Origin of the sequence: Streptomyces vietnamensis, assembly GCF_000830005.1 — a bacterium.
Classification (GTDB): Bacteria; Actinomycetota; Actinomycetes; order Streptomycetales; family Streptomycetaceae; genus Streptomyces; species Streptomyces vietnamensis.
Genome location: NZ_CP010407.1, coordinates 3,213,927 through 4,119,200, shown reverse-complemented (window position 1 = coordinate 4,119,200; position 905,274 = coordinate 3,213,927). Strand labels below are relative to the sequence as shown.

Here is a 905,274-nt window from a genome sequence, read left to right as displayed (position 1 = left end):
GAGAGGGAGCCCCCGAAGTTGCTGTTGAAGTAGTAGCAGAGCTCTCCGGTGTTGCAGGCGCCGTCGCGGTCGGCGGCGTTGGCCGGAGCAGCCAGGGTGAGGCCGAGGCCCACCGCGGCGACGGTGGAGAGCAGTGCGGCGCTGATGCGCTTGGACATGAGTGTCTCTTCCTGCCGTGTCTCTCGTCGGATGGTGGCCCCTGGGGCGCGCGGCGGTCGTGGATGCCATGGATTCCATGGACGCCGTGACTGCCTCCTGGGGCGGAAGAGAACGTAACAAGCGCTTGAAATAAGGAAGTTGGGGTTCCGTCCGGTTCTGTTCGCGCGTCGGCCTTGCCGTTCCGGACCGGCCGGGAAACGCGTGTGTTTCCGGCCGGGCGGACATGTGGGGGAGCGGAGTCCGATTGGTTCGTCCACTGCCCGGCATCCGGGATTCCGCCGTTTTTGTCGCCCGAGGCATCCAGACAGTCATGTCCGCGTCACCGCCGGGAGCCGACGTTGGCCTGATCGGCGGTCTTGTTCGTGGCGGGATCGACCCACTGCTGCCAGCGCGGGCTGGTCGCCACGGTCGTCAGGGTGTCCGTGGAGAGCTCGGTCCCGGTCGCGGTGACCACCACCCTGGTGCCGTCGGTCCGCAGCAGGTCCACGGTCAGCGCCCCGCGCGCGTTCGTGTCGTCCCGGTGCGTCAACAGGACGGATCCGTCCGGGAGTTTGGAGATCCGGCAGTCGTCGGCCGCCTTGTCGCGGGGGCAGGAGTAGTGGCGTTCGAGGTCGCCCCGCGCGGACTGGTGCGAGGGGTCGGCCGTCGGGGCCCCGTCCTTCTTCCGCGGCCGCCCCTTGGACGCGGGATCAGCGGGGGCGGTGGCCTTCCGCTCGGCGGGCAGGCGGGCGTAGTCCCCCTGGAGCCACACCGCGACCGTGCCCGCCTCCGCCCCGGCGCCCAGGGGCAGCAGGGCGTACGTCTGGACGGAGCCGGACGCGGGGTCGCTGTCCAGCACCTCGGCCCGGTCGGTCGGGGGCCGCCCCGGGAGCAGCTCGGCCAGCAGGACGGCCGTGGCGGCCCCGCTGATCGGCTCCCGGCCGGCCGGCGCGCCGGCGCCCGGCCCGGCGAACTCGGGCACGGCGACGGTCACGGTCCCGGCCGTGCCCCCGGGCAGCCCGGGGGAGCCGGTGGTCAGGACGGCGGTGGTCGTCAGCGCGATCGCCGCCGTGCAGGCCGCGCCCCAGGCGGCGGCCCGGCGCCGGCGGCGGCGCCGGACGCCCCGGGCGGCGCCCTCGGTGACCAGGGCCTCGGTGTTCAGGGGGAGCCGGGCCATCGCCCGGTCCATGGTCCGGGTCAGCTCCCGCCCGTAGGCGGTCTCATCGTCGTACGAGCCCATGGGGCGTACCGTCCTTCCCGGAGTCGTTGCCGTCGTTGCCGTTTCCCGTACCGGGGCCGCCCCCGGAGCCGTCCTCGCCGAGGCGGGTGCGCAGCCGGGTGAGGGCGCGGGCGGCGCGCACCCGGACGCTGCCCTCGCTCATCCGCAGGGCGTCCGCGGTCTCCCGGACGCTGCGGTCCTCCCAGTACCGGAGCACGACCACGGCCCGGTCCTTCGCGGGCAGCTCGGCCAGCGCGGAGAGGAGCGTGAGCCGTAAGGCGCTGTCGTGTTCGGGGGCGATGCCGTCGGGCAGCGCGGCGGTGGGGTGTTCGGCGGTGCGGCGCAGCCGGCGGTGGGAGAAGTAGGTCCGCATGAGGACCGTGCGGGCGTAGGCGTCGGCGTTGTCGGCGCGGCGCACCCGGGACCACGAGGTGAAGAGCTTGCCGAGGGCGGTCTGCGCCAGGTCCTCGGCCAGGTGCCAGTCGCCGCACATGAGCAGCGCCGTACGGAACAGGCGCGGGCCCATGGCGCGGGCGAAGTCGTGGAAGCCCTCGGGCTCCGCGCCGCCGCTCGCTCTCGTCATCGCCTTCACACAGAGGAAGACTCGCGGGCCCACCGCTCGCGTTACACCCGTGCCGGAACTTTTTTCCCGCCCCCGTTTCCCCGCCCCTGTTTCCCCGCCCCTGTTTCCCCGCCCCCGTTTCCCCGCCCCGTTTCCCAGCTCCCCCGGGAACGCAGAACGGCCCGCCCCCCTCCCCGGGGACGGGCCGTGCCCTGCGGAACGAGGTGCGTCTTAGAACGCGGCCTCGTCCAGGTCCATCAGCGAGCCGTCGACGGCCTCGGCCAGCGCGCGCTCGGCGGAGACGCCCGGCAGGACGTTGGCGGCGAAGAACTTCGCGGCCGCGATCTTGCCCTGGTAGAAGGCGACGTCCTTGCCCGTGGCGCCGGCGGCCAGCTTCTCCGCGGCGACGGCCGCACCCTTGAGCAGCAGGTAGCCGACGACGACGTCGCCGGAGGCGAGCAGCAGGCGGGTGGTGTTGAGGCCGACCTTGTAGATGTTCTTGACGTCCTCGCCGGTGACGGTGAGGTCGGTGATCATCTTGCCGACGATGCCCTCCAGGTCGACGGCGGCCTTGGCGAGCGCGTCGCGGGCGCCGGCCAGCTCCTCGCCGCCGGTGCCGACCGCGAGGAACTTCTTGATCTCCTCGGACAGCGCGTTCAGGGAGGCGCCCTGGTCGCGGACGATCTTGCGGAAGAAGAAGTCCTGGCCCTGGATGGCCGTGGTGCCCTCGTAGAGGGTGTCGATCTTGGCGTCCCGGATGTACTGCTCGATCGGGTACTCCTGGAGGAAGCCGGAGCCGCCGAAGGTCTGGAGCGACTGCGCGAGCTGCTCGTAGCCCTTCTCGGAGCCGTAGCCCTTGACGATCGGCAGCAGCAGGTCGTTGAGGCCGTGCAGGGCCTTCGCGTCCTCGCCGGCCGCTTCCTTGATCGCGATCTCGTCCTGCACGGAGGCCGTGTAGAGGACGAGGGAGCGCATGCCCTCGGCGTACGCCTTCTGCGTCATCAGCGAGCGGCGGACGTCGGGGTGGTGCGTGATGGTGACCTTGGGGGCGGCCTTGTCCATGAAGTTCGCCAGGTCGGTGCCCTGGACGCGCTCCTTGGCGTACTCCAGGGCGTTGAGGTAGCCCGTGGAGAGGGTGGAGATCGCCTTCGTGCCGACCATCATGCGGGCGAACTCGATGATGAGGAACATCTGGCGGATGCCGTCGTGCTTGTCGCCGATCAGCCAGCCCTTGGCGGGGTGCTGGTCGCCGAAGGTCATCTCGCAGGTGTTGGAGGCCTTGAGGCCCATCTTGTGCTCGACGTTGGTGGCGTAGACGCCGTTGCGGGCGCCCAGCTCGCCGGTCTCCCAGTCGAACTCGTACTTCGGGACGAGGAAGAGGCTCAGGCCCTTGGTGCCGGGGCCCGCACCCTCGGGGCGGGCGAGGACGTAGTGGAGGATGTTCTCCTCCATGTCGTGCTCACCGGAGGTGATGAAGCGCTTGACGCCCTCGATGTGCCAGGAGCCGTCCTCCTGCTGGATGGCCTTCGTGCGGCCGGCGCCGACGTCCGAGCCCGCGTCGGGCTCGGTGAGGACCATGGTGGAGCCCCAGCGCTTCTCGACGGCGATCTGCGCGACCTTCTTCTGCGCCTCGTTGCCCTCGTTGTAGAGGATGCCGGCGAAGGCCGGGCCGGAGGAGTACATCCAGATGGCCGGGTTCGAGCCGAGGAGCAGCTCCGCGTACGCCCAGATCAGGGAGCGGGGGGAGACGGTGCCGCCGATCTCCTCCGGGATGCCCAGACGCCAGTACTCGGACTCCATGAAGGCGTTGTACGACTTCTTGAAGGTGGCCGGGACCGGGGCGGTGTTGGTCTCCGGGTCGAAGACCGGCGGGTTGCGGTCGGCGTCGGCGAAGGACTCCGCGAGCTCGTTCTCGGCGAGACGGCGGATCTCGTCGAGGATGCTCTTGGCGGTGTCGACGTCCATCTCCTCGAACGGACCGGTGCCGTACACCTTGTCGCGGCCGAGGACCTCGAAGAGGTTGAACTCGATGTCGCGGAGATTCGACTTGTAGTGCCCCATGGCGACGGCTCCGTAAGGCTCGGGGAGGGAGGTTCCTCGTACACGTACCAGCGAGTAGCAACACGCTCTCTCCGATGATGCTACCCACCGGTAATAAGAAGCAACCCCTATCCGGCCATCTGTGACGTCCCCGACGTCAATCCCGGCCGTCAAGGGGGCGGGGGACTCGCCCGCGCAGGGGTGGAATCCTCCGGCGGTACGGCGGCATCCGTGACGAATCCGCTACTTTCGGTCATGGAGCGCCCGGGATCCCGGACGGGCGGCCACCCCCCGACCCATGGGGTCGCGCCCCGGCAGGGGTCCTGCCGGGGCGGCGCGCTCGATAGTCTTGGCCCCATGTACGGCTACGAGCAGAACCCGGGTGCCCAGCAGCAGTACGCGCCGCCCCAGCAGGGGCAGTACGCCCCGCCGCAGGCCGGAATGCCGGGCGGCATGCAGGCCGGGATGCAGGGCGGTGGGTACGCCCAGCAGCCGCCGCTCTACCCGGAGCCCTCGCCGCCCTCCCTCGCCGACGCCGTACGCGCCTTCACGACCGGCACCCTGGCCCCCGAGGACTTCCAGCAGATCTTCGCGACCTCCAAGGTCTACTGCCCGCGCGGCGACAACCCCGGCTTCCTGGCCCTGCACAACACCCAGCAGCCGGTCATCCCGATGTTCACCTCGCTCAAGGAGCTGCGGCGGTACGCGGGCAAGGAGTCGAAGTACTTCGTGATCACCGGCGCCGAGGTGATCGACCTGCTGCCGACCGGCTACGGCTTCGTCCTCGACATGGAGGGCGACCACCGCATGGTCTTCGACGCGAAGGCCGTGGAGCAGATGGTCGACTACGCGATGCGGCGGATGTACGGCTGAGCCGTACGGCTGACGGAAGCGCGGACGCGCGGACGCGCGCACGCGGCCGCACGGACGTGCACGGGCGGGCCCGGCACCCCTTCGGGGGGGCGCCGGGCCCGCCCGTTCCTCGTGCGGCCTACTCCGCCTCCGCCGCGACGAGGTTCCCGTACTGCGCGGCGTCGAGCAGTCCGGCCGGCACGCCGGTGCCGGACGTCTCGATCTCGATGATCCAGCCGTCGCCGTACGGGTCGGAGTTGATCAGGTCGGGGTCACTGTCGAGCTCGGGGTTCTTGGCCGTCACCCGGCCGGAGACGGGCGCGTACAGCTCGCTCACCGACTTGACCGACTCCAGGGTGCCGAACACCTCCCCCGCCGTGACGTCGCGGCCCACCTCCGGGACGTCCACGAAGACGATGTCGCCGAGCTGCCTCTGTGCGAAGTCGGTGATGCCGACGCGCACGCGCCGGTCGCCCGCCACCTCCACCCACTCGTGGTCCTTCGAGTACTTCAGGTGCTCCGGGTAGTGCGACATGCGGGCTCCTTCAGGGGCCGTCGGGGTGCCGGGAGGTCTGCCCGGCGGAGACAGCGTGCCCGAGTGGCCGGGGGTGCGGGGGCGTGGCTCACTCGGACGGGTGGGCGGCTTTCGGCCGTCCGGACGGGACGCCCGGGAATGACGCGGAACGGTTCCGCGTTCCGGGTGGCAGAAAGTTCAGCGTTCAACTAAAGTGGACGTACAAGGTCGCACCCAAGGAGGTCCGGTCATGCCCGCTGTGACTGTCGAGAACCCGCTCACCCTGCCGCGCGTCGCCGCCACCGCCGACGCCGTCTCCCGCCCCGTCCTCGCCGTCACCACGGCCCCCCAGGGCTTCGAGGGCGAGGGCTTCCCGGTGCGCCGCGCGTTCGCCGGGATCAACTACCAGTACCTCGACCCGTTCATCATGATGGACCAGATGGGTGAGGTGGAGTACGCGCCCGGCGAGCCCAAGGGCACGCCCTGGCACCCCCACCGCGGCTTCGAGACCGTCACCTACATCATCGACGGCATCTTCGACCACCAGGACTCCAACGGCGGCGGCGGCACCATCACCAACGGCGACACCCAGTGGATGACCGCCGGCTCCGGCCTCCTCCACATCGAGGCCCCGCCGGAGTCCCTCGTCGTCAGCGGCGGCCTCTTCCACGGCCTCCAGCTGTGGGTGAACCTGCCCGCGAGCGACAAGATGATGGCCCCCCGCTACCAGGACATCCGCGGCGGCCAGGTCCAGCTCCTCACCACCCCCGACGGCGGCGCGCTGCTCCGCGTCATCGCCGGCGAGCTCGACGGCCACGACGGCCCCGGCATCACCCACACCCCGATCACGATGATCCACGCCACCCTGCGCCCCGGCGCCGAGATCAACCTGCCCTGGCGCGAGGACTTCAACGGCCTCGCGTACGTGCTCGCCGGCCGCGGCACCGTCGGCACCGACCGGCGCCCGATCCACATGGGCCAGACCGCCGTCTTCGGCAAGGGCGGCGCGCTCACCGTCCGCGCCGACGAGAAGCAGGACGGGAACACCCCGGACCTGGAGGTCGTCCTCCTCGGCGGGCAGCCGATCCGCGAGCCCATGGCCCACTACGGCCCGTTCGTCATGAACACCCAGGCCGAACTCCGCCAGGCCTTCGAGGACTTCCAGGCGGGCCGCCTCGGCACGATCCCGGCGGTCCACGGGATGGGCGAGTAGGCACGTAACGCCTGATGACGGGCCGTCACCCGTACGGCCCGTCAGCACACGACGACACGCCGACGGGCGTGGTCCGGTGAGGAGGTGCAGACCAGCCGAGCGCCCCTCCTCCCCGAACCCGCCCTCCGGTTCGCCGCCTGGTGCGTCGTCCTGCTGCTCGCCGCCGGGGTCGCCGCCGTCTTCATCTGGCTCTGCGTCCTCTTCAAGCCGGCCGTCACCCCCGTCCTCCTCGCGATCCTCGGCACCGCCCTCCTCGGGCCGCTCCACCGGCGCCTGCTGCGGATGAAGGTGCGCAGAGGCCTCGCCGCGGCGCTCACCGTCGTCGCCGTCCTCGTGGTCGTCGGCGGCGCCACGTACATCGTCGTCGTCGCCCTCGTCGAGACCGGCGACCAGATCATCGCCTCGCTCCGGCAGGCCGCCTCCGACATCGCCGACCACCTCGGCGCCGCCGGCACCTCCCTCGACGACCTCGCCGGGAACGCCGAGAAACTCCTCAGGGAGTTCGGCGGCACCGCCGCCTCCGGAGTCATCAGCGGCCTCAGCGTCGTCGGCCAGATGCTCGCCACCGGCGTCCTCGCCCTGTTCCTCATTTTCTTCTTCCTCAAGGACTCCGACCGGGCCGCCGGCGCCCTGCGCTCCCTCGCCCCCCGCGGCACCGGCGACCTCGTCGAGGCCATGGCGCGCCGCGCCTTCGAGGCCGTCGAGGGCTTCATGCGCGGCACCACCTTCATCGCCCTCGTCGACGCCGTCCTCATCGGCATCGGCCTGGTCGTCCTCGACGTGCCCGGCGCGGTGGGTCTTGCGGCGCTCGTCTTCGTGACGGCCTACATCCCCTACCTCGGGGCCTTCCTCTCCGGCGCGATCGCCGTCCTCGTCGCCCTCGCCGACCGCGGCTTCGCCATCGCGCTGTGGGTGCTCGGCGTCGTCCTGGCCGTCCAGGTCGTCGAGGGCCACGTCCTCCAGCCCCTCGTCCAGAGCAGGACCGTGCAGATGCACCCGGCGGTGGTGATGCTGGCGATCACCGCGGGGGCGTCCGTCGCGGGCGTCCTGGGCATGCTGCTCGCCGTACCGCTGACGGCGGCGGCGACGGGGATCCTGGGGGTGCTGCGCACGAGGTACGGGGCACCACCGGCGCCCGTGGACGAGGCGTAGGACCTGCCCGGCGGATCAGGGGCGGACAGCCTGTCGGACAAGTCTGCCGGACAAGTCTGCCGGACAAGTCTGCCGGGCAAGCCTGTCGGACAGGCTCAGGCCGCCGCCATCCCACCCGCCTCGAACGAGGCCAGGAGCTGTTCGAGCGCCGCCTGGTCGGGGCCGACGAACGGATCGGCGTCCGGGGCGGCCGCGATCGTGTCGAGCATCTGCCGCGTCATCCGTACGGCCGGAGGCAGGTGCGTGCACAGCACGATCTCCGGGTTCATCTCCGCCAGCGGGGCGAGCGACGCCCGGTACTTCTCCGCGTCCACCAGATGCACCCACGGGCTGTCGATCGTCGCCCAGAGCAGCTGCGCCCGCCGCAGCTCCTCCGGCTTCAGGTCGCTCGCGTGCCCGCTCTCGGCGAGCTCGGCGCTCGGCATCGGGCCGCCGAAGCAGTCGGAGCTGAAGCAGATCCGGGTCCGGTCGTCGTAGAAGCCGACGGTGGCGGGGTTGTCGAAGAGCGGCGGCCGGAAGGCGTGCAGGGTGCGGTCGCCGACGTCGAGGGACTGGCCCGGATTGAGGAAGTACACCCGGTCCATGGGCAGCGCCCGCTCGGTCGTCATGATGCCGAAGCCGAGGAACGTCGTGACCACGCGCGCGCGTGGGGCGGCGTCGAGCAGGTCGAAGATGCCGCCGGTGTGGTCCCGGTCGGGGTGGGTGAGCCAGATCCAGCGGACGTCGGCCGGGTCCATGACCCCGCCGAGCGCGGCGACGAAGTCGCGGTCCTCGACCGAGAGCCCGGTGTCGACGACGACGGGCTCGGCGGCGGTGAGGACGTAGGCGTTGGCGGGGACGTGCCCGATGCCCGGGACGTCGAGGCTGTCGGCGATCACCGTGGTGTCACTGCCGACCTTGTGGGTGTCCATGGCGCGCTCCGTGGTCCCCCACGCGCGACCGTACGAAACCAGTCTGCGCCGGGGTAGGGGGACGCGCGCGGGCGCGGGCCCGCAACGGACTAGCTGCAGCAGCCGCCCTCGGACTCCGGTTCGTTCAGTTCGAACCAGATCGCCTTGCCCTCGCCCCGCGGATCGACCCCCCACGCGTCCGCCAGCATCTCCATCAGGACCAGTCCGCGCCCGCTCGACGCCATCTCGCCCGGGTGCCGCTTGTGCGGCAGTTCGTCGCTCCCGTCGGAGACCTCCACGCGCAGCCGCCGCGCCTTCTCGCCGCACGCCACCTCGGCCACCAGGAGCGCGTCGCCGTCCGTGTGGACGAGGACGTTCGTGACCATCTCGGAGACCATCAGGACCGCCGCGTCGAGCTGGTCCTCGTCCGACCAGTCGTGCAGCAGCTGCCGGACCTGCTCGCGCGCCTCGGCGATCCGTTCCGGTTCGGCCTGGGCGATGGACATCAGGGTGCGGCGCGGGGCCTCCACGATCCGCCCGGCGGGCCGGCGGGAGAGCAGCAGCACCGCGATGTCGTCCTCGCGGCGGTCGGCGAGCGGGCCCGTCGTGTGGTGCGAGCCGGGCCCGTGGACGGCCTCCACGAGCGCGTCGGCGAGCCCCTCCAGGTCCTCGCCGTCGTGGGACTCCAGGAGCGTCCGTACCCGCTCCCAGCCGCTGTCCAGGTCGTGCCCGCCGGTCTCCAGGAGCCCGTCGGTGCAGATCATCAGCGTCTCGCCGGGGTCCAGGGTGAGCCGGGTGGTGGGGTAGTCGGTGTCGGGGTCGATGCCGAGCGGAAGGCCACCGGCCGTGGGCCTGAGCAGAACCGTTCCGTCGTTCATCCGTACCGCCGGATCCGGATGCCCCGCCCGCGCGATGTCGACGATCCCCGTCTCCAGGTCGACCTCCAGGTAGAGACAGGTCGCGAAACGCGGACCGCCGCCGTTCCCGTCCCCGTCGTCCCCGTCCGTGATCCCGTACAGGAAGCGGGAGGCGCGCGAGAGCACCGCGTCCGGCCGGTGGCCCTCGGAGGCGTACGCGCGCAGGGCGATCCGCAGCTGCCCCATGAGACCGGCGGCCCGCACGTCGTGCCCCTGCACGTCGCCGATGACGAGGGCGATCCGGCCCGGGCCGCGCCCGCCGGTGCGGGAGGAGCCGCCGGGCAGCCGGATCATGTCGTACCAGTCGCCGCCGACCTGGAGCCCGCCGCCGGTCGGCACGTACCGCGCGGCGACCTGGATGCCGGGGATGCCGGGGCCGAGGACCGGCATCATCGTCCGCTGGAGGCCGAGCGACAGCTCGCGCTCGGACTCGGCCACGCCCGCGCGTGCGAGGGCCTGCGCGAGCATCCGCGCGACCGTCGTGAGCACCGAACGCTCGTCGGGCGTGAACGCCACCGGGTGCTTGAAGGCCGCCATCCAGGCCCCCATCGTCCGCCCGGCGACGACGAGCGGCACGAAGGCCCAGGAGCGGCGCCCGAAGCGCTGCGCGAGCGGCCAGGTCATGGGGAACCGCCGCAGGTACTCCTCCGGCGTCGGCAGATAGATGGCACGCCCGGTCCGTACGACCTCCGCCGCCGGATAGTCCGTGTCGAGGGACATCGACGAGAACGGCCCCTCGTCGCCCTCGCTGTGCCCGTGGTGGCCTATGACCGTCAGCCGGTCGCCCGCCACGCCGAAGACGGCGAGCCCGTCGGGCGAGAAACCGGGCATCGACAGGGACGCGGCCACCCGCAGCACCTCGGCCGTCGACCGCGCCTCGGCGAGCGCCCGCCCCGCGTCGAGCAGGAAGGCCTCCCGGGAGCGGCGCCAGTCGCCGGTGATGGGGGTGCGGGAGGCGGTGCCCGGCGGCTGCTCGGCGACCTCCTGGAGCGTGCCGACCAGCTGGTAGTCGTTCCCCTCGATGAGCGGCTTCGACCTGCTCCGTACGGTACGGAGCACCCGCCCCTGCTCGTCCATGATCCGCAGCCGGGCCTCGGCGAGGGTGCCCTCGGCGACGGCGAGGTTGACCACCCCGTCGATCTCGTTCCAGTCGACCGGATGAAAACGCGACCGTACGGCCGCCTCGGTGAGTCGCACGGGCTCGGCGGGCAGCCCGAGCAGCCGGGCGGCCTCGGCGTCGAGCGAGACGATCCCGGACGCGTTGTCCCAGCGCCACAGGCCCGTCGCGATCGCGGCCAGGACGTCCTCGGTGCGCATTGCCCCACTTTATGAAGATCGGACAGCAGGTCGCCACCGAGAGTATTCGAAATGGGATCCCGGCCCGGCCGGTACTCTGGGTGGGTCTGCCCTCGTGTCCTGTGACATCCGTGACAGCGGTCACGACCGGCCGGCGCCCCACGACCCAAGATCCCGAAGACTGGATGAACGACGATGCATCGGTACAGGTCCCACACCTGCGGCGAGCTCCGCGCCTCTGACGTCGGCACCGACGTCCGGCTGAGCGGCTGGCTGCACAATCGGCGCGACCTGGGCGGCATCCTCTTCATCGATCTGCGCGACCACTACGGCATCACGCAGCTCGTCGCCCGGCCCGGCACCCCCGCCGCCGAGGTCCTCGACAAGCTGACCAAGGAGACCGTCGTCCGCGTCGACGGCAAGGTCGTCTCCCGTGGCGCCGACAACGTCAACCCGGAGCTCGCGACCGGCGAGATCGAGATCGAGGCCGCCGAGGTCGAGGTCCTGGGCGCCGCCAAGCAGATCCCCTTCACCATCAACACCGACGACGGTGTGAACGAGGAGCGGCGCCTGGAGTACCGCTTCCTCGACCTGCGCCGCGAGCGCATGCACCGCAACATCATGCTGCGCTCCGCCGTCATCGCCTCCATCCGCTCCAAGATGGTGGCCCTCGGCTTCAACGAGATGGCGACCCCGATCCTCGCCGCGACCTCCCCCGAGGGCGCCCGCGACTTCGTCGTCCCGTCCCGCCTGAACCCGGGCAAGTTCTACGCGCTGCCGCAGGCGCCGCAGCAGTTCAAGCAGCTGCTGATGATCTCCGGCTTCGACCGGTACTTCCAGATCGCGCCCTGCTTCCGCGACGAGGACGCCCGCGCCGACCGCTCGCCGGGCGAGTTCTACCAGCTCGACGTCGAGATGAGCTTCGTCGAGCAGGAGGACGTCTTCCAGCCGATCGAGAAGCTCATGACGGAGCTCTTCGAGGAGTTCGGCGGCGGCCGCCACGTCACCTCCCCCTTCCCGCGCATCCCGTTCCGCGAGTCGATGCTGAAGTACGGCAACGACAAGCCGGACCTGCGCACCGACCTCGAACTCGTCGACATCTCCGACGTCTTCGAGGCCTCGGAGTTCAAGGCCTTCGCCGGCAAGCACGTCCGCGCGCTCGCCGTCCCGAACACGGGCGACCAGCCGCGCAAGTTCTTCGACTCCCTCGGCGACTTCGCGGTCTCCCTCGGTGCGAAGGGCCTGGCCTGGGTCCGCGTCGGCGAGGACAACGCCCTCACCGGCCCCATCGCCAAGTTCCTCACCGAAGAGAACGTCAAGGTCCTCACCGAGCGCCTCGGCCTGAAGCCCGGCCACGCGATCTTCTTCGGCGCCGGCGAGTTCGACGAGGTCTCCAAGATCATGGGCCCGGTCCGGGTCGAGGCCGCCAAGCGCGCCGGCCAGTTCGAGGAGAACGTCTTCCGCTTCGCGTGGATCGTCGACTTCCCGATGTACGAGCGGGACGAGGAGACCGGCAAGATCGACTTCTCGCACAACCCGTTCTCCATGCCGCAGGGCGGCCTCGAGGCCCTGGAGACCCAGGACCCGCTGGACATCCTCGGCTGGCAGTACGACATCGTCTGCAACGGCATCGAGCTCTCCTCCGGCGCCATCCGGAACCACGAGCCCGAGATCATGTTCAAGGCCTTCGAGATCGCCGGCTACTCCCGCGAGACCGTCGAGCACGAGTTCGCCGGCATGCTCCGCGCCTTCGAGTACGGCGCCCCGCCGCACGGTGGCATCGCCCCGGGCGTCGACCGCATCGTCATGCTCCTCGCCGACGAGCCCAACATCCGCGAGATCATCGCCTTCCCGCTCAACGGCAACGGCCAGGACCTCCTCATGGGCGCCCCGACCGAGCTGGACGAGTCCCGCCTGCGCGAGCTGAACATCCAGCTCCGCAAGCCGGTCGAGAAGAAGACCACGGAGGACCGCCCGATCACGGAGGCGGTCCACCCGGAGGCGGGCCGCTAAGCCCCCTGCTCGCAACGAAAGGCCCGGAACCTCACGAAGGTTCCGGGCCTTTCTCGTGACCCAGGTGGTCGAACAGTCCGTGGCACGGACATCCACCTCCGCCTCGACAGATTGCGGCCACCAACCGCTTCGCCGTTATGAGGCCCCCGGGCCCTCGGCCGGGAAGTGATGCACGACGATCCACTTCTCGTCATCTTCCGTGGATACAGCACACATCACTCGGCCGTTTGTCGAAACGGCCAGGAATGCGGCGTCACCGGTGCCAGACGCGATGCGCGAAGGTAGATTCGATCCGGAGTTGTCCTTCACGCGAACCCATCCGATTTCGTGCCCGCGTGCGCCTGGAGCCAGGATGTAGAACTCCCTGTCGCCTGATACCAGGTGACTGGATTCTGCCTGGATCGCCCATTGGCGGTCCAGCTCTGCTGCGGCGTCAGGCAGCGAATCGCTGATCGACACCTTGGGCTCTACTTCAACTCCGTTCACGGCGTAGATCGCCGACATGACCCCAGGAAATCCGGCTGGTACTGCTTGATCCAGAATAGTGAGACCGCTCTTCTCGAGCTCCTGTTGCCACTCTGGTCTGGCAGATTCTTCATTCCCCGTTGTAGAAGAAATGGTGATCCCCGCCTTCCTTGTTTATCTTGAGGTACCTCTCCATGTTTTCAGGATAGCCGTTTGTGCCGTCGGGGCGTATCACCTTTTGATTGTCCCATCCGAAGTTCACGAAGGATCTATCGCTAGGTTTCTTCGGCTTTCCTGCGTGGAAGTGCGTTCCAGCGGGGTCGTGTGTGTGCTCCACGATTACGCGGGATCCATTTTCGGTCTCGAACTGTCTGAAATGACCCCAGTGAGCTCGGTCGCTTGAATAAATATACCCAGGGACATGCTTGAGGTTCTTGTCGCCGACCACGGTCCATTCGGCCAGTGGGGATTCACCGTATGGAACACCAGCAGCTTCGAAGGCTGCTCGTTCTGCGTCGACTCTCTTCTCGAACGGGTTTGAAAGCTCGCCCTTCGGAGGGCACCCGTCGGGCGCAAGGCCCAGCGGGTCGCTCCACGTGTGCGGATTGTGGACGTAAGTTGCCGGGTTGGGGGCCGGGGCGAGGCCTAGAGGGTCCGGGGAGAGGTAGCGGGCCGATTCCGGGTCGTAGTAGCGGAAGTGGTTGTAGTGGAGGCCCGATTCCGGGTCGAAGTATTGGCCCGGGAAGCGGAGTGGGGTGTAGGCCGTTGCGTCGCGGGTCCATGTGGTCGTGCCCCAGAGCGTTGCGCGGGTGCGCCAGGCCACGTCGCCCGACTCGGAGACCAGTTCCGTCGGGGTGCCGACCAGGTCGGTGACGATGGCGAAGAAGCGCTCGTCGGTGGAGTCCGGGACCGTGCGGCGTTCCGTCTGGGCCAGGGGGCGCAGGCCTGCGTGGTCCCAGGTGAGGGTGATGTCCTCGGTCGTCTGCTCGCAGAGAGTGGCGCCGTCCCAGGTGAAGTGGACTGTCTCGAAAGGGGACTGCTTCGATATTCGGCGGCCCAGGGGGTCGTACCCGTAGCGCCACACCGTGCCGTCCGGTGTCGTCACCGAGGTCAGGCGGTCTTCCGCGTCCCACTCGTAGCGCCAGGTGTCGGGCTTGCGGGAGAGGCGGGTCTTCTGGCGTAGGACGATCCGGCCCTGGGCGTCGTGTTCATAGCGGACGGAGCCCGCGGTCGTGATCCGCGTCCCTGTATACGCACGTGCCCCCGTCGACGAGTGGGACGGGTGCGTCGACGGCCAGGACGCCTCCGTCTGGTTGCCGGCGTCGTCGTAGGCGTACCGCTCCGTCCAGTTGTGGGCGTGGACGGCCAGCACTCGTCCCGCCTGGTCCAGGTCGAAGCGGCGGGCGCCAGAGAGTTCGTCCGTGATGCCGATGAGGCCGCCGTCCGCGCGGTACGTGTACGCGCGGTGCTGAAGACGGCGGCCCGAACCGCCCGTGACCTCCTGCGCGGTGAGGCGGCCCATCGTGTCGAACGAGGACGACAGGTTCGCGAAGTCGCCTATTCGGCGGGATGTTTCGCGGCCCAGGGCGTCGTGAGTGAAGGACAATGTTCGGCCCGACGAGGTCAGTTCGGTACGGCGGCCCGCCGCGTCGTACGACCACGTGCTCTTCGAACCACCCGGTGTCGTCCGCCCTGTACGGCGCCCCACGGCGTCGTACTCGAACGAGAGCGTGCGGCCGTTCACGGTCTCCGAGACGAGGCGGCCGTAGCGGTCCCGGAGGCGCGCCAGCGTCGCGTCCGGGCCGGTCGCGGTCGCCAGCTGGTCGAAGACGTCGTACTCGTACGTGCTGACCGCACCTTCGGCGTCCTTGCGGACTATGCGGCCCAGGCTGTCGCGCTCGAAGCTGATCTCCTGCCCGAGGCCGTTCGTGCGGGAGGTGAGTCGGCCCGACTCGTCGTACGCGTAGCCCAGAGTCCGGTCGTCGAAGTCCGTCTCCTCGACCAGTCGGCCCGCCGCGTCGTACGCGTAGTCCCACGTCAGGCCCTGGGGATTGGTCACCCTCGTCAGGCGCAGGTTCGAGTCGTGGGCGAACTCGTAGCGGACCCCGTCCGGGCCCGTGCGGGAGGTCAGCAGGTCGAAGTCGGTGTACGTGAAGCTCGTCGTGCCGCCCAGCGCGTCCGTGTGGCTGAGGCAGTTGCCCTCGCCGTCGTACGTCCAGGACTCCACCGTCCCGTCTGGGGCAGTGCGTTTCGATGGCTGGCCTTCGACCGTCCACTCCAGGCGTGTGACCGCGCCCAGGGGGTCCGTGACCTGGACCGTGCGGCCGAAGGCGTCGTAGGAGTAGCGGGTGACCGCGCCCAGTGGGTCGGTGACCTCGACAGGGAGGCCGCGGGCGTCCACGACCAGTCGCGTCGTGGCGCCCAGTGGGTCCGTCATCGACGTCAGCCGGCCCGACTCGTCGTACGCGAACTCCGTCCGGGCGCCCGAAGGGGCCGTCACCGACGTGCGGTTGCCGCGTTCGTCGAAGGTCTGGCGGGTGACGTTGCCGTCGGTGCCGGTGAGGCGTATCGGGAAGCCGTGCTCGTCGTACTCCGCCCGTGCCTGTCGTCCGTCCGGGCGTTCCAGTACCGTCGGCCGGCCCTGGTCGTCGTAGGTGGTGCGGGCGGTGTGGCCCAGCGGGTCCGTCCGCGACAGCAGGCGGTTGTGGCGGTCGTACGCGTAGCGGGTGACCCCACCCAGGGCGTCGATCTCGGCGACCACCTGCGCGCGGTCGTTGATCAGGTGGCGTTCGGTGTGACCCAGGCCGTCGGTGAGGGTGGTGATGCGGAGGCCGGTGGCCGGGTCCACGTCGTCCCAGGTGAACGTCGCTTCCAGGTGGCCGTTCGTGCCCGACTGGTACGTGCAGCGGTCCTGGTCGTCGTAGACGTAGTCGAAGCGGCTTCCGTTGGTGTCCGTCCACGAGGTGATGCGGCCGTGCTCGTCGCAGCCGAAGAGGAGGGGTCTGCCCGAGGAGTTGGTGACCTCGGTCAGGTGGCCGTCCGTGTAGCCGTAGCGCAGGATCTCCTGGTCCGCGAGGTGAAGGGCGGTCACATGCCCTTCGCTCGTCGTGAGCTTCAGGTGATACCCGCCGTGGTGGACGATCGCCGTCGGGGCGCCCGACTCGTCGTACTCGAATGCGATCCAGCGGCCGTTGCGGTCGTCCATCTGGGCCAGGAGCGCGAGTTCGTCGCTGTGGTCGGTGAAGTGCCGGACTGTGCCGCTGTCGGGGTCCGTGATCGTGTAGCCGTCCTCCACCCGGTCCAGCGGCCACTGCCGGCCGTGCGTGGGCATGACCGGGACGCCCGGCGCCGGATGCGGATAGGCCAGGAGGCTGCCCTCGTCGCAGCTGAAGACGACGCCTTCCGAATCGATCTCCAGCCTCTGGTCCACCGTGCTCGACCACGTCGGACCGAACCAGCGCCCCGAGCGGCGCGAGGAGTCGAACGTGCGCCGGAACACGAGGGGCAGCGAACCGGGCAGCGCGATGTCGGTCTGCGGCAGCAGCATCCGGCCCGTCGCGATGTCGATCGGGTCCTTCTTGCACTTCGTCTCGCGGCCCGTCTTGCCGGCGGTGTGCGGATCCTTCCCCTGATCCCCGCGGACACCGCCCGGCTTCTTCACCTCCGGCAGGTGCTTCGTGCCGTTCTTCACCGCGGCGCGTACGCCTCCGCGCACCAGGCCGGTGCCCTTCGAGCCGATCAGCTCCGGCAGGAGCCGGCCGAGGAACTCCGACGGGTCGCCCTTCGCCGAGTCCCAGGCGTTCTTCAGCGCCCTGTCCGGGTTCGCGACCGTGGACACCAGGCCGGCGAGCGTCATGTTGACGCCCTTGTAGTACTCCGCCGGGTGGGTCATGTTGTATACGTCGGTCGGGTTGACCGAGCGGACGAAGTCGACCAGGCCGGCCCCGCCCTTGACGACGCCACCGCTGAAGTGGGCCAGCTCGATGCTCGTGCCGACGCCGTAGTCCATCAGCTCGGCCTTGACCCGCTCGCGCCCCGTCGGCTCCTTGGGCGCATGGGCGAGGGCCGCACCGACCGCCGCCTTCGCCGACTCCGCGGCCTCGTCGCGCGCCTTCCGCGCGTCGTTCAGGATCTCCTGGGCGCGCTTCCGCTTGGCCGTGCCGGGGTCGGAGAAATCCCCGGGGTCGGGGAGCGGGCTGTCGGTGCTGCTCGCCGCCTTGTAGGCGGCGACCTTCTTCTCGTACGTCTCGGTGGCCGCCTTGGAGTCCGCATCGCCCTCCTTGTACAGGGCTATCGCCTCGCGCGCCTTGCCCTGCGCGCTCACGATCGCGTGGGAGTACGTCTCCAGCGCCCTGGCCGCGTTCTCCATCGCGTCGGCGGCCTGCAGCCAGTCGGTCGGCAGGGTCTCGAACGCCGACCGGAACGCGTCCGCCGCCGCGCCCTTCCAGTGACCGGCGTCCAGCTTCTTCATCCCGCCGCCGACGAGGTCGAACGCCCTCTGGAAGTCCCGGAGGTTCTTCACCGACTCGGCGATCTTCTCCGGCTTGCCGTGGACGAGCTCGTCCGCCTGCTCCGTCTGCCCGAGCTGCTGCTCCCCGACCTCTGCGCCCAGGGAGGAAGCGGTCTTGTCACCCCAGTCCTCGACCGCGTCCGCCCAGTCGTGCGTACCCGCGGCGTCGAGGATCCGACCGGTCATGTCGGTCGCCTGGTCGACGCCCTCGCCGAGGAACTCCTTGCCCTTGTCGATGCCGGCGCCTATGCCGTCGCCGATCTTGTCGATCCCCTTGTCGACCCAACCGCCCCAGTCCACCATCAGCGGCCGTCCCCCCAACGCGGCTGATCAGCCTGCTCGATGGTCGCCTTGTTCGGGCGGAACTCGGCCTTGAGCTTCTCGCCCACGACGTCGTCGCCGGTGTTCTTCCAGGTCTGCTCGACCTCTTCCTGAGCCTTCCTGAACGACTCCTCGCTCCCGTCCGCGTTGTCCCACGCGTGCTGGTCGCGGATGGTCTCCCAGCTCATCTCCTTGACCTCGTCCTCGGACAGGTGCGGGTTGCCGTTGACGGCGTTCGCGACGATCTTGATCGAGTCCTTGACGTACCGCTCGTGCTCCGCGAACGATCCCGCGGACAGGCCGACCCCGACGGCGAACTGGTTCCCCCGCATGGTCAGCGCGCGGACGCCCCACTCCCAGCGCTCGCAGAACGTCTTGAACCGCGACGTCAGGCCGCCGTGCCCCAGCTCCAGACCGGACAGGGCGAGATCCGAGAACCCCCGGCCCGCCGACGCCTCGCCGATCATCCCGAGATCCTTCAGCTCGGCATGCGCCAGGTCGATGCCCTTCGCTATCGCCGCCAGCGCATCCGCCGGCACCGCGAGATGTGGCTCGTTCCCGCTCATCGTGTCCCCGCCCCCGTCTCCGTACCCCCGAGATCGACCGCCACCGCGTCCGGGACGACCCCCGCCACCGGCGGAAACAGCACCCCGTCCGCGCTGCCCGCGTCCAGCGCGACCCCGCCGGGACCCGGCAGCATCGGCACCATCACGTCGAGAAGCCGCGCGCCGAGGATCGTCCGGTACGTCCACTCCCGCTCGGCGTCCCCGCGCGCCACCGCGAACCGCGCCAGCGCCTCCTCGTCCGAGAACGCGCAGATCCACCGCACCCCGTTGAAGTCCGCGGTCCAGAGACTCTCGTGGTCGTCGAACGGCACGAGCACGGCGGTACGCCGGAATTCGCCGAGCAATCGCGCAAAGTCGCGCCGGGCCGTTGCCGCTGCCTCGTCGGCCGGTTCCGGCTCCGGTGCGGGTTTCGGCTGTACGGTCGCCACCGGCGCGTTTGCCAACTCCGCCAGCCGTGACAGCTGGTGAGTCTCCGGTCTGTCGTCCCCCTGCTCAGTCACTCACGCAGGCTGGCATGCGAACATTCGCGCGAGCAACGAGGAATGACCCACCCTGTCAGGTCGTCGGTGTGCAGGTGGCGCATGTGCCCGGTTCGGGGGCTCGGTAGGCGCGGTCGCAGGTGTCGCAGTTCTGGAGGGGGTGGCGGACGCCCGGGTCCGCCGGCCGGAAGGGTGGCAGGGGCGGGAGATGGGCGTTCAGGCGGTGAGCCAGGAGGGCGGCCGGGCGGCGGAGTTCTTCCTGGGGCAGGGCGAAGGTCAGGATCTGGCGTACGGCCTCTGGGCTGACCTCGCGTTCCAGCCAGGTGGCGACGCCCGGGGCCAGGTGGTCCACGTCGGTGGCGGAGAGGTACAGGCGCGGGTCGTCGCGGCGCAGGTCGCTGAGGATCCCGAGTGCCGTCGCCAGGAGGTCCGGGGCCGGGTAGGCGGGCTGCGGGACGGCGGGGAGTGCCTTGCGCTGGGGTTCCGGGTGGCGGGTGGGCAGCTGGGGCTTCGCCGGTGGCTCTTCGGCGGCCCTCCGGCCCGGGTTGTTGCGCGAGACCGTACGGGTGACCATCCGCCCGTCCGCCAGGCGCTCTCGTGTCCGGCTCAGATAGCCGTGGGCCTCCAGCTCGTTCAGCGCGTCGCTGATCCGCTTCCTCCCCTCTGGGAACTTCCTCTCGAGGGTCTTGATGCTGATGCAAGCCCCGGTGGGCAGCGACTGGATGTGCGCGGCGAGGCCGATGGCGGTCAACGACAGCTCGGGGTGTTGGGCGAGGTGGTTGCCGATCACCGTGAAGCGGCGGATGTGGCGGTCGTTGTCGTGCATGACGCCTCCGGAGCGGGCGCATGTACGCGCCTTGGGGTGGGTTTTCGCGCCGTTACGGGACGGGGCGGAGGTGCGCGCGTTAGTGTTTCGAGTATCCACGGGAAGGTTGCTTCTTCCTTGTGGTCAGGCCCTCGTCTTGGGATTGCCGTCCCAGCGAGGGCCGACGCATGTCTGGTGGCATATGCCGGTCGAGCCGAGCGTAAAGCAGGCAACCCCTCCCGAATCCAGCCCAGTTGGTGACTTTCACTCGCACGAGTGAGCGTCCGGCCCGGGAGGGAAAGGGTGGGGTTTGGTGGGGGTTCTTTCTCCCCGGTGGTCCTTTGGAAGACCGGCCGCCGCACCGAACCCCCCATTCCGGGAGTTCGGTGGGGCGGGTCGTTTCCGCTGGTCAGAGATGCGGCAGGTCGAGTTCAGCCCATACGGTCTTCCGGGGTACGGGTCCCGGCTCGACGCCCCACCGGTCGGCGAGCGCCTCGACGAGGAGGAGGCCGCGACCGAGTCGGCGGGGAAGGTCGGTGCCCCGGGTGTCCGTGACCTCGATCCGGAGGACGTCCACGTGCACCCGAAGCGCGAGCCGGAAGCTCCGCCCCGTGACCCGGCCGTGTGTGGCGGCGTTCGCGGCGAGTTCGGCGACGACGTGTTCGGCGGACTCGACGACGCCGTACGGGAGTTCCCGGGTCCGCAGCCACTCGAGGGCGAGCAGTCGGGCGAGCCTCGCTCCGCGTGGCGTGGGTGACAGCAGCACCCGGAAGTCGTGGGTCGGTACGGGTACTTGGGTGGTGTTCTTCTGATTCACGTCACCGAGCGTGGTCGCTGCTGGCTAGCGTGAACAGTGACGACACCGATGCGTAGGGTCACTGTCCGGGGCTTGTCCACTGCTGTCCGGCCTGTCCGAACCCGTACGCAGGGTAAGGGTGTTGCGGCGATCGGACAGCCGGAGGAAGGGCGCGCATGTCGGTGGACGAAGGAGTACGGAACCTCAAGAGCGAGGCGGACGAGCCGGGGTGGGAGGTCGACCCGGACGACGACTGGGGACTGGCCGTCATCGCTACCGTGGGACGGCAGTTGAGGCTGCGGAGGGAAGCGGTGGGGATGCGGGCCGCCGAGTTCGGGATCGCGGTCGGGTACGGCGAGGACCTCGTCTACAAGATCGAGGGCGGGAAGCGGATCCCCCGGCCCGAGTACCTGGACAAGGCGGACGAGGTCCTGGACGCGGGCGGGCTGATCGCGGCGATGAAGGACGACGTGGCGAAGGTCCGGTACCCGAAGAAGGTCCGGGAGCTGGCCAAGCTTGAGGAACGGTCGGTCGAGATCGGGGTGTACGAGTGCATCAGCATCAACGGCCTGTTGCAGACTCCTGAGCACGCCCGAGCCCTGTTCGAGGCTCGACAGCCGGCGTACTCGGAGAGCGAGGTGGAACGGCTGGTTGCCGCCCGCATGGCGCGACTGTCGGTCCTCGGGCGATCCCCTGCGCCGTCGCTCAGCTTCGTCCAGGAAGAGGCGACGCTGAGGCGCAGGGTTGGCGGCACAATGGTGTGGCGGCAACAGCTCGAACGCCTGCTGGAGGTGGGACGCATGAATCACGTCACGCTCCAGGTGATGCCGACGCAAAGTGAGGCTCACCCCGGCCTCAGCGGGAGGATCGAGCTGCTCAAGTTCGAGGACGGCACAGCGGTGGGAAGGTCTGACGGTGCGTTCAACGGGCGCCCGACCTACGAGCCGAAACAGCTGAGGATCCTTGAGCTGAGGTATGGCACCATCCGGGCTCAGGCACTCCCGCCAGGGGAGTCCCTGGCCCTTATCGAGCGACTGCTGGGAGAAACATGATCCGCAAGGCCTCCGCCGGGGACGTCTCCGAACTGGCGTGGTTCAAGAGCAGCTACAGCAGCGGTCCCGAGGGCGACTCCTGCGTGGAGATCGCCACCACCCCCGCCACCGTCCACGTTCGCGACTCCAAGAACATCGGCGGGCCGCAGCTCGCGCTCACGCCCGGCGCGTGGGCCGGTTTCGTCTCGTACGCCGTCGGCTGCTGACCCACAGCGGTTGGCGGGGGACGGGCCATGGGAATGGTCGAGGGGCTCTGGAAGGCCGGCGAGATGCCGCTCCGTGACGGGCTGTACCGGCCGGACGGCTCCGCCCTGGAGCTGCATGTCGACGGTCCGGGGGCGTACCACCCGGATGCGGGACAGCCGATTCCCTTCCGTATCGGAGAGCCGTTCGATGTGGCCCAGGCCATCGAGGAGTACGGCATCGACGGGGTGGACACCTGGTTCGAGAGCCCGCTGCCGGACGGATCGGGGTGGGTGTCCGGCGGGGGCGGTGGGATGGGCAACATCGGTTACCTCGCCCGTCTCCACGCCGACCGCTCGTTGCGGTGGGTCGCCGTGATGTTCCACTCCAACCCGTTCGTCGGCGTGCGCTACGAGGGCAGGAGCGCCGTCTTCACCAACGACTGGGGAAACCGGCTGGCGCTCGACCTCACGAGCCCTGCTCTCGGCTGACGCCGCCCGGGTCCCGGCCGGAACCGGCGACCCCCGAACCTGAACCTCGCGTCAGGGTGGCCGTCTCACCCGCCTGGGTGAAGGCCGGGGATTCCCGGACCCCGGGTCGCTGGCATATGCCAGCGTGCCTGTCATGGCGACAGCGACGAACCCGGTCACGCGGACTGGGGAACACGTACCGTGGAAGGCACCACCGATCCGGGAGGAGTCTGCCGTGAGCGTCCTGACTCAAGAGGGGTTCGAAGAACTCGCTCGTGCCGGCGAACACGTGGACGAGTCCCTGCGTCTGGAGTTCATCGACGGGAAGATCGGGGAGAAGGCTGTGCCGGGCGGTGACCACGGGCGGATCATCGAGTGGCTGACGCGTCTGTGCATTCAGGCGAACACGGAGTGGTGGCTGTACCCCGATCAGGGGCTGAGGGTCGAGACGTACCGCAAGGGCAATGCCCGTCCCGACGGCTGTCTCGCACCGAGCGGCACGTTCGTCGGCCAGGGGGAGTGGGCGAGTGCCGACGGTGTCCTGATGGTCGTCGAGGTCACCTCCGGCGACTCGGACACCGGCCACCGCGACCGCGTCGAGAAGCCGCGCGCCTACGCCGAGACCGGTATCCCCGTGTACCTGCTGGTCGACAGGACCACCTGTGAGGTCAAGGTCCATTCGCAGCCGGACGGGGAGCGGTACGAGATGGTGGCGACCGTGCCCTTCGGCAAGACGGTCACCCTGCCGGAGCCGGTGGGGATGGAGCTCGACACGGAGCCGCTGAAGAACTGGGTTCGCTGAGGTTTTTCGCGCGGGCTGTCACACATCCCGTCCCGCCTCCGTCAGTGCAGTGTCCGGCTCGGTCGAGGCGGATACGGAAGGCAGCTGAAGGAGCCGTCGAGATGTTCGCCGAGATGTCCACCACCGCCATCGTCGTCACCGCCGTCGCCGCGTTCATGGCCGGGTTCTCCGGAGCCTCGATCTTCTTCAGGGCCAAGTTCGTCGTCGAGCCGCTCGCCCAGTACGGGGTGCCGCGGGCGATGTGGAACTGGCTCGGGGCCGCCAAGGCCGCCGGAGCCGTCGGGCTCATCGTCGGGTTCTACGTCCCCGTCATCGGGACCCTCGCCGCGATCGGGCTCATCCTGTACTTCGCCGGGGCCGTGATCACCGTGATCCGCGCCCGCGCCTACGGCCACGCCCCCTTCCCGCTGATCTACATGGCGCCCGCCGTCGCCGCCCTCGTCCTCACCTGGTGACCTGGGAGCGCAAGAAGGCCGCCGGCCCCTGTCGACCAGGGGCGGCGGCCTTCTTCGTACCTCAGTACGTCAGTCCTTCTTCGGGTCCTCCAGGCGCGGGAACAGCACCGCGCCCTTCGTCACCGTCGCACCCGCCGGGAGCTGGCCCCACGTGCCGGAGGACTGCACCGGCTGCGCGGCCAGGGCGCCCAGGGACGCCTCGGCGCCCAGCGAGTCCCAGAGGGCCTGCGAGGTCTCCGGCATGATCGGGTTGAGCAGGACGGCGACGGCGCGGAGCGACTCCGCGGCCGTGTAGAGGATCGTCGCCAGGCGGGCCCGGCCCTCCTCCGACCCCGCTGCGTCAGCAGAATCATCGAATGCAGTCTTGGCCACCTTCCACGGCTCCTGCTCCGTGATGTAGCCGTTGACCTGCTTCACGAAGTCGAAGATCGCCAGGATGCCGCCCTGGAAGTCCAGCTCCTCGCCGATCTTCGCGTCGGCCGCCGCGACCGCCTTCGCCAGGCCCTCGTGGACCGCCTTCTCCGCGTCGCCGTCGGCCGTCGACGCCGGCAGCTCGCCGCCGAAGTACTTGCCGACCATCGCCGCCACACGGGAGGCGAGGTTGCCGTAGTCGTTCGCCAGCTCGCTCGTGTAGCGGGCGGTGAAGTCCTCCCACGAGAAGGAGCCGTCCTGGCCGAACGCGATCGCCCGCAGGAAGTACCAGCGGTACGCGTCCACGCCGAAGTGCGAGGTCAGGTCCTGCGGCTTGATGCCCGTCAGGTTCGACTTCGACATCTTCTCGCCGCCGACCATCAGCCAGCCGTTGGCCGCGACCCGGCCGGGAACCGGCAGGCCCTGCGCCATCAGCATCGCCGGCCAGATGATCGCGTGGAAGCGGAGGATGTCCTTGCCGATGAGGTGGACGTTCGCCGGGAAGGTCTCGTCGAACTTCTCCGGGTTCTCGTTGTAGCCGACGGCCGTCGCGTAGTTCAGGAGCGCGTCGATCCACACGTAGATCACGTGCTTGTCGTCCCACGGGACCGGCACGCCCCAGTCGAACGTCGAGCGCGAGATCGAGAGGTCCTCAAGGCCCTGCTTGACGAAGTTCAGCACCTCGTTGCGCGCCGACTCCGGCTGGATGAAGCCCGGGTTCGCCTCGTAGAACTCGATGAGCTTCGGGCCGTACTCGCTCAGCTTGAAGAAGTAGTTCTCCTCCTTGAGGATCTCCACCGGCTTCTTGTGGACGGCGCACAGCTTCGTGCCGTCCTCGGCCTCGATGAGATCGCCCGGGAGCTTGTACTCCTCGCAGCCCACGCAGTACGGGCCTTCGTACCCGCCCTTGTAGATCTCGCCCTTGTCGTACAGGTCCTGCACGAACTCCTGCACGCGGTCGGTGTGACGCTTCTGCGTGGTGCGGATGAAGTCGTCGTTCGCGATGTTCAGGTGCTCCCAGAGGGGCTTCCACGCCTCCTCGACGAGCTTGTCGCACCACTCCTGGGGCGTGACCCCGTTCGCCTCGGCAGTGCGCATGATCTTCTGACCGTGCTCGTCCGTGCCGGTGAGGTACCACACCTTCTCGCCGCGCTGACGGTGCCAGCGCGTGAGCACGTCGCCTGCGACGGTCGTGTAGGCGTGGCCCAGGTGAGGAGCGTCGTTGACGTAGTAGATGGGGGTCGTGACGTAGAACGCCTTCGCCCCCTGCTTCTCGGATCCAGTGGCCGCCATGGTCGAAATCCTAACGGTCGGACGAAGATCCACTCACATCGATGGGCCTGGGGGAGGGCCCGGGGAGGGCCGGGGGAGGATGGGCCGCATGCGTGTACTCGTTGCCGAGGACGAGCGGGACCTCGCCGCGCTCCTCGCCACCGGCCTGCGACGGGCCGGGTTCGCCGTCGACATCGTGCACGACGGGGGCGAGGCCCTGGAGCGGCTCGGCCTGTACGCGTACGACGTGCTCGTCCTCGACCGTGATCTGCCCCGCGTCCACGGCGACGACGTGGCCCGGCGGCTCGTCGGGGCCGGTTCCCCCACCCGGATCCTCATGCTCACCGCCTCCGCCGCCGTCGAGGACCGCGTCGAAGGCCTCGACCTCGGCGCCGACGACTACCTCGGCAAGCCCTTCGACTTCCCCGAGCTGGTCTCCCGCGTCCGCGCGCTCCGGCGGCGCTCCGCCCGGCCCGCCCTGCCGCCCCTCCTCGCACGCGACGGGCTCGTCGTGGACACCGTCCGGCGGACCGCCGTCCGCGACGGGCGGGACCTCGACCTCTCCCCCAAGGAGTTCTCCGTCCTCCAGATCCTCCTGGAGGCCGACGGCGCCGTCGTCTCCGCCGAGGAGCTCCTCGAACGCGCCTGGGACGCCCACGCCGACCCCTTCACCGGGGCCGTACGCGTCTGCATGAGCAAGCTGCGCGGGAAGCTCGGGGAACCGGGGCTCGTCCGGACCGTGCAGGGCGTGGGGTACGTCCTGTGAGCCGGCCCGGGCTTCTCGGCGCCGGGTCCACCATCCGTACCCGCATCGCGCTCGTCTACGGCGGTGTCTTCCTCGTCCTCGGCGCCGTCCTGCTGCTCGTGGTGAACCTGCTGGTCAGAGCCGGTACGGACGCCGACGCAGATGCGATTGTGGCCCGCGCGGACGACGTCGCCGTCGTCGAGGCGTACCGGATCGGCGACGACGTCAGCCGGGCCGCCGGCGAGCAGATGCTCATGTGGTCCTGCATGGCCCTGCTCGTCATCGCCTGCGGTGCGGTCGTGGTGGGGTGGTGGACGGCGGGGCGCGTCCTGCGGCCCGTCCACGAGATGACCGCCCGGGCGCGGAGCCTCTCCGGTCTCGACGAACGTCTGGCCGTGCGCGGGCCCGACGACGAGCTCAAGGAGCTCGGCGACACGATCGACGCGCTCCTCGGACGCCTGGAGACCGCCTTCGACAGCCAGCGCCGGTTCATCGCCAACGCCTCCCACGAGCTGCGGACCCCGCTCGCCACCCAGCGCGCCGCGATCCAGATCGGGCTCGACGAGGACTGCGAGGTCCGGCAGGTCCTCCTCGACGCCAACCGGCGCAGCGAGCGCCTCATCGACGGGCTGCTCCTCCTCGCGCGGAGCGAGCGCGGGCTCGCGGAGCGGGAGGACGTGCGGCTCGGGGACGTCGTCGCCGAGGAGTACGTGCACGCGTGCGTGGCGGGCGACGGCGGCGTCGTACGGGGGAGCCGGGTGCTGCTCGCGCACCTCGTACGGAACCTCGTCGCGAACGCGGTCGCGTACAACGTGCCGGGGGGCGACGTGGACGTACGGGTCGAGGACGGGGTCCTGACCGTCGTCAACACGGGACCGGTGGTGGCGGAGGGCGACGTCGACGGGCTCTTCGAACCCTTCCGGCGGGGAGAGGGGCGGGACCGGATGGGGCCCGGCGCGGGGCTCGGGCTCTCCATCGTGCGGTCGATCGCCGTCGCGCACGGCGGTGCGGTGCGGGCCGTGGCGCGGGGCGAGGGGGAGGGCGGCGGGCTGGTGGTGACGGTGACCCTGCCGGTCACCGTCACCCCCGCCGCCGGTTCCTAGAGCTCCAGGCCGGAGAGCAGACCCCGGTAGAAGGCCGCGTGCGCCGTCTCGACGGGGGTCGCGCCCGCGAAGTACGCCGCCGTACGGGGGGTGCCGTCGAGCTTCCGGAGGTAGTCGAAGGCCTTGTTGTCCTCCTCGCCCCAGACCACGAACCGCCAGTGCAGCGGGCGGTCGGCGGCCTCGGCGAGCGCCTGCGTGGCGGCCGTCTTCGACTCCGGCGCGCCGTCCGTCTGGAACACGACGAGCGCCGGGCGGGCCGGGTCGCTCTTCTCGTGGTGGGCGAGGACCTCTTCGACGGCCCGGTGGTAGTTGGTACGGCCCAGGCGGCCGAGCGTGCCGTTGACCTCGTCGATGCGGGTGGGGGTGAGGTCGGCGGGAGTCAGGTCGACCGTGCCGTCGATGTCCGTCGAGAAGAACACCGTCGTGACGGTGGCGTCCTCGTCGAGGTGCGCCGCGAGCGCGGTGACCTGCTCGGCGAGGCGCTGCACGGAACCGTCCTTGAAGTACCCGCGCATCGACCCGGACCGGTCGACGACGAGGTACACGGCGGCCCGCGCCCCGGAGAGCCCCTGCTTCTTGAGCTGCGCCCCGGCGGCCTTGTACGCGTCGACGAGGTGCGGCGCGGCGGCCTTGAGGGCGGGGAGGGGGAGGGCGGGGGCGACCTTCTCGGCCGGGGCCTCGTCGGTCGGGACCTCGGGGGTCTGGGCCTCGTCGGCCGGGGCCGCGGGGGTCTGGGCCTCGTCGGCCGGAGCCGCGGGGGTCTGCGCCTCGTCGGCCGGGGCCTCGGGGGTCTGGTCCTCGTCGGCCTGGTCGGCCGGGACCTCGTCGGCCTGCGCCTCCGGCTCGGGGGCGACGTCGGCCGCCGGCTCCGCCGCCGCGACGGCGACCGGCTCCGCCGGGGCGGTGGCCTCGGCCTGCGGCTCGTCGGCAGCGTCCGCTTCCGGCTCCGCCGGGGTCGTGTCGTCCGCGACGACGGCCGCCTCCGCCTCGGGCGTCTCGTCGGTCGCTTCGGCGGCGGGCGCCTCCGCCTCCTGCTGCCCGGTGGCGACTTCGGACGCGTCCGCGTCCGTGCCGACGGCCGTCTCCGGCTCCGCCGGGACTGCGGCCTCGGCCTGCGGCTCGTCCGCAGCGTCGGTCTCCGGCTCCGCCGGCTCGTCGGTCGCTTCGGCGGCGGGCGCCGCCGCCTCCTCCTGCTCCTCCGGAGCGAGCTCGGACGCGTCCGCGTCCGCGTCCACCGAGACGGCCGCCTCCGGCTCCGCCGGGTCCGTGTCGTCCGCGACGACGGCCGCCTCCGGCTCCGCCGGGTCCGTGTCGTCCGCGACGACGGCCGCCTCCGGCTCCGACGCGTCCTGCTGCTCCGCAGCGGTCTCCGACGCGTCCGCGTCCACCGCCAGGACCGTCTCCGGCTCCGCCGGGGCGGTGGCCGCGTCCTCCGGCTCGGAAGCCGGTGCCGCATCCGTCTCCCCGGCTTCGGCCGTCCTCGCCTTCGGGATCTGCGGGTTGTCGAAGGACGCCGCCACCAGGTCGTCCGCCGCGCGGCGCGCCGCCGCCTCCGGGGTGACCGGGGCCGCCGAGGCCGCCGCCTCCGGGGCCTCCGGGGTCGTCGCCTCCGGGGTGTCCGAGGTCCCCGCCGGGGTCGAGGCCGCCGCCTCCGGGGTCTCACGCGTCTGGGGCGGGACGGAGGTTGCCGGGGATTCCTCGCGGTCCCGGCCGAACACCTTGCGCAGCATGCTCCGAATACCCATGGGCGAACCCTTTCGCATGAGTGGGGGTGCAGTGTGAATGTCCGTACTGGGCGTTTCGGGACGTTCATCCCTGGCCAGGGCGGACACGTAAGGTTAGCGGCCGCCCCCGCCCCCTCCGGTGACCCGGTCGCCCCCGGTCGTCGTGCGTTCATGCGGCATTCACTCCGGTGCCGTCTCCGTGCGGATCCGTACACCTAGCGTTGCCGTCGAAGGGATCCGGGAGGGGGAGTCACTCCACTCCCAGGCCCTCCCTGAATCTGGTGAACTGCTCCTCCGGGTCCCCCGTGTACGCCCACGGCACCCACGCCGCCCGCGTGCCGAGCAGTCCCATCAGCTCCCGCGCGATCTCCACCTGGCCCGCGTAACAGGCCGCGTGCGCGAGGAAGTTGAGGTCCGCGACCTCCTCCGGTGCCACCGGCTGCCCGGGCTCGCGGCCGCCGATCCAGCGCGCGTGGGTGCGGCGCAGTTCCGTCACCGCCAGTTCGTGCTTCCAGTGCTGGTCGAAGCCGCGCACCGGGCCCCGGCCGAGTGCCCCGTCCGCGATGTACCGGTATTCCTCGACCCGGGCCACCTGCACCAGGACCGGCAGCGGGGAGCCGGGCGGTGCCACGCCCGCCGCGTCGCGGGCGAAGTCGTACATGCTGCCGTGCGTGCCGTGCCACCGCGCCGACCAGTAGCGCAGCACCTGGATGTGGCCCTCGGTGTTGTACGGGTCGCGGCGCCGCAATTCGTCGAACCAGTGGCGCAGTTCCCGGCGCGGTACTCCGCCCTCGTAGAGGCGTGCCACCGAGAGCATCGAGATCCACGGCATCGGGTCGGCCGGTGCCGCCTCGGCCGCGCCCCGGCAGGCGTCGACGGCGGCGTCGATCCGGCCCCGGTCGAGGGTGGCGCCCCGACCGGCCGCGATGGCCGCGTCGAAGACCCGTACCACCTCGGTCGCGGCCCGCAGCACGGCCGCGTCGGGGTTGCCGGGCTCGGCGGCCCGCCAGGTCTCGACGGTGGAGCTGCCCGCGGCGGCGTGCGAGAGGAGCCGCAGCCGGTGGGTGCGGCGCGTCCAGTCCGTACCGGTGGCGGCGAGCAGGTCCCGTACGCCCTGCCAGCGGCCGATGACGATGTCGTGGCGCGCCTCGGTCAGCGCCCGGTCCCCGAAGTCCGGGTCGAAGTCGGGCGTGAAGCGCTCCTGACGCGCCGGGCGCGCGGAGCGGCGGCGTACGGCCATCGGGGGCCTCCTTCGGGTTCGGCTGCCGTAGGAAGAAGTCGCTGCGTACGTACAGTCCCTGCGTACGTACGGTCGTGGCGTACGTACGGTCGCGGCGTACGTACAGGTGCGCTCAGAAGTCCGTCGCGTAGTTCTTGTCGCGGGCTCCCGCACGCGGGCTCGTGGCCGGGCCCGAGCCCTCCGCCGCCTCCAGGGCGCGGACGGCGTCCAGGCGGGCGGGGCGGTAGTAGTCGCTGCCCTTGCGCCAGTACACGAGCAGCGGGACGACGCCGAGGAGCAGTCCGCCGAGGCCGATGGTGACGGCGGTCCTGGAGAGTTCGCCGATCGACTCGACGAAGGCCCAGAGCATGAACGCCGAGCCGAGCAGCGGCCACAGACCGCCGAGGACGAAGTTCGGCACGGAGCGGAACAGGACCGCCTTGTAGGCGACGATCGCGGCGATGCCCGCGAGGCCGTAGTAGAACGCGATCTGGAGGCCGATCGCGGCGACGGCGTCGCTGAGGATGCGCTGCACGGAGCCGGCGGCCGCGGCCGCGCCGAACATCAGGAGGGCGGCGCCGCCGACGGCGGCGATCGCGACCCACGGGGTGTTCCAGCGGCGGTGCACGAGGCCGAGCGCGGCCGGCAGGGTCCGGTCGCGGCCCATCGCGAAGAGCGAGCGGGTCACCTGGAGGAGGGTGGTCTCCAGGGTGGCGACGGTGGAGAGGAGGACGGCCACGACGAGCAGCTTGCCGCCGACGCCGGGCCAGATCTCCTGGCCGAGGACGGCGAGGACGTTGGGTCCGGCGTCGCGGATCTCCTCGGCGCTCAGCAGCACGTTGACGGCGACCGTGAAGGCCTCGAAGAGGAGGAAGACGAAGCCGACGCCGACGAGCGCGGCGAGCCCGGCGGTGCGGCGGCTGTTCCGGGTCTCCTCGCTGAGGTTGCTGGTGACGTCCCAGCCCCAGTAGTAGAACGCGGCGATCAGCGCCCCGGCGGCGAAGGTGTCGGGCCCGTGGAAGTGGTCGAGGGCGAACCAGGACCAGTCGAAGGCGGTCGCCCGGCCCCGGTGCACGACGGCGGCCAGGACGAAGGCGAGCAGGATCAGCATCTCCACGCCGGACATCACGAGCTGCGCCCGTACGGTGAGCCGGGCGCCGCCCAGGACGACGAGCAGCATCATCAGGAACCAGCCGGCGCCGACGGCCGCCGCGAGCGGGGTCGAGTCGGCGAGCCCGGGGCTGATCAGGGAGAGCGTGAGGGTGCCGGCGGGCAGCGAACCGGCCACCATGAACACGGTGGCGGCGAAGACGAGCGCCCAGCCGGAGAGGAAGCCGAGGAAGGGGTGGAGGGTGCGGCCCACCCAGGAGTACCCGGCCCCGGCGTTGACGTCGATCCGGCCGAGGCGGGCGTACGCGAGGACGATGCCGAGCATCGGTATCGCGCAGTACAGCAGGGCGGCGGGTCCGGCGAGGCCGACCGCGCCGAAGAGGACGGCGGTCGTCGCGGCCAGCGAATAGGCGGGGGCGCTGCCGGCGACGGCCATCACGATCGTGTCGAAGGTACCGAGGACGTTGGGCTGGAGCCCTCTGTTCGTGGTGGTGCGCATGGCGGGTCCTCGGTGGCGGGAGGTGAGGCAGGGCGTGGGTGGTGCTGCGGCACGGCGAAGCGGACCGCACGCCGGGCCGGTTGCCGACGGCGGCGGACGCGGATCACGGTGAATCGAGCGCATCGTAGTCGCCCGGGTGGTTTCCGGTAACGGCAGTGGGGAGGTTCCGTTTCTGTGACCGCCGGTAAGTCCTCCCGTACGCCCCCGGAAGGGGGTTTACCGCAGGTCGGGACCGGCGATGGCGCGGGCCGCGCCGACCTCCTGGCGGAGCGGCGCCAGGACTCCGTTCTCGTCGCCCGGAAGCTCCGCGCGGACCTCCACGAGGGTGTCCGTGCCGCGCAGTCCGTCCGCGAGCTCCCGCAACTCCCGTTCCACGGCGGCGACCTCCGCCGGATCGGGCGCGGGCGCACCGTGGTCGACCCGGATCCTGGCCGCGGTCGTCGCGTCCACGATCCGCTCCGCGGCGACGACCAGCGGCCACCAGGCGGCGGCGCGGGCGCCGGTGGGCGGCGGTTCGGTCAGGGCGCGCTGGAACTCGGAGCGGACGGTGGACAGATCGCGGTAGAGCTTCCGCCGGGCCCGCAGCCGCCCGCTCTGGTCCTCTTCGCTGCCGAAGGCACGCCCCACGTACGCGGCGGTGTCGGCGACCGCGTCCGCGAGCCGGTCCCCGATCCGGGCGTGCCAGGACTCGGGCCACAGCAGATAGCCGGCGACCAGCGCGATGCCGCAGCCGATGAGCGAGTCGTACAGGCGGGGCAGGACGAGGTCGAAGCCCTGGTGGTTGAGCAGGTCGGAGAGGAGCAGGATGACCGGGGTGATGGCCGCGGTCTGGAAGGCGTACCCCTTCGCGGAGGAGGCGGGGATCAGCGCCGCGAGCACGCACATCACCGGCACGTCCCACCAGCCGCGCGGCACCGCGGACAGCACGAGGGCGGCGAGGAGGAGCCCGGCGGCGGTGCCGGCGGCGCGGAGCACGGCCCGGGAGAAGACCGAGCCGAAGTCGGGCTTCATGACGAAGGTGACGGTGAGCGCGACCCAGTACGAGCGGGGGACGGGGATGAGGGACACCAGGGCCTGGGCGAGGCCGATGCAGAGCGCGAGCCGCAGGCCGTACCGCCAGGACGCCTCCGAGAACAGGACGGCGCGGGTCGCCCGACGGGCCCGGACGCGGAGGGCGGCGGGGCGGCCGAGGCGGTCGTCGACGTTGTACGGGTCGGGGTCGGCCTTGAGGACGACGGCCGCCGCGTGCCGCAGGGCATGGTCCACGGCCCTCTCGGCGGGCCGCTCGGGCGTCGGCAGATCGAGTACGGGTGCCCCGGTGCGGCCCTCCTCGACGGAGTCGGCGAGCTCCCGCACGGCCGCCGGGATCGCGGGGGACAGCGGCCCGAAGAGCTGTGCCCGCAGGTGGGCGGCGGGGGCGGCCTCGACGAGCGGGATGAGGACGTTGAGCTGGGCGAGGATCCGCACGAGGGAGCTCGCCCGGCCGTGCTGGCGGGCCCGGCGGGCGAGCACCAGGTCGTAGGACTGGTTGAGGGAGGCGGTGACGGCCTGCCGCTTCTCGTCGTACGCGTCGGTGCCGGTGGCCTCGTACAGCTCGGCGACGGCGCGGTAGGTGGCGGCCACGGCCTCCCGCTCGGGCGCGGCGCGGCGCATGGGCCAGCCGAGGAGGGTGAGCGCGAGCACGAACAGCCCGCCGAGGGTGAGGAGGAGGGGCGCCTTCCACCACGGGTCGGGCATCGGGAGCCCCGCACCGACGACGGCGTTGAGGAGCAGGAGCAGCCCGGACACGGAGGCGACGGCGCCGATCGAGGAGATCATCCCGGAGACCAGCGCGATGAGGGTGAGGACGATGACCGCGACCCATCCCTCCCCGAAGACGAGGGTCCCGAGGGTCACCCCGAGGGCGCCGAACAGCTGCGGCACCGCGATGTTGAAGACCCGCATCCGGTAGGCGTCGGCGGTGTCCCCGATGACCCCGGACAGCGCCCCCATGGACACGAGCGCGCCGTACGCGGTCTGGTGCGTCGCCATTCCGACGGCGAGTGGCGCGGAGAGGGCGACGGATGCCCGGAGGACGGCCGCCCAGGGGATCGGTGCGGGGGCGGGCCTGAGACCGGCGGTCAGCCAGGCGGGTGGGGTGAGGAGAGGGGGCCGAGCCATGCGACCAACGTACGCCGCGCGCCGCTGCGCCCCGCTGCGGGCTGCACCCCGCCGGGGCGGTGCCCACCCGCCCGGACGGCGCCGCCCCCGTTGTGGGCCTGCGCCCCCGCGCGTTGTGGGCAATCGTTCCGCTGGGGCGGAACGGGTGGGCACAACGGACGGCGCCCTTAGCGGCGCCCGAGCTCCCCGCGCCTGAACCCGCACCCCGTGTGCGCCGCGCGGTCGGTGCGGGTCAGGGCGCGGAACGCCTAGGCCCGGCTGGGGGCACCGTCCCGTGTGCCCACCCGTCCCGCCCTGCGGGACGATTGCCCACACGGCAGCGGGCGCGGGCCCACACGGCGGCGGGGCACCGCCCGCCCGGGCGGGGGCAAGGCCCAGCAGGGTGCGGGCCTGCACGGGCGGTGGGCGCGGGCCCGTGCCCGCCGGGGGTCAGTTGCGGTAGGACTCGACCTCTGCGGCCGGGCGGAGGGTCGCCTCGTCCGGGTCCTCCCCGAACTCGGCCTTCGCGCGCCGCTGCCGCAGCAGGTCCCAGCACTGGTCGAGGCGTACCTCCAGGGCGGCGAGGCGGGCGCGTTCCTCGGGGGCGAGTCCGCCGGTGCCCGCGCGCTCCCGCAGGGCGCGTTCCTCCTCGACGAGGGCGCCGATGTCGTCCAGGATCTCCTCGTTCTCCATGCCTTACAGCGTGGCCGATCAGCGCGCGCCGCGCAGGTCGAGATCGGTGAGGACCGCCCGGTGGTCGGAGCCGGCGAGGGCGGGGAAGCGGATGCCGGCGACGCTGAAGTCGTCGCTGACCAGGACGTGGTCGATCTGGACGTACGGGGGGACGGGGCCCTCCGTGGGCCAGGTGGGGGTGCGGCTCGTGCGCGCCAGCCGGGCGGCGTCCTGGAGGTGGCCGCGGTCCAGGATGGCGCGGAAGGCGGCGTGGTCCTGGGAGGCGTTGAAGTCTCCGGCGAGCAGGAACGGCTCGTCGTACGGGCGGCCGGCGGCCACGTCCTCGATCCGGCCCAGCTCCCGTTTCCACGCGTCCACCTGGCCCGGCAGCGGCGGCAGCGGGTGGGCGAGTTGGAGGCGTACGGGCAGTCCGGCGATCTCGGCGGTGGCGCCCGGCATGCCCATGGCCGCCGGGATCACCCCCTCGTCGCGCACGCGCAGCGGATAGGCGCTGAGCAGGACGGAGCCGGCGGAGCCGTCGGCGTCGACGGAGGCGTGGTGGGGGAGTTCGGTGGCGAAGGTGCTGGTGAGGGCGTGTCCGCAGGCGCGGTCGCATTCGGAGACGAACACCAGCTGGGGACGTTCGCGTCGGATCGTGTCGATCAGCGCCCCGGTCGCCTCGCCGAACTCGATGTTGGCGGCGAGGACGCGGACCCGGGCGAGGGGCAGGCCGTAGGAGGTGACGAGCTGCGGCATGTACGGCAGGGCGCTCCAGGCGGTCGTGGCGAGGACGACGAAGGCCAGGAGGGACAGGGTGCGGCGGTGGGCGATGACGGCGAGCAGCGCTCCGAGGGCGGCGGGGACCGTCAGCCAGGGGAGGAAGGAGAGCAGCTGCGGTACGGGGGTGACCGCGTCCGTGTCCAGGATGCGGCAGCCCGCGATCGTGGCGGGCACGATCAGGAGCAGCCCTCCGGCCCAGGCCGCCGTGCGGCGCCTGGGCCGGAGGGGCAGCGGTTCGTCCACGCGCCTCAGTGTCGCAGGGCCTGCGAGATCTCCGCCTCGGCTTCGCCCGAGAGGGTCCGGTTGCTGCGTGCCGTACCGGTCTTGGACTTGCCGGGTTCGACGTCGTTGATGTTCAGGACGACCGCGTCGAGGAAGTTTCCGTCCGCGTCGCGGAAGTTGACCAGGATCGTGTAGTCGGCCTTCTTGTCCTTGGGGTTGGTCGCGGTGATCTCCGCGACCGTGCGGTCCCCGTCGGTGCTCGTCGGTCCGGCCTTGACGTCGCCTTTGGCGTTCACCCCGCCCTTGATCTCGTTCATCTTGTCCTGGGCGGCCGAGGCGATGGCCGCGGTGGCGGAGGAGACGATCTCGCCCGTCTTCTCCTTGGTGTTGTCGCAGCCGGTGAAGAGGACGAGGAGGGTGGCGGCGGTGAGGGCGATTCCCGTCGTACGTCTCATCTGCCCGCTCCTCAGAACGTCTCGCCCCGGCCGTACGCGTCGTCCGTGGCCAGCGCCCAGATCACGAAGATCGAGATGGCCATGGAGAAGAGCGCCCACCACGGCTGGTAGGGCAGGAAGAGGAACTGGAAGAGGACGTTGAGGGAGGCGAGGGAGATACCGGCGATCCGGCCCCACTCGGCGCCCTTGAGGATGCCGAAGCCGGCGATGGCGACGATGACGCCGAGGATCAGGTGGATCCAGCCCCAGGTGGTGAGGTTGAACTTGAAGACGTAGTCGCCGATGCGGGTGTAGACGTCGTCCTCGGCTATGCCGGCGATGCCCTGGAAGATGTCCATGAAGCCGGTGACCAGCATGAGGACGCCGGCGAAGAGGGTGCCGCCGGCGGCCCAGGCGCCGGAGCTGCTCGACCTGGTGCCCGGCTGGTTGCCCGTCTGGCGGGGTGCGGTGTTCTGGCTCATGGCCCCATCGTCGGAGCGTTCGTACGGTTCCGAACTTTCAACTGGGCCGAACGAGTGAGCGAAGGAAGGCGTCGAGGGCCGCGTCGAACTCCTCGGGGCGTTCCAGGTTGGGCAGGTGGGCGGCCCGTTCGATCACGGTGAGCGTGGAGTCGGGGAGCAGCGCGTGCATCTCCTCCGCGTCCGCCACCGGGGTGTACGTGTCGTCCCGGCCGACGACGACGAGCGCGGGCACCGCGACCTTCGTGAGCGTCTCCCGGTAGTCGGGGCGCTCGGCCCGGCCGCGCAGGGCGGCGGCCGCGGCGACCGGGTCGGTGGCGCACATCATGCGGTGGACGTGGGGCGCGGCGTGCGTGTTGTACGGGGCGACCATCCGGTCGAGGACCTCGTCGGCGTACCCGCGCATGCCCTCCCGCAGGAGCCGGTCGGCCATGGCGTTCCGGGCCTTCCTGCCGTCCTCGGTCTCGGCGGCGGGGAAGGTGTCGGCGAGGACGAGGCCCCGGACCCGTTCGGGGTGGCGGCGGACGAGCTCCATGGCGATCTGACCGCCCATGGAGAGGCCTGTGAGGACGCAGTCCTGGACGTCGAGTGCGTCGAGGAGGGCGACGAGGTCCTCGGCGAAGTCGCCGAGGAGGGTCGCGCCGGTCGTGGCTCCCAGGGGCGTGGCGCCGTATCCCCGCAGGTCGGGGGCGATGACCCGGTATCCGGTGCGGGAGAAGCGGTCGATCTGCGGCTGCCACATGGTGTGGTCGAAGGGATGGCCGTGGACGAGGAGGAGAGCGGGGCCGGTGCCCCGGTCCTCGTAGAAGGTGGGCATGACGGCAGGCTAGGCAACCCCAACTGCTCGGTGCAATAAGATCTTTGCTCTCGGTGCAATGAGGGGGACTGGTGGAGGAGTACCGGAGGATCGCCGACCGGGTCGAGGCGGCCGTACGGGACGGGCGGCTGCGCCCCGGCGACCGGCTGCCGCCCCAGCGCGTCTTCGCCCGCCGCCACGGGATCGCGAACTCCACGTCCATCCGCGTGTACGGAGAACTCGCCCGCCGCGGACTGGTCGTCGGCGAGGTCGGGCGCGGCACCTTCGTCCGGGCCGCGCCCCCACTGCCCGGACCCGCACTCGCCGAGGCGACCGGCGCCGCGCCCGTCGACCTCCAGCTCAACTACCCGGCGGCCGAAGGCCAGTCGGAGCTGATGGCCCGCGCGCTCGCGGCACTCGCCCGGCCCGACGTGCTCGCCGAGGCCGTCTCCCGGCCGGCCGCCGCGACCGGCACGGCCGAGGCCCGGGAGGCCGCGGTGGCCGTCCTCGCCCGGCCCGGCTGGACACCGGACCCCGACGGCGTCCTCTTCGCCGGGAACGGCCGCCAGGCCATCGCCGCCGCGCTCTCCGCCCTCGTCCCGCCCGGCGGCCGGCTCGGCGTCGAAGCGCTCACGTATCCCCTGGTCAAAGCGGTCGCGGAACGGCTCGGCATCCGGCTGGTCCCGCTCGCCCTCGACGCGGAGGGGGTACGGCCGGAGGCCCTGGAAGCCGCGCACCGGGGCGGGCCCCTCTCCGCCGTCTACCTCCAGCCCACCCTCCACAACCCGCTCTCCACGACCGCGGGGGAGGAACGGCGGGCCGAACTCGCCGCACTCCTCCGTCGCCTCGACCTGACGGCCGTCGAGGACACCACCTGGGCCTTCCTCCTCCCCGACGCGCCCGACACGCCCGCGCCGCTCGCCGCGCACGCCCCCGAGCGGGTCCTCCTCGTCGACAGCCTCTCCAAGCGGCTCGCCCCCGGACTGACCGTCGGCTACGTCGTGGTGCCGGCCCGGCTCCGTACCGTTGTCGCCGACGCCCTGCGCTCCGGCGCCTGGACCGCCGGCGGGCTCGCGCTCGCCGCCGCCACCCGCTGGACCGGGGACGGTACGGTCGCGGAGGCGGTCGCGCTCAAGCGGGCGGACACGGAGGCCCGGCACGCCCTGGTCCGGCGCCGACTGGCCGGCCAGACCCTCCGCACCTCCCCGCACGCGTACTACTGCTGGTGGGAGCTGCCCGCGCCCTGGCGCGCGGAGACCTTCACGGCGGCGGCGGCCGCACGCGCGGGCGTGGCGGTCACGCCGGGAAGCGCCTTCGCCGTGGGCCGTGGCGTGGCGTTCGACGCGGTCCGCGTGGGCCTCGCGTCCCCGCCCCGGCCGGTCCTCGACGCGGCCCTGGCCCGCCTGGCGACGGTGGCCGCCGAGGGGCCTTGATCCAGTTGCGGGGCGCCGGGCGCGGGTGTGCCCTGGAGGGTGCGGGACCCGGAACCAGGGGGGCCAGAGACGAGGAGCTCCTGCCATGGCCGCACACGCAGCGGCGCCGACCAGGCGCCGGATCAGCACGCACGGCTGGGGACTCCCGGTCACGATCGGCGTCCTGTACGGCTTCTACGCGGAGGTGAACGCCCGCGACGGCGGCGCGCTCAGCTGGGGACAGTTCTGGCTGGGCCTCATCTCGGCGGTCGTCCTCGCCGTCGCGCTGTACGCCCTCAGGCGCTACGGCCGCGCCCTGCCGCGCGAGGCCAGGGGTGCGGCGTGGGGCGCGCTCGCCGGGATCGCGGTCGGGTTCCTCTACAGCCTGACGGACGCGAGCGTGTACGCGTCGACGCTGCTGGGGCTGATCGTGGGGGTGTGCGTGGGCGGCGCCGCGTACTACCTCTTCTACACGCACGAGGACGCCACGGGCCACCCGGCCCCGTGGTGACCCCACCGCCCCGCCGTTGTGGGCAATCGTTCCGCAGGGCGGAACGGGTGGGCACAACGGACCCGCGCCCTGCCGGCGCCTGAGGCTTCCGCGCCTGGACCCGCACCCCGTGCACGGCGCTCGGTCGGTGCGGGTCCAGGCGCGGGACGCGGAGGCGCCGCTGAAGCGCGCCGTCCCGTGTGCCCACCCGTCCCGCCCTGCGGGACGATTGCCCACACGGCAGCGGGCGCGGGCCCACACGGGGCGCGGGGCGAAGCCCAGCCGGGCGCGGGCCCGCGCGGTGCGGGCCCGCGCCGCGTGGTGGTCAGTCCAGGCGCAGGTCTGCCAGTTGCTTCTCGAAGGGGACGATCTCGTCCTCGTCCGAGCGCCGCGCCGGCCGCCCCGCCACCGTGTCCGCGAACTCGTTGCCCGCCCGGGTGATCCGCGCCGGCAGCCCCTCCGTGTACTCGTCGCCGCCCGAGCCCCAGTCCTCCGAGGCCGCGTAGACGGCGGTGGGGACGACGAGGGCTCGCAGGTAGGCGAAGAGCGGGCGCAGGGCGTGGTCCAGGACCAGGGAGTGGCGGGCCGTGCCGCCGGTCGCGCCGATGAGCACCGGCGTACCGCTCAGCGCGGTCGGGTCGATCAGGTCGAAGAAGGACTTGAACAGGCCGCTGTAGGAGGCGGTGAAGACGGGGGTGACGGCGATGACGCCGTCCGCCGCCGTCACCTTCTCGATCGCCTCCTCCAGCGCCGCCGACGGGAAGCCCGTCACGAAGTTCTTCGCGATGTCGACGGCCAGGTCGCGCAGTTCGACGACCTCGACGTCGACGGCGTACTCCTGCTCGGCCAGCCGGTACCGGGCCGCCTGGAGCAGCCGGTCGGCGAGCAGCCGGGTGGAGGACGGGGCGCTCAGTCCGGCGGACACGGCGACCAGCTTCAGCGTCTGCATGGCGTCAGATCTCCTTGGAAGCGACGACGGCGGGGTGGAGGGGGGCCGTCTCCGGGACTCCGGCCGGCCGCAGGTTCGCGAACTCCTTGCGCAGCACCGGGACGACCTCCTCGCCGAGGATGTCGAGCTGCTCCAGGACCGTCTTGAGGGGCAGTCCGGCGTGGTCGAGGAGGAACAGCTGGCGCTGGTAGTCGCCGACGTACTCGCGGAAGGACAGGGTGCGTTCGATGACCTCCTGCGGGGAGCCGACGGTCAGCGGGGTCTCGCGGCTGAACTCCTCCAGGCTCGGACCGTGGCCGTAGACCGGCGCGTTGTCGAAGTACGGGCGGAACTCCCGTACCGCGTCCTGCGAGTTCTTGCGCATGAACACCTGGCCGCCGAGGCCGACGATGGCCTGCTCCTCGGTGCCGTGGCCGTAGTGCGCGTACCGCTGGCGGTAGAGCCGGACCATCTTCTCGGTGTGCTGCTTGGGCCAGAAGATGTGGTTCGCGAAGAAGCCGTCACCGTAGTAGGCCGCCTGCTCGGCGATCTCCGGGGAGCGGATGGAGCCGTGCCAGACGAACGGCGGGACGCCGTCGAGCGGGCGCGGGGTGGACGTGAAGCCCTGGAGGGCGCTGCGGAACTTGCCCTCCCAGTCGACGACGTCCTCCCTCCACAGCTTGTGGAGGAGCGCGTAGTTCTCGATGGCGAGCGGGATGCCCTGGCGGATGTCCTGGCCGAACCACGGGTAGACCGGGCCGGTGTTGCCGCGGCCCATCATCAGGTCCACGCGGCCGTCGGCGAGGTGCTGGAGGGTCGCGTAGTCCTCGGCGATCTTCACCGGGTCGTTGGTGGTGATCAGCGTCGTGGACGTGGACAGGATCAGGTTCTCCGTGCGGGCGGCTATGTGCCCGAGGAGGGTCGTCGGGGAGGACGGCACGAACGGCGGGTTGTGGTGCTCGCCGGTCGCGAAGACGTCGAGCCCGACCTCCTCGGCCTTGAGCGCGATCGCGACGGTGTTCTTGATGCGCTCGTGCTCGGTGGGGGTGCGGCCGGTGGTGGGGTCGGTCGTCACGTCACCGACGGTGAAGATCCCGAACTGCATCGTGCTCACCTCTCGCGTTCCTGGCTAGTGGTTGAAGCTTAAACTATTTCTTCGAACGGCGCGACCCCCTCCTCTATTCCGGCCCGTACCCTGGAGCGCATGACCGAGAAGACGGCGCACGACAACGAGCGGTGGAAGGAGCGGGGCGTGATGCTCCGCGTCTTCGTGTACGTCTTCGCGACGCACGCCTTCGCGGGCTTCGTCTGGCTGCTCTTCTACGTCGGGCAGAACGCCCAGAAGTGAGGGCCGCCACACACCGCCCACCTGCGGCCCTCACGTAGAGTCGCCCGCGTGAACGCTGCGATATCGGTGGTGTCGGTCGTCGGAATCGGCGCGGACGGCTGGGACGGGCTCCCCGAGAGCTCCCGCCGCGTCCTGCGCACCGCCGAGGTCCTCATCGGCGCCCCCCGCCAGCTGGGCCTCCTCCCCGCCACCGACTGTCCCGGTGAGCGGATCACCTGGCCCTCCCCCCTCCGCCCCGCCGTCCCCGGCCTGCTCGCCGCCCACGAGGGCCGCACGGTCGCCGTCCTCGCCAGCGGAGACCCCAGCTTCCACGGCATCGCCCGCACCCTCGCGGAGGCGGGTGCTGCCCTCGACGTCCACCCGCACCCGTCCTCCGTCTCGTACGCCTGCGCCCGCCTCGGCTGGCCCCTGGAGGCGACCGAGACGGTCTCGCTCGTCGCCCGCCCCCTCGCCGCGCTCTCCGCCGCCCTCCACGACGGCCGCCGCCTCCTCGTCCTCAGCGAAGGCGCCGACACGGCCGCGCGGGTCGCGGACCTGCTCCGTACGACCGGCTGGGGCGGCACCCGGATCCGCGTCCTCGAACAGCTCGGCGGCCCCGCCGAGCGGCTCCTCGACGGGACCGCCGCCGACTGGCCCCACGAGCGCACCGACGCCCTCAACGTCCTCGCCCTCGACTGCGTACGCGACCCGGACGCGCTCCGGCTCGGCGCCGTGCCCGGCCTGCCCGACGAGGTGTACGAGCACGACGGCCAGCTCACCAAGCGGTACGTGCGCGCCGCCACCCTCGCCGCCCTCGCCCCCGCCCCCGGCGAACTCCTCTGGGACGTCGGCGGCGGCTCCGGCTCCATCGGCATCGAATGGATGCGGAGCCACCGCTCCTGCCGGGCGATCGTCGTCGAGAAGTCCCCGGAGCGGGCCGCCCGCATCGCCCGCAACGCCGACGCGCTCGGCACACCGGCCCTGAAGGTCGTCACGGGCCCGGCGCCTGCGGTCCTTGCCGGCCTGGAGACGCCGTCCGCGATCTTCATCGGCGGCGGCCTCACCGCCCCCGGCCTCCTCGACACCTGCTGGGACGCCCTGCCGCCCGGCGGCCGGCTCGTCGCCAACACCGTGACGCTGGAATCCGAGGCGCTCCTCGCCCGGTGGTACGGCCGCCACGGCGGCGAACTGATCCGGCTCGCCGTCGCCACCGCCGTGCCCGTGGGCGGCTTCACCGGCTGGCGCCAGGCCATGCCCGTCACCCAGTGGTCCGTAACGAAGGGTTGTACCGACTCATGACCGTCTACTTCATCGGCGCGGGCCCCGGCGCGGCCGACCTGATCACCGTGCGCGGCGCGCGGACCCTCGCCAAGTGCGGGGTCTGCCTCTACGCCGGTTCGCTCGTCCCCACCGAGCTCCTCGCCGAGTGCCCGCCGGACGCGAAGCTCGTCGACACGGCGAAGATGGACCTCGACCAGATCGTCGCCGAGATCGTCGCCGCCCACGAGGCCGGGCAGGACGTGGCCCGGCTGCACTCCGGCGACCCCTCGGTCTTCAGCGCGGTCGCCGAGCAGATGCGCCGCCTGGACGCGGCCGGCATCCCGTACGAGGTCGTGCCCGGCGTCCCGGCCTTCGCGGCGGCGGCGGCCGCGCTCAAGCGGGAGCTCACCGTCCCCACGGTCGGCCAGACGGTCATCCTCACCCGCATCGCCCAGCAGGCCACCCCGATGCCGGAGGGCGAGGACCTCGCCACCCTCGGCCGCAGCGGCGCCCTGCTCGTCCTCCACCTGGGCGCCCGCTACGTCGACCGGATCGTCTCCGAGCTCGTCCCCCACTACGGCGCCGACTGCCCGGCCGCCGTCGTCGCGATGGCGAGCCGCCCGGACGAGGTGGTCCTGCGCGGCACCCTCGACGACATCGCGGAGCAGGTGAAGACGGCGGGCATCACGAAGACGGCCGTCATCATCGTGGGCCGCACGCTGGCGGCGTCGGAGTTCCGCGACAGCCACCTGTACGACCCGGCGCGGGACCGCCACACCTGCTGACGCGCGGGACCGCCACACCTGCTGACGCACGACACGACGGAAGCCGGACCCTTGCGGGGGTCCGGCCTCCGTGGAGTCGCTGCCTACGGCTCAGGCGTTGGGCCGCTTGCCGTGGTTCGCCTTCTTCTTCTTGCGGGCCCGCTTCTTGTTGCCGCGCTTCGCCATGGGACTCCCTCTCGCTCGGGGACTCTGTCTGGGCAAGAGCCTAGGTTCGGGGCCGCGGGGCCGCATGTCGGTGCCAGGGGCTTGAATGGCCCCGTGACCGTTTACGACGTGGCCCGGGCGCTGCCGGGCATCGAGGAACTGCGCGACCACAGCCGAGGGCTCGCGATGCTGGACGCCGTGCTCTGCCCGGAGTGGGAGAGCCGTTACTACTCCTTCGACGCGCACTGGTCGGAGACCGAGCAGCTGGCGTCCATGAAGGACGGTCAGGGAGACGAGTACACGATCGTCCTCTCGCCGACGGGGGCGTTCGCCCGCGTCTTCGCCCACGAGTCGATGCTGAGCCCGTTCGGGGAGCTCACGGATGGGCAGACCTGGCCGGGGGTGCTCGACGGGGTGCCGGAGGCGTTCGCCGAGTACCTGACGGAGCCCGCGTTCACGGACGAGGACGGGGTGCACGTGACCACGGCCTGCCTGTGGCGCGAGCCGACGGACACGGCCTGGCACACGGGCACGGTCGAGTACCCCGACGCGGGCGACGACCGCGAGGACCCGGACGGCTCCGGCCGCCTCCTCCACCTGCTCGTGGACCGCTCGGCGGAGGCGTACGCCGAATGGGCGTCGGACTACTACGAGACCCCGGTCGACCTGGAAGCCGTACGCCACGTCCTGGCCCTGCGCCCCCTCACGCCCGAGGTCGTCGCGACCCTCAACCCGGAGGTGGAGCTCGCCGACCTGGCCGAGGACATCGCGGAGATCGGCTACCCGACGGCCTGACGGTCCGCGGCCGCCCACTCCGGCGCCAGCACCGACATCACCGTCGCGTCCACCCGCTCCCCCTCCCACAGCAGCGCGCCCCGCAGGACGCCCTCCGCGCGGAAGCCCGCCTTCTCGTAGGCGCGGCGGGCGCGGGGGTTGAAGGCGTAGACCTCCAGCCAGATCCGGTAGAGGCCGAGCGCCTCGAAGGCGTGGCCGACGATCAGCCGGGTCGCCTCCGTGCCGAGGCCCCGGCCGACGGCGTCCGGGACGAAGGCGATCCGGAAGGCGCAGCTCTCGTTGTCGGGGTCCCATTCGTTGAGGACGGCCTCGCCGACGACCCGTCCCGTGGCCCGCTCGACCACGGCGAGGTCGAGCCGGTCGTCCTGCGCGCCCCGCGAGCCGTACCACTTGAGGAGCGCCGCCTCGTCGTGCGCGACGTGGCTGCCGGTCAGCCGGGTGACCTCCGGGTCCTCGAACAGCGGCAGCAGAGCGGGCACGTCCGCCTCGGTGACGGGGCGGAGGACCACCAGGTCGCCGGTGAGGGTGGGCTTGTGCGAGAAGTCGGTCATCCCGGAAGTCTCGGCCCTCGTCACGGCCGCTGTCGCCCGGATTACGACCCCGCCGGGCCCTTGGGCTCCGACCGCCCCACGACCGTCCCCGCCCGGTCGATGCAGATCACGTCCACCGCGACCGGCGCGCCCCGCAGGACGGCCAGGGCCTCGTCGCGGGCGCGGGCGGCGACCAGGTCGCCCAGGGGGACGGCGGCGGCCTCGCAGAGGCGGAGGGCGGCGAGGCCCGTGTTGGCGTCGGCGATCTCCGACGCCAGCGCATCCGACGCGCCGCCCGTGCGGGCCAGGTCGGCGAGGAAGGCCTTGTCGACCTGGGAGCGGGCCGAGTGGAGGTCCAGGTGGCCGGCGGCGAGCTTGGAGAGCTTGGCGAAGCCGCCGCAGATGGTGAGCCGGTCGACGGGATGGCGGCGGATGTACTTCAGCACCGCGCCCGCGAAGTCGCCCATGTCGAGGAGGGCGATCTCCGGAAGGTCGTAGATCCCGGTGACGGTCCGCTCGGATGTGGAGCCCGTACAACCGGCCACGTGGGTCAGACCGCCCGCGCGGGCCACGTCGACGCCCCGGCGGATCGAGTCGATCCACGCCGAGCAGGAGTACGGGACGACGACGCCGGTCGTGCCGAGGATCGACAGGCCGCCGAGGATGCCGATGCGGGGGTTCCAGGTGGAGCGGGCGATCTCGGCGCCGTTGTCGACGGAGACGGTGACCTCGACGTCGCCGGGGGCGTCGTGCGCGGCGGCGACGGCGGCGACGTGCTCGCGCATGAGCTGCCGGGGCACGGGGTTGATGGCGGGTTCGCCGACGTCGAGGGGGAGACCGGGGAGGGTGACGGTGCCGACGCCCTCGCCCGCGCGGAAGACCACGCCCGAACCCGGCGGCAGGAGCCGTACCGTCGAACGGATCACGGCCCCGTGCGTGACGTCCGGGTCGTCGCCCGCGTCCTTGACGACGGCGGCCATGGCGGAGCCGCCCGACAGGGACTCGGCGGTCAGCGCGAAGGACGGCGTCTGGCCCTTCGGCAGGGTGATCGTCACCGGGTCGGGGAAGTCGCCGGTGAGCAGCGCGGTGTACGCGGCGGTCGTGGCCGCCGTCGCGCAGGCACCGGTCGTCCAGCCCGGGCGGAGGCCGGTGTGCTTGAGTTGGGCCTCACGCCCGCCGCCTGTACTCACGAAGAGGCTCCTGTGCACGTACTCATTCTCGGCGGGACCACCGAGGCCCGCGCCCTCGCCGGACTGCTGCACGACCGGGTCCGGGTCACCAGCTCCCTCGCGGGACGGGTGGCGAGCCCGCGGCTGCCGGCGGGCGAGGTCCGGATCGGGGGGTTCGGGGGGCCGGAGGGGCTTGCCGCATGGGTGCGGGAGCAGGCCGTGGACGCGGTCATCGACGCCACCCATCCCTTCGCCGAGCGGATCAGCTTCAACGCGGCCCGGGCGGCCGCCACCGCCCATGTTCCCCTGCTGGCCCTGCGCCGCCCAGGCTGGGTCCCGGTCGACGGCGACGACTGGCACCCGGTCGCGTCCCTGGAGGAGGCGGCCCGGGCCCTGGACGGCCTAGGCGACCGCGTCTTCCTGACGACCGGCCGCATGGGCCTGGCGGCCTTCGCGGCCTGCCCGCAGTGGTTCCTGGTCCGCTCGGTGGACGCCCCGGACGCCCCGATGCCGGCCCGCACCGAGATCCTCCTCGACCGGGGCCCGTTCACCCTGGACGGCGAACGCGAACTCCTGGCCCGGCACCGGATCGACGTGGTGGTGACGAAGGACAGCGGCGGCGCGGCGACCGCCCCGAAACTGACGGCGGCCCGCGAGGCGGGCGTCCCGGTGGTCGTGGTCCGCCGCCCGCCGGTCCCGGAGGGAGTGCAGACGGCGGCCTCCCCGGAGGAGGCCGCCGCCTGGGTGTTCGGTCCGGGAGGGGCTCAGACCCGGTCTTCGTAGACGGTGTACCACGCGTAGGTGCCGGCCACGCTGCCGTCGGCCCGCAGAGCTTCGAGCAGGTAGAAGTACGTGCTGCCGGGGGTCGCGGTGGTGTCGGTCCACCACGTCCCGGACGCGGGCACCTGGATCAGCCCGGCGTGCTGGGGCTCGTACGCCTTCGTGGCCTCGTTCCAGCGGCTCATCCGGTAGCCGGTGACCGTCTCGCACGCGGTGACGGTGGCGGCGCAGCCCCAGTGGATGGACGGCTGGTAGGGGGCAGCGGTCCGCGAGTTGTGACCGATGGAGCCGAGCTCCCACGCGGTGGTGACCTGTACGGACGGCCGGACGTCGAGCTCGGTGGCCGTGACCTTGACGACGGCCGGGTCGGACGGCGGGAGATGGTTGTCCCAGCGGTCGTTGGCGACGACCGCGTACACGTAGGTCTCACCGTCCGGCAGGCCGCCGCAGAGGTCCGCGAGCGGCTCGCGCGTGTTCCGGCTGCTGCATGAGGTCGAGGAGAGCCACTTGACGCTGCCGTCGGCCTGCGGGGCGCCCGTCCAGACGCTGTAGGCGTAGGCGGCGTCGTCCAGGTCGTCCGCGGTCGAGGCGTTCCAGCGCACCAGTACACCGTCGGCGCGCGGGGTGGCCGTCACGCCCGTGACCGGGCCGGGCGCGACCCGGTCGCCGGTGCGGACGGTGAGCGGGGCGGAGAGCGCCGACTCGTTGCCGTACGGGTCCACCGCCATGACGGCATAGGTGTAGTACGCGCCGGCGCTCGTGTCGAGGTCGACGCAGCGGCCGTGGTTGCTGTCGAAGTCGCTGCCCTCCGCGCAGGTCACGCGGGTGAGCGCGGCCTGGTCGAGGGTGCTGCCGGGCGAGCGGTAGACGCGGTAGGTGCCGCCGTTGGCGAAGTCCGTATCGAAGAAGTCGGGGGCGTCCCAGTAGACGTTGGTCGCGCTGACCTCGACGTACGAGTTCAGGCCGGTCGGGGGTGCCGGCGGCGTCCGGTCGACCCGGTCGCCGCTCGCGGTGGCGGAGTACGCCGACGGGTTGCCGGCCGCGTCATAGGCCCGGACGCGGTAGTAGCGCGGTACGCCGATGGCGCTCGTCATGTCCTGGTGGGACGGCTTGATGACCGATGCGAGCAGGGTGTACGGACCCGTCGCCTGGTCGGCCGCCTCCACGTCGTAGCGGACCGCGTCGGGCACCGCCCGCCAGCTGAGGGCGTTGATCAGGGCACCGGTGTCGACGGCGAGGCCGGACGGGGCGGCCGGTCCGGTCCGGTCGACCGTGCCGATGGTCTGATCGTTGCTGCCGGCCGACTCGTTGCCCGCCTTGTCGCGGGCCCGTACCTCGTAGACGTACTCCTGACCCGTGGGCGGCGGGACGTCGGCGTACGTCCTGGAGGTCAGGGGGGTCGTGCCGCTGATCCGGGTCCACGTGGTCGACGTGCTCAGCCGTCGGTACACGCTGTACCCGGCGAGGTCCATCTCCTTGTTCGCGGTCCAGTTCACTCTGGTCTTCAGGTCGCCCGACCAGTCGTACCAGCCGCCGAAACCGGTGGGCGCGAGCGGGCGCACCTTGTCGACGGTCGCCGAAGTGACGGGCGCGTAGGTGACCTTGACGTTCGCCGCGCCCGTCCAGGTCGCGTAGTGCACGACGATGGTGTGGCGGCCGGACGGGATCGTGAGGTTGACCGTCTTCTTCTGGGTGGTGGTGGTGTTCTTCCAGAGGTCGATCTTGCGGACGCCGTCGAGGCTGACGCGGATGCCGTCCTGGGCTTCGGCGGTGAAGGTGAAGGGGCCGCCGGAGCCGAAGTCGCGGGTGAGTGTCCAGCGGACGCCGAAGTTGTCCTTGGGCAGGGTGACGCCGGCGGGGTCGCCGTAGCCGTAGTTCTCGGCGATGGCGGAGTCGCAGGTGGTCAGCTTCGGGGTGCCGGTGAGGGTGGTGTTGGCGTAGTACTCCGCCTTCCACGCGGGGGAGGCGCAGGTGACGGCCGCGGCCGCCGGGGTGGCGGTCAGCAGACCGCCGGTGGCGGTGAGGGCGGCGGTGGTGGCCAGCGCGCTCAGTCGGGTACGAGTCGTCACGGGGGGTGCTCAGCTTCCGCTCGGCGTGCCGAGTTCGGTGACCTCGACCCAGTTCAGGTCCGGGTCGTTCCAGTAGATCTGGTTGTTCGAGGTGTCGATGGCGATCACGCTGTAGAGCACGTGCTCGCCGTCCGCCGCGCTCTGGTGGAGGTAGGAGGAGGCCGCGGACGTCAGGTACTCGACGCGGTGGGCGATCCAGACGAGGTTGCCGTCGCCGTCGTCGACCTGCTCGGCCTTGTAGACCTCGTACAGCTTGACGTCGGGCTCGGGGTTGGGCGCCCACTCCAGGAGCACGCCGTCCTCGCGCGGGGTCGCCCTGAGGCCGGCGACGGGGGCGGGGGCGGTGTAGTCGTCGTGGGTGGCGGTGACGGCGGTGCGGGCCGAGGCGTTGCCGGCGGGGTCGACGGCCGAGACCCAGTACGTGTAGCCGGTCTTCTCGGCGGCGGCGGTGTCCGTCCACGTGGTGGCCGTGACGTCGGTCGCGACCTGGGTGACGGGGTCGGTGCTGCCCGTGCGGTGACGGTGGACGGTGTACTTCGCGGCGCCCGGGACCGGCTGCCAGGCGAGGACGACGCCGGTGGCGTCGTCGGTCGCGGTCACGCCGGTCGGGGCGGCGGTCGGGGTCCTGTCCACGGACACGGCCGTCAGGTCGGCGGAGCCGTAGGACTCGTTGCCGGCCTTGTCGACGGCGCGGAGCTCGTACAGGTACGTCTGGCCGGTGGGCGGCGGGGAGTTGACGTACGAGGTGGTCGTGACGAGGGACGTGGCGCTGCTGACCTTCGTCCAGGTGGTGGAGGTGCTCAGCCGGCGGTAGACGCGGTAGCCGGCGAGGTCCATCTCCTTGTTGGCGGCCCACTTCAGGGTGGCCTTGTTGAGGGTCTTGTCGTACGCGACCGTGGCACCGGTCGGCGCGAGCGGGCGGACCTTGTCGACGGTGGCCGAAGTGACGGGCGCGTACGTGAACTTGACGTTCGCCGTGCCCGTCCACGCCACGTAGTCGACCCGGAGCGTGTGCCGGCCCGCCGGGATCGTGAGGTTGACCGTCTTCTTCTGGGTGGTGGTGACGTTCTTCCAGAGGTCGATCTTCCGGACGCCGTCGAGGTGGACGCGGATGCCGTCCTGCGTCTCGGCGGCGAAGGAGAACGGGCCGCCGGAGCCGAAGTCTCGGGTCACCGACCAGCGGACGGAGAAGTTGTCCTTGGGCAGGGTGACGCCGGCCGGGTCGCCGAGACCGTAGTTCTCGGCGATCGCGCTGTCGCAGGCGGTCAGCTTCGGGGTGCCCGTGAGGGTGGTGTTGGCGTAGTACTGCGCCGTCCACACGGGGGACGCGCAGGTGACGGCCGCTGCGGCCGGGGTGGCGGTGAGCAGTCCGCCGGAGGCGGCGAGGGCGGCGGTGGTGGCCAGGGCGCTCAGCCGGGTACGAGTCATCACAGGGGGAGGGCCCTTTCCGGACCTATGTGAAGCATGTGAAACAGGGGAACGCCTGTGTGACTCGCGAGGTGGGGGGAGGGTTGTGCCCTCGCCCCCACCCCTTCATGTCAGCCGTACCTGCGCGGCGTCCACGTGATCGTGCGGCCGTCACCCCGTTCGACCGCCCGCGTCTGCGAGGAGCCGATCAGGAGGAGGGTGCGCATGTCGACCTCCGTCGGGTCCAGGGTCTTCAAGGACAGGATCCGGACCGACTGCTCCGGGCCGCCGACGTCGCGGGCGACGACCACCGGGGTCTCCGGGGCGCGGAGTTCGAGGAGGAGGTCGCGGGCCGCCGCCACCTGGTGGGTGCGGGACTTGGAGCCCGGGTTGTAGAGGGCGATGACCAGGTCCGCGGAGGCCGCCGCGCGGAGGCGGGCCTCGATGACGTCCCAGGGCTTGAGCCGGTCGGAGAGGGAGATCGTCGCGTAGTCGTGGCCGAGCGGGGCGCCCGCCGCCGCTGCCGCCGCGTTCGCCGCCGTCACCCCCGGGAGGACCCGTACGGGCACGTCCGCGTACTCCGGTTCGCAGGCGACCTCCAGGACCGCCGTCGCCATGGCGAAGACGCCCGGGTCGCCGCCCGAGACGACCGCGACCTTGCGGCCGCGCCGGGCCAGGTCGAGGGCGAACTCGGCGCGCTCGGACTCGACCTTGTTGTCGGAGCCGTGGCGGATCTGACCGGGGCGGAGGACGGGGACCCGGTCCAGGTAGGTGGTGTAGCCGACGAGGACGTCGGCGTTGACGAGCGCGCCGCGCGACTCGGGGGTGAGCCAGGGTGCCCCGGCCGGGCCGGTGCCGACGACGGTGACCTCGCCCGTCTCCCGTACGGGAGGCTCCTGGTCGATACGGGAGGGGAGCACCGCGACGGAGAAGTACGGGACCGACGACGGGTCCACCTCCGTCAGCTTCTCCGTGCGCTCGCCCGTCATGAACGCGCGCTCCACGTAGCGGGCGTCGTCCAGGCGGCCCGCCCGCTCCAGGGCCCGCTTCACCGTCGGGAAGGTGCGGCCCAGCTTCATCACGACCGCCGAGTCCGTGCCCGCCAGGCGGGCCGTCAGCTCGTCCTCCGGCAGGGTGCCGGGGATGATCGTGAGGACCTCCTCCGCCTCGCACAGCGGCTCGCCGAGCCGGGCGGCGGCGGCGCTCACCGAGGTGACGCCGGGGATGACGGTCGTGTCGTAGCGGTCGGCCAGCCGCTTGTGCATGTGCTGGTACGAGCCGTAGAACAGCGGGTCGCCCTCGGCGAGGACGGCGACCGTGCGGCCGGCGTCCAGATGGGCGGCGAGGCGGGCCGAGGCCTCCTCGTAGAAGTCGTTCAGGGCGCCCCGGTAGCCGCCCGGGTGGTCCGTGGTCTCCACCGTGAGCGGGTACATCAGCCGCTCCTCGATGTGGTCCTCGCGGATGTGCTCGGCGGCGATGGAGCGGGCTATCGAACGGCCGTGGCGGGCCGAGTGGTACGCGATCACGTCGGCGGCCGCGATCGCCTTCACGGCGGCGACCGTCATCAGGTTCGGGTCGCCGGGGCCGAGGCCCACCCCGTACAGCTTGCCGGTCACGGTGCTCATGCCTGGATCTCCGCTTCGTGGGCGAGGGCGTTGATCGCGGCGGCCGTCATCGCGCTGCCGCCGCGCCGGCCCCGTACGACCAGGTAGTCGAGGCCGAGGGTGTTCTCGGCCAGCGCGTCCTTCGACTCGGCGGCGCCGATGAAGCCGACCGGGATGCCGAGGACGGCGGCGGGCTTCCCCGCGCCCTTCGCGACCATCTCCAGGAGGTGGAAGAGGGCCGTCGGCGCGTTGCCGATGGCGACGACGGAGCCTTCGAGGCGGTCCCGCCACAGTTCGAGGGCGGCGGCCGAGCGGGTGGTGCCGAGCTCGGCGGCCAGGCCCGGGACGGCCGGGTCGGAGAGGGCGCACAGCACCTCGTTGTCGGCGGGCAGCCGCTTGCGGGTGACCCCGCTGGCGACCATCTGCGCGTCGCAGAGGATGGGCGCGCCGGCCTGGAGGGCGGCGCGGGCGCTCGCGACGACGCCGGGGGAGTACGCGATGTCCTGCACGAGGTCGGTCATGCCGCAGGCGTGGATCATCCGGACCGCCACCTGGGCGACGTCTGCGGGCAGGCCCGCGAGGTCCGCCTCGGCGCGGATCGTGGCAAAGGACCGGCGGTAGATCTCCGTCCCGTCCTTCTCGTAGTCGAACATCCTGGTGCTCTCGCTCATCTCGTGTGGGTCGGCAGGCTGCGGGCCGTGGTCACTGCTTCGGGCAGGGCGGTACGGGGGGTGGGGACGCCGTCCACCAGGTAGGTGTCGTCGCCGGTGGCGAGGACGTCGACCCAGGTGCCGTGCGGATGGCCGCAGCGGCGCTCGCACCCGGAGTAGTGGACGGGCAGGCCCCCTCGGCGGACGAGGCCGGCGTCCGTCCGCACGTCGGCGAGGGACTTGGCGCAGCCGGGCCGCCCGGTGCAGGCGCTGACCCCGACCGAGGGCAGCTCGGGGCGGGTGACCAGGCCGTACGTCTCCAGGGCGGGCAGTCGGTCGGCGCGGGCCCCGACGACGACCGCTCCGCGCCAGGGCGTGAGCCGGAGCTCCTCGACCCCCTCGGCCAGGGCCCGCAGCTGGGCGGCCGTCAGCCGGCCGAGCGGGGCCAGGACGTGCAGGGCCCGGTCGCCGAGCACCCCGGGCGCGGGCGGCGGGCACACGGGAAGCGGCGGTACGGGCAGGGATACGGGCTCCGCCGCGATCCCGGCCCGCGCGAGGGCCCCGGCCCAGTCGGGCACGTGCTCCTCGGGCAGCTCGCGGGGCCGCCAGGCCCCGTTCCCGGCGGCCTCGGCGGCGTCGAGGAACGCGAGGGCGGCGGCGAGGGCGGCGCGGACGGCGTCGGCGGCGGCCACCCAGAACACCCGCGGGCCGAGCCGCAGCAGAGCCGACCCGCCCTCCCCTGCGATCAAGCTCACATCGCCGCCGAGCCCGGCGACGTCCCCGCGCCCGTCGTCCAGGACGAACAGGAACCGTCCCGAAAGGGACGCCGCCCGGGGCTCGGCACAGAGCGCGGTGTCCAGTGCGCGCGCCCACAACTGCACGTCCGCGTACCCGAGTCCGTCGAGTCCCGCGCCGGGCGAGGCCACGATGTTGCGGACGCGCTCGTGGGTGGGGGAGGGCAGCAGGCCGGCGGTGGAGAGGAGCGCGGCGAGCTCGGCCCCGCAGTCGTCGCCGAGGCCGCGCAGCTCGGCGTTGCCGCGCGAGGTGATGCTGATCCGTCCGTCGCCCAGGGTCTCGGCGGCGGCCGCGAGCGTTTCCGCCTGACTGGCCGTCAGGCGCCCTGCGGGCAGGCGCAGTCGGGCCAGGCGTCCGTCGTCGGCGGGGTGCAGGCGCAGCGCCCCGGGGCAGGCGTCGCCACGGTCCCGTACGCGAGCTTCGCCCGGTTCGGGCGTCGGGGGTGGGGTGGGCGGCATGGCGGCGAGCATACCCACGGGGAACCGGCTGACCACCGGGTGTGATCCGGCCGACTCTCCGGCCGGACACCGGGTGTGATCCGGCCGACGTCGGAGCCGGCCACCGGGTGTGATCCGCTCGGCGTCCCCGTCGGTCACGGAGGTGCGATCCGCTCGGCGCCCCCGTCGGCCATGGGGTGCGACCCGTCGGCCACGGGGGGTGTGATCCGGCCGACGCCCCCGCTCCCTGGGGCCCGCCCGCGCCACGATCTAGGATGCAGATCGGCATGGGGTCCCAGGACCCCGGGGAGGAAGCCCGGTGAGAATCCGGCGCGGTCCCGCCACTGTGAGCCCGTACCAGCCATGGCACGGGTGAGTCAGGAACTCCCTTCCCCAAGCTCTCGGCTTCGCTCGAGCGAGGGGAGGCCCCAACCCACACGACCACCCGGGGCGCGGACAACCCCGAGGAAGGCCTGAGCTCGCCATGCTCCTGCTGCTGTCGCACTCCGACACCGACCTGCTCAGCGCCCGTGCGGCCGGAGGGCCGGTGGAGTACCGCTTCGCCAACCCCTCCCGGCTTCCGCTCGCCGACCTCCCGGACCTGCTCGACGGCGTCGACCTGGTCCTCGTCCGGCTCCTCGGCGGCGTCCGCTCCTGGCAGGAGGGCCTCGACGCGGTCCTCGCCGCCGGAAAGCCGGTCGTCGTGCTCAGCGGCGAACAGGCCCCCGACGCCCAGCTCATGGAGGCCTCCACCGTCCCCGTCGGCGTCGCCACCGAGGCGCACGCCTATCTGGCGCACGGCGGCCCGGCCAACCTGGAGCAGCTGGCCCGCTTCCTCTCCGACACCGTCCTGCTCACCGGCCACGGCTTCGAGGCCCCGGCCGCCGCCCCCACCTGGGGCCCCCTCGAGCGGACGCCCAAGGCCGACGTGACCGGCCCGACCGTCGCCGTGCTCTACTACCGCGCCCACCACATGAGCGGGAACACCGCCTTCGTCGACGCCCTGTGCGGCGCGATCGAGGACGCCGGGGCCCGCGCCCTCCCGCTGTACGTGGCGTCCCTGCGCGCCCCCGAGGCCGAGCTCGTCTCCGTACTGCGCGGAGCCGACGCGATCGTCACGACCGTCCTCGCCGCCGGTGGCACCAAGCCCGCCGAGGCGCAGGCCGGAGGCGACGAGGAGGCCTGGGACGCGGGCGCGCTCGCCGCGCTCGACGTGCCGATCCTCCAGGCCCTGTGCCTGACGGGTTCGCGGTCCGCGTGGGAGGAGAACGACGAGGGCCTGTCCCCGCTCGACGCCGCCAGCCAGGTCGCCGTGCCCGAGTTCGACGGCCGGCTCATCACCGTCCCCTTCTCCTTCAAGGAGATCGACGAGGACGGTCTGCCCGCGTACGTCGCCGACGCCGAGCGCGCGGCCCGCGTCGCCGGGATCGCCGTCCGGCACGCCCGGCTCCGTCACATCCCGAACGCCGAGAAGAAGCTGGCGCTCGTCCTCTCCGCGTACCCGACGAAGCACTCCCGCATCGGCAACGCGGTCGGCCTCGACACCCCCGCCTCCGCCGTCGCCCTGCTGCGGCGGCTCATCGCCGAGGGGTACGACTTCGGGCCCGAGGCGGACCTCCCCGGCATCGTCTCCGGCGACGGCGACGAGCTGATCTACGCCCTCATCGAGGCCGGCGGCCACGACCAGGACTGGCTGACCGAGGAGCAGCTCGCGAAGAACCCGGTCCGCATCCCGGCCGCCGACTACAAGCGCTGGTACGCCACCCTGCCCGCCGAGCTCCGCGAGCAGGTGGAGGAGCACTGGGGCCCGGCGCCCGGCGAGATGTTCCTCGACCGCTCCCGCAACCCGGAGGGCGACATCGTCCTCGCCGCCCTGCGGCGCGGGAACCTCCTGGTCCTCATCCAGCCGCCGCGCGGCTTCGGCGAGAACCCGATCGCGATCTACCACGACCCCGATCTCCCGCCGTCCCACCACTACCTGGCCGCCTACCGCTGGATCGCCGCCCGTACCGAGGACGGCGGCTTCGGCGCCGACGCCATGGTCCACCTGGGCAAGCACGGCAACCTGGAGTGGCTGCCCGGCAAGAACGCCGGCCTGTCCGCCGCCTGCGGTCCCGACGCGGCCCTCGGCGACATCCCGCTGATCTACCCGTTCCTCGTCAACGACCCGGGCGAGGGCACCCAGGCCAAGCGGCGCGTCCACGCGACCCTCGTCGACCACCTGGTGCCGCCGATGGCCCGCGCCGACTCGTACGGCGACATCGCGCGCCTGGAGCAGCTGCTCGACGAGTACGCGCAGATCAGCTCGATGGACCCGGCGAAGCTCCCGGCGATCCGCGCCCAGATCTGGACCCTGATCCAGGCCGCCAAGCTCGACCACGACCTCGGTCTGGAGGAGCGCCCGGAGGACGACGGCTTCGACGACTTCCTGCTGCACGTCGACGGCTGGCTGTGCGAGGTCAAGGACGCCCAGATCAGGGACGGTCTGCACGTCCTCGGCGGCGCGCCGGAGGGCGAGGCCCGGGTCAACCTGGTCCTCTCGATCCTCCGCGCCCGCCAGATCTGGGGCGGTACGCAGGCGCTGCCCGGTCTGCGCGAGGCCCTGGGCCTGGACGAGTCGGCCGCGACCCGCACCACCGCCGACGAGGCGGAGGCGAAGGCCCGCGAGCTGGTGGAGGCGATGGAGGCGGCCGGCTGGGACGTGGCGGCCATCCCCACGTCGTACGGCCCCGAGGTCCAGGCGGTCCTCCGCTTCGCCTGCGAGCAGGTCGTGCCGCGTCTCGCCGCCACCACCGACGAGCTCGCGCACGCCGTGCACGCGCTCAACGGCGGCTTCGTCCCGGCCGGCCCGTCCGGCTCCCCGCTCCGTGGCCTGGTCAACGTCCTGCCGACCGGCCGCAACTTCTACTCGGTCGACCCGAAGGCCGTGCCGTCCCGGCTCGCCTGGGAGACGGGCCAGGCGCTCGCGGACTCGCTCCTGGAGCGCTACCGCACCGACAACGGCGATTGGCCGACCTCCGTAGGCCTCTCCCTCTGGGGCACCAGCGCGATGCGCACCGCCGGCGACGACGTCGCCGAGGCGCTCGCCCTGCTCGGCGTCCGCCCCCTGTGGGACGAGGCCTCGCGCCGCGTGAACGGCCTGGAGCCGATCCCGCTCGCCGAGCTCGGCCGCCCGCGCGTCGACGTGACGCTGCGCATCTCGGGCTTCTTCCGGGACGCGTTCCCGCACGTCATCGGCCTCCTCGACGACGCGGTACGGCTGGTCGCCTCCCTGGACGAACCGGCGGAGGACAACTACGTACGGGCGCACGCGCAGGCCGACCTCGCCGAGCACGGCGACGAACGGCGCGCCACCACCCGCATCTTCGGCTCCCGGCCCGGCACGTACGGCGCGGGCATCCTCCAGCTGATCGACTCGCGGGACTGGCGCACGGACGCCGACCTCGCGGAGGTCTACACGGTCTGGGGCGGCTACGCCTACGGCCGTGGTCTCGAAGGCCGCCCGGCGCGGGAGGAGATGGAGACCGCGTACAAGCGGATCGCCGTCGCCGCGAAGAACACGGACACCCGCGAGCACGACATCGCGGACTCCGACGACTACTTCCAGTACCACGGCGGCATGGTCGCGACCGTCCGCGCGCTCACGGGCACGGCACCCGAGGCGTACATCGGCGACTCGACCCGCCCGGAGACCGTCCGCACCCGCACGCTCGTCGAGGAGACCTCGCGGGTCTTCCGGGCGCGGGTGGTCAACCCGCGCTGGATCGAGGCGATGCGCCGCCACGGCTACAAGGGCGCGTTCGAGCTGGCGGCGACCGTCGACTACCTCTTCGGGTACGACGCGACGACCGGTGTCGTGGCCGACTGGATGTACGACAAGCTCACCCAGGAGTACGTCCTCGACGAGACGAACCAGGCCTTCCTGAAGGAGGCCAACCCGTGGGCCCTGCACGGCATCGCGGAGCGGCTCCTGGAGGCGGAGTCGCGCGGGATGTGGGAGAAGCCGGACCCGGAGACGCTGGCGGCCCTCCGCCAGGTGTTCCTGGAGACGGAGGGCGACCTGGAGGACGACGAGTAGCCCCTCGCCCCCGCCCGGGCGCCACCCCGCCCATGGGCCCGCGCCCGTCCGGGCGTCGCCCCCGCCCGTGGGCCCGCGCCCGTGCTAGGCGCGGCCCTTCGCCGCCCGCCGTGTGGCCCCGCGCCCGGGCGGGCGGTGCCCACCCCCGTGTGGGCAATCGTCCCGCAGGGCGGGACGGGTGGGCACACGGGACGGCGCCCCCAGCCGGGCCTAGGCTCCTGCGCCTGGACCCGCACCACCGCCGCGGCGCACTCCCGGTGCGGGTTCGGGCGCGGAAGCCTCTGGCGCCGGCAAGGGCGCGGGTCCGTTGTGCCCACCCGTTCCGCCCCAGCGGAACGATTGCCCACAACGGGGGCGGCACTAGGCGCCCTCCGGGCGGGCGGGTGCCACCCCGGCGGGGCGCAGGTCAGCAATGGGTGGGGGTAGTTCGAGGGTGCGGGCGTGGAAGCCCGCTCGGAGGCGACGGTCGTGGCTGACGATCACCAGCGTCCCCCGATAGGCCGCCAGCGCGGCCTCCAGTTCTTCCACCAGGCCCGGCGCCAGGTGGTTGGTCGGCTCGTCCAGGAGCAGCAGGTCGGCCGGCGCGGTCACGAGCCGCGCCAGCTCCAGCCTGCGGCGCTGGCCGGCCGACAGTCGGGACACCGGGACCGTCAGGTCCCGGGCGGCGAAGAGTCCGAGGGAAAGCAACTCCTCCGCGCGCTCCTCGCCGAAGGCCTCGCTCACCGTACGGGGGTCGGTGGGCGGGGCCATGTCCTGCCGGAGCAGGCCCACCCGGGCGGGTACGGTCACCGTGCCCGCGTCCGGGGCGAGTTCGCCCGCCAGGACCCGGAGGAGGGTGGTCTTGCCGGCGCCGTTGGGGCCGGTCACGAGGAGCCGTTCGCCCGGGTCGAGGTGGAGGGCGTCGAGGTGGAGCCGGCCGTCGACGCGTATCCCGGTCAGGTCGACCGCCGCGCCCTCGCCCACCAGGTCCGCGCGGAAGCGCAGCGGCTCCGGTGGTGGCGGGACGGGCGCGTCGGTGAGCCGGGCGAGTCTCTCGCGGGCGGAGCGGATGCGGCTCATCGCGCCGTGCGCCCGTGACCGGGCCCGGAAGGCGCCCGCCCCGCTGAACGCGGCCGGGGCCTTGCGGGGGATCGCGGAGAACCGGTCGATGTGTGTGTCGGCGAGGGCCCGGTGGCGGGCGAGTTCGGCCTTCCACTCCTCGTACTCCCGCTGTCTGCGGGCCCGTTCGGAGGCGCGTCCGGCGAGGTAGCCGCCGTAGCCGTCGCCGTACCGCCGCACGGTGTGGCGGTCCTCGTCGACCTCCAGGACGGCGGTGGCGACCCGGTCGAGGAAGGTCCGGTCGTGGGAGACGGCCACGACCGTGCCCCGGTGGGCACGCAGCCGCTCCTCCAGCCAGGTCACGGCCTCGTCGTCGAGGTCGTTGGTCGGCTCGTCGAGCAGCAGCAGTTCGGGTTCGGCGGCGAGGACGGCGGCGAGGGCGAGCCGGGAGCGCTGTCCGCCGGAGAGCGTTCCGAGCGGCCGGTCGCGGTCGAGCGGTCCCGGCTCGCCGAGTCGCCGCAGGGTGGTCTCGACGCGCCGGTCGGCCCCGGCGCCGCCCCGGGCCTCGTAGGCGGCGAGCAGTCCGGCGTATCCGGCGAGGTCGCCGGTGGCGGCGAGTTCGGCCTCGGCCGTACGGATCGCCCGCTCCAGCTTCCGTACCTCCGCGAGCGCGTGGTCGACGGCGTCGCCGACGGTCGCGTCCGCGGGGAGGTCGAGGCTCTGGGCGAGGTGGCCGAGGCCGCCGGGGGCGTCGACGGTCACGGTGCCGTTGTCGGGGGTCTCCAGGCCGGCGAGGAGCCGGAGGAGGGTGGACTTCCCGGAGCCGTTGTCGCCGACGACGCCGAGGCGTTCGCCGGGGCGGACGGTGAGGGAGACCCGGTCGAGCACGGTCCGGTGCTGCACGTACCGGTCGTCGTGGCGCTTGGTGACGTCGGCGAATCGGGCACGGAACAAGGGCGACCTCCTGCCGTCGGGGACACGGACGCGAGACGTGGCGTCTCGTTCGGATGACGGTACGGCACGCCGGGAGGTCTGGCAAGACGATACGTCTCGTATCGCTAGCCGAGCAGTCGGCCGGGCGGTCAGGCGGAGGCTATGCGCAGGACCAGCGCCGCCGCCGCGATCAGGGTGAGCACCGCCGCCGGTGCCAGCTCGAAGTCCTTCACGCGCAGGTGGGAGATGACGGCGCCGGCGAAGTAGAGCGCCAGGCCCACCGCCGCGGCCTCGCCGAGGAGCGGGACGAAGAGCCCCGCGAGCAGGCCGAGCGCGCCCGCCGCCTTCGCGGTCGCGAGCCACGGCAGCGCGCCCTCCGTCACGCCCACCTTGGTCATGCTGCCGACGACCTGCGGGTTCTTGGTGAACGTCATGAAGGCGGAGCCGAGGGAGGCGAGGGCGAGTAGGCCCGCGACGACGGCATAGGTGATGAACATGGAGGTGCTCCAACGGTCTGGGGACGACAACCGTTGAAGAGTAACAACGATTTACATGGCTCCACAATTGCGTTGTTGTTACGGTGGACGGCATGGCAGCACTCCCGACCGATCGCCTCGGCTTCCTCCTCTCCTTCCGCGGGGAGCTCACCGGCGCGCGCATCCGCGCCGCCCTGGGCGTCGCCGGACTGCACCCGAGGAACGCGATGACGCTGATGCAGCTCGCGCCCGGGGCGATGAGCCAGCGGGACCTGGCCGCCGCGATGGAGATCGACCCCAGCCAACTCGTCGCGATCCTCAACGAGTTGGAGGCCGACGGGCTCGCCGAGCGGCGGCGCGACCCGGCCGACCGGCGCCGCCACATCGTGGAGATCACCGAGGCCGGCGCGGCGGCCCTGGGGCGGATCGACACGGCCGTGGGCGAGGCCGAGCGCGAGCTCTTCGGCGATCTGACGGAGGCCGAACAGGCCGTGCTGCGCGGACTGTTGGACCGGGTCGTGGTCGACCCGGCCCACCACGAGTGCGGAGAGTAGAAAATTCGCCGATCTTTTTCGGCGAACCCCGATGAGTTCCGGTCGGGCCGGGCGTCTACCTCCATGAACGCCACACCACGGAGGAGATCACCATGGCCGAGACCGACACCCGCACCCTGGAGACCGTCGGCGCGACCCTGCGCTACGACGTGCGCCCCGGCACCGGGCCCGACGAGCGCCCCCTGCTGATGATCGGCTCCCCCATGGACGCGACCGGCTTCACCACGCTCGCCTCCCACTTCGCCGACCGGACCGTCGTCACGTACGACCCGCGCGGGGTGGCCCGCAGCGAGCGCACCGACGGCGCGGCCGAGACGCTCCCCGAGGAGCACGCCGACGACCTGGTCCGGCTGATCGAGGCGCTCGGCGCCGGGCCCGTGGACGTCTTCGCGAGCAGCGGCGGCGCGGTCAACGCCCTCGCCCTGGTGGCCCGGCGCGGCGACCTGGTGCACACCCTCGTCGCCCACGAGCCGCCGACGGCCCAGGTCGTCCCGGACCGGGAGGCGGCGCTCGCGATGTGCGCGGACGTCCACGCGACCTACCTGCGGGACGGCTGGGGCCCGGCGATGGCCAAGTTCCTGGCGCTGACGATGCGGAAGGGCGAGATCCCGGCGGACTGGGACCAGGAGCCCGCCCCCGCCCCGGCGGCGTTCGGCCTGCCCGCCGAGGACGACGGCTCGCGCGCCGACCCGCTGCTCGGGCAGAACATGCGCGGCTGCACGTCCTACCGCCCCGACTTCGAGGCCCTGCGCGCCGCGCCGACCCGGATCGTCGTCGCCGCGGGCAAGGAGTCCGAGGACACGTTCTGCGCGCGGGCGGCGGTCGGCGTCGCCGAGGGCCTCGGCACCCCGGTCGCCGTCTTCCCGAGCCACCACGGCGGCTTCCTGGGCGACGGTTTCGGAATGCCGGGCGCCCCGGCGGAGTTCGCCGAGGCGCTGCGGGCGGTCCTGGAGGGCTGACGCGCTACTTCTTCGCGGCGGCGGCCTTCACGGCCGCCGCCGCGTCGACGTTCCCGAGGCCCAGTTTGAGGAGCTGCCCCGGGTTGGCGGCCGTGTCGCGGATCGTCCGCATGATCGCGGCCGGGTCCAGGCCCTGGTGGTGCAGGAGCGCGGCGACGGCGGAGACGTACGGCGAGGCCATCGAGGTCCCGGACAGCCTCCCGTACCCCGAGGAGTTCTTCGGGGTCTCCTTCGTCGTGTACGTCGGGAGGGTCGAGAGGATGTCGACGCCCGGGGCCGACACGGCGTTCTGCGCGCCGAAGTTGGTGAAGGAGGCGGGCCGCCCGTTCTGGTCGGCCGCGTTGACGACCAGGACCGGGGTGTCGGTCTCGTACGGCTGGAGGGCGGTGGAGTCGTTGCCCGCGGCGGCGACGACGACCGCGCCCTTGCCGTTGGCGTGCGTGATGGCCTGGTTGAGGACGCCGCCCTTGAGGAGACGGGCCATCAGGCCGGACTCGCCGAGGGAGAGGTTGATGACGTCGGCGCCGTGGTCGGCGGCCCAGACGATGCCCTTGCCGATGTTCCCGTCGCTGCCGCTGCCGTCGGCGCCGAGCACCCGGACCGGCATGATCTTGGCGCCGGGCGCGCCGCCCGCGACGTCGATGCCGTTGTCGGTGTGGGCGGCGGCGATGCCGGCGACGTGGGTGCCGTGGCCGTTGAGATCCTTGGGCTCGTCGTCGCCGTCGACGAAGTCGTAGCCGGCGACGAGCCGGCCCTTGAGGTCGGGGTGGTCGAGGTCGACGCCGGTGTCGACGACGGCGATGACGGTGTCCTCGCCCTTGGAGGTGGACCAGGCGTCCGGCAGGTTCAGCGCGTCGATGCCCCATTGCTGGCCGCGCAGCGGGTCCGGCTCGCTGTCGTCGCCGCAGCCGGTGACGAGCCCGGCGGTGAGGGCGGCGAAGGCGGTGAAGGCGGCAAGAGTGGTCGGCCGACGGCGCATGAAGATCTCCCCATTCGTATGCATTCGTCTGCGTTCGACCCAGTGAACAGCCGGTTCGGGTGCCTCGCATCTCGAAGATCGTCCGCCCTCAACTCTCATTGTTCTAGTAGAGTGCGAACAAGGGAGGTTTTCATGAACCGTGCCACACCTCGTCTCCGCGCGCTCGCCGCGCTGCCCTTCGCCCTCGTACTCGCCGCACACCTGCTGCTGCTCGCCCTCTGGTACGACCGGCTCCCCGACCCCCTCGCCACCCACTTCGGCGGCGGGGGCGACGCGGACGGCTTCACCGGCCGGGCCGCTTTCCTCGCGGTGAGCACGGCCCTGATCCTCGGCCTCGGCGCCGGCTGGACGCTCCTCGTCCGCCGCACCGCCCTCTGGGGCGCCTGGGCGACCGCCGGCTTCACCGGTGCGCTCCTCGCCCTCCTCGTACGGGACAACCTGGACGCCGTCGACGCGGCGCGGGTGGAGTCCCCGCTGGTCAACCTCACGGTCGCGGCGGGCGTCGCGGGCGTGTTCGCCGCCGCGGGCCGGGCCCTGACCCGACTGGTCCCGCCGACGGACGCCGAGGCCCCTGCCGTGGACGGCGGGCCACGCCTCCCGCTCGGCGCGAGCGAGGTCGCCGGCTGGACCCGTGCCACCGGCTCCCGGCCGCTCACCGCGCTCGCGGTGCTCGCCCTCGTCGCGGGCCCGGTCGCCCTGCTCCTCGCGCCCTGGCCGGCCGCCCTGCTCGGCCTCCTGGGCCTCGTCATCGGCGTACCCGGACTCGCCCTCGCCCGGGTCAGGGTCACGGTCGACCGCCGCGGCCTCACGGTCCGGCCCTCGTTCGCCGCCCGGCCCCGTCTCCGCGTCCCGCTCGACGAGGTCGCGGGCGCGGACGTCCGGGACGTCGACGCCGTCGCCGACTTCGGAGGCTGGGGCTACCGGGTCCGGGCCCACCGGACGGGCGTCGTGCTGCGGTCCGGCGAGGCCCTCGTCGTACGGCGGACCGGCGGGCGCGAGTTCGCCGTCACCGTGCCCGACGCGCGGACCGCCGCCGCCCTCCTCAACACCCTCGCCGAGCGGCATGGGAAGGTCTGACCGTGCTCTTCCGTGTCGACCCGGCCTCCGCCGTCCCCCTCGGCGACCAGATCGCCGCCTGCGTCCGGGGAGCCCTCGCCGACGGCTCCGCCGCCCCCGGCGAACGCCTCCCGGCCGCGCGGGAACTCGCCGACTCCCTCGGCGTCAACGTCCACACCGTCCTCCGCGGCTACCAGCGGCTCCGCGAGGAGGGCCTCATCGAACTCCGCCGGGGCCGGGGCGCCCTGATCGTCCCGGGCGCCACCGCACCCGACCGCGCCCGCCTGATCGCCCGCCTGCGCGAGGCGGCGAGCGAGGCCCGCGAACTGGGCCTGACGGAAGCGGAGTTCCTGGACCTGGCCCGTACGAGCCTGGGCTGAGCCCCTCGGCGGGGGCTCAGCCCAACTGCCGCACCGGCGCCCCCGCGAGGAACGCCTCGATGTCCTCCACCGCCTCGCCGAAGTACCGCCCGTAGTTCCCCTCCGTCACATAGCCCAGATGGGGGAGCGCCAGGACGTTCGGCAGCGTCCGCAGCGGGTCGTCGGCGGGCAGCGGCTCCGTCTCGTACACGTCGAGGCCCGCCCCCGCGATCCACCCCTCGCGCAGCGCCCGCAGCAGCGCCCCGCCGTCGACGAGACCCGCCCGGGAGGTGTTGACGAGGTACGCGGACGGGCGCATCGCCCGCAGTTCGGGCTCCCCGACCAGGCCCCGGGTGCGGTCGGAGAGCACCAGGTGCAGCGAGACGAAGTCGCTGGTCGCGAACAGGTCCCGCTTGTCCTTCGCGAGCCGTGCGCCGTGCTCGGCGGCCCGCTCCTCCGTCAGGTTCGGGCTCCACGCGGCGACCTCCATGCCGAAGGCGAGCCCGATCCGGGCCACCTTGGCGCCGATCTTCCCGAGGCCGACGAGGCCGAGCGTCCGGCCGGCGAGGTCGGAGCCGACGGTCGACTGCCACGGCCCGCCCTCCCGCAGCGCCCGCGCCTCCGCCGGTACGTGCCGGGCGAGGCCGAGGAGGAGCGCCCAGGTCAGTTCGGTGGGCGGCTCGGAACTGCTGGCGGTGCCGCAGACGGTGACGCCCCGCTCCTCGCAGGCGGCGAGGTCGATCGAGGCGTTGCGCATGCCGGAGGTGATCAGGAGCCGGAGCCGGGGGAGGCGGGCGAGGAGCTCCGCGTCGACCGGGGTCCGCTCCCGCATGACCACGAGGATCTCGCAGTCCTCGACGGCGGCGACGAGCGCGTCCCGGTCCGTCAGGTGCTCGCGCAGCACGCGGACGTCCACGCGGTCGGCGAGCGGGCTCCAGTCGGCGGAGGTGAGGGCGACGCCCTGGTAGTCGTCGAGTACGGCACAGCGCAGCTTCATGACCGCATGATCGCGGATCGGGTCCGCGGACCCGGCACGTATGCCACACCCAGGGCGACAAGGACAGCGGCCGTGCGGAGAATTATCCAGAATTGTCCCTTCGAAAGGGCTGGTGACATGGACGCTGCCGGTGCCAATGGCGACGAACTCTCCGCACTGCGGGCCCGGGTGGCCGCGCTGGAAGCGGAGAAGGCGACCGCCAGACCACCCCACCACCGCGTCCGCTCCTTCTTCTCCGCCCTGCTCATCGTCATCGGCTGCGTCCTCGTCCCGCTCGGCATCGTCTCCACCTGGACCGCGGACCTCATCGGCGACACCGACCGCTACGTGCAGACGGTCAAGCCGCTCGCCTCGGACCCGGACATCCAGGCCGCCGTCGCCAACCGGGTGACGAACGCCGTCATGGAGCACATCGACCTGCAGTCCCTCCTGGAGGGCGTCGCGCCCGACCAGCGGCCCCTGGCGGCCAAGGCCCTCGGCAAGCTGGGCGGCTCCCTGGAGAGCGCGGTCGGCAGCTTCGTCCACGAGCGGGCGCAGGACGTCGTCGCCTCCCCGGCCTTCCAGACGATCTGGACCGACGCCAACCGGGCCATCCACACCTCCCTCGACCGCGCCCTGACCGGCAGCGACGAGGGGGCCGTGAAGATCGAGACGAACACGGTCACCATCGACCTGGCGCCCGTGATCGACCGGGTGAAGCAACGGCTCGTCGACTCCGGCCTGGACGTCGCCGCCAAGATCCCCGAGATCCACACCGACTTCACCGTGGTCAAGTCCGAGGACATCGGCAAGGTGAAGACCGGCTTCGCGCTGCTCCAGACGATGGGCGTGTGGCTGCCGGTCATCGCGATCCTGCTCGTCGCCGGCGGTGTGCTGCTCGCGGGGCGGCGCCGCCGCACCCTGGTCGCCGCGGGACTCGGCGTCGCCTTCGCGGCGATCGTCCTCGGCGTGGCCCTCACCGTCTTCCGTACGGTCTATCTGAACGCCCTGCCCGCCAACGTCTCCCCGGGCGCGGCGAGTTCCATCTACGACACCCTGATCCGCTTCCTCCGCACCTCGGTACGGGTGTACGCGACCCTGGGCATCGTCGTCGCCCTCGCCGCCTGGCTCTCCGGCCCCAGCCGCCCCGCCGTCCTCGTCCGGGGCTTCTGGCACTCCGGGATCGACGCGAGCCGGTCCTTCGCCGACCACGCGGGCATGCGCCTCGGCCCGGTGGGCCCGTTCGTCCAGCGCTACCGCACCTGGATCACCTGGATCCTCGTCGCCGGGGCGGCCGCCGCCGTCGTCTTCTGGCCCCACCCCACCGCCTGGGTCATCGTGGGGGTCGTTCTCGTCCTGCTCCTCGTGCTCGCGGTGGTGGCCTTCCTGGCGGAGGGGCCGGCGGAGTCCGAGGAACCCAAGGCCTCTCAGGCCCGATAGCCCCGCCCCGGTACGAGCGCCGCCCCCGCCAGGAGCCCGACCGCGATCGTCGTGACGATCGTGACGAAGTCCATGAGGTCGTGGAAGCCGTGCAGGACGTGGCCGCCCGCCAGGGAGGTGAGCGCCCGCAGGCCCAGCGAGCCGACGGTGAGGGTGAAGAAGCCGCCCAGGAAGAGGACGAGCCTGGGCGGCCGCCCGACCGGCCGGGACAGCAGGTCCGCCGCGACGGCGAGGGCCGTCGCGGCGACGAAGGTGCCGGCGACCTCGCCGACCAGGGCCGTGCCCGCCGCCTGGACGCCGAGCGACAGGTACACGAGCCCCGTCACCCAGCCCGCGAGCCGCCACGGCACCCCGAAGGCCAGGAACAGGCCCGCAGTGAAGACGGCCCAGCTCCCGACGATCACCCACCGGGACAGGTCCGCGTCCTGCGCCGTGTCGAGGAGCGCGCTCGTCGGCGTGCCGGTGACGGCCACGCCCAGGAGGACGCCCACGTACAGCTGGAGGAGCAGGACGAGGGCGTAGACGAGGCGGACGGCGCCGGTCGACAGGAAGCCGCCGACGAGTTCGGCGGTGGCCGCGCTCAGCAGGTCGCCGGGCACGAAGAAGAACAGCGCCGGAAGCATGATCAGCACCGGTCCGCCGTGGTCCTGGCCCGGCTGGAGCAGCCCCAGGGTCACCAGCGAGACCAGGGAGGCGGCGAGCAGCGGCAGGACGCGGGCGAGGCGCGGCCGCCGGTCCGACAGGACGGTCAGTGTCGCGACCAGGGCGGCGAGGAGGGCGGTGCTGCCGATCTCGTACCAGGTCGGCTGCACGGCGGGCGCGAAGCCGACGGAGAACAGCACGATGCCGACGCCCCGGGCCCAGCGCGGCGCGGTGGCGGGCAGCGTCTCGACCCGCCGCAGGCCGGCCATCGCCTCGGGCAGGGGCGGCCGGGTGTCCCGTACGCGCTCGACGAACTCCTTGAGGGCGACGGCCCGGTCGAGCCGGGCGACGTCGGGGAAGGCGGTGACGGTCGAGGTGAGCGTGCGGCCCCCGGCGGTCACGGAGAGCACGGCGCCGTCCGCGACGAGCACGGTCTCGGCACGGCCGCCGTACGTACGGGCGACGCCCCGGACGACCCGGTCGACGCCCTCGGCGCCCTCCCCGCTGAACGTCAGCATGAACCGCGTGAGTTCACGGAGGAAGTCGTGCAGGGCGCCGGGGCCGTGCCCGGGGTCGGCGTAGGGCCCGTGCCCAGGGGCGGCGTGGGGACCGTGGCCGGGACCGGCGTCGGGACCGCGCCCGGGACCAGGACCGCGCCCAGGACCAGGACCAGGGCCGGGATCGAGGGCGTGCTCGGGCTCGGGCTCGGGGCCGCCCGTCACCGGCGGACGGTGTCGTCGGTCTTGAGGTCCTTCAGGTCTTCGTCGAAGTCGTCGAGCTTGTCCGGGCAGTAGACCTGGAGGACGATCCGCTCGGCCTGGACGGCCCTGGTGTCGGAGATGACGGGCCGCATGCCGGGGCCCGTGGCGCCGTTGGCCTGCTGGATCTTCCACAGCGCCGTGTTGAGGGCGCCGCCCGGGTCCTCGCAGACCGGGCCGCCGTCGGTGCCGAGCAGCTGCTGGACGGTGTCGGTGTCGGGGGAGGGGTATCCGGCCTTCACCAGCTCCTCCTGGAGCTGCTCGGACTTGGCGTGCGTCTCGTTGTTCTTCTTCACGCTCGCGTACCGGATGACTCCGGTGACGGCGAGGCCGACGAGGAGCACGATCGCGCCCCAGTAGATCCACTTGTGCTCGGAGGCGAAACGGGTGGGGCTCATGCCCGGTCTCCCTCGCTCGAAGCGCCGGGGGCGGCGGTGGCGGTGGCGGTGCGCCAGTCCGGCTTGCGGAACCTCAGGAAGAGCCACGGGATCAGGAAGCCGAGGACGAGCAGGCCGCAGGCGATGAAGAGGACGTACGACCAGACGCTGCCGCCGCCGAACTGGGAGGGCGGTACGAATCCGATGGCGAGCGCCGCGAGCGAGGCGAGCAGACCCACGGTGCACACCAGGCCCAGGGCGGGCACCCGGTAGCCGCGGGGGTGGTCGGGCCGGGTCTTCCGCAGCCGCATCGCGGCGGCGAACATCAGCAGGTACACGATGAGGTACACCTGCGTGGTGATCGTGGAGAAGATCCAGTAGACGCTCGACACGTTCGGGATGAGCGCGTACATCAGGGCGATGGCCGAGGTCACGATGCCCTGGGTGACCAGGATGTTCTGCTGGATGCCGAACTTGTTGAGCTTCTGCAGGAACGGCGGCAGGTAGCCCTCCTGGCGGGAGATCTCCAGGAGGCCCTTGGACGGCCCGGCGAGCCAGGTCAGCATGCCGGCCAGGGAGGCGGAGATCAGCATGACGGCGGCGATCGGGGTCATCCAGCCGACGTCGAAGTACGAGAAGAAGGCGTCGAAGGCCTGCATCACGCCGGCGGTGAGGCTGAGCTGATCGGCCGGCACGACCCAGCTGATGGCCAGGGCGGGCAGGATGAAGATCAGCAGGACGAGGCCCATCGCCAGGAACATCGACTTCGGGTACTCCTTCGCCGGGTTCTTCAGCGAGGAGACGTGCACCGCGTTCATCTCCATGCCGGAGTACGACAGGAAGTTGTTGACGATCAGGACCAGGCTGGCGAGTCCGGTCCACTCCGGCAGCAGGTGACCGGCGTCCATCGGCGCGGCGGACGGGTTGCCCTGTCCGAGGAAGACCATGCCGAGGACGACGAGGATCGTGCCGGGCACGAGCGTGCCGATGATGAGACCCCAACTGGACAGTCCCGCCAGGGCCTTGGTGCCGCGCGAGGAGACCCAGACGCCGGTCCAGTACAGGACCATGATGACGATCGCCGTGTAGACGCCGTTGGAGGCGAGGGACGGATCGATGACGTACGCGATGGTCGAGGCCACGAAGGCCAGCAGGCTCGGATAGTAGAAGATCGTCATCGCGAACTGGCACCAGACCGCGAGGAATCCGAGCGGCTTGGAGAGGCCCTCGGCGACCCAGCGGTAGACGCCGCCGCTCCAGCCGGAGGCGAGCTCCGCAGACACCAGGGCGGTCGGCAGCAGGAACACGATCGCCGGGACGAGGTAGAGGAAGACGCAGGCCAGGCCGTAGACGGCCATCGTCGGCGCGGCCCGCAGGCTCGCGACCGACGCGGTCGTCATCAGGGCGAGCGTCACCCAGGTCATGGTGCTGGGCGCGGCGGTCTGCACCGCGGCCCGCGGCCTGGGGACTTCGGCCGGTGTGTCGATGCTGCTCAAGGGGCCCTCCCGCACGTACGTAGGACGTCGGTTCAGCCTTGAACGGCCCTGGGGGCCCGGCAACCGGTATCGGCCGTACGGGGGACGGGCCTTGGCCACCCGTCAGGGCGTACGTGTCCCCCGTGCCCCAGAGGTGCACGGGGCCTCAGGGCGTACGGCTGAAGGAGCGGCGGTACGCGCGCGGGGGCACGCCGCGGCGGCGGACGAACTGGGCGCGGAGCACCGCCGCGCTGCCGAAGCCGACCGCGCGGGCGATCTCCTCCACCGGGAGCTCCGTCGTCTCCAGGAGCTCCTCGGCGCGGCTCAGGCGCAGCCCGAGCAGCCAGGCGTGCGGGGTCGTGCCGGTCGAGGCCGCGAACCGGCGGGCGAAGGAACGGCGGCTCATCAGCGCCCTGCGGGCCAGCTCGGCGACGGGCAGCGGCTCGTGGAGGTTCTCCCGGGCCCAGGCGAGGACCTCGGTGAGCCGCTCGTCCCGGCTGTCCTCGGGCACGGGCGTCGCCAGGTACTGGGCCTGGCCGCCGTCGCGGTGGGACGGCAGCACCAGGTCCCGCGCGATGGCGTTCGCCGTGGTCGCCCCGTACTCCCGCCGCAGCAGGTGCAGGCACAGGTCGAAGCCGGCGGCGGCGCCCGCGCCGGTGACGACCGTGCCCTGGTCGACGTAGAGGGCGTCGGGCTCGACGGTGACCTCCGGATGCCGTTCCGCGAGGAGCCCGGCGAACCGCCAGTGGGTGGTGGCCCGCCGCCCGTCGAGCAGCCCGGCCGCGGCGAGCGCGAACGCCCCGACGCAGTGGGCCGCGACCAGCGCCCCGCGCGCGTGCGCGGCGGCCAGCGCGTCGAGCACGGCGGGGGCCGGGGGCGTACGGAAATCGGCCCACGGCAGGGCGATCACCAGGTCGGCGCCGGCCAGGCGGTCCAGGCCGTGGTCGACCACCAGCGGCAGCCCGACATCGGTGCGGACCCGGCCGGGCCGGTCGGTGCAGAGCGCGAAGTCGAAGGCGGGCAGGCCCTGTCCGCGCGCGTCGAACACCTCGGAGACGATCCCGGCACCGAGCATGCCGACGCCGTGCGGGGCGTAGGCGGCGACGGTGGGAAAGGGCACGAGCGGAGTGTGGCACACGGGGTGGCACGATTCCCGCGATCAGTGGCAGCACGGCCACTCGTGAAGGTCCCCGCCCCGCAGAAGACTTGGGGCATGACGACGACGCAGAACACCCGCACCGACGCCCCCCGCACCCGCACCGCCGCCCACACGATCCTGACCACCGGCTACACCCTCTCCACCGGACCCGGGGTCGCCGCCACCGTCTCGTACGTCCACGACGGCGACCGGCACGTGATCGTCGACCCCGGCATGGTCGCCGGCCGCGACCGGATCCTCGGACCGCTCGCCGCGCTCGGCCTCGGCCCCGACGACATCACCGACGTCGTGCTGAGCCACCACCACCCCGACAACACCATGAACGTCGGCCTCTTCGGCCGGGCCCGCGTCCACGACCACAAGGCGATCTACCAGGACGACCAGTGGACCGACCGCGACGCCGAGGGCCACGAGCTCACCCCGTCGCTGCGCCTGATCCGTACCCCCGGCCACAGCCCCGAGGACATCACCCTCCTCGCCGGCACCGGCGAGGGCGTCGTCGCCTTCGTGGGCGACCTCTGGTGGCGGCCCGACGGCCCCGTCGAGGACCCGGTCGCCCCCGACCGCACGGTCCTGCGGGACTCGCGCCTCCGCGTCCTCGCCGCCGCCGACGTCATCGTCCCCGGCCACGGCCCCGCCTTCCCGGCGGACGACACCGCGCCCCTCTAGAAGCCGCTCCCTGATCCGGCCCGATCGGCGAGACGCCCCTTAGAATCGGCTTCCATGTCGATCCCTGACGAGCTGCTCGTCGACGTCGCCGCCACCGTGGAGTCCGGGCGGAGCAATCAGATGTCCCTCACCGTGGTCGCGGGGGGAGTGGTCATCACCGGGCGCCTCGCACCGGAAGCCCTGTGGAGACAGCGCGTGTCGGAGGTCCTGACGGACTCGGCGCAGCTGGGCGAGTTCTCCGGCGTCTTCTCCCCCGTACGGGAGGAGCTGAAGACCGTGGAGCCCCCCACCCACCTCCACTTCCACCTCGCCCGCATCCTCCAGGGCACGGTGGGCATGCCCGAGACCGGCGGGATGTACCGCGTCGCGATCGCGGACGTCAGCGCCTGGACCGTGGGGGACTTCAGCTACTCCGACAGCTGACGGCCGGCCGGCGGCCGGCCGGGGGCACGCCCGTCACTTGACCCCCGACACCACGAGGAACGGCGGGTGCCCGGCCTCCGCCGGATCGCTCCCCAGCTGCGCCGACCGGTGGGTGAGGACGGGCTCGTGGAGGTCCAGGTCGGTGAACCCGGCCTTGCCGAGGACGTCGAGGTACGTCTGGCACGGCCAGTGGTGGTCGACCAGCTCCAGCGGGGCCTCGCCACCGGGCCGCTCCCGGCGCGACCGCCGCCGCTCGCCCTTCGTGTAGACGCGCCCCGGCTCGCCGCTGCGGAAGGTGGAGAACCGGATGCCCGTGGTGCGGGGGTTGGCGTCCAGCACGGCGAACCGGCCACCGGGGCGCAGCACGCGGTGCGCCTCGGCGGCGATCTCGTGCAGGTCGGCGATGTCTCCGGTGGTGGTGAAGACGAAGCAGGCCATGGCGGCGTCGACGGAACCGTCGGCGAGGAGGCCGAGACCGCCGTCGTCGCTCAGCCGGTAGTCGATCCGCGGGTGCGGGCGCCGCTCACGGGCGATCTCCAGCATGCGGGACGAGCGGTCGACGGCCACCACGCGCGCGTCGGAGGCCTCGACGACACGGGTGGCGACCTTGCCGGGCCCGCAGCCGTAGTCCAGGACCGTACGGACGGCGGAGGAGCCGATGCCGAGGGCGTGGAAGACGGCCGGGTAGCCGATGAGGCGCTCGGGGAGGTCGTCGTAGGACTCGAAGGCGTCGGCGTCGGCGTCGGCAGCGAAGGCATCGGCGGCGGCGTCGGAGGCGGCGGCGTCCTGTCGGTCGGAGCGGCTGATGGTGCGAGGGGTCATGTGGTGAAGGCCTTCCCGTGATGATCCACTTCGTCCGGAACGTACTGGTCGTGGGAGCCGCAGGACAGGGCCTCGGCGGCCCCCTCACCCGGGTGGGTCAACGGTCGCGGCCGCTGCCGGGCGCCCTGCCCGGCCCCGTGGGTTGATGAGAGGACTGTCGACGAGACCGCTGATCGAAGGGGAAACTGTGGCGCTCCATGAGATGAAGGCCCCGAAGAGTGCCGACGCGGCCACCGACGTGTTCGCGTCGGCGCTGAGCGAGCGGGTCCTGCCGAAGCACCGGATGCCGGAAGAGCCGAACATCCCCGCGGTCGTCTACGCGATGCTTCACAACGAGCTGCTGCTCGACGGCAACTCGGCGCAGAACCTCGCGACGTTCTGCACGACGTGGACGGACGACGAGGTCCGCCGGCTGATGGACGAGTGCCTCGACAAGAACATGATCGACAAGGACGAGTACCCGCAGACCGCCGAGATCGAGTCGCGGTGCGTGAACATCCTGGCCGACCTGTGGAACGCCCCCGGGAGCGCGACCGGCGAGGGCACCGCGATCGGCTGCTCCACCACCGGCTCCAGCGAGGCCGCCATGCTGGGCGGCCTGGCCCTGAAGTGGCGGTGGCGGGAGAAGCGCCGCAAGGAGGGCAAGCCGACGGACCGGCCGAACCTCGTCTGCGGGCCCGTGCAGATCTGCTGGGACAAGTTCGCCCGCTACTTCGACGTCGAGCTGCGTCAGATCCCGCTGGAGCCGGGCGCCACCGGCCTGCGGCCGCACCAGCTGAAGGAGTACGTCGACGAGAACACCATCGGCGTCGTCGCGATCCTCGGCGTCACCTACACCTGCGACTACGAGCCGGTCGCCGAGCTGGCCGCGGAACTCGACCGGATCCAGCAGGAGACGGGGCTCGACGTCCCGATCCACGTCGACGCGGCGAGCGGCGGCTTCGTCGCCCCGTTCCTCCACCGGGACCTCGTCTGGGACTTCCGGCTGCCGCGGGTCTCCTCCATCAACGCCTCCGGCCACAAGTTCGGCCTCGCGCCGCTCGGCGTGGGCTGGGCGGTGTGGCGGACCGCCGACCTGCTGCCGGAGGACCTCGTCTTCCGGGTGAGCTACCTGGGCGGCGACATGCCGACGTTCGCCCTGAACTTCTCCCGCCCCGGCGGCGAGATCGTCGCCCAGTACTACAACTTCCTGCGTCTGGGGCGGGTCGGCTACCGGCGCGTCCAGGAGGCGTGCGCGCTGACCGCCCAGTACCTCGCCGAACAGATCGCGGAGATGGGCCCGTTCACGCTGCTCTACGACGGGCAGGGCGGGCTGCCCGCCGTCTCGTACACCCTCACCGACCCGGAGGGCGCGGGCTTCAGCCTGTACGACCTCTCCGACCAGCTCCGGATGCGCGGCTGGCAGGTCCCCTCCTACCCGCTGCCCCCCGACCGGCAGGAGACCGTCATCCAGCGCGTCCTGATCCGGCACGGCATCGGCCGCGACGAGGTCGACCTCCTGGCCCAGGACATCCGCCGCTGCCTGGAACGCCTGGAGAAGGGCGTGCCGTCGGACGCCGACCGCGCGGGATTCCACCACTGAGGGGAGGTCGTCCGACACCGATCAGGATTCGAGAAGCGTGGAACCGGGGCCCGGAACTAGCGTGAGGTCCATGGACATCACCATTCACACCAGCGCCCTTCCGCACGACGACCCGGACGCCTCCCTGGCCTTCTACCGGGACGCCCTCGACTTCGAGGTCCGCAGCGACGTCGGCCAGGGGAAGATGCGGTGGATCACGGTCGGACCGGCGGGACAGCCGGACACCTCGATCCTCCTCGCGCCGCCGGCGGTCGACCCGGGCGTCACCGAGGACGAGCGCCGCACGATCGCCGAGATGATGGCCAAGGGCACGTACGGCTGGATCCTGCTCGCCACCCCGAACCTCGACGCCGTCTTCGAGAAGGTCCGGGCCGCGGACGCCGAGGTCGTGCAGGAGCCGACGGAGCAGCCGTACGGCATCCGCGACTGCGCGTTCCGCGACCCGGCGGGCAATCTGATCCGCATCCAGGAAGTCCGCTAGATGTGCCGCCCGGGCTGGGCGCAGGCGCGCGTCACGGACCGGCGCCTGCGCGACTTCACCCGCATGCGCCGCGTCCGCGACCGCATCGACCGTGAGTACGCGCGCCCGCTGGACGTCCTGGAACTGGCACGGGCCGCGAACCTGCCGCCGGCCCTCCTGAGCCGCCAGTTCCGCCTCGCGTACGGGGCCTCCCCGTACGACTACCTCCTGGCCCGCCGCGCGGAACGCGCGAGGACGCTGCGGCTGCACGGCGCGCGGTCCTGACCACCGAAACGACGACGAGGGGAACCCACCATGACCGCGAACGGCAAGTCCTACGACGGCTTCACGGACGACGAGCGGGACGCGATGAAGGAGCACGCCAAGGAGCTGAAGGCGGCGAAGCGGCGCGGGGCGAAGGCGGACACCGAGCCCGAGGTGCTCGCGAAGATCGCCGAGATGGAGGACGCGGACCGGGTCCTCGCCGAGCGCGTCCACGCCCTCGTCAAGGAGCACGCCCCGGCCCTCACCGCGAAGCTCTGGTACGGCATGCCGGCCTACGCGCGGGACGGCAAGGTCGTCTGCTTCTTCCAGAGCGCCCAGAAGTTCAAGTCCCGTTACGCCACCCTGGGGTTCAGCGACCAGGCCGCCCTCGACGAGGACACCCTGTGGCCCACCTCGTACGCCCTCACGGCCCTGAACCCGGCGACGGAGAAGCGCATCGCGGCCCTCATCGAGCAGGCGGCGGGCTGACCGGTTCCGGAAGCGGGGCCCGGGGCCCGAGCCCGTCATCACCATCGGCGACGGGCTCGAAGGTGGCCCAGCCGGATCGTATGGAATTGGCCTGTGTGAGAGGGCAACTGCGCACTACCGTAGGCGCAATGACAACAAGATCTCCTTCGGCCGACCGGCCCGCGACCGCGCCCGCGACCGTGGCCCTGGCCGAGGCGCCGATGCGTCAGGCCCGTAACTCCGCCGCCCTGTGGACCGCGACCGGCCGAAGCCGGGGGCACGAGGTCGTCCGGCGCCGCGGGTTCGTCGCGGTCGACGGCGGCGAGCGTGCCGGTCTGCGGGTCCTGGTCCAGGAGCCCGACCTCGACCCGGGCGAACTCGCCGAGCTGAGCGAGCTGGTGCGCCGGGCCGCGGGCCCGGTGAACGCCGAGGACCCGTTCAGCTCGACCGACCTGAGCCACCTGGGCATGCGGAACTGGCAGATGCCGGTCATGCTGCGCGCGCCCGGGCCCGTCGGCGAACCGGCGCTGGACGTGATCGAGGTGCGGCGGCCCGAGGACCTCCAGGCGGCCGAGCGGATCGTGATCGAGGGCTTCGAGCTGGACGGATTCGAGCCCTACCGTCCCGGCGAGCTGTTCCCGGCGGCGCTGATCGAGCAGCCGGGCGTGGACGTGTTCCTCGCCCTGGTCGACGGCGTGGCCGCGGGGGCCGCCGTCAGCGTCGTGGACGACGGTGTCGGCAGCCACTACTGGGTCGGTACTTCGCCGGCCTTCCGGTCGCGTGGCGTGGGGCGGGCCGTCATGCTCGGCGCCCTCGCCCACCTGGCGGACCTGCCGGTCACCCTCACCGCCTCGAAGCTGGGCAGGCCGCTGTACGAGTCCCTGGGCTACACCGTCGCGGCGCCCTCGACCTGGTGGGCCTCTCAGTGACACCGCTGCGGTAAAGCCCGCCGGCCGGCCTGTGCTTCCCCCCCCCCGGAGCCGGCCTCGACCGCACCGGCCGTGGGCACCGGCACGTAGGGGCACGCTCCCGGCTCAGGGGGGCGGGTCAGGTCGTGGTCCGCTTCCCGTCCGTGTCGCAGGGCAGGGTGCTCGCGGGGTGGTCCGTGGCGAAGTCCTCGGCGATGTCGTCGGCGGTCTGCTGCATCGCGTCGCCCGTGATCCGGATCCGGCCGGAGAAGGGGCTGTCGATGTCCTCGATCAGCAGCAGGGATCCGGTGAACAGCGCCGCCAGCACGCACAGCAGGACGAGGTGCGCGGGTCTGCGGTTGTGGGGCAGGCCGAAGGCGAACGCTCCGACGGTGGCGGCGAGGGCCACGACCATGAACCAGTAGACGAACGGGGGAATGGCGGGGCTCGCTTCCGAGACCCGGGTCTGCCGGGCCTTGGAGCGTTCGTCGTCGGCTTGGACGAGGAGCGGGAAGGTGGCGTCCTTCTTGTGGGCGAGCTCCTTGAAGTGGGTGCGGAACTCGGTGGACCACGTCGACGCGAGCGGGGACTTCGCGCCGCCCTCGGCCATGAGGGGCCATTCGGCGGCCTCGATGGCCCGCGAGTAGCAGACGGCGGACGCCTGGAGCCGCTCGCGCTGCGGCTCCGGGGCGTAGTCGGCCACCTCGTAGAGCTGGTCGACCCGGCCGGCCTCGGCCTCGACGGCCGCGGAGGCGGAACCGTACGACTCGGCCGCCACGACGATGACGAAGGCGACCAGCAGGACGGCGAGCGTCTCCAGGGGGCTGATCAGGTCGCCGACGGACGCTTCTTCGTCGTCGCCGGTGCGGCGCCGGCGATGGAGGTGGTGGGCGATCAGGCCCACGGCGAGCGCCGCGAGGATCGCCACGACGGTGATGATCATGGACGTGGTCATGGTCATGGCCTAGGGGAGATCGGGTGGGCGGACACCCCGCCGGCACCGGCCCGCCACGGGATGGCGCGCGGCGGGCTTACGAGGGGAGCTCGATGTACTCGAAGACGGAGCCGTCCGGATGCCGGGCGATCATGCGGTGGCCGTTGGGGCCGGGGGCCGGGCCGTCGAGGATCCGGCCGCCCGCCCGGTGCAGGGCGGTCGTCACCGGGTTCAGGCTGCGGACCACGAGGGTGGCGCGACGGTCGGAGAACTCCGCGGCCTTGTCCCCGGAGAGCAGGAGAAAAGGGCTGACGGAGGCGAGGTGGACCCCGGCGTACTGGAAGGTCGAGGCGTCTTCGGCTCCCCCCAGCTCCTGGTAGAAGGGGACGGCGGTGGCGAGTTCCGGCACGGTGACGCGGGCGATCACTTTGACGATGTTGCTCACGTGGGGCTCCGTTGTGGGGGTGACATTGCGTGGGTGACGTCCGGTGCGGTGATCACCAGGTGAGGGGCAGGGCGTGCAGTCCGTAGGTGACGTTCGACCTGCGGAACGGGACTTCGTCGTACGGAACGGCGCAGCGCATGTCGGGGAACCTGCGCAGCAGGGCGGGAAGCGCCACGCGCAGTTCGAGTTGGGCCAGCGGGGTGCCGACGCAGTGATGGACGCCGTGCCCGTAGGCCAGGTGCGTGCGGGGCGGGCGGGTGAGATCGAGGGTGTCGGGGGCCTCGATGCCCTCGGGATCCCAGTTGGCCGACGGCAGGGAGACGAGCACCTGCTCGCCGGCCCGGAGCAGGACGTCGCCGACGCGCACGTCCTCGGTGGCGGTGCGCAGTTCGCCGTGGTGCGGGATGGTGACGTACCGGACCAGCTCGTCGATGGCCGAGTCGCACAGTTCCGGCCGGTCGCGCAGGACGTCCGCCTGGTCGGGGTGGTGGAGCAGCGCGAGCACGCCCAGACCCAGCATGTGCGCGGTCGTCTCGTGGCCGGCGACCAGCAACAGGTTCCCGATGCCGACGAGTTCCTCGTCGGTGACGGAGTCCCCGGACTCGCGGATGACGCGGCCGAGCAGATCGTCCCCGGGGTTCCGCCGTTTGCCGCGGACCACCTCGCGCATGCCCGCCCGGAGCGCGTCGCGTGCCTCGATGAGCTCGGGCAGCGGCGACATGACGTCGGTCATGACCCGGGTGTGTCCGGCGAAGTCGTACGTGCCCTCCGTCGGCAGCCCCAGGATGGCGCAGATGATCCGGGACGGGACGGGCAGGGCGAAGGCCGCCATCAGGTCGACGGGATGGGGAGCGGCGGCCATGACCTCCAGGTGCTCCTCCACCACCGCCTCGACGTACGGCTGGAGCCGGCGCATGCGGCGGGTCGTGAACTCCCGGGTCACCAGGGCCCGCAGCCGTGTGTGCTCGGGCGGGTCCTCCTCGATGAACGTACCCGGCTGGCGGGACTGCAGTGCCTCGCTCAGCCCCTGGTCCTGTGACGGGGGCACCACCACGCCGATGGGCGTGAGCCGGCTGCTGAACCGCGGGTCGGCGAGGACCTGGCGGGCGTCGGCGAACCGGGTGACCAGCCACGCCTCCGACCCGCCGGTGAGCCGGATCCGGGACACGGGTTCCTCACGGCGCAGCCGGGCGAGCTCCGGGTCCGGAGCGAACGGGCACGCCGGGTCCCTGCGGTAGGGCAGGGGCGCCAGGTCGTCCTGGACCTGCGCGCTCACCCGGTCGCTCCTTCGCGGCCGCGGGTCGCCGAGGGCACCGGCACCGTCCACCGGCAGCCGCGTTCCGCCAGTTCGACGTCGGCGCTGATGCCGAGGTGCGCGGCGGTGCGCTGATGGAGGTCGACGCAGAACTCGCACGGCCGGTCCAGGGTCAGGGTGACCCCCCGCTGCGCGGCCTGTTCCCGGTAGTCGAAGATGCCGCAGCGCCGTACGTCGAGTTCGGTCGTCTCCGCCGAGGTGCGGGTCTCGGTGTCGGAGCCGTAGACACCCAGCATCGCGCGCAGCCCGGAGAGCAGGTCCCTGGACTGGTCGTCCGTGTCGGGCAGTCGGTGCCGCATCGCGTCGGAGTTGATCCTGGCCACGTGCTCGGTCCATTCCGGCAGGTTCTCCCGCCCCATGTACCGCTCGATGGCGGCCTGGGTCCGGAAGTACACCCCGAGGACGAACTCGGCCTTCTCCTTGTCGGTCATCGTGCCGCCGGTCATCGTGTTCTCGACCACGACCGTTCCTTTCACGGTGTCAGGGCTCATGGCGTCAGGGCAGGTTGGGCGGTGAGCCGTTCGATCTGGCTCAGGGACTCCTTGACCGCCTCGTGCAGGGGAGGCGGAAGGCAGCCGTGCAGCGCGGGATCGTCCAGGTCGACGAGCCGGGAGAGCTTCCATCCCACGTAGGCGCCCATGGAGGCCAGCGGCGGCAGGGCGGACACCGTCCGCACGGCGACGTGGTGCTCGGCGAAGAGGGGATCGAGCCGCCGGGCGAGGTCCTCTTCCCACGCGAGGGTCGTCTCGCGGTCGGTGATCACCAGGCACACGACCGAATCGCCCTTGATCACGAGCATGTAGTTGAGTGCGACGGGCGCGCCGGCGTCCTGGGACGCCCACAGCACCGCCTCGCACTCCTCCTGCCGCACACCGTCCCGGGCCAGCTTCACCGCGTCCTGCTGTCGGCCCAGCGGACGCAGCACCGGGGTGCGGACGCCGCACGGACAGGGAACGCCCCCGATCTCCACGAGATCACCCGTCCGGTAGCGCACCAGTGGGCGTGACGGCAGGTCCAGCGTGGTCACCACCAACTCACCGGCATCCGCCCGGCCTTCTTCGACCGGCCGTGTGCCCGCCTCGTCGTGCACTTCGAGGAGGTAGCTCTGGGGCTGTGTGTGCAGCTCACCGAATTCGCATGTCACCGCGACGGTCCCGGTCTCCGAGCTGCCGAAGGTGGCGACGCGGGCGGTGGCGCCGGTGAGGCCTTCGAGGTGCCGGAGGAAGCTGGCGCCGGTCTGCTCGGCGATCAGCAGGAGCTTGGCGAAGTCGGGCGCCGTCTCCCCCTTCGACAGGGCGAACTGCAAGAGCTCGGTGAGCCGGGAAGGAGCACCCACATAGGTGTTGATGCCCAACTCCCGCACGATGCGCAGCACCCGTGAGTAGTCGCCGGTGACCTGATCCACCCACAGCCGGACCGACGTCAGACCCAGATATTCGAGAACCTTCTCGAACTGGTACCCGGCCGGCGCGAAGGGCCCGTTGATCAGAATGAGGGCCGAATCCCCCTCCTCCAGTACGCGCCCCCACATCTCACCGATGTTTACGGTGTTGATGATGAGGTCGTCGACGGCCTTGGGGGCGGCGACCGGGTCCCCGGTCGTCCCCGAGGACTCGTAGTAGTGCAGGAAATGCCGCATCGGCCGCGTCAACGCCCCCCGAGGGGATTTGCGCAGAGCCGAACGTGAAAGAAGCGGAATGGTGGGAAAGAATTCACCCAACAGGCGACCCGGAGTCTCCCTGAGCATTCTCCGGACGAATTCCCCGTCGCTCCATTCCCTCAGGTTCTCGCCGTGGATTTCGGAGCGGGCGGCCTCTTGCAGAACCCGCACCAATTTTCTCGCCCGAAGTTCCGGAAGATCGCTCCGACCAGCCAGTGTCGAACGTACGTCGGCCAGGTGGACCTGCATGAGATCCGAGGCCGCGACGGCGGACGTGCCATCACGCATAAGCAGCATGGGCCTTACCTCCTGCCGGGAATCTAGAGCATGGGGGCGGTCGGAATGCAAATCGCTACCGGCGGCCGCGAGATGGGATGCAGGCGTAATGTAAGGACGTCGCACTGTCACCTCTCGTGATCATCCGACGGTGAATGGCGGCCATGAAAACAACTAATAAGGAAAGGGGATGTGGAGTCTGTCTTATCGGTATCGTCGCGTCCTGTTTTGTTTGGCTGAAAAACCGGCGACGGCGTTTCATGGAGTCGATTCCCGGTTAGCTAGCCTCGGGGGCTGAGGGCGGTCAGGTGTTTTCGTATTCACCGAAATCGCCGCTCTCGCTCCGCCCCAAAACCCCGAGCAAAAGGAGAGCCCCATGGCCACTGCCACCGCCGACCCGTTGGCCCGCAAGTACCAGCGCGTCTTCCAGCACCTCGACGCCGACGGCAACGGGTACATCGAGCAGTCCGACTTCGCCTCCTTCGTCGACCGCCTGGCGAAGGAGTACAAGCTGCCGAAGAAGGACCAGAAGGTCCGCGCGATCACGGCGGCGTTCGACATGCTCTGGAACGAGCTGGTACGCCACGCGGACACGAACCACGACAACCGCATCTCGGAGGAGGAGTACATCGCGTCGGTCCGCCTGACCGTCGACGACACCACCCGCTTCAACGCGACCGATGCCCTCGCCAACGCCCTGTTCGACATCATGGACGTCAACGGGGACGGCCAGATCAGCAAGGACGAGTTCATCCGACTGCAGCAGAACGTCTGGGGCATCAGCGCCCCCGACGCGATCGACACCTTCATCGCCCTCGACACGGACGGGGACGGCGGCCTGTCCCGCCAGGAGTGCGTGAAGGGCTGCCGGCAGTACTTCAACTCCAACAGCCTCGACGAGCCGGGCAGCTGGTTCTTCGGCCGATTCTGATCTCGTCCGGGCACTGAGCCCGGCACGGTCCGGACGACGACGAAGGCCCAGGTCGCTGACCTGGGCCTTCGTACGAAGAGCGGATGACGGGAACCGAACCCGCGCCACGAGCTGGGGAATCACCCGGTACTTGGGCGCTCGGACACTTTCTGACCGGCACGTTGTGGCCCGGCCGCCGACGTTCCGTCGCTCACTGCCCGCTGGGCGCGAGGGTGCCGTTCGGGCTGTACTGCGTGAACCGGGGTGTGGCGTCCTCGGGGACGGGGTCACTCCCGGTGATCCAGAGGCGGGACGCGCGTTCGGCGGGGTGCCACAGCGCTGCGTACCCGTCGGGTCCGGTGACGCGTACGTCCGCTTCGACGGCCCAGGCGTCGGTGCCGCCCTTCCACAGCTGGAGGGAGGCCGGGCGGCCGAAGCCCGCGGGCACGCCGATGACGTACGTGTCCCGGATGCCCGCCTCGAAGTCGTTGTGGTCGGGCGTGTCCAGTGCGGTCCATGGGGAAGTGCGGCCGGACTCGTCGGTGAGCCGTGCCTGGACGTCGCTGTCGGTCCCCGCCCCCGCGGTGTTCGCCGTCGCCACGGTCACTTCGTAGGCGGCCGGGCCCGTCCGCGTCGGCCGGGGAACACCCGGGGCGGATGACGTGGGGCCTGGCGGGGGTGCCGCGGCGGTACGTCCGGTCGCGGCGGTCAGCACGGCGCCGATCGCGAGACCGCCCACGGCGCAGGCCGCGAGCGCGGCTCCGACCCACACACCCCGGCGGGGCCTGACGCGCGGTGCCCGGCGTGCGGCGGGGGCGGGCGGCGGCGGGGTGCCCGGGGCGGCGTCGATCGCGGGGAGCGGCCGGGTGTCCGTGACATCCCCACCGCCACGCCACGGCTCCGCACCCGCAGGCCCGGGCACGGTGTGCGGGAGGAGCTCGGTCGCCTCCGGATCCCACAACGCGTCCTGCTCGCCGGACGCACGGCCGTCCCATGCCACCGTTCTGTCCCCCCCGTCCTCCGCCTGTACGGACCGCCGGGCACCCTAGACCAACCCTCTTCGCGACGATCGCGGTGATCAGCAGGCGGACACGCCGCACTGTTCGATACACCACCGGCTGCGCCCCGTCCCCGCCGACGCGCACGACCGCCTGGACCCGGCCGCGCTGCGTGCCGCGGTCACCGCCGACCTGCTGCCCTTCTGCACTGTCACCACGCTGGGCACCACCGCCACCGGCGCCGTCGACCCGCTCGAACCGGTCACGGCCCTGTGCCGGCGCACCGGGATGTGGCACCACGCCGACGGCGCCTGGGGCGGGCTCGGCGCCACCGTCGCCGTACGGGGGCGCACCGTCCTGCGCGCCTGCCTGTGCAACTACCGCACCACCACGGACGACCTCGACCTGCTCATCGGCGAAGTCCTCCATGCCGCCGATGCCGACGAGCCGCCACGCCCTCGGTGACCACCCACGGCACCCCCCTGCGAGCATGCCCGTCGCCGCACGACGTCGCCGCACGACGCCGGCCACTGCGGCGGACCTCGCCCGGCAGGACCTGAAGGCACGGTCGGGGTACGAGGTGCGGACGCCTGTCCTCACACCCTGACTGCCCACCGGGCGGCACAGGCCGCGCCGGACTCATCGGGGAGACGCCGATTCCGATGCCGGGCTCGGACCGCCTTCGGCCGGAGCGCAGCAGGCACCGGCTCCGCAGCAGACGCCGCCTCCGCAGCAGGTGCCGACCTCGCAGCAGGCGTCCGATGAGGGTGTGCAGGCCCCGGCGGCGGGCTTGACGGCCCGGACGACGGCGGAGTGCATGCCGTCGGCGACGGGGTGGGTCGGGGTGATCGCGATGTCCGTGAATCCGGCGGCCTCGAGTCCGTTGCGGTACTCGGTGAAGGAGAGGGCGCCGGCGATGCAGCCGACGTGGTCCCCGCGCTCGGCCCGCTGCTCGGGAGTGAGGGTGTCGTCGGCGACGACGTCGGAGACGCCGATCCGTCCGCCGGGCTTGAGGACCCGGTAGGTCTCGGCGAAGACGGCGGGCTTGTCGGTGGACAGGTTGATCACGCAGTTCGAGATCACCACGTCGATCGTCGAAGCGGGCAGCGGGATGGCCTCGATGGTGCCCTTGAGGAACTCGACGTTCGTCGCGCCGGCCCTGGCGGCGTTGGCGAGGGCGAGGGCGAGCATCTCCTCGGTCATGTCCAGGCCGTATGCCCTGCCGGTGGGGCCGACGCGACGGGCGGAGAGGAGGACGTCGATGCCTCCGCCCGAGCCGAGGTCCAGGACGCGTTCGCCTTCGTTCAGGTCGGCGACGGCGGTGGGGTTGCCGCAGCCCAGGGAGGCGGCGACGGCCTCGGCGGGCAGGGTCTCGCGTTCGTCGGCGGCGTAGAGGACGGAGCCGAAGTTCTCGTCGACCTCGACGGCCTGCGGCCCGCAGCAGGCGGTGCCGCCCTCGGTGACCTGGACGGCTGCCGCGGCGTAGCGGCGGCGGACGGTCTCGCGCAGGTCGGTGGACTGCTCGCTCATGACGACGACTCCCAAAGGGCGGAGGCCGCCCTGTCCGTCGAGGACAGGACCAGCCTGCTTCGAAGTTCTTCTATGCAAGCTTGCGCCGTGAATTGAAAGACGTCAATATAGAGGAATGTCGAAACAAGAGCTCGTGGTGCTCGGCCAGGACGCCGACGGCTGCTGCGGCCGGCTGGCCGCGGCTCCGCTGGACGAGGACCGGGCCGCCGACCTGGCGAAGGTGTTCAAGGCCCTGGGAGACCCGGTCCGGCTGCGGCTGCTGTCGATGATCGCCTCGCGGGACGGGGGCGAGGTCTGCGTGTGCGAGCTGACGCCGGCCTTCGAGCTCTCCCAGCCGACGATCTCCCATCACCTCAAGCTGCTGCGGCAGGCCGGCCTGGTCGACTGCGAACGCCGCGGCACCTGGGTCTACTACTGGGTCCTGCCCGCGGCCCTGGAGCGCCTCGCCGCCGTCCTCAAGTCCCCGCAGGCCGCCGGGGCGACGGCGTGAGCGCGGACCCGGTGCCGCTGAGACGCCGTGCGGCGGCCGAGGCGGTCGGGACCGCGCTGCTGGTGGCGGTCGTGGTCGGCTCCGGCATCCAGGCCACGGAGCTGTCGAAGGACGTCGGCATCCAGCTGCTGGCCAACTGCCTGGCCACCGTGTTCGGACTCGGCGTGCTGATCGCGGTGTTCGGCCCGGTCTCCGGCGCCCACTTCAACCCCGCGGTCACGCTCGCCGCCTGGCTTGCCGGCCGCCGCTCCGGCGACGGACCGTCCCTGCGGGAGGCGGCCGCGTACCTGCCCGCCCAGATCGGCGGCGCGATCACCGGCTCGCTGCTGGCCAACGCGATGTTCGGCCGGACCGTGCTGGCGTTCTCCGCCCACGACCGCTCCGCTCCCCACCTGTGGCTGGGCGAACTCGTCGCCACGGCCGGTCTGCTGCTGGTGGCGTTCGGCCTGAACCGGGCCGGCCGGGCGAACCTGGCCCCGGCGGTGGTGGCCGCGTTCATCGGCGCGGCCTACTGGTTCACCTCCTCCACCTCCTTCGCGAACCCAGCGGTCACCATCGGCCGGGCCTTCACCGACTCCTTCGCCGGAATCGCGCCCGCTTCCGTCCCTGCCTTCATCGCCGCCCAGCTCCTCGGCGCCGGCGCCGGCCTGGGCCTGCTCACCCTCGTCTTCGGCCCGTCCGCCCGCCGGGCAGCCGAGCCGTCCACCCGGCGGGCAGCAGACCCGTCCGCCCGCCGGGCAGCCGACCCGTCCGCGCCGATCGCCGCCGCCCCCGCCGCCCGCTGAATCCGCTGGAGCCCCCTGCCGTGAACCCGTCCCCCGCGCGCCCGTCGGTGCTGTTCGTCTGCGTCCACAACGCCGGCCGCTCGCAGATGGGCGCCGCCTTCCTCGCACACCTCGGCGGGGGCCGCGTCGAGGTCCGCTCCGCCGGCTCCGCCCCGGCCGACACCGTCAACCCCGCCGTGGTCGAGGCCATGAACGAGGTCGGCATCGACATCTCCGCCGAGACCCCCAAGGTGCTCACCGTCGAGGCCGTCCAGGCATCCGACGTCGTGATCACCATGGGCTGCGGCGACGCCTGCCCGTACTTCCCCGGCAAGCGCTACCTCGACTGGACCCTCGACGACCCCGCCGGGCAGGGAGTCGCCGCCGTCCGGCCCATCCGCGACCAGATCGAACAACGCGTCCGCGGCCTCCTCGACGAGCTCGGGATCCCGGCAGCCGGGTGACGAGCAGTCAACTGCCGCCCCTGGGACGGTGATTGGCCGCCGACCTCCGGGCGGCGGACGCGCGAGTCCGTGGCAGCCCGCGACGCGGGTCGCTTCTGCCGCTTCGGCTCCCTTGTCGTCCGTTGTTCACCGCCTCTACCGGCACGTTGTGGCACGCGCTTTCGGACGGCGTGCGCGAGCGGGAGGCCGCCCCGACCGGCATGTGATCCAGTGCACATCGGCGGGAGCGATGAGTCTTCTCCGTGCCGCCGGTCATATGGGCGACCACAACGAAGCGAGGAAGGCCCCGCCATGACCGACATGCTCACCGCACCCCGCCACGTCCTTTCCGTCGCGCCCACCGCGCGACCCGTGGCGCGGTGGGCCCTGGCCGGCGGTGTGGTGGCGGGGCCGCTGTTCCTGGCGGTCGGACTCGCCCAGGGCTTCGCGCGGGACGGCTTCGACTTCACCCGGAACGCGATCAGCCAGCTCGCCCTCGGCGAGGCGGGCTGGATCCAGACGGCGAGCTTCCTGCTCACCGGTGCGCTGCTGCTCGTCGGCGCGACCGGCCTGCGGCGGGCGCTGCGCGGTGGCCCGGGCGGGACGTGGGGTCCGGCCCTCGTCGGCGTCTTCGGGGCCTCCTTCTGGGTCGCGGCGGCCTTCCCGGCCGATGCCGGAGCGGGCTTTCCCGTCGGGGCGCCCGAGGCGACCGTGATGAGCGGGCACGGCGCCGTCCACATGTTCGGCGGGATGATCGGCTACCTCGCCCTGTGCGCCGCGTTCTTCGTCCTGGCTCGCCCGCTCGCCGCCCGGGGGCTCCGCCGCTGGGCCGTCGCGTCCCGCGTCGTGCCCGTGGCCGTCCTCGCCGGTTTCATGACCTCGGCCGCCTCCGTCCTGGCGTTCACCGTCGGCGCCGGCCTCGGCCTGCTGTGGCTGAGCGTGGTGACGGCCCGCCTGGCCGACCGCTAGACGACCGCCGTTCCCGCCGTCATCATCGACACGATCAAGATCATCACGATACGAAACGGGGCATCCATGACCGACGCAGTGAAGGGTCCCGCCAGTTACTTCCCGTCCATCGAGAAGAAGTACGGCCGCCCGATCGCCGAATGGAAGGACCTCATCCGCTCCTCCCCGCTGACCAAGCACATGGAGCTGGTCAACTGGCTCAAGTCCGAGCACGGCCTCGGCCACGGCCACGCCAACGCCCTCGTCGCCCACACCCTCGCCGAGGACAGCGGCAAGTGATCAGGTGGGGTGCCGGGGGTGCGGCGTTCCTCGGCCGGCCCGAGCGGATCAGCAGCTGACCTGACGCCGCATGAGGTCCCGTACGGCACGCGAACGGCACGCCGACCCTGAAAGATCCGGACGACGACGAAGCCCCAGGTCCGGGCCGGGTTCCAGGCTCAGGCCCTGCACGGCCCCGACTGCCTCGCGTGTGCGAAAGGCGGGTCAGGGCTGGAGGGGGACGGCGGAAGGGACTCGGGAACGGACCGCGGCCCGGGCACGCGGGTGGGCGTGTCCGGGCCGAGCGGGTGGGCCGTCGGTGTCAGGCGGCGAGGGTCTCGTGCAGGGCGTCGAGGCCGTCGGCGTAGATGCCGGTGAACAGGTCGACGACTTCCTGCTCGGTGGCGCCCTTGGGGTTGAAGCGTCCGGACCACTGGACCTCGGCGACGTCGTCGCGGCCCGGGACCGTGTGGACCCGGAGGGTGGAGACGTATCCGTCGACGGGGAACGGCGCTTCGAGGATGGCGTAGCTGTAGTGGCGCTCCGCCTCGTCGAAGCCGACCAGGCGCTCGATGATGACGTCGCCGTCGGGGTTGGTCAGGCGGCGGACCCGGCCGCCTTCGAGCGCGGTGCTCTCGGGGATGTACGGGAGCCAGTCCGGGAGGGCGTCGAAGCCGCCGATGAGGTTCCAGACCTGCTGCGGAGTGGCGGGGACGACGCGGGAGACGGACGTGGAAGCCATGGCGGTGCTCCTGTTCCTGTGTGTGGGGGTCAGGCGTTGTTCGGGAGCGGGGCGGCCGGGCTGACGAGTCCGGCGGCGCGCAGGTCGGTCCAGAACGTGGCCGGGACGGTCTCGTTCAGGGCCGCGGTGTCCTCGGCGATGCGGCTGGGCCGGGTGGCGCCGGGGATGACGGCGGCGGACGCCGGGTGGGCGAGGGAGAACTGCAGGGCGGCGGCCTTGATGCTCACGGCGTGCTTCTCGGCCAGCGCCTTCAGCTTCCCGACGCGCTCGACGATCTCGGCCGGGGCCTGCTGGTACTCGAAGTGGGTGCCGCCGGCGAGGATGCCGGAGCTGTACGGGCCGCCGACGACCATGTCGACGCCCTGCTCCTGCGCCATGGGGAGCAGGCGGGTGAGGGCGTGCTCGTGGTCGAGGAGGGTGTAGCGGCCGGCGAGGAGGAAGCCGTCGGGCTGCGGCTCGTCGAGGGCGAGGGTCAGCTCGATGGGCTCGGTCTTGTTGACGCCGAGACCCCAGGCCTTGATGACGCCTTCGTCGCGCAGCCGGGACAGGACGCGGAAGGCGCCGGTGCGGGCCTCCTCGAACTTCTGCAGCCAGGCGTCGCCGTGGAAGTCCTGGGCGATGTCGTGGACCCAGACGATGTCGAGCCGGTCGGTGCCCAGGCGCTTGAGGCTGCCCTCGATGGAGCGCTCGGTGGCGTCGGCGGTCCACTCGTGGAGGATCCTGTTCGGGTTGCCGTGCTCGAACAGGCCGCCCTTCTCGCCGAAGTCGGGGACGTCCGTCTCGTGCTCGTCGAGGACGACCCGGCCGACCTTGGTGGACAGGACGTACTCGTCGCGGGGCTTGCCGGCGAGGACCTCACCGAGCCGCTCCTCGGCGAGGCCGGCGCCGTAGAAGGGGGCGGTGTCGTAGAAGCGGATGCCGTGGTCCCAGGCGGCCTCGACGGTGGCGCGGGCCTCGTCGTCGGGGATGGCGCGGAACATGTTGCCGAGCGGGGCGGTGCCGAAGCCGAGGCGACCGGGAAGGATGTCCTTGAGCGACATGGGGAGTGCCTTTGCGGGATGTGGGGGGAGAGGAGGCCGGAGCGACCTCCTGCGAACGCCGCACCTGGATGCAAGCGCGGCTTACACGTGAAGACGATACTTGCACACGCCGACTAATGCAAAGGCTGCCTTCACGCGTTCGCTTCCTAAGTGGCTCGTCCCCGTCCGCACACGTCCGTCAGGCCGTGCGGCGGAGGGCGGCCGGGGCGTACGCCCAGAGCCGGTCGGCCGTGTCCGGGGCGGCGAAAGCGCTGGCGTGCGGGGCCGACGGAACCGGGTAACGTCTTTGTCTGTTCTTCCGGACGCCGATCTGCGGGTGAGAGCGTGAGGGGCTCCTGCTGACGCCCTTCGACGTCGCCGCCCGTCCCTCATCGATGAATCCGTAGATCACTTCACCTCATCACCTGGAGAACCCGTGACCGATAGCAAGAACATCAACAACCCCGTGGGCCAGGGCGGTGGCCAGCGCAAGAGGCTGTCTCGCGCCGAACGCCAGAACAACGGTCCGCACCGCAACCTCGACCGCCAGGGCGCCGCCGACCGGAAGGCCGAGCTGGTGCGCAAGATGCGCGAGAAGACCGGCGCGGCCGAAGGCACCGGACAGGCGGGCGACGACACCGCACAGAGCTGACCCACCGCCGCCGCAGGGGCCGGCGCCGCACGGGGCCGGCCCGAGCCGCGCAGGATGCCCGAGGCCGGTTCCACCGCGGTGGTGCGCGGGTGGTGCGGGACTCCGGAACAGGCTGACCCAACGACGAAGCCCCAGGTCGCTGACCTGGGGCTTCGTTCAAGAGCGGATGACGGGAATCGAACCCGCTCCATAAGCTTGGGAATCACCCGGTACTTGAGCCCACAGAAGGCCGTGACCTGTGGAGATGCGCCTCTTACAGGGTGCTGGTTGGGTCAGTGGAAGGCCCCAGTTGTCCGCAGGTGACCGCCCTGACCGGCACGTAGTGGCACGCACTGTTCGGGGCTCGTGCCCTACGCCGAAATCCACTGTGCGGATCTTCCTCGGACTGCTGGGATGGGTGCATGAGTCTCACGCATGCCGGGGCGGCCGAGGTCGTCGTACCGGTCCTGGTCCGTGATCTGACGTCCGCTGATCTGCCGGCCTGTGCCTGGTCGGGCTCAACCACCCATCTGGCGCAGGTGGCGCGGGAGCTGGAGCGTGCGGCTGCCGGTGAGGTGGACTACCTGGCCGTCTGCACTCCGGCCGGTCTTCCGGTGGCGATCGGCGGCGTCGACTACCAGGTGGCGGTCGGCGCGGGCACGCTGTGGCAGCTCGGGGTGCTGCCCGCGCTGCAGTCGTGCGGGCTGGGCACCGTCCTGATCCGGGCCGCGGAGGACCGCATCAGATCGCGTGGACTGTTTCGTGCGGAGCTCGGGGTGGAGGAGAGCAATCCACGGGCCCGGGCGCTGTACGAGCGACTGGGGTACGTGGCCTACGGCCGTGAGCCCGACGCCTGGGACGTGGAGGCGCCGGACGGTTCGCTGCGCCGGTACGAGACGATGTGCACGCTGATGCGCAAGGACTTGTCGTAGGGGGAGGGTCATGGCCTTGGAGGTGTGGACTTCGGTCCTCTCGCTCACGGGTGTCGCGCTCGGCGGCGGTCTGACGGCGCTCTCCCAGCGCGCCACCCAGCGGTCCGCAGAACGGTCGGAGGAACGGCGGCGGAGGGCCGCCACCGAGGAGGCGCGCCGCGCCGAACAGCTGCAGGCGATCAAGGACTTCATCGCCTGCGCCCAGGAAGCCGAACGAGCGGCCTACAGCCGTCCCGATCCATGGGGCGGTGACGACGACGGCTGGAGCGGACCTGCCGCCGCCACCATGACCGCACTCTGGGTCGCCGAGCGGCACCTCGTGCTGCTCTGCGATCCGAACCTGCACGCCCCGGTCCACGCGTATGGCCGTGCGCTCAACCAGGCGGTGTGGCGCGAGATCGGCGACATCGAGGTCAACGAGCACCTGGAGGAGCACAAGGCCGCTTTCATGACCGCAGCCCGCGCAAGCCTGTCCTCCCCGTAGGGCTGGGCGACGTCCCCGGGGAGCGAGGGCAGGTACGCGGCTGGGAAGGGTCAGGCCGATCGGGCGTCGACGTAGTCAGTGAGGATGCAGCCGTCGACGAGTGCTTTCTGAGTGGTGGGGTTCGGCGGGGCCATGCGTCTCGCGATGCGAGAAGGCGGCCTGTCCGTGTGGTGCGTGTGGTGCACCAAGGGGCCTCCGGCCAGGGCGTTCGCGCGAGTTGGGACACGTGGAGGGCACGGCGAGCTTGAGAGATCTAGACAACGGCGAAGGCCCAGGTCTCTGACCTGGGCCTTCGTATCTGAGTGGATGACGGGAATCGAACCCGCGCTATGAGCTTGGGAATCACCCGGCACTTGAGCCCTCATCTAGCCGCTGACCTGTGGGAACGTCTGCCGAGAAGAGTCTTGTGCCCTCCCCTGGCGGACTCCTGATGTCCGCTGTTCACCGCCCCTACTGGCACGTTGTGGCACGGTCTTTCGGTTGTCCGGCCGCGGCGGGCCGACTGCTCCGGCCTGTTGCCTCGAGCCGTGTCGGTCAGGCGGATTCGAGGAGGGGGCGGATCTCGACGGTCTCCGGGGTGGGCAGGCTCCTGGCCAGTTCGAGGGCTTCCGCGCGGTCGGCCACGTCGACGACGAACCAGCCGCCGAGGGTCTCCTCACCGGTGTGCGCGGGTCCGTCGGTCACCGTCGTCGTCCCGTCGGCCGCGGTGCGCACGGTCGCGGGGGCGGTGTGCTCGGTCTCCAGGGCGTCACCGCCGACCAGTTTCCCGGCCGCGGCGAGGCCGCCGATCCAGCCTTCGTACTCCTTGCGGTACGCGGCCCGGTCGGCCTGGATCCGGCGGCGGGACTCGTCCGTCTCGAAGATCACGAGTGCGTATTTCATGGATGCTCCTCTCCTGCCGCCGTGTGGCGGCCGCTGTCAACTCGGCGGAGTGGGACGGGGTGGTCAGGTGGTGACGCGGGCGAGCGCGCCGGTCTCGAGCGCGGTCCACAGGGCGCCGTCGGGGCCGATGGCGATGCCGTGGGGTTCGGAGCGGGGGGTGGGGAGGTCGTGGACGGTGAGGGAGCCGTCGGGGGTGAGGGCGCCGACGCGGTTGCCTCCCCATTCGGTGAACCACACGGTGCCGTCGCCGTCGACGGTGACGGCGTGCGGCCGTGCGGTGCGATCGGGCAACGGGAACTCGGTGATCCGCCCGCCGGGGGTGATTCGCCCGATCTGCCCGGCGGCGATCTCGGTGAACCACAGCGCTCCGTCGTGGCCCGCGGCGATTCCCACTGGTGCGGCCTCCTCGGTCGGAAGGGGGTGGAGGACGATCTCACCGTCCATGCCGATCCGGCCGATGGCGTTGGCCTGGTTGAGGGTGAACCACATCCCGCCGTCGTCGCCGGCGGTGATCGCGGACGGGAAGGCGCCGGTCACGGGGAGCGGGAACTCGGTGACGCGGCCGTCGACGGTGATGCGGCCGATGCGGTCGGCGGCGGTCTCGGTGAACCACAGCGCGCCGTCGGGGCCCGCCGCGATGCCGAACGGCCCGCAGCCGGGAGTGGGCAGGGCGAACTCGGTGACGGTGCCGTCGGTGGTGATGCGTCCGATCCGGTCCGCCCGGTACTCGGTGAACCACAGGGCGCCGTCCGGGCCGGGGGTGATGACGGTCGGTCCGCAGTCGGGGTCGAGCCGGTGGCTCGTCGGTTCCCCGCCGGGGACGAGCCGGCCGATCCGGCCGCCGTGGACGAGGGTGAACCACAGGGCGTGGTCCGGGCCTGTGGTGAGGGCGTAGGGTCCGGCCGTGGGGTCGGCCACCGTGCGCTCTTCGATGGACACCTGGGTCACACGGTTCAAAGGGACTTGTCCAATCCGTGTTCGGTGGCGATGCGGGCGATGTCGGCCGGGGTGCCGGCCATGATGGTGCGGGCGTGTTCGGTGACCAGGTCCGCTGGCCACTCCCACCAGGCGGCGCGTTGCAGCCGTTCGACGTCGGCGTCGTCGTAGCGCCGGCGGATCGGCCGGGCCGGGTTGCCGCCGACGATCGTGTACGGCGGGACGTCGGCCGTGACCACCGCGCCGGCCGCGATGATCGCGCCGTCCCCGATGCGTACGCCGGGCATGACCGTCGCCCCGTAGCCGAACCAGACGTCGTTGCCCACGACCGTGTCACCGCGACTGGGCATGGCGGTGACGATGTCCAGGGTCTGCTCGGCCCAGCGGCCGCCGAACATGGTGAACGGGTAGGTGGACACCCCCATGGTGGGATGCTCGGCCCCGGCCATCAGGAAGGTGGTCCCCGTGGCGAGCGCGCAGTACCTGCCGATGACCAGGCGCTCGGGCCCGTAGGCGTAGAGGACGTTGCGGTGCTCGAAGTCCGTGGCGCCGTCGGGATCGTCGTAGTAGGTGTACTCGCCCACGGTGATGTTCGGCGAGGTGACCAGGGGCTTGAGGAACACCACCCGGTCGTGCGCGGGCAGGGGGTGAACGGTGGTCGGGTCAGGCGACAGGATGCTGCTCCTTGAGAGGGGGAGAAACGGAACGCGACGGAAACGGCTCCGCGAACGACTTCGGTCCGGCCGGGACGGGGGGAAACACCACCCGCACGACGCCGACGGCGCCCACGGGGCGCGGGCAGCCGCCGGGGACCGCACCCCACGAGGGGGCGCGGTCCCCGGGGCACGTGGTTACGAGGGCCAGCCGCCGTACGGCACGGTGATGAGTTCCATGGCATGGCCCGCCGGGTCCATGAAGTACACGCCGCGGCCGCCGTCGTTGTGGTTGACAGTGCCGGGCTGCTTCCGGTGGGGGTCGGCGTAGTGCTCGATGCCGCGCTCTCTGATCTGCGCGTACGCCGCTTCGAACTCTTCCTCGGAGACCAGGAAGGCGTAGTGCTGGGGGGTGATGCTGTCCGCGGGGACGGTGGCGAAGTCCAGCGTGACGCCGTTGCCCAGGCCGACCGCGATGAACGGGCCCCACTCGGCGGTGATCTCAAGATTGAGAAGGTCCGCGAAGAACTCAGCGGACTCCCGGTTGTCCCGGGCGTGAACGATCGTGTGATTCAACTCGACTGACAAGGAATGCCTCCGAGGGCATGTCCCGACACCTCCATGTCTCACCCAGCCGGTGACCGACACGCGATGTTGCCGTAGATCATATCTCCATCTACCCGGCGGGTCAAGGGCAGTTGAAGCGGGCTGCGGCCGTGCCGGTGGAGGCGAGGAAGCGCTGGTTCTTGCCTTCGTGGTGGCGGTGCGAGTGACGGCATCCGACTGGTCGGTATGCCGAGCCGTGGACCAGGTCGACCCGAACACGTGACTCCGACGGTCCGGGCGACGTGGGGCAATGCGGTGCGTCCCGCGCCCTCGGAGCGAGAGGCCCAGGCAACGACGAAGCCCCAGGTCGCTGACCTGGGGCTTCGTAGAAGAGCGGATGACGGGAATCGAACCCGCGCTATAAGCTTGGGAATCCCCCGGCACTTAGACCTGAAAAAGGCATCTGACCTGCGGAAACGGGAACTCTTGGTAGGGCTCTCGATTGCCTTCCGGCGTCTGCTGTTGACCGCTGTTCACCGCCCCTACTGGCACGTTGTGGCACGGGCCCCTCTCGTACCGAGAGGAGAGGGAGGCCGGCCACAGGGTTGAATCAGCCGGACAGCGTCGTCGCCACCGACTGGAACCAGGCGCCGTGGGAGAACGGCTCGGGCGGGCCGACCTCCATGCCGAGTTCGGCGGCGGCCAGGGCGTAGTCGCCCTCGTCCAGGGGGAGAGCGAGCAGTTCGTGGAGTTCGCCCACGAGCCGGGCCACCAGTTGGGGGTGGGTGGTGGCGGCGTAGTCGGCGACGGCGGCCTCGTGGTCGGGGAACTCGTCGACGATGTCCTGCGAGAACCAGCCCCCGAGCAGCTGAGCGGTCTCCGGGAAGCGCGCGTGCCACTCCCAGTGCGTCTGCGGGGACGTCGGCTCCGGGACGTCGCCTTCCTCGATGCTCTTCTTCAGGTGGTCGGCCAGCACCGTCAGCCAGCCGCCGATCTCCGACTGGGGCATCCCGGTGTCGGGGATCGCGTAGAACTCGCCCAGCTCCAGCCGAACCCGCCCCGGAGGGTTGCGGCTGTACTCGCGCAGCTGGCGCTCCGCCTCCGCGATGGCCGAGGGGCGGGTGTGCCAGGTGTGACGGAGGTACGCGTCGAGGGCGCGGCTGCGCCGCTCCGGGGTGTCGTCGGCGGGCTGCCCCAGGTACGCGCGCATCACCTGGTCGAGCTCGCCGTACCGGCGGTCGTGTTCGAGGGGCTTCATGGACATGTGCGTGCGGCCCCTACAGGTAGAACGGGACGGTGGTGTGGACGACGAAGCCGTGCGGGCTCGACGGCTCGCGGCGCAGCACCACGCGCGCCGCGCGGACGTCGACGGGCCCGCGGCCCGCCAGCAGCTCGGCTTCCAGCTGGACCCGCCCGACAGGTTCCTCGCGGGACGGCCAGGCGGCCTCGATGGTGAGGCGGGCCCGGGTGTTCTGGGCGAGCCAGCGGTGGATGACCTGCTCGTTGGCGTTCACCACCTGCTGGGTGGCCCAGCGGGCGGTGTCCCGGTCGGGGTAGGTAGCGGAACGGGTCAGCATGGTCACCTTCCTTCAGGACATCGGAGCGGTGGATTTCCGGTTGCTCCGGTGTGCTTCTCAGTTCGCGTTGAACGACCAGAAGACCCCGACCTCGTCCGCGCTCACGGCGATCAGCCCGAGATCCATCATGTGGTCGGTGAAGGCCCGGCCGCCGGCGAGTTCGTCGGCGAGGAAGTCCGGCGAGGTGGAGTTCCGGGCCAGGTCCGAAGAGGTGCGGAAGACGGCGTCGCCACCGAACCTGTCGAGCACGCTCCGGGCGTCGGCCAGTACGTCGTCCCGGTCGGCTCGCGTCCGGATCGGGTGGGCCTCGAAGAACCACTCCTGGGCCAGAGAGGCGAGCAGCTCGGCGGCGGCCTCGGCTGTGATCGGGTACGTCCAGGCGTGCACCTGCTCGGTGGTGAGCGGCAGGAACGGATAGGAAGGACGGATGTTCTCGCGTTCCTCTCCGTCGACATCCCAGTCCAGGGTCTGCCAGCGCCGAGGGTCGGTGACCGACCGGTCCATGACGGCCAGGACGTCCTGTGCCCAGTCGTCGTGCCGCCGGGGTCCCGTCATCGCGAACGTGTACACGTCGTCGAGAAGCCGCTCCAGCGCGGCGCCCCAGGCCGTGCCGTCGGCGTTGTGGATGCTGTCGTCGGGGTGCATTCGGCTTCCGCTCGGTCGATCAGGGGGCGGGCATGGACGTGTAGATGATGTAGGGCGGATCGAGCCTGGAATCGTACTTCAGGACCGTTTTCACGTTCTTGACGTCGACCGCCTTCGCCGCGAGCCCGTTGTCCTTGTAGCCGGTCCCCGGGATGTCGTGGCCCGGGTTGTTCGGATCGGGAGTGCCGATCTTTCCCACATACCTGCCGCTGACCTCGCCGTTGGGGGCCGGACTCGTGAACTCCTGAGTCTTTCCCTCCGGGGGGTTGGTGGCCAACCACGCGTCGATCTCGGACTGCCTGGTCCGCAGATTGTGCTCTGTCAGCCGCTGCGCGCTGGCCATGTCCTTGAAGGACGACGAGCCACCGATCCTGGGCCTCCGCTGTTCCGGCCAGTCGTTGCGGTCCTGGGCCTGATCGCGCAGGCGTTGAGCGAGCTGTTCGTCGGTCTTGCCGACGTGCTTGTCCAGGGTGTGCCCGCCGCCCAGGTACTCGCTGCTCGCCAGGTCGAACGCGTGATTGCCCTGTGGGCCGGCCTCGGTCCACTGCTGCTCGTGCTTGAACTCGTTCAGGGCCCGGGCGCCGAAGCCGTGGGCCCGTGCGACGCCGGCCTCGAACTTGGGGGCGCTCAGGAGCGCCTCGTCCAGAGGCCCCTTCAACGCCTCCATGCGGGTGGTCAGGCCCTCCAGGATGCCGGTGTACGTGTTGACGATCCGGTTCAGTTTGGCCGTGTCGAAGTTCAGCACGGTCTTGACGTCGAACGACAGGATCAGGCCCGCGCCCTTGCCGATCACTGACGTGACCTTGCCGAGGAGATCCTTGGGATTCTTGGGCTTGGCCAGGTCGTCGATGATCTCCTTGGCCGCCTTCCGCATGGCGCGGTGGAGTTCCTCCGCGACATCGCGGTTCAGGTCGACGGCGGCCTCGGCGTACTCGCGCAGGATGGTGGCGATGTTGTCGGCCGTGTCCTTGAGTACAGCCATGACGGGTTCACTGCCGGTCGGAACATAGGGGGTTCCCGGACCGGAATTGGCGGTCTGTGCCCACTGGTAGCCGTGAAGCGACCGTCCCCAGGCCGTCCCGCCCCACAAGGCGCTGCAGAACGTCCGCATGGCGGCTTCCCAGTCGGCCTGCTGGTGGTTGGTGATGGCGCCCACCGTCTGGGTGAGCTGGTCCGCCCCCGTCGTGGCGACGATGGAGACGTTCATCCAGCTGTGGCACAGGGAGTTGAGGTAGTGCTGCTGCGGGAACGGGTGGACGTCCGCCACCCTGCCGACCCGGAACACGTGCTTGCACAGCGGCTGGAGGACGTCCCGGACGATCTCCGGTATGCCCTCCATCAGGCCGCGCAGGAAGTCGTCGACGCCGTCGTCGTCACCCCACTTGATGTCCGGTATCCCACCGAACTTCGGAGCCTGGTCGATGACGGCGGGGCGTGGGCGCTGCTCGGCCGTCGTTCCCGGCTTGGGATGGGCCGCCGCGTCCGCCTGGGTGTAGGCGTTGGCGGTCTCCGTGAACCCGACGGCGACGCCGCCGACGCTGAGCACGGACTTGCCCCAGACCTCCAGCCAGCGGTCGCCGATCTTCTTGTACGCCTGGGCGAACTTCTGGGCCTCACTGCCCGCGCCTCCGGCGTCGGGGTACTCGCGCAGCTCCTCCAGGAGCTTGTGGGCACCGCGCACGAGGAAGTCCTGCTGTGCGGCGACCCGTCCGGAGACCGACCAGAGGTCGCTCGGCTTGACGTCGATGGCGCCGCTGCCGCCCGGGGACTGGGCGGGGGTGGACGGGCCGGCCATCAGGCGCCGCCTCCCCAGCCTTCGAGTACGGACCGGTTGGCCGCGGCGTAGTTGAGGTGCCCCTTGACCACGACCTCGTGCAGCCAGGCCTGGGCGGCCTTGAGGTCGTCGGCGGAGTGGCTCCACTTGTCCAGCTCGTCGATGAAGGCCTCGCGGGCCTCGCCGTCCCAGCTCAGGACGACTTTGGCGGCTCGCCCGTACAGCGTGTCCAGCTTCTCGCTGAGGGCGCGGAGAATCTCCTCCAGGTCCCCCGAAAGGCGTTGCAGAGTGGCGAAGTCGACGGTGATCCGGTCTTCGTCCGACATGGTGCAGATCCCCCGTGGTTCAGACGTCCAGAATGCGGCTCTGCGGATGGCCGGCATCCGACCCGGTGCCTGGCGTGGGTGCCTGGTCGGGCACGGCGAGGGCGCGGGCGGCGGCGGACACGTCCTCGCCCTCCTGCATTCGCCTGATCCGGGCCAGGGTGTCGAGCTCCCGCTCGGTGAAGCCGTCGCGCGAGGCGCGCATGGCCGCTTCGAGGAGGACCATCACCTGGCGGATGCGCACGGCGTCCTCGGCGACACCACGGTGCAGCGAGCGGTACGCGGTGGCAGTGGGCCCCTGCCAGCCCGCGGCGACCCTGTCGACGACCTCGTCCATACGGCGGGTCTGCTGCTCCAGATATCGCTGCATCTCGTCGAGGTCGTCTGCCAGCCTGGTGAGCCCGTCCTCCGAGACGTCCAGATCGGCGTTGCGCATCCTGAGCCCCCGCTCGTCGCGTCGTTCGTACACATGTTCCTGGCGCGACTGCTCACCCTAGCGGCGGGTCCTGGCGATCGGGGGCGGGAGCCGTGAGGAGGCTGAATAACGACGAAGCCCCAGGTCACTGACCTGGGGCTTCGTTCAAGAGCGGATGACGGGAATCGAACCCGCGCTATAAGCTTGGGAATCACCCGGCATTTGGGCACGTCCAGGGCCTCTGGCCTGCGGAAACAGTCTTCGTAGCAGGTGGGTTGGGATGCCCCGTTCGAGCCCCTGTTGACCGCTGCGTACCGCCCCTACTGGCACGTTGTGGCACGGCCTCCCGCAGAGTCTCAGGGGAGGCGGGCCTTCGTTGAAAATGTGTGGCGCGGTTGCAGCGTCGACCAGCCCGTCGCAGTGGCCGCGGGGGCCGGGGGCTGGTCCACCAGCAGCGGGAAGGCGCCATACGGGGTGGCGGCATGGTTCGCGGGTTTGTCGGCAATTGCAACCGCGTGCAGTTCCCGCGGAACCTGGTCCTTCGCGAACGCGGCTACGCACCCGCGCAACACCCGCGTCGCTCATTCCGCTCGGCCGCCGTCGGAGGCTCCTGTCGTCGGATGGCCAATGCCGAGGGGCTCGGCATGGAGGGGGACGGGTCTGTCGCCGTGGTGCATCGACGTACTTCGGCCCAGTGGATGCGGCAGGTACTCCCTACGACGGACGTGGTGGAGCAGACGGCGGAGAGAAGGGGGCCGTCAGCGGTTCCCGGGGCAGTCCTCCCCCGGACGCTGTTTCTCGGAGCCGGAGGCCCTTTCAATGACTCGACGCATCATGGTCGGCATCGTCGCGGTGGCGCTGATCACACTGGGCCCGCAGGCGACGCCGGCCGGCGCCGCCCGAGCCACGTGCTTCGGCGTCCCCGCAACGCTGACAGGAGTAGGCGTGATCACCGGCACGCCCGGCAACGATGTGATCGTCGGCTCGTCCGGTGCCGACACCATCGACGGTCTCGGCGGCAACGACATCATCTGCGGTCTCGGCGGCGACGACCGGCTCATCGGCGGACTCGGCAACGACCGGATCGACGGCGGCAGCGGGAACGACGTCATGCGCGGCGACGTCGCCGCCGAGAGCGGAGACGCCAAGGGGGGCGGTAACGACGTGCTGCTCGGCGGCGCCGGTGACGACGACATGGTCGGCGACTCGCTGACTGCGAGCGGCAACGCCGAGGGCGGCGGTAACGACGTGCTCGACGGCGGGAGCGGCGACGACTTCATGGTCGGCGACTCGGAGAGCGACGGCGACGGTGACGCCAAGGGGGGCGGAAACGACCGTCTTTACGGCCGCGACGGCAACGACAGGCACATGACCGGCGACAGCGTCGCCTTCGGAGGCGACGCCGAGGGCGGCGGCAACGACCTGCTGGACGGCGGCAACGGCAACGACGGTCTCCTCGGGGACTCGGCCTCGCCTTTCGGGGGAGCGGCCACAGGCGCCGGCGATGACATCCTGCGAGGCGGCGCCGGCGCGCGCGACAACCTGGTCGGCGACAGCGAGGGCGTCACCGCGGCCTACGGCAACGGTGGCGACGACCTGCTGGACATGGGTGCCGACGGCGGCTTCTTCGCCCTGGGGGACCACAACATCGGCGACCCGGACGGCGGCGGACAGGCCTTCGGCGCGGGCAACGACACCATCATCGGTGGCAGCTCGGCGGAGATCCTCGTCGGCGATAGCTCGGTCGTGAACGCGTCCACGACCGTGGCCGGCAATGACGTGATCGACGGCCGGGGCGGCGACGACTACGTCTTCGGTGACAACGTCAACTTTGACGGGGATGCGACCGTCGGGACGGCAGGAGGCAGGGACCGGCTCCGCGGCGGCGCTGGTGACGACGCGATCTTCGCAGGTCCCGCCGACGACACCCTCGACGGCGGACCGGACAGCGACACCTGCGACGGAGAAGCCGGGACCGCTGACGTCGCTGCGAACTGTGAGTCCGTCGTCGGCGTTCCGTAGCGGATCCGAGCCGCACGTCCGGCCCGGAGCGAGCGCGAGCACTCGTTCCGGTACCTGACAGCTGCGGCCGCTGGGGCCCTTCGCCGGCCACACGAACCCTGGTCGACTTTCCTGCGTGGGATCCCTCTCCCGCGCCGAGACCGGCACTGCCCCCATGGAGCAGGTACTGACCGCGCTGGTGAACGACTACATCCCGTTCGCCCAGCTGTGGAACCTCGTCTACGTCGAACCGGACGTCCTGGGTGTGCCCGGGGCCGGCGTCCGGGCCGATGTCGTCTTCGACCGGACCGTCTCGCTCGTCGAACGAGGCCAGGCGTCGGGCCTGCTGCGCAAGGACATGCCGACCACCTGGCTCGCCTCGACCTTCTGCGGTCTGTCCGAGACCGCATGGGAACCGACCCTCGAAGGGCATACGGGCCCCGCCGGGCCCCGGACTTCATCACGGCGATCTTGCTGCGTGGCGCCATCGCTTGACCCTCCCCTGAGACCGCCCGTCATGCCTCGTCCGAGGACGGTGCAAGCTCGACCGGCGTCCCGCGCACCACCACATAGCCCCCGAACGCCACGATCGCCTCGGCCTGGAGGAACGCCGTGCCATCGAGCAGGCATCCGATCGGCGGCGACCCCGGAGCCGAGTTGCGAAATCCGGCCAGCGCGAACAAGGTCGCGGCCATCCATCCCATCGCGGGCCACACTGGTCCCTGACACGTCCCCCGACGACCGGAGCTCCGACCGCGACCGTCAGGGTCGGCGCCCACATGACCATGAGAAGGTCTGGTGTCAGGCAGGCGAGGTGATGCGCCGCGTGCCCTCCCGAGCCGGGCATCCCCGCGAGTTGAGGCACGCGGAGGGCACGGCATGGCCTGACGGGTCTGGACAACGACGAAGGCCCAGGTCGCTGACCTGGGCCTTCGTTCAAGAGCGGATGACGGGAATCGAACCCGCGCTATAAGCTTGGGAAGCTCATGTTCTACCATTAAACTACATCCGCACAGCGGCCGGGTGATCCGTTCCGCATCGTTGCACACTGTACCCCATGCGCCACTCGAGGCGAAGCTCATGCCTTCGGGTGTGCGGAGTGCCGCGTGGAGGGCGCCCCCTTCATCCCCTAATGTGGCTGATCGTCCACCACATGTGTAGGGGAAGGGACTTGATGGCTTCGATGGAGCGCACCGTCGTCCGTTGTGCCGAAGGGCATGTGTTCAGTACCGCCTCGTTCCCGCTTCAGCAGCTCGGGGCCGGGCGGATCGGGCCCGGGCGGCTCATCCGGTGTCCGCGGTGTGCGCGGTTGCGGCACGCGGTGCCGGTGGAGGTCGGGCGGCGCTGAGCCGTGAGGTGCCGGGGCGCGGGTGCCTGCCGATTGGGGCAGGTCCGCGCCCTCTGCGTATCGTGGGGGACGTGCTTCTCTCAGACAAGGACATCCGGGCCGAGATCGATGCCGGACGGGTGCGCATCGACCCGTACGACGAATCCATGGTGCAGCCCTCGAGCATCGACGTGAGGCTTGACCGCTTCTTCCGGGTGTTCGAGAACCACCGCTACCCGCACATCGACCCCGCCGTCGAGCAGCTCGACCTGACGCGCGAGGTCGAGCCGGAGGGCGACGAGGCGTTCATCCTGCACCCGGGCGAGTTCGTGCTCGCCTCGACCTACGAGGTCATCACCCTGCCGGACGACATCGCCTCGAGGCTGGAAGGGAAGAGCTCCCTGGGGCGGCTGGGGCTCGTCACGCACTCGACCGCCGGGTTCATCGACCCCGGTTTCTCGGGGCACGTGACCCTGGAGCTGTCGAACCTCGCCACCCTGCCGATCAAGCTCTGGCCGGGGATGAAGATCGGCCAGCTGTGCATGTTCCGGCTGAGCTCGCCCGCCGAGTTCCCGTACGGGAGCGAGCGGTACGGCTCGCGGTACCAGGGCCAGCGGGGGCCGACGGCCTCCCGCTCCTACATGAACTTCCATCGGACCCAGGTGTGAGGCGGTCGCAGGCATGAGTGAAGTACGCGAGAACCTGACGTACGAGGGCTTCGGCACCGCCGTCCGCGAGCTGGCGCAGACCATCGCCGACGACGGCTACGAGCCCGACATCGTGCTCTCCATCGCCCGCGGCGGCGTCTTCGTCGCCGGCGGTCTGGCCTACGCCCTGGACTGCAAGAACATTCACCTGGTGAATGTGGAGTTCTACACGGGCGTCGGGACCACGCTGGAGATGCCGGTCATGCTGGCGCCCGTGCCCGACGCGATCGATTTCAGCGACAAGAAGGTGCTCATCACCGACGACGTCGCCGACACCGGCAAGACGCTCAAGCTCGTCCACGACTTCTGCGTCGACCACGTCGCCGAGGTCCGCTCCGCGGTCATCTACGAGAAGTCCCACTCCCTCGTGAAGTGCGAGTACGTGTGGAAGAAGACCGATGAGTGGATCAACTTCCCCTGGTCGGTCGAGCCGCCTGTTGTGAAGCGCGAGGGTCAGGTTCTCGACGCCTGACGGTCTTTGCGCGAAAGCGTGAAAGCGCGAAAGCGCGAAAGCGTTAAAGGGAGAAGGGGGCGACTCGCCGGCATCGTGCGAGTCGCCCCCTTCATCCGTGGGCCGAAAGGTCAGTCCCAGACTCAGTCCCAGACGTAGAGGCCCCAGCCCGCGGACTCGCGGAGGCAGTAGTAGGACGAGTAGCCGTGGCGGACGTAGTACGCGCCGCCGCCCTTGCACGCCGTCTCGGAGCTGTACCAGTCGATGAAGTGCATCGACGTGGTCGACGTGGGCGACGTGGTCGACGTGGTGGCGGCGGAAGCGGTGCTCGACAGAGCCCCCGGTATTCCGAAAGCGGCGAGCGCGGCCGCGAACACCGCAATGCGAGAGAACTTGCCGGACATGGAACCCCTCGGATGAGTCGAGCTCGAATGCTTTGAGAATCGATCCGTGCGGTGGAGCGGGGTCGATCTTGGTTGCGTGATTGCGACCATGTCAACGCCATGGGTGAGGGCGGTGATCGGAATGGCTTCTTACCGTCATTCATGGCCGGTACCCGATACTTGCGGAGCAAGAGGAGGAGCCCCCGTCGCATGCGACGGGGGCTCCTCCGGGTTCGTACGGGACCGCTACAGCGTGCCCAGCTTGATCAGGCTCAGCAGGGCCACCAGCTGGATCGCCGACGCGCCCAGCGCCTTCGGCCACGGCAGGTCGTGCGAGCGGCTCACCATCACCGTGAACAGGGCGCCCGCCGCCAGCCAGGTCGCCCAGCCGAGGACCTGGACCAGGCCGTTCTCGGCGCCGAGGAAGGCCGCGAAGACCAGGCGGGGCGTGTCCGTGATCGACATGATCAGCATCGACAGGCCGACCGTGGGCTGCCAGGCGCCGTCGCCGCCCAGCTGGCGCGCGAGGGTGTGGGTCACCGCGCCCAGGATCAGGCCGCCGAGCACGAAGGCGAGGGCCGTGATCAGGGCGGCCGAGACCGTCGGGTCGAGCGTCTCCTTGCCGTCCTTCTCGAAGCCGAAGATCGCGAGGACCCCGTAGAGGAACGTGACGATCAGCGCCGGGCCCCAGACGGCGTGGTCCCGCGCCTGCAGGAACGTGTCCGCAGGGCGGAGCACGATGCCGCTGAGCAGCTGCTTCCAGGGGAGGCGGGGGCCCGTCGGTACGGGGGCGGGCGCCGGGCCGCCCTGGGCGTACGGGTCGTCGACGCTGAACATCTGGGTGTGGCCCGGGTTGTTCGCCGCCGCCGCGTGCTGCTGGTGCCCCGGCTGGCCGCCGTAGGGGTCGCCGAAGTACTCCGGCTCCCCGTAGGGCTGCTGCTGGCCCGCCTGCTGACCGTAGGACTGCTGACCCGCCTGCTGGCCGTAGGGCCGACGCCCCTGCTGGCCGTACCCGTGCTGCTGCTGACGCCCCTGCTGCCCGTACTGCTGCCCCTGCGGCTGCTGCTGCTGCCACTGCTGCTGCGGGTACGGCGGCGGGGCCGCGTTGTGCCCGTACGGCGCCTGCTGCGGTTGTTGTTGCGGGTGCTGCGGGGGGCGGTTGTCCCGGCCGCGTCCGTTCCTGAATCCAGCCACGTCGTCGAACGTACCCGCTTTCGACGTGCGGGCGCTCCCCAGGTCCGGCCTTGCCACTGACCTGTGACATCCCCTAGGGGGCCTCCGGAGGAAAAAGGGGCCGCCCCGCGCGCACGGCGCGGGGCGGCCCCTCTCACGTCAGGTCCGGGTTCAGACGGCCGGCTCCGGCTCCTCGGCCGCCGGCTCCTCCTCCGGCTCGACCGGGGTCTTCACCGAGTCCAGGAGCAGCTGGGCCACGTCCACGACCGTGACGGACTCCTTGGCCTTGCCCTCGTTCTTCTTGCCGTTGACCGAGTCGGTCAGCATGACGAGGCAGAACGGGCAGGCGGTGGAGACGATGTCCGGGTTGAGGGACAGGGCCTCGTCGACGCGCTCGTTGTTGATGCGCTTGCCGATCCGCTCCTCCATCCACATCCGGGCACCACCGGCGCCGCAGCAGAAGCCGCGCTCCTTGTGGCGGTGCATCTCCTGCTGGCGCAGGCCGGGGACGGCGGACATGATCTCGCGCGGCGGCGTGTAGACCTTGTTGTGCCGGCCCAGGTAGCAGGGGTCGTGGTAGGTGATGAGGCCCTCGACCGGGGTCACCGGGATCAGCTTGCCCTCGTCGATGAGGTGCTGGAGCAGCTGGGTGTGGTGGATGACCTCGTACTCGCCGCCGAGCTGCGGGTACTCGTTGGCGATGGTGTTGAAGCAGTGCGGGCAGGTCGAGACGATCTTCTTCGCCGACTTCGGCTTCTTCGTCGACTCGTCCTCGTCGTCCTCGCCGAACGCCATGTTCAGCATGGCGACGTTCTCGGCGCCGAGCTGCTGGAACAGCGGCTCGTTGCCCAGGCGGCGCGGGGAGTCACCCGTGCACTTCTCCTCGCCGCCCATGATCGCGAACTTGACGCCCGCGATGTGGAGCAGCTCGGCGAAGGCCTTCGTCGTCTTCTTGGCGCGGTCCTCCAGGGCGCCGGCGCAGCCGACCCAGTAGAGGTAGTCGACCTCGGTGAGGTCCTCGACGTCCTTGCCGACGATCGGGACCTCGAAGTCGACCTCCTTGGTCCACTCGACGCGCTGCTTCTTCGCCAGGCCCCAGGGGTTGCCCTTCTTCTCCAGGTTCTTGAGCATCGTGCCCGCCTCGGACGGGAACGCGGACTCGATCATCACCTGGTAGCGGCGCATGTCGACGATGTGGTCGATGTGCTCGATGTCGACCGGGCACTGCTCGACGCAGGCGCCGCAGGTGGTGCAGGACCACAGGACGTCGGGGTCGATGACGCCGTTCTCCTCGGCGGTGCCGATGAGGGGGCGCTCGGCCTCGGCGAGGGCGGCGGCGGGGACGTCCTTGAGCTGCTCCTCCGTGGCCTTCTCGTTGCCCTCCATGTCCTTGCCGCCGCCCGCGAGCAGGTACGGCGCCTTGGCGTGGGCGTGGTCCCGGAGGGACATGATCAGGAGCTTGGGGGAGAGCGGCTTGCCCGTGTTCCAGGCGGGGCACTGCGACTGGCAGCGGCCGCACTCGGTGCAGGTGGAGAAGTCGAGGATGCCCTTCCAGGAGAACTGCTCGACCTGGGAGACGCCGAAGACGGCGTCCTCGGCCGGGTCCTCCCAGTCGATCTCCTTGCCGGCCGTCGTCATCGGCTGCAGCGGGCCGAGGGCGGTGGAGCCGTCGGCGTTGCGCTTGAACCAGATGTTCGGGAAGCCGAGGAAGCGGTGCCAGGCGACGCCCATGTTGGTGTTGAGGGAGACCGTGATCATCCAGGTGAAGGACGTGACGATCTTCAGCGCCGCGAAGAAGTAGGTGAGGTACTGGATCGTGCTCAGGTCCAGGCCGTCGAGCAGCGCGATCAGCGGGTACGAGGCGAAGAAGCCCGGCTCCCAGCCCGTCACGTGGTGCTGGACGCCCTCGAGGGCGCGGAGCGTCATGATGCAGACGCCGACGATCAGGATGACGGCCTCGACGAAGTACGCCTGGCCGGTCTTGGATCCGGCAAAGCGGGACTTGCGGCCCGCCTTGGTCGGCTTGCTCAGCTGGCGGATGACGATGAGCGTCACGATGCCGAGGACCGTCATGAGGCCGAGGAACTCGGTGAAGATCTCGTACGGCAGCCAGTCGCCGATGATCGGGATCAGCCAGTCGGCCTGGAAGAGCTGGCCGAAGGCGTTCACGATGGTGAGGAGCAGCGAGAAGAAGCCCACCGCGACGAACCAGTGCGCGAAGCCGACGATGCCCCAACGGTTCATGCGCGTGTGGCCGAGGAACTCCTTGACCAGCGTGATGGTGCGGGCCTTGGGGTCTCCGGTGCGCGTGCCGGCGGGTACCGGCTGGCCGAGCCGCACGAAGCGGTAGATCTGCACGATGGCGCGGCCGAACAGCGCGACGGCCACCACCGTGATGGCGATCGACACGATGATCGCGGCGAGTTGCATGACGGGCTCCTCGGGCGGGCCTACTAAGCGGTAACTTATTGAGTTCCTGCTGAGATTACCCGGTCACGGCGCCGCGCTGTAGCGGCGCTCGCGGTGATATGTGTCGCTCAGGCAAACCTTGCCGCGCGACGTCTGCGTACTGCTGGAAGCGTACGCGCCAGGATCAGCAGATCCATCCCCAGCCAGTGGTGGTCCACATAGTGGAGATCGAGCAGTTCGCGCTCCTCCCACGGCAGCTCCGAGCGGCCGCTGATCTGCCACGGTCCGGTCAGTCCCGGACGTACGGAGAGCCGGCGGCGGCCCTCGCCCGCGCACTCGCGGTGGGTCGGGGCCAGCGGGCACGGTCCGACGAGCGACATCCGGCCCACGACCACGTGCAGCAGCAGCGGCAGCGCGGCCAGCGGGCCCTTCGTGCGGAAGGTCAGCATCGTGAAGGGCCGCCCCTCCAGACCGGCCACCGTCCGGCGGCGCAGCACCGCGCCGCTGCCGCCGAGGGTGACGGAGAGGGCGGTCCAGGCGATCAGGGGTGAGAGCGCGAGGAGCAGGACGAGCCCGCCCGCCACGTCGAACGCGCGCTTCGCCGTCATGCGCTCACACCCTTCGGCGGTGATCCTGGGACAGGGATGCGGGATATGTCCTGACTATGTCCGGACCCTTTCATGCGAACCAGGTCAAACGGGGGATCGGCACGCCCTTTGAGTGGACCGGCTGGCGAAGAGTTGAGTCGCCTCCACTCAGGTCTGTTGACGGGATGCGCTTCCTCATGCATCCTTGAGTCAGTTCCACTCAAGTCAGTCAGCTGGAGGAATCGAAATGGCACGTGCGGTCGGCATCGACCTGGGCACGACTAACTCCGTCGTCAGCGTTCTGGAAGGCGGCGAGCCCACCGTCATCACCAACGCCGAGGGCGCCAGGACCACGCCGTCCGTCGTCGCCTTCGCGAAGAACGGCGAGGTGCTCGTCGGCGAGGTGGCCAAGCGTCAGGCCGTCACCAACGTCGACAGGACCATCCGGTCGGTCAAGCGCCACATGGGCACCGACTGGAAGATCGACATCGACGGCAAGAGCTTCAACCCGCAGCAGATGAGCGCCTTCATCCTGCAGAAGCTCAAGCGCGACGCCGAGGCGTACCTGGGCGAGAAGGTCGTCGACGCGGTCATCACCGTTCCGGCGTACTTCAACGACTCCGAGCGTCAGGCCACCAAGGAGGCCGGTGAGATCGCGGGCCTCAACGTCCTGCGCATCGTCAACGAGCCGACCGCGGCCGCCCTGGCCTACGGCCTCGACAAGGACGACCAGACGATCCTCGTCTTCGACCTCGGTGGCGGCACCTTCGACGTGTCCCTCCTGGAGATCGGCGACGGCGTCGTCGAGGTGAAGGCCACCAACGGTGACAACCACCTCGGTGGTGACGACTGGGACCAGCGCGTCGTCGACTACCTGGTGACGCAGTTCCAGAACGGTCACGGCGTGGACCTGGCCAAGGACAAGATGGCTCTCCAGCGTCTCCGCGAGGCCGCGGAGAAGGCGAAGATCGAGCTCTCGTCCTCGACCGAGACCTCCATCAACCTGCCGTACATCACGGCCTCCGCCGAGGGCCCGCTGCACCTGGACGAGAAGCTCACGCGCGCCCAGTTCCAGCAGCTCACCTCGGACCTGCTCGAGCGCTGCAAGGTGCCGTTCCACAACGTCATCAAGGACGCGGGCATCAACCTCTCCGAGATCGACCACGTCGTTCTCGTCGGTGGTTCGACCCGCATGCCGGCCGTCGCCGAGCTCGTCAAGGAGCTGACCGGCGGCCAGGAGGCCAACAAGGGCGTCAACCCGGACGAGGTCGTCGCCATCGGCGCCGCGCTCCAGGCCGGTGTCCTCAAGGGTGAGGTCAAGGACGTCCTGCTCCTCGACGTGACCCCGCTGTCCCTCGGCATCGAGACCAAGGGCGGCATCATGACCAAGCTCATCGAGCGCAACACCACGATCCCGACCAAGCGGTCCGAGATCTTCACGACGGCCGAGGACAACCAGCCGTCCGTGCAGATCCAGGTCTACCAGGGCGAGCGCGAGATCGCGGCGTACAACAAGAAGCTCGGCATGTTCGAGCTGACCGGTCTGCCGCCGGCCCCGCGTGGCGTCCCGCAGATCGAGGTCGCCTTCGACATCGACGCCAACGGCATCATGCACGTGACCGCGAAGGACCTGGGCACGGGCAAGGAGCAGAAGATGACCGTCACCGGCGGCTCCTCGCTGCCGAAGGACGAGGTCGACCGGATGCGCCAGGAGGCCGAGCAGTACGCGGAGGAGGACCACCGCCGCCGCGAGGCCGCCGAGTCCCGCAACCAGGGCGAGCAGCTCGTCTACCAGACGGAGAAGTTCCTCAAGGACAACGAGGACAAGGTCCCCGGTGACGTCAAGGCCGAGGTCGAGGCCGCGCTCGTCGAGCTGAAGGAGAAGCTCAAGGGCGAGGACACCGCCGAGATCCGCACCGCCACCGAGAAGGTCGCGGCCGTCTCGCAGAAGCTCGGCCAGGCGCTGTACGCCGACGCCCAGGCCGCCGGCGGCGACGCCGGTCAGGCCCCGAAGGCCGACGACGACGTCGTCGACGCCGAGATCGTCGACGACGAGAAGCCGAAGGGTGGCCAGGCGTGACCGAGGAGACCCCGGGCTTCGAGGAGGAGCCCGACGTCCCCTCCGGCGCCACCCCTGACGACGCCGCCGAGGCCGTCGAGAACTCCGCCGAGGAGGACGCGACGGCCCCGGCCGGGGACGCTACGGACGTAGCCCTGCTGGCGCAGCTGGACCAGGCCCGTACCGCGCTCACCGAGCGCACGGGCGACCTCCAGCGGCTCCAGGCCGAGTACCAGAACTACCGCCGCCGCGTGGAGCGGGACCGGGTCACGGTCAAGGAGATCGCCGTCGCGAGCCTCCTGTCCGAGCTCCTTCCCGTGCTCGACGACGTCGGCCGGGCCCGGGACCACGGCGAGCTCGTGGGCGGGTTCAAGTCGGTGGCCGAATCGCTGGAGACCGTCGTCGCCAAGATGGGTCTGCAGCAGTTCGGCAAGGAGGGCGAGCCCTTCGACCCGACGATCCACGAGGCCCTGATGCACTCGTACGCGCCGGACGTCACCGAGACGACCTGCGTGGCGATCCTGCAGCCGGGGTACCGGATCGGCGAGCGGACCATCCGGCCCGCCCGCGTGGCCGTCGCCGAGCCCCAGCCCGGGGCGCAGGCGAAGGCCGAGGAGTCGGAAGACCCCGGCAAGTCGGACAAGTCCGAGAAGGACAGCGAGTAACAGCCGTACCCGTGCGCGGGAGGAGGGACGTCGATGAGCACGAAGGACTTCGTCGAGAAGGACTACTACAAGGTTCTCGGCGTCCCCAAGGACGCCACCGAGGCCGAGATCAAGAAGGCGTACCGGAAGCTCGCCCGCGAGAACCATCCGGACGCCAACAAGGGTGACGCGAGCGCCGAGTCGCGCTTCAAGGAGATCTCCGAGGCGAACGACGTCCTCGGCGACCCCAAGAAGCGCAAGGAGTACGACGACGCCCGCGCCCTCTTCGGGAACGGCGGCTTCCGGGCCGGCGGCCCCGGCGGCGGCTCGTTCAACTTCGACCTGGGCGACCTCTTCGGAGGCGCCCAGGGCGGGGCCGGCGGCTTCGGCGGCGGCGGGATCGGGGACGTCTTCGGCGGCCTGTTCAACCGCGGCGGGGGCGCCACCCGCACCCAGCCGCGGCGCGGCCAGGACATCGAGTCCGAGGTGACGCTCAGCTTCACCGAGGCCATCGAGGGCGCGACCGTACCGCTGCGGATGTCCAGCCAGCAGCCGTGCACGGCGTGCTCGGGCACCGGCGACAAGAACGGCACCCCCCGGGTGTGCCCGACCTGCGTCGGCACCGGGCAGGTCTCGCGCGGCAGCGGCGGCGGCTTCTCGCTCACCGACCCCTGCGTGGACTGCAAGGGCCGCGGCCTCATCGCCGAGAACCCCTGCGAGGTCTGCAAGGGCAGCGGGCGGGCCAAGTCCTCCCGCACCATGCAGGTCCGCATCCCGGCGGGCGTCAGCGACAACCAGAAGATCCGTCTCCGCGGCAAGGGGGCGCCGGGCGAGCGCGGCGGGCAGAACGGCGACCTGTACGTCGTCGTGCACGTCGACGAGCACCCGGTCTTCGGCCGCAGGGACGACAACCTCACCGTCACGGTGCCGGTCTCCTTCACGGAGGCGGCGCTCGGCGGCGAGATCAAGGTGCCGACCCTCGGCGGCCCCGCGGTCACCCTCAAGCTGCCCGCGGGCACCCCGAACGGCCGGACCATGCGCGCCCGGGGCAAGGGCGCGGTCCGCAAGGACGGCACGCGCGGCGACCTCCTCGTGACGGTCGAGGTGGCGGTGCCGAAGGAGCTGGACGACAAGGCACGTGAGGCCCTGGAGACCTTCCGCGAGGCGACCGCCTCCGAGGACCCGCGGGCCGAGCTGTTCCAGGCCGCGAAGGGAGCGTGACCCGGTGAGACGCAATCCGTACGAACTGACCGACGAGTCGCCGGTGTACGTCATCTCGGTGGCGGCCCAGCTCTCCGGTCTGCACCCGCAGACCCTGCGTCAGTACGACCGCCTCGGCCTGGTCTCCCCGGACCGCACGGCCGGACGGGGCCGCCGCTACTCGGCCCGTGACATCGAGCTGCTCCGCCAGGTGCAGCAGCTGTCGCAGGACGAGGGCATCAACCTGGCCGGAATCAAGCGGATCATCGAACTGGAGAACCAGGTCGCGGCGCTTCAGGCACGGGTGTCCGAACTGTCGGCGGCGGTCGAGGGCGCGGCGGCGACGATGCGCCAGCGCGAGGCCCAGGTGCACGCCTCGTACCGCCGGGACCTGGTGCCGTACACCGACGTGCAGCAGGCGAGCGCGCTCGTGGTGTGGCGCCCGAAGCGCGGCGAGTAGCTCCTCGTACAGAGGTACAGAGGTACAGAGATACAGAGGCCATGAGGCCCCCTCCACCGTCGGTGGAGGGGGCCTCTGCCGCTTCTTCGCCGTTTCTTCAGCTGTCCCGTTCGAGGATTCCGGACTGGGCGATCAGATAGCCGAGCTGCGCCCGGCTCCCGCTGCCGAGGGCGGCGGCGAGCTTGGCGATGTGCGCCCGGCAGGTCCGCACGTTCATCCCGAGCCGGCGGGCGATGGCCTCGTCGACGTGGCCCTCGACGAGGAGCTTGGCGATGGAGCGCTGGACGCCGCCGATGCCGTCGGTCTTCACGTCGTACGGGATCTCCTCCCGTATCGGCACCGCCAGCTGCCAGAACTGGTCGAAGACGCCGCCGAGGTAGGCGACCAGGCCCGGGTGGCGCAGCTCCAGGGCGACCTGGCGGTCGCTGCGGGCCGGGATGAAGGCGACCTCGCGGTCGACGATGATCAGCCGGTCGATGATCTCTTCGAGGGTGCGGACCTGGACCTCGGGGCCGACGTGCTCCAGATAGGTCAGGGTGAGCTCGGTGTGGCGCGCGGTGTGCTGGTAGAGCGTGCGCATGCTGATGCCGCGGCCGAGGAGCGGGGAGACGCGGTCCAGGGCCTCGCTGAGGGCCTGCGCGGGGCGACCGCCGCCCGGCTGCACGGTGAGGAGTTCGCTGCGGCAGTTGGCCACGACGCGGTCGAGGGTCGAGTTGATGCGGTCGATGCCCTCGAGGACGGTGATGGCGTGTGTGGTGGGGGAGTCGTGGGCGCTGATGGCCATGAACGGCTCGAAAGCGTCCGACAGGGCGACGGTGCGCCGCCGGCGGTCGAGTATCTCCCGTTCGATGGGCTGGAGCAGCTGGGCGAGGGCCGCGGAGGGGGGCACCGGGCGCAGCCACTGCGCGTCGTCCGGGTCGGGGTGGAGCAGGGAGAGGTCGAGGAGGCACGGCGCCTCGACCGCTTCTGACCGGGGTATTCGCCCGGTCCGCAGAGCGGCCGCGTACAGCTCGGAGCCCGCTTCGCACAGTTCGGCATGCGAATGAGGGTGACCTGTTTGGTCCGCTTGTTTCCGCATATGTACACCCCCAGGCTCCTGCATCTCAGGAACATGATGCCTGGGTTTGGTGGTGCGGGCGCAGAGAGTAAGCCATCGTCTTACTCGCGGGGGTTGGAATCCAGACGTTGCCTTCAAGTGAGGTTGCTCGGTGATGATGAAGAAGCTCATACGTGCGGCGGCCGGAGTCGCCTTCATCGCGGCTGCCACGGTGGGTGCGGGAATTGTGCTCGACCCGGGCTGGAGCTCGGAGCCGGCGCAGGTCCAGGCCGCTCCGCTCGACCCGGGCTGGCACCTGACCGCGGCCTCCCTGCTGCCCGGCGACCCGGGCTGGAGCGTGGCTCCGGCGCAGGACCCCGGCTGGAGCTAGTCGGGCGCATGAATGTTCCCGATGACCCCAGGTTCCGTCGGGAGATGGCCTCGGCCTATCGCTCCGGTTGGCACTTCGTCGATCTCGCCACGGCCATCCCCCACCGTGGTGACTCGCTGAAGGTCACGCTCTTCGGAGAGCCGATCGTCGTCGCCCGCGAACAGGACGAAGACGTCCGCGCGTACCGCTGTCTGCGCCGTCCCCGAGGCGCTCCGCAGCCCATCCGCTGTGCCATCCGGTACGGCATGATCTTCGTCAACCTCGACCAGCGCGACCACCAGCTGATCGAGCCAGAGGCCATCACCGCCACCCCCCGCAGTGCCTGAGCGATTCCCCCGTCGTTGTAGATCGCTCCGGCACTTCCCCCACACAGCGGCGCCATCGCGGACCTGAAACGCGATGGCGCCGCTGTGCGTTCCCATGTCCGCGGCCGGCGGGTGTCAGGCGCGGCCCATCGCCCGGGTGAGGGCGATCTCGATGACGACCCGGTCCGGGTTCGGCGACGGCGTGCGGCCGTAGCGCTCGGCGTAGCGGGCGACGGCGTCCGCGACCGTCTCCGCCTCCGTACGGATGCGGGCGACACCCTCCAGGGTGGCCCAGCGCCCCTTGTCGACCTGGCAGACCGCGACCCGCGCGCCGTCCGCGCCCGCCGCCAGGACGTTGGCGACCTTCCGGCTGTTCTTGTTGGTGATCACGCGCGCGTACCCGCCCTCGGGGTCGTACGTGACGCCGACCGCGACGACGTGCGGCGTGCCGTCCGGGCGCGGGGTGGTCAGGGTGCACATGTGGTACTCGCGCCAGAAGCTCAGGTACGAGTCGGAGGGGTTCCTCGGGTCTGTGGCCATGCCCGGAAACTACCCGGGGCGGGACTCCCTCCGATACCTTGAGCGGGATCGACTCAACTTTGTGTACCCTGGAGAAGTCATAGAAGGAGAGGACCCACGAGAATCCAGGAGGAGCACCGCACGTGGACGCCGAACTGACCAACCGGAGCCGGGACGCGATCAACGCGGCGAGCAGCCGCGCCGTGTCCGAGGGGCACGCCGACCTGACCCCCGCCCACCTGCTGCTCGCGCTGCTGACGGGTCAGGACAACGACAACGTCATCGACCTGCTCGCCGCCGTCGACGCCGACCAGGCCGCCGTCCGGGCCGGCGCGGAGCGGCTGCTCGCCTCCCTGCCGAGCATCACGGGGTCCACGGTCGCGCCGCCGCAGCCCAACCGCGAGTTCCTCGCCGTCCTCGCCGACGCCGACCAGCGGGCCAAGGAGCTCGGCGACGACTACCTGTCCACCGAGCACCTCCTCATCGGCATCGCCGCCAAGGGCGGCCGGGCCGGTGAGATCCTCGACGCGCAGGGCGCGAGCGCATCGAAGCTGCTCGACGCGTTCGAGAAGAGCAGGGGAGGACGCCGGGTGACCACACCCGACCCGGAGGGGCAGTACAAGGCGCTGGAGAAGTTCGGCACGGACTTCACCGCCGCCGCGCGCGAGGGCAAGCTGGACCCGGTCATCGGCCGCGACCACGAGATCCGGCGCGTCGTCCAGGTGCTGTCCCGCCGCACCAAGAACAACCCGGTCCTCATCGGCGAGCCCGGCGTCGGCAAGACCGCCGTCGTCGAGGGCCTCGCCCAGCGGATCGTGAAGGGCGACGTCCCCGAGTCCCTGAAGAACAAGCGGCTGGTCTCGCTCGACCTCGGCGCGATGGTCGCCGGCGCGAAGTACCGCGGCGAGTTCGAGGAGCGCCTGAAGACCGTCCTCTCCGAGATCAAGGAGAGCGACGGCCAGATCATCACCTTCATCGACGAGCTGCACACGGTCGTCGGCGCGGGCGCCGGCGGCGACTCCGCCATGGACGCCGGCAACATGCTCAAGCCGATGCTGGCCCGCGGCGAGCTGCGGATGGTCGGCGCGACCACCCTCGACGAGTACCGCGAGCGGATCGAGAAGGACCCCGCCCTGGAGCGCCGCTTCCAGCAGGTCCTGGTCGCCGAGCCGACCGTCGAGGACACCATCGCGATCCTCCGCGGCCTCAAGGGCCGGTACGAGGCCCACCACAAGGTGCAGATCAACGACTCCGCGCTGGTGGCCGCCGCGACCCTCTCCGACCGGTACATCACCTCCCGCTTCCTCCCCGACAAGGCCATCGACCTCGTCGACGAGGCCGCCTCCCGGCTCCGCATGGAGATCGACTCCTCGCCCGTCGAGATCGACGAGCTCCAGCGCTCCGTGGACCGGCTCCGCATGGAGGAGCTGGCCCTGAAGAACGAGACGGACGCGGCGAGCAAGCAGCGCCTGGAGAAGCTGCGGCGCGACCTCGCCGACCGCGAGGAGGAGCTGCGCGGCCTGACCGCCCGCTGGGAGAAGGAGAAGCAGTCCCTCAACCGGGTCGGCGAGCTGAAGGAGCGCCTCGACGAGACCCGCGGCCGCGCCGAGCGCGCGCAGCGCGACGGCGACTTCGACACCGCCTCCAAGCTGCTGTACGGGGAGATCCCCGGCCTGGAGCGGGAGCTGGAGGCCGCCACCGAGGCGGAGGCCCAGCAGGAGGCCTCGAAGGACACGATGGTCAAGGAGGAGGTCGGCCCCGACGACATCGCGGACGTGGTCGGCTCCTGGACCGGCATCCCCGCCGGACGCCTCCTGGAGGGCGAGACGCAGAAGCTCCTCCGCATGGAGGCCGAGCTCGGCAAGCGGCTCATCGGCCAGTCCGAGGCCGTGCAGGCCGTCTCCGACGCGGTGCGCCGCACCCGCGCCGGGATCGCCGACCCCGACCGGCCCACCGGCTCCTTCCTCTTCCTCGGCCCGACCGGCGTCGGCAAGACCGAGCTGGCGAAGGCGCTCGCGGACTTCCTCTTCGACGACGAGCGGGCCATGGTCCGCATCGACATGTCGGAGTACGGCGAGAAGCACTCCGTCGCCCGTCTGGTCGGCGCGCCCCCCGGCTACGTCGGCTACGAGGAGGGCGGCCAGCTCACGGAGGCGGTCCGCCGCCGCCCGTACAGCGTGGTCCTGCTCGACGAGGTGGAGAAGGCGCACCCGGAGGTCTTCGACGTCCTGCTCCAGGTCCTCGACGACGGCCGCCTCACGGACGGCCAGGGCCGCACGGTCGACTTCCGCAACACGATCCTGATCCTCACGTCGAACCTGGGCAGCCAGTTCCTGGTCGAGCCGCTGACCTCGGAGGACGTGAAGAAGCAGCAGGTCCTGGAGGTCGTGCGGGCGAGCTTCAAGCCCGAGTTCCTCAACCGGCTCGACGACCTGGTCGTCTTCTCGGCGCTCGACCGGACCGAGCTGAGCCGGATCGCGCAGCTCCAGATCGACCGGCTCGCGAAGCGCCTCGCCGAGCGGCGCCTCACCCTGGACGTCACCCCGGAGGCCCTGGAGTGGCTCGCCGAGGAGGGCAACGACCCCGCGTACGGCGCCCGGCCGCTGCGCCGCCTGATCCAGACGGCGATCGGCGACCGGCTCGCCAAGGAGATCCTCGCGGGCGAGGTCGTGGACGGCGACACGGTCCGGGTGGACCGCTTCGAGGACGGGCTGATCGTCGGGGCGGCGACACGCTGAAGGACATGAGGGGGACGAGGGCGGTCCCGCCGCCCCCGTCCCCGTCCTCGTACGGCCGGGGCGCGCGGGATCGTGTCCGCCGGCAGCGGATCTCGCCGTTTCCGGTCCGGCGGGGCTTGCCACGTACCGCCCGGCATGGGGGAGGATGGCGAGCATCCGTACGAAGGGAAATAACGGTGAGCATCGACCCGTCCTCGATTCCGAATTTCGGGGGCCAGCCCCAGCCTCAGGCCGCAGGACCGGCGGGCCCCGTCGTCCCCGACCAGGACCTCGTCAAGCAGCTCCTCGAGCAGATGGAACTCAAGTACGTCGTCGACGACGAGGGTGACCTCGCGGCGCCGTGGGAGGAGTTCCGCACGTACTTCATGTTCCGCGGCGAGGGCGAGCAGCAGGTCTTCTCGGTGCGGACGTTCTACGACCGCCCGCACGCCGCCGACGACCGCGCGAGGATCCTCGACGCGATCGACGACTGGAACCGCCGCACCCTGTGGCCCAAGGTGTACACGCACCTGCACGAGGAGGAGGACGGCTCCGCCACCCTCCGCCTCATCGGCGAGGCGCAGATGCTGATCGGCACCGGCGTCGCCCTGGAGCACTTCGTGTCCTCCACGGTCAGCTGGGTCCGCGCCTCCATCGAGTTCGACAAGTGGATCGTCGAGCAGTTCGGCCTTGAGTCCCCCGAGGAGAAGGCCGCGGGCGACGAGGAGGCGTAAGCCCTCCCCGTGCCCCTGGCGGCTCAGATCGCCATGCGCGCGAGCGTCAGGGCGTACGCCCCGTAGCAGCACGACAGCCCGGCCAGGGCCGCGACCACCAGGATCGCGGCCCTCGGCCGGGCTTTCGTCAGTGCCGCCGCGAGCGGCAGCAGCAGCGGGAAGGCCGGCAGCAGGAAGCGCGGTTTCGACTCGAAGAAGCCCGAGCCGCCGACGGCGATGACCACGAGCACCGTCGTGTAGGCGAGGACGGGCAGCGGCAGCCGTTCCCCGCACACGAGGAGCGCGAAGAGCAGGACCGCCGCGCCGGTGATGAGCAGTGCCATCGCGAACCCGAACTGCGTGGGGCCGCCGAGCATGTCCCGTACGAAGACGAGGGACCCCCTGCCGAGGTCGAAGCGGGAGGTCCAGCCGGACTGCACGGCGAAGTAGCCGCCGAGCGGATCGTTTCTCCGGACGCCCACCCAGAGCACGTACGAGAGCCAGCCCGCCGGCGCGAGCAGGCCCGCCGCCCAGACGCGCGGCCCCGACCGGCCGCGGGTCCGCCACAGCTCGCCCACGACGGCGGCCAGGACGGCGGCGGCGACCGCGACCCCGTTCGGCCGGGTGAGCCCGGCGAGGCTCGCGAGGACGGCCGCCGCCGGCCAGCGCCGGGTGAGCAGCGCGTACAGCGCCCAGGCGGCGAACGCGGTCATCACCGGCTCCGTGTACGCCATGGTCAGCACGACCGAGTGCGGCAGCAGGCCCCACAGGAGGACGAGCACGGTGGCGGTCCTGCGCCCGCGCAGCCGCTCCCCGACGAGGTAGACGCCCCAGGCGGCGGCCCCGGCGGCCGTCCAGGAGAGCAGCAGCCCGGCGGTGCCCCCGGTGACGGGGAGGACGGTGGTCACGGCCCGCACGAGCGCCGGGTAGAGCGGGAAGAAGGCCAGGTCGTTCAGGACCATGCCGTGGGCGCCGTGGAGGACGCGCCCGTAGCCGTGCGCGGCGATCCCGGCGTACCACCCGGAGTCCCAGGAGGTCGCGAGGAGCGCCCGGGGCGAGCGGCCGGAGTGCCGGGCCCACAGGGTGAGGACGAGCAGACCGGTGAGCCGGGCGGCGGCGAAGAGCCCGAGCGCGGGCACCGCCCGGCGCAGCGCGCTCCGGGGCGCCGGGCGGTCACGGGGGCCGCTCCGGACCGCGGCCGGGGGCACCGGGCGGTCGAGGGTCTCGGCGGACAGGGTGCACCTCCGGGCGAGGGAAACCGATCATTACCCGGTTAATCGGTCTACCCGACGATCGGCCCGGCACCCGGCGGGCGCGCGCGGACGCACCCCCATCCGGGTGAACGTCCCGTGGGCCTGGCGTCCTGACCCGTGGGGTCAGGACGCCAGGCGAAGCAGCCGGCCGGCCGCCTCCTGGAGGACGTCGTCCTGCTTGCAGAAGGTGAAGCGGACCTGGCTGCGGCCGGCTTCGGGATCGTCGTAGAAGACGGAGTTGGGGATGGCGACGACGCCGCAGCGTTCGGGGAGGGTGCGGCAGAAGGCGTAGGCGTCCTTCTCGCCGAAGGGGGTGATGTCGGTGGTGATGAAGTACGTGCCCTGGGGCTGATGGACGTCGAACCCGGCCGCGCGCAGGCCGTCGCCGAGCAGGTCGCGCTTGCGCCGCAGGTCGGCGCGGAAACCGTCGAAGTACGCGTCCGGCAGGCGGAGCGCCTCGGCGATCGCGTACTGGAAGGGGCCTGCGCTGACGTACGTCAGGTACTGCTTCGCGGTGCGGACGGCGGCGATGAGCGGGGCGGCCGCCATGGCCCAGCCCACCTTCCATCCGGTGAAGGAGAAGGTCTTGCCGGCGGACGAGATGGAGACGGTGCGCTCGCGCATGCCGGGGAACGTGGCGATCGGGACGTGCACGGCGTCGTCGAACGCCAGATGTTCGTACACCTCGTCCGTGACGACGAGCAGGTCGTGCTCGACGGCGAGCGCGGCGATGGCGCTCTGCTCTTCGGCGGTGAGAACCGTCCCCGTCGGGTTGTGCGGGGTGTTGAGGAGGAGGAGACGGGTCCGCGGGGTGATCTTGGACCGCAGCTCGTCCAGGTCCGGGCGGAACGACGGGGCGCGCAGCGTGAGCGGTACGCGCTTCGCTCCGGCCATCGCGATGCAGGCGGCGTAGGAGTCGTAGAAGGGCTCGAAGGCGATGACTTCGTCCCCCGGCTCCAGAAGGGCCAGCAGGGTGGCGGCGATGGCCTCGGTCGCGCCCGCGGTGACCAGGACCTCGGTGTCCGGGTCGAGGCTCAGGTCGTAGAAGCGGCGCTGGTGGTCGGAGATCGCGGCGCGCAGTTCCGGGATGCCGGGGCCGGGCGGGTACTGGTTGCCGCGCCCTTCGCGCAGGGCGCGGACGGCGGCCTCACGGATCTCCTCGGGGCCGTCGGTGTCGGGGAAGCCCTGACCCAGGTTGATCGCGCCCGTCGCGGTCGCCAGCGCCGACATCTCCGCGAAGATCGTCGTCCCGAGTCCGTCCAGCCTTCGGTTCAGCAGCGGCCTGGCGTTCACGTCTCCACCGTCCTCACTCGGATCCCCATGGATGCTCCGGGGACCATCCTGACGCATGGCCGTCCGTCGCCCGGCGCGGTTGTGGGATCGCGGGGGCGCGAGTGGGGCGCAGGTGCATGTCGTCCGGCTCCGGATCCCGTTCCAGGACGGCACCGGCCTTCGCAGAGATGTCGCGCAGGAGCGCGTCCTTCAGGTCGTGCAGGGTCACGACCTCGGAGACCAGCTGTCGCGCGACGGCGTGCAGCGGGTCGGCCACGGCGTGGAAGTCGGCGCGGGTGGCGGAGTCGGGCCAGGTGACGTCCAGACGGGAGAGGGCTCGTGCGGAGATCTCCCGGGCGTTCCGTCCCTGGGCCTCCCGCAGGATGTCGCCGCTCCGGCTCCTCAGCTCGTGGAGCAGCCACCAGCAGTCCGCGTCGTCCACGGGCCGCACCGCCACGACACCTCTGGTGGGTGTCGCCGGGTGCTGCGTCACCGCGATGTGCGCGCCGTCGGGGCGGGTGCTCAGCATGAAGGTGCCGGGCGGCCACGTCCCCGGGGCATCCGCCGGGCCGCGCAGGCGGAACCGCTCCACATGGGGCACCGTGAGGCCGAAGAGGTCGGTCGGGGTGATCGCGTCGACGCCGGGCCCCTCCGCACGAGGGGCGAGCGAACGCGCGGAACCCGTACCCGTCTTCGCCCTGGCGACTTCGCGAAGCGGCCGCGTCCCCCATGCCGCGGTCGTGGAGGACCAGTCGTCGTGGATCGCGTCGGCCAGCTCCACCGCGCTGCGCGCGGCCTCCCCGCGGAGGGCGATCAACTCCTCCAGGAGGCCGAAGGCCCGGTGGTACGTGGCGATCACGTCCGGCGGAGGGAGCGGGAACCGCATGTGGCGGAGCGTGTCCAGGCTCACGGTGGGCTCGACGTGTGCCGTCACGTCCTCGTCGATCCGGGCCTTCGCCGTGGGCGTCTGCAGCCAGATGCGAAGCCATCTCACGAGGTGCGGGGCCGCGCGGATGATGCCGATCGACCTGGTCGCGGTCCATCCCGCGTACTCGGCGGTCACGACCGCCGTGTCGCCCGTCCGCCTCACGAGTACGACGGCCAGATCGCCTTCCTCGAGGGTCGCCCGGGTGGGGGGACCGCCCCCCGGGCCACGCCCGCCGGTTCGAGGTGACTGGATCCTTCCGTCCCGGACGTGCGTCGAGCTCACGATGCCCGCCTGTTCGGGCGCGTCGTCGTCGAGGACGCCGGACGTGGTGAAGACGTCCTTCGGAGGGAATGCGGCGAGGGTGGTCGCCTGCCATGCCTCGGTGCTGATGCGGTCGCTGTGGGGCGCCGAGGCCATGGTGTTGATGCGGTCGCTGTGGGGCTCCGGGGCCATCAGATCTCCTCCAGTACGTCCAGGAGCCGCGACTCGAGTTCGTGCCCGCGGCTGAGCTTCTCGACCAGTTCGTGCTTGAGCCGGTCGATCCGGCTCAGCGTGTCGTGTTCGAGACCGGGGGAAGCCGCGGCGTACGAGGTGGGCATGAGTTCGTGCCGGCGCCGGGCGATCTCCTCCGTCGTGCAGCTGCGGGACCAGCCGGGCTCGTCGAGGTAGGGCACGGTCGCGTCAGCGTCCGCCACGGTGCCACGCCAAGCCGCCAGGGTGTCCAGGATCCGCTCGGAGTGTGTGTCGCCCAGCCGCCGTGCGCTCGACCTGGCGACACGCTCGAAGGCCCGCCGCGCGTTGATGAACAGCACGTGCCCCCGGCGGTCGACAGTGCCCCAGTCGCGTCGTGCGCGCTTGTCCTTGTTCAGCACCCAGAGGCAGGCGGTGGCATCGGTGTGGCCGAACACGCGGGGCGGCAGCGCGATCACACACTCCACGAGGTCGTCTCGCATCAGCCGCTCGCGCAGCCTTCGGGTGGCGGGCTGGGGGCTCTTGGCCACGCTGTCCGCCATCAGAAAGGCCGCCCGGCCCGCCGGAGCGAGCGCGTGCGCGATGTGCTGGATCCATGCGGCGTTGCCGGATCCCCTGGGCGGAGGCTCCTCCGGCCATCGGGGATCGGAGGGGAGGGGGTGACGCTGCCCGCTGCCCCTGCCCCTTTCGCCCTCCGGCGTCCAGTCGTGCTGATTGAAGGGAAGGTTGGCCAGGATGATGTCGTAGGGGTCGCGCTCCGGCTCCGCGAGGCTGTCCCCGGGAGGGAGGATGCGCGCCTCGATGCTCCGCACGGCCAGGTTCATGCGGGCGATCTGTGAGGTGGGGGCGTGCTGCTCCTTGCCCCGCAGGGTCAGGGCGGGGGTCAGCCCGATGCGTTCCTGGACGTAGCGGTGACTCTCGACCAGCAGCCCGCCCGAACCGCATACGGGATCCAGCAGGCGGTGCCCGTCCTGCGGGGCGGCGGCGCCCACCATGAGGCGGGCCACGTCGCCGGGCGTGAAGTAGTGGTTTCCGCGGGCCTGCTCGGCCGAGAGGTCGGCCAGGCACAGGTCGAGCAGCGCTCCGGGCTTCCGGACGGAGCTGATCGCCAGGATGAGACCCCGGAGCGGATCGTCGGCGCCGGGAGGAAGAGCGGGGACCCCGCCTCTTGTGCCCGTGTCGTCGAGACCGGCGCCGGTCTCGGGGAGCCCATGGGCGAGGCACCGGCTCACAGCGGGTCCGAGTCGCGCACCACGGTCCGCCGCCAGGCCCCGCAGCCACGGCCACGCGGGAACGCTCGACCCGGGAGCGGCGTGCGGGGTCCGGCTCAGGTAGAGCAGTCCGATGACGAGACGGGCCGCGTCATGGGCGTTCATCAGACGGGAGAGGCGTGCCCGGTGACCGCGCACCTCCGTGTAGACCTCGCGTGTGGCGGAGTCCTCCGTACGCGCGCTTCCGCGGTGGGTTCCCCTGTCGCTCACGAGCCCACCACACCCAGGCAGATCATGACCCCGAGGACGAGCGTCAGAGCGCTGGCGAAGGTCGTCGCTCCGGTCCTGAACGCCACCGTGGGCTTCCCGCCGTCGACCACAGCCACGAGGCTGCCGGCGAGGGCGGCCACCAGTGCCATGAGGACCGCGATGATCACGTACATCGACTTGTGCTGCATGTGCTTCCTTTCCGAGGCCGAGGGGATCTCGAAGAGCCCGAGCGGGTCACGCGATCCCCGGTGTCGGGTACGACGGTAGAAGACGGGGCGTACGAGGCGCTTGGTGCACGGCGTTTGGGATTTCTCTAGGCGCGCGCCCGGACATGACGGCCCGACAGGGAGTGCACGCTCTTTGGGATACGGATGCTCGACGCGGGTGCCGGTCCGTGCCGGCGGGGCTGTGCGGAGGAGTGAGCGGCATCGGCCGGCTCCGGTCGATGACCGCCGTCCGGGGCCAAGCTCTGGACTTGCTCAAGTGCGCTTTGACGGGTGACCGGAGCGGGGATCGCCCTGGCATGGACATCGCATTCTTCATCCTCGGGATCGCGGCCGTGCTCGCGTTCGGGGTGTGGCTCATCGCGAGCGGGATGAGCGGGATGAGCGGGACGAAGCGCGGGAGCCGCGGGGGTGTCGGCGGTGACAGTTGGTGGGCCGGTTCGTCCTCCTCCTCGTCCTCCTCCTCCTCCTCGTCCTCCTCGTCCTCCTCGTCCTGCTCCTCGTCCTCTTCGTTCTCCTGCTCCAGCTCCTCGTGTTCGAGCTCGTCCTGCTCGTCGTCCAGCTGCTCCAGCTGTTCCAGCTCCTCGTCGTGCAGCTGAAGCTCTGAACTCGCTCAAGTCCGCTTTGGCGGGAGGTCGCAGGGGGCATCCCCCTCGCACAGAAGAACGGGGGTAGTACAGATGGAAATCGTGATCTTCATCGTCTTCGCGCTGGTGGTCATCGGACTGTTCTCCGGCAGCAAGAAGTCGGGGGGCCGCAAGCGGCGCGGCGGGCGCAAGGGCCGGAGCGGCGGCAGCTGGGCCGACGGCGGTGGCGGGGGCGGCTGTGGCAGCAGCTCCTGCGGTTCGGGCGGTTCCTGCGGGTCCGGTTGTGGTGGCGGAGGCTGCGGCGGCGGCAGCTGATTGAACAAGTGAGCTGTTGGGGCCCCGAAGGGGTTGGAAAACACGGCAAGTTGGGTAAAAACGCTGCGAGTCGCCCGGCGCACATGGTTCTCTCGCTCCTGACAGAGACAGCCCTCGGACCGTGTGTGGACCCGAGCCGGCGATCCCCCACTCCCGCAGAACCTTCTCCGGGGCGCCCCCGGCCCACCCGTCAAACCGTGTTTGCGGAGCCGACCCATGCTCACCACCCTGAAAACCTCCTACACCGATACGCGCGCGTCCGATCTGGCCTGGGCCCTCGGGCGCGAGCCGCTGCCCGCGCTCGCCGTCCTCGATCTCGAACTCTCCGGAGCCAAGCTGCAGTTGAGGCTGCTCGGCGCCTCCCACCAGGTCCTCCTGGAGGAGGAGGGGCGCCATTGCTCGGAGACCGTGGCCTGCATGCCCGGCAGCAGCACCCCGCTCCCGCTCGGCGTCTCCAAGCGCGTCGGCGAATGGGAGTACGAATTCGCGGCGTGCGTCGAGACGATGTCGCAGGGCTCCTTCGCGGGCCGTGCGCAGGAGCTGCTCGCGCTCGTCGCCGACCATCCCAACGGGCTCGCGGGGACCTTCCCCGGCTCCCCGTACGCCTTCACGGCGATGCTCGCGCAGCGTCACGAGGGCCAGGTGCGGTGGCGCACCTGGCACGCCTACCCGCAGGAGGGGCAGTTGGTGGTGACCAGGACCCGAATCGGCGCACGTATGCCCGCAACGCTCTGATGCGCCCTCTCGGCGCCCCATGTGCACTCGTGTGGGTGACAAGGGGTGTGACAGTCGTGACGTAGCGTTACGGCATGATCGAGCCGACCGTGACCATGCCACCCAAGAGGGTGCGCCGGCCGCCCGCGCGGCGGCCCGTGCGGCCGCCTCGCGAGGCGGTGCGGTTCCCGGTCCTCGCGGTCGTCTTCGTCTGCGCCGCCTGCGGCCTGGTCTACGAGCTCGAACTGGTCGCCCTCGCCTCCTACTTGATCGGCGACTCGGTCACCCAGGCCTCCGTCGTGCTCTCCGTGATGGTCTTCGCGATGGGGGTGGGCTCGCTCCTCGCCAAGCGGCTGCGCTGCCGTGCCGCCGTCGGCTTCGGCCTGGTCGAGGCCGGGCTCGCGCTGATCGGCGGCTGCTCGGCGATGGTGCTGTACGCGGCCTTCGCCTGGCTCGGCGAATCGCGGTACGTGCTCGTGGCGTTCTCGCTCGCGATCGGCGTGCTCATCGGCGCCGAGATCCCGCTCCTGATGTCGCTCATACAGGGGGCGGGACGGGCCTCCTCCCGTGCCTCTTCCCGGGGCTCCTCCGGGGTTTCCTCCCGTGACTCCTCCCGGGTTTCCTCTCGTGACTCCTCGCGGGTTTCCTCCGCGGCGGAGGCCCCTGCCGGGGACGGCCCCTCCGGGCGGCCCGGGCGGCAGGCCACGCTCGGGGAGCAGGACGACGCCGCCGGGACGGTCGCCGACCTCTTCGCCGCCGACTACGTCGGCGCGCTCGTCGGCGGCCTCGCCTTCCCGTTCCTGCTGCTGCCCTGGCTCGGCCAGCTCACCGGCGCGCTCGTCACCGGCGCGGTCAACGCGGTCGCGGGCGGCGGTCTCGTCCTCTGGGTGTTCCGCCGCGACCTGACGGACCGGTCCCGCGCCCTGCTCGTCGCCGTGAACCTGTGCGTCCTGACCGTCCTCGCCACCGCGACCGTCCTCGTCGACGACTTCGAACAGGCCGCGCGCCGGGCCGTGTACGGGGAGCGGGTGCGGGTCGCCGTCCACACCGACCTCCAGGAGGTCGTGGTGACCGGGGGCCGCGAGGAACCGCCCGACCTGTTCCTCGACGGCCGCCTCCGGGTGTCCGGCCGGGACGAGTACCGCTACCACGAGGCCCTCGTCCACCCCGCGATGAACGGCGCGCACGCGCGCGTGCTGATCGTCGGCGGCGGCGACGGCATGGCCGCCCGCGAGGCCCTGCGCTACGACGGGGTCGGCTCCGTCACCGTCGTCGAGCTCGACCCGGGGGTCGTCCGCCTCGCCCGTACGGACCCGGCGCTCGCCACGCTCAACGCGCAGGCCTTCCGCGACCCGCGCGTCCACGTGGTCTACGCGGACGCGTTCAACTGGCTGAGGGGCGCAGCCGATCGTCTGCAGGAACGGTACGACGTGGTGATCTCCGATCTGCCCGACCCCGGGATCACCCCCAGCACCAAGCTCTACTCGGAGGAGTTCTACGGTCTGGTGGCCCGGGTGCTCACGGAGTCCGGACGGTTCGTCGTGCACGCCGGCTCGGTCACCGGCCGGCCCCGCACCTACTGGACCGTCGACGCCACCCTGCACGCCGCCGGGTTCGCGACCCGCCCCTACAGCGCGTGCGGCCGCACCCCCGGCTTCGCCGCAGGACCCGACCGCACCAGCGGCGCGGAGCGGGGGCCGGAGGACTGGGGCTTCCTCCTGGCCGCACGGGGCGACCGGCCGCCCGCGCTCCGCCTCGCCCCCGACGTGCCCCGGCTGCGCTCGCTCGGCGCCGGGACCCTGGAGAGCGCGGCGCGCCGCGCCGAACGCACCCGAGGCGCCGAACCGCCGCCCTCGACCCTGGTGCACCCCCGGTACGGGGCCTGACCCGCCCGCCGGGCGAGTCAGCTTGCTGTGCGCACCGGTACGGGGCCGACTCGCCCGCCGGGCGCGCCGGTACGGGCCTGACCCGCCCGCCGGGTGCAAACAGGCGACGCCGTGCCCCCGCCTGAGTAGGCTCGGCTTCCATGGAGCATGAGGTGTTCGTCCCCGTCCCGGCCGAAGCCCTGCGCGCGACGCTCACGGACCCGGCCCGCGTGGTGCGCTGCGTGCCCGGTCTCCAGCGGGACGCCGACGCGGAGGCGGGCCCCCTCACGGGCCGGCTGAAGGTGCGGGTCGGCGGCAACACCATCACGTACCGGGGCGCCCTGCGCGTCGTCGAGCGGGACGGTGCCATCACCTACGAGGGCGAGGGCACGGAGGTCCGGGGCAAGGGCTCGGCCGAACTGTCCCTCACCGTCGTCCTCACCCCGCTGGCCGAGGGCACCAGCCTCAGCTTCACCGGCGCCCTCACGGCGGCCGGCCGGCTCGCCGACGCGACGGACGAGGCGCGCTCCACGGCGGGCGCCAAGCTCCTCGACAAGTTCGTGGAGGCCCTGGCCGCGCTGGCGGAGGAGCCCGCGTCGCCCGAAGAGGCCACCGACGACGACGGGGTCGACGACGGGGTGGAGGAGCCCTCCGGCCGGAGCGCCGTCTTCGACGTGCCGTTGCCGCCGGCCTCCCTCGACCCGCTCCTCGACGAGGAGTTCGGCGAGGGCCTGGGCGAGGACTTCGGCGAGACCCCGATCGAGTTCCCCGCCCCGCAGCCCGCCGCCGAGGCCGCCCACGCCCGCCGGACCATGATCGGGCGGAGCGCCGAGGAGGTCGACCACGCCCCGCCGCGCGGCCGGTACGCCCCCGTCCCCGCGCCCGAGACGACGAGCGCGGGCGCCACCCTGCGCTGGATCGCCCCGGCCGCGGCCCTCGCGCTCGCCTCCGCCGTCGTCGTCGGCCGGGCCCTGCGCCGCCGCCGCTGAAACGGTCCGGCCAGGCCCTAGGCTCGGTACGTGAGCATGCAGACGCGACTGACGGCGGGCGACGCCGAGTTGACCATCAACCCCGACCACGGCTGCCGGATCGAGAGCCTGCGCATCGCCGGCACCGAGGTCCTGCGCCAGGGCGAGCGGTACGGAAGCTTCCCGATGGTGCCCTGGTGCGGGCGGACCGAGAACGGCCGCTTCCGCAACGGCGCCACCCTGCACCAGCTGCCGGTCAACGCGCCCCCGCACGCCATCCACGGCACCGTCCGCGACCTCGCCTGGAAGACCGCCCGGACCTCCGCGACCGAGGCCGTGTTCACCTGCGAGCTCGGCGACCCCTGGCCGTACAAGGGCAGGGTCACCCAGGTCTTCGAGCTGTCCGAGGACTCCCTCACCCTCCGCTTCGGCGTCGAGACCTATGACGACTCCTTCCCGGCGCAGGCCGGCTGGCACCCCTGGTTCCTGCGCAACCTCGGGCAGGGCGGTCAGGACGTACGGATCGACTTCACGCCCGCCTGGCAGGAGGAGCGCGGCGACGACCACCTCCCCACCGGCCGCCGCATCGACCCCCTTCCCGGCCCCTGGGACGACTGCTTCGGCATGCCCGACGGCGTCGACGTCACCCTCACCTGGCCGGAGGAGCTGGAGCTGAAGGTCGCCAGCCGCGCCGAGTGGGTCGTGATCTACGACGAGCCGGCGGAGGCGGTCTGCGTCGAGCCGCAGTCCGGCCCGCCGAACGGGCTCAACACCCATCCGCGCCTGGTCACCCCGATCGACCCCCTGGAGGTCGAGAGCGTCTGGACCTGGCGGCGGCTTTAAGCTCAGTGGCATGACTGACGTACGCGCTGAGCTGCTCCAGCAGATCAAGGACAAGGCCGTGGTGCACGGCAAGGTGACCCTCTCCTCGGGTCTGGAAGCCGACTACTACGTGGACCTGCGCCGGATCACGCTGGACGGTGCGGCTTCGCCGCTGGTCGGCCAGGTCATGCTCGAACTGACCAAGGACCTCGACTTCGACGCGGTCGGCGGCCTGACCCTTGGCGCCGACCCGGTCGCGACGTCGATGCTGCACGCCGCCGCGGCGCGGGGCGAGCGGCTCGACGCCTTCGTCGTCCGCAAGGCCGCCAAGGCCCACGGGATGCAGCGTCAGGTCGAGGGCCCGGACATCAAGGGCCGTCGCGTCCTGATCGTCGAGGACACCTCCACCACCGGCGGCTCGCCGCTGACCGCCGTCGAGGCGGCGCGCGCGGCCGGCGCCGAGGTCGTCGCCGTGGCCACGATCGTGGACCGGGCCACCGGAGCCGGCGAGAAGATCAGCGGCACGGCGGGCGTTCCGTACCTCTACGCGTACGCGCTGGACGAGCTCGGCCTGGCGTAACCGCCGCGAAGTCGTGACTTAGGTCCGGGACCCCGCCCGGAAGGGTCCTGACCTGCGTTTTTGTCGAGGGGCGCGGTGTTTCACGTGAAACACCGCGCCCCTCGTCCTGTCACGCCCGTGGGAGCCCGCACAAGAGTCTGGAAAGATGGGCCGCGACGATGACGTCGCCCCTAGGTCAGGGACAGCAACGCACACACCCCGCACATCACAAGGAGCGGACGAATGCCCATCGCAACCCCCGAGGTCTACAACGAGATGCTCGACCGGGCGAAGGCAGGCAAGTTCGCCTACCCGGCCATCAACGTGACCTCGTCCCAGACCCTGCACGCTGCGCTGCGCGGCTTCGCGGAGGCCGAGAGCGACGGCATCATCCAGATCTCGACCGGCGGTGCCGAGTTCCTGGGCGGTCAGTACAACAAGGACATGGTCACGGGCGCCGTCGCCCTGGCCGAGTTCGCGCACATCGTCGCCGCGAAGTACGACATCACGGTCGCCCTCCACACCGACCACTGCCCGAAGGACAAGCTGGACGGCTACGTCCGTCCGCTGCTCGAGGTCTCCGCCGAGCGCGTCGCCAAGGGCCTGAACCCGCTGTTCCAGTCCCACATGTGGGACGGCTCCGCCGAGACCCTCGCCGACAACCTGGCCATCGGCCAGGAGCTGCTCGCGAAGGCCGCCGCCGCCAAGATCATCCTCGAGGTCGAGATCACCCCGACCGGCGGCGAGGAGGACGGCGTCAGCCACGAGATCAACGACGAGCTGTACACCACCGTCGAGGACGCCATCCGCACCGCCGAGGCCCTCGGCCTGGGCGAGAAGGGCCGCTACCTCCTCGCCGCGTCCTTCGGCAACGTCCACGGCGTCTACAAGCCGGGCAACGTCGTGCTCCGCCCCGAGCTCCTCAAGGACCTCCAGGCCGGCGTCGCCGCCAAGTTCGGCAAGGCCGACCCGTTCGACTTCGTCTTCCACGGCGGCTCGGGCTCGACGGCCGAGGAGATCGCCACCGCGCTGGAGAACGGCGTCGTGAAGATGAACCTCGACACCGACACCCAGTACGCCTTCACCCGCCCGGTCGTGGACCACATGTTCCGCAACTACGACGGTGTCCTGAAGGTCGACGGCGAGGTCGGCAAGAAGTCCACCTACGACCCGCGCACCTGGGGCAAGCTGGCCGAGGCCGGCATGGCCGCCCGCGTCGGCGAGGCCTGTGTCGCGCTGCGCTCGGCCGGCACGAAGCTGAAGTAAGCCTGTGAACGACGGGCCCGGTCACCCCTTGGGGTGCCGGGCCCTCGTCATGTCTGGAGGATGACCGCATGGCGTACGACTTCGACCGGGAGATAGACCGGCACGGGACCTGGTCCGTCCAGTGGGACGGCATCGCGGACCGCTTCGGCGTGCCCGACCTGCTGCCCTTCACCATCTCCGACATGGACTTCGCCTCCCCGCCGGAGATCCTCGCCGCCCTGCGCGAGCGCGTCGACCACGGCGTCTTCGGCTACACGGACTGGCGGCTCGGGGAGTTCCGGGAGGCGATCCGCCACTGGTACGCGAGCCGGTACGGCGCCGAGATCGACCCCGGGGCCCTGGTGTACGCGCCCTCCGTGCTCTCCCAGCTCTCGCAGCTCCTCCAGATGTGGACCGACCCCGGCGACGGCGTGGTCGTCCACACCCCCACGTACGACGGCTTCCGCAAGGCCGTCACCGGGCTCGGGCGCGAGCTGCGGGGCGTCCCGGTCGGCGCCCCGGAGGCCCTGGAGCGGGAGCTGGCCCGCCCGGACAGCCGGATGCTGCTGCTCTGCTCCCCGCACAACCCGACCGGCCGGGTGTGGACGGCGGAGGAGCTCACCGCCTTCGCCGAGCTGGCTGAGCGGCACGGCGCGGCCGTCGTCAGCGACGAGATCCACGCCGACCTGACGACCGACGGCCACCGGCACGTCCCCTGGACCCGGATCGCCGAGCCGGGCCGTGGCCGCCGCTGGGCCCTGGTCACCTCCGGCACCAAGGCCTTCAATTTTCCGGCGCTCTCCGGCTCGTACGGCATCGTCGGCGACCCCGACGAGCGCGAGGCCTTCGTGCGGCGCATGGAGACCGGCGAGGGGCTCGCCTCGCCCGCCGTGCTCTCCCTGACCGCCCACATCGCCGCGTACCGGCAGGGCGCCCCCTGGCTGGACGAGCTGCGCGGATACGTGGCGGGGACGATGGACATGCTCCGGAAGCGCCTCGCGGACGGGCTTCCGGAGGTCGACTGGGCGCCCCCGCAGGCCGGCTACCTGGCCTGGATCGACCTGCGGCCGCTCGGCATCGACGAGACCCGGCTCCAGGAGGAGCTCGTGGCGGTGGAGAAGGTCGCGATCATGCCGGGCGGGGTGTACGGCACGCCCGGCTTCGTCCGGCTGAACGTCGGCTGCCCCCGGAGCAAGGCCGAGCGGGGCGTGGACGCGCTGGTCAGGGCGGCGAACCGGTTGCGCACGGCCTGACGGGGCACGGCGAACCGGCTGCGTACGACCTGAGCCGTCGAGCGGGCGGAAGACCGGGCTTCGCGCTGAGCCGTCGGGGGGCGGAAGACCGGGCTTCGCGGGACCATGCAGACATGGGTGCGGGTGCGGATGCGGGTACGGGCGTGCGGGACGTGCGGATGGCCTCGGGGAGCGGCCGGTGGATCGTGTTCACCACCGTCCTCGGGTCCGGGATGGCGCTGCTCGACTCGACCGTCGTCAACGTAGCCCTGCCGCACATCGGCGAGGACCTGGGCGCCGACCTCGCCGTCCTCCAGTGGACGGTCAACGCCTACATGCTGACCCTGGCCGGGCTGATCCTGCTCGGCGGCTCGCTCGGCGACCGGTTCGGGCGGCGGAAGGTCTTCGTCGTCGGCGTGGTGTGGTTCGCCCTGGCCTCCCTGCTGTGCGGGCTCGCCCCGAACGCCGGGGTGCTGATCGCGGCCCGTGCCCTCCAGGGCGTCGGCGGGGCGCTGCTCACGCCCGGCTCGCTCGCGCTGATCCAGGCGAGCTTCCACCCGGACGACCGGGCGCGGGCGGTCGGGCTCTGGTCGGGCTTCGGCGGGGTGGGTGCGGCGATCGGGCCGTTCGTGGGCGGCTGGCTGGTGGACGGGCCCGGCTGGCGGTGGGTGTTCCTGCTGAACGTGCCGCTCGCCGCGCTCTGCGTGCCGGTCGCCCTGCGGCACGTGCCGGAGTCGCGGGACGAGACCGCGCACGGCCGCTTCGACGTGCTCGGCGCGGTCCTGGGCGCGGCGGCGCTCGCGCTCGTCACGTACGCGCTGATCGGCGCGGCCTGGTGGGCCGGGGCGGCCGGGGTGGTGGTCGGTGCCGGGTTCGTGGTGGTGGAGCGGCGGCGCGGGGAGCGGGCGATGGTGCCGCCGTCGATCTTCCGCTCGCGCCTCTTCACCGCGGTCAACCTGGTCACGCTGTGCGTGTACGCGGCGTTCGGCGGCTTCTTCTTCCTGGCCGCCCTCCAGCTCCAGGTGGTCGCCGGCTACTCGGCGCTCGGCGCCGGTGTGGCGCTGCTGCCGACGACCGTGCTGATGCTGCTGCTGTCCGCGAAGTCCGGGGAGCTGGGGGAGAGGATCGGGCCCCGGATCCCGCTCACGGTGGGGCCGCTGCTGTGCGCCGGCGGGATGCTGCTGATGCTGCGGGTCGGGGAGGACGCCTCGTACGTGACGGACGTGCTGCCGGCGATGCTCGTCCTCGGGCTCGGCATGACGACCCTCGTGGCCCCGCTGACCGCGACCGTCCTCGCCTCGGTGGACGTGTCCCGGGCGGGCCTGGCGAGCGGCATCAACAACGCCGCCGCCCGCGCGGCCGGGCTGATCGCGGTGGCCGCGCTGCCGCTGCTCGCCGGGATGGGCCCGGAGGCGTACCGCTCGGCGGAGGAGTTCGGGGCGACGTTCCGGCGGGCGATGCCGATGTGCGCGGGGATCCTGGTGGTGGGCGCGGTCCTCGCCTGGACGACGATGCGGACCCCGGCCGGGGCGGCGGGCTGCCACCCGGAGTGCAAGGTCCACTGCGGGGTGCAGGCCCCGCCGCTCGACCCCGGGCAGCGGGACGCGGCCCCTGGTGCGGGGTCCTGAGGCAGACTGGGCCCATGGCCATCCACGAGAACCTCCTGGGGGGACCGGCCCCCACCCACCTGCCCGACGACCCGGGTCCGCGCGAGCTGCTCGCGAACGGAACGGCGCCGGCGGACGTCGCCGCGAAGTACCCGACCTCCTCGCTCGCCTGGGCCCGGCTCGCCGACGACGCCTACGAGCGCGGCGCGGTCGTCGAGTCGTACGCCTACGCCCGCACCGGCTACCACCGCGGCCTCGACGCGCTGCGCCGCAACGGCTGGAAGGGCCACGGCCCGGTGCCGTGGGAGCACGAGCCGAACCGCGGCTTCCTGCGCGCGCTGCACGCCCTGGCCCGGGCGGCCGGCGACATCGGCGAGAAGGACGAGTACGAGCGCTGCACGACCTTCCTGCGGGACTCCTCGGAGACCGCGGCGGAGACGCTCGGCTGACGCTTCCCGATCATGACGGGGCGCCCTTTCCTCCCGCGCGGGGGGAGAGGGCGTCCCTGTTGATCGAACTCCGATTCGTGTCATGATGCGCTTGGGACGTGCGCGAAGGAGCGCGCCTCCCGAGGGGACCGGAGCTCCCGTGGCGCGCCGCAGAGCGCGCGCGGTGGAGCGGACCGCTACCCGGTAGCACGTATCGAGGAGACAGAAATGTCCACCTTCCCCGATGCCTCCGGAGCCGGATCGGTCGTCGACGCACCGAACCTCGACTTCGCGGGCACGACGCCGTACGAGGACTACGTCCAGGCGGACGTCCTCACCCACCTCCAGCACCTCCGCTCGGACGACCCCGGCGAGATGGTCTTCCTGGTCACCACCCAGGTCATGGAGCTGTGGTTCACGGTGATCGTCCACGAGTGGGAGACCGCGAGCCGCGCCCTGCGCGAGGACCGCGTCCCCGTCGCGATGGACGCGCTCAAGCGCTCCGTGCGCGAGCTGGAGGCGCTCAACCACTCCTGGCGTCCGCTCGCCCAGCTCACCCCGGGCCAGTTCAACGCCTACCGGGCGGCGCTCGGCGAGGGCTCCGGCTTCCAGTCGGCGATGTACCGGCGGATGGAGTTCCTGCTCGGCGAGAAGTCCGCGTCCATGCTGGTCCCGCACCGGGGCGCGCCCCGCGTCCACGCCGAGCTGGAGAAGGCGCTGCACGAGCCGAGCCTGTACGACGAGGTCCTCGGGCTCCTCGCCCGGCGCGGCCTGCCCGTCCCGCAGGAGGTCCTCGGCCGTGACCTGGCGCAGCGGTACGAGCCCTCGCCCGAGGTCGAGGCGGTCTGGGCCGGGATCTACGCGGACGCCGACCAGAACGGCGAGCTCGTCCGGCTCGGCGAGGCCCTGAGCGACGTCGCCGAACTGGTCTGGCGCTGGCGCAACGACCACCTGGTGGCGACCCGGCGCGCGATGGGCGCGAAGACCGGCACCGGCGGCTCCGCCGGCGTGGCCTGGCTGGAGAAGCGGGCCCAGAAGAACGTGTTCCCCGAGCTCTGGACGGCCCGCAGCCATGTCTGACGACCTCCTGAAGCGGGCCGCCGAGCCCGAAGCCGCCGACGGCCTCCGCAAGCGGGCCCTGGAACTCGACGCCGCCGACGGCCTCCGCAGGCGGGCCCTGGAACTCGACGCTGCCGACGCACTGGCCGGGCACCGCGAGAAGTTCGCCCTCGACGAGGGGACCGTCTACCTCGACGGCAACTCGCTGGGCGCGCTGCCCGCACACGTCCCGGCCCGCATGGCCGACGTCATCACCCGCGAGTGGGGCGAGCTGCGCATCCGCTCCTGGGACGAGTCCGGCTGGTGGACCGCGCCCGAGCGGATCGGCGACCGGATCGCCCCGATCGTAGGCGCCGCCCCGGGGCAGATCGTGGTCGGCGACTCGACGAGCGTGAACGTCTTCAAGGCGGTCGTCGCGGCCGCCCGGATCAACGGCGACGACCGGAACGAGATCCTCGTCGACGCGACGACCTTTCCCACGGACGGGTACATCGCGCGGTCCGCGGCGCGGATGACGGGTCACGAGATCGTGGCATGCGACCCGGCCGACATGGCGGCCGCGGTGAGCGACCGCACGGCCCTCGCGCTCGTCAACCACGTCGACTACCGCACGGGCCGGCTCAACGACCTGCCCGGGCTCACCGCCGCGCTCCACGCGGCGGGCGCGCTCGCCGTCTGGGACCTGTGCCACAGCGCGGGCGCCCTGCCCGTCGGCCTGGACGCGCACGGGGTCGACCTGGCCGTCGGCTGCACCTACAAGTACCTGAACGGCGGCCCCGGTTCGCCCGCGTACCTGTACGTCGCCGAGCGCCACCAGGCGGCCTTCGACTCGCCGCTGCCCGGCTGGAACTCGCACACGGACCCGTTCGCGATGACCCCCGGCTACGAGGCGGCGCCGGGCGCGCTCAAGGGCCGGGTCGGCACGCCCGACATCCTCTCCATGCTGGCCCTGGAAGCGGCGCTCGACGTCTGGGACGGGGTCGCGATCGAGGACGTGCGGGCCAAGTCCCTCGCCCTGACGGACTTCTTCCTGGAGTGCGTGCGGGCGTACGTCCCCGAGGGCCGAGTCACCTCCGTGACCCCCGGGGAGCACGGCGAGCGCGGCAGCCAGGTGGCGCTGCGCTGCGCGGACGCGCCCGCCGTCATGACCGAGCTGATCAAGCGCGGGATCGTCGGGGACCTGCGCCGTCCGGACATCCTGCGGTTCGGCTTCACGCCGCTGTACGTGGGCTTCGCGGACGCGGAGCGGGCGGCGAGGGTCCTCGCGGAGGTTCTTCGGTAGCTCGTCGACAGGTCGGATGATCACCTGATCTGCGAGGGGTCCGGTGCTGGTACCGTCCCCGCAGGTCAGGCCAATTCGGCCGCGTACCCGAGAGGTTGGAACAGCATGCCGGACCCCGCCGCGCGCGATGCCGCCGAAGAGGCGTCGGCCTTCTCGCACCCGGCCGTCGCCCCGGACGCCACCGCCGCGTACGGCGACCACCCGGACCAGGTGGTCGACTTCTACGCCCCGCGCGACGGGCGCACCCGGGCGCCGCTCGTCGTCGCCCTGCACGGCGGCGCCTGGCGGGCCCCGTACGACCGGCAGCACCTGACTCCGTTCGTGGACTTCCTGGCCCGCCGGGGCTTCGCCGTGGCGAGCGTCGAGTACCGGCGCGGCCCCGGCCTCCCCCACCAGGGCGGTACGGCTCCGGTGGCCGGGCGCTGGCCGGAGACCTTCGACGACGTGGCGGCCGCCCTGGACGCCGTACCGGACCTGGCCGCCGCGCACCTCCCGCAGGCCGACCCGAGGCGGACCGTCCTCACCGGCCACTCGGCGGGCGGCCACCTCGCGCTGTGGGCCGCCGCCCGGCACGTCCTGCCGGCCGGCTCCCCGTGGCGGCTCCCCGCCCCGCCGGAGCTGCGCGGGGTCGTCGCCCTCGCCCCGATCTCCCACTTCGCGCGGGCGGTGGAGCTCGGGGTGTGCGGCGGCGCGGTCACGGAACTCCTGGGCGGCGAGGCGAAGTACGAGGAACGGGCCGCCTCCACGGACCCGTCCGTCCTCCTCCCGACCGGCATCGCGACCACCGTCGTCCAGGGCCGCGAGGACATCGTCGTCCCGTACGCCGTGGCCGAGGCGTACGCGGAGGCGGCGGCGAAGGCGGGCGAGGAGGTCGGCCTCACGCTCCTGGAGGGGATCGGCCACTTCCCGCTGATCGACCCGGCGGCGGACGCGTGCGCGGTGGTGGCGGAGGAGATCGCCCAGCTGGCCTGGTGAACGGCCGGACCGGAATCCCGAATTCCCCGGGCTTCCCGTACAACCCTTCGAACCGATCGCGAGTCTGATCGGGCGCGCACCGTCGTGTCCGATCTTCCTCGTGGGGGTTTCACCTTGCAGCTCCGCACCACCGGCACCCGTCTCGCCACGGCCGTCACGGTCGCCCTCGCCGCCACCGCCCTCGGCGCCGGCACCCTGGCGACCGCCCCGGCGGCCTTCGCGGCGACGCCGGCCGCCGTCTCGGCCCCGACCGAGACGGCCGACACCGCCCTTCCCGTCTTCCCGAAGGGCAGCGACCTCGGAGGCGCGGCCACCTCCGGCTTCCTCAGCTACTCCTTCCAACAGGACGGGACGAGGGACCTGCTGTGGACGCCGTACGACGGCAGTGCCGCGATCTCGCTCCAGGCCCCCGAGGGCTGGTCCCTGGGGGCCGGTGACGTGGTCGTCCTCGGCGACGCCAACTGGATCGTCCAGATGCGTCAGCTCACCCTGCGGAACATGGCCGACCCGGCCGCGCCGACGGTGTCCATCGACCTCGGCGCGCTGAACGGCAACTACGTGGCCGTGCTGAGCCCGACGAGCGTGCTGGCGCAGATCACCAACGCCGACGGCACGGCGGAACTGCACGTCGTGACCAAGGACGGCGCCACGACAACCACCCGCAAGATCGAGGGTCTGCCCGCGGACGCCACCGACTTCTTCGGCTCGCAGGCCCACGACGGCCAGGTCTTCGTCGGGTACGAGACGGGGCCGGCGGACAAGCGGGTCGGCGGCCGGGCCATGGTCGACCTGACGGCCGGGACGGTCACGGCGACGTACGCCGCTCCCGAGTCCGGGTACGGCTTCGGCGGTCTGGGCTTCTCCGCCTCGCACGTGACCTGGTTCGGCTACAGGTCCGGTACCGGCGACTACATCACGTCCGTCGACCGCAAGACGGGCGAGCAGAAAGAGACCGTCCTGGGCACTCACGAGGGCGAGTGGTACCACCCGCTCGTGGGCGAGTGGCTGGTCTACGGCAACGCCGATCAACTCGCCAAGGCCCGCAACCTGACCACCGACGAGACCGTCGACCTCGGCGTCTCGGCCTCGCGCGCGCAGTCCGCGGCCGACGGCAGCGCGCTGATGCTCGGCACCCGGGCCGCGGACGGCGAGGGACTGTTCCGCGTCGTGGCCGGTGCGGACGGCGCCCCGACCGTCACCAAGGTCGCGGAGCTGGGCGCCCCGGTGGTCGGGCAGCGGCTGGCGATCGAGCAGTCCAGCGTCCCCGACGCGGTGAACCTCGACCAGACCGGCGGCAAGGTGACCCTGGGCTGGACGCTGTCGCGTACCGACGCCGTCGTGGACGTCACCCTCACGCACACGGCCACCGGCAAGGAGTTCAAGAAGCGCCTGACCGCCCCCGCGAGCGGCAACCTGTTCTCCTTCGACTGGGACGGCGTCATCGCAGGGGTGGACGCGCCGAACGGCACCTACGGCGTGGAGGCCGAGGCGACGCTGCTCAGCGGCACCGGCACGCCCGCCTACGAGGGCTGGCTCATGAACGTCTCCCGCACGGCCAACCCACACGACTACACGAACAACGGCTCCACCGACGTCCTCGCCCGGGACGCCTCCGGCGTGCTGTGGCGCGACGACCTGCGCGACCGTCCGGTGGGCGGCCAGATCAAGACCGCCCAGCGCAGCAAGGTGGGCACGGGCTGGGGCACGTACAAGCAGATCGAGGCCGTCGGCAACATCTCGGGCTCGTCCGTCGGAGACCTGATCGCCCTCGACGGCACCGGCGTGCTGTGGCAGTACCAGGGCAAGGGCGACGGCACCTTCAACACCCGCGTCAAGATCGGCTCCGGCTGGGGCGGCTACACCAAGCTCGCCGGCGGCTCGGACCTCAACGGCGACGGGAAGCCCGACCTCCTGGCCACGGACGCCTCCGGCGCACTGTGGTTCTACAAGGGCACGGGCAGCGCCACGGCCCCCTTCGCGGCGCGGGTGAAGGTCGGCGGTGGCTGGGGGATCTACAACCAGCTGACCGCCGTCGGCAACATCGCGGGCTCGTCCGCCGGGGACCTGGTCGCCCGTGACACCTCCGGTGTCCTGTGGCTCTACCAGGGCAACGGCACCGGCGGCTTCTCCACCCGGGTGAAGGTCGGTTCCGGCTGGGGGGCCTTCTCCCAGCTGGTCGGCGCGGGCGACGTGAACGCCGACGGCCGCCCGGACCTGATCGCGTACGGGACGGGCGGCACGTACGTCTACAAGTCCACCGGCTCGGCCACGGCGCCGTTCACGCGCCTGACGACGAACCTGTACGCGGGCGAGGGCACCAAGTTCAACAGCGTCGCCTGAGGCCTGCCCTAGTCCTCAAGGGGGACCCGGAAGGATCCGCATCCAGCGGGACGACCGGGTCCCCCGCCCCCCGTACCGTCTTCGGTGTGACCCAGACACAGTCCTCCGAGACGAGCCGCAGCCCCGAGTTCCGCCTGGTGCAGGTGGCGCTCGGCGGGCTGCGCCAGGAACTCTTCCACGACGCCTTCGCCTACCGGCCGCTGCCGCGCATGGACGTGGAGAGCGGCCCGACGCGCTTCCTTCCGGCGCGGATACGGATCTATGCCGGTCTGCTCCCGCACGCGGTCGTCGCCTTCTGCGCCGTGATCGTCTTCGCCATGGGGTACGACCGCATCTACTACGCCTTCGGGTTGCTCGCGTTCGTGACCTCCGTCGCGCCGGCCGCGATCGTGATGCTCACCCTGGTCAGGCCCGTCCTCGCCTTCTGGGCCTCGCTCGCGTCGATCCCCTTCGTCGGATACATCGCCGGCTACGAGGGCGGCTGGCCCTGGGCGGCGAACTCGCTCGCCGCCCATCTGGTGGTCCTCGCCGTCGTCGCCGCCCGCTCCCGACCCCGCACGGCCGTGTGGATGTGGCTGGTGACGGCGGGCTACTGCCTCTTCGCCGAGATGTTCCTCGGGGTCGGGCGCAGCTCCGACTCGGTACCGCTGCTGTTCATCGCGGCCCTCGTCCTCCTCACCGTCACCGTCTTCCAGGTCCGCCGCCAGGCGACCCGCGAGGTCACCGCCCAGCAGACCGTCACCGCGCAGGAGATCTCCAAGCGGACCGTCCTGGAGGAGCGGACGACCATCGCCCGCGAGCTGCACGACGTCGTCGCCCACCACATGTCGGTGGTCGCCATCCAGGCGGAGGCCGCGCCCTACCGGGTGGAGAACCCGCCGCCGGAGCTGGAGCAGGCGTTCCTCACGATCCGGGAGAACGCCGTCGCCGCGCTGACCGAGCTGCGCCGCATCCTCGGGGTCGTACGGGCCGAGGACTACGAGGCGCCCGACGCCCCGCAGCCGACCCTCGGCGACCTGGACACGCTCGTCGACAACGTCCGCGAGGCCGGGCTCGACGTGGAGAAGACGGTGACCGGCGCGGTGCGCGAGCTGCCGCAGGGCGTGGAGCTCTCCGCGTACCGGATCGTCCAGGAGGCCCTCTCGAACGTCCTGCGGCACGCCCCGGGCGCCGCCGCGAAGGTCGAGGTCAGCTACGTCCTCGGCGGTCTCGGCCTGCGGATCGCCAACGGCCCGGCCCGAGGCCTGGTCAAGCCTTCGCCGGGCGCCGGGCACGGCATCACCGGCATGCGGGAGCGTGTGACGATGCTGGGCGGGGAGATGACGGCCGGGGCGACCGAGGACGGTGGGTACGAGGTGGCGGCCTTCGTCCCCGTGAGCCGTGAGGAGCAGCAGACGTGATCCGGGTACTGATCGTCGACGACCAGATGATGGTCCGTGAGGGTTTCTCCGTTCTGCTCGGCGCGATGCCGGACATCGAGGTCGTCGGCGAGGCGGTCAACGGCCGGGAGGCGATCGAGCAGGTCGCCGCCCTCCACCCCGACGTGGTCCTCATGGACATCCGGATGCCCGAGCTGAACGGCATCGAGGCCACCCGGGAGATCGTCGCCGCCGACGCGGACGCGAAGGTGCTCGTCCTGACGACCTTCGACCTCGACGAGTACGTGTACCAGGCGCTGCGCGCCGGGGCCTCCGGCTTCCTCCTCAAGGACGCCTCGGCCCGGCAGCTCGCCGAGGGCGTGCGGGTCGTCGCGTCCGGCGAGGCGCTGCTCGCGCCGACCGTCACGAAGCGGCTGATCACCGAGTTCGCGAAGGCGCCGGGGACGTCTCCGCGCCCGCCGGCGATGGCGCAGATCGGGGAACTGACCGAGCGGGAGACGGAGGTCCTCGTCCTCATCGCGCAGGGCCTGTCGAACGCCGAGATCGCCGGCCACCTCGTCGTCGCCGAGTCGACGATCAAGACGCACGTCAGCCGCATCCTGGTGAAACTGGGCCTGCGCGACCGCACACAGGCGGCGGTCTTCGCGTACGAGGCGGGCCTTGTACGCGTCGGCGGCTGAGGCGCCGGTCCGGGCGCGGCGCCCGGACTGGACGCGGTGTCGGTAGGGGAGGGGCGCCCGGTACGGGCGCGGTGCCGGTTCGGGAGGGGTGCCAGTTCGGGCGCGGCGCCGGTACGGGAGGGGTGCCCGGTCCGGGGGTAGCGTCCGGGCATGGATGCTGTTGACGCTGTGTACGACCCCTGGTCGGCGGAGTTCGTCGCCGATCCCTACCCCGCCTACGCCCGACTGCGCGCCGCCGGCCGCGCGCACTGGCACGGCCCCACCCGCCAGTGGCTCATCCCGCACTACGAGGACGTGGCCGCGCTCCTTCGGGACCGGCGCCTCGGCCGGACGTACACCCATCGCTTCACGCACGAGGAGTTCGGGCGTCCGGCGCCGGACGCCGCGTACGAGCCCTTCCACACGCTCAACGACCACGGGCTGCTCGATCTGGAGGCGCCCGACCACACCCGGATCCGGCGGCTCGTCTCGAAGGCGTTCACACCGAGGACGGTGGAGAACCTGGCGCCGACGGTACGGAGGCTGGCCGCGGACCTGGTCGGGGGACTGGTCGCCGACGGCGGCGGCGATCTGCTCGCGCGGGTCGCCGAGCCGCTGCCGGTCGCGGTGATCGCCGAGATGCTCGGCGTTCCGGCGGAGGACGAGGAGCGGGGGCGGCTGCGGCCCTGGTCGGCGGCGATCTGCGGGATGTTCGAGCTGAACCCCTCGGAGGAGACGGCCCGGCGGGCGGTCGAGGCCTCGGTCGAGTTCTCGGACTATCTGCGGGAGTTGATCGCGCGGCGGCGGAAGAGCCCGGGGGAGGACCTGATCTCGTCCCTGATCGCGGTGGAGGAGCTGACGGAACAGGAGATGATCTCCACCTGTGTCCTGCTCCTCAACGCGGGCCACGAGGCCACCGTCAACACCACGGTCAACGGCTGGTGGACGCTGCTCAAGCAGGACGTCCGGCCGGATCCCGAAAAGTTGTCCACAGCTGTGGAAGAGCTGCTGCGCTACGACACCCCGCTCCAGATGTTCGAGCGCTGGGTCCTCGACGACATCGAGCTCGGCGGCGTCACCATCCCGCGCGGCTCCGAGGTCGCCCTCCTCTTCGGCTCCGCCAATCGCGACCCCGCCCGCTTCGGCCCCACCGCCGACGTCCTCGACCTCGAACGGGCCGACAACCCGCACATCACCTTCGGCGCCGGCATCCACTACTGCCTCGGCGCCCCGCTCGCCCGCCTCGAACTGACCGCCGTCTTCGGCGAGCTGCTGCGGCAGGCACCGGGTCTGAGGCTCGCCGCCGAACCGGTGTGGAAGCCGGGGTACGTCATCCGGGGCTTCGAGGAGCTGCTCGTGGAGGTCTGAGCGGCGCACCCCGGCCCTTCGGCTCAGCATGTCTCCGCCAGGACCTGGCGGAGGCGCGTCGCATACGCCTCCGGGTGGCTGGTGTTGCCGTTGTGTCCGCCGGGGAACTCCGCCGGCTCCTCGCCGACGAGCTCGGCCAGGGAGGCCGCGCACCGGCGGTCGAAGACGGTGCGCGGGGTGGTGCGGCCGACGGCGGGGACGATGCGGGTGCCGGTGTGCGCCAGGGCGGCGGGGTCCAGCGTGTCGTGGACGATCGCCGTGAAGTCGTGGCGGATGAAGTGGTCGAAGTTGGCCACGCGCAGGGCGTTCATCGGCTGGGGCGTCAGACCGGGCTCGGCGTCGGCGCCGGTGGGGTCTATGCCCAGGGTCCGGGCGATCTCCGGCAGGGCGACGGAGAGGCCTTCCTGGCGGTACAGCTCCTGGAGGGCGGTGAGCTCCTGCTCGTGGCGCGTGCGCTCCTCGTCGGGCAGCAGGCGCGGGGCGACGGGCTCGTGGGCCACGAGCGTGCGGATCAGTCCGGGGTGGCGCACGGCCACGTGCAGTCCGATGACGGCGCCCATGCTGCAGCCGAGCATGAGGGCGGGCGCGTCGGTGAGGGCGGCGAGGAGACGCTGGACGTCGTCGGCGTGCTCGACCAGCGTCGCTCCCCGCTCCGGGGCGTCGAGCCGGCTGCGGGAGAGGCCGCGACGGTCGTAGGTGATCACGCGGTAGGAGTCGGTCAGCCGGGCGACGAGGTCGGTGCTGCGGTCGGCGTCGCCCTCGCCGCTCTGCGAGATCAGCAGCGTCGGACCGGTGCCCCGGACCTGGTAGTGCAGGACCGCCCCCGGAACGTCGAGCGTGCCCTCGGTCGGAGTCGTCGTGGTCATGGGTCTCCCCCTTCGTGTGCGGAGGGCGTCGCGCCCCCCGTCCTCCTCGTCGACGTTATTCCATCCAACTCGATGCATCAATCCCGATGAATCAGATTGGATGAATCGAGTTCGATGTATGTTGACGGGGTGAATGGAGCCGAACTGTTCCTCCTGGGCCGCGTCCTGATGAAGATCGGCGAGGACGCGCTGCCCGAGCCCCCCGGCGGCGAGGGCCGGTACGCCGGCAGCGCCCGGCTGGTGCTGATCGTCGCCGGCGACATCGCCGCCCACCCCGACAGCGCCGTCGGCGAGATCGCCGCGCGGACCGGGCTGCCGCAGAGTCAGGTGTCCACGGCCGTGGCCAGGTTGAAGGAGGCCGGTTCGGTGCTGGCCGTGCCGGACCCCGCCGACCGGCGCCGGGTGCTCGTGCGCCCCGCCGCGGAGGCGTCCGAGCGGGTGGCGGAGGTGCGGGCCACCCGCATCGAAGGCGCGCTCGCCGCCGCGCTGGGGTCCGACGACCCGCAGCGCCTCCGGGAGGTCACGGAGGCGCTGGAGGTGCTGGCGCGCACGCTCATGCCCGCGTCGCGAACCTAGGGTCTGATCCGGCGCGAATGGTCAGACGGGCCCTGAGGCGCACAGGGGCCTCAGGTCAGCAGGTCCCGCCGCCGCAGCCCCGCGAGGCCCGCCGCCGTCAGGGCCGCTGCCAGGGCCGTCAGGGCCAGGAGCGGGGTCCAGGTCATCTCCTGGCCGCCCGGCAGCTTCGGCAGGTGCCCGAAGGGGGAGAGGTTCAGGACGGTCTGCGGCAGGCCGAGCGCCGGGCCGATCCAGCCGAGGGCCAGACAGAGCCCGGCCACGCCCCACGCGGCGGTCGCGGCCTTCGGGGCCGCGCCCCAGAGCAGCACCGCGAGCCCGGCGAGCGTCCACACGGCCGGGAGCTGGGCGAGCACGGCGCCCAGGACGGGGCCGAGGTCGTGCCCGTACGAGAGGGCCAGGCCGAGTCCGGCGAGGGTCAGGATCAGGGCGGAGCCGGCGAAGGCGATCACCAGGTGCCCGGCGGCCCAGCGGAGCCGGCCGAGCGCGCCCGCCAGGAGCGGTTCGGCCCGGCCCGAGGTCTCCTCGGTGCCCGGCCGCAGCACGGAACCGACCGCGTACAGCGCCGCGAGCATCCCGAAGAGGGACACCATCGTGGCGAGGAAGGCGTCGGTCAGGGCGCTCTGGCCGCCCATCCGCTCGAAGATCTCCCGGGCCGGTTCGTTGCCGCCGACGATGTCGGCCGCGCCCTCGACCATCCCGCCGAAGACGAGCCCGCCGAGCAGGAAGCCGAGCGACCAGCCGAGGAGCGTGCCGCGCTGGAGCCGCCACGCGAGTGCCCCGGCCGACGCGAGCCGCCCCTCCGCCGGTCCCGGCCGGGTCGCCAGGAAGCTCGCGCCGACGTCGCGGCGGGCGGTCAGCGCGTACGCCGCCGCCGTCTGCACCAGGACGGCCGCGAGGAGCAGGAGCAGTACCCACCAGCGCTCGCCGGCGAAGGCGCGGACGTGTTCGGCCCAGCCGACCGGCGAGAGCCACGTGAGGACGGACGAACCGTCGGCCGTACCGGCGTCCCCCGCCGCCCGCAGGACGAACGCCAGGCCCAGGACGGCCGCCGTCAGGCCCTTCGCGAGCCGCGCGCTCTCCGTGAACTGGGCGGCGAGCGCGGCCGCCGTCGCGAAGACCATGCCGGTGCCGCCGATCGCCAGACCGAGGGCGAGCGCCCCGGCCGCACCCTGGCCGGCGAGGCCGGCGGTGACGACGAGGGCGACGGCCGTGTTGAGGGTGAGCGCGGCGAGGAGCGCCGCCGTCAGCGGGGCCCTGCGCCCCACCGCCCCTGCGGACAGCATCTCCTGACGGCCCGTCTCCTCCTCCTCGCGGGTGTGCCGTACCACCACGATCAGGCTCGCGACGGCGGCGAGGACCGCGCCGAAGGTGCCGAAGCGCCAGGCGACGAGCCCGCCGAGGGAGTCGCCGAAGACCGGCCCGTACATGGCGCGCATCGAGCTGTTGGCGGTCATGGAGGCGGCGAGCTCGGCCCGCTCGGCGGCCGTGCCGTAAAGACCCTCCAGGGAGCCGGCGCCGCTCGCGACCAGGCCGCCGGTGACGAGCGCCCAGACGGGGAGCACCACCCGGTCGCGGCGCAGCGCGAGCCGCGTGAGGACGCCGGTGGCGGCGAAGCTCCCGGTCCGCGGGAGGGCGCCGGTGCCGGTGAGGGTCATGACGCGACCCCGTCCGTGTAGTGCCGGAGGAAGAGCTCCTCCAGGGTGGGCGGGGTGGAGGTCAGGCTCCGTACGCCCGAGGCGGTCAGGGAGCGGAGGACGGCGTCGAGCTTGTCGGTGTCGACCTGGAACTTCACGCGGCCGCCCTGCGCGTCGAAGCCGTGGACGCCGGGCAGGTGGGCGAGGCCGTTGGGCGGTCCGGCGAGTTCGGCGGTGACGCTGGTACGGGTCAGGTGCCGCAGCTCCGCGAGCGAACCCGACTCGACGGTGCGGCCCTTGCGGACGATGCTGATCCGGTCGCAGAGCGCCTCGACCTCGCTGAGGATGTGCGAGGACAGGAGCACCGTCCGCCCCTGCCGGCTCGCCTCCCGCACGCAGTCCTGGAAGACCTCCTCCATCAGTGGGTCGAGGCCGCTGGTCGGCTCGTCGAGGACGAGCAGGTCGACGTCGGAGGCGAAGGCGGCGACCAGGGCGACCTTCTGCCGGTTGCCCTTGGAGTAGGTGCGGCCCTTCTTGGTGGGGTCGAGCTCGAAGCGCTCGATCAGCTCGGCGCGCCGGGCCTTGTCGAGCCCGGCGCCCCCGCGCAGCCGTCCGTACAGGTCGATGACCTCGCCACCGGACAGGTTGCGCCAGAGGGTCACGTCGCCGGGGACGTACGCGATGCGGCGGTGCAGCTCGACGGCGTCGGCCCAGGGGTCGCGGCCGAGGAGCTGCGCGGCGCCGGAGTCGGCGCGGAGGAGGCCCAGGAGGACCCGGATGGCGGTGGACTTCCCGGCGCCGTTGGGGCCGAGGAAGCCGTGGACCTCGCCGGTCTCGACGGTGAGGTCGAGGCCGTCGAGGGCGTGGGTGCGCCCGAAGGACTTGTGGAGTCCGACGACGCTGATTGCCTTCGTCATGCTTCAGAACGTACGCTCATTTCACAAACTTGTGAAGTTAAGGAAGCGCATGAATCCGCGCTTAGAGTGGGGAACATGACGACGACGCCCAAGGAAACGACCGGGGACGAGGCGGCCTCCCGCTTCGTCGAGCGCTTCGCCGCCGAGATGACCGCCGCCGGCATGCAGCGCATGGCGAGCCGCGTCTTCGCCGCGCTCCTCGCCTCCGAGACGGCCTCCATGACCTCGGCCGAGCTGGCCGACCAGCTGCGGATCAGCCCGGCCGCCGTCTCCGGCGCGATCCGCTACCTCTCCCAGGTCGGCATGGTCAGCCGCGAGCGCGACCCCGGCACCCGCCGCGAGCGGTACGTCCTCCACAACGAGCTCTGGTACGAGACCTTCACCCGCCGCGACCAGACCCTCACCCGCTGGGAGAAGGTCCTCGACGAGGGCGCCGCGACCCTCGGGACGGACAGCGCGGCGGGCCGCCGCATCGCGGAGACGGCCGAGTTCTTCGCCTTCCTGCACGGCGAGATGGCCGGGATCATGGACCGCTGGCGCGCCCACAAGGACGCGGGAGCTCAGGAGGCCTGAGTCTCCAGGGGCGGGGCGAGCCGTTCGAGGAGCGCGGTGAAATCCGGCCGCCCGTCCGCCTCCCGGTAAGGCCCCGCCGGCCACAGCGGGCGCCCGTCGATCCACGGCACCACGAACGGCATGCGGTCGTCCGGCGTGAAGTCCTGCCAGCCGTGCAGGGAGACGGTGCCGACGGGCAGGGCCGGAAGCCCGCGGCGCGGCTCCTTCTGCGAGCCCGGCGGAATCAGCGGGAGCACCCCCTCGGCCTCGGCGCCCCCGCTGCCGTACATCGGGAAGAGCACCAGGACGGGCGCGCCGCCGTGGGGGTCGTACAGCAGGACGTACCGGCGCTGCACGTAGCCGGGGCGGGCCGCGGCCCGGGCCGTCAGGCGTGCCGCGGGTATGCCGGTGGTCAGCAGCTGGTAGCAGGAGTACACGAGAACGCCCAGGGCCAGCGCGCCCGCGACGCCCAGCTTCAGCAGGTCCTCCTTCGGCGGCCCGGTCAGCGCGGCCGCGCCCAGGGCCGCGCAGAACGCGAGCGCGACGAGGACCCGCTGCACCCCGGCGACCCGCCGCAGGCTCCGCACCCGCCACCAGGCCACCTCGCGCACGTCCGCCTCCGGGCGGGGCGCCCGGCCCCGGCCCAGGGGCGTGGCCTGCCGCTGGGCGTGCGCGGCGAGCTCCGCGTAGGTGGGCCCGGACGGCGTGGGCTCCCTGTCGAGCCGCACGGAAGAGCTGGTGCCGGGACCGGCGTCGGGACGGTCGTCGGGGCTGGGGTCGGGACGGTCCTCGGGGCCGGCGTCAGGGTTGTCGTAGAGGCTGTCGTCGGGGCTGTCCTCGTGGTCGGCGTCGGGGTTGTCGTAGAGGTTGTCGTAGGGGGCGGTGTAGATGCGGTCGTAGGGGTCGTCCACCGTGACGGGTACGGGTCCGGGTACGGACTTGGACAGCGGCCCCTGCGGCTGCCGCGGCGCCGCCCGGCGCATCAGCCCCTCCGCCTCCGCGCGCGCGACGCTCCGCCTCCGCACGCGTCCGCCGCGCATCGGCTTCGCCCAGATCAGCGGCCCGCTGCCGGGCGTCGTGACGACCCCGCCCACGCGCGGGTCGCCGCACCACCACAGCACGCCGTCCGGACCGGGCCGCACCAGCTCGTACCGCTGCCGCGTCGTGATCACGGTCAGCGGCCACGCCTCGGCGCCGTCGGGGGAGCGCAGGACGACGCTCGTCGCGTACTGGCTGCTGCCGATCGCCACGGCGGGGTGCGCCGACCAGGTGCCCGCGCCGAGGGTCCGCCGCATCCGCCGCGCGTTGCCCCATGAGCCGATCCCGAAGCACAGCGCCAGGAACCCGGGCGCGAAGAGCCAGTAGGTCGCGTCGGAGGCCCACGTGTCCGCGACCAGCAGCTCGACGGCGACGGCCAGGACGAGGGCCACGACCCCCGCGACGACCAGCAGGGCGGTTCCTCGCCGGTGGCGCTCCAGCCCCGCCGCCGTCTCCTCGACGTCCAGCGCACACGTCATCGCACGTTCCCCCACCTGGCTAGCGGTCCCTGTCTCCCCGCCCGAGACGTTATGCGGCCTCCACCGGCAATGTCAGCCCCCAGGCCCCCGCCCGCACCGTCCACGTCCTCCGCCGCACCGGCCCCGTGAGCCGCCCGTCCGCGCGGTAGCGGAAGTCCGGGCCCGAGACCGTGACCGTACGGGCGGTCGCGTGCCGCGCGGGGGCCGAGGACGGGTGGACGGTCACCTCGGCCGTACCGCCGACCGGGCGGACCGTGAGGCCCTCCACCGGCGCGTCGACGTCGGCGAGCAGCACCCCGTCCGCCTCCACCCGCAGCAGGGCGGCGGGCGCGGCCGCGGGCGCCGGGCGGACCAGCGTGCGGACGAGGGAGCGGCAGGTGCCCCACACGGACGGCGCCGCGGCGACGGGGACGGGCACGCCCGGGACGAGGAGGTCGCCGAGTACGACCCCGTCGCTGTCGTCGACGAGCAGGTCGAGGCGGCGTACGGCCCCGTGCAGGGCGACCCGGGCCGCCGCCGGCGTGGAGCGCGGCACGCCGAGCGCGTGGGCCACCTCCAGGGCGTCCGGGGCGCCGATCGGGACGAGCGAGAGGGCCCCGTCGGCGAGCTCCCGCTCGCGGTGCAGCAGGGCCACCGTGCGCAGCAGCGCGCGGTCGTCGCCGAGCACGACGGGCCGCCGGGAGCCGCGGCGGGCCAGGGCCCGGGAGAATTCCTCGGGGCCGTCCGGCAGGCAGATCTTCGCCTCAGCGCCTGCGGACAGTACATCCTTCGCGATCCGTACGGACTCGCCGTCACTTCGGCGGGCGACCGGGTCGACGATGACCAGCAGCTGGTCGTGATCCGACACCTCGGTCCTTCCTCGGGTAGCATCTTTGTGCAAGAGCCCCTTGCGCTATTGCGCCAGGGGCTTCGTCTATTCCGGGGCACACCGGTGAGGCGGCGTACGCCCCCTGACCTTGGACATGCCCCACCCGGAAGGGGTGTACGCCTGTGCCCGCACTTGTGCTGCTCGGTGCTCAGTGGGGTGACGAGGGCAAGGGAAAGGCCACCGACCTGCTCGGTGGATCCGTGGACTACGTGGTGCGTTACCAGGGCGGCAACAATGCCGGCCACACGGTCGTCGTAGGCGACCAGAAGTACGCGCTCCACCTCCTCCCTTCCGGAATCCTCTCCCCGGGGTGCACCCCGGTGATCGGAAACGGTGTCGTCGTCGACCCGGCGGTCCTGCTCTCCGAGCTGAGCGGACTGAACGAGCGCGGCGTCGACACGTCGAAGCTCCTGATCAGCGGCAACGCCCACCTGATCACCCCGTACAACGTCACCCTCGACAAGGTGACGGAACGGTTCCTCGGCAAGCGCAAGATCGGCACGACGGGCCGCGGCATCGGCCCGACCTACGCCGACAAGATCAACCGCGTCGGCATCCGGGTCCAGGACCTGTACGACGAGTCGATCCTCACCCAGAAGGTCGAGGCGGCGCTCGAGGGCAAGAACCAGCTCCTCGCCAAGCTCTACAACCGCCGCGCGATCGACGCCGCGCAGATCGTCGAGGAGATGCTCCAGTACGCGGAGCAGATCAAGCCGTACGTCGCGGACACCACCCTGATCCTCAACAACGCGCTCGACGAGGACAAGGTCGTGCTGTTCGAGGGCGGCCAGGGCACCCTGCTCGACGTCGACCACGGCACGTACCCCTTCGTCACCTCCTCGAACCCGACCGCGGGCGGCGCCTGCACGGGCGCGGGCGTGGGCCCGACGAAGATCTCCCGCGTCATCGGCATCCTGAAGGCGTACACGACCCGCGTCGGCGCCGGCCCGTTCCCGACGGAGCTCTTCGACGCGGACGGCGAGGCGCTGCGGCGCATCGGCGGCGAGCGCGGTGTCACCACCGGCCGTGACCGCCGCTGCGGCTGGTTCGACGCGGTCATCGCGCGCTACGCGACCCGGGTCAACGGCCTGACGGACTTCTTCCTCACCAAGCTCGACGTGCTGACGGGCTGGGAGCAGATCCCGGTCTGCGTCGCGTACGAGATCGACGGCAAGCGCGTCGAGGAGCTGCCGTACTCGCAGACCGACTTCCACCACGCGAAGCCGATCTACGAGATGCTGCCGGGCTGGTCGGAGGACATCACGAAGGCCAAGACCTTCGCGGACCTCCCGAAGAACGCGCAGGCGTACGTGAAGGCCCTGGAGGAGATGTCGGGCGCCCCGATCTCCGCGATCGGCGTCGGCCCCGGCCGCACCGAGACGATCGAGATCAACTCCTTCCTGTAAGCCTGTAAGCCTGTAAGCCTGTAAGCCTGTAAGCCTGTAAGCCTGTAAGGCTGCGAGCGGTACGCCGAAAGGGCCCGCACCCCCCGGGGTGCGGGCCCTTTCGCGTGTCGTACGGAGGACGGCTACGCGTCGAACCTGGTGTCCCGGCCGACCTTGTCCCACGCGTTCAGGTCCGCCCGGACCTGGTCGAGGTGGGCGTGGATCGCGTCGATCGAGTCGGAGCCGAGGGCGAGTCGCAGCGGGGTCTCGTCGGCGTTCAGGGCGGCGAGGACGGCCGCGGCGGCCTTGGCCGGGTCGCCCTCCTCGGTGCCGCCGCCGGTCTCGACGTACGCGCGGGTGGCGCCGACGGTGGCGGCGTAGTCCTCGATGCCGCCGCCGCTGACGCCGCCCGATCCGAGGAGGCTGGTGCGGAAGGCGCCGGGCTCGACGACGAGGACGTCGATGCCGAGCGGGCGGACCTCGGTGGCGAGCGCCTCGGAGAGGCCCTCCAGGGCGAACTTGGTCGCGCTGTAGGCGCCGAAGCCGGGCAGTGACATCTGCCCGCCCATGCTGCTGACCTGCACGATCGCGCCCGAGCGGCGGGCCCGCATGTGGGGCAGGACGGCGCGGGTGAGGGCGGCGGGGCCGAAGACGTGCACGTCGAAGAGGGAGCGGAGCTCCTCGTCGGTGGTCTCCTCGACCGAACCGACGTGGGTGCGGCCCGCGTTGTTGACCAGGACGTCGATGCGGCCGTGCCGCTCGGCGACCTCGGCCACCACGCGGTCGACGGCGGCCAGGTCGGTGACGTCCAGGGTGACGGCGTGGACCTGGTCGGGGTGGGCGGCGACCAGGTCGTCCAGGGTGCCCGCGCGGCGCGCGGCGGCGACCACGACGTCCCCGGCGGCGACCGCCGCCTCGGTGAAGGCGCGCCCGAAGCCGCTGTTCGCACCCGTGATCAGCCAGACCTTGCTCATGTGCGTGTCCCTCTGCTGTCTCTGTTTCTCTCTGTCCCAACAAGCTTGGGACAGCGGGACGTTGTCCGTCCAAGATCTGTCGTGATAGCCCATGGTCATGACCATCACGGACGTGCACGGGCGGGATCTGCGGTACTTCCTCGCGGTCGCCGAGGAGCTCCACTTCACGCGGGCCGCCGAGCGGCTGTACGTCTCGCAGCCCGCGCTCAGCAAGCAGATCCGGGCCCTGGAGCGGCAGCTCGGCGCCCCCCTCTTCGACCGCGACCGGCACGGCGTCCGCCTCACCGAGGTCGGTACGGCGCTGCTGCCGCACGCCCGCGCGGTGCTCGCCGCGTGGGCGGAGGCCGAGGGCGCGGTGCGCGCCGCCCGGGCCGCGCGGGAGGCCACCCTCGTCATCGGCATGTCGACCAGCCCCGGCCGGGGCGGCCTGCTGCCCGCGATCCGGTCCCGCTTCACCGGGAAGCACCCGGCGGCCCGGCTCCGGCTGCGCCAGATCGGCTGGGACGACCCGACCGCCGGGCTCGCCGACCGCACCAGCGACCTGGCGTTCGTCTGGCTCCCGCTGGTCGACGCCGAGCGCTACCGCTGGGTCGTCGTCGCCACCGAGCCCCGCCTGATCGCCCTGCCCGAGCGACACCCGCTGGCCGGCCGCGACCGGATCGACTTCGCCGACCTCCTCGACGATCCCTTCCTCGCGCTGCCCGGGGACGTCGCCCCCGAACTCCGCGACCACTGGCTGGCCCTGGACGCGCGGGACGGCCGCCCGGCCCGGATCGGCGCCGAGATCGGCTCCACCGACGAGACGTACGAAGCCCTCGTCGACGGCCTCGGCATCTGCCTGGTCGCCGAGGGCAACGCCCCGCTGCTCACCCGCGGCGGCGTCGTCGTCCGCCCCGTCGACGGCGTCTCCCCGACCCGCTTCGCCCTCGCCTGGCGCGCCGACGACACCCGCCTCCTGGTCCACGACTACGCGCGGGCGGCGGCCGAAGTCGTACCCCAGGAGGCCTGAACTCGACTTGTGGGGCGGGTGTTTCGGCTGCGTAATGAGGGGCACGTCGTAGCCGTTCCACCTCGGGGGGATGCATGGGAACGAACGAAACGCCGCCACCGAAGCCGCCCCAGCCACCGACCCAGCCGCCGACTCAGCCATCGACCCAGCCACCGACGCAGCCGCCGACCCAGCCCCCGGCACAGTCATCCGCACCGCCACCGGAAAGGCCGGCCGCCCCGCCGCCGCTGCCCGGCGGTCCCGGACTGGTCATCAGCAAGCGGCTGCTCTGGGTGCACGGAGGCGCGTACCCGCTGGAGAACATCGTCCGCGTCTACACCTTCGTGCTCCGGCCCCGGCGCGGGGAGGCCGTCGCCCGGTTCCTGAAGCGAGGCGGGATCACGATCGCCGTCCTCCTGATCCTCATGTACTTTGCGGACCAGTCCTCGCCGAGTTCGTACGATTCGTACGATTCGAGCAGCAGTGAGCTCGGCGGCTTCTTCGGGTTCGCCATCTTCTTCACCGTGGCCCTGCTGATCTACTTCTTCGGCGACATGGCCTCCGTGGCCTTCGCCGGGTCCCACGACGTCCTCGCCATCGAGACCAACGGCCGGTCCACGGCCCTGGTGACCGGGAAGCGCGAGTACCTCAACCAGCTCGTCCGCTCGATCGCCGAGGCGATCGACAAGCCGGACGCGGAGTTTCGCGCCACCGTGGGGACGCTGGCGATCACCAACTACGGCAACTACTTCTTCGGGGACTCCGTGAACATGTACGGCGGCAGCGGCAATACGGGAGTGGTGAAGTGATGGCCGGGGACAACTTCTACGGCGACGTCGTCAACATGCACGGCGGCACCAACAACCAGGGCATCGTCCACCACCACGCCTCGCCGGACCTGGAGCGCGCCCTGGCGGACGTGCTGGCGCGCATCGAGGAGCTGCGCGGTCAGGTGGAGCCCGAGGTCGCCGAGCGGCTCGACGGGGCTTCGGCCGGCCTCGCGGTGCCGCAGGCGCGGCGCGGCGGGCTCGTGCTGCTGCGGGACCTGGCCGTGACCGTCGGCGCGATCGGCCAGCCTCTCCTGGACTCCGTCCGGGCCGCGCTCGAACTCCTCGCGCGCTAGCGCCCGTCGGTCCCGGACGAACTCAGGTCGCCAGCCCCGGGCGAACTCCGGTCGCTAGTCCCGGACGAACTCCGCCGGCTCCCCGTCCGCGCTCATCCCGTAGGACTGGAGCCGGTCCTTGCCCTGGTACCGGACGATCCGGAGGTTGCTGGAGCCGTTCTCGACGCAGTCCGGGTCCCAGGTGTCCGGGTCGCGGGTCTCCGGGCCGATGACGAGGAGGGAGCCCGCGCCGCCGACGACGGCGGTGGTCGCGCAGCGGACGGTGCCGGAGAGCGGGTTCCCCTCGTCGTCCGTGCGCGGGTACGCCTGCTCGAAGCGGACGAGCGGGGCGCCGACCGGGCCCTGGGTGATGGTGACCTCGTAGGTCCAGCGGTCGGGGTCGGGCTGGGTCACCGTGTCCGGCGCCTGCTTCCACCTGCCGACGTACGCGGCGGGGACGACGTCCGCGCCGGCCTTGACCCGCTGGAAGGTGGCCCTGGCGACGCCGGAGCCCCATTCGACGACGTCGGTCGAGCGCAGCGTGAGGGTCTGGCGGGCGGCCGGGGTGCAGCGCTGGGCGGGCACGCTCTCGGTGATCTCGGCCTCGCCGAGGACGAGTTCGCTGTCGGTGGCGGAGATCAGGGTGGCCCGGCCGATGCAGAGCTGTTCCCCGGTGACGTGGGTGTAGACGGCGGCCTTGGCGCCCGCCGCGCCCTGGGTGATCTCGATCCGGCTGGTCTCGTACGGGGCGTCCGCCTTGCCCTTGAGGACGCCTTCCCAGGCGCCGAGGAAGGCGGCGGGGACGATCCCGGCGGCGGCGCGGGTGGGGCCGGTGGTGCCGTTCTTGCCCCCGCCGCCCGTGGTGCCGCCGCTCTTCGGCCAGTACGTGTACGCGACGCCGGCCGCGGCCACCACGACGAGCGCCGTGACGGCGGCGAGCAGCGCGGTACGGCCCCGGCGCCGGGGCGCGGCGGGTGCGGTGGGGGTGGGGGAGGCCGCCCCCGTGGGCGGCGGGGGAGTCTCGGAGACCGGAGGAGCACTGCTCCCCTCCGCCTCGAGGAGCTGCGCCGCGTGCCGCCCGAGCCGCGCCAGGACGTCCGCCGGGAGCCACGGGTCCGCGACCGGGAGCGTCTCGACGATCTCGGTGGCCGTGGGCCGGGCCGCCGGGTCCTTGGCGAGGCAGGCCCGGATGAGGCCGGAGAGCTCGGGCGGGAGGTCCGTCAGGTCGGGCTCGTCGTGGGCGATGCGGAACATCGTGGCGTGGACGCCGCTGTCCGCCGTGCCGAAGGGGGCGCGGCCGGTCGCCGCGTACGCGAGGACGGAGCCGAGGCAGAAGACGTCCGACGCGGGCGAGACCTGGTCGCCGCGGACCTGCTCGGGCGACATGAAGCCGGGGGAGCCGACGACGGCCCCGGTGGTGGTCAGGTCGCCGCCCTCGGCGACGTGGTCGACGGCGCGGGCGATGCCGAAGTCGATGATCCGCGGCCCGTCGACGGTGAGGAGCACGTTGGACGGCTTGAGGTCGCGGTGGACGAGTCCGGCGGCGTGGATGTGGTCGAGGGCGCGGGCGAGCCCGGAGGCCAGGGCCCGTACGGTGGCGGGCGGCAGCGGCCCGAACTCGTCGCCGACGACGGTCCGCAGCGAGGGGCCGGGTACGTAGCCGATGGCGACCCACGGGGATTCGGCGGTGGTGTCCGAGCCGAGGACGGGCGCGGTGCCGGTGCCGCCGACCCGTTCGAGGGCGGCGACCTCGCGGGCGAACCGGCGCCGGAACTCGTCCTGGGCGGCCAGCTCCGCGTGCACCACCTTGACCGCGACGGTCCGCCCGCCGGCCGAGCGCGCCAGGAACACCCGGCCCATCCCACCGACCCCGAGGCGGCCGATCAGACGGAACGGGCCGACGCTGACCGGATCTTCCGCGTGCAATGACTCCACGCCACAGGAGCATGCCAGACCCGCAATTCCCGCATCACTCCTCCCCGCAGACCTTCAGGCCCTTCGGGGTGGAGCAGGGCAGGTGCCCGTGCGCGCCGATGACGTCCTGGCCGCGCCCCGACCGGAGGTAGGTGAGGAAGCTGGAGGTCAGGGAGTCGGTCCGGGGCAGGCCCCAGGTGTAGGCGTACTCGATCTCCCGGTAGGGGTAGGGGGATGCGCCGATCTCGTCCACGACGGGCCGCCGCCCGTCGACGGCCACCCGGTGCAGGCCCTTGCGTCCGTCGGTGGCGCGGAGTTCGGAGTAGCCGAGGGCGCCGGGGAGCTTGGCGACGGTGGCGAGGACCTGCTCGGTGGAGTCGAGTTCGCAGCGGATGACCTTCGACTCGGGGTCGTCGGAGGTCTGGCAGTCCTGGGAGGAGTTGGCGGGCTCGTTGCGGTGGAGGACCCGGCGCTGGAAGACCTGCCGGGTCCCGGAGTTGGCGTCGCGGCTGATGAGGAGGACCGGCTGGTCGAGGCCGGGGACGAGCTCGCCCCAGTTGCGGATCTCGCCCCGGTAGACGCGGCGGATCTGGTCGAGGGTGAGGTCGTCGAGGGGGATCCCGTCGTTCACGACGACGCTGAAGAGGGAGACGGCGACCCTGTTCTCCCGCAGCTCGGGGAAGCCGCCGGGCTTGCGCCCGTCGGAGAAGGCGATGACGGCGCCCTTCTCCGGTCCGGCCTGGGCCAGCTCCCGTATCCCGGCGGTCGAGCCGTGCACGTCCACGGCCACCGTGGAGCCCTCGCAGTCCTCCTCGTACTGCTTCGCCGCCGCCCGCAGGGCGGGCGCGAAGGCCGTCGAGCCGGTGAGGGTGAGGGTGCCCCGGGCGCAGCCGATGGGCGGCGGGTTCTGCTCGCGGACGATGAGCGCGGCGAGGGCGACGACGCAGGCGGTGAGGACGAGGGTGACGTTCCGGGCGGTGGGGCTGAACCTGGGCGGCTTCTCGTCGGGGGTGGTGCTCCGGTTGCGCCGGATGGAGCCGCCCTGGAGGCTTCCGTCGATCTTGATGTCCCGGTCGGCGACGCCGCCGGAGAGCTGGACGAGCAGCTTGAAGTACTGCCCGCGCTCCAGGGCCACCTTGGGGACGAGGACGGCGTTGCCGTTGCGGCCGAGCTTGGGGGAGCGCTCCAGGTCCTCCCGTACGGAGTCCCAGGCGGAGGGGATGGTGGCGACGACGCCCTGGACGGTCCGCTCGCCGAAGGTGATCTTCAGGCCGTGGGGGTCGGTGGAGGCGCCGTAGTCCTCGGAGCTGATGTCGAGCTCGCGGTCGTTCTCGATGCGGAGGAGGACGAGCGTGGACCCGTCGGTGGGCGTGGCCATGCCCACGACCTGGCCCTCCCGCACGGTCGTGACCTCGCTGTCCTGGTTCTCCTCCCGGTGGAGCGGGGTGTTGAGCTGCACGCGGTAGCCGAGTCGCTTGCGCTGCGGCGAGAACCGGTCGATCCAGACGACGGCGAACGTGACCAGGACACCGACGAGGGCCGTCCCCACGGCGATGAGGTTCTCCGGCGTTATCCACTCCATGGCCGGGACGGTACGGACGCCTGTACGAGGACGGGGGCGGCGTAGCGGCCCGCCACCTGGACTTCGCCGTTCGTTCAGAGACGTCCTCGGGTGACGTCCCCGGGAGGCCTCCCCGGGTGGCCTCCCCGGGTGGGCGGACAGAGGTTGCTGGTGGCTGTGGAGCGTGGGTGTAATGGCGACGAGGGGGCCTTCCGTCTGAGGAGTACCCCATGCGTGACGTCATGCGTGTCGTCGAAGTGACCGCCTACGGCGGACCCGAGGTCCTCCGAATGGCCCGCCGGCCGAAGCCGGAGGCCGGGGCCGTCCCGGGCAAGGTGCGGGTGGGCCTGAAGGCGGCCGGGGTGAACCAGGCCGATCTGCGGATCCGCGCGGGCCGGTACGCCGACGCGGTCGGCGACCTGAGGCCCCCGTTCGTCCTGGGGACGGACTTCGCGGGCAAGCTGCTCGATCCCGTGCCCGGAAAGCCCGAGATGGCGGTCGGCACCCGGGTGGCCGGCTTCGTGCCCTGGTTCGAGATGCTGACGGGCGACGGCACGTACGCCGAGATCATCTGGGCCGACCCGGAGTGGCTGGCCCCGATCCCGGACGACGTGGACTACACCGTGGCCGCGTCCCTGCCGCTGGCCTCGGCCACCGCCCAGCAGGGCCTCGAACGGCTCGGCCTCCCGGCCGGAGCGACGCTGCTCGTGACCGGCGCGAGCGCGGTGGTGGGCCGCCTGGCCGTCCAGTACGCCCATGCCGCCGGACTGCGCGTGGTGGCCGTCGCCCACGAGGGCGACGAGCCCGAACTGCGCGTCCTCGGCGCGGACCACGTCGTCACGCGCGGCCTCCCGGAGGACGTGGTCGCGAAGGTGCGCGCGGGCGACCCGGACGGGGTGGACGGGGTCTTCGACGGCGCGCTCGTCGGCCCCGAGCTGCTCCCGGTGGTCAAGGACGGCGGCGTGTTCGCCGCGCTGGCCCCCGACCGGGTGCCGGTCGCCGAGCGGGACATCCGCGTCGAGACGGTACGGGCCAAGCCGGACGCGGCCCGGCTCGCGGAGAGCCTGCGGAAGGTGGCCGACCGGGAGCTCGTCACCCGGGTGGCCGACGTGATGCCCCTGGAGGAGGTCGCGGAGGCGCACCGCAGGGCGGAGGCGGGACACAGGCCGGGCCGGATGATCCTGATGATCTGAGGGTGACCGGGGTCACAGGGGAAAGGGGCTGGACCTCAACTTTGGTTGAGGAAGAAGGATCTCTCTCACCAGCCCCTGCGACCCAGGAGACGATCCCATGGCCACGCTGCTCCACATCGACACGTCCTTCAGCGGCGACGACTCCCACTCCCGCGCCGTCACCGCCGCCTTCCGCGCGGCGTGGGAGGCGGAGCACCCGGAAGGAACGGTGATCTACCGCGACCTCGCCGCGGAACCGGTTCCGCACCTGGAGGCGGCCGCCTACTACGCCGACGGCGAGGAGCCCGCGTTCGCCCTGCGCAAGCAGCTCATCGAGGAGGCCGAGCAGGCGGACGTGATCCTGCTCGGCGCCCCGATGTACAACTACACGATCCCCTCCACGCTGAAGGCCTGGCTCGACCACGTCTTCCTCGGAGGCCGCACCGCGATGGCAGAGAAGCCCACGCTCGCCGGGAAGCGGGCCGTCGTCGTCGCCAGCCGTGGCGGCTCGTACCGCGAGGGCACGCCGATGCACGGCAACGACTACGTCGAGGACTACCTGCGGCTGGCCCTCGGCACCGGCTTCGGCCTGGACGTCACCTTCATCGTCCCGGAGCTGACCGCCGCCCCGCGCGTCCCGGCGATGGCCGAACTGATCCCGCTGTACGAGGCCTCCCGCGCCGAGTCGTTCGCGACGGCGGAGTCCCTGGCGAAGGAACTGGCGGTTCAGCTCGCCGCGTAGGCGGGGAAGGCGCTCCGTCGCGCTGATCGCCGCGCCCGTGAAGCCCGTCCGGGCGCCCTCGTACTCCGCCGAATTCGCCTGCGTGCGGGGCGTGTTGACGCAGGTCAAGGGGTTGCCGACGCGCCCGCTTCAGTCGTGGAAAACGCCGGCGCCGACGCGGGAACATGGTCTCGTGAATGCAGAGAATCGGGAAGTGAAGGTGGATTGGATTCCTGTCTCCGGATTCCAACTCCGTAAGGCGGGCGTTCAATTCGACGCCGTTCGAATGGACGGCGACGAAGGGCGCCGGTTGGCCGACCGGATGGAGGCGCTCACCGGGGGAGACCCGGGGCCCGTCGTCCTCGAGGCGAACGGCCGACGCGGGGTCTACTTCCTCGTACCGCCGGGCTCGACGGCGAACCGGGCGTGGCCGCGCGGGGTGACCCGCTTCAACGCGGGACCGGCCCATGTGAGTTACGTACCGGTCCCGGCCCTCACCGGTCGGACCTGGCCCCTGGCGTGGCGCTTCCCGCCGACGGCGGCGGACCGCTTCGTGCATCCGCTGCTCCTGCGCAGCGCCGTGTCGGAGCTCCTTGCCGGCCAGGCCTTCGTCCACGTCCGCCAGGTCACCTGCTGGTGAGCCGGGCCCTTCAGCCCCGCTTGGCCAGCCAGGTGAAGGCCAGGGCCGGGGTCGGGACGGCGAGGAGGGCGGGGAGGCGGTCGTAGCCCGCCACCTCGAAGCCCGCGGCCACCGGAAGGAGCAGGACCAGGCCGAGGAGGAGGATGCCGAGGGCGGGCAGATGGAGCCCCGGCTCGAAGCGGCGCAGGCGGTGCACCCCGCTGTCGTCCATGCAGCCCGAGAGGATCCCGCCCGCGATCAGGGTCCACGGTCCGCCCCAGACGGCGAACGGGACGAGGAAGAACCACCGAGTGTCGCGGATGCCGTTCTCGACGACGGGCACCTCCGGGTCGCGGGGCGCGAAGTACGCGCTCACCTTCGTGCGACCGGCCACGGGCGGCTTCACGCGGGTGTACATGCCGCGGACGGTGACCTCGCGAGGGCCGGTCTCGTACGGGATCCGCAGGACGAGGTCGGTGGTGTAGTACGGGTCGGCGTCGTCGTCGCCCTCGTGGAACTCGGGCCTGCTCACGAGGCGGACCACGGGGACCCGGTACTGGTCGTACCCGGCGCGCTCCAGGCGCTCGGTCTCGCGGCCGTACTCGCCGCTGATGGTGAAGACCGTCAGGAGCGCGGCGGCGGTGGAGACGGTGACGCCGAACCCGAGCACGTACCGCAGGGCGCGGTTCGGCCGGCGGGTCTCCCGGTACGGCTTGGACAGCGGGTCCCGGGTGCGGGTGCCCGCCCGATACGAGGCGACGACCCAGGCGGCGGCGAAGAGGACGGAGAGGCCGGCGAGGGCCGGCGCGGGTATGAGCGGCGCGTGCGGGGAGACCCCCGCGAGGGAGACGAGCACGGCCGCCCCGGCGCTGAGGACCATCCCCCAGCCGGTGAACGAGGTGGCGGCACTGCGACCTGGCATGAACATGCGCCGCAGCCTAGAGGGCGCCCGAGGCCCCCCACCCCGCAACGTGTCGGGTCCGTCGCGGTCTCGGTGGACAAGATGGCCATGGCCGGTCCCACCTGCGGTTCCTTACCCTCGGTCCCATGACCCCTCATGTCGAACCCGATCCCCAGGCCGGCGCGGCCGTCAAGGCCGCCGACCGCGCGCACGTCTTCCACTCCTGGTCCGCACAGGGACTGATCGACCCGCTCGCCGTCGCCGGCGCGGAGGGTTCGTACTTCTGGGACTACGACGGCAACCGCTACCTCGACTTCACCAGCGGCCTCGTCTACACCAACATCGGCTACCAGCACCCCAAGGTCGTCGCCGCCATCCAGGAGCAGGCCGGGAAGCTCGCGACCTTCGCGCCCGCCTTCGCCGTGGACGTCCGCTCCGAGGCCGCACGCCTCATCGCCGAGCGCACCCCGGGCGACCTGGACAAGATCTTCTTCACCAACGGCGGCGCCGAGGCCGTCGAGAACGCCGTCCGCATGGCCCGCCTGCACACGGGCCGCCACAAGGTGCTCTCGGCCTTCCGCTCGTACCACGGCGCCACCTCCACCGCGATCAACCTGACCGGCGACCCGCGCCGCTGGGCCTCCGACACCGGCTCCGCGGGCGTCGTGCGCTTCTGGGCGCCGTTCCTCTACCGCTCGCCCTTCTACGCCACCACCGAGGCGGAGGAGAGCGCGCGGGCCCTCCAGCACCTGGAGGACACGATCGCCTTCGAGGGTCCGGCGACGATCGCCGCGATCATCCTGGAGACCGTGCCCGGCACCGCCGGCATCATGACCCCGCCGCCCGGCTACCTGGCCGGCGTCCGCGAGATCTGCGACAAGTACGGCATCGTCTTCGTCCTGGACGAGGTCATGGCCGGCTTCGGCCGCACCGGCAAGTGGTTCGCCGCCGAGCACTTCGACGTCGTGCCCGACCTGATGACCTTCGCCAAGGGCGTCAACTCCGGCTACGTGCCGCTCGGCGGCGTCGCCATCAACGCCGAGATCGCCGCCACCTTCGACAAGCGGCCCTACCCCGGCGGCCTGACCTACTCCGGTCACCCGCTGGCCTGCGCCGCCGCCGTCGCCACCATCAACGTGATGGCCGACGAGAAGGTCGTCGAGCACGCCGCCCACCTCGGCGAGAACGTCCTCGGCCCCGGCCTGCGCGAGCTCGCCGAGCGCCACCCGTCCGTCGGCGAGGTCCGCGGCATGGGCGTGTTCTGGGCGCTCGACCTGGTCAAGAACAAGGAGACGCGCGAGCCGCTCGTCCCGTACAACGCGGCCGGCGAGGCCAACGCGCCGATGGCCGCGTTCGGCGCCGCGGCGAAGAAGAACGGCCTGTGGCCCTTCATCAACATGAACCGCACCCACGCCGTTCCCGCCTGCAACGCCTCGGAGGCGGAGGTCAAGGAGGGTCTCGCAGCCCTCGACGCGGCCCTCTCGGTGGCCGACGAACACACCGCCTGACCGCGAAACGAGGAGGCCCCCTCCGCCTGGACTAGGGTGTCCGAAACCGGACGGAGGGGGCCGACCCATGCCCGCGAGCGGAGCTGTCACGCGCAACACCTTGCGACAGCAGATTGCGGACGCGCTGCGTGACGAAGTGCTCGCAGGCCGTCTCCAGCCGGGCGAGGAGTTCACCGTCAAGCAGATCGCCGAGCAGTACGGCGTCTCCGCGACGCCCGTCCGCGAAGCCCTCGTCGACCTCTGCGCGCAGGGCCTCCTCGACTCCGACCAGCACCGCGGCTTCCGCGTCCACCAGTACTCGATCGCCGACTACCGGGACATGGTCGAGGCCCGGATGCTCGTCGTCGACGGCATCTTCCGCCGCCACGCGCCGAGGACCGTGCCCCCGGAGCCCGACCACGGCATCGGGGTCGCGCTGGTCTCCATACGGCGCCGGGGCGAGGCCGCCGCCCGCGCCGCCCGCGCCGGGGACCTCGACGTCCTCATCGGCTACGACATCCGCTACTGGCGCGAGCTGGGACGGCTCGTCTCCGCCAACGACCACATCGCCGACTTCCTGCACCGGCTCCGCGTCCAGGCCTGGGTCTTCTCCGTGCCCTACCTGCGCTCCGAGCGGGACGTCCTCGGCTGGCTGTGGAGCGGACACGTGGAGCTGGTCGACGCGATCACCCGCGGCGACGGGGAGGCCGCCGTCCAGGTCGTACGGGACTACAACGCGCACTCGCTGGAATGGGCCGACCGGCTGGAGGCGCGGACCGACCGCTGATCCGGGTTGAGGCAGGGTCTCCGGGGGCAGGTGGTCAGCGGGTGGGCGTCGTCGGCCGAGCCGACTACCCTGGCCGTCCCTGCAACTGACGGAGAGCGAGCCTCCCTTGGCCTGTGACCTGTGGCTGGTCCCCCTCGTCGACGTGCTGTGCCACAGCCCCGACAATCCCTTCGCCGAAGAGATAGCCGCCTACGACGCCGTGCTGACCGCCTCCGGGATGCCGACCGTGCCCGTGTACGCGTACATGCCGGGGCTCTCCGGTGACGTCGCCCCGGTCGCAGGATTCGACTACGAGGCCCTGCACTTCCTGCGCCGCGCCTACCTGCTCCAGATGTGCGGACTGCCGGTCGAGCCGGTCGGCGAGCTCGGCGGGGACTACGAGCAGCTCCTGGAGATGTTCGAGGCGACCGCCCAGCAGTCCCACCTGGTCTGGCACTACGACCACGCCGGCGCGTACGTGCCGGTGGACTTCCCGGTGCCGCTCGCCAGCGACGAGCTCCTCGAAGGCGGCGGGCCGCTCGGCTCCTCGTACGGGCTGCTCCGGGAGCTGGAGTTCGTGGCGCCCTCGATCGGCATCGACCCGGCGAACCCGCCGGCGGCCCCGCAGCCGCCGGAGCGGCCCACCACCCTGGAGGAGCCGGCCGCGGCCGTCCCGTACGAGGACCATCCCTTCGCGCGGGAGCGGCACGTGTGGCTGGGGCTGCACGCGGCGGCGACCCGGAGCCTCGCCCAGGGCTCGATGATCATCCTGAGCTGAGCTCCGGGCCTCGGACCGGCCTGCGCCGACGGCCCTTGGACCGGCCTGCGCCGGCGGGCCTTGGACCGGCCTGCGCCGACGGGCCCCGGACAAGCCCGCCCCGGCGGGCCTTCCGGGCCCCGGGGCCCGGAGGCCGGTCCTAGCGGGTCTCCGGGGGCCGCTGGCGCGGCATGTTCGGCCGGGTCCCCGGCGGCAGCGGGAAGCGGCCCGAGGGGTGGGGGATCTCCGCCCTGGCCGGGACCACGCCGACCGACTGGAGCGCCAGCGGCGCCGGGCCCGAGCGGAACTCGACCATCCAGTCCGCGGTCTCCGCCCGTACCAGCTCCGTCACGTCCTCCGAGAAGCGGCGCAGCACGCCCAGACATCGCTCGGCCGCCTCGCTCGCCGTGCCCTCCGTGGGGCCCAGGACCTCCCGGACGCTCTCCGAGGCCCAGTCGAACTGGAGCGCCTGGAGACGGCGCTGCACGGCCTGCGCCGTCGCCACGTCCCTTATCCAGCCGGAGGTCAGCCCGAAGTACCGGTCGCAGGCCATGCAGGCGGCACCGAGCAGCAGCGACAGATAGCCCCAGCTCGCGACGGACTCGGCGACCCCGGTCAGGTCGAGCAGCGGGAGCGCGGCGCCCGCGATCACCCCCACGGCCGTGCCGATCCGCAGGATCCGGGCGGCCCGGCGCTTCCAGACGCGGTCGGAGAGGTACCACTCGGCGGTGCGCAGGGCGTTCGTCTCGACCCAGCGGTACAGCTCGTCGAGCCGTTCGGCCGGCTCGCCCCAGTCGCCCAGGGGGAACGGCGTACCGGTCAGATCGCGGGTGGCGTCTCCCCCGGGGGGCCCCGGCGGCTGCATCTCCGGCTGCTGGCTCACCGGGGGACTCCTCTGTTCAGCTCAGCGCTCATGTCCTTCTGTGACGTGCGGTGCACGTGGTGCCTGCCCTTCCTACCGCCGAATGGTGGGCGATGGGCCCGGAATCCCGGGTTTTCCGCCCGCAAGAGGGTGTTGATCAGGTAGAGGAGCCCGCAGTTTCTCACTCGAAAGAGTTGCGTCGGCGCCCCGGTCGAGGAGCACGTAGGCTCGGCATACCGACGTTCCGTAGACCGGCGGGGCGTCCCGTAGACCAGCAGGAGTGAGTGACCGTGTTTCCCGGTGGTGGCCAGCCCAACATGCAGCAGCTCCTTCAGCAGGCCCAGAAGATGCAGCAGGACCTCGCCCAGGCGCAGGCGGAGCTCGCGGCGACCCAGGTCGAGGGCCAGGCGGGCGGCGGCCTGGTCAAGGCCACCGTCACCGGCTCCGGCGAGCTGCGCGGCCTGGTCATCGACCCCAAGGCCGTCGACCCCGAGGACACCGAGACCCTCGCCGACCTGATCGTCGCCGCCGTGCAGGCCGCCAACGACAACGCGCAGCAGCTCCAGCAGGCCAAGCTCGGCCCGCTGGCGCAGGGCATGGGCGGCATGCCGGGCCTGGGCTTCTGAGCCCCTTCTAAGGCTCGCTTCCAGCCACTACCGTAAGAATCAAGCACTTCCGAGAAGGGCGTTCCGGTGTACGAAGGCGTGGTTCAGGACCTCATCGACGAGCTGGGCAGGCTGCCCGGCGTCGGTCCCAAGAGCGCGCAGCGGATCGCCTTCCACATCCTCCAGGCGGAGCCCACGGACGTCCGCCGCCTCGCGCAGGCGCTGCTCGAGGTCAAGGAGAAGGTCAGGTTCTGCGCGGTCTGCGGGAACGTGGCGCAGCAGGAGCAGTGCAACATCTGCCGCGACCCGCGCCGCGACCTGACCGTCATCTGCGTGGTCGAGGAGCCCAAGGACGTCGTGGCGATCGAGCGGACCCGCGAGTTCCGCGGCCGGTACCACGTCCTCGGCGGCGCGATCAGCCCGATCGAGGGCGTCGGCCCGGACGACCTGCGCATCCGCGAGCTGCTCGCACGGCTCGCGGACGGCACCGTCACCGAGCTGATCCTCGCGACCGACCCGAACCTGGAGGGCGAGGCCACCGCGACGTACCTGGCGCGGATGATCAAGCCCATGGGGCTGAAGGTCACCCGGCTCGCCAGCGGACTCCCGGTCGGCGGCGACCTGGAGTACGCCGACGAGGTGACCCTCGGCCGTGCCTTCGAGGGGCGGAGGCTGCTAGATGTATGACGACAGGGCCGGCGCGCTCGCCCGCGTGCTCTCAGGGAGGCTGCTCGATGTCTGACGCCACACTGCACTCCGTCACGCAGGATCCGGACGACTTCGCGGTCCAGATCGCCGACTCGATCGAGAGCTTCATCGTCGCGACGACCGAGGTCGCCAAGGGCGACGAGCCGGACAGCGCGGTGCCCTTCCTGCTCCTGGAGATCTCCCAGCTGCTCCTGGCGGGCGGCCGGCTCGGCGCGCACGAGGACATCGTCCCGGACGAGCGGTACGAGCCGGACACGGGCCCCGAGCCGGACGTCGACGAGCTCCGCGAGCGGTTCGCCGTCATGCTGGACCCGGTCGACGTCTTCTCCGAGGTCTTCGACCCGTATGAGCCGCGCAAGGCCCCCGTCCCGGCCCGGATCTCCGACAACCTCGCCGACATCGTCACCGACCTGCGCCACGGCCTCGCCCACTACCGCGCGGGCCGCACCAGCGAGGCGCTGTGGTGGTGGCAGTTCTCGTACTTCTCCAACTGGGGCCCCACCGCCTCGGCCACCCTCCGCGCCCTCCAGTCCCTCGTCGCCCACGTCCGCCTCGACCAGCCCCTCGCGGCCCTCGACGGCCTCGACACCGACGAGGACCTCACCGAGGACGACCTCGCGGAGGAGGCGGGCCGCGTGATGCTGGAGGAGATCGCGACGCCGCTGGGCCTGCGGGGCCGTCCGCTCAGGAAGTAGCGACCGGGCTTGAGGGGGAAGGCGGACGCGTCCGGGGAGCGGTCGGTCGCGGCGGGCGGGGACATCGGGAAGGTCGTCACGGGGGACTTCTCGACGCAGATCGAGCACGGCATCGTGCTGCCGGCCGCGCTGCCCGTACCGGAGACGGGCCTCGTCCACCTGCCGGAGCGCACGGCGCTCTTCGTGGGGCGTAAGGGGGAACTGGCCCGACTGGACGCGGGCACGCCCTCGGGCGTCCAGGTCCTGTGCGGGCTCGGCGGCATAGGCAAGTCGACCCTCGCCGCGCACTGGGCGGCGGGCCGGCTCGACAGCCACAACCCGGTCTGGTGGATCACCGCCGAGACGGCGGGGGAACTGGACGCGGGCCTCGCGGCCCTGGCCCGCGCCATGCAGCCCGCGTACGTCGGAACCCTCCCGGACGACGCCCTGCGGGAACGGGCCCTCCAATGGCTGGCCACCCACGACGACTGGCTCCTGATCCTGGACAACGTCTCCGACCCGGCCGACGTGAAGCCGCTGCTCGCGCGGGCGACGGGCGGCCGCGTCGTGATCACCACGCGCCGCGCCACGGGCTGGCAGGACATCGCGGAGACGATCGCGGTGCCGGAGCTGGACCCGGCGGAGGCGGCGGCCCTCTTCACGCGCGTGTGCCCCGGGGACGGCGTGGCGGAGGTGTGCGCGGAACTGGGCCATCTCCCGTTGGCCCTCCGCCAGGCGGCGGCGTACTGCGCCGAGGCGGGTATCGCCCCGCGCGCGTACCTGGACCTCCTGGCCCGCTACCCGGCCGAGACGTACGCCCTCACGGCGGAGGGCGGCGAGGCGGGGCGGACGGTGGCGCGGGTGTGGCAGGTGACGCTGGACCGCCTCCGCGACACCCCGCTGGCGGGCCGCATTCTCTCGATCCTGGCGTGGTGGGCCCCGGAGGGGATCCCGAGGCGGTTGCTGGAACCGTTGGGGAGTCCGCTGGAGGTCACGGAGGCGGTGCGGCGGCTGCGGGCGCACAGCATGATCAGCGTGGAGGGCCCCGAGATCGGGGTGCACCGGCTGGTGCAGGCGGTGGTGCGGGCGGGGGGTGAGGGGAAGGAGCAGGCGGGGGAGTTGCTGGTCCAGGCGGTATCTGGAGTACGAGGGAGCGCCCTCGCGAACCTGGACGTGTGCCGGCCGTACGCGATCCAGGCAGCGTCCTTCGCTCAGTACACGCAAGCGAAGGAGGACATCGAGCAGTGGTGCATGCTCTTCCACTGGGCCGGGTTGCTGTTCGCAATGATCACCGACGGACGTGCGCTCTCGCTCTACTCGCGGGCGCTGATCGGCTACAGGCGCCTGTACGGGGCAGAGGACGAGCGATCCCTGCAAGCCATGGGTAACTTGGTGCTGGAGCAGCAGTTCGATGATGCTCCGGAGATGGTCGAGCTGCCCGAGGAGTACTTCGAGCTCCATGTTCGGCTGTACGGCCCCGACGACGCTCGCACGATCGAGGCCCGGGCGCAGCTGGCGAAGACGCTCCTTCTGTCGGACCCTCGCCGGGCCGAGGAACTGCTCCAGGAGAACGTGGACCGAGCGATCCGCTCCCTGGGTGAGGACGCCCGGGAGACCCTGGGAGCACGGTGCGCGTTGCTCGCCGCCGACTCCGATCATTTGACGGCCTGTTCCGGACTGGAGTCGCTGCTTGCACGGGTCAGGGATGTTCTGCCCGAGGACGCCGTTCTGATCGACCGTATCGAGACCTCGCTCGTCTCCGTACTCCTGGAACTGGGACGGACGGACCGGGCTCTCGTACTCACAGAGGCCGGGGTCGTGGGAGCTCGGAGGCGGTTTGGCCCGACACACCCGAACACCCTCGTGCAACGCGGATTTCACGTCGTTGTACTGATCGAGGCCGGTGAGGTCGACCAGGCCAGGCACCTGGTTCGGGAGCTCCTCGACGACTGCGAATCCACCCTGGGCGGAACGCTGTTGACCACGATGATCCGCCAGCTCGCCCATGAACGGCTGTCGTTGGGCGACTGAGTCCCGCATCATGGGCGCATGGCAGCCACCACCCCCTCAAAACCCCTCCTCTGGAGCGGAATCGGCGTCGCCGCCGTCGGCGTAGCCGCCCTCCTCATCGTCGCCTTCACCGACCTCGGCAAGGCCGACCAGATCGCCAGCGTCGCCGGTGTCGTCCTCGCCGCCGTCGGGCTCGGGCTCTCCCTGTGGGCGCAGTTCGGGCGGTCCGAGGGTGCCGTGGAGGCCTCCGGCAGCCGGGCCGTCGCCGCCGGCGGGAGCATCGGGGCCGTCGTCACCGGTGACGGGACGCAGGCCCCGGCCGCGCCGCCCGCCATGCCCAGCGGCGGCACCCCCGCCACCGGCCCCGTGACCGCCTCCGGCGAGCGTTCCGTCGCCGCCGGCGGGGACATCGGGAGCGTGTCGACGGGCGACGCGTGAGCGGGGACGTATCCGCGTCGGGGGAGCGGTCCGTCGCGGCCGGCGGGAACATCGGGTGGGTCCACACGGGCGACCGGGTGACCGTCCTGCCGGCCGAGGCCACCCGCCCCGTGCGCTGCCCCGACGGGCTCGTCAACGTCCCCCGTAGGTCCGCCCACTTCGTCGGGCGCACGGCCGAGCTCGACCTCCTGGAAGGCGCGGAGGAGCCCGTCGTCGTGTGCGGCCTCGGCGGGGTCGGCAAGTCCTCGCTCGTCGCCCGCTGGGCCCTGCGGCAGACGGCGGCCCGCAATCCCGTCTGGTGGATCACCGCGGAGAGCCGCGCCGACGTCGACGCGGGGCTCGCGGGCCTCGCTGCCGCGATGCAGCCCGAGCTGATCGACGTGCTCCCGCAGGAGGCTCTGAGGGAGCGGGCGTTGCAGTGGCTGTCGACGCACGACGGCTGGCTCCTCGTCCTGGACAACGTCACCGATCCGGCCGACGTGGAGGGCCTGCTGGCCCGCGCCGGCCAGGGGCGGGTCGTGCTCACGAGCCGCACGACGGACGCCTGGTACGGGATCGGGCGCGTCCTCACGCTGCCCGTGCTGGCGCCCGACGAGGCCGTCGAGCTGTTCGGCCGCGTCGCCACGCACGGCGGCCCCCGGGACACCACCGGCGCCGACCGCCTCTGCGAGACCCTCGGGCAGCTGCCGCTGGCCGTCGAGATCGCCGCCGCGTACTGCGGCCGCACGGCCACGCCCCCGCTCGCGTACCTGGCGGAGCTGGGCCGGGGCGGCGGGCGCGGCAACGCGGAGGAGGCCGTCGCCCGGACCCTGCGCGTCACGCTCGACCGGCTCGACGCCGACCTGGCCGCGGGCGGACTCCTGCGCCTGCTCGCCTGGTTCGCCCCGGACCGGATCCCCGCGCTGCTCCTGCCGCCGATGCCGGGTACGCGCGAGGCGCTGGGGGAGCTGGCCGCGCACAGCATGGTCACGCTGCACGAGGACGGGTCGGTGTCGGTGCACCGGCTGGTGCAGGCGGTCGCCCGGCGACCGGACCCGGAGGACCCGCACCGGGAGCCCGGCCTTGTCGCGCAGGCCCGGTTGCTGGCCGAGACGGCCCTGAGCTACGCCGTACCGCAGGAGAGCGAGGAGCCGGCGCACTGGGAGACATGGCGGGGGCTGCTGCCGCACGTCGAGGCGTATCTGCGACACGCCGGCCCGGAGGAGGACGGGGAGGCGCTGCTCGGGACGCTGGTCGCGGCGGGCGCGTATCTGGCGCTCAACGGGCTGCCGGAGCCGGCCCTCGCCGTGTACGAGCGGGCGCTGACCGGCGCCGAGCGGCTCTTCGGCCCGGACCATCCGATGGCCCTCGCCGTACGCGGCGAGATGATCGGGGTCCTCGCCTCGGTGGGACGCGAGGCGGAGGTAGTCGGGATGGCGGCCGAGGTGGTGCGCGGCACGACGAGGGCGTTCGGGGCCGACGCCCTGGCCACGCTCCTGGCGCGCCGGGCCCTCGCGCGGGCGCACCGGCTGGCCGGTCTCTTCGAGGAGGCGGTCACCCTCCATCAGGGCGTGGTCGCGGACCTGATCCGTGTCCGGGGCGAGGTGGACAGGGAGACACTGCTGGCGCTCGGCGAGCTGTCCGGGATGTACGAGGCCGCGGGCTGGACCGCCGAAGCCCTCATGACCTGCGGCTACGCGATGGGCAACCTGTGGGTCCAGCTCGGTGAGGACGCCCTGGACACCCTGATCGCGCGGATCAACCTTGCGAGGATCCGCGCCCGCGCCGGGTTGACCGACCAGGCCCGCGCCGACTACCAGGATCTGCTGCCCGTCTGCGTACGAGCGCTCGGTGAGGACCATCCGTACACCCGCGTCGTGGCGGACGCCCTCGCCGAGCTGGACGTCAAGGAGCAGCCCGCTCCATGAGCCGTACGAGGTGGCTGATGTCCTTCTCGTACGTGAACTCGCGCAGCAGCGTCCCCCAGCCGCCCCGGGGGTCGCGCTGCCAGACGAAGGTGTAGAGGACGGGCAGGCCGTCCTTCACCCGGTGCACGACGATCCAGCCGTACGCGCCGAACGCGCCGGTCGCGAGGAAGGTCGCGTCGTCGACGGACTCCCCGACGTTCCGGCCCTGCGCCTTCAGGGCGCGGAACCGGTTCATGAACATGTCCTTCGTGAGGGTCACGGTCAGGCCCTCCTCGTCGCAGCGGACGTTCTCGAAGGCGGGGTCGTACAGCGCGTCCAGTGCCTCGACGTCCATGGCGAGGCCCGCGTCCAGGTAGGTGCGCATCCGGTCCACCAAGGTCTGGTCCATGATCGGCTCCTCTGCTCTCCGTGATCTGTGGTCCGTGATCTGTGATCTGCGGTCCGTGGTCCGCGGTCTGTGGCCCCACCGTGGCGGAGGCCACCGACAGATCGCCGACCGATCACCGACAGGCATGGAGTGATCATTCTCTGAGCCGTACGTCTCACCATGCGATATCACGGTGGCGTTTCCGGGTCCCTCGATAGACTGAGCCGATCGCAGCGCCGGCTGCGGCACAGACTGAGCGAGGAGCGCACGTGGGCCTTGTCGTGCAGAAGTACGGAGGCTCCTCCGTTGCCGATGCCGAAGGCATCAAGCGCGTCGCCAAGCGGATCGTGGACACCAAGAAGGACGGCCATCAGGTCGTCGTCGTGGTCTCCGCGATGGGCGACACGACGGACGAGCTGATCGATCTCGCCGAGCAGGTATCCCCGATGCCTGCCGGACGTGAGTTCGACATGCTGCTGACCGCCGGAGAGCGGATCTCCATGGCCCTGCTGGCCATGGCGATCAAAAACCTGGGCCACGAGGCCCAGTCGTTCACCGGCAGCCAGGCAGGCGTCATCACCGACTCGGTCCACAACAAAGCGCGCATCATCGATGTCACGCCGGGCCGGATCCGCACCGCCCTCGACGAGGGCAACATCGCCATCGTCGCCGGCTTCCAGGGCGTCAGCCAGGACAAGAAGGACATCACCACCCTCGGGCGCGGCGGTTCCGACACCACCGCCGTGGCGCTCGCCGCGGCCCTGGACGCCGAGGTCTGCGAGATCTACACCGACGTCGACGGTGTGTTCACGGCCGACCCGCGCGTGGTGAAGAAGGCGAAGAAGATCGACTGGATCTCCTTCGAGGACATGCTGGAGCTCGCCGCCTCCGGCTCCAAGGTGCTGCTGCACCGCTGCGTCGAGTACGCACGCCGTTACAACATCCCGATCCACGTCCGCTCGTCCTTCTCGGGGCTGCAGGGCACCTGGGTCAGCAACGAGCCGCAAGGGGACCGCAAGGTGGAGCAGGCCATCATCTCGGGCGTCGCCCACGACACCTCCGAGGCGAAGATCACCGTCGTCGGCGTGCCGGACAAGCCGGGCGAGGCCGCGGCCATCTTCCGTGCCGTCGCGGACGCCGAGATCAACATCGACATGATCGTGCAGAACGTGTCCGCGGCCTCCACCGGCCTGACGGACATCTCCTTCACCCTTCCCAAGGCCGAGGGCCGCAAGGCCATCGACGAGCTGGAGAAGGCGAAGGGCGCGATCGGCTTCGACTCGCTGCGTTACGACGACCAGATCGGCAAGATCTCCCTGGTCGGCGCTGGCATGAAGACGAACCCGGGCGTCACCGCGGACTTCTTCAAGGCGCTGTCGGACGCGGGTGTGAACATCGAGCTGATCTCGACCTCCGAGATCCGCATCTCGGTGGTCACCCGTGCCGACGACGTCAACGAGGCCGTGCGCGCCGTCCACACCGCCTTCGGTCTGGACAGCGACTCGGACGAGGCCGTCGTCTACGGAGGCACCGGCCGATGACCCCGAGGCCGACGCTCGCGGTCGTGGGAGCGACCGGGGCGGTCGGCTCGGTGATGCTCCAGATGCTCACGCACCACGCGGACGTCTGGGGCGAGATCCGCCTCGTCTCCTCCCCGCGCTCGGCCGGCTCCAAGGCGGCCGTGCGCGGGGAGGAGTGCGAGATCCTCGCACTCGGCGAGGACGTGTTCGAGGGCGTCGACCTGGCGCTCTTCCTGGTGCCGGAGGACGTCGCCGCCCGCTGGGCGCCGATCGCCGTCTCCAAGGGCGCCGTCGTCGTGGACACCTCCGCGGCCTTCCGGGCCGACCCCGACGTCCCCCTCGTGGTCCCCGAACTCAACGCGCACGCCGCGCGGGTACGCCCCCGGGGCATCGTCGCCGGACCCGGCTGCACCACCCTCGCGCTGATCGTCGCCGTGGGCGCCCTGCACGCCGAGTTCGGGCTCGCCGAACTCGTCGTCACCGCCCAGCAGGCCGCCAGCGGCGCCGGCGCCGGACAGGCCGGGGTCGACGCGCTCCGCGCCCAGCTCGGCCTGGTGGCCGGCGGCGCCGACCTGGGCACCCACCCCGGAGACGTACGGCGGACCGTCGGCGAGAACACCGGCCCCTTCCCCGGCCCCCTCGCGCTCAACGTCCTGCCCTGGTCGGGCACCCCCGGCGCCGACGGGGCCTCCAGCGAGGAGGAGCGCGTACGGGACGAGACCCGGCGCGTCCTCGGCCTGCCCGGCCTCCGGGTCGCCGCCACCTGCGTGCGCGTCCCCGTCGTGACCGGGCACTCCGTCTCCGTGCACGCCCGCTTCGAACACCCCGTCCCCGTCGCACGCGCCCACGAGGTCCTCGCGACCTCCCCCGGGGTCGTGCTCTACGACGACCCGGCCGCGGGCGACTTCCCCACCCCCGCCGACGTCGTCGGCACCGACCCCGCCTGGGTCGGCCGGGTCCGGCGCTCCCTCGACGACGAGCGCGCGCTCGACTTCTTCGTCTGCGCCGACAACCTCCGCAAGGGCGCCGCCCTGAACGCCCTTCAGATCGCGGAATCGCTTGTCACGGATTTGTGGGATCTGTGAACGACCTGTGAGCAAAAAGGCGTCAGATACCTCTTGAACTGCGGTGATGCGGTGGTTGACGATGCACTTCCCCCGTACTGCAACCAGAGTTGGGCGGGGCGCGTCTCTGCGTGCACCCACGACCGTGTGGCGCGGGACACGCCGGAAGCGGGGCATCGGGGGAGAACGGTTACGCATGAGGACGAACAACTCACCGTCGAAAAGGGTGGCGTACGCGTACAACCCTGTCGGGGGGAAGCGTGTCCAACAGGCGTGGCAGAGGTACTCGACATCGCGACCATCGCCCCGCTGCGCGGCGGCGGCACGGCGGTGCTCCCCGTGCGGAGCAGTGCCGTCGTACCCGTGCGCGGCTCGGCGGTCCGTCCGCTCCGGCGCCCGCGCGCACTCGGCGGCATGCCGGTGATCGCCCCCGTGCCCACCGGATCCCACGCGCGCGGCGTCGACGGCATCCCGTCGCCCCGCAGGAGCGCCGAGGCCGTCCCGGCGGCCGGCACCACCGTCGACCACCTGACCGAGACCTACCGGGCCCACTACCGCTCGCTGCTCGGTCTCGCCGCGCTGCTCCTCGACGACACGGCCTCCTGCGAGGACGTCGTCCAGGAGGCCTTCATCCGCGTCCACTCGGCCCGCAAGCGGGTCCGTGAGCCCGAGAAGACCCTCGCCTACCTGCGCCAGACCGTGGTCAACCTCTCCCGGTCCGCGCTGCGCCGCCGCATCCTCGGCCTGAAGCTGCTGTCCAAGCCGATGCCGGACATGGCCAGTGCGGAGGAGGGGGCGTACGAGCAGCTGGAGCGCGAGGACCTGATCAAGGCGATGCGCGGCCTCCAGCGGCGCCAGCGCGAGGTGCTCGCCCTGCGGTACTTCTCCGACATGACCGAGGTCCAGGTCGCCGAGACGCTCGGGATCTCCCTGGGCTCGGTGAAGGCGTACGGTTCGCGGGGCATCGCGGCGCTGCGCGTCGCGATGGGAGCGACGACATGAGCGAGGCACCCGGCGGGGACGGCGTGGCCCACGAGAACCGTGACGGCGACGACGTCCCCGAGAGGCATGCCGCCGAGACGGCGCGCGAGGACGGCGACGCCGGTGAGAAGCAGCCTGACGCCCTGGATGTACGTGACGAGCTGAGTGGACAGCGCATGGTGAAGATCGAGCCCGGGCCCGGCGAGGGCGACGACGAGCTCGCGCTGCGGCGGCTGTTCCAGGACGCCGTGGCCGGCATGGAGCCCTCTCCCGGCTCGCTCGAGCACCTGCGCCGGGCCGTGCCCGCGCGGCGCGCCCGCAAGCGGCAGGCCGTCGTCGGCGCCGCGGCCGCCGCCGTCCTCATCGGCACCGCAGTCCCCGCCTTCGTGCACGTCGCCGCGTCCGGCGGCGTCTCCGCCGCCCACCCCGTGAACGCCGGCCACGGCGAGCAGGCCCAGGGCGGCACCGGCACCGAGACCGGCATCGAGGGCGGCAAGAGCTCCACGACCCCCGCGAGCACCGTCTCGCCCAGCCCCGGCGCGGCCGACGGCACCTCCGGCAAGCCGCCCCGCCCCGGAGCCGACGCCTCCGGCGGCGACCCGCGGGCGACGCTCGGCGCCGGCCCCGACTCCGCCCCGCGGTGCACCGCCGACCAGCTCGTCGTCACCCGGGAGGGAGCCGAAGGGGCCGACACCGAGGGCAAGGTCCACGGCACCTTCCGCATCGCCAACGCCTCCGGACAGAACTGCGCCGTGGACGACGCGGGCGTCGTCGGCTTCGAGGCCCGCGGGGCGGCCGACCCGGCGCTGATCTCGGTGGTCCGGCACACCGCGGGGGACGGCGGCAGCGGACTGCCCGACCCCTCGCAGGAGGCCTCCGCGCTCGTCCTGAAGCCGAAGGGCAGCTACGAGGTGAAGTTCGTCTGGGTGCCGAGCGAGACCTGCCCGACGACCGGCACCACCCCGACCCCCACGCCGACCACCCCGACCGAGCCCCCGGCCACGCCGACCCCGACGGCCACCCCGACGGGCGACACGGGCAACCCCACCCCGAGCGCGGGCGCCGACTCCGGCGGCACCGGCACCGGACCGGGCGCCGGCACGGGCTCCGAGGAGGGCGCAGGCGCGGCACCCCAGCTGGTCCACGAGGACGGCGCCCCGGCGGACGGCAGCGTCGTCGTCCACCACACCGCGGCGCCGGGCGGCCCCACGGCCTCGGCCGTCATCCCGAACGCCTGCGCCGGCACCATCTACCGCACCGGAGTCCTGTCCGCCTCCTGAGGCACTGCCGGACGGCCTGTGGGACCGGGGAGTCCTACAGGCCCAGTGCCTCGTCGCGGGAGGCCTCCACCTCGCGGCGGACGAGGCGGAACCACATGAAGACGACGAAGCCCGCGAAGACGAACCACTCCGCCGTGTAGCCGAGGTTCTGGAAGGCCTTCGCGTCCAGACCCGTGCCCGCCGCGGCCGCCGCCGGGACCGGCGTGAGCCCGGCGGGGGAGTCCGCGAGGGTGATCCAGGCGTCGTAGACGTCGTCCGTGACCACGTTCACCAGGGACGCCGCACTGATCATCCCGAGCTGCCCCTCCGGCAGCCCGCCCGCCGTGTGGACGCCCTTCGTGCCCGGGTTCTCCGAGGCCTGGAGGGCACCCACCACCGTCACCTCGCCGGACGGCGGGGCGGGGGCCTTCGCGCCCGTGGGGAGCCAGCCCCGGACCACCGGCAGCGACCGGCCGCCGTCGGTCTTCAGGAGCGTCAGCACGTACGAGCCGGTCCGGCCGTCCAGCTCGCGGTCCGGCACGAGGAACTGCTCCTCGAACCGGCCGCGCGCCCGGGCCGAGCGGCCCGAGGTCTCCTTGTCGACCGGCAGCAGCGAGTCCAGCGCCTCGGCCTTCAGCGAGCTCGCGGCGGGCCGCTCCTCGGCCTCCCGGTGGGACTCGACGCGGTCCTCGAACTTGCCGAGCTGCCACGTCCCCATGAACACGCAGAACGGGATCGCGAGGAGGACGAAGACGTTGATCCCCCACCAGCGGGGCGTCATCAGGAACCGGTACACGCCCCCCACGGTACGCAAGCGGACTCAGGCCCCCGCAGCCCGGGTCCCCAGGTGTCTCGCCGCGAAGTCCAGGTCCAGGGCGACCTGCTTGATCCGCTCCTCCACCACGAGCGAGCCGTGGCCCGCGTCGTACCGGTACACCTCGTGGACCGCGCCCCGGGCCGCGAGCCGGTCGACGTAGTTGTCGATCTGGCGGATCGGGCAGCGCGGGTCGTTGACGCCGGCCGTCAGGTGCACCGGGGCCTTCACCGCGTCCACGTACGTCAGCGGCGACGAGGCCGCGTACCGCTCGGGCACCTCCTCCGGGGACCCGCCCAGGAGCGTCCGGTCCATCGCCTTGAGGGCCTCCATCTCGTCCTCGTACGCCGTGACGTAGTCCGCGACGGGCACCGCCGCGAGACCGACCGCCCAGTCGTCCGGCTGGGTGCCCAGACCGAGCAACGTCAGATAGCCGCCCCACGATCCGCCGGAGAGGACCAGGCGCTCCGGGTCGGCGAGGCCGCTCGCCACCGCCCAGGCGCGGACCGCCGCGATGTCCTCCAGCTCGATCAGACCGACCCGGTGCTTCAGCGCGTCCGTCCACTCCCGGCCGTACCCCGTGGAGCCCCGGTAGTTGACCCGCACCACCGCGTACCCGTGGTCCACCCAGGCCGCCGGCCCCGAGGCGAAGGCGTCGCTGTCGTGCCAGGTGGGCCCGCCGTGCACCTCGAAGACCGTCGGGAAGGGCCCCTCGCCCTCCGCCGGGCGCTGCACGAGCGCGTGGACCCTGCCGCCGGGCCCCTCCACCCACACGTCCTCCACCGGCACCGACGGCGGCGCCTTCGGGCCCGGCGGGTCCAGGACGACGCCGCCGGCCGTGGAGCGCACCACCGGCGGCTCGGCGGCCGAGGACCACAGGTACTCCACGGACCCGTCGGGCCGGGCCGTCGCGCTCGACACCGAACCGGCCGGGGTCTCCACCCGTACCAGGGCGCCGGTCGCGATCTCGTACCGCCACAGCTCGCTGCGGGCCTCGAAGCCGTGCACGATCAGCAGCCCCGAGCCGTCCGGGTACCACTCCGCCGACACGTCGCCCGGCAGATCGAGCCGCAGGTCCGTCTCGGCGCCCGTCGCCACGTCCCACAGCATCGGCTCCCAGCGGCCGCGCCGCTGGTGGCCGACGAGCAGCCGGGTGTCCCCGGCCAGCGGCGCGAAGCCGAGGACCGTGAGCCCCAGCTCCTCCGTGCCGCCCTTGGTGTCGTCGAGCTCGGCCACCACGCCCGCGTCCGAGGCGCGCAGCACGCGCAGCGCCGAGTGCATCGCGTCGCCGTGCTCGGTGTGCTCGATCGCGATCAGCGAGCCGTCGTACGACAGGTCGCCGACGCCGGCCGACTCCCGGTGCCGGTAGATCTCGACCGGGGTGTCGGCACCCGGCCGTACGAGATGGACCGTCGAGCCGTCCTCGTCCGTGGAGCGGCCCACCACGAGCGTGCCCTCCCGGCCGATGGCGAGCCCGGCAGGGTAGGACGGGGCCAGGCCGGGCACGGCCGGCTCGTCCTCGCCGCCCGCGAACGGCTGGCGCATCCACACCCCGAACTCGTCCCCGTCGGTGTCCGCGAACCACCAGATCGAGGCGCCGTCCGGCGACAGCGTGCCGTCCGTCGTCCCGTTCGGCCGGTCCGTGACCTGCCGCTGCTCGCCGCTCGCCCGGTCCCAGGCGTACAACTCGTACGTCCCGGTCGCGTTGGACACGAACAGTGAGCGGTCCGGGGCCTCCTCGGCCCATTCGGGCAGGGAGACACGGGGCGCCCGGAAGCGCTGCTCCCAGACGGGGGTGTCGATGTGCTTGCTCTCGGTAGTCATGGCATCCATCATGCTCCGCACCGCCGACAAACGGGTCGCGCCCTCCGCAGCCTGTGGATAACCTCGCCGACATGTACTCTCCGACGCCCGAGGACTGGCGCGAGGCCAACCGCGCGAAGTGGGACGAGCGCGTCCCGATCCACGCCGCCAGCGAGTTCTACGACCTGGACGCCTTCCGCGCGGGCAAGGACGCCCTACGGGACTTCGAGCTCGCGGAGGTCGGCGACGTCACCGGCCGCTCCCTGCTGCACCTCCAGTGCCACATCGGCCTGGACACCCTCTCCTGGGCCCGGCACGGCGCCTCCCACGTCGTCGGCCTGGACTTCTCCGAGCCGGCCGTCGAGACCGCCCGTGCGCTCGCCGTCGACCTGGGCCTCTCGCAGGAGCGGGCCGCGTTCGTCGCCGCCGACGCGTACGACGCGGCCGAGGCCGTCCCGGACAGCTCGTACGACATCGTCTACACCGGCACCGGGGCACTGTGCTGGCTGCCCGACCTCGACCGCTGGGCGGAGACCGCCGCCTCGCTCGTCGCCCCGGGCGGCTTCCTCTACGTGGCCGAGTTCCATCCGCTGACCGACTCGCTCGACGACGAGACCGGCAGCCGGGTCGTGCACGACTACTTCGTCCGCGACCCGTGGGTGGACACCACCCCGGGGACGTACGCCGACCTCGACGCCGTCACCGTCCACAACCGCAGCGTGGAGTGGGTGCACCCGGTCGGCGAGGTCGTCACGGCCCTCGCGAAGGCGGGTCTGCGCATCGAGTTCCTGCACGAGCACGACGCCTCGCTCTTCCCCCGCTACGGGTCCCTCCAGCGGCACGAGGACGGCTACTACCGCTTCCCGGCGGACCGCCCCCGCATCCCGCTGATGTACTCGATCAAGGCGTCCCGCCCGGCCTGATCCCGGTCAGCGCCCGGCCTGATCCCGGTCAGCGCTCGATCCTGATCCCGGTCAGCGCTTGATCCTGATGACGGCCCGTCCGCCGCCGAGGTCCACCGTCGAGTGGCGCGGCGGCGCGCCGTCCTCCTCGTCGTCGCGCAGTACCAGGGCGCTCTGCCGCTCCTTGAGCTCGTTCTGCTTGCCCGGCGAGAAGGTCGCGTGCAGCTGCTCGAAGCCCGTCGAGGAGACCTGCCCGGTGCGCTTGCCGCGTCCGGTCATGCGGAGGAACTGGTCGGCGAAGGCGATCACGGTCAGCAGGATGACCAGGCCGGGCAGCGTCACGAACACGGCGAACTCCATGCCCCTCATCAGAACACGCCCCCGGCGCCCTGTCAGGGGGTGGTCGCGGGCCTTATGTGGTGGGTGCGGCGGCCGTCCGGGCCGAGGACCTGCGCGCCGATCTTGTGGGTGCGCAGGGAGACCGCGGTGCCGGTGATCCGCAGCGCCGGCGCGGCCCGCACGAGCGCCGCCGTCACGTCGTGGAGCTCCTCGACGGTACGGAGCCACATGGCGAGCGCCAGGTTGTGCGGCCCGGTGACCGAGGTGACCACCCGGGTCTGGCGCAGCCGGCCGAGCGAGACCACCGACTCGGTCACGTCCAGGGGCGGTACGTCCGCGGTGACCAGCGCCCACACGGGCCGGCCGGAGAAGCGCGGGGCGGGCAGGCAGTGGTGGTGGAAGCCGCCGGCCGCGCCGAGGGCGTCCAGCCTGCGGCGTACGGTCGACTCGCTCGTGCCGCACTGCCGGGCCAGCTCGGCGGCGCTGCGCCGGGCGTCCCCCGCCAGCTCCGCGACGATCCGCTGGTCGAGCTCCGTGACGGGCGGGTACGCGCGCGCGGGGGACCGGGTCCGCCGGTCGCCGCCGGTGATCTCGGTGAGGTGCTGCACCTGCCCCGGGGTGAGCTGCTCGATCCGCGAACGGTACGGGCGGTTGTGCAGCTGGGTGACGACCTGCGTGCGGGCCCTGAGCACCCCGGGGAGCCGCCGCACCCGCCCGGCGAGGTAGCCGTCGAGGGCGTACAGGTCCGGGCAGTTGACGAGCAGGATCAGATCGGCGTCGCCGGTCACCTGGTGGACGCCGAGGGTGTACGGGTCGCCCGCGACCTCGGTCGCGGTGGTCTCGGCGGCTCCGGCGACGCACTCCAGCTCCACCCACGCGTACAGGGTGGCCTCCGTGCCGCGGCGGGCGGCGAGCATCGAACTCCAGGCGTACCCCCCGGCGGTGAGGGCCTCCCAGCGCCGGGCGAGGGTGTCCGGGCTCACGGCGAGCACGCCGGAGAGCTGGGTCCAGCTGGCGCGCGGCGCTATCTGCAGTGCGTGGATCAGTGCCAGATCCGACTCCCCCAGGACGGATTCCCTGGTATGCATGTGCCTCCTTGGTCGATCCCGGGGAAACCCTGGGTCCGGGCACGGGAAGGCCCCAGGATGTGGACCGGGGCACAGGCATTCAAGCCGCGAAGCCTGCCGATTTCCATTGAATCCGTCCTATGTCACAGGAGAAGGGCGGAGAACCGACACGGGGGCCGGAGCACATGTGGGCAGGAGAACCACCGGAGACCGAACTGCTGTGGGGCGAGACGGTCGGTCTTGACCAGATCGCCGCGGCCGAGCGCGGCTACGAGAGCTGCGGCCCCGCCGAACAGCTCCTGTGGGAGCGCCTCTCCGTCTTCGAGGGCGCCTTCGGCCGGGAGGCCGTCCGCGAGGTCTGCGCCTCCGGCACGCTGCCCGCCGGACGGATCCAGCAGGTCCTCGACCGGCTCGCACCCCTCGCCCTCCTCCCCGTCGACGACCTCTTCGACGGCGAGGACGGCCTGCCCCGCTACTGGATGCCGCACCCGATGCGGGCCGTCGGCGCCCGCCGGCTCACCGCGCGCGGCGACCGCTGGGCCGTCCTCCTGCACCACCGCAGGTGGTGCGTGAAGGTGGCCCGGCGGGCCGCCGACTGGTGGCAGCGGGGCCGGCAGCTCGACGCCCGGGACCTCGCGCTGCGCGAACTGCCCGACCTGGCCGCCGCCATGGACCCGACGACCGCGCCGCTCTCGCCGAGCGCCGAGGCCGAGACGTCCGTCGAGATCGCGGTCTCCCTGTGGTTCCTGTGGGTGGCCTGCGGGCGGATCGCCGAGGGCCGCTCCCGGCTGCGGCACGCCCTCCACCTGCACCCCGGGCCGCCGCCCGCCCGCGCCCTGTGGCTCGCCGCCTTCCTGGAGCTGGAGTCGGGCCGCCCCGAGGACGCCGACCCGCTCCTCGCCCAGGCCTGGGCGGCGGCCGTACGGGACGGCGACGAGCGCTGCCTGGCGCTCCTGGCCCATCTGCGCGGCGCGACCGCCCTCTACCAGGGGCGTACGCGCGCGGCGGCGGCCGAATTCCGGGAGGCCCTCGCCCTGATGGAGGAGCACCCGGAGTTCGGGCCGACCCGGCGGGCGTGCTGGGTCGGGCTCGCGCTCTCCCTGTGCCGCTCCGACCCGGAGGCCGCCCAGGAGGCCCTGGACCAGGGGGACCTGGACCACGAGAGCCGGCGGGCCTGGGTGGGCCGCGACATGTGCGCCGAGGCCTGGGCGTACCACGTGCGGGCCGAACTCGGCGCCTGGGACGGGGAACGGGAGCGGGCCGCGGAGTACGCCAGGAGGGCCCTGCGCGAGCATCTGCGGCTCGGTTCCGCGGTGGGCGCGGCCTGCGCGGCGGAACTCCTGGCCCAGATGCGGGCGCTGGAGGGCCGCCGTGACGCGGCGGCCCATCTCCTGGGCGCGGTGGACCTGTTGCGCAGCTCGGTCTTCGACACCTCGTACCGGCCTGCGGAGTACTGCCTGGTCACGCGCGCGCGTGGCGAGGAGGCCCTGGGGGCGCTGCTCGTCGACCCGGAGCTGCGGAGCGCCTACGAGGAGGGCGCGAGGCGCGGCCTGTTCGCGCTGGCGGGCGAGCTCTGAGGTCCCGCCCCGGTCACGGGCGACCGGCGCAGAAGTCACCGGGGGACGGCGCCGGTCACGGCGTGACGATCGGGAACCGGGCGTCGGGCCTCGTCACGTACGAGAAGAGGCGGGAGAGCAGCGCCGGGTCGCCCTCCGCCTCGATCCCGAGCTCCTGGACGCCCTTCCCGGCGAGGAGGCCGAGGAGCTGGACCTTCCCGAGGGCGAGCGTCAGCCCGGCGGGCGTCCGGGGCTCGGCGACCACCCGGTGGGTGAGGGCGCCGTTGTGCAGGGTGAGCCGGTGCCGCTCGCCCGCGTCCGCGACGCCGTCGAGCATCACCAGGTCGATGGTCAGGTCCTCGTCCCAGGCGCGCGGCCCGTCGATCGCGATGGCGATCGAGTCGATCAGCATGGGGACGGTGAGGGCCATCGCCATCTCGGGGTTGGTCATGTCGACCATCTCGCCCGTGACGCCCTGCCGGAGCTCCTGGGCGCCGCGCAGGTAGAAGTTCCGCCAGGTCGCGTTCTCGGAGCCGTACCCGAGCGTCTCGTACACCCCGGCGAGGGCCTGCTTCGCCTCCTCGTTCCCGGGATCGGCGAAGACGACGTGGTTGAGGAGGGTCGCGGCGAAGCGCGGGTCGCCGCCCTCGGCGTACGCGCGGGCCTTGGCGAGGGCCTCGGCGGGGCCGCCGGCCACGTCCACGTACCGCCGCGCGAGCTCCACGGGCGGGTGCTCCCACAGGTGGGCCGGGTTGCCGTCGTACCAGCCGAGGTACCGCTGGTAGACCGCCTTGCTGTTGTGGTTGAGGGAGCCGTAGTAGCCGCGGGCGTGCCAGGCCTTCTCCAGGGCCGGCGGCAGTTCGATCCGCTCGGCGATCTCCACGCCCGTGAACCCCTCGTTGAGCAGGCGGAGGGTCTGGTCGTGCAGGTACGCGTAGAGGTCGCGCTGCTGGGTCAGGAACCGCACCACGTCGTCGTGGCCCCAGGTGGGCCAGTGGTGGGAGGCGAAGGCGACGTCGTACCGGCCGTTGAAGTACTCGATCGCCTCGTCCAGGTAGTGCGCCCAGATCCGGGAGTCGCGGACGACCGCGCCGCGCAGGGTGAGCACGTTGTGCATGTTGTGCGTGGCGTTCTCCGCCAGGCACAGGGCACGGTGGTCGGGGAAGAGGAAGTTCATCTCGGACGGGGCCTCGGTGCCCGGCGTCAGCTGGAACACGATCCGCACCCCGTCGACCGTCTCCTGCTGCCCGGTCTCCGTGATGTCCACGGTCGGCGGGATCAGGCTGATGGTGCCGGTGGAGGTGCCCTGGCCGAGGCCCACGCCGATCTGGCCGTCGGGGGCCTTCGGGAGGCCGACGCCGTACATGTAGCTCGCCCGGCGGGTCATCGCGGTGCCCGCGTACACGTTCTCGCTGACCGCGTGCTCCAGGAAGCCGGCGGGGGCGAGGATCGGGACGCCCTCCTCGGTGCCGTGCGGGAGGACGCCGCGGACCCCGCCGAAGTGGTCGCCGTGCGAGTGGGTGTAGATCACGCCGGTGACCGGCCGGTCGCCGCGGTGCTCCTTGTAGAGCGCGAGGGCGGCGGCCGCCGTCTCCACGGAGATCAGCGGATCGATGACGATCACCCCGCGCTCGCCCTCGACGAGCGTCATGTTGGAGATGTCGAGGCCGCGGACCTGGTAGATGCCGTCGGTGACCTCGTACAGGCCCTGGCGCGCGGAGAGCTGCCCCTGCCGCCACAGACTGGGGTGCGCGGTGTCCGGGCACTCCGCCTTGAGGAAGTCGTAGGCGTCGTTGTCCCAGACCACGCGGCCGTCGGAGGCCGTCACCACACCGGGGACGAGCGCCCCGAGGAAGCCCCGGTCGGCGTTGTCGAAGTCGGTCGTGTCCTCGAAGGAGGGCAGGGCGTCGCTCATGTGCCAGGTGCTCCGTTCCGCGCGGGCGGTGATCGGCGTACCGGTCCATCTGAACACCGGGGTACTACGACCGCACTTCGGAGCGGCGGGACCGCGGGACCGTGCCTAGTCTTGAGGTACGCGTCCTCCTCCGGCGGTACGCGCCCCACTCCTGCGGTTCGGAGGTGGCCCATGAGGGCACGCCACCACTTCCACATCGACTACCTCGGGCACTCGGTCTCCGCGACGGTCCAGACCGGGCACACCCCGGTCGTCGAGGTCCTCGTCGACGGCAAGGAGACCGGTCACGCCACGACCCGCGACGACCGGCCGGTCGCCCTCGCGATCGAGCTGCCCACCGACCCGCCGACGCCGGTGACGGTACGCGCGACCCCGGGGCCCGGCGTACCGCGCTGCCTGCTGCTCACGGAGGGGGACGAGGAGCCGCACGTGATGGCGCCGAGGCTGTACTGAGCGGGCGCGAGGCCCTTAGGGCCTGTCTGGCCATTCCCGTCGGGTCCGGCCCGCCCGGCACGCACGCTCGCCGCACGGCCGAAACGCCCAAGTAGCTCCGCTACGAGGGCGTCCCGGCCGCACGCCGATCGCACGCACCGGACGCCCCGGCCTGATCCGACGCGAATGGTCAGACAGGCCCTAGGACAGCCAGGCCATCCCGATGATCAGGAAGACCACGAAGGCGATGGCCCCGGCCACCGCGGCCGTCTTGCGCGGACGGCGCCGGGAGAGCTCCGCGAGCGCGGCACCGGTGCTCGGCTGGCTCTGGCGCCGCCGGGCGGCGGGCGCGGGCCGGGTCACCGGCGGCCGGTTCATCGGCGGCGGGGTCGGCGCGGGCGTGTGCACGGGTGCGGGCATCGGCATGGGGGCGTGCCCGGCGGGCTGACGGGGCGCGTGGGCCTGGCCCGGGGCGTGCCCGGCGGGCTGATGGGGAGTATGGGACGTGTGGGCCGTCTGAGGCATCTGGGGGGCCTGGGGGGCCTGGGGACGGACCGGAGCGGCCCCGGGGTATCCGGTCCCACGCCAGGCGCCGGAGGAGAACCAGTCCGCGATCGCCTGCGCGGAGGGCCGCTGCTCCGGCTGCTTGGCGAGCAGACTCAGCAGGTACGTCTCGAAGTCGGGCGGCAGCAGCGCGCCGAGCCGGCTCGGCGGCACCGGCGGGGTGTCGATGTGCTGGTACAGCAGGGCCGTTGCCGTGTCCGCGCGGAACGGCGGTCTCCCGGTGAGGAGTTGGTACAGGACGCAGCCCAACGAGTACACGTCGGAGGCGGGCGACGCGGGCTGCCCGAGGGCCCGCTCGGGCGCGAGGTAGAGCCCCGTGCCCACGATCTGACCCGTCGTCGTGAGCGCGGCCGAGGGGTCGTCGACGAACCGCGCGATGCCGAAGTCGGCCAGCTTCACCGTGCCCTCGGCGTCGACCAGCAGGTTCCCCGGCTTGATGTCCCGGTGCACCACGCCCTGTCGGTGCGCGGCCGCGAGCCCGGCGGCGGCGTGCGCGGCGACCACCGCGACCCGCTCGGCGGGCAGGACCATCGGCTCGGAGGGGCTCCCCTGGAGGCTGTCGCCCTCCACCAACTCCATGACCAGGAACAGCTTCTCGTCCCACGTGCCGAAGTCGAAGACGCCCACCACATGCGGGTGGCTCAGCCGCGCGGCGGTCTGCGCCTCCAGGCGGAAGCGGTCGCCGGCGGACGGGTCGGTCGCCTGGGCCAGCATCAGCTTCACGGCCACGGCCCGGCCCAGGACCTCGTCGGTGGCCTGCCACACCTCGCCCATGCCGCCCCGGCCGATACACACATGAAGCCGATATCGGTCCGCGACCAGCACCTGGAGACCACCCTTTCGACGATCGATCAACATGACGGAAGGGCACCAGCGTAGAGCCGCCCGCCCCCGCCCCTCGCCGCGCGCCCCCCTCCACGCCTCCCACCGGTGCACGACACCCGTGGTCCGGGTGAACGGAAGGTGTCCCCGGCCGGTTAGCATCGCGGCCCGGAGCGAGTTCGGTGGACATGGGCGATGAGACGGAGTGGGTCGTGGCGCGACCGCGTGTAGGTGTGGCGGTACTGACGATGGGCACGCGCCCCGCCGAGCTGCGGGCGCTGCTCGACGCCGTGGCGGGACAGGACGAGCCCGCCGCCCGGATCGTCGTCGTCGGCAACGGCACCGGGTCGCTCCCGGCCCTGCCCGAGGGCGTGACGGGGGTCGAACTCCCCGAGAACAGAGGCGTCTCGGGCGGCCGCAACGTCGCGATCGAGACGCTGCGGGCCTTCGGCGACGTCGACGTCGTGGTCGACCTCGACGACGACGGCCTCCTCGTCGACAAGGACGTCTTCCGCCGCCTGGCGGATCTGTACGACGGGGACCCGACCCTCGGCGTCGTGTCGTTCCGCATCGCCGACGAGACGGGCGAGACGCAGCGCCGGCACGTCCCGCGCCTCGGCGCGAAGGACCCGCTGCGCGGCGGCGAGGTCACCACCTTCCTCGGCGGCGGCCACGGCCTGTCGATGCGCATGCTGGACGAGATCGGCGGCTGGCCGGAGGACTTCTTCTTCACCCACGAGGAGACCGACCTCGCCTGGCGCGCCCTGGACGCCGGCTGGAAGGTCATCTACGAGCCGAAGCTGCTGCTCCAGCACCCGAAGACCAGCCCGGCCCGGCACGCCGTCTACTACCGGATGACCGCCCGCAACCGAGTCTGGCTGGCCAAGCGCAATCTCCCGGCCCTCCTCGTCCCCGTCTACCTGGGCGTCTGGACCCTCCTGACCCTGGCCCGCACCCGCTCCCTGCCGGGCCTCAAGGCCTGGTTCGGCGGCTTCGCGGAGGGCGTCCGCCGCTCCTGCGGCCCCCGCACCCCGATGCGCTGGACCACGGTCCTCCACATGACCCGCCTGGGCCGCCCCCCGGTGATCTAGGCCCACTGCTCGGAAACCCCCGCCGGTCCTGCGCGCCCTGTTCCGGAGACGCGAGACCGGCGATCTCGGTCGCGCACCCGGAACGGACGGTACGCAGCACCGCTCCCGCGTCCCGGGGCCTGACCCAGCCGGCCGCGGTGACGGGAGCGACGGCCAGGGGGCACCCCCGCAAATCTCCCTGGGGCGCCCGCGGACCTCCCGGGGTCGCCCCCGCAGATCTCCCTGGGGCGCCCCGCGGACCTCCCGGAAACGCCTCAGGGGCCCGACCCGCTTTCGCGGATCAGGCCCCTGAGGGTCTTGCGGCTGTCGGGGTGGCGGGATTTGAACCCACGACCTCTTCGTCCCGAACGAAGCGCGCTGCCAAGCTGCGCTACACCCCGATGTCGCTGGTTTGTTCTTCACTTCCCGGCGACATCGATTACTTTAGCCCACGCGCGCGCTCAGACGAAATCCGGTATTCGCGGGGCCTCGGCGCGGGTCGGATGCGGTCCAGGCCGACGATCGCGAGGCCGAGGACGTAGAAGGCCGCGCCGAGCACGACGGCGTTGACCAGGACGCCTCCGTAGCCGTGGACGGTGACGTCGAGGAACGGGTACGTGTAGCGGGTCGGCGCGTCGGGGGAGATCAGCTCGCCGCGGACCAGGGCGAAGGCGAAGTAGAGGCCCGAGGCCGCGAGCCACTGGGCCGCGTGGCGCCACCGGAGGGCGCCGGGCGCCGTGAGGAGCAGGAAGTCCAGGGCCGTGCCGATCGGGGTCACGGTGTGGAGGAGCTGGTTGGCGACGGCCTTCGCGCCGGTCAGGCGGGCGATCTCGGCGGCCTGGTTGAACTCGCTCGCCTCGTTGTCGAGGACCAGGTGGAAGACGAGGCCGACGACGGAGATGCAGAGCAGGACGCCGCCGGTCCACAGCGCGGGCAGCGGCGGGCGGCGGGTCCAGGCGTGGACGGCGCCCCGGCCGAGGACGACGGCGACCAGGATGTTCGACCAGATGGTGAAGAAGCTCAGGACGACGAGCACGTCTCCGTACGCGCACTCGATGACGATGCCCGCCGCCGCGGACAGGGCGATCAGGCCGCGGAAGGCGGCCGCCCAGGGGCGGCGGTGAGTGGGGGGCATGACGGCGGGGGCCGGCACGGCCGCGGAACGAGGCGTGATCATGCCCCCACCGTAAGTGTTCAGGCACGCGCCGTCAGGGTGAGCAGGGTGACCTCGGGCGGGCAGGCGAAGCGGACCGGGGTGTACCGGTTGGTGCCGCAGCCCGCCGAGACGTGGAGGTAGGAGGTCCGGCCGTCGACCGTGTGCGTGGAGAGGCCCTTGACCCGGTCCGTGTCCAGGTCGCAGTTGGTGACGAGCGCCCCGTAGAAGGGGACGCACAGCTGGCCGCCGTGGGTGTGCCCGGCGAGGAGCAGCTCGTACCCGTCGGCCGTGAAGGCGTCGAGCGCGCGCAGGTACGGGGCGTGCACGACGCCCACCGAGAAGTCGGCCGTCCCGTCGGGGCCGCCGGCCACCCGCTCGTACCGGTCGCGCTTGATGTGCGGGTCGTCCAGGCCGGTGAACGCGAGCTCGGCCTGCGGCAGCTTCAGCCGGCCGCGGGTGTTGGTCAGGTTGACCCAGCCGGCCGCGTCGAAGGCGTCCCGGAGGTCCTCCCAGGGGTTGTGCACGGCGCCGACGACCGGCGGGTTGCCGTTGAGGCCGTGCTTGCCCTGCACCTTTTCGAGGAGATAGCGGGCGGGATTGCGCAGCCGCGGCCCGTAGTAGTCGTTGGAGCCGAAGACGTACACGCCGGGGAACTCCATGAGCGGCCCGAGCGCGTCGAGGACCTCGGGCACGGCCTCCGTGTCGGAGAGGTTGTCGCCGGTGTTGACGACGAAGTCCGGGCGGAGCCCCGCGAGGGACTGCAGCCAGGCCCGCTTCTTGCGCTGGCCGCTCACCATGTGGATGTCGGAGACCTGGAGGACCCGCAGGTCGCGCATGCCGCGCGGGAGGACGGGGACCGTCACCCGGCGGAGTCGGAAGGAGCGGGCTTCGAAGCCGGCCGCGTAGACCACTCCCGCCGCTGCCGTCGCCGTGAGGCCTGCCGTGATCTTCAGGGGGATCCCGTACCGTGCGCGCATCTCCCCATCGTCGCAGACCCGCCGAGCCGAAATGCGCGGGCGGTACGGGTGGGGCACCTGCCACACTTGGGCCCATGACCACGCTCAAGGCCAAGCTTCAGGAAGACCTCACCGCCGCGATCAAGGGACGCGACGAACTGCGTTCCTCGACCCTGCGGATGACCATCGCCGCCGTCAACAAGGAGGAGGTCGCGGGCAAGACCAAGCGCGAACTCTCCGACGACGAGGTGCAGAAGGTGATCGCGAAGGAGGCGAAGAAGCGCCGCGAGGCCGCGGACGCCTTCGCCCAGGGTGGCCGCCCCGAGTCCGCCGAGCGCGAGCTGGCCGAGGGCGAGGTCCTCGACGCGTACCTGCCGAAGCAGCTCAGCGACGAGGAGCTCGACGGCATCGTCGCGGCGGCCGTCGAGGAGGCGAAGGCGGCGGGCGCCGAGGGGCCGCGGGCCATGGGCGCCGTCATGAAGATCGTGAACCCGAAGGTGGCCGGCCAGGCCGAGGGCGGCCGTGTCGCCGCCGCGGTGAAGAAGCTGCTCGCGGGCTGACCCGTCGCGGGGGCTGACCCGTCGCGCGGGCTGATCCGTCGCGCGGGCTGATCCGTCGCGCGGGCTGACCCGTCACGCAGGCTGACCCGTCACGCAGGCCGGTCCGCCTCGCGGTCCGATCCGCGCGGTACGTATGCGAGAGGGCGCCCCACCGGTCCGGTGGGGCGCCCTCTCACGTGTGCGTCAGTGGCCGGGCTTGCGGTTGCCGTGCCCGCCCGCGCCGCCGATCAGGTCCGTCGGGAACGTGACCCCGGGGATCGGGTTGGTCGGGGTCGTGCCGCCGGGCTTGGCGTCGCGGGGCTTCCGGGGCTTGTTCGGGCCCTCGTCGCCCTCCTTCTCCTCGTCCTTGGGCTTCTCGGCCCGCGGCACGGAGACGGGGACGAAGCCCGGCGTCTGGCCGGCGTCCAGGGCGCCCGTCATCGCGATCTTCCAGATCGGGCCGGGGAGGCAGCCACCGCAGACCTTGTCGTAGTACTCGCCGCCGATGGTGATGTCGTACATCGACTTCTTCTCGCCGACGTCGTCACCGACCCAGACGGCGGTGGACAGGTTCGGGGTGTAGCCGACGAACCAGGCGTCCTTGCGGTCGTTGGTCGTACCGGTCTTGCCCGCGTTGTCGCGGTCGCTGAGACCGGCCCGCGTACCGGTGCCGTCCTCGACGACGCCCTTCAGCATCTGGTTGATGGTGTCGGCGGTCCGGTCGCTCATGGCGCGCGTGCACTTGGTCTGCGGCACGTTCAGCTTGTCGCCGTTGGCGGCCTTGATCGACTCGATGGCGACCGGGGTGCAGTAGATGCCGCGGTTGGCGAAGGTCGCGTAGACGGACGCCATGTCGAGCGGGGTGCTCTCCGCGCTGCCGAGGGTGGCGGACGGGATCTGCTTGAGGGGCTTGCCCAGCTCGCGCTCGTAGCCGACGTTCTTGGCCATCGTCAGCGTCTCGCAGAGGCCTGCCATCTGCTCCAGCTTGGCGAAGTAGGTGTTGATGGACTTGCCGAGGGCGCTCGTCATGTCGAAGACGCCCTTCTCCGACTTCATCTCATTGTTCACCTCCCAGTTCGCATAACCCGCGGGCTTGCCGTCGCAGCGGGTGTACTGGCTCTCGTTCATGTTGATCTGCGACGGGTCGTTGAAGCTCGTCGCCGGGCTGATGCCCTTCTCCAGCGCCGCGGCGGCCGTGATCGGCTTGAAGGTCGAGCCGACCTGGAAGCCGTACGTCGTGCCGCCCATCTTGCTGCCGACGGCGAGGTTCAGCGTCGTCTGGTGCTGCTTCTGGTCCAGGCCGTACGGGCGGGACTGGCCCATCGACAGGATGCGGCCGGTCTTGGGCTGGACCTGCACCACCGAGGCGGCGACCGGGTCGTCCTTGTTGACCTTCGCGATGGCGGCCTCGTTGGCGGCGGCCTGCGCGCGCGGGTCGAGCGTGGTCTTGATGGTGAGACCACCCAGGTTCCACAGCTTCGTCCGCTCCTCGGCCGTCTTGCCGAAGGTCGGGTCGTTGAGGATCGTCTTGCGGACGTAGTCGCAGAAGAAGCCGGCGCCGTCGACGGCGGTGATGCAGCCGTTCTTCGGCGTCTTGACCTTCAGCTTGATCGGCTTGGCCTTGGCGGCGTCCGCCTCGGCCTGGCTGATGTCCTTCACATCGGCCATCCGCTGGAGGACCATGTTGCGGCGCTTGGTCGCTTCCTGGATGTCGTTGATGGGGTCGTAGCGGCTCGGCGACTGGACGAGACCGGCCATCATCGCCGCCTCGCCCAGGTCCAGGTCGGCGGCGTGCTTGGAGAAGTACCGCTGGGAGGCGGCCTCGATGCCGTAGGCCTGCTGCCCGAAGAACGTGATGTTGAGGTAGTTCTCCAGGATCTTCTTCTTGCCCAGCTCCTCCTCGACCTGGATCGCGAACTTCAGCTCGCGGACCTTGCGGCCGATGGTCTGCTGGGTGGCCTGCGCGACCTTCTCGGGGTCGTCACCGGCCTCCTCGACGAAGACGTTCTTCACGTACTGCTGGGTCAGCGTGGACGCGCCCTCCGAGACCCCGCCCGACTGCGCGTTCTTGTTGATCGCACGCAGCACGCCCTTGAGGTCGATCGCCCCGTGCTCGTAGAAGCGCCCGTCCTCGATCGCGACGATCGCCTTCTGCATGTACGGGGAGATCTTGTCGATCGGCACGACCTTCCGGTCCCGCGAGTACACCGTGGCGATGAGACCGCCCTCGGCGTCCAGGATCGTGGTGCGCTGACTCAGCGGTGGGGTCTTCAGGTTGGAGGGGATCTCGTCGAACCCCTCCACCGTCCCCTTCGCGGCCAGCCCGAGTGCACCGGCCGCGGGCAGGGCGATGCCCGCCAGCACGGCTCCGGCGAGCACACTGACACCGAGGAACTTGGCGGCCTGCTGGGTCCCGGTCAGACCACCGCCCGAGCGCTTCTTTGCCATGGGGGCAGCCTAATCCGTAGTTATGAGCGATCCGCAGGAGCAGGGGCTTCTCGGAGCGTTCGAGTACCAGACCGTGACATCCAGGTGCAGCCGGGCCCACGGAGGCCTCAACGTGGATCGGTGCGCGGTCCGGTGCGAGTGGTGGCGGTCACGTGGACGCCGGGCGAATGCCTTGGAACCCCCGGGCCGGCATGCCTCGGCACAGAGCGGTGGCTGGCGCTCGGCGTCTCCGTGGCCGCCACCACGAAAGGTGTTGGCGCCCGACGGCGCTGGACGCACGCCTATGACTCACCCGGCATCGATGCCTATTAAGAGACGACGCGGCCGGCTGCAAGGCGGGCGTCCGCCTGGGCCAACGCCCACTACCGGCGCCGCCGCGAGCAAGGCAACCGGCACGCGGCTGCCCAGCGCAACCTCTTCAACCGCATGATCGGACAGCTCTACCACTGCCTCCAGCACGGACAGTGCTTCGACGAGTCAGCCGTCTTCCCGGTGGGGATCGAGGACGCAGCGCAGGCTGCGTAGTCCCGGCCCTCGGAAAGGGCAGGGGGATCTACGGGCCGGGTGGCTAGGCTCCCGAGACATGAGCAGCAGCCAGCCCTCCGTCTCGGACCGTTTCGTCGGCAGGTTCCGGGAACTCGGGCACGGCCGGCCTGACGGGCCCTCGCTTCACGCTGCCGCACGTGACGAAGGAGACCAGGACGAGCAGTCCCTCGCGCGCTACCTGCGCGAAGGGGCGGTCCTTGCTGTCACCGGGACCAGGGTTCACGACGTCCTCAGCCCGGAGCACGAGCTGATCGGCGGCCTGTCCTGCCTCACCGACGGCCAGTGGTTCTGGTACTCGGACCTCGCCCACTACGTCGAGCGCTACCACGTCAGCCTGGACGAGCGGTTCGTCCAGCATGCCCGAAGCCGGAACTGGAGCCTGCCGCAGCTGACCGACGATGAACTCGTCGAAATCGGAGAGGCCCTGTTCGACGACGAAGGCGCCTGACCTCACCACTCACGCGGCCTGACCTGACGGCATGGCAACGTGAGGTGCCTACGTTCTCATTCGCCGGACACACGTATATGCCTTGGCCTAAGCTGCTCCCAACTGTCACAGCAGTGTGGTCTCGCATCAAGACCCGTGCGTGACATCGGTATGAATTCCCGTGACCCCGAAACACGGGAAGCTCGTGTCCGATTCCGGCTCATGCGTCACACGGTGCCCGAAGTGGCATCACCGAAGAAGGGCATGTCTGCGCGATATGTCCGCTATCACACGCATGTCCTTCGATCACTCCCCTGGGTGATCTGACGCGCACGCATAGTCCGTTCGGACCATTCAAGATTGGGCCCGAAGGGGGTGTTGCGCTGTGCCCACCTTCCGTAACGTCCCAACTGGCAGCGGTGAATATGCCGCTGCCGCCGTGGGGGAGCCTCGATTCGGGAGAGGACGGCGCCGGTATGGGCTGGGTAGCTGACTGGAGTGCGCAGGCGGCCTGCCGCACTACCGATCCGGATGAACTTTTCGTGCAGGGAGCGGCACAGAACAGGGCAAAGGCGGTGTGCACCGGATGCCCGGTGCGGACCGAGTGCCTCGCCGACGCCCTCGACAACCGCGTGGAGTTCGGCGTGTGGGGCGGCATGACGGAGCGCGAGCGCCGTGCCCTGCTGCGCCGCAGGCCGACCGTCACCTCGTGGCGCCGGCTCCTGGAGACCGCGCGCACGGAGTACGAGCGGGGAGCGGGCCTGCTGCCCGTGGCGATCGAGGACGACGCGACGTACGAGGCGTACGCCGCGGTCGGCTAGCCCCGACGCGTACGCGACACGGGTACGAGACGCGCGTACGCGACACAGGTACGAGCACGGGTACGAGTACGGATACGGGTACTCGTACGCGAGACGGCTCAGGCCGAGGGCGTCCGCCCCGCCGTGAGCCGGTCACCGATGGCCCGCAGCCCGGCGAGGTCGTGCACATCGCCGGGCAGGGCGGCCACTTCGGCCACCGCCACTTCAGGGTGGAGCGCGGTGAAGCGGTCACGCGTGTGCTGCTCACGCGCGAGCACCCGCATGCGCTCGGCATGCAGGCGCAGAAGTCCCGCGGTGAGGTGACGTACGTCTGTTTCCTGTGCCGGTCCGGCTGTGGGGGCAGCCTCGGGTACGGGGTGTGCGGCGGCGGTGGCGAGATCGTTCGACTCGGGCTCGGGATCGGGCTCGGGCGCTGCTTCGGTGGCCGGGGAGCCACGCAGTCCAGCCTTCCCGCCCCCCTGATCCACAATGCGCCCCTCGTCAAGATTTTCCGCGGCGGCCCGCGCCCGCTCGGCCGACAGCCGTGCGGCGCCGCTGCCGTGGACGCGGTTGAGGACGAGACCGGCCAGCGGCATCTCCTCGGCGGCCAGCCGCTCCACGAAGTACGCGGCCTCGCGCAGCGCGTCCCGCTCCGGCGTGGCCACCACGAGGAAGGCCGTGCCCGGCGCCTGGAGCAGCTTGTACGTGGCGTCCGCGCGGGTCCGGAAACCTCCGAACATCGTGTCCATCGCCGCCACGAACGTCTGCACGTCCTTGAGGAACTGACCCCCGAGCAGCTTCCCCAGGGTCCCCGTCATCATCGACATGCCGACGTTGAGGAACTTCATCCCGGCCCGGCCGCCCACCTTCGCCGGGGCCATGAGCAGCTTGATGAACTTCCCGTCGAGGAAGGACCCGAGCCGCTTCGGCGCGTCCAGGAAGTCGAGCGCGGACCGGGACGGTGGGGTGTCGACGACGATCAGGTCCCACTCGTCACGGGCCCGGAGCTGGCCCAGCTTCTCCATCGCCATGTACTCCTGCGTACCGGCGAATCCGGCCGACAGGGACTGGTAGAAGGGATTCTCCAGGATCGCCCGCGCCCGCTCGGGATCCGCGTGAGCCTCGACGATCTCGTCGAAGGTCCGCTTCATGTCCAGCATCATGGCGTGCAGTTCGCCGCCGTCGGAGCCCTTGATTCCGTCGACCTTGCGGGGCGTGTTGTCGAGGGAGTCGATGCCCATGGACTGGGCGAGCCGGCGCGCCGGGTCGATGGTGAGGACGACGACCCGCCGGCCCCGCTCCGCCGCCCGCACGCCGAGGGCCGCCGCCGTGGTCGTCTTGCCGACCCCGCCCGCGCCGCAGCAGACGATGATCCGGGTGCCGCGATCGTCGAGCAGCGGGTCGAGTTCGAGCCCGGGCACGCGATCGAGCCCGGGGTCGGCCTCGGTCCCGTGGTCTTCGGTGTCGGGCCGGTGGTCTTCGGCGTCGGCGTCGGTGTCGGGGCCGTGGTCGGAGCCGGGCCCGGACACGTCCGCGACGGAGACCGCCTCCGCACCGGCCGCGTCGGCACCGGGCTCGGCGGTGTCCGCCCCGGCGCCTGCTTTCTCCGTCATGCGCCCACCCCTTGCTTTCGCAGTTCCTTCGCCAGCCGGTAGAGCCCGGCGATGTCCGCCCCGTCCCCGAGGAAGGGGAGTTCGTACGAGGGGACGCCGACGCCGTCCAGGACCGCGCGCTGCGTCCGCTCCAGCTCCACCCGCCGCGCGTGCTCGGCCGCCTGGTCGAGGAGCGGCTCGACGAGACCCGCGCCGCCCGTGACGCCGACGGAGGCCAGGGTCCGCGCGATCGCGTCCCTGTGGTCGCCGGAGGCGGCCCGTACCGCCGCCTCGTCCAGGACGTGCGGGCGGACCATGTTCACCACGACCCTGCCCACCGGCAGTTCGGCGGCCCTCAGCTCCGCGATGCCGTCCGCGGTCTCCTGGACCGGCATCTCCTCCAGGAGGGTCACCAAGTGCACCGCCGTCTCGGGGGACTTGAGGACCCGCATGACGGCCTGCGCCTGGTTGTGTATCGGGCCGATCCTGGCCAGGCCCGCGACCTCGTCGTTCACGTTGAGGAAGCGGGTGATGCGGCCGGTGGGCGGCGCGTCCATGACCACGTGGTCGTAGGCGGGGCGGCCGTCCTTCTCCCGCCGCCGGACCGCCTCGCAGGCCTTGCCGGTCAGCAGCACGTCCCGGACGCCTGGCGCTATCGTCGTCGCGAAGTCGATCGCGCCGAGCTTCTTCAGGGCCCGCCCCGCACCGCCCAGTTTGTAGAACATCTGGAGGTAGTCGAGGAGCGCGCGCTCGGCGTCGATCGCCAGCGCGTACACCTCGCCGCCGCCCGGCGCGACGGCGATCTTGCGCTCCTCGTACGGAAGGGCTTCCGTCTCGAAGACCTGTGCGATGCCCTGCCTGCCTTCGACCTCGACGAGGAGGGTCCGCTTCCCCTCCGTCGCGAGGGCGAGGGCGAGGGCGGCGGCGACCGTCGTCTTACCGGTACCGCCCTTGCCGCTGACGACCTGGAGCCTGCTCACGCTGTCGAGCCTAACCACTGGCGGCCGCGCGCAATCAGGAGGCCGCCCCGGAGAAGCCCCCTAGGGGGCCCGTGGGGGCCGCCTCGGAGAGGAGCCCCGCGACAGCGGATACAGTCGGGCCCATGACCAAGTGGGAGTACGTCACGGTGCCGCTTCTGGTGCACGCGACCAAGCAGATTCTGGACACCTGGGGCGAGGACGGCTGGGAGCTCGTCCAGGTCGTGCCCGGGCCGAACAACCCCGAGCAGCTCGTGGCCTACCTGAAGCGGGCCAAGTCGTGAGCGGGGCCGTCGAGGCGCGGATCGCCGAGCTCGGCCTGACCCTGCCCGAGGTCGTGCCGCCGCTCGCGTCCTACCAGCCGGCCGTGCAGTCCGGCGTGTACGTGTACACCTCGGGCCAGCTCCCGATGGTGGCGGGCAAGCTCCCGGTGACCGGCAAGGTCGGCGCCGAGGTCACGCCGGAGGAGGCCAAGCAGCTCGCCGCCACCTGCGCGCTCAACGCCCTCGCGGCCGTGAAGTCGGTCGCCGGTGACCTCGACCGCATCAAGCGCGTCGTGAAGGTCGTCGGCTTCGTCGCCTCCGCCGCCGACTTCACCGGCCAGCCCGCCGTCATCAACGGCGCCAGCGAGCTGCTCGGCGAGATCCTCGGCGAGAAGGGCGTGCACGCCCGCAGCGCCGTCGGCGTGGCCGTGCTGCCGCTCGACGCGCCGGTCGAGGTCGAGGTCCAGGTCGAGCTCGTCGAGGCCTGACATCCCGAGGACGCGCAGAGCCGGTTTTCCACAGGCGTGGGAAACCGGCTCTCGTGCATTCCGATGCTTGCGCATAGCATCCGGCCATGTCGAATGGTCAGCCGAAGCAGACGAAGCAGTCGAACGGCCAGTGGTACCCGGCGGAGTGGCCCGACCGCATCCGCGCCCTCGCCGCCGGTGAGCTCACCCCGGTGGCGCCCCGGCGCGCCGCCACCGTCCTGCTCCTGCGGGACGGGGCCGCGGGGCCCGACGTCCACATGCTGCGCCGCCGCACCTCGATGGCCTTCGCGGGTGGTGCGTACGCCTATCCCGGCGGCGGCGTCGACCCGCGCGACGAGCAGCCGGTGCGCTGGGCGGGCCCGTCCCTGGAGACGTGGGCGGCCCGGCTCGGCCTCGACGACCCCGCGCAGGCCCAGGCCGTGGTCTGCGCCGCCGTGCGCGAGACGTTCGAGGAAGCGGGCGTGCTGCTCGCCGGGGAGACCGAGGACGGCGTCGTCGGCGACACGACCGGCGAGGACTGGGAGCGGGACCGGGCGGCGCTCGTCGCCCGCGAGCTGTCCTTCGCCGACTTCCTCGACCGGCGCGGGCTCGTCCTGCGCTCCGACCTGCTCGGCGCGTGGGCCCGCTGGATCACCCCGGAGTTCGAGCAGCGCCGGTACGACACCTGGTTCTTCGTGGCGGCGCTCCCGGCCGGCCAGCGCACCCGGGACGTCTCCGGGGAGGCGGACCGCACGGTCTGGATCCGTCCGGCGGAGGCCGCGGCGGGCTACGACCGGGGCGAGCTGACGATGATGCCGCCGACGATCTCGACCCTGCGCACCCTGGAGCCGTACGGGACGGCCACCGAAGCCCTTGCGGCGGCCGGGGAGCAGGACATGGCCCCCGTGCTCGCACAGGCGCGCCTGGAGGGCGACGAGCTGGTGCTGAGCTGGCCGGGGCACGAGGAGTTCACCAAGGTCATCCCCGCCGGGGACGCCGTGAACACCGGCAACGCCGGGAACGCCGGGGGTGAGCGATGAGCGACGCCGCCGCCCTGCCGGGCCAGCCGCGCGGATTCGTGGTCTCCGGGCCCGCGACCGAGCGCGCCGTGAACGTCCTGGCGCCGAACCCGTCCGCGATGACCCTCGACGGCACCAACACCTGGCTGCTCTCCGAGCCCGGCTCCGGCCTCGCCGTCGTCGTCGACCCGGGCCCGCTCGACGAGGGCCATCTGCGTCATGTGGTCGACACGGCCGAGAAGCTCGGCAAGCGGATCGCGCTGACCCTGCTGACCCACGGCCACCCGGACCACGCGGAGGGCGCGGGCCGCTTCGCGGAGCTGACCGGGACGGCGGTGCGGGCCCTCGATCCGGCGCTGCGGCTCGGCGACGAGGGCCTCGGCGCGGGGGACGTGGTGACGGTCGGCGGTCTTGAGCTGCGGGTCGTCCCGACGCCGGGCCACACTTCGGACTCGCTCTCCTTCCACCTGCCGGCCGACCGGGCGGTGCTGACGGGCGACACGGTCCTGGGGCGCGGGACGACGATGGTCGCGCACCCGGACGGGCGGCTCGGGGACTACCTGGACTCGCTGCGGCGGCTCCGTTCGCTGACCGTCGACGACGGGGTGCACACGGTCCTGCCGGGGCACGGGCCGGTCCTGGAGGACGCGCAGGGGGCCGTGGAGTTCTACCTGGCGCACCGGGCCAGCCGGCTCGCGCAGGTCGAGACGGCGGTCGGGGCCGGACACCGGACGGCGGCCGAGGTCGTCGCCCATGTGTACGCGGACGTGGACCGCTCGCTGTGGCCGGCGGCCGAGCTGTCCGTACGGGCGCAGCTGGAGTACCTGAGGGAGCGGGGCCTGATCTAGGGCCTGTCTTCCGGGGCGTGCCGGGCGGTCGTCTTTCGGGGGTGCGCCGGGCAGTCGTCTTTGGGGTGTGCCGGGCGGTCGTTTTTCGGGGTGCGCCGGGCTGTCGTCACGATCCTGTCCCGAGCGTGCCCCCGGCCTTCTGGCGTTCCTGACCCGTGCTTTACGCTCCGCTTACTTCTGGTCGTAGCTTTCGGGGGGAACGCCCGTGTTCGTCATAGCCATCCTGCTGGTCATCACCGCAGTGGTGCTCTTTTTCGTCGGCCGCGCCAATGACTCCACGGGGCTGAAGTGGGGCGCCGCCGGTGCGCTCCTGGCCGGCCTCTTCTCGCTGGTCGCGAGCATGACGTACGTGATCAGCGCGTACGAGGTCGGCGTGCCGGTCGCCTTCGGCAAGGTGGGGGAGCCGATGACCTCGGGCATGCACGTGAAGTCGCCGTTCACCGACGTCACGACCTTCTCCACCCGCCCGGTCGACCTCAACCTCTCCGACAAGGACGTGGTCGAGGTCCGCTCCTCGCAGGGCGGTGTCATGTACGCCGAGCTGACGGTGAAGTGGTCCGTCGACCAGGCCAAGGCCGTCGAGCTCTACAAGCTGGCGGGCAGCGAGGACGCCATCCAGCAGCGGCTGGTCTACCCGGACAGTCGTGAGATCGTCCGGAACGTCTTCGCCCGCCACACCAGCGTGGAGGGCTACGCCTCCGACCGTGAGGGGATCAACGCCGAGATCGGGGCCCTGATCAAGGAGCGCCTGGCGCCGCGCGGCATCGACGTGACCACGGTCAACCTGCGGAACGTGAAGCCCTCGGACGCCCTCCAGGGCCAGATCGACCGCAAGATCCAGCAGGAGCAGGCCACCGAGCGGGCCATCGAGGCCTCCCGTACCGCCAAGGCCGAGGCCGACCGGCGCCGCATCGAGGCGGAGGGCATCGCCCGCGCGAACAAGATCCTCAACGACTCGCTGACGGACAAGGTCCTGATGAACCAGTGCATCGACGCGTACAAGGAGGCCGCGGCGAAGAACCCGGTCTACGCGGTGCCCTGCGGGAGCGGCGGTTCCGCCCCGGTGATCGTGGACGGCTCGAAGCGCTGACCGTCCCGTCGTACGCGGAAGGCCGCCCCGGTCGTCGGACCGGGGCGGCCTTCCGCGTATGCCTTGGTACTAGCGCGAGCGCTTCGCGAGGCGCTCCACGTCGAGCAGGATCACGGCGCGGGCCTCCAGGCGCAGCCAGCCGCGCTGGGCGAAGTCGGCGAGCGCCTTGTTGACCGTCTCGCGGGAGGCGCCGACCAGCTGGGCCAGCTCCTCCTGGGTGAGGTCGTGGACGACGTGGATGCCCTCCTCCGACTGCACGCCGAAGCGGCGCGACAGGTCGAGGAGCGCGCGGGCGACACGGCCCGGGACGTCGGAGAAGACCAGGTCGGACATCTGGTCGTTGGTCTTGCGCAGCCGGCGGGCGACGGCGCGCAGCAGCGCGGTGGCCACCTCGGGGCGGGCGTTCAGCCAGGGCTGGAGGTCGCCGTGGCCGAGACCGAGCAGCTTGACCTCGGTCAGCGCGGTCGCCGTGGCGGTGCGCGGACCCGGGTCGAAGAGGGACAGCTCACCGATGAGCTCGCCCGGGCCGAGGACGGCCAGCATGTTCTCGCGGCCGTCGGGGGAGGTGCGGTGCAGCTTCACCTTGCCCTCGGTCACCACGTACAGGCGGTCACCGGGGTCGCCCTCGTGGAAGAGCGCGTCGCCACGGGCGAGCGTCGCCTCACTCATCGAGGCGCGCAGCTCGGCGGCCTGCTCGTCATCGAGCGCCGCGAAGAGCGGGGCGCGCCGCAGAACGTCGTCCACGAGTTCTCTCCTACTGTCGACCTGCTCAAAGGACCTGGGTCCCATGATGCCGGACGCACAAAACAGTGCGATCAATCACAACAAGTTTGACGTACCGAACCGCCCGGTCGTACGTCAGGGGCCCGAACGGGCTCCGATCGGCCACGCCCGGGGCGGATGTCGGCAGCGGCGCCTAGGCTGGCCGGGTGTCCAACTCGCCGGTGAGAGCGCAGGCCAAGGGGGCTGAAAGAGTGTCGGCCGAAGGTAATTCCGCTGTGGGCGAACACGGCGTGTCGAAACAGGCAAAGGGTGCAAAACGGAATGTCGTGAAGCCCGCCGGGTCCGTCAGGTCCGCCAAGCCCGAGTCGCGGCTAGCGATGGTCCGCCGGGCGCGCCGGATCAACCGCGAACTGGCCGAGGTCTACCCGTACGCCCACCCGGAGCTCGACTTCCGCAACTCCTTCGAGCTGCTCGTCGCCACGGTCCTCTCCGCGCAGACCACCGACCTGCGGGTCAACCAGACCACCCCCGCCCTCTTCGCGAAGTACCCCACGCCCGAGGACCTCGCCGCCGCCGTGCCCGAGGAGGTCGAGGAGCTGATCCGGCCGACCGGCTTCTTCCGCGCCAAGACCAAGTCGATCATGGGCCTGGCCGCCGCCCTCAGGGACGACTTCGACGGTGAGGTCCCCGGCCGCCTGGAGGACCTCGTCAAGCTCCCCGGCGTCGGCCGCAAGACCGCCTTCGTCGTCCTCGGCAACGCCTTCGGGGTCCCCGGCATCACCGTCGACACCCACTTCATGCGCCTCGCCCGGCGCTGGCGGTGGACCGAGTCCGACGACCCGGTGAAGATCGAGGCCGAGGTCGCCACGATCTTCCCGAAGAGCGAGTGGACGATGCTCTCGCACCGGGTGATCTTCCACGGCCGCCGGATCTGCCACGCCCGCAAGCCCGCCTGTGGCGCCTGCCCGATCGCTCCCCTCTGCCCCTCGTACGGAGAGGGCGAGACCGACCCCGAGAAGGCGAAGAAGCTGCTCAAGTACGAGAAGGGCGGCTTCCCCGGCCAGCGGCTCAACCCGCCGGCCGACTACCCGGGCCGCCCGGCGCCCCCGCTCGGCGGCGGCGCCTCGTCGGACGGCGACGTCTGAGCCCGCCGCCGGGAGCGAACCCGCCGGGAGTGAACCCGCCGGGACCGAACCCATCGGGAGTGAACCCGCCGGGACCGAACCCATCGGGAGTGAACCCGCCGGGAGTGAACCCGCCGGGAGCGAACCTGCCGGGAACGAACCCGTCCATCGATCGCGTTGAGAACCACGGGGGTGCCCATGACGCGCACTGACGAAGAGATCCACGGGCCCGGCACGGCCGGGCTGCTCAGCAGGGACGGGCTGCCCGAGTGGCTCGGGCCCGTCGACCGGGTGGCCCGCACGGTCCGGCCCGAGCAGCTGAGCCGCTTCCTGCCGCCCGAGAGCGGCGACGGCCGCCAGTCCGCCGTCCTCGTCCTCTTCGGCGAGGGCGAGCGCGGACCGGAGCTGCTGCTCATGGAGCGGGCCGGCAGCCTCCGCTCGCACGCCGGACAGCCCTCCTTCCCCGGCGGCGCCCTCGACCCCGAGGACGGCGACCCGGCGGACGGCGGGCTGCTGCGCGCCGCCCTGCGCGAGGCCCAGGAGGAGACCGGCCTCGACCCGCGGGGCGTCCAGCTCTTCGGGGTGCTGCCCCAGCTCTACATCCCGGTCAGCGGCTTCGTCGTCACCCCCGTCCTCGGCTGGTGGCGCGACCCCAGCCCGGTCGGCGTCGTCGACCCCGGCGAGACCGCCCGCGTCTTCACCGTCCCCGTGGCGGATCTCACGGACCCCGCGAACCGCGCGACCGCCGTGCACCCGCTCGGCCACGAAGGCCCCGCGTTCCTCGTCGCATCCGCTCTGGTCTGGGGTTTCACGGCCGGCGTCATCGACAAGCTGCTCCACTTCGCGGGCTGGGAGCGCCCCTGGGACCGGTCCAAGAAGGTCCCGCTCGACTGGCGCTCATGACAGGCTGATCCCCGGGCCGGCCCTCGGGCGGACCGACCGACCCCGGGCGACCGGAAACGAATCTGCGAGGCTACTGACGGTGAACGTGCTGGACATCCTGTTGCTGCTCGGCGCCGTGTGGTTCGCGATCATCGGTTACCGCCAGGGGTTCGTGGTCGGCATCCTGTCGGTGATCGGCTTCCTCGGCGGCGGCCTCGTCGCCGTTCTGCTGCTCCCGGTCCTCTGGGACCAGCTGACCGACAACAGCGAGGTCTCGAGCGCGGCCACCGTCGTCTTCGTGATGGTGGTCATCGTCTGCGCCTCCGTCGGCCAGGCCTTCACCACCCACCTCGGCAACAAGCTGCGCCGCCACATCACCTGGTCCCCGGCCCGCGCCCTGGACGCCACCGGCGGCGCCCTCGTCAACGTCGTCGCGATGCTCCTCGTGGCCTGGCTGATCGGCTCCGCCCTCGCCCGCACCTCGCTGCCCACCCTGGGCAAGGAGGTGCGGAACTCCAAGGTGCTGCTCGGCGTGGAGCAGGTGATGCCGGATCAGGCCTCCGGCTGGTTCGACGACTTCAGCTCCACCCTGGCCCGCAGCGGCTTCCCCCAGGTCTTCAGCCCCTTCGCGAACGAGCCGATCACCCCGGTCACCCCGCCCGACCCGGCGCTCGCCGACAGCCCGGTCGCCGCCCGCGCGCAGCACTCCATCGTGAAGGTCGTCGGCACCGCGCAGAGCTGCGGCAAGGTCCTCGAAGGCACCGGCTTCGTCTTCGCCGACCGCCGCATCATGACCAACGCCCACGTCGTCGGCGGCGTCGACGAACCGACCGTCCAGATAGGCGGCGAGGGCAAGCTCTACGACGCCAAGGTCGTCCTCTACGACTGGCAGCGCGACATCGCCGTCCTGGACGTGCCGGGCCTCAAGGCCACGCCGCTGCCCTTCACCGAAGAGGACGCCCGCAGCGGCGACGACGCGATCGTCGCCGGATTCCCGGAGAACGGCTCGTACGACGTGCGCTCCGCCCGCGTGCGGGGCCGCATCAGCGCCAAGGGCCCCGACATCTACCACCGCGGCGAGGTGCGCAGGGACGTGTACTCGCTGTACGCGACGGTCCGCCAGGGCAACTCCGGCGGCCCGCTCCTCACCGAGGACGGCAAGGTGTACGGCGTGATCTTCGCCCGCTCCCTCGACGACGCGAACACCGGATACGCCCTGACGGTCGACGAGATCCGCGAGGACATCGAGCAGGGCCGGACCGCCGACCAGCAGGTCGACACCCAGTCCTGCGCCCTCTGAGCCCTCGCTCTACGAAGCGTTACGCGGTGTCTCTGGGGTGCCGCAGCCGGGCCGAGACCCAGCGGGCCCGGCGTCGCAGGATGCGCGAGATCCCCACCCCCGGCACCGCGGGGCCCTGCTCCGGCGAGCCGCCCCTCTCGCGGGAGCCCGGCCCCGTGGCCGAGCGGCGGTCGCGTGCTGTCGTGTCACCGTAGTCGTGCGTCCAGCCCATACCTCGACCTCTGCCCGGGGGCCAAGGTCGGTAACCGCCCCGGGGCCCGCCAATTGGAGTATGCGCGGGGCACATGGCCGTTCGAAGGACGCCTGTACGGCGACGCCGTCCGTGACGGGGGCTCAGCGGTCGGGCTCGGGGTCCTTCAGCCAGTTGACGAGCTCCGTGGTGAAGGCCACCGGGTCCTCCTCGTGCGGGAAGTGCCCGAGGCCGTCGAAGAGCCGCCAGCGGTACGGCGCCTCCACGTACTCGCCGGACCCCGCCGCGCTGCGGGTCCGCATCACCGGGTCGAGGGACCCGTGCAGATGGAGCGTCGGCACCCGCACCGGCCGCTTCATGCGCCGGTTGAACTGGATGCCGTCCGGACGGGCGAGGGACCGCACCATCCACCGGTACGGCTCGATCGAGCAGTGCGCCGTCGACGGGACGCACATCGCCCGCCGGTACACCTCGACGGCCTTCTCGTCGACCGGCTTCGGCCCCGACCAGTCCCGGATCAGCTCGCCCACGAGCGCCCCCTCGTCCGCGACGAGCTGACGCTCCGGCAGCCACGGCCGCTGGAAGCCCCACACGTGCGAGCCGGCCCGCGACTGGGCGAAGTCGGAGAGCATCGCCGAGCGCCAGCGGCGCGGGTGCGGCATCGAGGAGACCACGAGCCGGCGCACCAGCTTCGGCCGCATGACGGCCGCCGTCCAGGCGAGGTAGCCGCCCAGGTCGTGCCCGACGAGCGCCGCGTCCGGCTCGCCCAGGGAGCGGACGACGCCGGTGATGTCGAGCGCCAGGTTGGCGGGGTCGTAACCCCGCGGCGTGCGGTCGCTGCCGCCGACCCCGCGCAGGTCCATCGCGACCGCCCGGAACCCCGCCTCGGCGAGGGCCGGCAGCTGGTGGCGCCAGGTCCACCAGAACTGCGGGAAGCCGTGCAGGAGCAGCACCAGCGGGCCGTCGCCCATCTCGGCGATGTGGAAGCGGGCGCCGTTGGCGGCCACGTCACGGTGCGTCCACGGCCCGTCGAGCCGTACGGGCCCGCCGTTGCCGTTGCTGCTCTCGGGGAGGGTCATACGGACGAGCGTCCCACAACGGAGGCCTTCTCCAGGGCCGGACGCTGCTCCGGACGGGGGTGCGGCTTCGCGTTCTGCATGATGGCGGCCGTCTGCTTGGCGGAGGCGATGGACCTCTCCGGCGGCTTGACCTTCTTGAACTTGGCGTACGCGATCAGCCCGAGGAGGCCCGCGAGCAGCACGTTGAAGGCGAAGGACAGCAGGAAGCACCAGACGAGGTTCCAGCCCCCGTTGCCGTTGTGCCCGCCGGTCCAGGTGTTGATGGCGTACGCGAGCGCGAAGCTCAGCATCGGCAGCGAGAACAGCAACACCACGAGGGCGCCGATGCCCATGATGCTGCCGAGCGCACCGCGCTTGACGTCCTGCCGCAGTTCGGCCTTGGCCAGGGCGATCTCGTCGTGCACCAGCGCGGACATCTCGGCGGTCGCCGAGGCGACCAGCTGGCCGAGGCTGCGCTCGGTTCCGTCGAACGGGTCGCTCATCGCTGCTCCCTCTTCTCTTCTGCGGTCCGAGGTCCTCTTCTACGGTGCGAGTCCTCTTCCACGGTCCGAATCAGATCATGCCGGACGGTCGGCCCCGTCGCGCGATGCCCCCGCCAGTTGGGCGCGCTCCCGGTGCTCCGCGGCCTTCCGTTCGTAGATCTCGGCCATCCGCAGGTGGTACTCCGGGTTGTCCTCCTCGTAGATGTCGGGGATGCCGTCCTCGTCCTCGTCGCGCTCCTCGGCGGAGACGAGGGCCTGGTACTTCCGGACCCGCAGCTTCAGCAGGACGGAGGCGAGGACGGCCGCGATGAGCGAGCCGATCAGGACGGCGGCCTTCACCTCGTCGGTGAGGACGGCGTCCCCGGCGAAGGCGAGTTCGCCGATGAGGAGCGAGACGGTGAAGCCGATCCCGGCGAGGGTGGCGACGGCGAACACGTCCGGCCAGGCCAGGTCCGGGTTGAGCTCCGCCCGGGTGAAGCGGGCGGCGAGCCAGGTGCCGCCGAAGATGCCGATCGCCTTGCCGACGACGAGACCGAGGACCACGCCGAGGGTGACCGGCTGGGTGAAGACGTCGTGGATCGCGCCGCCGGAGACGCTCACACCGGCGGAGAAGAGCGCGAAGAGGGGCACGGCGAGCCCGGCGGAGAGCGGCCGGACCAGGTGCTCGATGTGCTCGCCGGGGGAGTGCTCCTCGCCCTCGTGGGTGGTGCAGCGGAGCATCAGGCCCATGGCGACGCCGGCGATGGTGGCGTGGACGCCGCTGTTGTACATCAGGCCCCAGATGACCAGGGCCAGCGGCACGTACACGTACCAGCCGCGGACGCCCTTGCGGAGCAGCAGCCAGAAGACGGCGAGCCCGGCGACGGCGCCGCCCAGCGCGGCGAAGTTCAGGTCGCTGGTGAAGAAGATCGCGATGATCAGGATCGCGAACAGGTCGTCGACGACGGCGAGGGTGAGCAGGAAGGCGCGCAGCGCGGACGGCAGCGAGGTTCCGATGACGGCGAGGACGGCGAGCGCGAAGGCGATGTCGGTGGCGGTGGGCACGGCCCAGCCGGCCGTGGAGCCGTCGCCGACGGCGTTGACCAGGGTGTAGACGAGGGCGGGGGCCGCCATGCCGCAGAGCGCGGCGACGACGGGGAGCGCGGCGGCCTTCGGGTCGCGCAGCTCGCCCGCGACGAGCTCGCGCTTGAGCTCGATGCCGGCGACGAAGAAGAAGATCGCGAGGAGGCCGTCGGCGGCCCAGTGCTGGATCGACAGGTCGAGGCCGAGGGCGGCGGGGCCTATGTGGAAGTTCCGTACCGACTCGTAGCTGTCGCCGAGGGTGTTCGCCCAGATGAGGGCGGCGACGGCGGCGAGGAGCAGCAGGACGCCGCCGACGGTCTCGGTGCGCAGCGCGTTGGCGAGGTACCGCCGCTCGGGCAGCGAGAGTCGACCGAGGAACTTGCGGTCGGTGGGCACGGACACGGGCGAGACCTCCGTCGGGCAGGCAGGGCGAAGCACATGCCGACCAGACTTCCCGGCGCACCTAGGTCTTTCTGTCGCGTTCCTGACGCGATCTTTACCTTACCTAACGAGCCCGAGTTGTGTCCGGCGGGATTCACTTTAGGAAGATTTGCGCCTTTCGTCCCCTTGAGGTTCGACTTGGGGTCCGGCTTGAGGTCCGGCTTGGGGTCCGGCATGGGAAACGCCCGCCCCGAGGTCTCCGGGGCGGGCGTTCGGGCCGTGCGGGTCGGTCAGTCCTCGCTGGACGTGGCCGGCAGCTGGTTCTGGATGAGCGACATGACCGAGGAGTCGGTCAGGGTGGTGACGTCACCCAGCTCACGGTTCTCCGCGACGTCGCGCAGCAGACGGCGCATGATCTTGCCCGAGCGGGTCTTCGGCAGCTCCGCCACCGGCAGGATCCGCTTCGGCTTGGCGATCGGGCCGAGCGTCGCGCCGACGTGGTTGCGCAGGTCGGCGACCAGGTTGTCGTCCTGGCTGGCCGTGCCGCGCAGGATGACGAAGGCGACGATCGCCTGACCGGTCGTCTCGTCGGCGGCGCCGACGACGGCCGCCTCGGCGACGGACGGGTGCGAGACGAGGGCCGACTCGACCTCGGTCGTCGAGATGTTGTGACCCGAGACGAGCATGACGTCGTCGACCCGGCCGAGCAGCCAGATGTCGCCGTCCTCGTCCTTCTTGGCGCCGTCGCCGGCGAAGTACTTGCCCTCGAAACGGGACCAGTACGTGTCGATGTAGCGCTGGTCGTCGCCCCAGATGGTGCGGAGCATCGACGGCCACGGCTCGGTGAGGACCAGGTAACCGCCGCCGCCGTTCGGGACCTCGTTCGCCTCGTCGTCCACGACGGTGGCGGAGATGCCCGGCAGCGGGCGCTGGGCGGAGCCCGGCTTGGTCTCGGTGACGCCCGGCAGCGGCGAGATCATCATGGCGCCGGTCTCGGTCTGCCACCAGGTGTCCACGATCGGGGTCTTGTTCGCGCCGATGTGCTCGCGGTACCAGACCCAGGCCTCGGGGTTGATCGGCTCGCCGACCGAGCCCAGCACACGGAGGCTGGACAGGTCGAACTTCGCGGGGATGTCGTCTCCCCACTTCATGAACGTGCGGATCGCGGTGGGCGCCGTGTAGAGGATCGTGACGCCGTACTTCTGCACGATCTCCCAGAACCGGCCCTGGTGCGGGGTGTCCGGGGTGCCCTCGTACATGACCTGCGTCGCGCCGTTGGCCAGCGGGCCGTAGACGATGTACGAGTGCCCGGTGACCCAGCCGATGTCGGCGGTGCACCAGTAGACGTCGCTCTCCGGCTTGAGGTCGAAGACGGCGTGGTGGGTGTACGCGGCCTGGGTGAGGTAGCCGCCGGAGGTGTGCAGGATGCCCTTCGGCTTCCCGGTGGTGCCGGAGGTGTAGAGGATGAAGAGCGGGTGCTCCGCCGGGAACGCCTCCGGGGTGTGCTCGGCGGACTGGCGGGCGACGATGTCGTCCCACCAGACGTCCCGGCCCTCGGTGAAGGCGGTGTCCTGGCCCGTACGGCGGACCACGAGGACGTGCTCGACCTGCGGGCACTTGGCGACGGCCTCGTCGATCGCCGGCTTGAGGGCGCTCGGCTTGCCGCGGCGGTAGCCGCCGTCGGCGGTGACGATCACCTTGGCGTCGGCGTCCTGGATTCGGGAGGCGACGGCATCGGCCGAGAAGCCGCCGAAGACCACCGAGTGGGCGGCGCCGACACGGGCGCAGGCCAGCATCGTGATGGCCGCCTCGGGGATCATCGGCAGGTAGACGGCGACCCGGTCGCCCTTGCGGACGCCCAGCTCGGTCAGGGCGTTGGCGGCCCGGGAGACCTCGTCCTTGAGCTCGGCGTAGGTGATCGCGCGGCTGTCGCCGGGCTCGCCCTCGAAGTGGATGGCGACCCGGTCGCCGTGGCCGGCCTCGACGTGCCGGTCGACGCAGTTGTACGCCACGTTCAGCTCGCCGTCGGCGAACCACTTGGCGAACGGCGGGTTCGACCAGTCCAGGGTCTCGGTCGGCTCGGTGGCCCAGCTGAGGCGCCTGGCCTGCTCGGCCCAGAAGCCCAGCCTGTCCGCCTTGGCCTGCTCGTACGCCTCCGCCGTCACATTGGCGTCCGCGGCCAGCTCGGTGGGCGGCGCGAACCGCCGCTCTTCCTTGAGCAGGTTGGCCAAGGATTCGTTGCTCACGACATCTCCCTTTCCCAGGGCGTCCTCTGTGCGTATGTGTCCCGCGTCATAGCTCATCAGTCGGAGGCCCGGGTGACAAGAGCCTCCAGGAAATTGGTTTAGACCTGTGAGTGATCGACGCGCGGTGGCCCCTCCTCCCGAGCGGTGGGAGAAGGGGCCACACAGTCTCACGGCCCGGGGGACCGGAAGGTTCAGGACGCGCGAGCGGCTGCGAGGCGACCGGGCGCTTCGAGGTGGGCGGGAGCTTCGAGATGGTCGGGCGCTTCGAGGTGGGCGGGCGCTTCGAGGTGGTCCGTCGGCAGCACCCGGGTGAAGACGTCGTCGTAGCCGTGCACCTCGTCCGTCCCGGAGAGGAGGTACGCCTGCGCCTCGCCCACGTGGAAGTACACGCCGTGCAGCGTGAGCGTGCCCTCGGCCAGCCGGCGCGCCACCGACTCGTACGCCCGCAGGTGCTCCAGCTGCTGGACCACGTTGGTCAGGCAGAGCTGCTCGACGGCGTCGGCCGGAAGGCGCCCGGAGATCCGGGCCCAGGCGTGGCGTCGGCTCGCCATCCGCTCCAGGCTGGGTCTGCCGTGGCGCAGCCAGCGGCGGAGCGGGGTCGGCGGGTCGTCCGGGCTGCCGGCAAGGAGGGCCTGCATCGCGCCGCAGCCGGAGTGGCCGCAGACGGTGATCGACGTGACCCGCAGCACCTCCACCGCGTACTCGATCGCCGCCGCCACCGAGTCGTCCCCGCTCTCCTCGCCGGGGAGCGGGACGAGATTGCCGACGTTGCGCACGGTGAAGAGGTCACCGGGGCCGCTGGAGGTGATCATGCTGGTGACGAGACGGGAGTCGGCGCAGGTCAGGAAGAGCTGCGAGGGACGCTGCCCCTCCCGGGCGAGCCGCGCGAGCTCGTCCCGTACGAGCGGGGCGGTGTTCCGCTGGAACTTGCCGATGCCGCTCGCCAGGTGCAGCCCCGTCGTCCGTCCGGGTTCGGAGGTTCCGGCGGACCCGGCGGTCTCGGTGGCCTCGGTGGTCTCGGTGGGCTTCTCCCCGCACTGGTGGTTGTGCCAGGGCGTCCAGGGACGGCAGCAGGGGTGCGCGGCGGAGGCGGTGGCGGGGGCGGGCTCGGCGATCCGGACGCCGGAGGGGCCGGTCGTCTCGACCGTCCCGCCGTGGGCGAGGTGCCCGGCGGTCCAGTCGCTCAGCGTCTCGTACGCGGCGTGGTCCATGAAGGACCCGTCCAGCTCGACCACCACGTCGGAGCCCTGCGGCAGTTGGTGCAGGGCGCGGCTGAGCCGGGGCACGGCGAGGAAGGTCAGCTGGCCCCGTACGCGCAGGAGTTGACGTCCCTCCCGCTCCTCCCGGGTGATCCGGGTGCGGGCCAGCCGGTTCAGGGCGACCGCGATGGCCACGGCGATGCCGAGGGCGACGCCCTCCAGGATGCCGACGAGGGCGACACCGGCCAGCGTCACCGCGTACACGACGACCTCGCGGTGTCGTGTGACCGTACGGATGTGGGTGATGCTCACCATCTGGATGCCGACCACCATGACGAGCGCGGCGAGCGCGGGCAGTGGGATCAGGTCGAGCACCGGCACGAGCAGCAGGGCCGCGAGCACGATCCACAGGCCGTGCAGCATGGTCGAGGCGCGACTCGTCGCGCCCGCCGCGACGTTGGCGACGCTGCGGACCGCGACCCCGGCGACCGGGAGGCCGCCGAGCGCCCCGGAGACCACGTTGGCCGCGCCCTGTCCGGCGAGCTCGCGGTCGAGTCCGGAGCGGGGGACGCTCCGGCCGTGGCCCGCGCCTGCGGCGGCGCGGGCGGCGACCAGCTTGTCGACCGCGACGGCCGAGAGCAGTGACTGCACGCTGGTGACGAGGGTGATCGTGAGCACGCCCGCCGCGATGCCGAGGACCGGGCCCTCGGGCAGGCCGGGCAGCGCGTGACTGCTCCAGGACGGCAGGTCCACACGGGGCACGGCGAGTCCGGCGAAGGCGGCCACGGCCGTCGCGCCGGCCACCGCGACGAGCGCGGCCGGGACCTTCCGCACGAGCCGTCCCGCCCGGCCGGGCAGCCGGGGCCAGACGAGCAGCACGGCCACGGTGAGGGCGCTGATGGCGAGCGCGGCCGGCTGGGCGTGCGCCAACTGGGCGGGCAGGCCGAGGGCGTTGTCGACGGCGGAGCTCTGCGGAGTGCCGCCGAGGACGATGTGGAGCTGGGCGAGCGCGATGGTGACGCCGATGCCGGCCAGCATGCCGTGCACGATCGCGGGCGAGACGGCGAGCGCCGATCTGGCCACGCGCAGGGCGGACAGGGCGAGTTGGGTGAGGCCGGCGAGGACGGTGATGGCGCAGGTGGTGCGCCAGCCGTACCGCTGGATGAGCTCGGCGGTCACGACGGTGAGTCCGGCGGCGGGGCCGCTCACCTGGAGCGGGGAGCCGCCGAACCGGCCGGCGACGAGGCCGCCGACGGCGGCGGCCACCAGGCCGGACTGGAGCGGGGCTCCGGTGGCGAGTGCGATGCCGAGCGAGAGCGGCAGCGCGATCAGGAAGACGGCGACGGACGCGGAGAGGTCGGCGCCGGCGATGTGGAAGCGACGCGGTCCCTTCGGCGGGCTGTGGGGCCGCTGGCTTCGGGGCCGGTTGGTCGTGCGGGCAGGGGTGCAGAGGGTCATGTTCCCGTCTCCTCCGGGGCAGCGCGGTCGGCGGCTCGTGCGGGGTGCAGCGGCGGGATTCCGGCGAGAGCCTCCGGAAGGGAGGGATCAACGCTCGGTAAATGGATCGTAATGGAGAGTAAAGACTGCGGCATTATTTTCGGGGCAAACAGGGCAATGTTTCACCGGATCCGGTGACAGAACGTGCACGTGCCGCTTGTCGTTGACGCTCCCCGGTCCTTGTGGTGCGACGTTGACGCCGCTTGTACGGAAATCCGAGGATCTGAGGAAAGGTGCGCGGATGTCAGTCGCCCGCAGAACGACCACGGCCCGGAGGAAGGCGCTCACCGTCGGCGCCCTGACCCTCGCCCTCACCACCGGCCTCGCCGGCTGCTCGGGCTCCGACGGCACCGTCACCAAGGGCGCACCGGGCGGCGCGGGCGTCGGCGCGGGCGCTGGCACTGGCGCGGGTGCTGGCGCTGGCGCTGGTGCCAAGAAGGGTCCGGCCGCGGCCCCGCCGAGCGCGCCCCGGCTGATCGGCGACGGTTCGACCGCCTTCACCGGCGCCCAGCCCCACCAGCCGGTCTGGCAGCGCCTCAAGCCGGGCGAGACACCGCCGCAGTTCGTGGTCTTCTCGTGGGACGGCGCGGGCGAGGACAGCCAGAAGCTGTTCTCCCACTTCCGCGCGGTGGGCAAGAAGTACGACGCCAAGATGACGTACTTCCTCAGCGGCGTGTACCTGCTGCCGGAGGAGAAGAAGGAGCTCTACGACCCGCCGCAGCACAGCGCCGGCCGCTCCGACATCGGCTTCAACGACGTCGACGGCATCCGCGCCACCGTCCGCGAACTGCGCGGTGCGTGGCAGGAGGGCAACGAGATCGGCACCCACTTCAACGGCCACTTCTGCGGTGCCGACGGCGGCGTCGGGAACTGGTCCGTCGAGGAGTGGAAGAGCGAGATCAACCAGGCCAAGTCCTTCGTCAAGCACTGGAAGACGAACGCCGGCCTGCGCACCGAGCAGCCGCTGCCCTTCGACTACGACAAGGAGCTCGTCGGCGCCCGCACCCCCTGTCTCGAAGGCCGGAAGAACTTCGTCAAGGCGGCGGCGCAGATGGGCTTCCGCTACGACACCAGCGGCGTCAACGACCAGATCTGGCCCAAGAAGGACCTGGGCCTGTGGGACCTGTCGATGCAGCTCGTGCCCGTCCCGGGCCGCGCCTTCCAGACGCTCTCCATGGACTACAACTTCCTGGTGAACCAGTCCCCCGGCACGACCCAGGGCGACCCCTCACGGCGGCAGTACTGGGGCGACCAGATGCGCGACGGCCTGGTGCAGGCCTTCGAGCGCTCCTACCGGGGCAACCGCGCGCCGCTGATCATCGGCAACCACTTCGAGTCCTGGAACGGCGGCACCTACATGCGCGCCGTCGAGGAGACCATCGCCACCGTCTGCGTGCAGAAGGACGTCAAGTGCGTCTCCTTCCGCCAGCTCGCCGACTGGCTCGACGCCCAGGACCCCGACGTCATCGCCAAGATGCGCACCCTGAAGGTCGGCGAGGCCCCGGCGGCCGGCTGGCAGGCCTTCCTCGCCCCGCAGCCGGCGGCCCCGGCGGGCGCCCCGGCCACTAAGCCGGCTGCACGGCACTGAGCCCTTCGGACAACACGAACCCGGGGTCGACCTGCGCCGCCAGGTCGGCCCCGGTTTTGGCGTTGCCCCAGCTCTCCGCGTTGCGCAGGTGGAAGTGGACCATCTGGCGCGTGTAGCGCTCCCAGTCGCGGTGGGCGTACGAGTCGTCCGCCGCGTCCTGGAGGGCCTGGAGCGCCATGCGGTTCTCCGCCTCCAGGAGTTCGAAGCGGGGCGGGCGGCCCTTCTCCATCGCGCGGACCCAGTCCGAGTGGCCCACCGTCACCAGCAGGTCCTCGCCCACCTCCTCGCGCAGGAAGTCGAGGTCGTCCCGGCCCTGCACCTTGTTGCCGACGACCTTCAGCGCCACGCCGAAGTCCCGCGCGTACTCCTTGTACTGGCGGTAGACCGAGACGCCCTTGCGGGTCGGCTCGGCGACCAGGAACGTCATGTCGAAGCGGGTGAAGAGGCCGGAGGCGAAGGAGTCCGAACCCGCCGTCATGTCGACGACCACGTACTCGTCGGCCCCGTCGACCAGGTGGTTGAGGCACAGCTCCACCGCGCCGACCTTCGAGTGGTAGCAGGAGACCCCGAGATCCGACTCCGTGAAGGGGCCGGTCGCCATCAGCCGGACCGCGCCGTCGTCGAGCGGCACCGCCCGCGCGCACGCCTCGTACACCGGGTTGTCCTCGCGGACCCGCAGCAGCCGCGAACCCTCCCCGGGCGGCGTCGTCTTGATCATCGTGTCGGCGGAGGCGATCCGCGGGTTGCTGCCCCGCAGGTACTCCTTGATGAGCGGCAGGTGCGCGCCCATCGCGGGCAGCGCGGCGGCCTCCGCCTCGGGCAGACCGAGCGCGGCGCCCAGGTGCTGGTTGATGTCGGCGTCGACGGCGACGACCGGTGCTTCGTTGGCGGCGAGGTGACGGATGAAGAGCGAGGACAGCGTGGTCTTGCCGCTGCCGCCCTTCCCCACGAAAGCGATCTTCATGTTCACCTAGGGTAGCGGCACGACAGCGGCCCGTGGTCAAGCTGCGTGAAGAAGACCACTCCAACGTGGGGCGGGCCCCCGGGGCGCGTAGCCTCCCTACTTATGAGTACGCACGCCTCTGACCCCTTGGCCGCCCTCGGCTCCCTGCCGGGCGTCGCCGAAGCGGTGGACTCCGTACGCAAGGCCGTCGACCGGGTCTACGGCCACCGCGTGATGCGCCGCCGCAGCAACGAGATCTCCTCCGAGGCGGCCCTGCGCGGCGCGCGCGGCTCGGCCGCCCTGTCCGGGGCCGACTGGGCCCTGGAAGAGGTCCGCCGCCGCACCGACTTCAGCGCCGACGCCGAGGCCCGCACGGTCGGTGCCGCCCTGCGCCTCGGCGCCGAGGCCGGGCAGCTGCTCTCCATCTGGCGCCAGTCCCCGCTGCGCGTGCTCGCCCGGCTCCACCTGGTCGCGGCCGGGGACGCGGGTGTCCCGGGCGGCACCGGCGTCGGCGACTCCGTGGGCCGGCCCCGGCTGGACGGCGAGACGGTCGACGAACCGCTGATCGACGCCCCGCTGCCGACGCCCGCCGAGGTCGCGGGGCGGCTCGACGGCCTCGCCGAGCTGATCGTCGCGGGCAGCGAGGCCCCGGCGCTCGTGACGGCCGCCGTGGTGCACGGCGAGCTGCTCGCACTGCGCCCGTTCACCTCGTACAACGGTCTGGTCGCGCGGGCGGCGGAGCGGATCGCGCTGGTCGGCAGCGGCCTCGACCCCAAGGCGATCTGCCCGGCCGAGGTCGGCCACGCGGAGCAGGGGCGGGCCGCGTACCTGGCCGCCTTCGAGGGGTACCTGTCGGGCACCCCGGAGGGCATGGGCGCCTGGATCGCACACTGCGGGCGCTCGGTCGAACTGGGGGTCCGGGAGTCGACGGCCGTCTGCGAGGCCCTCCAGCGCGGCGCCGCCTGAGAGACCTCCGGGGAGGGCCGTCACTGGGTGCCGGCTGAGATGGCCGCCGCCGGGTCCGACTGGGGAGGGTCGTCACCGGGGGTCGGCTGGGATGGCCGTCACCGGGCCCGACTAGGGAGAGTCGTCACCGGAGGTCGGCTGGGATGGCGGTCACCGGGCGCTGGCTGGGATGGCCGCCGCCGGGTCCGGCTGGGGAGGGTCGTCACCGGAGGTCGGCTTTCGTGAGGGCCTGGGCGGCTCTCGTGTCGCCCTGGTCATGTCCCGTGTCGGCCCGGTCGGGTCCGGCCGGGTCCGGAAATGGGTTGCGGCGGCACCAATCCTGGTACCGCCGCTGGCACGTCCACCCAGTTACCAAGCGTCCTCGATATGTGCCCATCAGGCCGGGATCTTTGCCCGTGGCCTGGTGCGGCTGGCCCGTAATCGACGGGTCGACGTCGCGTGGGTGCCCGGTTTCAGTGCTAGGTCCGTGGGGCCTTCATGCTCAACAGGTGATCCTCTCGGATGTCCTCGGTCTCGCGGGCCTGATTCCTTTCTACTCCTGTCCGGGTGGAAGCGAAAGTGCTGGATCCGCTTCTCGGACGATTGCTCAAATTCGGGCAAAGTCCCCGGCGAGACGCTCGGTGAGGGCGGCTTGCCGGCGCCGGGCCGCGTACCAGACGAGCCCGGCCCCGACGGCTGCCGCTCCCACCGCCGCCGCGGCGACGAGCGTGGGGCGGGGCGGCATCCGGAATTCGGGCAGCCGCTGCTTGAGCCGCACCGGCTTCTCGAAGGCGAGAACGGGCCACTCCCGGGCCACGGCCTCACGGCGCAGCGTCCGGTCGGGGTTGACCGCGTACGGGTGGCCGACGGCCTCCAGCATGGGGATGTCGGTCGCCGAATCGCTGTACGCGTAGCAGCGCGAGAGGTCGTAGCCCTCCGACTCCGCGAGCTCCCGGACCGCCTCCGCCTTCGTCGGCCCGTAGGCGTAGTACTCCACCTCCCCGGTGAAGCATCCGTCCTCGCCGACCACCATCCGGGTGGCGACGACCCGGTCGGCACCGAGCATCTCGCCGATCGGCTCGACCACCTCGGCACCGGAGGTCGAGACGATCACGACGTCGCGGCCGGCGGCGTGGTGTTCCTCGATGAGGGAGGCCGCTTCGTCGTAGATGATCGGGTCGATCAGATCGTGAAGGGTCTCGGCGACGAGCTCCTTCACCTGGGCGACGTTCCAGCCTTTGCAGAGCGCGGAAAGATATTCACGCATCCGCTCCATCTGGTCGTGATCGGCTCCACCCGCCAGGAAGACGAACTGGATGTAGGCCGTCCGCAGGGCGGCGCGGCGGCTGATCAGTCCGCCCCGGTAGAAGGACTTGCTGAAGGTCAGCGTCGATGACTTCGCAATGACCGTCTTGTCCAGGTCAAAGAAGGCGGCTGTGCGCGGCAAGGAGTGGTTTTCCACGAGCCCGAGCATAGGTGCCACCATTCGGCGTACGCTCGGGCGCGTGGGTTTGCCTGAGAAGGCTCTCGGGTACACCATGGAAGTCACGGATCGTTCGCGACCGTGCTAACCCGGTCCGGCTCCTCCCCCCCCGAGTCGGCCGGAGAGACGACCCCCGCTCTCCCCCCCGGCGGGGGTCGTCGCATGTCCGGAGCCGTTTTGGCCCTGCGTGCCATCGCTCGCTCCCTTCCTTCCGTTCATCGGTCACGGGCTGATCGAGGCCCCGCCCGGCACTCGATTCATCACTCACAGTAATCGGCGGGCTGCGTTCCGGACAGTCCCCGGAGGAGTGGCGAAGTTATTCACAGCTCCTCGCTTATCCACAGTTTTTCGGCAAGATCGGCACGATTTCCGAGATGCCTCCACGGTGATTCCTGTCGCGAAGTTCGCGGACGGCAGGAATCACGAGAGGGGCGTGCACCGTGGAGACATCCAGGACTTCCGGGGCCAGGGGGACGACATGCGGTTCGGCGGCGGAAGGGCCGCGCCGGGGCGGGCCGCTGATCGTCACCGAGGACCTCGGGCTGCTCGACGACCTCCTGCGGCTCTGCGCCGCGGCCGGGGTCGAGCCCGAGGTGCACCACCGGGTGCCGGAGCGGCGGGCGAGCTGGACCGACCCGCCGCTCGTCCTGGTCGGCGACGACGCCGCCGCCCGCTGCCGGGGGGCGGCGCGCCGGCCGGGGACCCTCCTCGTCGGCCGTGACCGGGACGATCCGGAGCTGTGGCGGCTTGCGGTGGAGATCGGCGCGGAGAGCGTACTGAGCCTCCCGGCCGCCGAGAGCCTTCTCGTCGACCGCCTCGCCGACGCGGCCGAGGGCGCGGACAGGCCGGCGCTGACCGTCGGCGTCGTCGGCGGCCGGGGCGGCGCGGGGGCCTCCACCCTGGCCTGCGGTCTCGCGCTGGCCGCCGCGAGGGCCGGGCACCGCACGCTGCTCGTCGACGGCGACCCGCTGGGCGGAGGGCTCGACGTGTTGCTCGGCGGCGAGCGCGAGGAGGGCAGGCGATGGCCCGACTTCGCCACCTCGAAGGGCCGCCTGGCCGGCGGCGCCCTGGAGGAGTCCCTGCCGTCGGTGCGCGGGGTCCGGGTGCTCAGCTGGGGCCGGGACCCGGCGGCGCCGATGCCGCCCGAGGCCGTGCGGTCCGTGCTCGCCGCCGCGCGGCGCCGGGGCGGGGTCGTCGTGGTGGACCTGCCGCGCGGCGCCGACCCGTCGGCCGTCGAGGCCCTGGCGCAGCTCGACCTCGGACTGCTCGTCGTTCCCGGGGAGTTGAGGGCCGTTGCGGCCGCGCACCGGATGGTCTCGACGATCGGACCGGCCGTGCGCGACCTGCGCGCCGTGGTCCGCGGGCCGTACGCGGCGGGGCTCGACGAGCGGTGGGTAGCCGACGCGCTGCGGCTGCCGCTCGCCGGTGAACTCCCTTACGACCCGGGGATCGTGGCCGACCAGGACGCGGGAATGCCGCCGGGCGCCGAGCCCCGGGGCCCCCTCGGCCGGTTCTGCACCGCCTTCTGGGAGCGCGCTCTCGTGCCCGGTGGTCCGGCATGACCGGGACAGGGGGCGCGGCTTGGAGCGAGGGTGGCGGAGCGGGGCTCCTCGACGCCGTGCGGCAGCGGCTCGCGGCGAGCGGGGCCGAGCCCACCCCGGCGCGCGTGGCGGCGGCGCTGCGCGCCCAGGGAAGACTCCTGGGCGATGCGGAAGTCCTCGGGGCGGCCGAGGAGTTGAGGTGTGAGCTGATCGGCACCGGTCCGCTGGAGCCGCTGCTCGCCGACCCGGCGGTCACCGACGTCCTGGTCTCCGCACCCGACCGGGTGTGGGTGGACCGGGGAACCGGTCTCGAACGGGCCCCGGTGGCCTTCCCCGACGCCACCGCCGTCCGCCGCCTCGCGCAACGGCTCGCGGCGGTGGCCGGACGCAGGCTCGACGACGCCCGGCCCTGGGTCGACGCCCGGCTCCCCGACGGCACCCGGATGCACGCGGTGCTGCCGCCGGTCGCGGTCGGCTCGACCTGCCTGTCGCTTCGGGTGGTCCGCCCCCGCGCCTTCTCCCTGGAGGAGCTGGTCGCGGCGGGCACCGTGCCGCCGGACGGCGCCCCGATCCTGCGGGCCCTGATCGACGCCCGCGTGTCGTACCTCGTCAGTGGCGGCACCGGGACGGGCAAGACCACGCTCCTCGCCTCGCTCCTGGGGCTGGTGGGGGAGCGGGAGCGGATCGTGCTCGCCGAGGACTCGGCGGAGCTGCGGCCGGACCACCCGCACGTGGTGCGCCTGGAAGCGCGGCCCGCGAACCAGGAGGGCGCCGGGCTCGTCACCCTGCGGGACCTGGTCCGGCAGGCGCTGCGGATGCGCCCCGACCGGCTGGTCGTCGGCGAGGTCAGGGGCGGGGAGGCGGTGGATCTGCTTGCCGCTCTCAACACGGGCCATGAAGGCGGCTGCGGAACGGTCCACGCCAATACGGCGGCGGACGTGCCGGCGCGGCTCGAAGCCCTGGGGACGGCGGCCGGGCTCGACCGGGCCGCCCTGCACAGCCAGCTGGGCGCGGGCCTGTCGGTGGTGCTGCACGTCGTACGGGACCGGGACGGACGGCGGCGGATCGCCGAGGTCCACGTCCTGGAGCGGGACCGGGACGGTCTGGTCCGGACGGTGCCGGCGCTGCGGTGGGGCGCGGCCGGGTTCGAGCGGGAGCGGGGCTGGGAGCGGCTGAGGTCGCTGATCGGAGGGGGATCGCGGTGAGAGAGATCGCGGTGACGGCGGAACTGGTGCAGATGCGGGGCGCGGCACACGGGGCGGCGGCGCTCTGCGCGGTGCTCGCCCTGTGGTGGACAGCCGAGCGGCGGCGCGGTGCGGGCCGGGCAAGAGCGGTGCTTGCGGGCGGAGTTCCCGACGACCGCGGCAGCTGGGAGTGGCCCGCGGTGGCCGCGCGCTGGTGGGCCCTGCTGCGGGAGCGGCGCGCCTGGCTGTGCCTGCCGGTGGCGGGAGTCCTCGCGCTCCTCGGCGAGTCACCGCTGCCGCTGGTGGCGGGGGCGCTCGCGGTGCCCCTGGTGGGACGGCGGTTGCGGGCCGCCGGGCGCCGGAAGGAGCGGGAGGCGCGGGCCGAGCGCGTGGTGGCCCTGTGCGGGGCGGTCGTCGGGGAGCTGAGGGCCGGCTGGCAGCCCGCGCAGGCACTGTCCTTCGCGGCCAGGGAGACGGGCGCGCTCGGCGCCGCGGAGGCGCCGGTCCTCGCGGCGGCCCGGTTCGGCGGGGACGTGCCGGAGGCGCTGCGGCGGGCGGCCCGGCAGGACGGCGCCGACGGGCTCGCGGGCATGGCGGCCTGCTGGCAGGTGGCCGTCGACGGAGGCGCGGGCCTGGCCGACGGGCTCGACCGCCTGGAGGCCGCCCTGCGGGAGCACCACGAGCAGCGCGACCGCCTGCGGGCCGAACTGGCCGGCGCCTGGGCCACGGTGACGGTCCTCGCGCTGCTCCCGGCGGCCGGGCTCGCCCTCGGCGCCGCCCTGGGCGCCGACCCGCTGCGGGTGCTGCTGCACACACCGGCCGGCCTGGGCTGCCTGGCCGTGGGCGGGGCGCTGGAGGCGGCCGGACTGTGGTGGGCCGCGCGGATCGTACGGGGAGGGGAGCGGGCATGAGGCCGGACGTCGTTCGGGCGGCGGGCCTCCTGGCCCTGGCGGCCGCCCTGTGCGTGCAGGGCGTCCTGGAGGTGCTGCGCGGACTGCGGGCGCGCCGGACGCGGCGGCGGGCCGGAGGCCTTCTCCCGAGGCCGGAACCGCGCCCCCGGAAGGTCCGGGGCGGGCTGCCGCCCTGGGTGGGGCCCTGGCTGCTGCCCTTGGTGGGGGTCGGCTTCGGCTGGGTGCTGTCCGGCGGGGTCGGCGGCCTGTGCGCCGGGGCCCTGACGGCCGCGGGAGTGAGGTGGCGGGCCATGAGGCAGGCCGCGCCACCGGCCAGCGACGAGGAGGCGGCGCGCCATCTGCCGCTCGCCGCCGATCTGTTGGCGGCCTGTGCCGCCTCCGGAGCTGGGCCCGGTGCGGCGGCGGAGGCGGTGGGCCGGTCGCTGGGCGGGCCCCTCGGCGAGCGCCTGACCCGCACGGCCGCCGAACTGCGGCTCGGCGGCGAACCGGCCGAGGTGTGGGGGAGATTCGGCGCGATACCGGGCGCCGAAGGACTGGCCCGCTGCATGGAGCGGGCGGGTTCCTCGGGAGCGCCGGCGGCGGAGGCCGTCGCCCGGCACGCGACCGCCCTGCGCGCCGGCCGCGCCCGCGCGGCGGCGGCCCGGGCACGCCGGGCACAGGTGCTGATCAGCGCGCCCGTGGGGCTCTGCTTCCTGCCCGCCTTCCTGGCGGTGGGAGTGGCTCCGGTGGTGATCGGCCTCGCGGCGGGACTGCTGGACGGATGAACACGACGACGAGACACGACGGCACGACATGACGACGAGACACGACACGACGTGATGACACGTCGAAGCGATGACGGCATGACGGAACACGGAACGAGGAGGTCGGTATGGCGGTCAAGGTGTGGCTGGGCGATTGGTGGCGGGCGCGGCGGGCGGCCGCGCGCCGCGACGCGGGGATGACCACGTCCGAGTACGCGGTGGGGACGATCGCCGCGGCGGCGTTCGCCGCCGTGCTCTACAAGATCGTGACCAGCGGGGCGGTCTCGGGGGCGCTGGAGTCGGTGATCGGGAAGGCCCTCGATGCGCCGTTCTGACCGGGGGTTCGTGACCGTGGAGGCGGCGATGGTCCTGCCCGTCCTCGCACTGTTCACGGTGACCCTGCTCTGGGCGCTGGCCGCGGCCGCCGCGCAGATCCGGTGCGTGGACGCGGCACGGGCGGGGGCGAGGGCGGCGGCCCGTTCGGAGCCGGCGGCCTCCGCCGAGGCGGCTGCCCGGGCCGCCGCGCCCGAGGGGGCCCGGGTGTCGGTGGCGAGGGAGGGCGAGCTGTGGCGGGTGACGGTGGAGGCGGCGGCCCCGGGCCCCCGGGGCATGGGCGTCACCCTGCGGGCCGGCGCGGCGGCCCTCGCGGAGGACGCGGTGGGCGGGGGAGTGCCGTGACGGGCCGGAAGGCCGGACGCGGTGGGCGGGGGAGTGCCGTGACGGGCCGGAAGGCCGGACGCGATGGGTGGGGCAGTGCCGTGACGGGCCGGAAGGCCGGACGCGGTGGGCGGGGGAGTGCCGTGACGGGGCGGAAGGCCGGCCGTGGTGGTGACCGTGGGGCGGCGACCGTGTGGGCCGCGTTCGCGGCGTGCGCGTTGTGCGTGGTGTTCGGGGTGGTGCTCGCGCTCGGGCAGGCGGTGGGCGCCAGGCACCGGGCCGGCGGGGCCGCCGACCTGGCCGCCCTCGCCGCCGCCGACCGGGCCCTGTGGGGCGAGGCCGAGGCGTGCGCCGCCGCCTCGCGGGTGGCCGCCGCGCAGGGCGCCGAGCTGGCGCGGTGCGCGGTGCGGGACGGGATCGCGGAGGTGACCGCCAGGGTCGTGCGCGGCCCGTACCGGCCGGAGGTCAGGTCGCGGGCGGGTCCTCCGGGGCGGGCTCCGCTGCTGGAGAGGGCCCCTGGGACGGCTCCGGGGCCTCCCTCAGGAGTTCCGTGAGGAGGCGGACGGCGCCGCGCTTGTGGAGCGGATCGTTGCCGTTGCCGCACTTCGGGGACTGGATGCAGGAGGGGCAGCCCGCCTCGCACTCGCAGGAGGCGATGGCCTCCCGGGTGGCCGTCAGCCAGGCGCGGGCGGTGTGGAAGGCGCGCTCGGCGAAGCCTGCGCCGCCCGGGTGCCCGTCGTACACGAAGACGGTCGGCAGCAGGGTGTCGGGATGGAGCGGTACGGAGACGCCGCCGATGTCCCAGCGGTCGCAGGTGGCGAAGAGAGGCAGCATGCCGATGGAGGCGTGCTCGGCGGCGTGCAGGGCGCCGCCGAGGATCTCCGGGGTGATCCGGGCGGCGTCGAGCTGGTCCTCGGTGACCGTCCACCACACGGCCCGGGTGCGCAGGGTGCGGGGCGGCAGGTCGAGCTTGGTCTCGCCGAGCACCTCGCCGGTGATCAGACGGCGGCGGAGGAAGGAGACGACCTGGTTGGTGACCTCGACGGAGCCGTAGCAGAGGCGGCCGGCTCCCCAGGGGATCTCGGTGTCGGTTTCGAGGACGGTGATGGAGGTGGTGTCGCGGGCGGTGGTGGAGTACGGGGGGACGGCCTCCTCGACGAGGGCCACGGAGTCCTTGAGGTCGAGCTCCCGCACCAGGTAGGTGCGGCCCTGGTGGAGGTGGACGGCGCCCTCGTGGACGGCGGTGTGGGAGGCGGCCTCGTCGACCGTGCCGAGGAGGCGGCCGGTGCCGGCCTCCACGATCCGGACGGGGCTGCCGCCGCCGCCCCGGATGTCGGTCAGGTCGGCGGCCCGTTCGCGGCGGGTCCAGTACCAGCCGGTGGAGCGGCGGCGCAGCAGGCCGGCGCCTTCCAGCTGGGGCAGCAGGCCGGGCACGGCCGGGCCGAAGAGGGCCAGGTCCGGTTCGGTCAGCGGGAGCTCCGCGGCGGCGGCGCACAGATGGGGGGCGAGGACGTAGGGGTTGTCGGGGTCCAGGACGGTCGTCTCGACCGGCTGTTCGAAGATCGCTTCCGGGTGGTGGACGAGGAAGGTGTCCAGCGGGTCGTCCCGGGCGACCAGGATCGCGAGGGCGCCCTCGCCCGAGCGGCCGGCGCGGCCCGCCTGCTGCCACAGGGAGGCCCGGGTGCCCGGGTAGCCGGCGATCAGGACGGCGTCCAGGCCTGAGACGTCCACGCCCAGTTCCAGGGCGGTCGTGGCGGCCAGGCCGAGGAGCTCGCCGGAGTGCAGGGCCCGCTCCAGGGCGCGGCGCTCCTCGGGCAGGTAGCCGCCCCGGTAGGCGGCGACGCGGCGGGCGAGCGCGCGGTCGGTCTCGGCCAGCCGTTCCTGGGCGATCACCGAGATCAGCTCGGCGCCGCGCCGGGAGCGGACGAAGGCGACCGAGCGGACGCCCTGCCGGGTCAGGCCGGTCAGCAGGTCCGCGGTCTCGGCGGTGGCGGTGCGGCGCACGGGCGCGCCGCGCTCGCCCTGCAGCTCGGTCAGCGGCGGCTCCCACAGGGCGAAGACCAGCTCGCCGCGCGGGGAGGCGTCGTCGGAGACCTCGGTGACGGGCAGGCCGGTGAGGCGGCCGGCGGCCAGGGCGGGTTCGGCGGAGGTGGCCGAGGCGAGGAGGAAGACCGGTTCGGAGCCGTACCGGGCGCAGATCCGGCGCAGGCGGCGCAGCACCTGGGCGACGTGGGAGCCGAAGACGCCCCGGTAGGTGTGGCACTCGTCGATCACGACGTAGCGCAGGGAGCGCAGGAAGGAGGACCACCTGGGGTGGGAGGGGAGTATGCCCCGGTGCAGCATGTCGGGGTTGGTCAGCACGTAGTTCGCGTACTGGCGGACCCACTCGCGCTCCTCGACCGGCGTGTCGCCGTCGTAGACGGCGGGGCGGATCCGGTTGCCGAGCGGGGCGGCCAGTTCCCGCACGGCGCGCCGCTGGTCGGCGGCGAGGGCCTTGGTGGGCGCCAGGTAGAGGGCGGTGGTGCCGCGGCCGTTCGGGGCCTCCGAGCCGTCCAGGAGGGTGCTGAGGACCGGGGCGAGGTAGGCGAGCGACTTGCCCGAGGCGGTGCCCGTGGCGATCACCACGGACTCGCCGTCCAGGGCGTGCTCGGCGGCCTCCGCCTGGTGGGCCCAGGGGTGCTCGATGCCGGCCGCCCGGATCGCCGCGATCACTTCCGGACGGATGCGGTGCGGCCAGACGGCATGGCGGCCCTCCCGGGCGGGCATGTGCTCCGTATGAGTGATGCGCGCGGCCCGGCTCTCGCCCGAGGAGAGCCGGTCCAGGATCATGCCGGGAGAGGGGCGGTCGCCCGTTTCCCCGGCCGGACGACGGGGGCGGTGATTCTTGGCCATCGGCACCGAGTGTGTCACTGCCATGACGGACAATGCTTCCAAGGCGTCGTGCATGGCTGCTGGTAAGTGATTGAATGCCATCGCGGCTGGCGTTCCGTTCCTCGGCTCCGCCCCGGAGACCCGAGGGGACGATCGCCCGATAGCAAGGTGCTGGAGGATCCGTGGACCTGTCCCTGTCGACTCGCAATGTGTCCGGCGCTGGTGGTGACCGTACGGTCGTCGAGGTCGGTGGCGAGATTGATGTGTATACCGCGCCCAAGCTGCGCGAGCAGTTGGTCGAGTTGGTGAACGACGGCAGCTACCACCTGGTCGTCGACATGGAGGGCGTGGACTTCCTCGACTCCACCGGCCTCGGTGTGCTCGTCGGCGGCCTGAAGCGCGTTCGCGCGCACGAGGGCTCGCTGCGTCTGGTCTGCAACCAGGAGCGCATTCTCAAGATTTTCCGGATCACGGGTCTCACCAAGGTGTTCCCGATCCACACCTCGGTCGACGAGGCCGTCAACGCCGTCGACTGAGCCCAGGGGGTTCGCATGGCCACCGTTGAACTCCGCTTCAGTGCTCAGCCCGAGCACGTCCGCACGGCCCGTCTGGTGGCGGCCGCGGTCGCGCGCCGGGCGGGTGTGGACGAGGCGGTCCTCGACGAGGTGCGTCTCGCTGTGGGTGAGGCCTGTTCCCGTGCGGTCGGACTGCACCGGAGCAACGACGTCACGACCCCCATCCGGGTCGTCCTGACCGAGGAGGAGAAGACGTTCTCCATCGAGGTCGGCGACGAGGTGCCGGGTGCGGGGGTGGCGGCGGCCGATGCCGTCGGTGTCCCCGGTGCGCGGGCCGCGGCCCCGGCCGAGGACTTCGACGACGCCGGCGGTGAGGACGAGATGGGGCTCGCGGTGATCCGCGGGCTCGTCGACGACGTCGAGGTGAGCGCCGGCGAGGACGGCGGCACCATCCGGATGACGTGGCCGGTGACCTCGGCGGACGTCCTGTCCTGACCCGTACACGTACAAACGGAAGAGGCTCCGCATCGCGGGGCCTCTTCCGTTTTGCCCGTGGGTGTCCTCGCCCAGCCTGCGGGTGTCCTCGCCCACGAATTGGCGCATCCCGGTCTGTGCCGGTTTGTCTCCCTATGATCCGTCCATGTACCCCACAACCCTCGCCGCGGCGGTGCTCACGAGCGGGAACCGGACGATCGTGGTCGTCGTCGCGGCCGTCGCCCTCGCCGCGCTGGTCGTCGCGCGGCTCTTCGTCCGCCAGGTGCTCGCGGCCGGTGAGGGCACCGAGAGGATGAAGGAGATCGCCGCAGCCGTGCAGGAGGGGGCCAACGCCTACCTCGCGCGGCAGCTGCGGACCCTCGCCGTCTTCGCGGCCGCCGTGTTCTTCCTGCTGATGCTGCTGCCCGCCGACAACTGGTCGCAGCGCGCCGGACGTTCCCTGTTCTTCCTGGTCGGGGCGCTCTTCTCGGCGGTCACCGGCTACCTCGGCATGCGGCTCGCCGTACGGGCCAACGTGCGGGTCGCCGCCGCGGCCAGGGAGGCCACCCCGGCGCCGGGCGAACCCGAGAAGGACCGGAGCGAGGTCGCGCACCGGGCGATGCGGATCGCGTTCCGTACGGGCGGGGTCGTCGGCATGTGCACGGTCGGCCTCGGACTGCTCGGGGCCTCCTGCGTCGTCCTCGTCTACGCCGCCGACGCGCCCAAGGTCCTGGAGGGGTTCGGACTCGGCGCCGCGCTCATCGCCATGTTCATGCGGGTGGGCGGCGGCATCTTCACCAAGGCCGCCGACGTCGGCGCCGACCTCGTCGGCAAGGTCGAGCAGGGCATCCCCGAGGACGACCCGCGCAACGCCGCCACCATCGCCGACAACGTGGGCGACAACGTCGGAGACTGCGCCGGCATGGCCGCCGACCTCTTCGAGTCGTACGCCGTGACCCTGGTCGCCGCCCTCATCCTCGGCAAGGCGGCCTTCGGCGACCACGGTCTCGCGTTCCCCCTGATGGTGCCGGCGATCGGCGTGGTCACCGCCGTGATCGGCATCCTCACGGTCGCCCCGCGGCGCGCCGACCGCGGAGGGATGAGCGCGATCAACCGCGGATTCCTGGTCTCGGCGGTGATCTCGCTGGCGCTCGTCGCCGTCGCCGCGTTCACGTACCTGCCGTCCTCGTACGCCGAGCTCGCAGGCGTCACCGAGCCGGGCATCCACACCCACGGCGGCGATCCGCGGGTCCTCGCCCTGGTCGCGGTCGCCCTCGGCATCGTCCTCGCCGCGCTCATCCAGCAGCTCACCGGCTACTTCACCGAGACGAACCGGCGGCCGGTCAGGGACATCGGCAAGTCCTCGCTCACCGGCCCCGCCACGGTCGTCCTCGCGGGCGTGGCGCTCGGCATGGAGTCCGCCGTCTACACCGCCCTGCTGATCGGCCTCACCGTCTACGGGGCGTTCCTGCTCGGCGGCACCTCGATCACGCTGGCGCTGTTCGCGGTGGCCCTCGCCGGGACGGGGCTGCTCACCACCGTCGGCGTGATCGTCGCCATGGACACCTTCGGCCCGGTCGCCGACAACGCCCAGGGCATCGCGGAGATGTCCGGGGACGTCACGGGGGCGGGCGCGCAGGTCCTCACCGACCTCGACGCCGTCGGCAACACCACGAAGGCCATCACCAAGGGCATCGCCATCGCCACCGCCGTCCTGGCGGCGTCGGCGCTCTTCGGCTCGTACCGGGACGCCATCGCGACCGCGATCGCCGACGTCGGGGAAGCCGGGAGGGCCGGGAGGTTCAGCGATGCGACGCTCTCCTTGGACATCTCGCAGCCCAACAACCTCTTCGGGCTGATCCTCGGCGCGGCGGTCGTCTTCCTCTTCTCGGGGCTCGCCATCAACGCGGTGTCCCGCTCGGCCGGATCGGTCGTCTACGAAGTCCGGCGGCAGTTCCTCGAACACCCCGGGATCATGAACTTCACCGAGAAGCCGGAGTACGGGCGGGTCGTCGACATCTGCACCAAGGACGCGCTGCGCGAACTCGCCACGCCCGGACTGCTCGCCGTGATGGCCCCGATCGCGGTCGGCTTCGCGCTCGGGGTCGGCCCGCTCGGCGCGTACCTCGCCGGGGCGATCGGGGCGGGCGCGCTGATGGCGGTCTTCCTCGCCAACTCCGGTGGCGCCTGGGACAACGCGAAGAAGCTGGTCGAGGACGGCAACCACGGCGGCAAGGGCAGCGAGGCGCACGAGGCGACCGTCATCGGGGACACGGTCGGCGACCCGTTCAAGGACACGGCGGGCCCGGCGATCAACCCCCTCCTGAAGGTGATGAACCTGGTCGCCCTGCTGATCGCCCCGGCGGTCGTGCGGTTCAGCTACGGCAGCGACGCGAGCGCCGGCCTGCGGGCCGCGGTCGCGGTGATCGCGCTCCTCGTCGTGATCGGCGCGGTCCGCGCCTCCAAGAGGCGCTCGGTGGCCGTCTCCTGACGTGGCGTCCGTCTCATTCCCTGATGTTTACGGGGTGGTCGTGAGGTTCATCCCTTGGTTCAAAAGGCTGCAAAGTGGGAGTAATCCGTCGCACGAAAGGTGGAAGTAGCCCGTTCGGCGTGTATGTTCCGGGGCCGAGAGCCTTGGAAGGGACCGATCCGTTGAACAAGAAGCTTGCGGCCGCACTGTCCGGCGGCGCGGTACTGGTGCTCGCGCTGTCCGGTTGCAGCAGTGACGAGGGCGACAAGGTGGGTGACTGGGCGAAGACCTTCTGCGACCAGGCGAAGCCGCAGATCCAGAAGCGGGCCGACGCCCACCAGATCATCATCTCGACCGCTGCCGACAGCAAGCCGGCCGAGATCCAGGCCGCCGACTCGAAGGCGTTCCAGGACATCGCGAACGCCGACCGCGCCCTCGCCAAGGCCGTCGAGGCCGCCGGGGCCCCGCCCGTCGACAACGGCCAGAAGGTCCAGCAGGACGCGATCAAGGAGCTCAACGCCACCGCGCTGGCCTACGAGGGGCTCAAGAAGCAGGTCGACGCGCTGGACCCGACGAACCAGCAGAAGTTCGCGGACGGCCTCCAGGGCGTCGCCGACGGCCTGACCAAGATCGAGAAGATGGACCAGAACGCCCTGTCCAAGCTGGAGGAGGGCCAGCTGGGCCAGGCGATGGCCAAGCAGCCCGGCTGCCAGAAGCCCACGGCCTCGGTCCCGCCGAAGACCTCCGCCTCCCCGAACGCCGGCTCCACCCCCACCTCCGGAGCCACCTCCGACTCCGACTCGGACTCCGGTTCCTCGGACCCGACGAAGAAGGCGTCCGCCAAGCCGACCAAGAAGTCCTAGCCCGGCAGCGGCGAAGGGCAGGCGCCAGGGCCGGTCGACCCGGCCGAGGAGCAGGCACCGGGGCCGATCGGCCCGGCACCTGCGGCGACCGGACCCGGTGGCCGGCGGCGATCGGCCGCCCGCCGCCGGGTCGGCCGCCCGGATGTCGGTGGCGGCCGTCACAATGGAGCGGTGAGTACGACCCTGCCTTCCCGCCTCCCGGTGCCCGCGCACGCCACCCGTCTGCGCGAGGCACTGCTCGCCGCCGACTTCACCGCCGACGGCCTGCTCGACCTGCTCGGCGCCCCGGCCTACGCGGCACTCGCCCGCAGCGAGACCGTGCCCGCCCTGCGCGCCACCCGCGGCGACTCCCCGCTGGAGATCCTCGTCCGGCTCTTCCTGCTCCAGGAGCCCGTCGCCGCCGACCGGGCCGCCGCCGCGCTCCCGCTCGACGAGGCCCTCGCCGACGGCTGGCTGGTCCCCGAGGACGACACCGTGCTCGCCACGGTCGACGTCCGGCCGTACGGCGGACCCGACGGCGAGGACTGGTTCATCGTCTCCGACCTGGGCTGCGCCGTCGGCGGCGCCGGCGGCATCGGGAAGAAGGACGAAGGAGTCGTCCTCGGCGTCGGCGGCGCCTCCACCACCCTCGCCGGCATCACGGTCCGCACGCCGGTCTCCTCCGCGCTCGACCTCGGCACCGGCTCCGGCATCCAGGCGCTGCACGCCGCCCAGCACGCCACCCTGGTCACCGCCACCGACCTCAACCCGCGCGCCCTGGACTTCACCCGGCTCACCCTCGCCCTCTCCGGGGCCCGCGAGGCCGAGCTGCTGACCGGCTCCCTTTTTGAGCCCGTCGACGGCGACACGTACGACCTGATCGTCTCCAACCCGCCGTTCGTGATCTCCCCCGGCGCCGGCCTCACCTACCGGGACGGCGGGATGAGCGGCGACGACCTGTGCCGCACCCTCGTCCAGCAGGCCGGGGAGCGGCTCAACGACGGCGGATACGCCCAGTTCCTCGCCAACTGGCAGCACGTCGAGGGCGAGGAGTGGCAGGAGCGGCTGCGGTCCTGGGTGCCGCGCGGCTGCGACGCCTGGATCGTGCAGCGCGAGGTCCAGGACATCACCCAGTACACCGAACTGTGGCTGCGGGACAGCGGTGACCACCGCGGCGACCCGGACGCCTACCGGGCGGCGTACGACCGCTGGCTCGACGAGTTCGAGGCGAGCAAGACCCGCGCGGTCGGCTTCGGCTGGATCACCATCCGGCGCAGTGAGGCCGTGGCCTCCGGCGCCGTCGAACCCTCGATCGTCGTCGAGGAGTGGCCGCACCCCGTCGAGCAGCCCCTCGGCCCCACCGTCCGCGCCCACTTCGAGCGCCAGGACTACCTGCGCGGCCACGACGACGCCGCGCTCCTCGCCGACAGCTTCACCCTCGCGCCCGAGGTCGTGCAGGAGCAGGTCGGACTGCCGGGCGCCGAGGACCCCGAGCACGTGGTGCTCCGGCAGAACCGGGGCATGCGCCGCGCCACCAAGGTCGACCACGTCGGCGCCGGGTTCGCCGGCGTCTGCGACGGCACCCTCAGCGCGGGCCGCATCCTCGACGCGATCGGACAGCTGATGGGCGAGGACCCGGTCCTGCTGCGGGACCGCACCCCGCAGGCGATCCGGCTGCTCGTCGAGGAGGGCTTCCTGATCCCCGCCTCCCTGCTGCCCGTGACCGAAGGGAGCGGCGCTTGATACGGATCGAGCTGGACGAGGCCTCGCTCGGGGCGACCCGGATCGCGATCAGCCCGCTGCGTGACACGTTCTGCGCGATGCACCTCGCGCTGCCGCACCGACACCCCTCCTGGCCCTACCAGGAGTGGGTCGGGCAGGCGCGCGAGGTGTGGCGCGAGGACGACCGGCTCCGCCCCCTGTGGGACCTGGTCGAGAAGGGGCCGGGCGAGGTCTCCGACTTCCTGCTGCCCCGGCCCTTCGGCACCGTCCACATCCACGAGGAGCTCGCCGCGCTGCGGGGCACCGACCCGGAGTTCGTCCGCGCCCAGGCGGCCGTCTGCTACCCGGACCTGCTCGACGCGCCCTTCCTGCAGCCCTACCTGAAGGACCCGGAGGCCGCCTGCGCGGCGCTCGCCGACGCGTACGCCGCCTACTGGGAGGGCGCGATCGAGCCGTACTGGCCGACGATGCGCCGGCTCGTCGAGGACGAGGTCCTCGTCCGGGCCAGGACGTTCGCGACCGAAGGCGTCGACGCGCTGTTCGCCGGCCTGGAGGCACGGGGGCGGTGGCAGCCGCCCGTACTCGAACTGACCAAGTACATCGACGCGGAGTACACCCCCGGCGAGCGGCGCCTCGTCCTCGTGCCGCTGGTCTTCGCGGAGGGCTGCCGGCTCTACTCGACCGACGACCCCGAGGTCTTCGCGCTCAGCTTCCAGGCCCGGGGCGCCGCAGCCCTGCGCGAACCGGCCGAGCCCGTCGCCGAGGACCGGCTCGGGCTCATGCTCGGCCGGGGCCGGGCGGCCGTCCTGCGCGAACTGGGCGGGCCCCTGACCACGGCCGGACTCGCCGACCGGCTCGGCCTCGCCGCCAGCACGGTCTCCGAACACCTGTCGGTCCTCGCGGAAGCAGGTGTGGTGACCCGCCACCGCGTCGGGCGCTCGGTGTACTACCAGCTGACGGACACGGGCCGTTCGCTGCTCGCACTGCTCGCCGGGGAGGACGTCCTGCGCGCGGTGGCATGAGCCCGGAGGGGCCGCGGCCGAGGCTCCGGGGCGGCGGCCTGAGGATCCGGGGCCGTGGTCCGACGATTCGGGGCCTCCCGAATCGATGGCCCGGCCCTCCCACCTGCTCCTACCGTCCGGCGCATGCTCGCAATCGAGGCGGACGCACTGCGCCGCACCTACACCAGCAGGACCGGGTGGCCGAGGTCCCGGCGGACCGAGACCGAGGCCGTGCGCGGCGTCACCTTCGAGGTGGCGCCGGGAGAGCTGTTCGGCCTGCTCGGCCCCAACGGCGCCGGGAAGACCACCACCATCAAGATGCTCAACACCCTGCTCCTGCCGACCTCCGGCACGGCCCGGGTGTTCGGCCACGACGTGGCCCGCGACCCCGTCGCCGTACGCCGCAGGATCGGGTACGTCTTCGGCGGCGACCGGGGCCTGTACGACCGGCTCTCCGCACTCGACAACCTCCGCTACTTCGCCGAGCTGTACGGCGTCCCCGCCCGCGACCAGAAGCGGCGCATCGCCGAACTCCTCGACCTCGTCGGCCTGACGGGCCGGGAGAGGGAACGCGTCGAGGGGTACTCGCGGGGCATGCGGCAGCGCCTCCACATCGCCCGCGGCCTGCTCCACCGCCCCGACGTCCTCTTCCTCGACGAACCGTCCATCGGCGTCGACCCCGTCGCCGCCCGCGACCTGCGCCGCACCGTCGCCGACCTGGCCGCCGCCGGCACCACCGTCCTCCTCACCACCCACTACATGGCCGAGGCCGACGAACTCTGCGACCGCATCGCCGTCATCGCCGGCGGCCGGATCCGGGCCCTCGGCACCCCCGAGAGCCTCAAGTCCCGCGTCGGGGACCGGGACGTCCTCGACATCGAGGCGTACGGAGCGGGCGAAGAGGCCCTCGACCGGGTACGGCGGGTGCCCGGCGTCCGGGGCGTGTCCACCGAGGACCGGGGCGCGGTCCAGACCGTGAGCGTGCAGACGGACCGCGGCGCCGAGCTCCACGCACCCGTCCTGGCCGCCCTCGACGGCGTCCGCATCGGACGGGTCGTCAGCCGCGAACCCTCCCTGGAGGACGCCTACATCGCGATCGTGGAGGAGGCGACGGCCTCCACCGAGGCCCCGGCCCCCACCGAACCGCCGTCCTCCACCGAACCGCCGTCCTCCACCGAACCGTCGTCCTCCACCGAGCCGGACGGGGTGCCCGCGTGACCCGTCCGACCCGCGTCCTGCGCCTGATCGGCGTCGGGGTGCGCACCCACGTCTCGTACATGTCCCGCTCCCCGATCGAGATCACCTTCGCCGTCCTCGTCCCGCTCGTCTACGCGACCCTCGCCGTCTACCTGTTCCGCGCCGCCGGCGACCCCGACCGGCTGCTCACCGCCTCCGTCGGCGCCGGACTCATGGGCATCTGGGGCTCCGTCCTCTTCGGCTCGGGCGGCGCCGTGCAGAACCAGCGCTGGCTCGGCACCCTGGAGACCCTCGTCGTCGCGCCCACCCCGCTCGCGCTCGTACTCCTGCCGATCACCCTCGCGACCGCCGTCATCGGCACGTACGCGATGGGGGCCACCGTCCTGTGGGGTGTGCTGCTCTTCGACGTGCCGCTCGACTTCGCGCACCCGCTGCTCTTCCTCGTCGCCGTCCCGGTGTGCGTCCTCGCGCTCGGCATGATGGGGCTCCTCCTCGCCGCGACCTTCGTCCTGCTGCGCAACGCCAACGCCCTCGCCAACCCGCTCGACACGCCCGTCTGGCTGCTGTCCGGGCTGCTCGTCCCCGTCACCGTGCTGCCCGCCTGGACCCACCCGATCTCCTGGGCGCTGCCGACCACCTGGGGCGCGCGGGCCGTCCACGCGGCGGCCTCCGGCGGGGACGTGGTCCCGCCGCTGCTCACCGCCCTCGCCCTCGGCGCCGGCTACGCCCTCGCCGCCGTCCTCGTCCTCGGCCGGGTCGAGCGCCGGGCCCGCGCCGCCGCCACCCTCGCCCTCGCCTGAAAGGCCACCGTCGGATGTTCCGCTTCCGGTGCCGATTCCTCGGCTTCCGCTTCCACGCCTCCTCCCGGCTGCTCGTGGTCGGCGGGGCGATCTCGTACCGCGCCCTGTTCAACTGGACGACCCCGCCCATGTTCATCGGAACACTGCTGGTCGGACCCCTGCTCCAGGTTTTCTTCTTCGTCTTCCTGGGCAGGGAACTCGGTGTCGCCGACGATCGTTTCCACCTCGTGGGCAACGCCGTCCTCGCAGCTTCCGCCTCCTGCGTGTACGGCGGCACGATGGCCGTCGCCAACGAGCGCCGGTACGGCACCCTCGGGGCCGTCCTGCTCTCGCCCCGCCACCGGTTGCCCCTGTGGGCCGGACGAGCCCTCCCGTACGTCCTCAACGGGCTGTTCGTCAGTGCCTTCGTGCTCACCACCGCCGCGCTCGTCCTCGGGCTGCCCGTGCCCGCCGGGGCGCTCCCCGGGCTCGGTCTGGTGCTGCTCGCCGCGGCGGGCGCCTGCTCGGCCTTCGGGCTCGCGCTCGGAGCGCTCGGGCTGCGCTTCCGCGACGTGTTCCTGGTGTCGAACGTGGCCAGTTCGGTGCTGCTGCTCCTGACCGGCGCCGCCGTGCCCCGGGAGACGCTGCCGGAGTGGATGCGGGTCGCCGGTGGGCTGCTGCCGCTCACGCACGCGGCGGACGCGGCGCGCGGGCTGACCGCCGGCGCCGGCCTGGACGGACACCTGCTCGGAGCCGAGCTCGCGGTCGGCGCCGGATGGGGGCTGCTCGCCGTCGTCCTCCTCGCCGTCTTCGAGCGGGGGAGCCGACGCCGGGCCACGCTCGACGTGATGTGACGTGTGACGTGTGACGTGTGACGCAAGACGCGTGGCGCGGGGCGCATGGGGTGGGGCGGGGGGAGGGGGAGGGACCTCCCGGAAGCGGATGACTACCGGCCATCTTCGTGAACCCGCACGAGACGGCCCACGCCGTTCACCCGGAGTTCGCGCTCCCGATGCCCGGGGGTGTCAGCCTCGGCCGCGAGGGGCGAACGCCGCACGGGGACGGAACGGGGTACGGGCATGGAGAGCGGGCCGGCGATCTTCGCGGGGGCGGCGTTCACGCTGTTCGGAGGCGCGCTGCTGCTGTGGACCACCGTGCGGACGCTGCACCGCGAGCCCGTGGCGCACGGGGTCGCCCCGCGTACCGCGGTCGCGCTGACGAGCCTCTCCGGCGCCGCCTTCCTGGCCCTCGGCCTCTGGTGCTTCGGCCGGCTCTGAATCCGGTTCCGGTTCGGCGCCCGGTCTCTTTCCGATCTCTCCGCCGCGCAACCCCCGCCCCGCCCGACCGGGAGTCCGGGCGGCAGGAATGCCAGGACTCGGGTTACCGTTCGAGTGGCCGTTGCGGGCTTTTGCCGTTTGACACGGGGGCGGGTTGTACCGTCACACTCCGCAGCGACGGGAGCGTCACCGTCCGTGCCGCTGCCGTGCGTGCCAGTGCCGTACGTGCCAGAGAGTGTCGATCCGGAGAGAAGAGCGAAGTTGTCCCCGACCAGCGAGACCGCACACGGCGGCCGCCGACTCGTCATCGTCGAGTCGCCTGCCAAGGCGAAGACGATCAAGGGCTACCTCGGCCCCGGCTACGTCGTCGAGGCGAGCGTCGGGCACATCCGCGACCTCCCCTCCGGCGCCGCGGAGGTGCCGGAGAAGTACACCGGCGAGGTGCGCCGCCTCGGGGTCGACGTCGAGCACGACTTCCAGCCGATCTACGTCGTCAACGCGGACAAGAAGGCGCAGGTCAGGAAGCTCAAGGAGCTGCTCGCCGAGTCCGACGAGCTCTTCCTCGCCACCGATGAGGACCGCGAGGGCGAGGCCATCGCGTGGCACCTCCAGGAAGTCCTGAAGCCCAAGGTCCCGGTCCACCGGATGGTCTTCCACGAGATCACCAAGGACGCGATCCGGGAGGCCGTCGCCAACCCGCGCGAACTGAACCAGCGCATGGTCGACGCGCAGGAGACCCGCCGCATCCTGGACCGGCTGTACGGCTACGAGGTCTCGCCGGTCCTGTGGAAGAAGGTCATGCCGCGGCTGTCCGCCGGCCGTGTGCAGTCCGTCGCCACCCGTCTCGTCGTCGAGCGGGAGCGCGAGCGCATCGCGTTCCGTTCCGCCGAGTACTGGGACCTCACCGGCACCTTCGGCACCGGCCGCTCCGGTGACGCCTCCGACCCGTCCTCGCTGGTCGCCCGGCTGAACACGGTCGACGGCAGGCGCGTCGCGCAGGGCCGTGACTTCGGCGCCGACGGGCAGCTGAAGACCGCGAACGTGCTCCACCTGGACGAGGCGAACGCGCGGGCGCTGGCCGCCGCGCTCGCCGACACGGCGTTCTCCGTCCGCTCGGTCGAGTCGAAGCCGTACCGCCGCTCCCCGTACGCCCCCTTCCGGACCACCACCCTCCAGCAGGAGGCGAGCCGCAAGCTGGGCTTCGGTGCGAAGGCGACCATGCAGGTGGCGCAGAAGCTGTACGAGAACGGCTTCATCACCTACATGCGTACGGACTCCACGATCCTCTCCGACACCGCCGTCGCGGCGGCCCGGGCGCAGGTCACGCAGCTGTACGGCGCCGACTACCTGCCGGAGAAGCCGCGCGTCTACGCGGGCAAGGTCAAGAACGCGCAGGAGGCGCACGAGGCGATCCGGCCTTCGGGTGATCGTTTCCGCACCCCGGCGGAGACCGGCCTGACCGGCGACCAGTTCAAGCTGTACGAGCTGATCTGGAAGCGGACCGTCGCCTCCCAGATGAAGGACGCGACCGGCAACTCGGTCACCGTGAAGATCGGCGGCCGGGCGGCCGACGGCCGTGACGCCGAGTTCAGCGCGTCCGGCAAGACGATCACCTTCCACGGCTTCATGAAGGCGTACGTGGAGGGGGCCGACGACCCGAACGCGGAGCTCGACGACCGCGAGCGGCGCCTGCCGCAGGTCGCCGAGGGCGACGCGCTGACCGCCGAGGAGATCACGGCGGACGGCCACGCGACCAAGCCGCCGGCCCGCTACACCGAGGCCTCGCTGGTCAAGGAGCTGGAAGAGCGCGAGATCGGCCGCCCGTCGACGTACGCCTCGATCATCGGCACCATCCTCGACCGCGGCTACGTCTTCAAGAAGGGCACGGCGCTCGTCCCGTCCTTCCTGAGCTTCGCCGTCGTCAACCTCCTGGAGAAGCACTTCGGGCGGCTCGTCGACTACGACTTCACCGCCAAGATGGAGGACGACCTCGACCGCATCGCGCGCGGTGAGGCCCAGGCGGTGCCGTGGCTGAAGCGTTTCTACTTCGGTGAGGGCGAGTCCGGCGGTACGGGCGGCGCGGCGGACGCCGGGAACGGCGACGGCGACCACCTCGGCGGCCTCAAGGAGCTCGTCACCGACCTCGGCGCGATCGACGCGCGCGAGATCTCCTCCTTCCCCGTCGGCAACGGCATCGTGCTCCGCGTCGGCCGCTACGGCGCGTACGTGGAGCGCGGCGAGAAGGGGCAGGAGGGGTACCAGAAGGCCGACGTGCCCGACGACCTCGCGCCCGACGAGCTGACCGTCGAGCACGCCGAGGAGCTGCTCGCCAAGCCGAGCGGCGACTTCGAGCTGGGTACGGACCCGGCCACCGGCCACCAGATCGTCGCCAAGGACGGCCGCTACGGCCCGTACGTGACGGAGATCCTGCCCGAGGGCACCCCGAAGACCGGCAAGAACGCGGTGAAGCCGCGCACGGCCTCCCTCTTCAAGTCGATGTCCCTCGACACGGTCACCCTGGAGGACGCGCTCCGGCTGATGTCCCTGCCGCGGGTCGTCGGCACCGACGCCGAGGGCGTCGAGATCACCGCGCAGAACGGCCGCTACGGCCCGTACCTGAAGAAGGGCACGGACTCGCGGTCGCTGACGGACGAGGAGCAGCTCTTCACGATCACGCTGGAAGAGGCGCTCGCGATCTACGCGCAGCCGAAGCAGCGGGGCCGGGCCGCGGCCAAGCCGCCGCTGAAGGAGCTGGGCACCGACCCGGTCAGCGAGAAGCCCGTGGTCGTCAAGGACGGGCGGTTCGGCCCGTACGTGACGGACGGCGAGACCAACGCCACCCTGCGCACCGGCGACAGCGTGGAGACGATCACGCCCGAGCGCGGCTACGAGCTGCTCGCCGAGAAGCGGGCCAAGGGGCCGGCGAAGAAGGCCGCCAAGAAGGCCCCGGCGAAGAAGGCCGCGGCGAAGAAGACGGCCACGAAGACGGCGGCGAAGAAGACCACGACCGCCAAGAAGACCGCGGCGAAGAAGACGACGACGGCGAAGACGGCCACGGCGAAGAAGACCGCCGCCAAGAAGACGGCGGCGGCCAAGCCGGAGTAGTCCCTGACGGGGCTCGCGGGAGGGCGGGAGCGGTGCTCCCGCCCTCCGTCGTTTTCGGGGCGGGAGCGGGTTTCCGTCCTCCTCCGTCTATCGGGCGGGAGCGTGCTTCCGCCCCCTACGTTTGTTCGGGCGCGGGCCGCGGGGAGCAAGGCCGTCCGGATAGGGTGGACGGATGACGCGAGCAGAGCAGCCAGACCGCCTGGGCGATTCCGACGCCGCACTCGTCGCGGATTCCCGGGAGCGCGCCGTACGCGCCCTCTTGCGCCATCAGCCGCTGCGCCGGCTGTGGAGCGCCCACCTGGTCGGCAGCACCGGTGACGCCCTCGCCCTCCTCGTCCTCGTCCTCCTGGGCCTCCAGGCCGCGGTCGCCGAGGGCGCGCTCGGGGGCGGCTACCGGGGGGCCGCGTTCGCCGTGGCGACCGTCGTCGGCGTCCGGCTGCTCGCCTCGGTTCTCTTCGGGGCCGTGCTCCTCGGGCCGCTGACCGCGCTCACCGGGCCGTCAGGACCGCTCGACCGGCGCTGGACCATGATCGGTGCCGACGGGCTGCGGATCGCGTTGCTCGTCATCGCCCCGCTGTGGATCGACTGGATCCCCGGCAGCGCCCTCTGGTACCTGCTCGGCACCGTCTTCGTCACCGGCGCGGCCGAGCGGCTGTGGACCGTCGGCCGTGAGGGCGCCGCGCCCGCGCTGCTGCCCGCGCCGCCCCTGGAGGGCGCCGCCGTACGGCCGCTGCCCGACCACCTCGGCGCGCTGCGCCGGCTGTCCCTGCGGACCGGCTTCCTCGCCGTCCCCGCCGCGGCCGCCGTGCTGCTCGTCGCCACCCTCGTCGGGAACCTGCTGGGCGCCGGGATCGACTGGTTCTCGCAGCACCAGGCGGCCCTCGGCTCGTACGTCGCCGCCGGCCTGTTCGCCGCCTCCGTCACCGTCCTGTACGCGATGGCGCTGCCCGGCGGGGAGACGCCGCGGCCCCGCTCGCCCCTGGAGGGCCTGCGCCGGCCGAGGACCGGTTCCGGCGAGGGCGAGGGCCGCACGGCCGAGAAGGGCCGCACCGGTGCCCTGCCGCTGCTCGTCCTCGCCTCCGCCACCGTCGCCGGGGCGATCGCCGCGGCCGCGTCCCTCGCCGTGCTCCACGCGTACGACCTGGGCGGCGGGCCCGTCACGTACGCCCTCCTGATCCTGGCGCTCAGCGGCGCCACCGCCGTCGGCATCCGCACCGCGGGCTCCGTCCTGCCGGTGCTGTCCCGGCGCCGGCTGCTCGCCCTCGCGACCACCGTCACCGGCGTCGCCCTGATCGCGATGGGCCTGGTCCCGGACACGGCGACCGTGCTGTTCCTCGCCGCCCTCGCCGGATACGCCGCCGGGGTCGCCGCGAACACCGGCCACCACCTGATCGACCAGGAGACCGAGGAGCCCCGCCGGGCCCGGACCACCGAGCACCTCCAGGCCACCGCCCGCGTCGCCATGGGCCTGGGCGCGCTCGCCGCGCCGCTGCTCGCCGCCGCGATCGGCCCGCACCGGCTCGCCTCCGAGGACTTCGTCTTCGCGCACGGCGGCGCCGCCTTCACGCTCGTCCTCGTCGGCGCCCTGCTGCTCCCGGTCGCCGCGCTGCTCCTCGCGAAGACCGACGACCGGGCGGGCGTCCCGCTCCGCCGCGACCTGCGCGACGCGCTGCGCGGCTCCGACCCGGTGCAGGCGCCGTCCCCGACCGGTTTCTTCATCGCCCTGGAGGGCGGCGACGGCGCCGGGAAGTCCACGCAGGTCCAGGCGCTCGCCGAGTGGATCCGCGCCAAGGGCCACGAGGTCGTCGTCACCCGCGAGCCGGGCGCCACGCCGATCGGCAAGCGGCTCCGCTCGATCCTCCTCGACGTGTCGTCGGCGGGGCTCTCGAACCGCGCCGAGGCCCTGCTGTACGCGGCCGACCGCGCCGAGCACGTCGACTCCCTGGTCCGGCCGGCCCTGGAGCGGGGCGCGATCGTCCTCTCCGACCGGTACATCGACTCGTCCGTGGCCTACCAGGGCGCGGGCCGCGACCTGTCACCGACGGAGATCGCCCGCATCTCGCGCTGGGCGACCGACGGTCTCGTGCCGAACCTGACCGTGGTCCTGGACGTCTCCCCGGAGACCGCGAGGGAACGGTTCACCGAGGCGCCCGACCGCCTTGAGTCCGAGCCGCCGGAGTTCCACGCGCGCGTACGGGCCGGTTTCCTCGCCCTCGCGGCCGCCGACCCCAGCCGCTACCTCGTCGTCGACGCCGGCCAGGAGCCGGAGGCCGTCACCACCGTCGTGCGCCACCGGCTCGACCGGATGCTGCCGCTCTCCGAGGCCGAGGTGAAGGCCGTGGAGGAGGCCCGCCGGAAGGCCGAGGAGGAGGCCCGGCGCCTGGCGGAGGAAGAGGCCGCCCGCAAGGCCGAGGAGGAGCGCCTGGAGCGCGAGCGGCAGGAGCAGCTCGCCAAGCTCCGCGCCGAGGAGGAGGAGCGCAAGCGGCGCGAGGAGGAAGAGGCGCGCCGCCTGGAGGCCGAGCGGAAGGCCGAGGAGGAGCGTCGCAGGGCCGAGGAGGCCCGGATCGCCGCCGAGGAGGAGCGCAAGCGGCTCGCGGCCGAGGAGAAGGCCCGCCAGGAGGAGCAGGAGCGGCTCCGCAGGGAGGCCGAGGAGGAGGCCCGGCTGCGGGCCGAGGCCGAGGAGCGCCGCCTGGAGAAGCAGCGCAAGGCCGAGGAGGCCCTGCTGCGCGCCGAGGAGGCGCGCCGGATGGCCGAGGCCGCCGCGGCCGCGAAGGCCGCGGAGGAGGCAGCGGCGAAGGCCGCCGCCGAGAAGCTCGCCGCCGAGGCCGCCGCGAAGGCCGCGGCGGAGCGGGCGGCCGCCGAGCGTGCCGCGGCGGAGCTCGCCGCCGCGCGGCGGGCCGAGGCGGCGAAGGCGGCCCGGGAGAAGGCCGCGCGGGAGCGGGAGGCCGCGGAGGCGGCCGCCGCCGAGCGGACGGCCGCGGCGGAGCGTGCGGCCCGTTCCGCCCGTTCCGCTCGTTCCGCCGAGGTGTCGGCGAACGAGGTCACCGTGCCGACGCCGGTCGTGAAGCCGGACGCGCCGACCGTCTCGCCGGACGAGGTCACCGTCGAGACGCCGATCGTGCGGCCCGGGGCCGAGAGGCCGGAGGCGGAGACCGCCGTCCTGCCGCAGATCCGGGACCCGCGGGACGCCGACGAGACCGCCGTGCTGCCTCCCGTACGGGACCCCAGGGCCGCCGACGAGACGGCCGTGCTGCCTCCGGTGCGGGGTGCCGGGGCGTCCGACCCCGCCGACCGGGTGCCGCCGGGCATCTTCCGTGACGAGCGGACCGGGCGCGACGAGCCGCACGGTGCGAACGACCGGACCCGGGAGCTGCCCCAGCTCGACGAGAACGGCCGGCCGCGCCGCCGCTCCGACTGGGCGGAGGAGACCCCGCTCGACGATCTGCCGACCCTCGCGGACGAGCTGTTCGGCCCGCACGAGGACGAGGACGAGGGCCCGCGCCGCCGTCGCTGAGACCGGTGGGGGTGTAGCTGGCTGCACCCCCACTCCGGCAGCCTGCCCCATACTGCTGTGACCTGCGCTTTTCTAGCGTGGCCGTATGACGACGACAGCAGTGACGGAGAACGGCGCCGCCCTCGCCCTGGACAGGGTGAGCCGTGCGTACGGAGGCGGGGCGCCCGCGCTCGACGGGGTCGACCTGGTCGTGCCGCGCGGGCGTTTCCTGGCCGTGATGGGCCGGTCGGGCTCCGGCAAGTCCACCCTGCTGCGCTGCGCGGCCGGGCTCGAACGGCCGACGGCCGGGCGGGTACGGATCGGGGGCACCGACCTCGCCACCCTGAGGACGACCGGCCTGACCCGGCTCCGGCGGGACCGGATCGGCTTCGTTTTCCAGTCGCTCAACCTCGTCTCCGCGCTGAACGTGCGCGAGAACGTCACCCTGCCGCTGCTCCTCGCCGGGGCCCGCGAGAGCCGGGCGCTCGACGCCCGCGCCCTGGCAGGACTCGACGCCGTGGGGCTCGCCGACCGGGCCGAGGACCGGCCCGAGAGCCTCTCCGGCGGCCAGCGGCAGCGGGTGGCGATCGCCCGCGCCCTCGTCAACGAGCCCGAGGTCGTCTTCGCCGACGAGCCGACCGCCGCCCTCGACCCGGTCACGGCGGCCGGAGTCCTCGCCCTGCTGCGGCGCGCGGTCGACGAGCGGGGGCGCACGGTCGTCCTCGTCACCCACGACCCGACCGCCGCGACCTGGGCGGACGAGGCCGTGTTCCTGGACCGGGGCCGCATCGCCGGCCGCCTCGACCGCCCGGACGAGGCGCGCGTACGGGCGGTGCTCGGCGGTCTCGGCACGGCGGGCGTACGAGCGGCGCTCGGCGGTCTCGGCGAGGCGGGGCGGCAGCCGGCGGTGGCGCGGTGAGCGGGGAACTGCCCGGACGCCGTTCCGGCCACCCTGCCGTGCGGCTGCTCGCCGCCCGGTCGCTGCGGGTCCACCGCAAGGCGTGGGCCGCCGTGTTCGCGGCCGTCGCCGTCACCTCCGCGCTGCTCGGCGCGCTCGCCCTCGCGCTCGGTTCCGTCGGGCTCGGCCACGCGCGCGTGGAGCGGTACGCCGCCGCGCCCGTCGTCGTCGCGGGCGACCAGGAGGTCCGCTGGACGGTCGAGCCGTGGGGCAGCGAGCCGAGGACCGAGACGGCGGGGCTGACCGAGCGCGTACGGGTCCCCGACGAGGCCGTCGACGTCCTGCGGGCCGTGCCCGGGGTACGGGAGGCGGTCCCGGACGACACGTTCGTCGTACGGGAGGCGGCGGCCCCCGGAGCGGACGGTACGCGCGCGTACCCCGGGCGTTCCTGGGACGCGGCCCGGCTCGCCCCGTACCGGCTGACCGAGGGGCGGGAGCCCCGGCAGGCCGGGGAGGCCGTCGTGGGCGCCGGCCTCGGCGCCGTCGGGGACACCGTCGCCGGCCGCGAGGTCGTCGGCGTGGCCGACGGTCCGGCCGTGCTGTACGTCACGGCGGGGGAGGCACGGCGGCTCGCCGGGCACCCCGGTGCCGTCGACGCCGTCGGAGTCCTCGCCGAGCCCGGCGTACCCGTGGACACCCTCCACGCGCGCGTACGGGCCGCCCTGGACGAGGCCGGGCTGAAGGACACCGCCGCGGGGCAGCCGCTGCGGGCCCTCACCGGGGACGGCCGGGGCGCCGCCGAGCACCTCGGCGCGCCGCCCGCCCGCGCGGAGCTCCTCCAGCTCCTCGCCGCCGTCGCCGCGAACGTCCTCCTGGCCGCCGTCCTCGTCCTCGCCTCGCTCGTCGCGCAGGCCCTCCAGCAGCGCGCCGCCGAGCGGGAACTGCTCCTCTCGGTCGGCGCGACACCCCGTCAGGTGCGGGGCGCGGCGGGCCGGGAGGTGACCCGGGTGGCGGGTGCGGCGGCGCTGCTCGGCGTCCTCGCGTCCGGACCGGTGTTCCTGACGCTGTGGTCGGCGCTGCGGGCCCGTACCGGAGTGGTACCGGAGGGCCTCGAACTCCCCACCCCGCCGTGGCTGTTCGCCGCCCTGCCCGTCGTCGCCGCCCTCGTGGTGGGCATCACCCGGTTCGTGGTCCTCTTCGCGGCCCGCCGGCCCGGACGCCCGGGGAAGGGCGGTGCCCGCCGCGTCGCCGGGATCGTGCTGCTCGTGCTCGGCGCGGGCTCGGCCGGTACGGCCACGCTCCAGGGCGGCGACGCGGCCGCCGCCGCTGCCGGGGCGGCCACGGTGACGCTGGTCGCCGGGTGCGCGCTGCTCGGGCCGTGGATCGCGGGGGCCGCGATGGCGGTCCTGGACCGGCCGTTCCGGCGGTTCGGCGGGGCGCCCGGGCGGCTCACGGCCGCAGGTGCCGCCGCGCACTCGCGCCGACTGGGGGCCGCACTCGTCCCCGTCGTCCTCGTCACCGCGTTCGCACTCGTACAGCTCTCGGCGGGCGCCACGATGGAGCGGGCCGCGGCCGCGCAGGCGCGGGCCGCGACCACCGCCGACCTCGCGTTCTCCGGCACGACGGCGGAGCGGGTGCGGAAGCTGCCGGGGGTGGTCGCGGCCACGGACGTGCTGCGTTCCTCGGTGGTCCTGGCCCGCACGGAGGCCGGTTCGCCGCGCCTCGACCGGCTCCCGGTCCTCGGCGTGGACGCCGACGGGCTCGCGGGCACGCTGGACCCGGGCGTCGTCGCGGGCGACCTGTCCGGACTCGGCCGGGCCGGCACGGTCGCGGTGGGCGCGGACATGGCAGAGTCCCTTGAGGCGAAGCCCGGTTCGACGGTGGAGCTGCGGCTCGGCGACGGAACGAAGAAGCGGCTGCGCGTGGTCGCGGTGTACGAACGGTCCCTTGCCCTCGGCGAGTTCCTGCTGCCGAAGGCCGAACTGGCCCCGCACATGAGCGATCCGTACCCCGCGCGCGTACTGGCGGCCGACGGCCACGGAGGCGGCCCCATCGTCCCCGAGGCGGTGACCCCTCCCGGGGCGGAGCTGAACTCGCTCGTCTCCGGCGGGATCGTCGCCGCGATCGGCGGACTCACCCTCCTGTCCGTCCTGAGCACGCTCGCCCTGATCGGCGCCGGTCGGCGCGGCGAGCTGGAACTCCTGCGCCAGGTCGGGGCGTCGGTGGGCCAGCTGCGCCGGATGCTCGGCCTGGAGGCCGGGTTCCTGACGGCGACGGGTCTCCTCGTCGGGCTCGTGGTGGGCGCGCTGCCGCTGACCGCGTTCGCCTGGGCGCTCACCGGCGGCCTGCCGTACCTGCCGCCCGCGCAGGCCGTCACGATCGTGGGCGTCGTGCTCGTCACGGTGGTGGCGGGGGTGTTCCTGCCGGTCGCCCGGAAGGGTTTCAGGCGTTGAGGTAGGCGAGGACCGCGAGGACCCGGCGGTGGCCGCCGCTGTCGGTCGGCGGCAGGCCGAGCTTCAGGAAGACGTTCCCGATGTGCTTGTGCACGGCCCGCTCGGTGATCACCATCGAGCGGGCGATCGTGCCGTTGTCGTGGCCCTGGGCCATCAGCGCGAGGGCCTCGCGCTCGCGGGGCGTGAGGGAGTCCAGCGGGTCGTCGCGGCGGCGGGCCATCAGTTCGGTGACGACCTCCGGGTCCAGGGCCGTACCGCCGGAGGCGACCCGTTCCAGGGCGTCGAGGAACTCGTCCACCCGGCCCACCCGGTCCTTCAGGAGGTAGCCGACGCCCCGCGCGCCGCCGCCCAGGAGCTCGGCCGCGTACGTCTCCTCCACGTACTGCGAGAGCACGAGCACCGGAAGGTCCGGCAGCTGCTCGCGGGCCGCGAGCGCCGCCCGCAGCCCCTCGTCGCGGAAGCCGGGCGGCAGCCGCACGTCGAGGACGGCCACGTCCGGCCGGTGCTCGAGGAGCAGCGGCAGGATCTCGGGGCCGGTGGCCGCGACCCCGGCGACCTCGTGCCCCGACGAGGTCAGCAGCAGCACCAGGCCCTCCCTGAGGAGGGCGTTGTCCTCGGCGATCACCACACGCACGGAAGCTCCACTTCGATCACGGTCGGGCCCCCCTCGGGGCTGGTCAGTCGTACGGTGCCGTCGAGCGCGGCGACCCGGCGCCGCATGCCCGTCAGGCCGGAGCCGCCGCTCTCGCCGGCCTCGGCGCCGCCGCGGCCCTCGTCCCGCACGCGCACGCGTAGGGCGGCCGGTTCACGGGTCAGGGAGACGGAGGCGCGGTCGGCGCCGCTGTGCTTGGCGGCGTTGGTGAGGGCCTCGGCGACCACGAAGTACGCGGCGGCCTCGACGGCGGCCGGGGCACGGGGCCCGTCCTGCGCGTGGTCGCCGAGGCCGGCCACGGAGACCGCCGTCTCCAGGCCGCTGCTCGCGGCGAGGGCCCGTACGGCTCCGGTCAGGCCGCGGTCGGTGAGGATCGGCGGGTGGATGCCGCGGACCACGTGCCGCAGCTCGGCCAGCGCCTCCTCGGCCTGCGTCTGGGCGTCGTCGAGGAGTTTCCGCGCGGTCACGGGATCGGAGTCGTACGCACGCCTCGCGAGCCCGATCCGCATGGACAGCGCCACCAGACGGGCCTGCGCGCCGTCGTGGAGGTCGCGCTCGATCCGGCGCAGCTCGGCGCCGTGCGCGGCGATCGCGCCCGCCCGGGTGGCCGTGAGCTGCTCGATGCGGGCGGCGAGGGCGGCGTCCCGGGCCGCCGAGGGGGCCGGCGTGAGCAGCGCGCGCGACCAGTCGGCGGCCAGTCCGGCGAGCCGGCCGATCAGCGGCAGCAGCACCGGGCGCCGCCCCGCGAGCCCGGTCCAGACGCCGTCGACCAGGAGCGCGGGCCCCGCGAGGACCAGCGAGAGGTACCAGAGGACCAGGCCGTACAGCAGCTGCGCGGCGGCCCAGAGCAGGTCGTGCCGGGTGCCCGGGTCGGTGACCGCGGTCCGTACGCGCGCGGGAAGGGGGCCTTCGAGCGGCAGGTACGCCTCGGGGACGGGCGTCCCGGTCCACGCGGCCGTACGGCGCCGCTCCCAGCAGGCGAGGCGGCGCAGCAGCAGCACGCTCTCGGGGAGCACGCCGGCGCCGATCACCGTGAGGGTGAGGAGGGCGGTGAAGAGGGCGACGCCCACCATCAGGTAGCAGAGGAGGGAGATCGCGGCCCCGATCGTGAGGTGGAGCCACACCCGGGTCGCTTCCTTGATCGCCTCGCGCATGGAGCAAGCGTAGGCGGCGGTCGCGGGGGAGTCGGTGGAGCGGGCTACACCTTCGCTCCGGGGGCGGGCTCCGCTGTGCGCGGGCCCGGCGGGAACGAGGATCGAAGGGTGCTCGGGAGCGACCCGAGAACGACCCGGGAGCGACTCGGGAACGACCCGGGGCGACCGGGAACGACCTGGGGCGACCCGGGAACGACCGGGAACGCACCCCATCGCCCCACTCCACCCCACTCCACCCCACTCCACCCCACTCCACGGAGGCATCCCATGCGCGCCCTTCTCTGGCTCCTGCTCGCCGCGAGCGTCCTGGCCAACGTCTTCATCAGCACCTTCGCCGGCTGGTCCGGCGGGCTCCAGATCGCCGGGAGCGTCTGCACCGGGACGGTGCTGCTCGGCTCGGCGGTCGGGCTGTGGCTGACCCGGCCCCGCAGCGAGGGCTGAGGGCCGGGTTCTCCACAGCCCGGCGGGGGGTGTCAGAGCGCTGCCCCACAATGGAGGGCGTACCTGAGGAGGGGCAGACATGGCCGTATGGGACGACCTGGTCGGACAGACCCGGGTCGAGGAGCAGCTCGCCGCCGCCGCGCGGGACGCCGACGCGCTCGTGACCGCCCACGCCTCCGGCGAGCCGGGCCCCGAGGCCTCCAAGATGACCCACGCCTGGCTGTTCACCGGCCCTCCCGGGTCCGGCCGGGCGACCGCGGCGCGCGCCTTCGCCGCCGCGCTGCAGTGCGTCAGCCCCGACCGGGCGCTCGGCGGGGCCCCCGGCTGCGGTTTCTGCGACGGCTGCCACACGACCCTCGTCGGCACGCACGCGGACGTCGAGATCGTCCGTACGGACCTGCTGTCCATCGGCGTGAAGGAGACCCGTGACCTCGTCCGGCGCGCCCAGCTGTCCCCGGCGGGCGGCCGCTGGCAGGTCATCGTCCTGGAGGACGCCGACCGGCTCACCGAGGGCGCGGGGAACGTGCTCCTGAAGGCCGTCGAGGAGCCCGCGCCGCGCACGGTCTGGCTGCTCTGCGCGCCCTCCCTGGAGGACGTGCTGCCCACGATCCGCTCCCGCTGTCGGCACCTGACGCTGCGGACCCCGCCGGTGGAGGCCGTCGCCGACGTGCTCGTGCGGCGCGACGGCATCGAGCCCGAGGTGGCGCAGGCCGCAGCCCGTGCCACCCAGGGGCACATCGACCGGGCCCGGCGGCTCGCCACCGACGAGCGGGCCCGCGCGCGCCGGTCCGTCGTCCTGAAGCTGCCGCTGCGGGTCGAGGACATCGGCGGCTGCCTCAAGGCGGCCCAGGAGCTGGTCGACGCGGCCGCGGAGGACGCGAAGCAGGTCGCGGAGGAGATCGACGTCAAGGAGACCGAGGAGCTGAAGGCGGCCCTCGGCGCGGCGCAGGGCGGGCGGATGCCGCGCGGCACGGCCGGGGCGATGAAGGAGCTGGAGGAGCGGCAGAAGCGGCGCAGGACGCGGACGCAGCGCGACAGCCTGGACCTCGCGCTCACCGACCTGACCGGCTTCTACCGCGACGTCCTGGCCCTCCAGCTCCGCTCCCGGTCGGCCCTGGCTAACACGGACGTACGGGACGCCCTCGAGCGGATCGCCCGCGACACCACCCCGGAGCGGACCCTGCGCCGCATCGAGGCGGTTCTCGCCTGCCGCAAGGCCCTCGACCGGAACGTGGCGCCGCTGCTCGCGGTGGAGGCGATGACGATGGCGCTGAGGGGCTAGGAGCGTCGTGGCCCGGTCCCGATGGGCGATTGGACACGATCCGTACCGGTCCGGATACGCTCCGGGGATGGATTCCAGGCGCTTGCTCCGTACCTCCGCCACGGCCCTCGCGGCCGCCGGGCTGATCCTCTCCGGCTGCTCGGGCGGAAGCGGTGCCGCCGCGCCCCGGACGACCGCGTCGGCGCCCGGCGCCTCGTCCGAGGCGCCGAAGCTGAAGAAGTTCTACGCGCAGAAGCTGAAGTGGCGCGACTGCGGCGTCGAGGGTTTCCAGTGCGCGACCCTGCGCGCCCCGCTCGACTACGCGAAGCCGGACGGCGAGGAGGTCGAGCTCGCGGTCTCCCGGGCCCGGGCCACCGGCCCCGGCAAGCGGCTCGGCTCGCTCCTGGTCAACCCGGGCGGCCCCGGCGGCTCCGCCGTCGGCTACCTCCAGGGGTACGCGGGCATCGGCTACCCGGCGCCCGTCCGCGCCCGCTACGACATGGTGGCCGTCGACCCGCGCGGCGTGGCCCGCAGCGAGCCCGTCGAGTGCCTGACGGGCCCGCAGATGGACACGTACACGCAGGTCGACCAGACCCCCGACGACACGGCGGAGGTCAACGCGCTCAGCGCCGCCTTCAAGGGCTTCGCGGCCGGCTGCGAGAAGAAGTCGCAGCAGGTCCTGCCCCATGTCTCCACCGTCGAGACGGCCCGCGACATGGACATCCTGCGGGCGGTGCTCGGCGACGAGAAGCTCACCTACGTGGGCGCGTCGTACGGCACCTTCCTCGGCGCCACCTACGCCGAGCTGTTCCCCGACCGGACCGGCCGGCTCGTCCTCGACGGGGCGATGGACCCCTCGCTCTCCGCGCTCGACCTCAACCGGGACCAGACCGCAGGCTTCGAGACGGCCTTCAAGGCCTTCGCCGCCGACTGCGTCGGCAAGCCGGACTGCCCCCTGGGCACCGGGACGGTCGCCGCGGCCGGGGAGGCGATGAAGAAGTTCTTCCGCGACCTGGACGCCAAGCCCGTGCCCACGGGGGAGAGCCGCGAGCTGGGGGAGTCCCTCGCGACCACCGGGGTGATCGCCGCCATGTACGACGAGGGCGCCTGGCCCCAGCTGCGCGAGGCCCTCGCCCAGGCGATGAGCGGCGAGGGCTCCGGGCTCCTCGCCCTGGCCGACAGCTACTACGAGCGCGAGACGGACGGCACGTACGCCAACCTGATGTCCGCCAACGCCGCCGTGAACTGCCTGGACCTGCCACCCGCCTACACCGACCCCGCCGGCGTCGAGAAGGCCGTCCCGTCCTTCGAGAAGGCCTCCCCGGTCTTCGGCGCGGGCCTCGCCTGGGCCGCCCTCAACTGCACCTACTGGCCCACCCCGCCCACCGGCCGCCCGCACCGCATCACCGCCGAGGGCGCCGCCCCGATCCTCGTCGTCGGCACCACCCGCGACCCGGCCACCCCGTACCACTGGGCCCAGTCCCTCGCCGAGCAGCTCTCCTCCGGCACCCTGCTGACCTACGAGGGCGACGGCCACACCGCGTACGGCCGGGGCAGCGACTGCATCGACACCGCGATCAACACCTACCTCCTGGAGGGCACTCCTCCGGCGGACGGAAAGCGCTGCTCATAGGCCTGATCCGGGGGTGGTCGGAGCACCTCCGGAAACTGTGTAGACTTGGCGACGCTGCTGCACCCACCATGGGAACGCACAGCGGTGCCGCCTTAGCTCAGTTGGCCAGAGCAACGCACTCGTAATGCGTAGGTCTCGGGTTCGAATCCCGAAGGCGGCTCAGAAGAAGGCCAGGTCGGATGTTGTCCGACCTGGCCTTTTCTGTTGCCCGTGGGAGGGGCCGGTGCCCGCGGCAGGATGCCGCGGGCGGGTGCGTGTCATCGCTCGTCGGTGAGGCCCGGCTGGTCGAAGGTGTCCGGGACCGGCAGGGTCGACCAGTGGGTGAGCGGCCAGGCGACGACGACGGCGCGGCCCACCACGTCCGTCACGGGGACCATGCCGCCGCGGGGGTCGTCCTGGTGGTAGCGGGAGTCCTGCGAGGCCTGGCGGTGGTCGCCCATCACCCAGAGGCTGCCGGCGGGGACCGTGACCTTGAACTGGCCTTCCGGGACCGTGCTGCAGGCCGTGTTCCCCTGGAAGACGTAAGGCTCCGTCAGGGGCTTGCCGTTCACCTTCAGGGGGCCCGTGCCCTTGCACTCGACCGTGTCGCCCGCCACGCCGATCACGCGCTTGATCAGGTGCTGCTCCCCGGCCGCGGGCATCAGGCCGACGAAGCCCAGGGCCTTCTGCGCGGTCGTGGGCTGCTTCGCCGGCCGTCCCGCCAGCCAGTCGCCCGGGTCGCGGAAGACCACGACCTCGCCCCTGTCGGGTTCCGAGCCGAACCACGGGGTGAGCTTGTCGACCAGGACCCGGTCGTCCACCTGGAGGGTGTTCTGCATCGAGCCCGACGGGATCAGGAACGCCTGCAGCAGGAACGTCTTGATCAGGAAGGCCAGTGCGAGGGCGATCCCGGCGAGGAATGGCAGCTCGACCCAGAGGGGGCGGCGTCGTTTCCGGGTACGGCCCGATGCCGGGGCGGCCTCGTCCGGAGGGTTCCCCTCCGCGTCGGATCGCTCCTCGGTCGCCAAGTCGCTCATGTCCACCCTGACTTCGTCGTGTCTCCGTTGACCTGTGTCGTCTGCACGGACCCTATGCCCCGGGGGTGTACGGGAGGTGGCCGTCGACCGCTCTTCACTCCGTACGGGTGACCCGGCGGCCCGCCGTCAGGGGGCCGGCTGGTCGCGGTCCTGCTGAGCCAGGAGGTAGCCGGCCTGGAAACGGCTCTCCGCGCCGAGAGCGGCCATCACATCGGCGACGTGGCGGCGGCAGCTGCGGACCGACAGGCCGAGGCGGCGGGCGATCGCCGCGTCCGTCAGGCCCTCCGTGAGCAGGCGGACGATGGTCTGCTTCAGCTCGTCGGAGATGTCCATGATGGTCTGCCGGTCCCACTCCGTCTCGAACGGCAGGGCCTCCAGCCACAGCCGTTCGTACGCCCCCACCATGAACGCGACCACGTGCGGCTCACGGATCAGGACCGCCGCGTGCGGGTCGTCCGGCACCGGGATGACCGCCGTCGCCCGGTCGAAGACGAGCATGCGCATGAACTCGTCGTCCAGGGTGCGGACCTGGGCGCCCAGTCGGCCGACCCGCTCCACGTAGGCGCAGGTGCCCGAGGAGAAACGGGCCGTGTGCTGGTACAGGACGCGCATCCGGACGCCGCGGCGCAGGAGTTCCTCGTCCCGGGCCACCGCCTCCTCCAGGACCTCGGCGCGTCGGCCGCCGCCCGGCTGCGCCGTCATGACCTCGCGCTCGCAGGTCCGGCCCAGCTCCGTGATGGCCTCCCGCACCGCGCGCAGGTCGGTGAGCAGCTCCACGTACTCCGCCTGCCGCAGGTGCGTGAGCCGGAGCAGGTGGGACTCGTACAGCGGCATGAAGGCCATCAGCTGTTCGCGGGTGCGCTCCATGTGCTGGCGACGGGCCCGCATCTCGCGTTCCAGCGGTCCCAGGGTGCGCTGGACGGCCTCGTCCGGTGCCACCGGGAGCACGGCCCGCTCCGGGGTCCGGCGCAGCAGGCCCATGTCGAGGAGGGCCGAGACGGCCGACTCCACCCGGGCGAGCGGCAGGTCCAGTTCCGCCGCGAGGTCGGCGGGGTGCGCCGGCGGGTGGGCCGGGTCCCGGGCCAGGAGGCAGGTGTAGACGCGGGTCAGGGGGTCGTCGGGGGAGTCGGTGTTGTTCTCGGTGCTCCCGGTGGTCTCCGAGAGGGCCGCCGGAAGGGGTGCGGGGGACGGTGGGGCCGCAGCGGCGATCGCGGCCAAGGCCGTGGTTTCCGGCGTCTCGGCGTCGCCGTGGGCCCGCTCGATGTCTGGTATCGCCACCTTTACCCCCGTTTATGACAGCGTCCTCTTGCTGCCATGCAGCCTAATGAGCCATGCACTCCGCCCCATAGTCATGCCGTCGTCGATACGTTCGTACCACCGCCCACAAGGTCAAAGCGCACCAAGCTCGCACAGCCCGCGAAGCTCGTAAGTCACTGCAGAAACCCACGAATCACTCACTCCTTGCGGAAGCGGAAAGAGAGCACACGACATGAAGCGGCGGATCCGTACCACCCTCCTCACCACCCTGGTCGTCGGTCTCGCCGGCCTCGGCACCGTCACCGCCGAGCGGATCACCGCCGGCACCGACGACACCGGCTGGGGCGCGGCCGTCCTCACCGGCACCTACGACACCGGCTGGGGCGCCCCGGCCGCCGGCGCGGGCACCAACGACACCGGCTGGGGGTGACCCGATGACCCTGCTCGACTGCACCCTGCGCACCGGCGGACGGCTCACCGGCGGATCCGTACCCCTCGCGCTGGCCGCCGACTACCTCGCGGTCTGCGCGCGGCTCGGCATCGACGTCATCGAGCTGGGCAGCGTCCACGACCCCGCCGACCGCTCCGCCCCGCGCGGCGCGCTGCTGCCGGTCCCGCTCCCCGAGCGCTACGGCCCCCGCTTCTCCGTCCTCCTCGACACCGCCCGCCTGCCCGTCACGGACGCCGCCGCCACGGCCTCCGCCGGGCGGATCGCCGACACCCTCGCCACCGGGCCCGTCTCCGTCGGCCTGGTCCGCCTCGCCGTCCGGTACGACCGGGTCGCCCGCGCCGCCGCCCCGCTGCACCTCCTGCGGGAAGCCGGCTTCGGCGTCTGCCTCTTCCTCACCGACATCGACCTCGCCTCCTACCCCGAACTCGACCGCTGCCTCGGCGAGAGCGCGGCGCTCGGCCCGCTCGACGCCGTCTTCCTCGTCGACTCGCTCGGCTCGCTCCGTCCCGAGCGCGTCATCGAACTCGTCCAGTCCACCCGCGCCGCCGTGTCCGCGCCCGTCGGCATCCACGCCCGCGACAACCAGGGCTTCGCCCTGCACAACACCGTCGTCGCCCGGAGTTCCGGCGCCACCTGGCAGGACGCCGCCGTGTACGGCATCGGCCCGGGTGCCGGCCTGACCCGTACCGAGCAACTGCTCGCCCTCCTCGGCGCCACGCCCACCGACCTCGCGCCCCTCCTCGCGCTCATCGCCACCCACGTCGCGCCGCTCAAGCAGCGGTACGGGTGGGGGGCCGGCCCCCGCCAGGTCATGGCCGGCCTCGCCCGCATCCCGGTCGCTTCGGTGACGGGGCTCTAGCCGGACATCGCGTTCTGAGGCCCACGGTCCGTCGCACCGGACCGGCTGCCCTCCGCACCCCGCCCTTCCCAGGAGACCCGCATGCCCTTCACCTCGCCCATCCTGCCGCCCGGAGAACCGGCCCTCGCCCCCACTCCGTACCGCGGCCTCCCCGAGAACTCGAACCCGAGCCCGAGCCCGAGCCCGAGCCCGAGCACGAACCTGACCTCGAGCCCGAACCCGACCCCCGGAGCCGCCCCCATGGCCGACCGTCGCCTCCGCATCGACCGCAGCGCCGCCACCGAGGAGTTCGGGCTCGCCTGCCAGCGGCTCATCCCGTGGCCGGGCGGGGACGCCGAGCCGCCCGTCGGCGCGATGGCCTGCTTCCTGCGGCCCGGCGGGGACTCCGACCCCGACTGCCACAACCAGGACGAGGTCATGATCATCCTGTCCGGCACCGGCAGCGTGACCCTCGACGGCACGCCGGAGCCGCCGTTCCGCGCCGGCGACATCGTCGTGCTGCCCAAGAACCAGGAGCACGTCGTCCACAACACCGGCGACGCCGAGCTGAGTTGGGTCTCCCTCTACTGGCCGCTGCGCGAGCCCGCCATCCGTACCGAGAACGAGACCGAGAACGAGGAGGTCGCCGCATGAGCGCCGACGTGTCCGCCCACTGGATCACCGCCACCCCGCCCACCCCCAACGGCGACCTCCACATCGGTCACCTCGCCGGGCCCTACCTCGCCGGTGACGTCCTGCGCCGCTTCCTCGCCGCCGAGGGCACCGGAACCGTCCGCTACACCACCGGCCTCGACGACCATCAGAGCTACGTCCCGGTGCGCGGTCTCAATGACGGCGGACGCAAGGGCGACGAGGTCGCCGACGGCTACGGCGCCTCCATCGAGTCCGTGTGGCAGCAGGCCGGCGCCGACTTCGACGCGATCGTCCGTCCGCGCCGCGACGCCGGCTACCAGGCGGCCGTCCAGGACTTCTTCGCCCGCCTGTACGACGCCGGGCACATCGTCGCCCGTACGCGACCGCTGCCGTACTGCACCGGCTGCGAGCGCTGGCTGTACGAGGCGTACCTCAAGGGCGACTGCCCGCACTGCGGCTCCGGCTCCAACGGCAACGCCTGCGAGCCCTGCGGCCGCCCCAACGACTGCGCCGACCTGACCGACCCCGTCTGCACCGGCTGCGGCGCCACCCCCGAACTCCGCGACTGCGAGCGGCTCTACTTCCCCCTCGCCCCCTGGGAGCAGGAACTCACCGCCTTCTGGGAGCAGGTCGACATGCCGCCGCACCTGCGCTCCCTCTGCGAGCGGATGCGCGCCGAGGGGCTCCCCGAGATCGCCGTCAGCCACCCCTCCGAGTGGGGCGTGCCGGTGCCCGTCACGGGCTTCACCGACCAGCGGATCTACGTCTGGTTCGAGATGGCCCCCGGCTACCTCCTGGAGTGGACCGGTGCCGGCGAGACCGGACCGGCCCCCGCGCCCGTCCAGTTCTTCGGTTTCGACAACGGCTACTTCCACGCCCTGCTGTTCCCCGCCGCCTTCCGGGCGTACGACCCCGAGATCGCGCTGCCCCGGGCCTTCGTCGTCAACGAGTTCTACCGGCTCGAAGGGCTCAAGTTCTCCACCAGCCGGCGCCACGCCATCTGGGCGCACGAGGAACTCGCCCGGACCGGCGCGGACGTCCTGCGCTACCACGTCCTCTCCGACCGCCCCAACGGCCGCCAGACCAGCTTCAGTTCCGCTGCTCTCGCCGCCAGCAAGGAGCGGCTCGCCGAGCGCTGGGACGGCTGGCTCGGCCGGCTCCTCACCGCCGTCGCCGAGTCCGGTGGCGTCGCCTTCGACGAGGCGCCCCAGGGCCCCGCGTGGGAGCGGCTGCGCGGGCGGCTCGCCGAGACCGTCGGGCAGCTGCGGGAGGCGTACGGCGTCGAGGGGTACGACGCGCGGCGCGCGATCGCGCTGCTCGACGAAGTGGTGTGCCTCGCCGAGGACTTCGGATACGTGAACGGCTTCGAGGGCGAGCGTCCCGACGGCGCCTCCGCGTACCGCTCCGCCCTCTCCGCGCAGCTCGCCGTCGCCGCCGCCCTGTCCGCCTGGGCCGCGCCCGCCCTCCCGTACGGCTCCGCCCGCCTCGCCGCGCTCCTCGGCCTCGCGCCGGAACCGCGCCGGGTCGACGCGGAGGCCCTCGCGCCGCTCGCCCCGGGGACGCCGGTGGCGGCCTGGCCCGGGGCGGTCTTCAGTGCCTGAGCCCTCGGTGGACCTCCTTCCGCGCGGTGCCGTCGTCGGGCCCTTCTCCGGGCCCCGGGCCGCCTGGGGCGAACACCTGGAGCGGGCCGCCGAGCGGTACGGCACGGCCGTGAACTGGGAGCTGTACGACGACCGGGGCGAGGCCGAGACGGCCCGGCAGATCGCCGAGGCGGTCGTCGCCGAGGGCCGGCACGCGCTCGTCGTCGGGCACTTCAACAGCGCCGGCGCGGCGGCCGCCCTCCCCGTCTACCGGGCGGCCGGACTCCCCGTCCTCCTCCCGCTCGCCACCACCCCCGACCTCCTCGCCGACGGCGCCGGCACGCTCCTGCGCTGGTGCCCGGACGACCGGGCCCAGGCGGCCGACCTGCTCGCCGCCGTACGGGACGCGGGCCACGCCCGGGTCGCGGTCACGCACGACGGCAGCGCGTACGGGGAGCGGCTGGCGCTGCTCGTACGGGACGCGTCGGCGGCCGCGCCCGGGGGGTCCGTCGCCGTGCCGTCGGGGGCCGTGGTCTCCGACGGGAGCGGGCCCGCGACGGGCGCCGTGCCCGTGCCGGCCGTCCTGGCCGAGCCTTCCCTCGGCGTCCTCGACGCCCCCTCGGGGCGGGACGCCGCCGCGCTCACCGCGCTCGTCGTCTGCGGCACCCACGTCGGGGCCGCGCGGGTGGGACGGGAGTGGCGGGCGGCCGGGTTCGAGGGCGCGTTCTGGTTCACCGACGACTGCGCGGTGGACGAGTTCGCGGACCTGCTCGGCCCGCCTGCCGGTCCCGCCTCCGTGGCCCGGATGCGCGGCGGGCCCGAAGCCCACGTGGACGCGGCCTTCGCGGCCGCCACCGCCGCGCTCTCCGAGGACCCCGGGCGCACCGGACGCACCCTCCTCGCCGCCGTACGGGCCCATGCCGACCGGGGGTTCACCGCGCTCGGCGAGCCCGAGGCCGGGAGCGTGGGCTGGGACTTCGTGCCGGTGCCCGCCGCGAGCGGCGCGCGGACTCCTCGTACCGCCGGCCGGCACGGGCGCGCCTACGACGTCATCGTCGTCGGCGCCGGGGTCGTCGGCTCCGCCACCGCCTCCGTACTCGCCCGGCACGGCGCCCGGGTCGCGCTCGTCGCGCCCATGGACGGGCGCCAGGACCACGCCACCGCCTGGTCCGGCGGGCTCGTCCGGTCCTTCGAGGCCGACCCGTACCTGCGCGGGCTCGCCCTCCGCAGCCACCACCTCGCCTGGGGGCCCGCCGCGCTCGCGCCCGGACCGTACGGCTTCATGACCACCGGATCGCTCGTCCTCTGCGGCGACGCCGACCTGGAGCAGGCCGAGAAGGGCGTGGCGGAGCTCAACGGGGCCGGAGTGCCGGCGGAGTTGCTGGAACCGGACGTACTGGGGGCTCGCTTCCCGGGACTCTCCGTCGACGGCATCACCGCCGCCGTGTGGGAACCCGAGGCCGGTTACGCCGACCCGCCCCGCACCGCGCGCGTCTACCGCGACCGCGCCCTCGCCCACGGGGCCCGGCTGCTGCCCGCCCGCGTCCGCGAACTCGACGCCCCGCCCGGGGCCGACCGGGTCCGCGTCCTCCTCGAACCCGGCGGCCCCGTCGAGGCCCACGCCGTCGTCCTCGCGGCCGGCGGCGGCACCGGGGAGATCGCCGGGCACCGGCTCAGCGGTGCGGACGCCGGACGCACCAAGTCCATCCGGTACGGCTTCTTCCACCACCCCGCGACGGCCGGACTGCCGACCGTCGTCGACATGGTGAGCGGGGTGTGGGGGCGGCCCCAGCTCACCGGGGAGGCGGCCGGCGGCTACATGGCCGGGCGGCCCGTCGACGAGTGGGACGTACCCCCGGGCGGGCTCGCCACGCTGACCGACGAGCACGTGGCGTACATCCGTCGGGGCGCGGCCGCGCGGTGGCCCTGGCTCGCCGACCCCGCGACCCGCTTCCTCGGCGGGCGGCAGGGCGTCGACCTGTACACCCCGCACTCCCGGCCGCACCTCGGGCGCGAACGGGCCGACAGCCGGATCGTCCTCGCGACCGGGTGGTCGGGGGCGGGCTTCAAGACGGCGCCGGCGGCGGCGGAACTGGCGGCGGCGGAGGCGCTGGACGTGCTGGACGGCCCGTAACTCTTCACAGGAGGTGACACCATGACCGATCTGCTGCAGCGGCCCGAGGCCGCCCGGCGTCCCACCGCCCTCGGCGTGCGCGCGCTCGTCGTGTTCTACGTCAGCAGTCTCGTCGGGACCGGCATCCTTCTGGTGCCGGGACTGACCGAGCGGCAGGCCGGCCCCGCCGCGCTGCTCGCGTGGCTGGCGCTCGCGCTCAGCTCGTACCCCTTCGCCCGTTTCTTCGCGGAGATGTCGGCCTGGCGTCCCGACGCCTCCGGTCTCGCCGCGATGGTGGAGGCCGGGTTCGGCCGCCGCCCGGGCCGGGCTGCCGCGTTGCTGCTCGTCGCCACGTACGTCATCGGCAACCCCGTGATGGGCATCGTCTCCGCCCGCTGTCTCCTCGGACTGCTCGGGCAGCCCGACGGGCCCGTCTACCCGATCGCGATCGGCTTCATGGCGCTGTCCGCCGCGTTCACGCTGCTCGGGCTCACGGCCGGTGCCCGGGTGCAGACCGCGGCCCTGGTCGTGCTGCTGCTCGGCCTCGGCGGGGCCGTGGTGCTCGCGGTGCCGCGGTTCGACGCGGGGGAGTACACCCCGTTCCTCACGCACGGCTGGGGCGGCGTCGGCATCGCCGTCGTCACCGCCTTCTTCTCCTTCCTCGGCTGGGAGAACGTCTCCACCCTCGCCGAGCAGGTCGACGACCCGGCCCGCAGCTACCGGCGGGCGATCCGCTGGGCGGTGCCCATCGTCGGACTGCTCTACGCGGCGGTGACGGCCGCCTACCTGGCCGTCCCCGGCGACGAGCCCGTCGTCATCACCGCCCTCCTCGGCGCCTCGCTCGGCGACGGCGGTGCGATCGCCGGCGACCTCCTCGCCCTCGGGCTCGCGGTGGTCGCCACCAACGCCTGGGTGCTCGGCGCGACCAGGGTCGTCCGGGCCGCCGCCCGCGAGCGGATCCTGCCGCGCGCCCTCGCCGACCGCCCGGTGCCCGCGACCGTCGCGCTCGCCCTCGCGTACGCGGCCGTCCTCGGCGCCCTGACCCTCACCGGCACCGGTGAGGAACTGGTGCTCGTCGTCACCAGCAGCGCCTTCCTGCTCCTGTACGTGGCCGCCGCCGCGGCCGCCCTGCGGGCCCGCGGCACCGGCCGCGCCCTGCGCGCGACCGCCGTCGTGACCCTGCTGATCGCGGCCGCCTTCCTCTCCTTCGCCGGTACGGGGCTGCTGCTCGCGCTGCTCCTCGCCGCCGGCTGCGCGGTCGTCACCGGCCGCGCCCGGACCTCCTGAACCCCCTCCACCGAAAGGCACTTCGCCGTGAACGAGACCGTGAACGAGACCGTGAACGAGACCACCCCCGTCTACGACGTCGTCGGTGTCGGCTTCGGGCCCGCCAACCTCGCCCTCGCGATCGCCATCGAGGAGTACAACGAGCAGGCCGCGCCCGCCGAGCGGCTCACGGCCGTCTTCCTGGAGAAGCAGCCGAACTTCGGCTGGCACCGGGGCATGCTGCTCCCGGACGCCACCATGCAGGTCTCGTTCCTGAAGGACCTGGCCACGATGCGCAATCCGTGCAGCCGCTTCGGCTTCGTGCCGTACCTCCACGACCGTGGCCGCCTCGTCGACTTCATCAACCACAAGATGCTGTTCCCGACCCGCGAGGAGTTCCACGACTACCTCCAGTGGGCCGCCGACGGCGTGGACCACATGGTCCGTTACGGACTCGAAGTCACCGCCATCCGCCCCGCGGGGGCCGCGGGGCCCGTCGTCGAGGTCGACGTCGCCGCCGTCGGGGAGGCCGAGGCCGTCACCTACCGGGCGCGGAACCTCGTCATCGGCACCGGCCTCGTGCCCCGGCTCCCCGAGGGCGTCGAGTCCTCCGAACGCCTCTGGCACAGCAGCGAGTTCCTGCACCGGCTCGCCGCCCTGCCCGCCGCCGCGCCGCGCCGCTTCGTCGTCGCCGGGGCCGGGCAGAGCGCCGCCGAGATCGCCGACCACCTCCACCGGACGTACGAGGGGGCCGAGGTCGTCGCCGTCCACACCCGGTACGGCTACAGCCCGGCCGACGACAGCCCGTACGCGAACCGGATCTTCGACCCGGAGGCCGTCGACCTGTACCACGGCGCCGAGCCGTCCGTCCGCCGCACGCTCATGGACTACCACCGCAACACCAACTACGGCGTCGTCGACATGGACCTCATCGAGGAGCTCTACCGCCGCTCGTACCAGGAGAAGGTCCGCGGCGAGCAGCGGCTGCGGATCCTCGGCGTCACCCGCCTCACCGAGGTCGAGGAGGGCCCCGACGGCGTCCGCGTCCAGGTGCGGAACCTCGCCACCGGGGAGACGGAGACGATGGAGGCGGACGCCGTCGTCTACGCCACCGGCTACTCCGAGCCCGACCCGGGCCGGCTGCTCGGCGCGCTCGGCGCCGCCTGCGCGCGCGACGAGGACGGCCGGCTGCGGGTCCGCCGCGACTACCGGGTGGAGACCGCGCCCGGGATGGAGGCCGGGATCTACCTGATGGGCGGCACCGAGCACTCGCACGGCATCACGGCCAACCTGCTGTCGATGGCCGCCGTCCGGGCCGGCGAGATCTGCGACTCCCTGGTGGCGGGCCGTCGCGGGGGCCGGCGTTCCGACAGGCGGAAGTCGGTGGCGGTGACGGGCTGATCCCCCGTACAACACGTACACCCGCACGGAACGAGAGGTCATCATGAGCAGCACCACCACAGAGCTCGGCGACGAGCCGGCCGTCACCGAGCGGACCCGGCTGCGCCGGATGCGGCACAAGGGCAGCCACCGGCGGGCCGACCTGGACGCCGTGCTCGCCGCCGGCTTCCTCTGCCACCTCGGCGTCACCGTCGACGGCACGACGATGGTGGTGCCCACCGCGTACGGCGTGGACGGCGACCGGCTCTACCTCCACGGTTCGGTCGCCAGCCGCAGCCTGGTCCAGGCCCCCGACACCACCGTCTGCGTCACGGTCACCCACGTCGACGGCCTCGTCCTGGCCCGCTCCGTCTTCGAGCACGGGGTCAACTACCGCTGCGCGATGATCTACGGCGTCCCCGAGATCGTCACCGACCCCGAGGAGAAGCTGCGCGGTCTGCGGGCCCTGACCGAGCAGAGCTCCCCCGGGCAGTGGGAGTACGCGCGGCAGCCCAGCCGCAAGGAGCTCGCCGCGACCGCGCTGCTCGCGCTCGACCTGACCGAGGCCTCGGTGAAGACCGCCGACGGCCCGCCGGACGACGGCGAGTCCGAGGACGCGGCGCTCGGCCTGTGGGCGGGGGTGCTGCCGGTGGTGACCACCTTCGGCGAGCCGGTCGTCGACCCGGTCCTCCCCGCGGACTTCGCCCCGCCGGCCCACATCGCCTCACGCGCGGGCCGGGTGCTCGGCGAACCCCCTGCCGGTAGCTGAAACCCGATGGGGCTCCCGGTACGTCACCTGGCGTGACACCCGGTGGGCACGGGGCGGTGCCGAAGCGGTGTTTCCCTGCGGGGGCTGATCGAGGACGTCCTGCGTGTCCACGCCGCCGGCCGTCCGCCGCCCGTGGCGAAGGTGCTCGTCGCCTCCCGGGGCGAGCCGGAGCGGGACCTGGAGCGGCGACGTACCTGAGAGCAGGGATGGGCTCCGGCCGGGCTTCCGCCCGGCCGGAGCCAGAGCCGTCAGGTGCCTTCCGTCGCTGTCAGTCGCTGCCAGTCGCCGTCAGTCGCCGTGCCCGGTGCCGCCGCTGCCGAAGCCGCCGCTGGAGATGCCGCCCCACTTGCGCTTCTCCTCGGAGGGCGGGTCGGGTGAGGTCTCCGTGCCGGAATCCTTGAGCTGGTAGGGCATGAGCCTGTGCTCGCCGTCGGTCTGCGGCATCTCGGCCGGCCTGCGGTACTCGGCCACCTCGCCGGGCAGTGCCCCGGTGTCGGGCCGGTGCGGCTGTTCTTCCGGCTTCGGCTTCTTCGACTCGCGGGCGTTGATCCGGATGCCCAGCCAGAAGGCGCCGATGAGGACGAAGACGACGACGAGCCCGCCGATGACCTGGGCCAGACCTGACTGCCAAACCCCAGCGGCCAGGTTCTCTGCTGCGCTGAGAGTGTTCATACCAACAGGATTACCCGATTCCGCTTCTTTGGATGCGTCGAGCGGGAATCCTCTCCGATTCGCTTGGGGATTCGTTTGAAACATTCCCCCGCCCCCGTCGCGTCAATGAGGTGTACGGCGACCACACCATGTGACCACGAGGGGAAGGAGGGGCATGAGAAAGTCCCGCGCGGACGAGTTCCTGGAGTTCGCCTCCGCACGCACGGGGCACCTGTTCCGTTCGGCGTGCCTGCTGACCAGCGGAGACACGCATCTCGCCGAGGACCTCACCCAGGAGACCCTCGGCCGGATGTACTCCCTCTGGGGCCGCATGGCCCGGATAGGGAACCCCGCCGCGTACGCCCAGACCGTGCTCGTCCGCACGTTCCTCAGCCACCAGCGGCGCCGCTCGGCCACCGAGCGCCCCCTCGGCGAGCTGCCCGACCGCGCCCCCGACAACGGCGAGGACCCGGCCCTCCGGATCGCGCTGCTCGACGCCCTGGCCGGCCTCGCGCCGAAGGACCGGGCGGTCGTGGTGCTGCGCTACTGGGAGGACCGCAGCATCGAGGAGACCGCGGACGCCCTGCACGTCAGCTCCGCCGCGGTCCGCACCCGCTCGGTACGGGCGCTCGCGAAGCTGCGGGAACGACTCGGCGGCAGCATCGCCGAGTTCGCCACCCGCTGACCACCTGCCTTTTCTTTCATCCCACAGACCGGAGACGGTGATCTCGGCATGCCCCAGAACGAAGGACCCCAGCGCGAAAGCACCCCGTACGACCCTTTCGAGGAGGAACTCGGCGCGGTCCTGCGCAACACCGGCGACGGCTTCGTCGTCGACGACCGGCGCGAGCTGGTCGCGGGCGGGCTCCGGCGCGGCAAGAGCCGCCTGGTCCGCCGCCGCCTCGCGGTGACCGGCGGCGTCCTCGCGCTCGCCGCCGTCGGCATCGGCGGCGTGTACGGCGGCTCGCTGCTCGGCCCCGGCGGCCAGGCCGAGACCAGCTCCGTGGCGGCGCCCCCGATGCAGGGGCAGGACAGCGGCGCCGCCGCCCCCGGCAAGGAGGCGATGGACGCGACGATCCCGGTGAAGGACCTCGCCGCCGTCCTCAAGGCCAACACCCCGGACGGCCAGTGGCAGTTCGACAACCTGGGCGGCCAGGGACAGTCCGTCACCGGCGTCTACGACGACGGCAAGGGCAAGGCGGGCGTCAGCGTCGGCCTCTACCGGGCCGGCGGGACCCCCGAGTCCGGCACGGACCAGGTCACCTGCCCCGACAAGGCCGTCGTCCCGTACGACGACTGCACCACCGAGCGGCTGCCGGGCGGCGACCGGCTCATGGTCCTCCAGGGGTACGAGTACCCCGACAAGCGCGAGGAGACCAAGAACTGGCGGGCGGTCCTGCTCACCAAGGACGGGATCCTGATCGACGCGAACGAGTACAACGCCGCCGCCGAGAAGGGCGCCGCGATCAGCCGCGAGAACCCGCCCTTCAGCCCCGCCCAGCTGAAGGCCCTCGTCACGGCCGAGGCCTGGCGGCCGCTGGCCGCCCAGCTGCCCCAGCTCCCGGGCAGGACCGACACGGGCAAGGAGCGGTCGCCCGGGGTGCCGAGCGCGGCCGCCGTCCAGGCCACCCTGCGCTCCCTCCTGCCCAAGGGCGTCACCGTGACGTCCCACGGCGGCGGCGACGGCCACGGCTACGTCGTCGTCGACGACGGCGAGGGCCCGAGCCTCGTCGGCGTCGACGTCCAGCCCACCGCCGGGAAGATCGATGACATCGCCGAGCTCTTCACCGGGGCCGGCGTCGTCACCCTGCCCGACGGCACCAAGGTCAAGTCCACCCAGCAGCCCGGCGAGAAGGGCGGCGAGGGGGTCGTCTGGTGGAGCGTCGACACCCTGACCCCGGAGGGCTTCCGGGTCGCGGTCTCCGCCTTCAACTCGGACGCGCAGTACAAGGCCGCCACGCGCAATGAGCCGGCCCTGACGATGGAGCAGCTGAAGGCGCTCGCGCTGAGCCCGAAGTGGCGGAAGCTGCCGCTGAAGTAGGAGTACGAGGGGGAGGGCGGGGCGACCGATCGTCGTCCCGCCCTCCCCCTTCCTACTTCCTGCTTCCTACTTCGCGTCCGCGTACCGAAGCGAAGGGCTTACTTGGCGTCGGCGTACCGCTCGACCGTCGCCGTCGTGAACGGAAACCGAACCGGTGTCTCCCCGAACGCGATCCGCCCGGCCTCGTCCCCGGCCGCCCGGATCGCCTCCGTCACCGCCTCCGCCTCGTCCGCCGGACAGTGCACGATCACCTCGTCGTGCTGGAAGAACACCAGCTCGGCCCGCATCCCCGAGAGGGAGCGCCGCAGCGCCGCCAGCACCAGGAGCGCCCAGTCGGCGGCGCTGCCCTGGACGACGAAGTTACGGGTGAACCGGCCGCGGGCCCGTGCGTTCCCCGAGGCGTAGCCGGGCGTGAACTCACCGCTCTCCGGCTCCGGTTCGCCGGCGTCCTGCGGCAGCCCGGCTTCCTCGTCCTCGCCCGAGCCGACCGCCTTCGGGCTGGTCCGGCCCAGCCAGGTCCGTACGAGCCGGCCCTCCTCGCCCGCCTTCGCCGCCTCGTCGACATAGGCCACCGCGCGCGGGAAGCGGCGGCGGAGCGCCGCCAGGTTCTTCAGGCCGTCGCCGCTGGTCTGCCCGTAGATCGCGCCGAGCAGGGCGATCTTGGCGTGGTCGCGGTCGCCGGAGAAGGCCCGGTCGGAGAGCCGGGTGTACAGGTCGTCGGGGTGCCCCGCGACCTCCATCAGGCCGGGGTCGCGGGAGATCGCGGCGAGCACGCGCGGTTCCATCTGATCGGCGTCGGCGACCACGAGCCGCCAGCCCTCGTCGGCGACCACCGCCCGCCGGATCACCTTCGGGATCTGCAGGGCCCCGCCGCCGTTGGTCGTCCAGCGCCCGCTGACCGTGCCGCCGGGCAGGTACTCCGGCCGGAAGCGGCCGTCGCGCACCCAGTCGGCCAGCCACGACCAGCCGTGCGCCGTCCAGATCCGGTACAGCTTCTTGTACGCGATGAGCGGCTCCACGGCCGGGTGGTCGATCTCGGCGAGCTCCCAGCGGCGCGTGGACCTGACCCGGATCCCGGCCTGCGCGAAGGCCTTCACGACGTCGGCGGGCAGATCGGGCCGCACCCGGCGCCCGAAGGCGGCGGACACCGCGTCGGCCAGCTCCGCGAGGCGGCGCGGCTCGCCGCCGCCCGCGTACCGCTCGCCGAGCAGCTCGTTCAGCAGCCCCCGGTGCACGTCCGCCCGCCACGGCAGCCCGGCCCGGTGCATCTCGGCGGCCACCAGCATCCCCGCCGACTCGGCGGCCGTGAGCAGCCGCATCCGACCGGGGTGCTCGGCCCGGTCGTGACGGCGCAGCTGCTCGGCGTAGACGGCGAGGAGCCCGTCGAAGGGCACGGAGACGGTGGGGCGGGGCTCGAACAGCGAGTCCTGCGAACCGGGCTCGGCGGCGCGCTGCGGCGGATCCGGCGGTACGGGAGCGTTCCGCAGGCGCGCCCAGGCGGCGGCGGCGCTGCGCGGCTCCCCGAGCCGGCCCTCGTGCCCGAGGAGGAGCTGCTCGGCGTCCTCGATGTCGTAACAGCGCTCGACGCGGACGCCGGCGGCGAGGAGCCGCGGATAGACCTCGGCCGTCGACCGCCACACCCAGCGGGCCACGTCGGGCCTCCGGCGGACGGCCGCGACGAGATCCGGCTCGCGCCGCACGGGGCCGTCGGGCAGCCCGTCGGGCCGGAGGGGCACGAGCAGCGCGCCGTCCCCTCCGTCCTCGACGCCCAGCGCCCACCTCTCGCTCACGCCCGCGAGTCTGACACCCACCACTGACAGCACCCCTGCAGCCCCGCGCCCGCCTGGATCTCCGCCCCACCCATGCGGGCCCACAACGGGGCGGGGCGCAGGTTCGCAGCGGGTGGTGGGTTACGCCGCCGCGTGGAAGAGGGCCGCCGCCTCGCCCCGCGAGTCGACCCCCAGCTTGTTCAGGATGTTCGCGACGTGGAACTTCACCGTCGACTCGCTGATGTGCAACTCCTCCGCGATCCGCCGGTTCCGGTGTCCGAGCGCCAGGTGCCGCAGCACCTCCACCTCCCGCTCCCCGAGCCCGGTCAGCGGGTGGGCGGCCTCGACCGGGGCCTCGGGGGTCGCCAGCGGGATGACGGCCGTGATGGTCGTGCCCCAGCCGGGGACCGCGTCCATGTCGAGCCGTCCGCCGAGCACGTCGAGCCGGTCCCGGATCGTGCCGGCGCCCAGGTCGCAGGGGGCGAGCGCGCCCGCGCCGTCGTCGCGCACGGAGGCCCGCAGCTCGTGCTCGGTCAGCTGCCAGCCGACGTGGACCCGGTGCACGGAGTCCTGCTCCAGGACGATGAGGAGCAGCGACCGGACGATGGCCCGCGCACTGTGGGCGACATCGGCCGCGAGGGACCGGGTGGAGTCGGGCGCGCCGAGGTCGAGCCGCACCTTGCTGTGCCGGAGCATCGGCCGCAGCTCACCGGCGAGCCGCTCGAAGGCGTCCGCCACCGGCTCCTCCGCGAGCGCCCGGTCCCGCCGCTGCTCGGCCCGCATCTCGATGAGCGCGGACGCGGCGAGGTCGGTGGCGGTGCTCCGGGCCGTCGTGTCGTCGAGGGCCCGGCTGCGCAGCACCCCGAGGACGCCGGACAGCGCCGCCGCGTGCGAGGCGGTGAGTTCGGCGATCACGCGCGCGCGTGTGTCGGCCGCCGCCCGCGAACGGGCCAGCGCCCCCGGCACGGCCTCCGTCGCGAACCGGTCGAAGTGCCCGGTGACCAGGTCCCACAGCGCCTGCGCCACGGTGAGCGCGGCCGCGTCGACCGGGGCGGCGCCGTCCTCCCGTACGAGCACGAGGACCGCCCCGCGCCGGGTCGCGTGGCTGGTGACGGCGAGGACCTCGCGCTCCCGGCCGCCGATCTTCGCGAGCCCCTGCCAGGGCGCGCCGGGGACGCCGGCCGCGAGCAGCGGGGTCAGTTCGGCGGCGGTCATCAGCTCCGTACCGCCGAGGGCCTTGAAGGGGGAGTGGGCGCAGTGGGTGGAGAGTTCGGCCGCGTCCACGTGGGGGACCAGCGGGGCGAGGGCGGCCGAGACCTTGGGGAGGATCTCTCCGAGCGGCTGCCGGATGATCTCGTACGCGGTGGTCAGGGTGAGCGCGTCCATGCGGCTCAGCCTAGTCAGCGGCGGCCAGGTGACGGCCCGTCTTTCGGCCAGGTGGGACTGGCCGTTGGGAGGGCGGGGGAGAGGGGGGCGAGGGCGCAGTCTTGGGGCATCGAAGACCGAACGGGCAGCAGCGGAGGCTGAGATGGAAGCGATCGTGTACGAGGAGTTCGGCGGCCCCGAGGTGCTGCGCCACGAGACCGGCGTCGCGAAGCCGGAGCCGGGCCCGGGCGAGGTGCGGGTCAAGGTGGCGGCGGTCGGGCTCAACCCGGTGGACTGGAAGCGGCGTTACGGCTGGGTCGAGGCGTTCTACCCGACCACCTTCCCCGCCGTCCCGGGCCTGGAGTTCGCCGGCACGGTCGACGCGCTCGGCGAGGGCGTCACCGACGTGGCCGTCGGCGACGAGGTCCTCGGCTGGACGAAGACCGGCGCCTACGCCGAGTACGCCATCGCCGGCACCGTCGCCCCCAAGCCCGCCGGGCTCTCCTGGGAGGCCGCCGCGAGCCTCCCGGTGGCCGGCGAGACCGCCCAGCGCGTCCTGGACCTGCTCCGGGTGCGGGAGGGCGAGACGCTGTTCCTGCACGGCGCGGCGGGCGTCGTCGGCTCGGTGGCCGTCCAGCTCGCGGTCGCGGCCGGGATCACGGTGATCGGCAGCGCCTCGGAGTCCAACCACGCGTACCTGCGGGAGCTCGGCGCGATCCCCGTCGCGTACGGGGACGGCCTGGCCGACCGGGTCAGGGCCGCCGCCCCGGAGGGCGTCGACGCGGTCTTCGACGCGGCCGGGCACGGCGTCCTGCCGGTCGCCATCGAGCTGCTCGGCGGCGGCGACGCGGCGAAGGAGCGGATCGTGACGATCGCGGCGACGGACGCGGAGGAGCACGGCATCGTCTTCTCGGGCGTCACGGGGGAGCCGGAGGCCGTACGGGCCGGGCTCGCCGCCCAGGCCCGCCTGGCGGTGGAGGGCGCGCTCACGGTCCGCCTGGCGGAGACGCTGCCGCTGAAGGAGGCGGCGAAGGCGCAGGAGCTGAGCGAGTCGGGCCACGTACGAGGCAAGATCGTCCTGATCCCTTGATGCCTGGATGCCTGCTGTGAGATGAGGAAGGCGATGCCGATGTACGCGATGTCCCTGGGTGACGACGGCGCGGAGCTGCGCCCGCTCGAACCGTGGCAGGCCGAGGAGTTCCTCGCGCACATGGACCGGGGACGGGAGTTCATCGGCGCGCGGAACGGACTCCCCGACGTCGTGACGGACCTGGAGTCGAGCCGGGCCTTCCTCCGGGCGTACGCGGAGAGGGCGGCGGCCGACACCGGACGCATCCACGGCATATGGTCCGACGGCACGCTCGTCGGCGCGGTGATCCTCCGCACGTTCGACCCCGTCGGCGGCACGGCCGAGGCGGGCTGCTGGCTGGAGCCGGCGGCCGCCGGCAAGGGCCTGGTGACCCGGGCGGCGCGGGCGCTCATCGACTGGGCGATCTCGGTGCGCGGGATCCACCGGGTGCAGTGGGTGGTCTCCTCCGACAACGAACCGAGCATCGCGGTGGCGCGGCGGCTCGGCATGACGAGGGAGGCGGTGCTGCGGGAGAGCTACTGGTACCGGGGCAAGCGGCACGACGAGGAGATCTGGTCGGTCCTGTCCCCGGACTGGCCCGCCACCCCGACCACCTGACCAGCCCCGCGCGACCCCGCACCTCCGGGCGCCCACCCCGTTGTGGGCGGCGCCCGCCCGGGGCGGTGCCCCCGCCGCCCCCGTTGTGGGCATGCGTTCCGCCGGGGCGGAACGGGTGGGCACAACGGACCCGCGCCCTTGCCGGCGCCAGAGGCTCCCGCGCCTGGACCTGCACCACGTCGTGCGGCGCCGCTGGGGTGCGGGTTCAGGCGCGGGAGGCGGAGGCGCCGCTGAGGGCGCCGTCCCGTGTGCCCACCCGTCCCGCCCTGCGGGACGATTGCCCACACGGCAGCGAGTGCGGGCCCCACACGGCGGCGGGGCACCGCCCGCCCGGGCGCGGGGCCACACGGGGGCGGTGAAGGGCACCGCCCAGCCCGGGCGCGGGCCCGCACGGGCAGGGGCGCCGGCCACACGGGGGTGGGCCGGCGCCCCGCCCCGTCGGCGTGTGCCCACACGCACAGGGGCACCGCCCCGTGCGGGCATGGTCCAGCGGGCACCGCCCCGCACGGGTACGGCCCAGCAGGCACCGCCCCGCACGGGTACGGCCCAGTGGGCGCGGGCCCGCGCGGGCGCCGTCCGGGCGGGGCGCCGCCCAGCCCGGTGCGTGGGCGGGGCGGTGACCCGGCTCCGACCCCGGTCGCCGCCCCGTCGTCCCACCATCGCCGCTCAGCGCGTGAGCCGCCACGCGGGGACCGCCGACGCCGCGGCCGCGACCACCGCGCACACCCCCGCCGCCGCCCCGACCACCGGCCACGGGAGCACCAGGGCGACCGGCGCCGAGAGGGCCGCCAGGCCCGCTCCCAGGGCGCCCAGGACGACCCCCGTCACCACCAGACCGAGCAGGCCCCCGATCGCGACGGCCAGTACCGCCTCGCCCGTCACCACCCGCAGGACCTGGGCCCGGGTCGCCCCGGCGAGCCGCAGCGAGGCCAGTTCCCCGCCCCGTACCGACGTCGCCATCAGCAGGGTGTTGGCGAGGCCGATGACCGTGTAGACGAGGGCGATGCCCAGGACCAGGGCCATGCCCAGACGGGCCTGCCGGTTGTCGCCCGCCACGCGCGCGTGCGCCGTCCCTCCGCTCGCCTCCAGGGCCCGTACCGTCGCCGCCCCGCCCCCGCGCGCGTCGATCCGGTCGAGGGCGGCGCCCGGTGCGTTCGCCCGGGTGACGTACGGCCCGTTGTCGCCGGTCCCGAGCGCGAGGACGGCCGCGACCCGGAGCCGTACCGGACCGCTCCCGTCCGCCCGCCACACCTCCACCGTCTCGCCGACCCGGTGCCGCTCGAACTCCTCGTTGACGACGATCGACCGGTCGTCCAGGTCCCGCAGGTCCCCGGCGGTCACCGGCAGCCGGGCCAGCTCCGCGAAGGCGGCCGGGTCGGCGACGGCCCGCGCCCCGTACTTCACGACGGCCTCGTCCCCGTCCCGTACGAAGACGGAGGTCGCCCCGGTCGCGGAGAGGACCGCCCCGGCCGGCGCCGCCACCGGCCGCAGGTCGTCCCCGCTCACCACGTACTCCGCGGCCGTCTGCTCCCGCGCCTCCACCTCCTTCGCGCGCGTGACGCTCGCCGCCGAGCCGAACAGCGTCCCGGCGAGCGCCACGGTCACGAGGACGGGCGCGGCGACGGCGGCGGTACGGCGTACGGCGGCCGCGCTGTTCTCCCGTACGAGCGTCCCCACCGCCCCGCGCACCCGCAGCAGCCGGGCCACGGGCCGGACGAGGAGCGGGGAGAGCAGGGCGACGCCGGTGATCAGGAGCATCGGGAGGGTCGTGTACGTCTTCCGCTTCAGCAGCTCGGAGGGTTCCGTGACGCAGGTCCAGACGAGGAGCCCGAGCCCGGCCAGGAGCAGGCCCGCACCGAGCACCGCCCGGCCCGTGGGCAGGGCGTCCGCGTCGACGTCCGCCTCCCGCAGCGCCGCCGTGGGGCCGACCTTCCCGGCCCGCCGGGAGGCGGTGACGGCCCCGGCGAGGGCGACGGTCACCCCGGTCCAGAAGGCCACGTGGAAGGGCCAGGAGGGACCGCCGATCGTGAACCACGCGGGCGCGAGGCCGCCGTCGACGAGCGTCCGGGCGAGGAGCGGCGCGCCGAGGGCGCCGAGCGCGCACCCGGCGGCGGAGGCGAGCACGCCGAGCGCCGCCGCCTCGGCGAGGAGGAGCCGCCGGATCTGGCCGGGGGTGGCCCCGGCGGTTCGGAGGAGCCCGAACTCGCGCCGGCGCAGCGCGACGGCGAAGGCGAAGGTGGAGGCGACGACGAAGACGGAGACGAAGGCGGTGACGCCGCCGGAGGTGCCGAGGAGGGCGTTGAGGCCGACGAGGGCGCGGGCGTCCCGCTCGGGGTCGGGGTCGGCCTGGGTGCGCGCGTCCCCGGTGAGGACCCGGGCGCGGTCGCCGACGAGCGCCCTGACCTCGGCGGCGGGGGCGTCGACGCCGACGGCGTCGGGGCCGCCGGAGGTGGTGACGGTCCAGCGGGCGCGGAGTTCGCGGAGCACTCCGCCGTCCACAGGCTGTGGACGGTCGAGCCGCTGCTCCACGGGTACGGTGCCGGGCCCGCGCCGCACGTCGAGCTTCAGCCGGTCCTGGCCCCGGACGACGACGGGCGAGGACGCGAACCGCTGGGGAGAACGCTCGGGCGCGTGAAAGGTGGCGGAGAGGCCGAGCCCCATGGTGGCGAGCAGCCCGACGCCGAGCGCGAGGGCGACGAACCCGCCGAGGAAGGAGGCCCAGCGGTCCCGGAGCCCGGAGAACACGACGGTCAGCACGCCGGACCCCCCGCCAGGGAGCCCGCACCGGCCACGCGACCACACGCCGCACCACCCCCGCCGGGGCCCACGCCTCCTGCCGCACCGGCTCCGCCCGGGCCCACGCCGTCCGCCGCACCGCCCCCGCCCGGGCCCACGCCGCCTGCCGTCCTGCCCCGGCCCGGGTCTGCGCCTCCTGCCGCACCGGCCCCACTCCGCTCCACGCCTCCCGCCCCCTCCAGCGCCGCCATCCTCGCCGCGACCGTTTCCACCCTCGGATCCGTCAGTTCGCCCGCGAGGCGGCCGTCGACCAGGAAGACCACCCGGTCCGCGCGGGACGCGGCCACCGGGTCGTGGGTGACCGTGACGATCGTCTGGCCCTCGCGGTCGACGAGGTCCCGCAGCATGTCCAGCACCTCGCGGCTCGTCGTCGAGTCGAGCGCGCCGGTCGGTTCGTCGCCGAAGAGGACGGCCGGCCGGGTGATCAGCGCCCGGGCGATCGCGACCCGTTGCTGCTGTCCGCCGGACAGTTCGCCCGGCCGGTGCCGCTCCCGGCCGGCGAGCCCCACGCGCGCGAGTGCCTCCCGTGTCTCCGTACGGGACGGGCGGCGGCCGGCGAGCCGGAGCGGCAGGGCGACGTTCTGCGCGGCGGTGAGCGAGGGCAGCAGGTTGAAGGACTGGAAGACGAAGCCGATCCGGTCCCGGCGCAGCAGCGTGAGGCGCCGCTCGCTCAGCCCCTCCAGGGCCGTGCCGCCGACCTCCACGGTCCCGGCGGTGGGCCGGTCGAGCCCGGCGGCGCACTGGAGGAGCGTGGACTTGCCGGAGCCGGACGGCCCCATGACGGCGGTGAAGGTCCCGGAGAGGAAATCGAGGTCGACGCCGTCCAGGGCGCGGACGTCGCGGTGGTGCCGGGTGAGCCCTCGGAGCCGTACGGCAGCGGCAGCGGCAGCAGCAGCAGCGGCAGTGGCAGCGGCAGCGGTGGTCGTGGTCATGCGTCAAGCGAACCGTTTCCGCCCGCCCCGATCACGACCACCACCGGGCGTCCGGAAGGTAGGGCCAGGCCTACCCCTCCCGTACCGCCTTCACGAACACCTCGAGCGCGTCGAGGGGTTCGCGCCCGCCGAGCAGCGCGCGCAGGTCGCCCTGCGCCACGCCCGTACCGTCCAGGAAGCCGTGGGCGATCGCCGAGTACGTGCTCGCCAGCATCGGCACCTGGAAGGGCACGGCCCCGGACGCGGCGAGAGCGGTGCGGGCCTCCGCGAGCGTGCCGGGGGCGTACTCGGCGCCAAGGGCCGCCGCCAGCTCGGCGCCGCCGAGGGCGCGCTCGCCGACGAGCTCGTACACCCGGTTCCGGTGGGCCGCCGGGTCCGTGGCGACGGAGACGGCGACGTCGGCGAGGTCCGCGCGGGCGACGGCGGCGAGCCGGCCCTCGCCGAGGGGGCCGGTGATGCGGTTGTCCGCGTCGGGGGAGGCGATCCAGGTCAGGAGCTCGGCGTAGAGGCCGTTGCGGAGGATCGTCCAGTCGAGCGCCGTGGACCGCCGGAGCCGCCGCTCGGTCCAGCGGTGCGCGAGCGCGTACGCGAGGTGGTCGCCGTCGCCGGAGAGGCTCGTGTAGACGACGTGCCGGACGCCGGCGGCCTCGGCGGCGGAGATCGCGGCCTCGTGGCGGGCGACGACGACGTCGTCCTCCCCGTACCCGGCGGATATGAGGAGCAGCGTGTCCACGCCGGCGAAGGCCTCGGGGAGCGTCTCCGGCGCGTCGAAGTCGAGTCGGCGGGTGCCGGGAAGGCCGGCGCGGGTGCCGAGGGCGACGTCGTCGCGGCCGGCGAGCCGTTCGGCGACGAGCGAGCCGAGGGCGCCGGAGACGCCGGTGACGAGCAGCATGGAATCCCCCAGGGATCGTGGTGGCTGAGACCATCGAGAGCGATCGAGAGTGATCGAGAGCGATCGAGAGCGATCGAGGATCATCGTGACCGGGCGGACAGGCAGGCGGAAGGAGGCACATTGATGTCAGAGGGGCACACGGAGGTAACCACCGAGCCCTTGGTCAGCTGTGCCGAGGACTGCGGGGTACGGGACGTCCAGGACCGGCTCGGCGACAAGTGGACGGTGCACGTCGTCGTCGAACTCGCCGCCGGGGCACGGCGGTTCAGGGAGCTCCAGCGGCTCGTCACGGGCATCTCGCAGCGGATGCTGACGCTCACCCTGCGCCGTCTGGAGCGCGACGGGCTCGTCTCGCGGACGGTGTACCCGACGACCCCGCCGCAGGTGGAGTACGCGCTGACGGAGACCGGCCACAGCATGACCCACCTCATCAAGCAGCTGATCGACTGGTCGCTCGACCACCGTGCGGTGATCGCCCGGTCGCGCGAGGAATGGGACGCGAGGACGACGGCATGACCGTGATCGACAAGGCCTTCGAGGCGCTGTACGCGAGCGACGACGGCTCCCTCGACACGGCGGCCTCACTCCTCGCCGCCGCGCCGGACGCGGACGCGGAACTGGCGCGGCGGGGCGAGGAGTTCGTACGGACGCTGTGGATACGGGGCTGGCAGCCGGCGGACCTGGTGCGGATGGCACGGCGAGACCTGTCGGACGAGCACGTCCGTCTGCTCTCCGCCCTGATCAGGACGGAGACGGCCGCCTACGAACGCCTCCCGCACCGCTGGCAGGCGCAACTGGACGACCTGGAGGACCTGGGCGCCGGCGCCGCCCGCCCGGCGGACCGCTTCTCGCGGGCGACGACCGTCCTGGAGCTGTACCGGCTGCTGGTCCGGCTGCCGCGCCTCGACGCGGTGGGCCCGGTCCCGGGGGAGGCACTGCCGCCGGCGGCGGCGGGCGAGCCCCGGATGCTGACCCGGATCAGGGCGCTGCTCGCGAAGGCGGAGGCGACGGGGTATCCGGAGGAGGCGGAGGCGCTCACCGCGAAGGCGCAGGAGCTGATGGCCCGGCACAGCCTGGACGAGGCGACGCTCGCGGCGGGCGCGCCGTCCCCGGAGACGCCGGGCGCGATCCGGATCGGGGTGGAGCCGCCGTACGAGCAGGCGAAGGCGATCCTGCTGGACGCGGTGGCGACGGCGAACCACTGCCGGGCGGTGTGGAACGAGGCGTACGGCTTCTCGACGGTGGTCGGCTTCGAGGCGGACCTGGACCCGGTGGAACTGCTGTACACCTCGCTGCTCGTGCAGGGGACGGCGGCGATGACGCGGGCGGAGGCGGAGCAGCGGGCGGGCGGCCGCAAGCGCACGAAGTCCTTCCGGCAGTCCTTCCTCCTGGCGTACGCGAACCGGCTGGGCGCCCGGCTCTCGGCGACGTCCCGCCGCGTGGCGGCCGAGGCCCCGACGCTGCTGCCCGCCCTGGCCTCCCGGGAGGTGGCGGTGGGTGCGCGGACGGACGAACTCTTTCCGGAGACCCGTACGACGCGGGTCAGGGCGGCGTGGGACGAGGCGGGCTGGGCCCATGGCGCGACAGCCGCCGACGCCGCAGGCCTCCACCCGAACCGCCCCCACTTGCCGTAGGACCCCACCCCCCCCGTGTGGGCAATCGTCCCGCAGGGCGGGACGGGTGGGCACACGGGACGGCGCCCTCAGCCGGGCCTAGGCTTCCGCGCCTGGACCCGCACCCCAGTGGCGCCGCACGACGTGGTGCGGGTTCGGGCGCGGGAGCCTCGGGCGCCGGCAGGGCGCGGGTCCGTTGTGCCCACCCTCCCCCAAGCTCTCGGCTTCGCTCGAGCAGGGGGGACCCCCTTGCCCCGGCGGAACGCATGCCCACAACGGGGGCGGCGAGGCGCCGGCCCGGCCCCGCAAAGGCGTGACCGAAATGACCGTTTCGTCGATACGCTCAGCGCATGAGCTGGCTCCGGGCGCTGAAGGAGACCGCCCGCTCCGGCCTCACCACGGAGCGGCGGCGGCTCGAACCCGTCGTCGCGGCCCGCGGCGCCCTCGGCCTGGCCCTCGTCGTCGGCGTCTCCCTCGCCCTCTTCGGCCCCGCCGTCGCCGTCTCCTCCGCCTTCGGCGCCTTCCAGGCGGCCATCGCCACCTTCCAGCGTTCCTGGCGCCCCCGCCCCACCCTCGCCCTCGCCTCCGGCGCGAGCCTCGCCGTGTCGACGTTCCTCGGCTATCTGACCGGGGCCCACACCGCCCTCTTCCTCGCCCTGCTCCTCCTCTGGACGTTCCTGTCCGGCCTCGCCTGGGCCGCGGGTCCGACCGCCGGGATCATCGCCTCCTCCAACGTGGCGATCATGCTGGTGACGGTCACCCTCCCGACCTCCGTCGCCACCGCCGCCGGCCACGCCGCCGTGATCTTCGCGGGCGGTGTCGTCCAGGCGGCCCTGGTCGTGCTCCTCCCGGTCCGCCGCTGGGGCGCCCAGCGCGACGCCCTGGCGGACGCGCTGGCGGCCGAGGCGGACTACGCCCGTCGCCTCCGGCACGACCCGGTCGCCCCGTTCGACCCCGTACCGCTCATGACGGCCCGCAGCGCCGCCGCCGTGACGCCCCGCCAGGCCCGTACCCGCCCGGCGGAGCTGCACGGGGCGCGCGGGCTCGCGGAGCGGATCCGTCCGGTCCTGGCCTCGCTCGCGGACCCGGCGGTCGGCGTGCCGGGGGAGGGGCCGGAGCGGGCCCGGGTGCGGGAGCTGCTCGGCGCGGCGGCCGAGGTCCTGGACGCCGCCGCGCACGCGATCCGGCACGGCGAGCCGGTCGCCCTGCCCCCGCCCGCGCTCGCCGCCCTCCGCACCCCGGACACGGGCGCGATCCTCAAGGGCCCGTCCCGCCGGGCGGCCCTCCGTCTGGCGGCGCTGCTCGGCGACGTCGTGGAGACGGCGGAGCCGCGCACGGAGACCTCGGACGCCCTGAGGACCCGCCCGACCCTCGTCCGTCTCGCGCCGATCGTCCTCACCGAGGTGCGTGCCGAGCTCCGCCCCGGCTCCCCGGTCCTGCGCCATGCGCTCCGGGTGTCCGTGGTCACGGCCGCCGGCTACCTCCTGGGGACGTGGCTCCCGTTCGGCCACGGCTACTGGGCGCCGATGGCCTCGGTGATGGTGATGCGCCCGGACTTCTCGCAGACGTACGCGCGCTCGGTGGCCCGGTTCGGCGGCACCCTGGTCGGGGTGGCGCTCGCGACCGCCGTCGTCCGGGCGGCGCACCCGGGCACGTACCTCTCGGCCGCCCTCGCCGTCCTCTGCGCCTTCGGGATGTACCTGCTGATGCGGACGGGGTACGCGGTCGCCCAGGTCTGCGTCTCCGCGTACGTCGTCTTCCTGCTCGGCATGGAGGGCGCGGGGCTGACCCAGACCGTACGGGAGCGGGTCCTGCTCACCCTCCTCGGCGGGCTCCTCGCGATGCTGTCGTACGCCGTCTACCCGGCCTGGGAGACGCCCCGGCTGCGCGGCCTGCTCGCGGACTGGCTGGCCTCGGTCGGCGCGTACGCGGCGGTCGTCGCCGCGCGGTACGCCGATCCGGCCGGGCCGGCCGGCCCCGACGTGCGGGAGGCGCTCCTGAGGACCCGCGCGGCCCGGGTCGCCTGGCAGGAGGCGGTGGCCCGGGCGACCCACGAACCGGTCCGGCACCGGGGGCTCTCGCACGCGGCGGTGGAGGAGGCCGAGCACGCGCTCGCGGAGTTCGGCCGGGTGGTGATGCTCCTGGAGGCGCACCTGCCGGAACGCGGCGCCCCGCCCCTGCCCGCCGCCGCGACCCTCGCCGAGGCCCTGCGGCGGTCGACGGCGCGGGGCGCGAAGGAGGTGCGGGAGCGCAGGGTGCCGCACTGGGACGACCTGCGGGAGACGCTCGCCGCCTGGTCCGCCGAGCCACCGGAGCACTTCCTGATCCACAAGGGGGCCGTCCTGCTCCTGGAGACCCTGGAGGAGCTCACGACGGCCCTGACGGAGTCGACACGGGCCGGGTGACGTACGTCTCCGGGCACCCCCGGAGATTTATTGGCAATGGGATTCGTTTTCGTTTACCCTTCGCGGCATGGCACGCAATGAGCTCCGCCCCGTCGTCAAGCTCCGTTCCACCGCTGGAACCGGATTCACCTACGTCACCCGCAAGAACCGCCGCAACGATCCCGACCGTCTCAGCCTGCGCAAGTTCGACCCGGTCGCCGGCCGGCACGTCGACTTCCGCGAGGAGCGCTGAACGAGAAGCGCTGAACGGGACGGCTAACCCGCCAGTAGAACTCTCCGTCGCGTAGCCGCTACGCCACCCCCCGTGCACGTGCATCTGCTCCTGCATCTGCATATGAACACAGCTATGATCCGAGGAAGTTGACACCTGCACCAAGCAACTCGGGGAGCTACCAGTGCATCATGCGCATCACGCGTACAACGGCATGGCGGCCACGGAGCTGCGAGGAGTCGTGTGGCAGAAGAGCCGGCACAGCAACTCCCAGGGATCCTGCGTGGAGTTCGCCAAGCTCCCGGGGGGCGACGTCGCCGTGCGCAACTCGCGCCACCCCGAAGGGCCCGCGCTCGTCTACACGCCCGCGGAGATAGAAGCGCTCCTGCTGGGCGTCAAGGACGGAGAGTTCGACCACCTGGTCTGAAGACGCGAGAAGGGCCCCGACGGTTTCCGTCGGGGCCCTTCCGGCATTCCCTGTACTACTCCGGGTACTACTCCGGTCCGATCCGGAACAGCGCCCACACCACCTTGCCCTGGAGCGTGCCGGCCAGCGGGTGCCAGCCCCAGCTGTCGCTGAACGAGTCCACCAGGAACAGGCCGCGCCCCGACTCGGCGGCGAAGTCCTCCTCGCCGCCGCGCGCCTCCGGGCTCTCCCGGCTGGGGTCGCGCACGGCGCACACCAGGCGCGAGGCCCAGCGCATCAGGTGCAGCCGGACCGGCGGGTTCTGGCCTTCCTCCTGGGGCGCGTCGGCGGGCACCGCGTGACGCAGCGCGTTGGTGACGAGCTCGGAGACGACCAGGGCCACGTCGTCGAAGCGCTCCGTCAGTTCCCAGCGGTCGAGCGTGGTGCTGGTGAACTTGCGGGCCCCGCGCACGGCTTCGTACCGGGCGGGCAGGGCGCAGGAGGCGGAGGTGGAGACGGCGCCGGGATCGATCGGCGGCAGGCCCTGCCGTAACGGCTCGAGCACGGTCGATCCATTCGTCCCCATGCGAGGCACTCCCGGGAATCGCGACTGTGGTGCGACAACACGACAACACGAACGAGTACGCGGCTGCGCGGGCTCCATGGTTCCGAATGCGTGCACTGGATGCAAGGGCAGATGCACGTGCACGCGCCGGACCTGTCCGGCCACGTGCCGAATCTGTGCATAAGTCGTCCACACGATGAGGGGAACTTCCCTGGATCTGCGCGCACTGTGCCCGCGATGTGCCCGCACTGTGCGCCTCGATGCCCGGAACTCGCCGCCTTTCCGTAATCGAATGTGTACGCGCTGAAGCGTTTGATGGCAGAATCCGGGGCTCGACGGGGGCTCGACACCGTAAAGGGGAGGCGAAGAGCCGTGACCGCAGGCGAATCGAGCGGAGCGAGCGGGAGCGTGGTGCGGCGCATCCTGCTGGGCTCCCAGCTGAGGCGGTTGCGCGAGTCGCGCGGGATCACCCGCGAGGCGGCCGGATATTCCATCCGCGCGTCCGAATCCAAGATCAGCCGTATGGAGTTGGGACGGGTGAGCTTCAAGGCCAGGGACGTCGAGGATCTGCTCACCCTCTACGGGGTCGGGGACGAGAACGAGCGCGGCGCGCTCCTCGGACTCGCCCGCGAGGCCAACGTCGCCGGCTGGTGGCACAGCTTCGGCGACGTCCTGCCCGGCTGGTTCCAGACGTACATCGGCCTGGAGGGCGCCGCCTCCCTCATCCGCGTCTACGAAGTGCAGTTCGTCCACGGCCTGTTGCAGACCGAGGCGTACGCCCAGGCCGTCGTCACCCGGGGCATGCCCGACGCCCCGCGCGCCGAGATCGACCGCCGGGTCGCCCTGCGCCTGGAGCGCCAGAAGGTCCTCGTCTCCGAGCGCGCCCCGCAGTTCCACGCCGTCCTCGACGAGGCCGCGCTGCGTCGCCCCTACGGCGACCGGTCGGTCATGCAGGGGCAGTTGAGGCATCTCATCGAGATCTCCGAACACCCGGGCGTCACGCTCCAGATCATGCCCTTCAGCTTCGGCGGTCACGCCGGCGAGAGCGGCGCCTTCACGATGCTGAGCTTCCCCGAGTCCGACCTCTCCGACATCGTCTACCTCGAACAGCTCACCAGCGCCCTCTACCTCGACAAGCGCGAGGAGGTCGCCCAGTACCAGCGGGTGATGGAGAAGCTCCAGAAGGACGGTCCGGATCCGGCCGAAAGCCGTGATCTCCTCCGGGGACTCCTCCAACTCTCCTGATACATCAGTACGATGACGCCACATCAGTCGCACTGCAGGTAGCGGGTAGAGGGGTCTCCACCATGTCGCACTTCACCGACCTGGCCCACCAGTACATCGACGGCGAGTGGAAGCCCGGCAGCGGTTCGTGGGACATCATCGACTTCAACCCGTACACCGGGGAGAAGCTCGCGTCGATCACCGTCGCCACCGCCGACGAGGTCGACCGCGCCTACCGGGCCGCCGAGCGCGCCCAGACCGCGTGGGCCGAGACCAACCCGTACACGCGCCGGCTCGTCTTCGAGCGCGCGCTGCGGATCGTCGAGGACCGCGAGGAGGAGATCGCCGAGACGATCGTCGCCGAGCTCGGCGGCACCCGTCTCAAGGCGGCCTTCGAGCTGCACCTCGCCAAGGAGTTCCTGCGCGAGGCGATCCAGCTGGCGCTGCGCCCCGAGGGCCGCATCCTGCCCTCGCCGGTCGACGGCAAGGAGAACCGGGTCTACCGCGTCCCGGTCGGCGTCGTCGGCGTCATCTCCCCCTTCAACTTCCCCTTCCTCCTCTCGATCAAGTCGGTCGCGCCCGCGCTCGCGCTCGGCAACGCCGTCGTCCTCAAGCCGCACCAGAACACCCCGATCTGCGGCGGCACGCTGGTCGCGAAGGTCCTGGAGGAGGCCGGTCTGCCGGCCGGCCTGCTGAACGTCGTCGTCACCGACATCGCCGAGATCGGCGACGCGCTCCTGACCCACCCGGTCCCGAAGGTCATCTCCTTCACCGGCTCCGACAAGGTCGGCCGCCACGTCGCCACGGTCTGCGCGCAGAACTTCAAGCACGCCGTCCTCGAACTCGGCGGCAACAGCGCCCTGATCGTCCTCGACGACGCCGACGTCGACTACGCGGTGGACGCGGCCGTCTTCAGCCGCTTCGTGCACCAGGGCCAGGTCTGCATGGCGGCCAACCGCATCCTGGTGGACCGCACCCTGGAGGAGGAGTTCACCGAGAAGTTCGTGGCGAAGGTGAAGACCCTGCGCGTCGGCGACCCGGCCGACCCCGCCACCCACATCGGTCCCCTCATCAACTCCCAGCAGGCGGAGTCCGTCGCCGCGGTCGTCGACCAGACGGTGGCGGCCGGCGCGACGGCGCTGCTGCACGGCACGGTCGAGGGCAACCTCGTCTCCCCGTCCGTCCTCACCGGCATCGCCGCCGACGCCCCGGTCCTGAGCCAGGAGATCTTCGGCCCGGTCGCGCTGGTCATCCCCTTCGACGGCGAGGAGGAGGCCGTACGGATCGCCAACGACACCCCGTACGGGCTCAGTGGCGCCGTCCACACCGGGGACGTCGAGCGGGGCGTACGGGTCGCCAAGCGCATCCACACCGGCATGATCCACATCAACGACGGCACCGTGCACGACGAGCCGATCGTGCCCTTCGGCGGCGAGAAGCACTCCGGCGTGGGACGGCTCAACGGCGACGCGATGGTGGAGTCCTTCACCACCCAGAAGTGGATCTCGATCCAGCACGGCCGGAGCCGGTTCCCCTTCTAGGACAGTATCTGTCCGCAAGTCTCCGTAGCGTGGTGGTTGTCGAAAGAAGCCACAGCTACGTAAGGCGGACACCATGGTTGCCCTTGTTCCCGCGGAGGCCCCCGGCGACGAGCGCGGTGCGTTCCTCAACTTCGTCGAGGCCCAGCGCGCCGCGCTCCGCCGCTCGCTCCTCGGACTCACCGAGGAGCAGGCGGCGAGCCGCCCCAGCGCCAGCGAACTCAGCCTCTCCGGGCTGGTCAAGCACGTCGCCGAGGTGGAGCTGAACTGGCTGCGGCTGGCCCAGGAGCAGCCGAACGAGCGGCAGCGCACGGAGGAGACCTGGGGCGAGGCCTTCCGTCTCGTGGACGGGGAGTCGATCCCCGAGGTCCTCGCGTTCTGGGAGGACGTGGCGAAGCAGACCGAGGTGTTCGTCCGCTCCGTGCCGAGCCTGGACGACACCTTCCCGCTGCCGCCCGCGCCCTGGTTCCCGAAGGACGGGCGGGTCTCGGTCCGCTGGATGCTGCTGCACCTGGTCCAGGAGATGGGCCGGCACGCCGGCCACGCGGACATCGTCCGCGAGTCCCTGGACGGCAAGGGCTCCTTCGACCTGATCGCCGAGGAGAACGCGGGGCAGAACGCCCCCGCTTAATCAAGGCTGCCTAACATCGGGGCATGTCAGCGATCCGACTTCTCGTCCTGGGCGCGGTCAAGCAGCACGGCCGCGCCCACGGCTACCAGGTGCGCAACGACCTGGAGTACTGGGGCGCGCACGAGTGGTCCCACGCCAAGCCCGGCTCGATCTACCACGCACTGAAGCAGATGGCGAAGCAGGGGCTGCTGCACGCGCACGAGGTCGCGCCGAGCGCCGTGGGCGGGCCGCCGCGCGTCGAGTACGAACTGACGGAGGCCGGTACGGAGGAGTACTTCGCGCTGCTGCGCGAGGCGCTGACCACGTACGACCAGAAGACGGACGTCCTGTCGGCGGCGATCGGCTTCATGGTGGACCTGCCCCGCGCGGAGGCCGCGGAGCTGCTGCGCCGGCGGGTGGCGGCGCTCGACGAGTGGCGGGCGGCGGTCACGGAGTACTACACGCCGGAGGGCGGCCCGGAGCAGCTCGGGCACATCGGCGAGATCATGCACATGTGGGTCCACTCGGCGGACGCGGGCAAGGAGTGGACGCTCGGCCTGATCGAGCGGATCGAGGGCGGGGCGTACGTGTTCGCGGGCGAGGGCGACCCCTTCGTGGGGGTCCTCGCGGAGGGCCAGGAGAACCCGTACGCGAGCTGATCGGCGAGCTAATCAAGTTTGATTAATTCCCCGGAAGGGCATACCGTCCCCTGTCGTCGACTGCTAGTCAAACTTGACTATGGGTTTTTCGGGAGGAGACGGATGACATCGGAGGCTGTCCTCGTGGAGGGCGCGCGGAAGCGGTACGGGGAGAAGGACGCCCTGGACGGGCTCGACCTCGCCGTCGGGCGGGGCACCGTCCACGGCCTGCTGGGCCCCAACGGAGCGGGCAAGACCACGACCGTACGGATCCTGGCCACCCTGCTGCGGCACGACGAGGGCCTGGTGCGGGTCGCGGGCCACGACGTACGGACCGGGGCCCGGGAGGTGCGGCGGCGGATCGGGCTGCTCGGCCAGCACGCCGCCCTCGACGAGGAGCTGGGCGGCCGGCAGAACCTGGAGATGTTCGGCAGGCTCCACCACCTGGGCGCCCGGCGCGCCGGCACCCGGGCCGACGAGCTCCTGGAGCGCTTCGGCCTCGGGGACACCGGCCGCAAGCCCGTCCGGCAGTACAGCGGCGGCATGCGACGGCGGCTCGACCTGGCCGCCTCGCTGATCACCGAGCCGGAGGTGCTCTTCCTCGACGAGCCGACCACCGGACTCGACCCACGCGGGCGCATGGAGGTCTGGGACTCGGTGCGTTCCCTGGTCGGCGGGGGCACGACCGTCCTGCTCACCACGCAGTACCTGGAGGAGGCCGACCGGCTCGCCGATCGGATCTCGGTCGTGGACCGGGGAAGGGTCGTCGCCGACGGCACGCCCGACGCGCTCAAGGCGCGCGTGGGCGCCGACCGCATCGACGTGGTCGTCCGGGACGCGGCCCGGCTGGACGAGGCGGCCGGGCTGCTGCCCGTGCCGCGCGCGGAGGTCGGCGTGGACCCCGACGCGCGGCGGCTCAGCGCTCCGGTGACGGACCGGATGGGCACGCTCGCCGAGACCGTACGGGCGCTCGACGCGGCCGGGATCGAGGCGGAGGACATCGCCCTGCGGCGGCCGACGCTCGACGAGGTGTTCCTGCATCTGACGGCGCATGCGCAGGCGAAGGAGGTCGCGGCATGAGCGCGGCGTACGCGGTGAGCGACTGCTGGACCATGACCCGGCGCGAACTCGCCCACTGGGCGCGGCAACCGGTGCAGGTCCTGGTCGGGCTCGTCTTCCCGGTGATGCTGCTGCTGATGTTCGGCTATCTGGTCGGCGGCGGGCGGACCGTCGACGGCGACTACGTCGACTACCTGGTGCCCGGGATGCTCACCCTGACCATGGTCTTCGGCCTCGAAGGCACGATGACGGCGGTGACGCGGGACCTGGACAAGGGCGTGATCGACCGCTTCCGGTCCATGCCGATGACCGACGGGGCCGTGCTCGTGGGAAGGGCGGCCGCCGACATGCTCCAGTCGGCGCTGGGGCTCCTGGTGATGGTCGGCGTGGGGTACGCGATCGGCTGGCGGGCCGAGGGCGGCGCCGGGGCGGCCCTCGGGGCGCTCGGACTGCTGCTCCTGCTGCGCTTCGCGATGCTGTGGATCGGGATCTTCCTGGCCCTGGTCGCGGGGCGGGCGGAGCTGGTGCAGGCCGTGCAGATCCTGGTCTGGCCGGTCGGCTTCCTCTCCAACGCCTTCGCCTCGCCGGACTCGATGCCGGGCTGGCTCGGGACGGTCGTGGAGTGGAACCCGATGTCGGCGACCGCGACGGCGGTGCGCGAGCTCTTCGGCAACCCGGGCGGCGAGCCGGGGCACGTCACGGCGGCGGTGGTGTGGCCGCTGGTGCTCCTCGTGCTCTTCTTCCCGCTGGCGGTACGGAGGTTCGGGCGGCTCGGGAAGTAGCCGACTCGGGGCGAGGGGGTCAGCGCAGGGCCTTGCCCTGGTGGTCGAGTTCGAGCTGGGGGCGGCCGGTGACGATCAGCCAGGCGGGGAGCGAGGCCAGGCAGAGGAGGGCGAGCATCGCGGGGGAGGAGGCCAGGACCGCGCCGGTGAAGAGGCTGATCCAGCCCTGCCGGGTGGTGGCGAGCAGGACGCCGAGGACGGCGGAGGAGACGGCGACGGCCGGGTGGACCTCGGGGACGAGGGCCTGGACGAACAGCCCGAAGGCGGCGCCGATGAAGACGGCCGGGAAGATCCGGCCGCCCCGGAAGCCGCAGGAGGCGGCGACGACGAGGGCGAGGAGTTTGACGACGGCGAACTTGGCGAGCTCGCCGGAGGACCAGCCGCCGACCCCGGCGGCGAGGTCCTTGGTCTCCGCCAGGCCCTTGAACAGGGTCAGGTGCCCGCCGAGGGCGCCCAGGAGGCCGAGGAGGAGGCCGCCGAGGGGCAGCATCAGCATGGGGTGCCGCAGCCGCCGGAAGGCGGCGTGGACGTGGGGGAAGAGGTAGCAGGAGCCGAGGCCGAAGACGGCCGCGGCGGAGGCGATGACCAGAGCGGCGAGGAGGTCGCCGTAACCGGGGTCGGTGAGGGGCGGGAGCCCCACGTCGAAGCTCGGCTCGGCGAGCAGCTGGGTGGTCGTCGCGCCGGCGCCGGCCGCCACGAGCGGGGCGAAGAGCCGGTCCCAGAGGGAGCCTCGGCCCGGTTGCGCGGTCAGGGCCTCGGAGAGGACGAGGGCGGCCGCCACCGGGGTGCCGAAGAGGGCGCCGATGGTGCCGGCCGAGGCGAGCGCGACCCAGGCCGCGCCGGGCACCACGGGGGCCACCTTGCTGCCGAGCCAGAAGGCGAGGGCGATGTTGGCGGCGATGATCGGGTTCTCGGGGCCGAGGCTGACGCCGCCGGCCAGCGAGAGGGTGCTCGCGACGAGGAGTCCCGGCACCACGCCCGGGGCGAGCGGTGCCCCGCCGAGCCCCTCGGAGGCCGGGTCGGGTCCGGCGTGTCCGGGCACCTTCCAGATGACGAGGCCCACGGCGACGCCTGTCGCCGTGAGCATGATGATCATCCAGAGGGAGGAGTAGTTCCCGATGCCGAGCGCGTCCGGCAGGTCGTTCCAGAGCACGTGCTGGAACTCCTCGGCGAGGGTGCTGATCCCGAGGAACAGCAGGCTCGCCCCCACGCCGACGAGGAGCGCGGGGAGGATCTGGGGGAGCAGGAGCCGGGCGGACGCCTCCACGGGAGCGGCGGGAGACGGAGCATGATCGGTGGCCACCGCCCCACCATATGTGAGCAAAACGGACGCAACATCCCGAGTGGTGCCAGGGACGGGACTTGCACCTCACGTCGCGTCAGGACCCAGGCTGAACGGCGTACCGACAGAGAAGGGGCGGACGGCCGATGGGCTACTCCGTGGGACAGGTGGCCGGCTTCGCCGGGGTCACGGTGCGCACCCTGCACCACTACGACGCGATCGGGCTGCTCTCGCCGGGCGGCCGCAGCACGGCGGGTCACCGCCGTTACGACGACGCGGACCTCGACCGGCTCCAGCAGATCCTGTTCTACCGGGAGCTCGGCTTCCCCCTCGAAGAGGTCGCCGTCCTCCTCGACGACCCGGGCGCCGACCCGCAGGAGCACCTGCGGCGGCAGCACGCGCTGCTGACCGAGCGGATCGGGGAGCTCACGAGGATGGCGGCGGCCGTCGAGCACGCCATGGAGGCGAAGAAGATGGGCATCAACCTCACGCCCGAGGAGAAGTTCGAGGTCTTCGGGGAGAAGGACCCCGAGCGATACGCGGAGGAGACCGCCCGCCGCTGGGGCGGCTCCCACTCCCACGAGCAGGCCCGGGCGCGTGCCGCCGGGTACGGCAAGGAGGAGTGGCAGCGGATGAAGGACGAGGTGGACGCCTGGGGCGCCGCCTACGCCGCCCTGATGGCCGGGGGCGCGGAGCCGGGGTCCGAGGAGGCGATGGACCTCGCCGAGGCCCACCGCCGCCACCTCACCGCCTGGTTCTTCGAGTGCCACCCGAGGACCCACGTGGAGCTCGCCGAGATGTACGTCGCCGACGAGAACTTCCACGCGTTCTACGAGTCGATCCACCCGGGCCTCCCCGAGCACCTGAGGGAGGCCATCCGGGCGAACGCCGCACGACAGGCGGCCTGACGCCGGGCGACCCGACGAAAGGCCCGGCCGAAGCAGCCTCGGGCGTACGGCCCTGACCGAGGGTCCGGCAGAAGCAGCCTCGGGCGTACGGCCCTGACCGAGGGCCCGGCAGAAGCAGCCTCAGGAGTACGGCCCTGACCGAGGGCCCGGCAGAGCGGCCTCAGGCGCGCGGCCCGATCACCACCGCCGTGCCGTACGCGCACACCTCCGTGCCGACGTCCGCCGCTTCCGTCACGTCGAAGCGGAACATCAGCACGGCGTTCGCGCCGCGCGCCTTGGCCTGCTCCACCAGCCGCTCCATCGCCTGGTTGCGGGTCTGCACCAGGGTCTTCGTCAGACCCTTCAGCTCGCCGCCGATCATCGACTTCAGGCCCGCGCCGATCTGGCTGCCCAGGTGGCGGGAGCGGACGGTGAGCCCGAAGACCTCACCGATCACCTGCCGGACCTCGTAGCCCGGCACGTCGTTCGTCGTCACGACCAGCACGTCGGGGTGCGGCCCCTGGCCGCCCCCGTACTCGTCGATGCCCATCGGCATGCACCTCCTGACCCCCAAGCCTCGGGCCGGCGGGCCGGGCCCGCATCCCGTGGGGGCCGGGTGGAACCGGGCGCCTCCGGCCCGCGTTGATAGCTTGGGGCCAGTCGTCCCCCAAGCCCCCACCGACCGCAGGAGCCCGGAACCCGTGAACACGCTTGCCCTCGGACCGAGCTGGCTGGATCCGGACTATCTGATCGGGACCTTTGGTCTGATCGGGGTCCTGGTCATCGTCTTCGCCGAGTCCGGCCTCCTCATCGGGTTCTTCCTGCCCGGCGACTCGCTGCTCTTCACCACCGGCCTGCTCGTCACCACCGGCAAGATGGACAAGCCGCTGTGGCTGGTGTGCACCCTGGTGGTGGCCGCCGCCGTCCTCGGCGACCAGGCCGGCTACCTCTTCGGCCGCAAGGTCGGCCCGGCCCTCTTCACGCGCCCCGACTCCAAGCTGTTCAAGCAGGAGAACGTCGAGAAGGCGCACGAGTTCTTCGAGAAGCACGGCCCGAAGTCGCTCGTCCTGGCCCGCTTCGTCCCCATCGTCCGGACGTTCACGCCGATCATCGCGGGCGTGAGCAGGATGAGCTACCGCTCGTTCCTCGTCTTCAACCTCATCGGCGGCCTGCTGTGGGGCGCGGGCGTGACCCTCCTCGGCGCCTCCCTCGGCAACGTCGAGTTCGTCCACAAGCACATCGAGATGATCCTCGTCGGGATCGTCCTGATCTCCGTGATCCCGGTCGCGATCGAGCTCCTCCGGGCCCGTTCCCAGGCGAAGAAGAACCCGCCGCACAGCGACCACGACGCCCCCGGCGTCCCGAACCCGCAGGCTCCCCGCGGCCGCCACGCCAAGCGCTAGGGCCTGTCTTTCGGATCAGGGCTTAGAAGCCCCTCGTCCGCTTCGCGGCGCGGCGGGCCGCCGCCGCGCCCGGGGCCTGCATGAAGAGGCGGGCCAGCTCGCTCCCCAGGTTCACGCCGATCGCGATCGCCAGGGCCAGCGCCGCCGCCTTCGCCAGCGAGGCGAAGCCCTGGTCCAGATTGTTCTGGGCGATCGCGAGCACCCCGAAGTACGTCGCGGAACCGGGCAGCAGCGGCCCGATCGCCGCCGTCACGTACGGCAGCGACGAGGTGTGGTGGTAGCGGGCGATCAGCTGCCCGAAGAGGCCCACCAGACCGGCCGCCACCGCCGTCGCCATCACCGCCGAGCCCCCGGCGGTCACCGAGATCGACGCGTAGACCACCCACGCCACCCCGCCGTTGAGCGTCGCGAACAGCACCGTCGGCCGCGACTGCTGCAGCAGGATCGCGAAGGTCGCGCACAGCACCATCGACGCCAGGATCTGCACGACCGGCCGCTCCACCGGCCGCAGCACCCCCTCCGGGTTCAGCTCCGCGTGGAACTGCACCGCGATGTACAGCACCGACAGCACGCCGACCACGATCGCGACGAAGAAGTACGCGACCTCCAGGAGCCGGGCCGAGGCCGTGATGTAGAAACCGGTCAGCCCGTCCTGCACGGCCGCGACGAGCGCCCGCCCCGGGATCAGCGCGAACAGGCCACCGGTGATCACCGCCGACGGACGCAGGTCCGCGTGCAGCAGCGTCAGGAGCACCCCCATCGCCGCCGGCGGCATCGCCGCCACCAGGAACTGGTAGAACTCCGGCATCCCGCGCCCCGCGAACAGCCACGCGAGCCGGTCGCCGAGGATCGCGCCGAGCGCCGCCACGAAGAAGACCGTGGCACCGCCGCCGAGGAGCACCGAGGCCGCACCGGCCAGGACGCCCGCCGCCGCCGTCAGGACCCAGCCCGGGTACGGGTGCCGGTTCCGCCGGATCTCCGCGAGCCGCCGGTACGCCTCCTCGGGCGTCACCTCGTGCGCCTGCGCGTTGATGTCCGAAAGCAGCTGGTACACGGCCGCGAGCCGCGTGTAGTCCGTGCCCCGGCGGCGCACCGTCCGGTTCGCCGTGATCGGGTCGTCCACGAGCGAGGGCTGGTAGGTGACGGACAGCAGGGTGAAGGTGACCGTCGGCTCGACCCGGTCCAGACCGTACGAGCGGCAGATCGCGAACATCGCCGCCTCGACGTCCTCCGCGCCCTCACCGCCCGCGAGCAGCAGCTCGCCGATGCGCAGGGTCAGGTCGAGCACGCGCGGCACCGAGGGCCCGGGCTCGTCCTCCTTGCGCGCCGCCTCCGGCACCGGCCGCTCACCCACCGGCAGCCGCAGCATCGTCCGCATCCGGTCCTGCCACGGCGCGTCCTGCGGGAGCCGCACCAGCGACACCCCGTACGCCGGGGTGAAGGCGGGCGGCGAGTCCTTCGTCGAGTACGTGGCCGGCGGGGCGAACGCGGAACCCTCGGGCTCCGGCGGCGGCTCCGGCGTCAGGCCCGGCGGAAGGGCGAACTCGGAGGTCGGATGGTCCTCCTCGGGCGGCGCGGGCTGCTCCACCCCCGCCGGCGGGACGAACGCGCTCCGCGCCTCGTCCGACTGCGGCTTCCGGTCCTCAGGAGCACCGTCCTCCGGCTCCGCCACCACTCTCTCCGCCTCATCCCCGGGGAATCCTGGATTCCAGTATGAAGGTGCGACGGATGTACGAAAGGCGGTGCACCCCAAGAGGTGCACCGCCTTCACACGACCGCGAGAACGGGCTCAGTGGCCGCCCTGCTCCTTGAAGCGCGCGTACGACTTCTGGATCTCTTCCTCGGCCTCGGCGCGGCCGACCCAGTCGGCGCCCTCGACCGACTTGCCCGGCTCCAGGTCCTTGTAGACCTCGAAGAAGTGCTGGATCTCCAGGCGGTCGAACTCGGCCACGTGGTGGATGTCCCGCAGGTGCTCCATGCGCGGGTCCGTCGCCGGCACGCACAGCAGCTTGTCGTCGCCGCCGGCCTCGTCCGTCATGCGGAACATGCCGATGACGCGGCACTTGATCAGGCAGCCCGGGAACGTGGGCTCGTCGAGGATGACGAGCGCGTCCAGCGGGTCGCCGTCCTCGCCGAGGGTGTTCTCGACGTAGCCGTAGTCGGTCGGGTAGGCCGTCGACGTGAAGAGGCGACGGTCCAGGCGGATGCGACCGGTCTCGTGGTCGACCTCGTACTTGTTCCGCGATCCCTTCGGGATCTCGATGAGAACGTCGAACTCCACGGGTGGCTCCTCCTGAATCAACACAAGTGAATGCTCGCGACGACGCGCGGTGATTAAGTGTCCCTCACGCACGTGTGTGATCGCGAAAGGGGCTGGTCAGCAATGCCGGAGCCGAGGACGTGGCAGTTCACGGCGGGCTCCGCCGCCCTCGGTCTCGTCCTGGCCGCCGCCGCGGTGACCGCGGCCGGACCATGGGACGGAGGCCAGCGTACGGCCGAGCGGGCCCGCGCCGCCGCCCCCGCGGCGGGTGGCACACGTCACGCCCCGCCCCCGGCCCCCGCCGCGCCCCGCCGCCCCGCGCCCGCCCCCAGCGCCCCCGGCGTCCTCACCGCCCTGCACGCCCCGGCCCCCGCCGCACGCCCCGCCGACCTCGCCGCCGTCCTCGTGCCGCTCCTCGCCGACCCCGGCCTCGGCCCGCTCCGTACCGCCTCCGTCGTCGACACCGCCACCGGGAAGCAGCTGTACGGCGAGGGCGCCGGCACCCCCATGACCCCCGCCTCCACCGTCAAGATCGCCACCACCGCGGCCGCGCTCTCCGCCCTCGGCCCCGACCACCGCATCCCCACCACCGTCACGGCCACCCCCGACGGCACCGGCGTCACCCTCACCGGCGGCGGCGACCCCACGCTCGACCCCGCCCGCCTGGGGGCCCTCGCCGCCGACACCGCCCGCGCCCTCAAGGCCCGCGGCCACACCTCCGTACGCCTCGCCTACGACACGAGCCTCTACCGGGGCCCCGCCCTCCACCCCATCGGCCCCAACGACAACATCGCCCCCGTCGTCGCCCTCATGACCCGCGAAGGACGCCTCGACGACAGCCGCAGCGGACCCGCCCCCCGCACCGCCGACCCGGCCCTCGACACCGCCACCGCCTTCGCGGACCTCCTCACCCGGGCCGGAATCAAGATCACCGGCGCCCCCGCACCCGGCCGCACCCCCCAGGCCGCCCCCCTCGCCCGCACGTACTCCGACCCCCTCGCCGACCTCGTCGAGCGCACCCTCACGAACAGCGACAACGACCTCGCCGAGGCCCTCGCCCGGCAGACCGCCCTCGCCCGCAAGCAGCCCGCGAGCTTCCAGGGCGCCGAGAAGGCCGTACGCGACGAACTCACCCGGCTCGGCGCCCCCGTCGCCGGCGCCCGCTTCGCCGACGGCAGCGGACTCGACCGCCGCGACCGCGTCTCCGCCGCCCTCCTCACCGGACTCCTCACCCGAGCGGCCGACCCCGCCCGGCCCGCCCTGCGCCCCCTCCTCACCGGACTCCCCGTCGGCGGCTTCACCGGCACCCTCGCCAACCGCTACGACACCGCCCCCGCAGGACTCGGCCTCATCCGCGCCAAGACCGGCACCCTCACGGGCGTCAACACCCTCGCCGGCACCGTCGTCACCCCCGACGGACGCCTCCTCGCCTTCGCGTTCCTCGCCGGCCGCACCCTCTCCCCGTACGAGGCGCAGCCCGCCCTCGACCGGCTCTCCGCCGCCCTCGCGGGCCGGAAGTGATCACACGCGCCCCCCTTCGAACCCTCACCGAACAGGCGCCGAGCCCGTACGGTTGACGCATGACGAGCATCGGTGGCGCAGGCACATCCGGGATGGTCGACTGGAACCTCGCGGTCGCGACCGCGACCCGCCTCGTGCGGCCCGGACCCGAAGTCAGCAGCGACGAGGCCCGCGAGGTCGTCGCCGAACTCCGCAGACACGCCAAGGCCTCCGAGGAACACGTCCGCACCTACACCCGGATGATCCCCGAGGGCGCCGAACCGCACGACACCCCCGTCCTCGTCGTCGACCGCGCCGGCTGGATCAAGGCCAACGTCGCCGGCTTCCGCGAACTCCTCACCCCCCTCCTCGGCAAGATGCAGGAACGCCGTTCCGGCAACGCCGGCAGCGCCGTCCTCGGCGCCTTCGGCGGCAAGGTCACCGGCGTCGAACTCGGCATGCTGCTCTCGTTCCTCGCCTCCCGCATCCTCGGCCAGTACGAGACCTTCGCCCCCGCCACCCGCGACCTCCCCGCCGGGGCGAACGGCGGCGGACGCCTCCTCCTCGTCGCCCCCAACATCGTCCACGTCGAACGCGAACTCGAAGTCTCCCCGCACGACTTCCGGCTCTGGGTCTGCCTCCACGAGGAGACCCACCGCACCCAGTTCACCGCCGTCCCCTGGCTCCGCGACCACCTCCAGGGCGAGATCCAGTCGTTCCTCGCCGCCACCGACGTCGACCCCGGCACGGTCGTCGAACGCCTCCGCGAAGCCGCCCAGACCCTCGCCGGCGGCCGCCCCGAAGGCGAGGAGGGCGAACCCGCCCCCTCCCTCGTCGAACTCGTCCAGACCCCCGAACAGCGCGAGATCCTCGGCCGCCTCACCGCCGTCATGTCGCTCCTCGAAGGCCACGCCGACTACGTCATGGACGGCGTCGGACCCCAGGTCGTCCCCTCCGTCGCCGAGATCCGCGAGAAGTTCCAGGCCCGCCGCGCCCGCGGCGCCTCCCGCCTCGACCTCGCCCTGCGCAGGCTCCTCGGCCTCGACGCCAAACTCCGCCAGTACCGCGACGGCGAGCGCTTCGTCCGCGCCGTCGTCGACCAGGTCGGCATGGACGGCTTCAACCGGATCTGGACCTCGCCCAACACGCTCCCCACCAAGACCGAGATCGCCGCCCCCGCCGACTGGATCGCGAGGGTGCACCGCAAGGCGGACTCCTGAGAGAGGGCGCACCGTAAGGCAGACTCCTGAGACAGGAGCGGCACACGACACCGGAACACGTCAGAACACCCCACCAATCACCCATCCGAGGGACCCTGGGCATGGGGTGAGGCGTGCAATGCTCGGGTAACGGCCGGGTTTCTGTCACCATCGACGCACTCTGAGTGACCGAACCCCCCTTTCCGACCGTTAAGACTCCGACCGAGGCACCCCACCCCCATCACGAAGGGAACCGGACATGGGTCCCCATCCTGCGGTCGCGGCGATACGCCTGGCGGTCCGCCGCGTACTCCACGACGTCATCACCGACCACACCACCGGCCACGCCACCGGCGACGAACCGCTGGTGCTCGTCGCCTGCTCCGGAGGCGCCGACTCCATGGCACTCGCCTCCGCCCTCGCCTTCGAGGCCCGCAAACTCCCCGTGCGCGCCGGTGGCATCACCGTCGACCACGGCCTCCAGGACGGCTCCGAGACCCGGGCCGCCGAGGTCGCCGGACGCATGACCGCCCTCGGCCTCACCCCCTCCGAGGCCGTCGCCGTCACCGTCGGCCGCGAAGGCGGACCCGAGGCCGCCGCCCGCGACGCCCGGTACGCCGCCCTCGACGCCGCCGCCGAGCGCCACGGCGCCACCGCGGTCCTCCTCGGCCACACCCGCGACGACCAGGCCGAGACCGTCCTCCTCGGCCTCGCCCGCGGCTCCGGCATCCGCTCCCTCTCCGGCATGGCCGCCGTCTCCGGCACCTCCGGCCGCTACCGGCGCCCCTTCCTCCAGCTCGACCGCCAGACCGTCCGCAAGGCCTGCATCGCCCAGGAACTCGCCGTCTGGGACGACCCCCACAACAGCGACCCCGCCTACACCCGCTCCCGGCTCCGCCACGAGGGCCTTCCCGCCCTCGAGAAGGCCCTCGGCAAGGGCGTCGTCGAAGCCCTCGCCCGAACGGCCCAGCTCTCCCGCGACGACGCCGACGCCCTCGACACCTGGGCCGCCGACGCCGAGACCGCCGTACGCGACGAGGCGGGCGCCCTCGAATGCGCCAAGCTCTTCGGGCTGCCCCCCGCCGTACGCCGCCGCGTCCTGCGCCGCGCCGTCATCGCCGAGGGCGCCCCCGCCGGCTCCCTCTTCGCCCGCCACATCGAAGAAGTCGACCGGCTCATCACCGGATGGCGTGGTCAGGGGGCCATCAACCTGCCCGGCCGAGTCGAAGCCCGCCGCCAGGGTGGCAGACTGGTCATCCGGCAAGGCTGACGCACGCTGCAACGAAAGTGACCCGGGTGAACGAGAAGGACATGGGCACCGACCTCCAGTCGGTGCTCATCACCAAGGAAGAGATCGACGCCAAGCTGGCAGAGCTGGCCGCGAAGATCGACGCGGAATACGCGGGCAAGGACCTGCTCATCGTCGGTGTCCTCAAGGGCGCCGTGATGGTGATGGCGGATCTGGCTCGCGCCCTGTCCACCCCCGTCACCATGGACTGGATGGCCGTCTCCTCGTACGGCGCCGGCACCCAGTCCTCGGGCGTCGTCCGCATCCTCAAGGACCTCGACACCGACATCAAGGGCAAGCACGTCCTGATCGTCGAGGACATCATCGACTCCGGCCTGACCCTGTCCTGGCTGCTGTCGAACCTCGGCTCCCGCGAGCCCGCCTCCCTCGAGGTGTGCACCCTCCTGCGCAAGCCGGAGGCCGCGAAGGTCGCCATCGACGTCAAGTGGATCGGCTTCGACATCCCCAACGAGTTCGTCGTCGGCTACGGCCTCGACTACGCCGAGAAGTACCGGAACCTTCCGTTCGTCGGCACGCTCGCCCCGCACGTCTACGGCGGCTGACACCGCGGCCGGGACCTCGGCCCCACGGGGAACCCGCACCGCCTTCCCTCCGTTGAACCACGGGAAGGCGGTCGCGGGCGACGATGCTGAGGTACCGTCCGAAGAACAGCTTTTTCACACAGCAGCTCTCACAGCAGCATTTTCCTACGGGCAGGAGGGACGGAGCGTACTCGCTCCGTATGGATGGACGTGAAGCGATACTTCCGTGGGCCGGTCATGTGGATCGTGCTGGCCGTCCTCGCCGTGGTCGTGCTGATGCAGGTCGTCGGCTCGTCCGAGGGCTACAAGACGGTGGACACCGGCCAGGTCGTCCAGGCGATCGACAAGAACCAGGTCAAGCAGGCAAGACTCACCACCGGTGACGAGCAGATCATCAAGATCGACCTCGTCGACGGCCAGAAGATCGACAAGGCCGACAAGGTCCAGGCCAGCTACATCGGCACCCAGGGCGCGGACCTCGCCGACAAGCTCCAGGAGAAGTTCGAGGCCGGGCAGATCGAGAAGGGCTACACCGTCTCCCCGACGAAGCAGTCGCCCTTCGTCTCGATCCTGCTCTCGCTCCTCCCCTTCGTCCTCATCGTGGTCGTCTTCCTCTTCCTGATGAACCAGATGCAGGGCGGCGGCTCCCGCGTCATGCAGTTCGGCAAGTCCAAGGCGAAGCTCATCACCAAGGACACGCCGAAGACCACGTTCGCCGACGTCGCCGGCTCGGACGAGGCCGTCGAGGAACTCCACGAGATCAAGGAATTCCTCCAGGAGCCCGCCAAGTTCCAGGCCGTCGGCGCCAAGATCCCCAAGGGCGTCCTGCTCTACGGCCCGCCCGGAACCGGCAAGACGCTCCTCGCGCGCGCCGTCGCCGGCGAGGCCGGCGTGCCGTTCTACTCGATCTCGGGCTCCGACTTCGTCGAGATGTTCGTCGGCGTCGGCGCCAGCCGCGTCCGCGACCTCTTCGAGCAGGCCAAGGCCAACGCTCCCGCGATCGTCTTCGTCGACGAGATCGACGCCGTCGGACGCCACCGCGGCGCCGGCCTCGGCGGCGGCCACGACGAGCGCGAGCAGACCCTCAACCAGCTCCTCGTCGAGATGGACGGCTTCGACGTCAAGGGCGGCGTGATCCTCATCGCCGCCACGAACCGCCCCGACATCCTCGACCCGGCGCTCCTGCGCCCCGGCCGCTTCGACCGGCAGATCGCCGTCGACCGCCCGGACATGCAGGGCCGTCTGGAGATCCTCAAGGTCCACCAGAAGGGCAAGCCGGTCGCCCCGGACGTCGACCTCGGCGCCGTCGCCCGTCGCACCCCCGGCTTCACCGGCGCGGACCTCTCCAACGTCCTCAACGAGGCGGCGCTCCTCACCGCCCGCGGCGACCAGAAGCTGATCGACAACAAGGCCCTGGACGAGGCGATCGACCGTGTGGTCGCGGGCCCGCAGAAGCGGACCCGGATCATGTCGGACAAGGAGAAGAAGATCACCGCGTACCACGAGGGCGGCCACGCCCTCGTCGCGGCGGCCTCGCCCAACGCCGACCCGGTCCACAAGATCACGATCCTGTCCCGCGGCCGGGCCCTGGGCTACACCATGGTCCTCCCGGACGAGGACAAGTACTCGACCACCCGCAACGAGATGCTCGACCAGCTGGCGTACATGCTGGGCGGCCGTGCGGCGGAGGAACTGGTCTTCCACGACCCGACCACCGGCGCCGCCAACGACATCGAGAAGGCCACCGCCACGGCCCGCGCGATGGTCACCCAGTACGGCATGACCGAGAGGCTCGGCGCCATCAAGTTCGGCGGCGACAACTCCGAGCCCTTCCTCGGCCGTGAGATGGCGCACCAGCGCGACTACTCGGAAGAGGTCGCCGCGCTGGTCGACGAAGAGGTCAAGAAGCTCATCGAGACCGCGCACAACGAGGCCTGGGAGATCCTGGTCGAGAACCGCGACGTCCTCGACAACCTGGTCCTCGCCCTCCTGGAGAAGGAGACGCTGGGCAAGGAGGAGATCGCCGAGATCTTCGCCCCCATCGTCAAGCGCCCGGCCCGCCCGGCCTGGACCGGTTCGGCCCGCCGTACCCCCTCCACCCGCCCGCCGGTCCTCTCCCCCAAGGAGCTGGCCCTGACGAACACCGCCAACGGCACGGCGACCCCGGCGGTGGACACCACCAAGGGCATCGACATCGCCCCGGTGGACACCCCCGAGGACTGACCGCCCCGGCACCCCCGGAATGGAAGCCGCGCCCCCACAGGTTCTAGCCTGTGGGGGCGCGGCTCTTTCGCGCATACACAGTCAGACGGAACGAGGCACAGGATGACCGACCCGGTGACGCTGGACGGCGAGGGCACGATCGGCGAGTTCGACGAGAAGCGCGCCGAGAACGCCGTACGAGAGCTCCTCATCGCGGTCGGCGAGGACCCGGACCGCGAGGGCCTGCGGGAGACGCCGGCGCGGGTGGCGCGGGCGTACAAGGAGATATTCGCGGGCCTGTGGCAGCAGCCCGAGGACGTCCTGACGACCACGTTCGACCTGGGCCACGACGAGATGGTGCTGGTCAAGGACATTGAGGTGTACTCGACATGTGAGCACCACCTCGTCCCGTTCCGCGGGGTCGCCCACGTCGGGTACATCCCGTCCACGTCGGGCAAGATCACGGGTCTGTCGAAGCTGGCCCGGCTGGTGGACGTCTACGCCCGCCGCCCCCAGGTGCAGGAGCGGCTCACCACGCAGGTGGCGGACTCGCTGATGGAGATGCTGGAGCCGCGCGGCGTCATCGTGGTCTTCGAGTGCGAGCACATGTGCATGTCGATGCGGGGCATCCGCAAGCCCGGCGCGAAGACCATCACCTCGGCCGTCCGTGGTCAGCTGCGCGACCCCGCGACCCGCGCCGAGGCGATGAGCCTCATCATGGCGCACTGAGCCGTACGACGGAGCGGTACCTCAGGCCCGGGCCTTGCCCGGGCCTTCGTCGTCGTCCTCCGGGAGCTTGCAGACCCGCTCCAGGAAGAGGGCGGCGGCGACGACTCCGATGCCCGCCACGACCGAGAGGGCCGCGTAGAGGGCCTGGTCGCGGCGGGCGGGGATGTCGAGGGAGCCGAGGAGGAAGACGCCCGTGCCGCCGTACATGCCGGCGACGAGGGCGGCGACCAGGGCGCTCGCCTGGCCGAAGACCACCGCGCGGGCCGCCATCAGGGGTTCGACGCCCTTGGCGCCGGGGCGGCGCTCGCGCTGGGCCTTGAGGCGGACGCGGATCGAGAGGGCGGTCGCGGTGAGGATGACGGCGATCACGGCGAGGACGATGGGCGCGGCGATCGGCACGCTGGGGAGGGTGCCGACGGCGTCCCAGAGCCGGGCGGCGCCCCAGGAGAGGATGCCGGCGACCAGGAACAGTCCGGTGAGTACCTTCAGCCGCAGTTGTTTCACCGGGTGTCCTTCGTGTGGTCGTCGGGCGGTCTCCCCGAGCGTAACGACTACTCCGGGAGGCGGAGTTCCAGGTCGGCGCGGGAGGTGACGCCTTCGCGGCCGAGGGCGGCGAGGAGGTCGGCCACGGGTCCGTGGCCGGGGAGCTGGGCGTCGGGGTCGACGTCGTGCCAGGGGGCGAGGACGAAGGCGCGCTGGTGGGCGCGGGGGTGCGGGAGGGTGAGGACGGGGTCCTCGGAGACCACGTCCGCGTAGGCGATGATGTCGACGTCGATGGTGCGGGCGCCCCAGCGCTCCTCGCGGACGCGGTGGAAGGCCTCTTCGACGGCGTGGGCCCGCTCCAGGAGGGAGGAGGGCGGCAGGGTCGTCCTCACGAGGGCGACGGCGTTGAGGTACGAGGGCTGGGTGCCGGGCTCGACGCCCCAGGGGGCCGTCTCGTAGACGGGGGAGACGGCTTTGACCCGGAGGCCGGGGGTGTCGCCGAGGGCGTCGATGGCGCCCTGGAGGGTCTCCAGGCGGTTGCCGAGGTTGGCGCCGAGGGCGAGGACGGCCCAGCGGGGGTTGGAGAGGGTGGTGTCGGCGGCGTCGACGGTCGCGACGACGGAGGCCGGTACGGGCTGGACGGTGGGGTCGCTCTGGGTCGGCTTCATCGTCGGCTCCGGGTGATCGTGATGGTCACGTCGTCGAAGGGCACGGTGATGGGCGCGTCCGGCTTGTGGACGACGACTTCCACCTCTTGTACCCCGGCGTGGCTGAGGCACTGCTGGGCGATGCGCTCGGCGAGGGTTTCGATGAGGTCGACGGGCTCGCCCTGGACGACGTCGACGACCTCTTCGGCGACGATGCCGTAGTGCACGGTCTTCGCCAGGTCGTCGTCGGCCGCCGCGGGGCGGGTGTCCAGGCCGAGGACCAGGTCCACGATGAAGGTCTGGCCCTCCTCGCGCTCCTTGGGGAAGACGCCGTGGTGGCCTCGGGCCTTGAGGCCGCGCAGCGCGACACGATCCACGCGAATCACTCCTGCTGTCGTAGTTCGGGTGGTCACGCAGCCGGGTGCGGACGGCCGGGTGTCCACTTCGAATCTACCTGCGGGGACCGACAGCGCTTGCCCTTGGGGGGCCGGGGGAGGGTCAGGCGGGTGGATTCGAAGCCTCGGGGCCGTCCTCCGGACCGCCCGTTTCCTCGGTGTCGCCCAGGACGGGGGAGGCGTGGTGGGACCAGATCCGCCAGCCGGCGGGTGTGCGGCGGAACACATTGGTGGCGACGACGAGCTGGCCGACGAGGGGGCCGAGTTCGGCGCCGTCCTCGGCGGGGCCGCCGCTGAGGATGTTCTCGGTGCAGGTGACGAGGGCGGTGTCGCCGGCGAGGGAGATCCGCAGGTCGGTGAGGAAGAACTGGATGTACTCGGTGTTCGCCATGATCAGGGCGTACGAGCGGAGCACCTCGCCGCGGCCGGTGAGGACGGGCCAGCCGGGGTGGACGCAGGTGATGGGGGTGGCCCCGTCGTCGAGCCAGAGGGCGGAGAGGCTTTCGAAGTCGCCGGTCTCCATGGCCTCGTAGAAGGCGGTGTTGGCGGCTTCGACGGCTGCCTCGTCGGTGGCGCGGTCCGTGCGGCTCACGCGGCTCCCTCGACGGCCCTGGCGACGCGTACGGCGTCGGCGGTGGCCCGTACCTCGTGGACGCGGACGGCCCACGCGCCCGTGTGGGCGGCGATGGCGGAGACGGCGGCGGTGGCGGCGTCGCGTTCGCGGGCGGGCGGCGGGGTGGCGCCGGGTTCGCGGGTGAGGACGTGGCCGAGGAACCGCTTGCGGGAGGCGGCGACGAGGAGGGGGCGGCCGAGGGCGCGGAGTTCGGGGAGGTGGGCGACGAGGGCCAGGTCGTGGGGGGCGAGCTTGGCGAAGCCGAGGCCGGGGTCGATGACGATCCGCTCGGGGGCGATGCCGCCGTCGATGACGGCTTCCATGCGGGTGCGGAGTTCGGTGACGACTTCGCCGACGACGTCGTCGTAGACGGCGAGGCTGTTCATGTTGTCGCTGAAGCCGCGCCAGTGCATGACGACGAAGGGGACTTCGGCGGCGGCGACGGCGGGGACCATGGCGGGGTCGGCGAGGCCGCCGCTGACGTCGTTGACGAGGGTGGCGCCGGCCGCGACGGCGGCGGCGGCGACGGAGGCGCGCATGGTGTCGACGGAGACGGTGACGCCTTCGGCGGCGAGGCCGCGGACGACGGGGACGACCCGGCGGAGTTCTTCGTCCTCGTCGACGCGGGTGGCGCCGGGGCGGGTGGACTCGCCGCCGACGTCGACGAGGTCGGCGCCCTCGGCGACGAGGTCGAGGCCGTGTTTGACGGCGGCCGTGGTGTCGAACCAGCGGCCGCCGTCGGAGAAGGAGTCGGGGGTCACGTTGACCACGCCCATGACCGCGCAGCGGTCCCACTCCGGCAGGCCCTGGGCCGTGCCCCGGTCGATCGTCGTACTCATGTGTCCAGCGTAGGGCCCAGGGGCGATATCAGGCCTCGCGGACCTCCCGGTCAGGCCGCGCGGACCTCTCGGTCGGTCGTCTGGGCGGGGACGATGTGGGTGCAGGGGCGGGGGGCCGGGGTGGGGCGCCTGCGGGTGAAGGGGCGGGGCAGGGCGAGGTTCACGAAGCCTTCGGCCTGCATGGCGGCGAAGCCGATGCGGGGGAGGTCGCGGCTCTTGCGGTAGACGACGAAGCGGGGTTCCCAGCGTGGCTGGAACTTGGCGTTGAACTTGTAGAGCGACTCGATCTGGAACCAGCGGGAGAGGAAGACGAGGAGTCCGCGCCAGACGCGCAGGACGGGGCCCGCGCCGATCTTCTCGCCGCGGGCGAGGGCGGCGCGGAACATGGCGAAGTTGAGGGACACGCGCGCGATGCCGAGGCCGGGGGAGGCCTGGAGGGCGGCGACGATGAGGAGCTCGTTCATGCCGGGGTCGGCGGAGCGGTCGCGGCGCATGAGTTCGAGGGACATGCCGTCGGGGCCCCAGGGCACGAAGTGGATGATCGCCTTGAGGTCGCCGTAGGGGGAGTCCGTATCGCCGGGTTCGTCCTCTTTGTGGGCGGTCGCTATGACGGCGTCGCCGTCGCCGGGGGCGCCGATGCGGCCGAGGGCCATGGAGAAGCCGCGTTCGGTGTCGGTGCCGCGCCAGTCGGCGGCGGCGCGGCGGACGCGTTCGAGTTCTTCGTCGTCGAGGTCACGGACCCGGCGGACCCGGGTGGTGTAGCCGTTGCGTTCGATGCGCTTGACCATTTGGCGGACGTTGCGCATGGCCCGGCCGGAGAGGGAGAAATCCGCGACGTCGACGACCGCCTCGTCGCCGAGTTCGAGGGCGTCGAGGCCGGTCTCGCGGGTCCAGACCTGGCCGCCGGTCTCGGAGCAGCCCATGACGGCGGGGGTCCAGGAGTGGGCCTTGGCCTCGTCCATGAAGCGTTCGATGGCGCCGGGCCAGGCCTCGACGTCGCCGATGGGGTCGCCGCTGGCGAGCATGACGCCGGAGACGACGCGGTAGCAGACGGCGGCCTTGCCGCTGGGGGAGAAGACGACGCCCTTGTCGCGACGGAGTGCGAAGTGGCCGAGGGAGTCGCGGCCGCCGTGCCGGTCGAGGAGGGCGCGGAGCCGGGCCTCGTCGTCGTCGGTGAGGCGGGCGGCGGGGTGTTCGGGGCGGAAGGCCAGGTAGATGGTGGTGAGGGCGGTGAGCATGCCGAGGGCGCCGAGCGAGTAGCCGACGGTCCAGTCGACGTTGCCGGTGTAGGCGACCGGGCCTTCGATGCCGAAGAGGCCGTACAGGACGTGTTCGAGGCGGTCGGCGAGGCTGGGGCTGCCGACGATGCGGTGCGGGTGGGCGCTGACGATGACGAGGCCGAGGGCGATGGATCCGGCGCCCATGACGACGAAGTTGGCGAGGGCCCGCCAGCGGCTGCGGGGGTCGGGGAGGGCGGTGAATTCACCCCGGTGGCGTACGAGGAGGGTGAGGAGGGCGAGGGAGAGGAGGGTGCCGAGGACGGAGTGGCGCCAGACGAACTGGGCGGCGGCGCCGAGGGGGAGGAGGCCGACGACGGCGCGCCAGGCGCGGCGCTTGTGGCGCTTGAGGCCGTGGGCGAGGAGCAGGAGGAGGACGCCGGCGCTCAGGGAGAGGGCGGCGGAGAGGGGGCCGAGGGTACCGGGGAGGACTTCGGCGATGGCGTGCATGCGGCTGGCACGGAACCGGGGGAAGACTCCGGCGGCGATGTCGATGAGGCCGATGAGGGTGCAGGCCGTGCCGACGAGGGCCGGGACCTTCTCGGGGCGGGGGCCACGGAGAATCCGCCGCACCCGAACAGGAACCAATCCTGATTTGTCCCCATCTACCGTGACAGACATGGCTTCCCGTACTTCCCGTGGTCCTGCGCAGGGTCTTTGACTCCGGTCGGGTCCCGCGGTGCGTTCGGCGGGCCGTCTCGGCTGGTGCGCCTTCTATGACGACGGCGTACGGGACCGGGTTCATTCGTGCACAGGAAAATCTCGGAAAGAAGGCTCGGTCGTCTCATGGGTCTCACCAGCGACAAAGTCCTCGTGTCGGCCGTCGTGCTGGCCGTGGTCCTGTTCCTGGCCACGGTCTGGCTGTGGCCGAGGCTCGCGCGGCACGGCTGGCGGCAGGTCGTGGGCCGGGTGGGGCTGCTCCTCGCCACCCAGGTGGCGCTGTTCGCGGCGGTGGGTCTCGCGGCGAACCGGTCGTTCCTCTTCTACGGCTCGTGGGCCGACCTGTTCGGGCAGGAGCAGGAGATGGGGGTGGTCGTCGACCACGCGACCGGCTCGAAGGACGTGAAGGTCGTGGGGACGCAGGCGCTGGACGTGCCGGGGGGCGGCCGTCCGTCGGTCGGGGGGCAGATCCAGAAGGTCGTGGTGGCGGGCGAGCGGTCGAAGATCGTCTCGCCGGCCTATGTGTATCTGCCGCCGGAGTACTTCCAGGCGCGGTACGCGAAGCGGACGTTCCCGGCTGCGGTGGTGCTCACGGGGTATCCGGGGACGGCGGAGAACCTGATCAAGGGGCTCAAGTATCCGAGGACGGCGTACGCCCAGGCGAAGGACGGGCGGATGCAGCCGATGATCCTGGTGATGCTGCGGCCGACGGTGGCGCCGCCGCGGGACACCGAGTGCGTGGACATCCCGGGGGGCCCGCAGACGGAGACCTTCTTCTCGGAGGACCTGCCGAAGGCGGTCTCGGGGATGTACCGGGTGGGGACGCAGCCGCGGAACTGGGGGTTCATGGGGAACTCGACGGGCGGTTACTGCGCGCTGAAGATCGCGCTGCACCACCCGGACCGGTTCGCGGCGGGGGCGGGCTTCTCCGCGTACTACAAGGCGGCGGAGGACGTCACGACCGGGGACCTGTTCCACGGGGACGACGAGCTGCGCAAGCGGGGTGACCTGCTGTGGAGCCTGGACCACGGGCAGCAGGGGAGCTCGTCGTTCCTGGTGACGTCGTCGAAGCGGGGCGAGGGCAATCTGAAGGGGACGCGGGAGTTCATCCGGAAGGTGAAGAGCCCGGCGGAGGTCTCGTCGATCCTCCTGGAGAGCGGCGGCCACAACTTCAACACGTGGAACCGGGAGATCCCGCCGGGTCTGGTGTGGATGGCCGGGAAGCTCAGCGCGACCTAGGGCCTGTCCGGGCCTGATCCGCCGGACAGGCCCTGGCTCTCCGAGGGTGCCGAGGCCCGGCGCAGGGCGCGGTGGACGCCGGCCGGGGTGAGGACGCCGAGCGGCCGGCCGTCGTCGCCGGTGACGGTGAGGCGGCCGGTGTCGTGCTGGAGGAGCACGGCGAGGGCGTCCTTGAGGGAGGTCCCGAGGGGTACGGGGGCGGGGGCGCCGTCCGCGCCCCCGCCGGGGCCGGTCACGGGGTCGAGGCCGGGTGCGGGGTCGAGGTCGGCCTCGGTGACGGGGGTGACCGCGAGCCGCTTGAGGCCGCGGTCGCTGCCGACGAAGTCCGCGACGTACGGGGTGGCGGGGGAGCCGAGGACGGTGGCGGGCGTGTCGAACTGTTCGATGCGGCCCTGCCCGTAGACGGCCATGCGGTCGCCCATGCGGACGGCCTCCTCGATGTCGTGGGTGACGAGGAGGACGGTCTTGCGGACGGTGGCCTGGAGCGCGAGGAACTCGTTCTGGAGGCGCTCGCGGACGACCGGGTCGACGGCGCCGAAGGGCTCGTCCATGAGGAGGACGGGCGGGTCGGCGGCGAGGGCGCGGGCGACGCCGACGCGCTGGCGCTGGCCGCCGGAGAGCTGGGCGGGGTAGCGGGAGCCGTACACGGCCGGGTCGAGGCCGACGAGGTCGAGGAGTTCGGCCGCACGCGCGCGTGCGGCGGCCTTCTTCCAGCCGAGGAGGGCGGGGACGGTCGCGGTGTTGTCGAGGACCGTGCGGTGGGGGAAGAGCCCGACCTGCTGGATGACGTAGCCGATCTTGCGGCGCAGGGCGACCGGGTCGACGCCGGCGATGTCCTTCCCGTCGACGAGGACGCGGCCCGAGGTCGGCTCGACGAGCCGGTTGACCATCATCATCGTGGTCGTCTTGCCGCAGCCGGACGGGCCGACCAGGGTGACGAGTTCGCCCTCGGCGACCTCGAAGGAGAGGTCGTCGACGGCGGTGGTGCCGTCGTCGTACCGCTTGGTCACGCGTTCGAACCGGATCATGGTTCCCCATTCTGTCCCCTGCTCGCCGGGGGCGTGTGAAGGGCGTGTTGCCGCATTGTGGCGGATCCCGGGGATTGTCGGTGGCGGGGGTTAGGGTCGTCACACAAGCGTTCGGGAGGGTGGACGAACCGGGGGGAGGGACGATGGGCGCGCCGAACTGTCTGGTCACGAACGACTGGATCTGCGGTGAGTATCTGCGCACGCGCGGCGAGGAGTTGACGGACGCACTGCTCCAGCATGTGGGAATCACGGTCGCGTCGGTGCTGATCGCGCTCGCCGTCGCGGTGCCCCTGGCGCTGCTCGTCCGCGCCCGGCCCCGGTTCGCCGGCCCGGTCCTCGGCCTGACCACCCTGCTCTACACGGTGCCGTCGCTCGCGATGTTCTCGCTGCTGCTGCCCTTCTTCGGACTCTCGGCGGCGCTCGTCGTGACCGGCCTCGTGCTGTACGCCCTGACGATCCTCGTACGGAACACCCTGGCGGGGCTCGCGGCCGTGCCCGCCGAGACGCGGGAGGCCGCCCGGGGCATGGGGTACGGCTCGCTGCGACTGCTCTGGCAGGTCGAACTCCCGCTGGCGCTCCCGGTCCTGATGGCGGGCATACGGATGGCGACGGTCTCCACGATCGCGCTGACGACGGTCGGCTCCGTCGTCGGCCGCGGCGGCCTGGGCAACCTCATCGAGGACGCGCTGCCGACCTTCTTCAAGGCGCAGATGCTCGCCGCCTCGGTCCTCTGCGTGCTGCTCGCCGTCACCGCCGACCTGCTGCTCCTGGGCCTCCAGCGGCTGTTGACGCCGTGGGCCCGGATACGGACCGCGCCGGGAGGTGAGTGAGGTGGGGGTCGTGACGGATGCCTGGGCCTGGCTCACCACCGGCGCGCACTGGACGGGCGAGGACGGCATCGGGCAGCGGCTCGCCGAGCACGTGTACGTGAGCGGGGCCGCGCTCCTGATCGCCTCGGCGCTCGCGCTTCCCCTCGGCCTGTGGCTCGGCCACCTCGGCCGGGGAGGGGCGCTCGCGGTGAACGTGTCGAACGTGGGGCGGGCGATCCCCGTCTTCGCGGTGCTCGCCCTGTTCATGGTGTCGCCCCTGCGGAACGCCGGCTATGTGCCGACGGTGGTGGCCCTGGTGCTGTTCGCGATGCCCCCGCTGCTCACCAACGCGTACGTGGGGGTGCGGGAGGTCGACCGGGCCGCCGTGCGGGCCGCACGGGGCATGGGGATGACGGGCGGTCAGATCTTCCGGCGGGTCGAACTCCCGCTGGCCCGGCCGGTGGTGATGACCGGGATTCGTTCGGCCGCCGTGCAGGTGGTCGCCACGGCGACGGTCGCCGCGATGGTCGGACAGGGCGGCCTGGGCCGGATCATCACGGCCGGCTTCGCCACGTACGACACCGCGCAGGTGGTCGCGGGCGCCGTGCTGGTGGCGCTGCTCGCCCTCCTGGTGGAGGGCGTCCTGGTGGCCGCGGACCGCCTTTTCGCACACGACAGAAGACTTACCGAACGCTGACTGGGATGGGTGATCTCGTGAACAGGGTCTCGCGTATCGCGGGCGCGCTGCTGGGGACGGCGGCGCTGACCGCCGCCCTCGCGGCGTGCGGCGGCGACAGCCTGGAGGAGGGCAAGAAGAAGGACTCCGGGAGCTCCGGCGGGTCCGGTGGCGGGGAGAAGGGCTCGCTGGTGGTCGGCGCGGCCGCCTTCACGGAGGCCAAGGTCCTCGCCGAGCTGTACGCGCAGTCGCTGCGGGCCGCCGGATACTCGGTGTCGATCACCACGGTGAAGAATCGCGAACTGTACGAACCTTCCCTGGAGAAGGGCGAGATCGACGTCGTCCCGGAATACGCGGCGACGGTCGCGGAATTCCTCAACGCGAAGGTGAACGGGCCGAAGGCGCCCGAGGACAAGCCGGTCGCCTCGGGCGACGTGACGGCCACCGTCGACGCGCTGCGGAAGCTCGCCGAACCGCGCGGTCTGAAGGTGCTCGAGGCCGGAGCGGCGGTCGATCAGAACGCCTTCGCGGTGACGAAGGAATTCGCCGGGAAGAACAAGCTGACGACGCTTTCCGATCTCGGCCGCGCGAAGCTGAAGGTGAAGATCGCCGCCGGTGACGAATGCGCGGTGCGGCCCTTCTGCGCGCCCGGTCTGAAGAAGACGTACGGGATCGACGTGGCCGGGATCGACCCCAAGGGCGTCGGTACGCCGCAGGCCAAGCAGGCGGTGAAGGACGGGGTGGACCAGCTGGTCCTGACGACCACCACGGACGCCACCATCGACGGCTACGGCCTCGTCCTCCTCACCGATGACAAGAAGCTGCAGAACGCCGACAACGTGCTGCCCGTGGTCAACGCCAAGGACGCCGGCTCTCCGGAGATAGCCGCCGCGCTCGACGGCATCACCAAGGTGCTGACCACAGCGGATCTCGCCGAACTCAACCGCAAGGTGGATGCCGAGCGGGCGAAGCCGGAGGACGTCGCCAAGGAGTATCTGGAGACGAAGGGGCTGCTCAAGAAGTAGACGGCGGGGGAGGGGAGTCGGCCCGAAACGGAACCGGAACCATGGATATCCACTTCTGGTGGCGAGAAGTGGACAAGAGATTGCCGGGCCGACGCCCCACATGACGCCTACGCACGGTAAATTTCAGGCCATGCCACGTGGACGCCACCGCCATTCCCCGCCTCTGCACAAGCTGCTGCCGCCCTCCGCGGTCGCCGGCGCCGCGGTCGTGTGCGCCGCGGCCGCCTGGCTGCCCGGCGACCCGGTGATCGCGAGGCTGCTCGCGGCCGCGGCGGCCGCCGCCGCCGTCACCGGCGCCGTCCTCATGCGCAGTTGGGACCGGAGCGCCGGCCTGAAGGTCGCCGAGCTCGACCGGGCCCGCGCCGCCGAGGTGTGGAAGGCCGAGGAGCGGACCGCCGAGCTGGAGGCCGACCTGGAGGAGTCCCGGGCGCTGCGCTCCCGGCTCGACGCCAAACTCCGCGCCAAGCGCGTGGAGCTCGCCGGGCTGCGCGGCGAGCACGCCGATCTGCTCCGCCGGTACGCCACCGCGGAGACCGAGCGCGCCAGCGCCCTGGAGGGCCGCCGCGTCCTCGCCCTGGAGACGAGCGCCGCCGCCGGAGCCGAGGCCAAGGCGCTGCCGGCCGCCGGCTCCACGCCCACCCCGGAGGCCTTCCGCCGCGCCGCCCAGGCGCTGCGCGACCTCCCGCGCAACGCCGCGGCCCAGCAGGCCCGCCGTACGGCCGAGGCGGCCCGCGCCCGCGACCTCGCCGAGCGCGCCCGCGAGACGGAGGAGCCGCAGGGGAAGCACGCGGCGGCCGCCGGAACCGAGCAGCACACCCGTACGGCCGCCACCGCTCCCGCGCTCCCGCCCGCCTCCACCGCGCTGTCGACGGTGCCGGTCGCGGCCGCGATCGTGCCGTACGCGGCCCGCAGGCCCGCCCCGCGCCCCGAGGGCGGCTTCGACTTCTTCGGTACGCAGAAGGCCGCGGCCGCCATCGAGGCCGTGCAGAACACCGACCTCGCCGACGTCGTGGGCGAGGAGGTCCTGGCCGCCGGGACGCTCACGGCGGTGCCGCCGCGGGCGATCGGCCAGGTCATCGACCTGACGGCCCACGACGAAACGGAACAACTGGACGTGGCGGAACTCCGCGGCGCGGTCAACTCGTAACACCCCACCAGCATGGGCCCGCACCCGGCTGGGCCTGCGCCCCGCGCCCCGTGTGGGCCCGCGCCCGCTGCCGTGTGGGCAATCGTCCCGCTGGGGCGGGACGGGTGGGCACACGGGACGGCGCCCCCAGCCGGGCCTAGGCTTCCGCGCCTGGACCCGCACCGACCGAGCGCCGTGCACGGGGTGCGGGTTCAGGCGCGGGAGCCTCGGGCGCCGGCAGGGCGCGGGTCCGTTGTGCCCACCCGTTCCGCCCCAGCGGAACGACTGCCCACAACGGGGGCGGCGGGGGCGCACCGCCCCGGGCGGGCACCGCCCACAACGGCGGGGCGCAGGCCCACAACGGGGGCGGCGGGTTACTTGTCGATGTCGCCGACGACGAAGAACAGCGAGCCCAGGATCGCCACCATGTCCGCGACCAGCGTCCCCGGCAGCAGCTCCACCAGCGCCTGGATGTTGTTGAACGACGCCGAGCGCAGCTTCAGCCGGTACGGCGTCTTCTCGCCCTTGGACACCAGGTAGTAGCCGTTGACGCCGAGCGGGTTCTCGGTCCAGGCGTACGTGTGGCCCTCCGGCGCCTTGAGCACCTTCGGCAGCCGCTGGTTGATCGGGCCCGGCGGCAGCTCGGCCATCCGGTCCAGGCAGGCGTCCGCCAGGTCCAGGGAGTTGTGCGTCTGGTCGAGCAGGCACTCGAACCGGGCGAGGCAGTCGCCCTCCTGCCGCACGGCGACCTTCAGGGTGTCCTGGAGCTCCCCGTACGCGAGGTACGGCTCGTCGCGGCGCAGGTCGAAGTCGACGCCCGAGGCGCGGGCGATGGGCCCGGACACCCCGTACGCGTGGACGGTCTCCGGGCTGAGGACGCCGACCCCGCGCGTACGGCCCCGGAAGATCTCGTTGCCGAGGACGAGACGGTCGTAGACGTCCATCCGCGAGCGGACGTCGGCGACAGCGGCGCGGGCCCGCCCCAGCCAGCCGGCGGGCAGGTCCTCCTTGAGGCCGCCGACCCGGTTGAACATGTAGTGCATCCGGCCGCCGGAGACCTCCTCCATCACCGCCTGGAGCTCCTCGCGTTCCCGGAAGGCGTGGAAGACGGGGGTGATGCCGCCGAGTTCGAGCGGGTACGAGCCGAGGAACATCAGGTGGTTGAGGACCCGGTTCAGCTCGGCGAGGAGCGTCCGCGTCCACACAGCCCGCTCCGGGACCTCCATGCCGAGCATCCGCTCGACGGCCATGACCACGCCGAGTTCGTTGGAGAAGGCGGACAGCCAGTCGTGGCGGTTGGCCAGCATGATGATCTGCCGGTAGTCCCGCGCCTCGAAGAGCTTCTCGGCGCCCCGGTGCATGTAGCCGATCACCGGCTCGGCGTGCCGGACGACCTCGCCGTCGAGCACGAGCCGGAGCCGGAGCACGCCGTGGGTCGAGGGGTGCTGCGGCCCGATGTTCAGCACCATGTCGGTGCTCTCCGCCGCGCCGCCGATTCCGACCGTCGTCTCCGTCATGCGGCCAGTATCCCCTGCCGCCCCGGGCCCCCGGACTCCTGCCCGGAGGACGGACGGGGGCGTCCCCGGGGCACCAGGACCCGCCCGTCCCCCGGGCACCAGGACCCGCCGGCTCAGCGGACCCGCCGGCTCAGCGGGTGCGGCAGCTCAGCGGCCGCCGGCCGGCGGGACCCGCTGGGTCAGCCAGAGGAAGTCGCCGAGACCGCCGCGGGCGGTGAGCTCGGCCGCCTCGCCGGCGGAGGCGAGCGCGCGGACGTACCCGGCGGGGTCGGTGGAGGCGAGCGCGAGCGGCGGCCGCTGCCCGGACACCCCGAGCCCCCGCAGCGCCTCCCGCTGTGTGACGAGCTCGGCGCCGGGGAGCCCGGCGAAGGGGCCGTCGGCCGTGCGGCCGATGCCCGAGGAAGCGCCGTCCGTACGGCCCGCGCTTCCGCTGCCGTACGCGCCCGCGTGAGTGCCCGTACCGTCCCCGGTCCCCGCCGGGAGGCCCCCGCACGCGTCCAGGGCCACGTGGGACGTCAGGTCGCAGCTGCCGTCCGGGACCGGGGGGACCTCTCGGCCCGCGCGGAAGCCGGTCAGGGTGCCGAAGGGCGGCCGGGAGGCCCGTACGTGCGCGTAGTCGACGGCCACCGCCCGGCCCGCCACCAGGGAGGCGACCGCCGCCGCCCAGGCCTCGTCGCGGGGCCGCCCGATCTCGGCCCGCGCGCCCGGCTCCCGCAGCGGCCACCAGCGGGCCAGCCAGTCGGCGTCCGGGCCGGTGACGGGCGCGCCGAGCCGCTCCGTGCCGTCCGGCGCGACCTCCACGTACCGGACCGTGCCCGTCGGGTCCGCCTCCGCGATGTCCACCGGCACGTTGTCGAGCCACTCGTTCGCGAAGAGCAGTCCGCGCACACCCTGCGGCATCCGGTCCGTCCACTCCACCCGTGGGTCGAGCCCGGCCGGGCGGGCGGCGCGCTCGACCGCGTACGCCCGTACCGAGAGCGAGGAGCCGACGGCCGCGAGCACCGAGGTCAGCAGTTCACCGCGCCCCGCGCCCACGTCCACCAGGTCGACCTCGGCCGTCCCCAGCTCCTCCGCGACCTCGCCGAGCAGCCGGGCCACGGCCGCCGCGAAGAGCGGGGAGGCGTGCACCGAGGTGCGGAAGTGCCCCGCCGGGCCCTCGGGGCGCAGATAGAAGCCCCCGGGGCCGTACAGCGCCCGTTCCGTGGCCTCCCGCCACCCCTGCCACTGACACGTCTCATCCGTCACGTGCCCCAGTCTCCACCTCGGGGAGTACGGGTCCCGCGCCAAGGATCGACCCCACGGTTGATCCGTGCACTGTCCCCTTTCCCTACTCTGGGTGACGTGCAGCGCCTCTACGACTTCATCCGCAGACACCCGACGGGCGTCGACGTCTTCTGGGCCGTCGTCCTCCTCGGGTTCTCCCTGCTGTGGGTGGGGACGACCCTCCCGGCGGTCGACAACCCCGTCGCGTACGGCCTGGTGGCCGCGCTGTTCTCCCTGGTCGTGGCCCTGCGCCGGCGTGCCCCGGAGAAGATGCTGCTGCTCGCGGTCGGCCTCGGCCTGGTCCAGCTCGGGCTCGGCCTGACGCCGTTCATGGCCGACTTCGCCATGCTCGTGATCATCTTCACGGTCGCGGCGCACGACGGACCCCGCTGGGCGTCCCGGCTCGCGCTCACCGGCGGACTCAGCGCCTCCACGCTCTCCCAGCTCAGATGGCCCATGGAGGCCCCTGGCTCGGACGCGGCCAAGGTGTTCTTCACGATCATCATGACCGTGCCGTTCGCCCTCGCCTGGGTCCTCGGCGACTCGCTCCGCACCCGCCGCGCCTACTTCGCGCAGCTGGAGGAGCGGGCCTCCCGCCTGGAGCAGGAGCGCGAGGCGCAGGCCAAGGTCGCGGTCGCCGCCGAGCGGGCCCGGATCGCCCGCGAGCTGCACGACGTCGTCGCGCACAACGTGTCGGTGATGGTGGTCCAGGCCGACGGCGCCGCCTATGTCATGGACTCCTCCCCGGAGACCGCCAAGCAGGCCCTGGAGACGATCTCCACGACGGGCCGGCAGGCGCTCGCAGAGATGCGCAGACTCCTCGGGATCCTGCGCACCGGAGAGCACCAGGAGGCCGGGGAGTACGTGCCGCAGCCCGACGTCCAGCAGATCGAGGACCTCGTGGAGCAGGTCAGGGACGCCGGTCTCACCGTCGACTTCGCGATCGAGGGGAGCCCGCGCCCGCTGCCCAGCGGCGTCGAGCTCACCGCGTACCGGATCGTGCAGGAGGCCCTGACCAACACGCGCAAGCACGGCGGTCCCGACGCCGGCGCCAGCGTGCGTCTCGTCTACTTCGACGACGGTCTCGGCCTGCTCGTCGAGGACGACGGCCGGGGCGCCCCGCAGGAGATGTACGAGGACGGCGGCGCCGACGGGCGGGGCCACGGTCTGATCGGCATGCGCGAGCGGGTCGGCATGGTCGGCGGCACCCTGGACGCGGGTCCGCGTCCGGGCGGCGGTTTCCGGATCAGCGCCCTGCTCCCCCTCAAGCCCGCTCACTGACGACCCCTAAGGAACTGACCTGATGTCCATCCGCGTGATGCTCGTCGACGACCAGGTGCTGCTGCGGACCGGTTTCCGCATGGTGCTCGCCGCCCAGCCGGACATGGAGGTCGTGGCGGAGGCGGGCGACGGGGTGGAGGCCCTGGAGGCGCTGCGTTCCACGGCGGTCGACGTCGTCCTGATGGACGTGCGCATGCCGAAGCTGGACGGGGTGGAGACGACCCGGCGGATCTGCTCGGAGCCGGACGCCCCGAAGGTGCTGATCCTGACGACGTTCGACCTCGACGAGTACGCGTTCTCGGGCCTGAAGGCGGGCGCGAGCGGCTTCATGCTGAAGGACGTGCCGCCGGCGGAGCTGCTCGCCGCGATCCGCTCGGTGCACAGCGGCGACGCGGTGGTGGCGCCCTCCACCACGCGCCGGCTTCTGGACCGCTTCTCGCCGATGCTGCCGTCCTCGGGCAAGGAGCCCGAGCACAAGGAGCTGGGGCGTCTGACGGAGCGGGAGCGCGAGGTGATGATGCTGGTCGCGCAGGGCCTGTCGAACGGCGAGATCGCCGCCCGGCTCGTCCTCTCCGAGGCGACGGTGAAGACGCACGTGGGCCGCATCCTGACCAAGCTGGGCCTGCGCGACCGGGTCCAGGTGGTGGTCCTGGCGTACGAGACGGGCCTGGTCCGGGCGGGCGGCGGCGCGGTCTAGCGGCCCTGCCGGCCGCGCCCGGCGTAGCCGCTACCGCAGCACCGACTCCAGGACCGCCAGTCCTACCGCAGCACCGACTCCAGGAAGTCGCTGCCGAGTCGGGCGACGACGGACACGTCGAGCTGGTGGTGCACGTACCGGCCGCGGCGCTGGGTGATGATCAGCCCGGCCTTCTTCAGGACCGCGAGGTGGCGGGAGACCTCGGGGGCGGTGATGTTGTACGCGTCGGCCAGCTCGCTCGTCGTGCTGGAGCCGCGCGCCAGGCTGCGGCAGAGCCGCATCCGCATGGGGTGGGCGACGGCCTCCAGACGCAGCTTCACCGCCTCGACGGAGGCCGCGCCGCCGAGGTCGCGGGCCGGGATCGGGTACTGGATCACGGGCTGCCAGCCGGGGGTGTACAGGGCGAAGAGGTGCGGCCAGCCGAAGGCCGTCGGCAGGAACGTCACGGCGGAGCCCTCGGCGCTGGCCCGGCCCTGGACCAGCTTGTCGATGACGATCCGGGAGCCCTGCTCGTCCTCCTCCAGGCTCATCGCGGGGGAGGCGTCGGCGACGGCCTCGGCGAGCCCCTTGCGGCGCATCAGCTCGGTCTTGTGGCGGGCGTCGGCGGCGAGCTGCAGCCGGACGCGGCTCCAGGTGTCCGCGAAGAAGGCCTCGTCGCAGTCCTCCAGGAGCCGCCGGATCCACGCGCGCGTGCCGGGCGGGTCGGCCAGCATCCGTTCCACGAACGAGGCCTGGCGCGGGCCGCGCGCGGCGGCCAGGTCGAGGGCGCGGCGGCGCATCCGCTCGTCGACGAGCGGGGAGGGCGCGCCGTCCGCGTAGTGGCTGTTGCAGGAGATCTCCAGGGCGGAGCCGACGAACTTCTCGTCGTCCATGCGGTCGAGGTCGTCCAGCTCCTCCGCGAGGGTCTCCCGGGGCTGCGGCGGCAGCAGGATGTCCGAGCGGGTGTTGTTCCACATGAAGTCGGCCTCGATGAGCCGGTCCGCGAGCTCCGGCTTCAGCGCCGCCGTCGTCGTGGTGGTCCAGGCGTGCAGCCGCGGGTGGTGGGCGGGCACGGCCAGGGTGTGCAGGGCGGAGCCCAGCTCGGCCAGCGGCGAGGGGCAGAAGGTGATCCGCTCGTGCGGCAGTCCGGTGATGTCGATGGTCACGCTCACCCGTCCATGGTGCGGGGTGGGGCGGGGGAGCTGTCGTCCCGTTTGACGGGGGCCGTCAATCGACGGGTCCCGGATTGACGGGGGCCGTCAATCCGGGGGTCGGACCGTGGCGGCGCGGCGCACGGTGGGGACATGAACGCGCTGCACCAGTACCTCTTCGACACCCATCGCGCCGCCCGGCTCGGCGAGCCGATGCCGCCGGCGCCCGGTACCCACGACGTGGCCGTGTTCCGGGCCGTCCGCGACCGCCGCCGCTTCGAACGGGTGGTGGCGGGCCGCCCGGCGCGCGGCGCCGTCCGCGCGGCCCTGCACCGATGGCTGCGCCCCGCCCGCTGAGGGTCACCTCTCGACGCGCGCGAGGAAGTCCCGTACCGCCTCCTTCACGTCCTCCGCCGTCCACTCCAGACCGGACCCCGCGACCGTCAGCTCCGTGATCGCCACTCCCGGCGGGCCGCCCGCGCCCGGGGCGGACCAGCGGCGGAAGAAGGCGGTGCCGGTGTCCTCGGTCTGGGCGAGGGCCGCCGCCGTCAGGGCGTCCGGGTCGTACGGCAGCCAGACCTGGAACTGGTGGGTGTGCGGGGTCTCCGGGTGGACGCGGAACCAGCCGGTGTCCGCCTCCGCGAGTGCCTCCCGGACCGCGTCGGCCACCATGCGCGCGTGCGTCACGTACGAGGGCAGCCGGGGCAGCTCGACGTCCAGGCCCCGGAGCGCGGAGAGCGCCGCCGGGTACTGCTGGAAGACCATCCCGCCGTACCGGTGGCGCCAGACCCTGGCCTCCTCCATGACCTCATCGGAGCCGGCGAGCGCGGCCCCGGACATGCCGCCGAGGGACTTGTAGAACGAGACGTACACGCTGTCGGCGAGCCCCGCGATCTCCGCGAGGCCGCGGCCGAAGTGCGTCGTGGTCTCCCACAGCCGGGCCCCGTCGAAGTGGACCACCGCGTCCCGTTCCCGGGCCGCCTCCACGACCTCGGTCAGCTCCTCCCAGGACGGCAGCACGAAGCCGGCGTCCCGCAGCGGCAGCTCCAGCATCAGCGTCCCGAAGGGTTCGGGGTGGTCCCGTACCTCCTCGGCGGTCGGCAGCCGGGGCGCGTCGGTCGGGTGGACCGTGCGGAGCCCGGAGACGACGCCGAACGCCCCGCTCTCGTGGACCTCGGGGTGGGCGATCGGGTGGAGGGCGACGACGGGGTTGCCGGTGCGCCCGGCCCAGCAGCGCAGCGCCACCTGCTGGGCCATGGTGCCGGTCGGGAAGAAGACGGCGGCGGGGAGGCCGAGCTCCTCGGCGACGCGTCGTTCGAGTTCCTCCACGAGCCCGTTCCCGTACATGTCGAGCTGGGCCTCTCCGTGGCCGGCGGCCTCCGCCCAGGCGGCCAGCTCGCGCAGCCGCGCCCCGACCGTGCCGTCGACCGAGGTGTGCCACAGGCTGCGCTCGGCGCCGCCCCACACCTTCGCCCGGTGGAGCCGGGCCGCTTCCTCGTCCACAGGAGTCTCCACGGGAGTCACGGGGGTCACAGGGTTCATGGGCCGATCATCACACCACCGCCCACACCCTGTGGACAGGCCACGGGACACCGTGAACCGCTGGCGTAGCATGACCAGAAATCGTCCGGTACCCGCCGAGGACTGGAACGGAAGGCCGTCCCCACCGTGAACGCACCAGCAGCGCCAGAGCCCAGGGCATCGGAGCCCCGGGCCGAGGACCGACCCGCTCGGCTCACCGTCGGAGTCGTCGGCGCAGGGCGGGTGGGCCCCGCCCTCGCCGCCTCGCTCCGGCTCGCCGGGCACCGCCCCGTCGCCGTCTCGGCGGTCTCCGACGCCTCGCGGCGGCGCGCCGCCGAGCTCCTGCCCGACGTCCCGGTCGTCGAGCCCGCCCGTGTCCTCGCCCTCGCCGACCTGGTCCTGCTGACCGTGCCGGACGACGCGCTGCCGGGCCTGGTCGAGGGCCTCGCCGACACCGGAGCCGTACGGCCGGGGCAGCTGCTCGTGCACACCTCCGGGCGGTACGGGGCGCGGGTCCTGGACCCCGCCCGCCGGGCGGGTGCCCTGCCGCTCGCCCTGCACCCCGCCATGACCTTCACCGGCACCGCCGTCGACGTCCAGCGGCTCGCCGGCTGCTCCTTCGGGGTGACCGCGCCCGAGGAGCTGCGGCTCGCCGCCGAGGCCCTGGTGATCGAGATGGGCGGCGAGCCCGAGTGGATCGCGGAGGAGGCCCGGCCGCTCTACCACGCGGCCCTGGCCCTGGGCGCGAACCACCTGGTCACCCTGGTGGCCCAGTCGATGGAGCTGCTCCACAAGGCCGGGGTCGCCGCCCCCGACCGCATGCTGGGCCCGCTCCTGGGCGCGGCCCTGGACAACGCCCTGCGGTCCGGGGACGCGGCCCTCACCGGACCCGTCGCGCGCGGTGACGCCGGTACGGTCGCCGCCCACGTCGCCGAGCTGCGCAAGCACGCGCCCGGCACCGTCGCCGGCTATCTGGCGATGGCCCGCACGACCGCCGACCGGGCGCTCGCGCACGGCCTGCTCAAGCCCGAGCTGGCCGAGGACCTGCTGGGCGTGCTCGCCACCGACAGCACCACCACCGCAGCCGACGGGCCGCAAGGAGACGACCGATGACCCTGTTCGCCCGCGAGAGCGCCGAGGGCGGCCGTCCCGTCCGCCACGAGCCGGCCGAACTGCTGCCCACGGTCGAGGACCTCGACGACGCCGTGGCCCACCACGGCGCTCCCGGCCGCAACGCCGTCGTCATGACCATGGGCGCCCTCCACGAGGGCCACGCCACCCTGATCCGGGCCGCACGCGAGCGCGTGGGCGCCAAGGGCTTCGTCGTCGTCACCGTCTTCGTCAACCCGCTGCAGTTCGGCGCCGGCGAGGACCTCGACCGCTACCCCCGCACCCTCGACGCCGACCTGGAGCTGGCCTTCGAGGCGGGCGCGAGCGCCGTCTTCGCGCCCTCCGTCGACGAGGTCTACCCGGGCGGGGAGCCCCAGGTCCGGATCACCGCCGGTCCCATGGGCGAGCGCCTCGAAGGCGCCTCCCGGCCCGGCCACTTCGACGGCATGCTGACGGTCGTCGCCAAGCTGCTCCACCTGACCGCGCCCGACCTGGCCTTCTTCGGCCAGAAGGACGCCCAGCAGCTGGCCCTGATCCGCCGCATGGTCGAGGACCTGAACTTCCCCGTCGAGATCGTCGGCGTGGAGACCGTCCGCGAGACCGACGGCCTGGCCCTCTCCAGCCGCAACCGCTACCTGTCGGCCGGGGAGCGCCGGACGGCCCTCGCGCTGTCCCGCGCGCTGTTCGCGGCCCGCGAGCGGCTCGCCGCCCAGGAGGCGCTGCGCGCGCGTGCCACCGCGCTGCCGGGCGCCCAGGGCCGGGCCGAGAACCGCGCCGAGGCCCTGTCGCGGCTCGGCGAGGCCCGGGCCGCCGCCGACGCCCACGCGGTCGCGCAGGCCGCCGAGGGCGGCGCCGCCGGGGCCGTACGGGCAGCCGCCCGCGCCGTCCTGGACGAGGCGGCGAAGGCCGAGCCGCCGCTCACCCTCGACTACCTGGCCCTCGTGGACCCGGCCGACTTCACCGAGGTCGCCGACGGCCATGACGGGGAGGCGATCCTCGCCGTCGCCGCGCGCGTGGGGAGCACGCGGCTCATCGACAACATCCCCCTGACCTTCGGAGCCGCCAAGTGACCGGAATACGGCTGCACGCGCCCACCCCGGGCTGGTCCATCGACGCCGACGTCGTCGTGGTCGGCTCCGGGGTCGCCGGGCTCACCGCCGCCCTGCGCTGCACCGCCGCCGGGCTCCGTACGGTCGTCGTCACCAAGGCCCGGCTCGACGAGGGCTCCACCCGCTGGGCCCAGGGCGGCATCGCGGCCGCGCTCGGCGAGGGCGACACCCCCGAGCAGCACCTCGACGACACCCTCGTCGCCGGTGCGGGCCTCTGCGACGAGGACGCCGTGCGGCTGCTCGTCACCGAGGGCCCGGGCGCCGTCCGCCGCCTGATCGCGACCGGCGCCGACTTCGACAAGACCGCCGAGGGCGAGATCGCGCTGACCCGGGAGGGCGGCCACCACCGCCGCCGGATCGCCCACGCGGGCGGGGACGCGACCGGCGCCGAGATCTCCCGCGCCCTGGTCGAGGCGATACGGGACCGGGGCGTGCGCTTCATCGAGCACGCCCTCGTCCTGGACCTCCTGACGGACGCCGAGGGCCGCACGGCGGGCGTGACCCTGCACGTCATGGGCGAGGGGCAGCACGACGGCGTCGGCGCGGTCCACGCGCCCGCGGTGGTCCTCGCCACCGGCGGCATGGGCCAGGTCTTCTCCGCCACCACCAACCCGGGCGTCTCCACCGGCGACGGCGTCGCGCTCGCGCTGCGCGCCGGGGCCGAGGTCTCCGACCTGGAGTTCGTCCAGTTCCACCCGACGGTGCTGTTCCTCGGGGCCGGCTCCGAGGGCCAGCAGCCGCTGGTCTCCGAGGCGGTACGGGGCGAGGGAGCCCACCTGGTCGACGCCGACGGGGTCCGCTTCATGCTCGGGCAGCACGAGCTGGCCGAGCTGGCGCCCCGGGACATCGTCGCCAAGGCGATCACCCGCCGGATGCAGGAGAACGGCACCGACCACATGTACCTCGACGGCCGTCACTTCGGCGCCGAGATGTGGGCGGAGCGCTTCCCGACGATCCTGGCGGCCTGCCGTTCCCACGGCATCGACCCGGTGACGGAGCCGATCCCGGTCGCCCCCGCCGCCCACTACGCCTCCGGCGGCGTCCGCACGGACCTGCACGGCCGGACCACCGTGCCGGGCCTGTACGCGTGCGGGGAGGTCGCCTGCACGGGCGTCCACGGCGCCAACCGGCTCGCCTCGAACTCGCTCCTGGAGGGCCTGGTCTTCGCCGAGCGGATCGCCGAGGACATCACGGCCGCCGCCCCGCGCGTGCCGGGCGCCCCGGTGCCGCACCCGGCCCCGGTGACCCTGCCGCTGCCCGTGGCCGGCGCCCGGACCCGTATCCAGCGGATCATGACGGCCGGCGCGGGCGTGCTCCGCTCGGAGGCCAGCCTGCGGGAGGCCGCCGAGGCCCTCGAAGCCCTGCACGGCGACGCCCTGGCGGGCGGCGACGACGACAGCAAGGCGGCCGAGCCGGGCGTGGACTCCTGGGAGACCACGAACCTGCTGTGCGTCGCCCGGGTCCTGGTCGCCGCGGCCCGCCGCCGCGAGGAGACCCGCGGCTGCCACTGGCGCGAGGACTGCCCCGACCGGGACGACGCGCAGTGGCGCAGGCACCTCGTCGTCCACCTCACCCCGGAGCGGACCCTCGACGTCCGCACCACCGACACCTTCGACTTTCCCCCCACCCTCGACGCCCCCAGGGAGCCGTAAGTGAGCACGCCCGAGGAAGCCCGTCCCGAGCCCGTGGACGTCCCTCTCATCCAGATCAACGCGGTCTCCTCCGAGGAGGAGCCCGGCGGCTGCGGCGACGGCTGCGGCTGCGGTGACGGCGAGGAGTTCGAGTGCGGTCTCGACCCCGCGCTCGCGCAGCTGCTCGCCGACGCCGGTCTCGACCCGATCCAGGTCGAGGACATCGCCCACCTCGCGATCGCCGAGGACCTCGACGGCGGGGTCGACGTGACGACCGTGGCGACCGTCCCCGAGGACGCCGTCGCCACCGCCGACTTCACCGCCCGCGAGGCCGGTGTCGTGGCCGGTCTGCGGGTCGCCGAGGCCGTCCTGTCGATCGTCTGCACCGACGAGTTCGAGGTCGAGCGGCACGTCGAGGACGGCGAGCGCGTCGAGGCCGGGCAGGTGCTCCTGAGCGTCACCGCCCGCACCCGCGACCTGCTCACCGGCGAGCGCAGCGCGCTCAACATCCTGTGCCGCCTCTCCGGCATCGCCACCGCCACGCGCGCGTGGGCGGACGCCCTGGAGGGCACGAACGCGAAGGTCCGCGACACCCGCAAGACGACGCCGGGCCTGCGCGCCCTGGAGAAGTACGCGGTCCGCTGCGGCGGCGGCGTCAACCACCGCATGTCGCTCTCCGACGCGGCCCTGGTGAAGGACAACCACGTGGTGGCGGCCGGCGGCGTCGCCGAGGCCTTCAAGGCCGTCCGCGAGCTGTTCCCGGAGGTGCCGATCGAGGTCGAGGTCGACACGATGCACCAGGTCCGCGAGGTGCTGGACGCGGGCGCCGACCTGATCCTGCTCGACAACTTCACCCCGATCGAGACCGAGGAGGCCGTCGCCCTGGTCGCGGGCCGCGCCGTCCTGGAGTCCTCGGGCCGGCTGACCCTGGAGAACGCGGCGGCGTACGCGGCGACCGGCGTCGACTACCTGGCGGTCGGCGGCCTCACCCACTCCTCCCCGATCCTCGACATCGGCCTCGACCTGCGCGAGGTGCGCTCCTGATGCTGCTCACCATCGACGTCGGCAACACGCACACGGTGCTCGGTCTCTTCGACGGCGAGGAGATCGTCGAGCACTGGCGGATCTCCACGGACCCGAGCCGCACCGCCGACGAGATGGCGGTCCTGCTCCAGGGCCTCATGGGCATGCACCCGCTGCTCGGCGTCGAGCTGAGCGACGGCATCGAGGGGATCGCCATCTGCGCGACGGTCCCCTCGGTGCTGCACGAGCTGCGCGAGGTGACCCGCCGGTACTACGGGGACGTGCCGGCGGTCCTCGTGGAGCCGGGCGTCAAGACGGGGGTGCCGATCCTCACGGACAACCCCAAGGAGGTCGGCGCCGACCGCATCATCAACGCGGTCGCGGCCGTCGAGCTGTACGGCGGCCCGGCGATCGTCGTGGACTTCGGCACGGCGACGACGTACGACGCGATCACCGTGCGCGGCGAGTACGCGGGCGGGGCGATCGCGCCGGGCATCGAGATCTCGGTGGAGGCCCTGGGCGTCAAGGGCGCCATGCTCCGCAAGATCGAGCTCGCCCGGCCGCGCAGCGTGATCGGCAAGAACACGGTCGAGGCCATGCAGTCGGGCATCGTCTTCGGGTACGCGGGCCAGGTCGACGGCGTGGTGGCCCGGATGAAGCGCGAGCTGGTCGGGCCGAAGGGCGACCCCTCCGACGTCACGGTGATCGCGACCGGCGGCCTGGCGCCGATGGTCCTCGCCGACTCGAAGGAGATCGACGAGCACGAGCCCTGGCTGACCCTGATCGGCCTGCGCCTGGTCTACGAGCGGAACGTCTCCCGCATGTGAGGCCCGCGGCCGGGGGTGATCATTCCGGCGCGCCGGAATGATCGCTAAGAGGAAATTGTCCGATTAGCGCGTATCGTCGGCCCATGCCCACGCCATACGGATCCCGCGGCGGCATGGCGTTCAGCGCGGACGAGCTGCGTGTGCTCCGCCGTGCCCTTGCCATCGCCCTCCACCCTGCCCCCCTCCAGGACGCGGACGTCCAGGACTGCCTGCGCCTGACCGAATCCGTGGACGAGGCCGTACGCGAGGCCGGCCGGCTGCGCGCCTTCCTCCTCGGCGACCTGGTCCGCTACCGCGAGGCGCTGCCCGGGTCCCTCAGCGGCTACCTGGAGCTCCTCCGGGACGCCCTGGCCGCCGGCTACGACCCCGACGCGGACGACCTCTCCGCCCTGCGCGCGCTGCGCCGCAACCCGGCCGCCGCCGAGCTGCTCGACCGCTGCCAGGTCCTCGCCGAGCGCTCCGTACGCGCGCGCCTGGCCCGGGTCTCCCAGGCCACCGCCTCGACCGCGGCGGGCGCGCCCTCCGTCTCCCGGGCCCGGCTGCTCGCCCTGCCCGGCGGGCGCGCGGCGGCCGACGGACCCAAGCCGAAGCCGCCCGCCCCGGCCGAGCGCCCGGTCCCCAAGCCCTCCGAGGTGTTCCCGCCACGCCGACGCCCCGTTCCGCCGCCCCCGCCCGAGGAGAGGGCTGCCGGATAGCTACTCTGGACGGCATGGACTACGTATCCGCGCTCGTGCCCCCCGTGGTGATGGCCGCGTTCTTCATCGCCCTCGTCACCGTGATCGTCAAGAGCCAGGGCGGCCCGAACAAGGCCAAGGAGGACGCGGTCGTGGACGCCGCCCTCGCCCGTGCCGAGGCCGCCCGCCAGGCGGACGGCTCCTAGTCCGTCCCGTACCGCAGTGCCGAGGGTGTGCGACCGCTTCCGGTCGCGCACCCTTTTTGTCGTTCTCGGGTCGTTCTGGGCGGCAATAGCCGTTTATTGCCCTTTCTCCCACTAGGGTGGCATTGTGCCCCGCCCCTTGGGAGAACTCGAAGACGCCGTCATGACGCGCGTCTGGCAATGGAACCGTCCGGTCACCGTCCGGGAAGTCCTGGAAGACCTCCAGCAGGAACGGTCCATCGCCTACACCACCGTCATGACCGTCATGGACAATCTCCATCAGAAGGGCTGGGTCCGCAGGGAGGTCGAAGGCCGCGCCTATCGATATACGGCGGTCTCCACCCGCGCCGCCTACTCGGCCGCACTGATGAACGAGGCCTGGGCGCAGAGCGACAACCCCGCCGCCGCACTCGTCGCCTTCTTCGGCATGATGTCGCCGGAACAGCGGGAGTCGCTGAACGACGCCATCCGGATCGTCCAGCGCGACAACCCGCTCCCCGCCACCCCGCGGGAGGGCGAGGGTGACGAAGGGACGCCCCGCCCGTAGCGATAGCGTCCCCCCATGTCGACCCCCGCCAAAGCCGTCACCGTACGCAGGGCCCGCACCAGCGATGTGCCCGCGGTCCGCCGTCTCGTCGATCCTTTCGTGCAGCGCGGCATCCTGCTCGACAAGGCGACCGTGACCCTTTACGAGTCCATCCAGGAGTTCTGGGTCGCGGAACGCGACGAGGACGCCGTCGTCGTCGGCTGCGGCGCACTCCACGTCATGTGGGAAGACCTCGCCGAAGTCCGCACTCTCGCCGTCGATCCCGAGTTCAAGGGAGCCGGCGTCGGACATCAGGTGCTGGACAAGTTGTTGCACACCGCCCGATGGCTCGGGGTGCGGCGGGTATTCTGCCTGACCTTCGAAGTCGACTTCTTCGCGAAGCACGGCTTCGTCGAGATCGGCGAGACCCCGGTCGACGGAGATGTCTACAGCGAGCTCCTGCGTTCCTATGACGAGGGAGTCGCCGAGTTCCTCGGTCTCGAACGAGTGAAGCCGAACACCTTGGGCAACAGCCGGATGCTTCTGCACCTGTGACGGGGAAGCCCGGGGATCCTCTCGCGGAACCCTATGTCCGAATCGCGCACGTTTCCCGCGTTGCCGGGGATCTGAACCTCTCCCAGGGGTTTGTGTTTTTCCCGGAAAAGCGGTTTCCTTTCCGCGTACTGCATTTTCGATGAAAGGAAATCCGGTGGCACAGAAGGTTCAGGTCCTTCTTGTCGACGACCTCGACGGCGTCGAGGCGGACGAGACCGTGACGTTCGCGCTGGACGGCAAGACCTACGAGATCGACCTCACCACCGCCAACGCGGAAAAGCTCCGTGGCCTGCTCGAGCCGTACACCACGAGCGGTCGCCGCACCGGCGGCCGCACCACCGGCGGCCGCGGCAAGGGCCGCGCCGTGGCGACGGGCAGCCAGGACACCGCGAAGATCCGCGCGTGGGCCAAGGAGAACGGCATGAACGTCAACGACCGCGGTCGCGTTCCCGCCGACATCAAGGCCGCCTACGAGGACGCGAACCGCTGAGGCGAAAGCTGCTGAGCCGCCCCGCGGGTACGGGCACTCAGCAGCCGTACCCGGTGGCACTCCGCCGCGGCGGCGGCCACGAGACGCACCAGACAGGGGGCACCCGCAACGCCCCACGGCGCGGACCGCAGCGCCGGCAGCGAGGGCTCGACCTCGCGACCCGGCGCGGGCGCCCGCAGCCACACCGCGGCGCCCGGCGCGCCGGATCCGCCCCGCCCCGGGGGAAGGGGTGCGGTCATCCGGCCGTCGGCACCGAGGGCCGCGAGATCCAACGCGATCCCGCCCCACTCCAGCCAGTCGAGCAGTCCCGGCAGCTCCTCCGCGCTCCCCGCGGCCACGAGCAGGGCCATCCGGTGCCCTAGCAGGGCTACCGGACCCGTCGCGGCGCCCATCCGGCGCAGCACGCCCCGGCCGGCCTCGGCGGGCAGTTCCAGGACGTCGAAGCGCAGCCCCGTGACCAGACCCACCGGCGGGCCCGCCACCGTGGCCCAGCCGAGCTCGTCCTCGTACCACCGCGCGATCCCGCCGTCGGGCGGCGTGCGGGGCAGCGGGACGGTGAAGACCATGCAGGGGGAACTCCCGCGAGGGCGCGTTGGTTACGCCCGCGGTGACGCGCGGCCCCCGGCGAAAGTGACGCACGGCCCCCGGCGAAGGTGCCACACGACCCCGGCGAAGGTGACACACGGTCTCCCGGTGGACGCGCAAGGTGTCCGGGATGGGGCGTACGCGTGCATTCGGCAGCGCAAGGGTGTTCGCTGGTAGCGGAGGGAACCAGGGTGCGCCGCATGGAGTGTCAGTGCTTACGGGTAAGACATTCCTAGTGGGAAGGGGCGACTCGCGGGCTTCGGCGTCTCACGTTCGCCATCGGCGTACTGATGGCACGGGTAACTACTTGGCCTGCGGGAACATCGTCTCGCACCATCGAGTTGGAGCATTTGTCGGCTGTTCGGCAGCAGGTCTCCCCGCCGAAGAGGGGGTGATCCGGACGGATGTCGGCAGTTGGAATGAGCGGTCCCCGCTTGCGGGACTAAGCTGCGGAAGGACAGGGAGGGGATCGACCCCTAACTGACTGACCGCTCTGAGGAGCGATTAACGATGTTCGAGAGGTTCACCGACCGCGCGCGGCGGGTTGTCGTCCTGGCTCAGGAAGAAGCCCGGATGCTCAACCACAACTACATCGGCACCGAGCACATCCTTCTGGGCCTTATCCACGAGGGTGAGGGTGTCGCCGCTAAGGCCCTGGAGAGCCTCGGGATTTCGCTCGAGGCGGTCCGCCAGCAGGTTGAGGAGATCATCGGACAGGGGCAGCAGGCCCCGTCCGGCCACATCCCCTTCACCCCGCGTGCCAAGAAGGTCCTGGAGCTCTCGCTCCGTGAGGCCCTCCAGCTCGGCCACAACTACATCGGCACCGAGCACATCCTGCTCGGCCTGATCCGCGAGGGCGAGGGCGTCGCCGCCCAGGTCCTCGTGAAGCTGGGCGCCGACCTCAACCGGGTGCGGCAGCAGGTCATCCAGCTGCTCTCCGGCTACCAGGGCAAGGAAGCCGCCACGGCCGGCGGTCCTGCCGAGGGCACCCCCTCGACGTCCCTGGTCCTCGACCAGTTCGGGCGGAACCTCACCCAGGCGGCCCGCGAATCCAAGCTCGACCCGGTCATCGGGCGCGAGAAGGAGATCGAGCGGGTCATGCAGGTGCTGTCCCGCCGCACCAAGAACAACCCGGTCCTCATCGGCGAGCCCGGCGTCGGCAAGACCGCCGTCGTCGAGGGCCTGGCGCAGGCCATCGTCAAGGGCGAGGTGCCCGAGACCCTCAAGGACAAGCACCTCTACACCCTGGACCTCGGCGCGCTGGTCGCCGGCTCCCGCTACCGCGGTGACTTCGAGGAGCGCCTGAAGAAGGTCCTCAAGGAGATCCGCACCCGCGGCGACATCATCCTGTTCATCGACGAGCTCCACACCCTCGTGGGTGCGGGCGCCGCCGAGGGCGCGATCGACGCCGCCAGCATCCTCAAGCCGATGCTGGCCCGCGGTGAGCTCCAGACCATCGGTGCCACCACGCTCGACGAGTACCGGAAGTACCTGGAGAAGGACGCGGCCCTCGAGCGCCGCTTCCAGCCCATCCAGGTCGCCGAGCCGTCGCTGCCGCACACGATCGAGATCCTCAAGGGTCTGCGCGACCGGTACGAGGCCCACCACCGGGTCTCCATCACCGACGAGGCCCTCGTCCAGGCCGCGACCCTGGCCGACCGGTACATCTCGGACCGCTTCCTCCCGGACAAGGCGATCGACCTGATCGACGAGGCCGGCTCCCGGATGCGCATCCGCCGGATGACCGCGCCGCCGGACCTCCGCGAGTTCGACGAGAAGATCGCCGGCGTCCGCCGCGACAAGGAGTCCGCGATCGACTCGCAGGACTTCGAGAAGGCCGCGTCCCTGCGCGACAAGGAGAAGCAGCTCCTCGCCGCGAAGGCCAAGCGGGAGAAGGAGTGGAAGGCCGGCGACATGGACGTCGTCGCCGAGGTCGACGGCGAGCTGATCGCCGAGGTCCTCGCGACCGCCACCGGCATCCCGGTCTTCAAGCTGACCGAGGAGGAGTCCTCGCGTCTGCTCCGCATGGAGGACGAGCTCCACAAGCGCGTCATCGGCCAGAAGGACGCCGTCATCGGCCTCTCGCGGGCCATCCGCCGTACCCGTGCGGGTCTGAAGGACCCGAAGCGCCCCGGTGGCTCGTTCATCTTCGCCGGCCCGTCCGGCGTCGGTAAGACCGAGCTTTCGAAGGCGCTCGCCGAATTCCTCTTCGGCGACGAGGACGCGATGATCTCCCTCGACATGTCGGAGTTCAGCGAGAAGCACACGGTTTCCCGTCTCTTCGGTTCGCCTCCCGGATACGTCGGCTACGAAGAGGGCGGCCAGCTCACCGAGAAGGTGCGCCGCAAGCCGTTCTCCGTCGTCCTCTTCGACGAGGTCGAGAAGGCCCACCCCGATATCTTCAATTCCCTTCTCCAGATCCTGGAGGACGGTCGCCTGACCGACTCCCAGGGCCGGGTCGTGGACTTCAAGAACACGGTCATCATCATGACCACCAACCTCGGGACCAGGGACATCTCGAAGGGCTTCAACCTGGGCTTCGCCGCCCAGGGCGACACGAAGTCCAACTACGAGCGGATGAAGGCCAAGGTCAGCGACGAGCTGAAGCAGCACTTCCGCCCGGAGTTCCTCAACCGTGTGGACGACATCATCGTCTTCCCGCAGCTGACGCAGGAGGACATCCTCCAGATCGTCGACCTGATGATCAGCCGCGTCGACGAGCGCCTCAAGGACCGGGACATGGGCATCGAGCTCTCCCAGTCCGCGAAGGAACTGCTCGCCAAGAAGGGCTACGACCCCGTGATGGGCGCCCGGCCGCTGCGCCGGACGATCCAGCGCGAGATCGAGGACACGCTCTCGGAGAAGATCCTCTTCGGCGAGCTGCGCCCCGGTCACATCGTGGTCGTGGACACGGAGGGCGAGGGCGAGGAGCGCAAGTTCACCTTCCGCGGCGAGGAGAAGTCGGCCCTGCCGGACGCCCCGCCGATCGAGGCGGCGGGCGGCTCGGGCCCGAACCTCTCGAAGGAAGCGTGACGCACGCGCTGAGCGCTGAGCGGTAAGGGGCGGCCCCGGAACCCGATGGGTTCCGGGGCCGCCCCTTTTCCGTGGTCAGGCGGAGACGACCTGGACGTGCGGGGCGAGCCGCTCGGCGCCGGTGACGAGTCCGATCGCCCGGACCGAGAGGAGGTCGGTGAGCCCGGAGAGCGGGGCGAGATCGTGGCTGCCGGGGGCGAGGTGGAGGCGGCGGACCGACGGGAAGACCTCCACGGCCCGCCGGAGGCCCGACGTGTCGACCTGGGAGGCCAGGTGGAGCACGGTGACTCCGGGAAGGACGGTCCCGACGGGGCAGTCGGCGAGGTCCGACCCCCTGAACGCGAGGGTTTCGACGCCCGCCAGTGCGGCGAGCTGCTGCCAGCGCTCGGGGGAGAGGGGCTGGGCCTCCCACAGGTGCAGCTCGCGCAGCTCCGGGAGCCGGGACAGCCGGTCCAGACCGTCCAGGGGGAGCGTGGTGATCGAGAGCTGGCGGAGAGGAGCCGTCGCCGGCAGATCGTCGGACGACCAGTCGGCGCTCAGGGAGAGGCTGAGCGAGAGCCTGCGCAGCCGGGTCAGGCCGGTCAGGGGGGCGAGATCCGGCGAGCGGTCGAACACCTCCAGGGTGAGCCGCCGGGGCTCGCAGTGGCTGAGGAGCGAGGCCCTCGTTCCGGGGGTCACCCGGTGGTGGATCTGCAGCAGCCGGGGCCGCAGACCGAGCCGGATCAGCTCGTGGGCCTGGGCGTCGTCCTGGACGGTGTAGTAGAGGCCGGTCGGGTCGAGCCGCGCCACGATCTCCTCGGCGTAGGAGCGGGTCTCGTACCGGTGCCAGGCCCAGATCATCTGGGAGCGGACGGCGACCGAGGGGTGGGAGACGAACCGGGACAGGTAGAGGACGGCGGCGTCGTCCTGGACGTGGGAGGCGGCCACGACCGCCAGGCGGGCCGCGTCGGCGTCCAGGTCGTCCGGGCCCGGCAGCAGATCGAGGACCATGCGCCCCGCCGAGCCCAGCAGCTTGGCCTCGTCGAGCGTACGGGGCGGGACGACGTCTCCCGTACGGGCCAGGACCCGCTCCCGTACCTCCGGCGGCACCTCCGTCGCGTGGTCCAGGGCCGTTGCCGCCAGCAGGACCAGGCGGAGCGGGCGGTCCGTGGCCGCGTCCGCCGCCTTCAGGAGCTCCTGGAGGATCTCCGCGCACTCGCGCGGCCTGGCGTGGCCCACCGCCATGCGGATGACGTCCTCCCACTGGTCGTCGGCGGCGTGCCGGACCAGGACGCCGATGTCCCAGTGGTCCACCAGGGCCTTCGCGGCCAGGTAGTCCTGGAAGGTGCGGTGGACGAAGTCGACGGTGTCCGCGGTCGGCTCGCGCAGGAGGCCGCTGCGGTGGAGGAGGTGGGTGAAGACCTTCTCCGGCGGATGCTGCGCGGCCTCCTGGACCGCCGGTACCGCCTCCCGCACGAGTGACTCCGCGTGGGCCCGGTCCAGCTGGGTGCGGCCGTTGAGCGTCAGCCAGTACGCGAGGCGCTGGATCAGCTGGATCTGCGGGGCCTCGTCGAGGGCGAGGCCGGACGGCGCCCCCATGTCCCGCTCGCGGTCGCGGCGCGCGAGGAGCATCGACAGGGCGGCCTCGTAGAGGGCCTTGCGGCCGCGGGGCAGGAAGCCGCGCCGGTCGCGGTGGAGGGCGCAGATGAGCCCGCACATGAGGGGGTTGGTGGCGAGCTGGGCGACGTGCTCGGCGGTGCGGAGCGCGTCGAGGAGCGGCTGCTCGTACGGCTCCGCCTCCGGCCCGGCGGCCCGGTGCCAGCGGCGTACGAACGTGGCGACCTCGGCGCGGGTCATGGGCGAGAGGGTCAGCTCGGTGAAGCCGTCGGAGGACAGCCAGTCGTCGCGTACGGCGGTGGGGCGGGAGGTGACGAGCCAGCGGTTGCCCTCGTACGTGTCGAGCAGGCTCCGGAGCCACTCGCGGGCCCTGCCCCGCTCTGCCTCGGGGATCTCGTCGATGCCGTCGACGAGGACGAGGCCCCGGCCGGAGGACAGGACGCGGTCGACCCATCCCTCCGGCGGGGTGAGCGGGCAGCCGGCGGCGGGCAGGAAGCGGTCGGGGGCGGGGAGCCGCTCGCCGTGGCGGGTGAGGGCGCGCAGGGGCAGGACGAAGGGGATGCGGCCCCGGAGGTACGCCATGCCGTCCGTACGCCCCTCGGCAGCCGTGCCCGCCGTCCGCCCCTCCGTCGCCGCCGAGACCGTCAGCCACTGGACGAGGGTCGTCTTGCCCGAGCCCGCGAGGCCGCGCAGCAGGACCTTGTCGTGGCGGGAGAGGGCGAGGTCGGCGCGGACGGCCTGTTCCCGCTGGTGCGGGGCGAAGGGGCCCGCCTCGTCCGGCAGGGGCGCCTCGCCCGTCGCCTCCAGGGACAGATAGGCCAGGTCCAGCGGCCACCGGTCCGGGGAGTGGTGCAGGTCGATGCCGTAGATCGTCAGGCGGCCGTGCTTCTTGGCGAGGTGCTCCAGGTACCGGCGTTCGAAGTCCGCGTCCCGCCCGTCCGCCCGTGGCGTGCGGCGGATGACCTCGTCCATCTTCGCGATGAGCTCGCCCTGCGCCCGGGTCTGTTCCACCAGGCTGCGGGCCACGAACGTGGAGCGCTGGGTGAAGAACTCCAGGATGTGGAGGCAGGCCCATTCGGTCAGCGACTCCAGGTAGAGGCCCGAGTCCGTCGAGAGGCCGTCCGGGGCCGGGGCCGCCGTCCGCAGGCGGCGGGCGAGGTCGCGGTGGCCGAGGCGGACGGCCTGTACGTCGTCCATGTCGAGGTCGCCGAGGGCGAGGAGGGTCCGGGCGAGGGTGTCGGTGACCGCCTCGGTCTCGTCGGCGGGGAAGGGGCGCTCCCCGTCCCTGCCCCGGGAACGCTCGACGAGCGTTCCGGCGAGCCTTCGGACGTCCTTTTCCGTGAGCGTGCGCTTCTCGCCGCGGAAGGAGACCAGGGAGGAGAGCCGGACCTTGTCCGATCGGCCCGTGAGGCCCGCGCCCGGACCGTCGCTGACCAGCAGTTTCCTCAGCAGCGGTCCGATCGCGGCCGAGGCGAGGCGCGTGCCGATGAGTGCCGGTTCCATGCGTGGTCCCCCCGTGGATTCCCTGGATTCCCGAAGCGGTCAGCGTAGTGCGGGACGGCGTTCCGGGCGGCTCGGTTGCGTGACCCAGGTCCCATTCGGGGCGGGCCGCTGGTGACAAGGCGCACAGGCGTTTTGAGGGGTACTAACGAGGATAGTGGAGACGTTTGTGTCGATTGGGGACATTCAGGTGTGAACCATCGGGACTTTGGTCCCGAAGGGTTCCGAACCGGGCGTCAGGCGGCGTTTCAGGCGGTTTCGGGCCCTCATGACGTGCGCGTAAACCGATTCGCTTGTGTCGGTATGTCCGATTTCGCGACTCCTCTCCGGGGTCGTCAAGGGGTCAACTTCCCCGGAGATCGCTACGACGCAATGTCGTAGATGGGGCGTTTTGGGATGGGCTGGGGGTCGGGTTACCAAGGATGAGCAAGCCCGACGCAGCGACCGTCCGCGTCGGGTCCCGTACTTCCCGGAGGTCTTCCCCCGTATGTCGAAGCGCGTCATGAACCCCGCCGCCCGTATCACCGCCGTTGCTCTCGCCACCGCGGGTCTGGGAGCGACGCTGGTGGCCGGAGCAGGGTCCGCCTTCGCCGCCGAGGGCAAGATCGCCACCGCCCCGGCCGCCCTGACCGCGTCCGCCGCCGTCGCCGCCCAGGCCGACGCCCAGGCCCACCTCGCCGCTCAGGTGAAGGCCGCCGTCGCCAAGGCCGCCGCCGTGAAGGCCACCCCCGTGAAGGTCGTCAAGAAGGCGGCCCCCGCCTGGGTCAAGCCGGTCACCTCGTACGCCCTCAGCGCCAGCTTCAACCAGGGCGGCGCCATGTGGGCCCACAAGCACTCCGGCCAGGACTTCGCCGTCCCGGTCGGCACCCCGGTCAAGGCCGCGGCCGCCGGCACCGTCGTGAAGGCCGGCCCGAACGGCGGCGGCGACGGCCCCGCGTACGGCAACGCGATCGTGATCAAGCACGCCAACGGCACGTACTCCCAGTACGCCCACCTGTCGCGGATCCAGGTCAACATCGGCCAGTCGGTCGGCGCCGGCCAGCAGATCGCCCTCTCGGGCAACACCGGCAACTCCTCCGGCCCGCACCTGCACTTCGAGATCCGTACGACCCCGAACTACGGCTCCGCCGTCAACCCGATGGCCTTCCTGCGGGCCCACGGCGTCGGCGTCTGACGCACTTACTGGCCCTTCTGGGCCTGATCGATGAGATCGAGGGCGACCTCGAGGACGGCTTCCTGCTTCTCCTCGGGGTCGCCCTCGATGTTCTCCATGAAGAAGGTCCCGGCGTGCAGTGCGAAGACCGCGCTCACGGCGCGGACCTTGTCCTTCACCGGGGCGTCGGGTTCCTGGATGAACTTGTTGAGCGCGAGGAAGCGCTCCTTGAAGGTGAGCCCGATGCTCAGGTCGCGCACGGTCGCCTGGTTCTCGTGCATGAAGCGGAACAGCGGAGCCGCGGCGAGCAGCGCCTTCTGGTAGCGGCGCAGGATCTCCTGCTTCACCTCCAGGGTGCGCGGCTGCTCGCCCGCCCACTCGATGAGGTCGTCGAGCGGGCGCGTCAGGTCCTGGAAGATCCCGATGATGATGTCTTCCTTGGTCTTGAAGTGGTAGTAGAGCGCCGCCTTCGTGACGTCCAGACGTTCCGCGATCTCCCGCAGCGAGGTCTTCTCGTACCCCTGCTCGGCGAAGAGTTCGAGAGCCACGTCCTGGATGCGCTGGCGGGTGTTGCCTCGGGCCATGACGGGTCTCCGCTTTCCAGAAAACTTACTTGACGCCCGGCTAGTTACCGGCCTACCGTCCTCAGTGTAGTAACTAGCCGGGCGGCAAGTAAGGGATGGACATGGCGACGAAACAGAACGTTCAAGCGGTGGAGGGGAAGGCTGCGGACCCGCAGCCGCGCAGCGTACGCGTCGTCCTTCTCGCCCTCATGATCGCGATGCTCCTCGCGATGCTCGACAACATGATCATCGGCACCGCCATGCCGACGATCGTCGGTGAGCTCGGCGGCCTGGAGCACCTCTCCTGGGTCGTCACCGCCTACACCCTGGCCACCGCCGCCTCCACCCCCATCTGGGGCAAGCTCGGCGACATGTTCGGCCGCAAGGGCATCTTCCTCACCTCGATCGTGATCTTCCTGATCGGCTCGGCGCTCAGCGGCATGGCCCAGGACATGGGCCAGCTCATCGGCTTCCGCACGATCCAGGGCCTCGGCGCCGGCGGCCTGATGGTCGGCGTCATGGCGCTCATCGGCGACCTGATCCCGCCCCGCGAGCGCGGCAAGTACCAGGGCATGATGGCCGGCGTGATGGCCCTCGCCATGATCGGCGGCCCCCTCGTCGGCGGCACCATCACCGACCACTGGGGCTGGCGCTGGTCCTTCTACATCAACCTGCCGCTCGGCATCGTCGCCCTCGCCATGATCACCACCGTCCTGCACCTGCCGAAGAAGCAGCGAGCCACGGGCACCCGGATCGACTTCCTCGGCGCCGGACTGCTGACCGTCGGCATCACCGCGATCGTCCTCGTCACCACCTGGGGCGGCACGGAGTACGCCTGGGACTCGGCCACCATCGTCGGCCTGATCATCGGCGGCGTCGCCGCGCTCGCCGCGTTCCTCTTCGTGGAGACCCGGGCGAGCGACCCGATCATGCCGCTGCACATCTTCCGCAGCCGCAACTTCACCCTGATGTCCCTGATCGGCTTCATCACCGGCTTCGTGATGTTCGGCGCGGTCCTCTACCTGCCGATCTTCCAGCAGTCCGTCCAGGGCGCCTCGGCCACCAACTCCGGCCTGCTGCTCCTGCCGATGCTGCTGTCGATGATGGTCGTCTCGCTGCTCGTCGGCCGCTTCACCACCAGCACCGGCAAGTACAAGGTCTTCCCGATCGTGGGCGGCGCGCTCATGGTGGTCGGCCTGTTCCTGCTCTCCACGATGGACACCGGCACCTCGCGCCTCGTCTCCGGCATCTGGATGGCCGTCCTCGGCGCCGGCATGGGCTTCCTCATGCAGATCACCATGCTGGTCGCCCAGAACAGCGTGGAGATGAAGGACATGGGCGTCGCCTCCTCCTCCACCACCCTCTTCCGGACGCTCGGCTCCTCCTTCGGCGTCGCGATCATGGGCGCGCTGTTCACCAGCCGCGTCCAGGACGAGATGGCGTCCCGCGGCGGGGGCGGGCTCACGGAGCGGACCGCCCAGGCGGGGGGGGGGAGCCTCGCCAAGCTGCCGGCCGCGCTCCGCGAGGCCTACCAGCACGCGGTCGCCACCGGCACCCACGGCGCCTTCCTGGTCGCCTCGGCCGTCGCCGTCCTCGGCTTCGTCCTCGCCTTCTTCGTCAAGGAGGTGGCGCTCCGCGGCGCCGGACCGGCCGCGGCCCCGAAGGCGGAGTCCGGCGACGACGCGCTCAAGGTCGCCGAGACGGTCTGATCACCCGTACGTCTCCCGTACGACCCGTACGAAGAGGTCTCCCGTACGAAGAGACCTCCCGTACGGAAAGGGGGCCGGTCCTGGAAAGGACCGGCCCCCTCTCGTGTGCTCACTCCGCCAGCCGCAGCACCGGGAAGCTCCCCGTGTTCGTCGGCGCGTGGTCCGGCAGCCACAGCACCGCGATGGCGCCGCCCACCCCGCCCGGGGCCCCCTCCGCGGCCACGTTCCGGAAGGTCAGCCGGGCGCCGAGGACCCGGGCCTGGCCCGCCGCGATCGTCAGGCCCAGGCCGTGGCCCTGGCCCGCGCGGTCGCTCGTCCCCGTACGGAACCGGCTCGGCCCCTCCTTGAGGAGCGCCTCCGGGAAGCCGGGGCCGTGGTCGCGGACGCGGACCACCCGGCCCTCGACGGTGACCTCGACCGGCGGCTTGCCGTGCTTGGCCGCGTTGGCGAGGAGATTGCCCAGGACGCGCTCCAGGCGGCGCGGGTCGGTGTTCACCCAGTCCTCGTGCACCACCCGGACGACGACCTCCGGGTCCAGGGCCCGCACCCGCCGCTCCACGAACTCGCCGAGCGCGATCTCCTGGAGCTCGGCCCGCTCCGAGGCGCTGTCGAGCCGGGCCACCTCGAGGACGTCCTCGACCAGGGTCCGCATGGCCTGCGCCCGGTCCCGTACGAGCTCGGTCGGACGTCCCGGCGGCAGCAGCTCGGCCGCCGTGAGCAGCCCGGTGACGGGGGTGCGCAGCTCGTGCGCGATGTCGGCGGTGACCCGCCGCTCGGCCTCGATCCGCTCGTTCAGGGCGTCGGTCAGCGCGTCCACCGCCCACGCCAGGTCGTCGGTCTCGTCCCGTACGACTCCGCCGACGGCGTCCCGCACCCGTACGTCCGTATTGCCCTGGGCCACCCGGCCGGCCGCGACGGCGGCCTTCCGCAGCCGCCGCGAGAGCTGCCCGCCGATGAGCACGCCGAGCGCGCAGCCGCCGAAGACCACCGACACCGAGCCGATGACGAGCGCCCGGTCCAGATCGTTCATGATCGTCGCGCTGCGGTCGGCGAAGGGGATGTGCAGCGAGAGGACGTCGCCATTGGCGAGCGGCACGGCCGCCCACACGTCCGGCGGCCCGCCGTGCCGGTGCTCCTGCACGTACGTCCCGCGCCGCTTGTCCCGCATCAGCTGGTCGAGCTGCGGCGGCAGCGCCGGGTCGTTGATCTTCGTGCCGAAGCGGGGCTCCTTCGGCTTCGACGTCTCGTACATCCGCTGCGCGAAGAGCAGCCGCTCCATCTGCACCTCGCGCGCGTTGTCGAGCATCGAGATGCGGGCGGCGTTGTGCACGACGACGCTCAGGGTGACCGCGATGAGCGCGCCGACCGCCGCGATGGCGACGGCGATCTTCCAGCGGACCCCGGTACGGAGGGGAAGGAACTTCACCGGCTCACTGACCTAGCTCTTGAGCTTGTAGCCGAAGCCGCGCACGGTCTCGATCCGGTCCTGGCCGATCTTGGCTCGCAGCCGCTGCACATGGACGTCCACGACCCGGGTGTCACCGCCCCAGCCGTAGTCCCAGACCCGCTCCAGGAGCTTGTCCCGCGACAGCACGGTGCCCGGCGCCGACGAGAACTCCAGGAGCAGCCGCATCTCGGTCGGGGTCAGCGCCACCGGCGCCCCGCCCCTGCGGACCTCCATGCCCTCGGTGTCGACCTCCAGGTCGCCGAAGACGAGGAGCCCGCCGCCGTCCGCCGGCTCGTCGTGCTCGCCGGCGCCGACCCCGCCCGCGTGCCCGAAGCGGCGCAGCACGGCCCGGATGCGGGCCATCAGGACGGAGCCGTCGAAGGGCTTGGTGACGTAGTCGTCGGCCCCGGCCTCCAGGCCGAGCACCACGTCGATCGAGTCCGCGCGCGCCGAGAGCATGATCACGGGCACCGTCGACTCGTCGCGGATGCGACGGCAGAGGCTGACCCCGTCCATCCCCGGCAGCATCACGTCGAGGAGGGCGATGTCCGGCCGCTGCGCCCGGAAGGCGTCCAGGCCCGAGAGCCCGTCGGGCATGGCGGTCACCCGGAAGCCGTCCCGCTCCAGGGCGAGCTGGGTGGCCTCACGGATGACGTCGTCGTCCTCGACGAACAGGACATGGGTCTCGGCCATCGTGCGTGCCCTTCGGTGTTCGTGTGCTGCGGTCTTTCGTGTGCCGCGGTCTTGCGGCCTGCGCTCTGCGGCTTGCGGCTCAGTTGGCGGGCGGCTCGCTCGGTGCGGGCTCCGTGCCGTCGCCGACGGCCCTGCTGTAGTCGTTGTGCACCCAGTCGTGCTGGGTGAACCTGTTCCCCGACCAGCGGTAGGTGATCACGTCCTCGCCCGAGGGGTACGCGACCGGGTCCCCCTTCGCGTACACCTGCTTGGTGACGATGAGATCGCCCCGGTCGATCGTGGCGTAGACCGCCGCGTCCTCGGTCATGAACACGTTCTCGTACCGGTCGTTCTGCTTGCGGTACACGTACGTGCCGATGCCGACGGCGTCACCGCAGGTCATCACGTTGACGACGACGTCAGGGGCGGCGGAGTTCGTGAGATTCCCGTAGGAGGCGTCCACCGGGTACGCGTCCGCGACGCACGGCTTCAGATCCCCCTTGAACCGCTCGCCGATCTTGGGATCGGCCTTCAGGAGCGCGATCGGATCCACCCGCTCGGCCGACTGCGGGCCGGCACTGGCGGAGACGGAGGGGGTGGGCGCCGTGGCGGCGATCTCGTCGGTGCGGGCCGCGCCCTCGTCGCGCGATCCGGTGCCGCCGGTGGAGCAGGCGGCCAGGGAAAGCCCGACGGCGACGAGCCCGGCCGTCGCCGTGACGCTCGCCGCCCTGACCGTACGCCGAGGGCGGCGGCGCCCGGTCTCGTACCGGTCGTCGCCGCCGCTCACACCGTGGTGGTCTTCGTGTGGTCTGCCGCCGGGTTCGCCGTCTAGGCCGCGCACCGCTCCCGCCCCCCTTCGTCACCTCGTACCGTCGCCCGCTCCCCGGTCCGCCCCAGGGCACGGGCGTCGAGGTCACGGCTCTCCAGTTCCTGGCGGAGCCGGGCGAGCGCGCGGTGGAGCGTGGACTTCACCGTACCCGTCGACATGCCGAGCGCCGCAGCCGTCTCCTCGGTGCTCATCTGCTCCCAGTGGCGCAGCACGACGACGCTGCGCTGCTTGGGCGCGAGGACCTTCAGGACGTCCATGAGGAGCGCGCGGTCGGCGTGCTGCTCGGTCGGGTCGTCGACGCTCCCGTCGGGCAGCTGCTCGGTCGGCACCTCTTCGAGCTTGCGGGAGCGCCACCACTCGGTCCGGGTGTTGATCATGACCCGGCGCAGGTAGGCGTCGGCGAGGGACTTGTCGGCGATGCCGTCCCAGCGGCCGTACGTACGGGCGAGGGCCGTCTGGAGGAGGTCCTGGGCGTCGACGGGGTCGGCGACGAGACGACGGGCGCTGCGCAGCAGCGCGTCCTGCCGCGTGCGTACGTACTCCTCGAAGTCGAGCACCTCGCCGCCGTGCCTCATCCGAACCGCCTCCGATCCCCGTGACCTGCTTCGTTCCTCGTGTCGTCGATGACGCTACGGAGCGGTTGTCACGGGGCTGTGCGGGGCAGCCGTCGGTCGACGCACGGCTACCCATCGGTTGTGTAACAGCGAGATCTTGGATCCAACGTCCTGGATCCGGTGTCCAGCGTCCTGGATCCAATGTCCTGGATCCGGTGTCCAGGGTCCTGGATCCAGAATCCGGGATCCGGGATCCAGGAGATTGGATCCCGGATCCAGGCCGCGTCAGGACAGCGGCAGCCGGTACCGGCCGCCGTCCAGCGGCTCGACGAGGCCGTCCGCGACCAGGCCGTCCAGAGCCCTGGCCCGCTGCACCGGCTCGTCCCAGACCGCGTCCAGGGCCGCCTGCGCCACCGGGTCCGCGGACTCCCGCAGGACGGCGAGGAGCCGGCCGCGGACCTGCCGGTCGGTCCCGGCGTACGTCTGGCCCCGCCGCGGCGGACCGTCGTGCGCGGGCTTCCCCGAGAGCCGCCAGGCGCACCGGTCGGCGATCGGGCAGCGCCCGCAGTCCTCGTTCTTCGCCGTGCAGACCAGGGCGCCCAGCTCCATGGAGGCGGCAGCCCAGCGGGAGGCCGTCCCTTCGTCCTCCGGCAGCAGCGCGCGGGCGAGCCGCCGCTCGGCGGCCGTGGTCGCGTTCGGCGGGTACTGGACGCCGGTCGCCGCCCGGGCGAAGACCCGGCGCACATTGGTGTCCAGGACGGCGTGCCGCTGCCCGTACGCGAAGGAGGCCACCGCCGCCGCCGTGTACTCGCCGATGCCGGGCAGCGCGAGCAGCTGTCCGTGATCGGCGGGTACGTCGCCGTGGTGCCGTTCCGTTATGGCGACGGCCGCCGCGTGCAGCCGCAGCGCCCGGCGCGGATAGCCGAGCCGGCCCCAGGCGCGGACCGCCTCGCCGGGGGCCTCGGCGGCCAGGTCGGCCGGGCGCGGCCAGCGCGCCAGCCACTGCTCGTACACCGGGAGGACCCGGACGACCGGGGTCTGCTGGAGCATGAACTCGCTGACCATGACGCCCCAGGCGCCGGCCTCGGGGCGGCGCCAGGGCAGGTCACGGGCGTGCCGGTCGAACCAGGCGAGGACGGGCCCGTGCAGCTCGGAGGGGAGCGCCGGGGCGACGGGGGCCTCGGCGGCGGAGGACGTGGGGGGAGTGTCGATGGAAGTCATGGCACCTCCGATCCTGGCACGTCCCCGGCGGGATCAGTACGCGCCGTGGCGTGCGCGAGAGCGCCGCTCGGAGTGCACGGGGGCGTGCGCGGAGGCGTGCGCACTCGGCCCGCGCCCCGCGCACCACACCACGGCCGAGCTCCGGCTCGACCGGGCCGTCTCCACCAGGGACCGTACGGGCCGCTCGGCCACCCGCATCACGAGGAAGGCGACCAGGGAGCCGAGGAGCAGGCCGACGGTCACGTCGTGCGGGTAGTGGACCCCGACGAAGACCCGGGAGAAGGCCATGAGCAGCGCCATCGGCACGGTCAGCCAGACGATCCCGCGCCAGGACAGGGCGAGCGCGATCGCGGCGGCGCCCGCGATGGCCGAGTGGTTGCTCGGGAAGGACCAGTCGCCGTGCGGCGGGCAGGCGACGAGCGAGACGGGTGCGCCGGCGACCGCGCGGCAGGGACGCTCCTCGTCGACCAGTGACTTCAGCGCCTCGCTCGCCACGTAACCGAAGCCGGTGGCCACCGGGGCGAGCAGTGCGAGCGCCATCGTCCGGCTCGACCCCTCACGGGAGCGCCACCAGCCGGCGAGGAACAGCACGCCGAAGAGCAGCAGCCCGAGCTCCGTCCACACCTCGGCGAGCCACTGGAACCAGTGGGGGGTGGAGTGGGCGAAATCGGCGACGTCGAGATAGAGACGGTCGGAGAGGTCGAGAAGGGTGTCCATGGTGGATGACGCTAACCGGAATCCGGACTCCGCCGCCCCGGGCCAACGGCCAGAGCGACCCCCGACGAAAGTGGGGGGTTGGCGATTCGCACCGTTTATCCATGTTTCCCGAAGGGGTTTTGGCGGGGTTCCGGGAAAAGTTCCCGGAACGGACGTATGTGATCATCGGCAAAACTTGAGGTCTCGGGCGGCGGGTGGGGCGGGAGTTGGGCCGGATCTCTCGTAAGGTTCGGGTCGTGGGATCTTTGCGCAATCCGGTCGGGCCGCTTCCCTCCACCATCTACTGGCGACGGAGGGCGGTGGCGCTGTGCCTGGTGGCGCTTCTCGCGCTGCTCGCCGCCTGGGCCTTCACCTCGGGTGACGGCGGCGGGAAGAAGACGAACGACGCCGCCAACGGCTCGTCGCCGACCCCGCCTTCGATCACCCCGGGGCCCTCCGGCACCGGCCCGGCGATCAGCCAACAGCCCGGTGGACGCGACGAGTCGGGCGACTCCGGCGGCAACGGCGGTTCCGCGGGCTCCGGTACGGACGAGGGTGCGGGCGCGGACGCCGGTACCGATGCCGGTACGGACGCGGGCTCCGGCTCCGGCACTGCCGGCACCGCCGGCACCGGCAAGAACGGCGACACCGACGGAGCCGGCGGCGACGGAGGCGCGGGCACCGGCGCGGGCCAGCAGGTCCCGGCCGACTCCCCGATCCCGAACTGCCCCGCCGGAGCACTGCAGTTGACGCTCCGCGCCACCAAGGTCGCCTACGAGGCGGGGGAGAAGCCCCGCTTCCAGCTCGTCGCCAAGAACACCTCGAACACCACGTGCAAGGCCGACTTCGGGCCCCGCAGCGCGGTTCTGACGATCAGCGACGACCGGGACGACGAGGTCTGGTCCACCGCCGACTGCCCGCGCCCCGGCAACCCGGTCCTGCTGCGCGTCCCCGCGCACGCCACCGTCACCCACACCGTGGAATGGGACCGCGGCCACAGCGCCCCGCAGTGCGCGAGCGCCCCGGCGGGCCAGGCCGGCCCCGGCACCTACCTGGTGGAGGCGGAGATGCCGGGCGCGAAGGTGCTGGCGGCCTCGTTCACGCTGGCGAAGGACTGATCCGTACGGACTGATCCGTACGAGCTGATCGGTATGAGCTGATCCGTACGACTGGACGTACGGACTGATCCGTACGACTGGACGTACCGCTAGACGTACCGCTCCAGGATCGAGGACTCCGCGAGCCGCGACAGGCCCTCGCGGACGCTGCGGGCGCGGGCCTCGCCGACGCCGTCGACGGTCTGGAGGTCGTCCACGCTCGCCGCGAGCAGCTTCTGCAGCCCGCCGAAGTGCTCCACCAGGCGCTCGATGATCGCGCCGGGCAGCCGCGGCACCTTCGCCAGGAGCCGGTAGCCGCGCGGCGAGACCGCCGAGTCGAGGGTCTCGGGCGAACCGCTGTAGCCGAGGGCCCGCGCCACGACCGGAAGTTCGAGCAGCTCGGTGTGGGTGAGCGCGTCCAGCTCGGTGAGCGCCTCGGCGACCGTCCGCGAACGCTTGGCGGTCGGCTCCGGCACGTAGTCCCGGATCACCAGCTCGCGCTCCGGCTCCACGCCCGCGATCAACTCGTCGAGCTGGAGCGAGAGGAGCCGCCCGTCGGTGCCGAGCTCGACCACGTACTCGGCGATCTCGGTGGCGATCCGGCGGACCATCTCAAGGCGCTGCGCGACCGCGGTGACGTCCCGGACCGTGACCAGGTCCTCGATCTCCAGGGCGGAGAGCGTGCCGGCCACCTCGTCGAGCCGCAGCTTGTACCGCTCCAGGGTCGCGAGCGCCTGGTTGGCGCGGGACAGGATCGCGGCCGACTCCTCCAGGACCCGGCGCTCACCGTCCACGTACAGCGCGATCAGCCGCATCGACTGGGAGACGGAGACGACCGGGAACTTGCACTGCTTGGAGACCCGGTCCGCGGTGCGGTGGCGGGTGCCGGTCTCCTCGGTGGGGATGGAGGCGTCCGGGACCAGCTGCACGCCCGCGCGGTGGATCTTGGTGATGTCCTTGTCGAGGACGAGCGCGCCGTCGAGCTTGCACAGCTCACGCAGGCGCGTGGCGGTGAACTCGACGTCCAGCTCGAAGCCGCCGGTGCACATCGAGTCGACCGTCTTGTCCAGGCCGAGGACGATGAGACCGCCCGTGTTTCCCCGGAGGATCCGCTCCAGGCCGTCGCGCAGCGCGGTGCCCGGCGCGACCGCGCTCAGGGCGGCGCGCATCAGCGCTTCGTTGCCGGAGCCCGCGCCGGACTTTCCAGGAGCTGCTGCCCCGTCCTTGGCTGCCACTGCACTCCTCCGGCTCGTACGGATGGGCGAGACCAGGGCAAAGTCTAGCGACACCGTCCTGCGGGGGTGTCGGTCAGCGGGCCGGTGCCTCCTCCGCGCCCTTCGCCCGCCGGCTCCGCGGCAGCACCCGCAGCGCGTCCCCCACGTCCGCCACCTCCGTCACCTTCATCCCCGCCGGCACCTTCCCCGGGTCCCCCGGGACCAGCGCGTGCGTGAAGCCGAGACGGTGCGCCTCGGCGAGCCGCCGCTGCACGCCCGTCACCCGCCGCACCTCGCCCGCGAGCCCGACCTCGCCGATCGCGACCAGGTTCTTCGGCAGTGGGGTGTCGCTCGCCGCGGAGGCCAGCGCGAGCGCGATCGCCAGGTCGGCGGCGGGCTCGGTGAGCTTCACGCCGCCCACGGTCGCGCTGTAGATGTCCCGCTTGCCCAGCGCGCTGATCCGGCCGCGCTGCTCCAGGACCGCCAGCATCATCGAGACCCGGGAGGTCTCCAGACCGGAGGTCGTCCGCCGCGGCGACGGGATCTGCGAGTCGACCGTCAGCGCCTGCACCTCGGCGACGAGCGGACGCTTGCCCTCCAGGGTGACCGTCAGACAGGTGCCGGGCACGGCCACGTCGCGCCGGGTCAGGAAGAGCCCGGAGGGGTCGGCGAGCCCCGTGATGCCCTCGTCGTGCAGCTCGAAGCAGCCGACCTCGTCGGTCGCCCCGTACCGGTTCTTCACGCCCCGGACCAGGCGCAGGCGCGCGTGCCGGTCGCCCTCGAAGCTCAGGACGACGTCGACCAGGTGCTCCAGGAGCCGGGGGCCCGCGATGGCCCCTTCCTTGGTGACGTGGCCGACGAGGAGCGTCGACATGCCGCGCTCCTTGGAGGCCCGGATGAGGGCTCCGGCGACCTCGCGGACCTGGGCCATGCCGCCGGGCGCGCCGTCGATCTCGGGGGAGGCGACGGTCTGCACCGAGTCCAGGACCAGCAGGGAGGGCTTCACGGCGTCGAGGTGCCCGAGGACGGCCGACAGGTCGGTCTCGGCCGCCAGGTACAGATGGTCGCTGAGCGCGTTGATCCGGTCGGCGCGCAGCCGGACCTGGCTCGCGGACTCCTCGCCCGTCACGTACAGCGTGCGGTGCTCGCCGCTCGCCGCCTTGGCCGCCACGTCGAGCAGGAGGGTGGACTTGCCGACGCCCGGCTCGCCGGCGAGCAGCACGACGGCGCCGGGCACCAGGCCCCCGCCGAGGACCCGGTCCAGCTCGTCGACGCCGGTCGAGCGGGCGGTCGCCTGCCGGCCGTCGACCTGGCCGATGGGCAGCGCGGCGGTGGAGACGCGACCGGCGGCGGTCGTGCGGACGGCGGGCGCGCCGTACTCCTCGACCGTCCCCCAGGCCTGGCACTCGGGGCAGCGGCCGAGCCACTTGGCCGTCTGCCAGCCGCACTCGGTGCAGCGGTAGGACGGCCGGTCCTTGGCGGTTTTCGTACGGGCAGCCATGGACGACACCGTATCCGCCCCCACCGACAACGGGCCGCCGTCATCCACAGGGGGACCGTCGCCCCACCGGAACGCCGGGTTCCTGTCCCCTTTCGAGCGATACCTTCACCCGTAAGAATGAGAATGGAGCAACCGGTACGAAGAGTGCTCCCCGTCCTGCCTACGGTCGCCGAGTGACGAGCAGCAGGCTGGATTCCCCCGCACGCACCACCGGCGCACACCGGGCGCACCGCGCCACGGACCAGGGACCGCGCACGCTCGGCCGGCGTCCCCCCGCCCGTTACGAGGCCGCCCTCGACGGCCTCTTCACGTACTGCCTCTCCGTGCTCTGCGACCACGACACGGCCACCGCCGTCCTCGGCGACGTCCTCGCCGTCGCCGAGCGCCACCACGGCCGCTGCCCCTCCGACGAGGACGGACGCACGGCCTGGCTGTACGCCCTCGCCCGCTGGGCCTGCCTGCGCAGCCTCGGCGAGCAGCGCCGCAAGCGCCAGGGCGCCCACACCGGCCGCCCGGCCGTCACCGCCCCCGAGCCGCCCCGGGTCTCCGAGGAGACCGCCGAGCGGCGCCGTGCCGAGCTCGCCCTGCTCGCCTGGCCCGAGGCCGCCGGCACCACGCCCGAGCAGCGCGAGGCCCTGGAGCTCGCCGTGCGGCACGGCCTCAGCCACCGCCAGGTCGCCGCCGTGCTCTCCCTCGACCCGCTCGCCGCCCGCGAACTCCTCGCCACCGCCGGCTGCGAGGTCGAGCGCACCCGCGCCGCCCTCGCCGTCGTCGAGACCGGCAGCTGCCCCACCGTCGCCCGGCTCACCGGCGACCACCAGGTGCTCCTCTCGGCCGCCCTGCGCGCCGAGCTCGTCCGGCACGTCGACGACTGCCCCCGCTGCCGCCGCGCGGCCGAGCGCGTCGGCGCCGCCGGCCCCTGGCCCGGCGCCTCGGCCCTCCCCACGGACCGGCTGCCGCTCGTCGAGGCGCCCCGGGCCGCCGCGTACATGGCGATGCTGCACGTCCCGCGCGCGCGTGCCGGTGCCCCGCGCTTCGCGCCGACCGGCTTCCCCATGGACCCGAAGGACCACGTCGCCCGCCGCGACCGGATGCGGGCCCGCGCGGTGACCACCACCGTCGTCGCCGCCGTGGTCGCCGCCCCCGTCCTCGCCCTGTGGACCTCCTACCGCGGCACCCCGGCCGCCGACGAGACCGGCCACGACGGACGCAGGATCAGCGCGCGCGAGGCGGACGAACCGGTGGGCCCGGACGGCGGCCCCTACGACCGGTACGAGAACGCGGGCAACGCCCGCACCACCCCCGAGCCCCGCTTCACCCAGGGCAGCCGCGCCCCCGACGTCTCCGTCGAGGTCGTCAGCCCCGGCGGCCCCACCGAACCGGCCCGGCCCGGCGAACCCGCCGCCGGCTGGATCACGGTCTCCGCCACCGGCCGCGGCGACCTCACCCTGCTCACGCTCACCGCCTCCGGCGGCTCACCCGTCGACTGGTCGCTGTGGACGGACGCCCCCTGGCTGTACGTGAGCCGGGCCTCCGGCACGCTCCGCCCCGGCGAGAAGATCACGATCGCCGTCCGCGTCGACCACGCCCGCGAACCCGTCGGCGCCTGGAGCGCGCGCGTGGGCGTGAACCCGTCCGGCGCGGAGGTCAGGATCGACGGCTACCGCAAGCCGCCGCCGACGGACCCCCGGGTCATCACGCCCCCGCCGGTCACGACGACGGAGCCCACGACCCCGCCGACCAGCCCGCCCACGACGGAACCGACCACGCCGCCGACCACGGAACCCACCACGCCGCCCACGACGGAGCCCACGACCCCGCCGCCGACGACGACGGAGCCGACGAACCCGCCGACGACGGAACCGACCACCCCGCCCCCGACGACCGAGGAACCCCCGCCCACGACCTCGGACCCGGGCACGCCCCCGCCGTCGACGGAGGACCCGAGCCCGACTTCCTGAGGGCTTCCAAGGGCTTCTAAAGGCTTCTAAAGGCTTTTACGCGGGATCAGCGGGATGCGGAGCCACCAGCGGCAGCTGCGAGGCCAGCCGCGCCTCGCACAGCCCGGCGAGCACCCCGTACGCCTCCTCGCCCATCATCTCGACGAGCTCCGGCCGGTACGAGACGTAGACCGGCTCGGCACCGACGTGCGCCGACGAGGCCGTCGTGCAGTACCAGTGCAGATCGTGCCCGCCCGGCCCCCAGCCGCGCCGGTCGTACTCGCCGATCGACACCTGCAGCACCTTGGTGTCGTCGGGGCGGTCGACCCAGTCGTACGTCCGCCGCACCGGCAGCTGCCAGCACACGTCCGGCTTCGTCTCCAGCGGCTCCCGGCCCTCCTTCATCGCCAGGATGTGCAGCGAGCAGCCCGCGCCGCCCGCGAACCCGGGCCGGTTCTGGAAGATGCAGGACCCCTCCCAGCGGCGGGTCTGCCGGTCGCCGTCCTCGTCGAGCTGCACCCAGCCCGACTCCGTACCGACGTCGTGGAACTGCCACAGCTCCGGGGTGAGCCGGGCCACATGACCGGCGACCCGCTTCTCGTCGTCCTCGTCGGAGAAGTGCGCGCCCAGCGTGCAGCAGCCGTCGTCGGCGCGCCCTTCCTGGATGCCCTGGCAGCCGTTGCCGAAGATGCAGGTCCAGCGGGAGGTCAGCCAGGTCAGGTCGCAGCGGAAGACCTGCTCCTCGTCGGTGGGATCGGGAAACTCGACCCACGCGCGCGCGAAGTCCAGGCCCTTCTCGTCGGGCTCCTCGGCCTTGCCCCGCTTCTGCTTCCCGACCTTGACCGCCTTCACGGCCTTCGCCGCGTGCGCGGTCCTGGCGTCCTTCACGCGTACGCCTTCGCTCTCTTTGCCCGGCTTCGCCTTTTTCGTCTTTGGCACAACACCAAGCGTATGCGGGCCGGAGCAGTAGCGTTCCGTCCATGAGACTCGGAGTCCTCGACGTCGGTTCGAACACGGTGCACCTCCTCGTGGTGGACGCCCACCCCGGCGCCCGGCCGCTGCCCGCCCACTCGCACAAGGCGGAGCTGCGGCTCGCCGAGCTGCTCGACGAGCGGGGCGCCATCGCGCCCGGCGGCGTCGAGCGGCTCATCGCGACCGTGCGGGATGCGCTCCTGGCCGCCGAGGACAAGGGCTGCGAGGAGGTCCTGCCCTTCGCGACCTCCGCGGTCCGCGAGGCCAGCAACGCCGACGCGGTCCTCGCGCGCGTGAAGGACGAGACCGGGGTCGACCTCCAGGTCCTCACCGGCGAGGAGGAGGCCCGCCTCACCTTCCTCGCCGCCCGCCGCTGGTTCGGCTGGTCCGCGGGCAAGCTGCTCCTCCTCGACATCGGCGGCGGCTCCCTCGAAGTCGCGTACGGCATCGACGAGGACCCGGACACGGCGGTCTCCCTGCCCCTCGGCGCCGGCCGCCTCACCGCCGGCTGGCTGCCCGGCGACCCGGCCGACACCGCCGACGTGAAGGCCCTGCGCCGCCATGTGCGCGCGCAGATCGCCCGGACGGTCGGCGAGTTCAGCCGCTTCGGCAAGCCCGACCACGTCGTCGCCACCTCCAAGACCTTCAAGCAGCTCGCCAGGATCGCGGGCGCGCCGGGCTCGGGGGAGGGCCTCTACGTCCAGCGGATCCTGTCCCGCAAGTCCCTGGAGGAGTGGGTTCCGCGCCTCGCCGCGATGACCGTGCCCGAGCGCGCCGCCCTCCCCGGCGTCTCGGAGGGCCGCGCCGGACAGCTCCTCGCGGGCGCGCTCGTCGCGGAGGGCGCGATGGACCTGCTCGGCGTCGAGGAGCTGGAGATCTGCCCCTGGGCCCTGCGCGAGGGCGTCATCCTGCGCCGCCTGGACCACCTGCCGGAGCACTGACGGACCGTACGGGGCAGGGGCCGGGCGTGACCGGAACCACCCTCCGGCCCCCCGGCCCGCCCCGTACGCTGTTCCCCGTGGCAGAACCAGTGGTGCGCATCCCGGATGCGAAGGTCGCCCTGTCGACGGCCTCGGTCTATCCGGAGTCGACGGCGACGGCCTTCGAGGTCGCCGCGCGCCTCGGATACGACGGCGTCGAGGTCATGGTGTGGACCGATCCGGTCAGCCAGGACATCGAGGCGCTGCGCCGGCTCTCCGACTACCACCAGGTCCCGATCCTGGCCGTGCACGCCCCCTGCCTCCTCATCACCCAGCGCGTCTGGTCCACCGACCCGTGGGTCAAGCTCCAGCGCGCCCAGGCGGCGGCCGAGAAGCTCGGCGCGTCGACGGTCGTCGTGCACCCGCCGTTCCGCTGGCAGCGCCAGTACGCCAAGGACTTCGTGACCGGCATCTGGCGGATGGCGGACGAGACGGACGTCCGCTTCGCCGTCGAGAACATGTACCCGTGGCGGTACAAGGACCGCGAGATGCTCGCGTACGCCCCCGAGTGGGACGTCACCAAGGACGACTACCGGCACTTCACCGTCGACCTCTCGCACACCGCGACCGCCCGCACCGACGCCCTCGCGATGATCGACCGCATGGGCGACCGGCTCGGCCACGTCCACCTCGCCGACGGCAAGGGCTCCGCCAAGGACGAGCACCTCGTCCCGGGGCGCGGCACCCAGCCCTGCGCCGAGCTCCTGGAGCGGCTCGCGCTCACCGGTTTCGACGGGCACGTCGTCATAGAGGTCAACACCCGCCGCGCGATGTCAGCCGCCGAACGCGAGGCCGACCTCGCGGAGGCCCTCGCCTTCACCCGGCTGCACCTGGCTTCGCCCGCCGCCCGCCCGGCACAAAGCCCCCGCCCCGCCGAACGGGCCCCGCGCCCATGACGGACCCGACCCCGCGCCCGAGCGAAGAGGCCCCCGCCCCATGACCGACCCGGCCCCGCGCCGGCGCGGCCGCCCGTCCCGTACCGAGGAGGAGAGCGGCCCGGGCACTCGGACACGGATCCTGGAGGCGGCCCGCGCCCAGTTCGCCGAACGCGGCTACGACAAGGCCTCGGTGCGCGGCATCGCCAAGGCCGCCGGGGTGGACCCGGCGCTCGTGCACCACTACTTCGGCACGAAGGACGAGGTCTTCGCCGCCGCCATCGAGGTCTCCTTCGAGCCCACGACCGTCGTCCCGGCGATCCTCGGCGGCCCGCGCGATGCCATCGGCGAGCGGCTCGCGCGCTTCTTCATCGGCGTCTGGGAGAACCCGGCGTCCCGCGCCCCGCTCCTCGCGATCGTCCGCTCCGCGCTCACCCACGAGGCGGCGGCGAAGGTGCTGCGGACCTTCGTGCTGCGCCGGCTCCTGGAGCGGATCGCGGCCGAACTCGACGTGCCGGACCCGAGCTTCCGCGCGGAGCTGGCCGCCTCCCACATGATCGGGATCGCGATCATGCGGTACGTGATCCAGGTCGAGCCGCTGGCCTCGGCGGATCCGGAGCGGATCGTCGAACAGGTGGCCCCGACGCTCCAGCGGTACCTGACCGAAAGCTGAACACCCGTCCCGCATTACGGACACCCTGTCCAGATCTTGGAGCGTCGGCGTACGCTCGAAAGCAAGCACACCCATCACGAGGAGCGAGCGACGATGCCCGAGCTGAGGTCCCGCACTGTCACCCACGGCCGCAACATGGCGGGCGCACGCGCCCTTATGCGTGCCTCCGGTGTACCCGGCGCGGACATCGGCCGGAAGCCGATCATCGCCGTCGCCAACTCCTTCACCGAGTTCGTCCCCGGCCACACCCACCTCCAGCCGGTCGGCCGGATCGTCTCCGAGGCCATCACCGCCGCCGGCGGCATCGCCCGCGAGTTCAACACGATCGCCGTCGACGACGGCATCGCCATGGGCCACGGCGGCATGCTCTACAGCCTCCCGTCCCGCGACCTGATCGCGGACAGCGTGGAGTACATGGTCGAGGCGCACTGCGCCGACGCCCTGATCTGCATCTCCAACTGCGACAAGATCACCCCCGGCATGCTGATGGCCGCCCTGCGCCTCAACATCCCGACGGTCTTCGTCTCCGGCGGCCCGATGGAGGCCGGTCGCGCGGTCCTGGTCGACGGCACGGTCCGCACGCTCGACCTGGTCGACGCGATGTCCGACGCCGTGAACCCCAAGATCTCGGACGAGGACATGCTCCGGATCGAGGAGAACGCCTGTCCGACCTGCGGGTCCTGTTCCGGCATGTTCACCGCCAACTCGATGAACTGCCTGACCGAGGCCATCGGCCTCTCCCTCCCCGGCAACGGCTCGCTGCTCGCCACCCACACCGCCCGCAAGGCGCTGTACGAGGACGCGGCCCGCACGGTCGTCGACATCACCCGTCGCTACTACGACGAGGACGACGCCTCCGTCCTGCCCCGCTCGATCGCGACCCGCGCGGCCTTCGAGAACGCCATGGCCCTCGACATCGCCATGGGCGGCTCCACCAACACGATCCTGCACCTGCTCGCCGCCGCGCAGGAGGCCGACGTCGACTACGGCCTGCCGGACATGGACGAGGTTTCCCGCCGCGTCCCCTGCCTCGCCAAGGTCGCCCCGAACGTCGCCAAGGACCGCACGTACTACATGGAGGACGTGCACCGGGCCGGCGGCATCCCGGCCATCCTCGGCGAGCTGTACCGCGCGGGCCTGCTCAACGAGGACGTCCACTCCGTCCACTCCCGCTCCATCAAGGAGTGGCTGGACGCCTGGGACGTGCGCGGCGGCTCCCCGTCCGACGAGGCCGTCGAGCTGTTCCACGCGGGCCCCGGCTGCGTCCGCTCCGCGACCGCCTTCTCCCAGTCCGAGCGCTGGGAGGCCCTCGACATGGACGCGGCCGGCGGCTGCATCCGCGACGCGGCGCACGCGTACTCGAAGGACGGCGGCCTCGCCGTCCTGCACGGCAACCTGGCCGTCGACGGCTGCGTCGTGAAGACCGCCGGCGTCGACGAGTCGATCTGGACCTTCGAGGGCCCGGCCGTCGTCTGCGAGTCGCAGGACGAGGCCGTCCAGAAGATCCTCCTCAAGGAGGTCAAGGAGGGCGACGTCGTCGTCATCCGCTACGAGGGCCCCAAGGGCGGCCCCGGCATGCAGGAGATGCTCTACCCGACCTCGTACCTGAAGGGCCGCGGCCTGGGCAAGGCGTGCGCGCTGGTCACCGACGGCCGCTTCTCCGGCGGCACCTCGGGCCTGTCCATCGGCCACGCCTCCCCGGAGGCGGCCTCGGGCGGCACGATCGCGCTCGTCGAGGACGGCGACCGCATCCGCATCGACATCCCGAACCGCTCGATCGAGCTCCTCGTCGACGACGCCACCCTGGCGGCCCGCCGCGAGGCCCTCGGCGGCGTGTACGCGCCGAAGAACCGCGAGCGCAAGGTGTCGGCGGCGCTGCGGGCGTACGCGGCGATGGCGACGAGCGCGGACAAGGGCGCGGTCCGGGACGTGACGAAGCTGGGCTGAGCCCGGTAGGAGCTGTACGAGTGAGGGGAGCGGGTCCGGGACCCGCTCCCCTCACTCATGCGTACGTACTCACCAGGCCGCCGGATCGCGCGCGTCCACCGCGAAGACGGATCCGTCCGGCGCCGTCCCGAACACCCGGTCCCCGGCGACGACGGGCGCGGGGATGGTCGTCGCGTACCCGAGCCTGCCGTCCCGCAGCCGGGGCCCGGTCTGCCCGAGGAGAGCACCGCGCGCGGTGTCGACGGCGAGCAGCCGCCCGTCGGAGGCGGAGAAGTAGAGCCGGTCGCCGGGGCCGACGACGGGGACGGACACGGTGCCGGCTGCGGTCTCCAGCGTCCAGAGCACGCGGCCGCCGGGAGAGGCGGTGTCCAGGGCGATGAGCTGGCCCGTCGGCGTCAGCAGATAGACGGTGGTGCCCCGAACGGCGACCTTGGGTTCGTCCATCAGGGAGGGCACGGGGATCCGGCGAGCGGACCGCTTGGCGGGGTCGTACAGAACGACGGCGTCGGTGCGCGAGTCGCGGTTCGCGGACCGCAGGACCAGCACACCGTCGGCTCCTGTGCCCACGGGGACGAGATCTCCGTCCAGACGCTTCTGCCAGGCGATCTCACCGCTCAGCGGCCGCAAGGCGCTGATCAGGGTGTGTGCGCGACCGGATGCTCCGGAGGATGCTTCGAAGACCGGCAACAGATCGGAGACGGGGTCGTACGGGCCGAAGCGCGGCTCCGAGTGCCCCTGCAGACTGTGGCTCCAGCGCTGCTCCCCCGTGGCGGCTGCGACTGCCTTCAGCCTTCCCGATCCCCCGGCGAACAGGACGGTCTCGTCGGCGAACCGCACGTTGGAGTCGTGTTCGGCGCCCTTCATGTACCAGCCGGGATTGCCGTCGGTTTCGTACGTCCGGAGTCCGCGGTCAGCAGAGCTGACGCCGATCAGGCCGCCGGACATCGGCGCAGGCGCGGAGAAGTTCTCGCTGTCGGCGGCCGGCTGTGACCACAGCACGCGGCCGGCCCCGGGATCGACCCGTGCGATGGCGATGCCCCGGCCCGAGCAGAAGAGTGCGTCGGCGATGTATCCGCAGGCGGGTGCGACGGTATCGCCGTCCTTCTGCAGCGGGGTCTGCCATCCGGCGAAGGCCTTGGCCACCGGGGCCTTGTGCGGGTCGCGTGTGTGGGCGCCATCGCCGCTGAACTGGACGGCGGCGAAGGCACCGACCCCGGCCAGCACGAGGAGCGCGGTGGCCGTGACGGGCCAGCGGGGCGGCCGTCGACGCCGGGGCTGCTCCGTGGTCACGCGTACGGGAGTGTCCGCGTCCCAGGAGCCCGGAGACCGAGGCGCGGGGGTGGGCAGGACAGGGGCCCGCCGCTGTGACGGTATGAAGGCCGCCGCCTCGTACGAGGGCGGCAGCAGGGCGGTCATGATCTCGCCCGGAGTCGGACGTTCCGCCGGTTCCTTGGCGAGGCAGCGTGCGACGAGCGGGGTGAGGTCGGCCGGAACGCCCGTCAGATCGGGCTCGTCGTGCACGACTTGGTACGCGACGATGTAGGGACTGTCGGAGTCGAACGGGCCGTGTCCGGTCGCGGCGTGCACGAGGACGGACCCGAGGGCGAACACGTCCGCCGCCGGTCCGACCTCGCGCGGACGCTGGAACTGTTCGGGCGCCATGAAGGGCGGCGACCCGATCAACTTCCCCGTCTCCGTGTGGAGATCGCTGTCCACCGGCCGGGAGATGCCGAAGTCGATGACCTTCGGTCCGGTGTCGGTGAGCAGGACGTTGCTCGGCTTGAGGTCCCGGTGGACCACACCGGCCCGGTGGATGTCGCGCAGGGCCTCCGCGAGCCCTGCGGTCAGCCGGCGCAGCTCGGCGGGGGAGAGGGGCCCGTTCCGCTTCACCTGGTCGGCGAGGGTGGGGCCGGGGACGTACAGCGTCGCCATCCAGGGGCGTACGGCATCGGGGTCGGCGTCCACGACGGGCGCGGTGAAGGCGCCGCTCACCCGGCGGGCGGCCGCGACCTCCTGGCGGAACCGGGCCCTGAACTCCGGGTCCTCCGCGTACTGTCCGTGCACGACCTTGACGGCGAGCCGCAGTCCGGAAGGGGAGGTGGCCAGATGGACCACCCCCATGCCGCCCGCTCCGAGACAGGCCTGAAGGCGGTACTCGCCCGCGTATTCAGGTCCTTCTGCGTCCCGGTCGGCACCGGTACTGCGCAACGGCGGCATCGCCCACCCCCGTGTGATTCCCCGTTGAGTCCGCGCGCGTGCGCGACGCACGGAGCCTAGTCCATGGTGCGTGCGATGTCGGAAGGGCTTGCTAGCCTGCGCGTCGCAGAGAGTGAATTTCAGCGGAGCGATTCCGCTGTCAACGGGGGAGGCCGTCATGACTGTTGAAGAGACGAGCGCCGCCACGGAACCGGACGAGGTGGTCACCATGGGCGTCGCGCGCTATCCGATCGCACCCGGCTACCGCGTCAACGTGCGCTCCGGCCCGGGCACGAAGTACCCGATCGTACGGACGCTGTTGGCCGGCGTGAGCGTGCCGATCTACTGCCAGACCCCGGGCGAGTCGATCTCCGGCCCGTACGGCACCACGAATCTCTGGGACAACATCGCGAGCGACGAGTTCGTCTCGGACGCGTACGTGAACACCGGCAGCGACGGCTACGTCGCCCGCCACTGCGGCTGACGGGGGATGAGGAAGCCAATGCTCCGCAGAAGAATGCTCACCACTGCCGGCGGCACGGCCGCCGCCCTGGGCCTGGTGCTCGCCAGCGCTAACGGCTCCTCCGCAGTCGAGATCGCGGCGTACCGTACGGCCCCGGCTGCCACGACCGGCGTCGCCCGGTACCCGATCGCGCCCGGCTACCGCGTCAACGTGCGCTCCGGCCCGGGCACCAAGTACGAGATCGTGCGGACCCTCGCGCTGGGCGTGAGCGTGCCGATCTACTGCCAGACGGAGGGCGAGACCATCACGGGTCCGTACGGCACCACGAACCTCTGGGACAACATCGACAGCGACGAGTTCGTCTCGGACGCGTACGTGCACACCGGCAGCGACGGCTACGTCGCTCGTCGCTGCGGCTGACCCTTTCCGTCGCCGCCCGGGGATAATCGACCCTGTGAGCGACGAAGAGCAGACCCCCAGCAAGACCGGCACCGGGCCGCAGCCGGAGGAGATCCGCTTCTTCGGCACGACCTGGGTCGACCACAGCGGCAACTACGCACTGCGCCGCGCCGGCCTGGCCGCCGGCGCGCTCGCCGCTGCCGTCGCGGCCTGCTTCGTGCTGCGCTTCGCCTACGAGGGCCTGCAGATCGCCGACGTCGGCGGCCTCGTCAACACGCTGGTCGTCATCATGTTCGCCGTCTGCAGCGCCATCGCCTTCGGCAAGACCTGGGAGGGCTTCGTCCGCCGCCCGGCCGACCCGGCGCGCGAGGAGTCCCTCCGCAGCCTGAAGGCGATCGGCTTCATCGGCGCCCTCCTCGCCTACGCGGCCCGCTGCTTCGTCGAGGCCCCCGGCGAGAAGCTGCACCGCACGGAGTACGAGACGGCCGTGGAGCAGTACGAGAAGCGCCGCACCACCCGCACGGGCAACCCGGCGGCCCGCAAGAAGCCGAAGCGCAAGTAGAACCGGGTCGCGCCCGCCCGCGGGCCGCACCCGAAGAGCCCACCCCGTCCCCGTCCAAGTCCTTGACGACGGGCACCCCCAGGCCCATTATTCATCACATGGTGAATAAACCGGCGGGCGAGCCCGAGAACGCGGCCATCACCGCGCAGAACCTCACCGCCACCCGAGGCGACCGCCAGGTCCTCCGCGGCATCGACTTCACCGTCCGAGCGGGCCGCGTCACCGGTCTCCTCGGCCCCTCCGGCTGCGGCAAGACCACCCTCATGCGGGCCATCGTCGGCACCCAGGCCAAGGTCGCCGGCACCCTCCAGGTCCTCGGCCGCCCCGCCGGCGACCCCGCCCTCCGCACCCGCATCGGCTACGTCACCCAGGACCCGTCCGTCTACGACGACCTCACCGTCCGCCAGAACCTCGACTACTTCGCCGCCGTCCTGCTCCCCGGCCGCGCCCACCGCCAGGACCGCCGCACCGCCGTCGACCGGGCCGTCGAGGACGTCGACCTCGCCGACCACGCCGACTCCCTCGCCGGCCGACTCTCCGGCGGCCAGCGCAGCCGGGTCTCCCTCGCCGTCGCCCTCCTGGGCACCCCGGAACTCCTCGTCCTCGACGAGCCCACGGTCGGCCTCGACCCCGTCCTCCGCCGCGACCTGTGGAACCTCTTCCACCGGATCGCCGCCGACCGGGGCACCACCCTCCTCGTCTCCTCCCACGTGATGGACGAGGCCGAGCGCTGCCACCGGCTCCTCCTCATGCGCGAGGGCGAGATCCTCGCCGAGGACACCCCCGAGGCCCTCCGCCGCCGCAACGACACGCCCACCGTCGAAGAGGCCTTCCTGCACCTCGTAGACGCGGCGAACACCCGAGCCGCCGACCAGGAGCGGGCGAACACCCGAGCCGCCGACCAGGAGCGACCGTGAACGCGAACCGCACCCTCGCCACCGCCGCCCGCGTCCTGCGCCAGCTGCGCCACGACCCGCGCTCGATCGCCCTGATGCTCCTCGTCCCCTGCCTGATGCTCGTCCTGCTCCGCTACGTCTTCGACGGAAGCCCGCAGACCTTCGACAGCATCGGCGCCTCGCTCCTCGGCATCTTCCCGCTCATCACGATGTTCCTGGTGACCTCCATCGCCACCCTCAGGGAACGCACCTCAGGCACCCTGGAACGCCTCCTCGCCATGCCCCTCGGCAAAGCGGACCTCATCGCCGGCTACGCCCTCGCCTTCGGACTCGTCGCCGTCCTCCAGTCCCTCCTGGCCACCGGCCTCGCCCTCTGGTTCCTCGGCCTCGACGTCATCGGCTCCCCCTGGCTCCTGCTCCTGGTGGCCCTCCTCGACGCCCTCCTCGGCACCGCCCTCGGCCTCTTCGTCTCCGCCTTCGCCGCGTCCGAGTTCCAGGCCGTCCAGTTCATGCCGGCCGTGATCTTCCCCCAGATCCTGCTCTGCGGCCTGTTCACCCCGCGCGACCGCATGGCCCCCGCCCTCGAAGCGATCTCGAACGTCCTGCCGATGTCGTACGCCGTCGACGGCATGAACGAGGTCCTGCGCCACACCGACATGACCACCGCCTTCGTCCGCGACGCCCTCGTCGTCGCCGGCTGCGCCGTCCTGGTCCTCGGCCTCGGCGCGGCCACCCTCCGCCGCCGCACCGCCTGACCGCCCCCGACCACCCCTGACCGCCCCTCGGACACTCCACGCACCCCGGGCCCCACCGGTGAAAGGATGTCGAAAAGGCCCCCTCCGGCGAGGTGAACAGACCCATGACCCAGACCGTCGCAGTCCTCGGCACCGGCAAGATCGGTGAAGCGCTCCTCAGCGGCATGATCCGCGCCGGCTGGCGCCCCGCTAACCTCCTGGTCACCGCCCGCCGCGCCGAACGCGCCGAGGAACTCCGCAACCGCTACGGCGTCGAGACCGTCACGAACGCCGAGGCCGCCAAGCGCGCCGACACCCTCATCCTGGCCGTCAAGCCGCAGGACATGGGCCGCCTCCTCGACGAGCTCACCCCGCACGTCGCCGCCGACCGCCTGGTCATCAGCGCCGCCGCCGGCATCCCCACGTCCTTCATCGAGGACCGCCTCACCGCCGGCACCCCCGTCGTCCGCGTCATGCCGAACACCCCCGTCCTCGTCGACGAGGGCATGTCCGTCATCTCGGCCGGCAGCCACGCCACCCCCGAGCACCTCGCCCACACGGAGGAGATCTTCGGCGGCGTCGGCAAGACCCTCCGCGTCCCCGAGTCCCAGCAGGACGCGGCGACCGCCCTCTCCGGCTCGGGCCCGGCCTACTTCTACTTCCTCGTCGAAGCCATGACCGACGCCGGCATCCTCCTCGGCCTGCCCCGCGCCCAGGCCCACGACCTCATCGTCCAGGCCGCCATCGGCGCCGCCGTGATGCTCCGCGACAGCGGCGAGCACCCGGTCAAGCTCCGCGAGGCCGTCACCTCCCCGGCCGGCACCACGATCAGCGCCATCCGCGAGCTGGAGAACCACGGCGTACGGGCCGCCCTGATCGCCGCCCTGGAAGCGGCCCGCGACCGCAGCCGCGAACTGGCCTCCGGCAACAGCTGACCGATCACCCCTCCTTCTACTTCGCGGAAGCACCCTTCAGCACGTCCTCCGTGGACACGACCCGGGCGAACCGCCCGCCGTGCAGCGACACCGCCGTCGCCCGGGTCAGCTCCTCCGCCGTCTGCGTCCAGCCGAACGGCCCCGCCAGGTCGAAGGTGTGCATGGCATCCAGCGGGAACAGCACGTCGTACCCCAGGTTCCCGCCCATCCGGGCGGTCGTCTCGTTGCACATGTTGGTCTGGATCCCGACGACCACGAACTGCTCGACCCCGGCCCCCTTCAGCCATGCATCCAGATCGGGCTCCCCGTAGAAGGCGGAGTTCACGGACTTCGTCACGAAGAGCTCAGGCCCGGACCCCTTCCCCCGCCGCTCCTCCACGAAGTCCTTGAACGCGTTCCCCTCGGTCCCCGGCTCCAGCGGCGAACCCGCCCGAGGCGAGTCGTGCCGTACGAAGACGACCGGCCGCCCCGTCTCCTGCCAGGCGTCGATCAGAGCCGCGATGTTCGCCTCCGCCTCCGGATTGTTCCGCCGCCCCCAGAACTCCTGCTCGAAGCCCTTCTGCACGTCGATGACCACCAGCGCTGCGTTCTCGTTGATCTCCATGACAACGATCCTCCCGCCGGAGACCTCCGCGTCCCAGGGGTACGAATGCCAGCGATCGATGCTTTACTGCCAGACGTGCCACGGAACCCCACATCCCACCCCCAGCGCATCGCACTCGTCGCCTTCCCCGGCATCCGCGCCTTCGACGTCTCCGTCATCACCGAGGTCTGGGACAGCGACCGCACCCTCCGCGGCGTCCCGCCCTTCGAACTCCGCCGCACCGCCGCCGACCCGCACACCCCCATCCCCCTGCGCGGCGGCCTCACCCTCACCCCCGACCGCCCGCTCGGCTGGCTCGACGACCTCACCCCCACCGACCTGGTCGTCGTCCCCGGCATCGAGGACCCCTACGTCGACCTCCCGGCCCCCGTCCTCGACGCCCTCCGCCGCGCCCACACCGCCGGCATCCCGGTCGCCTCGCTCTGCGCCGGCGCCTTCGTCCTCGCCCGCGCGGGCCTCCTGGACGGCCGCCGCGCCGTCACCCACTGGCACCTGGCCGGCACCCTGGCCGCCCTCCACCCGGCCGTCCAGGTCGAACCGGACGCCCTCTTCGTCGAGGACACCGGCATCTGGACCTCGGCCGGCACCGCCGCGGGCATCGACCTCTGCCTCCACCTGATCCGCACCGCCCACGGAGCGGAGGCGGCAGCCACCGTCGCCCGCTCGATGGTCACGGCCCCCTTCCGTACGGGGACCCAGGCCCAGTTCATCGAGCACCCCACACCCCGCGCCGACCGCGACGCCGACGCCCTCGCCGCCGTACGCGCCCACGCCCTGGCCCACCTCGCCGAACCGCACACCGTCGCGAGCCTGGCCGCCCTCGCCGGCATGTCCCCCCGCTCCTTCGCCCGCCACTTCCAGGCCACCACGGGGACGACCCCCCTCCACTGGCTCATCACCCAGCGCGTCGCCGCAGCCCAGAAGCTCCTCGAACGCACCGACCACCCCCTCCCCGAGGTCGCCCGCCGCGCGGGCTTCGGCAGCGAGGTCACGATGCGCCAGCACTTCGCCTCCCACCTGGGCACCAGCCCCCGCGACTACCGCCACGCCTTCCGTCACCCGGGCAGAGGTACGCCCACGGAGCAGGGTTGACACGCCCCCTCCCCGTCCGTAGTGTTCTCCGAGTTGTCCGACGTGAGCACCGACCCCGGTCGGCCCCGGACAGCAATTCCGCAAGATCCACAGAAGCTGACGGTGCTTTGTCGCGCCGTCGCGCTTCCGCGCGTTTTTGCGAAATGAGGAATTCGCGTTCGAAGGTCTGAGCGCAAGCCGCCCGATTAGCGTCGGAGGGCAGGAATCCGCTAAAGTCTCACTCGTCGGAACGGCCCAACAGCCGGAAAGACAAACCCCCTGACTGGGAGTCAGACGCCGAAAGGATCTGATAGAGTCGGAAACGCCGGAAGGGCCCGGAGCGAAAGGGACCGGAAAGCACCGAGGAAATCGGATCGGAAAGATCTGATAGAGTCGGAAACGAAGGAAGCGCCCGGAGGGCCCGGAAACGGGAACGAAGGAAGCGTCCGCACCTTGAGAACTCAACAGCGTGCCAAAAATCAACGCCAGATTAGTTGATACCCCGTCCATCCTTACGGATGGCCGAGGTTCCTTTGAAAAGTCCTGCCGGCCCTCGTGGCGGGCAGGCAACATACACAGCGAGGACGCTGTGGACGGTCGGCCACATTCCGGCATGACCGTCCCGCTCAACGCGAGTGTGCCACCGGATCACCGGTGAACATTCACGGAGAGTTTGATCCTGGCTCAGGACGAACGCTGGCGGCGTGCTTAACACATGCAAGTCGAACGATGAAGCCCCTCGGGGTGGATTAGTGGCGAACGGGTGAGTAACACGTGGGCAATCTGCCCTTCACTCTGGGACAAGCCCTGGAAACGGGGTCTAATACCGGATACGACCCGGGAAGGCATCTTCCCGGGTGGAAAGCTCCGGCGGTGAAGGATGAGCCCGCGGCCTATCAGCTTGTTGGCGGGGTAACGGCCCACCAAGGCGACGACGGGTAGCCGGCCTGAGAGGGCGACCGGCCACACTGGGACTGAGACACGGCCCAGACTCCTACGGGAGGCAGCAGTGGGGAATATTGCACAATGGGCGCAAGCCTGATGCAGCGACGCCGCGTGAGGGATGACGGCCTTCGGGTTGTAAACCTCTTTCAGCAGGGAAGAAGCGCAAGTGACGGTACCTGCAGAAGAAGCGCCGGCTAACTACGTGCCAGCAGCCGCGGTAATACGTAGGGCGCAAGCGTTGTCCGGAATTATTGGGCGTAAAGAGCTCGTAGGCGGCTTGTCACGTCGGGTGTGAAAGCCCGGGGCTTAACCCCGGGTCTGCATCCGATACGGGCAGGCTAGAGTGTGGTAGGGGAGATCGGAATTCCTGGTGTAGCGGTGAAATGCGCAGATATCAGGAGGAACACCGGTGGCGAAGGCGGATCTCTGGGCCATTACTGACGCTGAGGAGCGAAAGCGTGGGGAGCGAACAGGATTAGATACCCTGGTAGTCCACGCCGTAAACGTTGGGAACTAGGTGTTGGCGACATTCCACGTCGTCGGTGCCGCAGCTAACGCATTAAGTTCCCCGCCTGGGGAGTACGGCCGCAAGGCTAAAACTCAAAGGAATTGACGGGGGCCCGCACAAGCAGCGGAGCATGTGGCTTAATTCGACGCAACGCGAAGAACCTTACCAAGGCTTGACATATACCGGAAAGCATTAGAGATAGTGCCCCCCTTGTGGTCGGTATACAGGTGGTGCATGGCTGTCGTCAGCTCGTGTCGTGAGATGTTGGGTTAAGTCCCGCAACGAGCGCAACCCTTGTCCTGTGTTGCCAGCATGCCCTTCGGGGTGATGGGGACTCACAGGAGACCGCCGGGGTCAACTCGGAGGAAGGTGGGGACGACGTCAAGTCATCATGCCCCTTATGTCTTGGGCTGCACACGTGCTACAATGGCCGGTACAAAGAGCTGCGATGCCGTGAGGCGGAGCGAATCTCAAAAAGCCGGTCTCAGTTCGGATTGGGGTCTGCAACTCGACCCCATGAAGTCGGAGTTGCTAGTAATCGCAGATCAGCATTGCTGCGGTGAATACGTTCCCGGGCCTTGTACACACCGCCCGTCACGTCACGAAAGTCGGTAACACCCGAAGCCGGTGGCCCAACCCCTTGTGGGAGGGAGCTGTCGAAGGTGGGACTGGCGATTGGGACGAAGTCGTAACAAGGTAGCCGTACCGGAAGGTGCGGCTGGATCACCTCCTTTCTAAGGAGCACAGCACCGGATGCGAGCGAACGTCTCGCACGGTCAGCTCATGGGTGGAACGTTGATTAGTTGGCACAGTCAGGGACGAGAGACCGCTAGTACTGCTTCGGCGTGGAACACGGGATTCGAGGAACGGACTGTGCCTGGCACGTTGTTGGGTGTCTGAGGGTACGGCCGTCATGGTCATGCCTTCGAGGATGCCGGCCCCAGTACAGCACCGCCTGGCGGTGTGTGATGGGTGGCTGGTCGTTGTTTGAGAACTACACAGTGGACGCGAGCATCTGTGGCCAAGTTTTTAAGGGCGCACGGTGGATGCCTTGGCACCAGGAACCGATGAAGGACGTGGGAGGCCACGATAGTCCCCGGGGAGCCGTCAACCAGGCTTTGATCCGGGGGTTTCCGAATGGGGAAACCCGGCAGTCGTCATGGGCTGTCACCCATGCCTGAACACATAGGGCATGTGGAGGGAACGAGGGGAAGTGAAACATCTCAGTACCCTCAGGAAGAGAAAACAACCGTGATTCCGGGAGTAGTGGCGAGCGAAACCGGATGAGGCCAAACCGCAGGCGTGTGAGACCCGGCAGGGGTTGCGCATGCGGGGTTGTGGGATCTCTCTTCTGTCGTCTGCCGGCGACAGGACGAGTCAGAAACCGTATGGATAGGCGAAGGACATGCGAAAGGTCCGGCGTAGAGGGTAAGACCCCCGTAGCCGAAATCTGTACGGCTCGTTGGAGAGACACCCAAGTAGCACGGGGCCCGAGAAATCCCGTGTGAATCCGGCGGGACCACCCGCTAAGCCTAAATATTCCCTGGTGACCGATAGCGGATAGTACCGTGAGGGAATGGTGAAAAGTACCGCGGGAGCGGAGTGAAATAGTACCTGAAACCGTGTGCCTACAAGCCGTGGGAGCGTCGGGATGTGCTTGCACATCCTCGTGACTGCGTGCCTTTTGAAGAATGAGCCTGCGAGTTTGCGGTGTGTTGCGAGGTTAACCCGTGAGGGGAAGCCGTAGCGAAAGCGAGTCCGAACAGGGCGATCCAGTAGCACGCTCAAGACCCGAAGCGGAGTGATCTAGCCATGGGCAGGTTGAAGCGGAGGTAAGACTTCGTGGAGGACCGAACCCACCAGGGTTGAAAACCTGGGGGATGACCTGTGGTTAGGGGTGAAAGGCCAATCAAACTCCGTGATAGCTGGTTCTCCCCGAAATGCATTTAGGTGCAGCGTCGTGTGTTTCTTGCCGGAGGTAGAGCACTGGATAGGCGATGGGCCCTACCGGGTTACTGACCTTAGCCAAACTCCGAATGCCGGTAAGTGAGAGCACGGCAGTGAGACTGTGGGGGATAAGCTCCATGGTCGAGAGGGAAACAGCCCAGAGCATCGACTAAGGCCCCTAAGCGTACGCTAAGTGGGAAAGGATGTGGAGTCGCAGAGACAACCAGGAGGTTGGCTTAGAAGCAGCCACCCTTGAAAGAGTGCGTAATAGCTCACTGGTCAAGTGATTCCGCGCCGACAATGTAGCGGGGCTCAAGCGTACCGCCGAAGTCGTGTCATTGCAGCAAAAGCCCCAACGGGTGCTGTGATGGGTAGGGGAGCGTCGTGTGCCGGGTGAAGCAGCCGCGGAAGCGAGTTGTGGACGGTTCACGAGTGAGAATGCAGGCATGAGTAGCGATACACACGTGAGAAACGTGTGCGCCGATTGACTAAGGGTTCCTGGGTCAAGCTGATCTGCCCAGGGTAAGTCGGGACCTAAGGCGAGGCCGACAGGCGTAGTCGATGGACAACCGGTTGATATTCCGGTACCCGCTTTGAAACGCCCAATATCGAGCCCATTAATGCTAAGGCCGTGAAGCCGTTCCGGACCCTTCGGGGAAAGGAAAGTGGTGGAGCCGTCGACCCAAGGTGGTAGTAGGTAAGCGATGGGGTGACGCAGGAAGGTAGTCCAGCCCGGGCGGTGGTTGTCCCGGGGTAAGGGTGTAGGGCGTCACGTAGGCAAATCCGCGTGACACATAGCCTGAGACCTGATGCCGAGCCGATTGTGGTGAAGTGGATGATCCTATGCTGTCGAGAAAAGCCTCTAGCGAGTTTCATGGCGGCCCGTACCCTAAACCGACTCAGGTGGTCAGGTAGAGAATACCGAGGCGTTCGGGTGAACTATGGTTAAGGAACTCGGCAAAATGCCCCCGTAACTTCGGGAGAAGGGGGGCCACGCCTGGTGATGAGTCTTGCACTCTGAGCTGGGGGTGGCCGCAGAGACCAGCGAGAAGCGACTGTTTACTAAAAACACAGGTCCGTGCGAAGCCGTAAGGCGATGTATACGGACTGACGCCTGCCCGGTGCTGGAACGTTAAGGGGACCGGTTAGCTTGGTTTCGACCAGGCGAAGCTGAGAACTTAAGCGCCAGTAAACGGCGGTGGTAACTATAACCATCCTAAGGTAGCGAAATTCCTTGTCGGGTAAGTTCCGACCTGCACGAATGGCGTAACGACTTCTCGACTGTCTCAACCATAGGCCCGGTGAAATTGCACTACGAGTAAAGATGCTCGTTTCGCGCAGCAGGACGGAAAGACCCCGGGACCTTTACTACAGTTTGATATTGGTGTTCGGTTCGGCTTGTGTAGGATAGGTGGGAGACCGTGAAGCAGCCACGCCAGTGGTTGTGGAGTCGCCGTTGAAATACCACTCTGGTCGTGCTGGATGTCTAACCTCGGTCCGTGATCCGGATCAGGGACAGTGTCTGATGGGTAGTTTAACTGGGGCGGTTGCCTCCCAAAGGGTAACGGAGGCGCCCAAAGGTTCCCTCAGCCTGGTTGGCAATCAGGTGTTGAGTGTAAGTGCACAAGGGAGCTTGACTGTGAGACCGACGGGTCGAGCAGGGACGAAAGTCGGGACTAGTGATCCGGCGGTGGCTTGTGGAAGCGCCGTCGCTCAACGGATAAAAGGTACCCCGGGGATAACAGGCTGATCTTCCCCAAGAGTCCATATCGACGGGATGGTTTGGCACCTCGATGTCGGCTCGTCGCATCCTGGGGCTGGAGTCGGTCCCAAGGGTTGGGCTGTTCGCCCATTAAAGCGGTACGCGAGCTGGGTTTAGAACGTCGTGAGACAGTTCGGTCCCTATCCGCTGTGCGCGTAGGAATATTGAGAAGGGCTGTCCCTAGTACGAGAGGACCGGGACGGACGAACCTCTGGTGTGCCAGTTGTCCTGCCAAGGGCATGGCTGGTTGGCTACGTTCGGGAGGGATAACCGCTGAAAGCATCTAAGCGGGAAGCCTGCTTCGAGATGAGTGTTCCCACCTCCTTGAGAGGGTAAGGCTCCCAGTAGACGACTGGGTTGATAGGCCGGATGTGGAAGCCCCGTAAGGGGTGGAGCTGACCGGTACTAATAGGCCGAGGGCTTGTCCTCAGTTGCTCGCGTCCACTGTGTTAGTTCTGAAGCAACGAACACGCCCCCTGCGGGGTGCGGCGGTTCGTAACTTCATAGTGTTTCGGTGGTCATAGCGTTAGGGAAACGCCCGGTTACATTCCGAACCCGGAAGCTAAGCCTTTCAGCGCCGATGGTACTGCAGGGGGGACCCTGTGGGAGAGTAGGACGCCGCCGAACAATTTTTAGCCTCAACCCCCGGACCTTGTCCGGGGGTTGAGGCATTTTTGCGTTCTACGCTGTGGTCATGCGATACGACCTGGTCATCTTCGACAACGACGGTGTGCTCGTGGACAGCGAGCCCATCTCCAACACCCTGCTGGCCGGCTATCTGACGGAGCTCGGGCACCCCACCACGTACGAGGAGTCCGTGCGGGACTACATGGGATCCGCCATGCATCGCATCCATGAGCTGGTCGAGGAGCGGAGCGGGCAGCGGTTGCCGGCGGACTTCGACGACGTCTTCCACGCGCGCGTGTTCGCCGCGTTCCAGGCGGAGTTGGCGGCCGTGCCGGGGGCCGCGGACGTGCTCAAGGGGCTCGCCGCGGTCGGGGCTCCGTACTGTGTGGCCTCCTCGGGGAGCCATGAGCGGATCCGGGTCGGGCACCGGACGACCGGGCTCGACGCGTACTTCGGGGACGAGACGATCTTCAGTGCCGAGGACGTGGGCCGTGGCAAGCCGGCTCCCGACCTGTTCCTGTACGCCGCCGAGCGGATGGGGGTCGCTCCCGAGCGGTGTGTGGTCGTCGAGGACAGCGGGCCCGGCGTGCAGGCCGCCCTGGCGGCCGGGATGGACGTGTACGGGTTCACCGCGATGACGCCGGAGGCCAAGCTCAGCGGGGCCAAGGGGTTCTTCGGGGGGATGGACGAGCTCCTCGCGATTTTGGGGACGTGATCCATCTACCCATCGGTAGTTACCGGCCGTACGCTGTGCCGCCATGACGGATGCGCGGTTGAGGCGTGGGCGGGGATCCCTGGCGGGCAGTTTCTTCGTGCAGGGGGTCACCTTCGCCCTGCTCGTGACTCGAATACCGGCGATCCAGGACCAGTACGGGATCTCGGACGGGCTGCTGCCGGCCTTCCTGGCCGCCGTCCCGATCCTGGCGGGTGTGGCGAGCGTGGCGACCGAGAAGGTCGTCGCCCGGGTGGGGCCCGCGGTCGTGCTGCGGTGGGCGCAGCCCTTCGTGCTCCTGGCGCTTCTTGCCGTCGGGCTCGGGTCCCAGCTCTGGCACGCGGCGATCGCGCTCGGGCTCTTCGGGATCGCGGTCGGTTCGCTCGACGCCTCCATGAACATGCTGGGGGTGAGCCTCCAGCGGGCGTACGGGCGGAGCATCATGCTCGGCTTCCACGCCTCGTACAGCCTCGGCGGGATCGCGGGGGCCTCGCTGGCCTGGGTGGGGGCCCACTGGCACCTGTCGCTGTTCGTGTCGTACCTGCCGGTGGTGGCCGTGCTGCTGCCCGCCGCGTTCGTCGGCAGCCGGTGGTACGTGGCCGGTGGGGACTCCGGGGCGGTCGAGGCGGGGGACGGCAAGGGGAGCGGTGTCGTCTTCAAGGTGCTGCTGCCGCTCTGTCTGGTGATGACCTTCGCGTACATCGGGGACTCGACGGTCTCCAACTGGAGCGCCAAGTACCTCCAGGACGTGCTCCACAGCTCGGAGGAGCTGGCGACCGTGCCGTACAACGCGTACATGGTGACGACGCTGCTCGGGCGGGCCGTCGGGGACTTCGGGGTGCGGCGGTTCGGGGCCGTCGTGGTCGTCCGGGTGGGGGCGGTGCTCGCGGCGCTCGGGTTCGCGGTGGTCGCGGCGGCGCCGGGTGCCTGGGCGGGGATCGCCGGGTTCACGGTGCTCGGGCTCGGGCTGAGCGTGATCGTGCCGCAGACCTTCGCCGCGGCGGGGAGGTTGTTCCCGGGGGCCAGTGACGCGGCGGTCGCGCGGCTCAACGTCTTCAACTACGTGGGGTTCCTCGTCGGGTCCCCTCTGGTGGGTGCGCTCGGGGACGCGTGGAGCTATCGGGGGGCCATGTTGGTGCCGATGGTGCTGGTCCTGGTGACGGTGGTGTATGCCACGTCGTTCGGTGCGCGAGAGGCCCGATACGGTGGCGGGCATGAGCAGCCGCGCACTGTTGATGTGGGATGAAGCCGTCACGCGGTACGACTTCGGGTCCGAGCACCCGATGGATCCCGTACGGCTCGCGCTGACGATGTCGCTGGTGCGGGCCTACGGGCTCGACCGGGCGGTGGACGTGGTGGCGGCGAAGCCGGCCGGGGACTCGACGCTGCGGCTCGTGCACCGCGAGGACTACGTGGCGGCGGTGCGGGCGGCCTCGGCGGATCCGCGCCGTGCCGACCAGTCGTACGGGCTCGGGACGGTCGACGATCCGGCGTTCGCCGGGATGCACGAGGTGTCGGCGCTGATCGCCGGGCAGTCGGTGGGCGCGGCGGAGGCGATCTGGCGCGGGGAGGCCGCGCACGCGGTGAACTTCGCCGGTGGACTGCACCACGCCATGCCGGGGACGGCTTCCGGTTTCTGCATCTACAACGACGCCTCGCTCGCCATCGCCCGGCTGCTCGAACTGGGCGCCGAGCGGGTGGCGTACGTGGACGTGGACGTGCACCACGGGGACGGGGTGCAGGCGGCGTTCTGGGAGGACCCGCGGGTTCTGACGGTCTCGCTGCACGAGCATCCGCGGACTCTGTTCCCGCAGACGGGCTGGCCGGAGGAGACGGGCGCGGCGGGGGCCGGTGAGGGCGGGGCCGTGAACGTGGCGCTGCCGGCCGGGACGGGGGACGCGGGGTGGCTGCGGGCCTTCCACGCGGTCGTGCCGGAGCTGCTCGCGGACTTCCGGCCACAGGTCCTCGTGACGCAGCACGGGGCGGACACGCACTTCGAGGATCCGCTGGCCCACCTGGCGGTGTCGCTGGACGCGCAGCGGGCGGTGCAGGAGGCCTGTCACGAGCTGGCCCACGAGCATGCGGACGGGCGCTGGCTGGCGCTCGGCGGCGGCGGGTACGCGGTGGTGGACGTCGTACCGCGGTCGTGGACGCATCTGGTGGGGATCGCGGCGCACGCTCCGGTGGATCCGGAGTCGGTGATCCCGGCGTCCTGGCGGGACGAGGTGTACGCGCGGACCCGGCAGCTCGGGCCGGCGCGGATGACGGACGGGCGGTGGCCGGTGGGCTTCCGGGACTGGGCCGAGGGGTACGACCCGGCGGACCGGCTCGACCAGGCGGTCCTCGCGACGCGGAAGGCGGCTTTTCCGCTGCGGGGGCTGCTGGCCTAGCCGCCGGCCCAAGGGAACGTTCTGCTGGGTGTTACGCCGACGGTGGGGTGTCCGGGAGGTTTGGATCCCCGTGCGGTGGTGTTCCGGCAGCATCGGACGGGTGTGGAGTACCGGGGCGCTGCGGGCGCATCTGTTGGCGGCGGGCCTGGCGGGCACGGTGGCGACCTCGCGGGAGGAGAACCTGCGGAGCTATCGGCTGTTCGCCGCGCGTGATCCGCGGGTGCTGCTCGGGCTCGACCCCGAGTGGGGGTGGGACGAGGCCGGTCTGCTGCGGCTGATGGCCGACAAGTGCGGGGTGTCGGGGGATCCGGCGCACCGGTCGGGTCCTGACGTCATCGATCCGGAGCGTACGGTGCGGGGGCTCGACGCCTTCGCGGCGCGCCTGGGTGCGGCGGCCGCGCGGCGGGTTCCGGTGCTCCTCGGGACGGGTCATCCGCACCGTCTGCTCGGTTTCTACGTCGCTCTCGCAGACGCCTTGTCGGCGGCGGGATGTCTTGTCCTCACACCGGCGCAGGGGCGATGTGTCGACATAACGACCCGGTTCGGCGTACGTACGTACCTCCTCGACTACGTACGCGGTGTCGCGCTGGTACGGGAACCCGGGCCGTCGGGGGACGGGCGCGTGCCGGGGGCGCACTCCCACTCGCCGCTGCCGGTTAGGGCCGCTCTGGAGAGCGCGGCCGACGGCGGCGGGCCGCTGCCGGAGCTCGTGGTGGGGGACCACGGATGGGTCTGCGGGGCAGGTCAGCTGGGTATCGAGGCCATCGGTCTGGCCGATACGGATGATCCGGCGCTGTTCGTCGGTGAGGCGGAGGGACAGGTGTCGGTGGCCGTTCCGCTTGATGACGGCGTGCGCTCCGCCTCGTACCTCCCGCTCACGCGCTATGTACTCAATCGAGCGTGTCTGTCACGGTAAACGGCCGATGGCAGCTCCTCTTCCCCACTCGTACCACCCGCCCCTAGTCTGGAGAGTGAGCGCTCGGCGACGAAGAGTCACCGGAGGGGAAGCCGGTGGGCGTCGCGGCGGAAGGTACAGGTGGGTCATGGCTGCTGGCGATCGACCTCTCAACGAGGTCAAGTTTCTGACCGTGGCGGAAGTCGCCTCGGTGATGCGCGTCTCGAAGATGACCGTGTACCGCTTGGTGCACAGCGGTCATCTGCCGGCGATCCGGGTGGGCAGGTCCTTCCGGGTGCCGGAACAGGCGGTTCACGAGTACCTGAGGGAGTCCTTCGTGGGGGTGGGGACCGCGTAGCGAGCGCGCGGCCGAACAGCCGGTGAGCGGAGTCCGGCCCTCGGATTACTTGCGCGGTGCTCGGGACGGTAGGCTAGGCCGACGTAGGTCGTGTGGGCCCAGACGCCCCGCACCGATCCCCGCCGGGAGGCGGGGATGTTCCGAGAAGTGAGCGAGGGTAGTCGTGGGCTCTGTTATCAAGAAGCGGCGCAAGCGGATGGCGAAGAAGAAGCACCGCAAGCTGCTCAAGCGCACGCGCGTTCAGCGTCGCAACAAGAAGTAAGGCGACAGCTGCTTCGCAGCGTTTTGCGTCAGGCGTGGCCCTTCACCGTTCGCGGTGGGGGGCCACGCCTTTGCCTTTGTGCCGCGGCTTTTATCCCGCGGAAATCTCGAGGCGCTACGGTGTCGACCAACGGGAGTGACGGACGGAAGGCGCTGCTTTGGGCAAGGTCGTGCTCGTCACCGGTGCCGCCCGGCATCTGGGCGGCCGTTTCGTGCGGCGGATCCAGCGGGACCCGGAAGTGGAGCGGGTGATCGCCGTGGACGCGGTCGACCCCGCGCACCAGCTCGGTGCCGCCGAGTTCGTACGGGCGGACATCCGCCGGCCCGAGATCGCCAAGGTCCTCGCCGAGCACGACGTCGACACGGTGGTCCATCTGGACGTCACCGGTACGGCGCTCGGCGGCGGCGGCCGGACGTCGGTCAAGGAGACCAACGTCATCGGCACCATGCAGCTCCTCGGCGCCTGCCAGAAGTCGCCGAGGATCCGGCGGCTCGTGATCAAGTCCAGTACGAGCGTGTACGGCTCCGCGCCCCGGGACCCGGCCGTCTTCACCGAGACGACGCCCGCGAAGTCCCTGCCGAGCGGCGGCTTCGCGAAGGACGCCGTCGAGGTCGAGGGGTACGTCCGGGGCTTCGCCCGGCGCCGGCCGGACGTGGCGGTGTGCGTGCTGCGGTTCGCGAACATCCTCGGGCCCCGGGTCGACTCCCCGCTCGCCGAGTACCTGGCGCTGCCGGTGCTGCCGACCGTCCTCGGCTACGACCCGCGGCTGCAGTTCGTCCACGAGGACGACGTGATCGACGTCCTGCGCCTGGGGGCCCACGAGCCCCGCAGGGCGACCCAGAACAGCGGCACGTTCAACGTGGCCGGGGACGGGGTGCTGCTGCTGTCCCAGTGCGCGCGGCGCCTCGGACGGCCGACGGTACCGGTGCTGCTGCCCGCGGTCACCTGGGTGGGCACCGCGCTGCGCACGGTCGGGATCACCGACTTCGCGCCCGAGCAGATCCGGCTCCTCACACACGGCCGGGTCGTCTCGACGGTCCAGACCCGGGAGGTCCTCGGCTTCTCGCCGCGCTACTCGACGGCGGAGGCGCTCGCGGACTTCGCGCGGGGCCGGGGGCCCGGGCTGCTGCCGCCCGAGCTGCTCGCCGGGGCGGTGGACCGGCTCGCCGGGCGCCTCGCCCCCACTGACGCTTCCACCCTTCATCACGGCGCCTGAGGAGATCCGACTGCGATGGCGGACGCCAAGGTCATTCCGTTCGACGACGACCGCCCACGGGCCCGCCGGCGGCCCGCCAGGGCCGAGGGCGAGGCGGCGGCCGTACGGGCCCTGCCGGGGCCCAAGGAGGCACTGGAGGGGCCCGCCGAGCCCCCGGCGCCCGAACCCGGGCCCGAGACGGCCGTGGGCGGCGGGAGCGGCTGGGAGCGGCGGCTCGCGGGCGGGCTCGCGTTCCTGCGGCGGCGGATCACCGGCGAGTACGAGGTCGACGAGTTCGGCTACGACGAGGAGCTCACCGACCAGGTCCTGATGTCGCTCCTCCGCCCGCTGTACGAGAAGTACTTCCGGGTGGAGGTGAAGGGCGTCGAGAACATCCCGGCCGAGGGCGGGGCGCTGATCGTCGCCAACCACTCCGGGACGCTGCCGCTGGACGGGCTGATGATGCAGGTCGCCGTCCACGACCACCATCCGGCCGGGCGGCACCTGCGGCTGCTCGCGGCGGACCTGGTCTTCGTGCTGCCCGTCGTCAACGAGCTGGCCCGCAAGGCGGGGCACACGCTGGCCTGCGCGGAGGACGCGGAGCGGCTGCTGCGCTCCGGCGAGATCGTCGGGGTGATGCCGGAGGGCTTCAAGGGCATCGGGAAGCCCTTCGGGGAGCGGTACAAGCTCCAGCGGTTCGGGCGGGGCGGCTTCGTCTCGACGGCGCTGCGGGCCGGGGTGCCGATCGTGCCCTGCTCGATCGTGGGGGCCGAGGAGATATACCCGATGCTCGGGAACGCCAAGACCCTGGCGCGGGTGCTCGGTTTCCCGTACTTCCCGCTCACCCCGACCTTCCCCTGGCTGGGGCCGCTCGGGGCGCTGCCGCTGCCGACGAAGTGGACGATCCAGTTCGGCGAGCCGATCCCGACGGACTCGTACGCGCCGGAGGCGGCGGAGGACCCGATGCTGATGTTCAACCTGACGGACCAGGTGCGGGAGCAGATCCAGCACACGCTGTACAAGCTGCTGGTGCAGCGGCGGTCGGTGTTCTTCTGAGCCGGTGTCTTCTGACCGTCGCATGGAAGGGCGCATGGAAGAAGGGGCGCCCCCCGTCCGTGGGGGCGCCCCTTCTTCTTGCTAGCGAGCGTCCTCGCTGTCGATGCCGAGGCCCGGAAGCAGGCCCGGCAGGAGTGGCGGAAGGGTCACGTCCGGCACGTCCGGGGTCGACTGGCCCTCGGTGGGGGCCGTCGGTGTGCCCGTCGGGGAGGGCTTGAGCAGTCCGCCGGTGCTGCCGCCGAGGAGACCGTCCTCCTCCGGGGAGGCGGTGCCGCTGCCCGTGCTCGGGCTCGTCCCCGTGCTGGGCCCGGACGGGCGGGGCGCGGCGGAGTGGCTGCCCGAGGGGGACGCCTCGTGGCCGGTCGGCGGCTGCTGCGTGTCCGTGCCCTGGGTGCCGCTCGGGGTGCCGGGCCTGGTGCGCGGTCCCTCGGAGCCGACGGCGCCCTTCTCGGGGGTGCGGGGGAGCACCGACTGGAGCGGCTCGACGTCTTCGTCTATGGCGTCGAAGACGTCCGTCACCTCGCTGCCGACGTCCGACAGTTGGACGGGGAGCCGGTCGCGGAGGCCGTTCCAGGTGTCCCGGTGGGCCTGGGCGAAGGAGTTGAGCCGGGCCATGGGGCCGATCTCGCCGTCCCGGTCGTACGCCTCGCGGAGCAGCCGGTGGCCCTCGGCGGCGTCGTGCTTCATCCCGCCCAGGACGCGGCGGATCTCGGCGAGGGACTCGTGGTCGAGCTCCCCGGCGCGGCCGCGCTCCATGAGCCGGCGGGCCTCGCTGAGGCGGGTGGAGGCCTGGTCGAGGTAGATGCCGCCGCGGTCCGCGTCGTCGTCCGCCATGCCCAGCTTGATGTCCTCCATGCCCCGCTTGAGTCCGTAGAGCGAGTCACCGGGGAGGGCGTCGGAACTGGCAGCGGCCACTCCGCCGAAGGCGCCCGCCGCCACACCGACCGTGAGGCCGCCGGCGGCGAGGCCCTTGGTCCAGCGGGACCGGGGGCGCAGTTTCCGGAGCGGGGACGCCCGGTGGGCTCCCTTGCCGGTGGATGTCCGCTGCTCCGGCACCGTAGGGCCCCCGGCAGCGCTCCCCTCCATGAGCATCGCTTCCATGGCGGCGACGAGCTGGGCTCGTTGCACCACCTTGACCTCGGGGTCGAGCTGTGGCTTGGGCAGCTCTCCGAGGCCGTTCGCCAGGGCCAACAGCCGCCCCTGTTCGGCGGGTTCGGCCGGTTCCGCCGGGGCCTCGGGCTGCTCGGCCGCCGCGTCAGCGGACGCCCGGTCCTCCAGGGCCTGGGCGAAGGCGTTCGCCCGCCGGTGCGCCGATACGTTCGCGATCACTGGCGGCACCTCCTCTCGTCATGACGGTCGACTCCCCGGGGTGTCCGGAAGGTTGCACACCTTGAGCACATCCACACGAAAGAGTGAGTGGCTGTGGGCATGGCGTGACCACAGGGAGCCTGCATCCCGCACAACGAGCGGCGCGGCACTTGGGTTACGCGCGAAAGATGATCGGACCAGTGCGTCATCGAGGCGTCACCGACTGTGAGTTGGGCGGGGGTCGTGGGGATGTGGGGGGAGGCGTGGGGGTGGGGGCGCGGACCGGGGCAGGGGGGTGCGTGTGGGGGGCGCGGAGCGGTCAGCGGGCGTCGTCCGGAAGGAGGCGGGCCAGGGTGCGGACGGCCCGGTACTGGAGGGTCTTGATCGCGCCCTCGTTCTTGCCCATGACCCGGGCGGTCTCGGCGACCGAGAGGCCCTGGAGGAAGCGGAGGGTCACGCACTCCTGCTGCTGGGGGTTGAGGCGGCGGACGGCGTCGAGGAGTGCGGCGTTGGAGAGGGACTCCAGGACGGAGTCCTCGGGGCTGCGCTCGACCTCGTTGGCGTCGAGCATCTCGCCGGTGGTGACTTCCAGGCGGAAGCGGCTGGACTTGAAGTGGTCGGCGACCAGGTTCCGCGCGATGGTGACGAGCCAGGCGCCGAAGTCGCGGCCCTGCCAGGTGAAGGTGGAGATCCGGCGCAGGGCGCGCAGGAAGGTCTCGCTGGTGAGGTCCTCCGCCGTCGCCTTCCCGCCGACGCGGTAGTAGATGTAGCGGTAGACCGTGTCGCTGTACTGGTCGTACAGGCGGCCGAAGGCCTCGGCCTCGCCCGCCTGGGCGCGCTCGACGAGGTCCATCATGCGGGCGCTGTCACTGTCCGCGGTGGGGCGGCGGGCGGTGGTCGAGGTTCCGGAGCCGGAGCGGGCGCCCCGTCTGCTCACGGCGGCGCCGCCCTCGGCCAGGGCGTAGCAAGGGCCGGCGGGTGCCGGTGCGGCGAAGGCGAAGGCGGGGACAGGGCCGGCGTACGCGGTGGGGACGAAGCCGCGCAAGTGGTCGAGGACCGTTGCGCGCAGCGTAGCCAGGCCCGAGGTGTCAACCCCGACGTGTGGGTACACGGGACTCCCAGAGGCAGAGCTTCCATCACGTGCAGTGCGGGACCGTTCACCCGTCGTGGCGACGCGAGGGGTCCTTTGTGCGTCTGAGGAGAATAACGCTTCGTACAGGCAGCGCTACACCCAGTTGCTCAAATCACCGATTACGTCGTTTCCGTTACCGCTTGTAGTCGCATCAAGTCGCAGTTCGTGACCGATTGTTGATCGGTTTGCTTCCGAGTGTGATTGCGCGGGCGATGCGTTGTGCTCAAGTGCGGGACGGGTGAATGAACGGGGCCGTTGCGGGGTAAGGAGCGCGGAATGCCCGGGAGTCGACCTGTGCGGTGCTGTTCGACCACGGACGGGTGAGCCCGCCTGGTCCGGGGTTGTCGCAGATGATCGCAGCCGAAACGTATCGGCAGGGCCCTTCCGGGCGGGGCGGCGTCAGTGGCGGCGGCGGTGCAGGGCGACCGCGGCGGCGGTCCCGCCGGCCAGTGCGCCCAGGCCCGCGGCGGCGGGGATGCCGACCTTGGCGGCCTTGCGGCCGGTCCGGTAGTCGCGCAGTCGCCAGTCCCGGTCCTTCGCGTGCTTGCGGAGCTTGGTGTCCGGGTTGATCGCGTACGGGTGCCCCACGAGCGACAGCATCGGGATGTCGTTGTGCGAGTCGCTGTACGCGGCGCAGCGGCTCAGGTCCAGGCCCTCGGCGGCGGCGAGGGCCCGTACCGCCTCGGCCTTGGCCGGTCCGTGCAGGGGCTCGCCGACCAGCTTGCCCGTGTAGACGCCGTCGATCGACTCCGCGACCGTGCCGAGCGCGCCGGTCAGGCCGAGCCGGCGGGCGATGATCGTGGCCGTCTCGACCGGGGCGGCCGTGACCAGCCAGACCTTCTGGCCGGCGTCCAGGTGGGCCTGGGCGAGGCCGCGGGTGCCCGGCCAGATGCGGTCGGCCATGTACTCGTCGTAGATCTCCTCGCCGATCGACATCAGTTCGGAGACGCGGTGGCCCTTGACGATGGACAGGGCGCTGTCGCGGGCGTCCTGCATGTGCTCGGGGTCCTCGACGCCGGCGAGCCGGAACCAGGCCTGCTGCCAGGCGAAGCGCGCGAGTTCGCGGCGCTGGAAGAACTTCCGCTTGTACAGGCCGCGACCGAAGTGGAAGATCGCGGCGCCCTGCATCACGGTGTTGTCGAGATCGAAGAAGGCGGCGGCCCGCACGTCCCCGACGACCGGGAACTCGGGCTCGGCGGCCTCGGCTTCGGTGGCGGCGGCCTCCTCCCGCTCCTGTTCCAGCTGGAGCGAGGACTTGCGCGCCGCCTCGGCGGCGGCCTCGCCTGCCAGGACGCTGCGCGCGGTGGCGGAGCGCCTACGGGGGGTGAGCCATCCCAGAGCGGCCATGTCGTTGAGCATAGCCAGTCTGTTCGGTACTTCCCGACTTGCGAGGATGCCGGTGTGTGAACAGTGGGGGACTCCCCTGTTGCCCGGCGCCAGAATGGACGTCATGTTCGGACGTGTGAAGAAGAAGGACGCCGCCTCGCGGACCGTCACGCTGATCGGCAAGCCGGGGTGCCATCTCTGCGACGACGCCCGCGCGGTGATCGAGGCCGTGTGCGCGGAGACCGGAGCATCCTGGGAGGAGAAGGACATCACCCGGGACGAGGAGCTCCACCGGGCGTACTGGGAGCAGATCCCCGTGGTCCTGATCGACGGCGAGCAGCACACCTTCTGGCGCGTGGACGCCGGACGGCTCCGGCGCGAACTGGGTGCCTGACCGAAAGCCGGTTACCATCATGGACGTTTTGTTGGGTTTCGGGGGCGGCATCGTGAGGAGAGTGTGCGGCTTTGCCCCCTTCGGGATCTCAACGCGCTGACACGCTCCGCGGTTCCGCGACGATAGGAACCGGCCGCGTGACCCCGGTCACTTTGGGCAGACAAAACGGACACCATCTTTGTGCACGCGTTCACAAAGACATAGCCTGCATTCGACGGGGCGGTCTTGTGACGTACGGCCGCCTGCAGCCCCGCTCATCCCGCAGGAGCACCGTGGCAACTGGCCGAACTCACCGACCGGCGACCCGTAGCCGAGGAATTCCCGAGGCCACCGTCGCCCGGCTTCCGCTGTATCTGCGCGCACTCACCGCGCTCTCGGAGCGCTCCGTACCCACGGTCTCCTCCGAGGAGCTCGCGGCCGCGGCGGGGGTCAACTCCGCGAAGCTGCGCAAGGACTTCAGCTACCTCGGCTCGTACGGCACCCGCGGTGTCGGCTACGACGTCGAGTACCTCGTCTACCAGATCTCCCGCGAGCTGGGGCTCACCCAGGACTGGCCCGTCGTCATCGTCGGCATCGGCAACCTCGGCGCCGCCCTCGCCGGCTACGGCGGTTTCGCCTCCCGAGGCTTCCGCGTCGCCGCGCTCATCGACGCCGACCCCGCCATGACCGGCAAGCCGGTCGCCGGGATCCCCGTCCAGCACAGCGACGACCTCGAGAAGATCATCAGCGAGGACGGCGTCTCCATCGGCGTCATCGCGACCCCGGCCGGCGTCGCCCAGCAGGTCTGCGACCGCCTCGTCGCCGCCGGAGTCACCTCCATCCTGAACTTCGCCCCGACCGTGCTCTCCGTGCCCGACGGCGTCGACGTGCGCAAGGTCGACCTCTCCATCGAGCTGCAGATCCTCGCCTTCCACGAGCAGCGCAAGGCCGGCGAGGAGACGAGCGCCGAGGAGGGCCACGACGCGGTCGCCGAGCCCGAGCCCGTCGTCGTACCGCCGGCTCCCCGTGGCACCACGGGCACCACCGGTCGCAAGGGACCCGACGGGGACGTCCCCGCGGTGATGCCGGCATGAGCCTTCTCGTCGTCGGACTGAGCCACCGCAGCGCCCCGGTCTCCATCCTGGAGCGGGCCTCGCTGTCGGCGGACACCCAGGCCAAGCTCCTCCAGGACACCCTCGCCGCCGAACCGGCCGCCGAGGCCACCGTCCTGGCCACCTGCAACCGCATCGAGCTCTACGCCGACGTGGACAAGTTCCACGCCGGGGTCGCCGAGCTGTCCACGCTGCTCGCGCAGCACAGCGGCGTCGGCCTGGACGAGCTCACTCCTTATCTCTATGTGCACTACGAGGACCGGGCCGTCCACCACCTCTTCTCGGTGGCCTGCGGGCTCGACTCCATGGTCGTCGGCGAGGGCCAGATCCTCGGCCAGATCAAGGACACCCTCGCCCTCGGCCAGGACCTCCACACCGCGGGACGCCTCCTCAACGACCTGTTCCAGCAGGCCCTGAGGGTCGGCAAGCGCGCCCACAGCGAGACCGGCATCGACCGGGCCGGGCAGTCGCTCGTCACCTTCGGCCTGGAGCAGCTCGCCCAGGACACGGACGTCGAGACCTGGTCCAAGGGCAAGAAGGCCCTCGTCATCGGCGCCGGTTCGATGTCCTCGCTCGCCGCCGCCACGCTCGCGCGCTCCGGCGTCTCCGAGATCGTCATCGCCAACCGCACCCTGGCCCGCGCCGAGCGGCTCGCGCAGATCCTGAACGAGCCCGGGGGAACGGGAGTGGCCGCACGCGCGGTCGAGATGGTTGCCGTCGGCGACGAACTGACACGTGCCGACGTCGTCGTCTCCTGCACCGGCGCCACCGGACTCGTCCTCACCGGCGAGGCCGTCGAGGACGCCACGCGCGGACGCCGTGACCCGCTCTTCCTCCTCGACCTCGCCATGCCCCGCGACATCGACGCCGCCGCCCACCGCATCCCCGGTGTCCGGCTCGTCGACATCGAATCGCTCGCCGAGGCCTCCGCCGACGCGCCCATGGCCGCCGACGTCGACCAGGTGCGCGGCATCGTCTCCGACGAGGTCGCCGCCTTCGGCGCCGCCCAGCGCGCCGCCCACATCACCCCGACCGTCGTCGCCCTGCGCACCATGGCCGCCGAAGTGGTCGCGGGCGAGGTCGCCCGCCTCGAAGGCCGCCTCCCCGGCCTCGACGACAAGCAGCGCGCCGAGATCACCCAGACCGTGCGCCGCGTCGTCGACAAGCTCCTGCACGCGCCGACCGTGCGGGTCAAGCAGCTGGCCAGCGAGCCCGGCGGCGCCGGGTACGCGGACGCGCTGCGGACACTCTTCGACCTCGACCCGGAGACGGTGGCTTCCGTCAGCCGGGCCGACCTGAATGACGCCGACGTCAAGAACCGAGGGCGAGTATGACCGAGAGGGCACTGAGGCTCGGGACCAGGCGCAGCAAGCTCGCCATGGCCCAGTCCGGGCACGTGGCCGACGCCGTCCGGCAGCTGACCGGCCGGCCCGTCGAGCTCGTGGAGATCACGACGTACGGGGACACCTCCCGGGAGCACCTCGCGCAGATCGGCGGCACCGGCGTCTTCGTCGCCGCGCTCCGTGACGCGCTGCTCGCCGGCGAGGTGGACTTCGCCGTGCACTCCCTGAAGGACCTGCCGACCGCCCAGCACCCCGACCTGGTGCTGGCCGCGATCCCGCCGCGCGAGGACCCGCGCGACGTACTGATCGCGGGGGAGGGCCTCACGCTGGACACGCTGCCCCAGGGCGCGCGCGTCGGCACCGGCTCCCCGCGCCGGATGGCGCAGCTCCACGCGTACGCACGCAACCACGGCCTCGACATCACCTGCGTCCCCATCCGCGGCAACGTCGACACCCGCGTCGGCTACGTCCGCAAGGGCGAGCTGGACGCGGTCGTCCTGGCCGCGGCCGGACTCAACCGCATCGGCGGGACCGACGAGCTCCTCGGCGGCCTGACCGCCGAGCCGCTGTCCGTCGACACCGTCCTGCCCGCCCCCGGCCAGGGGGCCCTGGCCGTCGAATGCCTGGCGTCGAACACCGAACTCGTCGCCGCGCTCGCGCCCCTCGACGACCCGCACACGCGGGCCGCCGTGACCGCCGAGCGATCCCTGCTCGCCGCCCTGGAGGCCGGCTGCTCCGCACCCGTGGGTGCGCTGGCCGACCTGCTGGCCGACGACCCCGGTCACGGGCAGGTTGTCACCGAAATGCGCCTGCGCGGCGTCGTCGGCACCACCGACGGCTCGACGCTGGTGCAGCTGTCCACCACCGGACCCGTACCCACCTCGCACGACGAGGCCCTGGCGCTCGGACGCGAACTCGCGGACGAGATGCTCGCCAAGGGTGCGGCCGGTCTTATGGGGGAGCGAGCACTTTGAGCCCCACCAGCCCGACCACCAGCCCCCTGTCCCCGGCCTTCGCGGGCCATGGGCACGTCACGTTCCTCGGCGCAGGCCCGGGCGACCCCGGACTCCTGACCCTCAGGGCCGTCGAAGCCCTCGCGGGGGCGGACGTCCTGATCGCCGAGCCGGAGGTGCTCGAGGTCGTTCGCGGCCATGCGCGCGTGGGGGTGAGCACGCCTGAGCTGACGGTCGTTGACGAGACGTCAACAACCGCCGGTGTCCCCGTGTTGAGGGATGCCGCCAATCTTGTCATGGAGGCCGCGCGGGGCGGCAGGCGGGTCGTCCGTGCGGTGACCGGCGACCCCGGCCTCGACGGGAATGCGGGCGCCGAGATGCTCGCCTGCGCCGCCGAGGGCATCCCCTTCGAGGTCGTCCCCGGCGTCGCCACCGCCGTCGGCGTGCCCGCCTACGCGGGTGTGCCGCTGCGCGACGCGCAGGGCACCGACGTGCGCTTCGTCGACGCCCGCACCGCCGACGAGCGGTGCTGGACCGAGGTCGGTGCCTCGGACGGGACCGTCGTCGTCTCCACGTCCCTCGACTCGGTCGCCGCGGCGGCCGGTGAACTGGTGGCGGCTGGCCGTAAGCCGGACACCCCGCTCACCGTGACCATCGCCGGTACGACGACCCGCCAGCGGACCTGGAACGCGACCCTCGGGACGATCGCCCAGGTCTTCAAGCAGGGCAAGGTCCTCCCCTCGCCCGAGGGCCACCGGCCGGTCATAGCCGTGGTCGGCGAGCGCAGCGCCCCGGCGCAGCGGGACCAGCTGTCGTGGTTCGAGTCCAAGCCGCTGTTCGGCTGGCGGGTCCTCGTGCCGCGCACCAAGGAGCAGGCCGCGTCGCTCTCCGACCAGCTGCGTTCGTACGGCGCGGTGCCGCACGAGGTGCCGACCATCGCCGTCGAGCCGCCGCGCACCCCGCAGCAGATGGAGCGGGCGGTCAAGGGGCTCGTCACCGGACGCTACGAGTGGATCGCCTTCACCTCCGTGAACGCGGTGAAGGCCGTACGGGAGAAGTTCGAGGAGTACGGGCTCGACGCCCGCGCCTTCGCCGGCATCAAGGTCGCGGCGGTGGGCGAGCAGACCGCGGCCGCGCTGGTCGACTTCGGTGTGAAGCCGGACCTCGTGCCGTCGGGTGAGCAGTCCGCGGCGGGCCTCCTTGAGGACTGGCCGCCGTACGACCCGGTCTTCGACCCGATCGACCGCGTCTTCCTGCCGCGCGCCGACATCGCGACCGAGACGCTGGTCGCGGGCCTGATCGAGCTCGGGTGGGAGGTCGACGACGTCACCGCCTACCGGACGGTGCGCGCGTCGCCGCCGCCGGCGGACACGCGGGAGGCGATCAAGGGCGGCGGGTTCGACGCCGTTCTGTTCACGTCCTCCTCGACCGTGCGGAACCTGGTCGGCATCGCCGGCAAGCCGCACAACGTGACCGTGATCGCCTGCATCGGGCCCGCCACGGCGAAGACCGCCGAGGAGCACGGGCTGCGGGTCGACGTCCTCTCGCCGGAGCCGTCCGTCCACAAGCTCGCCGAGGCCCTTGCGGACTTCGGTCTCCGGCGACGGGAGTCGGCGCTGGAGGCGGGGGATCCGGTGACGCGGCCCAGTGAGCGGCGGCCGGGGGCGCGGAGGCGTCGGACGACGTAGCGGTTTCGTGGGGTGCGGGCCCGGTTCACGGGCCCGCACCTTTTTCGTTGTGGACCCGCGCCCCCCGTTGTGGGCATGCGTTCCGCCGGGGCAAGGGGGTCCCCCCTGCTCGAGCGAAGCCGAGAGCTTGGGGGAGGGTGGGCACAACGGACCCGCGCCCTGCCGGCGCCCGAGGCTTCCGCGCCCTGACCCGCACCCCGTGTGCGCCGCGCGGTTGGGGTGCGGGTCCAGGCGCGGGACGCGGAGGCGCCGCCGAGGGCGCCGTCCCGTGTGCCCACCCGTCCCGCCCTGCGGGACGATTGCCCACACGGCAGCGGGGCAACGCCCAGCCAGGCGAGGGCCCGCACGGGTGCGGGGCGGCAACAAAGTGTCGGTAAATGCACTCGTGTCGCGGGCGTAGCCTCGGTTTATGAACTCGTACGGATCCTTTCCCGGGGCGCGGCCGCGGCGGCTGCGGACGACGCCTGCCATGCGCCGGATGGTGGCCGAGACCCGGCTGCATCCCGCCGACCTGATCCTGCCCGCGTTCGTGCGCGAGGGGATCACCGAGCCCGTCCCGATCGAGGCCATGCCCGGGGTCGTGCAGCACACGCGGGACACCCTGCGGAAGGCCGCCGTGGAGGCGCTGGAGGCCGGGGTCTCCGGGATCATGCTCTTCGGCGTGCCGGAAGATGCCAAGAAGGACGCTGCCGGGACCGCCGGGACCGACCCCGACGGGATCCTCCAGGTCGCCATCCGGGACGTGAAGGCCGAGGTCGGCGACGAGCTCATCATCATGTCCGACCTGTGCCTCGACGAGTTCACCGACCACGGCCACTGCGGCGTCCTGGACGCCGACGGCCGCGTCGACAACGACGCCACCCTGGAGCGCTACGCCGAGATGGCGCAGGTCCAGGCCGACGCCGGCGTCCACGTCGTGGGCCCCTCCGGGATGATGGACGGCCAGGTCGGGGTCGTCCGCGACGCCCTGGACACCATCGGCAAGGAGGACGTGGCGATCCTCGCGTACACCGCGAAGTACTCCTCCGCCTTCTACGGCCCCTTCCGCGAGGCCGTCGGCTCCTCCCTCAAGGGCGACCGCAAGACCTACCAGCAGGACCCCGCCAACCTCCGCGAGTCCATGCGCGAGCTGGCGCTCGACCTGGAGGAGGGCGCCGACATGGTCATGGTCAAGCCGGCCGGCCCGTACCTCGATGTGCTCGCGAAGGTTGCCGCGTCCGTCGACGTGCCCGTCGCCGCCTACCAGATCAGTGGTGAGTACTCGATGGTCGAGGCCGCCGCCGAGAGGGGCTGGATCGACCGGGACAAGGCGATCATGGAGACCCTCACCGGCATCCGCCGTGCCGGCGCGCAGATGATCCTCACCTACTGGGCCACCGAGGCCGCCCAGAGCCTGCGCGGCTAGGTCCTGACGTACGGGGCGCCACTGACAACGAGTGGTGGGGCAGCACTCCGCAGCGCACCCTGGAGAAGTAGCCGACAGGTACCTCGGTGGAGGTGGTCCTCATGATGCACACGCTTGTCGGATGGCATGTGGAGATGGAGTTCCAGGAGGAAGGTGACCGGACGCGGGCCGCGGCCATGGTCCGGCTCAGCGACGGCACCGAGTTCCGGGCCCACGGCACCGCGAACCGGCACCCCTCCGACCCGGACCAGCTTCGGGTGGGCGAGGAGATCGCGGGCGCCCGCGCCCTGATGGACCTCGCCTCGCAGCTCCTCCAGAAGGCTCACACGGAGATCGACGAGGTCTCCGGCCGGACCTCGCACCCCATCCGGTGATCCGGTACGGCGAAGCCCCCGGCACGCAGTCGTGACGGGGGCCTCGCCTCCGGTGCCTCAGAGGCGCTCGGGCGTCCGGATGCCCAGCAGCGCCATGCCCTGGTGCAGCGTGCGGGCCGTCAGGTCGATCAGGAACAGCCGGTTTTCCTTCTGCTCCTGCGTGTCCGCCTTCAGGACCGGGCACTGGTCGTAGAACGCGGTCAGGTGAGAGGCCAGCTGGTAGAGGTACGCGGCCAGCTTGTGCGGCGCGTACTCCTCCGCCACCTCGGCGACCGCGGCGCCGAACTGGTCCAGGTGCAGGCCGAGCGCGCGCTCGGCCGGGGCCAGCTCCAGCTCCGGGTGGGCCGTCGGCACGGCGTCGCCGGCGTTCCGCTTGATCGACTGGATACGCGCGTACGCGTACTGGATGTACACCGACGTGTCGCCGTTCAGCGACACCATCTGGTCCAGGTCGAACTTGTAGTCGCGCACGGCGGAGGTCGACAGGTCGGCGTACTTCACCGCGCCGATGCCGATCTGCGCGCCGTTCTCGACGATCTCCTGCTCGGTGAGGGCGATCTTGTCGTTGTTCTTCTCGCGCACGACCTCGGTCGCCCGGCCGATCGCCTCGTCGAGGAGGTCCACGAGGCGGACCGTCTCGCCCTCACGGGTCTTGAACGGCTTGCCGTCCTTGCCGAGGACCGTGCCGAACGCCAGCTGGAACGCCTTCACCTCGTCGTTCAGCCAGCCGGCCCGGCGGGCCGTCTCGAAGACCATCTTGAAGTGCAGCGACTGGCGGGCGTCCACCACGTACAGCAGGGAGGTCGCCTTCAGGTTCTGCACCCGGTCGCGGATCGCGGACAGGTCCGTCGCCGCGTACCCGAAGCCGCCGTCGGACTTCTGGACGATCAGCGGCACCGGGTTGCCGTCCGGGCCCTTCACGTCGTCGAAGAACACGCACAGCGCACCCTCGGAGCGGACCGCGACGCCCGACTCCTCCAGGATCCGGCAGGTCTCCTGCAGCATGTCGTTGTACCCGGACTCGCCGACGACGTCGCCGTCCCGGATGTCCATGTCCAGCTTGTCGAAGACCGAGTAGAAGTAGATCTTCGACTCGTCGACGAACCGCTGCCAGAGGGCCAGGGTCTCCTCGTCGCCCGCCTGGAGGTCCACGACCCGGGCACGCGCCCGCGTCTTGAACTCCTCGTCGGAGTCGAACAGGGCCCGCGAGGCCTTGTACAGCCGGTTCAGGTTCGACATGGCCTCCTCGCCGGAGACCTCCGCCTCCGAGGAGTGGTCCAGCTCGTGCGGGTGCTCGATCAGGAACTGGATGAGCATGCCGAACTGGGTGCCCCAGTCGCCGATGTGGTGGCGCCGGACCACCGTCTCGCCGGTGAACTCCAGGATCTCGACCATCGCCGCGCCGATCACGGCCGACCGCAGGTGGCCGACGTGCATCTCCTTCGCCACGTTCGGCTGCGCGTAGTCGATGACCGTCGTGCCCGCCGACTCGTTGAACGGCACGCCGAGACGCGCGTCCGCCGCACGGGCCGCGAGGGTCTCGATGATCGCCGAGTCCGTCACCGTGATGTTCAGGAAGCCGGGGCCCGAGACCTCGATCTCCTTCAGCACGTCGTTGGCCGGGATCGCCTCGACGACCTTCGTCGCCAGCTCACGCGGATTGCCCTTGAGCTGCTTGGCCAGCGCCAGGATGCCGTTGGCCTGGAAGTCGGCCCGGTCGCTTCGTCGCAGCAGCGGGTCGGCGGACGCGGCGTCCGGCAGAGCCGCCGAGAGGCCGTCCGCGAGGCGCTGCTGCACGGTCGAAGCGAGGGAAGGGACCGAGGCCATGAGCTTCCGTTCCTGTTGAGTCCGTCAGGTCTAATTCGCTTGTCAAGTGTCCCACGGGAGCGCAACGTGATTTCCCCGCCTGTGGACAACCTCGGAGAGTGTCGTTCCGTCTGGGAGAATGGTCCTCGTAGGGCTGACAGGCAGAACCCCTCAGGAAGAAGGACGTACCGACCGTGGCTCAGAGCAGCACCGAGACCGACTGGGTCTCCCGTTTCGCGGACGAGGTCATCGCCGAGTCGGAGCGACGTGCGCCTGGCAAACCGGTCGTCGTCGCCTCCGGCCTCTCCCCGTCCGGCCCGATCCACCTCGGCAACCTCCGCGAGGTCATGACCCCGCACCTGGTCGCCGACGAGATCCGCCGCCGCGGGTACGAGGTCCGGCACCTCATCTCCTGGGACGACTACGACCGCTACCGCAAGGTGCCGAACGGCATCGAGGGCATCGACGCGTCCTGGGCCGAGCACATCGGCAAGCCGCTGACCTCGGTCCCGGCCCCCGCCGGCTCGCCCCACCCCAACTGGGCCGAGCACTTCAAGGCCGCCATGGTCGAGTCGCTGGCCGAGCTGGGCGTCGAGTACGACCCGATCAGCCAGACCGAGCAGTACACCGCCGGTACGTACCGCGAGCAGATCCTGCACGCGATGAAGCACCGCGGCGACATCGACGCCATCCTCGACCAGTACCGGACGAAGAAGGCCCCGAAGAAGCAGTCCCAGAAGCCCGTCGACGAGGCCGAGCTGGAGGCCGAGGAGGGCTCCGGCGCCGCCGCCGAGGACGACGGCTCCGGCGGCGCCTCCGGCTACTTCCCGTACAAGCCCTACTGCGGCCGGTGCGAGAAGGACCTGACGACCGTCACCTCGTACGACGACGAGACCACCGAGCTCGCCTACACCTGCACCAGCTGCGGCTTCGCCGAGACCGTCAAGCTCAGCGAGTTCAACCGCGGCAAGCTGGTCTGGAAGGTCGACTGGCCCATGCGCTGGGCCTACGAGGGCGTCATCTTCGAGCCCTCCGGTGTCGACCACTCCTCGCCCGGCTCCTCGTTCCAGGTCGGCGGCCAGATCGTCCGCATCTTCGACGGCGTCCAGCCCATCGGCCCCATGTACGCCTTCGTCGGCATCAGCGGCATGGCCAAGATGTCCTCCTCGAAGGGCGGCGTGCCCACCGCGGCCGACGCCCTGAAGATCATGGAGCCCCAGCTCCTGCGCTGGCTCTACGCCCGCCGCAGGCCCAACCAGTCCTTCAAGATCGCCTTCGACCAGGAGATCCAGCGGCTGTACGACGAGTGGGACAAGCTGGAGGCCAAGGTCGCCGACGGCTCCGCCCTGCCTGCGGACGCGGCGGCGTACTCCCGTGCCGCCCGCACCGCCGCCGGCGAGCTGCCGCGCACCCCGCGCCCGCTCCCGTACCGCACGCTCGCCTCGGTCATGGACATCACGGCCGGACACGACGAGCAGACCCTGCGGATCCTCGCCGAGCTCGACCCCGAGAACCCGGTGACCTCCCTCGACGAGGTCCGCCCGCGCCTCGACCGCGCCGAGAACTGGATCACCAACCAGGTCCCGGCCGACCAGCGCACCATCGTCCGCGACGAGCCCGACACCGAGCTCCTCGGCTCCCTGGACGACGAGGGCCGCGAGTCGCTCCGCCTCCTCCTGGAGGGCCTCGACACCCACTGGTCGCTCGACGGGCTCACCACCCTCGTCTACGGCGTCCCGAAGGTCATGGCCGGCCTCGACCCCGAGGCGAAGCCGACGCCCGAGCTGAAGCTCGCCCAGCGCGCCTTCTTCGCCCTGCTCTACAAGCTCCTCGTCAGCCGCGAGACGGGCCCGCGCCTGCCGACGCTGCTGCTCGCGGTGGGTGCGGAGCGGGTGCGGAAGCTGCTCGGCGCCTGAGCGTGTGACCTGAGCATGTGAAAGGGCCGCCACCCGGATCCGGGTGGCGGCCCTTTCACATGCGTCTTCCTACGGGGTGTCCATCTCGGCCCTCGCCTGCTGGACCCGCTCCTGCGCGGCCGGCACCGCCTGCCGCAGCAGGTCGAGCTCGGTCTCGGGGAACTCCGGGAGGCCGTACTGCTCGGCCACCAGACGCGCCAGCTCGGCCTCGGCCGGGAACTCGTCGTGCTCGATCACGTACGAACCCATGACCTTGTAGACGACGTCCTCGAACTCGTCGTTCCGCGGCTCCGGCTGCTCCACGTACTCCGGGTACTCCACGAACTCCTCCGGGCCCGCCGGAGGGACGTCCTCCGGCCCCTGCGGCACCGGGACCGGCATGGGCTCCAGGCCCTCCACGATCTGCGGGTTGTACGTGCCCTCGTACGACTCCGGGGAGACCTGCGAGGCGTCGAACCACGGGCTCTCGTGATTCACCGGCCCCACCGGAGCCTGCCCCGGGGCCTGCCCCTGGGCCGGAACCGGAACCTGCGTCTGCGCCGGGACCTGCGCCTGCGCCGGCAGCGCCGCCGGCTGGGCCTGCGCGACCGCCATCGGCTGCTGCTGCGCCTGCGGCTCCGGAGGGAGTACGGCCGGGTCGATGCCCGCCGCCGCCAGACCCGCCGGGGCCGTCTCCGCCAGCGGAACCCCGTACCGCGCCAGCCGCAGCGGCATCAGCGCCTCCACCGGAGCCTTGCGCCGCCAGCCCCGCCCGAAGCGCGCCTGCAGCCGGGCCTGGTAGATCAGACGTTCCTGCTCCAGCTTGATGACCTGCTCGTACGAACGCAGCTCCCACAGCTTCATCCGCCGCCACAGCCGGAACGTCGGCACCGGCGACAGCAGCCAGCGGGTGATCCGGACGCCCTCCATGTGCTTGTCCGCCGTGATGTCCGCGATCCGGCCCACGGCGTGCCGCGCGGCCTCCACGGCCACCACGAACAGCACCGGGATCACCGCGTGCATCCCGACACCCAGCGGGTCGGGCCACGCCGCCGCACCGTTGAACGCGATCGTCGCCGCCGTCAGCACCCACGCCGTCTGACGCAGCAGCGGGAACGGGATCCGCAGCCAGGTCAGCAGCAGATCCAGCGCGAGCAGCACACAGATGCCCGCGTCGATGCCGATCGGGAAGAAGTACGAGAAGGTACCGAAACCCTTTTGGAGGGCGAGCTCGCGCACGGCGGCGTACGAACCCGCGAAACCGATCCCCGCGATGATCAGCGCACCGCCGATGACGAGGCCGATGAGTATTCGGTGTGTGCGATTCAGCTGCATCGCGGCCACCCGCGATCCCCTCTCGTCATTCGACATCCGGCGCGCACAGACTGGCACATGCGCACGGAGCCCGACCCTCGGGGGAGGGACGGGCTCCGTGCGAATATGCCATTCCGCGCCGGGTTGTGACTACTTGTTGGCCGTGGCGACCGCCGCGACGGCCTCCTTGGCTGCCTTGATCGCACCGTTCGTCACGGTCTTCTCCGAGGGGGTGTCGGCGCCCGCGTAACCGGCACCGTTGTACGACAGCAGCACCAGCACATTGCCCGTACGCGCCACGATCGACGTGTACACGAAGTCCTCGTCCGTCTTCCGCAGCTGGTACGTGACCGTCTTCGCCTCGTCGCCGATGCCCGTGGCCTCGACCGTCCGCAGCTTCTTCGCACCCGGCGTCTGCTGGACCTTGGCCAGCTCCTTCGCCAGGTTCTCCTGCGCACGCTCCTGACCGCTGCCCAGCGCCGCATCGGATTCGTACCGGTAGAACGACACGTCCAGCCAGCGGTACTGCGAGCCCTCCACGCCCTTGTCCTCAAGGCCGTTCCACGAGCAGCCACCGCGGCTGGCCAGGTCGCTGGAGGCCGCCGGCGTCCCGTTCTTCGTCTTCGCCTTGGGCACCAGCGACGCCGTCGTCTTCGACGAGATCGACTTGCACACCTCGGGCAGCTTCGCGAACTTCGCCGGCTCGACCGTCTTCGTCGACTGCGACGGCGAGGGCGTCACGGACGCCGACGCGGACGCGTTGCCCTGCCCCTCCGCCTTGCCGGAGCCGCCGGAGTCGCCGGAGTCCGAAGAACAGCCCGCGGCGACGAGCATCACCGGGACGGCGGCGCAGGCGAGTATGCGGGTGAGTCGCGTTCGCTGAGCTGATCGCTGCATGGTTCCTTCAGTCGCTTGTCGTACGGCACGGCCACAGGTACGCCGACACGTTACGTGGTCGCCATCCGCTCACGGAGCGGAGGCGAACCGCTACTCCTCCAGCCGATCGGCGAGCTGCCGGGCCAGATTCCGGGCCTTTTCCTGCAGTTCCGCACTGTCGGGAGCCTCGGCGGACCCCGTCGTCTGCTCCTGGTACGAGACCGTCACGATCACGTTCGATGTGCGGAACACCACGCTCACGGCCCGCTGATGGCTGTTCGCACCGGCCGTACTGAGGATGTCGTCGACGTACGCGACGTCCCCGAGACCGTCGAGGACACGGGGCTCGAGACCGGTCGAGGTGGGGCCGGTGGAGGGGGCGCCGGTGGAGGGGGCGTCGGTGGTGGGGGTGCCCGTCGACGGCTTGCCCGACGGGGCGGTGGTCGTGGCGCCCGAGGCCGGCTTGCCCGCGGCCGAGGGGGTCCCCGTCGGCGTCCCGGTCGGCGAGGGCGGGGTCGTGGGCGAGGGCGGGGTCGTGGGCGGCACCGGGATGCCCGCCGCGAGCTGCTTGCGGACGTACACCTCCTGCGCCCGGTCGTCGTCGCTCACCGCCGCGTCGTACGAGACCACCCGCTCGATGTCGAGGGACAGCCGGTGCGAGGTGTCCGGGGTGTCGGCCTTCCACGTGCAGCCGACGCGCCGGTCGGTGTCGTACGTGACGGCCGCGACGCCCCGGTACGCCTTGTCGCGCTCGGCGTCGGGCAGCGCGGCGGCGCCCGGGAGCAGGTCCTTGAGGGTGGCCTGCGCGACGGCGCCGCAGGGCTCGAAGAGGGTGCGGTAGCGGCCGGGGGGCGCGACGGGGGCGGCGGCCTGGCCGGCCTTGGCGTCGACGGCGATGTCGTCGGCGGGGGCGCCCGCGGAGCACGCGGTGAGGCCGGCCCCCAGGCCGAGGCCGAGTGCGAGGGCGACGGCGGTGCGCGCCGTGGACCCGGTGCGGCCGGGTGCGTACCTCTTTCGCTGCACGGTCCCAGGCTCCCTTCACCCGAAGTCTTTCCCGAAAACTGTTTGCCGCGCGAACCCGGCCGGTGGACACAATGTCTATCGCACACGCAGCCGTTGATGCCGGTCCGCTGTCACCTGTACGGGCTTTGGCTCCGGTTTTTGCGTTATCAGGCTTTTCGGGGGAATCGAGGAAGTATGTCGTACGTAGAGGTGCCTGGCGCGAAAGTACCGATCAGGATGTGGGCCGACCCCGCGTCGGTCGAGGGCGGCGCCATGCAGCAGTTGCAGAACGTGGCGACGCTGCCGTGGATCAAGGGCCTGGCCGTGATGCCGGACGTGCACTACGGCAAGGGCGCGACCGTCGGTTCGGTGATCGCGATGCAGGGTGCGGTCTGCCCGGCGGCGGTCGGTGTGGACATCGGCTGCGGGATGTCGGCGGTCAAGACGTCCCTGACGGCGAACGACCTGCCGGGCGACCTGTCCCGCCTCCGCTCGAAGATCGAGCAGGCGATCCCGGTGGGCCGGGGCCTGCACCGCGAGGCGGTGGACCCGAAGCGGCTGTACCAGTTCCCGACGGCGGGGTGGGGCGACTTCTGGTCGCGGTTCGACGGGGTCGCGGACGCGGTGAAGTTCCGCCGCGAACGTGCGGGTCAGCAGATGGGAACCCTCGGGTCGGGAAACCATTTCATCGAGTTCTGCCTCGACTCGTCCGGGGCGGTGTGGCTCATGCTGCACTCCGGGTCCCGGAACATCGGCAAGGAGCTCGCCGAGTACCACATCGGCGAGGCGCAGAAGCTGCCGCACAACCAGGGGCTCGTCGACCGTGACCTGGCGGTGTTCGTCGCGGACACCCCGCAGATGGCCGCCTACCGGCACGACCTGTTCTGGGCGCAGGAGTACGCGAAGTACAACCGCGCGATCATGATGGCGCTCTTCCAGGAGGTCGTCCGCCGGGAGTTCCGCAAGGCCAAGGTGACCTTCGAGCCGGTGATCTCCTGCCACCACAACTACGTGGCGGAGGAGCGGTACGAGGGCATGGACATGCTGGTCACGCGGAAGGGTGCGATCCGGGCCGGGTCCGGGGAGTTCGGGATCATCCCGGGCTCGATGGGCACGGGCTCGTACATCGTGAAGGGCCTGGGGAACGCGGCGTCCTTCAACTCGGCCTCGCACGGTGCCGGCCGGAAGATGAGCCGGAGCGCGGCCAAGCGGCGCTTCTCGACGAAGGACCTGGAGGAGCAGACGCGGGGCGTGGAGTGCCGCAAGGACTCCGGTGTCGTGGACGAGATCCCGGGTGCCTACAAGTCGATCGAGAAGGTGATCGACCAGCAGCGGGACCTGGTGGAGGTCGTCGCCAAGCTGAAGCAGGTCATCTGTGTGAAGGGCTGAGGTCTTCCCTTCGGGGGTCTTCGAGGGGGTTTCGGGGTTTCGGGAGTGATGGGGCCGGTGCGGTGCACCGGCCCCTTCCGTCGTTCTACAGCTCGCGGTGGACCTTGGTGTTGGAGGCCTGGGCCCGGGGGCGGACGACCAGGAGGTCGATGTTGACGTGCGGGGGGCGGGTGCAGGCCCAGGTGATGGTGTCGGCCACGTCGTCCGCGGTGAGGGGTTCGGCGACGCCCGCGTAGACCTTGGCCGCCTTGTCGGTGTCGCCGCGGAAGCGGGTCGTGGCGAACTCGTCGGTCTTGACCATGCCGGGGGCGATCTCGATGACGCGGACCGGAGTGCCGACGATCTCCAGGCGGAGGGTCTCGGCGAGGACGCGGGCGCCGTTCTTGGCGGCGACGTAGCCGGCGCCGCCCTCGTAGGTGGAGTGGCCGGCGGTGGAGGAGAGGACGACCACCGTGCCGTCGCCGCTGGCGGTGAGGGCGGGGAGCAGGGCCTGGGTCATGTGGAGGGTGCCGAGGACGTTGACCTCGTACATCCGGCGCCAGTCCTCGGGGTCGCCGGTGGCGACGGGGTCGGCGCCGAGGGCGCCGCCGGCGTTGTTGACGAGGACGGCGAGGGTGCGGAAGGCGGTGGCGAACTCGTCGACGGCGGCGCGGTCGGTGACGTCGAGGGCGTAGGCGGTGGCCTGGTGGCCGGCGTCGTTGATCTCGGCGGCGAGGGCCTCGATGCGGTCCTTGCGGCGGGCGGTGAGGACGACTCGGTAGCCGGCGGCGGCCAGCTGCCGGGCGGTGGCGGCGCCGATTCCGCTGCTCGCTCCGGTGATGACGGCGATGGGGGTGCCGGCGGCAGTCATGAGGTGCTCCTCGCGCATGTGGTCGATTGCGGGTCGATCGCCCGGTCAGGATAGGCGGGACGCGGTCAGCGGCCTCGCGGGACGTACATGATCACGGCCATGCCGGCGAGGCAGATGAGGGCGCCGACGACGTCCCAGCGGTCGGGGCGGTAGCCGTCGGCGACCATGCCCCAGGCGAGGGAGCCGGCGACGAACACTCCGCCGTAGGCGGCGAGGACGCGGCCGAACTCGGCGTCGGGCTGGAGGGTGGCGACGAAGCCGTAGATACCGAGGGCGATGACTCCCGCGCCGATCCAGATCCAGCCGCGGTGTTCCCGGACGCCCTGCCAGACGAGCCAGGCGCCGCCGATCTCGAAGAGGGCGGCGAGGAGGAACAGGGCGATGGAGCGGGCGATGAGCATGGGGGAAGCCTGTCACGGGACACGCGGGCTGACGGCTTGTCAGAATATGTGATGGGTTGTGGTTATTTTGTGCCTATGCGTGGATTGCGGATGGGTGTGCTCGGGGTCGCTCTCGCGGCCGTGATGGTGGGTGCGGGCGGGAGTGCCGGTGCCGTGGGGCCGGTGGCCGGGACCGAGGCGGATCTGTCCCATCACGGGCATGTCTCCCTCTGGGACGGGAGGGTCGGTGTCTGGCTGGTCAGTGAGAACCACGGGCCCTCCGACGTCTCCCAGGCGACGGTCCGGCTCGCCTTCTCCGAGCCGATGGCGGGCGGCCAGGAGCTGCCGCCGGCCTGTCTCTGGAGCAGTGACCGGGTGGTCTCCTGCCGGACGGGCCGGCTCAGGGCCGCGGGGGGCGCCGGCGAGCTGGCGCTCGACCTGCGGACCGCGGGCTTCCCGGATGAGATGACGGTCGAGGTCACCACGGCCTGGCGGGACGGGGTGGCCGACCGGAACCCGCGGAACGACCGGCATCGTGTGCTGGTGCTCGCCACCGGGGATCCGTACGTCTTCTGAGCCGGGGTCGTCGGTCAGTTGCTCGTCCAGTGGACGTAGCCGTCGGGGCGGACCAGTACGGCCGTCCTCTTCGCCGGGTCCGTCCAGGTGGCCCGGATCAGGTGCTTCGCCGTGACGGGGGCGGTCGACGGCAGCGCCGGGGCCGGTCCCCCGGGGGCGATCAGGACAAACTCGCCCTGGCGGAGCAGTTCGTAGAGGCGTCCTTCGCGCAGGCGGGCGTCGGGTGCGCGGCGGCCCGAGGGGCGGCCGGTGCCCGGTGCGGGGGCGTACGCGATGTCGATGCCGCTGAGCATGCCCATGGCGCGGGCCGAGGCAGGCGGGATGGCGTTCACGAGGTGGGCGGCGAGGGAGCGGGTGGCGCGGGTGAGGGGGGTGTGGGCCATCGCGAGGCGGACGATCGCGCCGCTGCTGCGGAGCACCATGGCGCCGACGGGGTGGCGCTCGGACTGGTAGCTGTCGAGGAGGGCCTCGGGGTCGGGCGCCGTGCCGCGGAGTGCGGCGGTGAGCTTCCAGGAGAGGTTGGCGGCGTCCTGGAGGCCGGTGTTCATGCCCTGGCCGCCGGCGGGGGAGTGGACGTGGGCGGCGTCCCCGGCGAGGAAGGCCCGGCCGACGCGGTAGGCGGGAGCCTGGCGCTCGTCGCTGTGGAAGCGGGAGATCCAGCGGGGGTCGTGCATGCCGTAGTCGGTGCCGAGGGCCTTGCGGGCGATCTCGCGGATCTCGTCGAGGTCGACGGGCTCGCTGTCGGCGACCTGGCGGGTGCGGGTCCAGCCCATGACCCGGTACCAGCCGTCGCCGAAGGGGGCGAGGAAGGCGAAGGTGTCTCCGGAGCCGTTGACGCTGAAGACGTCGGCGGGCTCCTCGGCCAGGCGCACGTCGGCGAGGACGATGGAGCGGATCACGGAGTGGCCGGGGAAGGGCAGGCCGAGGGCGGTGCGGACGGAGCTGCGGTGGCCGTCCGTGCCGACCAGGTAGCGGGCGCGGAGGGTGAGCGGGGTGCCCTCGGGGTCGGTGAGCTCCGCGGTGACGCCCTCGGCGTCCTGGCGCAGTCCGCGCAGCTCCGTGCCGTACCGGAAGGTGACGCCCGCGTCGACCGCGCGGCGCTCCAGGAGGCGCTCGACCTCGTACTGCGGGGTGACGAGCAGGTGGTTGAAGCGGGTGGGCAGGCGGGTCAGGTCCAGGTCGAGGCGGCCGAAGAGTCGTGCCGTGGTGAGGGTGGTGCCGGTGGCGAGGAGTTCGTCCGCGAGGCCGCGGGCGTCGAGCTGCTCCAGGGTGCGGGCGTGGACGCCGAAGGCCCGGGTCATGTTGCCGAGGCCGTGCGGGCGGCGCTCGACGAGGGTCACGTCGATGCCGGCGGTGGCGAGGTCGCCGGCGAGCAGGAGGCCGGTGGGGCCCGCGCCGACGACGAGTACGTCCGTGTTCGTGGTGCTCATGGCTTCCTCCAGGGTGCCCACGATCGTTTGCCAACAGTTGTTGGTCAACGCTTGTTGGCAACGGTAGGGCGGTCCCGATGGTGTGTCAACACCCGTTGGCCTACAGTTGTTGGTATGACGACCGTCCGCCGCTCCGACGCCACCCGGGCCGCCATCCTGGAGGCCGCCCGCGAGCGCTTCGCCTCCGACGGATACGAGCGCGCCACCATCCGTGCCATCGCCCGCGACGCCGGGATCGACCCGTCGATGGTGATGCGCTACTACGGCAACAAGGAGGGGCTCTTCGCCGCCGCCTCCGAGATCGAGATCGGCCTGCCCGAACTGGGCGCCCTGCCCGCACAGCACATCGGGGCCGTCCTGGTCACGCACTTCCTGGAGAGCTGGGAGCGCGACGAGGTCCTCACCGCGATGCTGCGGGTGGGCGTCACCAACGAGGCCGGCGCCGCGCGCATGCAGGAGATATTCGCCCAGCAGATCGGGCCGGTCGCCCGGGGCGTCTGTCCCGACCCGGCGGAGGCCCCGCGCCGGGCGATGCTCGCCTCCTCCCAGATTCTCGGCATGGCGCTCGCCCGCTACGTGCTGCGCCTGCCGCCGGCCGTCGAGATGTCCACCGAGGAGGTCGTGGCCTGGCTGGGGCCCACCGTGCAGCGCTATCTGACCGCCGAGACGCCCTGAGCCTTCCGGGGCCGGGCCGTGACCGCGCGCTGTCTGATCCGTACAATATCTGCATGACGCAGAAGAGTTCCGTCCGGCGCGAGGCGCTCATGACCGAGCTGCACGGGGAGGCCCGCCGCTACATGGCCGCCTACGCCCTGTTCAACCAGGCCGTCGCCGACCACCTGGGGCTCCACCCGACCGATGTGCAGTGCCTCAACCTGCTCAGCCTGGAGGAGGGCCCGGTGACCACCGGGCGGGTCGCCGAGCTGACCGGGCTCACCACCGGCTCCGCGACCCGGCTCGTCGACCGGCTCGAACGCTCCGGCTATGTGACCCGCGAGCGCTCCACCGAGGACCGGCGCCGGGTCCTGGTGGCGCTCGTCCCCGAACGGATGGCCGAGCTCGGCGCACTCTGGCGGAAGCTCAACAGCACCTGGGGCACGATGTTCGACGTCTACAGCGACGCCGAGGTCGCCCTGCTCATCGCCCACATGCGGCGCACCGTCGAGGTCAGCGCCGCGCAGATCGAGCGACTGCGGAGCGGCGACCTGGACTGAGGGGGCGCCGGGGCGGGCCTCTTCGGACGGGCGCGCCCCGGCGGGCCGCCGTCTAGTGCGCCGCCGCCCCGCCGAACTCTCGCACCGCGTCCGAGACGATCGCCTCCAGGCGTGCGTGGTGGGCGCCGCGCCAGTAGACCCTGCCGCACTCCACGCACTGCGCGAACACGTCGTACGTCTTCTCCGTGCCCTGCTCCAGCTGCTCGCGCACCGCGTCCTTGTCGGCGTCGCTCAGCTCCCCGTTGCACGCCGTGCAGCGGGTCCAGGGCGCGAGCGGCGGCGCGAACCGCTCCAGCACGTCGCGCAGCTGGTCCTCCGGCCGGTCGCTGTAGACATAGGCGCCCGCCCACAGTTCACGGCGGCGCAGCAGGCCGCGGTCCCGCGACAGCATCACGCGCCGCTCGCGCGCGGAGAGCGCGGCGAGGGCCGGGTCGCCGATGTCCTCGCTCTCGTACGCCGCGTCCACGCCGAGCAGCCGCAGGCGGCGGGCCAGCGTGCCGAGGTGCACGTCGAGCAGGAACCGGAGCGGTGCGCCGGGCGGCACCGTCTGCGGGCGGACGACGTCCTCCACCTCCACGGTCTCGCCCTCGGCGGGGATGTGCGAGGTGTCCACAGGGCGTCCGTCGACCAGGAGCCGGCCGGTCTCCGTGAGCGGCACGCCCAGGGACTCCACGACGTGGCCGAGCGACGAGGTGCCGTCGGTGGTCAGGGGGGTGCGGCCTGCGCGGCGCTCCGCCGGGACGAAGAGGTGGAGGGCGGGGGCGAAGCTGATGTGGATCTCCGGTCCGTTCACGGGGACAGGATGGCACCGGGGGTTGGTGGGGGGCCAGGGAATTCGGTCCTCCCCTGGCGCGGGCCCGCCGCCTGGTAGGTGCCGGGTCCTCCGGGCCCTGACCCGCACCACCAGCGCGCCGCACCGCACGTGCGGGTTCAGGCGCGGGGAGCTCGGGCGCCGCTAGGGGCGCCGTTCCGTTGTGCCCACCCGTTCCGCCCCGGCGGAACGCATGCCCACAACGGTCAGGAGGTGAAGGCCTCTGTGTGGTCTCTGGTCCAGGTGGTGAAGGTGCGGGCGGGGTGGCCCGTCAGGGTTTCGATCGTTCTTGTCAGGGGGGTCGGGCGGCCGTCGTGGGAGGCCCAGTAGGCGAGGAGGGCGTTCGCGAACGGTTCCGGCATGAAGGCCGCGACCGATTCCTTCCAGTCCTCCGGGGTGACCGTCGTGTACGGCGCGGGGCGGCCCGTCACCTCGGCCACGATCGCCAGCTGCTCGGTGAAGTCCAGCGACTCCGGGCCGGTGAGGTGGTACGAGGAGCCGCGCAGCCGGGGTTCGGTGAGGACCGCGAAGGCGGCCTCGGCGACATCGCGCTCGTGGATCGGGTCCCCGTAGGCGTGCGGATACGGCAGGGCCGGGCCGTGGCCGTCCTTGAGCGCCCACGCCCACTGCAGGGCGTTCGTGGCGAAGGCGCCGGGCCGGAGGTGGGTGGCCTCGAAGGTGCCGGAGGCCGCGGCGGCCGACAGGGCGCGCTCGGCCGCGAGGTGGGAGGCCGCGATCGGGTTCTCGGCGGCGTCCGGGGCCAGGACGGAGCTGGAGGAGAGCAGGGCGATGTGCTCGACTCCGGCGGCGCGGGCCCGGTCGGCGAAGGTGCCGGCGTGTGCGGCCTCCGCGTACAGGAAGACGGAGTCGACGCCTTCCAGGGCGGTGTCGAAGGTGGCCGGGTCGGTGAGGTCACAGTGCACGGTTTTCACGCCCGGGGGTGGGGAGAGGTCCGTGGGGTTCTTGGATCCGGCCCTGGCCTCGATGCCCGCGGCGTCGAGCAGGTCGAGCAGGGTGGTGGCGACCCGGCCGCGGCTTCCGGTGACGAGGACGGTCATGAGGGGGCTCCTGTCTTCATCTGTGTTGCGCATTGTGTGTGTTGCGCGTTGTCTGCGTTGCGCAGATAAATATCCTTGGTCGTGCCTCGGTCGTCAACCCTGAAAAAACCTGGGGTACCGTCCCCGACATGAAGATCATCGAACTCGCCCCCGGCGACCCCCGGCTGGAGAGCGACCTCCTGCCGGTCCTCTCCGAGCTCCGCCCCCACCTCACCCCGGAGCTCTTCCGCGAGGTCTACGAGGCCGGGCACCCCGAGGGGCTGCGGTTCACCGCCGCCTACACGGACGACGGCCGCTGCGTCGGCGCGGCCGGGTGGCGGATCATCAACAACACCAGCTCCCTGCGCAAGCTCTACGTCGACGACCTGGTGACCGCCGCCGCCGACCGCTCCACCGGCGTCGGGCACGCGCTCGTCGCCCACCTGGAGGAGCACGCCCGCGCGGCCGGCTGCCACGAGCTCAACCTGGACTCCGGCACCCACCGCACCGGAGCCCACCGCTTCTACCTGCGCGAACGCTTCGACATCGTGGCCTTCCACTTCACCCGGTCGCTCACCGACTAGCCGAGGTCGAACCGCCAGTCGTTGCAGCGCATCGGGCGCCCCGGCGGGTACTCGAAGCCCCGCTCGCCGAGCAGCTCGAACCCGGCCTTGCGGCACACCGCGTTCGACGCGGCGTTGTCCGCGGACGGGAACGCGTGCAGATGCCGGTGCAGCCCCGCGGCCCGGGCCTCGGCGATCACCGCGCGCGTGGCGGACGTCGCCAGGCCCCGGCCCTGGAAGCCCGGCAGCACCGCCCACCCCGTCTCGTACACCGGCTCGCCGTCCCAGGTCCGCGTCCAGAAGCCGATGCTGCCCGCCACGACCTCCTCCGGCAGCAGCACGATCCGGAACATGCGCCCCGCCCCCGTGGCGTCGGCGCTCAGGTCCACGTACCGCCGGTGCCGCCTGACCAGCTGCTCCTCGGTCTCCGGGCCGCCCAAGTGCCCCATCAGCTCCGGTGCGTTCAGGGCGCGCAGCAGGCCCGCGTCCGCCTCGGACCAGGCTTCGAGGCGTATCTGTGATGGGTGGTCGATCATGTCCGTACGGTAGGTCAGGCCACTGACACCGCGCGGGCGTACGCGGTCGGCGGCACCCCGATCGTCGCCGTGAAGTCCCGTACGAGATGGGCCTGGTCGCTGTAGCCCAGCTCGGCGGCGAGCGCCGCCCAGTCCGGGACGCCCGCCGCCTCGGCGCGTTCCAGGGCCTCGTGGATCCGGTAGCGCAGGATCACCCACTTCGGGCCGACCCCGACATGGCCGGCGAACAGGCGCTGGAGCGAGCGCGCCGACAGACCGCTCGCCGAGGCCAGCCGGGACACCTTGCGGACCGTGCGGTCCGAGCGGATCAGGTCCACCAGCTCCATGGCCTGCTCGGCCGCCGGGTCGGGCGCCGGGCCGTGGGCCAGGAGGAAGGCGTCGAGCGCCGCCACGCGCGCGTGGTCCTCGTCGGGGGACAGCACGGCTGCCAGGGGGTCCGCTTCCTCGTCGTCCGCGAACACCTCGCCCAGCGGCACCCTGCGGCCCGTCCACGCCGACACCGGCCACGCGGGCGCGAAGGGCCGGAAACCGCCGGGCCGGAACTGCACCCCGCAGACCCGGCCCGTGTCCGTCAGCTTCTGCGTGAACAGGCCGAGCCCGACCCCCGACACCTCGGCCGACGCGCTCGCCGCTGCCGCCGGGGCGCCCAGCGGCCCGTACCGCTGGAAGACGACGTTCACCGACGGGTGCGGGACGAGATGGCTCGCGTACGGCTCCGGCAGCTCCCAGTCGATCAGCCAGTAGTGCTCCAGATACGGCCGCAGCTCGGGCGCCGGGACGTGCCGGCGGAAGCGGACGCGGGCGAGCAGTTCGGCGGGGTCGACGATGCCCCGGGTGTCCCGGCGGGGGCGGGGATCGGTGGTGGCCATGGCCCGGATGCTAGGGCCTGTCCGGCCCTAGGGCCTGTGCGGTCAGCGCAGGCGGCCCGCCTCGCCCAGGGTGAGCCGGGAGACGACCTGGCCGAAGGCGCGCTCCTCCGCGGGCGTCAGCTCCACCGACTCCTGCGGGTGCCAGACCCGCTCCAGCGGGATGCCCGCCGGCTCGCGGCGCGCGCGGGCGCGCAGGCTCAGCGTCAGCCACGTCACCGTCGAGACGGCGAGCAGACCGAACAGCGTGATCACACGGGGGTCCGAGAACGGGCCGGGCAGGGACATGGCTCACTCCAGGGCGAGAGGGCCGCCCGTACCCGGCGTGCCCCGGCAGGTGGCGCGCGCGTGCGCGACGGCGCTGACGATTCCTACTGCTTCCTCCCGACCTGTTTAGTTAACACCACTCTGGGGGACTTCCGGCAGGGGGACCGGGACCGAAGTCCCGGCCGGGGAGGGAGCAGCCGCATGTCCGGAACGCAGGCCTGGGGATTCACCGACGACAGGGGTACGGAGCTGGGGGCGGCCCGTGTGCCGCTGCGCGTGGTCGCTTATGTGCGGGCGGGTGCGGCGCTGCTCGACCTGGGGGTGACACCGGCCGGCGTCTACGGCTCCGGGCACGACGGCGAGGTCCTCGACCCGGCCAAGGCGGGCGGCCTCGGGGCGGCCGGGGTGCCGTACCTCGGGCCGGGCCGGGCCCTGGACGAGGCGGCGCTGCGGGAGCTGCGCCCGGACGTGATCGTCGACGTGACCTACGACGGCAAGAGCCCGTACGCGCTCGACGAGGCGGTCGCCGAGCGGCTCGGGGTTCCGCTCGTCGCGCTCTCCGTCGGCAATGAACTCACCCTGCCGGCGATCCTCGACCGCTTCGCCGCATTGGGCGCCTCACTCGGGGTGGAACCGGCGGCCGACCCCGCGCCCGCTGTCGAGCTCGCCGCGGCCGAGGCCGCGCTCCGGGCCGTCGCCGCGCGGTCCGGGCTCGTCGTGCTCGCGCTCTCCGGGGCGGGACCCGAGCAGGCGCATCTGGCCCGGCCGCAGGCCTGGCCCGAGCTGGCGCACCTCGCCGGTCTCGGTGTCCGGCTGCTCGACCCCGGCCCCGGGCCCGGCGCCAACTGGCTCACCGGCGACTGGGCCAGGGTCGTCGAGCTCCGTCCCCGCCTTGTCCTCTTCGACGAGCGGGAGCACGCGACCCCGCCGTACGAGCTCCCCTCCGGGGTCCGCCTCACCCCCTGGAACCCCGAGACCCCGCCCAGCCCCGCCGCCTACGCCCGCTTCTTCCGCGTCCTCGCCGAGGCACTGACGGCTTAGCGCCGAGGCGCCGACGGCTCAGCCCAGGCTCGTGCGGAGCGAGTCCGCGAACTCCTCCGCGCGGGCCAGCTGGGCCCGCAGCTCGGCGACCCGCTCCGCCGCCGCCGTCTCGTAGCGGCGGACGCGGGCGACGAGGGCGGCCCGCTCGTCCGGTTCGAGGGCGGTGTCCGTGTCCGGGCGGTCGGCGGACAGCAGGTCCACGGCCGTGAGGAGCTCGCGGGTCTCGTCGAGGGTGAAACCGAGCGGCTTCATCCGGCGGACCACCATCAGCCGGGAGACGTCCGCGTCCGTGTAGAGGGGGAAGCCGCCCGGAGAGGCCGCGGACGGTACGACCAGGCCGCTGTCCTCGTACTGCCGGATGGTCCGCAGGGGCAGCTCGGTCCGTGCGGCGACCTCGCCGATCTGCATGGGCCGACCGGTCATGCGTACTGCGCTCACGCGTCTGGTCCTTCCTCGTGCGGGGCTCCTCAGGGCGTGCGGGCTCCCTCAGGGCGCGGCTTCCGCGCATTACATACCATTCGTCCTAACTTCAGCACTTATGAGAGCTGGAAATGCGGCGAAACGCCTGCTCGTCGGCCGTCCGTTGGACAGCGGGCGGCTCGGGGAGACCCTGCTGCCCAAGCGGATCGCCCTGCCGGTCTTCTGCAGCGACCCGCTCTCCTCGGTCGCCTACGCCACCGAGGAGATCCTGCTGATCCTCGCCCTCGGCGGCCTGGCCGTGCTCCATCTGGCCTGGTACGCGGCGGTCGGCATCGTCGTGCTGCTCCTGGTCGTCGTCGCCTCCTACCGGCAGACCTGCTACGCCTACCCGGGCGGCGGCGGGGCCTATGTCGTCTCGGCCGAGAACCTCGGGCGGCGGGCGGCGCTCACCGCCGCCTCCGCGCTGCTCATCGACTACGTGATGACCGTCGCCGTCTCCGTCGTCTCCGGGGTCGCCGCCATCACCTCCGCCGCCCCCTCGCTCGACGGGCACGCCGTGGCCATGTCGGTGTTCTTCGTCGTGGTCCTCGCCTGGATGAACCTGCGCGGGGTGCGCGAGTCGGGGCGCTGGTTCGCCGCCCCCACGTACGCCTTCATCGCCGTCGTCTACCTGATGTTCGCCGTGGCCGGCATCCGGATGGCGACCGGCGCGACGATCCGCGCCGAGTCCGCGGCCCTGCCCGTGGAGCAGGTCTCCACCTACTCGGGGCTCGCGCTCGTGCTGCTCGGCCTGCGGGCCTTCGCCTCCGGCTGCACCGCGCTGACCGGTGTCGAGGCCGTCAGCAACGGCGTGCCCGCCTTCGCGAAGCCGAAGAGCCGCAACGCCGCCATGACGCTCGCGATCATGGGCGGGCTCTCGGCGACCATGTTCTTCGGGATCACCGTGCTCGCCATGGTCTACGAGGTCCACGTCGCGGAGGACCCCACGGAGCTGGGGCTGCCTCCCGGCACCCCGATGTCCACCGCGCTCGCCCAGATCGGCCGGGCCACCTTCGGCGACTGGCACGTCCTCTTCTACGCGCTCCAGGCCGTCACCGCGGGCGTCCTGATCCTCGCCGCCAACACCGCCTTCAACGGCTTCCCGATGCTCGCCTCGGTCCTCGGCCGGGACCGGTACGCGCCCCGTCAGCTCGTCCACCGCGGCGACCGGCTCGTCTACTCCAACGGCATCGTCCTCCTCGCGCTCGCCGCCATCACCCTGATCGTGGCCTTCGACGCGCAGCTGACCCGCCTCATCCAGCTGTACATCATCGGCGTCTTCGTCTCCTTCACCCTTTCCCAGGCCGGCATGGTCAAGCACTGGCGGCGAGAACTCGCCACCCCCGCCGGAGCCACCTACGCCGGGGCCGCTTACGCCGGAGCCGCCTACGCCGGGGCCACCCCCGCCGGAGCCGCCCCCGTCGCCCGTCACACCATCCGCCGCCGCCTCGCGATCAACGCCTTCGGCGCCTGCCTGACGGCGGTCGTCCTCGTCATCGTCCTGATCACCAAGTTCACCCACGGCGCCTGGCTGGTCGTCATCGCGATGCCCGTGCTCTACGCCGGGATGAAGGGGGTGCGGCGGCACTACGACGCCGTCGCCGCCGAGGTCGCCGTCGCCCCCGGGGACCGGCCCCACACCCTCGCCGAGAACCACGTCCTCGTCCTCGTGGCCTCCGTCAACGCCACCAGCCTCCGCGCGCTGTCGTACGCGAAGACCCTGCGCCCCGACTCGCTCACCGCCGTCACCGTCGCCGAGGACCCGGCGGAGGTGGAGGTGCTCCGCGCGACCTGGGAGGCCCACGGCATCGACGTGCCGCTGCGGGTGCTCAGCTCCCCGTATCGCTCGATCGTCCAGCCCGTCATGCGGCACGTCCGCGACGCGCCCGAGCGGACGGGGGATTCGGTGATCTCGGTGGTCATCCCCGAGTACGTGGTCGGGCACTGGTGGGAGCAGCCGCTGCACAACCAGAGCGCGCTGCGTCTCAAGACCCGTCTGCTGTTCATGAAGAACGTCGTGGTCATCGACGTCCCCTACCGGCTCGCCTCCGCCCGCGAGCTGGCCGCCGAGAGCACCGGGACCCCCTCGGCCTAGCCGAACGCGCCGGGCCCCCTCGGCCTAGCCGAACGCGCCGGGACCCCTCGGCCTAGGGCCTCACGGCCAGACCAGGCAGTACGGCTGGTGTCCCGCCTCGTGGAGGCGGACCGAGAAGTCCTGCCACTCGTGGAGGAGCTGGTAGACGTCGAAGGCGTCGCGCGGGCCGCCGCGGTCCGGGACCGTCGACCAGATGAAGGCGGCCGCGCCGACCGACTCCTCGCCGATCCCGCGCAGCGGGTCGACCACGGTCATCGGCAGCTTCACCACCGCGTAGTCGGGGTGCAGCACGACCAGCTCGAGCGGGGGCACCTTGTGCAGGGGCATGCCCTGGATGCCGGTCAGGACCATGGCCGCTATGGTCTCGGGCTTGATCTTGGTGAACATGCCGCCCATGCCGAGCTCGTCCCCGCCGAGCTCCTCGGGGCGCATCGAGATCGGGACCTGGGCCGCCGTGGCGCTGTTGGGCGCGCCGAAGTACTTGTAGGTCACCCCCAAGCTCCGACCCCCGGTGACAGGGGGCGGTTCCGCAGCGGGCTCCGGCCTCGGCCGGCCCTCCGCGGCGGTCGGGTCCTCCGTCCGCCGGCGCCGGTGCCTCCCCCGCCGGGCAGACTCCGGACCCAGGTCGTCCGTCCCCTCGCCCGGTCCGCCACCGCGATGCATATCTCCACCCGACTGCTTTTTCTCGGCAACACGACCCCGCCGCGCAACCCGATCATCGTGTCAGTGACCTCCCCCGCGTTCGTACGGTGAAACACCTGTCCGCAAGAACGCCGTGGCCTCTGACACCATGGATTCCGTGAGCCATCTCTATGACGCCCCAGTTTCGCAGACGCGGAGGGGAAGCGCCCCGGCGTAATACAGAGGATGCTCACCGCCGTCCCTCCGTTCCCGATGTCGTGCCCGAAGTCGTTCTCGCAGGTCAGGATCACAGTGCCGTATTCATACGAAGCCCCAGTCTCACAGACGCTTTTCGACCGCGCTTCCCTCGTGACGCCCGGCGGCGTGAACTCACCGGTGCGTGCCTTCCGGGCCGTGGGCGGAACGCCCCGGTTCATGGTGTCCGGTACCGGTCCGTACCTCACCGACGCGGACGGTCGTGAGTACGTCGACCTGGTCTGCTCGTGGGGGCCGATGATTCTCGGCCACGCGCATCCCGAGGTCACCGCCGCCGTGCAGGCCGCCGTGGCCCGCGGCACCTCCTTCGGCACGCCCGGCGAGGGCGAGGTCGCGCTCGGCGAGGAGATCGTCGCGCGGATCGAGCCGGTCGAGCAGGTGCGCCTTGTCTCCTCCGGCACCGAGGCCACCATGTCCGCGATCCGGCTCGCCCGCGGTTTCACCGGGCGCGCGAAGGTCGTGAAGTTCGCGGGCTGCTACCACGGCCACGTGGACGCGCTGCTCGCCGCGGCCGGTTCCGGTCTGGCGACCTTCGGCCTCCCGGACACGCCCGGTGTGACCGGCGCCCAGGCCGGGGACACGATCGTGCTGCCGTACAACGACCTGGACGCGGTGCGGGCTGCGTTCGCCGCGCACCCGGGCGAGATCGCCTGTGTGATCACCGAGGCCTCGCCGGGCAACATGGGCGTCGTCCCGCCGGTGGCCGGCTTCAACCAGGGCCTGGCGGACCTGTGCCGGGAGAACGGCGCGCTGTACATCTCCGACGAGGTGATGACCGGTTTCCGTACGAGCCGGGCCGGCTGGTACGGCGTCGACGGCGTGAAGCCCGACCTGATGACCTTCGGCAAGGTCATGGGCGGCGGCTTCCCGGCGGCCGCGTTCGGTGGCCGCGCGGACGTCATGGGGCACCTGGCGCCGGCCGGTCCGGTCTACCAGGCGGGCACCCTCTCCGGTAACCCGGTCGCGACCGCCGCCGGCCTCGCGCAGCTGCGGCTGCTCGACGAGGCCGCGTACGACAAGGTGAACGCGGTCTCGAAGGAGATCCAGGGCCTGGTCACGGGCGCGCTGGCCAAGGAGGGCGTGGCGCACCGGCTGCAGACCGCCTCCAACATGTTCTCGGTGTTCTTCACCGAGGACGAGGTGCGGAACTACGACGACGCGAAGAAGCAGGAGGCGTTCCGCTTCAACGCCTTCTTCCACTCGATGCTGGCCGACGGCGTGTACCTGCCGCCGTCCGCGTTCGAGTCCTGGTTCGTGTCGACCGCGCACGACGAGCGGGCGATCGAGCGGATCGCCGCCGCCCTGCCGGCCGCGGCCCGCGCCGCCGCGGAGGCCACGGAGGTGCAGGCATGAGCGACATCACCGTCGTCCACCTGATGCGGCACGGCGAGGTGCACAACCCCGACGGCGTCCTGTACGGCCGTCGCGCCGGCTACCACCTCTCCGAGCTGGGCCGTCAGATGGCGGACCGGGTCGCCGAGCACCTGGCCGACCGGGACATCACCCACGTCGTCGCCTCCCCGCTGGAGCGGGCGCAGGAGACGGCGGCGCCGATCGCCAAGACCCACGGTCTGGACCTGGCCACCGACGAGCGGCTGATCGAGGCGGAGAACGTCTTCGAGGGCAAGACCTTCGGCGTCGGTGACGGGGCCCTGCGCAAGCCGTCCAACTGGAAGCACCTCACCAACCCGTTCCAGCCGTCCTGGGGCGAGCCGTACGTCGAGCAGGTCGTCCGGATGATGGGCGCGCTGGACGCGGCGAAGGACGCGGCCCGCGGGCACGAGGCGGTCTGCGTCAGCCACCAGCTGCCGATCTGGATCGTCCGCAGCTTCGTGGAGAAGCGGCGCCTGTGGCACGACCCGCGGCGGCGGCAGTGCACGCTGGCCTCGCTGACCTCCTTCACGTACAAGGGCGACAAGATCGTGTCGGTCGGGTACAGCGAGCCGGCCCGGGACCTCGTCCCGGCGCACCTCCTCGCGGGCGCGAAGCCGGTCAAGGGGAAGTCGAAGGCCTTCGGGGCGTAGCCCCCGCCAGCCGGAAGGACGTACCCCCGCGAGCCGGAAGGACGTACCCCCGCGAGTCGGAAGGGCACAGCCCTGCGACCCGGAAGGGCACAGCCCCGTCGCACGAGCTGGACGTTCCCACTGGACAGCGCGGTGTCGAGCAGTCACAGTTCAGGGCGATCGGATGATGTTCATGTCATCCGGTCGCCCAAAATTTTTGTGCGATTTTCCGGAACCTCCGTGTTCCTCCCGGCATCTCACTCATTGTCGGTTTGGATGACGTTTAGGTCATACGTCAGCGCGAATGGGGATGTCATGCGCGGGATCAGCGGGATCAGTCGAAGGGGGCTGCTGGGGGCGGGCGTTGGGGCCGCTGCGGCGATGGGGCTCGCCGCATGCAGTACCGACAACAAGGACAAGCCGGGACGTTCCGGACCCGGCAAGGGGGGTGACGTCTCGGCAGACCCGGGTACGCCCACCCCGACCAAGGACGACGCCCGGCTCATCGGCGACGGTTCCACCGCCGACACCGGCAAGCAGCCGCACCAGCCCGACGCCCCCGTCCCGCTCGAACCCGGCCAGACCCCGCCCCAGTTCGTGATCTTCTCCTGGGACGGCGCCGGCGAGGTCGGCAACGGCCTCTTCCCGCGCTTCCTCGAACTCGCCAAGAACAACGACGCGGCGATGACCTTCTTCCTCTCCGGGATCTACCTCCTCCCCGAGTCGAAGAAGCACCTCTACCGCCCGCCGAACAACCCCGTCGGCGCCTCCGACATCGGCTACCTCACCGACGCGCACATCAAGGAGACCCTGAAGTACGTCCGGCAGGCCTGGCTCGACGGCCACGAGATCGGCACCCACTTCAACGGGCACTTCTGCGGCGGCTCCGGCTCCGTCGGCAACTGGACCCCCGGCCAGTGGCAGAACGAGATCGACCAGGCGACGAAGTTCGTCACCGAGTGGAAGACCAACAGCGGCTGGACCGACCTCGACCCGCTGCCCTTCGACTACTCCAAGGAGCTCGTCGGCGGCCGCACCCCCTGCCTCCTCGGCCAGGACAACCTGCTCCCCACCGCCAAGCGCCTGGGCTGGCGCTACGACGCCAGCTCGCCTGGCGGCCGCCAGACCTGGCCCGTCAAGCGCCAGGGAATCTGGGACCTCCCGCTCCAGGCCGTGCCCTTCCCCGGGCACTCCTTCGAAGTCCTCTCCATGGACTACAACATGCTCGCCAACCAGTCGAAGAACACGACCAAGGGCATGCCCTCGCGCTATCCGGGCTGGCGCACGCAGGCGGCCGAGGCGTACCTCTCCGGCTTCAACCGCGCGTACGAGTCGAATCGCGCGCCTTTCTTCATCGGCAACCACTTCGAGCAGTGGAACGGCGGCATCTACATGGACGCCGTCGAAGAGGCGCTCAAGGGAATGGCCGGAAAGAAGGAGGTGCGGCTCGTCTCCTTCAAGCAGTTCGTGGACTGGCTCGACGTCCAGGACCCGCGGATTCTGGAGAAGCTGCGCTCGCTGGAAGTCGGACAGAAGCCCGCGGGCGGCTGGAACGCCTTCCTCAGGCCGGACGTCTCTACCCCCTCTTCCACCCCGACCGCTTAGGCGATCTTGACAAGGGGCTTTACGGGCACGTAGGGGGGTGCCCAAGATCCCCCAAACGCCCATGCGAAACTTTTCACATGAGCCTTAGCCGTGCACCCCGCCGCACCCGGCGCACCCTGGTCGCCGTCGGAATGCTGTCCGCCGCCGCCCTCACGCTCTCGGCCTGCGGCGGCGGCGACAACGGAAAGTCCGGCGGCGGCGGCAACACCAACTTCGTGACCAACCCGGGTGGCATCTCCACCGTCGCCAAGGGCGAGCGCACGGCCCCGAACGACATCGCCGGCGACACCCTCGAAGGCAAGAAGCTCGACGTCGCCGGCCTCAAGGGCAAGGTCGTCGTCCTCAACGTCTGGGGCTCCTGGTGCGGCCCCTGCCGCGCCGAGGCCCCGCACTTCGCGAAGGTCGCCAAGGACCTCGAAGGCAAGGGCGTCGAGTTCGTCGGCCTCAACACCCGCGACTTCAACAAGCAGCAGGCGCTCACCTTCGAAGAGGACTACGGGATCCCCTACCCGAGCCTCTACGACCCGCAGGGCAAGCTGATCCTCTTCGGCTTCCCCAAGGGCACTCTCAGCCTCCAGGGCATCCCCTCCACCGTCGTCCTCGACAAGGAGGGCAAGATCGCCGCCCGCTCGCTCAAGGCGCTCAACGACGAGGAGCTCCGGTCGATGATCGAGCCCCTCCTCAAGGAGAAGTGAGCCGGTGAACGAGACCGTCACCAGCGGAGCCCTGCTGCTCGCCCTGCCCCTCGCGGTGCTCGGCGGCCTCGTCTCCTTCTTCTCGCCGTGCGTGCTCCCGCTCGTCCCCGGCTACCTCTCGTACGTGACGGGGGTCACCGGCACCGACCTCGCCGAGAGCCGCCGCGGCCGGATGACCGCCGGTGCCGTGCTCTTCGTCCTCGGCTTCACCGCCGTGTTCGTCTCCGGCGGCGCGCTCTTCGGCTACTTCGGGGCGACGCTCCAGGAGTACCGCGAGACGCTCACCACGGTCCTCGGCGTGCTCATGATCCTCATGGGCGTGTTCTTCCTCGGCCTGATGCCCTGGTTCACCCAGCGCGAGTTCCGCTTCCACAAGAAGCCCGCTGCCGGACTCATCGGCGCCCCGCTGCTCGGCGCGCTCTTCGGCATCGGCTGGACCCCGTGCATCGGCCCGACCCTCGCCTCCGTCAACGCCCTCGCCCTGGAGCAGGCCAGCGCCGGACGCGGGGCGGTACTCGCCTTCGCGTACTGCCTCGGGCTCGGCGTACCGTTCGTGCTCGCCGCCATCGCGTTCCGCAAGGCGCTCGGCGCCTTCGGCTGGGTGAAGAAGCACTATGTGTGGGTCATGCGGATCGGCGGCGGCATGATGATCGTCACCGGAGTCCTCCTCCTCACAGGCGCGTGGGACAGCATGGTGGCCACGATGCAGGGCTGGTCCAGCGGTTTCACGGTGGGGATCTGAGTTCCATGAGCAAGACCGATACGACGGAGCAGCAGGACAACCTCGGCGAGGCCGGGGCCCAGCTCTCCACCGCACCCACCGAGGACCGCGGTGACACCGTCATCGGCGGCCCCACCCTCGGGGTCTTCGGCTGGATCCGCTGGTTCTGGCGGCAGCTGACCTCCATGCGGGTCGCGCTGATCCTCCTCTTCATGCTGTCCCTGGGCGCCGTCCCCGGCTCCCTCATCCCGCAGAACAGCGCGGACGAGCTGAAGGTGCAGACCTTCAAGGACGCCCACAAGACCCTCACCCCGCTGTACGAGAAGCTCCAGTTCTTCGACGTCTACAGCTCGGTGTGGTTCTCCGCGATTTACATCCTGCTGTTCGTCTCCCTCATCGGCTGCATCGTGCCGCGCAGCTGGCAGTTCGTCGGCCAGCTCCGCAGCCGCCCGCCGGGCGCCCCCCGGCGCCTCGACCGGCTCCCCGCGTACACCACCTGGCGCACCGAGGCCGAGCCCGAGCAGGTCCGCGAGGCCGCGCTCGCCGTCCTCAAGGGCCGCCGCTTCCGCGCGCACCACGCCGGCAACGCCGTCGCCGCGGAGAAGGGCTACCTCCGGGAGGCCGGGAACCTGGTCTTCCACGTCGCCCTGATCGTGATGCTCGTCGCCTTCGCCTACGGCCAGCTCTTCAAGTCCGAGGGCGGCAAGCTGATCGTCGAGGGCGACGGCTTCTCCAACACGCTCACCCAGTACGACGACTTCAAGTCCGGCTCCCAGTTCGGCACCGACGAGCTGGAGCCGTTCAGCTTCACCCTGAACTCCTTCACCGGCACGTACGAGAAGAACGGCCCCCAGCGCGGCACCCCGCGCACCTTCGAGGCGGCCGTCGGCTACTCGCAGGGCGGCGCCGACAAGAAGGCCGTCATCAGGGTCAACGAGCCGCTCATCGTGGGCGACTCCAAGGTCTATCTGATCGCCCACGGGTACGCGCCCGTCGTCACCGTCAAGGACGGCCGCGGCAAGACCGTCTTCCACGGCGCCGTGCCGCTGCTGCCGATCGACAACAACATCACGTCGACCGGCGCGATCAAGGTCATGGACGGCTACCGCGACAAGAACGGCAAGAAGGAGCAGCTGGGCTTCCAGGCCTTCTTCGTGCCGACCTTCGCGGGCGAGGGCAGGGGCACGATGTTCTCGCAGTTCCCGGCGCTCGACTTCCCGGTCATGGCGCTCACCGGCTTCCACGGCAGCCTGGGCGTGGACTCCGGTCTGCCGCAGAACGTGTACCAGCTCAACACCGCCAAGATGAAGCAGTTCGCCGTCAAGGGCGGCACCGGCAAGGCCAACCGCCTCCTGCCGGGCGAGACCATGACGCTGCCCGACGGTGCCGGCTCGATCACCTTCGAGAAGGACATCAAGGAGTGGGCGAGCTTCCAGATCTCGCAGCAGCCCGGAAACGGCCTCGCCCTCACCGGCGCGATCGCCGCGATCGCGGGCCTGACCGGTTCGCTGTTCATCCAGCGGCGCCGGGTCTGGGTCCGGGCCGTGCGCGGTGAGGACGGCGTGACCGTCGTCGAGATGGCTGGGCTCGGCCGGAGCGAGTCCGCCAAGCTGCCGGAGGAGCTGGGCGACCTCGCGGTCGCGCTCACGGCGGAGGCCCCGCCCACGGCCCCAGTACCGGAACCCGCGGAAGAACCCGCAGAAGACCCTGCCCCTTCTGGAGAGGCCGACAAGTGATCCTCGCCGCCACGACCAACGAGAGCATGGCGCAGATGAGCGACCTGCTCGTCTACTCCTCGATGGCCGTCTACACCCTGGCCTTCTTCGCCCACATCGCCGAGTGGGTGTTCGGCAGCCGCAGCAAGGTCGGCCGCACCGCCGCCGCCCTCACGCAGCAGGCCCAGGCCGCCCCGGCCGCCGTGACCGTCCAGGTCAAGCAGGCCGGCGGCACCGCCGTCCTCGACAAGCCGAAGGTCGTCACGCGCTCCGCCGCCGGCACCCGTGACGTGCCGGACGGTCCCGGCGCGGCCGGCGGCACCGTCCAGGGCGACCTGTACGGCCGCATCGCCGTCTCGCTCACCGTCCTCGCCTTCCTGATCGAGGCGGCGGGCGTGGTCAGCCGGGCGCTCTCCGTGCAGCGGGCCCCCTGGGGCAACATGTACGAGTTCTCCACCACCTTCTCCACGGTGGCGGTCGGCGCGTACCTCGGCTTCCTCCTCGCGAAGAAGAACGTCCGCTGGATCGGCCTCCCCCTGGTCACGACCGTCCTGCTCGACCTGGGCATGGCCGTCACCTGGCTGAAGACCCCCAGCGACCAGCTGGTCCCGGCGCTCGACTCGTACTGGCTGTGGATCCACGTCTCCACCGCGATCTTCTGCGGTGCGGTCTTCTACCTCGGCGCCGTCGCGACCCTGCTGTACCTCTTCCGCGACTCGTACGAGAACAAGCTCGCGACCGGCGGCAACCCGGGCTCCTTCGCCCGCTCCGTCCTGGAGCGGCTGCCCGCCGCGGCCTCGCTCGACAAGTTCGCCTACCGGGTCAACGCGGCCGTCTTCCCGCTCTGGACCTTCACGATCATCGCCGGCGCGATCTGGGCCGGCGACGCGTGGGGCCGCTACTGGGGCTGGGACGCCAAGGAGGTCTGGTCCTTCATCACCTGGGTCGGTTACGCGGCGTACCTGCACGCGCGCGCCACGGCCGGCTGGAAGGGCCGGAAGGCCGCGTACATCGCGCTCATCGCCTTCGGCTGCTTCCTCTTCAACTACTACGGCGTCAACATCTTCGTGAACAGCAAGCACTCGTACGCGGGCGTCTGAGCTGGCACCGGGCCTGTCCCGGGGTGACGCTGGAGGTATGAGCGAGATCCCCCGGGGCAGGAGCGAGACCCACGACGGCGACCGGCATCTGCTGCACTTCGTCGTGGACCTCCCGCAGCCGATGCCGATGGTCTGGGCGGCCGTCGCCTCGCCCGAAGGCCTGCCGGGCTGGCTCTGCGAGGCGGACCCGCTGGAGCCGCGGCTCGGCGGGAAGGTCACCCTCCGCCGGCTGACTGCGCCCGATCAGGGAGCTCCGCTCCCGGGTGACACCGAGGTCTCCGGGCACGTGACCGCCTGGGACCCCGACGTCGTGGCCGAGTACACGGTCGGCCCCACGCACGGGCGGATCCGGTTCCATCTGGAACCAGGGTCCGACGGCGGGGGGTCGACCGTGCTGCGTTTCACGAACGAGTTCCATGGGACGCGGGAGTATCGGCTGGACTGTCTTGCCGGGTGGCACGAGCACTTCGAGCGGCTGCGCGACGCGCTTTCCGGTCACCCCACGGACTGGACCTCATGGTCGCCTGAGCGGTGGCGGCACCTGCGTTCCCTGTACGAGCGCGACGAGGCTGCCTGGCCCAAGTGGGAGCCGTAGGAGCGGGAGCCTCTGGCGCCGGCAGGGCGCGGGTCCGTTGTGCCCACCCGTTCCGCCCCAGCGGAACGATTGCCCACAACTCATCTCTTCGGCGGCAGGCACGTGTCCGTTGGGGGTTTGCCCTTCGGCCAGGCCATCTGGACGAAGCGTTGCGTGCCGTCCTGGGCCAGTTCCACGATCGGGATCGCCTTGTTGTACGGGTTCCCGTAGTTGTCCAGGCAGATCCAGCCGCTCGCGCCCTCCACCCGCAGCGAGCCCTTGACCTGCGGCCACTGCGTACCCACGTCCTCCTTCGACGGGTACGCCGAGCCGTCCGGGGTGGCCTGCCGGATCGCGTGGACCGCCGTCGCCATCGCGTCGTACGCGATGATCGCCTGGCCGTCCGCGAGCGCCACCGGCCTGTCCTTCGGGGCGGCCTTGGCGATGTCCGTCACGAAGTCCGCGTACGCCTGCTCGGAGCCGCCCGTCCGGGGAAGCGTCCGCCCCGGCGCCGGCTTCCACGCGTCGGGGTGGGCGAGCGCCGCGTACCGCACGGTCAGCTTGTGCTGGAGGGCCTTCCGGTCGAGCTTCTTGTCCGCTCCCAGGTACGAGCCCTCGTCGCCGGTCAGGATCGTGAAGGCGCGGTCGACGCAGCCGCGGTCGCCGAGCGCGTTGATGAACTGGCGCAGCTGGGTGTGGCGGCCGGCGAAGAAGACGGTCTCGGCGCGGGTGTCGCAGATCAGGTGGGTGATGTTGGTGAAGGTGTTCGCCGTCGTGCCCTCCTGGGTGGAGTCGGGGGCGGAGGTGAACTCCTGCGGCTCCAGGGGCGCGTTCTTGAGGGACGCGGCGAAGGCGGCCTTCAGGGTGTCGACGTAGTGGTCGCCGCTGCGGGTGTCCTGGACGAGGAGCGCCTTGGCGGCGTCGACCCGGCCGAAGTGCGCGAGCGCGTCGGCCTCGTCGCTGTTGGTGGGGGAGACGCGGGCGAGGCCGGGGAAGGGCTTGCGGCCGGGGCCGTTGGCGATGTCGTCGGCGGTGATGGTGGTGCCGACGACGGCGACCTGGGCGCGGGTGAGGGCGGTGACGGCCTCGCGCATCTCGGTGGAGGAGGTGGCGATGCCGGAGACGGCCCGCAGCCGCTCGGGGCCGTCGGCCAGGGCGACGAGCTGGTCGACGGTGGTGCGCCAGTGGGCGTTGCCCTGACCGGTGTTGGCGAGGACGAGACGGATGGTGGGCCGCCGTCCGTTGGACTCCTGGTTGGCCCGGCGCTGGTAGGCGTACGCGCCCTGCACCTCGTGCAGGACCTTGATCCGCATGCCGGCGTCGGTGGAGGACAGGGGGAGGAGGACGGCGACGGTGACGTACTCGTCGTCCTTGAGCGTGGCGTTCTCGGCGCGGATGGCCTCGGCGACGTCCTTGAGGTCGGCGAAGCCGAAGTCGTGGCCGGTGCCGTTGACGCCGATGCACTCGTCGCTGTCGGCGGGGCGGGCCACGCCCGGGGCGCAGGAACGGTTTTCCGGCTGGGTGAGCCGGGAGAAGCCGTACCAGCCGAGACCGAGGACGAGGGCGGCCGTGACGAGCGCGGCGACGAGCTGCCGGCGGGGGGTGCGGACGTACCGGCTGATGACGTTGGGCATGGCGTCAGACTCCGTTCTCACGGCCCGGCGGCAGCGAGAGCTCCTGCCAGGCACGGATGTCGCGCGGCCAGTGGCCTGCCGCGTCCCAGAGCGAACCGCTGCCCGTCAGATGGCGGCCGGAGAGCCGGCGCAGCTCGTGCGCGAGCCGGTCGGCGACCTCGTCGTCGGGCAGTGCGAGCGGATCGGTGAGCAGCCACACGGCGTGCAGCAGCCGCCGTACGGACAGGTGGAGTGCGGTGGTGTCGGCGTCGAGGCCGTCGGGGAGGGCGCCGGGCGGCTCCTGGCCGAGGGCGACCGCACGGCGCGGATCGGGACCGGGACGGCCGCGCTCGCGGGGGTACGGGGCGGCGGCGATGAACCGGAGCCTGCCCAGCCAGCCGAGGACGTCCTGCTCGGGGAAGGTCTCCCGCAGGTGCGTGACGGCCTCCTCGGTGCGGCCGAGGGCCAGGCCGTGGTGGAGGCGGTACGGGTCGGGGCCGGGACCGTAGTGCCGGTACAAGGTCTCGTGGACGGCGTGCCAGGCGGCGTACCGGGGATGGTCGCCGTCCTCGAAGCGCAGCCGGTAAAGCAGCAGCGCGCGCAGCAGCGGGTCGGCGACGAAGTGGCCGGGGCCCTCGCCCCAGTCCTCGGCCCGTAACTGGTCGCGGACCCGCAGCGCCACGTCCCCGTCCAGGGACTCCGCCTGGAGCCGGGCGTGGGCGAGCATCCGGGCGGACTCCTCGTCGTGGGTCGCGGCGAGCACGGCGTACGGCCCCGGCCGGCGCACCGGCAGGAGTTCGGCGAGGAGCGTGGGGGCGACGGGCACCGGCGGGGCGTCCTCGCGCAGCTCCACGGTCAGGTCGAGGAGTCGGCCCGGGGTGAGGCCGGCCCGCAGCTCGGCGGGGGCCTCGCCGGCGGCCCGGCCGAGGAGGGCCACGCCGAGGGGCCGGCCGCCGGTCAGCCGGTGGACGGCGCGGGCGAGTTCGGCGGGGGTGCGGCCCGCCGGGTCGTGGTGGTCGAAGGCGGACTGGGTCTGGGCGGCGGAGAGCGGGGTCAGCTCGACGGCGAGGATGCCGGAGCCGACGCTCGCCCGGCGCGGGCAGGGCGCCCGGTGCTTGGTCTCCGGCAGCTTGGTGCGGGTGGCCTGGCGCAGGCCCTCGTGCTCGCGGACCCGGGAGGTGGCGAGAACGACGACCTTGTCGCGGCGGCCCTCGGCGGAGCGGGCGCGCAGGATCGGCTCGACGAGCTGCCGGCCGAGCGGCTCGTGGGCGTTGTCGAGGAGGAGCAGGGGCCTGCCGATGCGGCTGCCGCGCTGGAACCCGGTGTAGGCGTGGAGCAGGTCCTCGGTGAGGGCGCCGACGAGGAAGTCCTCGGCCTCGCGGCGCCGCCGGCCGTCGTGCTCGAAGTCGACGGCGAGCTGCTGGAGCCCGGCCTTGCCGCGCCCGCCGGCGTTGCGGTAACTGCCGTACCAGCTCTCGGAGGAGCGCTGGAGACGGCCGAAGACCTCTTCGAGGACGGTCTCCACGGTCGCCTCGGCGAGCAGTCCGGCGAGCGGGGCGGCGGCGTCGGCGAAGGTGGCGGCGAGCTTGGTGAGGACCTTGCCGACCCAGTTGCCGGCGGCGCCCCGGGTCGCGTCGACGGTCGCGAGGAGCGGCCCGAGCCGCTGGAGGTCGCGCCGGGCCCGCTCGTCGTCCTCCTGGGACCAGGCGAGCGAGGCGACCGCGACCAGGCCGAGCGAGAGCCGGGGGAACCGCACGGGCCGGGCGCCGAACACCTTCGGCGACAGCTGCACGGCCAGCTCGGACAGGGCGCCGGTGACCGGGGTCCAGCCGGGGCCGTGGTCGGCGGGCGGCTCGACGTGCGCGCAGTCGAGGAGGGCGAGCGGGGTGTGGCCCTTGTAGCGGTTGCGGACCTCCTTGAGCAGGGCGGTCTTCCCCATGCCGCGCCCGCCGGTGAAGACCGTCACCGGCGGGTCGTCCCCGTGCTCGTACGCGACGCGCGCGGCCCCCTGCCGGGTGAGCCCGACGAGCCGCGCGACGAGCCCGCCGTCGTCGAGGACCGCCTCGCGGCCGTACAGCTCTCTGTCCAATCCCCCGCCACCCCCGTCTCACCGTCAACTCAAGGATATCGACGGTGTGTTGGGAAAGCGGCCGCCTTTTCGACTCTGTTGTGGACCTGTTCTCAGCTCGTGGCGATGGCGTCGAGCTGGGCCCGCAGGTCGGTTTGCGGGCACCTCGGAGGGCACCCGCACATGTGATACCAGTTGATGGTCAACTGCCCGGGGCAAGCCTCGGGCTTGCTGCTCGAGTCGTCGACGGCTTCGACGAGGCCCGGCTGCGTCCAGCTCTTACGCGGTGAGCGTGAGGGCAGGGGCTTGTGACTCAGCCCCGCGGACCCACAGCCACCAACCGCGGGCGGCGATGTTGTGGGAGGAGTTCAGGTCCGCGTGCTCGACGAAGCCGCAGGCCCTGCATGCGAACACGGCCTGGGAAGGTCGGTTGCGCCGATCGATGTGGTGGCATCGGGAGCATTCCTGGCTGGTGTAGGCCGGGTCGACGTACACCACCGGTACTCCCGCCCGCTTGGCCTTGTAGGCGATGAACGTGCTGAGCTGGTGGAAGGGCCAGGAGTGCAGGGTGGCACGTTGGGGCTTGCGGAGCCGTACCCGCTCGCGGATCCCGGAAAGGTCTTCCAGGGCGATCCCGCGACCGGTGCGTTCAGCCTCTGCCACGATGCACTTACTGATCTTGTGATTGATGTCCCGGGCCCGCCGGGCCTCCTTGCCGGCATGGCGCCGAGCTCGCCGCTTGGCCGACTTCGTCCCCTTTCTTTGCAGCTTGGTGCGTAGCGTCCGATCAGCCTCGCGGCGGCGATTCAGATGCCGTCCACTGTGACGGGTGCCGGTGGAGGTGGTGGCGATGTTTATGATCCCCAGATCCACACCCACGAACCCGTCGGGCATGCGGTTCACGTCGGCCTCGGGGATCTCGCAGACTGCGTGCAGGTACCAGTCCCCGTCCTTGTGGACGAGTTCGGACTCTCCCTTGCGGTACGCGGCCAGTGTCGCCAGTTGTTCGGCCTGCCCGGTGAATGTGACGTCCTTCATCCGGCCAGCGGTGGTCCAGATTGACACCGTCCGGTTGTTCAGCTGCCAGGACAGGCAACGGTCGTCGAACGGTTGTGCGGCGCCAGGTCGGAAGGCAACCGGTTTGGACGTGGCCTTCGTGTAGCGCCTGGAGCCCCGCCGGCCTAGATTCCCGGCCCGCAGATTCGCCTTCAGCGTGGTGTAGGCGTCCGCGACTTTGCGCAGCACATGGAGCGAGGGCTGAGCGGACAGGCCCCGCGCTTTCAATCCGGTGTAGGCGAGGACCTGAAGTGCTGACCGCGATGTTCTCCCGTGCTCGAAGGCGCGGATGGAAAGCCAGTTCGCGGCCTCATTGCACGTGCGCAGGGTCACCTCAAGCGCCGACGCCTGACTGGGTGTCGGTAGCAGCTTCACGCGCACGACGAGCTTCATGCCCCGAACGCTATTCCGTCGAACGGGTGGGCGCTGGGCTAGTTTTCGACTATCAGTCGAATGCGCGAATGGGTGCACAATCGTTCGCTACTGTCTGGCTCGTTGGCGCGACCGTCAGTACGCGTACTGATCCGTCCGCTCTCGCTGGTTCACGGTGTGCCGTCACCGATGTCCTCGCTCCAGAGCGCGGGATGCCGGTCGATGAACTCCCTCATCAGGGCGGCACATTCCGGATCGTCGAGCACGACGACCTCGACGCCGTGCTCGGCGAGCCAGTCGTGTCCACCGTGGAAGGTCTCGGCCTCCCCGACGACGACCCGCGAGATCCCGAACTGCCGTACGAGCCCGGAGCAGTACCAGCAGGGCGAGAGGGTCGTGACCATCGTCGTCCCCCGGTACGAGCGTTGCCGGCCGGCGGCCCGGAAGGCGTCGGTCTCGGCGTGCGCGGACGGGTCCCCGTCCTGCACGCGCCGATTGTGCCCGCGCCCGAGCAGGGCGCCGTCGGGCCCGTAGAAGGCGGCGCCGATGGGGATCCCGCCCTCGGCGAGCCCGGCGCGGGCTTCGTCGAGGGCGGTGCGGAGCCACCGGCGGTCTTGTTCCTGGTCCATGCGGGAAGGCTTCCCCGGCGGACCCAGGCCGTCACACCTGCTGGTGGCCCTCGTCCGTCGGAAGCGGGTCGACGACGAAGGTGCCCTTGCCGTGAACGGTGAGGATCAGGCCGCGCTCGCGCAGGACTCCGGCCGCACGGCGGACGGTCAGGTAGGCGACGCCGTACTCCTTGGCGAGGTCCCGCTCGGCGGGCAGACGGGCGCCTGCGGCCAGCTCTCCGGCCGCGATGCGGGCGGCGATGTGATCGGCCACCGCGACGTAGACCAGCTGGGGGCCTTGCGGGTTGAAATCGGGGATCTCTCTGCGGTCGGTCACACGACCAACGTAAGCATCGAAGACCTGTGCTAACCAGTAGTGAGCTATGCAGAGCTATACATGCCTCGTAGGGTCGTATGACACAAAGACCCCGGCGACCGCTGCAACCGGTCCCGGGGCATGGCCACCAACTACCAACGGAGTTGATGACGTGCGGAACCTTATCGCGCACCCCCTGATCCCCCTCCTCCTCTGGCTGCTCACGCTGACCCTCCCGCCCACAGGCAGGCACCGCACGCGGGCGGCGCAACGGCGGCGCCGACGGGCGTTGTGGCTGGCCACGGTCGAGGTGAACGTCGACCACCGCAACATCCACGCCGTCGGGAGCGCCCGATGAGCCGCTGCGGGGCGCGGCGCTCCGTGTACGCCGTCGCGGAGGTCGTACGCCCTGTGTGGGGCGGCTTGGTCTGCGTGCTCGCCGTGGGCCACGACGGCTCGCACCGCGACCGTGCGGGTGACGGCTGGTGGGTGACGCCGGAGATCGCCGACGCGGTGACCGTCTCCCTGCTGACCCGCGCCCTCACGCCCGAGCCGGAGCCCGAGTACCGGTCACCGCGCTGCATCGTCGGCCGCCACGACCGCTGCCGCGACCACGCACCCCGCGACAGCGGCGTACCGGGGGTGCGCTACCTCGTGTGCGGGTGCCTTTGCCATCCGGCGCCACCTCGCGTGTCCGAGGACCGGCCCTGAAGGGAGGGTCGCCCCCGTGACCTGCAGACGACGCTTGAACAGCGAGTATTCGGTTGCAGGGGCGACTCCCGGCGGTGAGGATCGGCGGTTGTCCAGGTCCTGGGCACCCGTCGAACACGCCCAGCGCGGTGTGTCGTTCAAGGAGATCACCATGGCAGCCGCAGACGTGGCGGACGAGAAGTCCTGGTACGCGGTGCGCTGCGTGTTCCGGTGGGATGCCTGGGAGGGCGCTCCCTATGAGGAGCGCCTGACGCTGTGGCAGGCCGTCTCGATGGACCAGGCCATCGCCAGGGCGGAGGGCGAGGCGCGGACCTACGCCAGGGAAAACGGCCATCGCTACCTGGAGTTGGCCCAGTGCTACCACCTGGCCACCGGAGGGCGGCCGGACGACGGGGACGAGGTCTTCTCCCTCCTGCGTGACAGTTCCCTCGACGAGGAGGCCTATCTGGACCGCCACTTCGACACCGGCCGCGAGCACCAGGGCGTCACGACCGAGGGATGACAGCGGCACCGGGCATCGGCTGTGATTCAGCCCTGGTTCAAGGCCCCACCGGCAGCATCGTGGTGTCCAGCTGCCGCAGCTTCTTCAACTCGATGTGCTGAGGCGCGCCCCCGGCCACCTCTACGGAGAAGACGGCTTCGAACGGGTGCCCCTGATCGACGATCGCGTGGGTGAGGATGTCCGAGCGGGCGAGGAGTCGTGCTGCGGCGCTGGTGCCGAAACCGAAACTGCCGGCCAGGATGACGACGCTTCGTTTGCGGTTGAAGGGGTTGGTCGCACGAATGAGGATTCCCTGGTCGACGACGAGTTGGTCCCCGGCATCCATGACGCACTGCATGACGTCACCGGTCACGGAGTCGTAGATGTTCGCGTCGTGCGCATCGCCGGGCCCGAAGGCGAAGGTCACCGGCAGTCGCTGCATGACCTCGGCAGTCACTTGGTTGGAGTGCGGCCCGCCGACCAGGATCAGGTTGCCCTGACGTTCGAGCCCGGTGAGCTGGTGGCTCGGCGTCAGCGGAAGTTGATCGACCCCTGCCTGCTTCAGTTGCTGCCGAAGCTCGTTCAGGGCCAGCACGTCTCCCACGCCGACGAGCCCCGACCGCTCCCAGATGTAGTGCTCCTCATTGATGAAGATCGAGGTCACGACCTTGAGGTCCTCGGTGGCGAACCGCTTCCAGAAGCCTCGGATGTTGCGGAATCGCCACAGGTTGCGCGCCTTGTCGAATGACCAGCCGGCCGTGAAAGCGATAGCAGCGGAAGACAGGTTGATTATGAGGTCCTGGAGGCTGCTGTTCACCCAAGGTGCTCCGATCGAGGCGGCGTCGACGACGTGGTGCTCCTTGGTTCCTCCCCCCTTCGATCGGCGCTGTCACCAGGCGACATGTCGAGCCGAGGCGTATTTTTCCTCCGTCATCTCATGTCACTCCTTCGACGCGCGCCACATGTGTCCTCGCCCAGCCGCTACGCGACGGCGGTCTCGGCCTCGTCCTCGTAGGGGAAGCGGGCGAGGGGGGTCTCGTTCTGGAAGAAGGTCTTGGCGCGGGTCATCGCCTGCTCGTCGGCCCGTACCCGGCCCGGGCGGGAGCCGGTTCCGGTCAGGACGCCGCCGAAGTGCATCCCCAGGTAGGCCGCCGAGTGGTTCAGGCTCGTCACCAGGCCGTCCGCGACCTCGTGCTCCTCGTGTGCCAGGGCCGTCACGCCCCACAGCGTGCCGCCCGCCATGCGCTCCTTGAAGTCCGAGCCGGGCACGTTCAGCCAGCCCGACCAGTAGTCCAGGTAGCGCTTGGTCTGGGCGGAGAGGCTGTACCAGTACAGGGGCGAGACGATCACGACGTCGGTGGCGTCGACCGTCGCCCGTCGCAGGAGTTCCTCCACCTCGTCGGGCTGCCGGCCGGCGTCCTCGTGCCGTCCGTCCTGGAAGTCGGGCAGGGAGAGCTGGTTGAGGTCCACCCAGCGCTGCGGGATGTCCGAGGGCAGGTGTTCGGCGGCCGCGCGGGCCAGGATCTCGGAGTTGCCGTCGGCGCGGGAGCTGCCGAGGACGAAGAGGAACGAGCGGTCCGTGTCACGTACGGCGTCGAGGGTCATGTCTGCTCCGGTCTCATGGGGTAACCGGTGCCAACTCCCCTTTCACCGGAGGTATTCCGGGGCCGCCGGACGGTTCGTCGGACGGTTCGTCGGACGGCTCTTCGACAGGGCGAGGACGGTCAGGAGGGTGAAGGCGGCGACCGCGGTGAGGGTCCGTGCGTCGTTGAACAGTTCCCAGCGGCGCAGGATCTCGGCGTGGTCGGGCGGGGGCGTGGTGGCGGCCCACTGCTTGATGCGGCCGTTGATCGGGACGTTCCCGAGCCGGGTGATCAGGAAGGACGTGAAGGTCAGCAGGCCCGCCGAGGCCGCGACGGCGCGGGACCGGCCGCGCGTCAGGGCGGCGAGGGTGAAGGAGCCGAGGATGGATATCGCCATGGCTCCCTGCATGGTGATCCCGTTCATCTTCATCAGCTCGGTGTGGAAGTCGAGCCTCGTGTCGAGCGGCACGGCGTTGAAGGTCGGGACGAGATTGGCGGCGCCGTAGCCGAAGGCGCCGGCGAGCAGGCCGGTGGACACCAGGGCGAGGCCGTGGGTGATGCGTACGCGCATGTCGTTACCCCTGTCGGTGCCAGGACGGTTCGGTGGTCGTCGACAGTACTCGGGTGAGCTGGTGCGATCGGCGTCACGGAGTGACGATCGGCCGTGCCGATGGACCCCATCGGCAGGACGCCCCACTGGCTCGTGGACCCCGTCCGGGGTCGTTCGTAGCGTCGTCCGTATGAGAAACGAGACCAGGGGAACCCTTGAACTGACCCTCGCCATGGTGCTCTCCGGCACCCTCGGCGTCTTCGTCGTCGAGTCCGGGGCATCGCCCTTCGAGGTGGTGTTCTTCCGGTGCCTCTTCGGGGCCCTCGCGCTCGGGGTCTACAGCCTCGTGCGGGGGTTCTTCACCGGGCACGGGTTCACGAGCAGGAAGCTGGGGCTGGCGGCGCTCGGCGGAGTCTTCATCGTCTTCAACTGGGTGTTCCTCTTCGAGGCGTACGCCGCCACCTCGATCTCCCTCGCCACCGTCGTCTACCACACCCAGCCGTTCTTCCTCGTGCTCCTCGGGGCACTGTTCATGAAGGAGCGGATCTCCCGATCCAAGCTGGGGTGGCTCGCGCTCGCCTTCGCCGGGCTCGTCCTCGTGTCCGGCGTACGGCCCGGCGACACCGCCTCCCTCGCCGGGCTCGGGTTCGCCCTCGCCGCCGCCGTCCTCTACGCCCTCGCCACCTTCGTCACCAAGCGCATCACCGGCGTACGGCCCCATCTGATCGCCCTCGTGCAGGTCGTCGTCGGGCTGCCGCTGTTGCTGCCCTTCGTCGACTTCGGGGGAGTCCACGGGGGCGGCTGGGGCTGGCTCGTCGGGCTCGGGTTCATCCACACCGGCCTCATGTACGTGCTGATGTACGCGGCCTACGCCAAGCTGCCCACCGCCAAGATCGCCGTCCTCGCCTTCACCTACCCCGCCGTCGCCATGGGCGTCGACTGGGCGGTGTACGGGCATCACATCGGGCTCGTCCAGGCGCTCGGCGTCCCGCTGATCGTGCTCGCCAGCCTCAAGGTCACCCTCGCTGCTCGGACACAAGGCGTCGCGCCTGCTCCACGAACAGCCGCACGTGCGCCGGAAGCCGCTTCCCCCGCCGCCACGCGAGCTGTGTGAAGAGGGTGAACGGGGCCTCCCAGGCCAACTCGACCAGGGTCCCTGCCGACAGCTCCTCCGCGACCGCCACCCTCGGCAGCAGCGCCACCCCCAGGCCCGCCGCCACCCCCCGCTTCGTCGCCTCGATCGTGCCGAACTCCATGAACGGCGGCGCCCACTCCCGCAGCTCCGCCTCGAACAGGTCGCGGTACGGGCAGCCCGGCTCCGTGCCCACCAGCTGCGCCTCCGCCAGGTCCGCGCTCGTCAGGGCCGTACGGCCGACGAGGGGATGGTCCGGGCCGGCCACGAGCACCAGCGGTTCCGGCGCCAGGACCTCCGACTCCAGGCCCTCGTGCTCCGTCTCCGGCTCCATCAGGAACCCGACGTCGTACGTGCCCTGGCGGAGGGCTTGGCGGGTCTCGTCGCCGAGGGTGGGGCGGAGGGTCAGGCGGACCTTCGGATAGCGGTGGTGGAAGTACTCCAGGAGCGGCGGCAGCCGGTACGAGGTCAGGGACTCCATCGTGCCGATCGCGATCGCGCCCGAGGGCTCCGCCGTCGCCGCCACCGCCGTACGGGCCTCCTCCGCGAGCTCCGTCATCCGATGGGCGTACGGGAGGAGCCGTTCACCCGCCTCCGTCAGGCGGATGCGGCTGCCGAGGCGTTCGAAGAGGTCCACCCCGAGGGAGGATTCGAGCGATCTGATCTGGGCCGTGACGCTCGACTGGGCGTAGCCCAGCTCCGCCGCCGCCCGGGTGAAGGAGAGGACGTCGGCCACCTTCTCGAAGGTGGCCAGGAGCCGTAGCTCCATCAGCCCTCGGTCCCCGTGTCCTCGCCGGACTTGCCCTGCTCGCGCCGCTTCAGTTCCTCCTCGCGGCGGCGCAGGTCCGCCTCCCAGTCCTTGAGGAGGGCCTCGTCCTTCTTGTTCTCCTCGCGGAGGGACTTCAGGAACTCCGGGTTGTCGTCCGGGGCCACCCACTCGTGCCGGTGGTTCCGGTGCCACTCGGAGGGCGTACGGCCTCCGGCGGGCGCGTGGCGCATCTTGCCTGCGGCGAACCACACGATCGGGCCCACGATCCAGAACAGCAGGATGATGATGACCCAGACCACCTTCGGCAGGTGCTTGGCCTCGTCCTCGGGGGTGTTCAGGCAGTCGATGAAGGCGTAGATCGTCAGCGCCAGCGGCAGGATGTACATCAGCGCCCTGATCATGTGGGACAGCCCCCTGGAAGCAGCGGCGGGGCCCGTTGCGACGGCCCCGGTGACGAGCCCAGCCTAGCCCGTGGCGGCTGTGCCATCCCGGGGGACGACCCCCGGACCCCCGGCGAGACCCGCCCGGCCCCCGGGCGGGAGCGCGAGAGGTGCTCGGGGATACTTGGCGCCATGGCTTACGACGATCTCCGCTCGCTGCTCAGGGCCCTGGAGCGCGAAGGCGACCTCAAGCGCATCAAGGCCGAAGTCGACCCGTACCTGGAGGTCGGGGAGATCGTCGACCGGGTGAACAAGGCGGGAGGTCCGGCGCTTCTCTTCGAGAACGTCAAGGGCTCCTCGATGCCGCTCGCCATGAACGTCTTCGGGACCGACCGGCGCCTCCTCAAGGCCCTCGGCCTCAAGTCGTACGGCGAGATCAGCGAGAAGATCGGCGGGCTCCTCAAGCCGGAGCTGCCGCACGGCTTCGTCGGGGTCCGCGAGGCCTTCGGCAAGCTGGGCTCGATGGTCCACGTGCCGCCGAAGAAGGTGAAGGCCGACGCGGCTCCCGTGCAGGAGGTCGTGCTCACCGGGGACGACGTCGACCTCGACCTCCTTCCCGCGCTGTTCACCTGGCCCAAGGACGGCGGCTCCTTCTTCAACCTGGGCCTCACCCACACCAAGCACCCCGAGACCGGCGTGCGGAACCTGGGGCTCTACCGGCTCCAGCGGCACGACAAGCGCACCATCGGCATGCACTGGCAGATCCACAAGGACAGCCGCAACCACTACGCCGTCGCCGCCGAGCGCGGCGAGCGGCTTCCGGTCGCCATCGCCTTCGGCTGCCCGCCGGCCGTCACGTACGCCTCCACCGCCCCGCTGCCCGGTGACATCGACGAGTACCTCTTCGCCGGCTTCGTGCAGGGCAAGCGGATCGAGATGGTCGACTGCAAGACCGTCCCGCTCCAGGTCCCGGCCCACGCCGAGGTCGTCGTCGAGGGCTGGCTGGAGCCCGGCGAGATGCTGCCCGAGGGGCCCTTCGGCGACCACACCGGCTTCTACACCCCGCAGGAGCCCTTCCCCGCCCTGAAGATCGACTGCATCACGATGCGGAAGCGTCCGCTGCTCCAGTCGATCGTCGTCGGCCGGCCGCCGACGGAGGACGGTCCGCTCGGGCGGGCGACGGAGCGCTTCTTCCTGCCGCTCCTCAAGATCATCGTGCCGGACATCGTCGACTACCACCTGCCGGAGTCGGGCGGCTTCCACAACTGCGCGATCGTCTCGATCGACAAGAAGTACCCGAAGCACGCGCAGAAGGTCATGCACGCCATCTGGGGCGCGCACATGATGTCGCTGACCAAGCTGATCATCGTGGTCGACAAGGACTGTGACGTGCACGATCTGCACGAGGTGTCCTGGCGGGCGCTCGGGAACACCGACTACGCCCGGGACCTGACCGTCGTCGAAGGGCCGGTCGATCATCTCGACCACGCCTCCTACCAGCAGTTCTGGGGCGGCAAGGCCGGTATCGACGCCACCAAGAAGCTGCCCGAGGAGGGCTACACCCGGGACGGCGGCTGGCCGGACATGGTGGAGTCCGACCCGGCGACGGCGGCCCTGGTGGACCGCCGCTGGAAGGAGTACGGGCTGTGACCACCGCGGCCGTGCCCGGCGCCCAGCCCGGGCGCACCAAGGCCTTCCTGCGGCTCGTGATGATCGAGCACTCGGTCTTCGCGCTGCCCTTCGCCTACATCGCCTCCCTCACCGCGATGTTCCAGCTCGACCGGAACATCCACTGGTGGACGCTCTTCCTCGTCACCGTCTGCATGGTGGGCCTGCGGACCTTCGCCATGGCCTGCAACCGGATCATCGACCGCGAGATCGACGCGCGTAATCCGCGGACGGCCGGGCGCGAGCTGGTGACCGGTGCGGTGTCCGTGCGGTCCGCGTGGACCGGGGCCGGGATCGCCGTCGTCGTGTTCCTGGGGGCGGCGGCGCTGCTCAACCCGCTCTGTCTGGCGCTCGCGCCGCTCGCCGTCATCCCGATGGTCGTCTATCCGTACGGGAAGAGGTTCACGAACTTCCCGCACGCGATCCTCGGTCTCGCCCAGTCCATCGGGCCGATCGGCGCCTGGCTCGCCGTGACCGGGGAGTGGTCCTGGGACGCGGTCGTCCTGGGGCTCGCGGTCGGCGTCTGGATCGGCGGCTTCGACCTGATCTTCGCCTGCCAGGACGTGCAGGCGGACCGGGCGCACGGCGTCATGTCGGTGCCTGCCCGCTTCGGCGTCCCGGCGGCGCTGTGGGGCGCTCGCGTGTCCGCGGTCGTCACCACCGGGCTGCTCGTCTGGTACGCCCTCGCCACCGACGCGGGTCTCTTCTTCTGGGTCGGTCTGGTGATCGTGGTCGTCGCCTTCTGCTACGAGCACACGATCGTGAAGCCGCACGACCTGTCCCGTCTGAACCGGGCGTTCTTCACGACGAACGGGTTCATCGGCATCAGCCTGTTCGTGTGCGCGCTGCTCGATCTGCTGGTCCGCGGGCTCACCCCGTAGGCCCGGCCGATGGCGGATAGGCTCGGCGGCATGAACGACGGCAAGCGCACCCCCTGGATCGTGGGGGTTTCCGGGGCGTCGGGCACGCCGTACGCCGCCGCCGTGCTCAGGGGGCTGCTCGCCGCGGGGGAGAGCGTCGACCTCGTCGTGTCGCGGGCCTCGCGGCTCACGCTGCTCGACGAGACGGGGATCGCCTTCCGGGACGCGCACTGGCGCGAGGACCTGGCGGCCTGGCTGGCGCGGGGTGCGGACGGGAAGCCGGACACGTTCACCGTGGACCTGGGTGACGTGCGGTACTGGGCGGCCGGGGACCTGGCCGCGGGGCCGTCCTCCGGTTCGTACCCGGCGAAGGGGATGCTGGTGGTGCCGGCCTCGACCGCCGCGGTGGCGGGAGTGGCACTCGGGCTCTCGAAGGACCTGCTGCAGCGGGTCGCGAGCGTGACGCTGAAGGAACGGCGTCCGCTGGTGGTCTGCGTGCGGGAGACCCCGCTGAACGGGCAGACGCTCAAGCACATGGTGGCGCTGGACGAGGCGGGCGCCGTGGTGCTGCCCGCCTCTCCGGCGTTCTACGCGGGGGCGACGCACATCCAGGATCTGGTGGACTTCGTCGCCGGGCGGGTGCTGGACGCGGCGGGAGTGCCGCACCAGCTGTACCGCCGGTGGGAGGGAGAGCTCGGTGGAGCCCTCTCGTCTGATTAGCGCTTCTTGGCGCGCTTCTTCGCGGCGCGCTTGGAGGCGGACGGCTGGTGGGCACGCGAGCGGTTGGCCAGGTCCTGCAGCTCGCGCATGCGTGCGTAGGCCATCTCGATCGTGTACACGGTGAACACCACTCCTGAAGATCGTCTTTGATCTGAATGAAAGATTCACAGGGTGTCGCACCCTGTGTACCTTAGATTCTATACCTAAACTTGCGGTATCGCTGGACAATGGAAGGCTTCATACCTATGGACGCCGTGGACAGGCAGCTCATCCAGGCTCTGCGTGAGAACGGCCGCGCCTCGTACGCCGAGCTCGGCCGGCTCGTCGGGCTCTCCGGCCCCTCCGTCACCGACCGCATCAACCGACTCGAGGCCGCCGGGGTCATCACCGGCTACCGCGCCACCGTCGACGCCGCCTCGCTCGGCCTCGGCGTCACCGCCCTCATCGGCATCTCCCTCTCCGACGCCGCCGACCACGAGGACGTGGCCCGCCGCCTCAAGGACCTCGCCGAGATCGAGGACTGCTGGTTCATCGCCGGCGACGACTCCTTCATGCTCAAGGTGCGCGCGAACGACGTCGACGGCCTGGAGAAGACGATCCGCCGGCTCTCCGGCACCAAGGGCGTCTCCCGGACGCGTACCACGATCGTGCTCTCCACCAAGTGGGAGAACCGGGTCGGGGAGCTGCCCGAGGAGGGCTGAGAGTACGGTGGGCAGAGCTTGATTTCGGAGAAATAAAGGGAGGCGGCCGTACATGGACGCGGGACTCAAGCGCGAACTTGAGCAGAAGGTCCGGGACGGTGAGCGGCTGAGCCGTGAGGACGGCATCGCCCTGTACGAGTCCGACGACCTCGCCTGGCTCGGCGGTCTGGCCCACGAGGTCCGGACCCGCAAGAACGGCGACGTGGTCCACTTCAATGTCAACCGGCATCTGAACATGACCAACGTCTGCACCGCCTCCTGCGCCTACTGCTCCTTCCAGCGCAAGCCGGGCGAGAAGGACGCGTACACCATGCGCATCGAGGAGGCCGTGCGCCTCGCGAAGGCGATGGAGAACGAGAACCTCACCGAGCTCCACATCGTCAACGGGCTCCACCCCAACCTGCCCTGGCGCTACTACCCGCGCTCCCTCTCCGAGCTCAAGAAGGCCCTGCCGAACGTCTCCCTCAAGGCGTTCACGGCGACGGAGATCCACCACTTCGAGACGATCTCCGGCCTCTCCGCCTCCGAGATCCTCGACGAGCTCATCGAGGCCGGCCTCGAGTCGCTGACCGGCGGCGGCGCCGAGATCTTCGACTGGGAGGTCCGCCAGCACATCGTGGACCACAAGACCCACTGGGAGGACTGGTCCCGGATCCACCGCCTCGCGCACGAGAAGGGTCTGAAGACCCCCTCCACGATGCTCTACGGGCACATCGAGGAGCCGCGCCACCGCGTGGACCACGTGCTGCGGCTCCGTGAGCTCCAGGACGAGACCGGCGGCTTCCAGGTCTTCATCCCGCTGCGCTACCAGCACGACTTCGTGGACATGCAGGACGGCAAGATCCGCAACAAGCTCCAGGCGCGCACCACGATGGCGACCGGCGCCGAGGCCCTGAAGACCTTCGCGGTCTCCCGGCTGCTCTTCGACAACGTGCCGCACGTCAAGGTCTTCTGGGTCATGCACGGCGTCCAGACGGCGCAGCTGGCGCTCCAGCACGGCGCCGACGACATGGACGGCTCGGTCGTCGAGTACAAGATCACGCACGACGCCGACAACTACGGCACGCCGAACAAGCTGGGCCGCGAGGACCTGCTCGAACTGATCCGCGACGCGGGCTTCCGGCCGGTCGAGCGGAACACGCGGTACGAGATCATCCGCGAGTACCCGGGGCCGGACGCGGAGCGGCGCGAGTCGCCGCAGGCGATGCGGTTCTGACGTAGGTGACTTTGTGAGGGAAGGGCCGGTGGGATCACCCACCGGCCCTTTCCGCGTCTCACGTCAGCGGCAGCAGCATGATGACGTCGTCGCGGTCGTCGCCGGGGGCGACCCGGATCGCGTCGGGGACGCGGCCGACCTCCTTGTAGCCGGACTTGGCGTAGAAGCCTTCCAGGCCCATGCCGCCGCGGCAGGTCAGCCGGATCGCCTCGATCGCCTCGAAGCCCTCGGCGGTGCGGGCGGTGTGCTCGACCGCCGCCATGAGGTCGCGGCCGTACCCCTTGCCCTGGTGCCGGGGGTGGACCATCACGGTGTAGAGCCACACCCAGTGGGTCATCAGCCGGTGGGTGTTGAAGGTGAAGAACGCTGTGGCCGCGACCCGGCCGTCCTCGTCGCGGCCGACGAGGAGGCGCGTACCGCCCTCGGCCATCCCGACGAGGTGCTTGAGCAGGGCGGGGCGTATCGCGTCGGGGGTCACGGGGGGTACGAAGCCGACGGAGCCGCCCGCGTTGGAGACGTCGGCCCAGAGGGAGAGCACGCCGTCGCGCAGGGCCGGGTCGATCGCCGGGTCCACCTCGAAGGTAAGGGTCATGGGGTTAGGTTATCTATTACCTCTACCGTGCTCAAGAGGGCCGGTCCCGGGTCGGCCCCCGTCGCGTGCTTCACTGGAGGACGCTCGTCCCTCATGGGAACTTTGGGATCTTTCGGAACGGAAGAGTGGACTGACATGCTCCGCTACACGCTGATGCGGCTCGGGATCTTCGCCGGGTGCTTCCTCGCCCTGTGGGGTCTCGTCTACGTCGGCGCGCTGCCGCGCGGTCTGGGCGACTCGAACCTGCTCTGGGTCCTCGTCCTCTCCATCGTCGTCTCCGCCCCGCTGAGCTTCGTCCTCCTGCGCAAGGTGCGGGACGAGGCGAGCGCCGAGGTCGTGGCGAAGGTCGAGCGCGCCAAGGGCCGGCTGGACGCGAACCGCTCCCAGGAGGACGCGCTGTAGCGCCGTACCCCCACATAAGGGCTGCGTAAGCTTCCTCACAGACACCCCACCCCGGGCAGGGCCTTCCAAGGCTCCGGCCTGGGGTGTTCTGCGTTTCGTAGGCATACGGGGCTTTCCGGACCCCAAAGAATGGCTTTGAGGTCCTCAAAGTTCAAGTGTTAACGTGTTCGACATGAAGACAGCAGTGCGCCCCTCCGATGCCGCGAGCAGCCCGCTCGTGGCGCGCCTGCACGTCGATCTCTGCCGCTGTATGTCCGCGGTCTGTTGCCGCGCCTTCTGATCCGGCATCATGCAGCGGCCCGCGCCCAGCGCGTGTGTGCCGCACCCCCGTCCCCGTATTCCCCCGATACGCACCTGTGGAGTGTGCCCGTGTCCGCGTCCGCCACCGCGACCGAGAACGAGTCCAAGCCCTCGTCCCGAATACCCAAGGTCCCCTTCTGGGCCCAGATCATCGCCGGTCTGGCCCTCGGAGCCCTGCTCGGCTGGATCGCCCGCAGCCAGGACGTCTCCTGGCTGAAGGACACCCTCGGCCAGATCGGCGACATCTTCGTCCAGCTGCTCAAGCTGGCCGTCGCGCCGCTCGTCTTCTTCGCGATCCTGGTCTCGATCACCAACCTGCGGAAGGTGAACAACGCCGCCCGGCTCGCCACCCGCACCCTGCTCTGGTTCATGATCACCTCGCTGATCGCGGTCGGCATCGGCCTCGCGATCGGCCTGATCACCAACCCGGGCGCCGGCACCGGCCTCACCCCGCAGGACGGCAAGCTGCCGAAGCACGAGGGCACCTGGATCGACTTCCTCACCGGCATCATCCCGACGGACGTCATCACGCCCTTCACCGAGCTGAACGTCCTCCAGATCGTCTTCATGGCCGCCGTCGCCGGCATCGCCGCCCTCCAGCTCGGCGACCGCGCCAAGCCGATCCTCACCCTCTCCGAGTCGGCCCTCGAGCTCCTCCAGAAGGCCCTGTGGTGGGTCATCCGCCTCGCCCCGCTCGGCACCGTCGGCCTCATCGGCTTCGCCATCGCCGACTACGGCTGGGACCTGATCGGCAAGTACGCGACCTTCACCGCCGACATCTACGTCGGCTGCGCCCTGGTCCTCTTCGGCGTCTACCCGCTGCTGCTCGCCACGGTCGCCAAGGTCAACCCGCTCCAGTTCTACAAGGGCGCCTGGCCGGCCATCCAGCTGGCCTTCGTCTCCCGCTCCTCGGTCGGCACCATGCCGGTCACCCAGAAGGTCACCGAGCGCCTCGGCGTCCCGAAGGAGTACGCCTCCTTCGCCGTCCCGTTCGGCGCCACCACCAAGATGGACGGCTGCGCCGCGATCTACCCGGCGCTCGCCGCGATCTTCATCGCGCAGATCTTCGACGTGCAGCTCGGCGTCGGCGACTACGTCCTGATCGCCTTCGTCTCGGTCATCGGCTCGGCGGCCACCGCCGGCCTCACCGGCGCGACGGTCATGCTCACCCTGACCCTCTCCACCCTGGGCCTCCCCCTGGAGGGCGTCGGCCTCCTCATGGCGATCGACCCGATCCTGGACATGATGCGCACGGCCACGAACGTTGCCGGCCAGGCCCTGATCCCGGTGATCGTCTCCGCTCGCGAGAAGATCCTCGACCTCACCGCGTACGAGAACGCCTCGTCCTCCCCGGTCGACGACCTGGCCGAGATCGGCGAGACCGACAAGAAGGTCGCGGTCACGGCCGCCGCCTGACCCCCGCACCGAGCCTGCGCGCCCCCTGCCCCCCTCCGGGCAGGGGGCGCGTACGCTTTCGCGGGGCATCCAGTGGATCTTGGAAGCAGGGGTGGGCGCCATGGCCGGTGGGGCGAAGGCGCGGCGGTTGCCGCGGGCCGTGCGGGAGGGGCAGATGCTGGACGCGGCCGTGCGGTGCTTCGCGCGGCACGGGTACCAGACGGCGTCCATGGACGAGATCGCCGAGCTCGCCGGGGTCTCCAAGCCGCTGGTCTATCTGTATCTGGGCTCCAAGGAGGAGCTGTTCACCGCCTGCATACGGCGGGAGGCGGGGGCCCTGCTCGGGGCCGTGGCCGCCGGGGTCGGGGGGTCCGAGGTGCCGCCCGACGAGCGGCTCTGGGCGGGGCTGCTCGCCTTCTTCACGTACGCCGCCGAGCACCCGGACTCGTGGGTGGTGCTGAGCCGGCAGGCGCGGACGCACGGGGAGCCGTTCGCCGGGGAGGCCGCGCGGATGCGGGACGAGATCGTGGGCTTCGTGGCCGGGTTGATCGGGGAGGCCGCCGGGGAGGCGGGCGGCGGCATCACTCCGCGGGACGTGGACGCGCTCGCGCAGGCCCTGGTCGGTTCCGCCGAGTCCTTGGCCGACTGGGCCGACGAGACCCCGGGGGTGACGGCCAGGGAAGCCGCCGCGACGCTGATGAACTTCGCCTGGGCCGGGCTCGGAAACCTCATGAAAAGCGAGCGCTGGTCTCCCCGTTGAGCTTTACCGCGCAGTAAGGTTACCCGCTAGTCAAGGCAGTTCAGGCGCTTCAGGGCTCAACGTACCGACGCACGACCTCAGTTCATCGCGCAGACCGAGGAGCCGCCCGTGTCCGTCGTCACCGCCGCATCCGGGACCGAGCCGGTCGAGCCGCAGAAAGTGCTCGTCGACGGGCGGGTGCGGGAGGTGTCCGTGCCCGCGCTCGTTCCCCGGGTGGCCCGCGGCTCGCTCGCCGACCTGCCGTACGACAACGCCCGGCAGGATCCCGAGGCCGTGCTCTTTTCGAGGAAGGACGCGGAGGGGGAGTGGGTCGATGTCACGGCCGCGCGCTTCGCCGCCGAGGTGCACTCCGTCGCCAAGGGGCTCATCGCCCACGGCCTGCGCCCCGGCGACCGGCTCGCCCTCATGGCCCGCACCACCTACGAGTGGACCCTGATCGACTTCGCCGCCTGGGCCGCCGGGCTCGTCACCGTCCCCGTCTACCCCACCTCCTCCGCCTTCCAGACCCGCTGGATCCTCCAGGACTCCGGCGCCGCGGCCTGTGTCGTCGAGGACGTCGAGCAGGCCCGCATGGTCTCCGCCGAGCGGCGGCAGCTGCCCGGCCTCGCCCACCTCTGGGTCCTCGACGCCGGCGCCGTCGACCAGCTCCGCAGGGCCGGCGCGCGGGTCGCCGACGAGGCCGTCACCGCCCGCCGGGGACTGCTCACCCCGGCGACCCTCGCCACCCTCATCTACACCTCCGGCACCACCGGCCGCCCCAAGGGCTGCGCCCTCACCCACGCCAACTTCTTCGCCGAGGTCGACAACGCCGTCCGGCTCCTCCACCCCGTCTTCGTCTCGGAGAGCAAGGAGCCCGCCGCCACCCTCCTCTTCCTGCCGCTCTCCCACGTCTTCGGGCGGATGGTCGCCGTCGGCTGCGTCCGCGCCCGCGTCCGCGTCGGGCACGCGCCCTCCGTCGAGGGCGAGGAACTCCTCACCGACCTGGCCTCCTTCCGGCCCACGTTCCTCCTCGCCATCCCGTACGTCCTGGAGAAGGTCTTCAACAGGGCCCGCGCCACCGCAGAACGCGGCGGGAAGGCCGCCGTCTTCGACCGGGCCGCGGAGGTCGCCCGCCGGTACGGGCGGACGGCCACGCCCCCGCTCTCCCTGCGCGCCGCACGGGCCCTGTACGACACGCTCGTCTACCGGCGGATCCGCGACGCGCTCGGCGGCCGCGTCACGTACGTGATCTGCGGCGGCTCCCCGCTCGGCGCCCGGCTCGCCGAGTTCTTCGCGGGCGCCGGCGTCGAGGTCTTCGAGGGGTACGGCCTGACGGAGACCACCGCCGCCTCCACGGTCACCCCGCCGCGCCGGCCGCGCACCGGGACCGTCGGCTGGCCGCTGCCCGGCACCGCCGTCCGCATCGCCGACGACGGCGAGGTCTGGCTCAGGGGCGGCCACGTCTTCGCCGGCTACTGGGACGCGCAGCGCGGGACGGCCCTGCCGTACACCGACGAGGGCTGGTTCCCCACCGGCGACCTGGGCTCGCTCGACGAGGACGGCTATCTGCGGATCACCGGCCGGAAGAAGGACATCCTCATCACGTCGGCCGGCAAGAACGTCGCTCCCGCCCCGCTGGAGGACTGGCTGCGCGCCCACCCGCTGGTCTCCCAGTGCATGGTGGTCGGCGACGACCGCCCGTACGTCACGGCCCTGATCACCCTGGACCACGAGGGCCTGACGCACTGGCGGCGGATGCGGCGCAAGGACCATCTGGCGCTCTGGGAGCTGGCCCGGGACCCGGAGCTGCTCGCCGCGCTCCAACGGGGGGTGGACGATGCCAACCGGCTGGTCTCGCGGGCCGAGTCGATCCGGGCCTTCCGGGTCCTGACCACCGAGTTCTCGGAGACCTCCGGCCATCTGACCCCGTCCCTGAAGCTCAAACGGCGGGCGGTGCTGCGGGACTTCGCCCGGGACATCGAGGAGATGTACGGCTCCGAGGGGGCGCGCCCGTAGCGGCGCGCCCCCTGCGGGCGGGGGTCAGCAGGTGGCGTCGACGGCGTCGCCGTTGGCCGGCTGGTGCGTGGTCGCGGCGCGCAGCCGGTTGTAGTTGGCGACGTACGCGTCGTGGACCGCGGCGTCCTCGAACTGGAGCATCGTCTCGTCGCTCTGGCGCAGCGAGTTGGTGGACCAGTTGTGGCTGCCGGTCCACACGATCTTGCGGTCGGGGACGTCGTAGTAGTTGCCCTCGACCAGCAGGTACTTGTCGTGGATCCAGGTGGAGTCCTTGCCGCAGTAGTACTTGGTGATGACGCCGTTGTAGGCGTTCGTCGTCTTCGCGAGGAGCTTCTCCAGGGAGGTCTTGCCCAGACCGTTGGTGCCGTCGTAGGTGAGGGCGACCTCGACGTAGCAGCCCTGGGCGTCGAGCTGGACGAGCTTGTCCGCGAGGTAGGGGCGGGAGAAGATCGTCATGGCGACGCGGATGCGGGTGCGGTGGTTGTCGGTGGTGCCGACGACCGAGTTGCCGAAGCACTGCACGTGGTCGAGGACGGTGGCGACCGTGTCCTCGCTCGGGTCGTTGTAGAAGACCGAGTCGCCGGTCGCGGCGCGCGGATAGAAGTGGATCTTCGCGTTGCCGGAGGCGACGGGCGCCCGGCCGGTGTCGTAGTAGTTGTTGTTCGGGACCTTGGCGGCGAGGTCGTCGAAGTAGCCGTTGTAGGCGTTGTAGATGCCGTCGTTGCCGGTCAGGACGAGGGCGTTGTTCCAGCCGAGGTAGCCGTCGCGGCCGGTGTGCAGGTTCGCCGAGGACTGCATGACGACGCGGGGCGTGCCGTTCGTCTCGGTGAAGAGGATGAACTTGTTGTGGTTGATGGCGTCGACGCCGCCCTTGGAGAGGGTGCCGATGCAGCCGCGGGCGGTACCGCAGTGGGTGACCCAGGAGGGCTTGGAGGTGTCGGTGCCGAGCTTGGCGGTGAGCGTGTCGTACGGCGCGTAGCCGGTGGCCTTGACGTCGAAGATCGCCTGGACGGCGACGCCCCGGTCGTAGGCCGCGGTCAGGGCGTTCGTGAGCGTGGAGTCGTTCAGGTAGTAGTACGACAGCCGGATCCGGGAGCCGGCCGGGGCGCCGTTGATCAGCTCGATCTGCTTGTCGACGATGGCCCGCTGCTCGGTCGCGGTGCCGATCGGGTTGTTGAAGACGGCCTGGGTGGTGACCGCCGCCGCGCCCTCCGTGCCCGCCGTTTCGGCGCCGGCGGGCACGGAGGAGAACGCGAGGGTGGTGGTCAGGAGCGCCGCCGCGAGGGAGACGGAGCGGAGTTCGTGCCGGATGCGCATGGACTTCCTTTCGGATGCGGGACGCCCATACGATCATGTGGTGGCCTTGGGGTTGCGTCGGTTTTCGGACCCGTTCGGCGCGTGAGAGACGGTCCGTGAAAAGCGGTCAGGGCCAGAGGAGTTCGCGGGTCCAGGTCCCGTCCGCCGTGCGGCGGTAGCGGAGGCGGACGTGGCGGCGGCGGGCGTCGCCCTGGAAGAACTCGACCTCGGCCGGTTCGACCACGTACAGGGTCCAGCTGGGGGCGGGGGCGTCCGGTTCCGCCTCGGCCCGGTGCCAGGCCGCCTCGCTCGCCTCGGCGAGGGTCCCGGGGGAGTCGAGGACCTCGCTCTGCCGGCCCACGAGCGCCGCGGCGAGGGCGCCGGTGGTGCGGGCGTGGAGGTCCTCGTACGCCTCCTCGGGGGTGCCGGTGGTGACGTGGCCCCGGATGCGGACCTGGCGGCCCTGGACCGGCCAGTAGAAGCCGAGCGCGGCCTCGGGGCGGGCGGCGAGCTGTCGGCCCTTGGCGCTGCCGGCGTGCGAGGCGAAGTGCCAGCCGCGGGCGTCGGCGTCGTGCAGCATCACCGTACGGACGTCGGGGCGGCCGTCCTCGTCCACGGTGGCCAGGGAGAGGGTGTGCGGCTCGGTCTGGCCGGCCGCGACCGCCGCCGTGAACCAGTCGTGGAAGAGGGGGAGCGGCTCGGGCGGGGCGCTCGCCGGGTCGAAGGACGGGAGTTCGGTGTCCCAGACCCGGAGGGAGTGGAGGGCGTGGTGGAAGTCGGTCATGCGGCCACCGTAGGGCGTGCGGTGGTGTCGTAGTCCTCGATCGCGACGGCGTTCGCCGTGGCCTGGATCTCGTCGCGGATCTTCTTCGCGATGAGGTTCTTCCAGGGGGTCTTCGGCAGCGTCCGGACCATGAGCATGCGCAGGGCGATCTTCCACTTCCGGTCGACGACCATCTCCTTGACGAAGCGCTCGGCCATCTTCTGGTTGCGCTCCACGCCGGGTCGCATCAGCTGCTCGTAGCGGGCGAAGGCGACGGTGTGGTCGCCGCCCGCCCGGGCGAGCTCGCCCGCCAGGATGTAGGCGCCGGTGAGGGCGAGGCCCGTGCCCTGGCCGGAGGCGGGGGAGGTGCAGTGGGCGGCGTCGCCGAGCAGGACGACCCGGCCGGTGGACCAGTGGTCCAGCTCCACGAGGGCGATGGAGTCCAGGTAGAAGTCGTCGGCCTCGGCGGCGTGCCCGAGCAGGCGCGGGATCTCCCAGCCGTCGCCCTGGAAGGTGCGGGCGAGGAAGCGCTTCTGGGCGGCGGTGTCGCGGTGGTCGGGCTGCTCCTGGGTGGAGGAGAAGATGAAGAGGTTCTTGGCGTCGGTCTCGCCGGCGGAGCTGTAGACGCAGGTCAGCTTCCCGGGGAGCGCGTGGTACGTCTCCCAGCGGTCCAGGCCCAGGTGGTTGGGGGCCGTGAAGATGGAGATGTACGCGCCGAGGTGGCGCTTGTACCGCTCTTCCGGGCCGAAGGCGAGCTTCCGGGTGTTGGAGTGGAGTCCGTCGGCGCCGACGACCAGGTCGAAGCGGCGGATGGTGCCGGACTCGAAGGTGACGGTGACGCCGTCGGCGTCCGCGGGGTCGTCTGCGATTTCGGCGATCGAGTCGCCGAAGACGTACTCGACGTCCTCGCGGGTCCGGTCGTACAGGATGCGGGCGAGCTCGCCGCGCATGATCTCGTCGTCCTCCTCGACGCGGCCGCCGAAGATGTCGGCGGGCAGTTCGCCGATGGTGCGGCCGGCGTCGTCGACGTACGAACCGCCGCGCATGTCCGTGGAGTTGGCGCGGACCTCGTCGAGGATCCCCATCCGGCGGCAGACCTCGATGGCGGTGCCCCGGATGTCCACCTTGTAGCCGCCGGTGCGCAGTTCGGGGGCGCGCTCGACGACGGTCGGGACGAAGCCGTAGCGGTGCAGCCAGAGGGCGAGGGCGGGGCCGGCGATCGAGGCGCCGGAGATCAGGACGGTCTTGGCGGACTTCGTGGCGTTGTGCGTCATGGCGGGACTCCTTGTCGGGTGTCTGCGGGCCGTTTCCCTGCCCGCAGACATGACTATACGGATGTCCTACACGGTTGTCTATGACGCTTGTATAGATTCTTCGGAGGGGGTGGCCACCGGCCGTCAGCCGCGGCCGAGGACCACCGTCCCCGAGGAGCAGAACCAGCCCCCCGTCCCCGAGGCCACCGCCAGCTCCGGCAGCGAGCCGTCCGGCCTCCGCACCTGCAACCCCGGTGCCTCGCCGCGCAGTTGGCGCACCGCCTCCACGAGCAGGAACAGGCCCCGCATCCCCGGGTGGCAGGCCGAGAGTCCGCCGCCGTCCGTGTTCACCGGCAGCCCGTCCTTCTCCTGGACGAACGCCCCGCCCTCGCCCTTCGCGCAGAAGCCCAGGTCCTCCAGGGTCACCAGGGTCATGTAGGTGAAGGCGTCGTAGATCTCGGCGACGTCGATGTCCGCGGGCCGCACGCCCGCCCGCTCGAAGGCGAGCCGGCCGCTGACGGCCGCCGGGGAGACCGTGAAGTCCTCCCACTCGGACATCGTGGTGTGCGAGACGTGCTCACCCGTGCCGAGCACCCACACCGGGGCCGTACGGCAGTCCTGGACGTACTCCTCGGCCACCAGCAGCACCGCGCAGCCGCCGTCGCTGCGGATGCAGCAGTGCAGCTTGGTGAACGGGTCCGCGATCATCGGCCCGTCCAGGACCTCGTCGACGGTGATCGGCTCGCGGAACATCGCCTCCGGGTTCAGCGCCGCGTTCGCCCGCGCCCGGACGGCCACCTCCGCGAGCTGCTCCAGGGTCGTGCCGTACTCGTGCATGTGACGGCGGGCGGCCATCGCGTACTTGGCGATCAGGGTGTGCCCGTACGGGACCTCGAACTGCAGCGGGCCGCGCGCGCCGAAGGAGAGGTTCGAGGTGCGGCGCCGGGCGCGGATGTCGGCGCGGGCGGTGGAGCCGTACACGAGCAGGACCGCGTTCGCGTGGCCGGCGGCGATCGCGTCGGCGGCGTGCGCGGCCATGACCTCCCAGGTGGCGCCGCCGACGGCGGTCGAGTCCACCCAGCGGGGGCGCAGGCCCAGGTACTCGGCGACCTCGACCGGGGCGAGCGTGCCGAGGCCCGCCGAGGCCAGGCCGTCGATCAGTGAGCGGTCCAGGCCGCTGTCCGCGAGGGCGCGCCGGGCGGCCTGGGCGTGCAGGGCGTAGGGGGTGGCCTCGTCGACGCGGCCGCAGTCGGAGAGGGAGACGCCGACGACGGCGACGCGGCGGGCGCTGCGTGTGGTGGTGGGCATGAATCTGACGGTACATCAGATTCCTTGAATCGGGACCGGCGCTTCTCTGGGCAACGGGACCCGCACCGCCCTAGCATGACGCACCGTCAGATACGGAGGGAGCCTTATGGACGCCGCCGAAACCGCCGCGCTCAACGCCCCGCTCGATGCCCCGCTCAACGCCCCGCGAACGGAACCGCCCGACGAGCCGCCGCGCACCGCGCCGCCGGAACCGCCCGCCGCCGCGCCCGCCGCGCCGCTCACCCCGGCCGAGCACGGGATCCGCCGCACCCTGCGGGACCTCCTGACCGAGCACGCCGGGCCCCGTGAGGACCGCGCCGCCACCGCCACCCCCGAGGGGTACGACACCGCCCTCTGGGCCCGGACGGGCCTCGCCGGACTCACCCTCCCCACCGAGTACGGAGGAGCGGGGCGCGGCCCCGCCGAACTCGCCCTCGCCTGCGAGGAGACCGGCCGCGCCCTCGTCCCCTCCCCGCTCCTCGCCACCACCGTCCTCACCGCCCCGCTCCTCGCCGCCCTCGGCACCCCCGCCCAGCGCGCCGAACACCTCCCGCGCATCGCCGACACCAGCCTCACCTGCGCCCTCGCCGTCCCCACCGGACTCGCCCTCGCCCTCGGCCTCACCGGCGACAACACCGCCAGGGACTGGTCGGGCGGCGGCCGGGCCGGCGGCATCCAGGCCGCCCGCACGGCGGACGGCGGCTGGCGCCTCTACGGCGAGGCCGCCCGGGTCGTCGACGGCCACAGCGCCGGACTGCTCCTCGTCGCCGCCCACGCCGGCGGCTTCGCCCGCAGCCGGACCCTCCTCTTCCTCGTGCGCGCGGACGCCCCCGGGCTCGTACGGACCCGGCAGCCCGTCCTCGACCCCACCCGGCCCCAGGCCACCGTCCAGTTCCGGGACGCCGCGGCCGAACTCCTCGGCGAGGAACCCGCCGACGTCCTCGGCGCGCTCGCCGCCACCGGCCGTACCGCCGCCGTGATGCTGGCCGCCGAGGCCGTCGGCACCGCCGGGGCCGCCCTCGACCGCACCCGCGAACGGCCCGACCGGCACCGCCTCGCCGACCTGTACGTCCAGGTCGAGGCGGCCCGCTCGCTGACGTACTGCGCGGCTCGTGAACCCGACGGCGGGCCGCTCGCCCTCGCGCACGCCCTGGAGGCCCTGCGCGCCACCGCGGCGGAGTGCGGCGGCACCGGTGCCACCTGGGAGGACCTCTGCTTCAAGCGGGCCGCCTCCGACGAACTGCTCTTCGGGCCCGCCCGGCGGCTGCGCGACCGGGCGGCGGAACGGACCGGACTCTTCGGAGAGGCGGCGGCGTAGATGCCCATGGGACGGAAGCTCGTGCAGAAGGTGTCCTCGACCCGGACCTTCGCCAAGGTCGCGCCGCACCTCATCCCCGCCATGGACCGGGCCGTGCACCGGCTGACCAGGGGGAAGGTGCTGCTCAGCGCGCGGATGCTGCCCGGGGTGATCCTCACCGCCCGGGGCGCGAAGAGCGGGCAGCCGCGGGTCACCCCGCTCGCCTGCATGCCGGAGGGGGAGGGCCGCTGGCTCCTCATCGGCTCCAACTTCGGCCGGCCGGGCCACCCGGCCTGGACGGCGAACCTGCTCGCCCATCCGGACGTCGAGGTCAACTGGCGGGGCGAGGACGTACCCGTACGGGCGGAGCTCCTCGCGGGCGAGGAACGGGCGGCGGCCTGGAAGGCGGCTCTCGAGTTCTGGCCTCCGTACGCCACGTACCAGGCACGGATCGAGCGCGAGATCCGGCTCTTCCGGCTGACCCGGAGGTGAGGGCCCGGCCCTGGACGCCCCGGTCCTGGACACGGCGACGCCGACGGCGGTCCCGCTCCAGGTTCGGGGGAGCGGGCCGCCGCCGGCGTCGGCGACAGGACGGGTGAAGGAGTCTCGACTCTCCGGTCGGGGCTATCTGGTCGGCTTCTTGCCGGTGATGCCCAGGTGCACCAACAGGGCGAGGTTCGGCTTGAGTTCGGCCTGCTTCACGCCCCAGGTCTGGAAGCCCTTCTGGTGGCCGGCGACCGAGGCCAGCATCGCCACCAGGGAGCCGGCCATCGCGGCGGGGCTGACGTCCTTGTCGACCTTGCCCTTGGCCTGGAGCTCCTTCACCGCGTCCGTGAGGGAGTTGGTGACCGAGTTCAGGATCTTCATGCGGATCTTGTAGAACCGCTTGTCGCCCTCGGCGGCGCCGAGGTCCACGACCCGCAGGATCGCGTCGTGCTTCCGCCAGAAGTCCAGGAAGCCCTCGACGAGTTCCTCCGAGGTCTGCCAGCCGGCCTTGCCGACCCAGGAGCGGCCGGAGACCAGCTCGGTCAACGCGGCGCCCTCCTTGGCCATTTCCTCCGCGATCTCGAGGACCGCTCCCTCGACGTCCGGGAAGTACTGATAGAACGTCGCGGGTGAAGTACCCGCCTTCCGGGCCACATCGATGACCTTGACGTCCCGGTAGGGCGAGGAGCTGAGCATCTCACCGAGGCAGTCGAGCAGCTTCTGCCGCGTCGCCTGACCGCGTCGTCCGGCCACGCGGCCGTCGACGGTGCGTACTTGTCCTGTCATGCCGTCAGCTTACCGAGGGGGGGTCTGCGCGCGATTCGGCCGACTGCAAATGGGGTGCACCCTTGTTCCGGGAGCGTTCTGCGAGGTCGGCGCGGGTCGGGGCGCGCAAGCCCGGGGACGGGTTCGAGCCACTTCGGAGCCGGCGGGGGCGCCGGGGAGCCGGCCGGGGAGTCCCGTACCCGGATCGGCTTATGAACAGCCTGTGGACAACTTCGGTGGACAACCCAAGCACCGCAAGGGATCCGACCCGTCGAATCGCCCCTTTGTTCGCATGTCGGGGCGTGCGGGGCCGCCCCCGCCGTCCTAGCGTGTGGACATGGCCGTACGCACTGAGGGCACCCCCTGCTGGGTGGACGCACAGCTCCCCGACCTGGAAGCGGGCAAGCGCTTCTACGGCGAGCTCTTCGGCTGGACCTTCGACCCCGACCGAGACGAGGCCCTCCTCGACGGCCGCCGGGTCGCCGGACTCGTCCCCAAGCGGGACGGGCGCATGCCCACCACCTGGACCCTCTACCTCGCCACCGAGAACGCCGGCACCCTCGCCACCCGGATCAAGGCCGCCGGCGGGCAGATGGTCATGGAGCCCTACCCCGTCGGCCCCTTCGGCGTGTACGCCCTCGCCGCCGACCCCGGCGGCGCGGTCTTCGGCCTCCGCCAGGAGGGCGACCCCGACGGCTTCGAGGTCACGAACGAGCCCGGTGCCTTCTGCTGGATGGAGGTCCACACCCGCCGCCCGGACGCCGTCGACACCTTCTACGCCACCGTCTTCGGCTACCTCGGCCGCCAGGCCGAGGCCGGGAAGGAGGGCGGGGGCGCCGGCGTCGACTACCGCGTCTGGTCGCCCCCCGGCTCCCGGCCCGGCGGCGGGAGCGCCTTCGGCGGGCGGGCCGTCATCACCGACGACTTCCCCGCCGAGATGCCCGGCCACGTCCTCGTCCACTTCGCCGTCGCCGACTGCGACGAGGCCTGCGAGACCACCGTCCGGCTCGGCGGACGGATCGTCACCCCGGCCTTCGACGCCCCGCACGGCCGCGTCGCCGTCCTCCACGACAACCAGGGCGCCCGCTTCGCCGTCCGCGAGGAACCGAAACCGTCCGCTACGGACTGATCCGTCCCCGGTCGTACCGCCCGGCGCACCCCGTACCGCAGCACCCCGTTATGACGTGTGACACCCCGATCCGCCCCCGGGTTCGCAACCGGGCCCTCGGACAGGAAGAATCAGGGGCCACGGGGCCGTACCCTCATGGCCCGTACGGGGAGGTGGCAGGCAAGTGGAACAGCTGACGCAGCACGACCCGAGACGTATCGGGCCCTTCGAGGTGCTGGGCCGGCTCGGCGCGGGCGGAATGGGCCTGGTCTATCTCGCGCGCTCGGCCTCGGGCCGGCGCGTGGCGATCAAGACCGTGCGCACGGAGCTCGCGGAGGACCAGCTGTTCCGGGTCCGCTTCACCCGGGAGGTGGAGGCCGCCCGGGCGGTCTCCGGCTTCTACACGGCCGCCGTCGTCGACGCCGACCCGCGCGCCGCCGTGCCCTGGCTGGCCACCGCCTACGTCCCGGCGCCCTCCCTCGAAGAGATAGTGAACGAGTGCGGGCCGCTTCCGGCCCAGGCCGTCCGCTGGCTCGCCGCGGGCGTCGCCGAGGCCCTGCAGTCCATCCACGGCGCGGGCCTGGTCCACCGCGACCTCAAGCCCTCCAACGTCCTCGTCGTCGAGGACGGCCCCCGGGTGATCGACTTCGGCATCGCGTCGGGCGTCTCCAACACGCGCCTGACCATGACCAACGTCGCCGTCGGCACCCCCGCCTACATGTCGCCCGAGCAGGCCCGCGACTCGCGCAGCGTCACCGGCGCCAGCGACGTCTTCTCGCTGGGCTCGATGCTGGTCTTCGCCGCCACGGGCCACGCGCCCTTCCACGGCGCCAACCCGGTCGAGACCGTCTTCATGCTGCTCCGCGAGGGCCCGGACCTGGAGGGGCTGCCGGACGAGCTGCGGCCCCTCATCGACTCCTGCATGCAGATGGACGTCACCCGCCGGCCCACCCCGGCCGACCTCCAGGCGCAGCTCGCCCCGCACCTCTTCGGCCCCGGCAGCGACGACAGCGGCACCGCCTCCGCCTGGCTGCCGCAGAGCGCCACCGCCATGATCGAGCGGCGCCGCGGCGGCGGCCGCCAGCTGCCGGGACCGACCGCGCCGCCGCCCCCGGCGGACCCGCCGGGCCCGCCGGGGCCCCGCCAGGACCCGCGCTTCCCCGAGCAGGCGCCGGAGCGGCCCGACCGTGCGCCGGTCGGCGGCCGGCACGCCGGTCCCTCCGAGAGCGCGGGCGGTCCCGTACGCCTCGGCGGCGCGACCGTGCCGATCGGCCCCGGCCCCCGGGTCGCCGACACCCGGGCCGCGGTCGCCGTCGGCCGCAGCGCCGACGCGGGCCCCGCGACCGGCTGGATCCGCCCGCCCGGCAGCGGCCCGCACGGCGCCGAGCCGGCCCCGCAGCAGGGCGCACGCCCGGTGTCCGTGCCTCCGCAGGGCGCCGACCAGGCGGCACCGCAGCCCCCGCCGGAGCCCGGCCACTGGCGGCCCTGGCGCTTCCGGATGTCCAACGACGTCTGGGGCACCCCGGTCGTCGACGGCGACCTGCTGTACGTGACCTCCTTCGAGGTGCACGCCCTGGACACGGGCAGCGGCCGGCGCCAGTTCAAGACCCGGGACGTGGCCTGGTCGATGGCCGTTGCCTCGGGCCGCATCCACGCCTCCGACGGCCCCACCCTGTACGCCCTCGACGCCGGCGACGGCAGCGAGCGCTGGCGGCTGCACACGGACGCCTACGTGTACTCGCTGAAGGTCGACCGGGGCACGGTCGTCACCGGCACGCGCGGCGGCGGGGTGCAGGGCTGGGAGGCCTCCAACGGCGCCAAGCTGTGGGAGCTCACCGGCGCGCAGACCGACTTCGAGACCGCGGAGGCGGGGCCCGCCGTGCACGGCGACACCGTGTACGTGTGGCGGGACGCCCGGCTCCAGGCCCTCGACGCCCGCACGGGCGTGGAGCGCTGGTCGTACCCGATCGGCGACGCGGCCTCCTGCGCCGGCGTCCCCGTACGGGTGGCCCCGGCCGAGGACGGCTGCGTGTACGTCTCCGCCGGGACCCGGGTCCTGTCGATCGACATCGCGGCGGGTCACGTCCGCTGGCACTTCGAGGCCCCGGCCGTCTTCCTGTCCCCGCCCACGTTCGCGCCGGGACCCGCCGTCACCGGCGGCGGGGTGTACCTCTCGGACCACCTCGGCACGGTGTACGCGCTCGACGCCACCACCGGGCAGGACCGCTGGCGGATCGCGACCGAGCCGCGCCAGTCCACCGAGCCGGTGCTCGTCGCCGACGGCAACGTCCACGTCGGCAGCGGCAGCGCGCTGTACACGCTCGACGCGGTCACCGGCACCCCCCGGTGGCGGTTCGCGGCGGGCGGCGAGCTGGTCGGCTCCCCGGTCGTCGCCGACGGCCGGGTGCACTTCGGCTCGGCCGACCACGTCCTGTACACCCTGGACGCGACCGGCGGGCAGCTCCGCTGGAAGCTCGCGACCGGGGGCGAGATCACCGGCTCGCCGGTGGCGAAGGGCGGGGTCGTGTACGCGTGCAGCAAGGACCGCTGTGTGTACGCGCTCGACGCGGTCAAGGGCACGGCGACGGGCAGGGGCGCGGCCGCGCCACGGGCCTAGGCCCGCCTGGGTCCGCCTAGGTCCGGTCGGGCCCGGCCCGGCCGGACCCCTCGGGGCCGTCCTCCAGGGGCGGCCCCGTGAGGGTCTCGCCGGCCACGGGAGGCACCGGAGGCGCCGGATGCACCGGGGGCTCCGGATACACCGGGGGCTCGGGATGCATCGGGGGCTCCGGATGCATCGGGGGCACCGGAGCCACGGGAGGCGCCGGAGTCGCAGGGGCACGAGGTCCCAGGTCCACCCGGTGGACCTGACGCCTCCGGCCCGACATCACGAGCGCGCCGAGGAGCAGCAGCACCCCGCCGCCGAAGGCCATCGCGACCCCCTCGCCGAGCCCCGTGCCGTCGGCGTCGATCGTGAGGCTGCCCTCCGCCTCGCCGACCCGCACCATCCACAGGATGGCGAAGCCGAGGACGACGAGCCCGGCGAGGGCGACGAGCAGGCGGGAGCGGAGGAGTACGCCGACGAGGGCGACGAGGGCGGCGAAGGCGAAGGGCAGCAGGATCGAGCCCAGGACGTCGGCCTTGGCGTCGGTGATGCCGGTGAACAGGTCGTCGATGGCGAAGTCGCGCCCGTGACGGCCGTCGTACCAGGCACGGAAGGGGCTCCAGACGGCGGCCGTCGCTCCGGCGAGAGCCAGGACGGAGCCGGCGATGTTGCGAATCATCGATGCGGGCCTCCTCGGTGGTCCGGCTCTCGTTCCCGACGCTACGCCGGGTGAGGGGGGCCCGCCAGGTGGGACGGCGGCCCCGCTAGGGTGGCGCGGACACGACAGACAGGACGGGGTGCGCGGCGATGGTACGGACACGTCTGAAGCTCGCGGCGACGCTCACGGTGGTGGTCCTCGCGCTGACCGGTTTCCACACCGGGAAGGGCGGCCACGGCGGCCACGGCAGCAGCGGCGGCAGCGGGAAGAGCAAGAGCGGCAAGAGCAAGAGCCGGAGCCACTCGGACTCCGACGACGACGATTCGGGGGGCGGCTGCTCCAGCGACGAGCAGGGCAACGACGACTACGACGGTGCGGGCTCCTCCTCCGGCGGATCCACGGTCACCGCCAGCCCGTCCCCCACGTCCGCGCAGGTCGAGGTCGTGGTCGTCGACTGCGTGAAGCCGGCCCAGAAGAAGCGCAGGGGGAAGCCCGCCCGCAAGGCGGACACCACGTCGACGCTGAAGATCACCTCGCACGACGCCCTCGAGGGGACGTACGAGGTGACCCTGGAGTTCAAGGGGGTCACGGGTTCGGCGGTCGACTCGGTCACGACCGTCGTCACCGTCGGGGCCTACGAGGACAAGACCTTCGAGGTCGCGATGAAGACCCCGAAGGCCGTCGGCAAGGTCAAGAACTGCTACGTGTACGACGTGCGGAAGAAGTAGTCCCGGCGGGGCTCGGTTCCAGCGGATCAGCGTCGTGCGGAGGTTGTCCTCGTCGGCGACCGGAGGGTCCACGCCGGTGATCTTCACCGGCGCGCCGCCGGAGAAGTCCCTGTAGGCCCCGGCGCCGATGCCCGGTCCCTCGGGACAGACCGTTGCATCCGCTACCGGAGCCGGTACGCGCCGCTCCTTCGGGTGAACAGCTCGCCCTGCCGGTCCGCCGGCAGGTTCCCGAGCGTCACCAGATGCGGGGCCTGCGCGAGGGCCGGGGCGCGGGAGGCGTCCTTGGTGGACCAGAGGGCCCGGACCGTGCCCTGGACGGCCTCCGTCGGGCAGGAGGCGATGACGGCGGCGGCCGCGCGGGCGGCGTCGAGCGCGCCTCCCGGCTCCGTCACCTCGCTGACCAGGCCCGTCTCGTACGCGCGCCGGGCGGAGACCCGTTCGGCGGTGCCCATGAGGGCCATCCGGGCGATTTCCCCGTACGGCATCTTCTGGGCCATGTGGACGGTCTCGAAGGCGGAGACCATCCCGTACGTGGTGTGCGGGTCGAAGAAGGTGGCGCTCTCGCCCGCGATCAGGAACTCCGCCTCGCCGAGCAGGTAGAAGGCCCCGCCGCAGGCCATGCCCTCGACGGCGGCGATCACCGGCTTCCACAGGTCGTTCGCCTTGGGGCCGATGGCGAGCAGGGGGTCGTCGATCGTGTACGGGGAGGAGGGCTGCGGCACCCTTCCGGCGTCGTCCCGGTCGATGCCCGTGCAGAAGGCCCGCCCGCCGGCCCCGGTGACGACGATCGCCCGGATCTCGTCCTCGTACCGGAACCCCCGCCAGACGGCGGTGAGTTCACGGGCCATCTCCAGGGTGACGGAGTTGTGCTTCTCGGGCCGGTCGAGGGTGACGACCGCGACCCCGGTCTCCTTGTCGCGCTCGACGCGGATGCTCATGCGCGCTCCAGGAGCCAGCGGGGGACGGTGACGCCGTCGACCTCGGTGAAGGCGACCCGTACGGGGGCGCCGATGCGCAGCCGGGCCGGGTCGAGCGAGTTCAGGGGTGCGTCGGGGGCGGCGACGACGTTCCCGACGAGGCGGATGCGGGGGTCGTCGAGCAGCTCGACGAGGACGGCGTTGTACGGGGCCTGGGCGGCGTACTCCGGCAGGAGCGGCGGGTGGGGGAGGACGTACGACCAGATCCGGCCGCGTCCGGACATGAGCCGCCACTCGCTGTCGAAGGAGCGGCAGTGCGGGCAGCAGGGGCGGGGCGGGAAGCGGAGCTCGCCGCAGTCGGGGGCCGCGCAGGCCTGGACGCGGAGCTCACCTCGGGCGGCGTACTCCCAGAAGGGGGCGCCGTCCTCGTCGACGACCGGTGTCAGCATGACGGGATCAACTCCTCAGGATCGCAGCAGGATGGCCGATGTGGGGACGCCCTCGCCCGCCGTGACCAGGCAGGTGGCCGCGTCGGGGACCTGGGCGGTGGAGGTGCCGCGGAGCTGCTTCACGCCCTCGTTGATGAGGTTGAAGCCGTGCACGTACGCCTCCGAGAGCCCGCCGCCGCCGGTGTTGAGCGGCAGCCGTCCGCCGATCTCCAGGGCGCCGCCCTCGGTGAAGGCGCCCCCTTCTCCTCGTCCGCAGAAGCCGTAGCCCTCCAGGGAGAGCGGGACGAGCGGGGTGAAGGCGTCGTAGATCTGGGCGACGTCCACGTCGGCGGGGCCGAAGTCGGCCTGCTTCCAGAGGTGGCGGGCGGCGGTCCAGGCGGGGCCGGAGAGCGGGTCGTCGTTCCAGTAGTTGACCATGCCGTGGTGCTGGGCGGGCAGGCCCTGGGCGGCGGAGTGCACGTAGACGGGCTTCTGCCGGCAGTCGCGGGCGCGCTCGGCGGAGACGATGACGCAGGCGAGCGCCCCGTCGGTCTCCAGGCAGTTGTCGAAGAGGCAGAGGGGTTCGCTGATCCAGCGGGCGGTCATGTACATCTCGCGGGTCAGCGGCCGCTCGTACATGATCGCGGCGGGGTTCTGGTTGGCGCGGTTGCGGCAGGCCAGGGCGACGTTGAAGAGGTGGTCGCGGGTGGCGCCGTACTCGTGCATGTAGCGGCGGGCGAGCATGCCGATCTCGTCGGCGGGGCGGAGCAGCCCGAAGGGCCGGGTCCACTGTCCCGGGGTGGGCAGCTGGACGGCGGTGTTCTTCCAGGGGCGGGGGCCGCTGCCCCGCTTCCGGGACCGCCAGGCGACGCCGACGGAGGCCTGGCCCGTGGCGACGGCGGCGGCGAGGTGCCCGACGGTGGCGCAGGAGCCGCCCCCTCCGTACCCCACCTTGCTGAAGAAGGTGACGTCACCGGCCCCGATGGCCTTCGCCACCTCGACCTCGTCGGTCTCCTCCATCGTGTACGAGGCGAAGGCGTCGACCTCGGAGGGGTCGATCCCGGCGTCGTCGAGAGCGGCGAGGATCGCCCGGCAGGCGAGGGCCTTCTCGGTCTCGGGGAGCTGTTTCGCGAAGGGTGTCTGTCCTATCCCGACGATGGCCGTGGCGTCCTTGAGCACCGAACCTCCTCCTGGGGCAGCACTGCTGACAGCGCGTCAGGCTACAACTAATCTGACGGATAGTCAGCTACAGGGAGGTGGGGCATGGACGTGGACATGGACATGGAGCCGGGCGGTGACCTGCGCGGCGACCTGCGCGGCGATCTGGAGTGGGGCACGATCCCCGGGCTCGTACGGACGGCGGCCGAGCGGTACGGGGAGCGGGAGGCCGTCGTCGACGGCCGCGTCCGCGTCACGTACGCCGAGCTCGGCGCACGCGTCGAACGGGCGGCCGCCGCCTGCCTCGCCACCGGGATGCGCGGCGGGGACCGGGTCGCGATCTGGGCCCCCAACACCCTCGACTGGATCGTCTCCGCCCTCGGCGCGGTCACCGCCGGAGCGGTCCTGGTCCCCCTGAACACCCGCTTCAAGGGCACCGAGGCCGCCGACGTCCTCCGGCGCTCCCGGGCCAGGCTGCTCTTCGTCACCGGCACCTTCCTCGGCACCTCGTACGTGGCCTCCCTGCGCCGCTCGGGCATCGAACTCCCCGACCTGGAACGGGTGGTGGTCCTCGGCGACACCGCCCCCGACGAGCCGGGCTGGACGACCTGGAAGTCCTTCCTCGCGGCTGGCGACGGCATCCCGGCCGCCCGGGTCCGCGCCCGCGCCGACGGCATCGACCCCGACGCCCCCTCCGACATCATCTACACCTCCGGCACCACCGGCCGCCCCAAGGGCGCCGTCATCAGCCACGCCCAGTCCCTGCGCTGCTTCGCGATCTGGTCCGAGCTCGCCGGCCTGACGGAGGGCGACCGCTACCTCGTGGTCAACCCCTTCTTCCACACCTTCGGCTACAAGGCCGGCATCCTCGCCTGCCTCATGCGGGGCGCGGTGATCGTCCCGCAGTCCGTCTTCACCGTGGACACCGTCCTCGCCAACATCGCCGCCGAACGCATCACCGTCCTCCCCGGCCCGCCCACCCTCCACCAGTCCCTCCTGGACCACCCGGCCCGCGCCGGGCACGAGCTCTCCACCCTCCGCCTCGTCGTGACGGGCGCGGCCGTCGTCCCGCTCCGGCTCGTCGAACGCCTCCGCACCGAACTGGGCGTGGCCACGGTCCTCACCGCGTACGGCCTCTCGGAGGCGAGCGGCATCGTCACGATGTGCCGCCGCGACGACCCGGACGAGACGATCGCCACGACCTCGGGCCGCCCGATCCCCGGCACGGAACTCCGCCTCTCCGACTCCGGCGAAGTCCTGGTCCGCGGCCACAACGTGATGCGGGGCTACTTCGAGGACGAGGAGGCGACGGCGGCGGCGATCGACGCGGACGGCTGGCTGCACACGGGAGACATCGGCGTCCTGGACGAGGCGGGGAACCTGAGGATCACCGACCGCCTGAAGGACATGTTCATCGTCGGCGGCTTCAACGCCTACCCGGCCGAGATCGAGCAACGCCTCGGCCTCCACCCCGACATCGCGGACGTCGCCGTCATCGGCATCCCCGACCCGCGCCTCGGCGAGGTCGGCAAGGCCTTCGCGGTCCGGCGGCCGGGTTCGACCCTGACGGCCGACGACGTCATCGCCTGGTCGCGCCGCGAGATGGCGAACTACAAGGTCCCGAGGGAGGTCGAGTTCGTGCCGGAGCTGCCGAGGAACGCGAGCGGGAAGGTGGTGAAGGGGGAGCTGAGAGCGCGGGCGGCGGGCTGACGGCTCAGCACCACGATCCCGTCCGCCTCCCGGACCACCCGCCACCCCCGCTCCCCGGCCCGTCGCAGGACGCGCTCGACCGCGCCCGCCGGCCAGGACTCCCGCCGGTCGGCCACGATCCACTCCACGGCGGGCCGCCGGTCGAGGACCCCGTCCGCGACCAGGTGCACGGTGGCCCCCTCGCGGCGTTGCGGGCCCAGCTGGAGACGGCCCTGCGGCACCCGGAGACGGTCACCGACTGGCCGTCCGCCGTACGGGAGGCCGCAGCCGACGTCGTACGGGAGGCCGCCGCCGGCGTCGTACGGCTCCAGGCGCTCGCCGACGACCTGCTGCTCCTGGCGAGCCACCGGGCGACGGCTCCCACGGGGGAACCGGTGGACCTGGCGGCCCTGGCGGAGGACCTGGTCCGCGAGTACGGGCACCTCCCGGAGGCGAAGGGCCTGAAGCTCACGTGCGAGGCCCCGACGGAGGCGGTCGTACGGGGAAACGACACCCGCCTCGACGCCTCCCGCCCCCGCACCTCGGGCGGCGCGGCTGGTGGCACGTTTCCCTGCGTGCGCTCGTCCGTCCGGCTGACACACGGCGTACCCGCGCCCGCACGCCCCTGATCTGCGGATACGCTCCGAGACCGTTTCCGGATCGCGTGAGGAGCCCCCCGTGCAGGCAGCCGGTCCCGTCACGGCCGCCGCCGTCCTGGCCGCAGCTCTTCTCCTCAGCCCCCATGCCGCGGGGGCCGAGCCCGGTCCCGCGCCGTGCGTCACGGGGGAGTCCGAGACGCGCGGGGACTCCAGTGTGGACGGCAAGGAGCTCCGCTGGGAGGACGACAGCAAGTACAACGACCCGCTGACCTGGGCACACCGGGCCTGGTCGCTCGGTCTGGTGAAGATCGCTCCCGACGACGCCGGAAGCGTCAACGACCTGGAATGGCGCGACTACTCCAAGGCCGACGGCCACGGGGGCTATTGGCAGGGCAAGCCGGGCATCGACTACATCTATCTGAACTCGTACTACCTGGACGGCCGTTACAAGGACCGGAACTCCCGTCGGCACATCGCCGTCCACGAGCTCGGCCACGCCCTCGGCCTGTGCCACAAGCCGGACACCTGGGCCTCCGTGATGTGGACGAAGGTCCCCGACAACCCGCCGACGGAGCCCACGCAGCGCGACGAGGCGAACTACCGCAAGCTCTGGAAGTGACCATGAACCGAACCAGGATCGCCGGTCTCGCCCTCGCCGGGACGCTCGTCCTCGGCGCCACCGCATGGGCCGCGACGGAGGCCTTCACCGCCCGCACGTCCCCCGTGCACGCGCTCTGCCTGCCGGACCTCTCCCACGACGAGTACGTACCGGCCGCGATGAGCCACCTCGCCTACGCCACGGTCGACCGGGTCGTCGGCTACGACCCGGACGGCGACGGCGGCCCCGGCGGCATCCAGCGTGTCCGCCTCCGTGTCCTGCGGCCCCTGAAGGGCCAGGTTCCTGCCACGCTCACCCTCGGCCAGGGTGTGGGCCGCGACCCCCAGGGCCGGTACACGAGCCACGACCCCCTGTACCCCGTCCTCAGCCCCGGCCGCACATACGTCGTCGGCTACACCAAGGACCCCACCTACGGCGACGGCTACACCCGCTACGCGAAGCAGGAACCCGACTCGGCCCTCACCCGCTGGACGACGTACGTGGCCCGCGGCGCGACGGCCCCCCTGGCGGAGGGCTGCGACGAGGGGGCGTGAGAGCGTTCACCCGCCCTGCGGCGCGGACGACGCCCGGCACTCGGCGATCGTGGACTTCGTCATCGAGCTGGAGCCGGAGGGGTGGTTCCGTACGTTCCGCGCACGCCGGAGGGGCCGGGCAGATGCCCGGCCCCTCCTTGTGCGGTGGTCCGATCGCGTTGCGCACGGGCCCTGCCCGGACGGATCCCCCCTGGTTCCGTCCCGGGTGTCCCCCGAGCCCGTGTGCTCCCCCGTCGACCGGACCTTCCTTGGTTGGCCCCGGCAGCTCCCCCGAAGTCGCCGCCGCGGCCGTTCCCCGTCGGGAGTGGCTTAGTTGGCCGGCTCGGACGTGGCGTGCATGTTGTCCGTGGTGGCCGTGCCGGCGCTGCCGTCGATGGGCTCCGTGGTGGCGTGCATGTTGCCGCTGATGCCGAGCTTCTCGGCCACCGCGTCGGCGAGCGGAGCGTCCGTCGCGTGCATGTTCTTGCTGACGATCTCCTCGCCGGTGGCGTGCATGTTCGTCGGCTTGGCGATGGGGGTGGTCGGGTCCAGGTCGGCCATGTTGATCAACTCCCGTGATGACTTCGGATGGGGCGAGTGGGCCCTGCCGGCCGTTCCCCCGTGGACAGCCGGGGGGCCCACTCGGAGCCGTTCACCCTAGTGCGACGGTGTGACGGCCGTACCACCGACCCGTCTGCCCCCCGACGCGGCGGATCGATGAGAGAAGACTGCCGCACGGTCATAAACGAACGATGAACGGGCAGCTCAGTGGTCAGGCTGCTGCCGTTTCCAGCAGCAGGGTCCGTACATCCGATTCCTCCGGCGAGCCCAGCTCCACGAAGATGTCGAGAGCTTCCTGCCAGCAGACCCGTGCTCTCCCGTGCTGCCCGATGCCGGACAGTGCGCGCCCCAGCACGACGAGGACCTGTCCGCGCCGCCACTCGCCGCCCACACCCCGGAGGACGACCAGGGCCATCTCGGAGTTCGAAGCGGCTGGAGCGAACCGACCGGCGGCGATGTCCACTTCAGCGATCCTGAAGAGCGACATGCCTTCCCAGAGGCGCTGTCTGCTGTCCTGGAAGACTTCGAGTGCCTCGGCGAGCCGAGCCGCGGCCTCGACCAGCTGGCCGCTCTGGGTCAGCGCGAGTCCCAGTGCGTAGCGACCGTTGGCACCCTTGAGCGCATGGCCCATGGCGTCGTACATGTCGGTTCCCCGCTGGGCCAGTTCGACCGCGATGTCCGTCTGGCCCATGGCCAGGTGGATCCGGGAGAGGTTGCACAGGGCGCTGGCCTCACCGGCCGAGTCGTCGCAGGCGCGGAACGAAGCCGTCGCCTGGGTGAGGAAGCGCTCCCCGTCGGCGTTGCGCCCTTGGTAGAGAGCCATGATTCCCAGGGCGTTGGCCGCCCAGCACAGCGGAAGGCCGTCGCCCGTCGTGGAGGCGAGGTCCATCGCGTCGTGGGCGTGACCGTCGGCCTCGTCGAAGCGCCCCGCCACGTGCTGGACATACGCCAGGGTCAGTGCCGCGCGGCCCTCCGCGCGGACGTCCCCGGCTTCACTCGCTGCCTCCCGCAGGACAGTCGCCACCGCCTCGTACTCGCGGGAGTTCGCCCCCGACTCCGCCAGGTCCAGGCTCGCCCACAACAAATCCACCCCCCGCCGCAGCGTCCCCGGCGTCGAGGCCGACTGGCGGACCGTCGCCAGGAGGCAGTTGGCCTCGGCGTAGAGCCAGTCCTGGGCCTCGTGGCGGTCGGTGAAGGTGAGGCCCTCGTACGACGTGGGTTCCAGGTGGTCGACCAGGCGGTCGCCCGGGCGCTCGATCGCGTACACCCTCGCCGCCGTGGAGAGGTAGAAGTCCAGCAGGCGGGACAGCGCCGCCTCCTTCTCCGACGGCGGCTGTTCGTCGCGGTCCGCGCACGCACGCGCGTAGAGGCGGACCAGGTCGTGGTAGCGGTAGCGGCCCGGCGCCGCCGATTCCAGGAGGGACGTGTCCACCAGGGCCTCCAGCAGGTCCTCCGTGTCCCAGAGGGGGAGGTCCAGGACCGCCGCCGCTGCCGCGAGGGAGATGTCCGGGCCGTCCGCCAGGCCCAGTAGGCGGAACGCCCTCGCCTGGGCCGGTTCCAGCTGGCCGTAGCCGAGTTCGAAGGTGGCCTTGACCGCCAGGTCGCCCGCCTGGAGCTCGTCGAGCCGGCGGCGCTCGTCCGCCAGCTTCGCCGCCAGGACCGAGACCGTCCACGTGCGGCGTGCCGCCAGGCGGGACGCCGCGATGCGGATCGCCAGCGGGAGGAAGCCGCAGGCCGCGACCACGTCCAGGGCCGCCTCCCGCTCCGACTGCACCCGCTCCTCGCCCACGATCCTCGTGAACAGCTGGAGCGCCTCCTCCGGCGACATCACGTCCAGGTCCACCAGATGCGCCCCCGCCAGGTCGACCATCCGGATGCGGCTCGTCACCAGGGCCGCGCAGCCCGCCGTACCCGGCAGGAGCGGGCGGATCTGGGCCGCGTCCCTGGCGTTGTCAAGCAGCACCAGCACCCGGCGGCCGTCCAGCGTCGAGCGGTACAGCGCCGCCCGGTCCTCCAGCGCGTCCGGGATGGCCGAATCCGGTGTGCCCAGGGCTCGGAGGAACGAGCCCAGGACCGTCTCCGGTGCGGCGGCGCGGTTGCCCGCGCCCTGGAGGTCCACGTACAGCTGCCCGTCCGGGAAGTGCGGCCGCGCCTCGTGGGCGACGTGCACCGCGAGCGTCGTCTTGCCGACGCCGCCGATGCCCGCGAGCGCCGAGACCGCCATCACGTGGCCCTCGGCGGTGGCGAGCCGCGCGCCCAGTTCCCGTACGAAGGAGGCGCGGCCCGTGAAGTCCGGGACCGTCGCCGGGAGCTGGGCCGGGCGGGCCGTCGGTGCGGCGGCGGGCGCCGGCTCCTCGACCGGGCGGGCGAGTTCGGCGTCGGCCTGGAGGATGCGCTGCTGGAGCCGGGAGAGTTCCGGAGTCGGGTCCACTCCCAGTTCGTCGGCCAGGAGCCGGCGCGTGTCCGCGTACACCGCGAGCGCTTCCGCCTGTCGGCCGCTGCGGTAGAGCGCCAGCATGAGGAGTTCGCGCAGGCGCTCCCGTAGGGGGTGTGCCGCGGTGAGCGCGGTCAGTTCGGAGACGGCCTCCGCGTGCGCGCCGACCTCCAGGTCGATGTCGAGCCTCGTCTCCAGGAGCGTGAGGCGCCACTCCTCCAGGCGGGTCCGCTGCGTCTCGGCGTACGGGCCCGGTACGGACGCGAGGACCTCGCCGTCCCACAGGTCCAGCGCCTCCGCGAGCTTCGCCCGCGCGGCCGTCCGGTCCCCGGCCGCGCGCAGCTTGTCCGCCTCGGCGGCCAGCTCCTGGGCCTCCGTCACGTCGAGCGCGGTCGTCCGGAGTGCGTACCCGCCGGACTCGCTGACCAGGACCTTCGGGTCGAGGACCTTGCGGAGCCGGGAGGCGTACGTACGGACCGCGGCGAGCGCCTGGGAGGGCGGTTCCTCGCCCCAGAGCGCGTCGATCAGCTCGTGCGCGGTGGCGGTGCGGCCGCCGCGCAGGAGCAGCGCGGCGAGCAGGGCGCGCTGCTGCGGGGAGCCGGTGGGGACGGGTTCGCCGTCGCGCCAGGCGCGGACGGGGCCGAGCACGCCGAAGCGGAGCCCGCCGGCTACGTTCCCGTCCCCGTTCGTGCCGGTGCCGGTGCTGGTGCCAGCGCCAGCGCCGGTGTCGGTTCCGGTGTCAGTACCAGTGCCGGTGCCAGTGCCCGTGTCGGCCTGTACGTGAGCGCCCGTGCCGGCCCGTACGTCAGCGCCCGCGCTCGTGTCGGTGTCCGTCTCCTCGCGCACCGGAGCCGTCGGGCCCATCCTCGGAGCCCGCTGCACCGGAACTCGCGGCCCGTTCTCACGGTCCATCGCTCCCCCTGCCCCTACCGCTGGTTTCGCCCAGGACAGTCTGCCTTGTCCGGAGGAGGTCCGTCAGCATCGGGTCGGCCGTTGTGAAGCCGTTGCACGGCCGCATCCCGGCCGCAACCCGGTCGTTCTGCCCCCTACTAGCTGACGGGTCGTCAGATCGGCGCTACCGTGAAAACCATGGAGACCTTCCCGAAGATCATCTCGGTGGACGACCACACCGTGGAGCCCCCGCACGTCTGGCGGGACCGGCTCCCGTCCCGGTACCGCGACACCGGCCCCCGGATCGTCCGTGCCCCCCTCAAGGAAATGACCTTCCTCGGCGGCAAGTTCGCCCCGGTCATGGGCGCCAAGGGGGACGACGGGCCGATCGGCGACTGGTGGGTGTACGAGGATCTGCACAGGCCCCTCACACGCCTCGACACCGCCGTCGGCTACGACAGGGACGAGATACGCCTCGAAGTCATCACGTACGAGCAGATGCGCCCGGGCTCGTACGACGTCGCCGCCCGCCTCGCCGACATGGACGTCAACCACGTCCAGTCCGCGCTCTGCTTCCCCACCTTCCCCCGCTTCTGCGGCCAGACCTTCACCGAGGCCTCCGACCGCGAGCTCGGGCTGCTCTGCGTCCGCGCCTACAACGACTGGATGGTCGAGGAGTGGTGCGGCCCCGAGGCGCACGGGCGGCTCGTCCCGCTCACCCTCATCCCGCTCTGGGACCCCGAGCTCGCCGCCGCCGAGGTCCGCCGCAACGCCGCGCGCGGAGTGCGGGCCGTCGCCTTCTCCGAGATCCCGCCGCACCTCGGGCTCCCCTCGGTCCACACCGACCACTGGGACCCCTTCTTCCGCGCCTGTGACGAGACGGGCACGGTCATCGCCATGCACATCGGCTCCTCCAGCCGCATGCCGTCCACCTCCGCCGACGCCCCGCCGGCCGTCGGCTCCACCATCACCTTCGCGAACTGCTGCTTCTCGATGGTCGACTGGCTGATGAGCGGCAAGTTCGAGCGCTTCCCGAACCTGCGGATCATGTACGCCGAGGGCCAGATCGGCTGGATCCCGTACATCCTGGAGCGCGCCGACGTCGTCTGGGAGGAGAACCGCGCCTGGGGCGGCGTCGCCGACAAGGTCACGCGCCCGCCGTCCGAGCTCTTCGCGGGCCACGTCTTCGGCTGCTTCTTCGACGATGCCTTCGGACTCCGCAACCTCGACGCGATCGGGGCGGGGAACGTCCTGTACGAGACCGACTACCCGCACTCGGACTCCACCTGGCCCAAGTCGAAGGAGGTCGGCGAGGCGCAGATGGGGCACCTGCCCGGGGACGTCGTCGAGCGGATCGTGCGCGGCAACGCGATCGAGCTGCTCGGGCTGTCGCCCGAGGGCCTCTGGCGGCCGTAGTCCCGCGACCGCGGCCGGGTCCTCTCCGGAGGGGACCCGGCCGCTTGCGTACGGGCCTCGCCGGACGCCCCGGGCCAGGCCGTTTGTCGCCCCATCGGCCCAACCAGGCCGCCCCCTGATGGCGGAGTGTCATGGACTGCGCGCAAATAGTAGTCAAGTGTGCGTTTCTTGCACATCACGAGACAGCCATGGTGGGCGTCCCTCCGGGGACGTTCACGAACGGAGCCTGTGACATGACCACCGACCTCCCGCACATACATCCGGCGGACGACGACATCGAACCGACCGCAGAGCCCCGCCCGGTCCCGTCCAGCCAGCCGGTTGTCTCCTCGTCCCCGGCGCTCGGCGTGCCTCCCTTCCCCGATCGGCAGGCGGCGTCCCCCGCCGTGTCGACGGTTCCGGTCGCGACGGTGCTCCCGGCCGCCGCGGACCTCCTGGGCGACCCGGAGTCCCCGGCCGCCACGGACCTTCCGATCGGCCCGGAGGCGCGGACCGCTCCGGAGGCCCCGGCGGCTTCGGAGCCCCCGGCTGCTCCGGAGGCCTCCGCCGACCCGGAGTCCCCGGCCGCTTCGGAGACTTCGGTCGACCCGGATTCCTGGGCCGACCCGGAGCCGCAGGCCGTGTCGAAGTCCCCGGCCGGCCCGGAGCCGCAGGCCGCGTCGAAGTCCCCGGCCGGCCCGGAGCCGCAGGCCGCGTCGAAGTCCCCGGCCGACCCGGAGCCGCAGGCCGCGTCGGAGTCCCCGGCGGATCCGGAGTCCTCGGCCGTCCCGGGCTCCCCGGCCGCCTCGGAGTCCCCCGCCGGCCCCCAGCCGCACACCGCCTCCGAGCCGTCCGCCTCCGAGCCGTCCGCCCCCGACGAGTCCGGTGACGAAGCCGTCCACACGCTGCTGACGACGGCGGCGACCGAGCGGCCCGTGGAGGAGGTCGCCGCGCTGGTGGCCCGTCTCCAGGAGACCGGCGAACTCTCCAGTCCCGCCGACGTGGCGCTCCGCGCGGCGGCCGTCACCCGCCCGCTGGAGGAGGTGCGCCAGCTGCTCGCGCTCCTGAACGCGTCCGGGTACGACCTCCACCAGGCCGAGACCACGCTGCGCGCCGCGGCGGTGGGCCGGCCGGTCGAGGACGTGGTCCAGCTCGTCGGCATCCTCGGCGCCGACAGCAGCGACTGGAAGTCCACCGCGGGCGGGGACGGCGCGGCGCAGAGGGCCGAGCCCGGCAGGGAGGAGCACGCGCGCGTGGACGGCGGCCCCGCACCGGCCGCCAGGGCCCGGAAACGGGGCGCCGCCAAGGGGCGGAAGTCCGCCCTGGACGGCGCGCTGGCCGCGGGTCCCGGCAGTCACGTCGCCTCCTCTCCCGCGCTGCGGTCGGTACTGCGCTGGCCGGCGGCGCTCGCGCTGTTCGTCTGCGGCCTCATTCACATGCCGACGGACCTCTCGGGCCTGCGCTCGGGCGGCGACGCGCAGGCGCTGTCCGTGGTCGTCACCGTGCTCTGCCTGGCGTGCGCGGTGTGGCTCGCGGCCCGGGACACCCTGATCGCCTGGGCGGCTGCCGCAGGTGTCGCCGTCTTCGTCATCGCGCTCCACGGAGTCGCGGGCGCCCGCGGCGGTGACCTGCTGAGCGGCAGCCTCGGCACCACCTTCGCCTGGGCGAAGGCGCTGGCGCTCCTGAGCGCCGTGGCCATCGTCTGCCTGGCAGGCACGGCCGTGGTGCGCCATGCGAGGGCGGCCGGCGCGGCGGACAGCACCTGATCCACCGGAGCACGAAGGACGAAGGTCGCCCCACCCCCCCGCTCGGGCAGCTCCACGCTGCCCGAGCGGGGGCGTGTCGGCCCCTACGCATCGCCCCCTACGCATCGCCCCCTACCCCTTGCCTGATGGATCGTCAGGTACGAGCATGGGCCTGCTCGTAGAAGTGACGATCCGTCAGATGCGGGGGTTTTCCCATGGTGGTCTACGGCATGCAGCTGCCGGTCCAGTCGCAGAGCACCCTCTACGCCGAACCCTGGGAGGCGGCCGCCGGCCCGGCGGATCTGCTCGCCGTCGCCCGCGCCGCCGACGACCACGGCTTCGACTACCTCGCGAGCTGCGACCACGTCGCCATCCCGCGCCGGCTCGCCGGGCCGATGAGCACCGTCTGGTACGACCCGGTGGCCACGCTCTCCTTCCTCGCCGCCGCCACCGAGCGGGTCCGGCTCCTCTCGCACGTCGCCGTCGTCGGCCTGCGCCATCCGCTCGTCACGGCCAAGGCGTACGCGACGCTCGACCACCTCTCCGGCGGCCGCCTGGTCCTCGGGGTCGGCGCCGGGCACGTCCAGGAGGAGTTCGAGGCGCTCGGCGTGGACTTCGCCCGCCGGGGCGCCGTGCTCGACGAGACGGTCGACGCGCTGCGGGCGGCCCTCGGGCCCGAGGAGTACCCGGAGCACCTGGGGGAGCGGTTCGCCTTCAAGGACCTCGGGCAGCTGCCCCGGCCCGCGCAGGAGCGGGTCCCGCTCTGGGTGGGCGGCTCCTCGCCGGCCGCCGTGCGCCGGGCCGCCCTCAAGGGCGACGGCTGGCTGCCGCAGGGCGACCCGCGCGACAGGCTCGGCGCCCAGATCGAGAAGCTGCTGCGGCTCCGCACCGAGGCCGGGATCGCCGAGCCGATCACCGTCGGCGCGATCACCGAGGCGCTGTACGTCGGCGCCCCCGGCTGGGAGGTCGGCCGCCGCACCCTGAGCGGCCGGCCGGAGGAGCTCGCCGCCTCCCTGCGCGCGTACGGGGAGATGGGCGTGCACCAGATCCAGGTCCGGTTCCGCTCCCGGAGCCGTACCGAACTCATCGACCAGATGGCGGCCTTCGGCACGGAGGTCGCCCCCCATCTCTGAAAACAGGGAGTACGGACATGGGCAAGCTCGACGGGCGGGTCGTCCTCGTCACCGGTGCGGCGCGCGGGCAGGGCGAGCAGGAGGCCCGGCTGTTCGCCGCCGAGGGCGCGAGGGTCGTCCTCGCGGACGTCCTCGACGGCCCCGGGGAGGCGCTCGCGAAGGAGCTGGGCGAGGACCGGGCCGCGTACGTCCATCTGGACGTGACCAGCGAGGACGGCTGGACGGCGGCCGTGGCGGCGGCCAAGGAGCGGTTCGGGAAGATCGACGGCCTCGTCAACAACGCGGGGATCCTGCGCTTCAACGAGCTGGTCTCGACCCCGCTCGACGAGTTCCGGGCGATCGTCTCCGTCAACCAGACCGGCTGCTTCCTCGGCATCCGCACGGTCGCGCCCGAGATCGCGGCGGCCGGCGGCGGGACGATCGTCAACACCGCCTCGTACACGGGGGTCACCGGCATGGCCGGGGTCGGCGCCTACGCGGCGAGCAAGCACGCCGTCCTCGGTCTCACCCGGGTCGCCGCCCTGGAGCTGGCGGGGAAGGGGATCCGGGTGAACGCGGTCTGCCCCGGGGCGATCGACACCCCCATGAGCAACCCGGAGGGCGTCGACCCGGCGGCCACCGCCGAGCTGTACCGCAAGCTCGTGCCGCTCGGCCGGATCGGCCGGCCGGAGGAGGTGGCGGCCCTCGCGCTCTTCCTGACCGGGGAGGACTCGGCGTACATCACGGGCCAGCCGTTCGTGATCGACGGCGGCTGGCTGGCGGGCGTGAGCCTCTTCTGAGGTCGTCTGACGCTTCATCAGGTATTGACGCACCTGCGGTGCGGTGCGAGAGTCGAGCACATCAGTAAATCTGACGGATCGTCAGAAACGAAATCAGGGGCGGTGAACTTCCTTGGAATTCGGGATCTTCGTACAGGGATACGTCGGCAAGCGCGCCGAGACCGATCCCGAAGCCGAGCACAAGGCCCTCATGGAGGAGACCGAGTACGTCATCCAGGCCGACAAGTCCGGCTTCAAGTACGCCTGGGCCTCCGAGCACCACTTCCTGGAGGAGTACTCGCACCTCTCCGCCAACGACGTCTACCTGGGCTACCTCGCGCACGCGACGGACCGCATCCACCTGGGTTCGGGCATCTTCAACCCCCTGGCCCCGGTCAACCACCCGGTCAAGGTCGCCGAGAAGGTCGCCATGCTCGACCACCTCTCCGGCGGCCGCTTCGAGTTCGGCTCCGGGCGCGGGGCGGGCTCCCACGAGATCCTCGGGTTCATGCCGGGCATCACCGACATGAACCACACGAAGGAGATCTGGGAGGAGACCATCGCCGAGTTCCCCAAGATGTGGCTCCAGGAGGAGTACGTCGGCTTCCAGGGCAAGCACTGGTCGCTGCCGCCCCGCAAGGTCCTCCCCAAGCCGTACGGGAAGTCCCACCCGGCCATGTGGTACGCGGCCGGCTCCCCGTCCTCGTACGCCATGGCCGGGAAGATGGGCCTCGGCGTCCTCGGCTTCAGCGTCCAGAAGGTCTCCGACATGGAGTGGGTCGTCGAGTCCTACAAGAACGCGATCAAGGAGGCCAAGGCGGTCGGCGCCTTCGTCAACGACAACGTCATGGTGACGTCGACGGCGATCTGCGCGGAGACGCACGAGAAGGCCGTCGAGATCGCGGTCGGCGGGGGCCTGAACTACCTCCAGTCCCTCCTCTTCCGCTACCACGACACCTTCCCGCGGCCCGAGGGCATCCCCGAGTGGCCCGAACTCCTCCCCGAGTACTCGGCCGAGATCATCGAACTCCTCATCCAGGAGGAGCTGATGATCTGCGGCGACCCGAGCGAGGTCCTGGCGCAGTGCAAGCGGTGGGAGCAGGCCGGGGCCGACCAGCTGTCCTTCGGCCTCCCGATCGGGATCTCCTACGAGGACACGATGAACTCGATCAAGCTGATCGGGGAGCACGTGATCCCGAAGATCGACACGGACCCGGTCCACCGGACGACACGCATGCGGCAGTCGTCGGGGTCCTGACGCCCGGCCCACGCGGGCCCGCAACGGGCGGGGCCCCGCTCACGGCGGTGCGACCCACAGCGCGGAGCGGTGTCTTCCCGGACCGCCGCCCCGTACCGGCCCCGGCCGGGGCCCCGCGGCGGCCCCGGTCCGGGGCACACCCACGTCCACGGACAGAAAGGGACCGTCATGCTCGACCACCTGATCAAGGGCGCCACCGTCGTGGACGGCACCGGCGCCCCCGCCCGCATCGCCGACGTCGGCATACGCGACGGCCGGATCGTCTTCCCCGAGCCCGGGGAGACGGCGACCACCACCGAGGACGCCACCGGCCTCGTCCTCGCGCCCGGCTTCGTCGACCCGCACACCCACTACGACGCCCAGCTCTTCTGGGACCCGTACGCCACCCCCTCCATGAACCACGGCGTCACCACCGTCGCCGGCGGCAACTGCGGCTTCACCCTGGCTCCGCTCCGGCAGGAGGACGCCGACTACACGCGCCGCATGATGTCGAAGGTCGAGGGCATGGCCCTCAAGGCCCTGGAGGAGGGCGTCGACTGGAGCTGGTCGTCCTTCGCCGAGTACCTGGACGCCCTCGACGGCCGGATCGCCGTCAACGCCGGCTTCATGGTCGGCCACTGCGCCCTGCGCCGGTACGTGATGGGCGCGGACGCGGTCGGCGGCCAGCCCACGGAAGAACAGCTGGCGCAGATGGTGGCCCTCCTCAAGGAGGCCATGGACGCCGGCGCCTGGGGCCTCTCCACCACCCAGTCCTCCACCCACTCCGACGGCGACGGCGCTCCGGTCGCCTCCCGGCACGCGACACCCGCCGAGCTCATCGCGCTCTCGAAGGCCGTCGGCGAGCACGAGGGGACGCAGATCGAGGCGATCCTCGCCGGGTGCCTCGACCAGTTCTCCGACGACGAGATCGAGCTGTTCGTCGAGATGACGGTCGCCGCCGGGCGGCCCCTCAACTGGAACGTCCTCACCATCGACGCCGCCGTCCCCGAACGCGTCCCGCGCCAGCTCACCGCCTCCGAGCGGGCCCGCAAGTCCGGCGGCCGGATCGTCGCCCTCACCATGCCGATCCTCACCCCCATGAACATGTCCCTCGGGACCTTCTGCGCCCTCAACCTCATCCCCGGCTGGGGCGAGATCCTCGGCCTGCCCGTGCCCGAGCGGATCGCGAAGCTCCGCGACCCGGACGTACGGGCCGAGATGCTGCGGCGCGCGGACTCCAAGGAGGCCGGGGTCTTCCGGCGGCTCGCGCACTTCGGCCGGTACGTCATAGGGGACACGTACAGCCGCGAGAACGAGGGCCTCACCGGCCGGGTCGTGAAGGACATCGCGGCCGAGCGCGGCCAGGACCCCTTCCAGGCCCTCGTCGAGATCTGCGCCAACGACGACCTGCGGACCGTCCTGTGGCCGATGCCCAGCGACAACGACCCGGCCTCCTGGGCGCTGCGCCGGGAGACCTGGGACCACGAGGACGTCCTGCTCGGCGGCTCGGACGCGGGCGCGCACCTGGACCGGATGTGCGGCGCCCCGTACACCACCCGCTTCCTCGGCGACTGCCTGCGCGGCCGGAAGCTGGTCCCCCTGGAGCGCGCGGTGCAGATGCTGAGCGACGACCCGGCCCGGCTCTTCGGGCTCCGCGAGCGCGGCCGGATCGCGGAGGGCTTCCACGCCGACCTGGTCCTCTTCGACCCGGAGCGGATCGACGCCGGACCGGCGACCCTCGTGCACGACCTGCCGGGGGACAGCCCGCGCCTCGACTCGCGCGCGGTGGGGATCGTGTCGGTACGGGTCAACGGCGTGGAGACGGTACGGGACGACGAGGTGACCGGCGCGATCCCGGGCAGGGTGCTGCGCTCGGGCCACGACACGAGGACGGTGAGCACGCGATGACCACCCGGATCGAGCGCCTCTATATAGGGGGAGAGTGGGTCGAGCCCGACGGCGGTCACTACGAGGTGATCGACCCGGCCTCGGAGGAGGTCGTCGGCCTCGCGCCGGAGGCGAGCAAGGCCCAGGTGTACGAGGCGGCCGCCGCCGCCCGCGAGGCCTTCGCGACCTGGTCCCGTACGAGACCGGAGGAGCGGGCAGCGATCCTCGACCGGGCGGCGGACCTGATGGCCCGCGACGCCGAGGAGAACGTCCTGCTCGCCCGGGCCGAGACCGGCGCCACCACCGGCACCGCGCGCGGCATGCAGGTCGCCGTCGGCTCCTCCCGTTTCCGGCGGTACGCGCGCGGGGCCATGGAACCGGTCGAGCAGGCGCTGCCCCCGCAGATCAACGAGGCCGGGCCGATGGGGAAGGCCGGGGTGTTCGGCGCGGTGGCGGTACGGCGCCCGGTCGGCGTCGTCACCTGCATCACCTCGTACAACAACCCCTGGGCCAACCCGGCCGGCAAGATCGCCCCGGCGCTCGCCATGGGCAACACGGTGGTGGTGAAGCCGGCCCCGCAGGACCCGCTCTCCGTGTACGCGATGACCCGGGCCCTGGCGGAGGCCGGGGTCCCGGCGGGCGTCGTGAACGTCGTCACCGGCTCCGCGCAGGCGGTCGGCGAGGCGGCCGTCGACTCCCCGGACGTCGACATGGTCTCCTTCACCGGCTCCACGGCCGTCGGCCAGGCGATCGGCGAGGTCTGCGGCCGCTCGCTCAAGCGGCAGCTGATGGAGCTGGGCGGGAAGGGGGCCGCGCTCGTCTTCGACGACGCCGACCTGGACTCGGCGGTGATGGGGATCGGGACGACCTTCGCCTTCTACAGCGGGCAGATCTGCACCGCCCCGACCCGGGTGCTCGCCCAGCGTGGGATCTACGAGCAGCTCGTCGAGAAGCTGACCGGCTACCTCGCCTTCATGAAGGTGGGGGACCCGGCGGAGAAGGGGACGGTCGTCGGCCCGGTGATCTCGGCGGCGCACCGCGACCGGGTGGAGTCGTACGTCGAGCTCGGAAGGAAGGAAGGGGCGCGGGTCGTCGCGGGCGGCGAGCGTCCGGACTTCGCCAAGGGCTTCTACGTGGCCCCGACGCTGCTCGCGGACTGCACCAACGAGATGCGGGTGGTGCGGGAGGAGATCTTCGGCCCGGTCGTGGTGGTCGTGCCCTTCGACGACGAGGAGGAGGGGATCGCGCTCGCGAACGACAGCGACTACGGACTGATCGACTACGTGTGGTCCGGCGACGTGGCCCGCGCCTTCCGCGTCGCGGCCCGGCTGCGGGCCGGTGGGGTGGGCGTGAACACGATCGGCCGGAACATGGAGGCGCCGTTCGGCGGCTTCAAGAAGAGCGGTGTCGGACGGGACGTGGGCTCGTACGCGCTGCACGCGTACAGCGAGCTGCAGGCGGTCGTCTGGCCGGGATGACGGCCACCCGACGGCCGAGGGACGGCCGCCCGATGTCCGGGGTGAGAACCGTCTCCAAATTTCCATGGGAAATTTTTGAAACGGACATTTGGGGCATGGCTGCGGTTCCCGCATATCGGACACTCGCCACCGGACCTGTCGGATGCTCGACCCGTCCGGTTGGTCGATCTTTCAATCATCGGCGAGTGTCCGATTCGACCCCCGCAATGCAAGGTCATGATCGATCAAGTGAGCGGAGTCCGATCCTCCGGATGTGGAAACCGCAGCATTTAACGTCAAGTTCATGACTCAGGTGGACGTACGGCAGCAGGCCGGAGACACGGCAAGGGGCACCGACGCCCCGGGAGACGCCTCCGGCGTGCGCACCAAGGGCCTCGGCGGCAACTCCGTGGGCCTCATGGGCAGCGCCGTCATCGGCATCTCGACCGTCGCCCCCGTCTACTGCCTGACCTCCACGCTCGGCTCCACCGCCGGCGAGGTCGGACTGCAGATGCCCGCCGTCTTCCTCGCGGGCTTCCTGCCGATGCTGCTCGTCGCGTTCGCGTACCGCGAGCTCAACAAGCGCATGCCCGACTGCGGCACCTCCTTCACCTGGACCGTGAAGGCCTTCGGCCCCAAGGTCGGCTGGATGTGCGGCTGGGGCCTGGTCATCGCGACGATCATCGTGCTGTCCAACCTGGCCGGCGTCGCGACCTCGTACTTCTGGCTGCTCGCCGGCGAGATCAGCGGCAACCCCTCGATCGCCGCCCTGGACGACAACAAGGCCGTCCACATCCTCACCTGCCTCACCCTGATCGCCGCCGCGACCGCGATCAGCTACCGCGGCATGACCGCCACCAAGGGCGTGCAGTACACCCTCGTCGGCCTCCAGCTGGCCGTCCTCGCGGTCTTCGTCGTCATGGCCTTCTCCAAGGCCGGCTCGGTCGACTTCCCGACCGGGGCGAGCTTCTCCTGGTCCTGGCTGAACCCCTTCTCCGTCGGCTCCTTCGCGGCCTTCACCGCCGGCCTCTCGCTGTCGATCTTCATGTACTGGGGCTGGGACACCTGCCTCACGGCCAACGAGGAGACCGTCGACAGCGACAAGACCCCGGGCCGCGCCGCGCTCATCTCGATGGTCGTCCTGGTCGGCTCCTACCTGGCCACCGGCGTCGCCGCCCAGATGGTCGTCGGCTCCGGCGACAAGGGCCTCGGCCTCGCCAACCCGGAGACCTCCGACAACGTCTTCGCCGCCCTCGCGGGCCCGGTCATGGGCCCCGTCCTCGGCATCGCGCTCTTCGTCGCCGTCCTCGCCTCCGCCGCCGCGAGCCTGCAGACCACCTTCATCCCGGTCGCCCGCACGGTCCTCGCCATGTCCAGCTACGAGGCGCTGCCGCCGTCCTTCGCCCGGGTCCACCCCGTCTTCAAGGTCCCCGGCAAGGCCACGATCGTCGCCGGCGTCGCGACCGGCGTCTTCTACACCGTGATGACCCTGGTCAGCGAGAACGTCCTGGTCGACACCATCTACGCGCTCGGCCTGATGATCTGCTTCTACTACGCGCTGACGGCCTTCGCCTGCGTCTGGTTCTTCCGCGCGGAGCTCTTCGACTCGGCCCGCGACCTCGCCTTCAAGGGCGTCATCCCGTTCCTCGGCGGCCTGATGCTCACCGCCGTCTTCGGCAAGACGCTCTACGACATGTGGGACCCGGCGTACGGCTCCGGCTCCTCGGTCCTCGGCGTCGGCTCGGTCTTCGTGATCGGCGTCGGACTGCTGCTCCTCGGCGTGGTCATCATGCTGGTCATGCAGCGCCGCAGCCCGGCCTTCTTCCGCGGCGAGATCCTCACGAAGGAGACCCCGTCGCTGGTGGTCGCCGACTGACGCCCTCCTGAGGCGTCCCGGAAACGCGAAGGTGGCGGCCCGTGGGGGGTCCGCCACCTTCGCTGCGTTCGTACGGCTCAGTGATGCCCGGGGAGCAGGCGCTCCACCGCCGCGTTGGCGGGCGGCAGGTCGGGGGTGTGGGCCGGCTTCGCCTTGGGGGTCAGGACGCCGCTGAGGGGGACGACCGAGGGAAGGTTCAGGCCGCCGGTGTCGGCGGCCGCGGTCCCGGCGGCGGCGCCGGCGGCACCCGCGGCGGCGAAGACGGTCAGGGCGGCTGCGGTGAGGATCCTCTTCATGCCCGTCGTAACGCGGACGGCGCGGATCCGGTTACGACCGTCCGGCGACGACCGTGCCCGACCGGACGGGAGGTCGCAGGGGGCTCCTTAGGATGCGTACATGTATCGGGAAACGAACTGGGCGCTGCGGCCGGGCCGGGCGGAGGACGTCGAGGCGATGGCCGAGCTGCGGGCCGAGGTGATGCGCGAGGACCTGGTGCGCCTCGGCCGCTACGACGAGCACCGGGTGCGCCAGCGGCTGCGCGACGGCTTCTCGCCGGCGCACACCTCGGTGATCGAAGTGGACGGCGCACTCGCCGGATGCGTGACGGTGCGCCCGTACGAGGACGGCGAGGGCCTCTACCTCGAACACTTCTACCTGGACCCCGCCACCCAGGGCCGGGGCCTCGGGACGGCGGTGCTGCGCGACCTCCTCGCCCGGGCGGACGAGGCGTCGCTCCAGGTCCGCCTGGTGGTGCTCCAGGGCAGCGCGGCCCGCCGCCTCTACGAGCGGGAGGGGTTCGCGTGGGAGTCCGAGGACCCGGTGGACGTGCTGATGGTCAGAAACCCACGCCCGCCGGCTGGCGGACGGTGACGTTGAGCCGGTTGAACAGGTTCGTGACGCCGACCATCAGGACGATCGCGGCGAGCTGCTTCTCGTCGAAGTGATCGGCGGCCGCGTCCCACACCGCGTCCGGCACCGCGTCCGGGGCGTCGGCGAGCCGGGTCGCCGCCTCGGCGAGGGCGAGGGCCGCCCGCTCCTCGTCGGAGAAGTACGGCGCCTCGCGCCACGCCGCCACGGCGAACAGCTTCTCGTCGCTGACGCCGTTCTTCCTGGCGCTCTTGGCTCCGTAGTCGACGCAGAAGCCGCAGTTGTTGATCTGGCTGGCCCGCAGGTGCACCAGCTCCAGGATCGACTCGTCGACCCCGCCCTGCCGGGTGGCCTTGATCAGGTTCTGGATCGCCGGACCGGCGTCGGCCAGGAGGTGGGCGGGGTTGGTCATGCGGGCCTCGGGCTGGTGCGCCATGGTGATCGCTCCTCGGTGTCGGTGTCTCGTGCGCTGCTTTCACTGCACTGACGGACCGCGCGCCGAGGATGTGACACGACGGGAGAACTTTCTTCGAAGAAAGTTCTCCGGGCTGCTTCTACCCCTCGGCCTCCGCGATGAGGGCGGTCGCGACGGTACGGAAGCCGAGCCGGCCGTAGAGGCGGGCCACGTCCGCGTCCGAGGCCGTCAGGAACACGAGCTCCGTCCCGTGGGCGCGGGCGTCCGCGACCAGGGCGGCCGTGACCGCGAGCCCGAGGCCCCGGCGTCGGGCCGCCGGGACGGTGCCGACGCCGACGACCTCGGAGACGGCCCCGACGGGCTGGTGCTGGCCGGCGGAGAGGGCGTGACCGTCGGCGTCCAGGGCGGCCGCGAGCCGGGTCAGGCCGGCCGAGAGGCGCTCGGCGACCGTGGCGGTGCTGCCGGGCTGGGGTTCCGCGCCGAAGGCGGCGTACGGGGCGGCGACGGCGGTCTCCAGGGCGGAGTCGTCCGCGCCCACGAGCCGTACGGTGACGCCCTCGGGCTCCGGTACGGCGAGCGGCTCGCCCTCCAGGACCATCAGCGGGTGCTCGTGGACGGTGAGCCCGGTCGCCTCCACGGCGGCCCGCAGCCCGGGCGTCGTCTCGGCGACCCACTCGAAGGCCTCGGGCACGCCGAGCTCCCGCTGCCGGGCCCGTACCTTCTCCACGGCCTCCATGGGGACCTCGCCCTCGTGCCCGAGCGTCGGGCGGGCGTAGTAGGGCCAGCCCTGCCCCTCCCGCACGAAGAGGGTCAGCGGCCCGTACGCCTCGGCGCGGGCGGCGGAACGGGGGACGGCGTCGTAGTACGTCTCGATTCGGTTCAGCACCGGGTCATCCAAACAGGCGGGCCGCGGAAGCACCTGCGGATTTCCGATGGTGCCGCAGGCCTCGGAAATCCGAGCCCCACCCCCTACCGTGCGGTTATGCGGATCTCGACCACGATCTTCCTGACCGACGAGACCATCAGCCCGGTGCGGCTCGCGCGCGAGCTGGAGCAGCGCGGCTTCGCGGGGCTCTACCTCCCCGAGCACACCCACATCCCCGTCTCCCGCGAGACGCCCTACCCGGCGGGCGGGGAGCTGCCCCGGGAGTACGCGCGGACGCTCGACCCGTTCGTGGCCCTGGGGCAGGCGGCGGCGGTCACCGAGCGCCTCGGCCTGGGCACCGGCATCACGCTGATCACCCAGCACGATCCGATCGTGCTGGCCAAGCAGGTCGCCACGCTCGACCACCTCTCCGGGGGCCGGTTCACGCTGGGGGTGGGCTTCGGCTGGAACCGGGAGGAGGCCGCCGACCACGGCGTCGACTGGTCCACCCGCCGGGAGCTGGGCCGTGACCGGCTGGACCTGATGCGGGCGCTGTGGGCGCCGGAGCCGACGGCGTACGAAGGGGAGTACGGCGACTCCGTACGCGCCTCGGAGGTCTGGCCCAAGCCGGCGGGCGGCGCCCCGCGCGTCCTGCTGGGCGGGGCGGCGGGCCCGAAGCTCTTCGCGCAGATCGCGGCGCAGACCGACGGCTGGATGCCGATCGGCGGCCGCGGCCTGACGGAGTCCCTCCCGGTCCTGCGGGAGGCGTGGGAGAAGGCCGGCCGTGACCCCGCGACCCTCCAGCTCGTCCCGTACGCGGTCCTCCCGAGCCCGGGCAAGCTCGCGCACTACGCGGAGCTGGGTTGCGAGGAGGTCGTCCTCCAGCTGCCGTCGGGGGGTGAGGGGGAGGTGCTGGGGGTGTTGGACGCGTATGCGCGCTACCTCTGAGTGATTGACTTCGGAATACGTTCCGAAGTATGGTCGGTGCATGCTGACCCAGAGTGTCTCCTTCTCCGAGCTCTCCAAGAACTCGAAGCGGGTCGCCGAACGGCTCGACAGCGCCTACCGCCTGCTCGTCACTCGCCGCGACGGGCAGGACCTCTACCTCACGACCGCAGGCTACGACCAGGAGCGCGAGGAGACGGCCGACGTCACGGCCCGCCTCCTCGCCGCGCTTCTCTCCGCCGACGACGGCGCCCGTGTCATAGGGCGAGCCCTCCCTGCGGTCTTCCCCTGGGTGCGTCACCTTTCCACCGAGGAGACGCGGGAGTTCGTCCAGGACCTGGTGGACGCGACGCACGACGCGGCACAGCTGGACGTTCACGCCACCCTCCACCGCACGATCGTGGAGTGGCGGGCGACGGCCCGCGTCCTCGCCGACCCTGGCCTCACCGCCCAGCTCACCCGTCCGCTCCCCGACGAGGACCATGGAGAGGTGACGGCTCCGTGACGCCGAAGCGCGGCGACGACGTCGCCCCGCCACCGGTCGGCGAGGAGTGGCGCCTGCGCTTCGCGACGAACGAGGCGGCCAAAGGGTGGGGGGAGCTCGCTGCCGAGGCTCCGGGCAACACCCGGCGCTGCTTCGAAGCCCTGCGCCGGGATCCGCTCCGACAGGACGACCCGGACAGGCAGCACCGGCTGCGTGGCCGCCTCGCGGACGGGACGCTCGGTGGGCGCAGCTATCCGCAGTGGGAGTACGAGGTGACGGCCGGTGGCCGGGTCCGGTACCTCGTCGACGAGTCGCGCCGCACCGTGCATTTCGTGTACGCCGCTCCTCGGCACCCCAAGGACACGGACTGACCCTCCTTCCTGCGGGGACCCGAACCCCCGGCCAGGGGTGCGCTCGTATGCTCGGTTCATGACGGATCACCAGGCAGGACGACCCACCGAGAACGCCATGCGCCGCGCCCTCAAGCGGGCCAGGGACGGCGTCGCGCTCGATGTCGCCGAGGCCGCCGTGCTGTTGCGGGCGCGGGGGAGCGATCTGGACGACCTCGTCGCCTCCGCGGGGCGCGTGCGGGACGCCGGTCTCGAGGCGGCCGGGCGGCCCGGGGTCGTCACGTACTCGAAGAGCGTGTTCATACCGCTCACCCGGCTCTGCCGGGACAAGTGCCACTACTGCACCTTCGTCACCGTCCCCGGCAAGCTGCGCCGGGACGGGCACGGGATGTTCATGTCGCCGGACGAGGTCCTCGACATCGCCCGGCGCGGCGCCGAACTGGGCTGCAAGGAAGCCCTGATCACCCTCGGCGACAAGCCCGAGGACCGCTGGCCCGAGGCCCGCGAGTGGCTCGACGCGCACGGCTACGACGACACGATCGCGTACGTACGGGCCATGGCGATCCGCATCCTGGAGGAGACCGGGCTCCTCCCGCACCTCAACCCCGGCGTGCTGTCCTGGACGGACTTCCAGCGCCTCAAGCCCGTCGCGCCCTCCATGGGCATGATGCTGGAGACGACCGCGACCCGGCTCTGGTCCGAGCCCGGCGGCCCCCACTACGGATCCCCCGACAAGGAACCCGCCGTGCGGCTCAGGGTGCTGGAGGACGCCGGACGGTCCTCGGTCCCCTTCACCTCCGGGCTGCTGCTCGGCATCGGGGAGACCCTGGAGGAGCGCGCCGAGTCCCTCTTCGCGCTGCGGCGCGTGGCGCGCGCGTACCACTCGATCCAGGAGCTGATCATCCAGAACTTCCGCGCCAAGCCGGACACGGCGATGCGCGGGATGCCGGACGCCGAGCTCGACGACCTCGTCGCCACCGTCGCCGTCGCCCGGCTCATCATGGGCCCCTCCGCCTGCCTCCAGGCCCCGCCGAACCTCGTCGACTCGGAGTACGAGCGGCTGATCGCCGCCGGCATCGACGACTGGGGCGGGGTCTCCCCGCTCACCATCGACCACGTCAACCCGGAGCGGCCCTGGCCGCAGATCGAGGAGCTCGCCGAGAGGTCCCGCGCCGCCGGGTTCGAGCTGCGCGAACGGCTCTGCGTGTACCCGGAGTTCGTCCAGCGCGGCGAACCCTGGCTCGACCCCCGGCTCCTCCCGCACGTCCGCGCCCTCGCCGACCCCGAGACCGGCCTCGCGAACCCCGACGCGCCCGTGCGCGGCCTGCCCTGGCAGGAGCCCGACGAGGCCTTCACCGCGACCGGCCGCACGGATCTGCACGCGACCATCGACACCGAGGGCCGCACGGGGGACCGGCGGGACGACTTCGACGAGGTGTACGGGGACTGGGAGGCGCTCCGCGAGGCCGCCGCGCCCGGCATGGTGCCGGAGCGGGTCGACGCCGACGTCCGCGAGGCGCTGTCCGTCGCCGCCGACGACCCGACGAAGCTCACCGACGCCCAGGCGCTCGCCCTGCTGCACGCGGACGGCCCGGCGCTCGACGCCCTGACCCGTATAGCGGACGACGTGCGGAAGTCCGTCGTCGGCGACGACGTCACGTACATCGTCACGCGGAACATCAACTTCACCAACGTCTGCTACACCGGCTGCCGTTTCTGCGCCTTCGCCCAGCGCCGCACCGACGCCGACGCGTACACCCTCTCCCTCGACCAGGTCGCGGACCGCGCCCAGCAGGCCTGGGAGGTCGGCGCCGTCGAGGTCTGCATGCAGGGCGGCATCCACCCCGACCTGCCCGGCACCGCCTACTTCGACATCGCGCGCGCGGTGAAGAAGCGGGTCCCCGGGATGCACGTCCACGCCTTCTCCCCGATGGAGGTCGTCAACGGCGCGAGCCGCACGGGCCTCTCGATACGGGAGTGGCTGACGGCGGCGAAGGAGGCGGGCCTCGACTCGGTCCCCGGCACGGCGGCGGAGATCCTCGACGACGAGGTCCGCTGGGTCCTGACGAAGGGCAAGCTGCCGACGGCGACGTGGATCGAGGTCATCAAGACGGCCCACGAGCTGGGCATACGCTCCTCCTCCACGATGATGTACGGGCACGTGGACCAGCCCCGGCACTGGCTCGGCCACTTCCGCACCCTCTCCCGCATCCAGCAGGAGACCGGCGGCTTCACCGAGTTCGTGACCCTCCCCTTCATCCACACCAACGCGCCCGTCTACCTCGCGGGCATCGCCCGCCCCGGCCCGAGCGCCCGCGACAACCGCGCCGTCATCGCCATGGCCCGGCTCCTCCTCCACCCGCACATCCCCAACATCCAGACCAGCTGGGTGAAGCTGGGCACGGAGGGCGCGGCGGAGATGCTCCGCTCGGGCGCCAACGACCTGGGCGGCACGCTGATGGAGGAGACCATCTCCCGCATGGCGGGCTCCAGCTACGGCTCGTACCGCTCGATCCGCGACCTGGAGGCGATCGCGGCGACGGCGGGCCGCCCGGCGAAGCCCCGGACGACCCTGTACGGCGAGGTCCCGGAGGAGCGGCAGCAGACGGCCCGCGCGTCGGACGGTCACCTCCCGGAACTGCTCCCGGTCCTTCCGCAGGAGTAGCCGCTGCGTGGTGCCCCTCCCCCGTACCCGGGAACGTGGTCAAAAGTGGACTGAAGGGCGTCGGAACACATAACGTTCTGCGCCCCGAACGGGCGTACCCGGTCCATTACAGTGCTGCGCAGACCGGTCTACGGGGGAGGGCACATCGTGGCCACGACAGCCGCGGCCGTGTGGGGCCGCGCCGAACAGCAGGACTTCCGGGCCCGCGTACGGGGCTGTCTGCTCGGTGGGGCCCTCGGCGACGCCCTCGGGGCGGGGGCGGACGGCCGCACGCTCGTGGAACTGCGCGAGGCCCACGGACCTGACGGACTCACCGACCCCGTTCCCGCCTTCGGCCGCCGCGGCGCCGTCACCGCCGCGACCCAGATGGCCCTCTTCACCGTCGACGGCCTCATCCGCGCCCAGGTCCGCCGCGACACCGGCGCCTGGCACCCGCCCACCGACGTCCACCGGGCGCATCTGCGCTGGGCCGCCACCCAGCGCGACTGGGGACCCGACGAGCGCCGCAAGGACAACGGCTGGCTCGCCCGCGAGGAGTGGCTCTACGCCCGCCGCAACCCGCCCCGCGCCTGCCTCACCGGCCTCGGCGACGACCTCCTCGGCACCCTCGACAAGCCCAAGAACCCGGACGCCGCCGACTCCGGCGCCCTGGCCCGCTCGGCCCCCTTCGGGCTGCTCGTCGGCTGGGAGCCGCAGCTCGTCTGCCAGCTCGCCGTGGAGTGCGCCGCGCAGACGCACGGCGCCCCGGCCGCAGGACTCGCGGCGGGCGCCCTCGCGGTCACCGTCCACGGCCTCGCGCGCGGCGGCTCCGTCGAGGCGGCGGTGGCCCGCGCCCTGGAGCAGCTCGCGGTGCGCCCCGGCCACGAGCCGGTCACCGAGGCACTGGGCCGCGCCCTCGGAGCCGTACGGGAGGGGGTGCCGGACGCGGACCGGGTGACGGCCCTCGGGGCGGGGGACGACCGGGCCGAGGGGCAGCTGGCGGCGGCCGTCTACTGCGCCCTGGTCGGCGAGGACGTACGGCACGGGCTGCGGCTCGCCGTGAACCACGACGGGCCCTCGGCGGTGACGGGCGCGCTCACCGGCGCGCTGCTCGGCGCCCTGCACGGCGAGACGGCCCTCCCGCCGGCCTGGCTGGCCGAGTTGGAGGGCCGCGCGACGGTCCTGGAGCTCGCGGACGACTTCTCGATGGAGATGACCCAGGGCGCCGCCCTGCACACCCCCGCGGAGTCCTCGCCGGGCTGGCTGGCGCGCTACCCGAGGGGATGAGCCGAGCGCTCAGCGCATCAGCTCCCCGGCGTTGACGAGCAGCGACTGCCCCGTGATCGCCCGCGCCCGGTCCGAGGCGAGGAAGGCCGCCGCCTCCGCCACGTCCCCGTCCGTCGCGAGTTCCGGCAGTGCCATCCGCTCGGTGAGCCGGGCCAGCACCTCAGCCTCCGGCAGCCCCTCGGTGTGCGCGGCGAACTGGACGTACGCCTGGACCGGCGGTCCCCACATCCAGCCCGGCAGCACGGTGTTGACCCGGATCCGGTGCGGCCCCAGCTCGTGCGCGAGCGAGTACATCGCCGAGGTCAGCGCCCCCTTCGAGGCCGCGTACGCCGCCTGCCGCACCTGCGAGGGCGCGGCGATCGCCGACTGCGTCCCGATCAGGACGACGGAACCGCCCCGCTCCTTGAGGGCCGGCAGACAGGCCCGGGTCATCCGCAGGGTCCCGAGCAGGTTGACGTCGAGCACCCCCTGCCAGGTCGCGAAGTCCGCGTCCTCAAGACCCCCGAAGTAGGAGTCCCAGGCGGCCACGTGCACCACCGCGTCGATCCCGCCGAACCGCTCCACGGCGAGCGCGGCCAGCGCCTCGCACTGCTCCTCGTCGGTGATGTCCGTGACCCGGTACGCGGTACGGCGCCCCTCCGGGTCGATCTCGGCCGCGGACTTGGCGAGGTTGGCCCCGGTGCGCGCGCCGAGCACCGCGTGGCCCCCGTCCCGCACCACCGTCTCCGCGATCCGGTGCCCGAGCCCGGCGCCGACCCCCGACACGACGACCGTCTTCCCCTGGAGCAGCATTCGGACCCTCCTCGACCCTGGTCAAGCATCTGACGGTCCGTCAGAGTAGGTGGCTGTCACCGACAAGGGAAGACATGCGGAAGGGGTACGGGAGTGAGCGAGGAGACCCGCAGCGAGACGTACGCGGAGCTGGCCGCCGTCGGGCCGTACGGCGTGCGTCCCGGCCACGCGCTGATCACCATGGTGGAACCGCATCCGGGCCACGAGCACGCGTACAACCGCTGGTACGAGGACGACCACTACTACGCGGGCGCCATGGCCATGCCCTGGATGTACGCCGGCCGGCGCTGGGTCGCCACCCGCGAGCTCCAGGAGCTCCGCGTCCCCGAGAAGTCCGCCGTCGCCCGGCCGGTCACCGCCGGCTGCTACCTGTCCACGTACTGGATCACCGAGGGCCGCTACGACGACCACATGAAGTGGACCGTCGGCATCAACAAGCGCCTCAACCGGGACTCCCGGGTCCACCACGAGCGGACCCACGTCTTCACCTCGTTCCAGGACCACGAGGCGACCGTCTACCGCGACGGGGCCACCGGCCCGCGCGACTTCCACGCCCTCGACCACCCCTACGCCGGCCTGATCCTCCAGGTGATCGACGCGGAGGGCCCGGAGGAGCGGGCGGAACTGCTCGACCGCCTCCGCACCCGGGAACTGCCCCGCCGCCTCGCCGGCTCACCGGCGGCGATGGTGACGGTCTTCCGGCCGACCCCGCTGCCCGGCGACCGCATGACGTACGTGAAGCAGGTCGAGGGCGTCGACACCCGGCTGACCCTGCTGTGGTTCCTCGAGGAGGACCCCCGCGCGTGCTGGACGGAGCACTTCGCGGACCTGGAGTCCCTGGGGGACGGGGGAGGCCGGGTGGAGCTCGTGGCTCCGTTCATCCCGACGGTCCCGGGGACGGACCGCTACGTGGATGAGCTGCGGTAGGCCCGTCCGGTTCCCGGGGGCAAAGGCCGAGCCCCCTCGGCCAGGACGGCGGACCGGTCGAGAGGGCTCATTCGTACTGCTGGTGACGGCGTGCGCGCACCGGGGCTCAGAGGGCCCCGTTGCTCACCTCGCCGACGAAGGCGTTCCACGATCCCGGACCGAAAGAGAGGGACGGGCCCTCGGGCGCCTTGGAGTCACGCACCGCGATCGCGGCCACGACCGGGGACTTCACTTCGACGCAGGCCCCGTTCCCACCCGAGTACGAGGACTTCGTCCAGGTGTCCGTACCGCCCTGAATAATCGCCATGCTGCTCACTCCGGTTCTGCCGAGTAGTGTGTCGCGCCAACGTTCTTGATGGCGTGATCGACGCTACTCGCCGGTCCCGTCCGACGGGACCGGCGTTCACACGTCCGAGTGGCATATTCCAGCTGTGCTTCCGTGGGAACGATCGCCCGGTGTACCGTGCCTCACCCGCGCCGGGGCGATCATCCCTGGGCGTGCTTCTTCGCCATTTTCGCGATGAACTCCCGCGTCTGGTCGACGTTCAGCGCCTGCGCCCTGAGGTGCTCGTACATCACGGAGTACTTGCCGACGTCCTGCGCCTTCTCCAGGTACAGATCGCTCGTCACGCCCTCGATGTACACGACGCTGGAGTCCGAGGTGTCCGGGAACTCCAGGATCGAGTACTGTCCGCTGATCCCCGGGTGCGCGCCCATCTCGAACGGGATCACCTGCACGGTGACGTGCGGCAGGTGCGACTGCTCGATCAGGTGCTCCAGCTGGTCGACCATCAGCTGCCTGCTGCCCACGATCCGGTGCAGCGCGCCCTCGTCGATCACCGCCCACAGGCGCAGCGGACGCTCCTCGTCCCGGATCCGCTCCTGACGGCGGGTCCGCACCGTGACCCGCTTCTCGATCTCCGCGGGCGTCGACTCCGGCATCGCCCCGGAGATCACGGCCTCCGCGTACGCGGGGGTCTGGAGCAGTCCGGGGATGATCTGCGACTCGTACATCCGCAGGCTCTCCGCGTCCGTCTCCAGACCGATGTAGACGCTGTACGGGATGTCGCCGAAGGCGTGCCACCAGCCCTGCTGGCGCGAGTCCTTGGCCATCTGCATGAGGGAGTCGACCATGCGCTCGTCGTCGACCTCGTACACGCCGCACAGGTCCCGGACGTCACGCTGGCTGATGGAGCGACGGCCGTTCTCCAGCCGGCTGATCTTGGACTGGGAGACGAGGAGACGCTCGGCGACCTGCTCGGCCGTCATGTTCTTCGCCTCGCGGAGCTTGCGCAGCTCCTGGCCCAATCGGCGTCGCCTGACGGTGGGGTTGACGTTGGACGCCACGGAAACTGCACCTCCGGCTGTCTGCTGCGTAGCTGTGAGTATCTACCGCTTGGCAGACTGCCACCAATGACCGGGTGCGCGCTGGGAAACCAGGACAACGCACATGTGCGGGGCGGCCGTCCAGACCGCCCCGCACACCTGTGCGGCTCCCGGGATGGTTCCAGGGGTACTCGGTGGTACTCGGTGCTGCTGGGTGGTTCTTGGTGCCGGGTTCGTGGTGCTCGGTGCTCGGTGCTCGATGCCGCTCGTCGCGCGAGCGTCAGTGCACGGCCGCGCGGGCCATGCTGCCGCGAGGCTGCGCCGGGACGCCCGCGGCGCTCCGGCGCGGCTGCGCCGCCGCACCGTTCTGGACGTCCATCACGGCGTGCGCCACGAGTCCGCCCATGGGGTCGTGCCGGATCAGGTCGCGCAGCCGGGACCGCGACGACCGTCCTTCGTTGCCGGGGTACAGGTGCTTGCCGAGACCGACCGCGTGGGCCAGCGCGGCGAGCGCCGCGGTCCGCGGGTCCGGCGGTACGCCGGTGCGGATCGCACTGTCCAGCCGGGCACGAATCTCCCGACTGATCGCCGTGTCCGTCGCCTGGTAGCGAGTCGTCGGCAACACCCCGCACATCTGGCCCTCCACGGCATGCACCATGCCGCATCGCTCCAGATGCGAGAGATACGTCTGACGGAGCCCCAGCCGGGGCCCGCCGATCCAGTGGACGGCCCGAACCGGGCTGCCGCGCCTGCGCAGCAGTTCCAGTGCGGAGTCCAGTGTCGGATCTCCGGTCGGCCGTGGCATCACCACGGCGATACGATCCCCGTCAGGGGCTATCCGGCCTGCCAGAGCCAGCTCCACTAGCTGTGCTCCGGCCAGACCGAGGTCGAGCGACTGCGGCTGCGCTGTGGTACCCGTGGTCGGGTCCAGAGCGAGCAACAGAAGCTCTTCCGGAATAGTTCTGCGGCTCCTGCCCATCCATGCCTCCCCGCGTGGATGAATGACAGGGTGACCCCTCTCACATTCATCTGTCGAGAGCGCCTGGGTGGTTCATCCGGGAACCGGCAGGTATGTCGTTCTCGTCTAGCACGGGAGCCAAGGGGTTCACACAGGACACTGGTAGACGGTTCGGACGTACGTATGACGCATGGAGGAGGCACGGTGGCGGGCGAGTCCCCCGACAAGGCGGAGCAGCAGGGGTCGTCTCAGGAGACGGCGGCCTCGGGCGGCGGCGGCCGGGATCCTCGGCTTTCCGTGCTCCGTGAGTCAGACGCCGCGTCGTCCTCGGCGGTTCAGGTGGACCAGCCGACGGCCGTGTTCAAGACCCTGGCCCCGCGCACGCCGGAGGACGACGAGCCGGCGGCGGTCGAGCCGGCGTCGGATCCGGAGCCGAAGTCGGAGCCGAAGTCGGCGTCGGAGTCGGAGCCGGAGGGCGACCGTCTGAAGACGGCTGTGGCGGCGTGGGTCGCGACGGCGGAGGAGCCCGAGGAGTCGACCGAGGAGCCCGAGGGCGAGGACGAGCCGGAGGCCGACGGCGAGCCCGAGGACGAGACCGAGGCGGACGACTCCGAGGTCGAGGACGAGCCGCAGGACGACGAGCCGGGTGACGGGCCCGAGGACGCGGACGGCGAGTCTGACGACGAGTCCGACGGCGAGCCGACCGAGGAGTCGGCCGAGGAGTCGGCCGAGGAGCCGACCGAAGAGCCCGAGGAGCCCGTCGAGGACAAGGCGCCCTCCGCGTCCTGGTTCGCCGCGCGGAAGCCCGCCGCCGGTGAGGAGCCGGCGGAGCCCGAGGCGACCTCGGACTCCGCCGAGGACGAGGAGTCGGACGAGGAATCGGACGGGGAGTCGGGCGAGGAATCGGACGGGGAGTCGGGCGAGGGGCCGGACAAGGAGCCCGTCGACCAGCCGACGACCATGTTCAAGATGGTCCGGCCGCCCGTCGTGGACCAGCCGACGACCGCCCTGAAGCTCCCGTCGTCTCTGACCGCGGACTCCGACAGCGAGCGCACCAGCGTCTTCCGCGCGCTGCGTCCCGACATCCCCGCCGAGCAGAAGGCCGAGAAGGCCGAGAAGGCCGAGAAGGCGGCACAGGAGGCCGCCAAGGCCTCCGCCGCCCCGACGGAGGCCCCCAAGGCGCCCAAGGCCCCCGAGGCCCCCAAGGCGCCCGAGCCCAAGGCGGCGGCCGCGCCTGCGCCCGCCCCCGTACCGTCGCGATCGGCGCTCTCCGAGCCGGAGCGGACCCGGCAGCAGCCGTTGCCGCCGCTGCCGCCGCTCGACCTGCTCGCGGAGCTGACGAACACCCCGCCCCCGCCGCCGAGCGCCCTGCGGACGACCCTGAGACGGGTGCGGATCTGGACCCCGCTGGTCCTGCTCCTCCTGATCGTCTTTGCGATCGTGCAGATGGTCCGCCCGCTGCCCGCGCCCGCCCTCACGCTGTCGGCCGCGCCGACGTTCACCTTCGAGGGCGGTCGGCTGAACATGCCGTGGCCGGGCGAGGGCCAGGGCGCCGTCGAGGTCGAGGGCGTCGGTTCCATGGGCACGTACGGGGCGCAGAAGCCGGCCCCGATCGCGTCCGTGACCAAGACGATGACCGCGTACCTGATCCTCCGCGACCACCCGATCAAGGGGAAGCAGCAGGGGCCCGAGATCACGATCGACAAGAAGGCCGCCGACCAGGCGAAGCACGACTCGGAGTCGACGGCGCCGGTCCAGGAGGGCCAGACCTACACGGAGAAGGAGCTCCTGGAGCTCCTGATGATCCCCTCCGCGAACAACGTGGCCCGGCTGCTCGCGCGCTGGGACGCCGGTTCGGAGGCCGCGTTCGTCGAGAAGATGAACGCCGCCGCGAAGGACCTGGGCATGACCCAGTCCACGTACACGGACCCGTCCGGCCTGCTCGACAGCACCATGTCGACCCCGCAGGACCAGCTGAAGCTGGCGAAGGCGGTCATGCAGTACGACGTGTTCCGCGAGATCGTGAACATGCCGAACGTGACGGTGGACGGCATCCCCGGCCGGATCGAGAACAACAACAACATCCTGCTCCACCCGGGTGTGAGCGGCATCAAGACCGGCTCCTCCACCCCGGCCGGCGGCAACCTGCTCTGGGCGGCGAACACCGTCGTCGACGGCCAGAACCGCCGCATCCTCGGCATCGTCATGGGGGCGAAGGACGCCAAGCTGCTCATCGACAAGCTGCAGCTGGCCATCGACAACAGCCTCAAGCTGATCCAGCAGGCCCAGAAGGACGTCACCTCGGCGGCCGTGGTCAAGAAGGGCCAGGTCCTGGGCTACGTGGACGACGGCCTGGGCGGCCACACCCCGGTGGTCGCGACCAAGGAGCTCAAGGCGGTCGGCTGGCCGGGCCTCGAGGTGAAGCTGGAGCTCACGGACGGCGGCAAGGCCGTCCCGCACGCGGGCAAGGCGGGCGACGTCGTCGGTCAGGTGTCGATCGGTACGGGCGCCGGCAAGGTCAGCTCCCCGGTCGCCCTCCAGACGGACCTGGTGGAGCCAGGCTTCGACAAGAAGCTCACCCGAGTGGGCTGACGGCCCGGTCCGGGTATCCGGCCGATCGCCTTGGCGTTGGCGACGGGAGGCCACCCGCAACAGCCGGGAGCCCCGGTTCTCCGGGGTTCCCGGCTGTTAGCGTTCCCGGGGGACGAGAAGCACACGTGACCTACGCATGTGACCCACGCATGGCCACGAGAGAAGCGAGACGGCAGTACGGGAGAGGGCCGCAGTGACCACCGCCGAGCCGACACGCGCCGACCGCGCGGACTCCGACCCCGACGTCTACCGTGATGGCCATGACGCTCGTGACCCCCGGGACACCGCCCGCGACTCGCACGCCGATACCGGACCCGCTTCGCTCCCGCGAATAGTGCTCCCGACCCAGCGGCCCGCCCCGGCCACCGTCCTTGCGCCGTCCCCGTCGGCCCCCGCCCCCGCCCCGCGGCGCAAGCGCCGCTACACGGTCATGGTGGCCACCGGGCTGGCCGCCCTCACCCACGTCCTGTGGTTCTTCTTCTTCGCGAACAGCGGCGGGGACCTGGCCGCGCAGGACGCGTGGGCCGAGTTCGTCGGACGGCACCCGGACTCCGCGTACAACCTGGCCTGGTACGGCGGGATGCACCCGGTCTCGTACAGCGTGGTCTCGCCGTACCTGATGTCGGTGCTCGGCGTCCGCAGCACGATGATGGTCGCCGGGACGCTGTCGGCGGCGCTGACCGCGCTGATCCTGGTGCGGGTGCGGGCGGTCCGCAACCCGATGGTCTGCTCGATCGCGGCCGTCTTCGCGTTCCTGTGCAACGCGCTCTCGGGCCGGGTGACCTTCGGCCTGGGCATGATGTTCGCGCTCGGCGCGGTCGCCGCCGTCTTCTGCTGGCCGCACCGCTGGCGCTTCAAACGCTGGGCGAAGGCGGCGGTCGCGGCCCCGCTGGCGGGCCTGGCGACGGCGTGCAGCCCGGTCGCGGGCCTGTTCCTCGGCATCGCGGCGGCGGCGCTGTTCCTGAACAAACGGCGCCCCGGCGCATACGCCCTGGGTCTGGCCCCGGTCGCGGTGGTGGCCCTCTCCTCCTGGCTGTTCCCGTTCTCGGGCACGCAGCCGATGGCCTTCGGCTCGATGTTCCTGCCCCTCCTCTTCGGGATACTGACCTTCGTCCTCGTCCCGAAGGACTGGCGAACGGTCCGCACGGCCGCGGCGGTCTACTCGATCGGCACGCTCCTGACCTGGCTGATCGACTCCCAGATCGGCTCGAACATCTCCCGGCTGCCGATGCTCTTCGCGGGTGTCGTGCTGCTCGCGGCCCTGCCGTACACGGCGCCGCGCTCACGCCGCTGGTACGCGCTGCTGCTCGCCGTGGCCGGGCTGAACCTGTGGATCGGCTTCAAGGGCGTCGACGACGTCATCCGCACCGCCCCGGACGCCTCCTGGGCGCGTGAGCTGGCCCCCCTGGTGAACCAGCTCCAGGTACGGGACGCGGGCAAGGCGCGGGTCGAGGTCGTGCCGGCGTCCAGCCACCGCGAGTCCTCCGCGCTCAGCCCGTACATCAACCTGGCGCGCGGCTGGAACCGGCAGGCGGACATGGAGCGCAACCCGCTCTTCTACGACGACACGCTCAACGCGGCCAACTACGAGGACTGGCTCGACCGCTGGGCCGTCCACTACGTCGTCCTGCCCACCGGCGCCCCCGACTCGGGCGCCGAGCAGGAGGCGGAGCTGGTCCGCGAGGGCCTGCCGTACCTGAACCAGGTCTGGTCGGACGAGAACTGGCGGCTGTACGAGGTCGAGAACCCGACCCCGCTCGCGGATCCGCCGGCCGAGGTGCAGAGCGCGGAGGAGAACGAGGTCGTGATCCGGGTCGACCGGCCCGGCCGGGTCCTCATCCGCGTCCCGTACTCGCCGTGGCTCGCCCTCATGGACGAGCACGGCGGCAAGATCGAACCGCCGCAGGAGACGGAGGCGTCGAAACTGGCCCGCGAGGCCTCGGACACGGACCTCCCGAAGGTCTTCGCCAACGAGAAGGGCTGCCTCTTCAAGGCCGAGGCGGACCCGGAGGGCGACGAGTGGACGGAACTGGTCGCCCCGAAGTCGGGCGTCTACCGCCTGGGCGCCCCGTACAAGCTCTCGCGCGGCACGCCCTGCCCGGACGAACTACGGCGCTAGGCGCTGGGCGCTAGGCCAGATCCGTCAGCTCGTCCGCGTACACCTGGGACAGCGGCTGCGGCCCCACGTACTGCTGACAATTGCAGGCACCGGCCTCGTAACGAACCGGCTTCTTGTTCTCGTCCCAGGCCGTCGGCACCTCGACCCGCTCATGGCACCGACCCTGCTTGTCGTGCTTGGCGAGATGATGCGTGCACCCGCACACGGGCTCGGGCGTCTTGTGCGAGGCCTCGAGCGCGAGCCGTTCCTGCTTGGCCGCCTCGAGGACCTCCATCTTCCGCTCGTGCCGATGCCGCAGCGCGGTACGGACGTTGTCGGCGGCCCACGCGAAGCCGCCGCTCCAGAACAGGATGAGCACCCACCAGAACCAGTCCACCGTTCCCCCTCGTTGTCCCCCGTGACGTGAAGGCCAGGATAGGACCGGCGGGCCGCCGTCAGAGAGGGGGCGCGGCCATCGGAATCAGGAGCAGCGCCACGGCCGACGCCGCACACCCGAACGCCGAAGGGCACCCGCCGAGACCGGCAGGTGCCCTTCGAGCCAGTGCCCCCGGCAGGATTCGAACCTGCGACACCCGCTTTAGGAGAGCGGTGCTCTATCCCCTGAGCTACGAAGGCAGGGGCTTGGAGGCCAAGCCCGCTGGTCAGGTGTGGTGGGGAACCCGTTGAGCGGCATTGCTGCCCGACAGGAGCCGCGCCAACGGCTGACCAGGGAACAGGGTAGCGGATGGGCGTCCGGGTGGGGTCTTGGATAGTGGGTGTTGAGTGGTGCGGTCGGGCTGAGGGGGTGCTGACCTGCGGATTCTCCAGGGCGGTCGGGTCCGTGGTGGCCGGCAGTCGCAGTCGCAGTCGCACAGGAGACCGGAAGTGTTTCGGGTGGCCGCTCATGGACGTTTCCGCATCTGGACGCCGCGGCCTTCCGTCGCCCGGCGGTCGGTGTGGTTGACCGGCTTCGGGGGTGCGCATAGCGTCGCCGGGGCTGAGGAGGATGGTGTGGTGACTGGTGGGGTCGAGCGGCTCGGCGCGCCCGGGGCGCCCTTCGCCGTCGAGGGCGGGGTGTACGTCGGCGGGCCGCGGACCCTGCGGGAGTTCGTCGAGGTGACCTGGGGGTACGGGGACCGGGTGTTCCTCGTGGCCGAGGGCGTCACGATGACCTATCGGGAGTTCTTCGACGCCGCCTGCGGGCTCGCGCGCCGGTTCGTCGGGGAGTACGGGCTGCGGCCGGGGGACCGGGCCGTCGTGGCCATGCGGAACCTGCCCGAGTGGCACGTCGCCTTCTGGGCCGCGCAGCTCGCCGGGCTCGTCGCCGTGCCGCTCAACGCCTGGTGGACCGAGGACGAGTTCGCGTACGCCCTCGACGACTGCGCGCCCGGTGTGCTGCTCGTCGACGGTGAGCGGGTCCCGCGCGTGCGGGCCTGGGCCGCGCGGAGCGGAGTGCCCGGGATCGTGTTCCGCGGCCGGGCCGAGGAGGGGTTCGTCGCGTACGTCCCCGACGACGACCCCCTGCTCGGGCCGCCCCCCGTCGACGTCCTGCCCGAGCACGACGCCACCATCATCTATACGTCCGGGACCACCGGGCGGCCCAAGGGCGCCGTCGCCACGCACCTCGCGCAGGCCGGGGCCGCCATGAACCCGCGGTACTTCGCCGCCGCCGCGGCCCTCGCGCGCGGGGACGTGCCCGGGACCGGGCCGGCGATGGTCTCCCTGACCACGTTCCCGTTCTTCCACGTCGCCGCGTTCACGTCCTTCTACGCCGTCATGGCCGCCGGCGGGACCCTCGTGATGATGCGGAAGTGGGATGCGGGGCGGGCCCTCGAGCTCATTCGCGAGCACGGCGTCACCCACTACGCCGGGGTTCCCACCACCGCCCTTCAGCTGCTCGACCTCGCCCGGAGGACGGGGGACGGGCTGGAGAGCCTCACCCTGCTCAGTACCGGGGGCGCCGCCGCCCCGCCCGGGATCGTCGCGGGGATCGTCGACGGGTACGGGGAGCGGATCGAGCCCCGGAACGGGTACGGGCTGACCGAGACCTGTGGGGGCGTTCTGTCCAATGTCGGGGCCGAGTACCGGGCCCATCCCGGGAGTGTCGGGCGGCCCTCGCCCGTCACCGAGGTGCGGATCGACCGGCCCGACGCGGACGGGGTGGGGGAGCTGTGGCTGCGGGGGCAGTCCCTGATCCGGGGGTACTGGGGGAACGAGGAGGCGACCCGGGCCGCCTTCACCGGCGACGGGTGGTTCCGGACCGGTGACCTCGCCCGCGTCGACGGCGACGGGCGGGTCAGTGTCGTCGACCGGCTCACCGACATGGTGATCCGCGGCGGCGAGAACGTGTACTGCGTCGAGGTCGAGGGCGTGTTGCAGCAGCATCCGGACGTCCTCGACGCCGCTGTGGTCGGGGTGCCGCATCCGCTGCTCGGGGAGGAGGTCGTGGCCGTCGTGCGGCTGCGGGACGGGGCCGACCCCGACGTCGAGCGGCTGCGCGCGCACGTCGGTGCGCGCCTCGCCGCCTTCAAGGTGCCCGCCCGGGTCCTCGTACGGGAGGAGGAGCTGCCCCGGAATCCGACCGGGAAGCTTCTCAAGCGGCAGCTCAGGGGGCTGGTCGGCGGCGGGTGACCGGTTAGCGGTGGGTGTTCGGTCAGCGGCGGGTGATTCGTACCCGGTACGTTCCCGTCCCGTCCTCGTCCAGGACGTCGATCCGTATGCCGTTCGCGCGGTCCGTGAACGTCTCGCCGGGGCCGTACGGGGCGTCCGACAGCTCGGCGTGGACGTTGGCCCTGCGCGTACAGCCGCCGCTGGCCCGGTGGCTGTCGGAGACCGTCACCGGGCCGTGGCCGGTGTCCACGTCGGACTCCACCCGGTAGACGAGGACGCCCTGTTCGCAGACGGCCTCGTCGTTGCCGTCCTTGCTGCGGACCTCGACCGCGTATCCGGAGGTGCCGGAGAGCGGGACGAAGACGAGCTTGGGGCCGCCGGGGATCGCGAGCGGGGTGAGGCTGTAGTCGCCGGTGCCGGGGGCGGAGGCGCAGCCGACCTGGTCGTTGTCGAGCCAGCCCAGCTTCCACTTGTGCCAGCCGAGGAGGTCGTTGTTGGCGCCCCAGTCCTCGGACATGATGTCCCAGTGCCCGACGGTGCCGCCGCCGTCCGAGGTGTAGAGGTCGGGCAGGCCGAAGACGTGGCCGTTCTCGTGCGGCAGGACGCGGTAGCCGGTCTCGGCGAAGCTGCCGGAGCCGTCGTCCTGGCGGCTGTAGACGAAGGACGTGTTGGCGAGGGGCACGCCGTCGGCGTAGGGGGCGTCGTCGTTGCCGGAGAAGGTCACGGACAGGACGGTGTCGAGGGCGGAGGGCCCGGCGTTCGGCGTGACGAGGATGTTGACCAGGTCGTACGTGCTGAAGTCCACGCGCGCGTCGGCGGCCTTCACGATGTCCTCGACGAGGGCGCGGTAGCCCGGTTCGTACGGTGAGCCGCGCTCGATGCCGTACGAGGAGAAGGCCCGGGGCATCCGCAGCCAGTCGGGTATCGGTGCCTCGGCCTGGTAGTGCAGGCGCCCGTACGAGCTGGTGCGGAACCAGTCGGCGGTCTGCGGGAAGAACTCGCGGAAGCGGCTCATCGCCGTGCCGTCCCCGGGCGCGTCCGGGAAGTCGATCATCAGGTTGAGGGCCCTGACGAGGCCCGTGGAGCGTACGTATCCCGGCGCCGTGGGCAGCCCCTCCGACATCTGCACGCCCATCGTGGTGGAGATGCGGCACGGCCCCAGCTGGGCGCCGGTCGGCGCGGAGGCCACGGGGCCCGCCGAGGCCGGGGCGGGCCCGGGGAGGGTGCTGCTCGCCGAGACGAGCAGGGCGAGGGAGAGCGCCGTGGTCGCCGCCAGGGCGAGGGGTCTGCGTATCCGTCGGCGGGGGTGCTGCATACGTCGCCTCTCCGGTGGGGGCAGGTCGGCGCAGCGACCCCTTCCGCGGGTCCGCGCTGTGCGATCAGCCTGTGACGGGTGGTCCGGGTGCGCGCGTCGGGTGGCCCGATCGTGGGATTCCCCGGAAGCGGCATCTTGTGACGCAGGTCACATGGAGGCGGGGAAATAACCGGGGACCTGGTCCCCGTTTATGACTGTGTTCAGCGAAGTGGGGACTCTTTCCCCGGATGAGTCCATCGACGACTGTGAGGAGGCCGTGGCGTGACCAGCACCGCCGACACCGCGCCCGCCCGCCGCGTACCCCGCCCGCGGGCCGACGCCCTGCGCAACCGCGAGCGGATCGTGACGGCCGCGCGCGAGATGTTCGTCGAGTTCGGGTCCCAGGTGCCCTACGACGAGGTCGCGCGCCGGGCCGGCGTCGGGAACGCCACGCTCTACCGGAACTTCCCCGAGCGCGCCGACCTCGTCCACGAGGTCGTCCTCTCGCTCATGGCCCGCGTCGCCGAGATCGCCGAGCGGGCCGCCGAGGAGGAGGACGACACCTTCGCCGCCCTCCGCCGCTTCACCCACGGCGCCGCCGACGAGCGCGTCGGCGCCCTCTGTCCGATGCTCGACGGCGCCTTCGACAAGGACCACCCCGACCTGGTCGCCGAGCGCGCCCGCCTGGAGGAGGTCGTCCAGGGCCTCGTCGAGCGGGCGCAGGCGGCCGGCCGGCTCCGCACCGACGTCGGCGTCGGCGACCTGATGGTGGCGATCTCCCAGCTGACCCGCCCGCTGCCCGGATCGGGCTGCGGGGCCTTCGACCAGTTCGTCCACCGCCATCTGCAGCTCTTCCTCGACGGCCTGGAGACGCCCGCCCGCTCCGAACTGCCCGGGAAGGCCGCGACCCTGGAGGACCTGAGACGCGACTCCTGCTCGTCGTGACCTGACCCGCACCCCGCTACTTACGCCCTTTTTTCACCAGTACGCGCCAAGAGGTGGCTACCCCCATGCCGAAAATCCCCGAGAAGCCCGCGATCCAGGCCGACCCCGGCCGCTGGAAAGCCCTCGTCTTCATCGCCCTCGCCCAGCTGATGGTCGTGCTCGACGCGACGATCGTGAACATCGCCCTGCCCTGGGCCCAGAAGGACCTCGGGATCTCGGACGGCAACCGGCAGTGGGTCATCACCGCCTACGCCCTCGCCTTCGGCGGTCTGCTCCTCTTCGGCGGACGCATCGCCGACCTGTGGGGCCGCAAGCGGACCTTCATCACCGGCCTGATCGGCTTCGCCGCCGCCTCCGCCCTCGGCGGGGCCGCGACCGGCGAGGCCATGATGCTCGGCGCCCGCGCGCTCCAGGGCGCCTTCGGCGCACTCCTCGCGCCCGCCGCGCTCTCGCTGCTCGCCGTGACCTTCACCGACGTCAAGGAGCGCGCGAAGGCCTTCGGCATCTACGGCGCGATCGCCGGTGGCGGCGGCGCCGTGGGCCTGATCCTCGGCGGCTTCCTCACCGAGTACCTGAACTGGCGCTGGACCTTCTTCGTCAACATCCCGTTCGCGATCGTCGCCGCCGTCGGCGCGTACCTCGTCGTCCGTGAGCCCGAGGGCGGCCGCAACCGCTCGCCGCTCGACATCCCCGGCGTCATCCTCTCCACCCTCGGCCTGGTCTCGCTCGTCTACGGCTTCACGCGCGTCGAGTCCACCAGCTGGAGCGACCCGGGCGTGATCGGCCTCTTCGTCGCCTCCGGCGTGCTGCTGCTCGCCTTCGTGCTCACCGAGTCGCGGGTCAAGCACCCGCTGCTGCCGCTGCGCGTCGTGGCCGACCGCAACCGCGGCGGTGTCTACCTGTCGCTCGGTCTCGCCGTCATCGCGATGTTCGGCCTGTTCCTCTTCCTGACGTACTACCTCCAGGTCGTGAAGGGGTTCTCGCCGGTCAAGACGGGCTTCGCGTTCCTGCCGATGATCGTCGGCATGATCACGGGCTCGACCCAGATCGGCGCCCGCCTGATGACCCGCGTCCCGCCGCGGTTCCTGATGGCCCCGGGCTTCCTGACCGCCGGCGTCGGCATGCTGCTCCTCACCCAGCTGGAGATCGGCACCTCGTACGCCGGGCTGATCCTGCCCGCGCAGCTGCTCCTCGGCCTGGGCATGGGTACGGCGTTCATGCCGGCCATGTCGCTCGCGACGCTCGGCGTGGACCCGCGGGACGCCGGTGTGGCCTCCGCGATGGTCAACACCTCGCAGCAGGTCGGCGGCGCCATCGGTACGGCCCTGCTGAACACGATCGCCGCCTCGGCGACCGCCGCCTACGTGGCCGACCACGTCGCCGGCGCGACCACCCCGGCCGCGCAGAAGCTGCTCCAGTTCCAGAGCATGGTCGAGGGGTACACCACGGCCATCTGGTGGGCCGTCGGCATCCTGGCCCTCTCGGCCACGATCGCCTTCGTGTTCATCAACACCGGGAAGCCGGGGACCGGGCCGGTCGCCGGGTCCGGCACGGGCGCGGACGCGGAGGACGAGGTGAAGGTGCCGGTCGTCGCCCACTGATCCCGCCGGTACGCGTACGAACGGGCCTGCCCCGGTTCGAACGGGCCTGCCCCGGTTCCGCCTCGCAGCGGCACCGGGGCAGGCCCGTTCATGCGTTCCGTCTGCTCAGCGGAGCCAGGGCAGGTCCGCGTCCGCGTCCGTGGGTTCGAGGCCCTCGGCCATCACGCGCATGATCACGCCGAGCTGCTCCACCTGTTCGGGGGAGAGCCGGTCGAACATGGCCTGGCGGACCGCCGCCACATGGCCGGGCGCGTTCCGCCGGAGGACCTCCATGCCCTCGTCCGTCAGCTGGGCGAACTGGCCGCGCTTGTCGGAGGGGCAGTCCTCGCGCCGCACCCAGCCGTTCTTCTCCAGGCGGGCGATCGCGTGGGAGAGCCGGGAGCGGGTGATCTTGGCGCTCCGGGCCAGCTCGGTCATCCGCAGCCGGCGGCGGGGGGCCTGGGAGAGCTGGACGAGGAGCCCGTAGTAGACGTGCGGCATCCCGGCGTCGCGCTGCAACTGGCGGTCGAGGTGGTCCTCCAGGAGTGTGGTGGCGTGCAGGTACGCGCGCCAGACGTGCTGCTCCTCGGCGGTCAGCCAGCGGGGTTCGGTCATGTCTCCCATGGTTCCCATCGTACGACTCATTCTTGAAAGTTGAACAATCTACGTCTAGGGTGGGCCGAGTAATAGCTTGAAGTTTCAAGGACTGCGGAAGGTGGTCGCCATGGACGCCACGATCGAACGGATGCCGGCCCTCTACCTGTCCCACGGTGCCCCGCCGCTCGCCGACGACCCGGTCTGGCCCGGCGAGCTCGCCGCCTGGTCCGCCGGCCTGCCGCGCCCCAAGGCGATCCTCATGGTCTCCGCCCACTGGGAGGAGGCCCCGCTCGCGCTCGGCGCCACCGAGACCGTCCCCCTCGTCTACGACTTCTGGGGCTTCCCCGAGCACTACTACCGCGTCCAGTACGCCGCCCCCGGCGCCCCGCGGCTCGCCGAGGCCGTCCGCAAGCTGCTCCACGGGCCCGGCACCCCCGTGCAGGACATCCCGGACCGGGGCCTCGACCACGGCGCGTACGTACCGCTCGTCGAGATGTTCCCCGACGCCGACATCCCCGTACTCCAGATCTCCATGCCCACCCTCGACCCGCGCCGGCTCATGGACATCGGCCGCAAGCTCGCCCCGCTGCGCGACGAGGGCGTCCTGATCGTCGGCAGCGGCTTCTTCACCCACAACCTCGCCGCCCTCCGCCACACCGGGCCCGGCGTCCCCGGCTGGTCCGCCGAGTTCGACGCCTGGGGGAACGAGGCGCTCGCCGCGCACGACGTCGACGCCCTCCTGGACTTCGAGCACAAGTCGCCCGCCGGCCGCCTCGCCCACCCCCGCACCGAGCACTTCGCCCCGCTCTTCGTCGCCATGGGCGCGGCGGACGCGGCCGGCGACCTCGACGCGGAGCGGTCGGTGATCGACGGCTTCTGGATGGGCCTCGCGAAGCGCTCCGTCCAGTTCGGCTGACCAGTTCGGCTGACCTCTTTATCGGTACGCCGGTCTATCGGTACGCCGGCGGGTTGAGCTCGATCGAGCGGACGGCGGCGGCGAGGGCGAGCGGGTCGCCCACGTCGAGCGCCGTGTCCGTGAACTTGATCGTGTGGTCGTCGCCGTGCGCGGCCGCCCGCTCGAAGAGCTCCTCCGGGCCGAGCCCGGTCTCGGCGTACGGGGCGGCCTCGCGCGGCGTGTAGGCCGCCGTCACCGCGGCCGCCGCCGCCCAGGCGGCAGCCGTGCTCGGCGCCCACAGCGCGCGGGGGAGGGCGGGCAGGGTCCGCAGGACCGCGTTCGGCGCGGTCGCCGCGTGCACCAGCATGATCGGCTCGCCGTGGCCGTGGGAGGCGTACCGGTGCGTCGCCGCCGTCACGAGCTCGGTGAGCAGCGCCTTCGCCGCATCGGGGTCCGAGGCCTCGCCCCACACCGGGAACGCCGTCAGCTGCGCGAGCCGCGCCCGGATCCCACCGTCCTGCTCCGGAACCGGCGGTACGGCGTCGAGCGCGGCCGCAGCCGTCGGTGCCACGGCCAGCGGGGTGAGCGGCGGCAGCGGCTGGTGGCGGGCCGCCCAGTAGCCGAGGGCGTGCGCCAGCTCGGCGCGGCGCGGCGCCGTCTCCTCCGTCGTGAGCAGGGTCCGTACGGCGTGACCGGTGCGGATCACCGGATGCGTCGCCCCGCCCGCGATGCCGGGAAGCAGCCGGGGCCACCACTCGGCGAGGACGTCCCGCCAGGGGCGGTCGCCGAGCTCGCGCGCGAAGTAACGGGTCCAGTCGGTGATCCGGGCCGGGTCGCCGAGCGCCTCCCGCCAGGTGCCGGCGGTGACCGGGGTGTGCGGGGCGGGCGCGTCCTCCAGCTTGTGCGCGTACTGGTCGAGCCAACGGTGGACGGCCGGGGCCTGCCCGTGGCGGACCAGGGCTTCGACGGCCATGGGGGCGTGGTTGGTGAGCCAGCCGTTGCGCTCGGGTCCCGTGGTGTGGAGACGTTCGAGGGCCTCGTCGAGGGTGCCGGTGGTGTCGGTCATGGGGTGACGCTAGGGCGGGGGAGTGGCGGCGCGGAACGGGCTGGGGACCTAGGCCGCAGGGCGGAGGCGGCCGGGGGCGACGCGGAGGTGATCGTGGGAGCACCGCGGAGGTGGTCGCGGAGGCGACGCGGAGGTGACCGTGGGGGCGCCGCGGAGGTGATCGTGGAGGCAACCGTGGATCACGTCACGGCGTCTGAAGGGATGGCGCCGCATGTGATCGCGGTCTCACCGACGACGTGGTCGTGTGCTCCCGCGAGGGGCGCCGTTTCACCCTCCGTGCCGGTCTGACCTGCACCTCCGTGGGTGCCCGCGGCATGCCCGCGGGGGCGGCGGCCGCGCAGGATACTGCATGATCGCGAAAATCCATGCGCCGGGTGGGAATTCTGTCCTGATTCCAGTCGTTGTTTCCGTCGGATGCAGGGCACCCGGAAGGGTGTCGCGACCTACTCAGCAAGGGAGCACGCATGGCAACCCGTGCCGTCGCCCGTCGTCAGACCTCCGCCGAGAGCGGAGCCGCACGGGCAAGCAGCGTTCGCGCCGTGGGCGGGGAGATCGCCGACCGCGACCTGGTCGGCATGTACCTCGACGAGATCGCGCGCACGCCCCTGCTCGACGCCGCCAAGGAGGTCGAGCTCTCCCAGACGATCGAGGCGGGCGTCTACGCCCAGCAGATACTCGACGGAGAGGTGGAGAGCGAGGCGGGCGGTGCGACCCGTGAGGAGCTCGAGGCGCTGGTCGCCGAGGGCGAGCGTGCCAAGGACCTCTTCATCAAGTCCAACCTGCGGCTCGTGGTGGCCGTCGCCCGGCGCTACCCGCGCAGCGGGCTGCCGCTGCTCGACCTGATCCAGGAGGGGAACGCGGGCCTGGTGCGTGCGGTCGAGAAGTTCGACTACGCGAAGGGCTTCAAGTTCTCCACGTACGCCACGTGGTGGATCCGGCAGGCCATCACCCGGTCCATCGCCGACCAGTCCCGGACCATCCGGCTCCCCGTCCACCTGGTGGAGGAGCTCGGCCGGATCCGGCGGGTGCAGCGCGAGTTCAACCGGGAGAACGGCCGGGAGCCCGAGCCCGCCGAGATCGCCGCCGAACTCGGCTCGACGCCCGAGCGCGTCACCGACGTCCTGGACTGGGCGCGGGACCCGGTCTCGCTGAACATGTCGGTGGACGACGAGGGCGAGACCCAGTTCGGCGACCTCCTGGAGGACACCTCGGCGGTCTCCCCCGAGCAGTCCGTCCTCACCCTCCTGCGCAGCGAGGAGCTCGACGACCTCATCGGCCAGCTCGACCACCGGACGGCGTCGATCATCCGCATGCGGTACGGGATCGAGGACGGCCGCGAGCGGACGCTGACGGAGGTCGGCAAGGAGCACGGGCTGACGCGCGAGCGGATCCGGCAGATCGAGAAGCACGCGCTCCTGGAACTGAAGAAGATGGCCCACAACACGGGCTTCGACGCGGTGGCCTAGGGCGGCCGGCGGGCCCGCGCCTGGCTGGGCGTCGCGCTTGCCCCGCGCCCGCGTGGTGCCCGCACCCGGCTGGGCGTCACCCCACGCCCGTGTGGGGCCCGCACCCGCTGCCGTGTGGGCCCGCACCTGCTGCCGTGTGGGCAATCGTCCCGCAGGGCGGGACGGGTGGGCACACGGGACGGCGCCCCCGGCCGGGCCTAGGCTTCCGCGCCTTGACCCGCACCACAAGGGTGCCGCGCGCGCCGGGTGCGGGTCCAGGCCCGGAAGCCTCTGGCGCCGGCAAGGGCGCGGGTCCGTTGTGCCCACCCGTTCCGCCCCAGCGGAACGATTGCCCACAACGGGGGCGGCGGGACGCAGGCCCACAACGGGGGTGTCAGGGCGTTGCGTTTGCCAGGCGCGTCGACAGGTCCCGCACGTACGTGATCAGGGACTCCGGTCCGTGGACCGTGAAGTCGACGTCCATGAGGGCGAGGCGGAGGGCCAGCCACTCCACCGAGTCCGCCACCCGCGCCCGCAGCCGGCAGCGGTTCGGGCCCTCCGCGACCGGGACCAGGTGGGACGGGAGGCGCGCCACGACGAACTCGGTCGGTGCCGCGAACGACACGTCCAGGTCGACCTCGCCCTGGGCCCGGGCCATCGAGCGCGCCATGTACGTCGCCGCGTCCCCCGACGGCAGCTCGCGCGGAGCGAACCGCGCGCCCGTCGCGAAGGGCTCGCTCACCCGGTCCACCCGGAACGTCCGCCAGTCCTCCCGCCCCAGGTCGTACGCGACGAGGTACCAGCGCCGCCCGGTCGACACCAGCCGGTACGGCTCCACGAGCCGTTTCGTCTCCGCCCCGTCCCCGGCCCGGTAGCCGAACCGCAGCCGCTCGTGCCCGGTCACCGCGCCCGCGAGCGCGGTCAAGGTGCCGGGGGTGACGGTGGCGCCGTCGCCCCGGGTCAGCGGGATCGTCGCGTTCTGGAGGACGGAGACCCGGTGCCGGAGCCGCGACGGCAGCACCTGCTCCAGCTTCGCCAGGGCCCGTACGGACGCCTCCTCGATGCCCTCGATGGCGTGCCCGGCCCCGGCGCGCAGGCCGACGGCGATCGCGACGGCCTCCTCGTCGTCGAGGAGCAGCGGCGGCATGGCCGTACCGGCGACGAGGCGGTAGCCGCCGACCGCGCCCATGGTCGCCTCGACGGGGTAGCCGAGGTCGCGGAGCCGGTCGATGTCCCGGCGGATGGTGCGCGGGGACACCGAGAGCCGTTCGGCGAGTTCGCTTCCGGGCCACTCGCGCGGGGTCTGGAGGAGCGAGAGCAGATTCAGGAGTCGTGCCGGAGTGTCCGTCATGCATTCCAGAATGCGCCTCATCTAGGACATGAACTGACCTACATTCCTCTTATCTTCTTCGTATGAGTTCACACGACGCCGCCCTCACGGAAGCGGCAGCGGCCAGCGACAAGAGGCGCTGGATCGCCCTCGCCATCGTCATGACCGCCGCCTTCATGGACCTGGTCGACGCCACGATCGTCAACATCGCGATCCCCAGCATCGAGAAGGACCTCGGGGCCTCGTTCGGTGCCATCCAGTGGATCACCGCCGGGTACGCGCTCGCGTTCGCCGCCGGCCTGATCACCGGCGGGCGGCTCGGGGACATCTACGGCCGCAAGCGCCTCTTCCTCCTCGGCACCGCCGGCTTCACCCTCGCCTCGGCGCTCTGCGGCTTCGCGGCCAACCAGGAGATGCTGGTCGGCTCCCGCCTGCTCCAGGGCGCGGCGGCCGCGATGATGGTGCCGCAGGTCCTGTCGATCATCCACGTCACCTTCCCGGCGCACGAGCGCGGCAAGGTCTTCGGGATGTTCGGCGCGATCATCGGCCTCGGCGCGGTTTCGGGCCCGCTGCTCGGCGCGCTGCTCACCCAGTGGAACATCGCGGGCCTGGAGTGGCGCCCGATCTTCCTGATCAACCTGCCGGTCGGCATCGCCGCCCTGGTCCTGGGCCGGAAGTTCATCACCGAGTCGAAGGCGCCGAAGGCGCTCAAGCTCGACCTGGTCGGCGTGCTCCTGGTGACGGCCGCGCTGCTGATGCTGGTCTACCCGCTGACGCGCGGCCGTGAGCTGGACTGGCCGCTGTGGGGCCACCTGATGATGGCCGGCAGCGTGCTCGTCTTCGGCGCGCTCGTGGCGTACGAGAAGTACAAGACGAAGAAGGACGGTTCGCCGCTCATCGAGCTGTCGCTGTTCAAGGTGAAGAGCTTCGCGGCCGGCATCGCGGTGCAGCTGACCTTCGGTGTCGTGCTCGGCATCTTCTTCCTGGTCTGGACGCTCTACATGCAGATCGGGCTCGGCTGGACCCCGCTGCACGCGGGTCTGACCGGGGTGCCGTTCTCGATCGCGGTCTCGACGGCGGCGGGCCTGTCCGTGCAGAAGCTGGTGCCGCGCTTCGGCCGGAAGGTGCTCCAGGCAGGCGCTCTGACGATGATCGCGGGCATCCTGCTCTACTTCTTCGTGGCCGGGCGGTACGGGACCGGGATCCACTCCTGGCAGATGATTCCGCCGCTGGTGGTCATGGGTCTCGGCATGGGTCTGATCGTGGCGCCGCTGACGGACGCGGTGCTGTCGGAGGTGCCGAAGGAGCACGCCGGTTCGGCCTCGGGTCTGATCAACACGACCGGGCAGATGGGCAACGCGCTCGGACTCGGCCTGGTGTCGGTGGTCTTCTTCGGGACGATCGACGACGAGAAGCTCGCCAAGGCCCCGACCGAGGTGGGGACGGCGTTCGTGAACGCCTTCCAGAACTCGCTGGGTTGGGCGGCGGGCGTGCTCGCCGTGATCTTCCTGGTGATGTTCGCGCTGCCGGCGAAGCCGAAGCAGCACCTGGAGGGCGGCGACGACGAGGTCGTCGCCGACGAGATCGAGAAGGAGCCGGTGCTCGCGCACTGACCTCCTCGTGACAGGGCCGTGGCCCCGGGAAGGGTCCCGGGGCCACGGCCCTGTCTGTCCGGTCGTCATGGACGACCGGACCGGGGAGCGGCCGAGGGGCGGTGCGCACGGGGTGCGCGCCGCCCCTCTTTGCCGTGCCGTCAGTGGTGGTTGACGGAGCCGTGCTTCATGTCGCCCTTGAACTTGCCCTTGAGCGCGCGCATGGCGACCGGCGTCGGGGTCGTCTGCTGCACCCAGGCCTCGTCCCAGACGAACGTGTTGCCCTGGATGTCCCCGTGCGTCTGCCACACCGCTCCGCTGGGCGTGATCACCTTGATGAAGGCGTCGTTGCCCTGGGCCTCGATGGCGATGCCGCAGGCGGTGGCGGGGTAGTTCGGGTTGGCGGGGTCGGTGGCGGTCGCGACCGTGTTGGTGAGGTCCTGCCAGACGATCGTCCCGCCCGGCACGCTCGCCTTGCCGGCGAACGCCTTGCCGTTGTAGAGGGCGGCCTGGAAGTCCTCGGTGTTGGACGGGCTGTAGGTGTCGATGTCGACGCAGGGTCCGGCGGCCCCGGTGTCACCCTTGGGGCCTGCCGGCCCCTGGGGGCCCGCCGGGCCGGTGCTACCGGTGTCGCCCTGCGGTCCCGCCGGCCCCTGCGGTCCCGCCGGCCCCTGCGGTCCTGCCGGTCCCTGCGGTCCAGCCGGCCCCTGCGGTCCAGCCGGGCCGGTCGGGCCGGTGGCGCCGCCACCCGGGCCGGTCGGGCCCTGGGGACCCTGCGGTCCCGCCGGTCCTGCCGGGCCTGCGGGGCCGACGCCGCCGGTGTCACCCTTCGGTCCCGCCGGTCCCTGCGGGCCGGCCGGGCCGGTCGGGCCGGTGGCGCCGCCACCCGGGCCGGTCGGGCCCTGGGGACCCTGCGGGCCGGTGTCGCCCTTGTCGCCCTTCGGGCCTGCGGGGCCGGTGTCGCCCTTCGGGCCCTGGGGACCCGTGGGGCCGGTCGGGCCGGGCTGCCCGCCGTGGTTCTCGCAGTCGTCGCCGTAGCCGCCGCCCTTGAGGGACCGGGCGGCCCGCGCCCCGCTCTCCAGGGCGTGCTGGACCTCCCCGTCGACGTACGCGCCGACCTCGCCCATCTTGGGGTGGTGCGGGCCGTGCGGGCCTTCCGGACACTCGCCGCCCCTCGCGGCGGCGCTCGACGCGGCGAGCCCGCCCGGGGCCATCGCCATGGCGGGGCCCGCCATTCCCGTCAGGACGAGGGCGAGCGAGGCGACGGCACCGCCGGAGACCCAGGCGCGACGTCGGGCGAGCGGACCCAGGGGAGACCTGGTCCTGAGATCAGGACGCATGCATGCACTCCTTCGTGACCGGCTGTAACCGGATCGGGGGATCATGTGGAAGCGTGTTCGGCTTCGCTAGTGGTCATCGGATCGCGATTGCAAGCCCTTGAGGATCGAGTGGCGCAATCAACTCCACGGCCTATGGCCGATATCGAATGGGTGCGTACGCGGGAGCGAACCTCTGCCCGTCTCCCGGCGTGCCGTATTCGGGCGACGGAGGCCTGTACGTACGGTCACCGGGTCATGAGGTCACCGGGCCCGATCCCCCGGAAGTGGTGTTGCCGTGAAGCCGTCGATCTGCCTCTGCATGATCGTCAAGAACGAGGCCCGCGTCATCGAGCGCTGCCTCGCCTCCGCCCGCGGGCTGATCGACACCTGGGTCATCTCCGACACGGGCTCGACCGACGGGACCCAGGAGCTGATCCGCGCCGCCCTCGCCGGCATCCCGGGCGAGCTGCGCGAGGAGCCGTGGGTGAACTTCGGCCACAACCGCAGCCTGAACATCGCGCGTGCCCGCGGCCGGGCCGACTACCTGCTGCTCCTCGACGCCGACCACGTCCTGCGCCAGGACGGCCCGCTGCCCGCCGCCGACGGCCCGCTCGCCGACGCGTACATGATCCGCCACCGGGGGCCCGTCGAGTACCGCATCAAACGCCTGGTCAGAGGCGATCTGCCCTGGCGGTACGAGGGCGTCACCCACGAGTACCTGACGGCCGACCGGGACCACGTCCAGGAGAACCTGGACGCCCTCGTCATCGAGGACCACGCCGACGGCGGCTCGCGCCACGACAAGTTCGAGCGCGACGCCCGCCTGCTGAGCGCCGAGCTCGACCGGGACCCGACGAACCCCCGTACGGTCTTCTACCTCGCGCAGACCCTGCGGGACATGGGCCGCTCCGACGAGGCCGTCGCCCTCTACGAGCGGCGCGCGGCCATGGGCGGCTGGGGCGAGGAGGTCTACGTCTCCCTGCTCCAGTCGGGTGTCCTGCGGGCCGACGCCGGAGACTGGCCGGCCGGGATGGACGCCCTGACGCGCGCCTGGGAGTCGCGGCCCGAGCGCCTCGAAGCCTGCTACGAGCTGGTGGCGCGGCTGCGGAAGCTGCGGCGCCACCAGGCCGCCCACGCCGTCGTGTCCGCCGTCCTGGACCAGGGGATGCCGGACGACGTGCTGTTCACCCAGCCGTGGGTCTACCGGTGGGGGCTGCTCTTCGAGTACTCGATCACCGCGTACTGGGCGGGTGACCACGCCGCCTCGCTCGCCGCCTGCGACCGGCTGCTCGCGCTGCCGGACCTGCCGGAGAACTACCGCGAACAGACCCGCGTCAACCGGACGTTCGCCGTCCGGCGCCTGACCGAGACCGCCGCGGCCCCCGCCCTCGTCCCCTGAACGGACGGGGGCGGGGTCGGCGGCGGTGCGTCAGCGGACCCGGGAGCGGGACTCCATCGCCCCGCGGGCCGCGTGCTCGTCCTCGTACACCTCGCACATGTGCCGGCCGTCCGGCGTCGCCGTGTGCTCGACCTCCCAGAGGCTGACCTCGCTGCCGTCGAGCAGCAGGAACTGGTGCTCGTAGAGGGTGAAGCCGGCGTCCCGGCCGCCCTCCACCGGGCAGTGGCGCCCGAAGGCCTGCGTGATGTGGTGCGCGAAGGCCAGCCGGAGACGGCGGGCCGTCCGCTCGCCCGGCCGGTCCGCGTTCTCCGCGCGGCGCAGGACGCGGCGCGCGTGGTCGGCGGAGTTGTCCGGCACGTACATCCGCGGCTGGGCCGGTATCGGGCGGGCCAGCAGGGCGCTCAGCAGCTCCAGGTCGTCGTCCTCGTCGAGGACGCGGCCGTCGGCGCGCTCCGCCGTCCAGCCCGGCAGCGGCCCGGCCGGGAGACGGGAGGCGGCGAGCCGCGCCTCCGACTCCTCCGTGTACAGCTCGTGCTGCTCGGCGCCGTCCCGGCCGGTGTTGTGCACGAGCTCCCAGAGGCTGAGCGCGCTGCCGTCGGCGAGCAGATAGGTGTGGCGGTGGGTCGTGCGGTGCAGCGACGCGCTGTGGTGCGAGGAGTGCAGCGCGCTGGAGTGGGCGAGCGCCGTGCCGAGGCGCTCGACGGTCGAGTCGGGCAGGTCGAAGGAGTTGAGCGCCCGGCCGAGGAGCCGCTCAAGGTGCGTCTCGGTCGTCTCGTACAGATCGTGAGGATCCTGCGGATCGTTCAAGAGGGTCTCCAGGCCGTCGCCGCATGTCACTTGGTGCTTGCTTAACGTAGTCCCTGGGTCTGACATCGTGTCCGGGTTCCGGCAAAACGAAGGGCCCGCTCGCGAAGTTCCCGCCCGTTCCCTCCAACTCCCCTCCCCTTACCGGGAGTACGCCTCCGCCTCCGGTCCGTACAGCTCGCGGTACGAGGGGAAGTCGCCGCCCGGGCCGCGCAGACCGCCAGGGGCGGCGAGGACCGCGCGGACGATCGCCCGGGTCACCAGGTCAGCGCCGGCCGCCAGGATCTCGTTCAGGGCGAGCGGACCCGGCCCCTCCGGCAGCTCCCGCGCCCCGGTGGCGAGCGCGAAGACCGTGTCCCCGTCGTTCATCAGGTGCACCGGGCGCACCGCGCGCGCGATGCCGTCGTGCGCGGTGCCCGCGACCTTCTGGGCCTGGGCCCGGGTCAGGACGGCGTCCGTCGCGACGACGGCGAGCGTGGTGTTCAGCGGCGGCGGGGCGGACGCCTTCCGGGCCTCCGCGAGCCGCCGCAGGGCCGCCTCGTGGACCTCGGTAGCCGGGAAGGCGGGCCGGCCGGCCTCGAAGCAGCCGCCGTACGGGACGCCGTTCGTCGGGTCGACGGCCGAGCCGACCGCGTTCACCACCACGAGCGCGCCGACCGTGATCCCCGACTCCAGGACGGTGCTCGCCGTCCCCACCCCGCCCCGCAGGCCGCCGACCACGGCCCCCGTGCCCGCCCCGACCGCGCCCGTCTCCACGCGCGCGTGGTCCCCGCTCGCGGCGGCCGCCTCCACCGCCGCCCGGCCCGTCGCCGCGTCCGGGCGGGCCGTGAAGTCGCCGCCCCGGCCCAGGTCGAAGACGCACGCGGCGGGCACCACCGGCACCACGTGCGCCGGGTCGGGGCCCACGCGCACGCCCCGGTGCCGCTCCTCCAGCCAGGCCATCACCCCGGCGGCGGAGTCCAGGCCGTACGCGCTGCCGCCGGTCAGGACGACCGCGTCGATCCGCTGGACCACGTTCCGCGGGTCCAGGGCGTCCGTCTCCCGCGTGCCCGGCCCTCCGCCCCGCACGTCCACGGCGGCGACGACCCCGCCCTCCGGGGCCAGGACGACCGTGGTGCCGCTCAGCGCCCCGGGCCCGGCCACGCGCGCGTGGCCGACGCGCAGCCCGCTCACGTCGGTGATCGAGTCCTGACGGCCCGTCTCCTCGGGAAGTGTCATGTCCCCTGCCTACCACGCGTCTTGGCTCAGCGCTTGGGACCGAGGTAAGTGCCCCCGGAGGCGTCGACCACGGTGCCGGTGATCCAGCGGCCGTCCTCCGAGGCCAGGAAGGCCACCGGATCGGCGATGTCCTCGGGCTGCCCGACCCACGGCAGCGCCTGACCGCCGATCAGCATCCCTTCGAGCTGGGGCATCGCGGCCATGGCGGCGGTGAGCGAGGCGGTCTGCGTCGGGCCGGGGGCGACGGTGTTGACGGTGATCCGGCGCTCCCCGACCACGTTGGCGAGGGTGCGGGTGAAGGTCTCCATCGCCCCCTTCGTCATCGCGTACGCCAGCTCGTCGGCGAGGGCGATCCGGGTGACGGCGGACCCGATGTTGATGATCCGGCCGCCGTCCCGGAGCACCGGCAGCAGGCCCTGGACGAGGAAGTACGGCGCCCGGACGTTGACCGCGAAGACGCGGTCGAACTCCTCCGGGGTCTCGTCGGCGAGGTGCCCGCCGGAGGTGGCCGCGGCGGCGTTGTTGACGAGCACGTCGAGCGCGGCCTCCCCGGTGTGGGCGGCGAGCCCGGCCCGGACGCCCTCGACCAGCGCGAGGACCCCGTCGTGCGTGGCCAGGTCGGCCCCGACGGAGAAGGCCCGCCCGCCGTCCCGGACGATCAGGTCCACGGTCTCCTGCGCGGCGGCGGCGTCCCGCCCGTAGTGCACGGCGACGACCATCCCGTCGGCGGCGAGCCGCCGGGCGATGGCGCGCCCGATGCCCCGGGAGGAACCGGTGACGAGGGCGGTACGGGTGGAGGTGTGCTGCTGCATGGTGGGTCTCCTCGGGCTGCGGCCCGGGGCGTCTCCCCGGGGCACGGGAAGAACACTGGCGCGACGCGCTGACGAACCACTGACAGCCACCTGACGACCGCTGACCGCTGCATGCGCCTCGCGCCGCCCCCGTTGTAGGCGGCGCCCGCCGGGGCGATGCCCCCCGCCGCCCAGCGGAGGCGGTCAGGTCGGCAGGCCCGCTTGTTGGGCCGTTTCCGTCGCGCGGGTGCGGTCCGCCGTCGCTGCTGCCCGGTCTCCGGATGCCTCGTGGACGGCGGCGCGGCGGTGGAGCAGGTCCACCACGTCCTCGGCCACCCCCAGTTCCTCGAAGAGGGCCAGGGCCTCCGCGAGGAGCGGCAGCGGGTCGGTCGAGAGGCCTGCCAGGCCCTCCAGCGCCGTCGCCGTCCCCCATCGCTCCCCGAGCGCCCGGAAGCCCGCGAGGGCCTCCGTGAAGAGGGCCTCCGAGGAGGTCAGATGGGCGCGGCCCACGAGCCCGAGGGACCGGGACCAGGGGTCGTCGGCGAGGCGGAGGCCCTCCAGGGGGCCGATGGCGGTCGACCAGAGGAACGCCGTGTACGGCTGCCGCAGCGGAGCCGTACCCCCGGCGAGGAACCCCCTGGCCCGGTCCACGTGTTCGCCCTCCCGGAGGCCCGCCGCGAGGACGCACAGCGCGTACTCCTCGCCGAGTTCCGCAGACGGCTCCACCCGGTCCAGGAGCTCCGCGACCGGCGCCGCCACCCGGCCCCGGAGCCCGCGCAGCCACCAGTACGGGCTGAGCGCGGCCACGAGCCGCAGCCCGTCCTCCGGGGTGCCCCGCCGCAGCGCCGCCCGCAGGTTCGCGTCCTCCGCGTCGAGCCGGGCCAGCCACTCCAGCTGGGCGGGCCCGCGCAGTTCGGGATCGGCCGCCTCGGCGAGCTCCCGGTAGTACGCGTGGTGCGCGGCGAACGCCGGGTCCCCGGCCGGGAGCCGTTCGGCGGCGTACGCGCGGATCGTCTCCAGCATCCGGTACCGGCCGTCGTCCCGTACCTCCACCAGCGACTTCTCCACGAGCGAGGCCAGCGGGCCCGCGCCCGCCCCGCACACCCGGGCGACCGCCTCCGCCGTCGCCCCGCCCCGGAACACCGAGAGCCGCGCCGCCAGCTCCCGTTCGCCCGGTTCGAGGAGCGACCAGCTCCACTCCACCACCGCCCGCAGCGTGCGGTGCCGTTCCGGCGCCGTGCGGTCCCCGCGTGACAGTAGTTCGAACCGCTTGCCGAGGCCGTCCGCCAGTTCTTCCACGGTCAGGGTCCGCAGCCGGGCCGCCGCCAGTTCGACGGCGAGCGGCAGCCCGTCGAGCCCCGCGCAGAGCTCCGCCACGCGTGCGTGGCCCGTGAATCCGGGCCGGACCGCCGCCCCGCGCCGTACGAACAGTTCTTCCGCCGCCGCCGACTCCAGCGCGCCGAGCGGCAGCAGGGACTCCCCGGTGATCCCGAGGGCCTCACGGCTCGTCGTCAGGACCCGTAGCGCCGGGCAGGCGGCCAGCAGGCGCCGTACGAGGACGGCCGTCTCCGCGACCACGTGCTCGCAGTTGTCCACGATCAGCACCACCGGCCGCCCGGCCAGGGCCGTTTCGAGCCGCGCCGCGTCCCGTACCCCGAGTGCCGTGGCGAATGCCTCCGCGACCTCGGTGGAAGCGGACACCGCCCCCAGGTCCACGAACCGCACCTCCCCCGGCAGCCCTCCGCCCACCTCCAGGGCCAGGCGCGTCTTGCCCGCGCCGCCCGGGCCCACCAGGGTCACCAGGCGCGCGGCCGCCACCAGGGCCGCCAGCCGCTCCCGTTCCCGTTCGCGGCCCACGAAGTCCGTCAGCGGGGCCGGCAGCGGCGGGAACGTCCTCGGCACCTCCGTACCCCGCAGCAGCTCCAGGTGTACGGCGGACAGCTCCGGCGACGGATCGGCCCCCAGCTCCTCCGCGAGGGCCGCCCGCACCTCCTCGTACACAGCGAGCGCCTCCGCCTGCCGGCCCGCCGCGCCGAGCGCCCGCATCTGCAGGCCCCGCAGCCGTTCCCGCAGCGGCTGCTCCCGGATCGCCCACTCCAACTCCCGTACGAGGAGCATCGGGTCCCCGCCGACGGTCAACTCGGCGGCCGCCCACTCCTCCACCGCGTCGAGCCGCAGCGCGTCCAGCCGGGCCGCCTGCCCCGCCGCGAACGGCGCGTCCCGTACGTCGGCCAGCGCCGGCCCCCGCCAGAGGCCGAGCGCCTCCCGCAGCAGCCCTGCCGCACGGCCGGGATCGCCCGCCGCAGCGGCCCGCGCGCCCTCCCGGGCCAGCGCCTCGAAGCGCAGGACGTCCACGTCCTCGATGGCCAGCCGGTACCCGGCGGGCGTGAACTCCACCGCCACGCCCGGCGGAAGGGCCCGGCGCAGCCGCGAGACCTGCGCCTGGAGCGCGCCCTGGGCGCCGGCCGGCGGCTCGTCCCCGTACAGGCCGTCGACGAGCCGCTCCACCGGGACGGTCCGGCCCGCGTCGAGGAGGAGCCGGGCGAGCAGGGCGCGGACCTTGGGGCCGCCGACGGCGGGCACCGGGGTGCCGGTGGCGTCGGTCATGGCGAGCGGTCCGAGGAGGCGGAACATCATGGGGCGGATTGTGTCCCGGTGGACAGCGGCTCTTCCAGCCTCCCGGCCTCCAGCCTCCCGGCCTCCCACCTCCCGGCGTCCGTCAGGCCCTCGTCCTCGCGCGCGTGGCCGGGTTGCGGGCGGTCAGGGTGACCCCGACGGCGACCGTGGCCGCCGCGACGATCCCGGCCGCCAGGACCGCCCAGTGGCCGGCGAACGTGCACATCAGGATCGCGAACGACGAGACCGGCAGGACCAGTTGCTGGGCGATGCCGACCTTGAAGTAGCGGGCGTGCAGCAGCCACACCGACAGCAGGAACACGGCCGAGGGGATCGTCACGGCGGCGGAGGCGGCGAGCGTGGAGATGTGGGCCTTGCCGACGGACTGCTCGACGGCGATCTCCAGGCCGGCCCCGACGGCGGCGGCCGACGAGAAGATCACGTAGTGGCCGTAGCCCCACAGGAAGCCCTGGCGGCTGGAGGTCAGCCGATCGTGGGCGGGCACGACGAAGTAGATCCACCAGGCGGCGAAGACGAGCAGCAGGCCGCCCGCGGCGATCGGGAGGACTTCGCCGAGGGCGTCGTTCTCGACGATGCCCGTCTTCACGGCGACGGTCGCGGCGGCGACGGTCTCGCCGAGCACGATGATCGTGAACAGGCCGTACCGCTCGGCGATGTGGTGCGGGTGCCAGGCGCTGGGCGCGTCCTTCTCCGCGTACACCGGCACGGCCATCTCGGCGAGCGCCATGACCAGGAACACCCACGGGCGGGCCGACTCGGGCGCGAGGACCAGTGCGAGCCAGCCGATCTGGACGGCGAGGACCCCGCCCGCGTACCGGCGGCACATCGTCCGCTCGGCCGGGGCGGTGGCGTGGTGGGCGGCGCGCAGCCACTGGGAGGCCATCGCGAGGCGCATCACGACGTAGCCGAGGTAGACGACGAGGAAGTCGTGCTCCTCGAAGGCGCGCGAGACACCGGCGGCGAGGATGAGGACGCCGGCGATCTGGATGAGGGTGACGACCCGGTAGAGGACGTCGTCGTTGTCGTAGGCCGAGGCGAACCAGGAGAAGTTCATCCAGGCCCACCAGATCGCGAAGAAGACCATCGCGTAGTTGAGGATGCCCTGGCCCGCGTGGCCCTCGGCGACCGCGTGCACGAGCTCGGCACCGGCCTGGGCGACGGCCACGACGAAACACAGGTCGAAGAAGAGCTCCAGGGACGTGGCGACCCGGTGCGACTCCTCGCGGGAGCGGGCGGTGAGGGGCAGGAACGGTTGTGTCATGTGCACCAGCACATCAGAGCGGGCGGCGGGCCCGCCCGCATGGCGCGCCCCGGGCGCCTGCGGCCTCTGCCGCGCCCGCGGCCTCCGCCGCGCCCGCCGCACCCGGGGCGCCCGTGGCCTCCGCCGCGCCTGCCGCGCCCGCCGCACCCGGGGCGCCCGTGGCCTCCGCCGCGCCTGTCGCCCCCGCCGCGCCCCCGCGTCCCGCGTACACCCCCGGCAGCGTGCAGCTGCGTCTCCATCGGCCCGTGCACGAGCGCTCCCCCCAGATCCGGCCCACCAGCGGGTACGGCGATCCCCGGATCCGGCACACCGGGCCCGGTCCCGGTCCCGGGGCCGGGGCGGAGCAGGAGCCGGAACGGTCCTCGAAGCTCTCGGCCCGTCTCGCGCCGGCGCTCACGGTCGTCATCGGCCGGCTCTGGGGGCTGACCCTCGTGGTGGACGAGTGGATGTCCGGGAACACCGGCACCGCCTGGTGGGGTGCGGGCTTCCTCGTCCTGTCGTTCCTGCTGGTCCTCGGCCTCTGGCTGATCGACCCGAAAGACCGCTGATCAGAGGGGTCCGGGACGGGTGAGCGGGCGTAGTCTGGAGAGATGAGCACCGCCCCCGCCCACGGCCCGCGAGACGCGAAGCAGGCCGGCCTGACGTCCAGTCCCGAGAACACTCCGAAGAAGCCGGTACTCGTCTTCGACGATCCGCTGGACCAGCAATCCGCGGACGACACGGACCGCGGGTGGGGTGAGCGGCCTCCGGCCGGCGGCGACAGCGCCGCCGACCTCGCGCGCTTCCTCGACGAGAAGCCGCCGCACCACCTCTGAAACCGGCCCAGCGCGCCGGTCAGGAGGTGGAGTGCGCCCCCGCGCTGCCACCGCCGGCGACCCCGGTGCCCGGGTGCGTGTTGTTCACGGACGGGACGCGCTGGGCGACCAGGTGGTCGCGGATCTCCTTGAGGACCTCCAGCTCGCTGACCTCCATGACCTCCTCGACGCCCTCCTTCGCCTTCTCGTGCGCGGCGCGCTTGGCGAGGATCTTCGCCATCGGCAGGACCATGAGGAAGTAGACGACGGCCGCGGTGATCAGGAAGCTCAGCACCGCGCTGAGGACCAGGCCCCACTGGATCTGGACGCCCTGCATCTCGCCGTTGACCACCACGCACTCGCCCTTGATGCAGGACGCGTAGCTCTCCAGGTCCTTGGTGCCGAAGGCGCCGACGATGGGGTTGATGATGCCCTTGACCACCGAGTTCACGATGTTCGTGAAGGCCGCACCGATGACGACCGCCACCGCCAGGTCGATCACGTTGCCCCGCATCAGGAAGGCCTTGAAGCCTCCCAGCAGACTTTCCTTCTTCTCGGCCACCGAGGTGCCTTTCGTCGCGTGTGATGTCGCTCGTACCGCTGTGTGCGGAGCCATTAGGCCGTGAACGGCGCAGAGGCGTCCAATCCGTACACACGGGACGGTGACTTGACAGCGAGTCAGTGCGAATCAACACAACGTCACCGCCAGTTGGGACGTGACGCCGGCACCTGCCAGCGCCGCCGCCGTCGACCGCGGCACGGACAGGACGACGAGCGCCCCTCCGTCCGAACGAGTCTCGCCCGGCCGCGGAACTTCGGCCACTCGGGCGCCCGTCGCGACCACCCGCGCCTCACCCTCCCCGCCCAGTGGCGAGTTGGGCGCTGCGATCACGTCGACCCGGTCGCCGGGCCGCAGCAGCCGTACGGTCGCGGCGTCGGCGATCCGTACCGGCGCGGACACCAGGGGCACGGCGGCGGGCGGCCGCGCGCGAGCGGGCGCCGACGGAGGAGGTGCGGCCGGGGCGGCGCCCGTGCTCGCGACGGCCAGCGCGCCCGCCGTCAGGGCCAGGAGCAGCGCCGGTGCGCGCCGCCCCCGCCGGAGCGCCCTCCGCAGCCGGTGCGGGGCGCCCCCGACCCGTAGCGGCTCGAACGCCGGCACCGTGCAAAGGGGAGGGACGGAGGAAGGGGAGGTGGTCGTCATGCGCATGGGGTGCCGCCTGTCCTGGTCGGGAACGGGATGTGGTCCCACCCTCCCGACTCCGCCACCACCCCGCTCCCGCCTGGGGACCACCCCGCGCCTGTGGACAACCCGCCCACTCCCCGGGGTGGTTTACGGCAGCCCGATCCCGAGGCCGGTTTACGGCAGCCCGATCCCCAGGCCGGTTTGCGGCAACTCGATCCCCGGGCCGGTTTACGGCAGCCCGGCCCCCAGGCCGGTTTACGGCAGCTCGATCCCCAGGTCCCAGCCGTCGTGCGCCCGCATGCACAGGCAGTCCCGGTCCGCCGTCGCCGGCAGGGCCCCCACCGCGTCGAAGAGCACCTCCCGCAGCCGTCCCACGTTCTCGCCGAACACCCGCAGCACCTCGGTGTGGGAGACGCCCTCGCCGGTCTCGGCGCCCGCGTCCAGGTCGGTGACGAGCGCGAGCGAGGTGTAGCAGAGGCCCAGCTCGCGGGCGAGGACGGCCTCGGGGTGCCCGGTCATGCCGACCACGGACCAGCCGGCGGCGGCGTGCCACCGCGACTCGGCGCGGGTGGAGAAGCGGGGTCCCTCGACGACGACCATCGTGCCGCCGTCCACCGGCTCCCAGCCGCGCCCCCGGGCGGCCTTGACCGCGACCCGCCGCCCGTCCGGGCAGTAGGGGTCGGCGAAGGTCACGTGGACGACGTTCGGCAGGGCCCCGTCGGCCCGCTGCTCCCCGTCGAAGTAGGTCTGCGCCCGGCTCTTCGTACGGTCGACGAGCTGGTCGGGCACGACGAGCGTGCCGGGCCCGTACTCCTCGCGCAGCCCGCCGACGGCGCAGGGCCCGAGGACCTGCCGTACGCCCACGGAACGCAGCGCCCAGAGGTTGGCCCGGTAGTTGATCCGGTGCGGCGGGACGGTGTGGCCGCGGCCGTGCCGGGGGAGGAAGGCGACCCGCCGGCCGGCGATCTCGCCGAGGAAGAGGGAGTCGCTGGGGCTGCCGTACGGGGTGTCGACGGACACCTCCGTGACGTCCTCCAGGAACGAGTAGAAGCCGGAGCCGCCGATCACGCCGATGTCCGCGTACACGTCATGGTTCGCCATGGCGGTCAGCCTATGCACCGCGTACGCAAACGCCGAGGGCCCCGTCGCACGCGGCGACGGGGCCCAGGGGCAGGACGGATCAGGCGGCCGAGCTTCCGGTGCTCGACGAGGACGTCGAGGAGGCGGAAGAGGACGCGGTCGACGCGGCCGGCTTCGCGTCCGAGGAGGACGAGGAAGACGCGGACGAAGAGGTCGACGAGGACGTCGAGGACTTCGACGAGGCCGGCGAGCTGCTGGACGAAGAGCCGCGGCTGTCGTTCCGGTAGAAGCCGGAGCCCTTGAAGACGATGCCGACGGCCGAGAACACCTTCTTCAGGCGTCCGTGGCAGCTGGGGCACTCGGTCAGGGCGTCATCGGTGAACTTCTGCACCGCCTCGAGGCCTTCGCCGCACTCGGTGCACTGGTACTGGTAGGTCGGCACTTGACTTCCTCCTGGCACTCACACTCATCGAGTGCTAACGACGATCCATAGTGACGTATTCCGCTGGCTCAGTCCACCGCCACCGGCACTCGGTGACCGATACCACGTGCCGCGACCCGGCTCGCCTCGCGCGGCTTCAGCCGCGACCGCAGGGCGAGCAGCGTGGTCAGGGCGAGGGCCGTGCCCGCCATCGGCACCAGGAATCCGGCGCTCGAACCGTGGGCGTCGGCGAGGCGGCCGGCGACCGTGACGGCCGCAGCCTGGCCGAGCGCGACGGCGCCGGTGAGCCAGGTGAAGGCCTCGGTACGGGCCGAGGCCGGGATCAGGGTCTCGACGATGGTGTAGCCGGTGATCAGGGCGGGGGCGATGCACAGGCCGACGACCAGGCCCAGGGTGCCGAGGAGCAGCACCGAGTGCGCGGTCCACAGCAGGGAGGCGGCGGCGGTGAGGCCCGCGTAGCCCAGGATCAGGCGGCGGCGGGGGCCGGTCTTCCAGGCGACGGCGCCCATGGCGATGCCCGCGAGCATGTTGCCGGCGGCGAAGATCCCGTACAGCAGGCCGTTGGCGCCGGGGTTGCCGATCTCCTCGGTGAAGGCGGTGAGGGAGACCTGCATGCCGCCGAAGACGGAGCCGATGCCGAGGAAGGCGACGATCAGGACGCGGACGCCGGGGACGGAGAGCGCCGAGCGGTGGGGTTCGGCGGAGGTGGCCGCGGAGATCCCGTACGCGGGCTGGGTGGCGCGCTGCGCGGCGAAGAACAGGCCGCCGACGAGCGTGAGGGCGGCCTCGGCGATCAGGCCGGCGGCCGGGTGGACGCCGGTGCACAGGGCGGTGGCGAGGACGGGGCCGACGACGAAGGTGAACTCGTCCGTGACGGATTCGAAGGCGGCGGCCGTCGGCATCAGCGGGGTGCCGTCCAGCTTGGCGGCCCAGCGGGCCCGGACCATCGGCCCGACCTGGGGCACGGAGGCACCGGCGGGGACGGCGGCCAGGAACAGCGCCCAGAGCGGGGCGCCGGCCAGGGCGAGCGCGACGAGCAGCGAGACGGAGGCGGCGTGGACGAGGACGCCGGGGACCAGGACGGCGCGCTGGCCGAAGCGGTCGGCGAGCTTGCCGCTCTGCGGGGCGAACAGCGCCATGGAGACGCCGGTGACGGCGGCGACCGCGCCGGCGCTGCCGAAGGATCCGGTGGTGTGCTGCACGAGCAGGACGATGCCGATGGTCAGCATCGCGAAGGGCTGCCGGGCGGCGAAGCCGGGGAGCAGGAAGGACAGTGCACCGGGTGTGCGCAGTAGCTGCCCGTAGCCGGGCCGCTTGTCCGTGATGACCGTGGACGCCACGGTCCTTGCCTTTCTGCCGCCTGGTAGCGCGCCCCTGCACGGTGGTGCGGGTGTCGCCGAGAGCTGTCCTCATGCGCGTTACTGCGGTAGATACCGGGCCGGCCCCACTGCGGAGGGGCGCCACGGCCGCCATACGGTCGCGCCAGCTCTGCGTCAGGCAGAGTTGGTTCGATCAGGTGTGCCTTCATGGTACAGGGAAGAGCGTCTTCCCGCCTGGGAAAACGCTCCCGCACCTGAATTAATGCCTGGGATTAACCGGGAGTTTTCCTGTGGCGCTCGCTGCCCGGCAGATGGAAGCGCCCGGTGGCGGCCGGCGCCGAGGCCGCCGTCGCGCCCCCGGTCCCGAGCCAGCCGGCGAGCTTGCCGCCCTGTCCGACGGCCCGCAGGCGTCGCTCGGTGGCGTCCCGTACGGGGTCGGTGGCGACGACGAGGAGTTCGTCGCCGTGCCGCAGGACGGTCGCGGGCCCCGGTACGAAGCTGGCGCCCTCCCGTACGACGAGGGTGACCGCGGCTCCGGCCGGGAGGCGCAGTTCGGCGACCTCGACGCCGTGCATCCGGGAGCGCTCCGGGATGGCGACGGAGAGCAGGTGTCCGCGCAGCCGCTCCAGGGGGGCGGATTCGACGCCGAGGTCGGCGGCCTCGGCGGCGTCGCCCAGCTTGAGGGCCTTGGCCAGCCAGGGCAGCGTCGGGCCCTGGACGAGGGTGTAGACGACGACGAGGACGAAGACGATGTTGAAGATCCGCTCGCTGCCCTCGATCTTCGACACCATCGGGATGGTGGCGAGGATGATGGGGACGGCTCCGCGCAGGCCGGCCCAGGACATCAGGGCCTGCTCCTGCCAGGGGATCCGGAAGGGCAGCAGGCTGACCAGGACCTCCATGGGCCGGGCGACCACCGTCAGGACGAGGCCGATGACGACGGCGGGCCAGAAGTCGTGGCCGAGCTCGTGCGGGGTGACGAGCAGGCCGAGCAGGACGAACATGCCGATCTGGGCGATCCAGCCGAGCCCCTCGGCGAAGCCGCGGTTCGCGGGCGCGTGGGGCAGCTTGGCGTTGCCGAGGACCATCGAGGCCAGGTAGACGGCGAGGAAGCCGGAGCCGTGGGCCATGGCGCCGGCGGCGTACGCGACGACGGCGATGGCCATGACGGCGATCGGGTACAGGCCGGAGGCGGGCAGCGCGACGTGCTTGAGGCCGTAGGCGCCGACGAAGCCGACGGCGAGGCCGACGGCGACGCCGATGGCGAGCTCGAGGGCGATCTCGGCGACGAGCAGGTACCAGTGGTCGACGGGTCCGACCGTGGAGAAGGCGACGACGAGGATGACGACGGGGGCGTCGTTGAAGCCGGACTCGGCCTCCAGGACGCCGGTGACCCGTGAGGGGAGGGGCACCTTGCGCAGTACGGAGAAGACGGCCGCGGCGTCGGTGGAGGAGACGACGGCGCCGATGATCAGGGCCTGCCGCCAGTCGAGGCCGACGAGGTAGTGGGCGCCGGCGGCGGTGATGCCGACGCTGACGGCGACGCCGACGGTGGAGAGGACGACCGCGGCGGGCAGCGCCGGCTTGATCTCCTTCCACTTCGTGCCGAGGCCACCCTCGGCGAGGATCACGACGAGGGCGGCGTAGCCGATGACCTGGGTGAGTTCCGCGTTGTCGAAGGCGACGTTGCCGATGCCGTCCTGCCCGATCGCGACGCCGATGCCCAGGTAGAGCAGGAGGCTGGGGAGCCCGCTCCGGGAGGAGATCCGCACGGCCGCGACGGCCACGAGCAGGACGAGGGAGCAGACGAGCAGGAGTTCGTTGAGCTGGTGGACAGTCAGTGGCCGTTCCTTCCCCTCACGTGCGGCTGGATCGTTCCTCCAGCGGCAAGGTACTTCGTTACCTTACCTAATCTTTAACGCTTTCTTGACGCTCTCTTTGCATCCCCTCGCTCATCAGTACGGTTCTCTTCCTGACACCGCGTCCGGGCCGTCCGGACGCTGCGCCTAAGGTTGCTCCCGTACTCCAGGACCACCCTGCCCCTCGAAGGACAGCGATGCCCTCCAACACGTCCGCGCCCCCCGGCAAGAAGACCGCCAAGAAGAAAGGGCGGCGCGCCCGCCTGATCCTCGTCCTCCTGGTCCTCGCACTGGTCGCGGGCATCGGCTTCGGCGGCTACTGGGGCGTCAGCACCGTCCGGGCCTCGTTCCCGCAGACGACCGGCGAGATCCGCCTCGACAACCTCTCCGCCGACGTCGAGGTGAAGCGGGACGCGAACGGCGTCCCGCAGATCTACGCCGACAACGAGACGGACCTCTTCCGCGCCCAGGGCTACGTGCAGGCGCAGGACCGGTTCTACGAGATGGACGTCCGCCGGCACGTGACCGCGGGCCGGCTCTCCGAGATGTTCGGCGAGAGCCAGGTCGACACCGACGCCTTCCTGCGCACCCTCGGCTGGCGCCGGGTCGCGCAGGAGGAGTACGACAAGGTCCTGTCGCCGGAGACGAAGAAGTACCTCAAGGCGTACGCGGAAGGCGTCAACGCCTATCTGAAGGACCGCGCCCCGAAGGACGTCTCCGTCGAGTACGCGGCGCTCGCCCTCACCAACGACTACGCGATCGAGCCGTGGACCCCCGTCGACTCGGTGGCCTGGCTCAAGGCGATGGCCTGGGACCTGCGCGGCAACATGCAGGACGAGATCGACCGCTCGCTGATGACGAGCCGGCTGAGCGCGAAGCAGATCAAGCAGCTGTACCCGGAGTACCCGTACGCGCTCCACCAGCCGATCCTCGACAAGGGCGCCGTCGACGGGTCCACCGGGAAGTTCGACCCGAAGGCCGACGCGACCGAGGGCGACGGCACGACCACCGGGGACACCCCGGGCACCGGCCCCGGCGGTTCCTCCGGCTCCTCCGGCTCCTCCGGCGGTGTGTCCTCCCAGCTCGGGGCCCTCTCCGAGGTCCTCGACACCGTCCCCGCCCTGCTCGGCCCGAACGGCAACGGCATCGGCTCGAACTCCTGGGTCGTCGCCGGCAAGTACACGACCTCCGGCAAGCCGCTCCTCGCCAACGACCCGCACCTCGCGCCCCAGCTGCCGTCCCTCTGGTACCAGATGGGCCTGCACTGCCGCTCGGTCTCGGAGACCTGCCGCTACGACGTCGCCGGCTACACCTTCTCCGGCATGCCCGGCGTGATAATCGGCCACAACGACAAGATCGCCTGGGGCCTCACCAACCTCGGCGCCGACGTGACCGACCTCTACCTGGAGAAGATCGGCCCCGACGGCTACCTCGTCGACGGCAAGGTCAAGCCCTTCACCAGCCGCGAGGAGACCATCAAGGTCGCCGGCGGCACCGACCGCAAGATCACCGTCCGCTCCACCGGGCACGGACCGCTTGTCTCCGACCGTTCCTCCGAACTGGAGAAGGTCGGCCAGAAGGCCCCCGTCGGCAACGCCGCCCCCGACCGCGGCACCGGCTACGGCGTCTCCCTCCAGTGGACCGCGCTCCAGCCCGGCCACTCGATGGACGCGATCTTCGCCCTCGACCGCGCCAAGGACTTCACCACCTTCCGGGCCGCCGCCAAGAACTTCGAGGTGCCGTCCCAGAACCTGATCTACGCCGACGCCGAGGGCAACATCGGCTACCAGTCCCCGGGCAAGATCCCGCAGCGCGCCACGGGCGACGGCACCCTGCCCGCGCCCGGCTGGGACTCCAAGTACCGGTGGAAGGGGTACATCCCCTTCGAGAAGCTGCCGTACGAGTACAACCCGGAGCGCGGCTACATCGTCACCGCCAACCAGGCCGTGATCGACCAGAAGACCTACCCCGACCTGCTCACCAAGGACTGGGGCTACGGCTCGCGCAGCCAGCGGATCAACGACCTCATCGAGTCGAAGATCAAGGACGGCGGCAAGATCTCGCCGGACGACATGCGGACCATGCAGACCGACAACCGCAGCGAGATCGCGACCCTGCTCAACCCGCTGCTGCTGAAGATCGACATCGCCGACCCGCAGGTCCGCGAGGCGCAGAAGCTCCTCGAGGGCTGGGACTACACCCAGGAGCCCGACTCGGCCGCCGCCGCCTACTTCAACGCGGTCTGGCGCAACGTCCTCAAGCTCGCCTTCGGGAACAAGCTGCCCAAGGAGCTGCGCGCCGAGGGCGACTGCATCAGCGTCCGTCCGGCCGACGCCACCGGTCCGGTCGACGAGCAGAACCGGCTCGTCCGCGAGTGCGGCCAGCGCGACCCCGACTCGGCGCAGCCGGACGGCGGCGACCGCTGGTACGAGGTGGTCCGCCCGCTCCTCAAGCAGGAGAAGAACGAGTGGTGGACGACCCCCGGCAACCGCCTGGACCCGGCCACCGAGACCCGTGACCAGCTGCTCGCCCGCGCCATGAAGGACGCCCGCTGGGAGCTGACCGCCAAGCTCGGCAAGGACGTCTCCACCTGGAGCTGGGGCCGACTGCACCAGCTGACCCTGAAGAACCAGACCCTCGGCACCGCCGGACCCGGCGTCGTGCAGAAGCTCCTCAACCGCGGCCCGTGGAACCTGGGCGGCGGCGAGGCGGCGGTCGACGCCACCGGCTGGAACGCGGCCGGCGGCTACGAGGTCATCTGGGTGCCGTCGATGCGGATGGTCGTCAACGTCGGCGACTGGGACAAGTCCCGCTGGGTCAACCTGACCGGCGCCTCCGGGCACGCCTTCCACTCGAACTACACCGACCAGACGGACACCTGGGCGAAGGGCGAGCTGTACGACTGGGCCTACGGCAAGGCGGCGGTCGACGCGGCGGCGAAGGACACACTCACGCTGAAGCCCTGATCAGGGGCGGAATCGGGTGACCCCCTCCGGGGTCACCACCGCGTGCACGGGGTGGTCGTGCGGTTCCTCCGGGACCCGCGTGACCACCTCGTCCGCGTAGAGGAGCACCACCAGGGCGGGATCCACGCCCGCGCGTGCGAGGCGGGCGAGGACCCGGTCGTACGAGCCGCCGCCCCGCCCGAGCCGCATCCCGCGCCCGTCGACGGCGAGGCCCGGCAGCAGTACGGCGTCGGCTTCGCACACCGCCTCGGGGCCGAGCCGGGGCCCGGTCGGCTCCAGGAGGCCGCGGCCGGCCTTCGCCAGCGCCTCCCGTCCCTCGTACGCAGCCCAGTCCAGGTCGTTGTCGGGCAGCAGGACGGGGAGCAGGACCCGCACCCCGCGCGCGTGGAGGGCGTCGAGCAGCGCGCGCGTGCCCGGTTCGCGGCCCACCGACACATAGGCGGCGACGGTGGCGGCCCCGGAGAGTTCGGCCAGTTCCATTCCGTGCCGGGCGAGGGATTCGGCGGCGTCCTCGATGAGGACGGGGGCCAGTGCGGCGCGGGCGCCCAGAAGTCGGCTGCGCAGCACGGTCTTTTCGGACATCTCCGGATTCATGACAGCCTTCTGTGCGTTCGTGAAATTCTCGTAACTATCTTTATGTCAAGAAAGTTAACCGAAGTCACATCTTCTTCTCATTCCGAACGACTAAGGTTCTCCGCATGAATCAGTCGCTCCCCAGGCTCGGCCGGATCAGCAAGGCTGTCATCCCCGCCGCCGGTCTCGGTACACGCTTCCTTCCGGCGACCAAGGCGACGCCGAAGGAGATGCTGCCGGTCGTCGACAAGCCGGCGATCCAGTACGTCGTCGAGGAGGCCGTCGCGGCCGGCCTCTCCGACGTCCTGATGATCACCGGCCGGAACAAGCGTCCCCTGGAGGACCACTTCGACCGGAACTACGAGCTGGAGGAAGCCCTGATCCGGAAGGGCGACGGGGAACGCCTCTCCAAGGTCCAGGAGTCCAGCGACCTGGCCACCATGCACTATGTCCGCCAGGGCGCCCCGCGCGGCCTCGGTCACGCCGTTCTGTGCGCCGCCCCGCACGTCGGCGACCAGCCCTTCGCGGTGCTCCTCGGCGACGACCTGATCGACCCGCGTGACCCGCTGCTCGCGCGGATGGTGGAGGTCCAGGAGCGGGAGGGCGGCAGCGTGATCGCCCTCATGGAGGTCGAGCCCTCGCAGATCCACCTCTACGGCTGCGCGGCGGTCGAGCCGACCGCCGACTCGGACGTCGTGCAGGTGACGGACCTGGTCGAGAAGCCGGACCCGGGCGAGGCGCCCAGCAATTACGCGATCATCGGCCGCTACGTCCTGGACCCGGCCGTTTTCGACACCCTGCGGGACACCGAGCCGGGCCGCGGCGGAGAGATCCAGCTGACCGACGCCCTGCAGAAACTCGCCTCGGACGAGAAGATCGGCGGACCGGTGCACGGCGTCGTGTTCAAGGGCCGCCGCTATGACACCGGCGACCGCGGCGACTATCTGCGTGCCATTGTCAGACTCGCGTGCGAACGTGAAGATCTGGGACCGGACTTCCGGGCCTGGCTCCGGAGATACGTCAGCGAGGAGATGTAGCACCTTGAGCAGCAGCACGGCACCCGAGCACGAGCACGACCACGCGGCAGGCGCGGCCGACCCCTGCGCGGGCCCGGCCCGCGGCCTGTGGTCGGTGGACGAGCACCTCGCCGACATCCTCGCGACGGTCTCCCCGCTCGAGCCGATCGAGCTGCAACTCCTCGACGCCCAGGGCTGCGTCCTCGTCGAGGACGTGACGGTGCAGGTCGCGCTGCCCCCCTTCGACAACAGCTCCATGGACGGGTACGCGGTCCGGGTCGCCGATGTCGCCGGTGCCACCGGGGAGTTCCCCGCCGTCCTCACCGTCATCGGCGACGTCGCCGCGGGCGCGGGCGGCCTGCCCGAGGTCGGCCCCGGCGAGGCCGCCCGGATCATGACCGGCGCCCCGCTGCCGCCCGGCGCCGAGGCCGTCGTCCCCGTCGAGTGGACCGACGGCGGTACGGGCGGGGGCGCGGCCACCGGCATGACCGCCGCGAGCACCGCCCCCGAGGGCGCCGGCGGCGAGGTCCGGGTCCACCGCTCCGCCGAGGCCGGCGCCCACGTCCGCAGGGCCGGCAGCGACGTACGGGCCGGGGAGCTGGCCCTCGCGGCGGGCACGGTCCTGGGGCCGCCGCAGATCGGCCTGCTCGCCGCCATCGGCCGCGGCACGGTGAAGGTCCGCCCCCGCCCCCGGGTGGTCGTCCTGTCCACCGGCAGCGAGCTCGTCCAGCCCGGCGAGCCGCTGGGCGAGGGCCAGATCCACGACTCCAACAGCTTCGCGCTCGCCGCCGCCGCGCGGGACGCCGGCGCCCTCGCCTACCGGGTGGGGGCCGTCGCCGACGACGCGGAGTCGCTGCGCGCCACCATCGAGGACCAGCTCATCCGGGCCGACCTGATCGTGACCACCGGCGGGGTGAGCGTCGGCGCGTACGACGTGGTGAAGGAGGCGCTGACCGCCGACGGGCAGGTCGACTTCCGCAAGCTGGCCATGCAGCCGGGCAAGCCGCAGGGCTTCGGCGCGGTCGGCGCCGAGCAGATCCCGCTGCTCGCCCTGCCGGGCAATCCGGTCTCGTCGTACGTCTCCTTCGAGCTGTTCGTACGGCCCGCGATCCGCGCGCTGATGGGCGTCGAGGACCTCCACCGGCCCCGGGTGCGGGCGGTGCTCGACGCGGAGAAGGCCCTGTCGTCCCCGGCGGGCCGCCGGCAGTTCCTGCGCGGCGTGTACGACCCGGACACGGGCGCCGTCACCCCCGTGGGCGGCGCCGGGTCCCACCTGATCGCGGCCCTCGCCCACGCGGACTGCCTGCTCGTGGTCCCGGAGGACACGGAGAGCGTGGAGCCGGGCACCGAGCTGGAAGTGGTCCTCCTCGGCTGAGGGGGCGACGCTGGGGGTACGGTGTCGTCCTTCACACAGCGACCGGGAGTGTCACGGCCATGAGCACGCAGCAAGGTCTCACCCACATCGACGAGGCGGGCGCGGCCCGCATGGTCGACGTATCGGCGAAGGACGTCACGTCCCGCACCGCCCGCGCCAGCGGGCGGGTCCTCGTCTCGCCGCGCGTGATCGAGCTGCTGCGCGGCGAGGGCGTCCCGAAGGGCGACGCGCTGGCCACCGCCCGCATCGCCGGGATCATGGGAGCGAAGAAGACCCCGGACCTCATCCCGCTCTGCCACCCGCTGGCCGTCTCGGGCGTCACCCTGGACCTGGCGGTCACGGACGAGGCGGTCGAGATCCTGGCGACGGTGAAGACCACGGACCGCACGGGCGTCGAGATGGAGGCCCTCACGGCGGTCTCGGTGGCGGCCCTGACCGTCGTCGACATGATCAAGGCGGTCGACAAGGGCGCGGTCATCTCCGACGTACGGGTGGAGGAGAAGACGGGCGGCAAGTCGGGCCACTGGACGAGGGCCGAGGCGTGACGCGCGCGGGCCGGGTGGCCGGCACGCACGAGGAGCACGTGGAGCCCGCCCCCGAGGAGGTTCCGGCCGCGGCCTACCGCGCTCTCGTCGTCACGGCCTCCAACCGGGCTTCGGCCGGGGTGTACGAGGACAAGGGCGGTCCGCTGATCGCCGAGGGCCTGACCCGGATGCGCTTCGCCGTGGACGGCCCGCAGGTCGTTCCCGACGGGGCGCCCGTCGAGGCGGCCCTGCGCGCCGGGGTCGCCGCCGGGTACGACGTGATCGTCACCACCGGCGGTACGGGCATCTCGCCCACCGACGAGACGCCCGAGGTGACCCGCCGGGTCCTGGAGCGGGAGATCCCGGGCATCCCGGAGGCGATCCGCGCGCACGGCCGCGCGAAGGTCCCGACGGCGGCGCTCTCGCGCGGTCTGGCCGGGGTCGCGGGCGGCACGCTGATCGTGAACCTGCCGGGGTCCCCGGGCGGGGTGCGCGACGGGCTCGCCGTCCTGGAGCCGCTCCTGCGCCATGCCGTCGACCAGATCCGCGGCGGCGACCACCCGAGAGCGTCGTGATCTCGTCCTGGCCGGCGATCCTCGTCGACGGCGACGTGGTGCTCCGACCGATAAGGATGCGCGACCAGGCGGCCTGGCGCGAGGTGAACCGGCGCAACCGCGAGTGGCTGCGGCCCTGGGAGGCGACGGTTCCGCCGCCGCCTCCGGGCGGTCCGGTCGCCCACCGGCCGACGTACCGTCAGATGGTCCGCCATCTGCGCTCGGAGGCGAACGCCGGGCGGATGCTGCCGTTCGTGATCGAGTACAAGGGGCGGCTCGTCGGCCAGTTGACGGTGGCCGGGATCACCTGGGGCTCGATGTGCTCGGGGCACGTGGGGTACTGGGTGGACAGCGAGGTGGCCGGGCGCGGGGTGATGCCGACGGCGGTCGCGCTCGCCGTCGACCACTGCTTCCGCGTGGTGGGGCTGCACCGCATGGAGGTGTGCATCCGCCCGGAGAACGGTCCTTCGCGCCGGGTGGTGGAGAAGCTCGGTTTCCGCGAGGAGGGGCTGCGGCCCCGCTATCTCCACATCGACGGCGCGTGGCGGGACCATCTGGTGTTCGCGCTGACGGCGGAGGAGGTGCCGGAGGGGCTGCTTCGGCGCTGGCATCACGCAAGAATGCAATAAGTGTTCGAATTCAATCGCCAGTTGGCGGTCAATCGATCTGAACAATCACAAAAAAGTTCAGTGATATCAGCCAGATCGTGCGACACACCGGGCCAATTGGCCGATGCGTGTTACAGAACCCCTCTACCGTGTGAGGCGTGAGCAGCAGCGGCCTCATCTACGCAGTCATCGTCGGGGCCTGGGCCGCCTACTTGGTGCCGATGTGGCTCCGCAGGCAGGACGAGCTGAACGAAGCCCGTCCGACGGAACGCTTCAGCACCGCCATCCGGCTGCTTTCCGGACGGGCGGGCATGGAGCGCCGGTACGCCAAGGAGCTCAAGGAGCGGGACCGTACGGCGCAGGGACCGACGCCCGACGTGGACCCGGACGCGGAGACCGAGCATCTGAGCTCGGTCGACGTCCGGGCCTTCTCCGCGCCCGCGGCCAGGACGGAAGCGCGCCTGGAACTCCCGGAACCCGATCCGGAACCGGCGCCGAGCCCCGCACCGGCCCGCCCCGCCCCGGGCGCCGCCGAGCGCGCCCGCCGCGGCAAGGTCCTCGCGCGGCGCCGCCGGGTCACCACGCTCCTCTTCGCCGCCTTCACCCTCGGGGCGGTCGTCGCGGCCGTCGGCGGCGTCGCCTTCCTGTGGGCCCCGGCGGTCCCCGCCCTGCTCCTCAGCGCGTACATCGTGCACCTGCGGATCCAGGAGCGACGGCGCTTCGTCTACGTGATGGACCGGCGCCGCGCCGAAGCGGCCGCCGCCCGGCTGCGCGAAAGCCGCCGCCCGGCCCCGACGCCGGAACCGGAGGCCGACCCGACCCCCGCCCCGGCGGTCTCCCCGCAGGAGGCGGACCGGCGCGCCCTGGTCGAGCAGACCGACCACGCCGAGTGGGTGGACCAGCAGCGCGAGCGCGGCCCGGCCCGCGGCGACAGCTGGGACCCGGTCCCGGTGCCGCTCCCCACGTACGTCACCGCCCCGGTCGCCCCGCGCGCCACGAACGGCATCGACATCACGGACCCGGAGACCTGGAGCGCGGCCCGCTCCTCCACGGCGGCCGACCCGGCCCCCACGCCGTCCCCGGCGCCCCGTCAGCGCACCACCCCGCCCCGCCGCGGCCGCGACCACGGCCGCACCCCGCTCTTCGACCAGTACGCGGACGACGACCGCCCCCGGGCGGCCAACGAATGACCCCCGGCCGGGGGCCCGCGACGGCTCCCGGCTGACCTGCGACGGAAGCGATTTTTGTTCTTCCCGATCGGGATGCTAATGTTTCACACGTCGCAAGGGCCTGTGGCGCAGTCTGGTAGCGCACCTCGTTCGCATCGAGGGGGTCTGGGGTTCAAATCCCCACAGGTCCACAGACGACTGTTCTTGAGTAGCTCTCAAGGACGTTGACGAAGATCCCGTCCGATCGAAAGATCGGGCGGGATCTTCGTCGTTCCGGGGGTCGCTCGATGCCCGTCCGGGGTGACCGTTCACGGGTGGCCACTGCCGGCCGCGCAGCCTGCGTCGCGGCCGATCGGTACGGTCATGTGCCGAGCGGGTCAGGGCCCTCCGTACAGCAGCTCCCCGTCGATGTCCGCGAGCCGGGCGCAGCCGGCGAGGGCCATGGACGTGGCGAGTTGGGCGCGGTACGAGTCCAGGAGGGTGGTGACGCCCGCGGCGCCGCCGAGGGCCAGGGACCAGACGACGGGACGGCCCAGCAGGACGGCCCGGGCGCCCAGGGCGAGGGCCACCAGCACGTCGGTGCCGGTGCGGATGCCGCCGTCGACGAGGACCGGGACCTCGGTGCCCACCGCCGCCGCGACAGCGGGGAGGGCGTCCGCGGAGGAGACCGCGCGGTCCAGCTGCCTGCCGCCGTGGTTGGAGACGATCAACCCGGCCGCGCCCGCGGCCACGCACGCCCTGGCGTCGTCGGCCCGCAACACCCCCTTGACCAGGACGGGCAGCCCGGACATCCGGTGCAGCCGGCCGATGGCGTCCAGACCCAGCGAAGGGTCCTGTTCCCAGCCGGGCAGCCGGGTGCCGATGCCCACCGAGCGGCACAGCTCGTCGTCCTCGGGCAGGGGCAGCGGCAGTCCCGAAGTCGCCCGGGGCGGCACGTACGGGGCGTCGACCGTCAGCACCAAGGCCCGCGCGCCGGCGGCGACGGCCCGATCGACCTGGCGGCGGGTGATCTCCGCGTCCCGCAGCCAGTACACCTGGTACCACCAGGGCCCGGCCACCGCGGCGACGTCCTCCGGGTGGCGGGTCGCGCGGGAGGAGAGCACGAGCAGCGAGCCGGCCGCGGCGACGCCCGCCGCCGTGGCCGTCTCGCCCTCGTCGTGCGCCATGCGGTGGAAGGCCGTCGGGCCGGCGAGCACCGGCGACGCGAGCCTGGTCCCCAGCAGGTCGACGCCCGTTTCGACGGACGAGACGTCGCGAAGCACCCGTGGCAGCAGCCGTCGGCCGCGCCAGGCGGCCGCCGCCTCGCCCACGCTTATTTCCTCGTCCGACCCGGCGGCGTAGAACTCGTACGCGGCCCTCGGCAGGACCTTGCGCGCCAGCTCGGCCAGCTCCCCCGACGCGCGGATGCCGGCGCTCGCCGAGCCGGAGAGTTCCTGTGCCACCGTCATGTCAGATCCAGTCCCCCGCGCCGCCGGCCGCACCGTCACCGGACACCGTGACCTCGAACTCCAGCGCCGCCACGGCCTGCCGGGCGCGCTCCACGGCCTCGGCCGCGTCCGCACCCCGGGCGCGTACGAAGGCCGCCCGGGACTCCGAGCTGTCCAGGTCCCCCAGCACGTCGCCGGCGTCGAGCAGGGCCTCGGCGGCCACCACGCCCGGCCGGGCGGCGGCTTCGTCCAGGCCGCCGATCCGCGCGAGGGTGCCGCGGGCCTGCGGGACGGCGAACCAGATCGCCTCCGGGCTGCGGTCCACCGACGGGTCGGCCAGCGTCTTGCGGATGTCCGCAAGGACCGGCTGTCCCAGCGTCTGGCGCACCACGCAGTCCACCAGGTCGACTCCGGTGACGTCGTGAACCAGGTACGGGATCTCGTCGCCGGCGAGTCGGACGTGGGTCTCGATGACCCGGGGTCCGGCCGCCGTCAGCACGACCTCGGTGTGGGTGACGCCGTACGTGATGTCGAGGGCATCGAGCAGCCGCCGCACGTACCCGTGCACCGCGTCGGTCTGCTCGGGGGACAGTTCGGCGGGCACGACGTGGCCGAGCTCGACGAAGCCCACCGGGTCGGAGAACTTCCGCGTCACGGCGAGGATCTCGTGCTCGCCGTCCTCGGAGAAGGCCTCGACGCTGAACTGCGGGCCCTCGTGGAAGCGCTCCACCAGCACGCCCGCGTCCGGGATGACCTCGAAGTCGGCCGCGGCGCGGGCGAAGGCCGCCTCCGCCTCCTCGGCGCTGCGGACCACGGAGACGCCGAAGCTGCCCGCTCCCTGCACCGGCTTGACCACGCACGGAGTGCCGTGCTGCGCGAGGAAGGCCCGCAGTTCGGCCACGTCGGCGACCCGCCCGCCCGGGGTCTCGTCCACGCCGAGTTCGGCCAGCCGACGGCGCATCGCGTCCTTGTCGTGGACATACGCGATGGTCTGCGGCGAGTGACAGGGCAGGCCCAGGGCCGCGGCGACCGCCGCGGCCCGGTCCTGGTCCCGCTCGCCGAAGGTGCCCACGCGGGTGAAGGGCTGCCTCTCGTGGACGGCGGCGGCCAGCGCGATCCACTCCGCGTCGGGGGCGTCGCTGCGCAGGGCCAGCACCCGGTCGTGCTGCCCGGGCTTGCGGATCTTGGGGACGAAGTCCATCCGGCACAGGATGGTCGTGACGACGTCCGGGCCGCCCGCGTCGCGGATCAGGCCGGGGATTTCCCTGCCGCCGCCGACGATCAGTACGTGTTCTGTCATGGGGTCACCTCGCTGGGAGAACTGGAAGGGGAAGAGAGCGCCGGGGCGGGCGTCGCGCGGGGCGCGCCGGTGGCCCGTACCACCACGGCGGCCAGCGCGAACACCGCGGCGAGCACGGCCCAGCCCGCCGTGCCCAGCGGCAGCAGCACGCCCGTCATCAGGACCGGGCCGACGATCTGCTGGCCGGTCATCCCCAGGCTGAAGGCGGCCAGGTAGCGGGACCGGGCCGGCGCGGGCGACAGCTCGTACGACAGGTTCCACACGGCGACCGAGTGCAGGTTCTCGCCCACCGTCAGCAGCACCACGGCGAGTACCGCACAGGCCGCGGCGGGCCACACCGGGACGTGCTCGGCGCCGGCGAACGCCGCGCACGAGACCAGCAGCGGGACGAGGGCGACGGGTACGAGTCTCAGGGCGCCCGCGGTGGTCTCGGCGAACCGGGCCACGTACACCTGGAGCAGCACGGTCAGCACGGTGTTGACCGCGAGCAGCACCGAGACCGCCGAGGACGGTGCGTCGGTGGCTGTGGTCAGCCACAGCGGCAGGAGCACGAAGAGCACCGAGTCGTGCAGTGACAGCACGCCGTTGGAGACGGTGAAGAGCATGAACCGCAGGTCCCGGAAGGGGCTGCGGACCGCTGTGGGCTGAGGCTCGGCGGCATCCGCCTGCGGTGCGGGGGCCGGCGGAGGCACGGCCGCGGCCCGGCGGCGCAGTTGCTCCACCACGGCGGCGATCACCCAGAAGGTCGCGGCGTTCGCCAGGAACAGCGCGACGAACGCCGCCCGTTCCTGGATCGCGAGGACCGCGCCCGCGAGCAGGAAGCCCGCGGTCAGGCCGATGTTGCGCACCGAGCGGATGGAGGCCATCGTCCGGGTCTGGTTCTGCCCGCCCTCGACGATGCCCACCACCACCTGCTGGAGGGGCGAGCAGCCACGGTCCAGAGCGGTGAGTACGCAGGTGAGCACGGCGTACGGCCAGAAGTCGTCGATCAGTGCGAATCCGGCGTAGCCGAGGCCGCGCAGCGTCAGCAGGGCGACGTACACCCGTACCGGACCCACTCGGTCGGCCAGCCGGCCGAGCGGCACGGGGCTGAGCAGCCCGGCCACCGCGGCGACGGACAGCACCAGGCCGACCCGGGCGGCGGGCAGGCCGACGACCGTGACGAAGTACAGGGTGGAGGCGGCCAGGAACATGCCCGAGCCGACCGAGTCGACCGCGGCGCCGGCCGCAAGCCGGCGTCCCGCGGGTGTCTTGGGCAGGATGGCGAGCAGCGCGCCGGCGATCCGGCCGGCCGCGCGCTGCTCCTCCTCCTTCGTGCCGCTCGGCTGCCCGCTCATACGCCGCTCCGTTCCGCGGACGCGGATCCGGCGATCCAGTCGACCAGTTCGGCGGTACGCCGTACGTGGACGGCTGTGGCGGCCTCCGGGGCCGGCTGGCGCAGGTGGTTCCAGGTGTACCGGCGGGCCGCGTTGACGCAGGCCTCGGCCTGTTCGTCCAGGTACGCCGGGGCGGCCGACAGCAGAGCCACGGCCAGCGCAAGCCGGCCGATGCGGTCCACCAGCACCCAGCCGCCGGCGGCGGTGTGCGCCGGGTCGGCCCCGACCCACTCGTCCCGCGTGGTGCCCAGGCCCGACAGCGCCGACTCGGCGATCTCCCAGGCGGCGGCCGCCCGGCCGGCCGGGCACGGGCCCAGCGCGGTACGCAGCCGATCGCGCACCCCGTCGTACACCTCGGCCGCGGCCAGCGCGGTGACCAGGGCCGCCACCTGGCCGTGCGCCGCCACGGCGGCACGTGCGGTGCCGTCCGGCGCGTCGGCGTCCGTCGCGGACCGGCCCGTTCCGGTCATGGCCAGGACGCGTGCGGTGTCCGTCTCCACGGCCCACAGCGCGCACCCGCGCAGTACGTCGGCCGCCGGAGCCGGGTCCTGCCCGCCGGCCGGGGCCGCCTGATGCGCGGCCCAGGCCCGGGCGGCCGCCAGGTCGATCAGCCGGTCGCACAGCTCCTCGTCCAGCGAGGCCCGCCAGGCAGAGGCACCGGCCGGACCGGCCTCGCCCGCCTCCGGTGCGTCCAGTACCGTCCGCAGCCGCCGCGTGGCGTTCTCCAGCGCGGCGGCCGCGGCGGCCGCACCCGCTTCCACGGTCGCCTCCACCGCGCTCACGCCCGCTCCAGCCAGCGCGCGTACCCGTCGTGCCGGCCACCGACCACGTCACGGAAGAGGTCGCGCAGCTGCTTGGTCACCGGGCCGACGCCGCCCGCACCCAGCGGGCGCTCGTCCACCGAGGCGACCGGCACGATCTCGGCGGCGGTCCCGGTCAGGAACGCCTCGTCCGCGATGTAGACCTCGCTGCGCGGGATGCTCCGCTCCGTCACCTGCAGGCCCAGGTCGCGGGCCATGGTGATGACGCTGTCACGGGTGATGCCCGGCAGGACCCCGTCGCTGACCGGCGGCGTGACCAGGGCGCCGTCGCGCACCAGGAACAGGTTGGCGGCCGAGGCCTCCGCGACGTGTCCGGTCGCGGTCAGCATCAGCGCGTCGTCGTATCCGGCACGCAGCGCGCCCACCTTGGCGAGCGCGCTGTTGACGTAGGCGCCGGTGGCCTTGGCGAGCGGCGGCACCGTCTGGTGGGAGTTGCGCTGCCAGTTGCTGACGATCAGCCGGCAGCCCTCCGCCTCGGCCTTGTCGCCGAGGTACGAGCCCCAGGGCCACACCGCGATCGACATCTTCACCGCGTCCAGCTGCGGCGCGACGCCCATCTCGCCGTAACCCAGGTAGGCGATGGGGCGGATGTAGCAGGATTCGTGGCCGTTGATCCGGACCAGTTCGAGCACCGCGGAGACCAGCTCTTCGTCGGTCCAGGGCAGTTCCATCAGGTACACGCGCGCCGAGTCGCGCAGCCGCGCGATGTGCTCGCGCAGCCGGAACACGGCCGGGCCCGAGTCCGTGGCGTAGGCGCGGATGCCCTCGTAGACGCCCCAGCCGTAGTGCAGGCTCGGCGTGAGCACATGCACCTTCGCGTCGTCCCAGGGGACCAGCTCGCCGTCCATCCAGATGAAGGGGGTCGGGGTCAGTGGCATGTCTGCTCAGTCTCCTTGTGAGGTGGTGCTGTCCTGCCCGAGGCCGAGCAGCCGGTCGCGCTCGCTCGCCCCTTGCAGGCGTACGGTCTCGTCGAGCTCCGCGCGGCCCTCGCCGGTGAAGCGGAACCAGCCGTGCCGCGCTTCGAGGTCGCAGCCGCGCAGCTTCTTCGCGTCGTAAGCGGCGAGGCCGTACCAGATCTCGCGCACGTCGTGGGCCAGTGCCCAGCGGATCGTCTCGTGGTAGGTGAGGGCGAAGTAGACGCCCCTGGCCCGGTCGTCGTCGAAGCCCGCCGTCCGCCCGTACAGGGCCCGGCCGGCCCGCAGGTACAGGACGAAGCCGAGGGTCTCGCCGTCGCGTTCGGCGCTCAGCACGAGGCAGCTGTCGCCGACCGTCTCGCGGATGGCGTCGAAGTCCCGCTGGACGCGGGGCCGTCCGCCGGGCAGCCCGTACTTGGCGCGCAGGGCGACCTGGAGGTCGACGACCGAGTCCGAGAGCGCCTCCGGTCCCTCACGGACCACGGTGCGGAAGCCGGCCTCCGCGTACTCGCCCAGCTCCCGGTGGGCACGCCTGCGCTTGCGGCTGGCCAGGCCCGCCAGGTACGCGTCCCAGTCCGGCGCGTCGAGCCGCAGGACGGACTCGGCGCCGAGCACGGCCGGGACGTGGCCGCGGGCCTCCGCCGCCGGGCCGAGAACAGCGGCCTGCTCGTCGGTGGCGTACAGCAGGGAGCTGCTGCGGCAGCCGAGTTCGGCCGCGGCCTCGTCCAGGAGGCGCGGCAGCTCGGCGAGGACCCGCGCCCGGCCGGCCGTGTCGCGGCCGGTGGCGTGCACGATGCCGTGGTGCGAGCCGAACACGGCCAGTGCCACGGAGGGGTACTGGCCGCGGCGGGCCTCGGCCAGGCTGCCGCCCAGCTCGTCCCAGCGTGCCCGCTCGGCCGGGGCCAGCAGCTCCGGGGCGCCGAAGGCGTTGAGCTCGCCGGTCATCTTCGGGGTGTCGTAGAAGAGCAGCCCGCCGCCGTCGCGGGTGACGAGCAGGGGGGCGAGGGCCACCAGCTCGCCGGACTCGCGTACGGCGAGGTAGCGGACCTCGTGCAGGTCGGTGCGCTCGGTGAAGCGCCACCAGCGGTCGTCCTCCCAGAACACCGCGGGCGCGGCGAGGGCCGGGAACGCGGCGGCGGTGGGCCGCTGGTCAGGGTGCAGGACCTCCGCGGTCAGGTCGCTCACCGGGACGCCCCCTCGGGCTCGGCGCCCGCCGGTTCCCAGCCGAACGCCGCTTCCGCCGCCGCGCCCGTCTTGTCGAGGAGGGCGAGCAGTTCCCCGGCGTCCTGCGCCTCGACCAGCCAGGTCGCGATGAAGTCGCCGGACTTGCGGCCCGCGTACCGGGCGCCGCCCCAGTCCTCGCCGAGTCGGGCGAGGACGGTGAACTCCCGTGTCCCGTCCGGCGCCTCGGCGGGCAGCCGGACGATGCGACCGTCGCGCGGCGGCAGGCCGAAGTTGGCCACCAGCGGCGCGGCGGCGGCGTGCGCGCGCACGGCGTCCAGGTCCACCGGCAGCCCGCACTCGATCCTGGCCCACAGGTGCCGCGGGTCAAGACCGAGCAGGGCCTCCAGCATGGCCGGGATCGGGGTGCCGCCCACCCGGCCGGCGATCTCACAGAGCACGATCCCGCCGGCGTCCGTCACGAAGAACTCGGCGTGCACGAAGAGCGCGGGGGCGGCGGGCAGCGCACCGACCAGCTTCCAGGTCTCCGCGACCAGCCGCTCGTACAGCGGGTCGTCGGCGGGCAGCGTCCAGCTGCCGTTGCCGGAGTCGGTCCAGTGCGACAGGCAGCCGCCGTCGGTGTAGACGGACGGCACGCACACCACCGGCTCCCCGCCGACGTGCAGCGCGTCCACATGACACATGCGACCGGTGACGTACCCCTCGACCTCGTGGTCCCCGGCGGTCAACCGGTCGGCCAGCTCCGGGATCCGCGCCGGGTCGTGCAGCACCGCGACGCCGGTGGAACCGGATCCGCCGCGCGGCTTGACCACGACCGGGCCCGGGTGGGCGGCCATGAACGCCTCGACGTCGGCCGCGGAGGCGACCGCCGCGAACGGCGGCACCGCCACCCCGCCCTCTGCCGCGAGCTCCTTCATCAGCACCTTGTCGCGGTACGCGCGGGCGCTTTCGGGGAGCTGGCCGGGCAGACCGAGTCCGGCGCGCAGCGCCGCGGCCCGCTCCACGTCCGCCTCGGCCAGGGCCAGTACGCGCGTGACGGCGTGCCGGCCGGCCATCCGCCGGGCGGCGTCGAGGACGGCGGCGTCGTCGGTGTAGTCCGGGACCCGTTCGACCTCGGCGAAGCCGGGCCCGGGGTCCACGCCCTCCGCGGTGACGGCGAGCAGTCGGCCCGACTTCTCGCGCAGCCACTCGGCGAACGGCAGGCCCGCGTTGCGCGGGCTGAGCAGGACGAGGATCATGCCGACACCTCCGGCCAGGCCACGCCCTGCTCCGCGGCGAGCGCCGCGAAGGCCGAAGCGGTGTGCGGATCCAGCGGAATGCCCAGCTCCGTGCGCTGGGCGGCGATCCGCCGCTGCGGGTCGCCGGGCACCTGGACGGGCTGCTCGGCATCGGCGCCGGGCCGGGTGCCGCGGGTGGTGTCGAGCATGCCGGCGAGCCCCGCCTCGAAGTCCTGCCGGCCGGTGAAGGCGGCCGGGTCCAGGCAGACGATCAGGTGGCCGATGCCGCGGCTGCGGCCGGGGGTGGACGCGCCGATGTGCTCCAGTTCCCAGTCGGCCGGCGAACCGGTCAGCACCGCGCCGAGCAGGGTGGCCACCATGGCCAGGCCCTGCCCCTTGTAGCCGCCCAGCGGCGAGAGCGCGTACGCCTGCTCGGGGTCGGTGGCCGGGCGGCCCTCGGCGTCGGTCGCCCAGCCGGGGTCCAGTGCCCGGCCTTGCTTGCGGCGCTCCTTGATCTCGCCGAAGCAGACCTGGCTCGTCGCCATGTCGAGGGCGAACTCGTCGCCCTCGACGGCGGCGGCGAAGCTCAACGGGTTGGTGCCGTACAGCGGTTCGGTCCCGGAGAAGGGGGCGACCCGCGAGGCGGCGGAGGTGGTGACGATGCCGACCAGGCCCTCCTGGGCCAGGTACCGGCTGTAGACGGAGGCCGCGCCGAAGTGGTTGGAGTTGCGGACGCCGACCGCGGCCACGCCGTGGCTGCGGGCCCGCTCGGCTGCGATCCGGGCGGCGGCCAGGCCGGCCACCACGCCCAGCGCCCCGTCGGCGTCGAGCATCACGGCCGCGCCGCTGTCCCGGACGGTACGGATCTCCGGACGGGCGGTGGCGATCTTGTCGGCCAACTCGTCGAGGTACTGCGGCAGCAGCCGCAGGCCATGGGTGTCGATGCCGCGCAGTGACGTCTCGGTCAGGGCCCGCGCCACCTCCCCGGCGTCCTCGGCGGACAGGCCGGCGCCGGTCAGGGCCGTCTCGGCCAGGGCCACGGCCGTGGCGGCCGGGAGCAGGGGCGCGGCCGGGGCCGCGCTGCCGGCGGATTCCCCGGCGGCCGTGGGGTGCTGCACGTCGTGCACGTGGGTCATGCGGGTCGGTTCGCCTTCCAGAGCATGAGGGAGGACGGGCCGTGGCCGTCCGGGAGGGTGCCGTCGCCGGGCCGGTCGCCGTCGAGATCGCTGCCGCCGTCGGGGCCGTCGCCGTCGTAAGCGCTGCCGCCGTCATGTCCGGCGCCACCCGGCAGGGCGTGGAAGCCGGTCGCGAGGCAGGCTTCCCGGGTGCCGTCGTGTCCGGTCCGGAGCCAGACGGTGTCCGCCCCGTCGGCGACCGCGCGCGTCACCGCTCCGCGGACGAGCGCCGCCAGTTCCTCGGCGGTCGCCGGGTCCGCGGACGGCGCGGGCAGCACGTCGAGCTGCCGGACCGTGTCCGCCGGGGCCCGGTCGGGCACCGGCCGACGCCGGATCCGTACCGAGGCCAGCGCCGTGCCGTCGCGGTGTACGGACAGCTCGTCGCCGTCCCATCCGGCCTGGCCGGCCGCCGCGGGACGCACGGTGAAGGCCGGTCCCCGGTACTCGGGCACGAAGCCCGTGCCGGCCGCCGGAGGCAGCGTGATGCGGCCCGTGTCGTCCAGCAGGACGCCGGTGCCGGTGTCCACAGCCAGGAGCGCGATGCTGTCGGCGTCGAGGTGGTCGACGAACGGGCCCAGGTGGGCCGTCGCGGAGACGCCCGCGCTGGACTCGGGCATGCAGCCGAGCATGGTGCCGAGGCCGGCGGCCCGTGCCGCGCGTAGCATCCGCAGGGCCGGCGTGACACCCCCGGCCTTCATCAACTTGAGGTTCACGCCGTGGAACGCCTGGGCGCAGGCGTCGAGGTCGTGCGGCCCGGTGATGCTCTCGTCGGCGTAGACCGGGATCGGGGACGTCTCCTTGAGCGCCTTGGCCGCCGCCCACGACTCGCGGGGGAAGGGCTGCTCAAGGAGCGTCACGCCGAGTTCGGCCATCGCGCCGAGCGCGGCGGCCGTCGCGGCGGGCTCCCAGCCGCAGTTCCCGTCGACGAAGAACGGTGCGTCGGTGTGTTCGCGCAGCGCCTTCAGGATGTGCAGGTCACCGGGGGCGGCCAGCTTGACCTTGTACGCGGGCCAGCCCGGTCGGTCAAGGAGCTTGCGCACCATCACATCGGGCTCGTCAAGACCGATGCTGTAGCTGGAGTGCAGTTCCCCGGGCTCGTCGGCGCCCAGCCGCCGCCACAGCGGTACGTCGGCCAGCCGGGCCGCCAGGTCGTGCGCGGCCACGTCCAGCGCGGCCAGCGCGAACGGCGAGTCGGCCAGCAGCGGGGCCAGTACCGACCAGGCGCCCTCGGGGTCGTCGGCCGGCAGCTCCCGCAGGACGCCGGCGACGGAGCGCAGCGAGGCGTGCAGCGCGTCGAGCGAGGAGTTGTAGCGGTCGGTCATGAAGGCCGAGGCCTCGCCGAAGCCGGAACGGCCGCCCGCCGTCAGCTCGACGAGCACGCCCGGCTGCACCGGGATCGCCTCCCGGGCGCTGCGCCAGATGTCGTGGTCCGTGAGGCGGATCTCGTGGACGTGGAGCCTCACCACTGCTCCCCTGCGTACGCCGGCAGGGTGGTGCCGAAGGAGACCGGCTTGAGCTCGTCGTACCACTGGGCGTGCTCGTCGTACGCCGCGAAGAACGGCCGCCCGACCCAATCGGGCCGGCGGGCCTGGAGGAAGCTGAGGACGAACGCCTTCTCGCCCGCCACCTCCGTGGTGCCGTGCAGCATGACCTTGCCGGGTGCGGCCGACATCACCGGGCCGCGGGCGGTCCTGGCCAGGCCGGAGACGCCGCGGACGGCCTCGCGGTAGATGTCGAGGGCGCGGGCGAGGGGCAGGCCGAAGTAGCTGCTCGCCCCGGTGTCGCGCTCCACGAACATGTAGTAGGGGATGACGCCCAGTTCGACCTGGAGCTGCCACATCCGCGACCAGGCGGCCGGGTCGTCGTTGACGTGCGCGACCAGCGGGGCCTGCGCCCGTATCTCGGCGCCGGTGGCGCGGATCCGGGCGATCGCCTCGCGCACCTGGTCCGTCTCCAGCTCCCGCGGGTGCGAGAAGTGCGCCATGAGGGCCACGTGCCGGCCCTGTGCGACGCACTGTTCGAGCAGCCGCAGCAGGTCGTCCGCGTCCGGGCCCGTGGTGAACCGCTGCGGCCAGTACGACAGCGCCTTGGTGCCGAACCGCAGGGTGCGCACCGACGGGGTCTGTGCGAGCAGCGGCTCGACCCAGCGGCGTACCACGTCGGTCCGCATGATCATCGGGTCGCCGCCGGTGAACAGCACGTCGGTGACCTCGGGGTGGTGGGCCAGGTAGCCCGTGAGGTCCGCCGGGTCGCGCAGCGCCTGGCGCAGCTCCTCCTGGCTGACGAACTGCGCCCAGCGGAAGCAGTAGCCGCAGTACGAGTGGCAGGTCTGCCCCTGGGAGGGGAAGACCAGCACCGTCTCGGCGTACTTGTGCTGGAGTCCGTCGAGGCGGCGGCCGTCCAGGGTGGGCACGTTGGCCTCGAGCTGGTCGCCCGGGTGCGGGTTGAGGTCCCGCTGGGCGGCGGTGGCGGCCTCGCGCAGCTCGGCGCGCGGCGCCCCGGCGTCCAGCAGCGCCGCCATCCGGTCGAAGACCGGCGCGGGCAGCATGTCGCGGTGGGGGAAGGTGAGCCGGAAGATCGGGTCGTCGGGCGCCGCCGACCAGTCGATCAGCTCGTCGGCCACGTACTCGTTGACCTTGAAGGGCAGGACGCCGGCGACCACGCGCAGGTCGCGGACGTACTCGTCCGGCATGCCGCGGTCCCGCGCGAGCTGCGCGAGGCGCTCGTTCGCGTAGTGCTTCACCAGGCTTCTCGATTCCCGCTCAGCGTGCGACGTGGGACTTGGACCAGTCGAACTCGACGAGGTCCTGGACGCCCATGCGCTCGATCAGGGTGTGCAGGCCGGTGTAGTCGCGGACGAGGCGGCTGCGGCTCTGCTCGGCCTGGCAGTCCTGGAGCATCTCGTGGCCGCCCTCGACGCCGACGAGGTCCATGATCCGGTGCCACGTCGTGTAGTCGGTGGCGACGAAGGCCTCCAGGCCCTCGAAGAGCATGTCGCGGAAGAAGCGCTGCTTCTTCTCGTCGAGGCGGTCGTGGACGACCTCGGCCAGCACGGCGGAGATCGAGGCGTGGCAGTACTCGTCGCGGTTGTGCAGCTTGGCCGTGCTGCTGTTGATCGGCTGGATGTCCGGGTCGTCGGCGAGCAGGTCCAGGTAGGCGTTGATGGAGATCTCGGAGACCGTCGCGAAGGCGAGGGTGGTCAGCGAGGCCTCCCAGCGCTCGCTCGCGCTCTCGCGCAGCCGCAGGTGCTCGCGCGCCGTGTGGGAGATCGGCAGCTCGTGGTCGGGCATCGCCCAGCCGCGCTTGCGCCGGGTGACGGCGCTGGCGTTGAGGTGCATCAGCGTGTGGTACTGCTCGTCGACCATGGCCTGGGCCAGCGAGATGTTGAGCGCCTCGTCCTGGAGTTCGGGGTACTCGCCCTCCATGACCAGGGCGAAGGCGGGGTTGGCCACCTTCTGCTCGGCCATGATGGTGTGCCGGTTGTACGCGATCCAGGCCCAGCTGAGCAGCTGGGTCTTCTTCTCCGGGTCCAGCGCCCGGAACGTGGGGTGGTCGCGGAAGGGCAGGATCCGCTCGGGGTAGTCCGGCCGGTCGAGCTCGAAGAGCTCGTCGAGGTTGGGCTCGTCGCGCTTGACGGTGGCGCGGCGCTGCCAGTTGCCGACCAGGCGGCGGATGACGGCGCTCTCGATCTGGTCGTCGGGGTTGTGGCGGGGCACGCCCTCGGGCAGTCCCCTGAGCTCCTCCGGCAGTCCGGTGGGGAACTCTTCGTCCTGAGCCGGTTCGTTCCGGTCGTCAGCCATGGTTCTGGGCCTCACGTGGTGTCAATGTCGGTGGACTGGTGACAGCCGCTGCCGTGTCGGCGCGGGCCGCAGTGCCTGGACGGCCCACTGCGGGCGCGACGGCGCGCGGTCGGCCGGCTTCGGTACGGGTCTGCGCTCGGCAGCCGGCTTCGGTACGGGTCAGCGCTGGGCAGCCGGCGGCGGTACGGGCCGGCGGCGGCCGGTCGCGGGTCAGCGCTGGGCGGCGATCCAGTAGCGGGTGAGGTGGCGCCGCTTGTCCGTGTAGGCGGAACGCGCGTGCACCATGCGCTGGTTGTCCCAGACCAGAACGTGGTTCTCGGGGATGAGTACCGAGACGCGGTTCTCCCGGAAGAAGGCCTCGGCCTGCTCCGCGAGGTGGATGCCGAAGCTGCCGAGCGGCAGCTGGTCGGGGTCGACGGAGGCGTCGACCGGCGGGTCGTACTGGCCGGTGGTCAGCAGGTTGTAGCTGAAGCGCAGGACCTCCTGGCCGCCGTCGGTGACCTCGACGACCGGGCGGCGCACGCCTTCGGTGCCGACGCCTCCGGTGTTGTGGCCGATCCAGTCGATGGTGTGCTCGTAGAGCGCGGCCCGGTCGCGCTCGGGCAGCGAGGCGACGAACTGCCGCATGTCGGCGAGTTCGGTGTGCCCGCTGCCGCAGGTGGCCTGGACCCGGCAGTGCAGGGCCAGATAGGTGGGCGGCGGGTTCCAGCCCGGTGCCTCGGTGTGCACCAGGATCGTGTTGACGCTCTTGGAGTAGCGGCGCTCCTCGAATCCCGGGGCGGCCTTCACCTGGTAGCGCAGCGAGCCGTCGTACTGCGGGACCAGCTCACCGAAGACGCCGACCGCAGCGGCCGCCTCTTCGTCCGTGGTGATTCCCTCGAGCAGCGTGTACCCCTGCTCGGCAAGTTCCCGAGTGTGAACATCAAGGGCCGTAGACATGAAGGATTCCCCCATCCTCAGTTGACCTTACGGCCGGGTGGCGGTCCGGTGACCCGGTCGAGATCGAGCCCCCCCGGCGCATCCCCGGGTGATCCTCCGGGAGGGGCGGGCGGGGGCGCAACGTCTCTAGTTGTGAGATAAATCACGGGAACCAAAGGGCTTCCGACCTGCTTCAGTGTCAGGCATTTCCCCAGGTGAACCGGGTCTGAATGGGCCTGATTCGCATCCGGTCGAGTAGTCGGTTGCTGCATGGGGCGTCTGGTTAGCATGCGGCGTATGACCACTATCGGTATCCGTCCCGCAGTGCGGGACGACATCGCAGCCATCGTTGCCATGCTCGCGGACGACGCACTGGGCGCTACTCGTGAGTCACCGGACGATCTGACTCCCTATCTGTCAGCATATGAGCGACTGCAAAGCGATCCGAACCAGCTGCTGGTCGTCGCCGATCGCGACGGCGAGGTCGTCGGCACCCTCCAGCTCACGGTCATTCCGGGGCTGTCCCGCAAGGGCTCGACCCGCTCGATCATCGAGGGTGTACGGATCCACAGCTCCGAGCGCGGCCACGGCCTCGGCGCCCAGCTCATCGAGTGGGCCGTCGACGAGTCCCGCCGCCAGGGCTGCCAACTGGTGCAGCTCACCTCGGACTCGGCCCGCACCGACGCCCACCGCTTCTACGAGCGCTTGGGTTTCACGGGCTCGCACGTGGGATTCAAGTTGCAGCTCTGACAGGCCCGTTCGCCATGCCGTCCGAGAGACGGCCGTACGGCGAGGGTGCCCTTGGACCGGGGCGCCGGCTCGGCGGGGGCGTCAGGTCAGCGGCTTCGCGAAGCAGCGGCTGTTGGGGTAGTCGCGGTAGTGGCCGAACTTGGCGCAGGGCTCGTAGCCGCTGGAGGTGTAGAGGGCTATCGCCTCCGGCTGGGCGGTGCCCGTCTCCAGGACCATGCGGGTGCGGCCGGCGGCGCGGGCGTCGGCTTCGAGGGCCGCGAGGATGCGGCGGGCCAGGCCCAGGCCGCGGGCCTCGGGGATCACGTACATGCGCTTGAGCTCGGCGTCGCCGTCCGCGTAGCCCTCGTCGTTCTCGTCCTGGGTGCGCCAGCCGCCCGTGGCGACCGGCCGGCCCTCGGAGTCGTACGCGAGGAGGTAGAGGCCGTGGGGCGGGACGAACATCCCGGGGTCCAGGGGTGTGGCGTCGCCCTCCTCGTCGCCGTAGCGGACGGCGTACTCCGCCTGGACCGCGTCGTTGAGTTTGACGGCGTCGGGGTGGTCATAGGGCGTGGGCTGGATGTTCATACGGTGGATCGTACATGTATGCGACGGGAAGGTGTCGGTATTCTCCCGGGATGCTCACTGTCACGACCGCGAATGTCAATGGTCTCCGCGCCGCCGCCAAGAAGGGCTTCGTCGAGTGGCTGGCCGGCACCTCCGCCGACGCCGTCTGCCTCCAGGAGGTCCGCGCCGAGGAGGCGCAGCTGCCCGAGGAGGTGCGCAGCCCCGAGGGCTGGTTCACCGTCCACGCCCCCGCCGCCGCCAAGGGGCGCGCCGGCGTCTCCCTCTACACCCGCCGCGAGCCCGACGCCGTACGGATCGGCTTCGGGTCCGCCGAGTTCGACTCCAGCGGCCGGTACGTCGAGGCCGACCTGCCCGGCGTGACCGTCGCCAGCCTCTACCTGCCCTCCGGCGAGGTCGGCACCGAGCGCCAGGACGAGAAGTACCGGTTCATGAGCGAGTTCCTGCCCTACCTCAAGGAGCTCAGGACCCGTGCCGCCGCCGAGGGGCGCGAGGTCGTCGTCTGCGGCGACTGGAACATCGCCCACCGCGAGGCCGACCTCAAGAACTGGAAGTCCAACAAGAAGAACGCCGGCTTCCTGCCCGAGGAGCGGGAATGGCTGAGCCGGGTCCTCGACGAGGGCGACGGCGGCTACGTCGACGTCGTGCGGGCGCTCCACCCCGAGCAGGAGGGGCCCTACTCCTGGTGGTCCTACCGCGGGCGCGCCTTCGACAACGACAGCGGCTGGCGGATCGATTACCAGATCGCCACCCCCGGGCTCGCCGCCAAGGCCGTCAAGGCCTACGTCGAGCGGGCCGCCACCCATGCCGAGCGGTGGAGCGACCACGCCCCCGTGACCGCCGTCTACGAGCTCTAGGGCGGGGCGCGGGGCCGTCAGGGGGTCTCGCGCAGCCGCCTGTCGAGTGCCAGTGAGAGCTCCGCCTCCACCACGCTCTTCGCCAGCGGGCGCAGCCGCCACAGGTCGTCGTCCTTCGCGTGGGCGCGCAGGAGTTCGGTGAAGAGCTCGGCGAGGGCGTCGGCGTGTTCGCGGACGCGGGCGCCCGCCTTGAGGACCTCGGCGAGCGGGACGCCCTCCCGGACCAGGGCGGCGGAGACGTCGAGCAGTCGGCGGCTGATGTGGACGATCTCCTCGCCGTCGGTGACGAGGTAGCCGAGGTCGAGGGCGGCGGCGAGGTTCTCGGCGGTGACCTCGCCGGCGAAGTGGTCGGCGAGCTCCTCGGGGGTGAGGCGGACCGGCTCCTCCTCGGAGGGGGCGGGGAGGGCGAGGACCTCGCGGACGTTGCGGCCGCTCTCGAAGGCGGTGGTGAGGTCGGCGATGCCGTTGAGGGTGTGGCCGCGCTCCAGGAGGGCGGCGATGGTGCGCAGCCGGGCCAGGTGGTTGTCGTCGTACCAGGCGATGCGGCCCTCGCGGCGGGGCGGCGGGATCAGGCCGCGCTCGCGGTAGAAGCGCAGGGTGCGCACGGTGATGCCGGCGGCGGAGGCGAGTTCCTCCATGCGGTACTCGCGGGGCGCGGGTGTGCCCGCGGCCGGCCCGCCCGTGTGGGGCGCGGGTACGCCGGCGTTCGGCTCGCGCGGGTCGTCCTGTGCGTCCGTCTCGGGACGTGATCCTTCTGCCACACCCGCCAGCCTAAGTTGTACCGCCGGTAACTTTCCCTCGCCGTACCCCTACCGCTCGGTATGGAGCTGCTCTACAGTCCCGACTGTGCCAGTGATTGCTGGCGTAATTGGCCGGGCGCGCGGGAGGCGGCATGGCGAAGCACGAGCACGTACGGGTGGCGGTGATCGGGTCGGGATTCGGCGGCATCGGGGCCGCCGTCCGGCTGCGCCGCGAGGGGATCACCGACTTCGTCGTCCTGGAGCGGGCCGACTCCGTGGGCGGCGCCTGGCGCGACAACAGCTACCCCGGCTGCGCCTGCGACGTCCCCTCCCACCTCTACTCCTTCTCCTTCGCGCCCAACCCGGACTGGCCCCGGACCTTCTCCGGACAGCGCCACATCCGCGCCTACCTGGAGCACGTCACCGACACCTTCGGGATCCGTCCGCACCTGCGCCTGAACCACGAGATGCTGCGGGCGGAGTGGGACGCGGAGGCGCTGCGCTGGGAGATCGAGACCAGCGGCGGCACCTTCAGCGCCGAGGTCCTCATCTCCGCCGCCGGGCCGCTCTCCGACCCGCAGATCCCCGACATCCCGGGCCTCGCCGACTTCCCCGGCAAGGTCTTCCACTCGGCGCGGTGGGACCACGACTACGACCTGCGCGGCAAGCGCGTCGCCATGGTCGGCACCGGCGCCTCCGCCATCCAGATCGTGCCGGAGATCCAGCGCGAGGTCGGCAGGCTCACCCTCTTCCAGCGCACGCCCCCGTGGGTCATGCCCCGCATGGACCGCTCGATCAGCGGCGCCGAGCGCTGGCTCCACCGCACGCTCCCGGCCACGGCGACCCTGCGCCGGGGCCTCCTCTGGGGCATCCGCGAGCTGCAGGTCGGCGCCTTCACCAAGCACCCGAACGAACTCGGCCTGGTCGAGAAGCTCGCCAAGGCCAACATCGCGCGCTCCATCAAGGACCCGGAGCTGCGGGCCAAGCTGACGCCCTCGTACCGCATCGGCTGCAAGCGGATCCTGCTCTCCAACACGTACTACCCGGCGCTCGCCCAGCCCAATGTGGACGTCGTCGCCTCCGGGCTCCGCGAGGTCCGCGGCTCGACCGTGATCGCCGCCGACGGCACCGAGACCGAGGTCGACGCGATCGTCTTCGGCACGGGCTTCCACGTCACCGACATCCCGATCGCGTCCCGCGTCGTCGGCGCCGAGGGGCACACGCTCGCCGAGTCCTGGAAGGACGGGGTCAAGGTGCTGCGCGGGGCCACCGCCGGCGGCTTCCCCAACCTCATGATGATCATCGGGCCGAACACCGGCCTCGGGAACTCCTCCATGATCCTCATGATCGAGTCCCAGCTGAACTACATGGCCGACTACCTCCGCCAGATCGACATCCTCGGCGGCCGCACCGCCCTCGCCGTCCGCCCCTCCGCCGTGAACGCCTGGAACCGCAAGGTCCAGTCCCGGATGGAGCGGACCGTCTGGAAGGCCGGCGGCTGCAACAGCTGGTACCTCGACGCCAACGGCCGCAACACCACCCTGTGGCCGGGCACCACGGCCGAGTTCCGGCGCGAGACCCGGCAGGTCGACCTCTCCGAGTACGAGGTGATCCGCGCGCCCAGGCCGGCGCCGGCGCCCAAGCCCGAGCCGGCCCCGAAGTCCGCCCGTACCTCCCGGAAGAAGGAGACCGCCAAGTGACGCTCCAGAGCCTTCCCGCGCCCCGCGCGCTCACCGCCGTCTCCGCCGACGGCTCCCCGATCCACGTCGAGGTGTACGGCCCCGAGGGCGCGCCCGCCGTGGTCCTCTCCCACGGCTGGACCTGCTCGATCGCCTTCTGGACCGAGCAGATACGGGCCCTCGCCGCCGACCACCGGGTCATCGCCTACGACCAGCGCGGCCACGGCCGCTCCCCGGCGCCCGCCGCGACCGGCGGCGCGGGCTACTCCACGACGGCGCTCGCCGACGACCTGGAGGCGGTGCTCGCCGCCACCCTCGGTCCCGGCGAGCGGGCCGTGATCGCCGGCCACTCCATGGGCGGCATGACGGTCATGGCGGCCGCACGGCGGCCCGGCTTCCGGCAGCACGCCGCCGCCGTCCTGCTCTGCTCCACCGGCCCCTCGCGGCTGACCGCCGAGGCCACCGTCGTCCCGCTCGGGCCCGGCGGGCTGCGCAGCCGGCTGACCAAGGCCGTCCTCGGCGCGAAGGCGCCGCTCGGCCCGGTGAACGCCGTCTCGAAGAAGGTCCTGAGGTACGCGACGATGGGACCGGGTTCGGCGCCGGAGCGCGTCGAGGCCTGTGCCCGGATCGTGCACGCCTGCCCGCGCGGCGCCCGCCACGGCTGGTCGCAGGTCCTGGCCGGGCTCGACCTCGAAGCGGGCCTCCGGGAGCTGCGGCTGCCGGTGGCCGTCCTCGTCGGCACCGCCGACCGGCTCACTCCGCCCGTCCACTCCCATGCGATGGCGGAGGCGCTGCCGCACTGCACGGGCCTCGTCACGCTGGCGGGCATGGGCCACATGACACCGGTGGAGGCCCCGGAGGCCGTCACCGCGCAGATCCGCGAACTGACCCTGACGTACCTGGGCGTCAAGGAGAACGAGGAGGCAGGGGCATGAGCAGGGTGAGCCTGGAAGGACAGGTCGCGGTCGTCACCGGCGGGGCCCGCGGGGTCGGGGAGCTCCTCGCCCGCAAGCTCTCCGCGCGCGGCGCGAAGATCGCGCTGGTCGGTCTGGAGCCGGAGCAGCTGAAGGAGGTCGCCGGGCGGCTGCACACCGAGGCCGACTGGTGGCACGCCGACGTCACCGACCACGAGGCGATGGCCCGGGTCGCGGCCGAGGTGAAGGAACGGTTCGGGAAGGTCGACATCGTCGTCGCCAACGCCGGTGTCGCGGCGGGCGGTCCGTTCGTCGACTCCGACCCGGTCGCCTGGCGGCGGGTCATCGAGGTCAACCTGATCGGCGGCGCGGTGACGGGCCGGGCGTTCCTGCCGGTCCTCATGGAGTCGCGCGGGTACTTCCTCCAGATCGCCTCGCTCGCCGCGATCACGCCCGCCCCGATGATGACGGCGTACTGCGCCTCCAAGTCGGGCGTCGAGGCCTTCGCGCACAGCCTGCGCGCCGAGGTCGCGTACAAGGGCGTGAAGGTCGGCGTCGGCTATCTGTCCTGGACCGACACGGACATGGTGCGGGGCGCGGACCAGGACGACGTGATGAAGGAGCTGCGGCAGCGGCTGCCGTGGCCCTCGAACCGCACGTACCCCCTCGGCCCGGCCGTCGACCGGATCGTCGCGGGCATCGAGCGGCGCTCGGCCCATGTGTACGCACAGTGGTGGCTGCGCGGGATGCAGTCGGTCCGCGGCTACCTGCCGAGCCTGATCGCCACGGTCGGGCAGCGCGAGATGCGGCGTTTCGAGCCGCGCCTGAGCTCGGTCTCCAAGGGGCTGGTGGGTGCGGGCGGGGCTGCGGACGAGCAGGCGCGGGCGGAGGGTTCCTCGGCGCGGTAGCCGTCCGTAACCGATCGAAATGCGTGGAGTGTTCGCTCGTGCGAGGCTGGTCGAGCCCGAGGGGCACATCGCCCCGACCCCCCTCGCACCCCTTCTAGGAGTGAACTTCCATGGGCATGCAGGACCAGTTCAAGGACAAGGCCAAGCAGGCGGCGGAGAAGGCCAAGCAGGCCGCCGGCAAGGCGAAGGACGAGGCCTCCCAGCGTGCCTCCCAGGGCCGCGGGCGCGCCGACGAGGAGACCCGCCGGGCCCAGCAGGAGGAGCAGGACCGTCTCGACATGGACTACGACGCCTGACGTCGGCCCGTCCTTGAGGAAGGCGCACCCGGGGCCCCGGGTGCGCCTTCTGCCGTGGCCGGCCGTGAGGGACCGAAAAGCTGTACGTCCGAGGGGCCGGATCTTCGTACGGTGATCGCCATGGCCGTACTTGAGCGACTCCGACCCGACCACGCACCCGCCCTGCTCGCCTTCGAGCGGGAGAACCGGGCGTACTTCGCCGCGCGCGTGCCCGACCGGGGGGACGCCTACTTCGAGGAGTTCGACGCCCGGCTCCGGGAGCTGATCGAGGCGCAGGAGGCGGGCGAGATCCACTTCCACGTGCTCGTCGCCGAGGGCGGGGAGATCGTCGGGCGGGTCAACCTCGTCGAGGTGGACGCCGACGCGGGCAGCGCCGAGCTCGGCTACCGGCTCGCCGAGAAGGCGACCGGGCGGGGGCTCGCCACCCGCGGGGTGCGGGAGGTGTGCCGGCTGGCCGTCGAGGAGTACGGGCTCAGCCGGCTGACCGCCGTCGTGACCGTGGGCAACGACGCGTCGAGCGCCGTGCTCGCCCGGGCCGGGTTCGGGGCCGTGGGCGGCATGACGCTCGACGGCGAGCCGTGCACCGCGTACGAGCTGGACCTGACGACCGTCCGGGGCCTGTCCGGCGGTTCAGGGTCGGACAGGCCCTAGGCGTCGGGCCTCGGGGGCAGTTTCGGGCGGGAGCGGTCCGGCAGTGACTCGTAGCCCGGGGGGCTCGCCGCGGGGGTCTCGTCGAGGAGCGCGAGGGCGATGTGGACCGCGTCGTCGAGCTGGGCGTGCCGGCCCTCGGCCCAGTCGAGGGGGGTGCGCAGGACCGCGAGGTCGGGTTCGACGCCGTGGTTCTCCAGGGACCAGCCGTACTCGGGGAACCAGGCCGCGTTCATCGGGACGGTGATCTGGGTGCCGTCGCCGAGCCGGTGGCGGCCGGTCATGCCGACGACCCCGCCCCAGGTGCGCTGCCCGACGACGGGGCCGAGGCCGAGGATCTTGAACGCGGCGGTGATCATGTCGCCGTCGGAGGAGGTGGCCTCGTCGGCGAGGGCGACGACGGGGCCGCGCGGGGCGTTGGAGGCGTACGACACGGGCTGGGCGTTCCTCGTGAGGTCCCAGCCGAGGATCTTGCGGGTCAGTTTCTCGACGACGAGTTCGCTGATGTTGCCGCCGGCGTTGCCGCGCACGTCGACGATGAGGGCGGGACGGGAGACCTCCCAGCGCAGGTCGCGGTTGAACTGGGCCCAGCCGGAGCCGCCCATGTCGGGGATGTGGAGGTAGCCGCAGCGGCCGCCGCTGAGCTCCCGTACCACCGCACGGCGTTTGGCGACCCAGTCGTGGTAGCGCAGGGGCCGTTCGTCGATGAGCGGGACGACGGCGACGCGGCGGGCGCGGCCCTCGCCCTCGGCGGGGGTGAAGGTGAGCTCGACGGTGGTGCCGCCGGTGCCGGAGAGCAGCGGGTACGGGCCGGTGACCGGGTCGACGGGCCGGCCGTCGACGTGGGTGAGGACGGCGCCCTCGCGGATGCCGGTGCCGGCGAGCGGGGAGCGGGCCTTGGAGTCGGAGGACTCGCCGGGGAGGATGCGTTTGACCGTCCAACCGGCTTCCCGCGGCACGAGGTTGGCGCCGAGCAGGCCCATCGGCCGCTGGTAGTGCGGCGGTCCCTCGTTGCGGCGGGCGGGCGTGACGTACGCGTGCGAGGTGCCGAGTTCGCCCATGACCTCGCGGAGCAGGTCGGCGAACTCGTCGGGGGACGCGACCCGTTCGACGAGCGGCCGGTACTGGTCGAGGACGGCCGTCCAGTCGACGCCGCCCATGTCGGGCTCCCAGAAGTAGGCGCGGACGATCCGGCCGGCCTCGTCGAAGGCCTGCCGCCATTCGGCGCCCGGGTCGATCTCGTGCAGGATGCGCCGCAGGTCCAGGTAGACGGTGGAGTCGCCGTCGCCGGACTCGGTGGCGGGCACGGCCCGCAGTTCGCCGTCGTCGGCGACGACGAGCCGGGTGCCGTCGCCGCTGACCGCGAACCAGTCGAGGTCCTTGGCGAGTTCGCTCTTGCGGGCCTTGGTGATGGAGAAGTGCTCCAGGGTGGGCTTGCCGGAGGTGTCGGCCGGGTTGGCGAAGGTCTCGCCGAGCGCGCCCGAGATGGGCCAGCGCAGCCAGACCAGGCCGCCGCCGCTGACCGGGTGCAGCGCCGAGTACTTGGAGGCGGCGACCGGGAAGGGCGTGACCCGGTCGGGGAGCCCCTCGATCTCGACGGTGACGGTGCCGTCGGCGGTCTCGGCGTCCTCGTCCGTGGGGTCGAGGCCGCCGGCCGCCGGGCGCCCGTCGGGGAGCAGTGCGAAGGGGGAGGGCGTGGCGGAGGAGAGCGGGACGAGGTAGGGGCGGCAGCCGAGCGGGAAGGACAGGTCGCCGGTGTGCACGTCGTACACCGGGTCGAAGCCCCGCCAGGAGAGGAAGGCGAGGTAGCGGCCGTCGCGGGTGAAGACCGGGTTCTCGTCCTCGAAGCGGCCGTTGGTGACGTCGACGACGGTGCGGGCGCCGGGGCCCGAGATCCGGGCCATCTTGATGGAGCGCAGGGAGCGGCCGATGCCCGGGTGGGACCAGGTGAGCCAGTCGCCGTCGGGGGAGAAGGCGAGGTCGCGGACGGGTCCGTTGACGGAGCGGATCAGCTCGGTGACCTCGCCGTTGGACTCCTCGGTGGCGTCGAGGAGGAGGAGCCGGCCGTCGTGGGAGGCGATCGCGAGCCGCTCGCCGTCCGGGTCGGAGACGAGTTCCTCGACCCGGCCGAGGTCGCCCGAGGCGAGCCTGCGGGGCGGCCGGTCGCCGCTGGCGCGCGGCAGATAGGCGACCTCGACGGCGTCCTCGCCCTCGGCGTCGGTGACGTACGCGACCTGGCCGCCGCTGCCGAGCATCTCGGGGAGCCGGACCCGGACGCCGGGGGAGTCGATGATGGTGCGGGCGGGGCCGTCGCGGTGCGTCAGCCAGTACAGGCTGCCGCGCACGGAGACGGCGGAGGCCCGGCCGGTCTCGTCGACGGAGAGCGCGTCGATGTGGTGGGCGGCCGGCACCTGGTAGCAGCGGCGGCCGACGCGCTGGCCGCCGAGCCGCACCTCCAGCTTGCGGGGGCGGGAGTCGGCGGTGAGGGCGTCGACGATCCACAGCTCGCCCGCGCACTGGTAGACGACCCGGCGGCCGTCGCTGGAGGCGTGCCGGGCGTAGAAGTCGTCGTGGTCGGTGTGACGGCGCAGGTCGGTGCCGTCGGGCCGGCAGGAGTAGAGGTTGCCGATGCCCTCGTGGTCGGAGAGGAAGGCGATCCGCCCGCCGACGGTCATGGGGGCGTCGATGTGCCCGCCGAGGTCGGGCAGCAGCCGTTCGCCGTGGAGCCAGAGGCGGCCGGTGGCGCCGCCCAGGTACCGCTTCCAGGCGGCCGGCTCGTGCGGCGGCTTCCCGGTGAGCAGGAGGCTGCGGCGCTCGCCGTCGTTCCCGGTGATCGCGGTGTCGTCGGTGACCGCTATGTCCGAGACGGGGCCCCAGGGCAGGCGGAGGCCGGGGGAGCCGTCGGTGGGGACGGTGTACGCCCAGGAGTAGTACGAGAAGGGCTGCCCGTGCGAGGAGACGGCGAGGATGTCGGAGCGGCCGTCCTTGTCGGGGGGCGTCCAGCCGCAGACCCGGGTGTCGGTGGAGCCCCAGTAGGTCAGCCGCCGGGCGGTGCCGCCGTCGATGGGGACGAGATGGATCTCGGGGTCGAGGCTGCGCCAGTTCGTGTACGCGATGTGCCGCCCGTCCGGCGAGAAGCGCGGGTGCCCGACCCGCGTCCGGTCGACCGTGAGGCGCCAGGCCCGGTCGGGGCGCTCGCCCTCGGGGGCGAGCGGGGCGAGCCAGAGATCGTCCTCGGCGGCGAAGCACAGCAGGTCGTCGTGGAGGTGCGGGAAACGGAGATACGCGACGTCGTCACTCACCTCCTCATGCTTTCCGCGCGGAGGGGGTGAGGCAACTCGTACGTGTATGCGGGCGTCCTTGTGAATGCGCGCACGATGTGGCCCAGGACACGTACGAAACGGTTTCGTTTCGCTGAGGGGGTGGGTATATCGTTCCTGGTGTACGAAACCGTTTCGTTCGGATCGGAGACCGGCCATGGCACGCAGCAGACTCACTCCCGAGCGGGAGTCCGAGCTGTACGCGGCCGTGCTCGAACTCCTCCGTGAGGTCGGCTACGACGCCCTCACCATGGACGCCGTCGCCTCCCGCACCCACTCCAGCAAGGCCACCCTCTACCGCCAGTGGGGGAGCAAGCCGGAGCTGGTCGCCCGGGCCATGCGGCACAACAAGCCGGTCGACATCACCGAGATCGACACCGGCTCGCTCCGCGGCGACATCCAGGAGATGATCGCCCACACCGACGACTGCCAGATGGACAAGGACGCCGCGCTGATGCGGGGTCTCGCCCATGCCGTCCACACCAACCCCGAACTGCACCGGGCGCTGCGCGAGCTGCTCATCGAACCCGAGATGAACGGCCTCGACGAGGTGCTGCGCCGAGCGGTCCGCCGGGGCGAGATCAAAGCCGACAACCCGGCGCTGAAGCTCGTCCCGCACATGCTGATCGGTGCGTTCATCGCCCGCCCGCTGATCGAGGATCAGCCGGTCGACCGCGCCTTCCTCAGCGCCTACTTCGACGCCGTGGTGCTCCCCTCACTCGGCGTCTGATCACCTGAAGCTCCACCTCTCCACCTGACGACGAACCGCTCACGCCGTCGGGCCGGCTCCCCATGCCCTGTCCCGCCCCACCCTGGGAGTACGCCCCCGTGGCCACGTTCCTCTACAAGCTGGGCCGCGCCGCCTTCCGGCGCCGCCGGCTCGTCGCCCTCCTCTGGGTGGCGCTCCTCGCCCTCGCCGGCGTCGGTGCCGCCACCGCCCCCACCCCGACCTCCAGCTCCTTCTCGATACCCGGCACCGAGGCCCAGCGCGCCTTCGACCTGCTCGAAGAGCGCTTCCCCGGCGCCGGAGCCGACGGGGCCACCGCCCGTGTCGTCTTCAAGGCCCCCGCGGGCGAGAAGATGACCGACCCGGCGCACAAGGCCGTCGTCGAGGAGACCGTCGCCGCGCTCAAGTCCGGCTCGGACCAGATCGTCCAGGTCACCGACCCGTACACCGCGCACGCCGTCTCGCAGAACGGCTCCACCGCCTACGTCTCGGTCTCCTACAAGGTCAACGGGATGGAGCTGACCGACGAGACCCGCGAGGCCCTCAAGGACGCCGGTCACGACGCCCAGGGCAAGGGGCTGACCGTCGAGATCGGCGGCGACGCCCTCCAGACCATGCCCGAGCAGGGCGCGAGCGAGGCCATCGGCATCGTCCTCGCCAGCATCGTGCTCGTCATCACCTTCGGCTCGCTCGTCGCGGCCGGGCTCCCGCTGCTCACGGCGGTCATCGGCGTCGGCATCGGCGTCTCGACGATCACCGCGCTCGCGAACGTCCTGGACCTCGGCACCACCACCTCCACGCTCGCGTCGATGATCGGCCTCGCCGTCGGCATCGACTACGCCCTCTTCATCGTCTCCCGCTACCGCGCGGAGCTCGCCGAGGGCCGGGACCACGAGGAGGCCGCGGGCCGCGCGGTCGGCACGGCCGGCTCCGCCGTCGTCTTCGCCGGACTCACCGTCGTCATCGCCCTGGTCGGCCTGGCCGTCGTCAACATCCCGATGCTGTCGAAGATGGGCTTCGCCGCCGCCGGCACGGTCGTGATCGCCGTACTGATCGCGCTCACCCTGATCCCCGCCCTGCTCGGCTTCGCCGGGAACAAGGTCGTCGGCCGCAAGCAGCGCAAGGGACCGAAGAACGACCTCCAGAAGGACGCCAAGCCCAACGGCGGCACCCGCTGGGCCCGCTTCGTCATCCGCCGCCCGCTGATGGTCCTGATCGTCGGCGTCCTCGGCCTCGGCGCGATCGCCGTGCCCGCCGCCTCCCTGGAGATGGGCCTCCCGGACGACGGCGTGAAGCCGACCTCCACCTCCGAGCGCCGGGCGTACGACGCGCTGTCCGACGGCTTCGGCCCCGGCTTCAACGGCCCGCTGCTCGTCGTCGTGGACGGCGACAAGGCGACCGCCGACCGGACGGTCTCCACGATCAAGGGCCTCGACGGCTGGGCCGCGGTCACCCCGGCGACCCCGAACAAGGCCGGCGACGCCGCCATGATCACCGTGGTCCCGAAGGACCGGCCGTCCTCGACCGCCACCGAGAACCTGGTCCACGACATCCGCGACGCCACCGGCGACGACGTCCTCGTCACCGGCGCCACCGCGATGAACATCGACTTCTCGCAGAAGATGAACGACGCCCTGGTGCCCTACCTGGCCCTCGTCGTCGGCCTCGCCTTCGTGCTCCTGACCCTGGTCTTCCGCTCGGTCCTCGTCCCCCTGAAGGCGGCCCTCGGCTTCCTGCTCTCGGTGGTCGCGGCCCTCGGCGCGGTCGTCGCGGTCTTCCAGTGGGGCTGGCTCGGCAGCCTCTTCGGGGTCGAGCAGACCGGCCCGATCATGTCGATGATGCCGATCTTCATGGTGGGCGTCGTCTTCGGCCTCGCGATGGACTACGAGGTCTTCCTCGTCACCCGGATGCGCGAGGCGTACGTGCACGGCGAGCGGCCCGGCGAGGCGATCGTGACCGGCTTCCGGCACAGCGCCCGGGTGGTCACCGCCGCCGCGGTGATCATGATCGCGGTCTTCTCCGGCTTCATCGGCATGGACGACCAGATGGTCAAGATGATCGGCTTCGGCCTGGCCGTCGCGGTCCTCTTCGACGCCTTCGTGGTCCGCATGGCGATCGTCCCGGCCGTGCTGGCGCTCCTCGGCCACAAGGCCTGGTGGCTGCCGAAGTGGCTGGACCGGCTCCTGCCGAACGTGGACGTGGAGGGCGAGGGCCTCGCGAAGTCCGCGCCCGCGAGCGAGGGCGGTGCCGCGAAGCCGGACCTCGTGAAGGTCTGACGCCGGATCGCTCCGTACGCCGGATCGCTCCGTACGCCTGATCCGTACGCCGTCAGTGTGTCGTCATCGACGTACTGGCGGCGTACGTGTGCTTCAGGAAGCGGAGCAGGGCCGTGGTGTCGAACTGGACGACGGTGACCCCGTCCCCCGTGTGGAGCTCGACGACCGTCTGGACGCGGCCGCAGGGCCAGACCCCGATGTCGCCGCGGCGGGTCGGGGCGCGCATGCCGGTCTCCAGGAGGGCGCGGGGGAAGGACCACTCGACGGCGCCGGGGAAGCCGAAGCGGACCGTCGCCGGGGAGGAGTCGGGATCGTAACGGAGGGACACCGGGACCGGGCGGGAGAGCGGGGCGTCGCTGATGATGCGTCCCTTGGCATGGTCGTCGACTCTGCGGTCGTGCGCGCCGGCCATCGGGGGCTCCTCACGTGTTGTCCTCTTATCGACTAATTGTCGGCCAATGTCCCTTCTTCTTCCCGGCGAGCGCGCGCCGCATGCGCATACGGCCGGGGGTGTGGGCAGGGTCACGCGCCCCCGCGCGCCGCCGTCCTGTCATCGATGCGCTCTTGCAAGCTCTTCGCAGGAACGCCTTATCATTCCGGACGTGCATGTACCTGACGGATTCATCAACGCCCCCGTATCGGCCGCCGCCGGTGTCGTCGCCGCCGGCGCCGTCGCCGCCGGCCTGCGTGGAGCCCGCAAGGAACTCGACGAGAGGACGGCCCCGCTCGCCGGCCTCGTCGCGGCCTTCATCTTCGCCGTCCAGATGCTGAACTTCCCGGTCGCCGCCGGGACCAGCGGACACCTCCTCGGCGGGGCGCTCGCCGCGATCCTCGTCGGGCCCTGGACCGGAGTCCTGTGCATCGCCGTCGTCCTGCTCATGCAGGGCATCCTCTTCGCCGACGGCGGCCTCACCGCCCTCGGCGTGAACATCACCGTCATGGGCGTCGTCACCGTCGTCGTGGCCTACGCGCTCTTCCGCGGCCTGGTCCTCGTCCTGCCGCGCACCCGCCGCTCGGTGACCGTGGCCTCGTTCGCCGCCGCGCTCGTCTCCGTACCGGCCGCGGCGACCGTCTTCACCCTGATCTACGCGATCGGCGGCACCACCGACGTCCCCGTCTCCAAGGTCCTCACGGCCATGGTCGGCGTGCACGTCCTCATCGGCGTCGGCGAGGCCGTCATCACCATGCTGACCGTCGGCGCCGTCGTCGCCGTCCGCCCCGACCTGGTGTACGGCGCCCGCGGCCTGACCGCGCCGCTCAAGCTCCGCGTGGACGGCGAGCTGGTCGACGCGGCCCCTTCCGCGAGGCCCGTCGCGAAGGGCTCCCCGAAGAAGCTGTGGATCGGCGGCGTCGTCACCGCCCTCGTCCTCGCCGGCTTCGTCTCCTTCTACGCCTCCGCCAGCCCCGACGGCCTGGAGAAGGTCGCCGCCGACCAGGGCATCGACAAGAACGTGGAGAAGCACGCCGCCGCGGACTCCCCGCTCGCCGACTACGGCGTCAAGGGCATCGAGGCCCCCCGCCTCTCCGGCGGCCTCGCCGGCGCGATCGGCGTCGGCGCGACCCTGGCCGTCGGCACCGGCGCCTTCTGGGTCGTCCGCCGCCGCAAGACCGCCGCCCTGGAGGCGTGACATGGGGGCGGGGCACGCGCACAAGCTCTACCGGCACGGGCACTCGCCGGTCCACGAGCTGCCCCCGCACACCAAGCTCGCCGCCGTCCTCGGCTTCGTCGTGGTCGTCGTCTCGACGCCCCGCGAGGCCGTCTGGGCCTTCGCCCTGTACGCGGTCCTGCTCGGCGTCGTCGCCGGGCGGGCCCGCGTCCCGGCCGGCTTCCTGCTGCGACGGCTCCTCATCGAGATCCCGTTCGTCGCGTTCGCGCTGCTCATGCCCTTCGTGGTCCCCGGCGAGCAGACGGAGGTCCTCGGGGTCTCGCTGAGCGTCCCCGGCCTGTGGGGCGCCTGGAACGTCCTCGCCAAGGGCACCCTCGGCGTCGCCGCCTCCGTGCTCCTCGCCTCCACCACCGAACTGCGGGCCCTGGTCCTCGGCCTCCAGCGGCTCAAACTGCCGCCGCTGCTCGTCCAGATCGCCTCGTTCATGATCCGGTACGGCGACGTCATCACCGACGAGATGCGCCGCATGTCCGTCGCCCGCCGCTCGCGCGGCTTCGAGGCGAAGGGCGTCCGCCACTGGGGCGTCCTCGCCAAGTCCGCCGGCGCGCTCTTCATCCGCTCGTACGAGCGCGGCGAACGCGTCCACCTCGCCATGGTCAGCCGCGGCTACAGCGGCACCATGCCGGTCATCGACGAGGTCACCGCCACCCGCGCCCAGTGGACGTACGCCGCCGCCCTGCCGCTCTCCGCACTCCTGATCTGCCTCCTGGGATGGACCCTATGACTGGGATGGACCCCGTGACCGCCCCCTCGCTCGAGGTCTCCGGCCTCGCGTACGCGTACCCCGACGGCCACCAGGCCCTCTTCGGCGTGGACCTGACCGTCGGGCGCGGCGAGCGGGTCGCCCTCCTCGGTCCCAACGGCGCCGGCAAGACCACCCTCGTCCTCCACCTCAACGGCATCCTCACCGGCGGCGCGGGCAGCGTCACCGTCGCCGGGCTTCCGGTCGGCAAGAAGCACATGGCCGAGATCCGGCGGAAGGTCGGCATCGTCTTCCAGGACCCCGACGACCAGCTGTTCATGCCGACCGTCCGCGAGGACGTGGCCTTCGGCCCGGCGGCGGCGGGCATCCGGGGCGCCGAGCTCGAAGCGGTCGTCCAGAAGGCCCTCGCGAGGGTCGGCATGGCGGAGTTCGCCGACCGGCCGCCGCACCACCTCTCCTTCGGGCAGCGCCGCCGGGTCGCCGTCGCGACCGTCCTCGCCATGGAGCCGGAGATCCTCGTCCTCGACGAGCCGTCCTCCAACCTGGACCCGGCCTCCCGCCGCGAGCTCGCCGACATCCTCCGCACGCTCGACGTCACCGTCCTCATGGTCACCCACGACCTGCCGTACGCCCTGGAGCTCTGCCCGCGCTCGGTCATCCTCAGCGAGGGCGTGATCGCGGAGGACGGTCCCACCGCCGCGATCCTCTCGGACGAGGAGACGATGGCCCGGCACCGCCTGGAGCTGCCGTTCGGCTTCGTACCGAGCTCCGTCGCCTGACTTTGGTCCGACCGGCTGGATGTGCCGGTGGGTCGTGCCGGGGTGCTCCGTGCGGCGGCGGAGCCGGGGCTATGAAGGGAATCGAACGGAATCGGATGAGAGTTCGCCATCCGGTCATTCCGGCCATCCCCGAATGTCCAACCTCAGGAGTCGCATGATGCGCCCCATCAGATCCGCCTGCCTCGGAGCGGCCACCGCCCTGGTCACCCTCCTCGCCTGCGCCCCCGTCGCGGGCGCCGCCGCGACGGACACCGGTTCCGCCCACGTCGGGGGCAAAGCCCGGACCTTCTCGCTCAAGTCCGTGGTGCAGGAGCTGCACCGCTTCCCCGTCACCCCCGCCGTCCCCGGCAGCGTCCTGCAGGGCGATCGGGTCGTCATCCACTCGGACCTCCTCGACGAGGCGGACAACAAGGTCGGCGACACCGACGGCACCTGCACCACCACCCGGAGCGGGGACCCGATGTTGGTCGACGAAGCGGAGCAGTGCATCGTGACCTACACCCTCCCGGAGGGGCAGATCACCGTGCAGGGGATGTACTACAACTACGTCTCCCAGGGGCCCTTCGACAACGCGATCACCGGCGGCACCGGGAGGTACGACAAGGCTCGCGGCTCGCTCCACTCCGAGACGATCGCCACGACCCCCAGGATCGTGAGGCGCGTCACGTTCGACCTCGTCTGACCTCGCCCGACGTCCGCCTGACCCCGGAATCAGGCTTTCTCCCCCCGCGTTGCACCATGGGAGTCGGTCGTACGAGAGAGAGTGTGGGTCAGGTGGACGTCCAGGGCACGGTGGCGGCGGGCTGGGAGCCGGTCAGGGACGCGTTCCTGCGCAACTTCGAGCAGCGGGGCGAGCGCGGGGCGGCCGTCGCCGTCCACCGGGACGGCGTGCGGGTCGTCGACCTGTGGGCGGGCACGAAGGACGCCGACGGCACGGAGCCGTGGACGGCGGACACCGCCCAGGTCGTCCGCTCCGCCACCAAGGGCGTCTCCGCCGCCGTCCCCCTGCTCCTGCACCAGCGCGGGCTGCTCGACCTGGACGCCCCCGTCGCCGCGTACTGGCCCGAGTTCAAGGCCCACGGCAAGGACCGCGTGACCGTACGGCAGCTGCTAGCGCACCGGGCCGGCGTCCCCGTCCTCGACCGCCCGCTCACCCTCGCCGAGGCGGTCGACCTGTCGACCGCGACGGAGGCGATAGCCGCCCAGGCCCCCGCCTGGGAGCCCGGCACCGCCCACGGCTACCACGCCCACACCTTCAGCTGGCTGCTCTCCGGCCTGGTCCACCGGGTCACCGGCCGCACCATCGGCCGCTGGGTCGCCGAGGAGATCACCGGCCCCCTCGGCCTCGACCTGTGGATCGGCCTGCCCGAGGCCGAGGCCCACCGGGTCGGCCGGCTCGGCCCCGTCGAGGAGATCGACCCGCCCGGCAGCGGCGCCCTCAAGCTCCGCCCCAAGCGCTCCGTCACCGAGGCCTACCAGGACCCCGGCTCCCTCACCCGGCGCGCCTTCGGGGTCATCGACCCCAAGCCCGACGAGAACGACCCCGTCTACCGGGCCGCCGAACTGCCCGGCTCGGCGGGCGTCGCCACCGCCCGCGCGCTCGCCCGCTTCTACGCCGCCACCCTCGGCCCCGTCGACGGTGCCGAGCGCCTCTTCGCCCCGGCGACGCTCACCCTGGCCGGTACGGAGGAGTCCGCGGGCCCGGACCGGGTCCTCCTGGTCGGCACCCGCTTCGGCCTCGGCCACATGCTGCACGGCCCGGCCTCCCCGCTCCTCGGCCCGTCCTCCTTCGGCCACCCCGGCCGCGGCGGCTCCCTCGGCTTCGCCGACCCGGACACGGGGATCGCCTTCGGGTACGTCACCAACGGCATGCGGAAGACGGTCACGGCCGACCCGCGCGCCCAGGCCCTGGTGCGCGCGGTGCGCTCGGTGACGGGCTGAAGAAGAGGTCCCCTCAGGCTGAAAAAGAAGGTCTCCTCAGGCTGAAATCCGTTCCCCGGGCGGCGACTTGACATTGTGAGCGGCCGACGGGCCGTCCCCGGCCACCTGGCCGATACCGTGTGCCCGCTCCACCGACCATGGAGCGAGCGCGGGGGTGCGTGGTGATCGAGATTCCGCTGCGGCGGTCCGGGTACGGAACGGTCCGGATCGCCGACAGCCGGCTCTGGGAGACGTACGGCAGCATCGGGCTGCTCTCCACCCGGCGCGGCCTCGCGCCCTGGCCGTACACCAACTGGGACCGGGCGGCCCGCCGTTCGCTGACCCGGGCCGGGGTGACCATCCCGGGCTGGCTCGTCCATCTGTACCGCGCCCGCGGCGGCGCCCTCCCCTCCTTCCTCCTCGCCGTCCCGGACCCGTCCAGGGGCGAGCTGACGGCGGACCTCGCGGCCCTCGCCGCCGTTCCCCCGGCCCGCGTCCGGGAGGAGCTGGAGCAGTGGTTCCCGCAGGGCGTCCCCGCCGAGCTGGGGACCCTGTACGCGGACCCGGCGGCCCGCCTCGCCGAACTGTGCGAGTTCATCCCCCGGTACTGGCGGGCGGCCCTGGCCCCGTACGCCGCGCCCCTGCGGGTCGCCACGGAGGAGGACATCCTGCTGCGGGCCCGGATCCTCGCCACCCAGGGCCCGGAGCGGCTGCTCGGCTCCCTGCGCGGACGGCGGCTCACCCGGAAAGGTGACGTGCTGAGGCTGCACGTCGGGCCCGTGGTGAGCGGCCGGACCGCGGTGCCGTGCGTCTCCCGACTCGTCCTCGTCCCCCTGGTGTTCGGCAAGGGAGCCCCGTACTCCGCGTCCGCCCCGGACGGCACGACGGCCGTCGCCTACCAGGCCGAGGGGGCCGCCGTCCTGCTCGGGGAGACGCCCCCGCCGGCCCGCCGGGGCCTCGCCGAGGGGCCCGCGCGCGGGGACCGCCTGGAGATCCTGCTCGGCCGCAGCCGGGCCGGCGTCGTCCGCGGCCTCGTCGCGCCCACCACCACCTCGGACCTCGCCGCGACCCTGGGCCTGGCCCCGAGCACCGTCTCCGAGCACCTCACCGCCCTGGTCGCCGCGGGCGTGGTGCGGCGGCGCAGGGAGGGCGTACGGGTGCTGTACGAACTGGACGGGGCGGGTGTCGCGCTGCTCCGGCACATGGACAACAGGCGTAGGGTCAACGCGCCGGAGAACCAGACCAGTTGAAACCAGGAGGAACCGAATGACCACGGATGCCACGGACGCCACGGGTGTCACGGATGCCATGGGCGTCACGGATGTCGCAGGTGTCGCGGATGCCGCGGGCGTCGACACGTACGAGAAGCTGCTCGCCCTGCTCGACGAGCGCGGCGCGGCCTACCGGGTGATCGAGCACGCCCCCGAGGGCGCCACCGAGGCGGTCAGCGCGCTCCGGGGCCACACGCTCGACCGGGCGGCCAAGTGCATCATCGCCATGGTGAAGATCGGCAAGAAGGAGAAGCGCTTCGCGCTCGTCGTCGTCCCCGGCGACCGGCGCATCGACCTGAACGCCGTCAAGGCGCTGTACGGCGGCACGTACGTCTCCTTCGCCTCCCCGGAGATCGCCGAGGAGCTCGCGGGCTCCCCGAGCGGCACGATCCTGCCGTTCGCCTTCGACGAGCGCCTCGAACTGATCGTGGACCCGGACCTGTTGGTCCACCCGGAGTTCTTCTTCAACGCGGCCCGGCTCGACCGCTCGCTGGCCCTGGCCACCGAGGACTACCGGACGATCGCCGAACCGCGCGTGGAACGGGTCTCCTCCTGACCGCGCCTCAGGCCACGGACGGCGTGAGGGCGAGCACCATCCCCAGGCCGACGAGGATGGTCCCGATGACCTTGTTGAGCACGCTCTGCCGCTGCAACAGCCGGGTGCGCAGGGACTGGTTGGAGAAGAGCACGGCGGCCAGCGCGAACCAGACCAGGTGCGCGAGCGACATGAACAGGCCGTAGCCGATCTGCTGGAAGAGCGGGGTGTCGGCGCTGACGACCTGGGTGTAGGTGCTCAGCACGAAGAGCATGGTCTTCGGGTTGAGCGCGTTCGTCAGGAACCCGGTGCGCAGCGCCCCCGCCTTCGAGAGGCCGGCGTCGCTCGACAGGTCGATGTCCACCTGGGCCTTGGTGACGAAGGTCTTGTACCCGATGTACACCAGGTACGCGGCGCCGATCAGTTTCATCGCCGTGAAAAGCATCGGGGTACGGGTCACCAGAAGTCCCACGCCCAGCATGGTGTAGGTGACGTGGACGAGAACGCCCAGGGAAATGCCGACGGCGGCGAGAACACCGGCGGTCCGCCCGTACAGATAACTGTTCCGCACGGTCATCGCGAAGTCCGCGCCGGGACTGATGACTGCCAGAATGGTGATGACCGCTACGGCGATTAGCTGACCCATTTTCCCGTCTTCTCACTCAGGTGGGAACGGGCGCGGGGGCGCCGTGGTGGCCGCCCCCGCGCCGTACCGTGCTCCGGACACTTACGGCTTGTGACGGTAGGTGATCACGAGCACGTCGCGCGAGGCCGGGAGGGCGGGATCGATCTGCTCGATGGGCGTGACGCCGTGGTAGACCCGCTCGTCGTTGACGAGCGCCACGTCGAGGACGTCGGTGAGGGAGAACTTCTCCACCGGCTGCTTGTCCAGGTTGAAGACGGTGCTCTCGCCGCCGGTGGCGTTCGAGCGGCCGATCATCGCCATCAGGACGAAGGTGACGCCGTCGCGGTGGACGCCCTCCGGGGTCGGCAGGCCGACCTCCTCGCCGTTCACCTCGATGCGGAACTGGTGGGCCTCGATGTGCCAGCCCGAGTACGGGGCGAGGCGGCCGAAGATGTCGCAGCCCAGCGTGAGCAGGCTGTCCATGGTGGCGCCGCGCAGGCTCTGCTCCTCGAACGGCTCGTAGTGCCGGGCGACGCCGCCGTTGAGGTTGTTGTAGTCGAGGCCCTGGTAGTGCGGCTGGTGGGGCTCGACGCGGTAGTCGGCGCTCGCCGGGGGCGCGCTCAGCGTGGCGTGCCGGCGCCGGCGGTAGCGCCCGCCGTCCGCCATGTACCCGTCGAGCGGCATGCGGGACCAGCTCTCGCGGAAGGACTCCAGGTCGTCGAGGGCGGTCTCGGAGCGCCGCAGGAGGAGCGACTTCACCTTGTCGCCGGAGATCAGATCGAAACTCCGGGAGGAAAGGGAGGAGCAGATCTCCTCGACGCCGGACTCGTACGAATCGTCCCCGTGCTGCTGCGAAGCCATTGTCTCCCCCTGGGTCAAAAGCAATAGTCGGCGGGGTGGATCGTGCTCTCGGCGGCGGACGGGTGTCAAAGGGTTTCGGCCCAGGCCGAATGGCCGAGAATTTACGCTCTCCGACTGTCTCCGAGCATTCGTCCGGGAATTCGATGAACGGCGTGTTGCGAAAAGGTTTCACAGAGCGTTTTCAGCGTTGCCGCTCCAGGATGAGGACGGCTTCGGTGATGACGCTCATGCGGTTGGGGCTGGTGCGGGATCTGCGGAAGATCTGCCAGGACTTCAGGCGTGCCATGCCGCGTTCGACCGGCGCCCTCGCCGCGGCCGGGGCCTGGTTGGCGGTGCGTTGGGTGAGGGTGAGTTCACCGCCCGGCGGGCGTTTGAGTCCGGTGGTGACCCACTCGACCAGGGCATGCGGGAGGTCGAGTGCGGCAGGACAGGGAACCGACAAGGCTCCCGTGCCGGTGGGTCGAGACGTCGAACACCTCCCCCGACGGCACGGGAGCCTTGTGCGTTGCGGCCCTCACCTCGGTCCAGTCGGCGTCCCCCGATCAGTGGCCTCGTCGAAAACGCTCAGTGCCCGAGCGTGTCCTTGGCCTTCTGGCCGGTCTGCTTGGCGTCCGCAGCGGCCTGCTCGGCCTTTCCCTTGACCTCCATGCTCTCGTTACCGACTGCCTTGCCGGTGCCTTCCTTCACCTTGCCCTTCATCTTCTTGCCGACGTTCCGGGCCTTCTTCTCCATGGCCATTCCTGTTCACCTCCGACCTCTTCTCGTTCTCCGTATGTCCGGATGTCAGGCCTCGACCCGGAGCCATCGCGGCAACAGGGCGTGCGACCCGGCACGCACCAGCCGCCCGGCCATCCACCGCCCGCCCCGTGCCGCCACCCGCAGGCCCCACCCCGTCATCCGCGTGGAAGCGCGGCACGTCAGGGCCCTGGGACTCCACCGGCGACGGGTGAGTTTCATGAATGTCGCCTGCTGGCCACCAGGCGATAGAGCCCCAGGAGGATGAGAGACCCCACAATGGCGGCTATCCACGTGGAAAGCTCGAAGAAACCGTCGATCGAGTCGACGTCGAAAATGACCTTGCCGAGCCAACCTCCCAAAAGGGCGCCGGAAATTCCGATCAGTATCGTAAGGATGAAACCACCGGGGTCCCGGCCCGGCATCAGGGCCTTCGCGATGATTCCCGCGAGCAGGCCCAGCACTATCCAGCCGATGATGCTCATGAGCACCCTCTTGTCAGCGCGCCGATGTTCTATAACCTCGTCTGCACCGATCGGCCCGTCCTAAACATGGACAATCCGTGCGGCGGCGCCGACCGGGACCGCTTCGAGGACGAACCGGACGAGGGCTGGACCGGCCAGCCGGACGTCACGCTGATGGGCGCGGTCCGCTGCTCACGGGCGGCCCTGCCGCACCTCGCGGCGGCCGGCGGACGCGGGGCGATCGTCACGATCGGCTCGGTCAACGCGGAGGCGGACTTCGGCAACCACGCCTACAGCGCGGCGAAGGCGGCCCTGGCGTCGCTGACCCGCACCCTGGCGGGCGACGCCGCCCCGCGCGGGGTCCGGGTCAACCGGATCAACCCGGGCACGATCGCGACGAGGGCCTGGACGGGCAAGGAGGACCGACTCGCCGCCCTGGCCACCCGCGTGTACCCCCTGGGCCGCGTCGGCGCCCCGGAGGACGTGGCGGCGGCGGTGGCCTTCCTGGCCTCCACGGACGCCTCCTGGATCACGGGCGCCACCCTCCGCGTGGACGGCGGCCTGCTCGCGGTGCACACGCACTTCGCGGAGGTGCTGGGCGACTGACGGCCCATCAGGCAAGTGTCGTGACGGCTGGGAGCCGACTCACCGATCTGCGATGCTCAGCCGACCGGTCCCGTCATCGCGTGCGGCACCACCGCCGGGTCACCCCGCCCGCAGCATCAGCCCGATCCCCACCACCATCAGGCCCGCCGCCGCGATCCTCGGGGCGCCGAAGCGTTCCTTGAAGAAGAGGGCGCCGATGGCCGCGCCCACGATGATGGAGGACTCGCGGAGCGCGGCGATCGGGGCCAGCGGGGCCTTCGTCTGGGCCCACAGGACCAGGGCGTACGCCGCGACCGACAGGGCCGCGCCGAGCAGACCCCGGGCCGCGTACGGGCGGAGTTCGGGGAGGAGGGCCGCGCGGCGGGTCCACAGGGCGTACGCCGGGATCGCGAGGCCCTCCAGGACCATCAGCCACCCGATGTACCCCAGCGGGGTGCCGGAGGCGCGGACGCCGACGCCGTCGACGACCGTGTACAGCGCGATCGCCAGGCCCGTCGCACCCGCCGCCAGCAGCGCCGGCCAGTGCGGGCGACTCCCACCGCCCCGGATGCCCCACAGGGCGAGGCCCGTCAGGCCCGCGCAGGCCACCGCCACCCCGAGCAGCTGCCAGCCGCCCGGCACCTCGTGGAGGAAGACCGCCGCGAGGACGGTCACGACCAGCGGGGCCGTACCGCGGGCGATCGGGTACATCTGGCCGAAGTCCCCGAGCGAGAACGACCGCATGAGCAGGGCCATGTACCCGACGTGCAGGGCCGCCGAGGCGACCAGGTACGGCCACGCCCCCGCCGCCGGCGGCGGTGCGAAGCAGGCCACGGCCAGACCGATCAGCGCCCCGCCGCCGGATATCAGCGTGAAGGAGAGCAGCTGGTCCTTGATGTGGTGCGCGATCGCGTTCCAGCTCGCGTGCGTGACGGCCGCGAGCAGGACCGCCAGCGTGACGAGCGGGGTCACTTCACGGGCTCGCGGACGTCCACGAGCGTGCCACCGGCGTGCGTGACCAGCGTCTTCGGGTCCAGCGCGAACACCGTGTGCGGGGTGCCCGCCGCCGCCCACACCACCTCGTGGTCGAGGATGCCCCGGTCGGCGAGGACCCGCGTCCGCGTCCGGTGCCCGAACGGCGGGACGCCCCCGATCGCGTACCCCGTCGTCTCCCGGACCACCTTCGCGTCCGCTCGGGTCACCTTCTCCGCGCCCAGCTCCTGCCGTACGCGCTCGACGTCCACCCGCGACGCGCCGTCCATCAGGACGAGGACCGGCACCCCGTCGGCCGCGAAGATCAGCGACTTCACGATCTCGCCGACCGCGCAGCCGATGGCCTCGGCGGCCTGCTGGGCGGTCCGGGTCTCGTCCGGGAAGCGGCGGATCTCGACGTCGAGACCCAGCTCCCGGAGGGCGGCGGCGAACTGGGGGTGGGCGGCGGAGGCGGTGTCCTCGTCGGTCGTCATGGCCCGCACGCTAGCGGTCGGTGTACGGGCCACGCGACAGAGTTCCGGCACTCGGTCACCCCGCCTTGAGGACCCGCGCGACCACCGGGCCCGCCGCGTCGCCGCCGTGACCGCCCGACTGGACGACGGCCGCGGCCGCGAGGTCGCCCGAGTAGCCGGTGAACCAGCTGTTGGACGTGGCCTGGCCGTCGAGCTCGGCCGATCCGGTCTTCGCGCCCTTCGGGGAGGGGACCCCCGTCATCGCCTTCGCGGCGGTGCCGTTCGTCGCCGTCTCCCGCATCATCCGGCGCAGGCCGGCCGCGATCTCGGGGGCCAGCCGGTCCGCCTTCGCGAACTCGCGGTCGTCGACCTTCCGCGCCACCAGGTACGGCTGGAGGAAGCCGCCGTTCTTCGCGGTCGCGGAGAGCGAGGCGACGTTCAGGGCGCTCATCGTGATCTTGCCCTGGCCGATGTACGAGGCGGGCGTCTCGGCGCCCGCGGACTCGGGCACGGAGCCGTCCGCGGCCTGGACGCCGATGTTCCACGTCTGGCCGATGCCGAAGGAGTCGCGGGCGGTCGCGCCGAGGGCGGTGTCCGCGATGCCCTTGTCACTGAGCTTGGTGATCGCCTTGATGAAGGCGGTGTTGCAGGAGCGGCTGAAGGCCTCGGTGAGGGTGCCGCCGGTGATGCTGAACCTGTCGAGGTTCTGGAAGGTCCTGCCCCGCGACAGGACGTCGGAAGGACACTCGACCCGGGTGCCGGGCGTCGCCAGACCGTTCTGCATCATCATCGTCGCCGTGACGATCTTCATCGTCGAACCGGGGGCCTGCTGCCCCATGAGCGCGGTGTTGAATTCCTTGGCGGGATTGTTGGCGACCGCCCGTATCGCCCCCGTCGACGGCTCGATCGCGGCCACCGAGGCCGAGTCGAACTCCTTGACGGCCTTCTCGGCCGCCGCCTGGACGCCCGCGTCGATGGTGGTCTCCAGGGTGCCCGGCCTGCCCTTCGACAGGACGAGGAGGGGGGTGTCGGCGACGCCCGCCGTGCCCGAGTCGATCCAGGTCTCGACGCCGGGGGTGCCACCCGCCTTCGACGCGTACCGCCTGCGCAGTTCGTTCAGGACCGGCCCGAGCGAGGGGTACTTCTCCGCCGTAAGCTCCACGCCGTCGTGGTCGACGGCCTTCACCTCGGCGGTCTTCGCGACGCCCGTCCGCAGGGTGCCGGAGGCGGTCAGCTTCGGGTGGAGGACGGCCGGCTGCCACTTCACCAGCGGGCGGCCGGTGGACTGGCCGCGCACCACGGTCAGTTCGGAGGAGTACGACCAGTCCTTGGAGACGCCCTCGTGCGAGATCGTCGCCCGTACCGTGAACGGCACCCTCGCCCCGACCGGCGTGCCCGGCGTGATGACCGCCTTCGAGACCTTCGCGCCCTCCCGGTACGCGGCGACCGCGGGCCCCGCCGTGACCGGGTCGTTCGTCAGCTGGGCCGCCCGGTCCGACTCCCCGGCGGCCCAGGCGGCCAGGAAGTCCCCTGCGGTCCGCGTGACTTCCTCACCGGTGACCGGGCCCGTCCTCGGCGCCTCGTCCGCGAGGCCCTTGACGTTCGTGTCGCCGCCCGTGACCCCGTTCCAGAGGTTGTAACCCCCGTAGCCGACCCCGCTCGCCACGACGGCGAACACGCCCCCGACGATCGCGACCTTGGCTCCGCTGCGCATGACTGCGCCTCCCCTCCCCAGGTGGACCGACGAGTCAAGCAGTCAGGACCTTCGCGTGTCGAGCAACTGTCGCCATATCCGTCACACCCGACCCATCGGCCCGCCCTTCTCGGCTACGATGATTTGAACACGTTCAAGTCATCTGGATCGGGGGCGGGGCATGCACGTCGATGCGCGAAACGGTGTTCATCCATGGCAGTTCGGCCTCGTGCTGCTCGCCGCGCTCACTCCCGTGGCCGCGTCGATCGCGTGGCTGGACCAGGGCTTCGCCGATCCTTCCCTTCTTTCCCTGGTCCTCGCGACCGCCGGGGTGACCGCCGTACCGCTGTTCCTCCACGCCGGTTCGTCGGGCTTCGTCTCGGCCATCGGAGTCATCTCGGTGTTCCTGCTCGTGTGGAGCTACATCGCCGCCATGGCGGGGATGTTCGTCTTCTTCCCCTCGGTGCTGCAGCTCTGGCTGGCCGCCGCGGCGGACCCACGACGGCGGCCGACGGCGGCCAAGGTGATGGCCGGCGCCGGCCTCGCGCTGTCGGTGCTCCTCCTGGCGCACTTCTACGGCGAGTGACCACGGGCGAGTGACCACGAGCGGGAGGGCACGACCACCGGTCGCGCCCTCCCGCTCGTGGTCTCCCCGCTACACCCAGGTGTCGAGCCACATCCTGTTCCGCCACTGGTCCATCGGAATGGGAGTGCCGGTGTAGAGGGGCCAGAAGTAGATGAAGCCTCGCGACTCCACGGCCCTAGGGTCGTGACCAGCGATTTCTTCAGTGCTCGCAGTCTGGCGGGCGCTGCTGGGCCGTCTTGGGGCCGTGATCATGGATCGGTTGCCCGCGTGATCAGCTCGTGGTCGAGGTGTCCAGCGCACTTGATCCCCGTTGCGGGAGCAGCGGCACTGGCGTGGAGTAGGCGACCTACTTGGAGAGTCGGGCGTCCCCCCACGCTCCGTAAGAGTAATCGTTGTAGTACTCACCCGCAGTGAATTTTACTTTCAATTTCAAAGTCTGAATCCCTGTCACTCCGATATGGATTTTGACGGGAGTCCCCTTCCCTAGTTCAGTGCTTCGCAAGCTTCGGCCGTCGCCGAAAATCTCAAATGTCAACCGTCCCCCTGTGGGGGAGGGGTCGGTAACTCCGATGGTCGCATCAAAAGCCTTCCACTGGCCGCCGAGGTTGTACTCGACTTCATTGGCTGGGATGGAGTTCTTGTCGACTCGGAGGGCGATGCTTTGAGGGAATGTTTCCCCGCGCAGTTCTACGGAGCCTGGGTCCGTGCCGTAGCTTGCACTCAAGGCCTCCATGTCCACCAGGTATTTCGTCTCAAGTGGTCGAGGGGCGGCCGGGGTCTTACTTGGTGGGGTGGGTGAGGGGGTGCCCCTGGAAGGTTCGTCGGCGACGACGGGGTTTGGGGTCTTCACGTCCACCTGTTTGGTATCGTCTGATTTAATGCCAAAAAAAAATGGCTACGATCAAGCCGGCGATGCCGATGAGTGCGAAAAAAATATTCCAGCGGTGCTGATGATGGTCGCTTGTCATGTGGCAAGTATGGGAATTCCTCCAAGGGGGGATTGGTTTCTAGGGGCGTGTCGACGGCTGCGTGTGCGGGCCCCGATGCATCGCGGCCCGCACGCGCTTTTCTATTCGTACGCGCTGTCGAATTCGTGAGACAAGTCGTATAGGCTCTCCACTGCCTTGCGGGTCCGCCCCTCGCTACTCGACATGAGGTGCGTGTACGTCCGGAGCGTGAACCCGGGGTCGGCGTGGCCGAGGTACTGGCTCAGGGCCCGGATGTTCTCGCCGGCGTCCAGGAGCACGGAGGCGTAGAAGTGCCTCAGGGCGTGCATGCCGTGTTCCGGGGCCGACGCGTACCGCTCGCCCTCCTCCGGCTCCGGGATGATGCCCACAGCGGCGAGAGCGGGCTTCCACATGAAGTCGTTGAAGTGGCTCACCCGGATGTGGCCGCCGGCCGCCCCGGTGAAGAGGAGCGACTTGGTCACGAGCGGCCCGTCGGGGGTTCGCCAGGGGAGCGTGACCTTGACGGGCGGGTGCCGCTCCGAGTGCGCCTGAAGCGCGGCCGACACGGACGGAGGAAGGGGCACGTCTCGCACCTTGCCACCCTTCGGGAGAGCGAAGACGAACTTGCCCCGGATCCGCTTGAGCTGATGCTCCACGGAGATCCAGCCGCCGTCGTGGTCCACCTCGTCCTCGGACAGGCCGAAGACTTCTCCCTGCCGCAGTCCGCATCCGCCGGCCGCGTCCACGGAGGCCCTCAGACGCTCCGGCAGGGCGGCCCGCACGCCGAACACCTGGGCTGCCGTCCAGGGGACGACGCGGGTGTGGCTGGCTTTCGGGATCTGGATGGACTTGGCCTTGCACGGGTTCTTCGAGATGAGTCCGTCGTCCAGGGCCGCGCTGAACGCGGCCGAGACGGTGCCGAAGACGATCCGGCGGTGGGAGGCCGCGGGCACGCTGGACTCCAACTCGCCGAGCCACGTGCGGATGTGACCGGGCTGGAACGACGCGAGTGGCCTGGTCCCGATGTACGGGAACGCGTGCAGGCGGAGCCTTCGCTCGGCGGCCTCGCGGCTGTTCACCTCGGTCGTGTGCGTCGCCACCCACTTCTCCGCGAACTGCCGGAAGGTGACGCGGCCCGCCCGTGGGTCGACGTACTGTCCCCGCGCCATGTCGGCCGCCGTCTCGATCAGCCACAGCTCGGCGAGGCGCTTCTGCTTGTCGGGGAAGCTCTTGGACTTCTCCGTGCCGTCGGGGCCGATGTATCGGGCCCGGTAGCGCATGCCCGTGCCGTAGCGGTCGGATTTGACCCGGCGGGGCTTGTCGTCGGGGCCCTTCTCGGTCTTGTACCAGCGGTCTTGGATGTGGCCAGCCATGTGGGCTGCGTCCTCTCGGTTGGTGGGGTGCCTGCCTTCAGGGAGGGAGGCATGGGGGTGCCGTGGAAGCGGCTATGAAGGGGTTTCGGGGCGGCTGGGGAGCGTGCCTCCCTGCCTCCCTGGATGAGGCTTTGTGCAGGTCACCGGCAGGGAGGCGGTCAGGGAGTTCTCCCTGCCTCCCTGGCCGGATAGGCTGCGCGCGGTTGTCGTCGTCTAGCGGCCGAGGACTCCGTACGCCGGTTCGCCCGGCTGCGGAACCCCGGGTTCGAATCCCGGGCGGCAGCCACATGGCCCGCCGGGCCCCACCGGGGCCAGTGAGAGCGAGGCGCCCCGGGGTTATCGGCTCCGTGACGGCCGTGACGCGGGCGTGACCGCCGTGACTCCGCCCCCTTTACCCGCCTTACCTCGCAGGTCAGCGACCTTTACCGCCCCCTCTACCGGGGTAAAGGGCTCCCCCTACCTGAGCGGCTCCGGCGGGGGTGTGACGGTGGGGCGTGACGGGGGTGTGACGCCGTCACGGGTAGCGGGAGGGGCTCTACCTTCCGCTCGGCCGGCGCGTCAGGCGGCGTCGGTGGCTTCCTGGTGCTGGACCCAGGTGCGGACAGCAGCAGGGTCGTAGCGGACGTGGCGGCCGACACGGAAACCGGGCGGGCCGGTGCGCTGCTTGCGCCAGTGGTAGACGGTCTCGATAGGGACGGCGAACATCGCTGCGATGTCCTCGGGGGTGAGATAGCGGTCCGGAAGCCCGGCGCGCAGGGTCTCGATCGGCTTGCTGACCATGAGAGTTGGTTACTCCTCGTGTCCGGCGTGGGGCGGGGTGGGAGTGGTGCCGGTAGCCGTCCTAGAGATTCGGTGTATCGCAGCGTCCGCAGCCCCCTAGCGTCCGCACTCAATCGTTCGTGCAGGTCAGAGACTGTGAGAGGTGCGGACGCTAGGGCGGACGCTGCGGACACTGGACGGCTGTAGCGTCCGCAGCTCCGGCCGTGTCCGGGCCGCTATTTCGCGGCCCGGTCCGGCGGTGTCAGTCCAGGTCAGGGACCGTGCCCCCCTGACCGATCGGAGCCACGTCGGGCCAGAGAGGGCCGGTCGGGGGCGCGGACACTGCGGACGCTGTCTCCTGTGCGAGGTCGGTCCGGGTCAGGACAAGGAGCCTGCTGCGGTGCCGGTCCTGGCTACGTTGCGTGTCGTCCACGGTGATGCCGATCGACCGCAGGAGCGGGGCGAGGCGCTTGACCTTCCCGCTGGCGCGGGTGGCGTCCTTGGGCCACGTGGGCGGCCGGATGCCGCCCGGAGGCGGGACGTGCTCCAGGAGCTGGGCGGCAGTCCCGGTCCACGTGCCGCACTGCTCCACCAGGGAGGCGAGTGCGGCGCCGAACGGGTCGCCCTCCAGGGCGTCTCCGGCGACGTTCGCGGACGCGGCGAGGTAGTCGTCCAGCGTCGTCCACTCCATGACCTGGTCGACGGCCGCGAGGACGCGGGCGAAGTCGGCCATGCGCGGGAGCGCGTCCAGCTTCACGTGCGGCAGGACGGCGAGGACGGACGCGAGGAGGTCGAAGAGCGAGCCGAGGACGGCCGGCCGGATCGTCTCGAACGCGGTCGCCAACTCCTCCTCCGTACGCCGCTGCTCCGGTTCGATCAACTGGAGGTCGAGCATGAGCAGTCGCTCGGCGAGGTCTCCGGCGAGAGCTCCGGCGTCGATGGTCGTCATGGCCAGCACGCGCCGGAAGGAGAGGACCACGACGTCGTCGTCGGTGTAGAGGGCCCGGTCCACGATCGCGTCGCCCGTGACGGCCTTGCACAGGGTGTCCGACAGCCACGGGGGGATGGCGGAGATGTTGTCCAGGCACAGGGCCCAGGAGCTGAACGCCTGCGTGGCCCACACCTTGATGTCCCGGGGCTGCGAGCGCTTCGCGGCCGGGGAGGGATCGATCAGGTTGACCATCATCTGCGCGGCGGCGGACTTCCCGGTGCCCTGCTCGCCCTTGAAGGTGAGGACGGGGTGGGGGATGGTCGGCATCCACGCGGCGATCAGCCACGTGACGAGCTGGCGGAAGGCGGACTCGTCCATGTTCAGCAGGCTGTGGAGCATGGACAGCCCGTCGCCGAGAAGGACCGGTGCGGGCATGGGTGCCATGGCCCCGGACCGGCGGAAGAGGACCGGGGAGCGCTCGACGACGTGCCAGCCGCCGGCGGTGACGGTGACCGCGCGACCGTCGGCGGTGCCGAGGTCGACCACGATCGTCCCGGCGTCGTCGTGCCCGACCCGCAGGTGCACCTGTACCGGGTCGTCCGACTCGGCGATTCCCTCCAGCACGGTCATCGCGTCCGCCAGCGCGGACTGCGAGGCCACGTCGCCGTCGAACGTCTCCGCGTACAGGCGGGCGAGACGCTGCCGGACACCGGACCGACCCCGCAGGGGCAGGGCGACGTTCGGGCCGTCGACCGCGACCGCGTAGGGACGGCCGTCGGTCGACATGACGAACCGGTACCGCTCACGGGCGAGGGCGACCAGCCGCACGGCGGCCGACGGCTTCTTGCCCCCGTCGTCGACCGGCGGGCGCGTGTTCACCGCTCCCCGTCCGGTGTTCACGGCCGACTGCCCGGTGTTCACGGGCGCCGGGTCGACCGACCGGTCGGGACCGGTCGGTCGGGCGGTCCCGTTCACCGGCTTGGTGGTGCTGTTCACGCGCTCACCCCTCGATCGGTCGACTGCTCACAGGTGTTCATCCGGGCCGCACGCCGCCGCTGGTCGAGTCGACCGATCCGCACGCGACGCTCGGCCGGTTCGCGATGCTTTGCCTGGTCAGCGGTAGACCGTGCGGCCGATGAACGGGCGTGAACGATCCGCGCGAGCGCCAGCCAGTCGACTTGATCCGGCCCGAACCGGATCGGCTCCGAGTCGGCCGACGGGTCGGGCGCAGGGGACGGCAGGTCGGTCGGGGCGTCGGTCGGCTGAACACCCGTGAACACGGGGCCGGTCGACCAGACGAGCAGCAGCGCGAGCGAGAGGAACAGTCGGTCGGCCTTGATGTGGTTGCAGGGCTGGCAGGCGAGCACGAGGGCGTTCGCGGACCACGTCCGGTAGAGCGAGATCGGCACGACGTGGTCCATCGTCGCCTCACGAAGGTCCTTGAACGGGTGCCGGCAGTAGGCGCACCGCCAGCCGTCGCGGGCCGCGAGCTGCGCCTTGCGGCCGCGACGACGGGCGGCGTTGAGCCGCGGAGAGGCGTGCAGGCTCATCCGGTCACCCCGGAGACGTCGACCAGATCGAGCACGGTCCGCAGCGCGGCGGACAGGGAACCCAGGTGCATGGCCATGGCGGTCGGGCTCGCCGTGCCGAGGTCGAGGTTCTCGACCCGGCTCAGCGCGTCCCGGGCGGCCGCCAGCAGGACCGGCGGCACCGGCACCACGGCGGGCGCCTGCGGGGCCAGCTCCTTCGGCCGCATGGCGGGCCACAGGTCCCACACGGTCGTTCCCAGGGCGCGGGCGACGGCGTGGGCGTGACGGGCGTAGGGGCGGCGTCCGGGCTCGTTCACCCACCGTTCCACGGTCTTGGGGTCGACCTGGAGCTGTTCGGCGAGTTCGGCGTAGGTCAGGTCGGCCTCGACGATGGCTGCCGCCAGCCGCAGGTTGCCCTCGACGGGCGTCGGGGCGGGCAGGTTCAACGGGGTTTCGGGTGCGATCGTCACAGCGCCGCCTCCACTCCGAACACGCGGGTGATCGCGGAGCCGACGCACCGCAGGTACTCGAACGGCGGCAGGGCGTGGCTCCCGGGCGCGTCGCCCCGGTAGACGGCCATGACGCGCTCGGACCGCTGGTCCAGCGAGAGGAGGTCCGTGGTGATCAGCGCGAACCGCACCGAGTCGCGTACGACGTCGTCCTTGACCAGGTCCGCGTAGTCCAGGCACACACCCGGGGTCGTCACCAGCAGCGTCAGCAGCTCCGCGAACGACACGTGCGCCGTGACGGGGACGCTGATCCGCACCGGCTCGTTCGGGTCGGGGGCGCCGAACGCGTCGACGTGACCGCCGACCGGGCGACCGGCTAACCGCAGAGCAAGGGAAACAGGCATCATGGGAGTACCCCTTCGTGGGTCGGGGAGCGGTGACTTTGCTTGGCCGCGAGCGCCGCTCCCTGCTATCCCCTGGCCTCTGACCAGGGGTTTCTCTTTGGTCGGGCCCGGTCTTGCTGGGCTCGATCTGTTAACTAGCGTGCACTAGTGCACGCTAGTCGTCAAGCGTTGCGCAATAGCGTGCACTAGTTCGCTCTAGTGGGTACCCTCAGGGCATGACTGGCACTGGGGTTCCGAAGTCGAAGGCCGCTCAGGTGGCCGATGCGCTCCGCGAGGAAGTCAAGAAGATGAAGCCCGGCGAGCGGCTGCCTACCCAAAGGGAGTTGGTCGAGCGGTTTGGCTTCGCCGGCCAGACCATCCAGAACGGTCTCGCGATCCTGCGTACTGAGGGGGCGATCATCTCGGCAGGGAACATGGGTAACTTCGTGAGTGGTGGTGAGGCGGTCGATAAGGACGACGAGCTCAAGGAAATCCGCTCCCAGATTCAGGCGTTGACTGAACGAGTCGCAGCGCTGGAGGGGCGCTCCGAGTCAGGCCGTGCTTGATCTGTGCCTAGCTTGATGGAGACGGAGTATGGGCCACTAGTGGCACATGTAGTGGCATCTCTGCGGACGAGGGGACGGCACCGGTGTCCCCGGACTGTCCCTTGCGTGTCCCCCCGGTCGATCGGCCAGACTCGCGGTAAGCACTCGGAAGAGAGGGCACATGGGCGACGACAGGCCTGCATGGGCACGGCGCATCGCTGGTGAGCGAGCGGCGCGCGACTGGTCACAACGGGATGCGGTGAGGGCTCTTCGGGCCCATGCCCCCTCGGAGCTCCCGTCCGACGACAGCATGATCCGGCAGTGGAAGCGGTGGGAGGCCGGCGCTCTCCCGAACGACTTCTATCGCCCCATCATCGCGGCCGTGTTCGGCACTGTGACGAACGCGTTGTTCCCGGCGCCGTCTCGGCGGGACGGGGACAGCGAGATCTTGGCGGCGAGCGGTATGGAGACGTTGGAGATCGTCAGTCGACTCAACCGGTCCGACGTCGACAATGCGACGCTCGACGCCCTGCGGATCACGACAGACCGCCTCTGCTCCGAGTACCCGTTCATGCCGAGCAGCCAGTTGCTGATCGAGGGTCGTCAGTGGCTCCGCAGGGTTGTAGAGCTGCACTCGAAGAGCCTCACCCTTGCTCAGCATCGGGAGGTGCTGGCGCTCTCCGGGTGGCTGGCTCTGCTCGTGGGCTGCGTGGAGTACGACTCTGGCGACCGCCACGCGGCTGAGTCGACGCGCCGGGCGGCGCTCTCGATCGCCACGGAGGCGGATCACGCTGAGGTTGCCGGATGGGCGCATGAGATGCGGGCATGGTTCGCTCTCACGACCGGTGACTACCGGGGAGTCATCGCCGCGGCTCAGGCCGGTGCGGAAGTCGCCGCTCACCACGGCGTCGCAGTGCAGCTCGCGGGACAAGAGGCGAAGGCATGGGCGCGGCTCGGTGACCGCCGACAGGTCGAGGTCGCCCTCGACAAAGGCCGGCGGCTGCTCGAAGGGATGCCGCACCCGGAGAACCTGGACAACCACTTCGTGGTCGACCCCGCGAAGTTCGACTTCTACTCGATGGACTGCTACCGCCTGGTGGGCGAGGACAAGCTGGCCCGGAACCTCGCCGAGGAAGTGCTCCGCGCGGGCACGGACTTCGACGGGACGGAGCGCTCGCCCATGCGCAACGCGGAGGCGCGGGTAACGCTCGGCGTGACTGCGGCCCGCGAGGGAGATCTGGAGCAGGCGCTCATCATGGGAGAGCGGGCGCTCCAGGGTGACAGACAGTCGGTCCCCTCGCTCATCATGACGAGCCGTGAACTCGCTGCAGAAGTGAAGCGCCGGTACAGCACCGAACCGGCCGCCCAGGACTACCTCGCACGCCTCCAGGCGCTCGGGCGAGAGAAGCCGGGATTTCTGCCGCAGTAGCGACCGAAGCTAGCGGGCCATCCCGGCCCTTGAGCCCCGAGTTCCTCCGCGAACCGGGGCTCTTGCCTGTCTCGTGCTAGATGCTAGTCCGCAGGTCAGCCCACGGATAGGCCGCTAGCACCCCTGCTAGACCTAGCGGCAATGACTGCTAGGTCTAGCAGGGGTGCAGGGAGTCGATGCTATCGAGGATGGCGATAGGCAGTCGGTGTGTGTCCGAGGTGGGGATTTCTGCGTCATCGCGTCATCAGCGTCATCGGTGGCGTTGACCTGTGGGTTTCGGTGACGCAGAGGGGTGGGGGCCTGCGTCACCGGTGACGCAGCCGTCCGTCACGGGGTGACGCAGGTGACGCAAGGTGACGCAGGCATTTGGGCTCTGCGTCACCCCTGCCGGTGCAGCTCAGAGGCCGTTTTCGGGCCGGTGGTGACGCAGGTGACGCAGCGGTTCCTACTTAAGAAAAAGAGAGGGGCCTGTGTCTGTTGTTGTGCGCGCCTTCGGGCGTGAAAAGGGGAGCCGCACAGCGGCACGCCCCTTGGGCGGCGACAAGTCGCCGAAGAACAAGAGGAGCACCGCCTCGCCGGGACGGGGTGCTCCTTTTGCCTGTGCGGCCGGCCACTATGCGCTCCGTGCCTTGTCGCTTGTCTTGTCGCCTGTCCGGAGACGCGCTGCACGCTGGCCTTGGCGCGGCCTAAGTCCTCTGACCTGCGGGGCGACAAGCGACAAGACAAGCGACAAGACAAGCGCCAGTGCTCCGCCCTCGGAGCCGAGGACGCCCTGAGCGGTAGCCGCGCACAGACAAGAGGAGTACCCCGTGCGGGGGGCGTGCTCCTCTTGTCTGTACGCGGTGGCGTGGCACGGGAGGTCTAGCGTCCGGCGGCCACTTTGCTCTAAGAGCGCTCTGACCTGGGGTGATGCTCTTAGAGGAGAGGAGATCTTGCGGACGCTGCGGACGCTGACGGACGCTATACATTTTGTTTAGCGTCCGCACGGAAACCGCAGGTCAGGAACGGCACGGGAAGGGCTGCGGACGCTGCGGACGCTGTTTCCCCTCAACTCTCTAGGACGAGAGGTAGGAGAGGCTTTTCAGGAGGGGGTGGCCGACCAAGGGTGAGCCGCCGTCCCTCCCCTCTGAAAAGCCCTTCCCGCTACTCGGCCTCTGCGGCTCGGAGGTCCTCCTGCAGCCAGCCCAGAATCTGCTCCTGCAGAGCTCGTTCCTCCGGAGCCAGGTTGGGGTCAGCGAGCTTCCCTTGGACGTTCTCGATCGCCCGCCGGAACACTGCCGGGTCCCGGCGAGGCATCGGAGCCGATGGTTGCTCGCGGAAGCGGTGCCGTTGGGCGAGCTGTTCGCGGGTGATGTGCCCCTCGCGAAAAGCCTGCTCCCACGTTGCTTCAGCGTGATCCTCGTTCGGGTCTTGCTCCCGGAAGTCGAGTTCCCATGAGTCGGGATCGTCAATGGGGCCCGGCGGAGCGAAAGGGTCCGGTTCGTAGGAGAGCCCGTAGTCGTAGCTGTGTGGGCCGTAGTCGTCGTCGCGCTGCCTGTCCATGCCCCGCCCTCCTCGTCATGACAGTTGGGTCGGATCGTACCGATGGAGCGGCGATGAGGCGGGCGATATCGGGGCCGTCCGGGCCGTCTGTGGGCCGTCGAGGGGTCGCCGGGGCCCACCGTCAGCCACCGACAACAACCAGGAGGGCGCGACCACCGGTCGCGCCCTCCTCGTGCAATTCCCCTGCTACACCCAGGTGTCGAGCCAGATCCGCGCCCGCCACTGGTCCATCGGAATGGGAGTCCCGGTGTAGATGGGCCAGAAGTAGATGAAATTCCAGACGATGAGCAGGACGAGACATCCCGCCGCCACCGCGCCGAAAGTCCGGCGTCTTTCCGATGAACCGCGGGGGCCGATGATCGCGCCCAGCATCATGGCCACCGCCAGGCACAGGAAAGGCACGAAGACGACCGCGTAGAAAAGGAAGATGGTGCGTTCCTGGTAAAGGAACCAGGGGAGCCAGCCGGCCGCGATGCCGCAGGCGATCGCGCCCGCGCGCCAGTCGCGGCGGAAGGCCCAGCGCCACAGGACGTAGAGGATCGCGAAGCACGCCGCCCACCACAGGAGCGGGGTGCCGAGGGCCAGGACCTCCTGGGCGCACTTCTCCTTCGCGGTGGCCGGGCAGCCCGCCGTGCCGGGGGCGGGGGACTCGTAGAAGTACGAGACGGGGCGGCCGAGGACGATCCAGGACCAGGGGTTCGACTGGTAGGTGTGCGGCGAGGTGAGGCCGACGTGGAAGGTGTACACCTCGGACTCGTAGTGCCAGAGGCTGCGCAGCCAGTCCGGGAGCCAGCCCCAGGTGCCGCCGCCGACCGCCTTGTCGTGGTCCTCGGCCCAGTGCCGGAAGTAGCCCTTGTCGGTGACCAGCCACCCCGTCCAGGTCGCCAGGTACGTCCCGATCGCCACCGGCACCACCGACACGAACGCCGGGACCAGGTCCTTCTTGATCACCGCGAGGTACGGGCGGACCGCGCCGGCCGTGCGGCGGCCGCCGACGTCCCACAGGACCGTGAGCAGGCCGAAGCCCACCATCACGTACAGGCCGTTCCACTTGGTCGCCGCCGCGAGACCGAGGGAGACACCGGCCGCGAGGCGCCACGGCCGCCAGCCCAGGCGCAGGCCCTCCGCGATCTCCGCGTCCGGCCGGAGCACGCCCTCCTCGTCCTCGGGGAGCGCGGCCGCGAGCCGCGCCCGCGTCCGGTCCCTGTCGAGGACTAGGCAGCCGAAGGCGGCGAGCACGAAGAACATCAGCACCTGGTCGAGCAGCGCCGTGCGGCTCATCACGAAGTGCAGCCCGTCGACGGCGAGCAGCAGGCCCGCCAGACAGCCCAGGAACGTCGAGCGGAACAGGCGGCGGCCGATCCGGCACAGCATCAGCACGGACAGCGTGCCGAGCAGCGCCACCATGAAGCGCCAGCCGAAGGGCTCGAAGCCGAAGAGCTTCTCGCCGACGCCGATCACCCATTTGCCCATCGGCGGGTGCACGACATAGCCGGGGTCGGTCGGGATCAGGACCGACCCCGGGTCCTTCAGGATCGTCTTGTCGATGTCCTTCGGCCAGGCCCCCTCGTACCCCTGGTTGATCAGGGCCCAGGAGTCCTTGGCGTAGTACGTCTCGTCGAATATCACCGCGTGCGGCTTGCCCAGGTTCCAGAACCGCAGCAGGCCCGCGACCGCCGTGACCAGGAGCGGACCGCCCCAGGCCAGCAGCCGCCACAGCCGCTCGGCGCCGCCGGGGCCGATGCCGAGGAGCGACCACGTCCGCTCGGACGGCCGGGTGTACGGGGGGACGAGCCGCTCCCGCAGCCCGATCGGCTCTCCGGCGGGCGGCACGTAGCCGAAGCGCCGCAGCCTCTGCTGCCATGAAGAGGGCTCTGCCACGGGCGCCGCCACGGGGTGCTGGCCCTCCAGGGCCTCGGGTGCGGTACTGGTCACCGCGCCATCGTAGGGAACGCGCCTGTGCGCGTCGCCTGTCCGGGCTGGGAGGATGTCGCATGTGACAGGAACGCTGGTACTCGCAGGGACCCCCATCGGTGACATCGCGGACGCCCCGCCCCGGCTCGCCACCGAGCTGCAGAGCGCGGACATCGTGGCCGCCGAGGACACCCGGAGGCTGCGCGGCCTCACCCGGGCGCTCGGCATCCACACCACGGGCCGGGTCGTCTCGTACTTCGAGGGCAACGAGTCCGCCCGTACGCCGGAGCTCGTCGAGGCCCTGGTCGGCGGCGCCCGGGTGCTGCTCGTGACCGACGCGGGCATGCCGTCCGTCTCCGACCCCGGCTACCGGCTCGTCGCCGCCGCCGTCGAGCAGGACATCAAGGTGACGGCCGTCCCCGGCCCGTCCGCCGTGCTCACCGCGCTCGCCCTCTCCGGGCTCCCCGTGGACCGCTTCTGCTTCGAGGGCTTCCTGCCGAGGAAGGCCGGCGAGCGCCTGGGCCGCCTCCGCGAGGTCGCGGACGAGCGACGGACCCTCGTCTACTTCGAGGCCCCGCACCGCCTCGACGACACCCTCGCCGCGATGGCCGAGGTCTTCGGCGCCGACCGCCGGGCCGCCGTCTGCCGCGAGCTGACCAAGACGTACGAGGAGGTCAAGCGCGGCCCGCTCGGCGAGCTCGCGGACTGGGCGAAGGAGGGCGTGCGCGGCGAGATCACCGTCGTCGTCGAGGGCGCCCCGGAGACCGGCCCCGCCGAGCTCGACGCGGAGGAGCTGGTGCGCAGGGTGCGGGTGCGCGAGGAGGCGGGGGAGCGCCGCAAGGAGGCGATCGCCGCCGTCGCGGCGGAGGCGGGACTTCCCAAGCGGGAGGTGTTCGATGCCGTGGTGGCGGCAAAGAATGCGGACGCGTCGAGCCCTGGAAAGGGCAAAGGACTAATCTGAAAGGCAAAGCCGAACCCGGCGCCGGGACTCTTCCTAGGGCGCTTGGCAAGGGAAGGACCAAAAGCCTTCCATGGTTCCTTCCCCGCTGATGCGCTCCGGCCCGAAAAGGCGTCCACTGATCAGTGGAGAGGAGCTGGCATGAGCGAGATCACCGGCACCGGCATATCCGTCGCCCATGAGGCGTACGCCTTCGCCTGCATGCGCTGTGGATACGGCTGGGAGCAGGCGTACGACATCGAGCACCACGTCGACGCCGCCGGCCAGGAATTCGTCGTCTACAAGGCCGACGGAGAGCGGGTCCCTTCCCCGCTGTCCAGCCCCACCTGCATGAACTGCGGCGGACACGTCGTCCGCATCATGCGCGCGGGGCAGGTGTCGTCGGTGCTCGACCTGGTCGCCGCGACCGAGAAGCACCAGCACGGGGCGCGGGCGACGAAGCCCGTCTCGCCGGCCGGACCCATCGGCCAGGAGCTGACCGAGGACGTTCCCGAGAAGCCGCCGGCGCCGCCGGTACCGCACCACTGGCACCTGTCCGACCTCTTCCACCCCTTCCGACGTCACCAGTAGTCCACACGCGACCCGCTCCGGTGTCACCAGGAGGCCACCGGTAACCCCGCGCGTCGGCACTCATGGCCCTCGTACGATCGGGGCCATGAGTGCCAAGGACGCCCCGCCGCCGCTGCCCGAACCCCTCCTCGTGGAGGTCGCGGACTCGCACACCCACATGGACCTGCAGTCAGGGACCGTCGAGGAGGCCCTCGTCAAGGCCGCCGCCGTCGGCGTGACCACCGTCGTCCAGGTCGGCTGCGACGTGAAGGGCTCGCAGTGGGCCGCCGAGACGGCCGCCGCCCACGAGAACGTGCACGCCGCCGTCGCGCTGCACCCGAACGAAGCCCCGCGGATCGTCCTCGGCGACCCGGACGGCTGGTCCCGCCAGGGTGCCCGCCCGGGCGGCGGCGACTCTGCCCTCGACGACGCCCTGGGCGAGATCGACCGGCTCGCCGCCCTGCCGTACGTGCGCGGCGTCGGCGAGACCGGCCTCGACTTCTTCCGTACGGGCCCCGAGGGCATCGCCGCGCAGGAGCGTTCCTTCCGCGCCCACATCGAGATCGCCAAGCGCCACGGCAAGGCCCTCGTCATCCACGACCGGGAGGCCCACGCCGACGTCCTGCGCGTCCTGGACGAGGAGGGCGCCCCCGAGCGGACCGTCTTCCACTGCTACTCCGGCGACGCCGCCATGGCCGAGATCTGCGCCGCCAAGGGCTACTACATGTCCTTCGCCGGCAACGTCACCTTCAAGAACGCCCAGTACCTGCGGGACGCGCTCGCGGTCGCCCCGCTCGAACTGGTCCTCGTCGAGACCGACGCCCCCTTCCTCACCCCGGCGCCCTTCCGCGGCCGCCCGAACGCCCCATACCTGATCCCGGTCACCGTCCGGGCCATGGCCGAGGTGCGCGGGATCGGGGAGAACGAGCTGGCCGAGGCGATCGCAGTGAACACGGCCCGCGCCTTCGACTACTGAGCATCACCGATCCATAACGGTTACGTGTCGTAGTCGGGTCGTCCGGGAGAGTAGCGGTCGTCGGGGCTAGTGTCCCGGCCTCGTGAGCACTTCCCAGGGCAGTCACCGAGTCGGACGGCGGGGCGCGGGCGCGACCCTGCCCGTCCACGAGCAGCCGACGCAGACGGCGCCCCTCGTCGTGCCGGGCCTCCTGCCCGCCCCCGCCGTCGTGCCCGGGCAGGGCTCCCGCGCCGGGGCCCGCCGGGCCGCCCGCCGCCGCAAGGCCTCCGGCGGCACGGGCGAGGGCCTGCGGAAACTCGTTCCGCAGGCCCTCGTCGTCGCCTTCCTCGCCGGCGGCACCAGCGCCTTCGTCGCCGACGACAAGGCCGTCGAGCTCACCGTCGACGGCGTCCCCCGCACCCTCCACACCTTCGCCGACGACGTGCGGGAGCTCCTCGCCGACGAGGGCGTCGCCGTCGGCGACCACGACATCGTCGCCCCCGGCCCCGGCGAGGCCCTGGCCAGCGGCGACGAGATCGTCGTCCGCTACGGCCGGCCGGTCTCCCTCACCCTCGACGGGCAGCGCCGCCAGGTCTGGACGACCGCCGGGACCGTCGAGGGCGCCCTGCGCCAGCTCGGGGTCCGTGCCGAGGGCGCCTACCTCTCGGCCTCCCGCGGCGCCACCATCTCCCGCCAGGGCCTCGCCCTCGACGTCCGCACCGAGCGGGCCGTCACCTTCCTGGCCGACGGGCGCGAACGGACCATCCGCACGAACGCCGCCACCGTCCGGGAAGCCCTCACCGAGGCCGGGATCACCCTCTCCGGCCAGGACACCACCTCCGTCCCGGCCGACTCCTTCCCCCGCGACGGCCAGACCGTGAACGTGCTCCGCATCACCGGCTCCAAGCAGGTGCGGGAGGAGTCCGTCCCGTACGCCGTCGAGCAGGTCCGCGACCCCGAGCTCTTCGCGGGCACCGAGGCCGTCGAACGGCAGGGCGTCCCGGGCGTCCGCCGCGTCACGTACAGCCTGCGCACGGTCAACGGCGTCAGGCAGCGGCCCCGTAGGACCGGCGAGGAGATCGTCCGCGAGCCCGTCAGCCGCAAGGTGCGGATCGGCACCCGGCCGCTGCCCACCTCCGTCGCCGGCGCCGACGGCCTCGACTGGGGCGCCCTCGCCGCCTGCGAGTCCGGCGGCCGCCCGAACGCGGTCGACCCCTCGGGGACGTACGGCGGGCTCTACCAGTTCGACCCCGGCACCTGGCACGCCCTCGGCGGCACCGGCACCGCCCAGAACGCGCCCGCCGCCGAACAGACCTTCCGCGCGAAGAAGCTGTACGTGCAGCGGGGGGCGAGCCCCTGGCCCCACTGCGGGCGCCGGCTCACCCACGGGTAGCCGCCGCCCGTACCCGTACCCGTACCCGTACCCGTACCCGTGGGCCGTGGGCCGTGGGCCGTGGGCCGGGCAGGGCGGGCCCGTACCGGTGAGCCGTAGGTCGGCCCCACCCGCGCCCCGTACGCTGTACCGGTGAGCACCACCACCGGCCCCGAAAGCCCCGACGCCCTCCTCGGCCCCGCCGACATCCGTGAGCTGGCCGCCGCCCTCGGCGTGCGCCCCACGAAGCAGAAGGGCCAGAACTTCGTCATCGACGCCAACACCGTCCGGCGGATCGTCCGCACGGCCGAGGTGCGGCCCGACGACGTGGTCGTGGAGGTGGGTCCCGGACTCGGCTCCCTCACCCTGGCCCTCCTGGAGGCCGCCGACCGCGTGACGGCCGTCGAGATCGACGACGTCCTCGCCGCCGCGCTGCCGTCGACGATCGCCGCCCGCATGCCGCAGAAGAAGGACCGCTTCGCGCTCGTCCACTCCGACGCGATGCACGTCGAGGAGCTCCCGGGCCCGCCGCCCACCGCGCTCGTCGCGAACCTGCCGTACAACGTGGCCGTGCCCGTCCTGCTCCACATGCTGGAGCGGTTCCCGACCATCGAGCGGACCCTCGTCATGGTCCAGGCCGAGGTCGCCGACCGGCTCGCCGCGAAGCCCGGCAACAAGGTGTACGGGGTCCCCTCCGTCAAGGCCAACTGGTACGCCGAGGTCAAGCGCGCCGGCGCCATCGGCCGCAACGTGTTCTGGCCCGCGCCGAACGTCGACTCCGGCCTCGTCTCCCTCGTCCGCCGCACCGAACCGCTGCCGACCACCGCCACCCGGCAGGAGGTCTTCGCGGTCGTCGACGCGGCCTTCGCGCAGCGCCGCAAGACCCTGCGCGCCGCCCTGGCGACCTGGGCGGGCTCGCCCGCGGCGGCGGAGGAGGCCCTGGTGAAGGCCGGGATCTCGCCGCAGGCGCGGGGCGAGTCGCTGACGGTCGAGGAGTTCGCACGGATCGCGGAGAACAAGCCGGAGGCGAAGGCATGAGCGGCGGTACGGAGTCCCGGGGCGCCCGGTCCGCGTCGGCCGCCGCGCCCGGCGTGACCGTACGCGTCCCGGCGAAGGTCAACGTCCAGCTCGCGGTCGGCGCCGCCCGCCCCGACGGCTTCCACGACCTGGCCAACGTGTTCCTCGCCGTCTCCCTGTACGACGAGGTCACCGCCACCCCCGCCGCCGAGCTGACCGTCACCTGCGAGGGTCCGGACGCCGACAAGGTGCCGCTGGACCGCAGCAACCTGGCCGCGCGCGCCGCCGAACTGCTCGCCGCCCGGCACGGCATCTCCCCCGACGTGCACCTGCACATCAAGAAGGACATCCCGGTCGCCGGCGGCATGGCCGGCGGCAGCGCGGACGGCGCGGGCGCGCTGCTCGCCTGCGACGCGCTCTGGGGCCTGGACAGCCCGCGCGAGACGCTCCTGGAGATCTGCGCCGAACTCGGCTCCGACGTGCCGTTCAGCCTCGTCGGCGGGGCGGCGCTCGGCACCGGGCGCGGCGAGAAGCTGACGGAGCTGCCGGTCGGGGGCACCTTCCACTGGGTGTTCGCCGTCGCCGACGGCGGTCTTTCGACGCCGGCGGTGTACGGCGAGTTCGACCGCCTCGCGGAGGGCGTGGACGTCCCCGAGCCGGCCGCCTCCCCGGCGCTCCTGGAGGCCCTGGCGACCGGCGACACCACCGCTCTCGCCGCCACCCTCGCCAACGACCTCCAGGCTCCGGCGCTCTCCCTGCGCCCGTCGCTCGCCGAGACCCTGACGGTCGGCACGGAGGCGGGCGCGCTCGCGGCGCTGGTCTCGGGCTCGGGCCCGACGACGGCGTTCCTGGTGAAGGACGCGGAGGCGGCGGCCACGGTAGCCGCCGCCCTCACCGCCTCCGGCACCTGCCGTGCGGCCCGCCCGACGACGTCTCCGGCGCCGGGCGCGACGGTCCTCTAGAGCTTGTTCCTGGAGATCCGGGCCAGGAGGAGGTTCGGGTCCGGGGCCACGGTGTCGAAGAAGGCCGCGCTGTTCACGTAGAGGGTCTTGGCGCGTACGGCCGCGGAGGTCGGGTTGTCGAGCCCGTCTGCCTCGGTGAGGACGGTCTTGTGGGTGCCGTCGGGGCGTACGAGCTCCAGCTTGTTGACCGTGTTCAGTGCGGCGAGGACCGTGTCGTCGTGGCCGGCGAAGGTGAAGTCGTCGATCCCGGTGAGCCCGGTGGCCCGGGTCTCGATGGGACCCGCGCTCCGGTCCTCCTCGAACGGGATGCGGAGCAGGGTGCTCTGGGCCGTGTTGGACACCCAGACGGCGCCGTCGTGGAGCTTGAGGCCGTTGGCGCCGAAGGGGAGCTGCGGGGACGGCGCGAGCTCCGGCCCCGAGGCCCAGACGAAGGGGTCTCCGCCGTCCAGCGGGATGCTCCACACCTCGCCGCGGTTCGAATCGGCGGCGTAGAGGGTGTCGCAGTGCTCGTCGAGGGCGATGCCGTTGGGGAACGCGTCGGCGGGCAGCTGGGCGATCTGCCGCGGCGCGCCGCCGCCGGGGGCGATGCGCCAGATGCCGGTCTCGGCGGTGCCGGTGGCGTAGGCGACGTACAGGGTGCCGTCGTGGGCGCGGGCGATGCCGAGGGCGAGGGCGGCGCCGAGGTTCGGCGTCTGCGGGTTCGCCACCGTGGGGAGCTCGGCGACGGGCGTCTTGGTGCCGTCCTTGGCGACGCGGACGACCTTGTGCGCGAAGGCGAGGGTGATGTCGGCGGAGCCGTCGGGTTCGAGGGCGATGTTCTCCGGCGTCTCGCCGGCGGCGAAGTCGAAGTGGGCGACGATGTGCGGGTCCGTGACGGTCGGGTCGACGGCCGACGCGGGGCCGCCGGCGAGCACGGTGAGGGCGGCGGCGGCCGCGGTGGCGGCGGCCAGGCGGGGAATGCGGCGCATGGGCCTCTCCTCGGGAGTCGGTGACATGGGACGACCATGGCGACCCGCCGCCCCCGGCAGGGGGCAGCCTCGCCCGGCCGTCGCCCGCGTGGCCGACGCGATGAGCCCGGTTGGGCCGCACGGCCCCGGGGGCGTCGTATGAGGCCGGTCAGAGCTTGTTCCTGGAGATCCGGGCCAGGAGGAGGTTCGGGTCCGGGTTCACGGTGTCGAAGTAGGCCGCGCTGGGGACGTAGACGGTCTTGGCGCGGACCGCCACGGAGGTCGGGCCGTCGAGGCCGTCCGTGCCGGTGAGGACGGTCTTGTGGGTGCCGTCGGGACGGACGAGCTCCAGCTTGTCGGCCTGGATCAGCGCGGCGAGGACCGTGTCGCCGTGGCCGGTGAAGGCGAAGTCGTCGATCCCGGTGAGCCCGGTCGCCCGGGTCCGGATCGGGCCCGCGGTCCCGTCCTTCCCGATCGGGATGCGGAGCAGGGTCCCGTGGGCGGTGTTGGACACCCAGACGGCGCCGTCGTGGATCTTCAGGCCGTTGGCGCCGAAGGGGAGCTTCTCGGTCGGTCGGAGGGCCGCGTCGTCGGCCCAGACCGTCGCCGCCACCTCTTCGTCCCCTGCGGGCACCGGTGCGCTCCACACGCGGCCGCGTGCCGAGTCGGCGGCGTACAGGGTGTTGCACTTCTCGTCGAGGGCGAGACCGTTGGGGAAGCCGCTCATCGGCACCTTCACGATCCGCTGGGGCGCGCTGCCGTCGGGGCGGATGCGCCAGATGCCGTTCTCGTCGGCGGTGCCGGTGGCGTAGTTGACGTACAGGGTGCCGTCGTGGGCGCGGGCGATGCCCGTGACGAGGGCCGCCGGCGGGTCGACCACCGTGGGGAAGGTCGCGACGTCCGTCGGCCCGGACCCGTCCTTGCCGACCCGCACCACCTTGTGGGCGTAGGCGAAGGTCAGGTAGGCGGAGCCGTCGGGCGCGAGGGCGATGTTCTCCGGGGTCTCCCCGGCGGCGAAGTCGAAGTGGGCGACGATGCGCGGGTCCGTGACGGTCGGGTCGACGGCCGACGCGGGTCCTGCGGCGAGCACGGTGAGGGCGGCGGTGGCGGCGGCCACGGCGGCCAGGCGGGGGACGCGACGCATGGGCCTCTCCTCGGGAGTCTCGGGAGTCGGTGACATGGGACGACCATGGCGACCCGCCGCCCCGGTACGGGGCAGCCTCGCCCGGCCGTCGCCCGCGTGGCCGACGCGATGACCCCGGTTGGTCCGCACGGCCCCCGACCCCTTCCGGTCGCCTTCGCCCGGGGCCTCCGCCGCGGCCGCCCACCGGGGCGCCTCGCTCGCCCGGCGCGAGGGGCGGGGCCGCCGCCCGTACTCAGGCGCCGGTTGAGTACGCGCGCCCTGTCGCCCCGCCGGGCGGCCACGGGACCGTACCTCCATGGGAATCAGCGCGCGTGAACTCGCCGAGGCCACCCCGGCCTCGCGCGACCGGTACGTCGACCTGCTCCGGGTCGCCTCGCTCGCCGTCGTCGTGCTCGGGCACTGGCTGATGGCGGCCGTCACCGCCGACGGGCAGGTCGGGAACCTGCTCGCCGTCGTGCCGGGGCTCCAGGTGGTGACCTGGGTGTTCCAGGTGATGCCGGTGTTCTTCTTCGTCGGCGGCTTCTCGCACGCCCTCGCCCACCGCTCGCGCCCGCAGTATGCGGCCTTCCTGCGGGCCCGGCTCCAGCGGCTGCTGCGGCCGACGATGGTGTTCGTCGGGGTGTGGGGCGCGGCCGCGCTCGTGCTCCAGCTGTCCGGCGCGGACGGAGGGCTCACCGGGGTCGCGCTGCGGCTCGTCACCCAGCCGCTGTGGTTCATCGGGATCTACCTCGCGATGGTGGCCTTCACGCCGCCGCTGCTGCGGCTGCACGAGCGGTGGGGCTGGGGCGCGTTCGGCGCGCTCGTCGGCGGGGCGGTCGTGGTGGACGTGCTGCGGTTCGCGGCGGACGTGCCCTTCGTGGAGTTCCTGAACTTCGCGTTCGTGTGGCTCGCGGTCCACCAGCTCGGCTTCCTCCGCGCCGACGGCATGATCCGCCGCCCGGCCCTGCTCGCCGGCGCGGGCCTTCTCGGAGCGACCGCGCTGGTCGCCCTCGGGCCGTACCCGCTGTCGATGGTCGGCATGCCGGGGGAGAAGGTGTCGAACATGGCGCCGCCGACCCTCGCCCTGCTCTGCCACGGCCTGTGGCTGGTCGGCGCGGTCGAGCTCCTGAAGGGCCCGGGGGCGCGGTTCGTGGCCCGCGCCGGGGTGTGGCGGACGGTGGTCGCCGCGAACGGGATCGCGATGACGGCGTTCCTGTGGCACCTGACGGCCATGCTCGGAGTGTACGGGGCACTGCTCGGCCTCGGCGTGGAACTCCCGCCCCCGGCCTCGGCCGCCTGGTGGGCGCAGGTCCCGCTCCGGTTCGCTGCGGCGGCACTCCTCACGGCGCTCCTGGTGTCCGTCTTCCGCCGCTTCGAGGCCCCGGCCCCGGCCCGCCGCGAGGGCGGCTCCGCGCCACTGGCCGCCTTGGGCGTCACGCTGGCCCTGTTCGGGGTCCTCGGCCTGTCGATGACCGGCCTCGGCGGCCTTCTGGAGGGCCACACGGCGACCCTGGTCGCGGTCCGCGTCACCGCCCCGGCGGCGGTGGCGATGACGCTGGCGGGCTGGCTCCTGGTGGAGCGGCCCACATCTCGTCGATCTCGGTGAGGTCGATGTCGATGGGGAAGGGCACAGCGAGCCCCAGCCGGTCCCGGTGGACGCCGGTGCAGGTGTACGTCTTGGTGACCGGGTCGCGCGTCGCTGCGACGTCGGCGGCCCAGGTCCTGCGTCCTGGCGCCCCGGCCACGGCCCCGGCCCACGTACCCTGGACGTCGATCGATCACCCCGTACAGGAGTCAACGTGGCCGTCAACCTGGTCAATGTCGAGAACGTCAGCAAGGTGTACGGCACCCGTGCCCTGCTCGACGGGGTCTCGCTCGGCGTCTCCGAAGGGGACCGGATCGGGGTCGTCGGGCGCAACGGCGACGGCAAGACCACCCTCATCCGGATGCTCGCCAAGCTGGAGGAGGCCGACACCGGCCGCGTCACCCACAGCGGCGGGCTGCGGCTCGGGGTGCTCACGCAGCACGACTCCCTCGACCCGAAGGCCACCATCCGGCACGAGGTCATCGGCGTCATGGCCGACCACGAGTGGGCGGGCAGCGCGAAGATCCGCGACGTGCTCACGGGGCTCTTCGGCGGGCTCGACCTGCCGGGGTTCGAGAAGGGCCTCGACACGATCATCGGGCCGCTCTCCGGTGGCGAGCGGCGGCGCATCGCGCTCGCGAAGCTCCTCATCGAGGAGCAGGACCTGATCGTCCTCGACGAGCCCACCAACCACCTCGACGTCGAGGGCATCGCCTGGCTCGCCGGCCACCTCCAGAACCGCCGCTCGGCGCTCGTCTGCGTCACCCACGACCGCTGGTTCCTCGACCAGGTCTGCACCCGCATGTGGGACGTGCAGCGCGGTGACGTGCACGAGTACGAGGGCGGCTACTCCGACTACGTCTTCGCCCGCGCCGAGCGCGAGCGGATCGCCGCCACGGAGGAGGCCAAGCGGCAGAACCTGATGCGCAAGGAGCTGGCCTGGCTGCGGCGCGGCGCCCCCGCCCGTACCTCCAAGCCGCGCTACCGCATCGAGGCCGCGAACGAGCTGATCGCCGACGTGCCGCCGCCGCGCGACACCAGCGAGCTGATGAAGTTCGCCAACGCCCGCCTCGGCAAGACGGTCTTCGACCTGGAGGACGTGAGCATCACCGCCGGCCCCAAGGAGCTGCTCAAGCACCTCACCTGGCAGCTCGGGCCCGGCGACCGCATCGGCCTCGTCGGCGTCAACGGCGCGGGCAAGACCTCACTCCTGCGGGCGCTCGCCGAGGCGGCCGTCAGCCAGGGCGAGAAGCAGCCCGCCGCCGGGAAGATCGTCGTCGGCAAGACCGTCCGGCTCGCCTACCTCTCCCAGGACGTCACCGAGCTCCCCGCCACGCTGCGCGTCCTGGAGGCCGTGCAGCAGATCCGCGACCGGGTCGACCTCGGCAAGGGCCGCGAGATGACCGCCGGGCAGCTGTGCGAGCAGTTCGGGTTCTCGAAGGAGAAGCAGTGGACTCCCGTCGGTGACCTGTCCGGTGGCGAGCGGCGCCGCCTCCAGCTGCTCCGGCTGCTGATGGACGAGCCGAACGTCCTCTTCCTCGACGAGCCCACCAACGACCTCGACATCGAGACCCTGACCCAGCTGGAGGACCTCCTCGACGGCTGGCCGGGCTCCATGGTCGTCATCTCCCACGACCGGTTCTTCATCGAGCGCACCACGGACCGGACGTTCGCGCTGCTCGGCGACAAGACCCTGCGGATGCTGCCGCGCGGCATCGAGGAGTACCTGGAGCGGCGGCAGAAGATGATCGAGGCGTCCCTCCCGACGCCCGCCGCCGCGCCCGCGCAGCAGAAGTCCGGCGTTTCCGCCGCCGACGCCCGCGCCGCCAAGAAGGAGCTGCAGAAGGTCGAGCGGCAGCTCGACAAGCTCTCCGACAAGGAGGCGAAGCTGCACGCGCAGATCGCCGACAACGCCACCGATTTCGAGAAGGTGGCGAAGCTCGACGCGGAGCTCCGGGAACTCGCGGGGGAGCGGGAGGAATTGGAGATGCGTTGGCTGGAGCTGGCCGAGGACGCGTAGCCGCACTTCGCGTCCGCGACGCATAACGAGGGCATCACAGGCCGGTCCTCCCTTGGGTACAAGGGGCGGACCGGTCGCTTTTGCGCCATGCCGTGAGTGGTAGAAAGAAAGCCCGTTCACGTCAAGGGGGAACCGCTGATGACCCAGCCGCCCAGCAACCAGCCGCCGGGGGGCTTCGGAGCCCCCCAGGACCCGAACCAGGCCCCGAACCAGGGTCCGGCCACGCCGCCCGTGCCGCCGCAGGCGCCGCCGGTCCCGCCGCAGGCACCGCAGACCCCGCCCGCGCCGCAGTCCCCGCCGCCTGCCGCGCCCGGCCCGTACGGGCAGGCGCCGCAGCCCGGTTACGGCTACCCGCAGCAGCCGGGGCAGGCGCCGCAGCCCGGTCCGTACGGCCAGCCCGGTCCCTACGGGCAGCCGGCACAGCCGCCCTACGGCTACCCGCAGCAGGGCCAGCCGGGTCAGCCCGGTCCGTACGGTCAGCAGCAGAATCCCTACGGCGGCTACCCCACCCAGCCGATGTACCAGGGCGCCCCCACCCCGCCGCCGGCGCCCGGCGGCGGCGGTCCGTTCAAGGGCCGCACCGGTGTGGTCGCCGGCGTGGCCGCCGCGGCCGTCCTGGTCGCCGCCGTCACGACCTGGGCCGTCGTCGGCGGGGGCGACGACGAGGACCCGGTCGCCAAGCCGACCGCCACGGCCACCTCCACCGCCGCCCCGAAGCCCACCGAGTCGGTGGACCAGGGCGACGGTTCGGGCGACGGCGGCAAGGGCGAGGACGACCTCAACGCGGGCCGCCAGGCCGGCGAGGCGAAGGTCAACTGGCTGCTCAAGAACAACGTCGACCTGCCCCGCAACGGCTCCGACGTCTTCGGCCCGTGGATCGTCGGCGACACCGTCGTCAAGGCGATGTACAAGGGCGTCGACGGCTACGGCCTGAGCGACGGCAAGTCCAAGTGGCACGTCGACCTGCCGTTCGAGCTGTGCGCGGTCCCGCCGGAGCCCGCCGCCGACGGCTCCATGGTCTTCGGGTACGCCGAGAGCGCCAAGGACGGCGCCAAGTGCACCCAGCTCCAGAAGATCGACCTCAAGACCGGCAAGCCCGGCTGGAAGAAGGCCGTCCCGAAGCCCACGGGCTTCTTCGCCTTCTCCGACAACACCCTGGCCATCAGCGGCAACACGGTCACCGCGGCCGGCTCCAGCAGCGCGTACGGCTTCTCGCTCGCCGACGGCCACCAGCTCTTCAAGAGCCCCGACAGCGGCTGCAAGCCCTTCGCCTACGCCGGCGGCAGCAAGCTGATCGCCGCCATGGACTGCCCCTCGGGCAGCACGACGAAGAAGCTCCAGGCGATCGGCCAGGTCGACCCCAACACGGGCAAGCCGAAGTTCACCTTCCAGCTGGAGGCGAACTGGGAGGTCGACAAGGTCTACTCGGTCGACCCGCTGGTCGTCTCGGCCACCCAGCGCGAGCAGAAGAAGTGGTCCATCTTCGCGCTCGACGCGAACGGCAAGCTCCGCTCGCAGATCCAGGGCGGCAACGACAAGTTCGCGCCCTCGTGCGGAGGCGGCCTGGTCATCTTCGGCCGCAACCTCCAGGGCTGCACCGGTGTCGCGGCCGACGCGAACACCTTCTACATGGCCACCGAGACCAGCTACGGCACGGCCAACGAGGTCATCGCCTTCGACCTGAAGACCGGCAAGGCCAAGTGGCGCTCCAAGGCCCCCGGCGAGCAGTCGATGACGCCGCTGCGCATGGAGGGCGGGCAGGTCCTGCTGCACGTCGCCCCGTCGTACGACAAGGGCGGCGCCGTCGCCACCCTCGCCCCGACCGGCGGCGCGCCGAAGATCCTGCTCCAGCACCCGGCCTCGACCGCCGATGTCGAGAGCGACTTCTACGACCCGGGCTTCGCCTACGGCAGCGGCACCTTCGTGGTGGCGGCCGGACGTGTGTCGGCGTCCAACGACAAGGACGAGATGCAGGTCAAGACCATGATGGCCTTCAGCAAGTGAGGTACACGGACCGATGACGCAGCCACCCCCGCCCCCGCCGAACCAACCCCCGGACCCGCAGGGCGGCTTCGGCGCGCCGACGCCCCCGCAGCAGCAGCCGGAGCCCGGTTACGGCTATCCGCAGCAGCCGCCGGCCCAGCCGGAGCCGGGCTACGGCTACCCGCAGCAGCCGCCTCAGCAGCCGTACGGGTACCCCACCGCGCCCCAGCAGCCGCAGCAGCCCCAACAGCCCCCGCAGTACGGCGGCTACCCGCAGCAGCAGCCGGTCCAGCCCCCGTACGGCTACCCGACGCAGCCTCAGCAGCCGCAGTACGGCGGCTACGCCCAGCCCGCCCCGCCCCCGGCACCCGGCGGCGGCAAGAAGCTGTCGGCGCAGCTGCAGATCGTCATCGCGGCGGTCGTCGCCGTCGTCCTGATCATCGGCGTCGGCATCTGGTACGCCAACTCCGGCGGCGGTGACGGCGGCAACGAGGCCAAGGGCTCGGGCGGCACCTCGCAGGGCACCGGCGGTGGCGGGGCCACCGGCGGCAACGGGCTCGGCGGTGGCGGCAAGGAGAAGGTCCCGGCGGACACCAAGGCGAAGATGGCCTACACGGTCGCGGAGCCGAAGGTCGCGGACCTCACCGACGTCTCCGGCTCCTGGCTCACCGACAAGGCGTTCGTGAAGCCGGGCGTGAACTCGCTCGTCGCCTACGACCTGGACAAGCCCACCGTCCTGTGGACGCTGCCGCTGACCGGCCAGGTCTGCGGCGCCTCGCGGCACGTCACCGCCGACAACAAGGCGGCGATCCTCTTCGAGGCCGCCAAGCGCGTGGCGCCCCGCTTCTACCAGAACTGCACCGAGGTCGGCGTGGTCGACCTGAACACCGGCAAGCTGCTGTGGTCCACCTCGGTCACCGGCGGCTCCGCCGGCGACCAGAAGGTCCGGTTCAGCGAGGTCACGCTCAGCGGGGCGACCGTCGCGGCCGGCGGCACCGACGGCGGCGCCGCCTTCGACCTCGCCAACGGCAACCCGCGCTGGAAGCCGCAGCCCAACGACCAGAACTGCTACGACCTGGGTTACGGCGGCGGCGAGGGCCTCGTCGCGGTCCGCAAGTGCGGCTCGTACGACAACCCGAACGTGCTGATCCAGAACCTCAACCCGACCACGGGCGCCCCGCTCTCGCAGTACAAGATGCCGCCCGGCGTGAAGTACGCCTCGGTCGTCTCCACCAAGCCGCTGGTCGTCGCGGCCGACGTCGGCGAGACCGCCGGCGACGGCAGCGGCATCTCGGACTTCTTCTCCATCGACGAGAAGACCGGGAAGCTGAAGGCGAAGATCACGGCGGACGCGGACCAGTACGCGGCCCGCTGCCGTTCGACCAAGGTCGAGGCCTGCTCGCAGGCGCTCGTCGGCAACGGCCGTCTCTACGTGCCGACCGAGGAGCACGAGGGCAGCACCGGCGAGTACGGCAGCGAGACCAACGAGATCATCGCCTTCGACCTGGCCACCGGGCGCACGGTGCCGGAGAAGGCCGACGCCGGCGACGGGTTCACCTCCGTCCCGCTGCGGATGGACGGCGGCAACCTCATCGTCTACAAGGAGCCCCCCTACGACAAGGGCGGCCGGATCGTCTCGGTCGACGGCGGCACGATGAAGGAGACGCTGCTCCTGGAGAACCCGGCGGACAAGACGATCCACAACGCCGAGACCAGCTTCAGCCTCAACGGCGCCGAACTCCTCTACCGGGACGGCCGGTTCTTCATCTCGGAGACCATGGTCAGCAAGCCCCGGGAGTCGAGCTCGACCAACGACATCAAGGAGTACCTGCTGGTCTCCTTCTCGGCCGGGCACTGACGGCCGGTACGACAACGCGCGCGTGGGCCCCTCCGGATCACCGGAGGGGCCCACGCGCGTGTGTGGGTGGTCAGCCCGAGGTGTCAGCCCGAGACGGAGGAGTCGTCGATCGGGTTGGTCGTGATCCTGGAGATGCGGCAGTCGGCCGGGGAGCCGCCCTTCCACTTGCAGGTCTCGACCCAGGCGCGCAGCGGGGTGCCGTTGGTGACCGCGTAGGTCGTGAGGTTGAGGCCCGTTCCGGCGCCGCTCGTGACCATGTGGGTGGTCCACTTGTGGCGGCCCTCGCCCGCGGACTCCGTGATGAGCCGGATGCTGACCGCGTAGCCGTCGGCGTTGGTGTCCTGGACGGACATCATGACCGGGTCCAGGCGGTCGTTCCGCCACTGCCATCCGGCGACGACCTTGGAGAAGGGCGTGGTCAGGTACACCTCGCTCTTGGGGACGGCGGCGTGCGAGGTGCCGGCCGCGGCCGGGATCATCAGGGCTGCCGCGGCGGTGGCCAGGGCGATGGAGCGACGGCGGACGGTCATCTGTTTCCCCTCTTCGACTGTGCGTCGATCATGACAGACCGACCGGCGACCGGTTCTGACGGATCACCAGGTGGAAGCGGGTCGGGGGGACTTGCCGCCGGGCGTCCCCCGGGTGTCCCCGGCCCGCGATGGGGGTGATACGGGGTGGAGGAACGTGTAGTTTGCCGGTTTCAGGCCGCCGGGACATCCGGCCGGCCAGGAGGTAGGGGGGATGACCGGGATGGGCGTACGCCTCGTGGTGGTGGACGACCACCGCCTGCTCGCGGAGGCACTCGCCTCGGCGCTGAAGCTGCGCGGGCACCGGGTGCTCGCGGCGGCCGCGCCGGTGGCGGGGGCCGCGGAGCTGGTGGTGGGCCGGGCGCCGGAGGTCTGCCTCCTCGGCACGGCGGCGCCGGACGCGCCGGGGACCTTCGACCCGGTCGTACGGATCAAGCGGGAGCGGCCGCAGGTGGCCGTCGTGGTGCTCGGCCCGGTGCCCTCGCCGCGGGGGATCGCGGCGGCGTTCGCGGCCGGGGCCTCGGGGTACGTCCGCCACGACGAGCGCATCGAGGGCGTCGAGCGCGCCCTGGTGAAGGCGCGGGCGGGGGAGGCGGCGGTGGCGCCGCAGCTGCTCCAGGGGGCCTTCGCGGAGCTGCTGCACCCTTCGGCGCAGCCGGACGACGAGGCGCAGCGGCTGCTCCGGCTGCTCACGCAGCGGGAGGTGGAGGTCCTGGTGCGGGTCGCGGAGGGCGAGGACACCCGGCTGATCGCGGCGGGCATGGGGATCGCGCCGAGCACGGCGCGGACGCACGTGCAGCGGGTGCTGATGAAGCTGGGGGTCGGTTCGCGCCTTGAGGCGGCGGCCCTGGCGGCCCGTACGGGGCTGCTCGACCGGGCGGTGCCGGGGCAGCGCGGCTCCTTCTGAGGTGACGGCCTGAGGTGACGGCCTGAGTCGACGGCCTGAGGTGACGGCCTGAGGTGACGGCCTGAGGCGACGGCCGAAGCGACGGCCTGAGGTGGTGGTGAAGCCGGGCCCCGGGTGCGGGGCCCGGCTTCACCATTGACTGCGATGTTTGAATGTGATTCTTTATGCGTGGTTCTGTTTGATCCGCCCGGAGGCACCCCGTGAAGAAGACCGTCACCACGCTCGCCGACGGGCGCGAGCTGATCTACTACGACACGCGCGACGACGCCGTCCGCACCGCCGTCGACCCCCGCCCCCTCACCCCCGTCGTCTCCCGCTCCGAGATCCGGTACGACGAGCTCACCGGCGACGACGTCGCCGTCGCCTCGCACCGGCAGGCCCGCACCTACCTCCCGCCGGCCGACGCCTGCCCGCTCTGCCCCGCCCGGGACGGCCGCGAGAGCGAGATCCCCGAGGAGGAGTACGAGGTGGTGGTCTTCGAGAACCGCTTCCCCTCCCTCTCCGGCGGCGTCGGCCGCTGCGAGGTCGTCTGCTTCACCGACGACCACACGGACTCCTTCGCCGACCTCACCGAGGAGCGGGCCCGGCTCGTCCTCGACGCCTGGACCGACCGCACCGCCGCGCTCTCCGCCCTGCCCGGAGTCGAGCAGGTCTACTGCTTCGAGAACCGCGGCCGGGAGATCGGCGTCACGCTGCCCCACGCGCACGGCCAGATCTACGCCTTCCCGTACGTCACGCCCCGCACGGCCGCCATGCGCCGCCGCGCCGACGAGCACCGGGCGGCGACCGGACGGAACCTCTTCGACGACGTCGTCGCCCGCGAGAAGGCCGACGCCGAGCGGGTGGTCCTGGAGACCGAGCACTGGATCGCCTTCGTGCCGTACGCCGCCCACTGGCCGTACGAGGTCCACCTCCACCCCAAGAACCGGGTGCCCGACCTGCTCGCCCTCGACGAGGCGGCCCGCACAGAGTTCGCACAGGTCTACCTGGAACTCTTGAGGCGCTTCGACCGGATCTTCGGCCCGGACGAGCCGCCGACGCCCTACATCGCCGCCTGGCACCAGGCGCCCTTCACGGACGAGCGGCGCGAGGACTTCGGACTGCACCTGGAGCTTTTCACCGTCCGACGGGCCTCTGGCAAGCTGAAGTTCCTCGCGGGCACCGAGTCCGGCATGGGCGCTTTCATGAACGACATCCGGCCCGAGGACGCGGCCCGACGACTCCGAGAGGTGGCAAGCGCATGACGCGGAAGTATCTGGTGACGGGAGGGGCCGGGTACGTGGGCAGCGTGGTCGCCGCCCACCTCCTGGAGCGGGGCCACCGGGTCACCGTCCTCGACGACCTCTCCACCGGCTTCGCCGAAGCCGTCCCCGAGGGCGCTGAGTTCGTCGAGGGCCGCATCCAGGACGCCGCGCGGTGGCTCGACGGCTCCTACGACGGCGTCCTGCACTTCGCCGCCTGCTCCCAGGTCGGCGAATCGGTCGCCAAGCCCGAGAAGTACTGGGAGAACAACGTCGGCGGCACCATGGCCCTGCTCGCCGCCATGCGCGCCGCCGGGGTCCGCAGGCTGGTCTTCTCGTCCACCGCCGCCACCTACGGCGAGCCGGAGACCGTGCCGATCACCGAGACCGCGCCGACCGCGCCCACCAGCCCGTACGGGGCGAGCAAGCTGGCCGTCGACCACATGATCGGCGGGGAGTGCGCCGCCCACGGCCTGGCCGCCGTCTCGCTGCGCTACTTCAACGTCGCCGGGGCGTACGGCGCGCTCGGCGAGCGGCACGAGCCCGAGTCCCACCTGATCCCGCTCGTCCTGCAGGTCGCCCTCGGCCGGCGCGAGGCGATCTCCGTGTACGGCGAGGACTACCCGACCCCGGACGGCACCTGCGTCCGCGACTACATCCACGTCGCCGACCTCGCCGAGGCCCACCTCCTGGCCCTCGACGCGATGACCGACGGCGCCGTGCCGGCCGGCGAGCACCTGGTCTGCAACCTCGGCAACGGCAACGGCTTCTCCGTCCGCGAGGTCGTCGAGACCGTGCGCAAGGTCACCGGCCACCCGATCCCGGAGACCACCGCCGAGCGCCGTCCCGGCGACCCGGCCGTCCTGGTCGCCTCCGCCGAGGCCGCCCGCGAGCGGCTCGGCTGGACGCCGTCCCGCCCGGACCTGGCCGATGTCGTCGCCGACGCCTGGGCGTTCGCCCGACAGCAGGAAGGACCGCGGCCATGACGTCGACGAGTGTCGCCGCCGACTTCGAGGCGCTGTACGGCGCCGCGCCCGACGGCCTCTGGGCCGCCCCCGGGCGGGTCAACCTCATCGGGGAGTACACCGACTTCAACGACGGCTTCGTGCTGCCGCTCGCGCTGCCGCACACCACCGTCGCCGCCGTCTCCCGCCGCGAGGACGGCGTCCTGCGCCTGCACTCCGCCGATGTCGACGGCGGGATCGTCCAGTTGGAGGTCGACGCCCTGGAGCCGCTCTCCGGCGGCGGCTGGGCGGCCTACCCGGCCGGGGTCGTCTGGGCGCTGCGGGAGGCCGGTCACCCGGTCGCCGGGGCCGACGTCCACCTCGCCTCGACCGTTCCGACCGGCGCCGGGCTCTCCTCCTCGGCGTCCCTGGAGGTCGTCACCGCGCTCGCACTGAACGACCTGTTCGGGCTCGGGCTCTCCCGTCCCGAGCTCGCCCGGCTCGCCCAGCGCGCCGAGAACGCCTTCGTCGGCGTGCCCTGCGGCGTCATGGACCAGATGGCCTCCGCCTGCGCGGAGGAGGGCCACGCGCTCCATCTGGACACCCGGGACCTCTCGTACCGTCAGGTCCCCTTCGACCTGGCGCGCGAGGGGCTCCAGCTGCTCGTCGTCGACACCCGCGTGAAGCACGCGCTCGGGGACGGCGCGTACGCCGAGCGGCGCGCCGGGTGTGAAGCGGGTGCGCGGGCGCTCGGCGTCACCACCCTGCGCGAAGTGAGCGCCGCGCATCCGCCCGAAGCGCTCGCACGTTTGAACGACGAGACGATTCTGCGGTACGTGCGGCACGTCGTCTCCGACAACGCCCGGGTCGAGCGGACCATCGCGCTGCTCGACGCCGGCGCCACCCGGGCCGTCGGCCCGGTCCTCACCGAGGGCCACGCCTCCCTCCGGGACGATCTGCGGGTCTCCTGCCCCGAGCTGGACCTGGTCGTCGAGGCGGCGAACGCGGCGGGGGCGCTCGGCGCCCGGATGACCGGCGGCGGCTTCGGCGGCTCGGCCGTCGTCCTCGTCGACGCCGAGCGGGCGGAGGCGGTGTCCGCCGCCGTCGGGAAGGCCTTCGCCGAGGCCGGGTACACGGCCCCCGGGATCTTCCCGGTGGTCCCGGCGGCGGGCGCGCGCCGCCTCTGAACGACCCTCCCGGACCACCGCTCGCGTTCCCACGACTTCGGACAGTTCCGCGAATCGGCCCCCGCCGTGGCGCCCCGCCCCTACTCTGTTGGGCAGCGCCGGTGGGGGCCGGTGCTGTTCAGGGGGCGAGACCCGTCGGGTACGGCGCCAGAAGCGGGGTAGCAGTCAACGCACGGCGGCGGCCGTGCGTCCGGCGGACCCGCCTCCGGCGCCGTACCCGCGTCGGTCCGTTCCTCGACACTTGGGAGTGTCCGTGGCACGCATCCGCGTCCTGGTGGTGGACGACCACCGCATCTTCGCCGAATCGCTGGCCGCCGCCCTCGCGGCGGAGCCCGATGTCGACGTCGCCGCCGCCGGCAGCGGCCCGGCGGCCCTGCGCTGCCTGGAGCGCGGCGCGGCGGAGGGCCGCAGGTTCGACGTGCTGCTCGTCGACGCCGAGCTGGGCGCGGGGCCCGCCGGGCCGGCCATGGCGCGCGCGGTGCCCGAGGACGGGGAGGGCTCCGTGGACGGGATCTCGCTGGTCACGGGCGTACGACGGCTGCAGCCCGCGCTCCGTACGGTCGTCCTCGCGGAGAAGGACGACCCGCGTCGGGCCGCGCTCGCACTCCAGGCCGGGGCCTCCGGCTGGGTCGCGAAGGACTGCTCGCTGCAGCGGCTCCTCGCCGTCGTACGGGGCGTGCTGCGGGACGAGACGCATCTGCCGCCCGCGCTGCTCACCGGGGTCCTGCGGGAGCTGACGGCGGCCCGCAAGCACCGGACGGACAGCGAGCGGCTCGTGGAGTCGCTGACCCCGCGCGAGCGGGAGGTGCTGCGCTGCATGGTCGCGGGCCTGGGGCGCAAGGCGGTCGCCGAGCGCCTCTTCCTCTCCCCGCACACCGTCCGTACGCACATGCAGAACGTGCTCGGGAAGCTGGGCGTGCACTCGACGCTCGCGGCGGTGGCGCTGGCCCGCCGGGCGGGCGTGGGCCCCGCGGAGCCGGTGCTACCCGGGGATGTTGTCGAACGGGGCGGTCAGCCGGCGTAGCAGCGAGGCCAGTTCGCCGCGCTGGGCGCCGGAGAGCTGGGCCAGGATCGCGCGCTCCTGGGCGAGGAGTCCGGCGAGCGCCTCGTCGGCGCGGTCGCGGCCCTCGGGGGTGAGCCGGACCAGGACCCCGCGCCGGTCGCTGGGATCGGGGAGCCGCTCGACGAGGCCCTTCTTGGTGAGCCGGTCGATGCGGTTGGTCATGGTGCCCGAGGTGACCAGGGTCTGGGTGAGGAGCTGGCCGGGGGAGAGCTGGTACGGGGCTCCGGCGCGGCGCAGCGAGGTGAGGACGTCGAACTCCCAGGGCTCCAGCTGGTGCTCGGAGAAGGCGAGTCGACGGGCGCGGTCGAGGTGGCGGGCGAGCCGCGAGACACGGCTGAGCACCTCGAGCGGTTCCACGTCGAGGTCGGGGCGCTCGCGGCGCCATGCTGCGACCAGTCGGTCGACCTCGTCCTCCATGTCGATCAGTGTAGAGGGTCTGTTGACATAAAGTCTCTTGTGTTCGAGTTTCTCGATATCAAGTATCTTGGTTTCGAGATATATTTTCCTGGACTATGGGGAAGGGACCCCGCCGGAACTCGTTCCGCTTCGGCAACTCGTGCCAGCAAGGGGGCTTCGAACATGCATTCCGTGGAAACCGCCGCACCGACCTGGGATCCGCAGCAGTACCTCCGTCACTCCGGCCACCGCACCCGCCCGTTCCTCGACCTGCTCGCCCGAATACCGCGGCTGCCCGCCCAGGACAGGCCCGCCCGCATCGCCGACCTCGGCTGCGGACCCGGCAACGTGACGGCCCTCCTCGCCGACCGGTGGACCGACGCCCACATCACCGGCTTCGACCTCTCGCCCGAGATGCTGGAACGCGCCGAGAAGGACTGGGCGGGCACCACCCGCGGCGGCGGCTGGCTCGACTTCCGCCCCGCCGACGCCGCCCACTGGACCCCCGACGAGCCCTACGACCTGATCGTCTCCAACGCCGCCCTCCAGTGGGTCCCCAACCACCCCGAGTCCTTCGCCGTCTGGATCGACGGCCTCCGCCCCGGCGGCACCCTCGCCTTCCAGGTCCCCGGCAACTTCACCTCGCCCAGCCACGCCCTGCTCGGCGAACTCTGCGAGACCCCCGAGTGGCGGGCCCGCCTCGGCGACCAGGGCCGCCGCTTCGTCCACATCCTCGACACCGCCGACTACCTCACCCGCCTCACCGACCTCGGCTGCGAGACGGACGTCTGGGAGACCACGTACTGCCAGCTGCTCCAGGGCGAGGACCCCGTCCTCGACTGGGTCAAGGGCACCGCGCTGCGGCCCGTCCTCACCACCCTGGCCGACGACCAGGAGGCGATCGACGCCTTCCTCGCCCAGTACCGCGCGCTCCTCCGCGAGGCCTACCCACCCGGCCCGCACGGCACCGTCTTCCCCTTCCGCCGCATCTTCGCCGTCGCCCGCAAGAAGCCCTGAAGGGCGTGAACGCGGGGACGCCCCGCACCGGATGATCCGGTGCGGGGCGCCCGCAGGGTCGAACCCGCAGGTCACTGGACGGTGTTGTAACCGCCCCAGCCCGAGCCGAGCTTGACCCGCGTGCCGAACTTGGCCGGCGCGGTGTTCAGGTAGCGGTAGAGGTCGCCGCCCGAGGTGATGCCCAGGAGGTCGGCCTTGCCGTCGGCGTTGAGGTCGCCGGGGGCGACCAGCTTGGAGTAGGTGTTCCAGCCGGTGCCGATCTTCACGCGCGTCTTGAACGGCGTGGTCGCGACGCCCGTGCCCGGGTACAGGTACAGGTCGCCGCCCGTGGTGCGGGCGATCAGGTCGGTGCGGCCGTCGCCCGTGTAGTCACCCGCGCCGACGAGCTTGTTGTACGTGCCCCAGCCGCTGCCGACCTTGATGCGGGTCGCGAGCGCGGTGCCGGTGCCGTTGCCCTTGTACAGGTACAGGTAGCCGGAGCGGTCGCGGGCCAGCAGGTCGCCCTTGCCGTCGCCGGACAGGTCACCGGCGCCGATGATCGCGTTGTAGACGCCCCAGCCGCTGCCGAAGTCGTGGTCGTCGATCCACATGTCGCCGTCGAGCTGGATGGCGATGTCGGACATGGCGTCGGGGTTGAGCGAGGACAGGTGGATCGGGTTCAGACCCGACCACATGCCCTCGTCGCCCATCGCGATGCGCGGGTCCAGCTTGCCGGTGGTGCTGTTGTAGTACCAGTACATCGTGCCGCCGACGGTGGTCGCGATGATCCCTTCCTTGCCCGTGTACGGGTTGTTGCCGGCGCCCGCGAACTGCTGGATGCCCACCCAGTCGCCGGCCGCGCCCATCTGCTGGCGCGGGGCCAGGGTGCCGGTGCCGGTGCCCGGGTAGTAGAACAGCGTGCCCGCGTTGTCCCGGGCGAGGACCTCACCGTCGCCGGCGGGCAGGATCTGGTTGTAGCCGCCCCAGCCGCCGCCGATGGACTTGCGGGCGCCGAACGGCGCGGTGGTGCTGCCGGTGCCGGCGTAGAACCACAGGGTGCCGGCGGTGTCACGGGCGTACAGGTCGGCCTTGCCGTCGCCGGTGGCGTCGCCGACGCCGACGAGCTGGTCGTAGACGCCCCAGCCGCTGCCGACACTGATCCGGGAGCCGAGCGGCGCGGACAGGTTGCCGGTGGCCAGGTACAGGTACAGCTGGCCGTCCTTGGTGCGGGCGAGCACGTCGGCGCGGCCGTCCGCGTTCACGTCACCGGGCGAGGTGATCTTGTTGTAGATCTGCCAGCCGGTGCCCACCACGGACTTGGACGCGGTGCCGGTCTCGGCGGCGTCGCGGAACAGGGTGAGCGTGCCGTTCTCGGAGAGGACGAGCACCTCGGGGGCGGTCGAGGTGCCGCCCTGCTGGCCGATCGGGATGATGTCCTTGGCGACGTCGAAGTCACGGCCGATGTCGAAGACGTCGCCACCACCGCTGGACGTGCTCGTGAAGAGCAGCCCCTCCGTCGTGCGGAAGATGATGTCCTCGATGCCGTCGCCGTCCAGGTCGGACAGCGGCAGGGAGGTGGCGTCGGCCGCGGCGGTGCCGGCCCGGTCCGCCTTCGGCAGCACCAGCTTCGGCGGCGTGAAGGAGGGCGCCTCCTTCTGGATCGACGGGACGGGAGCCGGGGTGTCGGCGGACGCGGGGCCCGCGAGGAGCATGCCGGCGGAGAGGGCGAGAGCGGTGCACGCGGCGACGCGGCGCGCACGCTTGGAGCGCTGGAACAGCAAGAGATCCCCCCAGGGACCTAGAGGTTCGACGGAACCAAACAGGGGGGCTCGCACAGCATCGAACGGCGTCAGCGCAGGCCAGTGGGCACGTGGAGACGACCTCGTTCGAAGGTCGGAACACCCCCCCCGGATGTTGGACACGAGTGTACTCACGCGCGCTCCTGGCGCCAGTGATCTCCGGATGAACGACGGGCGCCCCGCACCGGACTCCGAGTCCGGTACGGGGCGCCCTCGGGTCCCGGGGTGTCAGGACACGCTGTTGTAGATGCTCCAGCCCGAGCCGAGGCCGGTCCGGAGGGAGAACTTGGCGGGGGCGGTGTTCAGGTAGCGGTAGAGGTCGCCGCCGGAGGTGATGCCGAGCAGGTCGGCCTTGCCGTCGGTGTCGAGGTCGCCGGGGGCGACGATCTTGGTGTACGCGTTCCAGCCGCTGCCGATGAACCTGCGGGTTCCGAACGGCGTGGCCTCGACGCCCGTGCCCGGGTACAGGTACAGGTCGCCGCCGGAGGTGCGGGCCAGCAGGTCCGTGCGGCCGTCGCCCGTGTAGTCACCCGCGCCGACGAGCTTGTTGTACCCGCCCCAGCCGCTGCCGACCTTGATGCGGGAGGAGAGCGCCGTGCCGGCGCCGTTGCCCTTGTACAGGTACAGGTTGCCGGAGGTGTCGCGGGCAAGCAGGTCGCCCTTGCCGTCGCCGGACAGGTCGCCCGGGCCGACGATCGCGTTGTAGACGCCCCAGCCGCTGCCGATGCGGTTGTTCGCGATGTAGAGGACGCCCTGGTAGACCTCCGAGATGTCGGACGAGGCGTCCATGTCCATCGAGGACAGGTGCGTGAAGTCGGCCCCCGCCCAGCCGCCCGTGTCACCGACCTGGCTGCGGGTGCCCAGCTTGCCGCCGGTGACGCCGTACCAGAACATCGTCCCGGCCTTGTCCCGCGCCAGGACGCCTTCCTTGTTGCCCAGGACCGGGTTGTTGCCCGCCCCGCCGAACTGCGGGACCTCGGCCCAGCCGCCCGTGTCGCTCACCTGCACGCGGGTCCCGAGGGTGCCGTCGCCCTTGCCGGTGTAGTACCAGAGCGTGCCCTTGACGTCGCGGGCGATCAGCTCGCCGTTGCCGTCGCCGTTGTCGTCGCCGACGGGGAAGATCTGGTTGTAGACCCCCCAGCCGCCGCCGATGGACTTGCGGGTGGCGAAGGGCTTGGACTTGTCGCCCGTACCGGCGTAGAACCACAGGGTGCCGGAGCTGTCGCGGCCCAGCAGGTCCGCCCAGCCGTCCCCGTTGTCGTCGCCGATGCCGAGGAGCTGGTCGTAGGCGTTCCAGCCAGGGCCGAGCTTCACCCGCGCGGAGAACGGCGCGGTGCGGTTGCCGGTCGCGTAGTACAGCCACAGGTTGCCGTCGTGGTCGCGGGCGACCAGGTCCGCGCGGCCGTCGTCGTTCACGTCACCGGGCGCGACGAGCTTGTTGTAGATGCCCCAGCCGTAGCCCTGCCAGACCCGCGAACCGCCCGTGGGCGTGGCGTCCGCGTACAGGCTCAGCGTGCCCGTCTGCGACAGCGTGAGGACCTCGGGACCGCTGGCGTTCCCGTCCTGGTTGCCGATCGGGACGACGTCCTTCGGGGGCTGCGCCGCGAAGGACCCGAACTGGCCGCCCTGGACCGAGGTCGGGGCGGTGTAGACGTTGCCGTCCCAGCCGCGGTAGATCAGGTCGCCGCTGCCGTCGCCGTCGAAGTCCGACAGCTGCGGAGAGGCACCGACACCGGTGGCCGCGGCGGCGCCCGCACGGGCCGCGCCGGCCCCCGGACGGGTCAGCGACGGCGGGGTGAAGTCGGCCGGCTTCTCGACGGCCGGGTGCGGGGCCGGAGTGCCGGTGGAGGCGGAGGCCGGGCCCGCGAGGAGCATGCCGGCGGAGAGGACGAGCGCGGTGCAGGCGGCGAGCCGACGCGCGCGCGTGGAGTGCGGGAAAGACAAGAGATCCCCCCCAGGGAATCAGAGGTGCGACGGAACCGGACGGGGGCTCGCACAGCAGGGAACGGCGTCGGCGCGGCCGGCGGTGGCGGCCGCGCGGAGACGACCTCGTTCACAGGTCGGGAGCACCCCTCGTCGGATGCTGGACGGGAGTCTACTCACGCGCGCGGACGCCCCGCACCGGAGTTCCGGTACGGGGCGCCCGAGGCCACGTCAATGCAGGTCAGTACAGGTCAGTACAGGTTGGCGTAGGTCTGGAAGCCGTAGCCGATCTTCACCCGCGGGGTGATGGCGGCGTTCGTGCCCGTGCCCAGGTACCGGTACAGGTCGCCCGCCGCGGTCACCCCGAGCAGGTCGGCCTTGCCGTCGCCGTTCAGGTCGCCCGGCGCCACCAGCTTGGTGTACGTGCCCCAGCCCGTGCCGATCCGCACGCGCCCGGCGAACGGAGCGGTCTTGGAGCCGGTGCCCTTGTACAGGTACAGGTTGCCGGAGCCGTCACGGACCACGACGTCCGCACGCCCGTCGCCCGAGAAGTCACCCGCGCCGAGGATCCGGTTGTACCCGCCCCAGCCGCTGCCGACCTTGATCCGGGAGGCGAAGCCCGTGCCCGAGCCGTTGCCCTGGTACAGCCACAGGACACCGGCGCTGTCGCGGGCCAGCAGGTCGGACTTGCCGTCACCGGACAGGTCGCCCGGCCCGGCGAGCAGGTTGTAGATCTGCCAGCCGCCGCCGAGGTCACGCTCGCGGTTGTAGAGGTGGCCCTGGTAGATCTCCAGAAGGTCCGCGTACGGGCCCCCGTCCAGCGCGGAGACGAACGACAGGTTCGCGCCGGCCCAGCCGCCGGTGCTGCCCTGCTGCTCGCGCGCGGTCAGCTTGCCGTTGTTCTCGCCGCCGTACCAGAACAGGGTCCCGGCCTTGTCGCGGGCGAGGAACGCGGTCTTGCCGGCGGCCGGGATGTTGCCCGCCCCGCCGAACTGGTCCACGTTGAGCCAGCTGCCGGTGAGCTTCACCCGCGTCTCGAACGTGCCGTTGCCGCGCCCGTTGTAGCCCCACAGGGCACCGCTCTGGTCACGCGCGAGCAGATCGGCCCGGCCGTCGGCGTTGACGTCGTCGGCGGCGACGATCTGGTTGTAGATGTTCCAGCCGCCGCCGAGCTCCTTGCGGGGCTTGAACGGCGCGGCCGTGGAGCCGGTGCTGCCGTAGAAGTACACCTTGCCGGCCGTGTCGCGGGTGAGAAGGTCGCCCTTCCCGTCGCCGTCGTTGTCGCCGAGACCGACGAGCTGGTCGTACGCGCCCCAGCCCGAACCCACCTTCACCCGGCCGGCGAACGGCGCCGTCGCGTTGCCGGTCCACCGGTAGAAGTACAGCTCGCCGTTGTACTGCCGGGCCAGCAGGTCCGCCTTGCCGTCACCGTCGACGTCACCGGGCGAGAACACCTTGTTGTAGATGTTCCAGCCGCTGCCCGACCAGGCGAACGATCCCGTGGTCGAGGTCGCGTCCACGTACAGCTGGAGCGAACCGGTCGCGGTGAGCGACAGCACCTCGGGCTTGCCGTTCCCGGTCTGGTCGCCGAGCGGAACGAGATCGAGGTCCAGGACCGTGCCGCTGGTGTCGAACACGGTCGGAGCCGTCCCCGAGGACGGTGCGACGTACGTCCAGCCGTTCCACTTGCGGTGGATCAGGTCGGTCTTGCCGTCGCCGTCCACGTCGAAACGCGGCGCCACGACGGCCGTCGCCTCGGCCGCGCGGGCCGTATCGGCCGTGCCGGCCAGCGGCGACAGGTCGAGGTTCGCCGGCGCCGAGTCGCCGCGCTGCGGCTCCACGACGGGCCGCGGCGGCCGCGGCGCCGAGTCGGCCACGGCGGGAGACGCAAGCAGCATGCCGGCGGAGAGGGCGAGCGCGGTGCAGGTGGTGACACGACGGGCACGCCCGGAGAAAGCGGAACGCAAAAGATCCCCCCCTGGGGAACGTACGGGAGGGCGGACACCCCCCCAGATGTGAGGGAGGAGTGTATCCATGCGCGGAAGTGGGGAGTCCAGTCGGTTTCCCCACTCCGTCAGCTCGCGCGGCCCGGCGCGCCGCCGACCCGCCCGCCCCCGCCCGCGGCTCAGTTCTTCCGGTGCCCTATCAACCGCGGCTTCTGCTCCAGACCGTCGAGCCCGTGCCACGCCAGGTTCACCAGGTGCGCCGCGACCTCCGCCTTCTTCGGCTTGCGGACGTCCAGCCACCACTGGCCCGTCAGCGCCACACTGCCCACCAGCGCCTGCGCGTACAGCGGCGCCAGCTTCGGGTCGAAGCCCCGGGCCTTGAACTCCAGACCGAGAATGTCCTCCACCTGCGTGGCGATGTCGCTGATCAGCGACGCGAACGTGCCCGTCGACTGCGCGACCGGCGAATCCCGTACGAGGATCCGGAACCCGTCGGTGTAGTTCTCGATGTAGTCGAGTAGTGCGAACGCCGCCTGCTCCAGGAGCTCCCGCGGATGCCCCGCCGTCAGCGCCCCCGTCACCCCGTCGAGGAGCTGGCGCATCTCGCGGTCGACCACGACCGCGTACAGCCCCTCCTTGCCGCCGAAGTGCTCGTACACCACCGGCTTGGAGACTCCGGCCTTCGCCGCGATCTCCTCCACCGACGTGCCCTCGAAGCCCTTCTCCGCGAAGAGCCTGCGACCGATGTCGAGCAACTGCTCCCGGCGCTCCGCGCCCGTCATCCGCACCCGGCGGCTCCGCCGGGGTTTCTGCTCTCCGCCGCTGCTGTCGGTACCGCCGGTCCTGCCCTCGATCGCCACGTCTTCCATCATGCCGCGTCTGCGGGGGCGCTCTGGCGGCGGGCTTCGATGCGGGACTTCGCCGGCCAGCGCACATCGCTCGCCCACCCCAGCTGCTCGAACCAGCGGATAAGGCGTGCACTGGAGTCGACCTGGCCCCGCAGCACCCCGTGCCGGGCCGACGTCGGGTCCGCGTGGTGCAGGTTGTGCCAGGACTCGCCGCAGGACAGCACCGCCAGCCACCACACGTTGCCCGAGCGGTCACGCGACTTGAACGGACGCTTGCCCACCGCGTGACAGATCGAGTTGATCGACCAGGTCACGTGGTGAAGCAGCGCCACCCGGACAAGGGAGCCCCAGAAGAACGCCGTGAACGCGCCCCACCACGACATCGTCACCAGACCGCCCACCAGCGGGGGGATCGCCAGCGACACGACCGTCCACAGCACGAACTGGCGCGAGATCCGCCGGATCGCCGGGTCCTTGATCAGATCGGGCGCGTACTTGTGCTGCGGCGTCTGCTCCTCGTCGAACATCCAGCCGATGTGAGCCCACCACAGGCCCTTCATCAGCGCCGGAACCGTCTCGCCGAACCGCCACGGCGAGTGCGGGTCGCCCTCCGCGTCCGAGAACTTGTGGTGCTTGCGGTGGTCCGCCACCCAGCGCACCAGCGGACCCTCCACCGCCAGCGAACCCATGATCGCGAGGGCGATCCGCAGCGGCCGCTTCGCCTTGAAGGAACCGTGCGTGAAGTACCGGTGGAAACCGATCGTGATCCCGTGGCAGCCGATGTAGTACATGACCACCATCAGCCCCAGATCCAGCCAGCTCACCCCCCAGCCCCAGGCCAGCGGCACCGCCGCGAGCAGCGCCAGGAACGGCACCGTGATGAACAGCAGCAGGGTGATCTGCTCGATCGAACGCTTGCTGTCCCCGCCCAGCGTGGCGGAGGGCAGGGCCGCGGTGTCGTCCGGCGTCGCGGACGCCGACGTCAGCTCGGGGCTCATGGTCATGGGTGTCCCTGGGGGTGAGTGAAAACAGGGGAAACGCGTCGAAGCACGAAGCCGTGGCTACGCCTCCGTAACCTACGGCGTCGTAAGTATGGCAGCGCCGTGGCGCGCGGCAAGAGGGCACAAAGAGGGGCCTGCCCGCCGCCCACCATGTGGACACCTATCCTGGGGACGTCGGACAGCGCGGTCCGCAAGCCTCCAGAACCCCTCCAGACGTGCTCAAACACTGCAAGGAGCCGCACCTGTGAGCAGTGCCGACCAGACCTCCACCGCCAGCACCGAGCTGCGCGCCGACATCCGCCGACTGGGCGATCTTCTCGGCGAGACCCTCGTGCGCCAGGAAGGCCACGAACTCCTCGACCTCGTCGAGAAGGTCCGCCGCCTCACCCGCGAGGACGGCGAGGCCGCCGCCGAGCTGCTCCGAGGCGTCGAACTCGAGACGGCCGCCAAGCTCGTGCGCGCCTTCTCCACCTACTTCCACCTCGCGAACGTCACCGAGCAGGTCCACCGCGGCCGCGAGATGCGCGAGAAGCGCGCCGCCGAGGGCGGCCTCCTCGCCCGCACCGCCGACATGCTCAAGGACGGCGACCCCGAGCACGTCCGCGAGACCGTCAAGAACCTCAACGTACGGCCCGTCTTCACCGCGCACCCCACCGAAGCCGCCCGCCGTTCCGTCCTCAACAAGCTCCGCCGCATCGCCGCCCTCCTGGAGACCCCGGTCAGCCAGTCCGAGCGGCGCCGCACCGACCTGCGGCTCGCCGAGAACATCGACCTCATCTGGCAGACCGACGAACTCCGGGTCGTCCGCCCCGAGCCCGCCGACGAGGCCCGCAACGCCATCTACTACCTCGACGAGCTGCACGCCAACGCCGTCGGCGACGTCCTGGAGGACCTCGCCGCCGAACTGGAGCGCGTCGGCGTCGAACTGCCCTCCGGCACCCGCCCCCTCACCTTCGGCACCTGGATCGGCGGCGACCGCGACGGCAACCCCAACGTCACCCCCCAGGTGACCTGGGACGTCCTGATCCTCCAGCACGAGCACGGCATCACCGACGCCCTCGAACTCGTCGACTTCCTCCGCGGACTGCTCTCCAACTCCATCCGCTACACCGGAGCCACCCAGGAACTCCTGGACTCCCTCCAGCGCGACCTGGAACTCCTCCCCGAGATCAGCCCCCGCTACAAGCGCCTCAACGCCGAGGAGCCCTACCGGCTCAAGGCCACCTGCATCCGGCAGAAGCTCGTCAACACCCGCGAGCGCCTCGCCCACGGCACCCCCCACCAGGACGGCCGCGACTACCTCGGCACCGCCGAACTCATCCGCGACCTCACCCTCATCCAGACCTCCCTGCGCGAGCACCGCGGCGCCCTCTTCGCCGACGGCCGCATGGAACGGGTCATCCGCACCCTCTCCGCCTTCGGCCTCCAGCTCGCCACCATGGACGTCCGCGAACACGCCGAGGCCCACCACCACGCCCTCGGCCAGCTCTTCGACCGCCTCGGCGAGGAGTCCTGGCGGTACGCCGACATGCCCCGCGACTACCGGCAGAAGCTCCTCGCCAAGGAACTCCGCTCCCGCCGCCCCCTCGCCCCCACCCCGGCCCCGCTCGACGCCGCCGGCGAGAAGACCCTCGGCGTCTTCCACACCATCAAGGAGTCCTTCGAGCGCTTCGGCCCCGAGGTCATCGAGTCGTACATCATCTCGATGTGCCAGGGCGCCGACGACGTCTTCGCCGCCGCCGTCCTCGCCCGCGAGGCCGGCCTCATCGACCTGCACGGAGGCTGGGCCAAGATCGGCATCGTGCCGCTCCTGGAGACCACCGACGAGCTCAAGGCCGCCGACGTCATCCTCGACGACATGCTCGCCGACCCCTCCTACCGGCGCCTCGTCTCGCTCCGCGGCGACGTCCAGGAGGTCATGCTCGGCTACTCCGACTCCTCCAAGTTCGGCGGCATCACCACCAGCCAGTGGGAGATCCACCGCGCCCAGCGCCGCCTCCGCGACGTCGCCCACCGCTACGGCGTCCGCCTGCGCCTCTTCCACGGCCGCGGCGGCACCGTCGGCCGCGGCGGCGGCCCCTCGCACGACGCGATCCTCGCCCAGCCCTGGGGCACCCTGGAGGGCGAGATCAAGGTGACCGAGCAGGGCGAGGTCATCTCCGACAAGTACCTGATCCCGTCGCTGGCCCGCGAGAACCTGGAACTGACGGTCGCCGCCACGCTCCAGGCCTCCGCCCTGCACACCGCCCCGCGCCAGTCCGACGAGGCCCTCGCCCGCTGGGACGCGGCCATGGACACCGTCTCCGACGCCGCCCACACCGCGTACCGCAGGCTCGTCGAGGACCCCGACCTCCCCGCGTACTTCTTCGCCGCCACCCCCGTCGACCAGCTCGCCGACCTCCACCTCGGCTCCAGGCCCTCCCGCCGGCCCGACTCCGGCGCGGGACTCGACGGACTCCGCGCCATCCCCTGGGTGTTCGGCTGGACCCAGTCCCGCCAGATCGTCCCCGGCTGGTACGGCGTCGGCTCCGGCCTCAAGGCCCTGCGCGAGGCCGGCCTCGACGCCGTCCTCGGCGAGATGCACGAGCGGTGGGGCTTCTTCCGCAACTTCCTCTCCAACGTGGAGATGACGCTCGCCAAGACGGACCTGCGGATCGCCCGCCACTACGTCGACACCCTGGTCCCCGAGAACCTCAAGCACGTCTTCGACACCATCGAGGCCGAACACGCGCTGACCGTCGCCGAGGTCCTCAAGGTCACCGGCGGCGAGAAGCTCCTCGACTCCAACCCGGTCCTCCAGCAGACCTTCGCCATCCGCGACGCCTACCTGGACCCGATCTCCTACCTCCAGGTCGCCCTCCTCGCCCGCCAGCGCGCGGCCGCCGAGCGCGGCGAAGACCCGGACCCGCTGCTCGCACGGGCCCTGCTCCTCACCGTGAACGGCGTGGCCGCGGGCCTCCGCAACACCGGCTGACGGTCCTTCCGTACGCATGACAGAGCCCCCGCCGGGGAATCCGGCGGGGGCTCCGTCGTCCTACGCGGTACGTCAGTTCTGGGTGGCCTTGCGACGGCGGGTCACCAGGACCGCACCGGCGGCCGCGAGGGCCAGGGCGGCGGCGGCGAGGATGCCGACCGGCGCGCTGGAACCCGTCTCGGCGAGGTTGCCCTCACCCTTGGTGTCGCCGGTGGCCGAACCGCCGGCGGTGGAACCGCCGTTGGCGGACTCACCCGAGGTCGAACCGCCGGCGGTCGAACCACCGGTGGTCTGCTCGCCCGTGGTGGAGCCACCCGTGGCCGTGTCGCCACCGGTGGTGGAGGTCCCGCCGGTCGTGGTCTCACCGGTGGTGGAACCGCCCGTGGAGGTGGTCTCGCCGGTGGTGGAGCCACCCGTGGTCTGCTCACCGGTCGTGGAACCGCCGGTGGTCTGCTCGCCGGTCGTGGAACCGCCCGTGGTCTGCTCACCGGTGGTGCCGCCGGTCGACTCTTCCTCGCAGTCGACCCAGAACACCTTGTGCTTGCCGGTGTTGCCCTTCTCGTTGTCGAACTTCCAGTCCAGCTTGTAGTGGCCGTCCGGAAGAGACAGGTCGGCGGTGCGCTCGTGACCGGTGCCGTCCAGGGTCAGCGAGCCGGAGGTGCCTTCCAGGTCCTTCGTCGGCGCCTGGCCCGTGATGGTCCAGTCGACCTTCTGTGCACCGTCGAACTTGAAGCCGTCGAGGTAGAAGGTGCAGACGTGGGGCTCATTCTTCATGAGCTCTTCGCCGGTCTTGGCGTCGTGGATCTTCACCGTGCCGTTGTCGCCGTTGGGGTTCTTGGGACCCTGCGAGGCGAAGGCGGTGGGGGCGAGGATCACGGAGCCCGCCATGGCCGCGACAAGAGCGGCTGCGGGGATGAGGGAGCGTCGCATAGTCGTCCATCTGTGGGATGAGGATGCCGTGGGAGGTGGCTGGGGCAGCCTATCCATCGCTTTAAGCCAGGTTTAAGCCAGAGGTCCATAACGATTGGCCCAGGAAAGGGGTTTAAACGGGTCAGAGCGCCAAGAACGTCGCCACCAACACCGCCCCGCCAACCCCCGCCAGCGACCACGCCGTTCGCGGCAGCCGCATCCCGCCGCCCACCAACGGCGCCGCGAGCAACAGCGCCCCGCCCAACGGAAGCCAGGCGTGCAGGCCGCCGCCCCAGCCCGTCCGCACCCCCTCGTCCGTACCCGGCTTCACCACCACCGGGATCGTCGCGCCCTTCTCCGCCGCCACCGAGTGCACGATCGTCAGCGTCCGGCGCGTCGACGACGGATCCTCCGGGGCGTACCGGCCACTGCACGTGTCGTCGGTGCAATCGGTCACCGTCAGCGTCCCGTGCTCCCGGCCCTTCGCGAGCAGGACGTGCTGGGCGGAGTTCCACGAGGCCCAGGCACCCGCGACGACGAGGAACAGGGCGACCAGCGCCACGGCTGCGGTACGGACGTGCGTCATGACCCGCGATCGTACAGTCGTACTGCGCCGCGACCGCCGGCCCTACGAGTTGTACGCCGACTGGGCCCGCTCCAGGCCCTCCGCCACCAGACACTCCACCGAGTCCGCCGCCCGGTCCACGAACCACTCCAGGTCCTTGCGCTCCGTCGACGAGAAGTCCTTCAGGACGAAGTCCGCCACCTGCATCCGGCCCGGCGGACGCCCGATCCCGCACCGCACCCGGTGGTACTCCGCACCCATCGCCTTCGTCATCGACTTCAGACCGTTGTGCCCGTTGTCGCCGCCGCCCAGCTTCAGCCGCAGCACCCCGTAGTCGATGTCCAGCTCGTCGTGGATCGCCACCACGTGCGCCGTCGGCACCTTGTAGAAGTCCCGCAGGGCCGTCACCGGACCGCCCGAGAGATTCATGTACGACATCGGCTTCGCGAGGATCACCCGGCGGCTCGAAGGCCCGGGGGGCCCCATCCGGCCCTCCACGACCTGCGCCTGCGCCTTCTGCGCCCGCTTGAACGAGCCGCGGATCCGGTCCGCGAGCAGGTCCACGACCATGAAGCCGATGTTGTGGCGGTTGGCGGCGTACTCGGGCCCCGGGTTGCCGAGACCGACGATCAGCCAGGGGGCGTTCGCGTCGTCCGTCATGTGCGCAGCTCTCCTCGTATCCGGTATCCGCGTGTCCGGGTGTTCGTACAAGATCCGTACAAGAGAAACGGGGTGACGGGCCCGTACGGCCCATCACCCCGTCACGTCAGGCAGAGCCTACGGCTCAGGCCTCGGCGCCCTCGGCGGCCTCGCCCTCGGCGGCCGGCTCCTCGGCCTGCGCGGCCAGGACCTGCAGGACGACGGCGTCGGCGTCGGTCACCAGGGTGGCACCCTTCGGGAGGGTGATGTCCTTCGCGAGGACGGAGGCGCCGGCCTCCAGGCCCTCGACGGAGACCGTGACGGCCTCGGGGAGGTGGGTGGCCTCGGCCTCGACGGACAGGGTGCCGAGCACGTGCTCCAGCAGGTTGCCGCCGGCGGCCAGCTCACCCTCGGCCTGGACCGGGATCTCGACCGTGACCTTCTCGCCGCGCTTCACGAGGAGCAGGTCGACGTGGATCAGGAAGCCCTTGATGGCGTCACGCTGGACGGCCTTCGGGATCGCCAGCTCGTTCTTGCCCTCGATGTCCAGGGAGAGCAGGACGTTCGGCGTACGCAGGGCGAGGCCGAGGTCGTGGGCCGGGAGGGTGATGTGGGCCGGCTCCGAGCCGTGGCCGTAGACGACGGCGGGAACCTGGGCGGCACGGCGGATCGAGCGGGCGGCGCCCTTGCCGAACTCGGTACGGACGGAAGCGGCGAGCTTGACCTCGGACATGTTGCACTCCTCGTAGAAGGTGACGAAAAAGGTGGTCACCCGGCCACGACTGGCGATGGCCTGCTACGAAGAGCGCGTCGATAACGGACCGCCGTGACCCTCTACGGGCACGGCCTCCCTCGCCGAGCAACTACGGCAGTCTACCGGCCACCCGCCGTCCCACCCAATTGGATCAACCCGGGGGCCGGGCCGTACCGCCCGGTGGCGTCATCCGCTGCGTCATCGGAGCGGCATGCGCGACGAGCAGGCGTCGAATCCGGCCGGCCCAGGGAGAACCACGTCGCGGGCGTCGACGGAAGACGCCACCTCGCGACGGAGGAGACATGCCCAGGAGAACCGGTCCCGTTGTCCGTGCACTCGCACTCTTGTCGGCCGCCTCGGTGATACTCGCCGCACCGACCGCGTCCGCGCAGGACGGGCCGTCCGTGCCCCGGTCCGCGGCGGAGAACACGGACCTGTGGTTCGTCGAACTCCAGAGCCCGCCGACGGCGGACGGCGCCCGCATGAGCACGACCAGGGACGAGAAGGACGCGTTCCGCAGGGAGGCCCGGAGGAGAGGGCTGAAGTTCACCGAGCGCCGGTCCTTCGACACCCTCTGGAACGGACTCTCGATCAAGATCGCCGGCTCGCAGCTCGACACCCTGTCCCAGATGCGGGGCGTCAAGGCGATCTACCCGGTCGGCACCGTCGCGCTTCCCCCGAGGAAGAAGCCCGCCGCACCCCGGCTGGCCACCGCGATCGCCATGACCGGCGCCGACGTCGCGCAGAACGAGCTCGGGCTCACCGGCGCCGGCGTGAAGGTCGGCGTGATCGACACCGGCATCGACTACGACCACCCGGACCTCGGCGGCTGCTTCGGCCCCGGCTGCCGCGTCGTCGGCGGATACGACTTCGTCGGCGACGCCTTCACCGGCGGGGACGCGACCCCCGTCCCGGACGCCAACCCCGACGACTGCGACGGCCACGGCACCCACGTGGCCGGCATCGTCGGGGCCAAGGGCCAGGTCACCGGCGTCGCACCCGACGTCACCTTCCGCGCGTACAAGGTCTTCGGATGCGAGGGCGAGACGACCGACGACGTCGTCCTGCAGTCGCTGGAGCGGGCCTACGCCGACCGGGTGAACGTGGTCAACATGTCCATCGGCTTCGACTTCGCCTGGCCGACGCACCCCGTCGCCCAGGGCGCCGACCGACTCGTCCGCAGGGGCGTCCCGGTCGTCGCGTCCATCGGGAACAACGGCACGAACGGCCTCTACTCCGCCGGCGCCCCCGGCGTCGGCAACCAGGTCATCGGCGTCGCCTCCTTCGACAACACGCACACCAACCTGCCGTACTTCACCATCACCCCGGACGGCACCAAGATCGGATACGAGCCCCTCCAGGGCACACCGCCGCCGCCCACCAGCGGCAGCTTCCCCATGGCCCGGACCGGCACGCCCACCACGGCCGACGACGCCTGCGACCCCCTGCCGGCCGGCAGCCTCACCGGCAAGGTCGCCCTCGTCCGGCGCGGCACCTGCCCCTTCCACACCAAGGCACGCAACGCCGAGCTCGCTGGAGCGACCGGCGTCGTGATCTACAACAACAGGCCGGGACGCTTCTCCGGCAGCGCCCCCGGCGAACCCGCCCTGACCATCCCCGTGGTCGGTGTCTCGGACACCGAGGGCGCCCTGATCGACGGCCGGCTGGCCGCCGGACCGGTCACCATGACCTGGACCGCGGACAGGGCCGCGTTCCCGAACGCCACCGGCAACCAGATCTCGGACTTCAGCTCGTACGGGCCGACCCCCGACCTCGTGCTCAAGCCCGACCTCGGCGCCCCCGGCGGCTTCATCCGCTCCACCTTCCCCGTCGAAAAGGGCGGCTACGCCACGCTCAGCGGCACCTCCATGTCGTCCCCGCACGTCGCCGGCGGCGTCGCCCTGCTGCTGCAGGCCAAACCCGGCACGCCCCCCGGGACCGTGCGCACCCTCCTGCAGAACACCGCCGACCCGAAACCGCAGGCCGGCGCCGCCGGCGCCCTGGACAACGTGCACCGCCAGGGCGGCGGCATGCTCGACATCCCCGGCGCGGTCCTCGCGAAGGCGCGGATCGAACCGAGCAAGCTCTCGCTCGGCGAGAGCCAGGCAGGACCCGCCGCCCGGACCCTCACGGTCCGCAACCAGACCAACGTGGCGCGGACGTACCAGCTCACCCACGCGCCCGCACGGGCCACCGGACCGAACACCTACCAGGTCACCCAGCACGACGCGGCGGCCGGCGTCGCCTTCACCTCGGGCGGGAACCCCGTCACCCAGGTGACCGTGCCGCCCGGCGGCAGCGCCACCGTCACCGCCACGATCACGGCGCCCGCCTCGCTCGCGGACCGCGGACTCTACGGCGGCTACCTGACCTTCACCGACACCCAGGACCCCGGCCAGGTCTTCCGCGTCCCCTACACCGGCTTCAAGGGCGACTACCAGTCGATCCCGGTCCTGACCCCGACCGCCAACGGCTTCCCCTGGCTCGCCCGACTGACCGGGACGGACTTCCAGAAGGTGCCGCCGGCCTCCGCGACCTTCTCGATGGCCGGCGCGCAGAACATCCCGTACGTGCTCGCCCACCTCGACCACCCGGCGCGCCGACTGCGCGTCGACGTCTTCCAGGCCGACAACGGCCGCAACTGGGGCAGGGCGGTCGACCTGCAGTACCTCGCGCGCGACGCCGCGCAGGACGACTTCTACTACTTCCCCTTCAACGGTGAGACGAGGAGGGGCAACACGCCGGTCACCGTGCCCAACGGGCAGTACGTCCTGCGGCTGACCGTACTGAAGGCGCTCGGCACCGGCCCGGCCGACACCGAGACCTTCACGTCGCCGGTCTTCACCATCGCCCGGTAGACGGTCCGCAGAAACCGGAAGGGCCGCCTCCCACGGGAGGCGGCCCTTCTCTCGGTCATGCGTGCAAGCCTACGGCTCAGTGCTCCTCGAAGAGGCTCGTCACCGAACCGTCCTCGAACACCTCGCGCACCGCGCGCGCGATCGTCGGCGCGATCGAAAGCACCGTGATCTTGTCGAGCTCAAGGGCGCCCGGCACCGGCAGCGTGTCCGTGAACACGAACTCGCTCACCTTGGAGTTCTTCAGCCGGTCCGCGGCCGGACCCGACAGGATGCCGTGCGTGGCCGTCACGATGACGTCCTCGGCACCGTGCGCGAACAGCGCGTCGGCGGCGGCGCAGATCGTGCCACCCGTGTCGACCATGTCGTCCACCAGGACACACACACGGCCCTTCACGTCACCGACGACCTCGTGCACCGTCACCTGGTTCGCGACGTCCTTGTCACGGCGCTTGTGCACGATCGCGAGCGGCGCGTCCAGACGGTCGCACCAACGGTCGGCGACCCGCACGCGACCCGCGTCCGGAGACACGATCGTCAGCTTCTCGCGGTCGACCTTCGCACCCACGTAGTCCGCCAGGACCGGAAGGGCCGACAGGTGGTCCACCGGACCGTCGAAGAAGCCCTGGATCTGGTCCGTGTGCAGGTCCACGGTCAGGATGCGGTCCGCACCCGCCGTCTTCAGCAGGTCCGCCACCAGACGCGCCGAGATCGGCTCGCGACCACGGTGCTTCTTGTCCTGACGGGCGTAGCCGTACGACGGAATGATCACGGTGATGCTCCGGGCGGAAGCCCGCTTCAGAGCATCGATCATGATCAGCTGCTCCATGATCCACTTGTTGATCGGAGCCGTGTGGCTCTGGATCAGGAAGCAGTCCGCGCCGCGCGCCGACTCCTGGAAGCGGACGTAGATCTCACCGTTGGCGAAGTCGAACGCCTTGGTCGGAACGAGACCGACGCCCAGCTGGTGCGCGACCTCCTCGGCCAGCTCGGGGTGGGCGCGGCCGGAGAAGAGCATCAGCTTCTTCTCGCCGGTCGTCTTGATCCCGGTCACAGCACTGTCTCCTCAGACGTGTTCTCTGGCCGCGATCCCGCGCCTTCCGAGCGCATGTGCGTGCCAGCCGAATTTGTGTGCACGTATCACGGTACGCCGAGTTCGACGTACCCGTTTCCGGTCAGCTTTCGCCGGCGGACTCCTCAGAGGCGACCTGAGCGGCCTGCGCGGCAGCACTGCCGGGCCGCTTCCGGGCCACCCAACCCTCGATATTCCGCTGCTGGCCCCGGGCCACGGCGAGCGAACCGGCCGGCACGTCCTTCGTGATCACGGACCCCGCGGCGGTGTAGGCCCCGTCCCCGATGGTGATGGGAGCCACAAACATGTTGTCCGAACCCGTACGGCAGTGAGAGCCGATCGTGGTGTGGTGCTTCGCCTCGCCGTCGTAGTTCACGAACACGCTCGCGGCGCCGATGTTCGTGTACTCGCCGATCGTCGCGTCGCCCACGTACGACAGGTGGGGGACCTTCGTGCCCTCGCCGATCGTCGCGTTCTTCATCTCGACGTACGTACCGGCCTTCGACTTCTTCCCGAGGTTCGTCCCCGGACGGAGGTACGCGAACGGCCCCACGGACGCGCTCTCACCGATCACGGCGGAGAAGGCCACGGTGTTGTCCACCCGCGCGCCCTTGCCCACGGTGACGTCCGTCAGGCGCGTGTTCGGGCCGACCACCGCGTCCTCGGCGATGTGCGTGGCCCCGTGCAGCTGCGTACCCGGCAGGATCACCGCGTCGGCCTCGAAGGTCACGGTCACGTCCACGAAGACGGACGCGGGGTCCACGACGGTCACACCGGCCATCATGGCCCGCTCGAGCAGCCGCTGGTTCAGCAGGGCACGGGCCTCGGAGAGCTGCACCCGGTTGTTGATCCCCAGGATCTCGCGGTGGTCACCGGCGAGCGACGCCCCCACCCGGTGACCGGCCTCACGGAGGATCGACAGCACGTCGGTGAGGTACTCCTCGCCCTGGCTGTTGTCCGTCCGCACCTGACCCAGGGCCTCGGCGAGCAGCTTCCCGTCGAACGCGAACACACCGGAGTTGATCTCCCGGATCGCGAGCTGGGCGGCGGAGGCGTCCTTGTGCTCGACGATCTCGGTGACGGCACCGTCGGCGTCCCGCACGATCCGCCCGTACCCGGTGGAGTCCGGAACCTCGGCGGTCAGCACGGTCACGGCGTTGCGGTCGGCGGCGTGGGTGTCGGCGAGGGCCTTGAGCGTCTCCCCGGACAGCAGCGGAGTGTCACCGCAGACGACCACGATGGTCCCCTCGGGCACCTCGACGAGCTCCTCCAGCGCCATCCGCACCGCATGCCCGGTGCCGTTCTGCTGCTCCTGGACGGCGGTCCGGGTCCCGGCGTAGTACGCGTCGAGGTGCTCCTTCACGAGCTCCCGGGCGTGCCCGACGACGACGACGAGGTGCTCGGGCTCCAGCTCCCGGGCGGCGGACACGACGTGCCCGACGAGCGAACGCCCGGCGATCTCGTGCAGGACCTTGGGGGTCTTCGACTTCATGCGGGTGCCCTCACCCGCTGCGAGGACGACGACGGCTGCCGGGCGGTTGGCGCTCACGGGAATGCCCTTCGGCTTTGGGTGGTGGACCCACGCAGGATACCGGGGGGCAAGGAGGCGGACATGAGTGCGGGTCCTGACCTGGACGGTCAGGACCCGCACTGGTGGGCTCCCGGAGAAGGATTCGAACCCTCATTCAATGGACCAAAACCATTTGTCCTGCCCTTAGACGATCCGGGATGGTTCGCCAGCAATGCCCGATTCCCTGTTGGGGTAATCGGGACGGCCCCTACTATGCCGCACCGGACCCCCTCGATGCGACGGTACGGATCGGCGCTCCCGAGGATTTGGATCACGAGGCAGCCGTGGCCGGGGCGGCCTCGCCCGTAGGGTGGTGGGTATGACCACAACGGGGGCAGATCGGGACGCCGAGGGCGTCGGGAGTTGGTGGTGGTGGGGGAGACGGCGGAGTGCCGTCCTCGATGTCGGGCTCGCGGCCGTGTCCGCGCTGGAGTGTGCCGTCGAGGGTGTCGGGTTCGCCGACAAGGCTTCGCTGCCCGTGCCCGTGGGGGTGCTGTTCGGGCTGGTCGTCGGGGCCGTGCTGCTCGTGCGGCGGCGGTGGCCGATCGTCGTCGTGCTCGTGTCGATCGCCGTCGCGCCCGCCGAGATGGGCTTCTTCATGGGGATCGTCGGGCTGTACTCGCTCGCCGCCTCCGACGTGCCCCGGCGGATCACGGCCGCTCTCGCCGGGATGTCGACGCTCGCCGTGTTCGTCGTGACCGTCGTGCGGATGCGGCAGGACGTGGCCCAGGCCGATGTCGGGCCGCCGGACATCGATCCCAGTGGCTGGTACGTGCCGAGCGTCGCGCTCTTCATGACGCTCGGGCTCAACGCGCCGCCGGTTCTCTTCGGGCTCTACATAGGGGCCCGGCGCCGGCTCATGGAGAGTCTGCGGGAGCGGGCGGACTCGCTGGAGCAGGAGCTTTCGCTGCTCGCGGATCGGGCCGAGCAGCGGGCGCAGTGGGCGCGGCAGGAGGAGCGGACGCGGATCGCGCGGGAGATGCATGACGTCGTGGCGCACCGGGTGTCGTTGATGGTGGTGCATGCGGCGGCGTTGCAGGCGGTCGCCTTGAAGGATCCGCAGAAGGCCGTGCGGAACGCGGCCTTGGTCGGGGACATGGGGCGGCAGGCCTTGACCGAGTTGCGGGAGATGTTGGGGGTGCTCCGGGAGGAGGCCGTTCCTGCCGCTCCTGCCGCCGTTCCCCTGGCCGCCGTGGGGCGGGCCGCTGCTGCCGCTGCCGAGGCCGCCGCCGAGGACGGGCCCTGTCTGGATGCCCTGGAGGCCCTGTGTGAGCAGTCGCGGCTGGCGGGGGCGGCCGTGGAGCTGGTGGTGGTCGGTGCGGCGCGTCCGTATGCCCCGGAGGTGGAGCGGACGGCGTACCGGGTGGTGCAGGAGGCGTTGACGAACGTCCACAAGCATGCGGCGGGGGCGAAGGTCGTGGTGCGGCTGGCGCATCGGGATGCCGAGGTCGCGATGCAGGTGGAGAACGGGCCCTCCGATGCCGCGGTGGCCGATGCGGGGCTGCCGAGCGGTGGGAACGGTCTGGTCGGGATGCGGGAGCGGGTCGTGCGTCTCGGGGGTGTGTTCGTGTCCGGGTCCACCGATGCGGGTGGGTTCAAGGTGTCGGCGGTGTTGCCGACGGGGTCCGCCTAGCCCGCCGTAAGGCGGGTCGGCTGGGCTCCTGTGATCAGGGTGGACAGGGCCGCGTCGATGTCCCGGCCGAGGTACCAGTCGCCCGCGTGGTCGAGGCTGTAGACGCGGCCTTCGATGTCCATGGCGAGGACGGCCTGGTGTTCGCCCTCCTCGCCGAGCGGGGCGAGCTCCGTGTCGAGGGCGCGGCCCAGGTCGGCCAGCGTGCGGGAGAGGTGGAGTCCGGCGAGGGGGTCGAAGCGGACGGCGGCGGGTGCTATCTGCCGGCCGTGGCCGGGTGCGGTGATGCGCAGGCCGCCGAATTCGGCCCAGGCTTCGACGGCGGCGGGGAAGACGCTGTGCCGGTGGCCCGCGGGGGAGATGTGGGCGCGCAGGGTGTCGGCCCATTCTTCGGCGAGCTTGATGTCCCAGCGGCCGGGCTGCCAGCCGGCCTCGCGGAGGGCGGCGTCGACGTTGACCGGGAAGCGGGTGGTGCTGAGGTGGTCGGGCATGGGTGTGCGGTCAGCCGTTCTCGACAGGCGTGGTGGGGTCGACGGCGCGGACACCGAAGTGGGCGAGCATCGCCGTACAGGAGCGGCAGGGTGCCGCGTAACTGCCGTGGAGCGGGTCGCCGTCCTCGCGGATGCGCCGTGCGGTGAGTTTGGCGTGCTTGAGGGAGCGGCGGGCCTCGCTGTGGGTGAGCGGTTTGCGCTGGGCGCGCTTGGAGCGGTTGTTCTCGGTGGCGGTGAGGTGCCGGGAGAGCAGGATCGCTTCGGGGCAGCGGCCGGTGAAGCGTTCCCGCTGGCTGCTGGTGAGGGTGTCGAGGAAGTCCTGGACGAGGGCGTGCAGGACGGGGGGCCGGTCGCCGCGGCCCGCGGTGCACGTGAGGGTTTCGCCGCGGACGGAGAGGGCGGCTCCGACGGTGGGGAGGATTCCGTCGCGGCGGTGTCGCAGTAAGGGTGCGCGGCTCGCCTCGGCGTCGCTGCTCCAGTTGAGGCGTGGGTCACCCTGTGTGGGCGTTGTTGCTGCGTGCATGGTGCTGGTCTTCCCCTCCTGCAATCCCCCGAGTTGCGTGGACAGCCTGCCAAATAGGGAGCCATATGGGGAAGCTGGGGCGGCGAAACGCGTCTTCGGTGTGTCGGAATCATGGTGGGCCTGTCATGGCGTCGTGACATTCGGTCACCGCCGGGCGGGGGCCGTTCGGGGTCTTGTGGCAGCGCATAGGCTGTGCGGGATCAGTCGGTAGTAGCAGTCAGCGACGCCAGTGCAGGGGGCAACCGCCATGACGACAGGTCGGCTCGGGCAGGACACCGCGCCACCGAACGCGGCCTACGCCGGGCAGGTCGTGCATTTCCCGGATCCGGTGCGTGCTTCCCGTCACCCCAGGGGGGTACGGGTGGACGAGCACGGCTACCCGGATTTCTCGCCGTACGCGCGGGCGGCGGCGGAGATCGCCGATCCGCCGGAGGGTTTCGGTGTCGACGAGCTGCGTCTGACGGACTACGTGTCGGCGAACGCGGCGATGGCGGCGACGGGTCATGAGCTGTGGGACTCGATCCCGGCGGTGGCGACGCCGCACGGCTGGACCTGGCACCACGTGGCGCGGTCGCGGCGGATGGAGCTGGTCCCGGTCGAGGTGAAGGCGCTCCTTCGGCACCACGGTGGGGTGGCGACGGCTGCGGTCGACCAGTCGAAGCGGGGTACGCGTCCGCTGCAGGAGACCCGGCCGGTGCACTTCGGGCTGCCGAAGGGCCGGGTGTCGGTGTCGGAGCAGCAGTTGCAGGGGGTCGAGGAGGATCTCGGCTACCGGCTGCCGGGGGCGTACCGCTCCTTCCTGAAGGCGGCGGGCGGGTGCGCTCCGGTGGGGGCGGCGCTCGACGCGGAGCTGGGGCTGCTGGTCGACCAGCCGTTCTTCACGGTGCGGGAGGAGGCGGGGGTCAATGACCTCGTCTATGTCAACAAGTGTCTGCGTGACCATCTGACGAAGGACTATCTGGGTGTCGCCTTCGTCCAGGGCGGTCTGATCGCGCTGAAGGTGCGGGGTGCGGCGGTCGGTTCGGTGTGGTTCTGCGCGTACGACGACGCGCGGGACTCCGGCGAGGTGGCGGCCGGTTGGACGGTGAACGAGCGGGTGGAGCGGCTGCTGCTGCCCTGTGGTGCGGACTTCGACGCGTTCCTCGGGCGTCTGGCGGGCAATCCGCCGGAGCTGGAGACGGTGGCGAACCTGATGGTGGACGGCGGCTTCGCGCGTGCCGTGCCCGTGGTCCCGGTGGGGGAGTGAGCTGGCTGTGGTGACGTTCGCGCAGGCGCAGGAGCGCGCCGAGGAATGGATCAACGGCGATCTGCCGGCGTATCAGCACCGTGAGGTGCGGGTGCGGGAGTTCGAGCTGGGGTTCGTGGTGTGGGCGGAGGACCGCGAGGGCGGTCCGACGTCGGACGGCGGGCGTCAGCGGCTGGTGATCGCGCGCAGTGGCGAGGCGACGCTGTGGCCGGGGCTGCCGGTGGGTGAGGTGATCCGGCGGTACGAGGAGGAGTACGGGGCGACGGACGAGGTTCCGGCGCAGGCGGCGGTGCCGGCGGCGCGGATCGATCTGAACCAGACGTCGTTCCTGTTGAGTCCGCCGGAGTGGCTGCAGGACGCGGCGGACAAGATCGGGCTGCCGAGGGAGGAGTCGCACGCCTCGCAGGAGAGCGCGAGTGCGTCGGCGTCGGTGGACGACGCGTCGGACGCGGTGGATGCGGTGACGCCTTCGGCTTCGGTGGCTTCGTCTGCCTCTTCTGCTTCTTCTGCTTCTTCTTCGGAGGCCGCTGCGGCTCCGGTTCCGGCTGCCGAGCCCGTCGCGGCTGCGGCTCCGGAGGGCGACGCGTACGAGCCGACGGCGATGGACGGCGTTCCGGCGGAGAGTCCTGCGGCGGCGACGCCCGCGCCGGTGGCCCCGCCGGCTCCGCCTGCTCCCGCTCCCGCGTCGTCCAGCCCGTGGGTGGACGCGAACGCGAGTTCCGGGGGTGTGGACGGGGCGGTGCCGTTGCCCGCGACCGTCTTCGCGCCGCCGCTGTCGGGTACGGACGACGAGGACGCCCCGCCGCCGGTGGTGGGCGCGGACGCGCCGACCGCCCTGATGAAGGGGGGCAGTGCGCTGCCCCCGACCGCGATCGCGCCCCGGCTCGACCCGGCCGCGCCGGCTCCGGGTGCGGTGCCCCCGGCCCCGCCGACGCCGCCGGTCGCGCCCGTGCCCGCGCCCCAGCCTTCGCCGGCTCCGGCTCCGGCCCCGGCCCCGGCTCAGGCCGGTCCGGGTGCGCCGCTGCCTCCGCCGCCCGCGCCCTCGGTGTCGGGGGCCGGGGACATCGCGGACGCCGCGACGAGCAAGGCCGCGCTGCCGCCGAAGGCCGGGCGTGGTCCGACGCCGCCTCCGCCGCCGGGGGTTCCGGGGGTGCCGGGTGGTTCGTCGGGCTCCAACGCGTACATCCCCACGCAGCTGGTGTCGCAGCTCGGGCCGGACGGGCCCCAGCCGCCCGCGCCCGCGCAGCCGGGTCCGCCCGGTCCGCCGGCCCCGCCGGGGCCGGTGACGCCGCCGCAGCCGGTGCACCACGCGGCGACGATGCTGGCCCATCCGAACCAGGGCGGTCCGGGCGCGCCTCCGCCGCCCCCGCCGCCGCCGGGTGTGCCGGGTGGCGGCACGCCCGCGGGCGGCATCGCGCATGCCGCGACGATGCTGGCGCACCCCGGTCCGGGTGGTCCGGCCGGTCCGCCGCCCCCGCCCGCTCCGGCGCCGCCGGTGCACGGCGGGCACACGCCGCCGCCCGCGCCCGGTCCGGTACCCCCGGGTCCCGTGCCGCCCGGTCCCGTGCCTCCGGGTGGTCCCGTACCCCCGGCGTACGGCTATCCGCAGCCGACGGGCCAGCCGACGGTCGGCCCCGGCTACCAGGCGGTGCTGCGCTACCGGGCACCGGACGGTTCGGAGGCGCAGATCATCCGGCGTTCGGCGCCGGGCACCCCGCATCCGGAGTGGCAGATCCTGCACGAGCTGCGGGCGATGAACGTGCCGCCGCAGCAGGTGCTCGAACTCCACACGGAGCTGGCGTCCTGTGAGCTGCCGGGTGGTTACTGCGCGCGGATGATCCGGGAGACGTGGCCGCAGGCGCGGATCACGAGCATCGCCCCGTACGGCCGTGATCACGCGGGCCGGCAGCAGGGCATGCAGCAACTCCTGACCCATCAGGGCGAGTTGCACCAGGTCGCGGACGGTCCGGCGCGTCCGGCTCCGGTGCGGGCGCCGCTGCCGCAGGTGCAGCCGGCGCCGCCGATCCCCCCGGAGGGGATCGCGCAGGAGCTGGCGGGTGCGTTCGGTCCGGGGATCCTCCGGTTCGACCAGCGGGCGGTGTCCCGGCAGGGCGTGCCGGAGATCGTGGCGCGCACGCTGGTGTGGGCGGGGCTTCCGGCGGATTTCGGTCCGTTCTTCTGGGCGCAGCCGGCGATGCCGGTGGTGCCGACGCTGGCGGAGCTGGCGGCGCAGCGGCAGGTCCAGGCCGCGCCGGACGCGAGCTCGTACCTGGTGCTCGGTTCGGACTTCGGGCGGGCGATCTGCGTCCAGTACGGGACCGCGCACATCGTGGCGGTGCCGGTGGAGGCCGGTCCGGGCGGGCAGTCGGTGCCGCCGCAGTTCGTGAACACGGGGCTGCCGGAGTTCACGCGGTCGATGGCGCTGCTCGGGCGGATGTGGCGGCTGCGGTTCGGGCTCAACCCGGAGCAGGCGGGCCGCTGGACGGTCGATTTCCAGGCGCAGTTGGCGATGCTGGATCCGGCGGCGCTGTCGTCGCCGGAGAACTGGTGGTCGGTGCTGCTCGAACAGATGTGGGACGGCTTGCTCTAGGTCTGCTCTAGGTCTGCTCTAGGCCTGCTGTAGGCAGGGGTGGACCGAATGTGATGAAAGGCGCTCGACGTGTGTGCACGTTGGGCGCCTTTTGTCCGTTCTGATGACGCATCCTGGTTGTTCGAGGCCAACGGGAAGGGGCGTCAGGGATGAGTTTCGCCGTCGGACGGGGGCGCGGGTACCGCCCCGAGCAGGTCGACCGCCACCTCGCCGCGCTCTCCGACGAGCGCGACGCCGCCTGGGAGCGGGCGGCGCGGCTCACCGTCCTCGCGAAGGAGATGGAGACGGAGGCCGCCGGGCTCCGCCTGGCCGTCAAGCAGCTCGTCCCGCATCGGTACGAGTCCCTCGGCGAGGGTGCGCAGAAGATCCTGGAGCTGGCCGAGCGGGAGGACGAGAAGCTCGTACGGGCTGCCGAGGCGGAGGCGCAGGCCCTCGCGGAGGCGGCGGACGCGGCGGCCCGGGAGGCGTCGGAGGCGGCGGAGGCGTACGCGGAGGGGGTCAGGGCGGCGGCGGAGGCGGCGGCCCGGGCGACCCTGGAGGAGGCCCGCGCGCGGGCCGAGGAGATGGGGACGATCGCCCGCCGGGACGCCGAGGGCGCCAGGGAGGCCGCGCGGGAGGCCTTCGAGGAGACCGAGCGGCGCGCGGCCGAGCTCCTGGCGGAGCAGCGGGCCGAGCAGAAGGCCGTACGGGCGGAGGCGGAGCGCACGGCCGAGGCGGAGGCGACGGCCCTGGACGCCCGCCACGAGGAGCTGATCGCGGCGGCGGAGGCGGGGCTCGCGGAGGCGCAGCGGGCCCTGGCCGAGACGGAGGAGCAGGCCCGGCACGGCCAGGAGGACGCCGAGGCCCGCGCGGAGGAGCTGCTCGCCGAGGCCAGGATGAAGGCGGAGCGGGTCGAGCGCGAGACGGAACGGGTGCTGCGGGAGCACGAGGAGGCGCGCGACGAGATCCACTCCCACATGGAGCACATCCGCAACTCGCTCGCGGCACTGACGGGCCGCCCGACGACACCGGAACCGGCATCGGAAACGACACCCGAACCGGCATCGGAACCGGCATCGGAACCGACCCCCGAACCGCGGGAAAAGGAAGGCGACTTGGGAGACGGGGAAGATCCCGAGGCCGCCGAGTAGGCTCCCGCCCCATGCTCATGAAACTGACGGCGGTCACGCTCGACTGCGCCGACCCCATGGCCCTGGCCGCGTTCTACCACCGGGCCACGGGGATCCCGCTCGCCGACCGGTCCGACGACGAGTTCGCGGGACTGCGCGGCGCGGACGGCGGCCTGTTCCTCGGCTTCCAGCGCGTCGACGGCTACCGTCCCCCGTCCTGGCCGGGCCAGGAGGTCCCGCAGCAGCTGCACCTCGACTTCGACGTCGACGACCTGGACGAGGCCACGGCCCGCCTCGTGGAGTGGGGTGCGACCGTCCCGGACGTCCAGCCCCGGCCGGACCTGTGGCGGGTGGTCCTGGACCCGGCGGGGCACCCCTTCTGCCTGACGATCCCGCGCGGGGCCGCGTAGGAGGCCCGTCCCGCCGACGGTGCGGGGGCGGCGTCAGGCGTTCTCGGGCGCGCCGCTTCCCCGGTCGGTGAGCAGTGCTTCGGCGGCGGCCGTCGCCACCACCTCGGCGACGGTGGACAGGGCGGGCGAGTCCAGCTTCCACTGCTGCCAGTACAGCGGGACGTCCATGGGCCGCGCCGGCGCCAGCTCCACCAGCCGGCCGGAGCGCAGGAGCGGCTCCGCCTGCGGTTCGGGCACCATGCCCCAGCCGAGGCCGAAGGCCACCGCGTCCCGGAACCCGTCGGAGGTGGGTACGAGGTGGCGGATGCGCCCCGCGCCCGAACGGCCCCCGGTGAGGGACCGTACGAAGGCGTCCTGGAGGGCGTCGCGCCGGTCGAAGACCACGGTCGGGGCCTCGCGCAGGTCCTCCGCCAGGGACCCGGTGAAGTGGACGGCGGCGAACTCGGGTGAGGCCGCGGCCCGGTAGCGGGCCAGGCCGAGCCGCCGTACCGTGCAGCCGGCCACCGGGTCGGGCGAGGAGGTGACGGCCGCCATCACCTGGCCCTCGCGCAGCAGGGCGGTGGTGTGGGACTCGTCCTCCCGGTGGAGCTCGAAGCAGATCGGCGGGTCCTGCGGAACCCGGGTGAGCGCGGGCAGGAACCAGGTGGCCAGGGAGTCGGCGTTGACGGCGATCGGGATCCGGACCGGGCCCTGCTCGGCCGCCAGGCCCAGTTCGGCGCGGGCGTCCCGTTCGAGCCGCGCCAGCTGCCGGGCGAACCGGACCACCACCTCGCCGGACTCGGTGGGGCGCACCGGTTTGGTGCGCATCAGCAGGACCCGGCCGGTGCGCTGCTCCAGGGCCTTGACGCGCTGGCTGACGGCGGAGGGGGTCACGTGCAGGGCGGCGGCCGCGGCGTCGAAGGTGCCCTCGTCGACCACCGCGAGCAGCGTCCGGACCTGGTCCAGGGGAAGTTCGTCCACCAGGAGAGCATAAGCAGGGCTAAGGGTACGTAAGAATCTTTAGCTGTACTCATCAGGGCGTCGTCCCTACGGTCGAAGCCATGACCAGCAGCATCCTCGCCGCCGTACTCGCCGGATTCGGAACCGGCCTCTCCCTCATCGTGGCCATCGGTGCCCAGAACGCGTTCGTCCTGCGCCAGGGCGCCCGCCGTCACGCCGTCCTCGCGGTGGTGGCGATCTGTGCCGTGTCGGACGCGGTGCTGATCGCGCTCGGCGTGGCGGGGGTGGGTGCGGTGGTCACGGCGTGGCCGGCGGCGCTGACCGCGGTGGGGCTGGTGGGCGGGGCGTTCCTGCTCGGCTACGGCTTCCTCGCGGCCCGGCGCGTGCTGCGCCCCGATCCGTCCGCCGCCCTGACCGCGGGCGGCCCGGAGGCCGGCTCGGCCCGCCGGGCGGTCCTGACCTGCCTGGCCATGACGTGGCTGAACCCGCACGTGTACCTGGACACCGTGCTGCTCCTCGGCTCGCTCGCCTCCGACCGCGGCGACCTGCGCTGGGCCTTCGGCGTGGGCGCGGCCCTGGCCAGTCTGGGCTGGTTCTTCACCCTGGGCTTCGGCGCCCGGCTGCTGAGCGGCGTCCTGTCCCGGCCGAAGGCCTGGCGCGTACTGGACGGGCTGGTCGCGGCGACCATGCTGGCGATGGGCGGAATGCTGGTGGCGGGAGCCTAGGGCGTGCCCGGCGGATCAGGCCCTGGGGCGGGCGTGAAGGTCCGAGCCTAGGACGGGCGTGCAGGTCCGAGCAGCGCCCGGCCGAGTTCGCTCGCCCGGTAGTAGACCTCGCGCCGGTACCGGTGCGAGGTCACCAGGCCGGCGTCCCGCAGCACCGCGAGGTGCTGGGAGACCGCGCCGACGCTGAGCCCGGTCTGGTGGGCGAGGCCCGTGGTGGTGGTAGGGGTGCTCGTACGGCCCAGGAGTCCCGCCCGACTGCGTCCGAGGAGCCGCGCGAGCCCGTCGCCCGGTTCGGCGCGCCGCTCCCACAGGGTGCCGACGGCCCGTACGGGATAGACGAGGCACGGCGGTACGCCCTTCCGCCCCGGGAGCAGGACGCAGCGGGCCGTGAAGGCGCTCGGGGCGAGGGTGATCCCGCCGCCGCCCAGGGCGAGGCCCCGGGCCGGGAGGCCGGGCCCGGTGAGCCGGTCCTCCGCCCACCGCAGGCTCGGGTGGAGGTGGGCGAAGACCTCCTGGATGCCGTCCTCGGAGAGCTGCCGGGTGCGGTACGCGAGGTCGGCCTCCAGTACGGCCCTGATCCGGGGCCAGTACGGCCGCACCCCGGCAGCCCACCAGTCGAGCAGGGCCTCCCGGTGTCCGGGCAGCCCCGTCGCGAGCTCCTCCTCGATCTCGGCGAGCGGGCAGCGCGGCGGGGGCGCGAGGGCTTCGAGCTCGGGCAGGTGCGGGAGCAGGTCGGTGCGCTCCCGGCCGACGGTCAACGCCGTTTTGATCCAGGGGAGATGGAGGGCGTGGCCCCCCGGGTCGGCGGAGGCCCGCAGCGCCGCGACGGACTCCCACAGGGGTGACACGGCGAACCGGAGCTGCGCCAGGTCGTCGACCCCGAACCGTATCTCTCCCACCGGCACCCCCACCCACGAGCTTTTCGCCCAGACTAAAACAATGGTCGGCCCCGGCCGGGGGTGATGGTGTTCGCCGACATGACCACCACGACCCTTGAACGCCCCCGGCTCTTCCGGCTCCCGGACTTCCGCCGGCTGTGGATCGCCGACACCGTGAGCCAGGCCGGTACGGCGATCACCGTCCTCGCGCTGCCCCTCGTGGCGATCGGCCCGCTGCACGCGTCCCCGTTCCAGGCGGGACTACTGGTGACGTGCGAGTACCTGGGCTTCCTCCTCCTCGGGCTGCCCGCCGGGGCGTGGGTGGACCGGATGCGCCGCCGCCGCGTGATGATCGTGGGCGATCTCGCCCGGGCCGCGCTGCTCGCGAGCCTCCCGCTCGCCGCGTGGCTCGGTGTGCTGACCCTGCCTCAGCTGTACGGGGTGGCCTTCGGGTTGTCCGTCTGCACGGCCTTCTTCGACATCGCGTACCAGAGCCATCTGCCCCAACTCGTCGACGGCGAGCGGCTGGTGGAGGCGAACGTGGCCCTGGAGGCGTCCCGTACGGTCACGGCGGCCGGCGGTCCCGGCGCGGGCGGCGCGCTCGTGGCGGCGGTGACGGCCCCGGTGGCGCTGGTGGTGGACGCCGTCAGCTTCCTCGCCTCCGCGCTGTTCCTCTCCCGGATCCGCCGCCCCGACCCCCGGCCGGAGCGGGCCCCCGGGGCCCGGCTGCGGGACGAGATCGCGGAGGGGCTGCGGTTCGTGTTCCGCGACCGGCTGTTGCGGGCGCTGACGATCGCCGCCGCGATCTCCAACCTGTGCGGCACGGTCGGTGCCTCGATGCTCCTGGTGCTGCTGGCGGGGGACCTGGGCATGTCGCCGTTCCTGTGCGGGCTCGTGTTCACGGCGGAGGCGCTCGGCGGCTTCCTCGGCAGCCTCCTCGTGACCCGTGTCGCGGCCCGTCTCGGCGAAGGCCGCGCGATGGTCGCCTCCGTCGTGGTCAGCGGGACGCTGTGGCTGCTCGCGGTGCCGTTCTTCCACGCGGACGGGCGGTACGCGGTGGCGTGCCTGCTCCAGGGCCTGGGCTGGACCGCCTTCATGACCTTCAAGGTCGGCACGGTGTCCCTCCGCCAGCGCCTCACCCCCGCCCCGCTCCTCGGCCGCGTGAATGCGACCTTCCGCTTCCTGGCCTGGGGCTCCATGCCGCTCGGCGCCCTGGCGGGCGGGCTCGTGGGCCAGTACGTGAGCGTGCGGGCGGCCCTGTGGACGGGCGCGGTGGGCGAACTCCTTGCCGTGGTGCCGTTGTTGGTGGCGGTACGGGGGCGCCGGGCACTCGACATTTAGTCTGCGCGGAGATAGTCTATGGACACATCATCCGGTCGAAGGAGGCCCGCCATGTGGGAGTACGAGCACGGCATCGAGACCACCGCCACCCCGGAGGCGATCTGGCGCCTCTGGGCCGACGTCGAGAACTGGGGCGCCTGGAACGCCGAGATCGAGAAGATCGAGATCAGCGGCCCGTTCGAGGAGGGCGCGCGGATCACGATGACGCCGCCCGGCGACGACCCGGTCGAGCTGGTCGTCGCCGAGGCCGTCGAGGACGAACTGTTCGTCGACGAGGCCCGCTTCGGCGATCTGCTGCTGCGCACCGTCCACCGGATCGACCGGCTCGACCGGGACCGGGTGCGGGTCGTGTACCGCATGGAGATCACCGGCACCGGCGCGGACGAGGCCGGCCCGCAGATCGGCCCCGGCATCACCGCCGACTGGCCCGACACCATGGCCTCCCTCGTCGAACTGGCCCGGCGCTGATGGCGCTCGACCCCGGCAAGAGCCCCGGATTCCTGCTCTGGCACGCCACGCTGCGCTGGCAGCGGGACATCGCCGCCGCCCTGGCCCCCCTCGGCCTCACGCACGTGCAGTTCGTCCTGCTCGCCTGCGCCTGGTGGCTCAACACCCAGGGCGAACACCCCAACCAGCTGGCCCTCGCCCGCCAGGCCGGCACCGACGTCAAGATGACCTCCCAGGTCCTGCGCACCCTGGAGAACAAGGGCCTCGTCGCCCGCGAGGTCGACCCGGCCGACACCCGCGCCAAGCGCCTGCGCGTCACCGACGCCGGCGCCGCGCTGGCGCCCCGCGCGATCGCCGCCGTCGAGCAGGTCGACGCGGAGTTCTTCCAGCCGGTACCGGTCGAGGACGCGATCACCCTGCTCGGCCGCCTGGCCCATCCCGAAACCTGATTGCCGGTGGCGGTAGGGGGACGACTACTGTCGTCCCCCCAGGGGAGGGAACAACTTGAAGCACATACGCATCTCCAGCCGCCGCCGTCTCACGGCGGCGGCCGTCACCGCCGTCCTCGCGGTGACCGGCGGCACGATCGCCACGACCCCGGCCACGGCCGCACCGGTCCCGGTCCCGACGACCGCCGCCGACGAGTCGCCGCAGACCACCCCGGTCCGTTTCCCGCTGAACGCCGAGGTCGTGAGCGCCGGCGCGACGGGGTTCCTGTCCCGGACCAACGGTACGACTCCCGAGTACCGCTGGACCCGGTACGCGGACGGCACGTCGACGGTGCTGTCGGGCTGGGCCGTGGGGGGGCGGCTCCGACGTCGTGGCGACCGGGGACGGCTCGCAGCCGTGGGAGAGCCAGGTCGTCACGGTGCGCGACATGGCCTCGCCCTCGGCGGAGCCGGTGCAGGTCGACCTTCGGGCGCTCGGGGAGCACTACTTCTTCGGCGGCATGGCCGGCTCGACGCTGATCGCCCACGACAGGCCGGCCGACGGGGTGTCGACGGTCCGTCTCGTCACGGTCGCCGACGGACGTGTGACCGATCGCGCGGTGCCCGGACTCCCGGGAGGAGACTGCTGGTTCGCGGACGCCTACGCTCCCGGACTCGCTGTTTTCAACTGCGCCACTTCCGACGCGGGATTGGACTCGGCTGTCGTCGACCTCGCCACGGACACCGTCGTGGACATGCGCCCGGCCAGTGAATCGGTCTGGTGGCCGAACGCCGTCTCGACGACACACGTGGCCTGGCAGGAGCTGGACGACCGCGGGCAGGGCCGGATCGCCGTGTCCCGCCTGGGCTCCACCGACGTGCGATACGTCGAGGGCACCGGTATCGACCCGGAGAGTTTCCGGCTGCTCGGCGGCTGGGTGCTCTCGGGGTACCGGGTCGCCCTTGAGCAGCGCGCGCCGTACGCTCCGGGGCGCCCGTTCCTCGCCCGCCACCCGGAGACGGGTGAGACCATCGAGCTCCTTACCCACTACTCGTCCGCCGTGCCCGCCCCGGACGGCTCCCTGCTCGTACGCGGCGGCACGCTCGACCGGAACGAGGGCCTCTACCGGGTGTCGCTCGACGGGAACGGGAAGCCGCGGGCCGAGCTCGTCGCCACCACCGGGCAGTCGACGGCCGTGACGTACCTCGGCACCACCGTCCCGAGTACGTTCACCTTCGACCGCATCGGTCAGGGCGCCGACCTCACCTGGCAGTTCTCCCGTACGGATACGGACGTGTGGCTGACGCTCGTCCACGAGCGGACCGGCGAGCGTCTGCAGCGGAGGATCTGGTCCACGGACCCGGAGGCCGTCAACGAGGCCCGTCGGGACGGGCAGACCATCAGCTGGCGCTGGGACGGCTCGAACCCGGTCAACCCGCTGAAGGCCGCGTACAACGGCGCGTACACCTGGGAGATCAAGGCCGTCCCGGACGACGGCATCGGGCCGGAGGCGAAGGCCTCCGGGCGGTTCACGGTGAACCGCGCTCCCGTGCCGCACGACTACGACGACAACGGAACCCCCGACATCCTGCTGCACGTCGACGGCGGCGGTGCTCTCCTGCGCGCGGACACCAACAAGACCGCTTCCGGTGACAGTGTCCGGCACGTACTCGACTACGTGCCCCGCGTCGGGGTTGGCTGGGGCATCTACGACCGCATCGAGTCGGTCGGGGACGTCGCCGGCACCCGCGTGGACGACGTGGTCGGACGGGACGAGAACGGTGTGCTCTGGCTCTACCAGGGCACCGGCAACGGCGACGAGCCCCTCCGAGGCCGGGTCAGGGTCGGCAGTGGCTGGGGGATCTACGACCAGCTCGCCGGCGGCAGCGACCTGACCGGCGACGGCCGGTCCGACCTCGTCGCCACGGACAAGGCCGGCGTCCTCTGGCTCTACAAGGGAACGGGCAACGCCTCCGCCCCCTTCGGCGCCCGCAAGAAGGTCGGCGGCGGCTGGGGCGTCTACAACCAGCTCACCGCGACCGGCAACCTCGCCGGCGCGGGCGCCGGTGACCTCGTCGCCCGCGACAAGGACGGTGTCCTCTGGCTCTACCTCGGCAAGGGCGACGGCACCTTCGCCGCCCGTACCAGGGTCGGCGGCGGCTGGAACGCGTACCCGCACGTGGTCGCGATCGGCGACGGCACCGGCGACGGCCGGGCCGACCTGGTCGCCTTCGACGCGAAGGGCCGTTCGTACACGTACGCGGGGACCGGTGACTACCGCGCCCCCCTCAAGGGCCGGGTCGAGTTCGCCCTGATCGCCGACCAGTACTGGCTCCGCCTCCTGCACGTCCTCTGACGGTCCAGGGGCGGAATCGCCTCACTCCGTCCCGCGCCGCTTCCCCCTCCCCCAGGACCGGGAAGCGGCGCGGTTCTGCGCGGGTCACTCGACCTTCAGGCACACCCGGGTACTGAAACACCCTGACCCGCCCCTCACGCGAGGGCGCACTCCGCCCACACCGTCTTCCCCGGCGCGCCGAGCCTCGGGCGCCAGCCCCACCGGTCGGCGAGCGCGTCGACGAGCAGCAACCCCCGACCCCCTTCCGCGAGTTCCGGCTCCGGAAGGCGGCCGGGGCGCGGCGGTACGCGCTCGGCGCGGGTGTCGCTCACCTCGATCCGCGCGACGTCCGTGACCCGCAGCAGCAGGTGGAAGTCCCGCCCCGGCACATGCCCGTGCCGCACCGCGTTCGCCGCCAGCTCGGCCGCGACCAGGACGGTGGTCTCGTGCGCCCCGGTCCCGTACGGGACACCCCACTCGTCCAGTCGGACGCCGACGAGCCGGCGCGCGAGCCGTGCGCCCCGGGCGGTCGACGTGAACTGGAGAGCGAAGATCCTGCTGCCCAAGTAAGGGGAGGCGCTGGAGAGTTGGGTGGTGTCGGTGGGGTCGAAGTTGTTGCTCTTCATGCCTCCCACGCTCCTCTCGGTGGCGTAGCGTGACCAGTGGTGACGCACCGACGCGATCTGCTTGTACGTGTCGTGCCGGTGCCGGTACGAGAGGCGGGGTGCGTTGGCGGAGGAAGAGCCTGGGGGTGAGGCCGGCCAGGCAGCGGACAAGTCCGGCAAGGGCGTGGTGGCTGCATTCGGACAGAGCCTGAAGACGCTGCGGGTGCGGGCGAAGATGGAGCGGGAGGAGCTCGGCAAACGGCTGGGCTACTCCGCGTCGACCATCGCCTCCTTCGAGCAGGGCCGGAGAATCCCGCCGCCGCGCGCGGTCGACCAGTCGGACGAGGTGCTGGACGCGGGCGGGTTGCTCTCGGTGTGGAAGGACCAGCTGGAGAAGGCGCAGTACCCGGCGTTCTTCCGGGGGATGGCGCAGCTGGAGAAGCAAGCCATAGAACTGCTGTCGTACGACACCCTGGTGATCAAGGGGCTGTTGCAGACCGAGGAGTACATGCGGGCGGTGCTGAGCAACCGGCGTCCGCCGCTCGACGCCGAGACCATCGAGCAGCGCGTGACCGCCCGGCTGGCCCGACAGGCCATCTTCGACCGACGCCCCGCGCCCTTCCTCAGCTTCGTCATGTGCGAATCGGTGCTGCGGCGGAAGGTCGGTGGCAGGGAGGTGCTGCGCGGGCAGTTGGAGCAGCTCCTCCTCATCGGCCGGCAGAGGAACGTCGAGATCCAGGTCATGCCGCTCGATGGTGAGGACAACGCGGGCTTGGAAGGGCCGTTCACGGTCGTCACCCGCGAGGACGGCAAGAGGTTCGTGTACGCCGAAGCCCAGAGCACGAGTGCCTTGGAGACCGACCCCAAGCAGACGGTTCTCGCCGCAGCCCGCTATGGGATCATCCGGTCGCAGGCTCTCAGCCCGCGAGAGTCACTGGAGTTCATCGAGAAATTGTTGGGAGAGCTATGAACAGCGCGGAGTCCCTCGCCTGGTTCAAGAGCAGCTACAGCGGCGGTGACGGCGGCGACTGCGTCGAGGTCGCTGTCGGCGCGGGAGCCGTGCACGTCCGTGACTCCAAGGACGTGAGCCGCCCGTCCCTCCGGGTCTCGCCCGACGCCTGGGCCGGTTTCATCGGGCTCGCCTCGGCCGAGTAGTACAGCCCGCCGTTGTACGTGTGAGAGCCCTGCCGTCCGAGCCGGACGGCAGGGCTCTCCGGCTGGATGATCTACGTCCCGGGGCGGTATGCCTCCAGGCGGTCGGCCAGTTCCCTGGGGTGACCGAGCATGGGGCAGTGGTCACCGGGCATCTCGTCGGGTGTGATGCCCAGGCGTTCCCGCACGATCCGGCGCATGTACTCGGCGGGGAAGAAGCGGTCGTCCCTGGCCAGGAGGAACTTCGTGGGCACATCCGGCCACGCGGCCAGTGGCCATGGCTTCTTGAGCGGCGTGGCCGATTGCGTGCGCGTGTGCTTCTGGGCCTCGGCGGCCAGTGCCGGCGGGGTGTCGTGGTGGAACAGGGCGACGTCGTCTTCCGGGTCGCTGCCGTCGCGTTCGTCTTGTTCGCGCCTGGCCTGCTCGTAGCCGGTGTTGGCCCACCACTCGCCCGGACTCTCGCCCGGTGCCGGGACCTGCGCCTGCAGCATCACCAGCACGTCCGCCTGCACGCGGCCGCACACCAGCGGTGCGGTGAACCCGCCGAAGGAATGGGCCACCAAGATCAGGTCGGTGCGATCGCCGATGGCGTCGACCACGGTGTCGGCGTACTCGGCCAGCCCGGCCGAGTCGTCGTCGCAGGGCAGGTCCACCGCCACGACGTCATGGCCCCGCCTTCGCAGCTCGGCCTCCAGCAGGTGCCAGTACCACGGGTCGGACGCGGCACCGGGAATCAACACGTACGTAGCCATCGCCGGCGACCTCTCCTGTAGCGAACACGGCGCCTCGACGCCTTCGTTTTCAGCAACTGAGGGTGCTCAGATGCCGGTAGAGCTCCTTGTGTCCTTCCGGGTCGGGGTGCAGACCGTCGACGAGCAGGTGGGGTCGGTCGCGGAGCGGCTCCCACATGTCGAGGAAGTCGATGTGGTTCTCCTCGCACCAGGTCTGCAGGATGGCACGCAGCGCGAGCGCCCGCTCCGTGGTGAAGCGGAGGCCCTCGTAATCGCCGAGCCGCGTCTCGTCGACCCAGATCGGTCCGACCACGACCATGCGCGCGTTGTGCTGCCGGGCTGTCGCGGCCAGCGAGACGAGAGGGTCGGTGACGTGCGGCAACGCGTCGCGGTCGGTGTCCGACGCGGCGACGGGCAGGGCGGAGTCGTTGATCCCGGCGGCCACGACGAGCGTGTCGGGGTGGCGGGGAGCCAGGAGCGGCGGTATCTGCTCGCTGACGTCCGTCAGACTGCTGCCGGGGATGGCCAGGTTGAAGACCCGGTGCTGGGTCTCGTTCGCCGCGATGTGGGCAGCCGAGAAGTGTGCGGCCCAGCCTCCCTGAGGGTCGCAGCGTCCATAGGCGATGCTGTCGCCGACGATCACGACGCGTGCCGCCGCGCGCAGCGCCCGCGCGTCCAGGTAGGCCCAGGCGGTCTCCCCCGAGGCGAGGAGTACTCGCCGCCGGGCGTAGTCGTCCACCTCGTAGTCGTCGGCAGCGGCCAGCTCCTGGTCGCTCAGACGCAGGACGGCGCCCTCGACCGTGGCGCCGAGCTTCCGCTCCAGAGTCAGGTGCACGTCCTGGCCGCTGGTGGCGATCACGGACTCGTCGGTGATGGTCAGGGGCCTGGTCGTGTAACCGGCCAGTGACGCCGCGGTCGTCGGTACCGTGCGACCGAAGAGAGCGGTCTGGACCCGCTGGTCCAGCAGCGTGCCGAAGGAGAACAGGGCGTGGGGGCGCGGCTCGCTCACGTCGTGGCCTTTCACTGAGAATGATCAAGTCAGCCTATCGGCCCCAAGAATCTCGCCCCGGACCGCCAAGCTGCCCAGACCGCCAAGCTGCCCGGACCGCTAGGCCGCCCAGAGCGCGAGGCCGACCGCGATCGAGCAGACCGCGAGGCCCGTGACGAGGGCGCGGGCCGGGACGGACAGGCGGCGGACGGCGGGCGTGCAGAGCAGGGCGATCGGTACGGCCGCGATGCCGAGGCAGATCAACACCCAGGAGAACGGGATCCCTTCGGTCGGCCCCCTGTCCGCCTCCGCCCACAGCGCCAGGAACCCCAGGCCCCAGAGCAGGAACAGGGCGACCGACCACAGCCCGGCCGCCACCATGGCGACGCCGATCCCACGGCGGGACGGCGCCGGGCGGGCCGGGCCGTAGAGCGTCGCGTACGTGTCGGGGTTCAAAGCCGGCTCCTTCGGATGAGGTGACCCCATCGTCGGGTCCGGGGCGCCGTCCGGGCATGGGTGCGACTGCTCAACTTCTGGCGGGGCAGGTACTCAGTCCTCCTCCTTCAGGACCGGGAAGCGGCGCGGGGCCAGCGTGAGGAGGGCCAGGAGGGCGAGGGCCGCCGCTGCCGCCGCGCCCAGGTAGACCCGGTCCACCGCCGCGTCGACCGCCCGGCGGATCTCGTCGGTGGCGGTCAGGGCGCGGGCCAGCGTGTCGAGGTCCGTGTCCGCGCCGAGGCGCGCCGCCAGGACGCCGTTGGCGATCGCGCCGAAGAGTGCCGCGCCGACGCTCTGGCCGACCTGGCGGCAGAAGAGGACCGAGGCCGTCGTCGTGCCCCTCTCCTCGTACGGGACGGTCGACTGCACGCCGACGATCAGCGGCAGCTGGAAGAGGCCGAGGGATCCACCGAGCAGCAGCATCAGGAGGGCCGGCTGCCAGGGTTCGCCGGGGAACGGCAGGAACGGGAACGCGAGCAGCAGGAGCAGGGCGAGCGAGATGCCCAGGATCGCGGTGAGGCGGAACCCTATGCGGGTGTAGACCCGGTTCGACAGCGCGGCCGTGATCGGCCAGCTCAACGTCCATGAGGAGAGGACGAAGCCGGCCGCTATCGGGCCCAGGCCCAGGACCGACTGGGCGTACGTCGGCAGGAAGACCGTCGGGGCGACCATCAGCAGGCCGAGGGCCCCGAGGGCGAGGTTGACGGCGGCTATCGTGCGGCGGCGCCAGACCCAGCCGGGGATGATCGGTTCGGCCGCGCGCCGCTCGATGACGACGGTGAGCGCGGCGAGGGCGGCGGCTCCGCCGAGGAGGCCGAGGGACGGGGCGGACAGCCAGGGCCAGGCGACGCCGCCCTGGACGAGCGCGGTGACGAGTACGGCTCCGGTGGCGAAGATCGCGAGCGCGCCCGCCCAGTCCACGCGGACCCGGGCCCGGGGCGCGGTGCGGCCGGGTTCCAGCAGGTGGCGGGCGATCAGCCAGAGGGCGACCAGGCCGACCGGGACGTTGATGAGGAAGATCCAGCGCCAGTCCGCGTAGCCGGCGAGGAGGCCGCCGACGGCCGGTCCCGCGATGGAGGAGGCGGCCCAGACCGAGGACAGTTTCGCCTGGATCTTGGGGCGTTCCTTCAGGGGGTACAGGTCGGCGGCGATGGTCTGGACGGTGCCCTGGAGGGCGCCGCCGCCGAGGCCCTGGACGATGCGGAAGGCGATCAGGGAGGCCATGTTCCAGGCGGCGGCGCAGAGCACGGAGCCGATGAGGAACAGAACGGTTCCGGCGATGAGGACGGGCTTGCGGCCGAAGGTGTCGCTGAGCTTCCCGTACACGGGCAGGGTGACCGTGACGGCGAGCAGATAGCCGGAGAAGAGCCAGGAGAAGACGGAGAGTCCGCCGAGGTCGCCGACGATCTGGGGGACGGCGGTGGACACGATCGTGCCGTCGAGGGCGGCGAGCCCCATGGCGAGCATCAGGGCTGCCACTACGGGGCCGCGGCGGGCGGTGCCAGGGATGGACGCGGGCGTCGGATCGGCGTCCGCCCGGGTCGTCGACGGTTCCGTCACCGCGCACCCTTCCTTTCTTCGTACACCTAAATGTGCGCGGTCAGGGTCTCACCCCACCCCAGGGTTGAGAACCCCTAGGGGCCTCTCCCCCATGCGGCCCAGGGGCCGTTCGTACCGGCGGATGAGGAGAACTGCCGTTCCCGCTTCTTAACTTGAACTTACAAACCCACCCACCGTTCCAAGGAGAGAAACCGTGACTACGGCTGTGACCATCCCCAGGCACGGGGGTACTGGCGAGGGGACGGCCGTGGCCGCGCGGGCGCGCCAGGTCGTCAAGGCGTACGGGTCGGGGGAGACCCGGGTCGTCGCGCTCGACTCCGTCGACGTGGACATCGCCCGCGGGCGGTTCACCGCGATCATGGGGCCCTCGGGTTCCGGCAAGTCGACCCTGATGCACTGCCTCGCCGGGCTCGACACCGTCAGCAGCGGGCAGATCTTCCTCGACGAGACCGAGATCACCGGTCTCAAGGACAAGAAGCTCACCCAACTGCGCCGGGACCGGATCGGGTTCATCTTCCAGGCGTTCAACCTGCTGCCCACCCTGAACGCCCTCGAGAACATCACGCTGCCGATGGACATCGCCGGGCGGAAGCCCGACGCGGAGTGGCTGCGGCGGGTCGTCGACACCGTCGGGCTCTCCGAGCGCCTCAAGCACCGGCCGAACGAGCTCTCCGGCGGCCAGCAGCAGCGCGTCGCCGTGGCCCGCGCGCTCGCCGCCCGGCCCGAGATCATCTTCGGCGACGAGCCGACCGGAAACCTCGACTCGCGGGCCGGAGCGGAGGTCCTCGGCTTCCTCCGTACGTCCGTGGACGAGCTGGGGCAGACGATCGTCATGGTGACCCACGACCCCGTCGCAGCCTCCTACGCGGACCGGGTGCTCTACCTCGCCGACGGGCGGATCGTGGACGAGATGGAGCGGCCCACCGCCGACGCCGTACTCGACCGCATGAAGGACTTCGACGCGCGCGGGCGGACCTCATGACCGTCCTCAAGACCTCGCTGCGCAACTTCTTCGCGCACAAGGGCCGGATGGCGCTCTCCGCCGTCGCCGTCCTCCTCTCCGTCGCCTTCGTCAGTGGGACGCTCGTCTTCACCGACACGATGAACACGACGTTCGACAAGCTCTTCGCGTCGACCGCCTCCGACGTCACCGTCAGCCCGAAGGCCGCCGGCGGCAACGACGACATCCCGCAGAACGGCCGCCCCGAGTCCCTGCCCGCCTCGCTCGTCGAGCGGATCAGGAAGGTCGAGGGCGTCAAGGACGCGCAGGGCTCGGTCGCTTCGACGAGCGTCACCGTCGTCGACGCGAAGAACAAGAACGTCGGCCCGACCGGCGGCGCCCCGACGATCGCCGTCAACTGGACGCCCAACGAGCTGCGTTCGGTGGAGATCGCCTCCGGCCACGAGCCGCGCGGCCCCACCGAGGTCGTCGTCGACGGCGCCACCGCCGAGAAGCACGGCCTGAAGCTCGGCGACGAGCTGCGGACCATCGCCGTCACCGGCGACTTCACCGCGAAGATCGTCGGCACCGTCGAGTTCAAGGTCACCAACCCCGGCGCCACGGTCGTCTACTTCGACACCGCCACCGCTCAGCGTGAACTCCTCGGGAAGACCGGGCTGTTCACCCAGGTCTCCGTCGACGCGAAGGACGGGGTCTCCGACGACGCGCTCAAGGCTGACGTCGCCGCCGCCCTCGGAGGCGGCTACAAGCTGCAGACCGCCGCCGAGGTCGCCGACGCGGGCCGCGCGAGCATGGCCGGCTTCCTCGACGTCATGAAGTACGCGATGCTCGGCTTCGCCGGGATCGCCTTCCTCGTCGGCATCTTCCTCATCGTCAACACCTTCTCCATGCTGGTCGCCCAGCGCACCCGCGAGATCGGCCTCATGCGGGCCGTCGGATCGAGCCGCAAGCAGGTCAACCGGTCCGTCCTCGTCGAGGCGTTCCTGCTCGGTGTCGTCGGCTCCGTCGCCGGTGTCGCCGCCGGCGTCGGCCTCGCCGTCGGGCTCATGAAGCTCATGGCCTCCATGGGCATGGAGCTCTCCACCCGCGACCTCACCGTCGCCTGGACGACCCCGGCCGTCGGCCTCGCCCTCGGCATCGTCGTCACCGTCCTCGCCGCGTACATCCCCGCCCGCCGGGCCGGGAAGGTCTCCCCGATGGCCGCCCTCCGCGACGCGGGCACCCCGGCGGACGGGAAGGCGGGCAGGGTACGGGGCCTGATCGGGCTCGTCCTCACCGCCGCCGGGGCGGCCGCCCTGGTCGTCGCCGCCCGCGCCGACGAGGCCGGACCCGGCTCCCTCTGGCTCGGCCTCGGCGTCGTCCTCACCCTCCTCGGCTTCGTCGTCGTCGGCCCGCTCCTCGCGGGCGGCGTCGTCCGCGCCCTCGGCGTCGTCGTCCTGCGGATCTTCGGGCCCGTCGGCCGGATGGCCGAGCGCAACGCGCTGCGCAACCCGCGCCGCACCGGCGCCACCGCCGCCGCCCTGATGATCGGCCTCGCGCTCGTCGCCGGCCTCTCCGTGGTCGGCTCCTCGATGGTCGCCTCGGCCACCGAGGAACTGGACCGCTCCGTCGGCGCCGACTTCATCGTGCGGTCCGGTACGGGGCAGCCGATCGTGCCGCAGGCGCAGGCCGCCGTGGCGAAGACCCCCGGCCTGGACCACGTCACCGCGTACAAGTGGGTCGACGCGAAGGTCACCGACCCGCGCGGCAAGGTCTCCACGGCCGACCTGGCCGCCACCGACCCGACGTACGTGAAGGACCTGCGCCGCGAGGTCACCGCCGGCACCCTCACCGACGCGTACGGCGAGGACGCCATGTCCGTCGGCAGCGACTACGCCACCGAGCACCGCGTGAAGGTCGGCGACGTCCTGACCGTCGCCTTCAAGGGCGGCGACACGGTGAAGCTGAAGGTCGCGGCGATCACGGCGGACACCGGCCAGGTCGACAAGGGCGCGATGTACACCGCCGTCTCCACCGTCACCCGCCACCTGCCCGCCGACCGGGTGCCGGGCAGCCTCCTCGTCCTGGCCAGCGCCAAGGACGGCCAGGAGACCGCCGCGTACGAGGCCCTCAAGGACGCCCTCGCGCCGTACCCGCAGTACAAGGTCAGCAACCAGGCCGACTACAAGGAGGAGCTGCAGAACCAGGTCGGGCAGCTGCTCAACATCGTGTACGGGCTCCTCGCCCTGGCGATCATCGTCGCGGTCCTCGGCGTCGTGAACACCCTCGCCCTCTCGGTGGTCGAACGGACCCGCGAGATCGGCCTCATGCGGGCCATCGGCCTCTCCCGCCGGCAGCTGCGCCGCATGATCCGCCTGGAGTCGGTGGTCATCGCCCTCTTCGGCGCCCTCCTCGGCCTGGGCCTGGGGATGGGCTGGGGCACGGCCGCGCAGAAGCTCCTGGCCCTGGAGGGGCTCGGTGTCCTGGAGATCCCCTGGCCGACGATCGTGACCGTCTTCATCGGCTCGGCCTTCGTGGGGCTCTTCGCGGCGCTGGTCCCGGCGTTCCGGGCGGGCCGGATGAACGTCCTGAACGCGATCGCGAGCGAGTAGCCGCGCCGCGGGACGGCGACGGGGGGTGCGGGCCCCGGTGGACTCTGCCAGGTCCACCGGGGCCCGCACGGCTGCTCAGGAGGTTCGGACGGTGGGTGGGAGCTCGGACGGGTGGGAGCTCCGGCGGGCGGGAGCTCGGACGGGTGAGAGCTCAGACGGGTGGGAGCTTCATTCGTCCACTCCGAAGGCCTCGTCGAAGGCCTCGGGGGGATCGTCGAAGTCGTCGGCGGCGGTGCTGCGGCCCTTGGGGGATCCGTGGTCCCCCCGGTGGGCCCTGCCGACCAGGGGGACCACCTTCGCGACCGGCTCGCCGGACTTGCTGATGATCACCTCCTCGCCGGTGGCGACCGCATCCAGGATCTTGGAGAAGTGGGTCTTCGCCTCGTGGACGTTGTACTGCCGGGCTGCTTCCATAGCGGCCTCTCACAGTGGGGAGGGCTCACCGCTGGGTGTGCGCGGGTGGACGAGGTACTGGACTTAAAGCGTAGTCCCGGGCGGCCCCTTTCCTTCGGGCGAGTGACAGTGGCACGTCGTAGGCTGGGGTCGCACCGGGCCGTGACGGCCCGGGACCACCCGGCCCGTGAGACGTGTCGGGCTGTTCGCGTTGCCCGCCCCCGTACACCGAACCCGGGATGGAAGCTCCATGAGTCTGCACGGCCTGCTCGATGTCGTCGTCAAGGACGCCGCCCTCGCCGAGGCGGTGAAGGCCGCCGCCGACGGGAACCGTCCGCACGTGGACCTGGTCGGGCCGGCGGCCGCGCGGCCGTTCGCCGTGGCCGCGCTGGCCCGGGACTCGGGGCGGCCGGTGCTCGCGGTGACCGCGACCGGCCGGGAGGCCGAGGACCTCGCCGCCGCGCTGCGGTCGCTGCTCGACCCGGACACGGTCGTCGAGTACCCCTCCTGGGAGACCCTGCCGCACGAGCGGCTCTCGCCCCGCTCCGACACCGTCGGCCGCCGCCTCGCCGTGCTCCGGCGACTGGCCCACCCCCGCGACGACGACCCCGCCGCCGGGCCCGTCTCCGTCGTCGTCGCGCCCATCCGTTCCGTACTCCAGCCGCAGGTCAAGGGCCTTGGGGATCTCGAACCCGTGGCGCTGCGGTCCGGACAGACCGCCGACCTCGACGACGTCGTCGAGGGGCTCGCGGCCGCCGCGTACTCCCGGGTCGAGCTCGTCGAGAAGCGCGGCGAGTTCGCCGTGCGCGGCGGCATCCTGGACGTCTTCCCGCCGACCGAGGAGCACCCGCTCCGGATCGAGTTCTGGGGCGACGACGTCGAGGAGATCCGGTACTTCAAGGTCGCCGACCAGCGGTCCCTCGAAGTCGCCGAGCACGGGCTCTGGGCGCCGCCCTGCCGCGAGCTGCTCCTGACCGACGAGGTGCGCGAGCGGGCCGCGGCGCTCGCCGAGGAGCACCCCGAGCTGGGCGAACTCCTCGGCAAGATCGCCGAGGGGATCGCGGTCGAGGGCATGGAGTCCCTCGCGCCGGTCCTCGTCGACGACATGGAGCTGCTGCTCGACGTCCTGCCCAAGGGCTCCATGGCCGTCGTCTGCGACCCCGAGCGGGTACGGACCCGGGCCGCCGACCTCGTCGCCACCAGCCAGGAGTTCCTGCAGGCCTCCTGGGCGGCCACCGCCGGCGGCGGCGAGGCCCCGATCGACGTCGGCGCGGCCTCGCTGTGGGGGATCGCGGACGTACGGGACCGGGCGCGCGAGCTGGGCATGGCCTGGTGGTCGGTGTCGCCGTTCGCGGCGGACGTCGACCAGGGGGCCGACACGCTCACCCTCGGCATGCACGCCCCCGAGTCGTACCGCGGCGACACCGCCCGCGCGCTCGCCGACACCAAGGGCTGGCTGGCCGACGGCTGGCGCACGGTGTACGTGACGGAGGCCCACGGCCCCGCGTCCCGTACGGTCGAGGTCCTCGGCGGCGAGGGCATCGCCGCCCGTCTCGACGCCGACCTCGCCGAGATCTCCCCGGCCGTCGTGCACGTGTCGACCGGCTCCATCGACTACGGCTTCGTCGACCCCGCGCTCAAGCTCGCCGTGCTCACCGAGACCGACCTGTCCGGCCAGAAGGCGGCCGGCAAGGACGGCCAGCGGATGCCGGCCAAGCGCCGCAAGACGATCGACCCGCTGACCCTGGAGGTCGGCGACTACATCGTGCACGAGCAGCACGGCGTCGGCCGGTACATCGAGATGGTGCAGCGGACCGTGCAGGGCGCGACCCGCGAGTACCTCCTCGTCGAGTACGCGCCCGCGAAGCGCGGCCAGCCCGGCGACCGCCTGTACATCCCGACCGACCAGCTGGAGCAGGTCACCAAGTACGTGGGCGGCGAGGCGCCGACCCTGCACCGGCTCGGCGGCGCGGACTGGACGAAGACGAAGCAGCGCGCGAAGAAGGCCGTCAAGGAGATCGCGGCCGACCTGATCAAGCTGTACAGCGCCCGCATGGCGGCTCCCGGCCACGCCTTCGGCCCGGACACGCCGTGGCAGCGGGAGCTGGAGGACGCCTTCCCGTACGCGGAGACGCCCGACCAGCTGTCCACCATCGCCGAGGTGAAGGAGGACATGGAGAAGACGGTCCCCATGGACCGTCTGATCTGCGGCGACGTCGGCTACGGCAAGACGGAGATCGCGGTGCGGGCGGCCTTCAAGGCCGTCCAGGACGGCAAGCAGGTCGCGGTCCTCGTCCCGACGACGCTGCTCGTGCAGCAGCACTTCGGCACGTTCAGCGAGCGGTACTCGCAGTTCCCGGTGAAGGTGCGGGCGCTGTCGCGGTTCCAGACGGACACCGAGTCGAAGGCGACGATGGAGGGGCTGCGGGAGGGCTCGGTCGACGTCGTCATCGGCACCCACCGCCTGTTCTCCTCCGAGACGAAGTTCAAGGACCTGGGTCTGGTCATCGTCGACGAGGAGCAGCGCTTCGGCGTCGAGCACAAGGAGCAGCTGAAGAAGCTCCGGGCGAACGTCGACGTCCTGACGATGTCCGCCACCCCGATTCCGCGCACCCTGGAGATGGCGGTGACGGGCATCCGCGAGATGTCGACGATCACGACCCCGCCGGAGGAGCGGCACCCGGTCCTCACCTTCGTGGGCCCGTACGAGGAGAAGCAGATCGGCGCGGCCATCCGCCGCGAACTCCTGCGCGAGGGCCAGGTCTTCTACATCCACAACCGGGTCGACTCGATCGACCGGGCGGCCGCGCGGCTGCGCGAGATCGTCCCCGAGGCGCGGATCGCGACGGCGCACGGCCAGATGTCGGAGCAGGCCCTGGAGCAGGTCGTCGTCGACTTCTGGGAGAAGAAGTTCGACGTGCTCGTGTCGACGACGATCGTCGAGTCCGGCATCGACATCTCCAACGCCAACACCCTCATCGTCGAGCGCGGCGACAACTTCGGCCTGTCGCAGCTCCACCAGCTGCGCGGCCGTGTCGGCCGTGGGCGCGAGCGGGGCTACGCGTACTTCCTCTACCCGCCGGAGAAGCCGCTCACCGAGACCGCGCACGAGCGGCTCGCGACGATCGCCCAGCACACCGAGATGGGCGCCGGCATGTACGTCGCCATGAAGGACCTGGAGATCCGCGGCGCGGGCAACCTGCTCGGCGGCGAGCAGTCCGGTCACATCGCGGGCGTCGGCTTCGACCTGTACGTACGGATGGTCGGCGAGGCCGTCGCCGACTACCGGGCGCAGATGGAGGGCGGTGTCGAGGAGGAGGCCCCGCTGGAGGTGAAGATCGAGCTGCCGGTCGACGCCCACATGCCGCACGACTACGCGCCGGGGGAGCGGCTGCGGCTCCAGGCCTACCGCTCGATCGCCTCCGCGAACTCGGAGGAGGACATCAGGGCCGTGCGCGAGGAGCTCACCGACCGGTACGGCAAGCTGCCCGAGCCGGTCGAGAACCTGCTCCTGGTCGCGGGCCTGCGGATGCTGGCGCGCGCGTGCGGGGTCGGCGAGATCGTCCTCCAGGGCTCCAACATCCGCTTCGCGCCGGTGGAGTTGCGCGAGTCGCAGGAGCTGAGGCTGAAGCGCCTCCACCCGAAGTCCGTCATCAAGCCGGCCGTCCACCAGATCCTGGTGCCGCGCCCGACGACGGGGAAGATCGGCGGGAAGCCGGTGGTCGGCCGTGAACTCCTCGCGTGGACGGGCGAGTTCCTGACGACGATCCTCGGGGGCTGAGGTCGCGGGGCGGCACCCCTGGGTTTTGGGTGGTGCCGCCCCACGGCTCCTACAACTCGTCGAGGTCCAGGGCCTCGGCCATCGCGCGGTAGCCCGCGTCGCCCGGGTGGAGGTGGTCGCCGGAGTCGTACGCGGGGAGGATGCGGTCCGGGTCGGCCGGGTCGGCGACGGCGCGGTCGAAGTCGACGACCTCGTCGTACGCGCCGGACGTGCGCACCCACGTGTTGAACGCCTCGCGCTTGGCCTCGTTCTCGGGGGTGAAGTAGAAGGAGCCCTTGATCGGGGTCAGCGTCGCGCCGATCACCTTGATGCCGCGGGCGTGCGCCTGGCGGATCAGGGTGCGGTGACCCTCGATGAGGCGCTCGACGGAGACCTCGGGGGTCGGGCCGCCGGGGAACGCGGGGCCGCTGCCGCCGATGTCGTTGATGCCTTCGAGGAGGATGACGGTCCCGACGCCCTGCTCCGTGAGCACGTCCTGCTTGAAGCGGGCGATGCCCTTCTCGCCGGCCCAGGTCACGTCGTTGGTGACCTGGTTGCCGCCGATGCCGTGGTTGAGGACGGCCCGCGGGGAGCCGGCCGCGGCGAGGCGCTCGGCGAGCTCGTCGGGGTAGCGGTTGTCGGCGTTCGGGGTGGCGCCCACGCCGTCGGTGATGGAGTCGCCGAAGGTGACGATGCCGTCGCGGCGGGCGGAGTGCGGGCCGCCGGAGACCTCGACGCCGGAGAGGTAGTACCAGGACGAGTCGGTCTCGGTGAACGCCGTACCGGCCACGTCGGCGCGGTGGTCGCCGGCAGCCCGGTAGCTGGTGGCGCCGGCGAAGTGGTGGAAGGTGGCGGGGCCGGTCGGGCCCGCCAGGTAGAGGGTGACGGTGACCGACTCCAGGGCGCCGGTGCGGAACGGCACGCCGTCGCTCAGCAGGGTTCCGCCGGCCGGGATCGTGACGGAGCCGCGCCCGCCGAAGGTGAGCGCGCGGACCGAACCGGGCCGCACGGCGCCGGCCTCGGCGGTGCGGGCGACGGTCGCTCCGGTGATCCTCAGCGGGGTGTTGCCGTAACGGTTCGTCAGCTCGATGCGGGCCCGGGTGCCGCCGGTGGTGACCCGCACGGTCTGGCGGACGGTCTGGTCGTCGAAGCCGGCCGTGGACCAGTTGGGGGCGAAGGGCGCGGTCGCCGCCTGCGGGGACGCGGCCCAGGCGCCGTGCCAGCCGGTGTCGCCGCCGCGCACCGGTGCGGCCGTGGCGCCGGTGGTGGGGAGCGCGGTGAGGGTGGTCGCGGCGAGCAGGGCGATGCCTGCGCGCCGGAGGGTGCTGGTGGTCTTCATGTGTTCTCCCCGTTGTCGTGTGCGGTGGCTTCTCCTGTGCGCACGACCAGGGACAAGTCTTGATCGACTCTGGCTATTCCCCTGCTCCGTCGCCGAGTTGAGCGGAACTGAGCAGTCCGGTCAGTCCGCGGAACACCTCGCCCGGGTCTCGGCCGCCGAGCGGCGCGTCGAGGTTGTGGGTGAGCAGCAGGGTCGCGAAGCCGTGGGCCAGGGACCAGGCGGCGACGCCGGTGTCGCGGGGGGCGTCGGTGCCGGCGGGGAGCGCGGTGACGCCCGCGCGGAGCTCGGCGGCGGCCCGCTCCTTCGCGGCGAGCAGCTCCGGGTCGTCGGCGCGGTGTAGGTCGGGCTGGAACATGACCTGGAAGTGCGCCGGGTGCGCGACGGCGAACCGGACGTACCGCACCCCGCGTTCGCGTAGCTCGGGGGTGTCGGCGAGGGTCGCGGCGAGGAGCTCGTACCCCTCGGTGGCGATGGCCGTGAGCAGGCCCGTGCGGTCCTTGAAGTGGTGGGCGGGGGCGGCGTGCGAGACGCCCGCGCGGCGGGCGAGGTCGCGCAGGCTCAGCCCCCCGGGGCCCTCGGCGGCGATCACGTCGAGCGCGGCGGCGAGGATCGCCTGCCGCAGGTCGCCGTGGTGGTAGGTGCTCCGGCTCGTGGTCATGGCAGCAGCCTAGCCGCCATCTAGTCATTGACAAGTTCCCGCGCCGGGGTGCAATCTTGTCACTGACAAGATGTGAATGAGGCCGGGAGGACACCGTGGACACCGCTCGCGTACGTCAGATGTGGCACCTGCTCGAACCCCTGCACTCCGTGCTCTACTACGCCCCCGAGGCCTTCGACGAGGCCGCCGCCCTCGGCTACGAGACCGCCGACCGCTGGCCCTCCTACTTCGCGTGGCGCGCCGCCGCCCTCGGCCCCGTCGGACCGGTCCGGGTCGCCTCCGCCTTCTACGGCTTCAGCCCCGAGAAGGTCGCCCGGCACGTCCCCGCCGCCTGGGAGGTCGCCACCCCCGCCGACGTGCTCGCCGCCCGGCTCCGCGCCGTCGACCGGATCTACCGGCGCCTCCTCGGCGACGAGACGCTCGGCAGCCCGGAGCTCGCCGAGGCGGCCGACCTCGCCCGCCGCGCCGCCGGGTCGGCCGGCCTCGAAGGCCGCCCGCTCGCCGCCGCCCACGCCGAGCTGCCCTGGCCCGAGGCCCCGCACCTCGTCCTCTGGCAGGCGGCGACGATCCTGCGCGAGCACCGGGGCGACGGCCACATCGCCGCCCTGATCGCCGCAGGCCTCGACCCGGCCGAGTCGCTCGTCTCCTTCGCGGCCGTCGGCGCCGCACCGGAACCGGTCTTCGAGAGCAGGGGCTGGAGCGAGGACGCATGGGCCGCCGCCCGCGAACGCCTGACGGCCCGGGGCCTCCTGGCTACAGACGGCGCCGCCACGGCCGAGGGCCACGCCCTGCGCGCGGAGGTGGAGCGCCGCACGGACGAACTGGCCGCCGGTCCCTGGACCGCCCTCGGCCCGGAGGCCACCACCCGCCTCGCCGACCTCCTCGGCGGCCCCTGGCTCACCATCATCGGCTCGGGCCTGCTGCCCTCCGAGAACACGCTCGGCATCGGCAAGATCTGACGCCGCCTCGATCCCGGGCCCTTCGATCCGTCCATCCCGGGCCCTTCGGTCCGTCCGATTCGGGACCAAAGATCCGAAGGGTCCGGTGTGTCGCGGCCTAGGATCCCAGGGTGCTGACACGTCGAACGCTCCTGCCCGCGGCCCTCGCCGTCACCACCGTCCTCATGGCCGGCGCCTGCTCGTCGGGCGGAACGGGCGGGACGCCCGCCGCGCCGGGTACGGCGCTCGCCGCCGTGGACACGCTCACCGTCAAGGGCCGGGCCCCGAAGACCGGCTACGCGCGGGAGAAGTTCGGCCGCTCCTGGGTGGACGTCGACAAGAACGGCTGCGGGACCCGCGACGACATCCTCAAGCGCGACCTGACCGGCGTCCGGTTCACGGACGGTCACTGCAAGGTCGCCTCCGGCACGCTCACCGACGACCCGTACACCGGCACCACCGTCCGCTACGTCAGGGGCCGCTCCCAGGTCGACATCGACCATGTCGTCGCGCTCTCCGACGCCTGGCAGAAGGGGGCGCAGAAGTGGGACGGCGAGACCCGGCGCCGCTTCGCCAACGACCCGCTCAACCTCCTCGCCGTCGACGCCGCCACCAACCGCCGCAAGTCCGACGGCGACGCCGCGACCTGGCTGCCGCCGAACAGCGCCTACCGCTGCACGTACGTGGCCCGGCAGATCGCGGTGAAGAAGAAGTACGGGGTGTGGGTGACGGCGGGGGAGCGGGACGCGATGAAGCGGGTCCTCCACACCTGCCCGCAGCAGAAGCTGCCGTAGTACCCGGCGGAAAAACGTTTGAGCGGTCGGGTGAACGATCTTTAACCTGCCCGCATGGACCTGAACGTCACCACCCTCGCCGAACGACCCGAGCTCGAAGGGGCGATGTGGTCCATGAAGGACCTGTGGCCCGAGTTCATGATGTACGACCCGGTCGGCTGGGCCAACATGGGCCGGATCGTCCGGGAGTTCCCGGAATACGTGCTCGTCGCCACCGACGCCGAGAACGCGGTCGTCGCCCGTGGCTTCAGCGTGCCCTTCGCGCTCGACGTCGACGGTCGGCGCGCGCTGCCCGCCCGCGGCTGGGACGAGGTCCTCAACTGGGCCTTCTCCGACCTGCGGCACGGCCGGGAGACCGACACCGTGAGCGCGATCGAGATCACCGTCCACCTCGACCACCTCGGCAAGGGCATCTCGCACACGATGCTCGCCGCCATGCGGGAGAACGCCGGCAAGCGCGGCTTCGCCGAGTTGGTCGCCCCGGTCCGGCCCAACGGCAAGCACCTGGAGGCCGAGGCCTCCATCCACGAGTACGCCTTCCGCACCCGTGAGGCCGACGGCCTGCCGCACGACCCGTGGCTCCGCGTCCACGTGCGCGCGGGCGGCGTGATCGAGGCGGTCGCCCCGGCCTCGATGACGGTCTCCGGCTCTCTCGAGCAGTGGCGGGAGTGGACCGGCCTGCCCTTCGACACGGACGGCCCGGTCGAGGTGAAGGGCGCCCTGGTCCCGGTGCACTGCGAGGCCACGCGCGGCTACGCGGTCTACGTCGAGCCCAACGTGTGGGTCCGGCACCGCATCGTCTGACGGTGCCGTCGGGGACCCCGGGGGTGATCTTCCCGGGGGGAGATGTACCGTACGGCGTTCCCTGCAGTACGCGCGTGCGAAGTCCGCGTGCGCACATCCGTGAGAGGTCCCCGATCGTGAACCAGGCCGTTTCCTTGGAGAAGGGCGCGGAACCTCCGCGCCGAACCGGGTTGCCGGTCCTGTGGGTCCGGACGGTGCTCGCCGCCGTGCCGCTGCTGAGCCTCGGGGTCCTCGGTCTCGTGCCCTCGCTGGTCCTCGCCCTGCGCCGGGGGACGCGCGGCGACTGGCTGGCCGTGCTGCTGTTCACGGCGGTCTCCGTCGGGTGGTGCTTCCAGATCGCCCTGACCCCGGTGGAGACCCACGGCGCCCCGTACCTCCTCGACGTGGTCCTGCTCGCGACCTCCACCGTGGGCGCGGCGGTGCACTGCCTCACCGCGAAGGACGCGAAGGACGCCAAGGGGGCCTCTCGATGAAGACCCGTCGTACCTGGCGCCTCGCCGAGCGCGAAGCGGCCAAGAAGGAGGCGGCCGAGTCCGGCCTCGACGTCCGCGGCGTGCTCGCCGCGACGGCGGGGGCCCTGCGCGGCCGGGCCGGCTGGGCCCTGGGGTCCGTCCTGGTCATCGCCCTCGGTCTCCTCGGCGTCCGGCTGTTCGCGGGCGGGGACGACTCGGGCACCCCGCCCGACACCCGGGCCCGCTCCTACAAGGACTACGACGCCTGTCTGCTCACCGACGACAAGGGCATCGTGACGGGCGCGCCGGCGGCCCCGGTCTGGGAGGGGATGCAGGCCGCGTCCCTGGACAAGCGGATCCGGGTGACGTTCGTGCCGGTGACGGGGGAGCAGTCGGTGGCGAACGCCCGCCCGTTCCTCAACGGCCTGGTGCAGCGGGACTGCGAGATCGTCGTCGCCTCGGGTGCGCCGCAGGCGAAGGCCGCCGAGGCGGCGGCGGCGAAGCATCCGGAGGTCCGGTTCGTGACGGTCGGCGCGGGCGACGGTCCCGCCCGCGACAACCTGACCCGGGTGGCGCCCGGGGCGTCCCTGAAGGACGACGTCACGGCGACGGTGAAGCGGCTCGCGGCCGACGGCTGAGCGACGCCGAATCAGGCGGAATCGGACAAGCGCGGAAGGGTTCCTTCCGTTCAGCAAAGCAAGAGTAAAAACCGGGACCCTGCATGGAGCTGGTGACCGGTCATGAGGCAGTCTCGCGAGGCTTTGTAAGTAGCGCGTAAGTAAAGGCTGACCCATGCATATACGCCGGGTCCGTAGCCCTCGACCACAGCCACCGGGTCGCACCGGCAGGCACAGGTGGAGGGCTACGGCTCTTTTCGTCCTCATCTCCATGTTCCTCATGGTTTCTACCGAATCGGCGGTCGCCGCGGGCGTCACGCTCGAACCGGTGAAGATGCCCGAGCTCTCCCTCTCGGGTATGTGGAACTGGCTGCAGCACAATCCGCTCGACACCCCCGACCAGCGGGGCGGCACCGCCCGCGGCAAGAGCCACAAGGCCTCCGCGGCGTCCACCAGCAACGAGGGCGAGGCCGGTCGCAAGCCGGGCAAGGGCAAGGGCGAACTGCCCCCCTTCGCGCGCGAGACCGACGACCCCGCCGACGTCACCACCGGCAAGGCGCCGGGCGGCAAGAACAGCTTCGACCCGCGCACCAGCAGGCGTGACGCGAAGAAGTCCACGGAGACCTCGGACTACTTCGTCAACGCCGACGGTTCGACGACCGTCCGCCACTACACCGGCCGGGCGAACTTCAAGGCGTCCGACGGCACCTGGAAGCCGATCGACACGAGCCTGACCGAGGACAAGGACGGCCGTCTCCAGCAGACCGCCAACTCCCTCGACGTCGAGTTCGCGCCGACCGCCGCCGACCGGCAGCTGGCCTCCGTGGACTTCGGCTCCGGCCGGTCCCTGGCCTACGCGCTGCGCGGCGCCGCCAAGTCCGAGCCCACCACGGCCGCCGACGGCACGCTGACCTACGCGGACGTCCTGCCTGACACCGACGTGCGCCTCGTCCCCCTCGCCGAGGGCTTCAAGGAGTACGTCGTCCTGCGCTCCCCGCAGGCCGCCAACTCCTGGGTCTTCCCCCTCGACGTCAAGGGCCTGACCCCGCGGATCGCGGCCGACGGCGACGTCGAGTTCACGGACGCGTCGGGCGAGGTCACCGCGACCATCCCGCACGCGTACATGGAGGACTCGAAGGTCGACCGGCGCTCCGGCGACGCCGCCCAGTCGCGGGACGTCAGCTACGAGCTGACGACCGTCGACGGCGAGCCGGCCCTGCGGATGACCGCCGACCGCGCCTGGCTGGACGACCCCGAGCGGGTCTACCCGGTCAGCATCGACCCGACGGTGACCTCGTCGAACTCGACGTACGTCCAGAACACCATCGGTGGCGACCACTCCACCGAGACGATGATCAAGGTCGGCTCGTACGACTCGGGCACCAACAAGGCGAACTCGTTCCTGCAGTTCTCCTCGCTCGGCACGACGCTGAAGGGCCAGCGGGTGTCCGCCGCGACCCTCAACGTGTACGCGCTGTGGTCCTCGACCTGCACGCCCGAGGACTTCTCGGTCCACCCGGTCACGCAGTCCTGGACCCCGTCCACGGTCGCCTACCCCGGTCCCACGTACGGCGCCGCCATCGGCACCGCCACGCCCGCGCCCGGGGCCTCGTGCACCAACGACACCGGCGCCACCACCGTCGGCGTGAAGATGCCGGTCTCCCTGTCGACGTCCTGGTTCACCCAGGTCGCCACCGGCGGGGCGAACTACGGTCTCGCGCTGACCGCGCCGACCGGCGACATGCTCCACTGGAAGAAGTTCCACTCGGACAACTCGGCCACGGCCGGTTTCCGCCCGGCGCTCGACCTGACGTACACGGCGAACACCAAGCCGCAGGTCAACGCCCAGTATCCGCCGGAGAACTTCCAGGCGCACACCCTCCAGCCGGAGCTGCTCGTCTACGCGAGCGACGCCGACGCCTGGCCCGAGGCGCTGTCGTACTCCTTCGAGGTGTACGACTCCGAGAACCCCGACACCCCCGTCGCGACCTCCGGCGTCATCGCCGAGCGCTCCTGGAAGGTGCCGGCCGGCAAACTCACCTGGTCGAAGAACTACAACTGGTACGTGAGCGTCACCGACGGCTACGACTCGGTGATGTACTCGGCCAGCCGCTTCTCCACCACGGTGCCGCAGCCGCCCGTCACCTCGGGCCTGGCGATGAACACCGACGGCCACGACTTCGACCCGTCCGACGGCAACTACACGACGGACGACACCGACGCCGACGTGCCGGTCATCGGCCCGTCCCTGGAGATCGAGCGCGCCTACAACAGCCTCGACCCGCGGGTCGACAGCGCCTTCGGCGCCGGCTGGTCGACGGTCGTCGACATGAAGGCCGCCGAGGTCAAGGACAGCTCCGGCGCCGTCACCAGCGTCGTCATCACCTATCCGGGTGGTGAGCAGGTCGCCTTCGGCCGCAACGGCAACGGCACCTTCCAGCCGCCGCTGGGCCGCTACGCCCGCCTGGAGGCGGTCACCACCGCCCCCGTCGGCTACAAGCTGACCGACAAGGACTTCACGGCCTACGCGTTCACGCAGCCGACCGCGAAGACCGGCGTCTACGCCGTCTCGTCGATCACCGACTACGCGGGCCGCGCCGAGACGTTCACGTACAACGCCTCCAAGCAGCTCACGAAGATCAGCAACACCACGTCCAAGCGGAACCTGACGATCGCCTGGGCGACGCCGGCCGGAGCGACCGTCCCGCACGTGGACACCGTCGCCACCGACCCGTCCACCGTGGGCGACGCCAGCACCGCGCAGACCTGGAAGTACGGCTACACGGGCGACCAGCTCACCAGCGTCTGCCCGCCCGCCGACTGGTCGAAGTGCACCACGTACACGTACGCGACCGGCAACCACCACCGCACCACGGTCCTGGACGCCGACCCGTACGCGTACTGGCGCCTGGGCGAGGCGGCCGGGCAGACCGTCTCCAAGGACGCCGTCGACGCCAACCAGGGCAAGTACAACGGCCTCTACCGGAACGTGACGCTGGGCTCCGCCTCGCTGCTCGCCGGCTCCACGCAGAAGACCGCCACCTTCAACGGCACGACGTCGTACGTCGAGATGCCCAGCGCCCCCGGCGCGACGCCCTCGTACACGACGCTCTCGACCTGGTTCAAGACCACGCAGGCCGGCGGAGTCCTCTTCTACTACGGCGACAAGCCGCTGAGCGACCCGAACCCGGTCGCGAACACCACCTACAACACCCCCGCGCTGTACGTGGGCACCGACGGCAAGCTGCGCGGCTGCCTGGCCACCGGCCTGTGCATGACGACCCTGACCTCCACGGCCTCCGTCAACGACGGACAGTGGCACCAGGCCGTCCTGACAGGCGCGGGCAACACCCAGACGCTGTACCTCGACGGTGTGTCGCAGGGCAGCAAGGCCGGCCAGATCAAGGACTGGAACACCCCGTACATCACGCTCGGCGCGGGTGTGAACACCGACGGCTGGCCCGCGATGAACGCGACCGACCAGCTCGGTCACTTCGCCGGCCAGATGGCCGAGACCGCGATCTACACCGAGCCGCTCACCGCGGACGTGATCACGGCGCAGTACCAGGCCGCGAAGCGGTCCGCCGGACTGCTCCAGAAGATCACCACGCCGAACGGCAAGGTCGAGTCCTCCGTCGTCTACGGCACCACGGACGACCTGGTCCTCCAGGCGACCGACGCCAACGGCGGCACGTGGAAGCTGAACCCGGCGACCATCACCGGCTCCTCGCAGGTCTACCGCTCGGCCGTCATGGGCTCCGCCCCCGGCGGCTACTGGCGCCTCGGTGACACCGGCGGCGCGGCCCAGGCCGCGAACGAGCTGCACACCGGCTTCGGCACGTACAACACCGCCACGCAGGGCGTGGCCGGGCCGTTCGGCACAGGCGACAACACCGCGGTGTCGTTCAACGGCACCAGCTCCTGGGTGGAGCTGCCGTACGGGCCGCTGCACGCCAAGCCGGACCGCTCGGTCGAGCTGTGGTTCAAGACCGCCAAGCCCGGCGTGATCATGAGCGACCAGAGCCTCGCGCCGAACAACGCGGGCGGCACCGCGGGCTCGTGGAGCGACCTGCTGTACGTGGGCGCGGACGGCAAGCTGCGCGGCCACTGGTGGAGCAGCACCTGCAACGGCAACGCGGTCATCGGTTCGACGGCGTCCGTGACGGACAACGCCTGGCACCACGCGGTGCTTTCGGCGTCCGGCACCACGCAGACGCTGTACCTCGACGGCGCCAAGCAGCAGTCCTGCACGGGTGCGCCGAACGACCAGACCACGTCCCGCACCTTCATCGGCGCCGGTTTCAGCAAGTGGTACAGCTCGCCCGGTGACGTCTCGTACTTCACCGGCTCGATCGCCGAGGTCGCCGTCTACCAGGACGGCCTGACCGAGGACGAGGTCGCCCAGCACTGGTCGGCGTACAAGGCGAGCTCCGGCATCGCCCCGGTCCGCACGGTCAAGCTGACCGACCCGACCGACAAGACGCTGACCTACGTCTACGACGCCGAGATGGGCAACCGCCTCCTCGCCGCCGTCGACACCAACGGCAACCGCACCACCTACGGGTACGACACCGCCGGCTTCCTGCACACCATCACGGACGCCAACGGCAACCGGTCGATCAGCGGCCACGACATCCGCGGCAACACGGTCTCCCAGACCACCTGCCAGGACACCGCCGCCAACAAGTGCTCCACGGAGTACTCGACCTTCTACCCGGACGCGACCACCGCGTTCCCGCCCATGGACCTGCGCAACGACCTCGTGCTCACCGAGCGCGACGGCCGTTCCTCGGGCCCCACGGACGACACGTACAAGACCAGCTACGCCTACGACACCAACGGCCAGCTGCTCTCGGTCACGACCCCGCCGGTCGCCGGGTTCCCCAACGGCCGCACGGCCACGACGACGTACACCACCGCCACCACCCCGGCGGCGGAGGGCGGCACGGCCGTCACCCCGGCGGGTCTCGTCGCCACGGTGACGACGGCCGGTGGCCGCAAGACCTCGTACTCCTACTTCTCCAACGGTGACCTCGCCGAGATCACCGACGCCAACGGCGCCAAGGTGAAGTACACGTACGACAACCTCGGCCGCCAGGTGTCGAAGACGGAGATCTCCGACGCGTTCCCCGCGGGCCTGGTCACCAGCCAGACCTACGACAAGAACGACCAGGTCACCACCGAGACGACGCCGCCGACCACCAACCGGATCACCGGCGCCAAGCACCAGGCGAAGACCACCACGGCCTTCGACCCGGACGGCAACATCCTGTCGCAGACCGTCTCCGACCTCACCGGCGGTGACGCGGCGCGCGTGACGTCGATGACGTACGACGCCAACAACCAGATGATCACCAGGACGGACCCGGGCGGCGACACCACGTCGTTCGAGTACGACGTCTACGGCAACAAGGTGAAGGAGACCGACCCGGCCGGGAACGTCAACACCTACACCTTCGACGGCGAGCAGCGCCCGCTGACGACGAACCTGCTGAACTACACCGGCGACCCGTTCAACCCGTCTCCCGCGACCACCCTGGTCCAGGAGTCCCGGGCGTACGACCCCGCCGGCCGCCTCGCGTCCGTCACCGACGCGATGGGCTGGGTGACGGCGTACACCTACACCGACGACGGCCTGTCGGCGACCGTGGTCCGCAAGGACCCGCAGACCGGCAAGCAGTTCACGGAGCAGGCGAACACGTACGACGCCGCCGGCAACCTGATCGAGCAGATCACCGACGACGGCCAGAAGCGCTCCACCTTCACGGTGGACGCGGCCGACCGCACGACGACGTCGACCGAGGACCCGAACGGCTTCGCCCGCTCGACGAAGGTCTCGTACGACCCGGACGACAACGTGGTCACGGAGACGGAGACGGACCCCACCACGGGCGACGTCTCGACGACCGACACCCGCTACGACGGGCTCGGCAACGTCACCGGCAACACCGTCCACGACGGGACGACGGCCCCGGTCGCGCGCTACAAGCTGGACGAGACGACGGGCTACGGCCTGGCGGACTCCTCCGGCGGCAACAGCACCGGCACGCACGGCACGGGCATGCACTGGAACACCGACCGGGGCGGCAGCGCCGTCTTCGACGGTGACGCCAACTCGTACGCCCAGACGACGGGGCCGGTCGTGAACACGGCGGGCAGCTTCACGGTCGCCACGTGGGTGCGTCTGGACGACACCACCGCCAACCACTCCTTCCTGGCGCAGGACGGCACGGTCGGCAGCACCTTCCAGCTGTACTACTCCACCGCCTACGGCTGGACGTTCAACCGTACGTCGGCGGACATGTCCGGTCCCGTCCTGGCCCGGGCCACCTCCGGCACCGCCGCGGTGACGGCCGGGACCTGGACCCACCTGGTCGGCGTGTACGACCAGGAGGCGGCCAAGATCCGGCTGTACGTCAACGGAACCCTGGCCCAGGAGACCGCGTACACCACGCCGTGGGAGGGGACCGGTCCGCTCCAGATCGGCCGCCGCAGGGCGAGCAACGCCTACGGCGAGTACCACAAGGGCGCTCTGGACGACATCCAGGTCTACCAGGAGGCCCTCACCCCGGCGCAGATCACCGCCCTCAAGGGCGGCACCCTGCCGGCCGCGGGCAGCACGGTCCGCACCGCCTCGTGGGACCTGGACCAGCGCGGTCTGCCGACGTCCATGACGGACGCCAACGGCAACACCACGGACTACGGCTACGACGAGTCCGGCCAGCAGACCTCGGTCACCGAACCGGTCGTCAACGCGGAGAAGAACGGCGCCGCCCCCGAGGCGCTCCGTCCCGTCTCCATGACCGGGTACAACACCTTCGGCGAGCCGACCGAGTCCTCGGACCCGCTCGGAAACGTCGAGATCACGGCGTACGACGGCGAGGGCCAGGAGTCCTCGACGACCTCGCCCGACTACCTGGCGCCCGGGGCCACGACCCCGATCAAGGCGACCTCGTACAACGAGTACAACAAGCTCGGCCAGGTGACCGCGGAGGTCGACCCGCTCGGCAACCGCACCACGTACTCGTACACGCAGCTCGGCGACCTGGCCTCGGTCACGGAGCCCGGCGGCGGCACCACCAAGTACACCTACGACACCAACGGCGACCAGCTCTCGGCCACCCGGCCGAACGGCGCCCGTGAGGAGAGCACCTGGGACTACCTGGGACGGCCGGTCACCAGCACGGACATCGTGCGCCAGCCGACCCAGCGGGCGTACACCGACATCAACGAGTACGACGCTCCGGGCGGCGAGCTGTCCCGGACGGTCTCCGCGACCGGTGTGACCCAGTCGTACAAGTACAACTCCGTGGGCGAGGTCATCGAGACCACGGACGGGGCGGGCAACGTCTCGAAGTTCACGTACGACATGGACGGTCAGGTCCTCAAGGCCACCGACCCGGACGGCACCAGCACCCGGAACACGTACGACGGCTTCGGGCAGCTGACCAAGATCGAGGACCTGGACGCGACGGGCGCGGTGCTGCGGTCGAGCAGCTCCACGTACGACCGGGCCGGCAACCCGCTCACGCTGACGGACTACCGGGGTCACGCGAAGACCTTCACGTACGACTCGTCGGGCCTCGTCACGAAGCTGGTCGAGCCGGTCTCCGCGACGGAGTCGATCACGACGACGTACGGCTACGACGTGGGCGGCAACCTGACCCGCTTCACGGACGGCCGTGGCAACCCCTTCATCACCACCTACAACACCTGGGGTCTGCCGGAGTCCACGATCGAGCCGTCGACGCCGACGCATCCCGACCTCGCGGACCGCACGTTCACCGCGGTCTACGACCAGGGCGGGCGTCCGAAGGAGATGCGCTCGCCGGGTGGCGTGACCGTCTCCTACGAATACGACGCGAAGAGCCGTCTCGTGAAGCAGTCGGGAACGGGTGCGGAGGCCGCCACGGTCGACCACACCTACGACTACGACGCGGACGACCGGATCACGGCCGTCGCGGGTGCCGGTGTCGACAAGAACACCTTCACCTACGACGACCGCGGTCTGCTGCTCTCCGCTTCCGGCCCCTCAGGCGCCTCGTCCTTCGCGTACAACGCGGACGGGGCGATGACCTCGCGGACGGACGCCTCGGGCACGTCGACGTACGGCTACGACACCGCCGGCCGGCTCAAGACCGTCAACGACGGTGCGACCGGCACGACGGCCACGTACGCCTACAACCAGAACAACGACATCACGTCGATCGACTACGGCACCGGCAAGTCGAAGCGCAGCTTCGGCTACGACGCCCTGCAGCGACTCACCAGCGACAAGCTGACCTCGCCGACGGGCAAGGACCTGGCGTCCGTCACCTACGGCTACGACGCCAACGACAACGAGACGTCGAAGACGACGACCGGTGTCGCGGGTGCCAAGGCCAACACGTACACGTACGACTGGGCCAACCGCCTGACGTCCTGGAACGACGGGACGACGACGGAGGCCTACGGCTACGACGCGTCCGGCAACCGGACCCGCGTGGGCGGCGACACGTACACGTACGACGCCAGGAACCGTCTCACCTCGGACGGCCACAACTCCTACGTCTACACCGCGCGCGGCACGCTGAGCTCGGTGACGGACGAGGGCGGCCGGACCACCCAGATGAAGGCGGACGCCTTCAACCGCGTGATGCAGGAGGGCGATCGCAGCTACACCTACGACGGCCTGGACCGTGTCCTCGAAGCCAAGGACGAGACCGGTACCGCCATCCACACCTTCCAGTACAGCGGCGACGACAACGACGTCGCCTCGGACGGTGTGACGTCCTACAGTCGCAACGCGGACGGCTCGCTCGTCGGCGTCAAGACGGCGATCTCGTCGGTCCTGGCCTTCACGGACGTGCACGACGACGTGGTGGCGCAGTTCACCGCGACGGGCGAGGCGCTCACCGGCTCGACGACGTACAGCCCCTTCGGCAAGGTCCTCCAGACCAGTGGCATGGTCGGTGCGCTCGGCTACCAGTCGGGCTGGACCGACCCGGAGACGGCCAAGGTCAACATGGCCGCGCGTTGGTACTCGCCGCAGACCGGTCAGTTCAACAGCCGTGACACGGTGAGCAACAGCGGCATCCCGGACTCCATCGGGGCCAACCGCTACGCGTACGCCAACGGCAACCCGATGACCGGCGTCGACCCGACGGGCCACTGGTTCGAGTGGGCGAAGAAGGCCATCAAGAAGGTGACCAAGAAGGTCACCAAGACGGTCAAGTCCGCCTGGAAGAAGACGAAGGCCACGGTCAAGAAGGCCGCGAAGGTCGTCAAGCGGGCGGCGAAGGCCGTCAAGCGGGCCGTGAAGAAGGTGGTGCACCGGGCGAAGCGGGCTGTCCGCAGGGCGGTCCACTACGTCGCCGACAGCGTCAGAAAGGTCAAGAGATACGTCAAGAGGACGTATCACCGGGTGAAACGCGCCGTCCACAAGGTCGTCAAGCACGTCAAGCAGGCCGTGCGGAAGGTCGCCAAGGCGGTCAAGAACGTCGCCCACAAGGTGGTCAAGGCGGCCAAGAAGGTCGGCAGGGCCGTCAAGAAGGCGGCGAAGGCGACAGCCAACTTCGTCAAGCAGCACGCCTCGACGATCGCCTCGGTCGCCGTCGGCATCGCCGTCTTCGCGGGTTGCACCGCGCTCACGGCCGGTGCGGGCGCGATCGGCTGCGCGGCCCTCGCGGGCGCGGCGGGCAACGCGGTCGGCTACGCGATGAGCGACGGCCCGAAGACGCTGGGCGGCTTCGCCCTCGCGGTCGGCGTCGGCGCCCTGACCGGCGCGGTCGGCGGCGTCGGAGGCCGGTTCGCGGCCAACGCGGTCGGCAAGCTCGCCTCCGGCGCGCTCGGCCGGATCGCCTCGGGCGCGGCGGAAGGCGCGACCGACGGTGCTCTGGGCGGTGCGATCGAGTACGGCACCTCCTGTGTGAACAGCGAGGAGGGCTGCTCCGTCGGCGGCGCGGCGAAGGCCACGGCGATCGGCGCGGCGATGGGCGGAGTCTTCGGCGCGGCGGGCAGTGCCCGTGGCCCGAAGTCCAAGACCCCTCCGGAACCGGACGCCAAGCCGAGCCAGCCGAGCGGCTCCTGCCCGATCAGTCGTGGCACGCCGCACAGCTTCACGGCGGCGACACCGGTCCTCCTGGCCGACGGCAAGACCAAGAAGATCTCCGAGGTCAAGGCCGGCGACAAGGTCCTCACGGCCGAGCCGGGCAAGAAGACCAAGGAGGTCCACGAGGTCAAGCAGGTGATCGTCACCAAGACCGACCGTGACTACGTCGACGTCACGGTTGCGACGAAGGCCGGTCCGAAGACGATCCAGACCACCAAGCACCACCAGTTCTACGAGTCCACCCACGACGCCTGGACGCAGGCGGGCGACCTCAAGGTCGGCCAGAAGCTCCAGAACGGCGAGGGTGCCCCGACGGCGATCGTCGAGGTCAAGTCGTACACGGCGCAGCGCGTCACGTACGACCTGAGCATCGAGGGCCTGCACACGTACTTCGTGGTGGCGGGTGCGGTGGTGACGTCGGCCGACGTGCTGGCCGCGGTCGACACGAGTGCCGCGGTGCTCGTGCACAACTGCGGTGGTTCGGTACGCGGGCACACCCCGGCATGTACGTGTGCCACGGGCGGGACTCCGGTCGGCCCGAGGAATGCCGGTCTTGCCGGTGGCACTCACCCGAAGACCGGCGTGCCGTTCGATGCCCAGGGCTTCCCGGACTTCACCGGTCACGTGGACCCGGCCACGCCAGACGTCTGGATCACTCTGACCGGCGACAGGGCGAAGGACTTCGCCGCGGCGGACAAGGCGGCCGGAATCAACGCGGCATACCGGAAGGGGAAGTGGACATGGAACCATCACCAAGATTGCGGCAGAATGCAGCTGGTCAATATGAAGATCCATTCGAAGACCGGCCATACCGGCGGTTTCTCGATCTGCTAGAGCGGAGTCTTTGGTCATGATCTTCGACCAATCGGATGACGACGAGTACGTCGGCCCACCGGTGGATGCCGAGATGATTCGGCAAGCCGAGGACGTGCTTCAGGTCCGTCTGCCGAAGAGCTATGTCGATCTGCTGTCCCTGCAGAACGGCGGCGTGCTGCGCAACCGCTGCTTCCCCACCGAATTCCCCACGTCATGGGCGCGCGATCACATCTGCGTCGACGTGATCCGGGGCATCGGGGGGGAAGAAGGGGTGGAAATCGTGTCAGCCGACATGATTGACGAATGGGAGTACCCCGATATCGGTGTCGTCTTCGGCGTCACTCCTTCCGCCGGCCACGACACGGTGATGCTCGACTATTCCGAGTGCGGGCCGCTCGGTGAGCCCGCCGTGGCGTACATCGACGAAGACAGGGTGCCGAGACGCCTCGCGAGTTCATTCGCGGAGTTCGTGAGCGGACTTGTCTCGTGCCGGACGTTCGGCGAAGACGAGGACTGATCTCTGATCGGTCTGTTGCGGTTCGCGGCCCGTCTCGAGTCTCTCGGGGCGGGCCGCTTCGTATGGGCGGGGCAGGGCCAGGCTCTCGCGCGCTCGATAATGGGCAGGACAAGGGCCCGAATTACTCCTGGTTAGGCGGTCGAAGGTGTCACTTGACGTAGAGCGGACAGTCCGGGGGATCGACAATGTCGAGGAGTACCCCGGCCTCGAACGCGCATGGCGCTGGTCGCCCACGCCCATGTTCGTGTTCTCGCTCGCGCTGAACCAGGAGGGGACGCGCATTCATCAGGTGAACACCCGGGAGTTCCACGACGAAGATCTGGTCCGGGCGGTGCTCGCGTTCGCGCGTGAGCACCATGCCGGGACGGGTGACGATCCCCGACCCTTCGAGGTGGTGACGGGGTTCTCCCATCCGGGATACGACTTCGACGCCGTCGCGGCGATCCAGCCCGCCACCCACGGCTACTACCGGGGCGAGTACGACGAGCTCCATGACCTGGTGGTCGGCGTCTTCCCGGCGTACGCCTGCGAGTTCTCCGGGAACGAGACGCAGGACGAGGCGTTCCACCGCTTCAAGCGGATGCTCCGCGCGCCGGAACTGAACCGCGGGCCCGTTCCCTTCCTGCGGATGAGGTACGACAACACGAGGACCCGCGGCCGAAGCGAAGGTGACCTCCGCGGGTTCACCACCACGGACGTGCTGCTCAGGGAGCTGGAGCTCCTGGAGGGCGCGCCCGGCGGCTTCGTGGAGTACGAGAACCGCCACGGGGACGTCCGGCGGATCGAGTGGGACGGATCGTGGGTGGTCGACGGCAAGCCACAGGACCACGCGCCGTCCCCGGCCGAGGTCCTGGAGACCCTGAACTGACCGACGGCGAGTCCTGCCGAGAGCGAGGGCCGCGATCGCGACGCCCGGAACCGCGTGCACGGCGGAGGCGGCACGTAGGGCACCGTTGTCGACGGCCCGTCCCGTCAGAAAGGTCCTCATGGTGTGAGCCGGGAACACGACAAGGAGCGGGAGGGCGCGCTCGGTCGGGCGCCCCGCGGCTAGCCTTTGCCCATGTCGAAGAAGTACGTCGTCCACGAGGACCCGGTGGTCCGTACCGCCGGCCAGTACATCGCCATGGCCGATCTGGCGCCCTTCGGCTTCCCCGACCTGTGGGAGCAGATCTGGCTGGGGCGCCGTGAGGACGGCCTGTTCGTCATGCAGTGCGTGCCCTTCCGGATCTACGGGCTGAACCTCTTCGACGTGGTGCGGCTGGACGAGGACGACATGCTCGTCGAGGTCGTGGAGAAGGGCGGCCACCGCACGCTGCGGGCGCTCCTCGAAGCGGGTCTCGCGCCCCAGGTCTTCGACGAGGTCGCCGGCGGCATCGCCGCGCAGGCCCGGAGTGCGGGCTTCGCCCTCGAGTGGAGCGGCGACCGGCACGCGGCGATCGACGTTCCCGGCGACGGGGACTCCGCCTCCCTGGTGGCGTTCATGGATGCGCACGAGGGGGCCGGGACGCTGTTCTGGGAGTGGAGCGACGCGGAGCCGTTCCAGGCTCCTCAGCGGGGAACCGCCTGCTGACGACGGCCGTACCGGTCGACCATTTCGAAGCGCGGCCGGGTGAGCTCGAAGGAGCCTGGTCGGCCGCCCGATCTCCAGCGGGCAGGCGGACTGCGGCTGTCGTCGGCGCTGAGGACGACCACAAGCGGGCCTGGACGGCGGACGTACCCCTGGACGCCGACCGCCACGCGGTACTGGACGAGCGGCGGCTGCGCCGCCTGGTGGGCACGAGGGCCGGAACGGTCTTCGCCGTCGTCGACCACTACGAACCCACCGAGACGATCAGGGCGCCCGCGCCCTACCGCCTCACCGTCAACGGCGTCCTCCAGCCGGGCGGCAGCTGACCCGGAGGCCGTACGCACGGCACCGCCCCGGCCCGTACGCGCGGGTCAGGGCGGTGCCGTGCGTACGGCCGTCGCCGGCCTCCTGCTCCGGTCGGCGTCAGCCCGTCTTGACCCAGTCGCCGCAGCCCGAGGACTTGAAGTAGGCGTCCTTCGCCGTGACCTTCACGATGGCCGTGCCCGTCACGTTGTCGTTGGCGAGGATCGTGTCCGTGCTGTGGCTCGCGTCCTTCGAGCGCTCCCAGTAGCACTCGGCGTCCTTGTTGCCCGTGGACTTGTACGTGCCGGGGGCGATGTCGACGCCCACCTTGAACATGCCGCCGTCGCCCTTGAGCGTGGCCTTGGGAGTGCCGGTCGCCTTGGCGTCGACGGCCTCCCAGGTGCCGCAGCCGGAGGACTTGAAGAGCTTGTCCGTGGCCTTGATCTCGACGTAGCTGGTGCCCGTCACGTTGTCGTTGGCGATGATCCCGTCCGTGTCCCCGGAGGCGTTCTTGGCGCGCTCCCAGTAGCACTCCGCGTCCTTGTTGCCCGTGGACCTGTAGAGGCCGGGCTTCACGTCCGCGCCCACCTCGAAGTCGCCGTCGCCGTCGATCGTGGCGACCTTCTTCTCGGGGGCCTTGGACTCCGGGGCCTTCTTGTCGCCGCCCGGCTTCGCGGACTGCTCCTGCTTCGAGCCGGCCCGGGGGGAGTCGGTGTCGCCGCCCCCGCCGACCGCCGCGCCGATCACGACGACCGCGACGACAGCGCCGGCGGCGGTGAGGACCTTGTGGCGGGCGAACCAGTTGCGCTGCTGCTGAGACATGGCTGTGGCACCTTCCGTGGCGCTGTGGGGACTCCGTGTTTCGATGACGTAATCACAGCAGAGACTGTGAACCGAGTCAACACTGTTCACGGGTTTTGAGTTCGCTCACGCTGTGAACCGGTATGGGCGGTAGGGTTGGTGTGTTCACACGCATACGAGGGGAGTCGGACAGGTGCCCGAAGAGAGCGCGACCGAAGTCACCGCCGCCGGTATCGCCCGGCTGGCGGGCGTCGGCAGGGCCGCCGTCAGCAACTGGCGCCGGCGCCACGCCGATTTCCCCAAGCCCGTCGGAGGAACGGAGACCAGCCCCTCCTTCGCCCTCGGCGACATCGAGCAATGGCTCCGCGACCAGGGGAAACTCGCCGAAGTCCCGCTCCGCGAGCGCGTCTGGCAGCAGCTCGCCGGCCACCCCGCCGGCACCGTCGCCGGCCTCGTGCACACCGGCTGCGTCCTGCTCCTCCTCCGCGAGCGGCCCGACGCCTGGACCGGACTCGCCGCGCTTCCCGACGCCCGGCTCGCCGACACCCTCTCCGGCCCCCTCGAAGAGGTCCTCACCGCCCGCTTCGGCGCGCCCAGGGCCGTCCGCACCCCCACCCCGGCCGAGACCGCCCCCGCCGTCCCCCTGCTCCGCGCCGCCGCCGAACTGGCCGCCGAGCTCGGCGGCGCGCGGCAGGCCTTCGAGTTCCTGCTCGGCCGCCACCTGGACGCCAACCCGCGCCAGTACACCCTCACCCCGCCCCCGCTCGCCGAGCTCATGGCGGACCTCGCCGCCGCCGCGGCCCCCGACGGCCGCCCCCTCGCCACCGTCCTCGACCCGGCCTCCGGCACCGGCGGCCTGCTGCGCGCCCTCCCGCACCCCACCGCGCTGTACGCCCAGGACACCGACCCCGACCTGGCCGCCCTCACCGCCCTGCGCCTCGCCCTCCACGGCGACGCCGACATCCGCTGCGCCACCGCCGACACCCTCCGCGCCGACGCCTTCCCCGACCTGGCCGCCGACGCGGTCCTGTGCCACCCCCCGTTCAACGAACGGACCTGGGGCCACGACGAACTCGCCTACGACCCGCGCTGGGAGTACGGCTTCCCGGCCCGTACGGAATCCGAGCTGGCCTGGGTGCAGCACGCCCTCGCCCGCCTCCGCGACGGCGGGACCGCGGTCCTCCTCATGCCGCCCGCCGTCGCCTCCCGCCGCTCCGGCCGCCGCATCCGCGCCGACCTCCTGCGCCGCGGGGCGCTCCGGGCCGTGATCGCCCTCCCGGCCGGCGCCGCACCCCCGTACGGCATCCCGCTCCACCTCTGGGTCCTCGTCCGGCCCGGTGCCGGACAGCGGCCCCCGGCCGAGACCCTCTTCGTGGACACCGCCGGGCTCGTCCCCGACGCCGGCCGCGACAAGCTCCCCTGGACCACCCTGCGGAACACGGTCCTCGACGCCTGGAGCGGCCGCGGCGGCGACGAGTCCGTGGCCCGCTCCGTCCCCGTCATCGAACTCCTCGACGACGAGGTCGACCTCGCCCCCGCCCGCTACCTCACGGCCCCCGCCGCCGGCGGCACCGCCCCCGAACTCGCCACCGTCCGCGACCGCCTGGACGAGACGCTGCGCCGCACCCAGGGCCTCGCCCCCACCCCCGTCCCCGCGCGCGCCGCGCCCCGCCCCCTCACGACCGTCGGCGAACTGGCCCGCACCGGCGCCCTCCAGCTCCGTACCGGCGGCTCCGGCACGGCCCCCGAGGACGGCGGCCCCGTCGCCGTCCTCACCGAGTACGACGTCCTGTCCGGCGCCGCCCCCTCCGGCACCCTTCCCGCCGGCGCTCCGGCCGAGGAGCCCGTCCTCGTCGCCGAGGGCGACGTCGTCGTCCCCGTCCTCGGCGGAGGCTCCGTGGCCCGGGTCGTGGACGCGGCCACGGCCGGTGCCGCGCTCGGCCGCAACCTCCAGCTGCTGCGGCCCGATCCGGCCGCCCTCGACTCCTGGTTCCTCGCCGGCTTCCTGCGCGGCACCGCCAACAACCGGCAGGCGAGCAGCTTCGCCTCGACGGCGACCAGGCTCGACGTGCGCCGCCTCCAGCTGCCCCGGCTGCCCCTCGCCGACCAGCGCCGCCACGGCGCCCACTTCAAGTCCCTCGCGGAGTTCGAGGAGGCCCTCCGCCTCGCCGCCCGCCTCGGCGAACAGCTCGTGCAGGGCCTGTACGACGGCCTCGCCGACGGCAGCGTGGAGCCGGGGTGAGAACGGGAGCCGAGACCGTGACGGCAGAGGCGTGGAGACCCGGTGAAGACCGTCCTATTCTCTTAGCCTGATCATCCGTCTGGGGGAGCGTCGTATGTACGGCCAGGTGCCCACACCCGCACCGCCGCGGGCCGCCGGCCCGTCGGCGGCCACGATCACCGTCCGCGTGCTCATCACGGTCCTGGTGCTCCTGTCCCTGGGGTTCCTCGCGTGGGTCGCCATGCTCCGGATCGCGATCATGCGCCGCTCCGGGCGGGACTGGGCGCTCTTCTGGGCGCAGTTGATCCTCAACATCGCCTGTCTGGTGCCGCTGGAGCAGCATTTCGCCGGTACGTGGATGAACACCGCCGGCATGGTGGTCCTGCTCGTCCAGATGGCGCTGGTGACCTGCTACTTCCTGGTGGTCGACATCCGGCACCACCAGCCCGCCCCGGTCGTGGTCATGGTGCCGTCCGCGGGAGCGCCGCCCTATCCGTACGCCGCTCCGGGGTACGGCCACGGCTACCCGCCGGGCGCGAGCGCGATCACGGTGCCGGGCTCGATTCCGCACCCGAACCCGCACCCGAACCCGTACGCGTCCGCCCCGCCGCCGCCCGTCCAGGCGCCCGCCGGGTCCGCGCCCCGCATCGACCAGGTCCGCGCCGAGCTCGACGAGCTGAGCGACCTGCTGCGCGGCGACGACTCCGGGGAAGGCGAAGGCGGCAGGTGAACGGGCGGGTCATCGGCGGGCGTTACGAGCTCGCCACCGTCATCGGCCAGGGCGGGATGGGCCAGGTCTGGACGGCGTACGACGGACGTCTCGACCGCCGGGTCGCGGTGAAGCTGCTCCGGCCCGCCACCATGACCGGCCCCGCCACCGCGAGCGGTCCCGCCACCGCCGCCGAGGAGCTGCGGCGCCGCTTCGTGCGCGAGTGCCGGGTGACCGCGCAGGTCGACCACCCCGGCCTGGTGACCGTGCACGACGCCGGCAGCGACGGCGACGACCTCTACCTCGTCATGCAGTACGTGGAGGGCGCCGACCTCGCCGACCACCTCGCCGAGCACGACCCGTACCCCTGGGAGTGGGCGGTCAGCGTCGCCGCGCAGCTCTGCGCGGTGCTCGCCGCCGTGCACGCGGTGCCGATCGTGCACCGCGACCTCAAGCCGCGGAACGTGATGATCCGCCCGGACGGCACCGTGACCGTCCTCGACCTGGGCGTCGCCTCCGTCCTCGACACGGACACCACCCGGCTCACGCACACCGGTTCGCCCATCGGCAGCCCCGCGTACATGGCGCCGGAGCAGGCCATGGGCGGTGCCGTCGGCCCGTCCACCGACCTGTACGCCCTCGGTGTCCTGCTCCACGAACTCCTCAGCGGGAACGTGCCCTTCGCCGGGTCCACCGCGCTCGGCGTGCTGCACCGCCACCTGTACGAGCCGCCCGCGCCGCTCCGGCAGCTGCGGCCCGAGGTTCCCGAGGCGCTCGAAGTGCTGGTCCTGCGGCTGCTCGCCAAGGACCCGCAGGCGCGGCCGTCCGGCGCGCACGAGGTGTACGAGCAGCTGCTGCCGCTGCTCCCCGCGCGCGGCGCCCCGGCGGGGCCGCTGGACCCGACCCGCCCGTTCCTGCGCCCGCACGCGCCCTGGCCGGAGCGGGCGACGGCGAGGCCCGTGCCCGTACCTCCGGTCCCGCCAGTCCCGGTCCCGCCGCTCCCGGTGGCACCGCAGTCCCCGGTCCCGGCCCAGCCCCAGCCCCAGTCCCCGTCCCCGGCCCAGCCCCCGGCGGCCGATCCCCGTACGGACCCCCGTACGGACCCCCGTACCGACCCCCGGGTGTACGCGACCGGGGCGGCGCCGTCCGGGCGCCCCGGTGTCGCCGCGGCCGTCGACGAGGTGAAGCGGCTGCTCGGGGAGGGCTCGCTCACCCAGGCCGTGGACATGCTCGGCTCCCTCCTGCCCGCCGCCGCGGCCGAGCACGGCGAGCAGTCGCCGGTCGTCCGGATCCTGCGCAAGCAGTACGCGTCGACGCTGATGGACGACGGCCAGTACCGGCGCGCGCTGCCGGAGCTGCGCCGGCTCGCGGAGGACCGCGGCGCGGAGGCGGGCCCGGCGGACCCGCAGTTCCTGCAGTTCCGCTACGACGCGGCCCTGTGCCTGGAGCAGTTGGGGGAGACGGCCGCCGCGCTCGCGGAGTTCCGCGCGGTCCTGCCGTACTACGAGCGCGATCCGGCCCGGGCCTTCGACATCCGGCAGCGGATCGGGCTGTTGCTCCTGGCGGCGGGCGAGCACGCGGCCGGGCGGGAGGAGCTGCAGCGGCTGCTGTTCGACGCGGAGCGCGCGTACGGCCCGTATCACCCGCTTCCGGTGGACTTGCGGAGGGCGCTCGACCACCAACGCCAGCTGGGGCTGTGACCTTGACGAGGCGACAGGATTACGACTCGGCAACCGATCGGGTAATGGATCTTCACGATCCTTTTTGCCTGTTTTGGCACATGTAACGTTCGCGTCTGATCATGTCCGCGTCCCCCAAGGAATTCCACATGACGACGCCGCCCGCTCCCTTCACCCCCGAGCAGCAGCCCGCCGCCCCCGCTCCCGCTCCCGCCAAGAAGGGCTCCGCGCTCCTCAAGAAGGTCGGCAGCTTCGTCGTCGTCCTCATCATCGGTGTCGCGGTCAGGTTCGGCATTCCGTACTTCACGGGCGACGCCCCGGTGCACGCCAAGGCCGGCGAGTGCGTCACCGTCACCGGCCCCGACAACGACCCGAAGGTCGACACCGTCGACTGCTCCTCCGGCAAGCCCGACCTGTTCAAGGTCGTCAAGGTCGTCGACAACACCTTCGACCTGAACGTGTGCGGCGATGAGCACTCGGCGCTCGCGCAGCAGTGGGACGCGGACAAGTTCGTCCTCTGCCTGGACGAGGTCAACCCGAAGAAGTAGTCGCGAGACCCGCGGCACAAGCGAAGGGCCGGAACCCCATGGGTTCCGGCCCTCTCCGCTATCTCAACGTATAGCGCAGAGGGGGCCTTGCGGCAAGGCCCCCTCCGTGGCGCACAATCGCCCCTCGAAGCCAAAAGATGCACGAAAACGGGGTTTTTATTTCATGACGTCCCTTATTGCTGGCGTGTTCGACCTCTCCGGCAACCTCTCTCCCAAGGCCGACCCGGCGCTCATCGCCGCCGACGAGCAGCACTTCGCGGCCATCGCCCGGTGTCTCGACGAGACGATCGCCGAGCTGTCCGAGCGGCTCGACGCCGAGCGGAAGGCGCCCGGCGGGGTGGGCCGGGAGGCGATGGACCGGGACGCGGAGATCCACCGGCTGAGCGGCCGCCTGCGGACGCTGCGCCGCTTCGGCCTCGACCTGTGCCTGGGCCGCGTGGTCGGCACGCAGGGCACGCAGAGCGCACAGGGCACGAACGGCACACAGGGCACGAACGGCGAGGGCGGCACGGAGGGCGAGGGCGGCACGAACGGCGAGGGCGGCACGGAGGGCGAGGGCGGCGCGAACGGCGAGGGCGGCGCGCAGGGCGAGGGCGGCGCGGAAGGCTCCGAGCCGATCTACATCGGCCGTCTCGGCCTCACCGACAGCACCGGCCGCCGGCTGCTCGTCGACTGGCGTTCCCCGGCGGCGGAGCCGTTCTTCGCGGCGACGCACGCGAACCCGATGGGCCTTGCGAGCCGCCGCCGCTACCGCTGGTCCGGCGGCCGGATCGCGGACTACTGGGACGAGGTCTTCACCGCAGAGGGCCTCGAAGGGCATGCCGCGCTCGACGACCAGTCCGCGTTCATCGCGAGCCTGGGCGGCAACCGCTCGCCCCGGATGCGGGACGTGCTCGCGACGATCCAGTCCGACCAGGACGCCATCATCCGCGCGGGCTCGCGCGGCGCCCTCGTCGTCGACGGCGGCCCCGGTACGGGAAAGACGGTCGTCGCCCTGCACCGCACCGCGCACCTGCTCTACTCCGACCCGCGGCTCGGGCACCGCCGGGGCGGCGTGCTGTTCGTCGGCCCGCACCAGCCCTACCTGAACTACGTGGCCGACGTCCTGCCCAGCCTGGGCGAGGAGGGCGTACGCACCTGCACCGTCCGCGACCTGGTCGCCGAGGGCGCGAAGGCGCCGGCGGAGACCGACCCGGAGGTGGCCCGCCTGAAGTCGACGGCGGACATGGTGAAGGCGATCGAGAAGGCCGTGGCGTTCTACGAGGAGCCGCCCACCGAGGGCATGACCGTCTCCACGCACTGGTCGGACATCCGGCTGACCGCCGCAGACTGGGCGGAGGCCTTCGACGCGGTGGAGCCGGGCACCCCGCACAACGAGGGGCGCGAGCAGGTCTGGGAGCACCTGGTCTCGATCCTCTTCGACAAGTACGACGGCGAGGAGGTCCCGGAGCAGCAGTTCCGGAAGTCGCTGCGCCAGGACCGGGAGCTGACCGGGGCCCTGAACGGCGCGTGGCCGATGCTGGAGGCGGCCGACCTCGTCGGCGACCTGTGGACGGTCCCCGCGTACCTGAGGATGTGCGCGCCCTGGCTGACCCCCGACGAGGTGAAGCGGCTGCGGCGCGCGGACGCCCAGGCGTGGACGGTCTCGGACCTGCCGCTCCTGGACGCGGCCCGGCAGCGGCTCGGCGACCCGGAGACGGCCCGGCTGAAGCTGCGGCGCAAGGCCACCGTCGCCGCCGAACGCGAGCGGATGGCCGGCGTCATCGACAGCATCGTCGCGGCCGACGCCGACGGCGAGGGCGCGGTCACGATGCTGCGCGGAAAGGACCTCCAGGACAGCCTGATCGACGAGAGCGCCCTGCCGACGGCCGAACGGGAGCCGCTGGACGGCCCGTTCGCGCACATCGTGGTCGACGAGGCGCAGGAACTGACGGACGCGGAATGGCAGATGCTGCTCCTGCGCTGCCCGTCGAAGAGCTTCACGATCGTCGGCGACCGCGCCCAGGCCCGGCAGGGCTTCACCGAGTCGTGGCGGGAGCGCCTGGAGCGGGTCGGGTTCGACCGCATCGACATGACGTCGCTGAGCATCAACTACCGCACGCCGGAGGAGGTCATGGCGGAGGCCGAGCCGGTCATCCGCGCCGCGCTCCCGGACGCCAACGTGCCGACGTCCATCCGCGGCAACGGCATCCCGGTCGTCCACGCCCCGGTCGCCGACCTGGACGCCGTCCTCGACGCCTGGCTCGCCGAGAACGCCGAGGGCGTCGCCTGCGTCATCGGCGCACCGGCGTTCGCGGAGCGCCCGCGCGTCCGCTCGCTCACCCCGTCCCTCTCGAAGGGCCTGGAGTTCGACCTGGTGATCCTGGTCGACCCGGAGGACTTCGGCGAGGGCGTCGCGGGCGCGGTCGACCGGTACGTGGCGATGACCCGCGCGACCCAGCGCCTGGTGATCCTGGAGAGCGCCCCGGCCGACCGTCCCTGAAAAGGAAATGAGCGGCGGAGGGCCCCCTTGGTACGGTGACCGGATGGCAGCGATCAGAGAAGTCCAGGTCACCATCGACTGCGCGGAGCCCGCGCGCCTCGCCGAGTTCTGGTGCGAGGTGCTGGGGTACGTCCTCCCGCCGGTCCCCGAGGGGTTCGCCACCTGGTCGGAGTACCACCGGTCGCTGTCGTTCGAGGAGCAGCCGGTGTACTTCGCCTGCTCCGACCCCACGGGCGCGGGCCCGCGCGTGCTCTTCCAGCGCGTCCCCGAGGGCAAGGTCGTCAAGAACCGGGTGCACCTCGACGTGCGCGCCGGCAAGGGCCTCGTGGGCGACGAGCGCCTGGCCACCCTGGAGGCCGAGTGCGCACGCCTGGTGAAGCTCGGCGCGACCCACCTGTACACGCAGTACGCCGACGGGGAGAACGAGTCCTGCATCACCCTGCAGGACCCCGAGGGCAACGAGTTCTGCCTCGACTGAGCACCTGACGTCGTACGAAGCGGCCTCCGCCCGAGATGGGGCGGAGGCCGCTTCGGCGTACCGGGCGGGTCGGTGTCTCCGCGGCGTATAGCCCGGCCCGTCTGCCGGTAGTCGTGAGAGGGGCCCCTGGCCGGGCGTTTTACCTGTTCAGGGGCCTTTCGTGTCCTTGGGGCCAGGGCTTACAGAACGTCGACGTTCGCGCCGGACAGCCGGTTCCGGCAGTCCAGCACGTACTGGGCGTGCAGCTTCACCGCCTCGTAGTCGAAGTCGTCGTGGTCGGCGAGGAGCACCACTGCGTCTGCTGCGGCCAGCTCCTCCGGCGTCGCCTCGACCCGGCGGACGGCGGCGAACGGGCCGCCGTGCCGTTCGTGCTCGGCCGCCCGCTGCCCGGGGACGACCGGCTCGGGAACGTGCACCCCGACCGCCAGCCGCTTGATCCGGCGATCGTCCACGTCGTAGCCGACGACGCGGTGGCCCACCTCCGCGGCGCGTACGGCCAAGGGCAGCCCCACGTAGCCCTGACCAGCGACAACAACATGCATGGCAGCTCCCACTACGATTCCAGTGCTTGAATGGAACGTCGTCTTCGACCGAGCGAGGAGAAGCGCTGTGCCCCTGGTGTCCGTCGTGATGCCCGTGTACAACTCGGCAGCGACGCTCGGCGCAGCGGTTCGGTCGGTGCTCACGCAGACCCACAGCGACCTGGAGCTGCTGGTCACCGACGACAAGTCTTCCGATGACTCCATGGACCTGCTCATGGAGTTCGCCCGGCAGGACGAGCGCGTCAAGCCGGTGTCGGCACCGGAACAGGGCGGTGCCGGCCGGGCACGCAACCTCGCCATCGAGCGGGCCCGGGGGGACTACGTCGCCTTTCTCGACAGCGACGACATGTGGCTTCCGGAGAAGACCGAGCGGCAGATCGCATTCGCCGCGGCGGGCAGTGCGCCGTTGACGTTCACCTCGTACTTCAAGATGGACGCCGATTACGAGGGCGAGAGCACCGACTTCACCCCGAACGGGCGCGTGGTCCGTGCGCGGGAGCACGTGGACTACCGCGCGATGCTGGTCCGGGACTACATCGGCGCTCTCACCGCCATGTACGACCGCACGGTCCTCGGCACGCGGCTGATGCCGGAGATGCGGAAGCGACAGGACTACGCCCTGTGGCTGTCGATCATGCGCGAGGGTGCGGACGCCCGGGGGCTGCCCGAGCCGCTCGCGGTGTACAGGGCCCACCAGGCGGGGTCGCTGTCCTCCAACAAGCTGTCGCTGGTCCGGTACAACTGGGAGCTGTACCGCGAGCACGAGGGGCTGTCGGTGCCCCGGTCGACGCGGGCGCTGGCCGGCGCTGCGTGGCAGTCGCTGCGCAACTCGCGGATCTAGCCCCCTTCGGCGAGACCCGGCCAGACGCCCACCCGCTCGGCCTGCGAGGCGGTCGGTTCCGCGGCGGCCCTGTCACGCAGGAACAACTGGAGCAGCAGGCGGCGGTCCTCCGGCGCGACGTCGTGCTGGCCGTCGGCGAGCGCCTCGCGGCCGGATCGTGACCCGTACGGTCTCGTACAACAACCCGGGCGCGACGGAGCCCCCGGAGCCGGACGACGACCCGGACCCCGACAAGGCGCCGGTCCCGGACCCCGGTCAGGTGCCGGTCCCGGACCCCGGTCAGGTGCCGGGCGCGGGCCCCGGTGAGGCGCCGGTCTCGGGCCCCGGTCAGGTGTCGGACGCAGTCCCGAGCCCCCGTCAGGAGTCCGGGCCCGTGCGGGACGAGACCCCCGCCCTTCCGTAGACCCCGGCCACCGAGCTGCTGCTCGGCCTCCGTCGCCACGACGCCCGGTTCCTGCTCTCCGAGCGGGACATCCGGCACCTGGCCCCGGCCGTCGACGCCTGGTTCGCCCGGGGCGCCACCCCCGACGCCGTCCGCCGCACGCTGCTCGCCGACCTCCCGGAGAACCTCAAGCACCCGGCGGGCATCCTGTCCCACCGCCTGAAGGCCCTCCTCCCGCCACCGCTCCCCACGGTGCTCCCGGTCCGGGGCCCGGCCCCGATCCAGACCTGCGTCACCTGCGAGGAGGTCGCCTTCCGCGCCTGGGAACCGGGCCGCTGCCCCGACTGCGAGGCGGATGCGGACGCGGACGCGGCGCGGGCGGCAGCGGAAGCCTGGCTCGCCGCCGACGCGGCTTAGGGCCTGTCCGGCGGATCGGGCCGGACAGGCCCTGGTGCGGCAACGGTCATTGTCGTGAGGGTCACGACAGGCCGTTCGCCGGTCTGCTCATGGAGAAGACGTGCCGGGCAGAGGCGAACCCGATCGCGCTCCTACTGCTGGTCCCACTGCTGGTTCCTGCCACCGTGGCAGTCCCACTGGCGGGCGGGCGCGCCGTTGTCCGTGCGCCAGTCGGCGATCTCCAGGCACTTGCCGCTGTTGCGGTTCTTGAGCAGCGTGACGTTGCTGGTGTCACTGAGCCACACGTGGTCCCACTGCTGGTTCTTGCCGCCGGTGCACTCCCACTGGCGGGCGGGAGCGCCGTTGTCCGTGCGCCAGTCGGCGATCTCCAGGCACTTGCCGCTGTTCACGTTCTTGATGGTGAGGCCCGTCTCCGTCGTGGCGTAGTACATCTCCCACGACTGGTTCGCGCCACCGGTCACTTGCCACTGGTTGGCGGTCGCGCCGTTGGCGGTGGACCAGCCGCCGATTTCCAGGTACTTGCCGCTGTTGATGTTCTGGAGCGTCCACCCGCTTGCGGCGCTCGCGCTCGGCACCTGGACGGTCGCGACCAGCGCACCCGCCGCCAGGGCGGCCCCGGCCAGACGCATGACGGCAGTCTTCTTCCGCATGAATGATCCCCCGTTGTCTCCTGGGCCGCCGTGTGGCCGGCGGCCTGCTCGCCACGGAAGTTAGCACGATCATCAAGGCCCCCGCCGTGCGCGCTCGGGCGGCGGCTCGTCCCGCCAACTCCCGGGCCGCACCTGGACCGTGTGATGCTCCGCCCGGTCGGCGGCGGACGGGAGCGGCAGGCCGATCCCGCCGACCTGTGCCCCGCCGCCCCCGCCGAGCGGAAGGATCAGGCGCCCTGCGGGTCCCGCTTCATGGCCCACAGGACCGGGCCGCCGCCCGGCAGGGCGAACTCGTCGACGACCTTGAAGCCGAAGTGCTCGTACACCGGCAGGTTGTCCGGCTTCGACGACTCCAGGTAGACCGGGAGGCCGTCCGCGTCGGCCTTCGCGAGGCCCGAGCGGAGGAGGGCCGAGCCGTGGCCCTGGCCCCGGGCGGCGGGGTCGGCGCCGATGACGGCGAGGTACCAGTGGGGTTCCTTCGGCCCGTGCTCGGCGGCCGCCGTGACGGCCTCCTGGAAGACCGGGGCGCGGTCGCCGAGGATCTCCACGAGCTCCTGGACGGTCTCCGCGTCGGGGACGGCCTTGTCCGCGCCCTCGGGCGACACCCAGAAGGCAGCGGCCGACTCGGTGCGCTCGCAGACGCCGTGGAGCCCGTACTGCCGGGTGAAGAGGGTCGTGAAGTAGCGGCCGAGGTCCGTCGTGCGGGAGGCCTCGTCGGGGAAGAACCAGCGCATCATCGGGTCGTCGCCGAAGGCGGCGGCCAGCGTGCCGCTGACCGCGCGAGCGTCCTCGATCGTGGCCGGTTTCGGTGTGTTCGCCAGGGTCATACGGGTCATTCTGACCCTTGATGATCTTGGTTGGGCGAGGGGGGTCCCCTTGCCGGTCAGGCCGCCTTGGGCTGCGTACGGAACAGGCGCACCGCCGCCGTCGCCGGCAGGGCGATGCCCACGGCGAGGATGGTGAGCAGCTCCGTCGGGCCGAAGCGGGCGGCGAGGAGAAACCCGCCGAGGGCGACCACGACCGGGGTCGCGAGGGTGAGGGCGGTCGCCAGGGTCTTGGTGCTCCGGTCCCAGGCGTCGGACGTCCACAGAAGGATGAGGCCCACGATCAGGGCGGCCACGGCGGGCAGGGAGCCGGCGAGGCCGGCGAACCCGCTGAGGCCGATCAGGATCGCGGTGACGGTGTTCCGCGTCCGGGGCTGGACCTTTGGGGGAGTGGTGACGGCCGCCGTCTCCGGCTCCTCCTCGCGGGCCGCCGCCACGATGGCGGCGGGACTGCCGAGCCGTTCCAGGGCCGTGCGGACGGCCTCCGCGTCCTGCTCCTCCCCGACGGCGACCGCGAGGTGTTCGCGCAGGTCCGCGAGGAGTTCCTCGCGGCGCCCTGCGGGCAGGAAGGACGCCTCCCGCTCGATCGTGGCCAGGTAGTCGGTCACGAGGGGGTGCTCGGTGCCGGTCATGCGGAGCCTCCATGGGATGCGGTCAGGAAGTGGTCGACGCCGTCGCGGAAGCGCGGCCAGTCCTCGGCGAACTCGGCGAGCGCGGTCCTGCCCGGCGCGGTGAGCGTGTAGTAGCGGCGGGCGGGGCCGGTGGCCGACTCGCGCAGCTCGGTGTCGACGAGCCCGTCGCGGCGGAGCCGGGACAGCAGGGGATAGATCGTTCCCTGGCTGGTGGTCATCACGCTGACCGCGGCCAGTTCGTCGAGGATCTCGACGCCGTAGCGCGGGCCGTCGCGCAGCAGGGCGAGGACGCAGTACTCCAGTACGCCCTTGCGCAGCTGACTGGCGACCTTTCCGGCCGCCGTCTCGGATCTTGCTTCGCCAGGAACCATGTAATGCAAGATACCCCCGAGGATGCCGTCGATCAACGCCCCCGAACCGCGTGCGACGATTTCCACGTGCGTGAACTGAGTGAGCTGACCGAGGTCGACGAGCCGGCGTGGCCGCTGCTCGAACAGGAACTGCGGGCGGCGAAGGTGCCCGTCCGCGTACTCGACGCCGACCCTGGGCAGGCGGCGGCCACGCTCCTCCAGACGCAGGTCACCGTCCGCTCGTTCCTCGGGGCGTTCCTGTTCCACACCGGCGGGGCGCTCGTCGACGACGGCTGGCTGCGGGTGTACGGCAGCCCGGCCGCCCACAACGACCGGCGCCTGCCCGGCCTCGCCCGGATCAACGGCTACCCCGAGGAGCCCGACCCCGCCTGGCGGCCCGCCGCCGGGCTCGTCGTCGCCCACGACGTCCTCGGCGGGGCCTTCGCGATCCAGGGCGGTACGGAGGAGGAGACCGGACTGCCGGGCCGCCCCGGCGAGATGGTGTACTTCGCCCCCGACTCGCTGCGCTGGGACGCGATCGGCGCCGGCTACGGGGCCTGGCTGTCGTGGGTCCTGGCCGGGGGCGTCGAGGAGTTCTACGAGGGTCTGCGCTGGCCCGGCTGGCGCGAGGAGGTCCCCGGCCTGACCGGCGGGGAGGGACTCAGCCTCTACCCGCCCCTGTGGTCCGCCGAGGCGCACCAGGACCTGGCCGGGACCAGCCGCGCGGTCGTCCCCCTGGGGCAGCTGCTCGGGCTCGGGCGCGAGACGGCCCTGCAGCTCGACGGGACAGACCCCGGTTTTCTGGGCGACGTGTAGGACCTGTCCGCCGCCTCAGGACCGGGCCCGCCGGACAGAGGTCCTAGTCGCCGCTCGCCGTCGCGAGGGCCTTCCGCTGCATGCTCCGCAGCGCGGCGAGCTCGTCGGCGTAGCCCGCGCCCAGCGTCTTCTCGGCGTCGGTCTGCGCCGCCGCGACGACGGCGGTGAGGCCGGTCTCGGCCTGGCAGCCCGCGTCCGCCCTGGACAGTTTCAGCTCGACCCCGGCGACGGCGTGGAGCCGGGCGGGGTCCTGGCCGGCCTGCCGGAGCTGCTCGTCCACCGTGCCCTGCGGATCGCCGAAGGCCTCCGCCTCCGTCCCCGCGGCCTTCATGCAGGTGCGCCAGGAGGTCTGCGCCTCCCGGTAGCGGCGGTCGGCCCGCACCTTCTCCACCACCGCGTCGCTCAGCACCTGGAAGGTGTTGTAGAGCTTGTAGTAATCCGCCCCGAAGAGCCGGGACTTGGCGTCGCTGACGCAGGAGTCCGCCTGGTAGAAGAACTGCCGCTTCATCGGCATCGCCAGGTTCACCCGGTGGGCGGGGGTGCCGAGCAGCGCCTCCTTCCAGCGCTTGTCCGCGCCCGCGGCGGCGTTGACGTCCGCCGGCGGCCGCATCGACAGCGCGGTGCTCGTGATGCCGTACCCGTCGTTCACCGCCTGCGCGACGCTGAGCAGCCCGTACGGGTTGACGTCGGCGAGGTGGTTCCCCGTGGCCAGCGGCTGGGGGCGGTACGTGAACCCGCGCCGCTTCATGCACGCGGCGACGAGCTCCTCCTCCGCCGTGTGCAGGGCCGTGAGCTGCGAGCCGGGGTAGTGGGTGACGCCCTGGAAGGGGCGGGGTGCGGGGAGTGGCGCGGGGCCGGGTGCGGCGGTGCCGCCGGACGTCGAGCATCCGGCGGCACCGAGACCCAGAAGCAGCGCCACGGCTGCGGTGCGTCTCCTGGAACTCATCGACTTAGTAGGTGCACCACTTGTTGGAACCGATGGTGCTCAGGTTGTCGCCGATGTCCGTCCAGCCGGTGCCGCGGTCCAGCGCCCAGCCCGTGCCCTGGTAGTTCGTGGCCTTCCACAGCACGACGTTGCAGCTGTTGCCGTTGTTGAAGGCGGAGCCGTGCAGGGCGGTCCTGAAGTTCGCGTACCCGGTCAGGTCGGCGTTGTTCTGGTACACCGTCTGGACGCTGCCCTGGTAGTTGGTGTTCCAGTACACGCACAGCCCGCCGCTGGCACAGCCCGCCGGGGCGGCGTTCGCCGCCGGCGCGACGGCCGCCGCGCCGAGGGCCACTCCCGCCGCCATGCCGAGGGCGGCGAGCGATCGCTTGAGGTTCATGAGGTCTTCTCCCGTATCTCGTGCACCGGGGTTTTCGGTGCGGCACGACACTGCCGGCGGCGGCCAACCGATCCTCAAGTCGCTTCCAACGCGCCTCCAACGGAAGGACGTTGAAGTGCAGGTCGGATGGTGTGGAGGGCGCGCCACGCCGATAGTTGAAACCGGCGACAAACGTGTTCGCGCCGATGCATTCTGGCCACCGACAGGAAGATCGACGGGGGAGTACGGGGGTACGCGATGTGGTCTGTTGTCTCGGCAGGGGAGTTGCCCGCGCAGGAACGGTTCGACTGGTTCGCCGATCTGGTCAGCCGGGAGGTGATGCCCACCGCGCTCAGCATCGACCGGACCGCCGACTTCCAGGCCGAGGCGGCCGTACTGGACCTCAAGACGGTGCGCATCGCCCGGTTCGGCTTCTCGCCCCTGCGGTCCCGCCGCACGCCCGCGCTGATCCGGCGCGGCGACCCGGAGCAGTACCAGCTGGGACTGATGCGACGCGGCGCCACCGTCCTGTCCCAGCACCGCAACGACTGCAGCGTCGGGGCGGGCGACCTGGTCTTCTGGGACACCTCGCGGCCCTCCGACGCGGCCATGCCCACCGACTCCGGGCCCGTGCAGCTGACCATGCTCCAACTCCCGCGTGACGTCCTGCCGCTGCGCTCGCGCCGGATCGACCGGCTGCTCGCCAGCCGGATCCCCGGAGGGCACGGGCTCGGGGCGGTCCTCGCCTCCTTCCTCGGCTCCCTGGAGGGCCACGCCGGGCAGTGCGCGCCCGAGGACCTGCCGCGACTCGGCTCCGTCGTCGTCGACCTCGTCGCCGCCTGCCTCGCGCAGAACCTCGACGCCGAGGAGCAACTCCCCGCCGAGGCCCGGTCGCGGGCCCTGATCCAGCGGATCCACACCTTCGTCGACGCCCACCTCGGCGATCCCGACCTCACCCCGGCCGCCGTCGCCGCCGCCCACCACGTCTCCGTACGGACCCTCCACCAGCTGTTCCAGGCGCACGGCGAGGGCGAGACCGTCCACGCCCGCATCCGGCGCCGCCGCCTGGAGCGCTGCCGCGACGAGCTCGCCCGCCCCGAACTCGCCGGACGCCCGGTGCAGGCCGTCGCCGCGCGCTGGGGGTTCAGCGGCCCGGCGGTCTTCAGCCGCGCCTTCCGGGCGGCGTACGGACTCAGCCCCACCGAGTACCGCGCGCTGAGCGTCAAGGAGGCCCGCGCCGAGCGCACAGCGGGAGGGGCCGCGCGTTCCTAGGCTCGGAGCCGTTCGACAGGCTTCGAGAGGACGGGGGAGGGATCATCATGACCAGGAACAACGACCAAGGGATCTGGGACTTCAACGAGTGAAGACGACCACCGTACGGACAGAGCGGCTCGACCTCGTTCCGCTCGCCGTCACGCACGCCGATGAGATGGCCAGGGCGCTCGCCGACCCCGCCCTGCACGTCTTCATCGGCGGCACCCCGCTGACCGGGCCCGAACTCCGGGCCCGGTACGAGCGGCTGACCGCCGGGTCCCCGGACCCGGCGGTCGTCTGGTGCAACTGGGTGGTGCGGGTCCGCGCCGAGGACCGGCTCGCCGGGACCGTGCAGGCGACGGTCACCGAGGGCGGGCGGACCGCCGAGGTCGCGTGGGTGATCGGGACCGAGTGGCAGGGGCGGGGGATCGCCCGCGAGGCGGCCGGCGCGCTCGTCGGACTGCTCGTGGACGAGGGCGTCCGTACCGTCGTCGCCCACGTCCACCCCGACCACGCGGCCTCCGCGGCCGTGGCCCGCGCGGCGGGCCTTGTGCCGACGGAGGACGAACAGGACGGCGAGATCCGCTGGGAGCTCCGGCCGTGAGCGCGGAGACGTTCTTCGTGGTCGCCCGGATCGCCGACGCCCTCGGGGCCGTCATCCTTCCCGTGGGCGGACCAGCGGAGATTCGCCACGAGGACGAACGACGCCACCTCCCGCCGGAGCTGCGGGACGAGGCGATCGTCCGCTCCTGACCGTCCATACGGCCATTCCCAGGAGGCCGAGCGCCGCCACCGCCCCCGCCGCCAGGCCCGCCCGCAGGCCCGGGGGCCGGAACGTGCACGAGAGCTCGCCGTTCTCGGCCGGGACGGCGAGGAGGCCGCCGTAGGAGAGCGGGGTGGCGTTCTCGCAGTGCCAGCCCGCGATGTGCGGGGTCGCCACGACCGCCGTGCCCGTGGAGCCCGGCGGGAGGGTGGCCCGGATGCCGTCGGACGTGACGCGGACCGATGTCGCCGCGCGGGCGCGCAGGGCCGTCACCGCCGAGCGGAGCCGGTCGTGGTCCAGGCAGCCGAGTTCGCCGGGGCCCGGGAGGTCCGGCTTCAGGCCGGGGACCCGCTGGACGCCCAGGGACGTCAGGGCCGCGCGGCGCTTCGGCCGCCCGCCCAGGAGGTGGGTCTCGCGGTCGCCCAGGCGGGCCGTGCCCGTGGCGTCCGGGGCCCAGAGGAAGACCTCCGTACCGACGCGGCACGCGCCCGCGTGCGGGGGCTCGTAGACCTCGGCGCCGAGGAGGAGTTCCTGGTTGCGGAAGGGCGACGGGCCGTAGGCCGGGGGCGGGCCCGGGGGCCGTACCGTCACCAGGGGCAGGTACGCGTCCGTACGGACGAGCTCGCCGTCCCGCCAGCGCGCGCCCACCCCGAACAGCGCGTCCGTCACCGGGTTGTCCAGGCTCAGCAGGTTCCGGCCGCGCGAGGTCCAGCCGCCGCCCAGTGCGGCGAGGGTCTCCGTCAGGACCGCCGGGGTGTGGCTGCTGTAGTAGGCGGCGCCCTGGCCGCCCAGGAGCAGCGGATCGTTGCCCGCGACCCGGGGCAGGCCGGAGTCCGTGCGGTACGCGGGCCAGCCGTCGGCCGCCGCCAGGGCCGCCGCCCGCCGCTCGTGCTCCGCGCCCCACGGCGGGTAGTCGTCGAGCCGGACGAGCCGCTCCCGGTCCGCGTACGCCGTCGTCGCCGCCGCCTGCCCGAGCAGGGTGCCGGTGACGAGGAGCGCGGCGAGGAGCCCGTACCGGCCCCGGCGGGGGAGCAGGAACGCGCCCGCCACCGCCGCCAGGCCCGCGCCCGCGAGGAGCAGCGACCAGGAGGTGAGGAGGGGGCTGGGGAGGGCCCCGGCCGTCAGGGCCAGGACGACCGCCGTACCGCCGAGCAGCGACCTGCGGTCCGGGAGGCCGTGCGCGAGGCCCGTCCAGGCGGCGAGGACGAGGACGCCGGACAGGACGAAGGTCTGGCGGTACGGGCTGCCGTTCGGGGTGGCGAAGGCGTGCCAGGCCAGGTGCGTCGGGCCCCACTGCATCGACAGCGCGACCGCCGCGCACAGGCCGCCCCACAGCCACCGCTCCCGGCCCGGCGCGTCCCGGCGGAAGAGCAGCGCCCCCGCGAGCAGCGGCACCGCCGTGCAGACGAAGGCCGCCGGGGTCGCGAAGCTGTACGTCACCGGGAGCAGCCGGGCCAGGAAGTCCGTACCGGCCGCCGGGGCGAAGTCCCGGACGACGCCCGGGTAGGCGTGCCGGGAGCCGAGGAAGACCGGGACCAGGACGGGGGCCGCGAGACCGATGCCGATCCCGGTCGTCAGCGCCGCCCGTCCCAGGACACGTACGCGGAAGGAGTCCGTGAGCGCCAGCCGGACCAGGAGCACCAGGGCGGCGCCCAGGGTCGCCATGTACGCCGTGTAGAAGTTCGCGAGCCAGCAGACCGCCACCACCAGCGGGCCCAGGAGCGGCCGCCGGCCCTCCCGTACCCACTCGCCCACCAGGCAGAGCAGCGGGAAGGAGATCAGGCCGTCCAGCCACATCGGGTTGTACGTGCCCTCCGCGAGCGACCAGCCGCACAGCGCGTACGAGGCGCCGAGGACCGAGGCCCACCACCACACGCCCGCCGGGCCGAGCCGCCGCAGCAGGAACGTCATCGCCGCCGCCGCGACCGCCGTCTTCAGGACGGTGACCGCGTACACCGCGTACTCGACGTCCCCGCGCGGGAAGAGCGCGACCAGGGGCGCGAAGGGGCTCGACAGGTAGGTGCCGTAGTCGGGCAGGAAGCTCGTGCCCCAGCCGGCCTGCCAGTCGAGCAGCAGCCCGCCGTCCGCCCGGCCGTGCAGCAGGTCCCACAGGTGCGCGTGGAACGGCACGAACTGGTTGGCGAGGTCGTTGACGGCCCGGTGGCGCGGCCCGAAGGGGAAGACCCGGGCGACGGCGTCCCCGCCGCAGACGGCGACGACGGCGAGGAGGGCGGAGAGCAGGTACGAACGCTTGGTTTTCGGCATGACGGATCGAATATGACAGCGGACGCACGGGAAATGACGGGTCCGGCGGGCCAGTTCACGCGATGGTCGCCTGAAGGTCATCCACCCGGACCGGCCGGGACACCGGGCTCCGTTGTCGTGGTCCGCGTGCTGCTCTCGATCGTCGTCCCGTGCTTCAACGAGGAGGACGTCCTCGCCCGCTTCCACGACCACGTGACCGCCGAATTCTCCCGCCTGGAGGGGGAGTTCGAGCTCGTCTACGTGGACGACGGAAGCCGGGACGGGACCCTCCCGCTCCTCCAGGAGCTCGCCGGAGCCGACCCGGACCGGGTCCGCTACCTCTCCTTCAGCCGCAACTTCGGCAAGGAGGCCGCGATGCTCGCCGGGCTCCGGCACGCCGCCGGCGACGCCGTCGTGATCATGGACGCCGACCTCCAGCACCCGCCGGAGCTCGTGCACCGCATGGTCGCCCTGCACGCCGAGGGGTACGACCAGGTCGTCGCCCGCCGCACCCGCGAGGGCGACAGGGTCACCCGTACCCTCACCGCCCGCCTCTACTACTGGGCGATCAACCGGCTCGTCGACGTCGAGCTCGTCGACGGCGTCGGCGACTTCCGGCTGCTCTCCCGCCGCGCCGCCGACGCGGTCCTCGGCCTCAGCGAGTACAACCGCTTCTCCAAGGGCCTCTTCTCCTGGGTCGGCTTCCCCACCACGACCTTCTCCTACGAGAACGCCGTCCGCGAGCAGGGCCGCTCCAAGTGGACCTTCGGCAAGCTCCTCAACTACGGCCTCGACGGACTCCTCTCCTTCAACAACAAGCCGCTGAGGGCCGCCGTCCACCTCGGCCTCCTCCTCACCGTCGTCGCCCTCGGCTACGCGGCCTGGATCGTCGGCGACGCCCTCGTCAACGGCGTCGACACCCCCGGCTACGTCACGCTCCTCGTCGCCGTCACCGCCCTCGCCGGCGTGCAGATGATGATGGCCGGACTGATCGGCGAGTACGTCGGACGCATCTACTACGAGGTCAAGCGGCGGCCGCACTACCTGCTCAAGGAGACGAGCGGCGGTTCGGGGGCGGCCGACACCCGGGTGACGGGTGAGTCGTTGTGGGAAACAGTCGCTCCGAAGTAGTGGCTCCGGCCCGGGCGACTCCCTACCATCGATCACCGCAAGGTCGTTCAACTGACGCACGACCAGCCCGGGAGGCTCCTTTGCACCGCCGCACTGCGCTCACCGTCTCCGCCGCCCTCCTCGCCGCGGCCCCGCTGCTCACCGCCTGCGGCGGCGACGCCCACCCAGGAGCGGCGGCCGTCGTCGGCGGCGAACGGATCGAGGTGTCCAGCCTCCAGGCCCAGGTCGCGGACGTCCGCGCCGCGCAGGCGGCCTCGCCGCAGTCCGCCCAGCTGGTCGCGGCCACCGGCGACCTCAGCCGCCGCAAACTCAACGTCATGATCTTCGACCGGGTCGTCGACAAGGTCGCCCGCGACAACGGCGTCAGCGCCACCCGCGCCGAACTCCAGCAGACCAAGGCCTCCTTCGTCCGCCAGGCCGGCGGCGAGGACCAGCTCGCGGCCGTCCTCCTCCAGGAGCAGGGCGTGGCACCCGACCAGATCGACGCCTTCGTCCGCCGCAACGTCCTCATGAACAAGATCGCCCGGAAGCTGGGCGTCACCGAGGACGCCGAGGGCCAGAAGAAGCTGACGGAGGTCTTCTCCGCCGCCTCCAAGGACCTCGCCGTCGACGTGAACCCGCGCTACGGCCGCTGGGACGACGCCCAGGTCCGCCTCGACACCACCTACGACGGCTCGCCCTGGCTCCGCCAGATCAGCCAGGACCCGGCCGCCGTCCCGGCAGGGGCGTGACCCGGGGTAGGTTCGAAGGGTGACTTCTGAGAGCCCCGGCCGCATCGTCCTGCTCACCGCCAGCCACCGCGTGGCCCCCGGACTGCTGTCCTGGCCCGCCTGGCAGGCGCTGCACGGGGCCGACCGGGTGCTCTGCCCCGACGAGGACCACCCCCAGCTGCCGTACCTGCGGGAGGCCGGCGTCGCCGTCGAGCACGCCCGGCCCACCGCCGAGGAGCTCGTCGAGGCCTGCGCCGGGGGCCGCACGGTCCTGCTGCTGCCCTCCGGCGAGGGCGACAGGGCGCTGACCGACGGCCTCGCCCGGCTCGCCGGCTCCGGCCGCGTGTCCATGCCCGACCTGGAGCTGCTGCCCGGCTCGTACGACCTGCCCGGCGCCCGCCTCCTCGACCTCGTGCAGGTCATGGACCGCGTCCGCCGCGAGTGCCCCTGGACCTCGCGCCAGACCCACCGGGGGCTCGCCAAGTACGCCATCGAGGAGGCGTACGAACTCGTCGAGGCGATCGAGGAGGGGGACCGGCGGGAGCTGCGCGAGGAGCTCGGGGACGTGCTGCTGCAGGTCGTCTTCCACGCCCGGATCGCCGAGGAGGACGCGGAGGAACCGTTCTCCGTGGACGACGTCGCCGGGACGCTCGTCGAGAAGCTGATCCACCGGCACCCGCACGTCTTCGGCGACGCGACCGCCGAGACCCCCGAGGACGTCCACGCGCACTGGCAGCGCACCAAGGCGATCGAGAAGCAGCGGGAGTCCGTCACGGACGGCGTGCCGCTCGGGCAGCCCGGCCTCGCGCTCGCGGCGAAGCTCGCGGGGCGGGTCCGTTCGGCGGGCCTCGACGTGAAGCTTCCGGCGGGCGAGGGCATCGGCTACGAACTCCTCGCCCTCGCGGCCCGCGCCGAGGCCTCCGGGGTGGACCCGGAGGCGGCCCTGCGCGCGGCGTCCAAGGCCTACCGGGACGCGATCCGGGCGGCGGAGGGCCTGGACGCCTAGGGCTGTCCGGCGGATCAGGTTCGGACAGGCGCTAGAGCTGGTCGCGCGGCGCCCGGGCCCCCGGGTTGTGCCAGAGGGGGGTCGGGGGGCCCAGGAGGCGTTCGGCGGCGGTGCTCGGGCGGGTGGTGAAGCGGCCGACGGACGGCAGGGCGTCGTGGTGGATGCGCGCCGGGTCGGTGCCCAGCTCCTCCAGGACCTCGCGGACCTCCGTCACGAAGGCCGGCGGCCCGGCGAGGTACACGTCGTGCTCGGGCCAGCGGCCGCAGGCCTGCAGGGCCTGGAGCAGCCGCTCCGTCGCCTGGTCCCTGCGCTGCCGGGGCGCTGCCGTGATGTAGGTGGCGTGGAGGCCGGGCAGGAGCTCCTTCAGGAGCTCGACGTCCTCGCGCCCGTACAGGTACTCCTTGGCGCGGGCCACCACGAACAGCCGGCCCTCGAGCCCGGGCTCGGCCTCGGCGGCCTCCACGAGGAGCGCCCGCACCGGGGCCCAGCCCGTACCCCCGCATATATAGGTGCGGAGGCCGCCCGGTGCGGTCCGCGCGGTGAGCGCGCCGCCGGGGGCGCTGAGCCGCAGCACCTCGCCCGGGCCCGTCTCGTCGACGAGGGCCGTGCTCATCGCGCCGCCCCTGATCCGGCTCACGTGCAGCTCCACGGTGCCGTCCGGGCGGGGCGCGTCCGCGAGGGAGTAGGTGCGCCAGACGCGCGGGACCCGCAGCGAGCTGACGCTGACGTACTGGCCGGGGCGGAACGGCAGCGGCTGCCGGGGGCGCAGGGTGAGGACGGCGAGGTCGTCGCCGTACCGCTCGTGCCGGACGACGTCCGCGTCCCACCAGGCGGGCTCCCCGGCCCCGGCCGCCTCGGCGGCACCCGCCTGCATCAGATCGGCGACGAGCCCGTACGCCTCGGTCCAGGCCTTCTCCGCCTCCACCGTCCAGGCGGAACCGGCGGCGTGCGCGAACGCGGCGAGCAGGCTCTGCCCGACCCCCGCGTACAGCGCGGGGGAGGCGAGGAACTTGCGGTGGTCGCGGCCCAGCTGCCCCAGGTACACGCCGAGCCCGGGATCCTCCAGGTGGGTCACCACATGGGTGAGCGCGGCGAAGAGCCGGTCCTTCTGGGGGAGCATGTCCTCGGGGAAGAGCTCGCGCACGCCGGGGTTGTGCCAGAAGAGGTGCGAGTAGAAGAACGTGACGGCGTGCTCGGCGCGTCTCTCGACGACCGCGAACGTGCTTCTGAGCAGCTGGGGATCCACCGACAAGAATCTAGGGCACAACCTGTACGGCTTGATCACATCTTCTCCACGAACGTGCCTCCCGGGGCCGCCCTGTACGGTCGTGACGTGAGTACGACCCCCGGCCCCGCCCCCGCCCCCGACCTCTTCACCTGGGAGTTCGCGAGCGATCCCTACCCCGCCTACGCCTGGCTGCGGGAGCACGCGCCCGTCCACCGGACGACGCTGCCCAGCGGGGTCGAGGCCTGGCTCGTGACCCGGTACGCGGACGCCCGGCAGGCCCTCGCGGACCAGCGGCTCTCCAAGAACCCCGTGCACCACGTGGAGCCCGGGAAGACCGGGATCCCCGGCGAGCGCAGCGCGGGCCTGATGACGCACCTGCTCAACATCGACCCGCCGGACCACACCCGGCTGCGGCGGCTCGTGTCGAAGGCCTTCACCCCGCGCCGGGTCGCCGAGTTCACGCCGCGCGTGCAGGAGCTGACGGACCGGCTCATCGACTCCTTCGTGGAGCGGGGGAGCGCCGACCTCATCCACGAGTTCGCCTTCCCGCTCCCCATCTACGCGATCTGCGACCTGCTCGGGGTGCCGGCGGAGGACCAGGACGACTTCCGGGACTGGGCCGGGATGATGATCCGGCACGGCGGCGGGCCGCGCGGCGGGGTCGCCCGGTCGGTGAAGAAGATGCGCGGCTATCTCGCCGAGCTCATCCACCGAAAGCGTGAAGGCCTGCGGCAAGAAGGGGCGGACGACCTGATCTCGGGGCTCATCAAGGCCTCCGACCACGGCGAGCACCTCACCGAGAACGAGGCCGCCGCGATGGCGTTCATCCTTCTCTTCGCCGGTTTCGAGACGACCGTCAACCTCATCGGCAACGGCGTCTACCAGCTGCTGCGCCACCCCGAGGAGCGCGCGCGGCTCCAGGCCTCGCTCGCCGCCGGGGAGACCGGGCTCCTGGAGACGGGCGTCGAGGAGCTGCTGCGGTACGACGGGCCCGTGGAGATGGCGACCTGGCGGTACGCGACGCGGGCGCTGACCATCGGCGGCCAGGAGATCCCGGCGGGTGACCCGGTGCTCGTGGTGCTCGCCGCCGCCGACCGGGACCCGGAGCGGTTCGAGGGTCCCGACACCCTCGACCTCGCCCGGCGCGACAACCAGCACCTCGGGTACGGGCACGGCATCCACTACTGCCTGGGCGCGCCGCTCGCCCGCCTCGAAGGGCAGACGGCGCTCGCGACCCTGCTGACTCGCCTGCCGGACCTGCGACTTGCCGCGGACCCGGCCGAACTGCGGTGGCGCGGCGGGCTCATCATGCGTGGTTTGCGTACGCTTCCGGTGGAGTTCTCCCCTTCCGTACCGCTCTTGGCTACTGACGAACCATCAGGAATGTGATCTTTACGTGATCGCGGGGCGATCGACTTGTGACGGGCGTTCGAATGCCGCTACGTTTCCCGGCAGTCTCAGCCGTCACGCGAAAGGCCCTCCTATGCGTTCCGGGAACGGACGACACCGTCGCCCCCGTCAGGCCCCCGCCCTCGTCGTCGCCGCGGGCGTCACCGGATCCGCCATGGCGCTGCCGCTGCTCGCCACCGGATCCGCCTCCGCCGCCGACGCGGCCACCTGGGACCGGGTCGCCGAGTGCGAGTCCGGCGGCCAGTGGAGCGCCAACTTCGGCAACGGGATGTACGGCGGCCTCCAGTTCACCCAGGACAGCTGGGAGCGGAACGGCGGCCTCGCGTACGCGCCCAGCCCCGACCTCGCCAGCCGCGCCCAGCAGATCGCGGTCGCCGAGAAGGCGCTCGACCGGGGCAGCAACGAGTGGGCCACCTGCGCGCCGATCGCCGGCCTGAAGAACGACGGAAAGGCCACCGGTGTGAACCCCGGCCCGACCGCCGTCCCGACGGCCCCCACGGGACCCCTCCCCGAGTCCAACCGCACCGCGGGGACCGACGCGGCGGCCGAGCGGTCCACCGCGTCCGCCACCCCCGTGACCCCCGCCACCCCCGTGACGCCGGCCACGCCGAGCGCGCCGGCGACCTCCACCGCCTCCGCCGCGCCGACCACCCCGGCCGCGTCCACCACTCCGGCGACCCCGGTCACACCCGACGCGTCCGTTACGCCCGGTACGCCGGTTTCGCCCGATGCGCCGAAGGGTGACGTGTCGTCGGCCACGCCCGGTACCGGCAAGCACCGCGGCGAAGCCGCCCCGGAGGAATCCGGCAAGGCGGGCAGCTCGGCCGAATCCGGACGACACGCGTCAAGTGCGGACAAGCCTGCGGAAAAGGTCGACGGCACGCCGGTGACTGACGAAGCGAAGGATTCGGGCGCAACGGACAGTCCGCGCACTTCGGGTGAGTACACCGTGAAGCCGGGCGACAGCCTGTCCGGCATTGCGGAGGAGAACGAACTCCCCGGAGGCTGGACCGCCCTCTACGACGCCAACAAGCAGACGGTGGGCGTCGATCCGAACCTCATCCTGCCTGGTCAGAGCCTTGACCTGACGGAGGGTTCGACGACGACGGCCGGTTAGTTCGCGGGCTTATGTCCGGTTCTGGGCAAGTGAGACATGGGTCTCTTCGCCCCAACTGGTGTGTCACGTCCGCAAACTTTGCTTCCGTCACCTCTCACCTGCGCAAACACCGCCCACCGGAGGGCAAGCAGGGGCGATATTTCCGCAATGGGCCTCTTTGAACTTCCGGTGGGTCTGTGTCTACGGTCTTCACCGCTCGCCACCGCGGGCCCCGTCGACCGAAACGCCGAATCCTGCCGTCGGTCGCCGGGAACAGTCGTCGCGCAAGCGCCGAAGGCAGGAGTGGGGGACCCAAGGTAAGTGCCGGGCCCGGCCGTTGAGACAGACGGCCGACGACCGGCTTGGGGTGAAGCCGCGTGCTAGGACGCGCGGCCGGGCAACTTTCCGGCCCGAACCCGACAGCTCACCTCACAGGCGTCGGTGAGGAGAATCCCCATGCTGTTTTCCGCCAAGGGCAAACACCGTCGTCCCTCCAAGGCCGCCCAGGTCGCCACGCTCGTCGGCGTCACCGGTGTCGCCGTCGCCGCCCCGCTGCTGACCGCGGGCACCGCCTCCGCCGCCACCACCGCCGAGTGGGACACCGTCGCCCAGTGCGAGTCCGGCGGCAACTGGTCCATCAACACCGGCAACGGCTTCTACGGCGGCCTGCAGTTCACCAACTCCACCTGGGCCGCCTTCGGTGGCACCGCCTACGCCCCGCGCGCCGACCTGGCCTCGAAGGCCCAGCAGATCGCCGTCGCCGAGAAGGTCCTCGCGGGCCAGGGCAAGGGTGCCTGGCCGAGCTGCGGCGTCGGCCTCTCCGGTGCCTCCTACGACGGTGGCGCCGCCGAGACCGCCCCGCAGCAGAGCGAGCCCCAGCAGGCCGCCCCGCAGCAGGCCGCCCCGAAGCAGCAGGCCGCCCCCCAGCAGCAGGAGCGTCGCGCCGAGGAGCCGACCACCCGCAGCGAGCAGCGCAAGGCCCCGAAGACCGTCACCACGCCGACCGGCAAGAAGGTCAAGAAGGGTGACGGCGAGTACAAGGTCGTCGCCGGCGACACCCTCAGCAAGATCGCCCAGGCGCACGGCGTCAAGGGCGGCTGGGCCAAGCTCTTCGAGCTGAACAAGGACGTCGTCGAGGACGCCGACCTCATCTACCCGGGCCAGCAGCTCCACCTGAAGTGAGCCCGGCGGCCCGCGTGAGTCCGGCGGCTCACGCGGTCCCGACGACCCTCCCGCGGTGACCACCCCGGTCCGGCGTGCCCCTTCCCCCGTGCGCGTCGGACCGGGGTTCCCCCGTTTCGGGGGACCTGACGGTTACTGTCCAGTAGATACGGGGGCCTTCGTCCCGGGATGCATGCCCTTGGGTCCTTTTTCGTCCCAGGGGGCGGGCGCCCGGCCGGCTGCGGCCCCCGAGCCGGTTAGGCTCTTGTCGCAAGGCCAAGCGACCCTGCACCGACCTTGCGTCACATCCAGCGTCACATCCCAAAAAGGAGATGCTCGTGCCGTCCATCGACGTCGTCGTAGCCCGGGAAATCCTGGACTCCCGAGGCAACCCCACGGTCGAGGTCGAGGTCGGCCTCGACGACGGCAGCACCGGCCGTGCTGCCGTTCCGTCCGGCGCCTCCACCGGTGCGTTCGAGGCCATCGAGCTCCGCGACGGTGACCCCAACCGCTACCAGGGCAAGGGTGTCGAGAAGGCCGTCCTCGCCGTCATCGAGCAGATCGGCCCGGAGCTCGTCGGCTACGACGCCACCGAGCAGCGCCTGATCGACCAGGCCATGTTCGACCTGGACGCCACGGAGAACAAGGGCTCGCTCGGCGCCAACGCCATCCTCGGCGTCTCCCTCGCCGTCGCGCACGCCGCCTCTGAGGCCAGCGACCTCCCCCTCTTCCGCTACCTGGGCGGCCCGAACGCGCACCTGCTGCCCGTTCCGATGATGAACATCCTCAACGGTGGGTCGCACGCCGACTCCAACGTCGACATCCAGGAGTTCATGATCGCCCCGATCGGCGCGGAGTCCTTCTCCGAGGCCCTCCGCTGGGGCACCGAGGTCTACCACACCCTCAAGGCCGTCCTGAAGGGCAAGGGCCTCTCCACCGGCCTCGGCGACGAGGGCGGCTTCGCCCCGAACCTGGACTCCAACCGCGAGGCGCTCGACCTCATCCTGGAGGCCATCAAGCAGGCCGGCTACGTCCCGGGCAAGGACATCGCGCTCGCGCTCGACGTCGCCGCGTCCGAGTTCTACAAGGACGGCAAGTACGAGTTCGAGGGCAAGTCCCGCTCGGCCGCCGAGATGACCGAGTACTACGAGGAGCTCGTCTCCGCGTACCCGCTCGTCTCCATCGAGGACCCGCTGTTCGAGGACGACTGGGCCGGCTGGAAGGTCATCACCGAGAAGCTCGGCTCCAAGGTCCAGCTCGTCGGCGACGACCTCTTCGTCACCAACCCGGAGCGCCTGGCCCGCGGCATCGAGGAGGGCACCGCCAACGCCCTCCTGGTCAAGGTCAACCAGATCGGCTCGCTGACCGAGACCCTGGACGCCGTCGAGCTCGCCCAGCGCAACGGCTTCAAGTGCATGATGTCCCACCGCTCCGGCGAGACCGAGGACGTCACCATCGCCGACCTCGCCGTCGCCACCAACTGCGGCCAGATCAAGACCGGCGCCCCGGCCCGCTCCGAGCGCGTCGCCAAGTACAACCAGCTCCTGCGCATCGAGGAGATCCTCGACGACGCCGCGGTCTACGCCGGCCGCAGCGCCTTCCCGCGCTTCAAGGGCTGAGCAGGCCTGACGCTGTAGATACGTACGTCCCCGTACTCGGTCCCGTACCGTGTGCGGGGACGTCCGCGTGAACAGGGGAGGCGACACGACATGGCCGCGAAGGACCGGGACCGGTTCTCGACCGCGACCCGGATCAGGCTGCTCGGCGAGCAGACCGCCGCCCGTGTCTACCGCTCCCAGACCCGCCGCCAGGCCCGCCGCTCCCGGCTCACCGGCCGCGCGGCCTTCCTCGCCCTCGTGGTCTGCTCCCTCGTCGTGGCCCTCGCCTACCCGATGCGGAGCTACGTCTCCCAGCAGGGCGAGATCGCCGAGCAGGAGCGCAGGGCCGCCGAGGCCGCCCGGCGGGTCGAGGAACTGAAGGACGAGAAGGCCCGCCTCCAGGACCCGGCCTACGTCCGCCGCCTCGCCCGCGAGCACCTGCACTACGTGCTCCCCGGCGAGACCGGCTTCACCGTGAACGACCCCGACGCGGAGCAACGGCCCCGCGCCGACCAGGGGCCGGAGGACCGCCCCTGGTACGACAACCTGTGGGACGGCGTGGACCACGCCGACCGTCACTGAACAACCCAGGACCCGACATGGAAACGCCCCCTCCGCAGACCGAACGCACCGAGCCCACCGACACGGACATCGCCGCCTTCGAGCTCCAGCTCGGCCGCCCGCCCCGCGGCCTGCGCGCCATCGCGCACCGCTGCCCGTGCGGCAACCCGGACGTCGTCGAGACCGCGCCCCGGCTCCCCGACGGCACGCCGTTCCCGACCACGTACTACCTGACCTGCCCGCGTGCGGCCTCGGCCATCGGCACGCTGGAGGCCAACGGGGTCATGAAGGAGATGCAGGCCCGGCTCGCCACCGACCCGGAGCTCGCCGCCGCCTACCGGGCCGCGCACGAGGACTACATCGCCCGCCGTGACGCCATCGAGGTCCTGGAGGGCTTCCCGAGCGCCGGCGGCATGCCGGACCGGGTCAAGTGCCTGCACGTCCTCGTCGGCCACTCCCTCGCCGCGGGACCGGGCGTGAACCCGTTCGGCGACGAGGCGCTCGCGATGCTGCCGGAGTGGTGGGCGAAGGGCCCCTGCGTGAACCCGTGTGCGGAGAAGGAGGGCGAGGAGAAGTGACCCGGGTCGCCGGAATCGACTGCGGTACGAACTCCATCCGCCTCCTCGTCGCCGACGTCCACCCGGAGACGGGTGACCTGATCGAGCTGGACCGGCGGATGACGATCGTCCGGCTCGGCCAGGGCGTCGACAAGACCGGCCGGCTGGCCCCCGAGGCCCTGGAGCGGACCTTCGCGGCCTGCCGCGAGTACGCCGCGGTCATCAAGGAGCTGGGCGCCGAGCGGCTCCGCTTCGTCGCCACCTCCGCCTCCCGCGACGCCGAGAACCGCCAGGACTTCGTGGACGGGGTCGTGGAGATCCTGGGCGTCGAGCCCGAGGTGATCACCGGCGACCAGGAGGCCGAGTTCTCCTTCACCGGCGCCACCGGCTCGCTGCACGGGGACGACCGGCGCCTGGTCCTGGACATCGGCGGCGGCTCCACCGAGTTCGTGGTCGGCAACCGGCACGTCGAGGCCGCCCGCTCCGTCGACATCGGCTGCGTCCGGCTCACCGAGCGGCACGTCCGCCACGACCCGCCGACCGCCGAGGAGGTCGCCGCGATCCGCGCCGACGTCCGTACCGCGCTCGACCTGGCCGCCGAGACCGTCCCGATCGACACGGCCGACACCCTCGTCGGACTCGCCGGCTCGGTCACCACGGTCGCCGCGATCGCCCTCGGGCTCCCGGAGTACGACTCCGAGAAGGTCCACCACTCCCGGATCACGGCCGCCCAGGTCGCCGAGGTCACGGACCGGCTCCTCGCCTCCACCCACGACGAGCGGGCCGCGATCCCCGTCATCCACCCCGGCCGGGTCGACGTGATCATCGCCGGAGCCCTCGTCCTGCGGGAGATCGTGGAGCGCGTCGGAGCCTCCGAGGTCGTCGTCAGCGAGCACGACATTCTCGATGGGATCGCCCTATCCGTGGCATAGCGGGCGGCTATCGAGCCCCCCGGCGACACCCCGTCGGAAAAGGTTCGTGAAGTTCTTCACAAGGAAAAGGGCCCTGATGGCGCCCGAGGAAGGTCATTAGGCCCTCCGAGGGGCGTCTCAGGGCCCTTTCGCAGGTCCGGAGGCCGATTCGCTCGATGTTTCCATCGTGTGAAGCAGGAGTCCGGTTCAGCGTTAACGGGGGCTCTCCAGGCCAGTTCACAAGGGGTGAACAACGTTCGCCCTTGCATCCCGGTTCCTTTGCAGCACCATGACATGGATCACGTGGGCGGCGGAGTGTAGCAGAGGTGTCCCCGAAGCTTGTGAAGGGGCGCACGAGCACCCCCCTCAGGAGGGGTGGATACTCGATCCCATGAGCACCACGGAGCGTCCCAGGATCCTCGTAGTAGGCGGCGGGTACGTAGGCCTGTACGCAGCTCGGCGCATCCTCAAGAAGATGCGCTACGCGGAGGCGACCGTCACGGTCGTCGACCCGCGGTCGTACATGACCTACCAGCCCTTCCTCCCCGAAGCCGCCGCCGGCAGCATCTCTCCGCGTCACGTCGTCGTCCCGCTGCGACGCGTCGTCCGCGGAGCCGAGGTGCTCACCGGCCGGGTCACCACCATCGACCAGGACCGCAAGGTCGCCACGATCGCGCCGCTCGTCGGCGAGGCGTACGAGCTGCCGTTCGACTACCTGGTCATCGCCATGGGCGCGGTCTCCCGCACCTTCCCGATCCCCGGTCTCGCCGAGCAGGGCATCGGCATGAAGGGCATCGAGGAGGCCATCGGCCTGCGCAACCACGTCCTCGAGCAGCTCGACAAGGCCGACTCGACGACCGACGAGGAGGTCCGCCGCAAGGCGCTGACCTTCGTCTTCGTGGGCGGCGGCTTCGCCGGCGCGGAGACCATCGGCGAGGTCGAGGACATGGCCCGCGACGCCGCGAAGTACTACCAGAACGTGTCGCGCGAGGACATGCGCTTCATCCTGGTCGACGCGGCCGACAAGATCCTCCCCGAGGTGGGCCCGAAGCTCGGCCAGTACGGCAAGGAGCACCTGGAGTCCCGCGGTATCGAGATCTACCTCGAGACCTCCATGGACTCCTGCGTCGACGGCCACGTCGTGCTGAAGAACGGCCTCGAGGTCGACTCCAGCACGATCGTCTGGACCGCCGGTGTGAAGCCGAACCCGGCGCTCTCCCGCTTCGGTCTGCCGCTCGGCCCCCGCGGCCACGTGGACTGCAACGAGAAGCTCCAGGTCAACGGCCTCGACTACGTCTGGGCCGCGGGCGACAACGCCCAGGTCCCGGACCTGGCCTCGATCAAGGCCGGCGTCCCGCGCGAGCGCGCCTGGTGCCCGCCGAACGCCCAGCACGCGCTGCGCCAGGCCAAGGTCCTCGGCGACAACGTGGTGGCCGGCATGCGCGGCTTCCCGCAGAAGGAGTACAGCCACGCCAACAAGGGCGCCGTGGCCGGCCTCGGTCTGCACAAGGGCGTCGCCATGATCGTCATGGGCAAGATGAAGATCAAGCTCAAGGGCCGTCTCGCCTGGTACATGCACCGTGGCTACCACGGCATGGCGATGCCGACCTTCAACCGCAAGATCCGCGTCTTCGCCGACTGGACCCTCGGCATGTTCCTCAAGCGCGAGGTCGTGTCGCTCGGTGCCATGGAGACGCCGCGCGAGGAGTTCTACGAGGCGGCCAAGCCCGCCCCGGCGCCGGCCGCCCCGGCGCAGGAGAAGGCCAAGGCCTGACCCGTGGCACCCCTGTAGTACCGGCACCACCAGCAGTACAAGAGCAGTACAAGAGCAGTACACGCAAGGCCGTAAAAGGGCCGTCCGCCATCCGTGGTGCGGACGGCCCTTCGCGTGTTTTGCCGACTCGTTGCGCGGGCCGGGACTGCAAACACCTACGGACGGTGTTCCCTTGGTGACGAACATTTCTGGGGCACGAGATCACGGAGGTGTGCACCATGGCCGACGCCGCGTCGCGGCTGACGACACTCGCCGAGGAACTCCTCGGAGGACCGCTCCCGGTCCGCCTGCGAGCCTGGGACGGCAGCGAAGCCGGTCCGAAAGGCGGCCCCGTCCTGATCGTCCGCGACCGCCGGGCCCTGCGCAGGATGATCTGGAAGCCCGGCGAACTGGGCCTGGCCCGCGCCTGGGTGGCCGGTGAGATCGACGTCGAGGGAGACCTCTACGAACTCCTGGACCGCCTCTCGGGCCTCCTGTGGGAGCGCGGCGGGGAGACCAGGAGCCTGCTCGACTCCGTACGCGATCCCAGGCTCCGCGCCGCCGCCCGCTCCCTGCTGCGGCTCGCCGGGCCCCTGCCGCCGCCGCAGCCCCCGGCCGAGGAGGTGCGCGGCCGCCACGGCAGCCGGCACAGCAGGCGCCGCGACAAGCAGGCGATCAGTCACCACTACGACGTGGGCAACGACTTCTACGAACTGGTCCTCGGTCCTTCGATGGTCTACTCGTGCGCGTACTGGACCGAGGACGGGACGCTCGAGGACGCCCAGCGCGACAAGCTGGACCTCATCGCCCGCAAGCTGAACCTCAAGGAGGGCGACCGGCTCCTCGACGTCGGCTGCGGCTGGGGCTCCATGGCCATCCACGCCGCCCGCGAGTACGGGGCGAAGGTCGTCGGCGTCACCCTCTCCCGCGAACAGGCCGTCTACGCCCGCAAGAGGGTCGCCGACGAGGGCCTCGCCGACCTGATCGAGATCCGGGTCCAGGACTACCGCGATGTCGCCGACGGCCCGTACGACGCGATCTCCTCGATCGGCATGGCCGAGCACGTCGGCGCCGCGAAGTACCGGGAGTACGCCGACGACCTGTACGCCCTCCTCAAGCCCGGCGGGCGGCTCCTGAACCACCAGATCTCCCGGCGTCCCGAGCCCGACGAGGACGCCTACGAGATCGACGCCTTCATCGACGCGTACGTCTTCCCCGACGGCGAACTCTCCCCCATGGGCAGCACCCTGACGACCCTGGAGGACGCCGGCTTCGAGGTCCGGGACGTGGAGGCGATCCGCGAGCACTACGCGCTCACCCTGCGCCGCTGGGTGGCCAACCTGGAGGCCGACTGGGACCGGGCGGTCCGGCTCACCTCGCCCGGCCGGGCCCGGATCTGGCGGCTCTACATGGCGGCCTCGGCGGTCTCCTTCGAACGCAACCGGATCGGCGTGAACCAGTTCCTCGCGGTGAAGACGCCGGTGTCGGGGAAGAGCGGGACGGCGCTGCGGCCGCGGGTCTGGCAGGAGTGAGACGACGAAGGGCCGGTCTCCCCGACGGGGGAGACCGGCCCTTCGCGTATCCGTACTACTCGGCCTTGATGGCGGAGAGCATGTTCAGCTTGGCGGCGCTGCGGGCCGGCCACAGGGAGGCGAGGACGCCGACCAGGGCGGCCAGGACCAGGAAGAGCCCGATCCGGTCCCAGGGAAGGACCAGGGCGTAGCCCGGCAGGCTGCTCTTGATGGTCTCGCCGACGGCCCAGCCGAGGAACGAGCCGAGGCCGATGCCGATGATCGCGCCGAACACCGAGATGACGACGGCCTCCAGACGGACCATCCGCTTCACCCGGCGCCGGTCGAGACCGATCGCCCGCAGCATGCCGATCTCCTGCTGGCGCTCGAAGACGGACATCGCGAGGGTGTTGACGACGCCGAGGACGGCGATGATCAGGGCCATGCCGAGCAGGCCGTACATGATGTTCAGCAGCACGTTGATCGGGCCGCCGAAGGTGTCACGGATGTCCTTGTGGTCCATGACGGTGATGGCCGGGTTGTCGCCCATGGCCTTCGACAGGGCCTTCTCGTTGGCCGCCGAGGCGCCGCCGTCCGTCTTCACGAAGATCTGCGGGATGTACGGCTGCTGCTCGTGCGCGTCGAGGAGCTTCTTGTCGACGAGGACGGGCGAGACGAAGTCGCTGCTCTCGTAGATCGCGCCGATCGTCAGCTTGGTCTTCTGCTTGTCCATGTACTCCGCCGGGACCGTGGCGCCGACCTTCAGGCCGCGCTTCTCGGCGGTCTTGCTGTCGACGGCGATCTGCCCCTTGGCGAGGGAGTTCATCGAGCCGTTCACGACGTCGAGCTTGAGGACCTTCTCGATGGCGCCGGGGGTGACGCCGGAGGCGGAGGTGAACTTGCCCTCGATCTCCAGGGCGCCGGCCTGCTGCGGGGAGACCGCCGCGACGCCGGGGGCCTTCTCCAGGGCCGTCAGGGCCTCGTCGCTGAGGCCGGTGCCGCTGGCCATGGTGACCATGTAGTCGGCCTTGATCTGGTCGGTCGTCGCCTTGTCGAGGGCCGAGCCGACCGTGGCGCCGAGCACCGAGAGGCCGGTGACGAGGGTCAGGCCGATGGCGAGCGCGGAGGCGGTGGCACCGGTGCGGCGCGGGTTGCGGACCGCGTTCAGGCCGGCGAGCTTGCCGGAGACCCCGAAGACGCCGACGAACAGCGGGCGGATCAGGGCGATCACGGGCCGGGACAGCATCGGGATGAGCACGATGACGCCGATGAGGGTGAGGAACGCGCCGCCCGCGATGAACATGCGGCCCTCGTCGCCGCCCTGGCCGGCGCCGAGCACGATCAGGACGACACCGAGCGCGGTGAGCACGGCACCGAAGGAGTTGCGCAGGACGAGCGACTTGGTGCTGGCGGTGGCGTGGACGCTGCTCATCGCGGCGACCGGCGGGATCTTCGCGGCGCGGCGGCCGGGCAGCCAGGCGGCGAGCATGGTGATCAGGACGCCGACGCCGAAGGCGGCGAGGGCCGGGGTGGCTTCGAGGACCAGGTCGCCGGCCGGGACCTTCAGGTCGAAGGCGCTCATGGCCGAACGGAGGCCGACGGCCAGGCCGATGCCGAGGGCGTAGCCGACGGCGGAGGCGACCAGGCCGACGAGACCGGCCTCGGCGAGGACGGAGCGGGTGATCTGCTTCCGGGAGGCGCCGACCGCGCGCATCAGCGCGAGTTCCTTGGTGCGCTGCGCGACCAGCATCGTGAAGGTGTTGGAGATCAGGAAGATCCCGACGAAGAGCGCGATGCCGGCGAAGCCGAGGAGGACCTGGTTGAGGGCGCCGAGGCCGGCCTCGATGTCCTTCGCCTGCTGGTCGGCGAGGGCCTGGCCGGTCTGCGCGGTGGCGGCCTTCGGGACGACCTTCAGGACCTCGTCGAGGAGCTTGTCGGCGTCCGCGCCGGGGGCGGCGGTGACGGTCAGGTTCTGGAACCAGCCGGGCTTCAGGTAGAGCTTCTGGGCGACGGAGGTGTCGAAGACGATCAGGCTGCCGCCGGCGTTGACGGCGCCGTCCTCGGTCGTGAAGACGCCGGAGAGGGTGTACTCCTTCACCGGGCCGTTGGTGGCGACGCGGACGGTGTCGCCGACCTTGTAGCCGCCCTTGTCGGCGGTGTCCTTGTCGAGCGCGACCTGCGTGTCCTCGACCGGGCCGTTGCCGGCGGTGAACGCGTACGCGCGGTCCTTGCCGTCCTTGCCGGGGGCGAAGTTGGTGCCCTTGTTGGACCAGCCGACGCCGATCAGCTTGCCGTCCTTGTCGGGCACACCGGCGAAGCCTTCGACGCGGGGGTTGACGGAGGCGACCCCGTCGAGCTTCGCGACCCTGTCGACGACCTGCTGGGAGAGGCCGGGGGTCTTCCGGGCCTCTTCGGGGTTCGGGTTCATCTCGACGGCGACGGCCACGTCGTCGTAGCTCTTGGCCGACTGGTTGCGGAAGGCGTTGGAGAGGGTGTCGGTGAAGACGAGGGTGCCGGAGACGAAGGCCACGCCGAGCATCACGGCGAGGACGGTCATCAGCAGTCTCGCCTTGTGCGCGAGGACGTTGCGCAGGGCGGTACGGAACATGGGTGGGTCCTGGAGTTCGAGGAGGCGGAGGGCGGGGGCGACTGCGCGTCAGCTCGTACGGCCCTTGGCGTCGAAGGCCTTCATGCGGTCGAGGACGCCGTCCGCCGTCGGGCGGAGCATCTCGTCGACGATCCGGCCGTCCGCGAGGAAGATCACGCGGTCCGCGTAGGAGGCGGCCACCGCGTCGTGGGTGACCATGACGACGGTCTGGCCCAGCTCCCGTACCGAGTTGCGCAGGAAGCCGAGGACCTCGGCGCCCGAGCGGGAGTCCAGGTTTCCGGTGGGCTCGTCGCCGAAGATGATCTCGGGGCGCGAGGCGAGGGCGCGGGCCACGGCCACGCGCTGCTGCTGGCCGCCGGAGAGCTCGGAGGGGCGGTGGCTGAGCCGGCCGGAGAGGCCGAGCATGTCGATGACCTGCTGGACCCACTGCTTGTCGGCCTTGCGGCCCGCGATGTCCATCGGCAGCGTGATGTTCTCCAGGGCCGTCAGCGTCGGCAGCAGGTTGAAGGCCTGGAAGATGAAGCCGATCTTGTCCCGGCGCAGCTGGGTGAGCTGCTTGTCCTTCAGGGTGGAGAGCTCCGTCTCGCCGATCCGGACCGAGCCGGAGGAGAAGGAGTCCAGGCCGGCGACGCAGTGCATGAGCGTCGACTTGCCGGAGCCGGAGGGGCCCATGATCGCGGTGAACTCGCCCTGGCGGAAGTCCACGGTGACATGGTCGAGGGCGACCACCTGGGTCTCGCCCTGTCCGTAGACCTTCGAGAGATCCGTGGCGCGGGCGGCCACCGCGGTGGCGCGGGACACGGTGGGGGTGGTGGTCACGGGAGGACTCCTGTCACTGCGACGGCGATTCGGGAACCCCTCCATCGTGTCGAGCGTTATGGCCCCGGTCGTCCGCCCACGTGCCCGTTCCGGGGGCCGACTCGAGTCTGACCGGGGGGCCGGTCCCTCCTCCTTTGGGATGACGGGACCCCTGACTCCGTCCGGCGGGGAACCCACCGGACGGAGGTGACAGACCTGCGGCGACTTTTCGTCATTCCAGGGGGTGCCGCTTTGCGCCTGCGACCCCAGTCACAGTTTGGCGAAACCGCCCCGACCTGCACTGACGCACCCTCAGACGTCAATAAAATAAGACAACATCGGGCCGATGTTCCGCTGATCGGGGGAAGGCGTCCCGATAGGCTCATGTGCCAACGCGGAGCTTCGCGGCGACGCCCGGATGGTGGAATGCAGACACGGCGAGCTTAAACCTCGCTGGCCTTCGGGCCGTACCGGTTCGAGTCCGGTTCCGGGCACCATGGTTTCGCCGGTCCGGCAGCCGCTCCGGCGGCACGGGGCGAGCCCGGTCGTGCGGGGACCCCGACCGCCGACGAAGATCGAGAACTCACGGGAAAAGATCCTCCCCGAGCACTAGGGAGTTTCTTTTGCCTACGCATTACTCTTGACGCAGGGTCGCGCCGTGCGGTCCGCCATGGAGGAGTGAGATGAGGAGCAGCAACCCGGTCTTCTCGCGACGGGGGTTCAGCCGCGACGCCGGCTACGCGGGCTTCAACGCGCAGCAGCCGCAGGCCGGGGGCCCCGCCGTCGGAACCAACCCGTACGCCACGGGCAACCCGTACGCGACCAACCCGTACGCCCCGCAGGACACCCAGCTCGGCGCCCCGCAGCAGGCCCGCGGCAACGTGATGACGATCGACGACGTCGTGAGCCGTACGGCCATGACGCTCGGCACGGTCGTGCTCACCGCCGTCCTGTCCTGGCTGCTGCTGCCGGTCGACCCCGCGAACCTCAACAAGTCGTACGGCATCGCCGTCGGCGCCGGTCTGGTCGCCCTGGTCCTGTCGCTGGTGCAGTCCTTCAAGCGCAAGCCGACGCCCGCGCTGATCCTGGGCTACGCCGCCTTCGAGGGCGTCTTCCTCGGCGTGCTCTCCGCCGTCGTCTCGACGTACATCGCCGACGGCGTGGTCATCCAGGCGGTCCTGGGCACGATGGCGGTCTTCGCCGGTGTGCTCATCGCCTACAAGATGGGCTGGATCCGCGTCACCCGCCGCTTCTACGGCTTCGTGATGGCCGCCGCGATCGGCTTCGTGCTGCTCATGGCCGTCAACCTGCTGTTCGCCGTCTTCGGCGGCGGTGACGGCCTCGGCTTCCGCAGCGGCGGCCTCGGCATCGTCTTCGGCGTCATCGGCATCATCCTGGGCGCCTGCTTCCTCGCCCTCGACTTCAAGCAGGTCGAGGACGGCGTGACCTACGGCGCGCCGCGCGAGGAGGCCTGGCTGGCCGCCTTCGGTCTCACCATGACCCTGGTGTGGATCTACCTGGAGATGCTGCGTCTGCTGTCGATCCTGCAGGGCGACGACTGACGCGTACCGAGGTGACGGAAGGGCCCGTCCGGCTTCGTGCCGGGCGGGCCCTTCCGCTTGTCCGCTTGCCGGGGAGGCGGGGCGGGTCTCAGAGCAGCCTGCGCGCCGCCCGCCGCAGGTCGTACTCGTGGATGATCGCCTTCGCGTGGCCGTACGCCAGGTCGTGCGCCCCGCGGAGCCAGCTGACCCGCTCCTCGAAGCGGAGGAGGGAGGGGCCCTCCTCGACGGTGCGCATCCAGTCGGCGATCTCACGGCCGGTGCGGCGCGGGATCCGGGCCAGCAGGTTGCGATGGGTCTCTTCGGAGAAAGTGTGGGACATCGGCGCCTCCGGACGCTTCGTACCGTGTGCTTCTCGTACTCCTTCCCGTCACCGTGCCGAAGCCTTCGGCCGTTGGCAAGGGGCCCGGGAGGGCGCGTAGGGTCGCGGCGTGCACGATACGACTGAACTGACCACCGCCGTCGAGCGGTTCGCCGACCGGCTGCGGGCGGCCCCGCAGAGCCGCCTCAAGCAGGGCGCGGCGGCCGAAGGGCTGGCCCTGGCCAGGGAGTTGTCGGTGCGCGCCCAGCGCGCCGAGGACCCGGACCGGGAGCCGCGGATCATGCCGGACGCGGGCCTGTTCGCGGTGGGCGACCAGCTCGCCGTCGCCGGGAACGATCTGGCCGAGATCCTGCGAACGGCCCCGGCCGACTCCCGCGCGGGGGAGCTGGACGAGGCCGTGAGGCTGGTACGGGAGGCGGCGGAGCGCTCGGGGCTCTGACGCCGCGGGCCGGACGTCCCGGGCACCCCCGCGATCGGCGGTCGGAGGCCGCCGCAGCGCCTCGAGGCGGCGTGTGCGGCTCCGCCGAGAGGCTTTTCCGGGCCCTAGGGGCGCGGAGTCAGAGGGAGGCGATGACGCGGTCCGCGAGGATGTAGACGTTCTCCTCGTCCGAGTCGCCGTACGAGAAGGTCAGGGCGAAGGCGCCCGAGACGCCCGAGCCGCCGAGCAGGACCGGGGTGCGGCCCGAGCGCAGGGCCTCCGCGAGGCGCTCCGCGGTCTCGCGGTGCCCCGGGGTCATACAGAGCGTGGTGCCGTCCGCGAAGACGTACACGTCGAGCGTGCCGAGCGGGCCGGGGCGCACGTCGGTGAGCGCGGTACGGGTGTCCGCGAGCTCCTCCAGACGGGCCACCGTCCGCTCGTGGTCGGTGACGACCGGCGTCTGCACCGGCACGAAGTCCGGGTGCGAGGGGTGCCGGCGGCGGGCCGCGGCCAGCTCGGCCGAGTCCTCGGGGTACTCCTCGAAGGAGTCGAAGGAGTCCAGCGGGTCGGGGCCGTCGAGCGCGGCGGCCTCCGCCTCCATGGCCTCCAGGGCCATCGCCTCCATGCCCACGAAGTCGGCCTGGCGCGGCACGAAGAAGGTGCCGTCGTCGACCGGGCCGCCCAGACCGCCGAGCAGGGACGGGGCGTCGGCCGCGTCACGGGCCTCCTGTGCGGCCCAGAAGGCGCGCGCCTCGGCGAGCTCGCGCTCCCGCTCCTCGGCCAGCGCCTCGGCGACCGCGGCCCGTATCTCCGCGGCGGGCGAGGTGCGGGCCGCGGGGACCGTACCGCCGTGACCGGCGGCCAGCTCGCCCCGGAGGGCGGTGACCTCCTTGCGGAGACCGTGGACGGCGTGCAGGGCAGCAGCGCCCACGGCCGTGGCAGCGGCCGTGGTCAGCAGCAGGGCAAGAGACATGGCGCTCACTGACGTACTCCCGATTCCGAGTCGATCCCCCGACTTCCTACATCAGCTTGTCCCGGGGTGGTGCCCGCTGTCAGTGCATTACGTCACGAATTGGACAGGTATTTCTGCCAGGCGTTTAGTCCCGAAACAGCTCTGACCTGGGAAAACGAACTCCCCCGGGACGTAGGTCACATCCTGGGGGAGATTCGGTCACGGCTCGGACGCGGAGCGGTTGACGCGCTCGGTGCGTGGAGAGCGGGCGGTGCTCAGCTCAGTCGCTCGCTTCTTTGGTCGCACTGAGCTTCGCCACCGCTGCGGGCAGGTGTCGCCTTCGTTCCTCAGGCGACCCCTACCCTCCGCTACGGCTCAGCTCAGTCGCTCGATGACCATGGCCATGCCCTGGCCGCCGCCGACGCACATGGTCTCCAGGCCGAACTGCTTGTCGTGGAACTGGAGGCTGTTGATCAGCGTGCCGGTGATCCGGGCGCCGGTCATGCCGAAGGGGTGGCCGACGGCGATGGCGCCACCGTTGACGTTCACCTTGTCCAGGTCCAGGCCCAGGTCCTGGTAGGACGGGATGACCTGGGCGGCGAAGGCCTCGTTGATCTCGGCGAGGTCGATGTCGCCGATGGTCAGGCCGGCGCGCTTGAGGGCCTGCTTCGAGGCCTCGACCGGGCCGAGGCCCATGATCTCGGGGGAGAGGCCGGAGACGCCGGTGGAGACGATCCGGGCCAGCGGGGTCAGACCGAGCTCGCGGGCCTTGGTGTCGGACATGATCACGAGCGCGGCGGCGCCGTCGTTCAGCGGGCAGCAGTTGCCGGCGGTGACCAGGCCGTCGGGGCGGAAGACCGGCTTGAGGCCCTGGACGCCCTCCAGGGTGACGCCGGCGCGCGGGCCGTCGTCCGCGGACACGACGGTGCCGTCGGGCAGCGTCACGGGGGTGATCTCGCGCTCCCAGAAGCCCTTCTTGATGGCTTCCTCGGCGAGGTTCTGCGAGCGGACGCCGAACTCGTCCATCTCCTGGCGGCTGATGCCCTTCCAGCGGGCCAGGTTCTCCGCGGTCTGGCCCATCGCGATGTACGCGTCGGGGACGAGGCCGTCCTCGCGCGGGTCGTGCCAGGTGGAGCCCTCGGACTCGGCGACGGCCTTGGTGCGGGCCTCGGCGTCGGCGAAGAGCGGGTTGTGCGTGTCGGGCAGCGAGTCCGAGTTGCCCTTCACGAAGCGGGACACCATCTCGACACCGGCCGAGATGAAGACGTCGCCCTCGCCCGCCTTGATCGCGTGCAGCGCCATGCGGGAGGTCTGCAGGGAGGAGGAGCAGTAGCGGGTGATCGTGCAGCCCGGCAGGTGGTCCATGCCCATCTGCACGGCGACGATGCGGCCCAGGTTGTTGCCCTGCTCGCCGCCGGGGAGGCCGCAGCCGAGCATCAGGTCGTCGATGTCGCGCGGGTCCAGCTCGGGCACCTTGGCGAGCGCGGCCTGGATGATGGTCGCGGTGAGGTCGTCCGGCCGCAGGTCCTTGAGGGAGCCCTTGAAGGCCCGGCCGATGGGCGAGCGGGCGGTCGAGACGATCACGGCTTCGGGCATCACGGCTCCAGAGGGTGCGGAGTGGGCGGACTGAACAGGAAGTTACCCGTACGTACCGCACGGGTCACCGCCGGAACGGTGTGACGCGGACCTCTTTTCTAAGCGAGCGCTCAGGTCGTTGCCGTGCGGGCCCGCGCCGTGCTGGGCGGTGCCCCGCTGCCGTGTGGGCAATCGTCCCGCAGGGCGGGACGGGTGGGCACACGGGACGGCGCCCCCCGGCCGGGCCTAGGCTTCCGCGCCTTGACCCGCACCACAAGGGTGCCGCCACCGGGGGTGCGGGTCCAGGCCCGGAAGCCTCGGGCGCCGGCAGGGCGCGGGTCCGTTGTGCCCACCCGTTCCGCCCCAGCGGAACGACTGCCCACAACGGGGGCGGCGGGGGCACCGCCCCGGCGGGCGCGGCCCACAACGGGGCGGGCGCGGGCCCGCAGCGGGCGGTGGCGTTATGCCTGGGCGTCCTCCGGGGACGGGGTCGGGGTTTCCGTGGGGACCGGGAGCCGGCGCCGGCGCCGGTGCTTCAGGAGGGCCCACGGGGCACGCGCGCCCGTGACCTCCGTACCGGCCTCCCGCACCGCCTCCGCCGCCGCCTTCGCCACCGGCAGCATGTTCTCCCGCCGCTCCGGCTCCAGCCGGTCCGTTTCCGGCCAGACGCCCAGCGCCGCGCACAGCGTCGGCAGGACCGCCATCGCCGCCGTGGCGTACCCCTCCGCCGAGGGGTGGAAGTTGTCGATGCCGAACATCTCGCGCGGGTTCGCCGCGAACTCGGGGCCGAGGAGGTCCCCCAGCGACACCGTCCGGCCCCCCTGCTCCACGACCACGATCGTCTGCGCCGCCGCCAGCTGTCGCGAGGCCCGCCGGGCCAGCCAGCGCAGCGGCTGGTAGACCGGCTCGATCGTGCCGAGATCGGGGCAGGTGCCGACGACCACCTCCGCGCCCGCCGTCCGCAGCCTCCGCACGGCCGAGGCGAGGAGTCGTACGGACTCCGTCGGCGGCAGCCGGTGCGTCACGTCGTTCGCCCCGATCATGATCACGCACACGTCCGGGGGGCCGAGGGGCTGCGCGAGCAGCAGCGAGACCTGTCGCTCCAGGTCGTCCGAGCGCGCCCCCGAGAGCGCCACGTTCCGCAGGACCACCGGCCGCTCCGCCACCGCCGCGAGCCCGGAGGCGAGCAGGGCGCCCGGGGTCTGACCCGAGCGGCGGACCCCTTGGCCCGCCGCCGTGGAATCACCCAGAAGGGCCAGTCTCAGGGGGTCGTCCGTGCCGAAGGCCCGGCCGTAGAGGCCGTCCGCCACCGGCGGCAGCGGTGCCGGGGCGCCGTAGACCGTGCGCTTGGCCAGCTGCGCCTCGGCCAGGAGGAGGCCCACCGCCGCCACCCCGATCAGCCCGATGCTCCCGCCGCCGTACGCCGCACCCGCCGCGATCCGTCGCGCCACCCTCGCCCTCGACATGGGGCCGTCACCTCCTTCAAGCCGTTCAGGGTGTAACTGCCCCGTAACCCGCTCCGACTACGCATACGCTGGCCACACCATTACGGAGACCCCGGAGATTACGGTGCAATTCCACGACTCGATGATCAGCCTCGTCGGCAACACCCCGCTGGTGAAGCTCAACAACGTCACAGCGGGCATTCAGGCGACCGTTCTGGCCAAGGTCGAGTACTTCAACCCCGGCGGCTCGGTCAAGGACCGGATCGCCGTGCGCATGATCGAGGCGGCCGAGCAGAGCGGCGAGCTGAAGCCCGGCGGAACCATCGTCGAGCCCACGTCCGGCAACACCGGCGTGGGCCTGGCGATCGTGGCCCAGCAGAAGGGCTACAAGTGCATCTTCGTCTGCCCCGACAAGGTGTCGCTCGACAAGATCAACGTGCTGCGGGCCTACGGTGCCGAGGTCGTCGTCTGCCCCACGGCCGTCGACCCCGAGCACCCCGACTCGTACTACAACGTCTCGGACCGTCTCGTCCGTGAGACGCCGGGCGCCTGGAAGCCCGACCAGTACTCGAACCCGAACAACCCGCGCTCGCACTACGAGACGACCGGCCCCGAGCTCTGGGAGCAGACGGACGGGAAGATCACCCACTTCGTCGCGGGCGTCGGTACCGGCGGCACGATCTCCGGCACCGGCAACTACCTCAAGGAGGTCAGCGGCGGGAAGGTCAAGGTCATCGGCGCGGACCCGGAGGGTTCGGTCTACTCGGGCGGTTCCGGCCGTCCGTACCTGGTCGAGGGCGTCGGTGAGGACTTCTGGCCGACCGCGTACGACCGGAACGTCACGGACCGGATCGTCGCGGTGTCCGACAAGGACTCCTTCCAGATGACCCGCCGCCTGGCCAAGGAGGAGGGCCTCCTCGTCGGCGGCTCCTGCGGCATGGCCGTCGTCGCGGCCCTGGAGGTCGCCAAGGAGCTCGGCCCCGACGACGTCGTGGTCGTGCTGCTGCCGGACTCCGGCCGCGGCTACATGTCGAAGATCTTCAGCGACGAGTGGATGGCCGGCCACGGCTTCCTGGAGGACACCTCCACCGCCACCGTCGCCGACGTCCTGCGCCACAAGGAGGGCAACATGCCCTCCCTCGTCCACATGCACCCGGACGAGACCGTCGGCCAGGCCATCGAGGTGCTGCGCGAGTACGGCGTCTCCCAGATGCCCATCGTCAAGCCCGGCGCCGGCCACCCCGACGTCATGGCCGCCGAGGTCGTCGGCTCGGTCGTCGAGCGCGAGCTCCTCGACCACCTCTTCACCAAGAAGGCCTCCCTGGAGGACCCGCTGGAGCAGCACATGAGCGCGCCGCTGCCGCAGGTCGGCTCCGGCGAGCCGGTCGCCGACCTGATGTCCGTCCTCGGCGAGTCCGCCGACGCGGCGATCGTGCTGGTCGAGGGCAAGCCGACCGGTGTCGTCAGCCGTCAGGACCTGCTGGCCTTCCTGGCCAACGGCGGCACGAAGTAAGCGGTACGAAGCAGTTCGTGCGAATGGTACGAGGGCGACACGTACCCGCAGCACCCGCTTAACACGCGTCCGGCACATTGGTGGTCGTCGGCGTCACGGACTTCCGGAGCGGCTCCCGGGCCTCCACAGACGTCGCGGACGCGGTGACCGGCCCTGACCCGGGCCCGTGTCCCTCGCGGGGACCGTCGTCGTCCCGCCCCCCGGTGACGGGGGTGCGACGGTCCCCGCGCTCCTCTTCCGGCCGGCCCCGCATCGCGGGGCTGGCCGTACGTTCTCCCGCCTGCCTATCCTGCCTGCATATCCTTATGCAGAGTTTTCCGCGGGTGAATAGGTGAAGGGGGCGGCATGAGCGACAGCCCGGCCGGTCGGCTGCAGGCGCTCTTCGAGGGGCACCGGCTGACGCCGACGCAGCGGCGGATCGCGCACTCCATGGTCCGGCGCGCCGGCGACGTGCCGTTCCTGTCCAGCGTCGAACTCGCCGAGCTCGCCGGGGTCAGCCAGCCCTCCGTCACCCGCTTCGCCGTCGCCCTCGGCTTCGACGGCTACCCGGCGCTGCGCAAGCACCTGCGGGAGAGCCTGCCCGCGGCCGCCGAGGAGCCCTCGGGGCACAACGAGTACCAGCAGGCCGTGCTCGCCGAGATCGAGAACCTCCGGCACCTCGCCGGGCTCCTCGCCGACCCCGCGCCCGTCGAGCGGGCAGGGCGGCTCCTCGCCGGCTCCCGGCCGCTGCTCGTGCTCGGGCTGCGGGCCGCCTCCTCGCAGGCGCGGGGCTTCGCCTACTTCGCCGCCAAGGTGCACCCGGACGTCCGGCTCCTCGACGAGGGCGGCTCGATGCTCACGGACCGCGTCGACGCCGCCGTACGGGCCGGGGCCACGGCCCTGCTCTGCTTCGCGCTGCCCCGGCACCCCAAGGAGGTCGTCGAGGCCCTGGAGTACGCGCGCAAGGCCGGGCTCACGGTCGTGACCGTCGCCGAGTCGGCCTTCGCGCCCGTCGCCGCCCACAGCGACCTGCTGATCCCGGCCGCCGTCGGCACCGGGCTCGCCTTCGACACGGCCTGCGCGCCGATGCTGCTCGGGCGGGTCCTCCTGGAGGCCATGGCGGACGAACTCCCCGACGCGCAGGCGCGCCTCGAGGAGTTCGACACGAAGGCGGCGGCCCGGGGCCTGTTCGTCGAGTAGGCCCCCCGAACCGTCAGATCTCCAGCTCGGCCTCGATCTTCTTCAGCTGGTGGCGGGCCATCGCCAGGTTCGCGCGGTTCTTGTCGAGCGCCAGGTAGAGGAAGAGGCCGTTGGTGCCGCGCCCCTTGAGGAGCCGGATCAGGTGGTACTGGCCGCCGAGGGTGATCAGGATGTCCTCGATCTCGTCCTTGATCCCCAGCATCTCCATCGTCCGGACCTTGGCCCGGACGACGTCGGTGTTGCCCGCCGCGGCCACGGCCAGGTCGAGCTCGTTGCCGCCGCCGATCGTGCCGAGCGCCATGCCGCTGGTGTAGTCGACGAGGGCCGCGCCGATGGCGCCCTCGATCTGGGCCGCTTCCTTGAGGGAGGTCTCGGTGTTCGCCATGGTGTCGTACTTCCTTCTCGCTGTTCGGGACTCGGTGTCAGTTCAGGTCTTTGCGTTCCAGCGCGCCGTCGACGAGTTCCCCTATCCGGGCACTGGACCTGCGGGCCTCCAGGTGGAGCCGCCCCACGTTGATCCGGGGTTCGGCGAGCAGTGTCAGGACGGCCGAGCCGCCCGCCGCGTACGTCGCCACGTAGCCGTTCTCGCCCCGTACGAGCAGCTCGCGGAAGAGGCCCTGCCCGGTGGTGTCGGTCAGCCGCTGGCCGACGCCGAGCGCCGCCGCGGTCAGCGCGGCCACGCTCTCCGCCTCGCCGTCCACGGTGTCGTGGGCGAGCACGAGCCCGTCGGCGCTGGCCGCCAGGGCCCCGGTGAGCTGGGGCAGTCGCGCCCGCAGCCGTCTGAGCTCGCCGAGCACCTCGGCCTCTGCCGTCATCAGCTGCCTCCTCTCGGCGCGCATGCGTAGCGCACGCCTCATCACAGGGCCTCCAGGGCGTCACGGAGCCGGCGCAGCAGGGCGATGTCGGGATCGGCCACCGGCGGGGCCGGTAAGAGCACCGGCGGGGGCGGTACGGGGTCGGGTTCGGGCGGGGTCTCGACGAGCCCGGCGGCGGCCAGGCGCCGCACGTCGAGGAGCGTGTGGAAGGCGGGCCGGCCGAGCAGCCGGGCCAGTTCCGCCGGGGTCCGCTCCCCGTCGGCGGCGGCGAGCAGTGCGCGCCGGCGGGCCCCCACGGTCTGGCCGGGGGCGGCGGGGCGCGGCACGACCGGGGCGGTGTCGACGGAGGCGTACGGCCAGACGGCGTCGAGGAGTTCGCGGCGGCGCACGGTCTCGCGCTCGACGGCCTCGGCGGAGACCGGTCGCACCGTCCCGAACCAGTGCCCCACCCCGTACCGGAAGCGGGTCGGCCCGCTGGTGGGGGAGAGGGCGAAGAAGGCCGCGTCGAAGACGGCGCCGAGGTGGCATATCTCCAGCTCGCCGTCGTGCAGCCGGCCGCTGTCGACGAGGAAGCGGCCGACCGCGCGGTGCGCCCCGGCCCGGTCGACGGCCTCGTCCCAGCCCTCGCGGGGCAGCCGGCCGCCGGTGGTGAGGAGGACGTCGACGCCGGGGGCGGCGGGGGACTCGGCGTGCACGACCCGGCCGTCGACGAGGTAGAGCGTGCCGTGGTCGCGGAGCAGGGCGCCGGTGGCCTTCTCGGCGGCGAGCCTCACCAGCATCGGGGAGACGCTCATCCCAGGACCAGCCTGTCCGCGAGGTCGCGGAGCCGGAGGCGGGCGAGGGCGAGGTTGCCGGAGTCGCGGTCGAGCCAGAGGTGGAGGAAGACGCTGCTGTCGAAGGAGGTCTCGACGAAGCGGAGGACGTGGTAGCCGGCGCGGGTGGTGACGATCAGGTCCTCGACGGGCGGGCCCTCCTGCTCCCCTCCCGTGGTGAAGGAGTCGAACTCGGCCGCCGAGCGGGCGAGTTCGGCGGTCTCGGCGGCCGTCGTCTCGTGGTCGCCGACCGGTGAGTCGCCCGCCGTCCCGAGCGCGAGTCCGCTGGTCCAGTCGACCAGGGAGGCGCCCCGGGCCCCGGGCAGGGCCATGGCCTCCAGGAGGCACTCGTCGATTCCGGGCACGCGGGTTCCCCTCCCGATGCGGCGTGCGAACGTGCGGCAGTGACGATGACGCTACTGAACGTTCGTACCCCGGGGAGGCGTTCTGGCATTTTCCATCGGAACATGCCGCTGTCTGACGCGAATTGATCCGAAGCGATCTTCGGTCGGGGGCTCAGCCGCGCGACTCCACGGCGTGCGCGATGTCGGACAGGTCCTTCGCGAGCGCCTTCGCGACCGCCTTCGCCCCGAAGCGGGCGAGCAGCCGGGCGGTGAGCCCCGGGGTGCGGCCGTCGGCGGGCCGGGCGGAGAAGGCCATCCGCAGGGTGGTGGACCCGGCGCCGTCGGGCGTCAGGGTGAGCTCGGAGACGTAGTGCATGCCGTGCGAGTCGGCGACCGTGACGTACCGGTCGGGCGGCTCGCACTCGGTCACGGTCATCTCCTCCGTGGCCTCCTTGCCCAGCATCCGCCGGGTCTCGCGCCAGCGCGTGCCCACGTCGAAGACGCCCTCGGTGAGGACCTCCACCCGGTCGACGCCGGAGAGCACGCGGGGCAGGTCCCGCAGGTCGGTGATCGACTCCCAGACCCGCCCGGGGGAGGCGGCGACCCGGCGCTCGACGACGACGGAGGTGGTGGCGTCCGTACCCGTTCCAGTCATGACCTCATCGAAACCGGGCCGCCCCCGGAGCGCTACCGGACCAGCGCGTCCGCCCGCGCCCCGCCCGCCTCGGCGACGATCTCGTCGAGCGTCTGGGCCTTCCGCACGGTCGTGAACGTCACCGCCCCGTCGCCGTCGACGGCGAAGCCGTGGATCGCGGGCCGGGGCAGGCTGTTGTACGCGTAGTGGTGGGCGAAGTAGTACGCGCCGGTGTCCGGGACCGCCACGACGTCCCCCGGGTGGAGCAGCGGCAGCGCGCGGCCCCGGGCGAGGAGGTCCCCGGCGAAGCAGGCGGGGCCCGCCACGTCCTGGACGGTGACGTCCCCGGTGCGGGGGCGGCCCCCGGAGTCGTACGCGAGGATCCGCAGCGGCCAGGACTCGGGGGCGTAGACCGTACGGGTGGCCAGCTGCACGCCCGCGTGGGTGACGGCGATCGGGCGGCCGCCGGAGTTCTTCGTGTACTCCACCCGGGCGAGGATCGTGCCGTGCTTGGCGAGCAGGGAGCGCCCGAACTCGGTGACGAGCCGGTAGCGGCCGTCGAAGAGGCCGGGGACGGTGTCGGCGAGCAGCCGGGCGTACTCGGCGTACGTCGGGGTCTCCTCGTCGGAGGTGAAGTTCACCGGCAGGCCGCCGCCGATGTCGAGGGTGTCGATCTGCTGCCGGCCGGCGGTCCGGTTGATCTCCTCGGCGAGCGCGTACGCCTCCCCGACCCCCTCGGCCATGAGGGCGAGCGGGATGCCCTGGGAGCCGGTGTGGGTGTGCAGCCGGGTCAGCCAGGGCCGCTCCAGGTAGGCCGCGACGACGGCCTTGCGGGCGCCCTCGTCGCGGAGCGTCACGCCGAACTTGGAGGTGGCGGTCGCGGTCGACAGCGCGCCGATGGAACCGGCTCCGACCTGCGGGTTCACCCGGAGGCCGAGCGGTGAGGCGGTGGGGGCGGAGGCGACGAGCGCGTCGAGGCGGGCCAGCTCCTGGAGGTTGTCGGCGTTGACGGCGATCCCGAGCGCGAGGGCCTGGCGGAGCTCGGCCGGGGTCTTGGCGGGGGAGTCGAACACGGTGTGGGCGGGCGGGACGCCGGCGGCGCGGGCGAGGGCCAGCTCGCCGGGACTGGCGACCTCGACGCCGAGCCCGGCCTCGTGGAGCAGGCGCAGGACGGGGACGAGCGGGGTGGCCTTCACGGCGAAGGCGTGCAGTACGTGTGCGTCGGTGACGGCGGCGAAAGCGCTGGTCAGGGCGGTGGCGGAGGCGCGGATGCCGGCGGTGTCGAGGAGGGCGACGACCGGTTCGGCGGGGGTGAGGAGTCCTTGATCGACGGTGGCTCGGACGGCGAGATCGCGACGGGAGGAGGCCATGCGGCCCAGTCTCGTCCATGCCTCGTCCCCGGCGTGGCCGGTACGCCCTGTTGACTAAGACTATTCAGCGAGCCAGTATGTGAATATCTGAACGACATTCGAGGAGGCACCCCCATGTCAGGACCCCGCCCCGTGCGAGCCGCCCGCGGTACGGAACTGAGCGCCCTGGGATGGCAGCAGGAAGCCGCCCTCCGGATGCTCCAGAACAACCTCGACCCCGAGGTCGCCGAGCACCCCGACAAGCTCGTCGTCTACGGCGGCACCGGCAAGGCCGCCCGCGACTGGCGCTCCTTCGACGCCATGGTCCGCACCCTGCGCACCCTCAAGCAGGACGAGACCATGCTGGTCCAGTCCGGCCGCCCCGTCGGCGTCATGCAGACCCACGAGTGGGCCCCGCGCGTCCTCATCGCCAACTCCAACCTGGTCGGCGACTGGGCCAACTGGGAGGAGTTCCGCCGCCTGGAGCAGCTCGGCCTCACCATGTACGGCCAGATGACGGCCGGCTCCTGGATCTACATCGGCACCCAGGGCATCCTCCAGGGCACGTACGAGACCTTCGCCGCCGTCGCCGCGAAGAAGTTCGGCGGCACCCTGGCCGGCACCATCACCCTCACCGCCGGCCTCGGCGGCATGGGCGGCGCCCAGCCCCTCGCCGTGACGATGAACGACGGCGTCGCGATCTGCATCGACGTCGACCCGCGCGCCATCGAGCGCCGCATCGAGCACCGCTACCTGGACGTCAAGGCCGACAACCTGGCCCACGCCCTCCAGCTGGCGACCGAGGCCCGCGACGCCCGCCGCCCGCTCTCCATCGGCCTCCTCGGCAACGCCGCCGAGCTGCTCCCGCAGATGCTCGCCGAGGGCGCCCCGATCGACATCGTGACCGACCAGACCTCGGCCCACGACCCGCTGTCGTACCTCCCGATCGGCGTCGCCTTCGAGGACATGGCCGACGCGGCCGCCAAGGACCCGGCCGGCTTCACGCAGCGCTCCCGCGAGTCGATGGCCAAGCACGTCGAGGCCATGGTCGGCTTCATGGACGCCGGCGCCGAGGTCTTCGACTACGGCAACTCGATCCGCGGCGAGGCCCAGCTGGCCGGCTACGACCGCGCCTTCGCCTTCCCGGGCTTCGTCCCCGCCTACATCCGCCCGCTGTTCTGCGAGGGCAAGGGCCCGTTCCGCTGGGCCGCCCTGTCCGGCGAGGCCTCCGACATCGCCAAGACCGACAAGGCGATCCTCGACCTCTTCCCCGAGAACGAGTCGCTGCACCGCTGGATCAAGATGGCCGGCGAGCGCGTCCACTTCCAGGGCCTGCCCGCCCGCATCTGCTGGCTCGGCCAGGGCGAGCGCGACAAGGCTGGCGACATGTTCAACGACATGGTCGCCGACGGCACCCTCGCCGCCCCGCTCGCCATCGGCCGCGACCACCTGGACTGCGGCTCCGTCGCCTCCCCGTACCGCGAGACCGAGGCCATGCTCGACGGCTCCGACGCCATCGCCGACTGGCCGCTGCTCAACGCCATGGTCAACGTCGCCTCCGGCGCCTCCTGGGTCTCCATCCACCACGGCGGCGGCGTCGGCATGGGCCGCTCCATCCACGCCGGCCAGGTCTCCGTGGCCGACGGCACCAAGCTCGCCGGCGAGAAGATCCGCCGCGTGCTCACCAACGACCCCGGCATGGGCGTCATCCGCCACGTCGACGCCGGCTACGACATCGCCGAGCGCGTCGCCGACGAGCGCGGCGTGCGCGTCCCGATGCGCGAGGGCTCCGAGGACGAGGCCTCGGCGTGAGCGCCACCTTCCACGCCATGTGGCGGTCGTTGCGGCCCATCGGCCGCAACGCCGCCTCCGGTGGCTACCGCCGCTACGCCTGGACCGAGGCCGACGCCGACTGCCGGCTCTGGTTCCGGATGCAGGCCGAGGCCCGCCGCCTGGACGTCGAGACCGACCGCAACGGCAACCAGTGGGCCTGGCTCGGCGACCCCGCGGCAGGCGACGCCGTCGTCACCGGCTCCCACCTGGACTCCGTCCCCGACGGCGGCGCCTTCGACGGCCCCCTCGGCGTCGTCTCCGCCTTCGCCGCCCTCGACGAACTCCGCGCCCGCGGCGTCTCGTTCAGGCGGCCCCTCGCCATCGTCAACTTCGGCGACGAGGAAGGAGCCCGCTTCGGCCTCGCCTGCGTCGGCTCCCGCCTCACCGCGGGACGGCTGACGAAGGAGCAGGCGTACGAGCTCCGCGACGCCGACGGCATCAGCCTCCCGCAGGCCATGGAGGCGGCGGGCCACGACCCGTCCGCCATCGGCGCGGACCCCGAGCGGCTCGCCCGCATCGGCGCCTTCGTCGAGCTCCACGTCGAGCAGGGCCGCGCCCTGGACCTCTCCGGCGACCCCGTCGGCATCGCCTCCTCCATCTGGCCGCACGGCCGCTGGCGGTACGACTTCGCCGGCGAGGCCAACCACGCGGGCACCACCCGCCTGGTCGACCGCCGAGACCCGATGCTCACGTACGCCGAGACCGTCCTCGCCGCCCGGCGCGAGGCCGAACTCGCGGGCGCCGTCGCCACCTTCGGCAAGATCGCCGTCGAGCCGAACGGCGTCAACGCCATCCCGTCGATGGTCCGCGGCTGGCTCGACGCCCGCGCCGCCGACCAGGGCTCCCTCGACAAGGTCGTCGCGGGCGTCGAGGCGGAGGCCCGCGCCTACGCCGAACGCCACGGGATCGACCTCAACGTCGTCCGGGAGTCGTACACCCCGATCGTGGAGTTCTCGCACGCCCTGCGCGACGAGCTCTCCCGGATCCTCGGAACCTCGGGCAAGGTGCCGGTCCTCGGCACCGGCGCGGGACACGACGCGGGCATCCTGTCCGAATCGATCCCGACCGCCATGCTGTTCGTACGGAACCCCACCGGCGTCTCGCACTCCCCGGCCGAGAACGCGGCCGAGGACGACTGCGTGGCCGGAGTCCTCGCACTCGCCGACGTACTGGAGGAGCTGGCGTGCCGCTGACGACGTACTGGCTGGAACACGCCTGGCTCGATACGAACGTCGAGCCGGGCGTGGCCCTGACCGTGTCCATCAGCGGCTCCGCCGCGGGCACCTCCGACGGCCGCATCGAAGCCGTACGCACGGGGGTGGAGGTCCCGCCCCCGGGCGCCGTGATCCTCCGCGGCCTCACCATCCCCGGCCTGGCCAACGCCCACTCGCACGCCTTCCACCGCGCCCTGCGCGGCACCGTCCAGGTCGGCTCCGGCACGTTCTGGACCTGGCGCGAGGTCATGTACACCGTCGCCCAGCGACTCACGCCCGACAGCTACTTCGCGCTCGCCCGCGCGGTGTACGCGGAGATGGCGCTCGCGGGCATCACCTCCGTCGGCGAGTTCCACTACCTGCACCACGCGCCCGGCGGCAGCCCGTACGCCGACCCCAACGCCATGGGCGAGGCCCTGATCGCGGCGGCGGGCGAGGCGGGCATCCGCATCACCCTCCTCGACACCGCCTACCTCTCCTCCGGCTTCGGCGCCGCCCCCGAGCAGCACCAGCTCCGCTTCACGGACGGCACGGCGGAGAAGTGGGCCGAGCGGGTCTCGGCCCTCAAGGACCGGGACGGCGTACGCATCGGCGCCGCGATCCACTCCGTACGGGCGGTCCCGGCGGACCAGCTGTCGACGGTGGCGCAGTGGGCGCGGGACCGGCAGGCCCCGCTCCACGTCCACCTCTCGGAGCAGACGGCGGAGAACGACGCCTGCCAGGCCGCCCACGGCATGACGCCGACCCAGCTCCTGGCGGAGCACGGAGTCCTCGGCGCGAGGACGACGGGCGTCCACAACACGCACCTGACGGACGAGGACATCGCGCTCATCGGCGGGTCCGCCACCGGCACGTGCATGTGCCCGACCACCGAACGGGACCTCGCGGACGGCATCGGCCCGGCCGTGGCCCTCCAGCGCGCCGGCTCGCCGCTCTCCCTGGGCAGCGACAGCCACGCCGTCATCGACCTCCTCGAAGAGGCGCGGGCGATGGAGCTGAACGAGCGCCTGCGCACCCGCACCCGCGGCCACTGGACGGCCGCGGCGCTGCTCCGCGCCGCCACCGCCGACGGCCACGCGGCCCTCGGCTGGGCCGACGCGGGCACCCTGGAGCAGGGCGCCCTGGCCGACTTCACGACGATCACCCTCGACTCGGTCCGCACGGCGGGCCCGGTCCCGCGCCTCGCGGCCGAGACGGCGGTCTTCGCGGCGACGGCGGCGGACGTGCACCACGTGGTGGTGGGCGGCCGGACCATCGTCCAGGACGGCACGCACGTCGCCGTACCGAACGTGGGCGAGGCCCTGGCCTCGGCGATCGCCACGCTCAGGAACTAGGCGCGCCGGCCGGTGGTGGCATGCGTTCCGCGGGGCGGAACGGGTGCCCACCACCGGCCCACCGGCCCGCACCCGAACCGCCCGCCCCCACCGGAGAGCAACATGACGACGACGCTGATCACGAACATCGGCAGCCTGGTGACGAACGACCCCGCCCTCGGCGAAGGCCCCCTCGGCCTGGTCCGGAACGCGGCCCTCGTCCTGGAAGACGAAAAGGTCTCCTGGGTGGGCCCGGCGACGGCGGCCCCGGCCGCCGACCAGGCCGTCGACGCGGCCGGCCGCGCCGTCATCCCCGGCTTCGTCGACTCCCACTCGCACCTCGTCTTCGCGGGCGACCGCACGGCGGAGTTCAACGCCCGCATGTCCGGCCAGCCCTACAAGGCCGGCGGCATCCGCACGACGGTCGCGGCGACCCGCGCGGCGAGCGACGCCGAACTCTCGGCGAACGTGGCCAAGTACATGTGGGAGGCCCTGCGCCAGGGCACCACCACCTTCGAGACGAAGTCCGGCTACGGCCTGACGGTCGAGGACGAGGCCCGCGCGCTGCGCATCGCGTCGGAGCACACGGACGAGGTCACCTACCTCGGCGCGCACATCGTGTCGCCCGACTACGCCGACGACCCGGCCGCGTACGTGAAGCTGGTGACCGGCGAGATGCTCGACGCCTGTGCCCCGTACGCCCGTTGGGTCGACGTCTTCTGCGAGAAGGGCGCCTTCGACGGCGACCAGGCCCGCGCGATCCTCAAGGCCGGCATGGCGAAGGGCCTGCAGGCCCGGGTGCACGCCAACCAGCTCACGTACGGCCCCGGCGTCCAGCTGGCGGTCGAGCTGGACGCGGCGAGCGCCGACCACTGCACCCACCTCACCAACGCCGACATCGACGCCCTCGCCCAGGGCAACACGGTCGCGACGCTGCTCCCGGGCGCCGAGTTCTCCACCCGGGCCGAATGGCCGGACGCCCGCCGCCTGCTCGACGTCGGGGTGACGGTCGCCCTGTCCACGGACTGCAACCCGGGCTCCTCCTTCACCTCCTCGATGCCCTTCTGCATCGCGCTCGCCGTCCGCGACATGCTGATGACCCCCGACGAGGCCCTCTGGTCGGCCACCGCCGGCGGTGCCGCGGCCCTCCGCCGCACCGACGTCGGCCACCTGAACGTCGGCGCGCGGGCGGACCTGACGATCCTCGACGCCCCCTCCCACGTCCACCTGGCCTACCGGCCGGGCGTCCCGATGATCGCGGAGGTCTGGCGGAAGGGCGTGCGGGCGGTCTGACCGGAGGAGGACCACGCGAAGGCCGGAGGGCCCTACCCTCAGGTGCCATGACGACGACCACCACAGCCCTCTGGTCCTTCGCCCTGGTCGCGGCGGTCCTGACCCTCACCCCGGGCCTCGACACCGCCCTGGTCCTCCGCATCGCCGCCCTCGGCCACCGGGCGCGGGCCTGGGGCGTCGTCCTCGGCGTCCAGACCGGCGTCCTGGCCTGGGGCGCGCTCACCTCCCTGGGCGTGACCGCGCTCCTCACGGCCTCCCACCTCGCGTACGAGATCCTGCGCTGGGCGGGAGCGGCGTACATGGTCTGGATGGGAGCCCAGATGCTCCGCAGGACGTTCAAGGGAGGCCCGGCGAAGGAGGCCCCGGAGGCCCTGGAGGACACCGCCCCGGCGACCTCGGACAGCCTCATGGCGGGCTGGCGCCAGGGCACCCTCACGAACCTCCTCAACCCGAAGGTGGGCGCCGTCTACGTGTCCGTGCTCCCGCAGTTCCTCCCGGCGGAGTCGAACCACCTGGCGATGGGCCTCCTCCTCACCAGCGAGCACATCCTCCTCGGCCTCGTCTGGTCCACGGCCCTGATCGCCGGCGCCCGCCTCCTCTCCACCTGGCTCCGCCGCCCCGCGGCCCGCCGCACCCTGGACCGCCTGACGGGCACGGTCATCGCGGGCTTCGGCCTCCGCCTTGCCTTCGGCGACTGAGAGTTGAAGGCCCCTGTGTCACGGTCGACCGACGCGCTGTCCCGAGCGTTGGACGCCCCCGCGGACCCGCCCCTCCGCCCACTCCCGCCGTCCGTCGCGGACCTGCTCCGCACCCTCGGCGCACCTCCCCGCCTGGCCGCCCACCTGCGCGCGGTCCACGACGTCGCGCGGGAACTGGTCGCCTGGGCGGAGGACCGCTACCCCGACCTGGACCTCGACGGCGAAGCCGTCCTGTTCGGGGCGGCGACCCACGACCTCGGCAAGGTCGTGCACCCCGCCGAACTCTCCGGCCCCGGCTCCCGCCACGAGGAGGCGGGAAGGGAGCTCCTGGAGTCCCACGGCTTCCCTCCGGAGCGGGCCCGCTTCGCGGCCACCCACGCGATGTGGACGGCCCCCGGGGCGACCCTGGAGGACCTCCTGGTGAGCACGGCCGACAAGATCTGGAAGAACAAGCGGGTCCCCGACCTCGAAGACCTCGTCGTGACCCACCTGACGGAGGCGGCCGGAAGGCCCCGCTGGGAGGAGTTCCTCGCCTTCGACGAACTCCTCGAACACATCGGGACGGGCGCGGACGCCCGCCTCGCCTTCCAGGCGTCGTTCCCCGTCAGCGGAACTCGTGGATGACCTCGATCTCACCGACGATGTGCGCGTTGAACTCGTCCAACTCCTCGGCGGGGACCCACAGCTCCAGAATTGTCCGCCCGCCCGCCTGCTGGACCGGATACCGGCGGAGGAACTCCGTGTCGACCTCGAAGCGGGTCACGTAGCCGACGCCGCTGTGCTTCACGTTCCAGTCGCGGGCGATCCTCACCGCGTACTCCTCGTTGAGCACCGGGTAGAAGATCGGCTGCTCCGGCAGCCGCGGCGGCCAGGTCCGCCAGCCCGACTCCCGTACGAGCTCCAGCTCGACGGGGCCGGTGGGGCGCCACAAGGTGGTCGTCGGTCGCTGCGCGGACATGGCTTCGCTCTCTGTCTCCGTGTGGGGCGGTCGCCGATGCGGCTGCCGGGGCCCCGACGGTACCGACGGCGACGGTGCGGCAGCCAATGGATAAGGGCCCGTCCAGGGTCGGTCGACCGTGAACGGGCCCGTGACGCAGCCGTCTTGGCGAGGTCATTCCTCCAGTGTCAGCCCCCGCCGCAGCCGGCCGAGGGTGCGGGCGAGGAGCCGGGACACGTGCATCTGCGAGATGCCGAGCTCCGCGCCGATCTCCGACTGGGTCAGGCCGGAGACGAAGCGCAGGGAGAGGATCTGCCGCTCGCGCGCCGGCAGCGAGGCGATCATCGGCTTGAGGGAGGCGATGTACTCGATCCCGGTGAGCCCGTTGTCCTCGTAGCCGAGCCGGTCGGCGAGCGCGGCCTCGCCGCCCCCGCCGTCCTCCTCGTCGGGCTGCGCGTCGAGCGAGGTCGCCGTGTAGGCGTTGCTCGCCGCCATGCCCTCGACGACCTCCTCAGGCCGGATGCCGAGCTCCTCGGCGAGTTCGACGACGGTCGGGGCGCGGTCGAGGCGCTGGGAGAGCGCGTCGCCGGCCCTGGCGAGGTCGAGCCGGAGCTCCTGGAGTCTGCGGGGCACGTGCACGGACCACGAGGTGTCGCGGAAGAAGCGCTTGATCTCGCCGATGATCGTCGGCATCGCGAAGGTCGGGAACTCGACGCCGCGGGTCAGTTCGAAGCGGTCGATCGCCTTGATGAGGCCGATGGTGCCGACCTGGACGATGTCCTCCATCGGTTCGCTGCGGGTGCCGAACCGGGCGGCGGCGAACCTGACCAGGGCGAGGTTGAGTTCGACGAGGGTGTTGCGGACGTACGCGTAGTCGTGGGTGCCCTCCTCCAGCTCGGAGAGCCGGGCGAAGAGCTGCTTCGACAGGGCACGGGCGTCGACCGGTCCGATCCGGTCGAGCGGCGTGTCGAGCAGCCGGTCGGGCAGATCGACGACGGATGCGACGGATACGGCAGGTGTGACGGATGTGGCAGATGCGGTAGGTGTGACGGGTGCGACAGGGGGGAGGGGGACTGCTGCCGACGGCGCGTCGGGGGTACGCGGGGCGTCGAGCCGGGGTGACATGGGTCTCCTTCGGGTTCTTCTCGCTGCGGTTTGCGGCGCCTCCAAAGCCGGCCGGGTCGGACGTTCCCTTCTAGCCCTACCCGCTCGACCCGGATGGTTGCAAGTGGCAATAATCCTGTTCGTACCGATATGGGAAGTACCTCGTGTGCATCGGAGGGCGCCCCGCTTGTAGGGTTCGGGACACGTCAGTCGGCATCCGCGAGAGCGAAAGAGGCACGGCCATGGACCGCGAACACATCGGCAGCGCGCCACCCGCGCGGCTGCGGGTCGAGGTCCGCGACGTGGCCGGGAGCACGCTCCTCACGCCCGTCGGTGAGCTCGACCACCACACCGCCGACCTGCTGCGCACCCCTCTGGACGACGCCCTCGACGCGGGCCGCGCACGACTCGTCGTCGACTGCACGGGCCTGGAGTTCTGCGACTCGACCGGACTCAACGTGCTGCTCGGCGCCCGGCTGAGGGCGGACGCCGCCGGCGGCGGCGTCCATCTGGTGGGGATGCGGCCCGCGGTGGCCCGGGTGTTCCACATCACGGGCGCGGACGCCGTCTTCACCGTCCACGAGACGCTCGCCACAGCGCTCCCCGGCTGAGACCGAGGCCACACCCCCGCTCCGCGGCTCCACCCGTACGTCCTGTCCCTCTGTCCCGTCGATCGGTGAGGTGAAGCGTTGATGGACCAAGCTTCCGACGTCCGGACGCTCGCCCTCGGCGAGACCAGCGGCACCGTGCCGCTCGCGCGTGACTTCACGCGCTCGGCGCTCCACGAGTGGGGCTGGCTGCCGGCCGCCACCGCCGACCGCAGGGCCGCCGCCGAGGACGTCCTGCTCGTCGTCTCCGAGCTCGTCACCAACGCCTGTCTGCACGCCGAGGGCCCCGAGCGCCTGCGCGTCCTGCGGATGCCCCGGACGCTCCGCCTCGAAGTCACCGACCGCGGCGCCGGGCAGCCCGCCCCGCGCACCCCGCACCGCTCCGGACGGCCGGGCGGCCACGGCATGTTCATCGTGCAGCGCCTCTGCCTCGACTGGGGCATCGACCGCACCCCGGGAGCCCCCGGCAAGACGGTCTGGGCCGAACTGGCCGCGCCCGCCTAGGACTTTCACCCGCCCAAGGCTTTCACCCCGCCCGGGGCTTTCACCCCGCCGAGGACTTTCACAAGTTCACCCGTTCCCCTGCCTTCCCTCCTCAAGGCCCCGGGCGTACCTTGACGGCCAATCTGAAAGACCGTCAGTTTCGTTGCGGTGAGGGGTGCTCGGGTGTCCAAGGTGCCGAACCGGAGGAGAACGACCGCCGCGCTCACGGCCGCGGTCGCGGTGGCGGGCGTGACCGTGCTGGCGTCGGCGCCGGCCGCCCAGGCAGAGGTCGTCGACGTCAACTACGCCTGCGAGACGAAGATCGGGCCCAAGAGCGCCGTCTCGCCCGTCGACATCAAGGCCGTCAAGAGCGGCAGCGGCTACACGATCACGATGTCGTTCGAGAAGGGCGTCTCCGACAGCCCGGTCGAGCTCCCCAAGGGCGTCATGACCCCGCGCGCCGAGCTCGTCCTCGGCGGTGACGCGAGCGGCACGGTGAAGGTCACCGGGTCGCCGAACACGGCCGCCATCCCGCCGGACACCCCGATCAAGATCGGCACGCTGACCGGCACGTTCACCCCGAAGAAGAACGGCAAGGTCACCTTCACGGCGGGCGTCCTCACCGTGCACGCCCTCGGGATGGACGCGGCCGTCTGCACCCCGAAGAACAACCCGAAGCCCTCGCTCGAACTCCAGGTCACGGGGGTCTCGGGCGGCGGCTCGGGAGGCTCGGACACCCCGCCGCCCGCCACCGACGGCGACCAGCTGCCCAAGACCGGCCCGCTCGACTCCGCCGTGGCGCTCGGCACCCTCGGCGGCACCGTCCTGCTGACCGGCGCCGCCGGAGTCCTCTGGCTCACGCGGCGCACGGCACGTTGATGCGCACGGCCGCGCGTTCCGGGCTGCTCGTCGCCGCGGCCGCCCTCCTCGGTGCGGTCGCGGCGGCGCCCCCCGGTGCCCAGGACTGGACGGCGGCGCCCGCCGCCGGACGGCCGTACGCCTACCTGGAGGGCCCGGCCGGCAGCGTCCTCCAGGACACCCTGTCGGTCACCAACCCCGGCACCGCCCCGCTCACCGTGCGCCTCACCGGCCAGGGCGCCCCGGTGTCCTTCGCCGCGCGGTCCGTGACCGTGCCCGCCCGCACCCGGGCCGACGTGCCCTTCGCCGTGACCGTCACCGCGGACACCCCGCCCGGCGAGCACCGCGGCACGGTACGGGCCGCGGCCGCCGGCCGGGAGGTGAGCGTCGACCTGCGGCTCCGGGTCAGCGGACCGCAGCTCGCCGCGCTCACCGTCGAGGACGTCCACGTGGACGAGGGCGCCGTCCGCTACACCCTGGTCAACCGCGGCACCACGATCCTCGCCCCGCGCCTCGCGATCCGCGCCGAGGGCCTCCTCGGCACCGTCCTCGACCGGCCCGACCGGGCCCTGCCGCTCACCCTGCGCCCCGGCGAGCGGGCCACCCGGACCGAACCCTGGCCCGACCCGCCCGCCCTCGACTCCGTCACCGTCCGGCTGACGGCCACCGCACCGGGCGCCGCCCCCGCCACCGTCCGCGCCGAGGCCTCCTTCGCCTCGGGCCCCGCCCTCGCCGGCACGGCCGGGCTGCTCCTGGCGGCGGCGAGCGGCGCCGGGTACGCGGTACGGCGGCACCGAGGCAGGTCACGGACCCGGCTGTCCCGCACCCAGCCGCCCCCTACCCAGCCGCCCTCTACCCAGCCGTCCCGTACCCAGCGAGCCTCGGCGGGAGCGACACCATGAGGACGATCCGTACCGCCGCCACCCTGCTCACCGCCCTCGCCCTCGTCCTGCTGCCCGCCGCCCCCGCGGCGACCGCGGCCCCGGGGCCCGTCGTCGAGCTCTCCGCCACCGAGGGCGGCAAGGGCGGCGAGATCACCGTCAGCGGCAGCGGCTGGAAACCCGGCGCGCTGCTCATGCTCCTGATCTGCGGTCAGGGCGCCCCCGGCAAGGGCGTCATCGGCGGCACCAACTCCTGCGCCAACACCGAGGGCCGAGCGGCCACCGTCGACAAGAGGGGCGCCTTCAGTACGAAGCTCCCCGTCGCCGAACCGCCCAAGCCCTGCCCCTGCGTGGTGCACGTCGCCGGGGTCACCGGCCAGCAGGACGCGGTCGACAAGGAGTTCACGGTCGCCGGGCACCCCACCGCCCCGCTCCCCGAGGCCTCCGGCGACGGCCGTCTCGCCGTCCTCGCCGCCGTACGCCTCGACGGCTCCAGCGGGATCCTCGTCTGGTTCGGGGCGCCCGCGCGCCGCGAGGTCGTCTTCACCGTCGGCAACCTCGGCCCGACCGCCGTCAAGGACCCCGTCTTCGAGGTCGGCACCAGCCACGGCGTCTTCGCGCCCCAGTACGAGGAACGCCAGTGGCGCGGCACGATCGAACCCGGCAAGAAGGCCCTGATCCGCCTCCCCGCCGAGCTCACCGCCGGCGCGCACGGCGACTACCAGGTCTCCGTGAAGTACGCGGGCAAGGTCCTCGTCGAGCAGCCGTGGGGCGTCGGCAGGCCCTGGGGCGTGACCCTCTTCTGGGCGCTCCTCGCCGTCGTGGTGCCGGCCGCGCTGTTCCGGATCGGCATGGCCGTGGTCGACCGCGTGCGGCCCGTTTCCGGGGCCGGCCGGGCCGCCGCCCCCAGGACCCGGACGAGGGCGCGCCCGCGTCGGCGCGCCCCGGCCCGTACACCCGCTTCCGCCCCCGCTCCGGGGGACGGCGAGACGACCGCGGCCCTGCCGTGGTTCAGCCCTGACTCCGCACCGTCAGCGCCAGAGAGCAGCAGCCCGACGACGACGAAGGGACAAGCGTGAGTACGCAACGGAGGATGAGCGCGGCCGGGGTCGCGCTGATGCTCGGCGGCGCGGGGATCCTGTATGCCGCCGGCCCCGCCCAGGCCGCCGAGGTGAGTTACGCGACGGAGTGCATTCCGCCGTCGATCTCGGGGCTCCCGCCCGTGCAGGGCACCACGAAGGTGCTGATCACCGCACCGGCGGAGGCCAAGGTCGGCGACGAGGTCGAGATCGTCTGGAAGACGGTCCAGGCCGCCTCGAAGAACCCCGACGTGCTCGACCTCGACAAGGACACGGTGAAGCCGACCGGCGTCCTCACGGTGGGCGGCGCGGCGAGCGGGACCGTGGCGATGGAGGGACCGCGGCAGAACCCGCCGATCCCGAAGAACAGCCCGATGGTCCTCCCCGACATGAAGGGGAAGCTCAAGCTGGACAAGGCGGGCGAGATCACGCTGACGCCCGGCAAGTACAACATCAACGTGTCGAAGCCCTTGTCGACGGACACCAAGTGCTCCCCGAAGGAGACGGTCCCGGTCGGCGCGACGATCAAGGTCACGGACGGCTCCTCGACCTCCGGGGGCGGGACGACGTCGGGCGGGACGACGACGTCCGGTGGCTCGACGACGTCGGGCGGCACCAGCACGTCGGGCGGTACGACGACCACGTCGGGCGGTACGACGACGCCCGGCGGTACGACGACGACGTCCGGCGGCTCGACCACCACATCGGGCGGTACGAGTTCCACGTCCGGCGGCTCGACCACCACCTCCGGCGGTACGAGTTCCACGGCGGGCGGCACCACCGCCACCGGAGGCGCCACCGGAGGCGACACCGGTGGAAGCTCCGGCGGTTCCGGTGGCTCCGGCGGGCAGACCGACTTCTCCGGCAAGCAGGTCGCGGTCCAGTTCTCCTGCCAGCCCCCCGGCCCCGCCTCGATCGCCTCCAAGGTGACGATCGACGCCAAGAAGAACGGCAACGGCTACGACCTCACGGTCAAGACCGCCAAGGGCGTCATGGACAGCCCGGCGGCCCTGCCCGCCGGCGCCCTCAAGCCGTCCATGGCGGTCAAGGTCGGTGGCGCCGACAGCGGAACGGTGAAGGTCACCGGTCCCGCCAACGCGGCCCCTCTGGAGGCGGGCAAGCCGGTCGACCTGCCCGACATGAAGGGCACGTACACGCCGGGGGCGACGGGCAAGTCCACCCTCAGCCCGGGCACGCTCACCATCAGCGTCTCGCTGGGCGGCTCGCCGATCGTCATCCCCTGCCAGGTCAAGGGCACCGTCCAGGCCTCCCTCGAACTGGACACCAGCAAGCAGGCGGGCGGCGCCTCCGGCGGTGACGACGGCGGCACTTCCGCGGCCACCACCACGAGCTCCGGCGGTTCCGACGGCGGGAACCTCGCCCACACCGGCGCGGACGACAACGGCGCCCTGCGCGCCCTCGCCCTCGTCGCGGGCACGATCATCCTGCTCGGCGGCGCGGTCTTCACCTTCACCCCCTGGGCGCGGCTCAGGCGGTGAGGTGCCGGAGAACGACGGAGGGCCCGTCGCACCGGTGCGGTGCGACGGGCCCTCCGTGCGGGGCGGGTGACGTCAGTGGACGTCGCCCATGAGCGCCTTGACCTTCTTGCGGTACATGAAGACCGCGACGGCGGCGACCGTGACGGCCACGGCCTGCAGCGCGATGATCCCGGTGCCGTTCAGGTCCACGCCCGCGAGGGAGAGCAGACCCGTGGTGCAGTCACCGGCGGTGACGGCGAGGAACCAGACGCCCAGCATCTGCGAGGCGTACTTCTGCGGCGCCATCTTCGTGGTGACGGAGAGGCCGACCGGGGAGAGGCACAGCTCGGCGACGGTCTGGATGAAGTAGATCCCGACCAGCCACATCGGGCTGACCTTGGTGTCGCCGGTGGCCAGGCCGATCGGGGCCAGGAAGACGAAGAACGAGATGCCGATGCCCACCAGGCCCAGCGAGAACTTCACGATGGTGCTCGGCTCCTGGTTGCGGCGGGCGAGCCACAGCCACAGCCAGGCGAAGACCGGAGCCAGCGCCATGACGAAGAGCGGGTTGAGCGACTGGAACCAGGTGGCCGGGAAGCTCAGCGGACCGATGTGGTCGGTGGTCTTGCTGTCCGCGAAGAGGGACAGGGTCGAGCCGCCCTGGTCGTAGATCATCCAGAAGACGGCCGCGGCCACGAAGAACCAGATGTAGCCGGTGACCTTGGACTGCTCGGCCTTGTCGAGGTCCTTGTCGCGCTTGATGCGGACGATCACGGCGATCGGGATGAGCAGACCGGCGAGGGTGATCGGGACGAGCGCCCAGTTCAGGGTGTACATGCCGGCGGCGACGACGATGCCGTAGAAGACGGCGACGACGGCGATCGTGGCGCAGACCTTGACGAGGACCGACTTGCGCTCGGCGTCGGAGAGCGGGTTCGGGACCACGCTGCTCTTCTCGCTCAGGTGCTTGGTGCCGAAGAGGAACTGGCCCAGGCCGACGGCCATGCCGATGGCCGCGAGCAGGAAGCCCAGGTGCCAGTTGTAGCTCTCGCCGACGGTGCCGATGACCAGCGGGGCGAGGAAGGCGCCGAGGTTGATGCCGACGTAGAAGAGGGTGAAGCCACCGTCACGGCGCGGGTCGTCCGGGCCGTCGTAGAGGTGACCGACCATCGTGGAGATGTTGGCCTTGAGCAGACCGGAGCCGGCGGCGACGAGCGCCAGGCCGACGAAGAACATCGCCTGACCGGGGATGGCCAGCGAGGCGTGACCGGCCATGATCACGAAGCCTGCGATGGTGACGGTCTTGCGGGCGCCCCAGACGCGGTCGCCGAACCAGCCGCCGGGCATGGCCATCAGGTAGACCATCGAGACGTAGACGGAGTAGATCGCCGTCGCCGTCGCCGCGGTCATCGCGAGGCCGCCACCCTGGCTGCCGGTCGCCGCGTCCGCGCCGCCGGAGACCAGGTACAGAACGAGAAGGGCCCGCATGCCGTAGTAGGAGAAACGCTCCCACATCTCGGTCATGAAGAGGGTGGCCAGACCACGGGGGTGGCCGAAGAACGTCTTCTCGGAACCAGGGGTTCCGGTCGAAGCCGTCGTCAGGCTGGACGCCATGTCGATCCTTGCTCTGTCGGGACGCACGCCTTGTGAGCGTGATGCGCCCGGTGGGGGAGGCCGGCACCGGCGGAGTCGAGTGACTCCACAGGGATCCACGCCCCGAGGGATGCGTATGCGCGTCCCGGGACCCGGCCCACAGGTCGTTCACCGTCAAGGTTCGGCGAGGCCGACCCTACGCAGAAAGAGGACCTTGGCGCGCGAAGCTGGCCAAAGGTCCCCGATTACCGCTACTGACGTATCGCCACCATACGACACGACAGTGCCGGATATGGAAGGACTTGAGAGATGGATCACAGGTGACGAGGGAACCGCAAGCGATCTTTCGAAGGTCATTCCCCGGATGCCCACAAGATCCCCAGGGGTCATCCGGGCCCTGTGGATCACGCCCCGGTCCGGGTGCCGTGCGGACTACCATCACCCCATGACCCGTGTACTGCTCGCCGAGGACGACGCATCCATCTCGGAACCGCTGGCCCGCGCCCTGCGGAGAGAGGGATACGAGGTCGAGGTCCGCGAGGACGGCCCCACCGCCCTCGACGCCGGACTCCAGGGCGGGGTCGACCTGGTCGTGCTCGACCTGGGCCTGCCCGGCATGGACGGCCTCGAAGTCGCCCGTCGGCTGCGCGCCGAGGGCCACACGGTCCCGATCCTGGTCCTCACCGCCCGCGCGGACGAGGTCGACACCGTCGTCGGGCTCGACGCGGGCGCCGACGACTACGTCACCAAGCCCTTCCGGCTCGCCGAACTCCTCGCCCGGGTCCGGGCCCTGCTCCGGCGCGGCTCCACCGAGCCGGCCGCCGCCCCCGCGACCCACGGCGTACGGATCGACGTCGAGTCGCACCGGGCCTGGATGGGCGACGAGGAGCTCCAGCTCACGGCGAAGGAGTTCGACCTGCTCCGGGTCCTGGTCCGGGACGCGGGCCGGGTCGTCACCCGCGACCAGCTGATGCGCGAGGTCTGGGACACCACCTGGTGGTCCTCCACCAAGACCCTCGACATGCACATCTCCTGGCTGCGCAAGAAGCTCGGCGACGACGCGGCGAACCCCCGCTACATCGCGACGGTCCGAGGAGTCGGCTTCCGCTTCGAGAAGAGCTGAGCGCTCCCGCGCCCCCAGGGGCGCGGGGAACTGCGCGACCAGCCCACGACGACCGGCAGCCGCGACACGACGCGAACCCCTGCGTCAAACCGCCCCGTAGGCTCGGCAGCGCAAACCCGTACCCCGCCCGGAGGGCATCGTGCGCCGCCGTCTGATCAACTCCACGCTCGCCGTCGTCCTCGTCGTCATCGGCGTCTTCGGCGTCTCCCTCGTCATCGTCGAGAGCCGCACCATCGCCGGCAGCGCCCAGGAGAGCGTGGACTCGGAGGCGCTGCGGATCGTCTCCATCGTCGACAGCCGGCTCATCGGCGGCGAGCCGGTCAACCCGGACATCCTCGCCGAGCAGAGCGGCGCCAAGCGGTACGCCCAGATCCGCATCCCCGGCCGCGAGACCATCGAGATCGGTGTCCGCCCCACGGGCGAGGTCATCCGGGGCCTCGCCGAGGGCGAGCGCGGCGAGACGGTGATCGTCGAGGAGTCCCGCTCCACGGTGACCGCCGAGGTCGGCCGCACCCTGATGATCATCGGCGCGGTGGCCCTGCTCGCGGTCGTCGCCGCCGTCCTCCTCGCCGTACGGCAGGCGAACAAGCTGGCGTCCCCGCTCACCGACCTCGCCGAGACCGCCGAGCGCCTCGGCTCCGGCGACCCGCGGCCCCGGCACAAGCGGTACGGGGTGCCCGAGCTGGACCGGGTCGCGGACGTCCTGGACGCCTCCGCCGAGCGGATCGCCCGGATGCTCACCGCCGAGCGCCGGCTCGCCGCCGACGCCTCCCACCAGCTCCGTACGCCCCTCACCGCGCTCTCCATGCGCCTGGAGGAGGTCGCCATGGCCGACGACCTCGACACGGTCAGGGAGGAGGCGACGATCGCGCTCACCCAGGTCGAGCGGCTCACCGACGTCGTCGAGCGGCTGCTCACCAACTCCCGCGACCCGCGGACCGGCTCCGCCGTCGCCTTCGACCTCGACGAGGTCGTCAAGCAGCAGATCGAGGAGTGGCGCCCGGCCTACCGCAGCGCGGGGCGGGCCATCGTGCACTCCGGCAAGCAGGGGATGCGGGCGGTCGGCACCCCGGGCGCGGTCGCCCAGGTCCTCGCCGCCCTGATCGAGAACTCGCTCATGCACGGCGGCGGCACGGTCGCCCTGCGCACCCGCGTCACCGGCAACCAGTCGGTGATCGAGGTCACCGACGAGGGCCCGGGCGTCCCCGCCGACCTCGGCGCGCGGATCTTCGAGCGGGCGGTGAGCGGCCGCAGCTCGACGGGCATCGGCCTGGCGGTCGCCCGGGACCTGGCGGAGGCGGACGGCGGGCGTCTCGAGCTGCTCCAGCAGCAGCCGCCGGTCTTCGCGCTCTTCCTGAGCCGGGAGGTCAGGGGCATCACGGAGCGGCCGCAGGAGCGTCCCGTACGGTAAGCCCCGGTAAGCCCCGTTTTATGAGAAGCGCAGGTCAGACGCGGTCGGGCTGGCGGCGGCTCGCCTGCCGCGGGGCCTGCTCCAGGAACGATTCGGCGGTCTGCACGGCCTCCTTCGCCGGCAGCGCGCGGAACACCCACGTGCGGTACGACCAGAAGCGGAACAGCGTCGCGACGCCGATGCCGAAGAACTTGAAGAAGTTGCTCTGCAGCGGGGTGTCCCAGCCGAACCCGTACGTCGCCGCGAACAGCAGACCGTTCTGGATCACCAGGCCGACCAGGCTGAAGACGAGGAAGAGGGTCAGCTCCTTGGCGCGGCTGCTCTTGTCCCGGTCCCGGTAGGTGAAGTACCGGAAGCCGAGGTAGTTGAAGACGATCGCGACCACGGTGGCGATGACGCTCGCCCGCACGACCGGCAGGTCCGAGAAGTGGCGGACGAGGTTGAACACCCCGAGGTCGACCAGGACCCCCACCGCGCCGACGGCGCCGAACTTGGCGACCTCCCGGAAGAGCCCCTGGAGTCGCATGCGCAGCGCGCCGGGTTCACTCATGGTGATCGCTCTGTCCCGTCCGTCCGGATGACGTCCGGGCGACGTCAACCCAACCACTCTAACCAGCGCCCCTGTCACCCGCCTGTGTACCGCGCAAACCTGTGGACAACCCGTGACCCACCCACGTCCCACCTGCTCGGAGCTTGTGCCAAAGCACAGCCGGACGAGTGTTCCCCGATGGTGCGGATACCCTAAGAGGGTGACGTTCCCCGTAGTAGGCATGGTCGGAGGCGGGCAGCTCGCCCGTATGACCCACGAGGCGGGTATCCCCCTCGGCATCAAGTTCAAGCTCCTCAGCGACACCCCGCAGGACTCCGCGGCCCAGGTGGTCAGCGAGGTCGTCATCGGCGACTACCGCGATCTGGACACGCTGCGTGACTTCGCGCGCGGCTGCGACGTGATCACCTTCGATCACGAGCACGTGCCCGCGGAGCACCTGGCGGCCCTGGAGGCGGACGGCGTCGTCATCCGCCCCGGCCGCGCGGCCCTCGCGCACGCGCAGGACAAGGGGGTGATGCGCGCGAAGCTCGACGAGCTCGGCGCGCCGAGCCCCCGGCACCGCATCGTGGCGGACCCGGCGGACGCGGCGGCCTTCGCCGCCGAGGTCGGCGGCTTCCCGATCATCCTGAAGACCGTGCGCGGCGGCTACGACGGCAAGGGCGTCTGGTTCGTCCGCACGCCCGAGGACGCCCGCGAGGCCTTCCTCGCCGGGGTCCAGGTCCTCGCCGAGGAGAAGGTCGACTTCGTCCGCGAGCTCGCGGCGAACATCGTCCGCTCCCCGCACGGCCAGGCCGTCGCCTACCCGGTCGTCGAGTCCCGCCAGGTCGACGGCGTCTGCGACACCGTCATCGCGCCCGCGCCCGGCCTCGACGAGGAGCTGGCCGGTCAGGCCCAGGAGCTGGCCCTCCGGATCGCCAAGGAGCTGGACGTCGTCGGTCACCTCGCCGTCGAGCTGTTCCAGACCACGGACGGCCGCATCCTCGTCAACGAACTGGCGATGCGCCCGCACAACTCCGGCCACTGGACCCAGGACGGGGCGATCACCTCGCAGTTCGCCAACCACGTCCGGGCGGTTCTCGACCTCCCCCTCGGCGATCCGCGCCCCCGTGCGCGGTGGACCGTGATGTGCAATGTCCTGGGCGGCGACTACCCGGACATGTACTCCGCGTACCTGCACTGCATGGCCAGGGACCCGCAGCTCAAGATCCACATGTACGGCAAGGACGTGAAGCCCGGTCGCAAGGTGGGCCACGTCAACACCTACGGCGACGACCTCGACGACGTGCTGGAGCGCGCCCGTCACGCCGCCGGCTATCTGCGAGGAACCATCGTTGAGTAATCCGCTCATTGGCATCGTCATGGGATCCGACTCCGACTGGCCCGTGATGGAGGCCGCGGCGCAGGCCCTGGACGAGTTCGAGATCCCGTACGAGGTCGACGTCGTCTCCGCCCACCGGATGCCGCGCGAGATGATCGCGTACGGCGAGGAGGCCGCGGACCGCGGGCTCAAGGCGATCATCGCGGGCGCCGGCGGCGCCGCCCACCTGCCGGGCATGCTCGCCTCCGTCACCCCGCTGCCGGTCATCGGCGTGCCGGTGCCGCTGAAGTACCTCGACGGCATGGACTCGCTGCTGTCCATCGTGCAGATGCCGGCCGGTGTCCCGGTCGCCACGGTCTCCGTCGGCGGCGCGCGGAACGCGGGCCTGCTCGCGGCCCGGATCCTCGCCACGCACGACGCCGACCTGCTCGCCCGCATGCGGGAGTTCCAGCAGGAGCTCAACGACCAGGCCACGGAGAAGGGCAAGCGGCTCCGGGCCAAGGTCGAGGGCTCGGCGTCCTTCGGCTTCGCCAAGTGAGCGCGGCCCTGAGCGCGGCGGACCGTCTCGACGAGGCCAGGGAGCTCCTGGCCTCGTCGCCCGTGGTCGACGGCCACAACGACCTCCCGTGGGCGCTGCGCGAGCACGTGCGCTACGACCTGGACCGGATGGACATCGCGGCCGACCAGTCGGCCTCGCTCCACACCGACCTGGCCCGGCTCCGTGCCGGCGGCGTCGGCGCCCAGTTCTGGTCGGTGTACGTGCCGTGCCGGCTGGCCGGCGACGACGCGGTCAGCGCGACCCTGGAGCAGATCGACATCGTCGACCAGCTCCTCGACCGGTACGCCTCCGACCTCGCCCCGGCCCTGACGGCGGACGACATGGAGGCGGCCCGGAAGCAGGGCCGCATCGCCTCGCTGAAGGGCGCCGAGGGCGGCCACTCGATCAACAACTCCCTCGCCACCCTGCGCGCGCTGCACGCCCTGGGCGTGCGGTACATGACGCTCACGCACAACGACAACAACGACTGGGCGGACTCGGCGACCGACGAGCCGCGCGTCGGCGGACTGACCGCCTTCGGCCGCGAGGTCGTCCGCGAGATGAACCGCTCGGGCATGCTCGTCGACCTCTCGCACGTCGCCGCGACGACGATGCGGGCCGCACTCGACGCCACTGCGGCACCGGTGATCTTCTCGCACTCCTCGTCCCTCGCGGTCTGCGACCACCCGCGGAACATCCCGGACGACGTCCTGGAGCGCCTGCCCGCCAACGGCGGCGTCGCGATGGCCACCTTCGTGCCCAAGTTCATCCTCCCCGCGGCCGTCGAATGGACGGCGCGGGCGGACGAGAACCTCCGGGCGCACGGCTTCGACCACCTCGACACCACCGCCGGGGCGATGAGGCTGCACCGCGCCTTCGAGGAGGCCAACCCCCGCCCGATCGCCACCGCCGCGACGGTCGCCGACCACCTCGACCACATGCGCGAGGCCGCCGGCATCGACCACATCGGCATCGGCGGCGACTACGACGGCACGGCCTTCACCCCGGCCGGCCTCGACGACGTCGCCGGCTACCCGAACCTGATCGCCGAACTCCTCCACCGCGGCTGGTCCCACCAGGACCTCGCCAAACTGACCTGGTCCAACGCGGTCCGCGCCCTCCGCGACGCGGAAGCGGTCTCCCGTGACCTCAAGAGCCGCACGGCCCCGTCGAACGCGACGATCGAGGCGCTCGACACGCCGTAGGGCCCGTGTGACGGGTCCTCACCCGGACGGTCCAGCCCACCGAGCCCCCCGAGGGGGCCGGTGGCACGGTGGACGGTACTGCCCCGCCGCTCTCGGCGGGGCGGTACTGCATCGCCGAGTTCGGAGTAAGACCATGGCGGAACTGCTGGACGACCATCCCACCACCACCCTCCCGACCGTGCCCGCCGCCCCGGAGCCACCTCCGCCGCTCGACGAGACGGCACGCGCCCGGGCCCTCCTCGCCGCGCAGCCCGTCACCGAGGGCCACACCGAACTCCCCGGGTCCCTCGACCCCGAGGACCTGCCGCCCGTGCGCAGCGCGGAGGCCGGGGCCCAACTGTGGTCCCTGCACACCGAGGACGACGAGGGCGTCATCGGGACCCTGCGGCGGATCGACTCCGTCCGCGCCCTCGTCGCCGCCTGCCCCGAGGACCTGCGCCTCGCGTACACGACGTCCGAGCTGGCCCACGCCCGCAACTGCGGCCGCGTCGCCGCCCTGCTCGGCCCGGTCAGCTGGACGGCGCTCGGCGGCTCCGCGGCCATCCTGCGGGCCTACCACGCCCTGGGCGTACGGGCCGTGAACCTCACCCGCTTCGACCGCTTCGCCCGCGACGCCGTACGGGAGATGAACCGCATCGGCCTCGCCGTGGACCTCTCCGGCGCCGACCCGGACACGGTCCGCCGCGCCCTCGCCGTCACCCGCGCCCCGGCGCTGCTGACCCTGGCCGCCCCCGAGACCCTGCCGGACGACGTCCTCGGCCTCCTCGGCGAGAACGGCGCCGTCCTCATGGTCACCGTCACCGAGGACCCGGCGGCCACCGCCGACGTCCTCGACCGGGTACGGGCACAGGCGGGCCCGCACTGCACGGGCGTCTCCCACACCACCGCCCCGGCCGCCGGCTACGCACCGCTCTTCGCGGAGCTGCTCCGCCGGGGCTGGACCGCCCAGGAACTCGTCGGCCTCGCCCACGCCAACGCCACCCGGGCGCTGCGCGAGACGGAGTTCCTGTCCCGGACGAACCGGATCCGGCCGGCCGCGGCCTGAGCGTACGAGAAGACGGAGGGGCGCACCGCCTGGCGGTGCGCCCCTCTTCGTCGTTCGGGATCAGGCCGTCGGGCGGCCCATCGCGCGGTACGTCCAGCCGGCCGTCCGCCACCGCTCCCCGTCGAGGGCGTTGCGGCCGTCGAGGATCACCCGCGAGGAGGCGACCGCGGCCAGCTCCGCCGGGTCGAGCTCGCGGAACTCGCGCCACTCGGTCAGGTGCAGGACCACGTCCGCCCCGCGCACGGCCTCCAGGGCCGAGTCGGCGTAGCCGAGGGTCGGGAAGACGCGGCGGGCGTTCTCCATGCCCTTCGGGTCGTAGACGGTCACCTGGCCGCCCTGGAGGTGTATCTGACCGGCCACGTTGAGGGCGGGGGAGTCGCGGACGTCGTCCGAGTCCGGCTTGAAGGTGGCGCCGAGCACGGCGACCCGGCGGCCCAGGAAGGTGGACCCGCCGAGGGCCTCGCGGGCCATCTCCACCATCTGGCCGCGCCGCCGCATGTTGATCGAGTCGATCTCGCGGAGGAAGGTCAGGGCCTGGTCGGCGCCCAGCTCGCCCGCGCGGGCCATGAAGGCCCGGATGTCCTTCGGGAGGCAGCCGCCGCCGAAGCCGATGCCGGCGCGCAGGAACTTGGCGCCGATCCGGTCGTCGTGGCCGATGGCCTCCGCGAGCTTGGCGACGTCGCCGCCGGCGGCCTCGCAGACCTCGGCCATCGCGTTGATGAAGGAGATCTTGGTGGCGAGGAAGGAGTTGGCGGAGGTCTTGACCAGCTCGGCCGTCGGGAAGTCGGTGACGACGAACGGAGAGCCCTCGCCGACCGGTACGGCGTACACCTCGCGGAGCGTCTTCTCGGCCCGCTCGCCGCGCACGCCGACGACGATCCGGTCCGGGTGCAGGGTGTCGTTCACGGCGAAGCCCTCGCGCAGGAACTCCGGGTTCCAGGCGAGCTCGACGCCCTCGGGGAGGAGCTGCGCGAGCCGCTCGGCCGAGCCGACCGGCACGGTCGACTTGCCGACGACCAGGGCCCCTTCGCGCACGACTCCGGCGAGGGAGGCGAAGGCGGCGTCCACGTAGCTCATGTCGCAGGCGTACTCGCCGTGCTTCTGCGGGGTGTTCACGCAGACGAAGTGCACGTCGCCGAAGGCGCCGACCTCCTCCCAGGAGGTGGTGAAGCGCAGCCGGCCGCTCGATCCCTCGATCCCGGCCACGTGCTTCGCGAGCAGCTCCTCCAGGCCCGGCTCGTACATGGGGACGCGCCCGGCGGACAGCATCTCGATCTTCTCGGGGACGACGTCCAGGCCGAGGACCTCGAAGCCCAGCTCCGCCATGGCCGCGGCGTGGGTGGCGCCGAGGTAGCCGGTGCCGATCACGGTGATCTTGAGGGCCATGCGGGACTCCAGGGAACGTCGGGCGGAATGCCTGCCCGAGCATAGTCGGGCCGGTCACGGTGCCTGTCGTGGTGCCCTGGTCCGGGGCCGGGTCACGCCCTACCATTTGGGTTACTTAACGGTAGTTAGCAGCGTGGGAGTGAGTGAGCGTGTCGGGTTCGACTGATTTCGACCTGTATCGGCCCTCGGAGGAGCACGACATGCTCCGGGAGTCGGTGCGTGCCCTCGCGGAGGCGAAGATCGCCCCGTTCGCGACGGCGGTGGACGAGGAGGCCAGGTTCCCCCAGGAGGCCCTGGACGCGCTGGTCGCCAACGACCTGCACGCCGTGCACGTCCCCGAGAGCTACGGCGGCGCCGGCGCCGACGCCCTGGCCACCGTCATCGTCATCGAGGAGGTCGCCCGCGTCTGCGTCAGCTCCTCGCTGATCCCGGCCGTCAACAAGCTCGGCTCCCTCCCGGTGATCCTGTCCGGCTCCGAGGAACTGAAGAAGAAGTACCTCGGCCCGCTGGCCAAGGGCGACGCGATGTTCTCCTACTGCCTCTCCGAGCCCGACGCGGGCTCCGACGCGGCCGGCATGAAGACCCGCGCGGTCCGCGACGGCGACTCCTGGGTCCTCAACGGCGTCAAGCGCTGGATCACCAACGCCGGCGTCTCGGAGTACTACACGGTGATGGCCGTCACCGACCCCGACAAGCGCTCCAAGGGCATCAGCGCCTTCGTGGTGGAGAAGTCCGATGCGGGCGTGTCGTTCGGCGCCCCGGAGAAGAAGCTGGGCATCAAGGGCTCCCCGACCCGCGAGGTCTACCTCGACAACGTCCGCATCCCCGCCGACCGCATGATCGGCGCAGAGGGCACCGGCTTCGCCACCGCCATGAAGACCCTCGACCACACCCGCATCACCATCGCCGCCCAGGCCCTGGGCGTGGCCCAGGGCGCCCTGGACTACGCCAAGGGCTACGTGAAGGAGCGCAAGCAGTTCGGCAAGCCGATCGCCGACTTCCAGGGCGTGCAGTTCATGCTCGCCGACATGGCCATGAAGCTGGAGGCCGCCCGCCAGCTCACCTACGCGGCCGCGGCGAAGTCCGAGCGGGTCGACGGCGATCTGACCTTCTTCGGTGCGGCGGCCAAGTGCTTCGCCTCCGACGTGGCGATGGAGGTCACCACCGACGCCGTGCAGCTGCTGGGCGGCTACGGCTACACCCGTGACTACCCGCTCGAGCGCATGATGCGCGACGCCAAGATCACCCAGATCTACGAGGGCACCAACCAGGTCCAGCGCATCGTCATGGCCCGCAACCTCCCGTAACGGCCAGGCGTACGCCCGACGGAAAGAGGCACCCCCTCGGGGGTGCCTCTTTCTCGCTATACGGCCACAGCCAGTACATAGCCGCCGGCCCGCATCTCGTCGCACAGGCCCTTGCAGGCGCCGAAGTGCTCCGCGAACTCGGGCTTCTGCTTCCAGGCGCTCATGGAATCCGGGTCGCTCCACGACGCGAAGGAGATGAAGTGCCCCGGTTCGCTCGTGTCACGGAGGAGACGGGCGAACCGGAAGCCTTCGTTGTCCTTCTTCGTCCAGGTCAGGAAGGCCGTCCACCGTTCGATGAACTCGTCTTCCCTCCCCTCGGAGACCCGCCAGTCACCGGAGGCCCAGAACTTGCTGTCCTCTGACATGGCACACCGCCTCGCTGGGGAGACCCCTCTTCCAGGCTAGGCGGCTACCAGCGGGTCAGCCGGTCAGCGGTCCGAGGTGACGGTGACCGGCTCGTCGTTCTTGATCTGCTCGACGAGCTGCTTCACCTTCGGCATGTCCCACTTCAGGGAGTTCTGCGGCGCGGAGCCGGCGAGCGGCATGTTCATGGACTTGCCGTCGCCGCCGCTGATGCCCTTCATCGCGAAGAACATCTTCCCGAGGTCGTACAGCGACATGTCCTTGTCCACGATCAGCGTGTCCAGACCGGCGCCGAGCGTCGGGTACAGCGCGAACGGGTTGAGGATCGTGCCCGGCGTCGCCGCCTGGTTCGCGAGGGCGGAGAGGAACTTCTGCTGGTTCTTCGTCCGCTGGAGGTCCGACTGGGCGAAGGCGTACCGGGTACGGACGAAGGCCAGGGCCTGCTCGCCGTTGAGGGTCTGCGTGCCCGCCTGGAAGTCCGCGCCGGACTTCTTGTCCTTGAAGCCCTTCTCGATGTTCAGCTCGACGCCGCCGAGCGCGTCCACGATGTTCGCGAAGCCGGCGAAGCCGATCTCCGCGTAGTGGTCGATGTGCAGGCCGGTGTTGTACTCGACGGTCCGCACGAGCAGCTCGGGGCCGTCCATCGCGTAGGCCGCGTTCAGCTTGGAGCCGCCACGGGCCGGGTACGCCTTGCCCGACTCGGAGCCGACGAAGTTCGGGATCGTCACCCAGGAGTCACGGGGCAGCGAGACCATCGTGTTCCCGCTGGAGCAGGCCGCGAGGACCATCATCGAGTCGGTCCGCTTGCCCTCGGCGGAGCCGGTGTGGAGCTTCTTCTTCTCCTCGGCGGACATGCCCTCGCGGCTGTCGGAGCCGACGATCAGGTACGTCGTGCAGTCGCCCTCCTCCGGCCGCTCGATGACCTTGGAGAGGTCGACCTCGTTGCGCATCCGGGAGCTGGCCCAGGCGTAGGTGCCGATGCCCCAGGCGGCGACGGCGACGACGAGCACGATCGAGCCGACCTTGATCCGCTTGCGCCAGTCCGGCGCGGGCCGGCCGGGCCCGGGAGGCGCGTACTGCGGGGGAATGCCGCCCCGACCGCCGCCGCCCTGGTGGCCGCCGCCCTGGGGGCCGCCGTACACCTGACCGGAGCTGTAACCGGAGTCGTACCCCTGGTTCTGCGCCTGTGTGAAGTTCGGGTTGTAACCCTGGTCACCCTGGCCGTAGCCCTGCTGGGAACGCGGCGGCTGCTGCGGAACCTGCGGGCGCTGCACATGGCTCATCCGGCGGGGTCCCTCGGGCTGATCGGGCCAGTCATTCATGCGGACCAGTGTGCCGGGCGGGCCTTTCCGGACAACAGCCCGGGTAGAAGATCGGACCGCTGCTGTTGCCAAGCTGATGCAAACCGGACCCGACGGGGACGGAGGCCGGACCCGGCATAAGGTGGAGGACATGACAGATCAGGGCGATATTCCGGACGGCATCCCGGGCAAGCCGACCTCCGCGTCCCGCACCACCCTCAGCCACATCATGACCAGCCACGACACCAACCTCCTCGGTACGGTGCACGGCGGCGTGATCATGAAGTTGGTGGACGACGCGGCGGGCGCCGTCGCGGGCCGGCACTCGGGCGGCCCGGCGGTCACGGCCTCCATGGACGAGATGGCCTTCCTGGAGCCGGTACGGGTCGGAGACCTGCTGCACGTGAAGGCCCAGGTCAACTGGACCGGCCGGTCCTCCATGGAGGTCGGCGTACGGGTCATGGCCGAGCGCTGGAACGAGTCCACGCCCGCCACCCAGGTCGGCTCCGCCTACCTCGTCTTCGCGGCCGTCGACGCGGAGGGCAGGCCCCGCCCGGTCCCCCAGGTCATCCCGGAGACGGAGCAGGACAAGCGCCGCAACCAGGAAGCCCAGATCCGCCGCACCCACCGCCTGGCCCGCCGCCAGGCCATCAAGGAACTGAGAGAACGCCGAGCAGCCGAGGGCTACGAGGACTGACGCGAGGCCTGCGCCCCACCCGTGTGGGGCCCGCACCCGCTGCCGTGTGGGCAATCGTCCCGCAGGGCGGGACGGGTGGGCACACGGGACGGCGCCCCCAGCCGGGCCTAGGCTCCCGCGCCCGAACCCGCACCGACCACCGCGGGGTCACGGACAAACGACCTGGTCCCCGGTGACCGCCTCGAACGGCGCCCCAGAAGCCTCCGCCCGCACCGCGGTGACCCCCTTGTAGTCCCCGCCCACGGTGACCCGCAACGTCCCGCCCCTTCCCGCCACGGCCCTGAGCTCCGCCCCCGGCAAGGCGGCCGCCAACGACCTGGCGGACCGGTCCCACCGAGGGTCGTACTCCACGAGGGTCCGCTTCTGCGGGGCCCCGGTCACCGGCGTCCGCGTCGTGTCGAAGCCGGTCGCCCGCAGCGCGTCGTCCACCTTGCGGCCGAGCCCGTCGGTCCGGGTCCCGTTGTAGACCTGGACGCGGATCGTCCGCGGTGCCACGTCGACGACGACCTCCTTGGGCGCCTTCGCCGAGGTCGAGGCCGAAGTCGAAGCCGAGGCCGCGGCCTTCTGCACGGCGGCCTGCGCGAGCGGCCGGTCGTCCCGCAGCGCCTGGAAGAGCCTCTGGGCCTTGGCCGCGTCCCACTTCACGGTCGAGCCGATGCCCTTCACGGGAAAGCTCATGTCGCCGATCGGCACGGACACGAACTCCGATGAGGCCGGGGTGAAGCCGTGCATCGCCTTGGCGAGGGCGAGCAGCTGATCCGTACCGAAGTCCTCGTCGGCCCGTACGGAGCCCAGCATCGTCGTGGCGACCTCACGGAACCGCACCGGGTTGAGCAGCACCCCGCCGTCGGTCACCCGCTCGATCAGCGCGGCGAGGAACCGCTGCTGCCGCTGCATCCGGCCGATGTCGGCGGCCCCGTCGATGTGCCGGGAGCGCACGTACTGCAGGGCCTGTCCGCCGTCGAGCTCATGGGTGCCGGGGGAGAGGTCGAGCCCGGTGTACGAGTCCTTCAGGGACCGCTTCGTGCAGATCTGCACTCCACCCACCGCGTCCACGGTCCGCATGAAGCTGGTGAAGTCGACCTCCAGGTAGTGGTCGATCTTCACGCCGGTCATCGACTCGACGGTCCGCACGGTGAGTCCGGGCCCGCCCTCGGCGTAGGCGGCGTTCAGCTTCACGGGGTGGGCGTGGTGCTTCTTGCCGCTGTTCATGTCGGTGTGCTCGGGCATCTCCGCGTACGAGTCGCGGGGCAGGCTGACGACGCTCGCCCGCTCCCGGTCCTCGGAGATGTGGACGAGCATCACCGTGTCGGTGCAGTGGCAGGGAGCACCGCCGAGCCGGTACTTCTTCTTCTCCTCGGCGGTGATCCGGTCCCGCCCGTCGGTGCCGACGACGAGGACGTTCATCCCGTGTCCGGCCTGCGGCCGGTTCTTCATGTCCTTGAAGGGGTCGACCCGGGTGATCCCGGTGTCGAGCCCGGCCACCACGGCGTGCCCGATCCCGCCGGCCGTGAGGACCGCCACGGAGAGCGCCGTCGCCATCCGCATCCCCCACCGGGGGCGCCTCCGCGGCCGGCGGACCGGTACGCGGCGGGCGGCGGGCCGGGGACGGGGCGTGCGGGGCGGTGTGGGCACGGACGGACACCTCCGCGGTGGGACGGGAAACCGTGAGCACCGTAGGCCCATACGATCAGTGCAAGGGCGCACCACCCGCTCGGCGCGCACCGGTGTCCCCCGTTCGCGGTAACGTGGCGGGCAATGAACGCCACGCCCCCCGTCTCCGTGATCATGCCGGTCCTCAACGAGGAGCGGTATCTGCGCACCTCGGTTCGTCACATCCTGGAGCAGGAGTACGACGGCGAGATGGAGGTGGTGATCGCCCTCGGCCCGTCCACGGACCGTACGGACGAGATCGCCGCCGAGCTCGTCCGCGAAACCGCTTCGGGCAAGCGCCGCGTCATCACGGTGCCGAACCCGACCGGCCGCACCCCCGCCGCCCTCAACGCGGCGATCCAGGCCTCCCACCATCCGATCGTGGTACGCGTCGACGGCCACGGCATGCTGTCGCCCAACTACATCGCGACGGCCGTCCGCCTCCTGGAGGAGACGGGCGCGCAGAACGTCGGCGGTGTGATGCACGCCGAGGGCGAGAACGCCTGGGAGGACGCGGTCGCGGCCGCGATGACCTCGAAGATCGGCGTGGGCAACGCCGCCTTCCACACGGGCGGCGAGGCGGGTCCGGCGGAGACGGTGTACCTGGGCGTGTTCCGGCGCGAGGCGTTGGAGCAGCAGGGCGGGTACAACGTGGAGTTCATCCGCGCCCAGGACTGGGAGCTGAACTTCCGGATCCGTGAGGCCGGGGGCCTGATCTGGTTCTCGCCGGAGCTCCGCGTCCAGTACCGCCCGCGGCCCTCGGTGAAGGCCCTGGCGAAGCAGTACAAGGACTACGGCCGTTGGCGCCACGTGGTGGCCCGCTACCACGAGGGCTCGATCAACCTGCGCTACCTGGCCCCGCCGACCGCCGTCTGCGCGATCGCGGCCGGCCTGGTGGTGGGCGCGGTCCTCACCCCGCTGGGCTTCGTGATCCCGGCGGGCTACCTGGCGGCGATCACGGCGGGCTCGGTCCCGGCGGGCAAGGGCCTGCCGCTGAAGGCCCGCCTGCAGATCCCGGTGGCCCTCGCGACGATGCACATGTCCTGGGGCTACGGCTTCCTCACCAGCCCCCGCTCCCTCGCGAAGAAGGTCATCGCGAGCCGCCGCCCGGCGGTGAAGAAGGGCGAGACCGTCTGACCTGTCGTACGGCGAAGGCCGGACCCCCGGTGAGGGGCCCGGCCTTCGCCGTACACGCGGTGCCGCGGAGTCCTAGGACTTCCCGTCCCACTCGTAGATCTTGGGGTTGACGGTCATGCAGTCCGTCTTGTCGTCCGCGCCCTCCGGCAGGTCGCCCGCGGCGACCGTCGGCTTCTTGTAGGTGCTGCCCTCGCGCCAGTCGGAGCCGATCACGACCGTGAGGCCCTCGGCCGCCGGGTCGATCCGGACGGCCGAGTCGGGCAGCCCGAGCGCCTTGGCCACGGACTGGGCGTTGGCCTTGCCCTGGTCGCCGTCCGCCTTGGGGTAGATGACCACGGTGTCCTTGCGGCTCGCGGCCTCCCTGGAGGCCTCGGCCTGTGCGAAGCCCTTGCCCTGGAGCATCTCGGTGATCGCGCGGGCACGGCCCTCGGCGGCCGGCTCGCTGTCGCCGCCGGTGCCGTTGACGACCGTCACGCCGAGGGACCCGGCGGCATCGGCGGTGACCTTCGGCTTCGCGGACGGCTTCGGCTTCGCGTCGGCCGGGTCGCCGTTCTTGTCCATGGCCACGTCGTCGCGGAGCATCGACCACATCTTCTCGGCGGCCGCCTGGCGCGGCTGGAGCCAGGCGTCCGGGTTGCCCGGATACGCGTCCGTCGGGACGGTGGCCGTGGTCAGCCGGTCCAGCTTCACGTTCTTCAGCTGCATCGACAGGTCGAACAGCTTCGCCACCGTGCCGATCTCGTCGGAGACCTTGAAGGCCTTCGTGGCGGTCTCGGCCAGTCCCATCAGACGTGAGGTGTCGGTCCAGGCGTTCTGGTCCTGGAGCTTCTTCATCAGGCCGTTCATGTACATGTGCTGGGCCTTGGCGCGGCCCTGGTCACTGCCCCAGGCGTGCCGGGTGCGCAGCCACTGGAGGGCCTGCTCGCCCTTGATCTCGTGGGTGCCCTTGGGAAGCTTGAGATGGGAGCCGCCCGGGGCGGCGGCCGTCGGCTTGTCGTAGACGCCGGTCTTCACGCAGACCGGGACGCCGCCGACCTCGTCGGCCATGGCCACCACGCCCGCGAAGTCGACCATCATCCAGTGGTCGATGTAGACCTTGGTGAGGTTCTCCCAGGTGGTGAGGGTGCAGCCGGCGCCGCCGCGCTGCAGTGACTCGTTGATGGGCCGGTTGGTGGTCTCGGGGTAGGTCCTGCCGTCCTTGTCCTTGCACTCGGGGATCCTGACGACCGTGTCGCGCGGGATGGAGACGATCGAGGCGTTCTTCCGGTCCGCGGAGATGTGCAGCAGCATCTGCACGTCGGCGAGCGGCGGCCGGTCCCGGTCCTTCTTGCCGCCGCCCAGGGCCACGTTCCTGGGGTCCTTGCGGTCGTCGGAGCCGATGAGGAGGATGTTGAGCGGGGTGTCGCCCAGGGCGTTCGGCGCGGCCTTCTTCGCGCCGCTCTTGCCGCCCGCGCGGTCACCGCTGCGGATGTTGCCGTTGAGGTGCTGGTAGTACGCGTATCCGGCGCCGGCCGTGCCGAGTATCAGCAGCGACAGGGTGATCGCCGTCCAGCGCAGCACCTTGCGCTTGCCGGTCTTCTTGGCGCGCCGGCGAGAGGCGGCGCGTCCGCCCGCGCCCGTACCGCCGCCGCTTCCGCCGCGCCGGCGCCCGGCGCGGGTCGACGCGGATGCGTCGGCCTCCTCCTCGGGAGCGTCGGCCTTCGCGCCGGTCGCCTCGCCGGCGCCGTACAGGTCGTCGTCCCAGCCCAGTTCACGGGCGCGCGGAACGCGCCCGCGCGTTCCCTCCCCACGCACGCTGTTCTGTCCCACCCCAGGTCCCCTCGTGAATCAGGAGTGCGCCGTGCCCCGGTGTTTCCGGGTCAGCCGCCGCACACCTTCTTGTCGGCTTCTACCTTCTCGACGTCCGGCGCCTTCGTCGGACCCGTGATGGGCACCCCCGCGCCCTTGAAGTCGGCGCCGAGCACGAGCGTCATGGGCTCGCGCGCGGCGGCGTCCTGTGTGCCCGGCTTGAGTGCCGAGGCCGGCAGGCCCATCATGTCCGCGAGCTTGCGGGCCTGATCGGCCTGGTTCGGTGCATAGGTGAGCGTGGTCTTCGCCGCCTTCTCGGGGGCGTTGCTCTTGTTGGTGGACCGCGTCACACCCTGGTCGTTCTGCAGCCAGTTGATGGTCGACTGGGCCGCGCCCCGGACCCCGCTGCCGTTGTAGACGTCGACGCGTACGTCGACGGCCGCGGCGCGCGGGCCCTGGAGCAGTTTCGCCTGGGCCTGCGCCTGGGCGTTCTTGGCGTCCTGCTTCTTCCTCTTCACCTCGGTGAAGGAGACGTCGTTCTGGATCATCGAGAACACCTGCGGAGCCTCGACCGGGTCGGGGACGACCGTCGCCCGCTTGTTCGGCGGCTCATCGGGGTTGTCGACGACCGGAACGGTCATGAAGCTGATGTTCTTGAGGTCGACCTTCCCGATCTCCTTGGCCAGGCTGGTCAGCTTCAGGGCACTGCCTATCCCCTTGTCCACGGTCAGCGCCTCGGTCGCCGCGTTCGCGACCGAGAGCAGCTGCGTCGGGCTGTTCAGGGTGTCTTCCTTCAGCTGCCGCATCATCGACGCGACGAACTGCTGCTGCATCTTGATCCGGTCCAGATCGCTCTGGTTGCCGAGGCCGTGGCGGTTGCGGAGGAACGAGAGCGCGGCCTCGCCCTGGATCCGGCTCTCGCCCGCCGGGAGGTCGAGCTTGGAGTAGCTGTCCTTGATGGGCCTGTTCAGGCAGACCTTCACGCCGCCGACCGCCGCCGACAGCGTCTTGACGGCGTTGAAGTCGACCATCATGAAGTGGTTGATCCCCACGCCGGTCATCTCCTTGACCGTGCGCATCACGCAGCCGGGGTCGCGGCCGTTCACACCGAACGACTCGTTGAACCGGGCCTTTTCGACCGAGCCGGGGATGACCTTCGTCGAACCGTCCGGCTGCTTCGTCGGGCAGTCCGGGATCTGGAGCTTGAGGTCCCGGGGGATGCTCAGGACCGTCGCGTTGGTGCGGTCGTCGGAGACGTGCATGAGCAGCGTCGTGTCCGCGTGGCCGGTGACGTTGCTCTTGTTCCCGTAGCTCTCGTTGCCCGCGCCGGTACGGACGTCGTTGCCGATGATCAGGATGTTCAGCGGCCCGTCCATCCCCGGGGTGGCCTCCGCGGCGTCACCGACGTCGACCGTGCCGATGTTGCCGTCGAGCTTGTTGTAGATCGCGTACGCACCCGCCGCACCGCCCACGAGGACGAACGCCATCGTGCCGCCGGTCCACAGCAGGACCTTCTTCTTGCGGTTCGTGCCCTGCTTGCGCTTGCGGCGGCTCTGCGGCGGGACCTGGCCGCTGCCGGGCTCCTCGGGGGCGCGGCGGCGGCGCTGGCCGGGGACGGGTGCGTCGGCCGGAGAGGGAGCGGGTGCCGGCGCGGGTGCCGATCTGCGGGGGCGGGACGGGGTCTGCGCCTGCGCCTGCGACCGGGGCTGCGACTGCCCAGCGGAGCGGTCCAGTCGCAGTTCGTAGTTGCCGGTCCGCGGGTTGAGGACCCACTGGTCGGCGGGGTCGATCTCGTCCGCCTGTCCACGGCTGTGCGCGTCCACGGTTGCTCGAATCCTCCGTCGGTGCCACGCGAGGCGCCTCCCCCACAGGGCGCCGCTCTCTCGGTCGTTCGATCCTTGGTCAGTGCGGCCACGTGGTCGGGTGCACCGGATCGCGTCACACTATCCGCCCAGTTCAGCGTGGGGCGACGTCCGTGACAAATTCCACGCCCCTTACAACCGGGCAATTTGCTCAAACCTCATCGCTCTCAACGCTCCCCTTGGGGCGTCCTTTACTCGCACACCCCCTCCGCCGCGTTCCGTCCCGTGAAGGTGGGCGTCGCGGACGGCGGCACCGTGCCGCTGTCGTCGGGCTTCCCGTCCCCGCCGTGCTCTCCGCTCTCCGGCGTCACCGCGATGGGGTTGTCCTCGCGCAGCTGCTTGAAGAGTTCACTCGCCGCGGGCTGCACCAATTCGTCCCGGTTCGCGTCGTATCGGTAGGACCGGCGCGGGACGGTGAGGAACTGCACCTTCGCGGTCGGGATGGCCCGCATGGCCCGCGCCAGGTCGTACAGGTCCTTCAGCGAGTCGAGCCCCGGGTCCGTGGTGATCGCCTTCGTGGCCGCGTCCAGGACCGGATAGAGCTTGGTCGGGTTGAGCAACACCCCGTCGCTCTGCACCTTGTTGACGAGGGCGCCGAGGAACTGCTGCTGACGGTCCATCCGTTCCGTGTCGCTGCCGTTCCCGATCGACTTGCGGGCCCGTACGAAACCGAGGGCCTGCTCCCCGTGGAGCGTCTGGCGGCCCGCCGGCAGCTTCAGCTTCGCGTCCGTGTCGTCCACGGGCTCCTTGAGGCAGACCTCCACCCCGTCCACGGCGTCCACCATCTTCTTGAAGCCCCGGAAGTCGATCACCATGTGGTGGTCCACCCGGATCCCGGTCAGCTTCTCGACGGTACGGATCGTGCACGCCGTACCGCCGAACTCGAAGGCCCAGTTGAACTGCGCGAACTGCTCCCGGGTGCGGGTCCCGTCGGCCTTGCGGCAGCTCGGGATCGTCACCATCAGGTCGCGGGGCAGGGAGACGGCCGTCGCGCTCGACTTCCCCGCCGCGAGGTGCAGCAGGATCGTCGTGTCGGAACGCTGGGTGCCCTCGTCCTTGCCGTACTTGCGGTTGCCCGCGCCGGCCCGGGTGTCCGAGCCGATGATCAGGATGTTCCGGGCGGCCGTGGTGCCGGCCGGCGGGCGCTCCTTCTCGTACTTCTCCAGCTCGGCGGCGGCGGTGGTGTCGGTGGTGATGTTGTCGTCGAGCTTCCGGTAGAACCACCAGCCGACCCCGGCGGCGGCCAGCACGACGACCGCGCAACCGAGGGCGGTCCAGCGCAGCCAGTGGCGGCGCCGGCGCGGCTCCTCCGGAGCACCGGGCGCCGTGTCCTCGTCCTCCGTGGCCGGAGGGTCCGGTTCGGCGGGCGTGCCTGCGCGGTCCGTCACGTCAGGGTCCGTCCTTCATGGCGTCGGCGGCGCGCCGGGCGTCCACCGGTCACAGAAGGAGACGGCCGAACCCGACGCATGGTTGTGCGGAAGGAGTCGACTCCCCCCGGGCCGATCATGTACCGGAGACGGCGCGTGGACCCGGGGACTCGGCGTGGTGCTGGTCCAACGGGGTGAAGAGGCGCTCAGCGCAGGGTGTGCGTCACGCGCTCGCTCTCGATCCGCTTCTCCAGGCCCTCCGCGCCCAGCCGGTCCAGGTTCCGGCACAGGACCACCGAGCCGCCCGCCGCGAGGGGGGCGTACAGGCCGGCCGAGAGGCCCTCCCAGGTCCCGTAGTCGAGTCCGGACAGGATCCGGGAGCCCGGGGCGAGGCCGAGGGCCGCCGCATCCGTCCGGGCCTGTTCGACGAGCTGGGCGCCGCTGCGTTCCGTACTGTCGACGACGAGCGCCGGAGCCTCCGGATCGACCGGCACGAACGGGGCGAACCGGTCGCCCTGGCTCGGCACCTCGACCGCGTAGTCCGCGTACCCGGCGGGCGCGGCCGGGAAGCGGCGGCCCAGCGGGGCCAGGGAGAGCGCGATCCGCTCCCCGGAACAGGCGAGACCCGCCTCCAGGGTGTCGGGACCCGCGACCACGACGTCCGCGTCCGCGGGGTCGCCGCCGATCTCCGCGACCACGCCGACGGACGAGCAGGCGAGCAGCCACACGGCGCTCTGCCAGTGCGCGGGCAGCAGCAGCGCGAGCCGGTCGCCGGGCCCGGCGGACAGTTCGCCCTGGAGCAGGTTCGCCGTCTTGGCCACCCAATTGGCGAAGGTGGCGACGGACAATTCCACGCGCTCACCGGTGGCGTCGTCGTAGAAGGTGACCAAGGGGCGGGCGGGGTCCGCGGCGAGCGCGGATCGCAGCAGGTCGGCGGGGGTGCGGTCGCTGGCGTTCACGCCCGACAGCGTACGCGGGCGGGCGCGGGCGGGTCCGCCGTACCGGTGACGGCGTCCTCCGGTCGGACCGACGCCCCGTCAGTTTCCGGGCGGGTTCCCGGCGCGCGGAACGGCCCGGCGATCCGCACGATCGGCCCATGCGTGCCTCACTCGCCTCCTCGATCGCCGTCACCTGCGCGGCGGTGCTCGCCCTGCCGGTCTCCCTCACCGCGACGGCGGCGGCCTCGGCGCCACCCGCGGCCGCCTCCGCCCTGCCACCCGCGCCCGAACTGCCGGGCTCCACCCAGTCGCTGCCCCTCGAACCGCTCGGCGCCGCCACCCGCGCCCTCGGCGGGGCGATCGGCTCGGGCGAGCAGGGGCTCACCCGACGCGACGTCAGGCCCTTCTCGCTCGTCGGCGTCGTCTGGGACGACCCGGCGGCCCCGCTGCACGGCACCGTGCAGGTCCGCACCCGGGCCGCCGGCGGCGGCACCTGGTCGGACTGGCAGGACGTCGAGACCCACAACGAGGAGCACGGCGCCGACCCCGACACCGCGGAGGGCTCCGCCCGGACGCACCGCGGCGCCACGGCCCCGCTGTGGGTGGGCGACTCGGACGGCGTCGAGATCCGCGTACGGGGGGAGGAGCGGCTCCCGGCGGGCCTGCGCCTCGAACTGGTGGACCCGGGGCAGGCCCCCGCGGCCGAGCCCGGGGCCCCTCGCACCCGCAGCGCCACGACTCCGGGCGCCCGGGCCGGCGCGGCCGCGGCGGAGGCGGCCGCGAGCGCGGTGAACGCCCAGCTGGCCCCGTACGGCGCGAGCTGGATCCCGGCCCTCTCGAAGAAGGAGACGGAGCTCACGGCCCGGAGCATGCCGCGGGCGCAAGCGGCCCCCGCCGTCCCGGCGGCCGCCGCGGCGAAGCCGTACATCGGCCCCCAGCCGAAGATCATCACCCGCAAGGGCTGGGGCGCGGACGAGAGCATCCGCGAGAAGGGCTTCGTCTACACGAAGACCATCAAGGCGGCCTTCGTCCACCACAGCGCCACCGGCAACAACTACACCTGCAAGCAGGCCCCCTCCGTCCTGCGCAGCATCTACCGCTACCACGTCAAGAGCATGGGCTGGCGGGACTTCGGCTACAACTTCGCCGTCGACAAGTGCGGAAACATCTACGAGGGCCGGGCCGGCGGCGTCGCCAAGCCGGTCATGGGCGCCCACACCCTCGGCTTCAACACCAACAGCATGGGCATCGCCGTCCTCGGCACCTTCAGCAAGAGCAACCCGCCGGCCGCCGTCGTGACCGCCGTCGCGCGTCTGACGGCCTGGAAGCTCGGACTGCACGGGGTGAACCCGAAGGGCACGTCGTATCTGGTCTCAGGGGGCGGAAACCTGTACAAGAAGGGCACGAAGGTACGGTTCAACGCGATCGCCGGACACCGTGACGGATTCGCCACCGAGTGCCCCGGCGTCAAGCTGTACGGCAAGCTCGGCACGGCCCGCACGAGCTCGGCGAAGTACCAGGGAAGGCCCTGAAGGGCCCGACCGGGTCACCGATGGGGTCGCTGATGGGTCACTGATGGGTCATGGAGGCAACCATCTGCATAAACTGACCGGTCATATCGCACGGACGACCGAACGGGCGAGCTGACGGGCCCCGAACAGGAAGCAGAGACGACAAGGTGACAGAAGCGATCCTCCTGGTCGGTGGCAAGGGCACACGGCTGCGACCCCTCACGGTCAACACGCCCAAGCCCATGGTCCCGGCGGCGGGCGTCCCCTTCCTGACCCACCAGCTGGCCCGGGCCCGCGCCGCCGGCGTCGAGCACATCGTGCTCGCCACGTCGTACCTGGCCGAGGTCTTCGAGCCGTACTTCGGCGACGGCTCCGCCCTCGGCCTCAGCCTGGAGTACGTCACCGAGGAGGAGCCCCTCGGCACCGGCGGCGCGATCCGGAACGTCGCCTCGCGCCTCCACTCGGGCCCCGACGAGCCGGTCCTCATCTTCAACGGGGACATCCTCACGGGCCTGGACATCCAGGCCCTCGTCGCGACCCACTCCTCCTCCGGCGCGGACGTCTCGCTCCACCTCACCCGCGTCGAGGACCCGCGCGCCTTCGGCCTGGTCCCCACGGACGACACCGGCCGCGTCACGGCCTTCCTGGAGAAGCCGCAGACGCCGGAGGAGATCGTCACGGACCAGATCAACGCGGGCGCGTACGTCTTCCGCCGTTCGGTCATCGACACGATCCCCACGGGCCGCCCGGTCTCGGTGGAACGCGAGACCTTCCCGGAGCTCCTCTCCTCCGGCGCCCACCTCCAGGGCATGGTCGACTCGACCTACTGGCTGGACCTCGGCACCCCGCAGGCCTTCGTCCGCGGCTCCGCCGACCTGGTCCTGGGCCGCGCGCCCTCCCCGGCCGTCCCGGGCCGCTGCGGCGACCGCCTGGTCCTGCCGACGGCACGCGTCGCCCCGGACGCCAAGCTGACCGGCGGCACGGTGGTGGGCGCGGACGCGGTGGTGGGCGAGGGCGCCCGGGTGACCGGCTCGACCCTCCTCGCGGGCGCGATCGTCGAACCGGGCGCGGTGATCACGGACTCCCTGATCGGCGCGGGGGCGCGCATCGGCGCGCGTACGGTGGTGAGCGGGGCGGTCATCGGCGACGGCGCGCAGGTGGGCCCGGACAACGAACTCCGAGACGGCGTCCGAGTCTGGTGCAACACCACCCTCCCCGCAGGCGCGGTCCGCTTCTCGTCGGACCAGTAGAACCAGCCGCGAGCGGCTGCGCCCCGCCGTTGTGGGCGCCTCGTGCCGCCCCCGTTGTGGGCAATCGTTCCGCTGGGGCGGAACGGGTGGGCACAACGGACGGCGCCCTTGCCGGCGCCAGAGGCTTCCGCGCCTGAACCCGCACCTCAAACGGCGGCGCACACGTGGTGCGGGTCCAGGCACAGGGAGCGGGGGCGCGGCCAGGCGCGCCGTCCCGTGTGCCCACCCGTCCCGCCCTGCGGGACGATTGCCCACACGGCAGCGGGGGCGACGCCCAGCACGGGCGCGGGGCGAAGCCCAGCAGGGCGAGGGCCCGCACGAGGCGGGGCACGGCCGCACGAGGCGGAGGCGCGGCCCCACAAGGCCCGCACGGCTAGGCTCGGACCCATGGCCGGCCGCTTCGCACCCAAACCCACCCGCACCACCGTCCGCGGCGGCCACCTCCCCCTCCCCGCCCCAGAAGGCACCCCCCTCGCCCTCGACCTCGGCCTCACCCTCGGCCCCCTCCGCCGCGGCCCCGCCGACCCCACCTTCCGGGTGACCCCGGACGGCTCGGTGTGGCGGGCCAGCCGCACCCCGGACGGCCCGGGCACCCTCCGTATCGGCGCGGGGGAGGCCGAAGCCTGGGGCCCGGGCGGCGACTGGCTCCTGGACCGCCTCCCGGCCCTCCTCGGCGCGGAGGACGACCCGACCGCCTTCGTCCCCCGCCACAAGCTGCTCCTGGCGACGCACCGCCGCCGCCCGGGCCTGCGCCTGACCCGTACCGGTCTGGTCCTGGAGTCGCTGATCCCGTCGATCCTGGAGCAGAAGGTCACGACGCACGAGGCGTACGGGTCGTGGCGGACGCTCGTCCGGAAGTACGGCGAACGGGCCCCCGGCCCGGCCCCCGAGGGCATGTACGTGATGCCCGACGCCCGCACCTGGACGCAGATCCCGTCCTGGGAGTGGCACCGCGCGAACGTCGACGGCAAGCGTTCGGCCACGATCGTCCGCGCGGCCAGGGTGGCGGCCCGTCTGGAGGAGGCCGCGCACATGGACCCGCCGGCGGCCCGCAAGCGCCTGGAGCTGGTCCCGGGCATCGGCGCCTGGACGAGCGCGGAGACGGTCCAGCGCAGCAACGGCGCCCCGGACGAGGTCACCACCGGCGACCTGCACCTGCCGGGCATCGTGGGCTGGGCGCTCGCGGGCGACCGTACGGCGGACGACGAGACGATGCTGGAGCTCCTGGCCCCGTACGCCGGCCAGCGCCACCGCGCGGCCCGCCTGATCCTCCTCAGCGGCCGCGTACCACCGCGCCGGGCACCCCGCAGGACGCCCGGCAACATCGTGGGCCTCTAGAGGACCGTCACCGCACCTCGACGAACTCCGAGGCGAGCCGCGCCGGTCGTTCCTTCGGCGGAGCCGCCGGATGGCCGATCGCCACCGCGCCCATCGGGTCCCACTCCTCCGGCAGCCCGAGGACCTCCCGTACGACGTCCCGGCAGAACATCGTCGAGGACACCCAGGCCGAGCCCAGCCGCTCACCCGCCAGGGCGACGAGGAAGTTCTGCACGCCCGCGCCCGTCGCCACCACGAACATCTCGCGCTCGGCGGCGTCCCGGCGCGGGTCGCCGTAGTGGTGGGAGCCGTCCATGACGAGGCAGGGCACGGCCAGGTAGGGCGCGTTGCGCAGGACGTCCCCGCGCCGGACCCGCTTCGCGATGGACTCCTCGGACTTGCCGTCCCGCCGCAGGTCCGCGGTCCACGCGTCCCGCATCGCGTCGAGCAGCCGCGTCCGCGACTCCGCCGACTCCAGGAGCACGAACCGCCACGGCGTGGTGTGGTGCGGCGCCGGGGCCGTCACGGCGGCGGCGACCGCGCGCCGTACCGCCCCCGGGTCGACCGGCTCGTCGGTGAACTCCCGTACGGTCCGCCGCAGCGTCACCGCCTCCCGTACGGCCTCCGAGGTCCCGAGCCGGAACATGTCGTCGGCGGCGGAGCGTACGAGCGCCCGCCCGCCCTCCTCGGCGTCGCCGCCCACCACGTGGGGCAGCCCGCGCACGACGGCGACCGGGAGCCCGGCCGCCTTGCCCTTCACCAGGTCGCCGGCGGCGGCGAGTTCGTCGGCGGTGGCGACGACGGTCGCGCTCAGCGGATTGCCGTGCGCGTCGGTCCCGCCGCGCAGGTCGTCGAGGACCCGCACGCCGGCCGCGCCGATCGCCACGTCGGTGAGTCCGTTGCGCCAGGGCCGCCCGAAGGTGTCCGTGACGACGACGCCGACGTCGACGCCGAGCGCCTCGCGCAGCCCCGAACGGATGCGCCGCGCCGAGGCGTCGGGGTCCTCGGGCAGCAACAGCACGGTCCCGGAAGGGGTGTTGGAGGCGTCGACCCCGGCGGCGGCCATGACGAGCCCCTGCCGGTTCTCGACGATGCGGAGGGTGCCGCGCCGCGCCACCACCCGTACCGTCTCGGCGTCGATGGCCTCCTCGCGGTCGTCGGCCGCGACCACCCGCCCCTCGGCCTTGCTGACGATCTTCGAGGTGACGAGCAGGACGTCCCCGTCGGCGAGCTCCGGCGACGCGGAGGCGATCAGCTTGGCCAGATCGTCCCCGGCGGCCACCTCGGGCAGCCCGGGCAGCGCCCAGACCCGGTACGAGGGAGCGACGCCGCTCACCCCCGCACCACCTCCGCGAGCGCCAGCGCCTCGCGGGCCATCGCGGCCGTCGCGTCCACGTCCGTCATCATCAGCGGCACCGCGCGGCACGCGATGCCCGCCGCCTCGACCTCCGCGACCGCGTCCGCGTCCACGGTGTCGACGAGCCAGCCGCCGACGAGTTCGGCGCCGTAGTGCAGGGCCACCGCCGCCGCCGTGGACTCCACGCCCACCGCCGCGAGGACCTTGTCGGCCATGCCGCGCACGGGCGCGTCGCCGACGATGGGGGAGAGGCCCACGACCGGCGCCCCGGCGGCGACGACCGCCTCGCGGATCCCGGGCACGGCCAGGATCGTCCCGACGCTCACCACGGGGTTGGACGGCGGGAAGAGGATGACGTCCGCCTCGGCGATGGCCTCCAGGACGCCCGGCGCGGGCTTCGCCGCCTCCGCGCCGACGGGCACGACGGCCTTCGCGTCGACGGAGGCGCGCAGCTTCACCCAGTACTCCTGGAAGTGCACCGCGCGCTGCTCGCCGTCCACCTCGATCGCCACGTGCGTCTCGACGCGGTCGTCGGACATGGGGAGGAGGCGCACGCCGGGCTGCCAGCGGGCGCACAGCGCCTCGGTGACGGCGCTCAGCGGGTAGCCCGCGCCGAGCATCTGCGTACGGACGATGTGGGTGGCGAAGTCACGGTCGCCGAGGCCGAACCACTCGGGCCCGACCCCGTACGCCGCGAGCTCCTCCTTGACGGTGAAGGACTCGTCCGTGCGTCCCCAGCCCTGCTCCTCGTTGATGCCACCGCCGAGGGTGTACATCACCGTGTCCAGGTCGGGGCAGACCTTCAGCCCGAAGAGATGGATGTCGTCACCGGTGTTGCCGATGACCGTGATCTCCGCGTCCGGCGCGGCCTGCTTGAGGCCGCGAAGGAAACGGGCACCACCGATGCCGCCGGCCAGAACCACAATGCGCATGCAGTGCAGTCTGTCAGGCGTCGATCAATCCCGGGGCGGCCGGGGCGCACTGCGCCTGGAGCGATTCGTGCATCGGCATCTCCGTGAGCCCCGGGTAGTACACGTGCAGGCTGACGGCCGGTTCGAGGGAGTCGTTGACGACCTCGTGGACGTACCCCGGCGCGAAGACCCGCTGCGCGCCGCTGTCGAGCCTCCGTACGCCCCGGTCCGTACGCTCCGTCAGCTCGCCCTCCAGGACGGTCAGCACGCCGGAGGAGAGGCCGTGGTCGTGGAGCCCGCTGCCCTGGCCGGGCACCCAGGAGAGCAGCCACACCTCGTAGCCGGGGCCGGTGCGCAGGCGGTGGTACCAGCGGGTGGTGGCGTCGTACTCGACGTACGGGGCCCACTGGGAGCGGTCGTCGGCGATGGAGCGGGCGAGGGCGGCGAACTCGGCCACGGTCTCGGGGTGGGCGCGCTCGGGCTGGAGGAGGTGCGGGACCTCGAGGATGTCGCCGGCGATCTGAAGGTCGCTGTCCATGTTCATGGGGTGGGGAGGTTCCTCAGCAGAAACAGAAGCGGTGGGGGGTCACGGAAGAGGGGTGACACGGGTGACGCAGGGTGACGCTGGGGGAGAAGCCGGAGCTCTACGGCTCCGACAGCTGGAGCTCTACGGCATCAACAGCTGGGACAGCAACAGCAACAGCGCGCCTGGACAGCGCGGCGGAACCCACGGCTGTGGGTCGCGGAGGGCGCTGTGGTCGCTGGCATGCCATCAAAGGTGGCCGGAGGGGTACCCGACTGTCAACTCAATGCCCGATTTGGGGGCTATGTTTCACCTCATCCGGTTACAGTGCCCGGAGAAAGGTTTGTTCAGGCGCGGACCAGGAGAGATGGCGCTTCGATCGCGCCCTTAAACATGGACGGGCGCGATCGGGCGGTGATCCAGATCACTTCCCCGGTCGGATCGCAACAAGATCCAAGTCTCGGACGTCCTCCCCTGTGAGGACGGCACGGCGCGATCGAGCCAGCGGCATGTGTCACGTTTTTTGGTGATTTGAACACTTTCCGCATAGGCTTGGTTCCGCAGAGTGAATACGGGGCCCAATAGCAGATCTCGGCTTGACTCGCACAGAGCACAAACTTGTAATTTCACTCGTGTCGTTCGGCCGGGTTCGTCCCGGCAACATCACGGGGACGCACAGAACAGACGAGGGGCGCACATGACCGAGTTGTTCCAGGAACTGCTGGTCGAGGACGCGGACGAGGAACTCGGCTGGCAGGAGCGCGCGCTGTGCGCCCAGACCGATCCCGAGTCCTTCTTCCCCGAGAAGGGCGGCTCGACCCGCGAGGCCAAGAAGGTCTGCCTCGCCTGCGAGGTCCGCTCCGAGTGCCTCGAATACGCCCTGCAGAACGACGAGCGGTTCGGCATCTGGGGCGGCCTCTCCGAGCGCGAGCGACGCCGTCTGAAGAAGGCCGCCGTCTGAACGGCACCCGGGCGCCCCGGCGCGCACACCAGGACATGACGAACGGTCCGCCCCCTGTGCTCACGACACAGGCGGCGGACCGTTCTGCGTGTCCGGCACGGCCCGCACCCCTCCGCTACGGCCCACACCCCTCCGGCACCGCCCACACCCCTCCGCTACGCCCCGCGCCCCTCCGCTACGCCCCGCACCCTTCCGCACGGTCTGTCCACAGGGCGGCGGACCGCTCCGCGTGCAGCCGTTAGTGTGGGCCTCCGTCCGAGACGCTCCCCACGCCCCCCGCGGGCGACCCCGGCCGGAGGGCCCGTAGCTCGATGTCCTCAACTCCTGAGTTTCCGCGACACGTCGTCACCGCCGTGCTCGTCACCCACGACGGCGCCCGCTGGCTGCCCGACGCACTCGCCGGGCTGCTCGCCCAGGAGCGCCCCGTGCAGAACGTGGTGGCGGCCGACACGGGCAGCGCCGACGATTCGGCGCAGCTCGTCGCCGACGCCATCGGCGCCGACCGCGTCCTGCACCTCGCGCGCCGCACCGGCTTCGGCGCCGCCGTCGAGGAGGCGGCCCGCACCGCGCCCCTGCTCGGACCCGAGGACCTGCCCTATCTGAAGCGCCCCAGCGGCTGGGACCCCGTCAGCCGCACCTGGAACGACGAGGCGTACGACCTCCCGGACCTCCCGCACGGCGAACCGGTCCAGTGGCTCTGGCTCCTCCACGACGACTGCGCCCCCGAGCCCGGCGCCCTCGCCGAACTCCTGCGCGTCGCCGAGTCCGACGCGGACGCCGCCGTCATCGGCCCCAAGCTGCGCGGCTGGTACGACAGGAAGCAGCTCCTCGAAGCCGGCGTCAGCATCGCCCGCAGCGGCCGCCGCTGGACCGGACTCGACCGCCGCGAGCAGGACCAGGGCCAGCACGACCAGGTCCGCTCCGTCCTCTCCGTCTCCACCGCCGGCATGCTGGTCCGCCGCGACGTCTTCGAGGGCCTCGGCGGCTTCGACCGCCGCCTGCCCCTCATGCGCGACGACGTCGACCTGTGCTGGCGCGCGCACTCCGCCGGCTTCCACGTCCTCGTCGCCCCCGACGCCGTCCTGCGGCACGCCGAGGCCTCCGCCCGCGAGCGCCGCACCGTCGACTGCGCGGGGCGCACCGCGGCGAACCCGCACCGCGTCGACAAGGCCGGCGCCGTCCACACCCTCCTCGCCAACACCCGCGGCCGGGCCCTCCCGTACGTCCTCGTACGGCTCGTCCTCAGCACCCTGCTCCGCACCCTCGCCTACCTCGTCGGCAAGGCCCCCGGCCAGGCCGTCGACGAGGTCATGGGCCTCCTCGCGACCCTGCTGCGGCCCGAGAAGATCCTCGCCGCCCGCAAGCGCCGCAGGAACCCGGCCGTACCCACCAGTGAGTTCCGAGCGCTCTTCCCGCCGCCCGGCGCCACCGTCCGCGCCACCGTCGAGCAGATCGCCTCCCACTTCGGCGGCGCCGAGGCCGACACCGGCGGCTCCCGCCACGGCGTCGTCGAGTCGGGCCCCGGCGGCGACGACGCCGACTACCTGGAGATCGAGCAGTTCGCCCGGCTCAAGAAGATCGCCCGCAAGCCCGGACCGGTCCTCTTCGCCCTGCTCCTCCTCGTCTCCCTGGTCGCCTGCCGCAACCTCTTCGCCGGCGGCTCGCTGGCCGGCGGCGCCCTGCTGCCCGCCCCCGACACCGTCTCCGGCCTCTGGTCGCGGTACGCCGACGCCTGGCACGCCCTCGGCACCGGCGGCACCCAGACCGCCCCGCCCTACCTCGCCGTCCTGGCCGCGCTCTCCGCGCTGTTCCTCGGCTCCACCTCCACCGCGCTGACCCTGCTGCTCGTCTGCTCGGTCCCGCTCGCCGGCTTCACCGCGTACTTCGCGGCCCGCGGCATCGTCGAGTCCCGGCTCCTGCGCGCCTGGGGCGCCATCGCGTACGCCTTCCTGCCCGCCGCCACCGGGGCCCTCGCCGCCGGCCGGCTCGGCACCGCCGTCCTCGCGATCCTGCTCCCGCTGATCGCCCGCGCCGCCGTCGCCGCCCACGGCCTCAACCGGCCGCGCGGAGAGCGCGGCAGCTGGCGCGCCACCTGGGCTTACACCTTCCTGCTCACCTTCGCGACGGCGTTCACCCCGGTCGTCTGGCCGCTCGCCGTCCTCCTCGGCCTCGGCGTCCTCGCCGTCCGCCGCGACGACATCACCGCGTACGGACTCCGCTTCCTGGCCGCCGTCGGCACCCCGGTCCTGCTCCTCGCGCCCTGGTCGCTCACCCTCCTCACCGACCCCGGCGCCTTCCTGCGCGAGGCCGGCGTCGACGTCCGTACGGGCACGGCCACCGCGCTCGACCTGCTCGGCACCAGCCCCGGCGGCCCCGGCACCACCGGCGGCCTGCTCCTGATCGGCCTCGTCCTCGCCGGCCTGGCCGGCCTCCTGCGCGAGGAGCGGCAGCTCGCCGTCCGCACCGCCTGGACCGCCGCCCTCGCCGGACTCCTCTTCGCCGTCCTCACCAACGGCGCGGGAGGCACCGGCTGGGCCGGACCCGCCACCCTCGTCTACGGCGCCGCCCTCATCGCCGCCGGCATGATCGGCGCCGAGGGCGGCCGCACCCGCGTCGCCGCCCACGGCTTCGGCTGGCGCCAGCCCGTCGCCGCCCTCATCGCCCTCGCCTGCGCCCTCGGCCCGGCCGCCGCCGCCGTCACCTGGATGATCGGCGGCGCCGACGGCCCGCTGACCCGGCGCGACCCGGTCCAGGTCCCGGCCTTCGTCGCCGAGGAGAGCGGCACCCGCGACCAGCCCCGCACCCTCGTCCTCGGCGGCAGCACGCCCGGCGAGGTCGCCTACACCCTCGTCCGGGGCTCCGGCGCCCGCCTCGGCGACGCCGAACTCACCGAGACCGCCGAGGCCGACCCCCGCCTCGACGGGGTCGTCGCCCGCCTCGTCGCCGGCTCCGGCGCCGACCAGACCCAGGAGCTCAGCGGCTACGCCATCCGCTACGTCCTCGTACGGGACGGGGCACCGCGCCAGATGAGCCGCGTCCTCGACTCCACCCCCGGCCTCAGCCGCCTCAGCCAGCTCGACGGCAGCGCGCTCTGGCGCGTCGACCGCGAGATCGCCCGCGTCATGATCGTCCCGCCGGCGGCCGAGGACGGCACGAAGACCGCGGAGGAGACCGCCAAGCCGGTCACCGTCGCCGCAGGACCCGTCGAGGCACACGACGACATCCCGGCGGGCCCCGCCGGCCGCGTCCTGCGCATCGCCGACCGCGCCGACGACGGCTGGACCGCCACCCTCGACGGCAAGGAGCTGACGCGGACCACCGTCGACGGCTGGGCCCAGGGCTTCGAACTCCCCACCGGGGGCGGCCGCCTCGACCTCACGTACGACGAGCCGCTCACCCACACCGCGTGGATCTGGGCCCAGGCCGGCCTCGCCGTCGTCCTGCTCGTCCTCGCCCTGCCCGGGCGGCGCCGCGAGATCGACGACGACCTCCCCGAGGAGGAGCTCGCCATCCCCGCCCAGGCGACCGACGGCGACGGCCGCCGCGCCCGCCGCCTGCGCGCCGCCGCGGAAGCGGAGGCGGAGGCGGCGGCGGAGACCGCCGAGACCGCCGAGACCGCTCCCGACACCTTCGACGCCTTCGGGACCGCACAGGGCGCGCCCGCCCCCATCCCGGGGCAGCAGTCCTACGAGCCCCACGCCCAGGGCGGGGACCGGGAATGGGACGGCGGCTACGACCCCGCCTACGCCCAGGCCCAGGCCCAGGAACAGCCGCAGACCCAGCCGTACGCCGAGCAGGGCTACTACCAGGACTACGCGGCCGACCCGTACCAGCAGCAGCCGTACGCGTACCCCCAGCAGGGCTACGAGCAGCAGCCGCAGCAGCAGCAGTACGACCCGCAGCAGTACGACCCGTACGGCGGCGGCTACGGCTACGGATACCCCCAGGGCCACGAGACCGAGCAGCGTCCCGACGGGAGCAGCAACCAGTGAAGCGCACGACCCTCTCCCTGATCGCGGGCGCCACGGCCCTCGCCGCCGTCACCGGCTTCGCGGCCCTCAGCGCCCCGGACGGCACCGCCGCCACCGGGACGAAGGCCACCACCCGCCTGCCGGTGGAGCGCGCCGGCCTCGTCTGCCCGGCCCCCAGCACCTCCGAGGTGGCCGAGACCCGCTACACCTCGTACACCCCGCCGGGTACGAGTACGGGCACGGGCGCGGCGACAGGTTCGTCGAAGACCGAACAGCCCATGGCCCTCCTGCGCATCGCCGCGCGAGGGCCGGCGGCGGGCGGCACCGGCAAGACCGACAAGAAGGCGAAGGCCCCCAAGGCCCCGGCCACCGTCACCGCCCCCGGCAAGCCCGTCACGGCCCAGGCGGACGGCGGCTCGGTGCCCGCCCTCACCGGCGCCGCGACCGGCACCCTCGCCCCCGGCTGGACCGTTCAGCAGACCACCGTCGTCCCGGCGGGCGGCGCGCGCGGCCTCCTCGGCCTCGGCTGCGGCGCCCCCGACACCGACTTCTGGTTCCCGGCGGCCTCCACCGCCAAGGACCGCCAGGACTACGTCCACCTCACCAACCCGGACGACACGGCCGCCGTCGCCGACATCGAGCTGTACGGCCCCGAGGGGGCCCTCAAGTCCCAGTTCACCGAGGGCATCCCGGTCCCCGCCCACTCCACCGTCCCGGTGCTCCTCTCCACCCTCACGAGCGAGGCCGGCCGGAAGGACGTCACCGTCCACGTCACCACCCGCAGCGGACGCGTCGGCGCCGCCGTCGCCGTGGCCGACGACAAGCTCGGCAGCGACTGGATCGCCCCGGCCGCCGACCCGGCGAGCAGCGCCGTGCTCCCCGGCATCCCGGCCGACGCCACCTCGGTGCGGCTCGTGGCCTTCGCTCCCGGGGACGACGACGCCGACCTCAAGGTCCAACTGGTCACCGCGAGCGGCACGATCGTTCCGGCGGGCGCCGACTCCCTCCACGTGAAGTCCGGGATGACGGCCGCCGTCGACCTGCCGAACCTCACCCGGGGCGCGGTGGGCTCCCTGCTGCTGACCCCGAGCGACCCGAAGAAGCCGATCCCGGTCGTGGCGGCCCTCCAGGTCGTGCGCGGCAAGGGAGAGAACACCGAGATCGCGTTCATCCCGGCGACCGCGGCCGTCTCCGCGCGCGCGACGGTCGCCGACAACCGCGCGAAGGGCTCGACGCTCTCCCTGACCGCCCCCGGCGCGGACGCCCAGGTCAAGGTCACCGCCTCGGCCGGCTCCGAGGGCGGCACGCCGGTGTCGAAGACCGTCACGGTGAAGGGCGGCACGACGACGGTCCTGACCGACCTCGTCCCGGCGGGCCTCAAGGGCTCCTACGCGCTGACGGTCGAACCGGTCTCGGGCGGCAAGATCCACGCGGCCCGCACGCTCGCCCTCCCGGAGGACGACGTCCCGATGTTCACGATCCAGCCCTTCGTGGACGACCGAGGCACGGTAGAGGTCCCGACAGCACACCAGGACCTGGGCGTCCTGGACTGACCGGGGCACCGCCCCCCCGTTGTGGGCAATCGTTCCGCTGGGGCGGAACGGGTGGGCACAACGGGGGGGCGGTGCCCTTGCCGGCGCCCGAGGCTTCCGCGCCTGAACCCGCACCCAGGTGACGGCGCGGCGGTGGTGCGGGTCAAGGCGCGGGAGCCTAGGCCCGGCCGGGGGCGCCGTCCCGTGTGCCCATGCCCACACGGGGGTGTGCGGGGGCATCGCCCAGCCGGGCGCGGGCTCACACGGCAGCGGGGCACCGCCCGCCCCCGCCTCAGTCCTGCCCGTACCGAGGATCCACGGACTCGGGCGACAGCCCGAGAAGCTCCGCAACCTGCTCCACCACGACCTCGTGAACCAGCAACGCCCGCTCGTCCCGACTCTTCGACCGAATCTCCACCGGCCGCCGATAGACGACCACCCGCGCCGGCTCGTTCTTCTCGGCCGGCATCGAGCCGCCCAGCGGCACCGTCTCGCCCGGCACCGGCGGCGGCACCTCCATCACCATGAAGTCGACGTCCGCCAGCTGAGGCCAGCGCCGTTCGAGGCGCTCCACGGAGTCGAGGACGAGATCGCGGAAGGTGTCCGCCCGGCTCGCGGAGAGCGGCACCTGCGGCGGCGCGACCGGCCCCCGCATCCCGCGGCCGTGCCGGTCGCGGCGGCGGGCCCGGGGCTCGGCCGGGGGCTCCGTGGGACGGTGCGAGGGGCTCGGCGGCACAGGACTGTCCATCACTGACGCAGCGTAACCCTCATCCGTCCCAGCGCACCGTGGCGGATCCTCGCCGACTTTCCCGGCGCGTCCGCACCCCCGCAGCACCCCCTTGTCGAAACCTGAACATTCCGGCCGACCTGACGCACGGTTCGGGGGCCCGCCACGATCGGCCATCTGGCCCTGGTTGACCGGATTTGTATCCCGAGCTGTCCGAATAGCCCCCTCCCCCCGCCCCCGTACACCCCTTCCCGTGCAGGTCAGAGCCACCGTCACTCGAAGGGGGGTGGCGGAGGTCACACCGCGACACGGTGGAGTGACCTGAGGGAGAGTCGTCGCGGCCCGCTCAAGAGTGCGGTACCGTCCAACGTCGTGAGCCCTGTACGTCGCTGTTCGCGCACCGCGTGCGGCCGCCCTGCCGTCGCGACACTGACGTACGTCTATGCCGACTCGACTGCGGTCCTCGGCCCGCTCGCCACCTACGCCGAGCCCCACTGCTACGACCTGTGCGCCGAGCACAGTGAGCGCCTCACCGCCCCGCGCGGCTGGGAGGTGGTGCGGCTCTCCGACGGATCCGCCCCCGCCCGCCCCAGCGGCGACGACCTCGAAGCGCTGGCCAACGCGGTACGGGAGGCGGCCCGCCCCCAGCAGCGCGCGGCCGAGGCCGGCGGCAAGGGCGGCGGAGGCCGCGGCGGCGACCCCATGGAGGTCGGTCGCCGCGGGCACCTCAGGGTGCTCCGTTCGCCCGACAACTGACGGCAACCGGCCACCGTCCGCGTATCCCCGACTGCGCTCCGGGTAGTTTTGGCGTTCCGTACACGCGCCGCACACGCGTGTGAAGAACTCAGGAGGGTGGATCCGTGACTGCCGATCTGTCGCAGATCGTGAAGGCGTACGACATCCGCGGAGTCGTACCCGACCAGTGGGACGAGACGCTCGCCGAGCTCTTCGGCGCCGCCTTCGTACGGGTGACGGACGCGGACGCGATCGTCATCGGCCATGACATGCGCCCCTCGTCGCCCGGCCTCGCGGCCGCCTTCGCGCGCGGCGCGGCCCGCCTCGGTGCCGACGTCACCCTCATCGGGCTCTGCTCCACGGACCAGCTGTACTTCGCCTCCGGCAGCCTCGACCTGCCCGGCGCCATGTTCACGGCCTCCCACAACCCGGCCCAGTACAACGGCATCAAGATGTGCCGCGCCGGCGCCGCCCCCGTGGGCCAGGACACCGGCCTGGCGGACATCCGCGCCCTCGCCGAGGAGTGGCGGGAGAAGGGCGCCCCGGAACCGACGGCGAAGCAGGGCACGATCACGGAACGCGACACCCTGAAGGACTACGCGGCCCACCTCAAGTCCCTGGTGGACCTGACCACGATCCGCCCCCTGAAGGTGGTCGTGGACGCGGGCAACGGCATGGGCGGCCACACGGTCCCCACGGTCTTCGAGGGCCTGCCGCTGGACACCGTCCCGATGTACTTCGAACTGGACGGCACCTTCCCGAACCACGAGGCCAACCCGCTCGACCCGCAGAACATCGTCGACCTCCAGGCCCGCGTCCGCGCCGAGGGCGCCGACCTCGGCCTCGCCTTCGACGGCGACGCCGACCGCTGCTTCGTCGTCGACGAGCGCGGCGAGCCGGTCTCCCCGTCCGCGATCACGGCCCTCGTCGCCGCGCGCGAGCTCGCCAAGAACCCCGGCGGAACGATCATCCACAACCTGATCACCTCCTGGTCGGTGCCGGAGGTCGTCCGCGAGCAGGGCGGCCGGCCGGTCCGCACCCGCGTGGGCCACTCCTTCATCAAGGAGGAGATGGCGAAGACCGGCGCGATCTTCGGCGGCGAGCACTCGGCGCACTACTACTTCAAGGAGTTCTGGAACGCGGACACGGGCATGCTCGCCGCGCTCCACGTCCTCGCGGCCCTCGGCGGCCAGGAGGGCACCCTGTCCGACCTGGTCGCCGCCTACGACCGGTACGCCTCGTCGGGCGAGATCAACTCGACGGTCGCGGACCAGGCGGCGAGCACGGCGAAGGTGAAGGCGGCGTACGAGGGCACGGAGGGCATCACCTTCGACACCCTCGACGGCTTGACCGTGTCGGCGGCGGACTGGTGGTTCAACCTCCGCCCCTCCAACACGGAGCCGCTGCTCCGCCTGAACGTCGAGGCCCGCGACGAGGCGACCATGGCCAAGGTCCGCGACGAGGTCCTCGCCCTGGTCCGGGCGACCGACTGACCCCGCCGTACCGCCGGGGAACGGGGGCGTGCCCCGTTCCCCGGCGGTAGGCTGACCTGGCCCGATCCGTCTGTTCGAAGGGACACCCCATGCCGCTCGAAGCCGGCCTCCTGGAGATCCTGGCCTGCCCGGCCTGCCACGCTCCGCTGAACGACCGCACGGCGGACGAGACCCCCGAGCTGATCTGCACGAGCCCCGACTGCGGCCTCGCCTACCCGGTCCGCGACGGCATCCCGGTCCTCCTCACCGACGAGGCCCGCAAGCCGGAGTAACGACGCCCGCGCTGGGCGGTGCGCTTCGCCCTCCGTGTGGGCCTGCGCCCCGCCGTTGTGGGCAGGCGTTCCGCAAGGGGCGGAACGGGTGGGCACAACGGACGGCGCCCTTGCCGGCGCCAGAGGCTCCCGCGCCTGGACCCGCACCACGACGGGCTCGCCACGGGGTCCGGGCCCACCCACGACAAGCCCCGCACCCGCACCCGCACAAGCAAGCGCCCCGCACAAACAAGCGCCCCGCAAGCCGCGCCCCGCAGGGAGGCCGCACATGCTCGACGAGACCCTCCTCGATGCCCCGGACGACCTCGCCCTGGCCGACCGCCGCGGCCTCCTCCGCGGCGCCGCCGAGGCCGGCGCACGGGTACGGACCGCCGCCCGGCACGCCGCCGAGGCCGGCATCGCGGACCTCCGCCCCGAGGGCCGCCCCCGCGCCGTCCTCGTCGCGGGCCCCGGCACCGCCGCGGCCGGCGTCGCGGATCTGATCGGCGCCCTCGCGGGAGCCGCCGCCCCCGTCGTACGGCTCCAGCCGACCGGCGTCGCCCCCGCCGCGGGCGCCCTGCGCTGGGCCCTGCCGGGCTGGGCGGGCTCGGTGGACCTGCTCCTCCTGCCCACCACCGACGGCGCGGAACCGGGCCTCGCCCTCCTCGCCGAGCAGGCGTACCGCCGCGGGATCACGGTCGTCGCCGTCGCCCCGAAGGCCTCCCCGCTCGCCGAGGCGGTCAACGGCTCGCGGGGCCTGTTCGTCCCGATGGCGACCGCCCCGAACGAGACGCCCGACGAGTACGCCGAGAGCATCGCGGCCAGCCCGGGCGCCCTGTGGGCCCTGTTCACCCCGCTGCTCATGCTCCTGGACCGCGTCGGCCTGCTCGACGCGCCGCAGGAGGTCCTGGAGAAGGTCGCCGACCGCCTGGACCGTACGGCCGAACGCTGCGGCCCGGCCATCGCCACGTACAGCAACCCGGCGAAGACGCTCGCCGCCGAGCTCGCGGACTCGCTCCCGCTGATCTGGACCGAGGGCAACGCCGCGGGCCCGGCCGGCCGCCGTTTCGCCGCCGTCCTCGCCGAACTCGCCGGGCTGCCCGCGCTCGCCGCGGAGCTCCCGGAGGCCCTGCCGGCGCACGGGGTCCTCCTCGCGGGCGACTACGCGGCCGGCGCCGACCCGGACGACTTCTTCCGCGACCGCGTGGACGAGCAGCAGGCGCTCCGCGCGCGGGTGGTCCTGCTCCGCGACCGCCCGGCGGACGGCCTGACCGCCGCCCCGGCCGCCCGCGAACTGGCCCTCGGCCACGAGACGGCCATCAGCGAACTGGAACCGGAGGAGGGCGACGACCTGGAGACCCTCGCCGAACTGGTCGCGGTGACCGACTTCGCAGCGGTCTACCTCAACCTGGCGACCGCGGCCCGCACCCCGCACTAGCGCCACCGGCGCACCCCCCCCCACCAGCCCGCCCCTACCCGCCTGCCCCCCCGCACTAGCGCGCACCCCAAAACGCACCCCCGGCACCCACCACCCGCACCGCCCCACCCACACCAGCCCAGCGCCCCACGGACACCCACCGGCACCAGCCACCCACCCACGTCGGCGTAGGGCCACCACAAGGACCCCACTGAGTCACCCCCTCGTCACCCGCCCCCTGTCACCTGTCTCCCGACACCCGCACGATCCGTCACCACCCCGAGGAGCTGGCAGGCACCATGGACCGCCTCGTCAACACCGTCCGCCCCTACGCCTGGGGATCCACGACGGCCATCCCGGAACTGCTCGGGATCGCCCCCACCGGCGAGCCCCAGGCCGAGTTGTGGATGGGCGCCCATCCGGGTGCCCCCTCCCGCACCGAGCGCGGCGCGCTGAACGAGCTCATCGCCGCCGACCCCGTGCGCGAACTGGGGGAGCGGGCCGTCGAGAAGTTCGGGCCGCGGCTCCCGTTCCTGTTCAAGCTGCTCGCGGCGGGCGCCCCGCTCTCCCTCCAGGTCCACCCCGACCTGGCGCAGGCACAGGCCGGGTACGCCGCCGAGGAGGCCGCCGGCATCCCGATCGACGCCCCGCACCGCACGTACAAGGACGCCAACCACAAGCCCGAGCTGATCTGCGCCCTCACCCCCTTCGACGGCCTGTGCGGCTTCCGCAACCCCGTCGAGGCCGCCGACCTGATCGACGCGCTGGGCGTCGACTCCCTCAAGCCGTACGTGGACCTCCTCCACGCCCACCCCGAAGAGGCCGCGCTCCGCGAGGTCCTGACGGCCCTGCTCACCGCCGACCGCGAGGAGATGGCGCACACCGTCGCCGAGGCCCATGCCGCCGCCGACCGCCTCGGCGGCGACCACGCCCCCTACGCGATCCTGGCCCACCACTACCCGAGCGACCCCGGCGTGATCGCCGCCATGCTCCTCAACCACGTCCGGCTCCAGCCCGGCGAGGCCCTCTACCTCGGCGCGGGCGTCCCGCACGCCTACATCGACGGCCTCGGCATCGAGATCATGGCCAACTCCGACAACGTGCTGCGCTGCGGCCTCACCCCCAAGCACGTCGACGTCCCCGAGCTCCTCCGGATCGTCCGCTTCGAACCGAACGAACCGGCCGTGCTGCGCCCGGAGGCCTCCCCCTCGGGCGAGGAGGTCTACGACACCCCGATCGACGAGTTCCGCCTCTCCCGGTTCGTACGGGCCGAGGGCGCCGCCCCCACCGACCTCACCGCCCCCGTCCCCCAGATCCTGCTGACCACCGCGGGCCACCCGAAGGTCGGCGAGGTCACCCTCGCCCCCGGCGAGTCCGTCTTCGTACCGGCGGGCGAGGCCACCGAACTGTCCGGGGAGGGCACCGTCTTCCGGGCGACCGTCGTGGCCTGATGCGACAATGACCGGCCGAACCGCGGCGATCGAGCCGGAGCACCGACGAAGGGACCACGTACACCCATGAGCGCGTCAGGCGGAACCAAGGCGATCGTGGCGGCACTCGCCGCCAACCTGGCGATCGCCGTAGCCAAGTTCGTGGCGTTCCTCTTCAGTGGTTCGTCCTCGATGCTCGCCGAGAGCGTCCACTCGCTCGCCGACTCCGGCAACCAGGCCCTGCTGCTCCTCGGCGGCAAGAAGGCCCAGCGCGAGGCCACCCCGCAGCACCCGTTCGGCTACGGCCGCGAGCGGTACATCTACGCCTTCCTCGTCTCCATCGTGCTCTTCTCCGTCGGTGGCATGTTCGCCATCTACGAGGGCTACGAGAAGATCAAGCACCCGCACCCCATCGAGGCCTGGTACTGGCCGGTCGGCGTGCTCGTCTTCGCGATCATCGCCGAGGGCTTCTCCTTCCGCACCGCGATCAAGGAGTCCAACGAGATTCGCGGCGGCCTCTCCTGGAAGGAGTTCGTCCGCCGTGCGAAGGCCCCCGAACTCCCCGTCGTCCTCCTGGAGGACCTCGGCGCCCTCGTCGGCCTCGTTCTCGCCCTCGGCGGCGTCGGCCTCGCCCTGGCGACCGACAACGGCGTCTGGGACGGCATCGGCACCCTCTGCATCGGCGTCCTGCTGATCGTCATCGCGCTCATCCTGGCCGCCGAGACCAAGTCGCTCCTCCTCGGCGAGGCCGCGGGCGTCGACGACGTCAAGAAGATCGAGGCGGCCGTCGTCGACGGCGAGACCGTCACCGGCCTCATCCACATGCGCACGCTCCACCTCGGCCCCGAGGAACTCCTCGTCGCCGCCAAGGTCGCCGTCCAGCACGACGACACGGCCGTCGAGGTCGCGAACGCCATCGACGCCGCCGAGGAGCGCATCCGCGCCGCCGTCCCGATCGCCCGGGTCATCTACCTGGAGCCCGACATCTACAGCGAGAAGGCCGCCTCCGCGGGCCCGAACCCGGCCGCGACCCCGGGCGGCCCCGGCCACTGACCCCCTGGGGACGCACGCCCCACCACCACAGGCCCCCGGGACCACACGCCCCGGGGGCTTCGTACATCCGTACGGGACACAGGCGCCGGACGCAGGAAGCACGCAGGAAGGACGCGGGAAGGACGCGGGAAGGACGGGCGGCGGGCCCGATGCGGACTGTGGCCACCACACCGATCGGTGTAGATTCGTGACCAGCCAGACGTCGCTGCTGATGGCGGTCGGGCGGTCCGCGGACCGGCCGAGGGAGAGAGGGCCTCCGACGACGGCACCCAGGAAGCGCCCGGGCATTCGTATGCCCAGAGGGCGTCGCCGTGGTGCCAGGCGCCTCAACCGACCCTCGCACTCGCACACACGAGGAGCAGCACAGTCATGACGACTGCCGCCCACCAGGACTTCAAGGTCGCCGACCTCTCCCTGGCCGCCTTCGGCCGCAAGGAGATCACCCTCGCCGAGCACGAGATGCCCGGCCTGATGTCGATCCGCCGGGAGTACGCCGAGACCCAGCCGCTCGCCGGCGCGCGCGTCACCGGCTCCCTGCACATGACCGTGCAGACCGCCGTCCTCATCGAGACCCTGGTCGCCCTCGGCGCCGAGGTCCGCTGGGCCTCCTGCAACATCTTCTCCACCCAGGACCACGCCGCCGCGGCCATCGCCGTCGGCCCGAACGGCACCCCGGAGAACCCCCAGGGCGTCCCGGTCTTCGCCTGGAAGGGCGAGACCCTGGAGGAGTACTGGTGGTGCACCGAGCAGGCCCTCACCTGGCCGAACTCGCCCACCGGCGGCCCGAACATGATCCTGGACGACGGCGGTGACGCCACCCTCCTCGTCCACAAGGGCGTCGAGTTCGAGAAGGCCGGCTCCGCCCCGGACCCGTCCACCGCGGACAGCGAGGAGTACGGCCACATCCTCCGTCTCCTCAACCGCACCCTCACCGAGAACCCGCAGAAGTGGACCCAGCTGGCGTCCGAGATCCGCGGCGTGACCGAGGAGACCACCACCGGCGTCCACCGCCTGTACGAGATGCAGCAGGCCGGCTCCCTCCTCTTCCCGGCGATCAACGTGAACGACGCCGTGACGAAGTCGAAGTTCGACAACAAGTACGGCTGCCGCCACTCCCTCATCGACGGCATCAACCGCGCCACCGACGTCCTCATCGGCGGCAAGACCGCCGTCGTCTGCGGCTACGGCGACGTCGGCAAGGGCTGCGCCGAGTCCCTCCGCGGCCAGGGCGCCCGCGTCATCGTCACCGAGATCGACCCGATCTGCGCCCTCCAGGCGGCGATGGACGGCTACCAGGTCACGACCCTCGACGAGGTCGTCGAGACCGCCGACATCTTCATCACCACCACCGGCAACAAGGACATCATCATGGCCGCCGACATGGCCAAGATGAAGCACCAGGCCATCGTCGGCAACATCGGTCACTTCGACAACGAGATCGACATGGCCGGCCTCGCCAAGGTCCCGGGCATCGTCAAGGACGAGGTCAAGCCGCAGGTCCACACCTGGACCTTCCCCGACGGCAAGGTCCTCATCGTCCTCTCCGAGGGCCGCCTGCTGAACCTCGGCAACGCGACCGGCCACCCCTCCTTCGTGATGTCGAACTCCTTCGCGGACCAGACCCTGGCCCAGATCGAGCTCTTCACCAAGCCGCAGGAGTACCCGACCGACGTCTACGTCCTCCCGAAGCACCTGGACGAGAAGGTCGCCCGCCTCCACCTGGACTCGCTCGGCGTCAAGCTGACGACCCTCCGCCCGGAGCAGGCCGCCTACATCGGCGTCGAGGTCGAGGGCCCCTTCAAGCCGGACCACTACCGCTACTGATGCCCCGGCCGGCGGCGCCCGCGCGCTGACGCGGCGCCGTCCCGGACACCCGTAGAGGACTCAGGCAGGCCCCCGCACCCCCGTGCCGGGGGCCTGCCCCGTCCAGCCCCGCTCCCCGCTACCGCTCCAGGAAGCGCACCTTCCCGAGGACCGCCCCATGCCCCGCGGCCGTTATTCGCTCCATGACCCGCACGATCACACCCCCCTCGGCGAAGAACACTTCCACTGCGCGCCCGGCCCCTCCGGCTGGCGTTACGTCTCGCAGATCACCACCCCCTCCGGCGACCACAAGGGCTCCGTCGACCTGGCCGTCGACGAACTCGGCCGCCCCATCCGCCTCGAACTGCACGCCGCGAGCTGGCAGGTCCGCGGCGCGGCCCTCGACGGCGTCACCTGGGTCCGCACGGACCCCACCGGAACCCACGCCACCGAAGGCAATGTGCGCGCCCACGCCTTCACCGGCACGTCCCCGGCGTTCCTCGTCGCCCTCACGCGACTCCTGCGTCTCACCCCCGATTCCCCCGAGACCCGTGTCAGGCTCGTCGCCTTCACGGACCCGGTGCTCGCCCCCCTCACGGTCGACCAGTCCTGGGCCCTGCTGAGAAGTGAAGCGCACGCCACTGACAACGGCCCACTGATGGTGGACGAGTACCAGGTCAGCGCCCTGGACACGGGCGAACGCCATACGGTCCACATCGCCGGCGACGTGGTCCTCGCCGCCCCCGGCATCGAACTCGAAGCCTTGGAGACCCCACCGTCGGTCTTCCCCTGATCGCCCTGCTCAGGCAGGAGGGGCGAACCCGGTGGGCCGCGCCCCGGACCCGGCGGCCGGCTCGCCACCGGGAGAAGAGCCGACGGGGGAAGCAACAACCGGAGGAGCAACAACCGGAGGAGCAACAACCGGAGGAGCAACAACCGGAGGCAGTACAGGACTCGACACTCCGACACCCTGCAAGCCGACCCCCGACAAGCCGCCCCCCGGCAAGCCCGCCCCCACCCCCGGAGCGAACGCCCGCCGGGCGTCCCGCGCCTGCCGCTCGGCCACCACCCCCGCCAGATAGGCATCGGCCGGCACCCCCGCCGGCGGAGGCGTACCGGTCCGGGCCACCAGCTCGTCGGCCAGCCGCTCCGCCAGCTGCCGCCCCACGACCGGGTCCAGCTCACGCGCCCGCGTCAGGTACTGACGTATCTCCAGCCACAGCGCCTCCGGCACTGCCGAGAGATCGATCCCGGCGAACCGTCCCACCAGCCACGGCGGCGGCGGAGGCACGGCCAGAGCCCGCGCCGCGGGTATCCGCTCCCGCACCACAAGGGTTCCCGCGAAGACGTCCCCGAGCCGCCGCCCCCGCTCGGACACCAGCGAAGCGACACAGGCGACGACCCCGAAGGTCATCAGGATCTCCACGACCCCCATCGCACCCCGCACCAGCGCGTGCCGGAACCGGATCGGCCCCCCGTCGTCCCGTACCACTCGCAGCCCGACGGCCAGCTTTCCCAGCGACCGTCCGTGCGACAGCGTCTCCACCGCGATCGGCGCCCCCACGAGCACAAGCAGGAAGGACGCGATGGACACGGCCGCCACCGCCGCCTCGTCCAGCGACGCCGTGGCGACCGCGAGCCCGAGCGTGATCAGCAGATACGCGGCCCACACCACGACCAGGTCGATGAGCAACGCGAGCGCCCGACTCGGCAGCCGCGCCGGCTGCAACCCCAGTACGACGGCGTCCCCCGTCACCAACCCACTCACGGCACCCACCCTTCTCCGAACCTTCCCGACCCCTCCGAACGCCAGTCTGCCAAGCTGACCCGCAGCGCGCCGCAGTAGTACGGACCCGTCCGCAGCCAGTGCCTGGAGCAGCAGCCGATCATGGACCTCGACGTCTACGTGACCGCCCACCGCGCCGAGTGGGAACGCCTCGACCACCTCCTGCGCCGGGGCGGCAAGCTCACCGGCGCCGAGGCCGACGAACTCGTCGCGCTGTACCAGCGCACGGCCACCCACCTCTCGATCGTCCAGTCGAGCACCCCGGACCCCATGCTCACGGCCCGGCTCACCCAGCTCGTGGCCCGCGCCCGCGCCACCGTCACCGGCACCCGACGCTCCTCCTGGCGCGACGCGGTCCGCTTCCTCACGGCCGGCTTCCCCGCCGCGGTCTACCGTTCCCGCCACTGGTGGGTCCCCACGGCTGTCCTCTCCACCCTGCTGGCGGCGCTCCTCGGCTGGTGGATCGGTACGCACCCGGAGGTCCAGGCCGCGATCGGAGCCTCCACCGACCTCCGCGAGATGACCCGCCCGGGCGGCCAGTACGAGACGTACTACTCCAGCCACCCGGCGGCCTCCTTCGCCGCCCAGGTCTGGACGAACAACGCCCAGGCCGCGGCCATGTGCCTGGTCCTGGGCGCGTTCCTCGGGATCCCGGTCCTCTGGATCCTCTTCATGAACATGCTGAACCTGGGCGTCGGCATCGGCCTGATGTCCTCCGCCGGCCGCCTCGACGTCTTCCTCGGCCTGATCCTTCCCCACGGCCTGCTCGAACTGACCGCCGTCTTCGTGGCCGCCGGTACGGGCCTCCGCCTCGGCTGGACGGTCATCGACCCGGGCCCCAGGACCCGCCGAGCCGCCCTGGCGGAACAGGGACGCGCGGCCGTCGGCATGGCGATCGGCCTGGCCCTGGTCCTCTTCGTCTCGGGCCTGCTCGAAGGCTTCGTCACCCCCTCGGGCCTCCCCACCTGGGCCCGCATCACCATCGGCATCGCCGCCGAGTTGGCCTTCCTCGCGTACGTCTACGTCCTCGGCGGCCGCGCCGCCCGAGCCGGCGACACCGGCGACCTGGAGGAGCCCGACCGCAGCGCCACGCTCCCCACCGCCGCCTGATGTGCGTCGGGCCCTCCTGAGCTGCTAGTCTCCTCCGGTGCTCGCGAAACCCGTTGACACGGGGCTCGTGGGGAGGTAGATTCAAACGGTTGCCTAGAACTGGACAGTTCGGCAGCGACCGGTGTAGAGTCTCACTCGCTCCGGTTGGGGATTCGATTCCACGGAGTCATCCCGATTCTTATTCGAATCACGAAAGCCGCCGATTAGGCCGGCCGAAATGAATCTGATAAAGTCGAAACCGCCGGAAGGGCCCGGAGCGAAAGCGAAACGGACCGGAAAGCACCGAGGAAATCGGATCGGAAAGATCTGATAGAGTCGGAAACGAAGGAAGCGCCCGGAGGGCCCGGAAACGGGACCGAAGGAAGCGTCCGCACCTTGAGAACTCAACAGCGTGCCAAAAATCAACGCCAGATTAGTTGATACCCCGTCCATCTCCGGATGGTCGAGGTTCCTTTGAAAAGTCCTGTCGGCCCTCGTGGCGGGCAGGCGACATACACAGCGAGGACGCTGTGGACGGTCGGCCACATTCCGGCATGACCGTCCCGCTCAACGCGAGTGTGCCACCGGATCACCGGTGAACATTCACGGAGAGTTTGATCCTGGCTCAGGACGAACGCTGGCGGCGTGCTTAACACATGCAAGTCGAACGATGAAGCCCCTCGGGGTGGATTAGTGGCGAACGGGTGAGTAACACGTGGGCAATCTGCCCTTCACTCTGGGACAAGCCCTGGAAACGGGGTCTAATACCGGATACGACCCGGGAAGGCATCTTCCCGGGTGGAAAGCTCCGGCGGTGAAGGATGAGCCCGCGGCCTATCAGCTTGTTGGCGGGGTAACGGCCCACCAAGGCGACGACGGGTAGCCGGCCTGAGAGGGCGACCGGCCACACTGGGACTGAGACACGGCCCAGACTCCTACGGGAGGCAGCAGTGGGGAATATTGCACAATGGGCGCAAGCCTGATGCAGCGACGCCGCGTGAGGGATGACGGCCTTCGGGTTGTAAACCTCTTTCAGCAGGGAAGAAGCGCAAGTGACGGTACCTGCAGAAGAAGCGCCGGCTAACTACGTGCCAGCAGCCGCGGTAATACGTAGGGCGCAAGCGTTGTCCGGAATTATTGGGCGTAAAGAGCTCGTAGGCGGCTTGTCACGTCGGGTGTGAAAGCCCGGGGCTTAACCCCGGGTCTGCATCCGATACGGGCAGGCTAGAGTGTGGTAGGGGAGATCGGAATTCCTGGTGTAGCGGTGAAATGCGCAGATATCAGGAGGAACACCGGTGGCGAAGGCGGATCTCTGGGCCATTACTGACGCTGAGGAGCGAAAGCGTGGGGAGCGAACAGGATTAGATACCCTGGTAGTCCACGCCGTAAACGTTGGGAACTAGGTGTTGGCGACATTCCACGTCGTCGGTGCCGCAGCTAACGCATTAAGTTCCCCGCCTGGGGAGTACGGCCGCAAGGCTAAAACTCAAAGGAATTGACGGGGGCCCGCACAAGCAGCGGAGCATGTGGCTTAATTCGACGCAACGCGAAGAACCTTACCAAGGCTTGACATATACCGGAAAGCATTAGAGATAGTGCCCCCCTTGTGGTCGGTATACAGGTGGTGCATGGCTGTCGTCAGCTCGTGTCGTGAGATGTTGGGTTAAGTCCCGCAACGAGCGCAACCCTTGTCCTGTGTTGCCAGCATGCCCTTCGGGGTGATGGGGACTCACAGGAGACCGCCGGGGTCAACTCGGAGGAAGGTGGGGACGACGTCAAGTCATCATGCCCCTTATGTCTTGGGCTGCACACGTGCTACAATGGCCGGTACAAAGAGCTGCGATGCCGTGAGGCGGAGCGAATCTCAAAAAGCCGGTCTCAGTTCGGATTGGGGTCTGCAACTCGACCCCATGAAGTCGGAGTTGCTAGTAATCGCAGATCAGCATTGCTGCGGTGAATACGTTCCCGGGCCTTGTACACACCGCCCGTCACGTCACGAAAGTCGGTAACACCCGAAGCCGGTGGCCCAACCCCTTGTGGGAGGGAGCTGTCGAAGGTGGGACTGGCGATTGGGACGAAGTCGTAACAAGGTAGCCGTACCGGAAGGTGCGGCTGGATCACCTCCTTTCTAAGGAGCACAGCACCGGATGCGAGCGAACGTCTCGCACGGTCAGCTCATGGGTGGAACGTTGATTAGTTGGCACAGTCAGGGACGAGAGACCGCTAGTACTGCTTCGGCGTGGAACACGGGATTCGAGGAACGGACTGTGCCTGGCACGTTGTTGGGTGTCTGAGGGTACGGCCGTCATGGTCATGCCTTCGAGGATGCCGGCCCCAGTACAGCACCGCCTGGCGGTGTGTGATGGGTGGCTGGTCGTTGTTTGAGAACTACACAGTGGACGCGAGCATCTGTGGCCAAGTTTTTAAGGGCGCACGGTGGATGCCTTGGCACCAGGAACCGATGAAGGACGTGGGAGGCCACGATAGTCCCCGGGGAGCCGTCAACCAGGCTTTGATCCGGGGGTTTCCGAATGGGGAAACCCGGCAGTCGTCATGGGCTGTCACCCATGCCTGAACACATAGGGCATGTGGAGGGAACGAGGGGAAGTGAAACATCTCAGTACCCTCAGGAAGAGAAAACAACCGTGATTCCGGGAGTAGTGGCGAGCGAAACCGGATGAGGCCAAACCGCAGGCGTGTGAGACCCGGCAGGGGTTGCGCATGCGGGGTTGTGGGATCTCTCTTCTGTCGTCTGCCGGCGACAGGACGAGTCAGAAACCGTATGGATAGGCGAAGGACATGCGAAAGGTCCGGCGTAGAGGGTAAGACCCCCGTAGCCGAAATCTGTACGGCTCGTTGGAGAGACACCCAAGTAGCACGGGGCCCGAGAAATCCCGTGTGAATCCGGCGGGACCACCCGCTAAGCCTAAATATTCCCTGGTGACCGATAGCGGATAGTACCGTGAGGGAATGGTGAAAAGTACCGCGGGAGCGGAGTGAAATAGTACCTGAAACCGTGTGCCTACAAGCCGTGGGAGCGTCGGGATGTGCTTGCACATCCTCGTGACTGCGTGCCTTTTGAAGAATGAGCCTGCGAGTTTGCGGTGTGTTGCGAGGTTAACCCGTGAGGGGAAGCCGTAGCGAAAGCGAGTCCGAACAGGGCGATCCAGTAGCACGCTCAAGACCCGAAGCGGAGTGATCTAGCCATGGGCAGGTTGAAGCGGAGGTAAGACTTCGTGGAGGACCGAACCCACCAGGGTTGAAAACCTGGGGGATGACCTGTGGTTAGGGGTGAAAGGCCAATCAAACTCCGTGATAGCTGGTTCTCCCCGAAATGCATTTAGGTGCAGCGTCGTGTGTTTCTTGCCGGAGGTAGAGCACTGGATAGGCGATGGGCCCTACCGGGTTACTGACCTTAGCCAAACTCCGAATGCCGGTAAGTGAGAGCACGGCAGTGAGACTGTGGGGGATAAGCTCCATGGTCGAGAGGGAAACAGCCCAGAGCATCGACTAAGGCCCCTAAGCGTACGCTAAGTGGGAAAGGATGTGGAGTCGCAGAGACAACCAGGAGGTTGGCTTAGAAGCAGCCACCCTTGAAAGAGTGCGTAATAGCTCACTGGTCAAGTGATTCCGCGCCGACAATGTAGCGGGGCTCAAGCGTACCGCCGAAGTCGTGTCATTGCAGCAAAAGCCCCAACGGGTGCTGTGATGGGTAGGGGAGCGTCGTGTGCCGGGTGAAGCAGCCGCGGAAGCGAGTTGTGGACGGTTCACGAGTGAGAATGCAGGCATGAGTAGCGATACACACGTGAGAAACGTGTGCGCCGATTGACTAAGGGTTCCTGGGTCAAGCTGATCTGCCCAGGGTAAGTCGGGACCTAAGGCGAGGCCGACAGGCGTAGTCGATGGACAACCGGTTGATATTCCGGTACCCGCTTTGAAACGCCCAATATCGAGCCCATTAATGCTAAGGCCGTGAAGCCGTTCCGGACCCTTCGGGGAAAGGAAAGTGGTGGAGCCGTCGACCCAAGGTGGTAGTAGGTAAGCGATGGGGTGACGCAGGAAGGTAGTCCAGCCCGGGCGGTGGTTGTCCCGGGGTAAGGGTGTAGGGCGTCACGTAGGCAAATCCGCGTGACACATAGCCTGAGACCTGATGCCGAGCCGATTGTGGTGAAGTGGATGATCCTATGCTGTCGAGAAAAGCCTCTAGCGAGTTTCATGGCGGCCCGTACCCTAAACCGACTCAGGTGGTCAGGTAGAGAATACCGAGGCGTTCGGGTGAACTATGGTTAAGGAACTCGGCAAAATGCCCCCGTAACTTCGGGAGAAGGGGGGCCACGCCTGGTGATGAGTCTTGCACTCTGAGCTGGGGGTGGCCGCAGAGACCAGCGAGAAGCGACTGTTTACTAAAAACACAGGTCCGTGCGAAGCCGTAAGGCGATGTATACGGACTGACGCCTGCCCGGTGCTGGAACGTTAAGGGGACCGGTTAGCTTGGTTTCGACCAGGCGAAGCTGAGAACTTAAGCGCCAGTAAACGGCGGTGGTAACTATAACCATCCTAAGGTAGCGAAATTCCTTGTCGGGTAAGTTCCGACCTGCACGAATGGCGTAACGACTTCTCGACTGTCTCAACCATAGGCCCGGTGAAATTGCACTACGAGTAAAGATGCTCGTTTCGCGCAGCAGGACGGAAAGACCCCGGGACCTTTACTACAGTTTGATATTGGTGTTCGGTTCGGCTTGTGTAGGATAGGTGGGAGACCGTGAAGCAGCCACGCCAGTGGTTGTGGAGTCGCCGTTGAAATACCACTCTGGTCGTGCTGGATGTCTAACCTCGGTCCGTGATCCGGATCAGGGACAGTGTCTGATGGGTAGTTTAACTGGGGCGGTTGCCTCCCAAAGGGTAACGGAGGCGCCCAAAGGTTCCCTCAGCCTGGTTGGCAATCAGGTGTTGAGTGTAAGTGCACAAGGGAGCTTGACTGTGAGACCGACGGGTCGAGCAGGGACGAAAGTCGGGACTAGTGATCCGGCGGTGGCTTGTGGAAGCGCCGTCGCTCAACGGATAAAAGGTACCCCGGGGATAACAGGCTGATCTTCCCCAAGAGTCCATATCGACGGGATGGTTTGGCACCTCGATGTCGGCTCGTCGCATCCTGGGGCTGGAGTCGGTCCCAAGGGTTGGGCTGTTCGCCCATTAAAGCGGTACGCGAGCTGGGTTTAGAACGTCGTGAGACAGTTCGGTCCCTATCCGCTGTGCGCGTAGGAATATTGAGAAGGGCTGTCCCTAGTACGAGAGGACCGGGACGGACGAACCTCTGGTGTGCCAGTTGTCCTGCCAAGGGCATGGCTGGTTGGCTACGTTCGGGAGGGATAACCGCTGAAAGCATCTAAGCGGGAAGCCTGCTTCGAGATGAGTGTTCCCACCTCCTTGAGAGGGTAAGGCTCCCAGTAGACGACTGGGTTGATAGGCCGGATGTGGAAGCCCCGTGAGGGGTGGAGCTGACCGGTACTAATAGGCCGAGGGCTTGTCCTCAGTTGCTCGCGTCCACTGTGTTAGTTCTGAAGCAACGAACACGCCCCCCTTTGGGTGGTGCGGCGGTTCGTAACTTCATAGAGTTTCGGTGGTCATAGCGTTAGGGAAACGCCCGGTTACATTCCGAACCCGGAAGCTAAGCCTTTCAGCGCCGATGGTACTGCAGGGGGGACCCTGTGGGAGAGTAGGACGCCGCCGAACAATCATTGTGGGAAAGCCCCGCACCTCATGGTGCGGGGCTTTTCTGCGTTTACGGCACGGATCCCCTTTCGGGGGCCGGGTTCAGCCGTCGTGTTCAGAGGCGGCCGGCTGCCTTGAGGGCGAGGTAGGCATCCGCCAGGGCGGGGGCGAGGGTGTCGGGGGTGGCGTCGACGACCGTGACGCCGTGGCGCTGGAGCTGTTCCGCGGTGCGAGCGCGCTGGGACTGTGTCTGGGTGGCGGCCGCTGCCTCGTAGACGCCTTCGATCGTGCCGCGGTTCTCTGCCATGCGGGTGACGTGGGGGTCGGCCACGGAGGCCACCAGGACCGTGTGGCGCTGGGCGAGCTGCGGCAGGACCGGGAGGAGGCCCTCCTCGATCGGGGCGGCGTCCAGGCCGGTCAGGAGGACGATCAGCGAGCGGCGTGGAGCGCGGGCGAGAGCGGTTGCCGCCAGGCCGCGGGCGTCGGTCTCCACGAGTTCGGGTTCCAGCGGTGCGAGGGCGTTGACCACGGCCGGCAGGACGTCGCCGGCGGAGCGGCCCTGGACCTGGGCGCGGAGGCGGCGGTCGTAGGCCAGGAGGTCCACGCGGTCACCGGCGCGGGAGGCGAGTGCGGTGAGGAGGAGCGCCGCGTCCATGGAGGCGTCCAGGCGCGGGACGTCGCCGACGCGGCCGGCCGAGGTGCGGCCGGTGTCGAGGACGATCAGGATGTGCCGGTCGCGCTCGGGGCGCCAGGTGCGGACCGCGACGGTGGTCTGGCGGGCCGTGGCCCGCCAGTCGATCGAGCGGGTGTCGTCGCCGGGGACGTACTCGCGGAGGCTGTCGAACTCCGTGCCCTCGCCGCGGGTGAGCACGCTGGTGCGGCCGTCGAGCTCGCGGAGCCGGGCCAGGCGTGACGGCAGGTGCTTGCGGCTGGTGAAGGGCGGCAGGACGCGGACGGTCCAGGGGACCTCGTGGTGGCCCTGGCGGGCCGCGAGGCCGAGGGGTCCGAACGAGCGGACCGTGATCCGTTCGGCGCGGCGGTCCCCGCGGCGGGTCGGGCGCAGGCTCGTGGTGAGGCGGCGGCGTTCGCCGGCGGGGACGGCCAGTCGGCGGCGTGAAGAGGCCTGTTCGGTGCCGGGGAGCCAGCTGCTGGGCGGCCAGGCGTCGCGGAGCTGGGCGCGCAGGCGGCGGCGGGACGGGTTGGTGACGGTGAGCTGGACCTCCGCCTCGTCACCGAGTCGAACGGATGTATCACCGCTTCGGGTGAATTGGAGCGTTCGTACTGGCGCCGCCAAGGCGTAGTCGCACAGAATTGCGAGGGAGAGGGGCGCGTTCACCGCGAGCATCCCCGTCCAGCTGGGGGCGAGGATGCCGACGGGGAGCGATCCGAGGGCGGCGAGCAGCGCGGTTCGTCCGGTGAGGGCCATGGGGCGCCGTTCTCAGCGGGGGACGGGGACGTGGGCGAGGATCGAGTTGATGACGGAGTCGGGGGTGACCCCCTCCATCTCGGCCTCGGGCCGCAGGTGGATGCGATGACGCAGGGTGGGGAGAGCGAGGGCCTTCACATCGTCCGGGGTGACGTAGTCCCGGCCGGTGAGCCAGGCCCAGGCGCGGGCGGTGGAGAGCAGGGCGGTGGCGCCTCGGGGAGAGACCCCGAGCGTGAGTGAGGGGGATTCACGCGTGGCACGGCAGATATCGACGACATAGCCGGCGATCTCGGCGGAGACCGAGACCTTGGCGACGGCGGCCCGGGCCGCTTCGAGCTCGGCGGGGCCCGCGACGGGGCGGACGCCGGCGGCCTTCAGGTCGCGCGGGTCGAAGCCGTCGGCGTGACGGGTGAGGACATGGATCTCGTCCGCGCGTGAGGGCAGAGGGACCGTCAGCTTGAGCAGGAATCGGTCCAGTTGGGCTTCGGGGAGCGGGTAGGTGCCCTCGTACTCGACGGGGTTCTGGGTCGCGGCGACCAGGAACGGCTCCGGGAGGGGGCGGGGGGTGCCGTCGACCGTGACCTGACGTTCCTCCATCGCCTCCAGGAGGGAGGACTGGGTCTTCGGGGGCGTGCGGTTGATCTCGTCGGCGAGCAGCAGGTTGGTGAAGACAGGGCCGGGCTGGAAGGAGAACTCGGCGGTGCGGGCGTCGTAGACCAGGGAGCCCGTGACGTCGCTCGGCATCAGGTCGGGGGTGAACTGGACGCGCTTGGTGTCGAGTTCGAGTGCGGCGGCCAGCGAGCGGACCAGGAGGGTCTTGGCGACTCCGGGGACGCCTTCGAGGAGGACGTGTCCCCGGCAGAGCAGGGCGACGACGAGACCGGTGACGGCGGGGTCCTGGCCGACCACGGCCTTCGCGATCTCGGTGCGCAGGGCCTCCAGGGAGGCTCGGGCGCTGTCCGATTCCGTGATGGTCTCGGGGGTCGGGGCGCTCATGAGGTGCGTACCTCTCTTTCGAGGGCGTCGAGTTGGTCCGCCAGGCGGATGAGGGTGGCGTCGTCGGCGGGAGCCGGGCCGAAGAGGAGGTTCCTGGGGTCCGCGGTGGTCTCGGGGAGACGGGCGGAGAGTGCGGGGAGGAGGCGGTCGGGGGAGTGGGCGTCCTGGACGGGGACGCCGAGCAGCGGGGCGATCCGGGTGCGGGTCGCGGTGCGCAGGACGGAGGCGGCGCGGTCGCGGGCGTTCGCCTTGCGGTAGAGGCGGGCGCGGCCCTCGGTGGCCTCGGAGGCGCGGAGGGCGACGGGGAGGCGCTCGGTGACCAGGGGGCCGAGGCGACGGCCGCGCCAGATGGCGGCGAGCAGGGCCGCGAGGGCGAGTTGGAGCGTGCCCCACAGCCAGCCGGAGGGGATGAGGGAGAGGAAGTTGCCCGTGGTGTCGTCTGACGGTGTGTCGGCGGCCGAGGTATCGGAGAGGGAGGGGAGGTACCAGACGAGATGGGGCCGGGAGCCGAGGAGTTGCAGGGCCAGCGAGGCGTTGCCCAGGTGGTCGAGGCGGGAGTTGTAGAGGATGTCGGGCGAACCGAGGAGGACGGTGTCACCGGGGGTGCCGGCGGCGGGGAGCCGGACGAGGGTCGGCAGGCCGTCGGAGTCGTAGCAGGCGTCGGCGATGGTGCCGGGGGAGGTCTCGTAGCGCTCGCCGCCGAGGTCGGCACTGCCGGCGCGGGTGGCGGCCGGCAGGGGGCAGGCGGGGGCGCGTTCCCTCACCGGGGCGCTCGGGGCGCTGGTGACGCCCGGGGCCAGGGTGCCGAGGGAGGCTTGGCCGGCGCCGATGAGGACCGTGCGGCCGATGGAGTTCTCCATCGCCGTATGGAGGGTGGACTGCTGAGCGTCCGTCAGCAGGTCGGGGGTGGTGACCAGGAGGGTGGTTCCGGTGTCCGTGGCCGCGGTGGCCTCGTCGAGGGTGGTGGCGAGGGTGACGGTGACGCCGCGGTCCTTGAGGAGTTCGGCGACGGCGCGGCTGCCGTGGGGGTCGGCGGAGCGCGGGTCGAGTGCGCCGTGGGCGTCGGTGGACCGGAACGTCGCGAGGACGAGGCCTCCGATCAGGACCAGGGCGAGGACGAGGACGGCGCCGCGGACGCGGGTCCACACCTGGCGGGCGGTGGGGGCGGTCGAGGTGGTGCCGGTGGCCGGGCGGCTCATGCGGGCGTCCCCGTGGAGGTGGTGTCGAGGGTGGGGCGGGTCCGCTCCAGGGCGGTGTCCAGTTCCTCGACGCGGCGGTACGCGGGCTCGTCGGCGGTGCGGCCGCCGTACGTGACGTCGTCGAAGGTGCGGGCCGCGAGGCGCAGGTCGTCCGCGTGGGAGGGGAGGGAGCGGCCGGCTTCGGCGGCCGCCTCGTCGGCGGTGCGGCCGGGGCGGGGTTCGAGGAGGGTGCGCTCCTCGAGGGAGCGGACGATGGCCCGCATCCGTTCCTGGACGGCCTCGTTCCAGCGGCCGGCGGAGGCGTGGCGGGCGGCGGCCGTCCGGTGGTCCCGGGCGGTGCGGGGGCCGTCGGAGAAGAGGGAGTCGCCGGTGGTGCCGGGTGCCCGGTGCGGGGTGCCGAGGCGCCACCAGAGGGCGGCGGCGAGGGCGGCCACGGCCAGGACGATGACGACGAGGCCGAGGACACCGCCCGGGGTGGCCCCCGAAGCGGCGCCGAAGAGGTCGTCGAGCCACTCCCAGAACCGGTTGAGGCCGCGCTGGAGGAGGTTCGGGTCGTTCTCGTGGTACCTCGGATCGGACAGCTCCCGCTCCGCCGCCTCGCGGGCGGGGACGCGGGAGATGTCCACCGGTACGTCGCCGTCGGCGCGCAGCCGTGCCAGTGCCGCGGCCGCTCCCCCCGTGACCGTCACCGCATCAGCCCCCGACGGTGTCGGTGTCCGGTGTGGCGCCGTAGCCGGGGAGGCCTGCGGCTCGGGCGAGTTCGAGGTCCAGGGCTTCGCGGCGGATGCGCTGGTCCACGTAGAGGAGGACGGTCACACCGGCGGAGATCGGGTAGGTGATCGCGCTGGTGATCACGCCGCCGATGCCCGTGATGATCAGGAACGGCCAGCCGTAGGTGTTGGAGGTGCCGGAGAGGAGGCCGGTGAAGCCGTCGCTGTCCGCCAGGAAGCCGATGATCATGAACGGGATCGAGACGATCATGGTGAAGACGAAGACCAGCAGCTGCGTGAGCACGGTGATGCCGAAGATCCGCCACCACGAGCCCTGCACCAGCTTCGCCGAGCGCTTCAGCGACTGGATGACACCCTGGCGCTCCAGCATCAGGGCGGGCGACGAGAGGCTGAAGCGGATCACCAGCCAGACGACCGCCACGATGGCGCCGAAGCTGCCGAGGAGGGCGAGGGCCACGCCCGGGGCGCCGCTGATCAGGAGCCCGGGGAGCAGGCCGACGAACACGATGGCGGCGGTCATCGCCGCGAGCAGCAGGGTCAGGCCGAGCAGCTGGAGCAGGCGGGGGCGGGCCTCCTGCCAGGCGGCGCCCAGCGAGACCGGGCGGCCGAGGATCGCGCGGCTGATGACGACGGTCAGCAGGGCGGCGCTCACGAGCGAGGCCATCATCGTCACGAGCAGCGCCGGGCCCAGGCCGATCAGGGAGGCCTGGGCGGAGTCGAGGGACTGTTCCAGCGCCTCGGCGGGCGTGGCGTCCGGGTTGAGCTCGGGGGGCGCCGGGACGAGGTACTTCTGGGCCAGGATGTTGGCGACCTGGGAGATCACCGCGACCGTGACCGTGATGGTGAGGACCGTGCGCCAGTAGGTGCGGAGGGTCTTCACCGCGCCGTCGAGGATCTCGCCCATGCCCAGCGGGCGCAGCGGGACGACTCCGGGCTTCGCGGCCGGAGGCCTGCCCCAGTTGACGTTCGGGGGCGGGGTTCCCCAGTTCTGGCCGGGGCCGGGGGGCGGAGTCCGGTCGGTCGGCGGGGACCACTGGCCGGCGGGCGGCTGGTCCTTAGACCACTGGGTGGCGGAGCCGTTCGCGTCGGCCGCGGAGGAGGGCCCGGGGGCCCCCGAGCCGTCCTGGCCGTCGGAGGGGGCGGATCCGGGCGAGGTCCAGCCCGGAGTGTCGTTCACGGTCGTCCACCTCGGATGAATGGTCGCGGTGCCGGATCGGCGAACCGGCTCGGTCACGGCGGCCGACACCTGACAGGGCGGCGGGCCGGGTGCCATCGTGCCACGCGGGGACCGCCCGTGGGCCGGAGCCGTGATCTCCTTCGTACCTTTGTCCGGACCTTCATTGTGCGAGCGGCAGGCGGCACACTGTGCGGATGCCCGATCTGGTCGCGCGAACCGCGCGCAGACGGGCCGAGCGGGCCGCCGACCACGAGATCAAGGCCCGGGCAGGGGGAGACGCTGTGGGACAGGTCACGGCAGGTAACGATTGGCTAATGGGATGATGTCGATATGAAGGGACGCGTTCTTGTCGTCGACGACGACACCGCACTGGCCGAGATGCTCGGCATCGTGCTGCGGGGTGAAGGGTTCGAGCCGTCGTTCGTCGCGGACGGTGACAAGGCGCTTGCCGCTTTCAGAGAGGCCAAGCCCGACCTGGTGCTCCTCGACCTGATGCTGCCCGGACGGGACGGCATCGAGGTGTGCAGGCTCATCCGGGCCGAGTCCGGGGTGCCGATCGTCATGCTCACGGCCAAGAGCGACACCGTCGACGTGGTCGTGGGCCTGGAGTCCGGCGCCGACGACTACATCGTGAAGCCGTTCAAGCCGAAGGAGCTCGTCGCCCGGATCCGGGCGCGGCTGCGGAGGTCCGAGGAGCCGGCTCCCGAGCAGCTCACCATCGGCGACCTGGTCATCGACGTGGCCGGGCACTCCGTGAAGCGGGACGGGCAGTCGATCGCGCTGACGCCGCTGGAGTTCGACCTGCTGGTCGCGCTCGCGCGCAAGCCGTGGCAGGTGTTCACGCGCGAGGTCCTCCTCGAGCAGGTGTGGGGTTACCGGCACGCGGCCGACACCCGCCTGGTGAACGTGCACGTCCAGCGGCTGCGCTCGAAGGTCGAGAAGGACCCCGAGCGCCCGGAGATCGTGGTGACCGTCCGCGGTGTCGGTTACAAGGCGGGGCCGAGCTGACATGACTGAAGGCAGTGCTGCTCCGAGGCCCGGGGACCCGGGAGTCCGTACGGGGCGGACTGCCGGACCGGGGCGGGGGGGCTCGCGATTCGGCCGTCTGCTGCACGGTGGACGGCTCTTCCGTGACGGGACGCGCGGCGGACCGGTCCTCCGGCTCTTCGCGCGCTGGGTCCGCCGGCCGCTGCTGCCCGCCGTGCGGCTGTGGCGGCGGAACATCCAGCTGCGGATCGTCGCGGGCACCCTGCTGATGTCCCTCGGAGTGGTGCTGCTGCTCGGCATCGTCGTCATCGGGCAGGTGCGCAACGGCCTGCTCGACGCCAAGGAGAAAGCCGCCCAGAGCCAGGCAGCCGGGGGGTTCTCCGCCGCCCAGGACCGGGCGGCGACCACTGCCTCGGCGCCCGGACAGCAGGACGGCGGACGGGCCGGCTCCTCCGTGAACTGGCGCTCCACCCTGGTCGAACAGCTCGCCAGCGGTGGCCAGAGCGCCTTCAACGTGGTCGCGCTCTCCCTCGACACCGGTGACACCGCGAGCCGCGGCGCCCGCGCCTCCGGCGAGGTCGACCCGACCACGAGCATCCCGGCGGACCTGCGGCACTGGGTCGCCCAGGGCACCGGGACCTTCCAGAAGTTCACGCGCATCCACTACACCAGCGGCAAGGCGTCCGAGCCGGGCCTGGTGATAGGCAAGCGGCTGAACGACGCCGAGGGCACCCAGTACGAGCTGTACTACCTCTTCCCGCTGGCCCAGGAGGAGGACTCCCTCACCCTGGTCAAGGGCACCCTGGCGACCGCCGGACTCTTCGTCGTCGTCCTGCTCGGAGCCATCGCCTGGCTCATGGTGCGCCAGGTCGTCACGCCCGTGCGGATGGCCGCCGGGATCGCCGAACGGCTCTCGGCCGGCCGCCTCCAGGAACGGATGAAGGTCACCGGCGAGGACGACATCGCGCGGCTCGGCGAGGCCTTCAACAAGATGGCCTCCAACCTCCAGCTCAAGATCCAGCAGCTGGAGGAGCTGTCGCGGATGCAGCGGCGCTTCGTCTCCGACGTCTCGCACGAGCTGCGCACCCCGCTGACCACGGTCCGGATGGCCGCCGACGTCATCCACGAGGCCCGCGTCGACTTCGACCCCATCACCGCCCGCTCCGCCGAACTCCTCGGCGACCAGCTCGACCGCTTCGAGTCGCTGCTCTCCGACCTCCTGGAGATCAGCCGCTTCGACGCGGGCGCGGCCGCCCTGGAGGCCGAGCCGATAGACCTGCGCCAGGTCGTCCGCCGGGTCATAGGCGGCGCCGAACCCCTCGCCGAGCGCAAGGGCACCCGGATCGTCGTCCTCGGCGACCAGCAGCCCGTCGTGGCCGAGGCGGACGCCCGCCGGGTCGAGCGGGTGCTGCGCAACCTCGTCGTCAACGCCGTCGAGCACGGCGAGGGCCGCGACGTCGTCGTGAAGCTCGCCGCCGCCGGGGGGGCCGTCGCCGTGGCCGTACGGGATTACGGCGTGGGTCTGAAGCCGGGCGAGGCGACCCGGGTCTTCAACCGGTTCTGGCGCGCCGACCCGGCACGCGCGCGTACGACCGGCGGCACCGGCCTCGGCCTGTCGATCGCCGTCGAGGACGCGCGGCTGCACGGCGGCTGGCTCCAGGCCTGGGGCGAGCCCGGCGGCGGTTCGCAGTTCCGGCTCACCCTGCCGCGCACCGCGGACGAGCCGCTGCGGGGCTCCCCGATCCCGCTGGAGCCCGAGGACTCCCGGCGCAACCGCGAGCAGGCGGCCGCCGGACGCGCCCAGGAGACCGGCCGGCTCGCCGCGGTCCCGGCGCAGCCCGCCGGGGACCGGGCCGTGCTCCCCGTACCGCCGAGGCTGCCCGCGCCGCCGCGGGCGACCGTCGACCCGACGGCGCTGCCCGGCAGCGGCGCCCGGGTCGTGGCGCGAGCGGCGACCGACGGCGACGGCGGCGGAGCGGGCACGGCGACGGCCGGTGGGAACGGGCAACTGGAGCAGGAGGACGGGACACGTGGGCGCTGACTCCCGAGCGGAGCACGCGGGGCGGGGACGGAGTACACGCGCGGTGGTGGTTGCCGCTTGCGGCGGGCTCCTGATGACCGGGTGCGCGACGATGCCCGACAGCGGGGACGTGTCGCCGGTGAAGGGGTCCAACACGGGCGACTCGCAGGTACGGGTCTACGCCGTCGCACCCCGCGAGAACGCGGACCCGGACGAGATCGTCGACGGCTTCCTCGAAGCCATGACCAGTGACGACCCCGGCTTCGCCACCGCCCGCACGTACCTCACGAAGAAGGCCGCGCGGAGCTGGAAGCCGGAGCAGAGCATCACCGTGCTCACCAACGCGCCCGGCCGCAGTCCGGCCGACCGCAACGCCGACCCCGACAACCAGGGGCGTGCCTTCCCGCTCTCCGGCCGCATGATCGCGACCGTGGACGACCGCCACGCCTACCAGCCGGTCAGCCCCACCGAGTACCTGCAGTCGATCCACGTCGTGCAGCAGCCGGCGGCGAACGGCAAGGGCAGGGAGTGGCGCATCGACAGCCTCCCGCCCGGCCTGATCCTCGGAGAGGCCGACTTCCTCCGCAACTACCGGTCGGTCAACAAGTACTACTTCGCCTCCGGGGAGGACTGGGTCGTCGCCGACCCCGTCTACATCCGGCAGCGGCAGGACCCCGTCACCCGGATGGATCCGGTGACGCAGACGGTCAAGGCGCTGCTCGAAGGGCCGACGAACTGGCTGAAGCCGGCCGTCGACTCGCAGTTCCCCTCCGGTACGGAGCTGAAGAGCGGCGTCACCACCCTGACCACGGACGACCAGTCCACGCTGCGGGTGCCGCTCAACCGCAAGGCGGACCGGGCCAGTGGTGAGGCGTGCCGGCGGATGGCGGCACAGCTGCTCTTCACGCTGCGCGACCTGACCTCCGTCAACGTCGAGCAGGTCGAGCTCCTGGGGTCGGGCGGGCAGTCGCTGTGCCGGCTGGGCCGGGGGCAGGCGGTCGAGTTCGCGGCGGTGCGGAACACCGACCGCGACGAGAACCCGTACTTCGTCGACGAGCACGGCAAGCTGATGATGCTCCTGGTCGGCGGCAAGGAGGCGAACGCGCCGCTCGAGGTGCCGGGGCCGTTCGGCAAGGGCACGGTGCCGCTCCGCTCGGTCGCCGTCGACCGGGGCGAGACCCGGGCCGCCGGGATCGGGCAGACCGGCCGCGAGCTGCTCGTCTCCTCCATCACCACCGAGCAGGACCCGCTGCCGCCGGTCCTGACCAGCAAGGCCGCCCGGCCCGCCGACCGGCTGTCCGCGCCCAGCTGGGACGGCAGGGGAGACCTGTGGGTCGCCGACCGCGACCCCGCCGCACCCCGGCTGTGGCTGGTGCCGGGCGGCACCGGCCATCCCGTCGAGGTCCACACGCCGTGGCTGGGGGACGACACCCGCATCGAGTCCCTGCGGGTCTCCGCGGACGGTGTACGGATCGCCCTGGTCGTCACGCGGGGCGAGCACACGACCCTGCAGATCGGCCGGATCCAGCGGGAGACGACGGGCGAGGAGCCGGTCGTCTCCGTCGAGTCCCTGCAGCCCGCCGCGCCCCGGATGGAGTCGGTCACGGCCGTCTCCTGGGCGGGGCCGAGCCGGCTCGTCGTGGTCGGCAAGGAGGCCGGCGGCGTCCAGCAGATCCGCTACCTCCAGACCGACGGCTCGACCTCGACGAGCTCGGTGCTCCCCGGTCTGAACGGGGTGACCTCGGTGGCCGCGCCGCACACGGACAAGTCGCCGGTGGTGGCCGACTCCGGCAACGACGGCATCGTCCGGCTGGCGCCGGGGACGAACTGGCAACCGATGGCCAAGAAGGGCTTCTCGCCGGTCTATCCCGGATAGCCGGTCTGTTCCGGATGGCCGGAGAGGACGTGTCGCGCCCCGGACGATGCCGGGGGCTCCCCGGGCGTACAGGGTGCACCTGACGTACTCCGGAGCCCCCGGCGGGGGTTTTCCACAGGGGTGGCCGGGAGGCGGCCGGAGGCGCACCCTGGAGCCATGCGGGGGTGGTGGCGCGAGATCGCCGGACTGGTGCTGCCGGTCGCCTGCGGAGGCTGCGGCAGACCGCGGACGGAGTTGTGTCCGGCCTGCGCCGACGCGCTCGCCGGGACGCGGCCGCGCAGGGTGCGGCCCGCGCCCGAGCCCGCCGGGCTGCCCGTGGTCCACGCCGCCGCGCCGTACGCCGACGCCGTACGGGAACTGCTCATCGCCCACAAGGAACGCGGGGCGCTCACGCTCGCCGGACCCCTGGGCGGCGCCCTCGCCGGGGCCGTGGAGGCCGCTGCCGGGCCAGGGGCGGGACCCGCGGACGGTCCGCTGCTCCTCGTACCGGTGCCGTCCTCGCGGCGATCCGTACGGGCGCGTGGCCATGATCCGACGCGGCGGATCGCGCTGGCCGCGGCGGCCCGGCTGCGGCGCGCGGGGAGGCCGGCGCGGGTCGTGCCCGTGCTGCGGCAGCGTCGGTACGTGGCGGACCAGGCGGGGCTCGGGGCGCGCGGGCGCCTCGCGAACCTGTCCGGGGCGCTGGAGGTCGTGCCGGGCGGCGCGCGGCTGCTGACGGCGGGAAGGGCGATTCTCGTGGACGACCTGATGACCACGGGCGCCTCGCTCGCGGAGGCGGCGCGCGCCCTCGGAGCCGTACACGTTCCGTTCATTCCTGGAATACCGCACGGCTTACCGGCCGGTTCGGCGCAGCACGGAATCGAACAGCGGGTGGCGGCTGTGATCGCATCCTCTCCCGCTTCGTTCGAAATAAACCGGAACTCGCCAGAAACTTGGATCGTTGCAGGTGGTGAGAGGTGAAAGCACTCGAGCGGAGGTATGTCGCGGTAGCGGGTGCCGACACCCGTCCGAAGGGGCTATGTTCGGTTGTGAGGAATGGCGAATGCCATCGCCTCACCGAATACATGGTTGCGCCTACAGGACAGGAGTTCAGGGCGAATTAACCTCTTGTCGATGGGGTGGGGATCTTGTCGACTGGGGAGGAGGAGGGCGAAGTCGCCAAGTCCGAGCTCCGGTAACCACCGGAGTCTGGTGCAAAGGGAGATGCCCGGCGGCCAAGGAGCCGATCCGGGCGATCCGGGAACGGAGTTCTGCGTGGACATCGTCGTCAAGGGCCGCAAGACCGAGGTGCCCGAGCGGTTCCGCAAGCACGTGGCCGAGAAGCTGAACCTGGAGAAGATCCAGAAGCTCGACGGCAAGGTGATCAGCCTCGACGTCGAGGTGTCCAAGGAGACCAACCCGCGGCAGGCCGACCGGTCCGACCGCGTGGAGATCACCGTCCATTCCCGAGGCCCGGTGATCCGGGCGGAAGCTGCGGCAGGCGACCCGTACGCAGCGCTCGACCTCGCCCACGGCAAGCTCGAGGCGCGACTGCGCAAGCAGCACGACAAGCGGTACACCCGCCGTGGCAGCGGCCGGTTGTCCGCGGCGGAGGTGGGAGACGTGGTGCCCGGCGCCGCCCAACTCAACGGAGACGGCCAACTGGCCGTGGACGAGACCGACAAGGTGCCCACCACGATGATGGGCTCCATCAAGGTCGAGGGCGAAGGCCCGCTCGTGGTCCGGGAGAAGACCCACCGGGCCGCACCGATGACGCTCGACCAGGCGCTCTACGAGATGGAGCTGGTCGGGCACGACTTCTACCTCTTCGTCGACTCCGACACGAAGCAGCCCAGTGTCGTCTACCGGCGGCACGCCTACGACTACGGCGTCATCCACCTGGAGAGCGACCCCCTCGCGGGTGAGGACCTCGGCGGCGCGGGCGGTGCGCTCGGCGGCTGACCGTCACCCCGGACCGCCCTCCGAACTGAGGTGTCCCTCTCGGTGCCCCTGGAGCGCACTTCGCGCCCCCAGGGGCACCCCCGTGCGTCTGCGGATCGCCCCGTCGTCGCCCGGGCATGAAACTATGGCGTGCACGCCAACCGGTGCCGAGCGGGCACGGGTTGGAGGACCGGAAACGAATTCAGGCCACGGCCTTCAGGGGGAGGAACGATGGCGGACAGCTTCGGGCCGGTGCTCAGCGGGCGCGAGCACGGTGGTCCGATCCCGGAGGGATCGGATTCGGACAGCGCTGCATTCCGCAAAGAGCCGATCCGGGTCCTCGTCGTGGACGACCATGCCCTCTTCCGCCGTGGGCTCGAGATCGTCCTCGCCCAGGAAGAGGACATCCAGGTCGTCGGCGAGGCCGGTGACGGCGCCGAGGCCGTCGACAAGGCCGCCGATCTGCTGCCCGACATCGTCCTGATGGACGTACGGATGCCCCGGCGCGGCGGCATCGAGGCGTGCACCTCCATCAAGGAGGTGGCACCCAGCGCGAAGATCATCATGCTGACGATCAGCGACGAGGAGGCCGACCTCTACGACGCGATCAAGGCGGGGGCCACCGGCTACCTCCTCAAGGAGATCTCCACCGACGAGGTCGCCACCGCGATCCGCGCGGTCGCGGACGGGCAGTCGCAGATCAGCCCCTCGATGGCGTCCAAGCTCCTCACCGAGTTCAAGTCGATGATCCAGCGCACCGACGAGCGCCGGCTCGTGCCCGCCCCCCGGCTGACCGACCGTGAGCTGGAGGTCCTCAAGCTCGTCGCGACCGGGATGAACAACCGGGACATCGCCAAGGAGCTGTTCATCTCCGAGAACACGGTGAAGAACCACGTCCGGAACATCCTGGAGAAGCTGCAACTGCACTCCCGGATGGAGGCCGTGGTCTACGCGATGCGGGAGAAGATCCTGGAGATCCGCTGACCCTCGGGCAAGGGCCTTGAGCAGCTCGGGCAGACCCTCAGGCCCTCAGGCGAGGGCCTTGAGCAGCTCGGGCAGACCCTCAGGCCCTCAGGCGAGGGCCTTGAGCAGCTCGGGCAGCAGTTCCGGGTGGTCCATCCGCTCCACCGCCACCGCGTCGCAGCCCACCCATTCGGCCGCCTCGCGCAGCGCCTTCGCCACCGCGGGCACGGCCTTGGGGCCGTCGAGGGAGACCTGCTTCGCCACCAGCGTCCTGCCCTCCCGCGCCGGGTCCACCCGGCCCACCAGGCGGCCCCCGGCGAGCACCGGCATCGCGAAGTAGCCGTGGATCCGCTTCTGCTTCGGCACGTACGCCTCCAGGCGGTGCGTGAAGCCGAAGATCCGCTCCGTGCGCGGCCGTTCCCAGATCAGAGAGTCGAACGGCGAGAGCAGCGTCGTCCGGTGCCGGCCGCGCGGCTCGGTGGCGAGCGCCGCCGGATCCGCCCACGCGGGCTTCCCCCAGCCCGCCACCGTCACCGGCACCAGACCCGAGGACTCCACCACCGCGTCGAACTGCTCGGCCTTGATCCGGTGGTAGTCGGCGATGTCCGCGCGCGTGCCCACGCCGAGGGCCTCGCCCGCCTGCCGCACCAGGCGCCGCACGCACTCGGCGTCGTCCAGCTCGTCATGGAGCAGGGCCTGCGGGATCGCCCGCTCGGCCAGGTCGTACACCCGCTTCCAGCCGCGCCGCTCCGTGACGACCACCTCGCCGTACATCAGGGCCCGCTCGACGGCGATCTTGCTGTCGGACCAGTCCCACCACTCGCCCTTGTTCTTCGCGCCGCCCAGTTCGGTGGCCGTCAGCGGCCCCTCGGCCCGCAGCTGGTCGATGACCTTGTCGTACGCCCCGGCCGACAGCTCGTGGCTCCAGTGCGGGCGGTCGCGGTAGGCGCGCCGGCGGAAGGCGAAGTGCGGCCACTCCTCGACGGGCAGGATGCAGGCGGCGTGCGACCAGTACTCGAAGGCGTGAGCCTCGGTCCAGTACGCGTTCTCCACGGTCGGGCGGCCCACGGCGCCCAGGCGGGCGTACGGAATGAGCTCGTGCGAGCGGGCCAGGACCGAGATGGTGTCCAGCTGGACCTGGCCGAGCGACCGGAGGACCCCGCGGACCCCGGCCCTGCGGTCGGGCGCGCCCAGGAACCCCTGGGCGCGCAGGGCGAGCCTGCGGGCTTCGTCGGCGGACAGTTCGGCGGCGGGGCGCGGCGCAGTCGTCATGCACCGCACCCTAGGTCCCGGCACTGACAACGGGAGCGCTCAGGCGGCGGGGGCCGGGAGGTACGGCAGGGGGCTCGGCAGGCCGAAGTCGGACGGGAGCAGGGCGCCGACCCAGGCGTCCCGGAGCGTGCCCTTGTTGGCCAGGGCGGCGCGCTGCACGCCCTCGACGACGAAGCCGACCCGCTCGGCCACCGCGCGCGAGCCGGTGTTGCCGACCTCGGCGCGCCAGATCAGGCGGGTGCAGCCGAGCCCGGTGAAGGCCCAGTGGGCGAGGGCGCGGACGATCTCGGTCATGTGGCCGGCGCCGCGGTGCTCCTTCGCCAGCCAGTAGCCGACCTCCCAGACGCCCGCGCCGCGACTGGACAGGGTGGCCGCGGCGAACAGCGGGCCGCCCTCCACGGGCTCCACGACGAAGGTGTACTCGGTGTCCTCGCGCCAGCCGTCCGGGACCAGCCGGTCCGCGAAGAACTCCGCGTCCTCGCGCTTGTAGGGGTCGGGGACGGTCGTCCATCGGCGGATGTCGGGGTCCTGGCAGATCGCGTACACCGCGTCGACGTCCTCGGTGACGGGGATCCGCAGTCGCAGCCGGTCGGTGGTGAGGGTGATCGGTTCCATGCCGGGATTGTGCTGACCTCGCGGATCGGAAGCGAACACTTTTCGGATGGGGCGGCACCTTCCGCCCACCTCGTGCGTTCTCCATACGGGCGGACGTACGGCTCCGGCACTGCGGGCCTCCCTCTGCACGGGCGGTCTCGCTTACGATGGCCGTTACGGTGGGGACCACCTGCCGTGCCCGCGCTCGCGTCCATCACAAGACCCAGTGCCAGGCCCGACCGGCAAGGAGACCAGCCTCAGTGTCCGTCTTCAACAAGCTCATGCGTGCAGGCGAAGGCAAGATCCTGCGCAAACTGCACCGCATCGCGGACCAGGTCAACTCCATCGAAGAGGACTTCGTCAACCTCTCCGACGCCGACCTGCGGGCGCTCACCGAGGAGTACAAGCAGCGGTACGCCGACGGCGAGAGCCTCGACGACCTGATGCCGGAGGCCTTCGCGACCGTCCGCGAGGCCGCCAAGCGCGTCCTCGGCCAGCGCCACTACGACGTGCAGATCATGGGCGGCGCCGCCCTCCACCTCGGTCACGTCGCCGAGATGAAGACCGGTGAGGGAAAGACCCTCGTCGGCACCCTCCCGGCGTACCTCAACGCGCTCTCCGGCAAGGGCGTGCACCTGATCACGGTCAACGACTACCTGGCCGAGCGCGACTCCGAGCTGATGGGCCGCGTCCACAAGTTCCTCGGCCTGACCGTCGGCTGCATCCTGGCCAACATGACGCCGGCCCAGCGCCGTGAGCAGTACGCCTGCGACATCACGTACGGCACGAACAACGAGTTCGGCTTCGACTACCTGCGCGACAACATGGCGTGGTCCCAGGACGAGCTCGTCCAGCGCGGCCACAACTACGCCTGTGTCGACGAGGTCGACTCCATCCTCGTCGACGAGGCCCGTACGCCGCTGATCATCTCCGGCCCCGCCGACCAGGCGACCAAGTGGTACGGCGACTTCGCCAAGCTCGTCACCCGGCTGAGCAAGGGCGAGCCCGGCAACCCGCTGAAGGGCATCGAGGAGACCGGCGACTACGAGGTCGACGAGAAGAAGCGCACCGTCGCCATCCACGAGGCGGGCGTCGCCAAGGTCGAGGACTGGCTGGGCATCGACAACCTCTACGAGTCGGTGAACACCCCGCTCGTCGGCTACCTGAACAACGCCATCAAGGCGAAGGAACTGTTCAAGAAGGACAAGGACTACGTCGTCATGGACGGCGAAGTCATGATCGTCGACGAGCACACCGGCCGTATCCTCGCCGGCCGCCGCTACAACGAGGGCATGCACCAGGCGATCGAGGCGAAGGAAGGGGTGCAGATCAAGGACGAGAACCAGACCCTCGCCACGATCACCCTCCAGAACTTCTTCCGCCTCTACGACAAGCTCTCCGGCATGACCGGTACGGCCATGACCGAGGCCGCCGAGTTCCACCAGATCTACAAGCTCGGCGTCGTCCCGATCCCGACGAACAAGCCGATGCAGCGCAAGGACCAGTCCGACCTGATCTACCGGACCGAGGTCGCCAAGTTCGCCGCCGTCGTCGACGACATCGCGGAGAAGCACGAGAAGGGCCAGCCGGTCCTCGTCGGCACGACCTCCGTCGAGAAGTCCGAGTACCTCTCGCAGCAGCTCGCCAAGCGCGGCATCCCGCACGAGGTCCTCAACGCCAAGCACCACGAGCGCGAGGCCACGATCGTCGCCCAGGCCGGCCGCCGCGGCGCCGTCACCGTCGCCACGAACATGGCCGGTCGCGGTACGGACATCAAGCTCGGCGGCAACCCGGACGACCTCGCCGAGGCCGAGCTGCGCCAGGCGGGCCTGGACCCGGTCGAGCACGTCGAGGAGTGGGCCGCGGCCCTGCCCGGCGCCCTGGAGCGTGCCGAGAAGGCCGTGAAGGCGGAGTTCGAGGAGGTCAAGGAGCTCGGCGGTCTGTACGTCCTCGGCACCGAGCGCCACGAGTCGCGCCGCATCGACAACCAGCTGCGCGGTCGCTCCGGCCGTCAGGGCGACCCCGGCGAGTCCCGCTTCTACCTCTCGCTCGGCGACGACCTGATGCGCCTGTTCAAGGCGCAGATGGTCGAGCGCGTGATGGCCATGGCCAACGTGCCGGACGACGTGCCGATCGAGAACAAGATGGTCACCCGCGCCATCGCCTCCGCCCAGTCCCAGGTCGAGACCCAGAACTTCGAGACCCGTAAGAACGTCCTGAAGTACGACGAGGTCCTCAACCGGCAGCGCGAGGTCATCTACGGCGAGCGCCGCCGCGTCCTGGAGGGCGAGGACCTGCACGAGCAGGTCCGGCACTTCATGGACGACACGATCGACGACTACATCCGCCAGGAGACCGCCGAGGGCTTCGCGGAGGAGTGGGACCTCGACCGCCTGTGGAACGCCTTCAAGCAGCTCTACCCGGTGAAGGTCACCGTGGAGGAGCTGGAGGACGCGGCCGGTGACCGGGCGGGCATCACCGCCGAGTTCATCGCCGAGTCCATCAAGGACGACATCCACGAGCAGTACGACGCGCGCGAGAAGCAGCTCGGCTCGGACATCATGCGCGAGCTGGAGCGGCGCGTGGTCCTCTCCGTCCTCGACCGCAAGTGGCGCGAGCACCTCTACGAGATGGACTACCTCCAGGAGGGCATCGGCCTGCGCGCCATGGCGCAGAAGGACCCGCTGGTCGAGTACCAGCGCGAGGGCTTCGACATGTTCACCGCCATGATGGAGGGCATCAAGGAGGAGTCCGTCGGCTACCTGTTCAACCTGGAGGTCCAGGTCGAGCAGCAGGTCGAGGAGGTCCCGGTGCAGGCGTCCGCTCCCTCGCTCACGAAGGAGGACGCCGTTCCCGCGGGTGCCGGGCGTCCGGAGATCCGCGCCAAGGGGCTCGACGCCCCGCAGCGGCCGGACCGGCTGCACTTCTCCGCGCCGACCGTGGACGGGGACGGCGGTGTCGTCGAGGGCGACTTCGCCGACGACGGGGACGCCGGCGACGGGCTGACGCGTGCGGAGCGGCGCAAGGCGCAGAAGAACGCGAGCGGCGGGCGTCGCCGCAAGAAGTGACGCTTTGAGCAGTCGCTCTGAGCAGTCGTTCTGAGCAGTGCGGAGGGGTCGGTCGCCGGGTGGCGGCCGGCCCCTTCGGCGTGGGTGCGGTCGCCCAGTTGCGGCCGGTCCCTTCGGCGTGGTCGCCCGATGGTGGCCGGCCCCTTCGTCATGGGTGGCGGGCGGCCGCGCCGAGGCCGTCCAGTTCCACGGCGGCGCAGCGCCAACGCTGGTCCTCGCCGCGCTCCAGGCGGAAGGCCATGGCCCGTACGCGGGCGCCCGTCGCGATGGTCGCGAAGGCCTCGATCGCCGAGTGGGGGGCGTGCACCTGGATCGAGCAGCGGCGCAGGACCGGGCGCGGGCCGTGGGAGCGCAGGGGTGTCTCCGGGGCCAGCCGGACGAGCTGCTCGTACGCGTCTCCGACGGTGTGGCCGAGCATCCAGTGGACGGGCCGCTCCCCGCTGAGCACGGCGAGCAGGCGCTCGGCGAAGACGGTGTGCGGCGGGAGCGTGCGGGGCGCCGCGGTGCGGGGCGGGCCGGCCTGGGCCGGGGTACGGGGTGGGCCGGCCTGGGCGGGGGTGCGGGGGCGGGTGCCGGCGGAACCGCGCGGGCGGGCCCCGGCGGCCCCACGCGGGCGCGTGCCGGCCGGTCCGCCGGTGGCCGTGCGGGGGCGGGGGAGCGGGGAGGGCGTGGTGATGAGCGTGGCGTCCATGGCGAGCCCCTGTCGTTGCGTAACCGAGTGGTACCAGTCGGTAACTTCCGTTGGGGATCTTGTACGGGGGGACTCCGGGGCCCCGCAAGGAGGCCGCCGCGGCCGGGCGGTCCCGAAAACGGATCACCTATCAGGGTGACGCGGTCGGAAACCGGCTCTCCGGCGGCTCGGCGAGCGGCCTTCCGCGGTGGACGGACGGCTGCTCCGGCCCGCCGCCCCGAAGGGGGACTCCGCACGTATCCTGAGGGCCTCTCCGTCTACGAAAGCGGCCTGCCATGCGCGTCTACGTCCCCCTGACCCTCCCCGGTCTCGCACAGGCGCACAAGGCGGGCGAGCTGGGCCCCGGTCCGCTGACCGCCTACGCCGTCACCCCCGCGCTGCGCGAGTGGTACGTCTCCGACGACATCGAGGAGCTGGAGTACGCGGCGCTCAACCGGGCCGCGTCCGCCTCCCTGCGACTCCTCGCCGGCGATCCCGAGGCGCCCCGGCGCAGGGTCGTCGTCGCCGTCGACGTGGCCGACAAGGACGCGACCGTCGACCCCGACCGCGGGCTCGACGCCGGCTCCATCGGCGAGGTCCGCATCGCCGGAGCCGTACCCCTGGCCAAGGCGGCCGCCGTGCACGCCGACGCGGACGACGCCGAGGCGGACGTCACGGCGGCGGCGGACGCGCTGGGCGCGGCGGACCAGGGCGACGACGACGCGCAGTTCGTCGTGGACGGGGCCGAGGACCACGAGCTGCTGTGGTTCGGGGTGCAGGAGATCCCGGGTCTCCTGGGCTGACGTCCCTGTCGGTGGGGCCAGGTACCGTCTCTGTCCATGGGGAAGCACGGAAAACACCTGGTCTGGGACTGGAACGGCACACTGCTCGACGACATCGGCGCGGTCATCGGGGCGACGAACGCGGCCTTCGCGGAGCTGGGGCTCGAAGAGATCACGCTCGAGCGGTACCGCGAGCTGTACACGGTGCCGGTGCCGAAGTTCTACGAGCGGCTGATGGGGCGGCTGCCCACGGACGAGGAGTGGACCCTCATGGACGGGACCTTCCACCGGCACTACTGGGCGCGGGCCGAGTCCTGCACGCTCACCGCCGGGGCGGCGGAGCTGCTGGCCGCGCGGCAGGAGTCCGGGTTCACGCAGTCGCTGCTGTCGCTCGCGCCGCACGCCGATCTCGTGCCGCTCGTTGCGCGGTACGGGATCGCCGAGCGGTTCCTCCGGGTGGACGGGCGCGTCGATGCGTCGACGGACGGGAAGTCGGGGCACATGGTGCGGCACCTGGCCGCGCTGGGCGTTTCGGCGGAACGGGTCGTGGTCATCGGGGACGCCGCCGATGACGCGATCGCGGCGGCGCATGTGGGGGCGCGGGCCGTGCTTTATACCGGGGGCTCGCACAGCCGGGCCTCGCTCGCGAGGGTCGGGGTGCCGGTGGTCGACTCGCTGGCCGAGGCCGTCGCCGTCGCGGAGGAGCTGGTCTGACGGCTTCCGTCCGGTGGTGGGCGGGTGGGGTGGGGCCGGGTGCGGCCCGGTGGGGGGTTGTGCCCACCCGTTCCTCCCCCAAGGACTTCGTCCAGGGGGGACCCCCGTTGCGGAACGTATGCCCACAACCCCGGTACGCCTGTGTCAGCCCTTCGCGCGGAGGACCTTCAGGAATTCGCGCATCCAGGTGGGGTGGTCCGGCCAGGCTCGGGAGGAGACCAGGAGGCCGTCCACGACCGCCGCGGTGTCCTGGAAGGTCGCACCGGCCGACTGCATGTCGAGTTCCAGGGCCGGGTAGGCCGTGACGCGGCGGCCCTCAAGGCTGCCGATCGCCGCCGTCAGGAGCGGGCCGTGGCAGATCTGGGCCACCGGCTTGTCCGCGTCGAAGAAGGCCTTGAGGATCTTGCGGAGCTCCGGGTCGTTGCGCAGGTACTCCGGCGCCCGGCCGCCCGGGATCACCACCGCCACGTACGCGCCCGGGTCGACCTCCGAGAAGGCCAGGTCGGCGGGCCAGGTGTAGCCCGGCTTCTCCGTGTACGTGTCGTAACCCGGCTCGAAGTCGTGGACGACGAAGCGGAGCGTCTTGCGGGCCGGGGCCGCGATGTCGACCTCGTAGCCCTCCTCGAGGAGGCGCTGGTAGGGGTACATCACCTCCAGCGACTCCGCCGCGTCCCCGGTCACGATCAGGATCTTCGCCATGGCTCTCCCAGATCACAGATGGTCGGTCTGTCGTGTTGTGCCCATGCTTGCGTACACGCTGCCCCTGACGGGGTGGTTTGCCAAGAGGACACGTGTCGCTGTCCATATCGTCAAACTTCCCCCGTTCTTTTGTACGCATACGGCTCATGACGGTTCGGGGGTCATGAGCGATAGGCTTTTGCCGTGATCAGCGCGATACGCCATGGGGGCAGTGGAGCCCCCGGCTGCCGTCCGGTCCGCGACAGCGGCCGGGCCGACCGTGCGTTCGCCGATCCCCTCCGCCCGGGCGTGCCGCACTTCGTGGCCGGTTTCGGTCCGGGCGTCTCTCATTCGGGCATAACGTCTCCTTCGACCGGAATCACCGCGTCGTGGCGTTGTGCCCTTTCTTCCACCGACGTCACGCAACGGCGCGCGACAGGAGTCAGAGGACATGCAGACCAAGCTGGACGAAGCAAAGGCCGAGCTGCTCGAGAGGGCCGCTCGGGTAGCTGAGCACAGCCCGGTCGGGGGGCGACTTCCGACGGGCCCGGAGGGCGCGGGGGAGCGTCCGGACCGGGACACCGTGCTCGACTACCTCCAGCGCTACTACCTGCACACCGCGCCCGAGGACCTCGCCGACCGCGACCCGGTCGACGTGTTCGGTGCCGCGCTCTCTCACTACCGCCTCGCGGAGAACCGTCCGCAGGGCACCGCGAACGTGCGCGTCCACACCCCGACGGTGGAGGAGAACGGCTGGACCAGCAGCCACTCCGTCGTCGAGGTCGTCACCGACGACATGCCCTTCCTCGTCGACTCGGTCACCAACGAGCTGTCCCGCCAGGGCCGCGGCATCCACGTCGTGATCCACCCGCAGGTCCTCGTCCGCCGTGACGTCGCCGGGAAGCTCATCGAGGTCCTGTCGACGCAGATCCACGGCGAGCTGCCGCACGACGCGCTCACCGAGTCCTGGATCCACGTCGAGATCGACCGCGAGACCGACAAGGCCGACCTCAAGCAGATCACCAACGACCTGCTGCGCGTCCTGTCCGACGTCCGCGAGACCGTCGAGGACTGGGACAAGATGCGCGATGCCGCCCTGCGCATCGCCGACGGCCTCTCCGGCGAGCCCACCGCCTCCGACCTGCGGCCCACCGAGGTGGAAGAGGCCCAGGAGCTGCTGCGCTGGCTCGCCGACGACCACTTCACCTTCCTCGGCTACCGCGAGTACGAGCTGGTCAACGGCGACGCCCTGTCCGCCGTGCCCGGCACCGGACTCGGCATCCTGCGCTCCGACCCGCTGCACGGCGCCGACGACCAGGGCCACCACGCCCACCCCGTCTCGCCCTCCTTCAGCCGGCTGCCCGCCGACGCCCGCGCCAAGGCGCGCGAGCACAAGCTGCTGATCCTGACGAAGGCCAACAGCCGGGCGACCGTGCACCGCCCCTCGTACCTCGACTACGTCGGCGTGAAGAAGTTCGACGCCGACGGCAACGTCATCGGCGAGCGCCGCTTCCTCGGCCTCTTCTCGTCCGCCGCCTACACCGAGTCCGTCCGCCGGGTCCCCGTCGTCAAGCGCAAGGTCCAGGAGGTCCTCGCGGGCGCCGGCTTCTCGCCGAACAGCCACGACGGCCGCGACCTGCTCCAGATCCTGGAGACCTACCCGCGCGACGAGCTCTTCCAGACCCCGAGCGACCAGCTGCAGTCCATCGTCACCAGCGTCCTGTACCTGCAGGAGCGGCGCCGGCTGCGGCTCTACCTGCGCCAGGACGAGTACGGCCGCTACTACTCGGCCCTCGTCTACCTGCCGCGCGACCGCTACACGACCCGCGTCCGGCTGCGGATCATCGACATCCTGAAGGAGGAGCTCGACGGCATCAGCGTCGACTTCACCGCCTGGAACACCGAGTCGATCCTCTCCCGCCTGCACTTCGTCGTCCGCGTCAAGCCCGGCACCGAGCTGGCGAAGCTCACCGACGCCGACGTCGACCGCATCGAGGCCCGGCTCGTCGAGGCCGCCCGCTCCTGGGCCGACGGCTTCGGCGAGGCGCTCAACGCCGAGCTCGGCGAGGAGCGCGCCGCCGAACTCCTCCGCCGCTACGGCAACGCCTTCCCCGAGGGCTACAAGGCCGACCACTCGCCGCGCGCGGCCGTCGCCGACCTGTGCCACCTGGAGGCCCTCGCCGGCAGCGGCAAGGACTTCGCGCTCTCCCTGTACGAGCCCGTCGCCTCCGGCGCCGGCGAGCGCCGCTTCAAGATCTACAAGACTGGCGCCGAGATCTCCCTCTCCGCCGTCCTGCCGGTCCTCAACCGGCTCGGCGTCGAGGTGACCGACGAGCGCCCGTACGAGCTGCGCCTCGCCGACCGCAGCAACGTCTGGATCTACGACTTCGGCCTGCGGATGCCCACGCAGACCGGGAACGGCGACTACCTCGGCGACGACGCCCGCGAGCGCTTCCAGGAGGCCTTCGCCGCCACCTGGACCGGCCAGGCCGAGAACGACAACTTCAACTCGCTCGTCCTCTCCGCCGGGCTCACCTGGCGCGAGGCGATGGTGCTCCGCGCCTACGCCAAGTACCTGCGCCAGGCCGCTTCGACCTTCAGCCAGGACTACATGGAGGACACCCTCCGCAACAACGTCCACACCACCCGGCTGCTGGTCAACCTCTTCGAGGCCCGCATGGCCCCGGAGCGGCAGCGCGCCGGCACCGAGCTGATCGACGCGCTCCTCGAAGAGCTCGACGCCGCCCTCGACCAGGTCGCGAGCCTGGACGAGGACCGGATCCTGCGGTCCTTCCTCACCGTCATCAAGGCGACGCTGCGGACGAACTTCTTCCAGACCACGGCGGAGGGCAAGCCGCACTCCTACGTGTCGATGAAGTTCGACCCGCAGGCCATCCCCGACCTGCCGGCCCCGCGCCCCGCCTTCGAGATCTGGGTCTACTCCCCGCGCGTCGAGGGCGTCCACCTGCGCTTCGGCAAGGTCGCCCGAGGCGGCCTGCGCTGGTCCGACCGCCGTGAGGACTTCCGTACCGAGATCCTCGGCCTGGTCAAGGCGCAGATGGTGAAGAACACCGTCATCGTGCCGGTCGGCGCCAAGGGCGGCTTCGTCGCCAAGCAGCTCCCGGACCCGTCCGTGGACCGCGACGCCTGGCTGGCCGAGGGCATCGCCTCGTACAAGACCTTCATCTCGGCGCTGCTCGACATCACCGACAACCTGGTCGCGGGCGAGGTCGTGCCGCCGGTCGACGTGGTCCGCCACGACGAGGACGACACGTACCTCGTGGTCGCCGCCGACAAGGGCACCGCGACCTTCTCCGACATCGCCAACGGCGTCGCCGAGGCGTACGGCTTCTGGCTCGGCGACGCGTTCGCCTCCGGCGGCTCCGCCGGCTACGACCACAAGGGCATGGGCATCACCGCCCGCGGTGCCTGGGAGTCCGTCAAGCGGCACTTCCGCGAGCTGGGCCACGACACCCAGACCGAGGACTTCACCGTCGTCGGCGTCGGCGACATGTCCGGCGACGTCTTCGGCAACGGCATGCTGCTCTCCGAGCACATCCGCCTGGTCGCCGCCTTCGACCACCGCCACATCTTCATCGACCCGAACCCGGACGCGGCCACCTCGTACGCCGAGCGCCGCCGGCTCTTCGACCTGCCGCGCTCCTCGTGGGCGGACTACGACACCTCGCTGCTCTCGGCGGGTGGCGGCATCCACCCCCGCAGCGCCAAGTCCATCCCGGTCAACGCGCAGATGCGGGCCGCCCTCGGCATCGAGGACGGCGTCACCAAGATGACCCCGGCCGATCTGATGAAGTCGATCCTGCAGGCGCCCGTCGACCTGCTGTGGAACGGCGGCATCGGCACGTACGTGAAGTCCTCGGCCGAGTCCAACGCCGACGTCGGCGACAAGGCCAACGACGCCATCCGCGTCGACGGCCAGGACGTCCGCGCCCAGGTCATCGGCGAGGGCGGCAACCTCGGCGCGACCCAGCTGGGCCGCATCGAGTTCGCCCGCGCCGGCGGCCCCGAGGGCCAGGGCGGCAAGGTCAACACCGACGCCATCGACAACAGCGCCGGCGTCGACACCTCCGACCACGAGGTCAACATCAAGATCCTGCTCAACGGGCTCGTCGCCGAGGGCGACATGACCGTCAAGCAGCGCAACAAGATCCTCGCCGAGATGACGGACGAGGTCGGCCGGCTCGTCCTGCGCAACAACTACGCGCAGAACACCGCCCTGGCCAACGCCGTCGCCCAGTCGCCGTCCCTGCTCCACGCCCACCAGCGGTTCATGCGCCGCCTGGGCCGCGACGGGGCCCTCGACCGCCAGCTCGAGTTCCTGCCCAACGACCGGCAGATCCGCGAGCTCCTCAACAACGGCCGGGGCCTGTCCCAGCCCGAGCTCGCCGTCCTCCTCGCGTACACCAAGATCACGGTGGCCGACGAGCTGATCGGTACGGAGCTGCCGGACGACCCGTACCTGCGCGGGCTGCTCCACGCGTACTTCCCGACGCTGCTGCGCGAGAAGTTCACCGAGGCCGTCGACAACCACGCCCTGCGCCGCGAGATCATCACCACGGTCCTGGTCAACGACACCGTCAACACCGGTGGCTCGACCTTCCTGCACCGCCTCCGCGAGGAGAGCGGCGCGTCGATCGAGGAGATCGTCCGCGCGCAGACCGCCGCCCGGGTCGTCTTCCGCCTCGGCCAGGTCTGGGACGCCGTCGAGGCACTCGACAACGTGGTGCCGGCCGAGATCCAGACCCGGATGCGGCTGCACTCCCGCCGGCTCGTCGAGCGCGGCACCCGCTGGCTGCTCAACAACCGGCCGCAGCCGCTCCAGCTCACGGAGACGATCGAGTTCTTCGCCGACCGCGTCGAGGAGGTCTGGGCGCAGCTGCCGCAGCTGCTGCGCGGCGCGGACCTGGAGTGGTACCAGTCGATCCTGGAGGAGCTGACCGAGGTCGGCGTGCCGGAGGAGCTCGCGCTCCGCGTCGCCGGCTTCTCCTCCGCCTTCCCGACGCTCGACATCGTCGCGATCGCGGACCGCATGGGCAAGGAGCCGCTCGCGGTCGCCGAGGTCTACTACGACCTGGCCGACCGGCTGCGGATCACCGACCTGATGGACCGCATCATCGAGCTGCCGCGCAGCGACCGGTGGCAGTCGATGGCCCGCGCCTCGATCCGCGAGGACCTCTTCGCGGCGCACGCGGCGCTGACCGCCGACGTCCTGACGGTCGGCAACGGCACGACGAGCCCCGAGGAGCGGTTCAAGGCCTGGGAGGAGAAGAACGCGGCGATCCTGGGCCGCGCGCGGACGACCCTGGAGGAGATCCAGGGCTCGGACACCTTCGACCTGGCGAACCTGTCGGTGGCGATGCGGACGATGCGCACGCTGCTCCGTTCGCACAGCTGATCCGCGCATTCCGCGCATGAGGAAGGGCCCCGCCGGTGTTCCGGTGGGGCCCTTCCTCATGCACGGAGCCTCTAGGGCTTCCAGACCGTCAGCTTGGCGAAGTAGTCCGGCAGGTCGTTCTCGGCGTTCTGGGTGATCCTGGTGATCTCAAGCAGGGCGAGCCGGCCGTCGCTGGTCGTGCCGCACAGGAGGGTGCCCACGGGGATCTCCGTACGCAGGTCCTTGGCGTCGATCTTGTCGGGCAGGGCGTTGCTCCGGGCGCCCTCCAGGCACTCGGAGGCCGTCCTGCCGGTGCTCTTGCCCATGCCGTTGGGGAACTCCCAGCGGCCTCCGGAGACCTCGCTCATGACCAGCTCGGCCTCGGGAGTGTTGAACTTCGCGCTCGTGTCGACCGCGGGGATGTCGAGGTCGGCCATGGCGATTCCCGGTTCCGCCGGGGCGCGGAGAGCGAAGGGACGGTCCTTGAAGAGGAGGGTGCCTTCGTCGCCGCCGCTGGACGGGGTGGTGGAGGGCTTGGCGGAGGGTGTGGTGGAGGCCGTGGCGGTGGGTCTGCCGCCTCCTCCTCGTGCGTCGTTCCCGCCGTCGCCGCTGTCGCCGAGGCTCTGGGCGACGCCCCAGACGCCGGCGACCGCGAGGACGGCCGCCGTCACGGCCAGCGCGATGCGGACCTGCCGCCGTTGGGTTGGGGCGGGGGCCGCGGTCGGCGGACCGAACCGTGGCGGTGGCGGCGGGGCCGGGGCGTCCATGGTCGGCGCGTAGGGGGTGCCGGTCGGAGGCGCGTCCGGGCGGGTCGGCTCGTGGGGCGGTGGCGGAGGCGTGTCCGGGCGGGTCGGCTCGTGGGGCGGTGGCGGAGGCGTGTCCGGGCGGGTCGGCTCGTACGGCGGTGGGGGAGGGGTGTCTCCGGCTGCCGGCTGTGCGGCCGCACGGACGCGGCGGTCGACGGCCTCCGCCACGGGGGCCGGCAGCCAGTCGCCGAGCGTCGTGAGCGGGCGGCCCGTGGCGCGCTCGCACCAGTCGGTCAGTTCGGCGGGGGTGATCCTGGCCGCCGGGTCGGCGGCCAGGCAGCGCTCCAGGAGCGGGCGCAGCTCCGTCGGGTAGCCGTCGAGTTCCGGGGGCCGCTGGGCGGTGTTGGCGATCCGGGTGCCGACGGTGAAGGCCGCGCCGTCGCCGTACGGATGGCGTCCGGTGGCGGCGACCGCCGCGATCAGGCCGAGGGAGAAGACGTCGGAGGCCGGGGTGACCGGCTCGCCGAGGGCCTGCTCCGGTGACATGTACTGCGGGGTGCCGATGATCCGCCCGCTGCGGGTGATCTGGGTGGCGTCGGCGGCTCGGGCGATGCCGAAGTCGATGACGTACGGGCCGTCGGGGGCGAGCATGATGTTGCTCGGCTTCAGGTCGCGGTGGACGACCCCGGCCGCGTGGATCGAGGTCAGGGCCCGGGCCGCGCAGCCGACGAGCGGGAAGACGGTCGCCGGCGGCAGTGCCCCGAAGGCGCCGAGCGCCTCGTGCAGCGCGATGCCGGGGACGAAGGCGGAGGCCAGCCAGGGGGAGGCGCCCGAGGTGTCGTGGTCGACGACGGGCACCAGGTGGTACCCCCGCACCCGGCGGGCGGCCCGCACCTCCTGCTCGAAGCGCCGCCGGAACTCGGGGTCCTGGCCGTGCTCGCGCAGGATCAGTTTCAGGGCGACGGGCTGGCCGCCGCGCGTGTGCGAGAGGTAGACGGTGCCCATGCCGCCCGCGCCGAGCCGGGCGACCAGCCGGTATCCGGCGACGTCCCGCGGGTCGTCGGGTCCGAGGGGCGTGAGCACGTCGTCGACGCCGGTACCGATGTGAGCCTCCCCTGCTCCGGGTGTCGCCGCCGCGCAGGAGTCGGCAGCGCTTGCCGGACGAGACTACGACACGGTGGATCTTGTCGAATTCCCTTTCCGGTGGGGTGGGTTCAGGCGTCGGGCGGCCCTCCGGTCGTCGAGGTCCACAGGCGGCGGGCGGCGAGCAGGGCCGCTGCGAGCAGCAGGGCGTTGCGGAGCACCATGACGGCCAGGCCGGTGGTGGTGCCGGTGACGACGTCGTCGTAGAGGACGGGGTACGCGAGGGAGCTGAGGGCGGCCGCCGGGAGGAGCAGCAGGGCGACCGGGCGCATCACGGTCGCCCGGGAGGTCATGCAGACGGCGGCGAGGCCGAGCAGCCAGATCATGTACTGGGGGCTGATCACCCGGCTGGTGACGGTGAAGAGCAGGACGGCGGCGAGGGCCGCGTCGAACGGGGTGGCGTCGGTCCAGCGGCGGGCCTGGAGGCGCCACAGGAGGAGCCAGCCGAAGGCGATGACGGTGAGCAGCAGGGCGAGGTGCCCGAGGCTGGAGACGTACGGGCCGACGTACTCGTAGGCCCCGTAGCGGAACTCGATCCGGCCCGGCCAGATGCCGCTCGCGCGGGCCGCCGCGAGGGCCGTGCCCCACAGGGACTCGATCTGGATGCCGCGGCTGCCCTGCTGGCGCAGGAAGCCCAGCGCGTCGGAGAAGAACAGGGCGAGGGTGGCGAGGAGCGCGAGGGCGGTGACGGCGGCGGCGGTCCAGGCCTCGCGGGTGGTACGGCCCCGGGGCGTGCCGATCAGGGCGAGCGCCGGCCACACCTTGACCATGGCGCCGATCCCGGCGAGCGCCCCGCCGAGCCGGCGGGTGGCGGTGGCGCGGGTACCGAGGGCCAGGAGGGCGAGTACGGCGAGGGCGGTGGTCTGGACGTCGTACCGGGCGAAGGGGAGGTGGAGGAGGAGGGGGAGGCCGAGGACCCAGATCAGGGCGCCGTGGGTGAGGCGGGCGCTGTCGGCGTGGGCGAGGGCGAGCGTGACGACCGCGTCGGCGAGGACGGTGAGGGCGACGAAGGCCTGGAAGTAGGTGAGCCAGGGGAGGACGCCCGGCGACATGATCACGAGCCCCGCGCCGGGCGGGTACTGCCAGGTGACGTCGCCGGGCGGGAAGGTGCCCTCGGCGAACTTCCCGTACCAGTACTGGTAGAGGTCCACCTCGCGGGCCACCCCGCCGATGCCGAGGTTGTCGCGGACGAGGAGCAGGAGCATGCCGGCCCGGGTGAGGAGCCAGACGACGGCAAGGGCGAGGTAGGGGCCGTTGCCGATCCTGACGAAGGTGGCGGAGGTGAAGGTGTCCGAGTCGAAGGGGGACCCGGTGAGGGTGGGGGGTTCGCTTCCGGACCGGGACGGGGTGGAGGGTTCGCTTCCGGACCGGTCCGGGGCGGGGGGTTCGCTCGTGGGCCGGGGCGGCGACCGGAGGGGGTCGGGCTGCGGGTGATCGTTCGTCATCCCACCGCACTTTAGCCCGCAATGTCCTATTTATTTGGTTTCTTCGCGCCCGGCTTGGCCGTGAACTCCTCGTATGCCGCCACGACCTCCTTCGCCGGGCCGTCCATCCGCAGCGTCCCCGCCTCCAGCCACAGCGCCCGGTCGCAGGTCTCCGTGATCGTGGAGTTCGAGTGGCTGACCAGGAAGACCGTCCCCGCCTCCGCCCGCAGCTCGTCGATCCGCTGCTGGCTGCGGCGGCGGAAGCGCGCGTCGCCGGTCGACAGGGCCTCGTCGATCAGGAGCACGTCGTGGCTCTTGGCGGCGGCGATGGAGAAGCGCAGCCGGGCGCCCATGCCGGAGGAGTACGTCCGCATCGGGCGGGAGATCGCGTCGTCCTTCTCGTTGATGCCGGAGAAGTCGACGATCTCGTCGTAGCGTTCCTCGACCTCCGTGCGGCTCATGCCCATGGCGAGGCCGCCCAGGATCACGTTCCGCTCGCCGGTCAGATCGTCCATCAGGGCCGCGTTGACGCCGAGGAGGGAGGGCTGTCCATGGGTGTAGATCCGCCCCCGGTCCACGGGCTGGAGGCCCGCGACGGCCTTCAGGAGGGTGGATTTCCCGGATCCGTTCGAACCGATCAGGCCGATCGCCTCGCCCCGGTGCGCGACGAAGCTGACCCCCTTCACGGCGTGGACCCGGCGGCCGGCCGGCGCCGTGCGCCGCTGCAGCATCCGGCCCAGGGCGGCGGTGGCGGCGCCCCGGCCGCCGGGGTGCCCGCCGTGGACGGTGTACGTGACGTGGACGCCGTCGGCGATGACGGTGGGGGTCTTCGGGTCTTCAGCCACGGCCGTACGTCTCCTCCGCCTTCCAGAACCACATGAAACCGCCCGCGAAGACGAGGAGGGCCCAGCCGGCGGCGAGCGCCCACACGTGCGGCGGCAGCTGCGAGGCCGTGAAGCTCTCGATCAGAGCGAAGCGCATGAGGTCGATGTAGACCGCCGCCGGGTTGCACTGGAGGGCCAGCACCACGGCCTCCGGGAAGCGCCCGCTGTGCGCCAGGTTCTGGATCGAGAACATGGCGCCCGAGGCGTACATCCAGGTGCGGAGCACGAACGGCATCAGCTGGCTGACGTCCGGCGTGCGGGCCGAGACCCGGGCCAGGACGAGCGCCAGGCCCGTGCTGAACAGCGCCTGGAGGAACAGCGCCGGGACGGCGAGCAGCCAGCTCCAGGTCGGGAACTCGCCGAAGCAGGCCAGGATCGCGGCCAGGGTGGCGAGCGAGAACAGCAGCTGCTGGAGCTGCTGGAACGCGAGCGAGATCGGCAGGCTCGCGCGCGGGAAGTGCAGGGCGCGGACCAGGCCCAGGTTGCCGCTGATCGCCCGGGTGCCGGCCAGGGCCGTGTTGGAGGTGAAGGTCCACACGAAGATGCCGGTCATCAGGAAGGGGACGTAGTCGGGCACGCCGTTCTTCGCGTTCATGATGACGCCGAAGATCAGGTAGTACACGGCCGCGTTGAGGAGCGGGGTCATCACCTGCCAGACCTGGCCCAGGCGCGCCTGGCTGAACTGGGCGGTCAGCCGGGCGGTCGCGAAGGCGGTGATGAAGTCGCGGCGGGACCAGAGCTGCCGCACATAGGAGGGGAGCGAGGGGCGGGCCCCGCTGACGCTCAGGCCGTGGCGGCGGGCGAGGGCGGCCAGGTCCTCCTGCTCCGCGGGGGCGGCCGGCTGCGTGGGTGGGGCGAGGGTCGTGGTCACGGGCGGGCGCTTTCGACGAGGGTGCGGGGGGGTGCGTGCTGCCGTCGGCGATGGGACGGGTCCGTATCGTCGCTACGGGGAGGTTAGGGCGCCCATGCGTCGGAACGCAACCGTATCGTCGTAACGCCTCCGGGACATCGCCGTTGGTTAGGATGCCGTTCATGACCGACCCGACCCCCCGCCGCGCCCCCGCCGGTGCCGCCGTACTCCGCGAGGACGTGACCGAGGCCATCCGCGCCGCCGTCTTCGAGGAGCTCGCGGCCGTCGGCTACGCCCGGATGTCCATCGAGGGCATCGCGCGCCGCGCGGGAGTCGGCAAGACCGCCGTCTACCGGCGCTGGAAGTCCAAGCTCTCCCTCGTCCTCGACCTCGTCGGCGCCTTCGCCGCCCAGGGCCTGCCGGCCCCCGCCAGCGGCTCCCTGTACGGGGACCTGCGCGTCCTCCTCGAAGTGGCCTCGCACGCCCTGCGCCACCCGGTCGCCTCGCAGGTCATCCCCGACCTGCTCGTCGAGGCCGCCCGGCATCCCGAGATCGCCGAGACCGTCAAGGCCGTGCTGCTCGACGGGCAGCAGGGCGTCATGACCCAGGTCGTCCGCGCGGCCGTCGCACGCGGCGAACTCCCCGAGGGCACCGACCCCGGCAAGGCCCTCGACCTGGCCGTCGGCCCGCTCTACTGGCGCCTCGTCGTCGTCCGTACGCCCCTGCCGAAGGGGTACGTGGACGAGCTCGCGCGCGCGGCGGTCGCGGCGCTCAAGGCGTGACCCCGCGGGGTTGCTCCCCCTCGCCCGCTGCCCGGCGCCCTCCGCGCGCAACAGGTCCTGCTTCGCCGCGCGCGCAACAGCTCCTGCTTCGCCGCGCGGGTAGCAGCCCCTACTTCACCGCGCCCGCCATCACCCCGGACGCGAACTGCCGCTGGAACGCGAAGAACACCACCAGCGGCACCACCATCGACACGAACGCCCCCGGCGCGAGCACGTCCACGTTGTTGCCGAACTGGCGCACCTGCTGCTGGAGCGCCACCGTGATCGGCGGCGACTGCGAATCCGCGAAGATCAGCGCGATCAGCATGTCGTTCCACACCCACAGGAACTGGAAGATCCCGAGCGAGGCGATCGCCGCACCCCCGAGCGGCAGCACCACCCGGGTGAAGAGCCGGATCTCGCCCGCCCCGTCGAGCCGCGCCGCCTCCAGGAGCTCGCGCGGGATCTCCGCGAAGAAGTTCCGCAGCAGGAAGATCGCGAACGGCAGCCCGAACGCCGTGTGGAAGAGGACCACCCCGAGGGTCGTCTCGAAGAGCCCCACCGCGCCGAACAGCTTCGACACCGGGACCAGCGCCACCTGCACCGGGACCACGAGGAGCGCGACCACGCCCAGGAACCACCAGTCCCGGCCCGGGAACTCCAGCCACGCGAAGGCGTAACCGGCGAGCGAGCCGATGAGGAGGACGAGGAGGGTGGCCGGGACGGTGATCAGGACGGTGGAGAGGAGCGAGTCGGTGATCGTGTCGTTCGCCAGGAGACTGGCGTAGTTCTCGGTGGTCAGCCGGGCCGGGGCCGCGAACACCTCCCACCAGCCGCTCGCCGCGATGTCGGAGGGCGAGCGGAGCGAGGAGAGCAGCAGCCCGACCGTCGGCAGCAGCCAGAACAGGCCGGCGAGGAGGAGGAAGACCCGGACGGCACCGCCTGCCGCACGCGCCGAGGCCTTTGCCGCGAAGCTCTTCACCGGCGGGACTCCCTTCGGATGCGGCGGATGTTGACCACCATCACCGGCAGCACGAGAAGGAGCAGGACGACCGCGATGGCCGAGCCGACCCCGAGGTCCGCGTCCGTGCCGAAGGACGAGCGGTACAGCTGGAGCGCGAGCACGTTCGCGTCGTCCTGCGCGGAGCCCGGCGCGATGACGAAGACCAGGTCGAAGACCTTGAGCACGTTGATCATCAGCGTGACGAGGACGACCACGAGGACCGGCGCCAGGAGCGGCACCGTGATCCGCCGGAACACCTGCCACTCGTTCGCCCCGTCCACCCGCGCCGCCTCCAGGAGTTCGCGCGGTACGGCCGCGAGCCCGGCGCCGATCAGGACCATCGCGAACCCGGCCCACATCCACACGTACGCCCCGATGACGGCCGGGGTGACGAGCGAGGGGCCCAGCCACTCCACGCCGTCGTACTGCTCCCGGAAGTTGCTCGCGGGCAGACGCAGTACGGCTCCGTCGGCGCGGTCGGCGGGCAGGCTGAAGCTGCCGTCGGCCGCCGCCGTGGCCGTGGCGACGACCTTTCCGTCCCGTACGGCCTCGATCCGCAGCCCCTTCAGGCCCAGCTCCTTCGGGTCGACCACGTTCGGCTTCCCGCCGCCGCCCCGGGTGAAGTCCAGCCAGGCCGTGCCGGTGATGTCCGCGCCGGTGCCGGCGCCGGTGCCGGCACCGGCGCCGGTGCCTGTGCCTGTGCCGGTGCCTGTGCCTGTGCCGGTGGCGTGGGGCGTGCGGGCGGGGCGCGCGTCCTGGGGCATCTGCGCCGGAGCCACCCCGACCAGCGGGAGGAGCACGGGCACGCCGGCCCGTACCGGCTCCTTCGTGACGAACGCGCCGCCGCCCGCGGCCTTCAGCGGGTGCACGGGCAGCGGTCGGGCCCGCGGGAAGCCGGAGGACTCGGCGAAGGTGTCGTGGACCCCGACCCAGACGGCGTTGGCGACCCCGCGGTCCGGGTCCTGCTCGTAGACGAGCCGGAAGATGATCCCGGCGGCGAGCATCGAGATCGCCATCGGCATGAAGACGACCAGCTTGAACGCCGTGCCCCAGCGCACGCGTTCGGTGAGCACCGCGAAGACCAGACCGAGCGCGGTGGCGACCGCCGGGGCCACCACCAGCCAGATCAGGTTGTTCCGTACGGCGGTGCGGAGCGAGTCGTCGGTGACGAGGGCGAGGTAGTTGTCCAGGCCGACGAAGGACGCGTCCGAGCGGTCGAAGAGCGAACGGCGGACGGAGTACCCGATCGGGTAGACGACGAGCGCGCCGAGGAGGAGCAGGGCGGGCAGCAGGAAACCCGCCGCCACGACCCTGCTCCTGCCGGGGATCCGGGACACGGCCGGCCCCTCAGCCCTTGTACGCCTTCGCCGCGTCCGCCTCCAGGCGCGCCTGCGTCCCCGCGATGTCCTTCGGGTTCTTCAGGAAGTCCTGGAGCGTCTTCCACTCGCCCTTGCCCGGCGTCCCGCCGAAGGACTGCGGCATCTGGTCCGACATGTCGAAGCGGAAGTCGTCACCGGCGCCGATGAGCGCCTTGGCGATCTCGCGCTGGACGTCGTTCGGGTACGCCGCCGGGTCCAGGTTCTTGTTGGGGGAGAGGAACCCGCCCTCGGCCGCCCAGATCTTCGCCGCGTCCGGGGAGGCGAGGAAGGCGAGCAGCGCCTGCGCGCCCTTGGTGTCCTTCAGGGCCACGGCCGCGTCGCCGGCCGTCACCACGGGGGAGGTGCCGCCGTCGCCGACCTTCGGGAAGGGGAAGACCTTCGCGTCCTTCCCGATCTCCGCCTTCGTCTGGGCGATGTTGACGGCGGCGAAGTCGCCCTCGAAGACCATCGCCCCCTTGGGCTGGTCGCCGCCCGTGAAGGTCTGCGTGACCGAGGCCGGGTACTCCGTCTGCAGCGCGCCGGACGCCCCGCCCGCGATCAGCGCCGGCTTCCCGAAGAGCTCGGCGAGGGTCTTCAGGGCGGCGGCCACGGACGGGTCCGTCCACTTGATGGAGTGCTTCGCCAGCTGGTCGTACTTGGCCGGGCCGGCCTGGGACAGGTAGACGTTCTCGAACCAGTCGGTGAGGGTCCAGCCGTCCGCGCCGCCGACCGACACCGGGGTCACGCCGGAGGCCGAGATCGTCTCGGCGGTGGCGAGGAACTCCTTCCACGTCTTCGGCTCGGAGGCGCCCGCGTTCTCGAAGACGGCGGTGTTGTACCAGACCAGGGACTTGTTGGCGGCCTTGAAGTAGACCCCGTACTGGGTGCCGCCCACCGCGCCGAGCTCCTGCCAGCCGCGCGAGTAGTTCGCCGCCAGCGCGGCCTTGGCCTCCGGGCCGACCGGCTTCAGCCACTTCTGGGCGGCGGCCTGCTGGATCGCGCCCACCTGCGGGAGCATCGCCACGTCGGGCGGGGAACCGCCGGCGATCTTCGTACCGAGGAAGTTCACGATCGGGTCCTGCGCGGGCACGAAGGTGACGGTCGCGCCGGTGCGCTTCTCGAACTCCTTCAGGACCTTGGTGAAGTTCTCCTGCTCGGGGCCCGTCCACACGGCGGCGACCTCGATCTTCTCGCCCTTGAGGGAGAGCTCGCGGTCGGGCGCGGGCTGCGGGTCCTTCGCGGATCCGTCGCCGCAGCCCGCGAGGGTGAGGGCGAGGACGGTTGCCGTCGCCGCCGCCGTGGCTAAGGCCTTGGGTGCCTTGCGGGCCTTGCGGGCCTTGTGTGGACGAAGAGTTGTACGCATCGCTGCCCCGTCTCTCCCGTGCGCTTCGCTGTCCGTCCGACAGGTCTACGCCGGGCCGCGGAGCCCCGCAATACCGCCTTCCGTGTCACGAGGGCGATCGTGACGCCCTCGTGACGTGCCGTCAGCCGTGCGTGGCGGGGGCGAGCGGGGGTATGGGCGTCGCCTCGACCGAGCGTGCCGCGCGGTCGAGCGCGCTCGCCAGGAGGGCCAGGTCCGTCGGGCCGTTGCCCAGCTCACGGACCGGGCGGCGGGTGGGCGGATCACCCATCCGCTCCCACTCCAGCGGGACGACCGTCGGGCGGAGCGTCGCCGTCCGGGGGATCCGGCCCGTGACGCGGCCCGCCTGGAAGGGGGTGACCCGGCCGTCCGGATGCCCGAGGCGGCCCCGGCCTGCCGCCGGCACGTCCGGACCCGGCGCCACCGGGGGCGCGTCCAGCACGATCCGCAGCCGGGCCCCGTGGGCCAGCTCCGTGTCGGCGGTCCGGTCCGGGCGCGCCGAGGTCGCGACGAGGTGCACCCCGAGCCGCTCACCGTGCCGCGCGACGGCCTCCAGGGCCCGTACGACGGACCCGGCGGCCGGCCGGCCGGGGGCGCCGAGCGCGGGGGAGACCAGGGCGTCGAAGTCGTCGACGAGCACGACGAGCCGCGGCAGCTGCCCGCCCCCCGCCACCCGCGCGGAAGCCTGCTCCCCGGAGGCGGGCCGCGGGATCCGCCCAGCGGCGTCCTCGGAGGCGGGGTGGGGGACGCGGCCGCTGGACCGGCCCGTCACGTCGTCGCTGCCGGGGTACGGGACGCGCCCGCTCGCCCGGCCCGTCACGTCGTCCGCGCCGGGGTGGGGCATGCGGCCGGCCCGGCCGGTGACGTCGTCCGCGCCCGGGTACGGGATGCGCCCGCTCGCCCGGCTCGGGACGTCGTCCGCCGCCGCGCGCGGGACTCGGCCACTGGGGTGGTCCGAGAAGTCGCCGTCGCCGGTGCGGAGCGTTCGGCTGCTCGGGCGGTCGTCGAGTGCCCCGCCGTCCCGCCGCGGCAGCCGCCCGCTGGGCGTGTCGGCCAGGAAGGCGTCCCCGCCGGACCGCGCCCGCGCGCCGGCCCGCTCGTCGAGCGATCCGTCCCCGGCACGGGGGACGCGCCCGCTGGGGCGGTCCGTGAGATCACCGGAACGGGGGACCCGTCCGCTCGGGCGCTCGGCGAGATCACCGGCCTCGGGGTGCGGGACACGGCCGCTGCTGCGGCCCGTCACATCGTCGGCACCGGGGTGGGCCACGTGGCCGGAGGCGTCCTCGGCGCTCGGGTACGGGACGCGCCCGCTGGATCGGCCGGTGACGTCGTCCGCACCCGGGTACGACCCGCGCCCGCCGACCCGGCCGGTCACGTCGTCCGCGCCCGGGTACGGCACGCGCCCGTTCGATCGGGTCGGCGCCTCGTCCGCGCCCGTGCGCGGGACCCGCCCGCTCGGGTGGTCCGTGAGGTCTCCGTCGCCGGTGCGGAGGGTGCGGCCGCTCGGGCGGCCGCCGAGGTCTCCCGTACCGGGGTACGGGACCCGGCCGCTGGTGCGGCCCGGCACGTCCTCCGCGCCCGGGTACGGGGCCCGGCCGCCGCGGCCGCTCGGGAGCGCGCCGATCGTGCCGTCGCCCGTGCGGAGCGTGCGGCCGCTCGGGCGGTCCGTGAGGTCGGCGGTGTCCGGGACGCGGACGGTCGCGCGGGCGCCCTGGGGCACGGACTCCGCCGCGCTCGGGCCGCGCTGCCCGATCAGCCGGTCGGCGGCGCGCGCCGCTCCGCGGCGGTCGGCGAAGTGGCCGTCGCCCAGGAGCTCCGCCCTGCGCTTCAGCTCGGCGCCGAGCGCCTGCGCGAACTCCCGCATCCGTACCGGGTCCGAGGCCACCAGGTGCTCGGTGACGTGCGGCAGCTCCGTACAGACCGCGAGGCCCTCGCCGCGCTCGCCGCCCGCGCCGTCCACGAGGAGCAGGCCGAGCCGGTCCGGGCGTCCGCCCGCCGCGAGGGAGGCGGCGATCGAGCGGAGCAGTTCGGTGCGCCCGCTGCCCGCCGGGCCCTCGATCAGCAGGTGCGGGCCCTCCGCCGTGAGGTCCACGGACAGGGGGCCGCGCGGGCCCGCGCCCAGGACCGCCGTGCCGTCCCCGGCGGAGGCCCAGCGGGCCATCAGGGAGGCGGGGGTGGCCCGGGCCAGCCCGAGCTCGTCGAGCAGGCGGGACGACGGGGGCAGCGCGGCGGCCCGGGCGCCCGGCGCCGCCGCCGTCTCGGGGCGCAGCGGGGCGAGGGCCCGGCCGAACCGCTCGGCCCAGGCGACGGACACCGCGTCCACCACGCCGACCGTGCCGTGGCCCGCGAGCCGCCCGCCGGACGTACGGAGCAGCCGCAGCGCCGTCGCCACGTCGCCGCTGAGGAGCGCGGCGGCCCCGCACTCGCGGAAGGCGAGGGACGCGGCGCACGCGGCCTCGTACGTGGCGGCCACCGGCGAGTCCGGGGTGGCCGAGGGGGCCTCGGCCAGGCACAGGAGGTGGATGCCGGCCGCCGCGCCCACGCCCGCGAGGCGCGCGACCGTCTCGCGCAGGGCCGCGGAGCCCGGGTCGCCGTCCACGATCACGACCGTCGTCGGGCCGTCGTGGCGGGCCGCTGCCTCGGCGACGGACGCGCGGTCGGCGCTGGGCCAGCCGGGGCCGAGCGGGCCGTCGTCGAGCCGCCGGGTCAGCTCGGTCGTGCGGGCCTGGGCCTGCTCGCGGTCGTACGCCAGGAGCAGCCGGCAGTCCTGGCCGTGGGCCGGGCGGACGTGCGGGAGCCAGCCGAGCCAGCCCCAGGAGCGGCGCCGCTCCTCCAGGGGCCGGTTCCGGTCGGCGCTGATGAGCACGATCTCCAGGTCGGAGGGGGAGTGCAGGGCGGCGAGCTGGGCCACGACCGAGCGCGCGAGCCCGGTGAGCCGGTCGCCGGGGCCCGCCAGGCCGAGGGAGCCGGCCTCGCGCAGGCCGACGGTGACCGGTACGCCGGAGAGCTCGGCGCGGTCCGTCGTGCCGAGCCGGACGACCAGGGACTCGGGGTGGTCCTGGGCCCGCTCCCAGAGGCGGGGGCCGGGGCCGAGGGCGGTGAGAAGGACGGTGGCCGGGTCGGGCCAGGTGTCGGCGACCGGTACGGGACCGGGGGCGCCGTCCCGGGCGTCGGCGCCGGGCCGGGTGCCCGCGTGCGTGTCCGTGGAGGCGTGGGGGCCCGCGGCGGGGGCCGGAAGCTCCTCGCGGCCGCCCGCCAGGCGCCGGGCCCAGGCGCCGAGCCCGCGCTTGACGGGAGGCGCGGGTGCGGCTCCCCGCTCCTGGGGCGGGTCGGTCTGCCGGGTCCTGCCGTGCGGCTCCGCCCCGCCGTGTCCGTCGTGCGTGTCCCCCGCGTGCGCGTGGCCCCCGTCGTAGACCTCGCCGTACGCGATGCCGCGCGCCCCGCCGTGGGTGCTGTCGTCGGAGGGGCCCGTACGGTCCGGCAGGTCCGTCGCGTGGGCGACGCGCAGGTGGCCCTCGCCGTCCGGTGCGGTCGCCAGTGCGTCCGTACCGCCGGCGCCCGTCAGACGGAGGGCGGACTCGCCGAGGCGCAGCAGCGCGCCCGGGCGGAGCGGGACCGGGCGGTCGCCGACGGGCACGCCGTCGAGCGTCGTGCCGTTCGTCGAGCCGCGGTCGGCGACCGTGACCCGGCCGTCCTCGGCGACGGTCACCGTGCAGTGGGAGCGGGAGACGTCCGGGTCGTCGAGGGGCACGTCGGCGTCGACGGAACGGCCGATTCTGATCGCTCCGCCGTGCAGCAGGTGCACCCCGCCCGCGTCCGGGCCCGCCACCACGTGCAGCCGGGCGGAGGCCGTCCCGTCGGCCCGGTCGTCCGGTCCGGGGACCTGGAGGGAGAGGACCGCGCCGTCGACCAGCGGGGGCTCGCCGAGCACGCAGCGCCGGCCGTCGAGCCGCTCCGCGCCCGCGTAGAGCACGGTCGTGCCCGAGGAGGAGGTGTCGGGGCCGGTGACGGCGGCGGCGAGGTTCGAGGCCACGGCGGCGAGGGCCGTCCCGGCGGGGGCCGTGACGAGCACGTCGCAGGCGCGCCCGGTGCCGTGGCCGGCGTACGGCGCGAGGACGGTCAGCCGGATCTGCATCGCCGTCAGCGGTCCCTTCTGCGAGAGCCGGCCCGGCAGGGGGGAACCGCCCTGTGTCTCCCCCCACCCGGCACGGACGCGTCGCCCGGTACAGGTCGGCACGGCGCGGGGGCTCCCGACCCCGTCGTCGCGACGTGCTGCAGGCATCCTCGCACCTGCCACCGACAACACGCCCGCGGGTCGGCCATAAGTGATCTTGAATGGTCGGCCGTGGACGAGAAATAGCCTGGTTGGGCATGCCTTCGGAGCATGCGTGGCAACCGTCTCCTTCCGTGGAGCGTCTTCTTCCGGACAAGTTCGGCACAAGCGGGGAACAGGTTCCGTTGGCTCCGGCCCTCCGGGACCGCCCCCGGCGGGGCTCGAACACGACATCGGAACCGGCCTGTGGACGACCGGCCTGTGACCCGTTCGGCGGCACTAAAGTGGGTCGGACACCCGGACGGGTCACAACAGAGGACAAGGACCCCGGGGACACCTCAAGGAACCACCCCAGGACCACGATCAGCAGGGAGCGCGTGACGTGCGGCCTATCGGCAGCAAGTACCTGCTCGAGGAGCCGCTCGGCCGCGGCGCCACGGGCACCGTCTGGCGAGCCCGCCAGCGGGAGACGGCGGGCGCCGAGGCGGCCGTGCCCGGCGAGCCCGGCGAGACCGTCGCGATCAAGGTCCTCAAGGAGGAGCTGGCCAACGACGCGGACATCGTGATGCGCTTCCTGCGCGAGCGGTCCGTGCTGCTCCGGCTCACCCACCCGAACATCGTGCGCACCCGCGACCTGGTCGTCGAGGGCGACGTCCTCGCGCTCGTCATGGACCTCGTCGAGGGCCCCGACCTGCACCGGTACATCCGGGAGAGCGGCCCGCTCACCCCGGTCGCCGCCGCCCTCCTCACGGCCCAGATCGCCGACGCGCTCGCCGCCAGCCACGCCGACGGCGTCGTCCACCGCGACCTCAAGCCGGCCAACGTCCTGCTCGCCGAGCAGGGCGGCCAGATGCACCCGATGCTGACCGACTTCGGCATCGCGCGCCTCGCGGACTCCCCGGGCCTGACCCGCACCCACGAGTTCGTCGGCACGCCCGCGTACGTGGCGCCCGAGTCCGCCGAGGGCCGCCCGCAGACCTCCGCCGTCGACATCTACGGCGCGGGCATCCTCCTCTACGAGCTGGTCACCGGCCGGCCTCCGTTCGCGGGCGGCACCGCCCTGGAGGTCCTCCACCGGCACCTCAGCGAGGAGCCGCGCCGCCCCTCGACCGTGCCCGGACCGCTGTGGACGGTCATAGAGCGCTGCCTCAGCAAGAACCCGGACCAGCGGCCGAGCGCCGTGAACCTCGCCCGGGGCCTGCGCGCGGTCGCCGCCGGCATCGGCGTCCACGCCACCCCCGCCCAGATCGAGGCCGCGGAGGGCGTCGGGGCGCTCCTCGCCCCCGACCCGGCGCCCGCGCCGGTCCCGGGGACCCCCGAGGCGCAGACCCCGGGCGCCGCCGACCCGACCCAGGTGCTGCCCACCGGCGCCGCCGGAGCGGCGGCCGCCGCCGGGATGCCCCCGCAGTACGACCCCGCCGCCGCGACCAGCGTCATGCCGACCAGCGGCCCGGCGGGCGCCGCCGACCCGACGGCCGTCATGCCCCCCGTGCCGCCGCAGCCCCCCCAGTCCGGTCAGTCCGAGGACCCGCACCCCTGGCAGAGCCAGCTGCGGCAGGTCCGCGACCGGAACGAGCAGACCCAGGTGCAGTACCTGGACCCGAGCGAGGACCCGCTGCGCCGCCGCCCGCAGCGCCGGCCGCAGCAGCCGCCGCAGGACGCCCGGCCCGGCCCGTACGGCCAGCAGCACGGGCAGCAGCCGTACCAGCAGCAGCGGGCCCCTCAGCGGCCGCCGCAGCCCCAGCCGTACCAGCAGCCGCAGCAGTACGCGCCCCCGCCGCCCCCGCAGCAGTACGCCCCGGCTCCGCCCCAGCAGCAGTACCAGCCGCCGCAGCCGCCGCCCCAGGCCCCGGCGCCGCGCGAGCCGCGCCCGCCGCGCCAGCGCAGCGCGAACCCGGTCCGCATCCCCGGTCTCGGCTGCCTCAAGGGCTGCCTGATCATGATCGTCCTGTTCGTGATCGGCGGCTGGCTCATCTGGGAGCTCACCCCGCTGCAGGACTGGGTCGCCCAGGGCAAGAGCTACTGGCAGGCCATCGGCGACGGCATCTCGGCGGTCACCGACTGGATCTCCTCGATCGGCGAGGCCACCGGTTCCGGGGGTGCTACCGGCGGTACGGGGCAGTAACGCTGTCGATTTGTCGACTTCCGAGGGGTGATTTCCCCTCGGAGGTCGAGACCGGCGGCCGTGGACGCGTAGCTTTGTCGAGAACCGCAGCCGCTGAGGGAGCAGTCTTGGCACGGAACATCGGCAGCCGCTACACCGCCCACCAGATCCTCGGGCGGGGCAGCGCCGGAACGGTGTGGCTCGGCGAGGGACCCGAAGGGCCCGTCGCCGTCAAACTGCTGCGCGAGGACCTGGCGTCCGACCAGGAGCTCGTCGGCCGCTTCGTGCAGGAGCGGACCGCGCTCCTCGGCCTCGACCACCCCCGCGTGGTCAAGGTCCGCGACCTCGTCGTCGACGGCACGGACCTCGCCCTCGTCATGGACCTCGTCCGCGGCACCGACCTGCGCACCCGGCTCGACCGGGAGCGGCGCCTCGCGCCCGAGGCCGCCGTCGCGATCGTCAAGGACGTCGCCGAGGCCCTCGCCGCCGCGCACGCCGCCGGGGTCGTCCACCGGGACGTCAAGCCCGAGAACATCCTGCTCGACATGGAGGGCCCCCTCGGCCCCGGCGGCGCCCACCCCGCCCTCCTCACCGACTTCGGCGTCGCCAAGCTGATCGACACCCCCGGCCGCACCAAGGCCACCCGGATCATCGGCACCCCCGACTACCTCGCCCCCGAGATCGTCGAGGGCCTCCCGCCGCGCGCCGCCGTCGACATCTACGCCCTCGCGACCGTCCTGTACGAGCTGCTCGCCGGCTTCACCCCGTTCGGCGGCGGCCACCCCGGCGCCGTCCTGCGCCGCCACGTCACCGAGACCGTCGTCCCGCTGCCCGGCATCCCCGAGGAGCTGTGGCAGCTGATCGTCCAGTGCCTCGCCAAGGCCCCCGCCTCCCGGCTGCGCGCCTCCGAGCTCGCCGCCCGCCTGAAGGACGTCCTGCCGCTGCTCAAGGGCATCCCGCCGCTTGACGTCGACGAGCCCGGCGCGGAGCCGGCCCCGGAGGCGTACGAGGAGGACGCGTACGCCACCGGTACGGGCACGGGCGAGTCCGCGCCGCGCCGCGCCGCCGTCCCGCTCGTCCCCGGAGCCTCCGCCGACTCCAACCGCGACACCCACACCTCCATGCGGGTCCCGGCCCCCGACGAGCTCTCCGGCGGCCCCCTCGGCACCGCCCGCGCCCCGCGCCCCGCCGGTGCCCGCCGCCCCGGCTCGGCCCGCCACAAGGCGGTCCGCAAGCGCCGCATCACCCTCACCGTCGCGGCGGTCGTCATCGCCGGCGCGCTCGGCGCGGGCGGCTATCTGGCGGCCTCGGGGGACGCGGAGACCCCGCCGCAGGACTCCAAGCAGTCCTCACTGCCGTAGGACCGGCGGCGAGCCGTTACGCTGGACGCGTGGCAGTCGTCGATGTATCCGAAGAGCTGAAGTCCCTCTCCTCGACCATGGGGTCGATCGAGGCCGTCCTGGACCTCGAGAAGCTGAGGGCCGACATCGCCGTGCTCGAAGAGCAGGCCGCGGCCCCGTCCCTGTGGGACGACCCGGAGGCGGCGCAGAAGATCACGAGCAAGCTTTCGCACCTCCAGGCCGAGGTCCGCAAGGCCGAGACCCTGCGCGGCCGGATCGACGACCTCGCGGTGCTCTTCGAGCTCGCCGAGGAGATGGACGACCCGGACACCCTCGCCGAGGCCGAGGCGGAGCTGACCTCCGTCCGCAAGGCCCTCGACGAGATGGAGGTCCGCACCCTCCTCTCCGGCGAGTACGACGAGCGCGAGGCCCTGGTCAACATCCGCGCCGAGGCCGGCGGCGTCGACGCCTCCGACTTCGCCGAGCGGCTCCAGCGCATGTACCTGCGCTGGGCGGAGCGCCACGGCTACCCGACGGAGATCTACGAGACCTCGTACGCGGAAGAGGCGGGCATCAAGTCCACCACCTTCGTCGTGAAGGCCCCGTACGCCTACGGCACGCTCTCCGTCGAGCAGGGCACCCACCGGCTCGTCCGCATCTCGCCCTTCGACAACCAGGGCCGCCGCCAGACCTCCTTCGCCGGCGTCGAGATCCTCCCCGTCGTCGAGTCCTCGGACCACGTCGAGATCGAGGAGTCGGACCTGCGCGTCGACGTGTACCGCGCCTCCGGCCCCGGCGGCCAGGGCGTCAACACGACCGACTCGGCCGTGCGCATCACGCACCTCCCGACCGGCATCGTCGTCTCCTGCCAGAACGAGCGCTCCCAGATCCAGAACAAGGCGAGCGCCATGAACGTCCTCCAGGCCAAGCTCCTGGAGCGCCAGCGCCAGGAGGAGCGGGCCAAGATGGACGCCCTCAAGGACAGCGGCAGCTCCTGGGGCAACCAGATGCGTTCGTACGTGCTCCACCCGTACCAGATGGTCAAGGACCTCCGTACGGAGTTCGAGGTCGGCAACCCGCAGTCCGTCCTGGACGGCGAGATCGACGGCTTCCTGGAGGCGGGCATCCGCTGGCGCAAGCAGCAGGACAAGTAGTCCCCTCGGTCGTACTCGGTCGTACGAGCCCCGGGCCCCGCACCTCTCGGTGCGGGGCCCGGGGCCGTTCCGCGGCCTCCCGCGTATTCGCTGACGCAAGCGGAAGCGAGGCCATCGAGGCGCTTTGTCGACAAGGGAACTGCCGTTGCCGGGCCCGGAGTTCCGGGTTTACGTCACAGTTGCATCGTCGCATGTCGGTCAGCTGGTGATCTTTCGGGCATCGCACGCGCAACGACCTTGACGCTTCATCGGAAACTCGGAAGGGTGGCGTACTGGCATGCGCTTTCCTGGGACGCGTGTGAACGGGGGCCGGTCCAGTCGTGACACGCCCCTGCTGCGCGGGGCCCCGAGCGCTGCCCCATGACGAGATGAGCTACTGGGGGTAGCAGCCAGATGACCAACAAGACGCGAGTCCGCTTGGTGCGGGTCGCGGCCAGTGCCGTGATCATCGCCGGCGCGTCCCTGACGGCGGCCGGTGCCGCGCAGGCCGTCGGCGGGTTCGGAACAGAGCAGGACGCGGGCCTCGGGGTCCAGGTCACCCTGGGCGGCGAGGAAGAGGACACCGGCAACACGAGCCTCGGCGGGATCGCCGGTGGCGCTGCTGCCGACGGTGGCGCTGCCGCTGACGGTGGCGCTGCCGCCGATGGTGGCGCGGCTGCCGATGGCGGTGCGGCCGCTGACGGTGGTGCGGCTGCCGACGGTGGCGCCGCTGCCGATGGTGGTGCGGCTGCCGATGGTGGTGCCGCTGCTGACGGCGGTGCGGCCGCTGACGGTGGTGCGGCTGCCGACGGTGGCGCCGCTGCCGATGGTGGCGCGGCCGCCGATGGCGGTGCGGCCGCCGACGGTGGCAACAGCGACGGCGGCAACGCGTCGGACGGTGGCAACTCCTCCGACGGCGGCAACTCGTCGAACGGCTCCGGCTCGAACGGCTCCAACGGGAACGGCTCCGGCTCCAACGGCTCGGGCTCCAACGGTTCCGGCTCGAACGGTTCCGGTTCGAACGGCACCGGCGGCACCTCCGCCACCGGCGGTTCCTCCACCAGCGGTGGTTCCTCGACCACCGGCGGCTCCACCACCACCGGCGGTTCCTCCACCGACGGTGGCGCCGGCACCTGCACCGTCGACCTCGACGGCGCCGAGTGCGTGGACACCCCGAACAACGCCGACCCCAACCAGGGCGGCTCGCAGCCGGTGCAGCAGGGTGAGGCGAAGGAGGAGCTCGCCGAGACCGGTGCGGCCGAGACCTCGTTCCTGGTCATCGGCGCCGCGACCATGATCGCCGGCGGCATCGGCTTCCGCATGCTGCCGCGTCTCGTCGGCGGTGGTCGCGCCGCCGTCTGACGCACCCGCGCAGACGTGTAGACGCATGACGAAGGGCCGGGGGGTTCGCTCCCCGGCCCTTTCGCATGGTTTCGGCTCGTGTGGGCTCCGTACGCCCTCGATCAGGCCGCCTGGACCGCCGCGAGCAGCGCGATCGCCGCAAGCAGCGCGATCGCCAGCGTCAGCAGCATCGCGGGGGACAGCCCCTGAGGGGTCAGGCGCTCCCGGTTCGCGCGGCAGACGGGGCAGCGACCTTCGGCGACCGGGGCCGCGCAGTTGGCGCAGACCAGTCGGTCGTAGGTCATGCGCTCTCCTCCTCCCGCACTGGGGTACACACCAGGACAACGTCCGGTGAGCTCCGGACGTTCCCCCTACCACTCTGCCAGCTCCGCGGCGTTTCGGCGCGCCCCGCCCGATTGCCCACCTTCCGCCCGGAGGGGCGAAAAGGATAAACGGCGCAAGCCAGGACCGCGACTGCGCGGGCCATCCCCGGTCGCGTAAGGTCACGCACACCTACTCCCGGCCGACCGTGGTGCATCCGTGATCCGATTCGACAACGTCTCCAAGTCCTATCCGAAGCAGAGCCGCCCCGCGCTCCGGGATGTCTCCCTGGAGATCGAGAAGGGGGAGTTCGTCTTCCTCGTCGGTTCCTCCGGCTCCGGAAAGTCGACTTTCCTGCGACTGCTCCTGCGCGAGGAGCGTGCCAGCCAGGGCCAGGTGCACGTCCTCGGCAAGGACCTGGCCCGGCTCTCCAACTGGAAGGTGCCGCAGATGCGGCGCCAGCTGGGCACCGTCTTCCAGGACTTCCGCCTGCTGCCCAACAAGACCGTCGCCGAGAACGTGGCCTTCGCGCAGGAGGTCATCGGCAAGCCGCGCGGCGAGATCCGCAAGGCCGTGCCGCAGGTGCTCGACCTGGTCGGACTCGGCGGCAAGGAGGACCGGATGCCGGGCGAGCTCTCCGGCGGTGAGCAGCAGCGCGTCGCCATCGCGCGGGCCTTCGTCAACCGGCCGATGCTGCTGATCGCCGACGAGCCCACCGGCAACCTCGACCCGCAGACCTCCGTCGGCATCATGAAGCTGCTCGACCGGATCAACAGGACAGGGACCACCGTCGTCATGGCGACCCACGACCAGAACATCGTCGACCAGATGCGCAAGCGCGTCATCGAGCTCGAAAAGGGCCGCCTCGTCCGCGACCAGGCGCGCGGCGTCTACGGCTACCAGCACTGACGGCGGGGGATCCAGAACACCATGCGCGCTCAGTTCGTGCTCTCGGAGATCGGCGTCGGTCTCCGCCGCAACCTGACGATGACCTTCGCCGTGATCGTCTCCGTGGCCCTCTCGCTCGCCCTCTTCGGCGGTGCGCTGCTCATGCGCGAGCAGGTCAGCACGATGAAGGACTACTGGTACGACAAGGTCAACGTCTCCATCTTCCTCTGCAACAAGGCGGACGCGGTCTCGGGCGCCAAGTGCGCCAAGGGTGCGGTCACCGGCCAGCAGAAGGAGCAGATCGAGGCCGATCTGAAGAAGATGGACATCGTCGAGTCCGTCCAGCACGAGACGGCCGACCAGGCGTTCAAGCACTACAAGGAGCAGTACGGCGACACCGCCATCGCCTCCGTGGTGACGCCGGATCAGATGCAGGAGTCGTTCCGGGTCAAGCTCAAGGACCCGGAGAAGTACAAGGTCGTCGCCACGGCCTTCGCCGGCCGCGACGGCGTCGAGTCGGTCCAGGACCAGCGGAACATCCTGCAGAACCTCTTCGACCTGATGAACGGCATGAACATCGCCGCCCTCGGCGTCATGGGCCTGATGCTGATCATCGCGCTGATGCTGATCGTCAACACCGTCCGCGTCTCGGCCTTCAGCCGTCGCCGCGAGACCGGCATCATGCGGCTCGTCGGCGCGTCCAGCTTCTACATCCAGATGCCGTTCATCATGGAGGCCGCGTTCGCCGGACTCCTCGGCGGCGGCGTCGCCTGTGTGCTGCTGCTCGTCGGCCGGTACTTCCTGATCGACCACGGCATCGCGCTCGCCGAGAAGATGCAGCTGGTCAACTTCATCGGCTGGGACGCCGTCCTCGCCAAGCTGCCGCTGGTGCTCGTCATCGGGCTGCTCATGCCCGCCGTGGCCGCCTTCATCGCGCTGCGCAAGTACCTGAAGGTGTGAGAAGACACCTCTGACGGCGGATGGCGTCGTACGGGCAAAGCCCGTGCGGCGCCATCGCCTTGTCCTAGAGTGGGCGCCATGTCGGCCGGGCCCGCACCCTTCTGTATCCGGCCCCGCGGAGTCGTCCGCGGGGCCGTTCTGACGTTGGTCTTCACCGGGGTCCTCGCCACCGCCGCGGCCACCGGCTCGCTGCCACGGCAGGAGTCCGCGCGCGCGGAGCGGCCGGCGCCGGCCCGGGTGCCGGACGGCGGGACCGTCGACGGTGCCGCGCTCAGCCGGGCCGCCGCCGCGGCCATGGCCGACGGGAAGTCGGGCAAGCAGGCCGCCGAGGAGTTCGTCAGCCGCAGCGGCGACCGCTGGGGCGCGGTGTACGACAAGAAGGAGTACGCCGAGTTCGAGCAGGCCCTCGACGGCGCCTACACCGGGGTCGGGCTCTCCGCCGGCCGGACCGGGGCGAGCGGGATCCGGGTGACCCGGGTCCGGTCCGGCGGCCCCGCCGACAGGGCCGGGCTCCGTACCGGCGACCGGCTCCTCTCCGTCGACGGGCGGCCGGTCGACGGGCTCTCCGTCTCCGAGGTGGTCTCCCTGCTGCGCGGCGACGGGGTTCCCGGCTCGGCCGTCGCCCTCCGGGTCGAGCGCGGCCGCGCCGCCTGGACGCAGACCCTGCGCAGGGCCCGGGTCGCGACGGACCCGGTCACCGTCCGCCGCCTCGACGACGGGGCCGTACTGATCCGGGTCGCCGCCTTCACGAAGGGGGCGGGCGCGCGCGTACGGGACGCGGTGCGGACCGCGCCGGCCGGCGCCGGGGTCCTCCTCGACCTGCGCGGCAACTCCGGCGGCCTGGTCGCCGAGGCCGCCGTCGCCGCCTCCGCCTTCCTCGACGGCGGGCTCGTCGCCACGTACGACGTGGAGGGCGAGCAGCGGGCCGTGTACGCGGAGGGCGGCGGGGACACGGGAAGGCCGCTGGTCGCGCTGATCGACGGGGGCACCATGAGCGCGGCCGAGCTGCTCACGGGCGCCCTCCAGGACCGGGGCCGGGCGGTCACCGTCGGCTCGCGGACCTTCGGGAAGGGTTCGGTCCAGATGCCGAGCGCCCTGCCCGACGGCTCGGTCGCCGAGCTGACCGTCGGCCACTACCGGACCCCCGCCGGGCACGCCGTCGACGGCCGCGGCATCACGCCGGACCTGGCGGCGGGGGAGCGGGCAGAGGAGCGGGCGAGAACGGTATTGAGTGGCCTCGGAGGGGGCTCGTAGTGCGAAAATGGCCGCACTATGGCAAAGGGACTCGTGAACGTGCAGGGCAAGCCTGCGAAGAAGGCATCGGACAAGGCGCCTGAGCGCAAGCTCATCGCGCAGAACAAGAAGGCGCGGCACGACTACCACATCATCGACACCTACGAGTGCGGTGTGGTGCTCATGGGCACCGAGGTGAAGTCGCTGCGCATGGGCCGGGCCTCGCTGGTCGACGGCTTCGTCCAGATCGACGGCCACGAGGCGTGGCTGCACAACATCCACGTGCCCGAGTACATGCAGGGCAGCTGGACCAACCACCACGCGAAGCGGAAGCGGAAGCTGCTGCTGCACCGGGCCGAGATCGACAAGCTGGAGTCGAAGTCGCAGGAGACGGGTCACACGATCGTGCCCCTCTCGCTGTACTTCCTGAACGGCCGGGTGAAGTGCGAGATCGCGCTGGCCAAGGGCAAGAAGGAGTACGACAAGCGCCAGACCCTGCGGGAGAAGCAGGACACGCGCGAGACGAACCGGGCGATCGCGGCGGCCCGGCGGCGGCAGCGGGCGGCGCAGAGCGCGTAGGCGCCCGGAGCGCCTGGTGCCTCCCGCCGTTAATGTGCTGGCAACCGGCCCCGTCGGTCACGTACGATGGGACCTGCACCCCACAGAGGGTGTGTGTTTTGAAAAATCAACATGGGGATGATCGGTTTCGACAGCGGATGTCGAAGCAGTGGGAAGCGTGTCGAGGAAGCGGCAATGATCTCGTAAACCATATGTCGCAACCAATAATCGCCAACACCAAGAGCGATAACTCCCGCTTCGCCCTCGCTGCCTAATTTTAGGTAACGAACAGAAGCCTCTGTGAGGAGCGTCAGCCCGGGGGTGGTCCCGACCCGGATCCTGGCGTCATTAAGGGATCTAAACCTCTCGCCCCGGTCACGGGGGTGGGAGGGAAATCAAACAGTGACTGAGCCCGTTCCGGACTTGTCTGGGTGATCCGGAGGGCTGAGAAACTCGTACCAGACTGCACACGGAGAAGCCCTGATTCCGCACCGTTGGACGCGGGTTCGATTCCCGCCATCTCCACTCATCCCATGTGGGCAAAGGCCCGGTGGTCACCTCGACCACCGGGCCTTCGTCATGCCCGGACGCGAGAGCCCCGACCCACGCGGGCCGTCGTGCACAGGGTCAGGGCCACCGCCGCCGCCGTCACCGGGATCAGGAAGCCGAAGGCGGCGAAGGGGGCGTGGTCGGCGGCCCAGCCGCCGGTCGCCGAGCCGGTCGCGATGCCCGCCAGGAGGGCGGTCACGGCGAGGGTCATGCCCTCGTTGAGCTGGGACGCGGGCGTGAGGCGCTGTATCAGGCCCATGCCCGTCACCATCGTCGGGGCCGTCGCCATGCCCGCCACCAGGAGGCCGGCGGCCAGGGCGAGCAGGGAGCCGGTCGAGGCGGCGAGCAGCGGCATCGCCATCAGGACGGTCATCGCGGCCAGGCAGGTGCGCAGCCGGGCGGTGCGGCGGGCGTGGCCGTAGAGGAGGCCCGCCGCGCAGGAGCCCGCGGCCTGGAGGGCGAGGACCGGTCCCGCGACGGGCCCGTCCACGTACGCCAGGGTCACGACCTCCATGGAGCCGAAGACCGCCCCCGTGGCGAGGAAGACCGCGAGCAGCGGCGCCATGCCGGGGGCCCGCAGCGGGGAGCCCGCGGCGGTGCGGGGGGCGACCGGGGGTTCGGTGGAGCGCTGGGCGGCGAAGACCAGGACGCCGGAGAGGAAGAGGAGGCCCGCGGTGAGCGTGCCGGCCTCCGGGAAGAGCGCCGAGCAGAGGACGGCGGCGAGCACCGGGCCGATCATGTAGCAGAGCTCGTCGGCGGCCTGCTCGAAGGCGTTCGCGGTGTGCAGCGCGTCCGGGTCGTTCCGGAAGAGGTGTGCCCAGCGGGCCCGGGACATGCCGCCCGTGTTCGGGGTGGTGGCGGTGACGGCCGTGGTGAGGAAGAGGGACCAGACCGGGGCCCTCTCGTGGACGCAGAGCAGCAGGACCAGATGGCCCAGGACCGCGTACGCGGTGGCCGGGACCGCGATCCTGGCCTGGCCGTACCGGTCGACGAGCCGGGCGATCAGCGGTCCGGTGACGGAGCCGACGGCGAGGCCGGTGGCGGTGACCGCGCCGGCCAGGGCGTAGGAGCCGTACGCCCCCGCGATCATGATCACGGCGCTGACGCCGAACATGCCCATCGGCAGCCGGGCGATCAGGTTCCCGGCGGTGAAGGCGCGGGTGCCGGGGTGGGAGAAGAGGCGGAGGTAGGGGTTGGCGGGGAGGGCGCGGGGATCGTCGCGGTAGCGGGGGGCGAGGGCCGGGCCCGCCGGGGTGAGGGTGAGGCCCGCCGGGGTGGGAGTGAGGTCCGGTTGCGGCATGGATCAAGGCTCCTTCGGCGCGGCCCCGCCGGTCCAACACCTTCTCGGTGGCCATTCACGCGCCTGTGTTGTTGAATGCGGCGATGTCCGTCGACCCCCGCCTGCTGCGCGCCTTCACCGCCGTCGCCGAAGAACTGCACTTCACCCGCGCCGCCGGGCGGCTGTTCGTCGCCCAGCAGGCCCTCAGTCGCGACATCCGGCGCCTGGAACGCGAGTTGGGCGCCGAACTCTTCGTACGGACCACCCGGCAGGTCGCCCTCACCCCCGACGGCGAACGCCTCCTCCCGTACGCCCGCCGGGTGTTGGCCGCCCACGACGAGCTGGACGACGCCTTCCGCGCCGCGCCCCGGCCGCTCCTCGTCGACCTCAACAGCCCCGGCCTCGCCCCGGAGGACGTCCTGCGCCGGGCCCGCGAACTCGCCCCGGAGCAGGAGCTGATGGCCCGCTACGAGAGCGGACTCACCGGAGCCGTGCAGGAGATCCTCGCCGGGCGGATCGACACCTCCTTCGGCCGGTACGGGGGACTCGACGCCCGCCTCCGGGCGCGGCTCGACGTCCAGTTCGTCCGGTACGAGCCGATGGCGGTCATCCTCCCCGAGGACCACCCGCTCGCCGGCCTGCCCGAGGTGCCGCTCGCCCGCCTCGCCGGAGAGCGGATCTACGCCGGGGCCGGAAACGACCGCACCCCCGAGTGGACCGACCTCGCCGCCCGCCTCTTCGCCGGCCGGGGCATCGAGATCGCCCCGCCCGCGCCGCTCGCCGTCGGCAAGGAGGAGTTCCGTCGGCTCATGGCCAAGTACCGCGACCCGGTCCTCGCCGTCGTCGACTTCCCGCCCATGCCGGACTGTGTGATCCGGCCGCTCGTCGACCCCGTCCCCCTCTCGCCCGTGAGCCTCGTGTGGCGCAAGGGACTCCGCCACCCCGGCCTGGACGCCCTCCGCCGGGCCGCTGCGGAGCTGGGCGCCCGGGAGGGCTGGCTGGAGCGCCCGCCCGGCTCCTGGCTGCCCGAGGGGGAGCCCGGCCTGCCCGCGTAGAACGGGGGCGCTCACAGGGGAGTCGTACGCCGGGTGAGAGCAAGGTTCCGTTACCGTCACCTCACGGCACCGGCCTGAAACGCGCCCTCCCTAGCGTCGGTCGCATCAGGGATCCGACTCCGTGGAGGTGCGAGATGGGTGGCCGCTGGATCGAACGCTGGGAACCGGAGGACGAGACCTTCTGGAGGGAGAAGGGGGAGAAGATCGCCCGGCGCAATCTGGCCTTCTCCGTGCTCTCCGAGCACATCGGCTTCTCCGTCTGGAGCCTCTGGTCGGTCATGGTGCTCTTCATGGGGCCGCAGTACGGGGTCGACCCGGCCGGCAAGTTCTTCCTCATCGGCACCGCCACCTTCGTCGGCGCGCTGATCCGCATCCCGTACACCTTCGCCGTCGCCCGCTTCGGCGGCCGCAACTGGACGATCCTCAGCGCCCTGCTGCTCCTGCTGCCCACCGGCCTCGCCTTCGCGGTGATGCACCCCGGCACCTCGTACACCACCTTCGTCCTCGTCGCCGCGCTCACCGGCGTCGGCGGCGGCAACTTCGCCTCCTCGATGACCAACATCAACGCCTTCTTCCCGCTCCGGAAGAAGGGCTGGGCGCTCGGCCTCAACGCGGGCGGCGGCAACATCGGCGTCCCCGTCGTCCAGCTCGTCGGCCTCCTCGTCATCGGCACCGCCGGCGCGATGCACCCGAGGATCGTGCTCGGCGTCTACCTGCCGCTCATCGTCGTCGCCGCCGTCTGCGCCGCGCTCTTCATGGACAACCTCGCCCCCGTGAAGAACGACACCGGGGCCGCGAAGGAAGCCGTACGGGCCCGGCACACCTGGATCATGGCCTTCCTGTACGTGGGCACCTTCGGTTCCTTCATCGGCTACAGCTTCGCCTTCGGCCTCGTCCTCCAGACCCAGTTCGGCCGCACCCCGCTCCAGGCCGCGTCCCTCACCTTCATCGGCCCGCTCCTCGGCTCCCTCATCCGGCCCCTCGGCGGCTCCCTCGCCGACCGGCACGGCGGCGCCCGCATCACCCTGTGGACCTTCGCCGCGATGGCCGCCGCGACCGGCGTCGTCATCTACGCCTCCGTCGTCGAGTCCCTCTCCGTCTTCCTCGTCGGCTTCATCGGACTCTTCGTCCTCAGCGGCCTCGGCAACGGCTCCACGTACAAGATGATCCCGGCGATCTTCCTCGCCCAGGGGCACCGCAAGGGGCTGGTGGGCGAGCCCGCCGAGGCCTACGGGCGGCGGCTCTCCGGGGCCTCCATGGGGCTCATCGGCGCCGTCGGCGCGCTCGGCGGACTCGGCATCAACCTCGCCTTCCGCCAGTCCTTCCAGACCGCCGGCACCGGCACCGCAGCCTTCGTCGCCTTCCTCGCCTTCTACGCGGCCTGCATGCTGGTCACCTGGGCGGTATACCTTCGGGCGCCGGTCACCGTTCCCGATGTCGTGGAAGCGGTCACGGAGCCGGAGTCCCGGCCCGGATTCGCGCGGGTGTGATGTCCGATGCCCGGCGCGGACCGTAACGACCAGGAAATACGCGCGAACCCGGACCGTCACGCGTCCCCGTCAGGCTCGGGCCCCATGGACGAGCAAGAACACGGCCCCCTCGCGGGCTTCACGGTCGGCGTCACCGCGGCACGACGCGCCGACGAGCTGATCGCGCTGCTGCGCCGACGCGGCGCCGCCGTCGTCCACGGCCCCGCCCTGCGGATCGTGCCGCTCGCCGACGACACCGAACTCCTCGCCGCCACCAAGGAACTCGTCGGCCACGCCCCGGACGTCGTCGTCGCCACCACGGCGATCGGCTTCCGGGGGTGGGTCGAGGCGGCCGAGGGGTGGGGGTGCGGGGAGGAGCTCCTCGACGTGCTGCGGGGCGTCGAGCTCCTCGCCCGGGGCCCGAAGGTCAAGGGGGCCGTACGGGCCGCCGGGCTCACCGAGTCCTGGTCGCCCTCGTCCGAGTCCATGGCCGAGGTCCTCGACCGGCTCCTCGCGGAGGGCGTCGAGGGCCGCCGCATCGCCGTCCAGCTCCACGGCGAGCCCCTCCCCGGCTTCGTGGAGGCCTTGACGGCGGGCGGGGCGGAGGTCGTCGGCGTCCCCGTCTACCGCTGGATGCCGCCCGAGGACCTCGGCCCGCTCGACCGGCTCCTCGACGCGGTCCTCGCGCGCGGGCTCGACGCGGTGACCTTCACCAGTGCGCCGGCCGCCGTGTCGCTGTTCTCCCGGGCGGCGGAGAAGGGCGTACGGGACGAACTCGTCGCCGCGCTCCGGCACGACGTGCTCGCGGTGTGCGTGGGGCCCGTGACGGCGCTGCCGCTCCAGGCGGAGGGCATCGACACGTACCAGCCCGAGCGCTTCCGGCTCGGGCCGCTCGTCCAGCTCCTCTGCCGGGAGCTCCCCGGGCGCGCCCGGGTCCTGCCCGTCGCCGGCCACCGCGTCGAGATCCGCGGGCACGCGGTCCTCGTCGACGGCGCCCTGCGGCCCGTCCCGCCCGCCGGGATGGCCCTCCTCGGCCTCCTGGCCCGCAGGCCCGGCTGGGTCGTCTCCCGCGCCGACCTCCTCCGGGCGCTGCCGGGCTCGGGGCGCGACGAACACGCCGTGGAGACGGCGATGGCCCGGCTCCGGACGGCCCTCGGCACGCCGAACCTGATCCAGACGGTGGTGAAACGGGGGTACCGCCTGGCCCTGGACGCACCCCCGGAGCAGAAGTACGACGGCTGACCCCGCCGCCCCCCGCCGTGGGCCTGCGGCCCGCGCCTGACACGGTGCCCCCTCGTGGCGTACGCTCGACGGCTGCCCAGTGCACGTGAGAAGGGGGCCTTAGGTGGCCGCGCAGGAAGCCGTGGACACGGTCAGAGACCGTGAGATCGGTGTCGAGCAGGAACATCTGGATCAGGTCTACCGCCGACTGGAGGAGAAGATCCACGAGGCGGAGTTCCTGATGAACGACGCCGCCCAGCGGGGCCAGGTCGGCACGCCCGGCGCCCTCGCCGAGCGGGACGCCCAGGTCTTCCGGGCCGGCATCCACCTCAACCGGCTCAACAACGAGTTCGAGGACTTCCTCTTCGGTCGGATCGATCTGCTGTACGGGAAGGACGGGAAGAAGGGCCCCGACGGCGCCTACACCTCCGTCGAGCCCGCCGAGGACGCCGTACGCCCCGACAACACCGCCGAGATCGGCGAGACCCTCCACATCGGGCGGATCGGCGTCCTCGACTCCGACTACGCGCCCCTCGTGATCGACTGGCGCGCGCCCGCCGCCGCGCCCTTCTACCGGTCCACCCCCGTCGACCCCGGCCGCGTCGTGCGCCGGCGCGTCATCCGCTCCAAGGGCCGCCAGGTCCTCGGCGTCGAGGACGACCTCATGCGTCCCGAGCTCCGCGCCACCCTCGACGGGCGCGAGCTGCCCGTGATCGGCGACGGCGCCCTGATGGCCGCCCTCGGCCAGGCCCGCAGCCACACCATGCGGGACATCGTGTCCAGCATCCAGGCCGAGCAGGACCTGGTCATCCGCGCGCCCGCCGCCTCCGTCACGTACGTCGAGGGCGGGCCGGGGACCGGCAAGACGGCCGTCGCGCTGCACCGCGCCGCCTATCTGCTCTACCAGGACCGGCGGCGCTACGCGGGCGGCATCCTCATCGTCTCCCCGACCCCGCTCCTCGTCTCGTACACCGAGGGCGTCCTGCCCTCCCTCGGCGAGGAGGGCCAGGTCGCGATCCGCGCCGTCGGCTCGCTCGTCGACGGCGCCGAGGCCACCGCCTACGACGAGCCCGCCGTCGCCCGCGTCAAGGGCTCCTCCCGCATGGTGCACGTGCTGCGGAAGGCCGCCCGGGGTGCCCTGGAGAGCCCCGACGCCCCGCAGCTCCTGCGCGTCGTCGCCTTCGGGCGGCGGCTCGAGCTGGAGGCCGACGAACTCCGCCGCATCCGCCACAACGTCCTCGGCGGCACCGCCCCCGTCAACCTGCTCCGGCCGCGTGCCCGGCGGCTGCTCCTCGACGCGCTGTACGCCAAGTCCGGCGCCGCCGGCCGGCACAGCGACCCCGAGCTCGCCGCCGAGCTGCGTTCCTCCTTCGACGAGGACGTGTCGACCGAGGACTCGTTCCTCTCCTTCCTCGACGCCTGGTGGCCCGAGCTCGCGCCCCGTCAGGTCCTCGACGCCATGGCCGACGAGCGGCGGCTCGGGCGCTGGGCCCGGCGGATCCTCAACCCGGGCGAGGTGCGGCGGCTCGCGCGTTCGCTGCGCCGCCGGGACCTCTCCGTCCACGACGTCGCCCTCCTCGACGAGCTGAACACCCTGCTCGGCGCCCCGGCCCGGCCCCGCAAGAAGCGGGAGTACGACCCGCTGGACCAGCTCACGGGCCTCGAGGAGCTGATGCCCGTACGGGAGGAGACCCAGCGGGAGCGGGCCGAGCGGCTCGCCGCCGAGCGCACCGAGTACGCGCACGTGATCGTCGACGAGGCCCAGGACCTGACGCCCATGCAGTGGCGGATGGTCGGCCGGCGCGGCCGGCACGCCACCTGGACGGTCGTCGGCGACCCGGCGCAGTCCTCCTGGTCGGACCCGGACGAGGCCGCCGAGGCCCGCGACGAGGCCCTCGGCTCCCGGCCGCGGCGCCGCTTCGAGCTCACCGTGAACTACCGGAACCCGGCGGAGATCGCCGAGCTCGCCGCCAAGGTCCTCGCCCTCGCCATGCCGGGCAAGGAGTCGCCGCGCGCGGTCCGTTCGACGGGCGTCGAGCCCCGCTTCGTCCCCGTCGCGGAGAAGGGTGATCTGGCCGAAACCGTACGTTTGGAAGCGGAGCGGCTGCTCGGCGAGGTGGACGGGACCGTCGGTGTCGTCGTCGCCATGAACCGGCGGGAAGAGGCCGCGCGTTGGCTCGCCGGCCTCGGCGACCGGGTGGTGGCCCTCGGCTCCCTGGAGGCGAAGGGCCTCGAGTACGACGCCACGGTGGTCGTCTCTCCCGCCGAGATCGCCGACGAGTCGCCCGCCGGCCTGCGGGTGCTGTACGTGGCCCTCACCCGGTCCACCCAGGCGCTCACGGTGCTCGCGGGCGACCGTGACATGCCGGACGGGGCGGGGGTCCCGGACCTGCTGCGGGACTGAGCCGGTCGACGCCGCGGGGCCGGGCCGACCGGGGCCGCGGCGCCGATTTCAGGTCAACCTGTGGCGCTGGAATCACCAGCCAGGGTGGTTTGTTAGCCTTGTCGTGGCACCGGCTCGATCCAAGCCCCCGGGCCCAACCTTCGTCCCTCAGAGGGACCACTTGCCGCGAGGCGAGCATGGCGGGTCGGTGCCACTTAGATGTATGTACGAAGTTGAGGCCCCCGTCACCATCCGGTGACGGGGGCCTCTTCTGTTTCCCCAGCACTTCTCGTATGGTGGAAACTACTTTCCGAAAACGAAATGACCGCATTACCTGCTACCGGCGGGTAGGTGCGACCATCGGAGGGCGCCGCCAGGCAACCAGCCGGGGCGGCGTAGCAGCGAAGCTCAGGGAAAGCAGAGGAACTCGGCCATGGCAACGGCGCCCAGCGTCTCGTACTCGATGACGGTCCGGCTGGAGGTTCCCGCCAGCGGAACCGCGGTCTCCCAGCTCACCACGGCGGTGGAGTCCCACGGCGGATCCGTCACCGGCCTCGACGTGACCGCCTCCGGCCACGAGAAGCTCCGCATCGACGTCACCATCGCCGCGACCTCCACCGCGCACGCCGACGAGATCGTCGAGCAGCTGCGCACCATCGAGGGCGTCGTCCTCGGCAAGGTCTCCGACCGTACGTTCCTGATGCACCTCGGCGGCAAGATCGAGATGGCGTCGAAGCACCCCATCCGCAACCGTGACGACCTCTCCATGATCTACACCCCGGGCGTCGCCCGCGTGTGCATGGCGATCGCCGAGAACCCCGAGGACGCCCGCCGCCTCACCATCAAGCGCAACACCGTCGCGGTCGTCACCGACGGCTCCGCCGTCCTCGGCCTCGGCAACATCGGCCCGATGGCCGCGATGCCGGTCATGGAGGGCAAGGCGGCCCTGTTCAAGCGCTTCGCCGACATCGACGCCTGGCCGATCTGCCTCGACACCCAGGACACCGACGAGATTGTCGCGATCGTCAAGGCGATCGCCCCCGGCTTCGCGGGCATCAACCTGGAGGACATCTCCGCGCCCCGCTGCTTCGAGATCGAGGCCCGGCTGCGCGAGGCCCTCGACATCCCCGTCTTCCACGACGACCAGCACGGCACCGCCATCGTCGTCCTCGCCGCCCTCACCAACGCGCTGCGCGTCGTCGGCAAGGGCATCGGCGACGTACGGGTCGTCATGTCCGGTGCCGGCGCCGCCGGTACGGCCATCCTCAAGCTGCTGATCGCGGCGGGTGTGAAGCACGCCGTCGTCGCCGACATCCACGGCGTCGTGCACGCGGGCCGCGAGGACCTGGTCGACGCCGCCCCCGGCACGCCGCTGCGCTGGATCGCCGACAACACCAACCCCGAGGGCGTCACCGGCACCCTCAAGGAGGCCGTCGTCGGCGCGGACGTCTTCATCGGCGTCTCGGCCCCGAACCTGCTCGGCGCGGAGGACGTCGCCGCCATGGCGGAGGGCTCCATCGTGTTCGCGCTCGCGAACCCCGACCCGGAGGTCGACCCGGCCGCCGCCCGGCAGACCGCCGCCGTCGTCGCCACCGGCCGCTCGGACTTCCCGAACCAGATCAACAACGTGCTGGTCTTCCCGGGCGTCTTCCGCGGTCTGCTCGACGCGCAGTCCCGTACGGTCAACACGGAGATGATGCTGGCGGCGGCCTCCGCCCTCGCCGGCGTGGTCACCGAGGACGAGCTGAACCCGAACTACATCATCCCGTCGGTCTTCAACGACAAGGTCGCCGGCGCGGTCGCCGGAGCCGTCCGGAACGCGGCGAAGGCCGCGGGCGCGGGCACGGCGTCGAACGGCCGCTGAGCGGGCGCCGTCAGCGGACGCCGAGCGGCCGCTGACGGCGCGTCGCGATTCGCGGAGCCGTAAACCCGCCTTTAGGGTGGCTTTTCGGCTCCGCGCTGTTTTCGCGGCGTCGACGGAACGTCACCACCACGGGACTCTGGCGCTTTTCGTGTGACCCGCGGGGGTGCCGGATTGGCGTTCCCGCCGCTGGTGGGGGCAGGATGCGTGTTTGGGCGCGAGGGTCTGTCATTTGACCCGGGTCCGGGGACTGTCCGAGGGCCCTGGCAGCATCGGCTTCGCTGTACCCAATCGCGCGGCTTCCGCCGCGTGGCACGCCTCACAGGCAAGAAGAACACGGGAGTAACAACATGAACCGCAGTGAGCTGGTGGCCGCCCTGGCCGACCGCGCCGAGGTGACCCGCAAGGACGCCGACGCCGTGCTGGCCGCTCTCGCCGAGACCGTCGGTGAGGTCGTCGCCAAGGGTGACGAGAAGGTCACCATCCCCGGCTTCCTGACCTTCGAGCGCACCCACCGTGCCGCTCGCACCGCTCGTAACCCGCAGACCGGCGACCCGATCGACATCCCGGCCGGCTACAGCGTGAAGGTCTCCGCGGGCTCGAAGCTCAAGGAAGCCGCCAAGGGCAAGTAAGGCTGCCTAGAGGCGCAGAAAGGGCGGCCACCCTGTCAGGGGGTGGCCGCCCTTTCGTTCGCGCCCGTACGGGCCCTTGCGGGCCCTTGACGCCTTACGGGGCCCCACGGGGCCCCGTAAGGCGTCCGAGAATCAGACCAGCGCGCTGCCCGGCAGCTCGACCTTCGCGCCCAGCTCGACGAGCTTCTCCATGAAGTTCTCGTAGCCGCGGTTGATCAGGTCGATGCCGTGGACCCGGCTCGTGCCCTGGGCCGCGAGCGCCGCGATCAGGTACGAGAAGCCGCCGCGCAGGTCGGGGATGACCAGGTCGGCGCCCTGGAGCTTCGTCGGGCCCGACACGACCGCCGAGTGCAGGAAGTTCCGCTGGCCGAAGCGGCAGTCGGAGCCGCCCAGGCACTCGCGGTACAGCTGGATGTGCGCGCCCATCTGGTTCAGCGCGGAGGTGAAGCCGAGCCGGGACTCGTACACCGTCTCGTGGACGATGGAGAGGCCGGAGGCCTGCGTCAGGGCCACGACCAGCGGCTGCTGCCAGTCCGTCTGGAAGCCGGGGTGCACGTCCGTCTCCAGGTGGATCGCGTTCAGCGAGCCGCCCGGGTGCCAGAAGCGGATGCCCTCGTCGTCGATCTCGAAGGCGCCGCCGACCTTCCGGTACGTGTTGAGGAAGGTCATCATCGAGCGCTGCTGGGCGCCGCGCACGTAGATGTTGCCCTCGGTGGCCAGCGCCGCCGACGCCCAGGAGGCCGCCTCCAGGCGGTCCGGGAGCGCCCGGTGGGTGTAGCCGTCGAGACGGTCGACACCGGTGATCCGGATGGTCCGGTCGGTGTCCATGGAGATGATCGCGCCCATCTTCTGCAGGACGCAGATCAGGTCCTCGATCTCGGGCTCCACGGCCGCGTTCGACAGCTCGGTGACGCCCTCCGCGAGGACCGCCGTGAGCAGCACCTGCTCGGTCGAGCCGACCGAGGGGTACGGCAGGCGGATCTTGCAACCGCGAAGACGCTGCGGGGCCTCCAGGTACTGCCCGTCCGCCCGCTTCTCGATGGTCGCGCCGAACTGGCGGAGCACGTCGAAGTGGAAGTCGATGGGCCGGCCGCCGATGTCGCAGCCGCCCAGGCCCGGGATGAAGGCGTGGCCGAGGCGGTGCAGCAGCGGGCCGCAGAAGAGGATCGGGATGCGCGACGAACCGGCGTGGGCATCGATGTCGGCGACGTTGGCGGACTCGACGTGCGTCGGGTCGAGGACGAGCTCGCCGGGCTCCTCGCCCGGGCGGACCGTCACTCCGTGCAGCTGGAGCAGCCCGCGGACGACGCGGACGTCACGGATGTCGGGAACGTTGCGCAGACGGCTGGGACCGCTGCCGAGCAGGGCGGCGACCATCGCCTTGGGCACGAGGTTCTTCGCGCCGCGAACGCGGATCTCGCCCTCCAGCGGGGTTCCGCCGTGGACAAGCAGGACATCGTCTGTGCCGGTCATGAATCTCGCGTTCCGAAAGTGGGGTCCGACGGGTGGCCAGAGAAAAGGGTAAGGGGCCATGAGACCCCGATCGGGTGCCCCATGGGGCCTGTCAGATGTAATGAATTCGGCACAACACCCTCTGTTCCCGTGATCTTGCGGAGCGTCACCGTCCGCTTGTCCTCGCGGGGCGGTCCGACGCCGCGGCCCCGGCCCTCCTGAGCTGCGGTGGTCACCGGCTTCCCCGGATCACGTCCGACAACCCCCCGCGAACGCCGAAGATGCGGGATCATGTGTCGCATGACCGAGGTGTCCTCGCTCACAGGACGGCTGCTCGTGGCCACCCCCGCGCTGGCGGACCCGAATTTCGACCGCGCGGTGGTCCTGCTGCTCGACCACGACGACGAGGGCTCGCTCGGCGTCGTCCTCAACCGGCCCACGCCGGTCACCGTCGGCGACATCCTCGCCCCCTGGGCCGCCCTCGCCGGCGAACCCGGCGTCGTCTTCCAGGGCGGCCCCGTCTCGCTCGACGCGGCCCTCGGCGTCGCCGTGATCCCCGGCGACGAGGGCCCCCTCGGCTGGCGGCGGGTGTACGGGGCGATCGGCCTGGTCGACCTGGAGGCCCCGCCCGAGCTGCTCGGACCCGCGCTCGGCTCGCTGCGGATCTTCGCCGGGTACGCGGGCTGGGGCCCCGGCCAGCTGGAGGCCGAGCTCGGCGACGGCGCCTGGTACGTGGTCGAGTCGGAGCCCGGCGACGTCTCCTCGCCGCGCCCCGAGACGCTCTGGCGGCAGGTGCTGCGACGGCAGCGCGGCGAGCTCGCGATGATCGCGACGTACCCCGACGACCCGTCCCTCAACTGAGGGCCACGGCTTTCAGTACCCTTGGCGGTTATGAGCACTCTCGAGCCCGAGCGCGGGGCAGGTACGGGAACCCTCGTCGAGCCGACGCCGCAGGTGTCCCACGGTGACGGCGACCACGAGCGCTACGCCCACTACGTCCAGAAGGACAAGATCATGGCGAGCGCCCTCGACGGCACGCCCGTCGTGGCGCTGTGCGGAAAGGTCTGGGTACCGGGGCGCGACCCCAAGAAGTACCCGGTCTGTCCGATGTGCAAGGAGATCTACGACTCCATGGGCGCGGGCGGCGGCGACAAGGACAAGGGCGGCAAGGACAAGTAGCCGTGCCGTCCTGACGTCGGGGCGAGCCCTTCCGCGGCCCCCGTCGCGCGTACTTCGGTACGTGCGACGGGGGCCGTTGCGCGTTCCGGAACGGGTCGATGTGGTCGATGCGGCCGATGTGGTCGAGACCTCTTGTCGGCCCGGTCGAAGGCCCCTAGCCTCGCCGTGTTGTGCAACGCGAAACGACTGTTGCACATGCTGCAACGCTCGCGTGTGGAGGGGGCGATGACGTCGGAGCAGGACCTGATTCCCGTACCGCTGTCGGTGGAGCACCGGGGGAGTTCCGCCGGGTGTTTCCCGCTCGACGAGCGGACCACGCTCGACGCCGGACCCGGCACCGGGTCCACCGCCCGCTGGCTCCGCGCCGCGCTCGGCGCCGCCACCGGGCTGCCGTTCGCCGACGGAGCGGGCGAGCACGCCGTACGGCTGCGGATCAGCGAGGAGGTGGCGCGGGAGCGGGGCCCGGAGGCCTACCGCCTGAGCACCGAGCGTCCCGGTGCCGCCGTCGTCATCGAGGGCGGCGGCCCCGCCGGGGTGTTCTGGGGCGCCCAGACCCTCCGTCAGCTCCTCGGCCCCGACGCGTACCGCAAGGCGCCCGTGCGGAGGGACGCGGCCCGGGACCTCCCGTACGTGACCATCGAGGACGGCCCCCGCTTCGGCTGGCGCGGCCTTCTCCTCGACGTCTCCCGGCACTTCACGCCCAAGGACGACGTCCTGCGCCTGCTCGACCTCCTCGCCGCCCACAAGCTGAACGTCTTCCACCTCCACCTCACCGACGACCAGGGCTGGCGCATCGAGATCGAGCGCCACCCGAAGCTCACCGGGGTCGGCGCCTGGCGGGCCCGCACCAAGTGGGGGCACCGGGCCTCGCCGCTCTGGACCGAGACCCCGTACGGCGGCTTCTACACCCAGGACGACATCCGCGAGATCGTCGCGTACGCCGCCGAGCGGCACATCACCGTCGTCCCCGAGATCGACCTCCCCGGCCACGCGCAGGCCGCCATCGCCGCCCACCCCGAACTCGGCAACACCGACGTCGTCGACACCGCCGCCCTCACCGTCTGGGACACCTGGGGCGTCAACCCCAACGTCCTCGCCCCCACCGAGGCCGTCCTCCGCTTCTACGAGGGCGTCTTCGAGGAGGTCCTCGACCTCTTCCCGTCCACCTTCGTCCACGTCGGCGGCGACGAGTGCCCCAAGGACCAGTGGAAGGCCTCCCCGACCGCCCAGGCCCGCATCGAGGAACTCGGGGTCGGCGACGAGGACGGCCTCCAGTCCTGGTTCATCCGCCACTTCGACCGCTGGCTCGCCGCCCGCGGCCGCCGCCTCATCGGCTGGGACGAGATCCTGGAGGGCGGACTCGCCGACGGAGCGGCCGTGTCGTCCTGGCGGGGGTACGCGGGCGGAATCGCCGCAGCCGAGGCCGGCCACGACGTCGTCATGTGCCCCGAACAGCACGTGTACCTGGACCACCGACAGGCGCCCGGCGAGGACGAACCCGTGCCCATCGGATACGTCCGCACCCTGGAGGACGTCTACCGCTTCGAGCCCGTCCCGCCGGGCCTCTCGCCCGAGGCCGCCGCCCACATCCTGGGAACCCAGGCCAACGTCTGGACCGAGGTGATGGAGAACCGCTCCCGCGTCGACTACCAGGTCTTCCCGCGCCTCGCCGCCTTCGCCGAGGTCGCCTGGTCCGCGCTGCCCGCGCCGGAGGCGCGCGACCACGCCGGTTTCGAGCGCCGCATGCGCACCCACTACCGGCGCCTGGACGCCCTCGGCGTCGACTACCGCCCGCCCGCCGGACCCCACCCCTGGCAGCAGCGGCCGGGGGTCCTGGGCCGCCCCCTGGAGGGCACGCCCCCGAACGTGTGAGGGACCCGACGTCACCCGGTCACCCAAGAGTGGTGAAACGGAAGTTACCGTCGCAGCCAGGGCGTCCCGGACGGAACAGTCCTTCGCGGACCCTCGCGCCGGACTCCTCGGAAGATGTGCCAGAGTTGCCACGTCCGGCCTGCGAGCACGTACGGTACGCCCACACGCAGGCGCGTCGTACCGCCGCTCGCAGGCGCGACGACCGGGCAACAGTCGGGGACCACCGGGACACCGGGAAGGGGCAGCGGGTTGACCACGCACGCACCACAGACGGCGCAGTCCGTGACGCTGCCCGCCTCGCTCGACGAGGCCGTGGCGGCACTCACGGCCATGCCGGCCGCCGTGCCCGTCGCCGGCGGCACCGACCTCATGGCCGCCGTCAACAAAGGCCAGCTCCGCCCCGCCGGACTCGTCGGCCTGAGCCGCATCAACGAGATCCGCGGCTGGCAGTACCAGGACGGCCACGCCCTCCTCGGCGCGGGCCTCACCCACGCCCGGATGGGCCGCCCCGACTTCGCCGCCCTCATCCCGGCCCTCGCCGCCGCCAGTCGCGCGGCCGGGCCGCCCCAGATCCGCAACGCCGGCACCCTCGGCGGCAACATCGTCACCGCCGCGCCCACCGGCGACTCGCTGCCGGTCCTCGCAGCCCTGGAGGCCGACCTCGTCGTCCTCGGGCCGCTCGGCACCCGCGAGATCCCCGTCTCCCACCTCCTCGCGGGCCGCGACCTGCTCGCCCCCGGCGAGCTCGTCGGCTTCGTCCGCGTCCCGCTGCTCCACGCCCCCCAGGTCTTCCTCAAGGCCACCGGCCGCACCGGCCCGGCCCGCGCCACCGCCTCCGTCGCCGTCGTCCTCGACCCGGCCCGGCGCGGCGTGCGCTGCGCGGTCGGCGCCGTCGCGCCCATGCCGCTGCGCCCGCTGGAGGCCGAGCGCTGGATCGCCTCGCTGGTGGACTGGGACAACGACCGGGGGCTCGCCCCGGAGGCGCTCGCGGCCTTCGGCGAGTACGTCGCCGCCGCCTGCATCCCGGACCCGCCGGGCGACGAACAGTTGCCCCCGGCCGTACTGCACCTGCGGCGCACCGTCGCCGCACTCGCCCGACGGGCACTGGGGAGGGCACTGGCATGAGCGACGCGCACAAGGGTCAGACGGGCGGCTGGGAGCCGATCCCGCAGAGCGAGGGATACGACGGCGACGCGACCGCCTTCGTCCAGCTGCCGCCCGACTTCATGCTGGACGGCGTGCCCCTGGAGGCGCCCGGCCACGGCTACGTACCGCCGATGATCACCCCGCTCCAGCCGCTCGCCCCGAGCGCGGCGACGGACCCGGCGGCGACGGGCACCTGGACGGTGCACGTCCCGACGGAGGCGGAGCAGACGCAGTACTTCGAGGGCGAGACGTTCCAGGGCGAGACGTTCCAGGACGTCGAGCACTTCCAGCCGCCGGCGTACGTCGAGCACGCCGTCGAGCACGTCGGCGAGCACGTGGCCGAGTACGACGGGCAGGACCCGCACGCGACGGCCGAGTGGCGCTTCGAGGAGTCCACGGGCCAGTGGCAGATCCCGGCCGAGCCGGAGGCATCCGTCCCGCCCGCCTCGCCCACCCCGCTCGCCTCGCCCACCCCGCTCGCCTCGCCCGCCTCGTACGCCGAGGCTCCGGTGACGCTGCCGGGCGGCGCGCCCGCGCCCTGGGCGCTCCCGGAGGAGCCGGTGGCGGAGGAGGCCGCGGAGGCCTCGGAGGCCGCCGGGACGGACGCCGCGGAGGAGGTTCCGGAGGCCGTACAGGAGCCCGCTCCCGAGGCCGTGCAGGAGCCCGCTCCCGAGGCCGTGCCGGAGGCCGTACAGGAGGAGGCCCCGACAGCCCCCGCCCCCGTCGCGCCGCCCGTCGACGCCTCCACGGACAGCGACGAGCACCCCCACACCTCGTACACCCTGCGGGTCAACGGCACGGACCGGCCCGTCACCGGTTCCTGGATCGGCGAGTCGCTGCTCTACGTCCTGCGCGAGCGCCTCGGCCTCGCCGGGGCCAAGGACGGCTGCTCGCAGGGCGAGTGCGGCGCGTGCAACGTGCAGGTCGACGGCCGGCTCGTGGCCTCCTGCCTGGTGCCCGCGGCGACCGCCGCCGGGAGCGAGGTGCGGACGGTCGAGGGCCTCGCGGTCGACGGCGAACCCTCGGACGTGCAGCGGGCGATGGCCAAGTGCGGCACCGTCCAGTGCGGCTTCTGCATCCCCGGCATGTGCATGACCGTGCACGACCTCCTGGAGGGCAACCACGCCCCCACGGAGCTGGAGGGCCGCCAGGCCCTCGCCGGCAACCTCTGCCGCTGCTCCGGCTACCGGGGCGTGCTCGACGCCGTCCGGGACGTCGTCGCCGAGCGCGAGGCCGCCGCCGCGGCCACCGCGCCCGAGGCCGCCGACGAGATCCCTGTCCCGCACCAGATTCCCCACGCGCACGACGGAGGCATGGCGTGAGCAGCGACGCGACCACCGCCGCTCTGGACACCCCCGGTCAGGAGCAGCCCGCCGCACACGGCCTCGGCACCTCGCTCCCGCAGGCCGAGGCGCGGGCGAAGACCGAGGGCACCTTCCCGTACGCCTCCGACCTGTGGGCCGAGGGGCTGCTCTGGGCCGCGATCCTGCGCTCGCCGCACCCGCACGCCCGGATCGTGTCGATCGACACGACGGCGGCGGAGGCCATGCCGGGCGTACGGGCCGTGGTGACGGCCGCCGACGTGCCGGGCGCGGCGACGTACGGGCGCAGGGTCGCCGACCGGCCCGTCTTCGCCTCCGACCTGGTCCGGCACCACGGCGAGGCCCTCGCGGCGATCGCCGCCGACCACCCGGACACGGCGCGGCTCGCGACGGCGGCGATCGCCGTCGAGTACGAGATCCTCGAACCCGTCACGGACCCGGAGAAGGCGTTCGCGGCGGAGCCGCTGCACCCCGACGGGAACCTGATCCGGCACATCCCGCTGCGCTTCGGCGACCCGGAGGCGACGGGCGAGGTCGTCGTCGAGGGCCTGTACCGGATCGGCCGGCAGGACCCGGCGCCGATCGGCGCGGAGGCGGGTCTCGCGGTGCCGCGCCCGGACGGCGGGGTGGAGATCTACACGGCGTCCACGGACCCGCACACGGACCGCGACCTGGCGGCGGCCTGTTTCGGCCTGCCCCCGGAGCAGGTGAAGCTGGTGGTCACCGGGGTCCCGGGCGCGACGGGCGACCGCGAGGACCCGGGCTTCCAGATCCCGCTGGGCCTGCTGGCCCTCCGCACCGGTTGCCCGGTCAAACTGACCGCCACGCGCGAGGAGTCCTTCCTCGGCCACGCCCACCGCCACCCCACCCTGCTGCGCTACCGCCACCACGCGGACGCGGAGGGGCGGTTGGTGAAGGTGGAGGCGCAGATCCTGCTCGACGCGGGCGCGTACGCGGACTCGTCGTCGGAGTCGCTCGCGGCGGCGGTGGCCTTCGCGTGCGGCCCGTACGTGGTCCCGCACGCCTTCGTGGAGGGCTGGGCGGTCCGTACGAACAACCCCCCCTCGGGCCACGTCCGGGGCGAGGGCGCGATGCAGGTGTGCGCGGCGTACGAGGCCCAGATGGACAAACTGGCGGCGAAGCTGGGCGTGGACCCGGCGGAGCTGCGCATGCGGAACGTGATGGCGACCGGCGACATCCTGCCGACGGGCCAGACGGTGACGTGCCCGGCCCCGGTGGCGGAACTCCTCGCAGCCGTGCGGGACTTCCCGCTCCCCTCCCTGCCCAAGGACACCCCGGAAGACGACTGGCTGCTGCCCGGCGGCCCCGAGGGCGCGGGCGAACCCGGCGCGGTGCGGCGGGGCGTGGGCTACGCGCTCGGCATGGTGCACATGCTGGGCGCGGAGGGCACCGACGAGGTGTCGACGGCGACCGTGCGGGTCATGGACGGGGTGGCGACGGTCATCTGCTCGGCCGTGGACACGGGTTCGGGCTTCTCGACGCTCGCCCGCCAGATCGTCCAGGAGACGCTGGGCATCGACGAGGTCCACGTGGCCCCCGTCGACACGGACCAGCCGCCGGCGGGCCCGGCGGCCCACGGCCGCCACACCTGGGTGTCGGGCGGAGCGGTGGAACGAGCGGCGAAGATGGTCCGCACGCAGCTACTCCAGCCGCTGGCCCACAAGTTCGGCATGTCGACGGAGCTGCTCCAGATCACGGACGGCAAGATCACCTCGTACGACGGCGTCCTGTCGACGACGGTCACGGAGGCGATGGACGGCAAGGAACTCTGGGCCACGGCCCAGTGCCGCCCCCACCCCACGGAGCCGCTGGACGAGTCCGGCCAGGGCGACGCCTTCGTCGGCCTCGCCTTCTGCGCGATCCGCGCGGTGGTGGACGTGGACATCGAACTCGGCGCGGTACGCGTGGTGGAGATGGCCGTCGCCCAGGACGTCGGCCGCGTCCTGAACCCCGCTCAGCTCACCGCCCGCATCGAGGCGGGCATCACCCAGGGCATCGGCGCGGCCCTCACGGAGAACCTCCGCACGGCCCGCGGTCTGGTCCGCCACCCCGACTTCACGGGCTACGCACTCCCGACATCACTGGACGCCCCGGACATTCGCATCGTGAAACTCGTCGAGGAACGCGACGTGGTGGCCCCCTTCGGCGCGAAGGCGGCGAGCGCGATCCCGGTCGTCACCTCGCCCGCCGCAGTGGCCTCAGCGGTGCGCGCGGCGACGGGCCGCCCGGTCAACCGCCTCCCGATCCGCCCCCAGGCGGCGGTCGCCGTGCCCAATTCGTAACCATGTGATGTCCGTTGCTTGTGCAACCCGGAGGTGCGGACTGTCGTCGTTCCTGACTACAGTGGACTTCTTGACTTGTGCCGTTGACGGCATGGTGGGTTCACGGGGGAGGAGCGGGTATGCGAGCCGAACTGGAGGGCATGACGTCCGGGATGCGGACGCAGGCCGTGAAGTACAGCGCCGACTCCATGCAGAAGTTCAAGCAGGGCGTCGAGGACCTCATCACGCAGCTCAAGGGCTCCGACGCGAGCGCCGGAAAGCTGAAGGCCGACCCGGTCAGCCGCACCCAGTTCGGCGGGGGCGGCGCGGCCTGGAGTGAGGCCCAGAGTGCGTACACCGCCTACGACGAGGTCCTGGGCAAGCTGGTGCAGCTCTCCGGGCTGCTCAACGACTGCCTGGAGGGTCTGGGTATCGCGGTCGTCGCCTCGAAGAACGGCTTCGAGGAGATGGACGACGACATCAAGCGCAAGATGATCCAGATCCATCAGCGGACGTACGACGCCAAGCAGAAGGCGGACAAGGAAGCGGGCCGCAGCGAGGTGGGCAGCGAAGGCAGCACGGGTGTAGAGGGCGACAGCTCCCTCAAGTAGGCGGGCGCGGACGGAATTTCGGGGACACGGGGAAGAGGCGAGAGATGAGGCCTGCAGAGGGCGGCGGTGGCGGAGGGACCAACTTCCGCAGCATGAAGCACGAGCAGATGCTGGCATGGCTGGACGAGGCCAGCAGCTACAACGTCGGCGAGGCGGCACGACGACTGGCGACGGCGGCAACCCAGTTGGAGAAGATCGCCAACGAACTCCGCACCGCCATGCACGGCATGGACTGGGAGGGCGAGGCCGAGAAGGCCTTCGTCGAGTGGGCGACCAACGTGGCCAACTCGACCACCGGGCTTGCCGACTACAGCGAGCGTGGATCCAAGTGGATGTCGGAGAACGCCTCCGCCATCTCCGTCGCACAGAGCGCCATCCCCCGGTACACCTCCCACGAGGCGGCCAAGGCGAACCTGCAGGCCGCCCAGAAGTACCACAACGACCCCGACTCGCAGACTATCGCCCGCAACGCCCGGAACCAGATGTCCCCCAGCGAGGAGCTGGCGGCCATCGAGGCGAAGGAGCGGGAGAACCAGCAGGCGGCGGCGGCCGAGATGGAACGTCTCTCCCAGGCGTACCAGTGGTCGAGCTTCCACATGGGGAGCACGGAACCGCCGACGTTCCCGCCGCCGCCGGGGGCGTTCGTGCCGGCCGACACGGGCAAGTACGGGCGCGATTCCTCGTACATCGGCTCCACGCCGCAGAGTGACAACCGCTCCACCGGTACGGACACGAGCACGGGAACGCACACGAGCACGCACACCACGCGCTCGCAGCCGGACACGCACTCCACGATCGACACGACGACGGCCCCGCCGACGGGCGACCCGACCGGGCCGACGCACGTCATCAAGCCCGAGGTCCGGCCCGACACTCCCGCGGACCTGGGCATCGACAGCGTGAAGACGCCGCCGAAGCCGGACATCACCGTGCCGACGACGCAGCTTCCGGGCGGCCCGCCGCCGGTCACCAAGCCGGACGGCGGAATGCCTCCCCTCGTGACCCCCGGCATGCCTCCGCTGACCGTGAAGGGCGGTCCGGGTCCCCTGGGCCCCACCTCGCCCCTCACCGGCGGCACCGGCACCCCCCGCGGCCCGCAGACCGGCGGCCTCCGCACCGGGCCCGGCATGCCCCGCGAAGGCATCAGCGGTGGCCGTCAGGTCCCCAGCACCACGGGCCGGCCGCAGACCGGCATCCCGCGCAGCACCGTGATCGGCAACGAGCCCAACGGACAGAACCGGACCGGCATGGGCCGCGGTATGGGCCGTGGCATGGGCGGCGCCCACGGCATGGGCGGCCCCACGGGCGGCCCGGCCGGTCAGAACGGCATCAGCGGCGGCCGCCGCCTCGCCGGCGAGGCCGGCGGCGTCGTCGGCGGCAAGGCGCAGCGCGCCGGAGCCGCGGGCGGCGGGAAGCCCTTCACGGCCGGCGGCTCCGGACTCGTGCGCGGAAACGCCGCGAAGCCCGGCGAGCGCGAGGAGCAGAACGGAGAGCGTCCCGACTACCTCGTCGAGGACGAGGAGACCTGGCAGCAGGGGCGCCGCGTGGCGCCGCCCGTCATCGACTGATCAGCGCGAGGAAGCAGATGCGTACCAGCAGTATTCGTCGGAGCCGTGCACGGGTCACCGCCTCGGCCGCCTTGGGGATGCTGCTGGTGGGCATCGCGTCCGTCCCCGCCCACGCGGAGAACTTCCGCTCCCAGCAGTGGCACCTGGACGCCATGGGCGCCGAGGAGATCTGGCAGCTCAGCACCGGCAAGGGTGTCACCGTCGCGGTGATCGACACCGGCGTGGACAAGAGCAATCCGGATCTTCGGGGCCAGGTACTCGAAGGCAAGGACCTTGCGCCGCAGGAGTCGGGCGATGAGTTCACCGACTACGACGGTCACGGTACGGGGATGGCGGGCCTGATCGCCGGTACCGGAGCGAGGGACAGCGGGAGCGGGGCCTTCGGCTTGGCGCCGGGCGCCAAGATCCTGCCGGTGCGCGTTCCTGGGCTCCAGGGGGGCGACGTCAACATGGTGGAGGGCAGCGAGAGGTTCAACCGCGTCATTCCGCAGGCGATCAAGTACGCGGCCGACTCCGGTGCCAAGGTCATCAATCTGTCCCTGGGGAACAACGAAGGCTCGCAGGCACTCACCGATGCGGTGAAGTACGCGCTGGACAAGGGATCTCTCGTTTTCGCCGCCGTCGGGAACAACGGCGACAAGGGGAATCCGGTCAACTACCCGGCGGCGACCCCCGGTGTGGTCGGTGTCGGTGCCGTGGACCAGAAGCTGACGCACGTCCCGTTCTCCGAGCACGGCCGCCAGGTCGACATCGTTGCCCCGGGCCAGGACATGGTGCACGCCTGTGGCGGCGGCACGGGCATGTGCAAGTCCAAGGGCACCAGTGAAGCCACCGCCCTCGCCTCTGCCGCCGCTGCTCTGCTCTGGTCGAAGCACCCCGACTGGACCAACAACCAGGTCCTGAAGGTCATGCTCAACACGGTCGCCAAGCCCAAGGGAGGCGAGAAGCGCAGTGACTTCATCGGCTACGGCGCCATCCGTCCGCTCCGTACGCTGAAGACGCCCGGCGACCCCGGTCCCGCCGACGTCCGGCCCATCGACGACCTCGCCGAGACCGCGACACCGTCCGCTTCCGCCTCCGGCTCGGCGGATCCGGCCCCGTCGCAGTCCTCCGCCGCCCCGGCCCCCGCTCCCCAGGCCGCCGCCGAAGACGGCGGCAACACCGGTCTCTGGATCGGCCTCGGGATCGGTGCTGCCGTGCTGATCGGTGCCGCCGTCGCCGTACCCGTACTCCGGTCGCGGCGGGGCTGAGTCCCACCCCCTGCCGTCGACCGTCCGTAACTCACTCATGGGGAAGTAGATGTCGTTCGACGAGGAGTGGAGCCAAGTCCGCAGCGAGGCCGCGGCGATGAGGCTCAACAGCGTGCCCATGGACCCCGGCGGCGGTGGTGGCGGCGGGGCCAGCGACTACAAGGTGACCTCCGCCGACCTCAAGGCCATCGGCAACGAGGCCCAGGAGCTCTTCCACTGGTTCGAGCGGGACGCCTTCCACGCCGGCGCCCAGACCGACGCCGCGGCCAAGAGCCTCGACGGAGACGGGTTCCTGACCGGTTCGGCGATGTGGACGATGTGGAGCACCTGGCGCGACCAGGCAGAGGCGCTCCTCAGCGCCTGTGCGCACATCCACAACCACCTGGAAGACACCGTCGTCAGCCATACCAACCACGAGGAATCGCTGATCACGAACTTCTCCATGTCCGAGATCGACAAGCACTTCAAATGAGCCGGGCCGGTAACGACGGCTGACGAGGGAAACAGATGCTGAAGTTCGACCAGGTCCTCCACGCCCACCTCGGCGGCCTCAAAGAGGCTGTCACCGTCTGGTCGGAGACGGTGTCCAAGCTGGAGAAGAGCAAGGAGAAGGCGGAGACCGGCCTCCAGGGCAAGGCCGACAAGGCCGACTGGAAGGGCGAGAACGCCGGTGTGACGCAGGCGTTCGTCCGGAAGACCGCCAAGGAGTTCGGTGACGCGCTCACCGAGGCGAGCAGCATCCGCAACATCCTGCGGGACGCGGAGAGCGAGTTCCAGGCCGCCAAGACCGAGCTGGAGAAGCTCGTGGCGGAGGCCCCCGGCAAGGGCATCCGCATCGACCAGGACGGTGTCGTCAGCTATCTGATCCACCCCGACCGCCGCGCCAAGGACTACGACGGCCCCAAGCCCGAGCAGGCCGACTTCGAGGCGATGCGTTCGGCGATCAAGGCCGCGATCGACCGGGCGAACAACGCCGACGACGTCGCCTCCCGAGCCCTGCGCGGACTCGTCGGCAGCGACAATATGAACTTCTCCGGCACGAACTACGACTCCCTCGCGTCCGCCTCGAAGGCGCAGGACGCCGAGGACGCGCACGCCGCCTACGAGCTGTACAAGAAGGGCGACGACGCCACCCCCGAGGAGATCGACAAGCTCAACGCCCTCTTCAAGGCCAACCAGAAGGACCCGTACTTCGCCGAGAAGTTCGCCCTGGAGGTCGGTCCGAAGGGCAGCATGGAGTACTGGGCCGACATGGGAGACCCCAGCGACGGCTCCCGGCTCGGCGTCGACCACCGCGACAAGCTCAAGGAACTCCAGACGAACTGGAGTCTGACGCTCGCCACCGCGACCCATTCCACGAGCCCCGAGATGGAGCAGTGGAAGGCCGACGTCATCAAGGCCGGCAGCGAGCCGATCCAGACGCGCGGCACCAGCCCGTACGGCTTCCAGGTCATGAGCAACCTCATGCGCGTCGGCGACTACGACGACAAGTTCCTCAAGGACTACGGCAACGGACTCGTCATCACCGAGCGGAAGATGACGGGCGACGGCCGGCTGCCCGCCGACCGGGCCTGGCACCAGCTGACCGGCGGGCCGAGCCACCTGAACTGGATGGGCGGCGACCTGGGCAACGACCCCATGGTCGGCTTCATGGAAGGCCTCGGGCACAACCCCAAGGCGTCGACGGACTTCTTCAACGGCGACATCGACCTCACGCCCGAGAACACCAAGGACGACAAGAAGCTCGACCCGTTCGACTACTTCACCAAGGACCGCGAGTGGCCCGAGGAGATCAACGACAAGGGTGACCGCACCAAGGAGCCCGGCTACAACGCGCTCGGCCACGCCCTGGAGTCCGCGACCACCGGCCACCCGTACGACGCCGACCCCGAGGGCCTCAAGGACGTACGGACCAAGGAGAACGCCGAGGTCATGCAGAAGGTCGTCGAGCGGTACGGCGACGACCCGAAGTACATGCACCGGCAGCCGGGCATCGACGACAGCCTCGGCAAGATGGGCGCCGCGTACATCGACGAGCTGAACCGCTCCCTGGAGACGGACAGCGACACGACGATGGAGGAGAAGAAGAACTCCCCCTTCGGTTTCAACGACGGCAAGGGCGGGTCGCGGTTCGGCTCCGAGTTCGACACCGGGCTGCTCTGGAACCGCGGCGACGCCGTCAACTTCATGGGCATCGTGTCGCAGAGCGAGACCGGCCACTCCACCCTCTCGGCGGCCGAGTCGCTGTACACGACGAGCGTCCTCGACGAGGTCGGCCCCAAGCCCGGCTCCACCTTCGACGACCGGGACCTCACCGACGCGCGGACCACGCTGCGGATCGGCTCGGAGGCGCAGGGAATCCTCGACGAGTCCCGTATGGCGCAGATCGACAAGGACTACGAGCACGACTCCGACGAGCACAAGAAGGCCGTCGGCCGGACGACCGAATGGGTCAAGTTCGGCGTCGGCGCGGCGGCGGCGGGCGGCGTCGCGGTTCTGACCGGCGGCGCCGGTGGCGTACTGGTACCGCTGGCCGCCGAGACGGTGGGCGGTGCGGTGACGACCGTCATCGGCATGGAAGCCGACGACATGTCGGAGAAGTACGAGAAGGACGAGCTGCTGAAGAAGAAGTCGGACGACCTGTCGGACGAGGCGCTGGCCATGGGCAAGGAGAACTCCCTCCGCCCCGGCATCGCCTACGCGAACGCGCCCGGCTGGAGCGAGAAGGACCGCAACTACCTCGACGAGGAGCTGGTCAAGTACGTCCGGGACTCGCGCATGCACGCCCGCGACAACTCGCTGCCCGACCCGTACGAGAAGAAGTGACGCACATGCGGTCTGCACTGGCACGAATCGGTACGGCCGTGACCGTCGCCGCCCTCCTGGCGGGCTGCTCGGGCGGCGGCGGGGAATCCACGGCGGAACCGGAGGGCCTGACGGCGGCCGAGGCCTGCGGCGGCTTCGCCAAGGACGCACCGGTCTCGGCGGCGCTCAAGGGCGTTCTGGGCGGCGACCGTGTCGAGGACAACCTGTCGAAGCCGGAGAAGGCGGTCGAGAGGGTGCGTGAGGACGCCGCCGCGCCGTGGGCCGACTCGTACCGGCCGCAGCCGGTGACGTACTGCGGCCTCCAGTCCGCCGAGGAGGCGTCGCAGAACCTCAAGATCGAGGTGAACGCGGTGGGGAAGGGTCCGTACCTGGGCCCGGAGCTGGCCAAGAAGGTGACCTCGTACACCTCCGGACTCGAGGCCTTCACCTCCTCCACCGTCGGCCACGTCTACTTCAGTTGCCGCCTCAAGGCGCCCGCCCACGAGATCGTCGTCGAGACGACCGTCTGGGGACCGGCGGGTGTCCCGGACACGGACCTGGAGCAGCGCACCCGCCTGATCACCCTCGCCAACGCGGCGGCCCGGCAGGTCTCGGCGAAGCTGGGCTGCCAGGGGGAGGACGGGCTGGCGACCGGGGTGCCTGCGCGCGCTGCGGCGGTCTCCTGAGAGAGTCGTTCCATGCGCACCACCACAGTCCACAGGATCGTGCTTCCGGTCGCCGCCCTCGCGCTGGCGGCGACCGGCTGTGCGAAGGGAACCGACGACGACACCGCCGCCAAGGGGCAGGCCGCCACGGAGGTCTGCGGTGGATTCGCCAAGGGGCCCGGTGTGGCCCCGGCTCTGGAGGCCATCGAGGGCAAGGGCGTCCGGCTGACGGGCGACCGGTCCGAGCCGGACAGGGTCGTCAGCGAGCTGCGGAAGGCCGCGCGGACGCCGCAGAGCGGCAAGAAGCGCATGACGGGCATCCCGTTCTGCACCCTGGAGACGGCCGGGGACGAGAAGAACGTCCTGAGCATCACCCTCAGGGAGGCCCTCGCCGTCCCCGGGAGCGACGCCTCGAAGGACCTCGTGACGGCCTACTCCACGGGTCGCCTCGCGACCTCGTCCGACCTCTACGCCTCGATCTACTTCACCTGCCGGATGCCGGCGCCGGCCCATGCGATCGTCCTCGACGCGGAGCTGGAGCGGGCGGACGAGAACGAGGCCGATCACGCCGGCGTCAGGGACGAACAGATCGTTCTTGCCAATGCGGCGGCTCGGCAGGTCGCGGGCGCGTTGGGGTGCGGGGACACCCGGCTGGTCGAGGGCGTGCCGGCGAAGGCGCGGTCGTAGGGACGGGGTCCCTCACTCGCCGTAGACCGGCATGGCCGCGATCCTTCCGCCGCGTGCGATGAAGACGCGGTGGGCGTCGCTGACGAGCTGGTAGGGACCCTCGCGCTTCATGGTCACGGTGAAGAGCTTCTTGTGGGTGGTCTTGTTCACCACCCGGACGGCGCTGTCATCCGGTTCGGGCAGCCAGACCGTCATGCCTTCCACCGCGGGGGCGGTGAGGGTGCCGGTCGTACTTCCCATCTCGCCCATGACCAGCATCCACTCTGTGCTCGAGCGGCCGGTATCGGCGACGCTGCCGAACCGGTAGGCCACGTAGCCGTCGACGGCCACGACGAACTCGCCGTCGGCGGTGGGGCTGGCCCAGCCCAGCTGCGGGTTGCCGAAGTTTCTGGACTCCTCCTTCCACAGGAAGCCTCCGTCGTCGAGACGCCTGGCCATCAGACCGGGGCCGCCGAGGTAGACGGTGTTGCCGCTGATCGAGGGGGCCTGTCCGTGCGTGCCTTGGCCTTTGAGCTTCCACACGGTCTCGGCCGTCGTGGTGTCGAGGACCTCGACGTGGCCGTCCCGACCGTGGATCACGAGCCGCTTCCCGCCCGTTGCCGCCTTCGCGGGGCCGCTCGGGGAGCGCGGGGACGCCATCGGGCGGGCCCAAGAGGTCTTGAGCGTCCAGGCGTCGACGGCGCGCAGCTCGTTGTCCTTCGTCACCAGGTAGACATGGGTGCCGTCCGCCGCGAGGACGTAGTCGACGTCGGACTGGGTCTGCCAGACGGGCTTGCCGGTGGAGGCTACGAACGAGTTCAGGACGCCCTTTTCGTCGACGCCGACGACGAGCCGGTCGGCGACGGAGACGAATCCGGCAGCCGCGTCGGTGTCCTTGGCCCGCCACCGCTCCTTGCCGTCCGTGACGGACAGGGCGAGCAGGTCGCCCGTCTTCGCCTGCACGATCAGCACGTCCCGTACCGGCAGCGGGAGGTGCCCGCTTGGCGCGATGACGTCGAGGGGACCCCACAGCGGCTCCGGTGCTTTGTCCGGTTCGCTGTCGATGAGGGAGACGAAGGCCGCCTCGGGGGCCGCGACGGCCGGCGGCACATCGGCGGTCGGGGACTTCTCCCGGTTCAGCCACCAGGCTCCGGCCCCGCCGCCCGCGCCGAGCACGGCCACTCCGACCGCCGTCATGGTGAGGAAGCGGCGGCGGGACGGGGTGGAGGAGGCGGGTACAACGGTGTCGGCGGGCGCCACCAGACGTTTCGTGGCTGTCTCGCGCCGCTTGATGTCCTCCGCCAGCGGTCCCTTGCGCCACGCGCGGTCGGCACCCTTCGGCGGGGCGAAGGCCTCCGCCACCTGCGGGGGCGCCGGGCGGAACGCCGGGTCTTTCGACAAGCACGGGCCGATCAGTTGCTGGAGCTCCGGCGGCACCAGGCTCAGGTCCGGGGTGCCGTGCACGACCTCGTACTGGACCGCCGCCACGTGCGCGCCGTCGAAGGCGCGCCGGCCGCTCGCCGCGTACGCGAGGACCGCGCCGAGCGAGAAGACGTCCGAGGCCGGTCCGACGCGCTGCCCGAGGACCTGCTCGGGGGCTCCGTAGCCCGGCGTGACCGGGATCTGTCCTGTCGTCGTGAGCGTGAGGCCGTGCTCGGGGCGCGCGATGCCGAAGTCGATGATCCGGGGGCCGGTGGAGGTGAGCACGATGTTCGCGGGCTTGAGGTCGCGGTGGACCAGACCCGCCACGTGGATGTCGTGCAGGGTGCGTGCGAGTTGGGCGGCGAGGGCGCGGACCGTCGGTGCGTCCATCGGGCCGTACGTGCGGACGGCCTCGTCGAGCGTCGGACCGGCGAGGAACTCGGCCGCGATCCACGGCCGCCCGCCCTCGGTCTGCGCGCCGAGGACCCGTGCAACGCCCTTGCTGGTGACGGCCCGCGCCATGTCGGCCTCGCGGACGAACCGCTGCGCGAGGTGCTGGTCGTGGGCGAGTTCGGGGCGCAGGACCTTGACGGCTGCGGGCGCACCGGAGCCGTCCCGGCCGACGTACACCTTGCCCATGCCGCCCTCGCCGAGGACGCCGAGGAGCCGGTACGGGCCGAGCCGGAGCGGGTCGCCGGTGGCGAGGGGCTGTGTCGTCGTCACGGGGTTGCTTTCCGGTTCGTGGTGGATCGGAGGTCTGGCGGTGGGGTGTCGCTCAGGCGAAGGGGAAGGCCACGACGGACGACGCCCCGGCCCCGATGATCCGGGTCCGGGAGTTGTCCACGACGTACCGGCTGGCCTCCGCCGGGAAGACCCAGGCCGAGCGGTGGGTCACGCGGTCGACCGCGCTCAGGCCACCCAGGACGGGTGCGTACACGTACTTCGGCCCCACCACCGGGACCACGCGGAGGTCCGGGGTCAGGCTGCGGCCGGACGCTTTCTCCTCCCAGCGCTTGGCGCCCCTGTCGGCGGTGACGGTCACGAGCCCGCGGCCGGCCTCGTTCGCGTGGACGAGACCGTCCGAGACGGCGGGGATCCCGTAGGCGGAGCCGCTGCCGTACTCCCAGGCGACACCGCCGTCGCTGAGGCGCAGCGCCCGGAGGCGGTCACCGCCGAGGTAGAGGTGCCGGTCGTCAGTGATGAGCTGACCGGGCTTGAAGAACATGGACTCCTGCAGCGGGACGCTCCGCCGCCACAACTGGCGACCGGTGCGTAGATCCCTCGCCTGAACGTCGAAGGACACCAGGTCGTCGCTGTTCTTGCCGAGCACCAGCCGGTCGCCGACGATCCGGGACAGCCAGGGCCGGACGTTGCCCCATGCATGCGCCTGGCGCCAGATCTCCCGGCCCGTGCGCAGGTCGATCGCGAGCAGGTGCCAGCCGAGCTCCCGCTCCTCGAGGGGGTCTGTGTGTCGGCCGACACGTGAGGCGGCGATGAGGCGTCCGCCGGCGGCGGTGAGGAGCCGCGTGCCGAAGAAGGAGCCGTCGAAGCCCTTGATCTCGATGGTCCGGGCCGCCTCCTTGTCGGTGCGGGGTGCGAGCGTCCGGATCTGCAGGACGCCGGGGCCCTCGGTGGGGCCGGTGGAGGCGTAGAAGAATCTGCCGTCGCTGGTCATCTGCTGGGGCTCGAACACGATCACGTCGTCCCAGAGGACCTTGCCGTTGCGCGTGTCGAAGGCGCGGTAGGAGCCCGTCTGCGCGACTCCCACGACGTCCCCGGCGAGGAGCTGGGTGGTCTTCTCCTCGCGGTCCAGGGACTCCCCACGCCACAGCGCCGCCGGCGCCCCGTCCGAGGCGGTCGTCGCGGGGATCGCCGTCGGGCCGGCAGCGGGCGGGTTGGCATCGCCGTCCCGCGAGCCCAGCCACGCCCACACCCCGCCGCCCGCCGCCGCCACGCCGAGGAGGGCTCCTCCGCCCGCCGAGAGCAGGCGGCGACGAGAGAGCGGGGTGCTCGGAACGGTCTCGGCCACGGCGGCGCCCGTCGGCGCCGGCAACCGGTGGGGCGCGTGCAGCCAGACGTCCGTGGCCCGGCGGGCGATGTCGGCCAGGAGCAGCGGCGGCAGGTGGTCCGCGAAGTCGCCGTGCCCGTCGTGGAGGTGGTCCATCAGGGTGCGGGTGGTGGGGCGGGCGGCCGGGTCCTTGGACAGGCAGGCCGTCAGGAGGGGGATGAGGGGCTCCGGTACGCCCGTCAGGTCCGGTTCCGCGTAGCGCACGCGGTAGAGGAGGTCCGCCGGGGAGCCCTTGCCGAAGGGGCCGTGGCCGGTGGCGGCGAAGACGAGGACGCCGGCCAGGGCGAACACGTCGCCCGCCGGGGTGTGTTCCTCGCCGCTCGCCTGCTCCGGCGACATGAAGGCGGGCGTGCCGGCCGCCGCTCCCGTACGGGTGAGGTGGTCGTCGCCGGCCGCGCGGGCGATGCCGAAGTCGATGATCTTCGGGCCGTACGCGGTGACGAGGACGTTCGAGGGCTTCAGGTCGCGGTGGACCACGTCCGAGGAGTGCAGTTGCGCGAGGGCCCCGGCGAGCGCGGCGCCGAGGGCGCGGACGGTCGGTTCGGGGAGCGGGCCGCCGAGGGCGACGGCCTCGTCGAGCGGCGGGCCGAGGACGTACTCGGTGGCCAGCCACGGCGTCTCGGCCAGCGGGTCCGCGTCGACGACCGCCGCGCCGTGCCGCGCGCCGATGATCCGCGCCGCGTCCGTCTCCAGGCGGAAGCGGGTACGGAAGGCGGGGTCCGTCGCGAGCCGGGCGTGCACCGTTTTCAGGGCGACCGTACGGCCGCCGGGGGTGCGCGCCAGATACACCGTGCCCATGCCGCCGGAGCCGAGGCGGGCGAGGAGACGGTACGTGGCGACGGTGGCCGGGTCGTCGTGGGTCAGGGGCGACAGCATGAGGTCAGTCAGGTCCGGGAGGAGGTGTCGGATGAGGTGTCGGTGGGGAGTTCGGCCGCCAGGAGTTCCGAGGACTGGCGGGCCAGCGCCGCCACCACCCTCCCCGGCAGCCAGCCGGGGGCGAGCAGGGTGCCGGCCGAGTTCAGGACCGTCCCGTGCGTGGTCGGCGGCGCCAGGGCCGTCATCAGGGCGGCGGCGGTCGGGCGGTCCGCCGGGTCGCGGGCCAGGCAGGCGGAGACGATCGGCCGCAGGGCGGGCGGGAGTTCGTCACGTTCGGGGACCGTGTGACCGGTGGCGGCGTACGCGAGGACCGCGCCGAGCGCGAAGACGTCACCCGGCGGGCGTGGCCGGCCGCCCGACGCCTGCTCGGGGGCGAGCGCGCCCGGGTCGAGGCCCGGCAGGCCGGTGCGGGCCTCCCCGTCGGCGCAGGCCGCCCGTACCGCCCCGAAGCAGGTCAGCCGGGGGCCGTCGGCCGTGAGCAGGGCCGCGGCGGGGGAGACCCCGGCGTGCGTGAGGCCCTGCGCGTGCGCGGCGGCGAGCGCCTCGGCGAGGGCGGCGCCCACGGCCCGTACGGTCGGTTCGGGCAGCGGGCCGCCGTGGACGGCGAGGGCGACGGGGAGGGGGAGGGCGGGGACGTACGGGGTCGCGTACCAGGGCGTCTCGCCGGGGACGGTCGGGTCCGCCGGATTCGCCAGGTCCGCCAGGTCCGTCACCGGGGCGATCCAGGGGCCGAGGAGGCGGCGGGCGGCGTCGGCCTCCGCGGCGAAGCGGGCCGGGTCGGCGCCGGGCAGGGGGGCGCTCAACAGGACCGTACGCCCGCCGTCCTGCGTACGGGCGATGAACCGACGGCAGGGAACGGCGGGGCTCGGCGGGTCGAGGCGGGTGATCAGCCGGTACGGGCCGATCCGGCGCGCGGATTCCTCCCGCGTGCGCGACTGCTCCACGTGTACGTCCCCCCGTCGTTCCGGCGCCCCGTGACGACGGGGGCGGGACGAGCCTATCGAGGCGGGGGAGCGGGGCCGTGGCCGGGAGCTGTCCCCTGCGGCCGGTCGGGGGGCGAGGACGTCCGGGCTGTCCGAGTTGCGAAGGTGAAGTGGACCTGCGCACGCGGTGGTGAGCTCGAACCGGCGGCTTTTCCTTGCGGGAAGCGCTCGAACGGACGCTCGGGGACCAGGGTTGCGGTTCGCCCCCGGGCGCGGAGCTTGCTGGGGCGAAGCCGGAACGACCACCGTGCCGGAGAAGCTGCTGCCCTGAGGGCGCGGGGAGCGGTGGGCGGTGCTCAGTCCTCGGCCGTCTCGGCGGCCGGGGACAGCTGGGACAGGAGCAGGGTCGTCGCGCGGGTGATCAGGGCCGCGAGGAGGATCGTCGCGAGGCCGTCGACGTGCAGGTGGGAGATCTTCGGGCCCAGCCAGGAGAGCAGCCACCAGATCAGGGCGTCCTGGGCGAAGCCGGCGAGGCCGAAGACCAGGAGGGCGGGGAGCGGGGCGCGGCCCGAGGGGCCGATGAAGATCAGCTGGGTGAGGACCACCATGACGATGGTCGCCATCAGGACGGACTGGACCGTGTCCAGGGTCTCCGTACCGGCCAGGGTGATGCCGGGCAGCAGGCCGCAGGCGAGGCCCACGCCGATGAGGACGCCGAGTCTGCGTCCGGCTTGAGGGTGCATGCGCGGACTGTGGCACACCGTGCGGCGCGTTGTGAAGATCCTATGAGGAAGATCGCTTGGAGCCTGGATCCTGGAGTTTGGAGCCTGGAGTTTGGAGCCTGGATCCTGGATCCAGAAGTTTGGATACAGGCTTCAGGATCCAGGCTCCAGGAGCTTGGAGACCGTGGCGGGAATTGAACCCGCGTAACTCGCTTTGCAGGCGAGCCCCTCAACCACTCGGGCACACGGTCGTGCGGTGCAACGAGTACGACCGTAGGGCGGGGGCCGGGAGGGGCTCAAGGGTTCCGGGAGGCGCGCCATACGACTGCCACACCGCCGCAACAATCCGCTCGTGGTCGTAGGACCGAAGGTCGAGGAGGAGCGGGACTCCTGACAGGAGCCAACCCCGCGATCACCTCTTACTCTGGGGGAATGAGCGCCCTCGAACCCCGCGACGCCGACGTCGCCCCCACCCCCGGACCCCCTGCCGCACCCGGCGACACCAAGGGGTCCGTCCTCGACCCGGCCCACCGGGCGCTCAGCATCGGCATGGTCTCCGTCGTCCTGCTCATCGCCTTCGAGGCGACCGCCGTCGGCACCGCCATGCCCGTCGCCGCCCGCGAGCTCGACGGCATCCCCCTCTACGCCTTCGCCTTCTCCGCGTACTTCACCACCAGCCTCTTCGGCATGGTCCTGGCCGGCCAGTGGTCCGACCGGAGAGGCCCGCTCGCGTCCCTCACCGTCGGCATCAGCGCCTTCGCCGCCGGACTGCTCCTCTCCGGGACCGCCGGTGCCATGTGGCAGTTCGTCCTCGGCCGGGCCGTGCAGGGGCTCGGCGGCGGCCTCGTCATCGTCGCCCTGTACGTGGTCGTCGGCCGCGCCTACTCCGAACACCTCAGGCCCGCGATCATGGCCGCCTTCGCCGCCTCCTGGGTCATCCCCTCCGTCGTCGGACCCCTCGCCTCCGGAACCGTCACCGAGCACCTCGGCTGGCGCTGGGTCTTCATCGGCATCCCCGTCCTCGTCGTCTTCCCGCTGGCCCTCGCCCTCCCCGCGATACGCCGCACCGCCTCCGGCCCCGCCGACCCGTCCGCGCCCGCCGTCCCCTGGGACCGGCGCGGGATCCTGCTGGCCCTCTCCATCTCGGCCGGCGCGGCGCTCCTCCAGTACGCCGGCCAGGAGCTGCGCGTCCTGTCCCTGCTGCCCGCCGCGGCCGGGCTCGCGCTCCTCGTGCCCGCCGTCCGCGGACTGCTGCCGCGCGGCACCTACCGGGCCGCCCGCGGACTGCCCTCCGTCATCCTGCTCCGGGGCGTCGCCGCCGGGTCCTTCATCGCCGCCGAGTCCTTCGTCCCCCTGATGCTGGTCTCCCAGCGCGGCCTCAGCCCCACCCTGGCCGGCTTCTCCCTCGCCGCCGGCGGCCTCACCTGGGCGCTCGGTTCCTGGATCCAGTCCCGGCCGTGGACGGAGCCGTACCGGGAGCGGCTCGTCGTCCTCGGCATGGTCCTCGTCGCGCTCGCGATCGCCACCGCGCCCAGCGTGCTCATCGCCTCGGTGCCGGTGTGGACGCTCGCGGTGGCCTGGGGCTTCGGCTGCCTCGGCATGGGCGTGGTGATCGCCTCCACGAGCGTGATCCTGATGAAGCTCTCCGCCCCGGAGGAGGTGGGCGCCAACTCGGCCGCCCTCCAGATCTCCGACGGCCTCTCCAACGTCCTGCTGCTCGCCGCCGGCGGCGCGGCCTTCGCGGCCCTCGGCGGCGGCGCGGTGGGCCACGCGATGGACGCCGGCGCCACCACCGGCTCCCACCCGGCCGCCTTCGCGGCGGTCTTCCTGCCGATGGCAGGGGTGGCGGCGGTGGGGGCGTGGGTCGCGACGCGGCTGCGTGCGGCCGGGGGCGGCGCGGCGTAAATCCGTTGTGACTGGGGCGCGCGGCGTAGATCCGTCGCGGCTGGGGGCGCGCGGTGTAAATCCGTCGCGACCGAGGACGCGCGGCGTAAATCCGTCGCCGCCGGTGCCGCTGTCCCTCTACCTTCCCGGTATGCGTGAGATGACCGTTCCGGTCGGTGACGGGTTCGCCGATCTCGCCGATGCCCTGGGGCTCACCCCGGAGGAGCTGGCCGCCGAGGCCTGTGACCGCGCCGTGCGCGCCGAGGCCCACCAGGTGTGGGATCAGGCCCTGCGCCTCGCCAAGCTTCACGACTCCCTCCTGAGGAGGCTCGGCGAATGAACGCTGCCACCCCCACCCGCTTCCTCACCGTCGCCGAAGTCGCCGAGATCGCCCGGTTCGCCTTCACCGGCGACGGCGTGCCCGAGCTGCGGGCGCCCGGACTCCTCGCGTCCGCCGTGCACCGACCGCGGGCCCGGATGATGGGGCAGAGCGCGTACGGCGACGTGTACGAGCAGGCCGCCGCGCTGCTCCACGCCCTCGCGACGAACCACCCCTTCGTCGACGGGAACAAGCGTGCGGCCTGGCTCTCCGCGGCCACCTTCCTCGCCGTCAACGGAGTCGATCTCGCCGACGCCGACCTCGACCGGGCATACGACCTGGTCATCGCCGTCGCAGGCGGCGAACTGGCGGACATTGCGGACATTGCGCGCCGGATCCGGGAGCTGTGAGGACCGTCTCAAGCGCACCCGCCACGCCTTCGCGCGGGGCGGGTCGCGACGCCCACACCGGTAAGGTGGCCCGGTTGTCATATCTGGACTGTCATTTCGTGACGAGCGTCGAACCCGGAGATCGTGACTACCACCGCCACCTCCTCCCATCACCTTTCTCCCGCCTTCCCCGGACGGGCCCCCTGGGGTACCGCCGGCAAGCTGCGCGCCTGGCAGCAGGGCGCGATGGAGAAGTACATCCAGGAACAGCCCCGTGACTTCCTCGCGGTCGCCACGCCCGGCGCAGGCAAGACCACCTTCGCGCTGACCCTCGCCTCATGGCTGCTGCACCACCACGTCGTGCAGCAGGTCACCGTCGTCGCCCCCACCGAGCACCTCAAGAAGCAGTGGGCGGCCGCGGCGGCGCGGATAGGCATCAAGCTGGACCCCGACTACAGCGCAGGGCCGCTGAGCAAGGAGTACGACGGGGTAGCGATCACCTACGCCGGTGTCGGCGTGCGGCCCATGCTCCACCGCAACCGCTCCGAGCAGCGCAAGACCCTCGTCATCCTCGACGAGATCCACCACGCCGGAGACTCCAAGTCCTGGGGCGAGGCCTGCCTGGAGGCCTTCGAGCCCGCCACCCGGCGCCTCGCCCTGACCGGTACGCCCTTCCGGTCCGACACCAACCCGATCCCCTTCGTCACGTACGAGGAAGGGAACGACGGGATCCGGCGGTCCTCCGCCGACTACACCTACGGCTACGGGAACGCCCTCGGCGACGGCGTCGTCCGGCCGGTCATCTTCCTCTCCTACAGCGGCAACATGCGCTGGCGCACCAAGGCCGGCGACGAGATCGCCGCCCGCCTCGGCGAGCCGATGACCAAGGACGCGATCTCGCAGGCCTGGCGCACCGCCCTGGACGCCAAGGGCGACTGGATGCCGAACGTCCTGCGCGCCGCCGACCAGCGGCTCACCGAGGTCCGGAAGTCCATCCCCGACGCCGGCGGCCTCGTCATCGCCTCCGACCAGGACTCGGCCCGCTCGTACGCCAAGCTGATCCGCGAGATCACCGGCACCAAGGCCACCGTCGTCCTCTCCGACGACACCGGCGCCTCGAACCGCATCGACGAGTTCAGCGAGAACAACGACCGCTGGATGGTCGCCGTCCGCATGGTGTCCGAGGGCGTCGACGTCCCCCGCCTCGCCGTCGGCGTGTACGCGACGACCATCTCGACCCCGCTGTTCTTCGCCCAGGCCGTGGGCCGCTTCGTGCGATCCCGCAGGCGCGGCGAGACCGCGTCCGTGTTCCTTCCGACGATCCCCAGCCTCCTCGGTTTCGCCAACGAGATGGAGGTCGAGCGCGACCACGTCCTCGACCGGCCGAAGAAGGCGGGCGAGGACGAGGACCCGTACGCCGAGTCCGAGAAGGAGATGGCCGAGGCCGAGCGCCAGCAGGACGAGGACACCGGCGAGCAGGACATGCTGCCCTTCGAGGCGCTGGAGTCCGACGCCGTCTTCGACCGCGTGCTGTACAACAGCGCCGAGTTCGGCATGCAGGCCCACCCCGGCAGCGAGGAGGAGCAGGACTACCTCGGCATCCCCGGCCTCCTCGAACCCGACCAGGTCCAGCTGCTCCTCCAGAAGCGCCAGGCCCGGCAGATCGCGCACAGCCGCAAGCGGCCGGACACCGAGGCGGACCTCTTGGAGCTTCCGGCGGAGCGGCGTCCCGTCGTTTCCCACAAGGAGCTGCTCGAACTGAGGAAACAGCTCAACACGATGGTCGGCGCGTACGTCCACCAGAGCGGCAAGCCCCACGGCGTCATCCACACCGAGCTGCGCCGGGTGTGCGGCGGACCGCCGAGCGCCGAGGCGACGGCCGGACAGATCCGCGAACGGATCAAGAAGGTCCAGGAGTGGGCCACGCGCATGCGGTGAACCGTTCCGGCTCCTACCTCTTGCCGTCTGGCTCTGATCGAGGCCCGTACGCCGGAGCGCGTACGGGCCTCGGGCGTTCCGTGGGGACGGAACGGGCACGGAGACCGGCCCCCACGGACGGCCTCCGGCCGCCTCCACGCTACGGGCACGACATAGCCGATCTTGTCCGCCAAAGTCCTTCGTCCGACCGACGAAGGTCCCGAACCGTCTCGTTCCGGTCGCCGACGCCCGGATTCTGGACGAGGTCTTCCGCTGAGCGGAGCTCGCCGCTACTGTCCCGGCTCACAAGCAATCGCCCCGTGGCAGCGCCGCCGCGGAGCGCAGCCGGTGTACCCCTTCCTGCCGGCGGCCTCTGACGTGCGTCGCCGCGGGACCGGCGCCGCAACTCCGTGAGAGATCCGCCGCCACTCACCTCGAAGGAGAGGGCGTCGTGACCGCGGAGACCTCCCAGACGCTCGACCGGGGACTCAGAGTCCTCAAACTGCTCGCCGATACCGACCACGGCCTGACGGTCACCGAGTTGTCCAACAAACTCGGTGTCAACCGGACCGTGGTCTACCGGCTCCTCGCCACGCTGGAGCAGCACGCCCTGGTCCGCCGCGACCTCGGCGGGCGCGCCCGCGTCGGCCTCGGAGTGCTACGGCTCGGCCGACAGGTCCACCCCCTGGTACGGGAGGCCGCGCTGCCCGCGCTGCGCTCGCTCGCCGAGGACATAGGGGCGACCGCCCACCTGACCCTCGTCGACGGGGCGGAGGCGCTCGCGGTCGCGGTCGTCGAACCGACCTGGACCGACTACCACGTCGCCTACCGGGCCGGCTTCCGGCACCCGCTCGACCGGGGCGCTGCCGGCCGGGCGATCCTCGCCGCCCGCCAGGGCGGACTGACCGAGCCCGGCTTCACCCTCACCCACGGCGAACTGGAGGCCGGCGCGAGCGGTGCCGCGGCGCCGCTGGTCGGCGTCACGGGCGTCGAGGGCAGCGTCGGCGTGGTCATGCTCGCGGACGCGGTGCCGGAGCGGGTGGGGCCGCGGGTGGTGGACGCGGCCCGAGAGGTCGCCGACGCGCTGCGCTAGAGCGCGCGGCAACGGGCTCTACTGGGCGCCCCGCCGATACGGGCCCACGCCCGCTGGCGCCGCCCCTCGCACGGGCCCGCGCCTTGCTGGGCGGTGCCCCGCCCGGGCCTTCGCCCCGCCTGTGTGGGCCCGCGCCCGTACGGGCGGCGCCCTCCGCCCACCCCGCGTGGGCTCGCGCCTTGCTGGGCGGCGCCCGCGCCCGGGGCTTCGCCCCGCCTGGGTGAGCCCGCGCCCGGATGGGCGGTGCCCTTCGCCGCCCGCCGTGTGGGCAATCGTCCCGCTGGGGCGGGACGGGTGGGCACACGGGACGGCGCCCCCAGCCGGGCCTAGGCTTCCGCGCCTGGACCCGCACCGGTGGGCGGCGCCGAGTTCCCGTGCCTGGGCCCGTACCCCGTGTGCGGCGCCGTCGTGGGGTTGTGCCCACCCGTTCCGCCCCGGCGGAACGCATGCCCACAACCCGGCCCGGCCAGGACGCAGGCCACCACCCGGGCCGGCGGGAGCGCGGCCCGCAACCGGTGCGGCGAGTCGGCGGGCCGCAACCGGTGCGGGTGTGCCCGTAGCTCGGGTTACTGCGGGGTCAGTAGGGCGCCCAGGGCCGTTGTCGCGTGGTGGACCGATCTGCCCGTGCGGGTCGTCGTGAGGAGGCCCGCCGCCCGAAGCGCCCCCGCGTGCGCCGACGCCGTCGCGTTGCTGACGCCCAGGCGCCGGGCCAGTTCCGTCGTCGTGCAGGGTGACGTGAGGGCCCGCAGGAGTTCCGCGCGGGTCCGGCCCAGGACCCCGGCGAGGGCGTCCTCGCCGGACGCGGCCGGAGGGGCGAGCGGCAGGCCCCCGCCCGCCGGGTACGCCAGGACCACCGGCCGGTCCGGGAGGTCCTGGACCAGCGGGCCGCCCCGCCAGTGGAAGGTCGGGAGGAGCACCAGGCCCCGTCCGGCCAGGTGGACGTCACGAGGAGCGGCGTCCGGCCACTCCCAGGTGTCCTCCCGCAGCCCCGGCGACAGGGTCTCGAGCGCCCCGCCCAGCCCCCGCTCCGCCACCGTCAGCGCGTGCCGCGTGAACTCCGCCCGGTGCAGGTCCTGGACCAGCGGCCACACCGGCGCGAGGACCGTCTCGTACGCCGCCCGCTGCGCCCGTTCCAGCACCCGCCACGCCTCCGCGCTCCCGGCGTGCAGGTCCCGGATCCACGGCGGTACGGGCGCCCGCCCCGTCGCGTACACCCGCTCCAGTTCGGACCGTACGAACTCCGGCCGGGCCGACCGGATCAGTTCGAGGCCCTCCTCCCGCGTCTCGCCGAGGACGTCGAGGAAGTACGGGGCCACCCCGCCCGGCACCAGGTCCGCGAGCGGCTCGGCGGCGGCCGGCAGGGCGCGCAGCAGCCTGCCCCGCCAGCGGCCGAAGAGCAGCTCCTCGTGCGGGGCGCCCAGCATCAGCAGCGCGGCGTGCAGCTCGGGCACGGGCGACGGCCGGGGCGCGAACCGCACCCGGGTGAAGTCCTCCGCCGTGAAGTGGATGCGCAGCAATCCTCGGCCTTTCCCCGTGCGTTTCCCCCGTGCGCCAGCCTTTCGGGTACGGGCTGAACCTTCGCGGCCCGCCCCGCCCCGCCCCCAGGATGCCGTGCATGACACCGCATCCCGCACCCCATCCCGCACCCAGCCGCCGTACCGTCGCCAAGGGCGCCCTCCTCGGTGCCGCCGCCCTCCTCCTCGGAGCCGGCCCCGGAGCCGCCCGGGCGGCGGACGGACCGGCCGGGCTCCGGCTGCCCGCGCCCACCGGCCCCCACCCCGTCGGCCTCCGCACCTTCGTCCTCACGGACACCTCCCGCCACGACCCCTGGGAGCCCGCCGCCGTACGCGAGGTGAAGATCAGCGTCCTGTACCCGGCCCGTACCGTCCGCGGCTTCCCGCGCGCCCCGCAGCTCACCCCCGACGAGGCCGGTCTTTTCGCCGTCCTCGCCTCCCATGTGCACCCCGGGCTCCCCGAGGCCGGCGTCGACTGGGGCGCGGTCCTCACCCACGGGCACGTGGACGCGCCCCCGCTCCCGGGGCGCCGCCCCGTGCTGGTCTACACGCCGGGCGGCGGCGACTCCCGCACCCTCGGCACGACCCTCGCCGAGGACCTCGCGAGCCACGGCCGGATCGTGGTCCTCGTCGACCACCCGGGCGACGCCAGCCAGGTGGAGCTGCCGAGCGGGATGCGCTGGACCGTCCTTCGGGGGGACCCGGACCCGGCGACCTTCCGCACCATGATCGACACCCGGGTCGCGGATCTCCGCTTCCTCCTCGACCGGCTCGGCGGCCTGCCTCTCGCCCCCGTCATGGACCTGCGCCGGATCGGCGTGTACGGGCACTCGGCGGGCGGCACCGCCGCCGTCCACGCGCTGGCCTCCGACGACCGGATCGCCGCCGGCGTCGACCTGGAGGGGTACCTGGACCTCGATCCGGAGCTCGTGGCGGGTCTCGACCGGCCGCTGCTCATGTTCCGCACGGACGGATTCGAGCACGCCGACCGTCTCGAACGTTCCTGGGCCGGGCTGCCCGCCCGCCGCGTCCTGCTGACCGACGCCAACCACTGGATCTTCAGCGACTACGCCCACCTCGTCCCGCAGCTCCAGGCCGCCGGCCTCGTCACCGCCGAGGTCAGGGCCGCGCTCGTGGGGGCCGGAGACCCGGCGGCGGCGACGGCCCGCGTACGGCACGGGCTGCGGTCCTTCTTCGACCGCCATCTCCCGGTGGCCCGGCCCCGGCGCGCGTCCCAGTAGAGCCGCCACCTCCCGGTGGCCCGGCCTCGGCGCGCGTCCCAGTAGAGCCGCCGCCTCCCGGTGGCCCGGCCTCGGCGCGCGTCCCAGTAGATCCGCCACCTCCCGGTAGTCCGGCACCGGCGCGCGTCCCAGTAGATTGGGGGCGTGCTCTCCCGCCTCTCCCGTCCCCGCGCCCTCGCGCTCTGCGCCCTGCCCGTCGCCGCGCTCTTCGCCGTCGTCGGGCTCGCGCCGCTGCCGTACGCGATCGCGCAGCCCGGCACGACCGCCGACGTGCTCGGCAAGGACCAGGGCAAGGAGGTCATCACCATCACCGGCGCTCCGGTCCGGCCCACCAAGGGCCAGCTGCGGATGACGACGATCCTCGCGACCGGGCCGTCCACGGACGTGGACCTCGCGGACGTGACCGACGCCTGGTTCCGTACCGACCGGGCCGTCCTGCCGCACGACTCCGTCTACCCCTCGGGGCAGTCCGACGAGGAGATCGAGAAGCACAACCTCGGGCAGATGAAGGAGTCGCAGGACGCCGCCACCCTCGCCGCGCTGGGGTACCTGAAGCAGGATCCCGAGAAGGTGAAGGTGACCCTGCACCTCGCCGACGTCGGCGGGCCCAGCGCCGGGCTGCTCTTCTCCCTCGGCATCGTCGACAAGCTCGACGGCGACGGGGACGGCGGCGACCTCACCGGCGGCCGGATCGTCGCCGGTACGGGCACGATCGAGCCGGACGGCACCGTCGGCGCGGTCGGCGGGGTGTCCCTCAAGACGCAGGCCGCCGCCCGGGACGGGGCCACCGTCTTCCTCGTACCGAAGGACGAGTGCTCGGACGCCAAGGCCGAGCAGCCCAAGGGCCTGCGGCTCGTGCCCGTCACCGCGCTCAGCGACGCGGTGGCGTCCCTGCGGGCCCTGGAGCAGGGGCAGGAGTCGAAGGTTCCGAGCTGCTGAGTCCGTCCCTGCCCGCGGCCGCGGCCGCGTCGGCGGCCGGTGTGCCGCGCGGCGCGTCCATCGCCCGCCAGGAGGGGAAGACCAGCGGGCTGAGCGTGGCCAGGAAGTACAGCCCGCCGACGGTGAGCAGCGTCGCGGTGATGCCCGTCCGCTCCACCAGGAAGCCGGCGGCGACCCCGCCGAGCGGGGTGGTGAGGAGCACGCCGGCCGTGCTGGCGCTGCCGACCCGGCTGCGCAGCTCCTCGGGGACCGTCTCGTAGAAGACCGCGCCGAGGATGGGGTTGAGCACCCCGGCGCCGAGCCCGCCGAGCGCCATCGCCAGGAGCAGCGGCGGGGTGGTGTCGGTGAGGGCCGCCGTCACGTACACGGGGGCGCCGCAGAGGAGGAAGCCGACCGTGAGGACCGGGAGGCGGGGGAGGCGGTGGCCGAACGCCGCGTAGAGCAGGGCGCCGGTGAGGGCGCATCCGCCGAAGACGGCGACGAGCAGGCCGAGCGCCGCCGACCCGCCGAGCTCCTCCCGGGCGTGCACCGGGAGCAGGACCGAACTCCAGCTCTGGGCCAGGCCGTTGGTGAACATCACCATGACGTTCACGCCGAGGAGCAGCCGGGTGCGCAGGATGAACGCGTAGCCCTCGCGCAGGTCGGCGCGGTACACGGCGAGGGACAACGGCGGTGCTCCGCGCGCCGGTTCGGCGGACGGTATCCCGCGCAGTCCCAGGAGGACGAGGAGCGCGGAGACGGCGAACGTGGCGGCGTCCACGTACAGGACGGTGTCGGCGCCGAGGAGTGCCACGAGCAGGCCGGCGAGCGCGGCGCCGGTCATCCGGGCGCCGCGTGAGACGGCGTCGTAGAAGCTGGTGGCGCGGGAGAGCGGGGTGCCGGCCCGCTCGGCCAGGTCGGGTGTGAGGACGTTGCGCGCGGTCTCGCCGGGGGCGTGGAAGAGGCCGGTGACGGCCATCAGCGCGCACAGCATCCAGAACCGGAGCACGCCGGCGTGGTTGAGCAGCGGGATGGCGGTGAGCGCGAGGGCGCAGACGAGGTCGGAGCCGATGGAGACCCGGCGGCGGCCGATCCGGTCGATGACGGGGCCGCCGACGATCGCGGAGAGGAGGACGGGCAGGGCGGCGCAGAAGGCGACGAGGCCGGCCTTGCCGGGGCTGCCCGTGGTGTCCAGGGCGAACCACGGGACGGCGATGAGGGTGAGTGAATTGCCGCTGATGGAGATGGCGTTGGCGGCCAGGACGGTGGCCAGTGGTAAGCGGTCGCGCTTCGTCGTGCCCGCTTCGCGTCCCCCCGGCGCGGTCATGCGGCGAAGGCGATCGGGCGGTCCGCGGGGGTGGCCAGGCGCAGGCCCAGCTCGACGAGCCGCCAGCCGAGCTGGACGCGGAGGGGCGCGGGGGTCACGGCGGGGGCCAGGACCTCGGCGGCGCGGTGGAGTTGGGCGGCGTTCAGGTGGTGCAGCTGGAGGTGGATGTCGGCGTGCATGACTCCGTGGTTCCTTCCGTCAGTCGTTGTGCTGCGGGAACGCGTGCAGGTGCATCCGTACGCGCTCGGCGCCCGGCGCGTCGGGGTCGGCGGTGGCGCTGTACTCGTTGATCAGGGCGTGGATCTTCTGGTTGAGCTCGCGCAGCCGCTCGGGCGTGAGGTTCAGCCTGAAGTCGCTGAAGTCCGAGGCGCCGGCCCAGGCCTCGTCCCAGGTGTGGCGGGTGGCGACCCAGGTCGACAGTTCCTGGGTGTGGATGGTCGCGATCTCGTGCATGAAGACGTCGAGGGCGCCCTGGACCTCGGGGTCGGGGTTCCTGTGGAGCGTCTCGTCGAAGCTCGTCCCCTGGTGGGCCGCCTTCCACCACCGCTCCCGGCCCTTGCCGCGCGTCGGGTCGTCCACGATGAAGCCGTGGGCGGCGAGCTGGCGCAGGTGGTAGCTGGTGGCGCCGCTGGACTCGCCGAGCCGGTCGGCGAGTTGGGAGGCGGTGGCGGGCCCGTAGCGGCGCAGGGCGCGCAGGAGCTGGATGCGCAGGGGGTGGGCGATGGCGCGCAGGGAGCGCGGGTCGAGCGTGCGGGTCAGGGCTTCGACGGGCTGCGCGTCGGGCTGCGTGGCGAGCCCCGCGTCGGGCTGCTTGCCGGGCTGCGCGTCGGGCCGCTTGTCGGGCTGCGTGTCGAGCTGCGCGTCGGGCCGCTTGTCGGGCTGCGTGTCGAGCTGCGCGTCGGGCTCCGGGGACTGCTCTTCGTGCTCGGGCATGGCTCCACCGTAGAGTTGCAAAGAAGTCTCTGCAAGGGATTTTTGCAGAGACTTCTTTGCAACTCTCGCCCGCGCCGCTTCCTACCCCGTCGGCTCGCCCGCCGCCGCCTGCTCCACCAGCGGGATGATCCGCAGCGGCACCGGGTTCTCCATCACGATCGCGGTCGACGCCCGCACGATCCCCTCGAAGGCCACCACCTTGTCGATCACCCGCTGGAGGTCCGCGTTCGAGCGGGCGACCAGCCGGCAGAGCATGTCCCCGTGGCCCGTCGTCGTGTGCAGTTCCAGGACCTCCGGCACCGTCGCCAGATGCCCCCGCACGTCCGCGCCCTGCCCCTGCTTGATCTCGAGCGTCGCGAAGGCCGTCACCGGATAGCCGAGCGCCGCCGGGTCCACCTGCGGCCCGAAACCCCGGATCACCCCGCTCGCCTGCAGCCGGTCCAGCCGCGCCTGCACCGTGCCGCGCGCCACCCCCAGGCGCCGGGAGGCCTCCAGGACCCCGATGCGCGGCTCGCGCGCCAGGAGCGCGATCAGCCGCCCGTCCAAATGATCGATCGCCACAGCGGCCCCTTCGTGGTCAGGATGTACAAGTCGCACGGCCATACTCGCCGGTCGCTGTGCAGATTGACCAGCAGATCAGCAAACTCTTGCGCACCTTGCCGAGCAGCGGGACTCTGCTCCCATGACTGAGACCATCGATCACACCCCGACCACCGCGCGGCAGGCCGATCCCTTCCCGGTGAAGGGAATGGACGCGGTCGTCTTCGCCGTCGGCAACGCCAAGCAGGCCGCGCACTACTACTCCACGGCCTTCGGCATGAAGCTCGTCGCCTACTCCGGACCGGAGAACGGCAGCCGCGAGACCGCCAGTTACGTCCTCACCAACGGCTCCGCCCGTTTCGTGTTCACCTCCGTCATCAAGGTCGCGACCGACTGGGGCCGCTTCCTCGCCGAGCACGTCGCCGAGCACGGCGACGGCGTCGTCGACCTGGCGATCGAGGTGCCGGACGCGCGCGCCGCGTACGCCTACGCCGTCGAGCACGGCGCCACCGGCATCACCGAGCCGTACGAGCTGAAGGACGAGAACGGCACCGTCGTCCTCGCCGCCATCGCCACCTACGGCCAGACCCGCCACACCCTCGTCGAGCGCTCCGGCTACGACGGCCCCTACCTGCCGGGCTTCGTCTCCGCCAAGCCGATCGTCGAGCCGCCGGCCAAGCGCACCTTCCAGGCCATCGACCACTGCGTCGGCAACGTCGAGCTCGGCAAGATGAACGACTGGGTCGGCTTCTACAACAAGGTCATGGGCTTCACGAACATGAAGGAGTTCGTGGGCGACGACATCGCGACCGAGTACTCCGCGCTCATGTCGAAGGTCGTCGCGGACGGCACCCTCAAGGTGAAGTTCCCGATCAACGAGCCGGCGATCGCGAAGAAGAAGTCGCAGATCGACGAGTACCTGGAGTTCTACGGCGGCGCGGGCGTCCAGCACATCGCCCTGGCCACCAACGACATCGTCGCGACCGTCCGCTCCATGCGCGCGGCGGGCGTCCAGTTCCTCGACACCCCTGACTCGTACTACGACACGCTGGGCGAGTGGGCCGGCGAGACGCGCGTGCCCGTCGAGACCCTGCGCGAGCTGAAGATCCTCGTCGACCGCGACGAGGACGGCTACCTGCTGCAGATCTTCACCAAGCCGGTCCAGGACCGTCCGACCGTCTTCTTCGAGATGATCGAGCGTCACGGGTCGATGGGCTTCGGCAAGGGCAACTTCAAGGCGCTGTTCGAGGCGATCGAGCGCGAACAGGAGAAGCGCGGCAACCTGTAGCCACGGCTCCCGTTGTGGGCCTGCGCCCGCCGTTGTGGGCAGTCGTTCCGCTGGGGCGGGCCCACCCACCCGGACGGCGCCCACCCCGTTGTGGGCAATCGTTCCGCTGGGGCGGAACGGGTGGGCACAACGGACGGCGCCCATAGCGGCGCCCGAGCTCCCCGCGCCTGAACCCGCACCGGAAGCGCGCCGCGACGGTGGTGCGGGTCCAGGCGCGGAACGCCTAGGCCCGGCTGGGGGCACCGTCCCGTGTGCCCACCCGTCCCGCCCTGCGGGACGATTGCCCACACGGCGGGCGGCGAAGGGCACCGGCCTGCCGGGCGCGGGCCCACACGGCGGTGCGCACCGCCCGCCCGGGCGCGGGCCCCACGCGGGCGCACCGCCCGGGCGAGGGCCCACACGGCAGCGGCGCACCGCCCGGCCCGGGCGCGGGCCCGCACGGCGGCGGCGCACCGCCCGCACGGGCGCGGGGCGGGGCCCCGGCCCATACGGGGGATGGGCCGGGGCTAGGTACGTCGTGGCTTCGGGGCCTCCCGCCGGAGCTCCGGCGGGAGTTCGTCCGACGGTTCCCCCAGCGCCGCCAGCGCCTCCGACGCCCTCCGCGCGTGCAGCGGCGAGAAGGACGGATGGAGCCGCAGCGCCTCCTCCAGGTGCCGCCGCGCCGGACCCGTCTGGTTCAGGGCCCGTTCGATCTCGCCCCGGTGGTACGTGAAGAGCGCGCTGCGGAGCCCCTCCTCCGTGGCGCGTTTCGCATAGCCCAGCGCCTCCTTCGACGCGCCCGAGCGGTGCAGCGCCCAGCCCAGCGCGTCCGCCACCCGCACCGAGTGGTGCCCCCGCGCCCACTCCGCCCGCATCCGGACCGCCGCCGCGGCCGGGTCGCCGTGGTCCGCGTCCAACAGCCCCAGCGGCACCTCCGCCGCCGTCCACGTCCCCGCCCGCAGCCGTCCGTACAGCGCCCGCGCCTCCTCCTCCCGGCCGAGCGACTCGTACAGTTCGCCCGCCTCCAGGAGGTACTCCGGCAGCGGCAGCCGCGCCAGGGCCGCCCGCCAGTCGCGCACCGCCTCCTCCGCGCGGCCGAGGGCCGCGAGGGACCGCGCCCGGCCCGCGAGCGAGGGCCCGTGGTCCCGTACGAGCCGCAGCGCCGCCCCGTACCGCCCGAGGGCCTCCTCCGCCTCGCCCCGCTCCCACGCCAGGTCCCCGAGCCGCGCGAGGGCCGCCGCCTTCTCCGGGTCCGTCTCCGCGAGCGCCACCGCGTCGAGGGCCGCCGCGTCGGCGTCCTCCCGCCAGCCCCGGTCGCGGTACGCCTCCGCCGCCCTGCCCCGTACCACCGCGCCCGCGTGGAGCTTCTCCAGGCTCTCCAGGGCCTTCTGGGCCGCCTTGTACTCCCCGAGGCCGTTGTACGCGTCGATCAGGACCGGGTACGCGGGCCACCGGCGCGGGTCGGCCTTCCGCACCCGCTCGCCCCACTCCTTCGCCGTCTTCCAGTCGCCCCGCGCCCCCGCGAGCGCCCCGAGCCCCAGCTGCGCCTCCAGGTTGCCGCGCGCGGCGGGCCGTTCGGCGAGCGAGCGCCGCAGCGCCCGCTCGGCCCGCGGATAGTCCCGTACGTCTCCGAGCCGGCCGCCCCGCTCCGTGTACGCCGCGCCCAGCTCCGCCCAGGACGCCTCGTCGTCCGGATGGGCCCGCAGCCACTCCTCCCGGTCGGCGATCAGCGCGGCCAGGTCCGGGAGCGCGGCCTGGGCGCCCGCGTGGGCCGCGATCACCGCCCGCTCCGCCGGTCCCGGCGGGGGCGGCGGACCCTGGCCGACGAGCTCCGGCACGTACACCAGCGCCGTCGCCGCGAGCACCGCTCCCACCCCGGCCGCCAGGACCGCCCTCGACACGTTCTCGGTCTTCATGGCGCTCACTGTGCGCCGCGTCCGCCTGTACGAAGAGCACACGAAGCGCCCGCTCCGGCAGGTTCACACCGATGGCCCCGGGTGCCACGCTGGACGCATGGACGATCTTCAGCGGAACGACCTCGTGGCGCGACTGCGCGCCGTGCTCCCCGACGACACGGTCCTCACCGACCCGGACGTCACCGCCTCCTACGCGCGCGACATGGCGAGTTTCTGCGCGGCCGGCACCCCCGCGGCCGTCGTGCTCTCGCGCACGGTCGAGCAGGTCCAGCACGTCATGCGCACCGCGACCGAACTCCGCGTCCCCGTCGTCCCGCAGGGCGCCCGCACGGGCCTGTCAGGCGGCGCCAACGCCTCCGACGGCTGCATCGTGCTCTCCCTCGTCAAGATGGACCGCATCCTGGAGATCAGCCCGGTCGACCGGATCGCCGTCGTCGAACCGGGCGTCGTCAACGCCGTGCTGTCCCGCGCCGTCGCCGAACACGGCCTCTACTACCCGCCGGACCCCTCCAGCTGGGAGACCTGCACCATCGGCGGGAACATCGGCACCGCCTCCGGCGGCCTGTGCTGCGTCAAGTACGGGGTGACGGCCGAGTACGTCCTCGGCCTCGACGTCGTCCTCGCCGACGGGCGGCTCCTGCGCACCGGCCGGCGCACCGCCAAGGGCGTCGCCGGATACGACCTGACCCGGCTCTTCGTCGGCTCCGAGGGCAGCCTCGGCATCGTCGTCGGGGCCGTGCTCGCGCTCAAGCCGCAGCCGCCCGCGCAGCTCGCGCTCGCCGCCGAGTTCCCCTCCGCGACCGCCGCCTGCGAGGCCGTCTGCGCGATCATGGAGCGCGGCCACACCCCTTCGCTGCTCGAACTCATGGACCGCACCACCGTCCAGGCCGTCAACAAGCTGGCGCGCATGGGTCTGCCCGACACCACCGAGGCGCTGCTCCTGTGCGCCTTCGACACCCCGGACCCGGCCTCCGACCTGGCCGCCGTCGGGGAGCTGTGTACGGCGGCGGGTGCCACCGAGGTCGTCCCGGCCGCGGACACCGCCGAGTCCGAACTCCTCCTCCAGGCACGCCGGCTCTCCCTCACCGCCCTGGAGACGATCAAGTCCGCGACGATGATCGACGACGTGTGCGTGCCGCGGACGCGGCTCGCCGAGATGCTCGACGGCACGGCGGCGATCGCGGAGAAGTACCACCTGACCATCGGCGTCTGCGCGCACGCCGGCGACGGCAACACCCATCCCGTCGTCTGCTTCGACCACACCGACGAGGACGAGTCGCGGCGGGCGCGGGAGTCCTTCGACGAGATCATGGCGCTCGGGCTCGCCCTCGGCGGCACGATCACCGGCGAGCACGGCGTGGGCGTCCTCAAGAAGGAGTGGCTGGCACGGGAACTGGGGCCGGTCGGTCTCGAACTCCAGCGAGGCATCAAGGCCACCTTCGACCCGCTGGGACTCCTCAACCCCGGAAAGCTCTTCTGAACGGGCGGGGTCACAGCTCGCCGTCCTGGGACTCGTCCGACGGCCACGGGTCGCGCAGCCACAGGTCGTCGGCGACCACGGTGGTCGCCAGGATCTCCGCGAGCCCGTCGTCGATGCCGAGCCGCTCGGACTCGGTGCCCGGCGGCACCGCGCGCAGGGTCCGCTCCAGCCACGCGGACACCTGCGCGGACGGCGCTTCGAGCAGGGCGTCGCCGTCGGGGGAGGAGAGCGCCATCAGGATGACGTTGCGGCCGTCGACCTTCGTGGGCCAGATGCGGACGTCCCCGTGGCCGCAGGCCCGGAAGACGCCCTCGACGAGCAGTTCGCGCGCGAACGTCCAGTTGACCGGGTGGTCGGTGCCGACGTGGAAGGTGATGTGGACGGCGTACGGGTCGTCGGTCCGGTAGGCGAGCCGGGCGGGGACGGGGACGGAGCGCTCGGGGGAGAGCACCAGCTTCAGTTCCAGCTCGCGCTCGACGGTGGTGTTGTCGGTGTTCTGCATGGCCGTGCTCCTTCTCGCGTACGGGCCCCGGATGGGCCTTCACCCGGAGAGAGCGGGGTGGACGCGGTTCATTACGCGACTTCGGGAAGTTTTTTTCGGGAAGTTTTTCCGGGGGGTCCGCCGGGCAGGATGCAACGGCCCGAACATCACGGGGAGTGATCGATTCCGGTACGTGTCCCCCGAAGGCGGGCTTTCTCGCGGGCTCCTTGTCCCCGCGGGGACGTTCTTCGTTACTGTCCTCCTTGGGCGCGGCACGCCCGGCGAGCGGGCCGTGCGGATCAAAGGCGTTGTGACTGAACGGAGTCGGGGCAGTGGCTACTCCTCCTGGAGGCGGCGGCGAGGTACCGCAGGCGGGGTACTACCCGGACCCGTCCATTCCTGGATACATCCGGTACTGGAACGGGGGCGCGTGGGTGCCCGGCACGAGCCGGCCCGCCCCCGCGGACGGCGAGGTTCCGCCCGGCCCGCCCGCCTCGGCGATCCCGGCCGGCCCGCTCCTGGCCTCCAGCCCGGCCCCGGCCCCGGCCCCGACTCCGGCCCCGGCCCAGACTCCGGCCCCGGCCCCGGCCCCGATGGCGGCGGCCCCCGCGGCAGCCGTGACCCCTGCGGCGGCCGTGACACCCGCGACACCCGCGCAGTCCGCAGAGGCCCCGCAGTCCGTGGCGCCGACACAGGCCGCCGCGCCCGTGCGGTCCGCCGCGCCCGTGCAGGCCGCCCCGCACGTGCCCGCCCAGGCGCAGGCCCCCGCGCCGGCACCCGCCCCCGTACCCACGGTGGAGGAGACCGGGCCCGTCTTCCTCGACGAGGAGCCGCTCGCGCCGGAGCCCGCGTCGGCCTGGCAGGCGGACACCTCCCGCCAGACCGGCTTCGGCGGCGACCTCGACCAGAAGGTCTCCTGGGGCGCGCCCCGGACGCCCGACCCGCGCACCCCGGCCGAGTGGCCGGTCGCGGGCGCGAGCGAGCCGGAGGAGGAGCGGGCCGCCGCCCCGGCGCCCGTCGTGGACCCCCGCGCGACCGGGGGAGCGGCCCGCCTCGGCGGCATGCCCGTCACCCCGATCCCGACCCCCTCCCCGGCACCCCAGCCGCAGCCCCAGCCCCAACCGGCCCCTGCCCCCGCCGCAGCAGCAGCCCCGGCACCTGCCGCCGCAGCCCCGGCCCCCGCCCCCGTACAGACCCCCGCGCCCACCCCCGTACCGGCGGCGCCGTCCACGCCCTCCTGGGCCCAGCAGCCCCAGCCCCAGCCGGCTCCGGTCCAGCCGCAGCCCCAGGAGCAGCAGCCGCCCGTCGTCCCCTGGAAGCCGCCCGTCGAGGACGTGTTCCAGCAGGCGGCCCGCGCACAGGCCGCCGCGCGCCCCGCCGGACTCGGCAGGCGCCTGGCCGCCCGGCTGATCGACGGCATCGTCCTGGGCGCGCTGGTCGGCGCGGCCTCCGTGCCCTTCGTGACCGCCGCGATCGACCACATCGAGGGCAAGATCGAGGCGGCGAAGCAGTCCGGCACCACCGTCCAGGTGTGGCTGCTCGACTCGACGACCTCCGTCCAGTTCGGCATCGCGCTCGCCTCGCTGTTCGTCATCGGCATCCTGTACGAGGCGCTGCCCACCGCCAAGTGGGGCCGCACCCTGGGCAAGAAGCTGTGCGGGATCGAGGTGCGGGACATCGAGGCGCACGAGCCGCCGACGTTCGGGAAGGCGGTCCGCCGCTGGCTCGTCTACAGCGTCCTGGGGCTCCTGGGCATCGGTGTCGTCAACGTCCTGTGGTGCCTCTTCGACCGTCCCTGGCGGCAGTGCTGGCACGACAAGGCGGCCCGCACCTTCGTGGCGCGCTGAGCCCGGTCCGGGAACGCCGTCCCCCGAACGGGCGGTGATTCCTTGCGGGGCCGTTCCGCCCGGGATGCACTGCCCCCATGAGCACCGACCAGCCGCCGCCGGACCAGCCGCCCGAGGACGATCCGTTCAGCAAGAGGCCCCCGCCCCCGCCGCCGGGAGGCCCCCCGCCGGGAGGGCAGCCCCCGCCGGGAGGTCCCCCGCCGGGGAGCCCGTACGACTCCCCGTACGGCGGCGGCTCCCCGTACGACAACATGCCGCCGCCCCCGCCTCCGTACGGCAGTGGCTACGGCGGCGGTTACGGCGGGACCGATCCGCTCTCCGGGATGCCGCCGCTCGCCGATACCGGACGCCGGATCCTCGCGCGGCTCATCGACTGGGTGATCATCGCGGTGCCGCTCGCGATCATCGGCATCCCGTTCGACATCTATCAGCGGGCGACTCGGAACGGCGACGGCTTCGACAACACGGTCAACAGCCTCAACGGCGGCAGCCAGCTGGTCTTCCAGCTCATCACGATCGTCGCGTACATCGCGTACGACACCGTGCTGACGGCCAAGAACGGCCAGACCATCGGCAAGAAGCTGATGAAGCTGCGGGTCGCGATGCTCAACGACGGGACGACGCCCCCGATGAGCCAGTCGCTGCTGCGCGCCGTCGTGCTCTGGCTGCCCGCGCTGGTCTGCTGCGCCTGCCTGTGGCCGCTGCTCCTGCTGATCCTGATCATGGTCGACAAGCCGTACAAGCAGGGTCTGCACGACAAGGCGGCGAAGACGGTGGTCGTCACCGTCCCCCGGTGAGGGGCGACAAGGGACGAAGCGTCACGAACCGATCCGGGTATCGGCCCCCGCGCCCACGCGCTGGGCCGGCACCCGGATCTCTTCGTCCACGGGGGTATTGACGGGCCGCTCGCGCACCGGCATCGTCACCGCCACGAGGACGCCGAGCAGCAGGCCGGCGGCACAGATCACCGCGATGCCCAGGGTCGTCGTCGTGCCGGAGAGCAGCAGCAGGGCGACGGTCGTGAGGACGACGGTGGCCGAACCGTAGGTGAGTTGTGCGGCGTTCGGACGCTGCATGACGGGTACCACCCCTCCGGACTTCGCGGTTCGACTCTACGACGGTGGATGCCCGGACGGTGTGACAGGTAAGCGTGACCTAACTCATGGTGCCGATGCACAGGGGGCGCACAGGGTCACGAAACCGCCCATCTTCCTTCACGATGCGCCCGCTTGATGTTCGATTATCGGAAACCCGCACCCGCATAGTGCAATTGACCCGTTCAAGTCAAGATCTGTCTTTTCTCGTTGCACTCCGGTCGAATGTCGTCACTTGTGACGCGCGACCCCGCCGGACGGACACCCCACCTTCGGTCCGAGGGCGCGGGCGCCGGGGAGGACAACATCAAGTGACCAACAGACGACGGGCGATCAGAGCGTCCGCAGTCGTCGTGGCGCTCGCGGCCACCGCCGCCACCGCCTCGACCTTCACCACCGCCTGGGCCGACAACAACGGCAACGTGACGCCGGCCGCGGGCATCCAGACCGTCGACAAGACGACGGTCGACCACGACCTCGAGGGTCCCTACAGCGAGCAGCAGGAGCAGCAGCGCAAGGCTGCCCTGGAGCAGGTGCTGAACGGCGACGCCAAGGTCGAGAACCGGGGCGGCTCGCAGGTCGTCAAGCTCGACAACAAGAAGTACGTCGAGCTCGGCCGCGAGAAGACCGACAAGATCTTCACGATCCTCGTCGAGTTCGGCGACCAGGTGGACAACACCACCATGGTCGACCGCAAGGACGACGACACGCCGGAGCTCAAGCCGAAGTACGGCGGCACGCCCGGCCCGCTGCACAACCGCATAGCCCAGCCCGACCGTGCGACCGACAACTCCACGGCCTGGCAGGCGGACTACAACCAGCAGCACTTCCAGGACCTGTACTTCGGCACCGGCAAGAACGCCGACGGCACCCCGAAGCACTCCATGAAGACCTACTACGAGCGGACCTCGTCCGGTCGTTACTCGGTCGACGGCACGGTCTCGGACTGGGTCAAGGTCCCGTACAACGAGGCCCGTTACGGCTCGAACTACTGCGGCCAGAAGAACTGCTCCAACGTCTGGGACACCGTCCGCGACGGTGTCAACGCCTGGGCCGCCGACCAGAAGGCCAAGGGCAAGACCGACGCCGAGATCAAGGCCCAGCTGGCCGGGTACGACCAGTGGGACCGTTACGACTTCGACGGCGACGGCAACTTCAACGAGCCCGACGGCTACATCGACCACTTCCAGATCGTCCACGCGGGCGAGGACGAGTCGGCCGGTGGCGGCGCCGAGGGCGCGGACGCCCTGTGGGCCCACCGCTGGTACGCCTACGGCACCAACGCGGGCAAGACCGGCCCGGAGAACAACAAGGCCGGCGGTACCCAGATCGGTGACACCGGCATCTGGGTCGGCGACTACACGATGCAGCCGGAGAACGGCGGCCTCGGCGTCTTCGCGCACGAGTACGGCCACGACCTCGGCCTGCCGGACCACTACGACACCTCCGGCGGCGAGAACTCGACCGGCTTCTGGACCCTCATGTCCTCCGGCTCCTGGCTCGGCCAGGGCAAGGACTCCATCGGCGACCTGCCCGGCGACATGTCGGCCTGGGACAAGCTCCAGCTCGGCTGGCTGAACTACGCCAAGGTCAACGACTGGCAGCGCGCCACCAAGACCACCCACAAGCTGGGCGTCTCGGAGTACAACACCAAGAACCCGCAGGCGCTCCTCGTCGAGCTGCCGAAGAAGAAGGTCACCACCGACATCGTCGCCCCCGCCGAGGGTGCGTCGCAGTGGTGGAGCAACATGGGTGACGACCTCAAGAACACCCTGACCCGCTCCGTCGACCTCACGGGCAAGACGTCCGCCTCCCTGGAGCTCCAGGGCTGGTACGACATCGAGGCCGAGTACGACTACCTCTACGCCGAGGTGTCGACCGACGGCGGCGCCACCTGGAAGGCCCTGGAGGGCACCGCCGACGGCGTGGCCATCCCGAAGGACGCCTCCGGCGCCCCCGGCCTGACCGGTGCCTCCGACACGCACAAGAAGCTCGTCTACGACCTGGGCGCCTACGCGGGCAAGAAGTTCGACCTCCGCTTCCGCTACCAGACGGACGGCGGCGCGGGCGGCAAGGGCTTCACCGCCGACGCCATCAACCTGACCGCCGACGGTGCCTCCGTCTTCGCCGACGGCGCCGAGAACGGCGACAACGGCTGGGTCGCCAAGGGCTTCTCGCGGGTCGGCAAGGGCTTCACGAACGAGTACGAGCAGTACTACATCGCGGAGAACCGCCAGTACGTCTCGTACGACAAGACCCTCAAGGTCGGCCCGTACAACTTCGGTTTCACGGGTGACAAGGCGAGCTGGGTCGAGCACTACCCGTACCAGAACGGTCTGCTCATCTGGAAGTGGGACCTGTCCCAGAAGGACAACAACACCTCCCAGCACCCGGGCACCGGTCTGGTCCTCCCGATCGACTCGCACCCGAGCCCGCTGAAGTGGTCGAACGGCACCCTGATGCGCAACCGCGTCCAGGCGTACGACTCGCCGTTCAGCATCTCCCGCACGGACGGCTTCCAGCTGCACAGCAAGGACGTCGCCACGTGGGTCCCGTCGCAGGCCGGCAACCCGACCTTCGACGACCGCAAGGGCGTCTACTGGTTCGCCGAGACCCCGCTCGCCGGTGTCCAGGTAACTGACACCAACACCAAGATCCAGGTCGTCAAGGAGCCGAAGGACGGCCAGACGATCACGGTCACGGTCGGCCCCTCGACCAAGTAAATAGCAAAACCGCAGGTCAAAGCATGATCGGCCGTCGCCCTCTAGCGGGCGGCGGCCGATCGTGTTTAGGTGCGTCTGACACAAGTCTTATTGACATCTGATCCACGGGGGAGTGGTTCCGCTATGCCCAACGGAGGGTTCTGCAAGCTGCCGGGAGGCAGCGTGGTCGTCGCCATAGGGCTCCCCAGCCCTGCCGGCGACGGCGCCACCGTCCGCTTCCTGGTCCACGCCGCCAACCGAGCCCGCGCCCTGACCCGGCTGCGGAACCTGGGGCTGCGGGCGGTCTACCTCCGCGGCAACAGCGAGCCGCCCACCCCGGACGAGATCACCGCGGTCCTGCACCACCCGGAGGGCCTCCTGTGGAGATCCACACCGGGCGCCGCCCAGGAACTCTGGCACCCGGCGGGCTCCCTCCCGAAGGCGCCGGCCGCGTAGGCCTCAGGTCCCTCCCGAAGGAGCTGGCGGCGTAGGCGCCGGACGCCGACGAGCCGGCCGCACAGGCCTCGGGTCCCTCCCGAAGGAGTGGGCCGCACAGGCCTCGGACCTCAGGCCACCACCGGCTTGCCCGTCAGCTCCACGCCCGCCGTCCGGAGCTCCTCCAGGGCCCGGTCCGTCGTCTCCTTGGCCACGCCGGCCGTCAGCTCCAGCAGGACGTGGGTCCGGAAGCCCTCCCGCGCCGCGTCCAGGGCCGTCGCCCGGACGCAGTGGTCGGTGGCGATGCCGACCACGTCGACCTCGGTGACGTGCCGCGCGCGCAGCCACTCCGCGAGCGTCACGCCGTTCTCGTCGTACCCCTCGAAGCCGCTGTACGCCGCGGAGTACGCGCCCTTGTCGAAGACGGCGTCGATCGCCCCGCTGGCGACGGCGGGCGCGAAGTTCGGGTGGAAGCCGACGCCCTCCGTCCCGGCCACGCAGTGCACCGGCCAGGAGGACACGTAGTCGGGCTCCTCGCCGGCCGGGGCGAAGTGCGCGCCCGGGTCGACGTGGTGGTCGCGGGTGGCGACGACGTGCCGGTAGGAGGTGCCCCCCGTCTGGCCGACCAGGTCGGTGATGGCGGCGGCGACGTCCGCACCGCCGGTCACCGCGAGGCTGCCGCCCTCGCAGAAGTCGTTCTGAACGTCCACAACGATCAATGCGCGGTGCATGGCGGGTGTCCTTAGCGCGTCGGGGAGGGGCGGGTCCGTGGGGCGGGTCCGTGGGGTGGGTTCGAGCCTAGAGACTTCCCCCTCCCACGGGGAGGGGGAAGCGCCGGGCAGTGCTACGCGTACTCCGTCGGCAGGACCGGCTCGCCCCGCGACAGCTGGATCGCCGACATCGGCAGCCCCGCGCGGGCCGCGATGTGCCGCGACCTGGCGGCCTCCAGGGGCTCCCGGGCCACCACGTCGCCGCCCTTGACCAGCTCGACGAGCAGCTGGTGGCCGGCGAGCTCCGGCGGGACCGGTCCGGTGCCCACGACCTCCGCCTCCGCGACCCCGGCCGCGTCGGGCCGGCGGGCCGCCCACTTGCGGCCGCCGACGGAGGCCTTGCCGCCCAGCGACTTCTTGGCCACCGGCACCAGGGGCGCCTTCGGATCGGCCGAGGCGGCCCGGGCGACCAGCTTGTAGACCATGGAGCAGGTCGGGTGGCCGCTGCCGGTGACCAGCTGCGTGCCCACCCCGTACGCGTCGACAGGGGCCGCCGCGAGCGAGGCGATGGCGTACTCGTCGAGGTCCGAGGTGACCACGATCTTGGTGTCCCGGGCGCCCAGCTCGTCGAGCTGAGCCCGCACCCGGTGCGCGACGAGCAGCAGGTCGCCGGAGTCGATCCGTACGGCCCCGAGCTCGGGCCCGGCGACCTCGACGGCGGTGCGGACGGCCTCGGCCACGTCGTACGTGTCGACGAGCAGGGTCGTGCCGCGCCCGAGGGTCTCCACCTGGGCCCGGAAGGCGTCCTTCTCGCTGTCGTGGAGCAGGGTGAAGGCGTGGGCGGAGGTGCCGACGGTCGGGATGCCGTAGCGGAAGCCGGCCGCGAGGTCCGAGGTGGCCTCGAAGCCGCCGACGTACGCGGCGCGGGAGGCGGCGACGGCCGCGAGCTCGTGGGTGCGGCGGGCGCCCATCTCGATCAGGCGCCGCCCGCCGGCCGCGGCCGACATGCGGGAGGCGGCGGCCGCGATGGCCGAGTCGTGGTTGAGGATCGAGAGGATCACGGTCTCCAGGAGCACGCACTCCGCGAAGGAGCCCTCGACGCGCAGCACGGGGGAGCCGGGGAAGTACACCTCGCCCTCGGGGTAGCCCCAGATGTCGCCGGAGAAGCGGTAGCCGGCCAGCCACTGCAGGGTCGGCTCGTCGACGATGGCGCGTTCCCGCAGGAAGCCCAGGACGGCGGGGTCGAACCGGAAGTTCTCGACGGCGTCCAGGACCCGGCCGACGCCCGCGAGGACGCCGTAGCGGCGCCCCTCGGGCAGCCGCCGGGTGAAGACCTCGAAGACGGAGCGACGGTCGGCGGTGCCGGCCCGCAGGGCCGCCTGGAGCATGGTCAGCTCGTACTGATCGGTGAAGAGCGCGGTCGACGGCACGTCCACCGGCAGCCCAAGGTCCGCAGCGTTCATGTCAGCGATGCTAGCGCAGAAATCGTCAGAGTGACGAATAGTGCGGCGGACCGGGTGACGGAGAGGGTGACCCGTTTGTGCGCGGGAGGGTCTTGGGTGACAACATGGGGTGAGTGAGCGTCGCGCCTATTGAGATCGAACGTACGGAATCGGCCGAGGAGGTCTCCGCGGTCGTCGAACCCGACGTGCCCTGGGTGACCCTCGTGCACAACGATCCGGTCAACCTGATGAGCTATGTGGAGTACGTCTTCCAGTCGTACTTCGGATACTCCAAGGACAAGGCGCACAAGCTGATGCTCGACGTGCACAACAAGGGCCGCGCGGTGGTCTCCAGCGGCACCCGCGAGGAGATGGAACGGGACGTGCAGGCGATGCACGGCTACGGCCTGTGGGCGACCCTCTCCCAGGACCGCTTCTGATGGCCGGCCACTTCGAGGCCCTGCCCGGCGGCGGCGCGGCCGTCGCGCTCGACGACGTCGAGATCTCCATCCTCCGCTCCCTCGCCGTCCAGCTCATGGAGCTGATCGGCCCGGGCGACGAGCCCGCCGCCGACGCGGACCCGCTGGCCGCGCTCTTCGCCGAGGGGCCCAGCGAGCCGCCGTCCGACCCCGCCCTCCGGCGCCTCTTCCCCGACGCGTACGGGGACGACAGCGAGGAGCTGCGGGCGGCCGCCTCCGACTTCCGCCGCTACACCGAGAACGACCTGCGGGCCCGCAAGCGCGAGGACGCCCTCGTGGTCGTGCGCGCCCTGGACTCCCTGTCCGCCGAGGCGGCGGGGGAGGGCGGCGCGGTCCTGAAGCTCACCCCGGACGAGTCCCGGGCCTGGCTCGGCGCGCTCAACGACCTCCGGCTGACCATCGGGACCCGCCTCGAGGTCACGGACGACGAGCAGAGCGAGGAGCTGTACCGGCTGCCGGACTCCGATCCGCGCAAGCCGATGGTGATGGCGTACCTCTGGCTGGGGGCGCTCCAGGAGTCCCTCGTCGCGACCCTGATGCCGTAGCGGCACCCCCGCGCCACGGCCTGTTCGCTCAGCGGACGCTCAAATCCGGATAACGAATGCGTTATCAGAGCGTCCGCTTGGCCATCTTGTGTGCCCTTTGTCCGCATTTATTTGTGGCGTGCGCCACACGCAACTCCGTCGATCACCCCTCACCCCGTGATAAATCTTCACGACCACTCGGGCAACGCCACCCCTGTTCCCGAGGGCGCTTGGGCCGGCTGACCGCCGGTAGCACTCCATCCACATCCGGGGGGATCAGGATCTGATCCGCAGCAGACGCACTCGCAGTCGCGCGGATCAGCATGGAGAAAGGCGCACCACCATGACCTCAGTGCAGGTCGACAAGCAGCACGACGGCAATGAGGCCGCGGACTCCGCCTCGGGCGAGGGTTACCACCGGGCACTCGGCGCCCGCCAGATCCAGATGATCGCGATCGGCGGCGCCATCGGCACCGGGCTCTTCCTCGGCGCGGGCAAGGGCATCTCCATCGCGGGACCCAGCCTGATCCTCGCGTACGCCGTCGCGGGCCTCGTCATCTTCTTCATCATGCGGGCGCTCGGCGAGCTCCTCATGTACCGCCCCGTGTCGGGCTCCTTCTCGGAGTACGCACGGGAGTTCATCGGCCCGTTCGCGGGCTTCGCGACCGGCTGGACGTACTGGCTCTTCTGGGTCGTCACCGGCATCACCGAGGTCACCGCCGCGGCGACCTACATGACGTACTGGTGGGCCATCCCGCAGTGGCTGTCCGCCCTCGTCTTCACCGTGATCCTGTACGCCGCCAACCTGATCTCCGTGAAGCTCTTCGGTGAGCTGGAGTTCTGGTTCTCCATGGTCAAGGTCACCGCGATCGTCGGCATGATCCTGATCTGCGCCGGCATCCTCACCCTCGGCTTCTCCGACGCCGGAGACACCGCCTCCCTCACCCACCTGTGGGACCTCGGCGGCTTCTTCGCCGGCGACGACGGCATCTTCTCGACCCTGATGACCCTCCAGATGGTCATGTTCGCCTTCCTCGCGGTCGAGCTGGTCGGCGTGACGGCGGGCGAGTCGAAGGACCCGAAGACGGTCCTGCCGAAGGCCATCAACACCGTGCCGTGGCGCATCGCCGTCTTCTACGTCGGCGCGCTGATCATGATCCTGTCGGTCGTCCCGTGGACCGCCTTCCACCCGGGCGTCTCCCCGTTCGTCGAGGCCTTCGAGCGGATGGGCCTCGGCATCGGCGCCGCCATCGTCAACTTCGTCGTCCTCACGGCGGCCCTGTCCTCCTGCAACTCGGGCATGTACTCCACCGGCCGCATGCTGCGCGACCTCGCGCTCAACGGCCAGGGCCCGAAGGTCTTCACCAAGCTGACGAAGTCCGGCACCCCGCTGGTCGGCACCACCGTCTCGGCCGCGCTGATGCTGGTCGGCGTCGGGATCAACTACCAGTGGCCCGGCGACGCCTTCAACTACGTCGTCTCCTTCGCCACCATCTCCGGCATGTGGGCCTGGATCGTCATCCTCTTCTGCCAGATCCGCTACCGCCTCAAGGCCGACCGCGGCGAGCTGCCCCAGTCCTCCTTCAAGGCCCCGGGCGGCATCTGGTTCAGCGTCTTCTCGCTCGCCTTCATCGGCATGGTGATCGTGACCATGGGCATGGACAAGGACAACCGGGTCGCGCTGTACGGCGCACCGGTCTGGGGCCTGATCCTCGCCGTCTCCTACCTGGTCCTCAAGGCCCGCAACCCGCAGGGTGCGGCCTTCGCCAAGCGCTCCTGACGCTCTGACCTGCCAGGTCTCACCATTCGGGCCGTTCCGTACCATCCACCGGTACGGGGCGGCCCGTCTGCTTATCCTGTCGGCATGCTGACCATCACCCGGGCCCTGTACGACCAGATCGTGGAGCACTCCCGAGCGGACCACCCCGACGAGGCCTGCGGCGTCGTAGCCGGGCCGGTCGGCGAAGGCCGCCCCGAGCGCTTCATCCCGATGCTGAACGCGGCGCGCTCGCCCACGTTCTACGAGTTCGACTCCGCGGACCTGCTGAAGCTCTACCGCGAGATGGACGACCGGGACGAGGAGCCCGTGATCATCTACCACTCGCACACTGCGACCGAGGCCTACCCGTCCCGCACGGACATCTCGTACGCCAACGAGCCGCAGGCCCACTACGTCCTCGTCTCCACCGCCGACACCGACGACGCCGGCCCCTTCCAGTTCCGCTCCTTCACGATCGTCGAAGGGGTCGTCGAGGAGGAAGAGGTCAAGATCGTCGAGGCCTACGAGTAGTCCCCGCCGGGGGTGGCCGTTCCGCTCCGGCGCAACGGCCACCCCCGACCAGGCGCTCTCCCCGCAGAAGTCCGCCAGTCGGTCGGCAATCATCCATCATGTGAGATCACATTCCGGAACCCGGACCGGGAATCGATACGATGAGCCCATGGTTTCCCACGACGTGAGCGAAGAGACTCCGAGCACCCTCCTGCTCGTGGCACGCCTGCACGTCGACCTGTGCCGCCTGACCAGCGCGATCTGTACCACGCGCCGTACCGCACGCGCCGCGCTCTGAGCCCTGCGCTCCGAGCGACCGGCCGAGCGCCCCCACCGTACGACCCCCTCCGCGCGGGGCCACAGAAGCGCGCCCATCACGCCACTTCCGACAGGAGCCCACGCCATGGCCATCGAGGTCCGCATCCCGACCATCCTCCGCACCTACACCGACGGCGAGAAGGCCGTGCAGGGCAACGGCGAGACCCTCGCCGAGCTCTTCGCCGACCTGGAGACCCGCCACGCCGGGATCGAGGCCCGCATCGTGGACGGCGGCAAGCTCCGCCGCTTCGTCAACGTCTACCTCAACGACGAGGACGTCCGCTTCCTCGACGGCATCGACACCAAGCTCGCCGACGGCGACAACGTCACGATCCTGCCGGCCGTCGCCGGCGGCATGGTCTGATCCACATGCGTTACGACTCCTCGCTGGCCGCGGTCGGCAACACGCCGCTGGTTCGCCTCCCCCGGCTCTCGCCCTCGGACGACGTCCGCATCTGGGCGAAGCTGGAGGACCGCAACCCCACCGGCTCGGTCAAGGACCGCCCCGCGCTCCACATGATCGAGCAGGCGGAGAAGGACGGCCGCCTCACCCCCGGCTGCACCATCCTGGAGCCGACCAGCGGCAACACCGGCATCTCCCTCGCCATGGCCGCCAAGCTCAAGGGCTACCGCATCGTCTGCGTCATGCCCGAGAACACCAGCGAGGAGCGCCGCCAGCTGCTCGCCATGTGGGGTGCCGAGATCATCTCGTCCCCCGCGGCCGGCGGCTCGAACACTGCGGTACGCGTCGCCAAGGAGCTCTCCGCCGAGAACCCCTCCTGGGTGATGCTCTACCAGTACGGCAACCCGGACAACGCCGGCGCGCACTACGCCACCACCGGCCCCGAGATCCTCGCCGACCTCCCCTCCATCACCCACTTCGTGGCCGGCCTCGGCACCACGGGCACGCTGATGGGCGTCGGCCGGTACCTGCGCGAGCACAAGCCCGACGTCAAGATCGTCGCCGCCGAGCCGCGCTACGACGACCTCGTCTACGGCCTGCGCAACCTCGACGAGGGCTTCGTCCCCGAGCTGTACGACGCCTCCGTCCTCACCACCCGCTTCTCCGTCGGCTCCGCCGACGCGGTCACCCGCACCCGCGAACTCCTCCAGCAGGAGGGCATCTTCGCGGGCGTCTCCACCGGCGCCGCCCTCCACGCGGCCATCGGCGTGGGCAACAAGGCCCTCAAGGCCGGCGAATCGGCCGACATCGCCTTCGTGGTGGCAGACGGCGGCTGGAAGTACCTGTCGACGGGCCTCTACACGGCCAAGACGACGGAAGAAGCAATCGAAGCGGTCCAGGGCCAGCTCTGGGCGTAGTGCCCCGTGTGGGCAATCGTCCCGCCTTCGTTGTGGGCAATCGTTCCGCTGGGGCGGAACGGGTGGGCACAACGGACGGCGCCCCTTGCCGGGCCTAGGCTCCCGCGCCTGAACCCGCACCCGCAGGCCCCGCACCCGGCGGCGGCCCCGCACAAGCTAACGCGCAAGATGGCGGACCTGGTCCCACACAACCGGGTCCGCCTCCCCCACCCGCCGCCGAAAGTCCGCAACCGGCACCTCCCGCAGCTCATCCGTCTCCAGGAAGCTCGGCCGCCCCTGCGCATCGCCCACCGCCCCCGGCGGCAGCGCGATCACCCCCGGCCGCTCGTCGTGGTACTTGCTGGTGATCTTGGCGACGAGCGCGCTGTCCCCCCGTACCACGAGCACCAGGCAGGGCCGGTCCTTCGACCCGGGCCCGTCCTCGAAGGGCACGTCCGCCCACCAGATCTCCGCCGCCCTCGGCGCCCGGCCCGGTCGCGCGGGGGCCCTCCGGGGCCCGGCCGGACCGCGAGGAGGCCGCGTCCGCCCCGCCGGCCTCCGGGGCGCCGGCCGCCGCGACGACCGCCTCCACCCATCGGCGAGCGCCACCACCAGCGCGATCACCACGACCGCGACCAGCGCGGGCCACCACGACGTGTCCATACCTCAAGAAGGTACCGGCGCGCGCCCCACCCCGCCGCCGCGCTCCGCCATCCATCCGAACCGGTGACAGAGCCCGTGAGTTCGCCCACAACGGGCCACCACGAAGGAGCGACAGGCCCGCGTGCGCCTTACGCTCGACAGACCGCACAGCCTCCCCTCCCTCAGCGCGCTTCCCGCACCCGTCCACGGAGGTTCACGCTCCATGAAGCTCACCGTCGTCGGCTGCTCCGGGTCGTTCCCGTCCGCGGAATCGGCCTGTTCGAGCTACCTCGTCGAGGCCGACGGCTTCCGGCTGCTCCTCGACATGGGCAACGGCGCCCTGGGCGAGCTGCAGCGCCACATCGGTCTGTACGACCTCGACGCGATCTTCCTCAGCCACCTCCACGCCGACCACTGCATCGATATGTGCGGGTACTTCGTCGCCCGCTACTACCGGCACGAGGGCGGACGCTGCGACGCGATCCCCGTGTACGCCCCCGAGGGCGCCGAGCAGCGCCTGACCACGGCCTACGCGGACACCCCCTCGCCGTCCTCGATGAGCGAGGTCTTCGACTTCCGCACGCTGAAGTCGGGCGACAGCTTCGGGATCGGCCCGTTCTCGGTCCGTACGGAGAGGGTGTGCCACCCGGTCGAGGCGTACGGCATCCGGGTCGAGCACGGCGGCCGTTCGCTCACGTACTCCGGGGACACCGGGGTCTGCGAGGCGCTGCACGACCTCGCCGACGGCGCCGACCTCTTCCTCTGCGAGGCCTCCTTTACCCACGGCAAGGAGGACGTCCCGGACCTCCACCTCAACGGCCGCGAGGCCGGCGCGCACGCCACCCGGGCGGGGGTGGGACGGCTGGTCCTCACCCACATCCCGCCGTGGACGGACGGCGAGCTGAACCTGGCGGACGCGCGCGAGGTGTACAAGGGCCCGTCGGAGCTGGCGCGGTCGGGCGCGGTGTACGAGATCTGAGCACGCGTACGGACGCTCCGAGCGCGCGTACGGACACGGGGAAGGCCCCGGAACCCATCAGGGTTCCGGGGCCTTCCGCCGTACCAGCTCGTACCAGCTCGTACCGGCTCGTACGGGCGAGGCTCACGCCTTGGTGAGGTCCTCGATCTCCTCCTCGGGCTCGCGGCCCGGGGTGGGGAGGTTGAACTTGGTGATCGCGAAGCGGAAGACCACGTAGTAGATCGCCGCGAAGACGAGGCCGATCGGGATGATCATCCACGGCTTGGTCGCGAGGTTCCAGTTGAGCAGGTAGTCGATGCCGCCGGCGGAGAAGGTGAAGCCCGCGTGGACGCCGAAGGCCCAGGTGACGGCCATGGAGACGGCGGTCAGGACCGCGTGGATCGCGTACAGGACCGGCGCGATGAACATGAACGTGAACTCGATCGGCTCGGTGATACCGGTGACGAAGGAGGTCAGCGCGAGGGAGACCATCATGCCCATGACGGCCTTGCGGCGCTCGGGGCGGGCGGCGTGGGCGATGGCGATCGCGGCGGCCGGGAGGCCGAACATCATGATCGGGAAGAAGCCCGACATGAAGATTCCGGCGCTCGGGTCACCGGCGAAGAAGCGGTTGAGGTCACCGTGGACGACCTCGCCGGCGGCGTTGGTGAAGTCACCGATCTGGAACCAGGAGACGGTGTTCACGAACTGGTGCATGCCGACCGGGATCAGCGCGCGGTTGATGAGGCCGAAGAGGCCGGCGCCACCGGCGCCGAGGCCGGTCATCCACTCGCCGAAGCTGGAGATGCCCTCGCCGATCGGCTCCCAGACCAGGCCGAAGACGACGCCGACGGCGGTGCCGACGAAGGCCATGATGATCGGGACGAGACGGCGGCCGTTGAAGAAGCCGAGCCAGTCGACCAGCTTGGTGCGGTGGAACCGCTGCCACAGGACGGCCGAGAGCAGACCCATCAGGATGCCGCCGAGGACGCCCGGGTTGTTGTACGTCGCGGCGACGTCGACACCCTTGTTGGCGGTCGTGTTGACGACGGCCTCGGTGATCGGGAAGGCCTTCAGCACGTTGCTGTAGACCAGGAAGCCGACGAGCGCGGCCAGGGCGGTGGAGCCGTCCGCCTTCTTGGCGAAGCCGATGGCGACGCCGATGCAGAAGAGCAGGGGCAGGTTGTCGAAGACCGCGCCGCCGGCGGTGGCGAAGACGGACGCGACCTTGTCCCAGCCGAGACCGTCCTTGCCGAACACATCGGCCTGGCCGAGACGGAGCAAGATACCCGCGGCCGGCAGCACGGCGATCGGCAGCTGCAGGCTGCGACCGACCTTCTGCAGGCCCTGGAACAGGCCGGATCCGCGCTTCTTCGCGGGAGCGGCGGCCTGGGCGGTGGCCGTACTCATCAACTTCCTCCAGTAAGGCAAGGCGCCGCCCGGGACAGGGAACACGGGGGGAGGCGACGTCTCGTGGAACGCGGTGGTCTGGACCGCGTGGTCTACACCAATGAGTGGTGTAGACCAGTTTTAGCACGTGAGACTTAGATAAGGAACCTGCGAATTCTGTGTGCGCAGCCATAGCCGGAGATGAACGACAAAAGGCCCCCGGACGGTCAGGTCCGGGGGCCTTCGACGGGCCTTACGAGGGGGGCGAAAGCCCTGAAAGCGGTCAGGTCTCGCCGGGTGATCGCGGGGTCACTTGACGTTCTCCCGCTCGATCTCCTCCTCGACCTCCTCCGGCTCGCGCCCCGGCGTCGGGAGGTCGAACCTGGTGATCGCGAACCGGAAGATCACGTAGTACACGACCGCGAACCCCAGGCCGATCGGAATGATCAGCCACGGCTTCGTCGCGAGGTTCCAGTTGATCACGTAGTCGATCAGGCCGGCCGAGAAGCTGAAGCCGTCGTGGACGCCGAGCGCCCAGGTCAGCGCCATCGACACACCGGTCAGCACGGCGTGGATCGCGTACAGCAGCGGCGCGATGAACAGGAACGAGTACTCGATCGGCTCGGTGATGCCGGTGACGAACGAGGTCAGGGCGACCGAGAGCATCATGCCGCCGACCGCCTTGCGCCGGTGCGGCCTCGCGCAGTGCGTGATCGCGAGCGCCGCCGCCGGCAGCGCGAACATCATGATCGGGAAGAAGCCCGTCAGGAACTGGCCGGCGTTCGGGTCGCCCGCGAGGAACATCGGGATGTCGCCGTGCACCACCGTGCCGTCCGGCTTGGTGTACGAGCCGAACTGGAACCAGATGGGCACGTTCAGGAACTGGTGCAGGCCGATGACGAGCAGCGCGCGGTTGGCGACGCCGAAGATGCCCGAACCCCAGGCGCCGAGACCGACCAGCCAGTCGCTGAAGTTCTCCAGGGCGTCACCGATCGGCGGCCAGATCCACAGGCAGATCGCGGCGAACGCGATCGCCACGAACGTCATGATGATCGGCACGAGCCGGCGGCCGTTGAAGAAGCCCAGCCAGTCGACGAGCTTCGTCCGGTGGTACCGCTGCCAGAACCAGGCGGCCATCAGGCCCATGAGGATGCCGCCGAAGACGCCGGGGTTCTGGTACGTGTACCCGGTGAAGACCTGTTCGGGCGAGATGCAGCCGCCCTTGATGTCCACCGTGCCCGCCGGACAGTCCTTCGGGAACTGGTGCAGCACGTTGTAGTAGACGAGGAAGCCGACCACGGCCGCGAGCGCGGTCGAGCCGTCCGCCTTCTTCGCCATGCCGATCGAGACACCGATGCAGAACAGCAGGGGCAGACCGAGACTGCCGTCGAGCAGCGCACCACCGGCGCCCGCCATCACCTTCGCGACGTTGTCCCAGCCCAGGCCGTCGGCGCCGAAGACGTCCGGCTGCCCCAGGCGGTTGATGATGCCCGCGGCCGGGAGGACGGCGATCGGGAGCTGGAGGCTGCGGCCCATCTTCTGGAGACCCTGGAAGAACCCGCCCCAGGACACGGCCTTCTTCGGTTTCGGTCCCGGTTTCGGTGCCGCCGCGGGGCTGTCGGTACTCATCGGCGTCCTCCCTGCCCGGAACACCCCGGGCACGCATCTCGTTGCACACTGGTGTAGACCAGTTGCGGTAGGCTCCGGGAGCCCGCTGAGGACAGGCCGCCGGTGATCGTCATCATTCGACAGAACGGCCGCACTCGCTCGCAAAGTTGGGCCAACCGTGGGTTACCGTGACAAAGCGGACCGTCGGTACGCAGAACGGACAGGGAGAAACACATGGCCAGCAAGGCTGAGAAGATCGTCGCCGGGCTCGGCGGCATCGACAACATCGAAGAGGTCGAAGGCTGCATCACCCGCCTGCGCACCGAGGTCGTGGACCCCGCCCTCGTCGACGAGGCCGCCCTGAAGGCCGCCGGCGCCCACGGCGTCGTGAAGATGGGCACCGCCATCCAGGTCGTCATCGGCACCGACGCCGACCCGATCGCCGCGGAGATCGAAGACCTGATGTGAGCGTGAGCATTCCGCTCACTTCCTGAGGAGGGCCCGTTCCGGCAGGGGAACGGGCCCTCCGCCATGTCCGGCTAGGCTCGTGGCATGTCTCGCATCGACGGCCGTACCCCCGAACAGCTCCGCCCCGTCACCATCGAACGCGGCTGGAGCAAGCACGCCGAGGGCTCCGTCCTCATCTCCTTCGGCGACACCAAGGTCTTCTGCACCGCCTCCGTCACCGAAGGCGTCCCGCGCTGGCGCAAGGGCAGCGGCGAAGGCTGGGTCACCGGGGAGTACTCCATGCTCCCCCGCGCCACCAACACCCGCGGCGACCGCGAATCCGTCCGCGGCAAGATCGGCGGGCGCACCCACGAGATCTCCCGCCTCATCGGCCGCTCCCTCCGCGCCGTCATCGACTACAAGGCCCTCGGCGAGAACACCATCGTCCTCGACTGCGACGTCCTCCAGGCCGACGGCGGCACCCGCACGGCGGCCATCACCGGCGCGTACGTGGCGTTGGCCGACGCCATCGGCTGGGCCCAGCAGAAGAAGCTCGTGAAGGCCGGCCGCAAGCCCCTCACCGGCACCGTCGCCGCCGTCTCCGTCGGCATCGTCGACGGCGTCCCCCTCCTCGACCTCTGCTACGAGGAAGACGTCCGCGCCGACACCGACATGAACGTCGTCTGCACCGGCGACGGCCGCTTCGTCGAGGTCCAGGGCACCGCCGAGGCCGAGCCCTTCGACCGCAAGGAACTCAACGCCCTCCTCGACCTCGCCTCCGGCGGCTGCGCCGAACTCGCCGAGATCCAGCGCAAGGCCCTCGAAGGAACCCTCTGACACCTCGCTGCGTCCTGACGGGCGGGCACCCGGTACGATCCGGGCGCCCGCCCGTCCGCATGCACCTGGGGGAGGACCCGCCTTGAAGCCGAAGCGCCGTCTCGCACTCACCGTGGCCACGGCCGCCGCGCTCACCACCGTCCTGAGCGGCTGCGGAGCCCTCGACACGGCCATGGACTGCGTCAACACCGCCGACGCGATAGCCACGTCCGTCCAGAACCTTCAGCAGGCGGTCTCGAACGCCTCCAACGACGTGACGCAGATCGAGGAGTCCCTGAACTCGATCTCCACGGAACTCGGCAACATCAAGAACACGACGGACAACGCCGACCTGTCGAAGGCCGTCGACGACCTGACGAAGGGCGTGGACTCGGTCCGCACGGCGGTCAAGAACGGCGACAGCACCCCGGACATCACCCCGATCACGGACGCGGCGGGCGAAGTGGCGAAGGTTTGCACCCCGGGATAATCGGGGCATGACCCGACAGCGCCTGATCCTCGCCACCCGCAACGCGGGCAAGATCACCGAACTCCACGCGATCCTCGCCGACGCGGGCCTCGACCTCGAACTCGTCGGCGCGGACGCGTACCCCGACATCCCCGACGTCAAGGAAACGGGCGTCACCTTCGCCGAGAACGCGTTGCTGAAGGCCCACGCCCTGGCCCAGGCCACCGGCCTCCCGGCCGTCGCCGACGACTCGGGCCTCTGCGTCGACGTCCTC

General features: G+C 71.9%; 816 protein-coding genes, 8 tRNA genes, 6 rRNA genes, 1 other RNA gene, 6 pseudogenes and 2 riboswitches (2 of these 839 running past the window's edge). Of the genes and pseudogenes, 485 read left to right on the top strand and 352 right to left on the bottom strand.

The window, feature by feature from the left end; translation table 11 throughout:
• The 4 genes from SVTN_RS41040 to SVTN_RS18320 all read right to left on the bottom strand — a co-directional run.
• Positions 1 to 158 carry the 5' end (the start) of a peptidase inhibitor family I36 protein gene (locus tag SVTN_RS41040; RefSeq protein ID WP_052499189.1) on the bottom strand. Its footprint begins 253 nt before the window's first position, so 158 of the gene's 411 nt are visible here — the first part of the coding sequence; its start codon is at positions 156 to 158; its stop codon lies beyond the left edge, outside the window.
• 320 nt (positions 159 to 478) lie between these two features.
• Positions 479 to 1,378: a hypothetical protein gene (locus tag SVTN_RS18330; protein WP_041130074.1), complete on the bottom strand. Its 900-nt coding sequence runs from the start codon at positions 1,376 to 1,378 to the stop codon at positions 479 to 481.
• Positions 1,359 to 1,940 carry a SigE family RNA polymerase sigma factor gene (locus SVTN_RS18325; protein ID WP_063782261.1) on the bottom strand — a complete coding sequence of 194 codons (582 nt, stop codon included), beginning with the start codon at positions 1,938 to 1,940 and terminating at the stop codon, positions 1,359 to 1,361. The genes SVTN_RS18330 and SVTN_RS18325 overlap by 20 nt, the downstream gene beginning before the upstream one ends.
• A 210-nt stretch (positions 1,941 to 2,150) precedes the next feature.
• The gene (locus SVTN_RS18320) at positions 2,151 to 3,980 is read right to left on the bottom strand and encodes an acyl-CoA dehydrogenase (protein WP_041130073.1); all 1,830 of its coding nucleotides are present in this window, start codon (positions 3,978 to 3,980) and stop codon (positions 2,151 to 2,153) included.
• Positions 3,981 to 4,316: 336 nt separating this feature from the next.
• On the opposite strand from SVTN_RS18320, the gene SVTN_RS18315 reads away from it, so the two are divergent.
• Positions 4,317 to 4,832: an SseB family protein gene (locus SVTN_RS18315; RefSeq protein WP_041130072.1), complete on the top strand. Its 516-nt coding sequence runs from the start codon at positions 4,317 to 4,319 to the stop codon at positions 4,830 to 4,832.
• Between the two features lie 118 nt (positions 4,833 to 4,950).
• On the opposite strand, the gene gcvH is transcribed toward SVTN_RS18315, so the two are convergent.
• A complete protein-coding gene (gene gcvH / locus SVTN_RS18310) occupies positions 4,951 to 5,346 on the bottom strand; it encodes a glycine cleavage system protein GcvH (protein WP_041130071.1) in 396 nt (131 codons plus the stop codon).
• Between the two features lie 229 nt (positions 5,347 to 5,575).
• On the opposite strand from gcvH, the gene SVTN_RS18305 reads away from it, so the two are divergent.
• On the top strand, positions 5,576 to 6,538 hold the full coding sequence (locus tag SVTN_RS18305; protein ID WP_041130070.1) for a pirin family protein: 963 nt from the start codon (positions 5,576 to 5,578) through the stop codon (positions 6,536 to 6,538).
• An 84-nt stretch (positions 6,539 to 6,622) separates the two neighbouring features.
• The gene (locus SVTN_RS18300) at positions 6,623 to 7,690 is read left to right on the top strand and encodes an AI-2E family transporter (RefSeq protein ID WP_041130069.1); all 1,068 of its coding nucleotides are present in this window, start codon (positions 6,623 to 6,625) and stop codon (positions 7,688 to 7,690) included.
• A gap of 95 nt (positions 7,691 to 7,785) precedes the next feature.
• Here the strand turns inward: SVTN_RS18300 and SVTN_RS18295 are convergent, their stop codons facing one another.
• Both SVTN_RS18295 and SVTN_RS18290 read right to left on the bottom strand, forming a co-directional pair.
• Positions 7,786 to 8,601, bottom strand: a complete 816-nt coding sequence (locus SVTN_RS18295) for an MBL fold metallo-hydrolase (protein WP_041130068.1) — start codon at positions 8,599 to 8,601, stop codon at positions 7,786 to 7,788.
• Between the two features lie 89 nt (positions 8,602 to 8,690).
• A complete protein-coding gene (locus SVTN_RS18290; RefSeq protein WP_041130067.1) occupies positions 8,691 to 10,814 on the bottom strand; it encodes a SpoIIE family protein phosphatase in 2,124 nt (707 codons plus the stop codon).
• Positions 10,815 to 10,988: 174 nt separating this feature from the next.
• On the opposite strand from SVTN_RS18290, the gene aspS reads away from it, so the two are divergent.
• On the top strand, positions 10,989 to 12,806 hold the full coding sequence (gene aspS, locus SVTN_RS18285) for an aspartate--tRNA ligase (protein WP_041130066.1): 1,818 nt from the start codon (positions 10,989 to 10,991) through the stop codon (positions 12,804 to 12,806).
• Positions 12,807 to 12,941: 135 nt separating this feature from the next.
• Here aspS and SVTN_RS44280 read toward each other — a convergent pair whose 3' ends face one another.
• The 6 genes from SVTN_RS44280 to SVTN_RS18260 form a co-directional block, all read right to left on the bottom strand.
• Positions 12,942 to 13,310 carry a hypothetical protein gene (locus SVTN_RS44280; RefSeq protein WP_159026465.1) on the bottom strand — a complete coding sequence of 123 codons (369 nt, stop codon included), beginning with the start codon at positions 13,308 to 13,310 and terminating at the stop codon, positions 12,942 to 12,944.
• A 91-nt stretch (positions 13,311 to 13,401) separates the two neighbouring features.
• Positions 13,402 to 18,084, bottom strand: coding sequence for a putative T7SS-secreted protein (locus SVTN_RS18280; protein ID WP_041130065.1), 4,683 nt, complete (start codon positions 18,082 to 18,084; stop codon positions 13,402 to 13,404).
• A complete protein-coding gene (locus tag SVTN_RS18275; RefSeq protein WP_041130064.1) occupies positions 18,084 to 18,668 on the bottom strand; it encodes a hypothetical protein in 585 nt (194 codons plus the stop codon). The genes SVTN_RS18280 and SVTN_RS18275 overlap by 1 nt, the downstream gene beginning before the upstream one ends.
• Entirely contained in the window at positions 18,665 to 19,168 is a 504-nt protein-coding gene (locus tag SVTN_RS18270; protein WP_174518268.1) for an SseB family protein, read from the bottom strand. Before SVTN_RS18270 ends, SVTN_RS18275 begins: the two co-directional genes overlap by 4 nt.
• 55 nt (positions 19,169 to 19,223) lie before the next feature.
• A complete protein-coding gene (locus SVTN_RS18265) occupies positions 19,224 to 20,072 on the bottom strand; it encodes a helix-turn-helix domain-containing protein (protein ID WP_041130062.1) in 849 nt (282 codons plus the stop codon).
• A gap of 289 nt (positions 20,073 to 20,361) precedes the next feature.
• Positions 20,362 to 20,769: an ATP-binding protein gene (locus tag SVTN_RS18260; RefSeq protein WP_041130061.1), complete on the bottom strand. Its 408-nt coding sequence runs from the start codon at positions 20,767 to 20,769 to the stop codon at positions 20,362 to 20,364.
• A gap of 155 nt (positions 20,770 to 20,924) precedes the next feature.
• Here SVTN_RS18260 and SVTN_RS18255 point away from each other — a divergent pair, with 155 nt between their 5' ends.
• From SVTN_RS18255 to SVTN_RS18235, 5 genes are all read left to right on the top strand, one after another.
• Positions 20,925 to 21,800 (top strand): helix-turn-helix domain-containing protein, encoded by an 876-nt coding sequence (locus SVTN_RS18255; RefSeq protein ID WP_041130060.1) that lies wholly within the window; start codon positions 20,925 to 20,927, stop codon positions 21,798 to 21,800.
• Positions 21,797 to 22,006 carry a DUF397 domain-containing protein gene (locus SVTN_RS18250; protein ID WP_041130059.1) on the top strand — a complete coding sequence of 70 codons (210 nt, stop codon included), beginning with the start codon at positions 21,797 to 21,799 and terminating at the stop codon, positions 22,004 to 22,006. Before SVTN_RS18255 ends, SVTN_RS18250 begins: the two co-directional genes overlap by 4 nt.
• 27 nt (positions 22,007 to 22,033) lie before the next feature.
• Positions 22,034 to 22,474 (top strand): hypothetical protein, encoded by a 441-nt coding sequence (locus SVTN_RS18245; protein ID WP_041130058.1) that lies wholly within the window; start codon positions 22,034 to 22,036, stop codon positions 22,472 to 22,474.
• 214 nt (positions 22,475 to 22,688) lie between these two features.
• Positions 22,689 to 23,255 (top strand): Uma2 family endonuclease, encoded by a 567-nt coding sequence (locus SVTN_RS18240; RefSeq protein WP_041130057.1) that lies wholly within the window; start codon positions 22,689 to 22,691, stop codon positions 23,253 to 23,255.
• 101 nt (positions 23,256 to 23,356) lie between these two features.
• A complete protein-coding gene (locus SVTN_RS18235) occupies positions 23,357 to 23,710 on the top strand; it encodes a DoxX family protein (protein ID WP_245727585.1) in 354 nt (117 codons plus the stop codon).
• A gap of 69 nt (positions 23,711 to 23,779) precedes the next feature.
• Here the strand turns inward: SVTN_RS18235 and metG are convergent, their stop codons facing one another.
• Positions 23,780 to 25,414, bottom strand: a complete 1,635-nt coding sequence (metG, locus tag SVTN_RS18230; RefSeq protein ID WP_041130056.1) for a methionine--tRNA ligase — start codon at positions 25,412 to 25,414, stop codon at positions 23,780 to 23,782.
• A gap of 88 nt (positions 25,415 to 25,502) precedes the next feature.
• On the opposite strand from metG, the gene SVTN_RS18225 reads away from it, so the two are divergent.
• Both SVTN_RS18225 and SVTN_RS18220 read left to right on the top strand, forming a co-directional pair.
• Positions 25,503 to 26,159, top strand: a complete 657-nt coding sequence (locus SVTN_RS18225) for a response regulator transcription factor (RefSeq protein ID WP_041130055.1) — start codon at positions 25,503 to 25,505, stop codon at positions 26,157 to 26,159.
• Positions 26,156 to 27,241 (top strand): sensor histidine kinase, encoded by a 1,086-nt coding sequence (locus SVTN_RS18220; protein ID WP_041130054.1) that lies wholly within the window; start codon positions 26,156 to 26,158, stop codon positions 27,239 to 27,241. Before SVTN_RS18225 ends, SVTN_RS18220 begins: the two co-directional genes overlap by 4 nt.
• Here the strand turns inward: SVTN_RS18220 and SVTN_RS46170 are convergent.
• The 9 genes from SVTN_RS46170 to SVTN_RS18175 form a co-directional block, all read right to left on the bottom strand.
• Complete coding sequence (locus tag SVTN_RS46170) at positions 27,238 to 28,986, bottom strand: VWA domain-containing protein (protein ID WP_041130053.1); 1,749 nt, start codon at positions 28,984 to 28,986, stop codon at positions 27,238 to 27,240. The two genes, SVTN_RS18220 and SVTN_RS46170, sit on opposite strands and share 4 nt — an antisense overlap.
• 229 nt (positions 28,987 to 29,215) lie before the next feature.
• Positions 29,216 to 30,205, bottom strand: coding sequence for a hypothetical protein (locus SVTN_RS18210; RefSeq protein WP_041130052.1), 990 nt, complete (start codon positions 30,203 to 30,205; stop codon positions 29,216 to 29,218).
• 112 nt (positions 30,206 to 30,317) lie between these two features.
• Positions 30,318 to 31,793, bottom strand: coding sequence for an APC family permease (locus SVTN_RS18205; RefSeq protein WP_041130051.1), 1,476 nt, complete (start codon positions 31,791 to 31,793; stop codon positions 30,318 to 30,320).
• A 216-nt stretch (positions 31,794 to 32,009) separates the two neighbouring features.
• Positions 32,010 to 33,953 carry an FUSC family protein gene (locus SVTN_RS18200; protein WP_041130050.1) on the bottom strand — a complete coding sequence of 648 codons (1,944 nt, stop codon included), beginning with the start codon at positions 33,951 to 33,953 and terminating at the stop codon, positions 32,010 to 32,012.
• Positions 33,954 to 34,382: 429 nt separating this feature from the next.
• On the bottom strand, positions 34,383 to 34,625 hold the full coding sequence (locus tag SVTN_RS18195) for a DUF2630 family protein (protein WP_041130049.1): 243 nt from the start codon (positions 34,623 to 34,625) through the stop codon (positions 34,383 to 34,385).
• 18 nt (positions 34,626 to 34,643) lie between these two features.
• Positions 34,644 to 35,636 (bottom strand): endonuclease/exonuclease/phosphatase family protein, encoded by a 993-nt coding sequence (locus SVTN_RS18190; protein ID WP_052499188.1) that lies wholly within the window; start codon positions 35,634 to 35,636, stop codon positions 34,644 to 34,646.
• A complete protein-coding gene (locus tag SVTN_RS18185; RefSeq protein ID WP_041130047.1) occupies positions 35,633 to 36,061 on the bottom strand; it encodes a hypothetical protein in 429 nt (142 codons plus the stop codon). The genes SVTN_RS18190 and SVTN_RS18185 overlap by 4 nt, the downstream gene beginning before the upstream one ends.
• Positions 36,062 to 36,072: 11 nt before the next feature.
• Entirely contained in the window at positions 36,073 to 36,522 is a 450-nt protein-coding gene (locus SVTN_RS18180) for a DUF7144 family membrane protein (protein ID WP_041130046.1), read from the bottom strand.
• Between the two features lie 37 nt (positions 36,523 to 36,559).
• Positions 36,560 to 37,336, bottom strand: a complete 777-nt coding sequence (locus SVTN_RS18175; RefSeq protein WP_041130045.1) for an alpha/beta fold hydrolase — start codon at positions 37,334 to 37,336, stop codon at positions 36,560 to 36,562.
• Positions 37,337 to 37,407: 71 nt separating this feature from the next.
• On the opposite strand from SVTN_RS18175, the gene SVTN_RS18170 reads away from it, so the two are divergent.
• On the top strand, positions 37,408 to 38,748 hold the full coding sequence (locus SVTN_RS18170; protein ID WP_041130044.1) for an aminotransferase-like domain-containing protein: 1,341 nt from the start codon (positions 37,408 to 37,410) through the stop codon (positions 38,746 to 38,748).
• 85 nt (positions 38,749 to 38,833) lie between these two features.
• Complete coding sequence (locus SVTN_RS18165) at positions 38,834 to 39,238, top strand: hypothetical protein (RefSeq protein ID WP_041130043.1); 405 nt, start codon at positions 38,834 to 38,836, stop codon at positions 39,236 to 39,238.
• A 304-nt stretch (positions 39,239 to 39,542) separates the two neighbouring features.
• On the opposite strand, the gene SVTN_RS18160 is transcribed toward SVTN_RS18165, so the two are convergent.
• Together SVTN_RS18160 and SVTN_RS18155 are read right to left on the bottom strand one after the other, a co-directional pair.
• Entirely contained in the window at positions 39,543 to 40,166 is a 624-nt protein-coding gene (locus SVTN_RS18160) for an FMN reductase (RefSeq protein ID WP_041130042.1), read from the bottom strand.
• 4 nt (positions 40,167 to 40,170) lie between these two features.
• Positions 40,171 to 41,250 carry an LLM class flavin-dependent oxidoreductase gene (locus SVTN_RS18155; protein WP_041130041.1) on the bottom strand — a complete coding sequence of 360 codons (1,080 nt, stop codon included), beginning with the start codon at positions 41,248 to 41,250 and terminating at the stop codon, positions 40,171 to 40,173.
• A 99-nt stretch (positions 41,251 to 41,349) separates the two neighbouring features.
• Here SVTN_RS18155 and SVTN_RS44810 point away from each other — a divergent pair, with 99 nt between their 5' ends.
• From SVTN_RS44810 to cobM, 3 genes are read left to right on the top strand one after another with little or no spacing between them, the layout of a single operon-like run.
• Positions 41,350 to 41,493 (top strand): DUF6126 family protein, encoded by a 144-nt coding sequence (locus tag SVTN_RS44810; RefSeq protein ID WP_167352204.1) that lies wholly within the window; start codon positions 41,350 to 41,352, stop codon positions 41,491 to 41,493.
• 48 nt (positions 41,494 to 41,541) lie between these two features.
• Positions 41,542 to 42,771, top strand: a complete 1,230-nt coding sequence (locus tag SVTN_RS18150; RefSeq protein WP_041130040.1) for a bifunctional cobalt-precorrin-7 (C(5))-methyltransferase/cobalt-precorrin-6B (C(15))-methyltransferase — start codon at positions 41,542 to 41,544, stop codon at positions 42,769 to 42,771.
• Positions 42,768 to 43,517 carry a precorrin-4 C(11)-methyltransferase gene (gene cobM / locus SVTN_RS18145; RefSeq protein ID WP_041130039.1) on the top strand — a complete coding sequence of 250 codons (750 nt, stop codon included), beginning with the start codon at positions 42,768 to 42,770 and terminating at the stop codon, positions 43,515 to 43,517. The genes SVTN_RS18150 and cobM overlap by 4 nt, the downstream gene beginning before the upstream one ends.
• A gap of 90 nt (positions 43,518 to 43,607) precedes the next feature.
• Here the strand turns inward: cobM and SVTN_RS46600 are convergent, their stop codons facing one another.
• Positions 43,608 to 43,682, bottom strand: coding sequence for a 50S ribosomal protein bL37 (locus tag SVTN_RS46600; RefSeq protein ID WP_099895366.1), 75 nt, complete (start codon positions 43,680 to 43,682; stop codon positions 43,608 to 43,610).
• 93 nt (positions 43,683 to 43,775) lie between these two features.
• Between SVTN_RS46600 and SVTN_RS18140 the strand changes: the two genes are divergently transcribed.
• Positions 43,776 to 44,456 (top strand): hypothetical protein, encoded by a 681-nt coding sequence (locus SVTN_RS18140; protein WP_052499186.1) that lies wholly within the window; start codon positions 43,776 to 43,778, stop codon positions 44,454 to 44,456.
• On the opposite strand, the gene SVTN_RS18135 is transcribed toward SVTN_RS18140, so the two are convergent.
• Together SVTN_RS18135 and SVTN_RS18130 are read right to left on the bottom strand one after the other, a co-directional pair.
• Positions 44,441 to 45,007, bottom strand: coding sequence for a GNAT family N-acetyltransferase (locus SVTN_RS18135; protein ID WP_041130037.1), 567 nt, complete (start codon positions 45,005 to 45,007; stop codon positions 44,441 to 44,443). The genes SVTN_RS18140 and SVTN_RS18135 overlap by 16 nt on opposite strands.
• A gap of 41 nt (positions 45,008 to 45,048) precedes the next feature.
• Entirely contained in the window at positions 45,049 to 46,176 is a 1,128-nt protein-coding gene (locus SVTN_RS18130) for a cobalt-precorrin-5B (C(1))-methyltransferase (protein ID WP_041134020.1), read from the bottom strand.
• Positions 46,177 to 46,188: 12 nt separating this feature from the next.
• Here SVTN_RS18130 and SVTN_RS18125 point away from each other — a divergent pair, with 12 nt between their 5' ends.
• Entirely contained in the window at positions 46,189 to 46,938 is a 750-nt protein-coding gene (locus SVTN_RS18125; protein ID WP_041130036.1) for a cobalt-precorrin-6A reductase, read from the top strand.
• Here the strand turns inward: SVTN_RS18125 and SVTN_RS45570 are convergent.
• The 5 genes from SVTN_RS45570 to SVTN_RS18100 form a co-directional block, all read right to left on the bottom strand.
• Positions 46,920 to 49,004, bottom strand: coding sequence for a PA14 domain-containing protein (locus SVTN_RS45570; protein WP_052499185.1), 2,085 nt, complete (start codon positions 49,002 to 49,004; stop codon positions 46,920 to 46,922). The genes SVTN_RS18125 and SVTN_RS45570 overlap by 19 nt on opposite strands.
• Before the next feature lie 9 nt (positions 49,005 to 49,013).
• Positions 49,014 to 50,432 (bottom strand): fibronectin type III domain-containing protein, encoded by a 1,419-nt coding sequence (locus SVTN_RS18115; protein WP_041130035.1) that lies wholly within the window; start codon positions 50,430 to 50,432, stop codon positions 49,014 to 49,016.
• A 110-nt stretch (positions 50,433 to 50,542) separates the two neighbouring features.
• Positions 50,543 to 52,036, bottom strand: coding sequence for a precorrin-2 C(20)-methyltransferase (locus tag SVTN_RS18110; RefSeq protein ID WP_041130034.1), 1,494 nt, complete (start codon positions 52,034 to 52,036; stop codon positions 50,543 to 50,545).
• Positions 52,033 to 52,686 carry a precorrin-8X methylmutase gene (locus SVTN_RS18105; RefSeq protein ID WP_245727584.1) on the bottom strand — a complete coding sequence of 218 codons (654 nt, stop codon included), beginning with the start codon at positions 52,684 to 52,686 and terminating at the stop codon, positions 52,033 to 52,035. The genes SVTN_RS18110 and SVTN_RS18105 overlap by 4 nt, the downstream gene beginning before the upstream one ends.
• On the bottom strand, positions 52,683 to 53,930 hold the full coding sequence (locus SVTN_RS18100; protein ID WP_063782260.1) for a cobalamin biosynthesis protein CobG: 1,248 nt from the start codon (positions 53,928 to 53,930) through the stop codon (positions 52,683 to 52,685). Before SVTN_RS18100 ends, SVTN_RS18105 begins: the two co-directional genes overlap by 4 nt.
• A 238-nt stretch (positions 53,931 to 54,168) precedes the next feature.
• Positions 54,169 to 54,304: riboswitch (cobalamin riboswitch) on the top strand.
• Positions 54,305 to 54,381: 77 nt separating this feature from the next.
• On the opposite strand from SVTN_RS18100, the gene cobN reads away from it, so the two are divergent.
• Positions 54,382 to 57,975: a cobaltochelatase subunit CobN gene (gene cobN, locus SVTN_RS18095; RefSeq protein WP_041130032.1), complete on the top strand. Its 3,594-nt coding sequence runs from the start codon at positions 54,382 to 54,384 to the stop codon at positions 57,973 to 57,975.
• A gap of 360 nt (positions 57,976 to 58,335) precedes the next feature.
• Here cobN and abc-f read toward each other — a convergent pair whose 3' ends face one another.
• Positions 58,336 to 59,967: a ribosomal protection-like ABC-F family protein gene (abc-f, locus tag SVTN_RS18090; RefSeq protein ID WP_052499184.1), complete on the bottom strand. Its 1,632-nt coding sequence runs from the start codon at positions 59,965 to 59,967 to the stop codon at positions 58,336 to 58,338.
• Between the two features lie 128 nt (positions 59,968 to 60,095).
• Positions 60,096 to 60,443 (bottom strand): DoxX family protein, encoded by a 348-nt coding sequence (locus SVTN_RS18085; protein ID WP_041130031.1) that lies wholly within the window; start codon positions 60,441 to 60,443, stop codon positions 60,096 to 60,098.
• A 92-nt stretch (positions 60,444 to 60,535) separates the two neighbouring features.
• Between SVTN_RS18085 and SVTN_RS18080 the strand changes: the two genes are divergently transcribed.
• Both SVTN_RS18080 and SVTN_RS18075 read left to right on the top strand, forming a co-directional pair.
• On the top strand, positions 60,536 to 60,976 hold the full coding sequence (locus tag SVTN_RS18080) for a MarR family winged helix-turn-helix transcriptional regulator (protein ID WP_041130030.1): 441 nt from the start codon (positions 60,536 to 60,538) through the stop codon (positions 60,974 to 60,976).
• A gap of 92 nt (positions 60,977 to 61,068) precedes the next feature.
• Complete coding sequence (locus SVTN_RS18075) at positions 61,069 to 61,935, top strand: alpha/beta fold hydrolase (protein ID WP_041130029.1); 867 nt, start codon at positions 61,069 to 61,071, stop codon at positions 61,933 to 61,935.
• Positions 61,936 to 61,939: 4 nt separating this feature from the next.
• Here the strand turns inward: SVTN_RS18075 and SVTN_RS18070 are convergent, their stop codons facing one another.
• Positions 61,940 to 62,914, bottom strand: a complete 975-nt coding sequence (locus tag SVTN_RS18070; protein ID WP_041130028.1) for a S8 family peptidase — start codon at positions 62,912 to 62,914, stop codon at positions 61,940 to 61,942.
• 132 nt (positions 62,915 to 63,046) lie between these two features.
• Here SVTN_RS18070 and SVTN_RS18065 point away from each other — a divergent pair, with 132 nt between their 5' ends.
• Both SVTN_RS18065 and SVTN_RS18060 read left to right on the top strand, forming a co-directional pair.
• Positions 63,047 to 63,991: a DUF1648 domain-containing protein gene (locus tag SVTN_RS18065; RefSeq protein ID WP_041130027.1), complete on the top strand. Its 945-nt coding sequence runs from the start codon at positions 63,047 to 63,049 to the stop codon at positions 63,989 to 63,991.
• A gap of 2 nt (positions 63,992 to 63,993) precedes the next feature.
• Positions 63,994 to 64,350, top strand: coding sequence for a GntR family transcriptional regulator (locus SVTN_RS18060; RefSeq protein WP_041130026.1), 357 nt, complete (start codon positions 63,994 to 63,996; stop codon positions 64,348 to 64,350).
• Positions 64,351 to 64,366: 16 nt separating this feature from the next.
• On the opposite strand, the gene SVTN_RS18055 is transcribed toward SVTN_RS18060, so the two are convergent.
• A complete protein-coding gene (locus tag SVTN_RS18055; RefSeq protein ID WP_041130025.1) occupies positions 64,367 to 65,326 on the bottom strand; it encodes a D-2-hydroxyacid dehydrogenase family protein in 960 nt (319 codons plus the stop codon).
• Positions 65,327 to 65,443: 117 nt separating this feature from the next.
• Here SVTN_RS18055 and SVTN_RS18050 point away from each other — a divergent pair, with 117 nt between their 5' ends.
• Complete coding sequence (locus tag SVTN_RS18050) at positions 65,444 to 66,745, top strand: membrane protein (RefSeq protein ID WP_041130024.1); 1,302 nt, start codon at positions 65,444 to 65,446, stop codon at positions 66,743 to 66,745.
• On the opposite strand, the gene SVTN_RS18045 is transcribed toward SVTN_RS18050, so the two are convergent.
• The 4 genes from SVTN_RS18045 to SVTN_RS18030 all read right to left on the bottom strand — a co-directional run bounded on the left by SVTN_RS18045 (position 66,733) and on the right by SVTN_RS18030 (position 71,072).
• Positions 66,733 to 67,938 carry a threonine/serine exporter family protein gene (locus SVTN_RS18045; protein ID WP_052499683.1) on the bottom strand — a complete coding sequence of 402 codons (1,206 nt, stop codon included), beginning with the start codon at positions 67,936 to 67,938 and terminating at the stop codon, positions 66,733 to 66,735. The genes SVTN_RS18050 and SVTN_RS18045 overlap by 13 nt on opposite strands.
• 167 nt (positions 67,939 to 68,105) lie before the next feature.
• Positions 68,106 to 68,543, bottom strand: coding sequence for a hypothetical protein (locus SVTN_RS18040; protein ID WP_041130023.1), 438 nt, complete (start codon positions 68,541 to 68,543; stop codon positions 68,106 to 68,108).
• On the bottom strand, positions 68,540 to 70,018 hold the full coding sequence (gadC, locus tag SVTN_RS18035) for a glutamate/gamma-aminobutyrate antiporter GadC (protein ID WP_041130022.1): 1,479 nt from the start codon (positions 70,016 to 70,018) through the stop codon (positions 68,540 to 68,542). Before gadC ends, SVTN_RS18040 begins: the two co-directional genes overlap by 4 nt.
• Positions 70,019 to 70,163: 145 nt before the next feature.
• Positions 70,164 to 71,072: a GlxA family transcriptional regulator gene (locus tag SVTN_RS18030; RefSeq protein WP_052499682.1), complete on the bottom strand. Its 909-nt coding sequence runs from the start codon at positions 71,070 to 71,072 to the stop codon at positions 70,164 to 70,166.
• A gap of 138 nt (positions 71,073 to 71,210) precedes the next feature.
• Between SVTN_RS18030 and SVTN_RS18025 the strand changes: the two genes are divergently transcribed.
• Together SVTN_RS18025 and SVTN_RS18020 are read left to right on the top strand one after the other, a co-directional pair.
• Positions 71,211 to 71,825: an MBL fold metallo-hydrolase gene (locus tag SVTN_RS18025; RefSeq protein WP_041130020.1), complete on the top strand. Its 615-nt coding sequence runs from the start codon at positions 71,211 to 71,213 to the stop codon at positions 71,823 to 71,825.
• Positions 71,826 to 71,879: 54 nt separating this feature from the next.
• The gene (locus SVTN_RS18020; protein ID WP_041130019.1) at positions 71,880 to 72,248 is read left to right on the top strand and encodes a hypothetical protein; all 369 of its coding nucleotides are present in this window, start codon (positions 71,880 to 71,882) and stop codon (positions 72,246 to 72,248) included.
• A gap of 33 nt (positions 72,249 to 72,281) precedes the next feature.
• On the opposite strand, the gene SVTN_RS18015 is transcribed toward SVTN_RS18020, so the two are convergent.
• Positions 72,282 to 73,070, bottom strand: coding sequence for a class I SAM-dependent methyltransferase (locus tag SVTN_RS18015; protein ID WP_052499183.1), 789 nt, complete (start codon positions 73,068 to 73,070; stop codon positions 72,282 to 72,284).
• A gap of 187 nt (positions 73,071 to 73,257) precedes the next feature.
• On the opposite strand from SVTN_RS18015, the gene gad reads away from it, so the two are divergent.
• The 5 genes from gad to SVTN_RS17990 all read left to right on the top strand — a co-directional run bounded on the left by gad (position 73,258) and on the right by SVTN_RS17990 (position 76,773).
• Entirely contained in the window at positions 73,258 to 74,652 is a 1,395-nt protein-coding gene (gene gad, locus SVTN_RS18010; protein WP_041130018.1) for a glutamate decarboxylase, read from the top strand.
• 70 nt (positions 74,653 to 74,722) lie between these two features.
• Complete coding sequence (locus tag SVTN_RS18005; protein WP_041130017.1) at positions 74,723 to 75,133, top strand: VOC family protein; 411 nt, start codon at positions 74,723 to 74,725, stop codon at positions 75,131 to 75,133.
• Positions 75,134 to 75,397, top strand: a complete 264-nt coding sequence (locus SVTN_RS18000; RefSeq protein WP_052499182.1) for a helix-turn-helix domain-containing protein — start codon at positions 75,134 to 75,136, stop codon at positions 75,395 to 75,397.
• 30 nt (positions 75,398 to 75,427) lie between these two features.
• Positions 75,428 to 75,865 carry an iron chaperone gene (locus SVTN_RS17995; protein WP_041130016.1) on the top strand — a complete coding sequence of 146 codons (438 nt, stop codon included), beginning with the start codon at positions 75,428 to 75,430 and terminating at the stop codon, positions 75,863 to 75,865.
• Between the two features lie 128 nt (positions 75,866 to 75,993).
• Complete coding sequence (locus tag SVTN_RS17990) at positions 75,994 to 76,773, top strand: GNAT family N-acetyltransferase (protein WP_041130015.1); 780 nt, start codon at positions 75,994 to 75,996, stop codon at positions 76,771 to 76,773.
• A 118-nt stretch (positions 76,774 to 76,891) separates the two neighbouring features.
• Here SVTN_RS17990 and SVTN_RS17985 read toward each other — a convergent pair whose 3' ends face one another.
• The 5 genes from SVTN_RS17985 to SVTN_RS17965 all read right to left on the bottom strand — a co-directional run bounded on the left by SVTN_RS17985 (position 76,892) and on the right by SVTN_RS17965 (position 81,403).
• The gene (locus tag SVTN_RS17985) at positions 76,892 to 77,707 is read right to left on the bottom strand and encodes a bestrophin-like domain (protein ID WP_159026464.1); all 816 of its coding nucleotides are present in this window, start codon (positions 77,705 to 77,707) and stop codon (positions 76,892 to 76,894) included.
• A 76-nt stretch (positions 77,708 to 77,783) separates the two neighbouring features.
• Positions 77,784 to 78,131 (bottom strand): VOC family protein, encoded by a 348-nt coding sequence (locus SVTN_RS17980; protein WP_041130014.1) that lies wholly within the window; start codon positions 78,129 to 78,131, stop codon positions 77,784 to 77,786.
• Positions 78,132 to 78,183: 52 nt separating this feature from the next.
• Positions 78,184 to 79,407, bottom strand: a complete 1,224-nt coding sequence (locus SVTN_RS17975) for a cytochrome P450 (protein WP_041130013.1) — start codon at positions 79,405 to 79,407, stop codon at positions 78,184 to 78,186.
• Positions 79,404 to 79,937 carry a hypothetical protein gene (locus SVTN_RS43790; RefSeq protein WP_159026463.1) on the bottom strand — a complete coding sequence of 178 codons (534 nt, stop codon included), beginning with the start codon at positions 79,935 to 79,937 and terminating at the stop codon, positions 79,404 to 79,406. The genes SVTN_RS17975 and SVTN_RS43790 overlap by 4 nt, the downstream gene beginning before the upstream one ends.
• Entirely contained in the window at positions 79,934 to 81,403 is a 1,470-nt protein-coding gene (locus SVTN_RS17965; RefSeq protein ID WP_107072754.1) for a phenylacetate--CoA ligase family protein, read from the bottom strand. The genes SVTN_RS43790 and SVTN_RS17965 overlap by 4 nt, the downstream gene beginning before the upstream one ends.
• A gap of 355 nt (positions 81,404 to 81,758) precedes the next feature.
• Between SVTN_RS17965 and SVTN_RS17960 the strand changes: the two genes are divergently transcribed.
• On the top strand, positions 81,759 to 82,313 hold the full coding sequence (locus SVTN_RS17960) for an EF-hand domain-containing protein (RefSeq protein ID WP_041130010.1): 555 nt from the start codon (positions 81,759 to 81,761) through the stop codon (positions 82,311 to 82,313).
• A gap of 190 nt (positions 82,314 to 82,503) precedes the next feature.
• Here SVTN_RS17960 and SVTN_RS17955 read toward each other — a convergent pair whose 3' ends face one another.
• Entirely contained in the window at positions 82,504 to 83,292 is a 789-nt protein-coding gene (locus SVTN_RS17955) for a PLAT/LH2 domain-containing protein (protein WP_041130009.1), read from the bottom strand.
• Positions 83,293 to 83,398: 106 nt separating this feature from the next.
• On the opposite strand from SVTN_RS17955, the gene SVTN_RS46165 reads away from it, so the two are divergent.
• The gene (locus SVTN_RS46165; RefSeq protein ID WP_342669709.1) at positions 83,399 to 83,755 is read left to right on the top strand and encodes a pyridoxal-dependent decarboxylase; all 357 of its coding nucleotides are present in this window, start codon (positions 83,399 to 83,401) and stop codon (positions 83,753 to 83,755) included.
• Positions 83,756 to 83,929: 174 nt separating this feature from the next.
• Here the strand turns inward: SVTN_RS46165 and arsM are convergent, their stop codons facing one another.
• Complete coding sequence (gene arsM / locus SVTN_RS17950; protein WP_041130008.1) at positions 83,930 to 84,820, bottom strand: arsenite methyltransferase; 891 nt, start codon at positions 84,818 to 84,820, stop codon at positions 83,930 to 83,932.
• 115 nt (positions 84,821 to 84,935) lie between these two features.
• Here arsM and SVTN_RS17945 point away from each other — a divergent pair, with 115 nt between their 5' ends.
• The 5 genes from SVTN_RS17945 (at position 84,936) to SVTN_RS17925 (ending at position 87,765) form a co-directional block, all read left to right on the top strand.
• Positions 84,936 to 85,310 carry an ArsR/SmtB family transcription factor gene (locus tag SVTN_RS17945; protein ID WP_078908398.1) on the top strand — a complete coding sequence of 125 codons (375 nt, stop codon included), beginning with the start codon at positions 84,936 to 84,938 and terminating at the stop codon, positions 85,308 to 85,310.
• Positions 85,307 to 86,095: an aquaporin gene (locus tag SVTN_RS17940; RefSeq protein ID WP_041130007.1), complete on the top strand. Its 789-nt coding sequence runs from the start codon at positions 85,307 to 85,309 to the stop codon at positions 86,093 to 86,095. The genes SVTN_RS17945 and SVTN_RS17940 overlap by 4 nt, the downstream gene beginning before the upstream one ends.
• A 20-nt stretch (positions 86,096 to 86,115) precedes the next feature.
• Positions 86,116 to 86,538, top strand: coding sequence for an arsenate reductase ArsC (locus SVTN_RS17935; RefSeq protein ID WP_041130006.1), 423 nt, complete (start codon positions 86,116 to 86,118; stop codon positions 86,536 to 86,538).
• Between the two features lie 291 nt (positions 86,539 to 86,829).
• Complete coding sequence (locus tag SVTN_RS17930) at positions 86,830 to 87,486, top strand: DUF998 domain-containing protein (protein WP_041130005.1); 657 nt, start codon at positions 86,830 to 86,832, stop codon at positions 87,484 to 87,486.
• A 66-nt stretch (positions 87,487 to 87,552) separates the two neighbouring features.
• The gene (locus tag SVTN_RS17925; RefSeq protein WP_041130004.1) at positions 87,553 to 87,765 is read left to right on the top strand and encodes a DUF4287 domain-containing protein; all 213 of its coding nucleotides are present in this window, start codon (positions 87,553 to 87,555) and stop codon (positions 87,763 to 87,765) included.
• 301 nt (positions 87,766 to 88,066) lie between these two features.
• Here the strand turns inward: SVTN_RS17925 and SVTN_RS17920 are convergent, their stop codons facing one another.
• Together SVTN_RS17920 and SVTN_RS17915 are read right to left on the bottom strand one after the other, a co-directional pair.
• Positions 88,067 to 88,486 (bottom strand): SRPBCC family protein, encoded by a 420-nt coding sequence (locus SVTN_RS17920; RefSeq protein ID WP_041130003.1) that lies wholly within the window; start codon positions 88,484 to 88,486, stop codon positions 88,067 to 88,069.
• A 29-nt stretch (positions 88,487 to 88,515) separates the two neighbouring features.
• The gene (locus tag SVTN_RS17915; protein ID WP_041130002.1) at positions 88,516 to 89,526 is read right to left on the bottom strand and encodes an aldo/keto reductase; all 1,011 of its coding nucleotides are present in this window, start codon (positions 89,524 to 89,526) and stop codon (positions 88,516 to 88,518) included.
• 415 nt (positions 89,527 to 89,941) lie between these two features.
• Here SVTN_RS17915 and SVTN_RS17910 point away from each other — a divergent pair, with 415 nt between their 5' ends.
• The 3 genes from SVTN_RS17910 (at position 89,942) to SVTN_RS17900 (ending at position 91,552) form a co-directional block, all read left to right on the top strand.
• Complete coding sequence (locus SVTN_RS17910; RefSeq protein ID WP_041130001.1) at positions 89,942 to 90,157, top strand: DUF6243 family protein; 216 nt, start codon at positions 89,942 to 89,944, stop codon at positions 90,155 to 90,157.
• 401 nt (positions 90,158 to 90,558) lie between these two features.
• On the top strand, positions 90,559 to 91,068 hold the full coding sequence (locus SVTN_RS17905; RefSeq protein WP_041130000.1) for a GNAT family N-acetyltransferase: 510 nt from the start codon (positions 90,559 to 90,561) through the stop codon (positions 91,066 to 91,068).
• Positions 91,069 to 91,078: 10 nt separating this feature from the next.
• On the top strand, positions 91,079 to 91,552 hold the full coding sequence (locus tag SVTN_RS17900; protein WP_041129999.1) for a hypothetical protein: 474 nt from the start codon (positions 91,079 to 91,081) through the stop codon (positions 91,550 to 91,552).
• A 534-nt stretch (positions 91,553 to 92,086) separates the two neighbouring features.
• Here the strand turns inward: SVTN_RS17900 and SVTN_RS17895 are convergent.
• The 10 genes from SVTN_RS17895 to SVTN_RS17850 all read right to left on the bottom strand — a co-directional run bounded on the left by SVTN_RS17895 (position 92,087) and on the right by SVTN_RS17850 (position 99,324).
• Complete coding sequence (locus SVTN_RS17895) at positions 92,087 to 92,434, bottom strand: YciI family protein (RefSeq protein WP_041129998.1); 348 nt, start codon at positions 92,432 to 92,434, stop codon at positions 92,087 to 92,089.
• 63 nt (positions 92,435 to 92,497) lie between these two features.
• Positions 92,498 to 93,373, bottom strand: a complete 876-nt coding sequence (locus SVTN_RS17890; RefSeq protein ID WP_245727579.1) for a Vgb family protein — start codon at positions 93,371 to 93,373, stop codon at positions 92,498 to 92,500.
• Positions 93,374 to 93,387: 14 nt separating this feature from the next.
• A complete protein-coding gene (locus SVTN_RS17885; RefSeq protein WP_041134011.1) occupies positions 93,388 to 94,044 on the bottom strand; it encodes a CatB-related O-acetyltransferase in 657 nt (218 codons plus the stop codon).
• A 177-nt stretch (positions 94,045 to 94,221) separates the two neighbouring features.
• Positions 94,222 to 94,611, bottom strand: coding sequence for a VOC family protein (locus SVTN_RS17880; RefSeq protein ID WP_041129996.1), 390 nt, complete (start codon positions 94,609 to 94,611; stop codon positions 94,222 to 94,224).
• A gap of 568 nt (positions 94,612 to 95,179) precedes the next feature.
• Positions 95,180 to 95,833: a contact-dependent growth inhibition system immunity protein gene (locus SVTN_RS17875; protein WP_041129995.1), complete on the bottom strand. Its 654-nt coding sequence runs from the start codon at positions 95,831 to 95,833 to the stop codon at positions 95,180 to 95,182.
• Between the two features lie 13 nt (positions 95,834 to 95,846).
• Complete coding sequence (locus tag SVTN_RS17870) at positions 95,847 to 96,146, bottom strand: RNase A-like domain-containing protein (protein ID WP_041129994.1); 300 nt, start codon at positions 96,144 to 96,146, stop codon at positions 95,847 to 95,849.
• Between the two features lie 57 nt (positions 96,147 to 96,203).
• Complete coding sequence (locus tag SVTN_RS17865; RefSeq protein ID WP_052499179.1) at positions 96,204 to 96,791, bottom strand: hypothetical protein; 588 nt, start codon at positions 96,789 to 96,791, stop codon at positions 96,204 to 96,206.
• Positions 96,792 to 96,810: 19 nt separating this feature from the next.
• Entirely contained in the window at positions 96,811 to 98,586 is a 1,776-nt protein-coding gene (locus SVTN_RS17860) for an RNase A-like domain-containing protein (RefSeq protein ID WP_052499178.1), read from the bottom strand.
• A complete protein-coding gene (locus SVTN_RS17855; RefSeq protein WP_041129993.1) occupies positions 98,586 to 98,891 on the bottom strand; it encodes a WXG100 family type VII secretion target in 306 nt (101 codons plus the stop codon). The genes SVTN_RS17860 and SVTN_RS17855 overlap by 1 nt, the downstream gene beginning before the upstream one ends.
• Before the next feature lie 19 nt (positions 98,892 to 98,910).
• Positions 98,911 to 99,324: a WXG100 family type VII secretion target gene (locus SVTN_RS17850; protein WP_041134008.1), complete on the bottom strand. Its 414-nt coding sequence runs from the start codon at positions 99,322 to 99,324 to the stop codon at positions 98,911 to 98,913.
• A gap of 798 nt (positions 99,325 to 100,122) precedes the next feature.
• Between SVTN_RS17850 and SVTN_RS17845 the strand changes: the two genes are divergently transcribed.
• Positions 100,123 to 101,325 (top strand): calcium-binding protein, encoded by a 1,203-nt coding sequence (locus SVTN_RS17845; protein WP_159026462.1) that lies wholly within the window; start codon positions 100,123 to 100,125, stop codon positions 101,323 to 101,325.
• 494 nt (positions 101,326 to 101,819) lie between these two features.
• Here SVTN_RS17845 and SVTN_RS46160 read toward each other — a convergent pair whose 3' ends face one another.
• Positions 101,820 to 102,185 (bottom strand): DUF4436 family protein, encoded by a 366-nt coding sequence (locus tag SVTN_RS46160; protein WP_078908396.1) that lies wholly within the window; start codon positions 102,183 to 102,185, stop codon positions 101,820 to 101,822.
• A gap of 60 nt (positions 102,186 to 102,245) precedes the next feature.
• A tRNA-Gly gene (locus SVTN_RS17835) sits at positions 102,246 to 102,316 on the bottom strand.
• A 407-nt stretch (positions 102,317 to 102,723) separates the two neighbouring features.
• Between SVTN_RS17835 and dcd the strand changes: the two genes are divergently transcribed.
• A complete protein-coding gene (gene dcd / locus SVTN_RS17825; protein WP_030690788.1) occupies positions 102,724 to 103,299 on the top strand; it encodes a dCTP deaminase in 576 nt (191 codons plus the stop codon).
• Positions 103,300 to 103,312: 13 nt separating this feature from the next.
• On the top strand, positions 103,313 to 103,810 hold the full coding sequence (locus SVTN_RS17820) for a phosphoribosyltransferase (RefSeq protein WP_024755952.1): 498 nt from the start codon (positions 103,313 to 103,315) through the stop codon (positions 103,808 to 103,810).
• 122 nt (positions 103,811 to 103,932) lie between these two features.
• On the opposite strand, the gene SVTN_RS17815 is transcribed toward SVTN_RS17820, so the two are convergent.
• From SVTN_RS17815 to SVTN_RS17800, 4 genes are all read right to left on the bottom strand, one after another.
• Entirely contained in the window at positions 103,933 to 104,193 is a 261-nt protein-coding gene (locus SVTN_RS17815; protein WP_041129991.1) for a hypothetical protein, read from the bottom strand.
• 225 nt (positions 104,194 to 104,418) lie between these two features.
• Positions 104,419 to 105,366, bottom strand: a complete 948-nt coding sequence (locus SVTN_RS17810) for a Yip1 family protein (RefSeq protein WP_041129990.1) — start codon at positions 105,364 to 105,366, stop codon at positions 104,419 to 104,421.
• 150 nt (positions 105,367 to 105,516) lie between these two features.
• Positions 105,517 to 107,775, bottom strand: a complete 2,259-nt coding sequence (locus SVTN_RS17805) for a (Fe-S)-binding protein (RefSeq protein ID WP_041129989.1) — start codon at positions 107,773 to 107,775, stop codon at positions 105,517 to 105,519.
• A 107-nt stretch (positions 107,776 to 107,882) separates the two neighbouring features.
• Positions 107,883 to 108,362, bottom strand: coding sequence for a sugar transferase (locus tag SVTN_RS17800; RefSeq protein WP_041129988.1), 480 nt, complete (start codon positions 108,360 to 108,362; stop codon positions 107,883 to 107,885).
• Between the two features lie 226 nt (positions 108,363 to 108,588).
• On the opposite strand from SVTN_RS17800, the gene dnaK reads away from it, so the two are divergent.
• Genes dnaK through SVTN_RS17780 form a run of 4 tightly spaced genes read left to right on the top strand, consistent with a single transcriptional unit; the run spans position 108,589 to position 112,704 of the window.
• Entirely contained in the window at positions 108,589 to 110,421 is a 1,833-nt protein-coding gene (gene dnaK / locus SVTN_RS17795) for a molecular chaperone DnaK (RefSeq protein ID WP_041129987.1), read from the top strand.
• On the top strand, positions 110,418 to 111,065 hold the full coding sequence (gene grpE / locus SVTN_RS17790; RefSeq protein WP_041129986.1) for a nucleotide exchange factor GrpE: 648 nt from the start codon (positions 110,418 to 110,420) through the stop codon (positions 111,063 to 111,065). Before dnaK ends, grpE begins: the two co-directional genes overlap by 4 nt.
• Positions 111,066 to 111,098: 33 nt before the next feature.
• The gene (dnaJ, locus tag SVTN_RS17785) at positions 111,099 to 112,265 is read left to right on the top strand and encodes a molecular chaperone DnaJ (protein WP_041129985.1); all 1,167 of its coding nucleotides are present in this window, start codon (positions 111,099 to 111,101) and stop codon (positions 112,263 to 112,265) included.
• Positions 112,266 to 112,269: 4 nt separating this feature from the next.
• A complete protein-coding gene (locus tag SVTN_RS17780; protein WP_041129984.1) occupies positions 112,270 to 112,704 on the top strand; it encodes a heat shock protein transcriptional repressor HspR in 435 nt (144 codons plus the stop codon).
• A gap of 97 nt (positions 112,705 to 112,801) precedes the next feature.
• Here the strand turns inward: SVTN_RS17780 and SVTN_RS17775 are convergent, their stop codons facing one another.
• Entirely contained in the window at positions 112,802 to 113,782 is a 981-nt protein-coding gene (locus tag SVTN_RS17775; RefSeq protein ID WP_078908395.1) for a helix-turn-helix transcriptional regulator, read from the bottom strand.
• A gap of 133 nt (positions 113,783 to 113,915) precedes the next feature.
• Between SVTN_RS17775 and SVTN_RS17770 the strand changes: the two genes are divergently transcribed.
• Positions 113,916 to 114,131, top strand: a complete 216-nt coding sequence (locus tag SVTN_RS17770) for a hypothetical protein (protein ID WP_041129983.1) — start codon at positions 113,916 to 113,918, stop codon at positions 114,129 to 114,131.
• 8 nt (positions 114,132 to 114,139) lie between these two features.
• Entirely contained in the window at positions 114,140 to 114,457 is a 318-nt protein-coding gene (locus SVTN_RS17765; RefSeq protein WP_041129982.1) for a Rieske (2Fe-2S) protein, read from the top strand.
• 114 nt (positions 114,458 to 114,571) lie between these two features.
• On the opposite strand, the gene SVTN_RS17760 is transcribed toward SVTN_RS17765, so the two are convergent.
• Positions 114,572 to 114,976 carry a pyridoxamine 5'-phosphate oxidase family protein gene (locus tag SVTN_RS17760; protein WP_041129981.1) on the bottom strand — a complete coding sequence of 135 codons (405 nt, stop codon included), beginning with the start codon at positions 114,974 to 114,976 and terminating at the stop codon, positions 114,572 to 114,574.
• Between the two features lie 122 nt (positions 114,977 to 115,098).
• On the opposite strand from SVTN_RS17760, the gene clpB reads away from it, so the two are divergent.
• Positions 115,099 to 117,693 carry an ATP-dependent chaperone ClpB gene (clpB, locus tag SVTN_RS17755; protein WP_041129980.1) on the top strand — a complete coding sequence of 865 codons (2,595 nt, stop codon included), beginning with the start codon at positions 115,099 to 115,101 and terminating at the stop codon, positions 117,691 to 117,693.
• 176 nt (positions 117,694 to 117,869) lie between these two features.
• Complete coding sequence (locus tag SVTN_RS17750; protein WP_041129979.1) at positions 117,870 to 118,406, top strand: YbjN domain-containing protein; 537 nt, start codon at positions 117,870 to 117,872, stop codon at positions 118,404 to 118,406.
• Between the two features lie 23 nt (positions 118,407 to 118,429).
• On the opposite strand, the gene SVTN_RS17745 is transcribed toward SVTN_RS17750, so the two are convergent.
• The 5 genes from SVTN_RS17745 to SVTN_RS17725 all read right to left on the bottom strand — a co-directional run bounded on the left by SVTN_RS17745 (position 118,430) and on the right by SVTN_RS17725 (position 123,978).
• Positions 118,430 to 119,593, bottom strand: coding sequence for a glycosyltransferase family protein (locus SVTN_RS17745; RefSeq protein ID WP_052499176.1), 1,164 nt, complete (start codon positions 119,591 to 119,593; stop codon positions 118,430 to 118,432).
• A gap of 168 nt (positions 119,594 to 119,761) precedes the next feature.
• Complete coding sequence (locus SVTN_RS17740; RefSeq protein WP_041129978.1) at positions 119,762 to 120,931, bottom strand: pyridoxal phosphate-dependent aminotransferase; 1,170 nt, start codon at positions 120,929 to 120,931, stop codon at positions 119,762 to 119,764.
• A gap of 13 nt (positions 120,932 to 120,944) precedes the next feature.
• The gene (locus SVTN_RS17735) at positions 120,945 to 122,291 is read right to left on the bottom strand and encodes a restriction endonuclease subunit S domain-containing protein (RefSeq protein WP_052499174.1); all 1,347 of its coding nucleotides are present in this window, start codon (positions 122,289 to 122,291) and stop codon (positions 120,945 to 120,947) included.
• Positions 122,291 to 123,790, bottom strand: a complete 1,500-nt coding sequence (locus tag SVTN_RS17730; RefSeq protein ID WP_041129977.1) for an N-6 DNA methylase — start codon at positions 123,788 to 123,790, stop codon at positions 122,291 to 122,293. Before SVTN_RS17730 ends, SVTN_RS17735 begins: the two co-directional genes overlap by 1 nt.
• On the bottom strand, positions 123,787 to 123,978 hold the full coding sequence (locus SVTN_RS17725) for a hypothetical protein (RefSeq protein ID WP_041129976.1): 192 nt from the start codon (positions 123,976 to 123,978) through the stop codon (positions 123,787 to 123,789). Before SVTN_RS17725 ends, SVTN_RS17730 begins: the two co-directional genes overlap by 4 nt.
• A gap of 466 nt (positions 123,979 to 124,444) precedes the next feature.
• Between SVTN_RS17725 and SVTN_RS42120 the strand changes: the two genes are divergently transcribed.
• The 18 genes from SVTN_RS42120 (at position 124,445) to SVTN_RS17640 (ending at position 143,418) form a co-directional block, all read left to right on the top strand.
• Positions 124,445 to 124,621, top strand: coding sequence for a hypothetical protein (locus tag SVTN_RS42120; RefSeq protein ID WP_174518267.1), 177 nt, complete (start codon positions 124,445 to 124,447; stop codon positions 124,619 to 124,621).
• Between the two features lie 73 nt (positions 124,622 to 124,694).
• Complete coding sequence (locus tag SVTN_RS43785; RefSeq protein WP_041129975.1) at positions 124,695 to 124,916, top strand: hypothetical protein; 222 nt, start codon at positions 124,695 to 124,697, stop codon at positions 124,914 to 124,916.
• A 216-nt stretch (positions 124,917 to 125,132) separates the two neighbouring features.
• Positions 125,133 to 125,651 (top strand): DUF2617 family protein, encoded by a 519-nt coding sequence (locus SVTN_RS17715; protein WP_041129974.1) that lies wholly within the window; start codon positions 125,133 to 125,135, stop codon positions 125,649 to 125,651.
• A gap of 74 nt (positions 125,652 to 125,725) precedes the next feature.
• Positions 125,726 to 127,516, top strand: coding sequence for a spermidine synthase (locus SVTN_RS17710; protein ID WP_245727577.1), 1,791 nt, complete (start codon positions 125,726 to 125,728; stop codon positions 127,514 to 127,516).
• 140 nt (positions 127,517 to 127,656) lie between these two features.
• Positions 127,657 to 128,484: an SRPBCC family protein gene (locus tag SVTN_RS17705; protein ID WP_041129973.1), complete on the top strand. Its 828-nt coding sequence runs from the start codon at positions 127,657 to 127,659 to the stop codon at positions 128,482 to 128,484.
• 36 nt (positions 128,485 to 128,520) lie between these two features.
• A complete protein-coding gene (locus SVTN_RS17700) occupies positions 128,521 to 129,306 on the top strand; it encodes an aldose epimerase family protein (protein WP_041129972.1) in 786 nt (261 codons plus the stop codon).
• Between the two features lie 10 nt (positions 129,307 to 129,316).
• Positions 129,317 to 129,865, top strand: a complete 549-nt coding sequence (gene pyrE / locus SVTN_RS17695; RefSeq protein ID WP_041129971.1) for an orotate phosphoribosyltransferase — start codon at positions 129,317 to 129,319, stop codon at positions 129,863 to 129,865.
• Between the two features lie 222 nt (positions 129,866 to 130,087).
• Entirely contained in the window at positions 130,088 to 131,110 is a 1,023-nt protein-coding gene (gene fbaA / locus SVTN_RS17690) for a class II fructose-bisphosphate aldolase (RefSeq protein ID WP_041129970.1), read from the top strand.
• A 68-nt stretch (positions 131,111 to 131,178) separates the two neighbouring features.
• Positions 131,179 to 132,342, top strand: coding sequence for a MalY/PatB family protein (locus SVTN_RS17685; protein WP_041129969.1), 1,164 nt, complete (start codon positions 131,179 to 131,181; stop codon positions 132,340 to 132,342).
• 113 nt (positions 132,343 to 132,455) lie between these two features.
• Positions 132,456 to 133,949: an MFS transporter gene (locus SVTN_RS17680; RefSeq protein ID WP_052499173.1), complete on the top strand. Its 1,494-nt coding sequence runs from the start codon at positions 132,456 to 132,458 to the stop codon at positions 133,947 to 133,949.
• 14 nt (positions 133,950 to 133,963) lie between these two features.
• Positions 133,964 to 134,377, top strand: coding sequence for a DUF3151 domain-containing protein (locus SVTN_RS17675; protein WP_041129967.1), 414 nt, complete (start codon positions 133,964 to 133,966; stop codon positions 134,375 to 134,377).
• 207 nt (positions 134,378 to 134,584) lie between these two features.
• Complete coding sequence (locus SVTN_RS17670; RefSeq protein ID WP_041129966.1) at positions 134,585 to 135,436, top strand: tryptophan 2,3-dioxygenase family protein; 852 nt, start codon at positions 134,585 to 134,587, stop codon at positions 135,434 to 135,436.
• Positions 135,429 to 136,697 (top strand): kynureninase, encoded by a 1,269-nt coding sequence (kynU, locus tag SVTN_RS17665; RefSeq protein ID WP_245727575.1) that lies wholly within the window; start codon positions 135,429 to 135,431, stop codon positions 136,695 to 136,697. The genes SVTN_RS17670 and kynU overlap by 8 nt, the downstream gene beginning before the upstream one ends.
• A 105-nt stretch (positions 136,698 to 136,802) precedes the next feature.
• The gene (locus SVTN_RS17660; protein ID WP_041129965.1) at positions 136,803 to 137,672 is read left to right on the top strand and encodes an alpha/beta hydrolase; all 870 of its coding nucleotides are present in this window, start codon (positions 136,803 to 136,805) and stop codon (positions 137,670 to 137,672) included.
• 114 nt (positions 137,673 to 137,786) lie between these two features.
• Positions 137,787 to 140,012: an FG-GAP repeat domain-containing protein gene (locus tag SVTN_RS17655; RefSeq protein ID WP_041129964.1), complete on the top strand. Its 2,226-nt coding sequence runs from the start codon at positions 137,787 to 137,789 to the stop codon at positions 140,010 to 140,012.
• Positions 140,013 to 140,098: 86 nt separating this feature from the next.
• Positions 140,099 to 141,412 (top strand): sensor histidine kinase, encoded by a 1,314-nt coding sequence (locus SVTN_RS17650; RefSeq protein ID WP_041129963.1) that lies wholly within the window; start codon positions 140,099 to 140,101, stop codon positions 141,410 to 141,412.
• Positions 141,409 to 142,071 (top strand): response regulator, encoded by a 663-nt coding sequence (locus SVTN_RS17645; protein WP_041129962.1) that lies wholly within the window; start codon positions 141,409 to 141,411, stop codon positions 142,069 to 142,071. The genes SVTN_RS17650 and SVTN_RS17645 overlap by 4 nt, the downstream gene beginning before the upstream one ends.
• Positions 142,072 to 142,221: 150 nt before the next feature.
• A complete protein-coding gene (locus tag SVTN_RS17640) occupies positions 142,222 to 143,418 on the top strand; it encodes a cytochrome P450 (protein WP_041129961.1) in 1,197 nt (398 codons plus the stop codon).
• A gap of 23 nt (positions 143,419 to 143,441) precedes the next feature.
• Here SVTN_RS17640 and SVTN_RS17635 read toward each other — a convergent pair whose 3' ends face one another.
• Positions 143,442 to 144,284, bottom strand: a complete 843-nt coding sequence (locus SVTN_RS17635) for an alpha/beta fold hydrolase (RefSeq protein ID WP_041129960.1) — start codon at positions 144,282 to 144,284, stop codon at positions 143,442 to 143,444.
• A 129-nt stretch (positions 144,285 to 144,413) separates the two neighbouring features.
• Between SVTN_RS17635 and SVTN_RS17630 the strand changes: the two genes are divergently transcribed.
• Positions 144,414 to 144,860 carry a MarR family winged helix-turn-helix transcriptional regulator gene (locus SVTN_RS17630; protein ID WP_099055206.1) on the top strand — a complete coding sequence of 149 codons (447 nt, stop codon included), beginning with the start codon at positions 144,414 to 144,416 and terminating at the stop codon, positions 144,858 to 144,860.
• Between the two features lie 50 nt (positions 144,861 to 144,910).
• Here SVTN_RS17630 and SVTN_RS17625 read toward each other — a convergent pair whose 3' ends face one another.
• On the bottom strand, positions 144,911 to 146,515 hold the full coding sequence (locus SVTN_RS17625; protein ID WP_041129958.1) for an ABC transporter permease: 1,605 nt from the start codon (positions 146,513 to 146,515) through the stop codon (positions 144,911 to 144,913).
• Positions 146,512 to 147,411: an ABC transporter ATP-binding protein gene (locus tag SVTN_RS17620; protein WP_041129957.1), complete on the bottom strand. Its 900-nt coding sequence runs from the start codon at positions 147,409 to 147,411 to the stop codon at positions 146,512 to 146,514. The genes SVTN_RS17625 and SVTN_RS17620 overlap by 4 nt, the downstream gene beginning before the upstream one ends.
• Before the next feature lie 75 nt (positions 147,412 to 147,486).
• Here SVTN_RS17620 and SVTN_RS17615 point away from each other — a divergent pair, with 75 nt between their 5' ends.
• Positions 147,487 to 147,984, top strand: a complete 498-nt coding sequence (locus tag SVTN_RS17615; protein WP_041129956.1) for a GbsR/MarR family transcriptional regulator — start codon at positions 147,487 to 147,489, stop codon at positions 147,982 to 147,984.
• Here SVTN_RS17615 and SVTN_RS17610 read toward each other — a convergent pair.
• Positions 147,972 to 149,480, bottom strand: a complete 1,509-nt coding sequence (locus tag SVTN_RS17610; RefSeq protein WP_041129955.1) for a hypothetical protein — start codon at positions 149,478 to 149,480, stop codon at positions 147,972 to 147,974. The genes SVTN_RS17615 and SVTN_RS17610 overlap by 13 nt on opposite strands.
• Positions 149,481 to 149,529: 49 nt before the next feature.
• Positions 149,530 to 150,360 carry a diacylglycerol kinase family protein gene (locus SVTN_RS17605; RefSeq protein WP_078908393.1) on the bottom strand — a complete coding sequence of 277 codons (831 nt, stop codon included), beginning with the start codon at positions 150,358 to 150,360 and terminating at the stop codon, positions 149,530 to 149,532.
• 110 nt (positions 150,361 to 150,470) lie between these two features.
• On the opposite strand from SVTN_RS17605, the gene SVTN_RS17600 reads away from it, so the two are divergent.
• A complete protein-coding gene (locus SVTN_RS17600) occupies positions 150,471 to 151,754 on the top strand; it encodes an adenylosuccinate synthase (protein WP_041129953.1) in 1,284 nt (427 codons plus the stop codon).
• Positions 151,755 to 151,876: 122 nt separating this feature from the next.
• Here the strand turns inward: SVTN_RS17600 and SVTN_RS17595 are convergent, their stop codons facing one another.
• Positions 151,877 to 152,707 (bottom strand): oxidoreductase, encoded by an 831-nt coding sequence (locus SVTN_RS17595; protein WP_041129952.1) that lies wholly within the window; start codon positions 152,705 to 152,707, stop codon positions 151,877 to 151,879.
• A gap of 91 nt (positions 152,708 to 152,798) precedes the next feature.
• Between SVTN_RS17595 and SVTN_RS17590 the strand changes: the two genes are divergently transcribed.
• The 3 genes from SVTN_RS17590 to SVTN_RS17580 all read left to right on the top strand — a co-directional run bounded on the left by SVTN_RS17590 (position 152,799) and on the right by SVTN_RS17580 (position 154,818).
• On the top strand, positions 152,799 to 153,716 hold the full coding sequence (locus SVTN_RS17590; RefSeq protein ID WP_425428984.1) for a LysR family transcriptional regulator: 918 nt from the start codon (positions 152,799 to 152,801) through the stop codon (positions 153,714 to 153,716).
• A 227-nt stretch (positions 153,717 to 153,943) separates the two neighbouring features.
• Positions 153,944 to 154,504 (top strand): DUF6232 family protein, encoded by a 561-nt coding sequence (locus SVTN_RS17585; protein ID WP_041134000.1) that lies wholly within the window; start codon positions 153,944 to 153,946, stop codon positions 154,502 to 154,504.
• Complete coding sequence (locus tag SVTN_RS17580; protein ID WP_041129951.1) at positions 154,504 to 154,818, top strand: hypothetical protein; 315 nt, start codon at positions 154,504 to 154,506, stop codon at positions 154,816 to 154,818. The genes SVTN_RS17585 and SVTN_RS17580 overlap by 1 nt, the downstream gene beginning before the upstream one ends.
• Before the next feature lie 54 nt (positions 154,819 to 154,872).
• Here SVTN_RS17580 and SVTN_RS17575 read toward each other — a convergent pair whose 3' ends face one another.
• Both SVTN_RS17575 and SVTN_RS17570 read right to left on the bottom strand, forming a co-directional pair.
• Positions 154,873 to 156,732, bottom strand: a complete 1,860-nt coding sequence (locus SVTN_RS17575; protein WP_041129950.1) for a serine/threonine-protein kinase — start codon at positions 156,730 to 156,732, stop codon at positions 154,873 to 154,875.
• Between the two features lie 34 nt (positions 156,733 to 156,766).
• Entirely contained in the window at positions 156,767 to 158,293 is a 1,527-nt protein-coding gene (locus tag SVTN_RS17570; protein WP_041129949.1) for a substrate-binding domain-containing protein, read from the bottom strand.
• Between the two features lie 209 nt (positions 158,294 to 158,502).
• Here SVTN_RS17570 and SVTN_RS17565 point away from each other — a divergent pair, with 209 nt between their 5' ends.
• The 3 genes from SVTN_RS17565 to SVTN_RS17555 all read left to right on the top strand — a co-directional run bounded on the left by SVTN_RS17565 (position 158,503) and on the right by SVTN_RS17555 (position 160,805).
• Complete coding sequence (locus SVTN_RS17565; protein ID WP_245727572.1) at positions 158,503 to 159,465, top strand: NADP-dependent oxidoreductase; 963 nt, start codon at positions 158,503 to 158,505, stop codon at positions 159,463 to 159,465.
• 97 nt (positions 159,466 to 159,562) lie between these two features.
• The gene (locus SVTN_RS17560; RefSeq protein WP_041129948.1) at positions 159,563 to 160,186 is read left to right on the top strand and encodes an FMN-dependent NADH-azoreductase; all 624 of its coding nucleotides are present in this window, start codon (positions 159,563 to 159,565) and stop codon (positions 160,184 to 160,186) included.
• Positions 160,187 to 160,358: 172 nt separating this feature from the next.
• The gene (locus SVTN_RS17555) at positions 160,359 to 160,805 is read left to right on the top strand and encodes a hypothetical protein (RefSeq protein WP_041133998.1); all 447 of its coding nucleotides are present in this window, start codon (positions 160,359 to 160,361) and stop codon (positions 160,803 to 160,805) included.
• 10 nt (positions 160,806 to 160,815) lie between these two features.
• On the opposite strand, the gene SVTN_RS17550 is transcribed toward SVTN_RS17555, so the two are convergent.
• A complete protein-coding gene (locus tag SVTN_RS17550; protein ID WP_041129947.1) occupies positions 160,816 to 161,712 on the bottom strand; it encodes a hypothetical protein in 897 nt (298 codons plus the stop codon).
• A gap of 119 nt (positions 161,713 to 161,831) precedes the next feature.
• Here SVTN_RS17550 and SVTN_RS17545 point away from each other — a divergent pair, with 119 nt between their 5' ends.
• The 3 genes from SVTN_RS17545 (at position 161,832) to SVTN_RS17535 (ending at position 164,716) form a co-directional block, all read left to right on the top strand.
• Positions 161,832 to 163,193 carry an aspartate aminotransferase family protein gene (locus SVTN_RS17545; RefSeq protein WP_041129946.1) on the top strand — a complete coding sequence of 454 codons (1,362 nt, stop codon included), beginning with the start codon at positions 161,832 to 161,834 and terminating at the stop codon, positions 163,191 to 163,193.
• Positions 163,194 to 163,260: 67 nt separating this feature from the next.
• A complete protein-coding gene (locus tag SVTN_RS17540) occupies positions 163,261 to 163,959 on the top strand; it encodes a GntR family transcriptional regulator (protein ID WP_041129945.1) in 699 nt (232 codons plus the stop codon).
• A 106-nt stretch (positions 163,960 to 164,065) separates the two neighbouring features.
• Positions 164,066 to 164,716: a hypothetical protein gene (locus SVTN_RS17535; protein WP_041129944.1), complete on the top strand. Its 651-nt coding sequence runs from the start codon at positions 164,066 to 164,068 to the stop codon at positions 164,714 to 164,716.
• Positions 164,717 to 164,855: 139 nt separating this feature from the next.
• Here SVTN_RS17535 and SVTN_RS17530 read toward each other — a convergent pair whose 3' ends face one another.
• Positions 164,856 to 165,560: an SLATT domain-containing protein gene (locus tag SVTN_RS17530; protein WP_245727918.1), complete on the bottom strand. Its 705-nt coding sequence runs from the start codon at positions 165,558 to 165,560 to the stop codon at positions 164,856 to 164,858.
• A 287-nt stretch (positions 165,561 to 165,847) separates the two neighbouring features.
• Here SVTN_RS17530 and SVTN_RS17525 point away from each other — a divergent pair, with 287 nt between their 5' ends.
• The 6 genes from SVTN_RS17525 to SVTN_RS17500 all read left to right on the top strand — a co-directional run bounded on the left by SVTN_RS17525 (position 165,848) and on the right by SVTN_RS17500 (position 171,899).
• Positions 165,848 to 166,183, top strand: coding sequence for a YbaB/EbfC family nucleoid-associated protein (locus tag SVTN_RS17525; protein ID WP_041133997.1), 336 nt, complete (start codon positions 165,848 to 165,850; stop codon positions 166,181 to 166,183).
• A gap of 66 nt (positions 166,184 to 166,249) precedes the next feature.
• Positions 166,250 to 166,849: a recombination mediator RecR gene (gene recR / locus SVTN_RS17520; RefSeq protein WP_041129942.1), complete on the top strand. Its 600-nt coding sequence runs from the start codon at positions 166,250 to 166,252 to the stop codon at positions 166,847 to 166,849.
• A gap of 47 nt (positions 166,850 to 166,896) precedes the next feature.
• Positions 166,897 to 167,565, top strand: coding sequence for a DUF5063 domain-containing protein (locus SVTN_RS17515; RefSeq protein WP_041129941.1), 669 nt, complete (start codon positions 166,897 to 166,899; stop codon positions 167,563 to 167,565).
• A 9-nt stretch (positions 167,566 to 167,574) separates the two neighbouring features.
• Positions 167,575 to 169,575 carry an NB-ARC domain-containing protein gene (locus SVTN_RS17510; protein WP_052499172.1) on the top strand — a complete coding sequence of 667 codons (2,001 nt, stop codon included), beginning with the start codon at positions 167,575 to 167,577 and terminating at the stop codon, positions 169,573 to 169,575.
• Between the two features lie 18 nt (positions 169,576 to 169,593).
• Positions 169,594 to 169,992, top strand: coding sequence for a hypothetical protein (locus SVTN_RS17505; protein WP_041129940.1), 399 nt, complete (start codon positions 169,594 to 169,596; stop codon positions 169,990 to 169,992).
• On the top strand, positions 169,989 to 171,899 hold the full coding sequence (locus tag SVTN_RS17500) for a tetratricopeptide repeat protein (protein ID WP_052499171.1): 1,911 nt from the start codon (positions 169,989 to 169,991) through the stop codon (positions 171,897 to 171,899). The genes SVTN_RS17505 and SVTN_RS17500 overlap by 4 nt, the downstream gene beginning before the upstream one ends.
• Here the strand turns inward: SVTN_RS17500 and SVTN_RS17495 are convergent.
• Entirely contained in the window at positions 171,877 to 172,287 is a 411-nt protein-coding gene (locus SVTN_RS17495; RefSeq protein WP_041129939.1) for a Cif family virulence factor, read from the bottom strand. The two genes, SVTN_RS17500 and SVTN_RS17495, sit on opposite strands and share 23 nt — an antisense overlap.
• A gap of 248 nt (positions 172,288 to 172,535) precedes the next feature.
• Here SVTN_RS17495 and SVTN_RS17490 point away from each other — a divergent pair, with 248 nt between their 5' ends.
• The 4 genes from SVTN_RS17490 (at position 172,536) to SVTN_RS17475 (ending at position 177,111) form a co-directional block, all read left to right on the top strand.
• Positions 172,536 to 173,807, top strand: a complete 1,272-nt coding sequence (locus SVTN_RS17490; protein ID WP_041129938.1) for an aspartate kinase — start codon at positions 172,536 to 172,538, stop codon at positions 173,805 to 173,807.
• On the top strand, positions 173,804 to 174,871 hold the full coding sequence (locus SVTN_RS17485) for an aspartate-semialdehyde dehydrogenase (RefSeq protein ID WP_041129937.1): 1,068 nt from the start codon (positions 173,804 to 173,806) through the stop codon (positions 174,869 to 174,871). Before SVTN_RS17490 ends, SVTN_RS17485 begins: the two co-directional genes overlap by 4 nt.
• Before the next feature lie 252 nt (positions 174,872 to 175,123).
• Positions 175,124 to 175,852 (top strand): SigE family RNA polymerase sigma factor, encoded by a 729-nt coding sequence (locus SVTN_RS17480; RefSeq protein ID WP_078908392.1) that lies wholly within the window; start codon positions 175,124 to 175,126, stop codon positions 175,850 to 175,852.
• Entirely contained in the window at positions 175,849 to 177,111 is a 1,263-nt protein-coding gene (locus SVTN_RS17475; protein WP_245727570.1) for a hypothetical protein, read from the top strand. Before SVTN_RS17480 ends, SVTN_RS17475 begins: the two co-directional genes overlap by 4 nt.
• 34 nt (positions 177,112 to 177,145) lie before the next feature.
• On the opposite strand, the gene SVTN_RS17470 is transcribed toward SVTN_RS17475, so the two are convergent.
• Entirely contained in the window at positions 177,146 to 177,886 is a 741-nt protein-coding gene (locus SVTN_RS17470; RefSeq protein WP_041129936.1) for an SURF1 family protein, read from the bottom strand.
• Between the two features lie 24 nt (positions 177,887 to 177,910).
• On the bottom strand, positions 177,911 to 179,737 hold the full coding sequence (locus SVTN_RS17465) for a S9 family peptidase (protein WP_425429050.1): 1,827 nt from the start codon (positions 179,735 to 179,737) through the stop codon (positions 177,911 to 177,913).
• Positions 179,738 to 179,799: 62 nt separating this feature from the next.
• Here SVTN_RS17465 and SVTN_RS17460 point away from each other — a divergent pair, with 62 nt between their 5' ends.
• Complete coding sequence (locus SVTN_RS17460) at positions 179,800 to 180,630, top strand: class I SAM-dependent methyltransferase (protein WP_041129934.1); 831 nt, start codon at positions 179,800 to 179,802, stop codon at positions 180,628 to 180,630.
• Between the two features lie 51 nt (positions 180,631 to 180,681).
• On the opposite strand, the gene SVTN_RS17455 is transcribed toward SVTN_RS17460, so the two are convergent.
• Positions 180,682 to 180,969, bottom strand: a complete 288-nt coding sequence (locus SVTN_RS17455) for a DUF6191 domain-containing protein (protein ID WP_041129933.1) — start codon at positions 180,967 to 180,969, stop codon at positions 180,682 to 180,684.
• A 32-nt stretch (positions 180,970 to 181,001) separates the two neighbouring features.
• Positions 181,002 to 182,036: an Lrp/AsnC family transcriptional regulator gene (locus tag SVTN_RS17450; protein WP_041129932.1), complete on the bottom strand. Its 1,035-nt coding sequence runs from the start codon at positions 182,034 to 182,036 to the stop codon at positions 181,002 to 181,004.
• A gap of 119 nt (positions 182,037 to 182,155) precedes the next feature.
• Between SVTN_RS17450 and SVTN_RS17445 the strand changes: the two genes are divergently transcribed.
• Positions 182,156 to 183,592 carry a tetratricopeptide repeat protein gene (locus SVTN_RS17445; protein WP_245727568.1) on the top strand — a complete coding sequence of 479 codons (1,437 nt, stop codon included), beginning with the start codon at positions 182,156 to 182,158 and terminating at the stop codon, positions 183,590 to 183,592.
• Positions 183,593 to 183,647: 55 nt separating this feature from the next.
• On the opposite strand, the gene SVTN_RS17440 is transcribed toward SVTN_RS17445, so the two are convergent.
• Positions 183,648 to 185,486, bottom strand: coding sequence for an alkyl/aryl-sulfatase (locus tag SVTN_RS17440; protein WP_041133992.1), 1,839 nt, complete (start codon positions 185,484 to 185,486; stop codon positions 183,648 to 183,650).
• Positions 185,487 to 185,657: 171 nt separating this feature from the next.
• Here SVTN_RS17440 and SVTN_RS17435 point away from each other — a divergent pair, with 171 nt between their 5' ends.
• A complete protein-coding gene (locus SVTN_RS17435; protein ID WP_041129930.1) occupies positions 185,658 to 185,939 on the top strand; it encodes a hypothetical protein in 282 nt (93 codons plus the stop codon).
• A 180-nt stretch (positions 185,940 to 186,119) separates the two neighbouring features.
• Here the strand turns inward: SVTN_RS17435 and SVTN_RS17430 are convergent, their stop codons facing one another.
• The gene (locus SVTN_RS17430) at positions 186,120 to 187,307 is read right to left on the bottom strand and encodes a serine/threonine-protein kinase (protein WP_174518329.1); all 1,188 of its coding nucleotides are present in this window, start codon (positions 187,305 to 187,307) and stop codon (positions 186,120 to 186,122) included.
• A gap of 209 nt (positions 187,308 to 187,516) precedes the next feature.
• Between SVTN_RS17430 and SVTN_RS17425 the strand changes: the two genes are divergently transcribed.
• Complete coding sequence (locus SVTN_RS17425) at positions 187,517 to 188,395, top strand: glycosyltransferase family 2 protein (RefSeq protein ID WP_041133991.1); 879 nt, start codon at positions 187,517 to 187,519, stop codon at positions 188,393 to 188,395.
• 306 nt (positions 188,396 to 188,701) lie between these two features.
• Here SVTN_RS17425 and SVTN_RS17420 read toward each other — a convergent pair.
• From SVTN_RS17420 to SVTN_RS17410, 3 genes are all read right to left on the bottom strand, one after another.
• Positions 188,702 to 188,775: transfer RNA gene (locus SVTN_RS17420), tRNA-Pro, on the bottom strand.
• A gap of 38 nt (positions 188,776 to 188,813) precedes the next feature.
• Positions 188,814 to 189,551 carry a Pr6Pr family membrane protein gene (locus SVTN_RS17415; protein ID WP_041129928.1) on the bottom strand — a complete coding sequence of 246 codons (738 nt, stop codon included), beginning with the start codon at positions 189,549 to 189,551 and terminating at the stop codon, positions 188,814 to 188,816.
• A 17-nt stretch (positions 189,552 to 189,568) separates the two neighbouring features.
• A complete protein-coding gene (locus SVTN_RS17410; protein WP_041129927.1) occupies positions 189,569 to 190,507 on the bottom strand; it encodes a metallophosphoesterase in 939 nt (312 codons plus the stop codon).
• A gap of 74 nt (positions 190,508 to 190,581) precedes the next feature.
• On the opposite strand from SVTN_RS17410, the gene SVTN_RS17405 reads away from it, so the two are divergent.
• Positions 190,582 to 191,046, top strand: coding sequence for a GatB/YqeY domain-containing protein (locus SVTN_RS17405; protein ID WP_041129926.1), 465 nt, complete (start codon positions 190,582 to 190,584; stop codon positions 191,044 to 191,046).
• Between the two features lie 183 nt (positions 191,047 to 191,229).
• Here the strand turns inward: SVTN_RS17405 and SVTN_RS17400 are convergent, their stop codons facing one another.
• Complete coding sequence (locus SVTN_RS17400) at positions 191,230 to 193,473, bottom strand: transglycosylase domain-containing protein (RefSeq protein ID WP_041129925.1); 2,244 nt, start codon at positions 193,471 to 193,473, stop codon at positions 191,230 to 191,232.
• A gap of 327 nt (positions 193,474 to 193,800) precedes the next feature.
• On the opposite strand from SVTN_RS17400, the pseudogene SVTN_RS44805 reads away from it, so the two are divergent.
• The 3 genes and pseudogenes from SVTN_RS44805 to SVTN_RS17390 form a co-directional block, all read left to right on the top strand.
• Positions 193,801 to 193,998, top strand: a pseudogene (locus SVTN_RS44805) (IS110 family transposase); the annotation flags it as partial.
• A gap of 58 nt (positions 193,999 to 194,056) precedes the next feature.
• Entirely contained in the window at positions 194,057 to 194,467 is a 411-nt protein-coding gene (locus SVTN_RS17395) for a hypothetical protein (protein WP_041129924.1), read from the top strand.
• A 455-nt stretch (positions 194,468 to 194,922) separates the two neighbouring features.
• Positions 194,923 to 195,267 (top strand): WhiB family transcriptional regulator, encoded by a 345-nt coding sequence (locus tag SVTN_RS17390; RefSeq protein ID WP_015034550.1) that lies wholly within the window; start codon positions 194,923 to 194,925, stop codon positions 195,265 to 195,267.
• A gap of 98 nt (positions 195,268 to 195,365) precedes the next feature.
• On the opposite strand, the gene bagB is transcribed toward SVTN_RS17390, so the two are convergent.
• On the bottom strand, positions 195,366 to 196,859 hold the full coding sequence (bagB, locus tag SVTN_RS17385; protein WP_245727566.1) for an ATPase BagB: 1,494 nt from the start codon (positions 196,857 to 196,859) through the stop codon (positions 195,366 to 195,368).
• Positions 196,856 to 197,818: an ATPase BagA gene (gene bagA, locus SVTN_RS17380; RefSeq protein WP_041129923.1), complete on the bottom strand. Its 963-nt coding sequence runs from the start codon at positions 197,816 to 197,818 to the stop codon at positions 196,856 to 196,858. Before bagA ends, bagB begins: the two co-directional genes overlap by 4 nt.
• Positions 197,819 to 197,940: 122 nt before the next feature.
• Here bagA and sp36 point away from each other — a divergent pair, with 122 nt between their 5' ends.
• The 5 genes from sp36 (at position 197,941) to SVTN_RS17360 (ending at position 201,502) form a co-directional block, all read left to right on the top strand.
• Positions 197,941 to 198,099, top strand: a complete 159-nt coding sequence (gene sp36 / locus SVTN_RS43240) for a Sp36 family protein (protein ID WP_015034547.1) — start codon at positions 197,941 to 197,943, stop codon at positions 198,097 to 198,099.
• The gene (locus SVTN_RS17375) at positions 198,096 to 198,566 is read left to right on the top strand and encodes a RidA family protein (protein ID WP_041129922.1); all 471 of its coding nucleotides are present in this window, start codon (positions 198,096 to 198,098) and stop codon (positions 198,564 to 198,566) included. Before sp36 ends, SVTN_RS17375 begins: the two co-directional genes overlap by 4 nt.
• An 86-nt stretch (positions 198,567 to 198,652) precedes the next feature.
• Positions 198,653 to 199,585 carry an NUDIX hydrolase gene (locus tag SVTN_RS17370; protein WP_041129921.1) on the top strand — a complete coding sequence of 311 codons (933 nt, stop codon included), beginning with the start codon at positions 198,653 to 198,655 and terminating at the stop codon, positions 199,583 to 199,585.
• Complete coding sequence (locus tag SVTN_RS17365; protein ID WP_041129920.1) at positions 199,582 to 200,412, top strand: MBL fold metallo-hydrolase; 831 nt, start codon at positions 199,582 to 199,584, stop codon at positions 200,410 to 200,412. The genes SVTN_RS17370 and SVTN_RS17365 overlap by 4 nt, the downstream gene beginning before the upstream one ends.
• A 205-nt stretch (positions 200,413 to 200,617) precedes the next feature.
• Positions 200,618 to 201,502 (top strand): prohibitin family protein, encoded by an 885-nt coding sequence (locus SVTN_RS17360; RefSeq protein ID WP_041129919.1) that lies wholly within the window; start codon positions 200,618 to 200,620, stop codon positions 201,500 to 201,502.
• A gap of 69 nt (positions 201,503 to 201,571) precedes the next feature.
• Here the strand turns inward: SVTN_RS17360 and SVTN_RS17355 are convergent, their stop codons facing one another.
• On the bottom strand, positions 201,572 to 202,246 hold the full coding sequence (locus tag SVTN_RS17355; RefSeq protein WP_015034542.1) for a Crp/Fnr family transcriptional regulator: 675 nt from the start codon (positions 202,244 to 202,246) through the stop codon (positions 201,572 to 201,574).
• Positions 202,247 to 202,602: 356 nt separating this feature from the next.
• Between SVTN_RS17355 and nth the strand changes: the two genes are divergently transcribed.
• The 3 genes from nth (at position 202,603) to SVTN_RS17340 (ending at position 205,531) form a co-directional block, all read left to right on the top strand.
• Positions 202,603 to 203,370 carry an endonuclease III gene (gene nth / locus SVTN_RS17350; RefSeq protein ID WP_041129918.1) on the top strand — a complete coding sequence of 256 codons (768 nt, stop codon included), beginning with the start codon at positions 202,603 to 202,605 and terminating at the stop codon, positions 203,368 to 203,370.
• 177 nt (positions 203,371 to 203,547) lie between these two features.
• Positions 203,548 to 204,252, top strand: a complete 705-nt coding sequence (locus SVTN_RS17345) for an NUDIX hydrolase (RefSeq protein ID WP_041129917.1) — start codon at positions 203,548 to 203,550, stop codon at positions 204,250 to 204,252.
• 79 nt (positions 204,253 to 204,331) lie between these two features.
• Positions 204,332 to 205,531: a MarP family serine protease gene (locus SVTN_RS17340; protein WP_041129916.1), complete on the top strand. Its 1,200-nt coding sequence runs from the start codon at positions 204,332 to 204,334 to the stop codon at positions 205,529 to 205,531.
• A gap of 19 nt (positions 205,532 to 205,550) precedes the next feature.
• On the opposite strand, the gene SVTN_RS45555 is transcribed toward SVTN_RS17340, so the two are convergent.
• From SVTN_RS45555 to SVTN_RS17310, 6 genes are all read right to left on the bottom strand, one after another.
• The gene (locus SVTN_RS45555) at positions 205,551 to 205,742 is read right to left on the bottom strand and encodes a hypothetical protein (RefSeq protein WP_041129915.1); all 192 of its coding nucleotides are present in this window, start codon (positions 205,740 to 205,742) and stop codon (positions 205,551 to 205,553) included.
• A gap of 122 nt (positions 205,743 to 205,864) precedes the next feature.
• Positions 205,865 to 206,800 (bottom strand): alpha/beta fold hydrolase, encoded by a 936-nt coding sequence (locus SVTN_RS17330; RefSeq protein WP_041129914.1) that lies wholly within the window; start codon positions 206,798 to 206,800, stop codon positions 205,865 to 205,867.
• Complete coding sequence (locus tag SVTN_RS17325) at positions 206,797 to 207,282, bottom strand: phage holin family protein (RefSeq protein WP_041129913.1); 486 nt, start codon at positions 207,280 to 207,282, stop codon at positions 206,797 to 206,799. The genes SVTN_RS17330 and SVTN_RS17325 overlap by 4 nt, the downstream gene beginning before the upstream one ends.
• Positions 207,283 to 207,357: 75 nt before the next feature.
• On the bottom strand, positions 207,358 to 208,746 hold the full coding sequence (gene nhaA, locus SVTN_RS17320) for a Na+/H+ antiporter NhaA (protein ID WP_041129912.1): 1,389 nt from the start codon (positions 208,744 to 208,746) through the stop codon (positions 207,358 to 207,360).
• A 269-nt stretch (positions 208,747 to 209,015) separates the two neighbouring features.
• Positions 209,016 to 210,971, bottom strand: coding sequence for an acetate--CoA ligase (gene acs, locus SVTN_RS17315; RefSeq protein ID WP_041129911.1), 1,956 nt, complete (start codon positions 210,969 to 210,971; stop codon positions 209,016 to 209,018).
• Between the two features lie 191 nt (positions 210,972 to 211,162).
• Positions 211,163 to 213,628 (bottom strand): SulP family inorganic anion transporter, encoded by a 2,466-nt coding sequence (locus SVTN_RS17310; RefSeq protein ID WP_245727565.1) that lies wholly within the window; start codon positions 213,626 to 213,628, stop codon positions 211,163 to 211,165.
• 280 nt (positions 213,629 to 213,908) lie between these two features.
• Between SVTN_RS17310 and SVTN_RS17305 the strand changes: the two genes are divergently transcribed.
• Complete coding sequence (locus SVTN_RS17305; protein ID WP_041129910.1) at positions 213,909 to 215,255, top strand: polysaccharide deacetylase family protein; 1,347 nt, start codon at positions 213,909 to 213,911, stop codon at positions 215,253 to 215,255.
• Here SVTN_RS17305 and SVTN_RS17300 read toward each other — a convergent pair.
• A complete protein-coding gene (locus SVTN_RS17300) occupies positions 215,233 to 216,219 on the bottom strand; it encodes an ATP-binding protein (RefSeq protein WP_041129909.1) in 987 nt (328 codons plus the stop codon). The two genes, SVTN_RS17305 and SVTN_RS17300, sit on opposite strands and share 23 nt — an antisense overlap.
• A 102-nt stretch (positions 216,220 to 216,321) precedes the next feature.
• Between SVTN_RS17300 and SVTN_RS17295 the strand changes: the two genes are divergently transcribed.
• Positions 216,322 to 217,164, top strand: a complete 843-nt coding sequence (locus tag SVTN_RS17295) for a Fic family protein (RefSeq protein WP_041129908.1) — start codon at positions 216,322 to 216,324, stop codon at positions 217,162 to 217,164.
• A 586-nt stretch (positions 217,165 to 217,750) separates the two neighbouring features.
• Here SVTN_RS17295 and SVTN_RS17290 read toward each other — a convergent pair.
• Entirely contained in the window at positions 217,751 to 218,617 is an 867-nt protein-coding gene (locus tag SVTN_RS17290; protein ID WP_041129907.1) for an HAD family hydrolase, read from the bottom strand.
• A gap of 449 nt (positions 218,618 to 219,066) precedes the next feature.
• Between SVTN_RS17290 and ssd the strand changes: the two genes are divergently transcribed.
• The 7 genes from ssd to SVTN_RS42100 all read left to right on the top strand — a co-directional run bounded on the left by ssd (position 219,067) and on the right by SVTN_RS42100 (position 224,216).
• A complete protein-coding gene (gene ssd, locus SVTN_RS17285) occupies positions 219,067 to 220,188 on the top strand; it encodes a septum site-determining protein Ssd (protein ID WP_052499170.1) in 1,122 nt (373 codons plus the stop codon).
• The gene (locus SVTN_RS17280) at positions 220,185 to 221,372 is read left to right on the top strand and encodes a TadA family conjugal transfer-associated ATPase (protein ID WP_052499169.1); all 1,188 of its coding nucleotides are present in this window, start codon (positions 220,185 to 220,187) and stop codon (positions 221,370 to 221,372) included. Before ssd ends, SVTN_RS17280 begins: the two co-directional genes overlap by 4 nt.
• Before the next feature lie 32 nt (positions 221,373 to 221,404).
• A complete protein-coding gene (locus SVTN_RS17275; protein WP_041133987.1) occupies positions 221,405 to 222,262 on the top strand; it encodes a type II secretion system F family protein in 858 nt (285 codons plus the stop codon).
• Complete coding sequence (locus tag SVTN_RS17270; RefSeq protein ID WP_041129905.1) at positions 222,259 to 223,026, top strand: type II secretion system F family protein; 768 nt, start codon at positions 222,259 to 222,261, stop codon at positions 223,024 to 223,026. The genes SVTN_RS17275 and SVTN_RS17270 overlap by 4 nt, the downstream gene beginning before the upstream one ends.
• Positions 223,027 to 223,133: 107 nt before the next feature.
• On the top strand, positions 223,134 to 223,340 hold the full coding sequence (locus SVTN_RS17265) for a DUF4244 domain-containing protein (protein ID WP_041129904.1): 207 nt from the start codon (positions 223,134 to 223,136) through the stop codon (positions 223,338 to 223,340).
• Positions 223,327 to 223,683, top strand: coding sequence for a TadE family type IV pilus minor pilin (locus tag SVTN_RS17260; RefSeq protein WP_052499168.1), 357 nt, complete (start codon positions 223,327 to 223,329; stop codon positions 223,681 to 223,683). The genes SVTN_RS17265 and SVTN_RS17260 overlap by 14 nt, the downstream gene beginning before the upstream one ends.
• 122 nt (positions 223,684 to 223,805) lie before the next feature.
• Positions 223,806 to 224,216, top strand: a complete 411-nt coding sequence (locus tag SVTN_RS42100) for an Rv3654c family TadE-like protein (RefSeq protein ID WP_245727563.1) — start codon at positions 223,806 to 223,808, stop codon at positions 224,214 to 224,216.
• On the opposite strand, the gene SVTN_RS17255 is transcribed toward SVTN_RS42100, so the two are convergent.
• Entirely contained in the window at positions 224,128 to 226,635 is a 2,508-nt protein-coding gene (locus tag SVTN_RS17255; protein ID WP_041129903.1) for a DEAD/DEAH box helicase, read from the bottom strand. The two genes, SVTN_RS42100 and SVTN_RS17255, sit on opposite strands and share 89 nt — an antisense overlap.
• A gap of 80 nt (positions 226,636 to 226,715) precedes the next feature.
• Here SVTN_RS17255 and SVTN_RS17250 point away from each other — a divergent pair, with 80 nt between their 5' ends.
• From SVTN_RS17250 to SVTN_RS17185, 14 genes are all read left to right on the top strand, one after another.
• Positions 226,716 to 227,069 (top strand): STAS domain-containing protein, encoded by a 354-nt coding sequence (locus SVTN_RS17250; protein WP_015034520.1) that lies wholly within the window; start codon positions 226,716 to 226,718, stop codon positions 227,067 to 227,069.
• Between the two features lie 15 nt (positions 227,070 to 227,084).
• Positions 227,085 to 227,543 carry an ATP-binding protein gene (locus SVTN_RS17245; protein WP_041129902.1) on the top strand — a complete coding sequence of 153 codons (459 nt, stop codon included), beginning with the start codon at positions 227,085 to 227,087 and terminating at the stop codon, positions 227,541 to 227,543.
• Between the two features lie 145 nt (positions 227,544 to 227,688).
• The gene (locus SVTN_RS17240; RefSeq protein WP_041129901.1) at positions 227,689 to 230,013 is read left to right on the top strand and encodes a sodium-translocating pyrophosphatase; all 2,325 of its coding nucleotides are present in this window, start codon (positions 227,689 to 227,691) and stop codon (positions 230,011 to 230,013) included.
• A gap of 161 nt (positions 230,014 to 230,174) precedes the next feature.
• Positions 230,175 to 230,855: a hypothetical protein gene (locus tag SVTN_RS17235; protein WP_041129900.1), complete on the top strand. Its 681-nt coding sequence runs from the start codon at positions 230,175 to 230,177 to the stop codon at positions 230,853 to 230,855.
• A 171-nt stretch (positions 230,856 to 231,026) separates the two neighbouring features.
• Positions 231,027 to 232,577 (top strand): DUF7059 domain-containing protein, encoded by a 1,551-nt coding sequence (locus tag SVTN_RS17230; RefSeq protein WP_041129899.1) that lies wholly within the window; start codon positions 231,027 to 231,029, stop codon positions 232,575 to 232,577.
• Positions 232,574 to 233,578 (top strand): ArsR/SmtB family transcription factor, encoded by a 1,005-nt coding sequence (locus tag SVTN_RS17225; protein WP_041129898.1) that lies wholly within the window; start codon positions 232,574 to 232,576, stop codon positions 233,576 to 233,578. The genes SVTN_RS17230 and SVTN_RS17225 overlap by 4 nt, the downstream gene beginning before the upstream one ends.
• Before the next feature lie 123 nt (positions 233,579 to 233,701).
• Entirely contained in the window at positions 233,702 to 234,775 is a 1,074-nt protein-coding gene (locus SVTN_RS17220) for an ABC transporter ATP-binding protein (protein WP_041129897.1), read from the top strand.
• Positions 234,772 to 235,554 carry an ABC transporter permease gene (locus SVTN_RS17215; protein ID WP_041129896.1) on the top strand — a complete coding sequence of 261 codons (783 nt, stop codon included), beginning with the start codon at positions 234,772 to 234,774 and terminating at the stop codon, positions 235,552 to 235,554. Before SVTN_RS17220 ends, SVTN_RS17215 begins: the two co-directional genes overlap by 4 nt.
• Positions 235,555 to 235,568: 14 nt before the next feature.
• Positions 235,569 to 236,387 carry an ABC transporter permease gene (locus tag SVTN_RS17210; RefSeq protein WP_052499166.1) on the top strand — a complete coding sequence of 273 codons (819 nt, stop codon included), beginning with the start codon at positions 235,569 to 235,571 and terminating at the stop codon, positions 236,385 to 236,387.
• Positions 236,388 to 236,612: 225 nt separating this feature from the next.
• Positions 236,613 to 236,810, top strand: coding sequence for a hypothetical protein (locus SVTN_RS17205; RefSeq protein WP_041129895.1), 198 nt, complete (start codon positions 236,613 to 236,615; stop codon positions 236,808 to 236,810).
• Between the two features lie 261 nt (positions 236,811 to 237,071).
• The gene (topA, locus tag SVTN_RS17200) at positions 237,072 to 239,915 is read left to right on the top strand and encodes a type I DNA topoisomerase (RefSeq protein WP_041129894.1); all 2,844 of its coding nucleotides are present in this window, start codon (positions 237,072 to 237,074) and stop codon (positions 239,913 to 239,915) included.
• 172 nt (positions 239,916 to 240,087) lie between these two features.
• Positions 240,088 to 243,429 carry a dTMP kinase gene (gene tmk / locus SVTN_RS17195; protein ID WP_041129893.1) on the top strand — a complete coding sequence of 1,114 codons (3,342 nt, stop codon included), beginning with the start codon at positions 240,088 to 240,090 and terminating at the stop codon, positions 243,427 to 243,429.
• Between the two features lie 85 nt (positions 243,430 to 243,514).
• Complete coding sequence (locus SVTN_RS17190; RefSeq protein ID WP_041129892.1) at positions 243,515 to 244,327, top strand: ABC transporter ATP-binding protein; 813 nt, start codon at positions 243,515 to 243,517, stop codon at positions 244,325 to 244,327.
• Positions 244,324 to 246,759 (top strand): ABC transporter permease, encoded by a 2,436-nt coding sequence (locus SVTN_RS17185; RefSeq protein ID WP_245727562.1) that lies wholly within the window; start codon positions 244,324 to 244,326, stop codon positions 246,757 to 246,759. Before SVTN_RS17190 ends, SVTN_RS17185 begins: the two co-directional genes overlap by 4 nt.
• On the opposite strand, the gene SVTN_RS17180 is transcribed toward SVTN_RS17185, so the two are convergent.
• On the bottom strand, positions 246,749 to 247,393 hold the full coding sequence (locus tag SVTN_RS17180; RefSeq protein WP_041129890.1) for a response regulator: 645 nt from the start codon (positions 247,391 to 247,393) through the stop codon (positions 246,749 to 246,751). The two genes, SVTN_RS17185 and SVTN_RS17180, sit on opposite strands and share 11 nt — an antisense overlap.
• Complete coding sequence (locus SVTN_RS17175) at positions 247,381 to 248,565, bottom strand: sensor histidine kinase (RefSeq protein WP_052499165.1); 1,185 nt, start codon at positions 248,563 to 248,565, stop codon at positions 247,381 to 247,383. Before SVTN_RS17175 ends, SVTN_RS17180 begins: the two co-directional genes overlap by 13 nt.
• A gap of 267 nt (positions 248,566 to 248,832) precedes the next feature.
• Here SVTN_RS17175 and SVTN_RS44800 point away from each other — a divergent pair, with 267 nt between their 5' ends.
• From SVTN_RS44800 to SVTN_RS17160, 4 genes are all read left to right on the top strand, one after another.
• Positions 248,833 to 249,006, top strand: coding sequence for a hypothetical protein (locus tag SVTN_RS44800; protein WP_167352203.1), 174 nt, complete (start codon positions 248,833 to 248,835; stop codon positions 249,004 to 249,006).
• A 79-nt stretch (positions 249,007 to 249,085) separates the two neighbouring features.
• Positions 249,086 to 250,288: a DNA polymerase III subunit delta' gene (locus tag SVTN_RS17170; RefSeq protein WP_041129889.1), complete on the top strand. Its 1,203-nt coding sequence runs from the start codon at positions 249,086 to 249,088 to the stop codon at positions 250,286 to 250,288.
• A gap of 67 nt (positions 250,289 to 250,355) precedes the next feature.
• A complete protein-coding gene (locus SVTN_RS17165) occupies positions 250,356 to 251,900 on the top strand; it encodes an alpha/beta hydrolase (RefSeq protein ID WP_041129888.1) in 1,545 nt (514 codons plus the stop codon).
• Positions 251,901 to 251,986: 86 nt separating this feature from the next.
• A tRNA-Thr gene (locus SVTN_RS17160) sits at positions 251,987 to 252,060 on the top strand.
• A 97-nt stretch (positions 252,061 to 252,157) separates the two neighbouring features.
• Here SVTN_RS17160 and lepB read toward each other — a convergent pair.
• Both lepB and SVTN_RS17150 read right to left on the bottom strand, forming a co-directional pair.
• The gene (lepB, locus tag SVTN_RS17155) at positions 252,158 to 252,916 is read right to left on the bottom strand and encodes a signal peptidase I (protein ID WP_052499164.1); all 759 of its coding nucleotides are present in this window, start codon (positions 252,914 to 252,916) and stop codon (positions 252,158 to 252,160) included.
• Positions 252,917 to 253,042: 126 nt separating this feature from the next.
• Complete coding sequence (locus SVTN_RS17150; RefSeq protein ID WP_245727560.1) at positions 253,043 to 254,194, bottom strand: helix-turn-helix transcriptional regulator; 1,152 nt, start codon at positions 254,192 to 254,194, stop codon at positions 253,043 to 253,045.
• Between the two features lie 211 nt (positions 254,195 to 254,405).
• On the opposite strand from SVTN_RS17150, the gene SVTN_RS17145 reads away from it, so the two are divergent.
• The 8 genes from SVTN_RS17145 (at position 254,406) to SVTN_RS17105 (ending at position 263,224) form a co-directional block, all read left to right on the top strand.
• Positions 254,406 to 254,603 carry a hypothetical protein gene (locus SVTN_RS17145; RefSeq protein ID WP_041129887.1) on the top strand — a complete coding sequence of 66 codons (198 nt, stop codon included), beginning with the start codon at positions 254,406 to 254,408 and terminating at the stop codon, positions 254,601 to 254,603.
• A gap of 4 nt (positions 254,604 to 254,607) precedes the next feature.
• On the top strand, positions 254,608 to 255,483 hold the full coding sequence (locus tag SVTN_RS17140; RefSeq protein WP_041129886.1) for a beta/alpha barrel domain-containing protein: 876 nt from the start codon (positions 254,608 to 254,610) through the stop codon (positions 255,481 to 255,483).
• 81 nt (positions 255,484 to 255,564) lie between these two features.
• Positions 255,565 to 256,116, top strand: coding sequence for a cupin domain-containing protein (locus tag SVTN_RS17130; RefSeq protein WP_159026460.1), 552 nt, complete (start codon positions 255,565 to 255,567; stop codon positions 256,114 to 256,116).
• Entirely contained in the window at positions 256,113 to 257,717 is a 1,605-nt protein-coding gene (locus SVTN_RS17125; RefSeq protein ID WP_041129883.1) for a class I tRNA ligase family protein, read from the top strand. Before SVTN_RS17130 ends, SVTN_RS17125 begins: the two co-directional genes overlap by 4 nt.
• Positions 257,710 to 259,830, top strand: coding sequence for an FAD-dependent oxidoreductase (locus SVTN_RS41025; RefSeq protein ID WP_078908387.1), 2,121 nt, complete (start codon positions 257,710 to 257,712; stop codon positions 259,828 to 259,830). Before SVTN_RS17125 ends, SVTN_RS41025 begins: the two co-directional genes overlap by 8 nt.
• Before the next feature lie 21 nt (positions 259,831 to 259,851).
• Positions 259,852 to 261,096 (top strand): APC family permease, encoded by a 1,245-nt coding sequence (locus SVTN_RS17115; protein WP_041129882.1) that lies wholly within the window; start codon positions 259,852 to 259,854, stop codon positions 261,094 to 261,096.
• Between the two features lie 27 nt (positions 261,097 to 261,123).
• Positions 261,124 to 262,476 carry a lysine N(6)-hydroxylase/L-ornithine N(5)-oxygenase family protein gene (locus SVTN_RS17110; protein ID WP_245727558.1) on the top strand — a complete coding sequence of 451 codons (1,353 nt, stop codon included), beginning with the start codon at positions 261,124 to 261,126 and terminating at the stop codon, positions 262,474 to 262,476.
• Positions 262,477 to 262,519: 43 nt separating this feature from the next.
• Positions 262,520 to 263,224, top strand: coding sequence for a pyridoxamine 5'-phosphate oxidase family protein (locus SVTN_RS17105; protein WP_041129881.1), 705 nt, complete (start codon positions 262,520 to 262,522; stop codon positions 263,222 to 263,224).
• Positions 263,225 to 263,512: 288 nt separating this feature from the next.
• Here SVTN_RS17105 and SVTN_RS17100 read toward each other — a convergent pair whose 3' ends face one another.
• Positions 263,513 to 263,896 (bottom strand): DUF6479 family protein, encoded by a 384-nt coding sequence (locus SVTN_RS17100; RefSeq protein WP_041129880.1) that lies wholly within the window; start codon positions 263,894 to 263,896, stop codon positions 263,513 to 263,515.
• A 154-nt stretch (positions 263,897 to 264,050) separates the two neighbouring features.
• On the opposite strand from SVTN_RS17100, the gene SVTN_RS17095 reads away from it, so the two are divergent.
• Positions 264,051 to 264,560, top strand: a complete 510-nt coding sequence (locus SVTN_RS17095) for a SigE family RNA polymerase sigma factor (RefSeq protein ID WP_041129879.1) — start codon at positions 264,051 to 264,053, stop codon at positions 264,558 to 264,560.
• Positions 264,561 to 264,608: 48 nt separating this feature from the next.
• The gene (locus tag SVTN_RS17090) at positions 264,609 to 265,916 is read left to right on the top strand and encodes a hypothetical protein (RefSeq protein WP_041129878.1); all 1,308 of its coding nucleotides are present in this window, start codon (positions 264,609 to 264,611) and stop codon (positions 265,914 to 265,916) included.
• A gap of 98 nt (positions 265,917 to 266,014) precedes the next feature.
• Here SVTN_RS17090 and SVTN_RS17085 read toward each other — a convergent pair whose 3' ends face one another.
• Both SVTN_RS17085 and SVTN_RS17080 read right to left on the bottom strand, forming a co-directional pair.
• Positions 266,015 to 267,706, bottom strand: a complete 1,692-nt coding sequence (locus SVTN_RS17085) for a bifunctional 3'-5' exonuclease/DNA polymerase (RefSeq protein WP_041133979.1) — start codon at positions 267,704 to 267,706, stop codon at positions 266,015 to 266,017.
• Between the two features lie 120 nt (positions 267,707 to 267,826).
• Complete coding sequence (locus tag SVTN_RS17080; RefSeq protein WP_041129877.1) at positions 267,827 to 269,071, bottom strand: LuxR C-terminal-related transcriptional regulator; 1,245 nt, start codon at positions 269,069 to 269,071, stop codon at positions 267,827 to 267,829.
• Between the two features lie 142 nt (positions 269,072 to 269,213).
• Here SVTN_RS17080 and SVTN_RS17075 point away from each other — a divergent pair, with 142 nt between their 5' ends.
• Together SVTN_RS17075 and SVTN_RS17070 are read left to right on the top strand one after the other, a co-directional pair.
• Complete coding sequence (locus SVTN_RS17075) at positions 269,214 to 270,140, top strand: NADP-dependent oxidoreductase (protein WP_041129876.1); 927 nt, start codon at positions 269,214 to 269,216, stop codon at positions 270,138 to 270,140.
• A 39-nt stretch (positions 270,141 to 270,179) separates the two neighbouring features.
• The gene (locus SVTN_RS17070; protein WP_041133978.1) at positions 270,180 to 270,737 is read left to right on the top strand and encodes a GNAT family N-acetyltransferase; all 558 of its coding nucleotides are present in this window, start codon (positions 270,180 to 270,182) and stop codon (positions 270,735 to 270,737) included.
• A 666-nt stretch (positions 270,738 to 271,403) separates the two neighbouring features.
• Here SVTN_RS17070 and SVTN_RS17065 read toward each other — a convergent pair.
• From SVTN_RS17065 to SVTN_RS17055, 3 genes and pseudogenes are all read right to left on the bottom strand, one after another.
• Positions 271,404 to 273,494, bottom strand: a complete 2,091-nt coding sequence (locus SVTN_RS17065; RefSeq protein WP_041129875.1) for an ABC transporter permease — start codon at positions 273,492 to 273,494, stop codon at positions 271,404 to 271,406.
• A 158-nt stretch (positions 273,495 to 273,652) separates the two neighbouring features.
• Positions 273,653 to 274,465: pseudogene (locus SVTN_RS17060) on the bottom strand (ABC transporter ATP-binding protein); the annotation flags it as partial.
• A gap of 70 nt (positions 274,466 to 274,535) precedes the next feature.
• Positions 274,536 to 275,357 carry an NAD(P)H-binding protein gene (locus SVTN_RS17055; RefSeq protein WP_041129874.1) on the bottom strand — a complete coding sequence of 274 codons (822 nt, stop codon included), beginning with the start codon at positions 275,355 to 275,357 and terminating at the stop codon, positions 274,536 to 274,538.
• A 123-nt stretch (positions 275,358 to 275,480) separates the two neighbouring features.
• Between SVTN_RS17055 and SVTN_RS17050 the strand changes: the two genes are divergently transcribed.
• From SVTN_RS17050 to SVTN_RS17030, 5 genes are all read left to right on the top strand, one after another.
• Positions 275,481 to 275,873, top strand: coding sequence for a winged helix-turn-helix transcriptional regulator (locus SVTN_RS17050; RefSeq protein WP_041129873.1), 393 nt, complete (start codon positions 275,481 to 275,483; stop codon positions 275,871 to 275,873).
• On the top strand, positions 275,870 to 276,991 hold the full coding sequence (locus SVTN_RS17045) for a DUF2786 domain-containing protein (protein ID WP_041133976.1): 1,122 nt from the start codon (positions 275,870 to 275,872) through the stop codon (positions 276,989 to 276,991). Before SVTN_RS17050 ends, SVTN_RS17045 begins: the two co-directional genes overlap by 4 nt.
• 329 nt (positions 276,992 to 277,320) lie before the next feature.
• Entirely contained in the window at positions 277,321 to 279,375 is a 2,055-nt protein-coding gene (locus tag SVTN_RS17040; protein ID WP_041129872.1) for an FUSC family protein, read from the top strand.
• Positions 279,376 to 279,442: 67 nt separating this feature from the next.
• A complete protein-coding gene (gene rpmG / locus SVTN_RS17035; RefSeq protein WP_041129871.1) occupies positions 279,443 to 279,607 on the top strand; it encodes a 50S ribosomal protein L33 in 165 nt (54 codons plus the stop codon).
• A 193-nt stretch (positions 279,608 to 279,800) separates the two neighbouring features.
• Positions 279,801 to 280,013 (top strand): DUF397 domain-containing protein, encoded by a 213-nt coding sequence (locus SVTN_RS17030; protein ID WP_041129870.1) that lies wholly within the window; start codon positions 279,801 to 279,803, stop codon positions 280,011 to 280,013.
• Between the two features lie 67 nt (positions 280,014 to 280,080).
• Here SVTN_RS17030 and SVTN_RS17025 read toward each other — a convergent pair whose 3' ends face one another.
• Positions 280,081 to 280,578, bottom strand: a complete 498-nt coding sequence (locus SVTN_RS17025) for an ATP-binding protein (protein ID WP_041129869.1) — start codon at positions 280,576 to 280,578, stop codon at positions 280,081 to 280,083.
• A gap of 351 nt (positions 280,579 to 280,929) precedes the next feature.
• Here SVTN_RS17025 and SVTN_RS17020 point away from each other — a divergent pair, with 351 nt between their 5' ends.
• From SVTN_RS17020 to SVTN_RS16995, 6 genes are all read left to right on the top strand, one after another.
• The gene (locus SVTN_RS17020) at positions 280,930 to 281,802 is read left to right on the top strand and encodes a helix-turn-helix domain-containing protein (RefSeq protein ID WP_078908385.1); all 873 of its coding nucleotides are present in this window, start codon (positions 280,930 to 280,932) and stop codon (positions 281,800 to 281,802) included.
• A 62-nt stretch (positions 281,803 to 281,864) separates the two neighbouring features.
• On the top strand, positions 281,865 to 283,322 hold the full coding sequence (locus SVTN_RS17015) for an aldehyde dehydrogenase family protein (protein ID WP_041129868.1): 1,458 nt from the start codon (positions 281,865 to 281,867) through the stop codon (positions 283,320 to 283,322).
• 73 nt (positions 283,323 to 283,395) lie between these two features.
• The gene (locus SVTN_RS17010; protein ID WP_041129867.1) at positions 283,396 to 283,950 is read left to right on the top strand and encodes a DinB family protein; all 555 of its coding nucleotides are present in this window, start codon (positions 283,396 to 283,398) and stop codon (positions 283,948 to 283,950) included.
• Between the two features lie 23 nt (positions 283,951 to 283,973).
• Entirely contained in the window at positions 283,974 to 284,588 is a 615-nt protein-coding gene (locus SVTN_RS17005; RefSeq protein WP_041129866.1) for a PadR family transcriptional regulator, read from the top strand.
• Positions 284,589 to 284,690: 102 nt separating this feature from the next.
• Positions 284,691 to 285,647, top strand: coding sequence for a daunorubicin resistance protein DrrA family ABC transporter ATP-binding protein (locus SVTN_RS17000; protein WP_041129865.1), 957 nt, complete (start codon positions 284,691 to 284,693; stop codon positions 285,645 to 285,647).
• Complete coding sequence (locus SVTN_RS16995) at positions 285,644 to 286,408, top strand: ABC transporter permease (protein ID WP_041129864.1); 765 nt, start codon at positions 285,644 to 285,646, stop codon at positions 286,406 to 286,408. The genes SVTN_RS17000 and SVTN_RS16995 overlap by 4 nt, the downstream gene beginning before the upstream one ends.
• Before the next feature lie 19 nt (positions 286,409 to 286,427).
• Here SVTN_RS16995 and SVTN_RS16990 read toward each other — a convergent pair whose 3' ends face one another.
• The gene (locus SVTN_RS16990) at positions 286,428 to 287,711 is read right to left on the bottom strand and encodes an ion channel protein (RefSeq protein ID WP_041129863.1); all 1,284 of its coding nucleotides are present in this window, start codon (positions 287,709 to 287,711) and stop codon (positions 286,428 to 286,430) included.
• Positions 287,712 to 287,836: 125 nt separating this feature from the next.
• Between SVTN_RS16990 and SVTN_RS16985 the strand changes: the two genes are divergently transcribed.
• Complete coding sequence (locus SVTN_RS16985; RefSeq protein WP_041129862.1) at positions 287,837 to 288,598, top strand: MerR family transcriptional regulator; 762 nt, start codon at positions 287,837 to 287,839, stop codon at positions 288,596 to 288,598.
• A 160-nt stretch (positions 288,599 to 288,758) separates the two neighbouring features.
• Here the strand turns inward: SVTN_RS16985 and SVTN_RS16980 are convergent, their stop codons facing one another.
• On the bottom strand, positions 288,759 to 289,127 hold the full coding sequence (locus SVTN_RS16980) for a YbjQ family protein (RefSeq protein ID WP_041129861.1): 369 nt from the start codon (positions 289,125 to 289,127) through the stop codon (positions 288,759 to 288,761).
• 151 nt (positions 289,128 to 289,278) lie between these two features.
• Between SVTN_RS16980 and SVTN_RS16975 the strand changes: the two genes are divergently transcribed.
• Positions 289,279 to 289,980, top strand: coding sequence for a DedA family protein (locus SVTN_RS16975; protein WP_041129860.1), 702 nt, complete (start codon positions 289,279 to 289,281; stop codon positions 289,978 to 289,980).
• A 22-nt stretch (positions 289,981 to 290,002) separates the two neighbouring features.
• On the opposite strand, the gene SVTN_RS16970 is transcribed toward SVTN_RS16975, so the two are convergent.
• Complete coding sequence (locus tag SVTN_RS16970; RefSeq protein WP_041129859.1) at positions 290,003 to 291,655, bottom strand: threonine/serine exporter family protein; 1,653 nt, start codon at positions 291,653 to 291,655, stop codon at positions 290,003 to 290,005.
• A 114-nt stretch (positions 291,656 to 291,769) separates the two neighbouring features.
• On the bottom strand, positions 291,770 to 292,261 hold the full coding sequence (locus SVTN_RS16965) for an inorganic diphosphatase (RefSeq protein ID WP_041129858.1): 492 nt from the start codon (positions 292,259 to 292,261) through the stop codon (positions 291,770 to 291,772).
• A gap of 102 nt (positions 292,262 to 292,363) precedes the next feature.
• Here SVTN_RS16965 and dacB point away from each other — a divergent pair, with 102 nt between their 5' ends.
• The 6 genes from dacB (at position 292,364) to folE (ending at position 299,700) form a co-directional block, all read left to right on the top strand.
• Entirely contained in the window at positions 292,364 to 293,761 is a 1,398-nt protein-coding gene (dacB, locus tag SVTN_RS16960) for a D-alanyl-D-alanine carboxypeptidase/D-alanyl-D-alanine endopeptidase (RefSeq protein ID WP_041129857.1), read from the top strand.
• Positions 293,762 to 293,820: 59 nt separating this feature from the next.
• The gene (locus SVTN_RS16955) at positions 293,821 to 294,960 is read left to right on the top strand and encodes a zinc-dependent metalloprotease (protein WP_041129856.1); all 1,140 of its coding nucleotides are present in this window, start codon (positions 293,821 to 293,823) and stop codon (positions 294,958 to 294,960) included.
• Positions 294,961 to 295,198: 238 nt separating this feature from the next.
• Entirely contained in the window at positions 295,199 to 296,209 is a 1,011-nt protein-coding gene (gene tilS, locus SVTN_RS16950) for a tRNA lysidine(34) synthetase TilS (RefSeq protein ID WP_041129855.1), read from the top strand.
• A 41-nt stretch (positions 296,210 to 296,250) separates the two neighbouring features.
• A complete protein-coding gene (hpt, locus tag SVTN_RS16945; protein WP_030219931.1) occupies positions 296,251 to 296,790 on the top strand; it encodes a hypoxanthine phosphoribosyltransferase in 540 nt (179 codons plus the stop codon).
• Between the two features lie 183 nt (positions 296,791 to 296,973).
• Positions 296,974 to 298,992: an ATP-dependent zinc metalloprotease FtsH gene (gene ftsH / locus SVTN_RS16940; RefSeq protein WP_041129854.1), complete on the top strand. Its 2,019-nt coding sequence runs from the start codon at positions 296,974 to 296,976 to the stop codon at positions 298,990 to 298,992.
• 102 nt (positions 298,993 to 299,094) lie between these two features.
• Positions 299,095 to 299,700, top strand: coding sequence for a GTP cyclohydrolase I FolE (gene folE, locus SVTN_RS16935; RefSeq protein ID WP_041129853.1), 606 nt, complete (start codon positions 299,095 to 299,097; stop codon positions 299,698 to 299,700).
• 21 nt (positions 299,701 to 299,721) lie between these two features.
• Here the strand turns inward: folE and SVTN_RS16930 are convergent, their stop codons facing one another.
• The 6 genes from SVTN_RS16930 to SVTN_RS16905 form a co-directional block, all read right to left on the bottom strand.
• Entirely contained in the window at positions 299,722 to 300,204 is a 483-nt protein-coding gene (locus SVTN_RS16930; RefSeq protein WP_041129852.1) for a DUF3180 domain-containing protein, read from the bottom strand.
• A 47-nt stretch (positions 300,205 to 300,251) separates the two neighbouring features.
• On the bottom strand, positions 300,252 to 300,851 hold the full coding sequence (gene folK / locus SVTN_RS16925) for a 2-amino-4-hydroxy-6-hydroxymethyldihydropteridine diphosphokinase (RefSeq protein WP_041129851.1): 600 nt from the start codon (positions 300,849 to 300,851) through the stop codon (positions 300,252 to 300,254).
• Entirely contained in the window at positions 300,848 to 301,207 is a 360-nt protein-coding gene (gene folB, locus SVTN_RS16920) for a dihydroneopterin aldolase (protein ID WP_017240053.1), read from the bottom strand. The genes folK and folB overlap by 4 nt, the downstream gene beginning before the upstream one ends.
• A 121-nt stretch (positions 301,208 to 301,328) precedes the next feature.
• Entirely contained in the window at positions 301,329 to 301,748 is a 420-nt protein-coding gene (locus SVTN_RS16915; RefSeq protein WP_245727916.1) for a nuclear transport factor 2 family protein, read from the bottom strand.
• A 65-nt stretch (positions 301,749 to 301,813) separates the two neighbouring features.
• Positions 301,814 to 302,677 (bottom strand): dihydropteroate synthase, encoded by an 864-nt coding sequence (gene folP / locus SVTN_RS16910; RefSeq protein ID WP_041129849.1) that lies wholly within the window; start codon positions 302,675 to 302,677, stop codon positions 301,814 to 301,816.
• 50 nt (positions 302,678 to 302,727) lie between these two features.
• On the bottom strand, positions 302,728 to 304,575 hold the full coding sequence (locus SVTN_RS16905) for a phosphatidylglycerol lysyltransferase domain-containing protein (protein WP_174518265.1): 1,848 nt from the start codon (positions 304,573 to 304,575) through the stop codon (positions 302,728 to 302,730).
• A 165-nt stretch (positions 304,576 to 304,740) separates the two neighbouring features.
• Here SVTN_RS16905 and SVTN_RS16900 point away from each other — a divergent pair, with 165 nt between their 5' ends.
• Positions 304,741 to 305,853 carry an alpha/beta hydrolase gene (locus tag SVTN_RS16900; RefSeq protein ID WP_041129847.1) on the top strand — a complete coding sequence of 371 codons (1,113 nt, stop codon included), beginning with the start codon at positions 304,741 to 304,743 and terminating at the stop codon, positions 305,851 to 305,853.
• Here SVTN_RS16900 and SVTN_RS16895 read toward each other — a convergent pair.
• Complete coding sequence (locus SVTN_RS16895) at positions 305,850 to 306,881, bottom strand: ABC transporter ATP-binding protein (protein ID WP_041129846.1); 1,032 nt, start codon at positions 306,879 to 306,881, stop codon at positions 305,850 to 305,852. The genes SVTN_RS16900 and SVTN_RS16895 overlap by 4 nt on opposite strands.
• Positions 306,882 to 307,024: 143 nt before the next feature.
• Between SVTN_RS16895 and SVTN_RS16890 the strand changes: the two genes are divergently transcribed.
• The 4 genes from SVTN_RS16890 (at position 307,025) to SVTN_RS16875 (ending at position 310,538) form a co-directional block, all read left to right on the top strand.
• On the top strand, positions 307,025 to 307,711 hold the full coding sequence (locus SVTN_RS16890; protein ID WP_041129845.1) for an ABC transporter permease: 687 nt from the start codon (positions 307,025 to 307,027) through the stop codon (positions 307,709 to 307,711).
• Between the two features lies 1 nt (position 307,712).
• Positions 307,713 to 308,387: an ABC transporter permease gene (locus SVTN_RS16885; RefSeq protein ID WP_041129844.1), complete on the top strand. Its 675-nt coding sequence runs from the start codon at positions 307,713 to 307,715 to the stop codon at positions 308,385 to 308,387.
• Between the two features lie 5 nt (positions 308,388 to 308,392).
• Complete coding sequence (locus SVTN_RS16880; RefSeq protein WP_041129843.1) at positions 308,393 to 309,391, top strand: ABC transporter substrate-binding protein; 999 nt, start codon at positions 308,393 to 308,395, stop codon at positions 309,389 to 309,391.
• A 130-nt stretch (positions 309,392 to 309,521) separates the two neighbouring features.
• Entirely contained in the window at positions 309,522 to 310,538 is a 1,017-nt protein-coding gene (locus tag SVTN_RS16875; protein WP_041129842.1) for a hypothetical protein, read from the top strand.
• A gap of 353 nt (positions 310,539 to 310,891) precedes the next feature.
• Here SVTN_RS16875 and SVTN_RS16870 read toward each other — a convergent pair whose 3' ends face one another.
• Together SVTN_RS16870 and SVTN_RS16865 are read right to left on the bottom strand one after the other, a co-directional pair.
• Positions 310,892 to 312,034: an NADH-quinone oxidoreductase subunit D gene (locus tag SVTN_RS16870; RefSeq protein WP_041129841.1), complete on the bottom strand. Its 1,143-nt coding sequence runs from the start codon at positions 312,032 to 312,034 to the stop codon at positions 310,892 to 310,894.
• 147 nt (positions 312,035 to 312,181) lie between these two features.
• Complete coding sequence (locus tag SVTN_RS16865; RefSeq protein WP_041129840.1) at positions 312,182 to 313,279, bottom strand: SAM-dependent methyltransferase; 1,098 nt, start codon at positions 313,277 to 313,279, stop codon at positions 312,182 to 312,184.
• A gap of 96 nt (positions 313,280 to 313,375) precedes the next feature.
• On the opposite strand from SVTN_RS16865, the gene SVTN_RS16860 reads away from it, so the two are divergent.
• Both SVTN_RS16860 and SVTN_RS16855 read left to right on the top strand, forming a co-directional pair.
• A complete protein-coding gene (locus tag SVTN_RS16860; RefSeq protein ID WP_041129839.1) occupies positions 313,376 to 314,578 on the top strand; it encodes a sensor histidine kinase in 1,203 nt (400 codons plus the stop codon).
• 22 nt (positions 314,579 to 314,600) lie between these two features.
• Positions 314,601 to 315,275 (top strand): response regulator, encoded by a 675-nt coding sequence (locus SVTN_RS16855; RefSeq protein WP_041129838.1) that lies wholly within the window; start codon positions 314,601 to 314,603, stop codon positions 315,273 to 315,275.
• A 62-nt stretch (positions 315,276 to 315,337) separates the two neighbouring features.
• On the opposite strand, the gene SVTN_RS16850 is transcribed toward SVTN_RS16855, so the two are convergent.
• Complete coding sequence (locus SVTN_RS16850) at positions 315,338 to 316,426, bottom strand: DUF5937 family protein (protein WP_041129837.1); 1,089 nt, start codon at positions 316,424 to 316,426, stop codon at positions 315,338 to 315,340.
• A gap of 132 nt (positions 316,427 to 316,558) precedes the next feature.
• Between SVTN_RS16850 and SVTN_RS16845 the strand changes: the two genes are divergently transcribed.
• The gene (locus SVTN_RS16845) at positions 316,559 to 316,762 is read left to right on the top strand and encodes a hypothetical protein (protein ID WP_041129836.1); all 204 of its coding nucleotides are present in this window, start codon (positions 316,559 to 316,561) and stop codon (positions 316,760 to 316,762) included.
• 3 nt (positions 316,763 to 316,765) lie between these two features.
• On the opposite strand, the gene SVTN_RS16840 is transcribed toward SVTN_RS16845, so the two are convergent.
• On the bottom strand, positions 316,766 to 317,947 hold the full coding sequence (locus SVTN_RS16840; protein ID WP_052499162.1) for a threonine aldolase family protein: 1,182 nt from the start codon (positions 317,945 to 317,947) through the stop codon (positions 316,766 to 316,768).
• Between the two features lie 126 nt (positions 317,948 to 318,073).
• Here SVTN_RS16840 and SVTN_RS16835 point away from each other — a divergent pair, with 126 nt between their 5' ends.
• The 10 genes from SVTN_RS16835 (at position 318,074) to SVTN_RS16790 (ending at position 326,074) form a co-directional block, all read left to right on the top strand.
• Positions 318,074 to 319,039, top strand: coding sequence for a Rossmann-like and DUF2520 domain-containing protein (locus SVTN_RS16835; RefSeq protein WP_052499161.1), 966 nt, complete (start codon positions 318,074 to 318,076; stop codon positions 319,037 to 319,039).
• A complete protein-coding gene (gene panC, locus SVTN_RS16830) occupies positions 319,036 to 320,106 on the top strand; it encodes a pantoate--beta-alanine ligase (RefSeq protein WP_078908384.1) in 1,071 nt (356 codons plus the stop codon). The genes SVTN_RS16835 and panC overlap by 4 nt, the downstream gene beginning before the upstream one ends.
• Positions 320,103 to 321,797, top strand: coding sequence for an L-aspartate oxidase (locus SVTN_RS16825; RefSeq protein ID WP_041129834.1), 1,695 nt, complete (start codon positions 320,103 to 320,105; stop codon positions 321,795 to 321,797). The genes panC and SVTN_RS16825 overlap by 4 nt, the downstream gene beginning before the upstream one ends.
• Positions 321,798 to 322,820, top strand: coding sequence for a carboxylating nicotinate-nucleotide diphosphorylase (gene nadC / locus SVTN_RS16820; protein ID WP_041129833.1), 1,023 nt, complete (start codon positions 321,798 to 321,800; stop codon positions 322,818 to 322,820).
• Entirely contained in the window at positions 322,820 to 323,626 is an 807-nt protein-coding gene (locus SVTN_RS16815) for a type III pantothenate kinase (protein ID WP_041129832.1), read from the top strand. The genes nadC and SVTN_RS16815 overlap by 1 nt, the downstream gene beginning before the upstream one ends.
• Before the next feature lie 113 nt (positions 323,627 to 323,739).
• Complete coding sequence (locus SVTN_RS16810) at positions 323,740 to 324,321, top strand: hypothetical protein (RefSeq protein WP_041129831.1); 582 nt, start codon at positions 323,740 to 323,742, stop codon at positions 324,319 to 324,321.
• Positions 324,322 to 324,335: 14 nt separating this feature from the next.
• A complete protein-coding gene (locus SVTN_RS44795) occupies positions 324,336 to 324,506 on the top strand; it encodes a hypothetical protein (RefSeq protein ID WP_041129830.1) in 171 nt (56 codons plus the stop codon).
• A gap of 124 nt (positions 324,507 to 324,630) precedes the next feature.
• The gene (locus SVTN_RS16800) at positions 324,631 to 325,050 is read left to right on the top strand and encodes a BlaI/MecI/CopY family transcriptional regulator (protein ID WP_052499160.1); all 420 of its coding nucleotides are present in this window, start codon (positions 324,631 to 324,633) and stop codon (positions 325,048 to 325,050) included.
• A gap of 15 nt (positions 325,051 to 325,065) precedes the next feature.
• Positions 325,066 to 325,584: an amino-acid N-acetyltransferase gene (locus tag SVTN_RS16795; protein ID WP_041129828.1), complete on the top strand. Its 519-nt coding sequence runs from the start codon at positions 325,066 to 325,068 to the stop codon at positions 325,582 to 325,584.
• A 154-nt stretch (positions 325,585 to 325,738) separates the two neighbouring features.
• The gene (locus SVTN_RS16790) at positions 325,739 to 326,074 is read left to right on the top strand and encodes a histone-like nucleoid-structuring protein Lsr2 (RefSeq protein WP_030324199.1); all 336 of its coding nucleotides are present in this window, start codon (positions 325,739 to 325,741) and stop codon (positions 326,072 to 326,074) included.
• Here SVTN_RS16790 and SVTN_RS16785 read toward each other — a convergent pair.
• Positions 326,053 to 326,640, bottom strand: a complete 588-nt coding sequence (locus SVTN_RS16785) for an SCO3374 family protein (protein WP_041129827.1) — start codon at positions 326,638 to 326,640, stop codon at positions 326,053 to 326,055. The two genes, SVTN_RS16790 and SVTN_RS16785, sit on opposite strands and share 22 nt — an antisense overlap.
• Before the next feature lie 529 nt (positions 326,641 to 327,169).
• Here SVTN_RS16785 and SVTN_RS16780 point away from each other — a divergent pair.
• Positions 327,170 to 329,692 carry an ATP-dependent Clp protease ATP-binding subunit gene (locus SVTN_RS16780; protein ID WP_041129826.1) on the top strand — a complete coding sequence of 841 codons (2,523 nt, stop codon included), beginning with the start codon at positions 327,170 to 327,172 and terminating at the stop codon, positions 329,690 to 329,692.
• A gap of 75 nt (positions 329,693 to 329,767) precedes the next feature.
• On the opposite strand, the gene SVTN_RS16775 is transcribed toward SVTN_RS16780, so the two are convergent.
• A complete protein-coding gene (locus SVTN_RS16775; RefSeq protein ID WP_041129825.1) occupies positions 329,768 to 332,791 on the bottom strand; it encodes an NACHT domain-containing protein in 3,024 nt (1,007 codons plus the stop codon).
• Between the two features lie 484 nt (positions 332,792 to 333,275).
• Here SVTN_RS16775 and SVTN_RS16770 point away from each other — a divergent pair, with 484 nt between their 5' ends.
• Positions 333,276 to 333,962: a M23 family metallopeptidase gene (locus tag SVTN_RS16770; RefSeq protein WP_041129824.1), complete on the top strand. Its 687-nt coding sequence runs from the start codon at positions 333,276 to 333,278 to the stop codon at positions 333,960 to 333,962.
• Between the two features lie 5 nt (positions 333,963 to 333,967).
• Here the strand turns inward: SVTN_RS16770 and SVTN_RS16765 are convergent, their stop codons facing one another.
• The gene (locus SVTN_RS16765; protein WP_041129823.1) at positions 333,968 to 334,525 is read right to left on the bottom strand and encodes a TetR/AcrR family transcriptional regulator; all 558 of its coding nucleotides are present in this window, start codon (positions 334,523 to 334,525) and stop codon (positions 333,968 to 333,970) included.
• A 95-nt stretch (positions 334,526 to 334,620) separates the two neighbouring features.
• Between SVTN_RS16765 and SVTN_RS16760 the strand changes: the two genes are divergently transcribed.
• Positions 334,621 to 336,213: an MDR family MFS transporter gene (locus tag SVTN_RS16760; RefSeq protein WP_425428982.1), complete on the top strand. Its 1,593-nt coding sequence runs from the start codon at positions 334,621 to 334,623 to the stop codon at positions 336,211 to 336,213.
• Positions 336,214 to 336,322: 109 nt separating this feature from the next.
• Here the strand turns inward: SVTN_RS16760 and cseC are convergent, their stop codons facing one another.
• The 6 genes from cseC to SVTN_RS16730 all read right to left on the bottom strand — a co-directional run bounded on the left by cseC (position 336,323) and on the right by SVTN_RS16730 (position 341,653).
• The gene (cseC, locus tag SVTN_RS16755; protein ID WP_041129822.1) at positions 336,323 to 337,639 is read right to left on the bottom strand and encodes a two-component system sensor histidine kinase CseC; all 1,317 of its coding nucleotides are present in this window, start codon (positions 337,637 to 337,639) and stop codon (positions 336,323 to 336,325) included.
• A gap of 12 nt (positions 337,640 to 337,651) precedes the next feature.
• A complete protein-coding gene (gene cseB, locus SVTN_RS16750; protein WP_041129821.1) occupies positions 337,652 to 338,353 on the bottom strand; it encodes a two-component system response regulator CseB in 702 nt (233 codons plus the stop codon).
• Between the two features lie 79 nt (positions 338,354 to 338,432).
• Positions 338,433 to 339,173 (bottom strand): hypothetical protein, encoded by a 741-nt coding sequence (locus tag SVTN_RS16745; RefSeq protein WP_174518264.1) that lies wholly within the window; start codon positions 339,171 to 339,173, stop codon positions 338,433 to 338,435.
• The gene (locus SVTN_RS16740) at positions 339,161 to 339,736 is read right to left on the bottom strand and encodes a SigE family RNA polymerase sigma factor (RefSeq protein WP_041129820.1); all 576 of its coding nucleotides are present in this window, start codon (positions 339,734 to 339,736) and stop codon (positions 339,161 to 339,163) included. The genes SVTN_RS16745 and SVTN_RS16740 overlap by 13 nt, the downstream gene beginning before the upstream one ends.
• A gap of 264 nt (positions 339,737 to 340,000) precedes the next feature.
• Complete coding sequence (locus tag SVTN_RS16735; RefSeq protein ID WP_041129819.1) at positions 340,001 to 340,936, bottom strand: HhH-GPD family protein; 936 nt, start codon at positions 340,934 to 340,936, stop codon at positions 340,001 to 340,003.
• Between the two features lie 33 nt (positions 340,937 to 340,969).
• Positions 340,970 to 341,653, bottom strand: coding sequence for a phosphatase PAP2 family protein (locus tag SVTN_RS16730; protein ID WP_041129818.1), 684 nt, complete (start codon positions 341,651 to 341,653; stop codon positions 340,970 to 340,972).
• 236 nt (positions 341,654 to 341,889) lie between these two features.
• Between SVTN_RS16730 and SVTN_RS16725 the strand changes: the two genes are divergently transcribed.
• Positions 341,890 to 342,750, top strand: a complete 861-nt coding sequence (locus SVTN_RS16725) for a hypothetical protein (protein ID WP_078908382.1) — start codon at positions 341,890 to 341,892, stop codon at positions 342,748 to 342,750.
• Between the two features lie 89 nt (positions 342,751 to 342,839).
• Here the strand turns inward: SVTN_RS16725 and disA are convergent, their stop codons facing one another.
• A complete protein-coding gene (gene disA / locus SVTN_RS16720) occupies positions 342,840 to 343,964 on the bottom strand; it encodes a DNA integrity scanning diadenylate cyclase DisA (RefSeq protein WP_041129817.1) in 1,125 nt (374 codons plus the stop codon).
• 73 nt (positions 343,965 to 344,037) lie between these two features.
• Positions 344,038 to 345,444, bottom strand: a complete 1,407-nt coding sequence (gene radA, locus SVTN_RS16715) for a DNA repair protein RadA (RefSeq protein WP_041129816.1) — start codon at positions 345,442 to 345,444, stop codon at positions 344,038 to 344,040.
• A 173-nt stretch (positions 345,445 to 345,617) separates the two neighbouring features.
• Here radA and SVTN_RS16710 point away from each other — a divergent pair, with 173 nt between their 5' ends.
• Positions 345,618 to 347,405, top strand: coding sequence for a BACON domain-containing protein (locus tag SVTN_RS16710; RefSeq protein WP_041129815.1), 1,788 nt, complete (start codon positions 345,618 to 345,620; stop codon positions 347,403 to 347,405).
• Between the two features lie 36 nt (positions 347,406 to 347,441).
• Here the strand turns inward: SVTN_RS16710 and SVTN_RS16705 are convergent, their stop codons facing one another.
• Positions 347,442 to 348,236: a DUF3109 family protein gene (locus SVTN_RS16705; protein WP_425429049.1), complete on the bottom strand. Its 795-nt coding sequence runs from the start codon at positions 348,234 to 348,236 to the stop codon at positions 347,442 to 347,444.
• A gap of 128 nt (positions 348,237 to 348,364) precedes the next feature.
• Here SVTN_RS16705 and SVTN_RS16700 point away from each other — a divergent pair, with 128 nt between their 5' ends.
• The 4 genes from SVTN_RS16700 (at position 348,365) to ilvD (ending at position 352,831) form a co-directional block, all read left to right on the top strand.
• Complete coding sequence (locus SVTN_RS16700) at positions 348,365 to 349,297, top strand: Ppx/GppA family phosphatase (RefSeq protein WP_041129813.1); 933 nt, start codon at positions 348,365 to 348,367, stop codon at positions 349,295 to 349,297.
• A 77-nt stretch (positions 349,298 to 349,374) separates the two neighbouring features.
• Complete coding sequence (locus SVTN_RS16695; RefSeq protein WP_078908756.1) at positions 349,375 to 350,232, top strand: sugar phosphate isomerase/epimerase family protein; 858 nt, start codon at positions 349,375 to 349,377, stop codon at positions 350,230 to 350,232.
• 40 nt (positions 350,233 to 350,272) lie between these two features.
• Complete coding sequence (locus SVTN_RS16690) at positions 350,273 to 350,884, top strand: TetR/AcrR family transcriptional regulator (protein WP_041129811.1); 612 nt, start codon at positions 350,273 to 350,275, stop codon at positions 350,882 to 350,884.
• Positions 350,885 to 350,977: 93 nt separating this feature from the next.
• Positions 350,978 to 352,831, top strand: a complete 1,854-nt coding sequence (ilvD, locus tag SVTN_RS16685) for a dihydroxy-acid dehydratase (RefSeq protein ID WP_041129810.1) — start codon at positions 350,978 to 350,980, stop codon at positions 352,829 to 352,831.
• A gap of 69 nt (positions 352,832 to 352,900) precedes the next feature.
• Here ilvD and SVTN_RS16680 read toward each other — a convergent pair whose 3' ends face one another.
• Positions 352,901 to 355,048, bottom strand: coding sequence for a serine/threonine-protein kinase (locus tag SVTN_RS16680; RefSeq protein ID WP_041129809.1), 2,148 nt, complete (start codon positions 355,046 to 355,048; stop codon positions 352,901 to 352,903).
• A 157-nt stretch (positions 355,049 to 355,205) separates the two neighbouring features.
• Here SVTN_RS16680 and SVTN_RS16675 point away from each other — a divergent pair, with 157 nt between their 5' ends.
• The 6 genes from SVTN_RS16675 to proC all read left to right on the top strand — a co-directional run bounded on the left by SVTN_RS16675 (position 355,206) and on the right by proC (position 359,016).
• Positions 355,206 to 355,511: an SH3 domain-containing protein gene (locus SVTN_RS16675; RefSeq protein WP_041129808.1), complete on the top strand. Its 306-nt coding sequence runs from the start codon at positions 355,206 to 355,208 to the stop codon at positions 355,509 to 355,511.
• An 18-nt stretch (positions 355,512 to 355,529) separates the two neighbouring features.
• Positions 355,530 to 355,910: an SH3 domain-containing protein gene (locus SVTN_RS16670; protein ID WP_245727555.1), complete on the top strand. Its 381-nt coding sequence runs from the start codon at positions 355,530 to 355,532 to the stop codon at positions 355,908 to 355,910.
• A gap of 34 nt (positions 355,911 to 355,944) precedes the next feature.
• Positions 355,945 to 356,451 carry a hypothetical protein gene (locus SVTN_RS16665; protein ID WP_041129807.1) on the top strand — a complete coding sequence of 169 codons (507 nt, stop codon included), beginning with the start codon at positions 355,945 to 355,947 and terminating at the stop codon, positions 356,449 to 356,451.
• Between the two features lie 98 nt (positions 356,452 to 356,549).
• Positions 356,550 to 357,368: an ABC transporter ATP-binding protein gene (locus SVTN_RS16660; RefSeq protein ID WP_041129806.1), complete on the top strand. Its 819-nt coding sequence runs from the start codon at positions 356,550 to 356,552 to the stop codon at positions 357,366 to 357,368.
• Positions 357,365 to 358,102 (top strand): ABC transporter permease, encoded by a 738-nt coding sequence (locus SVTN_RS16655; protein ID WP_041129805.1) that lies wholly within the window; start codon positions 357,365 to 357,367, stop codon positions 358,100 to 358,102. The genes SVTN_RS16660 and SVTN_RS16655 overlap by 4 nt, the downstream gene beginning before the upstream one ends.
• Before the next feature lie 104 nt (positions 358,103 to 358,206).
• Positions 358,207 to 359,016: a pyrroline-5-carboxylate reductase gene (proC, locus tag SVTN_RS16650; RefSeq protein WP_041129804.1), complete on the top strand. Its 810-nt coding sequence runs from the start codon at positions 358,207 to 358,209 to the stop codon at positions 359,014 to 359,016.
• Between the two features lie 16 nt (positions 359,017 to 359,032).
• On the opposite strand, the gene SVTN_RS16645 is transcribed toward proC, so the two are convergent.
• Positions 359,033 to 359,620, bottom strand: a complete 588-nt coding sequence (locus SVTN_RS16645) for a cysteine hydrolase family protein (protein WP_041129803.1) — start codon at positions 359,618 to 359,620, stop codon at positions 359,033 to 359,035.
• A 45-nt stretch (positions 359,621 to 359,665) separates the two neighbouring features.
• On the opposite strand from SVTN_RS16645, the gene SVTN_RS16640 reads away from it, so the two are divergent.
• From SVTN_RS16640 to SVTN_RS16590, 12 genes are all read left to right on the top strand, one after another.
• Positions 359,666 to 360,712, top strand: coding sequence for a GlxA family transcriptional regulator (locus SVTN_RS16640; RefSeq protein ID WP_052499159.1), 1,047 nt, complete (start codon positions 359,666 to 359,668; stop codon positions 360,710 to 360,712).
• Positions 360,713 to 361,352: 640 nt separating this feature from the next.
• Positions 361,353 to 362,878, top strand: a 16S ribosomal RNA gene (locus SVTN_RS16635).
• A gap of 285 nt (positions 362,879 to 363,163) precedes the next feature.
• Positions 363,164 to 366,282, top strand: a 23S ribosomal RNA gene (locus SVTN_RS16630).
• 81 nt (positions 366,283 to 366,363) lie between these two features.
• Positions 366,364 to 366,480: ribosomal RNA gene (gene rrf, locus SVTN_RS16625) — 5S ribosomal RNA — on the top strand.
• The 16S, 23S and 5S rRNA genes sit together here, the layout of an rRNA operon.
• Before the next feature lie 67 nt (positions 366,481 to 366,547).
• A complete protein-coding gene (locus tag SVTN_RS16620) occupies positions 366,548 to 367,195 on the top strand; it encodes an HAD family hydrolase (RefSeq protein ID WP_041133967.1) in 648 nt (215 codons plus the stop codon).
• Between the two features lie 43 nt (positions 367,196 to 367,238).
• Positions 367,239 to 368,438, top strand: a complete 1,200-nt coding sequence (locus SVTN_RS16615; RefSeq protein ID WP_041129802.1) for an MFS transporter — start codon at positions 367,239 to 367,241, stop codon at positions 368,436 to 368,438.
• Positions 368,407 to 369,582, top strand: coding sequence for an acetoin utilization protein AcuC (locus tag SVTN_RS16610; RefSeq protein ID WP_052499673.1), 1,176 nt, complete (start codon positions 368,407 to 368,409; stop codon positions 369,580 to 369,582). Before SVTN_RS16615 ends, SVTN_RS16610 begins: the two co-directional genes overlap by 32 nt.
• Positions 369,583 to 369,682: 100 nt before the next feature.
• Complete coding sequence (locus SVTN_RS16605; RefSeq protein WP_041129800.1) at positions 369,683 to 370,498, top strand: phosphatase; 816 nt, start codon at positions 369,683 to 369,685, stop codon at positions 370,496 to 370,498.
• Between the two features lie 127 nt (positions 370,499 to 370,625).
• On the top strand, positions 370,626 to 370,835 hold the full coding sequence (locus SVTN_RS16600) for a helix-turn-helix domain-containing protein (RefSeq protein ID WP_030223786.1): 210 nt from the start codon (positions 370,626 to 370,628) through the stop codon (positions 370,833 to 370,835).
• A gap of 163 nt (positions 370,836 to 370,998) precedes the next feature.
• Positions 370,999 to 371,097 (top strand): 30S ribosomal protein bS22, encoded by a 99-nt coding sequence (locus SVTN_RS42080; protein WP_003948845.1) that lies wholly within the window; start codon positions 370,999 to 371,001, stop codon positions 371,095 to 371,097.
• Between the two features lie 157 nt (positions 371,098 to 371,254).
• Complete coding sequence (locus SVTN_RS16595) at positions 371,255 to 372,313, top strand: NAD-dependent epimerase/dehydratase family protein (RefSeq protein WP_041129799.1); 1,059 nt, start codon at positions 371,255 to 371,257, stop codon at positions 372,311 to 372,313.
• Positions 372,314 to 372,328: 15 nt separating this feature from the next.
• A complete protein-coding gene (locus SVTN_RS16590) occupies positions 372,329 to 373,348 on the top strand; it encodes a lysophospholipid acyltransferase family protein (protein ID WP_041129798.1) in 1,020 nt (339 codons plus the stop codon).
• Between the two features lie 81 nt (positions 373,349 to 373,429).
• On the opposite strand, the gene SVTN_RS16585 is transcribed toward SVTN_RS16590, so the two are convergent.
• From SVTN_RS16585 to SVTN_RS16575, 3 genes are all read right to left on the bottom strand, one after another.
• The gene (locus SVTN_RS16585) at positions 373,430 to 374,677 is read right to left on the bottom strand and encodes a DUF5667 domain-containing protein (RefSeq protein WP_041129797.1); all 1,248 of its coding nucleotides are present in this window, start codon (positions 374,675 to 374,677) and stop codon (positions 373,430 to 373,432) included.
• A 298-nt stretch (positions 374,678 to 374,975) separates the two neighbouring features.
• Positions 374,976 to 375,767 carry an ECF subfamily RNA polymerase sigma factor, BldN family gene (locus SVTN_RS16580; RefSeq protein ID WP_041129796.1) on the bottom strand — a complete coding sequence of 264 codons (792 nt, stop codon included), beginning with the start codon at positions 375,765 to 375,767 and terminating at the stop codon, positions 374,976 to 374,978.
• Positions 375,768 to 376,187: 420 nt separating this feature from the next.
• Positions 376,188 to 377,135, bottom strand: a complete 948-nt coding sequence (locus tag SVTN_RS16575; RefSeq protein WP_041133966.1) for an HAD family hydrolase — start codon at positions 377,133 to 377,135, stop codon at positions 376,188 to 376,190.
• A 94-nt stretch (positions 377,136 to 377,229) separates the two neighbouring features.
• Between SVTN_RS16575 and SVTN_RS16570 the strand changes: the two genes are divergently transcribed.
• The 7 genes from SVTN_RS16570 to SVTN_RS16540 all read left to right on the top strand — a co-directional run bounded on the left by SVTN_RS16570 (position 377,230) and on the right by SVTN_RS16540 (position 384,362).
• Positions 377,230 to 377,508, top strand: coding sequence for a glutaredoxin family protein (locus SVTN_RS16570; RefSeq protein WP_041129795.1), 279 nt, complete (start codon positions 377,230 to 377,232; stop codon positions 377,506 to 377,508).
• A gap of 272 nt (positions 377,509 to 377,780) precedes the next feature.
• Complete coding sequence (locus SVTN_RS16565) at positions 377,781 to 378,581, top strand: redox-sensing transcriptional repressor Rex (protein WP_041129794.1); 801 nt, start codon at positions 377,781 to 377,783, stop codon at positions 378,579 to 378,581.
• Entirely contained in the window at positions 378,578 to 379,933 is a 1,356-nt protein-coding gene (locus SVTN_RS16560; RefSeq protein ID WP_041129793.1) for a glutamyl-tRNA reductase, read from the top strand. Before SVTN_RS16565 ends, SVTN_RS16560 begins: the two co-directional genes overlap by 4 nt.
• The gene (gene hemC / locus SVTN_RS16555; protein ID WP_041129792.1) at positions 379,930 to 380,916 is read left to right on the top strand and encodes a hydroxymethylbilane synthase; all 987 of its coding nucleotides are present in this window, start codon (positions 379,930 to 379,932) and stop codon (positions 380,914 to 380,916) included. Before SVTN_RS16560 ends, hemC begins: the two co-directional genes overlap by 4 nt.
• Positions 380,913 to 382,583, top strand: coding sequence for a bifunctional uroporphyrinogen-III C-methyltransferase/uroporphyrinogen-III synthase (locus SVTN_RS16550; RefSeq protein WP_041129791.1), 1,671 nt, complete (start codon positions 380,913 to 380,915; stop codon positions 382,581 to 382,583). The genes hemC and SVTN_RS16550 overlap by 4 nt, the downstream gene beginning before the upstream one ends.
• Before the next feature lie 409 nt (positions 382,584 to 382,992).
• Complete coding sequence (gene hemB, locus SVTN_RS16545; RefSeq protein ID WP_041129790.1) at positions 382,993 to 383,988, top strand: porphobilinogen synthase; 996 nt, start codon at positions 382,993 to 382,995, stop codon at positions 383,986 to 383,988.
• A gap of 104 nt (positions 383,989 to 384,092) precedes the next feature.
• Complete coding sequence (locus SVTN_RS16540) at positions 384,093 to 384,362, top strand: DUF1876 domain-containing protein (RefSeq protein ID WP_041133965.1); 270 nt, start codon at positions 384,093 to 384,095, stop codon at positions 384,360 to 384,362.
• 57 nt (positions 384,363 to 384,419) lie between these two features.
• Here SVTN_RS16540 and argS read toward each other — a convergent pair whose 3' ends face one another.
• Positions 384,420 to 386,189 (bottom strand): arginine--tRNA ligase, encoded by a 1,770-nt coding sequence (gene argS / locus SVTN_RS16535; protein WP_041129789.1) that lies wholly within the window; start codon positions 386,187 to 386,189, stop codon positions 384,420 to 384,422.
• Positions 386,190 to 386,362: 173 nt separating this feature from the next.
• On the opposite strand from argS, the gene lysS reads away from it, so the two are divergent.
• Positions 386,363 to 388,084 carry a lysine--tRNA ligase gene (lysS, locus tag SVTN_RS16530; protein WP_041129788.1) on the top strand — a complete coding sequence of 574 codons (1,722 nt, stop codon included), beginning with the start codon at positions 386,363 to 386,365 and terminating at the stop codon, positions 388,082 to 388,084.
• A 69-nt stretch (positions 388,085 to 388,153) separates the two neighbouring features.
• Here the strand turns inward: lysS and SVTN_RS16525 are convergent, their stop codons facing one another.
• From SVTN_RS16525 to SVTN_RS16515, 3 genes are all read right to left on the bottom strand, one after another.
• Positions 388,154 to 389,407 carry a DUF2637 domain-containing protein gene (locus SVTN_RS16525; protein WP_078908380.1) on the bottom strand — a complete coding sequence of 418 codons (1,254 nt, stop codon included), beginning with the start codon at positions 389,405 to 389,407 and terminating at the stop codon, positions 388,154 to 388,156.
• A gap of 120 nt (positions 389,408 to 389,527) precedes the next feature.
• A complete protein-coding gene (locus SVTN_RS16520) occupies positions 389,528 to 390,274 on the bottom strand; it encodes a hypothetical protein (protein WP_041129787.1) in 747 nt (248 codons plus the stop codon).
• A 90-nt stretch (positions 390,275 to 390,364) separates the two neighbouring features.
• A complete protein-coding gene (locus SVTN_RS16515) occupies positions 390,365 to 391,276 on the bottom strand; it encodes a hypothetical protein (protein ID WP_099055201.1) in 912 nt (303 codons plus the stop codon).
• 174 nt (positions 391,277 to 391,450) lie between these two features.
• Between SVTN_RS16515 and SVTN_RS16510 the strand changes: the two genes are divergently transcribed.
• Positions 391,451 to 392,644, top strand: a complete 1,194-nt coding sequence (locus SVTN_RS16510) for an RtcB family protein (RefSeq protein WP_041129786.1) — start codon at positions 391,451 to 391,453, stop codon at positions 392,642 to 392,644.
• 85 nt (positions 392,645 to 392,729) lie between these two features.
• On the opposite strand, the gene SVTN_RS16505 is transcribed toward SVTN_RS16510, so the two are convergent.
• Positions 392,730 to 393,494, bottom strand: coding sequence for an SDR family NAD(P)-dependent oxidoreductase (locus tag SVTN_RS16505; protein ID WP_041133962.1), 765 nt, complete (start codon positions 393,492 to 393,494; stop codon positions 392,730 to 392,732).
• Between the two features lie 65 nt (positions 393,495 to 393,559).
• Positions 393,560 to 393,895 (bottom strand): YnfA family protein, encoded by a 336-nt coding sequence (locus SVTN_RS16500; protein WP_041129785.1) that lies wholly within the window; start codon positions 393,893 to 393,895, stop codon positions 393,560 to 393,562.
• A 90-nt stretch (positions 393,896 to 393,985) separates the two neighbouring features.
• Between SVTN_RS16500 and SVTN_RS16495 the strand changes: the two genes are divergently transcribed.
• The gene (locus SVTN_RS16495; protein ID WP_041129784.1) at positions 393,986 to 394,450 is read left to right on the top strand and encodes a hypothetical protein; all 465 of its coding nucleotides are present in this window, start codon (positions 393,986 to 393,988) and stop codon (positions 394,448 to 394,450) included.
• A gap of 14 nt (positions 394,451 to 394,464) precedes the next feature.
• Here SVTN_RS16495 and SVTN_RS16490 read toward each other — a convergent pair whose 3' ends face one another.
• Complete coding sequence (locus SVTN_RS16490; protein WP_041129783.1) at positions 394,465 to 395,880, bottom strand: FAD-dependent oxidoreductase; 1,416 nt, start codon at positions 395,878 to 395,880, stop codon at positions 394,465 to 394,467.
• A gap of 114 nt (positions 395,881 to 395,994) precedes the next feature.
• On the opposite strand from SVTN_RS16490, the gene SVTN_RS16485 reads away from it, so the two are divergent.
• Entirely contained in the window at positions 395,995 to 396,555 is a 561-nt protein-coding gene (locus tag SVTN_RS16485; RefSeq protein ID WP_041129782.1) for a TetR/AcrR family transcriptional regulator, read from the top strand.
• A 53-nt stretch (positions 396,556 to 396,608) separates the two neighbouring features.
• Positions 396,609 to 397,094 (top strand): MarR family winged helix-turn-helix transcriptional regulator, encoded by a 486-nt coding sequence (locus SVTN_RS16480; protein WP_041129781.1) that lies wholly within the window; start codon positions 396,609 to 396,611, stop codon positions 397,092 to 397,094.
• Positions 397,095 to 397,146: 52 nt separating this feature from the next.
• Here SVTN_RS16480 and SVTN_RS16475 read toward each other — a convergent pair whose 3' ends face one another.
• Both SVTN_RS16475 and SVTN_RS16470 read right to left on the bottom strand, forming a co-directional pair.
• The gene (locus SVTN_RS16475; protein ID WP_041129780.1) at positions 397,147 to 397,887 is read right to left on the bottom strand and encodes a Mut7-C RNAse domain-containing protein; all 741 of its coding nucleotides are present in this window, start codon (positions 397,885 to 397,887) and stop codon (positions 397,147 to 397,149) included.
• Positions 397,888 to 398,111: 224 nt separating this feature from the next.
• A complete protein-coding gene (locus SVTN_RS16470; RefSeq protein WP_041129779.1) occupies positions 398,112 to 398,963 on the bottom strand; it encodes an NmrA family NAD(P)-binding protein in 852 nt (283 codons plus the stop codon).
• A gap of 128 nt (positions 398,964 to 399,091) precedes the next feature.
• Between SVTN_RS16470 and SVTN_RS16465 the strand changes: the two genes are divergently transcribed.
• On the top strand, positions 399,092 to 399,526 hold the full coding sequence (locus SVTN_RS16465) for a GNAT family N-acetyltransferase (RefSeq protein ID WP_041129778.1): 435 nt from the start codon (positions 399,092 to 399,094) through the stop codon (positions 399,524 to 399,526).
• Here the strand turns inward: SVTN_RS16465 and SVTN_RS16460 are convergent.
• The 3 genes from SVTN_RS16460 to SVTN_RS16450 are packed head-to-tail and all read right to left on the bottom strand — an operon-like array spanning position 399,523 to position 401,195.
• Complete coding sequence (locus SVTN_RS16460; RefSeq protein WP_041129777.1) at positions 399,523 to 400,041, bottom strand: GNAT family N-acetyltransferase; 519 nt, start codon at positions 400,039 to 400,041, stop codon at positions 399,523 to 399,525. The two genes, SVTN_RS16465 and SVTN_RS16460, sit on opposite strands and share 4 nt — an antisense overlap.
• A gap of 14 nt (positions 400,042 to 400,055) precedes the next feature.
• Complete coding sequence (locus tag SVTN_RS16455) at positions 400,056 to 400,910, bottom strand: helix-turn-helix domain-containing protein (RefSeq protein ID WP_041129776.1); 855 nt, start codon at positions 400,908 to 400,910, stop codon at positions 400,056 to 400,058.
• Positions 400,911 to 400,952: 42 nt separating this feature from the next.
• Positions 400,953 to 401,195: a hypothetical protein gene (locus tag SVTN_RS16450; protein ID WP_041129775.1), complete on the bottom strand. Its 243-nt coding sequence runs from the start codon at positions 401,193 to 401,195 to the stop codon at positions 400,953 to 400,955.
• A 180-nt stretch (positions 401,196 to 401,375) separates the two neighbouring features.
• Between SVTN_RS16450 and SVTN_RS16445 the strand changes: the two genes are divergently transcribed.
• Positions 401,376 to 402,215, top strand: coding sequence for a substrate-binding domain-containing protein (locus SVTN_RS16445; protein WP_041129774.1), 840 nt, complete (start codon positions 401,376 to 401,378; stop codon positions 402,213 to 402,215).
• Between the two features lie 18 nt (positions 402,216 to 402,233).
• Here SVTN_RS16445 and SVTN_RS16440 read toward each other — a convergent pair whose 3' ends face one another.
• Positions 402,234 to 402,638 carry a MerR family transcriptional regulator gene (locus SVTN_RS16440; RefSeq protein ID WP_041129773.1) on the bottom strand — a complete coding sequence of 135 codons (405 nt, stop codon included), beginning with the start codon at positions 402,636 to 402,638 and terminating at the stop codon, positions 402,234 to 402,236.
• 115 nt (positions 402,639 to 402,753) lie between these two features.
• Between SVTN_RS16440 and SVTN_RS16435 the strand changes: the two genes are divergently transcribed.
• Positions 402,754 to 404,769, top strand: coding sequence for an APC family permease (locus SVTN_RS16435; RefSeq protein WP_041129772.1), 2,016 nt, complete (start codon positions 402,754 to 402,756; stop codon positions 404,767 to 404,769).
• Between the two features lie 60 nt (positions 404,770 to 404,829).
• Here the strand turns inward: SVTN_RS16435 and SVTN_RS16430 are convergent, their stop codons facing one another.
• Positions 404,830 to 405,432 carry a hypothetical protein gene (locus SVTN_RS16430; protein WP_078908379.1) on the bottom strand — a complete coding sequence of 201 codons (603 nt, stop codon included), beginning with the start codon at positions 405,430 to 405,432 and terminating at the stop codon, positions 404,830 to 404,832.
• A 231-nt stretch (positions 405,433 to 405,663) separates the two neighbouring features.
• On the opposite strand from SVTN_RS16430, the gene hemL reads away from it, so the two are divergent.
• The 8 genes from hemL (at position 405,664) to SVTN_RS16390 (ending at position 414,100) form a co-directional block, all read left to right on the top strand.
• The gene (gene hemL / locus SVTN_RS16425) at positions 405,664 to 407,019 is read left to right on the top strand and encodes a glutamate-1-semialdehyde 2,1-aminomutase (protein ID WP_052499672.1); all 1,356 of its coding nucleotides are present in this window, start codon (positions 405,664 to 405,666) and stop codon (positions 407,017 to 407,019) included.
• Positions 407,016 to 407,690 (top strand): histidine phosphatase family protein, encoded by a 675-nt coding sequence (locus tag SVTN_RS16420; RefSeq protein WP_041129769.1) that lies wholly within the window; start codon positions 407,016 to 407,018, stop codon positions 407,688 to 407,690. Before hemL ends, SVTN_RS16420 begins: the two co-directional genes overlap by 4 nt.
• A gap of 294 nt (positions 407,691 to 407,984) precedes the next feature.
• Positions 407,985 to 409,274, top strand: a complete 1,290-nt coding sequence (locus tag SVTN_RS16415) for a polysaccharide deacetylase family protein (protein ID WP_041129768.1) — start codon at positions 407,985 to 407,987, stop codon at positions 409,272 to 409,274.
• A gap of 77 nt (positions 409,275 to 409,351) precedes the next feature.
• Entirely contained in the window at positions 409,352 to 409,969 is a 618-nt protein-coding gene (locus SVTN_RS16410) for a TlpA family protein disulfide reductase (RefSeq protein ID WP_041129767.1), read from the top strand.
• Between the two features lie 4 nt (positions 409,970 to 409,973).
• The gene (locus tag SVTN_RS16405; protein ID WP_041129766.1) at positions 409,974 to 410,711 is read left to right on the top strand and encodes a cytochrome c biogenesis CcdA family protein; all 738 of its coding nucleotides are present in this window, start codon (positions 409,974 to 409,976) and stop codon (positions 410,709 to 410,711) included.
• 5 nt (positions 410,712 to 410,716) lie between these two features.
• A complete protein-coding gene (gene resB, locus SVTN_RS16400; RefSeq protein ID WP_041129765.1) occupies positions 410,717 to 412,426 on the top strand; it encodes a cytochrome c biogenesis protein ResB in 1,710 nt (569 codons plus the stop codon).
• Positions 412,423 to 413,505, top strand: a complete 1,083-nt coding sequence (gene ccsB, locus SVTN_RS16395) for a c-type cytochrome biogenesis protein CcsB (RefSeq protein WP_041129764.1) — start codon at positions 412,423 to 412,425, stop codon at positions 413,503 to 413,505. Before resB ends, ccsB begins: the two co-directional genes overlap by 4 nt.
• Positions 413,506 to 413,542: 37 nt before the next feature.
• Positions 413,543 to 414,100 carry an SRPBCC domain-containing protein gene (locus tag SVTN_RS16390; protein ID WP_041129763.1) on the top strand — a complete coding sequence of 186 codons (558 nt, stop codon included), beginning with the start codon at positions 413,543 to 413,545 and terminating at the stop codon, positions 414,098 to 414,100.
• Between the two features lie 80 nt (positions 414,101 to 414,180).
• On the opposite strand, the gene SVTN_RS16385 is transcribed toward SVTN_RS16390, so the two are convergent.
• From SVTN_RS16385 to SVTN_RS16365, 5 genes are all read right to left on the bottom strand, one after another.
• A complete protein-coding gene (locus SVTN_RS16385; protein WP_041129762.1) occupies positions 414,181 to 415,713 on the bottom strand; it encodes an ABC transporter substrate-binding protein in 1,533 nt (510 codons plus the stop codon).
• A gap of 4 nt (positions 415,714 to 415,717) precedes the next feature.
• A complete protein-coding gene (locus SVTN_RS16380; RefSeq protein WP_041129761.1) occupies positions 415,718 to 417,781 on the bottom strand; it encodes a hypothetical protein in 2,064 nt (687 codons plus the stop codon).
• A 258-nt stretch (positions 417,782 to 418,039) separates the two neighbouring features.
• Positions 418,040 to 419,209, bottom strand: a complete 1,170-nt coding sequence (locus SVTN_RS16375; protein ID WP_041129760.1) for an RNA-guided endonuclease InsQ/TnpB family protein — start codon at positions 419,207 to 419,209, stop codon at positions 418,040 to 418,042.
• Positions 419,210 to 419,358: 149 nt separating this feature from the next.
• Positions 419,359 to 419,817 (bottom strand): nucleoside deaminase, encoded by a 459-nt coding sequence (locus SVTN_RS16370; RefSeq protein ID WP_052499156.1) that lies wholly within the window; start codon positions 419,815 to 419,817, stop codon positions 419,359 to 419,361.
• 31 nt (positions 419,818 to 419,848) lie between these two features.
• Entirely contained in the window at positions 419,849 to 420,133 is a 285-nt protein-coding gene (locus SVTN_RS16365; protein ID WP_052499155.1) for a GntR family transcriptional regulator, read from the bottom strand.
• Positions 420,134 to 420,284: 151 nt separating this feature from the next.
• On the opposite strand from SVTN_RS16365, the gene SVTN_RS16360 reads away from it, so the two are divergent.
• The 3 genes from SVTN_RS16360 (at position 420,285) to SVTN_RS16350 (ending at position 421,325) form a co-directional block, all read left to right on the top strand.
• On the top strand, positions 420,285 to 420,470 hold the full coding sequence (locus tag SVTN_RS16360; protein WP_041129758.1) for a hypothetical protein: 186 nt from the start codon (positions 420,285 to 420,287) through the stop codon (positions 420,468 to 420,470).
• Positions 420,467 to 420,823: a hypothetical protein gene (locus tag SVTN_RS16355; protein ID WP_052499154.1), complete on the top strand. Its 357-nt coding sequence runs from the start codon at positions 420,467 to 420,469 to the stop codon at positions 420,821 to 420,823. Before SVTN_RS16360 ends, SVTN_RS16355 begins: the two co-directional genes overlap by 4 nt.
• Before the next feature lie 151 nt (positions 420,824 to 420,974).
• Positions 420,975 to 421,325 carry a hypothetical protein gene (locus tag SVTN_RS16350; RefSeq protein WP_041133959.1) on the top strand — a complete coding sequence of 117 codons (351 nt, stop codon included), beginning with the start codon at positions 420,975 to 420,977 and terminating at the stop codon, positions 421,323 to 421,325.
• Between the two features lie 37 nt (positions 421,326 to 421,362).
• Here the strand turns inward: SVTN_RS16350 and SVTN_RS16345 are convergent, their stop codons facing one another.
• The 3 genes from SVTN_RS16345 to SVTN_RS16335 form a co-directional block, all read right to left on the bottom strand.
• A complete protein-coding gene (locus tag SVTN_RS16345) occupies positions 421,363 to 422,121 on the bottom strand; it encodes a hypothetical protein (RefSeq protein ID WP_041129757.1) in 759 nt (252 codons plus the stop codon).
• A gap of 164 nt (positions 422,122 to 422,285) precedes the next feature.
• Positions 422,286 to 422,909 carry a flavodoxin family protein gene (locus SVTN_RS16340; RefSeq protein ID WP_041129756.1) on the bottom strand — a complete coding sequence of 208 codons (624 nt, stop codon included), beginning with the start codon at positions 422,907 to 422,909 and terminating at the stop codon, positions 422,286 to 422,288.
• A gap of 42 nt (positions 422,910 to 422,951) precedes the next feature.
• The gene (locus SVTN_RS16335; RefSeq protein WP_041129755.1) at positions 422,952 to 423,458 is read right to left on the bottom strand and encodes an anthrone oxygenase family protein; all 507 of its coding nucleotides are present in this window, start codon (positions 423,456 to 423,458) and stop codon (positions 422,952 to 422,954) included.
• 169 nt (positions 423,459 to 423,627) lie between these two features.
• Here SVTN_RS16335 and SVTN_RS16330 point away from each other — a divergent pair, with 169 nt between their 5' ends.
• Positions 423,628 to 424,551 carry a DMT family transporter gene (locus tag SVTN_RS16330; RefSeq protein WP_041129754.1) on the top strand — a complete coding sequence of 308 codons (924 nt, stop codon included), beginning with the start codon at positions 423,628 to 423,630 and terminating at the stop codon, positions 424,549 to 424,551.
• Here SVTN_RS16330 and SVTN_RS16325 read toward each other — a convergent pair.
• A complete protein-coding gene (locus SVTN_RS16325) occupies positions 424,454 to 425,338 on the bottom strand; it encodes a LysR family transcriptional regulator (protein ID WP_041129753.1) in 885 nt (294 codons plus the stop codon). The genes SVTN_RS16330 and SVTN_RS16325 overlap by 98 nt on opposite strands.
• Positions 425,338 to 425,739 (bottom strand): PLD nuclease N-terminal domain-containing protein, encoded by a 402-nt coding sequence (locus SVTN_RS16320; RefSeq protein ID WP_041129752.1) that lies wholly within the window; start codon positions 425,737 to 425,739, stop codon positions 425,338 to 425,340. The genes SVTN_RS16325 and SVTN_RS16320 overlap by 1 nt, the downstream gene beginning before the upstream one ends.
• Positions 425,740 to 425,910: 171 nt before the next feature.
• Here SVTN_RS16320 and SVTN_RS16315 point away from each other — a divergent pair, with 171 nt between their 5' ends.
• Genes SVTN_RS16315 through SVTN_RS16305 form a run of 3 tightly spaced genes read left to right on the top strand, consistent with a single transcriptional unit; the run spans position 425,911 to position 428,966 of the window.
• The gene (locus SVTN_RS16315; RefSeq protein ID WP_041129751.1) at positions 425,911 to 427,368 is read left to right on the top strand and encodes a menaquinone biosynthesis decarboxylase; all 1,458 of its coding nucleotides are present in this window, start codon (positions 425,911 to 425,913) and stop codon (positions 427,366 to 427,368) included.
• A complete protein-coding gene (gene mqnP, locus SVTN_RS16310) occupies positions 427,365 to 428,267 on the top strand; it encodes a menaquinone biosynthesis prenyltransferase MqnP (protein WP_174518263.1) in 903 nt (300 codons plus the stop codon). The genes SVTN_RS16315 and mqnP overlap by 4 nt, the downstream gene beginning before the upstream one ends.
• A gap of 30 nt (positions 428,268 to 428,297) precedes the next feature.
• Complete coding sequence (locus SVTN_RS16305; RefSeq protein WP_041129749.1) at positions 428,298 to 428,966, top strand: UbiX family flavin prenyltransferase; 669 nt, start codon at positions 428,298 to 428,300, stop codon at positions 428,964 to 428,966.
• Here the strand turns inward: SVTN_RS16305 and SVTN_RS46155 are convergent.
• Positions 428,963 to 429,097, bottom strand: coding sequence for a hypothetical protein (locus SVTN_RS46155; RefSeq protein ID WP_281192369.1), 135 nt, complete (start codon positions 429,095 to 429,097; stop codon positions 428,963 to 428,965). The genes SVTN_RS16305 and SVTN_RS46155 overlap by 4 nt on opposite strands.
• A 114-nt stretch (positions 429,098 to 429,211) precedes the next feature.
• Between SVTN_RS46155 and SVTN_RS16300 the strand changes: the two genes are divergently transcribed.
• Entirely contained in the window at positions 429,212 to 429,667 is a 456-nt protein-coding gene (locus tag SVTN_RS16300; protein ID WP_017241016.1) for an Lrp/AsnC family transcriptional regulator, read from the top strand.
• A 52-nt stretch (positions 429,668 to 429,719) separates the two neighbouring features.
• Positions 429,720 to 430,883 carry an aminofutalosine synthase MqnE gene (gene mqnE, locus SVTN_RS16295; protein ID WP_041129748.1) on the top strand — a complete coding sequence of 388 codons (1,164 nt, stop codon included), beginning with the start codon at positions 429,720 to 429,722 and terminating at the stop codon, positions 430,881 to 430,883.
• Between the two features lie 58 nt (positions 430,884 to 430,941).
• Here the strand turns inward: mqnE and SVTN_RS16290 are convergent, their stop codons facing one another.
• A complete protein-coding gene (locus tag SVTN_RS16290) occupies positions 430,942 to 431,475 on the bottom strand; it encodes a GNAT family N-acetyltransferase (protein WP_041129747.1) in 534 nt (177 codons plus the stop codon).
• A 135-nt stretch (positions 431,476 to 431,610) separates the two neighbouring features.
• On the opposite strand from SVTN_RS16290, the gene SVTN_RS16285 reads away from it, so the two are divergent.
• The 4 genes from SVTN_RS16285 to SVTN_RS16270 all read left to right on the top strand — a co-directional run bounded on the left by SVTN_RS16285 (position 431,611) and on the right by SVTN_RS16270 (position 436,327).
• Positions 431,611 to 431,877: a DUF4229 domain-containing protein gene (locus tag SVTN_RS16285; protein WP_030691732.1), complete on the top strand. Its 267-nt coding sequence runs from the start codon at positions 431,611 to 431,613 to the stop codon at positions 431,875 to 431,877.
• 369 nt (positions 431,878 to 432,246) lie between these two features.
• Entirely contained in the window at positions 432,247 to 433,593 is a 1,347-nt protein-coding gene (locus SVTN_RS16280) for a dicarboxylate/amino acid:cation symporter (protein ID WP_041129746.1), read from the top strand.
• Positions 433,594 to 433,747: 154 nt separating this feature from the next.
• Positions 433,748 to 434,332: a TetR/AcrR family transcriptional regulator gene (locus SVTN_RS16275; RefSeq protein ID WP_245727554.1), complete on the top strand. Its 585-nt coding sequence runs from the start codon at positions 433,748 to 433,750 to the stop codon at positions 434,330 to 434,332.
• Between the two features lie 108 nt (positions 434,333 to 434,440).
• Entirely contained in the window at positions 434,441 to 436,327 is a 1,887-nt protein-coding gene (locus SVTN_RS16270; protein WP_041129745.1) for an AMP-dependent synthetase/ligase, read from the top strand.
• Positions 436,328 to 436,351: 24 nt separating this feature from the next.
• Here the strand turns inward: SVTN_RS16270 and SVTN_RS16265 are convergent, their stop codons facing one another.
• The 4 genes from SVTN_RS16265 to SVTN_RS16250 all read right to left on the bottom strand — a co-directional run bounded on the left by SVTN_RS16265 (position 436,352) and on the right by SVTN_RS16250 (position 440,947).
• The gene (locus tag SVTN_RS16265) at positions 436,352 to 437,644 is read right to left on the bottom strand and encodes a phospholipase D-like domain-containing protein (RefSeq protein WP_041129744.1); all 1,293 of its coding nucleotides are present in this window, start codon (positions 437,642 to 437,644) and stop codon (positions 436,352 to 436,354) included.
• Between the two features lie 106 nt (positions 437,645 to 437,750).
• Positions 437,751 to 438,407 carry a pyridoxine/pyridoxamine 5'-phosphate oxidase gene (locus SVTN_RS16260; RefSeq protein ID WP_041129743.1) on the bottom strand — a complete coding sequence of 219 codons (657 nt, stop codon included), beginning with the start codon at positions 438,405 to 438,407 and terminating at the stop codon, positions 437,751 to 437,753.
• Positions 438,404 to 439,660 (bottom strand): FAD-dependent monooxygenase, encoded by a 1,257-nt coding sequence (locus tag SVTN_RS16255; RefSeq protein ID WP_041129742.1) that lies wholly within the window; start codon positions 439,658 to 439,660, stop codon positions 438,404 to 438,406. Before SVTN_RS16255 ends, SVTN_RS16260 begins: the two co-directional genes overlap by 4 nt.
• 123 nt (positions 439,661 to 439,783) lie before the next feature.
• Complete coding sequence (locus SVTN_RS16250) at positions 439,784 to 440,947, bottom strand: thiolase C-terminal domain-containing protein (protein WP_041129741.1); 1,164 nt, start codon at positions 440,945 to 440,947, stop codon at positions 439,784 to 439,786.
• Between the two features lie 106 nt (positions 440,948 to 441,053).
• Here SVTN_RS16250 and SVTN_RS16245 point away from each other — a divergent pair, with 106 nt between their 5' ends.
• Positions 441,054 to 442,265, top strand: a complete 1,212-nt coding sequence (locus SVTN_RS16245) for an acyl-CoA dehydrogenase family protein (RefSeq protein WP_078908378.1) — start codon at positions 441,054 to 441,056, stop codon at positions 442,263 to 442,265.
• A complete protein-coding gene (locus SVTN_RS16240) occupies positions 442,266 to 442,736 on the top strand; it encodes a nitroreductase family deazaflavin-dependent oxidoreductase (RefSeq protein WP_041129740.1) in 471 nt (156 codons plus the stop codon).
• Between the two features lie 132 nt (positions 442,737 to 442,868).
• Here SVTN_RS16240 and SVTN_RS16235 read toward each other — a convergent pair whose 3' ends face one another.
• Complete coding sequence (locus tag SVTN_RS16235) at positions 442,869 to 443,516, bottom strand: TetR family transcriptional regulator (RefSeq protein WP_041129739.1); 648 nt, start codon at positions 443,514 to 443,516, stop codon at positions 442,869 to 442,871.
• Between the two features lie 316 nt (positions 443,517 to 443,832).
• Here SVTN_RS16235 and SVTN_RS16230 point away from each other — a divergent pair, with 316 nt between their 5' ends.
• Both SVTN_RS16230 and afsK read left to right on the top strand, forming a co-directional pair.
• The gene (locus SVTN_RS16230) at positions 443,833 to 444,624 is read left to right on the top strand and encodes a VOC family protein (protein WP_041129738.1); all 792 of its coding nucleotides are present in this window, start codon (positions 443,833 to 443,835) and stop codon (positions 444,622 to 444,624) included.
• Between the two features lie 163 nt (positions 444,625 to 444,787).
• Positions 444,788 to 447,220, top strand: coding sequence for a protein serine/threonine kinase AfsK (afsK, locus tag SVTN_RS16225; protein WP_041129737.1), 2,433 nt, complete (start codon positions 444,788 to 444,790; stop codon positions 447,218 to 447,220).
• A gap of 16 nt (positions 447,221 to 447,236) precedes the next feature.
• Here afsK and SVTN_RS16220 read toward each other — a convergent pair whose 3' ends face one another.
• Positions 447,237 to 447,884 carry a hypothetical protein gene (locus SVTN_RS16220; protein ID WP_245727553.1) on the bottom strand — a complete coding sequence of 216 codons (648 nt, stop codon included), beginning with the start codon at positions 447,882 to 447,884 and terminating at the stop codon, positions 447,237 to 447,239.
• Between the two features lie 128 nt (positions 447,885 to 448,012).
• Here SVTN_RS16220 and SVTN_RS16215 point away from each other — a divergent pair, with 128 nt between their 5' ends.
• The gene (locus SVTN_RS16215) at positions 448,013 to 448,591 is read left to right on the top strand and encodes a hypothetical protein (protein WP_041129736.1); all 579 of its coding nucleotides are present in this window, start codon (positions 448,013 to 448,015) and stop codon (positions 448,589 to 448,591) included.
• A 161-nt stretch (positions 448,592 to 448,752) separates the two neighbouring features.
• Here the strand turns inward: SVTN_RS16215 and SVTN_RS16210 are convergent, their stop codons facing one another.
• The 3 genes from SVTN_RS16210 to SVTN_RS16200 are packed head-to-tail and all read right to left on the bottom strand — an operon-like array spanning position 448,753 to position 451,115.
• Complete coding sequence (locus SVTN_RS16210; protein ID WP_041129735.1) at positions 448,753 to 449,529, bottom strand: enoyl-CoA hydratase/isomerase family protein; 777 nt, start codon at positions 449,527 to 449,529, stop codon at positions 448,753 to 448,755.
• Positions 449,526 to 449,957 (bottom strand): Zn-ribbon domain-containing OB-fold protein, encoded by a 432-nt coding sequence (locus SVTN_RS16205; protein WP_041129734.1) that lies wholly within the window; start codon positions 449,955 to 449,957, stop codon positions 449,526 to 449,528. Before SVTN_RS16205 ends, SVTN_RS16210 begins: the two co-directional genes overlap by 4 nt.
• A 15-nt stretch (positions 449,958 to 449,972) precedes the next feature.
• Entirely contained in the window at positions 449,973 to 451,115 is a 1,143-nt protein-coding gene (locus SVTN_RS16200; protein WP_041129733.1) for a lipid-transfer protein, read from the bottom strand.
• 132 nt (positions 451,116 to 451,247) lie between these two features.
• Here SVTN_RS16200 and SVTN_RS16195 point away from each other — a divergent pair, with 132 nt between their 5' ends.
• Positions 451,248 to 452,804, top strand: coding sequence for a FadD3 family acyl-CoA ligase (locus SVTN_RS16195; protein WP_041133955.1), 1,557 nt, complete (start codon positions 451,248 to 451,250; stop codon positions 452,802 to 452,804).
• On the opposite strand, the gene SVTN_RS16190 is transcribed toward SVTN_RS16195, so the two are convergent.
• Positions 452,705 to 452,974, bottom strand: a complete 270-nt coding sequence (locus SVTN_RS16190; protein ID WP_041129732.1) for a hypothetical protein — start codon at positions 452,972 to 452,974, stop codon at positions 452,705 to 452,707. The genes SVTN_RS16195 and SVTN_RS16190 overlap by 100 nt on opposite strands.
• Between SVTN_RS16190 and SVTN_RS44270 the strand changes: the two genes are divergently transcribed.
• Genes SVTN_RS44270 through SVTN_RS16175 form a run of 3 tightly spaced genes read left to right on the top strand, consistent with a single transcriptional unit; the run spans position 452,969 to position 454,534 of the window.
• Positions 452,969 to 453,412, top strand: coding sequence for an ATP-binding protein (locus SVTN_RS44270; RefSeq protein WP_041129731.1), 444 nt, complete (start codon positions 452,969 to 452,971; stop codon positions 453,410 to 453,412). The two genes, SVTN_RS16190 and SVTN_RS44270, sit on opposite strands and share 6 nt — an antisense overlap.
• A gap of 49 nt (positions 453,413 to 453,461) precedes the next feature.
• On the top strand, positions 453,462 to 454,001 hold the full coding sequence (locus SVTN_RS16180) for a matrixin family metalloprotease (protein WP_052499152.1): 540 nt from the start codon (positions 453,462 to 453,464) through the stop codon (positions 453,999 to 454,001).
• 2 nt (positions 454,002 to 454,003) lie between these two features.
• Positions 454,004 to 454,534 carry a hypothetical protein gene (locus SVTN_RS16175; protein ID WP_041129730.1) on the top strand — a complete coding sequence of 177 codons (531 nt, stop codon included), beginning with the start codon at positions 454,004 to 454,006 and terminating at the stop codon, positions 454,532 to 454,534.
• A gap of 309 nt (positions 454,535 to 454,843) precedes the next feature.
• On the opposite strand, the gene SVTN_RS16170 is transcribed toward SVTN_RS16175, so the two are convergent.
• Both SVTN_RS16170 and afsR read right to left on the bottom strand, forming a co-directional pair.
• On the bottom strand, positions 454,844 to 455,074 hold the full coding sequence (locus SVTN_RS16170; protein WP_041133953.1) for a hypothetical protein: 231 nt from the start codon (positions 455,072 to 455,074) through the stop codon (positions 454,844 to 454,846).
• 211 nt (positions 455,075 to 455,285) lie between these two features.
• Positions 455,286 to 458,420, bottom strand: coding sequence for an SARP-family global regulator AfsR (gene afsR / locus SVTN_RS16165; protein WP_167352202.1), 3,135 nt, complete (start codon positions 458,418 to 458,420; stop codon positions 455,286 to 455,288).
• Positions 458,421 to 458,597: 177 nt separating this feature from the next.
• Between afsR and SVTN_RS16160 the strand changes: the two genes are divergently transcribed.
• From SVTN_RS16160 to SVTN_RS16125, 8 genes are all read left to right on the top strand, one after another.
• A complete protein-coding gene (locus SVTN_RS16160) occupies positions 458,598 to 459,815 on the top strand; it encodes an amidohydrolase family protein (protein ID WP_041129728.1) in 1,218 nt (405 codons plus the stop codon).
• A gap of 233 nt (positions 459,816 to 460,048) precedes the next feature.
• On the top strand, positions 460,049 to 461,560 hold the full coding sequence (locus SVTN_RS45550) for a hypothetical protein (protein ID WP_245727551.1): 1,512 nt from the start codon (positions 460,049 to 460,051) through the stop codon (positions 461,558 to 461,560).
• A gap of 194 nt (positions 461,561 to 461,754) precedes the next feature.
• Positions 461,755 to 462,672 (top strand): LLM class F420-dependent oxidoreductase, encoded by a 918-nt coding sequence (locus SVTN_RS16150; protein WP_041129727.1) that lies wholly within the window; start codon positions 461,755 to 461,757, stop codon positions 462,670 to 462,672.
• A 17-nt stretch (positions 462,673 to 462,689) separates the two neighbouring features.
• On the top strand, positions 462,690 to 463,451 hold the full coding sequence (locus tag SVTN_RS16145) for an SDR family NAD(P)-dependent oxidoreductase (protein ID WP_041129726.1): 762 nt from the start codon (positions 462,690 to 462,692) through the stop codon (positions 463,449 to 463,451).
• Between the two features lie 112 nt (positions 463,452 to 463,563).
• Positions 463,564 to 464,688, top strand: coding sequence for an LLM class flavin-dependent oxidoreductase (locus SVTN_RS16140; protein ID WP_041129725.1), 1,125 nt, complete (start codon positions 463,564 to 463,566; stop codon positions 464,686 to 464,688).
• Positions 464,689 to 464,856: 168 nt separating this feature from the next.
• On the top strand, positions 464,857 to 466,575 hold the full coding sequence (locus SVTN_RS16135) for an N-acyl-D-amino-acid deacylase family protein (protein ID WP_041129724.1): 1,719 nt from the start codon (positions 464,857 to 464,859) through the stop codon (positions 466,573 to 466,575).
• Positions 466,572 to 468,032 (top strand): aldehyde dehydrogenase family protein, encoded by a 1,461-nt coding sequence (locus tag SVTN_RS16130; protein WP_041129723.1) that lies wholly within the window; start codon positions 466,572 to 466,574, stop codon positions 468,030 to 468,032. The genes SVTN_RS16135 and SVTN_RS16130 overlap by 4 nt, the downstream gene beginning before the upstream one ends.
• A gap of 283 nt (positions 468,033 to 468,315) precedes the next feature.
• Positions 468,316 to 469,887, top strand: a complete 1,572-nt coding sequence (locus SVTN_RS16125; RefSeq protein WP_041129722.1) for an APC family permease — start codon at positions 468,316 to 468,318, stop codon at positions 469,885 to 469,887.
• Between the two features lie 77 nt (positions 469,888 to 469,964).
• Here the strand turns inward: SVTN_RS16125 and SVTN_RS16120 are convergent, their stop codons facing one another.
• Positions 469,965 to 470,183: a hypothetical protein gene (locus tag SVTN_RS16120; protein WP_041129721.1), complete on the bottom strand. Its 219-nt coding sequence runs from the start codon at positions 470,181 to 470,183 to the stop codon at positions 469,965 to 469,967.
• Between the two features lie 100 nt (positions 470,184 to 470,283).
• Here SVTN_RS16120 and SVTN_RS16115 point away from each other — a divergent pair, with 100 nt between their 5' ends.
• On the top strand, positions 470,284 to 470,757 hold the full coding sequence (locus SVTN_RS16115; RefSeq protein WP_041129720.1) for a GNAT family N-acetyltransferase: 474 nt from the start codon (positions 470,284 to 470,286) through the stop codon (positions 470,755 to 470,757).
• Here the strand turns inward: SVTN_RS16115 and SVTN_RS16110 are convergent.
• Both SVTN_RS16110 and SVTN_RS16105 read right to left on the bottom strand, forming a co-directional pair.
• Positions 470,723 to 471,190 (bottom strand): carboxymuconolactone decarboxylase family protein, encoded by a 468-nt coding sequence (locus SVTN_RS16110; RefSeq protein ID WP_041129719.1) that lies wholly within the window; start codon positions 471,188 to 471,190, stop codon positions 470,723 to 470,725. The genes SVTN_RS16115 and SVTN_RS16110 overlap by 35 nt on opposite strands.
• Before the next feature lie 118 nt (positions 471,191 to 471,308).
• Positions 471,309 to 472,055 (bottom strand): GNAT family N-acetyltransferase, encoded by a 747-nt coding sequence (locus tag SVTN_RS16105; RefSeq protein ID WP_342669679.1) that lies wholly within the window; start codon positions 472,053 to 472,055, stop codon positions 471,309 to 471,311.
• A gap of 96 nt (positions 472,056 to 472,151) precedes the next feature.
• Here SVTN_RS16105 and SVTN_RS16100 point away from each other — a divergent pair, with 96 nt between their 5' ends.
• The 5 genes from SVTN_RS16100 to SVTN_RS16080 all read left to right on the top strand — a co-directional run bounded on the left by SVTN_RS16100 (position 472,152) and on the right by SVTN_RS16080 (position 477,744).
• The gene (locus SVTN_RS16100; protein WP_041129717.1) at positions 472,152 to 472,982 is read left to right on the top strand and encodes an LLM class F420-dependent oxidoreductase; all 831 of its coding nucleotides are present in this window, start codon (positions 472,152 to 472,154) and stop codon (positions 472,980 to 472,982) included.
• A 40-nt stretch (positions 472,983 to 473,022) separates the two neighbouring features.
• A complete protein-coding gene (locus SVTN_RS16095) occupies positions 473,023 to 473,484 on the top strand; it encodes a hypothetical protein (protein WP_041129716.1) in 462 nt (153 codons plus the stop codon).
• On the top strand, positions 473,481 to 473,834 hold the full coding sequence (locus SVTN_RS16090; protein ID WP_041129715.1) for a hypothetical protein: 354 nt from the start codon (positions 473,481 to 473,483) through the stop codon (positions 473,832 to 473,834). The genes SVTN_RS16095 and SVTN_RS16090 overlap by 4 nt, the downstream gene beginning before the upstream one ends.
• 58 nt (positions 473,835 to 473,892) lie before the next feature.
• The gene (locus SVTN_RS16085; protein ID WP_041129714.1) at positions 473,893 to 476,478 is read left to right on the top strand and encodes a bifunctional FO biosynthesis protein CofGH; all 2,586 of its coding nucleotides are present in this window, start codon (positions 473,893 to 473,895) and stop codon (positions 476,476 to 476,478) included.
• A gap of 147 nt (positions 476,479 to 476,625) precedes the next feature.
• The gene (locus SVTN_RS16080; RefSeq protein ID WP_041129713.1) at positions 476,626 to 477,744 is read left to right on the top strand and encodes an ADP-ribosylglycohydrolase family protein; all 1,119 of its coding nucleotides are present in this window, start codon (positions 476,626 to 476,628) and stop codon (positions 477,742 to 477,744) included.
• A 9-nt stretch (positions 477,745 to 477,753) separates the two neighbouring features.
• Here the strand turns inward: SVTN_RS16080 and SVTN_RS16075 are convergent, their stop codons facing one another.
• Positions 477,754 to 478,536, bottom strand: coding sequence for an SDR family oxidoreductase (locus tag SVTN_RS16075; RefSeq protein ID WP_041129712.1), 783 nt, complete (start codon positions 478,534 to 478,536; stop codon positions 477,754 to 477,756).
• Between the two features lie 93 nt (positions 478,537 to 478,629).
• Between SVTN_RS16075 and SVTN_RS16070 the strand changes: the two genes are divergently transcribed.
• A complete protein-coding gene (locus SVTN_RS16070; protein ID WP_041129711.1) occupies positions 478,630 to 479,463 on the top strand; it encodes a hypothetical protein in 834 nt (277 codons plus the stop codon).
• Positions 479,464 to 479,569: 106 nt separating this feature from the next.
• On the opposite strand, the gene SVTN_RS16065 is transcribed toward SVTN_RS16070, so the two are convergent.
• From SVTN_RS16065 to SVTN_RS16055, 3 genes are all read right to left on the bottom strand, one after another.
• Complete coding sequence (locus SVTN_RS16065; protein WP_041133951.1) at positions 479,570 to 479,770, bottom strand: DUF397 domain-containing protein; 201 nt, start codon at positions 479,768 to 479,770, stop codon at positions 479,570 to 479,572.
• A 179-nt stretch (positions 479,771 to 479,949) separates the two neighbouring features.
• The gene (locus SVTN_RS16060) at positions 479,950 to 480,810 is read right to left on the bottom strand and encodes a helix-turn-helix domain-containing protein (protein WP_041129710.1); all 861 of its coding nucleotides are present in this window, start codon (positions 480,808 to 480,810) and stop codon (positions 479,950 to 479,952) included.
• Positions 480,811 to 481,069: 259 nt separating this feature from the next.
• The gene (locus SVTN_RS16055; protein WP_041129709.1) at positions 481,070 to 481,768 is read right to left on the bottom strand and encodes a GOLPH3/VPS74 family protein; all 699 of its coding nucleotides are present in this window, start codon (positions 481,766 to 481,768) and stop codon (positions 481,070 to 481,072) included.
• 162 nt (positions 481,769 to 481,930) lie between these two features.
• On the opposite strand from SVTN_RS16055, the gene SVTN_RS16050 reads away from it, so the two are divergent.
• Positions 481,931 to 484,339 carry a D-alanyl-D-alanine carboxypeptidase family protein gene (locus tag SVTN_RS16050; protein WP_425428979.1) on the top strand — a complete coding sequence of 803 codons (2,409 nt, stop codon included), beginning with the start codon at positions 481,931 to 481,933 and terminating at the stop codon, positions 484,337 to 484,339.
• A gap of 193 nt (positions 484,340 to 484,532) precedes the next feature.
• Positions 484,533 to 486,458, top strand: coding sequence for an MFS transporter (locus tag SVTN_RS16045; protein ID WP_041129707.1), 1,926 nt, complete (start codon positions 484,533 to 484,535; stop codon positions 486,456 to 486,458).
• A 10-nt stretch (positions 486,459 to 486,468) separates the two neighbouring features.
• On the opposite strand, the gene SVTN_RS16040 is transcribed toward SVTN_RS16045, so the two are convergent.
• Together SVTN_RS16040 and SVTN_RS16035 are read right to left on the bottom strand one after the other, a co-directional pair.
• Entirely contained in the window at positions 486,469 to 486,834 is a 366-nt protein-coding gene (locus tag SVTN_RS16040; protein ID WP_041129706.1) for a hypothetical protein, read from the bottom strand.
• A 166-nt stretch (positions 486,835 to 487,000) separates the two neighbouring features.
• A tRNA-Arg gene (locus tag SVTN_RS16035) sits at positions 487,001 to 487,073 on the bottom strand.
• 375 nt (positions 487,074 to 487,448) lie between these two features.
• Between SVTN_RS16035 and SVTN_RS16030 the strand changes: the two genes are divergently transcribed.
• Entirely contained in the window at positions 487,449 to 489,068 is a 1,620-nt protein-coding gene (locus tag SVTN_RS16030) for a class I adenylate-forming enzyme family protein (RefSeq protein WP_041129705.1), read from the top strand.
• 22 nt (positions 489,069 to 489,090) lie between these two features.
• Here the strand turns inward: SVTN_RS16030 and SVTN_RS16025 are convergent, their stop codons facing one another.
• Positions 489,091 to 490,362, bottom strand: coding sequence for a M6 family metalloprotease domain-containing protein (locus tag SVTN_RS16025; protein WP_041129704.1), 1,272 nt, complete (start codon positions 490,360 to 490,362; stop codon positions 489,091 to 489,093).
• 261 nt (positions 490,363 to 490,623) lie between these two features.
• On the opposite strand from SVTN_RS16025, the gene SVTN_RS16020 reads away from it, so the two are divergent.
• Both SVTN_RS16020 and SVTN_RS16015 read left to right on the top strand, forming a co-directional pair.
• Positions 490,624 to 491,286, top strand: coding sequence for a TetR/AcrR family transcriptional regulator (locus tag SVTN_RS16020; RefSeq protein WP_041129703.1), 663 nt, complete (start codon positions 490,624 to 490,626; stop codon positions 491,284 to 491,286).
• 65 nt (positions 491,287 to 491,351) lie between these two features.
• A complete protein-coding gene (locus tag SVTN_RS16015) occupies positions 491,352 to 492,887 on the top strand; it encodes an MFS transporter (protein WP_052499151.1) in 1,536 nt (511 codons plus the stop codon).
• Between the two features lie 105 nt (positions 492,888 to 492,992).
• Here SVTN_RS16015 and SVTN_RS16010 read toward each other — a convergent pair whose 3' ends face one another.
• Complete coding sequence (locus SVTN_RS16010; RefSeq protein ID WP_041129702.1) at positions 492,993 to 493,499, bottom strand: MarR family winged helix-turn-helix transcriptional regulator; 507 nt, start codon at positions 493,497 to 493,499, stop codon at positions 492,993 to 492,995.
• Positions 493,500 to 493,590: 91 nt separating this feature from the next.
• Here SVTN_RS16010 and SVTN_RS16005 point away from each other — a divergent pair, with 91 nt between their 5' ends.
• Positions 493,591 to 494,379: a dioxygenase family protein gene (locus tag SVTN_RS16005; RefSeq protein ID WP_041133949.1), complete on the top strand. Its 789-nt coding sequence runs from the start codon at positions 493,591 to 493,593 to the stop codon at positions 494,377 to 494,379.
• Positions 494,380 to 494,413: 34 nt separating this feature from the next.
• Here SVTN_RS16005 and SVTN_RS16000 read toward each other — a convergent pair whose 3' ends face one another.
• Positions 494,414 to 495,424 (bottom strand): questin oxidase family protein, encoded by a 1,011-nt coding sequence (locus SVTN_RS16000; RefSeq protein ID WP_041129701.1) that lies wholly within the window; start codon positions 495,422 to 495,424, stop codon positions 494,414 to 494,416.
• Positions 495,425 to 495,888: 464 nt separating this feature from the next.
• On the opposite strand from SVTN_RS16000, the gene SVTN_RS15995 reads away from it, so the two are divergent.
• A complete protein-coding gene (locus tag SVTN_RS15995) occupies positions 495,889 to 496,890 on the top strand; it encodes a sigma-70 family RNA polymerase sigma factor (RefSeq protein ID WP_041129700.1) in 1,002 nt (333 codons plus the stop codon).
• A gap of 373 nt (positions 496,891 to 497,263) precedes the next feature.
• Here SVTN_RS15995 and SVTN_RS15990 read toward each other — a convergent pair whose 3' ends face one another.
• Positions 497,264 to 498,220 carry a helix-turn-helix transcriptional regulator gene (locus SVTN_RS15990; protein WP_041129699.1) on the bottom strand — a complete coding sequence of 319 codons (957 nt, stop codon included), beginning with the start codon at positions 498,218 to 498,220 and terminating at the stop codon, positions 497,264 to 497,266.
• 62 nt (positions 498,221 to 498,282) lie between these two features.
• Here SVTN_RS15990 and SVTN_RS15985 point away from each other — a divergent pair, with 62 nt between their 5' ends.
• On the top strand, positions 498,283 to 499,812 hold the full coding sequence (locus SVTN_RS15985; protein WP_041129698.1) for an MFS transporter: 1,530 nt from the start codon (positions 498,283 to 498,285) through the stop codon (positions 499,810 to 499,812).
• A gap of 140 nt (positions 499,813 to 499,952) precedes the next feature.
• Here the strand turns inward: SVTN_RS15985 and SVTN_RS46150 are convergent, their stop codons facing one another.
• The gene (locus SVTN_RS46150) at positions 499,953 to 501,131 is read right to left on the bottom strand and encodes a collagen-like domain-containing protein (RefSeq protein WP_052499150.1); all 1,179 of its coding nucleotides are present in this window, start codon (positions 501,129 to 501,131) and stop codon (positions 499,953 to 499,955) included.
• Positions 501,132 to 501,405: 274 nt separating this feature from the next.
• Here SVTN_RS46150 and SVTN_RS15975 point away from each other — a divergent pair, with 274 nt between their 5' ends.
• The gene (locus tag SVTN_RS15975) at positions 501,406 to 502,509 is read left to right on the top strand and encodes a glycosyltransferase (protein ID WP_245727550.1); all 1,104 of its coding nucleotides are present in this window, start codon (positions 501,406 to 501,408) and stop codon (positions 502,507 to 502,509) included.
• Positions 502,510 to 502,539: 30 nt separating this feature from the next.
• On the opposite strand, the gene SVTN_RS15970 is transcribed toward SVTN_RS15975, so the two are convergent.
• The 5 genes from SVTN_RS15970 to SVTN_RS15950 all read right to left on the bottom strand — a co-directional run bounded on the left by SVTN_RS15970 (position 502,540) and on the right by SVTN_RS15950 (position 509,220).
• Positions 502,540 to 503,316, bottom strand: a complete 777-nt coding sequence (locus SVTN_RS15970) for a DUF6227 family protein (protein WP_041133946.1) — start codon at positions 503,314 to 503,316, stop codon at positions 502,540 to 502,542.
• Between the two features lie 138 nt (positions 503,317 to 503,454).
• The gene (locus tag SVTN_RS15965) at positions 503,455 to 504,531 is read right to left on the bottom strand and encodes a P1 family peptidase (RefSeq protein WP_041129697.1); all 1,077 of its coding nucleotides are present in this window, start codon (positions 504,529 to 504,531) and stop codon (positions 503,455 to 503,457) included.
• Between the two features lie 26 nt (positions 504,532 to 504,557).
• A complete protein-coding gene (locus SVTN_RS15960; protein ID WP_041129696.1) occupies positions 504,558 to 505,343 on the bottom strand; it encodes an SDR family oxidoreductase in 786 nt (261 codons plus the stop codon).
• A 183-nt stretch (positions 505,344 to 505,526) separates the two neighbouring features.
• Positions 505,527 to 507,959: an ATP-binding protein gene (locus tag SVTN_RS15955; protein WP_052499149.1), complete on the bottom strand. Its 2,433-nt coding sequence runs from the start codon at positions 507,957 to 507,959 to the stop codon at positions 505,527 to 505,529.
• A gap of 82 nt (positions 507,960 to 508,041) precedes the next feature.
• Complete coding sequence (locus tag SVTN_RS15950; RefSeq protein ID WP_041129695.1) at positions 508,042 to 509,220, bottom strand: low temperature requirement protein A; 1,179 nt, start codon at positions 509,218 to 509,220, stop codon at positions 508,042 to 508,044.
• Between the two features lie 158 nt (positions 509,221 to 509,378).
• Between SVTN_RS15950 and SVTN_RS15945 the strand changes: the two genes are divergently transcribed.
• Both SVTN_RS15945 and SVTN_RS15940 read left to right on the top strand, forming a co-directional pair.
• Complete coding sequence (locus SVTN_RS15945; RefSeq protein WP_052499148.1) at positions 509,379 to 509,768, top strand: hypothetical protein; 390 nt, start codon at positions 509,379 to 509,381, stop codon at positions 509,766 to 509,768.
• 42 nt (positions 509,769 to 509,810) lie between these two features.
• The gene (locus SVTN_RS15940) at positions 509,811 to 510,035 is read left to right on the top strand and encodes a hypothetical protein (RefSeq protein WP_041129694.1); all 225 of its coding nucleotides are present in this window, start codon (positions 509,811 to 509,813) and stop codon (positions 510,033 to 510,035) included.
• Between the two features lie 19 nt (positions 510,036 to 510,054).
• On the opposite strand, the gene mscL is transcribed toward SVTN_RS15940, so the two are convergent.
• The 6 genes from mscL to SVTN_RS15915 form a co-directional block, all read right to left on the bottom strand.
• Positions 510,055 to 510,576, bottom strand: a complete 522-nt coding sequence (mscL, locus tag SVTN_RS15935; protein ID WP_041129693.1) for a large conductance mechanosensitive channel protein MscL — start codon at positions 510,574 to 510,576, stop codon at positions 510,055 to 510,057.
• A 126-nt stretch (positions 510,577 to 510,702) separates the two neighbouring features.
• On the bottom strand, positions 510,703 to 511,173 hold the full coding sequence (locus SVTN_RS45540) for a CpaB family protein (RefSeq protein ID WP_342669678.1): 471 nt from the start codon (positions 511,171 to 511,173) through the stop codon (positions 510,703 to 510,705).
• A gap of 279 nt (positions 511,174 to 511,452) precedes the next feature.
• Positions 511,453 to 512,298: an S-methyl-5'-thioadenosine phosphorylase gene (locus tag SVTN_RS15925; protein ID WP_041129691.1), complete on the bottom strand. Its 846-nt coding sequence runs from the start codon at positions 512,296 to 512,298 to the stop codon at positions 511,453 to 511,455.
• A 79-nt stretch (positions 512,299 to 512,377) separates the two neighbouring features.
• A complete protein-coding gene (locus SVTN_RS42070; protein WP_078908376.1) occupies positions 512,378 to 512,719 on the bottom strand; it encodes an FmdB family zinc ribbon protein in 342 nt (113 codons plus the stop codon).
• Positions 512,720 to 512,787: 68 nt separating this feature from the next.
• A complete protein-coding gene (locus SVTN_RS15920; RefSeq protein WP_041129690.1) occupies positions 512,788 to 514,059 on the bottom strand; it encodes an MFS transporter in 1,272 nt (423 codons plus the stop codon).
• Between the two features lie 251 nt (positions 514,060 to 514,310).
• Positions 514,311 to 515,879: a potassium/proton antiporter gene (locus SVTN_RS15915; RefSeq protein ID WP_078908375.1), complete on the bottom strand. Its 1,569-nt coding sequence runs from the start codon at positions 515,877 to 515,879 to the stop codon at positions 514,311 to 514,313.
• Positions 515,880 to 516,094: 215 nt separating this feature from the next.
• Between SVTN_RS15915 and SVTN_RS15910 the strand changes: the two genes are divergently transcribed.
• On the top strand, positions 516,095 to 518,863 hold the full coding sequence (locus SVTN_RS15910) for a penicillin acylase family protein (RefSeq protein ID WP_041129688.1): 2,769 nt from the start codon (positions 516,095 to 516,097) through the stop codon (positions 518,861 to 518,863).
• Here SVTN_RS15910 and SVTN_RS15905 read toward each other — a convergent pair whose 3' ends face one another.
• Positions 518,864 to 519,457, bottom strand: a complete 594-nt coding sequence (locus tag SVTN_RS15905; protein WP_041129687.1) for a 5-formyltetrahydrofolate cyclo-ligase — start codon at positions 519,455 to 519,457, stop codon at positions 518,864 to 518,866. It lies immediately after the preceding gene.
• Positions 519,458 to 519,561: 104 nt separating this feature from the next.
• On the opposite strand from SVTN_RS15905, the gene galU reads away from it, so the two are divergent.
• The 7 genes from galU to SVTN_RS15870 all read left to right on the top strand — a co-directional run bounded on the left by galU (position 519,562) and on the right by SVTN_RS15870 (position 524,873).
• The gene (gene galU / locus SVTN_RS15900; RefSeq protein ID WP_041129686.1) at positions 519,562 to 520,473 is read left to right on the top strand and encodes a UTP--glucose-1-phosphate uridylyltransferase GalU; all 912 of its coding nucleotides are present in this window, start codon (positions 519,562 to 519,564) and stop codon (positions 520,471 to 520,473) included.
• Between the two features lie 85 nt (positions 520,474 to 520,558).
• Positions 520,559 to 521,827 carry a molybdotransferase-like divisome protein Glp gene (glp, locus tag SVTN_RS15895; RefSeq protein ID WP_063782336.1) on the top strand — a complete coding sequence of 423 codons (1,269 nt, stop codon included), beginning with the start codon at positions 520,559 to 520,561 and terminating at the stop codon, positions 521,825 to 521,827.
• A gap of 59 nt (positions 521,828 to 521,886) precedes the next feature.
• Positions 521,887 to 522,372: a cyclic pyranopterin monophosphate synthase MoaC gene (moaC, locus tag SVTN_RS15890; RefSeq protein WP_030690225.1), complete on the top strand. Its 486-nt coding sequence runs from the start codon at positions 521,887 to 521,889 to the stop codon at positions 522,370 to 522,372.
• A 38-nt stretch (positions 522,373 to 522,410) separates the two neighbouring features.
• Entirely contained in the window at positions 522,411 to 522,926 is a 516-nt protein-coding gene (locus SVTN_RS15885; RefSeq protein ID WP_041133942.1) for a MogA/MoaB family molybdenum cofactor biosynthesis protein, read from the top strand.
• On the top strand, positions 522,923 to 523,534 hold the full coding sequence (locus SVTN_RS15880; protein WP_041129685.1) for a GNAT family N-acetyltransferase: 612 nt from the start codon (positions 522,923 to 522,925) through the stop codon (positions 523,532 to 523,534). The genes SVTN_RS15885 and SVTN_RS15880 overlap by 4 nt, the downstream gene beginning before the upstream one ends.
• A 137-nt stretch (positions 523,535 to 523,671) precedes the next feature.
• Positions 523,672 to 524,703, top strand: coding sequence for a divisome protein SepX/GlpR (gene sepX, locus SVTN_RS15875; protein WP_041129684.1), 1,032 nt, complete (start codon positions 523,672 to 523,674; stop codon positions 524,701 to 524,703).
• 96 nt (positions 524,704 to 524,799) lie between these two features.
• Positions 524,800 to 524,873: transfer RNA gene (locus tag SVTN_RS15870), tRNA-Ala, on the top strand.
• A 186-nt stretch (positions 524,874 to 525,059) separates the two neighbouring features.
• Here SVTN_RS15870 and SVTN_RS15865 read toward each other — a convergent pair.
• The 12 genes from SVTN_RS15865 to SVTN_RS15810 all read right to left on the bottom strand — a co-directional run bounded on the left by SVTN_RS15865 (position 525,060) and on the right by SVTN_RS15810 (position 538,833).
• Entirely contained in the window at positions 525,060 to 526,130 is a 1,071-nt protein-coding gene (locus SVTN_RS15865; RefSeq protein ID WP_052499147.1) for an alpha-hydroxy acid oxidase, read from the bottom strand.
• A gap of 1 nt (position 526,131) precedes the next feature.
• Entirely contained in the window at positions 526,132 to 527,409 is a 1,278-nt protein-coding gene (locus SVTN_RS15860; protein WP_052499146.1) for an ATP-grasp domain-containing protein, read from the bottom strand.
• Positions 527,406 to 528,746, bottom strand: coding sequence for an MFS transporter (locus tag SVTN_RS15855; RefSeq protein WP_052499145.1), 1,341 nt, complete (start codon positions 528,744 to 528,746; stop codon positions 527,406 to 527,408). Before SVTN_RS15855 ends, SVTN_RS15860 begins: the two co-directional genes overlap by 4 nt.
• Positions 528,743 to 529,567: a hypothetical protein gene (locus tag SVTN_RS43220; protein ID WP_052499144.1), complete on the bottom strand. Its 825-nt coding sequence runs from the start codon at positions 529,565 to 529,567 to the stop codon at positions 528,743 to 528,745. The genes SVTN_RS15855 and SVTN_RS43220 overlap by 4 nt, the downstream gene beginning before the upstream one ends.
• On the bottom strand, positions 529,564 to 530,484 hold the full coding sequence (locus SVTN_RS15845) for a branched-chain amino acid transaminase (protein ID WP_041129683.1): 921 nt from the start codon (positions 530,482 to 530,484) through the stop codon (positions 529,564 to 529,566). Before SVTN_RS15845 ends, SVTN_RS43220 begins: the two co-directional genes overlap by 4 nt.
• Positions 530,485 to 530,490: 6 nt before the next feature.
• Positions 530,491 to 531,705: a GNAT family N-acetyltransferase gene (locus SVTN_RS15840; protein ID WP_052499143.1), complete on the bottom strand. Its 1,215-nt coding sequence runs from the start codon at positions 531,703 to 531,705 to the stop codon at positions 530,491 to 530,493.
• Positions 531,702 to 532,940 carry an ATP-grasp domain-containing protein gene (locus tag SVTN_RS15835; RefSeq protein WP_052499142.1) on the bottom strand — a complete coding sequence of 413 codons (1,239 nt, stop codon included), beginning with the start codon at positions 532,938 to 532,940 and terminating at the stop codon, positions 531,702 to 531,704. The genes SVTN_RS15840 and SVTN_RS15835 overlap by 4 nt, the downstream gene beginning before the upstream one ends.
• A complete protein-coding gene (locus SVTN_RS15830) occupies positions 532,937 to 534,055 on the bottom strand; it encodes an Ldh family oxidoreductase (RefSeq protein WP_078908372.1) in 1,119 nt (372 codons plus the stop codon). The genes SVTN_RS15835 and SVTN_RS15830 overlap by 4 nt, the downstream gene beginning before the upstream one ends.
• On the bottom strand, positions 534,052 to 535,557 hold the full coding sequence (locus tag SVTN_RS15825; RefSeq protein ID WP_052499141.1) for a dipeptide epimerase: 1,506 nt from the start codon (positions 535,555 to 535,557) through the stop codon (positions 534,052 to 534,054). The genes SVTN_RS15830 and SVTN_RS15825 overlap by 4 nt, the downstream gene beginning before the upstream one ends.
• The gene (locus SVTN_RS15820) at positions 535,554 to 536,837 is read right to left on the bottom strand and encodes a KamA family radical SAM protein (protein ID WP_218922680.1); all 1,284 of its coding nucleotides are present in this window, start codon (positions 536,835 to 536,837) and stop codon (positions 535,554 to 535,556) included. The genes SVTN_RS15825 and SVTN_RS15820 overlap by 4 nt, the downstream gene beginning before the upstream one ends.
• Before the next feature lie 19 nt (positions 536,838 to 536,856).
• Positions 536,857 to 537,894 (bottom strand): AurF N-oxygenase family protein, encoded by a 1,038-nt coding sequence (locus tag SVTN_RS15815; protein WP_052499139.1) that lies wholly within the window; start codon positions 537,892 to 537,894, stop codon positions 536,857 to 536,859.
• 210 nt (positions 537,895 to 538,104) lie between these two features.
• On the bottom strand, positions 538,105 to 538,833 hold the full coding sequence (locus tag SVTN_RS15810; RefSeq protein ID WP_041133931.1) for a TauD/TfdA family dioxygenase: 729 nt from the start codon (positions 538,831 to 538,833) through the stop codon (positions 538,105 to 538,107).
• Positions 538,834 to 539,109: 276 nt separating this feature from the next.
• On the opposite strand from SVTN_RS15810, the gene SVTN_RS15805 reads away from it, so the two are divergent.
• A complete protein-coding gene (locus SVTN_RS15805; protein ID WP_041133930.1) occupies positions 539,110 to 539,562 on the top strand; it encodes a GNAT family N-acetyltransferase in 453 nt (150 codons plus the stop codon).
• Between the two features lie 81 nt (positions 539,563 to 539,643).
• Here SVTN_RS15805 and SVTN_RS15800 read toward each other — a convergent pair whose 3' ends face one another.
• The gene (locus tag SVTN_RS15800; RefSeq protein WP_041129682.1) at positions 539,644 to 540,126 is read right to left on the bottom strand and encodes a GNAT family N-acetyltransferase; all 483 of its coding nucleotides are present in this window, start codon (positions 540,124 to 540,126) and stop codon (positions 539,644 to 539,646) included.
• 50 nt (positions 540,127 to 540,176) lie between these two features.
• Here SVTN_RS15800 and SVTN_RS15795 point away from each other — a divergent pair, with 50 nt between their 5' ends.
• Positions 540,177 to 540,980, top strand: a complete 804-nt coding sequence (locus tag SVTN_RS15795) for an exodeoxyribonuclease III (RefSeq protein ID WP_041129681.1) — start codon at positions 540,177 to 540,179, stop codon at positions 540,978 to 540,980.
• Positions 540,981 to 540,997: 17 nt separating this feature from the next.
• On the opposite strand, the gene SVTN_RS15790 is transcribed toward SVTN_RS15795, so the two are convergent.
• Positions 540,998 to 541,618, bottom strand: coding sequence for a MerR family transcriptional regulator (locus SVTN_RS15790; RefSeq protein WP_041129680.1), 621 nt, complete (start codon positions 541,616 to 541,618; stop codon positions 540,998 to 541,000).
• Between the two features lie 254 nt (positions 541,619 to 541,872).
• On the opposite strand from SVTN_RS15790, the gene SVTN_RS15785 reads away from it, so the two are divergent.
• The 5 genes from SVTN_RS15785 to SVTN_RS15765 all read left to right on the top strand — a co-directional run bounded on the left by SVTN_RS15785 (position 541,873) and on the right by SVTN_RS15765 (position 546,168).
• The gene (locus SVTN_RS15785; RefSeq protein WP_041129679.1) at positions 541,873 to 543,420 is read left to right on the top strand and encodes a flavin-containing monooxygenase; all 1,548 of its coding nucleotides are present in this window, start codon (positions 541,873 to 541,875) and stop codon (positions 543,418 to 543,420) included.
• Positions 543,417 to 544,334, top strand: a complete 918-nt coding sequence (locus SVTN_RS15780) for an alpha/beta fold hydrolase (protein ID WP_041129678.1) — start codon at positions 543,417 to 543,419, stop codon at positions 544,332 to 544,334. Before SVTN_RS15785 ends, SVTN_RS15780 begins: the two co-directional genes overlap by 4 nt.
• Positions 544,331 to 545,221 (top strand): SDR family oxidoreductase, encoded by an 891-nt coding sequence (locus SVTN_RS15775; protein WP_041129677.1) that lies wholly within the window; start codon positions 544,331 to 544,333, stop codon positions 545,219 to 545,221. The genes SVTN_RS15780 and SVTN_RS15775 overlap by 4 nt, the downstream gene beginning before the upstream one ends.
• A gap of 110 nt (positions 545,222 to 545,331) precedes the next feature.
• Positions 545,332 to 545,517 carry a hypothetical protein gene (locus SVTN_RS15770; RefSeq protein ID WP_041129676.1) on the top strand — a complete coding sequence of 62 codons (186 nt, stop codon included), beginning with the start codon at positions 545,332 to 545,334 and terminating at the stop codon, positions 545,515 to 545,517.
• Positions 545,518 to 545,637: 120 nt separating this feature from the next.
• Complete coding sequence (locus SVTN_RS15765; protein ID WP_041133929.1) at positions 545,638 to 546,168, top strand: GNAT family N-acetyltransferase; 531 nt, start codon at positions 545,638 to 545,640, stop codon at positions 546,166 to 546,168.
• Here the strand turns inward: SVTN_RS15765 and SVTN_RS15760 are convergent.
• A complete protein-coding gene (locus SVTN_RS15760; RefSeq protein WP_041129675.1) occupies positions 546,165 to 549,467 on the bottom strand; it encodes a S41 family peptidase in 3,303 nt (1,100 codons plus the stop codon). The genes SVTN_RS15765 and SVTN_RS15760 overlap by 4 nt on opposite strands.
• Positions 549,468 to 549,642: 175 nt before the next feature.
• On the opposite strand from SVTN_RS15760, the gene SVTN_RS15755 reads away from it, so the two are divergent.
• Positions 549,643 to 550,215: a TetR/AcrR family transcriptional regulator gene (locus tag SVTN_RS15755; RefSeq protein ID WP_041129674.1), complete on the top strand. Its 573-nt coding sequence runs from the start codon at positions 549,643 to 549,645 to the stop codon at positions 550,213 to 550,215.
• Positions 550,216 to 550,313: 98 nt separating this feature from the next.
• Complete coding sequence (locus SVTN_RS15750; RefSeq protein ID WP_041129673.1) at positions 550,314 to 552,488, top strand: MMPL family transporter; 2,175 nt, start codon at positions 550,314 to 550,316, stop codon at positions 552,486 to 552,488.
• 52 nt (positions 552,489 to 552,540) lie between these two features.
• On the opposite strand, the gene SVTN_RS15745 is transcribed toward SVTN_RS15750, so the two are convergent.
• Entirely contained in the window at positions 552,541 to 552,900 is a 360-nt protein-coding gene (locus SVTN_RS15745) for an SsgA family sporulation/cell division regulator (RefSeq protein WP_041129672.1), read from the bottom strand.
• Positions 552,901 to 553,090: 190 nt separating this feature from the next.
• On the opposite strand from SVTN_RS15745, the gene SVTN_RS15740 reads away from it, so the two are divergent.
• The 7 genes from SVTN_RS15740 to SVTN_RS15710 all read left to right on the top strand — a co-directional run bounded on the left by SVTN_RS15740 (position 553,091) and on the right by SVTN_RS15710 (position 559,384).
• A complete protein-coding gene (locus SVTN_RS15740) occupies positions 553,091 to 554,116 on the top strand; it encodes an energy-coupling factor ABC transporter permease (protein ID WP_041129671.1) in 1,026 nt (341 codons plus the stop codon).
• A gap of 1 nt (position 554,117) precedes the next feature.
• Complete coding sequence (gene cbiQ / locus SVTN_RS15735) at positions 554,118 to 554,879, top strand: cobalt ECF transporter T component CbiQ (protein ID WP_041129670.1); 762 nt, start codon at positions 554,118 to 554,120, stop codon at positions 554,877 to 554,879.
• Positions 554,880 to 554,884: 5 nt separating this feature from the next.
• A complete protein-coding gene (locus SVTN_RS15730) occupies positions 554,885 to 555,637 on the top strand; it encodes an energy-coupling factor ABC transporter ATP-binding protein (RefSeq protein ID WP_041129669.1) in 753 nt (250 codons plus the stop codon).
• Positions 555,638 to 555,794: 157 nt separating this feature from the next.
• The gene (locus SVTN_RS15725) at positions 555,795 to 556,319 is read left to right on the top strand and encodes an allene oxide cyclase barrel-like domain-containing protein (protein WP_041129668.1); all 525 of its coding nucleotides are present in this window, start codon (positions 555,795 to 555,797) and stop codon (positions 556,317 to 556,319) included.
• 92 nt (positions 556,320 to 556,411) lie between these two features.
• Positions 556,412 to 557,578 carry a serine hydrolase domain-containing protein gene (locus SVTN_RS15720; protein ID WP_041133928.1) on the top strand — a complete coding sequence of 389 codons (1,167 nt, stop codon included), beginning with the start codon at positions 556,412 to 556,414 and terminating at the stop codon, positions 557,576 to 557,578.
• A 161-nt stretch (positions 557,579 to 557,739) separates the two neighbouring features.
• On the top strand, positions 557,740 to 558,807 hold the full coding sequence (locus SVTN_RS15715; protein ID WP_159026459.1) for an ArsR family transcriptional regulator: 1,068 nt from the start codon (positions 557,740 to 557,742) through the stop codon (positions 558,805 to 558,807).
• A gap of 58 nt (positions 558,808 to 558,865) precedes the next feature.
• Entirely contained in the window at positions 558,866 to 559,384 is a 519-nt protein-coding gene (locus SVTN_RS15710) for a YbaK/EbsC family protein (protein ID WP_052499669.1), read from the top strand.
• A 7-nt stretch (positions 559,385 to 559,391) separates the two neighbouring features.
• On the opposite strand, the gene SVTN_RS15705 is transcribed toward SVTN_RS15710, so the two are convergent.
• The 5 genes and pseudogenes from SVTN_RS15705 to SVTN_RS15685 form a co-directional block, all read right to left on the bottom strand.
• Complete coding sequence (locus tag SVTN_RS15705; protein WP_041129667.1) at positions 559,392 to 560,009, bottom strand: LysE family translocator; 618 nt, start codon at positions 560,007 to 560,009, stop codon at positions 559,392 to 559,394.
• 81 nt (positions 560,010 to 560,090) lie between these two features.
• Positions 560,091 to 560,849 (bottom strand): 2OG-Fe dioxygenase family protein, encoded by a 759-nt coding sequence (locus SVTN_RS15700; RefSeq protein ID WP_041129666.1) that lies wholly within the window; start codon positions 560,847 to 560,849, stop codon positions 560,091 to 560,093.
• Between the two features lie 181 nt (positions 560,850 to 561,030).
• Positions 561,031 to 561,240 (bottom strand): annotated as a pseudogene (locus SVTN_RS15695) (transposase family protein); the annotation flags it as partial.
• Between the two features lie 173 nt (positions 561,241 to 561,413).
• Complete coding sequence (locus SVTN_RS15690) at positions 561,414 to 561,587, bottom strand: CsbD family protein (RefSeq protein WP_041129664.1); 174 nt, start codon at positions 561,585 to 561,587, stop codon at positions 561,414 to 561,416.
• Between the two features lie 215 nt (positions 561,588 to 561,802).
• Complete coding sequence (locus SVTN_RS15685; RefSeq protein ID WP_041129663.1) at positions 561,803 to 562,069, bottom strand: GlsB/YeaQ/YmgE family stress response membrane protein; 267 nt, start codon at positions 562,067 to 562,069, stop codon at positions 561,803 to 561,805.
• Between the two features lie 90 nt (positions 562,070 to 562,159).
• Here SVTN_RS15685 and SVTN_RS15680 point away from each other — a divergent pair.
• A pseudogene (locus SVTN_RS15680) lies at positions 562,160 to 562,654 on the top strand (SDR family NAD(P)-dependent oxidoreductase); the annotation flags it as partial.
• A 99-nt stretch (positions 562,655 to 562,753) separates the two neighbouring features.
• Here the strand turns inward: SVTN_RS15680 and SVTN_RS15675 are convergent.
• From SVTN_RS15675 to SVTN_RS15665, 3 genes are read right to left on the bottom strand one after another with little or no spacing between them, the layout of a single operon-like run.
• Positions 562,754 to 563,605: a DMT family transporter gene (locus SVTN_RS15675; protein ID WP_041129662.1), complete on the bottom strand. Its 852-nt coding sequence runs from the start codon at positions 563,603 to 563,605 to the stop codon at positions 562,754 to 562,756.
• Entirely contained in the window at positions 563,602 to 564,099 is a 498-nt protein-coding gene (locus SVTN_RS15670) for a YbaK/EbsC family protein (RefSeq protein ID WP_041129661.1), read from the bottom strand. Before SVTN_RS15670 ends, SVTN_RS15675 begins: the two co-directional genes overlap by 4 nt.
• Positions 564,100 to 564,154: 55 nt before the next feature.
• Positions 564,155 to 565,792, bottom strand: coding sequence for a penicillin-binding transpeptidase domain-containing protein (locus tag SVTN_RS15665; RefSeq protein ID WP_041129660.1), 1,638 nt, complete (start codon positions 565,790 to 565,792; stop codon positions 564,155 to 564,157).
• Positions 565,793 to 565,952: 160 nt separating this feature from the next.
• Here SVTN_RS15665 and SVTN_RS15660 point away from each other — a divergent pair, with 160 nt between their 5' ends.
• A complete protein-coding gene (locus SVTN_RS15660; RefSeq protein WP_159026458.1) occupies positions 565,953 to 566,357 on the top strand; it encodes a hypothetical protein in 405 nt (134 codons plus the stop codon).
• 346 nt (positions 566,358 to 566,703) lie between these two features.
• Here the strand turns inward: SVTN_RS15660 and SVTN_RS42065 are convergent, their stop codons facing one another.
• From SVTN_RS42065 to SVTN_RS15630, 7 genes are all read right to left on the bottom strand, one after another.
• Positions 566,704 to 567,213, bottom strand: coding sequence for an NPCBM/NEW2 domain-containing protein (locus SVTN_RS42065; protein ID WP_159026457.1), 510 nt, complete (start codon positions 567,211 to 567,213; stop codon positions 566,704 to 566,706).
• 213 nt (positions 567,214 to 567,426) lie between these two features.
• Positions 567,427 to 568,677 carry a tyrosine-type recombinase/integrase gene (locus SVTN_RS15655; RefSeq protein WP_041129658.1) on the bottom strand — a complete coding sequence of 417 codons (1,251 nt, stop codon included), beginning with the start codon at positions 568,675 to 568,677 and terminating at the stop codon, positions 567,427 to 567,429.
• A 558-nt stretch (positions 568,678 to 569,235) separates the two neighbouring features.
• A complete protein-coding gene (locus SVTN_RS15650; RefSeq protein ID WP_041129657.1) occupies positions 569,236 to 569,457 on the bottom strand; it encodes a helix-turn-helix transcriptional regulator in 222 nt (73 codons plus the stop codon).
• A gap of 241 nt (positions 569,458 to 569,698) precedes the next feature.
• Positions 569,699 to 571,363: a hypothetical protein gene (locus tag SVTN_RS15645; RefSeq protein WP_041129656.1), complete on the bottom strand. Its 1,665-nt coding sequence runs from the start codon at positions 571,361 to 571,363 to the stop codon at positions 569,699 to 569,701.
• Positions 571,360 to 571,917: an HNH endonuclease gene (locus SVTN_RS15640; RefSeq protein ID WP_041129655.1), complete on the bottom strand. Its 558-nt coding sequence runs from the start codon at positions 571,915 to 571,917 to the stop codon at positions 571,360 to 571,362. The genes SVTN_RS15645 and SVTN_RS15640 overlap by 4 nt, the downstream gene beginning before the upstream one ends.
• Entirely contained in the window at positions 571,914 to 572,366 is a 453-nt protein-coding gene (locus SVTN_RS41015) for a helix-turn-helix domain-containing protein (RefSeq protein WP_052499134.1), read from the bottom strand. Before SVTN_RS41015 ends, SVTN_RS15640 begins: the two co-directional genes overlap by 4 nt.
• Entirely contained in the window at positions 572,363 to 572,752 is a 390-nt protein-coding gene (locus tag SVTN_RS15630) for a hypothetical protein (protein ID WP_159026456.1), read from the bottom strand. The genes SVTN_RS41015 and SVTN_RS15630 overlap by 4 nt, the downstream gene beginning before the upstream one ends.
• 212 nt (positions 572,753 to 572,964) lie before the next feature.
• On the opposite strand from SVTN_RS15630, the gene SVTN_RS15625 reads away from it, so the two are divergent.
• A complete protein-coding gene (locus SVTN_RS15625; protein WP_052499133.1) occupies positions 572,965 to 573,294 on the top strand; it encodes a GntR family transcriptional regulator in 330 nt (109 codons plus the stop codon).
• A gap of 160 nt (positions 573,295 to 573,454) precedes the next feature.
• The gene (locus SVTN_RS15620; RefSeq protein ID WP_041129652.1) at positions 573,455 to 574,702 is read left to right on the top strand and encodes an NsdA family TPR-like regulatory protein; all 1,248 of its coding nucleotides are present in this window, start codon (positions 573,455 to 573,457) and stop codon (positions 574,700 to 574,702) included.
• Between the two features lie 1,143 nt (positions 574,703 to 575,845).
• Here SVTN_RS15620 and SVTN_RS15615 read toward each other — a convergent pair.
• Together SVTN_RS15615 and SVTN_RS15610 are read right to left on the bottom strand one after the other, a co-directional pair.
• Positions 575,846 to 576,244 carry a hypothetical protein gene (locus tag SVTN_RS15615; protein WP_041129651.1) on the bottom strand — a complete coding sequence of 133 codons (399 nt, stop codon included), beginning with the start codon at positions 576,242 to 576,244 and terminating at the stop codon, positions 575,846 to 575,848.
• Positions 576,245 to 576,430: 186 nt separating this feature from the next.
• Entirely contained in the window at positions 576,431 to 578,179 is a 1,749-nt protein-coding gene (locus SVTN_RS15610) for a dolichyl-phosphate-mannose--protein mannosyltransferase (RefSeq protein ID WP_041129650.1), read from the bottom strand.
• Between the two features lie 52 nt (positions 578,180 to 578,231).
• On the opposite strand from SVTN_RS15610, the gene rsmI reads away from it, so the two are divergent.
• From rsmI to SVTN_RS15580, 6 genes are all read left to right on the top strand, one after another.
• The gene (rsmI, locus tag SVTN_RS15605) at positions 578,232 to 579,119 is read left to right on the top strand and encodes a 16S rRNA (cytidine(1402)-2'-O)-methyltransferase (protein ID WP_174518262.1); all 888 of its coding nucleotides are present in this window, start codon (positions 578,232 to 578,234) and stop codon (positions 579,117 to 579,119) included.
• Positions 579,120 to 579,257: 138 nt separating this feature from the next.
• A complete protein-coding gene (locus tag SVTN_RS15600; RefSeq protein ID WP_041129648.1) occupies positions 579,258 to 579,686 on the top strand; it encodes a hypothetical protein in 429 nt (142 codons plus the stop codon).
• Between the two features lie 85 nt (positions 579,687 to 579,771).
• Positions 579,772 to 580,641, top strand: coding sequence for a TatD family hydrolase (locus SVTN_RS15595; RefSeq protein WP_041129647.1), 870 nt, complete (start codon positions 579,772 to 579,774; stop codon positions 580,639 to 580,641).
• A gap of 82 nt (positions 580,642 to 580,723) precedes the next feature.
• Positions 580,724 to 582,013 carry a resuscitation-promoting factor gene (locus SVTN_RS15590; protein WP_041129646.1) on the top strand — a complete coding sequence of 430 codons (1,290 nt, stop codon included), beginning with the start codon at positions 580,724 to 580,726 and terminating at the stop codon, positions 582,011 to 582,013.
• A gap of 132 nt (positions 582,014 to 582,145) precedes the next feature.
• On the top strand, positions 582,146 to 583,030 hold the full coding sequence (gene rsmA, locus SVTN_RS15585; RefSeq protein WP_041129645.1) for a 16S rRNA (adenine(1518)-N(6)/adenine(1519)-N(6))-dimethyltransferase RsmA: 885 nt from the start codon (positions 582,146 to 582,148) through the stop codon (positions 583,028 to 583,030).
• Complete coding sequence (locus SVTN_RS15580) at positions 583,027 to 583,971, top strand: 4-(cytidine 5'-diphospho)-2-C-methyl-D-erythritol kinase (RefSeq protein WP_052499132.1); 945 nt, start codon at positions 583,027 to 583,029, stop codon at positions 583,969 to 583,971. The genes rsmA and SVTN_RS15580 overlap by 4 nt, the downstream gene beginning before the upstream one ends.
• On the opposite strand, the gene SVTN_RS15575 is transcribed toward SVTN_RS15580, so the two are convergent.
• Both SVTN_RS15575 and SVTN_RS15570 read right to left on the bottom strand, forming a co-directional pair.
• Complete coding sequence (locus SVTN_RS15575) at positions 583,968 to 584,939, bottom strand: hypothetical protein (protein WP_041129644.1); 972 nt, start codon at positions 584,937 to 584,939, stop codon at positions 583,968 to 583,970. The genes SVTN_RS15580 and SVTN_RS15575 overlap by 4 nt on opposite strands.
• Before the next feature lie 148 nt (positions 584,940 to 585,087).
• Positions 585,088 to 586,062, bottom strand: a complete 975-nt coding sequence (locus tag SVTN_RS15570) for an SMP-30/gluconolactonase/LRE family protein (RefSeq protein WP_041129643.1) — start codon at positions 586,060 to 586,062, stop codon at positions 585,088 to 585,090.
• A gap of 295 nt (positions 586,063 to 586,357) precedes the next feature.
• Here SVTN_RS15570 and SVTN_RS15565 point away from each other — a divergent pair, with 295 nt between their 5' ends.
• The 4 genes from SVTN_RS15565 to SVTN_RS15550 all read left to right on the top strand — a co-directional run bounded on the left by SVTN_RS15565 (position 586,358) and on the right by SVTN_RS15550 (position 593,487).
• Positions 586,358 to 587,647, top strand: a complete 1,290-nt coding sequence (locus tag SVTN_RS15565) for an acyltransferase family protein (RefSeq protein ID WP_041129642.1) — start codon at positions 586,358 to 586,360, stop codon at positions 587,645 to 587,647.
• Between the two features lie 193 nt (positions 587,648 to 587,840).
• Entirely contained in the window at positions 587,841 to 589,646 is a 1,806-nt protein-coding gene (locus SVTN_RS15560) for an ABC-F family ATP-binding cassette domain-containing protein (RefSeq protein ID WP_041129641.1), read from the top strand.
• 138 nt (positions 589,647 to 589,784) lie between these two features.
• Positions 589,785 to 591,650: an outer membrane protein assembly factor BamB family protein gene (locus tag SVTN_RS15555; RefSeq protein WP_041129640.1), complete on the top strand. Its 1,866-nt coding sequence runs from the start codon at positions 589,785 to 589,787 to the stop codon at positions 591,648 to 591,650.
• Between the two features lie 13 nt (positions 591,651 to 591,663).
• Positions 591,664 to 593,487, top strand: a complete 1,824-nt coding sequence (locus SVTN_RS15550) for an outer membrane protein assembly factor BamB family protein (RefSeq protein WP_041129639.1) — start codon at positions 591,664 to 591,666, stop codon at positions 593,485 to 593,487.
• Between the two features lie 83 nt (positions 593,488 to 593,570).
• On the opposite strand, the gene SVTN_RS15545 is transcribed toward SVTN_RS15550, so the two are convergent.
• Entirely contained in the window at positions 593,571 to 594,017 is a 447-nt protein-coding gene (locus SVTN_RS15545; RefSeq protein WP_041129638.1) for a hypothetical protein, read from the bottom strand.
• Between the two features lie 220 nt (positions 594,018 to 594,237).
• On the opposite strand from SVTN_RS15545, the gene SVTN_RS15540 reads away from it, so the two are divergent.
• The 5 genes from SVTN_RS15540 to SVTN_RS15520 all read left to right on the top strand — a co-directional run bounded on the left by SVTN_RS15540 (position 594,238) and on the right by SVTN_RS15520 (position 599,317).
• Positions 594,238 to 594,921 carry a helix-turn-helix transcriptional regulator gene (locus SVTN_RS15540; protein ID WP_041133922.1) on the top strand — a complete coding sequence of 228 codons (684 nt, stop codon included), beginning with the start codon at positions 594,238 to 594,240 and terminating at the stop codon, positions 594,919 to 594,921.
• Positions 594,922 to 595,121: 200 nt separating this feature from the next.
• Entirely contained in the window at positions 595,122 to 596,165 is a 1,044-nt protein-coding gene (galT, locus tag SVTN_RS15535) for a galactose-1-phosphate uridylyltransferase (protein ID WP_041129637.1), read from the top strand.
• Positions 596,162 to 597,148 carry a UDP-glucose 4-epimerase GalE gene (gene galE, locus SVTN_RS15530; protein WP_041129636.1) on the top strand — a complete coding sequence of 329 codons (987 nt, stop codon included), beginning with the start codon at positions 596,162 to 596,164 and terminating at the stop codon, positions 597,146 to 597,148. The genes galT and galE overlap by 4 nt, the downstream gene beginning before the upstream one ends.
• The gene (gene galK, locus SVTN_RS15525; protein ID WP_041129635.1) at positions 597,145 to 598,293 is read left to right on the top strand and encodes a galactokinase; all 1,149 of its coding nucleotides are present in this window, start codon (positions 597,145 to 597,147) and stop codon (positions 598,291 to 598,293) included. The genes galE and galK overlap by 4 nt, the downstream gene beginning before the upstream one ends.
• Positions 598,294 to 598,546: 253 nt before the next feature.
• Positions 598,547 to 599,317, top strand: a complete 771-nt coding sequence (locus SVTN_RS15520) for a LuxR C-terminal-related transcriptional regulator (protein ID WP_041133921.1) — start codon at positions 598,547 to 598,549, stop codon at positions 599,315 to 599,317.
• On the opposite strand, the gene SVTN_RS15515 is transcribed toward SVTN_RS15520, so the two are convergent.
• On the bottom strand, positions 599,276 to 599,773 hold the full coding sequence (locus SVTN_RS15515; RefSeq protein ID WP_041129634.1) for a MarR family winged helix-turn-helix transcriptional regulator: 498 nt from the start codon (positions 599,771 to 599,773) through the stop codon (positions 599,276 to 599,278). The two genes, SVTN_RS15520 and SVTN_RS15515, sit on opposite strands and share 42 nt — an antisense overlap.
• A 162-nt stretch (positions 599,774 to 599,935) precedes the next feature.
• Here SVTN_RS15515 and SVTN_RS15510 point away from each other — a divergent pair, with 162 nt between their 5' ends.
• Entirely contained in the window at positions 599,936 to 600,769 is an 834-nt protein-coding gene (locus SVTN_RS15510) for a trans-aconitate 2-methyltransferase (protein ID WP_041129633.1), read from the top strand.
• A gap of 242 nt (positions 600,770 to 601,011) precedes the next feature.
• On the opposite strand, the pseudogene SVTN_RS15505 reads toward SVTN_RS15510, so the two are convergent.
• From SVTN_RS15505 to SVTN_RS15485, 5 genes and pseudogenes are all read right to left on the bottom strand, one after another.
• A pseudogene (locus SVTN_RS15505) lies at positions 601,012 to 602,460 on the bottom strand (FG-GAP-like repeat-containing protein); the annotation flags it as partial.
• A gap of 315 nt (positions 602,461 to 602,775) precedes the next feature.
• Positions 602,776 to 604,491: an FG-GAP-like repeat-containing protein gene (locus SVTN_RS15500; RefSeq protein WP_041129631.1), complete on the bottom strand. Its 1,716-nt coding sequence runs from the start codon at positions 604,489 to 604,491 to the stop codon at positions 602,776 to 602,778.
• Between the two features lie 230 nt (positions 604,492 to 604,721).
• Positions 604,722 to 606,437 carry an FG-GAP repeat domain-containing protein gene (locus SVTN_RS15495; RefSeq protein ID WP_041129630.1) on the bottom strand — a complete coding sequence of 572 codons (1,716 nt, stop codon included), beginning with the start codon at positions 606,435 to 606,437 and terminating at the stop codon, positions 604,722 to 604,724.
• A 158-nt stretch (positions 606,438 to 606,595) separates the two neighbouring features.
• The gene (locus tag SVTN_RS15490; RefSeq protein WP_041129629.1) at positions 606,596 to 607,285 is read right to left on the bottom strand and encodes a TetR/AcrR family transcriptional regulator; all 690 of its coding nucleotides are present in this window, start codon (positions 607,283 to 607,285) and stop codon (positions 606,596 to 606,598) included.
• The gene (locus tag SVTN_RS15485) at positions 607,285 to 608,268 is read right to left on the bottom strand and encodes an acyl-CoA desaturase (RefSeq protein WP_174518260.1); all 984 of its coding nucleotides are present in this window, start codon (positions 608,266 to 608,268) and stop codon (positions 607,285 to 607,287) included. The genes SVTN_RS15490 and SVTN_RS15485 overlap by 1 nt, the downstream gene beginning before the upstream one ends.
• 241 nt (positions 608,269 to 608,509) lie before the next feature.
• On the opposite strand from SVTN_RS15485, the gene ppc reads away from it, so the two are divergent.
• A complete protein-coding gene (ppc, locus tag SVTN_RS15480) occupies positions 608,510 to 611,239 on the top strand; it encodes a phosphoenolpyruvate carboxylase (protein WP_041129628.1) in 2,730 nt (909 codons plus the stop codon).
• Between the two features lie 72 nt (positions 611,240 to 611,311).
• Here the strand turns inward: ppc and SVTN_RS15475 are convergent, their stop codons facing one another.
• The 4 genes from SVTN_RS15475 to SVTN_RS15460 form a co-directional block, all read right to left on the bottom strand.
• Entirely contained in the window at positions 611,312 to 612,169 is an 858-nt protein-coding gene (locus SVTN_RS15475; protein WP_041129627.1) for an LPXTG cell wall anchor domain-containing protein, read from the bottom strand.
• Between the two features lie 121 nt (positions 612,170 to 612,290).
• The gene (locus tag SVTN_RS15470; RefSeq protein ID WP_041129626.1) at positions 612,291 to 612,734 is read right to left on the bottom strand and encodes a hypothetical protein; all 444 of its coding nucleotides are present in this window, start codon (positions 612,732 to 612,734) and stop codon (positions 612,291 to 612,293) included.
• A 42-nt stretch (positions 612,735 to 612,776) separates the two neighbouring features.
• Positions 612,777 to 613,373, bottom strand: coding sequence for an aminoacyl-tRNA hydrolase (pth, locus tag SVTN_RS15465; RefSeq protein ID WP_041129625.1), 597 nt, complete (start codon positions 613,371 to 613,373; stop codon positions 612,777 to 612,779).
• 124 nt (positions 613,374 to 613,497) lie between these two features.
• Entirely contained in the window at positions 613,498 to 614,085 is a 588-nt protein-coding gene (locus tag SVTN_RS15460; protein WP_041133919.1) for a 50S ribosomal protein L25/general stress protein Ctc, read from the bottom strand.
• Between the two features lie 425 nt (positions 614,086 to 614,510).
• Here SVTN_RS15460 and SVTN_RS15455 point away from each other — a divergent pair, with 425 nt between their 5' ends.
• Complete coding sequence (locus SVTN_RS15455; protein ID WP_245727549.1) at positions 614,511 to 616,964, top strand: S8 family peptidase; 2,454 nt, start codon at positions 614,511 to 614,513, stop codon at positions 616,962 to 616,964.
• Between the two features lie 76 nt (positions 616,965 to 617,040).
• Here the strand turns inward: SVTN_RS15455 and SVTN_RS15450 are convergent, their stop codons facing one another.
• The 3 genes from SVTN_RS15450 to SVTN_RS15440 form a co-directional block, all read right to left on the bottom strand.
• A complete protein-coding gene (locus SVTN_RS15450) occupies positions 617,041 to 618,015 on the bottom strand; it encodes a ribose-phosphate diphosphokinase (RefSeq protein WP_030690291.1) in 975 nt (324 codons plus the stop codon).
• A gap of 121 nt (positions 618,016 to 618,136) precedes the next feature.
• The gene (gene glmU, locus SVTN_RS15445) at positions 618,137 to 619,582 is read right to left on the bottom strand and encodes a bifunctional UDP-N-acetylglucosamine diphosphorylase/glucosamine-1-phosphate N-acetyltransferase GlmU (RefSeq protein WP_041129623.1); all 1,446 of its coding nucleotides are present in this window, start codon (positions 619,580 to 619,582) and stop codon (positions 618,137 to 618,139) included.
• Positions 619,583 to 619,691: 109 nt separating this feature from the next.
• Positions 619,692 to 619,762 (bottom strand) — tRNA-Gln (locus SVTN_RS15440).
• A gap of 160 nt (positions 619,763 to 619,922) precedes the next feature.
• Between SVTN_RS15440 and SVTN_RS15435 the strand changes: the two genes are divergently transcribed.
• Positions 619,923 to 621,236, top strand: coding sequence for a sensor histidine kinase (locus SVTN_RS15435; protein WP_041129622.1), 1,314 nt, complete (start codon positions 619,923 to 619,925; stop codon positions 621,234 to 621,236).
• Here SVTN_RS15435 and SVTN_RS15430 read toward each other — a convergent pair.
• Both SVTN_RS15430 and SVTN_RS15425 read right to left on the bottom strand, forming a co-directional pair.
• Positions 621,233 to 621,724, bottom strand: coding sequence for an SUKH-3 domain-containing protein (locus tag SVTN_RS15430; RefSeq protein WP_041129621.1), 492 nt, complete (start codon positions 621,722 to 621,724; stop codon positions 621,233 to 621,235). The two genes, SVTN_RS15435 and SVTN_RS15430, sit on opposite strands and share 4 nt — an antisense overlap.
• A gap of 10 nt (positions 621,725 to 621,734) precedes the next feature.
• The gene (locus SVTN_RS15425; protein ID WP_041129620.1) at positions 621,735 to 622,247 is read right to left on the bottom strand and encodes a YwqJ-related putative deaminase; all 513 of its coding nucleotides are present in this window, start codon (positions 622,245 to 622,247) and stop codon (positions 621,735 to 621,737) included.
• 247 nt (positions 622,248 to 622,494) lie between these two features.
• Here SVTN_RS15425 and SVTN_RS15420 point away from each other — a divergent pair, with 247 nt between their 5' ends.
• The 4 genes from SVTN_RS15420 to SVTN_RS15405 all read left to right on the top strand — a co-directional run bounded on the left by SVTN_RS15420 (position 622,495) and on the right by SVTN_RS15405 (position 627,602).
• Positions 622,495 to 623,493, top strand: coding sequence for an SMI1/KNR4 family protein (locus tag SVTN_RS15420; RefSeq protein ID WP_078908366.1), 999 nt, complete (start codon positions 622,495 to 622,497; stop codon positions 623,491 to 623,493).
• Between the two features lie 7 nt (positions 623,494 to 623,500).
• The gene (locus SVTN_RS15415) at positions 623,501 to 626,083 is read left to right on the top strand and encodes an SUKH-4 family immunity protein (RefSeq protein WP_041133918.1); all 2,583 of its coding nucleotides are present in this window, start codon (positions 623,501 to 623,503) and stop codon (positions 626,081 to 626,083) included.
• Between the two features lie 149 nt (positions 626,084 to 626,232).
• Positions 626,233 to 627,213, top strand: coding sequence for a coiled-coil domain-containing protein (locus tag SVTN_RS15410; protein ID WP_052499129.1), 981 nt, complete (start codon positions 626,233 to 626,235; stop codon positions 627,211 to 627,213).
• A gap of 11 nt (positions 627,214 to 627,224) precedes the next feature.
• Complete coding sequence (locus tag SVTN_RS15405; RefSeq protein WP_052499128.1) at positions 627,225 to 627,602, top strand: VOC family protein; 378 nt, start codon at positions 627,225 to 627,227, stop codon at positions 627,600 to 627,602.
• Between the two features lie 33 nt (positions 627,603 to 627,635).
• Here SVTN_RS15405 and SVTN_RS15400 read toward each other — a convergent pair whose 3' ends face one another.
• Positions 627,636 to 628,562 carry a LysR family transcriptional regulator ArgP gene (locus SVTN_RS15400; protein WP_041129618.1) on the bottom strand — a complete coding sequence of 309 codons (927 nt, stop codon included), beginning with the start codon at positions 628,560 to 628,562 and terminating at the stop codon, positions 627,636 to 627,638.
• Positions 628,563 to 628,642: 80 nt separating this feature from the next.
• Here SVTN_RS15400 and SVTN_RS15395 point away from each other — a divergent pair, with 80 nt between their 5' ends.
• The gene (locus SVTN_RS15395; protein WP_041129617.1) at positions 628,643 to 629,266 is read left to right on the top strand and encodes a LysE/ArgO family amino acid transporter; all 624 of its coding nucleotides are present in this window, start codon (positions 628,643 to 628,645) and stop codon (positions 629,264 to 629,266) included.
• 47 nt (positions 629,267 to 629,313) lie between these two features.
• Here SVTN_RS15395 and SVTN_RS15390 read toward each other — a convergent pair whose 3' ends face one another.
• Complete coding sequence (locus SVTN_RS15390; RefSeq protein ID WP_041129616.1) at positions 629,314 to 630,165, bottom strand: ArsR/SmtB family transcription factor; 852 nt, start codon at positions 630,163 to 630,165, stop codon at positions 629,314 to 629,316.
• Positions 630,166 to 630,243: 78 nt separating this feature from the next.
• Here SVTN_RS15390 and SVTN_RS15385 point away from each other — a divergent pair, with 78 nt between their 5' ends.
• The 4 genes from SVTN_RS15385 (at position 630,244) to SVTN_RS15370 (ending at position 634,717) form a co-directional block, all read left to right on the top strand.
• Positions 630,244 to 631,485, top strand: a complete 1,242-nt coding sequence (locus SVTN_RS15385; RefSeq protein WP_041133915.1) for an MFS transporter — start codon at positions 630,244 to 630,246, stop codon at positions 631,483 to 631,485.
• 51 nt (positions 631,486 to 631,536) lie between these two features.
• Entirely contained in the window at positions 631,537 to 631,953 is a 417-nt protein-coding gene (locus tag SVTN_RS15380) for an SRPBCC family protein (RefSeq protein ID WP_041129615.1), read from the top strand.
• Positions 631,953 to 632,381 (top strand): MarR family winged helix-turn-helix transcriptional regulator, encoded by a 429-nt coding sequence (locus SVTN_RS15375; protein ID WP_041129614.1) that lies wholly within the window; start codon positions 631,953 to 631,955, stop codon positions 632,379 to 632,381. The genes SVTN_RS15380 and SVTN_RS15375 overlap by 1 nt, the downstream gene beginning before the upstream one ends.
• A 371-nt stretch (positions 632,382 to 632,752) precedes the next feature.
• Positions 632,753 to 634,717 (top strand): FG-GAP repeat domain-containing protein, encoded by a 1,965-nt coding sequence (locus SVTN_RS15370; RefSeq protein WP_052499125.1) that lies wholly within the window; start codon positions 632,753 to 632,755, stop codon positions 634,715 to 634,717.
• Between the two features lie 134 nt (positions 634,718 to 634,851).
• On the opposite strand, the gene SVTN_RS15365 is transcribed toward SVTN_RS15370, so the two are convergent.
• A complete protein-coding gene (locus SVTN_RS15365) occupies positions 634,852 to 635,322 on the bottom strand; it encodes an ATP-binding protein (RefSeq protein ID WP_174518259.1) in 471 nt (156 codons plus the stop codon).
• A gap of 103 nt (positions 635,323 to 635,425) precedes the next feature.
• Here SVTN_RS15365 and SVTN_RS15360 point away from each other — a divergent pair, with 103 nt between their 5' ends.
• Positions 635,426 to 636,271: a helix-turn-helix domain-containing protein gene (locus SVTN_RS15360; protein ID WP_041129612.1), complete on the top strand. Its 846-nt coding sequence runs from the start codon at positions 635,426 to 635,428 to the stop codon at positions 636,269 to 636,271.
• Positions 636,268 to 636,456 (top strand): DUF397 domain-containing protein, encoded by a 189-nt coding sequence (locus SVTN_RS15355; RefSeq protein ID WP_041129611.1) that lies wholly within the window; start codon positions 636,268 to 636,270, stop codon positions 636,454 to 636,456. Before SVTN_RS15360 ends, SVTN_RS15355 begins: the two co-directional genes overlap by 4 nt.
• A 71-nt stretch (positions 636,457 to 636,527) precedes the next feature.
• On the opposite strand, the gene SVTN_RS15350 is transcribed toward SVTN_RS15355, so the two are convergent.
• The 4 genes from SVTN_RS15350 to SVTN_RS15335 form a co-directional block, all read right to left on the bottom strand.
• Positions 636,528 to 637,205, bottom strand: a complete 678-nt coding sequence (locus tag SVTN_RS15350) for an alpha/beta fold hydrolase (RefSeq protein ID WP_041129610.1) — start codon at positions 637,203 to 637,205, stop codon at positions 636,528 to 636,530.
• 49 nt (positions 637,206 to 637,254) lie between these two features.
• Positions 637,255 to 638,193 carry a GDSL-type esterase/lipase family protein gene (locus tag SVTN_RS15345; protein ID WP_041129609.1) on the bottom strand — a complete coding sequence of 313 codons (939 nt, stop codon included), beginning with the start codon at positions 638,191 to 638,193 and terminating at the stop codon, positions 637,255 to 637,257.
• A 99-nt stretch (positions 638,194 to 638,292) separates the two neighbouring features.
• Positions 638,293 to 638,628 carry a hypothetical protein gene (locus SVTN_RS15340; protein WP_052499124.1) on the bottom strand — a complete coding sequence of 112 codons (336 nt, stop codon included), beginning with the start codon at positions 638,626 to 638,628 and terminating at the stop codon, positions 638,293 to 638,295.
• Positions 638,629 to 638,721: 93 nt separating this feature from the next.
• The gene (locus SVTN_RS15335; protein ID WP_245727908.1) at positions 638,722 to 640,176 is read right to left on the bottom strand and encodes an MFS transporter; all 1,455 of its coding nucleotides are present in this window, start codon (positions 640,174 to 640,176) and stop codon (positions 638,722 to 638,724) included.
• A gap of 244 nt (positions 640,177 to 640,420) precedes the next feature.
• On the opposite strand from SVTN_RS15335, the gene SVTN_RS15330 reads away from it, so the two are divergent.
• Positions 640,421 to 641,209, top strand: a complete 789-nt coding sequence (locus SVTN_RS15330; RefSeq protein WP_041129607.1) for an ABC transporter ATP-binding protein — start codon at positions 640,421 to 640,423, stop codon at positions 641,207 to 641,209.
• A complete protein-coding gene (locus SVTN_RS15325; protein ID WP_041129606.1) occupies positions 641,206 to 643,779 on the top strand; it encodes an ABC transporter permease in 2,574 nt (857 codons plus the stop codon). The genes SVTN_RS15330 and SVTN_RS15325 overlap by 4 nt, the downstream gene beginning before the upstream one ends.
• Positions 643,780 to 643,947: 168 nt before the next feature.
• On the opposite strand, the gene SVTN_RS15320 is transcribed toward SVTN_RS15325, so the two are convergent.
• A complete protein-coding gene (locus SVTN_RS15320; protein ID WP_041129605.1) occupies positions 643,948 to 644,193 on the bottom strand; it encodes a type II toxin-antitoxin system Phd/YefM family antitoxin in 246 nt (81 codons plus the stop codon).
• A gap of 229 nt (positions 644,194 to 644,422) precedes the next feature.
• On the opposite strand from SVTN_RS15320, the gene mfd reads away from it, so the two are divergent.
• A complete protein-coding gene (mfd, locus tag SVTN_RS15315; protein WP_041129604.1) occupies positions 644,423 to 647,953 on the top strand; it encodes a transcription-repair coupling factor in 3,531 nt (1,176 codons plus the stop codon).
• Between the two features lie 49 nt (positions 647,954 to 648,002).
• Here the strand turns inward: mfd and SVTN_RS15310 are convergent, their stop codons facing one another.
• Both SVTN_RS15310 and SVTN_RS15305 read right to left on the bottom strand, forming a co-directional pair.
• A complete protein-coding gene (locus tag SVTN_RS15310; protein ID WP_041129603.1) occupies positions 648,003 to 649,271 on the bottom strand; it encodes an SGNH/GDSL hydrolase family protein in 1,269 nt (422 codons plus the stop codon).
• Positions 649,272 to 649,344: 73 nt separating this feature from the next.
• Positions 649,345 to 649,929 (bottom strand): TetR/AcrR family transcriptional regulator, encoded by a 585-nt coding sequence (locus tag SVTN_RS15305; protein ID WP_041129602.1) that lies wholly within the window; start codon positions 649,927 to 649,929, stop codon positions 649,345 to 649,347.
• Between the two features lie 119 nt (positions 649,930 to 650,048).
• On the opposite strand from SVTN_RS15305, the gene SVTN_RS15300 reads away from it, so the two are divergent.
• The 10 genes from SVTN_RS15300 (at position 650,049) to SVTN_RS44265 (ending at position 666,850) form a co-directional block, all read left to right on the top strand.
• Positions 650,049 to 650,888 carry an SCO6745 family protein gene (locus tag SVTN_RS15300; protein WP_052499123.1) on the top strand — a complete coding sequence of 280 codons (840 nt, stop codon included), beginning with the start codon at positions 650,049 to 650,051 and terminating at the stop codon, positions 650,886 to 650,888.
• A gap of 164 nt (positions 650,889 to 651,052) precedes the next feature.
• Positions 651,053 to 651,661: an HNH endonuclease family protein gene (locus tag SVTN_RS15295; RefSeq protein WP_174518327.1), complete on the top strand. Its 609-nt coding sequence runs from the start codon at positions 651,053 to 651,055 to the stop codon at positions 651,659 to 651,661.
• A 54-nt stretch (positions 651,662 to 651,715) separates the two neighbouring features.
• Positions 651,716 to 652,465 carry a hypothetical protein gene (locus SVTN_RS15290; protein ID WP_041129600.1) on the top strand — a complete coding sequence of 250 codons (750 nt, stop codon included), beginning with the start codon at positions 651,716 to 651,718 and terminating at the stop codon, positions 652,463 to 652,465.
• 116 nt (positions 652,466 to 652,581) lie between these two features.
• Positions 652,582 to 652,938, top strand: a complete 357-nt coding sequence (locus SVTN_RS15285) for a hypothetical protein (RefSeq protein WP_159026455.1) — start codon at positions 652,582 to 652,584, stop codon at positions 652,936 to 652,938.
• A complete protein-coding gene (locus SVTN_RS15280; RefSeq protein WP_041129599.1) occupies positions 652,935 to 653,555 on the top strand; it encodes a type 1 periplasmic-binding domain-containing protein in 621 nt (206 codons plus the stop codon). Before SVTN_RS15285 ends, SVTN_RS15280 begins: the two co-directional genes overlap by 4 nt.
• A gap of 259 nt (positions 653,556 to 653,814) precedes the next feature.
• Positions 653,815 to 664,458 (top strand): LamG-like jellyroll fold domain-containing protein, encoded by a 10,644-nt coding sequence (locus SVTN_RS15275; RefSeq protein WP_245727547.1) that lies wholly within the window; start codon positions 653,815 to 653,817, stop codon positions 664,456 to 664,458.
• 16 nt (positions 664,459 to 664,474) lie between these two features.
• Entirely contained in the window at positions 664,475 to 664,957 is a 483-nt protein-coding gene (locus SVTN_RS15270; protein ID WP_041129598.1) for an SMI1/KNR4 family protein, read from the top strand.
• A 145-nt stretch (positions 664,958 to 665,102) separates the two neighbouring features.
• Positions 665,103 to 665,825: a hypothetical protein gene (locus SVTN_RS15265; protein WP_041129597.1), complete on the top strand. Its 723-nt coding sequence runs from the start codon at positions 665,103 to 665,105 to the stop codon at positions 665,823 to 665,825.
• A gap of 192 nt (positions 665,826 to 666,017) precedes the next feature.
• A complete protein-coding gene (locus SVTN_RS15260) occupies positions 666,018 to 666,527 on the top strand; it encodes a DUF4265 domain-containing protein (protein ID WP_041129596.1) in 510 nt (169 codons plus the stop codon).
• The gene (locus tag SVTN_RS44265; protein WP_159026454.1) at positions 666,476 to 666,850 is read left to right on the top strand and encodes a hypothetical protein; all 375 of its coding nucleotides are present in this window, start codon (positions 666,476 to 666,478) and stop codon (positions 666,848 to 666,850) included. The genes SVTN_RS15260 and SVTN_RS44265 overlap by 52 nt, the downstream gene beginning before the upstream one ends.
• A gap of 97 nt (positions 666,851 to 666,947) precedes the next feature.
• Here SVTN_RS44265 and SVTN_RS15255 read toward each other — a convergent pair whose 3' ends face one another.
• Positions 666,948 to 667,649 carry an Rv1352/Rv1906c domain-containing protein gene (locus SVTN_RS15255; RefSeq protein ID WP_041129595.1) on the bottom strand — a complete coding sequence of 234 codons (702 nt, stop codon included), beginning with the start codon at positions 667,647 to 667,649 and terminating at the stop codon, positions 666,948 to 666,950.
• 172 nt (positions 667,650 to 667,821) lie between these two features.
• Between SVTN_RS15255 and SVTN_RS15250 the strand changes: the two genes are divergently transcribed.
• From SVTN_RS15250 to SVTN_RS15225, 6 genes are all read left to right on the top strand, one after another.
• The gene (locus SVTN_RS15250) at positions 667,822 to 669,870 is read left to right on the top strand and encodes an N-6 DNA methylase (protein WP_041129594.1); all 2,049 of its coding nucleotides are present in this window, start codon (positions 667,822 to 667,824) and stop codon (positions 669,868 to 669,870) included.
• Positions 669,871 to 669,976: 106 nt separating this feature from the next.
• The gene (locus SVTN_RS15245; protein ID WP_159026453.1) at positions 669,977 to 670,579 is read left to right on the top strand and encodes a hypothetical protein; all 603 of its coding nucleotides are present in this window, start codon (positions 669,977 to 669,979) and stop codon (positions 670,577 to 670,579) included.
• On the top strand, positions 670,576 to 672,258 hold the full coding sequence (locus SVTN_RS15240) for a serine/threonine-protein kinase (RefSeq protein WP_041129592.1): 1,683 nt from the start codon (positions 670,576 to 670,578) through the stop codon (positions 672,256 to 672,258). Before SVTN_RS15245 ends, SVTN_RS15240 begins: the two co-directional genes overlap by 4 nt.
• Positions 672,259 to 672,386: 128 nt before the next feature.
• Positions 672,387 to 672,785: an LppU/SCO3897 family protein gene (locus SVTN_RS15235; protein ID WP_041129591.1), complete on the top strand. Its 399-nt coding sequence runs from the start codon at positions 672,387 to 672,389 to the stop codon at positions 672,783 to 672,785.
• Positions 672,786 to 672,948: 163 nt separating this feature from the next.
• Positions 672,949 to 675,267, top strand: coding sequence for an RNA polymerase recycling motor ATPase HelR (helR, locus tag SVTN_RS15230; RefSeq protein ID WP_041129590.1), 2,319 nt, complete (start codon positions 672,949 to 672,951; stop codon positions 675,265 to 675,267).
• A gap of 43 nt (positions 675,268 to 675,310) precedes the next feature.
• Positions 675,311 to 675,745, top strand: a complete 435-nt coding sequence (locus tag SVTN_RS15225) for a VOC family protein (RefSeq protein ID WP_041129589.1) — start codon at positions 675,311 to 675,313, stop codon at positions 675,743 to 675,745.
• A 415-nt stretch (positions 675,746 to 676,160) separates the two neighbouring features.
• Here SVTN_RS15225 and SVTN_RS46595 read toward each other — a convergent pair.
• Positions 676,161 to 676,287 (bottom strand): annotated as a pseudogene (locus tag SVTN_RS46595) (nucleotide sugar dehydrogenase); the annotation flags it as partial.
• 67 nt (positions 676,288 to 676,354) lie between these two features.
• On the opposite strand from SVTN_RS46595, the gene SVTN_RS15215 reads away from it, so the two are divergent.
• The 3 genes from SVTN_RS15215 to SVTN_RS44260 all read left to right on the top strand — a co-directional run bounded on the left by SVTN_RS15215 (position 676,355) and on the right by SVTN_RS44260 (position 677,927).
• A complete protein-coding gene (locus tag SVTN_RS15215) occupies positions 676,355 to 677,128 on the top strand; it encodes a glycosyltransferase family 2 protein (RefSeq protein ID WP_041129587.1) in 774 nt (257 codons plus the stop codon).
• A gap of 157 nt (positions 677,129 to 677,285) precedes the next feature.
• Positions 677,286 to 677,531: a hypothetical protein gene (locus tag SVTN_RS41005; RefSeq protein ID WP_052499120.1), complete on the top strand. Its 246-nt coding sequence runs from the start codon at positions 677,286 to 677,288 to the stop codon at positions 677,529 to 677,531.
• Positions 677,532 to 677,762: 231 nt separating this feature from the next.
• Complete coding sequence (locus tag SVTN_RS44260; RefSeq protein ID WP_159026452.1) at positions 677,763 to 677,927, top strand: hypothetical protein; 165 nt, start codon at positions 677,763 to 677,765, stop codon at positions 677,925 to 677,927.
• Positions 677,928 to 678,058: 131 nt separating this feature from the next.
• Here SVTN_RS44260 and SVTN_RS15205 read toward each other — a convergent pair whose 3' ends face one another.
• From SVTN_RS15205 to SVTN_RS15190, 4 genes are all read right to left on the bottom strand, one after another.
• Positions 678,059 to 678,577, bottom strand: coding sequence for an RICIN domain-containing protein (locus SVTN_RS15205; RefSeq protein ID WP_078908363.1), 519 nt, complete (start codon positions 678,575 to 678,577; stop codon positions 678,059 to 678,061).
• A gap of 227 nt (positions 678,578 to 678,804) precedes the next feature.
• Complete coding sequence (locus tag SVTN_RS15200; protein ID WP_041129586.1) at positions 678,805 to 679,413, bottom strand: GNAT family N-acetyltransferase; 609 nt, start codon at positions 679,411 to 679,413, stop codon at positions 678,805 to 678,807.
• A 47-nt stretch (positions 679,414 to 679,460) separates the two neighbouring features.
• Complete coding sequence (locus SVTN_RS41000) at positions 679,461 to 680,033, bottom strand: HAAS signaling domain-containing protein (RefSeq protein WP_052499118.1); 573 nt, start codon at positions 680,031 to 680,033, stop codon at positions 679,461 to 679,463.
• Positions 680,030 to 680,404 (bottom strand): PadR family transcriptional regulator, encoded by a 375-nt coding sequence (locus tag SVTN_RS15190; protein ID WP_041129585.1) that lies wholly within the window; start codon positions 680,402 to 680,404, stop codon positions 680,030 to 680,032. The genes SVTN_RS41000 and SVTN_RS15190 overlap by 4 nt, the downstream gene beginning before the upstream one ends.
• Positions 680,405 to 680,470: 66 nt before the next feature.
• On the opposite strand from SVTN_RS15190, the gene SVTN_RS15185 reads away from it, so the two are divergent.
• On the top strand, positions 680,471 to 681,199 hold the full coding sequence (locus SVTN_RS15185) for a DUF2625 domain-containing protein (protein ID WP_041129584.1): 729 nt from the start codon (positions 680,471 to 680,473) through the stop codon (positions 681,197 to 681,199).
• 43 nt (positions 681,200 to 681,242) lie between these two features.
• Here the strand turns inward: SVTN_RS15185 and SVTN_RS15180 are convergent, their stop codons facing one another.
• Both SVTN_RS15180 and SVTN_RS15175 read right to left on the bottom strand, forming a co-directional pair.
• Positions 681,243 to 682,118, bottom strand: a complete 876-nt coding sequence (locus tag SVTN_RS15180) for a hypothetical protein (RefSeq protein ID WP_078908362.1) — start codon at positions 682,116 to 682,118, stop codon at positions 681,243 to 681,245.
• Positions 682,119 to 682,149: 31 nt separating this feature from the next.
• The gene (locus SVTN_RS15175; RefSeq protein ID WP_041129582.1) at positions 682,150 to 682,521 is read right to left on the bottom strand and encodes a peptidase inhibitor family I36 protein; all 372 of its coding nucleotides are present in this window, start codon (positions 682,519 to 682,521) and stop codon (positions 682,150 to 682,152) included.
• A 237-nt stretch (positions 682,522 to 682,758) separates the two neighbouring features.
• Between SVTN_RS15175 and SVTN_RS15170 the strand changes: the two genes are divergently transcribed.
• Both SVTN_RS15170 and SVTN_RS15165 read left to right on the top strand, forming a co-directional pair.
• Positions 682,759 to 683,772 carry an AraC-like ligand-binding domain-containing protein gene (locus SVTN_RS15170; protein ID WP_041129581.1) on the top strand — a complete coding sequence of 338 codons (1,014 nt, stop codon included), beginning with the start codon at positions 682,759 to 682,761 and terminating at the stop codon, positions 683,770 to 683,772.
• Positions 683,773 to 683,860: 88 nt separating this feature from the next.
• Entirely contained in the window at positions 683,861 to 684,358 is a 498-nt protein-coding gene (locus SVTN_RS15165; RefSeq protein ID WP_041129580.1) for a GNAT family N-acetyltransferase, read from the top strand.
• Between the two features lie 51 nt (positions 684,359 to 684,409).
• On the opposite strand, the gene SVTN_RS15160 is transcribed toward SVTN_RS15165, so the two are convergent.
• Positions 684,410 to 686,782 carry a YfhO family protein gene (locus tag SVTN_RS15160; RefSeq protein WP_078908360.1) on the bottom strand — a complete coding sequence of 791 codons (2,373 nt, stop codon included), beginning with the start codon at positions 686,780 to 686,782 and terminating at the stop codon, positions 684,410 to 684,412.
• A 126-nt stretch (positions 686,783 to 686,908) separates the two neighbouring features.
• Between SVTN_RS15160 and SVTN_RS15155 the strand changes: the two genes are divergently transcribed.
• The 3 genes from SVTN_RS15155 to SVTN_RS15145 all read left to right on the top strand — a co-directional run bounded on the left by SVTN_RS15155 (position 686,909) and on the right by SVTN_RS15145 (position 689,608).
• Complete coding sequence (locus SVTN_RS15155; RefSeq protein ID WP_041133907.1) at positions 686,909 to 687,892, top strand: glycosyltransferase family 2 protein; 984 nt, start codon at positions 686,909 to 686,911, stop codon at positions 687,890 to 687,892.
• A gap of 80 nt (positions 687,893 to 687,972) precedes the next feature.
• Positions 687,973 to 688,623, top strand: a complete 651-nt coding sequence (locus tag SVTN_RS15150; RefSeq protein ID WP_041129579.1) for a SurA N-terminal domain-containing protein — start codon at positions 687,973 to 687,975, stop codon at positions 688,621 to 688,623.
• A 19-nt stretch (positions 688,624 to 688,642) separates the two neighbouring features.
• On the top strand, positions 688,643 to 689,608 hold the full coding sequence (locus SVTN_RS15145; protein WP_041129578.1) for a nucleoside triphosphate pyrophosphohydrolase: 966 nt from the start codon (positions 688,643 to 688,645) through the stop codon (positions 689,606 to 689,608).
• Positions 689,609 to 689,639: 31 nt separating this feature from the next.
• Here SVTN_RS15145 and SVTN_RS15140 read toward each other — a convergent pair whose 3' ends face one another.
• On the bottom strand, positions 689,640 to 690,854 hold the full coding sequence (locus SVTN_RS15140; protein ID WP_041133906.1) for a globin domain-containing protein: 1,215 nt from the start codon (positions 690,852 to 690,854) through the stop codon (positions 689,640 to 689,642).
• A gap of 87 nt (positions 690,855 to 690,941) precedes the next feature.
• Between SVTN_RS15140 and SVTN_RS15135 the strand changes: the two genes are divergently transcribed.
• From SVTN_RS15135 to SVTN_RS15095, 9 genes are all read left to right on the top strand, one after another.
• The gene (locus SVTN_RS15135; protein ID WP_041129577.1) at positions 690,942 to 692,225 is read left to right on the top strand and encodes a cytochrome P450 family protein; all 1,284 of its coding nucleotides are present in this window, start codon (positions 690,942 to 690,944) and stop codon (positions 692,223 to 692,225) included.
• A gap of 94 nt (positions 692,226 to 692,319) precedes the next feature.
• Positions 692,320 to 693,363, top strand: a complete 1,044-nt coding sequence (locus SVTN_RS15130) for a transglycosylase family protein (RefSeq protein ID WP_041129576.1) — start codon at positions 692,320 to 692,322, stop codon at positions 693,361 to 693,363.
• Positions 693,364 to 693,621: 258 nt separating this feature from the next.
• Positions 693,622 to 693,795: riboswitch (cyclic di-AMP (ydaO/yuaA leader) on the top strand.
• A gap of 3 nt (positions 693,796 to 693,798) precedes the next feature.
• A complete protein-coding gene (locus tag SVTN_RS15125) occupies positions 693,799 to 694,524 on the top strand; it encodes a LysM peptidoglycan-binding domain-containing protein (protein ID WP_041129575.1) in 726 nt (241 codons plus the stop codon).
• A gap of 311 nt (positions 694,525 to 694,835) precedes the next feature.
• Positions 694,836 to 696,122, top strand: a complete 1,287-nt coding sequence (gene eno, locus SVTN_RS15120) for a phosphopyruvate hydratase (protein WP_041129574.1) — start codon at positions 694,836 to 694,838, stop codon at positions 696,120 to 696,122.
• A gap of 90 nt (positions 696,123 to 696,212) precedes the next feature.
• Positions 696,213 to 696,683 carry an FtsB family cell division protein gene (locus SVTN_RS15115; RefSeq protein ID WP_041129573.1) on the top strand — a complete coding sequence of 157 codons (471 nt, stop codon included), beginning with the start codon at positions 696,213 to 696,215 and terminating at the stop codon, positions 696,681 to 696,683.
• 17 nt (positions 696,684 to 696,700) lie between these two features.
• On the top strand, positions 696,701 to 697,240 hold the full coding sequence (locus SVTN_RS15110; protein WP_041129572.1) for a DUF501 domain-containing protein: 540 nt from the start codon (positions 696,701 to 696,703) through the stop codon (positions 697,238 to 697,240).
• Positions 697,237 to 698,151, top strand: coding sequence for a Ppx/GppA phosphatase family protein (locus SVTN_RS15105; RefSeq protein WP_041129571.1), 915 nt, complete (start codon positions 697,237 to 697,239; stop codon positions 698,149 to 698,151). The genes SVTN_RS15110 and SVTN_RS15105 overlap by 4 nt, the downstream gene beginning before the upstream one ends.
• A gap of 370 nt (positions 698,152 to 698,521) precedes the next feature.
• Positions 698,522 to 699,904 (top strand): NAD(P)/FAD-dependent oxidoreductase, encoded by a 1,383-nt coding sequence (locus tag SVTN_RS15100; protein ID WP_078908359.1) that lies wholly within the window; start codon positions 698,522 to 698,524, stop codon positions 699,902 to 699,904.
• 218 nt (positions 699,905 to 700,122) lie between these two features.
• A complete protein-coding gene (locus SVTN_RS15095) occupies positions 700,123 to 701,415 on the top strand; it encodes an SAM-dependent methyltransferase (RefSeq protein WP_041129569.1) in 1,293 nt (430 codons plus the stop codon).
• A 55-nt stretch (positions 701,416 to 701,470) separates the two neighbouring features.
• On the opposite strand, the gene SVTN_RS15090 is transcribed toward SVTN_RS15095, so the two are convergent.
• Both SVTN_RS15090 and SVTN_RS15085 read right to left on the bottom strand, forming a co-directional pair.
• The gene (locus SVTN_RS15090) at positions 701,471 to 704,002 is read right to left on the bottom strand and encodes an ABC transporter permease (RefSeq protein ID WP_041129568.1); all 2,532 of its coding nucleotides are present in this window, start codon (positions 704,000 to 704,002) and stop codon (positions 701,471 to 701,473) included.
• Between the two features lie 48 nt (positions 704,003 to 704,050).
• Complete coding sequence (locus SVTN_RS15085) at positions 704,051 to 704,821, bottom strand: ABC transporter ATP-binding protein (RefSeq protein WP_041129567.1); 771 nt, start codon at positions 704,819 to 704,821, stop codon at positions 704,051 to 704,053.
• A 391-nt stretch (positions 704,822 to 705,212) separates the two neighbouring features.
• Between SVTN_RS15085 and SVTN_RS15080 the strand changes: the two genes are divergently transcribed.
• Positions 705,213 to 705,297, top strand: a tRNA-Leu gene (locus tag SVTN_RS15080).
• Positions 705,298 to 705,483: 186 nt separating this feature from the next.
• Positions 705,484 to 706,362, top strand: a complete 879-nt coding sequence (locus SVTN_RS15075; protein WP_041129566.1) for a Bax inhibitor-1/YccA family protein — start codon at positions 705,484 to 705,486, stop codon at positions 706,360 to 706,362.
• Between the two features lie 88 nt (positions 706,363 to 706,450).
• Here the strand turns inward: SVTN_RS15075 and SVTN_RS15070 are convergent, their stop codons facing one another.
• Positions 706,451 to 706,681 carry a DUF4287 domain-containing protein gene (locus tag SVTN_RS15070; RefSeq protein WP_041129565.1) on the bottom strand — a complete coding sequence of 77 codons (231 nt, stop codon included), beginning with the start codon at positions 706,679 to 706,681 and terminating at the stop codon, positions 706,451 to 706,453.
• 109 nt (positions 706,682 to 706,790) lie between these two features.
• On the opposite strand from SVTN_RS15070, the gene SVTN_RS15065 reads away from it, so the two are divergent.
• Positions 706,791 to 707,120, top strand: coding sequence for a hypothetical protein (locus SVTN_RS15065; RefSeq protein ID WP_041129564.1), 330 nt, complete (start codon positions 706,791 to 706,793; stop codon positions 707,118 to 707,120).
• Between the two features lie 118 nt (positions 707,121 to 707,238).
• On the opposite strand, the gene SVTN_RS15060 is transcribed toward SVTN_RS15065, so the two are convergent.
• The 3 genes from SVTN_RS15060 to SVTN_RS15050 form a co-directional block, all read right to left on the bottom strand.
• Positions 707,239 to 708,081, bottom strand: a complete 843-nt coding sequence (locus tag SVTN_RS15060; RefSeq protein ID WP_041129563.1) for a hypothetical protein — start codon at positions 708,079 to 708,081, stop codon at positions 707,239 to 707,241.
• Between the two features lie 345 nt (positions 708,082 to 708,426).
• Positions 708,427 to 709,647, bottom strand: coding sequence for an acetyl-CoA C-acetyltransferase (locus tag SVTN_RS15055; protein ID WP_041129562.1), 1,221 nt, complete (start codon positions 709,645 to 709,647; stop codon positions 708,427 to 708,429).
• Between the two features lie 440 nt (positions 709,648 to 710,087).
• A complete protein-coding gene (locus SVTN_RS15050; protein ID WP_245727546.1) occupies positions 710,088 to 711,092 on the bottom strand; it encodes an SGNH/GDSL hydrolase family protein in 1,005 nt (334 codons plus the stop codon).
• Positions 711,093 to 711,195: 103 nt separating this feature from the next.
• On the opposite strand from SVTN_RS15050, the gene SVTN_RS15045 reads away from it, so the two are divergent.
• The gene (locus SVTN_RS15045) at positions 711,196 to 712,584 is read left to right on the top strand and encodes a cystathionine beta-synthase (RefSeq protein WP_041129560.1); all 1,389 of its coding nucleotides are present in this window, start codon (positions 711,196 to 711,198) and stop codon (positions 712,582 to 712,584) included.
• A gap of 345 nt (positions 712,585 to 712,929) precedes the next feature.
• Positions 712,930 to 713,763, top strand: coding sequence for a MurR/RpiR family transcriptional regulator (locus SVTN_RS15035; RefSeq protein WP_041129558.1), 834 nt, complete (start codon positions 712,930 to 712,932; stop codon positions 713,761 to 713,763).
• A 13-nt stretch (positions 713,764 to 713,776) separates the two neighbouring features.
• Here the strand turns inward: SVTN_RS15035 and SVTN_RS15030 are convergent, their stop codons facing one another.
• The 6 genes from SVTN_RS15030 to SVTN_RS15005 form a co-directional block, all read right to left on the bottom strand.
• The gene (locus SVTN_RS15030; protein ID WP_041129557.1) at positions 713,777 to 714,148 is read right to left on the bottom strand and encodes a hypothetical protein; all 372 of its coding nucleotides are present in this window, start codon (positions 714,146 to 714,148) and stop codon (positions 713,777 to 713,779) included.
• Positions 714,149 to 714,185: 37 nt separating this feature from the next.
• Complete coding sequence (locus SVTN_RS15025; protein WP_078908358.1) at positions 714,186 to 714,620, bottom strand: roadblock/LC7 domain-containing protein; 435 nt, start codon at positions 714,618 to 714,620, stop codon at positions 714,186 to 714,188.
• Positions 714,620 to 715,372, bottom strand: a complete 753-nt coding sequence (locus tag SVTN_RS15020) for a hypothetical protein (RefSeq protein ID WP_041129555.1) — start codon at positions 715,370 to 715,372, stop codon at positions 714,620 to 714,622. Before SVTN_RS15020 ends, SVTN_RS15025 begins: the two co-directional genes overlap by 1 nt.
• Positions 715,369 to 715,755 carry a roadblock/LC7 domain-containing protein gene (locus SVTN_RS15015; protein ID WP_041129554.1) on the bottom strand — a complete coding sequence of 129 codons (387 nt, stop codon included), beginning with the start codon at positions 715,753 to 715,755 and terminating at the stop codon, positions 715,369 to 715,371. The genes SVTN_RS15020 and SVTN_RS15015 overlap by 4 nt, the downstream gene beginning before the upstream one ends.
• A gap of 151 nt (positions 715,756 to 715,906) precedes the next feature.
• Positions 715,907 to 716,389, bottom strand: coding sequence for an SRPBCC family protein (locus SVTN_RS15010; RefSeq protein ID WP_041129553.1), 483 nt, complete (start codon positions 716,387 to 716,389; stop codon positions 715,907 to 715,909).
• A 32-nt stretch (positions 716,390 to 716,421) separates the two neighbouring features.
• Entirely contained in the window at positions 716,422 to 717,738 is a 1,317-nt protein-coding gene (locus SVTN_RS15005) for a type III PLP-dependent enzyme domain-containing protein (RefSeq protein ID WP_041129552.1), read from the bottom strand.
• 114 nt (positions 717,739 to 717,852) lie between these two features.
• Here SVTN_RS15005 and hutU point away from each other — a divergent pair, with 114 nt between their 5' ends.
• The 6 genes from hutU (at position 717,853) to SVTN_RS14975 (ending at position 724,692) form a co-directional block, all read left to right on the top strand.
• Complete coding sequence (gene hutU / locus SVTN_RS15000; protein WP_041129551.1) at positions 717,853 to 719,529, top strand: urocanate hydratase; 1,677 nt, start codon at positions 717,853 to 717,855, stop codon at positions 719,527 to 719,529.
• A 17-nt stretch (positions 719,530 to 719,546) separates the two neighbouring features.
• Positions 719,547 to 720,743, top strand: coding sequence for an allantoate amidohydrolase (locus tag SVTN_RS14995; RefSeq protein WP_041133905.1), 1,197 nt, complete (start codon positions 719,547 to 719,549; stop codon positions 720,741 to 720,743).
• The gene (locus tag SVTN_RS14990; protein ID WP_041129550.1) at positions 720,734 to 722,098 is read left to right on the top strand and encodes a formimidoylglutamate deiminase; all 1,365 of its coding nucleotides are present in this window, start codon (positions 720,734 to 720,736) and stop codon (positions 722,096 to 722,098) included. Before SVTN_RS14995 ends, SVTN_RS14990 begins: the two co-directional genes overlap by 10 nt.
• 102 nt (positions 722,099 to 722,200) lie before the next feature.
• Positions 722,201 to 723,370: an imidazolonepropionase gene (gene hutI / locus SVTN_RS14985; protein WP_041129549.1), complete on the top strand. Its 1,170-nt coding sequence runs from the start codon at positions 722,201 to 722,203 to the stop codon at positions 723,368 to 723,370.
• 47 nt (positions 723,371 to 723,417) lie between these two features.
• Positions 723,418 to 724,068, top strand: coding sequence for a LysE family translocator (locus tag SVTN_RS14980; RefSeq protein ID WP_041129548.1), 651 nt, complete (start codon positions 723,418 to 723,420; stop codon positions 724,066 to 724,068).
• Positions 724,069 to 724,083: 15 nt separating this feature from the next.
• Positions 724,084 to 724,692, top strand: a complete 609-nt coding sequence (locus SVTN_RS14975; RefSeq protein ID WP_245727545.1) for an HD domain-containing protein — start codon at positions 724,084 to 724,086, stop codon at positions 724,690 to 724,692.
• Here SVTN_RS14975 and SVTN_RS14970 read toward each other — a convergent pair.
• On the bottom strand, positions 724,673 to 725,026 hold the full coding sequence (locus SVTN_RS14970; protein ID WP_041129547.1) for a hypothetical protein: 354 nt from the start codon (positions 725,024 to 725,026) through the stop codon (positions 724,673 to 724,675). The genes SVTN_RS14975 and SVTN_RS14970 overlap by 20 nt on opposite strands.
• Before the next feature lie 153 nt (positions 725,027 to 725,179).
• The gene (locus SVTN_RS14965; RefSeq protein WP_041129546.1) at positions 725,180 to 726,130 is read right to left on the bottom strand and encodes an RNA polymerase sigma factor SigF; all 951 of its coding nucleotides are present in this window, start codon (positions 726,128 to 726,130) and stop codon (positions 725,180 to 725,182) included.
• 221 nt (positions 726,131 to 726,351) lie between these two features.
• On the opposite strand from SVTN_RS14965, the gene SVTN_RS14960 reads away from it, so the two are divergent.
• The 6 genes from SVTN_RS14960 to SVTN_RS14935 all read left to right on the top strand — a co-directional run bounded on the left by SVTN_RS14960 (position 726,352) and on the right by SVTN_RS14935 (position 731,517).
• Positions 726,352 to 726,720 carry an STAS domain-containing protein gene (locus SVTN_RS14960; RefSeq protein WP_041129545.1) on the top strand — a complete coding sequence of 123 codons (369 nt, stop codon included), beginning with the start codon at positions 726,352 to 726,354 and terminating at the stop codon, positions 726,718 to 726,720.
• An 81-nt stretch (positions 726,721 to 726,801) separates the two neighbouring features.
• Positions 726,802 to 727,221, top strand: a complete 420-nt coding sequence (locus SVTN_RS14955; RefSeq protein ID WP_041129544.1) for an ATP-binding protein — start codon at positions 726,802 to 726,804, stop codon at positions 727,219 to 727,221.
• A gap of 171 nt (positions 727,222 to 727,392) precedes the next feature.
• The gene (locus SVTN_RS14950; protein ID WP_041133903.1) at positions 727,393 to 728,079 is read left to right on the top strand and encodes a peptidase; all 687 of its coding nucleotides are present in this window, start codon (positions 727,393 to 727,395) and stop codon (positions 728,077 to 728,079) included.
• Positions 728,079 to 728,960 carry a COG1470 family protein gene (locus tag SVTN_RS14945; protein ID WP_052499116.1) on the top strand — a complete coding sequence of 294 codons (882 nt, stop codon included), beginning with the start codon at positions 728,079 to 728,081 and terminating at the stop codon, positions 728,958 to 728,960. The genes SVTN_RS14950 and SVTN_RS14945 overlap by 1 nt, the downstream gene beginning before the upstream one ends.
• Entirely contained in the window at positions 728,957 to 730,018 is a 1,062-nt protein-coding gene (locus SVTN_RS14940) for a hypothetical protein (RefSeq protein ID WP_041129543.1), read from the top strand. Before SVTN_RS14945 ends, SVTN_RS14940 begins: the two co-directional genes overlap by 4 nt.
• A gap of 14 nt (positions 730,019 to 730,032) precedes the next feature.
• Positions 730,033 to 731,517, top strand: coding sequence for a hypothetical protein (locus SVTN_RS14935; RefSeq protein WP_041129542.1), 1,485 nt, complete (start codon positions 730,033 to 730,035; stop codon positions 731,515 to 731,517).
• Positions 731,518 to 731,589: 72 nt separating this feature from the next.
• On the opposite strand, the gene SVTN_RS14930 is transcribed toward SVTN_RS14935, so the two are convergent.
• Positions 731,590 to 733,110, bottom strand: coding sequence for a peptide MFS transporter (locus SVTN_RS14930; RefSeq protein ID WP_041129541.1), 1,521 nt, complete (start codon positions 733,108 to 733,110; stop codon positions 731,590 to 731,592).
• 424 nt (positions 733,111 to 733,534) lie between these two features.
• Between SVTN_RS14930 and SVTN_RS14925 the strand changes: the two genes are divergently transcribed.
• Both SVTN_RS14925 and SVTN_RS14920 read left to right on the top strand, forming a co-directional pair.
• Positions 733,535 to 734,212, top strand: a complete 678-nt coding sequence (locus tag SVTN_RS14925; protein WP_041129540.1) for a response regulator transcription factor — start codon at positions 733,535 to 733,537, stop codon at positions 734,210 to 734,212.
• Between the two features lie 139 nt (positions 734,213 to 734,351).
• A complete protein-coding gene (locus SVTN_RS14920) occupies positions 734,352 to 735,623 on the top strand; it encodes an ATP-binding protein (RefSeq protein WP_041129539.1) in 1,272 nt (423 codons plus the stop codon).
• A gap of 34 nt (positions 735,624 to 735,657) precedes the next feature.
• On the opposite strand, the gene SVTN_RS14915 is transcribed toward SVTN_RS14920, so the two are convergent.
• On the bottom strand, positions 735,658 to 736,173 hold the full coding sequence (locus tag SVTN_RS14915; RefSeq protein ID WP_041129538.1) for a GtrA family protein: 516 nt from the start codon (positions 736,171 to 736,173) through the stop codon (positions 735,658 to 735,660).
• Positions 736,174 to 736,372: 199 nt separating this feature from the next.
• Between SVTN_RS14915 and SVTN_RS14910 the strand changes: the two genes are divergently transcribed.
• The 4 genes from SVTN_RS14910 (at position 736,373) to SVTN_RS14895 (ending at position 740,279) form a co-directional block, all read left to right on the top strand.
• A complete protein-coding gene (locus SVTN_RS14910) occupies positions 736,373 to 737,512 on the top strand; it encodes a 5-(carboxyamino)imidazole ribonucleotide synthase (protein ID WP_041129537.1) in 1,140 nt (379 codons plus the stop codon).
• Positions 737,513 to 737,531: 19 nt separating this feature from the next.
• Complete coding sequence (purE, locus tag SVTN_RS14905) at positions 737,532 to 738,029, top strand: 5-(carboxyamino)imidazole ribonucleotide mutase (protein WP_041129536.1); 498 nt, start codon at positions 737,532 to 737,534, stop codon at positions 738,027 to 738,029.
• Positions 738,026 to 739,234 carry a dipeptidase gene (locus tag SVTN_RS14900; protein ID WP_425428976.1) on the top strand — a complete coding sequence of 403 codons (1,209 nt, stop codon included), beginning with the start codon at positions 738,026 to 738,028 and terminating at the stop codon, positions 739,232 to 739,234. The genes purE and SVTN_RS14900 overlap by 4 nt, the downstream gene beginning before the upstream one ends.
• Before the next feature lie 133 nt (positions 739,235 to 739,367).
• Positions 739,368 to 740,279 (top strand): membrane dipeptidase, encoded by a 912-nt coding sequence (locus SVTN_RS14895; protein WP_041129535.1) that lies wholly within the window; start codon positions 739,368 to 739,370, stop codon positions 740,277 to 740,279.
• Positions 740,280 to 740,339: 60 nt separating this feature from the next.
• Here the strand turns inward: SVTN_RS14895 and SVTN_RS14890 are convergent, their stop codons facing one another.
• On the bottom strand, positions 740,340 to 741,665 hold the full coding sequence (locus SVTN_RS14890) for a UDP-glucose dehydrogenase family protein (RefSeq protein ID WP_041129534.1): 1,326 nt from the start codon (positions 741,663 to 741,665) through the stop codon (positions 740,340 to 740,342).
• A 149-nt stretch (positions 741,666 to 741,814) separates the two neighbouring features.
• Between SVTN_RS14890 and SVTN_RS14885 the strand changes: the two genes are divergently transcribed.
• Positions 741,815 to 742,972 carry an acyl-CoA dehydrogenase family protein gene (locus SVTN_RS14885; protein ID WP_041129533.1) on the top strand — a complete coding sequence of 386 codons (1,158 nt, stop codon included), beginning with the start codon at positions 741,815 to 741,817 and terminating at the stop codon, positions 742,970 to 742,972.
• 56 nt (positions 742,973 to 743,028) lie between these two features.
• On the opposite strand, the gene SVTN_RS14880 is transcribed toward SVTN_RS14885, so the two are convergent.
• Complete coding sequence (locus SVTN_RS14880) at positions 743,029 to 743,337, bottom strand: antibiotic biosynthesis monooxygenase family protein (protein ID WP_041129532.1); 309 nt, start codon at positions 743,335 to 743,337, stop codon at positions 743,029 to 743,031.
• A gap of 63 nt (positions 743,338 to 743,400) precedes the next feature.
• Complete coding sequence (locus tag SVTN_RS14875; protein ID WP_245727544.1) at positions 743,401 to 744,657, bottom strand: LCP family protein; 1,257 nt, start codon at positions 744,655 to 744,657, stop codon at positions 743,401 to 743,403.
• Between the two features lie 130 nt (positions 744,658 to 744,787).
• Between SVTN_RS14875 and SVTN_RS14870 the strand changes: the two genes are divergently transcribed.
• Positions 744,788 to 745,333, top strand: a complete 546-nt coding sequence (locus SVTN_RS14870; protein ID WP_041129530.1) for an acyl-CoA thioesterase — start codon at positions 744,788 to 744,790, stop codon at positions 745,331 to 745,333.
• A gap of 147 nt (positions 745,334 to 745,480) precedes the next feature.
• Here the strand turns inward: SVTN_RS14870 and SVTN_RS14865 are convergent, their stop codons facing one another.
• Entirely contained in the window at positions 745,481 to 747,019 is a 1,539-nt protein-coding gene (locus SVTN_RS14865; protein WP_483855331.1) for an LCP family protein, read from the bottom strand.
• 72 nt (positions 747,020 to 747,091) lie between these two features.
• On the opposite strand from SVTN_RS14865, the gene SVTN_RS14860 reads away from it, so the two are divergent.
• Complete coding sequence (locus SVTN_RS14860) at positions 747,092 to 748,123, top strand: glycosyltransferase family 2 protein (RefSeq protein WP_041129528.1); 1,032 nt, start codon at positions 747,092 to 747,094, stop codon at positions 748,121 to 748,123.
• A gap of 72 nt (positions 748,124 to 748,195) precedes the next feature.
• Here the strand turns inward: SVTN_RS14860 and SVTN_RS14855 are convergent, their stop codons facing one another.
• The 4 genes from SVTN_RS14855 to SVTN_RS14840 form a co-directional block, all read right to left on the bottom strand.
• Positions 748,196 to 749,932 carry an LCP family protein gene (locus tag SVTN_RS14855; protein WP_078908356.1) on the bottom strand — a complete coding sequence of 579 codons (1,737 nt, stop codon included), beginning with the start codon at positions 749,930 to 749,932 and terminating at the stop codon, positions 748,196 to 748,198.
• A 50-nt stretch (positions 749,933 to 749,982) separates the two neighbouring features.
• Positions 749,983 to 751,734 carry an LCP family protein gene (locus SVTN_RS14850; protein WP_041129527.1) on the bottom strand — a complete coding sequence of 584 codons (1,752 nt, stop codon included), beginning with the start codon at positions 751,732 to 751,734 and terminating at the stop codon, positions 749,983 to 749,985.
• Between the two features lie 230 nt (positions 751,735 to 751,964).
• The gene (locus tag SVTN_RS14845; RefSeq protein WP_041129526.1) at positions 751,965 to 753,161 is read right to left on the bottom strand and encodes an LCP family protein; all 1,197 of its coding nucleotides are present in this window, start codon (positions 753,159 to 753,161) and stop codon (positions 751,965 to 751,967) included.
• A 185-nt stretch (positions 753,162 to 753,346) separates the two neighbouring features.
• Entirely contained in the window at positions 753,347 to 754,099 is a 753-nt protein-coding gene (locus SVTN_RS14840) for a TIGR03089 family protein (protein ID WP_041129525.1), read from the bottom strand.
• Positions 754,100 to 754,236: 137 nt separating this feature from the next.
• On the opposite strand from SVTN_RS14840, the gene SVTN_RS14835 reads away from it, so the two are divergent.
• From SVTN_RS14835 to SVTN_RS14825, 3 genes are all read left to right on the top strand, one after another.
• Positions 754,237 to 755,610 (top strand): peptidoglycan recognition protein family protein, encoded by a 1,374-nt coding sequence (locus tag SVTN_RS14835; protein ID WP_041129524.1) that lies wholly within the window; start codon positions 754,237 to 754,239, stop codon positions 755,608 to 755,610.
• Positions 755,611 to 755,756: 146 nt separating this feature from the next.
• Complete coding sequence (manB, locus tag SVTN_RS14830) at positions 755,757 to 756,839, top strand: mannose-1-phosphate guanylyltransferase (RefSeq protein WP_041129523.1); 1,083 nt, start codon at positions 755,757 to 755,759, stop codon at positions 756,837 to 756,839.
• A 387-nt stretch (positions 756,840 to 757,226) separates the two neighbouring features.
• Positions 757,227 to 758,177 carry a DNA-3-methyladenine glycosylase family protein gene (locus SVTN_RS14825; RefSeq protein WP_041129522.1) on the top strand — a complete coding sequence of 317 codons (951 nt, stop codon included), beginning with the start codon at positions 757,227 to 757,229 and terminating at the stop codon, positions 758,175 to 758,177.
• A 7-nt stretch (positions 758,178 to 758,184) separates the two neighbouring features.
• On the opposite strand, the gene SVTN_RS14820 is transcribed toward SVTN_RS14825, so the two are convergent.
• The 3 genes from SVTN_RS14820 to SVTN_RS14810 are packed head-to-tail and all read right to left on the bottom strand — an operon-like array spanning position 758,185 to position 760,968.
• The gene (locus tag SVTN_RS14820; protein WP_041129521.1) at positions 758,185 to 759,492 is read right to left on the bottom strand and encodes a coenzyme F420-0:L-glutamate ligase; all 1,308 of its coding nucleotides are present in this window, start codon (positions 759,490 to 759,492) and stop codon (positions 758,185 to 758,187) included.
• Entirely contained in the window at positions 759,489 to 760,445 is a 957-nt protein-coding gene (gene cofD / locus SVTN_RS14815; RefSeq protein ID WP_041129520.1) for a 2-phospho-L-lactate transferase, read from the bottom strand. Before cofD ends, SVTN_RS14820 begins: the two co-directional genes overlap by 4 nt.
• Positions 760,446 to 760,458: 13 nt before the next feature.
• Positions 760,459 to 760,968 carry a cysteine dioxygenase gene (locus SVTN_RS14810; RefSeq protein ID WP_041129519.1) on the bottom strand — a complete coding sequence of 170 codons (510 nt, stop codon included), beginning with the start codon at positions 760,966 to 760,968 and terminating at the stop codon, positions 760,459 to 760,461.
• Between the two features lie 676 nt (positions 760,969 to 761,644).
• Between SVTN_RS14810 and SVTN_RS14805 the strand changes: the two genes are divergently transcribed.
• The 3 genes from SVTN_RS14805 (at position 761,645) to SVTN_RS14795 (ending at position 767,432) form a co-directional block, all read left to right on the top strand.
• Positions 761,645 to 761,908: a WhiB family transcriptional regulator gene (locus SVTN_RS14805; RefSeq protein WP_015033978.1), complete on the top strand. Its 264-nt coding sequence runs from the start codon at positions 761,645 to 761,647 to the stop codon at positions 761,906 to 761,908.
• Between the two features lie 311 nt (positions 761,909 to 762,219).
• Positions 762,220 to 765,900, top strand: a complete 3,681-nt coding sequence (locus SVTN_RS14800; RefSeq protein ID WP_041129518.1) for a glycosyltransferase family 2 protein — start codon at positions 762,220 to 762,222, stop codon at positions 765,898 to 765,900.
• Positions 765,897 to 767,432: a DUF5719 family protein gene (locus SVTN_RS14795; RefSeq protein ID WP_041129517.1), complete on the top strand. Its 1,536-nt coding sequence runs from the start codon at positions 765,897 to 765,899 to the stop codon at positions 767,430 to 767,432. The genes SVTN_RS14800 and SVTN_RS14795 overlap by 4 nt, the downstream gene beginning before the upstream one ends.
• 271 nt (positions 767,433 to 767,703) lie before the next feature.
• On the opposite strand, the gene SVTN_RS14790 is transcribed toward SVTN_RS14795, so the two are convergent.
• Positions 767,704 to 768,159 carry a metallopeptidase family protein gene (locus SVTN_RS14790; protein ID WP_041129516.1) on the bottom strand — a complete coding sequence of 152 codons (456 nt, stop codon included), beginning with the start codon at positions 768,157 to 768,159 and terminating at the stop codon, positions 767,704 to 767,706.
• A 300-nt stretch (positions 768,160 to 768,459) separates the two neighbouring features.
• Here SVTN_RS14790 and SVTN_RS14785 point away from each other — a divergent pair, with 300 nt between their 5' ends.
• From SVTN_RS14785 to SVTN_RS14750, 8 genes are all read left to right on the top strand, one after another.
• Positions 768,460 to 768,894: a DUF3499 domain-containing protein gene (locus tag SVTN_RS14785; RefSeq protein ID WP_078908355.1), complete on the top strand. Its 435-nt coding sequence runs from the start codon at positions 768,460 to 768,462 to the stop codon at positions 768,892 to 768,894.
• A gap of 104 nt (positions 768,895 to 768,998) precedes the next feature.
• Positions 768,999 to 770,366: a phosphomannomutase/phosphoglucomutase gene (locus SVTN_RS14780; RefSeq protein ID WP_041129514.1), complete on the top strand. Its 1,368-nt coding sequence runs from the start codon at positions 768,999 to 769,001 to the stop codon at positions 770,364 to 770,366.
• An 89-nt stretch (positions 770,367 to 770,455) separates the two neighbouring features.
• Positions 770,456 to 770,638, top strand: coding sequence for a Trm112 family protein (locus tag SVTN_RS14775; RefSeq protein ID WP_041129513.1), 183 nt, complete (start codon positions 770,456 to 770,458; stop codon positions 770,636 to 770,638).
• A gap of 268 nt (positions 770,639 to 770,906) precedes the next feature.
• Positions 770,907 to 772,055 carry an SIS domain-containing protein gene (locus tag SVTN_RS14770; protein ID WP_041129512.1) on the top strand — a complete coding sequence of 383 codons (1,149 nt, stop codon included), beginning with the start codon at positions 770,907 to 770,909 and terminating at the stop codon, positions 772,053 to 772,055.
• A gap of 278 nt (positions 772,056 to 772,333) precedes the next feature.
• On the top strand, positions 772,334 to 773,485 hold the full coding sequence (gene manA, locus SVTN_RS14765; protein ID WP_041129511.1) for a mannose-6-phosphate isomerase, class I: 1,152 nt from the start codon (positions 772,334 to 772,336) through the stop codon (positions 773,483 to 773,485).
• A gap of 66 nt (positions 773,486 to 773,551) precedes the next feature.
• Positions 773,552 to 774,517 carry a cation diffusion facilitator family transporter gene (locus tag SVTN_RS14760; protein ID WP_041129510.1) on the top strand — a complete coding sequence of 322 codons (966 nt, stop codon included), beginning with the start codon at positions 773,552 to 773,554 and terminating at the stop codon, positions 774,515 to 774,517.
• 369 nt (positions 774,518 to 774,886) lie between these two features.
• A complete protein-coding gene (gene ahcY / locus SVTN_RS14755) occupies positions 774,887 to 776,341 on the top strand; it encodes an adenosylhomocysteinase (protein ID WP_041129509.1) in 1,455 nt (484 codons plus the stop codon).
• Positions 776,342 to 776,498: 157 nt separating this feature from the next.
• Complete coding sequence (locus tag SVTN_RS14750; protein WP_041129508.1) at positions 776,499 to 777,113, top strand: hypothetical protein; 615 nt, start codon at positions 776,499 to 776,501, stop codon at positions 777,111 to 777,113.
• A 9-nt stretch (positions 777,114 to 777,122) separates the two neighbouring features.
• On the opposite strand, the gene SVTN_RS14745 is transcribed toward SVTN_RS14750, so the two are convergent.
• Complete coding sequence (locus tag SVTN_RS14745; protein ID WP_052499115.1) at positions 777,123 to 778,088, bottom strand: RDD family protein; 966 nt, start codon at positions 778,086 to 778,088, stop codon at positions 777,123 to 777,125.
• Positions 778,089 to 778,208: 120 nt separating this feature from the next.
• Between SVTN_RS14745 and SVTN_RS14740 the strand changes: the two genes are divergently transcribed.
• From SVTN_RS14740 to rrf (SVTN_RS14725), 4 genes are all read left to right on the top strand, one after another.
• On the top strand, positions 778,209 to 779,216 hold the full coding sequence (locus SVTN_RS14740) for a stage II sporulation protein M (RefSeq protein ID WP_041129507.1): 1,008 nt from the start codon (positions 778,209 to 778,211) through the stop codon (positions 779,214 to 779,216).
• Positions 779,217 to 779,797: 581 nt separating this feature from the next.
• A 16S ribosomal RNA gene (locus tag SVTN_RS14735) occupies positions 779,798 to 781,323 on the top strand.
• Positions 781,324 to 781,608: 285 nt separating this feature from the next.
• Positions 781,609 to 784,727: ribosomal RNA gene (locus SVTN_RS14730) — 23S ribosomal RNA — on the top strand.
• Between the two features lie 84 nt (positions 784,728 to 784,811).
• Positions 784,812 to 784,928, top strand: a 5S ribosomal RNA gene (rrf, locus tag SVTN_RS14725).
• Between the two features lie 94 nt (positions 784,929 to 785,022).
• On the opposite strand, the gene SVTN_RS14720 is transcribed toward rrf (SVTN_RS14725), so the two are convergent.
• From SVTN_RS14720 to SVTN_RS14700, 5 genes are read right to left on the bottom strand one after another with little or no spacing between them, the layout of a single operon-like run.
• On the bottom strand, positions 785,023 to 786,333 hold the full coding sequence (locus SVTN_RS14720; RefSeq protein WP_041129506.1) for a DUF58 domain-containing protein: 1,311 nt from the start codon (positions 786,331 to 786,333) through the stop codon (positions 785,023 to 785,025).
• Between the two features lie 12 nt (positions 786,334 to 786,345).
• Positions 786,346 to 787,329 carry an AAA family ATPase gene (locus SVTN_RS14715; RefSeq protein ID WP_041129505.1) on the bottom strand — a complete coding sequence of 328 codons (984 nt, stop codon included), beginning with the start codon at positions 787,327 to 787,329 and terminating at the stop codon, positions 786,346 to 786,348.
• Entirely contained in the window at positions 787,326 to 788,528 is a 1,203-nt protein-coding gene (locus SVTN_RS14710) for a DUF4350 domain-containing protein (protein WP_041129504.1), read from the bottom strand. Before SVTN_RS14710 ends, SVTN_RS14715 begins: the two co-directional genes overlap by 4 nt.
• The gene (locus tag SVTN_RS14705; RefSeq protein WP_041129503.1) at positions 788,525 to 789,217 is read right to left on the bottom strand and encodes a DUF4129 domain-containing protein; all 693 of its coding nucleotides are present in this window, start codon (positions 789,215 to 789,217) and stop codon (positions 788,525 to 788,527) included. Before SVTN_RS14705 ends, SVTN_RS14710 begins: the two co-directional genes overlap by 4 nt.
• 4 nt (positions 789,218 to 789,221) lie before the next feature.
• Entirely contained in the window at positions 789,222 to 790,436 is a 1,215-nt protein-coding gene (locus SVTN_RS14700; protein WP_078908354.1) for a DUF7847 domain-containing protein, read from the bottom strand.
• 330 nt (positions 790,437 to 790,766) lie between these two features.
• On the opposite strand from SVTN_RS14700, the gene mtrA reads away from it, so the two are divergent.
• The 6 genes from mtrA (at position 790,767) to SVTN_RS14665 (ending at position 798,223) form a co-directional block, all read left to right on the top strand.
• Positions 790,767 to 791,444 (top strand): two-component system response regulator MtrA, encoded by a 678-nt coding sequence (gene mtrA, locus SVTN_RS14690; protein ID WP_010356958.1) that lies wholly within the window; start codon positions 790,767 to 790,769, stop codon positions 791,442 to 791,444.
• A gap of 1 nt (position 791,445) precedes the next feature.
• Positions 791,446 to 793,464 (top strand): MtrAB system histidine kinase MtrB, encoded by a 2,019-nt coding sequence (gene mtrB, locus SVTN_RS14685; RefSeq protein WP_078908353.1) that lies wholly within the window; start codon positions 791,446 to 791,448, stop codon positions 793,462 to 793,464.
• A 91-nt stretch (positions 793,465 to 793,555) separates the two neighbouring features.
• Positions 793,556 to 795,319, top strand: coding sequence for an LpqB family beta-propeller domain-containing protein (locus SVTN_RS14680; RefSeq protein ID WP_245727543.1), 1,764 nt, complete (start codon positions 793,556 to 793,558; stop codon positions 795,317 to 795,319).
• Between the two features lie 156 nt (positions 795,320 to 795,475).
• Positions 795,476 to 796,279 (top strand): ComF family protein, encoded by an 804-nt coding sequence (locus SVTN_RS14675; RefSeq protein WP_041129499.1) that lies wholly within the window; start codon positions 795,476 to 795,478, stop codon positions 796,277 to 796,279.
• 294 nt (positions 796,280 to 796,573) lie between these two features.
• The gene (gene hpf, locus SVTN_RS14670) at positions 796,574 to 797,260 is read left to right on the top strand and encodes a ribosome hibernation-promoting factor, HPF/YfiA family (protein WP_041129498.1); all 687 of its coding nucleotides are present in this window, start codon (positions 796,574 to 796,576) and stop codon (positions 797,258 to 797,260) included.
• Positions 797,261 to 797,470: 210 nt separating this feature from the next.
• The gene (locus SVTN_RS14665; protein ID WP_041129497.1) at positions 797,471 to 798,223 is read left to right on the top strand and encodes a response regulator; all 753 of its coding nucleotides are present in this window, start codon (positions 797,471 to 797,473) and stop codon (positions 798,221 to 798,223) included.
• An 87-nt stretch (positions 798,224 to 798,310) separates the two neighbouring features.
• Here the strand turns inward: SVTN_RS14665 and SVTN_RS14660 are convergent, their stop codons facing one another.
• The gene (locus tag SVTN_RS14660) at positions 798,311 to 799,474 is read right to left on the bottom strand and encodes a winged helix-turn-helix domain-containing protein (protein WP_041129496.1); all 1,164 of its coding nucleotides are present in this window, start codon (positions 799,472 to 799,474) and stop codon (positions 798,311 to 798,313) included.
• 39 nt (positions 799,475 to 799,513) lie between these two features.
• Positions 799,514 to 800,089 carry a GNAT family N-acetyltransferase gene (locus tag SVTN_RS14655; protein WP_041129495.1) on the bottom strand — a complete coding sequence of 192 codons (576 nt, stop codon included), beginning with the start codon at positions 800,087 to 800,089 and terminating at the stop codon, positions 799,514 to 799,516.
• Positions 800,090 to 800,328: 239 nt separating this feature from the next.
• Here SVTN_RS14655 and secA point away from each other — a divergent pair, with 239 nt between their 5' ends.
• On the top strand, positions 800,329 to 803,136 hold the full coding sequence (secA, locus tag SVTN_RS14650; protein WP_041129494.1) for a preprotein translocase subunit SecA: 2,808 nt from the start codon (positions 800,329 to 800,331) through the stop codon (positions 803,134 to 803,136).
• Between the two features lie 148 nt (positions 803,137 to 803,284).
• On the opposite strand, the gene SVTN_RS45520 is transcribed toward secA, so the two are convergent.
• Positions 803,285 to 803,827 carry an Rv3235 family protein gene (locus SVTN_RS45520; protein ID WP_245727542.1) on the bottom strand — a complete coding sequence of 181 codons (543 nt, stop codon included), beginning with the start codon at positions 803,825 to 803,827 and terminating at the stop codon, positions 803,285 to 803,287.
• Positions 803,828 to 804,102: 275 nt separating this feature from the next.
• Here SVTN_RS45520 and SVTN_RS14640 point away from each other — a divergent pair, with 275 nt between their 5' ends.
• Together SVTN_RS14640 and SVTN_RS14635 are read left to right on the top strand one after the other, a co-directional pair.
• Positions 804,103 to 804,609 (top strand): DUF6912 family protein, encoded by a 507-nt coding sequence (locus SVTN_RS14640; protein WP_041129493.1) that lies wholly within the window; start codon positions 804,103 to 804,105, stop codon positions 804,607 to 804,609.
• Between the two features lie 36 nt (positions 804,610 to 804,645).
• Positions 804,646 to 805,302 carry an HAD family hydrolase gene (locus SVTN_RS14635; RefSeq protein ID WP_041129492.1) on the top strand — a complete coding sequence of 219 codons (657 nt, stop codon included), beginning with the start codon at positions 804,646 to 804,648 and terminating at the stop codon, positions 805,300 to 805,302.
• 144 nt (positions 805,303 to 805,446) lie between these two features.
• Here the strand turns inward: SVTN_RS14635 and SVTN_RS14630 are convergent, their stop codons facing one another.
• Positions 805,447 to 806,001 carry a DJ-1/PfpI family protein gene (locus tag SVTN_RS14630; protein ID WP_041129491.1) on the bottom strand — a complete coding sequence of 185 codons (555 nt, stop codon included), beginning with the start codon at positions 805,999 to 806,001 and terminating at the stop codon, positions 805,447 to 805,449.
• Positions 806,002 to 806,431: 430 nt separating this feature from the next.
• Here SVTN_RS14630 and SVTN_RS14625 point away from each other — a divergent pair, with 430 nt between their 5' ends.
• The gene (locus tag SVTN_RS14625; RefSeq protein ID WP_041129490.1) at positions 806,432 to 811,396 is read left to right on the top strand and encodes an NAD-glutamate dehydrogenase; all 4,965 of its coding nucleotides are present in this window, start codon (positions 806,432 to 806,434) and stop codon (positions 811,394 to 811,396) included.
• A gap of 71 nt (positions 811,397 to 811,467) precedes the next feature.
• Here SVTN_RS14625 and SVTN_RS14620 read toward each other — a convergent pair whose 3' ends face one another.
• The 4 genes from SVTN_RS14620 to SVTN_RS14605 all read right to left on the bottom strand — a co-directional run bounded on the left by SVTN_RS14620 (position 811,468) and on the right by SVTN_RS14605 (position 816,443).
• The gene (locus SVTN_RS14620; protein ID WP_245727541.1) at positions 811,468 to 813,204 is read right to left on the bottom strand and encodes a serine/threonine-protein kinase; all 1,737 of its coding nucleotides are present in this window, start codon (positions 813,202 to 813,204) and stop codon (positions 811,468 to 811,470) included.
• A 131-nt stretch (positions 813,205 to 813,335) separates the two neighbouring features.
• A complete protein-coding gene (locus SVTN_RS14615) occupies positions 813,336 to 814,709 on the bottom strand; it encodes a glycosyltransferase 87 family protein (RefSeq protein WP_425428975.1) in 1,374 nt (457 codons plus the stop codon).
• A gap of 26 nt (positions 814,710 to 814,735) precedes the next feature.
• Positions 814,736 to 815,533 (bottom strand): ABC transporter ATP-binding protein, encoded by a 798-nt coding sequence (locus SVTN_RS14610; RefSeq protein WP_041129489.1) that lies wholly within the window; start codon positions 815,531 to 815,533, stop codon positions 814,736 to 814,738.
• Complete coding sequence (locus tag SVTN_RS14605; RefSeq protein WP_041129488.1) at positions 815,526 to 816,443, bottom strand: ABC transporter permease; 918 nt, start codon at positions 816,441 to 816,443, stop codon at positions 815,526 to 815,528. The genes SVTN_RS14610 and SVTN_RS14605 overlap by 8 nt, the downstream gene beginning before the upstream one ends.
• A 161-nt stretch (positions 816,444 to 816,604) precedes the next feature.
• Between SVTN_RS14605 and SVTN_RS14600 the strand changes: the two genes are divergently transcribed.
• Positions 816,605 to 817,204 (top strand): TetR/AcrR family transcriptional regulator, encoded by a 600-nt coding sequence (locus SVTN_RS14600; RefSeq protein WP_041133894.1) that lies wholly within the window; start codon positions 816,605 to 816,607, stop codon positions 817,202 to 817,204.
• A gap of 109 nt (positions 817,205 to 817,313) precedes the next feature.
• Here SVTN_RS14600 and SVTN_RS14595 read toward each other — a convergent pair whose 3' ends face one another.
• From SVTN_RS14595 to SVTN_RS14580, 4 genes are all read right to left on the bottom strand, one after another.
• A complete protein-coding gene (locus tag SVTN_RS14595) occupies positions 817,314 to 818,165 on the bottom strand; it encodes a carbohydrate ABC transporter permease (RefSeq protein ID WP_041129487.1) in 852 nt (283 codons plus the stop codon).
• Positions 818,162 to 819,523 carry a carbohydrate ABC transporter permease gene (locus tag SVTN_RS14590; protein ID WP_425428974.1) on the bottom strand — a complete coding sequence of 454 codons (1,362 nt, stop codon included), beginning with the start codon at positions 819,521 to 819,523 and terminating at the stop codon, positions 818,162 to 818,164. Before SVTN_RS14590 ends, SVTN_RS14595 begins: the two co-directional genes overlap by 4 nt.
• 10 nt (positions 819,524 to 819,533) lie before the next feature.
• Positions 819,534 to 820,907: an ABC transporter substrate-binding protein gene (locus SVTN_RS14585; protein ID WP_041129486.1), complete on the bottom strand. Its 1,374-nt coding sequence runs from the start codon at positions 820,905 to 820,907 to the stop codon at positions 819,534 to 819,536.
• Between the two features lie 121 nt (positions 820,908 to 821,028).
• Complete coding sequence (locus SVTN_RS14580; protein ID WP_041129485.1) at positions 821,029 to 825,039, bottom strand: FHA domain-containing protein; 4,011 nt, start codon at positions 825,037 to 825,039, stop codon at positions 821,029 to 821,031.
• Between the two features lie 520 nt (positions 825,040 to 825,559).
• Between SVTN_RS14580 and SVTN_RS14575 the strand changes: the two genes are divergently transcribed.
• The 4 genes from SVTN_RS14575 (at position 825,560) to SVTN_RS45515 (ending at position 831,116) form a co-directional block, all read left to right on the top strand.
• Entirely contained in the window at positions 825,560 to 827,302 is a 1,743-nt protein-coding gene (locus SVTN_RS14575; RefSeq protein ID WP_041129484.1) for a serine/threonine-protein kinase, read from the top strand.
• A gap of 107 nt (positions 827,303 to 827,409) precedes the next feature.
• On the top strand, positions 827,410 to 828,642 hold the full coding sequence (locus tag SVTN_RS14570) for a serine/threonine-protein kinase (protein WP_041129483.1): 1,233 nt from the start codon (positions 827,410 to 827,412) through the stop codon (positions 828,640 to 828,642).
• A 29-nt stretch (positions 828,643 to 828,671) separates the two neighbouring features.
• Complete coding sequence (gene prfB, locus SVTN_RS14565; protein ID WP_041129482.1) at positions 828,672 to 829,775, top strand: peptide chain release factor 2; 1,104 nt, start codon at positions 828,672 to 828,674, stop codon at positions 829,773 to 829,775.
• Between the two features lie 393 nt (positions 829,776 to 830,168).
• A complete protein-coding gene (locus tag SVTN_RS45515) occupies positions 830,169 to 831,116 on the top strand; it encodes a hypothetical protein (protein WP_041129481.1) in 948 nt (315 codons plus the stop codon).
• Between the two features lie 101 nt (positions 831,117 to 831,217).
• Here the strand turns inward: SVTN_RS45515 and SVTN_RS14555 are convergent, their stop codons facing one another.
• Positions 831,218 to 831,400 carry a hypothetical protein gene (locus SVTN_RS14555; RefSeq protein ID WP_041129480.1) on the bottom strand — a complete coding sequence of 61 codons (183 nt, stop codon included), beginning with the start codon at positions 831,398 to 831,400 and terminating at the stop codon, positions 831,218 to 831,220.
• Positions 831,401 to 831,635: 235 nt separating this feature from the next.
• Here SVTN_RS14555 and ftsE point away from each other — a divergent pair, with 235 nt between their 5' ends.
• The 5 genes from ftsE to ssrA all read left to right on the top strand — a co-directional run bounded on the left by ftsE (position 831,636) and on the right by ssrA (position 835,583).
• On the top strand, positions 831,636 to 832,325 hold the full coding sequence (gene ftsE / locus SVTN_RS14550; protein WP_030692056.1) for a cell division ATP-binding protein FtsE: 690 nt from the start codon (positions 831,636 to 831,638) through the stop codon (positions 832,323 to 832,325).
• A 21-nt stretch (positions 832,326 to 832,346) separates the two neighbouring features.
• Positions 832,347 to 833,264 (top strand): permease-like cell division protein FtsX, encoded by a 918-nt coding sequence (gene ftsX, locus SVTN_RS14545; protein WP_041129479.1) that lies wholly within the window; start codon positions 832,347 to 832,349, stop codon positions 833,262 to 833,264.
• Positions 833,265 to 833,342: 78 nt separating this feature from the next.
• Positions 833,343 to 834,518 (top strand): S41 family peptidase, encoded by a 1,176-nt coding sequence (locus SVTN_RS14540; RefSeq protein ID WP_041133892.1) that lies wholly within the window; start codon positions 833,343 to 833,345, stop codon positions 834,516 to 834,518.
• An 18-nt stretch (positions 834,519 to 834,536) separates the two neighbouring features.
• On the top strand, positions 834,537 to 835,076 hold the full coding sequence (gene smpB / locus SVTN_RS14535) for an SsrA-binding protein SmpB (RefSeq protein WP_052499114.1): 540 nt from the start codon (positions 834,537 to 834,539) through the stop codon (positions 835,074 to 835,076).
• 113 nt (positions 835,077 to 835,189) lie between these two features.
• Positions 835,190 to 835,583, top strand: a transfer-messenger RNA (tmRNA) gene (ssrA, locus tag SVTN_RS41450).
• Positions 835,584 to 835,632: 49 nt separating this feature from the next.
• Here the strand turns inward: ssrA and SVTN_RS14530 are convergent.
• Complete coding sequence (locus tag SVTN_RS14530) at positions 835,633 to 836,904, bottom strand: MFS transporter (RefSeq protein ID WP_078908349.1); 1,272 nt, start codon at positions 836,902 to 836,904, stop codon at positions 835,633 to 835,635.
• Positions 836,905 to 836,987: 83 nt separating this feature from the next.
• Here SVTN_RS14530 and SVTN_RS14525 point away from each other — a divergent pair, with 83 nt between their 5' ends.
• The 6 genes from SVTN_RS14525 (at position 836,988) to SVTN_RS14500 (ending at position 845,504) form a co-directional block, all read left to right on the top strand.
• Positions 836,988 to 837,938 (top strand): LysR family transcriptional regulator, encoded by a 951-nt coding sequence (locus tag SVTN_RS14525; protein WP_041129478.1) that lies wholly within the window; start codon positions 836,988 to 836,990, stop codon positions 837,936 to 837,938.
• A 134-nt stretch (positions 837,939 to 838,072) separates the two neighbouring features.
• Positions 838,073 to 839,428, top strand: coding sequence for a nitrate/nitrite transporter (locus SVTN_RS14520; protein WP_041129477.1), 1,356 nt, complete (start codon positions 838,073 to 838,075; stop codon positions 839,426 to 839,428).
• Positions 839,429 to 839,512: 84 nt separating this feature from the next.
• A complete protein-coding gene (locus SVTN_RS14515) occupies positions 839,513 to 840,649 on the top strand; it encodes a uroporphyrinogen-III synthase (protein ID WP_041129476.1) in 1,137 nt (378 codons plus the stop codon).
• A gap of 103 nt (positions 840,650 to 840,752) precedes the next feature.
• On the top strand, positions 840,753 to 843,032 hold the full coding sequence (locus SVTN_RS14510) for a HelD family protein (RefSeq protein ID WP_041129475.1): 2,280 nt from the start codon (positions 840,753 to 840,755) through the stop codon (positions 843,030 to 843,032).
• A gap of 412 nt (positions 843,033 to 843,444) precedes the next feature.
• On the top strand, positions 843,445 to 844,875 hold the full coding sequence (locus SVTN_RS14505; RefSeq protein WP_041129474.1) for an NAD-dependent malic enzyme: 1,431 nt from the start codon (positions 843,445 to 843,447) through the stop codon (positions 844,873 to 844,875).
• 347 nt (positions 844,876 to 845,222) lie between these two features.
• A complete protein-coding gene (locus tag SVTN_RS14500; RefSeq protein ID WP_015033921.1) occupies positions 845,223 to 845,504 on the top strand; it encodes an HU family DNA-binding protein in 282 nt (93 codons plus the stop codon).
• 132 nt (positions 845,505 to 845,636) lie between these two features.
• Here SVTN_RS14500 and murA read toward each other — a convergent pair whose 3' ends face one another.
• Positions 845,637 to 846,977: a UDP-N-acetylglucosamine 1-carboxyvinyltransferase gene (gene murA / locus SVTN_RS14495; RefSeq protein ID WP_030692046.1), complete on the bottom strand. Its 1,341-nt coding sequence runs from the start codon at positions 846,975 to 846,977 to the stop codon at positions 845,637 to 845,639.
• A gap of 279 nt (positions 846,978 to 847,256) precedes the next feature.
• Here murA and SVTN_RS14490 point away from each other — a divergent pair, with 279 nt between their 5' ends.
• The 13 genes from SVTN_RS14490 (at position 847,257) to SVTN_RS14430 (ending at position 862,343) form a co-directional block, all read left to right on the top strand.
• On the top strand, positions 847,257 to 847,817 hold the full coding sequence (locus SVTN_RS14490) for a YqgE/AlgH family protein (protein WP_041129473.1): 561 nt from the start codon (positions 847,257 to 847,259) through the stop codon (positions 847,815 to 847,817).
• A gap of 30 nt (positions 847,818 to 847,847) precedes the next feature.
• The gene (locus SVTN_RS14485) at positions 847,848 to 848,135 is read left to right on the top strand and encodes a DUF3039 domain-containing protein (RefSeq protein ID WP_015033918.1); all 288 of its coding nucleotides are present in this window, start codon (positions 847,848 to 847,850) and stop codon (positions 848,133 to 848,135) included.
• 225 nt (positions 848,136 to 848,360) lie between these two features.
• Complete coding sequence (locus tag SVTN_RS14480; protein ID WP_078908348.1) at positions 848,361 to 850,007, top strand: beta-N-acetylhexosaminidase; 1,647 nt, start codon at positions 848,361 to 848,363, stop codon at positions 850,005 to 850,007.
• A gap of 249 nt (positions 850,008 to 850,256) precedes the next feature.
• A complete protein-coding gene (locus SVTN_RS14475; RefSeq protein WP_041129472.1) occupies positions 850,257 to 851,132 on the top strand; it encodes an FAD binding domain-containing protein in 876 nt (291 codons plus the stop codon).
• Positions 851,129 to 852,475: a (2Fe-2S)-binding protein gene (locus tag SVTN_RS14470; RefSeq protein WP_041129471.1), complete on the top strand. Its 1,347-nt coding sequence runs from the start codon at positions 851,129 to 851,131 to the stop codon at positions 852,473 to 852,475. The genes SVTN_RS14475 and SVTN_RS14470 overlap by 4 nt, the downstream gene beginning before the upstream one ends.
• Positions 852,472 to 854,778, top strand: a complete 2,307-nt coding sequence (locus tag SVTN_RS14465) for a xanthine dehydrogenase family protein molybdopterin-binding subunit (protein ID WP_041129470.1) — start codon at positions 852,472 to 852,474, stop codon at positions 854,776 to 854,778. Before SVTN_RS14470 ends, SVTN_RS14465 begins: the two co-directional genes overlap by 4 nt.
• Before the next feature lie 119 nt (positions 854,779 to 854,897).
• Positions 854,898 to 855,368 carry a hypothetical protein gene (locus tag SVTN_RS14460; protein WP_052499113.1) on the top strand — a complete coding sequence of 157 codons (471 nt, stop codon included), beginning with the start codon at positions 854,898 to 854,900 and terminating at the stop codon, positions 855,366 to 855,368.
• Between the two features lie 92 nt (positions 855,369 to 855,460).
• Entirely contained in the window at positions 855,461 to 856,936 is a 1,476-nt protein-coding gene (locus tag SVTN_RS14455; protein WP_245727540.1) for a hypothetical protein, read from the top strand.
• Positions 856,937 to 856,953: 17 nt separating this feature from the next.
• The gene (gene mycP, locus SVTN_RS14450; RefSeq protein WP_041129468.1) at positions 856,954 to 858,186 is read left to right on the top strand and encodes a type VII secretion-associated serine protease mycosin; all 1,233 of its coding nucleotides are present in this window, start codon (positions 856,954 to 856,956) and stop codon (positions 858,184 to 858,186) included.
• Between the two features lie 49 nt (positions 858,187 to 858,235).
• Positions 858,236 to 858,658: a hypothetical protein gene (locus tag SVTN_RS14445; RefSeq protein WP_041129467.1), complete on the top strand. Its 423-nt coding sequence runs from the start codon at positions 858,236 to 858,238 to the stop codon at positions 858,656 to 858,658.
• Between the two features lie 35 nt (positions 858,659 to 858,693).
• Positions 858,694 to 861,012 carry a DUF6571 family protein gene (locus tag SVTN_RS14440; RefSeq protein ID WP_041129466.1) on the top strand — a complete coding sequence of 773 codons (2,319 nt, stop codon included), beginning with the start codon at positions 858,694 to 858,696 and terminating at the stop codon, positions 861,010 to 861,012.
• A 5-nt stretch (positions 861,013 to 861,017) separates the two neighbouring features.
• On the top strand, positions 861,018 to 861,677 hold the full coding sequence (locus SVTN_RS14435; RefSeq protein ID WP_245727539.1) for a hypothetical protein: 660 nt from the start codon (positions 861,018 to 861,020) through the stop codon (positions 861,675 to 861,677).
• A gap of 12 nt (positions 861,678 to 861,689) precedes the next feature.
• Entirely contained in the window at positions 861,690 to 862,343 is a 654-nt protein-coding gene (locus SVTN_RS14430) for a hypothetical protein (RefSeq protein WP_041129464.1), read from the top strand.
• Positions 862,344 to 862,355: 12 nt separating this feature from the next.
• Here the strand turns inward: SVTN_RS14430 and SVTN_RS14425 are convergent, their stop codons facing one another.
• The 5 genes from SVTN_RS14425 to SVTN_RS14405 form a co-directional block, all read right to left on the bottom strand.
• Positions 862,356 to 864,467, bottom strand: coding sequence for a protein kinase domain-containing protein (locus SVTN_RS14425; protein ID WP_041129463.1), 2,112 nt, complete (start codon positions 864,465 to 864,467; stop codon positions 862,356 to 862,358).
• 52 nt (positions 864,468 to 864,519) lie between these two features.
• Positions 864,520 to 866,688 (bottom strand): protein kinase domain-containing protein, encoded by a 2,169-nt coding sequence (locus SVTN_RS14420; protein ID WP_052499112.1) that lies wholly within the window; start codon positions 866,686 to 866,688, stop codon positions 864,520 to 864,522.
• An 8-nt stretch (positions 866,689 to 866,696) separates the two neighbouring features.
• On the bottom strand, positions 866,697 to 867,632 hold the full coding sequence (locus SVTN_RS14415; protein WP_041129462.1) for a serine/threonine protein kinase: 936 nt from the start codon (positions 867,630 to 867,632) through the stop codon (positions 866,697 to 866,699).
• A gap of 335 nt (positions 867,633 to 867,967) precedes the next feature.
• Positions 867,968 to 868,354, bottom strand: coding sequence for a hypothetical protein (locus tag SVTN_RS14410; RefSeq protein ID WP_159026450.1), 387 nt, complete (start codon positions 868,352 to 868,354; stop codon positions 867,968 to 867,970).
• 155 nt (positions 868,355 to 868,509) lie between these two features.
• Positions 868,510 to 868,584 (bottom strand) — tRNA-Cys (locus SVTN_RS14405).
• 181 nt (positions 868,585 to 868,765) lie between these two features.
• On the opposite strand from SVTN_RS14405, the gene SVTN_RS14400 reads away from it, so the two are divergent.
• The 5 genes from SVTN_RS14400 (at position 868,766) to SVTN_RS14380 (ending at position 873,935) form a co-directional block, all read left to right on the top strand.
• Positions 868,766 to 870,238, top strand: a complete 1,473-nt coding sequence (locus SVTN_RS14400; protein WP_041129460.1) for an MFS transporter — start codon at positions 868,766 to 868,768, stop codon at positions 870,236 to 870,238.
• A gap of 130 nt (positions 870,239 to 870,368) precedes the next feature.
• Positions 870,369 to 870,557: a hypothetical protein gene (locus SVTN_RS14395; protein ID WP_107072799.1), complete on the top strand. Its 189-nt coding sequence runs from the start codon at positions 870,369 to 870,371 to the stop codon at positions 870,555 to 870,557.
• The gene (locus SVTN_RS14390; RefSeq protein ID WP_041129458.1) at positions 870,554 to 870,946 is read left to right on the top strand and encodes a type II toxin-antitoxin system death-on-curing family toxin; all 393 of its coding nucleotides are present in this window, start codon (positions 870,554 to 870,556) and stop codon (positions 870,944 to 870,946) included. Before SVTN_RS14395 ends, SVTN_RS14390 begins: the two co-directional genes overlap by 4 nt.
• Positions 870,947 to 871,066: 120 nt before the next feature.
• Complete coding sequence (locus SVTN_RS14385) at positions 871,067 to 872,863, top strand: DEAD/DEAH box helicase (RefSeq protein ID WP_041129457.1); 1,797 nt, start codon at positions 871,067 to 871,069, stop codon at positions 872,861 to 872,863.
• Between the two features lie 430 nt (positions 872,864 to 873,293).
• Complete coding sequence (locus tag SVTN_RS14380; protein ID WP_041129456.1) at positions 873,294 to 873,935, top strand: IclR family transcriptional regulator; 642 nt, start codon at positions 873,294 to 873,296, stop codon at positions 873,933 to 873,935.
• A 566-nt stretch (positions 873,936 to 874,501) separates the two neighbouring features.
• Here SVTN_RS14380 and SVTN_RS14375 read toward each other — a convergent pair.
• Positions 874,502 to 875,452: an ArsR/SmtB family transcription factor gene (locus SVTN_RS14375; RefSeq protein ID WP_041129455.1), complete on the bottom strand. Its 951-nt coding sequence runs from the start codon at positions 875,450 to 875,452 to the stop codon at positions 874,502 to 874,504.
• Positions 875,453 to 875,550: 98 nt separating this feature from the next.
• Between SVTN_RS14375 and SVTN_RS14370 the strand changes: the two genes are divergently transcribed.
• Positions 875,551 to 876,690 carry an alpha/beta hydrolase family protein gene (locus tag SVTN_RS14370; RefSeq protein WP_041129454.1) on the top strand — a complete coding sequence of 380 codons (1,140 nt, stop codon included), beginning with the start codon at positions 875,551 to 875,553 and terminating at the stop codon, positions 876,688 to 876,690.
• 144 nt (positions 876,691 to 876,834) lie between these two features.
• Positions 876,835 to 877,629, top strand: a complete 795-nt coding sequence (locus SVTN_RS14365) for a S16 family serine protease (RefSeq protein ID WP_041129453.1) — start codon at positions 876,835 to 876,837, stop codon at positions 877,627 to 877,629.
• On the opposite strand, the gene SVTN_RS14360 is transcribed toward SVTN_RS14365, so the two are convergent.
• The 4 genes from SVTN_RS14360 to SVTN_RS14345 form a co-directional block, all read right to left on the bottom strand.
• Positions 877,562 to 878,935, bottom strand: a complete 1,374-nt coding sequence (locus tag SVTN_RS14360) for an MFS transporter (RefSeq protein ID WP_041129452.1) — start codon at positions 878,933 to 878,935, stop codon at positions 877,562 to 877,564. The two genes, SVTN_RS14365 and SVTN_RS14360, sit on opposite strands and share 68 nt — an antisense overlap.
• Entirely contained in the window at positions 878,932 to 879,114 is a 183-nt protein-coding gene (locus SVTN_RS14355) for a hypothetical protein (protein ID WP_041129451.1), read from the bottom strand. The genes SVTN_RS14360 and SVTN_RS14355 overlap by 4 nt, the downstream gene beginning before the upstream one ends.
• A 19-nt stretch (positions 879,115 to 879,133) precedes the next feature.
• The gene (locus SVTN_RS14350; protein ID WP_078908347.1) at positions 879,134 to 879,868 is read right to left on the bottom strand and encodes a helix-turn-helix domain-containing protein; all 735 of its coding nucleotides are present in this window, start codon (positions 879,866 to 879,868) and stop codon (positions 879,134 to 879,136) included.
• 81 nt (positions 879,869 to 879,949) lie between these two features.
• Positions 879,950 to 880,429, bottom strand: a complete 480-nt coding sequence (locus SVTN_RS14345; RefSeq protein WP_041129450.1) for an Lrp/AsnC family transcriptional regulator — start codon at positions 880,427 to 880,429, stop codon at positions 879,950 to 879,952.
• A gap of 121 nt (positions 880,430 to 880,550) precedes the next feature.
• On the opposite strand from SVTN_RS14345, the gene hppD reads away from it, so the two are divergent.
• The gene (gene hppD / locus SVTN_RS14340) at positions 880,551 to 881,696 is read left to right on the top strand and encodes a 4-hydroxyphenylpyruvate dioxygenase (protein ID WP_041129449.1); all 1,146 of its coding nucleotides are present in this window, start codon (positions 880,551 to 880,553) and stop codon (positions 881,694 to 881,696) included.
• 506 nt (positions 881,697 to 882,202) lie between these two features.
• Here the strand turns inward: hppD and SVTN_RS14335 are convergent.
• Positions 882,203 to 883,591: a tetratricopeptide repeat protein gene (locus SVTN_RS14335; protein WP_245727537.1), complete on the bottom strand. Its 1,389-nt coding sequence runs from the start codon at positions 883,589 to 883,591 to the stop codon at positions 882,203 to 882,205.
• Positions 883,592 to 883,688: 97 nt separating this feature from the next.
• Between SVTN_RS14335 and SVTN_RS14330 the strand changes: the two genes are divergently transcribed.
• Positions 883,689 to 885,071, top strand: coding sequence for an FAD-binding oxidoreductase (locus SVTN_RS14330; RefSeq protein WP_041129447.1), 1,383 nt, complete (start codon positions 883,689 to 883,691; stop codon positions 885,069 to 885,071).
• 10 nt (positions 885,072 to 885,081) lie between these two features.
• Here the strand turns inward: SVTN_RS14330 and SVTN_RS14325 are convergent, their stop codons facing one another.
• On the bottom strand, positions 885,082 to 885,573 hold the full coding sequence (locus SVTN_RS14325; RefSeq protein ID WP_041129446.1) for an SsgA family sporulation/cell division regulator: 492 nt from the start codon (positions 885,571 to 885,573) through the stop codon (positions 885,082 to 885,084).
• A 311-nt stretch (positions 885,574 to 885,884) separates the two neighbouring features.
• On the opposite strand from SVTN_RS14325, the gene SVTN_RS14320 reads away from it, so the two are divergent.
• Entirely contained in the window at positions 885,885 to 887,399 is a 1,515-nt protein-coding gene (locus tag SVTN_RS14320) for an RDD family protein (RefSeq protein ID WP_041129445.1), read from the top strand.
• A gap of 77 nt (positions 887,400 to 887,476) precedes the next feature.
• Entirely contained in the window at positions 887,477 to 888,196 is a 720-nt protein-coding gene (locus tag SVTN_RS14315) for an RDD family protein (protein ID WP_041129444.1), read from the top strand.
• 21 nt (positions 888,197 to 888,217) lie between these two features.
• Here SVTN_RS14315 and SVTN_RS14310 read toward each other — a convergent pair whose 3' ends face one another.
• Positions 888,218 to 888,475: a hypothetical protein gene (locus SVTN_RS14310; protein WP_041129443.1), complete on the bottom strand. Its 258-nt coding sequence runs from the start codon at positions 888,473 to 888,475 to the stop codon at positions 888,218 to 888,220.
• 329 nt (positions 888,476 to 888,804) lie between these two features.
• On the opposite strand from SVTN_RS14310, the gene SVTN_RS14305 reads away from it, so the two are divergent.
• Positions 888,805 to 891,216, top strand: a complete 2,412-nt coding sequence (locus SVTN_RS14305) for an immune inhibitor A domain-containing protein (protein WP_041129442.1) — start codon at positions 888,805 to 888,807, stop codon at positions 891,214 to 891,216.
• A 123-nt stretch (positions 891,217 to 891,339) separates the two neighbouring features.
• Positions 891,340 to 891,651 carry a hypothetical protein gene (locus SVTN_RS14300; protein WP_041129441.1) on the top strand — a complete coding sequence of 104 codons (312 nt, stop codon included), beginning with the start codon at positions 891,340 to 891,342 and terminating at the stop codon, positions 891,649 to 891,651.
• A gap of 110 nt (positions 891,652 to 891,761) precedes the next feature.
• Here the strand turns inward: SVTN_RS14300 and SVTN_RS14295 are convergent, their stop codons facing one another.
• Positions 891,762 to 892,361, bottom strand: a complete 600-nt coding sequence (locus SVTN_RS14295) for a nicotinamidase (protein WP_041129440.1) — start codon at positions 892,359 to 892,361, stop codon at positions 891,762 to 891,764.
• A gap of 113 nt (positions 892,362 to 892,474) precedes the next feature.
• Positions 892,475 to 893,803 carry a nicotinate phosphoribosyltransferase gene (locus SVTN_RS14290; RefSeq protein WP_174518258.1) on the bottom strand — a complete coding sequence of 443 codons (1,329 nt, stop codon included), beginning with the start codon at positions 893,801 to 893,803 and terminating at the stop codon, positions 892,475 to 892,477.
• Positions 893,804 to 893,916: 113 nt separating this feature from the next.
• On the opposite strand from SVTN_RS14290, the gene clpS reads away from it, so the two are divergent.
• The 7 genes from clpS (at position 893,917) to SVTN_RS14260 (ending at position 898,692) form a co-directional block, all read left to right on the top strand.
• Positions 893,917 to 894,222 (top strand): ATP-dependent Clp protease adapter ClpS, encoded by a 306-nt coding sequence (gene clpS, locus SVTN_RS14285; RefSeq protein ID WP_041129438.1) that lies wholly within the window; start codon positions 893,917 to 893,919, stop codon positions 894,220 to 894,222.
• Entirely contained in the window at positions 894,222 to 894,806 is a 585-nt protein-coding gene (locus SVTN_RS14280) for a DUF2017 domain-containing protein (protein ID WP_041129437.1), read from the top strand. The genes clpS and SVTN_RS14280 overlap by 1 nt, the downstream gene beginning before the upstream one ends.
• Positions 894,807 to 895,128: 322 nt before the next feature.
• Positions 895,129 to 896,565, top strand: coding sequence for an amino acid permease (locus SVTN_RS14275; RefSeq protein WP_041129436.1), 1,437 nt, complete (start codon positions 895,129 to 895,131; stop codon positions 896,563 to 896,565).
• A gap of 84 nt (positions 896,566 to 896,649) precedes the next feature.
• On the top strand, positions 896,650 to 897,075 hold the full coding sequence (locus tag SVTN_RS14270) for a M67 family metallopeptidase (protein ID WP_041129435.1): 426 nt from the start codon (positions 896,650 to 896,652) through the stop codon (positions 897,073 to 897,075).
• A gap of 148 nt (positions 897,076 to 897,223) precedes the next feature.
• Positions 897,224 to 897,352: a putative leader peptide gene (locus SVTN_RS46140; RefSeq protein ID WP_281192756.1), complete on the top strand. Its 129-nt coding sequence runs from the start codon at positions 897,224 to 897,226 to the stop codon at positions 897,350 to 897,352.
• Between the two features lie 105 nt (positions 897,353 to 897,457).
• A complete protein-coding gene (locus SVTN_RS14265; protein WP_041129434.1) occupies positions 897,458 to 897,736 on the top strand; it encodes a MoaD/ThiS family protein in 279 nt (92 codons plus the stop codon).
• Positions 897,737 to 897,741: 5 nt separating this feature from the next.
• Positions 897,742 to 898,692, top strand: a complete 951-nt coding sequence (locus tag SVTN_RS14260; protein WP_041129433.1) for a PLP-dependent cysteine synthase family protein — start codon at positions 897,742 to 897,744, stop codon at positions 898,690 to 898,692.
• A 156-nt stretch (positions 898,693 to 898,848) separates the two neighbouring features.
• Here the strand turns inward: SVTN_RS14260 and SVTN_RS14255 are convergent, their stop codons facing one another.
• Positions 898,849 to 899,334, bottom strand: coding sequence for a type II toxin-antitoxin system PemK/MazF family toxin (locus tag SVTN_RS14255; protein ID WP_041129432.1), 486 nt, complete (start codon positions 899,332 to 899,334; stop codon positions 898,849 to 898,851).
• Between the two features lie 202 nt (positions 899,335 to 899,536).
• On the opposite strand from SVTN_RS14255, the gene SVTN_RS14250 reads away from it, so the two are divergent.
• A complete protein-coding gene (locus SVTN_RS14250) occupies positions 899,537 to 900,292 on the top strand; it encodes an MBL fold metallo-hydrolase (RefSeq protein ID WP_041129431.1) in 756 nt (251 codons plus the stop codon).
• Positions 900,293 to 900,415: 123 nt separating this feature from the next.
• Here SVTN_RS14250 and SVTN_RS14245 read toward each other — a convergent pair whose 3' ends face one another.
• Complete coding sequence (locus SVTN_RS14245) at positions 900,416 to 901,681, bottom strand: PTS transporter subunit EIIC (RefSeq protein ID WP_041129430.1); 1,266 nt, start codon at positions 901,679 to 901,681, stop codon at positions 900,416 to 900,418.
• A gap of 288 nt (positions 901,682 to 901,969) precedes the next feature.
• On the bottom strand, positions 901,970 to 903,289 hold the full coding sequence (locus SVTN_RS14240; protein ID WP_041129429.1) for a PTS transporter subunit EIIC: 1,320 nt from the start codon (positions 903,287 to 903,289) through the stop codon (positions 901,970 to 901,972).
• 213 nt (positions 903,290 to 903,502) lie between these two features.
• On the opposite strand from SVTN_RS14240, the gene SVTN_RS14235 reads away from it, so the two are divergent.
• The 4 genes from SVTN_RS14235 to rdgB form a co-directional block, all read left to right on the top strand.
• The gene (locus tag SVTN_RS14235; RefSeq protein WP_041129428.1) at positions 903,503 to 903,736 is read left to right on the top strand and encodes a PTS sugar transporter subunit IIB; all 234 of its coding nucleotides are present in this window, start codon (positions 903,503 to 903,505) and stop codon (positions 903,734 to 903,736) included.
• A gap of 84 nt (positions 903,737 to 903,820) precedes the next feature.
• Positions 903,821 to 904,552, top strand: coding sequence for a ribonuclease PH (gene rph, locus SVTN_RS14230; RefSeq protein WP_041129427.1), 732 nt, complete (start codon positions 903,821 to 903,823; stop codon positions 904,550 to 904,552).
• Positions 904,553 to 904,634: 82 nt separating this feature from the next.
• Positions 904,635 to 905,021 (top strand): hypothetical protein, encoded by a 387-nt coding sequence (locus SVTN_RS14225; RefSeq protein WP_041129426.1) that lies wholly within the window; start codon positions 904,635 to 904,637, stop codon positions 905,019 to 905,021.
• 7 nt (positions 905,022 to 905,028) lie between these two features.
• On the top strand, positions 905,029 to 905,274 hold the 5' end (the start) of the coding sequence (rdgB, locus tag SVTN_RS14220; RefSeq protein WP_041129425.1) for an RdgB/HAM1 family non-canonical purine NTP pyrophosphatase. 363 nt of this gene lie beyond the right edge of the window; only the first 246 of its 609 coding nucleotides appear in the window; it begins with the start codon at positions 905,029 to 905,031; its stop codon lies off the right edge, out of view.

What these genes read in the sequence shown, in the direction of transcription:
- SVTN_RS18330 (WP_041130074.1), bottom strand. Translation starts at nt 1,378, where the DNA reads ATGGGCTCGTACGACGATGAGACCGCCTACGGGCGGGAGCTGACCCGG.
- SVTN_RS18325 (WP_063782261.1), bottom strand. Translation starts at nt 1,940, where the DNA reads ATGACGAGAGCGAGCGGCGGCGCGGAGCCCGAGGGCTTCCACGACTTC.
- SVTN_RS18320 (WP_041130073.1), bottom strand. Translation starts at nt 3,980, where the DNA reads ATGGGGCACTACAAGTCGAATCTCCGCGACATCGAGTTCAACCTCTTC.
- SVTN_RS18315 (WP_041130072.1), top strand. Translation starts at nt 4,317, where the DNA reads ATGTACGGCTACGAGCAGAACCCGGGTGCCCAGCAGCAGTACGCGCCG.
- gcvH (WP_041130071.1), bottom strand. Translation starts at nt 5,346, where the DNA reads ATGTCGCACTACCCGGAGCACCTGAAGTACTCGAAGGACCACGAGTGG.
- SVTN_RS18305 (WP_041130070.1), top strand. Translation starts at nt 5,576, where the DNA reads ATGCCCGCTGTGACTGTCGAGAACCCGCTCACCCTGCCGCGCGTCGCC.
- SVTN_RS18295 (WP_041130068.1), bottom strand. Translation starts at nt 8,601, where the DNA reads ATGGACACCCACAAGGTCGGCAGTGACACCACGGTGATCGCCGACAGC.
- SVTN_RS18290 (WP_041130067.1), bottom strand. Translation starts at nt 10,814, where the DNA reads ATGCGCACCGAGGACGTCCTGGCCGCGATCGCGACGGGCCTGTGGCGC.
- aspS (WP_041130066.1), top strand. Translation starts at nt 10,989, where the DNA reads ATGCATCGGTACAGGTCCCACACCTGCGGCGAGCTCCGCGCCTCTGAC.
- SVTN_RS44280 (WP_159026465.1), bottom strand. Translation starts at nt 13,310, where the DNA reads ATGTCGGCGATCTACGCCGTGAACGGAGTTGAAGTAGAGCCCAAGGTG.
- SVTN_RS18280 (WP_041130065.1), bottom strand. Translation starts at nt 18,084, where the DNA reads ATGGTGGACTGGGGCGGTTGGGTCGACAAGGGGATCGACAAGATCGGC.
- SVTN_RS18275 (WP_041130064.1), bottom strand. Translation starts at nt 18,668, where the DNA reads ATGAGCGGGAACGAGCCACATCTCGCGGTGCCGGCGGATGCGCTGGCG.
- SVTN_RS18255 (WP_041130060.1), top strand. Translation starts at nt 20,925, where the DNA reads ATGTCGGTGGACGAAGGAGTACGGAACCTCAAGAGCGAGGCGGACGAG.
- SVTN_RS18250 (WP_041130059.1), top strand. Translation starts at nt 21,797, where the DNA reads ATGATCCGCAAGGCCTCCGCCGGGGACGTCTCCGAACTGGCGTGGTTC.
- SVTN_RS18245 (WP_041130058.1), top strand. Translation starts at nt 22,034, where the DNA reads ATGGGAATGGTCGAGGGGCTCTGGAAGGCCGGCGAGATGCCGCTCCGT.
- SVTN_RS18235 (WP_245727585.1), top strand. Translation starts at nt 23,357, where the DNA reads ATGTTCGCCGAGATGTCCACCACCGCCATCGTCGTCACCGCCGTCGCC.
- metG (WP_041130056.1), bottom strand. Translation starts at nt 25,414, where the DNA reads ATGGCGGCCACTGGATCCGAGAAGCAGGGGGCGAAGGCGTTCTACGTC.
- SVTN_RS18225 (WP_041130055.1), top strand. Translation starts at nt 25,503, where the DNA reads ATGCGTGTACTCGTTGCCGAGGACGAGCGGGACCTCGCCGCGCTCCTC.
- SVTN_RS46170 (WP_041130053.1), bottom strand. Translation starts at nt 28,986, where the DNA reads ATGGGTATTCGGAGCATGCTGCGCAAGGTGTTCGGCCGGGACCGCGAG.
- SVTN_RS18210 (WP_041130052.1), bottom strand. Translation starts at nt 30,205, where the DNA reads ATGGCCGTACGCCGCCGCTCCGCGCGCCCGGCGCGTCAGGAGCGCTTC.
- SVTN_RS18205 (WP_041130051.1), bottom strand. Translation starts at nt 31,793, where the DNA reads ATGCGCACCACCACGAACAGAGGGCTCCAGCCCAACGTCCTCGGTACC.
- SVTN_RS18200 (WP_041130050.1), bottom strand. Translation starts at nt 33,953, where the DNA reads ATGGCTCGGCCCCCTCTCCTCACCCCACCCGCCTGGCTGACCGCCGGT.
- SVTN_RS18195 (WP_041130049.1), bottom strand. Translation starts at nt 34,625, where the DNA reads ATGGAGAACGAGGAGATCCTGGACGACATCGGCGCCCTCGTCGAGGAG.
- SVTN_RS18185 (WP_041130047.1), bottom strand. Translation starts at nt 36,061, where the DNA reads ATGAGACGTACGACGGGAATCGCCCTCACCGCCGCCACCCTCCTCGTC.
- SVTN_RS18180 (WP_041130046.1), bottom strand. Translation starts at nt 36,522, where the DNA reads ATGAGCCAGAACACCGCACCCCGCCAGACGGGCAACCAGCCGGGCACC.
- SVTN_RS18175 (WP_041130045.1), bottom strand. Translation starts at nt 37,336, where the DNA reads ATGCCCACCTTCTACGAGGACCGGGGCACCGGCCCCGCTCTCCTCCTC.
- SVTN_RS18165 (WP_041130043.1), top strand. Translation starts at nt 38,834, where the DNA reads ATGGCCGCACACGCAGCGGCGCCGACCAGGCGCCGGATCAGCACGCAC.
- SVTN_RS18160 (WP_041130042.1), bottom strand. Translation starts at nt 40,166, where the DNA reads ATGCAGACGCTGAAGCTGGTCGCCGTGTCCGCCGGACTGAGCGCCCCG.
- SVTN_RS18155 (WP_041130041.1), bottom strand. Translation starts at nt 41,250, where the DNA reads ATGCAGTTCGGGATCTTCACCGTCGGTGACGTGACGACCGACCCCACC.
- SVTN_RS44810 (WP_167352204.1), top strand. Translation starts at nt 41,350, where the DNA reads ATGACCGAGAAGACGGCGCACGACAACGAGCGGTGGAAGGAGCGGGGC.
- cobM (WP_041130039.1), top strand. Translation starts at nt 42,768, where the DNA reads ATGACCGTCTACTTCATCGGCGCGGGCCCCGGCGCGGCCGACCTGATC.
- SVTN_RS18135 (WP_041130037.1), bottom strand. Translation starts at nt 45,007, where the DNA reads ATGACCGACTTCTCGCACAAGCCCACCCTCACCGGCGACCTGGTGGTC.
- SVTN_RS18115 (WP_041130035.1), bottom strand. Translation starts at nt 50,432, where the DNA reads ATGACTCGTACCCGGCTGAGCGCCCTGGCCACCACCGCCGCCCTCGCC.
- SVTN_RS18110 (WP_041130034.1), bottom strand. Translation starts at nt 52,036, where the DNA reads ATGAGCACCGTGACCGGCAAGCTGTACGGGGTGGGCCTCGGCCCCGGC.
- SVTN_RS18105 (WP_245727584.1), bottom strand. Translation starts at nt 52,686, where the DNA reads ATGAGCGAGAGCACCAGGATGTTCGACTACGAGAAGGACGGGACGGAG.
- SVTN_RS18100 (WP_063782260.1), bottom strand. Translation starts at nt 53,930, where the DNA reads ATGCTCGCCGCCATGCCGCCCACCCCACCCCCGACGCCCGAACCGGGC.
- cobN (WP_041130032.1), top strand. Translation starts at nt 54,382, where the DNA reads ATGCTCCTGCTGCTGTCGCACTCCGACACCGACCTGCTCAGCGCCCGT.
- SVTN_RS18085 (WP_041130031.1), bottom strand. Translation starts at nt 60,443, where the DNA reads ATGTTCATCACCTATGCCGTCGTCGCGGGCCTACTCGCCCTCGCCTCC.
- SVTN_RS18080 (WP_041130030.1), top strand. Translation starts at nt 60,536, where the DNA reads ATGGCAGCACTCCCGACCGATCGCCTCGGCTTCCTCCTCTCCTTCCGC.
- SVTN_RS18075 (WP_041130029.1), top strand. Translation starts at nt 61,069, where the DNA reads ATGGCCGAGACCGACACCCGCACCCTGGAGACCGTCGGCGCGACCCTG.
- SVTN_RS18070 (WP_041130028.1), bottom strand. Translation starts at nt 62,914, where the DNA reads ATGCGCCGTCGGCCGACCACTCTTGCCGCCTTCACCGCCTTCGCCGCC.
- SVTN_RS18065 (WP_041130027.1), top strand. Translation starts at nt 63,047, where the DNA reads ATGAACCGTGCCACACCTCGTCTCCGCGCGCTCGCCGCGCTGCCCTTC.
- SVTN_RS18055 (WP_041130025.1), bottom strand. Translation starts at nt 65,326, where the DNA reads ATGAAGCTGCGCTGTGCCGTACTCGACGACTACCAGGGCGTCGCCCTC.
- SVTN_RS18050 (WP_041130024.1), top strand. Translation starts at nt 65,444, where the DNA reads ATGGACGCTGCCGGTGCCAATGGCGACGAACTCTCCGCACTGCGGGCC.
- SVTN_RS18040 (WP_041130023.1), bottom strand. Translation starts at nt 68,543, where the DNA reads ATGAGCCCCACCCGTTTCGCCTCCGAGCACAAGTGGATCTACTGGGGC.
- SVTN_RS18030 (WP_052499682.1), bottom strand. Translation starts at nt 71,072, where the DNA reads ATGCTCGGTGCCGGGATCGTCTCCGAGGTGTTCGACGCGCGCGGACAG.
- SVTN_RS18025 (WP_041130020.1), top strand. Translation starts at nt 71,211, where the DNA reads ATGACGACGACGCAGAACACCCGCACCGACGCCCCCCGCACCCGCACC.
- SVTN_RS18020 (WP_041130019.1), top strand. Translation starts at nt 71,880, where the DNA reads ATGTCGATCCCTGACGAGCTGCTCGTCGACGTCGCCGCCACCGTGGAG.
- SVTN_RS18015 (WP_052499183.1), bottom strand. Translation starts at nt 73,070, where the DNA reads ATGACCCCTCGCACCATCAGCCGCTCCGACCGACAGGACGCCGCCGCC.
- SVTN_RS18005 (WP_041130017.1), top strand. Translation starts at nt 74,723, where the DNA reads ATGGACATCACCATTCACACCAGCGCCCTTCCGCACGACGACCCGGAC.
- SVTN_RS18000 (WP_052499182.1), top strand. Translation starts at nt 75,134, where the DNA reads ATGTGCCGCCCGGGCTGGGCGCAGGCGCGCGTCACGGACCGGCGCCTG.
- SVTN_RS17995 (WP_041130016.1), top strand. Translation starts at nt 75,428, where the DNA reads ATGACCGCGAACGGCAAGTCCTACGACGGCTTCACGGACGACGAGCGG.
- SVTN_RS17990 (WP_041130015.1), top strand. Translation starts at nt 75,994, where the DNA reads ATGACAACAAGATCTCCTTCGGCCGACCGGCCCGCGACCGCGCCCGCG.
- SVTN_RS17985 (WP_159026464.1), bottom strand. Translation starts at nt 77,707, where the DNA reads ATGACCACGTCCATGATCATCACCGTCGTGGCGATCCTCGCGGCGCTC.
- SVTN_RS43790 (WP_159026463.1), bottom strand. Translation starts at nt 79,937, where the DNA reads ATGAGCCCTGACACCGTGAAAGGAACGGTCGTGGTCGAGAACACGATG.
- SVTN_RS17965 (WP_107072754.1), bottom strand. Translation starts at nt 81,403, where the DNA reads ATGCTGCTTATGCGTGATGGCACGTCCGCCGTCGCGGCCTCGGATCTC.
- SVTN_RS17960 (WP_041130010.1), top strand. Translation starts at nt 81,759, where the DNA reads ATGGCCACTGCCACCGCCGACCCGTTGGCCCGCAAGTACCAGCGCGTC.
- arsM (WP_041130008.1), bottom strand. Translation starts at nt 84,820, where the DNA reads ATGAGCGAGCAGTCCACCGACCTGCGCGAGACCGTCCGCCGCCGCTAC.
- SVTN_RS17945 (WP_078908398.1), top strand. Translation starts at nt 84,936, where the DNA reads ATGTCGAAACAAGAGCTCGTGGTGCTCGGCCAGGACGCCGACGGCTGC.
- SVTN_RS17930 (WP_041130005.1), top strand. Translation starts at nt 86,830, where the DNA reads ATGACCGACATGCTCACCGCACCCCGCCACGTCCTTTCCGTCGCGCCC.
- SVTN_RS17925 (WP_041130004.1), top strand. Translation starts at nt 87,553, where the DNA reads ATGACCGACGCAGTGAAGGGTCCCGCCAGTTACTTCCCGTCCATCGAG.
- SVTN_RS17920 (WP_041130003.1), bottom strand. Translation starts at nt 88,486, where the DNA reads ATGGCTTCCACGTCCGTCTCCCGCGTCGTCCCCGCCACTCCGCAGCAG.
- SVTN_RS17915 (WP_041130002.1), bottom strand. Translation starts at nt 89,526, where the DNA reads ATGTCGCTCAAGGACATCCTTCCCGGTCGCCTCGGCTTCGGCACCGCC.
- SVTN_RS17905 (WP_041130000.1), top strand. Translation starts at nt 90,559, where the DNA reads ATGAGTCTCACGCATGCCGGGGCGGCCGAGGTCGTCGTACCGGTCCTG.
- SVTN_RS17900 (WP_041129999.1), top strand. Translation starts at nt 91,079, where the DNA reads ATGGCCTTGGAGGTGTGGACTTCGGTCCTCTCGCTCACGGGTGTCGCG.
- SVTN_RS17895 (WP_041129998.1), bottom strand. Translation starts at nt 92,434, where the DNA reads ATGAAATACGCACTCGTGATCTTCGAGACGGACGAGTCCCGCCGCCGG.
- SVTN_RS17875 (WP_041129995.1), bottom strand. Translation starts at nt 95,833, where the DNA reads ATGTCCATGAAGCCCCTCGAACACGACCGCCGGTACGGCGAGCTCGAC.
- SVTN_RS17870 (WP_041129994.1), bottom strand. Translation starts at nt 96,146, where the DNA reads ATGCTGACCCGTTCCGCTACCTACCCCGACCGGGACACCGCCCGCTGG.
- SVTN_RS17865 (WP_052499179.1), bottom strand. Translation starts at nt 96,791, where the DNA reads ATGCACCCCGACGACAGCATCCACAACGCCGACGGCACGGCCTGGGGC.
- SVTN_RS17860 (WP_052499178.1), bottom strand. Translation starts at nt 98,586, where the DNA reads ATGGCCGGCCCGTCCACCCCCGCCCAGTCCCCGGGCGGCAGCGGCGCC.
- SVTN_RS17855 (WP_041129993.1), bottom strand. Translation starts at nt 98,891, where the DNA reads ATGTCGGACGAAGACCGGATCACCGTCGACTTCGCCACTCTGCAACGC.
- SVTN_RS17850 (WP_041134008.1), bottom strand. Translation starts at nt 99,324, where the DNA reads ATGCGCAACGCCGATCTGGACGTCTCGGAGGACGGGCTCACCAGGCTG.
- SVTN_RS17845 (WP_159026462.1), top strand. Translation starts at nt 100,123, where the DNA reads ATGACTCGACGCATCATGGTCGGCATCGTCGCGGTGGCGCTGATCACA.
- SVTN_RS46160 (WP_078908396.1), bottom strand. Translation starts at nt 102,185, where the DNA reads ATGCCGTGCCCTCCGCGTGCCTCAACTCGCGGGGATGCCCGGCTCGGG.
- SVTN_RS17820 (WP_024755952.1), top strand. Translation starts at nt 103,313, where the DNA reads ATGAGTGAAGTACGCGAGAACCTGACGTACGAGGGCTTCGGCACCGCC.
- SVTN_RS17815 (WP_041129991.1), bottom strand. Translation starts at nt 104,193, where the DNA reads ATGTCCGGCAAGTTCTCTCGCATTGCGGTGTTCGCGGCCGCGCTCGCC.
- SVTN_RS17805 (WP_041129989.1), bottom strand. Translation starts at nt 107,775, where the DNA reads ATGCAACTCGCCGCGATCATCGTGTCGATCGCCATCACGGTGGTGGCC.
- SVTN_RS17800 (WP_041129988.1), bottom strand. Translation starts at nt 108,362, where the DNA reads ATGACGGCGAAGCGCGCGTTCGACGTGGCGGGCGGGCTCGTCCTGCTC.
- dnaK (WP_041129987.1), top strand. Translation starts at nt 108,589, where the DNA reads ATGGCACGTGCGGTCGGCATCGACCTGGGCACGACTAACTCCGTCGTC.
- dnaJ (WP_041129985.1), top strand. Translation starts at nt 111,099, where the DNA reads ATGAGCACGAAGGACTTCGTCGAGAAGGACTACTACAAGGTTCTCGGC.
- SVTN_RS17775 (WP_078908395.1), bottom strand. Translation starts at nt 113,782, where the DNA reads ATGCGGAAACAAGCGGACCAAACAGGTCACCCTCATTCGCATGCCGAA.
- SVTN_RS17770 (WP_041129983.1), top strand. Translation starts at nt 113,916, where the DNA reads ATGATGAAGAAGCTCATACGTGCGGCGGCCGGAGTCGCCTTCATCGCG.
- SVTN_RS17765 (WP_041129982.1), top strand. Translation starts at nt 114,140, where the DNA reads ATGAATGTTCCCGATGACCCCAGGTTCCGTCGGGAGATGGCCTCGGCC.
- SVTN_RS17760 (WP_041129981.1), bottom strand. Translation starts at nt 114,976, where the DNA reads ATGGCCACAGACCCGAGGAACCCCTCCGACTCGTACCTGAGCTTCTGG.
- SVTN_RS17735 (WP_052499174.1), bottom strand. Translation starts at nt 122,291, where the DNA reads ATGGCCCCGGAGCCCCACAGCGACCGCATCAACACCATGGCCTCGGCG.
- SVTN_RS17725 (WP_041129976.1), bottom strand. Translation starts at nt 123,978, where the DNA reads ATGCAGCACAAGTCGATGTACGTGATCATCGCGGTCCTCATGGCACTG.
- SVTN_RS43785 (WP_041129975.1), top strand. Translation starts at nt 124,695, where the DNA reads ATGGAAATCGTGATCTTCATCGTCTTCGCGCTGGTGGTCATCGGACTG.
- SVTN_RS17715 (WP_041129974.1), top strand. Translation starts at nt 125,133, where the DNA reads ATGCTCACCACCCTGAAAACCTCCTACACCGATACGCGCGCGTCCGAT.
- SVTN_RS17710 (WP_245727577.1), top strand. Translation starts at nt 125,726, where the DNA reads ATGATCGAGCCGACCGTGACCATGCCACCCAAGAGGGTGCGCCGGCCG.
- SVTN_RS17705 (WP_041129973.1), top strand. Translation starts at nt 127,657, where the DNA reads ATGGAGCATGAGGTGTTCGTCCCCGTCCCGGCCGAAGCCCTGCGCGCG.
- SVTN_RS17700 (WP_041129972.1), top strand. Translation starts at nt 128,521, where the DNA reads ATGCAGACGCGACTGACGGCGGGCGACGCCGAGTTGACCATCAACCCC.
- pyrE (WP_041129971.1), top strand. Translation starts at nt 129,317, where the DNA reads ATGACTGACGTACGCGCTGAGCTGCTCCAGCAGATCAAGGACAAGGCC.
- fbaA (WP_041129970.1), top strand. Translation starts at nt 130,088, where the DNA reads ATGCCCATCGCAACCCCCGAGGTCTACAACGAGATGCTCGACCGGGCG.
- SVTN_RS17685 (WP_041129969.1), top strand. Translation starts at nt 131,179, where the DNA reads ATGGCGTACGACTTCGACCGGGAGATAGACCGGCACGGGACCTGGTCC.
- SVTN_RS17680 (WP_052499173.1), top strand. Translation starts at nt 132,456, where the DNA reads ATGGGTGCGGGTGCGGATGCGGGTACGGGCGTGCGGGACGTGCGGATG.
- SVTN_RS17675 (WP_041129967.1), top strand. Translation starts at nt 133,964, where the DNA reads ATGGCCATCCACGAGAACCTCCTGGGGGGACCGGCCCCCACCCACCTG.
- SVTN_RS17670 (WP_041129966.1), top strand. Translation starts at nt 134,585, where the DNA reads ATGTCCACCTTCCCCGATGCCTCCGGAGCCGGATCGGTCGTCGACGCA.
- kynU (WP_245727575.1), top strand. Translation starts at nt 135,429, where the DNA reads ATGTCTGACGACCTCCTGAAGCGGGCCGCCGAGCCCGAAGCCGCCGAC.
- SVTN_RS17660 (WP_041129965.1), top strand. Translation starts at nt 136,803, where the DNA reads ATGCCGGACCCCGCCGCGCGCGATGCCGCCGAAGAGGCGTCGGCCTTC.
- SVTN_RS17640 (WP_041129961.1), top strand. Translation starts at nt 142,222, where the DNA reads ATGGATGCTGTTGACGCTGTGTACGACCCCTGGTCGGCGGAGTTCGTC.
- SVTN_RS17635 (WP_041129960.1), bottom strand. Translation starts at nt 144,284, where the DNA reads ATGACCACGACGACTCCGACCGAGGGCACGCTCGACGTTCCGGGGGCG.
- SVTN_RS17625 (WP_041129958.1), bottom strand. Translation starts at nt 146,515, where the DNA reads ATGACCCTCACCGGCACCGGCGCCCTCCCGCGGACCGGGAGCTTCGCC.
- SVTN_RS17620 (WP_041129957.1), bottom strand. Translation starts at nt 147,411, where the DNA reads ATGACGAAGGCAATCAGCGTCGTCGGACTCCACAAGTCCTTCGGGCGC.
- SVTN_RS17615 (WP_041129956.1), top strand. Translation starts at nt 147,487, where the DNA reads ATGACGACGACGCCCAAGGAAACGACCGGGGACGAGGCGGCCTCCCGC.
- SVTN_RS17610 (WP_041129955.1), bottom strand. Translation starts at nt 149,480, where the DNA reads ATGACGTGTGCGCTGGACGTCGAGGAGACGGCGGCGGGGCTGGAGCGC.
- SVTN_RS17595 (WP_041129952.1), bottom strand. Translation starts at nt 152,707, where the DNA reads ATGAGCAAGGTCTGGCTGATCACGGGTGCGAACAGCGGCTTCGGGCGC.
- SVTN_RS17590 (WP_425428984.1), top strand. Translation starts at nt 152,799, where the DNA reads ATGGTCATGACCATCACGGACGTGCACGGGCGGGATCTGCGGTACTTC.
- SVTN_RS17580 (WP_041129951.1), top strand. Translation starts at nt 154,504, where the DNA reads ATGGCCGGGGACAACTTCTACGGCGACGTCGTCAACATGCACGGCGGC.
- SVTN_RS17570 (WP_041129949.1), bottom strand. Translation starts at nt 158,293, where the DNA reads ATGGAGTGGATAACGCCGGAGAACCTCATCGCCGTGGGGACGGCCCTC.
- SVTN_RS17565 (WP_245727572.1), top strand. Translation starts at nt 158,503, where the DNA reads ATGCGTGACGTCATGCGTGTCGTCGAAGTGACCGCCTACGGCGGACCC.
- SVTN_RS17560 (WP_041129948.1), top strand. Translation starts at nt 159,563, where the DNA reads ATGGCCACGCTGCTCCACATCGACACGTCCTTCAGCGGCGACGACTCC.
- SVTN_RS17550 (WP_041129947.1), bottom strand. Translation starts at nt 161,712, where the DNA reads ATGTTCATGCCAGGTCGCAGTGCCGCCACCTCGTTCACCGGCTGGGGG.
- SVTN_RS17545 (WP_041129946.1), top strand. Translation starts at nt 161,832, where the DNA reads ATGACCCCTCATGTCGAACCCGATCCCCAGGCCGGCGCGGCCGTCAAG.
- SVTN_RS17540 (WP_041129945.1), top strand. Translation starts at nt 163,261, where the DNA reads ATGCCCGCGAGCGGAGCTGTCACGCGCAACACCTTGCGACAGCAGATT.
- SVTN_RS17530 (WP_245727918.1), bottom strand. Translation starts at nt 165,560, where the DNA reads ATGCAGCCGCCGGGGCCCCCCGGGGGAGACGCCACCCGCGATCTGACC.
- SVTN_RS17515 (WP_041129941.1), top strand. Translation starts at nt 166,897, where the DNA reads ATGTCTGACGCCACACTGCACTCCGTCACGCAGGATCCGGACGACTTC.
- SVTN_RS17505 (WP_041129940.1), top strand. Translation starts at nt 169,594, where the DNA reads ATGGCAGCCACCACCCCCTCAAAACCCCTCCTCTGGAGCGGAATCGGC.
- SVTN_RS17495 (WP_041129939.1), bottom strand. Translation starts at nt 172,287, where the DNA reads ATGGACCAGACCTTGGTGGACCGGATGCGCACCTACCTGGACGCGGGC.
- SVTN_RS17485 (WP_041129937.1), top strand. Translation starts at nt 173,804, where the DNA reads ATGACCCCGAGGCCGACGCTCGCGGTCGTGGGAGCGACCGGGGCGGTC.
- SVTN_RS17475 (WP_245727570.1), top strand. Translation starts at nt 175,849, where the DNA reads ATGAGCGAGGCACCCGGCGGGGACGGCGTGGCCCACGAGAACCGTGAC.
- SVTN_RS17465 (WP_425429050.1), bottom strand. Translation starts at nt 179,737, where the DNA reads ATGGATGCCATGACTACCGAGAGCAAGCACATCGACACCCCCGTCTGG.
- SVTN_RS17460 (WP_041129934.1), top strand. Translation starts at nt 179,800, where the DNA reads ATGTACTCTCCGACGCCCGAGGACTGGCGCGAGGCCAACCGCGCGAAG.
- SVTN_RS17455 (WP_041129933.1), bottom strand. Translation starts at nt 180,969, where the DNA reads ATGGAGTTCGCCGTGTTCGTGACGCTGCCCGGCCTGGTCATCCTGCTG.
- SVTN_RS17450 (WP_041129932.1), bottom strand. Translation starts at nt 182,036, where the DNA reads ATGCATACCAGGGAATCCGTCCTGGGGGAGTCGGATCTGGCACTGATC.
- SVTN_RS17445 (WP_245727568.1), top strand. Translation starts at nt 182,156, where the DNA reads ATGTCACAGGAGAAGGGCGGAGAACCGACACGGGGGCCGGAGCACATG.
- SVTN_RS17440 (WP_041133992.1), bottom strand. Translation starts at nt 185,486, where the DNA reads ATGAGCGACGCCCTGCCCTCCTTCGAGGACACGACCGACTTCGACAAC.
- SVTN_RS17435 (WP_041129930.1), top strand. Translation starts at nt 185,658, where the DNA reads ATGAGGGCACGCCACCACTTCCACATCGACTACCTCGGGCACTCGGTC.
- SVTN_RS17415 (WP_041129928.1), bottom strand. Translation starts at nt 189,551, where the DNA reads ATGATCACGCCTCGTTCCGCGGCCGTGCCGGCCCCCGCCGTCATGCCC.
- SVTN_RS17410 (WP_041129927.1), bottom strand. Translation starts at nt 190,507, where the DNA reads ATGCGCGCACGGTACGGGATCCCCCTGAAGATCACGGCAGGCCTCACG.
- SVTN_RS17405 (WP_041129926.1), top strand. Translation starts at nt 190,582, where the DNA reads ATGACCACGCTCAAGGCCAAGCTTCAGGAAGACCTCACCGCCGCGATC.
- SVTN_RS17400 (WP_041129925.1), bottom strand. Translation starts at nt 193,473, where the DNA reads ATGGCAAAGAAGCGCTCGGGCGGTGGTCTGACCGGGACCCAGCAGGCC.
- SVTN_RS17395 (WP_041129924.1), top strand. Translation starts at nt 194,057, where the DNA reads ATGAGCAGCAGCCAGCCCTCCGTCTCGGACCGTTTCGTCGGCAGGTTC.
- SVTN_RS17390 (WP_015034550.1), top strand. Translation starts at nt 194,923, where the DNA reads ATGGGCTGGGTAGCTGACTGGAGTGCGCAGGCGGCCTGCCGCACTACC.
- bagB (WP_245727566.1), bottom strand. Translation starts at nt 196,859, where the DNA reads ATGACGGAGAAAGCAGGCGCCGGGGCGGACACCGCCGAGCCCGGTGCC.
- sp36 (WP_015034547.1), top strand. Translation starts at nt 197,941, where the DNA reads ATGACCAAGTGGGAGTACGTCACGGTGCCGCTTCTGGTGCACGCGACC.
- SVTN_RS17370 (WP_041129921.1), top strand. Translation starts at nt 198,653, where the DNA reads ATGTCGAATGGTCAGCCGAAGCAGACGAAGCAGTCGAACGGCCAGTGG.
- SVTN_RS17365 (WP_041129920.1), top strand. Translation starts at nt 199,582, where the DNA reads ATGAGCGACGCCGCCGCCCTGCCGGGCCAGCCGCGCGGATTCGTGGTC.
- nth (WP_041129918.1), top strand. Translation starts at nt 202,603, where the DNA reads ATGGTCCGCCGGGCGCGCCGGATCAACCGCGAACTGGCCGAGGTCTAC.
- SVTN_RS17345 (WP_041129917.1), top strand. Translation starts at nt 203,548, where the DNA reads ATGACGCGCACTGACGAAGAGATCCACGGGCCCGGCACGGCCGGGCTG.
- SVTN_RS45555 (WP_041129915.1), bottom strand. Translation starts at nt 205,742, where the DNA reads ATGGGCTGGACGCACGACTACGGTGACACGACAGCACGCGACCGCCGC.
- SVTN_RS17330 (WP_041129914.1), bottom strand. Translation starts at nt 206,800, where the DNA reads ATGACCCTCCCCGAGAGCAGCAACGGCAACGGCGGGCCCGTACGGCTC.
- SVTN_RS17325 (WP_041129913.1), bottom strand. Translation starts at nt 207,282, where the DNA reads ATGAGCGACCCGTTCGACGGAACCGAGCGCAGCCTCGGCCAGCTGGTC.
- SVTN_RS17310 (WP_245727565.1), bottom strand. Translation starts at nt 213,628, where the DNA reads ATGACCCTCTGCACCCCTGCCCGCACGACCAACCGGCCCCGAAGCCAG.
- SVTN_RS17305 (WP_041129910.1), top strand. Translation starts at nt 213,909, where the DNA reads ATGTCAGTCGCCCGCAGAACGACCACGGCCCGGAGGAAGGCGCTCACC.
- SVTN_RS17300 (WP_041129909.1), bottom strand. Translation starts at nt 216,219, where the DNA reads ATGAAGATCGCTTTCGTGGGGAAGGGCGGCAGCGGCAAGACCACGCTG.
- SVTN_RS17295 (WP_041129908.1), top strand. Translation starts at nt 216,322, where the DNA reads ATGAGTACGCACGCCTCTGACCCCTTGGCCGCCCTCGGCTCCCTGCCG.
- SVTN_RS17290 (WP_041129907.1), bottom strand. Translation starts at nt 218,617, where the DNA reads ATGCTCGGGCTCGTGGAAAACCACTCCTTGCCGCGCACAGCCGCCTTC.
- SVTN_RS17280 (WP_052499169.1), top strand. Translation starts at nt 220,185, where the DNA reads ATGACCGGGACAGGGGGCGCGGCTTGGAGCGAGGGTGGCGGAGCGGGG.
- SVTN_RS17275 (WP_041133987.1), top strand. Translation starts at nt 221,405, where the DNA reads ATGCGGGGCGCGGCACACGGGGCGGCGGCGCTCTGCGCGGTGCTCGCC.
- SVTN_RS17270 (WP_041129905.1), top strand. Translation starts at nt 222,259, where the DNA reads ATGAGGCCGGACGTCGTTCGGGCGGCGGGCCTCCTGGCCCTGGCGGCC.
- SVTN_RS17265 (WP_041129904.1), top strand. Translation starts at nt 223,134, where the DNA reads ATGGCGGTCAAGGTGTGGCTGGGCGATTGGTGGCGGGCGCGGCGGGCG.
- SVTN_RS17260 (WP_052499168.1), top strand. Translation starts at nt 223,327, where the DNA reads ATGCGCCGTTCTGACCGGGGGTTCGTGACCGTGGAGGCGGCGATGGTC.
- SVTN_RS17255 (WP_041129903.1), bottom strand. Translation starts at nt 226,635, where the DNA reads ATGGCATTCAATCACTTACCAGCAGCCATGCACGACGCCTTGGAAGCA.
- SVTN_RS17245 (WP_041129902.1), top strand. Translation starts at nt 227,085, where the DNA reads ATGGCCACCGTTGAACTCCGCTTCAGTGCTCAGCCCGAGCACGTCCGC.
- SVTN_RS17240 (WP_041129901.1), top strand. Translation starts at nt 227,689, where the DNA reads ATGTACCCCACAACCCTCGCCGCGGCGGTGCTCACGAGCGGGAACCGG.
- SVTN_RS17220 (WP_041129897.1), top strand. Translation starts at nt 233,702, where the DNA reads ATGCTCGCAATCGAGGCGGACGCACTGCGCCGCACCTACACCAGCAGG.
- SVTN_RS17210 (WP_052499166.1), top strand. Translation starts at nt 235,569, where the DNA reads ATGTTCCGCTTCCGGTGCCGATTCCTCGGCTTCCGCTTCCACGCCTCC.
- SVTN_RS17205 (WP_041129895.1), top strand. Translation starts at nt 236,613, where the DNA reads ATGGAGAGCGGGCCGGCGATCTTCGCGGGGGCGGCGTTCACGCTGTTC.
- tmk (WP_041129893.1), top strand. Translation starts at nt 240,088, where the DNA reads ATGACGCGAGCAGAGCAGCCAGACCGCCTGGGCGATTCCGACGCCGCA.
- SVTN_RS17190 (WP_041129892.1), top strand. Translation starts at nt 243,515, where the DNA reads ATGACGACGACAGCAGTGACGGAGAACGGCGCCGCCCTCGCCCTGGAC.
- SVTN_RS17175 (WP_052499165.1), bottom strand. Translation starts at nt 248,565, where the DNA reads ATGCGCGAGGCGATCAAGGAAGCGACCCGGGTGTGGCTCCACCTCACG.
- SVTN_RS44800 (WP_167352203.1), top strand. Translation starts at nt 248,833, where the DNA reads ATGCGCGCCCTTCTCTGGCTCCTGCTCGCCGCGAGCGTCCTGGCCAAC.
- SVTN_RS17170 (WP_041129889.1), top strand. Translation starts at nt 249,086, where the DNA reads ATGGCCGTATGGGACGACCTGGTCGGACAGACCCGGGTCGAGGAGCAG.
- SVTN_RS17165 (WP_041129888.1), top strand. Translation starts at nt 250,356, where the DNA reads ATGGATTCCAGGCGCTTGCTCCGTACCTCCGCCACGGCCCTCGCGGCC.
- lepB (WP_052499164.1), bottom strand. Translation starts at nt 252,916, where the DNA reads ATGAGCGACTTGGCGACCGAGGAGCGATCCGACGCGGAGGGGAACCCT.
- SVTN_RS17145 (WP_041129887.1), top strand. Translation starts at nt 254,406, where the DNA reads ATGAAGCGGCGGATCCGTACCACCCTCCTCACCACCCTGGTCGTCGGT.
- SVTN_RS17140 (WP_041129886.1), top strand. Translation starts at nt 254,608, where the DNA reads ATGACCCTGCTCGACTGCACCCTGCGCACCGGCGGACGGCTCACCGGC.
- SVTN_RS17130 (WP_159026460.1), top strand. Translation starts at nt 255,565, where the DNA reads ATGCCCTTCACCTCGCCCATCCTGCCGCCCGGAGAACCGGCCCTCGCC.
- SVTN_RS17125 (WP_041129883.1), top strand. Translation starts at nt 256,113, where the DNA reads ATGAGCGCCGACGTGTCCGCCCACTGGATCACCGCCACCCCGCCCACC.
- SVTN_RS17115 (WP_041129882.1), top strand. Translation starts at nt 259,852, where the DNA reads ATGACCGATCTGCTGCAGCGGCCCGAGGCCGCCCGGCGTCCCACCGCC.
- SVTN_RS17105 (WP_041129881.1), top strand. Translation starts at nt 262,520, where the DNA reads ATGAGCAGCACCACCACAGAGCTCGGCGACGAGCCGGCCGTCACCGAG.
- SVTN_RS17100 (WP_041129880.1), bottom strand. Translation starts at nt 263,896, where the DNA reads ATGAACACTCTCAGCGCAGCAGAGAACCTGGCCGCTGGGGTTTGGCAG.
- SVTN_RS17095 (WP_041129879.1), top strand. Translation starts at nt 264,051, where the DNA reads ATGAGAAAGTCCCGCGCGGACGAGTTCCTGGAGTTCGCCTCCGCACGC.
- SVTN_RS17090 (WP_041129878.1), top strand. Translation starts at nt 264,609, where the DNA reads ATGCCCCAGAACGAAGGACCCCAGCGCGAAAGCACCCCGTACGACCCT.
- SVTN_RS17080 (WP_041129877.1), bottom strand. Translation starts at nt 269,071, where the DNA reads ATGGACGCGCTCACCCTGACCACCGCGTACGAGATCATCCGGCAGCCG.
- SVTN_RS17075 (WP_041129876.1), top strand. Translation starts at nt 269,214, where the DNA reads ATGGAAGCGATCGTGTACGAGGAGTTCGGCGGCCCCGAGGTGCTGCGC.
- SVTN_RS17070 (WP_041133978.1), top strand. Translation starts at nt 270,180, where the DNA reads ATGTACGCGATGTCCCTGGGTGACGACGGCGCGGAGCTGCGCCCGCTC.
- SVTN_RS17055 (WP_041129874.1), bottom strand. Translation starts at nt 275,357, where the DNA reads ATGCTGCTCGTCACCGGCGTCTCCGGCGCCCTCGGCTCGCTCGTCGCC.
- SVTN_RS17050 (WP_041129873.1), top strand. Translation starts at nt 275,481, where the DNA reads ATGTCAGAGGGGCACACGGAGGTAACCACCGAGCCCTTGGTCAGCTGT.
- SVTN_RS17045 (WP_041133976.1), top strand. Translation starts at nt 275,870, where the DNA reads ATGACCGTGATCGACAAGGCCTTCGAGGCGCTGTACGCGAGCGACGAC.
- SVTN_RS17040 (WP_041129872.1), top strand. Translation starts at nt 277,321, where the DNA reads ATGAGCTGGCTCCGGGCGCTGAAGGAGACCGCCCGCTCCGGCCTCACC.
- rpmG (WP_041129871.1), top strand. Translation starts at nt 279,443, where the DNA reads ATGGCACGCAATGAGCTCCGCCCCGTCGTCAAGCTCCGTTCCACCGCT.
- SVTN_RS17030 (WP_041129870.1), top strand. Translation starts at nt 279,801, where the DNA reads ATGGCGGCCACGGAGCTGCGAGGAGTCGTGTGGCAGAAGAGCCGGCAC.
- SVTN_RS17025 (WP_041129869.1), bottom strand. Translation starts at nt 280,578, where the DNA reads ATGGGGACGAATGGATCGACCGTGCTCGAGCCGTTACGGCAGGGCCTG.
- SVTN_RS17015 (WP_041129868.1), top strand. Translation starts at nt 281,865, where the DNA reads ATGTCGCACTTCACCGACCTGGCCCACCAGTACATCGACGGCGAGTGG.
- SVTN_RS17010 (WP_041129867.1), top strand. Translation starts at nt 283,396, where the DNA reads ATGGTTGCCCTTGTTCCCGCGGAGGCCCCCGGCGACGAGCGCGGTGCG.
- SVTN_RS17005 (WP_041129866.1), top strand. Translation starts at nt 283,974, where the DNA reads ATGTCAGCGATCCGACTTCTCGTCCTGGGCGCGGTCAAGCAGCACGGC.
- SVTN_RS17000 (WP_041129865.1), top strand. Translation starts at nt 284,691, where the DNA reads ATGACATCGGAGGCTGTCCTCGTGGAGGGCGCGCGGAAGCGGTACGGG.
- SVTN_RS16995 (WP_041129864.1), top strand. Translation starts at nt 285,644, where the DNA reads ATGAGCGCGGCGTACGCGGTGAGCGACTGCTGGACCATGACCCGGCGC.
- SVTN_RS16985 (WP_041129862.1), top strand. Translation starts at nt 287,837, where the DNA reads ATGGGCTACTCCGTGGGACAGGTGGCCGGCTTCGCCGGGGTCACGGTG.
- SVTN_RS16980 (WP_041129861.1), bottom strand. Translation starts at nt 289,127, where the DNA reads ATGGGCATCGACGAGTACGGGGGCGGCCAGGGGCCGCACCCCGACGTG.
- dacB (WP_041129857.1), top strand. Translation starts at nt 292,364, where the DNA reads ATGCCGGAGCCGAGGACGTGGCAGTTCACGGCGGGCTCCGCCGCCCTC.
- SVTN_RS16955 (WP_041129856.1), top strand. Translation starts at nt 293,821, where the DNA reads ATGACGAGCATCGGTGGCGCAGGCACATCCGGGATGGTCGACTGGAAC.
- tilS (WP_041129855.1), top strand. Translation starts at nt 295,199, where the DNA reads ATGGGTCCCCATCCTGCGGTCGCGGCGATACGCCTGGCGGTCCGCCGC.
- hpt (WP_030219931.1), top strand. Translation starts at nt 296,251, where the DNA reads ATGGGCACCGACCTCCAGTCGGTGCTCATCACCAAGGAAGAGATCGAC.
- ftsH (WP_041129854.1), top strand. Translation starts at nt 296,974, where the DNA reads ATGGACGTGAAGCGATACTTCCGTGGGCCGGTCATGTGGATCGTGCTG.
- folE (WP_041129853.1), top strand. Translation starts at nt 299,095, where the DNA reads ATGACCGACCCGGTGACGCTGGACGGCGAGGGCACGATCGGCGAGTTC.
- folK (WP_041129851.1), bottom strand. Translation starts at nt 300,851, where the DNA reads ATGAAGCCGACCCAGAGCGACCCCACCGTCCAGCCCGTACCGGCCTCC.
- SVTN_RS16915 (WP_245727916.1), bottom strand. Translation starts at nt 301,748, where the DNA reads ATGGAGACCGGCGACTTCGAAAGCCTCTCCGCCCTCTGGCTCGACGAC.
- folP (WP_041129849.1), bottom strand. Translation starts at nt 302,677, where the DNA reads ATGAGTACGACGATCGACCGGGGCACGGCCCAGGGCCTGCCGGAGTGG.
- SVTN_RS16905 (WP_174518265.1), bottom strand. Translation starts at nt 304,575, where the DNA reads ATGTCTGTCACGGTAGATGGGGACAAATCAGGATTGGTTCCTGTTCGG.
- SVTN_RS16900 (WP_041129847.1), top strand. Translation starts at nt 304,741, where the DNA reads ATGGGTCTCACCAGCGACAAAGTCCTCGTGTCGGCCGTCGTGCTGGCC.
- SVTN_RS16895 (WP_041129846.1), bottom strand. Translation starts at nt 306,881, where the DNA reads ATGATCCGGTTCGAACGCGTGACCAAGCGGTACGACGACGGCACCACC.
- SVTN_RS16890 (WP_041129845.1), top strand. Translation starts at nt 307,025, where the DNA reads ATGGGCGCGCCGAACTGTCTGGTCACGAACGACTGGATCTGCGGTGAG.
- SVTN_RS16880 (WP_041129843.1), top strand. Translation starts at nt 308,393, where the DNA reads ATGGGTGATCTCGTGAACAGGGTCTCGCGTATCGCGGGCGCGCTGCTG.
- SVTN_RS16875 (WP_041129842.1), top strand. Translation starts at nt 309,522, where the DNA reads ATGCCACGTGGACGCCACCGCCATTCCCCGCCTCTGCACAAGCTGCTG.
- SVTN_RS16870 (WP_041129841.1), bottom strand. Translation starts at nt 312,034, where the DNA reads ATGACGGAGACGACGGTCGGAATCGGCGGCGCGGCGGAGAGCACCGAC.
- SVTN_RS16855 (WP_041129838.1), top strand. Translation starts at nt 314,601, where the DNA reads ATGTCCATCCGCGTGATGCTCGTCGACGACCAGGTGCTGCTGCGGACC.
- SVTN_RS16845 (WP_041129836.1), top strand. Translation starts at nt 316,559, where the DNA reads ATGAACGCGCTGCACCAGTACCTCTTCGACACCCATCGCGCCGCCCGG.
- SVTN_RS16840 (WP_052499162.1), bottom strand. Translation starts at nt 317,947, where the DNA reads ATGAACCCTGTGACCCCCGTGACTCCCGTGGAGACTCCTGTGGACGAG.
- panC (WP_078908384.1), top strand. Translation starts at nt 319,036, where the DNA reads ATGACCCTGTTCGCCCGCGAGAGCGCCGAGGGCGGCCGTCCCGTCCGC.
- SVTN_RS16815 (WP_041129832.1), top strand. Translation starts at nt 322,820, where the DNA reads ATGCTGCTCACCATCGACGTCGGCAACACGCACACGGTGCTCGGTCTC.
- SVTN_RS16810 (WP_041129831.1), top strand. Translation starts at nt 323,740, where the DNA reads ATGGCGTTCAGCGCGGACGAGCTGCGTGTGCTCCGCCGTGCCCTTGCC.
- SVTN_RS44795 (WP_041129830.1), top strand. Translation starts at nt 324,336, where the DNA reads ATGGACTACGTATCCGCGCTCGTGCCCCCCGTGGTGATGGCCGCGTTC.
- SVTN_RS16795 (WP_041129828.1), top strand. Translation starts at nt 325,066, where the DNA reads ATGTCGACCCCCGCCAAAGCCGTCACCGTACGCAGGGCCCGCACCAGC.
- SVTN_RS16785 (WP_041129827.1), bottom strand. Translation starts at nt 326,640, where the DNA reads ATGGTCTTCACCGTCCCGCTGCCCCGCACGCCGCCCGACGGCGGGATC.
- SVTN_RS16780 (WP_041129826.1), top strand. Translation starts at nt 327,170, where the DNA reads ATGTTCGAGAGGTTCACCGACCGCGCGCGGCGGGTTGTCGTCCTGGCT.
- SVTN_RS16775 (WP_041129825.1), bottom strand. Translation starts at nt 332,791, where the DNA reads ATGGAACCGGCACTCATCGGCACGCGCCTCGCCTCGGCCGCGATCGGA.
- SVTN_RS16770 (WP_041129824.1), top strand. Translation starts at nt 333,276, where the DNA reads ATGTCGAAGCGCGTCATGAACCCCGCCGCCCGTATCACCGCCGTTGCT.
- SVTN_RS16765 (WP_041129823.1), bottom strand. Translation starts at nt 334,525, where the DNA reads ATGGCCCGAGGCAACACCCGCCAGCGCATCCAGGACGTGGCTCTCGAA.
- SVTN_RS16760 (WP_425428982.1), top strand. Translation starts at nt 334,621, where the DNA reads ATGGACATGGCGACGAAACAGAACGTTCAAGCGGTGGAGGGGAAGGCT.
- cseB (WP_041129821.1), bottom strand. Translation starts at nt 338,353, where the DNA reads ATGGCCGAGACCCATGTCCTGTTCGTCGAGGACGACGACGTCATCCGT.
- SVTN_RS16740 (WP_041129820.1), bottom strand. Translation starts at nt 339,736, where the DNA reads ATGAGGCACGGCGGCGAGGTGCTCGACTTCGAGGAGTACGTACGCACG.
- SVTN_RS16735 (WP_041129819.1), bottom strand. Translation starts at nt 340,936, where the DNA reads ATGACTTCCATCGACACTCCCCCCACGTCCTCCGCCGCCGAGGCCCCC.
- SVTN_RS16730 (WP_041129818.1), bottom strand. Translation starts at nt 341,653, where the DNA reads ATGGACACCCTTCTCGACCTCTCCGACCGTCTCTATCTCGACGTCGCC.
- radA (WP_041129816.1), bottom strand. Translation starts at nt 345,444, where the DNA reads ATGGCTGCCCGTACGAAAACCGCCAAGGACCGGCCGTCCTACCGCTGC.
- SVTN_RS16700 (WP_041129813.1), top strand. Translation starts at nt 348,365, where the DNA reads ATGAGACTCGGAGTCCTCGACGTCGGTTCGAACACGGTGCACCTCCTC.
- SVTN_RS16690 (WP_041129811.1), top strand. Translation starts at nt 350,273, where the DNA reads ATGACCGACCCGGCCCCGCGCCGGCGCGGCCGCCCGTCCCGTACCGAG.
- ilvD (WP_041129810.1), top strand. Translation starts at nt 350,978, where the DNA reads ATGCCCGAGCTGAGGTCCCGCACTGTCACCCACGGCCGCAACATGGCG.
- SVTN_RS16680 (WP_041129809.1), bottom strand. Translation starts at nt 355,048, where the DNA reads ATGCCGCCGTTGCGCAGTACCGGTGCCGACCGGGACGCAGAAGGACCT.
- SVTN_RS16675 (WP_041129808.1), top strand. Translation starts at nt 355,206, where the DNA reads ATGACTGTTGAAGAGACGAGCGCCGCCACGGAACCGGACGAGGTGGTC.
- SVTN_RS16670 (WP_245727555.1), top strand. Translation starts at nt 355,530, where the DNA reads ATGCTCCGCAGAAGAATGCTCACCACTGCCGGCGGCACGGCCGCCGCC.
- SVTN_RS16660 (WP_041129806.1), top strand. Translation starts at nt 356,550, where the DNA reads ATGGTGAATAAACCGGCGGGCGAGCCCGAGAACGCGGCCATCACCGCG.
- proC (WP_041129804.1), top strand. Translation starts at nt 358,207, where the DNA reads ATGACCCAGACCGTCGCAGTCCTCGGCACCGGCAAGATCGGTGAAGCG.
- SVTN_RS16645 (WP_041129803.1), bottom strand. Translation starts at nt 359,620, where the DNA reads ATGGAGATCAACGAGAACGCAGCGCTGGTGGTCATCGACGTGCAGAAG.
- SVTN_RS16640 (WP_052499159.1), top strand. Translation starts at nt 359,666, where the DNA reads ATGCCAGCGATCGATGCTTTACTGCCAGACGTGCCACGGAACCCCACA.
- SVTN_RS16620 (WP_041133967.1), top strand. Translation starts at nt 366,548, where the DNA reads ATGCGATACGACCTGGTCATCTTCGACAACGACGGTGTGCTCGTGGAC.
- SVTN_RS16615 (WP_041129802.1), top strand. Translation starts at nt 367,239, where the DNA reads ATGACGGATGCGCGGTTGAGGCGTGGGCGGGGATCCCTGGCGGGCAGT.
- SVTN_RS16610 (WP_052499673.1), top strand. Translation starts at nt 368,407, where the DNA reads ATGAGCAGCCGCGCACTGTTGATGTGGGATGAAGCCGTCACGCGGTAC.
- SVTN_RS16600 (WP_030223786.1), top strand. Translation starts at nt 370,626, where the DNA reads ATGGCTGCTGGCGATCGACCTCTCAACGAGGTCAAGTTTCTGACCGTG.
- SVTN_RS16590 (WP_041129798.1), top strand. Translation starts at nt 372,329, where the DNA reads ATGGCGGACGCCAAGGTCATTCCGTTCGACGACGACCGCCCACGGGCC.
- SVTN_RS16575 (WP_041133966.1), bottom strand. Translation starts at nt 377,135, where the DNA reads ATGGCCGCTCTGGGATGGCTCACCCCCCGTAGGCGCTCCGCCACCGCG.
- SVTN_RS16570 (WP_041129795.1), top strand. Translation starts at nt 377,230, where the DNA reads ATGGACGTCATGTTCGGACGTGTGAAGAAGAAGGACGCCGCCTCGCGG.
- SVTN_RS16560 (WP_041129793.1), top strand. Translation starts at nt 378,578, where the DNA reads ATGAGCCTTCTCGTCGTCGGACTGAGCCACCGCAGCGCCCCGGTCTCC.
- hemC (WP_041129792.1), top strand. Translation starts at nt 379,930, where the DNA reads ATGACCGAGAGGGCACTGAGGCTCGGGACCAGGCGCAGCAAGCTCGCC.
- hemB (WP_041129790.1), top strand. Translation starts at nt 382,993, where the DNA reads ATGAACTCGTACGGATCCTTTCCCGGGGCGCGGCCGCGGCGGCTGCGG.
- SVTN_RS16540 (WP_041133965.1), top strand. Translation starts at nt 384,093, where the DNA reads ATGCACACGCTTGTCGGATGGCATGTGGAGATGGAGTTCCAGGAGGAA.
- argS (WP_041129789.1), bottom strand. Translation starts at nt 386,189, where the DNA reads ATGGCCTCGGTCCCTTCCCTCGCTTCGACCGTGCAGCAGCGCCTCGCG.
- SVTN_RS16520 (WP_041129787.1), bottom strand. Translation starts at nt 390,274, where the DNA reads ATGCAGCGATCAGCTCAGCGAACGCGACTCACCCGCATACTCGCCTGC.
- SVTN_RS16510 (WP_041129786.1), top strand. Translation starts at nt 391,451, where the DNA reads ATGTCGTACGTAGAGGTGCCTGGCGCGAAAGTACCGATCAGGATGTGG.
- SVTN_RS16505 (WP_041133962.1), bottom strand. Translation starts at nt 393,494, where the DNA reads ATGACTGCCGCCGGCACCCCCATCGCCGTCATCACCGGAGCGAGCAGC.
- SVTN_RS16500 (WP_041129785.1), bottom strand. Translation starts at nt 393,895, where the DNA reads ATGCTCATCGCCCGCTCCATCGCCCTGTTCCTCCTCGCCGCCCTCTTC.
- SVTN_RS16495 (WP_041129784.1), top strand. Translation starts at nt 393,986, where the DNA reads ATGGGTGTGCTCGGGGTCGCTCTCGCGGCCGTGATGGTGGGTGCGGGC.
- SVTN_RS16490 (WP_041129783.1), bottom strand. Translation starts at nt 395,880, where the DNA reads ATGAGCACCACGAACACGGACGTACTCGTCGTCGGCGCGGGCCCCACC.
- SVTN_RS16485 (WP_041129782.1), top strand. Translation starts at nt 395,995, where the DNA reads ATGACGACCGTCCGCCGCTCCGACGCCACCCGGGCCGCCATCCTGGAG.
- SVTN_RS16480 (WP_041129781.1), top strand. Translation starts at nt 396,609, where the DNA reads ATGACGCAGAAGAGTTCCGTCCGGCGCGAGGCGCTCATGACCGAGCTG.
- SVTN_RS16470 (WP_041129779.1), bottom strand. Translation starts at nt 398,963, where the DNA reads ATGACCGTCCTCGTCACCGGAAGCCGCGGCCGGGTCGCCACCACCCTG.
- SVTN_RS16465 (WP_041129778.1), top strand. Translation starts at nt 399,092, where the DNA reads ATGAAGATCATCGAACTCGCCCCCGGCGACCCCCGGCTGGAGAGCGAC.
- SVTN_RS16460 (WP_041129777.1), bottom strand. Translation starts at nt 400,041, where the DNA reads ATGATCGACCACCCATCACAGATACGCCTCGAAGCCTGGTCCGAGGCG.
- SVTN_RS16455 (WP_041129776.1), bottom strand. Translation starts at nt 400,910, where the DNA reads ATGGCCACCACCGATCCCCGCCCCCGCCGGGACACCCGGGGCATCGTC.
- SVTN_RS16450 (WP_041129775.1), bottom strand. Translation starts at nt 401,195, where the DNA reads ATGTCCCTGCCCGGCCCGTTCTCGGACCCCCGTGTGATCACGCTGTTC.
- SVTN_RS16445 (WP_041129774.1), top strand. Translation starts at nt 401,376, where the DNA reads ATGTCCGGAACGCAGGCCTGGGGATTCACCGACGACAGGGGTACGGAG.
- SVTN_RS16440 (WP_041129773.1), bottom strand. Translation starts at nt 402,638, where the DNA reads ATGACCGGTCGGCCCATGCAGATCGGCGAGGTCGCCGCACGGACCGAG.
- SVTN_RS16435 (WP_041129772.1), top strand. Translation starts at nt 402,754, where the DNA reads ATGAGAGCTGGAAATGCGGCGAAACGCCTGCTCGTCGGCCGTCCGTTG.
- SVTN_RS16430 (WP_078908379.1), bottom strand. Translation starts at nt 405,432, where the DNA reads ATGCATCGCGGTGGCGGACCGGGCGAGGGGACGGACGACCTGGGTCCG.
- hemL (WP_052499672.1), top strand. Translation starts at nt 405,664, where the DNA reads ATGTCGTGCCCGAAGTCGTTCTCGCAGGTCAGGATCACAGTGCCGTAT.
- SVTN_RS16420 (WP_041129769.1), top strand. Translation starts at nt 407,016, where the DNA reads ATGAGCGACATCACCGTCGTCCACCTGATGCGGCACGGCGAGGTGCAC.
- SVTN_RS16415 (WP_041129768.1), top strand. Translation starts at nt 407,985, where the DNA reads ATGCGCGGGATCAGCGGGATCAGTCGAAGGGGGCTGCTGGGGGCGGGC.
- SVTN_RS16410 (WP_041129767.1), top strand. Translation starts at nt 409,352, where the DNA reads ATGAGCCTTAGCCGTGCACCCCGCCGCACCCGGCGCACCCTGGTCGCC.
- resB (WP_041129765.1), top strand. Translation starts at nt 410,717, where the DNA reads ATGAGCAAGACCGATACGACGGAGCAGCAGGACAACCTCGGCGAGGCC.
- SVTN_RS16390 (WP_041129763.1), top strand. Translation starts at nt 413,543, where the DNA reads ATGAGCGAGATCCCCCGGGGCAGGAGCGAGACCCACGACGGCGACCGG.
- SVTN_RS16385 (WP_041129762.1), bottom strand. Translation starts at nt 415,713, where the DNA reads ATGCCCAACGTCATCAGCCGGTACGTCCGCACCCCCCGCCGGCAGCTC.
- SVTN_RS16375 (WP_041129760.1), bottom strand. Translation starts at nt 419,209, where the DNA reads ATGAAGCTCGTCGTGCGCGTGAAGCTGCTACCGACACCCAGTCAGGCG.
- SVTN_RS16370 (WP_052499156.1), bottom strand. Translation starts at nt 419,817, where the DNA reads ATGGACCAGGAACAAGACCGCCGGTGGCTCCGCACCGCCCTCGACGAA.
- SVTN_RS16355 (WP_052499154.1), top strand. Translation starts at nt 420,467, where the DNA reads ATGAGCCGCTGCGGGGCGCGGCGCTCCGTGTACGCCGTCGCGGAGGTC.
- SVTN_RS16350 (WP_041133959.1), top strand. Translation starts at nt 420,975, where the DNA reads ATGGCAGCCGCAGACGTGGCGGACGAGAAGTCCTGGTACGCGGTGCGC.
- SVTN_RS16340 (WP_041129756.1), bottom strand. Translation starts at nt 422,909, where the DNA reads ATGACCCTCGACGCCGTACGTGACACGGACCGCTCGTTCCTCTTCGTC.
- SVTN_RS16335 (WP_041129755.1), bottom strand. Translation starts at nt 423,458, where the DNA reads ATGCGCGTACGCATCACCCACGGCCTCGCCCTGGTGTCCACCGGCCTG.
- SVTN_RS16330 (WP_041129754.1), top strand. Translation starts at nt 423,628, where the DNA reads ATGAGAAACGAGACCAGGGGAACCCTTGAACTGACCCTCGCCATGGTG.
- SVTN_RS16325 (WP_041129753.1), bottom strand. Translation starts at nt 425,338, where the DNA reads ATGGAGCTACGGCTCCTGGCCACCTTCGAGAAGGTGGCCGACGTCCTC.
- SVTN_RS16320 (WP_041129752.1), bottom strand. Translation starts at nt 425,739, where the DNA reads ATGATCAGGGCGCTGATGTACATCCTGCCGCTGGCGCTGACGATCTAC.
- SVTN_RS16315 (WP_041129751.1), top strand. Translation starts at nt 425,911, where the DNA reads ATGGCTTACGACGATCTCCGCTCGCTGCTCAGGGCCCTGGAGCGCGAA.
- SVTN_RS16305 (WP_041129749.1), top strand. Translation starts at nt 428,298, where the DNA reads ATGAACGACGGCAAGCGCACCCCCTGGATCGTGGGGGTTTCCGGGGCG.
- SVTN_RS16300 (WP_017241016.1), top strand. Translation starts at nt 429,212, where the DNA reads ATGGACGCCGTGGACAGGCAGCTCATCCAGGCTCTGCGTGAGAACGGC.
- mqnE (WP_041129748.1), top strand. Translation starts at nt 429,720, where the DNA reads ATGGACGCGGGACTCAAGCGCGAACTTGAGCAGAAGGTCCGGGACGGT.
- SVTN_RS16290 (WP_041129747.1), bottom strand. Translation starts at nt 431,475, where the DNA reads ATGACCCTTACCTTCGAGGTGGACCCGGCGATCGACCCGGCCCTGCGC.
- SVTN_RS16285 (WP_030691732.1), top strand. Translation starts at nt 431,611, where the DNA reads ATGCTCCGCTACACGCTGATGCGGCTCGGGATCTTCGCCGGGTGCTTC.
- SVTN_RS16275 (WP_245727554.1), top strand. Translation starts at nt 433,748, where the DNA reads ATGCTGGACGCGGCCGTGCGGTGCTTCGCGCGGCACGGGTACCAGACG.
- SVTN_RS16265 (WP_041129744.1), bottom strand. Translation starts at nt 437,644, where the DNA reads ATGCGCATCCGGCACGAACTCCGCTCCGTCTCCCTCGCGGCGGCGCTC.
- SVTN_RS16260 (WP_041129743.1), bottom strand. Translation starts at nt 438,407, where the DNA reads ATGACCGACTTCCACCACGCCCTCCACTCCCTCCGGGTCTGGGACACC.
- SVTN_RS16255 (WP_041129742.1), bottom strand. Translation starts at nt 439,660, where the DNA reads ATGACGCACAACGCCACGAAGTCCGCCAAGACCGTCCTGATCTCCGGC.
- SVTN_RS16250 (WP_041129741.1), bottom strand. Translation starts at nt 440,947, where the DNA reads ATGCCCACCACCACACGCAGCGCCCGCCGCGTCGCCGTCGTCGGCGTC.
- SVTN_RS16245 (WP_078908378.1), top strand. Translation starts at nt 441,054, where the DNA reads ATGGACGCCGCCGAAACCGCCGCGCTCAACGCCCCGCTCGATGCCCCG.
- SVTN_RS16240 (WP_041129740.1), top strand. Translation starts at nt 442,266, where the DNA reads ATGCCCATGGGACGGAAGCTCGTGCAGAAGGTGTCCTCGACCCGGACC.
- SVTN_RS16235 (WP_041129739.1), bottom strand. Translation starts at nt 443,516, where the DNA reads ATGACAGGACAAGTACGCACCGTCGACGGCCGCGTGGCCGGACGACGC.
- SVTN_RS16230 (WP_041129738.1), top strand. Translation starts at nt 443,833, where the DNA reads ATGGCCGTACGCACTGAGGGCACCCCCTGCTGGGTGGACGCACAGCTC.
- SVTN_RS16220 (WP_245727553.1), bottom strand. Translation starts at nt 447,884, where the DNA reads ATGATTCGCAACATCGCCGGCTCCGTCCTGGCTCTCGCCGGAGCGACG.
- SVTN_RS16215 (WP_041129736.1), top strand. Translation starts at nt 448,013, where the DNA reads ATGGTACGGACACGTCTGAAGCTCGCGGCGACGCTCACGGTGGTGGTC.
- SVTN_RS16210 (WP_041129735.1), bottom strand. Translation starts at nt 449,529, where the DNA reads ATGAGCATCCGCGTCGAGCGCGACAAGGAGACCGGGGTCGCGGTCGTC.
- SVTN_RS16205 (WP_041129734.1), bottom strand. Translation starts at nt 449,957, where the DNA reads ATGCTGACACCGGTCGTCGACGAGGACGGCGCCCCCTTCTGGGAGTAC.
- SVTN_RS16175 (WP_041129730.1), top strand. Translation starts at nt 454,004, where the DNA reads ATGAACCGAACCAGGATCGCCGGTCTCGCCCTCGCCGGGACGCTCGTC.
- SVTN_RS16170 (WP_041133953.1), bottom strand. Translation starts at nt 455,074, where the DNA reads ATGGCCGACCTGGACCCGACCACCCCCATCGCCAAGCCGACGAACATG.
- afsR (WP_167352202.1), bottom strand. Translation starts at nt 458,420, where the DNA reads ATGGACCGTGAGAACGGGCCGCGAGTTCCGGTGCAGCGGGCTCCGAGG.
- SVTN_RS16160 (WP_041129728.1), top strand. Translation starts at nt 458,598, where the DNA reads ATGGAGACCTTCCCGAAGATCATCTCGGTGGACGACCACACCGTGGAG.
- SVTN_RS45550 (WP_245727551.1), top strand. Translation starts at nt 460,049, where the DNA reads ATGACCACCGACCTCCCGCACATACATCCGGCGGACGACGACATCGAA.
- SVTN_RS16150 (WP_041129727.1), top strand. Translation starts at nt 461,755, where the DNA reads ATGGTGGTCTACGGCATGCAGCTGCCGGTCCAGTCGCAGAGCACCCTC.
- SVTN_RS16145 (WP_041129726.1), top strand. Translation starts at nt 462,690, where the DNA reads ATGGGCAAGCTCGACGGGCGGGTCGTCCTCGTCACCGGTGCGGCGCGC.
- SVTN_RS16135 (WP_041129724.1), top strand. Translation starts at nt 464,857, where the DNA reads ATGCTCGACCACCTGATCAAGGGCGCCACCGTCGTGGACGGCACCGGC.
- SVTN_RS16130 (WP_041129723.1), top strand. Translation starts at nt 466,572, where the DNA reads ATGACCACCCGGATCGAGCGCCTCTATATAGGGGGAGAGTGGGTCGAG.
- SVTN_RS16125 (WP_041129722.1), top strand. Translation starts at nt 468,316, where the DNA reads ATGACTCAGGTGGACGTACGGCAGCAGGCCGGAGACACGGCAAGGGGC.
- SVTN_RS16120 (WP_041129721.1), bottom strand. Translation starts at nt 470,183, where the DNA reads ATGAAGAGGATCCTCACCGCAGCCGCCCTGACCGTCTTCGCCGCCGCG.
- SVTN_RS16115 (WP_041129720.1), top strand. Translation starts at nt 470,284, where the DNA reads ATGTATCGGGAAACGAACTGGGCGCTGCGGCCGGGCCGGGCGGAGGAC.
- SVTN_RS16110 (WP_041129719.1), bottom strand. Translation starts at nt 471,190, where the DNA reads ATGGCGCACCAGCCCGAGGCCCGCATGACCAACCCCGCCCACCTCCTG.
- SVTN_RS16100 (WP_041129717.1), top strand. Translation starts at nt 472,152, where the DNA reads ATGCGGATCTCGACCACGATCTTCCTGACCGACGAGACCATCAGCCCG.
- SVTN_RS16095 (WP_041129716.1), top strand. Translation starts at nt 473,023, where the DNA reads ATGCTGACCCAGAGTGTCTCCTTCTCCGAGCTCTCCAAGAACTCGAAG.
- SVTN_RS16085 (WP_041129714.1), top strand. Translation starts at nt 473,893, where the DNA reads ATGACGGATCACCAGGCAGGACGACCCACCGAGAACGCCATGCGCCGC.
- SVTN_RS16075 (WP_041129712.1), bottom strand. Translation starts at nt 478,536, where the DNA reads ATGCTGCTCCAGGGGAAGACGGTCGTCGTGTCGGGGGTCGGCGCCGGG.
- SVTN_RS16065 (WP_041133951.1), bottom strand. Translation starts at nt 479,770, where the DNA reads ATGGCGATTATTCAGGGCGGTACGGACACCTGGACGAAGTCCTCGTAC.
- SVTN_RS16055 (WP_041129709.1), bottom strand. Translation starts at nt 481,768, where the DNA reads ATGGGCAGGAGCCGCAGAACTATTCCGGAAGAGCTTCTGTTGCTCGCT.
- SVTN_RS16050 (WP_425428979.1), top strand. Translation starts at nt 481,931, where the DNA reads ATGACGCATGGAGGAGGCACGGTGGCGGGCGAGTCCCCCGACAAGGCG.
- SVTN_RS16025 (WP_041129704.1), bottom strand. Translation starts at nt 490,362, where the DNA reads ATGCAGCACCCCCGCCGACGGATACGCAGACCCCTCGCCCTGGCGGCG.
- SVTN_RS16015 (WP_052499151.1), top strand. Translation starts at nt 491,352, where the DNA reads ATGCCGAAAATCCCCGAGAAGCCCGCGATCCAGGCCGACCCCGGCCGC.
- SVTN_RS16010 (WP_041129702.1), bottom strand. Translation starts at nt 493,499, where the DNA reads ATGGGAACCATGGGAGACATGACCGAACCCCGCTGGCTGACCGCCGAG.
- SVTN_RS16005 (WP_041133949.1), top strand. Translation starts at nt 493,591, where the DNA reads ATGGACGCCACGATCGAACGGATGCCGGCCCTCTACCTGTCCCACGGT.
- SVTN_RS16000 (WP_041129701.1), bottom strand. Translation starts at nt 495,424, where the DNA reads ATGACCGACACCACCGGCACCCTCGACGAGGCCCTCGAACGTCTCCAC.
- SVTN_RS15995 (WP_041129700.1), top strand. Translation starts at nt 495,889, where the DNA reads ATGGCAACCCGTGCCGTCGCCCGTCGTCAGACCTCCGCCGAGAGCGGA.
- SVTN_RS15990 (WP_041129699.1), bottom strand. Translation starts at nt 498,220, where the DNA reads ATGACGGACACTCCGGCACGACTCCTGAATCTGCTCTCGCTCCTCCAG.
- SVTN_RS15985 (WP_041129698.1), top strand. Translation starts at nt 498,283, where the DNA reads ATGAGTTCACACGACGCCGCCCTCACGGAAGCGGCAGCGGCCAGCGAC.
- SVTN_RS46150 (WP_052499150.1), bottom strand. Translation starts at nt 501,131, where the DNA reads ATGCGTCCTGATCTCAGGACCAGGTCTCCCCTGGGTCCGCTCGCCCGA.
- SVTN_RS15965 (WP_041129697.1), bottom strand. Translation starts at nt 504,531, where the DNA reads ATGACACTTCCCGAGGAGACGGGCCGTCAGGACTCGATCACCGACGTG.
- SVTN_RS15960 (WP_041129696.1), bottom strand. Translation starts at nt 505,343, where the DNA reads ATGCAGCAGCACACCTCCACCCGTACCGCCCTCGTCACCGGTTCCTCC.
- SVTN_RS15955 (WP_052499149.1), bottom strand. Translation starts at nt 507,959, where the DNA reads ATGATGTTCCGCCTCCTCGGACCGCTCGCCATGACCGACGCCACCGGC.
- SVTN_RS15950 (WP_041129695.1), bottom strand. Translation starts at nt 509,220, where the DNA reads ATGACACAACCGTTCCTGCCCCTCACCGCCCGCTCCCGCGAGGAGTCG.
- SVTN_RS15940 (WP_041129694.1), top strand. Translation starts at nt 509,811, where the DNA reads ATGAGCACCGCCCCCGCCCACGGCCCGCGAGACGCGAAGCAGGCCGGC.
- SVTN_RS15925 (WP_041129691.1), bottom strand. Translation starts at nt 512,298, where the DNA reads ATGGCGAACCATGACGTGTACGCGGACATCGGCGTGATCGGCGGCTCC.
- SVTN_RS15910 (WP_041129688.1), top strand. Translation starts at nt 516,095, where the DNA reads ATGCCCTCCAACACGTCCGCGCCCCCCGGCAAGAAGACCGCCAAGAAG.
- SVTN_RS15905 (WP_041129687.1), bottom strand. Translation starts at nt 519,457, where the DNA reads ATGAATCCGGAGATGTCCGAAAAGACCGTGCTGCGCAGCCGACTTCTG.
- galU (WP_041129686.1), top strand. Translation starts at nt 519,562, where the DNA reads ATGAATCAGTCGCTCCCCAGGCTCGGCCGGATCAGCAAGGCTGTCATC.
- moaC (WP_030690225.1), top strand. Translation starts at nt 521,887, where the DNA reads ATGAGCACGCAGCAAGGTCTCACCCACATCGACGAGGCGGGCGCGGCC.
- SVTN_RS15865 (WP_052499147.1), bottom strand. Translation starts at nt 526,130, where the DNA reads ATGACGGTGGCACAGGAACTCTCCGGCTCGGCGAGCGCCGGCATCCGC.
- SVTN_RS15860 (WP_052499146.1), bottom strand. Translation starts at nt 527,409, where the DNA reads ATGACAGAACACGTACTGATCGTCGGCGGCGGCAGGGAAATCCCCGGC.
- SVTN_RS15855 (WP_052499145.1), bottom strand. Translation starts at nt 528,746, where the DNA reads ATGAGCGGGCAGCCGAGCGGCACGAAGGAGGAGGAGCAGCGCGCGGCC.
- SVTN_RS15845 (WP_041129683.1), bottom strand. Translation starts at nt 530,484, where the DNA reads ATGCCACTGACCCCGACCCCCTTCATCTGGATGGACGGCGAGCTGGTC.
- SVTN_RS15835 (WP_052499142.1), bottom strand. Translation starts at nt 532,940, where the DNA reads ATGATCCTCGTCCTGCTCAGCCCGCGCAACGCGGGCCTGCCGTTCGCC.
- SVTN_RS15830 (WP_078908372.1), bottom strand. Translation starts at nt 534,055, where the DNA reads ATGACCCACGTGCACGACGTGCAGCACCCCACGGCCGCCGGGGAATCC.
- SVTN_RS15815 (WP_052499139.1), bottom strand. Translation starts at nt 537,894, where the DNA reads ATGGCTGACGACCGGAACGAACCGGCTCAGGACGAAGAGTTCCCCACC.
- SVTN_RS15810 (WP_041133931.1), bottom strand. Translation starts at nt 538,833, where the DNA reads ATGTCTACGGCCCTTGATGTTCACACTCGGGAACTTGCCGAGCAGGGG.
- SVTN_RS15805 (WP_041133930.1), top strand. Translation starts at nt 539,110, where the DNA reads ATGACCACTATCGGTATCCGTCCCGCAGTGCGGGACGACATCGCAGCC.
- SVTN_RS15800 (WP_041129682.1), bottom strand. Translation starts at nt 540,126, where the DNA reads ATGAACATCCAGCCCACGCCCTATGACCACCCCGACGCCGTCAAACTC.
- SVTN_RS15795 (WP_041129681.1), top strand. Translation starts at nt 540,177, where the DNA reads ATGCTCACTGTCACGACCGCGAATGTCAATGGTCTCCGCGCCGCCGCC.
- SVTN_RS15790 (WP_041129680.1), bottom strand. Translation starts at nt 541,618, where the DNA reads ATGGAGGAACTCGCCTCCGCCGCCGGCATCACCGTGCGCACCCTGCGC.
- SVTN_RS15785 (WP_041129679.1), top strand. Translation starts at nt 541,873, where the DNA reads ATGGCGAAGCACGAGCACGTACGGGTGGCGGTGATCGGGTCGGGATTC.
- SVTN_RS15775 (WP_041129677.1), top strand. Translation starts at nt 544,331, where the DNA reads ATGAGCAGGGTGAGCCTGGAAGGACAGGTCGCGGTCGTCACCGGCGGG.
- SVTN_RS15770 (WP_041129676.1), top strand. Translation starts at nt 545,332, where the DNA reads ATGGGCATGCAGGACCAGTTCAAGGACAAGGCCAAGCAGGCGGCGGAG.
- SVTN_RS15765 (WP_041133929.1), top strand. Translation starts at nt 545,638, where the DNA reads ATGGCCGTACTTGAGCGACTCCGACCCGACCACGCACCCGCCCTGCTC.
- SVTN_RS15755 (WP_041129674.1), top strand. Translation starts at nt 549,643, where the DNA reads ATGGCACGCAGCAGACTCACTCCCGAGCGGGAGTCCGAGCTGTACGCG.
- SVTN_RS15745 (WP_041129672.1), bottom strand. Translation starts at nt 552,900, where the DNA reads ATGGCCGGCGCGCACGACCGCAGAGTCGACGACCATGCCAAGGGACGC.
- cbiQ (WP_041129670.1), top strand. Translation starts at nt 554,118, where the DNA reads ATGGGGGCGGGGCACGCGCACAAGCTCTACCGGCACGGGCACTCGCCG.
- SVTN_RS15730 (WP_041129669.1), top strand. Translation starts at nt 554,885, where the DNA reads ATGGACCCCGTGACCGCCCCCTCGCTCGAGGTCTCCGGCCTCGCGTAC.
- SVTN_RS15725 (WP_041129668.1), top strand. Translation starts at nt 555,795, where the DNA reads ATGCGCCCCATCAGATCCGCCTGCCTCGGAGCGGCCACCGCCCTGGTC.
- SVTN_RS15710 (WP_052499669.1), top strand. Translation starts at nt 558,866, where the DNA reads ATGGGCGTCACGGATGTCGCAGGTGTCGCGGATGCCGCGGGCGTCGAC.
- SVTN_RS15705 (WP_041129667.1), bottom strand. Translation starts at nt 560,009, where the DNA reads ATGGGTCAGCTAATCGCCGTAGCGGTCATCACCATTCTGGCAGTCATC.
- SVTN_RS15700 (WP_041129666.1), bottom strand. Translation starts at nt 560,849, where the DNA reads ATGGCTTCGCAGCAGCACGGGGACGATTCGTACGAGTCCGGCGTCGAG.
- SVTN_RS15690 (WP_041129664.1), bottom strand. Translation starts at nt 561,587, where the DNA reads ATGGCCATGGAGAAGAAGGCCCGGAACGTCGGCAAGAAGATGAAGGGC.
- SVTN_RS15685 (WP_041129663.1), bottom strand. Translation starts at nt 562,069, where the DNA reads ATGAGCATCATCGGCTGGATAGTGCTGGGCCTGCTCGCGGGAATCATC.
- SVTN_RS15670 (WP_041129661.1), bottom strand. Translation starts at nt 564,099, where the DNA reads ATGACGACCGACGAGGACACCGCCTCCGCCGCCCACCCCCAGTTCGCC.
- SVTN_RS15665 (WP_041129660.1), bottom strand. Translation starts at nt 565,792, where the DNA reads ATGCGCAGCGGAGCCAAGGTCGCGATCGTCGGGGGCGTGTTCGCCGTC.
- SVTN_RS15660 (WP_159026458.1), top strand. Translation starts at nt 565,953, where the DNA reads ATGCACGTCGATGCGCGAAACGGTGTTCATCCATGGCAGTTCGGCCTC.
- SVTN_RS15655 (WP_041129658.1), bottom strand. Translation starts at nt 568,677, where the DNA reads ATGGCTGGCCACATCCAAGACCGCTGGTACAAGACCGAGAAGGGCCCC.
- SVTN_RS15650 (WP_041129657.1), bottom strand. Translation starts at nt 569,457, where the DNA reads ATGGTCAGCAAGCCGATCGAGACCCTGCGCGCCGGGCTTCCGGACCGC.
- SVTN_RS15640 (WP_041129655.1), bottom strand. Translation starts at nt 571,917, where the DNA reads ATGAGCCTGCACGCCTCTCCGCGGCTCAACGCCGCCCGTCGTCGCGGC.
- SVTN_RS15630 (WP_159026456.1), bottom strand. Translation starts at nt 572,752, where the DNA reads ATGATGCCTGTTTCCCTTGCTCTGCGGTTAGCCGGTCGCCCGGTCGGC.
- SVTN_RS15625 (WP_052499133.1), top strand. Translation starts at nt 572,965, where the DNA reads ATGACTGGCACTGGGGTTCCGAAGTCGAAGGCCGCTCAGGTGGCCGAT.
- SVTN_RS15620 (WP_041129652.1), top strand. Translation starts at nt 573,455, where the DNA reads ATGGGCGACGACAGGCCTGCATGGGCACGGCGCATCGCTGGTGAGCGA.
- SVTN_RS15615 (WP_041129651.1), bottom strand. Translation starts at nt 576,244, where the DNA reads ATGGACAGGCAGCGCGACGACGACTACGGCCCACACAGCTACGACTAC.
- rsmI (WP_174518262.1), top strand. Translation starts at nt 578,232, where the DNA reads ATGTCGCATGTGACAGGAACGCTGGTACTCGCAGGGACCCCCATCGGT.
- SVTN_RS15600 (WP_041129648.1), top strand. Translation starts at nt 579,258, where the DNA reads ATGAGCGAGATCACCGGCACCGGCATATCCGTCGCCCATGAGGCGTAC.
- SVTN_RS15595 (WP_041129647.1), top strand. Translation starts at nt 579,772, where the DNA reads ATGAGTGCCAAGGACGCCCCGCCGCCGCTGCCCGAACCCCTCCTCGTG.
- SVTN_RS15580 (WP_052499132.1), top strand. Translation starts at nt 583,027, where the DNA reads ATGAGCGGCGGTACGGAGTCCCGGGGCGCCCGGTCCGCGTCGGCCGCC.
- SVTN_RS15575 (WP_041129644.1), bottom strand. Translation starts at nt 584,939, where the DNA reads ATGCGCCGCATTCCCCGCCTGGCCGCCGCCACCGCGGCCGCCGCCGCC.
- SVTN_RS15570 (WP_041129643.1), bottom strand. Translation starts at nt 586,062, where the DNA reads ATGCGTCGCGTCCCCCGCCTGGCCGCCGTGGCCGCCGCCACCGCCGCC.
- SVTN_RS15565 (WP_041129642.1), top strand. Translation starts at nt 586,358, where the DNA reads ATGGGAATCAGCGCGCGTGAACTCGCCGAGGCCACCCCGGCCTCGCGC.
- SVTN_RS15555 (WP_041129640.1), top strand. Translation starts at nt 589,785, where the DNA reads ATGACCCAGCCGCCCAGCAACCAGCCGCCGGGGGGCTTCGGAGCCCCC.
- SVTN_RS15550 (WP_041129639.1), top strand. Translation starts at nt 591,664, where the DNA reads ATGACGCAGCCACCCCCGCCCCCGCCGAACCAACCCCCGGACCCGCAG.
- SVTN_RS15545 (WP_041129638.1), bottom strand. Translation starts at nt 594,017, where the DNA reads ATGACCGTCCGCCGTCGCTCCATCGCCCTGGCCACCGCCGCGGCAGCC.
- SVTN_RS15540 (WP_041133922.1), top strand. Translation starts at nt 594,238, where the DNA reads ATGGGCGTACGCCTCGTGGTGGTGGACGACCACCGCCTGCTCGCGGAG.
- galE (WP_041129636.1), top strand. Translation starts at nt 596,162, where the DNA reads ATGACGCGGAAGTATCTGGTGACGGGAGGGGCCGGGTACGTGGGCAGC.
- galK (WP_041129635.1), top strand. Translation starts at nt 597,145, where the DNA reads ATGACGTCGACGAGTGTCGCCGCCGACTTCGAGGCGCTGTACGGCGCC.
- SVTN_RS15515 (WP_041129634.1), bottom strand. Translation starts at nt 599,773, where the DNA reads ATGGAGGACGAGGTCGACCGACTGGTCGCAGCATGGCGCCGCGAGCGC.
- SVTN_RS15510 (WP_041129633.1), top strand. Translation starts at nt 599,936, where the DNA reads ATGCATTCCGTGGAAACCGCCGCACCGACCTGGGATCCGCAGCAGTAC.
- SVTN_RS15490 (WP_041129629.1), bottom strand. Translation starts at nt 607,285, where the DNA reads ATGGAAGACGTGGCGATCGAGGGCAGGACCGGCGGTACCGACAGCAGC.
- SVTN_RS15485 (WP_174518260.1), bottom strand. Translation starts at nt 608,268, where the DNA reads ATGACCATGAGCCCCGAGCTGACGTCGGCGTCCGCGACGCCGGACGAC.
- SVTN_RS15475 (WP_041129627.1), bottom strand. Translation starts at nt 612,169, where the DNA reads ATGCGACGCTCCCTCATCCCCGCAGCCGCTCTTGTCGCGGCCATGGCG.
- SVTN_RS15470 (WP_041129626.1), bottom strand. Translation starts at nt 612,734, where the DNA reads ATGACGCACGTCCGTACCGCAGCCGTGGCGCTGGTCGCCCTGTTCCTC.
- pth (WP_041129625.1), bottom strand. Translation starts at nt 613,373, where the DNA reads ATGACGGACGACGCGAACGCCCCCTGGCTGATCGTCGGTCTCGGCAAC.
- SVTN_RS15460 (WP_041133919.1), bottom strand. Translation starts at nt 614,085, where the DNA reads ATGTCCGAGGTCAAGCTCGCCGCTTCCGTCCGTACCGAGTTCGGCAAG.
- SVTN_RS15435 (WP_041129622.1), top strand. Translation starts at nt 619,923, where the DNA reads ATGACCACAACGGGGGCAGATCGGGACGCCGAGGGCGTCGGGAGTTGG.
- SVTN_RS15430 (WP_041129621.1), bottom strand. Translation starts at nt 621,724, where the DNA reads ATGCCCGACCACCTCAGCACCACCCGCTTCCCGGTCAACGTCGACGCC.
- SVTN_RS15425 (WP_041129620.1), bottom strand. Translation starts at nt 622,247, where the DNA reads ATGCACGCAGCAACAACGCCCACACAGGGTGACCCACGCCTCAACTGG.
- SVTN_RS15420 (WP_078908366.1), top strand. Translation starts at nt 622,495, where the DNA reads ATGACGACAGGTCGGCTCGGGCAGGACACCGCGCCACCGAACGCGGCC.
- SVTN_RS15410 (WP_052499129.1), top strand. Translation starts at nt 626,233, where the DNA reads ATGAGTTTCGCCGTCGGACGGGGGCGCGGGTACCGCCCCGAGCAGGTC.
- SVTN_RS15405 (WP_052499128.1), top strand. Translation starts at nt 627,225, where the DNA reads ATGCTCATGAAACTGACGGCGGTCACGCTCGACTGCGCCGACCCCATG.
- SVTN_RS15395 (WP_041129617.1), top strand. Translation starts at nt 628,643, where the DNA reads ATGACCAGCAGCATCCTCGCCGCCGTACTCGCCGGATTCGGAACCGGC.
- SVTN_RS15385 (WP_041133915.1), top strand. Translation starts at nt 630,244, where the DNA reads ATGACCACCACGACCCTTGAACGCCCCCGGCTCTTCCGGCTCCCGGAC.
- SVTN_RS15380 (WP_041129615.1), top strand. Translation starts at nt 631,537, where the DNA reads ATGTGGGAGTACGAGCACGGCATCGAGACCACCGCCACCCCGGAGGCG.
- SVTN_RS15375 (WP_041129614.1), top strand. Translation starts at nt 631,953, where the DNA reads ATGGCGCTCGACCCCGGCAAGAGCCCCGGATTCCTGCTCTGGCACGCC.
- SVTN_RS15365 (WP_174518259.1), bottom strand. Translation starts at nt 635,322, where the DNA reads ATGAAGAGCAACAACTTCGACCCCACCGACACCACCCAACTCTCCAGC.
- SVTN_RS15355 (WP_041129611.1), top strand. Translation starts at nt 636,268, where the DNA reads ATGAACAGCGCGGAGTCCCTCGCCTGGTTCAAGAGCAGCTACAGCGGC.
- SVTN_RS15350 (WP_041129610.1), bottom strand. Translation starts at nt 637,205, where the DNA reads ATGGCTACGTACGTGTTGATTCCCGGTGCCGCGTCCGACCCGTGGTAC.
- SVTN_RS15325 (WP_041129606.1), top strand. Translation starts at nt 641,206, where the DNA reads ATGACCGTCCTCAAGACCTCGCTGCGCAACTTCTTCGCGCACAAGGGC.
- SVTN_RS15320 (WP_041129605.1), bottom strand. Translation starts at nt 644,193, where the DNA reads ATGGAAGCAGCCCGGCAGTACAACGTCCACGAGGCGAAGACCCACTTC.
- mfd (WP_041129604.1), top strand. Translation starts at nt 644,423, where the DNA reads ATGAGTCTGCACGGCCTGCTCGATGTCGTCGTCAAGGACGCCGCCCTC.
- SVTN_RS15310 (WP_041129603.1), bottom strand. Translation starts at nt 649,271, where the DNA reads ATGAAGACCACCAGCACCCTCCGGCGCGCAGGCATCGCCCTGCTCGCC.
- SVTN_RS15305 (WP_041129602.1), bottom strand. Translation starts at nt 649,929, where the DNA reads ATGACCACGAGCCGGAGCACCTACCACCACGGCGACCTGCGGCAGGCG.
- SVTN_RS15300 (WP_052499123.1), top strand. Translation starts at nt 650,049, where the DNA reads ATGTGGCACCTGCTCGAACCCCTGCACTCCGTGCTCTACTACGCCCCC.
- SVTN_RS15295 (WP_174518327.1), top strand. Translation starts at nt 651,053, where the DNA reads ATGGCCGGCGCCTGCTCGTCGGGCGGAACGGGCGGGACGCCCGCCGCG.
- SVTN_RS15290 (WP_041129600.1), top strand. Translation starts at nt 651,716, where the DNA reads ATGGACCTGAACGTCACCACCCTCGCCGAACGACCCGAGCTCGAAGGG.
- SVTN_RS15280 (WP_041129599.1), top strand. Translation starts at nt 652,935, where the DNA reads ATGAAGACCCGTCGTACCTGGCGCCTCGCCGAGCGCGAAGCGGCCAAG.
- SVTN_RS15275 (WP_245727547.1), top strand. Translation starts at nt 653,815, where the DNA reads ATGGTTTCTACCGAATCGGCGGTCGCCGCGGGCGTCACGCTCGAACCG.
- SVTN_RS15270 (WP_041129598.1), top strand. Translation starts at nt 664,475, where the DNA reads ATGATCTTCGACCAATCGGATGACGACGAGTACGTCGGCCCACCGGTG.
- SVTN_RS15260 (WP_041129596.1), top strand. Translation starts at nt 666,018, where the DNA reads ATGTCGAAGAAGTACGTCGTCCACGAGGACCCGGTGGTCCGTACCGCC.
- SVTN_RS15255 (WP_041129595.1), bottom strand. Translation starts at nt 667,649, where the DNA reads ATGTCTCAGCAGCAGCGCAACTGGTTCGCCCGCCACAAGGTCCTCACC.
- SVTN_RS15235 (WP_041129591.1), top strand. Translation starts at nt 672,387, where the DNA reads ATGACGACGCCGCCCGCTCCCTTCACCCCCGAGCAGCAGCCCGCCGCC.
- helR (WP_041129590.1), top strand. Translation starts at nt 672,949, where the DNA reads ATGACGTCCCTTATTGCTGGCGTGTTCGACCTCTCCGGCAACCTCTCT.
- SVTN_RS15225 (WP_041129589.1), top strand. Translation starts at nt 675,311, where the DNA reads ATGGCAGCGATCAGAGAAGTCCAGGTCACCATCGACTGCGCGGAGCCC.
- SVTN_RS15205 (WP_078908363.1), bottom strand. Translation starts at nt 678,577, where the DNA reads ATGCGGAAGAAGACTGCCGTCATGCGTCTGGCCGGGGCCGCCCTGGCG.
- SVTN_RS15200 (WP_041129586.1), bottom strand. Translation starts at nt 679,413, where the DNA reads ATGACCCGTATGACCCTGGCGAACACACCGAAACCGGCCACGATCGAG.
- SVTN_RS41000 (WP_052499118.1), bottom strand. Translation starts at nt 680,033, where the DNA reads ATGACCGGCACCGAGCACCCCCTCGTGACCGACTACCTGGCCACGATC.
- SVTN_RS15190 (WP_041129585.1), bottom strand. Translation starts at nt 680,404, where the DNA reads ATGGTTCCTGGCGAAGCAAGATCCGAGACGGCGGCCGGAAAGGTCGCC.
- SVTN_RS15175 (WP_041129582.1), bottom strand. Translation starts at nt 682,521, where the DNA reads ATGAACCTCAAGCGATCGCTCGCCGCCCTCGGCATGGCGGCGGGAGTG.
- SVTN_RS15170 (WP_041129581.1), top strand. Translation starts at nt 682,759, where the DNA reads ATGTGGTCTGTTGTCTCGGCAGGGGAGTTGCCCGCGCAGGAACGGTTC.
- SVTN_RS15160 (WP_078908360.1), bottom strand. Translation starts at nt 686,782, where the DNA reads ATGCCGAAAACCAAGCGTTCGTACCTGCTCTCCGCCCTCCTCGCCGTC.
- SVTN_RS15130 (WP_041129576.1), top strand. Translation starts at nt 692,320, where the DNA reads ATGCGTTCCGGGAACGGACGACACCGTCGCCCCCGTCAGGCCCCCGCC.
- SVTN_RS15125 (WP_041129575.1), top strand. Translation starts at nt 693,799, where the DNA reads ATGCTGTTTTCCGCCAAGGGCAAACACCGTCGTCCCTCCAAGGCCGCC.
- eno (WP_041129574.1), top strand. Translation starts at nt 694,836, where the DNA reads ATGCTCGTGCCGTCCATCGACGTCGTCGTAGCCCGGGAAATCCTGGAC.
- SVTN_RS15115 (WP_041129573.1), top strand. Translation starts at nt 696,213, where the DNA reads ATGGCCGCGAAGGACCGGGACCGGTTCTCGACCGCGACCCGGATCAGG.
- SVTN_RS15110 (WP_041129572.1), top strand. Translation starts at nt 696,701, where the DNA reads ATGGAAACGCCCCCTCCGCAGACCGAACGCACCGAGCCCACCGACACG.
- SVTN_RS15100 (WP_078908359.1), top strand. Translation starts at nt 698,522, where the DNA reads ATGAGCACCACGGAGCGTCCCAGGATCCTCGTAGTAGGCGGCGGGTAC.
- SVTN_RS15095 (WP_041129569.1), top strand. Translation starts at nt 700,123, where the DNA reads ATGGCCGACGCCGCGTCGCGGCTGACGACACTCGCCGAGGAACTCCTC.
- SVTN_RS15090 (WP_041129568.1), bottom strand. Translation starts at nt 704,002, where the DNA reads ATGTTCCGTACCGCCCTGCGCAACGTCCTCGCGCACAAGGCGAGACTG.
- SVTN_RS15075 (WP_041129566.1), top strand. Translation starts at nt 705,484, where the DNA reads ATGAGGAGCAGCAACCCGGTCTTCTCGCGACGGGGGTTCAGCCGCGAC.
- SVTN_RS15070 (WP_041129565.1), bottom strand. Translation starts at nt 706,681, where the DNA reads ATGTCCCACACTTTCTCCGAAGAGACCCATCGCAACCTGCTGGCCCGG.
- SVTN_RS15055 (WP_041129562.1), bottom strand. Translation starts at nt 709,647, where the DNA reads ATGCCCGAAGCCGTGATCGTCTCGACCGCCCGCTCGCCCATCGGCCGG.
- SVTN_RS15050 (WP_245727546.1), bottom strand. Translation starts at nt 711,092, where the DNA reads ATGTCGAGGGCGAGGGTGGCGCGACGGATCGCGGCGGGTGCGGCGTAC.
- SVTN_RS15035 (WP_041129558.1), top strand. Translation starts at nt 712,930, where the DNA reads ATGAGCGACAGCCCGGCCGGTCGGCTGCAGGCGCTCTTCGAGGGGCAC.
- SVTN_RS15030 (WP_041129557.1), bottom strand. Translation starts at nt 714,148, where the DNA reads ATGGCGAACACCGAGACCTCCCTCAAGGAAGCGGCCCAGATCGAGGGC.
- SVTN_RS15025 (WP_078908358.1), bottom strand. Translation starts at nt 714,620, where the DNA reads ATGAGGCGTGCGCTACGCATGCGCGCCGAGAGGAGGCAGCTGATGACG.
- SVTN_RS15020 (WP_041129555.1), bottom strand. Translation starts at nt 715,372, where the DNA reads ATGAGCGTCTCCCCGATGCTGGTGAGGCTCGCCGCCGAGAAGGCCACC.
- SVTN_RS15010 (WP_041129553.1), bottom strand. Translation starts at nt 716,389, where the DNA reads ATGACTGGAACGGGTACGGACGCCACCACCTCCGTCGTCGTCGAGCGC.
- SVTN_RS15005 (WP_041129552.1), bottom strand. Translation starts at nt 717,738, where the DNA reads ATGGCCTCCTCCCGTCGCGATCTCGCCGTCCGAGCCACCGTCGATCAA.
- hutU (WP_041129551.1), top strand. Translation starts at nt 717,853, where the DNA reads ATGTCAGGACCCCGCCCCGTGCGAGCCGCCCGCGGTACGGAACTGAGC.
- SVTN_RS14995 (WP_041133905.1), top strand. Translation starts at nt 719,547, where the DNA reads ATGTGGCGGTCGTTGCGGCCCATCGGCCGCAACGCCGCCTCCGGTGGC.
- hutI (WP_041129549.1), top strand. Translation starts at nt 722,201, where the DNA reads ATGACGACGACGCTGATCACGAACATCGGCAGCCTGGTGACGAACGAC.
- SVTN_RS14980 (WP_041129548.1), top strand. Translation starts at nt 723,418, where the DNA reads ATGACGACGACCACCACAGCCCTCTGGTCCTTCGCCCTGGTCGCGGCG.
- SVTN_RS14970 (WP_041129547.1), bottom strand. Translation starts at nt 725,026, where the DNA reads ATGTCCGCGCAGCGACCGACGACCACCTTGTGGCGCCCCACCGGCCCC.
- SVTN_RS14965 (WP_041129546.1), bottom strand. Translation starts at nt 726,130, where the DNA reads ATGTCACCCCGGCTCGACGCCCCGCGTACCCCCGACGCGCCGTCGGCA.
- SVTN_RS14960 (WP_041129545.1), top strand. Translation starts at nt 726,352, where the DNA reads ATGGACCGCGAACACATCGGCAGCGCGCCACCCGCGCGGCTGCGGGTC.
- SVTN_RS14955 (WP_041129544.1), top strand. Translation starts at nt 726,802, where the DNA reads ATGGACCAAGCTTCCGACGTCCGGACGCTCGCCCTCGGCGAGACCAGC.
- SVTN_RS14945 (WP_052499116.1), top strand. Translation starts at nt 728,079, where the DNA reads ATGCGCACGGCCGCGCGTTCCGGGCTGCTCGTCGCCGCGGCCGCCCTC.
- SVTN_RS14940 (WP_041129543.1), top strand. Translation starts at nt 728,957, where the DNA reads ATGAGGACGATCCGTACCGCCGCCACCCTGCTCACCGCCCTCGCCCTC.
- SVTN_RS14935 (WP_041129542.1), top strand. Translation starts at nt 730,033, where the DNA reads ATGAGCGCGGCCGGGGTCGCGCTGATGCTCGGCGGCGCGGGGATCCTG.
- SVTN_RS14930 (WP_041129541.1), bottom strand. Translation starts at nt 733,110, where the DNA reads ATGGCGTCCAGCCTGACGACGGCTTCGACCGGAACCCCTGGTTCCGAG.
- SVTN_RS14925 (WP_041129540.1), top strand. Translation starts at nt 733,535, where the DNA reads ATGACCCGTGTACTGCTCGCCGAGGACGACGCATCCATCTCGGAACCG.
- SVTN_RS14915 (WP_041129538.1), bottom strand. Translation starts at nt 736,173, where the DNA reads ATGAGTGAACCCGGCGCGCTGCGCATGCGACTCCAGGGGCTCTTCCGG.
- purE (WP_041129536.1), top strand. Translation starts at nt 737,532, where the DNA reads ATGGGATCCGACTCCGACTGGCCCGTGATGGAGGCCGCGGCGCAGGCC.
- SVTN_RS14895 (WP_041129535.1), top strand. Translation starts at nt 739,368, where the DNA reads ATGGCGGAACTGCTGGACGACCATCCCACCACCACCCTCCCGACCGTG.
- SVTN_RS14890 (WP_041129534.1), bottom strand. Translation starts at nt 741,665, where the DNA reads ATGGCCCTCAAGATCACCGTGATCGGCACCGGCTACCTCGGCGCCACC.
- SVTN_RS14880 (WP_041129532.1), bottom strand. Translation starts at nt 743,337, where the DNA reads ATGTCAGAGGACAGCAAGTTCTGGGCCTCCGGTGACTGGCGGGTCTCC.
- SVTN_RS14875 (WP_245727544.1), bottom strand. Translation starts at nt 744,657, where the DNA reads ATGAATGACTGGCCCGATCAGCCCGAGGGACCCCGCCGGATGAGCCAT.
- SVTN_RS14870 (WP_041129530.1), top strand. Translation starts at nt 744,788, where the DNA reads ATGACAGATCAGGGCGATATTCCGGACGGCATCCCGGGCAAGCCGACC.
- SVTN_RS14865 (WP_483855331.1), bottom strand. Translation starts at nt 747,019, where the DNA reads ATGGGCCTACGGTGCTCACGGTTTCCCGTCCCACCGCGGAGGTGTCCG.
- SVTN_RS14860 (WP_041129528.1), top strand. Translation starts at nt 747,092, where the DNA reads ATGAACGCCACGCCCCCCGTCTCCGTGATCATGCCGGTCCTCAACGAG.
- SVTN_RS14835 (WP_041129524.1), top strand. Translation starts at nt 754,237, where the DNA reads ATGCGTGCCTCACTCGCCTCCTCGATCGCCGTCACCTGCGCGGCGGTG.
- SVTN_RS14825 (WP_041129522.1), top strand. Translation starts at nt 757,227, where the DNA reads ATGGCCGGCCGCTTCGCACCCAAACCCACCCGCACCACCGTCCGCGGC.
- cofD (WP_041129520.1), bottom strand. Translation starts at nt 760,445, where the DNA reads ATGCGCATTGTGGTTCTGGCCGGCGGCATCGGTGGTGCCCGTTTCCTT.
- SVTN_RS14810 (WP_041129519.1), bottom strand. Translation starts at nt 760,968, where the DNA reads ATGAACATGGACAGCGACCTTCAGATCGCCGGCGACATCCTCGAGGTC.
- SVTN_RS14805 (WP_015033978.1), top strand. Translation starts at nt 761,645, where the DNA reads ATGACCGAGTTGTTCCAGGAACTGCTGGTCGAGGACGCGGACGAGGAA.
- SVTN_RS14800 (WP_041129518.1), top strand. Translation starts at nt 762,220, where the DNA reads ATGTCCTCAACTCCTGAGTTTCCGCGACACGTCGTCACCGCCGTGCTC.
- SVTN_RS14790 (WP_041129516.1), bottom strand. Translation starts at nt 768,159, where the DNA reads ATGGACAGTCCTGTGCCGCCGAGCCCCTCGCACCGTCCCACGGAGCCC.
- SVTN_RS14775 (WP_041129513.1), top strand. Translation starts at nt 770,456, where the DNA reads ATGCCGCTCGAAGCCGGCCTCCTGGAGATCCTGGCCTGCCCGGCCTGC.
- SVTN_RS14770 (WP_041129512.1), top strand. Translation starts at nt 770,907, where the DNA reads ATGCTCGACGAGACCCTCCTCGATGCCCCGGACGACCTCGCCCTGGCC.
- manA (WP_041129511.1), top strand. Translation starts at nt 772,334, where the DNA reads ATGGACCGCCTCGTCAACACCGTCCGCCCCTACGCCTGGGGATCCACG.
- SVTN_RS14760 (WP_041129510.1), top strand. Translation starts at nt 773,552, where the DNA reads ATGAGCGCGTCAGGCGGAACCAAGGCGATCGTGGCGGCACTCGCCGCC.
- ahcY (WP_041129509.1), top strand. Translation starts at nt 774,887, where the DNA reads ATGACGACTGCCGCCCACCAGGACTTCAAGGTCGCCGACCTCTCCCTG.
- SVTN_RS14750 (WP_041129508.1), top strand. Translation starts at nt 776,499, where the DNA reads ATGCCCCGCGGCCGTTATTCGCTCCATGACCCGCACGATCACACCCCC.
- SVTN_RS14740 (WP_041129507.1), top strand. Translation starts at nt 778,209, where the DNA reads ATGGACCTCGACGTCTACGTGACCGCCCACCGCGCCGAGTGGGAACGC.
- SVTN_RS14720 (WP_041129506.1), bottom strand. Translation starts at nt 786,333, where the DNA reads ATGGCCCTCACCGGACGAACCGCGCTGCTCGCCGCCCTCGGATCGCTC.
- SVTN_RS14715 (WP_041129505.1), bottom strand. Translation starts at nt 787,329, where the DNA reads ATGAGCGCCCCGACCCCCGAGACCATCACGGAATCGGACAGCGCCCGA.
- SVTN_RS14710 (WP_041129504.1), bottom strand. Translation starts at nt 788,528, where the DNA reads ATGAGCCGCCCGGCCACCGGCACCACCTCGACCGCCCCCACCGCCCGC.
- mtrA (WP_010356958.1), top strand. Translation starts at nt 790,767, where the DNA reads ATGAAGGGACGCGTTCTTGTCGTCGACGACGACACCGCACTGGCCGAG.
- mtrB (WP_078908353.1), top strand. Translation starts at nt 791,446, where the DNA reads ATGACTGAAGGCAGTGCTGCTCCGAGGCCCGGGGACCCGGGAGTCCGT.
- SVTN_RS14680 (WP_245727543.1), top strand. Translation starts at nt 793,556, where the DNA reads ATGCCCGACAGCGGGGACGTGTCGCCGGTGAAGGGGTCCAACACGGGC.
- SVTN_RS14675 (WP_041129499.1), top strand. Translation starts at nt 795,476, where the DNA reads ATGCGGGGGTGGTGGCGCGAGATCGCCGGACTGGTGCTGCCGGTCGCC.
- SVTN_RS14665 (WP_041129497.1), top strand. Translation starts at nt 797,471, where the DNA reads ATGGCGGACAGCTTCGGGCCGGTGCTCAGCGGGCGCGAGCACGGTGGT.
- SVTN_RS14660 (WP_041129496.1), bottom strand. Translation starts at nt 799,474, where the DNA reads ATGACGACTGCGCCGCGCCCCGCCGCCGAACTGTCCGCCGACGAAGCC.
- SVTN_RS14655 (WP_041129495.1), bottom strand. Translation starts at nt 800,089, where the DNA reads ATGGAACCGATCACCCTCACCACCGACCGGCTGCGACTGCGGATCCCC.
- SVTN_RS45520 (WP_245727542.1), bottom strand. Translation starts at nt 803,827, where the DNA reads ATGGACGCCACGCTCATCACCACGCCCTCCCCGCTCCCCCGCCCCCGC.
- SVTN_RS14640 (WP_041129493.1), top strand. Translation starts at nt 804,103, where the DNA reads ATGCGCGTCTACGTCCCCCTGACCCTCCCCGGTCTCGCACAGGCGCAC.
- SVTN_RS14635 (WP_041129492.1), top strand. Translation starts at nt 804,646, where the DNA reads ATGGGGAAGCACGGAAAACACCTGGTCTGGGACTGGAACGGCACACTG.
- SVTN_RS14630 (WP_041129491.1), bottom strand. Translation starts at nt 806,001, where the DNA reads ATGGCGAAGATCCTGATCGTGACCGGGGACGCGGCGGAGTCGCTGGAG.
- SVTN_RS14625 (WP_041129490.1), top strand. Translation starts at nt 806,432, where the DNA reads ATGCAGACCAAGCTGGACGAAGCAAAGGCCGAGCTGCTCGAGAGGGCC.
- SVTN_RS14615 (WP_425428975.1), bottom strand. Translation starts at nt 814,709, where the DNA reads ATGACGAACGATCACCCGCAGCCCGACCCCCTCCGGTCGCCGCCCCGG.
- SVTN_RS14600 (WP_041133894.1), top strand. Translation starts at nt 816,605, where the DNA reads ATGACCGACCCGACCCCCCGCCGCGCCCCCGCCGGTGCCGCCGTACTC.
- SVTN_RS14585 (WP_041129486.1), bottom strand. Translation starts at nt 820,907, where the DNA reads ATGCGTACAACTCTTCGTCCACACAAGGCCCGCAAGGCCCGCAAGGCA.
- SVTN_RS14580 (WP_041129485.1), bottom strand. Translation starts at nt 825,039, where the DNA reads ATGCAGATCCGGCTGACCGTCCTCGCGCCGTACGCCGGCCACGGCACC.
- SVTN_RS45515 (WP_041129481.1), top strand. Translation starts at nt 830,169, where the DNA reads ATGACCAACAAGACGCGAGTCCGCTTGGTGCGGGTCGCGGCCAGTGCC.
- SVTN_RS14555 (WP_041129480.1), bottom strand. Translation starts at nt 831,400, where the DNA reads ATGACCTACGACCGACTGGTCTGCGCCAACTGCGCGGCCCCGGTCGCC.
- ftsX (WP_041129479.1), top strand. Translation starts at nt 832,347, where the DNA reads ATGCGCGCTCAGTTCGTGCTCTCGGAGATCGGCGTCGGTCTCCGCCGC.
- SVTN_RS14540 (WP_041133892.1), top strand. Translation starts at nt 833,343, where the DNA reads ATGTCGGCCGGGCCCGCACCCTTCTGTATCCGGCCCCGCGGAGTCGTC.
- smpB (WP_052499114.1), top strand. Translation starts at nt 834,537, where the DNA reads ATGGCAAAGGGACTCGTGAACGTGCAGGGCAAGCCTGCGAAGAAGGCA.
- SVTN_RS14530 (WP_078908349.1), bottom strand. Translation starts at nt 836,904, where the DNA reads ATGCCGCAACCGGACCTCACTCCCACCCCGGCGGGCCTCACCCTCACC.
- SVTN_RS14525 (WP_041129478.1), top strand. Translation starts at nt 836,988, where the DNA reads ATGTCCGTCGACCCCCGCCTGCTGCGCGCCTTCACCGCCGTCGCCGAA.
- SVTN_RS14520 (WP_041129477.1), top strand. Translation starts at nt 838,073, where the DNA reads ATGGGTGGCCGCTGGATCGAACGCTGGGAACCGGAGGACGAGACCTTC.
- SVTN_RS14515 (WP_041129476.1), top strand. Translation starts at nt 839,513, where the DNA reads ATGGACGAGCAAGAACACGGCCCCCTCGCGGGCTTCACGGTCGGCGTC.
- SVTN_RS14505 (WP_041129474.1), top strand. Translation starts at nt 843,445, where the DNA reads ATGGCAACGGCGCCCAGCGTCTCGTACTCGATGACGGTCCGGCTGGAG.
- SVTN_RS14500 (WP_015033921.1), top strand. Translation starts at nt 845,223, where the DNA reads ATGAACCGCAGTGAGCTGGTGGCCGCCCTGGCCGACCGCGCCGAGGTG.
- murA (WP_030692046.1), bottom strand. Translation starts at nt 846,977, where the DNA reads ATGACCGGCACAGACGATGTCCTGCTTGTCCACGGCGGAACCCCGCTG.
- SVTN_RS14490 (WP_041129473.1), top strand. Translation starts at nt 847,257, where the DNA reads ATGACCGAGGTGTCCTCGCTCACAGGACGGCTGCTCGTGGCCACCCCC.
- SVTN_RS14485 (WP_015033918.1), top strand. Translation starts at nt 847,848, where the DNA reads ATGAGCACTCTCGAGCCCGAGCGCGGGGCAGGTACGGGAACCCTCGTC.
- SVTN_RS14480 (WP_078908348.1), top strand. Translation starts at nt 848,361, where the DNA reads ATGACGTCGGAGCAGGACCTGATTCCCGTACCGCTGTCGGTGGAGCAC.
- SVTN_RS14470 (WP_041129471.1), top strand. Translation starts at nt 851,129, where the DNA reads ATGAGCGACGCGCACAAGGGTCAGACGGGCGGCTGGGAGCCGATCCCG.
- SVTN_RS14460 (WP_052499113.1), top strand. Translation starts at nt 854,898, where the DNA reads ATGCGAGCCGAACTGGAGGGCATGACGTCCGGGATGCGGACGCAGGCC.
- SVTN_RS14455 (WP_245727540.1), top strand. Translation starts at nt 855,461, where the DNA reads ATGAAGCACGAGCAGATGCTGGCATGGCTGGACGAGGCCAGCAGCTAC.
- mycP (WP_041129468.1), top strand. Translation starts at nt 856,954, where the DNA reads ATGCGTACCAGCAGTATTCGTCGGAGCCGTGCACGGGTCACCGCCTCG.
- SVTN_RS14445 (WP_041129467.1), top strand. Translation starts at nt 858,236, where the DNA reads ATGTCGTTCGACGAGGAGTGGAGCCAAGTCCGCAGCGAGGCCGCGGCG.
- SVTN_RS14440 (WP_041129466.1), top strand. Translation starts at nt 858,694, where the DNA reads ATGCTGAAGTTCGACCAGGTCCTCCACGCCCACCTCGGCGGCCTCAAA.
- SVTN_RS14435 (WP_245727539.1), top strand. Translation starts at nt 861,018, where the DNA reads ATGCGGTCTGCACTGGCACGAATCGGTACGGCCGTGACCGTCGCCGCC.
- SVTN_RS14430 (WP_041129464.1), top strand. Translation starts at nt 861,690, where the DNA reads ATGCGCACCACCACAGTCCACAGGATCGTGCTTCCGGTCGCCGCCCTC.
- SVTN_RS14420 (WP_052499112.1), bottom strand. Translation starts at nt 866,688, where the DNA reads ATGCTGTCGCCCCTGACCCACGACGACCCGGCCACCGTCGCCACGTAC.
- SVTN_RS14410 (WP_159026450.1), bottom strand. Translation starts at nt 868,354, where the DNA reads ATGCACCCTCAAGCCGGACGCAGACTCGGCGTCCTCATCGGCGTGGGC.
- SVTN_RS14400 (WP_041129460.1), top strand. Translation starts at nt 868,766, where the DNA reads ATGAGCGCCCTCGAACCCCGCGACGCCGACGTCGCCCCCACCCCCGGA.
- SVTN_RS14395 (WP_107072799.1), top strand. Translation starts at nt 870,369, where the DNA reads ATGCGTGAGATGACCGTTCCGGTCGGTGACGGGTTCGCCGATCTCGCC.
- SVTN_RS14390 (WP_041129458.1), top strand. Translation starts at nt 870,554, where the DNA reads ATGAACGCTGCCACCCCCACCCGCTTCCTCACCGTCGCCGAAGTCGCC.
- SVTN_RS14370 (WP_041129454.1), top strand. Translation starts at nt 875,551, where the DNA reads ATGACACCGCATCCCGCACCCCATCCCGCACCCAGCCGCCGTACCGTC.
- SVTN_RS14360 (WP_041129452.1), bottom strand. Translation starts at nt 878,935, where the DNA reads ATGACCGCGCCGGGGGGACGCGAAGCGGGCACGACGAAGCGCGACCGC.
- SVTN_RS14355 (WP_041129451.1), bottom strand. Translation starts at nt 879,114, where the DNA reads ATGCACGCCGACATCCACCTCCAGCTGCACCACCTGAACGCCGCCCAA.
- SVTN_RS14350 (WP_078908347.1), bottom strand. Translation starts at nt 879,868, where the DNA reads ATGCCCGAGCACGAAGAGCAGTCCCCGGAGCCCGACGCGCAGCTCGAC.
- hppD (WP_041129449.1), top strand. Translation starts at nt 880,551, where the DNA reads ATGACTGAGACCATCGATCACACCCCGACCACCGCGCGGCAGGCCGAT.
- SVTN_RS14335 (WP_245727537.1), bottom strand. Translation starts at nt 883,591, where the DNA reads ATGAAGACCGAGAACGTGTCGAGGGCGGTCCTGGCGGCCGGGGTGGGA.
- SVTN_RS14330 (WP_041129447.1), top strand. Translation starts at nt 883,689, where the DNA reads ATGGACGATCTTCAGCGGAACGACCTCGTGGCGCGACTGCGCGCCGTG.
- SVTN_RS14325 (WP_041129446.1), bottom strand. Translation starts at nt 885,573, where the DNA reads ATGCAGAACACCGACAACACCACCGTCGAGCGCGAGCTGGAACTGAAG.
- SVTN_RS14315 (WP_041129444.1), top strand. Translation starts at nt 887,477, where the DNA reads ATGAGCACCGACCAGCCGCCGCCGGACCAGCCGCCCGAGGACGATCCG.
- SVTN_RS14310 (WP_041129443.1), bottom strand. Translation starts at nt 888,475, where the DNA reads ATGCAGCGTCCGAACGCCGCACAACTCACCTACGGTTCGGCCACCGTC.
- SVTN_RS14300 (WP_041129441.1), top strand. Translation starts at nt 891,340, where the DNA reads ATGCCCAACGGAGGGTTCTGCAAGCTGCCGGGAGGCAGCGTGGTCGTC.
- SVTN_RS14295 (WP_041129440.1), bottom strand. Translation starts at nt 892,361, where the DNA reads ATGCACCGCGCATTGATCGTTGTGGACGTTCAGAACGACTTCTGCGAG.
- SVTN_RS14290 (WP_174518258.1), bottom strand. Translation starts at nt 893,803, where the DNA reads ATGAACGCTGCGGACCTTGGGCTGCCGGTGGACGTGCCGTCGACCGCG.
- SVTN_RS14280 (WP_041129437.1), top strand. Translation starts at nt 894,222, where the DNA reads ATGGCCGGCCACTTCGAGGCCCTGCCCGGCGGCGGCGCGGCCGTCGCG.
- SVTN_RS14275 (WP_041129436.1), top strand. Translation starts at nt 895,129, where the DNA reads ATGACCTCAGTGCAGGTCGACAAGCAGCACGACGGCAATGAGGCCGCG.
- SVTN_RS14270 (WP_041129435.1), top strand. Translation starts at nt 896,650, where the DNA reads ATGCTGACCATCACCCGGGCCCTGTACGACCAGATCGTGGAGCACTCC.
- SVTN_RS46140 (WP_281192756.1), top strand. Translation starts at nt 897,224, where the DNA reads ATGGTTTCCCACGACGTGAGCGAAGAGACTCCGAGCACCCTCCTGCTC.
- SVTN_RS14265 (WP_041129434.1), top strand. Translation starts at nt 897,458, where the DNA reads ATGGCCATCGAGGTCCGCATCCCGACCATCCTCCGCACCTACACCGAC.
- SVTN_RS14260 (WP_041129433.1), top strand. Translation starts at nt 897,742, where the DNA reads ATGCGTTACGACTCCTCGCTGGCCGCGGTCGGCAACACGCCGCTGGTT.
- SVTN_RS14255 (WP_041129432.1), bottom strand. Translation starts at nt 899,334, where the DNA reads ATGGACACGTCGTGGTGGCCCGCGCTGGTCGCGGTCGTGGTGATCGCG.
- SVTN_RS14250 (WP_041129431.1), top strand. Translation starts at nt 899,537, where the DNA reads ATGAAGCTCACCGTCGTCGGCTGCTCCGGGTCGTTCCCGTCCGCGGAA.
- SVTN_RS14245 (WP_041129430.1), bottom strand. Translation starts at nt 901,681, where the DNA reads ATGAGTACGGCCACCGCCCAGGCCGCCGCTCCCGCGAAGAAGCGCGGA.
- SVTN_RS14240 (WP_041129429.1), bottom strand. Translation starts at nt 903,289, where the DNA reads ATGAGTACCGACAGCCCCGCGGCGGCACCGAAACCGGGACCGAAACCG.
- SVTN_RS14235 (WP_041129428.1), top strand. Translation starts at nt 903,503, where the DNA reads ATGGCCAGCAAGGCTGAGAAGATCGTCGCCGGGCTCGGCGGCATCGAC.
- rph (WP_041129427.1), top strand. Translation starts at nt 903,821, where the DNA reads ATGTCTCGCATCGACGGCCGTACCCCCGAACAGCTCCGCCCCGTCACC.